Source organism: Chitinophaga sp. 9-1-y (genome assembly GCF_059511905.2).
The window spans coordinates 2,361,439-3,284,184 of the sequence record NZ_CM197955.1 but is presented as its reverse complement, the minus strand read 5'-3'; the positions used below and the strand labels follow the sequence as shown (position 1 = coordinate 3,284,184).

The 922,746-nt window shown below is 45.7% G+C and carries 697 protein-coding genes, 8 tRNA genes, 1 other RNA gene, 1 pseudogene and 1 riboswitch (2 of these 708 cut by a window edge); of the genes and pseudogenes, 345 read left to right on the top strand and 362 right to left on the bottom strand.

The genetic code is table 11. The annotated features are described in order from the left end of the window. The 7 genes from AC5ZC7_RS12935 to AC5ZC7_RS12905 form a co-directional block, all read left to right on the top strand. Positions 1 to 340, top strand: the end of a protein-coding gene (locus tag AC5ZC7_RS12935) for a FecR domain-containing protein (RefSeq protein WP_496161726.1). It extends 689 nt beyond the left edge of the window; 340 of the gene's 1,029 nt are visible here — the last part of the coding sequence; the start codon falls outside the window, past its left edge; it ends in the stop codon at positions 338 to 340. A gap of 220 nt (positions 341 to 560) precedes the next feature. Continuing rightward, positions 561 to 3,803, top strand: a complete 3,243-nt coding sequence (locus AC5ZC7_RS12930; protein ID WP_496161725.1) for a SusC/RagA family TonB-linked outer membrane protein — start codon at positions 561 to 563, stop codon at positions 3,801 to 3,803. 7 nt (positions 3,804 to 3,810) lie between these two features. Continuing rightward, positions 3,811 to 5,256: a RagB/SusD family nutrient uptake outer membrane protein gene (locus AC5ZC7_RS12925; protein ID WP_496161724.1), complete on the top strand. Its 1,446-nt coding sequence runs from the start codon at positions 3,811 to 3,813 to the stop codon at positions 5,254 to 5,256. A 196-nt stretch (positions 5,257 to 5,452) separates the two neighbouring features. Then, entirely contained in the window at positions 5,453 to 7,933 is a 2,481-nt protein-coding gene (locus AC5ZC7_RS12920; RefSeq protein WP_496161723.1) for a PIG-L family deacetylase, read from the top strand. A 14-nt stretch (positions 7,934 to 7,947) separates the two neighbouring features. Next, the gene (locus tag AC5ZC7_RS12915) at positions 7,948 to 8,118 is read left to right on the top strand and encodes a hypothetical protein (RefSeq protein ID WP_496161722.1); all 171 of its coding nucleotides are present in this window, start codon (positions 7,948 to 7,950) and stop codon (positions 8,116 to 8,118) included. A 4-nt stretch (positions 8,119 to 8,122) separates the two neighbouring features. After that, positions 8,123 to 8,254 (top strand): hypothetical protein, encoded by a 132-nt coding sequence (locus tag AC5ZC7_RS12910; protein ID WP_496161721.1) that lies wholly within the window; start codon positions 8,123 to 8,125, stop codon positions 8,252 to 8,254. Continuing rightward, positions 8,251 to 9,960 carry a sodium:solute symporter family transporter gene (locus tag AC5ZC7_RS12905; RefSeq protein ID WP_496161720.1) on the top strand — a complete coding sequence of 570 codons (1,710 nt, stop codon included), beginning with the start codon at positions 8,251 to 8,253 and terminating at the stop codon, positions 9,958 to 9,960. The genes AC5ZC7_RS12910 and AC5ZC7_RS12905 overlap by 4 nt, the downstream gene beginning before the upstream one ends. A 97-nt stretch (positions 9,961 to 10,057) precedes the next feature. On the opposite strand, the gene AC5ZC7_RS12900 is transcribed toward AC5ZC7_RS12905, so the two are convergent. The 4 genes from AC5ZC7_RS12900 to AC5ZC7_RS12885 are packed head-to-tail and all read right to left on the bottom strand — an operon-like array spanning position 10,058 to position 13,621. Then, positions 10,058 to 10,645 (bottom strand): HAD-IB family hydrolase, encoded by a 588-nt coding sequence (locus AC5ZC7_RS12900; RefSeq protein ID WP_496161719.1) that lies wholly within the window; start codon positions 10,643 to 10,645, stop codon positions 10,058 to 10,060. Next, the gene (locus AC5ZC7_RS12895; protein ID WP_496161718.1) at positions 10,642 to 11,373 is read right to left on the bottom strand and encodes an SDR family oxidoreductase; all 732 of its coding nucleotides are present in this window, start codon (positions 11,371 to 11,373) and stop codon (positions 10,642 to 10,644) included. The genes AC5ZC7_RS12900 and AC5ZC7_RS12895 overlap by 4 nt, the downstream gene beginning before the upstream one ends. Positions 11,374 to 11,402: 29 nt before the next feature. Continuing rightward, complete coding sequence (locus AC5ZC7_RS12890; RefSeq protein WP_496161717.1) at positions 11,403 to 12,734, bottom strand: FAD-binding protein; 1,332 nt, start codon at positions 12,732 to 12,734, stop codon at positions 11,403 to 11,405. Continuing rightward, the gene (locus tag AC5ZC7_RS12885) at positions 12,734 to 13,621 is read right to left on the bottom strand and encodes a decaprenyl-phosphate phosphoribosyltransferase (protein ID WP_496161716.1); all 888 of its coding nucleotides are present in this window, start codon (positions 13,619 to 13,621) and stop codon (positions 12,734 to 12,736) included. Before AC5ZC7_RS12885 ends, AC5ZC7_RS12890 begins: the two co-directional genes overlap by 1 nt. Before the next feature lie 106 nt (positions 13,622 to 13,727). Here AC5ZC7_RS12885 and AC5ZC7_RS12880 point away from each other — a divergent pair, with 106 nt between their 5' ends. The 4 genes from AC5ZC7_RS12880 (at position 13,728) to AC5ZC7_RS12865 (ending at position 19,436) form a co-directional block, all read left to right on the top strand. After that, on the top strand, positions 13,728 to 15,359 hold the full coding sequence (locus AC5ZC7_RS12880) for a glycosyltransferase family protein (protein ID WP_496161715.1): 1,632 nt from the start codon (positions 13,728 to 13,730) through the stop codon (positions 15,357 to 15,359). A gap of 278 nt (positions 15,360 to 15,637) precedes the next feature. Further along, positions 15,638 to 16,243, top strand: a complete 606-nt coding sequence (locus AC5ZC7_RS12875) for a CGNR zinc finger domain-containing protein (RefSeq protein ID WP_496161714.1) — start codon at positions 15,638 to 15,640, stop codon at positions 16,241 to 16,243. Then, entirely contained in the window at positions 16,240 to 17,136 is an 897-nt protein-coding gene (locus AC5ZC7_RS12870; RefSeq protein ID WP_496161713.1) for an EamA family transporter, read from the top strand. Before AC5ZC7_RS12875 ends, AC5ZC7_RS12870 begins: the two co-directional genes overlap by 4 nt. Positions 17,137 to 17,252: 116 nt before the next feature. Continuing rightward, positions 17,253 to 19,436, top strand: a complete 2,184-nt coding sequence (locus tag AC5ZC7_RS12865) for a bifunctional alpha,alpha-trehalose-phosphate synthase (UDP-forming)/trehalose-phosphatase (protein ID WP_496161712.1) — start codon at positions 17,253 to 17,255, stop codon at positions 19,434 to 19,436. A gap of 111 nt (positions 19,437 to 19,547) precedes the next feature. On the opposite strand, the gene AC5ZC7_RS12860 is transcribed toward AC5ZC7_RS12865, so the two are convergent. Beyond that, a complete protein-coding gene (locus AC5ZC7_RS12860; protein ID WP_496161711.1) occupies positions 19,548 to 21,329 on the bottom strand; it encodes a glycoside hydrolase family 15 protein in 1,782 nt (593 codons plus the stop codon). 169 nt (positions 21,330 to 21,498) lie between these two features. Here AC5ZC7_RS12860 and glk point away from each other — a divergent pair, with 169 nt between their 5' ends. The 4 genes from glk to AC5ZC7_RS12840 all read left to right on the top strand — a co-directional run bounded on the left by glk (position 21,499) and on the right by AC5ZC7_RS12840 (position 24,966). Continuing rightward, a complete protein-coding gene (gene glk, locus AC5ZC7_RS12855; RefSeq protein ID WP_496161710.1) occupies positions 21,499 to 22,554 on the top strand; it encodes a glucokinase in 1,056 nt (351 codons plus the stop codon). Positions 22,555 to 22,567: 13 nt separating this feature from the next. Then, positions 22,568 to 22,639, top strand: a riboswitch (Fluoride riboswitch). 43 nt (positions 22,640 to 22,682) lie between these two features. Continuing rightward, the gene (locus AC5ZC7_RS12850) at positions 22,683 to 23,969 is read left to right on the top strand and encodes a chloride channel protein (RefSeq protein WP_496161709.1); all 1,287 of its coding nucleotides are present in this window, start codon (positions 22,683 to 22,685) and stop codon (positions 23,967 to 23,969) included. A 50-nt stretch (positions 23,970 to 24,019) separates the two neighbouring features. Then, positions 24,020 to 24,451 (top strand): VOC family protein, encoded by a 432-nt coding sequence (locus AC5ZC7_RS12845; protein ID WP_496161708.1) that lies wholly within the window; start codon positions 24,020 to 24,022, stop codon positions 24,449 to 24,451. Positions 24,452 to 24,546: 95 nt separating this feature from the next. After that, positions 24,547 to 24,966 (top strand): Rid family hydrolase, encoded by a 420-nt coding sequence (locus AC5ZC7_RS12840; protein WP_496161707.1) that lies wholly within the window; start codon positions 24,547 to 24,549, stop codon positions 24,964 to 24,966. Positions 24,967 to 25,665: 699 nt separating this feature from the next. On the opposite strand, the gene AC5ZC7_RS12835 is transcribed toward AC5ZC7_RS12840, so the two are convergent. After that, positions 25,666 to 28,122, bottom strand: a complete 2,457-nt coding sequence (locus tag AC5ZC7_RS12835) for an outer membrane beta-barrel protein (protein ID WP_496161706.1) — start codon at positions 28,120 to 28,122, stop codon at positions 25,666 to 25,668. Between the two features lie 275 nt (positions 28,123 to 28,397). Between AC5ZC7_RS12835 and AC5ZC7_RS12830 the strand changes: the two genes are divergently transcribed. Then, on the top strand, positions 28,398 to 29,537 hold the full coding sequence (locus AC5ZC7_RS12830) for a histidine kinase (protein WP_496161705.1): 1,140 nt from the start codon (positions 28,398 to 28,400) through the stop codon (positions 29,535 to 29,537). Between the two features lie 5 nt (positions 29,538 to 29,542). Beyond that, positions 29,543 to 30,286 carry a LytTR family transcriptional regulator DNA-binding domain-containing protein gene (locus AC5ZC7_RS12825; RefSeq protein ID WP_496161704.1) on the top strand — a complete coding sequence of 248 codons (744 nt, stop codon included), beginning with the start codon at positions 29,543 to 29,545 and terminating at the stop codon, positions 30,284 to 30,286. A 20-nt stretch (positions 30,287 to 30,306) separates the two neighbouring features. On the opposite strand, the gene AC5ZC7_RS12820 is transcribed toward AC5ZC7_RS12825, so the two are convergent. Genes AC5ZC7_RS12820 through AC5ZC7_RS12810 form a run of 3 tightly spaced genes read right to left on the bottom strand, consistent with a single transcriptional unit; the run spans position 30,307 to position 34,316 of the window. Further along, the gene (locus AC5ZC7_RS12820) at positions 30,307 to 31,905 is read right to left on the bottom strand and encodes an MFS transporter (RefSeq protein WP_496161703.1); all 1,599 of its coding nucleotides are present in this window, start codon (positions 31,903 to 31,905) and stop codon (positions 30,307 to 30,309) included. A 2-nt stretch (positions 31,906 to 31,907) separates the two neighbouring features. Next, positions 31,908 to 32,978, bottom strand: coding sequence for an HlyD family secretion protein (locus AC5ZC7_RS12815; RefSeq protein ID WP_496161702.1), 1,071 nt, complete (start codon positions 32,976 to 32,978; stop codon positions 31,908 to 31,910). A gap of 3 nt (positions 32,979 to 32,981) precedes the next feature. Beyond that, on the bottom strand, positions 32,982 to 34,316 hold the full coding sequence (locus AC5ZC7_RS12810) for a TolC family protein (protein WP_496161701.1): 1,335 nt from the start codon (positions 34,314 to 34,316) through the stop codon (positions 32,982 to 32,984). Between the two features lie 86 nt (positions 34,317 to 34,402). On the opposite strand from AC5ZC7_RS12810, the gene AC5ZC7_RS12805 reads away from it, so the two are divergent. Both AC5ZC7_RS12805 and AC5ZC7_RS12800 read left to right on the top strand, forming a co-directional pair. After that, complete coding sequence (locus AC5ZC7_RS12805; protein ID WP_496161700.1) at positions 34,403 to 35,194, top strand: helix-turn-helix domain-containing protein; 792 nt, start codon at positions 34,403 to 34,405, stop codon at positions 35,192 to 35,194. 97 nt (positions 35,195 to 35,291) lie between these two features. Further along, positions 35,292 to 36,863: a S10 family serine carboxypeptidase-like protein gene (locus AC5ZC7_RS12800; RefSeq protein WP_496161699.1), complete on the top strand. Its 1,572-nt coding sequence runs from the start codon at positions 35,292 to 35,294 to the stop codon at positions 36,861 to 36,863. 107 nt (positions 36,864 to 36,970) lie between these two features. Here the strand turns inward: AC5ZC7_RS12800 and AC5ZC7_RS12795 are convergent, their stop codons facing one another. From AC5ZC7_RS12795 to AC5ZC7_RS12785, 3 genes are all read right to left on the bottom strand, one after another. Then, positions 36,971 to 37,741 (bottom strand): outer membrane beta-barrel protein, encoded by a 771-nt coding sequence (locus tag AC5ZC7_RS12795; protein WP_496161698.1) that lies wholly within the window; start codon positions 37,739 to 37,741, stop codon positions 36,971 to 36,973. A gap of 17 nt (positions 37,742 to 37,758) precedes the next feature. Further along, on the bottom strand, positions 37,759 to 38,835 hold the full coding sequence (locus tag AC5ZC7_RS12790; protein ID WP_496161697.1) for a PCMD domain-containing protein: 1,077 nt from the start codon (positions 38,833 to 38,835) through the stop codon (positions 37,759 to 37,761). A 77-nt stretch (positions 38,836 to 38,912) separates the two neighbouring features. Next, positions 38,913 to 39,989, bottom strand: a complete 1,077-nt coding sequence (locus tag AC5ZC7_RS12785) for a PCMD domain-containing protein (protein WP_496161696.1) — start codon at positions 39,987 to 39,989, stop codon at positions 38,913 to 38,915. 97 nt (positions 39,990 to 40,086) lie between these two features. Here AC5ZC7_RS12785 and AC5ZC7_RS12780 point away from each other — a divergent pair, with 97 nt between their 5' ends. The 3 genes from AC5ZC7_RS12780 (at position 40,087) to AC5ZC7_RS12770 (ending at position 42,398) form a co-directional block, all read left to right on the top strand. After that, on the top strand, positions 40,087 to 40,602 hold the full coding sequence (locus AC5ZC7_RS12780; RefSeq protein ID WP_496161695.1) for an FUSC family protein: 516 nt from the start codon (positions 40,087 to 40,089) through the stop codon (positions 40,600 to 40,602). 59 nt (positions 40,603 to 40,661) lie between these two features. Then, the gene (locus tag AC5ZC7_RS12775; RefSeq protein WP_496161694.1) at positions 40,662 to 41,489 is read left to right on the top strand and encodes a phosphatase PAP2 family protein; all 828 of its coding nucleotides are present in this window, start codon (positions 40,662 to 40,664) and stop codon (positions 41,487 to 41,489) included. Positions 41,490 to 41,876: 387 nt separating this feature from the next. After that, on the top strand, positions 41,877 to 42,398 hold the full coding sequence (locus AC5ZC7_RS12770; RefSeq protein ID WP_496161693.1) for a hypothetical protein: 522 nt from the start codon (positions 41,877 to 41,879) through the stop codon (positions 42,396 to 42,398). On the opposite strand, the gene AC5ZC7_RS12765 is transcribed toward AC5ZC7_RS12770, so the two are convergent. The 3 genes from AC5ZC7_RS12765 to AC5ZC7_RS12755 are packed head-to-tail and all read right to left on the bottom strand — an operon-like array spanning position 42,387 to position 43,966. After that, a complete protein-coding gene (locus tag AC5ZC7_RS12765) occupies positions 42,387 to 43,034 on the bottom strand; it encodes a phosphatase PAP2 family protein (protein WP_496161692.1) in 648 nt (215 codons plus the stop codon). The two genes, AC5ZC7_RS12770 and AC5ZC7_RS12765, sit on opposite strands and share 12 nt — an antisense overlap. A gap of 7 nt (positions 43,035 to 43,041) precedes the next feature. Then, positions 43,042 to 43,485: a DinB family protein gene (locus tag AC5ZC7_RS12760; protein ID WP_496161691.1), complete on the bottom strand. Its 444-nt coding sequence runs from the start codon at positions 43,483 to 43,485 to the stop codon at positions 43,042 to 43,044. A 28-nt stretch (positions 43,486 to 43,513) separates the two neighbouring features. Further along, positions 43,514 to 43,966, bottom strand: coding sequence for a MarR family transcriptional regulator (locus tag AC5ZC7_RS12755; RefSeq protein ID WP_496161690.1), 453 nt, complete (start codon positions 43,964 to 43,966; stop codon positions 43,514 to 43,516). A 124-nt stretch (positions 43,967 to 44,090) separates the two neighbouring features. Between AC5ZC7_RS12755 and AC5ZC7_RS12750 the strand changes: the two genes are divergently transcribed. Then, the gene (locus tag AC5ZC7_RS12750; RefSeq protein WP_496161689.1) at positions 44,091 to 44,921 is read left to right on the top strand and encodes an ion transporter; all 831 of its coding nucleotides are present in this window, start codon (positions 44,091 to 44,093) and stop codon (positions 44,919 to 44,921) included. 4 nt (positions 44,922 to 44,925) lie between these two features. On the opposite strand, the gene AC5ZC7_RS12745 is transcribed toward AC5ZC7_RS12750, so the two are convergent. After that, complete coding sequence (locus AC5ZC7_RS12745; protein WP_496161688.1) at positions 44,926 to 45,321, bottom strand: GRAM domain-containing protein; 396 nt, start codon at positions 45,319 to 45,321, stop codon at positions 44,926 to 44,928. A 63-nt stretch (positions 45,322 to 45,384) separates the two neighbouring features. Between AC5ZC7_RS12745 and pncB the strand changes: the two genes are divergently transcribed. Next, positions 45,385 to 46,551, top strand: coding sequence for a nicotinate phosphoribosyltransferase (pncB, locus tag AC5ZC7_RS12740; protein ID WP_496161687.1), 1,167 nt, complete (start codon positions 45,385 to 45,387; stop codon positions 46,549 to 46,551). A 211-nt stretch (positions 46,552 to 46,762) separates the two neighbouring features. Here pncB and ypfJ read toward each other — a convergent pair whose 3' ends face one another. Then, the gene (gene ypfJ, locus AC5ZC7_RS12735; RefSeq protein ID WP_496161686.1) at positions 46,763 to 47,626 is read right to left on the bottom strand and encodes a KPN_02809 family neutral zinc metallopeptidase; all 864 of its coding nucleotides are present in this window, start codon (positions 47,624 to 47,626) and stop codon (positions 46,763 to 46,765) included. A gap of 146 nt (positions 47,627 to 47,772) precedes the next feature. Between ypfJ and AC5ZC7_RS12730 the strand changes: the two genes are divergently transcribed. From AC5ZC7_RS12730 to AC5ZC7_RS12715, 4 genes are read left to right on the top strand one after another with little or no spacing between them, the layout of a single operon-like run. Then, complete coding sequence (locus tag AC5ZC7_RS12730; RefSeq protein WP_496161685.1) at positions 47,773 to 48,783, top strand: zinc-binding dehydrogenase; 1,011 nt, start codon at positions 47,773 to 47,775, stop codon at positions 48,781 to 48,783. Between the two features lie 8 nt (positions 48,784 to 48,791). After that, a complete protein-coding gene (fdhD, locus tag AC5ZC7_RS12725) occupies positions 48,792 to 49,646 on the top strand; it encodes a formate dehydrogenase accessory sulfurtransferase FdhD (RefSeq protein ID WP_496161684.1) in 855 nt (284 codons plus the stop codon). Next, positions 49,633 to 51,933 carry an FdhF/YdeP family oxidoreductase gene (locus AC5ZC7_RS12720; protein WP_496161683.1) on the top strand — a complete coding sequence of 767 codons (2,301 nt, stop codon included), beginning with the start codon at positions 49,633 to 49,635 and terminating at the stop codon, positions 51,931 to 51,933. Before fdhD ends, AC5ZC7_RS12720 begins: the two co-directional genes overlap by 14 nt. 3 nt (positions 51,934 to 51,936) lie before the next feature. After that, on the top strand, positions 51,937 to 52,488 hold the full coding sequence (locus AC5ZC7_RS12715) for a putative glycolipid-binding domain-containing protein (protein WP_496161682.1): 552 nt from the start codon (positions 51,937 to 51,939) through the stop codon (positions 52,486 to 52,488). Here the strand turns inward: AC5ZC7_RS12715 and AC5ZC7_RS12710 are convergent. Together AC5ZC7_RS12710 and AC5ZC7_RS12705 are read right to left on the bottom strand one after the other, a co-directional pair. Beyond that, the gene (locus tag AC5ZC7_RS12710; RefSeq protein ID WP_496161681.1) at positions 52,485 to 53,549 is read right to left on the bottom strand and encodes a nitronate monooxygenase; all 1,065 of its coding nucleotides are present in this window, start codon (positions 53,547 to 53,549) and stop codon (positions 52,485 to 52,487) included. The genes AC5ZC7_RS12715 and AC5ZC7_RS12710 overlap by 4 nt on opposite strands. Positions 53,550 to 53,588: 39 nt before the next feature. Further along, positions 53,589 to 55,463, bottom strand: a complete 1,875-nt coding sequence (locus AC5ZC7_RS12705) for a hypothetical protein (RefSeq protein ID WP_496161680.1) — start codon at positions 55,461 to 55,463, stop codon at positions 53,589 to 53,591. Positions 55,464 to 55,750: 287 nt separating this feature from the next. On the opposite strand from AC5ZC7_RS12705, the gene AC5ZC7_RS12700 reads away from it, so the two are divergent. Then, positions 55,751 to 55,912, top strand: coding sequence for a DUF1328 family protein (locus tag AC5ZC7_RS12700; protein ID WP_496161679.1), 162 nt, complete (start codon positions 55,751 to 55,753; stop codon positions 55,910 to 55,912). A gap of 79 nt (positions 55,913 to 55,991) precedes the next feature. On the opposite strand, the gene AC5ZC7_RS12695 is transcribed toward AC5ZC7_RS12700, so the two are convergent. Then, on the bottom strand, positions 55,992 to 56,750 hold the full coding sequence (locus AC5ZC7_RS12695; RefSeq protein ID WP_496161678.1) for a DUF695 domain-containing protein: 759 nt from the start codon (positions 56,748 to 56,750) through the stop codon (positions 55,992 to 55,994). Between the two features lie 348 nt (positions 56,751 to 57,098). On the opposite strand from AC5ZC7_RS12695, the gene AC5ZC7_RS12690 reads away from it, so the two are divergent. Both AC5ZC7_RS12690 and AC5ZC7_RS12685 read left to right on the top strand, forming a co-directional pair. Next, positions 57,099 to 59,588, top strand: coding sequence for a TonB-dependent receptor domain-containing protein (locus tag AC5ZC7_RS12690; protein ID WP_496161677.1), 2,490 nt, complete (start codon positions 57,099 to 57,101; stop codon positions 59,586 to 59,588). Positions 59,589 to 59,618: 30 nt separating this feature from the next. Further along, positions 59,619 to 60,092, top strand: a complete 474-nt coding sequence (locus AC5ZC7_RS12685; RefSeq protein ID WP_496161676.1) for a hotdog domain-containing protein — start codon at positions 59,619 to 59,621, stop codon at positions 60,090 to 60,092. Between the two features lie 188 nt (positions 60,093 to 60,280). Here AC5ZC7_RS12685 and AC5ZC7_RS12680 read toward each other — a convergent pair whose 3' ends face one another. From AC5ZC7_RS12680 to AC5ZC7_RS12670, 3 genes are all read right to left on the bottom strand, one after another. Beyond that, complete coding sequence (locus AC5ZC7_RS12680) at positions 60,281 to 62,059, bottom strand: ABC transporter transmembrane domain-containing protein (protein WP_496161675.1); 1,779 nt, start codon at positions 62,057 to 62,059, stop codon at positions 60,281 to 60,283. A gap of 132 nt (positions 62,060 to 62,191) precedes the next feature. After that, the gene (locus tag AC5ZC7_RS12675) at positions 62,192 to 62,437 is read right to left on the bottom strand and encodes a hypothetical protein (RefSeq protein ID WP_496161674.1); all 246 of its coding nucleotides are present in this window, start codon (positions 62,435 to 62,437) and stop codon (positions 62,192 to 62,194) included. Between the two features lie 89 nt (positions 62,438 to 62,526). After that, positions 62,527 to 62,694: a hypothetical protein gene (locus AC5ZC7_RS12670; RefSeq protein WP_496161673.1), complete on the bottom strand. Its 168-nt coding sequence runs from the start codon at positions 62,692 to 62,694 to the stop codon at positions 62,527 to 62,529. A gap of 162 nt (positions 62,695 to 62,856) precedes the next feature. Here AC5ZC7_RS12670 and AC5ZC7_RS12665 point away from each other — a divergent pair, with 162 nt between their 5' ends. Genes AC5ZC7_RS12665 through nfi form a run of 3 tightly spaced genes read left to right on the top strand, consistent with a single transcriptional unit; the run spans position 62,857 to position 65,464 of the window. Beyond that, the gene (locus AC5ZC7_RS12665) at positions 62,857 to 63,522 is read left to right on the top strand and encodes an MgtC/SapB family protein (RefSeq protein ID WP_496161672.1); all 666 of its coding nucleotides are present in this window, start codon (positions 62,857 to 62,859) and stop codon (positions 63,520 to 63,522) included. 20 nt (positions 63,523 to 63,542) lie between these two features. Next, positions 63,543 to 64,751, top strand: coding sequence for a DUF763 domain-containing protein (locus tag AC5ZC7_RS12660; protein WP_496161671.1), 1,209 nt, complete (start codon positions 63,543 to 63,545; stop codon positions 64,749 to 64,751). 23 nt (positions 64,752 to 64,774) lie between these two features. Continuing rightward, on the top strand, positions 64,775 to 65,464 hold the full coding sequence (nfi, locus tag AC5ZC7_RS12655) for a deoxyribonuclease V (RefSeq protein ID WP_496161670.1): 690 nt from the start codon (positions 64,775 to 64,777) through the stop codon (positions 65,462 to 65,464). Positions 65,465 to 65,498: 34 nt separating this feature from the next. Here nfi and AC5ZC7_RS12650 read toward each other — a convergent pair whose 3' ends face one another. The 5 genes from AC5ZC7_RS12650 to AC5ZC7_RS12630 all read right to left on the bottom strand — a co-directional run bounded on the left by AC5ZC7_RS12650 (position 65,499) and on the right by AC5ZC7_RS12630 (position 73,210). Further along, positions 65,499 to 67,127, bottom strand: a complete 1,629-nt coding sequence (locus AC5ZC7_RS12650) for a hypothetical protein (RefSeq protein WP_496161669.1) — start codon at positions 67,125 to 67,127, stop codon at positions 65,499 to 65,501. Positions 67,128 to 67,196: 69 nt separating this feature from the next. Then, positions 67,197 to 68,375: an efflux RND transporter periplasmic adaptor subunit gene (locus AC5ZC7_RS12645; protein WP_496161668.1), complete on the bottom strand. Its 1,179-nt coding sequence runs from the start codon at positions 68,373 to 68,375 to the stop codon at positions 67,197 to 67,199. 57 nt (positions 68,376 to 68,432) lie between these two features. Beyond that, complete coding sequence (locus AC5ZC7_RS12640; protein WP_496161667.1) at positions 68,433 to 69,665, bottom strand: TolC family protein; 1,233 nt, start codon at positions 69,663 to 69,665, stop codon at positions 68,433 to 68,435. Next, positions 69,662 to 72,766 (bottom strand): CusA/CzcA family heavy metal efflux RND transporter, encoded by a 3,105-nt coding sequence (locus tag AC5ZC7_RS12635; protein ID WP_496161666.1) that lies wholly within the window; start codon positions 72,764 to 72,766, stop codon positions 69,662 to 69,664. Before AC5ZC7_RS12635 ends, AC5ZC7_RS12640 begins: the two co-directional genes overlap by 4 nt. Positions 72,767 to 72,892: 126 nt before the next feature. Continuing rightward, complete coding sequence (locus tag AC5ZC7_RS12630) at positions 72,893 to 73,210, bottom strand: DUF6660 family protein (protein WP_496161665.1); 318 nt, start codon at positions 73,208 to 73,210, stop codon at positions 72,893 to 72,895. Between the two features lie 103 nt (positions 73,211 to 73,313). On the opposite strand from AC5ZC7_RS12630, the gene AC5ZC7_RS12625 reads away from it, so the two are divergent. The 4 genes from AC5ZC7_RS12625 (at position 73,314) to AC5ZC7_RS12610 (ending at position 77,027) form a co-directional block, all read left to right on the top strand. Beyond that, positions 73,314 to 74,009 (top strand): response regulator, encoded by a 696-nt coding sequence (locus tag AC5ZC7_RS12625; RefSeq protein ID WP_496161664.1) that lies wholly within the window; start codon positions 73,314 to 73,316, stop codon positions 74,007 to 74,009. A gap of 126 nt (positions 74,010 to 74,135) precedes the next feature. Next, positions 74,136 to 74,327, top strand: a complete 192-nt coding sequence (locus tag AC5ZC7_RS12620) for a hypothetical protein (protein ID WP_496161663.1) — start codon at positions 74,136 to 74,138, stop codon at positions 74,325 to 74,327. Positions 74,328 to 74,470: 143 nt separating this feature from the next. Next, positions 74,471 to 76,663, top strand: a complete 2,193-nt coding sequence (locus AC5ZC7_RS12615; protein ID WP_496161662.1) for an ATP-binding protein — start codon at positions 74,471 to 74,473, stop codon at positions 76,661 to 76,663. Between the two features lie 157 nt (positions 76,664 to 76,820). Beyond that, positions 76,821 to 77,027 carry a hypothetical protein gene (locus AC5ZC7_RS12610; RefSeq protein ID WP_496161661.1) on the top strand — a complete coding sequence of 69 codons (207 nt, stop codon included), beginning with the start codon at positions 76,821 to 76,823 and terminating at the stop codon, positions 77,025 to 77,027. Between the two features lie 244 nt (positions 77,028 to 77,271). On the opposite strand, the gene AC5ZC7_RS12605 is transcribed toward AC5ZC7_RS12610, so the two are convergent. Both AC5ZC7_RS12605 and gyrA read right to left on the bottom strand, forming a co-directional pair. Beyond that, positions 77,272 to 78,525: a tetratricopeptide repeat protein gene (locus AC5ZC7_RS12605; RefSeq protein WP_496161660.1), complete on the bottom strand. Its 1,254-nt coding sequence runs from the start codon at positions 78,523 to 78,525 to the stop codon at positions 77,272 to 77,274. Positions 78,526 to 78,680: 155 nt separating this feature from the next. Continuing rightward, positions 78,681 to 81,284, bottom strand: coding sequence for a DNA gyrase subunit A (gyrA, locus tag AC5ZC7_RS12600; RefSeq protein ID WP_496161659.1), 2,604 nt, complete (start codon positions 81,282 to 81,284; stop codon positions 78,681 to 78,683). A gap of 422 nt (positions 81,285 to 81,706) precedes the next feature. Here gyrA and AC5ZC7_RS12595 point away from each other — a divergent pair, with 422 nt between their 5' ends. Beyond that, positions 81,707 to 83,029 (top strand): saccharopine dehydrogenase C-terminal domain-containing protein, encoded by a 1,323-nt coding sequence (locus AC5ZC7_RS12595; RefSeq protein WP_496161658.1) that lies wholly within the window; start codon positions 81,707 to 81,709, stop codon positions 83,027 to 83,029. Positions 83,030 to 83,215: 186 nt separating this feature from the next. Here the strand turns inward: AC5ZC7_RS12595 and AC5ZC7_RS12590 are convergent, their stop codons facing one another. The 7 genes from AC5ZC7_RS12590 to pdhA all read right to left on the bottom strand — a co-directional run bounded on the left by AC5ZC7_RS12590 (position 83,216) and on the right by pdhA (position 88,620). After that, a complete protein-coding gene (locus tag AC5ZC7_RS12590; protein WP_496161657.1) occupies positions 83,216 to 83,893 on the bottom strand; it encodes a Sir2 family NAD-dependent protein deacetylase in 678 nt (225 codons plus the stop codon). 10 nt (positions 83,894 to 83,903) lie between these two features. Beyond that, positions 83,904 to 84,800, bottom strand: coding sequence for a DUF4349 domain-containing protein (locus AC5ZC7_RS12585; RefSeq protein WP_496161656.1), 897 nt, complete (start codon positions 84,798 to 84,800; stop codon positions 83,904 to 83,906). Positions 84,801 to 84,921: 121 nt separating this feature from the next. Beyond that, a complete protein-coding gene (locus tag AC5ZC7_RS12580; RefSeq protein WP_496161655.1) occupies positions 84,922 to 85,335 on the bottom strand; it encodes an EVE domain-containing protein in 414 nt (137 codons plus the stop codon). 63 nt (positions 85,336 to 85,398) lie between these two features. After that, positions 85,399 to 86,118 carry a heterodisulfide reductase-related iron-sulfur binding cluster gene (locus tag AC5ZC7_RS12575; protein WP_496161654.1) on the bottom strand — a complete coding sequence of 240 codons (720 nt, stop codon included), beginning with the start codon at positions 86,116 to 86,118 and terminating at the stop codon, positions 85,399 to 85,401. A gap of 21 nt (positions 86,119 to 86,139) precedes the next feature. Continuing rightward, the gene (ribH, locus tag AC5ZC7_RS12570; protein WP_496161653.1) at positions 86,140 to 86,640 is read right to left on the bottom strand and encodes a 6,7-dimethyl-8-ribityllumazine synthase; all 501 of its coding nucleotides are present in this window, start codon (positions 86,638 to 86,640) and stop codon (positions 86,140 to 86,142) included. A 129-nt stretch (positions 86,641 to 86,769) separates the two neighbouring features. Next, the gene (locus AC5ZC7_RS12565; protein WP_496161652.1) at positions 86,770 to 87,471 is read right to left on the bottom strand and encodes a tetratricopeptide repeat protein; all 702 of its coding nucleotides are present in this window, start codon (positions 87,469 to 87,471) and stop codon (positions 86,770 to 86,772) included. Between the two features lie 156 nt (positions 87,472 to 87,627). Then, the gene (gene pdhA / locus AC5ZC7_RS12560; RefSeq protein ID WP_496161651.1) at positions 87,628 to 88,620 is read right to left on the bottom strand and encodes a pyruvate dehydrogenase (acetyl-transferring) E1 component subunit alpha; all 993 of its coding nucleotides are present in this window, start codon (positions 88,618 to 88,620) and stop codon (positions 87,628 to 87,630) included. A 228-nt stretch (positions 88,621 to 88,848) separates the two neighbouring features. On the opposite strand from pdhA, the gene recF reads away from it, so the two are divergent. Together recF and AC5ZC7_RS12550 are read left to right on the top strand one after the other, a co-directional pair. Next, positions 88,849 to 89,958 carry a DNA replication/repair protein RecF gene (gene recF, locus AC5ZC7_RS12555; protein WP_496161650.1) on the top strand — a complete coding sequence of 370 codons (1,110 nt, stop codon included), beginning with the start codon at positions 88,849 to 88,851 and terminating at the stop codon, positions 89,956 to 89,958. 63 nt (positions 89,959 to 90,021) lie between these two features. Then, positions 90,022 to 90,309: a DciA family protein gene (locus tag AC5ZC7_RS12550; protein WP_496161649.1), complete on the top strand. Its 288-nt coding sequence runs from the start codon at positions 90,022 to 90,024 to the stop codon at positions 90,307 to 90,309. A gap of 6 nt (positions 90,310 to 90,315) precedes the next feature. Here the strand turns inward: AC5ZC7_RS12550 and AC5ZC7_RS12545 are convergent, their stop codons facing one another. The 6 genes from AC5ZC7_RS12545 to AC5ZC7_RS12520 form a co-directional block, all read right to left on the bottom strand. After that, the gene (locus tag AC5ZC7_RS12545) at positions 90,316 to 90,825 is read right to left on the bottom strand and encodes a DUF4252 domain-containing protein (protein WP_496161648.1); all 510 of its coding nucleotides are present in this window, start codon (positions 90,823 to 90,825) and stop codon (positions 90,316 to 90,318) included. A 5-nt stretch (positions 90,826 to 90,830) separates the two neighbouring features. Further along, positions 90,831 to 91,352, bottom strand: coding sequence for a DUF4252 domain-containing protein (locus AC5ZC7_RS12540; protein ID WP_496161647.1), 522 nt, complete (start codon positions 91,350 to 91,352; stop codon positions 90,831 to 90,833). 35 nt (positions 91,353 to 91,387) lie between these two features. Beyond that, positions 91,388 to 91,858: a PG0215 family putative anti-sigma factor gene (locus AC5ZC7_RS12535; protein WP_496161646.1), complete on the bottom strand. Its 471-nt coding sequence runs from the start codon at positions 91,856 to 91,858 to the stop codon at positions 91,388 to 91,390. Next, positions 91,848 to 92,363 carry a GFO_1088 family ECF-type sigma factor gene (locus AC5ZC7_RS12530; protein ID WP_496161645.1) on the bottom strand — a complete coding sequence of 172 codons (516 nt, stop codon included), beginning with the start codon at positions 92,361 to 92,363 and terminating at the stop codon, positions 91,848 to 91,850. Before AC5ZC7_RS12530 ends, AC5ZC7_RS12535 begins: the two co-directional genes overlap by 11 nt. An 88-nt stretch (positions 92,364 to 92,451) precedes the next feature. Then, a complete protein-coding gene (locus tag AC5ZC7_RS12525) occupies positions 92,452 to 93,507 on the bottom strand; it encodes an ABC transporter permease subunit (RefSeq protein ID WP_496161644.1) in 1,056 nt (351 codons plus the stop codon). A 90-nt stretch (positions 93,508 to 93,597) separates the two neighbouring features. Further along, the gene (locus AC5ZC7_RS12520; protein WP_496161643.1) at positions 93,598 to 94,677 is read right to left on the bottom strand and encodes a BT_3928 family protein; all 1,080 of its coding nucleotides are present in this window, start codon (positions 94,675 to 94,677) and stop codon (positions 93,598 to 93,600) included. A 257-nt stretch (positions 94,678 to 94,934) separates the two neighbouring features. On the opposite strand from AC5ZC7_RS12520, the gene folP reads away from it, so the two are divergent. After that, a complete protein-coding gene (folP, locus tag AC5ZC7_RS12515; RefSeq protein ID WP_496161642.1) occupies positions 94,935 to 95,795 on the top strand; it encodes a dihydropteroate synthase in 861 nt (286 codons plus the stop codon). A 24-nt stretch (positions 95,796 to 95,819) separates the two neighbouring features. Further along, a complete protein-coding gene (locus AC5ZC7_RS12510) occupies positions 95,820 to 96,632 on the top strand; it encodes a diadenylate cyclase (RefSeq protein WP_477078520.1) in 813 nt (270 codons plus the stop codon). Between the two features lie 642 nt (positions 96,633 to 97,274). Here AC5ZC7_RS12510 and AC5ZC7_RS12505 read toward each other — a convergent pair. Then, a complete protein-coding gene (locus AC5ZC7_RS12505; RefSeq protein WP_496161641.1) occupies positions 97,275 to 98,162 on the bottom strand; it encodes an FKBP-type peptidyl-prolyl cis-trans isomerase in 888 nt (295 codons plus the stop codon). Between the two features lie 38 nt (positions 98,163 to 98,200). After that, complete coding sequence (locus AC5ZC7_RS12500; protein WP_496161640.1) at positions 98,201 to 99,205, bottom strand: DHH family phosphoesterase; 1,005 nt, start codon at positions 99,203 to 99,205, stop codon at positions 98,201 to 98,203. Positions 99,206 to 99,370: 165 nt separating this feature from the next. Between AC5ZC7_RS12500 and AC5ZC7_RS12495 the strand changes: the two genes are divergently transcribed. Continuing rightward, positions 99,371 to 99,787 carry a nucleoside-diphosphate kinase gene (locus tag AC5ZC7_RS12495; protein ID WP_496161639.1) on the top strand — a complete coding sequence of 139 codons (417 nt, stop codon included), beginning with the start codon at positions 99,371 to 99,373 and terminating at the stop codon, positions 99,785 to 99,787. 391 nt (positions 99,788 to 100,178) lie between these two features. Continuing rightward, a complete protein-coding gene (xerD, locus tag AC5ZC7_RS12490) occupies positions 100,179 to 101,078 on the top strand; it encodes a site-specific tyrosine recombinase XerD (protein WP_496161638.1) in 900 nt (299 codons plus the stop codon). Positions 101,079 to 101,215: 137 nt separating this feature from the next. Here the strand turns inward: xerD and AC5ZC7_RS12485 are convergent, their stop codons facing one another. Next, positions 101,216 to 102,112 carry a hypothetical protein gene (locus tag AC5ZC7_RS12485; RefSeq protein ID WP_496161637.1) on the bottom strand — a complete coding sequence of 299 codons (897 nt, stop codon included), beginning with the start codon at positions 102,110 to 102,112 and terminating at the stop codon, positions 101,216 to 101,218. A 635-nt stretch (positions 102,113 to 102,747) separates the two neighbouring features. Here AC5ZC7_RS12485 and AC5ZC7_RS12480 point away from each other — a divergent pair. From AC5ZC7_RS12480 to AC5ZC7_RS12460, 5 genes are all read left to right on the top strand, one after another. Next, positions 102,748 to 103,152, top strand: coding sequence for a hypothetical protein (locus AC5ZC7_RS12480; RefSeq protein WP_496161636.1), 405 nt, complete (start codon positions 102,748 to 102,750; stop codon positions 103,150 to 103,152). 15 nt (positions 103,153 to 103,167) lie between these two features. Then, a complete protein-coding gene (locus AC5ZC7_RS12475; RefSeq protein WP_496161635.1) occupies positions 103,168 to 103,854 on the top strand; it encodes a hypothetical protein in 687 nt (228 codons plus the stop codon). Further along, positions 103,841 to 104,650, top strand: coding sequence for a histidine kinase (locus AC5ZC7_RS12470; RefSeq protein WP_496161634.1), 810 nt, complete (start codon positions 103,841 to 103,843; stop codon positions 104,648 to 104,650). The genes AC5ZC7_RS12475 and AC5ZC7_RS12470 overlap by 14 nt, the downstream gene beginning before the upstream one ends. 109 nt (positions 104,651 to 104,759) lie before the next feature. After that, complete coding sequence (locus AC5ZC7_RS12465; RefSeq protein ID WP_496161633.1) at positions 104,760 to 105,416, top strand: response regulator; 657 nt, start codon at positions 104,760 to 104,762, stop codon at positions 105,414 to 105,416. Positions 105,417 to 105,437: 21 nt separating this feature from the next. Then, complete coding sequence (locus tag AC5ZC7_RS12460) at positions 105,438 to 106,289, top strand: DUF2911 domain-containing protein (RefSeq protein ID WP_496161632.1); 852 nt, start codon at positions 105,438 to 105,440, stop codon at positions 106,287 to 106,289. A gap of 190 nt (positions 106,290 to 106,479) precedes the next feature. On the opposite strand, the gene AC5ZC7_RS12455 is transcribed toward AC5ZC7_RS12460, so the two are convergent. Both AC5ZC7_RS12455 and AC5ZC7_RS12450 read right to left on the bottom strand, forming a co-directional pair. Next, positions 106,480 to 107,259 carry a fatty acid desaturase gene (locus AC5ZC7_RS12455; RefSeq protein ID WP_496161631.1) on the bottom strand — a complete coding sequence of 260 codons (780 nt, stop codon included), beginning with the start codon at positions 107,257 to 107,259 and terminating at the stop codon, positions 106,480 to 106,482. A 113-nt stretch (positions 107,260 to 107,372) separates the two neighbouring features. Continuing rightward, complete coding sequence (locus AC5ZC7_RS12450) at positions 107,373 to 109,016, bottom strand: ABC transporter substrate-binding protein (RefSeq protein ID WP_496161630.1); 1,644 nt, start codon at positions 109,014 to 109,016, stop codon at positions 107,373 to 107,375. Positions 109,017 to 109,061: 45 nt separating this feature from the next. Between AC5ZC7_RS12450 and AC5ZC7_RS12445 the strand changes: the two genes are divergently transcribed. After that, the gene (locus tag AC5ZC7_RS12445) at positions 109,062 to 110,696 is read left to right on the top strand and encodes a M1 family aminopeptidase (protein ID WP_496161629.1); all 1,635 of its coding nucleotides are present in this window, start codon (positions 109,062 to 109,064) and stop codon (positions 110,694 to 110,696) included. A 67-nt stretch (positions 110,697 to 110,763) separates the two neighbouring features. On the opposite strand, the gene AC5ZC7_RS12440 is transcribed toward AC5ZC7_RS12445, so the two are convergent. Further along, on the bottom strand, positions 110,764 to 111,423 hold the full coding sequence (locus tag AC5ZC7_RS12440) for an NAD(P)-binding domain-containing protein (RefSeq protein ID WP_496161628.1): 660 nt from the start codon (positions 111,421 to 111,423) through the stop codon (positions 110,764 to 110,766). 282 nt (positions 111,424 to 111,705) lie between these two features. After that, a complete protein-coding gene (locus tag AC5ZC7_RS12435) occupies positions 111,706 to 112,458 on the bottom strand; it encodes an MqnA/MqnD/SBP family protein (protein WP_496161627.1) in 753 nt (250 codons plus the stop codon). Positions 112,459 to 112,600: 142 nt separating this feature from the next. Between AC5ZC7_RS12435 and purB the strand changes: the two genes are divergently transcribed. Next, positions 112,601 to 113,938 carry an adenylosuccinate lyase gene (gene purB, locus AC5ZC7_RS12430; protein ID WP_496161626.1) on the top strand — a complete coding sequence of 446 codons (1,338 nt, stop codon included), beginning with the start codon at positions 112,601 to 112,603 and terminating at the stop codon, positions 113,936 to 113,938. Between the two features lie 573 nt (positions 113,939 to 114,511). Here the strand turns inward: purB and AC5ZC7_RS12425 are convergent. Further along, entirely contained in the window at positions 114,512 to 114,862 is a 351-nt protein-coding gene (locus AC5ZC7_RS12425) for a YraN family protein (protein ID WP_496161625.1), read from the bottom strand. Between the two features lie 162 nt (positions 114,863 to 115,024). Between AC5ZC7_RS12425 and manA the strand changes: the two genes are divergently transcribed. Next, positions 115,025 to 116,227, top strand: coding sequence for a mannose-6-phosphate isomerase, class I (gene manA, locus AC5ZC7_RS12420; protein WP_496161624.1), 1,203 nt, complete (start codon positions 115,025 to 115,027; stop codon positions 116,225 to 116,227). Positions 116,228 to 116,276: 49 nt separating this feature from the next. Here manA and AC5ZC7_RS12415 read toward each other — a convergent pair whose 3' ends face one another. From AC5ZC7_RS12415 to AC5ZC7_RS12395, 5 genes are read right to left on the bottom strand one after another with little or no spacing between them, the layout of a single operon-like run. Further along, positions 116,277 to 117,227, bottom strand: coding sequence for an alcohol dehydrogenase catalytic domain-containing protein (locus AC5ZC7_RS12415; protein WP_496161623.1), 951 nt, complete (start codon positions 117,225 to 117,227; stop codon positions 116,277 to 116,279). 45 nt (positions 117,228 to 117,272) lie between these two features. Continuing rightward, the gene (locus tag AC5ZC7_RS12410) at positions 117,273 to 119,876 is read right to left on the bottom strand and encodes a polynucleotide kinase-phosphatase (protein WP_496161622.1); all 2,604 of its coding nucleotides are present in this window, start codon (positions 119,874 to 119,876) and stop codon (positions 117,273 to 117,275) included. Then, entirely contained in the window at positions 119,857 to 120,936 is a 1,080-nt protein-coding gene (locus tag AC5ZC7_RS12405; protein WP_496161621.1) for a DNA polymerase beta superfamily protein, read from the bottom strand. Before AC5ZC7_RS12405 ends, AC5ZC7_RS12410 begins: the two co-directional genes overlap by 20 nt. Next, positions 120,926 to 121,687, bottom strand: coding sequence for a DNA polymerase beta superfamily protein (locus tag AC5ZC7_RS12400; protein WP_496161620.1), 762 nt, complete (start codon positions 121,685 to 121,687; stop codon positions 120,926 to 120,928). The genes AC5ZC7_RS12405 and AC5ZC7_RS12400 overlap by 11 nt, the downstream gene beginning before the upstream one ends. A gap of 4 nt (positions 121,688 to 121,691) precedes the next feature. Continuing rightward, positions 121,692 to 123,059, bottom strand: a complete 1,368-nt coding sequence (locus tag AC5ZC7_RS12395; RefSeq protein ID WP_496161619.1) for a 3' terminal RNA ribose 2'-O-methyltransferase Hen1 — start codon at positions 123,057 to 123,059, stop codon at positions 121,692 to 121,694. Between the two features lie 385 nt (positions 123,060 to 123,444). Here AC5ZC7_RS12395 and AC5ZC7_RS12390 point away from each other — a divergent pair, with 385 nt between their 5' ends. Further along, the gene (locus tag AC5ZC7_RS12390; protein ID WP_496161618.1) at positions 123,445 to 124,752 is read left to right on the top strand and encodes an aminotransferase class I/II-fold pyridoxal phosphate-dependent enzyme; all 1,308 of its coding nucleotides are present in this window, start codon (positions 123,445 to 123,447) and stop codon (positions 124,750 to 124,752) included. Positions 124,753 to 124,818: 66 nt separating this feature from the next. On the opposite strand, the gene AC5ZC7_RS12385 is transcribed toward AC5ZC7_RS12390, so the two are convergent. The 3 genes from AC5ZC7_RS12385 to lepA form a co-directional block, all read right to left on the bottom strand. Then, positions 124,819 to 127,284, bottom strand: coding sequence for an AsmA family protein (locus AC5ZC7_RS12385; RefSeq protein ID WP_496161617.1), 2,466 nt, complete (start codon positions 127,282 to 127,284; stop codon positions 124,819 to 124,821). Positions 127,285 to 127,488: 204 nt separating this feature from the next. Continuing rightward, positions 127,489 to 128,043: a thioredoxin family protein gene (locus tag AC5ZC7_RS12380; RefSeq protein ID WP_496161616.1), complete on the bottom strand. Its 555-nt coding sequence runs from the start codon at positions 128,041 to 128,043 to the stop codon at positions 127,489 to 127,491. A gap of 103 nt (positions 128,044 to 128,146) precedes the next feature. After that, the gene (lepA, locus tag AC5ZC7_RS12375) at positions 128,147 to 129,940 is read right to left on the bottom strand and encodes a translation elongation factor 4 (protein WP_496161615.1); all 1,794 of its coding nucleotides are present in this window, start codon (positions 129,938 to 129,940) and stop codon (positions 128,147 to 128,149) included. A 250-nt stretch (positions 129,941 to 130,190) separates the two neighbouring features. On the opposite strand from lepA, the gene AC5ZC7_RS12370 reads away from it, so the two are divergent. The 3 genes from AC5ZC7_RS12370 (at position 130,191) to AC5ZC7_RS12360 (ending at position 132,478) form a co-directional block, all read left to right on the top strand. Then, the gene (locus tag AC5ZC7_RS12370) at positions 130,191 to 130,448 is read left to right on the top strand and encodes an acyl-CoA-binding protein (RefSeq protein WP_496161614.1); all 258 of its coding nucleotides are present in this window, start codon (positions 130,191 to 130,193) and stop codon (positions 130,446 to 130,448) included. 135 nt (positions 130,449 to 130,583) lie between these two features. After that, complete coding sequence (gene rocD / locus AC5ZC7_RS12365; protein WP_496161613.1) at positions 130,584 to 131,822, top strand: ornithine--oxo-acid transaminase; 1,239 nt, start codon at positions 130,584 to 130,586, stop codon at positions 131,820 to 131,822. Between the two features lie 11 nt (positions 131,823 to 131,833). Then, the gene (locus AC5ZC7_RS12360; protein WP_496161612.1) at positions 131,834 to 132,478 is read left to right on the top strand and encodes a VIT1/CCC1 transporter family protein; all 645 of its coding nucleotides are present in this window, start codon (positions 131,834 to 131,836) and stop codon (positions 132,476 to 132,478) included. A 65-nt stretch (positions 132,479 to 132,543) separates the two neighbouring features. Here the strand turns inward: AC5ZC7_RS12360 and AC5ZC7_RS12355 are convergent, their stop codons facing one another. After that, positions 132,544 to 132,924 (bottom strand): hypothetical protein, encoded by a 381-nt coding sequence (locus tag AC5ZC7_RS12355; protein WP_496161611.1) that lies wholly within the window; start codon positions 132,922 to 132,924, stop codon positions 132,544 to 132,546. A 136-nt stretch (positions 132,925 to 133,060) separates the two neighbouring features. Beyond that, on the bottom strand, positions 133,061 to 135,223 hold the full coding sequence (locus tag AC5ZC7_RS12350) for a DPP IV N-terminal domain-containing protein (protein ID WP_496161610.1): 2,163 nt from the start codon (positions 135,221 to 135,223) through the stop codon (positions 133,061 to 133,063). A 274-nt stretch (positions 135,224 to 135,497) separates the two neighbouring features. Here AC5ZC7_RS12350 and AC5ZC7_RS12345 point away from each other — a divergent pair, with 274 nt between their 5' ends. From AC5ZC7_RS12345 to AC5ZC7_RS12335, 3 genes are read left to right on the top strand one after another with little or no spacing between them, the layout of a single operon-like run. Then, positions 135,498 to 135,755 carry a hypothetical protein gene (locus tag AC5ZC7_RS12345; RefSeq protein ID WP_496161609.1) on the top strand — a complete coding sequence of 86 codons (258 nt, stop codon included), beginning with the start codon at positions 135,498 to 135,500 and terminating at the stop codon, positions 135,753 to 135,755. Positions 135,756 to 135,815: 60 nt separating this feature from the next. Then, entirely contained in the window at positions 135,816 to 136,430 is a 615-nt protein-coding gene (locus AC5ZC7_RS12340; protein ID WP_496161608.1) for a TRIC cation channel family protein, read from the top strand. A gap of 52 nt (positions 136,431 to 136,482) precedes the next feature. Continuing rightward, positions 136,483 to 137,130 (top strand): MarC family protein, encoded by a 648-nt coding sequence (locus AC5ZC7_RS12335; RefSeq protein WP_496161607.1) that lies wholly within the window; start codon positions 136,483 to 136,485, stop codon positions 137,128 to 137,130. Positions 137,131 to 137,482: 352 nt separating this feature from the next. On the opposite strand, the gene AC5ZC7_RS12330 is transcribed toward AC5ZC7_RS12335, so the two are convergent. The 6 genes from AC5ZC7_RS12330 to AC5ZC7_RS12305 all read right to left on the bottom strand — a co-directional run bounded on the left by AC5ZC7_RS12330 (position 137,483) and on the right by AC5ZC7_RS12305 (position 144,733). Then, positions 137,483 to 137,677, bottom strand: a complete 195-nt coding sequence (locus tag AC5ZC7_RS12330) for a hypothetical protein (RefSeq protein WP_496161606.1) — start codon at positions 137,675 to 137,677, stop codon at positions 137,483 to 137,485. Between the two features lie 43 nt (positions 137,678 to 137,720). Then, a complete protein-coding gene (locus tag AC5ZC7_RS12325; RefSeq protein WP_496161605.1) occupies positions 137,721 to 138,806 on the bottom strand; it encodes an efflux RND transporter periplasmic adaptor subunit in 1,086 nt (361 codons plus the stop codon). A 10-nt stretch (positions 138,807 to 138,816) separates the two neighbouring features. Continuing rightward, positions 138,817 to 142,026, bottom strand: coding sequence for an efflux RND transporter permease subunit (locus AC5ZC7_RS12320; RefSeq protein ID WP_496161604.1), 3,210 nt, complete (start codon positions 142,024 to 142,026; stop codon positions 138,817 to 138,819). Between the two features lie 10 nt (positions 142,027 to 142,036). Next, a complete protein-coding gene (locus AC5ZC7_RS12315; RefSeq protein ID WP_496161603.1) occupies positions 142,037 to 143,434 on the bottom strand; it encodes a TolC family protein in 1,398 nt (465 codons plus the stop codon). A gap of 47 nt (positions 143,435 to 143,481) precedes the next feature. Further along, a complete protein-coding gene (locus AC5ZC7_RS12310; protein ID WP_496161602.1) occupies positions 143,482 to 143,838 on the bottom strand; it encodes a hypothetical protein in 357 nt (118 codons plus the stop codon). 88 nt (positions 143,839 to 143,926) lie between these two features. Next, complete coding sequence (locus AC5ZC7_RS12305) at positions 143,927 to 144,733, bottom strand: DUF6630 family protein (protein ID WP_496161601.1); 807 nt, start codon at positions 144,731 to 144,733, stop codon at positions 143,927 to 143,929. 920 nt (positions 144,734 to 145,653) lie between these two features. Between AC5ZC7_RS12305 and AC5ZC7_RS12300 the strand changes: the two genes are divergently transcribed. The 4 genes from AC5ZC7_RS12300 (at position 145,654) to AC5ZC7_RS12285 (ending at position 150,084) form a co-directional block, all read left to right on the top strand. Next, positions 145,654 to 146,910, top strand: a complete 1,257-nt coding sequence (locus AC5ZC7_RS12300) for a DUF4407 domain-containing protein (RefSeq protein ID WP_496161600.1) — start codon at positions 145,654 to 145,656, stop codon at positions 146,908 to 146,910. Continuing rightward, a complete protein-coding gene (locus tag AC5ZC7_RS12295) occupies positions 146,885 to 147,778 on the top strand; it encodes a hypothetical protein (RefSeq protein ID WP_496161599.1) in 894 nt (297 codons plus the stop codon). Before AC5ZC7_RS12300 ends, AC5ZC7_RS12295 begins: the two co-directional genes overlap by 26 nt. Positions 147,779 to 147,858: 80 nt before the next feature. Further along, positions 147,859 to 149,583, top strand: a complete 1,725-nt coding sequence (locus tag AC5ZC7_RS12290; RefSeq protein ID WP_496161598.1) for a hypothetical protein — start codon at positions 147,859 to 147,861, stop codon at positions 149,581 to 149,583. Next, entirely contained in the window at positions 149,584 to 150,084 is a 501-nt protein-coding gene (locus AC5ZC7_RS12285) for a hypothetical protein (RefSeq protein WP_496161597.1), read from the top strand. A gap of 99 nt (positions 150,085 to 150,183) precedes the next feature. On the opposite strand, the gene AC5ZC7_RS12280 is transcribed toward AC5ZC7_RS12285, so the two are convergent. The 3 genes from AC5ZC7_RS12280 to AC5ZC7_RS12270 form a co-directional block, all read right to left on the bottom strand. Then, a complete protein-coding gene (locus AC5ZC7_RS12280) occupies positions 150,184 to 151,188 on the bottom strand; it encodes an outer membrane beta-barrel protein (RefSeq protein WP_496161596.1) in 1,005 nt (334 codons plus the stop codon). Between the two features lie 81 nt (positions 151,189 to 151,269). Continuing rightward, positions 151,270 to 152,454 carry a BamA/TamA family outer membrane protein gene (locus tag AC5ZC7_RS12275; RefSeq protein ID WP_496161595.1) on the bottom strand — a complete coding sequence of 395 codons (1,185 nt, stop codon included), beginning with the start codon at positions 152,452 to 152,454 and terminating at the stop codon, positions 151,270 to 151,272. Between the two features lie 48 nt (positions 152,455 to 152,502). After that, the gene (locus AC5ZC7_RS12270; protein ID WP_496161594.1) at positions 152,503 to 152,781 is read right to left on the bottom strand and encodes a SelT/SelW/SelH family protein; all 279 of its coding nucleotides are present in this window, start codon (positions 152,779 to 152,781) and stop codon (positions 152,503 to 152,505) included. Between the two features lie 168 nt (positions 152,782 to 152,949). On the opposite strand from AC5ZC7_RS12270, the gene AC5ZC7_RS12265 reads away from it, so the two are divergent. Beyond that, entirely contained in the window at positions 152,950 to 155,022 is a 2,073-nt protein-coding gene (locus AC5ZC7_RS12265) for an ATP-binding protein (protein ID WP_496161593.1), read from the top strand. Here the strand turns inward: AC5ZC7_RS12265 and AC5ZC7_RS12260 are convergent, their stop codons facing one another. Next, positions 155,023 to 155,487, bottom strand: coding sequence for an Lrp/AsnC ligand binding domain-containing protein (locus tag AC5ZC7_RS12260; RefSeq protein WP_496161592.1), 465 nt, complete (start codon positions 155,485 to 155,487; stop codon positions 155,023 to 155,025). Positions 155,488 to 155,653: 166 nt separating this feature from the next. Between AC5ZC7_RS12260 and AC5ZC7_RS12255 the strand changes: the two genes are divergently transcribed. After that, on the top strand, positions 155,654 to 156,784 hold the full coding sequence (locus AC5ZC7_RS12255) for a histidine decarboxylase (RefSeq protein WP_496161591.1): 1,131 nt from the start codon (positions 155,654 to 155,656) through the stop codon (positions 156,782 to 156,784). Here AC5ZC7_RS12255 and AC5ZC7_RS12250 read toward each other — a convergent pair. The 3 genes from AC5ZC7_RS12250 to AC5ZC7_RS12240 form a co-directional block, all read right to left on the bottom strand. Further along, a complete protein-coding gene (locus tag AC5ZC7_RS12250; RefSeq protein ID WP_496161590.1) occupies positions 156,781 to 157,662 on the bottom strand; it encodes a mechanosensitive ion channel domain-containing protein in 882 nt (293 codons plus the stop codon). The two genes, AC5ZC7_RS12255 and AC5ZC7_RS12250, sit on opposite strands and share 4 nt — an antisense overlap. Positions 157,663 to 157,728: 66 nt before the next feature. Next, positions 157,729 to 157,983 (bottom strand): hypothetical protein, encoded by a 255-nt coding sequence (locus tag AC5ZC7_RS12245; RefSeq protein WP_496161589.1) that lies wholly within the window; start codon positions 157,981 to 157,983, stop codon positions 157,729 to 157,731. A gap of 96 nt (positions 157,984 to 158,079) precedes the next feature. Continuing rightward, complete coding sequence (locus AC5ZC7_RS12240) at positions 158,080 to 158,544, bottom strand: DUF6496 domain-containing protein (RefSeq protein ID WP_496161588.1); 465 nt, start codon at positions 158,542 to 158,544, stop codon at positions 158,080 to 158,082. A 269-nt stretch (positions 158,545 to 158,813) separates the two neighbouring features. Here AC5ZC7_RS12240 and AC5ZC7_RS12235 point away from each other — a divergent pair, with 269 nt between their 5' ends. From AC5ZC7_RS12235 to AC5ZC7_RS12210, 6 genes are all read left to right on the top strand, one after another. Further along, positions 158,814 to 159,143, top strand: a complete 330-nt coding sequence (locus AC5ZC7_RS12235; protein ID WP_496161587.1) for a KGG domain-containing protein — start codon at positions 158,814 to 158,816, stop codon at positions 159,141 to 159,143. A gap of 107 nt (positions 159,144 to 159,250) precedes the next feature. Further along, a complete protein-coding gene (locus tag AC5ZC7_RS12230; RefSeq protein ID WP_496161586.1) occupies positions 159,251 to 159,634 on the top strand; it encodes a DUF2809 domain-containing protein in 384 nt (127 codons plus the stop codon). A gap of 33 nt (positions 159,635 to 159,667) precedes the next feature. Beyond that, positions 159,668 to 160,030 (top strand): DUF1304 family protein, encoded by a 363-nt coding sequence (locus AC5ZC7_RS12225; RefSeq protein ID WP_496161585.1) that lies wholly within the window; start codon positions 159,668 to 159,670, stop codon positions 160,028 to 160,030. A gap of 8 nt (positions 160,031 to 160,038) precedes the next feature. Further along, positions 160,039 to 160,452, top strand: a complete 414-nt coding sequence (locus AC5ZC7_RS12220; RefSeq protein WP_496161584.1) for a hypothetical protein — start codon at positions 160,039 to 160,041, stop codon at positions 160,450 to 160,452. A 101-nt stretch (positions 160,453 to 160,553) separates the two neighbouring features. After that, entirely contained in the window at positions 160,554 to 162,629 is a 2,076-nt protein-coding gene (gene tkt / locus AC5ZC7_RS12215) for a transketolase (RefSeq protein ID WP_496161583.1), read from the top strand. Positions 162,630 to 162,637: 8 nt separating this feature from the next. Continuing rightward, positions 162,638 to 163,387 (top strand): HAD-IIB family hydrolase, encoded by a 750-nt coding sequence (locus AC5ZC7_RS12210; protein ID WP_496161582.1) that lies wholly within the window; start codon positions 162,638 to 162,640, stop codon positions 163,385 to 163,387. Here AC5ZC7_RS12210 and AC5ZC7_RS12205 read toward each other — a convergent pair. From AC5ZC7_RS12205 to AC5ZC7_RS12180, 6 genes are all read right to left on the bottom strand, one after another. Then, on the bottom strand, positions 163,372 to 164,379 hold the full coding sequence (locus AC5ZC7_RS12205) for a glycoside hydrolase family 130 protein (RefSeq protein WP_496161581.1): 1,008 nt from the start codon (positions 164,377 to 164,379) through the stop codon (positions 163,372 to 163,374). The two genes, AC5ZC7_RS12210 and AC5ZC7_RS12205, sit on opposite strands and share 16 nt — an antisense overlap. A gap of 114 nt (positions 164,380 to 164,493) precedes the next feature. Continuing rightward, positions 164,494 to 165,720: a tetratricopeptide repeat protein gene (locus tag AC5ZC7_RS12200; protein WP_496161580.1), complete on the bottom strand. Its 1,227-nt coding sequence runs from the start codon at positions 165,718 to 165,720 to the stop codon at positions 164,494 to 164,496. A gap of 163 nt (positions 165,721 to 165,883) precedes the next feature. Beyond that, positions 165,884 to 165,960 (bottom strand) — tRNA-Arg (locus tag AC5ZC7_RS12195). A gap of 147 nt (positions 165,961 to 166,107) precedes the next feature. Continuing rightward, a tRNA-Arg gene (locus AC5ZC7_RS12190) sits at positions 166,108 to 166,181 on the bottom strand. 193 nt (positions 166,182 to 166,374) lie between these two features. After that, positions 166,375 to 167,487, bottom strand: coding sequence for a heparan-alpha-glucosaminide N-acetyltransferase domain-containing protein (locus AC5ZC7_RS12185; RefSeq protein ID WP_496161579.1), 1,113 nt, complete (start codon positions 167,485 to 167,487; stop codon positions 166,375 to 166,377). Positions 167,488 to 167,664: 177 nt separating this feature from the next. After that, positions 167,665 to 167,738: transfer RNA gene (locus AC5ZC7_RS12180), tRNA-Arg, on the bottom strand. A gap of 246 nt (positions 167,739 to 167,984) precedes the next feature. Between AC5ZC7_RS12180 and AC5ZC7_RS12175 the strand changes: the two genes are divergently transcribed. Then, positions 167,985 to 168,938, top strand: coding sequence for a Dyp-type peroxidase (locus tag AC5ZC7_RS12175; RefSeq protein WP_496161578.1), 954 nt, complete (start codon positions 167,985 to 167,987; stop codon positions 168,936 to 168,938). A gap of 83 nt (positions 168,939 to 169,021) precedes the next feature. Here AC5ZC7_RS12175 and AC5ZC7_RS12170 read toward each other — a convergent pair whose 3' ends face one another. Further along, positions 169,022 to 169,339 carry a hypothetical protein gene (locus AC5ZC7_RS12170; RefSeq protein WP_496161577.1) on the bottom strand — a complete coding sequence of 106 codons (318 nt, stop codon included), beginning with the start codon at positions 169,337 to 169,339 and terminating at the stop codon, positions 169,022 to 169,024. Between the two features lie 281 nt (positions 169,340 to 169,620). Then, positions 169,621 to 169,697, bottom strand: a tRNA-Arg gene (locus tag AC5ZC7_RS12165). 121 nt (positions 169,698 to 169,818) lie between these two features. Between AC5ZC7_RS12165 and AC5ZC7_RS12160 the strand changes: the two genes are divergently transcribed. Then, complete coding sequence (locus AC5ZC7_RS12160) at positions 169,819 to 170,292, top strand: 23S rRNA (pseudouridine(1915)-N(3))-methyltransferase RlmH (protein WP_496161576.1); 474 nt, start codon at positions 169,819 to 169,821, stop codon at positions 170,290 to 170,292. Between the two features lie 33 nt (positions 170,293 to 170,325). Then, positions 170,326 to 170,937, top strand: coding sequence for a rhomboid family intramembrane serine protease (locus tag AC5ZC7_RS12155; RefSeq protein WP_496161575.1), 612 nt, complete (start codon positions 170,326 to 170,328; stop codon positions 170,935 to 170,937). Between the two features lie 48 nt (positions 170,938 to 170,985). Here the strand turns inward: AC5ZC7_RS12155 and tilS are convergent, their stop codons facing one another. After that, a complete protein-coding gene (tilS, locus tag AC5ZC7_RS12150) occupies positions 170,986 to 172,323 on the bottom strand; it encodes a tRNA lysidine(34) synthetase TilS (RefSeq protein WP_496161574.1) in 1,338 nt (445 codons plus the stop codon). Positions 172,324 to 172,347: 24 nt separating this feature from the next. Next, the gene (locus tag AC5ZC7_RS12145) at positions 172,348 to 172,659 is read right to left on the bottom strand and encodes a hypothetical protein (protein WP_496161573.1); all 312 of its coding nucleotides are present in this window, start codon (positions 172,657 to 172,659) and stop codon (positions 172,348 to 172,350) included. A gap of 136 nt (positions 172,660 to 172,795) precedes the next feature. Here AC5ZC7_RS12145 and AC5ZC7_RS12140 point away from each other — a divergent pair, with 136 nt between their 5' ends. The 4 genes from AC5ZC7_RS12140 to ispE all read left to right on the top strand — a co-directional run bounded on the left by AC5ZC7_RS12140 (position 172,796) and on the right by ispE (position 176,220). Then, positions 172,796 to 173,536 carry an electron transfer flavoprotein subunit beta/FixA family protein gene (locus tag AC5ZC7_RS12140; protein ID WP_496161572.1) on the top strand — a complete coding sequence of 247 codons (741 nt, stop codon included), beginning with the start codon at positions 172,796 to 172,798 and terminating at the stop codon, positions 173,534 to 173,536. 36 nt (positions 173,537 to 173,572) lie between these two features. After that, positions 173,573 to 174,544: an FAD-binding protein gene (locus AC5ZC7_RS12135; RefSeq protein ID WP_496161571.1), complete on the top strand. Its 972-nt coding sequence runs from the start codon at positions 173,573 to 173,575 to the stop codon at positions 174,542 to 174,544. A 190-nt stretch (positions 174,545 to 174,734) separates the two neighbouring features. After that, positions 174,735 to 175,334 (top strand): bifunctional nuclease domain-containing protein, encoded by a 600-nt coding sequence (locus AC5ZC7_RS12130; RefSeq protein ID WP_496161570.1) that lies wholly within the window; start codon positions 174,735 to 174,737, stop codon positions 175,332 to 175,334. 76 nt (positions 175,335 to 175,410) lie between these two features. Beyond that, on the top strand, positions 175,411 to 176,220 hold the full coding sequence (gene ispE / locus AC5ZC7_RS12125; RefSeq protein WP_496161569.1) for a 4-(cytidine 5'-diphospho)-2-C-methyl-D-erythritol kinase: 810 nt from the start codon (positions 175,411 to 175,413) through the stop codon (positions 176,218 to 176,220). Positions 176,221 to 176,223: 3 nt separating this feature from the next. Here the strand turns inward: ispE and rplT are convergent, their stop codons facing one another. Beyond that, on the bottom strand, positions 176,224 to 176,568 hold the full coding sequence (gene rplT, locus AC5ZC7_RS12120) for a 50S ribosomal protein L20 (RefSeq protein WP_078673350.1): 345 nt from the start codon (positions 176,566 to 176,568) through the stop codon (positions 176,224 to 176,226). 49 nt (positions 176,569 to 176,617) lie between these two features. Further along, complete coding sequence (gene rpmI / locus AC5ZC7_RS12115; protein WP_079471802.1) at positions 176,618 to 176,815, bottom strand: 50S ribosomal protein L35; 198 nt, start codon at positions 176,813 to 176,815, stop codon at positions 176,618 to 176,620. 426 nt (positions 176,816 to 177,241) lie between these two features. Here rpmI and AC5ZC7_RS12110 point away from each other — a divergent pair, with 426 nt between their 5' ends. From AC5ZC7_RS12110 to AC5ZC7_RS12100, 3 genes are all read left to right on the top strand, one after another. Next, positions 177,242 to 197,821 carry a T9SS type B sorting domain-containing protein gene (locus AC5ZC7_RS12110; RefSeq protein WP_511911525.1) on the top strand — a complete coding sequence of 6,860 codons (20,580 nt, stop codon included), beginning with the start codon at positions 177,242 to 177,244 and terminating at the stop codon, positions 197,819 to 197,821. Between the two features lie 157 nt (positions 197,822 to 197,978). After that, positions 197,979 to 198,272 (top strand): hypothetical protein, encoded by a 294-nt coding sequence (locus tag AC5ZC7_RS12105; protein ID WP_496159027.1) that lies wholly within the window; start codon positions 197,979 to 197,981, stop codon positions 198,270 to 198,272. A 140-nt stretch (positions 198,273 to 198,412) separates the two neighbouring features. Then, entirely contained in the window at positions 198,413 to 200,659 is a 2,247-nt protein-coding gene (locus tag AC5ZC7_RS12100; protein WP_496159028.1) for a family 20 glycosylhydrolase, read from the top strand. 49 nt (positions 200,660 to 200,708) lie between these two features. On the opposite strand, the gene AC5ZC7_RS12095 is transcribed toward AC5ZC7_RS12100, so the two are convergent. The 3 genes from AC5ZC7_RS12095 to serA form a co-directional block, all read right to left on the bottom strand. Beyond that, on the bottom strand, positions 200,709 to 202,298 hold the full coding sequence (locus AC5ZC7_RS12095; RefSeq protein ID WP_496159029.1) for a S41 family peptidase: 1,590 nt from the start codon (positions 202,296 to 202,298) through the stop codon (positions 200,709 to 200,711). Between the two features lie 35 nt (positions 202,299 to 202,333). After that, positions 202,334 to 203,092, bottom strand: coding sequence for a hypothetical protein (locus AC5ZC7_RS12090; RefSeq protein ID WP_496159030.1), 759 nt, complete (start codon positions 203,090 to 203,092; stop codon positions 202,334 to 202,336). A gap of 184 nt (positions 203,093 to 203,276) precedes the next feature. Continuing rightward, positions 203,277 to 204,512, bottom strand: a complete 1,236-nt coding sequence (gene serA, locus AC5ZC7_RS12085; protein ID WP_496159031.1) for a phosphoglycerate dehydrogenase — start codon at positions 204,510 to 204,512, stop codon at positions 203,277 to 203,279. 314 nt (positions 204,513 to 204,826) lie between these two features. Here serA and AC5ZC7_RS12080 point away from each other — a divergent pair, with 314 nt between their 5' ends. The 3 genes from AC5ZC7_RS12080 to AC5ZC7_RS12070 all read left to right on the top strand — a co-directional run bounded on the left by AC5ZC7_RS12080 (position 204,827) and on the right by AC5ZC7_RS12070 (position 207,591). Continuing rightward, on the top strand, positions 204,827 to 206,038 hold the full coding sequence (locus tag AC5ZC7_RS12080; RefSeq protein WP_496159032.1) for a serine hydrolase: 1,212 nt from the start codon (positions 204,827 to 204,829) through the stop codon (positions 206,036 to 206,038). A 432-nt stretch (positions 206,039 to 206,470) separates the two neighbouring features. Beyond that, positions 206,471 to 207,049 carry an HD domain-containing protein gene (locus AC5ZC7_RS12075; RefSeq protein ID WP_496159033.1) on the top strand — a complete coding sequence of 193 codons (579 nt, stop codon included), beginning with the start codon at positions 206,471 to 206,473 and terminating at the stop codon, positions 207,047 to 207,049. Between the two features lie 26 nt (positions 207,050 to 207,075). Next, positions 207,076 to 207,591: a HEAT-like fold family protein gene (locus AC5ZC7_RS12070; RefSeq protein ID WP_496159034.1), complete on the top strand. Its 516-nt coding sequence runs from the start codon at positions 207,076 to 207,078 to the stop codon at positions 207,589 to 207,591. 88 nt (positions 207,592 to 207,679) lie between these two features. Here AC5ZC7_RS12070 and infC read toward each other — a convergent pair whose 3' ends face one another. Next, positions 207,680 to 208,375 carry a translation initiation factor IF-3 gene (gene infC / locus AC5ZC7_RS12065; protein ID WP_496159035.1) on the bottom strand — a complete coding sequence of 232 codons (696 nt, stop codon included), beginning with the start codon at positions 208,373 to 208,375 and terminating at the stop codon, positions 207,680 to 207,682. 172 nt (positions 208,376 to 208,547) lie between these two features. Beyond that, a complete protein-coding gene (thrS, locus tag AC5ZC7_RS12060; RefSeq protein ID WP_496159036.1) occupies positions 208,548 to 210,488 on the bottom strand; it encodes a threonine--tRNA ligase in 1,941 nt (646 codons plus the stop codon). A 608-nt stretch (positions 210,489 to 211,096) separates the two neighbouring features. On the opposite strand from thrS, the gene AC5ZC7_RS12055 reads away from it, so the two are divergent. After that, positions 211,097 to 211,549, top strand: a complete 453-nt coding sequence (locus tag AC5ZC7_RS12055; protein WP_496159037.1) for a hypothetical protein — start codon at positions 211,097 to 211,099, stop codon at positions 211,547 to 211,549. Between the two features lie 71 nt (positions 211,550 to 211,620). Here AC5ZC7_RS12055 and AC5ZC7_RS12050 read toward each other — a convergent pair whose 3' ends face one another. Next, entirely contained in the window at positions 211,621 to 213,984 is a 2,364-nt protein-coding gene (locus tag AC5ZC7_RS12050; protein WP_496159038.1) for a TonB-dependent receptor domain-containing protein, read from the bottom strand. 67 nt (positions 213,985 to 214,051) lie between these two features. Next, the gene (locus AC5ZC7_RS12045) at positions 214,052 to 214,636 is read right to left on the bottom strand and encodes a DUF3347 domain-containing protein (RefSeq protein ID WP_496159039.1); all 585 of its coding nucleotides are present in this window, start codon (positions 214,634 to 214,636) and stop codon (positions 214,052 to 214,054) included. Between the two features lie 249 nt (positions 214,637 to 214,885). On the opposite strand from AC5ZC7_RS12045, the gene AC5ZC7_RS12040 reads away from it, so the two are divergent. The 7 genes from AC5ZC7_RS12040 (at position 214,886) to AC5ZC7_RS12010 (ending at position 225,935) form a co-directional block, all read left to right on the top strand. Next, entirely contained in the window at positions 214,886 to 216,847 is a 1,962-nt protein-coding gene (locus tag AC5ZC7_RS12040; protein ID WP_496159040.1) for an ATP-binding cassette domain-containing protein, read from the top strand. 111 nt (positions 216,848 to 216,958) lie between these two features. Continuing rightward, a complete protein-coding gene (locus AC5ZC7_RS12035) occupies positions 216,959 to 217,645 on the top strand; it encodes a response regulator (protein WP_496159041.1) in 687 nt (228 codons plus the stop codon). Positions 217,646 to 217,662: 17 nt separating this feature from the next. Then, on the top strand, positions 217,663 to 219,033 hold the full coding sequence (locus tag AC5ZC7_RS12030) for an ATP-binding protein (RefSeq protein ID WP_496159042.1): 1,371 nt from the start codon (positions 217,663 to 217,665) through the stop codon (positions 219,031 to 219,033). Positions 219,034 to 219,126: 93 nt separating this feature from the next. Continuing rightward, positions 219,127 to 220,404, top strand: a complete 1,278-nt coding sequence (locus AC5ZC7_RS12025) for a TolC family protein (protein ID WP_496159043.1) — start codon at positions 219,127 to 219,129, stop codon at positions 220,402 to 220,404. A gap of 4 nt (positions 220,405 to 220,408) precedes the next feature. Next, entirely contained in the window at positions 220,409 to 221,500 is a 1,092-nt protein-coding gene (locus AC5ZC7_RS12020) for an efflux RND transporter periplasmic adaptor subunit (RefSeq protein ID WP_496159044.1), read from the top strand. A gap of 4 nt (positions 221,501 to 221,504) precedes the next feature. Next, a complete protein-coding gene (locus AC5ZC7_RS12015) occupies positions 221,505 to 222,821 on the top strand; it encodes a carbohydrate porin (RefSeq protein ID WP_496159045.1) in 1,317 nt (438 codons plus the stop codon). A 12-nt stretch (positions 222,822 to 222,833) separates the two neighbouring features. Continuing rightward, positions 222,834 to 225,935 (top strand): CusA/CzcA family heavy metal efflux RND transporter, encoded by a 3,102-nt coding sequence (locus tag AC5ZC7_RS12010; RefSeq protein WP_496159046.1) that lies wholly within the window; start codon positions 222,834 to 222,836, stop codon positions 225,933 to 225,935. Between the two features lie 210 nt (positions 225,936 to 226,145). Here the strand turns inward: AC5ZC7_RS12010 and trhO are convergent, their stop codons facing one another. Both trhO and AC5ZC7_RS12000 read right to left on the bottom strand, forming a co-directional pair. Beyond that, the gene (gene trhO / locus AC5ZC7_RS12005; RefSeq protein ID WP_496159047.1) at positions 226,146 to 227,165 is read right to left on the bottom strand and encodes an oxygen-dependent tRNA uridine(34) hydroxylase TrhO; all 1,020 of its coding nucleotides are present in this window, start codon (positions 227,163 to 227,165) and stop codon (positions 226,146 to 226,148) included. A gap of 111 nt (positions 227,166 to 227,276) precedes the next feature. Next, positions 227,277 to 227,483 (bottom strand): hypothetical protein, encoded by a 207-nt coding sequence (locus AC5ZC7_RS12000; protein ID WP_496159048.1) that lies wholly within the window; start codon positions 227,481 to 227,483, stop codon positions 227,277 to 227,279. A 258-nt stretch (positions 227,484 to 227,741) separates the two neighbouring features. On the opposite strand from AC5ZC7_RS12000, the gene AC5ZC7_RS11995 reads away from it, so the two are divergent. Beyond that, on the top strand, positions 227,742 to 227,867 hold the full coding sequence (locus AC5ZC7_RS11995; RefSeq protein ID WP_496159049.1) for a hypothetical protein: 126 nt from the start codon (positions 227,742 to 227,744) through the stop codon (positions 227,865 to 227,867). Positions 227,868 to 227,938: 71 nt separating this feature from the next. Here the strand turns inward: AC5ZC7_RS11995 and AC5ZC7_RS11990 are convergent, their stop codons facing one another. The 5 genes from AC5ZC7_RS11990 to AC5ZC7_RS11970 all read right to left on the bottom strand — a co-directional run bounded on the left by AC5ZC7_RS11990 (position 227,939) and on the right by AC5ZC7_RS11970 (position 233,357). Beyond that, entirely contained in the window at positions 227,939 to 230,461 is a 2,523-nt protein-coding gene (locus AC5ZC7_RS11990; RefSeq protein ID WP_496159050.1) for a DUF5686 family protein, read from the bottom strand. Positions 230,462 to 230,553: 92 nt separating this feature from the next. Beyond that, entirely contained in the window at positions 230,554 to 230,907 is a 354-nt protein-coding gene (locus tag AC5ZC7_RS11985) for a hypothetical protein (protein WP_496159051.1), read from the bottom strand. A 39-nt stretch (positions 230,908 to 230,946) separates the two neighbouring features. Next, positions 230,947 to 231,564, bottom strand: a complete 618-nt coding sequence (locus AC5ZC7_RS11980) for a hypothetical protein (protein ID WP_496159052.1) — start codon at positions 231,562 to 231,564, stop codon at positions 230,947 to 230,949. A 164-nt stretch (positions 231,565 to 231,728) separates the two neighbouring features. Next, positions 231,729 to 232,916: an O-succinylhomoserine sulfhydrylase gene (locus tag AC5ZC7_RS11975; RefSeq protein WP_496159053.1), complete on the bottom strand. Its 1,188-nt coding sequence runs from the start codon at positions 232,914 to 232,916 to the stop codon at positions 231,729 to 231,731. A 21-nt stretch (positions 232,917 to 232,937) separates the two neighbouring features. Next, on the bottom strand, positions 232,938 to 233,357 hold the full coding sequence (locus AC5ZC7_RS11970) for an OsmC family protein (protein WP_291923803.1): 420 nt from the start codon (positions 233,355 to 233,357) through the stop codon (positions 232,938 to 232,940). A 165-nt stretch (positions 233,358 to 233,522) separates the two neighbouring features. On the opposite strand from AC5ZC7_RS11970, the gene metX reads away from it, so the two are divergent. Both metX and AC5ZC7_RS11960 read left to right on the top strand, forming a co-directional pair. Next, positions 233,523 to 234,563 (top strand): homoserine O-acetyltransferase MetX, encoded by a 1,041-nt coding sequence (metX, locus tag AC5ZC7_RS11965; protein WP_496159054.1) that lies wholly within the window; start codon positions 233,523 to 233,525, stop codon positions 234,561 to 234,563. A gap of 151 nt (positions 234,564 to 234,714) precedes the next feature. After that, a complete protein-coding gene (locus tag AC5ZC7_RS11960) occupies positions 234,715 to 237,600 on the top strand; it encodes a TonB-dependent receptor domain-containing protein (protein ID WP_496159055.1) in 2,886 nt (961 codons plus the stop codon). Between the two features lie 330 nt (positions 237,601 to 237,930). Here AC5ZC7_RS11960 and AC5ZC7_RS11955 read toward each other — a convergent pair whose 3' ends face one another. The 4 genes from AC5ZC7_RS11955 to ychF all read right to left on the bottom strand — a co-directional run bounded on the left by AC5ZC7_RS11955 (position 237,931) and on the right by ychF (position 246,244). Beyond that, entirely contained in the window at positions 237,931 to 239,511 is a 1,581-nt protein-coding gene (locus tag AC5ZC7_RS11955) for a reverse transcriptase domain-containing protein (protein ID WP_496159056.1), read from the bottom strand. Between the two features lie 465 nt (positions 239,512 to 239,976). Then, positions 239,977 to 241,629, bottom strand: coding sequence for an SWIM zinc finger family protein (locus AC5ZC7_RS11950; RefSeq protein ID WP_496159057.1), 1,653 nt, complete (start codon positions 241,627 to 241,629; stop codon positions 239,977 to 239,979). Between the two features lie 15 nt (positions 241,630 to 241,644). After that, positions 241,645 to 244,971, bottom strand: coding sequence for a HEAT repeat domain-containing protein (locus AC5ZC7_RS11945; protein WP_496159058.1), 3,327 nt, complete (start codon positions 244,969 to 244,971; stop codon positions 241,645 to 241,647). 169 nt (positions 244,972 to 245,140) lie between these two features. Further along, positions 245,141 to 246,244: a redox-regulated ATPase YchF gene (gene ychF, locus AC5ZC7_RS11940; RefSeq protein WP_496159059.1), complete on the bottom strand. Its 1,104-nt coding sequence runs from the start codon at positions 246,242 to 246,244 to the stop codon at positions 245,141 to 245,143. Positions 246,245 to 246,311: 67 nt separating this feature from the next. Between ychF and AC5ZC7_RS11935 the strand changes: the two genes are divergently transcribed. Further along, entirely contained in the window at positions 246,312 to 247,544 is a 1,233-nt protein-coding gene (locus AC5ZC7_RS11935; protein WP_496159060.1) for a nucleoside recognition domain-containing protein, read from the top strand. 213 nt (positions 247,545 to 247,757) lie between these two features. Here the strand turns inward: AC5ZC7_RS11935 and AC5ZC7_RS11930 are convergent, their stop codons facing one another. The 5 genes from AC5ZC7_RS11930 to AC5ZC7_RS11910 all read right to left on the bottom strand — a co-directional run bounded on the left by AC5ZC7_RS11930 (position 247,758) and on the right by AC5ZC7_RS11910 (position 255,921). Next, entirely contained in the window at positions 247,758 to 249,161 is a 1,404-nt protein-coding gene (locus AC5ZC7_RS11930) for a SusD/RagB family nutrient-binding outer membrane lipoprotein (protein WP_496159061.1), read from the bottom strand. An 11-nt stretch (positions 249,162 to 249,172) separates the two neighbouring features. Beyond that, positions 249,173 to 252,322 (bottom strand): SusC/RagA family TonB-linked outer membrane protein, encoded by a 3,150-nt coding sequence (locus AC5ZC7_RS11925; protein WP_496159062.1) that lies wholly within the window; start codon positions 252,320 to 252,322, stop codon positions 249,173 to 249,175. A 136-nt stretch (positions 252,323 to 252,458) separates the two neighbouring features. Beyond that, positions 252,459 to 252,968 carry a PH domain-containing protein gene (locus tag AC5ZC7_RS11920; RefSeq protein ID WP_496159063.1) on the bottom strand — a complete coding sequence of 170 codons (510 nt, stop codon included), beginning with the start codon at positions 252,966 to 252,968 and terminating at the stop codon, positions 252,459 to 252,461. 496 nt (positions 252,969 to 253,464) lie between these two features. Next, a complete protein-coding gene (locus AC5ZC7_RS11915; RefSeq protein WP_496159064.1) occupies positions 253,465 to 254,262 on the bottom strand; it encodes an FkbM family methyltransferase in 798 nt (265 codons plus the stop codon). Positions 254,263 to 254,400: 138 nt separating this feature from the next. Continuing rightward, positions 254,401 to 255,921, bottom strand: coding sequence for a GNAT family N-acetyltransferase (locus AC5ZC7_RS11910; RefSeq protein ID WP_496159065.1), 1,521 nt, complete (start codon positions 255,919 to 255,921; stop codon positions 254,401 to 254,403). Between the two features lie 179 nt (positions 255,922 to 256,100). On the opposite strand from AC5ZC7_RS11910, the gene AC5ZC7_RS11905 reads away from it, so the two are divergent. Further along, a complete protein-coding gene (locus tag AC5ZC7_RS11905; protein ID WP_496159066.1) occupies positions 256,101 to 257,309 on the top strand; it encodes a glycosyltransferase in 1,209 nt (402 codons plus the stop codon). After that, entirely contained in the window at positions 257,306 to 257,920 is a 615-nt protein-coding gene (locus AC5ZC7_RS11900; protein WP_496159067.1) for a DapH/DapD/GlmU-related protein, read from the top strand. Before AC5ZC7_RS11905 ends, AC5ZC7_RS11900 begins: the two co-directional genes overlap by 4 nt. Here AC5ZC7_RS11900 and AC5ZC7_RS11895 read toward each other — a convergent pair. Next, positions 257,917 to 262,257, bottom strand: a complete 4,341-nt coding sequence (locus AC5ZC7_RS11895) for a PKD domain-containing protein (RefSeq protein ID WP_496159068.1) — start codon at positions 262,255 to 262,257, stop codon at positions 257,917 to 257,919. The two genes, AC5ZC7_RS11900 and AC5ZC7_RS11895, sit on opposite strands and share 4 nt — an antisense overlap. Before the next feature lie 472 nt (positions 262,258 to 262,729). Between AC5ZC7_RS11895 and AC5ZC7_RS11890 the strand changes: the two genes are divergently transcribed. Both AC5ZC7_RS11890 and AC5ZC7_RS11885 read left to right on the top strand, forming a co-directional pair. After that, the gene (locus tag AC5ZC7_RS11890) at positions 262,730 to 264,070 is read left to right on the top strand and encodes an oligosaccharide flippase family protein (protein WP_496159069.1); all 1,341 of its coding nucleotides are present in this window, start codon (positions 262,730 to 262,732) and stop codon (positions 264,068 to 264,070) included. Positions 264,071 to 264,080: 10 nt separating this feature from the next. Then, complete coding sequence (locus AC5ZC7_RS11885; protein ID WP_496159070.1) at positions 264,081 to 264,929, top strand: beta-1,6-N-acetylglucosaminyltransferase; 849 nt, start codon at positions 264,081 to 264,083, stop codon at positions 264,927 to 264,929. 54 nt (positions 264,930 to 264,983) lie between these two features. Here AC5ZC7_RS11885 and AC5ZC7_RS11880 read toward each other — a convergent pair whose 3' ends face one another. Genes AC5ZC7_RS11880 through AC5ZC7_RS11850 form a run of 7 tightly spaced genes read right to left on the bottom strand, consistent with a single transcriptional unit; the run spans position 264,984 to position 272,494 of the window. Then, entirely contained in the window at positions 264,984 to 265,748 is a 765-nt protein-coding gene (locus tag AC5ZC7_RS11880) for a methyltransferase domain-containing protein (protein ID WP_496159071.1), read from the bottom strand. Positions 265,749 to 265,769: 21 nt separating this feature from the next. Further along, positions 265,770 to 266,897, bottom strand: coding sequence for a glycosyltransferase (locus AC5ZC7_RS11875; RefSeq protein WP_496159072.1), 1,128 nt, complete (start codon positions 266,895 to 266,897; stop codon positions 265,770 to 265,772). A gap of 1 nt (position 266,898) precedes the next feature. Further along, entirely contained in the window at positions 266,899 to 268,800 is a 1,902-nt protein-coding gene (asnB, locus tag AC5ZC7_RS11870) for an asparagine synthase (glutamine-hydrolyzing) (protein WP_496159073.1), read from the bottom strand. Further along, the gene (locus AC5ZC7_RS11865; RefSeq protein WP_496159074.1) at positions 268,788 to 269,711 is read right to left on the bottom strand and encodes a glycosyltransferase; all 924 of its coding nucleotides are present in this window, start codon (positions 269,709 to 269,711) and stop codon (positions 268,788 to 268,790) included. Before AC5ZC7_RS11865 ends, asnB begins: the two co-directional genes overlap by 13 nt. Next, on the bottom strand, positions 269,695 to 270,909 hold the full coding sequence (locus tag AC5ZC7_RS11860) for a glycosyltransferase (RefSeq protein WP_496159075.1): 1,215 nt from the start codon (positions 270,907 to 270,909) through the stop codon (positions 269,695 to 269,697). Before AC5ZC7_RS11860 ends, AC5ZC7_RS11865 begins: the two co-directional genes overlap by 17 nt. Continuing rightward, positions 270,909 to 272,054 (bottom strand): sugar transferase, encoded by a 1,146-nt coding sequence (locus AC5ZC7_RS11855; RefSeq protein ID WP_496159076.1) that lies wholly within the window; start codon positions 272,052 to 272,054, stop codon positions 270,909 to 270,911. Before AC5ZC7_RS11855 ends, AC5ZC7_RS11860 begins: the two co-directional genes overlap by 1 nt. Positions 272,055 to 272,101: 47 nt before the next feature. Further along, positions 272,102 to 272,494 (bottom strand): response regulator, encoded by a 393-nt coding sequence (locus tag AC5ZC7_RS11850; RefSeq protein WP_496159077.1) that lies wholly within the window; start codon positions 272,492 to 272,494, stop codon positions 272,102 to 272,104. Between the two features lie 422 nt (positions 272,495 to 272,916). Here AC5ZC7_RS11850 and AC5ZC7_RS11845 point away from each other — a divergent pair, with 422 nt between their 5' ends. From AC5ZC7_RS11845 to AC5ZC7_RS11810, 8 genes are all read left to right on the top strand, one after another. Further along, positions 272,917 to 274,101: a glycosyltransferase gene (locus AC5ZC7_RS11845; protein ID WP_496159078.1), complete on the top strand. Its 1,185-nt coding sequence runs from the start codon at positions 272,917 to 272,919 to the stop codon at positions 274,099 to 274,101. 374 nt (positions 274,102 to 274,475) lie between these two features. After that, complete coding sequence (locus AC5ZC7_RS11840; RefSeq protein WP_496159079.1) at positions 274,476 to 280,601, top strand: fibronectin type III domain-containing protein; 6,126 nt, start codon at positions 274,476 to 274,478, stop codon at positions 280,599 to 280,601. Positions 280,602 to 280,993: 392 nt separating this feature from the next. Then, positions 280,994 to 283,180 (top strand): GumC family protein, encoded by a 2,187-nt coding sequence (locus AC5ZC7_RS11835; protein ID WP_496159080.1) that lies wholly within the window; start codon positions 280,994 to 280,996, stop codon positions 283,178 to 283,180. Between the two features lie 9 nt (positions 283,181 to 283,189). Then, positions 283,190 to 284,269: an acyltransferase family protein gene (locus tag AC5ZC7_RS11830; protein WP_496159081.1), complete on the top strand. Its 1,080-nt coding sequence runs from the start codon at positions 283,190 to 283,192 to the stop codon at positions 284,267 to 284,269. Positions 284,270 to 284,389: 120 nt separating this feature from the next. Further along, on the top strand, positions 284,390 to 285,820 hold the full coding sequence (locus AC5ZC7_RS11825) for an O-antigen ligase family protein (protein ID WP_496159082.1): 1,431 nt from the start codon (positions 284,390 to 284,392) through the stop codon (positions 285,818 to 285,820). Next, positions 285,817 to 286,539, top strand: a complete 723-nt coding sequence (locus AC5ZC7_RS11820) for a TolC family protein (protein ID WP_496159083.1) — start codon at positions 285,817 to 285,819, stop codon at positions 286,537 to 286,539. The genes AC5ZC7_RS11825 and AC5ZC7_RS11820 overlap by 4 nt, the downstream gene beginning before the upstream one ends. Positions 286,540 to 286,592: 53 nt before the next feature. Further along, positions 286,593 to 287,363, top strand: a complete 771-nt coding sequence (locus tag AC5ZC7_RS11815) for a prolyl oligopeptidase family serine peptidase (RefSeq protein WP_496159084.1) — start codon at positions 286,593 to 286,595, stop codon at positions 287,361 to 287,363. A gap of 6 nt (positions 287,364 to 287,369) precedes the next feature. Further along, positions 287,370 to 288,311, top strand: coding sequence for an alpha/beta fold hydrolase (locus AC5ZC7_RS11810; RefSeq protein WP_496159085.1), 942 nt, complete (start codon positions 287,370 to 287,372; stop codon positions 288,309 to 288,311). 98 nt (positions 288,312 to 288,409) lie between these two features. On the opposite strand, the gene AC5ZC7_RS11805 is transcribed toward AC5ZC7_RS11810, so the two are convergent. The 4 genes from AC5ZC7_RS11805 to AC5ZC7_RS11790 all read right to left on the bottom strand — a co-directional run bounded on the left by AC5ZC7_RS11805 (position 288,410) and on the right by AC5ZC7_RS11790 (position 293,905). Beyond that, entirely contained in the window at positions 288,410 to 289,792 is a 1,383-nt protein-coding gene (locus AC5ZC7_RS11805) for a right-handed parallel beta-helix repeat-containing protein (protein WP_511911519.1), read from the bottom strand. Positions 289,793 to 290,393: 601 nt separating this feature from the next. Beyond that, complete coding sequence (metK, locus tag AC5ZC7_RS11800; protein WP_496159087.1) at positions 290,394 to 291,650, bottom strand: methionine adenosyltransferase; 1,257 nt, start codon at positions 291,648 to 291,650, stop codon at positions 290,394 to 290,396. Positions 291,651 to 291,671: 21 nt separating this feature from the next. Further along, complete coding sequence (locus tag AC5ZC7_RS11795; protein ID WP_496159088.1) at positions 291,672 to 293,033, bottom strand: DUF4270 family protein; 1,362 nt, start codon at positions 293,031 to 293,033, stop codon at positions 291,672 to 291,674. A 53-nt stretch (positions 293,034 to 293,086) separates the two neighbouring features. Beyond that, positions 293,087 to 293,905 carry a glycogen/starch synthase gene (locus AC5ZC7_RS11790; protein ID WP_133811107.1) on the bottom strand — a complete coding sequence of 273 codons (819 nt, stop codon included), beginning with the start codon at positions 293,903 to 293,905 and terminating at the stop codon, positions 293,087 to 293,089. Between the two features lie 110 nt (positions 293,906 to 294,015). On the opposite strand from AC5ZC7_RS11790, the gene panC reads away from it, so the two are divergent. From panC to amaB, 9 genes are all read left to right on the top strand, one after another. After that, entirely contained in the window at positions 294,016 to 294,879 is an 864-nt protein-coding gene (panC, locus tag AC5ZC7_RS11785) for a pantoate--beta-alanine ligase (RefSeq protein ID WP_496159089.1), read from the top strand. Positions 294,880 to 294,999: 120 nt separating this feature from the next. After that, a complete protein-coding gene (gene panD / locus AC5ZC7_RS11780; RefSeq protein WP_133811105.1) occupies positions 295,000 to 295,344 on the top strand; it encodes an aspartate 1-decarboxylase in 345 nt (114 codons plus the stop codon). 43 nt (positions 295,345 to 295,387) lie between these two features. Continuing rightward, positions 295,388 to 296,407 (top strand): lysylphosphatidylglycerol synthase domain-containing protein, encoded by a 1,020-nt coding sequence (locus tag AC5ZC7_RS11775; RefSeq protein ID WP_496159090.1) that lies wholly within the window; start codon positions 295,388 to 295,390, stop codon positions 296,405 to 296,407. A 210-nt stretch (positions 296,408 to 296,617) separates the two neighbouring features. Beyond that, positions 296,618 to 298,768: a polyphosphate kinase 1 gene (gene ppk1, locus AC5ZC7_RS11770; protein ID WP_496159091.1), complete on the top strand. Its 2,151-nt coding sequence runs from the start codon at positions 296,618 to 296,620 to the stop codon at positions 298,766 to 298,768. A 45-nt stretch (positions 298,769 to 298,813) separates the two neighbouring features. Continuing rightward, positions 298,814 to 299,707, top strand: a complete 894-nt coding sequence (locus AC5ZC7_RS11765; protein ID WP_496159092.1) for a Ppx/GppA phosphatase family protein — start codon at positions 298,814 to 298,816, stop codon at positions 299,705 to 299,707. A gap of 163 nt (positions 299,708 to 299,870) precedes the next feature. Beyond that, on the top strand, positions 299,871 to 300,686 hold the full coding sequence (gene panB, locus AC5ZC7_RS11760) for a 3-methyl-2-oxobutanoate hydroxymethyltransferase (RefSeq protein WP_496159093.1): 816 nt from the start codon (positions 299,871 to 299,873) through the stop codon (positions 300,684 to 300,686). Between the two features lie 480 nt (positions 300,687 to 301,166). Beyond that, on the top strand, positions 301,167 to 302,237 hold the full coding sequence (locus AC5ZC7_RS11755; protein ID WP_496159094.1) for a saccharopine dehydrogenase C-terminal domain-containing protein: 1,071 nt from the start codon (positions 301,167 to 301,169) through the stop codon (positions 302,235 to 302,237). 90 nt (positions 302,238 to 302,327) lie between these two features. Beyond that, complete coding sequence (locus AC5ZC7_RS11750; RefSeq protein WP_496159095.1) at positions 302,328 to 303,218, top strand: 2-oxoadipate dioxygenase/decarboxylase family protein; 891 nt, start codon at positions 302,328 to 302,330, stop codon at positions 303,216 to 303,218. Positions 303,219 to 303,241: 23 nt separating this feature from the next. Further along, on the top strand, positions 303,242 to 304,768 hold the full coding sequence (amaB, locus tag AC5ZC7_RS11745; protein WP_496159096.1) for an L-piperidine-6-carboxylate dehydrogenase: 1,527 nt from the start codon (positions 303,242 to 303,244) through the stop codon (positions 304,766 to 304,768). Positions 304,769 to 305,132: 364 nt separating this feature from the next. On the opposite strand, the gene AC5ZC7_RS11740 is transcribed toward amaB, so the two are convergent. Further along, positions 305,133 to 305,666: a histidine phosphatase family protein gene (locus AC5ZC7_RS11740; protein ID WP_496159097.1), complete on the bottom strand. Its 534-nt coding sequence runs from the start codon at positions 305,664 to 305,666 to the stop codon at positions 305,133 to 305,135. 377 nt (positions 305,667 to 306,043) lie between these two features. Here AC5ZC7_RS11740 and AC5ZC7_RS11735 point away from each other — a divergent pair, with 377 nt between their 5' ends. Then, positions 306,044 to 307,744 (top strand): S8 family serine peptidase, encoded by a 1,701-nt coding sequence (locus AC5ZC7_RS11735; RefSeq protein ID WP_496159098.1) that lies wholly within the window; start codon positions 306,044 to 306,046, stop codon positions 307,742 to 307,744. Between the two features lie 52 nt (positions 307,745 to 307,796). Here the strand turns inward: AC5ZC7_RS11735 and AC5ZC7_RS11730 are convergent, their stop codons facing one another. The 10 genes from AC5ZC7_RS11730 to bioD all read right to left on the bottom strand — a co-directional run bounded on the left by AC5ZC7_RS11730 (position 307,797) and on the right by bioD (position 318,775). Further along, positions 307,797 to 308,207: a magnetosome magnetite crystal formation protein family gene (locus tag AC5ZC7_RS11730; RefSeq protein ID WP_496159099.1), complete on the bottom strand. Its 411-nt coding sequence runs from the start codon at positions 308,205 to 308,207 to the stop codon at positions 307,797 to 307,799. Positions 308,208 to 308,275: 68 nt separating this feature from the next. Next, positions 308,276 to 308,659: RNase P RNA component class A (gene rnpB, locus AC5ZC7_RS11725), an RNA gene on the bottom strand. Between the two features lie 25 nt (positions 308,660 to 308,684). After that, complete coding sequence (locus AC5ZC7_RS11720; RefSeq protein WP_496159100.1) at positions 308,685 to 309,734, bottom strand: Smr/MutS family protein; 1,050 nt, start codon at positions 309,732 to 309,734, stop codon at positions 308,685 to 308,687. A gap of 95 nt (positions 309,735 to 309,829) precedes the next feature. Then, the gene (locus tag AC5ZC7_RS11715) at positions 309,830 to 310,297 is read right to left on the bottom strand and encodes a DoxX family membrane protein (RefSeq protein WP_496159101.1); all 468 of its coding nucleotides are present in this window, start codon (positions 310,295 to 310,297) and stop codon (positions 309,830 to 309,832) included. Between the two features lie 187 nt (positions 310,298 to 310,484). Next, positions 310,485 to 312,116, bottom strand: a complete 1,632-nt coding sequence (locus AC5ZC7_RS11710; protein ID WP_496159102.1) for an amino acid permease — start codon at positions 312,114 to 312,116, stop codon at positions 310,485 to 310,487. A 187-nt stretch (positions 312,117 to 312,303) separates the two neighbouring features. Beyond that, positions 312,304 to 313,275, bottom strand: coding sequence for a polyprenyl synthetase family protein (locus AC5ZC7_RS11705; RefSeq protein WP_496159103.1), 972 nt, complete (start codon positions 313,273 to 313,275; stop codon positions 312,304 to 312,306). A gap of 20 nt (positions 313,276 to 313,295) precedes the next feature. Continuing rightward, positions 313,296 to 316,466 (bottom strand): ribonuclease R, encoded by a 3,171-nt coding sequence (gene rnr / locus AC5ZC7_RS11700; protein WP_496159104.1) that lies wholly within the window; start codon positions 316,464 to 316,466, stop codon positions 313,296 to 313,298. A gap of 15 nt (positions 316,467 to 316,481) precedes the next feature. After that, positions 316,482 to 317,552, bottom strand: coding sequence for a tetraacyldisaccharide 4'-kinase (lpxK, locus tag AC5ZC7_RS11695; RefSeq protein ID WP_496159105.1), 1,071 nt, complete (start codon positions 317,550 to 317,552; stop codon positions 316,482 to 316,484). 6 nt (positions 317,553 to 317,558) lie between these two features. After that, positions 317,559 to 318,134, bottom strand: a complete 576-nt coding sequence (locus AC5ZC7_RS11690; protein WP_496159106.1) for a 5-formyltetrahydrofolate cyclo-ligase — start codon at positions 318,132 to 318,134, stop codon at positions 317,559 to 317,561. Continuing rightward, positions 318,131 to 318,775 (bottom strand): dethiobiotin synthase, encoded by a 645-nt coding sequence (gene bioD, locus AC5ZC7_RS11685; RefSeq protein ID WP_496159107.1) that lies wholly within the window; start codon positions 318,773 to 318,775, stop codon positions 318,131 to 318,133. Before bioD ends, AC5ZC7_RS11690 begins: the two co-directional genes overlap by 4 nt. A gap of 289 nt (positions 318,776 to 319,064) precedes the next feature. On the opposite strand from bioD, the gene AC5ZC7_RS11680 reads away from it, so the two are divergent. From AC5ZC7_RS11680 to AC5ZC7_RS11670, 3 genes are all read left to right on the top strand, one after another. After that, positions 319,065 to 320,423 (top strand): pyridoxal-phosphate dependent enzyme, encoded by a 1,359-nt coding sequence (locus AC5ZC7_RS11680; RefSeq protein ID WP_496159108.1) that lies wholly within the window; start codon positions 319,065 to 319,067, stop codon positions 320,421 to 320,423. Between the two features lie 71 nt (positions 320,424 to 320,494). After that, complete coding sequence (locus AC5ZC7_RS11675; RefSeq protein WP_496159109.1) at positions 320,495 to 321,268, top strand: helical backbone metal receptor; 774 nt, start codon at positions 320,495 to 320,497, stop codon at positions 321,266 to 321,268. A gap of 62 nt (positions 321,269 to 321,330) precedes the next feature. Continuing rightward, positions 321,331 to 321,771: a Rieske 2Fe-2S domain-containing protein gene (locus AC5ZC7_RS11670; RefSeq protein WP_496159110.1), complete on the top strand. Its 441-nt coding sequence runs from the start codon at positions 321,331 to 321,333 to the stop codon at positions 321,769 to 321,771. Here the strand turns inward: AC5ZC7_RS11670 and AC5ZC7_RS11665 are convergent. After that, a complete protein-coding gene (locus tag AC5ZC7_RS11665; RefSeq protein ID WP_496159111.1) occupies positions 321,768 to 322,580 on the bottom strand; it encodes an alpha/beta fold hydrolase in 813 nt (270 codons plus the stop codon). The two genes, AC5ZC7_RS11670 and AC5ZC7_RS11665, sit on opposite strands and share 4 nt — an antisense overlap. A 136-nt stretch (positions 322,581 to 322,716) precedes the next feature. Between AC5ZC7_RS11665 and fbaA the strand changes: the two genes are divergently transcribed. From fbaA to AC5ZC7_RS11645, 4 genes are all read left to right on the top strand, one after another. Further along, a complete protein-coding gene (gene fbaA, locus AC5ZC7_RS11660) occupies positions 322,717 to 323,784 on the top strand; it encodes a class II fructose-bisphosphate aldolase (RefSeq protein ID WP_496159112.1) in 1,068 nt (355 codons plus the stop codon). 230 nt (positions 323,785 to 324,014) lie between these two features. Further along, positions 324,015 to 324,863, top strand: a complete 849-nt coding sequence (accD, locus tag AC5ZC7_RS11655) for an acetyl-CoA carboxylase, carboxyltransferase subunit beta (RefSeq protein ID WP_496159113.1) — start codon at positions 324,015 to 324,017, stop codon at positions 324,861 to 324,863. 120 nt (positions 324,864 to 324,983) lie between these two features. Then, complete coding sequence (gene smpB / locus AC5ZC7_RS11650) at positions 324,984 to 325,421, top strand: SsrA-binding protein SmpB (protein ID WP_477079037.1); 438 nt, start codon at positions 324,984 to 324,986, stop codon at positions 325,419 to 325,421. 50 nt (positions 325,422 to 325,471) lie between these two features. After that, a complete protein-coding gene (locus tag AC5ZC7_RS11645; protein WP_496159114.1) occupies positions 325,472 to 326,623 on the top strand; it encodes a tetratricopeptide repeat protein in 1,152 nt (383 codons plus the stop codon). 131 nt (positions 326,624 to 326,754) lie between these two features. Here the strand turns inward: AC5ZC7_RS11645 and trxA are convergent, their stop codons facing one another. Continuing rightward, positions 326,755 to 327,054 carry a thioredoxin gene (gene trxA, locus AC5ZC7_RS11640; protein ID WP_496159115.1) on the bottom strand — a complete coding sequence of 100 codons (300 nt, stop codon included), beginning with the start codon at positions 327,052 to 327,054 and terminating at the stop codon, positions 326,755 to 326,757. 94 nt (positions 327,055 to 327,148) lie between these two features. Here trxA and AC5ZC7_RS11635 point away from each other — a divergent pair, with 94 nt between their 5' ends. Beyond that, positions 327,149 to 327,712 carry an isoprenylcysteine carboxylmethyltransferase family protein gene (locus tag AC5ZC7_RS11635; RefSeq protein WP_496159116.1) on the top strand — a complete coding sequence of 188 codons (564 nt, stop codon included), beginning with the start codon at positions 327,149 to 327,151 and terminating at the stop codon, positions 327,710 to 327,712. 59 nt (positions 327,713 to 327,771) lie between these two features. Here the strand turns inward: AC5ZC7_RS11635 and AC5ZC7_RS11630 are convergent, their stop codons facing one another. The 5 genes from AC5ZC7_RS11630 to AC5ZC7_RS11610 form a co-directional block, all read right to left on the bottom strand. Then, entirely contained in the window at positions 327,772 to 329,256 is a 1,485-nt protein-coding gene (locus tag AC5ZC7_RS11630; RefSeq protein WP_496159117.1) for a RagB/SusD family nutrient uptake outer membrane protein, read from the bottom strand. Positions 329,257 to 329,266: 10 nt separating this feature from the next. After that, positions 329,267 to 332,359, bottom strand: a complete 3,093-nt coding sequence (locus AC5ZC7_RS11625) for a SusC/RagA family TonB-linked outer membrane protein (protein WP_496159118.1) — start codon at positions 332,357 to 332,359, stop codon at positions 329,267 to 329,269. 452 nt (positions 332,360 to 332,811) lie between these two features. Further along, positions 332,812 to 334,527, bottom strand: a complete 1,716-nt coding sequence (aspT, locus tag AC5ZC7_RS11620; protein ID WP_496159119.1) for an aspartate-alanine antiporter — start codon at positions 334,525 to 334,527, stop codon at positions 332,812 to 332,814. Between the two features lie 69 nt (positions 334,528 to 334,596). Beyond that, positions 334,597 to 335,055 carry a ribonuclease HI gene (gene rnhA, locus AC5ZC7_RS11615; protein ID WP_496159120.1) on the bottom strand — a complete coding sequence of 153 codons (459 nt, stop codon included), beginning with the start codon at positions 335,053 to 335,055 and terminating at the stop codon, positions 334,597 to 334,599. Positions 335,056 to 335,353: 298 nt separating this feature from the next. Then, positions 335,354 to 336,991: a carboxyl transferase domain-containing protein gene (locus AC5ZC7_RS11610; protein ID WP_496159121.1), complete on the bottom strand. Its 1,638-nt coding sequence runs from the start codon at positions 336,989 to 336,991 to the stop codon at positions 335,354 to 335,356. Positions 336,992 to 337,199: 208 nt separating this feature from the next. Here AC5ZC7_RS11610 and AC5ZC7_RS11605 point away from each other — a divergent pair, with 208 nt between their 5' ends. After that, on the top strand, positions 337,200 to 337,670 hold the full coding sequence (locus AC5ZC7_RS11605) for a DinB family protein (RefSeq protein ID WP_496159122.1): 471 nt from the start codon (positions 337,200 to 337,202) through the stop codon (positions 337,668 to 337,670). Here AC5ZC7_RS11605 and AC5ZC7_RS11600 read toward each other — a convergent pair. The 3 genes from AC5ZC7_RS11600 to AC5ZC7_RS11590 all read right to left on the bottom strand — a co-directional run bounded on the left by AC5ZC7_RS11600 (position 337,667) and on the right by AC5ZC7_RS11590 (position 340,746). Next, entirely contained in the window at positions 337,667 to 338,599 is a 933-nt protein-coding gene (locus tag AC5ZC7_RS11600) for a GNAT family N-acetyltransferase (protein WP_496159123.1), read from the bottom strand. The genes AC5ZC7_RS11605 and AC5ZC7_RS11600 overlap by 4 nt on opposite strands. Positions 338,600 to 338,731: 132 nt before the next feature. Further along, entirely contained in the window at positions 338,732 to 339,304 is a 573-nt protein-coding gene (locus tag AC5ZC7_RS11595) for a cyclic nucleotide-binding domain-containing protein (protein ID WP_496159124.1), read from the bottom strand. Between the two features lie 2 nt (positions 339,305 to 339,306). Beyond that, positions 339,307 to 340,746, bottom strand: coding sequence for an MFS transporter (locus AC5ZC7_RS11590; protein ID WP_496159125.1), 1,440 nt, complete (start codon positions 340,744 to 340,746; stop codon positions 339,307 to 339,309). 160 nt (positions 340,747 to 340,906) lie between these two features. On the opposite strand from AC5ZC7_RS11590, the gene AC5ZC7_RS11585 reads away from it, so the two are divergent. Further along, on the top strand, positions 340,907 to 342,352 hold the full coding sequence (locus tag AC5ZC7_RS11585) for a sodium:solute symporter family transporter (RefSeq protein WP_496159126.1): 1,446 nt from the start codon (positions 340,907 to 340,909) through the stop codon (positions 342,350 to 342,352). 78 nt (positions 342,353 to 342,430) lie between these two features. On the opposite strand, the gene AC5ZC7_RS11580 is transcribed toward AC5ZC7_RS11585, so the two are convergent. After that, positions 342,431 to 343,396 carry an ion channel gene (locus AC5ZC7_RS11580; protein ID WP_496159127.1) on the bottom strand — a complete coding sequence of 322 codons (966 nt, stop codon included), beginning with the start codon at positions 343,394 to 343,396 and terminating at the stop codon, positions 342,431 to 342,433. A gap of 113 nt (positions 343,397 to 343,509) precedes the next feature. Next, positions 343,510 to 344,217: a DsbA family protein gene (locus tag AC5ZC7_RS11575; RefSeq protein ID WP_496159128.1), complete on the bottom strand. Its 708-nt coding sequence runs from the start codon at positions 344,215 to 344,217 to the stop codon at positions 343,510 to 343,512. Between the two features lie 107 nt (positions 344,218 to 344,324). Here AC5ZC7_RS11575 and AC5ZC7_RS11570 point away from each other — a divergent pair, with 107 nt between their 5' ends. Further along, positions 344,325 to 344,708, top strand: a complete 384-nt coding sequence (locus AC5ZC7_RS11570; protein WP_496159129.1) for a winged helix-turn-helix transcriptional regulator — start codon at positions 344,325 to 344,327, stop codon at positions 344,706 to 344,708. A gap of 27 nt (positions 344,709 to 344,735) precedes the next feature. Here AC5ZC7_RS11570 and AC5ZC7_RS11565 read toward each other — a convergent pair whose 3' ends face one another. Beyond that, positions 344,736 to 345,659 (bottom strand): zinc-binding dehydrogenase, encoded by a 924-nt coding sequence (locus AC5ZC7_RS11565; protein WP_496159130.1) that lies wholly within the window; start codon positions 345,657 to 345,659, stop codon positions 344,736 to 344,738. Between the two features lie 171 nt (positions 345,660 to 345,830). Between AC5ZC7_RS11565 and AC5ZC7_RS11560 the strand changes: the two genes are divergently transcribed. The 4 genes from AC5ZC7_RS11560 (at position 345,831) to AC5ZC7_RS11545 (ending at position 350,220) form a co-directional block, all read left to right on the top strand. Beyond that, positions 345,831 to 347,162 (top strand): DEAD/DEAH box helicase, encoded by a 1,332-nt coding sequence (locus AC5ZC7_RS11560; RefSeq protein WP_496159131.1) that lies wholly within the window; start codon positions 345,831 to 345,833, stop codon positions 347,160 to 347,162. A 360-nt stretch (positions 347,163 to 347,522) separates the two neighbouring features. Further along, positions 347,523 to 348,080 (top strand): sigma-70 family RNA polymerase sigma factor, encoded by a 558-nt coding sequence (locus AC5ZC7_RS11555; RefSeq protein ID WP_496159132.1) that lies wholly within the window; start codon positions 347,523 to 347,525, stop codon positions 348,078 to 348,080. A gap of 66 nt (positions 348,081 to 348,146) precedes the next feature. Then, on the top strand, positions 348,147 to 349,220 hold the full coding sequence (locus AC5ZC7_RS11550) for a FecR domain-containing protein (protein ID WP_496159133.1): 1,074 nt from the start codon (positions 348,147 to 348,149) through the stop codon (positions 349,218 to 349,220). Between the two features lie 25 nt (positions 349,221 to 349,245). Further along, positions 349,246 to 350,220: a hypothetical protein gene (locus tag AC5ZC7_RS11545; RefSeq protein WP_496159134.1), complete on the top strand. Its 975-nt coding sequence runs from the start codon at positions 349,246 to 349,248 to the stop codon at positions 350,218 to 350,220. Positions 350,221 to 350,289: 69 nt separating this feature from the next. On the opposite strand, the gene AC5ZC7_RS11540 is transcribed toward AC5ZC7_RS11545, so the two are convergent. After that, positions 350,290 to 351,177, bottom strand: a complete 888-nt coding sequence (locus AC5ZC7_RS11540; protein WP_496159135.1) for a LysR substrate-binding domain-containing protein — start codon at positions 351,175 to 351,177, stop codon at positions 350,290 to 350,292. A gap of 115 nt (positions 351,178 to 351,292) precedes the next feature. Between AC5ZC7_RS11540 and AC5ZC7_RS11535 the strand changes: the two genes are divergently transcribed. After that, positions 351,293 to 352,534, top strand: coding sequence for an MFS transporter (locus AC5ZC7_RS11535; protein ID WP_496159136.1), 1,242 nt, complete (start codon positions 351,293 to 351,295; stop codon positions 352,532 to 352,534). On the opposite strand, the gene AC5ZC7_RS11530 is transcribed toward AC5ZC7_RS11535, so the two are convergent. Beyond that, positions 352,531 to 354,966 (bottom strand): TonB-dependent siderophore receptor, encoded by a 2,436-nt coding sequence (locus AC5ZC7_RS11530; protein ID WP_496159137.1) that lies wholly within the window; start codon positions 354,964 to 354,966, stop codon positions 352,531 to 352,533. The genes AC5ZC7_RS11535 and AC5ZC7_RS11530 overlap by 4 nt on opposite strands. A gap of 95 nt (positions 354,967 to 355,061) precedes the next feature. Continuing rightward, complete coding sequence (locus tag AC5ZC7_RS11525) at positions 355,062 to 356,045, bottom strand: family 43 glycosylhydrolase (RefSeq protein ID WP_496159138.1); 984 nt, start codon at positions 356,043 to 356,045, stop codon at positions 355,062 to 355,064. A 104-nt stretch (positions 356,046 to 356,149) separates the two neighbouring features. Between AC5ZC7_RS11525 and AC5ZC7_RS11520 the strand changes: the two genes are divergently transcribed. The 5 genes from AC5ZC7_RS11520 to AC5ZC7_RS11500 all read left to right on the top strand — a co-directional run bounded on the left by AC5ZC7_RS11520 (position 356,150) and on the right by AC5ZC7_RS11500 (position 365,470). Further along, positions 356,150 to 359,359, top strand: a complete 3,210-nt coding sequence (locus tag AC5ZC7_RS11520; protein WP_496159139.1) for a hypothetical protein — start codon at positions 356,150 to 356,152, stop codon at positions 359,357 to 359,359. Between the two features lie 440 nt (positions 359,360 to 359,799). After that, positions 359,800 to 362,172: an ABC transporter permease gene (locus tag AC5ZC7_RS11515; protein WP_496159140.1), complete on the top strand. Its 2,373-nt coding sequence runs from the start codon at positions 359,800 to 359,802 to the stop codon at positions 362,170 to 362,172. 328 nt (positions 362,173 to 362,500) lie between these two features. Then, the gene (locus AC5ZC7_RS11510) at positions 362,501 to 363,058 is read left to right on the top strand and encodes a TetR family transcriptional regulator (protein ID WP_496159141.1); all 558 of its coding nucleotides are present in this window, start codon (positions 362,501 to 362,503) and stop codon (positions 363,056 to 363,058) included. 6 nt (positions 363,059 to 363,064) lie between these two features. After that, the gene (gene fabF / locus AC5ZC7_RS11505) at positions 363,065 to 364,306 is read left to right on the top strand and encodes a beta-ketoacyl-ACP synthase II (protein ID WP_496159142.1); all 1,242 of its coding nucleotides are present in this window, start codon (positions 363,065 to 363,067) and stop codon (positions 364,304 to 364,306) included. 183 nt (positions 364,307 to 364,489) lie between these two features. Then, positions 364,490 to 365,470, top strand: a complete 981-nt coding sequence (locus AC5ZC7_RS11500; protein ID WP_496159143.1) for a DUF6268 family outer membrane beta-barrel protein — start codon at positions 364,490 to 364,492, stop codon at positions 365,468 to 365,470. A 60-nt stretch (positions 365,471 to 365,530) separates the two neighbouring features. On the opposite strand, the gene AC5ZC7_RS11495 is transcribed toward AC5ZC7_RS11500, so the two are convergent. Further along, the gene (locus AC5ZC7_RS11495; RefSeq protein WP_496159144.1) at positions 365,531 to 368,809 is read right to left on the bottom strand and encodes a PDZ domain-containing protein; all 3,279 of its coding nucleotides are present in this window, start codon (positions 368,807 to 368,809) and stop codon (positions 365,531 to 365,533) included. A gap of 288 nt (positions 368,810 to 369,097) precedes the next feature. Here AC5ZC7_RS11495 and AC5ZC7_RS11490 point away from each other — a divergent pair, with 288 nt between their 5' ends. Then, positions 369,098 to 369,559 (top strand): cold shock domain-containing protein, encoded by a 462-nt coding sequence (locus tag AC5ZC7_RS11490; protein WP_496159145.1) that lies wholly within the window; start codon positions 369,098 to 369,100, stop codon positions 369,557 to 369,559. A gap of 132 nt (positions 369,560 to 369,691) precedes the next feature. Next, positions 369,692 to 370,789, top strand: coding sequence for a metallophosphoesterase (locus AC5ZC7_RS11485; RefSeq protein ID WP_496159146.1), 1,098 nt, complete (start codon positions 369,692 to 369,694; stop codon positions 370,787 to 370,789). Here the strand turns inward: AC5ZC7_RS11485 and AC5ZC7_RS11480 are convergent. The 11 genes from AC5ZC7_RS11480 to AC5ZC7_RS11430 all read right to left on the bottom strand — a co-directional run bounded on the left by AC5ZC7_RS11480 (position 370,777) and on the right by AC5ZC7_RS11430 (position 386,325). After that, positions 370,777 to 371,805, bottom strand: a complete 1,029-nt coding sequence (locus AC5ZC7_RS11480) for a sterol desaturase family protein (RefSeq protein WP_496159147.1) — start codon at positions 371,803 to 371,805, stop codon at positions 370,777 to 370,779. The two genes, AC5ZC7_RS11485 and AC5ZC7_RS11480, sit on opposite strands and share 13 nt — an antisense overlap. Before the next feature lie 233 nt (positions 371,806 to 372,038). Beyond that, positions 372,039 to 372,812, bottom strand: a complete 774-nt coding sequence (locus tag AC5ZC7_RS11475; protein ID WP_496159148.1) for a methyltransferase domain-containing protein — start codon at positions 372,810 to 372,812, stop codon at positions 372,039 to 372,041. 67 nt (positions 372,813 to 372,879) lie between these two features. Next, positions 372,880 to 374,649 (bottom strand): hypothetical protein, encoded by a 1,770-nt coding sequence (locus AC5ZC7_RS11470; protein ID WP_496159149.1) that lies wholly within the window; start codon positions 374,647 to 374,649, stop codon positions 372,880 to 372,882. After that, entirely contained in the window at positions 374,591 to 375,589 is a 999-nt protein-coding gene (locus AC5ZC7_RS11465) for a FecR domain-containing protein (protein ID WP_496159150.1), read from the bottom strand. Before AC5ZC7_RS11465 ends, AC5ZC7_RS11470 begins: the two co-directional genes overlap by 59 nt. A 26-nt stretch (positions 375,590 to 375,615) precedes the next feature. After that, the gene (locus AC5ZC7_RS11460; protein WP_496159151.1) at positions 375,616 to 376,155 is read right to left on the bottom strand and encodes an RNA polymerase sigma-70 factor; all 540 of its coding nucleotides are present in this window, start codon (positions 376,153 to 376,155) and stop codon (positions 375,616 to 375,618) included. A 52-nt stretch (positions 376,156 to 376,207) separates the two neighbouring features. Beyond that, the gene (locus tag AC5ZC7_RS11455) at positions 376,208 to 376,528 is read right to left on the bottom strand and encodes a sigma-70 family RNA polymerase sigma factor (RefSeq protein WP_496159152.1); all 321 of its coding nucleotides are present in this window, start codon (positions 376,526 to 376,528) and stop codon (positions 376,208 to 376,210) included. 75 nt (positions 376,529 to 376,603) lie between these two features. Further along, a complete protein-coding gene (locus AC5ZC7_RS11450) occupies positions 376,604 to 377,857 on the bottom strand; it encodes an alpha/beta fold hydrolase (protein WP_496159154.1) in 1,254 nt (417 codons plus the stop codon). Between the two features lie 4 nt (positions 377,858 to 377,861). After that, entirely contained in the window at positions 377,862 to 378,740 is an 879-nt protein-coding gene (locus tag AC5ZC7_RS11445) for an SdpI family protein (RefSeq protein ID WP_496159155.1), read from the bottom strand. Continuing rightward, positions 378,727 to 379,029 carry an autorepressor SdpR family transcription factor gene (locus AC5ZC7_RS11440; RefSeq protein WP_496159156.1) on the bottom strand — a complete coding sequence of 101 codons (303 nt, stop codon included), beginning with the start codon at positions 379,027 to 379,029 and terminating at the stop codon, positions 378,727 to 378,729. Before AC5ZC7_RS11440 ends, AC5ZC7_RS11445 begins: the two co-directional genes overlap by 14 nt. Positions 379,030 to 379,235: 206 nt before the next feature. After that, the gene (locus tag AC5ZC7_RS11435) at positions 379,236 to 383,750 is read right to left on the bottom strand and encodes a TonB-dependent receptor plug domain-containing protein (RefSeq protein ID WP_496159157.1); all 4,515 of its coding nucleotides are present in this window, start codon (positions 383,748 to 383,750) and stop codon (positions 379,236 to 379,238) included. Positions 383,751 to 383,754: 4 nt separating this feature from the next. Further along, a complete protein-coding gene (locus tag AC5ZC7_RS11430) occupies positions 383,755 to 386,325 on the bottom strand; it encodes a SusC/RagA family TonB-linked outer membrane protein (protein ID WP_496159158.1) in 2,571 nt (856 codons plus the stop codon). A 300-nt stretch (positions 386,326 to 386,625) separates the two neighbouring features. Between AC5ZC7_RS11430 and AC5ZC7_RS11425 the strand changes: the two genes are divergently transcribed. The 3 genes from AC5ZC7_RS11425 to AC5ZC7_RS11415 all read left to right on the top strand — a co-directional run bounded on the left by AC5ZC7_RS11425 (position 386,626) and on the right by AC5ZC7_RS11415 (position 388,200). After that, positions 386,626 to 387,174 (top strand): hypothetical protein, encoded by a 549-nt coding sequence (locus tag AC5ZC7_RS11425; protein WP_496159159.1) that lies wholly within the window; start codon positions 386,626 to 386,628, stop codon positions 387,172 to 387,174. A gap of 84 nt (positions 387,175 to 387,258) precedes the next feature. After that, positions 387,259 to 387,750, top strand: a complete 492-nt coding sequence (locus tag AC5ZC7_RS11420) for a BON domain-containing protein (protein ID WP_496159160.1) — start codon at positions 387,259 to 387,261, stop codon at positions 387,748 to 387,750. Between the two features lie 27 nt (positions 387,751 to 387,777). Then, positions 387,778 to 388,200: an SH3 domain-containing protein gene (locus AC5ZC7_RS11415; protein ID WP_496159161.1), complete on the top strand. Its 423-nt coding sequence runs from the start codon at positions 387,778 to 387,780 to the stop codon at positions 388,198 to 388,200. Between the two features lie 120 nt (positions 388,201 to 388,320). Here the strand turns inward: AC5ZC7_RS11415 and AC5ZC7_RS11410 are convergent, their stop codons facing one another. Together AC5ZC7_RS11410 and AC5ZC7_RS11405 are read right to left on the bottom strand one after the other, a co-directional pair. After that, complete coding sequence (locus tag AC5ZC7_RS11410) at positions 388,321 to 388,755, bottom strand: hypothetical protein (protein ID WP_496159162.1); 435 nt, start codon at positions 388,753 to 388,755, stop codon at positions 388,321 to 388,323. 259 nt (positions 388,756 to 389,014) lie between these two features. Further along, the gene (locus tag AC5ZC7_RS11405) at positions 389,015 to 389,683 is read right to left on the bottom strand and encodes a WYL domain-containing protein (protein ID WP_496159163.1); all 669 of its coding nucleotides are present in this window, start codon (positions 389,681 to 389,683) and stop codon (positions 389,015 to 389,017) included. A 64-nt stretch (positions 389,684 to 389,747) separates the two neighbouring features. Here AC5ZC7_RS11405 and AC5ZC7_RS11400 point away from each other — a divergent pair, with 64 nt between their 5' ends. Next, the gene (locus AC5ZC7_RS11400) at positions 389,748 to 390,572 is read left to right on the top strand and encodes an aminoglycoside phosphotransferase family protein (protein WP_496159164.1); all 825 of its coding nucleotides are present in this window, start codon (positions 389,748 to 389,750) and stop codon (positions 390,570 to 390,572) included. Positions 390,573 to 390,574: 2 nt separating this feature from the next. Here the strand turns inward: AC5ZC7_RS11400 and AC5ZC7_RS11395 are convergent, their stop codons facing one another. Then, positions 390,575 to 390,838, bottom strand: coding sequence for a hypothetical protein (locus AC5ZC7_RS11395; protein ID WP_511911509.1), 264 nt, complete (start codon positions 390,836 to 390,838; stop codon positions 390,575 to 390,577). Between the two features lie 456 nt (positions 390,839 to 391,294). Here AC5ZC7_RS11395 and nadC point away from each other — a divergent pair, with 456 nt between their 5' ends. After that, positions 391,295 to 392,134 (top strand): carboxylating nicotinate-nucleotide diphosphorylase, encoded by an 840-nt coding sequence (gene nadC, locus AC5ZC7_RS11390; protein WP_496159165.1) that lies wholly within the window; start codon positions 391,295 to 391,297, stop codon positions 392,132 to 392,134. A gap of 61 nt (positions 392,135 to 392,195) precedes the next feature. On the opposite strand, the gene AC5ZC7_RS11385 is transcribed toward nadC, so the two are convergent. Continuing rightward, complete coding sequence (locus AC5ZC7_RS11385; RefSeq protein WP_496159166.1) at positions 392,196 to 392,723, bottom strand: hypothetical protein; 528 nt, start codon at positions 392,721 to 392,723, stop codon at positions 392,196 to 392,198. A 110-nt stretch (positions 392,724 to 392,833) separates the two neighbouring features. On the opposite strand from AC5ZC7_RS11385, the gene AC5ZC7_RS11380 reads away from it, so the two are divergent. Together AC5ZC7_RS11380 and AC5ZC7_RS11375 are read left to right on the top strand one after the other, a co-directional pair. Continuing rightward, the gene (locus AC5ZC7_RS11380; RefSeq protein WP_496159168.1) at positions 392,834 to 393,568 is read left to right on the top strand and encodes a winged helix DNA-binding protein; all 735 of its coding nucleotides are present in this window, start codon (positions 392,834 to 392,836) and stop codon (positions 393,566 to 393,568) included. A 90-nt stretch (positions 393,569 to 393,658) separates the two neighbouring features. Further along, a complete protein-coding gene (locus AC5ZC7_RS11375) occupies positions 393,659 to 393,997 on the top strand; it encodes a hypothetical protein (protein ID WP_496159169.1) in 339 nt (112 codons plus the stop codon). A gap of 44 nt (positions 393,998 to 394,041) precedes the next feature. On the opposite strand, the gene AC5ZC7_RS11370 is transcribed toward AC5ZC7_RS11375, so the two are convergent. Beyond that, positions 394,042 to 394,833: a DoxX family protein gene (locus AC5ZC7_RS11370; RefSeq protein WP_496159170.1), complete on the bottom strand. Its 792-nt coding sequence runs from the start codon at positions 394,831 to 394,833 to the stop codon at positions 394,042 to 394,044. A gap of 182 nt (positions 394,834 to 395,015) precedes the next feature. On the opposite strand from AC5ZC7_RS11370, the gene AC5ZC7_RS11365 reads away from it, so the two are divergent. Then, on the top strand, positions 395,016 to 395,390 hold the full coding sequence (locus AC5ZC7_RS11365) for a hypothetical protein (protein ID WP_496159171.1): 375 nt from the start codon (positions 395,016 to 395,018) through the stop codon (positions 395,388 to 395,390). A gap of 191 nt (positions 395,391 to 395,581) precedes the next feature. On the opposite strand, the gene AC5ZC7_RS11360 is transcribed toward AC5ZC7_RS11365, so the two are convergent. Together AC5ZC7_RS11360 and AC5ZC7_RS11355 are read right to left on the bottom strand one after the other, a co-directional pair. Continuing rightward, complete coding sequence (locus AC5ZC7_RS11360; protein WP_496159172.1) at positions 395,582 to 398,455, bottom strand: DUF6493 family protein; 2,874 nt, start codon at positions 398,453 to 398,455, stop codon at positions 395,582 to 395,584. A gap of 18 nt (positions 398,456 to 398,473) precedes the next feature. Next, entirely contained in the window at positions 398,474 to 399,823 is a 1,350-nt protein-coding gene (locus AC5ZC7_RS11355) for a hypothetical protein (RefSeq protein ID WP_496159173.1), read from the bottom strand. Between the two features lie 123 nt (positions 399,824 to 399,946). On the opposite strand from AC5ZC7_RS11355, the gene AC5ZC7_RS11350 reads away from it, so the two are divergent. From AC5ZC7_RS11350 to AC5ZC7_RS11335, 4 genes are all read left to right on the top strand, one after another. Continuing rightward, positions 399,947 to 400,459, top strand: a complete 513-nt coding sequence (locus AC5ZC7_RS11350) for a hypothetical protein (protein WP_496159174.1) — start codon at positions 399,947 to 399,949, stop codon at positions 400,457 to 400,459. A gap of 391 nt (positions 400,460 to 400,850) precedes the next feature. Then, complete coding sequence (locus tag AC5ZC7_RS11345; protein WP_496159175.1) at positions 400,851 to 402,257, top strand: TolC family protein; 1,407 nt, start codon at positions 400,851 to 400,853, stop codon at positions 402,255 to 402,257. 49 nt (positions 402,258 to 402,306) lie between these two features. Further along, the gene (locus AC5ZC7_RS11340) at positions 402,307 to 403,263 is read left to right on the top strand and encodes an HlyD family secretion protein (RefSeq protein WP_496159176.1); all 957 of its coding nucleotides are present in this window, start codon (positions 402,307 to 402,309) and stop codon (positions 403,261 to 403,263) included. 6 nt (positions 403,264 to 403,269) lie between these two features. Further along, complete coding sequence (locus tag AC5ZC7_RS11335) at positions 403,270 to 404,445, top strand: ABC transporter permease (RefSeq protein WP_496159177.1); 1,176 nt, start codon at positions 403,270 to 403,272, stop codon at positions 404,443 to 404,445. Between the two features lie 83 nt (positions 404,446 to 404,528). On the opposite strand, the gene AC5ZC7_RS11330 is transcribed toward AC5ZC7_RS11335, so the two are convergent. Next, on the bottom strand, positions 404,529 to 404,894 hold the full coding sequence (locus tag AC5ZC7_RS11330; protein ID WP_496159178.1) for a VOC family protein: 366 nt from the start codon (positions 404,892 to 404,894) through the stop codon (positions 404,529 to 404,531). 97 nt (positions 404,895 to 404,991) lie between these two features. Then, on the bottom strand, positions 404,992 to 405,825 hold the full coding sequence (locus tag AC5ZC7_RS11325; protein WP_496159179.1) for an alpha/beta fold hydrolase: 834 nt from the start codon (positions 405,823 to 405,825) through the stop codon (positions 404,992 to 404,994). Between the two features lie 109 nt (positions 405,826 to 405,934). Between AC5ZC7_RS11325 and AC5ZC7_RS11320 the strand changes: the two genes are divergently transcribed. The 4 genes from AC5ZC7_RS11320 to AC5ZC7_RS11305 all read left to right on the top strand — a co-directional run bounded on the left by AC5ZC7_RS11320 (position 405,935) and on the right by AC5ZC7_RS11305 (position 408,353). Continuing rightward, entirely contained in the window at positions 405,935 to 406,531 is a 597-nt protein-coding gene (locus tag AC5ZC7_RS11320; RefSeq protein WP_496159180.1) for a TetR family transcriptional regulator, read from the top strand. A 114-nt stretch (positions 406,532 to 406,645) separates the two neighbouring features. Continuing rightward, positions 406,646 to 407,164 (top strand): hypothetical protein, encoded by a 519-nt coding sequence (locus tag AC5ZC7_RS11315; protein WP_496159181.1) that lies wholly within the window; start codon positions 406,646 to 406,648, stop codon positions 407,162 to 407,164. Positions 407,165 to 407,225: 61 nt separating this feature from the next. Then, on the top strand, positions 407,226 to 407,750 hold the full coding sequence (locus tag AC5ZC7_RS11310) for a hypothetical protein (RefSeq protein WP_496159182.1): 525 nt from the start codon (positions 407,226 to 407,228) through the stop codon (positions 407,748 to 407,750). Between the two features lie 144 nt (positions 407,751 to 407,894). After that, positions 407,895 to 408,353: a hypothetical protein gene (locus tag AC5ZC7_RS11305; RefSeq protein WP_496159183.1), complete on the top strand. Its 459-nt coding sequence runs from the start codon at positions 407,895 to 407,897 to the stop codon at positions 408,351 to 408,353. Between the two features lie 140 nt (positions 408,354 to 408,493). On the opposite strand, the gene AC5ZC7_RS11300 is transcribed toward AC5ZC7_RS11305, so the two are convergent. After that, positions 408,494 to 408,811 (bottom strand): hypothetical protein, encoded by a 318-nt coding sequence (locus AC5ZC7_RS11300; protein ID WP_496159184.1) that lies wholly within the window; start codon positions 408,809 to 408,811, stop codon positions 408,494 to 408,496. A 235-nt stretch (positions 408,812 to 409,046) separates the two neighbouring features. Here AC5ZC7_RS11300 and AC5ZC7_RS11295 point away from each other — a divergent pair, with 235 nt between their 5' ends. From AC5ZC7_RS11295 to AC5ZC7_RS11265, 7 genes are all read left to right on the top strand, one after another. After that, positions 409,047 to 410,423 carry an aspartate kinase gene (locus AC5ZC7_RS11295; protein ID WP_496159185.1) on the top strand — a complete coding sequence of 459 codons (1,377 nt, stop codon included), beginning with the start codon at positions 409,047 to 409,049 and terminating at the stop codon, positions 410,421 to 410,423. A gap of 589 nt (positions 410,424 to 411,012) precedes the next feature. Further along, complete coding sequence (locus AC5ZC7_RS11290; protein WP_496159186.1) at positions 411,013 to 411,288, top strand: PqqD family peptide modification chaperone; 276 nt, start codon at positions 411,013 to 411,015, stop codon at positions 411,286 to 411,288. After that, a complete protein-coding gene (locus AC5ZC7_RS11285; RefSeq protein ID WP_496159187.1) occupies positions 411,288 to 411,752 on the top strand; it encodes a lasso peptide biosynthesis B2 protein in 465 nt (154 codons plus the stop codon). Before AC5ZC7_RS11290 ends, AC5ZC7_RS11285 begins: the two co-directional genes overlap by 1 nt. Beyond that, positions 411,752 to 413,563, top strand: coding sequence for an asparagine synthase-related protein (locus AC5ZC7_RS11280; protein WP_496159188.1), 1,812 nt, complete (start codon positions 411,752 to 411,754; stop codon positions 413,561 to 413,563). The genes AC5ZC7_RS11285 and AC5ZC7_RS11280 overlap by 1 nt, the downstream gene beginning before the upstream one ends. A gap of 30 nt (positions 413,564 to 413,593) precedes the next feature. Continuing rightward, complete coding sequence (locus AC5ZC7_RS11275; RefSeq protein ID WP_496159189.1) at positions 413,594 to 413,740, top strand: hypothetical protein; 147 nt, start codon at positions 413,594 to 413,596, stop codon at positions 413,738 to 413,740. Positions 413,741 to 413,753: 13 nt separating this feature from the next. Beyond that, complete coding sequence (locus tag AC5ZC7_RS11270; protein WP_496159190.1) at positions 413,754 to 414,689, top strand: hypothetical protein; 936 nt, start codon at positions 413,754 to 413,756, stop codon at positions 414,687 to 414,689. A 1-nt stretch (position 414,690) separates the two neighbouring features. Next, positions 414,691 to 416,766, top strand: coding sequence for a prenyltransferase/squalene oxidase repeat-containing protein (locus AC5ZC7_RS11265; protein ID WP_496159191.1), 2,076 nt, complete (start codon positions 414,691 to 414,693; stop codon positions 416,764 to 416,766). Here AC5ZC7_RS11265 and AC5ZC7_RS11260 read toward each other — a convergent pair. The 3 genes from AC5ZC7_RS11260 to AC5ZC7_RS11250 all read right to left on the bottom strand — a co-directional run bounded on the left by AC5ZC7_RS11260 (position 416,750) and on the right by AC5ZC7_RS11250 (position 418,877). Further along, the gene (locus AC5ZC7_RS11260) at positions 416,750 to 417,898 is read right to left on the bottom strand and encodes a nucleotidyltransferase family protein (RefSeq protein ID WP_496159192.1); all 1,149 of its coding nucleotides are present in this window, start codon (positions 417,896 to 417,898) and stop codon (positions 416,750 to 416,752) included. The two genes, AC5ZC7_RS11265 and AC5ZC7_RS11260, sit on opposite strands and share 17 nt — an antisense overlap. Positions 417,899 to 418,388: 490 nt before the next feature. Further along, on the bottom strand, positions 418,389 to 418,697 hold the full coding sequence (locus AC5ZC7_RS11255; protein WP_496159193.1) for a hypothetical protein: 309 nt from the start codon (positions 418,695 to 418,697) through the stop codon (positions 418,389 to 418,391). 96 nt (positions 418,698 to 418,793) lie between these two features. Beyond that, positions 418,794 to 418,877 (bottom strand) — tRNA-Leu (locus AC5ZC7_RS11250). Between the two features lie 138 nt (positions 418,878 to 419,015). On the opposite strand from AC5ZC7_RS11250, the gene AC5ZC7_RS11245 reads away from it, so the two are divergent. After that, positions 419,016 to 420,293, top strand: coding sequence for a CNNM domain-containing protein (locus tag AC5ZC7_RS11245; RefSeq protein WP_496159194.1), 1,278 nt, complete (start codon positions 419,016 to 419,018; stop codon positions 420,291 to 420,293). 63 nt (positions 420,294 to 420,356) lie between these two features. Beyond that, complete coding sequence (locus tag AC5ZC7_RS11240; protein WP_496159195.1) at positions 420,357 to 421,865, top strand: sulfatase-like hydrolase/transferase; 1,509 nt, start codon at positions 420,357 to 420,359, stop codon at positions 421,863 to 421,865. Between the two features lie 57 nt (positions 421,866 to 421,922). Here the strand turns inward: AC5ZC7_RS11240 and AC5ZC7_RS11235 are convergent, their stop codons facing one another. Together AC5ZC7_RS11235 and AC5ZC7_RS11230 are read right to left on the bottom strand one after the other, a co-directional pair. Continuing rightward, a complete protein-coding gene (locus AC5ZC7_RS11235) occupies positions 421,923 to 422,672 on the bottom strand; it encodes an ABC transporter permease (protein WP_496159196.1) in 750 nt (249 codons plus the stop codon). 13 nt (positions 422,673 to 422,685) lie between these two features. Then, positions 422,686 to 423,474: an ATP-binding cassette domain-containing protein gene (locus tag AC5ZC7_RS11230; protein ID WP_496159197.1), complete on the bottom strand. Its 789-nt coding sequence runs from the start codon at positions 423,472 to 423,474 to the stop codon at positions 422,686 to 422,688. Positions 423,475 to 423,736: 262 nt separating this feature from the next. Here AC5ZC7_RS11230 and AC5ZC7_RS11225 point away from each other — a divergent pair, with 262 nt between their 5' ends. Beyond that, positions 423,737 to 426,163, top strand: coding sequence for an ABC transporter permease (locus tag AC5ZC7_RS11225; protein WP_496159198.1), 2,427 nt, complete (start codon positions 423,737 to 423,739; stop codon positions 426,161 to 426,163). A 7-nt stretch (positions 426,164 to 426,170) separates the two neighbouring features. Here AC5ZC7_RS11225 and AC5ZC7_RS11220 read toward each other — a convergent pair whose 3' ends face one another. The 5 genes from AC5ZC7_RS11220 to AC5ZC7_RS11200 form a co-directional block, all read right to left on the bottom strand. Further along, entirely contained in the window at positions 426,171 to 426,806 is a 636-nt protein-coding gene (locus AC5ZC7_RS11220; protein ID WP_496159199.1) for a response regulator, read from the bottom strand. Between the two features lie 5 nt (positions 426,807 to 426,811). After that, positions 426,812 to 427,591: an ATP-binding protein gene (locus tag AC5ZC7_RS11215; protein ID WP_496159200.1), complete on the bottom strand. Its 780-nt coding sequence runs from the start codon at positions 427,589 to 427,591 to the stop codon at positions 426,812 to 426,814. Further along, entirely contained in the window at positions 427,561 to 428,199 is a 639-nt protein-coding gene (locus AC5ZC7_RS11210) for a hypothetical protein (RefSeq protein WP_496159201.1), read from the bottom strand. The genes AC5ZC7_RS11215 and AC5ZC7_RS11210 overlap by 31 nt, the downstream gene beginning before the upstream one ends. A 28-nt stretch (positions 428,200 to 428,227) precedes the next feature. Beyond that, a complete protein-coding gene (locus tag AC5ZC7_RS11205; protein ID WP_496159202.1) occupies positions 428,228 to 428,770 on the bottom strand; it encodes a hypothetical protein in 543 nt (180 codons plus the stop codon). Positions 428,771 to 428,959: 189 nt separating this feature from the next. Continuing rightward, on the bottom strand, positions 428,960 to 431,161 hold the full coding sequence (locus AC5ZC7_RS11200; protein WP_496159203.1) for a radical SAM protein: 2,202 nt from the start codon (positions 431,159 to 431,161) through the stop codon (positions 428,960 to 428,962). Positions 431,162 to 431,664: 503 nt separating this feature from the next. Here AC5ZC7_RS11200 and AC5ZC7_RS11195 point away from each other — a divergent pair. From AC5ZC7_RS11195 to AC5ZC7_RS11175, 5 genes are all read left to right on the top strand, one after another. Beyond that, a complete protein-coding gene (locus AC5ZC7_RS11195) occupies positions 431,665 to 432,921 on the top strand; it encodes a redoxin domain-containing protein (protein ID WP_496159205.1) in 1,257 nt (418 codons plus the stop codon). 82 nt (positions 432,922 to 433,003) lie between these two features. After that, the gene (locus AC5ZC7_RS11190) at positions 433,004 to 433,648 is read left to right on the top strand and encodes a YceI family protein (RefSeq protein WP_496159206.1); all 645 of its coding nucleotides are present in this window, start codon (positions 433,004 to 433,006) and stop codon (positions 433,646 to 433,648) included. Positions 433,649 to 433,838: 190 nt separating this feature from the next. Beyond that, complete coding sequence (locus tag AC5ZC7_RS11185; RefSeq protein WP_496159207.1) at positions 433,839 to 434,804, top strand: cytochrome c peroxidase; 966 nt, start codon at positions 433,839 to 433,841, stop codon at positions 434,802 to 434,804. A gap of 20 nt (positions 434,805 to 434,824) precedes the next feature. Then, positions 434,825 to 437,380 carry a TonB-dependent receptor domain-containing protein gene (locus AC5ZC7_RS11180; RefSeq protein ID WP_496159208.1) on the top strand — a complete coding sequence of 852 codons (2,556 nt, stop codon included), beginning with the start codon at positions 434,825 to 434,827 and terminating at the stop codon, positions 437,378 to 437,380. 18 nt (positions 437,381 to 437,398) lie between these two features. Continuing rightward, positions 437,399 to 438,184: a DUF4397 domain-containing protein gene (locus AC5ZC7_RS11175; RefSeq protein ID WP_496159209.1), complete on the top strand. Its 786-nt coding sequence runs from the start codon at positions 437,399 to 437,401 to the stop codon at positions 438,182 to 438,184. A gap of 225 nt (positions 438,185 to 438,409) precedes the next feature. Here the strand turns inward: AC5ZC7_RS11175 and AC5ZC7_RS11170 are convergent, their stop codons facing one another. From AC5ZC7_RS11170 to AC5ZC7_RS11140, 7 genes are all read right to left on the bottom strand, one after another. Next, the gene (locus tag AC5ZC7_RS11170; protein ID WP_496159210.1) at positions 438,410 to 440,299 is read right to left on the bottom strand and encodes a TonB-dependent receptor domain-containing protein; all 1,890 of its coding nucleotides are present in this window, start codon (positions 440,297 to 440,299) and stop codon (positions 438,410 to 438,412) included. Positions 440,300 to 440,446: 147 nt separating this feature from the next. Next, a complete protein-coding gene (locus tag AC5ZC7_RS11165) occupies positions 440,447 to 441,685 on the bottom strand; it encodes an outer membrane protein assembly factor BamB family protein (RefSeq protein WP_496159211.1) in 1,239 nt (412 codons plus the stop codon). 261 nt (positions 441,686 to 441,946) lie between these two features. After that, entirely contained in the window at positions 441,947 to 442,717 is a 771-nt protein-coding gene (locus AC5ZC7_RS11160; protein ID WP_496159212.1) for an isocitrate lyase/phosphoenolpyruvate mutase family protein, read from the bottom strand. A 23-nt stretch (positions 442,718 to 442,740) separates the two neighbouring features. After that, entirely contained in the window at positions 442,741 to 443,526 is a 786-nt protein-coding gene (locus AC5ZC7_RS11155; RefSeq protein ID WP_496159213.1) for a PhzF family phenazine biosynthesis isomerase, read from the bottom strand. A gap of 187 nt (positions 443,527 to 443,713) precedes the next feature. Then, the gene (locus tag AC5ZC7_RS11150) at positions 443,714 to 443,932 is read right to left on the bottom strand and encodes a CDGSH iron-sulfur domain-containing protein (RefSeq protein WP_496159214.1); all 219 of its coding nucleotides are present in this window, start codon (positions 443,930 to 443,932) and stop codon (positions 443,714 to 443,716) included. A 41-nt stretch (positions 443,933 to 443,973) separates the two neighbouring features. Next, positions 443,974 to 444,351, bottom strand: a complete 378-nt coding sequence (locus AC5ZC7_RS11145; protein ID WP_496159215.1) for a VOC family protein — start codon at positions 444,349 to 444,351, stop codon at positions 443,974 to 443,976. Positions 444,352 to 444,489: 138 nt separating this feature from the next. Next, complete coding sequence (locus AC5ZC7_RS11140; RefSeq protein ID WP_496159216.1) at positions 444,490 to 444,957, bottom strand: hypothetical protein; 468 nt, start codon at positions 444,955 to 444,957, stop codon at positions 444,490 to 444,492. 105 nt (positions 444,958 to 445,062) lie between these two features. Here AC5ZC7_RS11140 and AC5ZC7_RS11135 point away from each other — a divergent pair, with 105 nt between their 5' ends. Continuing rightward, entirely contained in the window at positions 445,063 to 445,428 is a 366-nt protein-coding gene (locus AC5ZC7_RS11135) for a winged helix-turn-helix transcriptional regulator (RefSeq protein ID WP_496159217.1), read from the top strand. Here AC5ZC7_RS11135 and AC5ZC7_RS11130 read toward each other — a convergent pair. Next, positions 445,425 to 446,765: an MBL fold metallo-hydrolase gene (locus AC5ZC7_RS11130; RefSeq protein WP_496159218.1), complete on the bottom strand. Its 1,341-nt coding sequence runs from the start codon at positions 446,763 to 446,765 to the stop codon at positions 445,425 to 445,427. The genes AC5ZC7_RS11135 and AC5ZC7_RS11130 overlap by 4 nt on opposite strands. 132 nt (positions 446,766 to 446,897) lie before the next feature. Next, positions 446,898 to 447,692, bottom strand: a complete 795-nt coding sequence (locus AC5ZC7_RS11125) for a DUF3108 domain-containing protein (protein ID WP_496159219.1) — start codon at positions 447,690 to 447,692, stop codon at positions 446,898 to 446,900. A 266-nt stretch (positions 447,693 to 447,958) separates the two neighbouring features. Here AC5ZC7_RS11125 and AC5ZC7_RS11120 point away from each other — a divergent pair, with 266 nt between their 5' ends. The 5 genes from AC5ZC7_RS11120 to AC5ZC7_RS11100 all read left to right on the top strand — a co-directional run bounded on the left by AC5ZC7_RS11120 (position 447,959) and on the right by AC5ZC7_RS11100 (position 452,080). Beyond that, entirely contained in the window at positions 447,959 to 448,975 is a 1,017-nt protein-coding gene (locus AC5ZC7_RS11120; RefSeq protein WP_496159220.1) for a histidine kinase, read from the top strand. Beyond that, a complete protein-coding gene (locus AC5ZC7_RS11115; RefSeq protein ID WP_496159221.1) occupies positions 448,972 to 449,679 on the top strand; it encodes a response regulator in 708 nt (235 codons plus the stop codon). The genes AC5ZC7_RS11120 and AC5ZC7_RS11115 overlap by 4 nt, the downstream gene beginning before the upstream one ends. Before the next feature lie 8 nt (positions 449,680 to 449,687). Next, positions 449,688 to 450,218 (top strand): hypothetical protein, encoded by a 531-nt coding sequence (locus AC5ZC7_RS11110; RefSeq protein ID WP_496159222.1) that lies wholly within the window; start codon positions 449,688 to 449,690, stop codon positions 450,216 to 450,218. A gap of 66 nt (positions 450,219 to 450,284) precedes the next feature. Further along, positions 450,285 to 451,313, top strand: coding sequence for a helix-turn-helix domain-containing protein (locus AC5ZC7_RS11105; RefSeq protein ID WP_496159223.1), 1,029 nt, complete (start codon positions 450,285 to 450,287; stop codon positions 451,311 to 451,313). A gap of 101 nt (positions 451,314 to 451,414) precedes the next feature. Beyond that, complete coding sequence (locus AC5ZC7_RS11100) at positions 451,415 to 452,080, top strand: HD domain-containing protein (protein ID WP_496159224.1); 666 nt, start codon at positions 451,415 to 451,417, stop codon at positions 452,078 to 452,080. A 9-nt stretch (positions 452,081 to 452,089) separates the two neighbouring features. On the opposite strand, the gene AC5ZC7_RS11095 is transcribed toward AC5ZC7_RS11100, so the two are convergent. From AC5ZC7_RS11095 to AC5ZC7_RS11085, 3 genes are read right to left on the bottom strand one after another with little or no spacing between them, the layout of a single operon-like run. Further along, the gene (locus tag AC5ZC7_RS11095) at positions 452,090 to 454,081 is read right to left on the bottom strand and encodes a M1 family aminopeptidase (RefSeq protein WP_496159225.1); all 1,992 of its coding nucleotides are present in this window, start codon (positions 454,079 to 454,081) and stop codon (positions 452,090 to 452,092) included. A 46-nt stretch (positions 454,082 to 454,127) separates the two neighbouring features. Next, on the bottom strand, positions 454,128 to 454,931 hold the full coding sequence (locus tag AC5ZC7_RS11090; protein WP_496159226.1) for a helix-turn-helix domain-containing protein: 804 nt from the start codon (positions 454,929 to 454,931) through the stop codon (positions 454,128 to 454,130). Between the two features lie 43 nt (positions 454,932 to 454,974). Further along, the gene (locus tag AC5ZC7_RS11085) at positions 454,975 to 455,544 is read right to left on the bottom strand and encodes a GNAT family N-acetyltransferase (RefSeq protein ID WP_496159227.1); all 570 of its coding nucleotides are present in this window, start codon (positions 455,542 to 455,544) and stop codon (positions 454,975 to 454,977) included. Between the two features lie 128 nt (positions 455,545 to 455,672). Between AC5ZC7_RS11085 and AC5ZC7_RS11080 the strand changes: the two genes are divergently transcribed. Then, positions 455,673 to 456,188: a DinB family protein gene (locus AC5ZC7_RS11080; RefSeq protein WP_496159228.1), complete on the top strand. Its 516-nt coding sequence runs from the start codon at positions 455,673 to 455,675 to the stop codon at positions 456,186 to 456,188. 106 nt (positions 456,189 to 456,294) lie between these two features. Here AC5ZC7_RS11080 and AC5ZC7_RS11075 read toward each other — a convergent pair whose 3' ends face one another. From AC5ZC7_RS11075 to AC5ZC7_RS11040, 8 genes are all read right to left on the bottom strand, one after another. After that, positions 456,295 to 456,921, bottom strand: coding sequence for a hypothetical protein (locus AC5ZC7_RS11075; RefSeq protein ID WP_496159229.1), 627 nt, complete (start codon positions 456,919 to 456,921; stop codon positions 456,295 to 456,297). Between the two features lie 127 nt (positions 456,922 to 457,048). Next, complete coding sequence (locus tag AC5ZC7_RS11070) at positions 457,049 to 459,331, bottom strand: aminotransferase class III-fold pyridoxal phosphate-dependent enzyme (RefSeq protein ID WP_496159230.1); 2,283 nt, start codon at positions 459,329 to 459,331, stop codon at positions 457,049 to 457,051. 10 nt (positions 459,332 to 459,341) lie between these two features. Then, positions 459,342 to 461,234 carry an MGH1-like glycoside hydrolase domain-containing protein gene (locus tag AC5ZC7_RS11065; RefSeq protein ID WP_496159231.1) on the bottom strand — a complete coding sequence of 631 codons (1,893 nt, stop codon included), beginning with the start codon at positions 461,232 to 461,234 and terminating at the stop codon, positions 459,342 to 459,344. A gap of 1 nt (position 461,235) precedes the next feature. Next, positions 461,236 to 464,325 (bottom strand): glycoside hydrolase family 2 TIM barrel-domain containing protein, encoded by a 3,090-nt coding sequence (locus AC5ZC7_RS11060; protein WP_496159232.1) that lies wholly within the window; start codon positions 464,323 to 464,325, stop codon positions 461,236 to 461,238. An 8-nt stretch (positions 464,326 to 464,333) separates the two neighbouring features. Further along, positions 464,334 to 465,857, bottom strand: coding sequence for a RagB/SusD family nutrient uptake outer membrane protein (locus AC5ZC7_RS11055; protein ID WP_496159233.1), 1,524 nt, complete (start codon positions 465,855 to 465,857; stop codon positions 464,334 to 464,336). A 17-nt stretch (positions 465,858 to 465,874) separates the two neighbouring features. Continuing rightward, positions 465,875 to 469,270 (bottom strand): SusC/RagA family TonB-linked outer membrane protein, encoded by a 3,396-nt coding sequence (locus AC5ZC7_RS11050; RefSeq protein WP_496159234.1) that lies wholly within the window; start codon positions 469,268 to 469,270, stop codon positions 465,875 to 465,877. 51 nt (positions 469,271 to 469,321) lie between these two features. After that, positions 469,322 to 470,305 (bottom strand): FecR domain-containing protein, encoded by a 984-nt coding sequence (locus tag AC5ZC7_RS11045; RefSeq protein ID WP_496159235.1) that lies wholly within the window; start codon positions 470,303 to 470,305, stop codon positions 469,322 to 469,324. Positions 470,306 to 470,365: 60 nt separating this feature from the next. Further along, positions 470,366 to 471,007: a sigma-70 family RNA polymerase sigma factor gene (locus AC5ZC7_RS11040; protein ID WP_496159236.1), complete on the bottom strand. Its 642-nt coding sequence runs from the start codon at positions 471,005 to 471,007 to the stop codon at positions 470,366 to 470,368. 489 nt (positions 471,008 to 471,496) lie between these two features. On the opposite strand from AC5ZC7_RS11040, the gene AC5ZC7_RS11035 reads away from it, so the two are divergent. The 9 genes from AC5ZC7_RS11035 to AC5ZC7_RS10995 all read left to right on the top strand — a co-directional run bounded on the left by AC5ZC7_RS11035 (position 471,497) and on the right by AC5ZC7_RS10995 (position 501,025). After that, the gene (locus AC5ZC7_RS11035) at positions 471,497 to 479,188 is read left to right on the top strand and encodes a SpvB/TcaC N-terminal domain-containing protein (protein ID WP_496159237.1); all 7,692 of its coding nucleotides are present in this window, start codon (positions 471,497 to 471,499) and stop codon (positions 479,186 to 479,188) included. A 35-nt stretch (positions 479,189 to 479,223) separates the two neighbouring features. Beyond that, a complete protein-coding gene (locus AC5ZC7_RS11030; RefSeq protein WP_496159238.1) occupies positions 479,224 to 488,643 on the top strand; it encodes a Tc toxin subunit A-related protein in 9,420 nt (3,139 codons plus the stop codon). 349 nt (positions 488,644 to 488,992) lie between these two features. After that, on the top strand, positions 488,993 to 489,574 hold the full coding sequence (locus AC5ZC7_RS11025) for a sigma-70 family RNA polymerase sigma factor (RefSeq protein ID WP_496159239.1): 582 nt from the start codon (positions 488,993 to 488,995) through the stop codon (positions 489,572 to 489,574). 107 nt (positions 489,575 to 489,681) lie between these two features. Continuing rightward, positions 489,682 to 490,872, top strand: coding sequence for a FecR domain-containing protein (locus AC5ZC7_RS11020; protein ID WP_496159240.1), 1,191 nt, complete (start codon positions 489,682 to 489,684; stop codon positions 490,870 to 490,872). Between the two features lie 241 nt (positions 490,873 to 491,113). After that, entirely contained in the window at positions 491,114 to 494,596 is a 3,483-nt protein-coding gene (locus tag AC5ZC7_RS11015; RefSeq protein WP_496159241.1) for a SusC/RagA family TonB-linked outer membrane protein, read from the top strand. Between the two features lie 11 nt (positions 494,597 to 494,607). Further along, positions 494,608 to 496,041, top strand: coding sequence for a RagB/SusD family nutrient uptake outer membrane protein (locus AC5ZC7_RS11010; RefSeq protein ID WP_496159242.1), 1,434 nt, complete (start codon positions 494,608 to 494,610; stop codon positions 496,039 to 496,041). Positions 496,042 to 496,123: 82 nt separating this feature from the next. After that, on the top strand, positions 496,124 to 497,068 hold the full coding sequence (locus AC5ZC7_RS11005) for an ATP-binding cassette domain-containing protein (RefSeq protein ID WP_496159243.1): 945 nt from the start codon (positions 496,124 to 496,126) through the stop codon (positions 497,066 to 497,068). Beyond that, positions 497,065 to 499,272: a Gldg family protein gene (locus AC5ZC7_RS11000; protein ID WP_496159244.1), complete on the top strand. Its 2,208-nt coding sequence runs from the start codon at positions 497,065 to 497,067 to the stop codon at positions 499,270 to 499,272. Before AC5ZC7_RS11005 ends, AC5ZC7_RS11000 begins: the two co-directional genes overlap by 4 nt. Positions 499,273 to 499,390: 118 nt before the next feature. After that, entirely contained in the window at positions 499,391 to 501,025 is a 1,635-nt protein-coding gene (locus AC5ZC7_RS10995; protein ID WP_496159245.1) for an acyl-CoA dehydrogenase family protein, read from the top strand. A 134-nt stretch (positions 501,026 to 501,159) separates the two neighbouring features. Here AC5ZC7_RS10995 and AC5ZC7_RS10990 read toward each other — a convergent pair whose 3' ends face one another. The 4 genes from AC5ZC7_RS10990 to AC5ZC7_RS10975 all read right to left on the bottom strand — a co-directional run bounded on the left by AC5ZC7_RS10990 (position 501,160) and on the right by AC5ZC7_RS10975 (position 510,204). Beyond that, positions 501,160 to 504,534 carry a M43 family zinc metalloprotease gene (locus AC5ZC7_RS10990; RefSeq protein WP_496159246.1) on the bottom strand — a complete coding sequence of 1,125 codons (3,375 nt, stop codon included), beginning with the start codon at positions 504,532 to 504,534 and terminating at the stop codon, positions 501,160 to 501,162. A gap of 519 nt (positions 504,535 to 505,053) precedes the next feature. Continuing rightward, positions 505,054 to 507,438 carry an ABC transporter permease gene (locus tag AC5ZC7_RS10985; protein ID WP_496159247.1) on the bottom strand — a complete coding sequence of 795 codons (2,385 nt, stop codon included), beginning with the start codon at positions 507,436 to 507,438 and terminating at the stop codon, positions 505,054 to 505,056. A gap of 214 nt (positions 507,439 to 507,652) precedes the next feature. Next, positions 507,653 to 509,206, bottom strand: coding sequence for a hypothetical protein (locus AC5ZC7_RS10980; RefSeq protein ID WP_496159248.1), 1,554 nt, complete (start codon positions 509,204 to 509,206; stop codon positions 507,653 to 507,655). A 41-nt stretch (positions 509,207 to 509,247) separates the two neighbouring features. Then, positions 509,248 to 510,204 (bottom strand): hypothetical protein, encoded by a 957-nt coding sequence (locus AC5ZC7_RS10975; protein WP_496159249.1) that lies wholly within the window; start codon positions 510,202 to 510,204, stop codon positions 509,248 to 509,250. A 203-nt stretch (positions 510,205 to 510,407) separates the two neighbouring features. Here AC5ZC7_RS10975 and AC5ZC7_RS10970 point away from each other — a divergent pair, with 203 nt between their 5' ends. Genes AC5ZC7_RS10970 through AC5ZC7_RS10955 form a run of 4 tightly spaced genes read left to right on the top strand, consistent with a single transcriptional unit; the run spans position 510,408 to position 513,072 of the window. Further along, complete coding sequence (locus tag AC5ZC7_RS10970) at positions 510,408 to 511,007, top strand: hypothetical protein (RefSeq protein WP_496159250.1); 600 nt, start codon at positions 510,408 to 510,410, stop codon at positions 511,005 to 511,007. A 4-nt stretch (positions 511,008 to 511,011) separates the two neighbouring features. Further along, on the top strand, positions 511,012 to 511,665 hold the full coding sequence (locus tag AC5ZC7_RS10965) for a hypothetical protein (RefSeq protein ID WP_496159251.1): 654 nt from the start codon (positions 511,012 to 511,014) through the stop codon (positions 511,663 to 511,665). Then, on the top strand, positions 511,641 to 512,423 hold the full coding sequence (locus tag AC5ZC7_RS10960) for an ATP-binding protein (protein ID WP_496159252.1): 783 nt from the start codon (positions 511,641 to 511,643) through the stop codon (positions 512,421 to 512,423). The genes AC5ZC7_RS10965 and AC5ZC7_RS10960 overlap by 25 nt, the downstream gene beginning before the upstream one ends. Further along, entirely contained in the window at positions 512,416 to 513,072 is a 657-nt protein-coding gene (locus tag AC5ZC7_RS10955; RefSeq protein ID WP_496159253.1) for a response regulator, read from the top strand. Before AC5ZC7_RS10960 ends, AC5ZC7_RS10955 begins: the two co-directional genes overlap by 8 nt. A gap of 6 nt (positions 513,073 to 513,078) precedes the next feature. Here AC5ZC7_RS10955 and AC5ZC7_RS10950 read toward each other — a convergent pair whose 3' ends face one another. Next, positions 513,079 to 513,558: a VOC family protein gene (locus AC5ZC7_RS10950; protein ID WP_496159254.1), complete on the bottom strand. Its 480-nt coding sequence runs from the start codon at positions 513,556 to 513,558 to the stop codon at positions 513,079 to 513,081. A 134-nt stretch (positions 513,559 to 513,692) separates the two neighbouring features. Between AC5ZC7_RS10950 and AC5ZC7_RS10945 the strand changes: the two genes are divergently transcribed. The 10 genes from AC5ZC7_RS10945 (at position 513,693) to AC5ZC7_RS10900 (ending at position 524,201) form a co-directional block, all read left to right on the top strand. Then, positions 513,693 to 514,904: a S41 family peptidase gene (locus tag AC5ZC7_RS10945; RefSeq protein WP_496159255.1), complete on the top strand. Its 1,212-nt coding sequence runs from the start codon at positions 513,693 to 513,695 to the stop codon at positions 514,902 to 514,904. A gap of 74 nt (positions 514,905 to 514,978) precedes the next feature. After that, positions 514,979 to 515,377: an HYC_CC_PP family protein gene (locus AC5ZC7_RS10940; protein ID WP_496159256.1), complete on the top strand. Its 399-nt coding sequence runs from the start codon at positions 514,979 to 514,981 to the stop codon at positions 515,375 to 515,377. Positions 515,378 to 515,577: 200 nt separating this feature from the next. Beyond that, entirely contained in the window at positions 515,578 to 516,864 is a 1,287-nt protein-coding gene (locus AC5ZC7_RS10935; RefSeq protein ID WP_496159257.1) for an efflux RND transporter permease subunit, read from the top strand. Positions 516,865 to 516,871: 7 nt separating this feature from the next. Beyond that, positions 516,872 to 518,806 carry an efflux RND transporter permease subunit gene (locus AC5ZC7_RS10930; protein ID WP_496159258.1) on the top strand — a complete coding sequence of 645 codons (1,935 nt, stop codon included), beginning with the start codon at positions 516,872 to 516,874 and terminating at the stop codon, positions 518,804 to 518,806. Continuing rightward, positions 518,790 to 520,043: a TolC family protein gene (locus AC5ZC7_RS10925; RefSeq protein WP_496159259.1), complete on the top strand. Its 1,254-nt coding sequence runs from the start codon at positions 518,790 to 518,792 to the stop codon at positions 520,041 to 520,043. Before AC5ZC7_RS10930 ends, AC5ZC7_RS10925 begins: the two co-directional genes overlap by 17 nt. Then, positions 520,021 to 521,226 carry a hypothetical protein gene (locus AC5ZC7_RS10920; RefSeq protein WP_496159260.1) on the top strand — a complete coding sequence of 402 codons (1,206 nt, stop codon included), beginning with the start codon at positions 520,021 to 520,023 and terminating at the stop codon, positions 521,224 to 521,226. The genes AC5ZC7_RS10925 and AC5ZC7_RS10920 overlap by 23 nt, the downstream gene beginning before the upstream one ends. Positions 521,227 to 521,230: 4 nt before the next feature. Further along, positions 521,231 to 522,439 carry an efflux RND transporter periplasmic adaptor subunit gene (locus AC5ZC7_RS10915; RefSeq protein ID WP_496159261.1) on the top strand — a complete coding sequence of 403 codons (1,209 nt, stop codon included), beginning with the start codon at positions 521,231 to 521,233 and terminating at the stop codon, positions 522,437 to 522,439. Between the two features lie 32 nt (positions 522,440 to 522,471). Further along, on the top strand, positions 522,472 to 523,011 hold the full coding sequence (locus tag AC5ZC7_RS10910) for a DUF3347 domain-containing protein (protein ID WP_496159262.1): 540 nt from the start codon (positions 522,472 to 522,474) through the stop codon (positions 523,009 to 523,011). 31 nt (positions 523,012 to 523,042) lie between these two features. Continuing rightward, positions 523,043 to 523,675: a DUF3347 domain-containing protein gene (locus tag AC5ZC7_RS10905; RefSeq protein ID WP_496159263.1), complete on the top strand. Its 633-nt coding sequence runs from the start codon at positions 523,043 to 523,045 to the stop codon at positions 523,673 to 523,675. 73 nt (positions 523,676 to 523,748) lie between these two features. Further along, entirely contained in the window at positions 523,749 to 524,201 is a 453-nt protein-coding gene (locus AC5ZC7_RS10900; protein ID WP_496159264.1) for a heme-binding domain-containing protein, read from the top strand. A 6-nt stretch (positions 524,202 to 524,207) separates the two neighbouring features. On the opposite strand, the gene AC5ZC7_RS10895 is transcribed toward AC5ZC7_RS10900, so the two are convergent. Both AC5ZC7_RS10895 and AC5ZC7_RS10890 read right to left on the bottom strand, forming a co-directional pair. Beyond that, on the bottom strand, positions 524,208 to 525,323 hold the full coding sequence (locus AC5ZC7_RS10895) for an agmatine deiminase family protein (protein WP_496159265.1): 1,116 nt from the start codon (positions 525,321 to 525,323) through the stop codon (positions 524,208 to 524,210). A 91-nt stretch (positions 525,324 to 525,414) separates the two neighbouring features. Then, complete coding sequence (locus AC5ZC7_RS10890) at positions 525,415 to 526,248, bottom strand: GyrI-like domain-containing protein (RefSeq protein WP_496159266.1); 834 nt, start codon at positions 526,246 to 526,248, stop codon at positions 525,415 to 525,417. A 37-nt stretch (positions 526,249 to 526,285) separates the two neighbouring features. On the opposite strand from AC5ZC7_RS10890, the gene AC5ZC7_RS10885 reads away from it, so the two are divergent. After that, positions 526,286 to 527,200: a helix-turn-helix domain-containing protein gene (locus AC5ZC7_RS10885; RefSeq protein ID WP_496159267.1), complete on the top strand. Its 915-nt coding sequence runs from the start codon at positions 526,286 to 526,288 to the stop codon at positions 527,198 to 527,200. On the opposite strand, the gene AC5ZC7_RS10880 is transcribed toward AC5ZC7_RS10885, so the two are convergent. After that, positions 527,155 to 527,604 (bottom strand): antibiotic biosynthesis monooxygenase, encoded by a 450-nt coding sequence (locus AC5ZC7_RS10880; protein ID WP_496159268.1) that lies wholly within the window; start codon positions 527,602 to 527,604, stop codon positions 527,155 to 527,157. The two genes, AC5ZC7_RS10885 and AC5ZC7_RS10880, sit on opposite strands and share 46 nt — an antisense overlap. Before the next feature lie 422 nt (positions 527,605 to 528,026). Here AC5ZC7_RS10880 and AC5ZC7_RS10875 point away from each other — a divergent pair, with 422 nt between their 5' ends. The 6 genes from AC5ZC7_RS10875 to AC5ZC7_RS10850 all read left to right on the top strand — a co-directional run bounded on the left by AC5ZC7_RS10875 (position 528,027) and on the right by AC5ZC7_RS10850 (position 539,190). After that, on the top strand, positions 528,027 to 530,621 hold the full coding sequence (locus AC5ZC7_RS10875) for a DUF7133 domain-containing protein (protein WP_496159269.1): 2,595 nt from the start codon (positions 528,027 to 528,029) through the stop codon (positions 530,619 to 530,621). A 45-nt stretch (positions 530,622 to 530,666) separates the two neighbouring features. Then, positions 530,667 to 532,751: a family 20 glycosylhydrolase gene (locus tag AC5ZC7_RS10870; protein ID WP_496159270.1), complete on the top strand. Its 2,085-nt coding sequence runs from the start codon at positions 530,667 to 530,669 to the stop codon at positions 532,749 to 532,751. Between the two features lie 263 nt (positions 532,752 to 533,014). After that, positions 533,015 to 533,992: an aspartate--ammonia ligase gene (gene asnA / locus AC5ZC7_RS10865; protein WP_496159271.1), complete on the top strand. Its 978-nt coding sequence runs from the start codon at positions 533,015 to 533,017 to the stop codon at positions 533,990 to 533,992. A gap of 204 nt (positions 533,993 to 534,196) precedes the next feature. Next, a complete protein-coding gene (locus tag AC5ZC7_RS10860; protein ID WP_496159272.1) occupies positions 534,197 to 534,817 on the top strand; it encodes a sigma-70 family RNA polymerase sigma factor in 621 nt (206 codons plus the stop codon). A 377-nt stretch (positions 534,818 to 535,194) separates the two neighbouring features. Further along, positions 535,195 to 537,813, top strand: a complete 2,619-nt coding sequence (locus tag AC5ZC7_RS10855) for a DUF7133 domain-containing protein (protein ID WP_496159273.1) — start codon at positions 535,195 to 535,197, stop codon at positions 537,811 to 537,813. Positions 537,814 to 537,960: 147 nt separating this feature from the next. Next, the gene (locus AC5ZC7_RS10850) at positions 537,961 to 539,190 is read left to right on the top strand and encodes a glycoside hydrolase family 27 protein (protein ID WP_496159274.1); all 1,230 of its coding nucleotides are present in this window, start codon (positions 537,961 to 537,963) and stop codon (positions 539,188 to 539,190) included. A gap of 175 nt (positions 539,191 to 539,365) precedes the next feature. Here AC5ZC7_RS10850 and AC5ZC7_RS10845 read toward each other — a convergent pair whose 3' ends face one another. The 5 genes from AC5ZC7_RS10845 to AC5ZC7_RS10825 all read right to left on the bottom strand — a co-directional run bounded on the left by AC5ZC7_RS10845 (position 539,366) and on the right by AC5ZC7_RS10825 (position 543,600). Beyond that, complete coding sequence (locus tag AC5ZC7_RS10845) at positions 539,366 to 540,010, bottom strand: dihydrofolate reductase family protein (RefSeq protein WP_496159275.1); 645 nt, start codon at positions 540,008 to 540,010, stop codon at positions 539,366 to 539,368. An 85-nt stretch (positions 540,011 to 540,095) separates the two neighbouring features. Next, entirely contained in the window at positions 540,096 to 540,770 is a 675-nt protein-coding gene (locus tag AC5ZC7_RS10840) for a hypothetical protein (protein ID WP_496159276.1), read from the bottom strand. Between the two features lie 119 nt (positions 540,771 to 540,889). Then, complete coding sequence (locus tag AC5ZC7_RS10835) at positions 540,890 to 541,699, bottom strand: LytTR family transcriptional regulator DNA-binding domain-containing protein (RefSeq protein WP_496159277.1); 810 nt, start codon at positions 541,697 to 541,699, stop codon at positions 540,890 to 540,892. A 164-nt stretch (positions 541,700 to 541,863) separates the two neighbouring features. Further along, a complete protein-coding gene (locus AC5ZC7_RS10830) occupies positions 541,864 to 542,748 on the bottom strand; it encodes an NmrA family NAD(P)-binding protein (protein ID WP_496159278.1) in 885 nt (294 codons plus the stop codon). A 57-nt stretch (positions 542,749 to 542,805) separates the two neighbouring features. Beyond that, on the bottom strand, positions 542,806 to 543,600 hold the full coding sequence (locus AC5ZC7_RS10825; RefSeq protein WP_496159279.1) for a helix-turn-helix domain-containing protein: 795 nt from the start codon (positions 543,598 to 543,600) through the stop codon (positions 542,806 to 542,808). A 278-nt stretch (positions 543,601 to 543,878) separates the two neighbouring features. Here AC5ZC7_RS10825 and AC5ZC7_RS10820 point away from each other — a divergent pair, with 278 nt between their 5' ends. From AC5ZC7_RS10820 to AC5ZC7_RS10805, 4 genes are all read left to right on the top strand, one after another. Continuing rightward, positions 543,879 to 547,328: a SusC/RagA family TonB-linked outer membrane protein gene (locus tag AC5ZC7_RS10820; protein WP_496159281.1), complete on the top strand. Its 3,450-nt coding sequence runs from the start codon at positions 543,879 to 543,881 to the stop codon at positions 547,326 to 547,328. 21 nt (positions 547,329 to 547,349) lie between these two features. Then, a complete protein-coding gene (locus AC5ZC7_RS10815; RefSeq protein ID WP_496159282.1) occupies positions 547,350 to 548,825 on the top strand; it encodes a RagB/SusD family nutrient uptake outer membrane protein in 1,476 nt (491 codons plus the stop codon). A 78-nt stretch (positions 548,826 to 548,903) separates the two neighbouring features. Beyond that, the gene (locus AC5ZC7_RS10810; protein WP_496159283.1) at positions 548,904 to 549,785 is read left to right on the top strand and encodes a substrate import-associated zinc metallohydrolase lipoprotein; all 882 of its coding nucleotides are present in this window, start codon (positions 548,904 to 548,906) and stop codon (positions 549,783 to 549,785) included. Positions 549,786 to 549,820: 35 nt separating this feature from the next. Further along, on the top strand, positions 549,821 to 550,720 hold the full coding sequence (locus AC5ZC7_RS10805; protein ID WP_496159284.1) for a DUF4302 domain-containing protein: 900 nt from the start codon (positions 549,821 to 549,823) through the stop codon (positions 550,718 to 550,720). A gap of 110 nt (positions 550,721 to 550,830) precedes the next feature. Here AC5ZC7_RS10805 and AC5ZC7_RS10800 read toward each other — a convergent pair whose 3' ends face one another. The 4 genes from AC5ZC7_RS10800 to AC5ZC7_RS10785 all read right to left on the bottom strand — a co-directional run bounded on the left by AC5ZC7_RS10800 (position 550,831) and on the right by AC5ZC7_RS10785 (position 557,659). After that, positions 550,831 to 552,288, bottom strand: coding sequence for a RagB/SusD family nutrient uptake outer membrane protein (locus tag AC5ZC7_RS10800; protein WP_496159285.1), 1,458 nt, complete (start codon positions 552,286 to 552,288; stop codon positions 550,831 to 550,833). A 5-nt stretch (positions 552,289 to 552,293) separates the two neighbouring features. After that, a complete protein-coding gene (locus AC5ZC7_RS10795) occupies positions 552,294 to 555,935 on the bottom strand; it encodes a SusC/RagA family TonB-linked outer membrane protein (RefSeq protein WP_496159286.1) in 3,642 nt (1,213 codons plus the stop codon). Between the two features lie 129 nt (positions 555,936 to 556,064). After that, complete coding sequence (locus AC5ZC7_RS10790) at positions 556,065 to 557,075, bottom strand: FecR domain-containing protein (RefSeq protein ID WP_496159287.1); 1,011 nt, start codon at positions 557,073 to 557,075, stop codon at positions 556,065 to 556,067. Continuing rightward, a complete protein-coding gene (locus tag AC5ZC7_RS10785; protein ID WP_496159288.1) occupies positions 557,075 to 557,659 on the bottom strand; it encodes an RNA polymerase sigma-70 factor in 585 nt (194 codons plus the stop codon). Before AC5ZC7_RS10785 ends, AC5ZC7_RS10790 begins: the two co-directional genes overlap by 1 nt. A gap of 588 nt (positions 557,660 to 558,247) precedes the next feature. Between AC5ZC7_RS10785 and AC5ZC7_RS10780 the strand changes: the two genes are divergently transcribed. The 9 genes from AC5ZC7_RS10780 (at position 558,248) to AC5ZC7_RS10740 (ending at position 569,867) form a co-directional block, all read left to right on the top strand. Continuing rightward, on the top strand, positions 558,248 to 559,069 hold the full coding sequence (locus AC5ZC7_RS10780; protein ID WP_511911496.1) for a beta-1,6-N-acetylglucosaminyltransferase: 822 nt from the start codon (positions 558,248 to 558,250) through the stop codon (positions 559,067 to 559,069). After that, a complete protein-coding gene (locus tag AC5ZC7_RS10775; protein ID WP_496159290.1) occupies positions 559,038 to 559,409 on the top strand; it encodes a WxcM-like domain-containing protein in 372 nt (123 codons plus the stop codon). Before AC5ZC7_RS10780 ends, AC5ZC7_RS10775 begins: the two co-directional genes overlap by 32 nt. A 28-nt stretch (positions 559,410 to 559,437) precedes the next feature. After that, positions 559,438 to 560,538 (top strand): DegT/DnrJ/EryC1/StrS family aminotransferase, encoded by a 1,101-nt coding sequence (locus AC5ZC7_RS10770; protein WP_496159291.1) that lies wholly within the window; start codon positions 559,438 to 559,440, stop codon positions 560,536 to 560,538. A gap of 189 nt (positions 560,539 to 560,727) precedes the next feature. Next, the gene (locus tag AC5ZC7_RS10765) at positions 560,728 to 562,317 is read left to right on the top strand and encodes an ATP-binding cassette domain-containing protein (protein WP_496159292.1); all 1,590 of its coding nucleotides are present in this window, start codon (positions 560,728 to 560,730) and stop codon (positions 562,315 to 562,317) included. A gap of 4 nt (positions 562,318 to 562,321) precedes the next feature. Next, a complete protein-coding gene (locus AC5ZC7_RS10760; RefSeq protein WP_496159293.1) occupies positions 562,322 to 562,915 on the top strand; it encodes a TetR family transcriptional regulator in 594 nt (197 codons plus the stop codon). Between the two features lie 159 nt (positions 562,916 to 563,074). Continuing rightward, positions 563,075 to 564,178: a helix-turn-helix domain-containing protein gene (locus AC5ZC7_RS10755; protein ID WP_496159294.1), complete on the top strand. Its 1,104-nt coding sequence runs from the start codon at positions 563,075 to 563,077 to the stop codon at positions 564,176 to 564,178. A 169-nt stretch (positions 564,179 to 564,347) separates the two neighbouring features. Beyond that, on the top strand, positions 564,348 to 567,653 hold the full coding sequence (locus AC5ZC7_RS10750) for a SusC/RagA family TonB-linked outer membrane protein (protein WP_496159295.1): 3,306 nt from the start codon (positions 564,348 to 564,350) through the stop codon (positions 567,651 to 567,653). Positions 567,654 to 567,671: 18 nt separating this feature from the next. Beyond that, the gene (locus tag AC5ZC7_RS10745; protein WP_496159296.1) at positions 567,672 to 569,261 is read left to right on the top strand and encodes a SusD/RagB family nutrient-binding outer membrane lipoprotein; all 1,590 of its coding nucleotides are present in this window, start codon (positions 567,672 to 567,674) and stop codon (positions 569,259 to 569,261) included. A gap of 84 nt (positions 569,262 to 569,345) precedes the next feature. Beyond that, a complete protein-coding gene (locus AC5ZC7_RS10740; protein ID WP_496159297.1) occupies positions 569,346 to 569,867 on the top strand; it encodes a DUF6886 family protein in 522 nt (173 codons plus the stop codon). Positions 569,868 to 569,951: 84 nt separating this feature from the next. Here AC5ZC7_RS10740 and AC5ZC7_RS10735 read toward each other — a convergent pair whose 3' ends face one another. Both AC5ZC7_RS10735 and AC5ZC7_RS10730 read right to left on the bottom strand, forming a co-directional pair. Beyond that, positions 569,952 to 570,398 carry a hypothetical protein gene (locus AC5ZC7_RS10735; protein WP_496159298.1) on the bottom strand — a complete coding sequence of 149 codons (447 nt, stop codon included), beginning with the start codon at positions 570,396 to 570,398 and terminating at the stop codon, positions 569,952 to 569,954. A gap of 60 nt (positions 570,399 to 570,458) precedes the next feature. Then, entirely contained in the window at positions 570,459 to 571,880 is a 1,422-nt protein-coding gene (locus AC5ZC7_RS10730; protein ID WP_496159299.1) for an aminotransferase class I/II-fold pyridoxal phosphate-dependent enzyme, read from the bottom strand. Between the two features lie 89 nt (positions 571,881 to 571,969). Here AC5ZC7_RS10730 and AC5ZC7_RS10725 point away from each other — a divergent pair, with 89 nt between their 5' ends. The 3 genes from AC5ZC7_RS10725 (at position 571,970) to AC5ZC7_RS10715 (ending at position 574,580) form a co-directional block, all read left to right on the top strand. After that, entirely contained in the window at positions 571,970 to 572,479 is a 510-nt protein-coding gene (locus tag AC5ZC7_RS10725) for a GNAT family N-acetyltransferase (protein WP_496159300.1), read from the top strand. 44 nt (positions 572,480 to 572,523) lie between these two features. Continuing rightward, complete coding sequence (locus tag AC5ZC7_RS10720) at positions 572,524 to 573,849, top strand: alpha/beta fold hydrolase (RefSeq protein WP_496159301.1); 1,326 nt, start codon at positions 572,524 to 572,526, stop codon at positions 573,847 to 573,849. A gap of 179 nt (positions 573,850 to 574,028) precedes the next feature. Then, positions 574,029 to 574,580: a hypothetical protein gene (locus AC5ZC7_RS10715; protein ID WP_496159302.1), complete on the top strand. Its 552-nt coding sequence runs from the start codon at positions 574,029 to 574,031 to the stop codon at positions 574,578 to 574,580. Between the two features lie 163 nt (positions 574,581 to 574,743). Here the strand turns inward: AC5ZC7_RS10715 and AC5ZC7_RS10710 are convergent, their stop codons facing one another. From AC5ZC7_RS10710 to AC5ZC7_RS10665, 10 genes are all read right to left on the bottom strand, one after another. Beyond that, positions 574,744 to 574,962 (bottom strand): DUF1016 N-terminal domain-containing protein, encoded by a 219-nt coding sequence (locus AC5ZC7_RS10710; protein WP_511911495.1) that lies wholly within the window; start codon positions 574,960 to 574,962, stop codon positions 574,744 to 574,746. Positions 574,963 to 575,641: 679 nt separating this feature from the next. Beyond that, positions 575,642 to 576,400, bottom strand: a complete 759-nt coding sequence (locus AC5ZC7_RS10705) for a glycosyltransferase family 92 protein (RefSeq protein WP_496159303.1) — start codon at positions 576,398 to 576,400, stop codon at positions 575,642 to 575,644. Positions 576,401 to 576,640: 240 nt separating this feature from the next. Beyond that, positions 576,641 to 577,729, bottom strand: a complete 1,089-nt coding sequence (locus AC5ZC7_RS10700) for a lanthionine synthetase LanC family protein (RefSeq protein WP_496159304.1) — start codon at positions 577,727 to 577,729, stop codon at positions 576,641 to 576,643. After that, positions 577,720 to 579,471, bottom strand: a complete 1,752-nt coding sequence (locus tag AC5ZC7_RS10695; RefSeq protein WP_496159305.1) for a hypothetical protein — start codon at positions 579,469 to 579,471, stop codon at positions 577,720 to 577,722. Before AC5ZC7_RS10695 ends, AC5ZC7_RS10700 begins: the two co-directional genes overlap by 10 nt. Before the next feature lie 13 nt (positions 579,472 to 579,484). Further along, complete coding sequence (locus AC5ZC7_RS10690; protein WP_496159306.1) at positions 579,485 to 580,741, bottom strand: thioredoxin fold domain-containing protein; 1,257 nt, start codon at positions 580,739 to 580,741, stop codon at positions 579,485 to 579,487. Between the two features lie 571 nt (positions 580,742 to 581,312). Next, a complete protein-coding gene (locus AC5ZC7_RS10685; RefSeq protein ID WP_496159307.1) occupies positions 581,313 to 582,941 on the bottom strand; it encodes a vitamin K epoxide reductase family protein in 1,629 nt (542 codons plus the stop codon). 89 nt (positions 582,942 to 583,030) lie between these two features. Next, entirely contained in the window at positions 583,031 to 584,437 is a 1,407-nt protein-coding gene (locus AC5ZC7_RS10680) for an HlyD family secretion protein (RefSeq protein WP_496159308.1), read from the bottom strand. A 25-nt stretch (positions 584,438 to 584,462) separates the two neighbouring features. Beyond that, positions 584,463 to 586,649 carry a cysteine peptidase family C39 domain-containing protein gene (locus AC5ZC7_RS10675; protein ID WP_496159309.1) on the bottom strand — a complete coding sequence of 729 codons (2,187 nt, stop codon included), beginning with the start codon at positions 586,647 to 586,649 and terminating at the stop codon, positions 584,463 to 584,465. A 365-nt stretch (positions 586,650 to 587,014) separates the two neighbouring features. Beyond that, positions 587,015 to 587,668 (bottom strand): DapH/DapD/GlmU-related protein, encoded by a 654-nt coding sequence (locus AC5ZC7_RS10670; protein WP_496159310.1) that lies wholly within the window; start codon positions 587,666 to 587,668, stop codon positions 587,015 to 587,017. 268 nt (positions 587,669 to 587,936) lie between these two features. Next, a complete protein-coding gene (locus tag AC5ZC7_RS10665) occupies positions 587,937 to 590,180 on the bottom strand; it encodes a DUF5703 domain-containing protein (protein ID WP_496159311.1) in 2,244 nt (747 codons plus the stop codon). 791 nt (positions 590,181 to 590,971) lie between these two features. Here AC5ZC7_RS10665 and AC5ZC7_RS10660 point away from each other — a divergent pair. Next, positions 590,972 to 591,418: a DUF1569 domain-containing protein gene (locus AC5ZC7_RS10660; protein WP_496159312.1), complete on the top strand. Its 447-nt coding sequence runs from the start codon at positions 590,972 to 590,974 to the stop codon at positions 591,416 to 591,418. Between the two features lie 285 nt (positions 591,419 to 591,703). On the opposite strand, the gene AC5ZC7_RS10655 is transcribed toward AC5ZC7_RS10660, so the two are convergent. Both AC5ZC7_RS10655 and AC5ZC7_RS10650 read right to left on the bottom strand, forming a co-directional pair. After that, a tRNA-Leu gene (locus AC5ZC7_RS10655) sits at positions 591,704 to 591,787 on the bottom strand. Positions 591,788 to 591,870: 83 nt separating this feature from the next. Further along, a complete protein-coding gene (locus AC5ZC7_RS10650; protein ID WP_496159313.1) occupies positions 591,871 to 592,281 on the bottom strand; it encodes a carbohydrate-binding protein in 411 nt (136 codons plus the stop codon). Positions 592,282 to 592,531: 250 nt separating this feature from the next. On the opposite strand from AC5ZC7_RS10650, the gene AC5ZC7_RS10645 reads away from it, so the two are divergent. Further along, on the top strand, positions 592,532 to 593,584 hold the full coding sequence (locus tag AC5ZC7_RS10645) for an AOC03_06830 family ribosome hibernation factor (RefSeq protein ID WP_496159315.1): 1,053 nt from the start codon (positions 592,532 to 592,534) through the stop codon (positions 593,582 to 593,584). Between the two features lie 121 nt (positions 593,585 to 593,705). Here the strand turns inward: AC5ZC7_RS10645 and AC5ZC7_RS10640 are convergent, their stop codons facing one another. From AC5ZC7_RS10640 to AC5ZC7_RS10610, 7 genes are all read right to left on the bottom strand, one after another. Then, positions 593,706 to 594,851: a glycoside hydrolase family 76 protein gene (locus tag AC5ZC7_RS10640; RefSeq protein WP_496159316.1), complete on the bottom strand. Its 1,146-nt coding sequence runs from the start codon at positions 594,849 to 594,851 to the stop codon at positions 593,706 to 593,708. A 6-nt stretch (positions 594,852 to 594,857) separates the two neighbouring features. Further along, entirely contained in the window at positions 594,858 to 595,979 is a 1,122-nt protein-coding gene (locus AC5ZC7_RS10635) for a SusE domain-containing protein (protein ID WP_496159317.1), read from the bottom strand. A 25-nt stretch (positions 595,980 to 596,004) separates the two neighbouring features. Further along, complete coding sequence (locus AC5ZC7_RS10630; RefSeq protein ID WP_496159318.1) at positions 596,005 to 597,612, bottom strand: RagB/SusD family nutrient uptake outer membrane protein; 1,608 nt, start codon at positions 597,610 to 597,612, stop codon at positions 596,005 to 596,007. A gap of 19 nt (positions 597,613 to 597,631) precedes the next feature. After that, the gene (locus tag AC5ZC7_RS10625; RefSeq protein ID WP_496159319.1) at positions 597,632 to 601,114 is read right to left on the bottom strand and encodes a SusC/RagA family TonB-linked outer membrane protein; all 3,483 of its coding nucleotides are present in this window, start codon (positions 601,112 to 601,114) and stop codon (positions 597,632 to 597,634) included. Between the two features lie 47 nt (positions 601,115 to 601,161). Further along, entirely contained in the window at positions 601,162 to 602,175 is a 1,014-nt protein-coding gene (locus AC5ZC7_RS10620; protein WP_496159320.1) for a FecR domain-containing protein, read from the bottom strand. A 381-nt stretch (positions 602,176 to 602,556) separates the two neighbouring features. Further along, positions 602,557 to 603,171 carry an RNA polymerase sigma-70 factor gene (locus AC5ZC7_RS10615; RefSeq protein WP_496159321.1) on the bottom strand — a complete coding sequence of 205 codons (615 nt, stop codon included), beginning with the start codon at positions 603,169 to 603,171 and terminating at the stop codon, positions 602,557 to 602,559. A gap of 267 nt (positions 603,172 to 603,438) precedes the next feature. After that, entirely contained in the window at positions 603,439 to 603,738 is a 300-nt protein-coding gene (locus AC5ZC7_RS10610) for a hypothetical protein (protein ID WP_496159323.1), read from the bottom strand. 193 nt (positions 603,739 to 603,931) lie between these two features. Here AC5ZC7_RS10610 and AC5ZC7_RS10605 point away from each other — a divergent pair, with 193 nt between their 5' ends. Then, a complete protein-coding gene (locus tag AC5ZC7_RS10605; RefSeq protein ID WP_511911494.1) occupies positions 603,932 to 604,975 on the top strand; it encodes a redoxin domain-containing protein in 1,044 nt (347 codons plus the stop codon). A gap of 58 nt (positions 604,976 to 605,033) precedes the next feature. Beyond that, complete coding sequence (locus tag AC5ZC7_RS10600) at positions 605,034 to 605,786, top strand: S24 family peptidase (RefSeq protein WP_496159325.1); 753 nt, start codon at positions 605,034 to 605,036, stop codon at positions 605,784 to 605,786. Positions 605,787 to 606,005: 219 nt separating this feature from the next. Here the strand turns inward: AC5ZC7_RS10600 and AC5ZC7_RS10595 are convergent, their stop codons facing one another. Next, a complete protein-coding gene (locus tag AC5ZC7_RS10595; RefSeq protein WP_496159326.1) occupies positions 606,006 to 606,512 on the bottom strand; it encodes a hypothetical protein in 507 nt (168 codons plus the stop codon). 354 nt (positions 606,513 to 606,866) lie between these two features. On the opposite strand from AC5ZC7_RS10595, the gene AC5ZC7_RS10590 reads away from it, so the two are divergent. Genes AC5ZC7_RS10590 through AC5ZC7_RS10575 form a run of 4 tightly spaced genes read left to right on the top strand, consistent with a single transcriptional unit; the run spans position 606,867 to position 613,321 of the window. Further along, positions 606,867 to 610,127 carry a SusC/RagA family TonB-linked outer membrane protein gene (locus AC5ZC7_RS10590; protein WP_496159328.1) on the top strand — a complete coding sequence of 1,087 codons (3,261 nt, stop codon included), beginning with the start codon at positions 606,867 to 606,869 and terminating at the stop codon, positions 610,125 to 610,127. A gap of 18 nt (positions 610,128 to 610,145) precedes the next feature. Beyond that, on the top strand, positions 610,146 to 611,624 hold the full coding sequence (locus tag AC5ZC7_RS10585) for a RagB/SusD family nutrient uptake outer membrane protein (protein WP_496159330.1): 1,479 nt from the start codon (positions 610,146 to 610,148) through the stop codon (positions 611,622 to 611,624). Positions 611,625 to 611,642: 18 nt separating this feature from the next. Beyond that, complete coding sequence (locus AC5ZC7_RS10580; RefSeq protein WP_496159332.1) at positions 611,643 to 612,332, top strand: hypothetical protein; 690 nt, start codon at positions 611,643 to 611,645, stop codon at positions 612,330 to 612,332. A gap of 23 nt (positions 612,333 to 612,355) precedes the next feature. Then, entirely contained in the window at positions 612,356 to 613,321 is a 966-nt protein-coding gene (locus AC5ZC7_RS10575; protein WP_496159334.1) for a DUF5007 domain-containing protein, read from the top strand. 65 nt (positions 613,322 to 613,386) lie between these two features. Here the strand turns inward: AC5ZC7_RS10575 and AC5ZC7_RS10570 are convergent, their stop codons facing one another. The 17 genes from AC5ZC7_RS10570 to AC5ZC7_RS10490 all read right to left on the bottom strand — a co-directional run bounded on the left by AC5ZC7_RS10570 (position 613,387) and on the right by AC5ZC7_RS10490 (position 639,854). Then, a complete protein-coding gene (locus tag AC5ZC7_RS10570) occupies positions 613,387 to 614,433 on the bottom strand; it encodes a hypothetical protein (RefSeq protein ID WP_496159335.1) in 1,047 nt (348 codons plus the stop codon). Positions 614,434 to 614,520: 87 nt separating this feature from the next. Next, the gene (locus AC5ZC7_RS10565) at positions 614,521 to 615,012 is read right to left on the bottom strand and encodes a 2'-5' RNA ligase family protein (RefSeq protein ID WP_496159337.1); all 492 of its coding nucleotides are present in this window, start codon (positions 615,010 to 615,012) and stop codon (positions 614,521 to 614,523) included. A gap of 103 nt (positions 615,013 to 615,115) precedes the next feature. Further along, positions 615,116 to 616,549 (bottom strand): glucosidase family protein, encoded by a 1,434-nt coding sequence (locus AC5ZC7_RS10560; RefSeq protein WP_496159338.1) that lies wholly within the window; start codon positions 616,547 to 616,549, stop codon positions 615,116 to 615,118. A 68-nt stretch (positions 616,550 to 616,617) separates the two neighbouring features. Continuing rightward, positions 616,618 to 617,658, bottom strand: coding sequence for a hypothetical protein (locus AC5ZC7_RS10555; RefSeq protein ID WP_496159339.1), 1,041 nt, complete (start codon positions 617,656 to 617,658; stop codon positions 616,618 to 616,620). Positions 617,659 to 617,685: 27 nt separating this feature from the next. Continuing rightward, a complete protein-coding gene (locus AC5ZC7_RS10550; RefSeq protein ID WP_496159340.1) occupies positions 617,686 to 619,368 on the bottom strand; it encodes a RagB/SusD family nutrient uptake outer membrane protein in 1,683 nt (560 codons plus the stop codon). Between the two features lie 39 nt (positions 619,369 to 619,407). Then, the gene (locus AC5ZC7_RS10545) at positions 619,408 to 622,749 is read right to left on the bottom strand and encodes a SusC/RagA family TonB-linked outer membrane protein (RefSeq protein WP_496159341.1); all 3,342 of its coding nucleotides are present in this window, start codon (positions 622,747 to 622,749) and stop codon (positions 619,408 to 619,410) included. Between the two features lie 240 nt (positions 622,750 to 622,989). After that, positions 622,990 to 624,171: a FecR domain-containing protein gene (locus tag AC5ZC7_RS10540; RefSeq protein ID WP_496159342.1), complete on the bottom strand. Its 1,182-nt coding sequence runs from the start codon at positions 624,169 to 624,171 to the stop codon at positions 622,990 to 622,992. 86 nt (positions 624,172 to 624,257) lie between these two features. Then, positions 624,258 to 624,875, bottom strand: coding sequence for an RNA polymerase sigma-70 factor (locus AC5ZC7_RS10535; RefSeq protein WP_496159343.1), 618 nt, complete (start codon positions 624,873 to 624,875; stop codon positions 624,258 to 624,260). 245 nt (positions 624,876 to 625,120) lie between these two features. Beyond that, the gene (locus AC5ZC7_RS10530) at positions 625,121 to 627,379 is read right to left on the bottom strand and encodes a GH92 family glycosyl hydrolase (RefSeq protein WP_496159344.1); all 2,259 of its coding nucleotides are present in this window, start codon (positions 627,377 to 627,379) and stop codon (positions 625,121 to 625,123) included. A 140-nt stretch (positions 627,380 to 627,519) separates the two neighbouring features. Continuing rightward, on the bottom strand, positions 627,520 to 629,049 hold the full coding sequence (locus AC5ZC7_RS10525; protein WP_496159345.1) for a RagB/SusD family nutrient uptake outer membrane protein: 1,530 nt from the start codon (positions 629,047 to 629,049) through the stop codon (positions 627,520 to 627,522). Positions 629,050 to 629,096: 47 nt separating this feature from the next. Next, a complete protein-coding gene (locus AC5ZC7_RS10520) occupies positions 629,097 to 632,087 on the bottom strand; it encodes a SusC/RagA family TonB-linked outer membrane protein (protein WP_496159346.1) in 2,991 nt (996 codons plus the stop codon). A gap of 138 nt (positions 632,088 to 632,225) precedes the next feature. Beyond that, positions 632,226 to 634,019: a carbamoyltransferase family protein gene (locus AC5ZC7_RS10515; protein ID WP_511911598.1), complete on the bottom strand. Its 1,794-nt coding sequence runs from the start codon at positions 634,017 to 634,019 to the stop codon at positions 632,226 to 632,228. Positions 634,020 to 634,081: 62 nt separating this feature from the next. After that, on the bottom strand, positions 634,082 to 634,231 hold the full coding sequence (locus AC5ZC7_RS10510) for a DUF5989 family protein (protein ID WP_496159348.1): 150 nt from the start codon (positions 634,229 to 634,231) through the stop codon (positions 634,082 to 634,084). A 20-nt stretch (positions 634,232 to 634,251) separates the two neighbouring features. After that, positions 634,252 to 634,632: a hypothetical protein gene (locus AC5ZC7_RS10505; protein ID WP_496159349.1), complete on the bottom strand. Its 381-nt coding sequence runs from the start codon at positions 634,630 to 634,632 to the stop codon at positions 634,252 to 634,254. 3 nt (positions 634,633 to 634,635) lie between these two features. Next, positions 634,636 to 636,693, bottom strand: coding sequence for a hypothetical protein (locus AC5ZC7_RS10500; RefSeq protein WP_496159350.1), 2,058 nt, complete (start codon positions 636,691 to 636,693; stop codon positions 634,636 to 634,638). Positions 636,694 to 636,875: 182 nt separating this feature from the next. Further along, positions 636,876 to 639,446, bottom strand: coding sequence for a bacterial transcriptional activator domain-containing protein (locus AC5ZC7_RS10495; protein WP_496159351.1), 2,571 nt, complete (start codon positions 639,444 to 639,446; stop codon positions 636,876 to 636,878). Positions 639,447 to 639,566: 120 nt separating this feature from the next. Continuing rightward, positions 639,567 to 639,854 (bottom strand): hypothetical protein, encoded by a 288-nt coding sequence (locus tag AC5ZC7_RS10490; RefSeq protein WP_496159352.1) that lies wholly within the window; start codon positions 639,852 to 639,854, stop codon positions 639,567 to 639,569. Between the two features lie 329 nt (positions 639,855 to 640,183). Here AC5ZC7_RS10490 and AC5ZC7_RS10485 point away from each other — a divergent pair, with 329 nt between their 5' ends. Then, positions 640,184 to 641,080, top strand: coding sequence for a GH25 family lysozyme (locus tag AC5ZC7_RS10485; protein WP_496159353.1), 897 nt, complete (start codon positions 640,184 to 640,186; stop codon positions 641,078 to 641,080). A gap of 14 nt (positions 641,081 to 641,094) precedes the next feature. Here AC5ZC7_RS10485 and AC5ZC7_RS10480 read toward each other — a convergent pair whose 3' ends face one another. From AC5ZC7_RS10480 to AC5ZC7_RS10460, 5 genes are all read right to left on the bottom strand, one after another. Beyond that, positions 641,095 to 641,727, bottom strand: coding sequence for a methyltransferase domain-containing protein (locus AC5ZC7_RS10480; RefSeq protein WP_496159354.1), 633 nt, complete (start codon positions 641,725 to 641,727; stop codon positions 641,095 to 641,097). A 90-nt stretch (positions 641,728 to 641,817) separates the two neighbouring features. After that, positions 641,818 to 642,876 carry a zinc-ribbon domain-containing protein gene (locus AC5ZC7_RS10475; RefSeq protein ID WP_496159355.1) on the bottom strand — a complete coding sequence of 353 codons (1,059 nt, stop codon included), beginning with the start codon at positions 642,874 to 642,876 and terminating at the stop codon, positions 641,818 to 641,820. A gap of 8 nt (positions 642,877 to 642,884) precedes the next feature. Next, entirely contained in the window at positions 642,885 to 643,712 is an 828-nt protein-coding gene (locus AC5ZC7_RS10470) for an RDD family protein (protein WP_496159356.1), read from the bottom strand. Positions 643,713 to 643,961: 249 nt separating this feature from the next. Then, entirely contained in the window at positions 643,962 to 644,561 is a 600-nt protein-coding gene (locus AC5ZC7_RS10465; RefSeq protein ID WP_496159357.1) for an RDD family protein, read from the bottom strand. A 189-nt stretch (positions 644,562 to 644,750) separates the two neighbouring features. Further along, on the bottom strand, positions 644,751 to 645,785 hold the full coding sequence (locus tag AC5ZC7_RS10460) for an endo alpha-1,4 polygalactosaminidase (RefSeq protein WP_496159358.1): 1,035 nt from the start codon (positions 645,783 to 645,785) through the stop codon (positions 644,751 to 644,753). 331 nt (positions 645,786 to 646,116) lie between these two features. Here AC5ZC7_RS10460 and AC5ZC7_RS10455 point away from each other — a divergent pair, with 331 nt between their 5' ends. Together AC5ZC7_RS10455 and AC5ZC7_RS10450 are read left to right on the top strand one after the other, a co-directional pair. Then, a complete protein-coding gene (locus tag AC5ZC7_RS10455) occupies positions 646,117 to 647,916 on the top strand; it encodes an AMP-binding protein (RefSeq protein ID WP_496159359.1) in 1,800 nt (599 codons plus the stop codon). A gap of 26 nt (positions 647,917 to 647,942) precedes the next feature. Then, positions 647,943 to 648,440 carry a hypothetical protein gene (locus AC5ZC7_RS10450; protein ID WP_496159360.1) on the top strand — a complete coding sequence of 166 codons (498 nt, stop codon included), beginning with the start codon at positions 647,943 to 647,945 and terminating at the stop codon, positions 648,438 to 648,440. A gap of 75 nt (positions 648,441 to 648,515) precedes the next feature. Here AC5ZC7_RS10450 and mqo read toward each other — a convergent pair whose 3' ends face one another. From mqo to AC5ZC7_RS10435, 3 genes are all read right to left on the bottom strand, one after another. Continuing rightward, on the bottom strand, positions 648,516 to 650,027 hold the full coding sequence (gene mqo, locus AC5ZC7_RS10445; protein ID WP_496159361.1) for a malate dehydrogenase (quinone): 1,512 nt from the start codon (positions 650,025 to 650,027) through the stop codon (positions 648,516 to 648,518). 89 nt (positions 650,028 to 650,116) lie between these two features. After that, the gene (locus tag AC5ZC7_RS10440; RefSeq protein WP_496159362.1) at positions 650,117 to 650,827 is read right to left on the bottom strand and encodes a response regulator; all 711 of its coding nucleotides are present in this window, start codon (positions 650,825 to 650,827) and stop codon (positions 650,117 to 650,119) included. After that, on the bottom strand, positions 650,828 to 651,853 hold the full coding sequence (locus AC5ZC7_RS10435; RefSeq protein WP_496159363.1) for a histidine kinase: 1,026 nt from the start codon (positions 651,851 to 651,853) through the stop codon (positions 650,828 to 650,830). Positions 651,854 to 652,139: 286 nt separating this feature from the next. Here AC5ZC7_RS10435 and AC5ZC7_RS10430 point away from each other — a divergent pair, with 286 nt between their 5' ends. After that, positions 652,140 to 653,069 carry an ATP-binding cassette domain-containing protein gene (locus tag AC5ZC7_RS10430; protein WP_496159364.1) on the top strand — a complete coding sequence of 310 codons (930 nt, stop codon included), beginning with the start codon at positions 652,140 to 652,142 and terminating at the stop codon, positions 653,067 to 653,069. 10 nt (positions 653,070 to 653,079) lie between these two features. Beyond that, complete coding sequence (locus AC5ZC7_RS10425) at positions 653,080 to 653,832, top strand: ABC transporter permease (protein ID WP_496159365.1); 753 nt, start codon at positions 653,080 to 653,082, stop codon at positions 653,830 to 653,832. 2 nt (positions 653,833 to 653,834) lie between these two features. Here AC5ZC7_RS10425 and AC5ZC7_RS10420 read toward each other — a convergent pair whose 3' ends face one another. Next, the gene (locus AC5ZC7_RS10420) at positions 653,835 to 654,575 is read right to left on the bottom strand and encodes an SDR family oxidoreductase (RefSeq protein WP_496159366.1); all 741 of its coding nucleotides are present in this window, start codon (positions 654,573 to 654,575) and stop codon (positions 653,835 to 653,837) included. Between the two features lie 79 nt (positions 654,576 to 654,654). On the opposite strand from AC5ZC7_RS10420, the gene AC5ZC7_RS10415 reads away from it, so the two are divergent. From AC5ZC7_RS10415 to AC5ZC7_RS10380, 8 genes are all read left to right on the top strand, one after another. Further along, a complete protein-coding gene (locus AC5ZC7_RS10415; RefSeq protein WP_496159367.1) occupies positions 654,655 to 655,035 on the top strand; it encodes a winged helix-turn-helix transcriptional regulator in 381 nt (126 codons plus the stop codon). Positions 655,036 to 655,089: 54 nt separating this feature from the next. Further along, positions 655,090 to 656,577, top strand: coding sequence for an FAD-binding protein (locus tag AC5ZC7_RS10410; RefSeq protein ID WP_496159368.1), 1,488 nt, complete (start codon positions 655,090 to 655,092; stop codon positions 656,575 to 656,577). Between the two features lie 151 nt (positions 656,578 to 656,728). Then, positions 656,729 to 658,258: a family 43 glycosylhydrolase gene (locus AC5ZC7_RS10405; protein WP_496159369.1), complete on the top strand. Its 1,530-nt coding sequence runs from the start codon at positions 656,729 to 656,731 to the stop codon at positions 658,256 to 658,258. A 181-nt stretch (positions 658,259 to 658,439) separates the two neighbouring features. Next, on the top strand, positions 658,440 to 659,039 hold the full coding sequence (locus tag AC5ZC7_RS10400) for a sigma-70 family RNA polymerase sigma factor (protein WP_496159370.1): 600 nt from the start codon (positions 658,440 to 658,442) through the stop codon (positions 659,037 to 659,039). A 153-nt stretch (positions 659,040 to 659,192) separates the two neighbouring features. Further along, the gene (locus tag AC5ZC7_RS10395) at positions 659,193 to 660,359 is read left to right on the top strand and encodes a FecR domain-containing protein (RefSeq protein WP_496159371.1); all 1,167 of its coding nucleotides are present in this window, start codon (positions 659,193 to 659,195) and stop codon (positions 660,357 to 660,359) included. Positions 660,360 to 660,532: 173 nt separating this feature from the next. After that, entirely contained in the window at positions 660,533 to 663,940 is a 3,408-nt protein-coding gene (locus AC5ZC7_RS10390) for a SusC/RagA family TonB-linked outer membrane protein (protein WP_496159372.1), read from the top strand. Between the two features lie 18 nt (positions 663,941 to 663,958). Then, positions 663,959 to 665,536, top strand: a complete 1,578-nt coding sequence (locus AC5ZC7_RS10385) for a RagB/SusD family nutrient uptake outer membrane protein (RefSeq protein WP_496159373.1) — start codon at positions 663,959 to 663,961, stop codon at positions 665,534 to 665,536. Positions 665,537 to 665,612: 76 nt separating this feature from the next. Beyond that, positions 665,613 to 668,525 carry a glycoside hydrolase family 2 TIM barrel-domain containing protein gene (locus AC5ZC7_RS10380; protein WP_496159374.1) on the top strand — a complete coding sequence of 971 codons (2,913 nt, stop codon included), beginning with the start codon at positions 665,613 to 665,615 and terminating at the stop codon, positions 668,523 to 668,525. 79 nt (positions 668,526 to 668,604) lie between these two features. Here AC5ZC7_RS10380 and AC5ZC7_RS10375 read toward each other — a convergent pair whose 3' ends face one another. The 5 genes from AC5ZC7_RS10375 to AC5ZC7_RS10355 all read right to left on the bottom strand — a co-directional run bounded on the left by AC5ZC7_RS10375 (position 668,605) and on the right by AC5ZC7_RS10355 (position 677,042). Next, positions 668,605 to 670,305: a GMC oxidoreductase gene (locus AC5ZC7_RS10375; RefSeq protein ID WP_496159375.1), complete on the bottom strand. Its 1,701-nt coding sequence runs from the start codon at positions 670,303 to 670,305 to the stop codon at positions 668,605 to 668,607. A gap of 29 nt (positions 670,306 to 670,334) precedes the next feature. Beyond that, positions 670,335 to 671,426: a Gfo/Idh/MocA family oxidoreductase gene (locus AC5ZC7_RS10370; RefSeq protein WP_496159376.1), complete on the bottom strand. Its 1,092-nt coding sequence runs from the start codon at positions 671,424 to 671,426 to the stop codon at positions 670,335 to 670,337. A gap of 86 nt (positions 671,427 to 671,512) precedes the next feature. Then, positions 671,513 to 672,328: a family 16 glycosylhydrolase gene (locus AC5ZC7_RS10365; RefSeq protein ID WP_496159377.1), complete on the bottom strand. Its 816-nt coding sequence runs from the start codon at positions 672,326 to 672,328 to the stop codon at positions 671,513 to 671,515. A gap of 43 nt (positions 672,329 to 672,371) precedes the next feature. Continuing rightward, on the bottom strand, positions 672,372 to 673,910 hold the full coding sequence (locus tag AC5ZC7_RS10360) for a RagB/SusD family nutrient uptake outer membrane protein (protein ID WP_496159378.1): 1,539 nt from the start codon (positions 673,908 to 673,910) through the stop codon (positions 672,372 to 672,374). 66 nt (positions 673,911 to 673,976) lie between these two features. After that, on the bottom strand, positions 673,977 to 677,042 hold the full coding sequence (locus AC5ZC7_RS10355; RefSeq protein ID WP_496159379.1) for a SusC/RagA family TonB-linked outer membrane protein: 3,066 nt from the start codon (positions 677,040 to 677,042) through the stop codon (positions 673,977 to 673,979). A 636-nt stretch (positions 677,043 to 677,678) separates the two neighbouring features. On the opposite strand from AC5ZC7_RS10355, the gene AC5ZC7_RS10350 reads away from it, so the two are divergent. Continuing rightward, positions 677,679 to 677,849 carry a class I lanthipeptide gene (locus AC5ZC7_RS10350; protein ID WP_496159380.1) on the top strand — a complete coding sequence of 57 codons (171 nt, stop codon included), beginning with the start codon at positions 677,679 to 677,681 and terminating at the stop codon, positions 677,847 to 677,849. 40 nt (positions 677,850 to 677,889) lie between these two features. Here the strand turns inward: AC5ZC7_RS10350 and AC5ZC7_RS10345 are convergent, their stop codons facing one another. The 3 genes from AC5ZC7_RS10345 to AC5ZC7_RS10335 are packed head-to-tail and all read right to left on the bottom strand — an operon-like array spanning position 677,890 to position 679,825. Further along, positions 677,890 to 678,336 (bottom strand): GNAT family N-acetyltransferase, encoded by a 447-nt coding sequence (locus AC5ZC7_RS10345; protein ID WP_496159381.1) that lies wholly within the window; start codon positions 678,334 to 678,336, stop codon positions 677,890 to 677,892. Positions 678,337 to 678,365: 29 nt separating this feature from the next. After that, entirely contained in the window at positions 678,366 to 679,106 is a 741-nt protein-coding gene (locus AC5ZC7_RS10340; RefSeq protein WP_496159382.1) for a YggS family pyridoxal phosphate-dependent enzyme, read from the bottom strand. Then, on the bottom strand, positions 679,103 to 679,825 hold the full coding sequence (locus AC5ZC7_RS10335) for an AAA family ATPase (RefSeq protein ID WP_496159383.1): 723 nt from the start codon (positions 679,823 to 679,825) through the stop codon (positions 679,103 to 679,105). Before AC5ZC7_RS10335 ends, AC5ZC7_RS10340 begins: the two co-directional genes overlap by 4 nt. Positions 679,826 to 680,030: 205 nt before the next feature. On the opposite strand from AC5ZC7_RS10335, the gene AC5ZC7_RS10330 reads away from it, so the two are divergent. The 3 genes from AC5ZC7_RS10330 to AC5ZC7_RS10320 all read left to right on the top strand — a co-directional run bounded on the left by AC5ZC7_RS10330 (position 680,031) and on the right by AC5ZC7_RS10320 (position 682,330). Then, positions 680,031 to 680,495 carry a hypothetical protein gene (locus tag AC5ZC7_RS10330; protein WP_496159384.1) on the top strand — a complete coding sequence of 155 codons (465 nt, stop codon included), beginning with the start codon at positions 680,031 to 680,033 and terminating at the stop codon, positions 680,493 to 680,495. 179 nt (positions 680,496 to 680,674) lie between these two features. Further along, positions 680,675 to 681,265: a helix-turn-helix domain-containing protein gene (locus AC5ZC7_RS10325; RefSeq protein WP_496159385.1), complete on the top strand. Its 591-nt coding sequence runs from the start codon at positions 680,675 to 680,677 to the stop codon at positions 681,263 to 681,265. A 15-nt stretch (positions 681,266 to 681,280) separates the two neighbouring features. Further along, complete coding sequence (locus tag AC5ZC7_RS10320; RefSeq protein WP_496159386.1) at positions 681,281 to 682,330, top strand: 2Fe-2S iron-sulfur cluster-binding protein; 1,050 nt, start codon at positions 681,281 to 681,283, stop codon at positions 682,328 to 682,330. A gap of 62 nt (positions 682,331 to 682,392) precedes the next feature. On the opposite strand, the gene AC5ZC7_RS10315 is transcribed toward AC5ZC7_RS10320, so the two are convergent. Continuing rightward, a complete protein-coding gene (locus AC5ZC7_RS10315; protein ID WP_496159387.1) occupies positions 682,393 to 683,688 on the bottom strand; it encodes a DUF3108 domain-containing protein in 1,296 nt (431 codons plus the stop codon). A gap of 211 nt (positions 683,689 to 683,899) precedes the next feature. Here AC5ZC7_RS10315 and AC5ZC7_RS10310 point away from each other — a divergent pair, with 211 nt between their 5' ends. Beyond that, positions 683,900 to 684,112, top strand: coding sequence for a cation transporter (locus AC5ZC7_RS10310; protein ID WP_496159388.1), 213 nt, complete (start codon positions 683,900 to 683,902; stop codon positions 684,110 to 684,112). A gap of 78 nt (positions 684,113 to 684,190) precedes the next feature. On the opposite strand, the gene AC5ZC7_RS10305 is transcribed toward AC5ZC7_RS10310, so the two are convergent. The 3 genes from AC5ZC7_RS10305 to AC5ZC7_RS10295 form a co-directional block, all read right to left on the bottom strand. Continuing rightward, entirely contained in the window at positions 684,191 to 685,108 is a 918-nt protein-coding gene (locus tag AC5ZC7_RS10305; protein ID WP_496159389.1) for a DUF4249 family protein, read from the bottom strand. 3 nt (positions 685,109 to 685,111) lie between these two features. Further along, positions 685,112 to 687,550, bottom strand: coding sequence for a TonB-dependent receptor domain-containing protein (locus tag AC5ZC7_RS10300; protein WP_496159390.1), 2,439 nt, complete (start codon positions 687,548 to 687,550; stop codon positions 685,112 to 685,114). 476 nt (positions 687,551 to 688,026) lie between these two features. Next, positions 688,027 to 690,498, bottom strand: a complete 2,472-nt coding sequence (locus AC5ZC7_RS10295; RefSeq protein WP_496159391.1) for a DUF5686 family protein — start codon at positions 690,496 to 690,498, stop codon at positions 688,027 to 688,029. 245 nt (positions 690,499 to 690,743) lie between these two features. On the opposite strand from AC5ZC7_RS10295, the gene AC5ZC7_RS10290 reads away from it, so the two are divergent. The 21 genes from AC5ZC7_RS10290 to AC5ZC7_RS10190 all read left to right on the top strand — a co-directional run bounded on the left by AC5ZC7_RS10290 (position 690,744) and on the right by AC5ZC7_RS10190 (position 718,713). After that, on the top strand, positions 690,744 to 692,657 hold the full coding sequence (locus AC5ZC7_RS10290; protein ID WP_496159392.1) for a histidine kinase: 1,914 nt from the start codon (positions 690,744 to 690,746) through the stop codon (positions 692,655 to 692,657). A gap of 12 nt (positions 692,658 to 692,669) precedes the next feature. Beyond that, entirely contained in the window at positions 692,670 to 693,407 is a 738-nt protein-coding gene (locus tag AC5ZC7_RS10285) for a LytTR family transcriptional regulator DNA-binding domain-containing protein (protein WP_496159393.1), read from the top strand. Positions 693,408 to 693,624: 217 nt separating this feature from the next. Continuing rightward, the gene (locus tag AC5ZC7_RS10280) at positions 693,625 to 693,804 is read left to right on the top strand and encodes a hypothetical protein (protein ID WP_496159394.1); all 180 of its coding nucleotides are present in this window, start codon (positions 693,625 to 693,627) and stop codon (positions 693,802 to 693,804) included. Positions 693,805 to 693,845: 41 nt separating this feature from the next. Next, complete coding sequence (locus AC5ZC7_RS10275) at positions 693,846 to 694,022, top strand: hypothetical protein (protein WP_496159395.1); 177 nt, start codon at positions 693,846 to 693,848, stop codon at positions 694,020 to 694,022. Between the two features lie 178 nt (positions 694,023 to 694,200). Then, positions 694,201 to 695,175, top strand: a complete 975-nt coding sequence (gwsG, locus tag AC5ZC7_RS10270; RefSeq protein WP_496159396.1) for a grasp-with-spasm system ATP-grasp peptide maturase — start codon at positions 694,201 to 694,203, stop codon at positions 695,173 to 695,175. Between the two features lie 210 nt (positions 695,176 to 695,385). Then, positions 695,386 to 696,405 carry a grasp-with-spasm system SPASM domain peptide maturase gene (gene gwsS, locus AC5ZC7_RS10265; RefSeq protein WP_511911493.1) on the top strand — a complete coding sequence of 340 codons (1,020 nt, stop codon included), beginning with the start codon at positions 695,386 to 695,388 and terminating at the stop codon, positions 696,403 to 696,405. A 1-nt stretch (position 696,406) separates the two neighbouring features. Next, positions 696,407 to 698,614, top strand: a complete 2,208-nt coding sequence (locus AC5ZC7_RS10260; RefSeq protein ID WP_496159398.1) for a cysteine peptidase family C39 domain-containing protein — start codon at positions 696,407 to 696,409, stop codon at positions 698,612 to 698,614. Beyond that, entirely contained in the window at positions 698,604 to 699,908 is a 1,305-nt protein-coding gene (locus tag AC5ZC7_RS10255) for an HlyD family secretion protein (protein WP_496159399.1), read from the top strand. Before AC5ZC7_RS10260 ends, AC5ZC7_RS10255 begins: the two co-directional genes overlap by 11 nt. A gap of 247 nt (positions 699,909 to 700,155) precedes the next feature. Continuing rightward, complete coding sequence (locus AC5ZC7_RS10250) at positions 700,156 to 700,737, top strand: RNA polymerase sigma-70 factor (protein ID WP_496159400.1); 582 nt, start codon at positions 700,156 to 700,158, stop codon at positions 700,735 to 700,737. A 135-nt stretch (positions 700,738 to 700,872) separates the two neighbouring features. Beyond that, complete coding sequence (locus AC5ZC7_RS10245) at positions 700,873 to 701,421, top strand: RNA polymerase sigma-70 factor (RefSeq protein WP_496159401.1); 549 nt, start codon at positions 700,873 to 700,875, stop codon at positions 701,419 to 701,421. 73 nt (positions 701,422 to 701,494) lie between these two features. Further along, the gene (locus AC5ZC7_RS10240; protein WP_496159402.1) at positions 701,495 to 702,658 is read left to right on the top strand and encodes a FecR domain-containing protein; all 1,164 of its coding nucleotides are present in this window, start codon (positions 701,495 to 701,497) and stop codon (positions 702,656 to 702,658) included. Between the two features lie 218 nt (positions 702,659 to 702,876). Then, positions 702,877 to 706,239 (top strand): SusC/RagA family TonB-linked outer membrane protein, encoded by a 3,363-nt coding sequence (locus AC5ZC7_RS10235; protein ID WP_496159403.1) that lies wholly within the window; start codon positions 702,877 to 702,879, stop codon positions 706,237 to 706,239. Positions 706,240 to 706,249: 10 nt separating this feature from the next. Then, positions 706,250 to 707,806 carry a RagB/SusD family nutrient uptake outer membrane protein gene (locus tag AC5ZC7_RS10230; RefSeq protein ID WP_496159404.1) on the top strand — a complete coding sequence of 519 codons (1,557 nt, stop codon included), beginning with the start codon at positions 706,250 to 706,252 and terminating at the stop codon, positions 707,804 to 707,806. A 15-nt stretch (positions 707,807 to 707,821) separates the two neighbouring features. After that, positions 707,822 to 708,943, top strand: a complete 1,122-nt coding sequence (locus AC5ZC7_RS10225) for a hypothetical protein (protein ID WP_496159405.1) — start codon at positions 707,822 to 707,824, stop codon at positions 708,941 to 708,943. A gap of 4 nt (positions 708,944 to 708,947) precedes the next feature. Beyond that, positions 708,948 to 709,994, top strand: coding sequence for a DUF6528 family protein (locus tag AC5ZC7_RS10220; RefSeq protein WP_496159406.1), 1,047 nt, complete (start codon positions 708,948 to 708,950; stop codon positions 709,992 to 709,994). Continuing rightward, positions 709,994 to 711,901 (top strand): family 20 glycosylhydrolase, encoded by a 1,908-nt coding sequence (locus AC5ZC7_RS10215; protein ID WP_496159407.1) that lies wholly within the window; start codon positions 709,994 to 709,996, stop codon positions 711,899 to 711,901. The genes AC5ZC7_RS10220 and AC5ZC7_RS10215 overlap by 1 nt, the downstream gene beginning before the upstream one ends. 4 nt (positions 711,902 to 711,905) lie before the next feature. Continuing rightward, positions 711,906 to 715,031, top strand: a complete 3,126-nt coding sequence (locus AC5ZC7_RS10210; RefSeq protein WP_496159408.1) for a glycosyl hydrolase — start codon at positions 711,906 to 711,908, stop codon at positions 715,029 to 715,031. Between the two features lie 166 nt (positions 715,032 to 715,197). Next, a complete protein-coding gene (locus AC5ZC7_RS10205) occupies positions 715,198 to 716,007 on the top strand; it encodes an AraC family transcriptional regulator (protein WP_496159409.1) in 810 nt (269 codons plus the stop codon). A gap of 232 nt (positions 716,008 to 716,239) precedes the next feature. After that, positions 716,240 to 717,109 (top strand): NmrA family NAD(P)-binding protein, encoded by an 870-nt coding sequence (locus tag AC5ZC7_RS10200; protein WP_496159410.1) that lies wholly within the window; start codon positions 716,240 to 716,242, stop codon positions 717,107 to 717,109. A 140-nt stretch (positions 717,110 to 717,249) separates the two neighbouring features. After that, entirely contained in the window at positions 717,250 to 717,711 is a 462-nt protein-coding gene (locus tag AC5ZC7_RS10195) for an ester cyclase (protein ID WP_496159411.1), read from the top strand. A 147-nt stretch (positions 717,712 to 717,858) separates the two neighbouring features. Next, positions 717,859 to 718,713: a methylated-DNA--[protein]-cysteine S-methyltransferase gene (locus AC5ZC7_RS10190; RefSeq protein ID WP_496159412.1), complete on the top strand. Its 855-nt coding sequence runs from the start codon at positions 717,859 to 717,861 to the stop codon at positions 718,711 to 718,713. A 10-nt stretch (positions 718,714 to 718,723) separates the two neighbouring features. Here AC5ZC7_RS10190 and AC5ZC7_RS10185 read toward each other — a convergent pair whose 3' ends face one another. The 7 genes from AC5ZC7_RS10185 to AC5ZC7_RS10155 all read right to left on the bottom strand — a co-directional run bounded on the left by AC5ZC7_RS10185 (position 718,724) and on the right by AC5ZC7_RS10155 (position 727,332). Next, positions 718,724 to 719,830: a nitronate monooxygenase gene (locus AC5ZC7_RS10185; RefSeq protein WP_496159413.1), complete on the bottom strand. Its 1,107-nt coding sequence runs from the start codon at positions 719,828 to 719,830 to the stop codon at positions 718,724 to 718,726. 36 nt (positions 719,831 to 719,866) lie between these two features. Then, positions 719,867 to 720,571, bottom strand: a complete 705-nt coding sequence (locus AC5ZC7_RS10180; RefSeq protein ID WP_496159414.1) for a nuclear transport factor 2 family protein — start codon at positions 720,569 to 720,571, stop codon at positions 719,867 to 719,869. Positions 720,572 to 720,705: 134 nt separating this feature from the next. Next, positions 720,706 to 721,248, bottom strand: a complete 543-nt coding sequence (locus AC5ZC7_RS10175; RefSeq protein WP_496159415.1) for a YceI family protein — start codon at positions 721,246 to 721,248, stop codon at positions 720,706 to 720,708. Positions 721,249 to 721,305: 57 nt separating this feature from the next. Continuing rightward, entirely contained in the window at positions 721,306 to 721,893 is a 588-nt protein-coding gene (locus AC5ZC7_RS10170; protein ID WP_496159416.1) for a cyclic nucleotide-binding domain-containing protein, read from the bottom strand. A gap of 259 nt (positions 721,894 to 722,152) precedes the next feature. Then, entirely contained in the window at positions 722,153 to 723,211 is a 1,059-nt protein-coding gene (locus AC5ZC7_RS10165; protein WP_496159417.1) for an alpha/beta fold hydrolase, read from the bottom strand. A gap of 93 nt (positions 723,212 to 723,304) precedes the next feature. Next, positions 723,305 to 724,405 (bottom strand): endo-1,4-beta-xylanase, encoded by a 1,101-nt coding sequence (locus AC5ZC7_RS10160; RefSeq protein WP_496159418.1) that lies wholly within the window; start codon positions 724,403 to 724,405, stop codon positions 723,305 to 723,307. A gap of 32 nt (positions 724,406 to 724,437) precedes the next feature. Beyond that, on the bottom strand, positions 724,438 to 727,332 hold the full coding sequence (locus AC5ZC7_RS10155; RefSeq protein WP_496159419.1) for a family 43 glycosylhydrolase: 2,895 nt from the start codon (positions 727,330 to 727,332) through the stop codon (positions 724,438 to 724,440). A gap of 295 nt (positions 727,333 to 727,627) precedes the next feature. Here AC5ZC7_RS10155 and AC5ZC7_RS10150 point away from each other — a divergent pair, with 295 nt between their 5' ends. Next, positions 727,628 to 731,737 carry a two-component regulator propeller domain-containing protein gene (locus AC5ZC7_RS10150; RefSeq protein ID WP_496159420.1) on the top strand — a complete coding sequence of 1,370 codons (4,110 nt, stop codon included), beginning with the start codon at positions 727,628 to 727,630 and terminating at the stop codon, positions 731,735 to 731,737. Positions 731,738 to 731,793: 56 nt separating this feature from the next. Here AC5ZC7_RS10150 and AC5ZC7_RS10145 read toward each other — a convergent pair whose 3' ends face one another. From AC5ZC7_RS10145 to AC5ZC7_RS10110, 8 genes are all read right to left on the bottom strand, one after another. Further along, on the bottom strand, positions 731,794 to 733,941 hold the full coding sequence (locus AC5ZC7_RS10145) for an endo-1,4-beta-xylanase (protein WP_496159421.1): 2,148 nt from the start codon (positions 733,939 to 733,941) through the stop codon (positions 731,794 to 731,796). Positions 733,942 to 733,968: 27 nt separating this feature from the next. Beyond that, positions 733,969 to 734,919, bottom strand: coding sequence for a DUF5627 domain-containing protein (locus tag AC5ZC7_RS10140; protein WP_496159422.1), 951 nt, complete (start codon positions 734,917 to 734,919; stop codon positions 733,969 to 733,971). 48 nt (positions 734,920 to 734,967) lie between these two features. Continuing rightward, positions 734,968 to 736,737 carry a RagB/SusD family nutrient uptake outer membrane protein gene (locus AC5ZC7_RS10135; RefSeq protein ID WP_496159423.1) on the bottom strand — a complete coding sequence of 590 codons (1,770 nt, stop codon included), beginning with the start codon at positions 736,735 to 736,737 and terminating at the stop codon, positions 734,968 to 734,970. Positions 736,738 to 736,768: 31 nt separating this feature from the next. Further along, entirely contained in the window at positions 736,769 to 739,579 is a 2,811-nt protein-coding gene (locus AC5ZC7_RS10130) for a SusC/RagA family TonB-linked outer membrane protein (protein ID WP_496159424.1), read from the bottom strand. A gap of 55 nt (positions 739,580 to 739,634) precedes the next feature. After that, positions 739,635 to 741,512 (bottom strand): RagB/SusD family nutrient uptake outer membrane protein, encoded by a 1,878-nt coding sequence (locus tag AC5ZC7_RS10125; RefSeq protein ID WP_496159425.1) that lies wholly within the window; start codon positions 741,510 to 741,512, stop codon positions 739,635 to 739,637. A gap of 11 nt (positions 741,513 to 741,523) precedes the next feature. Beyond that, positions 741,524 to 744,637 (bottom strand): SusC/RagA family TonB-linked outer membrane protein, encoded by a 3,114-nt coding sequence (locus AC5ZC7_RS10120; protein ID WP_496159426.1) that lies wholly within the window; start codon positions 744,635 to 744,637, stop codon positions 741,524 to 741,526. A 425-nt stretch (positions 744,638 to 745,062) separates the two neighbouring features. Continuing rightward, positions 745,063 to 746,982 (bottom strand): alpha/beta hydrolase-fold protein, encoded by a 1,920-nt coding sequence (locus tag AC5ZC7_RS10115; RefSeq protein ID WP_496159427.1) that lies wholly within the window; start codon positions 746,980 to 746,982, stop codon positions 745,063 to 745,065. Positions 746,983 to 747,062: 80 nt separating this feature from the next. Next, positions 747,063 to 749,051, bottom strand: a complete 1,989-nt coding sequence (locus AC5ZC7_RS10110) for a family 43 glycosylhydrolase (protein ID WP_496159428.1) — start codon at positions 749,049 to 749,051, stop codon at positions 747,063 to 747,065. A gap of 399 nt (positions 749,052 to 749,450) precedes the next feature. Here AC5ZC7_RS10110 and AC5ZC7_RS10105 point away from each other — a divergent pair, with 399 nt between their 5' ends. From AC5ZC7_RS10105 to AC5ZC7_RS10090, 4 genes are all read left to right on the top strand, one after another. After that, positions 749,451 to 750,011 carry an RNA polymerase sigma-70 factor gene (locus tag AC5ZC7_RS10105; RefSeq protein WP_496159429.1) on the top strand — a complete coding sequence of 187 codons (561 nt, stop codon included), beginning with the start codon at positions 749,451 to 749,453 and terminating at the stop codon, positions 750,009 to 750,011. Positions 750,012 to 750,109: 98 nt separating this feature from the next. After that, complete coding sequence (locus AC5ZC7_RS10100) at positions 750,110 to 751,096, top strand: FecR domain-containing protein (RefSeq protein ID WP_496159430.1); 987 nt, start codon at positions 750,110 to 750,112, stop codon at positions 751,094 to 751,096. Between the two features lie 98 nt (positions 751,097 to 751,194). Next, positions 751,195 to 754,605, top strand: coding sequence for a SusC/RagA family TonB-linked outer membrane protein (locus AC5ZC7_RS10095; protein WP_496159431.1), 3,411 nt, complete (start codon positions 751,195 to 751,197; stop codon positions 754,603 to 754,605). A gap of 24 nt (positions 754,606 to 754,629) precedes the next feature. After that, on the top strand, positions 754,630 to 756,414 hold the full coding sequence (locus tag AC5ZC7_RS10090; RefSeq protein WP_496159432.1) for a RagB/SusD family nutrient uptake outer membrane protein: 1,785 nt from the start codon (positions 754,630 to 754,632) through the stop codon (positions 756,412 to 756,414). Positions 756,415 to 756,469: 55 nt separating this feature from the next. Here AC5ZC7_RS10090 and AC5ZC7_RS10085 read toward each other — a convergent pair whose 3' ends face one another. Both AC5ZC7_RS10085 and AC5ZC7_RS10080 read right to left on the bottom strand, forming a co-directional pair. Continuing rightward, positions 756,470 to 757,339 carry an AadS family aminoglycoside 6-adenylyltransferase gene (locus AC5ZC7_RS10085; RefSeq protein WP_496159433.1) on the bottom strand — a complete coding sequence of 290 codons (870 nt, stop codon included), beginning with the start codon at positions 757,337 to 757,339 and terminating at the stop codon, positions 756,470 to 756,472. 110 nt (positions 757,340 to 757,449) lie between these two features. Next, on the bottom strand, positions 757,450 to 758,655 hold the full coding sequence (locus AC5ZC7_RS10080) for an alginate lyase family protein (RefSeq protein ID WP_496159434.1): 1,206 nt from the start codon (positions 758,653 to 758,655) through the stop codon (positions 757,450 to 757,452). Between the two features lie 262 nt (positions 758,656 to 758,917). Between AC5ZC7_RS10080 and AC5ZC7_RS10075 the strand changes: the two genes are divergently transcribed. Continuing rightward, positions 758,918 to 759,388, top strand: coding sequence for a MarR family transcriptional regulator (locus AC5ZC7_RS10075; protein WP_496159435.1), 471 nt, complete (start codon positions 758,918 to 758,920; stop codon positions 759,386 to 759,388). Between the two features lies 1 nt (position 759,389). Further along, a complete protein-coding gene (locus tag AC5ZC7_RS10070) occupies positions 759,390 to 759,893 on the top strand; it encodes a transposase (RefSeq protein ID WP_496159436.1) in 504 nt (167 codons plus the stop codon). A 121-nt stretch (positions 759,894 to 760,014) separates the two neighbouring features. Here the strand turns inward: AC5ZC7_RS10070 and AC5ZC7_RS10065 are convergent, their stop codons facing one another. The 19 genes from AC5ZC7_RS10065 to AC5ZC7_RS09975 all read right to left on the bottom strand — a co-directional run bounded on the left by AC5ZC7_RS10065 (position 760,015) and on the right by AC5ZC7_RS09975 (position 791,790). After that, complete coding sequence (locus AC5ZC7_RS10065) at positions 760,015 to 762,504, bottom strand: glycoside hydrolase family 2 TIM barrel-domain containing protein (protein ID WP_496159437.1); 2,490 nt, start codon at positions 762,502 to 762,504, stop codon at positions 760,015 to 760,017. A gap of 48 nt (positions 762,505 to 762,552) precedes the next feature. Further along, positions 762,553 to 764,505 (bottom strand): discoidin domain-containing protein, encoded by a 1,953-nt coding sequence (locus tag AC5ZC7_RS10060; RefSeq protein WP_511911488.1) that lies wholly within the window; start codon positions 764,503 to 764,505, stop codon positions 762,553 to 762,555. 134 nt (positions 764,506 to 764,639) lie between these two features. Then, positions 764,640 to 764,858 (bottom strand): T9SS type A sorting domain-containing protein, encoded by a 219-nt coding sequence (locus AC5ZC7_RS10055; protein WP_496159439.1) that lies wholly within the window; start codon positions 764,856 to 764,858, stop codon positions 764,640 to 764,642. 45 nt (positions 764,859 to 764,903) lie between these two features. Next, positions 764,904 to 766,496, bottom strand: coding sequence for a GH39 family glycosyl hydrolase (locus AC5ZC7_RS10050; RefSeq protein WP_496159440.1), 1,593 nt, complete (start codon positions 766,494 to 766,496; stop codon positions 764,904 to 764,906). A 24-nt stretch (positions 766,497 to 766,520) separates the two neighbouring features. Continuing rightward, positions 766,521 to 767,423 (bottom strand): alpha/beta hydrolase-fold protein, encoded by a 903-nt coding sequence (locus AC5ZC7_RS10045; RefSeq protein ID WP_496159441.1) that lies wholly within the window; start codon positions 767,421 to 767,423, stop codon positions 766,521 to 766,523. A gap of 21 nt (positions 767,424 to 767,444) precedes the next feature. Beyond that, on the bottom strand, positions 767,445 to 769,550 hold the full coding sequence (locus AC5ZC7_RS10040; RefSeq protein ID WP_496159442.1) for a beta-galactosidase: 2,106 nt from the start codon (positions 769,548 to 769,550) through the stop codon (positions 767,445 to 767,447). 9 nt (positions 769,551 to 769,559) lie between these two features. Further along, the gene (locus AC5ZC7_RS10035) at positions 769,560 to 771,743 is read right to left on the bottom strand and encodes a glycoside hydrolase family 3 C-terminal domain-containing protein (RefSeq protein WP_496159443.1); all 2,184 of its coding nucleotides are present in this window, start codon (positions 771,741 to 771,743) and stop codon (positions 769,560 to 769,562) included. 119 nt (positions 771,744 to 771,862) lie between these two features. After that, positions 771,863 to 773,794 (bottom strand): glycoside hydrolase family 97 N-terminal domain-containing protein, encoded by a 1,932-nt coding sequence (locus AC5ZC7_RS10030; protein WP_496159444.1) that lies wholly within the window; start codon positions 773,792 to 773,794, stop codon positions 771,863 to 771,865. Between the two features lie 24 nt (positions 773,795 to 773,818). Then, positions 773,819 to 775,279, bottom strand: coding sequence for a cellulase family glycosylhydrolase (locus AC5ZC7_RS10025; RefSeq protein ID WP_511911485.1), 1,461 nt, complete (start codon positions 775,277 to 775,279; stop codon positions 773,819 to 773,821). Positions 775,280 to 775,302: 23 nt separating this feature from the next. Then, positions 775,303 to 776,520, bottom strand: coding sequence for a glycan-binding surface protein (locus tag AC5ZC7_RS10020; RefSeq protein ID WP_496159446.1), 1,218 nt, complete (start codon positions 776,518 to 776,520; stop codon positions 775,303 to 775,305). A 20-nt stretch (positions 776,521 to 776,540) separates the two neighbouring features. Next, positions 776,541 to 778,115 carry a RagB/SusD family nutrient uptake outer membrane protein gene (locus AC5ZC7_RS10015; RefSeq protein WP_496159447.1) on the bottom strand — a complete coding sequence of 525 codons (1,575 nt, stop codon included), beginning with the start codon at positions 778,113 to 778,115 and terminating at the stop codon, positions 776,541 to 776,543. Positions 778,116 to 778,142: 27 nt separating this feature from the next. Next, positions 778,143 to 781,301 carry a SusC/RagA family TonB-linked outer membrane protein gene (locus AC5ZC7_RS10010; RefSeq protein ID WP_496159448.1) on the bottom strand — a complete coding sequence of 1,053 codons (3,159 nt, stop codon included), beginning with the start codon at positions 781,299 to 781,301 and terminating at the stop codon, positions 778,143 to 778,145. A gap of 90 nt (positions 781,302 to 781,391) precedes the next feature. Beyond that, entirely contained in the window at positions 781,392 to 781,595 is a 204-nt protein-coding gene (locus AC5ZC7_RS10005) for a hypothetical protein (protein ID WP_496159449.1), read from the bottom strand. 124 nt (positions 781,596 to 781,719) lie between these two features. Further along, positions 781,720 to 785,808: a two-component regulator propeller domain-containing protein gene (locus tag AC5ZC7_RS10000; RefSeq protein WP_496159450.1), complete on the bottom strand. Its 4,089-nt coding sequence runs from the start codon at positions 785,806 to 785,808 to the stop codon at positions 781,720 to 781,722. A gap of 602 nt (positions 785,809 to 786,410) precedes the next feature. After that, positions 786,411 to 787,427 carry a zinc-binding dehydrogenase gene (locus tag AC5ZC7_RS09995; RefSeq protein ID WP_496159451.1) on the bottom strand — a complete coding sequence of 339 codons (1,017 nt, stop codon included), beginning with the start codon at positions 787,425 to 787,427 and terminating at the stop codon, positions 786,411 to 786,413. A 9-nt stretch (positions 787,428 to 787,436) separates the two neighbouring features. Further along, the gene (locus AC5ZC7_RS09990; protein WP_496159452.1) at positions 787,437 to 787,772 is read right to left on the bottom strand and encodes an L-rhamnose mutarotase; all 336 of its coding nucleotides are present in this window, start codon (positions 787,770 to 787,772) and stop codon (positions 787,437 to 787,439) included. 15 nt (positions 787,773 to 787,787) lie between these two features. Next, entirely contained in the window at positions 787,788 to 788,804 is a 1,017-nt protein-coding gene (locus AC5ZC7_RS09985) for an aldo/keto reductase (RefSeq protein ID WP_496159453.1), read from the bottom strand. Positions 788,805 to 788,822: 18 nt separating this feature from the next. Further along, positions 788,823 to 790,091 carry an L-fucose:H+ symporter permease gene (fucP, locus tag AC5ZC7_RS09980; protein WP_496159454.1) on the bottom strand — a complete coding sequence of 423 codons (1,269 nt, stop codon included), beginning with the start codon at positions 790,089 to 790,091 and terminating at the stop codon, positions 788,823 to 788,825. 52 nt (positions 790,092 to 790,143) lie between these two features. Continuing rightward, entirely contained in the window at positions 790,144 to 791,790 is a 1,647-nt protein-coding gene (locus AC5ZC7_RS09975; RefSeq protein ID WP_496159455.1) for an alpha-L-fucosidase, read from the bottom strand. A 269-nt stretch (positions 791,791 to 792,059) separates the two neighbouring features. Here AC5ZC7_RS09975 and AC5ZC7_RS09970 point away from each other — a divergent pair, with 269 nt between their 5' ends. Next, positions 792,060 to 792,941 carry a helix-turn-helix domain-containing protein gene (locus AC5ZC7_RS09970; RefSeq protein WP_496159456.1) on the top strand — a complete coding sequence of 294 codons (882 nt, stop codon included), beginning with the start codon at positions 792,060 to 792,062 and terminating at the stop codon, positions 792,939 to 792,941. A 69-nt stretch (positions 792,942 to 793,010) separates the two neighbouring features. On the opposite strand, the gene AC5ZC7_RS09965 is transcribed toward AC5ZC7_RS09970, so the two are convergent. The 6 genes from AC5ZC7_RS09965 to AC5ZC7_RS09940 all read right to left on the bottom strand — a co-directional run bounded on the left by AC5ZC7_RS09965 (position 793,011) and on the right by AC5ZC7_RS09940 (position 800,485). Next, a complete protein-coding gene (locus tag AC5ZC7_RS09965) occupies positions 793,011 to 795,335 on the bottom strand; it encodes a beta-L-arabinofuranosidase domain-containing protein (RefSeq protein WP_496159457.1) in 2,325 nt (774 codons plus the stop codon). Between the two features lie 152 nt (positions 795,336 to 795,487). Continuing rightward, positions 795,488 to 796,087: a hypothetical protein gene (locus AC5ZC7_RS09960; RefSeq protein WP_496159458.1), complete on the bottom strand. Its 600-nt coding sequence runs from the start codon at positions 796,085 to 796,087 to the stop codon at positions 795,488 to 795,490. Between the two features lie 87 nt (positions 796,088 to 796,174). Next, positions 796,175 to 797,308 carry a DJ-1/PfpI family protein gene (locus AC5ZC7_RS09955; protein WP_511911481.1) on the bottom strand — a complete coding sequence of 378 codons (1,134 nt, stop codon included), beginning with the start codon at positions 797,306 to 797,308 and terminating at the stop codon, positions 796,175 to 796,177. A gap of 40 nt (positions 797,309 to 797,348) precedes the next feature. Then, on the bottom strand, positions 797,349 to 798,281 hold the full coding sequence (locus AC5ZC7_RS09950) for a DJ-1/PfpI family protein (protein ID WP_496159460.1): 933 nt from the start codon (positions 798,279 to 798,281) through the stop codon (positions 797,349 to 797,351). 201 nt (positions 798,282 to 798,482) lie between these two features. Further along, entirely contained in the window at positions 798,483 to 799,400 is a 918-nt protein-coding gene (locus AC5ZC7_RS09945) for a helix-turn-helix domain-containing protein (protein ID WP_496159461.1), read from the bottom strand. A gap of 131 nt (positions 799,401 to 799,531) precedes the next feature. Continuing rightward, complete coding sequence (locus AC5ZC7_RS09940; RefSeq protein WP_496159462.1) at positions 799,532 to 800,485, bottom strand: alpha/beta hydrolase; 954 nt, start codon at positions 800,483 to 800,485, stop codon at positions 799,532 to 799,534. A gap of 234 nt (positions 800,486 to 800,719) precedes the next feature. On the opposite strand from AC5ZC7_RS09940, the gene AC5ZC7_RS09935 reads away from it, so the two are divergent. From AC5ZC7_RS09935 to AC5ZC7_RS09890, 10 genes are read left to right on the top strand one after another with little or no spacing between them, the layout of a single operon-like run. Beyond that, on the top strand, positions 800,720 to 801,352 hold the full coding sequence (locus tag AC5ZC7_RS09935; RefSeq protein WP_496159463.1) for an isochorismatase family protein: 633 nt from the start codon (positions 800,720 to 800,722) through the stop codon (positions 801,350 to 801,352). 25 nt (positions 801,353 to 801,377) lie between these two features. After that, positions 801,378 to 802,766, top strand: a complete 1,389-nt coding sequence (locus AC5ZC7_RS09930) for an alginate export family protein (protein ID WP_496159464.1) — start codon at positions 801,378 to 801,380, stop codon at positions 802,764 to 802,766. 18 nt (positions 802,767 to 802,784) lie between these two features. Further along, complete coding sequence (locus AC5ZC7_RS09925) at positions 802,785 to 803,528, top strand: M17 family peptidase N-terminal domain-containing protein (protein ID WP_496159465.1); 744 nt, start codon at positions 802,785 to 802,787, stop codon at positions 803,526 to 803,528. 10 nt (positions 803,529 to 803,538) lie between these two features. Continuing rightward, positions 803,539 to 805,419: an amidohydrolase family protein gene (locus AC5ZC7_RS09920; RefSeq protein ID WP_496159466.1), complete on the top strand. Its 1,881-nt coding sequence runs from the start codon at positions 803,539 to 803,541 to the stop codon at positions 805,417 to 805,419. A gap of 10 nt (positions 805,420 to 805,429) precedes the next feature. Continuing rightward, positions 805,430 to 805,864 (top strand): DoxX family membrane protein, encoded by a 435-nt coding sequence (locus AC5ZC7_RS09915; RefSeq protein ID WP_496159467.1) that lies wholly within the window; start codon positions 805,430 to 805,432, stop codon positions 805,862 to 805,864. 11 nt (positions 805,865 to 805,875) lie between these two features. Beyond that, complete coding sequence (locus AC5ZC7_RS09910) at positions 805,876 to 806,349, top strand: ferritin-like domain-containing protein (protein WP_496159468.1); 474 nt, start codon at positions 805,876 to 805,878, stop codon at positions 806,347 to 806,349. 27 nt (positions 806,350 to 806,376) lie between these two features. Continuing rightward, complete coding sequence (locus tag AC5ZC7_RS09905; protein WP_496159469.1) at positions 806,377 to 807,075, top strand: DUF1275 family protein; 699 nt, start codon at positions 806,377 to 806,379, stop codon at positions 807,073 to 807,075. Position 807,076: 1 nt separating this feature from the next. After that, positions 807,077 to 809,305, top strand: coding sequence for a histidine kinase dimerization/phosphoacceptor domain -containing protein (locus tag AC5ZC7_RS09900; RefSeq protein WP_496159470.1), 2,229 nt, complete (start codon positions 807,077 to 807,079; stop codon positions 809,303 to 809,305). A gap of 11 nt (positions 809,306 to 809,316) precedes the next feature. Then, positions 809,317 to 810,681: a sigma 54-interacting transcriptional regulator gene (locus AC5ZC7_RS09895; RefSeq protein WP_496159471.1), complete on the top strand. Its 1,365-nt coding sequence runs from the start codon at positions 809,317 to 809,319 to the stop codon at positions 810,679 to 810,681. 16 nt (positions 810,682 to 810,697) lie between these two features. Then, a complete protein-coding gene (locus AC5ZC7_RS09890; RefSeq protein WP_496159472.1) occupies positions 810,698 to 811,327 on the top strand; it encodes a TMEM175 family protein in 630 nt (209 codons plus the stop codon). On the opposite strand, the gene AC5ZC7_RS09885 is transcribed toward AC5ZC7_RS09890, so the two are convergent. After that, the gene (locus AC5ZC7_RS09885; RefSeq protein WP_496159473.1) at positions 811,324 to 812,943 is read right to left on the bottom strand and encodes a sigma 54-interacting transcriptional regulator; all 1,620 of its coding nucleotides are present in this window, start codon (positions 812,941 to 812,943) and stop codon (positions 811,324 to 811,326) included. The two genes, AC5ZC7_RS09890 and AC5ZC7_RS09885, sit on opposite strands and share 4 nt — an antisense overlap. 229 nt (positions 812,944 to 813,172) lie before the next feature. Between AC5ZC7_RS09885 and AC5ZC7_RS09880 the strand changes: the two genes are divergently transcribed. Further along, the gene (locus tag AC5ZC7_RS09880) at positions 813,173 to 813,754 is read left to right on the top strand and encodes a cyclic nucleotide-binding domain-containing protein (RefSeq protein WP_496159474.1); all 582 of its coding nucleotides are present in this window, start codon (positions 813,173 to 813,175) and stop codon (positions 813,752 to 813,754) included. A gap of 167 nt (positions 813,755 to 813,921) precedes the next feature. Here AC5ZC7_RS09880 and AC5ZC7_RS09875 read toward each other — a convergent pair whose 3' ends face one another. Continuing rightward, entirely contained in the window at positions 813,922 to 814,743 is an 822-nt protein-coding gene (locus AC5ZC7_RS09875; RefSeq protein ID WP_496159475.1) for an alpha/beta fold hydrolase, read from the bottom strand. A gap of 382 nt (positions 814,744 to 815,125) precedes the next feature. On the opposite strand from AC5ZC7_RS09875, the gene AC5ZC7_RS09870 reads away from it, so the two are divergent. The 5 genes from AC5ZC7_RS09870 to AC5ZC7_RS09850 all read left to right on the top strand — a co-directional run bounded on the left by AC5ZC7_RS09870 (position 815,126) and on the right by AC5ZC7_RS09850 (position 822,018). After that, entirely contained in the window at positions 815,126 to 815,632 is a 507-nt protein-coding gene (locus tag AC5ZC7_RS09870) for a heme-binding domain-containing protein (RefSeq protein ID WP_496159476.1), read from the top strand. Between the two features lie 204 nt (positions 815,633 to 815,836). Further along, positions 815,837 to 817,009: an acetate/propionate family kinase gene (locus AC5ZC7_RS09865; RefSeq protein WP_496159477.1), complete on the top strand. Its 1,173-nt coding sequence runs from the start codon at positions 815,837 to 815,839 to the stop codon at positions 817,007 to 817,009. Between the two features lie 28 nt (positions 817,010 to 817,037). Beyond that, positions 817,038 to 819,431 carry a phosphoketolase gene (locus AC5ZC7_RS09860; protein ID WP_496159478.1) on the top strand — a complete coding sequence of 798 codons (2,394 nt, stop codon included), beginning with the start codon at positions 817,038 to 817,040 and terminating at the stop codon, positions 819,429 to 819,431. Between the two features lie 170 nt (positions 819,432 to 819,601). Then, the gene (locus AC5ZC7_RS09855) at positions 819,602 to 820,471 is read left to right on the top strand and encodes an ATP cone domain-containing protein (RefSeq protein WP_496159479.1); all 870 of its coding nucleotides are present in this window, start codon (positions 819,602 to 819,604) and stop codon (positions 820,469 to 820,471) included. 29 nt (positions 820,472 to 820,500) lie between these two features. After that, positions 820,501 to 822,018: a DNA polymerase III gene (locus AC5ZC7_RS09850; protein ID WP_496159480.1), complete on the top strand. Its 1,518-nt coding sequence runs from the start codon at positions 820,501 to 820,503 to the stop codon at positions 822,016 to 822,018. Positions 822,019 to 822,023: 5 nt separating this feature from the next. Here AC5ZC7_RS09850 and AC5ZC7_RS09845 read toward each other — a convergent pair whose 3' ends face one another. The 6 genes from AC5ZC7_RS09845 to AC5ZC7_RS09820 form a co-directional block, all read right to left on the bottom strand. Beyond that, complete coding sequence (locus tag AC5ZC7_RS09845; protein ID WP_511911477.1) at positions 822,024 to 823,412, bottom strand: L,D-transpeptidase family protein; 1,389 nt, start codon at positions 823,410 to 823,412, stop codon at positions 822,024 to 822,026. A 107-nt stretch (positions 823,413 to 823,519) separates the two neighbouring features. After that, the gene (locus AC5ZC7_RS09840; RefSeq protein WP_496159482.1) at positions 823,520 to 824,038 is read right to left on the bottom strand and encodes a flavodoxin domain-containing protein; all 519 of its coding nucleotides are present in this window, start codon (positions 824,036 to 824,038) and stop codon (positions 823,520 to 823,522) included. Positions 824,039 to 824,048: 10 nt separating this feature from the next. Beyond that, complete coding sequence (locus tag AC5ZC7_RS09835; RefSeq protein WP_496159483.1) at positions 824,049 to 824,885, bottom strand: hypothetical protein; 837 nt, start codon at positions 824,883 to 824,885, stop codon at positions 824,049 to 824,051. A 9-nt stretch (positions 824,886 to 824,894) separates the two neighbouring features. After that, positions 824,895 to 825,728: a universal stress protein gene (locus AC5ZC7_RS09830; protein WP_496159484.1), complete on the bottom strand. Its 834-nt coding sequence runs from the start codon at positions 825,726 to 825,728 to the stop codon at positions 824,895 to 824,897. 64 nt (positions 825,729 to 825,792) lie between these two features. Beyond that, on the bottom strand, positions 825,793 to 826,242 hold the full coding sequence (locus AC5ZC7_RS09825; RefSeq protein ID WP_496159485.1) for an Hsp20 family protein: 450 nt from the start codon (positions 826,240 to 826,242) through the stop codon (positions 825,793 to 825,795). Between the two features lie 255 nt (positions 826,243 to 826,497). After that, positions 826,498 to 826,872, bottom strand: a complete 375-nt coding sequence (locus AC5ZC7_RS09820; protein ID WP_496159486.1) for a hypothetical protein — start codon at positions 826,870 to 826,872, stop codon at positions 826,498 to 826,500. A gap of 135 nt (positions 826,873 to 827,007) precedes the next feature. Here AC5ZC7_RS09820 and AC5ZC7_RS09815 point away from each other — a divergent pair, with 135 nt between their 5' ends. From AC5ZC7_RS09815 to AC5ZC7_RS09805, 3 genes are read left to right on the top strand one after another with little or no spacing between them, the layout of a single operon-like run. After that, positions 827,008 to 827,772 carry a TIGR00730 family Rossman fold protein gene (locus AC5ZC7_RS09815; RefSeq protein ID WP_496159487.1) on the top strand — a complete coding sequence of 255 codons (765 nt, stop codon included), beginning with the start codon at positions 827,008 to 827,010 and terminating at the stop codon, positions 827,770 to 827,772. Between the two features lie 34 nt (positions 827,773 to 827,806). Then, complete coding sequence (locus AC5ZC7_RS09810; protein ID WP_496159488.1) at positions 827,807 to 829,396, top strand: ATP-binding protein; 1,590 nt, start codon at positions 827,807 to 827,809, stop codon at positions 829,394 to 829,396. A 1-nt stretch (position 829,397) separates the two neighbouring features. After that, positions 829,398 to 830,456, top strand: coding sequence for a response regulator (locus AC5ZC7_RS09805; protein ID WP_496159489.1), 1,059 nt, complete (start codon positions 829,398 to 829,400; stop codon positions 830,454 to 830,456). A gap of 248 nt (positions 830,457 to 830,704) precedes the next feature. Here AC5ZC7_RS09805 and AC5ZC7_RS09800 read toward each other — a convergent pair whose 3' ends face one another. Further along, positions 830,705 to 831,805: a trypsin-like peptidase domain-containing protein gene (locus AC5ZC7_RS09800; RefSeq protein ID WP_496159490.1), complete on the bottom strand. Its 1,101-nt coding sequence runs from the start codon at positions 831,803 to 831,805 to the stop codon at positions 830,705 to 830,707. Positions 831,806 to 831,832: 27 nt separating this feature from the next. Further along, positions 831,833 to 832,915, bottom strand: a complete 1,083-nt coding sequence (locus AC5ZC7_RS09795; protein ID WP_496159491.1) for a hypothetical protein — start codon at positions 832,913 to 832,915, stop codon at positions 831,833 to 831,835. Positions 832,916 to 832,995: 80 nt separating this feature from the next. Between AC5ZC7_RS09795 and AC5ZC7_RS09790 the strand changes: the two genes are divergently transcribed. The 4 genes from AC5ZC7_RS09790 to AC5ZC7_RS09775 are packed head-to-tail and all read left to right on the top strand — an operon-like array spanning position 832,996 to position 834,676. Next, a complete protein-coding gene (locus tag AC5ZC7_RS09790; protein ID WP_496159492.1) occupies positions 832,996 to 833,139 on the top strand; it encodes a hypothetical protein in 144 nt (47 codons plus the stop codon). Positions 833,140 to 833,150: 11 nt separating this feature from the next. Then, positions 833,151 to 833,987, top strand: coding sequence for a hypothetical protein (locus tag AC5ZC7_RS09785; protein ID WP_496159493.1), 837 nt, complete (start codon positions 833,151 to 833,153; stop codon positions 833,985 to 833,987). Between the two features lie 21 nt (positions 833,988 to 834,008). Further along, the gene (locus AC5ZC7_RS09780; protein ID WP_496159494.1) at positions 834,009 to 834,185 is read left to right on the top strand and encodes a hypothetical protein; all 177 of its coding nucleotides are present in this window, start codon (positions 834,009 to 834,011) and stop codon (positions 834,183 to 834,185) included. Positions 834,186 to 834,217: 32 nt separating this feature from the next. Next, positions 834,218 to 834,676 (top strand): pyridoxamine 5'-phosphate oxidase family protein, encoded by a 459-nt coding sequence (locus AC5ZC7_RS09775; protein WP_496159495.1) that lies wholly within the window; start codon positions 834,218 to 834,220, stop codon positions 834,674 to 834,676. A gap of 257 nt (positions 834,677 to 834,933) precedes the next feature. On the opposite strand, the gene AC5ZC7_RS09770 is transcribed toward AC5ZC7_RS09775, so the two are convergent. Together AC5ZC7_RS09770 and AC5ZC7_RS09765 are read right to left on the bottom strand one after the other, a co-directional pair. Next, positions 834,934 to 835,314 carry a hypothetical protein gene (locus tag AC5ZC7_RS09770; RefSeq protein WP_496159496.1) on the bottom strand — a complete coding sequence of 127 codons (381 nt, stop codon included), beginning with the start codon at positions 835,312 to 835,314 and terminating at the stop codon, positions 834,934 to 834,936. 85 nt (positions 835,315 to 835,399) lie between these two features. Beyond that, positions 835,400 to 836,248, bottom strand: a complete 849-nt coding sequence (locus AC5ZC7_RS09765) for a universal stress protein (protein ID WP_496159497.1) — start codon at positions 836,246 to 836,248, stop codon at positions 835,400 to 835,402. 210 nt (positions 836,249 to 836,458) lie between these two features. Between AC5ZC7_RS09765 and AC5ZC7_RS09760 the strand changes: the two genes are divergently transcribed. After that, complete coding sequence (locus AC5ZC7_RS09760; RefSeq protein ID WP_496159498.1) at positions 836,459 to 836,938, top strand: hypothetical protein; 480 nt, start codon at positions 836,459 to 836,461, stop codon at positions 836,936 to 836,938. A gap of 341 nt (positions 836,939 to 837,279) precedes the next feature. Here the strand turns inward: AC5ZC7_RS09760 and AC5ZC7_RS09755 are convergent, their stop codons facing one another. Then, positions 837,280 to 837,678 carry a hypothetical protein gene (locus AC5ZC7_RS09755; RefSeq protein ID WP_496159499.1) on the bottom strand — a complete coding sequence of 133 codons (399 nt, stop codon included), beginning with the start codon at positions 837,676 to 837,678 and terminating at the stop codon, positions 837,280 to 837,282. Between the two features lie 248 nt (positions 837,679 to 837,926). On the opposite strand from AC5ZC7_RS09755, the gene AC5ZC7_RS09750 reads away from it, so the two are divergent. The 6 genes from AC5ZC7_RS09750 (at position 837,927) to AC5ZC7_RS09725 (ending at position 846,155) form a co-directional block, all read left to right on the top strand. Then, on the top strand, positions 837,927 to 838,769 hold the full coding sequence (locus AC5ZC7_RS09750) for a chromate resistance protein ChrB domain-containing protein (protein ID WP_496159500.1): 843 nt from the start codon (positions 837,927 to 837,929) through the stop codon (positions 838,767 to 838,769). A 77-nt stretch (positions 838,770 to 838,846) separates the two neighbouring features. Further along, a complete protein-coding gene (locus AC5ZC7_RS09745) occupies positions 838,847 to 839,314 on the top strand; it encodes a chromate resistance protein ChrB domain-containing protein (protein ID WP_496159501.1) in 468 nt (155 codons plus the stop codon). Beyond that, on the top strand, positions 839,304 to 840,482 hold the full coding sequence (locus AC5ZC7_RS09740; protein ID WP_496159502.1) for a chromate efflux transporter: 1,179 nt from the start codon (positions 839,304 to 839,306) through the stop codon (positions 840,480 to 840,482). The genes AC5ZC7_RS09745 and AC5ZC7_RS09740 overlap by 11 nt, the downstream gene beginning before the upstream one ends. Positions 840,483 to 840,509: 27 nt before the next feature. Then, positions 840,510 to 841,889: a TolC family protein gene (locus AC5ZC7_RS09735; RefSeq protein WP_496159503.1), complete on the top strand. Its 1,380-nt coding sequence runs from the start codon at positions 840,510 to 840,512 to the stop codon at positions 841,887 to 841,889. Positions 841,890 to 841,906: 17 nt separating this feature from the next. Further along, complete coding sequence (locus AC5ZC7_RS09730; RefSeq protein ID WP_496159504.1) at positions 841,907 to 845,053, top strand: efflux RND transporter permease subunit; 3,147 nt, start codon at positions 841,907 to 841,909, stop codon at positions 845,051 to 845,053. A 16-nt stretch (positions 845,054 to 845,069) separates the two neighbouring features. Then, entirely contained in the window at positions 845,070 to 846,155 is a 1,086-nt protein-coding gene (locus tag AC5ZC7_RS09725) for an efflux RND transporter periplasmic adaptor subunit (RefSeq protein WP_496159505.1), read from the top strand. 138 nt (positions 846,156 to 846,293) lie between these two features. Here AC5ZC7_RS09725 and AC5ZC7_RS09720 read toward each other — a convergent pair whose 3' ends face one another. Then, positions 846,294 to 846,977, bottom strand: a complete 684-nt coding sequence (locus AC5ZC7_RS09720; RefSeq protein WP_511911474.1) for a hypothetical protein — start codon at positions 846,975 to 846,977, stop codon at positions 846,294 to 846,296. A gap of 588 nt (positions 846,978 to 847,565) precedes the next feature. Here AC5ZC7_RS09720 and AC5ZC7_RS09715 point away from each other — a divergent pair. From AC5ZC7_RS09715 to AC5ZC7_RS09690, 6 genes and pseudogenes are all read left to right on the top strand, one after another. After that, positions 847,566 to 847,712 (top strand): annotated as a pseudogene (locus AC5ZC7_RS09715) (helix-turn-helix domain-containing protein); the annotation flags it as partial. Positions 847,713 to 847,986: 274 nt separating this feature from the next. Beyond that, positions 847,987 to 848,184, top strand: a complete 198-nt coding sequence (locus AC5ZC7_RS09710; protein WP_496159507.1) for a helix-turn-helix domain-containing protein — start codon at positions 847,987 to 847,989, stop codon at positions 848,182 to 848,184. 4 nt (positions 848,185 to 848,188) lie between these two features. Then, entirely contained in the window at positions 848,189 to 850,249 is a 2,061-nt protein-coding gene (locus AC5ZC7_RS09705) for an N-6 DNA methylase (RefSeq protein ID WP_496159508.1), read from the top strand. Positions 850,250 to 850,284: 35 nt separating this feature from the next. After that, positions 850,285 to 851,697, top strand: a complete 1,413-nt coding sequence (locus AC5ZC7_RS09700) for a restriction endonuclease subunit S (protein WP_496159509.1) — start codon at positions 850,285 to 850,287, stop codon at positions 851,695 to 851,697. Between the two features lie 3 nt (positions 851,698 to 851,700). Beyond that, positions 851,701 to 852,666 (top strand): hypothetical protein, encoded by a 966-nt coding sequence (locus tag AC5ZC7_RS09695; protein ID WP_496159510.1) that lies wholly within the window; start codon positions 851,701 to 851,703, stop codon positions 852,664 to 852,666. Positions 852,667 to 853,005: 339 nt separating this feature from the next. Then, on the top strand, positions 853,006 to 853,575 hold the full coding sequence (locus AC5ZC7_RS09690) for a DUF5655 domain-containing protein (RefSeq protein ID WP_496159511.1): 570 nt from the start codon (positions 853,006 to 853,008) through the stop codon (positions 853,573 to 853,575). Between the two features lie 456 nt (positions 853,576 to 854,031). Here the strand turns inward: AC5ZC7_RS09690 and AC5ZC7_RS09685 are convergent. The 5 genes from AC5ZC7_RS09685 to AC5ZC7_RS09665 all read right to left on the bottom strand — a co-directional run bounded on the left by AC5ZC7_RS09685 (position 854,032) and on the right by AC5ZC7_RS09665 (position 861,903). Continuing rightward, positions 854,032 to 854,115: transfer RNA gene (locus tag AC5ZC7_RS09685), tRNA-Leu, on the bottom strand. A gap of 407 nt (positions 854,116 to 854,522) precedes the next feature. Continuing rightward, complete coding sequence (locus AC5ZC7_RS09680) at positions 854,523 to 856,400, bottom strand: RagB/SusD family nutrient uptake outer membrane protein (protein WP_496159512.1); 1,878 nt, start codon at positions 856,398 to 856,400, stop codon at positions 854,523 to 854,525. A 17-nt stretch (positions 856,401 to 856,417) separates the two neighbouring features. After that, a complete protein-coding gene (locus tag AC5ZC7_RS09675) occupies positions 856,418 to 859,843 on the bottom strand; it encodes a SusC/RagA family TonB-linked outer membrane protein (RefSeq protein ID WP_496159513.1) in 3,426 nt (1,141 codons plus the stop codon). A 200-nt stretch (positions 859,844 to 860,043) separates the two neighbouring features. Continuing rightward, positions 860,044 to 861,240, bottom strand: a complete 1,197-nt coding sequence (locus tag AC5ZC7_RS09670) for a FecR domain-containing protein (protein ID WP_496159514.1) — start codon at positions 861,238 to 861,240, stop codon at positions 860,044 to 860,046. Positions 861,241 to 861,309: 69 nt separating this feature from the next. After that, a complete protein-coding gene (locus AC5ZC7_RS09665) occupies positions 861,310 to 861,903 on the bottom strand; it encodes a sigma-70 family RNA polymerase sigma factor (RefSeq protein WP_496159515.1) in 594 nt (197 codons plus the stop codon). 239 nt (positions 861,904 to 862,142) lie between these two features. Between AC5ZC7_RS09665 and AC5ZC7_RS09660 the strand changes: the two genes are divergently transcribed. Continuing rightward, complete coding sequence (locus tag AC5ZC7_RS09660) at positions 862,143 to 863,579, top strand: hypothetical protein (RefSeq protein ID WP_496159516.1); 1,437 nt, start codon at positions 862,143 to 862,145, stop codon at positions 863,577 to 863,579. Between the two features lie 304 nt (positions 863,580 to 863,883). Here AC5ZC7_RS09660 and AC5ZC7_RS09655 read toward each other — a convergent pair. Then, positions 863,884 to 863,967: transfer RNA gene (locus tag AC5ZC7_RS09655), tRNA-Leu, on the bottom strand. A gap of 254 nt (positions 863,968 to 864,221) precedes the next feature. Here AC5ZC7_RS09655 and AC5ZC7_RS09650 point away from each other — a divergent pair. Beyond that, complete coding sequence (locus AC5ZC7_RS09650; RefSeq protein ID WP_496159517.1) at positions 864,222 to 865,436, top strand: NAD(P)-dependent oxidoreductase; 1,215 nt, start codon at positions 864,222 to 864,224, stop codon at positions 865,434 to 865,436. 4 nt (positions 865,437 to 865,440) lie between these two features. Here the strand turns inward: AC5ZC7_RS09650 and AC5ZC7_RS09645 are convergent, their stop codons facing one another. The 5 genes from AC5ZC7_RS09645 to AC5ZC7_RS09625 form a co-directional block, all read right to left on the bottom strand. Further along, positions 865,441 to 868,305 carry a PKD domain-containing protein gene (locus tag AC5ZC7_RS09645; RefSeq protein WP_496159518.1) on the bottom strand — a complete coding sequence of 955 codons (2,865 nt, stop codon included), beginning with the start codon at positions 868,303 to 868,305 and terminating at the stop codon, positions 865,441 to 865,443. A gap of 38 nt (positions 868,306 to 868,343) precedes the next feature. Beyond that, a complete protein-coding gene (locus tag AC5ZC7_RS09640; RefSeq protein WP_496159519.1) occupies positions 868,344 to 869,060 on the bottom strand; it encodes a methyltransferase in 717 nt (238 codons plus the stop codon). Between the two features lie 2 nt (positions 869,061 to 869,062). Further along, entirely contained in the window at positions 869,063 to 871,198 is a 2,136-nt protein-coding gene (locus AC5ZC7_RS09635; protein WP_496159520.1) for an alpha-L-fucosidase, read from the bottom strand. A gap of 153 nt (positions 871,199 to 871,351) precedes the next feature. Beyond that, the gene (gene tsaD, locus AC5ZC7_RS09630; RefSeq protein WP_496159521.1) at positions 871,352 to 872,356 is read right to left on the bottom strand and encodes a tRNA (adenosine(37)-N6)-threonylcarbamoyltransferase complex transferase subunit TsaD; all 1,005 of its coding nucleotides are present in this window, start codon (positions 872,354 to 872,356) and stop codon (positions 871,352 to 871,354) included. Positions 872,357 to 872,432: 76 nt separating this feature from the next. Further along, the gene (locus AC5ZC7_RS09625; protein ID WP_496159522.1) at positions 872,433 to 873,686 is read right to left on the bottom strand and encodes an ABC transporter permease; all 1,254 of its coding nucleotides are present in this window, start codon (positions 873,684 to 873,686) and stop codon (positions 872,433 to 872,435) included. 102 nt (positions 873,687 to 873,788) lie between these two features. On the opposite strand from AC5ZC7_RS09625, the gene AC5ZC7_RS09620 reads away from it, so the two are divergent. After that, the gene (locus tag AC5ZC7_RS09620; protein WP_496159523.1) at positions 873,789 to 875,372 is read left to right on the top strand and encodes a peptide chain release factor 3; all 1,584 of its coding nucleotides are present in this window, start codon (positions 873,789 to 873,791) and stop codon (positions 875,370 to 875,372) included. Positions 875,373 to 875,796: 424 nt separating this feature from the next. On the opposite strand, the gene AC5ZC7_RS09615 is transcribed toward AC5ZC7_RS09620, so the two are convergent. From AC5ZC7_RS09615 to AC5ZC7_RS09605, 3 genes are all read right to left on the bottom strand, one after another. Next, positions 875,797 to 876,297 carry a DUF6265 family protein gene (locus AC5ZC7_RS09615; RefSeq protein WP_496159524.1) on the bottom strand — a complete coding sequence of 167 codons (501 nt, stop codon included), beginning with the start codon at positions 876,295 to 876,297 and terminating at the stop codon, positions 875,797 to 875,799. Beyond that, on the bottom strand, positions 876,269 to 878,191 hold the full coding sequence (locus tag AC5ZC7_RS09610) for a menaquinone biosynthesis decarboxylase (RefSeq protein WP_496159525.1): 1,923 nt from the start codon (positions 878,189 to 878,191) through the stop codon (positions 876,269 to 876,271). Before AC5ZC7_RS09610 ends, AC5ZC7_RS09615 begins: the two co-directional genes overlap by 29 nt. A 106-nt stretch (positions 878,192 to 878,297) precedes the next feature. Beyond that, the gene (locus AC5ZC7_RS09605) at positions 878,298 to 878,636 is read right to left on the bottom strand and encodes a hypothetical protein (RefSeq protein ID WP_496159526.1); all 339 of its coding nucleotides are present in this window, start codon (positions 878,634 to 878,636) and stop codon (positions 878,298 to 878,300) included. 174 nt (positions 878,637 to 878,810) lie between these two features. Between AC5ZC7_RS09605 and AC5ZC7_RS09600 the strand changes: the two genes are divergently transcribed. Next, the gene (locus AC5ZC7_RS09600; protein WP_496159527.1) at positions 878,811 to 879,143 is read left to right on the top strand and encodes a hypothetical protein; all 333 of its coding nucleotides are present in this window, start codon (positions 878,811 to 878,813) and stop codon (positions 879,141 to 879,143) included. Positions 879,144 to 879,237: 94 nt separating this feature from the next. Here AC5ZC7_RS09600 and porG read toward each other — a convergent pair whose 3' ends face one another. The 3 genes from porG to AC5ZC7_RS09585 form a co-directional block, all read right to left on the bottom strand. Then, on the bottom strand, positions 879,238 to 880,104 hold the full coding sequence (porG, locus tag AC5ZC7_RS09595; protein WP_496159528.1) for a type IX secretion system protein PorG: 867 nt from the start codon (positions 880,102 to 880,104) through the stop codon (positions 879,238 to 879,240). Positions 880,105 to 880,274: 170 nt separating this feature from the next. Then, the gene (locus AC5ZC7_RS09590; RefSeq protein ID WP_511911473.1) at positions 880,275 to 880,622 is read right to left on the bottom strand and encodes a DsrE family protein; all 348 of its coding nucleotides are present in this window, start codon (positions 880,620 to 880,622) and stop codon (positions 880,275 to 880,277) included. A gap of 65 nt (positions 880,623 to 880,687) precedes the next feature. Next, positions 880,688 to 880,921, bottom strand: coding sequence for a hypothetical protein (locus tag AC5ZC7_RS09585; RefSeq protein WP_496159530.1), 234 nt, complete (start codon positions 880,919 to 880,921; stop codon positions 880,688 to 880,690). 452 nt (positions 880,922 to 881,373) lie between these two features. Between AC5ZC7_RS09585 and AC5ZC7_RS09580 the strand changes: the two genes are divergently transcribed. After that, positions 881,374 to 882,294: a helix-turn-helix domain-containing protein gene (locus AC5ZC7_RS09580; protein ID WP_496159531.1), complete on the top strand. Its 921-nt coding sequence runs from the start codon at positions 881,374 to 881,376 to the stop codon at positions 882,292 to 882,294. A 120-nt stretch (positions 882,295 to 882,414) separates the two neighbouring features. On the opposite strand, the gene AC5ZC7_RS09575 is transcribed toward AC5ZC7_RS09580, so the two are convergent. Further along, positions 882,415 to 883,500: a family 20 glycosylhydrolase gene (locus tag AC5ZC7_RS09575; protein WP_496159532.1), complete on the bottom strand. Its 1,086-nt coding sequence runs from the start codon at positions 883,498 to 883,500 to the stop codon at positions 882,415 to 882,417. A 142-nt stretch (positions 883,501 to 883,642) separates the two neighbouring features. On the opposite strand from AC5ZC7_RS09575, the gene AC5ZC7_RS09570 reads away from it, so the two are divergent. Continuing rightward, positions 883,643 to 884,731 (top strand): AI-2E family transporter, encoded by a 1,089-nt coding sequence (locus AC5ZC7_RS09570; RefSeq protein WP_496159533.1) that lies wholly within the window; start codon positions 883,643 to 883,645, stop codon positions 884,729 to 884,731. Between the two features lie 78 nt (positions 884,732 to 884,809). On the opposite strand, the gene AC5ZC7_RS09565 is transcribed toward AC5ZC7_RS09570, so the two are convergent. The 5 genes from AC5ZC7_RS09565 to AC5ZC7_RS09545 all read right to left on the bottom strand — a co-directional run bounded on the left by AC5ZC7_RS09565 (position 884,810) and on the right by AC5ZC7_RS09545 (position 892,635). Then, positions 884,810 to 887,965 (bottom strand): CusA/CzcA family heavy metal efflux RND transporter, encoded by a 3,156-nt coding sequence (locus tag AC5ZC7_RS09565; protein WP_496159534.1) that lies wholly within the window; start codon positions 887,963 to 887,965, stop codon positions 884,810 to 884,812. A 40-nt stretch (positions 887,966 to 888,005) separates the two neighbouring features. After that, the gene (locus AC5ZC7_RS09560) at positions 888,006 to 889,115 is read right to left on the bottom strand and encodes an efflux RND transporter periplasmic adaptor subunit (RefSeq protein ID WP_496159535.1); all 1,110 of its coding nucleotides are present in this window, start codon (positions 889,113 to 889,115) and stop codon (positions 888,006 to 888,008) included. A gap of 18 nt (positions 889,116 to 889,133) precedes the next feature. Further along, positions 889,134 to 890,438, bottom strand: coding sequence for a TolC family protein (locus AC5ZC7_RS09555; protein WP_496159536.1), 1,305 nt, complete (start codon positions 890,436 to 890,438; stop codon positions 889,134 to 889,136). Positions 890,439 to 890,508: 70 nt separating this feature from the next. Next, complete coding sequence (locus tag AC5ZC7_RS09550) at positions 890,509 to 891,879, bottom strand: ATP-binding protein (RefSeq protein WP_496159537.1); 1,371 nt, start codon at positions 891,877 to 891,879, stop codon at positions 890,509 to 890,511. 75 nt (positions 891,880 to 891,954) lie between these two features. Continuing rightward, positions 891,955 to 892,635, bottom strand: coding sequence for a response regulator (locus AC5ZC7_RS09545; RefSeq protein WP_496159538.1), 681 nt, complete (start codon positions 892,633 to 892,635; stop codon positions 891,955 to 891,957). Positions 892,636 to 892,777: 142 nt separating this feature from the next. Between AC5ZC7_RS09545 and AC5ZC7_RS09540 the strand changes: the two genes are divergently transcribed. The 4 genes from AC5ZC7_RS09540 to AC5ZC7_RS09525 all read left to right on the top strand — a co-directional run bounded on the left by AC5ZC7_RS09540 (position 892,778) and on the right by AC5ZC7_RS09525 (position 895,506). Next, positions 892,778 to 893,332, top strand: a complete 555-nt coding sequence (locus AC5ZC7_RS09540) for a GNAT family N-acetyltransferase (protein ID WP_496159539.1) — start codon at positions 892,778 to 892,780, stop codon at positions 893,330 to 893,332. Between the two features lie 12 nt (positions 893,333 to 893,344). Further along, positions 893,345 to 893,848, top strand: coding sequence for a GNAT family N-acetyltransferase (locus AC5ZC7_RS09535; protein WP_496159540.1), 504 nt, complete (start codon positions 893,345 to 893,347; stop codon positions 893,846 to 893,848). Positions 893,849 to 893,975: 127 nt separating this feature from the next. Further along, a complete protein-coding gene (locus AC5ZC7_RS09530) occupies positions 893,976 to 894,392 on the top strand; it encodes an EamA family transporter (protein WP_496159541.1) in 417 nt (138 codons plus the stop codon). A gap of 37 nt (positions 894,393 to 894,429) precedes the next feature. Further along, positions 894,430 to 895,506, top strand: coding sequence for an acyl-CoA dehydrogenase family protein (locus tag AC5ZC7_RS09525; RefSeq protein ID WP_511911472.1), 1,077 nt, complete (start codon positions 894,430 to 894,432; stop codon positions 895,504 to 895,506). 62 nt (positions 895,507 to 895,568) lie between these two features. Here the strand turns inward: AC5ZC7_RS09525 and AC5ZC7_RS09520 are convergent, their stop codons facing one another. Continuing rightward, entirely contained in the window at positions 895,569 to 896,138 is a 570-nt protein-coding gene (locus tag AC5ZC7_RS09520) for a helix-turn-helix transcriptional regulator (RefSeq protein WP_496159543.1), read from the bottom strand. Between the two features lie 210 nt (positions 896,139 to 896,348). On the opposite strand from AC5ZC7_RS09520, the gene AC5ZC7_RS09515 reads away from it, so the two are divergent. The 15 genes from AC5ZC7_RS09515 (at position 896,349) to AC5ZC7_RS09445 (ending at position 915,585) form a co-directional block, all read left to right on the top strand. Next, positions 896,349 to 896,918 carry an NAD(P)H-dependent oxidoreductase gene (locus AC5ZC7_RS09515; protein WP_496159544.1) on the top strand — a complete coding sequence of 190 codons (570 nt, stop codon included), beginning with the start codon at positions 896,349 to 896,351 and terminating at the stop codon, positions 896,916 to 896,918. Positions 896,919 to 896,970: 52 nt separating this feature from the next. After that, positions 896,971 to 897,297 carry an iron-sulfur cluster assembly accessory protein gene (locus tag AC5ZC7_RS09510; RefSeq protein WP_496159545.1) on the top strand — a complete coding sequence of 109 codons (327 nt, stop codon included), beginning with the start codon at positions 896,971 to 896,973 and terminating at the stop codon, positions 897,295 to 897,297. Between the two features lie 13 nt (positions 897,298 to 897,310). Beyond that, positions 897,311 to 898,756, top strand: a complete 1,446-nt coding sequence (gene sufB / locus AC5ZC7_RS09505) for a Fe-S cluster assembly protein SufB (RefSeq protein ID WP_496159546.1) — start codon at positions 897,311 to 897,313, stop codon at positions 898,754 to 898,756. A gap of 41 nt (positions 898,757 to 898,797) precedes the next feature. Beyond that, a complete protein-coding gene (gene sufC / locus AC5ZC7_RS09500; RefSeq protein WP_142685371.1) occupies positions 898,798 to 899,562 on the top strand; it encodes a Fe-S cluster assembly ATPase SufC in 765 nt (254 codons plus the stop codon). Positions 899,563 to 899,712: 150 nt separating this feature from the next. Further along, positions 899,713 to 901,020 carry a Fe-S cluster assembly protein SufD gene (gene sufD / locus AC5ZC7_RS09495; protein ID WP_496159547.1) on the top strand — a complete coding sequence of 436 codons (1,308 nt, stop codon included), beginning with the start codon at positions 899,713 to 899,715 and terminating at the stop codon, positions 901,018 to 901,020. Positions 901,021 to 901,027: 7 nt separating this feature from the next. Beyond that, complete coding sequence (locus AC5ZC7_RS09490; RefSeq protein WP_496159548.1) at positions 901,028 to 902,275, top strand: SufS family cysteine desulfurase; 1,248 nt, start codon at positions 901,028 to 901,030, stop codon at positions 902,273 to 902,275. A 10-nt stretch (positions 902,276 to 902,285) separates the two neighbouring features. Continuing rightward, entirely contained in the window at positions 902,286 to 902,714 is a 429-nt protein-coding gene (locus AC5ZC7_RS09485; RefSeq protein ID WP_496159549.1) for a SufE family protein, read from the top strand. Continuing rightward, on the top strand, positions 902,711 to 903,025 hold the full coding sequence (locus AC5ZC7_RS09480) for an iron-sulfur cluster assembly protein (RefSeq protein ID WP_291921355.1): 315 nt from the start codon (positions 902,711 to 902,713) through the stop codon (positions 903,023 to 903,025). The genes AC5ZC7_RS09485 and AC5ZC7_RS09480 overlap by 4 nt, the downstream gene beginning before the upstream one ends. Before the next feature lie 116 nt (positions 903,026 to 903,141). After that, positions 903,142 to 904,455, top strand: a complete 1,314-nt coding sequence (locus AC5ZC7_RS09475; RefSeq protein WP_496159550.1) for an SWIM zinc finger family protein — start codon at positions 903,142 to 903,144, stop codon at positions 904,453 to 904,455. Then, positions 904,455 to 905,918, top strand: a complete 1,464-nt coding sequence (locus AC5ZC7_RS09470) for a DUF5691 domain-containing protein (protein WP_496159551.1) — start codon at positions 904,455 to 904,457, stop codon at positions 905,916 to 905,918. The genes AC5ZC7_RS09475 and AC5ZC7_RS09470 overlap by 1 nt, the downstream gene beginning before the upstream one ends. Positions 905,919 to 905,998: 80 nt before the next feature. Continuing rightward, on the top strand, positions 905,999 to 907,078 hold the full coding sequence (locus AC5ZC7_RS09465; protein ID WP_496159552.1) for an AAA family ATPase: 1,080 nt from the start codon (positions 905,999 to 906,001) through the stop codon (positions 907,076 to 907,078). Between the two features lie 450 nt (positions 907,079 to 907,528). Then, positions 907,529 to 909,844: a DUF5682 family protein gene (locus AC5ZC7_RS09460; RefSeq protein WP_496159553.1), complete on the top strand. Its 2,316-nt coding sequence runs from the start codon at positions 907,529 to 907,531 to the stop codon at positions 909,842 to 909,844. Then, a complete protein-coding gene (locus AC5ZC7_RS09455; protein ID WP_496159554.1) occupies positions 909,834 to 910,973 on the top strand; it encodes a VWA domain-containing protein in 1,140 nt (379 codons plus the stop codon). Before AC5ZC7_RS09460 ends, AC5ZC7_RS09455 begins: the two co-directional genes overlap by 11 nt. An 18-nt stretch (positions 910,974 to 910,991) precedes the next feature. Beyond that, positions 910,992 to 913,916 (top strand): DUF4132 domain-containing protein, encoded by a 2,925-nt coding sequence (locus tag AC5ZC7_RS09450; RefSeq protein ID WP_496159555.1) that lies wholly within the window; start codon positions 910,992 to 910,994, stop codon positions 913,914 to 913,916. Positions 913,917 to 913,992: 76 nt separating this feature from the next. Continuing rightward, positions 913,993 to 915,585, top strand: coding sequence for a family 20 glycosylhydrolase (locus AC5ZC7_RS09445; RefSeq protein ID WP_496159556.1), 1,593 nt, complete (start codon positions 913,993 to 913,995; stop codon positions 915,583 to 915,585). 75 nt (positions 915,586 to 915,660) lie between these two features. Here AC5ZC7_RS09445 and AC5ZC7_RS09440 read toward each other — a convergent pair whose 3' ends face one another. Next, complete coding sequence (locus tag AC5ZC7_RS09440) at positions 915,661 to 916,290, bottom strand: hypothetical protein (protein ID WP_496159557.1); 630 nt, start codon at positions 916,288 to 916,290, stop codon at positions 915,661 to 915,663. 275 nt (positions 916,291 to 916,565) lie between these two features. On the opposite strand from AC5ZC7_RS09440, the gene AC5ZC7_RS09435 reads away from it, so the two are divergent. Continuing rightward, positions 916,566 to 916,799 (top strand): hypothetical protein, encoded by a 234-nt coding sequence (locus AC5ZC7_RS09435; RefSeq protein WP_496159558.1) that lies wholly within the window; start codon positions 916,566 to 916,568, stop codon positions 916,797 to 916,799. Positions 916,800 to 916,898: 99 nt separating this feature from the next. Here the strand turns inward: AC5ZC7_RS09435 and AC5ZC7_RS09430 are convergent, their stop codons facing one another. Together AC5ZC7_RS09430 and AC5ZC7_RS09425 are read right to left on the bottom strand one after the other, a co-directional pair. Further along, a complete protein-coding gene (locus AC5ZC7_RS09430; protein ID WP_496159559.1) occupies positions 916,899 to 917,762 on the bottom strand; it encodes a pirin family protein in 864 nt (287 codons plus the stop codon). A gap of 11 nt (positions 917,763 to 917,773) precedes the next feature. After that, complete coding sequence (locus AC5ZC7_RS09425) at positions 917,774 to 919,066, bottom strand: CNNM domain-containing protein (RefSeq protein ID WP_496159560.1); 1,293 nt, start codon at positions 919,064 to 919,066, stop codon at positions 917,774 to 917,776. A gap of 250 nt (positions 919,067 to 919,316) precedes the next feature. Between AC5ZC7_RS09425 and AC5ZC7_RS09420 the strand changes: the two genes are divergently transcribed. Next, positions 919,317 to 920,291, top strand: coding sequence for a TSUP family transporter (locus AC5ZC7_RS09420; protein ID WP_496159561.1), 975 nt, complete (start codon positions 919,317 to 919,319; stop codon positions 920,289 to 920,291). Between the two features lie 9 nt (positions 920,292 to 920,300). Here AC5ZC7_RS09420 and AC5ZC7_RS09415 read toward each other — a convergent pair whose 3' ends face one another. Further along, positions 920,301 to 920,627, bottom strand: a complete 327-nt coding sequence (locus AC5ZC7_RS09415; protein WP_496159562.1) for a NirD/YgiW/YdeI family stress tolerance protein — start codon at positions 920,625 to 920,627, stop codon at positions 920,301 to 920,303. 126 nt (positions 920,628 to 920,753) lie between these two features. On the opposite strand from AC5ZC7_RS09415, the gene AC5ZC7_RS09410 reads away from it, so the two are divergent. After that, complete coding sequence (locus AC5ZC7_RS09410; RefSeq protein WP_496159563.1) at positions 920,754 to 921,938, top strand: cation:dicarboxylate symporter family transporter; 1,185 nt, start codon at positions 920,754 to 920,756, stop codon at positions 921,936 to 921,938. On the opposite strand, the gene AC5ZC7_RS09405 is transcribed toward AC5ZC7_RS09410, so the two are convergent. Then, positions 921,895 to 922,746 carry the 3' portion of an aminotransferase class V-fold PLP-dependent enzyme gene (locus AC5ZC7_RS09405; protein WP_496159564.1) on the bottom strand. Its footprint extends 321 nt past the window's final position, so 852 of the gene's 1,173 nt are visible here — the last part of the coding sequence; its start codon lies off the right edge, out of view; the stop codon is at positions 921,895 to 921,897. The genes AC5ZC7_RS09410 and AC5ZC7_RS09405 overlap by 44 nt on opposite strands.

Below are 922,746 nucleotides of genomic sequence, written 5' to 3'. Positions count from 1 at the left end.
AATTGTGTTGCAGCACGGCCAAGACGCCCAATTAACCCAACCCAACGTGGTAGCAGGTTACAAAGTGGAAACGCTCCATAACAACCAGCAGGACAACCTGGTGACAGAAACTGCCTGGAGAGATAATTACCTGGTATTTGATAATGATAAATTCGAAGATATAGCCCTTAAAATGGAACGCTGGTATGGCATTCAGATACATCTCAGCGACAAACTGAAAAGCTTCCATTTTACCGGGACATTTAAAGATGAATCGTTTCCGGAAGTACTGGAAGCGCTGAAGGTTACAACATCATTCCATTGCCGGATAGCAGGTAATGACGTATTTATTACCCAATAGGGCGGTTGGAAAAAAACGAAAATTGATACCTCTTAAATAAAAAAGGGCAAATGCTGCAAACATTTACCCCCTTTTGTTGAGATCAAACGGCAGTTAGCTTCACTTGGCAATGTAGTCCTGTCGTAGTTTTATGACCTTTTACAACCTAAATGTATGGAAAAAATTCCTACATTAAGCAATCCTTTTGCGTATAAAAACATTGGGAAAAGTTGTACTGATAATGAAACTGGTGTCCTTTATTATTCTTATTACCTGTTTGCAAATAACAGGAGATGTCTTCGGTCAAACGGATCGTCGCATCTCCATCAAAGCAGATTCATTGCCACTGACCAGGCTGTTAAAGCTGATCGAAAAGAAAAGCGGTTGTCGTTTCGTATACCGCAACGATCTGCTCCCAGCTAACAGCAGAGTGTCTATCGACATGAATAATGCTTTGACAGAAGATATTTTGAAAAAGATATTGAAGAATACTGGTCTTACTTTCAGGCAGCTTTCTGCTAACCTGGTTGCCATTGCGCCAGAAGAAAAAGAGGTCACCGGTATTCGTATCTCGGGAACGGTAACAGATGTTTTCGGACATCCATTACCCGGTGTGAGTTTGCGTATTGCAGGCCTGAACAAAGGTACTACCACAGATGAAAAAGGATTATTTCATTTGGAAACACCCGCTTCAGCGACGTTGATTTGTTCCTTCATCGGTTATGAAGAACAGAAAGTGCCGGTAAATAATAATACCCACTTTAACATCACGCTGAAAGATGATGCCAAAGGATTGAATGAAGTGGTGGTAGTGGCTTATGGCGTGCAAACAAGAAGTTCTTTGACAGGATCAGCTACTATGGTAAATGCTTCATTGTATGATAAAGCACCCCGTAGCAGCTTCCAGGAAAGCTTACAAGGCAATGTAACAGGATTACAATCTACCAACGGATCCGGCCAGCCCGGCTCCGTACCGAGTATTCATATTCGTGGTATAGGATCTATTACTGCCGGAAGTTCACCACTCTATGTAGTAGATGGTGTGCCCGTAGTAACAGACAATCTCACCGACTACAATGTAAATTCCCTGGCAGGAATCAACAGTGCAGATATCGCCTCCATTTCTATTTTAAAGGATGCCGCTTCTGCTTCGATCTACGGCTCCCGCGCTGCCAACGGGGTAATATTAATTACTACCAAAACCGGCAGCCAGGGTAAAACAAAGATCAGCGCCTCCATACAAAGAGGCAGCAATCAGCTCACCATTCCCCGCGCTAATTACCCGCTTAATACCCGCGAGATGTTGGAGCTATTAAGGGAAGGATGGGCGAATAAGGCAGACGGCTCCGGAGAAGCAGGATTCCAACGGGAAATCAAAGCCCGTGGCGTAGATACCACCGTAAATACGGATTGGATACATGAACTGACCCGCCATGGAAGCTACACACAGGCAAACTTAGCTGCCGCAGGCGGTAGTAATAAAACAAAGTTTTATGTCTCCGGGGGATACTATGATTCTAAATCAGCCCTTAAAGGAGTAGATTATAAACGTATGACGGGTAAGTTAAACCTGAGTAACCAGGCTACGAACCGCTTATCGTTTGATGTGAACCTGTCCCTGTCATACCAGCGCGCCAACGCGGTGGCGGATGTGGGACTCATGGGAAATCCCGTACGTTCACTAGCTCGAATTCAGCCCTGGCTGAAGGTTTACAACAAAGACGGCAACTACGATTTCAGTTATAACAATACCTTTAATCCGGTAGCGATATTGAATGGAAACTCCCGGACAGGCACCACGTATGGCCTGCTGGGAGGAGCCGCCGCCAAATACACATTTACCGATTTCCTGTCTTTCGAAACAAAGATCAGCCTCGACCTGAACTACGCCCACAGCAACCTCTTTTTTGCACCGGGCTTTGCAGATGGACGAAATACCAATGGCTGGGTAGCCGTCAATAATACACTGTGGAACAACTGGGTATCTACCAATATCCTGCGATTCAACAGGCGCTGGGGCAATCACGGTATCAACACCTTCATCGGTTACGAAGCACAAAAAACAACCAACAACGGTAACGCATCCGAAGCATCTAACCTGCTCCCCGGACTAGAAGCCCTGGCCGATGCTTCCAAACCAGAGAAAGTAACTTCTGTGTCCAACGCTAATTCATTGACCGGCCTGTTTCTGAACAACAGCTACGACTACAAACAAAAATATTATCTCACGGCCTCTATCCGGAGAGACGCTTCCTCCCGGTTCGGTAGCGAACGGAGAAGCGCCGCATTCTGGTCGCTGGGCGCCGCCTGGAATATTTACAGGGAACCATTCCTGCAACCCATCAACGGCATCAACGAATTAAAGATAAGAGCAAGCTACGGCAGCAACGGAAACCAGGCTATTGCCAACTATGCAGCCCTATCGCTGTATAGCCCCGGAAATGACTATGACGGGAAACCGGGGTATGTGCTTACACAATACCCCAATTCCTTTCTTACCTGGGAACAAAACAGACCATTCAATGTAGGACTCGATTTCGCCGTATTTAAAAACCGCCTCTCGGGTACCATTGAATACTATAACAGAACCACTTCCCGGTTACTGTTGAACGTACCGGTATCTTCTGCAAATGGTATTACTACTGTTTTTAGAAATAACGGAGAGATGAAAAACAGCGGCATAGAAATAGCCCTTTCTTCCCGCAATATCATCGCGAAAAAAGAAAATGATTTCTCATGGCGTACAGATGCAAATTTCTCAACGCTGAAAAATATTATCACCAGGCTGGATAACCAGATCACTGATCTCAACTTCAGAAGAGAAGTAGGCAGGGACTTCTACCAGTTCTACACCGTAGGCTTCGCAGGTGCAGACCCTCAAACAGGGGAAGCCCTGTGGTACAAGGATGCTTCTAAAACCAGTACTACCAAGTCTTACGGCGAAGCACAACGTTTTTACCAGGGAAGCGCCTTACCCAAATTTTATGGTGGTATCACCAACTACTTCAGCTATAAACGCTTTGAACTAAGCTTCCAGTTTTTCTACAACTGGGGCAGTAAAGTATATGATAACTGGGGACCATTCACAGAATCAGATGGTAGCGGCGGATTTGGCGGCGGCGCTAAAATGTCGCGCCTCACTTACGAAAACCGCTGGCAGCATCCGGGAGATATTACCACTGTTCCCAAAGTAGTGTTCGGCGGTACCCAATCCGGGCTAAGCAACCAGGTATCATCCCGTTTCCTTTACGACGACAGCTTCATCCGCCTGAGAGATATTCTGCTGTCCTACAGCCTCTCACCATCGTGGTTGAAAAACGCCAAGATCAATGAAGTGAAAGTCTACGTACGGGGCAATAATTTATGGACCTACATAAAAGATAAACGCCTTACCATGGACCCGGAGGTACCGGTAACAGGCGACTACGACCAACGGCCACCGGTATTCAAAACATTTTTGGTAGGACTGGATGTAAATTTTTAAAGAATTCATGCGGAACAGGTATACATATGGTTTCATGATATTGCTGACAGGCTTGTTGACCTCCTGCAGCAAAGACTTTCTGGACTTAAAACCAGACCAGTCTGCCGAAACGGGCAAGGCCATCAGGGATTTACCTGGATTGCGATCAGCAACCAATGGGGTGTATTCCCTCATGCAGAGCCCTAACTACTATGGCCGCACGATGCCTTTATTGCCGGACCTGAGATCAGATAATGGTTTTATCAGTGTGATCAATACCAATCGCTACCGCAACCAGGACCAGTACATCGTTACCGCGAATGATCTATATACCACCGATTCATGGAATACGCTATATAGTGTGGTCGCCAATGCGAATATGATCATCACGAGAGGACCCAATGTAACACTGCTGCCTTCGGCTACCGACAGTGTGGAAGCAAAACAGCTCGTAGCAGAAGCTTACGCCGTCAGGGGATTGGTATTTTTTGATCTCTCCCGGATGTTTTCGCAGCCGTACAATTTTACTGCTGGGGCGTCCCACATGGGAGTACCTATAGTAACGGTCACCAATATAGATTCCGTACAATCGCCCTCCCGCAGCAGTATGAAAGATACTTATGTGCAGGTGATCAGCGACTTAAGAACAGCTATTCGCAAATTTGAAGAAAGCAACACCACCGCTTTTTCGTCTGGCAGAATCAATATGTATTCCGCAAAGGCGCTGTTGTCAAGAGTGTTGTTATATAAAGAAGACTGGCAAGGTGCAGCCGCGCTGGCTACTGAAGTGATCAATAGCGGGAAATATTCACTCCTGGAGAGAGAGAAGTTGGTGAGCAATTTCAAAATGACTGGCAACGGTGAAACGATTTTTGAAATCATCAATACACCCGTGGATAATGCCGGCACCGATGGGCTGGGCTATTTGTTCAGCCAGGACGGCTACGGCGATGCGCTGGCGACCAACGATGTATATAATATTTATGCAGCAGGTGATATACGTCAGAATTTTTTGAAGAAGAGTAAACGTGCCGGGAACGGAGGTGAGAATCCGGCGAATGTAATCACGAAATACAGTGATGTGTCATCGTTTTCCGAAGCCATTAAAGTAATTCGGCTGGCAGAATTGTACCTGATCCGTGCGGAAGCACAGGCACACCTTGGAAAAGTTCCGGAAGCGCAGGCTGATCTGAATGTGGTGGCACAACGTGCCGATCGCGATGCCTTACCGGTAAAGGTGACCGGACAAGAGCTACTGGATGCCATTCAAATGGAAAGGCGCAAGGAGCTTGCTTTTGAAGGACACCGCCTGTTTGATTTAATACGAACAAAAAAGTCATTCGTTAAATACCTGGCGAGTGATAAAATTATACCCGTGGCTTGGCCCAGTACCAAAGTAATACTGCCCATCCCACAAAGAGAACTGGATGCTAACCCCAATATTCGCAACCAGCAGAACGAAGGATACAAATAAATCTAAACCGCCTTTGTTAATAATTGGTTTTTGCTTTAAAGCTGGTTGGTTTTTTGCTTATGAAGAAATAAAGTCCCGGTTGGTCCAACCGGGACTTTTCTATTTTACCAACGATTTCCACCACTCAACCAATTTCTCCTTTCCTGCCACCAATTAATTACTACTTTTGGCAATCTGTAAATTCACGTATCATCAAATGATTATAAGACGTTACACTGCCCTGATTATCATTTTATTGTCAGTATGGGGTTTGCCTGCTATGGCACAACCTTCGCCTGTATGGAATGCTGCCGATATTAAACTGCAATTGAAGAAACTGGATACGCTGGGAAGCGTATTGTATATTGCGGCCCATCCTGATGACGAAAACACCCGTTTGTTAGGCTACCTGGCTAAGGAGAAGCTATACCGCACCGGATACCTTTCCTTAACCCGTGGTGATGGCGGACAAAACCTGATCGGGAATGAGCAGGCCGAGTTACTGGGATTGATCCGTACCCAGGAATTACTCGCAGCCCGCCGCATTGATGGCGCAGAACAATTCTTTACCCATGCACAGGATTTTGGCTTCTCCAAAAATCCACAGGAAACATTTACCATCTGGGATAAGGAAAAGATTTTGGGAGATGTGGTATACATGATCCGTAAATTTCAACCAGACGTGATCATCTGCCGTTTCCCTGCGGATAGTCGCGCCGGGCATGGACATCACACCGCATCAGCCATGCTGGCAGAAGAAGCCTATACAGCAGCAGCAGACCCGAAGCGTTTCCCGGAACAGCTGTCGCTCGTGAAACCCTGGCAGGCAAAGCGTATTCTCTGGAATACCTTCAATTTTGGCAGCGTCAACACTACCTCCGAAGATCAGTTTAAAATGGACGTTGGGGCCTTCAATCCTTTATTAGGTAAAGGCTTTGGGGAAATAGCCGCCGAAAGCCGCTCTCAGCACAAAAGCCAGGGCTTTGGTGTACCCGCTTCACGTGGTAGCTCCGCCGAATATTTTCTCACGATAAAAGGGAATACGCCTAAGCACAGCTTATTGGATGATGTAAATACCAACTGGTCAAGGATTCCGGGCGGCAGCAAAGTAGGGGCTCTAGTAGATGCTGCACTCGCTGCCTATAATATGGAAGATCCTTCCGCCTCTCTTCCAGCCTTGCTGGAAATACGCCGTACTATCCAGGCCTTGCCCAACGGCTACTGGCGTAATCTTAAATTAAAGGAAACCGAACAGCTGATCTTCGCCTGCGCAGGCATCTGGGCAGAAGCGTACAGTACTACACCAACAGTAGTACCCGGATACAACATGGAAGCCACTGTGCAGTTGATCAACCGGGGAAATGTAAAAGTAACCCTGGAGCAGGTAGACTTACCCGGCAAACCTAACATAGCAGGTAAGCAGGAGTTACCCTACAATAAATTTACCAACATCTCCCAAAACCTGGCAGTACCAGCCAATACACCGGAGTCCCAGCCTTACTGGCTGGCCGCCGCACATCCGGTAGGCATGTATGTATTCAATGATCCATTACTGGTAGGTAACCCGGAAAACATGCCCGCACTGCAGGCAGATATTCGCCTCCGCATTGGTGACCAGGATTTCAATATCAGCCGCCCCCTGCAATATAAATACACCGATCCGGTAAAAGGAGAGATCTACCAGCCGTTAGTGATTGCACCACCGGTAGTAGCGGACCTCAGCAACCAGGTATATATTTTTACAGATGCCAAATCACAATCGGTTCCAGTGAAAGTAAAAGCCATGGCCGACAATGTGAAGGGTACGGTACACTTGCAATTACCTGCCGGCTTTACCTCCACCGATAACAACGCTACCTATGCGCTGGCACAGAAAGGCGACGAGGTAGAATTACGGTTTAATGTGAACCCGGTAAAAGGGATGGCTGATAATCACGTAGATACGTTTACGGTAGTAATGGAGAATAACGGGAAAGAATATACGCAAAGCATGCAGCAGATCCGTTATGATCATATTCCACTCATTACCTTATTCCCCGCCGCGCAGGCACGACTGGTATCCGTAAACCTGAAGCATAATGGCAACCGCCTGGGCTATATCCCCGGCGCCGGCGATATGGTAGCCGCCTCGCTGCGACAGGTAGGATACGATGTAACAGAGCTGGGAGAGAAAGACATCATGAATGGCAATCTGCAACAGTACGACGCCATCATTGCCGGCGTGCGTGCTTATAACGTAAATGCACGTATGAAATACTGGCAACCCAAACTCATGGAGTACGTGAAAAATGGCGGTAAGCTGGTGATCCAGTATAATGTCAACAATCCACTGGTCATCAACGACCTGGGCCCTTATCCATTTGGCCTTTCCCGCGACAGGGTCACGGATGAAAATGCGCCGGTGCAATTCATCAACCCGAAGAACCAGGTATTCCATTATCCCAATGAAATTACCAGCGCCGACTTTAATGGTTGGGTGCAGGAAAGGGGATTATATTACACCGTTAACGCCGACAAAGCATACGATAAGCTTTTCACCATGAACGACAAAGGAGAATCACCACTGGATGGTTCCACCCTGGTAGCGCACTATGGTAAAGGATGCTACGTATACACTGGTATATCATTTTTCAGGCAATTACCTGCCGGAGTTCCCGGAGCATACCGGTTATTTGTAAACCTGATTTCTGCTAAATAGAGGATAGAACGAACATGAGTAAGAAACACGAACAACATCGTCCGAAACTAAGAATCGCAGCTATATTCTGTATTATCCTGGGCCTGCTGCTGGGCTTTACTATCAAGCGGGTGCAGGTAGGACTGGTAATAGGAATTGCATTGGGCCTGTTAACAGGAAGTATGTGGAGTAAATCAAATGATTAATACGATGGCATCGGATAACCTGCAAGAAGAGAAGCCACCTTTATTTCCAACATGGACTTACTGGTATGTATTGGTAATAGCCTGGCTGCTGTTGCTGATCGTATTATTCTACTTATTCACCAAAACGTTTTCATGAGTCCTTTAGATTGGATGGTACTGATAGGCACACTCACTATCATCATACTATACGGTATCTGGAAAAGTCGCGGCCAACGAAACATGGAGAGCTACTTTCTGGATAACCAGTCTATGCCCTGGTATATTGTACTGTTGTCTATCATCGGTACCCAGGCCAGCGCCATTACTTTTATATCTGCACCAGGTCAGGCGTATACTGATGGGATGCGGTTTGTACAATATTACTTTGGACTACCCTTGGCCATGGTAGTACTTTGTATTACTTTTGTCCCCATTTTTCACCGGTTAAAAGTATATACTGCATACGAGTTTCTGGAGCAACGGTTTGACCTCAAAACGCGTACGCTCGCTTCTTCACTCTTCCTGGTGCAACGGGGCTTGTCTACCGGTATCAGTATTTGTGCCCCTTCCATTATCTTATCGTCCCTGTTGGGCTGGAATCTATACTGGACCAATATGATCATGGGTGGGTTGCTCATTATCTACACGGTAGCGGGAGGCACCCGTGCGGTGGCCTATACACAAACATTTCAGCTGGTGATCATTTTTGGGGGCATGTTCCTCGCCGGTTGGATGGTAGTGCACCTGCTCCCTAAAGAGATTGGCTTCAAAGAGGCATTACAGGTGTCTGGTAAAATGGATAAGCTGAATGTGATTGTGACCAAATTTGACTGGAAAGATAAATACAATATATGGAGCGGAGTGATTGGTGGGTTCTTCCTGGCCTTGTCTTACTTCGGTACTGACCAGTCGCAGGTGGGCCGTTATCTTACCGCCAAGTCAGTGAAAGAAAGCCGCTTAGGCCTGTTAATGAATGGATTGGTGAAAGTACCGATGCAATTCCTCATACTCTTGATTGGTGCATTGGTGTTTGTATTTTACCTGTATTTCAAAGCGCCTATCTTCTTTAATGAAGCGCAACTGGCCAGGGTACACAAAACAGAGCAGGGACCGGCACTGAAAAAGCTGGAAGATAAGTATAGTGAGCTGGGACAGCTAAAACAGCAGCAGGTAAAGCAGCTGGCTACCGCACTGGAAACAGATAACAGCAACCAGATCGCCAGCGCTAAAAAGGCGCTCCAACAAACGGATAATAAATCGCAGGAAGTCAGAGCAGCCGCCCTGACATTGATTAAGTCGGCAGATCCGGCAGCAGATACCAATGATACCAACTATATCTTCCTACATTTTGTGGTGAACAGTTTACCCAAAGGTCTCGTCGGATTGTTGATTGCTATCATTTTCCTGGCGGCCTGGGGGAGTATTGCCGCCGCATTGAATTCACTGGCATCTACCACGGTGGTAGATGTATACAAGCGATTGTATAATGAACACGCCACTGAAGAGCACTATCTTAAGATGTCTAAACTCTGGACATTGATCTGGGGGGTGTTTTGTATTGTGGTGGCCCAGTTTGCCGGTAGCCTGGGTAGTTTAATTGAGGTAGTAAATATATTGGGATCCTGGTTCTATGGGGTGATCCTGGGTATTTTTATGGTGGCGTTCTACCTGAAAAAGGTAGGCGGTACGGCTACCTTTTGGGCAGCCATTATTGCGGAGATTGTGGTACTGGTTATTTATTGGACAGGTACCGTGTCATTTCTCTGGCTGAATGCTATTGGTTGTTTGCTGGTGATTTTACTGGGCCTGGTTTTTCAATATACTTTTCCGCCTTCGGCGAAACAGGAAGTAGAAAGGAGTTAGTCATTCGCTTTTAGCTTTTAGCAAAATGCAGCGAAGATTAACATATGATGTCTTCGCTGCATTTTGCTAAAAGCTAAAAGCGAATGACTAAAAGCTGTTACCGAAAGGGTTTAAATTGCGCATGCTGCGCCAGTGCCAGCATCGGGCGATCTCCTTCACTATCGCCGTAGGCATATATCTCTGAGAAGTTCTCCAAGCGGTAGGCTTGGCGGATGCGACGCACCTTTTCTTCTCCATTACAATTGATATCCTGTATCTTACCGGTAATCAGTTTGTCTTTTACTTCCAGGCGGGTGCCCAGGCATACAATGTTTTCTTTCCTGCACCAGGGGGCTACCCAATCCTGTGCGGAGGCGGTCACCACCACCACATGATGGCCCTGCGCCTGGTGTTTTCGTATAGCCGTCAACGCAAGGGGACGGATAAGCAGGGGTAAACGCTCCCGGCAAAATTTGTCACAACCAGCGGAAAACTCGGAAGCCGACATCTCACCAAAAAAATAAGCCAATACCTGCTCCTTCATTTCCTGTGCCGGAATCATCTTTAATTTGAATCGTAACAGAGCCGGCAGCAGCTGCACAATGCCTGCATACATGGCCGCTCGTCCCCGGTGAAAACGGATGATCTCCCAGAGAGTATCCCTGTTGGTAATGGTACCGTCAAAATCAAAAAGGGCAATGGTCACAGTGAAAGTTTTTTAAAAATACCTTCAGGTATTAATTTGATAATGAGCATAATGTATTTCCAATGCCACTTTATATACAACACATTTTTCTTTTTCTTCACGGCAGTAAAGATGGCCTCTGCAACGGCTTCCGGCTGCGCCGTGAGCAGGGGAGGAAGCTTTAAATGCTGGGTCATCCGGGTATTGACGAAGCCGGGTTGCACACTCATCACGTGTACGCCACTACGAAAAAGACGGTTTCTCAATCCACTGAGGTAAGCAGTAAAGCCAGCTTTGGCACTGCCGTATATATAGTTACTTTGCCTGCCTCTTTCTCCGGCTACAGAACTGATACCTATAATGATACCTTGTTTCTTTTCTTCATAGCTGTTGGCCACTACATTTAATATAGATACCGCGCCGGTATAATTGGTGTGGATAATGGCCGCAGCGTCTGCCCAGTTATCCTGTGCTTTCTCTTGCTCACCCAGGTAGCCAAATACACAAATTGTGATATCTGGTTGCACTGGTAGGCCGGCGTAGAAACCGGCGTGTGAGTTAAAATCGGTGGCATCAAATGCGTGAACACTGGCGGTAACACCGTAGCGTACCTGCAGATCCTGTCGCTGCGCTTCCAGCGCAGCCGTACGACGGCCTGCTAATTGAATATGATATTGCCGGGCAGCAAATTTCCTGGCGATGGCTACTGCCATGTCCGAACCTGCGCCCAGTAGTAAAACTGTAGGCATGAGAGGTGTTTGGTTAATCAGGGGGAAAACTATTTTATTAAAGATAATCTTTCAGACTGTAGAGATTCAAACCGGCTGTCACTGTTGTACTGCTTTACGATTTCAGCGAAGCGGGCAGCATTGGCGTAGCTGTTGCGGAATATTTCCGGCTTCATCCGCGCATCTTTCGACAGGTACAAGCGGCCGCCATACTGCAGTACAATTTCATCCAGCTCATCCAGGAATTCGAAAAGTCCTTTACGGATGGGGAAGTCCAGTGCCAGGGTATATCCTTCCATCGGGAAAGAAATGAGGCTATCCTGCTTGCCAAATACTTTCAGTACCGCCAGGAAAGATCCCCAGCCTTTGTCGCTGATCCTTTTGAGAATGGCAATCAATCCATCTTTCTGCTCCAGCGATACCACAAACTGGTATTGCACAAATCCTGCTTTGCCATAGCCCCGGTTCCAGTGAAGAATGGCATCCAATGGGTAGAAGAAGGGTTCGTAAGGAATTACCTTATGCATCACCTTCTTATAATTCTTCCCATAGTATAGCCAGTTAAATGCTTTCACGGTAAAAGTATTCAGGGCAAAGGAGGGCAGGTTAAACGGCAATGTCAGTTTTCGTTTAGCCGGCAGGGTAAGTGGCGCCTTCTTTTGTTGTTCATTGAGTTCTTCCGGGGTAGCATGTTCTCCTACAATGAGGATGCTGCGGCCAAAAGAGTCGCCCTTCTGCAGGCAGTCGATCCACGCCATGGAGTAGGTGTAGTGCTTATATTCGTCAAACAGGCGGATCACTTCTTCCAGGTTCCTGGCTTTCAGCTGCGTTTGTTTGATGTAGGCGGTGGCTATTTTCTTTAGGCCAAACTTCACACGGGTAATCACGCCGGTCAAACCCATACCGCCACAGGTAGCCCAGAACAGATCCGTGTGGTGACTGGCAGAGCAGGAGATCGTTTCGCCGGAACCGGTTAATACCTCCATCTCTATGATGTGGCCCGAAAAGGCGCCGTCTACGTGGTGATTCTTTCCATGGACATCCGATGCCACAGCACCACCCACGGTGATATATTTAGTACCGGGAGTTACCGGTAAAAACCATCCTTTGGGAACAATGATATCGAGAATCTGGTCAAGTGTTACGCCAGCCTGTACATCTATAATGCCATTTGTCGTATCCAGCGAGAGCATCTTATCATACTTCAGCATAGAAATACTATGCTTGCCCAGCGAAGCATCACCATAACAGCGACCATTGCCCCTGGCAATCATATGGGAATGCCCTACCACATATTGGCGGAGCTGATCTTCCTGGGTAAATACGCTTTCATCACTGGCAACAGTGGGGTAATTTCCCCAGTTGGATAACCGCTTTTGCATTATTCAAAAAAAGTTTTATCTGTCGGTAAATAAATTAATACATAAAAACTAAGTACCCACAGGAGTATGGTTAATTGAATAAAACGGTCTTTATATAGGATTTTGGTGGGAGAACCTGTATTGTTCTCCACGTAGGTTATTTGCAAATATCGTAATAATCCACCAATTACAAAAAGGGTCGTGTAATATAGGCGATAGGTTTTAAACCTGGCCTGGGTTTCCGGGGAAATAGTATACATTAAATAACATACAATCATTACCGCAGACACCAACGCCAGCATTACATTCAGGAAATCCATATTGTAACCACTGGCAGCCTTACGCATTTCCTTTCCCAGTTCCTGCTTAATCAGGATATCATCCCGGCGCTTGGCAATGGCCATAAAAAGGGCTAACAGAAAAATCATGATCATCAGCCATTCCGATACGGCCACATCCGCAGCGATACCGCCTGACTTAACCCGTAGTACAAACCCGGTAGACAGGATCATGATGTCCAGTATAGAAATATGCTTTAAGCCAAAACAATAGAGGAGGTTTAATATGAAGTAAATGCCCAGCACAAACATAAATTTCAGGCTCACCAACCAGGCAATAACTGCACCAGCGAGTACACAGAGTACAAAAAGCAGCAAGGCGGCGGATTTGGAAACCTCGCCGGAAGCCAGGGGACGCTTACATTTTACCGGATGTTGTTTATCTGCTTCAATATCCTGGTAATCATTGAGTATATAAATACTGCTGGCGATCAAACTATAGGCAGCAAAGGCAATTAACAAGTGTAATATCTTTGCGGTATTGAATATTTCTCCGGCAAAGAAAAGAGGAATAAACAGGAATGCATTTTTTACCCAATGTTTTGGCCTTAGTAGTTTGATGTATTTCATGGGGAACTAAAAAGTTGATTCTGACGGCCCAAGATACAATTTATTCGATTACTTTTGCCGCCGTTCCTGTTACCGGAGCATTACTTATAGCAAATCCCAAACGTCTATGTCAAGTATTTCCCTACAAGGTCGGAAGTGGACCATTACCGAAAATCTGATTATTATTCTGTTGGCGCTGGTGCCGTTGTTCGTTACATTCCCTTACCGGGTGAATATTTTCCTCTCCTGGGAAGGTGCTTATCGCATCTCTTCCGGTCAGATTCCTTTTAAGGATTTCGGTTCACCACTGGGATATGGCTTCTGGATAATCCCGGCACTCTTCTTTAAGATATTCGGCCCGGAAATGATTTCCCTGGTAAAAGCACAGGTCCTGGTTAATATCATGGCGGGTTTTGCTTTCCGGTCTATTCTGAAAAGCCTGGATGTACGTCCGGGAATCAGGTTGTTGTCGGTGTTAGTGTTTGTGTTGTCTTATTCCTTCTTTAATTTCTGGCCCTGGTATAATCATACCGTAATTGTATTTGAACTGGTAGGGCTTAGTTTTCTTTTCAAGTCCTTCTTTTCGGATAGCCGTGTACGTAGTTATATATGGATGGCCGCAGCTGCCTTGTTTATATTCCTTTCTCTTTTTACCAAACAAGACGGGGGTGGTATGGCTTTCATGTTAAGCCTGCTTTTCCTGGCTTATAATAGTTTTCAAACCCGTCGTTGGCTCGACCTGCCTGTTTTTGTAGGGATGTATGTGTTGATCGCAGTGCTTTTCATTGCGCCGCTGATGCCAGGCTTTGGCTATTGGTTCAACCATGGTCAGGCGCCACATAGCTCACGGTTAGCATTTAATGATTTCACAGAGGAAATCCTGGGTAACTCCAACTGGATCAAGGCTTATGTGGTAATGGTGATATTTTGCCTGGTAGCAGGTGTAAAACAATGGAGCTCCTGGTTACAACAACGCAAAGATGTGCTGTTTTTTTTACTGACCCTGGGGATGCTCGGGGAGGCCGCCATTTTCCAGGTGACCAGCTATACCCCGCCGGATAACAATATCTTCTTCCATAGTTTCGCATTTGCGTTCGTGGCCACTTACTTGTGCCGGTTGTTACAGGTGAACCTGGACCAGGCGAAGCCGTTGCTGGGAGCTGCTTTGTTAGTACTGTTCTGGTGGTCCGGTACCTGGTGGAAGTATGTTGGCCGTTTTGCGGATCGCCTTTTCCCTGCGCAGGAAATGGTAGATGCCCATAATCCGAACCACGAGAACGTAGTGAACCGGCGTAATTTCATGGTGAACCTGGACACTACAGACGTTCCTGTTTCCAGCTGGGTGTTTTCTGATCTGAAACCGTTCCGTAAAATATACATGCCGGAGTCCACCGTGAAAGGAATGGACAGGCTTATGAACCTGCCGGTGGTAAAGAATAGCAAAGGAGACCTTAAAGTACTGAATATGTCGGAGCTGACGCCGTTGGCGGTGGCAATTCCTTATAAACCGGAAACCGGACCTGACTGCCCGTTATGGTATCACCTGGGAGTTGGGATGTTCAACCGGCAGTTAGCAACCTACAAACAGAAGGTACAGGATCATCATTATGACCTGATCATTTACGAATATGCACCCGGTTTAAATAACTTTTTCCCGTTTGCCCTGAGAGACGAATTGAAAGCACACTACCAACAGGTGGATAGTTTTCTGGCGCCAAGAAGACCTACAGGTACAATAATTGAAGTATATTTAAAATAATTTATGTATCTTTAACACAGCTTAATAGAAATTAAGGTCGCTGTTCGCTTGTCTCTCCTTAAAATACTATCATCAGTATACAAAAACCAGCCTCTTTTGAGACTGGTTTTTATTTTGTAAATAATTGATTTTTATTTGTTTGTAACTTTATAGTTAAAGAGTTGATTTAGGTAGATGAATACCTGGTTTTTGACCACTTTTTTATTAACCAGTAAAATAAGTTTTACTGGTTAATAAATAGATTTTACCTTTGTTGGGTAAGACTAAAAATAGGAGATATGCCTGTTCCCAAATCCATTTCTACCCTTCGGTTCGACGGTGGTATTTTGTGCCTGGATTTTGTCAATACGATTGACAATCGTAAAAAAGTAGGTACTTACGACTACCTTTCTACGTTCAAAGATTTGTTGCAATGGTATGCCCGGACCAGTACCTTATCTCCCAAAATTATCCATACCCTGGAACGGCTGGCGAAAGACTATCCGCAAAAAGCGGCCGTCGTTTTTGAAAAAAGTCTCGTGTTGCGGGAATTGTTGCATCGTTTATTTGCGGCCGTGATAGCAGGCAAATCGCCGGTGTCTGCCGACCTGGTGCAGTTCAATACTTATATCGGGGAAGCCTACGCCAACATTGAACTCACGGCAGCAGGAAAATTACAGTTCAATGCCCCTGCGCTGGAGCAGTTATATTGGTGGCTGGTAAAATCAGCCGTAGAGTTATATACTGCTGATAAGCCGGCACAGATAAAGGAGTGCCCTGCCTGTGGATGGCTTTTCCTGGACAAAAGCCGCAATGGATCCCGCAAATGGTGTAGCATGAGTACCTGCGGAGATGTAGATAAAGTAACCCGGAACTATCAACGTACCAAAAGAAAGCAACCATGAATCAACGAAGTAGTCTCTCTTCCAAACTGATCTTTTGCCTTTTAGCCGTATACATTATATGGGGATCCACTTACCTGGGTATGAAGATCGCCACCAAAGTGGTACCGCCATTTTTCCTGTCAGCCCTGCGCTTTCTCGCCGCAGGAAGCTTGTTGTTAATCATCGGTTACTGGCGGGAGCACACCTGGCCTAACCGCCAACAATTCCTGGCAGCTTGCGGAATCGGAATCGCCCTCATTGGGATTGGTAATACTACCGTAGCCCTGGCGGTGCATTATATGCCTTCCGGCCTGGTGGCGCTCATGGTAGCTGCCATGCCTGCCTGGATAATGGGAATGGACTGGGCCTTTTTCAGTAAACAACGCCCGTCTGCTTTAACACTGATCGGTATCGCCATCGGCTTTGCCGGACTGTTCCTCTTATTTAATCCCTTCGCACAGCATGAAGCCCGTACCTTTCCTTTATGGCCGGTGGCCGTGGTAGTTGCCGGGAATATTTGCTGGGCAGTGGGAACCTTGTTTGTTCAACGGTTATCTATGCCTACACAAATTACCAGTACGGCTATACAAATGCTGGCGGGGGGTGTATTCTCTTTCGGGATGAGCCTCGTATTTGAACCTGGCGCCATCAGTACCCTGCCCGCCATGACCCTGGAAGGCTGGCAGGCCTATGTATACCTGGTACTCATCGGATCACTGGTGGGATATACTTCCTATAGCTGGTTGTCGAAAAATGCACCGCCTGGACTCACTGCTACTTACGCCTATGTAAATCCCATCGTAGCTTTATTCCTGGGTTGGGCCATCGGTAATGAAGCCATTACGCCTATGGTGGGTGTGTCGGCGGCTGTTGTCATCAGTGGGGTAGTAATGATGACACTGGGGCGCCGGTAGTGATATTTGTATTGTATTTATTTATATATGTTGGTGCCGTTCTTTTGGGTGTATTTTTTGTTCGTTAATGCTACTTCAATTGAATGTAATTAGCTAATAGATTATACAAACTGACTATGCGAAAGACCATTATTGTATCGAACAGGCTACCGGTAAAGATCTCGGAAACAAACGGTGAATACACATTACAACCCAGTGAAGGAGGACTGGCAACAGGCCTTGGATCTATTTACAGAGAAGGAAATAACATCTGGATAGGATGGCCCGGGCAGGAAATCACCGATCCTAAGGAGCAGGAGAAGATGACCAAGCAATTGCGTAAAATGAACCTGATGCCCGTTTTCCTGACACAAGATGAGATTAACAACTTTTATGAAGGCTTTTCCAATGAAACACTGTGGCCAGTTTTCCACTATATGGCGGTATATGCCCACTATGAACAAACACATTGGGATGCCTATTACCAGGTAAATAAAAAATTCAGAGATATTATTATGAAGGTAGCCGCACCCGGCGACATTATCTGGGTGCACGACTATCAACTACTATTACTACCTGGAATGATACGGACAGAAATGCCGGAGATCTCCATTGGCTTCTTTCAACATATCCCATTCCCCTCATATGAACTATTCCGCCTGATACCCTGGCGCGCTGAAATACTGGAAGGGATGCTGGGCGCAGATCTCATGGGCTTCCATACGTTCGACGACACCCGGCATTTCCTGAATGCCGCCAGCAGATTGCTCCCCGTTAACACCTCCGCGAATATTGTTTCTTATAACGATCGCGCTATTGTAGTGGAAACATTCCCCATGGGCATCGACTATAACAAATATGCGGAGATGGGCAAAGACCCGGAGGTATTGCTACAGTTGCAACGCCTGAAGGAAAACTTCCACGACGACCGGCTCATTCTTTCGATTGATCGCCTGGACTATAGTAAAGGTATCCTGCAACGACTGGAAGCTTTTGAACTACTACTGCAATTACATCCGGAATACATTGGTAAGGTGGTGCTATACATGATTGTGGTCCCGTCACGCGATACAGTGGCCCAATATAAAGAGCTGCGCGACCAGATAGATAAATACGTAGGTAATGTGAATGCCCGGTTCCGTACCCTTACATGGCATCCCATTCAATACTTTTATCGTTCCTTTCCCATTGAAACACTATCGGCCCTGTATAATTTCGCCGATATCTGTCTCGTTACCCCCATGCGTGATGGCATGAACCTGGTGAGTAAAGAATATGTGGCCAGTCGCAGTAACAACGACGGGGTGCTGATTCTCAGCGAGATGGCAGGTGCCTCTAAAGAATTAATAGATGCCATCATCGTTAATCCCAACAACATTGGAGCTATTACCCGTGCCATCGTGGATGCCCTCAATATGCCATTGGCCGAACAACAACGGCGCATGAAACAGATGCGTTCTGTAGTGGCCAAGTTCAATATTCATCACTGGGTGAAGCTGTTCATGACCCGCCTGCAGGAAGTAAATGAAATGCAGCAGAACATGCTGGCCCGCCGCGTGAACCAGGAAACTGCTGTATTGATCAGGCAACAGTATTACAATGCCCGCAAACGTATCATCTTCCTGGACTATGATGGCACCCTGGTAGGTTTTCAGCCCAATATAGATATGGCCTCGCCAGATCCGGACCTGTATCAGCTGCTCCGGGAGTTATCCGGAATACCAGGTAATGACCTGGTAATGATCAGCGGGCGAAATCACGAAACGCTGGGAGAGTGGTTCGGACATTTAAAGCTCGACCTGATTGCGGAACACGGCGCATGGCAAAAAACCAAAGAAGGAGAGTGGTATCAACTTCCCGGCCTGACCGATCAATGGAAAAAGGAATTACAACCGATCATGGAACTGGCTACAGACCGCACCCCTGGCTCTTTCATTGAAGAGAAGAGCTACTCCCTGGTATGGCATTACCGCAAAGTGGAATCGGGCCTGGGCGAATTACGCGCCAACGAGTTAATGAATACCCTTCGTTATTATACTGTAGAAAAGGGATTACAGGTGTTACCTGGCGACAAAGTGATTGAAGTAAAAAATGTAGAGATCAACAAAGGCAAGGCTGCCCTCAGTTGGTTGAATCATAAAAAGTATGATTTCATTATGGCCATGGGAGACGATGTAACAGACGAAGACATCTTTAAAGCCTTACCAGCCAAAGCTATTACCGTCAAAGTGGGGAGCCAGGTTTCGGCTGCACAGTATTACCTAAGAAGTTATCATGAGGTGCGACATCTGCTGCGGACGCTCCGCAACAGGGAAGCATAGGCTTTGTCTTGTTCAGGATTATACTGATTCTAATGACTTTTTCCTTTTAAATCTTTCAAAATCAAGATAGTCTAATCATCAAAATCAGTATAATCCTGAACAAGACAAATATTACAAAAATATCGGTACATCGAGTTTCATTGCTATCCGGTACGCCGCGTTCATCAAACCTACATGGCTATACGCTTGTGGAAAGTTTCCCCACTGGCTGCCAGTTTCCGCTTCCACATCTTCACTGAAAAGCAGCAGGTGGTTGGAGTATTGCAGTAATTTACCAAATTCCCGCTGGGCGTCGTCCAGGCGTCCTACACAAGCAAGGGCTTCTACATACCAGAACGCACATACGAGAAAAGTGGTTTTGGGTTTACCGAAATCATCGGAGTGACGGTAACGGTAAAATAAGCCTTCCGGTGTTTTGAGTTCTTTCTCCAGTGCCGCGAGGTGATCGCGGGCACGTTCGGAAGCCGGATCCAGGTAGTTCATCATGATGAGTTGTAACGTGCTGGCATCCAGGTGTTGACTGCCTGCTGCATTGGTATATACTTTTCTCACCGGGTCATAACAGCTTTCAATATGTGCGGCTGCGCGGTTCTTGAGGGCGGTGGCTCTTTCCAGCAGTGCATCGTTACCAATGGTGCGGGCCATCTTTTCTGCTGCGGCACATCCTGCCCACTGGAAAAGATTCGTATAGCAGTGGATGTTAGCCATATTCCGGAATTCCCAGATACCTGCATCTTTTTCATCTATGGTTTTCTCTATCTTCTTCAACAGCAGTTCTATCCACCGGTCGGAGTCTTTCCGTTCAGAGAAAATGAAACGGTGGTCTGTATATAAAGGAAGCATGGAGATCAGTACCTGCCCATATATATCATTTTGTATATGTTCGTACGCCTGGTTGCCTATACGCACGGGCTGATTGCCCAGGTAGCCATCCAGGTGGGGGAGTACCGTTTCAGATAATGTTTTCTGGCCGGTAATGCCATATAGTGGTTGGTAGCGGAAGTCGCCCGAAAAAGAGATATCTGTAATATATCCGAAGTAGCGTTCCATTTCTTCGAAATGACCAATGTGGTTCAGGGCGGTGATCACGTAATAGGTGTCGCGCATCCAGCAATAGCGGTAGTCCCAGTTGCGCCCACTTTCCGGGAATTCCGGTAAGCTGGTGGTACTGGCAGCGATAATGGCGCCGGTATCTTCGTATTGGTGAATTTTCAGCGTTAATGCAGCCCGGATCACGTAAGGCTGAAAATAATTGGCAATGGAGGAATGTTTGATCCAGGTACGCCAATAGCTGATGGTTTCCCGGAGAAAGCGTTCCGCAGTGCTTACCAGCGGGGCTTCCAAGGGATGCCCATAAGTAAGAATGAGGTAGCGGGTATCATTGAGTACAAAAAACTCTTCGTCAAAAAGATAACTAACAGCAATATTAGTGGTGAGACGGAGGTTTTCATCGCAGCCGCCAAATTCAATATGGCTGCTGCCCCGGAGGCGTCTTAGCTTTTCCGCACCGTAGTCACATACAGGGGTACATTTTACCCGGATACGGGGAGAGCCTTCCACCGGTTCTATTTTCCGGATCAGCATCAGCGGTTTAAAAAAACGTTCGTATTGAAGAAAGCGGGGCGCAAAATCAGTGATGCGGTAACTGCCTTCCGTAGTAGTGATTTCAGTACAAAGTACGTTGGTGTTTTCGAGGTAGTATTGATGGGAAGAATAGTCCGCTTCCGGAAGGATAGAGAATTCGCCACCTTTCTTGCTGTCGAGTAGTCCACCGAAAACGAAGGAGCTATCCATGCGCGGCCAGCAAAGCCAATCGATATTTGTATTTTTATTTACATGCGCCAGAAATGCGCAGTTGCCAATAATTCCTGTCTGATAAGTATGTCTTTCCATAAGCCCCACGATTTTTTTGAATTACACTTTTTACCTGAAATTGTTCATGCGGGAACAAAAGCTATTCCAATAATGCCGGGTGTGGAGATGGATCTACATTTATTAACAAAACATATCATTCCGCAATCTTAATGGAAACCCTTATTTTTAAGTATAAAGTTCCACAGCGATGCAAACATTGAAAAAGCAGCACTATCTGCCTCAGTTTCTGGCGCCAGCGCAAACAGGGGATACCAAAACTTATTTATTGGCCGGTGACCTGGGCGGTACCAAAACAAACCTGGCACTGTTTAGCAGCGAAGATGGGCAGTTGGATCTGATCAGGGAACACAAATACGCTTCCCGCGACTATGCTAATTTTTCGGAGATCATCCAACATTTTGTAAGTGAATGTAAGGATGCATCGCCGCAGCGTATATGCATTGGCGTAGCGGGTCCGGTAGTAAAAGGTAAAGTAGAACTCACTAATCTATCAAGGGAATTAAGTGAAGAGGAAATCCGTCAGACTACCGGTATCCGGTCTGTAGCCCTGATCAACGACCTGGAAGCCACCGCCTACGGGCTGGCTACCTTATCGCCTGAACAGCTTACTACTTTACACCGGGGTGCTGCAGAACATACGGGCAATATGGCCATTATTGCGCCAGGCACTGGCTTGGGTATGGCCGGATTATACTGGGATGGCACCTATCATCATCCATTTCCCACAGAAGGAGGCCATACTGATTTTGCCCCCAGAACAGACCTGGATATCCTGTTGCTGCGTTATCTGCAGGAGAAATATGATATCGTGAGCTGGGAACGGGTGATCAGCGGACCAGGCATCTATGATATCTACCAATTTTTGAGAGATATTAAAGGGATGGAAGAACCCGCCGCCTTACGTGCGGCGATGAATGCCGGGGATCCATCGGCTGAAATAAGTAAAGCTGCCATTGAAGAAAAGGTGCCGGTTTGTGTGAAAACAATGGAATTATTTGTGCGCTATCTCGCCAGGGAATCCTGTAACCTGGTATTAAAAATGAAGTCAACCGGGGGCTTGTTCCTGGGTGGAGGTATTCCTCCAAAAATAGCGGTGTTATTGGAAACAGGCGACTTCTATCATCATTATATGCAGGGCGACCGGATGGCGGAGTTATTGGCAAGTGTACCTATTCATATTGTCAATAATGATAAATCAGCTTTATGGGGTGCCGCATTTTATGCTGGATTATTAAAAGATTAGCATTACTTTTATGGTCAACACAGGAAATGGTGTCTTCCTGATCCAAACCGTCAGCCATTGGCTGTCTGATGGCGCCTACAAATATTAGCATGGCAGCTACTGCCATATCACTTTGCTATTTGTAGGATATGAATAAACTGAAAAATTCGCTGGAACAATTGACAGTAGCTTATCAGCTGCTGCGCTGGACTGTATTGGTAATACCTGTAGCCATTATCGTTGGTTCACTGGTAGCGTTATTCCTGTCGTTACTGGACCTGGTAACGCATATACGCTGGGAACATGAATGGTTATTGTTTGGATTACCGTTGGCCGGGGTTGTCATTTATTGGTTGTATCGTTTGGGGGGTAAACAGGCCGACAAAGGGAACAACCTTATTATGGAGGAAATCCATCAGCCTGGTGGCGGAGTGCCTGCCCGTATGGCACCGTTGGTATTGCTCACCACCATTATTACTCATCTGTTTGGCGGTTCCGCCGGACGGGAAGGAACAGCCGTACAGATTGGCGGCAGCATGGCCGGTTTAATTGGCAAAAAGCTGGGGCTATCGGCAGCGGATATACGAATTTTGTTGATGACGGGAATTGCGGCAGGTTTCGGAGCCGTGTTTGGTACACCACTTACAGGCGCTGTATTTGCGCTGGAAGTGCTGGCCATTGGTGTGATGCGTTATGATGCGCTGATACCTTGTTTAATTGCCGCCGTTTTTGCTGACATTGTATGTAGCGCCTGGAATATTCATCATACACATTATACCATTCATTATATAGGAGATCCTGTTACCACGGCTCTTCCTTTTATTCACCTGGATCTCTGGCTCCTGGGAAAAGTAATAGTAGCAGGTGTGGCGTTTGGGTTAAGCAGCGCGTTGTTTTCTAAATTGATGCATAGCATTAAACATCACGCCAACGCCTATATTAAAATACCCTGGTTAATTCCGGTGGTAGGTGGTGTGGTGATTATATTATTGAGTTACCTCGCCGGAACTACGGATTACCTGGGCTTGGGCGTAAGCAGCAAATCGCCGGATGGTATCAGTATACTGGCGGCTTTCGATGCCAACAGTCATGTAAACGACTGGAGTTGGCTCTGGAAGCTGGTTTTCACAGCTATCACGCTGGGAATGGGATTTAAAGGGGGAGAAGTGACCCCACTTTTTTTCATTGGTGCCACCCTTGGACACACACTGGCATTGCTAATGGGCGCTCCGGTAGATCTCTTCGCCGGACTTGGATTTATCGCCGTTTTCGCAGGCGCTACCAATACACCCATTGCCTGTACCTTGATGGGGATTGAATTATTTGGTACCGACCACGTGTTGTATTTTGCCATTGCTTGTTTTACCGCGTATTATTTTAGCGGCCACTCAGGCATCTACGGGGCACAGCGACTGGAAGTAAGGAAGTTGCACTAACAATTTTGTTAGTATAGATTTCTTTTTCGGCATCGCTTTACCTTTGACCCATGACAAACATCATAGGTATACATCATATTGCCATACAGGCAAAAGATTATAAGGCCACCATCCGGTTTTATGAAGGATTAGGGCTACAGTTGTTTCACAGCTGGACTTTCCCGGAGTTTAATATTGAATATGCCGCACTGCTCAATATTCCAGGCAGCAACGCCTATATAGAAGTATTTGATAAGAACGCCCACATTCCCGCACAGGGGCGCCGCGCCATGCAAGGGGAATCGCCTGTAACTGGCGCCCTGCTTCATTTTGCGCTTACGGTGTCAGATGCTACAGTCGCATATCACGAAGCGATTGCGCTGGGCGCTACGAGCTGCGTACCACCAGCGGAGCTTCATCTCGGTGAACCGCCCTTGATTATCCATAACTCACTGGTGTACGGATTAGACGGAGAAGTCATTGAATTCATCGAGCCTCACTGAAAACGTGACTGTTATGGGTAAAATAACGTATTCTGTATGGTGTTTCATGCTTCAGATTCCATTTACTTTGTAGCATAAAATAAAAAATCAATAGCATGGAAAACGATATCAAAGCCCCGCAGTTAATCAATCCTGCAGGTTTATATGACCCAACACCGAACGCTTATTCTCATATGGCTGTTGTACCAGCGGGCCATACATTGGTATATATCTCCGGACAAGGCGGCGAAACGGCTGATGGTAAGCTGGTAAATGATTTTCGTACGCAGGTGAAACAAGCCTTCGCCAATTTAGCAACAGCATTGGCGTCTCAGGGATTGACCTTCCGGGACGCGGTAAAGCAAACTACTTTGGTGGTGGATCACTCGGAAGACCGCCTGCACATTCTTGGCGAAGAAACGGCGCTGATCTGGAGCGATAAAAAATTCCCGGTAAACACATTGATCCCGGTACCGCGTTTAGCCCTTGACGGTATGTTGATTGAAATTGAAATGCTCGCAGTGAAACGCGACTGATGAAGATACCCCATACTTTAACCCGCTTGAAATTGCGTCGCATTTCAAGCGGGTTTTTTGTGCCTTTTTCAAAGCGCTGAGAATTAGATATCCCTGCCAGAGTATGGGGATTGATTTTTTATGCAATTCTCAGCGCGTTCATTTTCAATACATTAGACGATAAAATCGACTTTGGAGACCTGGTATGCAATTTTAGACAGGGTGACATCCTGGTTCCAGGAGCAAATTAAATAATCACAACAATAGGGGGCGCAGGATTTCAAAACACACGCAGGCTGATACGAAATTCTCAATTTTGCGAAACGAGGCTGTTTTAGAGAAGGGCGCCAGGTTTTGATACATCTATAAGGCCGGAAAGGATTCGCTAAACAAACGACTTAAAGGAGACCTCACAAGAGTAAGATCCGTACCCAGCGTAAAAAGCCCCATAGGACTAGAAACTTTTACATACATTCTTTGTGGTCAAGATTATTCCTATAATTTATATTATGTTAAATAGAATAATTCTGTTTAAAAGACTAATCTTCTTTAACCTACTCCATTATACGGTCCCGCGAAATCGAATTGTGAAGCCTCTAAAACAGCGCGATTTCTACAGCGTATGGAACTACTCACCTCAAATAAACACCACCAATACGCCCTTGAATTCGAAAAACTCACCGCAACGCCGGATCATGCACAAATAAATACTCCGAAACATTATTCTTTCCGGATCCTATCCACCTCTTCCCTGGCGCCCGCAGCGCGCGTTTTTTTCACATCTGCCCCAAACGATTTCGTATATGTCAACCTAAACACAGATGCCGCATTGGATTCTGTATGAATAGATACATGATTCTTTATTGCAAACGCTTCCTCCGTCAATGTGCCGTAGTATGTATTAATCTGAACCGTCCGCAATACATCCGTCCAGGCTAATTGCAAACTGCCCCAGTTACGCGGCAGCTCTTTTTTGACACCTAGATTTACGGCGCCAAAACCACCCACTTTAATGGAGCCACCGTATGACAATGAATTGTACCAACCGGATAGTTCGATCACATAGTTTTTGGGCAATGTAAACGACTCTGTTGCATTCAAGGTGTAAACCAGGTAAGTTTTTTCTACGGGCTGCCTGGTATAATCCAGCTTGAATTGCCGCAGTCCTCCTGTCAGGCCGTAGCTCATATTCCACCAGTTGGTAACTTTCCACGGAAGGCTTGCCTGCAACGTGATGTAGTTTTGGTACAGGAGATTTTGGGGAGATATATACAGTAGATTGCCTGCTGCTTTTTCGGTCAACTGGTACCTCGCAATGGGTTGGTCATCCCTGCTGAATAACAATGAAAACGTATACCCTTTGTAGTTATATCCTATCTTAACGTTGCTAGTAATGGTGGATTGTAAAAGGGGATTCCCTGTATATACCGCTGTAGGATCACTATAGGTCACATAAGACGCCAGATCATTATAGGCCGGACGACTAATCCGTTTGCTATACGATAACTGCAGTGCTGACAGTTCTCCTAATTTTTTCGAAATAGTTGCTTCCGGAAACAACACCCCCTGCCTTCTTTCCAATGTATTCATACGCGTTACCGGGTTGATCATGCGAGTAAAGGCATATTCATACCTGGCACCCAAAGTCACGGTCACTGTTGGATCTAAGAAAGCCGTAACGGTGGCGTATCCTGCACCGATTGCCTCTTTCATCAACACGTTTTCGGAAGTCTCTTTTCTGTCCACCCACTCCTGGTTGACCAGGCTCTGTATGCGTGACGCACTACTGCTGCGGATGTAACTCCCTTTCAGCCCGGCGGCCAGCGTCAACTTTTTATTCAACGGTTTTATATAATCCACTTTAGCTACGCCTACGTTGATGGTGGTGTTCGCAAAACCTTTTTGTTGTGGCGAAAAAAGCGGATTATTAGCGCCTGCGGTGTCGTTGTCTTTATTCAGAAATATACTTTGCACCTCAGAAGGACTGCTATTGCTGAAGCCGAGATAATCCAGATCTACATTGATTTTTTCACCCTCCCGGATTTCTTTTTCCAGGTAGATGGATCCCACCATGTTCCTCCAACGGTTTGTGCCATGTACCGATCCATTGTAACGCAACAAGGAATCAGGTAACACCCGGTAACGCGAACGATTGGTGATAACTGAAGATGCTGTACTACTATTAAATGATAATCTACCTCCCAACTTCATAGTAGTCGTGATGTTTCTGTCAAAACCCAGCGATACATCATGATTATTTCTCACTACTTTACTGGTATCCCATACCAACACGTTCATCTGGCCACCCAGCGCAGGCATGTCCTGGTCGCTGTCAATAAACATATCGCTGTAAGTACGATCATGGGTAAACGAATATGATCCATATAAATTGGTATTGGTTGTATTGCCCGCCAGGCGGATACTCCCGCTTCCCTTTTCCCCTTTACCATATCCGGCCGACAAACTCACGGTGCCGTTTCTGCCTTGTTTATTATTTTTCTTCGTGATAATATTGATTACCCCCGCGCTACCCTCTGCATCATAACTGGCGCCGGGTGTTGTCAACAACGCTATTTTCTCCACGTCATTCCCACTCATATTATTTAATAGGCTCACCACCTGGTCCAGCGGAAGTCTTAACAATCTTCCATTCAACATCACCGCCACTCCGGATTTTCCATTCAATGAAATGCCGTTATTCCGATAGTCGATAACAACGCCCGGTGATCGCTCCAGCAAAGCCAACACCGTGCTTCCCTTCGCCATAATACTACTTTCTACATTTACTACCATGCCATCTGCCTGCTGCTGGTACAATGGTTTACTGGCTTGTACTGTTACTGCGCTCAGTTGGGTGGCCAATACTTTCAGCAATGAGGTGCCCAGGTCTTTCCTCCCGGGCGCCACTACTACTTCAAATACCGGCGACTCCCACGATTCGTAGCCGATGCTGCTTACACGCAGTAGATACTTTCCACGTCCCGGATCAGGAAACCCGTAATTACCGGCATCATCCGTTAAGGTAGTTTTGAGGATAACTGTATCTACGGCCTTTATTAACAGCACGTTGGCAAAAGGAACCGGGTCTCCGGTGGCGGTTACCAACTTCCCCGTTACCTGTGCCAGCGCGGGTTGCGAAAGACAAAAGACCAACCAATAAATAATCGGGTTTTTCATGCTTTTCTTTTTGAGAAGGGATCAGAATACCACAAAGAAAAGTGCGCAGCTAACGCCTGAAAAATCGGAATGACCAAGCGTACAATATAATTGATGACCAACCTAAAACACGGCTCCGGAGCATGATTTCCTCTTCTCGGGAAGGATTTCACCGATCATATACCCCAGCCTGCATTTTGTCAATTATTTAAAGGAATTCATATAGTGAGCATCAAATTCCTGTGGATTAGTGTAACTTCAATAACAGTGGTTGTACGGATAAATCATTATAGGAAATGAATACGCCATTACATAGTAAATCAACACATTGGGTGTTCAGGTATAAGCTACACCATATTCCTTTCTGGGTAGCCTACAACTACCTTTGGTGGACCATCGCCATTGGCAATCCGCTAAAAGCCGCCACCGCGATGTTCTTCTCCCCGTTTACCATCAAGTTCCTTTTCTACCTTGTATTCCAGGCTGCCGCTGTTTACTTCAACCTGTATTACCTTATGCCCCGCCTGCTGGAAAAAGGCCGGTTCACTATATACATCGTTTCCCTGGTGGCCACTATTTTATGTGCCAGCTGCTGCATTATTCCGGGATACTATTTGGCGGCGGCAGTGGCAGGTAAAACGGTCACCGAACTATATGGACAAAACGCCGCCAACTGCATCTACCAATTTTTTGGAGCAGCGCTCCCCGCTACGCTGGCGGTGATGACACTGGCCATGAGCATCACACTCACCAAGAACTGGCTGCAAACAAAAAGACGGCAACAACTACTCGAGAAAGAAAAACTGGAAACAGAACTGAACTTCCTGAAGTACCAGTTCAATCCCCATTTTCTTTTTAATTCTATTAATTCCATCTTCTTTCTTATCCATAAAAACCCGGATAAGGCCTCTGCCTCACTGGCTAAATTCTCGGACCTGCTCAGGTATCAGCTGTATGAGTGCAACGACAAACAAATTCCTTTAAGCAATGAAATCGCTTACCTCGAAAACTTCATTGAACTGGAAAAGCTGAGACAGAACCACAATATCGCCGTAACAACAGATATCCGTCCTGGCCATACAGGCCACCTGCTCATTGCTCCTTTTATCCTCATGACCTTTGTGGAGAATGCCTTTAAACATGTATCCACCCATACAGATGCACCCAATTGGATCTATATCGCTATACACCTGGATGAACCACAACTGGATGTCATCATTTCCAATAGTACGGCTCCCGAAACAGAGCGTGAAGTGGTGCACTATGGCGGCATTGGCTTAAAGAATGTGCAAAGAAGACTGGATTTAATTTATCCCGAACAATATGAACTGGCCATCCAGGCCGACCAGGAGCGTTTCACCGTAAAATTAAAATTACTGCTTACGCCCCTGTTGCAACCGTCAGCTGCTCCACAGATGGCCTTCACCTATAAATAACACCGATGATGAACTGTGTAATCATTGATGATGAGCCGCTGGCAAGAGAAGGTCTCGCCAACTATGTGAGGGAAATCGACTTCCTCCAACTTACCGGCACCTGCAAAAACCCGGTGGAGCTCATGAAACTGCTGGATGTACATCCCATCGACCTTATTTTCCTCGATATCCAGATGCCAAAAATGAACGGCATCGACTTCCTAAAAATCGTCCAGAAACCGCCACTGGTCATCATTACCACCGCCTTCCCTACTTATGCACTGGAAGGATTTCAATTAAATGTGCTGGACTATTTACTCAAGCCCATCACGTTTGACCGGTTTTTCCGATCCGTCAATAAAGCAAAAGACTATCATCAGTTACTCACCAAATCCAACTCCCCTGCTGATCCGCCACCAACAGCCAAACCTGCCGATTATTGCTTCATTAAATCGGGCAGTAAATATGAGAAGATTTGCTTTGAGGATATTTTATATGTAGAAGCCATGCAGAACTACATCACCATTTATACCCGGAAAGGGAAATATGTGACGCTGCTATACCTGAAAAACCTGGAACAAAACCTTGACCCGAAAGCCTTTATCCGTGTACATAAATCATACATTGTGGCCATCCATCAAATAGAAGGTATCGAAGGCAATGAAATTCATATCCAGTCACATCGTATTCCCATCAGCAGAAATTATCACGAGCAGGTGTTGGAACAGGTAGTCCGGAGTAAGCTCTGGGACAAAATAAAATTCTCCTGAGCCTACTCCCCTCGCAGCCACTACATAGTGGCCGCCGCTGGTTGCTTGGCTTTCACATTAATAACAGTGCGGTTAATAATATACGGTGTTGCCACAATCAGCAACATCAATATTAAAATCAGGATCGCCACCAGTTCATAATAATCCATGGCGTATTTCAGAAAGGCTTGTTTCTGCATGGCCTTGTCCAACAGACCAGGCGCCAGTTTGGCCGCCTGATCTGCCATCAATCCCCGCGATTCCAGGGCACCCTGGTAGGTATGCAACCGCTCTGATAAACCATTATCTACCCGTGATACCCCATCACTTAAACGCATCACATGCGTTTTGGTAAAGTAAAGCGAAAAGTAATTAATCAATGCCGTACTCAAACCGAAGAAGGTATAACGTATAAATACACCTGCTGTAGACGCAGACACACTAACACTTTCCGGCACAGAAGAAATAATGAACAACACGATGGGCGTTAACAACATCCCCGCTCCCCAGCCCTGTATCAGCAAAGGCAATATAAAAGTGGACTGGTCTGCTTCCGACGCAAACAGGAAATACATGACACTATGAAATACCAGCAACCCAAAGAAACCAACTAACCAGATAAATTGCAGGGGCCTTTTCCTGATCACCAGTCGCGTTGACATAATAGATCCGATAACAATTCCTACCAGGTTGTAAATCAGCAGCTCATAAGTGTGTAAAGGATCCATCCCCAATACCGTAGAAAAGAAGCTGGTCGTGATATTGAAGGATCCGCGTATCAGGTAAAGTCCTGCCAGTAAAAGGATTCCAAATAAAAAGGCCCTCGACTTGAACACCTCCATATTAATAAATGGACGCTTACGATGTAATTGTCGTATTACGAAAGTAGCGGTCAGCAATACGATACCGATAATGCATCCTACAATCTTCGGATCCTGTAGCCAGTAGTATTGTTGCCCGTAAATCATGATGTAGCCCAGCATGATCAGCATGGGTGCATATAGAAAGAAGCTGGTCCAATCCAACTGGTATAGCGGCACACGGCGCACCAGGTGCACCCGGTTCATCAGCAGCAACAGCAAGGTAGCCCCGGGTACAAACGAATAAATGACCATTTTATAGAGGGCATTATATTCATAATCATCTACCAAAGGCGCTGTTATCAGGGAGGTCAATGATCCTGAACAAAGAATCATTCCATAAAAAATAGCGTACCCTGTTTCACGGGCATGTTCTGATTTCAGGCGGCTGAATAACAGCGTTAAACAAATACTGGTCACGCCGCAATTCAATATTCCTTGCAGAAAGCGGCAAATGAAAAGTGCCGGCAGTTCACGTGTATGATAACACCAGTAGGTCACTATTACCTGCAGCACCATACAAATCAAAAAATATTCTTTGGTAGCAATGCGGCTGAAAAAGCGTTTTTCCAGCGGCGTAAAAGCTACCAGTGCAGCGTAGTACACCAACATTGAAAACTGTATATCCTGCGGTTCGGCCCCGTAAAATCCCGTAGCGGCGTTCACGTTAGCTGTGGACAATGCGAATAACATCACGGTGGGAAACAACACCAGTAAGATGGTCAGCCGGATTAACCATTCCGGCACCCAGGAGCGAAATATCTGCTTACCTTGCCCCATGACTACTTATGTTCTTTTGCAATAGAAACATTCACATTCATTCCGGCGGATAATAACTTCAACTCATCGGGAGCGCCGTCGAGACGAATGCGTACTGGTATGCGCTGGGCTATTTTTACGAAGTTGCCCGTGGCATTGTCCGGCGGTAAGAGAGAGAAACGGCTGCCAGTGGCGCCCGACAAGGATTCTATTTTCCCGGTTATTTTCTTCCCGGGGTAAGCATCTACTACAATCTGCGCCGTTTCTCCCACGTGCATATGTCGTATTTGCGTTTCTTTAAAGTTGGCAACTACCCATTTACCGGCTTCCCAGTCTACGATGTACGCCATTACCTGTCCGGCCTGCACCAATTGCTTAGGCTGAATAGTACGGCGGCCCATCTTTCCATTATAGGGAGCGGTAATAATGGTGTAAGATACATTGAGGTCGTTTTTGGTAACCACGGCCATTCTTCGTTTAATTTCTGCTTCCAGTGCGCTCTGCTGCACTTTGGCGTCATTGATTTTGGCCAGGGAAGCCTGGTAGGCGTCGATGGCGGTGTTATAATCGGAACGGGCCACGGCCAGTGCCGCCTCTACCCTTTCCAGTTGCTGTTTGGTGGCTGATTCTACGTCATATAACTTTTTATAGCGGTCATATTCCTGTTCCTGGTGAGTCAGCTTTGCTTTGGCAGCGGCGATCTGTGATTGGTATACTTTCGAAGATTGCGCGGTAGTGGTCACATTACTTTCCAGGATGCCCACCTGCGCTTTGGCATTTAACAGGGAAGCCTCAGCTTCCTGTTGCTGTGCGGCATACTCACTGTTATCAATGATAATCAGTGTGTCTCCTTTTTTTACTTCCTGGTTTTCTTCATACCGGATCTCTTCTACATAACCAGTCACCTTAGCCACTACCGGGTTAATATATTCATCTATCTGTGCGTCGTTGGTTTCTTCAAACTTCATCTGGTGCAACAGTGTTCTTATTCCCCAGATAGCCAGGCATACCACTACAATAGATGCAATGATGGTAGTAATACGTGAAATAAGTCTGTCGGTTTTGTTCGTAGTGGTGTTTGTGTTAGTCTTCATATATTAAAGGTTGCCTGTTGCTTTCAATAATTGATAGTATTGTAATTGTGCCGTTACTTCTGCGGTAGTAAGGTCGAAGCGGGATTGCAGCAATTGTGTTTCTGCATCCAGCAGGTCTGTTAGTAAAGACAGCTGATTGAAATAGGTGTTATTGACAATCCGGAAATTCTCTTTTGCCTGGGTAATATTTTCATTGGCTACACCAATGCGGGTCAGTGCTTCGGTATAGCGGAGATAAGCCGCTTTCACCTCTTCCCTGACATGGTCTTTGGTAGCTGCATGTTCAATTTCCTGGCGCTCCAGGTTGATCTTAGCTTCCTGTTTTTTATGTTTGTTTTGATATAATGCGGAGATGGGTACTCCCGCTTTAACGCCTACTTGTCCAAGACCATATAAAGCGATGGAGTAAGGATAAAAGAGTATTTGCGGGTACGTATAGCTGTATTCTGCATAGAGTCCTACTTTAGGGAGAATATTACTTTTCACATCCCTGAGTTTCAATTCACTCAGCGCCGTTTCTTTTTCTGAAATCTTAAAGGCGAAGGAATGCTCGTATGCATCTGCCAGGTAGTCTTCGTAAGTGCGTGCAGGTACCTGCGGCAGCAGCAATGTATCCAGGGCTACCTGGTTTTCTACGCTATCGGCCTGCCCTATCATGATATTCAGGCGTTGGTTGGCGATGGCGATGCCGTTTCTTATTTCCAGCAGCGTCATTTTCTGTTTCGACAGCTTCAATTCAGCACGGAGCAGGTCACTTTTCAGGACTACCCCATTTTTATGGAGCTCCCGTATTTCCGCTAACTCCTTTTCACGTTCAGCAATGTCCTGCAACATTACTTTTTCGTACATCCGTCCCCGGTATACATCCAGGTAAAGCGAGGCAGCCTTATATCGTATATCGGTAACCGTAAGGTTTTGTTGTTCTTTCGCCAGCCCGGCCTCTGTTTGCCGTACTTTAATTTCGCGGGTGGTTTTGCCGCCGTTATATACATTGAGATAAGCATCGGCGCCAAACTGGTAGTAGCCGTGTACAACCGGATATTGCGTGGGGGCCTTAAAAAGCCCGTCTTCGTAAATAGCCAGGTTAGACACGCGGGCATATACGCCGTTGGCCTTTACTTCCGGCAGGCGTTCGTCTTTGGCTGCTTTGGTACGTGCTTCCATGCTCTGAACGCGCAGATATTGCATTTGCAATTGCCGGTTATATACATCTGCTTTCTTCCATACATCCGTTAACGTTAGGGTATTCTGCTCAGGGTTCTGACTAAAGGCTGTCTGGATGCTGAATAGTGCGAAAAGCACGGTTCCGGCCAGCCACTTATTAGTAATTGTAGACATATCTATTGTGATGAAGATGCAAAGTTCCAACCCTATTAGTTAATTTATTTTCTATAAATTGCCATAAAATTGTTAGATCCGGCCAAATGAAAGATATTAATCCACAACTGGTATTGGAAGACGTTGATGCCATCCCGGAATCTGCGTATGTATGGCACTGGAAAACGGAACATCACTTTTCCTATCATCAACATAACAAAGGACAGCTCACCTATGTTGAAGGTGGAGCCGCTTTTTTGTATACAAAAGATAAAACCTACTTTTTGCCCGCCCGCCATTATATGTGGGTGCCAGCGGGTGTGGAACATTACTTTCAGCATCGCTATCCGGCTAACTATATACGCACCATTTATTTTTTCAGTGAACCGGAAGACCAGCAGGACCCTTTCTATACTAAAACCGGCATCTACCCTGTGAGCAATCTTTTGCTGGAAATGATCCTGCACACCGCGAGCTGGGATGGTGACGTACTACCCAATGACAAGCGCTTTATTTTCATCAAAGCCATCAAAAATATGTTACCGGAAATCAGTACGGTGCCATTACCTATTACATTGCCTACCACAGAAAACCCGCGACTACAGCCCGTTTTAAAATACATACAGGAAAACCTGGGAGAAGCGCTGTCGCTGGAAAGCGTAGGCCACCAATTCAATTACAGTGAACGAACCCTCACCCGCTTATTTCGTTCCACCATGGATATTTCCTTCTTCCAGTACCTGAAACTGGCCCGGATGATTAAAGCCATGGGATACCTGCTGGAAACACAGAAAACCATCAATGAAATAGCCTGGGATACTGGCTATAACAGCGTTTCCGCTTTCAGCAATACCTTTTATAAACTGGTGGGCAGACGGCCCAGCGACTTCCAGCTGTAGCAATAACCTGATGCTACCTGATAGCAGCCGCCCATCCTAAAGTGTTTGCATTTCTCCCGCTTTTAACTAATCTTGAAAGACAATCAAGATCTGTTTCATGAACTTAAAGAGAAAACCGATAATGCTCCCGTTGCTGATGGCGGGCATCGTAAGTCTGTCGTCCGTACAAGCGCAACAAAAGAAAGCCGCGCCTTCCCCGTCAGCGCCTTCGTTATCAGCGCCTTCATTAAAGGAAGATCTGCAACCACATTGGTCGGTAACGCTTAACCCGGATACCACCGTGATCAGCTATCACGACGTAACCGTGAAAGGCCGGAAGATTCCTTATAAAGCCATTGCCGGCACACAGCCTGTATGGGACCAGGATGGCAAAGTACTGGCCGGACTCTTCTACACCTATTACGAAAGAACAGATGTGAAAGACCGTAGTACACGGCCATTGGTTATTTCTTTCAATGGTGGCCCGGGTACCCCTTCCGTATGGATGCAAATTGCTTACACCGGCCCCCGCTTGCTGAATATCGATGCAGAAGGCTACCCGGTACAACCTTATGGCATACACGAAAACCCGGAGTCTATTCTTGACATCGCCGATATTATTTACATAGATCCTGCTAATACGGGCTTCTCCCGGATAATTGGTAAAGATGTGCCCCGGGAGAAATTCTTTGGTGTAAATGCAGATATCCGGTACCTGGCCGAATGGATCAACACTTTTGTGTCCCGGCAAAACAGGTGGGCATCTCCCAAATACCTGATAGGAGAAAGTTATGGTACTACCCGTGTATCCGGATTGGCCCTGGAACTGCAAAATGCACAATGGATGTACCTGAACGGCGTGATCCTCGTATCACCAACAGAGTTAGGCATTGCCCGCAATGGCCCTGTAGACGCCGCATTACGCCTGCCTTACTTTGCCGCTACTGCCTGGTATCACAAAGCATTGCCCTCCGATCTGCAACAGAAAGACCTGGCGGCCGTTTTACCGGAAGTAGAAGATTTTACGATCCATGAGCTGATCCCTGCCATGAGCCAGGGCGGATTCCTCGACGAACAGCAACGTAAAAACATTGCCGCTAAAATGGCCCGCTACTCCGGCCTGTCTGAAAAGGTAATTCTGCAACATAACCTGGACGTACCAACAGGATTTTTCTGGAAAGAATTGTTAAGGGATAAGGGTTATACCGTAGGCCGGCTGGATTCCCGCTACCGCGGCATTGACCGGCAAGACGCTGGTAATGACCCCGACTACAATGCAGAGCTAACCTCCTGGCTGCATGCCTTTACACCCGCAATTAATATTTATTTGAGAGAAGAATTGAAATTCCGTACCGACTTAAAATACATGATGTTCGGCCAGGTATTTCCCTGGGATAATAAAGGCGATAACACCGGCGCTAACCTCCGCGACGCGATGGCCGCCAATCCTTACCTGCATGTAATGATACAATCAGGCTACTATGATGGCGCCTGCGACTACTTCAATGCCAAATACAGTATGTGGCAACTGGATCCTGGTGGCCGCCTGAAAGACCGCCTCTCCTGGCATGGCTACCGCAGCGGTCATATGATGTATTTACGGAAAGATGATCTTGCCACCGGGAATGATGATATCCGGGCTTTTATCAATGCCTCGATACCGAAAGCTGGCCAGGCAGCGAAATATTGATGAAGCAGTTAGCCCTTAGCTTTTAGCTTTTAGCAAAATGCAGCGGAGAACATTATATGTTAATCTCCGCTGCATTTTGCTAAAAGCTAAAAGCTAAAGGCTAAAAGCTATATCTTATACGTTACTCCCAACGTGAGATATACATTGTACAACGGGAACGACATTCCCTGGAAATCACTTGGGAAGATAGGACGCAGGCCCCAGTTCAGGTTACCATTCACACTGAGTTTCTTGCCCACTTTGTAAGCAGCACCACCCTGCAAACCAGCATCAAATGTGCGCATGTTCTTACCAAAGTCGAAAGTAGCTTCAGAAATAATTACCTTCTCACCGGTAGGTCCGCCATTACGGATATAACCATCGGAAACAGTACCGTAGAAGTTAGAGCTGAACAACCAGGCAGCATAGCCACCCAGGTTAAAGCGCCATTTATCATTAGGCGTGAATACCGCGCTTACCGGGAAAGACACATACGCATTACGCGCAATGGTCTTGTTTTTACCGGAGAAGTCTCCCTGAAAACGGCCACCATCATCAGTGGTAATGATAGTAGGAAAATATTGTACTTCATCTTTTGTACCCATTCCCTTGTAGTCCAATTTAACTGCCACGGCAGCTCCCCATTTACGGGTAGCGCGGTATGACAGCTCATACCCCAGTGAAGGTGAGAATTCCGGCCAGTAACCGTTTACTTTACGAATGGTATTGGGAAAGCCAATGGGTGTAGTAGCGCCAAAATTGAAGCCCGCGAGAATACGATGTTCCAGCCCTGGTGTAAAAGCACTATTTTTCGTAGGTTCATTTCCGTTATCCTGTGCAAATAAGGTAGTTGCTGCCATCAGCATACCCAGCATCAGTCCTGACATTTTTATTTTCATAGCCTCTGATTAATCTTTTACTCGTGTACAATTTCAACATTATCCAGTATCAATTTGCTGCCCACAGCACCTCTATAGTGATCGCCGTCTTTACTGGAAGAAGCGATAATGGCCATCATTAAAGGCTGACCGGATAACGCGCTCTTACCGGGAATAGCAACAAATGGTACATCGAAATGGGTCCAGTCAGCTTTTGCGGTACCATCAGGCAACACTGCGGTAGCTACTACTCTGTCGGAACTCAGGATGTTAGTGGCATCCAGACGGGTAGTGCCCGTGTATAATACCGCATAAACAGAGCATTCATCTACCTTACCTGGTGCCGGCGTGCCATCTCTCTCAATGAATTGTGTACCTGGCTGGTACTTGTAATCACCGGAGAAGCTCTTGGGTACTGTACCTGTATAAGGTTGGCCGAACTGTGTACATTTCAGCGGGTTCTCAAAAAGAAAATCGGTCACAAAGTTCCCCAGGAATAATGATCCGGCAAACAGGTGGATATTCATCCAGGCAGACAACTCATTGCCTGGCTTGGTTTCAATGACGGCAGCGTATTTACCATCTTTTGCATCTGTGGTAACATGCAAAGGGAAGTCATTGATTTCAGTCACACCGGTGATAGCAATACCAATATTACCGGAAGCCCAGATATTACGGCCATCATCAGATAATGGATTGACGTATTTCCAGGAGGCATCGTTCGTTGAAACCGTATCCCATCTTTCAAATCCAAATTTCCACACACCCGTTTGAACTACTTCTACAGTATATTTCCGTTGTGTACCGGTGGCAGAAGTAACCACGTATTCTTTAAACCCGCTTTCATTAAACTTGAGTGAATCGCCGGAGGCAGGTGATACATGCCCTCCTGCACTCACTTTGATAACTGGTGCAATCCCTTTCTGGTATGCTTCGTCTGTCAGATACAAGCGGATTTGAGATTTTGTCTGGTCAATAAAAACATCACTGGTGATTTGATTGGGTGCCAGTGTAAAAGCTTCGATGTCTGCTTCCGGGTTAAGTGGTGCATCCTTAATACAGGACTGTAGCGCGCCCATCGTGGCCGCTACATAACATAGTTTCCGTACATTCATTTTCCGTTCGATTTGTTAAAACTTCGCAAAGGTACGAAACATGCAGTAGACACCCGGTTACATCGGAACATGAAAATTTATGGTTGTGTAATTTGCAGGCTATCCAGTACCAGGCGACTGCCAATAGCGCCTTTGTAAGTATCCCCGTCTTTACTGGAAGAAGCAACAATTGCCATCATCATTTTATCACTCCCCGTATACTTGCGTACTTCCACAAATGGTACATCGAACTTTGTCCAGCCGGCCCTGGGACCACCATCCGGAATGCTGGCGCGCGCCAGTATCCTGTCTGATGTTTGAATGTTGGTAGCATCCAGGCGTGTGGTTCCGGTGTATAATATGGCGTAAACGGCGCAACTGTCTTTCATGCCTGGTATAATATTGCCGGCCTTATCCTGGTACTTCTCTCCCGGGGTATATTTATAATAACCTGTAAAACGGACAGGCTTACCCAAATAGGGTTGTCCGAATTGGGTAGCTTTCAATGGTGCTGTTAAGGCATTCATCGGATCAAAAACACCCAGGTAAAGCGAGCCGGCAAACAACTTGATACCAACCAGGTTAGATAATGCCGTGCCGGTACGGGTAACCAGTTCTGCGGCATATTTCCCGTGGTATGCATCGGTAGTGGCCCGCAATGGATATTCGAGCGGATCTTTCTTTACGCCAGACAGGGCCACGCCCGGATTGCCGGAAGACCAGGCCTGGCTGGTGTCTGTCAAACTACCGTTTATTTCCACCACATATTGGTACCGGTCTTTATCATTCAACAGCCAACTTTCAAAGTCCCAGGCAAACACACCAATGTTGGCTACTTCCACCGTGTAGGTTTTCTTATTGGCGCCATTGGCGGAAGTTACCACATACTTCGTGGCACTGGTCCCATTGAACTTCAAGGAGTCGCCGGATGCCGGCACCACAGAGGCTCCTGATGAAATAGTGATCACCGGCACTACGCCTTTGTCAACCGCATCTGGTGTGAGGGGTAATACAATTTTATTATTAACCTGGTCAACGAAAATGTCTGCAGTGAGGTATTTGCGATCTATCTTAAAGGTTTCAATATCTGCTTCCGGGTTAACCGGGGCCTCTTTTATACAGGCGTAAAACGCCAGCATCAATGCCATTAGGGCACCTGCTTTCCGTATATTCATGCTATTGCTGGTTAAATGGTTACAAACATCCAATCCTATCAAAAGTACATTTTTATTTCCTGCATTACATATATCTATAAATTGCTATCATTGCAATATGGTAGATAAACAGCGAATAAAACGGGTACTGATCTACGCAGCGAAATGTGTAACAGGTGTGCTGGTAGTGCTTGGGCTGTCGTGGGCCACCAATTACAAAGACATTATCTGGGTACTGATTTCTGTGATGCTGGTATTATCACCTGATGGATCGGATGCAGTAACGTTAGCGGTTACACGGATTAAAGCCAACATAGTAGGTGGCATTGTCGGATTTTTGCTGATCCTGGTACATCCGCATATGATCCTGATGATGTGTATAGCGGTATTCATTACTGTTGTCGTCTGTAATTTACTCAGCCTGGAAGCTGCTACGCGCACTGCGTTGGCGGCCACTATTATTGTCATGACCCATGAAGCCGGCACGCATGTTTGGGATACAGCCGTAGAAAGAGTCCTTTCGGTATTAGCCGGTTGTTTGCTTGGACTGGTCATTACCTTCGTCTTCCATAACAAATATGCCCGGCAAACAGCGGAGATGATCCTCCCGAAGATCGATAAGGGAGGTGAATAGCAGAAGTACAGAATTCCTCCAGAATTGGCCGTTATTTTTGGCACATTAAGGAGTGATGCATGAAGAAAATGATATTCTCAGCAGGATTGGCATTAGGCGCCTTTACCTGTTCCAATAGTGTAAAAGCACAGGATACGGATTCCCTGCCTTCTCATAAAGATTCCATTCAAATAACGGCGGTTCCCAAATATAATATCGGCACACAGCAAAACGCGCGCTTTCACAGTAGCATTGCGGGAGTGGCCATACCGGCAGTCATGATTGGCTATGGCTTTATTGCCCTGAACAATCCTTCCCTGCGGGACTTAAACACCAGTACCCGGGCAGAAATAAAAGAAGATCATCCTACCTTCCGGACGCAGATAGATAACTACCTGCAATATTCACCGGTTGCAGCGGTATATATCCTGAATGCAGCTGGCGTTCATGGCAAACATAATTTCCGGGACCGGACCATTATACTGGGTATCTCCGCCATACTGACGGCTGGTTCTGTGGAAGGCATCAAACACTGGACACACGAAGAACGCCCGGATCAATCAGATTTTCTGTCGTTCCCATCCGGCCATACTGCTACCGCCTTTGCTTCAGCTGAATTCCTACGGCAGGAATATAAAGATGTGTCGCCCTGGATCGGCGTGGCCGGCTATGCCGCGGCTACCGCTACCGGTGCACTCAGAATGTACAATAATAAACACTGGCTCAGTGATGTGGTAGCCGGCGCTGGTATGGGCATATTAAGCACCAAAGCTGCCTACTGGGTATACCCGTGGATACAACGAAAATTATTCAAAGACACGGACCATACTGCCAGCAAAGTGGTGATGCCCTACTACAATCCTGAATTTCGCAGTGCAGGGCTAAGTTTCATCTTCTTTCCCCATTAAGCAGTGTTACTGCAACATCCGGGATAAGAGAAGAGAGACTTCTGTAACATATTAAAAAAATAAAAGGGATATTACTGGTAGATGATGTGGGGGTTAACCCCTAAAGCTGACCTGGTTACAAACACCTGTTTTTGGCAATGGGGCAAAGTTGCTGGTTTCCGGTGAAATAATTTGTGATCTATTTGTTAACGACCAAAAATAGGACTTCTTTTTATAAAAAACTATTATAAAGGGGTAAAATAATCTCACTTTCTTTAACATCAAATTTACAGTCCAATCCCTAAATCCGGTTATTTTAGCAGTATCAAAATGAGAATTAAAATCTTGTTGGCCTAAAACTGTAGCTCAAAAGCCACAACAATCCCGTCCTCAAAAGCTGTTAATTATATGTATGTACCGGTAATTATTTTCCTCTTTTTCCTGATGTGGTATATCCATTTCAGGACCCAAAGTTTTCGTAACACCCATTTTAAAGAAAAGAAATTCAAGCCCATTGCCGGCGAAGACGCCATGCAGGCGGTTAGAATAGTGGGCGTATCCAACAGCGTATTCACCGTATCCAGGTATTTACGCAGTGTCAAAAACCTCTCCGATAAAAGATTCATCACCGTAGCCGTTGACCAGGTCATCACCACCACCATGGGAACCACCCATCAGGCGCGCCTGATTGAAAACCTGGCGCCAGGAGAAGAACGTCGTTTAGGCCACACCGATAATGTACGGGAAGGCAAATACCAGATCTATATTGGCTATGAAATATTATGGGCAAGGTATATTCCCACGCCGGCATGGCACCGGGAAAAGAAGCCGGAAGCCCCCACCGCCGCCAGTTTGTATAACGACATGTTGCGACAACACCAGGATTCCCTGATCCAGGCAATAGAAGCAAAAAGAGATTTATTGTCCTGACAAAGGCGTTTCCCGGCGACCGAAGAAACTAAGCCATACCATCGAAAAAAATACCCCCAGTAAGGACCCGGCACTGACATCTTCCAGGAAATGCTGGCTCATGTACATGCGGGAGTACGCCACCAGTAAGGCTAACAACAAGTAAAGCAGCGACCAGTATTTGTTACGCGCATAATAAGCCAGTACAGTGGCCGCTGTAAATGCACATACGCTATGACCGGATGGGAAACTCAGGTTGTTATCCAGCACCACTACACCCGGCACAAAGTAGATATCGTGCAGGCGTTCAGAGAAATAACGATGCGGACGGGGAAAGGCCACCAACGCTTTTAGGGTAAAACTAATGGTAGCAGTAAACAGGTAAGCAGTGCCCATTACAAAGCCCATACGCCTTTTAATCAATAGCAACAGCAGGGAAACTAACACCGCCACAGTGGTGCTGCCCAACTCCGTGATGTAGGGGAAGAACCAGTCGCCCGCCGGCGTATGTAATCCATTAATAAAAAAATAAATGCCGGTACGACTACTCAGCAGCAACCGGATCAACAGTGCCGACCCTACAATGATGACATACGGCCAGATAAAATATTTCAGCTGCTGGTATACGCCAACAAAACGCTGCAGAAAGGTATTCATGAAATAACTACCGGGTTAAACGGCGATGATAATTAATCTGGCCGAGATGATAATTCAAATGTGTACTCAGGTGTACGAGAAAATGCCCGGTAGCCATGGTATCGTTAAAAACCTTCTCCGGGTAAGTGTGCTCCAGGTCTTCCGCTGTTAAACCGGCTATAACGGACAGGACTGTACGGCGTGTACTGGCCACCAGCACCAGCAAGTCTTCCGTAGGTACATTCCGGGCGCTGAACTCCAGCTCCCTGTTGCGCACATATCCCGTTTTTCCGAGGATAGCGCCTACAAAATGTTGCAGGTTACCACAAAGGTGCAGACATAAATTCCCGGCGGAATTGGTAATGCCCGGCGCTACCCGCCAGATGGCTTCCCCGCTCTCGTACGCGGCGATCTCCTGTTCCAGTTTGCTGAGATCCCGCTCAAATAAGTTGATTAATATCCCCGTAAGCATAGGCTAAAGATAGGGAAAGTGACGCGGATCATCGCTTAATATTATTGTAAACAGATTCTAATACGCCTTGTGCCTGTTGCAGTTCTTGCCGGGAAATGCCCCGTTCCGCCATCTCTACCACAGATAACGCCAACGGGTATACTTTTTCTTTCAGTTTTCGCCCGGTGCCGGTGAGCCAGATCCGTTTACTCCGCCGGTCGGCTTCATCAGTGATACGTTTTACCAGGTGCCGCTTCTCCAGGTTATCCAGCAGCTTGGTGAGACTGGCTTTATCTTTGCCCGTTTTGTCGGCCAGTTCCTGCTGCCGGCAGCCATCCTCCACGCCCCAGAGATAACGCAGAATAAAGTACATGTCTGGTGTGATATCCAGGCCGGCTTTCATAAAAACATTCAATAGCCGCAGCCGGTAAGCAGTATGCGTTCTAATAATTGCGCTGGCAATGTTCAGTCGCAATTTTGCGCTGATGTCAGATTTGGTCATAAGTTAGTTGTAGGATTTAACCCGGGCGGATGAAAAACAGTTGCACCTGCCGCTAATTGTTCACATAACGATTTTCACTAAACATAAATAATGCCTTTTTGTTTAAATATTATAACTCAGCAGGATGACTAATCAATCTCCACCACCACTCAGCCCCTTCCGGGAAAAATGGCACCGCATCATCTTTGAGGCGGATACACCTGCCGGGAAAGCATTTGATATCATCCTGCTCATTGTCATTCTCGCTAGTGTGGTCATCGTAATGATGGAAAGCGTAGCATCCTTACAGCAAAAATATGGGGATTTTTTTCGCTTACTGGAATGGATGTTCACCGGCATCTTCACCGTAGAATACCTCTTTCGGATATGGTGCAGCTATCGCCCAAAAGCCTACTTCCGGAGCTTCTATGGCATCGTGGATTTACTTTGTATATTGCCTACTTATGTGGAAGCTTTTTACGGCGGCGCGCATTTCCTGCTCACCATCCGTATCCTGCGACTGATGCGTATTTTCAGGATCTTTAAACTGGTGCCCTTCCTGAATGAAAGTAAACAATTATCGCTGGCCCTGCAAAAAAGTCAACGGAAAATATTTATCTTCTTTTTCTTTATAGGTCTAATGACAGTGGTACTGGGAGCCATTATGTATGTGATAGAGTCTGATCATAATTCTGGTTTCACCAGCATTCCGGTGAGCGTATACTGGGCAGTGGTAACATTAACAACGGTGGGGTATGGAGACATCGCTCCCATCACCCCACTGGGACAAACATTTTCCGCCATCATTATGGTAATGGGTTATGCGATTATTGCAGTGCCTACGGGTATTGTGACGGTAGAAATGAGCAGGATACACAATAAAGAAGGGGTAGATCACAGCGTTTGTCCGCATTGTACGCGCGACGGTCACGACACCAATGCGGACTACTGTAAATATTGTGGTACTAAGCTATAGGTGCTTATTTTACACTAAACAGCGGTTGTACATCCAATATTGCTTTCTGGTAAGCCAGGTCGAAATCTTCCCACTTACCAGTGAGGCCAAAACGATACTTACTACCGTCGATCAGTTCAAATTCAGCAACTTTCTTGTTGAATCCCTGTTTACCTCTTTGGAAGTTAGTAATATCCGATAATGGGAATTCAAGGGCCTTTTTGTTGCGGGTGAGCAACCAGCCGATAAGTCCAAATGCAAAGATCATCAACATCGGTCTGTTTTCAAATACAATTCTTTCGTTCGTGAGGCAAATGGCACCTTGTTTGGCCTGCCACGCGTTCTTAAGATAAACTGCATTCACTTTGTACAGAACAGTTTCCTGTGGGTTAAGGGGCCACTTTACTTTAATACTCTTCATGGTAACTAACAATATGGTCAGCCGCGAAAATATAACAATATTGTGAATCTAAATAGCAAATAAATGATCCTTACATCCATCCTGGACAACGACTTCTACAAATTCACGATGCAGCATGGCGTGATCAAATTGTTCCCTAAAGCCCGTGCCCGCTATACTTTCATCAATCGTGGGCACCACTCTTTCCCACCGGGTTTTGCGGAAGCGTTGCAAGCCGCCGTCAATGATATGCAGCAGCTCCGGCTTACCCATGATGAAAAGCAATACCTCGCTGTTACCTGCCCCTATCTCGATCCCACGTACCTGGATTTCCTGCAGGGCTACCATTACAACCCGGCAGAAGTACAGATTACACAAAAAGGAGATCAACTGGAGGTACATGCTGAAGGCTACTGGTACCGCACTATTTTGTGGGAAGTGCCGCTGATGTCGCTCATCTGCGAGCTCTATTACCAGCTTACCGGTCAGCAACGGGTAACAGATGACGAAGTAATCCGGATTACCCGGGAGAAAATTGAGCGCTATAAGCAAATGGCCATCACCATCGCCGACTTTGGCACCCGCCGCAGGCATTCCCTGGCAGTGCACCGGCTGGTAGTGAAAACCCTGAAAGATTATGGAACGGGATGTTTTATTGGCAGCAGTAATGTACACCTCTCTATGCAAAACGGCGTAAAGCCCGTAGGCACCCATGCCCATGAATGGTTCATGTTCCATGCCGCCAAATACGGCTTTAAAATGGCGAATATGCTGGGACTGGAAAACTGGGTACAGGTATATCGCGGCGACCTTGGGATTGCGTTGTCTGACACCTATACCACACCTGTGTTCTTTGAACAGTTCGACAAAAAATTCGCTAAACTGTTTGATGGCGTACGGCACGACAGCGGCGATCCCATTCTCTTTGCTGACCGTACCATCACACATTATAAAGGGAAAAGCGTAGACCCCCTCAGTAAAACAATTATTTTCTCCGATGGACTGGACTATGATAAAGTAGCCAATATCGCGGCCTACTGTCGTGGTAAAATAGGCATGTCGTTCGGTATTGGCACCAATTTCACTAATGATGTGGGGCTACCTGCCCTCAATATCGTGATTAAAATGTACGAGGCCCTGCCGGAAGATGCGCCCAGGTGGACACCGGTGGTAAAGCTTTCTGATGTAAGTGGAAAATATACCGGAGATGAAAAAATGATAGAACTGGCGAAGGAAATGTTGTTAGCATAAGAGCTATTATAGCGGATTTTGTCTTTATATAGGATTAAACTGATTATACTGATTATAGTTTTTTGGATTAAAAAGATTAGGGGAGACAGATGAGCATGTTGCCCATCTATCTCCCCTAATGCTATCTATCTTCCAAAATTTTTAAAATAAAAATCGGGAAAATCAGTATAATCAGTTTAATCCTGTACAAAGACGAAATCCGCTCCGGTCTTTACCAACTCCCCAGTCCAATCCCTGTATCTCCCTGCTTCACATCACCGGATTGAAAGCCTTTTTTGAACCAGTACATCCTTTGCTCGGAGGTACCGTGTGTAAAGGCATCCGGTACTACCTGCCCGGTGGCCGCCTTTTGCAGGCGGTCATCACCAACAGCGCTGGCGGCATTTAATCCGGACTCAATATCACCCGGATCCAGGAAAGGCCTGATCTGATTGGCTCTATACGCCCATACGCCGGCCAGGAAATCGGCCTGCAGTTCCAGCATCACGGATAATTTGTTATATTCTTTTTCACTCAAGCGGGAACGCATTGCCTGCATACGATCACTAATGCCGAGCAGATTTTGCACGTGATGACCTACTTCATGCGCAATTACGTAAGCTTTGGAAAAGTCGCCTTTCACGCCAAACTGTTGCTCCAATTCTCCGAAAAAGGAAACATCCAGGTATACCCGGTGATCTGCCGGGCAATAAAAGGGCCCCATCGCTGATTCTGCCATACCACAACCGGATTCAGTACCTTTATCAAACAATACCATCCGGGGCGTTTCGTAAGTTTTGTTCCTTTGCTGGAACTCTTGTTTCCATACCCGGTCAGTACTGTTAAGTACCTTCGCCGACATTGCCTCAAAAGGACTCGCATTTTGGCTGGTCAGCTTTTCGGATTTCTCACCCGACTGGCCAGGCCCCTGCACTTGTTGCACCGCCTGCATTACCTGTTGTGGGTCCTGTTTAAAGAGCAGGGCTAGTACTATAATGATAATACCGCCGATCCCGCCGCCAATACCAACGGTACGCATACCACCGCCGGTACGTTTCTCGACGTTTTCGCTCATTTCTTCATCATCAAGACGCATAAGTAGATTTTAAATTTAAATGGTGAAGTTTCTTACCCCGAATGTACATTTTTCATATGTATTCACCCACTTTTCCCGTTTCTAAACAAAAGCATTTTGCCGCCTGTTAACTATCATTGTCTTTTCACGCATAAACTACACCTCATATGAAAATAAAACAGATCCTGCTGGCTGCCCGCCCCCAGGGAATGCCTACCGCCAACACTTTTAAAACGGTAGAAACAACACTTCCCCAGCTGATGCCCGGCGAAGTATTGGTAAAGCCACTCTATTTTTCTGTAGATCCGTATATGCGTGGCCGTATGAACGATGCCCGTTCCTATATTCCGCCGTTCCAGGTGGGTGAACCTATTGAAAGCGCCGGTGTGGCGGAAGTAATAGAGAGCCAGGACGCTCAGTTTACACCAGGAGAAATCGTCCTGAGTGGCGGACCAAGACCTTTCCTACCCTGGGCTACCGCCGCCATCTTTCCGGCCGGCCATCTCCGGAAAACAGACAGCAGCATTCCTCCTACCTACTACCTTGGCCTGTTAGGTGTTCCTGGTCTTACTGCCTATTTCGGCATGATGGACATAGGTAAACCCAAAGCTGGCGAAACCGTGGTAGTATCCGGCGCTGCAGGTGCAGTTGGGATTATAGTAGGACAAATTGCCAAAATCATGGGATGCCGTGCTGTAGGTATTGCCGGCGGCGCAGAAAAAGTAAAGCTGCTTACCGATAGCTTTAATTTTGATGCCGCTATTGACTATAAAGGCAATCCCAATATAGATGCCGCCGTTGCGGCAGCCTGTCCCAGCGGGGTAGATATCTATTTCGACAACGTAGGTGGCGATATTTCCGATGCCGTTATCCGTCACCTGAATTTCTTCGCCCGCGTACCACTATGCGGCCAGATTGCATTATATAATTCAACAGAAGTACCGGTAGGCCCGCGTATTCAGCCTATTATGGTGACCCGCAGCGTATTGATGCAAGGCTTCACCATCGGTAATTACGCTACCCGCTTCGGAGAAGGTGTAAAACAATTAGCCGAATGGGTAAAAGCTGGCAAGATAAAATATACAGAAACCGTAATAGAAGGATTCGAAGAATTGCCCACTGCATTACTGGGATTATTTTCAGGCAAAAACAGCGGTAAGATGATAGTGAAAGTGTAATTTTGGGTATGACGAACCCAGTTGTTCATACCCGCGTTAGAAAGGTGGCCGCCGCCGGTATTACCGATACCAGCGATACCCTGGCCGCAGAAGAACCACTCGAAATCAGGCTGGTACATGGGCCTTCCCATAACCGCCGGCAGCAAAATATATCCGTGACCATGCGCACGCCTGGCGAAGATAAAGAGCTGGCTGCCGGCTTCCTCTTTACAGAAGGTATCCTCAACAGCCAGGATGCCATCCAGGAAATTAACCTGTCGGCAGAACAGGACAACCAGGTGGCCACCGTACACCTGAAGCCTAATATAGTAGCCCGTCTGGGGAGTGCAGCCCGCAACTTTACCGCAACAGCCGCCTGCGGTGTTTGTGGTAAAACAAGCGCCGCCGATATTCATACAGCCGTTACCGTTAATAACAGTGCTGTTCTTTTTCCTTCCGGATTGTTGTTCCGCCTTCCATCCCTGCTGCAACACGAACAAGCACTCTTTAATACCACTGGCGGATTGCATGCCGCTGCCCTGGTAGATCAACAGGGTAACCTGCTTTTGTTGCGGGAAGACATTGGTCGCCACAATGCCGTAGATAAAATCATCGGCGCTGCATTGGCACAACAATGGTTGCCCCTAAAAAACCACTTGTTGCTATTAAGTGGACGCGCAGGGTTTGAGCTGATACAAAAAGCTGCTACTGCAGGTATCCCTGTCATAGCGGCCATTGGCGCGCCCTCCAGCATGGCAGTAAAAATGGCCACACAATGGAATATCACCTTGCTGGGCTTTTTAAAAGAACAGCGATTCAATATTTATAGTAACCCGGAACGCATTATTTTTGAAGAAAATAGTATCACCCATGATCAAGGATAGTGCAGAAAATCCGGTCCGGTTTACCGGCATTAAACTGGGACCTCCCAAAACGGTGGCTGCCGGCTTTCCCGCCGTGGTATCCAGCATGCGGCACATCCTCGAAGAAATGAATGCCATTCGTGGAATGAAAGCCCTGCTGATGCTGAATCAGAAAAAAGGGTTCGACTGCCCCGGCTGCGCCTGGCCCGATCCTGACGACGAAAGATCCGGCATCGCGGAATACTGTGAAAACGGCGCCAAAGCAATAGCAGAAGAAGCTACTACCAAAAAACTGACCCCGGAATTTTTCGCACAACATAGCATGGCTGCGCTGGGAGCGTTGACGGATTATGAGATAGGTAAAAAAGGCCGGATTGCCCAGCCCATGTACTTAGCGCCGGATGCCACCCACTATGCACCCATCTCCTGGGAAAATGCCTACCAGCTCATAGCCCGGCACCTTCAACAACTGTCATCCCCGAATGAAGCCATTTTTTATACTTCCGGGAGAACCAGTAACGAAGCCGCTTTCCTGTATCAGCTGATGGTCAGGGAATATGGTACGAATAACCTTCCGGATTGTTCGAACATGTGCCATGAATCCAGCGGCGTGGCCTTAGGGGAATCATTGGGTATAGGAAAAGGATCTGTGACTTTGGATGATGTGCATGAAGCGGAAGTAATCCTTATCCTCGGACAAAATCCAGGTACCAATCATCCCCGCATGTTGACGGCCCTGCAGAAGGCTAAAGCCAACGGCGCTACCATTATTTCTGTGAATCCGCTACCAGAAACCGGTTTGCTGAATTTCCTGAATCCGCAAACCGTAAAGGGGATACTCAATATAAAAGCACATCTCACCGATATATTCCTGCAGGTAAAAATTAATGGAGACATGGCCCTGCTAAAAGCCTTGTCGATATTACTGTTGCAGGAAGAAGAAAAAGCGCCGGGTACCGTTTTTGACCAGGACTTTATTGCCGCCAACACACAAGGATACAGCGATTATATTGCTCATCTCAAAACACAGTCGCTGGCACAATTAATGGCCGACACAGGTGTAGCGCCTGAGTTAATACAACAGGCTGCCCAGGCACTGTTCCATAAAAAGAAAATCATTGCCTGCTGGGCCATGGGACTCACCCAGCATAAAAACGCCGTAGCCACGATCCGGGAAGTGGTAAACCTGTTACTACTGAAAGGCAGTATCGGCAAGCCCGGCGCAGGTACCTGTCCCGTACGCGGCCACAGCAATGTACAGGGCGACCGGACCATGGGCATCTATGAAAAACCCTCCCCCGCTTTCCTGCAAAAAATAAATACAGTATATGGCTTTCAACCGCCTACTGCACATGGCTATGATGTAGTTAATGCCATCAGGGCCATGTATCATCACCAGGCAAAAGTATTTATAGCGATGGGAGGAAACTTCCTGTCGGCCACACCAGATACACGCTATACCGCGCAGGCATTACGTAATTGCGACCTGACCGTACACATATCTACCAAGTTAAACCGGAGCCATGTAGTACACGGCAAAGAAGCCCTCATCCTGCCCTGCCTGGGACGCAGCGATAAAGACCTACAACAAAACGAACAACAGTTTGTGACCTGCGAAAATTCTATGGGGGTGGTACAGATGTCGAAAGGCAACCTGGAACCGGTATCCACCCAGTTGAAAAGTGAGCCGGCCATCGTCTGCGAACTGGCTGCTACCTTGCTGGGAGAAGCCTCCCGTGTTCCCTGGACGACCTACGCGTTACATTATGACCACATACGGGATGCCATCGAAAAAGTAATTCCTGGTTTCGACGATTACAATAAAAGAGTCAGGCACCCCGGCGGATTTTATCTGCCCAATGGCGCCAGGAAAGGCCAATTCAATACCCTTACCGGCAAAGCCAATTTCCACGTAGCATCGGTCACCAGCACACCGCTGGCCATCGACGAATATATGATGATGACGATCCGTAGTCACGACCAGTTCAATACTACTATTTATGGATTAGATGATCGCTATCGCGGCGTATACCACGAAAGAAGAGTGATATTTATGAACCCCGCAGATATAGCTGCAGCGGGCTTTCACCCTGGCGATATCGTGGATTTATATAACTATCACGGGCAAACGGAGCGGGTAGCGGAAGGCTTCATTATTGTATCCTTTTCTATCCCGGAAAAGTGTACGGCCACCTATTTCCCCGAAACCAATGTATTGGTGCCGGTAGACAGCGTAGCGGACAAAAGCAATACGCCTACCTCCAAACTGGTCATCATTAAAATAAAACCTTCGACGATAAAACAATAGCACATGAAACCAATCATATGGCAGGCAGAAAAATGGACGTCAACAGAGTATTTCACCCTGGCAGAAAATGCACATGGGTGGCTGGCTAACGGCTGTATCAATGGTGTAAAAGCCACCACTCCTTTTTGTATCCACTACGAAATAGCGATCACACCCGGCTGGCAGGTATCTTCTTTTCACATACGGCAACAGGGTGTTGCACCAACAGAACTACGGCTAACGTCTGACCTGCACGGACATTGGTTTGATAAAGACAATAACCACATTGAGGCTTTTGATAATTGCGTGGATATCGATATTTCGCTGACGCCCTTTACCAATACCTTACCAGTAAGGCGGTTGTCGTTTGAACCCAACGAAAGCAAGGTACTGGATATGCTCTATATCAATTTACCTGATTTCGAATTACAGAAAGTACAGCAACGCTATACCAAACTTAGCGCACACGAATACCATTATGATAATGTCTCCACTGATTTCACAGCGGTGATCCCTTTTGATGAGAACAGCCTCGTGAAAGACTACCCGGGTATCTTCCGGCGCATTTATTATTAGGCTAACAACTGCGCCGTTTCACGCACCAGTTCTGCAAAAATATCTGCGGTACTCCAGGCCCTGGCTTTACCTGCTGCCTGTCCGGCCCACATGGCAATAAACGCAGGATTATCCAGCTCTTTAGCGACCTTGCGGACAGGCTGTGTGAGTGCGTTCTGATAGGGATATTCACTCACCGGCAACCCTGATGCTTCTACTGCCGTGATCAACGTATTACGAACACCTCTCGCCCAACGACCAGTGAAAGCACGGGTAAGCAGTGTATCCGTATCCGTTATACCTGCCAGTACTGCTTTATGTGCAGCTGTAGCTGCACTTTCATGCGCACGCAGGTAAATACTGCCTGTTTGTACTGCGCTGGCACCCAGCATTTTTGCAGCCGCTACCCCCCTCCCATCCATAATACCACCTGCTGCAATAACGGGAATGCGCACACGATCCACCACTTGTGGCAACAATGCCATGGTGCCTATTTCAGGCAGTTCACCGGGCAGGAAAGAACCACGGTGCCCACCAGCTTCTACCCCTTGCGCAATGATGGCATCTACACCTGCCGTTTTCAGAACTTCCGCCTCTTCCACACTGGTAGCTGTTCCCATCAGCCAGACGTTATGCGCTTTCAGCAACGCAAACCCTGCCGCATCCGGCATACCAAATGTGAAGCTCACGTATTTAACCCCGGCAGCAATAACCGCTGGTAGCTGGTCGCGCCACGAGTAAACGGAGATATCATCAAAATTCACCGGTGTTGCAGTAATTCCATTAGCCGTATAAAGGGATTGCAGTAATTCCTGCATGTCATCAAATGTTTTGCGATCTGGTTGGAGAGGTGGCTCGTAGGTAAACAGGTTCACAGCAAAAGGCTGTTGTGTCAATGCTTTCACCTCGCGGATCAATGCAGTTACTTTTTCAGGCGGTAGTCCTCCCACTGGTAAAGAACCCAGTCCTCCGCCGTTACTCACTGCCGCTACCATGGCAGGCGTAGTAATTCCTAACATCGGCGCCTGTATTAACGGATAAGCGATACCCAGTGTACGGGTAAATTCATTCTTCCATTCCATGACCAACAATTTAGTACAATAAAAATACGGAAGTTTCGCTTACCGGAAACTCAGCACCGAAGGCGCACGCAGGGCAGAAACATCGAACCGGAAATCCACGATGGTTGTAATTTCCAGCATTAACTTCTTCATAGGTGCCGGTGCATTGGGGTAATAATAACCAGATACTTTAATGGTATTCAACGAAAGGTTTTCATTACGTACCCGGAAACCACCGCCAACACCCAGGTACATGGGATTACGTAACAGGTCATCGTTATTGTTGGTGATCATGGATGCCTGCAGGGAAGTAAAGAAGTTAAACTTAAAGCCAAGCAACTTAAGCGGACTATAATATACCGTTTCCGATCCGAGGTTCAAACGCTGAAAACCATTCAGCTTCGTGTTCTTGTAACCCCATATGCCGTATTCCATATTCACGTTAAGCGGCTTATTAAAAAATGGATTAGGACTATTGAGGTAGTCTGCATTGAAAAACTGGCGGAACCGGGCTTTACGCAGATTGATCAGGCGACTGTAATATTCCACCCTCGCGTGCATAACGGCATCTTCTGTGGCTGATCTCAGCCAGTAGGTCCCCAGGCCAATGGTGGTATTGAAAAGTCCCTGTTGCCGGGTAATCCAGAATTTCTGGGCTTCCACCCCTGTATACAGCCGGCGGCGGCCTTTCCAGCTTTCCCATCCACTGGTGGCACTGAAGTTGTAGCCCAGCGGAATATCTTCGGTTCTGCCGAAACCAAAGAAGTAGTGGGCTTTGAAATAATCAATCCGGTAGGCCTGTAACTCCAGCAGGTACAGCCGATGGTTGTTGTAGATAGGATCATCTTTATACCGCTCCTGGTCCGGCTTTCGCTGGAAGGATAGGTTATAGTGCCTGGCCAGCACGGCAAAATTGGGCTTCCTCCCTATGGTGCCGTCGTGCTTATAGTTATTGATAAAGTTATAACCAATCCAACCATCTATGATGGAGTAATTATACTCCCGGAAGGCGGTATCACCAGGTGCGGGCAAGGCCCCTTTGATATTGATCGACCAGTTTTTAGACAAAGCCAGTCCTCCTACCAGCTTGGCGGCGTTGCGATACAGCGGCCGGTTGAAGTTGATAAAAACGGCGCCTTCAAAAGCATTGGTATCCAGTTGTGCATAGTTATTCAGGGTGGTATAGCCCAGGCTCATGTCAATGAACGACCCAAACACATTATACTTGGTGTAGCGTACCTCGGTATTCCAGGTTGGAGAAAAGTCCGATCGCCACTGCATACCCACTTTAAGCCCCTGGCCGGCGCCAAACAAATCATTGTTGGATACGCTGGCCCGGATGTCGGTGGCACTGAACTGCGACAAGTCTACACCGTATTCAAAGAGGTCTTTGGTCACCACCTCCACATCCAGTGAATCACCACTCATATTTCGCACGTACAACCGGGCATCCTGTATAAATGGCCGGTTACGGAGGTAACGCTCATTATCTGCCATTTCAAAAGGATCCAGTACCTGGTTCTCCCTAAAAAACAAGGATTGCCGGATGACCCACTCCCTGGAGTCATAATGCAGGCGGTTGGCCAGGCGGATTAATTTCATGTTGGAAGAGAAGGTGGTATCATTGATGTTGCTGGGACCAAACACCTTCACCTTCCTATAGTAGATATTTCTGATCACTTTGCCCGCAAAAGGGGTAAAATATGCCTCACTTTTAATGATAGTGCTATCATTGTCATTGGAACGAACAGGTTCGTCCTGTTTGGTAATCCGTTTAATGAGGGTTTGGCGATACTCTTTATTACGGATAGAGTCGCGGTATTCGCCGATCTTTTTAAACAAGCCTCCGCTGGTCTTATGTGGGATGGTATCTCCCGTGTGCGGGAACTGCTGTCCTCTGGCGTATACAAACGCAGGACAATGCAGGCTAATCAACCAGCATAAGACAGTTATTGTAGGCCATATTTTTAAATCGTTCATCAAGGCTAGCAGCAGGCAACAATTATATCGAAAAAAAATGGAATTGCAACTACAGCAATTATTGTACAATCGCTTTTAACCGTTAGCAATTGGCTTTTAGCAAAGGTGGAGGGAATGAATAAAACTGGAATGCTAATTGAACGAATAACCAGCAGGAATGTTACAAACAGCCTGGCTATCAACTGTTAGCTTTTAGTTAAAGTTGTTCCAGAGATGCATTGTTCACCTTAAAAGCATTGCTTATGTTACGTTGGGCACTTATCTTTTTTATAGTAGCTATTATTGCTGCTGTTTTCGGATTCGGGGGAATTGCAGCAAGCGCCGCTGGTATCGCGAAAATATTGTTCTTTATTTTCCTGATATTATTTGCGATATCATTGCTGTCAGGCCTATTGCGAAAATAGCTTTTAACAAATGCAGCGAAGAACAAGTAATGTTGGTCTTCGCTGCATTTACTAAAAGCTACCAGCCAACTGCTAAAAGCTATTTAACGATACTGGTTTCCCAACCGTCATACTCCGCATTTACCTGCTGAGCCAGTTCCCAGAGACTCATTACCACACTGTCTATAATAGATTCGCTGGCTTTGTCTGAGCGGGAAATACAAAGTTTAAACGGGAATTCCGGGTTATCGGTTTTATCTTCTCTGGCTAGTGTAAAGCCATTTTCTTTAATATGTTCCCAATAAGCCACCTTGTCTTCTTCTGTTCTGAAGTGGATCCAGTGCTCAATTGGACGTTCTTTCTCGGAAACATCACCATGCTGTTGCAGCATGCGTAAAACTTTCCTGTTTTGTATACGCTGAAATTCATATACGTCAGGAAAGAGGTAATCGAAATACAATTCCCAGTTATTATCCTCTTTCACGCCATAGTCGTAGCGATAATCAGGGAAATTAATCATGGCATCTGCAATGAATTTATCATGCAGCAAAGTAGTGCCTGCATAGAAGTAAAAATCGCGTACACCATTGGAAAAAGTACGGCCAACAAAATGCGCATCCAGTTTAGTTTGTAACTGCTCTACCAAACTATCCTCAATTTCACCCATGATGGCAAATTCATCGTTTTGCGGAAATCCGTCTTCACGTGGATGGTTCAGATATACGGTTATATATATGGCATTCGGCTTTTCCTTTAATGGCGCAAATCGTCTCAGATCAAGGTCAAGGCCTATTACTGCTGGACTTTCTTCAATATGACACGTATAAATATCCCAGTCCGGTCGGTAATCCTTATGCATATAAAAAAAATTAAAATAACGCAACAGCGGGCTGTAAAGATACGTTGCTCTCCAATACAATGGAAACGATAAACTTGTATTGCCCTCTTTTTTATCCACAAAATTTAACGTATGCTTCATATTGGACGCCATACGATTACACCGGATATACACCTGGCTTAACACTAATTAACAGTTGGGTATTTTTTCCGCACTTCTCCGTAAACGGCCACCACCAACAATTCTGCTCAATTCTGTAGTTGAAACAGCGGACTGTAGAGGATTCCATTCAACCTTTTATCCAAAAAACAGGCATTTCCTCCTACATAAAAACTAATTTTACCCCGCTATAAATTGTTGGAAGCTATTATGAGAAAAATTGTATCGTTATTTACAGGCTGGCTATTGTTATGTTGTTTTACCGCTATGGCGCAACAACCCGGAGGAAAGGGCCCCTCGGCCAATACCGGAATCATTTATGGTAAACTGCTCGACGCACAAACCGGCAAACCTATTGAATACGCCTCCGTGGCATTGCTCCGCCCTGATTCGTCTGTGCAAACTGGTATGCTCTCCAAAACTAACGGAGACTTCAGCTTCGAAAATATCGCCCTCAGCAAATATATTCTCAAGATTAATTTCATTGGGTACGAAACGATCTATAAACCGGCTGTGATTTCTGCCAAAACAAGCGGCCTTGATGTGGGAAATATCAAGCTGAAAGCGAATGTTAAATCACTCGCAGCCGTGAATGTGGTGGGCGAAAAACCCGCCTTCACTATGGCCATCGATAAAAGAGTATTTAATGTAGATAAGAATTTGTCGAGCATTGGTGGAACCGCTACAGACGTATTAAAACAGGTACCGTCTGTCAATGTTGACATCGACGGAAATGTAACCGTTCGTAACGGTACCCCTACCATTTTCATTGATGGACGCCCGTCTACACTCACCCTCGACCAGATCCCCGCAGACGCCATCCAGAATATTGAAGTAGTCACCAACCCCTCCGCCAAATATGATGCGGAAGGCATGAGCGGTATTTTAAACATTGTACTTAAAAAGAATAAAAAAGCCGGTATTAACGGATCCATTAACGCGGGCGCTACCTCTCTCGGCAGCACCAACGGTGGCGTTGATTTCAACCTCCGCCAGGAGAAGTTTAATTTCTTCATTAACTACAATGTCCGCAATCGTAAATCACCCATGACCAGCCGCCTGTTCAGAAAAAATATAGGCTCCGATACCACTACCTATACTGAACAACTGGAAGACGGTGACTTCTACCGTAAATTCCAAACAGGCCGTATCGGATTCGACTGGTTCATCGACAACCGCAATACCATTACCATTTCCGAGAATATTACCGGAGGTAATTTTAATAAATACAATGAACAAACCGTTAATGAACTGGATGTAAAGCGCCAGAAAGTTCGCTATGCCACCGGCATCGACAATACCCTGAACGGTTTCCGTAACTATACTACACAATTGGGATACAAGCATACGTTTGCAAAAGAAGGAGAAGAACTGACTGCCGATTTTACCTATAACCATGCTACCGGCGACAACAGTTCCGGATTTTCTCTCCAGTACTACGACCTGGCAGGCAAACCAATTTATGATCCTAAAAAGCCGCAATTACGTAATGGCAGCGGAGCAGGAACCACTACCTATCTTACCGCACAAATAGATTACGTAAAACCGCTGACCGAGAAGTCTAAAATTGAAATGGGATTGCGCAGCAACACCCGCCAGTTCGATAACTTCACCAATACGTACGGACAGAACTATCCTGCCGGCGACTTCACCCTGGATTCTGCCCTCTCTAATAACTATCATTACCAGGAACAGATCAATGCCGGCTATGTAAGCTATACCGGCGCCAAAGATAACTTCGGCTACCAGGTAGGCTTGCGTGCAGAACAATCTAACTATAACGGAGAAACCAGGCTGGGAGAGAAATCTTCTTATAAAATCAGCTACCCGGTCAGCTTCTTCCCCAGCATATTCCTCTCGCAGAAGTTTAAAGGAGATCATGAATTGCAACTGAACTACAGCCGCCGCATACGCCGCCCGTGGTTCCGGGACCTGTTGCCTACGATCGACTACAGCGGACAAAGCGCCAGTACCGGTAACCCGGATCTGAAACCCGAGTTTACCAATTCTTTTGAGTTGTCGTACCTGAAAGACTTTGCCCATAAACACAACCTGCTGGTTTCTTTATACTATCGTAATACTACCAACGCGATTACCGATTTTTATATAGACACCACACTGCAACTGAACGGGCAGGCACAGCATGTATTGCTCTCCTATCCTATCAATGCCAGCACCCGGAATTCCTATGGTGCCGAATTTACATTGAGAAGTCAGCTCACAAAAATCTGGGACCTGACCACGAACATCAACCTGGCGCAAACCAAAATTGACGCCACCAGCAATGGCAGCAATTTATCTAACCAGGGACTTACCTGGTTTGGTAAATTAAACAGTAATACCAAACTGCCATGGAATCTCACGTTCCAGGTAAGTGCAGAATATGAATCCAAACAAATTTTACCACAGGGAGAAAGAGAACCAAAATGGTCCATGGATGCGGCGATCAAGAAAGACATGCTGAAAAATAAGGCCTTGTCTATTTCCCTTGGCATTAACGATATTTTTAATACAGACCGCAACCTCTCTTATACCACCACGTCTTTTTCAGAGCAGGAGAACTACCGCAAACGTCTCTCTCGTGAACTGAGACTGAACGCTACCTGGCGTTTTGGTAAAATGGACATGAACCTGTTTAAACGGAAAAACAACAAGTCCAAAGAGAACGGCAATGATATGGGTGGAGGTGATAATTATTAATTCGTAATTTGTAGTTCGTAAACAACAACTATGGATTCAATTTATCACACCATTACCCTCCGTTTCCTGGCCGAGCCCTCTGATGTAAATTTTGGCGGAAAAGTACATGGAGGCTCGGTTATGAAATGGATTGACCAGGCTGGCTATACCTGTGCTGCCAACTGGAGCGGACAATATGCAGTAACCGTTTATGTGGGAGGCATCCGCTTTTTCAAACCTATCGCTATCGGCGACCTGGTAGAAATAAACGCCAGCATTATTTATACCGGCAATACCAGCATGCACATTTCCATTGATGTATTTGCGGGTAATCCACGGCAACAACAGAAAACCAAAACTACCCACTGTGTGATGGTTTTCGCCGCAGTAGACGATACCGGCAAAACCGTATCTGTACCCAAATGGACTCCCCACACCGCCAATGAAATCCAGATGGAAGGTTATGCAAAGAAACTGATGGATTTACGGAAAGATATTGACGAGGAGATGAAGCCGTATATGTAAGCGAATTTTGTCTGCAGGCAGGATTAAACTGATTATTCTGATTTTACCGATATTATTTTTTTGACTTTACAAGATTTAAAAAGATGAGGGGAGATATAAGCGATAAGCTTATGTCTCCCCTCATCTTTTTAAATCAAAAAATAAAAATCAGAATAATCAGTTTAATCCTGCCTGCAGACAAAATTCGCTTAGCTGCTAAACTGCATATCGCTCAAACTTCTGTACAATCCATCCAATCCTATCAGTTCACTGTGCGTACCTTCTTCTACAATTTGTCCTTTATCCAGTACAATTATTTTATCGGCTTCGCGAATGGTGGCCAGTCGGTGTGCAATCACAATGGAGGTACGTCCTTCCATCAATTTATCCAGCGCGTCCTGTACCAGTCGCTCGGATTCGGAATCCAGTGCGGACGTAGCTTCGTCCAGGATAAGGATACGTGGATTTTTCAACACGGCCCTGGCAATCGCAATCCGTTGCCGTTGCCCACCGGAGAGTTGTATACCGCGCTCACCTACAATGGTGTCCAGCCCTAACGGGAACCGCTGTATGAATTCCCAGGCATTGGCTTGCCTGGCAGCGGCTTCCATTTCAGCTACAGAGGCGCCGGGCTTACCATAGGCAATATTTTCCCCAATGGTGCCACCAAAAAGGAACACGTCCTGTGGTACCACCGCCATTTGAGAACGGAGTTCCGATAATGGGAAGGAATGGCTTTCTTTTCCATCAAACAGGATGCTGCCGCTTACCGGATCGTACAGGCGTAACAGTAAGGACACAATAGTGCTTTTGCCGGCGCCGCTGGGTCCCACCAACGCTACTTTCTGATCCGCGTATACATCAAAGGATATGTTGTTCATGATGGTAAGATCCGGGCGGGATGGATAATGGAAAGAGATATTACGGAAACTGATTTGCCCATCCAGCTGGTTTTCCGGCGCTATTTCAGTAACGGGTGATATAGCTTCCTCCGGTTCATCCAGGATTTCCAGCAGGTGTTCCGTAGCTCCGATACTTTTTTGCAAATTGGTATATACTTCTGCCAGGCCTGCAATAGAGCCGCCTATAAACAGGGAATACAACACAAAGGATAGCAGCGACGAGGTAGGCATGCCCATGGCAACGCCTCTCCAGATAACGGCTACGAGGGCGCCGAAAATCCCCATGATAATGAACGATGAAAAAGCACCACGATACTTGCCGCTTTTCATTCCTATGCGGGCAGCTTCGTTGGTACGTTGCCGGTAACGTGCAATTTCAAAAAATTCGTTTGCAAACGCTTTCACGTTGAGAATCCCCTGCAGGGTTTCTTCTACTACCGTATTGGAGGCTGCTACCTGCTCCTGCACCTGTTTAGAAAAGCGACGGATAAATTTTCCAAAGAATACAGCTGCCACCATCATCACCGGCAAAATGGCCAGCATAAAAGCGGTAAGCTTGGGAGAAGTAATAAGCAGTATGACTACGCCCCCAATAATGATAATCATTTGCCGGATAAATTCAGCCAGCGTGGTTGTAAACGTTTCCTGCAACAGGGAAATGTCTGAAGATATACGGCTGCTTAATTCACCTACCCTTCTTTCGAGAAAAAATTTCATCGGCAGGCGGATCAGGTGACTATAAATAGTTTGGCGGAGGGCCGCCAATGTCTTTTCTGTTACATTAACAAATAATATAATTCGAAAAAAGGAGAAGATGGCTTGGCCTACCAGCACGGCCAGCAGCATGATACCTGCTTTATTGAACCCCTTTACCAGGTTTACATTGCTGCCGGGATCTACCAGGTTACCTAACAACTTGGGAAAAGCAAGTCCGGCCAAACTGGAAATCAGGAGAAACAATAAGCCTAGTGCAAATTCTGGCCAGTAAGGTTTTACATAACGGAACAGGCGGAATGTTTTTTTCAGGGATGCCAGTTTAATGGGTTTCTTGGGTGATGAGGCTCCCAGCTCGTTTTCATGTTGCATTTTTCGGATATAGCTTGATTATATAGAGGTAGACGAACAAGCATCAAATATATTGAAAAAAGCGGGATAAAATTTTATAACGCCTCCGGCTTTGACCAGCAGTACAAAATCCGGAGGCGTTGTGCCACGTATTTAACGCCGTGGTCTGTTTTTAGAGGAATCACCTGCACCTGTGCCATACCGGGAAGAATCTTCGCCGGGATTAATAGCACCTGGCGGCATTTGAGCAGCCGGAGCGGTGTCGGGTGTTAAAGGGGCAGCGGAGGTATCCATCGTATTAACGGTAGAATCTGAAGCCGGTTGTTTCCCGTTGCCACATGCTGTCAGTAATAAAATACCTACTCCGGCCAGCATGAACATGTTTGTGATTTTTTGCATAATACCATTGTTTAAGGGTGAAGTAATCAGGTTAGCGTAGTTAACAAAGCTCACTCCTTAAACATTATCAATTACAAACGCGCCATCAATTACAAACGCGCCGTATCGGGTTTGGTTTTCGTGGTATCTACCGGGATCACACTGGTACTGTCTACCTTAGGTATGGCCACGGCAGCAGAATCAGCTTCCCGACTTGCTTCTTTTGAACCGCTGCAGGAAAAGAGAAATATACTGAGTATCCCAGCGATACATAACACGATACAGGTTTTATAAAAAAAGGGTTCCATTAAAAAACAAATTATGGTTACTAAACGTCGACTTTACAATTTTTCGTACAAACGCTTTAAATGTTTGTTACTTTTTTGTTACTGGAAAGAATTGTGCCAACCCTTACATTTGTAACAATATATTTTCACCTCATGAAACATGTTTTGCAAATCATAGAAGAAGATCAATTGCTGAAAGTGTTGATAGCATTGGTGATGGGGGCATTACTGGGATTGGAACGAGAATATAAACGAAAGGCGGCAGGTATGCGTACCATGACGCTGATATGTATGAGCAGCGCGGTATTCACTATCCTCTCTGCGGAACTGGGTTTCCCTAACTCCGCTGATCGTGTGGCCTCCAACATCCTTACCGGTGTGGGTTTCATTGGAGCTGGTGTAATTTTCAAAGGAGACTACACCATAGACGGTATTACCACGGCTGCTGCAATCTGGATTGCAGCAGCCATCGGCATGGCAGTAGGTATGAGCCAGTACTGGCTGGCAGCCGCTGCACTGGCTGGTTCGTTAATAGTGTTGTTCTTCCTGGAGTTTGTAGAGAGAAGTATTGCCACTATAAATGATAAACGATTGTATACTTTATATTTTTATGAAGAGAAATTTCCACACACCGATGTTGAAAATATCCTACAAAGTTTTCAGCTGAAGTACCGGAAACTGCTGGTGGTGAGAAAGGAAAATATGATAGAGGTAAATTACGCGGTGCGGGGCCATCGCAGCAAAATGGAACTACTGGACGACTTTTTGTTACACAACAAAAGCATCTTCCAGTACCAGGTGCAGTCGAACCCATTGTAAAGATCTTTTAATGAAGTAACATGTCATCATATGCAGATCTGCCTTTACACTACGGTCAGGTACCACCCTGGCTGGCGAGGCGCATGAGCCTTTTAGGCGGCGCCATTGTAGAGGCTATTGTAACCGATTATGGAAAAGGAGAAGTGATAAAGCGGCTGAGTGATCCCTGTTGGTTTCAGGCATTGGGCTGTGTATTGGGAATGGACTGGCATTCCTCCGGGATCACCACCAGCGTCATGGGTGCACTCAAGAAAGCCGTCAATCCCCGTTCTTCTGAACTGGGTATTTATATCTGCGGAGGCAAAGGCCGCCATAGCAAACAAACCCCGGCAGAACTGATAGCCATCGCTCATAAAACCGGGCTTCCCGGCGATCAACTGGTATACAGCAGCAAGCTCACGGCAAAGGTGGATAACACTGCCATTCAGGACGGTTTCCAGCTTTACCTGCATTCTTTTATTCTTTCCGATGAAGGCGAATGGACGGTAGTACAACAGGGCATGAACGACGCCAGCAGCATGGCCAGGCGCTATCACTGGCATTCTGCATCGTTTAGCTCCTTTACCGCAGCTCCACACACTTTTATATACGGACGTAACCAGGGGCAAATCCTGAACCTCACGGATCTGCACGCCGATACCACTAAAGCCGGTATTCTACAGCTCACCACTGAGAAGCCCGCACACCTGTTGCCGGAGATTAAACACCTCATTCTGCCCTCCCATCATGAAGTGAGAGCAGAAAATGTAAACCTGAAAAGACTGGGCAGCGTACTCGCATTGGCGCACGACACACATCCGGCCAACTTTGAAGCCCTGCTGATGTTGGAAGGCGTGGGGCCGCGAACGTTACAGTCACTCACCCTCGTGAGTGAAGTCATTCACGGTACCCCGTCACGCTTTGAAGACCCGGCCCGGTTTTCGTTTGCCCATGGAGGTAAGGATGGTCATCCTTTTCCGGTGCCCACCCGCATTTATGATGAAACCATCCAAACACTCAAAGAAGCCCTGCACAAGGCGAAAGTGGGTGAGTCAGAAAAAAAAGATGCTATCCGTAAATTATCTGAACTCTCCCGGCAAATAGAAGCAGACTTTGAACCGAATACCAATTTTGATAAAGTCATAGAACAGGAACGTCAAAACTCCTGGCAATACGGCGGCAGAACTGTTTTTGGAAAAGCCGTAAAACCAGCGGCGCCTAAAAGCGGGGATCAGCTGACGCTTTTCTAAGTAGCAATAAAATATCGGTATCCATGATTAACTATGATGAGCTCACCATACCGGAAGCCACGCGCATTCAACGGGACCTGCAAAACGAGATACAGATAATTCCCCACAAAGATCCCGTAAACTATATTGCCGGCGCGGATATTTCTTTCAATAAATTCAGCACTACCGTATATGCCGGCATTGTGTTGTTGCAATTTCCTTCTCTCCTGCCGGTGGGTTATAGCCTGGTAAAAAAAGAAGTACTGTTTCCTTATGTTCCCGGCTTCCTGGCCTTCCGCGAAGTACCTGCCCTACTGGATGCCTGGGAGCAATTACCCATCAAACCAGATATCCTGGTGGTTGACGGCCATGGTATTGCCCATCCCCGTCGCATGGGTATTGCCTCGCATTTCGGTGTGTTAACTAACCAGCCAACTATTGGCAGCGCCAAGAAAAAATTGTTTGGAAACTATGAAGAACCAGCACCTGAAAAAGGCAGCCACACGCCGCTTACAGATAAACAGGGACAGGTACTGGGAAATGTACTGCGGAGCAAAACTAAAGTCAAGCCCATTTTCGTATCTCCCGGACACCTCACGGATGTTCCCGGGAGCCTCCATATCATTGAACAATGTGTGAAGGCCTACCGGTTGCCGGAACCAACACGGCTGGCGCATAACGCGGTCAACCAGTTTCGCCTGGGAGAAATACCTGTCGGATGGAGTGAACTATAATCGGTTAGGCACATGACTGCGCCTAACTGGTCTGTTAAAATTGTATCCAGGCAACCTGGGCGGTTTTCTCCGTTCCTTTGCGGGAAATGAGTACCGTAGCATAACTACCTGTTTGTGCCTTATAATCTGCTGCCCCCATCATACAGGCATATCCCTTGGTTACTTCCGGCATTCCGAACAAATACAACCGCTCCATTTTCCCATTGAAAAAGCGATAGCATACAAAGTTGGCATCTGCTGCAAATTTCAGTGGTTTACGCACCCGGTCTGCCCCCCCGGTATCCAGATATTGCAGGTAATCATTGAATAACACGAAAGAAGCGGACGAGCGGGGAATATAGTCATACGAGAGCCAGGTATTGGTATTCAGCGCCGCTATTTTGTTACGGAATATCCATTCACTCTTAGCACGACGCTGCAATTGAAAAGGCTCGCAAACACCGGTAATGACCTGGTATTTGGAAACAGCCAGGGTGGTGTTTTCCCGGCCTGCGGTATCCAGCTGAACAACGCCTATATCTCCCAGGTTAGTATGCAGTTTATTGATTTGCGAATTACCCTGTTTGAAGAAAGAAAGATTTTCGAGGAGCAGTGTACTGCTGCCATCTTCGTTTAGGAGTAACCGTTGTGGTGTTCCTTTATACGGTTCTTTATAACCCAGGTTGATTTCTACGTTGCGGGCCAGCTCCGGAAAAGTCAGCTGCACATGTTTCTTTAGCTTGCCGGTAGCGGCCTGGAAAGTATTCAGGATGATACCGCTGCCACCCTCCTTCTGTTTCGCCGGAATAAACAATAACATGCGCACCAACGCGGCATCGGGTACTGTTTGTATATAACCACCTACATTCCCCGCGCCAATACTGTAGTCCAGTACATGATGGGAAAAGGTAGCAGAATCAGGCGAGAGCATTGAAAACAGGACTTTAGGCGCTTCAATTCCATCTCCACGTTTTGCATTGAAAGCCACTGTTCCCAGGTATACATGTTCCCTGCCGGCTACAGCCATATTAATATAACTGAAATAGCTATACGAAGTATCGGCTACATAGAGCCAACCCCGGTGAATCATCTGGTGATCAGGCGAGAAATGCAGCACCTGTATCCGTTCATGGATGCTGTCGTTTTTCTGAATGAATGCGCCGGAAAACAAGGCTACGGCGTAATAGTCGCTATTCGGGTCTTTCTCTACATAAATATCATGCGAGGCCAGGTTATCATCCACAAACACACTGCGATGCTCTACAGATGGTAATTCTCCCAGCTTATCTTCCCGCAGCAACCTGCCTGTTTTGGCATCCAGTACCAACCGGTATAATACCGGGTTAGACTTTACTAATTGCTGCAGGAAGATCACTGGTTGCCCGTTTATTTCGTAGATGCCGTCTATTTCGGTCGACTCCAGGTCGGTGCTGTTCCATTGCTGCGTATGCACCGTATCGGTCACCGTTAACTCATGCTGCGCATTATACGTGGATACCGACAATCCTCCTTTCTTAGAGAAATGCAGGTAAAGGGTGTTTCCATTCTTCAGCTGCATCAGTTTATCCCACCCATCTCCCGGCTCTTCAAATGCAGGTCCCAATGTAACCACCGGCACCTGGGCAAATGCAAAGGTGGAGAGCAACAGGGTGAGCAATAGCATAGGGCATCTTAAATAGTTCATTTTCTTATCAATTAATAATTTCAAATATATGAAATTATTTAAATTTTAAAGAGATGGAAGCCCAGGGTATTAATGGCCTTCGTGTTCCCCGCTATTTTTCGTCTTGGCCAGCAGGTCGTAGGCACCTGTTACTACCACTTCCGCATCCGGCGCATCGGCAGGTAACGTTACCTCTGTGTATCCCTGTTCGCTGTTACCTTTCTGTACTTCCTGCATTTTGAAATGGAAAGTACTATCCGTACCCGGCTGTTTAAGAAATACATAGGCCTTATTCTCAAAAGTCACGATGGCGGCATCCGGCAGCGCTTTTACATTCCCACCACCCGTTTCAATCAACGCCTGTAAATAGGTACCAGGTAACAGTTGTGTATCTTCCGTTTCCAGGTGGCAATGCACTCTCACGGTTCTTTCTGTACTGATTTCGCGTCCAATCAGGTGGATGGTGGCCTCCCGCTGCGTTGTTTCATTCGCCAGCGTAAAACGAACCAGTTGTCCCAATTTAAGCTTGGGAATATCCTTCTCAAATACCGTTAACTCTGCATGCAAATGTTCGGTATTGACAATGCGAAACAGGATATCTGCCGGCGTTACAAACTGGCCCAGGTTCACATTTACCTGCGTTACATAGCCACTGATGGGCGTAACAACATTTACCGTCCGTTGAATGTTTCCTTTTTCGAGTGCCGGCATATTCACGTTCAGTACCGCCAGCTTTTGTCTCAGTCCATTTTCCTTGGCCTGCAGGGTTTGCCAGGTAGCCTTCGCCTGTTGAAAAGTCTTCAGCGCGTTTACGTTTTCCTTAGACAGTTCCTGCTGACGCTCATATTCCTTGCTCGCATATTCCAGCTGGCTCCTGGTTTCCAGGTAATCCTGCTGTAGTTGTATATAATCCAGGTTCTCCAATACGGCAATCACCTGGCCTTTCTTCACCCGCATGCCCTGCAGTAATTCCGTTTGTTTTACAAAGCCCCCCATTGGTACAGCAATACTCACCTGTTGCTGCGGCGGAACATCCAGCAGCCCATTCACTTTCAGCGCGCCGCTGATCTGGCGGTTTTCCGGTTTGCCGTAGGTAATACCTACGGTTTTAAATTGTTCGGCGGTCAGCTCTACTACCCCCGTTTCTTCTTCGTGATCGTGGGCGTCGGCAGCTTCCCCTGCTTTGGGTTTACTACCACAGGAAACTACTAACATAGCAGCAGCCAATGTAATTACCGGGAGGAGGATATATTTTTTTACTAATTGCATAATGGATCGTTTTAAATAAATTGAACACAGGCCCCTGAAGGCTTAATTCCCTGCGGCTTAAGGCTGTCCGGCAAGGAAAGCCATGTATAATTCCGCTTGTTTTACATCGTTTCGTGCCAGCAGATAACCTTGTTGCGCTGCCAGCCCATGTTCCAGGTTCAGGAAGTACTCGGCGTAGCCAATGTCGCCACTGCTGTATGATTTCTCAGATTGTTTCAACAGTAATTCCGCATTCGGCAAAGCGGTACGCTGATAAAATTCCAGGCTGTTGCGGTTCTTAATGAACTGCTGTACGGCCTGTTCATACTGCGATTGCAGTTGTGTGACATTATTTTCATAATGCAAACTAGCCGCCTGTTGCTGCTTTTCTTCGGCTCTTACTTTCGCCTTCATGGGCCCCATCCACAACGGTAATGCAAGTCCTACCTGGAAGCCCTGGAAGCGGTTGCTGTTTGTAGCCACCGGGGATCCGGTTGCGTTTAACGGGTTGCCAATAAACGACTGGTTAAAGTAGCCTACTGTAATATCCGGCAGTATCGCTGCTTTGAACACTTTCTGTTGCTTCTCCGCAATCGCGATTTCCTGCTTCAGGTACTGTAACTGTGGGTTGGCCGCCAACGCTGCTGAGTCGCTGCTCAACAGCAGATTGGCTTCCGGGATGGTACGCTCCGTAATCGTCAGTGGTGCGGTAGTACCCATCAGCGCCTGTAAGCGCGCCGTGTAGATCTTTGTATCCGCTTCATTTTGCCGCAGTGAATTACACACTTCATTCAAACGTCCTTCTGCTGCTATCTTTTCGAGCATCCTGCTCTCCCCTGTTCTGTAACGCAGATCAGCGGTACGTACGAAATTGGTAAACAGACTGTCCTGGTGAACAATCAACGCTTTTACTTCCTGCAGGTACAACAGCTGTACATATACCTGTTTTACCTGGTAGATCAACTCATTTTGAGTAGCGGCTTTTAACCACACGGCTTTATCTACCTGGGCATTATTGAGTTGGCGTTTTGCGCCAAACAAAGAAGGAAATGGAATCGTCTGCGACACCGTGTAGTTATTATCATTGGATACATAACTGTTGGTTTGCCCGTATTGCAGGCTTACTTCCGTTTTGGGTAATTCTCCACTGGTACTGACCAGCTTGCGGTAATAATCCACGGAAGCACCGGCTGATTTCAAACCTTTGTTTTGCTGCAACGCCTGCTGCACAGCTGTTTCCATGGTGAGCGGCGATGTTTGCGCCAACACCGAAAATGGAAGCAGTAAAAAGAGCAATATTCTGATCATCATAATTTTTGTTTTGAAAACCCTTTTTCAAAATAGAGGTATAAACAAGGTAATACCAGTAAGGTGAGTAAGGTGGAAGTAATCAATCCGCCAATCACTACGGTGGCCAGTGGACGCTGTACCTCTGCGCCCGCGCTGGTGGCCAGTGCCATTGGCAAAAATCCGAGAGAGGCCACAAAAGCCGTCATCAATACCGGCCGTAAGCGTGTAGCCGTTCCATTTAGTACAATGCTGTTCAGGTCCGTCAAACCTGATTGTTTTAACCGGTTAAACTCTCCTATCAGCACAATACCATTCAATACCGCCACGCCGAACAACGCGATGAAGCCTACACCCGCAGAGATGCTGAAAGGCAATCCTCTCAGGTAGAGCGCAAACACCCCGCCTATGGCCGACATAGGAATTGCTGTAAAAATGAGTAACGATTGTTTGACGGAATGGAAAGTGAAATACAACAAACCAAAAATCAGCAGCAACGCTACTGGCACGGCCACGGATAAACGCTGGTTAGCTTCTTTCAAATTTTCGAATTGTCCGCCATAGCGTATAAAGTAGCCTGTAGGCAGTTTTATTTCTTTCTCTATGGCTTTTTCTATATCGGCCACTACGCTGGTAATATCCCGGCCACGAACGTTAAAACCTACAATGGTTCTACGTTTGGCATCTTCGCGTTGTACCTGGTTAGGACCTGTAGTCATGGTAACGTCGGCCACCTCCGCCAAGGGTACCTGGTTGCCGGAAGGCGTGGTGATATAAAGGTTCTGCACGTCCGCCAATTGTTGACGACTCTGCTGTTCCAACCGGAGCACCAGTTCGAAACGTTTTTCGCCCTCATATACCAGTCCGGCGCTCTGGCCGGCAAATGCGGTATTGATAGCCTGGTTAATGGTGGCAATGTCCAGTCCGTAACGGGCTATTTTATCCCTGTTGGCGGTTACCACTATTTGTGGCAAGCCACCTGTTTGTTCTACGTAAAGGTCTTTGGCGCCGGGAGTACGATTTACAATGGCACCAATCTTTTCCGCCAGCCCCGCGAGGATGGGTAAGTCCTCCCCAAATATCTTAATCCCCACATCCTGCCGCACGCCGGAAATCAGCTCATTAAACCGAAGCTGGATAGGCTGGCTAAAGCCGAAGCTCACTCCTGGAATAGCTTCCAGGGCCTCCTGCATTTTATTGGCCAGTTCTTCCCGCGAGCGGGCGCTGGTCCATTCTTTTTTTGGCTTGAGTAAAATGGTCAGATCACAAGCCTCCATTGGCATTGGATCTGTTGGAATTTCTGCCGCCCCTATCTTACCAATCACCTCTTTTACTTCCGGAAACTGCTTCATTAATATGCCTGAAGCCAGGCTTACTTTATCAATGGTTTCTGACAAAGAACTGCCCGTGAGCAAACGGGTTTCCACGGCAAAATCGCCCTCTTCCAGGGTAGGGATAAATTCTCCTCCCATCTTACTAAATACAAATAATGCTATCACAAACAACCCGATGGCCGTACCCGTTACCAGTGCCTTTGCACGTAATGCACCCCGGATAACGGGTGTGTATATACGCTGGAAGAAATTCATCAGCCGGTCTGAAATCGTTACCTTATCCTTCAGGTTTTTGCTCAGGAATAAGGCTGACATCATTGGCACATACGTCAGGGATAAAATAAATGCTCCCAGGATGGCGAAAGAAACAGTTTGCGCCATCGGGCGGAACATCTTTCCTTCAATACCGGTCAACGCGAGGATAGGCAAGTATACAATGAGGATGATAATTTCACCGAAAGCGGCGGTGCTGCGTATTTTAGTGGCAGCATCGTATACCTCTGTATCCATTTCTGCCTGCGATAGTCGCAGCAATCCTTTGGTTTTATTTCTGCCCGCCAGGTGATGCAGCGTGGCTTCTACAATGATCACTGCCCCGTCTACAATCAGCCCGAAGTCAATTGCCCCAAGGCTCATCAGGTTGCCGGATACCCCAAACAGGTACATCATAGAAATCGCAAACAACATCGACAGCGGAATCACGGAGGCTACAATCAGCCCAGCACGGAGGTTACCAAGAAACAGTACCAGCACAAAAATCACTATCAACGCTCCTTCAATGAGGTTTTTCTGTACCGTGCCCACCGCTCTGCCTACAAACTCGCTCCGGTCCAGGAAAGGCTCCACCACCACACCTGGCGGCAGCGTTTTCTGTATCTGTGCAATGCGTGCTTTCACCGCCTTCACTACCTCATTGGAATTCTTTCCCTTCAGCATCATTACAATGCCTCCAACTGCTTCTCCGCTGGCATTACGGGTGAGTGCTCCGTAACGTACGGCATCGCCAACCTGTACCGCGGCCACATCTCTTACCAGTACCGGCAGGCCATTGGGAATATTTTTAATGACAATCTTTTCTATGTCCGCCAGTCCGCCAATCAACCCTTCGCTACGTATAAAATAGGCGTTCGGCTTTTTATCAATATATGCGCCGCCTGTGTTCTGGTTATTCCGCTCCAGTGCATTAAATACATCCGCAATACTGAGCTGGTAGCTACGCAGCTTATCGGGGTTCAGGGTTACCTGGTATTGTTTCAGCAAACCGCCGAAGCTATTTACTTCTGCCACACCGGGTGTTCCCAGCAATTGCCGCCGTACGTACCAATCTTGTATGGTACGCAGGTCCCGGGCATTGAATTTATCTTCATAGCCTTTCTGCGGGTGTAATACATATTGATATACTTCTCCCAGTCCGCTGGAAATCGGCGACATTTCCGGGGTACCTATCCCCGGCGGAATATTGCTTTTGGCTTCTCCCAGCTTTTCGTTGACTTGTTGCCTGGCCCAGTAAATATCTACATCGTCGTGAAATACGATGGTCACTACGGAAAGCCCAAACCTGGAGATAGAGCGTACTTCCGCCAGCTCAGGAATAACCGCCATCGTTTGTTCAATGGGAAAAGTAATCAGTCTTTCTACCTCCTGGGCTGCCAGGGAGGGTGATTGGGTGATAACCTGTACCTGGTTATTGGTGATATCCGGTACCGCATCTACGGGTAGTCGTAACAGTGAATAGGTACCGCAGGCTGCCAATATGAGCGTGAGGATACCAATCACTAATTTGTTTCTCACAGAGAAACGAATAATCTTATCCAGCATGATTGATTCAATGAGTAATAAAAATGATGTACCTGAACCATATCTGCATCTTATAGTGATGCGGATACGCTCATAGCAAAAACATTCCGTAAAACATGATTAAACCAGCTGGGGAGGCTGCCAGATATTGTCTGAGGAAGAAGGAAGTGGATTAACCCGCATAACAGGATAGTCGATGATGACCTGTTGTACGTTAAAATAAACGATCAGAGGAGTGCCCGGTGTAACCTGCACATTACAACAGCTGCAAACACATAAAGGAGAGCAAAAATCCGGTTGCGATGATTCGTGGTTATGGGAAGTACTCAGCAGTGCGGAAGGTACCGCAGAGCCGCTGCCAACGCTATTGTTGTCGGTGCAGGGTATGCACGACAGCAACAGTATATAACAGCTGAATATATAAAGTAACCACTTCATGTGTACAAATGTAAAAATTAAAAGGATAACCGTCCCGAAAAAAACTGCATCATAGTTGCGGCTGAGATGATTTTATATTACGATTTGTACTTAAATTAGCCGCATGAATTGCCTGATAGTAGATGATAATAAGCTGGCCCGTACGGCCATGAGGCAACTTGCCAGCCATGTCGAGCAGCTGCAGGTAGTGGGCGAATGCAGCAGTGCCATGGAGGCTTATAATCTTTTGCAGAAAGAAAAAGTAGACCTGTTGTTACTGGATATTGAGATGCCGGGCATGAGTGGACTGGAGCTGACCCGTAACCTGGGCAAGAAGCGGCCGGTGATCATTTTTACCACCGTAAAAACAGAGTACGCCGTAGAGGCTTTTGAATTGAATGTAGCCGACTACCTTATCAAGCCCGTACAACCCGCCCGCTTTATTCAGGCCATCGAAAAAGCAAGGGAAATCACCGACAGCACCAGCCGGGAAATACAGGTATCTGATACGGAGTTTGTTTTTATCCGCGATAATGGCGTGTTAAAGAGAATCCGTACAGAAGATATCCTGTTCCTGGAGGCAATGGGCGACTACGTAAAACTCAATACGCCGCAAAAATTTCATGCGATACATACCACGTTAAAAGCGCTGGAAGAAAAGCTGCCCGCAGGTAAGTTTATGCGGGTACACCGCTCTTATATTGTAGCGCTTGACAAAATCGAATCCATAGAAGATGGTACCATTCTTATTCAGAAGAATGCCATCCCTGTTGCGGACGCATACCGGGCAGCCCTGAATAATAAACTGAACCTGTTGTAGTTCAACGACACTTTCTCCTTTTTGACCGATAGCTGTAGCCTGTTGGGCCATAAGTTATTTAATCGGGGTAAGGTGGGTGTATCTTTAGGTCGTCAAACAATTGATCACTAATTAAAGTATACAACCATGAAAAAGTTTGGTATTATCATCGCTGCAGCTATGTTGTTTATGAGTGCATCATCTTTTGCCCAGACAACAACACCTAAAAAAGAAGTAAAAAAAGAAGCGTCTGCGAAAGCACCTGCTCATAAAAAACATCATCATCATCACCATGCGGCAAAACCTGCTGCTGCTCCGGCTGCACCAAAAGCAAAATAATCACAATTCGTTACTGAATTGTTTCAACATTTAGCCTCAGAGTAATTGTGCTCTGAGGCTAAATGTCTGAAGAACTAAGGAATAATTTCCTACTTTTAATGAACCGGCATTCCTATATCAGCGTTTATATGTACTAAACTGTCATGCAGCCAAAAAGAATCAAATATTACCTACTCGGCCTGTTCATTTCCGGAATGGTGTTATTTGTTGTGCTGCAGTTTAATTCATCCAATAACATCCGCAAGCTGATCAAAGGCAACGAGCAACTACTACAGGAACTCAATGTAAAAAATGAGTTGCAAAAGTTGCAAACCAACATGGCCAAAACCGACAGCAAAGTACGGGGGGCCGTTATTTCCCAGGATACCACACATATTACCGGCATCGAAGCAGAAATTGCGATCATTAAAGCCGACCTCAAAGAGATTAATAAAATCATCAAAAACGATAGTACAGAGAAACTCCTCACCCAACTCAATTACCTGGTGGATGAGAAGAACAACTTTAACCTGATGGTGTTGGATACCTTTTACAGCAATGGAAAATGGGCCGCTGAAAGGATGATCAACAACCAGAAAGGGAAACGACTCGGAGAAGCTATTACCAGCATTATCCGGCAACTGGATACCACCCGGCAAACAGAAGTAAACCGCACCACACACCTGATCGACAGCAGCGGTCAAAAAGCGCAAAGCTGGGGAACAGTACTCGTATTTTTTGCCTGCTTAACCAGCCTGTTGGCATTTCTATATATTACCAGCCGTATCCACCGGCAGGAACAACTCATCGAAGCCCTCGATGCCTCACAGCAGCAGGAAAAGAAACTAGCCGCTGTAAAAGACCAGTTCCTGGCAAATATGAGCCACGAAATCCGCACGCCTATGAACGCCGTGCTGGGTTTTACACATCTGCTGAAAGCCCAGCCACTCAACGATAAATCAAAAGAATACGTTGGCGCCATCGACAATGCCGGACAAAGCCTGCTCGAAATCATCAACGACATATTGGATATCTCCAAAATAGAATCTGGTATGATGCGCATAGAAGCTACCTCCTTCAGTTTGCGCAGCGTGTTACATGGTGTAAATACCATGTTCAAACCTAAAGCAGAAGAAAAACACTTACAATTGTCCGTTACCATTGATGAAGACGTACCGGACATTTTATATGGAGATGTCATGCGACTGACACAGGTGCTCATCAATCTCACCAGCAATGCGGTTAAATTCACGCATGAAGGGGAAGTCCGCATTCACGTAACGAAGATATGGGCAGAAGAGAATTCCGTTCGTATATTGTTTACCGTTAGTGATACCGGCATTGGTATAGACGCGTCCAAACTGCATAGTATTTTTGATCGCTTTAACCAGGCAGAAGCCTCTACCACCCGTAAATTTGGCGGTACCGGCTTGGGACTCACCATTGTAAAACAACTCATAGAATTACAGAACGGCTTCATTTCAGTAGAAAGCAAATCCGGCGAAGGGGCTACTTTCAAAGTAGAATTACCGTATACTTTGGGAGAATCCCTTTCAGAAGAAGTGAATGGCTACTTTACAGATAACGATCAACTGCCACTCCATCCGGATGTACGTTTGCTGGTGGCGGAAGATAATAAAATGAACCAGAACCTGCTGCGCCATTTGCTCAGCAGCTGGCAGTTGCAGTTTAAGATTGTAAATAACGGTAAAGAAGTATTACAGGCCCTGGAAAAGCAGCATTACGACCTCGTGCTCATGGATATTCAAATGCCTGAAATGGACGGTTATTCTGCCGTACAGGCCATCCGCAACGAACTGCATTCTACCATCCCTGTCATTGCTATGACCGCCCACGCCATGACAGGAGAAAGAGAAAAGTGCCTGCACATGGGGATGAATGAATATATTTCCAAACCAATTATAGAAGACGAATTATACCGGATGATCCAGGTGTACATTGGCAAATTACCACCCCGGGAACTGCCGGTACATCCGCATGAAAATGGTAGCGCCCAACAGCTGCTGAATATGCACTACCTCCACGATCTTTCCAATGGTAATCTGAATTTTGAAAAAACGATGCTGGAGCAATTTATTGCACAGCTGCCGGAAGAACTGTCTCTCCTTAAAAAAGCAGTAGTAGCAGAAGACATTCCTGCGATTCGGGCCAATGCCCATAATTTAAAAACTACGGTGTCCTTTATAGGACTGGAAACGCACCTCTATCCTATCCTGGAACCGCTGGAAAAACTACAGGAAAACAACTACCATCCCCAGGTAGTAGCCGGGCAATTTAATACCCTGAAACAGCTGTGTATACAGGCCGTACAGGAGGCTATCAATATTCTGCTCTAGCTTCCGTTTACATATTACCGTACATTTTTCCCTGTTCAACGACAGTAATTCCTTATTCACCGAAACCTGTCATTAACACCTCCCTGGCTGATGTATTTTTACAACAGAAATTATAACAATAACATTCATCATCTAATCATTTAAAAAGACAATTATCATGAAAAAAAGCCTGATCGCCGCTGTACTGGTAATGAGCATTTCTGCTGCATCTTTCGCACAAGCACCAGCTGCTAAACCTGCAAAGAAAGAAAAAGCTAAAACCGAAGCTAAAGCTGAAGCAAAACCTGCTGCTGATACTACTAAGAAAGCTGCTAAACCTGCTGCTAAGAAAGCTGAAGCTAAGCCAGCTGCTAAAAAAGCATAATTTAGGCCATACAGCGTTTGAGTTATTTGTCCCGTCTGCCTCAGGTAGACGGGATTTTTTTTAGCTAAAAGCGTAAAGCAGAAAGCAAAAAGCCATTGTAGCGAATAATGAAGACCTGGGATTAAAATATCCGCTCTGATCATTCGCTACAATGGCTTTTTGCTTTCTGCTTTACGCTTTTAGCTAAAAAAAAGAGTCCACCTTACGGCAGACTCTTTTCCAATAATATGTATAGTCAGTGCGATTATTTCAAACCGTCCAGTTTCTTTTTCACTTCTTCTACTTTAGCAGTGTTGTTTTTGATCGCATAGATCTTCTGTAAAGCGTACAGGCAGCTTTCGTAGGTTTGCTTGTCGCTTTGCTCCAGGCTGGCACCTTTTGAAGTAAAACCAGCATCTGCTTTCTCAAAGAAAGGTAATGCCTGGTTCATCAGACCTTCTACTTTACCTTGTAATTCTTTAGCTTTAGGAGAAGACTGTTGTTTGCTATCCAATGCGTTCAGTTCTTTGTTGAACACAACAGCGCGGTTGAAGTACAGTGCACCCAGCTGGAAGTTAGCAGTTGCATCAGCAGGGTTCATTTCGATTGCTTTCTTATAAGCACCTTCTGCTTTACCGATCAGTTCTTCGTAGTTAGCTGGTTTAGGCGCGTCGTTACCTTTCTCGTCACGCGGGTTAGCCAGGTTATCTACACGGATGGCGTAGTCCAGCACAGCTGCTTCGTCAGTTGGATTATCGGCAATTTTCTTTTCCAGCATGCTGAGTAATTCGTTAGTCTTACCAGTTTTGCTGTAGAAGGCCATTTCCATATCGTTAAAACGCTTATCCTTAGGGAATACAGTTTTAGCCTGTTCGATGGTTTTCAGCCAGTTTGCCTGATCACCTTTTTCTTCGTAGAGCTGACCCAGGATCACGTAGAGTGCAGGTTCACCTTTGAATTGCAGGTCTGCTGCTTTTTTCAGGTAAGTGAAAGCATCATCTTTTTTACCTGCCTGGTTAGCGGCATAACCTACGTAAAAAGTGAGGGCAGTATCGGTAGGAATAGAACCACCTAAGTTTTTGCTGTTGTAAAAATCAGCTACTTCGAAGGCGTTTTTGAAGTTGATGAGAGAGGAATCCCATTTCTGTTCATTCAGGTTAGCGTAACCGGCGTTAGCGATGGTAGCATATACGTTGAACAGCGGCTGGTTCATTTCCAGGATCGCCTCTTTCATTTTAGGATCTATTTCCAAAGCTTTTTTGAAAGCGGAAAAAGCTTCACTTGCCAGTGCAGCGCTTTTTTGCTTGGTACCCATTGCCTCGAGGATCTTACCGTCTACCAACCAGGTTTTAGCGTCATTTTTGGTCTTATCATTCTGTAATGCTGCGTCAATATCCGCTTTGGCTTTTTCCAGATCTTGCTTCTTCAGGTTCTCATCCGCACTGCTAACTTTTGCCCGTTGCGCCATCACCGATACACCGGCCGTGCAAAAGAGAAGAGATACCAATAATTTTTTCATGCTTTTGTTTTTTTAGTTGCTGATTACAATAAGAGTATGGTGCTCCTAATAAATAATAATACAACCAGCAATTGGGTTACCACTAGAGCTGGCTATATTTTTTATTAGAAACAGGCAACCGCTTGTTTATCAAGGTAGTTGCCTGTTTGTTTTAATTATTCATTTGTTTCAGTTTCGTTGCTGTCCGTTTCCTCCGGAGCAGCATCATTGCCTTCTTGTGTTTGATCATCTGTGGCTACAGCGGCGTTTTCGCTACCTTCAACGCCCTCTTCTCCTTCCAGGATTTGTTCTTCTTCCTGTTCGTCCAGACGTGCTACAGCGGCTATTTCATCATTGTTATCCAGTCGGATCAGGCGCACACCTTGCGTGGCACGACCTGCTTCGCGGATATCAGCAACGGCCATACGGATCGTGATACCTGACTTACAGGTGATCATCAGATCGTGTTTTTCCGTTACATCGAGGATCGCAATCAGGTTACCTGTTTTTTCGGTGATGTTAATGGTTTTCACCCCTTTACCACCACGGTTGGTAATACGATATTCTTCGATGTTGGTACGTTTACCGAAACCTTTTTCGGAAACTACCAGGATGGTCTTCTGATCGTCGTCTTTATTAACACAAACCATACCAACCACTTCATCATTGTCGCTATCTACCTCAATTCCTCTTACACCAATCGCACCGCGACCGGTGTCACGTACGGTGGCTTCAGGGAAGCGAATAGCGCGACCGCTTTGAATGGCCATCATAATCTGGCTGTCACCGGTAGTCAGTTTGGCTTCCAGCAGCTCATCGCCTTCATTAATCGTGATCGCGTTTACACCATTCTGACGTGGGCGGGAGAATTCTTCCACCATGGTCTTCTTGATGATACCTTTTTTGGTACAGAGTACGATATAATGATTGTTGATAAAGTCTTTATCGCTCAGGTCTTTGATATCAATGATAGCGCGGATTTTATCATCAGCAGGCAATTGAATCATATTCTGGATGGCACGTCCTTTACCGCTCTTTTCTCCGTCCGGGATTTCGTACACTTTCAGCCAGTAGCAACGGCCTTTTTCCGTGAAGAACAGCATGGTATGGTGTGTAGAGGCCACGAACAGGTGTTCAATGTAATCCTCATCACGTGTTTTACCGCCAATGGCGCCACGTCCGCCACGTTTCTGCTGACGATAGTCGTAAGCAGAAGTACGTTTGATATAACCCAGGTGAGAGATAGTGATCACCACATCTTCTTCTGCAATGATATCTTCAATTCTCATTTCGCTGGCGAGGTACTGGATTTCTGTTTTACGTTCATCACCAAATTTCTTCTTCACTTCTTCCAGTTCTTCACGGATGATTTTCATACGTAAAGCTTCATCGTTCAGTACATCTTTCAGGTAAGCGATCAGTTTCATGATCTCATCGTACTCAGCGCGGATCTTATCGCGTTCCATGCCGGTTAAACGTTGTAAACGCAGTTCCAGTATGGCTTTAGATTGTATTTCAGACAACCCGAATTCACTCATTAATCCATCTTTCGCTATTTCCGGTGTGGCAGCCGCGCGGATCAGGGCAATTACCTGGTCCAGGTGATCCAGTGCAATCAGGTAGCCGGCGAGGATATGCGCTTTTTCTTCTGCTTTACGCAGGTCAAAGCGGGTTCTTCTAACCACTACTTCATGACGGAAATCGATGAATTCTGCAATCATATCTTTCAGGTTCAGGATACGCGGGCGGCCTTTTACCAGCGCCACGTTGTTGATACCGTAAGATGTTTGCAGTTCTGAATATTTAAATAACTGGTTGATGATCACATTGGAGATGGCTTCTCTTTTCAGATCTATCACCAGGCGCATTCCTTCACGATCACTTTCGTCACGTACATCGGAAATGCCTTCAATAATTTTATCGTTTACCAGTTGTGCAATTTTCTGGTGCAACACGGCCTTGTTGATCTGGTAAGGCAGCTCATAAATCACCAGCTTTTCGCGGCCATTTTTAGCCGTTTCTGAGGTGATTTTACCTCTTACCACTACTCTGCCCCTGCCGGTTTCAAAACCCTGTTTAACGCCTTCAAAACCGTAAATAACACCGCCCGTTGGGAAGTCAGGTGCTTTTACGTGTTTGATCAGTTCTTCTATTGTGATATCTCTGTTTTCGATATAGGCAATAGCACCATCCACCACCTCGTTGAGGTTATGCGGCATAATGTTGGTGGCCATACCTACGGCGATACCAGAGGCGCCGTTTACCAACAGGTTCGGGATACGGGTGGGTAATACAGTAGGTTCTTCGAGGGTATCATCGAAGTTATTGGTGAAGTCTACCGTTTCTTTTTCAATGTCTTCCAGCATGGCTTCTGCAATCTTCTGCAGACGGATCTCCGTGTAACGCATCGCTGCCGGCATGTCTCCATCTACCGAACCGAAGTTACCCTGACCATCCACCATTGGATAGCGCATACTCCAGGGCTGCGCCAGACGTACAATGGTGTCGTAAATGGAAGCATCACCGTGCGGGTGATATTTACCCATTACTTCACCCACAATACGCGCTGATTTCTTGTAGGCTTTGTTACTGTGGTTCCCCAGTTCATTCATTCCGAATAAAACACGGCGGTGTACAGGCTTCAAACCATCTCTCACATCGGGTAATGCGCGGCCTACGATCACGGACATAGAATAATCTATGTAAGCCGTTTTCATCTGCTCTTCGATGTTTATCTGGACAATTCTCCCTTCCTGCTGATTTTCCGTATGCTCTGTCATTTTGTGTGTTGATTTACAGTTTTTTCTGCTCAAAACAGATAAAGGCAAATATAGCCATTTCAGCCCTTATTTTGAGCTAAAAATCAAGAAATGTGAATAAAAAGGACCATAGGGATTAACGATTATATTGCAATATCGATATATGATTGATTTAAACAATGAATGACAACCATTTATATGCCGTTTACGTTATAGATAATTACCCTGATTTTAATTTATCTGCAATATGTTAAGTCGGTTTAATATATTAGAATATAAATATTGGCAAAGTATTTGTTTCTAACCTCCTGAATATCAATACATCGAATCAACGGAAAACATATATATAAGAAGAATAAATCCGAATGGGTGTCTAAATTCGAACATAAGTATCAAAAAAGCTGTTATTCCCCTGATTCTTAATCACTTTTCTAAAGAACACCATGAAGAACATACTGTTGTTTGGCGCCGGAAAATCGGCCACCAGTCTGATTGATTATCTGTTAACTAACGCCCCGCGACAAAAATGGCATGTTACAGTAGCCGATCATGACCTGTCGCTTATCAAGTCCAAAACAGGAAAATCATACTACGCAACGCCTACGGCACTTGATATTAAAGACCATTCCGCCAGATTACAACTGATCCGGGAAACAGATCTCGTCATTTCTTTATTACCTGCATCCCTGCATATCCTCGTAGCGAAAGATTGCCTGGAAGCTAAAAAAAACCTGCTCACCGCCTCCTACATAGATCCGGAAGTACGCAAACTGCAACCTGAAATAGAAAAAGCCGGATTGCTCTTTATGTACGAAATGGGCCTCGACCCCGGTATTGATCATATGTCGGCCATGAAACTCATTCATTCTATTGAGAAAAAAGGCGGACAAATATTTTCCTTTAAATCCTACTGCGGTGGCCTCATTTCACCCGACAGCAACGACAATCCATGGCAGTATAAAGTGTCCTGGAATGCCCGCAATATTGTACTGGCCGGCAGTTCCGGCGCTACGTATAAAGAAAAAGGAAAAGTCAGAGAGGTACCCTACGAAAACCTCTTCGACCATACCAAAACCATACAGGTACCCGGTTTGGGCAAACTAGCCTTCTACCCTAACCGCGATTCCCTCGGTTATATGGAAGTCTACAAACTGGAAGAACTGGCTACCTTTATGCGCGCCACCCTCCGCTATCCCGACTTCTGCGAAGGCTGGAACGCCCTGGTAAAGCTGGGTTTAACAGAGGATACCACCAAAATTGCCACGGACCAACTGACCTGGTCACAATGGGCTACCGCCCGTATTACAGAACAAACAGGTACCCCCGAAGAGAATATTTCCCAGTACCTGGGCGTCAGTACCAAGTCTAAAGTTATCCGTCAGCTAAAATTTATGGGATTATTAAGTACAGATGTCATAAATTTAGGGGAGCAAACCAATGCGGACATCCTACAGTTCCTCGTGGAGAACAAGCTAAAAATGGAACCGGCAGACAAGGACATGATTGTAATGATGCATGAAATTGAATTTGAACGCCGCAATATGGCCACGAGGATGCATAGTTACATGATAGTACAGGGCGAAGACAACATACATACCGCCATGGCAAAAACAGTGGGCCTTCCACTCGGTATCATGGCCAAACTCATACTCCAGGAAAAAGTAACACTTACAGGCTTACAAATACCGGTGATGCCGGAAATTTACAATCCCGTTCTAAAAGAATTAGAAGAGTACGATATCAGATTTGAGGAAAGCTTTGAATAAAGCAAACATTATTGTTTTCCTATGATGGACTCTATCGGGCACCAAGGACTTGTGATACCTCCCCTCTGCGGGGAGGTTTTTATTTTAGCATAAAGCACAAAGCATAAAGCACAAAGCCATTGAAGCGAGTAACAAGTTGCCAGATATCCGCTTCAATGGCTTTGTGCTTTATGCTTTATGCTCTGCTTATAGTATACTAAGCAGTTCCTGTACCCCTTCTGTAGCGGGCTTTTCTATCAAGTACTGGTTAACACCGGATTCAACAGGCGGAATCTTACGGTCAATGAAATAGGTCGGCGTTCTGAACTTCACATATTGCAACAGGTTAGCCGCAGGATACACCTGTAAAGAAGTACCAATCACCACAAAAATATCCGCTGCCATCACTTCCATCACCGCCTTTTCTATCATTGGAACAGCCTCCCCAAACCATACAATATGTGGACGCAGCTGTCCCCCATCTGCTGCCAGGTCGCCCATTTTGATATCGCCCCGGATGTCATAGATCAAATCTTCGTTAGTCACACTGCGCATTTTGAATATTTCTCCATGCAGGTGCAACACGTTGCTGGAGCCGCCACGCTCATGCAGGTCGTCAATATTCTGTGTAATAATGCGTACATCAAATTTTTCTTCCAGTTGCGCCAGCCCTGTGTGGGCTGCGTTGGGCAGGGCCGCCATGACATCTTTGCGACGACCGTTATAAAAATCCTGTACCAGTGCCGGGTTCTTTTCCCAGCCTTTTGGAGAGGCCACTTCATATACATCATAGCCTTCCCATAATCCATCTGTGTCGCGGAAGGTCCGGAGGCCGCTTTCTGCACTGATGCCGGCTCCGGTCAGCACCACCAATCTTGGTTTCATGTTGATTCGTTTATGGGTTTACGTTAGTTGGGGTTTGGGCAATGGCCCTTTTTAATTTCCATTTCCTTATTCCTCGTCTTATAAAAATAACAAGAAAAACAATACCAAGCAGCAAAGGCCATGCGGTTATTATTCCCAGTGCAAAAGATAAAAAGCCGTTCCAACCTTCCTGTAAGGATAACCACGACTGCCGGAAAAACCCCGGCGCCTGCGGATCTGTGTTAGCAATGGTTTGATAATAAGTAAGCTGTATCCCGCTGTAAGCCACATGGTGATCCATGTATTGCAGGCGGCCTTTGGCAGCTTCTATATCTTCCCGGATAGTTTTTAACTGTGCTTCTACTGCCAGTATTTCTTCTACTTTTTTTGCCTGCTGCAGTATCTGCAAATAACGTTGCTCTACTGCCATTCGTGCCTTCATACGCGCATCGAGGTCTACATATGCTGCGGTGATATCCTCCGATGTAATGCTTTTTTCATCTATTCGTGATGCGCCGCCGGTCAGGGCTTCCAGGCACTGTTCAAATACCGCGGCAGGTACTTTTATATCCAGCTCATTACGTAATTGCAAATGCCCGTTGGTTTGATTTTCATTGGCAATATAACCGCCATATTTTTTCACGGTATCGGCTATACGACTTCTGCAGGCATCAAAATTATCAGTAGAAAAAGAGAGTTTACCGTTTTTGATAACTTTTTGGGAGATGGCTACCTCCGTGGGGTATGTTTTATCATCAAGCTCCGCTGGGGCTTTCTCACCTTCATCAGCAGCCAGTGCGCCAACGGCATGTGCCTCTGTGGTTGCGCTGGCGCTGGTTTCCATCGGCACAGGCGCTGCGTTTTTGTGGCCGCATCCGGCGCAAATCAATACAGTAGAGCTGAACATCAGCAAAAAGGAATATTTCATATGGCGCAGTTTGGGATAAGATGTCTGTTCACTTAAAATTCCATAACTGCTTGCTTAAAAACAGCAAAGGGTATCTTCCTCTAAGAAAAATACCCTTTGCGCTTATAATACTATAAAATATTTACTTTTTCATGCCACCCATTTCCATAATGGCTTCAAATTCTTCCGGCTTCACATCACATACAGACAAGCGTCCCTGGCGGATCAATGATAGATTAGCCAGTCTTTTATCTGCTTTCATTTCTGCCAGCGTAACAAATTTTTTGAAGGCCTTCAACGGCTTCAGGTCTACTACTACCCAGTTTGGATCGGGCGTGGTGGGATCCTGGTAGGCTTCTTTGGCTACAGTGGCCAGGCCTACGATTTCCATGCCTTCATTACTATGATAAAACAATACCTGGTCGCCCTTCTTCATGCCTCTGAGATTATTGCGTGCCTGGTAGTTACGCACACCATCCCAGAAAGTTACTTTATCCTTTACAAACTGTTCCCAGGAGTATTTAAATGGTTCAGACTTCACCAGCCAATAGTTCATATCAATTACAGTTTTCGGGTGATAATATTATCGCTTTAAATTGCCAGCCATTAGCTGTTGGCTTTACCAGCCGCTGGCCAGTACATCGGCAATGTGCATTACTTTCACGTTTGAACCATGCTTCCGGATATAACCATCCAGGTGCATGAGGCACGACAGGTCTGTTGAAATCAGGTAGTCCGCACCACTGTTCACGGCGTTGTTGACCTTCTGCTCTCCCATGCCCATAGAAATGGGTTCAAACTTCACCGCGAAAGTTCCTCCAAATCCGCAACATACTTCGCTATCGTTCATTTCTTTCAATTCCAGGCCTCTTACCTTTTCCAGTAGCTTACGTGGTCCTTCCTTGATGCCACATTCCCGCAGCGCGCCGCAGGCATCGTGATAAGTGCCCACACCATTGAGGGTGGCTCCCAAGTCTGTGACATGCAGTACTTCTGTAAGGAATTCTGTGAATTCGTAGAGATTTTTCTTCAGCAGTTTTACATCATTGTGGGCGGCAGAGTTATCAAACAGCTTCCCATAATAATTACGTACAAACCCGGTGCAGGAGCCGCTGGGAGCAACAATGTAATCAAAGGTTTTAAAATCCTTTACAAACTTGGTCGCTATTGTTCTGCATTCATCCTGGTAGCCGGCATTGTAGGCGGGTTGACCACAACAGGTTTGCTCCGTGTTATACATCACATTACAACCCAGTTTCTCCAGTACTTTCACCATATTGAAGGCGGTTTCCGGGAACATCTGGTCTACAAAACACGGTATAAATAGCTGTACATTCATATGCCCTTTAGCTTTTAACGGTTAGCTATTCGCTAACTTCCTTTGCAATGCAATCATTTTTAACGCTGTGATAGCAGCTTCTTCTCCTTTATGACCGTGGGCACCTCCGAGTCTGTCTAACGCCTGTTGTTCATTGTCTACAGTCAGTATGCCAAATATAACAGGAACGGGTAACTGAAGGTTCAGTTGAAGAATACCTTCTGTTACGGCTTTGCACACATAATCAAAATGAGGTGTTTCGCCACGGATCACGCAACCGAAAGCAATAATAGCGCCAGGCTGTTTACCGGTACCTTTGGTGGTTTCCCAGTATTGTTTACAGGCGTAAGGTAATTCGAAAGCACCGGGTACAATTACTTTCTCTGTTTTAGTGACACGGTACTGGTCGAGGGCTTTATCGCAACCTGCTACCAGTTCATTCACGATGGTGTCATTCCATTCAGTATACACCATAACAACACTGGCATCCTCCAGGTTGAGAATGCCAGCGTCATTTAGTAAGCTCTTATTGTGATCGGACATACAATCAGTTTAGAATTACGAATCACGAATTACGGATTACGGATTTGTAGGTAGATATAAGCGAAGATAACATCCGCGTTTACTATCTTCTCACAAATCCGCAATTCGTAATTCGTAATTCGTAATTGATTAGTTCTTTACATCACCCAGTCTTGCCAGGTACTTGTCCATTTCACGACCTTCATTAGTGGTCGGAAATTTCTCTTTAATTTCTTTATAGATGGCGATGGCATCCTGTGCTTTACCTGCTTTTTCCAGGGCCAAACCGGCGCGGAACAGGTAAACAGGGGCAGTCAGCTCATTATCATTGTAGTGACCGGCTTTCTTATAAGATTCGATGCCGTCGTTTGTGTTGTTCAGTTCCATGTAAGCGTCTCCCATCAGGCCATAAGCAGTTGGTTGGAGCAGCAGATCGTTGGAGCTAAAGGATTTCAGCATGTCGATACCTTTCTGGAATTCACCCAGACGGATGTAGCAAACGCCTGCACTGTATTTAGCCAGGTTACCAGCTTGTGTGCTACCGTATTTCTCCGCTACCTGTAAGAAACCATAATTATTACCATCACCGTTCAGTGCCAGCTTGAATGAATCTACCGCAAAGTAGTTTTGTGCATGGAAAACCATTTCCTGTGCTTTGTTTTCATTTGGCGCTTTAACGAAACGGTTATAGGCGAAGAAGCCGCCTACCACTACTACTACTGCTAGTACAGCAATAGAAATAACGTTTTTGTTTTTATAGAAGAAGTCTTCTGCCTTGTGCATGGATTTCTCCAGGTCAAAATCATTTTTTGCAGGTTGAGGCACGGTGGCTTTATCTTTAGTTTCTGCCATTGTAAAGGTGTAATTGTGATTGATTGCTTAGTTATTTAATAGGTATCGAAGCTGCAGTTAGCCATTAGCAGTTAGCTTTTAGCGAATGCAGCGGATAACAATATTATGTTATTTTCACTGCATTCGCTAAAAGCTAACTGCTAATGGCTAAAAGCTTTAGTCAACGATGAAAGGATAATCCTCCTGAATGTAAACGTCTTTCAGTAATTCATCATCGCTTGGCCATGGAGACTCTTCTGCGAAAGTTACACACTCATCAACTTCTACTTTTACGCGTTCGTTGATAGCTTCAATTTCTGCTTCGGTAGCCCATTTATTTTTCTGAATAACTCTGAGTACTTCGTTGATTGGATCTTTCTCTTTGTACTCTTCCAGTTCTTCTTTAGTACGATATTTAGCCGGATCGCTCATAGAGTGACCACGGTAGCGGTAAGTTTTGATTTCCAGTAAAGTAGGACCGCCTTTTTCACGGGCACGTTTTACGGCTCTTTCGATACCATCATGTACTGCTTCGCAGCTCATACCATCGATAGAATCGGCAGGCATTTCGTAAGCGTCGGCCAGCTTATAGATATCCAATACGTTGGAGGTACGTTCTACAGAAGTACCCATGGCGTACATGTTATTTTCACAAATGAAAATTACAGGGAGTTTCCAGGTCATTGCCATGTTAAAGGTTTCATGGAGCATACCCTGACGGGCTGCACCATCACCGAAGAAACACAACACTGCGTTATCGGTTCCTTTGTATTGCTCTGCAAGCGCCAGTCCGGCACCTGTACCTATCTGAGCTCCAACAATACCATGGCCGCCAAAGAACCCATGTTCCTTGGAGAAAAAGTGCATGCTGCCTCCCTTTCCTTTCGAACAACCGGTTGCTTTACCATACAGTTCTGCCATACAAGCTTTAGCGGAAATTCCCTTCGCAATTGCCAGCGCATGATCACGATAAGCTGTGATGAATTTATCCTCCGGCTTGGTAGCTGTCATTGCACCTGCAGCAATTGCTTCCTGTCCTATGTACAAATGACAAAAGCCACGGATTTTTTGCATCCCGTACAATTGGCCTGTCTTTTCTTCAAAGCGGCGCAGCAAAAGCATCAATTCATACCAGTACAGATATGTCTCTTTGGTGAATTTCGTCTTCACGTCTGTTTTAGTTTGCACTCTTTCTAAATTTGTTCGCAAATATAACAGGAAAATCCTAAAATATAAATATGAATTCCAATTCCCATTAAATTATGCAAATTCATCAATTTCAAACAGTTTTGCATTTATTTGCACGGGAATCGCAGCGAAGTTCCCATTAGTGCGGTTTTTTATCAGTTATACAATTGATAATTTTCGCATATTATTATTTACAAATACTCTTTTTCTTTGCTTTATATTAATAAAATATCACTCGTCCAGTTCAAAAATTACAGCCAGGAGACCTTTTCCTTCGGCCACCGTATCGTTGGCATCACCGGCAGAAACGGCGCCGGTAAAACCAACCTGCTGGACGCCATCTATTATCTTTGCTTCACCCGCAGCTATTTTACCAGCAATGAAAGCCAGAATGTACGCTATCAAACCAATGGATTCCGGCTCGAAGGCTACCTCGAAAAAAACCAGCAGGCAGAAAAAATCGTTTGCACCGTGAAAGACGGGAAAAAGGAAATCAGCCTCAACGACGATAAATACGACCGCTTCTCCCGCCACATCGGGCAGTTCCCGGCAGTAATGATTGCCCCTGATGATGCCGAAATCATCCTGGGCGGCAGTGAAGAAAGACGCAAATGGCTCGATAGCCTGCTCTCCCAACTGTATCCGGACTACCTCGATCATCTCATCATCTACCAAAAAATATTACTTCAACGGAATACCCTCCTGAAAAATATGGCCGCCACCGGGCAAAACCAGGATAGCCTGCTGGATGTATTTGACCTGCAACTGGTGCTCCACGGTGTACCCGTGTACGAAACCCGGAAAGCCTTCCTCCAAACCTTTATCCCTAAAGTACAGGAGCTGTATGATTATATTTCCGGCACCCATGAAGTAGTCAATATCCAGTACCAGTGCACCTTACAGGAGGAAGACTATGCCACCCAGCTACACAATGCCCGCTACCGCGATATGCAACTGCAACGCACCAGTACCGGCATACACCGCGATGACCTCTCTTTCCTGTTAAATGATCACCTTATGAAAACCAGCGCCTCACAAGGCCAGCGTAAAAGCTTTCTTTTTGCGCTGAAGCTGGCCCAGTATGATGTGATCCGTCAAAATAAACATTTCCCTCCCCTCCTGTTACTTGACGATGTGTTTGAAAAACTGGACCAGGAACGCGTTACCCGCCTGATCACCCTGGTAGCCAGTGAAAACTACGGGCAGGTATTTATTACGGATACCCATACCGACCGCCTGCAACAGGCTTTTGCAGGCATTGGACAAGCATTGCAGCTCATTGAAGTGGGAGACAACTCCAACCAAAACGCAAATGCGTAAAAAAGCACGGTGCTTCCCTACGCATTTGCGTGAAAAATCCTTGAAAAAACTTAGCTTTGCCGGATGCGCCACGGAACAACGAGTATCGGAGATGCACTCCGGGAATTTATGAACAAAAGCAGGATGAAACCCCGCCTGATGGAGGTACGCATCCAGGATAACTGGGAGCAACTAATGGGCAAAACCATTGCGCGCTACACACAGAGCATCCAGCTTATTGATCATAAACTGATTGTTACCACTACAGTGGCGCCATTAAGACAAGAATTGACTTATTCTAAAGACAAGATCATCAAGTTGGTGAATGAAATGCTTGGAGAAAGCATTGTAAAAGAGGTGATGATCAGGTAAAAGGGATCAGTTGGAGGCAAACTGACGAATCAGGCTGTTAACGTCAGACATTTTTAAAGTGGTCTTCAGATTGACGATTACAAAATCTGATTGATCCTGTACCAGCATTACTACATTACCTAACTCATCGTCGTTGCCCCGGTTGAGTACATGTACCAGGTTTCCTTTCTCTCTCACTTCCATCAGTAAATCGAAATGTTCATTGCGTTGCAGGTTACTTTTCAGTTCCGCAATGTCATCCCCGCTTACCGTACTACCGTTCACGTTAGAGATGGTATAAATTTTCACTTTCTGCACATTTTTCAGCGCATGCTTAACGCTTTGGGCATCGGCATCATCATCTGCAAAGGATAAGCACCAGCCGGCCAGTTTCAGGCTAACACCGCCCATAGATACCGTGTGTACTTCTGAACCGGCCCTGTGTTTGTTACGGAATTCACGCAAACATCTGTCTTGCGCACTCACTGCGGAGGCAGACAACAGGAAACAACCGGCAGCAATAATAAATGATTTCATGGCAGTTATTTTTTCTTAATGTTTTTTAATTTATCCATCCCCTGGATATTTACAGATCCGGCGATCAGCGAAATTTCATTGAGGTCAATATCGCCGATCAGGCTCATGGCCATAAATTCACTGGAGCTACCTACCAGCATTACCAGCTCGCTGATGGTTCCTTTCGCATTTTCTTTTACCATAAATTTCAGGTCGCTGTCTTTGTCGCGCACGGTCATCAGCTCTTCAAAGTCGCTGCCAAGAAAGGCAGCAGCTTCCCGGTACAGGCGGGGGCCGTCTTTCGTGTTTTCTTTGGCAAGGATGCGCAGTCCTTTTAATTTCTGGATGACCCGCATCATGTTTTTTGCGTCCGCATCGCCCGGATCCACCTTGGCAAACATGCTGAACATCTTTGGTGTAATGCTGACCACGGTGAAATTGCGGTCGCTTTCGTACTTCTGGAAAAAGCGGTCTATCACGCTCCCCTGCTGCGCCGAGAGGTGGAAGCTGGCAAAGACCGCGATCAATAATAAGAGGTATCGTTTCATCTTTTTGTGTTTATATCCGGTTTAGAATGAGCTGATTAATCTTTTCCTTCTACTAATGCCGTAGCATCATTGAAATAAGCCAGCTTCTGCATTTTGGAAGTCCCTTTGTTCAGGTTCTTTGCCAGCAGCTGTAATGCTTTCTTGGTTTCATCCAACGCCCTTTGCGGATCATTCAGCTCCTGTTGCTTCATGGCAATAATGACTTCCTGCTGCCGGTGGCCCTGTTGTTGCAAGGCATAGCCAATACCCACTGCTACCAGCAATACGGCGGCATATTTCATCCAGTGGCGGAACGGCGATAGTGGTACTACCTTTGCGGGCGGTGCTTCCCATACCTTTTCTGCTTCCCGGTGGAAATACTGGAACATCGGTGCAGCTTCCAGCAACGTTGCTGGTAAATCAGGACGTGCTGTACTGAAAAACTCGCGCAATTCCGCTTCTTCCTCCAGGGTAGTTTCCCCGTCCCAGTATTTCTCTACGATGGCAATGATCCTGTTATAATCCATATACCTGCTGATTTTGTAGTTTTTCCCGTACCGTTTTACGGGCCCGGTGCAAATTCACTTTAACATCATTCATGTCTATATCCAGTATGTCGGCAATTTCCTGGTAAGAATGGCCGTCTATATCCCGGAGTTGCAGAATGGTACGGTATTTCTCCGGGAGGTTATTGATCGCCACATGTACTTTTCCCATTACGTCGTTCTGTTCGGCGGCTGCATGCGGACTTTGCTGTTGCATAGCAGGCAGCTCACCGGCCCGGTCCAGTTCATCGGCCAGCCGGTATTTCCTGGACTTGATTTTGTCCAGCGCCAGGTTGCGGGTAATCCGCATACACCAGGCTTCCATATTTTGCAACTCCGCCATTTTTTCCTGCATGCCCCATACCTTCATGAGGGCATCCTGGGTAATATCCTGCGCGTCTTCTTCATTCCCCAACAGGCGGAATGCAAAGCGGTAAAGCTTTTGCCGTACTGGAACCACCTGTGTGAGAAATCGATCTAGTGACATGCAGAATAGTGCGTTTGAAAAGAAGACGACTGTAAAATGCGGATGTTACAAGAAATTAAAAAAATATTTCGGGGAGATGAGAAAGTACTTAATCCAGTTTAATTCTCGGATCAATGAGTGTGTAGAGCAGATCCGCCAGCAGGTTTACTAATACGAAAATGCCTGCTGTGAGCAATATGGCCCCCATTACCACGGGGAAATCGAATTTGTCGAGGGCATCTACGGTTACTTTACCAATGCCTTTCCATCCAAAAATATATTCTACGAAAAAGGCGCCAGCCAATAATTCAGCAAACCACCCGGTAATAGCAGTGATAACAGGATTGAGCGCATTGGGCAACGCATGCCGCCAAATCACCGTGGATTTGGATAGCCCTTTGGCATAAGCGGTCCGGATATAGTCCTGGTGCAATACATCCAGCATCGCACTACGGGTTAACTGTACAATGATGGCCAGCGGGCGGATGCCCAGGGTAATGGCCGGTAATACGAGGTTGCGCAGGTTCAACACCCGGCCTTTGAATGGGTCAATGTCAAACAGGCTGCCCGTCATATGCAACCCGGTATAGTCGCTCCATACAAAGCCAAAGAGATAAGCCAGTACGATACCTGCAAAAAAGGAAGGCGCTGAAATACCGGCTACGCTGGCAAATACCGCCCCTGTATCCATCCAGGTGTTTTGTTTCACCGCCGACAGTACCCCCAGTGCTACGCCCGCAATAGTAGCCAGTAACATAGCGGCTACCGCCAGCAGTAAAGTACCGGGTAACGCTTCCATCAAAATATCCCAGACCTGCTTCTTGCCCTGGTAAGAGCGCCGGAGATAGGGTGCTTTCAGTACCAGTATCTTCTCTTTTGATATATGCGCCAACGTTACATAGTGCAGATTCTCTGCCGCCTGCTCCGTGGTATGTATCCCCAGCGGCAATAAGTCGTTCAGGTAAAACAGGAATTGCACCCCTGTCGGCTGGTCCAGGTGCAATTCCTTTCTTACGTTTTCAAGCGACGCCACATCAGCCCGTTGTCCAAGGGTGAGCCGGGCAGGATCGCCGGGCAACACGTTGAACAGGAAGAATACCAGCACTACTACACCGAATAGCACCAATATTCCATAACCAGATTTGCGCAACAGGAAACGAAGCATAAACAATTAGCTTTTAGCTCTTAGCATTTAGCTTTTAGCGACTGGTAAATCAGCAAATTCCTTTGCTGCATTACTGGCACCTAAAAGCTGTTACGGAATATCGTTGTAGTGCCACTTCCCTTTGATAGTGCCTTTATCCAGCAGGATCAGGCAAGGATTACTTCTACCAGCCGTTTTAATGGCCACTCCATCCATCTGCACAAAAGGAAACTCCAGGCCGTGCTGTTGTTTAAAAGCAGCTATTTCTTCTTTAGTGGAAGCGGTTACACCATATATAACGACCTCCTGGTTTCTCCATTTGTTCTGGATGGCTTTCATTTTCTCATCCCAGCCGCCGCCTGCTTTCTGTACGTTCTGTACGAGGAACAGGTATACTGGTTTAGTTTCTGAAAGAATAGCCTGGGTTTGATTTACCCCATCCAGGTCAGTGAGAATGAAATCTTTAATAGCAGGTTCGGCATTCCCTTTCTTCACGAGTTTATCTTTACGGTCTACAAACTTCCAGGTGCTGTCTGACCATGGATAGTTGTCGGCAGTAAATTCTTTCTTCTGTCCATCTTTTTCATAAATAAACACCATTTCATACACGTCTGGCGTAGCGCCTGGAGGCAACTTCATCTTCTCGGGAATATTATTACCCACTTTATAAGGCAGGCAGTCAAAAACCGGAAGGTGCTGTAAAGTATAGCGTTGGATGCCGAGAGACAAGATCGTTGCCAGCAGCACCCCAATACCAGCGCCCTTCAGCGGTGCTATTTGTTTACGACAGATAAAAATGACGAGGATCATTACCAACAGGGCCACATCTTTCCAGAAGGTTTCTACTGCTGTTAGTTTGATACAGTCGCCGAAGCAGCCGCATTCGCGGATGGTACCACTGAACAGTGCGTATCCGGTGAGGAAGGTAAAAAATATAATGAGCAGCAACAGCAGTACGGAGAAAATACGCATACGGTATCCTACCAGCAGTGCAACACCGGCAACAATTTCAAAGCAATTCATTAATATTGAATATGCCAGGGAATAGGGAGAAAGAAAGGTCAGGTGTAATACCTCGAAAAATTCCTCCATCTTATAACTCAGGCCCAATGGATCATTGGCCTTGATAAGACCAGAGAAAATGAACAACACCCCAACGATTATACGCAACAGGTTCAGGATAATCTTCATAAAATAGTTTAATGGTTAATTGTAATCTGTGAAGATAAGGACAATCCCGATTTAGCCTTCTTTAAAAATGATGAACGTGAAACTCAGCGCGGCAGCCGTCAAATCAGTTGCCGGATTAAAGCACTAAATTCCTAAATTCGAAAATGATTGATTTAACTTCATAGATTTGCAGGCAAAATAAAGAATTTCGGGTAAAAGGCCAGAACTATATGAGAATCAGGTACAACGCCTGCATGCTAACTGCTTAATATCGTCAAATGAAACCAGACCATATCCATACATTACCTGCTCCTGCTATTAATTGCAGAGGGCAATTATTATCACTTGCTACGCCTGTTGTGATGGGGATTATCAATGTTACCACCGATTCTTTCTATGAAGGTAACCGCATGCACGAACTGCACCAGGTAGTAGAAAAAGCGAAGCAACACCTGGAAGAAGGCGCTGCTATCCTCGATCTGGGCGCCCAAAGCACGCGGCCCGGTGCAGATGTAATTGGTCCTGATGAAGAATTACACCGTTTATTACCAGCTATTCATGCTATATTGAACCGCTATCCAACTGCCATCATTTCTATAGACACCTGGTACGCCGCAGTAGCAGAGAAAGCTGTCCATGCCGGCGCCGCTATTATCAATGACGTAAGTGCGGGCGACATGGATGAACAGATGATCCCGGTGGTGGGACGACTACAGGCACCTTATATTGCCATGCACATGCAGGGAAAGCCTGCTACTATGCAGCAGCGGCCACACTATGAGGATGTAGTCGGCGAGGTACTCGATTACCTGAAACAAAAACTGGCGGCAGCACGGGCTGCGGGTATCAAAGACTTCATTGCTGATCCGGGCTTTGGCTTTGGAAAAACACTGGAACACAATTATGCATTGCTGAAAAATCTGCACCTGCTTAAAGATATACTGAACGTACCTGTGCTGACGGGCATTTCCCGGAAGTCAATGATTTATAAGTTGCTGGATATTACGCCCGTAGAGGCATTGAATGGCACCACCGTATTGAATACTATTGCCCTGCAACAGGGCACACATATATTAAGGGTACATGATGTTAGAGCTGCTGTTGAAGCAGTAAGGATTATGGAGAAAATGAAAGGCTAATTAAATCTTGCTATTTTTACAACTATGAAGGACGTAATACAATTTTATGGAGTTGAGTTTCGCTGGCTGAATATTTTGGACCTGCTGATTGTTGTTTTTTTAATCATTCAATTATATCGTTTATTAAAAGGTAGTCTTGCTTTCAATATTTTCGTTGGGTTGTTAATGGTATATGCCGCGTATTTCCTGGTCCGGGCGTTACAGATGCCTATCCTGACCAGCATCTTACAAAATTTTATCAATGTAGGTATCATTGCCATTATTATCATTTTTCAACCGGAGATACGGAAGTTCCTGTTGGTATTAGGTAAGAAAACACCTTTGAGTAAGGATAGCTTTCTGACCAAATTGTTCCTGCCTGATAAGTTTAAGAGTTATAAAGAAGAAGAAAATATTATTAATGAATTGATTGTAGCGGTGAGCCGGATGCAGAGTACTTCTACCGGCGCATTGATCGTTATTGCCACTACCTACCGGTTGAAGTTCGATTCTGCTTCCAGCATTCCTATTGATGGAAATGTAAGCGCCAAGCTGATAGAGAGTATTTTCGAGAAACACAGCCCATTACATGATGGTGCTTTAATTATTGTAGGTAATAAGATCCTGGCAGCGAAAGTGATATTGCCGGTATCTGAAAATCCCAATCTTCCTACCCGTATTGGTTTACGCCATCGTTCTGCAGTAGGGATTACAGAACATAGTGATAACCTGGCGATTATTGTATCAGAAGAACGGGGAACCGTTTCCTATGCGATGGATGGGGTACTTACCCAGGATGTATCGTTAGAAGACCTGAAAGTAAAGTTATACGAAGTATTGATCGACGGATATGCGTGAGGAATAGCTATTGGCTTTTAGCAGTTAGCTATTAGTAAATGCAGCGGAGATCTGTAGTGTAGATTTTTATAACTGCTATTAGTAAATGCAGCGGAGATCTGTAGTGTAGATTTTTTATAACTGCTATTAGTAAATGCAGCGGAGATCTGTAGCGTAGATTTTTATAACTGCTATTAGTAAATGCAGCGGAGATCTGTAGCGTAGATTTTTATAACCGCTATTAGTAAATGCAGCGGAGATCTGTAGCGTAGATTTTTATAACTGCTATTAGTAAATGCAGCGGAGATCTGTAGCGTAGATTTTTATAACCGCTATTAGTAAATGCAGCGGAGATCTGTAGCATAGATTTTTATAACCGCTATTAGTAAATGCAGCGGAGATCTGTAGTGTAGATTTTTATAACTGCTATTAGTAAATGCAGCGGAGATCTGTAGCGTAGATTTTTATAACTGCTATTAGTAAATGCAGCGGAGATCTGTAGCATAGATTTTTATAACCACTATTAGTAAATGCAGCGGAGATCTGTAGCTTAAATTTTTATTATTATAAAAAGAAAGGAGACCAGGTATAATACCTGGTCTCCTTTCTTTTTATCTCCGCTATTTGCTAATAGCTAACTGCTAAAAGCCAACAGCTGTTTTATTATTTCTTGCCTGGAACCGGAAGTGCAGCAGGAGGAGCAACTTCAGGGCCACCAGCTTTAATATCTACCATTTGTACGTCAAATACCAGGACAGAGTTACCAGGAATAACCGGAGGGCTACCTTGTAAACCATAAGCTAATACAGACGGAATAACCAGGGTAGCTTTGGAACCTTTTTTCAGGCCGGCTAAACCAGCATCCCAACCTCTGATAACGAAACCGCGACCAATAGGGAATTTGATTGGTTCTAAAGGCATACCGGGGCGCATAGTTGAATCCTGGCTGGAATCAAATACTTTACCGCTGAGCAGTTTACCAGTGTAGTGTACATATACAGTATCGCCAGCGTTAGGCACATTACCGGTACCTTCCTGGGTAACCGCTACGTATACGCCAGCAGCGTTTTTAGTAGCGTTGATTTTGTTTTTTTCCAGGTATTCTTTGATGAGCTTTTCATCTTTTTCTTTCTGACCTGCAGCGGAGTATTTAGCTTCTACAGCGAAAGTAATTTTCAGCTTATCTCCTTTTTTACCAAATGGAGGGCGTTCCTGAGCAGGTAATGAATCCCACGGAATAACGAAAGTAGCGCTATCACCTTCGTGCAGAAGGGCGATACCTTCCATCAGGTCATACTTGTTCTGCGGCTTAGCCACTAACACTGGAATAGGAGCTCCAACCATTTTACGCGATTCACCCAGCAGGGAGTCATTGATCCGCTGAGTTACGTTCAGAAGGGCGGTATCACCCAATTTCAGTTGTGGACCGCTGCCGGATTTGTGAACGATATACTCAATACCGCCCGGTGTTTTTTTAACACCAGTACCACAGCTGGCTACCAGTAAGCCTAAAGCTGCAGTTGCAACTAATAACTGATTGTTTTTTTTCATTTGATTGTATTAGTAGGTTGAAATACTTTATATACAGTTTATTGTAACAGGTCTTCGTTTTCCTCAACGGCCTTAATGAACCGGTCAACGGTTTTTTCCAGTGAGTCCACGCTGCGACCACCCGATGCGTTGAAGTGTCCACCGCCGTCGAAATATTTGCGGGCGAAAGTGTTCACATCAAAATCGCCTTTGGAACGGAATGACAACTTCACTTCCGAGTTTCTGTCGATGATCAGGGCAGCCATTTTGATGCCTTGAATAGACAGGAGGAAGTTTACCAGTCCTTCGGTATCTCCGGTTTGCAGGTCGAACCTTTTCAGGTCTGAATAAGGAATGGCCAGCATCGCCGTATTATATTCATAGAATACCTCCATGCGGTTCAGCAGACTGTGTCCGAGGAAGCGCAGGCGGTTTTCCAGGAAATTATCGTAGATCGCCTGGTGGATGACCTCATGGCGCAGTCCTCTATCCATCAGATCGGCCACCATACGGTGTACAGCAGCGGAAGTAGATGCAAAGCGGAAGGAACCTGTATCGGTCACGGTACCGGCATAGATGCATTGTGCAATATCGAGGTTAATATACTGCTCATCTCCCAATTTATATATAGTTTCATAAACTAATTGGGCGGTAGAGCTCGCACTGGTATCGCTCACTCCATAATCGAAATTGGGATGTGGCTCCAGGTGATGATCTATCAGAATTTTGATACATTCCAGTTTTTCCAGGTGGGGCGCCAGGTTTTTGGTGCGGTAGAGGGCATTGAAATCCAGGCAAAACAGGAGGTCAATACCTTTCAGTGCTTCTATGGCGCGGTCCATGGAGGATTCGTAGTCAATTACGAGATCTGCCGCTGGCATCCACTTCAGAAAATCAGGGAAGTTGGTAGGTGAGATTACAGTTACCTGGTGTCCTTTCTGCACTAAATAGTGATACATTGCTAAGGAAGACCCCATGGCATCTGCATCTGGCTTCTGATGCATTGTGATCACGACTTTCTTAGGGCTTTCCAGCAAAGACTTAATTTCCTCGATCGGCTTCATTAAAAAACTGTAATGTTAAGAGTTGATTTCCAATCACAACAAGTGGTTGAAACAGAAAACGAAGTGCGAAGATCTTTATTTGAGCCAGAATTTCAAAATTTTTTACCACTAAAGAAAATGTAATTACTTTTGCGGCCTAATCTGTAATTCGGAATTAAACATTATATGAGCAACAGAACATTTACTATGATCAAGCCTGATGCAGTAGCAAACGGGCACATTGGCGGCATTTTAAACATGATCAACGCTGCAGGTTTCCGCATCGTAGCCATGAAAATGACGCAGTTATCTACTGCTAAAGCGGGTGAGTTTTATGCAGTACATGCGGAAAGACCATTTTACGGTGAACTGGTAGAATTCATGAGCAGCGGCCACATCGTAGCAGCTATCCTGGAAAAAGACAACGCCGTTGAAGATTTTCGCAAACTGATTGGTGCTACCAACCCTGCTAATGCAGAAGAAGGTACCATCCGTAAAAAATATGCAGAGTCTATTGGCCGTAACGCAGTTCACGGTTCTGATTCTGATGAGAACGCTGCTATCGAAAGTAACTTCTTCTTCAGCGGTCTGGAAAAATTCTAGTCTGACATCATTCACTGATGAAAAAATGGCTGACGCTTAAAAACGTCAGCCATTTTTTATTTAACTAATTGATTTATATATATTTGAAATGATTTACTCAAAGCAATCTATTCAACAAACAATGCTACCTGCCAAATAGTCGTAAACACATGATTTTTAATAAAAATGTGATCGCGAAATAAGCCCCTGAAAACAGTTTTTTCAATACAAAAACAGCTAATTTTTACACCTTTTAACAAACTCATTATCAATTATATACGTGCATTTATCAGTAGTGACACTTTAAATAAAACTTCCTCTCCTCTTTTTACTTCAAAAATACTGATGAAATATTACCATTTCAGATAGCCGTTGACGTTGTTTCCCCTAAATCTTTCTAACTTGCTCCTCTATGTGGCAATCATTCCGGAAGTTGTTTAAAGGGTATTTAAGATTAGAGCGGTCTATGTCTGACCACTCCATTGAAGCCTATTTGCGGGACGTAGAAAAGCTGGAACAATACCTCATGTCGGTAGGTAAAGAGCAACTCCGTCCCCAGGATGTGACCCTGGAAGAACTACAGGGTTGTGTACAATGGATTGCCCAACTGGGTATGACCGCCACCTCCCAGGCCCGTACCATTTCCGGCCTGAAAGCATTTTACAAGTTCCTCCTGCTGGAAGACATGGCCCAGGAAGACCCTACCCAACTACTGGAAGCTCCCAAAGTATTGCGCAAGCTGCCAGATGTACTCACGTTTGAAGAGATAGAACAAATCATTGCCCAGATACCACTGGATACTGCCGAAGGACACCGCAACAAAGCCATCCTGGAAACCATGTATAGCTGCGGACTGCGCGTGAGTGAGGTCATCAACCTCCAAATCACCCAGCTACATATGGACGTTGGGTTTATCCGCGTAATAGGTAAAGGCAACAAGGAAAGAATGGTACCCATCGGCAAAGACGCCATGCGGCAAATAGATATTTACCGGAGAAATGTTCGTATAGAGCTGCCCGTTAAATACGGGCAGGAAGACACCCTGTTCCTGAACCGCCGCGGCGGCGCCCTGAGCCGGGTGATGATTTTCCTGGTCATCAAGGAACTGACCAAAAAGGCAGGAATCCATAAGAATGTATCGCCACACACCTTCCGGCATTCATTTGCGACTCACCTGGTAGAAGGCGGCGCTGACCTCCGGGCTGTGCAGGAAATGCTGGGACATGAAAGTATTACCACCACGGAAATTTACACCCACCTGGACCGGGAATATTTAAGAGATACCCTCCAACGCTTCCATCCAAGATTTTAACAGGGAGTAAAAAAAGAAACAGCTATCCGGGGAAAGATAGCTGTATTCTGCCTTTTAAGTGGGTCAACCTCTCTGAACATATAAACTAACGAAGGGATATACAAACAATACAAAATCTCCGAACTTTCAATTCACTTTTACAATAAGCTATAATGGGTTAGCAAACGATATTTATCACTCTTCTTTTTTCGTGGGCCCGTAAGGGTGATCATGTCGCTTAACCAACTACCAATCTGGCTGGAAGCTCTTCTCACCTTGGAGGGTTTATAAATAATATTGACATTGCTGCAGGGTCCCAGATCCCGGCGGTCCCGGGCCTGCGACATTCTCTCGTCTTCTGCCCAGAGCATTTGTCCGTTTTTGTAAACTTTGAAATAGACATCGGGTCCCAGGTTTTTCCGGCCTGGTATCATCGTATGCATCACCCCACTGGCCAGGTGCTGACGGGAGAAATGCAGGAAATAACGCCCTTCTTCATTGGTGTTGGCGTGCCCGATCATTTGTCCGCTGAGGGCATTGTAGGCCTCTATTTTCAGATGAGGCTGGCCTGCTGCACCCAGGTAAGGCTTTACCACACCTGTTATTACCCAGGCACCGGCATTGGCATATATATTATGCCAGGAAGAGGCCGGGATTACATATGCATATGCACCCACATAGCCATTACTGTTACGTTTCCAGTGCAACACCACATTGCTGAGATGGAAATTGCGGGACTGGCGGCTACCGTTTTTACCGGGTAACTGGTCCAGGCACAGATCCAACTCCAGTGGCTCTGTGAAAAGATGTACTTCCTCCCAGCTAAGATGGAAATTACCTTTATCATCCAACGTGGCTTCCGCCAGCAGCCGGTCTGCTTTCATGAGCACCTCTTTGGCTGATAAGGGTTTCATGTCATTAAAAATACCAGATGCCTGGTAGGCTGCCCGTTGCTGTATGTCCGGCAGGTAAATACGAATGCGTGCGTTGGCTAAAGGCTCAATGCAATCATTACAAATTAGTGCAGAGATGTTTCCGATTAATAGGTAACTCATAATTTTATTTTTTTAAGAAAAAAAAAGGGGTTAACGAGCATCACCCGATGAAATGATTCTGCATATACTAATCCAAACGACAAACAAGGTAGAAAGGCCAATTTATTATTCAACTTTTCTGAGGACAATAGACTACTAAGCCGTTGACCATACAAAGATTAACAACTTTAGAGGAGCAGTCAAGCGTTTAAAAACTGAAAAAAAGGAATACGTATAACTACGGTCACCTGGATAAAAAATACGGGGCGACGTTGATTGATAAAGGGTTATGAGGGATTTGGAAGATAGTTGCCGCGGGGAGCAAAACGAAGCGTTGGTCATCTCCCTAAAACACTCCTTTCACCAAGGTATGAAAAAAGGCGCGCGACGACCATACATGATAAGGCGAGGTAACTGTTAAGTTCTACATCAGGCCAATACAGGCACTCCGGAAAGCATGCGTATAAATACGCATTTTTCCGTTAGGAGTACTTAATCCCTTCATTTTCAGGCGCTACATAAACCCGGCTAAATGCAGCAGTACATTGAGTTATTGCCAATTTAGTGATACTTATACATGTCAAAACCACTACGGGACCGCTTTTGTATATGTGATAAATTATGATAATTTTACCCAAAACTAAAACTTAACCACTATGAGCGATTCTTACAAAAGACCTATCTCTTCAGATACAGGCGGTTTCATTTCACTCGAGAGAATGAATGAACTTACAGGTAATCATGATGCAGAACATGCTAACCAGAAATCTCTGGAGCCTCATGTTAAGGCCATGTGTTTTGGTAAGGATAAGATATTGGAATTATTGGATCAGCCCGGGGCTACTGCGCTTAGAATTTACTATGGTATTCACATTGACACTGATGGTGATGGAATAAAAGAAAAGAAAATGGTGTTAGTTGCGGTGAACGAAGAAGGTGATGATATCCTCCCCGTTGAAGCAGCGCCATCACCTACCGGTGCAGTTGCCAAAACAATGAAGGCATTAATACTTGACGATGGTGTTCCTTGTCCACAGTATTGTTCAGGAAAAAGACCATAATAATAAAGAAATCTCGTGGATAAATTATTCTGGTGCAGTTATTATTCCATGATGGGGATCGAGGTTTTAATTTTGATCCCCTTCATTTTGAACTATAAACTGCTGGACCGTCCATCGCGACGGATATTTTACTATGTAATTAGCAGTATCGTGTTTGCTGTAGGATCAGATTTATTAGGCATGATCTTCCACAATAATATGCTGTTCTTTAAATTAATGTACTTTGTTCAATTTATCATCCTATCCCTATTTTATAGCAGTTGTATCAAAAGCCAGGCAATTCGGCGTATTATTAATGTAATGCCCATTGTGGTGGCGGCTGTTTTTGCTATTGATCTTTTTGTGATAGAAGGCGTGTATAATTACAATTCTATCTCTGCCGGAGTAAGATCCATCGTGATTCTTATTTATGGAGGCATCTTTTTCTGGCAACTGCTTACAGATAAAGAACTTGTTGAAAAATCGATTTATATTGATACCCTGCCTTCTTTTTGGTACAATGCCGGTATCTTTCTATTCTATTGCACCGTATTTCTGTTCAATATCAGCTATAACTTATTACAGAAAATTTTTTCACACGACCCGAGAGGAACTTTAATTTCAACTGTTTTAACTATCAACAATGTTGTTGGTATTATAGCCATGATTCTTCTGTATATTGGGCTGTCAAAACTTAAAAAATTGAGATATGCAGACAGTTGATATTATTGTAATTGGCACTACAGTAATGTTAATGCTCGGGATAACAGTGATCCTATTGGTGATGTTGCAACAGAAACAGGTAATACAGCATAAGCTTGTCATCCGCGATAAAGACCTGCAACTCCAACGGGAACGCCTCATCGCTGTACTCCAGGGCCAGGAACAGGAACGCAAACGTATTGCCGAAGACCTCCACGACGAGGTGGGCGCTCAACTTTCAGTATTAAAGCTTAACCTCGGTGGACTGCAACCCTTGCTAAAAACCGGCAATGGGGAAACGGAACGCCTGAAAGAAACCAAAGACTTTGCCGACGTTATTATCCAGCAGCTGCGTTTTATCTCCCAAAGCCTCCACCCCCAGGCATTGGAAAACCTCGGACTGGCACATGCACTGGATTCGTTCTGCAACCTGATGAACAAAAATAAACAGGTAAAGATCAGTTTCAAAACTGCGGGCAACGGACAAACAGTAGACCGGGAAAAAGCACTAAACGTATACCGCGTGGTGCAGGAGCTGCTGAATAATATCCTGAAACATGCTCAGGCCACTGAAATTCTGATCACTTACCAGACAACTCCTTCCCTGTTGACCATCAACGTGGAAGACGATGGCAATGGTGCCCTGATTACGTCCATGGCCGATTCGCGCAAGAAAACCGGTAGCCTGGGACTCAAAAATATTGAAAGCCGCCTGAATATTATCGGTGGAAATATTACCTTCACTCCCAGAACACCACAAGGAACTATTGCTTCGATTAGTGTAGAGAATTATCAGGCGCCCACACAGAATAGTTGATACTTATGTTGTTTTATTACTAAATTGCCGTCCGGTTGTGTTTATAACGGCATGACTTATAGTAATTTATTCTCAATAAAATAATAGCAAATCTTCTAACTGTCCACCTATGGCACACATAAAAGTGGCTATTGCGGATGATCATAAGATCTTTCGCAGTGGAGTGATTAACACGCTTACTCCATATGAAAATATCAGCTTCATCTTTGAAGCAGATGATGGCTTGCACCTGCTGCAAATCATGGAAACACAACAACCGGATGTTATCCTGATGGATCTTAAAATGCCGAATATGGACGGCATTGAGGCCACCATTAAAGTAAAAGAGAAATATCCTGATGTAAAAGTCATCATACTCACCATGTATGAAGATGACAACTTCATTGTACATCTCGTGGAAAACGGCGCCAACGCCTATCTGCTCAAAAATGCAGAACCCGAAGAAATATATGAAGCCATCTGTACCACCTTCGAAAAAGGCTTTTACTTCAATGAAAATGTAAACCTGGCACTCCTTAAAAAAGTATTACACAAAAACAAACAGCAATTTAAGCCTACGCTTAAAAATGAAATACAATTAAACGACCGGGAACAGGAGGTGTTGAAACTCATCTGCAATGAACTCACCACCCAGGAAATCTCTGAACAGATTTTCCTGAGTCCCCGTACTGTAGAAGGCATCCGTCAAAAATTATTGGAAAAAATCAATGTTAAAAACAGCGTTGGATTAGTACTGTACGCATTCCGAAACGGATTAATAGAATAGATTTTAAATACCCACCTAATCATGAGAACTATCAGAACCTTTGCTGCCACAGCAGGCGCTATGCTGCTGCTGTATGCCGGCACCACCCTGGCACAGGGCATTAAAATGCCTGCACCCAGCCCAACGCAAACTATTAAACAAGACTTTGCTTTATCCAACATAGAGCTGAGCTACTCCCGTCCGCAGAAAAATGGCCGCGTGATCATGGGCGACCTGGTGCCTTATGGCAAAGTATGGAGAACAGGTGCTAACAGCGCTACTACCATCACTTTCGGTGAAGACGTGAAATTTGGCGGTGTAGCAGTGAAAGCTGGTAAATATGGTTTACTATCTATTCCCGGCGCACAATCCTGGACTGTTATCCTGACCAGCAGCCTGGATGTTACCAGCCCTGCTGCCTATAAACCAGAAAATGATATTGCCCGTGTACAAGTAAAGCCCGTAGCTGCTCCTTTCACCCAGGAAAGCTTTACCATCGGCTTTGAAAGTGTACGCTCCAACTCCGTGGTACTGGCCCTCAGCTGGGATAAAACCAAAGTACCTGTAACCATCACTGCTGACATCGATGATAAAATCACAGCGCAGATCAATGATGCCATGCAATCCGCTGAAAAGAAGCCTTATTACCAGGCAGCAGTATACTACTTTGAAAATGGTAAAGACCTGAACAAAGCAGTAGAATGGATTAACGAAGCGGCTACACAAAGCCCTGACGCATTCTGGGTTTGGTACCAGAAAGCACGTATCAACGCAAAAGCCAAAAATGTGAAAGTAGCGAAAGAAGCTGCACAGAAATCTATCGAACTGGCTACCGCAGCCAAAAACGATGACTACGTAACGCTGAACAAAAAGTTACTGGCCACTATTAAATAGCGGAAAGCAAAAAGCAGAAAGCATAAAGCTATTACAGCGAATGATCGAAGCGGATATTAATCTTACGCTTTAATCATTCGCTGTAATAGCTTTATGCTTTCTGCTTTTTGCTTTCTGCTCCCCAAAAAAATGCCTCACCATTACGGTAAGGCACTTTCTTTTATTGTAACAGATTGATTGTACGGTGTACTTATGCCGCTTTCGCGTTCTTCAACTGTGCAGGGGTTATCATGGCTGGTTTCAGCTTAATGATACCTACAAAGTTCAACAATTTCATCACCTGGTAGCTGGGATCCAGTTCATACCATTTCTTAGCGAAATTAGGACTGTCTTTAAACTTGTGGTGATTATTCTGGAACAGCTCTCCCATCAGGATAATACCCCATGGAGAAGTATTCCTGGAATGATCACTGTTATCGAAGTTCTGATAGCCATATTTATGACCACACCAGTTAACGATAGCACCCTGTACAGGCCCCATCAGGAAGTGAATAGGTAACAATAAATACAGATACCACATGCCTGCCGGTACAAATACTACGTAAAATGCTACGTAGGCAGCCATCCAGAGGAAACGGGTAATATTGCTGTCGCCGAATTTATCCATGGCATCCCATTCTGGTAATGGCTCAGCCAGGAATTTAGGATCTACTTCGTTGGTACGCATTACAAAACCATTGTAGATTTTGCGGGTTTGCACCATCATACCCCAAACGTCTTTGAAGAAGTGTGGAGAATGCGGATCTTTTTCGGTATCACTGAATTCATGGTGCATGCGGTGCATAACGCCATAAGCTCTTGGAATCAGGTATGATGAACCCTGGAAAAACCAGGTACTAAAGTAAAAGAAACGTTCCCAGAATTTGCTGGTAGTATACATCTGGTGGGATGCATACCTGTGTAAATAGAATGTGTGGAAGAACAAGGAAAAGAACCAGTGCACACAAAAGAATATCAGGATCGCCGTCATTTCTGTTTTTAATGTAAAGTGACAAATAAGCGCCAAAGGTAAGCTAAATAGACGGTAATAAAGACAAAAAAGAAGCCCCTATGGTCAATGAAATGTTAAAATATTTTAAACTCTCAATGTTTCTGCACCCAACGTAACTCCAACAAATTCATGCCGTTACCTGAAAATCCGGAAACATTGGGCTGTACCAGGCGCACCACTTCATCGTAGAAAAGTGGCACCACTGCGGCATCTGAAGTAATCATGTTATCCATGGCCTGGTAGGCTGCATAGCGGAGACTATCGTTGTTTTCTTCCAGCGACTTTTCATACAACACGTCAAAATCCGGGTTCTTATAACGGGTATAATTTGGCGGCGCGGGGTTCTTGCTGTAAAACATGGCCAGGTAGCTTTCTGCATCCGGGTAGTCTGCAATCCAGCTGGCGCGGAAAAACAAGGCCTGTGACTTGGCCGTTTGCTCCAGCAGCAAGCTTTTCTGTACAATCTCCACCTGTACGCGGATACCCACTTCCTGCAACTGACTGGCTACGTAATTGGCCAGGTCGGCATAAACAGGAATAGACAACAGCTTAATTGCGGGCAGCCCCTGCCCCTCCGGATACCCGGCTTCCTTCAGTAGCTGCCGGCTGAGGGCCGGATTAAATGGATAGCCTTTTACTTTGGTGCTATCGAATGAAGGCAGCCCGGCTGGCACAAAACCAGCCATGGCAGCGGTGCCGATGCCATTACGTAGGTAGGTCATCATTTTCGTACGGTCTATCCCGTAGTTAATAGCCTGCCGTACTTTCTTCAAACGGGTGGGCGACGCATTCACCAATGGATTGTTCTCCGCTACCAGGAAGCCCAGGTATTCTGTATTCAGGTAAGGATGTTTATTCAATACCATTTTACCCTCCCACTCTTTTCTGAGGCGCCCCTGTTTGGTGAGTACTTCATCCTTAAAGGATGCATCGATGTCATTCATGAAATCCAGTTGCCCCTGGCGAAATAACAAGAACTCCGCCGCCTTGCTTTCCAGGAAGCTCACCTGGATGGCCTCGAGGTAAGGCAACGGATGACCGGTACTGTCTTTCTCAAAATAATTCGGATGGCGATGCAATACCAGTGCCTGTCCTTCTTCCCACAGGAAAAAGCGGAATGGCCCGGTACCACAGGGATGACTACGGAAATCCTTCCCGTATTTTTCGATGGCCTCGTGTGGTACAATAGAACAGTACTGCATACTCAGGATACCGAGTACCGGGTGAAACGGACGATATAAGGTAAGCTCAAAAGTAGAGTCATTGAGCGCCCGGAAACCGCTGTCGGCGCTGAGTTTACCGTTAAAAATCCAGGCGCCGGGCGAAGCAGTGGCCGGGTCCATGATACGATGCAGACTGTATACCACGTCCTGTGCCGTCATTCGCCGGCCCTTACCACCAGGGAAAATATCGTTGTCGTGAAAATAAACATCCGTTCTGAGGTCGAAAGTATAGGTACGATGGTCCGGGGATACCCGCCACTGCTTTGCCAATGAAGGACGAATCACCAGGTTGCTGTCTGGTTCTACCAACGTATTATATAACTGCTTTACCGCCCATATCACCTCCTGGCTTTTGGCAAAGGCCGGATCGAGACTGGCAATACTATTGGTACTGTTATAGCGGAATACAGACAAGCGCTGTTTCTCCGGACTGCCACAGGACCACAGTAAGCAACTTCCCCATAGGGCTACCCAACATCTGATTATAACCGCCTGACAATAACAACTTTTCATTTGGCAGTAAATTAATATCTTTCAGGCTAAAATATACGAATAAATATGCGCGGCATCATCATGCTTTGTATAGCTCTTATGGCAACAGGGACCCTGGCTGCCCAGCAAAAATTCAGCAGAGCGGACACGCTCAGAGGTACTATCACTCCTGCCCGGGCCTGGTGGGATGTAACTACCTACGACCTGCATTTGCAGGTAAACATGGAAGACAGCACCTTCTCCGGGTTCAATACCATTACTTATAAGGTGCTGAAACCAGATTCTGTTATGCAGATAGATCTGCAGGCACCGATGGTTATTGACAGTGTGATACAGGATAAAAAATCGTTATCGTTTACCCGTGACAGTAATGCCTGGTTTATAAAAATCAGGTCCCCACAAACGAAAGACAAAAAGAAGCAGATCACTATTTTTTATAGCGGCAAGCCACACCGGGCAAAGAACGCGCCCTGGGATGGTGGCGTGGTGTGGTCTAAAGACGAAAAGGGCCGTCCATGGGTAGCCACTGCTGTACAAGGCCTCGGCGCCAGCGTGTGGTGGCCTAATAAAGACACCCAAAGTGATGAGCCGGAAGATATGACGGTCAATGTAACCGTTCCAGGCGACATCACAGACGTTTCCAACGGACGGTTGAAGAAAACCATCGACAACCCCGATGGCACACATACTTTTGTATGGTATGTGAGCAACCCGATCAACAACTACGACGTAGCGCTGAACATCGGCAACTATACAGAGATAAAAGACAGCTACTCCGGCGAAGGCGGAAAGCTGGACCTCAGCTACTGGGTACTGGACTACAATGAAGAAAAAGCCAGGGAACATTTCAAAGTGGTAAAACCTATGCTGAAATGCTTTGAGTACTGGTTTGGCAAATACCCGTTCTATAAAGACAGCTACAAACTGGTGGAAACGCCTTTCCTCGGTATGGAGCATCAAAGCGCAGTAGCCTATGGTAACAACTTCAGGATGGGATATAAAGGTACAGATCTCTCCGGTACCGGCTGGGGGCTGAAATGGGATTTCCTCGTGATACACGAAAGCGGGCATGAATGGTTTGGTAACAGCATTACCAGCAAAGACCTGGCGGATATGTGGATTCATGAATCTTTTACCAATTATTCTGAAACCCTGTTTACTGAGTGCCAATACGGTCTTAAAGCAGCCAATGAATATGTGCAGGGCATCCGGAAAAATATCAGGAATGATGAGCCTATCATTGCGCCCTATGGCGTAAACGCAGAAGGTAGCGGGGACATGTATTACAAAGGCGCCAACATGATCCATAACATCCGTCAGATTATGGAAAATGATGAGGCCTTCCGCCAAATGCTGAGAGGATTAAATAAAACCTTCTACCATCAAACGGTGACTACCCAACAGGTGGAAGAATATATGAGCCAGGTAGTGGGTATGAATCTGAATAAAGTATTTGATCAATACCTGCGTCATACCACCATTCCTACCCTGGAATACCGCTTCGCAGGGCAACAACTGCAATACCGCTGGGTATCTGATGTAAAAGATTTCAATATGCCGGTGAGGGTGAAGCTGAGTGATAATGGTTTCAAATTAATATATCCGGGTACGTTATGGCATAGCTCTAATATTACGTTGAGTGATTATAAGCTTTTTGAGGTAGATAAAAACTTCTATATCCATACGAAGGAAGTTAAATAATTACACCACCTTGTAAAAACAGCGAAGACCGTTATCAGATAACGGTCTTCGCTGTTTTTACAATCATTTATTTTTTTAGTAGTTTAAATGCATGACCGGTGCTGTCGTTTAAAAAGCCATAGGCTGCCCATAAAATAGAGAGCGGTTCTATGCTTCGGCTCATTTCAATATTCCCCATATCTGCAATGTCATTCCAGCCTATCTGGTGTAGCAGCTCGGCCACTTCATTTTTGGCGTCTTTGTTATTCCCTGCTATGAACATGGTGGGGGAACCTTCTTTAAATTCGGGCAGTAGCATTCTTTCATGCCCGATGCAGCTCAGGGCCTTTACCACATTGGCATCTGGTGGCAACCAGGCCTGTATTTGTTCACCGGCAGAATTATTATGGCCGATGGTAAAGGTGAGTCGTCCGTTTTCATCAGGTCCTTTGCCATCCAGTGGATTGGTGACATCTACCACTGTTTTGGTTTTAAAGTTCCAGATACCTGCTGCTTCAATGGCTTTTTTGGTACCTATCCAACTGGTACAGATCAGGAGTAGTTCTCCGAACTCGGCGGCCTGCCTGAAAGTACCTGCCATAGCTTGTTTACCTTGCTTTTTAATCCATTGCTGCAATGATTCCCGGGATGGGTTGCGGGTGCCAATCGTCACATCATGGCCCGTTTCAATAAGGCCTTTGCCAAGGGTTAGTCCTACCGGACCGCTTCCAAGGATACCAATTTTCATGAGCGTAGATTATTATTAAGCAGAAAAGGGTGCGAACCATGAAGATACTTAAAAAAAGCGGAAAGCAGAAGGCCAAAAGCATAAAGCTATTGAAGCGACTGATCGTAGCGGATTATGTCTTTATACAGGATTAGACAGATTATATTTAGGATTAAGGAAATGAGAGATAAAAGCAGCTATCCGCTTTCATCTCTCACCTTTTAAAATACTTAAAAAAATCAGTCTAATCAGTCTAATCCTGTATAAAGACATAATCCGCTACGATCAGTCGCTTCAATCATGTTACGCTTTCTGTTCTTCGAGCAGATACCCTAAAAACCGCTGCATTCCCTGCCGCTTCGCGGGCGTGAATGGATAGCTGATATTATGGATATAATAGGTGGCGAGATCGTAGACGTCGTAGGGGTTTTCCGCTACTACGGCGGGAATATTTTTAATACCGATGCCGGTAGCCTCGTTAAATTCTTTGATAAAAGTGGCTGGAAGTGGTTTATTACTGATCCAGGCGGCAAATACAAAAGGCAGGCTGGTAAAGCGTACCCAGTTTTCTGCCAGGTCATATATATATGGAGATACCTTCCGCTGGGCCAGGGCACGATCACCAATCACCAGTCCGGCGTCTGTACCTTTAATTTTATCCTGGTAGTCCCCGTTGGTATTCACCAATTCCACGTCCAGCTTCCAGTATTCACGTATCAATACTTTGAGCAGTGCTACGGAAGTACGGCTCTGGTAGTCCAGGTAAATACGTTTAATTTCATTTAAGGGTACATCGCTATACAAACAAACAGATGCAACAGGGCCTTCCGCACCAATACAATAATCTGCTATAATATGATACTCCTTTAATTTAGGTATAATAGCTACCGGCACCAACGCCACGTCTACGTCCCCATCTATCAGCTGCTGGGCTATTTTAGCCGGATAATCCATCGATAATTCCATCATCTCCATCACCGGATGATTCCTGAATCCATACAATAAAGGCTTCGTATTCAAATAACTTACAGCCGCAACTTTTACTTTCCGTTCCAATTTCAGTAATTTTGAAGCTGCAAAAGTAACTAAATCCCGGTTAACAAGTTTCAAATGAATAATTGTTGTCCTGTAAACCAGGATTCAAAGAGAACTTGTAGCCTGATAAACATGTTAATTGTAATACTGGAATACATACATTATGCAACTACAACCATTAACTGCCATTTCTCCGCTGGACGGGCGCTATCGCAAGCAACTGGACGAGCTGGCCAATTATTTTTCTGAATTTGCGTTGATCCGTTACCGTGTGATGGTAGAGGTGGAATATTTTATTGCGCTCTCTGAGCAGAAGCTGTTTACGCTGCCCAAAGCCAAGTTCCCTGCCCTGCGTAAAATTTACCAGGATTTCACCATTGAGAACGCGCAACTGATCAAAGACACAGAAAAAATCACCAACCACGATGTGAAGGCGGTGGAATATTTTCTGAAGAATGAGCTGAAAAACCTCGGTTTGGAAGACAAACTGGAATGGGTACACTTCGGCCTCACTTCTCAGGATGTGAATAATACCGCCACCCCGCTCCTCTGGAAAGATGCAGTTGAACATGTGTACATGCCTGCATTGGCCAATATGATCCTGGAACTGAAAAAACTGGGGCAAGGCTGGATGAAAGTGCCGATGTTGGCCCGTACCCACGGACAACCGGCTTCTCCTACCATTCTTGGTAAGGAAATCCTGGTGTTTGTAGAGCGCCTGGAAGGCCAGGTAAACCTGCTGGGACAAATTCCGTTCGCCGCGAAGTTTGGTGGGGCTACCGGTAACTTCAACGCTCACCACGTGGCTTTCCCTAAAATCAACTGGGAAAAATTCGGGGAGAAATTCGTGAATACCACGCTGGGCCTGCAACGTATGAAATATACCACGCAGATTGAGCATTATGATAATATCGCCGCTCAATTTGATGCCCTGAAACGCATCAATACCATTTTACTGGACTTCTGCCGCGATATATGGACATACATCTCTATGGACTACTTCAAACAGAAGATTAAAAAGAATGAAGTAGGTTCTTCCGCGATGCCGCATAAGGTGAACCCTATTGACTTCGAAAATGCAGAAGGCAACCTGGGACTGGCCAATGCACTGTTTGAGCACCTGAGCGCCAAACTGCCGGTATCCCGTTTGCAACGCGACTTAACCGATTCCACCGTGTTACGTAACCTGGGTGTACCATTCGGACATACCCTGCTGGCAACCAAGTCTATCCAGAAAGGTTTGGGTAAACTGATCCTGAACGAAGCCAAATTAAAAGACGACCTGGAAAACAACTGGGCGGTAGTTGCAGAAGCGATTCAAACCGTTTTAAGGCGTGAGAACTATCCACAACCATATGAAGCCCTGAAAGAGCTGACCCGTGGTGGTGAACAAATCACCCAGAAGAGCATGCATAAATTTGTGGATGGTCTGAAAATCAGCGCTGCCCTCAAAAAAGAGCTGAAAGCCATTACCCCACACAACTATACCGGTTTGTGGTAAGCGATAAAATAAAAAGCTCCGTCCCATTGGACGGAGCTTTTTAAAATGTTGACTCCCGAAAGCAATACTCTGCGATCTTGCGTTTCAGTGGCGATAATGCCTTGGTTAAACAAACGCCTTACTTGTATTAATTCTTACATCCCTGTGCTTCAATTGTTACTGGTTTTGCCGGCGGCTCATTTTCTGTTTCCTGAACATACATCAACCTTTTACATTGGTGAACACACCAGTGCATTAGTTTTTTCAGAGAAAAATGACAGCCTGAAATCTACCGGAATACCGGGGGTTATATAACAACTCAGGGTTAGGTTCTAAAAGCAGTGCAAAGATATAGCATATGATATTTATTAAAGAATAAACACAAGCGTTTTTTTGTTAATAACTGGTTAATGCAATTTTTTGTCTTTGGGCAGGATTAGACTGATTATACTGATTTTATTTTTTTTATTTTTTGATTTAGGAGGATATTGGAATTAGATTGATTGGCAGATTAAAATCATCTTTAACATCTTACAAAATCAAAAAGCAAAATCAGTATAATCAGTCTAATCCTGGCCCCAGACAAACATCCGCTTAAAACACATCCCGGAAATGCATTAATTCATATGCTTCGCCCGAAAAAGTAATCGCAATAATATCAAACCGGATAGCCATCGGATGTAAATGGAACTGGCATAAGTAATCGCTGGCCGCCTCCTGTATATGTGCCTGCTTGCGAAAATCCACTGCGGTTTCCGGCCACCCAAAGCGTGCACTACGGCGGGTTTTAACTTCAATAAAATAAATGATATTGTTTTTTGTGGCGACGATATCAATTTCACGGCGGCCAGATTTCCAGTTCACATGTAACAAGGCGCAATGCTGCCGAACATAAGCCTGTGCAATGTTTTCGCCCTGCCGGCCCAGGGTCAGATGATTTTCCATAAACGATATGGGTTAGGTTAAAACAAACAATCCCTATAATAAATCACGGGAAATATTTACTTTTCTGAGGTACCGAAAATGTACTGCTTAACACCTATTTTTGCAGGCATATAAATGTATCAATTCTCTGATAATTAACAAGTAAAAAACAGATAACCATATATGAACGTATTCAGACTGGAAGGAAAAGTACAGCATTATGCATGGGGCGGATATAAATACATTCCTGAGCTGTTAGGCATTGCTCCTACAGATCAACCGAGTGCAGAATATTGGATGGGCGCACATCCGAGTGCCCCTTCCCTTATCACTACTGCCAGCGGGACATTACCCCTGAATGAACTCATACAACAAGACCCCGCTAATATTACCGGCCCTGCCGTATGGGAAAAGTTCAAAGAACTGCCTTTCCTGTTTAAAATACTGGATGTAAAAGATATGTTATCTATCCAGGTACACCCTACAAAAAGTGAAGCGGAGAAAGGATTTGCCAGAGAAAACGCGGAAGGCATTCCCTTAAATGCCCCTAACCGTAATTATAAAGATGACAACCATAAACCTGAAATTATGGTGGCATTGAGCGAGTTTTACCTGTTGCACGGTTTCTTACCTCATGAACAATTGCAGCAAGTGTTAACTTCTATCCCGGAGTTCACCTCACTGGTAAGCATATACGAAAAAGAAGGTTATTACGGGTTATATAAAAATGTAATGGAGATGCCGCAATCGCTGGTGAATATTATTCTACGGCCATTGACAGATCGTATGATTCCCGATTACAAAGCCAATCGTTTGTCTAAAACAGATCCAGGTTTCTGGGCAGCACGCGCCGTATTAAATGATCCGGGCAGCATTGACAAAATTGACAGGGGCATCTTCTCTATCTACTTCTTCAATATCATGCAGGTACAAGCCGGTGATGCGGTTTTCCAGGACGCAGGTATTCCACATGCTTACCTGGAAGGCCAGAACGTAGAGCTGATGGCCAATTCAGACAATGTACTGCGTGGTGGCTTAACCCCCAAACACGTAGATGTTCCCGAATTGCTGAAACATACCCGCTTTGAAGGCGTGCACCCACATATCATTAAAGGAGATGTAAAGGCCGATGGACTGGAAAGAATCTATCCTTCTCCGGCACCGGATTTTGAAGTAAGTAAAATTGATATCCCGGCTGGAAAAGTATACCAGCACACGGCCAAAGCAGCAGAAATATTAATTGTAATCAAAGGTGGTGTTACGGTGAAGGGAGATGATACATTGGCTTTACAAAAAGGACAATGCGTATTTACTGTGTATGGCGCATCTTATGAAATCAATACTGATAATGGCGCCGAATTATTTAAGGCGACCGTAAATATTTAAACTGAATTGGAGCTGTAAGTGCTTACTTACAGCTCCAATTTAACGCTCATTACATTACGATAACCGTTTTCCCCGCACCTCTGCCCTGCCGGCTTAATGCCACAGCCGCAGGCGCTTCTTCCAGCTTTATTTTTGATTCCACCGGGATAGTTAATGCACCACGGTCTATCATCAGCGACAGCGTATCCAGTGAAGCAGCGCTCCCCTGGGTTTCGAAGTTACCGCCATGAATATTTCTTGATTTAAGTGCTTCTTCATCTGCCACGAAAACAGTGGTCAACGCCCCTGCGCCTGGTTTTAACAGATCCAGGTTGGCGGTGAATCCGGCGCCATCACTCACCATATCAATCAATCCATCCAGTCCGCCGGGGAATTTTGCTTTTACCTGTTCCGACAACGGCGCTTCCTTATAATTGACGGTGACCGCTGCACCCAGTTTCTTCATGCGTGCGGCGCCTGCTTCATCGCCAACAGTGGCAATGACTACAATACCCTGTGCCGCGGCCAGCTGCACAGCAAAAGAGCCTACACCACCGGTAGCGCCATTAATCAACAGGGTATCGCCTTCTTGCAGATCCAATTTGTCGACCAATTGCTGGGCCGTCATGCCGGAAGTAGGCACTGCTGCGGCTTCTGCTGCAGAAAGACTTGCCGGCGCCAGCGTAATCCCTGATTTCTCCGGTACGATAGCATATTCGGCATAGGAGCCCTCGCCAATAGGAGCATGAATAAATTGCCCGTAAACCTTATCGCCTTTTTTAAAGCGGGTAACGCCTTCTCCTACTTCTTCCACCGTACCCGCGCCATCTACACCCATAATCAGCGGAAACTGGTGCGGCATTTTGCCATTATCCATAATACCATCGATCATTTTCCAGTCGAAGGGATTCATCCCGGCAGCTGCTACTTTGATCAGGACGGTTCCGGGTCTGACTACCGGTTTCGGCAAATCCATTACCACGGGGATGTCTTTGAATTTTGATACGGCTACGGCTCTCATAGTTTTATTTTTAAATGTAGAAAGATGTTTAATAGCGGTTGTTTCTTATAAACGCGGATCTACCGGTTCACTCTCTAACGCTAAAATACCAAATACACACTGATGTACCAGCTGTAAAGGATCTTTATTTACAAATCGTTCCAGCGCTTCCAGTCCGAGGGAGAACTCACGCAATGCCAGGGAGCGTTTACCAGACAGCTTGCGGACGCGCAACCTTTCCAGGTTTTGGGCCGCATCATATTCAGGTCCGTAGATAATACGCAGGTATTCCTTTCCGCGGATCTTGATAGCAGGCTGTATAAGACCCTTATCGTTTTTGCTGAGGAAAGTATATGGCTTCATCACCATACCTTCTCCCCCGGCGGCTGTCAGTTGATGCCACCAATTGACTGCAGCCTGTTCGCTCTCCTCATTCCCCATTTCCACCAACAAATAAGGCGTGGCCAGGAGCAATTGTTCATCGCCGGCACAAATATTTTTTATGGCAGACATATGCCATTCATGATCTTTATCAAACCAGGTTTTCCCTTCCGTAGCCATGATATGAAACGGTGCCAGCTTATAGTCGCCGAGGGCATTCACCGGCCAGCAATACTGCCGGTATGCCTTTACATAGCTACCGGTTTGCTCCAGGCGTTCCGTATATTTTTCCAGCAACGCCTGCGCCGGTGCACCATTGCTGATAGCCTGGGTCAGGGCGGACACTACTTCCGGTAAAGCCTTGCCTGCAGCGGTACCTACGGCGGCATACTGATCACGCAACAACGCCTGGGCTTTGGCACTCCACGGCATCAGTTCCGCATCCAGGCATACCCAATCGGTATAAAAAGTATCATAGAAACCAGTGCTGATCAATGCGGCATTGATACGCGACAGGAAGTCCTGTTCGGTTTGCTTGTCTGTAAAGAAAGCGCGTCCGGTTCTCGTATAGATAACCCCGTTACCTTCCCCGGTAACGCCAAACCTGCGCTCCGCCACTTGTTCATCTTTACAAACAATGACCACGGCGCGGGAGCCCATATGCTTCTCCTCACAAATCACCCTCTCTATACCTGCTTCCCGGTAATACTGCAATCCTTCCGCCGGATGCTCCAGCAAACCCGTTTCCTGGCTGGTTTCTGCCGGCGACATGGTAGGTGGTAAATAGATGAGCCATTTAGGATTAATCGTAAAACGACTCATCACTTCCAATGCGGCAATGCTGTTTTCTTCCCGGATAGTAATATTATGACTATAGCGTGTTTGTAATATACGCTTACCAATAAAATCTTCGATGTTCAACACGCTGTCGTACTGCTGCTGCACACTCAGTACACTATTGGCATTGTAACCAATAGGACGCGCAGGCACCGCGTATTGTTCAAGGGCCGGCACGGATACCAGGGTTCTTTCCGGGTAGCGCAAAGCTGTCAGGGAGGCCCCGAATACGCAACCGGTATCGATATCGATGGTGTTATTCAACCATTGTGCTTCCGGCACGGGCGTGTGTCCGTATACCACCATAGCGCGACCAGCATATTCCAGCGCCCAGTTATACCGCACCGGCAGCCCAAATTCATCTGTTTCCCCGGTGGTTTCACCATACAAGCAGAACTCCCTTACGGCCCCGGAACCGCGGCCCTGCATGCTTTCCTTCAGGCCGGCGTGCGCAACTACCAGCTTACCATCGTCGAGTACGTAGTGGCTGATCAGTCCATCTATAAATGACTTCACGGATTCCAGGAACTCCGGTGTTTCGCTGGCCAGCTGTGTCACCGTTTGTTCCAGGCCATGTCTGAGCTGTACGTTTTTACCATTCAGGTAACGCAGCAGCTTGGCATCGTGGTTGCCCGGCACGCACAAGCCCAGGCCATTATTGACCATATGCATCACCAAACGCAATACTTGTGGCGATTTGGGGCCACGGTCTACCAGGTCTCCCACGAAAACGGGTTTGCGATAGCGCGTATACCCGTCGGCGTTAGTAGTCAATGGTGCACTGATCAGCATGGCGTTTTCCTTGTCTACCTCATAACCGAGTGTTTCCAGCAGGCTGCATAACTCATCGTAGCAGCCGTGCACATCACCGATAATATCGAATGGTCCATGTTCGTCTTTCTTGTTATTGTAAAGTGGTGCGCGTGTAATGGTTTCCAGCGCGGCCACATCTTCCGGAGAACGGAGCTCAAAAACCTGGCGGAAGCCTTCCTCGCGTAAGTTCCGGAGTCCGCGCTTCAGCTGACCGATTTGCTGCGGAATCACATGCTTACCAAAGTTACGGTCACTGCGCAGGTCATTTCTTCCCTGGCATACATCCTCCGGCATGTTCAATATAATGGCTACCGGCAGCACATGATACTCCCGGGCCAACTGTACCCATTGCTTGCGGGATTCCGGTTGCACGTTGGTAGCGTCAATCACGGTGAGCAATCCTAGTTTTAAGCGCTTGGCGGCGATAAAGCGCACCAGTTCAAACGCATCTGTAGATACGAGTTGGTTATTTTCATCATCGCTGATGAGCCCGCGGCATACATCTGATGAAATAATTTCTGTCGGTTTAAAAAACTGACGGGCAAACGTGGACTTACCGGCCCCTGAAGGGCCTACTAATAATACCAGTGATAATTCTGGTATAGAGATATGTGATAATTTACTGTTTCTTCGAGCCATAATATGCTTCTCTTATACTTACCAACAGCGCGTTAGCCAGTGCAGGATCCGGGTGGTCCGGCAAATCTGACGCCGCATATAGCTGTTGCATGTGATCTAATTTTTGGGTAGCCATTTCCACCAATGTATCGTAGCTGAATTCACCATTCCGGATACGCAGGAGAAAATCGCGGTCCTGCCTGAATACGCGTACTTCTTTATACAGGGCAATTTCTTCTGCCATGGTTAACAAACGGAAAGTATGCATCATGTGCTTACTATCATAATCGGCGCCCAACTCCTTGTTATGAAGATATCTGGCTTCATTACGGAGGGCCTCCCATTGATGATAGGCCGCAAAATCTTTACAATACACGGTATAACCATCTTTATTAAACTGCATGATGGCCAGTGGATCTGGTCCCAATGGGATGGCACTCAACTGCACATCATTGGCATCCGCACCCGAAAAAATACCTTTGAAAGTAACTCCAGTATCAAACTGCCCGGTATGATATAACGCGTATACATCACGAAAGTGATTAATGCGGGATAGTCCACAGTCTTCAGGTTGCAGTTGGTTTTCGTTTAGCCAGTCACGTAGTAATATGCTTTGACCGCCTGCTATAACATAACAAAACTCAAACACAGATTTCCTTTCAGCCGGATACGACTGGTTGATCTTCTTATTCAATCCTTTCGCCTTTTTCATCTGCGTGTTGGCATAGCCGGCAAATGTTTCGAGGCACAAACGGGATAAGAAATCAGCCGGTTTTACCAGGTCCATCAAAGGATGCCGGTATAGCTGGTTGTCAGCACCCGTACTTAACAGTTCCAGTATATTGGGGTTATTTTTTTCCAGTAACTCCAGGAAACGTTTTATTTCAAAATATACTTCGTCGTTGCTTTGGTTAGACACCTGCGGCGTGTAGGTCATCCCATACAAATCCTGCTGCGGCAATATGAAAATGCCTTTGATGTCCCTGTCGGATGTGGGCAGCTGCAGGTTATAGGCGCGGCTGCCGCTGATACATTCCAGCAGGATACATGGCCGTTGTTGCTGTAGTGCCTCAAAAGTCATACGAAATATATTTCCGGAAAAGCACGTCCAGCTCCACGGTGTTATTCTTCACCATTGGCATTTCTCCCGACCGCTCTTTGCATTGATCCAATACGCCCGCTATCCACTGATGCAGTGCTGGTATAGGCGCAATCGTGGTATGCTCATCTGCATTTACTTTCACTTCCAGCAAACGATCAATTTCAGATTGAATAGCGGTGTCTGTAATTAAAGTACGCAAAATGGCAAACTCCATGGGAGGCACACCTTTACCCGCCAGTATCCATTGACAGGCCAACATTGGACGCAACACATAGAAGTACTTCTTTACCTTTACCTGTGCCCCTTCCAGCTCGTTGGTGAAGGTATTATAAGCCATAGACAGGTAGTGATGACAACCGGACCGGGGCGAAAAATATTTATCCATTAAGTCCGTCAGCGTTTGCTTGAAATCTGTGGTCTCCTGGTATACAATGGGCGACTGTAGCCATTCGTACAAGGGGGCGTTGGATTTCAGAAAAAGCTGTAAACCCTTGCGGATATCCCATCCGCTCAAATCCAGCACGTCGTCTATTACCGGTTCTATCACATCCGGCTGCTCCGTGATGCTCAGGTAAGTATCCTTATGCCGGGTGTAAATAAAGCGAACATCATAATCGCTGTCGGTCGATGGAAAGCCCCATGCACGGCTGCCTGACTCACAGGCGTATAATATTTTCACCTGGTGTTCTTCTTCCAGTTCTTTTATTTTCTCTACTATTTCTTCTTGCATAAAATTATCTTTTAAACAGGGCCAGTTGACTGGGTCCTCCCAATACTTCATCTACTTCTCCCAACGGCCTATAGGTTACAATATAACCAAATTGTTCGGCTATGCGGTTACCCCATTCTTCAAACTCCGCCCGGGTCCATTCAAACCGGTGATCCGTATGCCGGAATGAACCAGCGCTCAGTTTCTCATACAATACGTTGTATTCTGCATTCACGGTGGTAATGATTACGTGCTGCGGACGGGCATATTCAAACACCACTTTTTCCAGGGACGTTAAACGAGGCAGATCTAGGTGTTCTATGACTTCTACCAATACGGCGGCATCAAAGCCAGATAAGCGTTTATCCCTGTACGTTAGTGATCCATGAATGAGTTGTATCCGTGCTTTCTGTGGCTCTGGCAGGCGGTCTATCTTTAATTTCGATTGGGCTATTTCCAGTGCATGATAGCTTACATCCATGCCCAGTATGCGTTTAAAGGCAGATTTTTCCATGAGTAAGCGCAGCAGTTCGCCTTCGCCGCATCCCATATCAGCTACGGAGCTCACTCCCAGTTCCAGGAGCAGGTCGCGTACTGTTTGGAGACGCACATCGTGCAGGCGTACTTTTTCTTTTGGCTCCTTCACTTCCTCCGGAAGTACTTCTTCCCGCATGATCATGCCCAGTGCCTCTTTGGCAAGTGGCCCAATATTCCTGAGATAACGGCGGGTAATCAGTTCTTTGCTGGGATGGGTATCCAGCCAGCCCTGCCCTTTTTCCATGAGCTTTTCTATTTCATGCCCGCCTACGAAATAATGTTTATCATTATCGCAAACCGGGATCAGGATATATAGCTGGCTCAGGATAGTTTTCAGGGGCAGCGTATGGCGCAGTGTAACATTGAAATAGCGGCTCTGCCCCCATTCCGGGAACTGTTCATCCAGGATATAGGATTGCACAGATATGTCGTAGCCGAGTGGCTCAAAAAACTGTCGCAGCAAATATTCTCCTCCCTTTACCGGTAAAACGGATAACGTGATTTCGAAGGGCATCGCCTCCTCCACCAGGTGAGGCTTATCCTTGCAACGCCCGTTCATGGCGGAGGAATACGCCTGGGCAATGGCCGCACTCATAAAAGACGAGGCCACATAGGGACGATCATTCACATATTGTTCCAGTGAAAAATCATTGCCACCGCTGCCGCGGCGAACCAGTTTTACCGGATCGATGTCCAGCAGTAAAGCGGCCGTACAGGAATGATCTGTGGCTTCAGGATAAAAAATGTGTGCACTACCTGCCGTCAATTCTACGGTTTGTACTTTAGCGGGATGCTTGTGCAGAAGATAGCCAAGGTCAGTGGCGGGGTAACGTTTAGTCGTAATAGTTAATAACATCGGTCAACTGTGTTTCTTCACGGAAACACGATTTTTTAAATTAGCTCAAAGCTGAAAGCGTAAAGCCCAAAGCTATTGCAGCGAATGATAATAGCAAATATAGCTATCGAAGATATTATTTTTTATGGTAGGTTGCAAATCGCTGACAAAATAAAATCATTGCAACCTGCTTTGTTTCCCCCTGGCAAACCGGCTACGGCCTTGCAAAAACCGTCGTACTGCCTACCGGCTGTTAATAATTTCTTAACGCCTTTCCAGCTATATTGGAGTGTTACGCATAAAGATATTTATATCTTCTGCGATTATCTCACAAAAATATTTTGTTATTGCAAATAGTCCACTATATTTGTGGACTATTATTTCCCACCCTAAAATTTTTCAGGTTATGTCCACTAAGCCATTACATTTTGACACACTCCAGGTACATGCCGGTTATCAACCGGAAGGCACAACACATGCAGCCGCCGTACCTATTTACCAAACTACCTCTTACACTTTCGACAGCGCAGAACACGCCGCTGATCTTTTCCAGCTGAAACAGTTTGGTAACATCTACACCCGTATTATGAATCCCACTACGGATGTATTTGAAAAAAGAGTAGCTGCACTGGAAGGCGGTGTTGGCGCACTGGCAGTGGCTTCAGGACAGGCGGCACAATTTATTGCCCTGCATAATATCCTGTTGCCAGGCGATAACTTCGTGACTTCTTCTTACCTCTACGGCGGGACCTTTAACCAGTTTAAAGTAAGCTTCAAACGCATTGGTGTGGAAGCCCGCTTTGCGGACCTCGATAACCCGGCCAGCTTTGAAGCACTCATAGATGAAAACACCAAAGCCATTTACGTGGAAACCATCGGTAACCCGGGGTTTGCCATTCCTGACTTTGAAAAGATAAGCGCCATCGCGCGTAAACATGATTTACCGCTGGTAGTGGATAATACCTTTGGCGCCGCCGGATACCTGGCCCGCCCATTGGAACACGGCGCTAACGTAGTAGTGGAAGCCGCCACCAAGTGGATTGGCGGTCATGGTACCAGCATCGGCGGTATCATTGTAGACGGCGGCAACTACAACTGGGGTAACGGCAAGTTCAAACAATTCAGTGAACCAGACGAAGCTTACCACGGCATGAAGTTCTGGGAAGTATTCGGTGATCACAGCCCGTTTGGCAACATTGCCTATATCATACGCGCACGCGTGGCCGGCTTACGTAGCTGGGGACCAGCACTGGCGCCACAGAATTCGTTCCTGTTTATACAGGGACTGGAAACATTGTCGCTGCGCGTACAACGTACGGTAGACAATGCACTCGCACTGGCCCAGTGGTTAGCACAACATCCGCAGGTAGCTTCTGTGAACTATCCGGGATTACCTGGTAATAAGTACCATGCGCTGGCGAAGAAGTACCTGCAAAATGGCTTTGGCGGCGTATTGAGTTTCCAGATCAAAGGCGGTAAAGAAGCAGCAGATAAATTCGTACAGTCGTTGAAGTTAATATACCACCTGGCGAACGTGGGCGATTCCAAAACCCTCATCATTCATCCGGCCACAACTACGCACCAGCAATTGAGTGAAGAAGAACAAAGAAAAGCGGGTGTAGCACCGGGCGTATTGCGCGTTTCACTGGGCATAGAGCATATCAGTGATATCCAGGGCGATATGGAGCAAGCATTTCAAGCAGTTAACCAGTAGCTGTTGTCAGTAATCATCATCGTACTTTGGGCAATGTAGCGTAATGCTACATTGCCCAAATGCGTTTTAATCCCCGGTATCAATATCGGTAGCATTTCCCGTAACCTCCTTATCTCCTTTTCCCAGCTTAATTTTCACCTTTCCATCTTTTTCCGATACGGCACGTAAGTGGATGACAATCCCTTTACGGCTGCGACGGCGCTTCTCTTCTTTGTCCGTAATATCTGCGTCTTTAGCGGGATTACGCAATGGAATATCCAGGTTAATATTGGTACCCCCATCAATGCCATATACACCTTTTACGTCGATATTAATGGCGCTGGAAGCGATCTGCATGGGTGGTATCATAATTTTATTGCCGGCCACCTGGAAAGTATTGCTCAGGTTTTCAAACATAATACTATCCAGGTGTCTTTTACGAAAGGCAAAATTACCGATATCGGCCAACGGTCCAAAGTTAATCAGTGCGCCATTTCTCAGGTTAAAGTTGATGGTACCGTATAAGGAATTCTTCGCCAGTGTGCCATTGTCCAGGATGTTTCCCTTTAGGTTTACTTTAGCAGACACATTTCCTTTCAGGTTATCTGATTTAAGGCTCGTCATGCCGAAGTTGTTAAAGGCATAAAACAACTGGCTGATACCTACATTGGTCACGGTAGCATCCATCTTAAAATTATTGTTATTCCCCTGCTGGTGCATTGTTCCAGCCATCTGAATACTACCTCCGGCATGCTGTAAGGCAATTTGCTTTAACAAAATATCTTCATTGGTGAGCTCCACACCAGCTTTTACATTTTGTGCTGTAAACCGTTGATAGATCACCTTATCCAGTTGTACATTCATCTTTACGTTGCTGGAAGCCAACACTACATCCAGCTGTCGGGATACCCGTCCCATTTTGGCCTGCTGCTGGCTTTTGGTAGGCTTCACCTTTTGCCGTACACCGAGAAAGCTTTTGAATTCATTGAGATCTACCAGCTGACTGCGAATATTCCAGGTCAGTTCTATTTTCTCTGGTGTAGTAAAATACAGGTTCAGCAAATTTTTGATGGCGCCATCCATTTGCAGGCTACTCTTTTCCGTTTGCACCTGTATGTTTTCCAACTGCAGGTCTTGCCCGGTGAAACGCAGTGTAGCATTGGCATTATGGAAAGATAAATTACGGGGGGCATAAGTAAAGGCGCCTTGTTTCACCGCCACTACCCCTTGCAACGACGAGGGTGTATTATCATCTTTTAATACCGGCCCGGTATAAAACAGGTCGGCGCTCGCATTCCCGGATTTGAACGTGATGGGCCCTTCTGAAGCAGCGTCGTTAAGCGCAGTTAAAGGGAAATCAGAACGGAAATGTCCGCGCAACAACGGCTGCTTTAAATTCACCACCCGGATGGTATCTACTTTAATAGGAATACCCGCCAGCGTAGCGTTTAGCTGAAAAATATTGACAGATGAGTTTTCGTCGGTATGCCCCTGCCCGGACAGGACTTCGTTATTAAACCGACCCGTGAAATTACAGTTCGTCCACTCTCCCAAAGTGGTTACCAGTATGTTGTTGGTGGTTTTCCAGGTGATCACCACTTTGGGCGTATCCCGGAATTTCATATGGCCGTCGAGGTTAGCTTCGGCATCCAGCGGCTTAGTAAGGGTAATGCTGCTTAGTTTGGTGCTGATATTGGGTGGCAGCCAGGTAGCTGCGTCCTTTAACAGCACCTGGTTGGCATTGATCTTTAGTTGAAAAGGCGGTGGTTTCTCCCCAAACCCAAATTGTCCGGCGATCTGCACCGGGTGGTCATCTATCCGGATCTCCTGGGAGGGGACCTGGAGAATTTTAGTGCGTTTATTGAAGATAACCGACAAGTTCAGTTGCATTTTCTTGTCTTTCAGATAGCTGCCTTTGTTGGTATTAAAAGCGAAGCTTTTAGACAGGATATCGGATAGCATGGTAAACTGTATTGTGCTGTCGGTAGCCTTCATTTTCCCATCCAGGCTGTTAATATCCAGGTGAAACAGCTTAAACTTTTGCTGATTATCGATGATGAAGCTTACCTGGCGAAGGGTGAGCTGTTCGATATTTGCATCTTTGGAAGAACTGCGTTTCTTCTTCTCTCCGCCGGGGCCCTGCAGTACATAAGTATTGGAGTAGCCGGAAGTATCTGTATAGAGATAGATTTTCCCGTTCTGCAGTGTCACCTCGTTTACATCTACGTGCTTGCGTAGCAGTGATAACGTATTAACCCGTACGAAAATGTAGTCCACATCCAGCAGGGCATGGTGATGCTGCTGCCAAAGGCTATCCTGCAGTACTACTTTTTTAAGCCCGATAGATACATTGGGGAAGCTTTTCCACACGGAAGGCTCTATGTCTTCAATGGTAATCGTACCATTCAGCCGGTCGTTTAGCTGTCCTGTAATTTGCTTGAGAAAGTTCGCTTTGTTGGCGTGAATGTACCAGGCCATACCCAGGAATAGCAACAACAGCAGGGTTATCAATACGCCGGAGGTGATAAGGATGATCCTGAGCCATTTTCGCATACGGTAAAGGTTTAGATGGTATAACACATGAGCTGATAAACAGTTCACCTATACATAAAACCATACCCGTGCCACAAATTTTTATGGCTGTCAAAAAGTGGCGGTAAAACGCGTACGATACAATGGGAAAGGGATTCCGGCAGCAGGCAGGTGACTACGGTCACACATCTCCGGAAGGTATTACCTGCCTGCTGTGGAGCATGATTAGTGGGCAGCTTGTGGCGCTATTTTAGCAAACCGGGTACGTACTGCTTCCAGTTCTCCACGTTTCATTTTGGAGGTTTTTTCGAGCAGTCCTACGAAGTACGCTACTTCTTCCTTTTGTGCCGGGCAGCCAACATTCTGTAGTTTGCCGCTGGCATCGGGCATGCGGCTGTCTGCGATGAAAGAGCCGTCTGCATTGAGTATCACCCAGAAAGGAATACCTTGCTGATCTCCATGGTATTTCGCCAGTAATTCGGCGCCACCGGGGTTTTCCAGTTCTTTTTTGGGTCCGTTTTCCAATACGGTGATGTGGCGGATTTCGTAGTTGTCCGTAAATGCTTTTTTAATTGCAGCATCATTCATCGCCGTATCCATTCTGTGGCACCAGCCACACCAGGAAGCATGAAAGAGGACGAATACTTTTTTGTGATTTTTGGTGGCTGCGGTGCAGGCTTCTTTTACTACCTGGTCTGCAGCAGGAGGCGTTTTTGCTTGCTGGGCTTTTGCTGAAAAAGACAAGGCTGCAACGGCTAACGTCAGTACTAAAGAACGCATGGGTGATTGGTTTTAATCAATAATAAGTCAAAAAAAATTAGCGAAGACAAAAGCAAATATATATGCTTTCATCTTCGCTAATTAAATATAGTTACGAACGGTATTAGTCGTCCAGCTTCAATACGGCGAGGAATGCTTCCTGCGGTATTTCTACGTTACCAATCTGGCGCATACGTTTTTTACCTTCTTTCTGTTTCTCGAGGAGCTTACGTTTACGGGAGATGTCACCACCATAACACTTGGCGGTTACGTCTTTACGCATGGCACTGATGTTTTCACGCGCCACAATCTTAGCTCCGATAGCAGCCTGGATGGCGATGAGGAATTGCTGACGAGGCAACAGTTCTTTCAGTTTCTCGGTAAGTTTACGACCGAAGTCCTGTGCACGGCTTCTGTGGATCAATGCACTCAAGGCATCCACTTTATCCGCGTTCAGGAGGATATCCATTTTCACGATATCGCTATCCCGGAAGCCAATCGGCGTATAGTCGAAGGAAGCATAGCCACGGGTCTGGCTTTTCAGCTTATCATAGAAGTCGAATACGATTTCTGTGAGCGGAATTTCAAACATCAGCTCTACACGGGTGGTAGTGAGGTAGCTCTGGTTCAGGAGGTTACCACGTTTGCCCAGGCAGAGGGTCATGATGTTACCGATATACTCGGGTTTGGTAATGATTTGTGCCCGGATGAAAGGTTCCTCGATTCTATCCAGTTTGGTAGGATCGGGCATTTCACTTGGGTTATTTACTATCAGTACGCCATCCCGGGTAGTATGTGCAATGAAGCTTACGTTGGGAACGGTGGTGATCACGGTTTGATTAAATTCTCTTTCCAGTCTTTCCTGGATAATTTCCATGTGCAGCATACCCAGGAATCCGCAACGGAAGCCGAAGCCCAGCGCCTGTGAGGTTTCCAGCTCGTAGGTCAGGGAGGCGTCATTCAGTTGCAGTTTATCCATACAGTCGCGCAGTTCCTCGAAATCCTCAGTATTTACCGGGTAAATACCGGCAAATACCATTGGTTTTACTTCCTGGAAGCCGTTGATACCCTCTGCACAAGGGTTATTGGAGAGGGTGATGGTATCCCCTACTTTTACTTCTTTGGCGCTTTTGATACCGGTAATAATGTATCCCACGTCGCCGGTACACACTTCTTTTTGCGGCGACAGGCCCAGTTTCAGGATGCCCACCTCATCAGCGAAGTATTCTTCTCCGGAGTTGAAGAAGCGGATTTTATCTCCTTTCTTGATGGTACCGTTGAAAATGCGGAAGTAAGCGATGATACCGCGGAAAGAGTTGAATACGCTGTCGAAAATCAATGCCTGTAAAGGTGCATCGTTGCTGCCTTTCGGGGCAGGAATACGGTGTACGATGGCTTCGAGGATTTCTTCAATACCAATACCGGATTTACCGGAAGCCAGCAGGATATCTTCTCCTTTTACGCCAATCAGTTCAATGATCTGGTCTTTTACTTCCTCGATCATAGCGCCCTGCATGTCAATTTTATTGATAACAGGAATGATTTCGAGGTCGTTCTCCAGTGCCAGGTAAAGGTTGGAGATAGTTTGTGCCTGGATACCCTGGGCGGCGTCAACCAGCAGCAGGGCGCCTTCACAGGCGGCCAGTGCGCGGGAAACCTCGTAAGAGAAGTCCACGTGACCAGGCGTATCAATCAGGTTAAAAATATATTGTTCCCCGTTTTTAGCAGTGTAGCTCATCTGGATAGCGTGGCTCTTGATAGTGATTCCTTTTTCACGCTCAAGATCCATGTCATCCAGTACCTGCGCCTGCATATCACGGTCGGAAATCGTCTTAGTAAATTCCAGTAAACGGTCTGCCAGGGTACTTTTACCATGGTCAATATGGGCAATGATACAAAAATTGCGAATATTCTTCATATGATGTTTTGCTGTTCCTTAGGCCTACTGCAAATTACTACATTAAACCTCATTCAGCCGGCAAAGGTATTGAAATTAGTTCATTAGTTAATGGGTTTAGTGATTATGTTTTGTTGTTTGGTTTTTAGGGAGATAGGAAGAAGACCGGTGGCTTTTTTTGATATATTAACTTTTAATGCTCAACTTTATAGACATAAGGGAAAAATGAAGGCACAAACCCGTATTGTTAAATCTAAAAATTAAGTGGAACATGGAACTCATTCAACAATTCGAACAGGCACTGGCGGACAGTAAAACACTGACGGAAAAACCTTCCAATGAAATTTTGTTGCAGTTATACAGCCTGTATAAGCAAGGCAGCACAGGTGATGTAGATATTGATCCCCCGGCCAATCCATTTGACTTTGTAGCCAAGGCCAAATATGAAGCCTGGGCGGCGTTGAAAGGTACCGGCAAGGAAGCGGCCATGCAGCAGTACATAGATCTTGTGAAAAAGCTGAAGGCATAAAGCAGAAAGCAAAAAGCTATTGTAGCGGATGATTAAAGCGTAATAATATTCGCAGTGATCATCCGCTACAATAGCTTTTTGCTTTCTGCTTTATGCTTTCCGCTTTCTATAAATTTCCCGTACTTTTGGCTTATTATGATACCATCCTACACGATAAGCGAAAAGTCTCAACATTACCTGGCGCTGGAAGAACAGTATGGTGCCCACAACTATCATCCGTTACCGGTTGTACTGGACCGGGGTGAAGGCGTTTTTTTATGGGATGTGGACGGCAAACGTTACTATGATTTTTTATCCGGATATTCTGCGGTAAACCAGGGACATTGCCATCCTAAAATCATAGCAACCCTGATCGCCCAGGCGCAAAAGCTCACCCTGACCTCCCGCGCGTTTCACAACGATTTACTGGGAGAATATGCGCAATATATTACGGCCTTTTTCGGATACGATAAAGTATTGCCCATGAATACCGGTGTAGAAGCGGTGGAAACAGCGCTGAAACTTTGCCGTCACTGGGCCTATATAGTAAAAGGGATCCCGGAAAACAAAGCAAAAATTATTGTTTGCAGCAATAACTTCCACGGACGTACGCTGAATGTGATTTCATTTAGCAGCGATCCTACTGCCCGTAATAACTTCGGTCCCTTCATGCCGGGTTATGAGGTGATTCCCTACAACAGCTTAACTGCGCTGGAACAGGCGTTACAGGATAAAAATGTAGCCGGCTTCCTTGTAGAACCCATTCAGGGCGAAGCAGGTGTAATGGTGCCGGATGAGGGCTACCTTGCCAAGGCAAAGCAATATTGCCAGGACGCCAACGTGTTATTTATTGCAGATGAAATCCAGACAGGATTGGCCCGTACCGGCAAAATGCTGGCCTGCGATCATGAAAATGTACGTCCGGATATCCTAATTCTTGGAAAAGCCTTATCTGGCGGCACCTTGCCAGTAAGCGCCGTGCTGGCGGACGATGAAATCATGCTCACCATCAAACCGGGTGAACATGGCTCTACCTATGGCGGTAACCCACTGGCCTGTAAAGTAGCCATCACGTCCCTGCAAATACTGAAAGACGAAAAAATGGCAGAGAATGCAGCCGCTATGGGACTATTGCTCCGCAAAGGACTACAGGAACTGCAATCTCCCTATATAACTACCATACGGGGTAAAGGACTGCTGAATGCAATCATCATCAAGCATGAAGATCCGGAAGCCGCATGGGATCTGTGCTTAACGTTGAAAGAGAATGGCCTGCTGGCCAAGCCAACACATGGAGATAAAATACGGTTTGCGCCACCACTGACCATCAACGAAGGGCAGATTGCCGAGTGCGTGCAGATCATCAAAAGAAGCCTCGAACAGGCCTTCAGCTAGTTTATTGTAGTATGATAGCATCACAAAAAGCCATCCGGAGTTCCGGGTGGAAAACAGACTTTTTAATCGGTTTTCCCGATGGGCTTTTCCTGTTGTTCTTTGCTACACAGGTAATCCAGGTATTTCCCATTGAAGTACAAAGCTTTTATACGCTGCACCTTCTCATTTGGGGAATAGGCGGCATACTGGTGATGATCGGTGCTTTCCAGGCCAATAAAGGTGATGCACAGCACGATAGTGCCCTCCTGTCAGACCAGGAAAGATCTAAACTGCAACGACTCGACATTAATGCAGGCACTATTGCGCAGATAGAACAGGAAATGGAAAAAGATGCCCAAACCTGGGAACAAATACTGGAACAGGAAAAGGTAGTGGAAACTACGTTTAAGCGTTCCCGTGCCATACAGCATGCCTTGCTCACCGGCTTCTTTTTTTGGCTGGGCGGCGCGTTATCGCTGGGACCCTATTTTTCCAATGAAAATTTTCCCGCCGCCTCGCAAACCAGTATCATGCTGGTTTTTCTTGGTTTAACTGCCTTCAGTTTTCTGAAAGCCCGCATCACCGCTCAACGTCCTTTACCAATCGTATTGCGTTACTGGATCATGGGCGCCGGTGTGCTGGCAGGCGCATGGATACTGCACAAAACCATCTTCTGAAAATAAAAAAATGGTGTCAGGAAAATTTCCTGACACCATCCCATATAAGCTGATCAATTATTATTTCACTTCGGCGATCGTGTAAACAACACACAGGCAAATGCCACCAAAGCAGCGCCCAGCGATACATACAACGCCACCCCTGGTTGAGGACACTCCCCTATCTCGCAACGTGAATACAACATCACATTCCTGAATGTCCACGCCACCAGGAATCCTACGATAAACAGGTTAATCCTGGATACCCACTTATTCTTTATCGCAAATACAACTATCGCCAATACGGATAAGACGATACTTAACTTGCCCGGCTCTCCATAATTAGAACCCGCGCCATTCAAGCCGGTAAAGGTCAAATGCCTGCTCTCCACATGAGACCATGGCAAAAAAGTGCATCCAATTACCAGCAACACTGCCAGTATACCAATAATACCCGTCCTGGACATATTTTTCTATTTAGGGAGGCAAAGGTAAGGTTTAGCTTTTAGCTTTTAGCTTCTAGCTTTTAGTAAATGCAGCGAATGCCAATATATGGTCATCTTCGCTGCATTTACTAAAAGCTAAAAGCTAATGGCTAAAAGCTTATTTAGCTCCCGGCAAGCAATGCGTGCGCAGGTAGTTAGTGTATAAAGTAGACAGGTGCTGGAAAGTACCAGGTCCCTCAGAGATGCTGTGGGTACGGTTAGGATACGCCATGAACTGGAATTGCTTATTATATTTGATCAGTTCATTGAGCAACATTTCTGCATTCTGATAATGTACGTTATCATCGCCTGTACCATGGATATACAGCAGGTTCCCCTGCAGGTTACGTGCGTAGGTAATAGGAGAACCTTTTACAAAGTCTTCGCGGTTTTCTTCCGGCAGCCCCATATAACGCTCCTGGTAAATGTTATCATACGTAAGCTGGTTGCCTACAGCGGCAATAGCGATACCTGTTTTATAAATTTCAGGATACTGGAACATCAGGTTCAGGGTCATAGAACCACCTCCGCTCCAGCCCCATACAGCGGTACGCTCCGGATCAATAAACGAATATTTCTGCATCAGTGCCTTTGCAGCCATCGCCTGATCCCTGGCGTTGATCAGTCCTACTTTGCGGTAAACACATTTACGCCATTTGCTGCCCTTAGGTAAAGGGGTACCACGATTGTCCATACTTACATAGATGTAGCCATCTGCCGCCATATCGCCATCATAAAGGAAGTTGCGGCCGGCACCAATAGCATCCAGTGAAGTAGCGCCAGCAGGTTCGCCGTATACGTAGAATACTACGGGATATTTTTTAGCCGGGTTGAAATCGGTTGGCTTGCTCATCCAGCCACTCATGGTAACACCATCTACTGTGGTGATCTGGAAAAATTCTGGTTTATTAGGTGCATCAGCAGATTTGGTAATAGCGTTCAATACCGCATTGCTGCTGCTTTTGTGAGATGGCAACTGTAAATTTTCACTTACAGGGTAAGTATACGCGTTGCTGAACTCATGAATAGCCCAGGCGCCATAAGGAGAAATTTTATACTCGTGGCTACCCGGTTCGTTGGCAGGCGTAATACGTTCTGCCTTGCCACCGGTTAAGGCTACCTTATAAAGATATTGTTGGGTAGGGTTTTCGGGAGATGCTAAAAAATAGATGGTGTTATTGGCTTCATCTATTTTAGCGATGCTGATCACATCATAATTGCCTGGTGTGAGCAAAGTAGCCTTTCCGTCTTCTGTATTAATATTATACAGATGACGCCAGCCGTCCTGTTCACTTACCCAGATGAATGATTTATTGCCTTTCAGGAAGTCCCAGCCAGCAATGTTATCATCGTCCCAGCGCGATTTCACGTCTATCCAGGCGCTGTCTGATTCCTGGTAGAGGCTACGCACCTTACCGGTAGCAGCATCACATACCATGACATTACTGTGGTTTTGTTTGCGGTTCAATTGTTGGATGATGAGGGTATTTTTACCGGGTACCCATTCCATGCGCGGAATATAGTGTTGTTGGTTATCACCGGGAACCTGCATCCAGGTTGTTTTAGCAGTTTGTATGTCTGCCACACCGATCCGGCAGGCAGAAGGGCTTTCCCCTGCTTTCGGGTACTCCACCGGCACGGTGAAGGAATAGATAGAATCGGTGTTATCGATCATGAGGAAGTCGCGGATCTTGGTGGCATCAATCTGCCAATAGGCGATGCTTTTGCCATCGGGGCTCCAGCGGAAGCCGTCGCGGCAACCAAATTCTTCTTCATAGGCCCAATCGAAGGTACCGTTAATGAAGCGGCGGGTACCATCTGTGGTGATGGGCGTTACGGCATCGCTTTGCAGGTCCTCCACAAAAATGTTATGTCCGCTTACATAAGCCGCTTTGCTTCCATCCGGGGAAAGCTTGGCAAACATCAGAGAAGAAGCAGGCTGTTTCTTACCCAGCTGCTGTAGTTTTCCGGAGGCGATATCCAGCACCCAGTAATCACCGCGGGTTTCATAGCGCCAAACTTTTTTTGAATTGGTGTACAGCAATAGCTTTTTTTCATCTGCCGAAAAATAAAAATCCTTCAATACAAGGCCATGGTAAGCGGCTGCAGGAATTTTCACGGTAGACGCTTCCCCGGTTAAAGGACTAGACTCAATGCCTGCGGGAGTGGCTTTGTAGAAAGACTTCCCATCCAGGCTCCATCTCATGCCTTTGCCAGGCTGCGCCTGCATAGGGAGACAATAAAATGCAATTAAAACGAGGACTAATGTAAGTTTCTTCATTATGTAAGAATAATGTGCAATGGTAGCCAAATTATAAAAGAAAAAAAATGAACAATGTGAGAATGGTTGTGTTAATGTGTCGGCGGTTAACTAAGGAAGATATTATATATTTTATTTCTTTCAGGAAATGTGGATAAAAAATCACCCTTTAGTTGGAAATTATCTATTTCTTTTTTTCTATTTTTATGTCAGAATTAATAATTAAATAATGAAAACCAACCGGTTAGCGATAAATCAACCGGTCCATTTAAATCCTAGGGAAAAACCATCATTTATGATTCAGATAGCCTTATCTTATAAAAACCGTGAGTACCTGCAATTCGAAGACAGTTCATTAGCCCAGATTGCGGAAACTACCCGTAAACTACTTTGTGCCTTACTGGAAGATATTTATGACCTGGTCACCAAAGAAACCGGACGCTTTCTTATCTACCTCGACCATCATCCGAAAATTGAAGTAGAAGGATTTAGCCGCGACCTGAGTGATCAGATAGAGCGCACTTTGCGTGGGGAATCTGCCTTTGACTACTAGAATTTTTATATGATCTTTTAAAGTATCCTTATCTTCGACGGCAAAATCAAGACAAGGAGAATGCAGCTCACCTTTATCCAGGGATTAGAATTATTAGGCACATTCGCATTTGCTGTTTCGGGCGCAACAGCAGCTATCAATAAATCATACGATGTTATTGGATTACTGGCGCTGGCTTTTATAACGGCCATCGGCGGCGGAACTATCCGCGACCTGTTGATCGGGGCCACGCCGGTTGCCTGGATGACCGATGAATTAAGCAATACAGCTATTATAGTAGCCGCTATTATTGCCGCCTTGTTTTTTTCCTACGTGAAAAAACTCACCCGCCTGCTCAGTACATTTGATGCTATTGGTTTGGGCTTATTTACGATCACCGGTATCAACAAAGGTATCGCTGCAGGATTGCCAATGCCGGTATGTGTAGCGCTGGGCGTTATTACCGGTACTTTCGGCGGCCTGTTGCGCGATGTTATTTGCGGTGAACAACCTATTCTTTTTACCCGGGAAATATATGCTGCCGCCTCTATTGCAGGCGGTATACTATACCTGGTGGCCGGTCATTATACCGGCATCCCGGGAGACATCTCAAAGAGTATAGCCATTGCCGTTATAGTCACCATACGACTCGTTACCCTGAGAAACAACTGGCAGCTCCCCCGATTACGGGCGTAAACAGGTACCGCCTTTTATTTTGCCGGTAAATAAAATTTATTATATTGCTGATATGATGGCATTATTTGATAATTACATTGCATTTGCAACAACGGTATTCATGGGATTACTGGCAATCGTCAATCCTATTTCTGCCATCCCGGTTTTTATGGAGCTAACCTCCAACATGGATAAGAAAGCAAAACGCAACATTGCCACCAAATCGGTACTGATCGCCTTTTGTATTATTCTTGTTTTTAGCGTGGCAGGTAAACTCATCTTCCATGTATTTGGCATTACACTCGCTGCATTACGTGTTACCGGCGGTATACTGGTTTTTGTGATTGGTTATGAAATGGTGCGTGGAGAAAAAGAAGCTAAGTCCGAAAATCCCAAACTGGGTGCTCAACCAGTGAAGGCTGATCAGGGTATCAGCGTAGCCATTACACCGCTTGCCATGCCCCTGCTGGCCGGACCTGGCGCCATCACTACGTCTATGAGTTATTCTGCCGCCAAAGACCTCACACATCTGGCTATTGTAATAGCTATTTATGCTTTTATATGTTATATCACCTATCTTCTCTTTATTGCAGGTGAACGCATTGTAAAAATTATCGGCACCAACGTCATGATGGTAATCACCAAAATGATGGGACTTATCCTCGCTGTTATTGGCGTTCAAATGCTCGCATTGGGCCTGCGTGAGCTTTTTAATTTTTAGCCTGCTTTTTCAAAACAATTTTAAATCATTCCTTGTTATTATTTCAAAGGCATGCCTGGGAGTAATTACGCAGACGAAGTAAGTATTCATTTCCACATAGCGTCAACCCGCTATGGTTGTCGATAGCAGCAACATCAAATAACTACACCGATCCATTCCGACAATACGCGTATACCGCGATGCATTGCTATGCCTGCTTAAACTTTTTTTTAGTTGAACAACAGGTAAATCCGTTATTGATTACTAGGTGGATGTTATTTGTTCTCTTTTTCTAATAAGAACATAAGAAAATCAATATAGACGGAACAGTTAGCAGAAAAGCCGTCCCGATTCCTCGGGACGGTCGTTTTTTTTAATGCTTCTTTTTCCGTTTTTCGTTTTTGATATCCTGCATATCATATTCGTCTTCGTCATACCCTTCCAGTACATTATTCCGGTCGTCATTCCGCTCTTTCTTTGCGCCGCCCTTGGTAGGTGCCAACGCTTCGTTAGTGCGTTTCGTCCTCTTCTGTTCCCGCTTTTCGGTAGTGGTTTTTCTGACTGTCATATTATATGGTTTTACGCTAGCTGTATCAAAAAAGTTGCCGGAATTAAGGAATCGTCACCCCTTCCTTTATTTCATCCGTGGCATTGACAACTACCTGGTCGCCGGCATGCAACTGTCCAAACACTTCTGTAGAGTCGTTGTGATGATTCCCCTCTTGTATATCCACCCATTTCGTCCGGTGGTCTTCCACTGCCACTACGTATTTCTTCTCGGTAGACATCACAATAGCACTGGAAGGCACCAGCATGGCCTGTGTAGAGCCGTTCAACGGCAGCAACACCTCAGCATACATACCCGCTTTGAGTACATGATGCTCATTTTGTACGTCTATTTCCACCGCTTCCGAACGGTACTTATCGTTCAGCGTACCTGCCTGCCGTGCAATGGTGCCTTCAAAATGCTTTCCGGGAATCGCGTTTACATCAAAGGTGACCACCGACTGCTGCGATAACTGCGCGCTATACATTTCCGGTATCTGCAGGATCAGCCTCAGTTTATCTTCCTGCTCCAGCATCAGCATGGGTTTATCATCCACCTTGGTATCCGGGCCTACCAGGGCACCTGGATGAATATTACGTTCCGTAATGACGCCGTCAAATGGCGCAGTAACGGTAAGATAACTGCGGTTTACTTCCTGTGCACGGTAGTTGGCCTGCTCGCTGTTCATCAACGCACTATCAGCCAGCATACGCGATTTGGACAACTCCAGGTCGTGTGCAGAAATAGTACCCGGCTCTGCACTTACAGCCAGTGTACGCTCATAGTTATCTTTGCTGGAAGCAAACATAGCTGCCGCCTGCAGGTATTTCGACTGTGCCGCATAGAACTGCTGCGTTACTTCCGGCGCCTCCAGCACCAGCAACACCTCTCCCTTCTTTACTTTGCTACCCCGGTCTACCAATATGCTTTTTACAAAGCCATTGATCCGCGGATAGATGCTTACCTTCTGAAAAGCTGCCAGCGCACCCGGCAGGCGGATATTACCCGCCAACGGACGTTGCACGACGGGTACTACGGTATAATGACGATCTGCTGTAACGGCTTTCTTTTCCGGCATAGCAGCAGAATTACAGGCAGCCATGGCCGCAATAATACCACAAGCCGATAAATAATATTTATAGTATTTCATATTTTATAGTTTATTTTAAATCGTCTTGTTCAGACGGCATTAACGATGGAGAATCATAACCGGCTTTACGCTGCACCAGGGCATATACCTGCGGCAATATCAGCAAAGCTGCCAGTGTAGAGGCAATCAGCCCGCCGATAACAGCGCGTCCCAGCGGTGCAGTCTGATCACCGGCTTCGCCCAAACCACTCGCCATCGGAATCATTCCCGCCACCATGGCCAGACTTGTCATCAGGATCGGGCGCAAACGTATCCCCGCACTCACAATCGCAGCTTTGGTGGAATCATGGTACTCTCCTCTCAGCTTTTCTGCATTGGTAACAATCAGGATGGCATTGGCTACCGATACCCCGGTAGACATGATCATACCCATGTAAGATTGCAGGTTGAGTGTAGCCCCCGTCAGCAATAAAGCGATTAATGCCCCGGCAATTACCGCCGGTATGGTGGTTAGTACCACCAGTGATAGCTTAAACGACTGGTAATTGGCTGCCAGTAAGAGAAAAATCACCACCACGGCTATCATCAACCCGTTCTGCAAACTGCCTAATGTTTCTACCAACAGGCTGGATGCCCCTTTGAGCTCTGTAATCAATCCTTTGGGTGGTGTACCTGTTTCCCTAATTGCTTGCTGTACTGCTGCAGTGGCCGCAGCGAGATCTTTACCGGAAATATTGGCACTAACGGTCACGAACCTACGTGGACCGGCACGGTCAAATTCTCCCGGCATTTCGGTAGTGGTAAAAGTAGCTACGTCCGCCAAAACAGGCCGTGGCTGGCCCTTTACCAGGGGTATTTCCTTCAGATCGTTCAACGCCGTCATGTTATACTCCGGCACCTGCACCTGCACCTGGTAGGTATAGGCCACTTTTTCATCGAGCCATTGATTCTTTTCTGTAAAGCGGCTGGACGAAGTAGATGCCGTTACCGAACGTGCCACTTCCAAAATATTCAACCCCATCTGTGCCAGTTTGAAGCGGTCTATATGAATGCCGATCACCGGGAAATGCAACGGTTGGGCAATCTGTACATCGCGCAGAAAAGGCACGTTTTTCAGATGGCCAACCAATTGTTCCGCATAGCTGGCAATCTGTTTCATATCCTTCCCTGCCACCCTCACTTCAATAGGTGTAGCGGCGCCCTGGCTCATGATTTTTTCTGTAAGATCTATTGGCTCAAAAGACAGGCGTATCTCCGGGATATCGGCCGTGATGCGCTTTCTGAGTTCATCTTTCAACTTTTCAATATCTACTTTATAATTTTCTTCCAGGTTTACCTGCAACACTGCTTCATGCGTACCACTGTTGAAGATGTAGAGGTTGCTGGTACCATAACTACTGGGAATCAGCCCTACGTAAGCGGAACTGATAGCCACGTGTCCGCTTACCGTACTGTCTACAATACGTAATACCTGGTGTAAACCTTCTTCGGTACGTTCCAAACGTGTACCATCCGGCATCCGCAGCCGCAACTGGAACTGTCCGGCATTCACATGCGGCATCAGGTCTTTCCCGATCCACATATAACAGCTACCTGCCAATAACAATGACCCTATGAGATATACGGTAACGGCTAAACGTGATCGCTTCATTCCTCCTTCCAGGATACGCATAAAGCCCAGTTTAAAGCGTTCAAAACCCGTTGCTTTTTCGGGGTGCATTTGTTCTTCCCGGAGATGGTCTTTTACTTCTTTCACCTCCTCTGCATCCAGCGCCTGCACTGCATGGGCGTGGTGCTGGTATTTATCTGCCTTCAGCCACCAATTGGCAATAACAGGCACCAGTGTTTGCGCCGCAAAGAAAGAAGCAATCATGGCAAAGCCAATCGATAATGACAACGGCAGGAACATGGCCCGTGGCACGCCTGTCATAATAAAGGAGGGCGCAAATACTGCCAGGATACACAGCAGGATTAACACCAGCGGGAAGGCGATTTCCTCACAGGCATCATAAATCGCCCTTCGCTTCGACTTACCCATTTCCAGGTGTTGGTGAATATTTTCGATGGTTACCGTGGCCTGATCCACGAGGATACCAATGGCCAGCGCCAGGCCGCTCAGCGTCATGATATTGATGGTTTGGCCCGCGAGCTTTAGCCCCATTACGGCACACAATACCGCCACGGGAATCGTCACCACTACCACGAGGCAACTACGCAGATCACGGAGGAATAACAATACCATCAACCCGGTGAGTAAAGCACCCAATGCACCTTCCGTAATCAGGCTTTTTACGGCGTTGATCACAAATACAGACTGGTCAAACTCATAGGAAACTTTCACATCATCCGGCAACAGGCTTTGCATTTCCGGGATTTTGGACTTCAGTGTTTTCACCACATCCCAGGTGGAGGCATCGGCTGTTTTTACCACCGGGATATATACAGAGCGCTTTCCGTTTACCAATGCATAGTCTACAGTAACATCCGTGGCATCTGCCACCCGGGCCACATCGCGGATAAACACATTGTTATTACCACTGGTAACAATGGGAATATCGCCAAAGTCGGTGACCTGTTTTTCCAGCGAATTGATCGTAGTCACAAACATGGTATTGTTGATGCGGATATTTCCGGAGGGTGTCATCACATTATTTTTAGCGATTGCCTCCACCACTTCATCGGCGCTTAAATTAAAAGCACGTAATTTCTGTGGATCCACATTTACTACTACCGAACGGGAGTTGGCCCCAAACGGCGGCGGCGCAGACAAGCCCGGCACCGAAGCAAACATGGGCCTGATACGGGTAGCCGCCAGGTCATAGATTTCCTTCAGCGATTTATCAGGGCTGCTGAATACCAGTTCTCCTACCGGCAAAGACGAGGCGTCGAAGCGCATAACCTGCGGCGGCAACGCACCGGGAGGGAAAAACTTCATAGCACGATTCACCTGCAAAGCCACCTGGGCAGAAGCTTCCGCCATATCCGTATTTTCATAGAAGGTGAGCTTTAATAACGTTAACCCCTGTATGTTTTTAGTAGTGATATTTTTTACCCCATTCACATATAAAAACTGATCCTGCAATCGCGTGGCAAAGAAGCCTTCCATCTGTTGGGGCGACATTCCCCCGTATGGCTCTATCACGTATATAGTAGGCAGGTTGAGTTTTGGAAATATGTCGATGGGTATACTGAATATAGACAACAATGAAAAAAGCAGCATCCCGCCAGTGATTACCACCACCGCGATGGGCTTTTTCAGTGCCGAAGAAACAAATGACATAGTAGTGCGTTTAGTTCAGATCAGGTAAAAATTGTGAGATAGTGTTGCCTGCATAGGCAGCACGAAACAGCGCTTTCCATGCGGCATCACGGGTTTGCACCAGGTCTGTTTCCGCGCGGTTTAGTACAAATAAAGCCGTGGTAACATCAATGATATTGGTCAACCCGCCCTTATACAACGCCATTTTCTGCCGCGCAGCTGCCCGGGCCGCTGCCAGTTGCAGCGGTAATTCCTGCAGCTTATCTCTCGACGCCTGTATATCTGACTGCGCCTGTTGTAATAAACCATTGAGCGTAGTACGCGTGGTTTCCAGTTGCTGTTCTGCCACTTCCGACCGGTACTGCTGCACGGCTACTTTTTCATGGGTGCGTTTTAGGTCCGTGAGGTTGTAGGTAATTCCCAGTCCCAGCAAATAGTTATATCGGCTGTATCCCATCCCGCTCCAGAGATTCTTGTCGTATATGTCATTAAATGATCCGCTGGAACCACGCATCCATCCGGCTGCCATCAGGTTTACCTTCGGCAGGCGCGACTTGCGGATCACGTCTTCCGCAGCGCGTTGCTGACGGTACACGGCATGATAGTATTCCAACATGGGGTGTGTACCGATACTATCTGGTGTAGCCATACCCAATAAGGTAAGCAAACGGGCATTGTTCACCGTATCTGGCTGTATGCTGGTGGTATCCAGTCCTGTGAAGGTGGACAACTGGATACGCACCTGGTTATATTTATTGTTGATGTCCAGTAAATTCAACCGGGCTTTTGATAGTTCGGCTGCGGCCACCGCGCTGTCTACTCCGGGTTTGAGACCGTGTAAAACAGTAGCGGTAACTGCTCTTAGCACTTCAGCATTTCGCTGGATATTATCCACCGCAATTCTTTGTAGTGCCTGTAGCCGCAAAAATTCCAGGTAATTTTCGATCACCATAACGGTTAACTGGTTGGCCGTATTACTGAGGTCTGTTTGTTGCACTTTGAGGGCCTGTGCGGCTTCCTTTTGCTCACTGTGATAGGCGCCGAAGTTGTAAACTTCCCAGGTCATGGCAGCCATGGCGATGTTGCCGCTCATGAGGGCATTATTATTTTCTGCCCGGATACCGCCTGATGTAGACGGGATCATGCCCATGGTAAAGTAAGATCCATATATGCTATTGTCCGTACCCGCATCTAGCTGCTCATGCAATTTTATAGCCGGGTACCAGTTATGTTTAATGTCTGTCAGGTTGGCCTGCCCGGCTTTCACCTGGGCCTGTTTGGCTTTGAGTGCCGGGTAATGCGCAATAGTAAGCGCAATGGCCCGGTGCAGCGAAAAGCTATCCGCTGCAGATTGTGCGAACAAAGAAGTGAAGGGAAAAATACATAGCAACCACCAACACCACTTTTTCGCGATCGAATATGAGTTCATAAATCGCTAAAAAAGAATGAAATAAAAAAAAATGATAAAACGGGTTATCAGGCGGTGGGCGGGCCTCTCCAGCTTCTCAGTGGTATGGGAATGCTGAGGTATGGATTGAAATAAAATCCACGCTGGACTTTATCTACATAAATAAAACGTGCGGTAACATCCGATAATAAAGGCGGACAAACTTTCTCATGTCCATAGCTGTCGTTGATCCCCACCGGGCGGCGTTTAAACCGGGTAATGGTGGTGCGGAAACGGGGCGCCTTCATCGCCGCTTTAAAAGCAGTGGCGCTGGCCTGGTGAATATTACTAATAGCAGTTTTCTGTACAGCCATCACCGATCCCTGCGCTGCTGGCAGGATCATCGCGGCGATCAGTACATAGAAAAAATGCCTTAATAATTTCATGTGGTATACAGTTACGTATCCTCTAAGGTATTCAATACAAGCTGGTATAGCAAGATGAGCGTTGCTATTTTAACCAAATTTTAATAAACTAGAAAAAGCAAACCAGGCACAGTTCTTCCATTTTCAGCAGCGCATTGGCAAGACGGAAATCCTGCATATCCAGGCAGGCAAAAGACTGATACTCATCCAACGCCGTGCCTATGGCTACTATCTTCAGATCGTAGGGCAACAGTTGCTCATTCACAAAATCCAACATCTCTTTGGCAAAATCTTCGGCGGCCATCATTTCTCCATAAGTGTCAGGATCAGGTGCTTCCAGTATGATGCCGATATTTAATAATGGTCCCAGTTCATTGAGCAGGGGGATACCATTGGTCACAAATTCCTCCCATTCAAATTCCACCACGTTCCCGGCGGTAGATAAGGCAGCATGCAATTCTTCCCAGATGGTGGTGACATTAGGCGGTACAATTTCCGGTAACCCGCTGATCAGCTCTTCTGCAACGTCTTCTTTAAATATATCCAGGTACAGTTGTGCCAGCGGCTCCCGGGCATTTCCCATTCCATTTAGCTTTTCGAGTAACTTCAGCTCCTGTACCAGGTTGGTCCAGCGAAGCATCAGTTCTTCTTCATCTTCTGCATTCATTTCATCCACAATCAGCACAGCTTTATCCTGCAGCTTGTAATTATCGAGACGGCTTTTCCGGATAGACAGGCCGGGGGCTTCAAAAGAAAGTTCATAAGAGGCGTAGTTTAAAAAGGCGGTACCAATCAGTACCTTATCTTTAAATATTTCGTGTACCACGCTTTCTTTGGTGTCTATATAGGAATAACCACTATCCTTTCCATAGGTTTGTGTTAACCAGGTAAAATCTTCACGTGAAATATCGGGCATGTGGACTGGCATAATTAATTCGGTAAGTAATAATCGTTGTTAAATTCAGGACGATGCTGCTTTTGAGCTCAGACTGATTTTGGTGTGCTGTTTATTTATTAGTTCAGGATTGTCCCACTAAAATAGAAGAAAAATTATAAAAGGTAGCAAAGTTTCAATAGTTTATATCCCTGGGGCAACACATAAGCCCTGGTAAAGCGAAAAATCCCACAGCTGGCTATCCATCACCATATGCTTTATTTTTTTTTAGATTATTTAAAATTTTGTATTTTAGGAAACTGTAGGACCTAACTGGATTGGTTGCAAAACGCACTATTACATGTGAAATATATTTAAAGTAACATCCACAGACAATACCTGTGAAGTATTTCCTATCCTCATTTGAATAACAATATGAACAAATTTGTTATTGCTTTATCACCCCTCAAAATTGCCTGTCTTTGGATATTGTTCCAAATGACCAAGGTAAAAAGATGCTTTTCCCTATTATGGAAATTTAGTTTCCGGCTCAAACAGGTTGAATTTAACTACTACAGAAACTGGAGATTCAATAATGCTTATTTACTGATCGATTATAAGTTCGAAAATGCAATATGGGTAAAAGTTGGCCGTGTTAAAAGCATTCATACATCCGGGCCAATGCTCTTAAATCTGCAGGGGCGGGCCCATGGCAACTTACTATTTACGATATACGGTTTCTTTCAAAAAAAGGTCTTTGAGATTGATTTAGACCGGGATACCGAGATAAAGCAAAAGATCTTTCATACTTCTTTTGGGCTGTTAAATGGAAATATGTTGAGTGTTCACATCCCCCGGCCTGTCAGCACATTTCCCCAATTGAATATCCATTTCGCCAAAACCAGGATACATCAACATCATATTGGTTTCCATCTTAATCCCTTTAAACAAGAAGACTACTTATGAAACAAAGAGATTATTATATCACCCCCAACGCTGGCTTTATCATGAAATTTCTGTGGAAATGTGCTGGCGGAGACAGGTATATTTTAGAACGGGCAACTTATAGCGATCAAATAAAATACATGTGTCTGGGGGGCATCGTATTTGCCACCGGCGCGATGGCCGGATTGGCCGGCGGCTACGCCTTCTATACTATTTTTTCTCCTAAAGGAACCGTCATCGAGGAAACGTTGAGTATATCTACCGTTTTCCTCTCCGTAATTTTTGGGGTCATATGGGGTTTGATGATCTTTAATATAGATAGGTTTATTGTAACGAGTACCGGTAAAGGAGATGGCACCGAAAAAATTACGATGGATGAATTCAAAAGCGCGATACCACGTATCATCATGGGGGCAATCATCGCGATTACTATCTCCAAACCTATTGAAATCCGGATGTTCCAGACAGAGATTAATAATAAACTGTATGATAAGCAGCTGGAATTGCAAAAAGAATTTGAGAAGAAAACCATTGCCAACTTTGAAGAACGCCTTAGAGTAGTAGAAGCAGATTTAGGGGAAATAGGCAAGCAAAGGCAAGACTTAATAAATCGCATTAAAGTTTCCGAACAAGCCTATACAGATAATCTGATGGGTAAAGCACAGGGAGTTACAGCTGGTAATGGCCCGCTGTCGAAGGCGCTAAAATCTCAGATAGATGCCCTCAATGCTGAATTGGAGCGCTTCGATCAGATAAATGGTGCAAAAATTCAGGAAGCAGACAAAAAAAGAAAAGAAATACTAATCGAAAAAGATAAGGCTTTATCAAAAAATGTACAGGTGGCACAAGGTCTTGATGGGTTATTAGAGCGAATTAAACTGGCCCATGAAGTAGCCGGATTCTGGATTACCCTGTTTATTACCTTGCTCTTTTTATCGATAGAGCTAACCCCCATCTTTTTTAAATTAATGCTTAATAAAACGCCCTACGACTATCTCACGGAAAACAGGGATGAACTTATAAGAGCCGAAAATGGCATTGAAGTTCGTTATGATTATTATAAAGATAAAGAAGGAATTGAACGACACCTGATCATCAACCATGAAGCAGAAAGGCTGGTTTATGAAAAAATAAAAGTAACAGAAATCCAGAAGGAACTTACAGAATACGCCATTGCTAAGTATAAAGAAAGGGAGAAAGAAAAGATTGATGCTAACCTTGATGACTATATAAAAAAGATAGCTCCTGATGAAGTCATTGGCGAAAAAAATTAGCAACTGGCTTTGCAAATTCTCGGGAGAGGATTTCTTTATTGTCAGTATGTGCGACAGGAAGATACGGCTGTACTTCTCAATCATTGGCCTGTTTGTGCTGGTGATATTGATCTGTTGTTTTGTGAGTGCGGTATACTTCACTGAGCACTTGTTCCATAATGGTATATTGGATTTTGGGGTGGGGCTCATCTGGGGGTATATTGTCACCAATCTCTATGTATTACTACTCTATACGATTACCCCTACACTCCTGCCCATTAAACATAAGCGTAGTAAGTTCGGGAAATTTGAAAACAAAGGACTTATTTTCAATACTTCTATGATTCTCCGGATAGGAATAGTGTTGTTGCTGGCCATCATTAACACACAAATGCTGAATATCTTCTTGCTCAAGCCGACATCCACCGATTTTGCTGAAGATGTAAGAAAATTGCTGGCTACCAATGTTTGGGCATGGCTCATTACGCTGTGTGGAATGGGCGTTTTCATTCTTCCTATTTATTTTAAATATAGCATCCGGAAACTGGGAGACTTTTACGATAAAAAAGCGAAAATAAAACTGGGACTGGTAGAAGATCATTACACCACCTTTAAACAGCAATACAAAATACTACTTGAAGACAAGATCACCGATTTTAACCGTAAAACCTGGGAACGCCTGGATCCCTATTTAAATAAACTAAAAGCAATTAATGAAAGCGCTTACCAACGGCACCTGGCGGAAATCAGTGAGGAACTGAAGGTGGAAAGTATAGACAAGTATGAATATTGGGCCGATCCACCCTACAGAACCATACGTAAATCGAGTGAACAAGTTTCACTGGATGAGAAAGACTTATTAAATTACATTTATCCTCCGGCTGATTGACTATCCTGATTACTATATCTATAGGCGTATTGATTGTTGTCCTTTTCCTGATTTTTAATCATAAAGGCAAACAAATACCTGTGGCTGATGTGCAGACCATTGTAAATGTTTCCCCAAAAACATTGTCTGTTAAAACAGTGCGATCAGATATACAATACGATGAAACCGGCAGACCTTTCCGGTGGATAGATACTACAAGAGAAAAACCCCGTCGCACTTATGTAAAAGCTACCCTGACTGGCAAATACTGGGGAATAATTAATAAACACATTTCCGATAAATTTGAACACGCTGATTTTTTCGATTTTAATATCTACGAAGTTCAACTCACCGATGCGTACTACCAGGCTACTCCTTTTCATTTAAAAGAAGATCTACGAATTCCCCGGGAAAAAATCCCTCCATTGCTGCATACCACTTTGCATGAAAATGGAATGGTATATAACATTAATCTACTTGAACCTACTTTTTCTAATATCCAGTTCCTGCGAAAATTACACCAGGTAGATAAAGAGCAGGTTTTTGGTACCATACAGGCAGAAGTAACCGGTTATATGCTTGACTATGTATTTGAAACGTCAAGAGAAATAGCCTATCACGGGCAAACAAACACAATTCCCGCTACTACTGCTACAATCGCGTCTTCTTTGAAGAAAACTGATATCCTTACCGGATATACAGAGCGTGAAGGCAATTACGAAAGAACCCAAAAATACTATTCAGACCTTAAATCTACCTATTTTGGTGAATGGCGATATGTAACGCATGATAAAACCTCTGATGGTTGCCTTCCGTCTATATTTGGCATCATAGGGCTTATATTGGCCGGAATCTTTTTAATATATGCGGTGCCTCAGTTGGGTGTGCTCTTACTTCTTTATTTAGCCCTGGCTTTGCTTGCCATCATTCCATCGGCTGTTTTAACCTGGATATTCAGAATCCTGGGAATAGCAGCATTGGTATTTTTGGTCATCAACATTATCAATGCTCCGAAAACACCACGCCACCCCTATCTGCCCAGGGAAACTGCCATTAATCAACCCCGTGAAGCCAATGTTCAAACCATACCATTTACCAATACTGTCAATAATGTCAACACTCCTACAATGTCAGACACGCTTATCCAACATTTCAGAAGTTGGGTAAATTATGATGGAGATACGCTTGAAGGAGTTATTTGGGTAAGAAATAGCGATTATTTGAATGCCAGGAATTATAAAAATAATTTACAGGCAAATGAAAGCAATGACCGGGCCTATGACAAGCTATTATATACGCTGAAGGAATTCGACAAGGAAAAGTTATCCGGGGTGTATCAGCTATTTGATTCCATCAAAATAACACATCAATTGTCAGGCGCCAAATTTGCAGAAGCATTGGTTTCCTTTGTACAGGATATCCCCTATACTGTTGTTCTTCCCTACGATTGTAATGCAGCGATGTACAATGATGACTTTATACGGAAATATCTTCAATCGGAAAATGCCCGTTGTGACGGCTTTGAAAAGTTTGGAATAAATACACCGGTAGAATTTATGGCGACCCTGAATGGAGATTGTGATACCAGGACATTATTACTATACACAATCCTTTCACATTATGGCTATGATGTAGTATTACTAAGTAGTGAATATTATAAACATTCCATACTGGGCATTAATCTCCCGTACAACGGGCTCGCCTACACCTATAATAATTGCCGGTATGTCTTTTGGGAAACCACCACTCCAGGCCGGAAGCCAGGTCTGATCCCAACAGAAATATCAAACTTAAGCTATTGGAGAATCTCATTAAAATCTAAATAAATGAATATTACAAAAGGAGTATTACTAACGGGAATGGTCATAGTGATCTGGGGAATTTCACTGGTCATTATTCAGTTACTTACCAGGAAAGAAAAGGCGTTCTCCGTAAAAGAGGGCAAAATTCAAGCTGCTTATGGCCTGTTATTTACTTCATTGATTGTTGCAGCATCCCTGATAAATTTTAAAGTATTCACTGCTTTCAATGAGATTATTGATATAACAATACTGAAAAAACAACCCTATACTGAGGTACTACGTGTGATGGCTTTAATATCGGGGCTTTCTATTTGCTGGTTCATCATCAGCTATATTTTATCGACGTTGCTGCTATGGATGGCTACCGGAAAGCGGACTGTCGTAAAAGAAATGGAAAGTAATAACTGGTCTTTCTTTTTAATTCGGGGAGTAATTTTTGTTGGATTTGTATATAGTTTAATGCCCATTCTCGACATCTTACTACGCTTATTTTACCCAACAATTGATACCCCATTTTTTCATTAGTAGGTTTTAACTTACCTGCACTAAAAGATTTGGGGAGATGATAGCAAATATTTCTGCTTTCATCTCCCCAAATTTATATCATACAAAATTAAATACTATCTATAACCGGAATTTCAGGCCTGCATTCACACCCAGTCCGCCAATATTAATGTATGATTTCAAGTCGTTGGAGGGCCTGTTATCGTCCTTGTAAAAAACTTTGGTGCCTTGTTGATTGATGGGCGTGTTGGAGTTTTTATCCAGTGTAGTTTGATATTCCGTATTCTTTTCCGCTGTACTGAGGTCCTTCAGGGTACGGGTCCTCGTATTTACTACGGTGCCGCTGGCATTGACTACGGTTGTCACTTCGTTATACCGGGTAATTTCTTTCTCTTTACTTTTTACCGGTATATTTCTATACTCTGTTTCTACAAAAACATCAAAGCGGGAAGCTACCTGGAAAGATACGCCCAGGGCGCCCTGGAAGCCAATCGTAACATTCGGTTTGATTTCTTCTTTGCGGTTAATCACGGTAGAGGCCTGCAAACCCGGCGCAGGAGTACTTACCTGGGTGGCGTCTGTTTCAATGTAGAGGCGGCCCCACAGCGGAACTGCCACACCGAAGCGCACATAAGGATTTACTTTTTCAAAACCAGGACTTACCACCAGGCTTGGTGCAAAGTCTACGGCATTCACATAACCATGGGATTCCACATGCCCCAGTTCTTTCGTAGATCCCACCACGGTAGTCACTTGCCGGGTCATCAGGTTTTTCTGGCTGTGGAAATAATTAAAGGTACCTTCTACCGACAGGTACTTATTAATGTTATAACCTACGGATAAACCACCCCGAAAACCCTGACCATAAGAACCCGTCAGTACTTTACGACTGATGGTATCTAACGGATTGGGGTTAGTTGGGTTATATTCTGTATGCAAATCCTGCGGTGGATAAGGGCCTACATTGGGAAATTGCCCGGGGGATACACTAAAAAAATAACCGCCTGCGATCTTTAAATACCATTTTGAGTGAGCGGAGCTGGTGGAATTAGACTTGTCCTGGGCCTGGGTAGTAACAGTAACAGCCATGAAGAGCAAGGCTGCACCAAACAGGTGTTTTTTCATATGCAATGGTTTTGGTGTAACGAATTAATCTATTGAAAGTTAACAAATTATTACCAAATAACCATCACCGTAAACAATTCATTAAAATGCTTCTGCGAGCGACAGGTATAGTCCCTTCTGCCTGGATTCACCGGGTCGTTTTTCTCCTACGGCATAGTCTATACGAATAGTGAGCCGGGCGCTTTCATCGTAGAAATAACGGATGCCTGCACCATAGCTGGGTTTAAATCCATCGAAATGAAAATCACGGTTCGCAAATACAGTACCTGTACCAGCGAAAGCTGCCAGGGCAAATTTAGGCTTGATATCTACAAACCAAATATGAATACGCATTTTTGGATCTATGAGGTAACGATATTCTGCTTGTCCCGCCAGATAGTTCTGGTTACGATATCTCCCGGTATAGTATCCCCGCATGATCATATCATTCCCCATTTCAGGCAGTAAATAAAAAGGCAGCTCTTTTCCCTGCAGGCTATTAAAAATACCATTTAAGCCCAGGGTGCTTTTTCGGGAGAAGGCAATAAAATGTGTGCCCTGCGCTTCGATCTTAAACAGCGGATGTTTGCTGAGAAATGCGGGTGCATAAGCAGCATTCAGTTTCAGCCACCAGCCATGACGGGTATAGTTCTCATTGTCGCGGTTATCATAAATACCTGTCAGGCCCAGGAAAGTTGCATAGCCACCGTCTTTATCAGTCAGCGGCATGGTAGTATATACTCCTTTATTATCGCCGCTGCTGTAGGCATCATGCTGGTATAAAACAGAAGCCCCTGCATAAAAATGTCCACCAACACGCCGCTCTCCTTCCACTTGTACTTTATAACGGATATTATCTACCAGTGAACGGGGGTCGTGATGGGTAGTATCGCCGATGCCAAAAAAGTACAGCGGGTAGTTCTGGTACCGGAGGTTGGTTCTGAAATGCCAGGTATTAGCCCGGGTCCAGATATTGGTTTTAAGATCTATTTTAAACTGATGCTCTGTGGTGAGCGCCGGGATGAGGTTAATGGTAGAATTACGTGTAGCCGGGTCCGGGTTTTTATTGTCTGTATAAAAGGAATACAACATGGCGGCACCTATCTCCAGTCCTTTTTCCTGGGAATACCCTAACACGGGTATCGGGAAAAAACTACGCCTCCGTACCACCACACTATCGTATAAGCCTTTGGGTGAGGAAACAGCCGGAGGAGTAGTATCCTGTTGAGCCTGGGCGCCTGCAGCCAATAAAATCAATAAAGCGGTGATACGGAGGTTTTTACACATAGGTTGCAAATGTAAAGAAATTACCAAAACGATCACCACCCGCTTACATTATGGTTTATCGGAATGCCCCAGGCTTTTGTCCGGGCTCACGTGGTCTCGCACCAGTTGCTTCAGGAACTTAATTTCCGGGAAATGCCCGGCGGCTTTACGGTCAAACAGCATTTCTTCGTTTAGCCGTATGGTAAAGGTGCCTCCTGTTTCACTGGGTCGCAGGGTAACTCCTCCCAGCTCTTCTGTAAAAGTGGTCAGTAATTCCTGGGCCATATAGGCGGATCTTAATAACCATCCGCATTTAGGGCAGTATTCGATGGTAATAACCGGTTTCATGGGCATTATTGTTTATAAAAGCAGCAGCTGGCAGATAAAAAATAAAAAAAGTTACCGAAAGATACGACCCTATTTGGTTTATAGGAATATAACACTAAATACATGGCCTTTTTATGCCAACTTACTTTGAATCGTGGCACATTATCTTTAATTTTAACCTATATTAAGGTGGACCGTCCCCGAATCGCTCCACACTTGTCACTGCCAACACTATACACTATGCTGCCGGCCAGTCCTTTGAATAAATGCATATTAATCCCACTTTACTTCATGTTGTTGTCGCCTGCGGTAGCAGCGCAGCAGGATGTCAATGATCCATTATTATCATCCCTTCATGCCCACCCCCAAAAAGATACTGCCAGAATTAACCTGTTGAACCAGGTGGCCAGGATGTACTTTACCAAAGATGCTTCATTGGCTGCCCGCTTCGGCGAGGAGGCCCTGCTACTTAGCGATAGTCTTCATTATATACCCGGAAAAATATGGGCACTGCGTAACCTGGCCCTCGTGGAAAATACCAAAGGCCACCTGGATCAGCAAATGCAGCTGACCCTCAATGCCCTTAAACAGGCGGAAATACTCGGCGACGCTGCTATGCTGGGGATATTAAATAATGACGTCGGCAATATTTTCACGGAGCTGAACAGCCCCCGGGATGCCCTGCACTACCTGAAAATATCGCTGGCCATCAAAATGAAGCGGAATGAAAAAGCAGAGATTGGCAAAACCATCAATAATATCGGTTCTGCCTACATTGCCCTGAAAATGTATGATTCCGCCATGTACTATCTAAAACGGGCGGAGAAAATAAAACTGGAACTAAACGATCAGCGCGGCCTGGCATATACTTATGAAAACATGGGTATCATTGCCATGGTAACCGAAAAATATGACGAAGCACTCCGCTTCCATCAGCTCTCTTCCCAATATTATAAAGAGGCCGGCAATTTACCAGGGGTGGTAAAAGCCAGCCTAAACCTCGCTGAAGTACAAATCATGCTGGGCGATGTAAAAAGCGCAGATAAAAACCTCGACAACGCCAAAGCATTAAACGACCAGCTGGGAAATGCTAAAAATGAATTGATCTATTATAAAATCCGGTATGAACTTGATTCTGCGAGAAAAGACTATGCCGCCGCGTTTGCCGATTTCAAAGCCTACAGCAACCGGAATATCGACTTTTTCAATGCAGAAAAAGGGCGGCAAATTTCGCGCTCCGAAGAAAGATATGAAGCAGAAAAAAAGCAGCGGGAAAATGTGCTGTTGAAGAAGGAACAACATATGCACCTGGCCACCATACAACAACAACGGGTACTGGTATTATCCGCTGCGGCCCTGTTCCTGGCCTTGTTACTGATCACGGTGATGGTATACCGCCTGTATAAACGGCAACAGGAACTATACCTGGAGCTGAATAACAAAAACCAGGAAGTATCTATGCAAAACCGCATTATCCTGGAACAAAATGCGACACTGGAAAACCTGAACCAGGTAAAAGATAAAATTTTCTCGGTGATTTCGCATGATCTCCGCTCTCCGCTGGCTATCCTGGAAGGCTTGCTGTTCCTGCTCAAAGATGAAAAAATTGATGCTAACCAGTTCCGGATGTACACCGATGAGTTATGGAGAGATGTAAAAAATACGGCCTATATGATGGACAATATGTTGCAATGGGCCAGTAACCAAATGAAAGGCATCGGGGTGAAGCCAGATGATTTTGATCTCACGATGTTGCTCAGCCGGGAATTCGATTTACTGCAAACCCTGGCCAGGCAAAAAGAAGTGAAGTTGTCGCATGAGCTGAATAAAAATATCCAGGTATATGCTGACCCGGATATGATCCGACTGGTATTGCGTAACCTGATCAACAATGCTATTAAGTTCACCCCAGCCGGTGGCGAGGTACTGATTAGCGCAACGGTGAACAACGACATCGTGGAAATAACGGTGAAAGACAATGGTACCGGTATCCCACTGGAAAATCAACACCGCATCTTCTCCAATATCTATTATTCTACCACTGGTACCCAAAACGAAAAGGGTTGTGGTTTGGGACTGCACCTGTCGAAAGACTTTGTAGAGCGCAACCACGGGCAAATCTGGTTTAACAGTATGCCCGGTACCGGCAGCAGCTTTTCCTTCACCCTTCCCCTGTCAGAGGATACGGAGATCAATCCGCGGGCTTATACCATGGTTGTACAGGATCACCCGGTAAATGGTGTGCGGGTATTAAGACGCTGATCAACGCAGCTCAAAGGCAGTGGTATGCTTAATTTCCGTCATCACAAAAGAGCTGTGTACCTGCCCGATATTTTCTACGGCAGCCAGCTTGTTGGTTAGAAAATGCTGGTAGCTCCGCATGTCGTCTACCACTACTTTCAGCAGGTAATCATAGGTACCGGCTACGTGATAGCATTCCATTACCTCTTCCATGCCGGCAATGGCCGTCTCAAATTTTTTAATCAGCGGTTGCGAATGCAGTCGCAACGATACATTACAAAAGGCCATGAGGGCTTTCCCAACCTGGTCTCCGTGTAATAAAGTAACGTAGCTTTTTATCACTCCGCTCTTCTCTATCTTTTTTAGCCGCTCATATGTAGGGGTAACGGACAACCCTATACGATGCGCAATTTCCTTGGTATTTAACCGGGCATCCTGCTGTAATACCTGCAAAATGCGGCGATCTGTGCTATCCAGTGTATCCATGGTAGTTATATTTTTCTTTAAAGTAGCGACGGCGTCGCCTTTAATAGTTTATTAAAACTATCATCACATCAAAAATAGTATATATTTTCTATTAAGTATATTTTCATAGATACATTCAATTAGTATATCCTAATTTAGCAGCATCATACACCTGTAATTAACGATTATGAAAGACTACCGGTTAGCCACCGCAGATGCTGCGGTGCTGGATGAACTGTTGGCACAGGTACAATCCCGTACCAAAGACTTTCTGGGTTATCCCGTATCGAAAGATTTTGACTATAGTCCTTTGCTGCCTTTTCTGCAATACCCGCTCAACAACCTGGGGGATCCGTTTGTCCCCTCTACTTATGCCGTAGGTACCCGGGAGATGGAAAAGCAGGTGGTATCTTTTTTTGCGGACCTGTTCCGTGCGCCCGAAGATGACTGGTGGGGTTATGTGACCAATGGCGGCTCTGAAGGCAATTTATATGGCTTGTATCTCGCGAGAGAACTATACCCTAAAGGCATGGTATATTATTCTGAAGCTACCCATTATAGTGTGCAGAAAAACCTGCACCTGCTGAATATGCCGGGTATTATTATCCGCACCCTGCCTAATGGAGAAATAGATTACGATGACCTGGAAAATACGATTCGCATGAACCGGCATTTACCGGTGATCATGCTGGCTAACATCGGCACCACCATGACGGAAGCCAGGGACGACATCAAACGGATTAAAGGTATCCTTAAAAACCTGGCGATTAAACATCACTATATTCATGCGGATGGCGCACTATCCGGTAGTTACAGCGCTTTCCTGGATCCCAGGCCAGCCTTCGATTTTGCAGATGGAGCAGACAGCATTGCCATTAGCGGACATAAATTTATTGGTGCACCCATTCCCTGTGGCGTGGTGGTGGCGAAAAAATCTAACCGCGACAGAATAGCCCGGTCTGTAGCGTATATCGGTAGTATGGACACCACCATCACCGGTTCAAGAAACGGCCATAGTCCATTGTTCCTATGGTATGCTATCCAATCCCTCGGCCTCGCCGGATTAAAAGAGCGGGCCAGGCATAGTTTAGCAGTAGCCGCTTACGCAGTAGAACGTTTGAATGAAATCGGCATTCCTGCATGGCGTAACCCCAATGCTATTACGGTAGTGTTTCCGGATCCTCCCGGAAGCATTCGCCGTAAGTGGCAACTGGCCTCAGAAAATGGGTGTTCACATATTATCTGCATGCCTAACGTAAGTAAGGAACAGGTGGACGAATTTATTACCACCCTGACGGCTGCTATGGCTACGGTTTAATCCAATCCTTCGGCAATCGCCAGGATAGTGGTATTGAGGGCACGCCGGATCTGGCGCTCTGTTTCTTTGTTGGACAATGGCATCACCAGTTGCACTTTAAACTGTACAAAATCTTTCTTGATTTCTATGGTTTTCAGGGAAAAACTTTCTGGTGAAAAACTGCGGGAATACTCTGCCACACTGTTTCTCAATCGCTCTTCCAATCCACGGATGGTAAAAGGATGTTTATGATCCAGTTCAAACTCCACGGTCAGTTTCCTGATATTTTGTTTGGACTGGTTCAATACTGTTGTTGTAAAAACAACAGAGTTGGGAATAATGACCAGGTCATCGTCGTCGTTCAACAATACTACGTTAATGAGGGTGATATCCATTACCCGGCCCTTGTACTCTCCTATCCGCACCTGGTCGCCCAATGACAACTGATCGGAAAACATAATAATCAGCCCATTGATCATATTGGTGATATAATCTTTGGTGAGGAGCGCGATGGCTGCTGCCACGATGGTAATACTGGTTACGAACTGGAGTGGGTTTACGCCAAAGAAAAATGTAATGGCCAGTAACAAGAAAAGTGTGTTCAGTACCGAAGTGATTCTGTTAATACCCAGTACAAAATTATCTTTTTCAATGGGTTTGCTTTTATTCCGGCGGGTATACCACGACAAAATCACCAGCCATGCCAGTGAAATCACCAGGTTGGCGCCCAGGAAAAAAGAAAGTGCGTTGGTGAGTTTAAACAGCCATACAAATTTGTCATAAACAGCCGGGTGTTCCACGTTGAAATATACAATACCCAGGTATACCAGTAGTTTTACCAGGAAAATAATCCGTTCACTGCGATTGGCGTTCTTGTACGTTTTATCGGTTACCATCATAGCTATGCTCGCTCGCTTTGTTGCGAAGGTACAACCGTGATTTTAAAATTGTGAAGCCAGCGGGAGTTATTTCATTTTATCCAGGATTTCTTCCCAGATAATCCGGGCAATTTGCTCGGACTCCACGGTGCGCAGGCTTCCTTCCGGGGTGTCTTTGTGATCGGTTGTAAAAGCGGCGGTATGGGGTTCGTATTCTTCCAATACGTGTTCACTTACGTCTGGAATCACTTGAAATGCTGTCTCTAAAGCCCCCCTGTCGATGGTGATGACCAAACCGTAGGGTTTACCTTTTATGATCACAGTAATGCTGTGCTTTTCCATACCTTATATGCTGCAAGGTATATACCACAAATAAAGACCGGTGCTGTGTAGTCACCGGTCTTTATCAATATATTAACATTATAAAAACTGCGGTCATCAGGCCATTGTTGCTAACATTTTACGGGCGGTTGACTTTCTTTTTGGAGCCGTTTTTCTAGCCATCGTCTTTTTGGCAGTTGTCTTCTTCGCGGTGGCTTTTCTGGTGGTTGCTTTTTTCGCAGCTGTCCTTTTTGTGGTTGTTTTTTTAGCTGCTACTTTTTTTGGAGCGGCTTTTTTAGCCGTTGATTTTTTGGTAGCTATTTTCCTGCCGGTTGATTTTTTAGCGGCTGCTTTTTTAGCGGCTGCTTTTTTTGGAGCAACTTTTTTGGAGGGCGCTTTCTTAGCGGCAGGTTTCTTGGGCACTTTGGCACCTTCTTCTCTTGCTTCGGATAATCCTATAGCGATAGCTTGCTTAGGATTCGTAACTTTCTTATTGCTATTTCCACTTTTTAATTTACCCTCATGCATTTCATGCATTGCTCTTTTGACTTTGCGCTGTGATTCATCTGAATACTTTGCCATAACAAAAAAATTTAGATGGGTTGAGGAAAAGAATAACAATTATGCGAAAACAAAATATAAGCCACGGATAATGAAGGACTTCAATGGGATAAAATGGGGAAACCACCTCAAAAGTGTGTTAAAAATTCTATGGATTGTGGAATGTATTGCCCTATTCAGCTGATACACATCTCCTGATACCGGCTACAGTATTGACTACGGGCGGTGGCACATATCTTGATCGCTTTTAAAGACTCTTTTAACTACTATCACTATAAAACTTCAGGATTATGGAAGACATCAGATTTCAACATCCCACGTCGGTCACACATGCGCAGGAAAAGAATCCGGAACAGAAAAGCAAGCATAGTAAACGCGGATTTGCTTCTATGGACCCTGAACAGCAACGTGCCATTTCAAGAGAAGGTGGGAAAGCTGCTCATCAACAGGGCGTAGCCCATAAGTTCACGTCTGAAGAAGCCCGTGCAGCAGGTAAAAAAGGCGGTGAGGCAGTCAGCAAAAACCGGGAACACATGGCCGCCATAGGCCGTAAAGGTGGTACCAACCGCGGAAAAAAGAAAAATAGTGTAACTAACGAAAACAATAATAATGAGCAATAACCCAGGCGGGTTATTGCTTTTTTTATTACATAAGTAATACCTGTTCATTTTCCGCTATAGCGCCTCATATAAGAATATCTTTCTTATATTTATCGCATTTTAAACCTATGGTAGCAAGAAGGCGCTGGTTCTATTTCTTCCTCATTTTATTGAATATCCCTCTAGGGTTGGCCACCAGGTGGGCTCCCCAATATTTCCCGGAGTTAATACGTGTATATGGCGGCGATGTATTATCGGCCACCTGTATTTTCTTTGGTATCCGGTTCCTCTACCCGGTTACCCCACTGTGGAAAATCGGCATCAGTAACTACCTGGTATGTATCCTCATTGAAGTACAGCAGCTTTACCAGGCCGATTGGGCTGTGAAACTTCGCAATACCCCTGCCGGTATTATCCTGGGACACGGGTTCCTGTGGAGCGACTGCCTATGTTATGCTGTGGGTACTGTCATTGCTCTCGCCATTGCCTGGCTCCTGGAAAAGATAATTTAAGTATATTTATTGGGTATCCTTTAACATTCCCTTATGCAGTTATTAATTAAAATCGGGATCACCCTGGTGATGGTAGAACACTTGTATATCCTCTGGCTGGAAATGTTTGCCTGGACCTCCAGGGGCCCCAAAGTTTTCAAGCAGTTCCCGAAAGAGCTTTTCCTGCCTACCAAATCACTGGCGGCCAACCAGGGCTTGTATAACGGGTTTCTCGCCGCAGGCCTGGCCTGGACATTCTTCATCACAGATCCCATATGGGCTGCCCGTGTAGCCATTTTCTTTTTAGGCTGTGTTGTTGTGGCAGGCCTATATGGCGCCCTTACGGCCGACAAAAAAATATTTTTTATGCAGGCGTTACCAGCCCTCATTACGCTTTTACTAATATTGCTGGCTTAACACTTTTTATGATAGAAGCGTCAGATATCCGGATCGGGAATTATGTAGCCTGGTTTGATTATAACATGGAGGAAACCGCCTTTTTAGTAGAAGGCATTTTAGATGGATACGTTTATAATTCAGGGCTACCGCTCAGTAAACTGCGCTTTGATAAAGTGAACCCGGTTATCCTGGATGTGTACCTCCTGGCCAGGTTTGGCTTTATCAAAGGAGATCCCGATTACGGGGAAGACGTGAATGTGTATTCCCTGAAATACAACCGGCTGCACAGTGTACACGTACGGCATGAAAACGGTGTATTCCAGCCCCTTACTGACGCAGCAGAAGGGCTGGTAGCTTATGGCCGTCCTATTGTGCATGTACACCAGCTCCAGAACCTTTTTCACGCCGTTACCCGCGACGAGCTTTCCCTGTTTGAATAGTTTTCTTTCCTCTGGCATGCAGACTGCCATTTCCGCCAACCTTATGAGCATGATGTTTGTTGACCTATGTGTGATCTTTTTCACCTTTAAAAGACATCTTCATGAGTAACAATACCGCGGTCATACCCAATCCTGCTGCACTGGATGAATTATGTATCAACACCCTTCGTTTCTTATCTGTAGATGCCGTACAGAAAGCTGATAGCGGGCATCCCGGACTGCCCCTGGGAGCTGCTTCAATGGCTTATGTGCTTTGGTCCAGGTTTTTGCGGCATAACCCTGCTGATCCTGACTGGTTCAACCGGGACCGCTTTGTCTTATCTGCCGGCCATGGTTCTGCCCTGCTGTATAGTCTACTGCACCTTACCGGGTACGATTTATCCATGGAAGAAATCAGGCAGTTCCGCCAATGGGGCAGTAAAACACCGGGGCACCCGGAGCGGGGACTGGTTCCCGGCGTGGAAGTTACTACCGGTCCCCTGGGGCAAGGATTTGCCAATGGAGTAGGTATTGCCATGGCAGAAGCATACCTGGGCGCAAGATATAACCGTCCGGGTGATTCGGTGATCGATCATTATACTTATGCCCTGGTCAGCGACGGGGATCTGATGGAAGGCGTTGCCGCGGAAGCCGCTTCCCTGGCCGGACACCTGAGGTTAGGCAAACTGATTTATTTATATGACGATAACCGCATTACCCTGGCATCTGCTACGCCGGTCACCTTTACAGAAGATCATGCCATGCGGTTTGAGTCGTACGGATGGCATACTCAAAAAGTAGCCGACGGCAACGACCTGGAAGCCATCGATCGGGCTATCCGTGCGGCGCAGGCGGTGACGGACCGCCCTTCCCTGATACTGGTACGCACCCATATCGGTTATGGTTCTCCTAACAAACAGGATACTACCGCTGCCCATGGCTCTCCGCTTGGGCCGGAAGAAGTAAAGCTCACCAAAGAAAAGCTGGGCTGGCCTACCACACCGGATTTCCTGGTACCTCCCGAAGCAGCTGCTCATTTTCGTATAGCTGTTGACGTTGGCAAAAAGGAAAGCGCAAAATGGGAAGAACAAATGGTGATTTATGCACAGAAATACCCGGACCTGGCGAAAGAGCTGCGCTTACTGATACATGGACATATACCGGAAAACTGGGACAAAGACATTACCCCATTTCCCGCTGATGCAAAAGGACTTGCCACCAGGGCTGCTTCCGGCAAAATCATGCAAGCCTTCTTTCCGCACCTACCCGGCCTGATAGGCGGCTCCGCCGACCTCAATACTTCTACTAATACAGAACTAAAAGACGCTGGTAATTTTGAAAGCCCGCTCATGAAAGTGGGCGACCTGCAGGGATCTGCCGGCGGTGCATGGAGTTATGAAGGCAGAAATATACAATATGGCGTGCGTGAACATGCCATGGGAGCTATTTCCAATGGCTTGTCTGCACATGGGGGCATTATCCCCTACTGTGCTACCTTCCTGACGTTTTCGGATTATATGCGCCCATCGATACGATTGGCGGCGTTATCGGAACTGAAAGTCATATACGTGTTTACGCACGACAGCATCGCCATGGGAGAAGATGGCCCTACCCATCAGCCGGTGGAATTGCTGGCGGCACTACGGGCTATCCCTGACCTGGTGGTGATTCGTCCGGGGGATGCCAATGAAACCATTGCTGCCTGGCAAATGGCCATATTGTTACCCGATAAACCCGTAGCGCTGATCCTCTCCAGGCAGGCGGTATCCACAATAGATCGCAGCAAATACGCTGCGGCAAATGGGCTACGTTTTGGCGCCTATATTGTTTCTGAAGCGCCCAATGGTGTACCGGAGCTGATTCTCATTGCTACCGGTTCGGAAGTAGACCTGGCACTGGCCGCCCAGGAAAAACTAAAATCACGTATAGCCGTTCGCGTAGTGTCCATGCCCAGCTGGGAATTATTTGACGCACAGCCGGCTGCCTACCGGGAGCAGGTATTACCAGCCGCTGTTACCGCACGGATATCAGTAGAAGCAGGCATCTCCATGGGCTGGCAACGTTATACCGGCGACAAAGGCCTCAACATTTCCATAGACCGCTTTGGCGCTTCTGCGCCCGGCCCGGTGCTATTGCGGGAATTTGGTTTTACTGCTGATAACATTTGCGTACAGGCGTTAGCGTTATTAAATAAATAATACGGTCTATGAAAAAACTGGTCGTATTCGATCTCGATGGTACCCTGGCGCCGAGCAAATCTTCTATAGATGAGGAAATGAGCGCATTACTATATTCCCTGCTACAGGTGGCCAGGGTGGCTATTATCTCCGGTGGCGCCTGGCCACAATTCCAAAAGCAGGTGCTCGCGCACCTGCCTGCAGGAGAACGGTTACAACAACTATCTATTCTGCCTACCTGTGGTACCCAATTTTATGAATACCGCAACGATTGGTCACTGCTATATGCAGAAAATTTCACGGCAGCAGAAAAGGAAAAAATCGTTACTGCTTTACGGAATGTAGTGACGGAACTCAGCTACACACCGCCGCAATTGTGGGGAGAACAGATAGAAGACCGGGGCAGCCAGATCACGTTTTCTGCACTGGGACAAGCAGCGCCACTGGAAGAGAAACAAAAATGGGATCCGGATTTTGCCAAAAGGCAAAAGATGAAAGCCATGCTGGCACAGCTGATCCCGGAATTTTCCGTTAACCTGGGTGGCACCACCTCTGTAGACATTACCAAACCTGGCATCGACAAAGCTTACGGCATCCATAAGCTGGAAGATATCTTACACATTACCATTGCTGAAATGCTTTTTGCCGGCGATGCCATTTTCCCTGGTGGCAACGACTATCCGGCCAAAGAAGCAGGGGTAGACTGTATCCGGGTGCGTGATCCGGAAGAAACCAAGCGGGTGATAGCTACTATTGTAGCCTGTTACACCGATTTATGAGCGAGTAATTCGTTGAGTAACTCCGTGATGCTAACCACGCCTGTCGCAATTACTTCATCACCGGCGCCATAGTAAATATAGAGTGCATCGTGGAATACCGCGGTGCCTGTAGGAAAACAAACATTATCTACATCTCCCCTGACTTCCCAAGCCCGCTCTGGTACTAATATCGGGTGAGGCAAGCGGGCTATTTCCTTCATGGGATTATCGAGGTCCAGCAAAGCGGCACAGCCTACATATACGTATCCATGCTTTGTTTCATGCACACCATGATAGATCAGCAGCCAGCCATGCGGCGTTTCTATCGGTGGACAACCAGCGCCCACATAGCTTATTTCATGCGCATACCTGGAAGAAAGTACAATATGGTCCTTCAGATGCAGGAAATAATCTTCCCAGAAAGCCGGGGTTAATTCCGATAAATCATTCACCGCTACCAGCTGCACATCGGGCTTGATACGATGCAGGAAATATAATTTGCCGTTGATTCTTCTCGGAAAAAAAACAACATCCTTATCCCATAATTTTGGGTTGAAACTGTTGTAGGTAGTGTATTTCTCGTTAAGGGTAAAATTAGTAGCGGCTAGTTTTTTAAATGTTAGAAAGTCCATCTGCGCCACTATCAGCCCTTTCTTTTCAAAATGAATACCATCTGAGGAAGTGGCCAGCGCTCCGCAGGCGTTAGCGCCATCATAGGCAGTATAAGTGAGATAATATAGATCGTCGATCTTTACTACTCGGGGATCTTCCAGGCCTTTCGACTCATAATCATGTTCCGGGAAAAGCAGTGGTTGGGTCATGCGTTCCGTAACTGTCAGCGGGCCACTAAGGCGGCAAAAGCCAATGCTGGAATGATTTCCCTGCTGCACAGCTCTATAATAAAAAAGAATGTCATCACCTTCTCTGATGGTAGCAGGGTTTAACACGCCTTCTTTTTCAAACGCCAGCGTGGTGGGTTTCAGTAACACGCCTTCTTTTTTGATCCGTATCATAGTTCCTGGTTTCCTTTTTGGGCAAAATGATGACCGGCCTGTTGCCGGATGATCAGATAACAACCCGTAAAAGATAATGTTTTTTACCGGAACTCCCTTCCCAGGAAATGTATACTATTCAAATCCCGCTAATAATTCATCTACTTCCGGACCATACAAAGCGGCAAACCGGAAACGTTTAGCCTGAAGCAAGGCTTCCCGGGCTGCAATACGATTATTTTCTTTCAGGTATAAGAGGGCCAGGTTACGGTAAGCGTATCCATTCCCTTTGTGCAAAGTGAGGGATTTTAATATGAATTCACGTGCGGCATCCAGCTGCCCTAGTTGCATCAGGGCGTAGCCTTTATTGTTATAGGCAAAGGCGTTGTATTCGTCACCTCCCAGGGCAATGGCGCGATCCAGTAAGCTGATGGCCTGCTCATATTTCCCGGTATCGCTATAAAAGAATCCAAGGTTGTTCAGTAGATAAACGTCGTCCGTATCGTGGGGTAATTGCTGATATATTTTTTCCGCCTCTTCGACTGCTCCCATATGGCGGAGGCAACTTGCCATGTTTTCCATAGTATAAATATTGCCAGGATCCAGTCGCAGCGCATCTTTCAGATGAGGATACGCTTTATCATATGCGCGCTCTTTCATCCAGGCAATGGCACATAAAACGTATGCATCCATAAACGTGGGGCTGGCTTGCAGTGCATACCAGCAATAATTCCGGCACAGCTTAAACTGATTAAACCGGTAATAATAATCGGCTGTTTTCAGGTGTTCTCCTGCCTGCTTTTCCTTTTGGGATTTTCCGGATAAAAAGCGGACCATGCCTTCTTTCATCCAGTCCCGTTGAGGCTCCCGTGCGGCATAATCCATAGGCACAAAGAGGTAATAGTCTACGTCTTCCTCCCCATCTTCCTCCATCTCTTTTCCTTCTTTTTCAGCCAATGCCTCCACGTAATCTTCAAAAATAAGTCCACCCCTTTCCAGTTTTTCCCGACAAGGGCCCTGCACACTTAGCATTGCCAGCAGCAGGTCTTCTGCCATTAAATCCTTAGTGCTATGTATTAGCTTGTTTATTCTCCAGGCTCCATCCATCAGTTCTTCCAGTTCTACTGTCAAAGGGATGGCCAGCAGGTCAGATACCGTTTCCAATTGCACCCACTCCTGTGCACTTAGCCGCTGTAGTATTATGGCCCGGTCGTCTTCCGGGATGGGTAGGAAAACATCATCCCGATGCAATAGCATCAACAATACAAGCAGGCTGTCTATATAGTAAATTTTATTCTCCAGGCTGAAGCTCCGCGCATCGGCCATTACATCAGCCATTTGATCAGACAAAGAAAGGAGCATACTATCAAATATAAAATATAAAAATATAATTTTTAATGAATGTTATTGGGAGAAGTCAGGCGCTTAGCACTTGCGTCACTATGGGTTAAACCAGGTTGCCATTCCCCCTGGGTCAGGGCATAAAAAAAGGACGAACCGGTGTAACCCTTGTTCGTCCTTTCGTTGGTGACCTCATCTGGATTCAAACCAGAAACCTTTTGATTCGTAGTCAAATGCTCTATTCAGTTGAGCTATGAAGCCGTTTTCCCCTTTCGGGATTGCAAATGTAGAATATTTTTTTATTCTAACAAATTATTTTTCAAGTTTTTATATCTGATAGCTTTTCTTCAGATTTTTCATTTAGATAGGAAATGCTGCACTTATGTATGCAGCATTTCCATCTTTTAGTGACCTCATCTGGATTCAAACCAGAAACCTTTTGATTCGTAGTCAAATGCTCTATTCAGTTGAGCTATGAAGCCATTTCCCCGTTTGGGATTGCAAATGTAGGATTTGTTTTAAATTTAACAAAAAAAATTTAAAATATTTTTTCAGATACTATCGCTAACGGATATACGTAATTAAAGGAAACACCAATAAATACTCCATTTCAGGCAGTCCGGCGAGCGGGTAATTATTTCGTATATACTAGTACGTTAGTAGTTGTTTTTCGTCTTATACTTTAATGATAATATTTCTACGGTACATCCATCCCACTGGCACCAGGATCACCAATACCAATAATATCGCGGCTCCCAGCGAAGCATGGTAAGGCGATAACCAACTGGCAAAAACCGTTTGATAAAACCATTCATGCAGGTTGGTATCTTTCATGGGTATATAACCCAATATCTTCGGCACCAGCCCGGAAAGTACAAAAGCGGTAATGGCATTGCGGCCAAAAGCCACAAAGGGCGTGAGATAGCGCTGATGCTGCTGTACATCAATCAGCCAGTAACAGGATGCCAGCGCCATGGTAGCCAAACCGCCGGTATATAGTACAAATGAGCTTGTCCACAACGATTTATTAATCGGGAAAAAAGGATCCCAGGTCAGCGCTAACAACACCGTAATAAAACCATACACAAACATCCAGGACACTTTTACGGCCTGCTCCTGGTCTTTACGCTGCAGCCAGGCCCCCACCAGCATACCAAATATGCCGGTACCAATAGCCGGAATAGTACTGAGAATCCCTTCAGGGTCCCAGGTTTTAGAGCCAGCCCATAAATGGGCCGGTGTAAACACCAGGCGATCCAGCCATGCCCCCAGGTTCGTTTCCGGCTCCAGGTTAGGCGCGCCAATACCTGGCACAGGAATACAGGTCATGATTATCCAGTAGCCCAGTAATAATACTACGCCTGTCCATAGCTGCGTGCGCCGGCTTGTTTTAATGAACAGGATGGCGCAAATGCTGAACACCACTCCTATTCGTGGCAACACCCCCGGAAATCGCAGATGCGCAAAATTGAATTTAGGAATAAGGCTCAACAGCCAACCCAATGCAATAATAGTGGCCCCTCTGCGCAAAGCCTGCCAGATAAGTTTTTTGTGTTGCGTTGGATCCTCCTTCCGGCTTCCCAGCGCATAAGCAACAGACACCCCTACAATGAACAGGAAGAAAGGGAAAATCAGGTCGGTGGGTGTACAACCATTCCATTTGGAATGTTCCAATGGCGCATATACATAGCTCCAGTTGCCAGGGTTATTCACCAGTATCATGGCGGCTACCGTCACGCCACGAAAAAAATCCAGTGATAATAATCGCTGCTTTACTGCTATCGGCATGTTGATTTATTTTTCGGTTTTCGGCTCTTACCGGAGCTCAGCTCCACTTCCGGCAAAGTGATAGTAACGCGGGCGACAAGCACCTTGTGTGATAATAAATATAAAAAAAGAAAGGACAGAAAGAAAGGAATGCGGTAAAATAAAAAAGCCTCCAGGTATTACCTGAAGGCTTTTTTGTGACTCCGTCTGGATTCAAACCAGAAACCTTTTGATTCGTAGTCAAATGCTCTATTCAGTTGAGCTACGGAGCCATTTCCCCGTTTGGGAGTGCAAATATGTGGCAACTTTTTATTTTAACCAAAAAAAAAATTGCTCATTGCCCTATCGCCCACGTATATACGTCTATCGGAAAATACTGCAAACGTAGTGTAGTTGTAGATTTTACCGGATTTAAACATCACTAAAAAAAAGAGATTTCTATCCAAACACCCTCTTATATCAATAGTAGAATTTAGTAATTTGGAGGTACCTTTACGATAACACCAATATATCAGCACATGGCAACAGTCGGCACGATCAACACCAATAACCCGCAAAATGTAACGGATTATCCAAACAATAATACTTACTTCCTCGTATGGAACTTTAAGGACGGCTTAGCCGCAGCGCAGATAAAGCCTGTTTTCCAGCGGGTCTGCGCATTGGTGATTAATCTCAATAACTCAGCCCTCGATCGCTTTCCCGATGCAAAGGCAAGCTGCGTTATGGGCATTGGTTACGAGGCTTGGCTGAAACTGGATTTACCGAAGCCTTTACCACTGGAACTTAAAAGCTTTGAAGCAATACCCGGTGGCAAACATACCGCCGTTGCCACCAAAGGCGATCTGCATTTTCACATCCGCTCCGATGCAAAGAGCCATGCATATGATATGGCTTCCGTTATTGCGGATTTCATGAAGGAAATAGCAGATTGTGTAGTAGAAGTACAGGGCTTTCGTTATTGGGACAGCCGCTCTATTTTGGGCTTTGTAGATGGTACGGAAAATCCGCACGGAACAGACCGTGATTATTTTGCGGTAATTGGAGAACAGGATCCGGCCTACAAAGGAGGCAGCTACCTGTTTGTACAAAAGTACCTCCACAACCTCAATGCGTGGAAGTCGCTCCCGGTATCCGAACAGGAGAAAGTTATCGGACGTTCAAAGGAACATGACATTGAAATGAGCGATGAGGTAAAACCTAAAAACGCGCATATTGCGCTGGCAAATATCGGTGATGACTTTAAAGTAGTGCGGGATAACATGCCCTTCGGCAATGTATCTACCAATGAAATGGGGACCTATTTTATCTGTTATGCCAGCACTTTCACTACCGTAGAAAAGATGCTTCGCAATATGTTTATAGGTGACCCGGCAGGTAACTATGACCGTATCCTGGATTTTAGCACGGCCACCACCGGGAGTTTGTTCTTTGCCCCATCAATGGATATGCTGGATGCCTTTGCAGGATAAGCGATTACTAATTTTTATGAAAAATGTCCGGTAAACTGGCTATGAATGGCCATTTCACCGGACTTTCCATAATATTCTTTTAGTTAAAAAATCAATCCTAATCTAAATAATACATACCCTGCCACCAGCAAAATTGGACCCAGAAAAGCCAGCCACGACATAGAAGGATGTGGTAAGGCTTCCAGGAGTGGCAGCAGTTCTTCATTCACTTCATATAGCTTGTTATCCGTTTTACGAACGCACCACATTTTACCCAGCGGGAACAGTGGAATCCAGTAAAGATGTGCGTAATTCTGCCTGACTTCAAACCGCACAAAATCAGGTACGTCGCTGAAGACGCCTATGTCTGCCAATTGGAACGATTTCATCAGCAAACTTCTGCGGCCATAAAAAAATATCATAGTATAGGTGTAAAAGGGTTTAACGCAACAGCGCAATCATAACAATATATAAACTATTAATATAATTTAATAGTTCCGATTATAGTATTTTCTACTTGATATGTTGATCCACCGGTAACATAAATATGTTGTGAATACCGTGGTTTAAAAGGATCGTCTTCCGGCCAGCCCTTTTTAATGCCGGGTATATCAGGTTGCTAAAGTATTCACGCTTGGGAAAATCGCCATTAATACGAAAGAAGGGATAAAAGTAAAGCCCCATCAGTGATGGGGCTTTATCCTGGTGACCCTGTCAGGATTCAAACCTGAAACCTTCTGATCCGTAGTCAGATGCTCTATTCAATTGAGCTACAGAGCCATTTAATAGTGGAATCATAAAGTTATCTATTTTTCGCAAACTGCCAAACTGTTATTAAAAAAACGCTCCAATCTTCTGATTTACACTTACTTTTACAACGATTGATTAATTATTGTAAGACGTGAAAATTCAACTCTGGAGCATCGGAAAAGAACATGATCCCTATATCAGGGAGGGCATTGCTGTTTTTCAAAAAAGACTACAGCATTATGTAGATTTTGAAGTAAAGCTGATCCCTACTGTAAAGCAGGCAGCCAGTTTATCCGTGCCTGAACTAAAAAAACAGGAAGCAAAAATCATCCTGGATATGTTGCAGCCCACCGATTTTTTGCTGGCATTGGATGAAAAGGGGAAGATGATGACAACAGTACAATTTGCAGATTTCCTGCAACAACGTAATAATGCCGGTACCAGGCAATTGATTATACTGATAGGCGGCGCTTTCGGTATAGATGCCACGGTATTGCAAAGAGCGCAGTTGCAAATGTCTTTGTCGCCCCTCACCTTCCCGCATCAGCTGGTGCGACTAATTTTCACCGAACAATTATACCGTGCCTATACTGTGTTGAACAGGGAAAAATATCATCATCAATAGTTATATTCAGGATACCATTAACAACCCGTTTATATGACAATTACGATCAGCTTAATCATTATCATTATCACCGCCATTATTTCCTTTACGGCACTCCAGAACCAGGACCAGTTGGAAAAGCTGATGATGCGCCCTTACATGGTAAGTCGTTATCACCAATATTACCGCTTTGTCACGTCTGGTTTTGTACATGCCGATGCCGGGCACCTGATATTTAATATGCTCACCTTATGGTTTTTTGGGGAGTTCATTGAAGGGGTTTTCCAACAACTATTTCAAAATAAATTGGTGTTTGTAGCCTATTATATACTGGGCATCATTGTGGCAGATATTCCTTCTTACATAAAAAACCGCAATAATGAGCACTACGCGTCGCTGGGCGCTTCAGGAGCCATTTCTGGTGTGGTATTTACATCGATCCTGATCACGCCGTGGCAGAAAATTTATGTATTTGCGGCCATTCCATTACCGGCTGTTATCTACGGTGTGCTGTTCCTGGCGGGATCTGCGTATATGTCGAGGAAAGGCGGTGACAATATCAATCATTCCGCGCACTTCTGGGGGGCCATCTATGGCTTTGTATTCCCGCTGATCTTCTATCCTCAGCTGGGTACTTATTTCATCCAGGCGCTTTTGCACCGGTAATATCAGTGGATGGATTTAGTTACGGGAGATGTAACTAAATCCATCTTTTTATTTAATAAAGTCTATGCTCAATACCCCTTTTGTTTTGGAGGTGATTTTCGCCCGGTCATCTATTCTCATCCCTACTATCCATACAATCCGTTTGTTAGATTCCAGCACCCATACCTTTTCTTTTTGTGGCAACGATAGTTTCTGATCAATGAGGAAACGACTTACCTTTTTCTTTTTGGGCATCCCGAGGGGATAAAAATAATCACCTTGTTTCCATTTGCGCAAAATCAGTGGAAAGCTTACTGCGGCGGCATCCAGCCAGGCAGTTTCGGTAGCAGCAGGAATAGTCGCCGTACCTCTCTCCTGCTGACGCACATGCAGTTGGCCGCCTCCAAAATGAATAGTTGACTGCCCTGGTTCAATCACCACCAATGACGCGGTGGCGGTAGTAAGTGGTGTAATCAGTAACCATTGGCGATTGCGGATAATACGATGGGTGCTGGTTTCCACGTACCGGCCGGATTCGCTCTCCAGTAACAGCAATACCTGCTGTGTTTGTGCTGAGGAACATCCAAACGTACGAAACAGTTCCCAGGCAATGGTTTGCAGCGGTATACTTTTTTGCAGTTTTAGCACCGGTACTTTCCACGTGCCATTTTCCTCGAAAAGCAGGCGTTTGCGATGTTTATCTATCGCTTCCCGGTAAAGGATTTCGGCTTCTTTCATCCGCTCTATGGTAGCGGCCATATTCTTTACCGCAGCCGGAAATGCTTCCTTTAAACGGGGAATAACCTGATGCCTGTAAAAATTACGTGTATACTTATCCGTTATATTGGAGCTATCTTCTACATAGGCAATATTATGCATAGCGGCATAGGCTTCCAGCGTTTCCTTTTCCGTAAACAGCAGAGGGCGGATCAGGTGTTCCTGTTTCGGCAATATGCCATGCAAACCGGCGATGCCGGTGCCTTTTGTAAAATTCATCAGGGCCGTTTCCACGCTGTCCTGCATATGATGTGCAGTGGCAATGAATGCATAGCCATGTTCCGCGCGTATTTGTTCCAGCCAGTTATAGCGCAGCTCCCTGGCTGCCACCTGGATGGTAATGCGCTGGTCCTCCACGTAAGCTTGCGTATCAAACCGGGTGGTGTATAGCGGTAATTCCAGGGTGGTTGCCAGCTGTTTTACAAACGCTTCATCTCTTTGGGATTCTTCTCCCCGCAACTGGAAGTTACAATGGGCAATACCTGCCTTGTAACCGGCTTGTTTGAAGAGCCAGGCCATTACTACAGAATCGATGCCGCCGCTAACGGCCAGCAGCACTTGTTGCCCGGGATCAAATAACTGTTGACGGGAAATATAAGCGGAGAAATTAGTTACTAAATGTTGAGGCATCCGTTGTTGATTGGATTTAAAAGATCAATACGCCAGTTCTTCGTAGGCAGATTGCAGTTCGTTATAAGCATGTCTTTCATTACCGGCTTTGGCCATCGCCATCCCGGTTTCATACACCTTCAGGGCAGCAGTATTATCACCCGCCCTTTCCAGCAACTTTCCCAGTTGATAGTAAGAGCCTACATATCCTGGCTCGTTGGCCAGCAGCTCTTCGAACTGCTGCCGGGCAGCCGCATCATCGTTGATCTTAATATACTCCAGCCCCAATGCGTGCTTCAGGAAGCTGTCGTTGGGCGTAGCCAACAAAAGCTGCTTTATTTGTGCGATTCTGTCCATCCTGTTTTATTATTATCTTATTATACAATATGTCAATCGTTATACTGATTAAAATCATCTTCTCCCCTTGTGGTTGGCGTACTTTATTTAGATATATTTGCTATTACCGCATTTTTAAATAAAACAGTTTAAGGCCATGAAGATTTTAGTATGTATCAGCAAAACTCCGGACACGACTGCAAAAATAGCTTTCACGGACAATAACACGAAATTCAATGAGGCTGGTGTACAGTTTATCATTAATCCATACGACGAATGGTATGCATTGGTGAGGGCGCTGGAGCTGAAAGAAACCATCGGAGCGGATGTGCATCTTATTACCGTAGGCGGAGCAGATTGTGATCCTATTATTCGTAAAGCCCTGGCTTTGGGTGGCGATGAAGCTTTCCGTGTAAATGCAGACAGTGCAGACAGTTATTACATTGCTTCGCAGATAGCGGCGCATGCCCGGGATAAGCAATACGACATTATTTTTACCGGTAAAGAAACCATTGATTATAATGGCTCCGGCATAGGCGGTATGATCGCGGAACTGCTGGAACTGCCTTATGTATCTATTGCTGCCAAATTTGATCTGAGTGGCACCGTAGCCACTGTAAACAGGGAGATTGAAGGTGGAGAAGAAGTATGTGAAGTATCACTTCCGGTAGTAGTTTCCTGCCAGAAAGGAATGGCGGAGGCCCGTATTCCTAATATGCGCGGTATTATGGCGGCTAGAACCAAACCATTAAGTGTAGTTGAACCAGTAGCTGCGGATGCACTGACTGCCGTGGTAGGCTTTGAACTGCCGCCGGCTAAGGCAGGTGTAAAACTGATCAGTCCTGATAACGTAGAAGAACTGGTGAAGTTGCTGCATGAAGAAGCTAAAGTGATCTAAGGGTAAACTATCTCTCAACTACTAATTAAATTATTCATGTCTATATTAATATTTGCCGATCAGGCGCAGGGTAAAATCAAAAAAGCAGCGCTGGAAGCCATTACTTATGGAGCCAAAGTAGCAGAACAACTGGGTACAACAGCCACAGCGCTGGTATTAGGTCCCGTGGATGCCAGTGAACTGGCGGCATTGGGCAATTACGGCGCCCAGAAAGTATTGCACGCTGCCGACGCCCGCTTACACGAAGTAGAAAGCATTGTATATACTAAAGTGATTGCAGAAGCAGCTGGCAAAGAAGGCAGTAAGGTGATCATCTTCCCGCACAACTTTGATGGCAAGGCTGTAGCGCCAAGAGTAGCAGCCCGGCTGAAAGCTGGTTTGGTATCAGGTGCCGTTTCCTATCCTGACACCAGCAATGGTTTTGTGGTAAAAAAGAACGTGTTTTCCGGTAAGGCATTTGCCAATATCAACATCACTTCAGATATTAAAATAATCGCGATTATACCTAACACCTTCCCTCCGGTTCAGGGATCAGGTACAGCTACTGTGGAGGCTTTCAGCCCGGCTATCAACGATGCCGACTTTAAAGTGAAGGTAGTAAAAACAGAAACCGTGAGTGGTGATATTCCTTTAACGGAAGCTGAAATCATTGTCAGTGGTGGTCGCGGATTGAAAGGGCCTGAGAACTGGGGTATACTGGAAGATCTGGCTAAAGCACTGGGAGCAGCTACTGCGAGTTCCCGCCCGGTGGCAGATGCCGGCTGGCGTCCGCACCATGAACATGTGGGTCAAACGGGTTTAACGGTACGTCCTAACCTTTATGTAGCCATTGGTATTTCTGGTGCAATACAGCACCTGGCTGGTGTAAATGGTAGTAAGGTGATTGTGGTGATCAATAAAGATCCGGAAGCTCCTTTCTTCAAAGCGGCCGACTATGGTATTGTGGGTGATGCGTTTGAAGTAGTGCCTGCGCTGACAAAAGCAGTGAAGAAATTTAAAGAAGGATAATAATCATCGTTGCGAATTAAGAATTACGAAGGGCTGGTACAAACTTTAAGATCGTGTTAATCCTGTCAGTCGTAATTCTTAATTCGTAACGCTTATATTAGGCATTTATCATGATAGATTTTTTTTAGATAAGGAATATTTTTCTAACTTCACGGTCTTACAAACTATTCAGCGACAACGCAAGACAGATATGAGAAAAATAGAACTGGAAATAGTTGCTTTATCGCACAGCATTACGCAGACTCATTCATATGCCGTGGTACTGGGAGAAGTAAATGGGTTACGCCGTTTGCCTATTGTGATTGGAGGCTTTGAAGCGCAGGCGATTGCGGTAGCGCTTGAGAAAATGCAACCCAGCCGGCCTTTAACACACGACCTGATGAAGAACTTCATGAACGCCTTTAATGTAGAATTACAGGAGGTTGTGATCAGCAATTTACAGGAGGGCATTTTTTATTCCAAGCTTATCTGTGCCAATAACGATGAAACCATCGAGATTGATTCCCGTACATCTGATGCATTAGCGCTTGCGGTTCGTTTTGGCTGCCCTATTTATACGTTTGAGAATATTCTTAACAGTGCGGGCATCTTACTGGATGATCCTGCCGGTAAGAAAAGTAACAAGCCGGTGACCCCTACCATTTCGGAGCATGAAAAAGGAGCAGAAGACGACCTCAAAGCCATGAATGTAGAAGAATTAACTACACTCTTACAGGAAGTATTGGAACAGGAAGATTATATCCGTGCCATCGCCATACGCGATGAGATTAACAGCCGCAAAAGCAAATAAATTCTTTTTTCAGTAAAAGCGATGCAGCCGGCAGTACGATACTGCAGCTGTTGCTTTGCTATGCAATGAATGCTACATGATTGTATTTCCCAATTGTAAAATAAACCTGGGCCTGCATATTACCCAAAAGCGCCCGGATGGTTTTCATGACCTGGAAACCATTTTTTATCCCCTGCCTGTTTGTGATGCGTTGGAAGGTATTACACATGCTACATTAGCATTTGAAAGCAGTGGCATTGCGGTTCCCGGTGATGTGGCCGACAATCTTTGCCTCAGGGCGTTTCAGCTGTTACGGCAGGATTTCCCCCAGGTACAGCCCTTAAATATTCATCTGCACAAAAACATTCCAATTGGTGCCGGTCTTGGAGGAGGTTCTGCAGATGCGGCGTTTATGCTGAAGCTGATCAACCAGAAGTTCCAGCTTGGTTTGACTACTGACGCATTGGTGGCTTATGCGGCACAGCTAGGCAGTGATTGTCCGTTCTTTATCCTTAACCAGCCCTGCTTTGCTACTGGTCGCGGTGAAATTATGACACCTGTTACCCTGGATCTTTCCGGGTATTCTTTTTTGTTAGTACATCCAGGGATTCACGTAAACACCGGATGGGCATTTAAGCAACTGACGCCGAAACCAGCGGCCTGGTCGTTGCCGGAAGTGATTCAATTACCGGTAGCGGAATGGAAAGATAAAGTGACGAATGACTTTGAAGCGCCTGTATTTGCGGCGCATCCGGTGTTGGAGAAAATAAAGGGCCAATTATATGAAGCGGGGGCTTTGTATGCTACGATGAGTGGTAGTGGATCTGCTTTACTGGGTATCTTTCCTAAAAACAAAATAGCTGACATCTTGTGGGATGCCAGCTACCGGGTATTTACTATCAGGTAAGTCTTACTTTACTGAAGCTACCAGTGCTTTAAAAGTTTCTGGTTCATTCATAGCCAGATCAGCCAGAACTTTTCTGTTCAGGTCGATATTTTTACCAGCTAATTTGTTCATAAACACAGAATAGGTCAACCCTTCTGCTCTAACAGCAGCGTTGATACGGGCGATCCACAGCTGACGGTAGTTTCTTTTCTTTAATTTACGACCTACATAGCTGTAAGTGAGTCCTTTTTCAAGAACGTTTTTCGCTACGGTGTAAACATTTTTTCTTTTACCGTAGAAGCCTTTGGCTTGCTTTAAGATCCTTTTTCTCCGGGCTCTTGAAGCTACGGCATTAACTGAACGAGGCATTTGCTTTGTTTTTTTCTCAGGTTATAAAATTCGATTCTTTTGACAGATACTAGCGCATTCCGAGCATTCTCTTAACCAGGTTAAGATTTGCTTCGTGAACCAGCGTACTACCTCTTAAGCTACGTTTTCTTTTCGTAGATTTTTTAGTCAGTAAGTGGCTTTTGAAGGCCATGAACCGCTTAATCTGTCCGTTCCCACCAACCTTGAACGTTTTCTTGGCACGGGAATGTGTCTTTACTTTGGGCATCTTACATCAAATTTGGTCTGCAAAGGTATGAAATTAATTCAATAAAGCACAGTCTTGTATAAATAAATAAGCCCGGATCCCAAATGTGGATAACTTATTAATATTTTTTTACCCCTCCGCAAGCTATTGACAATCAGTTTTCCTTTCATCTTCCCTTCAACTTATCTGGCCCCTATTCATATTATAATTATTATCACTTTTTTTATTTTACTATATTATTTATAATTTTAATGCTAATTTAATTACATATTTTAACCATACTATGTATAAACACCTGACGCCTATGAAACCATTTTACACATTATCTAACCCATGCCGGAAATCCCTCACCGGTTATTTCTTCCGATGTAAAGAGTTGAGCACCAATAGGACTGAGTAGACCGATCTACCAGACCTGATACTTTTTTTACTTAACTGCTTGCACCTATGAAACGTCTATTAACCTTTTTATTCCTCCTACTGGGGCTAATTCTGCTGAATAAGCAGGCGGATGCTCAAACGGCTGATAAACCATTTATGAATCTGCCGGATTCTGCCTGCCTGGGAAGTTTCGCCAGTACGAATGCTTTTCTCTGGCCCAAAAGCGGAACCTATAAACTGTCCGATTCGGCCAGTTGGTACATTACCGGAGGATCGTATAATATCCTGTACTCAACGGAACGGTACCCCGATCAGACCCCTAAACTGATTGGGCAGAAACGGGAAACTGCTTATAATAAAAATGCCCTGACCATACAGTTTAACAGTTTGGGCATGTATACCATTAAGGCAGTCCTCTACCGCGGTGCTAGCAAAGATTCGGTTACCAAAACGATATATGTGAAGGACTGCTCAAAAGCAGTATGCCTTGGTCAAAACACCGGTGTGGGTGACTTCCTGGAAGACTTTGGAAAATTCCCCAAGAATGCGAATTATAGTCGAAATAATGCCAATGTACCTACAGACGGTACCGGGTATGATTACGTACCTTATCCGGCATCTAATTTCGCCGATAATAGCTACATGGTATATTGGAATACCCAGGTGAGAGGCGAATGGGTGAATGCCCTTAACCACACCCCTAACCCAAGTGCCGATTCTGTAGGAGGTATGTTACTCGCTAACTCAGCGATTGAAAAGAAAACCTTTTTTATTAAGAAAAGCGTACCCGTTTGTCCAGGCTCTATATATAACTTCAGCGCCTGGTTTATGAACGTAAACGGGTTAGAAGTATTTAACTCTACTTGTGCTGCTGGTAACAGTGATGGTTATCACTACGCAGGCGTTACCTTCCAGATTGCAGATGGCAGTGGAAATGTACTGGCCAGATTCAAAACCTATGATGTGTCCATGAACCTGGATGCACCAACCTGGCAGGAATATGGAGGTGCATTTAAAACCCCTCCCAATGTTACCAGCGTTACCCTATCCATTATAAACGACAAACTCGGTGACTGCGGAAATGACATCGCTATTGATGATATCAGTTTTAAATATTGTAGTCCATATATTTATTCATTTATTGATGGAGTTTCAAAACCGCCTTTAAGGGCGGATTCGTTGTGTGAGGGAGCTCCGGTAACCATCAAAGCGGTTTATAGTCCATTAGATTATTTCACCAACCCAACCTATCAGTGGCAATTTACCAAGGATACACTCAACTGGCCCACTAACCCTGTATTTCCTGTAGGTGTAACTGGTATCAATACAGATGTACTTACCTTCCCGGTAGGAACACTCAAAGGAGACCCTAACCAGATTGTGGATTATTACTTCCGCGTAAATATCCTGGAAAAGGATAATCCCAGCAACTGTGCATCCCCATCTTTATATACAAAAATCTCGGTACTCCCTAAACCTAAAGTAACGATTTCCTCGGGCAGGATATGTATCGGAGATTCCGTGGTACTTACGGCCAACGGCGGATATAGTACCTATGAATGGCAAACGGTTCCCGTCGTCAAGGGGCCGAAGATGACGGCCTACCCTACTGTGAACACTACTTTTGGTGCGATTGGTATAGCAGACTATGGATGGAATAGTGTCACCAAATCACCCCGGCAATGTAGAGACACCGGTTATGCGAAGGTGATTGTAGACCAACAACCCGTCATTAATATGACGGCTACCCCACTGGAGATCTGTTTGGGTAAATCTATTAGTCTGAAAGAAACCAACAGTGGTGCGCCGGTTGATAGCATCTCCTGGAAATGGACATATAATGGTGTCAACATCGGTGCGTTGAATGATGTAACGCTCACGCATACACCGATTGACACCGGCGCCAAAAAGTATAAGGTAACGCTGACAAATCATACCTGTAGCGCAGCCGACTCTGTTATTGTAAATGTAAGATCTCTGCCAAAAGCAGATGCTGATACCATTTACAGACAGTGTAATATAAATGACTTCAACATTAAGAGGACTACCCCTCCCGCAGATCAGCAAGGCCAATGGGCGTTTGATGGTCCTTCCAAACTGGCAGCGATCACCAATCCAAACAACCCACAAACAACGGTAACGGGTGTCCAGCCAGGCGATACTATACGCCTCACCTGGACGATCACCAACAAACTGTTGGCGGCTTGTACTGATGTCAGCCACGTTACACTGATCAATACCAAACCGCTCACGCCAAGTGTTGCCGGAACAGATATTGTACAGTGTGGCATTACCACTTTTCAACTGAATGCCACCAAACCAGGCGTTGGTGAAAAAGGTAAATGGACTTTAGGCACCGGGACTACCGCTGCTGATGTATCGTTGAATTATGATACGGCATTCAATGCTATTGCTACTATCAAAGGAGGTAATAAAACAGTTACCCTTATCTGGAGCATTTCCAACGGCGTATGTAGCGGATCTACTTCCTCTACTATTAAGCTGACGTTAAAATCCGCTCCTACGGTGAACATAACGGCTCCTGCTGTATGTAATACTGTTGACTCCTTTAAAGTAGTTTATACTGGTAAAACAGGTAATATCCTGAATTATATACTGGATGTATTGCCTACTGCACCTGTTGCCAGAAAAATGCCTGGCTTTACGCAAGTCATTGGTACCTGGCCAAGTCAAAATGCAAGCGACTCCTTTAAAGTGAAGTTACCTGCAGGAACACCTGCCGGTAACTATGATTTTGTACTGACAGCCAAAGAAGATACATTGGCCGGTTGTACTAAAACAGTGACCTTCTCTTTATCAGTAGAACAGCCATCTACCAATCCTACCAAGGTAACTGCATCTACAACCGCAATATGCATCAAAGGAAATGATACGCTGACTGTTAGTGGCGGTTCGTTGGGAATTGACTCTACTGGTAAAAAAGCTACCTGGAAATGGTACACCGGCGGCTGCCCTGGTACACCTGGCAGCAAACGTGTTTACCCTGTTTCAGCTAACACAGATAGTTCAGTTGTTGTATTTCCTAATGTAAGTGTCACCACCACATACTATGCAATGGCGCCAAGTGCTGGTCCCTGCGGTAATACAACCTGTGCATCTGTGACGGTAACTGTATATGCGCAACCTAACAAGGCCAATGCAGGCGCTGACCAATCTGATTGCGAGCGTAAAACTGCCTTCCAGTTAAATGGTAATACTACAGGCGTACCAGGTGTTAACGGCGTATGGACTACCTGGAACCCTAATGCCATCATCACCAATCCTACTCAGCCCAATGCTACTGTAACAGTACCTGTAGGTGACACGGCTACTTTGTTCTGGACGATTGCCAATGGTCCTTGTATTACTACAACGGATACCATGTTTATCTCCAACTTCAAGAAACCAGTAGTTGCAGATGCCGGCACCGCGCAAAAACACTGTAACGATTCTATCTTCATCCTGGCTGCCAACAAGCCAACCGAATATGGCGCCTATGGTGCATGGACCATTGTAGGTGGTAAACAGCCATGGATCACTATTGCGGATACTACTTTATTCAATACTAAAGTAACCATGCTGGCGGGCCATACCGCTACCCTGGTATGGACCATCACTAATGGTACCTGTGCCGCTACCACCAGCCAGGTACAACTCACCAACTACGAAGTGCCTTCTACCGCTGTAGCTGGTACGGACCAAAAACACTGTAATGATTCCATTTTCATCATGGCCGCTAACAAGCCGGCACAAATGGGGGCAAATGGTGCATGGACCATCGTAGGTGGTAAACAACCCTGGATTACCATTGCAGATACTACTTTATTTAATACCAAAGTAACCCTGCTCGCAGGTAATACTGCTACCCTGGTATGGACGGTGAGCAACGGTACTTGTGCCGCTACCACCAGCCAGGTGAAAATCACCAACTATGAAGTGCCTTCTACCGCAGTAGCTGGTACGGATCAAAAACACTGTAATGACTCCATCTTCATCATGGCGGCCAACAAGCCAGCACAAATGGGTGCATACGGTGCATGGACCATTGTAGGTGGTAAACAACCCTGGATTACCATTGCGGATACTACTTTATTTAATACCAAAGTAACCCTGCTGGCAGGTAATACTGCTACCCTGGTGTGGACGGTGACCAACGGTACTTGTGCCGCTACCACCAGCCAGGTGAAAATCACCAACTACGAAGTGCCTTCTACCGCAGTAGCTGGTACGGATCAAAAACACTGTAATGACTCCATCTTCATCATGGCCGCTAACAAGCCAGCTCAGATGGGGGCATATGGCGCATGGACGATCGTAGGTGGTAAACAACCCTGGATCACCATTGCGGATACTACTTTATTTAATACCAAAGTAACCCTGCTGGCAGGTAATACTGCTACCCTGGTGTGGACGGTGACCAACGGTGCTTGTGCCGCTACCACCAGCCAGGTGAAAATCACCAACTACGAAGTGCCTTCTACCGCTGTAGCTGGTACTGACCAAAAGCACTGTAATGACTCCATCTTCATCATGGCGGCCAACAAGCCAGCACAGATGGGTGCATATGGTGCATGGACCATTGTAGGTGGTAAACAACCCTGGATTACCATTGCTGATACTACTTTATTTAATACCAAAGTAACCCTGCTCGCAGGTAATACCGCTACCCTGGTATGGACGGTGACCAACGGTACTTGTGCCGCTACCACCAGCCAGGTGAAAATCACCAACTACGAAGTGCCTTCTACCGCTGTAGCAGGTGGTGACCAGAAACATTGTAATGATTCCATTTTCATCATGGCGGCAAACAAGCCAGCACAAATGGGGGCTTATGGTGCATGGACCATCGTAGGTGGTAAACAATCCTGGATTACCATTGCAGATACTACTTTATTTAATACCAAAGTAACCATGCTGGCGGGCCATACGGCTACCCTGGTATGGACGGTGACCAACGGTACTTGTGCCGCTACCACCAGCCAGGTGAAAATCACCAACTACGAAGTGCCTTCTACCGCTGTAGCTGGTACGGACCAAAAGCATTGTAATGATTCCATTTTCATCATGGCGGCTAACAAGCCGGCACAGATGGGTGCAAATGGTGCATGGACAATCGTAGGAGGTAAACAACCATGGATTACCATTGCAGATACTACTTTGTTCAACACCAAAGTAACCATGCTGGCGGGTCATACCGCTACCCTGGTATGGACTATCACTAATGGTACCTGCGCTGCTACTACCGACCCGGTAACAATCACTAACTATGAAGTGCCGTCTACCGCCGTAGCTGGTACTGACCAGAAACACTGTAATGATTCCATCTTCATCATGGCCGCTAACAAGCCAGCTCAGATGGGGGCAAATGGTGCCTGGACTATTGTGGGTGGTAAACAATCATGGATTACCATTGCAGATACTACTTTATTCAACACCAAAGTAACCATGCTCGCAGGTCATACTGCTACCCTGGTATGGACCATTACCAACGGTACCTGCGCCGCTACTACCGACCCGGTAACAATCACCAACTACGAAGTACCTTCTACAGCAGTAGCTGGTACTGACCAGAAACATTGTAATGACTCCATCTTCAACATGGCGGCTAACAAGCCAGCACAAATGGGGGCATACGGTGCATGGACCATTGTAGGTGGTAAACAGCCCTGGATTACCATTGCAGATACTACTTTATTCAACACCAAAGTAACCATGCTCGCAGGTAATACTGCTACCCTGGTATGGACGGTGACCAACGGTACTTGTGCCGCTACCACCAGCCAGGTGAAAATCACCAACTACGAAGTGCCTTCTACCGCTGTAGCTGGTACTGACCAGAAACATTGTAATGACTCCATCTTTACCATGGCCGCTAACAAGCCGGCGCAAATGGGGGCTTACGGTGCATGGACGATCGTAGGTGGTAAACAACCCTGGATTACGATTGCAGATACTACATTATTCAACACCAAAGTAACCCTGCTCGCAGGTAATACTGCTACCCTGGTGTGGACGGTGACCAACGGTACTTGTGCCGCTACCACCAGCCAGGTGAAAATCACCAACTATGAAGTGCCTTCTACAGCAGTAGCTGGTACTGACCAGAAACATTGTAATGACTCCATCTTCACCATGGCTGCTAACAAGCCGGCGCAAATGGGGGCTTACGGTGCATGGACTATTGTAGGTGGTAAACAACCCTGGATCACCATTGCGGATACTACTCTGTTTAATACCAAAGTAACCCTGCTCGCAGGTAATACCGCTACCCTGGTATGGACGGTGACCAACGGTACTTGTGCCGCTACCACCAGCCAGGTGAAAATCACCAACTACGAAGTGCCTTCTACCGCTGTAGCTGGTACAGACCAGAAACACTGTAATGATTCTATCTTCATCATGGCGGCTAACAAGCCGGCGCAAATGGGGGCTTATGGTGCCTGGACAATCGTAGGTGGTAAACAACCCTGGATCACCATTGCGGATACTACTTTATTCAACACCAAAGTAACCATGCTGGCGGGCCATACCGCTACCCTGGTATGGACTATCACTAATGGTAGCTGTGCTGCTACTACTGACCAGGTAAAACTCACCAACTACGAAGTGCCATCTACCGCTGTAGCTGGTGGTGACCAGAAACATTGTAATGATTCCATTTTCATCATGGCGGCTAACAAGCCGGCGCAAATGGGTGCAAATGGTGCGTGGACGATCGTAGGTGGTAAACAACCATGGATCACCATTGCAGATACTACTTTATTCAACACCAAAGTAACCATGCTGGCGGGTCATACCGCTACCCTGGTATGGACTATCACTAATGGTACCTGTGCTGCTACTACCGACCCGGTAACAATCACTAACTATGAAGTGCCTTCTACCGCAGTAGCTGGTGGTGACCAGAAACATTGTAATGATTCCATCTTCATCATGGCCGCTAACAAGCCAGCTCAAATGGGTGCTTACGGTGCATGGACTATTGTGGGTGGTAAACAATCATGGATTACCATTGCTGATACTACTTTATTCAACACCAAAGTAACCATGCTGGCGGGTCATACCGCTACCCTGGTATGGACTATCACTAATGGTACCTGCGCCGCTACTACCGACCCGGTAACAATCACTAACTATGAAGTGCCTTCTACCGCTGTAGCTGGTACTGACCAGAAACACTGTAATGATTCCATCTTCATCATGGCCGCTAACAAGCCGGCACAGATGGGTGCTTACGGTGCATGGACTATTGTGGGTGGTAAACAATCATGGATTACCATTGCAGATACTACTTTATTCAATACCAAAGTGACCATGCTGGCGGGCCATACTGCTACCCTGGTATGGACTATTACTAATGGTACCTGCGCCGCTACTACCGACCCGGTAACAATCACTAACTACGAAGTGCCTTCTAACGCTGTAGCCGGTACTGACCAAAAGCATTGTAATGATTCCATTTTCAACATGGCGGCTAACAAGCCGGCGCAAATGGGGGCTTATGGTGCATGGACGATCGTAGGTGGTAAACAACCATGGATCACCATTGCAGATACTACTTTATTCAACACCAAAGTAACCCTGCTCGCAGGTAATACCGCTACCCTGGTATGGACGGTGACCAACGGTATTTGTGCCGCTACCACCAGCCAGGTGAAAATCACCAATTACGAAGTGCCTTCTACCGCTGTAGCTGGTACTGACCAAAAGCACTGTAATGACTCCATCTTTACCATGGCCGCTAACAAGCCGGCACAAATGGGGGCTTATGGTGCATGGACGATCGTAGGTGGTAAACAATCATGGATTACCATTACAGATACTACTCTATTTAATACTAAAGTAACCATGCTCGCAGGCCATACCGCTACCCTGGTATGGACTATCACTAATGGTACCTGCGCTGCTACTACCGACCCGGTAACGATCACTAACTATGAAGTGCCTTCCACCGCTGTGGCTGGTGGTGATCAGAAACATTGTAATGATTCTATATTCATCATGGCGGCCAACAAGCCGGCGCAAATGGGTGCTTATGGTGCATGGACCATTGTAGGGGGTAAACAACCCTGGATCACTATTGCAGATACTACTTTGTTCAACACCAAAGTAACCATGCTGGCGGGTCATACTGCTACCCTGGTATGGACTATTGCTAATGGTACTTGTGCTGCTACTACCGACCCGGTAACGATCACTAACTACGAAGTGCCTTCTACAGCAATAGCTGGCCCTGACCAGAAACATTGTAATGATTCCATCTTCACCCTGGCCGCTAACAAGCCGGCGCAAATGGGGGCTTATGGTGCCTGGACGATTGTAGGTGGTAAACAACCATGGATTACCATTGCAGATACTACTTTATTCAATACCAAAGTAACCATGCTGGCGGGTCATACCGCTACCCTGGTATGGACTATTACTAACGGTACTTGTGCTGCTACTAACAGCCAGGTGAAAATCACCAACTACGAAGTGCCTTCTACCGCTGTAGCTGGTACAGACCAGAAACACTGTAATGATTCTATCTTCATCATGGCGGCTAACAAGCCGGCGCAAATGGGGGCTTATGGTGCCTGGACAATTGTAGGAGGTAAACAACCATGGATCACCATTGCAGATACTACTTTGTACAACAGCAAAGTAACCATGCTGGCGGGTCATACTGCTACCCTGGTATGGACTATCACTAATGGTACTTGTGCTGCTACTACTGACCAGGTGACGATCACTAACTACGAAGTGCCTTCTACCGCTGTAGCTGGTGGCGATCAAAAACATTGTAATGATTCCATTTTCAACATGGCGGCTAACAAGCCGGCGCAAATGGGGGCTTATGGTGCATGGACGATCGTAGGTGGTAAACAACCTTGGATCACCATTGCAGATACTACTTTATTCAACACCAAAGTAACCATGCTGGCGGGTCATACTGCTACCCTGGTATGGACCATCACTAATGGTACCTGCGCTGCTACTACCGACCAGGTAACAATCACTAATTATGAAGTGCCTTCTACCGCTGTAGCTGGCCCTGAACAGAAACATTGTAATGATTCCATCTTCACCCTGGCCGCTAACAAGCCAGCTCAGATGGGTGCTTACGGTGCCTGGACGATTGTAGGTGGTAAACAGCCATGGATTACCATAGCTGATACTACTTTATTTAATACCAAAGTAACCATGCTGGCGGGTCATACTGCTACCCTGGTATGGACCATTACTAACGGTACTTGTGCTGCTACTAACAGCCAGGTGAAAATCACCAACTACGAAGTGCCTTCTACCGCTGTAGCTGGTGGTGACCAGAAACACTGTAATGATTCCATCTTCATCATGGCGGCCAACAAGCCTGCACAGATGGGGGCTTATGGTGCATGGACCATCGTGGGTGGTAAACAACCCTGGATTACCATTGCGGATACTACTTTGTTCAACACCAAAGTAACCATGCTGGCGGGTCATACCGCTACCCTGGTATGGACTATCACTAATGGTACCTGCGCTGCTACTACCGACCCGGTAACAATCACTAACTATGAAGTGCCTTCTACCGCTGTAGCTGGCCCTGAACAAAAACATTGTAATGATTCCATCTTCACCCTGGCAGCTAACAAGCCAGCACAAATGGGGGCTTACGGTGCCTGGACGATTGTAGGTGGTAAACAACCATGGATTACCATTGCAGATACTACTTTATTCAATACCAAAGTGACCATGCTGGCGGGCCATACCGCTACCCTGGTATGGACCATCACTAATGGTACTTGTGCTGCTACTAACAGCCAGGTGAAACTCACTAACTACGAAGTGCCTTCTACCGCAGTAGCTGGTACTGACCAAAAACATTGTAATGACTCCATCTTCACCCTGGCAGCTAACAAGCCAGCGCAAATGGGGGCTTATGGTGCGTGGACGATCGTAGGTGGTAAACAGCCCTGGATTACCATTGCAGATACTACTTTGTACAACACCAAAGTAACTATGCTGGCGGGTCACACCGCTACCCTGGTATGGACCATTACTAACGGTACTTGTGCCGCTACTAACAGCCAGGTGAAAATCACCAACTACGAAGTGCCTTCTACAGCTGTAGCTGGCCCTGAACAGAAACATTGTAATGATTCCATCTTCACCCTGGCAGCTAACAAGCCAGCTCAGATGGGGGCTTACGGTGCATGGACTATTGTGGGTGGTAAACAACCATGGATCACCATTGCGGATACTACTTTATTCAATACCAAAGTGACGATCCTAGCTGGTCATACCGCTACCCTGGTATGGACCATTACTAACGGTACTTGTGCTGCTACTAACAGCCAGGTGAAAATTACCAACTACGAAGTGCCTTCTACCGCTGTAGCTGGCCCTGAACAAAAACATTGTAATGATTCCATCTTCACCCTGGCAGCTAACAAGCCAGCTCAGATGGGGGCTTACGGTGCATGGACTATTGTGGGTGGTAAACAACCATGGATCACCATTGCGGATACTACTTTATTCAATACCAAAGTGACGATCCTAGCTGGTCATACCGCTACCCTGGTATGGACCATTACTAACGGTACTTGTGCCGCTACTAACAGCCAGGTGAAAATCACCAACTACGAAGTGCCTTCTACAGCTGTAGCTGGCCCTGAACAGAAACATTGTAATGATTCCATCTTCACCCTGGCGGCTAACAAGCCGGCACAAATGGGTGCTTACGGTGCATGGACTGTTGTAGGTGGTAAACAGCCATGGATCACCATTGCAGACACTACTTTGTACAACACCAAAGTAACCATGCTGGCGGGTCATACCGCTACCCTGGTATGGACGGTGACTAACGGTACTTGTGCCGCTACTAACAGCCAGGTGAAAATCACCAACTACGAAGTGCCTTCTACCGCTGTAGCTGGCCCTGAACAAAAACATTGTAATGATTCCATCTTCACCCTGGCAGCTAACAAGCCTGCACAAATGGGTGCATACGGTGCATGGACAATCGTAGGTGGTAAACAATCATGGATTTCCATTGCGGATACTACTTTATTCAATACTAAAGTGACGATCCTCGCTGGTCATACCGCTACCCTCGTGTGGACCATTACTAACGGTACTTGTGCCGCTACTAACAGCCAGGTGAAGCTCACCAACTATGAAGTGCCTTCTATAGCCGTAGCTGGCCCTGAACAGAAACATTGTAATGATTCCATCTTCACCATGGCGGCTAACAAGCCAGCGCAAATGGGTGCTTATGGTGCATGGACCATTGTAGGTGGCAAACAACCATGGATCACCATTGCAGATACCTTAGCGTACAACACTAAAGTAACCCTGCTGGCGGGTCATACCGCTACCCTGGTATGGACGATTACCAACGGTACTTGTGCTGCTACTAACAGCCAGGTGAAAATCACCAACTACGAAGTGCCTTCTACAGCTGTAGCTGGCCCTGAACAGAAACATTGTAATGATTCCATCTTCACCCTGGCGGCTAACAAGCCGGCGCAGATGGGGGCATACGGTGCATGGACTATTGTAGGTGGTAAACAGCCATGGATCACCATTGCGGATACTACTTTATTCAATACCAAAGTGACGATCCTCGCTGGTCATACCGCAACCCTGGTATGGACGATTACTAACGGCACTTGTGCCGCTACTAACAGCCAGGTGAAAATCACCAACTACGAAGTGCCTTCTACAGCTGTAGCTGGCCCTGAACAAAAACATTGTAATGATTCCATCTTCACCCTGGCAGCTAACAAGCCAGCTCAGATGGGTGCTTACGGTGCATGGACTATCGTAGGTGGTAAACAACCTTGGATCACCATTGCAGATACTACTTTGTTCAACACCAAAGTAACCCTGCTGGCGGGTCATACCGCTACCCTGGTATGGACCATTACCAACGGCACTTGTGCTGCTACTACCAGCCAGGTGAAAATCACCAACTACGAAGTGCCTTCTACAGCTGTAGCTGGCCCTGAACAGAAACATTGTAATGATTCCATCTTCATCCTGGCAGCTAATAAGCCAGCGCAGATGGGGGCTTACGGTGCATGGACTATTGTAGGTGGTAAACAACCATGGATCACCATTGCAGACACTACTTTGTTCAACACCAAAGTAACCCTGCTGGCGGGTCATACCGCTACCCTGGTATGGACCATTACTAACGGCACTTGTGCCGCTACTAACAGCCAGGTGAAAATCACCAACTACGAAGTGCCTTCTACCGCTGTAGCTGGCCCTGAACAGAAACATTGTAATGATTCCATCTTCACCCTGGCAGCTAACAAGCCTGCACAAATGGGGGCTTATGGTGCATGGACAATCGTAGGTGGTAAACAATCATGGATCACCATTGCGGATACTACTTTATTCAATACTAAAGTGACGATCCTCGCTGGTCATACCGCTACCCTGGTATGGACGATTACTAACGGTACTTGTGCTGCTACTAACAGCCAGGTGAAGCTCACCAACTATGAAGTGCCTTCTACCGCTGTAGCTGGCCCTGAACAGAAACATTGTAATGATTCCATCTTCACCATGGCGGCCAACAAGCCAGCGCAAATGGGTGCTTATGGTGCATGGACCATTGTAGGTGGTAAACAACCTTGGATCACCATTGCAGATACCTTAGCATACAATACTAAAGTAACCCTGCTGGCGGGTCATACCGCTACCCTGGTATGGACGATTACTAACGGTACTTGTGCTGCTACTAACAGCCAGGTGAAAATCACCAACTACGAAGTGCCTTCTACAGCTGTAGCTGGCCCTGAACAGAAACATTGTAATGATTCCATCTTCACCCTGGCGGCTAACAAGCCGGCGCAGATGGGGGCTTATGGTGCATGGACGATTGTAGGTGGTAAACAGCCATGGATCACCATTGCGGATACTACTTTATTCAATACCAAAGTGACGATCCTCGCTGGTCATACCGCAACCCTGGTATGGACGATTACTAACGGCACTTGTGCCGCTACTAACAGCCAGGTGAAAATCACCAACTACGAAGTGCCTTCTACAGCTGTAGCTGGCCCTGAACAAAAACATTGTAATGATTCCATCTTCACCCTGGCAGCTAACAAGCCAGCTCAGATGGGTGCTTACGGTGCATGGACTATCGTAGGTGGTAAACAACCTTGGATCACCATTGCAGATACTACTTTGTACAACACCAAAGTAACCCTGCTGGCGGGTCATACCGCTACCCTGGTATGGACCATTACTAACGGCACTTGTGCTGCTACTAACAGCCAGGTGAAAATCACCAACTACGAAGTGCCTTCTACAGCTGTAGCTGGCCCTGAACAGAAACATTGTAATGACTCCATCTTCATCCTGGCAGCTAACAAGCCGGCACAGATGGGGGCTTACGGTGCATGGACCATTGTAGGTGGTAAACAACCATGGATCACCATTGCAGACACTACTTTGTTCAACACCAAAGTAACCCTGCTGGCGGGTCATACCGCTACCCTGGTATGGACCATTACCAACGGCACTTGTGCTGCTACTAACAGCCAGGTGAAAATCACCAACTACGAAGTGCCTTCTACCGCTGTAGCTGGCCCTGAACAGAAACATTGTAATGATTCCATCTTCACCCTGGCAGCTAACAAGCCTGCACAAATGGGGGCTTATGGTGCATGGACAATCGTAGGTGGTAAACAATCATGGATCACCATTGCGGATACTACTTTATTCAATACTAAAGTGACGATCCTCGCTGGTCATACCGCTACCCTGGTATGGACGATTACTAACGGTACTTGTGCTGCTACTAACAGCCAGGTGAAGCTCACCAACTATGAAGTGCCTTCTACCGCTGTAGCTGGCCCTGAACAGAAACACTGTAATGATTCCATCTTCACCCTGGCGGCCAACAAGCCTGCTCAGATGGGTGCATATGGTGCATGGACCATTGTAGGTGGTAAACAACCTTGGATCACCATTGCAGATACCTTAGCATACAACACTAAAGTAACCCTGCTGGCGGGTCATACCGCTACCCTGGTATGGACCATTACCAACGGTACTTGTGCTGCTACTAACAGCCAGGTGAAAATCACCAACTACGAAGTGCCTTCTACAGCTGTAGCTGGCCCTGAACAGAAACACTGTAATGATTCCATCTTCACCCTGGCAGCTAACAAGCCGGCACAAATGGGTGCATATGGTGCGTGGACGATCGTAGGTGGTAAACAACCATGGATCACCATTGCAGATACTACTTTATTCAATACCAAAGTGACGATCCTCGCTGGTCATACCGCTACCCTGGTATGGACGATTACTAACGGCACTTGTGCTGCTACTAACAGCCAGGTGAAAATCACCAACTACGAAGTGCCTTCTACCGCTGTAGCTGGCCCTGAACAAAAACACTGTAATGATTCCATCTTCACCATGGCCGCTAACAAGCCAGCTCAGATGGGTGCTTACGGTGCATGGACTATCGTAGGTGGTAAACAGCCTTGGATCACCATTGCAGATACTACTTTGTACAACACCAAAGTAACCCTGCTGGCGGGTCATACCGCTACCCTGGTATGGACGATTACTAATGGTACTTGTGCCGCTACTAACAGCCAGGTAAAAATCACCAACTACGAAGTGCCTTCTACCGCTGTAGCTGGCCCTGAACAGAAACATTGTAATGATTCCATCTTCACCCTGGCAGCTAACAAGCCTGCGCAAATGGGTGCTTACGGTGCATGGACTATCGTAGGTGGTAAACAGCCTTGGATCACCATTGCAGATACTACTTTGTACAATAGCAAAGTAACCCTGCTGGCTGGTCATACCGCTACCCTGGTATGGACGATTACCAACGGTACTTGTGCCGCTACTAACAGCCAGGTGAAAATCACCAACTACGAAGTGCCTTCTACAGCTGTAGCTGGCCCTGAACAGAAACATTGTAATGATTCCATCTTCACCATGGCGGCCAACAAGCCTGCTCAGTTTGGTGCATATGGAGCATGGACCATTGTAGGTGGCAAACAACCTTGGATCACCATTGCAGATACCTTAGCGTACAACACTAAAGTAACCCTGCTGGCGGGTCATACTGCTACCCTGGTATGGACGATTACTAACGGTACTTGTGCTGCTACTACCAGCCAGGTGAAGCTCACCAACTACGAAATGCCTTCTACAGCTGTAGCTGGCCCTGAACAGAAACATTGTAATGATTCCATCTTCACCATGGCGGCTAACAAGCCAGCGCAAATGGGTGCTTATGGTGCATGGACTATTGTAGGTGGCAAACAACCCTGGATCACCATTGCAGATACCTTAGCGTACAACACTAAAGTAACCCTGCTGGCGGGTCATACCGCTACCCTGGTATGGACGATTACTAACGGTACTTGTGCTGCTACTAACAGCCAGGTGAAAATCACCAACTACGAAGTGCCTTCTACAGCTGTAGCTGGCCCTGACCAAATACATTGTAACGATTCCATCTTCACCATGGCGGCGAAACCGGTAACTCAATATGGTGCTTACGGATTCTGGACCGCTGTAGGCAAACCTTCATGGGTGACTATTGCAAAAGACTCCCTGAATACCACCACGGTGAAAGTACTCGCTGGTCATACCGCTACCATGGTATGGACAACTGGTAATGGTACTTGTGTAGACGATGCAGATACGGTGCTCCTGACTAACTATGCTACACCAAATGCAGCAGTTGCTGGTCCTGACCAAATACATTGTAATGATTCCATCTTTACAATGGCGGCGAAACCGGTAACTCAATATGGTGCTTACGGATTCTGGACCGCAGTGGGTAAACCTTCATGGGTGACTATTACAAAAGACTCCCTGAATACCACTACTGTGAAAGTACTCGCTGGTCACACCGCTACCATGATATGGACAACCGGTAACGGTACTTGTGCCAACAGCACAGACACGGTGTTCCTGACTAACTATACACAGCCAAATAGAGCGCTGGCAGGACCTGACCAGGAACATTGTAATGACTCCATCTTTACGATGGCAGCTAATGCTCCTACTCAGTATGGCGCATACAGTTACTGGACCGTAGTAGGTAACCCCACATGGGCTACCGTAACGAAAGATTCAATAAACAACACAACGGTGAAAGTACTGGCCGGCCATACCGCTACCCTGATATGGACTATCGCCAACGGTACTTGTGCCGCTACTTCCGACACCGTATTGTTGACTAACTATGCGGTTGCTGCAAAAGCAAATGCCGGCCCTGATCAGTCTATCTGTAACAAAACAGATGACTTCATTATGCAGGCAAATGCTCCGGGTGTTCCAACTGCAAAAGGCATCTGGACACTCCTCAGCGGAAATGCCACTATTAAATCACCAAATAGTCCAACTTCTGCAGTAACGGTGCCAATAGGCGATACAGCTGTTCTTCAGTGGGCAATTGCAAATGGTGTGTGTGACACTACTTTCAGCAGGGTTACTATCATCAATTACAAAGCTGCCATCACCGCTAACGCTGGTCCTGACCAGGAAAAATGTAACACTACTGCCGACTTCGTAATGAAAGCCAGTCAACCTGGATCAGGCAGTGCAGTGGGCGTTTGGACAGATATCAGTCGTATCCCTGGTGCAGCTACTATCAAATCACCAAATGATCCATACACCAACGTAACTGTTCCTATAGGCGACACCGTTATATTGAAATGGACCGTTACAAACGGTACTTGTACCAGCAGCAGCAGCATTGTAACGCTGATTAATTATAAGAAAGCAGATGATGCAGACGCCGGACAGGATATCGAGATGTGTAACAACACAGGCGATTTCACGATGGCAGCTGCTACCCCATCCGTTCCAAGTGCAAGAGGCTTCTGGTCTATTATTAAAGGAAATGCAGTAATCAAATCGATCAATAGCCCTACTTCTGCGGTAAATGTTAACGTAGGTGACACCGTTACCTTACGCTGGACAGTAACCAATGGCGTATGTAGCGCTACCTGGGATGATGTGACACTCATTAACTACCGCTTACCGGTAGCTGCTAACGCAGGACCTGACCAGGAACACTGTGATGACGCTACCTTTAAGATGAATGCCAGCGATCCTGGTGTGGCAGGTGCAAAAGGTACCTGGATTGTTACCAGCAACAACGCTGCAGTAATCACTATCAGCAACATTAACCAGAAAGATGCTACCATCACGGTTCCTGCCGGTGAAACAGCACAACTGACCTGGGTAGTAAGCAACGGTGTTTGCGACGCTTCCAGCTCCAGTGTAACGCTGATCAACCGCAAACCAATTCTGGGTAATACCATCGCGAACGATCAAACGGTCTGCCTGACAGAAGTACCGATGGCTTTACGTGGTAACACCTTAACCGGTGGTAATGGTAGCTACACTTACCAATGGCAACAAAGTACCACTGGTGCTACCGGACCGTTCACCAACATCAACGGCGCTACCAGCGATGTATACCAACCAAATGTACTTGCTGTTAATACCTGGTTTAGAAGAGTGGTCGCTTCCGGTGCTTGTATCAACAACATCAGCAATGCCGTGAAAATCACTGTTGTAACTATCAGCCCGATTGTTACCTTCACTCCTCCTGCTATCACAGCAGAATGTGAAAAAGGTAAAGACTACACTACCCTCTTCGGTGAGCCGGTATTTAGTCATGTGCCTTATGATAATGAAACACTTCATATAACACACAACGATGTAACGGTGGTTACTTCGCCTTGTCTCAGCACCATTACCCGTACCTGGACGGCAACAGACAGATGCGGATTGTTCGTAAGCGCTTCTCAGACAATCACGATTAAGGACACGAAAGCACCGGTATTCACTACCCCTGCTCCTGCCGACATCACGGTTGATTGTGATAAAGTGCCTGCTAAAGTGGATCTGAAAGCGAACGACGACTGCGCAGGTGAAATCATTATCCCTGTAGTAGAAGTTCGCCAGGACATTCCGGGGAACTGTTCTAACAACTACCTCCTGATCCGCACATGGACCGCGAAAGACGAGTGCAACACCGGCGTCACCCTGAAACAGGTCATTACGGTGAAAGACATGACCGCTCCGGTATTCAATATGCCTACACCTGCCGATACGACGGTAGATTGTGACAAAATACCAAACGGATTCAATCTCACTGCAAGCGACAACTGCACACCTGGTGTAATTACGGTGGTACCAAAAGACTCCGTAGTACGTAACCTGAATGATTGCAACAGCAAGTATATCATCATCAGAAAATGGACTGCCTTTGATGAATGTGGTAATGCCAGCGCTGTACAACAAATCATCAATATACAGGATACTACTAAGCCAGTGTTCAGCATGCCTGCTCCGAAAGACACCACGGTAGATTGCGATAAAGTACCAGCATGGCCGGTAATTACCGCAACTGATAATTGTACCGCTACAGTGCAAGTATTCACCAGCACCAAAACGGTGAAACTCCCTGGCAACTGCGCCAGCAACTACCAGGAAATCCGTACCTGGACCGTTACGGATGATTGCGGAAACAAACAGGTAATGCAGCAAACAATCACAGTACAGGATACCACCAGACCGGTATTCACCGTGAAACCTCCTGCAGATACTACCGTAAGCTGTGATAATATCCCGGCACCTGCAGCAGATGTTGAGGTAACAGACAATTGCAGCAACATCGGAAATGGTTTGACTATAGTACGTCGCGTTACTACTGAAAGAACACCTGGTGACTGTGCCGGTAACTACCGCATCATCAGAACATGGATTGCGAAAGATGCCTGTGGTAACACCAATACCATGACACAGGTTGTAACGGTGAAAGATACCACCAGACCTGTTATCATGCCTGCTCCGGCAGATATAGTACTCTATTGCCAGGATCAGATACCAGCTCCTCCGGTACTCACTGCCACAGACAACTGTGATAATACCTTCCCGAAAAGAGCTATCTATACGGAAGATCCATTTGTGGCAGATATCTGTAACGGCTATACGATTGTAAGAAGATGGAGCATTATGGATGCATGCGGTAATAAAGCCAATGATGTGATCCAGCGCGTAATCATCAACCCATGTGCTAAACCACAACTGGAAGCTACCCTGCCATCCAACTGTTCCGACAACGGTAGAATTGCATTACGTAAAGTGGGCGATGTATACATGCCAACCTACACCCTGGTAGCGGTAACACCTTCCAATGTAGTAACCGGCCTGCCTCGCACACAAAACAACAATGTGTTCAACCTGAATGGCGCTACTTCTGCTTCCTTCATCATCACTGATGGCAGAACCGGTTGCTCTTCTGATACCGTTACTTATCAACTCAACTACATCCAGACACCAAAAGTGAACCTGGGCAACGACACTACTATCTGTGGTGGCAACAGCCTGGTACTGGATGCTGGCCCTGCTAACTTCGCTTACCAGATCAAATGGTCTACCGGCGCAACTACGCAGCGGATCAATATTAACCAGGCCGGTACTTACTGGGTAAACGTAAGCAACGGTGAATGTGCCACTACAGACACCATCCAGGTGGGCCTGATACCAACGCCACTGGTAGATATCCCTGATACTACCATCTGCCGCGGTCAAACCGTGAAACTGGATGCTTATGTAAATGGTGCCCAATACCTCTGGAGCAACGGTTCTACCGGTTCCTCCATACTGGTAGGTACACAGGAACAATTCTGGGTGAAAGTGATGAAAGCAGGATGTATCACCATCGATACCGTGAAAGTGAGTGTAAATCCTCCACCAGATATCAGCCTGAGTCGTGATACCGCGATCTGCCCTGATCAGTCTATCATGCTCACTGTGAATTCAAATGGCGGCCGTATCAAATGGCAGACAGGCGAAACCAGCAACTCTATCGTGGTGAATCAGCCAGGTGGTTACTGGGTATCAGTTAGCAGAGATAACTGTGTGGTAAGAGATACAGTGAACGTACGACTGAAACCATCACTCAACCTGGATCTGGGACCAGATAGAAATATTTGCCCTGGTGGCAGCATCACGCTGGATGGTACAAATCCGGATGCGGTCTCCTACCTCTGGAATGATGGCGATCCTAACCCGGTTAAACAAATCACACAGGCCGGTAAATACAAACTGGCGGTAATGGATAAATATTGTAACCGCGTATTCATGGATAGCGTGAAAGTCAATATCACCGGTCTACCTGTCATCAACCTCGGTAGAGACACCGTAATGTGTAAAGGTGAAACACTGATTCTCCACGCTGAAGGCGGTGGTATCACAGGTATACGTTGGGATAACGGATCTTCCGCTCCTACCTACCCCGTGACCAACGGAGGTACTTACTCCGTAACAGTGTTCAACGATTGCGGATCTGCTACAGATGATATCACGGTAGACTTTGTACAATGTGAACCAAAACCAACAGTACCAAATGCCTTCTCTCCAAATGGCGATGGACGTAATGATGTGTTCAGACCAGTAGTAAGAGGACAAATGTTCGACTACGAACTGCGGATCTTTAACCGCTGGGGTGAATTAATCTTTATGACGTCAGATGATCATAGAGGATGGGATGGTAAATACAAAGGCGTTCCGGTAGATGTAGGCACCTACGTATGGTGGCTCAGCTACAAGAAAGTTGCCGGAGGTAACTCTAATGTTATGAAAGGCGAAGTAACAGTAGTTCGCTAATCCGTAAAACATAAAGCATACCGCGAAAAGCAAAAGGTTTCCACCTTTTGCTTTTCGCTTTTTAGGACGCGTACTTAAGGTGGAAGGCAATCACCATTTGTTTGCTGTTTGCTTTTTTGCTTACCTTAGTTAGTACAAGGCATGTAATATTTAGTATATGAAAACATATGATACCATAACGGCCGCCATGGAAGATCTCCGCAAACGCGGATACACGGCAGATTTCAATCTTCTTTTTGATGCTATACATGAGAAAGACAACAAAGTACATCCATCCGACTTTGAAATTACAGAGACCTATCGTTTCGAAGGTGACACTGATCCGGGCGACGAAGCAGTGGTCTATGCTATCCAGACAAAATCCGGTACCAAAGGTGTTTTGATGTATGGATATGGGGTGTATTCAGAAGATATGTCGGAAGATATGATCCGTAAATTAGGACATAAGTAATACCATTCTCCCGAAATACACAGGAGCAAAACACAGGGGAAATTCTCTTTGTGTTTTGCTCCTTTGCATTTTTGACCACCACCACTTTTTGCTTTTTGCCGCAAATGGTCCTACTTTAGCGGGTTACCAGCAACGTGTACATGAAAAAACATCTTATTTTATTACTATTGGCAACCGGACTGGGTATATCTGCCCATAGTCAGTCTCCTGGCAATCTCGATTTAGTTCCACGCCCAACGCTTATCGAGACGCAACCCGGCGCCTTTACTTTAACACCGCAAACGCCGGTTTACGCCACCCCGGCCTTTTCTGCAGTCGCCAGTCTTTATGCCGCCAGCACCCATCTTCCCCAGCCCAAAACAGTTGCCCCGAAAGCAACTCCGGCAAAGGGAGTGGTATTTGCCATGGCCGATAAAGCAATGGTACCTGATTCAGCAGGATATCAACTGAAGATTTCTACCGCCCGGGTAGTCATCCTGGCCCGCACACAAACAGGTGCCCTCAATGGTATGCAATCGCTGCTGCAACTACAGTTGCTTCAGCCAGACCAAACACAACTGCCTTGTGCTGATATTACCGACCATCCCCGCTTTGGCTATCGCGGCGTTCATCTCGATGTATCCCGGAACTTTTTTCCCGCTGCTTATATCAAACGCTTCATAGACCTGATGGCTTTATATAAAATGAACACCTTCCACTGGCACCTCACCGACGGCGCCGGATGGAGACTGGAAATAAAGCATTACCCGGAACTAACCCAGGTGGCTGCCTGGCGCAACTATGCGAACTGGAAAGACTGGTGGACCAAAGGGCGCCGGTATTCCCACGAAGGCGATCCCAATGCCTACGGCGGTTACTATACCCAGGCGGAGGCGCGTGACATAGTAGCCTATGCTGCGCAGCGCGGTATTACTGTTATTCCTGAAATCGAAATGCCTGGCCACTCCGAGGAAGTACTGGCGGTATATCCTCAATTGTCCTGTTCCGGCATCCCTTATAAAAACTCCGAGCTATGCCTGGGTAACGACGCCACTTTCACCTTCCTGGAGCAGGTATTGACGGAGGTAATGAGCATATTCCCATCTCCCTATATCCACATTGGTGGTGATGAAGCAGATAAGAAAGCCTGGCAGCATTGTCCTAAATGCCAGCAACGCATCCGTGATGAAAAGCTGAAGGATGAAAATGAATTGCAGAGTTATGCCATTAAGCGTATGGAAAAATTCTTGTCGGCGCATCACCGCAAACTGCTGGGATGGGATGAAATACTGGAGGGCGGCCTCGCTCCAGCCGCTACAGTAATGTCATGGCGGGGAGAAAATGGTGGTATTGCTGCCGCCCGGGCCAGTCACGACGTTATCATGACTCCCGGCGGCTACTGCTACTTTGATAGCTACCAGGCCGATCCGGCTACCCAACCAGAAGCAATTGGCGGATATCTACCACTCGACAAAGTATACAGCTATGAGCCCGTTCCAAAAGAACTCGACGCAGCACAAGCGAAACATGTGCTGGGTGCACAAGCCAATATCTGGACAGAATACATTCCTACTACCTATCACCTGGAATACATGGTGTATCCCCGTTTGCTGGCATTGTCAGAGGTGCTGTGGTCTGATACCACACACAAAAATTTCGCAGATTTTCAACAACGGCTGCAATCGCAGTATCACTTACTGCAACGGCGAAACGTAAATTACTACCGCCCTTCGTATGGGGTAACTATTCATCCGGAAATAGACGCGGCCCATCATCGCACCCTCATTTCATTCGGCTCGGAGCAATACCAGCCGGAGATTCGTTATACACTGGATAGTACTTTACCCAATAGCCAGTCTGCGCGCTACACCGGTCCTTTTACAGTTACCGGCTCTGCTCCTGTCAGGGCGGCTATCTTCAAAGACAATCAACTACAGGGCACTCCGGCTTTCCTGCAATTAGACGATCACCTCGCCATTGGCAAAAAAGTAAGTTATAACCTTCCTTATAGCCAAAAATATCCGGCACAGCAGGCAGCTACTTTTGTAAATGGTTACCGCGGATCTCTTACCTATGGAGACGGCCAGTGGCAAGGGTTTGAAGGAGACATGGATATTACCATCGATATGGACCAGGCAACAGCCCTGCATCGTTTATCCGTTACCTTTATGCAGTTAACGGGTCCCGGGGTATATATCCCAGCTTATGTGGAAATATTGACGAGCGATGACGGGAAAAATTTCAAATCAGTAAAGCAGGTAACTAATGATATTCCTACCAGTGTTACTACGTTGACTTTTAAAGATTTTAAGTTTGATCTGGGTGGACAAACAGCACGATATATCAGGGTTCGCGCCAAAAACGAACAACATGGATTTATGTTCGCCGATGAGGTGATCATCTATTAAAGAGATAAACCGTAGCTGTCAGCAATCACTAACAGCTACGGTTATACGATTATTTCAATTTCAATACTTCTTTGCTTAACCGGTAATCCACCATGCCATTAAAGTTGCTGAGTGGTTTACTGTTTGGAATAGCTGTACGCAGACCATTTACGGTTTCTGTATTCAGCTGTGCCGCCCGGGTAGCCGGGAATGAGCCATTATTGATATAGCTTATAATCTTTATGAGATTATCATCCTGATCAGTTACGCCCCACGGAACATTTACGTAATCCACGGCTGCCTTATCTACATCAATACCAGTATAGTAATCTCCAACACCGGCCGCATTATGTGTAGCAAAATTAATGGCATAAAGATCTGCCAGGTACTTTTGTGTCCCGTTATGGTTGTAGGCAGATACATTAAAATCGATGAAGCCAACTGGTTTGCCGTATGTCTTCTCTCCTACTAACAATACCTTCCGGTAAGGTTTCAGGTTATTCAATGTTAACTCGCTGGCAGAGGCAGTATTGTTGCTGGTAATGAAAAATACATTGTCCAGGTTGAGTCCACCTGTTCCTGCCGGGAACTTCACTGTTTCGGTAAGACCGGTGGCAGAAAGTTGCCCCATCAGTTTGTCATTATACTTGTAGGTGTACATTGTTTTACCCGATGCAGTAGCCGGTGCAATGGCACTATCCAGGTATTCAGCAGTAGTAGTGGCGCCACCTCCGTTATAACGTAAATCCACAATCAGGTTTCTGACTCCGCTGGCAGCAAACTTCGTGAACGCCTGGTCCAGTGCCGTTTTGGTGTAGGTAGCCTGGCCTTTGTCGTTGAAAACACTGGCGAAAGTATACAGTCCGAAGTAACCTATTTTCGTATTATTCGCAGCGGTGTATACCGTATCAAATAATACCGGGTTAATGTTATACGCGGTTGGATTCAGTGTAGTAGTGAAAGTACCCTGATTATTAGGACGCTTAATCCCCAACGTTACCGTGGAAGTAGATGCCATGATTGCATCATATACTGCTTGTAGCGAGGCATTGGTATTGGTAAAAGAAGTAGTGCCGTTAACAGAGATAATTTCGCAACCTCTGTCGATCCCCGCTTTACCTGCCGGGCTGTTTTTGTCCGCATACAGCACAAACAAACGAATCTGGTTGCTGTTGGCAGATGCGAGTACTGGCGCATATTCCAGTCCAAAATCGCTGGTAGTAGCGGCAAACGTACTGGAAGAAACGCCGTTCATGAGTTTATTCGTCAGGGTGCCGTTTCTATCGAGGAAACTATAACGATCATACGGCGCCGAAGTAGCGGGGTTGATCGCATATCTTTTCATAACCGCCAACAACGTATCTGCGTTGGGGTAACTGGCGCTGAATGGATCCAGTTTAGGCACAGAGGAATACCAGAAGTACGTAGGCAGTCCGGCGTTAATATTACGTCCGCCATCACCGTAGGTAACCTGCATGATCTGGTACATCAGGTACTTGAGGGAGTCTTCTGCCTGGGCAGCAGTCAACTGCGTGGTATCTCCCGGCGAAGGTGGGGTCGGCGCCGGGTTATTGTCTTTATGACAAGCCATAAAAACGCTGGCACAGAAAGCTCCCGCCAGTATAGCCTTAGTTCCCGTAGTAAACAATTTGTTATACATAAAAACGATTAAGACAATTTTCAGGGTCGGCAGTGCTAGTGGATGGCAAGTGTTTGCCGGGTCCAGAAGTCTGCAGAATAATACAATGCGAAATGATCAGCGTACTCACCAGGCATGGGCGCCGGCTGCCCTTTGGCACGCTTGGCTTCCAATTCCTTTTTATCTTCTCTCTTCATCGCGTTTACCTTAAAATGATAAGCAATGGGTTGTTCAGTCAGCGTGGTAATACCCAGCATTTTCAGCGGGATAGCCAGTTCACAAACCAGGTTACCGGAGGCTTCGTAAGAAGCAGCTGTTTGAATACCAAACGTATTACGCACCGGAATATTGCCATTGGGGATGCTATCGAATCCATCCACTTTGATGTCTTTCAGGTTAGCCAGGATTTGTTTTTTCAACTCTCCGGCGATTAGCGCCCGGGAAGCTTCGGGGACATCAGGTGCACCGGTGTTTACATTTTCCGTGATCGGGAAGGTAACCGACGCTCCACCTTTCTTTTTACCGGTGGCATTCAGGGAAATGGTAATACCGGAACGCATAATTTTCATCTGGCTTTGCGGATCAGGCACACTTACGATTACGTATATATTTTCTTTATCGTTGGCTACGGTGTAAAATAACTTGGTAACGTTGTTGTAGAACTGCAGCGGTTTGGGCCATTCGGTTGCTTGACCGTCCACCTTCATACCAGCCGGCGCCCATTTGTTAGGTTCATCTTGTGCGGAAGCATTTACGTATAACAAAAGCCCGGCAATCAACCCAGCCCCGGTTATCAGTATCCTGTTCATTTTCATGTGTGTTTTTTTTCAGTTGCAGTACAAGGTTAACAAAGAATTTTCAAAATATGCCAAGAAAAAGCATATATCAGTAAAAACAATCGGTGAATGGGGTGATATGGGGGGTGAAAAAATAATGGATTTGCAGGAGATGAATACCTTCAGAAAGCCTTCTCCTTACAAATCCATTACCGTTGACAGCTTAATATAATAATCTTGTCTTAATCGTATGTTCTACTTCTTTCAACAATGCCAATGCTTCCTGTGACAATTTGGTATCTACGTCCAGTACCACATAACCGATCTGGTCGTTGGTTTTCAGGTACTGGCCCAGGATATTAATTTTATTGGCAGATAACGCGGTATTGATAGCGGATAACACCCCCGGTACGTTCTGGTGGATATGCAAAATACGGTGTGTGTTTTCGATAGGCGGCACGCTGATAGCAGGTACCGTATGTGAACCAAAGCTGGCACCTTTCTCCAGGTAGTTCAGCATTTTGCTACTCACGTCCAGGCCTATATTATGTTGCGCTTCTTCTGTGCTACCACCAATATGTGGCGTCAGAATTACGTTAGACAGCTGCTGTAATGGTGTGCTGAAAGCAGCGCCATTTTTTTCCGGCTCTACCGGGAAAACGTCGATGGCAGCGCCGGATAACTGACCACTTACCAATGCGTCTTTCAGCGCTTCCAGGTCTACCACTTCTCCGCGGGCATAGTTAATGAAAATAGCGCCGGGTTTAGCATCTGCCAATACTTCTGCGGTGATCATGTTAGCAGTAGTTTTGCTGGAGGGCACGTGCAGGGAAATGATATCTGACTTACCAAACAGTTCTTTCAGGCTGCGGATTTGTTCTGCGTTACCCAGCGGCAACTTGGTTTCTGCATCATAATAAATCACGTTCATGCCCATTCCTTCTGCCAGTACACTTACCTGGCTACCGATATTACCGTAACCTACGATACCCAGTGTTTTACCTCTGAGCTCATAGCTGCCGGTGGCTTCTTTCATCCAGATGCCCTTATGGGCAGCGGCATTTTTATCAACAATACGGCGGATAAGAATAATCGACAATCCAATTACCAACTCTGCAACAGAACGGGTGTTGGAATAAGGCGCATTAAATACAGCTACACCGTGTTCAGTAGCGGCTTTCAGATCTACCTGGTTAGTACCGATACAAAAGCATCCTACTGCCTGCAGTTTCCTGGCCGACTCCAGCACTTTACGGGTTACCTTGGTTTTAGAGCGAATGCCCAGAAGGTGTACGTCCTTGATTTCATTAATGAGATCTTCTTCGCTCAATGCGCCCGACAATTTGCGCACCTGATACCCTGCCGTAGTAAATTCTGCTACCGCTGCATCGCTGATGTTCTCTAATAATAAAATGCTGATCTTCTCTTTCGGATAACTTGTCGACTTTTGCTGGTCCATAATATTATACTAAATTATATGTGTATCTATATGTTGCAATTGGCTTAATAATTGCTGATAGCGGGGAAACAGGGCACAAACCTACTCGATGTTGGGGAATAATCAAATAGTAGTGTAATCAAATTCGATTTTATCAAAAAAAGGCAGTTCTCAGCGCCTTTTTTTAAACTTTTTTCAGCGTTTCAGCTTAAAAATCAATTAAAAGGATTTGAAAACGCCGTATTTATTTGGCAGTCTTTTACTTTGGGTATAAATTTAGCGCTTTGTATTTTTTAAGGGTCATTTGAATTAAGCACGTAGTATACACTCCTCTAATGAAGCGATTGAAAGCAGTAAGGATCATTTTAACTATATCGGGAATTGCAATAATAACAAGTTGTCAGAGTAATGCAGCAAAACGGGCAGCTGAAAAGGCTAAAACAGCGTCAGATAGTGTTCTTTACACCCTGGGATTAAGTGCAGCAGAAAAAGAAGCGGTATTGAAATCGCCCCGTACCATTCAGATGCAGCGGGAACTGGATGCATTTTACAACGGTAAACTATTGCGCACCGGATTTAATGGCGCCATACTGGTAGCCAGAAAAGGTGTTGTCATTTTTGAACAATATCACGGGTATGAAAACTCAAGAACGAAGGTGCCTGTGATGGATAGTTCTTCGTTTCAGCTGGCTTCTGTTTCCAAAACCTTTACCGGTGCCGCTGTATTGTGGTTAGCGCAAAAGGAAAAACTCAGCCTCAACGATTCACTGCAAAAATTCTTTCCTGAGTTTCCTTATAAAGGTATCAATGTACGCATGCTGCTGAGCCATCGCAGCGGGTTGCCGAACTACCTTTATTTTTGTGATAGTTTATGGAAAGATGAATCCCGCTTCATTACCAACAATGAAGTGATCAAATTGATGGAGGCACACAAACCTCCTATGCAACACTTGCCGGGTACACATTTCCAGTATTGCAACACCAACTACCTGCTGCTGGCCTCTATCATAGAAAAGGTCAGTGGTCAGAAATATGCCGAGTTCATGGAACAAACCATATTCCGTCCGTTAGGGATGAACAGTACGTTTGTATATGATCCGGCATCTGCCGCGCGTGCACACCAAACACAGAGTCATAAGTATAACGGACAGTTTGAACCAGACACCTATTTCGATGGTGTAATGGGCGACAAAGGCATTTACAGCAGTGCCCGTGACATGCTGAAATGGGACCAGGCGCTTTATTCCGGTCAGCTGTTGAATGAAGCTACCCTGAAAGAAGCCTACACCCCTTACAGCCATGAAAAACCAGGTATCCGGAACTACGGCCTGGGCTGGCGGTTAATGGTGTATCCCGACAGCACTAAAAACATCATTTACCACAATGGCTGGTGGCATGGTAACAACACCGTGTTTTACCGCTTTGTGCAGGATTCTACTACCTTAATCATCTTAGGTAATAAATATAACCGCGGTATTTACCAGGCTGTAAAACCGGTACGTGATATTCTTGGCCATGGTGATGGTGAAGAAGCGGGAGAAGAATAACAAATCAGTATCTTACAGATATCAAAATGCAGCACGGAGCTTACATATCCGCGCTGCATTTTTTTATTACGGACACACCTATACGTAAACATTTCACCCGTTTCAAACACAGGGGAACTATCTGTACCCACTGCTGTTCCACAGCCTGCCCGTCTCCCAAAAATCCCCTCTATTACGCCACCGGTATTAATAAAAAGATAACAATGTGCAGGAGGATATCGCAGCAACAGCTATTACATTTGCGATGGTGCCATGGCGTACCAGGAATTGAGATTTGAGAATTACGAATTACGAATTGGTGGGTAGATATAAGCAAATGATCTTCTGGTAAATCTACCCACCAATCCGTAATTCGTAATTCGCAATTCGTAATTCCTTAAAGTGCGGCATACCATGAAAAAAAACAGTACTAACCCTTATTAATGTACGAAAATGACCGACAACGAATTACACACGCACAATGTGATTGAAAGAATCTTTGGACTGTATGAACAATATGGTCACCAGGAATATGGTGAAGAAGTGACCATGCTGATGCATATGATGCAGGCTGCGCTGATAGCTGAGAAAACAGGCTTTGAGGATGAAATGATCATCGCAGCTTTCCTGCACGACATTGGTCACTTTTTTGAACAAACGGAGCAGATGGGTACATACGGTTCCATGGCACATGATGACCTGGGAAGCGCTTACCTGCTGGAATGTGGCTTTCCTGAAAGAATGGCGAAACTGGTAGGAAGCCATGTGGCTGCCAAACGGTATCTTACCTGGTCCGACAGTGCTTATTATGATACCCTCTCTGACGCCAGTAAGCAAACCCTCGCCTTCCAGGGCGGTCCAATGAATGAGGAAGAAGCCCTCGCCTTCCGTAAAGATCCTTTGTTTTCACAATACATTCAGCTCAGGATATGGGACGATATGGGGAAAGAAACTGATCAACCGGTACACCCGGAAGATGTGGCCAGGATCAGGCAAAAAACACTCGCCTATTTGCTGCAATACGGTAATTAAGGCACTTGTATTATATTGCCGGGCATATGGATCTACGTTCGGAAATATTAGCGGAACATTCCCGCGCCCAATCGCTTCACATAGCGAAATGGATTGGCCGGGATACACAGCGCTTTCAACAGCTGCTTGACTTATTTCTCTTCGACGAATACAGGGTAGTACAGCGTTCCGCCTGGGTAATGCGCCTGGTGGCCGAAAAGTATCCGGCATTACTATCCCCTCACCTGCCCGTGATTGTAGGCAGGATGGAAGAAGCGGGTGTTCCGGTGGCCGTTAAAAGAAATGTATTGGGGGTGCTGCAGGATGTTCATCTCCCTGAAAGCTTGCATGGCCCGGTGATGAACAGTTGCTTTGCTTTCCTGGAAGATCCACAGGAAACCGTGGCGGTGAAGTCTTTCTCAATGACAATCCTCGCCCGTTTGGCAACAGATTACCCGGAAATCAAAAATGAAATCCGCCTGCTGATTGAAGATCAACTGGAAAATAATCCCACACCTGGCATTCGGTCGAAGGCCAGAAAGGTATTAAAGGAGATACAATGACGACAGTTACCCGGTAAAAACAAAAGCAGCACAACAGGGTATTACACCCCATTGTACTGCTTTTTTAAATCAGGTATATCGCCAATGTTTACGCGTTAGTTTCATCTGCGGCTTCTGCTGCTGGAGGAGGTGTAACGGGCGCTTTGGCTTCTCTTGGTTCCCTTGGTTCTCTTGGTTCCTTAGGTTCCTTTTCTTTCTTCTTAGCCGCTTTAGGCGCGAAGATGGCGATCATACGCTTACCTTCCATGGTAGGCATACTTTCCAAACCACCTACTTCTGCCAGTCTTTCAGCAAATTTCAGGAGAATCAACTCACCACGCTCTTTAAACATGATTGCACGACCTTTGAACTGTACATAGGTTTTCACCTTGTTACCGTCTTTCAGGAAGCTTTCAGCATGCTTGGCTTTAAAGTCGAAGTCGTGATCGTCTGTATTAGGCGTAAAACGAATCTCTTTCACTTCGCTTTTGTGCGCCTTCGCCTTCATTTCCTTTTCCTTCTTCTTCTTTTCGTAAAGGAATTTGTTGTAGTCGATGATACGGCAAACGGGGGGCACGGCATTTGGAGAAATTTCAACCAGGTCTAAACCTTGTTCTTCCGCCATTCTCAACGCCTCCTCAGTTCTGTAGACACCTACCTCAATGTTTTCACCTACAAGTCTTACCTCTGGGACGCGTATCATCCTGTTGGTGCGATGTTCTTGTTGTTGTTCTCTGCGGAAATTGGGGTTTCTGCCCCGGTTGTTGTTGTTGCCGCCAAAACTTGGTCTGGGTCTTTGTTGCATTAAGAAAATTAAAATTAATTGATAAATTGTCCAGTTAGTCCATGGTCCACATATCGTCCATGGACCAAAAACAATATTTACAAAAATACGGGGAAAATTATAGCAATAAACATACCTCAATTAAGTAATGTTCATTGTTTTATATACCTTTTTTCCACATTCATTTACTCCGTTATTCCAAAGGCTTCCGGTTGGCCACTTCGTCGTTTATCAAAGCAGCAAATGCTTCGAGCGACATGGTTCCCATATCTCCTTTAGATTGACGACGAACAGCTACTACGTTGTCGGTGGCTTCTTTTTCACCAAGTACGAGCATGTACGGAATTTTTGCCAGCTCTGCTTCCCGGATCTTTTTACCGATTTTTTCGCTTCTGTCATCTATTTCAGCGCGAATTTCCGCTTTTTTTAGCAATTCTGCTACTTTTTCTGCATAGTCCTGACTCTTATCGCTGATAGGCAGGATTTTCACCTGGGTAGGCGCCAGCCACAGCGGGAATTTACCGGCACAGTGCTCAATCAGTACCGCAATGAATCTTTCCAGTGAACCGAATGGTGCACGGTGAATCATTACCGGGCGGTGTTTCTGGTTATCGGCACCGATGTACTCCAATTCGAAACGCTCTGGCAGGTTGTAATCCACCTGGATGGTACCCAACTGCCATTTACGGCCCAGTGCATCTTTCACCATAAAGTCGAGCTTAGGACCGTAGAACGCCGCCTCATCGTATTCAATAACGGTGTTCAGGCCTTTTTCAGCGGCCGACTCAATAATAGCCTGTTCCGCCAGCTCCCAGTTTTCTTCAGAACCGATGTATTTAGCACGGTCGGTCTGATGACGCAGGGAAATCTGTGCAGTGAAATCTGTAAAGCTTAAGCTGTTGAATACATACATCACCAGGTCAATTACCTTCTGGAACTCTTCCTTCACCTGGTCAGGACGGCAGAATAAGTGCGCATCATCCTGGGTAAATCCTCTTACACGGGTCAATCCATGCAATTCACCATGTTGCTCGTAACGATACACGGTACCGAATTCCGCGAAGCGCACCGGTAAATCTTTGTAAGACTTCGGTGATACTTTATACAACTCGCAGTGATGCGGGCAGTTCATCGGTTTCAGCATAAACTCCTCGCCTTCTTCCGGTGTGGAAATCGGCTGAAAGCTATCCTTACCATATTTCTCGTAGTGACCGGAAGTGATGTACAGGTTTTTATTACCGATATGTGGCGTTACTACCGGCAGGTAACCACTTTCAATCTGTGCTTCCTGGAGGAAACGTTGCAGGCGTTCCCGCAGCATGGCTCCTTTAGGTAACCACATAGGCAGCCCCAGTCCTACCTTCTCGGAGAAGGCGAACAGTTCCAGTTCCTTACCCAGTTTGCGGTGATCGCGTTTCTTCGCTTCTTCAATCAGTGTCAGGTACTCATCCAGTTCTTTCTGGTTAGGGAACGTGATGCCGTAGATGCGGGTCAGCATCTTATTTTTTTCACTACCGCGCCAGTAAGCACCTGCAATGCTGAGGAGCTTAATAGATTTGATGAAGCCGGTGTTAGGGATGTGCGGGCCACGACACAAATCTGTAAATCCTCCCTGTGTGTAAAAAGTGATGTTACCGTCTGTCAGTTCTCCGATGGTTTCCAGTTTGTACTGGTCGCCTTTCTCTGTAAAGTAAGCCAGTGCATCTGCTTTGCTGACTTCCTTACGCACATACTCACTATTTTGTTTAGACAATTCCACCATTTTGGCTTCTACCTTTTTCAGGTCTTCTTCCGAAATTGTGCGATCGCCTAAATCAATATCGTAATAGAATCCATTTTCAATTGAGGGGCCATAACCCAGTTTCACACCGGGGTACAGGGCTTCCAGGGCTTCTGCCATCAAGTGCGCAGAGGAATGCCACATCGTAGCCTTACCATCTTTATCCACCCACGTGAGCAGTTGCAGCGTGCTATCCGTCATAATCGGGCGCGTAGCGTCAACTACCTGCCCATTAACATTAGCGGCCAATACTTTGCGTGCCAATCCCTCGCTGATGGATTTGGCAATGTCCAATGCAGTTACTCCTGGTTCATACTGACGAACTGCGCCATCCGGAAAAGTGATATTTATCATACGTTTTGCTGTTAGCTCCATACTTTTTCATATGGGCTATATTTCCTTTATAAAATGTTTGCGAAGTTAAGAAATAGTTTGTTAGCTTTTAGATAACCATGTCATTGAATTAAAGGATTTTAAAAATAAATATTTATACAGCGGTGTGAGTTCAGTTGAAAAAGACGTTAATTTTACGTTTGTAAACTAAAAATATTACAATATGGTCAGAAATTATTTCAACCTCTACGAAACACTAACGAAAGAATTGTATACACCGGAAGCAAAAGCCAAACATCTATCGATTATGATTTATGAAAGTGCCGAAAAACATATAGCTGGCGATAGTCAATGTATCGTGGATATGATGGCTGAGAAATAGCAACGTAAAGAGTCTGTCTGAATGGCAAAAATTGCCAGAAGATTGACCATTGCTCATTATACACTTGTTACTATTATGATTATTGGATCTTTAATCAGCCTCTTGTTCTTCTAAGTATGATTCTTATTTTCTAAACTTAATCCCTAAAATAAAAAAATAATATAGTTAAATAAGATATCTGTTAATTTTTGAATTCAGAAAACAGGAATAGTTTAATTTTAACCTTGTAACAAAAACATATTACATTATGACAACAAATGGAAGTTTAAAATTGTATGACATTTTTCGAAAGGACCTGCATCTCCCAGACAGCAAGGCAATGGAGGCGGTTACCGCACTGGATGACTTTTCGGAAAAACTAGCATCTGACAGACTTGAATCATTAGCAACAAAAGATGAATTGCTTGCTACGAGAAATGAATTAATTGTAGCCAAAAATGAACTTAAACAAGAGATCCACACAGTAGGTGCAAGACTAAATCTGATGGCTACGAAAGAAGAACTCCATTCTGTAGCAACCAGGTTAGATCTAATGGCAACGAAAGAAGAATTAACGGACGTAAAATGTGTATTAGAAAAATCTATTCTTCAAACCGAAAACAGGATAACCAAAAACATTTATGGTGTTACATTAGCGCAAATGATCATTCTAGTTACTTCTGTATATTACTTCCTTAAATTTGCAGGAGTGGTAAGATAACATACCTATGTATGTCCGATCCATTGTATATTTCCACTCCACCCCTATCCCGTTTAAAGCTTCCATCTTATTTAAAACTTGAAATTATATGTCACCGAAGGTATAATCGGAAATAACGACACCTGCTTTGCGTCCACCTTTAATGTCCCATCCAGCGCACTTCCCGTTTGATCCAGGTAAATGAAATAAGGGTTTTTCCTACTGTACACATTGTAGATAGAAAATGACCAACTGCTTTTGATACGCCGGTTCGGCTTCTTAGGCGTTGGCGTATAGGTAGCAGATAAATCCAGCCGGTGATAAGCCGCCATCCGGTAACCGTTAATCTTACCGTAATCCTGCACCAGCGTGGTTTCTATAAAATAGAATTTTTCCGGGAGCGTAGTGGTATTGCCAGTGCCATAAATAAATATACCGGAGAATGTCCAGTGCCTATTCCTGTCGTAAGTACCTACCAGCACGAGGTCGTGGCGACGGTCATACTTCGCCGGGTAAGGTTTCCCATCATTTAAATCAGGGAATTGGCGCCAGGTCCAGGCCAGTGTATAACCCAGCCAACCGGTAAACTGCCCCTTCTTTTTATTCAGGAATAATTCCATGCCATAGGCCCATCCCTTCCCAAATACAAAGTCGCGCTCCGGATCATTCAAATTGGGCGTATAGCCTTCCCGGTACTCAATCTGGTGGTGCATGTCTTTATAATAAATTTCCGCAGACGCTTCATAGGTATTGTCTTTGAAGTTGCGGAAGTAACCGGCGGTGTATTGCCACGACAACTGCGGCTTTACAATGTAAGTACTCGGCACCCATACATCGGTGGGCAATGTAGTGCCTGCATTGGATACCAGGTGAATGAACTGGTAATTGCGGGTCACCGCAGCTTTGATGGAACTCCTGTCATTCCCGGACCACCGCAGGATCATCCTTGGCTCCAGGCCACCATAGCTAACAACCGGCTGCCCGCGCCGGTACGCGATACTATCTGTTACACCACCCGCCTCATTACGGCTATAGCGCGTATAAGGACCTATCTGCATAAAACCACTGTAACGCACGCCTGCATTAAGTTGTAGGTGCGGTGATATTTCCCAGTCGTCCATCACGTACAACGCTACCTCATGTGCGTATTTCTTAAACGCATTTTCCGGCGAAAACTTCGTACTGTCCTGGTTTCCGGAGATAGTAGACGGCGTAAACGTGTGATGAATATAATTACCGCCAAATTTAATATGATGGTTTACATGTGGATAATAATCGATATCTGTTTTCAGATTCAGATCACTGATGCCGGATGAAAGCCGGAGATCAAAATTATTCTGCAGCGCACTGAATTGAAACTTGTAATCGTTGTACAGCAGCGAGGTATTGGCGAAAAGCTTTCTATTGAAAACATGGTTCCACCGCAAAGTAGCCGTGGTATTGCCCCAGGGAATTTTCACATTGAACGTGCGGTCCTTGTTATTAAAGCTAAAAACATCTTTCCCAATATATCCACTCAGATATACCCGGTCTTTATCCGAAAAGATGTAATTCATTTTTACGTTCAGGTCATAGAAATAATAACCCGATCCCTTATACGAAGTATTATTGATAAAGGGTTTGGTGACGAGATCTATGTAGGTGCGTCTGCCGCTGACAATAAACGAGGCCTTATTCTTTTTCAGCGGTCCCTGGAAAGAAAGCCGGGATGAGATCAGCCCTATTCCTCCTTCTCCCTGGAATTTTTTATTATTCCCTTCTTTCATGGAAATGTCCACCACAGAGGATATCCGGCCTCCATAACTGGCAGGCATACTACCTTTAATAAGGGTGGTATTACGGATGGCGTCTGCGTTAAAAACAGAAAAGAAACCAAAGAGATGGCCGGTATTATACACGGGCGCTTCATCCAGCAAAATGAGATTTTGATCAGGACCACCTCCGCGCACATAAAACCCGGCGTTACCTTCTCCGGCAGCCTGTACGCCCGGCATGAGCTGCAGGGCTTTGAGCACGTCCACCTCTCCCATCAGGGCGGGTAGTTTCTTCACCTGGAGCGCAGTGAGCTCCACCCTGCCCATATCGGTACTTTTTACATTGGCGTCTTTTCTCTTGTCGGTAATCACCACTTCTTTTGCCTGGTAAGAACGGGGATACAGCTCCAGGTGCTGGGTCATATCTTCTCTCAGGGTAAAGGCGATGGCTTTGGATTCATATCCAAGAAAAGAATAGAGCAGGATGTAGTTGCCGGCGGGCAGTGTGATGGAATAGAATCCGTAATTATTGGTATGTACGCCGTTGGGAGAATGCAACACCTGTATGGTGGCTCCTGACAGGGATTCGCCGTTGGTACTGTCTTTTATGAAACCGCTGATGGTATATTGCTGTCCCTGCACGCCCGTAAAGGCACATAGGCAATAGAGAAACAATAAAAAGGGACCATATCGTTTGATCATACCATTAAATCATGGACAGCAAAAAGTAGGGTAATTTACGATTTACTGTCCATGATTCAACGAGAACTTATTTATAGATTAAAGTATCCCTGGTTTCCCCGCAGGTAAGCATTTTATGGCCAAAGTAGGGGTTTTGTATGGCAGGTTTATTGCTCAGCCAATAAGCGCCTTTATCATCAAAGGCCATGGGACAAAACTGGTGATAGATAGTATCTCCTTTTAACCCGGTATTCTTAACAAGATCAAATAACGTGTCGGATACCATTTGAAAAGAAGCCCTTTTGCCTTCCAGCCCGGTTTCTCCTTCAAAACCAGCCAATTCCGCGCTGATGCTGCCGGTGATACCGGTAATCTCCGCCAAATGGCTACTGTCCATCTGCAAAAGCGACACCGGCAAACTGTCGATATGCCCTTTCACGGCCGCTGCCAACGCATTGGCGCTGCTGCTGTCGGCCTGTACCAGGGCGTCTGTCAGCCGGTAATAGGCGTTCATGGTATTCGCTAACGAATCGTAAAATACCTGGCTATAAGGCGCCTGCAAAGCCGTGGCCGTACTCCCCTGTTCCGCTGCTTCCGGCGCTTGCTGGTCGCAGGCTAACAAGGAAGTTACGAACATTGCCAGTCCAACGGGAACGCATACTTTAAAATTCATAATTTCGTGCTTTGAAGCAAAACTAAATAAATACCGCGGATTTTGTCTTTGTACAGGATTATACTGATGATACTGATGATATTTTTAAGATTTAGAAAGATAGTAGACTGGTCATTATCTCTCTTAATCTTCAAAATCAAACATAAAAAATCAGTATCATCAGTATAATCCTGTACAAAGACAAAATCCACCAAATACGGACATTTATCCTTAACTTTGCACGTTTTTTATTCAATTTTTCTATTTTTTATGTTGATCGCATTACAGGACATTACGTTTGAGTTTGGATCCAGGGTGATACTGGAAGATTCTTCCTGGCATATAGAACCGGGCGACCGTGTAGGTCTAATCGGGTTAAATGGTACCGGCAAATCCACCCTGTTACGCATCATCAACGGGGAATATTCGATTTCTAAAGGCAGTATTAATAAAAGTAAAAGTCTGACAATTGGCTTCTTTAACCAGGACCTGCTCAGCTTTGAAACCAATGAATCTATTCTCACCGTGGGTATGATGGCGTTTGGTAAAGCGCTGGAACTGGAGAAAGATATTGAACGTATTACCAAAGAACTGGAAGATAGCCAGACCGATGAGCTGCTGCACGAATTCAGCGATAAACTGCACGAATTCGAGGCGCTGGACGGCTATAACATGAAGCATAAAACGGCACAGGTGCTGGAAGGCTTAGGTTTTACCACCGCTGACCTCGACCGTCCTTACAGCCAGTTTTCGGGTGGATGGCGCATGCGCGTACTCCTGGCCCGCTTAATCCTCCAGCAGCCCGATGTACTCATGCTCGATGAGCCTACGAACCACCTGGATCTTCCGTCTATCGAATGGCTGGAAAGATACCTGGTTGGTTACAATGGCGCCGTGATCATTGTATCACACGACCGGTACTTCCTGGATCGTATGGTGAATAAGATCGTGGAAGTATACCAGCAGCAATTACATCACTACGCCGGTTCTTACGCCGATTATGAAGTGGAAAAGGAACTGCGCCGGGAAATGCAGCAACGTGCCTACGAAAACCAACAGGATTATATCCGTCAGCAGGAACGTTTCATCGAGCGCTTTAAGGCCAAAGCCTCTAAAGCTGCACAGGCACAGAGTATCGCCAAAAGGCTGGATAAGCTGGAGCGGGTGGAGCAAACCGATAACGGTCCGTCTAAAATCAAAATTAACTTTACCGTTGACAAAACACCTGGTAAGATTTTATGTACCCTGAATAATATCAGCAAAAGCTTCGGGAACATCGAAATCCTGAAAAACACCAGTGCTGAAATCAACCGTGGCGATAAAATAGCCCTCATCGGGGCCAATGGTAAGGGGAAGTCTACTCTCCTCCGCATCATCTTTGGGATGGAGCCTATGGAAGGGGAAAGAATACCCGGACACAACGTGGTAACCAGTTTCTACGCACAGCACCAGCTGGAATCGCTGGATATGGGCAGTGAAATCCTGGATGAGCTGAAAAACTTCGGCAGTGGCCGTACCGAGCTGGAATTACGGCAGTTATTAGGTTGCTTCCTCTTTACCGGTGACGATGTGTTTAAAAAGATCAAGATCCTGTCCGGGGGTGAAAAAGCACGGGTGGCGCTGGCCAAAACCATTATCAGCCAGGCCAACTTCCTGATGTTGGATGAGCCGACGAACCACCTGGACATGAACTCTGTACAGATGCTGATCGACGCGCTGAACAAATACGATGGTAGTTTGGTACTTGTATCGCACGACCGTTACTTTGTTAGCCAAACGGCCAATAAGATCTGGGAAATTGTAGATGGCGAAATCAAGGAATTCAAAGGCACCTACACAGAGTATGAAGAATGGAAGAAGCGAATGGCCGCTCAGCAACAGGCGCCGGCAAAAACTAACGCCAACGCCGAAACGAAAAAAGAAAACCGTCAGCAAAATAGTGCCCCTACAGTAGAAGCCGGTAAAGGCGCTATTAACAAAGACGTACAACGCGAACTACAAAAACAACAAAAACAGTTTTCGCAGGTAGAAGGCCAGGTGGCCAGCTTGAAAGAACGTAAAGCCAACCTGGAAGCCAGTTTAGGTATGCCTGATATCTACAATGACAAAGCAAAATTTGCGCAGGTAGAAAGCGAATACCAGGACGTACAGAAATACCTGGACCGCGCCAATGAGCAGTACGAGCAGCTATTTGAAAAAATAATGCAGCTGGAAGCGAACCTTACAAACTAAGAATTACGAATTACGAATTACGGATTTGTGGGTAGATTTACCAGTAGATCATTTGCTTATATCTACTCACAAATCCGTAATTCGTAATTCGTAATTCGTAAACTCTGTATTATGCAGAAAATACTGGTAGTTGAAGACGAAGTAAAAGTAGCCAATGCCGTTAAGAAGGGGCTGGAAGAAAATGGTTTTGATGTGGATGTAGCCTATGATGGCCGCATTGGTAAAGGACTCGCCACCAGCAACAATTATGACCTGGTGATCCTGGACCTGAACCTTCCCCATCACAACGGCTATGAGCTTTGTGAAGTAATCCGCCACAAAAATAACAAGGTACCGGTGATCATGCTTACCGCACTGGGCGGCATGGAAGATAAAATGCAGGCGTTTGAAATTGGCGCTGATGATTATCTCATCAAACCATTCGACTTCCGGGAGTTGCTGGCACGTATCCGCGTATTCCTCAAAAGAGCCGGTTCTGAAGCCACCCATGGCACCCAATACAAAATCAGCATCGCTGACCTCGAAATAGACCGGGAGAAAAAAGATGTGACCCGTGGCGGCAAAAAAATTGCCCTCACCGCCAAAGAATACCAATTACTGGAATTCCTGGCCATGCACAAAGGCAAAGTGATTTCCAAGCTTACCATTGCAGAAAAAGTATGGGATATCGATTTTGATACCGGTACCAATGTGATTGAAGTGTATATGAACTTCCTGCGTAAGAAAATAGACAAGGATTTTGAACAGAAGCTACTACATACCAAAACTGGTATGGGCTACTATCTTTCTGAAGAATAATCCCCCGCTCCGGCTGATTGAAGATCAAATACAAAATAGCGCTCTATTACACCATCTCGGCAACGCTGATGCTGATTGCATTTGCAGTGCTGGCCTACTATTTTTCTGCCAAATCCAGGAAAGCAGAATACCTGGAACGACTGGAATACCGGGCCCGTTCCATTGCCAATGTAATTATTGAAGATGGAAATGTAAAAGTAGACCTGTTGCGGAAACTTGATCGCACCACCTTCCAGGATCTCTACAAGGAAACCATCCTGGTATACAACCCTAATTACGATCTGCTGTATAGTAACCTGAAAGACACCACTGTTCGTACACATCCCACTTTGTTGAACTATATCAAGGAAAATAAACTCTATAGCTACGAAAAAAACGGCGGCGAAGTGGTGGGTGTTTATTATACCGAGGGAGATGTTTCCGTAATTGTGCTGGTATCCTCATTTGATAAATATGGCTTTCAGAACCTCCAGAACCTCAGCCAGATCCTACTACTGGAGCTGATTACCGCGGTTATTGTATTGGTGGGTGTAGGCTATTTCTTTGCAAGAAAAATGGTGCAGCCTATTGACCAGTTGGTACAACAGGTAGATAGTATCAATGCTAACAATATGCAGGATACCCAGGTAGCGGTAAAAGGGAAAGATGAAATTGCCACGCTGGGCGCCAACTTCAACACCATGCTGCAGCGGTTAAGTGAGTCTTTCCATCTGCAAAAAAGCTTTGTAAGCAACGCCTCCCATGAGCTGCGTACCCCGTTGGCAGCCATTATCAGTCAATTGCAGGTGGCATTGTCGAAAGACCGGCCCAAAGAAGAATACCTGGCATTACTGACCTCTGTGCTGGAAGATGCCGAAAACCTGTCGGACCTCTCCAACGGCCTGTTACAGCTGGCACAATCGGAAATGCGGCAACAGGAATTTGTGCTGAGCAACGTACGTATCGATGAATTACTCATGGAAATGACCACCATGATACGGCTCAAACACAAAAGTGCCAGCAAGGTAGAGATTCACTTCGTGAAAGTTCCCGACAATGATTTGCTGGTTACCTGTTATGGAAATGAGAATCTGTTGAAGGTCCTTTTCCTGAATCTAATTGATAATGCCTGTAAATTTTCAAAGAATAATTCCGCACTGGTAACCATTGACTTCTTCACGCAATACATCCTGGTACAAATAAAAGACACGGGTATTGGCATTCCTCCGGAAGAAATCAATAAAATATTTGAGCCTTTCTACCGCGGCCAAAATGCCCTTCAAATCCGCGGCCATGGCCTTGGTTTGTCTATCTGTAAAAAAATTGTACAAATCCACAACGGTCATATTACGGTGACCTCCACCCCTTCCGAAGGCACCACCTTTACGGTGATGCTCCCGCATTTATAATCCTGGCCTAACAATTCTTTAAGGTTATTTTAATGTGCCTTAAAGGCCCCTTTAATTCATCTTCATGAGTTTTGTATCATGAAATTTGGATTTATGCGAACTAAAAGGATGCTGTTCCTGACAGCGTGCGTATGCTGCCTGGGATTTATTCAACCTTCACAGGCTCAAACGTCATCAGAACCTATCACCTTGCAAGCCGTAGAGGATTCTTTCCTCGTAAAAAACTATTCTTTGCTGGCACAACGTTACCAGGTAGATGCTGCCAAAGCATTGGTACGACAAGCCAAGATGTGGAGTAACCCATCTTTCAGCAGCGTACTCGGTTTCGGTAGTACCGATAAACTCAAGCCTTTCAATGTGGGTTCCGGTGGTGAAACGCAATACAACATTGATCAGCTGATACAGCTGGCCGGGAAAAGAAACAAGAGCATACAACTTGCTGCCGCCGCCGCGAAAATGAGCGAAGCCAACTTTGATGAGCTGGTACGCACGCTCCGCTTACAACTGCGTGAAAATTTCTACAATATTTACTATCAGCAGCAAACCGAAAAGGTATTAAAAGAGCAGTTGGAAAACCTGCAAAAAATAGTAGATGCTTATGTCACCGCTGATAGAAAAGGCGCTGTGGCCCACTCGGACCTGATCAGGCTACAAGCCCTGCAGGTAGGCATCGAGAATGACTTTGCGGATCTGAAACAACAGGAATTAGAATCTCAAAAAAACCTACAGCAGTTGTTACATACCAGGGATTTTTATGAAGCCAGGCTGCAACCCGCCGACCTGGTTTCATATAGCCTGGACAAAATTCAGCTGCAACCCTTGCTCGACAGTGTAGCGCAAAACAGGCCGGATGTAAGGATTGCCGACATGGAATACCAATCTGCCCAGTTGAATTACCGCTTGCAGAAGTCGCTGGCAGTACCGGATTTACACCTTGGAGCAACCTACGATAAACAGGGCAGCTATGTCAATAATTTCGTGGGGCTCACACTGGGTATTGATTTGCCGGTTTGGAACCGCAACCAGGGTAACATCCGCGCCGCACAATTACAGATTGGCAGTGAAAAGCAACAACTGCTGCAACAACAATCTATTGCACAAACGGAAGTACTGAATGCCTACCAGCGCATTATCGCACTGGAAAAGCGTTACAAGGGATTTGACCTGCATCAGTTCCAGGGCGAATTTGATACCCTCATTGACGAAGTAGCGAAAAACTTCAGTAAAGGCAATATCTCCCTGCTTCAGTTTATTGATTATTTCAACAGCTACAGCGACAACGCGAAAAATATTAACAAGTTTTTATCCAACCGGGTAAATGCTTACGAAGAACTCAACTATGCAACAGGACAAGAACTATTTAAAAACTAAGCGCATGAAACAGCCTATCCTTATTATTGGCTTTTCGCTGCTGGCCACCATTTTATGGAGCGGCTGCAAACACAGCCAGGCAGAAGATACAGAGAAGACCACTTTTGTACTCAGTGACACCATGCTGAAGAATATCCGCATCGACACCGCGCATATGCAACCGGTGTTGAATGAGTTGCGTCTTTCCGGCAAGGTAACCCCTAATGGCGGTAAGGTATTAAAAGTATATCCGCTGGTAAGTGGTTATGTGGAAGATATTAAGGTGCAACTGGGTGATTATGTACAAAAAGGCCAGGTGCTGGCGGTAATACATAGTGCTGAAATTGCTGACTATGAAAAGCAACTGGCGCAGGCTAACTCTGATCACAACGTGGCGGAGAAAAACCTGAAAGTAGCACAGGACCTGTACGACAGCCGTTTGAGTACTGAAAAAGATGTGGTCAACGCCAAAGGAGAAGTGCAGAAATCAAACGCTGAAATCAACCGGCTGAATGACCTGTTCAAGATTTACCGTAAAGGTAAAGGCGCTACCTACCTGGTAACAGCTCCTATCTCGGGTTATGTGATTGAAAAAAACATCAACAACAACATGGAAATCCGTTCGGACAACAGCGCCAACATTTTCACCATCTCTGAACTGGATGATGTGTGGGTAATGGCCAATGTGTTTGAAACCGATATTGCCCGTATTAAGGAAGGCTATGAAGCCAATGTAGTAACGGTGAGCTACCCGGATCAGCCCTTCCATGGGAAGATTGATAAGATTTATAACTTCCTGGATCCGGCTACTAAAACCATGCAGGTGCGTATTAGCATTGATAATAAAAACATGCAGTTAAAACCTGAAATGTTTGCTACCGTATATATTAAGTACCAGGATAACGACCAGAAAATAGCGATCCCGTCGGCGGCCGTCATCTTCGATAACAGCAAAAACTATGTGCTGGTATTTAAAGACAAATTCAATATTGCCGTACGGCAGGTGGAAGTAGCCAAAACAGCCGGTGATATTACTTATATCACTTCCGGTCTCAATCCGGATGAGAAAGTGATCTCCAAAAATCAACTGCTCATATACGATGCGCTTAAAGACTAGACCGGTGAGAAAAGCTCTATTTTTAATAGGTATGCTGGCATGTAGCAGCGCCCGTTTGCTGGCGCAGGATAAAAAGACGGATAGCCTTATCCCCTACACTTTCCATTTCCAGCAAACATTGGTCACCCAGTGGCACCCGGACTTCTCCGCGAAGTATTCCGGTGCCAACAGCTTTCTTACCCATGAAAAAAGCGCTACGTCTATTACCAGTACTATTTACGCCGGTATTCGCCCCTTCAGGGATCTTGAAATATATGTAAACCCGGAACTCGCTGGTGGCGAAGGTCTCAGCCACGCTACCGGCATTGCGGGTTTCCCTAATGGAGAAACGTTCCGGGTAGGTGATCCCAAACCTAAGATATACCTTGCCCGCGCGTTTGCCATCTATACGTTACCATTAACGTCTAAAAGAGAAGTGGATGAAGACGACCTGAATAATGTGGGTGGCACTACGCCTACGCATTACCTGCGCTTCATTGGTGGTAAATACTGCCTGGCTGACTTCTTCGATCAGAACGCCTATGCACATGATCCCCGCACCCAGTTCATGAACTGGGCGCTGATGAGCAATGCTGCGTGGGACTACCCGGCAGATGTACGTGGCTATACCATGGCCCTCACCGTACAATACCGGAAAGATAACTGGATGGTACAAGCCGCCACCTCGCTGGAACCTACTACCGCCAACGGCCCTACGCTTAATTATAATTATGGCAAATCCAACGGAGAAATAGTGGAAGTAACGCACACGCATACACTCAACAAACGTGAGGGAAATGTACGTGTGATGGCTTTTATTAATCAGGCTCCGATGGGCAGTTATAACGAAGCGGTGAAAATGGCAGTAGATACACCCAACATTACGGATGCCAGGAAAGATGGCCGGACCAAGTATGGTTTTGGTATCAATATAGACCAGGCGCTCACCAACAGTGGCGGCGCTTTTCTGAAGGCATCGTGGAATGATGGTCATAATGAAACCTGGGCCTATACCGAAATAGATCGTTCCATCAGCGCCGGATGGCTCCAGAACGGAAGCTGCTGGCACCGCGCACAAGACAATGCAGGCGTAGCATTGGTGGTAAATGGCTTGTCCAAAGACCACCGCAACTACCTCGCGGCTGGTGGTACCGGGTTTATGGTGGGCGATGGCCAGCTAAACTATGCCCCCGAAATGATTGCTGAAGTTTTCTATCAATGTAACATCACCAGGCTACATATTGCCCTGAGCCCTGATTACCAGTTTGTGCTGCATCCTGCTTACAACAAGGACCGCGGACCGGTAAATATCCTGGGTATAAGGACCAGAGTGGCATTCTAAAGAACAGGAGTTATGAATAAATTCATTAGAAATATTGTAGCTTTTTCGCTGAGGAATAAACTGTTTGTTTTCATCAGTGTAGCTACGCTGATTGCAGCAGGCGTATTTTCCTTTCTGCATACACCGATTGAAGCATTTCCGGATGTAACCAATACACAGATCGTTATTGTTACCAAATGGAACGGACGTAGTGCACAGGAAGTAGAACGCTTTGTAACGCTGCCCATAGAAGTGGCCATGAATGCGGTACAAAAGAAAACCAGTGTTCGTTCTGTCACCATGTTCGGATTGTCTGTGGTAAAAATCATGTTTGAAGATGATGTGGAAGACTTCTTCGCCCGGCAACAGGTCAATAACATGCTGGGAGGCCTCGGGCTACCCGAAGGGGCCGACCCCGAAGTACAGCCTCCATATGGCCCTACCGGCGAAATTTTCAGGTACTACCTGAAAAGCAACAAGCGCGATTCCCGCGACCTGCTCACCTGGCAAAACTGGGTGATAGATCGCCAAATCCGTAGTGTACCTGGTGTAGCCGATGTGGTAGCCTTTGGTGGCCAGGAGAAAATTTATGAGATTTCTGCTGACCCGGTAAGACTCGCCAAATACGATATTACTCCACTGGAATTATACCAGGCTGTTACCAAAAGTAATGTGAACGTAGGCGGCGACGTTATTGAAAAGAACGGACAAGCCTATGTAGTGCGCGGTATTGGATTACTGAACAGCATACAGGATATCAATAACATCATCATACAAAATATCAATGGTGTACCCCTACTGGTAAAAGACCTGGCCAACGTACACGAAGCCTCCGCCCCACGTGTGGGACAAGTAGGTATTGATAAAAATGATGACCTGGTAGAAGGTATTGTGGTGATGCGCAAAGGCGAAAATCCCACCGAAGTGCTCATCAAACTGAAGGAGAAGCTAAAAGAACTGAATGAAACCATTCTGCCGGACGACATCAAAATGGAGACGTTCTATGACCGCGACAACCTCATGGAATTCTGTACCCATACGGTAATGCACAACCTGGCAGAAGGTATCATTTTCGTAACGGTGATTGTGTTCCTCTTCATGGCCGACTGGCGTACCACGGTGATTGTATCCATTATTATCCCGCTGGCACTGCTCTTTGCGTTCATGTGCCTGCGACTCAAAGGCATGAGTGCCAACCTGCTGTCGATGGGGGCTATTGACTTCGGTATCATCATAGACGGGGCCGTGGTAATGGTGGAAGGTATTTTCGTAATGCTCGACCACAAGGCCCATAAGTATGGCATGGCGCGTTTCAACAAAATGGCCAAGTTGGGATGGATCAAGCAAACCGGTGGAGAACTGGCAAAGGCCATCTTCTTCTCCAAGCTCATTATTATCATCTCCCTGATCCCTATCTTCTCTTTCCAGAAAGTAGAAGGTAAAATGTTCTCGCCACTGGCCTGGACACTGGGTTTTGCCCTACTGGGTGCCCTCTTGTTCACCTTAACACTGGTGCCGGTGTTGTGTTCTATTTTGCTCAATAAAAATGTAAAAGAGAAACACAACATACTGGTGAATTTCTTTGACCGCATTGTGATGAAAGGCTTTGGCTGGACCTACCGGAACAAACGCTTAAGTATTACCCTCGCAATCGCATTCATGCTGGTAACCTTTGCTTCTGCGAAATTCCTCGGAACAGAGTTCCTCCCACAGCTGAATGAAGGCTCCCTCTGGGTCACCACTGAGCTGCCCATGAGTATGTCTATGACAGAAAGTACAAAAATGGCCCATTCCATCCGGGAAGACCTCGGCGGATTTCCTGAAGTAAAAAGGGTGTTGTCGCAGGTAGGCCGCTCCAATGACGGTACCGATCCTAACGGATTCTACTTCGTACAGTACCAGGTAGACCTGGCGCCAAAAGAAGAGTGGAAACGCAAAATTACACAGGACGAGCTGATTGCAGAAATGGAAGGACGTTTGAAGAAATACCCTGGTATTATCCTCAACTTCTCCCAGCCTATCAGTGACAACGTATCTGAAGCAGTAGCTGGTTTCAAGGCCGCCAATGGGGTGAAAGTATTTGGAGATGACCTCGTGAAACTGGAAGCCTTATCGCAACAGGTGGTTGCCCAGTTGAAAACGGTGCAGGGCATCAAAGACCTCGGAGTGATCCGCAACATTGGTCAGCCGGAAATGAGTATTAACCTGGACGATAATAAAATGGCCCAATATGGCGTAGCTACCGGCGATGCACAGGCAGTAATTGAAATGGCGATTGGTGGTAAAACCGCGACCCAGCTGTATGAAGGCGAGAAAAAATTTGATATCCGGATTCGTTACGATGAAAACTATCGTAAAACAGAAGACGATCTCGCTAACCTGATGGTGCCAACGATCAATAATAATAAAATACCACTGAAAGAGATCGCGGAAATCAAAACCATCACTGGTCCTGCTTTCATTTACCGTGATAGCAACAAGCGTTTCATTGGCGTGAAATTCTCTGTGCGTGATCGTGACCTGGGTAGCACTATTGCAGAAGCACAGGCGCGTATCAACAAAGCCGTAAAACTACCTAAAGGCTATAGCATTGGCTGGACAGGTGAATTTGAGAACCAGGTACGTGCTACCCAACGTTTGGGACAAGTAGTACCGATCAGCATCATTGCAATTTTCATGGTGTTATTCATAATGCTGGGTAGTGTAAAAGATGCGGGACTGGTATTAATGAACGTGCCTTTCGCATTGATTGGTGGTATCCTGGCGCTGCATGTAACCAATATGAACTTCGGCATTTCTGCAGGTGTAGGCTTTATTGCACTCTTTGGTATCTGTATACAAAATGGGGTGATTCTCATTTCTGTATTCCATAAAAACCTGGAAGACCGGTTATCATTGAACGAATCCATTAAACTGGGTGTACAAAGCCGTATCCGGCCGGTAGTGATGACAGCCCTGATGGCAGCCATTGGTCTGATACCTGCGGCGATATCCCATGGTATTGGTTCTGAAACGCAAAAGCCGCTGGCTATTGTAGTAATTGGTGGTTTGATTACCGCAACAGTACTGACGTTGCTGGTATTCCCCATCATTTTCTACACCGCATACAGACGTAAAACAGCTATTAGCCACTAGCTGTTGGCGTTTAGCAAATGCAGCGAAGATCCACATCTGATAAGCTTCGCTGCATTTGCCAAACGTTAATAGCTAACAGCTTAACGCTTTAGTTCGCATATAGGTTGATAGAATGGCTATAAAAAAGAAAAGGCCGGATTACTCCAGCCAATTCAATTTTATAGTCAACTACTCCGCCCTGCCGAGAAGAAACAACGCGGGGCGGATTTTTTATTCTGGTATTCTTCTACGTCTTGATTTATTAAACATCAATCCTTTTTCCACGCCTTTACGCATTTCTGCCTGTTCTTCCACCGGGAGTGCGTGTACGGTCTGACAGGATTCACTACAGCAGCCGTCGTATTTTTTAGCACATTCGTCACACTGAATAAAGAGCAGGTGGCAACCATCGTTTAAGCAATTGGTGTGGCTATCGCAGGGTGCACCGCATTGGTGACACTGGCTGATGATATCGTCGCTGATGCGCTCTCCCAGCCGGTCGTCGAATACAAAGTTTTTACCTTTGAATTTAATGGGCAATCCCTGTTCTTTTGCTTTATTGGTGTATTCAATGATCCCGCCTTCCAGGTGAAATACATTTTTAAACCCATTATGGAGCATGTAGGCAGATGCCTTTTCGCAACGGATTCCACCGGTGCAGTACATGATAATGTTTTTGTCTTTCTTGTCGGCCAACATGTCAACTGCCATGGGCAACTGATCGCGGAAAGTATCTGAGGGCACTTCTATGGCGCCATCAAAATGTCCCACTTCATACTCATAGTGATTGCGCATATCTACAATCACGGTGTCGGGATCTTCGGTCAGTTCGTTGAAAGCTTTTGCATTTACGTAGCGGCCGCGGTTAGCCATATCGAAAGAGGGATCTTCGATACCATCAGCCACAATTTTATCCCTTACTTTGATTTTTAGTACAAAGAAAGATTTACCATCATCATCTACCGCAATATTCAGCCGGATGCCATGGAGGAAGTCGATAGCATACAGTTGTTGCTTAAACGCCTCAAAATGGTGCTCAGGAACGCTGATTTGGGCATTGATACCTTCATGCGCCACATAAATACGTCCGAATGTGTCGAGCTTAAAGAGATCCGCGTATAACTGATCCCGGAATGCTTGTGGGTCGGGGATTTTCGCGTACTGGTAGAAAGAAATAGTAACGCGTTTAAATGTTTCTTTTGCCAGCCGTTGTTTCAACTCGGCGGCAGATACTCTGTTGTGTAATGCCATAATTTCGCCTGAATTTTAAGGACACCTGCGTCGTGAACAAAATTCAATCAGTGCTTTTTCTTCATAAAAAGCAGCTAATCAGGGCGCAAAGGTAGCAAAAATACGGGAATATCAATAGTGATAGGGGTCTGCTTCTTTACTCCAGTCGTACAGTACCTGTAAGGAAAACCAGGCTATTGCACTGATAATGAAGATATAACCGATAAAACCGGGAGTTCTCAATTCCACTGCACCAGGCAGGTCGTTCATTTCCGTGATATAAGCTGCAGCGGCCAGGATGATCCCTGCCAGCAGCGCGTAAAGGGCTAATTTTCTCATACCGATAAATCAAAAAAACAATGATCATTTGGCACGTACGTGTGAGTAAAATGTGCACAGCGCTTGTCCAAATATGCTTACCTTACTAACGTAATTTATCAACCAAAGGTTCATTTATCCCAAAAAAAATATTTTTGTTTTTATAACTATTTGATAATTATTGTATATAACTTTGTGTTTACGTTACAACCCCGATTGGCACCCTTTTTGAAAAATGGCCTAGAGAAGCAATATTGTTTAACCCAAAAATGTTATGTTATGAGTATTTATGTTACTTACTTTATTTATGCAGTAGTTGGTATCTGGATTTATAGATTACTGGCTTACTTCTTCGACGAGAAGAAAGAACTGAAAAGCAGCAGAAAGAAATCCGTGAAGTTTTAAGAGCGCATGTGCCTGTGGAGATACGGGGATTTCGCTACCATGGCTGGTAACTAAATCCCCGGCATCGTTCATTAATCGGTTTTAAATTTGACAATGTTGCCAAGTATGCCCCCAAATCCTACGCGTACGCCTATACGCGTATTTTCCTGACTCTGATAACCGGCTACTACATCTACCCGAATCATTTTAAAGATGTTTTCCAGTCCTCCGAATACTTCCACATAATTATTATCTCCATTTACATAAAAAGCATTGGCACCCGCTACCAGGTTCCATTTCAGCTTATTGAACAATGGGATTTTATTAGTGAGCAACCCATTAAAGTGGTGTTCCACATTGGCGGTAGTATAAAAAGACGCGGTGGTACTGTACCGGTAATACGGCGCCAGCTGGAAGCTATTCAGGTACTGGGTATTATAGAAAGTCCGGTTGCCATTAAAATGCTGGTAGTCGGGGATCTGCACATTATGACTGTTGAGGAATCCACCTACCCCGATATGGTAGCGGAATTCGCCGAGCAATTTGAAATTCATATTGTCCTTCACGGAGAAGTTCCATTTGTCGAAATCAACAATACTGTTGGCGATATTCGGAATTCCTTTGGTGTAGCCTACCGTGAACGTTGGATATTTAGATCCGAAGGGAATTTTGCGGTCTGGTAACTCCACAAATTGTTGCCCGGGTTGAAACGTAAAATTCATATCCACTACTAAGGCCTGATGCTTTTCAAAAGGCACATTAGCCAGTTCATACGGGTGATTAGGCGTAAAAGCTTTCCGGTCGTTCTTAAAGAAAACAAAGTCGGTGGTATTCTCTACCGGCATCCTGCTTTCATAGTTCAGTCCAACAGACAAGCGGTCGTTGGTCTGGAAAGTACGGCTATAGCGAAGATTCCCGAACCAGTTCTCATACAACTTCATGTAGTTTTCTTTCAGGAACAGGGTATAAAATTCATTGGCGATATTGTCAATGGGATTATCACTGTTAAACTGGGAGATACGCTTCCCTCCTGCCAGTGTCCACGTGTTATGCCCGTATTTTTTGCGGATGCGGCTCTCATTCACAAAAGTAATATTCGTATAGGCGTTGAGGTGTGTATTGCTTAATCCATACCGGATACGTGGGGCGATACTCAATGTCGTTTCGTTGCCGGTATTAAAAACTACTTCTGGTTCCAGCGCCAGCGCAAGTCCTTCTACAGTATTATATTTCAGCGCTTTTGCCAATCCTTTTATGTACAGTGAATGCGACTGGACACTGCTGTCGCGGTGGAAGTAGTATTTATGTTTCACCCCGCTCCACAGCACATTCATGAATGTAACTCCTTTTTGTTTTCGTTGTAATGAATCCAGGTAACGGGGGGAAGACGCAGAATCACGTGCCGCCTGGGCTGCACTATCTTTTTGGTGATAATCTTTTACTTCGTCGGGCTCCAGCGGTACCGGGCGAATGCTATCCCAATAGGCATGCTGTTGTTTATCGAAAGCGGTATCATACTTCAGGAAGGTATTATCGAAAAATTTAGCCGGTAAATTGGGATGTACATTATAATCCGAGTAAACATTTACGAAGCTGCCCCCCATGCCGAAGCCAAACTTATTGAAGGATATGCGCATTACCTGGTCTTTCACGCGCCATATGTTTGCTGTTACCGGAACATGCGTTTGGCGGATTTCCAGGGTGTCCATGAGTTCCAGTTGGTATTCACTGGTGAGGATTAAGTCGGTGCTATGAATGCGCCAGTCGTCATCCGTGATGAAGATCGTTCCGGAGAACAGGGGTTCCTGTTTACGGCGTGGTATTACTTTAATCCTGTTCACCGTTTTACCGTCTTCTATAAACGTGCCTTCCAGCCGGTATTTATAGTAGGCCAGGGCGTTTTCTGCTATAGGTGAAATATAGCCACGGGGCCCCATTTGCGTGATAACGGCAGACACGTTATTATCATAAAAGCTGATGATGGCAGGGAAGCTCAAACCGAATCCTCCACCACTTTTGCGGGAGGAGATCACTTCCAGTTTTATTTTGTCGGGTTGGCGGGCAGATATTTTAGTTACTGATTCAGAGAGAAATATCATGCCTTTGCCGGTGCTGTCTACTCCCATATCGTCCTTATCCACCTTTTGTCCGAAAAGCTTTGCCGGCACATTCTTCATACCGATGGTGCCTTTGATATAGGACATACAGGTATATTCCTTTACCTGTTGCTGATAAAAATGTCTTTTCTTAATAGCCTGCCGGATGATGGCGTAGGCAGGGTCTTCGCCGTTGGCCTTCACTACCACTTCCCTGATCTGCATATTAACGGGTTGCAGGTGAAAGTCGAGCGTTTGCGTAGGTGCGTTCACGTTAACCGGCAATTCTGTTTTGCGATATCCGATGTATTGGCAAACGATGGTGTACTGGCCTGCGGGTAAGTCCAGGTGATATTGCCCCGCGGCATTGGTGGTGGTACCGGTAGTGGTTCCTTTAATGAAAACGGTAGCGAAAGGTAGTGGCTGATCTTTCTCGTCCGTCACACGGCCTTTGATCACATTCGCCTGACAATAACCAGAAATTAAAATGCAAATTAGGGTAAACAGGTGTTTCATCATATACCCAAAAATAATTGCGCTCAGCTTATCAATTTAATTGACAAGCCGTTTTACCAGAAATTTAACAGCCATGATAAGAAAGTAGTCCTGCATCAGGCCGGCTTTTTAGCCGCTCTCAGGAAGGCAGCAGTAGTAGCGCCAAAGCCCGCCACCAGTGCTCCCAGGAAGGCGCTTACCACGCCCATTAATGGTGCACTGCGCACTTTCAAAATCATTTCACTCATCCTGTTGGCCAGTATGTGGTCGTTTCTTACATCCATATAAAACGCCAGCATCATCCACAATACAAAGATGGCCAGGAAAGCGCTGAAAAAAGATTTTGCAGGAGACAAGGGCATCAGCACGGTAACGAGGAAAGCAACGAGTGCTACACTCCACCAGGGCAATACCATGCCGGCTACATAAGCCACAAGGAGGATCAGGATAAAATGTGCAAAGGATTTCATCTTTCTAATATAAGCAGAAAAATGCAATAAATATCAGGGCTAATCGCAATAAGGGAATCGTTTTTTAAACGGTTGGAATATAATCGGAGAAAACACCAGCTTATCCCCTTCCACTGTCAGATCACGGGAGGTCATCGTCTGCGAATAATGCCAGATTTCATCTCCGGATTTTCCATCTATTAACTTGAAATCGATGATCTTGTTCTCCGCTGTTGCTTTATTCATTACTGCCTGTACCAATGCCACATCCGGAGTAATCCTGCTATTATGCCCTTTGCGGCGTCTCATCACGCCAATTACGCAGGCATCAACCTTTAGTAATTTGGCGATGGGCGCCAGATCCATGTAAGCTAATCCCAGAAAATTTATGCCCGCTTTCTTCAAAATAGAATCCGTCTTTTCCCAGGGTTGTACTTCTACAAGCAATCGGGAAGTGTCAGTCATAAGCGTCAGATACAATGCCTCCTGCAACTCTACTCCATGGTTCCATTCGGTTGTCCGGAAAGCTGCGATATTGCTGTCGGCCAGGTTCCGATATTCCGTAAAAACGGCTCTGAATGGCAGTACCGCTATTATTTTGTGATCATAATTATTCTGTGCGACAGTCAAAAGTGGACTAACTCCTATTAATAAAAGTAACAGTAATAGTTTTTTCATAAGTCGAGGTCTGTATGTTATAGGTTTACTGAAGTCCGGGCGCAGATTAGCTGCATAATGATCAATAATAATTGGTGGTTAAACCTGCTACAATATTACAACAAGAGCTGACGATCCAGGTGATGCTTTACAGCCGTTCCTTACCGTCAGCTCCGTGATTAATTTTACTTACTTTTTTCCAACGCTTGTTCAATATCTGCCAGGATATCTTTTATGTTTTCCAGTCCCACTGAAATACGGATCAACCCTGGTGTAATGCCGGCAATCGCTCTTTCTGCATCGCTGAGTTTAGCATGGGTAGTGCTGGCAGGATGAGAAGCAATGCTGCGGCTGTCGCCCAGGTTAGCCGTAAGTGACAGGAGTTGCAGCGCATCCAGGAATTTTACGCCTTGCTGCAGGCCGCCTTTCAGTTCGAAACAAACGATACCGCCACCGCCTGTCATTTGCTTTTTAGCAATGGCATATTGCGGATGGCTGGGCAGGAATGGATATTTCACAGACAACAGGTGGGGATTATTTTCCAGCGCCTGTGCCAGTTTAAGTGCACTTTCTGTATGGCGTTCCATTCTCACGTACAGTGTTTCCAGGCTCTTGCTCAGTACCCACGCATTAAACGGAGACATGGCAGGGCCGGTGCTTCTGCAGAAAGTATGTATTTCCTTGATCAGTTCTTTCTTCCCAACAATTACGCCTCCGAGTACACGTCCTTGCCCGTCGATCCACTTGGTAGCGGAATGTGTTACCAGGTGTGCACCGGCAGCGATCGGCCGTTGTAATACCGGCGTAGCAAAACAGTTGTCTACGTTCAATATCAGGTTATGTTTATTGGCAATATCGGCCAGCAGTTCCAGGTCAATGATTTCCAGTCCGGGATTGGAAGGTGTTTCCACGAAGATCATCCGGGTGTTGGGCTTAATCATGGCTTCGATACCGGCGGGATCTGTCATATCGAAATAGGAAGTTTCAATGCCCCATTTAGGCAGGAACTTCGTGATAACGGTATGTGTAGAGCCAAAGATAGAGCGGGCCGACAGCAAATGGTCGCCTGCTTTAAGCAGGGCCATGAAGCTGGCGAAGATGGCACTCATACCGGAGGCGGTGGCATAGCCGGCTTCTCCTCCTTCGAGGGCGCACATCTTCTGTATAAATTCGTCTACGTTAGGATTGCTGAAACGACTGTAAATATTAAAGTCGGTTTCATCCGCGAACGTAGCGCGCATTTCTTCTGCATTATCAAAACAAAAACTGGAGGTCAGGAACATCGGAGAAGCGTGTTCCATCTGGTCTGTTCTGGGAATCTGAATTCTTACCGCATTGGTATCCGGTTGGTATTGATTTCTGTCTTCGCTCATGGAGATGGTAATTACAGCAGTTTATGCGTTCAATTTCACTTCCCAGGTCAGTTTTGTTTTTCCCTGACGCAGGGTTTCCGCTACAGAACAGTATTTGTTCATGGACAATTCCACTGCGCGGGCAGCTTTATCGGGATCTATATTACCTTTGAAATGGAAAATAAGATGTGCCGTTTCCCAGAGAGAAGGTTCTTTCCCTTTTTCTCTTTCCGCTTCAATTTCGATACGGAAATCCACTACTTCCTGGCGTTGCTTTTTCAGGATCATCATCACATCAATGGCAGAACAACCGCCCAGGCCCATGATGACCATTTGCATGGGTCTTACGCCGTTATTCTTACCGCCATTCTCCAGAGATGAGTCCATCAGTACTTTATGGCCGTTTTCATCTACTGCCTCCATATTAAATCCGTCGTCTACTCTTTGTAATGCTATCTTCATAATTAATGCGTTTCTCGAACAAAGATAAAATAAAAGAATTACGAATTACGAATTACGAATTACGGCCATCCGTGATAATAGCCTTAGTGCCGCAGAGCGCTCTATCCGCTTATCTCTCCCACAAATCCGTAATTCGTAATTCGTAATTCGTAATTTTCACTAGTTTTGCGCAAATTCAAAAAAGCATTGTCGGCACAGGTATTTCACAGTCAAGCAGCATTCCGGTTAGAATCCGGTCAGGTATTACCGGGAGTACACATCGCGTATCATACGTATGGAACGATGAATACAGATGGCAGTAACGTGGTATGGGTATGTCATGCGTTAACCGCAAACAGCGATGTAGCTGACTGGTGGACGGGCTTAATAGGCGCCGGCAAGCCAATAGATCCGGAGCAGCATTTCATTGTATGTGCCAATATCATTGGTTCCTGCTATGGCAGCAGTGGTCCGCATACCACCAACCCTGACACCGGGCATCCCTGGTATCAAAGCTTTCCGGCTGTTACCATCCGGGATATGGTACAAGCACATATGCTGTTAAGGCAGCATTTACAGATACCACGTATCCATCTGCTGATTGGTGGCTCTATGGGTGGCTATCAGGCGCTGGAATGGGCGCTGACGGAGCCTGCCATCATTGACCGCTTATTCCTGTTATGTACCGGGGCCGCTGAAAGCGCCTGGGGTATTGCCATACATACCGCGCAGCGACTGGCCATAGAAGCGGATGCCACCTGGCAGGATGATTGTCACAGCGCCGGCTCCAAAGGACTCAAGGCTGCCAGGGCCATTGGCATGCTGACCTATCGTAACTACCAGACTTTTGTGCGTGCACAGTCTGACGAGGACAAAGAAAAGACAGATCATTTCCGGGCTTCTTCCTATATCAACTACCAGGGCGATAAACTGGTAAAACGCTTCAATGCGCAAACCTACTGGCTGCTCACTAAAGCGATGGACAGCCACAATATTGCCCGTGGCCGCCACGAAAATATTACCACTACCCTTTCTCATATTCAGCAGCCAACACTGCTGATAGGTATCAGTAGCGATATCTTGTGTCCGCCAGAAGAACAACAATTCATGGCGGCTCATCTCCCACAGGCAAGTTATCATGAAATAGATTCTACCTATGGGCATGATGGTTTCCTGATAGAATTTGAAAAGATAGGTCGCATCCTCCGGGAATGGATGACAAAATAAAGCCTGTATTCCAATCATATACGAGGAATAAAAATGCAGCGGAGCTTTCCGCTGCATTTTTATTTTAATCCCTTATTCCCAAAATGATAAAAGCAGTTTTTTTTCGGTATATTTAAAATAAGACCAAATCTAAAGCATTAATCCACTGCGTATGAAAAGCATTTCTATCAAAGGCTTATCGGCCGTTCTGGTGCTTTTATTATCCCTGACCCAGGTAATTTCAGCACAAACATCGGCGAGCATTAACGGCATTGTCCGTGAAAAAGGTAATGGCCACGTACTACCTGGCGTAACCGTCAGCATTAAAGGAGCCACGGCAGGCACTATTACCGGCAGCGGTGGTACATTTACCCTTAAAACCACACACTCATTCCCCCTGACCCTCCAATTTTCCTATGTAGGGTACAAAACCGAAGAGAAAGAAATTAGTTCCGCTACCGACAAAGTAGAGGTAGAACTCAGCACCACCGAAATCCTTGGCCAGGAAGTGGTGGTAGCTGCCAGCCGTGTGCAGGAAAGCATCCTGCAATCACCGGTATCTATTGAAAAGCTGGATGCACGCGCCATAAAAGCATCTCCGGCGCCCTCCTTTTACGACGCCATCGGCAACCTGAAAGGCGTGGAAATGAGCACCCAGAGCTTAACTTTCAAATCAGTGAACACCCGCGGATTCAACAGTAATGGTAATACCCGCGTGTTACAACTGAATGATGGCATGGACAACCAGGCACCCGGCCTCAACTTCGCTGTAGGCAACATGGTGGGCATTCCCGAACTGGACCTGGACAACGTAGAGTTGATCCCCGGCGCCGCTTCTGCCCTCTATGGTCCTAACGCCCTCAATGGTATTGTGCTGATGACCAGCAAAAATCCTTTCCAGTACCAGGGCGTCAGCGCACAGGTAAAAACCGGTTTATTGAACGACAATGGTCGTACAAACGCCACTACGGGGTATTATGACGTAGCTATACGCTATGCGCATGCCTTCAACAACAAATGGGCATTTAAATTAAACGTGGGCTACCTGCAGGCGAAAGACTGGCAGGCATACGATCATCGCGACCAAAGCCTTGCCAACGGGCATACGCTGGCCGATGGTACCCGCGCCAATAATGAAGGATATAATGGTGTGAACATCTACGGTGATGAGAACACCGTTAATATGTACAACACTTTTGCCGCACAGGCAGCCGACCCTAATTCAGGCTTCTCGCAGCAATTAAACCAGGTATCCGCCCTCTTACATGGCCTGGTTACACCTGCACAGATTTTTGCAGCGGCTATTCCCGGCGCCGCCAGCAGTAGTGTTACCCGCACCGGTTATAACGAATCAGATGTGGTAGACTATACCACCAAAAATCTGAAATTGAATGGTGCGTTACACTATAAGATTACTGAAAACCTGGAAGCATTGATCCAGGGTAGCTATGGTGCCGGTACTACCGTGTACACCGGGGCAGATCGCTACTCCCTGAAGAACTTCAATATGGGTCAATATAAAGTGGAGTTAAAAAGTCCTGACTTCTATGTAAGATTATATACTACCCAGGAAAGATCCGGTGATAGCTATGCGGGTGGTACCCTTGCTTCTGGTATTAATGAAGCCTGGAAAACCAGTCAGCAGTGGTATGGAGAGTACTTTACCACTTATGCCGGCGCCTCCATAGGTACTTTTGCGCAGGCATATGGCGCTGCATTGCAGGGAGGAGCCTCTCCTGCCGCCGCATTAGCAGCCGCTCAAAATGCGGTGAATAGTAATCGTGGTACCTTCAACACTGCCGCCAGAACCAAAGCCGATCAGGGTCGCTTAATACCCGGCACCGCTGCATTTGACGCCGCTGCCGACAAGGTAAAAAATAAGGCTATCCCGGGCGACGCTTCTGGTGTAGGTGCGAAGTTTACCGATAAAACCAACCTGTACCAGGCTGAGTTCATGTACAATTTCCATAACCTCGTACATTTCGCCGAAATATTGGTGGGCGGCAACTATCGCCGCTATGCACTGAATTCTGAAAAAACGTTGTTTGCACTGGACGATAACGGTAAAGAATTCCGCATCAATGAATACGGTGGCTATGTACAGCTGATGAAAAAGCTGATCAACGACCATCTGAAACTCACAGGTTCTGTGCGTTACGACAAGAATATGAACTTCAAAGGTCAGTTCAGCCCACGCCTGTCTGCCGTGTATACCTTCTTCGAAACACAAAATATCCGCATCTCCTATCAAACAGGTTTCCGTATTCCACACAACCAGGATCAGTATATAGACCTCGTTACGCCACAAGCACACCTGATTGGAGGTTTGCCTTTCCTGCGGGAAAGATACGGTTTGGATAAAGGACCTGTGTATTCCTTGCAATCTGTGCAGGCAGGTGCTCCTAAACAATACACCTTTAACGAGTTTTTACCAGAAAAAATACAGGCATATGAAATCGGATATAAAGCGCTGGTGGCAAAAAAATTGCTGATCGATGCCTATATCTATAAAAATGATTTCAAAAACATGAACGGCATACAGGTGCTCATTCAACCTACCGGTCCTTCTACCCGGAATGTTTTTTCTATCCCGGTAAGTGCACAGGAAACCGTACACTCATGGGGTTGGGCACTGGGACTGGATTACAGTCTGCCACTTAACTTTACTGCTGGTGGTAATGTATCCTACAATGAGTTGACCAATGAAAAAGACCTGGGTTCTTTCCTGGCGATGTACAATACGCCTAAAGTTCGCTATAGCCTGAATGTTGGCAATCGCAATATTGCTAATTCAAATTTTGCTGTCAATGTTTTGTGGAAATGGCAGGACTCCTTTGTATGGCAATCTTCATTCGTAGGCCCAGCTGTAAACGTAGCGGGATTGAGCGAAATGCCTTCATTTGGTACACTGGATGCCATGGTGAGCAAATTCTTCCCGAAAGCTAAAACTACCGTGAAACTGGGTGCTGTGAACCTGTTGAATAAGAAATATATTCAATCATGGGGTAACCCAACTATTGGCTCACAGTATTATGTATCCTTAGGGTATAATTTGTAATAACGTTAGCTGCTGGTAAAGCGGAGATAACGCAAAAATATAAAGGGCCTTGCAGATGTATTTTCCTGGGTAATTATTTAGGAAGATGAATATGCAAGGCCTTTTTATGTGGCATATCCATCGCCTTGCATACTTGCTGTTGGCGGCTTTCAGCGAATTAGAGACCGCCTGAAATATCAAAGGCCTTGTGCATTTACTTTCCTAAGCAATTTTATGTAGGAAGATAAATACGCAAGGCCTTTTTATATAAAAATCTTGCATCTTGCATGCTAGTTTACCCAACAGCTAACAGCTAACAGCTAACAGCTAACAGCTAACAGCTAACAGCTCTTACAGCACATCCCACCAAGGCTTATCTGGTGTGGCGGGCTTATCTGTTGCCGGATTTATCGGAGGCACATTAGCGCCGGATGTTACCTGTTGTGTGGAAGTATTTACCGGAATACCGGTAACACTTGGTGCGGCACCAGATGGAGTTGGCAATTGCTCGCCGGTCCAGATGCTACGGGCTTCCGCTTTAATATCTTCTCTTTGCAGCAATGCTGTCAGCGTGGCTTTCAGCTTTGCGCCAAGCTCCGGTTTCACCATGTATACGAAATTAGCATAGCCTTCCATGCTGCTGATAATGTTCTTTCCTTTCCCCCAGGATTTGCCAGATAACCCGGTATGCGCAATCTGATGCAGGAGTGCGCGGAATTTACGCAATGTGGTGCGATCCAGGCTTAATTTCTCATTCACCACGATGCCGGTTACCTCTTGCTTATCTCCGCGGCGCATTACTTTTAGTTTATCGGGGTGAAGGGTAAATCCTTCTTCCTTCACAAACATCTTAATGGCGCGAAGCAGTTGTCCGGCTTTGTCTGTCGCCTCGCCTTTAGCGGAGAAAGTCATGTCATCTGCATATCGCGTATAGGCGTAACCGTATTTCTGTGCGAGTCCGGCGAAACGTTGATCCAGCTTATAACAAATCAGGTTGGTGATAGCAGGGCTGGTAGGCGCACCTTGTGGCAGGTGGCGCTCTGTTTTAGCTACATAATATTTGCGGCCGTCCAGCAATACTTCGTCTACTTCCGGCTCGGTGCAAATGAGACCGAGTATGGTGGCTACCTGTTCGGCATAGCCTAATTTACAGAAGAGTCCTTTTACCCTTTTGTAAGCCACGGAAGGGAAGAAATCTTTCAGGTCCAGGTTGATGACAATATCCTGGCCTATATGTGGGGCAGCATTGGTTACAATAGATTTTCCTGGTACGAAGCCATGGGCGGCGGCGTTGTTTTTTATTTTATAGAGGATGTTTGCCAGTATCCAGTGTTGTGCTGCTTTCAGCTGTGGCATGGGCGCTGAAATAACGCGGGTACCGCCTGATTTCTTTGGCACCTGGAAACGCTGATAATGGGTATGGTGGCCCACTTTTCGGTTGAACGACAGATAACGCAGTTTACCGATAGTCATATCCATGGCATTGGCTAAAGCCACTGCGTCCGATAGCACCGGCAAACCAAATTTTGTTAGTTGCGCTGTATCGGGCGTTACTTTATTCAGTCCTGCGGAGACTTCTTCCCCCAGGTATACTATTTGCAGATTTTTGGTAACGGCCCAATCCGCAGCGCGTTTCAGCCGTTCTTCTTCCCGGCGCTTTTTTGTTTCCGCACGTTTTAGTTTTGCTTTGGCCATGCGCGCTTTGCGCATGTCTTCCATCAGCTGACGTTTGTTGCGATATTTTTGTTTCTCAGCCAGGAGCTCATTCAGTTGGCGATGTAGCTCTCCTTCCTTACGAATCAATGCTACCGCCGGTGTAGGCTGTCCTACATTATTGGGCCAGAAACCCAGGCGCGTCATTTCTTCCAGTATATATTCCTCTTTAGAGGAAGCACGTATTTGATCGTAGAGCTGTTGACGGGTTAAAGACATGATAAATATTTTGGTATTTATTCATTTTATCTGAAGGGAAACTATATGACCCAAAAGCGCTATGCTATTGGCATACAATTGCCCAAAAGCTTAATTTAAAATACAATGATGATGGTGAAATCTGACCGGCAGTGTAGCCTTGCTGAGTGGAGAAAACAAAATTCTGTAAAGAGGAAAGGCCTTCGTGCGAACCATTGACTAAATCAATCAACTCCAGGGAGGGGCCTACCATACGTATATTTCAGCCCTCGGGGCTACTACCGGAAATATGCGTATGGTAGGCCCCTCCCAAAGTAAAGATTGCATTTAGTGAAGCATGTATAGTCAATTAACCTGAATGACGAAACATCATTCGTCCCTTTTCGGGCGCAAGTGCAATCAATTCCTCTTTACAAAGATCTTTGTTATTAACGAGTCAGCAAGGTAGAAAATAATTTTCGGAAAATAAAATATCTCCCTGAAAATTTATTTCACCGCTTTACTTTCCGAATGTGCTATACGCAGTGCCAGCATGTGTTCGCAGGGACCTTTGTATAATTTATTCGTACCAAAAAAGCTACAATCACAATGCCCTTCACTTAATCTTTCATCGCCATCAATGGTAATAACGGGATGGTATACACGCTGTGTTAACTGCACATTTCCTTTCAGTTGAACGCCAACTCCAGGAATGTCACTTTCCGCCACGCTCACCTTCCCCTCTTTGATATATTTGTTGGCGGCTTCTTCCTGTGGATTGGAAAACCGCAGCTGATCCAGTGGCAATGGCTCGCGGCTCAGTTCCCGCAGGCGATACAAGCCGGTATGCAGGTCATAAATCACTTTACCCGCCTGGGTATAAATACCCAGCGCACCTAACACCGTAGCCTTATCCAGCCCTGTAGCACTGGCTATAGTAGCAGGTTTCGCCATCCACCGTGTTTTCAGGTCTTGCATCACTTTGATCTTTGCGGCATCATCTACGGCTGCTCTTGGCGCCATGAGATCAAACTGTCCGGCACGTGACCAATCGTTGGTTGTCCAACCACTCAGGCCCAGTGTAAACTGCATATCGCCCAGGTCGGCCACATAGAAAGAAGGCAATCCATTACCGGTAAGATGCACGGTAAATTTGCGGGCAATAGGAATCAGTCTTTCCAGTATCAACATCCTTCTCCTCCCCCATATCCGGATCTCCCTGCGCTGCGGACCGGTGTATAACGATCTCGCACATACGATTTCATGATTCCAGGGCTCAAACACTGCCCGTACCGGTTTACCTGGTTCCAGGATAAAACGGATAGAACGGGGGCCTTTCTTTTCTTTGAACCGGCGTAACCAGGAGCAGAAATTGTATACATCCATTGGATGCAGATCGAAGCTGGCAGCGGGTAACGTCATTGCTGAACTCACCTGCAAAAATCCCCTGACCCAGCTATCCGGTAAATCAATCTTTACCTCATGATATAATTCTTCCTGGGAAGTTTGTACCTGGAAGCCTCCCGGATCAATTTTAAAATCTGTTTCTTTATAATCCCTGATCTTCTGGAATTCATTATACAAAGCCGCTGAATAATCAATGTTGGTAGTACCACATTCAAATTCGTTGACTTCTTTGAATACATTATAGTTGGCGCTGAGTTTTCCATAAGTAGATTCATCCTGGCTGAAACATTCAAAGAACAATTCATCCGGATGTACGGTGATGACGGGATCCAGCACAAACCAGGCATCGCGGTCTTTCTGGTATAGGAAGTCAAAGTATTGTTTCCGGGCCTTATAAAAAGGTCCCATCACTTTATCCTTTTCCACGGCGATGTCTTTCAGTTCTCCTCTCAGCGCTTCGATACGCTGATCAGCTGCTGCGCTATCATATTGATTCATGAACTCGGCCAGCCAGAGTGATTCCTGCTGGGCAGCCCATTCTTTATAAGCGGTTTTATCTTTGGGTTTAAAGCGCAAATCAGACACCACTACATCATGCAGGGCGGATATGGCTTCACGAAAAGCTATTTTTTTATGCAGCTTCCCCACAAAGAAAGTCGGGTCACGGTGGGTATCCGGTGCAAAAGAAATACCAGCAGCAGTAGCATTGCTGTACACCTGGGAATTACCACTGTATCTGTAGTTAAATAACATAAAATGGATTACTTTTTAAGATACTCTTATCGCTGTTGGCACTAACTGAATTGGCAGGTCAATGGTATACTGCTGTTGTATACGATACATGATATCAATACAACGGGCTTTATCTCCAATGGCTACGGTAGCGGAAATATGTGCTATGATATGTCCGATGTAGGTAGCGGCGTCTGCTGACTTCAAGGCTTCTTTTTCCAGGAATCCGAAAATCCTTTCCTTGGCTACACGGGCTTTATTTACCCGGCTTAATACAATCCGGAAGTAAGGTTCCAGTTGTTGCAGATACTCCAGGTTACCGGCCGCGTAGCGTTCCAGGTAATTGGTGGCAAATAACTGCATCGACTCGCTGGGATGTTGGCTCAGTTTCAGGAGATAGCTGGTACCGTCTTCTTCGCGGAAGAAGCGCATCAACAATTCCCGGCCAAAGGCCTGGATATCCGGCCTTACGCTATCGGCTACTGCGACTAATGTTTCAGGGCTCCAGTCGTTTTCGCCAAACTGTGTGCGGAAAAACTCCATGGCACTGCGGCGGGTGTCTTCCCATTTCGCATCCAGTAAACCGATGGCGGCATCGCGTTCGTAGCGGATACGTTCCACGTTGGTATAGTAAAACTGCCAGCTCCATTCCCTGGCGGCGAGTAGTTCGTGGCTACCTGCGGCTATCACCTGTTTCAGGGATAATGCCTGCGCAGGTATGTATTTGTTAAGTACCACCAGCCCGAATTCCTGGGCGGAACGATAATTGGAATACAGCAAACGTAGCGCCGTTTCCGTATCTACATCCTGTAAATAATTTACCAGTTCATTACTGAGAATGGCAGCGATATCCGTATGCATACCTTCCGCTGTTTCTTTGCGCATCAGGCGCGGCACCAGTTCATTCACGAGGTAAATGGCCAGGCGGTTATCCTGCTGCACCAGTTGGCTGATCAGCGGACGAATCGCATTTCGTACATCCGTGTACGTATTTAATATGATGTGCAGTATTAGTTCTGGTCTGGCGAGCAATTCGGCCGTACCCATGGCTTTTAGCACTTCCACACCGGCTTCTCTCACTGGCTGGAAACTGTTAGCCAACAGGTTATTTAACAGTCCATCTGATATTTCTGTATAATTGAAATGACCTTGTTTGAGCAGCAACAGGCGCGCTGCAAAAGCATGGCAGGCGGCAACCGGGCTTTTCAGCAAGTCTTCTATCACCGGTATACCCGTTTCCGTCAGGGCCTCCTTACAGAAAGTTTCGATGATATTGCAGCCATCGTTCAGGTTTACATTGCCTGCTTCTGTAGCTGTTTTCAGGGCAAGTAAACCACTGATAGCTTTGAAAGCGAGTACCCTCGCCTTGTCCAGCGGCAGGTACGCCGGCTTCATTTGTTTGCGTACAAAATCGCGTACTTCTTTATAAGGCGAGAAGATAAGATACATGAGGAAATCAGCATCGCTAAAGCACACCGCTTCATGCTCGCTGATCCATTGCAAGCCCTGTATACGCGCCAGGTCCAGCGGACTTTTAATCAGCACATAGAACAGTCCCAGTTCGGGATTAGCGGGATTATATCTTTCTTTCGCCAGCTCCAGTCCAAACATGGAAGGGATGCTGAAAGGATTTGCCAATAACCCGGCAATCACTTTTTCATCCATTTTAGCTTTCAGCGCAGTATAATCGGGATGCTGTTTCAATTGCTCCATGGCAAAAATATGCACCACTTCCATCCGTGCAGAAATCAGCAACTGGATAAATGCCTGTGGTAACTGTTGCCATAAATGCAGGTGAGGCACATCGCTGACTACTTCCGGCGCCTTCTCCGGTTGGTATTCCGGTGGTACAGCAGCCGTGGTGAGGTTCTTTTCCGTTCCACCCAGCCAGCCGAATAATTTTCTCAGCAAGCCATTTTTATCCTGGTTTTTGGTGGCATCAGGATTGGCGCCTAATACGGGTTTGTTTTGACCGGCGGCATCTGCAGGATCTTCTTTTTTGAACATCCATTCGTTGCCACGGGGCAGTAATATCAAATCAGCGGCGTTGCCACGTAATATATAATTGAGGTATACTGCGCGGGAGTTCGCCGGAAACTGCCGGTAGGTAGTTACATAGCGACCGTTCACCCAGGAGTAGTCGCGCACCTGGTATTCCTTGGTAGCATCTTTTTCTTCCTCATATTGCAGCAGTAATGCAGTCGCCAGGCGTACATACTGGATGTCGCTGGCAGCGCCAAACTGGCGCAGGTGACGCATGACGCGGCGATGGAGGTAGGCACGTGTTTTATTGGAATACGACAACCTGCTGGTGGGGCGACGCAGTTCTTTATCTGGCTGCATGGTTTCCTGCAGTTCAGGAACGTATACTTTTCCAGCTACCTTTTCGTCATCGTAGTTGAAGTAGCTGCCGGGATTCACAAACATCGCAGCTTCTCTTTCAAACCTGGCGGCCAGGATGGCTACTATGCCCTGGTCGTCGCGGAGTTCTGCCTGTTTGAAAATATGGCGGATATGCTGGAAGTAGGAAGGTCTGAATGGCAACTGGTGTAACAGCGCAATCATGGCCTGTTTCACGGTGGCATTTTCATACGCTACGAGAAATAGTTCTTCCAACACCTCATAATTCGGTTGTTGCTGGTTCACTATTCTTTCCTGCAGGAGGTGGAAGAGTGCCCCCACATCATTGGAGGCGATGGTGGTTTGAAAAATTTCGGGTAGCCGTTGGAGATAGGACTGAATATGCGCGGCACGTTCTTCTGGCGGCAATACCAGCAGTAAGCCATTCGCTGCCAGCATCCGTACATTGAGTTTCCAGGAGCTGTTGTCTGCGTAAGAACGAAGTGCCGGAATGGCGGCAGGATCGGCGCATTTGCCTAATGCCCATAAGGCGTTGTAACGTTGCAGGGCGTCTCCTTTTTCTACCAGTTTAATCAGGTAGGGAACCGCTTCTTTCAGCTTCTCTTCCCCTGCCCGCCAGATTACGCGGGGGGTATTCCAGGCTGTTTTATAGGAAGACTTTCCTTCTATGGCGTCCTGTAAACGTTTTAGAATAGCGCGGTGCTTAACATCTGCTACAGCGGTAGTGTCTACCGGAACAAATGACAAGTCCTGTGTGGCTTCCTGTTCTCCAAGATATCCTTTGCTTCGCTTCTCCTTTTCAAGAGCGTCGAATATGGTAGTGGCGGCGGGAAGTGCTACCGGGTTAACGGTTTTGGTTCCATCCTTCAGGTTTCCAAATCTTTTTCCGTATCGGAAGTTAACAAGATACTGGTCCGGGCCAACTTCACAAAGGTCAATTTCATACGTCTTATCCGAGTTTCCTTCCCGGAAAAAGAGTTTTACGTTTTTGACAATTCGCATGTGCTACAATAATAATGGTGGGCTAAGCTAATAAAAGATTTACAAAAACAAAGTCATGAATATAAAAACGTGGATAAATAAGTATATATACGTAACCGTTAGTGGGGTAAAATAGCAACGGGCCGGATATACTCCGGCCCGTTGCTGTTGTCATCTTCAAAGATATATCTTACACGTTGAAGCGGAAGTGCATAACATCTCCATCCGCAACAATGTATTCTTTTCCTTCGATACGCAGACGGCCGTTATCGCGGGCGGCTGCTTCTGAACCATATTTCACGTAGTCATCGTAAGCAATTACTTCTGCCTTGATAAATCCTTTTTCGAAATCGGTGTGGATTACGCTGGCAGCCTGTGGTGCTTTCCAACCTTTGTGAATGGTCCAGGCACGTACTTCCTGCACGCCGGCAGTGAAGTAAGTGATCAGTTCCAGCAGGTTGTAGGCAGAGCGGATCAGGCGATTCAGGCCTGGTTCTGTGAGACCGTATTCGCCGAGGAACAGTTCCTTATCAGCCGGATCTTCCATTTCAGAGATCTGTGCTTCGATGGTATTGTTCATTACAATTACGGTGGCATGTTCTGCTTTCACTGCTTCCTGCAGGGCCTCAGAGTATTTATTACCAGTGTGTAAAGACGCCTCATCTACGTTAGCCACGTATAACACGGGTTTTTCGGTGAGGAGGAACAGGTCGGCAATCGCTACGCGTTCCTCTTTGCTGAGGCCCAATTCGCGGATATTGCGTCCTTTTTCCAGGTGTTCCTGGCATCTTTTCAGTACTTCAAATTCAACTTTCGCTTTAGGGTCGCCACCGGTTTTCGCCATTTTCTCGGTGCGGGCTACTTTACGTTCCACGCTATCGAGGTCTTTCAGCTGTAGCTCGGTGTCAATGATTTCCTTATCGCCTACGGGGTTGATTTCGCCTTCTTCGCGAAGAATGTTTTCATCTTCGAAGCAGCGGATCACGTGTACGATAGCATCTACCTCACGGATATTGGCCAGGAATTTATTTCCGAGGCCCTCTCCTTTACTGGCGCCTTTAACGAGACCGGCGATATCCACGAACTCAATGGTTGTAGGCACCACGCGTTCTGGTTTTACCAGTTCCTCCAGTTTATACATACGTTCGTCGGGCACATCTACCTGTCCTACGTTCGGTTCTATCGTACAGAAGCGGTAGTTACTGGCCTGCGCCTTAGCGCTGTTGCTCACCGCATTAAATAAAGTCGATTTTCCTACATTCGGCAATCCTACAATTCCAACTTGCAAAGCCATTTTTTAAAATTTGCGCAAAGATAGGTTTATTTTAGTTTATTTGTTGATTGAATAAACCAATAATCTAATGGCATTAAACTACGTATGGCTGGGATTTTTTCTTATTGCATTCGTTGTAGCAGTTTTCAAGTCGGTAGTTTTACAGGACGCATCGGTATTCGGAGACATTATGAACGGCATGTTTGCCAGCGCTAAAACCGGCGCAGAGATTTCACTGGGCCTGGCAGGTATTATGACGCTGTGGCTGGGAATCATGCGTATTGGGGAGGTAGCCGGCATGATTAACCGCTTTTCACGGCTGGTGAACCCGTTTTTTTCGAAGCTGTTCCCCGACGTACCGAAGGGGCATCCTGCCATGGGTTCTATGATGATGAACTTTTCGGCTACCCTGCTGGGGCTCGACAATGCCGCCACCCCGATGGGACTCAAAGCCATGAAGGAATTGCAGGAAATCAACCCTAAGCCGGAAGAGGCCAGCAATCCGCAGATTATGTTCCTGGTGCTGAATACCGCCGGCATGGTGCTGATCCCCACCTCCGTAATAGCCATCCGGCTGGCAGCGGGCGCAGCCAATCCCGCAGATATCTTCATCCCTACGGTCATCTCTACGTTTATGGCGTTTATTATGGGTATGGTGACGGTATCCATCTTCCAGAAAATTAACCTATTTAAGCTGCCGGTATTAATTGCCATGGGCATTTTTGCAGGCATTATGGCCTTACTCTGGTTCTGGGTGCACAGTATTCCTGCGGCAGAAATTGGCCCTAAAACGGCCTCCCTGGGTGGCGCAGTCATTTTTGTGATTATTGTTACCTTCCTCATTGCAGGTATGGTAAAAAAAATAAATGTATATGACGCTTTTATTGAGGGCGCGAAAGAGGGATTCCAGGTATCTATCCGCATCATTCCTTACCTGGTAGGGATGCTGGTGGCCATCAGCGTATTCCGGACTACGGGCTGCCTGGACTATGTGACCAACGGCATTGGCTTCCTGGTGGGCAAAATGGGGCTCAACACAGATTTCGTACCGGCGTTACCGGTAGCCTTTATGAAACCGCTGAGTGGTGGTGGCGCCCGGGCATTGATGGTTGATATTTTGAAAACACATGGCGTGGATTCTTTTGTGGGCAAGCTGGCGAGCATTATCCAGGGTACCACGGAAACTACCTTCTATGTACTGGCAGTATATTTCGGATCTGTTAATATCAAACAAACGAGGTATGCGCTGGCAGCGGGCCTGATAGCCGATTTCTTTGGCATGCTCTGCGCCATTTTGCTGGGATATTTCTTCTTTCACTAACGTGAAAGAAAATTACGAATTACGAATTACGGATTTGTCAGGAGATAGTAAACGCGAAGAACATTCGCTATCATCTTCTTTCACTAACGTGAAAGAAAATTACGAATTACGAATTACGAATTACGGATTTGTTAGGAGATAGTAAACGCGAAGAACATTCGCTATCATCTCCCCACAAATCCGTAATTCGTAATTTGTAATTCGTAATTCTTTTTACTGATCCCACCAGATGTGATCAGTCAGTTTCATCTCCGGCACATTAGCACCATTGCGGCTTTTCTCGGTATCCGGGTAAGCCACCCGCCTGATAAAGGTGGTCAGTTTCGCATTTTCCGGCAGATTGAAATTTTTGTACTGGTAGTTATACCTGCGGGCATCGTTCCAGGTATCCGGATGCAGGAACTGTGCTGCGTACTTTTCTTTCAAAATAAGATCCAGGGTAATGGCCCCTTCCCCTACGCCTACAGCAGGATTCCGTAAGTAAGCATTTCTTCTGGCGGTATCTACACCCACTTTATCCATGTTGGCGGTGATGCCATCGATATATGCACCATAAGCTTTCTTTTTATCACCCTGCCGGAAGGCAGCTTCTGCGGCGATAAATCGGCACTCAGCGTAGGTAGCCACCAGTAAAGGCGCACCCGGTTTGGAATAAAATCCTTTCAGCGACAGGTAACATTCCTCTTTATCGGTACCTGATCCTACGCGGCCCGCGCCGTTGATGGTACCCCGGTAATCCCCAAACTTAGTAGTGTCGGTAATCAGTGGCAAACGGGGGTCAAACACCCCGTAGGTTTTGCCATTCATAGCGTCTACAAAGTGAGCACTGAGCCAGCCATCAAGGCTGTTATTGGTATTATTAACGGCCGCCTGGTTCCACGGGCTGAGCGACTGAAACTGCAACATCTGCGCATCGTCTGCATTGGTGGTATACGCGTGGTCCAACGCCGCCAGGATAGCGGTGGCATCGTAGGTAGTTTTTTTAGAGAGATGATTGAGCAAACGGGCCCTGATCGCGTACGCCGTTTTAATCCAGGCGCTGGTATTACCGCCGAAGAGCAGGTCTTTGGCACCGTCCAGTTCATATTTGGTATCGGTAGCCTGCAATTGTGCAATTCCTTCTGTCAATAAAGTAAGACAGTAAGTATATACACTATCGTCGGCCGTGTAGGGCGGTTGAATAACGTTAGCGTTGAATGCGCTGGAGTATGGCACGCTTCCCCACAGGTCATTCAGCATTTCCAGGTTAATGGCCATCATTACTTTGCCGGCACCCACGTGACGGGCGGCGCCTACTTTGGACGCCTGGTCTATCAGGTCATGGATATCGGTCATGTTGTGGTACAGCAACTTCCAGGTGGCGCTGTAGTCGGTGGACTGATATGTATCTGTGGCGCCATCCGAATTGGGCGAAGCAAGGTATTGCACCAGGTAAGAGGTAATGTTACTCACCTCGTACACGTTAATAGCCGTATGATAGGTAGCAGATACCAGTAAGCCGTTCAGGGGCGGTGTGATAGCCTGGTTCGGGTTATTATTGATATCCAGCGATTTGTTGCAGGCCATCAGCAGTATCCCGGATAGGGCAATATATAATATGGAGCGTAATTTTTTCATGATCAGCAGTTTTAGAAAGTAACTTGAAGAGTAGCCAGAAAACTTCGTGTAGTCGGATACGTGAATCCGGCGAAGGCATCCACGTTGCTACCGGAAGCATTGGAGCTGGACTCCGGATCAAAGCCGCTATACCTGGTGTGCAACCATATGTTATTACCGGTGAGGGTAATGCTGGCGCCGGAAATCAGGTGAGTGGCACTAAGCAGAGAAGTAGGAAGCTGGTAGGTAAAGCTGATATTGCGCAATCTTACCCAGGCAGCGTTTTCAACAAAGTTTTCTGTTACCCCGCGATAAACGTTCCGGTAAAATCCGGCGCCATAGTTGCGGCCATCAGGTCCTTTGGCCTGCTGTAAATATACCTTCTGGGTATTCGGTGTTCCATCTGCCAATACACCGGGGAATATCGTTTGGTCGGCTCTATTGCCGGTAACCGCCGATTCGCCGAATGCCGCCATAAAGTTGGCCAGCTGGTTGTATTTCTGTACCCCCTGCCGGGTGTCGATGAGGAATGAGAACGTAAATGGGCCATAATTAAAGGTGTTGGTAATACTACCCATCCATTTAGGTTGTGAATTGCCCAGGTACTTCTGTGACTTGTTTATCAATGGGAAGCCGGCGCTGCTGCCGGTTTGTCCAATCACCATCGGTTTACTGTAATCAATGATCAACGGATCTTCCTTATCACTGCCATAGTAGCGCTGATAGCTGGTCCCAAAGATGGCGCCTGCCGGATAGCCTACTATATATTTCATGGCAGCAGTAGAACCAGCATACCCGAACTGGGTAGCTACCACCACCTCGTCCAATCCCTTACCCAAACTCAGTACTTCATTATGATTGGTGGAGAAATTCACCCTCACGTCCCAGCTAAAGTTTTTTGTTTTCACAGGGGTGCCATTCAGGGATACTTCTACTCCACTGTTCCTTAGCGAACCCGCATTGGTGAGGTAGTCTTCGTAACCAGTAGCATTAGATACCTTCAAAGGAATCAGCAGGTCCGTACTTTTAGCGGTATACCAGGTCACATCAACGCCTAAACGATTTTGAAAGAAACGTAATTCTGCTCCTGTTTCGAAGGTGTTGGTGAATTCCGGTTTCAGGTTAGGGTCTCCCAGCCGGTCGGCACGGGTCCAGCCAATAGCGGAGCCACCTATGGGGCCATCTATCAATGGAATGTAACCGGAGCCGGTATTGTATGGGTCTGTATCTTTACCGATCCTGGCCCAGGACACGCGGATTTTACCATATGATAAAACGCGCTCCGGAATTTTCAGATGATCCGTAAACAGGTAAGACAAACTGGCCGATGGATAGAAGAATGCCCGGTGGCTTTTAGGTAATGCAGAGCTGATATCTTGTCTTCCCGTCACATCGAGGTATAGCCACCGGTCCCAGGAAAGGGTCCAGTCGGCATAAACGCCCATGAGATAATAGTTTTCCAGGTATTGTGTGGTCAGTATTTTCTTGGCATTCTGCAGAATCAGTAAATCCGGGATATCCAGGGTATCACCTTCGACAGATACCCGTTTCATTTTCCTGGAATACACTTCGTGTCCTACTTTGAGATCAGAAGATAATTTCGAGCCGATGTTGTTCTTAAAATTTAAGATCAGGTTAGAGGTGAGTGACCTTTTATTCACGGAGTACTCGTCTACAAATCCGAAAGAGTTATCCGTGCTGGGCACTTCTCCTACTACGCCTTTGGGGCCGGGGGCAGCGTGGTTGATGCCACTGGTATAGTGATCAACGCCCGCCCGATAGAGCACATCCAGCCATTTAAAAGGACTATAGGTGAAATTAACGCTCCCAATCAGGCGGTTTACGTTGTCTTCGAATCGATTGCTATAAAGTGTATAAATAGGATTATCGGTGGTGCCATACGTTTTCTGGGTGCCGTCTGGTTTGATGTAATCGCGCATATTCCAGCGTGGCGACCAATAAATCATTTGTTCTCCATAGCGGTCAAAGTTAGCACGGTTTCCGCCTGAGTTAATATAATTAAGGGACACCCCCATTTTAAACTTACTACTCAGCTCAGCGTTGCCGCTTACTTTGGCGGAGTAGTTCTTGTAGTTGCTGAAGGGTACAATCCCGTTCTGATTGAACTGGGATAACGAGGCCGCATATACGACTTTCTCCGTTCCACCCGTGATTCCCAAAGTGTTACGATACTGGCTGCCCGTATTGTAGGCTTGCTTGTATTTATCATACAGCCTTTCAGGATGGGTAGGGTCCAGTTTGCGGGCATCTGCTACCGTTGGACCCCAGGAAGGCCAGAAACTTTGATTATCATAGATGCTATTGTTACCCTGGCTGTAAATATGCTGTACATCGGGGGTTTTACCTACCCTTTCAAAACCGGCGGTAGTACTAAAGCTGACTCTCATGCGTCCGGCTTTACCAGATTTGGTGGTGATAATGATGGCACCGGTGCTGGCACGGGAGCCGTACAGGGCGGTGGCGGCGCCGCCTCTCAGGATGGAGATACTTTCTATGTCATCGGGGTTGAGATCAGCCGCACCATTGCTCAGCCCCCTGGTTTCTGTACTGCTGTTAAGGGTGCCGCTTACATCGGTGCTGTTATCGAATATCATACCGTCGATTACAAATAAGGGTTGATTATCGCGTCCGGGGTCCACCGAGTTGATGCCCCTGATGAGGATACGGGCGCCTTGCCCGGGGGCGCCTCCGCCGCTGGAGATCTGCACACCGGCCGCTTTTCCCTGGAGTGCATTCACAACATTGGATTGTTTAGATTGCATGAGATCCGCCCCACTGACGTCCTGCACGGCATAGCCCAGTGCGCGTTTTTCTTTCTTGATGCCCATGGCCGTTACTACTACCTGTTCCAGGTTGTGGTTATCTACCTGCAACTGGATATCGATGTTGGTACGACCGTTCAGGGGCATCTCCTGTGAAATAAAGCCCACGGATGTAAAGATGAGGGTGGCATTGGCATCCGCTACCTGGAGGCGATAAGTACCGTCTCCTCCGGTAACAGTGCCGGTGGCATGGCCTTTTACCTGGACGGTTACTCCTGGAATACCCTCTGTGGTACCTGCTGTAACAACTTTGCCGGTGATAGTGTGATTCTGAGCGAGCAGCAAAAAGGGTAATAAGAGGAAAGCGCCCACCAGTGTCATAGTGTACAATGACTTCATGGCGTTAGATTTTGGTTTAGAAACAAGTTAGTGAAATAAATATACGCTGAAAATCGTGAAAGCGAAAGAGGGGAAAATGAAAGATCCGGTACAGTATCAACTGACCGGATCTATATTTTTTTACTGGCGGTAAATACTAATCTTGTGAAACGGGTGCTACATTAATAATCTGGTTTACCTTCTTCACGAAATCGTCTGCTTCTGAAGGACTGATCAGCCATTTTTGATTGGCGGATTCTATCAGCACCAGGTTTTCCCGATTAGTACACCAGCGCTGATACTTTCCTATTTCGCTGGAGCGGTAGGTGCCGAGGTAACCGAATATACCACCCAGTCCCACCATACGGGAACTGCTGCCAAGGTCTTCTTCTGAAATGCTTTTTAACCTTAATACCTCCGACATTTCAATAGTGATACTAAACAGCGGCCGTTTGATAAGTATAGCCGTTGCCGTGATAATATAATACCGGGGGCTTAAACTCCAGGCAACCAGTAGCACGGGTACCAGGATGAATAAAAGCATGGTAGTGGCAGTAGCATCATGGGAAACATCCGTTATCTGTCTGCATATAAAAACCAGGGTAAGAATAATAACCAGGTGGGTAACCAGTTTTGAATTGTCATCTAACGGGGCTGCATATCTCATAATTGCTCTCCTTTTGTTCGGTTAGTAAGATAAAAAAAATAACTATATAAGCTCCCTACTTTCCTATTTTTCTTGCTTGGTAAAACTTACGCTGAAAAACGCGAAAAGGTTGCTTTACTGCCGTAAAGCTATCTTTTTTAATAATTATTTCAGCTCTATTTTCTAATTGGTTATTAACAACTTGCATAACTTATATCATAAGTTGATTTAAGTTAAAATGCACTCAATTGAATGAGGTGACGGTATAATCCGCGGGAAATAGTGTTTTTTTACTTAAACAATCAATTTAGATATATTTAACAATATACCAATAAATCAATCAGTTATATGCGTAAAAAAGCAACCCCGCTATCAGCTTTCATTCCCTTTTATTGTCGTTATATATACAAATAATACATTATTTGTTTGCGGAAAAAATTTTTGCTTCTACTCCCTAAAATATAAAGGCAATACGTCCGTCAGTGCGTATTGCCTTTATAAAAACAGGGTTTGATATTTATTTTTTGATGGCGAGATAATTAAACGCATCTAGTCTTTCAAAAGTAAAATCAGCCAACGAACTTAATTTATCGTTTACGGTATCGTCTCCTTCATATCGTTCAAAAATAATCCGGAGATGACGTGCCTGCTGAATAAATTGCCGGGCTCCTTCCAGTACTTCTGTCTCCATACCTTCTACATCCAGTTTTACGATCAACCGGCTGTCTGGTGTAAATCCAAATTCAGGAAACAGGCTATCCAGCTTTTCGATGGGAATGCTCCCTTCTTCTTTGTTATTGCGGTCTATATAACTCGAGCCGGTAACGGTACTCATTATATTAAAGTTGACTTTCTCCTGGTGACTACCAAGGCCACAGGCAAAAAGCGTTACCTTATCGCCTACATTATTCAGTTTTATATTTTCTTCCACAGCTTTAAAATTCACCGGCTCAAAGGCCACGCAACGTACTCCAAGTCCCCCGAGCCAGATATCGTATTCACCGATACAGGCGCCAATATCGATAAACCCATCCAGCTGTCCCTGATCCAGTTGTTGTTTCAGGTAGTTGCGCACGTTTTTTTCGTAAGCGTAGTTAATGAATTGAAAATCTGTAGTCCCTCCTCTTATCCTGAAATGGCCTAATGCAGACCTGGCATGCCAACTTTGCTGGGTAGGCTTGTTCAGTAATACCAATTTAAGAGACGCCTGGAGGGATTTCCAATCGTTATACCTGATATATTCGCTAAAGTAGGCCAGGTACTGTTTATACTTCGACAGATTTCTCCAGGACGGATAATAAGCTGCGTCTTTCATAAACAAGGGAATTTGAATAAAATTACAACTTAAAAAGCAGGCCGCAATCCTTTATCCGCCGGAAGTTTCCTTGTCTGTTATCTTTTTTTCTGCTGCAAAATTACCGCGTGAAATATGCGGGCAGTAACTGGCTGGTAATCATTTTTTCTTCCACTTTACTTCATAAAGATCTTGACGTTTATCCTTCATAGTTTGTACACTTCCGAACGTATGTAGTTCTTTTAATAGTACCAGGTCCACATCTGCAATTACCACCATTTCTGTATTAGGAGTAGATTCAGCCTTAATGCCGGTAACCGGGAATGCGAAGTCTGATGGTGTAAATACCGCCGACTGTGCATATTGTAAATCCATATTATTCACTTTGGGCAGATTACCAATACAACCGGCAATGGCCACATAACATTCATTTTCAATAGCCCTTGCCTGTGCACAAAAGCGTACCCGGTTATAGGCATGCTGGGTGTCTGTCATAAAAGGAACAAAGAGAATCGTCATCCCCTGTTCGGCCAGGATGCGGGAAGGCTCCGGAAACTCCACATCATAGCAAATCTGTATGCCTATTTTGCCACAATCCGTATCAAACACTTTCACCTCATTCCCCCCTTTAATACCCCAGGCAGATACTTCCCCTGGTGTAGGATGGATTTTGATATACTGTTCATAAGTGCCGTCACGGCGGCATAAGTAGGAGATGTTGTAGAGTCCTTCATCAATGACAATGGGCATGCTGCCTGAAATGATATTGACATTATACGCCACTGCATGTTGCTGGAAAATTACCCGCAACTGGTCTGTATACTTTGCCACTCCGCGGATCGCACCTGCGGGATCCATCTGGTTAAACTCCTTCATCAGCGGGGAGTTGAACAACTCAGGAAACACCACAAAATCGGATCCATAGTCGCTTACTGCGTCAATAAAGTATTCTACCTGTTGCAGAAATCCCTCCAGGTCGCCATAATCCCGCATTTGCCATTGCACCAGTCCAATACGCACGGTAGATTTGTTATACCGAATCGTATCCTGGTCTTTTTCATAATAAATATTAAACCACTGCAGCAACGTAGCAAACCCCAATGATGCCTCATCATTGGGCAAATAATTTTTAAGAATCTTCTTTACCGTGAAGTCGTTGGAGAATTGAAAGGTTAAAGTGGGATCATAAATCTCCCGGTCCTGCACTTTTTCTATATACTCCCTTGGCGACAAGCGATCGGCATACTTTTCATAGTTAGGAATACGGCCACCTGCCACAATACCTTCCAGATTCAGTTGTTCACAGAGGATTTTCCGGGAATCGTATAACCGGCGGGCCAGTCTTTTGCCCCGGTAGTCGGGATGCACAAATACTTCAATACCATATAATGTATCTCCTTTTGGATTATGTGTATTAAAGGTATAGTATCCTGTAATCTGCTCATAGGTATGATTGTCGCCGAACTTATCGTAGTCCACAATGATAGCCAGGGCACATCCTACTACCTTATCGTTCACGGTGACGGCAATCTGTCCTTCCGGGAAAAGCTTAATTAATCGTTGAATGGTAGGCTCTCTCCAGTAGCTACCCGCCATATCTGCATAGGCAGACACCATAGATTCTTTCAGGTCGAAGTAGTCTTCTACCGTTAGTTGTCTGATTTCAATTGTTTCTGACATAGAATGATTTTCTGTTTTTAATTAAAACTCTGCCCCTTAGCCACTTGTTCATTAATATTGTTTTTTTTGTTTAATTTGCGGCTGAGTTACCAACTACAATAATTTAACCATCCCCAGGGTAAACCTATTACCGTATATTATCATTTATCAAACCGATACACTTTTAGACTTTTACTACTGTGCCATTAATCCAAGACAGAGATATCGTTATTATAGGGCTTCAACAATGGTATACCGCCATCGGGAGCAATTGTAAAAACATTGCCCAGGAGTTTGCACGGCATAACCGGGTGTTATATATCAACGCACCATTGGACCGTCGTACTGTTTTAAACGGGAAAGACGATCCGAATGTACAATATCATCTCAACACCAAGGATAAAAAGGTGCCTGCCATTGTACCCATTAGCCACAATTTGTGGAACTTCTACCCGTCTGTTGTGTTGGAATCCATTAACTGGGTGCCTTTTACGCCCGTCTTTTCCTGGTTTAACAAAAGAAATAACCGGAAGTTCGCCGACAGTATACAGGAAGCTATAACTGCCATGAATTTCAAAGACATCATCCTCTTCAACGATAATGATATTTTCCGGGGGTTCTATTTAAAAGAGTTCCTTCAACCCGACAAATACGTTTACTATAGCAGGGATTACCTGCTGGGAGTACCTTATTGGCAAAAACATGGGCAGGAGCTGGAACCACGGCATATTGCCAAAGCAGATGTAGCCGTTGCCAATTCACTGTACCTCGCTGAAATGCTGGAACAGTATAACCCGTCCAGTTATTATGTTGGTCAGGGTTGTGATTTGCAACTTTTTGATGCGAACATACAACATCCGGTTCCCCAGGATGTTCCGGTTGGAAAGGGACCTGTTATTGGCTATGTAGGCGCTCTCAAATCATTGCGGCTGGATATTAATATCCTGCTTACAATAGCCAGGGAACGTCCTCAGTGGCAACTGGTACTGGTAGGACCGGAAGATGAAGACTTCCGGCAATCTGCTTTACACGGGCTTCCCAATGTTCATTTCACCGGGAAAAAAGATATTCCTGTTCTGCCGGCATATGTACAATCTTTCGATGTATGCATCAATCCACAGGTGTTGAATACGGTAACGGTTGGCAATTATCCTTTAAAAATTGATGAATACCTGGCTATGGGTAAACCTGTAGTGGCAACAGCTACCAAAACCATGGAGTTATTTAAGGAGTATGTATATCTGGCTGCCACACCGGCTGATTATGTTCCCTTAATAGAAAAGGCAATAGCAGACAATACTACTTCACTGGCTACAGCACGCATACAGTTTGCAGGGACACATACCTGGGAAAATTCAGTGGCGGCCATTTATCGGGCTATCTTAAACAACAGTGAGCATTCCTTATGAGTATCACCAATAACATAAAGCAACATCCCGGCCTGAAGAAACTGGCTTTATACCTGTTGATGCCTAAAAATCAGGCGCGTCCCCGTAAATGGGTACAGTGGTTTGTGAATCCGTTCAAACACAAAAAAGGAAAGGGCTCGCTCATCAGGAGACGTACCAGGATGGATGTGCTGCCTTTTAATACGTTTACACTTGGCAGTTATTCCACCATAGAAGATTTTGCGACTGTCAACAATGGTATGGGAGCAGTTATTATTGGCGATCATACCAGGATTGGTATCGGCAATGTATTAATTGGACCTGTGCGTATAGGCAATAATGTTATACTGGCGCAACATATTGTGTTATCGGGCCTCAACCACGGTTATACTGATCCGGATGTTCCCATTGCATTACAGCCCTGTTCAGTTGGAGAAATTGTTGTGGAAGACGATTGCTGGATCGGCGCCAACAGTGTTATCACCGCCGGCGTAACCATAGGACGTCACTCCGTGGTGGCCGGGGGCAGTGTAGTAACTAAAAACGTACCTCCTTATACTGTAGTGGCGGGCAATCCTGCCCGCCCTATCCGTCAATATCAACCGGCCACCCGTACCTGGGAAAAGGTTTAATTGGCCACTTTAACAAAACGTCCCTTCCAACGGAAGCTGCTGTCATCACCTCTCACATCCATTAAATAGTACCCGGTAGGTATGCTACCGATGTTAATATCCGTTTGAAATGAATCGGGGATATCATACCTGATAGTTTGGTGAAGTCTTCCTTTCACATCGAATATACGCACCTGCAAAGGTGCTTTACCAGTGCGTATCACATGCAGGCGTATGGTGCTTACGGCAGGATTAGGAAATATACGGGCAGAATCTTCCAGATGTGTATCCGGGCCTGCGGCTATTACTGTTACGTGAAAGAATACCGAAGCAGTAGCCTGCATATTGTCAGTTACCGTCAACTGGAATTTATAATCTCCAACTTTCAGGCCTTTGATCAGTGTTTGTGCCAGGTCGGGATTTAAAATTTCTGCAGTGGAGGGGCCTGACACCTGTGTCCATGCATAACCTTTGATACTGCCATCCGGGTCATAAGAAGAACTTCCGTCCGCAAAAACAGATTCCGTTGGCAACTGCACGACCCTGTCACCCGCAGTAGTTGCTACTGGCGGTTTGTTTTCCGGCAATGCTGCCAATACCACTACCGTTACGGTAGCTGTTGCTGTGGCCTGTTTATCATCGGTTACCGTCAACTGATAAGTATAGGTACCTGCTGCCAGGTTTGTAACATTTGTTTTTGCCTGTCCGGGTGTAGATAAGTCGCCGCCAGCAGGCCCTCCTGTTTTTTTCCAGGACCAGGTCGTAATTTGACCGTCTGCATCTGTGGAGCCACTTCCATCCAAAGCTGCGGTGTTTACTGGCAACCGAACCTGGATATTATTACCCGCATTTGCTACCGGCGGTTTATTCGCAGCTGCCAATACCGTTACATTTACGGTGGCGCTATTGCCGGCGCCTGCATTATCGGTAACTGTCAGCTGGAAAGTATAGGTCCCTTCCTGCAGATTACTCACATTCGTTTTTGCAGCATCTGAAACAGATAAATCTCCTCCGGCAGGCCCTCCCGTTTTTTTCCAGGACCAGGTAGTAATTTGTCCGTCTGCATCTGTAGAACCGCTTCCATCCAAAGCTGCGGTGTTTACCGGCAATTGGATCTGGACGCTGTTACCCGCATTCGCTACCGGCGGTTTATTCGCAGCCGCCAATACGGTTACATTTACAGTGGCACTACTGCTGGCGCCTGCATTGTCGGTAACTGTCAACTGGAAAGTATAGGTACCTTCCTGCAGATTACTCACATTCGTTTTTGCAGCGTCTGAAACAGATAAATCTCCTCCGGCAGGACCAGTTGTTTTTTTCCATAGCCAGGAAATAATTTGACCGTCGGGATCTGTAGAACCGCTTCCATCCAAAGCTGCGGCGTTTACCGGCAACTGAATCTGGATGCTATTACCCGCATTCGCTACCGGCGGTTTGTTTTGCGCGACAGCTGGCAACACTGTTACATTTACAGTGGCGCTGCTGCTGGCACCTGCATTATCGGTAACGGTCAATTGAAAAGTATAAGTACCTTCCTGCAGGTTATTGACATTCGTTTTAGCCACATCTGAAGCAGAAAAATCTCCTCCCGTAGGGCCCGCCGTTTTTTTCCATAACCAGGAAGTAATTTGTCCATCTGCATCGGTTGAGCCACTTCCATCCAAAGCAGCCGTATTTACCGGTAACTGGATCTGGATATTATTACCCGCATTCGCCACTGGTGGTTTGTTGGCAGCTGCCAATACCGTAATATTCACACTGGCGCTATTGCTGGCACCTGCGTTATCGGTAACTGTCAGTTGAAAGGTATAGGTACCTTCCTGCAGGTTACTCACATTCGTTTTAGCGGCACCTGCGGCAGACAAATCTCCGCCCGCCGGACCAGCTGTTTTTTTCCACAGCCAGGTAGTAATTTGTCCATCTGCATCTGACGAACCACTTCCATCCAACGCAGCGGTATTAACCGGCAACTGCACCTGGACATTATTACCGGCATTAGCCACCGGTGGTTTGTTGGCAGCGGGTTTAACAATGACACTCACCCTCGCAGATCCCGTTAATCCTTTACTATCCTTCACGGTGAGTTCATATATATAGGTCCCTTCTGTTAGACCAGACAAACCAGGTTTGGCAGTAGTGCCGTTGGTAAGGGTACCGTTTACAGGGCCACTTATTTTTTTCCAGGCATAGCTTTGGATGGTACTACCATTTGCCGCCGTGGAAGCCGAGCCATCAAGCGTCACGTTGTTGACGGGCAGGGTAATGGTAATGTTACTTCCGGCATTTGCCTGCGGCGGAGAAGTAGTGCCCGACTTTAATTCAAAAGCACCCACATCATATTTTCCCTGCTGGGGGCGGGTGGTGCCATCATAATCTGCATTCAAATTAAAGTCACTCATATCCCGACCGGCGTCTACTGCTGTGGATGCTGGCAACAGGTGGTAATTTTTGCTGGTACTATCCACGAAGTTGGCAGCAGCCTGATTGGGGTAGCAGAGATTATTGGCGTACAGGAGTTTAATTGGCTGATCGCCTTTTATATACATCCCTTTCGTTGGATAGTCATAAGCAGTCCCCTGCTCCACCATCAGGTTATTGTATACCTGGTGGCCAATGGGCGTTTGGTATGCAAAAATCTTGATGGCATTGGATCCGTTATCGGTATTAACAATGGTGTTATTATAGATAATAGCGGCGGGCGGTGGGAAAAGATCCGGAGTGGTGTTTGCCGGGATTTTATCTGATACATTGATTCCTTCAAAGTGAATATTCGAAATTACGTTATTGTAGATTTCACTAACACCGGAGCCGAAGATAGTTACTCCCGGCATGTATCCTACCGAAATATTATTGTTATATACTTTCAAACTGGAGCCGGAGCCGACAAGGATGCCATAACCCTGTGCGGAATTTTGTGACATCCCGTAATTTATAATCCTGTTATTGTAAACACGATTATCTCCATTTTTTGCCATGGAAATTTGCATGGCATCACTTCCTATGTTTTCCAGGTAGTTATCATACACCTGGATATTTTCAATCCAGTGTGAACGCATGTCAGTACAAGTACCTTCTGTCCAGAAGTAGTGGGTATTCCCAATGTAAAACCCTTCCCATTGTGAATTCAGGCATTTGATGTGGTGAATTTTTACATTCTTCATTACATAGTTGCCTTCCCAGTACTGTGGCTGCGCACAGGTTTGCAGGGTTTTGGCCTGCAACATAATCCCCCCGTCATGGATATAAATGTTATGTACATCGAAATCGGAACTGCCCACGCCCAACGTAAGACCAAAGATCTGCAGGCCTGTGATATTAGTGCCATTCAGATCAAAGCCATATTCGTAATTTTTATCACCACTACCGCTAATCTCTACAAACCGGCAGGTAGGCGCATTAAAAACAGCTGCAGTCCCCTGGTTCTTAACCCCCAGTTTTACTTGTCCCCCGCAGTTTGTAATGACGATAGGCTTTTCGGCGGTACCGGTAATATTGCCCAGGTGAAGATACTCGTATTCGCCGGCGGGAATACACAAAGTGTCACCGGGTTTAGCGCCCAGTGTAGCCATTGCATTGGGATAGTACATTTCTGCACGTCCGTTGGCGGTATTCGTCATGGGTACCACAATGCGTCTGCCACTGGTTACGGGAGGCGTTACAGTTCCACCTTTGGAATATTGTAACATCCACTCGTACATATTTTTATTATCTTCTTTATAGGTGGGGTCATAAGCTTGGGTCCATGCATCGTGGCCGGAGGCATCAAAAATAGTCAGCCTGGCGAGTGGATTGGGTGCCGGTAGCGTAGCGTTAATATACTTCACCCAATTTATAGAATAGTCTGGTGGTACATTCGGATCTATTTTATTATGGAAAGCCCAGATTGGTGTGTTATTGCCGGCAATATTGGCTGCCAGTGCCGTGGTGGGAGGATAGTAACCACATACTACAGCTGAAGCGGCAAACGCCTGTGCCTCGCTTTTATTTTCGGAAAGCGCCCCCCATGCTTCTCCGCCTCCCATGCTCAAACCTGTAATATAGATGCGGTCTGCATCTATATCATATTTTGTGAGCAGGTAGTTTTTAAATTTAATCGCATCGGCAGATCCCGGCCAGGTATTGAACTGGGGGGAAATGACGATAAAAGAAAAGTCTTTGTTGTTAACAGTAAAGGTAGTGGGGAATTTGCCCTGCGCAATTACTTTTGGAAGACCATTATTCAACACTGCGGATAAGGGGGCGCCGGAACTGGCTAACTCACCTACGCCATGGAAGAAAATAATCAAAGGATATTTTTTACCGCTGCCAGGTGCGTACCCGGCTGGCAGATATTCATAGAAGCCTTTGATATTGGTCATGGAAGGATCATTAAAAGATCTGGCAGTTTGTACCTGGCCAAAACTCCGGGGAGATCCTAAAAAAAACAACAATAAAATAGCGCCTAGTCTATAGATGCCGCAGCTCGAGGGTTGCCTTAGCAATAGCAAAAGGTTGATCATAAATTATATGGCTTGCAAAGTTTTTAAAATTCTATCCTCATAGTATTTCCTTGAAAAGTATTGCTGCGGAAAATTTTCCGTTTTACAAAGAAAGCTTTTTTTTTATTCACATAATTAAAAAACATAACATATATACGCACAATAAATAAAGTATAACTATTTTACATTTATACTTATTTGTTTATTTTCAATTTATAGGTACCATTCTCCTTTCCTTTCAATAAAAAAAACTACCTTTGCATTTCAGTATTTAGATAAATACCCCCATTTTCAAGACCTCATCCTATCAAAGACCATGATTTTCATATAATACGACTGTAATTATTGTTTCATGGCTTTTAAGTTTTTATCGATTTTACGCAACCGGCATTTTCATTCTCTTCTTGGGAATGTGATCATGGCATTTTTTAATGTGCTTTCATTTGCCCTTTTAGTCAGGATGCTTTCCTTAAGTGCATTTGGAGAATGGGTGATGTTCCTGGCTACTTACAGCATCCTGGATCAGATACGCACCGCCATGCTGCAGTCCGGCATCATTAAGTTCGGCGCAGGCGTTGATGAAGCTACCAACAAACGGGTAACCGGTGCGGCCTGGTATATTTCATTGTTGCTGACATTTGCTTTTGTCATCCTCTCCTTAATCGTATATGCAGCTGCCTACCCACTGTTTAGCGCCACCTGGCATTTTTTCCTGGGCTGGCTGGGTATCATGACGTTGCTTTCTCTTCCGTTTAACTTTGCTACCTGGGTATTGCAGGCTAATCACCGGTTTGATAAAATTGTCCAGGTACGTTTCTTACAAAATGGTTCTTTTCTTGTTTTCCTGGGCGTACTCTTTTTCCTGAAACAGGTAAATCTGCATAATGTGTTATACACCTATTCCTTATCGCTGCTGGTAACAAGTATCTACTGTATGTTCTTTAAATGGACCGCATTACATACCATGGCAGCCAGAACCAGGGACCAGGTAAAAGAAATGTATCGTTATGGCAGGTTAATAGTAGGCAGCATGCTGTCTTCCTCCCTGTTAAATTATTCAGACAACCTTGTTCTCAGAACTATGCTTAGCCCAACTGCTGTTGCGATCTACAGCATCCCTCAAAAATTCATGGAAGTAATTGAAATTATTCTGCGAAGTTTTGTGGCTACTTCACAACCTACAATTTCGGGGGCTGCCAACAGAAATGACTGGTCGGGTGTGGCCCGGGCATTCAGCAAATATACCGGGGCTGTTACGCTACTGATCCTTCCGTTTGTGGTGGGATTGTTATTGTTTACCAAACCATTGATACTGATTCTTGCAGCAAAGGCCTATCTACCAGCCACTGATATTGTCAGAATATTCCTGCTGTCGGCTATTCTTTATCCTATTGACCGCTTCATTGGCGTAACACTGGATATGATTAATAAGCCACTGATTAATTTTTATAAGAACCTGTTAAAGCTGGTATTAAATGTAATACTCGATATTACACTGGTGCTGCTATTTGCGGATATACGTTCAGTCGCCATTGCCTCTTCCCTCAACCTTTTGTTTGCCGTTATTTTTGGCTACTATTTCCTTCGTCAATCTCTTCCTGAAGTAACTATAACAAGTATCTGGAAGAATGGCTGGCAGGAGTGCAAAGGCGTTTTACAAAAAATAAAAGTATTTCGTTTGCAATACAAATAATTAGCTGTACATGAAACAAGCTTTTATTATACTAAGTCATAAGAATCCACTGCAACTATGCCGCCTGCTGGAAAGATTGCAACATCCGGCAATAGATTGTTACATTCACCTGGACGCCAAATGTAACATCAACGAATGGCAGCCAGCTATGAATATACCTCAGGTATATTTTATTGAAAAAAGGGTCAATGTTACCTGGGCAGGATATGGTACCATCCAGGCAGCCCTGAACGGCATTGCTGCTATTGTGGATTCCGGTCACCAATATGATTTTGTTCATCTCATCAGTGCACAGGATTATCCGCTGGTTCAGGTAAATAAACTGCATGATTTCTTTAACGCCAACCCTGGTAAACAGTTCCTGGATATACTACCGGAGGCTGCACTTCAACGGGTCATGTCCAAAATAAGGTCTTATCATTTTGAAGACCTTCACCTGCCTGGCAAATACCGGCTGGCCGGCTGGCTGAATAAAATACTACCTCCCAGAAAACATCCCCTTGGACTGGAAGTATTTGGCGGTTCGCTCTGGTGGAGTCTCACCCAGGACTGTGCCGCCTGGTGTCTTACCTATATAAATAAGCATCCTGAACTGAAACGATTTTACAAACGAACCTGGGGCGGTGATGAGTTTATTTTCCAAACCGTTATTATGAACGGCCCTTTCAAAAATAGCGTAGAAAACAACTACCGGCGTTATATCGACTGGTCTGAAGGGCATGCACATCCCAAAACATTTGCGGATGGCGACTTTCTTAAAATTATTGAATCTGGTCAATTACTGGCACGGAAGTTTGACCTGGAAAAAACACCGGAACTGCTGGACAACATCGACAAAGCAGCCGGCTATCGGGTATAAAAAAAGTTGATTCAAATGAATCAACTTTTTTTATACCCGATAGCTTCTTTCAACTTATTTTTTTCGCCATAAGGTATTGAAACCTCCCGTAAAATTATATGGTAATAACTCCGCCACCTGGCAATCCAGTTTCTGAAGGAATTTAACTCTTTTAGTGACTAACGAAAAAGGAAACACATCTTCCACAAAATTGGTCTTGGAAAACTGTATAATTTTAAAATGACTGATATCTGCCAACTGTTGCAAATCTTTGCGGGTAAAAAATTGTACGTGATCCAGGTTATCTGCCTGCGACTGTGCCGTTGTGCCTTTAAACCCTAATCCTCGCTTTACTTTATTGATGGAACTCCATAAGGCTGGATGGTTCCGTGCCTTTAACATAGGTCTGGTTACGCACAACTCCCTGGGACCATTACCATTTGGTACAGTCACCACCAATAATCCATCATCTTTCAACGAAGCATAAATGGTATGTAATAAAAGATGTGGCTGATCAAGGTGTTCCAGCACTTCACTGCATATAACAGCATCGTAGGTTTCTCCCTGTGCAGTCAGTTCTTCTGCGCTGATGGCAGCAAATCTCACATTAGCAAGGGTATTACGTTCATTGGCTACGGCAATTGTTTTTTCGCTGATGTCAATTCCCAACACTTCATATCCAAATTGCCCAAGATGCCGGCTAATAACTCCATTACCACATCCAACATCCAACACACGGCCCCCATCAGGAATATTTTTCTTCAAACTATCTGTAATAAAATTAAGCCGCTTGATATCGGTAATGCGGTTGTATTCGTAGGTGATTGCGGTCTTTGTCATATTGAAATTGATAAAGTATTATTATTTTCCGAGTTGCAGATAAACAGCTGAAATTTTCTCAGTCATTCCTGCTACATTGAAATGTTCTGCTATCGCAGCTTTCGCATTTTGCTGCAACTGCCTCCGTAAGGCGGCATCTACCGCCAGTTTAACAATCGCCGCGGCTAATGCGGTAACATTATTTGCCGGTACCAGTAACCCATTTTCACCATCTATCACGGCCTCTTTAGTACCATCTACATCGCTGGCTATTACAGCTTTGCCCATGGCCATGGCTTCCAGTACCCCTATTGGGAATCCCTCCCATAAGGAAGGAAGGCAATATATATCGGCTGCATAAAGTACCGCCGGAACATCCTGCCGGAAGCCGGCAAATATGACCTGCTGCTCTATCTGCAACTCCTTTGCTGCATCTTCTGCGGCAGTTTTCAGCTCTCCATCTCCTATCATCAGCAATTGCAGATCAGGAGCACTTTTAAGCGCCAATGCAAATGCTTTTATCATACTTACAGGATCCTTCTGATAAGTCATACGGGCAATAAAGCAAAGCAATAGCTTATCTGCCGGGATGTTGTATTCCGCACGCAGATCAGGATATTGGCCGTCGGGATTGAATTTCCTGAGATTAACACCATTCCTGACCACAATACTGTTGAACCCATTAAAAGCTTTTATGCCGGTTTGCCGGTTAGATTCAGAAACACAAATATTCACCTGTGTTTTCCGGGTGATAAACTTTTCCGCCGCAATACGTAAACGTTTGGCGAGGGGATGTAGACCATCGTGAAATGACCAGCCATGAATTGTATACACCACCGGTAAGTTCAGGCTACGGGCCGCCCACAAAACATTGGTGTTGGCCCTTGTGCCATGTACGTGTACAATATCAATGCGTTGTTCCTGTATGAATTTCTTTACCCTTCTCCATACGCTGAGATCAAATGCTTTCTCGCTTTCAATCACAAACGCCGGCACTTCCAGCTGCGCTAATGCTGCAATCATCGGACCGTCTGTAAATGACAGCACAATGGGTTCGAAAGTGGTTTTATCCAGGGATGCTACCAGGTCTAATACATGACTCTCTCCCCCACCAATTTTCCCTTGGCGTATCGTTTCTAGTACACGTATTCTACCATTCTGATTGCTCATATTATAATTTTTCTATCCAGCGGCTGTACCACAACTGGAATACCAATATGTTCCACAATTTCTGATGGCTCACTTTACCACCGGATAAATAAGTTCCCAGCAATTGTTCGACATGAGGAACATTAAAGAGACCTGACTTTGCTAATCTTGCGCCAGACAAATAATATTGCATCTGCTCTTTCAGTTCATCCCGGAACCACTCCTGCAAAGGTGCGATGAATGGGCGTTTAGGGCGTTCCATCAGCGGCTTGGGAATATACTTATGTACAATTTCTTTCAGAATATATTTATTGATTCCATCTTTTACCTTCAGTGAAGCAGGCACCTGCGCCAGGAACTCCACCAGCCGGTGATCAAGCATAGGCTCCCGGCCTTCAATACTCACTGACATGGTTGCCCTGTCTACCTTCACCAGGTTATTATCTACCAGGAAGGTTTTATAATCCACTGCCAGCAATCGGTTCAGGGGATCATTCATGTTATCCAGTTCTCCATTCATATCAAAATTTGTCTGATAACCTGCTGCCGGAAAATTGGTATAATGATTTACTTCCTGTTCTGTTAAATACTGGCTGATGTATTTCAGCGCCTGCTGAGGTTTACCGCTGGCCCAGATCAATTTCATTTTTTCATACCTGGACGCGAAATTGTATTGCTTATTAAAATAAGGTATCACTTCTGGTGAAACCACTGACATGGCCGCACTGATAGTACGTTGCAGTGGTTTGGGAAAACTGGTCGTATACCGGAGAGATTGATTAAACTTATTATACCCGGCAAACACCTCATCCCCTCCATCCGCCGACAACACCACTTTTACCTGCTGTGCTGCAAATTTGCTGACCAGCGTAGTGGGTACCGTAGAATTATCTGCAAATGGTTCATCATATATTTCAGGCAATTGCTCTAACACTGCTTTCGCCTCAGCTGGCCCCACAATCCATTCGTGGTGTTCAGTACCCAGGTGCATGGCTATTTTCTTTGCCTCCCGCGATTCATCCCATTGTGGTTCTTTATAACCGATGGTGAAGGTTTTAATCCGGCTGGAAGTATTGGATTGCAACAGAGCAGCCACACTGGCGCTATCATAGCCCCCACTTAAAAATACACCTACTGGCACATCAGCCACCATGCGATAATTATAGGCGCTGTGCATCAATTCTTCCGTATGCCTGATCACCTCAGCTTCGCCCATACCGGTAAGCGGCTGGCGATAAGCATCCAGCACATTCCAATACTGCGACTCTTTTACACCGGCGTCTTCCAGCGTAACTTTCAAGGTGTGTCCCGGCTTCAGCTTATGTGTATTCCTGTAAATAGTGTATGGAGCTGGAATATAACTGAACTGGAGGAACAGGGATAAGCTTTTCTCGTCAATCTCTTTTTTGAAAGATGGATGCTCACAAAGTCCTTTCAACTCAGATGCAAACAACAAGGTTTGGTTATGCCAATAATAATATAAAGGCTTCACGCCAGCTCTGTCACGAAAAATCGTTACTTCCCTGGATTCACGGTCATAAATAACAAAGGCAAACATACCGATACACTTATCCAGTACTTTCTCCTGCCATTGGGCATATCCTTTTATCAGTACTTCCGTATCGGCGCCTGAATGAAAATGGTGTCCCAGTTTCTCCAGCTCCGTCCGGATTTCCTTGAAATTATATATTTCACCATTGAAAATAATGGAGTATTGCTGATAATGCATTGGCTGATGCCCGGAACTGGAAAGGTCCAGTATTGACAACCGGCGTTGCCCAAGTCCAACAGATGCACGTGCATCCTCATACACTTCATAGCCGGCATCATTGGGCCCACGGTGTGCCATCGCATCTGTCATTTTCCGCAGCATGTCTGCATCCGATTTTTGGGTAAAATCGATAAACCCTGCTATGCCGCACATATGTTATCCGGTTTACGGTGTTTAAGATTCCAAAAAATCCCTCTCCAAAAAGCTTTGAGATGAACAGACTCCTGTTTCAATAAAAACTGCGCCGTATTTTTTGGTATCGTAAGGAAAATAAAATATAGTATGAAAATCATCCGGGCAGGAAGTTTTACATTCCTGCGCATAAATAATATCCTGTTTCGGGTAATGTAGTAAGTCTTCAACGGGCTGTTCTTTCCTGTTGTCATCGACTCCTTATGATAGATCAATGATTTATACTGATAGTAGATTTTGTAGCCCTGTCGTTTAAATTGCTCACACCAGTCAAATTCTTCATAATACAGAAAATAGATTTCCGGCATGACACCTACTTTCTTCACCGCTTCTGCAGACACCATCATAGCGCCACCATGTGCATAATGCGTTTCCGAAAAAACATCATACTGCCCGGTATCCGCTTCCCGGCAACCAATCATACTATTTCTTCCGGTGAGGTTATCTACTATATTATATCCTGCATATTCAATGGTTCCCTTGTGGAAAAAATAATGAAACTTTGGACTTACCACGCCTGCATCCTTGTGTTGCCTGAATACTTCCAGCAACCCTTCTATCAGTCCTTCTGTAAACTCTGTATCATTATTCACCAGGAAAAAATATTCTCCCCTGGCTGCGTTTATACCAAGGTTATTTCCACCAGCGAAGCCCAGGTTCTTTTCACTCATCACTACTTTTGCGGCCGGGTATTCTTGGTGGATAGCTGTCTCCGGGCTTTCCGCAGAAGCGTTATCCACCACAATGACCTCCAGGTTGGGGTAAGAGATCTGCCGCAGCGACCTCATTAACTCTGTGGTGACCTTTGCATTGTTATAATTAACCGTTATAATGGATACCAGTGGATAATATGTACTACTTTCTGGCTGCATCTAATAATGGATTGTCAATACCGGTTTGGGTATGTGTAGTATGAATAAAAGTTTTATCTGCTCCTTTTAAACGGAATAGCAATAAGATCATAATGCCAACGGCCTTAGGCAAAGTAATCATCGCAGTAAACAGGTACTTCGTGAAAAACTTTCCTGGAATAGGTAATAACAGGGAGAGTATGTTCAACCCAAACAATACCACCCAGCAGGCAGGTGATATTATTAAAAACGGCTGCAACAAAAATGCAGCGGCTGTCAGTAAGGTTAAAGCAGCGAGCAATAACATCCGCGGAAGCAGTGCATTCTGACATACAGACAAGTTGAAATAATTGATATCTCCCTTGAATAATGCGGCCCATCCCTGTTTCCAGAAAGTCCGCAGGTAAACCAGCTGACTTGACATCCAGCGCTTGCGCTGATTTTCAAATACAGCCGCATGCGTTATTTTTTCATCAAACACATAGGCATCTTCCAGGTACAAAATAGTGTGTCCTTTCGACAGCACCAGTAATTGCAGCACCTTATCAAACCCACCTGTTGCCTGGATTTCCAGCAAAACTTGTTTGATAAGGGGATAATGAAAAGCCATACCGGAGCCAATAACGGAGGAAGATAATCCCAGGGCATTGGCACCTTTCCTGTATAAAAAATTGGCAATAATTTCGTTGGCCGCATCCAGGATAGCGAAAGGTGTATTGAGGTTCTTGGCTACCCTTTGTCCTTGAATAACGGAATGTCCCTGTTGCCAGGCATGATTAATTTTTAGCAGAAAATCTTCCTCCAGGATATTATCTGCATCACAGATCAATGCCAGGTCGTAATCATCTCCCAAATATTCAAATGCTGCATTCAGCGATTTAGCTTTTGTACTTTTCTCAAACTTCACGGGCACCAGGCTCACACCTGTTGCAGCCAACTCCTCCATTGTTCTCGCCTGCAGCGAATCTGCAATAACCACTACTTCAAAGCGGGTTACCGGGTACCGCAAGCGGTGATAACTTGCTACAGTGGATAAAATAATACTGTCTTCTTTATAGGCAGGAACGAGTATGGCAATTCTGGCGTAAGTATTCGTTTCTTCGTAAAGTATCTTTTTCTTCCGGCTCAAACGGCCGGCAACGGCTAACAAAAGATTATAAAATACGCATCCGGCCAGGTAAACAAACAGTATTATTTCTATACTCGAAATCGCTATCATTATACATTATCTTTTTGCACAAGTGCCAGTGGTGTATTCACAATGAGCCACATATCATATCTGAAGGACCGCTTATGCGCGTAATTAATATCCAGGTCTATCCGCTCTTTTACGGACATATCTTTTTTACCTCTTTTACTTACCTGCCACAAGCCGGTAATGCCTGCAGGTGCCAGGAATCTCTCCACCCAATCATCTGTGGTAAGGGTGGTAGCTTCGTATAAAGGTAATGGGCGGTTACCTACCAGCGACATATCTCCCTTCAATACGTTGAGTAATTGTGGTAATTCGTCCAGGCTGCTGTTCCGTAAAAAGCTTCCCAATTTGGTGACACGTGGGTCGTTGGATACTTTAATGAATACAGGTGCCGCATTATCACCGTCGTATTGATTCAGGTGTTTTATTTTATCAAGCTGCTTATCAGCATCCGGGATCATGGTCCGGAACTTATAAAATTTGAAAACCCGGTAATTACGACCCGCACGTTTAGCCGCATAAAAAATGGGGCCTTTGGATTCCAGTCTGATCAATACAGCTATCAATAACAAGAGGGGGCTTAATAGTAATAACCCGGTGCCTGCGAGCATGACGTCCAGGGAACGTTTCATGATATTACTATAAAATCTGCGGGTATATAACTTTTTGCTGATGATTCCCTTTTTGTAAACCGGGAAAGAACGCATCCGCTTAAACTTGCTTACAATGGCTACTTTATTTGCCAGCATATGCCAGGCGTTCATGGTAATTACATCATCGATGAAAGGATACCGGGTCACCAGTGATTTTAATTCCTCAAATCCTTTATCAGCATAAATGAAAAAGGGAATCGTGTTGAGGAACTGATGTGTGGAGAAGAAGGATTCCCATTCCGGGAGGGCTGATTCATACGCACTCTCAAACCGGTAAATAATAGCGGCCGGCATTTTTTTCAAAACATACTGTAACTGATACATTACCCTTCTTGCATCCTCCACATTAGATGCCATAATACATCTGAACTGATCCTTATCGGTAAGCATCTCTTTATGGGGGTGACCAACAAAAAGCAGAATACTTTCGGTGTCAGCAGTATTGATGCGGAAGCTATCTCTGCTTTCGCCCCTAATGCTTTCTACCTGCAGTACATTCGGTGTAAAGGTATTCATATGTCGCTAATTAGTAGTGTATTGGTTAATTCGATATAACAGCATTCTTACACAGCGGAAATTGTCAGTTGTTCATTCAGTATGAAACCCACCTTATTCAACAATTGCATGGGGTCAAAGGGTTTCTGTACAACTTGTCTTACGCTATTGTACTTGTTAGGCAATTCGTTCATCTTCTCTATAAAAAAGCCTGACAGTACAATTACCGGAACATCCTGGTATAAATAACTACCTGATAAATAATCCAGTAACTCCCATCCGTCTATATTTGGCATCTGAAGATCTGTAATAATAAGATCTGTCTTATTTCCTTTCAGGAGCCAGGTCATTGCAGCCAAACCGTCTGGCGCAGAAACCACGGAATATTCTTTCCCTAAAACAGCTTCCAGCAAATAACGCATTGGCATACTGTCGTCTATTATTAGTATTTTCTTTTTCATTTACCTTCTTTTCTAAACAATGTTTAAAACTGTTAATTGGGTGGTATGCGCACAGAGCATAAACTACACCTGAAGGCTTTAAATGGGATCTGGTCAAGAATTATAAGGTAATTTACCCTAGCGGTTTCTTTCAGGGGATATGAGAGAGGAAAAATGGTTTTTTCTTACTTACTGCTTTGTTATTCGAATATGCTATTCAATTAACATGGAACAAAAATATTATTTCCCTGATATCATCCATTAGTTTTTTGGTAAACGACTCAATTTGGCAGGTAAGTGTTAGAAAATCTACTGTAAACGGTCTGAAGAAATGCTAAAAAACGATCCACTGCAAAAAATGGAGACAAAAAACAGGTTGTGTATGAGCCAAATTATAATACTTTTGTGGCAAAACTACGATCCCCATAAAATTCTTTTCCGCTATGTCAATTTGGTCTGTGATATTTTGGGCAAGCCTTTTCCTGGTATGTTATAGCTATGTAGGATATGGTATACTCCTTTACCTTGTTATCCGCATAAAGCGTTTACTGCAGCGCAGTAGCGCCCGCCAGGAAAGTACGTTTGAGCCGGCCGTTACCTTCCTGGTAGCCGCTTATAATGAAGAAGATTTTATTGCAGAAAAGGTAATTAATACGCTTTCTCTGTCTTATCCGCCGGAAAAAATACAGTTCATTTTTGTCACTGACGGATCTTCCGACCGCACCAACGAGATCATTTCACAGTACCCGACTGTACAGGTATTATATGATCCACAGCGCAAAGGAAAAATGGCAGCTGTAAACCGTGCCATGAAATTGGTAAAAACACCTTTTGTAGTATTATCAGATGCCAATACTATATTAAATACGGCATCTGTTACCCTGTTAATGAAGCATTTTGAAGATGACCGTGTTGGTGTGGTGGCGGGAGAGAAAAAGGTGATGCCTACCACTGGTGCCGCCGAAGCGCAGGGAGAAGGTATGTACTGGAAGTATGAATCGCTGCTAAAAAAATGGGATGCAGAGCTTTATAGTGTAATGGGAGCCGCCGGTGAATTAATAGCCCTCCGCACCGTCTTATATGAGCAGTTACCTGAAGATACCATCCTGGATGATTTCATGCTGTCTTTCCGGATAAACATGAAAGGATATACCGTGATGTACGAGCCGGCGGCCTATGCCATGGAAACCTCTTCTGCTTCACTGGCAGATGAATATAAAAGAAAAGTGAGAATTGCGGCAGGAGGCTTTCAATCGATGGGACGTTTACTCCCCCTGCTAAATCCGTTCAGGTATCCCAAAATAACCTGGCAATATATTTCCCACCGGGTACTCCGGTGGACACTGGCTCCTCTTGGACTGTTATTCGCATTGCTAAGCAATCTTATTCTTATCCTGACAAAAGAAAATGATATCTATATTTTAACCGGCATCGCTCAACTGTGCTTTTATGCAGCTGCCCTGGCCGGTTACCTCCTTACCATCAGGAAAATAAAGGCAAAATATCTATACATCCCCTTTTATTTTGTTTTTATGAATATAGCCGTTTATATGGGGTGTATCCGGTTCTTCCGGAAAAGGCAATCTTCTGTATGGGAAAGGGCCCAGCGCAGCATAGCTGTGCAATAAAAGGGCGCGATCGCATTTCACCTGTAAAATATTTGCGTTTACCAGCTGAAAACGACCGTTTGCAAAAAAAAATTCAATCTATATAAACAGTTATTTAATTTAGCAGCTGTTCTAACTTTATATTACCAAATCGTTAATGGACAAATGAGCTGAAGTTTGGAACGTCAATCGCAGTGAATAGTTAGGATCAGCAGTAATATTCCAATACCTTATCCTTCGACAAGACCCCACCACTATTGGATTAACTTCCAAAGTCGGAATTAATTTTTACCATCTCCTCTGAACTACGAGTATTTCCGGGTTTCCGGAACGGTACTTTTATTTTCCTATGGTTATCAAAAATAGCCACGGATCACGTAACACAACATACTTCCATGAATCGAACTTTACACCGCCTACTCCTTTTCGTGCTCATCTGGCTATGCGCTCCCAACATCTATGCGCAGACAGCACTGAATCCAAGCGATCCTGTTATCACTTACAATGCCAACAATCCCCCTCCTACTCCCCAATACGATAAGATTACAAAATGGGTGAGAACAGTGAGGGTGAGCTACAACACCGACTCTTATAAATGCTATATTTATAAGAACATGGCGTTTCGTCTTAAATTCCCAAAAACATATGTTCCGGGCGTTAATGATGGCAAGAAGTATCCTATCTACCTGTTTTTTCATGGTGTAGGTGAAAAAGGCACCATCTATGATAACGAGTACCAGTTATATTGGGGTGGACAAACGTGGATGAATCGGGTAGACGCGGGAACATTTGATGGATACCTGATATATCCCCAAAGCCAGGGAGGCTTCTGGGGTGCTAACGATTATGATAATCTGAAAGAAGTTATAGACTCCATCGTTGCCAGCGCCAAGGGCGATCCTGATCGTCTTAGCGTGAATGGTTTATCCGGCGGAGGATGGGGTACCTGGGAATTTACCATGCGTTACCCGCAATTGACTGCAGCATCCCTGCCCATGAGTGCCATGACGTTGGATTATGCCAATCACATTGACACGTACAAATTCATCCCTATGTGGCTGTTCCAGGGAGGCCAGGACGGCAATCCGGCACCTTACACTACCAACCAGGTAGTAGCCCAGATCCAGGCAGCCGGGGCTAACTTCAAGCTCACTACTTATCCCAACGATGATCACAATACCTGGTTAGACGCCTGGAATGAACCGGACTTTGCACCGTTCATGCTAAGGGCCAACCGTCTTAATCCATACCCGCTATATGGCTCAGCGACCTTCTGTCCGGGCCAGACAATTACTATTGGTATATCTCCGGGATACCTGCAATATGAGTGGCAGAAAGATAATAGCACCATTGCTACCGGTACTGCAAATTCCATTGTGGTAAATACACCCGGAAGTTACCGGGTAAGGGCGCAATTACCTAATGGATGGACCGGATGGTCTCCTATTCCACTGGTGATCAGCTATAAGCCAGCAACACCGGCGCCAACTATTACTACCTCTCCGGCAATTGCCAGCAATGTTTTGCCAGCTCCGGATGGTAACACCAGTGTTACCATGCAGGTACCAGCAGGCATGGACTCTTATGAATGGTTACGCGCAGGCAGCACTACCGTTATCGGCACTACCAACACCTTCACTACTTCTACGGTAGGAGCCTATGTGGTACGCGTAAAAGCACCCAACAATTGTATCGGCAGTTATTCTGATACATTCAGGGTAGTAGGTGCAACTGGCATCAATGCACCAGATCCAATCAGCGGACTGGTAGTAAACAGCTTCACCAAAACGCAGATTGTACTGTCGTGGGTAGAAAATGCGACTCCGGCATACAACGAAAAATACTTTGAAATTTACAGAGCAACACAAGCTGGTGGTCCGTATACCCTCGTAGGGAAAAACAACGCCAACGTGGTTACTTTTACTGATAATAACCTCATCCCGAATACAAACTACTTTTACAGGGTACGTCCGGTAAATGACTATGCTGCTGGCCCATTATCTGCGGAAGTGAAAGGCACTACAGCATCAGATAGCTCCGCTCCTTCTGCCCCTCCTTCATTGGTAATAACCAGTTATACCAACAACCAGGTTGTTTTAACCTGGACAGCCGCTACCGATGACGCAGGCATTGCCGGTTACGATGTCTATGCCAACAATGTACTTAAAACATCTGTAGGCAACGTGCTTACAGCCACCGTAACAGGACTTGCAGATGGTACCCTGTATAACTTCTATGTCAAGTCGAAAGACCTGTCGGGAAAAACATCTACACCAAGTAACCAGGTAACTGTAAGAACCAAAAAGGCAAATCTTACTTATAAGCTTTATAATGGTACCTGGACCAGCCTGCCGAACTTTAGCACACTGACACCAGCACAAACAGGTAAAGCCTACATCCCGGATCTGAGTGTAGTTCCGCCTGCTACTAACACTAGCTATGCGTTGATGTGGACTGGCTACATACGTATACCCGTAACTGGTTCCTATAAATTTGAAACCAATTCGGATGACGGTAGCAAATTATATTTCAATAAAACCTACTCCTCCCTTGCTATTGCCACAGTAAATAATGATGGCTCACATGGGGCACAATTTGCCTCAGGAACCGTAACGGCAAATGCAGGCGTTTATCCGATTACTGTGACCTACTTCCAGGGAGGCGGCGGCGCCACTATGGAAGTATATTGGACCAGCACAGCAGCAGGTATTAACACCAGACAGTTAATACCATCTGACGCCTTTATTGACACGGCTGTTGTAAATGGTACCGCACCAACTGCACCAACAGGCCTGGCAGTGGCTGCAAATACTAATTACTCCAAGTTAAATCTCACCTGGACAGATAAAAGCAATAACGAAACAGGCTTTGAAATTTACAGAAGTACTGCCAGCGCCGGAACTTACACAATAGTGGCTACCGCTGCTGCCAATGCGGTAAGTTATACTGACACTGCGTTACAGGCAAGTACCGCTTACTACTATAAGATCAGGGCTATTGGTACCTATGGTGAATCTGCTTATACTGCCGTGGCTAACGCTACTACAGCCGCTAAGCCATTACCACCAGCAGTCCCTACTAACCTGGTTACCCAGGCTATTTCCACACAGATTGTGAAATTAACCTGGACAGACAACTCTACTGTCGAAACAGCCTACGAAGTACAACGTTCACTGGCAGACAGCACCCACTTCAGCGTATTGAAAACACTGGGAGCAATTGTTTCCGGACCGGGTACTTTCTCCGACTCTTCTCTGGCAGCCAATACTGTTGCCTACTATAAAGTAAGAGCATTTGGAGACGGTGGTTTCTCTGCCTTCACGCCGGCAGTAAAAGCAAAATCAAAAGACAATCCTCCTGTAATAACAGACATTGCCAGTCAAACTATCCGCTACGGTACTACCCAAAGTATACCTGTAGCTGCTACAGACCCTGACAATGATCCTATCACTTTCAGCTTGTACAATGCACCAGCATTTGTAACACTGCAGGTAAATGCAGGAGTGACTACACTCAATATTGCACCCACTGTTACCCAACAGGGCACTTATAACGGTGTGGGCGTAATCGCTGCAGATAATAACGGTGGTGCAGATACGACCCTCTTCAACCTGGTGGTAAACGATAACTACCCACCAGTAATTGATTCTATTCTTGCTCAAAGCGTGACTGAAGGTAGCACCAAGGTCATAAAACTGAGCCTGTCTGACCAGAACCCAGGCAATACCTTTACCTGGACAGCCTTGCAACTGCCTGCTTTCGCAACCCTGCTGAGCCAGAACGATACCTGCCGTATCACGGTACAACCAGGATATGCAGCAGCCGGCACCTATACCATTAAGGTACAGGCACAAGACAACAAAGGCGGAATAGATACCCGTAGCTTTGTATTAACGGTAGTGGACAACCCAACGCCTAACTACAAACTGTACCTGAACTTCAAACTCAATAACAATGCACCAGCGCCATGGAATAACATCTCCGGAACCACTACTACCGGTCTGAAAGATGATAACGGACAAGTAACCAGTGCAGGTTTAACTTTTGATGAAACCTGGTGGGCTGCAGGAACAGAAGGTGCTACCACAGGTAACAACAGTGGTGTATATCCTGATGTAGTGATGAGTGAATATATGTATTTCGGATCGCTGCCTGGCTTCTTTAGTGGCGCTCCTGCGATGCACGGACATATCACCGGACTGGAGACCAACCGGACATATAGCATTAAATTCTTCTCCAGCAGTAAATGGTGGGCGCCTCAACCAGATAACGGCAGCACCCAGTATACCATTAACGGTGTTACCAAATCATTGAACGTTCAAAATAACACCACGAACACGGCTGTTTTTGAGAACCTGACGGCAGATGCCAACGGTGAAATCAAATTCACCCTGAGTATTCCGGCAGGTGGCCAGGTAGGTTACCTGAATGCCATGGAAATAAATGCAGGCGGTGCAGGAGACAGCGTTATCGTCAACAAGCCACCGGTGATTGCGGCAATTCCTAACAAAACAATGGCTGCCGGCGACACCTTACACGTAGCCGTGAGCGGTACTGATCCGGAACATGATTCCATCACTTATGCCGGTTATAACCTGCCGTCATTTGTTACCGTAGTACAATCTCCGGGCAACGTTTACCTGCTGGTATCCCCTGCTACCAACAACACCGGCCAGTTCAACAACATCGGTGTGATTGGCACAGATACACATGGCAACAGTGATACCGCTGCATTCAATCTGACCGTGAATGCACCGGCAGGCGGCGATACTTCCGGGTACAAATTGTTCCTCAGTATCAAACAAAATACAACCGCACCGGCGCCATGGAATAATATCACCGGTAGCGTTACCACCGCACTGAAAAATGATCAGGGGCAAACCACCGCGGCAGGATTGAAATTTGACGAATCCTGGTGGGCAACCAATGGTGAAGGTGCTACTACCGGCAATAACAGTGGTGTATACCCTGACGCCGTAATGCATGACTTCCTTTACTTTGGATCTTTGCCTGGCTTCTTTACAGGTGCACCATCCATGACCGGTCATCTGACAGGTCTGGAACCCGGTAAGAAGTTTACCGTGAAATTCTTCTCCAGCAGTAAATGGTGGGCGCCACAGCCAGATAATGGCAGCACACAGTTTACCGTCAATGGAGTAAGCCAGACATTGTACGTGCAAAACAATACTACCAATGTGGTGACCTTCTCCAATCTCACACCTAATGCCAGTGGTGAGATCGTATTTACCATGAGCATTCCTGCCGGCGGACAGGTAGGCTACCTGAATGCCATCGAAGTAGATGCAGGTGCCACACAGCAACCAACGAATAATCACGCGCCTGTTATCACCGATATCAGCAATCAAAGCCTGGATGCAGGTACCAGTACGAACATTCCGGTTACCGCCACTGACGCCGACGGAAATCCGATCACTTACAGTACATTGAATCTTCCGTCTTTTGTAACACTGGTACAGTCCGGTGGTAATGTATCACTGTCAGTGGCCCCGGCCATCAATAATGCAGGCACTTATAATAATATCAGCGTCATTGCCAAAGACTCCTATGGTGCAGCAGACACTACCACGTTCAACCTTGTAGTAAATCAACCAGCGGGTTCTGGTGGTAACTACAAACTGTTGTTGAACTTCATGCTCAACGCAAATGCTCCTGCACCATGGAACAATATCTCTGGCAGTACAACCTCCAATTTGAAAAATGACCAGGGACTGGCTACCGGCGTAGGATTAAGGTTTGACGAAACCTGGTGGGCTGCTGGTGTAGAAGGTGCCACTACTGGCAATAACAGCGGCGTGTATCCAGATGTAGTACTCAGCCAGTATCTCTACTTTGGTTCTTTGCCTGGCTTCTTCACAGGTGCTCCTGCTATGCACGGACATTTGACCGGGTTAAGTGCTAATACCACTTATACTATCAAGTTCCTGTCCAGCAGCAAATGGTGGGCGCCTCAACCAGATAATGGTAGCACACAGTTTACTGTTAATGGTGTTAGCAAATCATTGTACGCACAGAATAATACGGCTAACACGGCTGACTTTATTAATCTCACGGCAGATGCCAATGGTGAAATAGCATTTACCTGCAGCATTCCAGCCGGTGGACAGGTAGGTTACCTGAACGCAATGGAAATAGATGTTACACCAGTTACACCTGGCAACCTTGCGAACAAAACCGCGGTAATGAATAATTACCAGCCTGCGCCGATGGTTAATAAAAATAGTACGCTGACCACCAGTATCCAGGCCAATGTTTACCCGAATCCGTTTGTTGATAACGTGTCGATTGACCTGACGCTGCAAAAGCCAGCCGCCAATCTCCTGATAGAAATCAGCGATATCAACGGTAAAGTGCTTTACACTGAAATGAGGAAAAATATACCGGGTGGTAGAAACATGATCAGAGTTGATACACAGCGATTTGCAAATATCACTGGTATGTATATACTAAGACTCACGTCTTCTACTGGTGAAACCAAGAGTGTAAAACTCATGAAACGTTAGCCAACGATAGAGCCACAAACAATAAAAGACCGTTCCGGGGATTATTCCGGAACGGTCTTTTTACATATTCTGTTAGTTTACCCCTTAAACTTCAGCGGTTACCAAGTAATTTTTATGTTTCGCTTAAAAATAAAGTGTCTTTTAATATAATCTTTTACCTTTGAGATCGAACCGGATATGCCCAGGATTTACTATGCCCGGTCATATTTTATGTAACCTCATCCTCCGACAAAACCAAAAGAAACTTTTGGGCAGACAGCCTGAGATTATCTTATTTTTTTACCATCTCCTCTGATCTTCCAGTTACCATACCGGGAACATGGTTAGTATACGAAATCTGTGTACTCCCCCCTGTATATCATATTAAAATGTAGTAAAAGGAAAATTTCTATATGGATATCGTGTACTTTATAAAGGCATTATTAAAAAAGAAATGGTGGATCCTATTCAGCACCATTGCTGCTGTAGCAGGAGCATTTGCCTTTACAATCGGCAAGCCTAAACTTTATGCCTCCACCGCGCAGATGGCTACCGGATTCACTACCAACGAGCAGATTAAACTGCGCGATGAGAATTTAAATTTGTTTGAAGCAGATGTGAAGTTTGATAACGTCATTGAAACAATGAATTCTCCATTGGTTATAGGCCTGCTGGCCTGTGATCTGATGATACATGATCTTTCCAGCAATAAACCCTTCAGAACCCTCACGGAAAAAGAAGTGAATAAACCGGTATATAAAAGTGCCAACCAGGATCAGATTCTTCGTATTTGCCGGCAGAAAAACGATTCTCTGCAAATACTTTCGTCCTCCAACCCTGAGGAACGGAAAGTATTGGAATTTATGAAACTGTATAAGTACGATTTTGAGTCTATTCGCAAAATGGTGTATGCTGGTCGCCTATCAAGAACAGATTATATCAATATCAACTGCTACTCAGAAAACCCTGAACTGTCTGCCTATACGGTAAACACACTTTACAAAGAATTTTTGCGCTTTTACCGCAGCTCCCGTTCTGAGCGTTCTGTGGAAAACGTGGAAACCTTTGAGGCACTGGTAAATCAGAAAAAGGTAGAACTGGATCAAAAAATTGAGGCATTACGCGGATATAAAACAGCACAGGGCGTATTGAATGTTGAAACAGCGAGTGGCAACGAATGGGACCTGATTAAACAGTTTGAAAAATCTGTATCAGATGAAAGAGCGAACTATAATAATTTACAAGCATCACTGGATAACATCAGTACACAACTAACCCAGATGAACAGCGGGAAACCCGCTTATAGCAATTCTAATGGCGATATCATTACTTTAAGAAAACAAATCAATGACCTGAACGATGAATATGTTCGTACAGGTTCCAATGATAATGCACTGGCAGATAAAATTAAAGCCCAGCGCAATAAGTTACAGAAGGCGATGATGGATGCCTCCTCTCCTAACGGTAAAGTAAGTACCAAGGAAGAATTGATACAACGCAAGAGCGCATTGGAAGCGGAAGTAAGCGCGGCAAAACTGAACATCAGCACCCTGGAGGGGAAAATCAGGAATCTCCGGGCATCAGTTGGATCATACGCCAACAAAGAAGCTACAGTTGGCTCGCTGCAACAGGAAGTGGCGCTGGCGCAGGACGAATACAATAAGTTAAAGGAAAAACTGGGCGCAGCACTGGATAACAGAAATGTACCACAGGATAATTTCCGCCAAACATTAAAAGGGCAGCCTGCCTTTACGCCGGAGTCTTCCAAACGACTGGTCATCATGGGGATGTCTGGTATGGCGGTATTCATGCTTTGCTGCATAGGCATACTGTTCAAAGAGTTTATGGACAATTCCGTTAAATCTCCCTCTATCTTCAATCGCACTTCCAACCTGAAACTCATTGGTACAATTAATCATACCAATTTGCAGAAATACAACCTGCTGGAAATACTCCAGAAAAAATCAGATGAAGCCCAGTGGCTGAAAAGACAAAATGTTTTCAGGGAGTTATTACGCAAACTGAGATTTGAGCTGGAAAACAGTGGTAAAAAAATCTTCCTGTTCACCAGCACAGAGCCGCAACAAGGTAAAACCACCCTGCTGCAAGCCGTTGCGCATAGCCTGAGCCTGAGCAATAAAAAGGTATTGGTAATTGATACCAACTTCTGTAATAATGATGTAAGCGTTCAAATGAATGCCAAACCAACATTGGAATTTTTCTCCGTGCCGCCTGAATCATTCAGTATCGAAAAAGTAAAAGAAATAGTAACCTCTTATGCTACTCCGGGGATAGAAGTAATCGGATGTAAAGGGGGCGATTATACTCCTTCAGAAATATTACCTCCTAATCACCTGCTCAATTACCTGGATGAATTAAAAGAATATTACGACTATATTCTGATGGAAGGTGCGCCACTGAATGATTTCACAGATAGCCGTGAATTATCTGCTTATGCAGAAGGGGTAGTCGCTATTTTCTCTTCCCGTTTAAAGATGAAACAAATTGACCGGGAATCTTCTGAATTCCTGGAGTCATTGGGAGATAAGTTCCTGGGAGCTGTTTTAAATGATGTAAAAGAAGATTTTATTGAGTTATGATTTTTAACCATGAAGTTGCAGAAAATTTTTGACGTCTTTAGTTTGCGCCCTGAAAAAAATGATTCCCGCTATGCGTGGATTGACTATGCAAAAGGCATAGCCATTGTGCTGGTGGTATATCGGCATATCGCGTATGGGCTGATTGCCCGCGGTGTGGCATTACCACACCAGGTGCTGGAAACAAATGACATGTTGTATAGTTTTCGTATGCCGCTCTTCTTTCTATTGTCAGGTGTGTTTTTTAGCAAGAGTATCGCAAAAAGAGGTGTCAAAAATTTCACATTTTTAAAGATCAATACTTTATTATATCCCTACTTATTGTGGGCGATTATACAAATAAGTTTGCAGATTATATTTTCCAGGTTTGCTAATTCAGACCGTTCTGCCAAAGACATTTTAAACATTTTTTTGCAACCCAGAACACTGGATCAACTGTGGTATCTATTTGCTCTTTTTAATGTAACAATGCTTTACACAATCGTTTCACAAATAACGGGGAATAAAAAGATATGGCAACTGCTGACGGGGCTGGTATTACTGGGCGTTGCCCCTTATGTACAGGCCTATAGCACACTCTATGATATCGCACTTCATTATATATTCTTTGCCATTGGAGATACTGCGGCCAATTACTTTTTACGGGAACAAACACAAAAAGAATTCGCTAAACTGAAGCACCTGTTATTGATAACACCAATCTTTGCATTACTGCAATGGTATTATCTCTATCATCAGCATATGAATCTATACCTTTTTATGCTCATTGCATTAAATGGTTGTTTGTTTGTGATATTACTGGCTTCCTGGCTTGCCAGCATCCGGAAACTGACTTTTTTGACGGTGATTGGTCATTACTCATTATATGTTTACCTGTTGCATGTAAGCATTTTCGCCTGCATGCGTGCTGTATTGCTGTCACTCGGTGTTGATAACGGTATTGTACTGTTGCTGATACTTATACCGTCATCTATTTTCATTTCTATTATCGTGTATCGTATTTGTGTGTTGCTGAAATTTACCTTCCTGTTTACAGGAAGAATCGGAGAACATGGCATGTGGAAAAAAAGTGCCCGTATAAATTTAATATGAAGAAACAACCAAAAAAGAAGCCAATAGATCAACACCTTCACCAGGTGCTGATTGTCACATTTATAGCACTAACGATTATTGCTATGGCTATTAAAATAGTATTTCTATAAATCAAAGCCAGTGGAATTTGCGAAGAAAAATATTTACAGCCTGTTTATTATTATCTGTTGGGTAATATTGATACCGGCTATTGCGTATATCGGTGCCCAGGATATAAAATATACAGCATTGTTGCTGGGACTGGCCATTGGCATTTCGGTGGCAGCCATTTCCATCCTGAACTACCGCGCAGGCTATTATATAGCACTTACCGTTACGCTTACAGTAAGACTGCTGGAAAGAATGTCGGGGACAGAAATACCCGTAGGCGTACTGATTGATGCGATGGTATTAATTACATTACTGGGAAGTTTGCTTAAACCGGGAGATAAAAGCATCAAGAAGGTAGACTTCCTGCGGGACCCGGCATTGATTACATTTTATATATACGCGGGATTTATTCTGATACAGTTTTTTAATCCGGCTTATGTGTACGACAAACATGGCTGGACCACTTTTGCCAGGGTTTATGTGCGTAATATGGTTTACATGTACCTGGTGATGAAGATGATCCGTAATATGGATGATCTTAAATTTTTCTTCAAATTCTGGATTACAATACTTACGCTGGCCGCCCTGTACGCCTGTATTCAACAATGGTTTGGCCTCATGCCATTTGAAAAAGCATTCATCGCCAAATACCCGGAAAAATTTAAAACAGTGCTTATCCTGACGGGTATCCGTATTTTTTCCTTCGTATCTGACCCGGCGGTATTTGGTGTAATTATGGCCTGTGGATGTATTATAAACATCGTATTGCTAACCAGTCCGAGTAAATTGATATCTGCATCCCAGAAGGGGTTGCTCTTTATATCGCTGGTATTACAGTTTATGGCATTGGGATACTCAGGTACCCGCACCGCTTATATAATGGTGCCAATGGGCTTAATCATGATGCTGTTTGTAAACCTTCGTAATAAGAACGCAGTCATTGGCGCGCTGGTATTCGTTTTTGCCTTCCTCGTTGTTATGTTTGGTCCCTTCCACAACAACACCACCATTATCAGGATACGTACGGCATTCTCCGGATCTGAAGATGCCTCCATGAATGTTCGTGAGGTTAACCGTCATCGGATCCAGCCTTACATCTATAGTCATCCAATAGGTGGAGGGTTCCTTAGTTGCGAGCCCGGTTCAGGTGGTGAGCTGGATGGATTTCCACCGGATAGTGGCTACCTGCGTACTGCCTTGGAACAGGGATATATAGGGCTTATCCTGGTTTGTGTCAACATTTTCCTGATCATGCAATATGCAGTAGCTAATTATTTCAGAAGTACTACGGAAACGGAAAAACAATTAACGCTGGTAATCGTCTGTGTAATGTTTGCGCTGGTCGTTAGCATATATGCACAGGAATCTTCCGGGCTGATAGAATCAGCCCTCCTATACTATGGGCTTAATGGCATTTCTATAAAATTAAAATATTTATCATCTCCAAATATCACAACATGAAACGTGTACTATTCTTTTTATTGGCAGCTATTACGGGTACTGCAACACAAGCGCAGATACAGAAGGCAGATACCAGTATTATTTTACGATTGCCGGCCGATATCTCTACCGTAAGCAGGCTCAAAGAAAAGCTGGTAGAACTCGCGATGAATAATCCCCAGATTAAAGCACTGGAAATTAAGAAAGAAATTACCAAATATGATGAGAACAGGGCTAAAGCAGGTTGGTTAAATATGCTGACAGCAGCCGGTAACCTCAATGAATTCACCATCAAAGGAAGTGGTACTACCAATAACAACACCCTGTATCCAAGGTACAACTTTGGTATCATGGTACCTATTGGTAATTTAATCAGCATTCCTAATGAAGTTAAAGCTGCAAAGGCCAACGGACGCGTATTTGACCAACAGAAAGAAGGTGAGAAACTTGCATTAAAGGCAGCCGTATTGCGTGCTTACGAAGATTATTCTACTAACAAACAACTGTATGAATTACAATTACCGCTGTTGGAAGATGCTTACAATCATTACAAGCAGGTAGAGCAGAAGTTTTCCGGCGGAGATCAGGCCGTTGCAGTAGAGGGATTAAATGACGCCTATCGGATCTATAATGCGGAAATGGTACGTAAAGTTAACCTCGAAAGAGAGGTAAGACAGTCCAAGATTACATTAGAAGCCATTATTGGTACTACACTGGAAGAAGTACTGTTACACTTATAATAAAATTAGTTGCAACCAGGTATTCGCTTAGAATCCCTGATAAATAAGATTGAATGATGAGAATATTCCTTTTAATAGGTATGATGCTGCAAACAGCCATCCTGGCGGCCCAGGATTTGAAGCCATTCAAGCAGATCGAAGTGCAGATTACTCCCTGGCATCATATTCCGGCGCTGCTAAAACTCCCGGATAATGTTAAAAGTGGAAAGAGATACCCATTACTGATTTGTTTGCACGGCAGAAGTATCGCCGGTACAGATATTACCAAAATATTCCGGCAGGGTGTTGCAAGACAAATGCATGAAGGTCAGAATATTGATGCAGTGAACAAGCTGGATGGGAAAAAGTATGAATTCATTGTAATGGCGCCATTGGCCACCAGCTGGTCACTTGGTCCGGATCACCTGTATGCTGCCATTTCTGATGTCATGCAGCGTTATCCGATTGATTCTTCCCGCATTTACATCACCGGCTACAGTGCAGGTGGATGGTCTGTTGGGATGGCAGTAACAGATAAAAAAATGGCAAAAAGAGTGGCTGCGGCGGTTAACATGTCCCCTGCCACCATTGATGCAGAGAATATGAAAAGCTTCCGCATTACCGCAGAGAATAACATCCATGTCTGGTACTTTGGTGGCACTGAAGAACCGGTTTTCCTGGGTAATTGCAAGCTGTTTGCCGATAGTACCAATAAATACAAACCAGGGCTTACCAAACTCACCGTCGGCGACCATAAGCATTGCTGCTGGGAACAATACTACAACCCTGCTTATCGGGAAAACGGCATGAATATCTACGAATGGCTGCTTCAGTATAAAAGATAAACAACTATGATCCTGCTAAAAAAAAGGTGGTTTCGTATTATTGCTTTGCTGTTGTTTGTATTTCTGCTGGGTTTTCTGTTTATCAAAAAAGGACAGGAAACCGCTGAACTGAATGACGTTGCACGTAAACAGGCGCCCGGTCATTTCATCCGGCTGGATCATGGTTTGGTACACTATCAATTATTAGGTCCCGATAGTGCAAAGCTGCTGGTACTGGTCCATGGTGGCGGTACCAGCGGCATGGAAGTGTGGCAATACAATATTCCCTATCTCCTGTCGAAAGGTTATCGCATCCTGGCATACGATCTTTATGGCAGAGGGTATTCAGACAGGCCTGATGTGGTTTATAACCTGGAGCTTTACCGGCAGCAATTAGTACAATTGCTGGATACACTCCGGCTGCAGCAGCCCTTTGATTTAGTAGCCATGTCCATGGGAGCCCCCATTGGCCTTGACTACGCCGCTAATCACCCGGATCATGTGAAACGCATTGTTTTACTTGACCCCGCTGCCAGTGGTGATTTGCAGGCCAATAAACTACTCCGTATCCCGGTCATCTCCGATATAATGATGACGGTTTACTGGTATCCGCGTTCTGTAGAAAACCAACGCAAGGAATTCGTGAACCAGCCGCTATTTAATACCTATTCAGCGCGACTGAAATACTTCATGAATTTCAAAGGATACAAACGGCTTACCCATTCGTCGTGGATGCACATGCTTAATCAGAACCAGCTTTACCTGTTAAAACAAATTGCCCCTGAAAAAATATTGCTACTCTATGGCAGGCAGGATCCTTTCTTTCCTGTAGAGAAATTAGCCTCTTATAAAACATTATACCCAACTTTAGCAGTACATCAGATAGACAGCGCCGGACATATGCCTCATTACGAGCAACCACAGCTTGTAAATGAATTGATGTGGGAGTATCTCAAAACAACTCCCTGAATGTCCGGGAAAATAACAAAGCCGCCCTGCTTACCAGGACGGCTTTGTTATGAATGATATATCGATGTGTTGGGGCTAATTTCCCCGATTATAGTCTACTATAATTTTCTAAACCCTGATGTTGCCAGGTTAGAGGTAGCTTTAGGCTGATAATAATTGTTTATGTCAACCCCGGCTGCATCTACAGTGGGAAACTTAGAGTTGGCATTTACGCCGGTCCCTTCTATGTAGGTACCTCCGTTTTCAGTATAAATGTAGGCGTTTGGAACAATAGACCCACCGTTTACACGTGGCTGTATGAAAGCATTGCCATTTACAATCTGTGGTGCCGTCATTCCCTGGTAGCCGTTGATACGGAGAGATACTCCACCGGCTCTCGCGATAGTATTGTTGGTGATCTGAACAACTGCGTTATTAGTACCTCTCAAGCTTACGCCATCTCCCTGGTTATCTCTCAACAGGTTATTATGAATGATGTGGGTAGCGCCGTTTTCACCGGAGCCATAAAACTGAATCAGTTCTCCCCAGCCATCATGTACGTAGTTATCGTGCACATTGGTATTGGTAGTACGGCCTCCGATGAGGATACCTCCATTGTGGCCGGAGTTGTGCTGTCCGCCCCAATTGGTAACGCTATTACCATATATTTCGAGTTTGTCGATAGCGGCGGTCTGAATACCATCTGCGCCTCCGTTAGACACCTCATTATTATAAATTTTAACATTACGCCATTTGATGGGTTGTACATATTGCTGTCCTGGAGTAAATCCTGACGGGGCGCCATAATAAGGTGCATTGGCAGTTAAATTCCAGTAAAGCGCTGTATGCCCAATGTAAAAAGCTTCATTATTGGTACCGCTGATAGCCACATCATGTATGGACAGGTTTTCCATATAAGAATTCGGATAGTAGGTACTTGCATCGCCCTTTAATGGCTCTGTTTTAGCCCATATACCGGTACCCCCGTTTTGAATAGTGATGTTGCTAACTTCAAAGTTATCCGAATGCTGACTTAACGCCAGGTTAAAGTAGGCTTCTTTACCAGCTTGCGTGCTTCCGCTGATGATAAAATCGGATTTAGACTTTTCCCCGCCAACTTTTACATAATGACAATTGACAAAGCTAAGTGCAGTAGCCCAGGAGCCGCCGCTCCACGCCGGGTTACCTACTTTGAGGACAGTTCCTGCTGCATTTTTAACGATGATAGGTGCGCTGGCTGAACCCTTAAGATTATTAATCACAACGGCCGTAAAGATACCTTTAAGTGCCAGAATGTTTCCCGGTTTATAGACGCTTCCATCTAACAGTAAACGCCCGTCTTTGTCAGGAACAAGCACTATTTCCTGGGTATTAACCGGAGGTTTAGGCGTTACAGTGGTACCAGGGTTTGATGTATCTGGTTTTTTCTGCCTTAATTCTTCTTTGTTACAGCTTTCAGTTGTAACGATAAAAGCCACTAAAAGAGATACGAATGTGTACATAGACAATCGTGAAGAGATGCTGCGCTTCATGGTTTTTCAGATAATTATATGGTTTCAATAAAAAGTTAACAACTACCCCCTTGGTAATTGCAGTTGATGTTCTCTGATATGGATCTGGTATTCCAAAAGAATAATGGCGCCTGATTTTAACTATCTCCGGAAACAATTAAAAGGACTGATTATTATTTCTGGCTGCGAATATCCAGAATTTTGGATATAAAAAGCAGCATCATAACGGTCGTCCTCATTGAATTATTATCGCGCTAAAATGTCTCAAAAGAGGTTATAAACATTTACGGCAATAAAATCAGATCGTACCATTTCGCAAAAGGAATAAACGAAACCCATCACCCACTTATGGGGCGTGAAACGTAGGCCAATCAATCATATTATTATTAAATATAGTGTATTATCAATAATAATATGTAACTTTTTTTGAACCCATTTAAAAAAAATCTGAAAAACTTTTCCACATTTTAAGAAATCAGTTGACTCACCATAAGAACATGTGAAATCAAAAGGTGTTCACTACAAAAACACAACAGCCGTTTCAGTATATTGAAACGGCTGTTGTGATTATATGGTGACCATCTGGTTTTGATTATAAACCGAAAGCGGCTTTCACTTTATCTACATAATCCAGTTTCTCCCAGGTGAACAATTCTACTTGCACACTCTTTTCGTGTTTCTTGCCCTTGTTGAATACCTTGGTTACTACCTGTGGTTCGCGGCCCATGTGGCCATAAGCGGCAGTTTCGCTGTAGATAGGGTTGCGTAGTTTCAATCTCTGCTCAATAGCATAAGGACGCAGGTCGAAGATTTCTTCAATCTTCTTGGCAATCTCACCATCGTTCAGCTTCACTTTCGCAGAACCGTTGGTATTTACATATACCCCGCAAGGTTTTGCCACCCCGATCGCATAAGATACCTGTACCAGTACTTCATCGCATACGCCTGCAGCTACCAGGTTTTTAGCGATATGACGGGTAGCATAGGCAGCAGAGCGGTCTACTTTGGAAGGATCTTTACCGGAGAAAGCACCACCACCGTGAGCTCCTTTACCACCATAGGTATCCACAATGATTTTACGGCCGGTTAAGCCGGTATCGCCGTGAGGACCACCGATTACAAACTTACCGGTTGGGTTGATATGGTGATTGATATCAAAGCCTTCAAACAGTTTCTGTAACTCAGGTTTCAGTTGTTTTTTAACGCGTGGGATCAGGATATTGATCATATCTTCCTTGATCTTAGCGAGCATTTTATCATCGGTATCAAAGTCATCGTGCTGGGTAGAAATCACGATGGTATCGATTCTTACTGGTTTATTATCGTCTGAATATTCGATAGTTACCTGGGATTTTGCATCCGGACGCAGGTATTTGATTTCCTTATTTTCACGACGGAGAACGGCGAGTTCCAGCAACAGCTTGTGGGCCAGATCCAGTGCCAGTGGCATGTAGTTTTCAGTTTCGCGGGTAGCATAACCGAACATCATACCCTGATCGCCAGCGCCTTGATCTTCGGGAGACTTACGATCTACTCCCTGGTTGATATCTGGTGATTGTTCATGAATAGCAGAAAGAATACCACATGAATTGGCTTCAAACATGTATTCACTCTTTGTATAACCTATTTTACGAATCACTTCCCTTGCGATATCCTGCACATCCAGGTAGGCTTCAGATTTCACCTCGCCTGCCAATACAACCTGGCCGGTGGTTACGAGGGTCTCACATGCTACTTTCGATGTTGCATCATACGCCAGGAAGTTATCAATCAACGCATCAGAGATCTGATCGGCTACTTTATCCGGATGTCCTTCTGAAACGGATTCAGATGTAAATAAATAAGGCATAAAAAACTGGGATTAGTAGTTTTATGGTTTAGTGTAAATAATTCTCAGCTTGATATTGTACTGTGACAAGTTGCTACCACCTGCTTTTACACGGTTGACATCCATGTAAAGCGTAGAATAGCCTTCCAGTTTGAAGCCGTTATTAGTATCGAGTTTTTTGATAAACCTTTGCAGGGTATTCGCAAGGTTAAAGGTATATTGGACAACCTGTATACCGCCAAAATTGGTAATCACCTGACGGCTACCGCCAAAATAGGCTGTACCGCCACTCGTATAATAATCGATAGGGATTTTGGTGGAGTCCCCGTTTCCATACTGCCGTAAAGATAAGCTTCCTGGTTCAATAAAAATATTATTCATATCACTTGCACCGGAAGTTATTTGCGTAATCACCAATTCCGCTTTATTGATCAGCACTGCCGGGAAGTTTTCCAGGCCGGGGATGGTCAGCTTGGTATATAAGCCCGGACTGGCATTCAGGAAGATAATGCTATCTCCTTTCGGATTTTTGGTATTAATAAATTTCGATGCCTGCGAACCATTGTAATTACGGGTAAAGTAATTGGCGTGACCACTGGTATACTGGGCAAATGCCATGGTAGCACGGAGCGAATCTTTTTCTGAGTTCTTGTAAAATACCGTGAGTTTGGTATTTGGATCATTCAGTTTCAGGTACAGCATATTGCGGTTGGTACCCAGGTTGGTATCCGGTACAATAGCAAAACCTTTCAGGTATGCGCGAAAAGACGAATCGTTCTTAAAGGCGCCATCTGATTTCTGGCTCAACAATTCATTACCAAAGGCGGTACTCAGTTTAATACGTAACTGGCCGGCTTCTTTGGTGCCATAAACGCTAACAGAATCCCGTAACGATAACGGGGTTACAGTGGCGGTTCCCAATAATTTGCTTTGGTCATAGGCCAGTACCCTGTTATAAGCGTAGTTGGAATCGTAAGTAAAGTTGTTTTCCGACATCCGGTACACCTTAAAGGTTTGGGGGCCGGTAGAATCACCTGCGTATCCGGTGTAAGCTAATGACAAGACTACAGAATCCAGTGTTTGTCCGGCGCCTTCAAAGGTGAAAGCACTTTGGGGCAAAGACACTTGTGTAAATACGAAAGCGTGGGTTCTTCCAAAAACGGGATCGGTTGTAATGGAACCGAGTAATTTGGCGAAGGCCTGATTACCGTTACGAATGCTCGAATCATACCGCTCATAGTTATTGGCAATAATGCCTGAGATAGTAGTATCCTGTGCATTCACAAAATCTCCGGGAGGAATAAGGCCACTACCCAACAGGGTAGATTTATTACAACCGGTTGCTGCATACAGTAGCGTAATATAGGTAGCTAATAAGCTGAGGTTCCTGAAATTGATCTTCACGCGTTATGTTGTTAGTGAGTATTGATTTAACTGCCGTACAAACTTTTAAGGTACTATTTTCCTAACAATTGGTTGTATAATTGCAGGTAGTCACCCAGGTCTTCATTCTCTTTTTTGTAAGGTAAAATGATTTTACCTTTTTCAGCCTTCACTTCATCCACCACTTTCTTTTCCAGCTTATCGCCGGCCAGTACAACAGCATCCGCGTATTTAGCTGCGCCTCTGTTCAGAGCAGTATTGGTACCTTCCTTAAACAGCTCCATATCTTTTTCCTTGATCTGGTTGCTGATGGTTGCTTTTTTAACAAAGGTAGTGCCTAACTTTTCCTTGAACGTATTGGGCGTCAACGAATATATGATTTTTGAATTCGCAAAAACCGGCTCCTTCTTGTAGGCAGTTTTCAGATACATAGGTATCAGAGAGGTCATCCAGCCACTGCAATGAATAATGTCCGGAGGCCATCCGAACTTCTTCACCGTTTCCAGGGCCCCTTTACAAAAGAAGACAGCTCTGGCTGCATTGTCGTCAAAAAACTCTTCGTTTTCATCGGCAAAAACAGTCTTACGCTTAAAATAATCTTCATTATCCAGAAAGTAGACCTGCAGACGAGCATTCGGAAGTGAGGCCACCTTGATAATCAACGGGTAATCATCCCCGTCAATCACAATGTTAATACCTGACAACCTTACCACTTCGTGCAAACGGTGTCTTCTCTCATTAATAATTCCAAATCTAGGCATGATCACTCTCACCTCCAGGCCCGCCTCATTGGACTTAATTGCCATTTTATTGACCATGGCCGCGTAATCACTCAATTCCAGGTACGGCGACATCTCTTGGGCAATAAAAAGAATTCTTTTCTTTGTGGACATTTAACGCTGATTATTAATGCAGTAATTTTTAATTTGGCTTGCAAAATTACGGATTTTTTACGGAATATTGGCCAATCTGTCAGTTTTAACATCCTTTTAAGCAATGATTTATGTATCTATTTAAGCGCAGCACCGATCTGAAGAAGCACCTGGACCTGGTAAGAAAAAGCAACAAAAGCATTGGTTTTGTGCCTACTATGGGAGCCCTCCACAGTGGGCACCTGTCACTTATTCAGGCTGCTAAAGAAAATACCGATGTGGTCGTTTGCAGCATCTTTGTCAATCCAACTCAGTTTAATGACCCAAAAGATTTCGAAAAATATCCCATCACTATTGAAGATGATATAAAAAAATTAAATAATGCTTCAACAGATATACTTTTTCTACCATCCGTAGAGGAGATGTATCCCGAAGGGCTGGAAAGTGATCTGCATTACGACTTCGGTAACCTTGAAACCATTCTCGAAGGCAAATTCCGCCCCGGGCATTTCCAGGGCGTGGGTCGCATTGTTCACAAGTTACTGGATATTGTGCAACCTAACCAGCTTTTTATGGGCCAAAAGGACCTGCAGCAATGTTTAATCATCCGCCGCCTCCTCATCCTTACCCAGTCACCGGTAAAATTGGTGGTGTGCCCCACGGAAAGAGAAAAAGACGGACTGGCCATGAGCAGCCGCAATGCCCGCCTCTCTCCCGCCGCCCGCAAAAAGGCCCCCGCCATCTACCAGGCCCTGCTGGAAATCAAAAATAATTTCGGCAAAGGCCTCCATTTCCTGGAAGGCGCCCACGAAGCTTTTGACACCCTCAAAAAACAAGGTTTTGAGCCCGAATACGTTGATATCCTCCAGCTGGACAACGACATGCTTCATCCGCTCGATCAGCCACCCGGAAATGCCACCGTTGTGGTAGCGCTGGCTGCATGGCTGGATGGCGTCCGGCTCATCGACAATCTCATATTACAGGGAAATTTATAATTCCTTCCCAACAAGGCATACAGCCACCACTGCATTTCGGCTGCATGCCTTGTTCGATCTTCCATATTTTTTTCCTAGTTTTGCAAACGCTCTTTTCAGCGTTTAAGCCAGTATAATATTATGCAAATCGAAATTTTAAAGTGTAAGATTCACCGCGCGGTAGTTACGGAAGCCAATCTGCAATATGTTGGAAGCATTACGATTGACGAAGACCTGATGGATGCCGCTGGTTTAATTGAGTACGAAAAAGTACAGGTATTGAACGTAAATAACGGAGAAAGACTGGAAACCTACGTGATCAAAGGTAAACGTGGTTCCGGTGTCATCTGTATGAATGGCCCTGCTGCCAGACTCGTTGCCCCGGGTGACATAGTAATCATTATCTCCTATGCCACAATGGATTTTGAAGAAGCTAAAAAATATACACCTATTGCCATTTTCCCGAAAGAAGGGAACAAACTGTAAACCCTGATATTGATTTATTAACGCCCTAAAACAACTTTGGATCATGCCCAAAACGCTTAAGAACGTCATTAAGTTTATTTGCTTTTTTGGCGCAGGAGTGCTATTGATATGGCTGTTCACCAGGAATATCAAAGCAGATCAGTGGGACCAGATCAAAGACGCCTTTAAAAGAGCTAACTACTGGCTCCTCATCCCTACTATGACCATTGGTGTGGCCAGTCACTGGTTCCGCGCGGTGCGCTGGAAACTGCTGATGAAGCCATTAGGACATCAACCCACTACCCTCAACACTTTCTTTGCCGTAATGGTAGGCTATCTTGTAAACCTGGCCGTTCCCCGTCTTGGTGAAGTAACCCGTTGTGGCATCATTGCCCAATACGAGAAAGTACCCGCCGATAAACTGGTAGGCACCATGATTGCAGAAAGAGCCGTAGACCTGCTGTGCCTCATCCTGCTGGCGGTACTCACGGTACTCACGCAACTGGAATTATTGGGTTCCTTCGTGAACAAAATGATCTTCCAGAAAATATCCGATAAAATAGCCCATGCCAACGGCGCCCAGCTGCTCATTGGCATCGTGGTACTGGTATTACTCATTGTACTTTTTATCTGGCTGCTCCGGCGCTTTGCCAAATCCAAAGTAGCCGTTACCGTTAAAAGCCTGATCAGGGGCATCGCCGAAGGCGTACTCTCTATAGGCAAAATGGAAGGAAAGAAAAAAGTCTGGTTTATCATTCACTCTGTTCTCATCTGGGGCTGTTATCTCTCCCAGGTATATATTGGATTTTTCTGCCTGCCGGAAACCTCCCACCTCGGTATGAGCGCCGCCCTCGCAGTACTCATGATAGGTAGTGTAGGCATGATCGTTATGCCGGGAGGTATTGTTGCCTACCAGTTGCTGGTACAGGCTACCCTTGCCATCTATGCCATTCCGCTGACCATCGGCTTCGCTTTTGGCTGGATTATCTGGGTCGCACAAACTATCCTCGTACTTGTACTCGGCTTTGGTAGCCTGGTAGCGTTACCTATCTATAACAAGAAGAAGAATACCGCACTCGCTTAAAAAGCCTTTTTATATTTTAAATTTTTCAGGGAGATATAAACGCCGGTTTATATCTCCCTGAAAATTTATACCATTCCCCCTTCACTCCTTCCACAAAAAACCGCGTTTCTCCCGGCTTTTCTTTAACTTTAATTTAATACTCCAATTAAAGCGAAAGCTGTATCATCGTAGTTTAGATGGTGTGAATTTTTTGAATGTAAATATGTTTGTATGCGTTTGCCGAATGGTGAGAACCTTGATATTATGACAATGCCCGATGTAATAGTACAAAAGAAAACAACCCGGAAAAAGCCACTGGCAGAGAAGAATAAAAAAATGATTGCCAGGGATATCAGCTGGCTCGCCTTCAACGCCAGGGTACTACAGGAAGCCGCAGATAAAACTGTTCCGCTCCATGAACGCATCCGATTCCTGGGTATCTTCTCCAATAACCTGGACGAATTTTTCCGGGTAAGAGTAGCCACCCTTAAAAGAATGATGTCGTTCGGGAAAGCCTCCAAAATGCACCTGGAAGAAAACCCCGATAAAATCCTCGACGAAATTCAAAGCCGCGTAATTGAACAACAACGCGAATTTGATACCGTATGGAAAGATATTGCCACCGAAATGGAAGCGCAACACATCTTCCTCCGCACCGAAAAACAGCTCAATAGAGAACAACAAAAATTTGTCACCAATTTCTTCAACGAACAGGTACGCACCAACATCATTCCCCTGATGATTGAAAGCATACAACAGTTCCCTATCCTGCGCGACAAATCCATTTACCTGGCCATCGTACTGGCCCGCCAGGATAACTCCGTTCGTCAGAAATTTGCACTGATAGAAATACCCACCACTGTACTTCCCCGCTTTATCATCCTCCCCTCCAAAGAAGGGGAACATGATATCATCCTGCTGGAAGACCTGGTACGTTTCTGCCTGCCGAATATCTTCGTATACTTCGGCTACGATAAATTTTCTGCCCACATCATCAAAGTGACCCGCGACGCGGAACTGGATATCGATAACGATATCTCCGACAGCATCATTCACCAGATTGAAAAAGGCCTGAAAGACCGCCGCAAAGGTAAGCCGGTAAGGTTTGTATATGATAAAGAGATTGATCCGCTGTTGCTGGAATACCTGATGCGCAGACAAGGATTATCCGGAAAAGATAATCTCATTCCGGGCGCACGCATCCATAATTTCAAAGACTTTATGGACTTCCCGGAATCTATCTTCCCTCCTCACTTACACCGTAAAACCTTTATCCATCCACTGTTCCATAATGCCCCCAGCGTGATGCATGTGATACAACGGCAGGATGTAATGCTGCATTTCCCTTATCATTCCTTCGATACCATCATCGACCTGCTAAGGGAAGCCGCTATTGATCCGAATGTATCTTCCATCAAAATAACAGCGTACAGGCTTGCCCGTAATTCCAAAATTATCAATGCCCTGGTAAACGCCGTACGCAACGGTAAACAGGTAACCGTAGTACTGGAATTACGCGCCCGCTTTGATGAAGCAGCGAACCTCGACTGGAAATCAAGACTGGAAGAAGAAGGCGTAAAAGTATTGCTGGGGATTCCCAATATGAAAATACATGCCAAGCTATGTGTGATCAAAAAGAGAATCGGCACCAAGACCATTCAATGCGGCTTTGTCAGCACCGGTAACCTTAACGAAAGAACGGCCCGTGTATATGGCGATCATTGCCTGCTCACCACCAACCGCGCTATCATCGCAGATATCAACCGCATCTTCGCCTACCTGGAAAGTCCCCGCCACGACATCAAAGTACTCGAAGGCTGCAAAACATTGCCGGTTAGTCCGCTCAATATGCGCGACACTTTCCTGAAACTGATAGACCGCGAAATCAAAAACGCCAAACACAAGAAAAAAGCCAGCATCATCGTGAAAATGAACTCCCTCTCTGATGCTACCCTCATCGCTAAGCTCTATGAAGCAGCGAAAGCAGGCGTAGATATCAAAATGGTGATCAGAGGTATCTGCTGCGCTTATACAGAAAATAAAAAATGGAAGAAAAACATCACGGCAGTGAGCATTGTAGATGAATACCTGGAACATGCCCGCGTATTTATTTTCCATCACGGCGGCCAGGAAAAAGTACTCATCGCTTCCTGCGACTGGATGATACGTAACCTGGATCATCGCGTAGAGGCAGCCGTTCAGATAACGGACCCGGCTATACGCCAGGAGCTGATGGACATCATGAAAATCCAGCTGAGCGGCAACGTAAAAGCCCGTATACTGGACAATGAACAGCGCAATGAGTACCGGAAAGATGGAGATAAGAAAATACGTACGCAGGTAGAGATCTATAAATACCTGCACGAAAAACAATACACATAAACTTTAAAATGTTTTACTTTTGCCCCTTGATATAACCACTACCAGATGAAATTAGCTGCGATTGATATAGGTTCCAATGCTGCCAGGTTGCTCATTTCTGAAGCATCCCCCAACAGCGCCGGTGTAATGGACTTTACCAAATTAAACCTGGTAAGAGTACCGCTCCGCCTGGGGTTTGATGTGTTCAACAGCAATGTTATTTCAGAAAAAAGAGCCGCACACCTCATCAACACCATTAAAGCCTATAAGCTATTGCTGGATGTATATGAAGTGAAATACCTCAAAGCCTGCGCTACCTCTGCCATGCGGGATGCCAGCAATGCCGGCGCTATTTTGCAGGAAGTAAGAACACAAACCGGTATCGATATCAAAGTAATTTCCGGGCAGGAAGAAGCTGCCTTCATTTACGAAAACCATGTGGCAGAAAACATGGATAAAACCAAGTCTTACCTGTACATAGACGTAGGCGGTGGTAGTACAGAACTCACCCTGTTTGGTGGTGGCAAACAAATATTCAAGGAATCCTTCAACATCGGTACCATCCGCCTGTTACAGCAACAGGTAACAGACGCCCAGTGGCAGGGAATGAAAGACTTCCTGAAACAACAGTTAAAATATGTAGGCCCCGTGATGGCGATTGGTTCCGGTGGCAACATCAATAAAATCTTCTCGCTATCCAAACGCAAAGAAGGCAAGCCGCTTTCACTTGATACGTTGAAAGACTACTACAAGGAATTCAGCAATTTCACTGTGGAAGAACGCATTCACCTGTACAACCTCCGGGAAGACCGTGCAGATGTAATTGTACCTGCCCTGCAGATCTACATCAACGTGATGCGTTGGGCAGATACCCCCGAAATTTATGTACCAAAAATCGGGTTGGCGGATGGCCTCATCCATGCGCTATACGAAGAAATAGCTGTAAACAGCCAGCTGTAAAAGGTTAGCTATTGGCCTTAGTATCAAAGTACTAATTACTGATAGCTAACCATTTTAAGCTTACCACTCCCTCCTACCGCTTAAAAAAAACTTTTCCTTTTATCTTTTTATATCACCACCTTTGCGGTTATTGCTAACAGCAAAATGCTAAAAGCTACTGCTTATGTCTGTGAATAAAGAAATAAAGCGTATCACCACGCATACACTGCAGAAGATGAAAGTGGATGGAGAAAAGATATCTATGCTCACTGCGTACGATTACTCCATGGCCCGCATTTTTGACGATGCCGGGATTGATATAATATTGGTCGGTGATTCCGCTTCCAATGTAATGGCGGGACATGAAACCACGCTCCCTATTACACTGGACCAGATGATTTACCATGCTGCTTCTGTAGTTAGAGCGATTAAACGCTGCTTCGTAGTGGTAGATCTTCCGTTTGGTTCTTACCAGGGTAATTCCAAAGAAGCGCTTAGCTCTGCTATCCGCATTATGAAGGAAACCGGTGCACACGGAATCAAAATTGAAGGCGGTGAAGAAATCATTGAATCTGTAAAAAGAATCATCTCCGCTGGCGTACCTGTAATGGGACACTTAGGCTTAACACCGCAATCGATCTACAAATTCGGTACCTATGCCGTACGGGCAACCGAAGAAGCGGAAGCCAATAAACTGATCAACGATGCGAAACTGCTGCAGGAAGCAGGCTGCTTCGCCATTGTACTGGAAAAAATCCCTGCTGCCCTGGCGAAAATAGTGTCGGAGTCTGTAGGTATTCCAATCATTGGCATTGGCGCCGGCAAATATGTAGACGGACAAGTACTGGTGATGCACGATATGCTCGGCATCAACAAAGATTTTAAACCACGCTTCCTCCGTCGTTACCTGGACCTTTACACCCAGATCTATGACGCTACTCAGGGTTACATCAATGATGTAAAAACTAAAGACTTCCCGAACGATAACGAGCAGTATTAAAAATTACGAATTACGAATTACGAATTACGGATTTGTGGGAAGATTATAGCGGATAGCCTTCGCGTTTACTATCTTCCCACAAATCCGTAATTCGTAATTCGTAATTCGTAATTCGTAATTTTTCCCTATATTCGCTTCGCTAATGAACTACCTGTTAAACATACAGCTTTCTCTACTCTCCTATCTACGGAGCACTTGCTCCCATGTGCCATAAGTAGCACAAGGGATTATCCTTCCCGTCACATCTTTACTACATAGCCGTGAAAGCGGTGTGAATGCTGCATTCCAGCATTTCCTACACTCATTATTGTTATTGGCTGTCGTCATTATTTTTTCGTTTTGGCATCGTTATGCCTGGCGGAAATGTTTCGTGATGGACTTATAACGGTAACGACTATACGTAATTATGTGTATTACTGAATACGTCACTTAAACCCGGAGTTACCAGACTCCGTTCACCACTATAATTCCAAACAGATTATGAAACGTGTAATGATTATTGGCGCCGGCAAGATCGGCGAAACCGCTGCTTTTCTTTTGCAACAGTCCGGCGACTATACCGTAACCCTGGCAGACAGCAACCAGGCATTACTGGACAAATGTACTGACACGCATATCCGTAAAACTATACTGGATGTAAACGATGCGCAGGCATTGGAACAAAGCCTGAAAGACCAGGATATGGTACTCAGCGCCTGTCCTTTTTTCCTGAACGTAAAAATTGCTACTGCCGCGGCCAAAGCCAATACCCACTACTTTGATTTAACAGAAGATGTAGCCACCACCAACGCCATCCGCGAAATTGCCGCCAACGCTAACGTAAGTTTTATGCCACAATGTGGACTGGCGCCGGGTTTCATCAGCATTGCCGCGCATGATATCGCCAAACAATTTGATTCACTGGACGCGGTTCGCCTGCGTGTAGGCGCTCTCCCCCAGTTTCCTACCAACAGCCTCATGTACAACCTCACCTGGAGCACCGATGGCCTGATCAATGAATACTGCAACCCCTGCGATGCCATCTACGAAGGCCAACGCAAAGAAGTAATGCCGATGGAAGGCTACGAACGCTTTGCACTGGACGGTGTAGAATACGAAGCCTTTAACACCTCCGGCGGATTAGGCGCCCTGGCGGAAATACTGGACAACAAGGTGTACAACCTCGACTATAAAACCGTGCGCTACCCGGGCCACTGCCAACTAATGAAAATCCTGCTGAGCGAGCTAAAACTGAATAAAAAGAGAGATATTTTGAAGGAGATTATGGAAGATAGCATACCTTTCACTGCGCAGGACGTAGTACTGGTATTTGTGTCTGTTTCCGGCCTGGTAAACGGTCGCTCTGTGCAACGTTCCTACTCCCGTAAGATATATAACCAGTCGGTAGCCGGCAAAGACTTCACCGCTATCCAACTGACTACCGCCGGCGCTGCCTGTGCAGTAATTGACCTGCACGCCAAAGGTCTCCTTCCCGCCAACGGGTTTGTTCGCCAGGAAGACGTGGTATTTAATGATTTAATTAATAACCGCTTCGCGGTATACTATAATTAGTTTTTAAGCAGTAAAAATTAGTAAATTCCTCTGGAGAAGAGCCTCTTTACTAAAAAACACTAACAGCTAAAGGCTAAAACGCTTCATCTCATGTTAAAAGATGTATTAAAAGGGCTGATGGATCGCTATCAGCAGCGCGTTCCGGACGTGGCAGCAGTGATTGCCGCCATGATAAAAGAAGGGATGATTCAACAGGCGGATGATATCGAAAATGATCATATCGCCTTCAGAACAATGGGAGTCCCACAATTAGGTGTACAATCCCTGGAGAAGATATTTCTCCATTATGGCTACAAAAAAATGGATAAATACCATTTTGCTGCCAAGAAACTGGATGCCTGGTGGTATGCGCCTCCGGCGCCTGAATACCCCCGCATTTTCATCAGTGAGCTGCGGGTAAACGACCTCAGTGAAGCCGCACAGGCAATCATTCACCGCTATACCAGCGAAGTCACCACAGACCCGGTAAATGCCCTGAACCTGGACGATGCCAAAGCAGTAGACGCTTTCCTCCACAGCTCCCTCTGGCGCACGCCCACCCTGGCGGATTACCAGTTGCTGGCTGCCGAAAGTGAATACGCTGCCTGGGTGATTTACAACCGGTACTACCTCAATCACTTCACGGTGAGCGTACATAACCTGCCTGCAGGATATAATACTGTGGCCGACTTCAACGTATTCCTGGAGAAACATGGTTTCCGTTTGAATGATGCCGGTGGTAAAATCAAAACCAGCCCCGACGGCGCCTTACTGCAAAGCGCTACGGTAGCAGGTATGATCACAGCTGAATTTGCCGGTGGCGATACCCTGCCCATCGCGGGGTCTTATGTAGAGTTTGCTGAAAGAAAGGTACTGCCACAATTTGCCCACCTGCCTGCTGCTGAAATAGGCAGGGCACAGCGCCGGGAAGGCTTTGAGGCCGGTAATGCCGACAAGATCTTTGAAAGCACTTACGCCACCCAAACAAAAAAAAGTTCCTAATTTCGTTTAATAATACACCCATAATGGAAGATATCTTAAAAGCATTCGGGATCACTACAGAACAGAGTGGTATTAGCACCGGTAACAACTGGCTGCCTGCTCACGGAGCAGAAATCACCTCCTTTTCACCGGTGAACAACAAGAAGATTACTAGTGTAAAAAGCGCTACCCGGGAGGATTACGACCTGGTAGTAGCCGTAGCACAGGAAGCTTTCAAAGAATGGCGGATGTGGCCTGCTCCTAAAAGAGGGGAAGTAGTAAGACAAATAGGCGTAGCCCTCCGGGAACATAAAGAAGCATTGGGTAAACTGGTATCCTATGAAATGGGAAAAAGTTTACAGGAAGGATATGGCGAAGTACAGGAGATGATTGACATCTGTGATTTTGCGGTTGGACTTTCCCGTCAGTTACATGGTTTAACCATGCACTCTGAGCGCCCGGGACACCGGATGTATGAGCAATGGCATCCAATGGGTATTACCGGCATTATTTCCGCCTTTAACTTCCCGGTAGCCGTTTGGAGTTGGAACTCCATGCTGGCATGGGTTTGTGGAAATGTTTGTATCTGGAAACCTTCAGAAAAAACACCGGTAACCGCGCTGGCCTGCCAACGCATTGTAGCCGATGTATTTGCAGCCAACCATGTACCGGAAGGCGTTTGCTGCCTCGTTACAGGCGCCCGCGATGCCGGCGAATGGATGGCACATGATACCCGTATTCCGCTGGTTTCTGCTACCGGTTCCACCCGCATGGGTAAAGCCGTTGGCGCTGCCGTAGGAGAACGTTTGGGTCGCTCCCTGCTGGAATTGGGTGGCAACAATGCCATTATCATTTCCCAGGATGCAGACCTGGATATGTCGTTGATAGGCGCCGTATTCGGTGCGGTAGGTACTGCCGGACAACGTTGTACCTCCACCCGCCGTTTGATTATTCATGAAAGCGTATACGACAGCTTCACCGCAAAACTGGTGAAAGCCTATGCGCAGCTTCGCATAGGTAATCCGCTGGATCAGCATAACCACGTAGGACCATTGATCGATACTGCTGCGGTAGACGCTTACCTGAATTCTATAGAACAGGTAAAACAGCAAGGCGGCTCCTTCCTCGTGGAAGGCGGTGTATTGACCGGCCATGGTTATGAGTCCGGTTGCTATGTGAAACCTTGTATTGCTGCCGTAGAAAACACTTACGCTATTGTACAGCACGAGACCTTTGCGCCTATCCTGTACGTGATGAAATATAAAACGCTGCCAGAAGCGATTGCTATGCAGAATGATGTACCACAGGGCCTTTCCTCTGCCATCATGACCCTGAACCTGCGGGAAGCAGAACAATTCCTGTCGCAGGCCGGCTCTGATTGTGGTATTGCCAACGTTAACATCGGTACTTCCGGTGCTGAAATCGGTGGCGCCTTTGGTGGTGAGAAAGAAACCGGTGGTGGCCGTGAAAGTGGATCAGACGCGTGGAAAGCGTATATGCGCCGTCAAACCAATACCATCAATTATTCCAACAGTTTGCCGCTGGCACAGGGTATTAAATTTGATATCTGATCTGTTATCATAAAAAGAGAAAAGGAGAACATACTACTTTGTATGTTCTCCTTTTTTTATAATTTCTGGAAATTAATTTTTCGTCAATGCTTGGTGGTCTTTTCAGCTCCGAGGCCATCGCCCCGGAGCTTTTAATATTCGTGACAGGAATCGACCCGATCAGATTTTAAAAGCGGTTGATAAAACAGGTTCTGCATATTAGTACCAGCAACTTCAAGCTGCTCACTCTCTACATACACCGATCACATGGTTTTAAAAATAGTAGCGAGGTTAGAGAACCCCGCTTTTCGTTAAACGGAAACCATGCTTATGAGAAAAGTAAGCAATAGCGGGATGCTATTAAATACTCTTCCGGATATAAATATTACACTTTTTTCTGAATATTCATATTCAACTTTTGTGCTACTGCCGTATTATTACTACTGCGTTTTACGACTAAAACCTGTCCAGATCCTTTGTCATAAAGGGTTTTAACATCTTTACCCCTTACGCCTACCTGCCGTATCATCGCAGCAATATTTTCCGGATCGCTACAAATAACGATGGTTTTACCGCTGTTTTTCTTTATCATGTCTTTTACAATACTGGAAGTCAGCTCCGGATCGCCGTTTAACCGGAAATAATCGAGTTGTTGTTGCCGTGCTTTCGCCAGGGGCGTAACGGTTTGAATCGCACGGTTAATAAAGGTTGTGTAGATCGCGCTAATGCTGGTACCTTCCAGGGAACTAACCAACTGGTTGGCCTGGTCTGTTCCGGAAGAACTCAAACCTGGATCTGTAGAGGGAGATGATTCCACTTCACCTGCATTCACGAAAATAATGGTGGTTACTTCGGGCTCAGTAGCAAATACCTGAGTACCGGTGGCCAGCATGGCGGCCATGAAGAGAGCTTTCAACATGATGGGTAGATTTAAAAATTAATTTTTTAAAAGTGATGAAACGAACCTGTAAATCTCGTTTAGCACAAGGGTAGATGAGAGTATATATAGCCCTTAAGGAATGATGTAAAACTAGATTAGTTATAAACACCGGCAAAACAGATTGTGACAGGTGGCAACGGGACTTGTCGGACCCCTCTATCAAGATAAGATTAAGCAAACGGTTTTCGCTGCAAATCAGCACCTTATCCCGCCCCCCCAATGATTCAATCTCCCAATCAACCAACATATAGCGCGCTTATCATTAATATTTAATGTTATACCGCTTTTTCTATACCTTTATTCCTTTCATCAGGATATTTTTTAGTTGTTTTACTATATCGGGAAAATTATTGAACATGAAATTGTTTAGTCGAGAGGTCGCAGTTATGGCCGGATGTGTTGCATTATTGACTGCATTTACAACAAATACCAGCGCGCAAAGTAAGACGCAGGTCCCCAAAAACTGGCATCTGTTGAGTTATGATACTGACAGTGTGTATGGTACTTCTACAGAAAAAGCATATAAAGAATTGTTAAAAGGGAAGAAAAGCACGCCCGTTATTGTGGCGGTGATTGACTCCGGTATTGATACCACCCACGAAGACCTCAAAAAGGTGTTGTGGACCAATACCCGCGAGATTCCCGGCAATGGTAAAGACGACGACCATAACGGTTATGTGGACGATATTCATGGCTGGAACTTCCTGGGAGGTAAAGATGGAAGTAGTGTAAAAGAAGATTCGGAAGAAGCTGCCCGCGAATATTACCGCTATAAAACCCTGTATGGCAACCCGGATTCTGCACTTGCCAACAACTCCAAAGAATTAGCCACCTGGCAACAACTCCAGGCGAAAGTAGAAAAGCCAACTTCCCAGTTTAAGATGCAATACAAAAGCATGTCTAAACTGCAGGAAAACGTAAATAAATGCGAATCTATCCTCAAAACCTACCTGGGTAAGGAGGATTTCAATGTAGCCCAGCTGGACAGTATCCAAACTACTAACCAGGATGTGCTGCTGGCACGCAACTTCATGACCCGCTTATTAAAAAGCGCGGGTGATGTACCTGCCTCTTTCAGCGACTTCAAAATGGAGTTCGACGAATACATGAATGAGCTGAAACGTAAGGCAGAAAGTACAGAAGTATTACCAAACGCCAACAGGGAACGCATCATCGGCGATAACCTGAACGATATCAATGATAACAAATACGGTAACAATGATGTAATGGGCTCCTTTGGTTTCCATGGCACCCACGTATCGGGTATTATCGCTGCCTCCAGGAACAACAGTGTTGGTATGGACGGCATTGCGGATAACGTACGCATCATGTTTGTTAAAGCCGTTCCGGATGGCGATGAAAGAGACAAAGACGTTGCCCTGGCCATCCGTTATGCGGTTGACAACGGCGCGCAAATCATTAACATGAGCTTTGGTAAACCTTTTTCACCGCATAAAGACTGGGTAGACGCGGCAGTGAAATATGCAGAGGAAAAAGGCGTATTGTTGGTACATGCTGCCGGCAACGATGGCAACAACAATGATTCAATCGCCAACTTCCCTAATCCTGATTACCTGGATGGCACTACTGCTACCAACTTCATCACCGTAGGCGCCAGCAACAATGGCACTACTGCGGATAAAGTAGCCAGCTTCTCCAACTACGGTAAAAAAGGTGTTGACCTGTTTGCACCTGGTGTGCAAATCTATTCTACCATTCCCGGTGGCAACAAGTATGGCAGCGCCAGCGGAACCAGTATGGCCAGCCCGGTAGTAGCAGGCGTAGCAGCACTGGTACTCTCCTACTATCCTGAATTGAGCGCCAAACAGCTGAAATATGTGCTGGAAAAGAGTGCTACGCCATTACCTGATGGCACTACCATGGTGAACAAACCAGGCGGCGGTCCGGACGACAAAGTGAATTTCGCAGACTTGTCTAAAACAGGAGGACTGGTAAACAGTTATGAAGCATTAAAGCTGGCTGCTACCATTAAAGGAGAAAATGTGAAGGGTAAAAAGCAGCACAAAGCGAAAGTAAAATCTATTAAAAAGAATTAATACCATCGGGGTTTATTGTTTCGGCAATAAACCCCGATTAATATTTGTCCTACTACTTAACGAGGCGTAAGCTCAGCGGGTATTTGTAAGATTCGCCCTTACTGGCTTTCACTGCCGCAATGATGCTGAAAGTAATATTGATCAGCCAAATTACGCCTAATAAACCTCCCCAACTTAACGCGAAGTCAATTCCTCCCCAGCCTGGTCCCCAGAAATTACCCCAGAATCCATTATTAATATTCACAATCAGCGTAACCAATACATTAGCAATACTGACAGAAATCTGAAAGTTAATGGCTTCTTTGCCTTGCTCGTCAACGAAAGTAGATTCGTTCCGTTTGATCAGCCAGAGAATAAGTACGCCAATAATGTTGTTTACAACACGAAGAGGAAGGATAGTCATGCCTATGATGCCACCCAGGTGTACGAGGATTCCCCAGGTACGCTCATCTTTTTGGTTCATAAAATAGAGATTAATATTAATGGGAAGTTAGCAGCTTATTTTAGCATATCAAAAAAAAGGGAGAGGAAAAAAACTACAAACCTGTAAGCCGGATTCTGTTTCCCGCGGTAGCGGGACTGCTATCATTTATCTGCGACAACGTTCGCACGTTGTCTGTATCTGCCTACCCTCGGTCATCGGGCGAGCAGCCCTCAAGCAACCGTATACATGGCATTTCAGCACGCAAGGTTTACCCGCACAAACAGTTACCTGCCTGCACCGTGGGCTCTTACCCCACATTTTCACCCTTACCCCCCACCATTGGCGGGGGGCGGTCATTTTCTGTGGCACTTGCTGTTCCCCTCCCGCTATAAGCGGGAGAAGCCCCACCCGTTAGGTGGTGCGTTGCTCTGCGCTGTCCGGACTTTCCTTCTCACTGCACAAGTCAGTGAAACGATAGCACGGTTTGTAGTTGAGGCGCGAAGGTAAAGAAAATTATTACCTAAACGTTATTTCTGTAGCACCATAGCCATATTTTGCATGATATTGGTTTACAAAACTGGCTACTTCCGGTGTTTGCTTTAATATCTGGTGAATTTCGTCTTTAAGCTTTCCCTTGCCGATACCATGGATAACAATCAGGTTATGCTGACGGTGACTGATGGCCAGGTCCAGGTAACGCTGGAAGGCATTGAGCTGTACGGCCAGGATAGCGATGTTACTCATTCCTTTCCAGTTTTTCTCCAGGGCTTCAATGTGCAGATCTACTTCCTGCTTGGGTTCGAGCGATGTTTCCGGCTGCAATTGTATTTTGCTCAGCAGGCTGGCAAAATTACCTGATCCCAGGGTAGTAACAGGCGCCTTCTTCTTAGAAGGTTCTGCAGCTGCAGGCGGTTCCGGCGCTTTCTCCGGAAATTTATCGAATAAGGTGTAGGTGATGGTCGCCTCTTCTTTTGCCCGTAGTTCCTGCAACTGTACAAACATTTGTTTCGGCTTTATTTTCCAGGTCTTCTGTACAGAAGTTGCCAGCTTGGGTTGTGGCTCTTTCAGGAAAAAAGAAAATTCGAACCGCGGATTATCATTCAGCGATTCAAATATCAGGTCGGCCAGGTAGAAATTGTTATAAGGCTGAATTTCATTTTTAATTTCCAGGTCCAGCTGATTATTCAACCAAATCTGAAAATAAAAACGCATGGCATGTGGCGTGTCGTTGAACAGGTGAAACTTCATCAGTTTCACTACTTCATCCAGGCCATCCATTTGGTATACCGGCAAAACAGACAGGAACATACCTTTGTCTGTTTTAAATACTTCGTACTTACTTCTATCTACTTTAATCTCATCCCCAGGAATCAGTCTGGGCTTTTCTTTCACCACTTTTTGCTGGGTGAACCGATGGAAATATGGGAAGTCAATCTGGTCCAGATAAACCGGGAAAGAGGTACCTTTTACCTCGATCATCACCATATTATCATTCACAATGTCAACAACCGTTCCTTCTTCTTTTGAACTCAACAGCAAGATGCCGTCGCCTATTTGGTATTTCATAATTGCATTCTTCTGAAATACAAAAATAGAATATTGAAGGGACTTGCGTAGAAGAGATTTAGCAAACGAGGGTTCCGGTGATATCAGGGCTGTTGCTAGAAGTCAACATATTTGCGGTTGCGCACTTTTTCCGGATGTTTGCGCATGTACTCATCTACAGAGATACGGCCACTGCCTTCTATTGCAAACACAATCAGTAACAGCAGTACTACTACGGATAAAGCCATAAATGGATAAACACTAAATAAGCCTGTTGCAGAATGGTTCATTAAAACGGCCCCGATTAATACCGGGATATTGCAGATAGCACAGAACCTGGTGAGGAGGCCCATCGCAATAAATAAACCGCCTACGGTATGGGCAAATACGATGTAATGCCCTAACATTACGGAGATGGCAGCCAGTGCTGGTTTCTGACTAATTACGCCTATCAGATCATCTCTGTTCATGACAAACAATACACCCATTGCCATTAGAAATATTCCCAGCAGAATACGTACGGCACTCAGCCAATTAGGGCTATGTGTATCGCCCCAGTGTTCAACCCGTTGTAGCATGTTCATAAAACATATTTTAAGGATCAAAGAGCAGATGTATATGTAGGGATCAAAGAACCTTTATGAAGATACGAAAAAAAGCGCAAAGCAGAAAGGCGAAAGCATAAAGCTATTTTGGCGAATGATCAGCGCGAATGGATAATATCCGCATTGATCATTCGCCAAAATAGCTTTATGCTTTCGCCTTTCTGCTTTATGCTTTCTTTGCCAACTTACTATTGGTATAGCTGTAGGCAAAATAAATAGTTAAGCCCAGTGCCAGCCAGATGGAGAATACGATCCAGTTTTTCAGGGCAATTTCTGTCATCAGATAAAAACAGCTGAGCATGCCCAAAACGGGTATCAGCGAGAGTTTACGGGTAGCAGAGAAAAAGGTGATCAATATGGTTACTACCACAAAAAGGTAGAAAGGAATATTGTGTTTCCATACTTCCCAACCTCCTTCGGTAGATAGTTTGGCCAAAATTTCTTTATGAAATAAGGCTACCAGGCCGATGACGAGGGCAGGAACGATGATTTGCCCACTGATATAAGGTAATTGAAAACGCTTTACATTGGCCTTTTCCTCTCTCGGTAATATTAAAACACCACCGCAAACAAGGATAAAGGCAAACAGGGTACCAATACTGGTCAGATCTGTTACAATGGTCAGGTTCAGGAACAGTGCCGGTAAACCTACAATAATACCTGTAACAATAGTAGCGTAGGAAGGTGTTTTAAAACGCGGGTGAATTTTGCTGAAACGCTTGGGTAACAGGCCATCGCGGCTCATACTCATCCAGATACGCGGCTGGCCGATCTGGAATACCAGCAATACACTGGTAGTAGCCACTACCGCACTAACAGAAATCAGGTAACTGATCCAGGGTAAATTTACCTGGTGGAAAACGAAGGCCAGCGGGTCGTCTACTTTTAATTTGTAGTACGGCACCATGCCGGTCAGCACAAAGGAAATGAGGATATATAATACGGTACAGATGACCAACGAATAGATCATACCCTTGGGCAAATCCCTTTGCGGGTTCTGACATTCTTCCGCCGTGGTACTGATCGCATCAAAGCCAATATAAGCGAAAAATACGGCCGATACACCTTTCAGGACACCGGAGAACCCGTTTGGCATAAAAGGCGTCCAATTCGCCTTATTTACATAAAAGAAGCCGACCACGATCACAAACAGGATCACCAGTATTTTAAGCGCCACCATAAAATTAGCGCTTCTTTTACTTTCCTGTATCCCTACGTAAGCGAGATAAGTAACGATAAATACAATTAAAAATGCCGGCAGGTTCAGGATAATGGGAATACTGCCGATATGCGGAGCGGCAGCTATAATTTCAGGCGTAGCGCTGTCATAATTACTGGCGAGCCACGACGGCAAACTCATTCCCAAACCGGATAATAGGTTATTGAAATATCCGCTCCACGAAATTGCCACGGCAATATTCCCGATAGCGTATTCCAGGATCAGGGCCCAGCCAATCACCCAGGCTGCCAGTTCTCCAAAAGTAACGTAAGAATAAGTATAAGCACTACCGGAAACGGGGACGCGGGAAGCAAATTCCGCGTAGCAAAGGGCGGAAAAACCGCAGGTAACCGCCGTGATCACAAACAGCAGGGATACACCAGGGCCACCATGGAATGACGCCTCACCGATCGTGGAAAAAATACCTGCGCCAATAACAGCGGCAATCCCCATTGCGGTAAGGTCTTTCACCTTTAATACCTGATGCAACCCTCGTGTTTCATGACCGTCTGCCAATCCATCTGTGGCATCTTTTAAAATAGTGGAAAGGGACTTCTTTCGAAACAGCGAATTTGACATTGGCGAAGGAATTACGTGTTACAGTTGTTTTTTAATGTACTAAAGATACCGTCTTACCCTGCTAAAAATACGAATGCTGATCGCGCTGATTAAATCTTTCAGAAAAAAATCAGTGTGATCAGCATTTCATATCACTTTATCTCTGAATAAGACAAACGCGAATATAATGCGATTTTAAATACAAACCTTATTGCTGACGGTTTAAGAGATAGTTAGCCAGATCCATCAGTGGTTTTTTACGGCCCGACAACACCGCAATGCTCTCCAGGCTTTGGAAAGCAAGCTGTTGGAACCGTTCTTTTTCCCGCTCTGCCCACTCATCTACCTTGCAACTGCGGAATAACGACAGTACCCGTGCTACCTTATCCGCCGGCGAAGTTTCCATCAACATTTTTAATTCTGCCCGTTGCTCCGGGTTACACAGCTCCAGGGCTTTCAATAACAGGAAAGTCTTTTTATTGACAAGGATATCCCCTCCCTGCTGCTTACCAAATTTCTCCGGATCACCAAAAGCATCCAGGTAATCATCCTGGATCTGGAAAGCAATCCCAATATTTTTCCCGAAAGCATACAAGTGCTGCTGGTTACCCTCTCCGGCGCCACCGATAATAGCACCCAGTTGCAGGCTGGCGGCCAGCAATACCGAAGTTTTCAGACCTATCATATTCACATAGTCATCATACTGCACGGCTTCCGGTTCCATTCCTTCAAAGTCCATGTCGAGCTGCTGCCCTTCACATACTTCAATAGCGGCTTTATTGAACACAGAAATGATCTTCTGCTTATAGTGTGCACTCACTTTATTGAGGTGCTCATATACATTGATCAGCATCACATCTCCTGCCAGGATAGCAGCAGACTCCCCGTACACGGTATGTACAGTGGGCTTACCACGGCGAAGCGGGGCTTTATCCATGATATCGTCATGCAGCAGTGTAAAATTGTGAAAAAGCTCCACCGCACTACCTACTTCGAAGGCATCCGGATGCAGGGTTTCAAATAATTCGTTTCCCATCATGCACAACACTGGTCGTATTCTTTTTCCCCCTATATCCAGGATATGAGACGCGGCATTGTATAACTTACTGGGCTGTTCCGGAAATTGTTGTTTCTCAAAATGTTGACTAAACTGCGCTATTAGATCCTGAAATGAATGCATCACTGGTGGCTCGTGTTTTATTATTTACTCTTTTTCTTTGACTTGTTTTTATCTGCTGCCTTCTTAACTACCGGTTTGGCCGTTGCTTTCTTAGCAGGTGCTGGTTTGGCGGCTGCTTTCTTAGCAGGTTTTGCTACCACCGTTGCTTTCTTAGCAGGGGCTGGTTTGGCGGCTGCTTTCTTAGCCGGTTTTGCTACCACCGTTGCTTTCTTGGCAGGTGCTGGTTTGGCAACTGTTTTCTTAGCCGGTTTTGCTACCACCGTTGCTTTCTTGGCAGGTGCTGGTTTGGCAACTGCTTTCTTAGCGGGCTTCGCTACCACCGTTGCTTTCTTAGCAGGTGCTGGTTTGGCAGCTACTTTCTTAGCGGGTTTTGCTACCACCGCTGCTTTCTTAGCCGGTGCTGGTTTAGCAACTGCTTTCTTAGCGGGCTTCGCAACCACCGCCGCTTTCTTAGCCGGTGCTGGTTTGGCAACTGCTTTCTTAGCGGGCTTCGCAACCACTGCCGCTTTCTTAGCCGGTGCTGGTTTTGTAGCTGCCTTTTTAGCGGGCGTTGCTACGACTACTTTCTTAGCCGGTGCTGGTTTGGCAGCTGCTTTCTTAGCAGGTGTTGCTACTACCGCTGCTTTCTTCGCAGGCGCTGGTTTTGTAGCTCCTTTCTTAGCAGGTGTCGCTACCACCGCTGCTTTCTTAACAGGCGCTGGTTTTGCAGGGGTCTTCTTAGCAGTTGGTGTTGCTACTACCGCTGCTTCCTTAGCAGGGGCTTTCTCCGTCCCGGCAGGCTTCACAACAGGTTCCTTAGCTGTTTTTTCCGCAGGAATCGGTGCTGGTGCAACAGGAGCAGTATCGGCTTTTTCTACAGGTGCAGCAGTATCAGCTTTCGATACTTCTGCCTTCGCCTCGCGCCATTTCTTCTTAGCCGGTGCCGTTGGCGGTGTCGGTGTAACAGGTACCACATGGGTTTCTGCTATTACCTGGTCTACCACTGGCAATGGCTCAGACTCTCCCAGAGATATTTGCGGGGCTTTAGGTGTACCTGGCCTGTCTTGCTGCCATGGTTTATGGCCCTGGTAGTCACCGCGATGTTTTTCTTTTTTCTTCTTGCGGTCGTCGCGACGGTTATCACGGCGATCGTCTTTGCGATGATCTTTACGATCATCATGACGTTTCTGCTGGAATTCCGGTCTGGCTGTACCAGTGCCGGTCAGTTCATCTTCCAGGTCGTAGTCCAGCTGGCGTTTAGCCAGGTTGGCAGCGACTACCCGGATACTCACTTTTTCGCCTATACGAAACTTACGGCCGGTCTGTTGACCCACCAAAGCATATTCGCCTTCGTTAAATTGGAATTCTTCTCTTTTGGTCAGGTTATGTATACTAATCAGCCCTTCGCACTTGGTATCGATGGTTTCCACCCAGAAGCCAAAATGCGCTACGCCACTGATAACGCCATCAAAGGTGCTACCAATAAACTGCTGCATGTATTCTACCTGTTTGTATTTATTACCCGCTCTTTCCGCTTCCATGGCTTTCCGTTCCATCTCTGAGCTATGCTTGCATTTCTGCTCCATTTGCTTATCCGGTCTTACGCTGTTAGCCAGGCACTCTGCCAGCACGCGGTGTACCAGTACATCGGGGTAACGACGGATCGGAGAAGTGAAGTGACAATAATCTTCAAACCCAAGTCCATAGTGACCTACATTTTCCACGGTGTAAATGGCTTTGGCCATGGTACGGATACCCAGTGTTTCGAGTACAGGTTGTTCCGGTTTGCCTTTTACCTTTAACAACATATTGTTAAAGGAGCTGGCAATACTTTCCGGTGTACTGAGATCAAACTGATAACCAAACTTACCGGCAAAGAGCGCAAATACTTTCAGCTTCTCCGGATCTGGCGTATCATGCACGCGATAAGGGAAAGGTATTGGTTGTTTATTGATTCTTAATTTAGCTACATAAGCCGCAATGGTTTTATTGGCCAGCAGCATAAATTCTTCAATCAACTGATGGGCTTCTTTACTTTCTTTTACCACAATGCCAACAGGTTTACCGGTTTCATCAAGTTTAAAGCGCACTTCCTGTGAAGAAAAGTTAATAGCCCCGTGTGCAAAACGTTGCGCCCGGAGGGTTTGTGCTATTTTATTCAGCAGCAGTATTTCGTTCTTATAAAGACCGTCTTTCTGCTCTATAATTTCCTGTACTTCTTCGTAGGTAAACCGGTGATCAGAGTGAATCACAGTACGACCAATCCAATGTTGCCTGATTTCTCCTTTGTCGCTCATCTGGAACATAGCGGAGAAAGTGAGTTTATCTTCATGCGGACGCAGAGAGCACAACTCATTGGATATTTTCTCCGGCAGCATAGGCAATACGCGATCCGGCAGGTACACAGAGGTAGCCCGCTTATCCGCTTCTTTATCCAGTTCGGTGCCGGGTAATACGTAGTGACTTACATCGGCGATATGCACGCCAATTTCATAGAAGCCATTTTTCAGCAGGCGAATAGAGATGGCATCGTCAAAGTCTTTGGCATCCACCGGGTCAATGGTCATGGTCAGGACTTTACGGACATCTTTACGTTTGCCAACTTCTTCTTCAGAAATATTTTCCTGGATACTATTTAATTCATCCAGTACTTCTTTGGGGAAGTTTAGCGGGAAACCTGCTTCTATGAGGATTTCCTTCATGGCCAGGTCGTTAGTATTGCTGGCATCCAGGATTTCCACGATTTCACCCACTGGTTTACGGGATTTCTCACCCCAGGCTACAATCTTCACCACGGCTTTATCGCCGTTCTTGGCTTCTCCCAGGGAGTTGGCGGGAATATAGATATCCGGCATGAACAATCCCTTTTCAGGGATGAGGAAAGCAAAACTTTTGCTCACCTGCAGGGTGCCGGTAAATTCTGTTTTATTTCGTTTAAGGATGTCGGTTATGATGCCTTCCATCCGGCCCTCGTTGCGGGCTGCCTTCAGCACGTCTACCAGTACTTCATCTTTATCAAGGGCGGTATGCAGGTTTTTCTGCTTCACCATGATATCCTTTGTCAGGCCGTCTACCATCACAAAAGCCATTCCTGACCTGGTCACTTCCACGATGCCTTTAAAAGTCTTCTTCTGGCCGTTATGGTTGTTGGTGGTATTCGGGTTAGCGTGATGACTATGACCACCTTTTTTATTTTTCTTTTTTCTACTCATGTTAGTCGTAAGTTATCATTGACCGGGAAACGGCAAATGCCTTCCTACGTAGTCAAAAATAAAGTTATTAAATAATGCTGCTTCTCCAAAGAGAAATGAGATCTCCACTGGCATAACAGCTATCTGCAGGTTTTGTTCTGCCAGTGCACCTTTGAGCAGATGCAATCTTACCGCGTCTTTTTCTGTGGTAATGACAATCTTTTGGGTTCCTGGTAACTCGCTGCATTCTTTCTTGATTTTTTCTATATCCTTTTCCGTGTAATAGTAATGATCGGGAAAAGACAACAGGTACACCTGTTCGTAACGTCGTTTTAGTTCTTCCAGCAATGGTTCGGGCCTTGCGATACCGCACGCCAGCAATACGGTTGCTGATTTGGGGACTTCCACCGGTTGATGGGTAATCATATCGGACAGGGCGCCGTACTGCAAGGTAGTGAAAAAGAGCCGCTGATGAGGCAGCGGGTTAATTTCTTTTTCCAAAGCCTGCTTTTCTGCCACACTCATATCCGGCGGACACTTGGATACAATAATGCAGTTCGCCCGGTGATAACCAGCCCTGCCCTCTCTTAAGCGACCGAAAGGCACTACATGATCACGGGTAAACAACCGGCTGTAATCGGTGATCATAATATTGAGGCCCGGTTTGATAGAGCGATGCTGAAACGCATCATCCAGCAGCACTACCTGGGTATCCGGTTCATCGCCCAACAATTGAGGAATGGCCAGCATCCTTTCTTCCCCTACACACACCTTGATATCCGGAAATTTATCATGAAACTGCATGGGTTCATCGCCAATATCGGCAGCCGTGCTTTTTTCATCGGCCAACAGGTAGCCACTGGTCCGACGGTTGTAGCCCCGGCTCAGGGTAGCCGTTTTAAAATAATCTTTCAGCAGGCGGATCAGGTATTCCACATGCGGCGTTTTACCGGTACCACCTACCGATAGGTTCCCTACGGCAATCACCGGCAGATCAAACTCCACGGCGGTGAGCAATCCTTTGTCATAAAAACGGTTCCGCAACCACATCACCAAACCGTACAACAGGGAAAAAGGATATAATAAAAAGCTAAGGTATCTGAGCACAATAGTTTATTTAAATTGATAAATACGATCCGGGGTAACTACCGTTTGCAGCGGTATATCCCAGGCATCCACGTCCGTAATTTCCGGTACCGGTTCAAACAGCGACAGCCCAATGGTACGCACACCGGGGGCGCATTGCTGCAGGAAACGATCATACATTCCTTTGCCATAGCCCACCCGTTGTCCGGCCAGGTCAAAAGCCAGCAAAGGTACAAATACCAGGTCGATGTTTTCCGGCTGTACTTCAATTCCTGCCAGCGGTTCCGGAATGCCGAACTTATTTTTTACCAGTATGGTATTGGCTTTCCAGAGCAGATGTGTCATATCACCGGTTTTCATATCGGAACGGGACAACACCCATTCGAGCTGTGGTTGCTGTTCCCTTAGCCATTTAACCAGGGGCCAGGTATCCACTTCTTTTTTTTCGGAGATGGGTAAAAAAACATGTGCCATGTGGGTGCGACTGTAATCCAGTAGCCGGCAATTCGCCAGCAACCGTTCATTTAACACGCCGGCAGTATCGTCGTCCATATTGAGCCGCTGCTCCAGGAAATGTTTTCGTATATCCTTCTTAGTGGTCATGCCAATAATGTATGTAGCGGGGATGTCAACAACTGTGCCTGTTGCTGTACAAATGCCTTATCTACCTGATTTGTCAGTGGGATATGGCCAATTTTAGGATAGCCACTCCATGTTACAATATCCGCTTCATTGGTATGTTCTTCCCCACTAAACACCCACCCGATAACGGGAACGCCTGTATGTTGCAGCATACGTGCAGTGAGCAGGGAATGGTTGATGCTGCCCAGGTAATTCTGTGCTACGATGACTACCCTGGCCTTCAATGCCAATATAAGATCCAGCGTAAAAACCGTTTCGTTTACCGGTACCATCAGGCCACCTGCCCCTTCTATCACCAACGGACGTTCCGCTGGCTGGTACTGGTTTGCCAGCATCTCAATTTTGCTGGTATTGATCGTCGTATTTTCCAGCCGCGCTGCCAGGTGTGGAGAGGCCGGCGCCTGTAAACGCCAGGCTTCAGGGTGACAAACTGACACCGGGTTGGATAATAATGATACCACCGTGTCGGTATCTGTACCTTCCATTAACCCTGTTTGCACCGGCTTCCAATAATCTGCATGTAATGCTTCGGTAATACAGGCTGCCGTCAGGGTTTTTCCTACACCGGTACCTATGCCGGTGATAAAAATTCTTGCACTCATCCTGACAAAGATAAGAAAGTGACGGGGGATCCTCCATCGGTGGGATTGTCTTTTTCCAGGTTAAACGGGTTAAACTGATTTTAATATTTTGATGATTTTAATAATTATTATCCCTTTGAGCGGGCTTCTTAGAGGGAAGCTGGTATATCTCTGAAAAGATCTGCAGAAAATCTGACAAATCATTAAAATCAGTTTAATCGGGAGAAAGGCAATCCGCCCGGGCAGATCTTCTGCGCCTCCGGGTATCAATGCAATTCCTTATTTTCGTTACCATACAACCTCATTTTTTATGAAATACTGTGATAACATACTCGAAACGATAGGAAATACCCCAATGGTTAAGTTGCATCGCGTCACGGCTACTCTTCCCTGCACGGTGCTTGCTAAAGTAGAATTTTTTAACCCAGGCAACTCTATTAAAGACCGCATGGCCGTGAAAATGGTGGATGTGGCAGAACAAAAAGGATTACTGAAACCCGGTGGCACCCTCATTGAAGGCACCTCCGGTAATACCGGTATGGGACTGGCGCTGGCCGCCATTATCCGGGGATACAAATGTATTTTTACTACTACCGACAAACAATCCAAAGAAAAAGTGGATATCCTGAAAGCGGTAGGAGCCGAAGTTATTGTTTGCCCCACCAATGTAGAGCCGGAAGATCCCCGCTCCTACTATTCTGTTTCCAAACGCCTGGCAACAGAAGTCCCCAACTCTTTTTATGTAAATCAATACGACAACCTCGCCAACCGGGAAGCTCATTATGAACAAACGGGGCCGGAAATATGGGAACAAACGGAGGGAAAAATCACCCACCTGGTAGTGGCCACCGGCACTGGTGGCACCGTTACCGGTACCGGTAAGTACCTGAAAGAAAAAAATCCCAACATCCAGGTATGGGCCATTGACAGCTATGGTTCCCTGTTAAAAAAATATTTTGAAACCGGTCAGCTGGACATGAGTGAGGTATATCCTTATATCACCGAGGGTATCGGGGAAGATTTTGTGCCGGAGAACTATGACATGTCTGTCATTGATAAGTTTGAAAAGGTTACTGATAAGGACGCTGCTGTAATGGCGCGCCGCATTACCAAAGAAGAAGGCATTTTCGTGGGCTATTCTGCCGGATCAGCTATAGCAGGACTTTTACAGCTGAAAGCTTCCCTGAAACCTACCGATGTAGTGGTGGTTATTTTTCATGACCATGGCAGCCGCTATGTAGGAAAAATTTATAACGATCAATGGATGCTGGAACGTGGGTTCCTGGATGTAAAAACAGTAAAGGACGTAGTAAATGGCCGTCGTAAGCAGCCACTGGTTACCATTAGCGCCGATGAAAAAGTAAGCGAAGCCATTGCCCGCATGAAAAAATATGATATCGAACATATCCCTGTAGAACAGGGTGGCGAAATTATTGGCGCTATTTCTGAAACCGGTTTATTTAACCGCCTGATTGATGACGCCAACCTGAAAGATGCGCTGGTTAAACAGGTGCTGCAGCCTTCCTTCCCGCTGGTAAGCCAGGATACGCCAATCGAAAAACTAACGGTGTATATTAACCGGGAAAACGGCGCCGTGCTGACCAAAGACGATAGCGGCAACCACCACATTATCACGAAGTATGATATTATACAGGCCCTGGGCCGATAATTATTTCTTCCGGGAGATGTGGACCGCGCCGTTCACATCTCCCGGAAAAATACCTACCTAACCATTACCACATGATTTTTACCGATCAGTTAAACAGGCAGATAACACTGGAACATCCGCCACAGCGGATTATTTCGCTGGTGCCTTCACAAACTGAATTATTATATTCCCTTGGGCTCGACAAAGAAGTAGCAGGTATCACGAAATTTTGCGTACATCCGTCAACGTGGTTTCGCGAAAAAACAAGGGTAGGCGGTACTAAAAATGTGCACGCCGACAGGATTGCCGCCTTATCTCCCGACCTGATTATTGCCAACAAAGAAGAAAACCTGGAAAGCGATATCCTGCCACTAATGCAGGAATACCCGGTATGGGTCAGTAATATACAGACGCTGGAAGATGCTTATCAAATGATCACCGGCATTGGTGCGTTAACCAACCGCGCTGCTGCCGCAGCAGATTTGGTAACACAAATCAAAGCAGGTTTTGCTGCTTTACCAGTACGTCCCTTCCCTCTCCGGACAGCCTATTTTATCTGGCGCGATCCCTGGATGGTAGCCGGCGGCGATACTTTTATCCATGAAATGTTACAAGCCTGTGGGTTACGAAATGTTTTTGGAGAACTGCTACGGTATCCTTCCATTACTGCGGAACAGCTGGCTGACAGCGGATGTGAGCTGGTATTACTGTCATCAGAGCCCTATCCTTTTAAAGAAAAACACCTCGCGGAATTGCAGGCCATCGTTCCGCAGGCACGTATCCAGTTGGTAGACGGTGAAATGTTTTCGTGGTATGGCAGCCGTTTACTGGAAGCTACCACTTATTTTTCCAGACTTAATTTTTAGAGGCAACCCGTTACTTTCCATTTGCGTAAACAGTTGTATCGAACCACTTAAACGCATCACTTATGGAAAGAAGAGACTTTGTTTCCAACATCGGAATAACGCTGGTATTGGCCTGTACAGCGGGATTAGCAGCCTGTAGCAAAGGTAGCAGCGATAATCCGACGCCTAATCCACCCGGGGGTGGCGGTACCCCCAAACTATCCCTTAACCTGGCATCTGACCTGCCGAATGTGGGTGATTTTAAAATCGCTAATGGCGTGATTATTATTCGTACCGCCACGGGAAATACGGCCGGTAGCTTTACCGCACTTTCCAGCACGTGTACACACCAGGGTTGCACCGTGGCTACTTTCAATAACAGTTCTAAATTAATAGAATGCAATGCCCCTTGTGGTCATGGCAGTCGCTATAGCACCACCGGCGCGGTAAACACCGGACCGGCAACAGCCCCGTTGACCGCTTATACCGTGAAAGTAGACGGTAATGCACTTACCGTTAGCTAATGATTTTGCAGAAAATCTAATACCCATGCGGCGAAAGGAGCGGAACGCCAGACGGTGTTGTGATCTCCGGCCACTGTTCCGTGCATCCCTGCCGGCATCATAGCCGCCAGTGATCCGCCGGTATCATTGTCTTCGTCCTTATCTCCTCCTAATACCAGTACCGGTTGTTGTACTTTGGTCAGCTCCTGCGGTGTTGTAGTGGGTTGGCCAAATTGCATCAGCGCCAGGGCACGTTGATCCAGCCCCGCTTTCTGTACATTTTGTACCATGGCGGCCAGTTCCGGCACGTCCTTTCCGGACAGGGCATCATAAAACTTTAGCCGGCGGGGCCACGCAGGATCAGTGAACCCGGTGCCGATACCGCCCAGTACTGCACTACGCACCCGGGGATCGAGTACCAGCAAACGGGCGGCTATAATGGCGCCACGCGAATAACTCACTACCTGGTAGCTGTTGATGCCCAGGTAAGTCATGAGTCCCATCATATCTTTAGCTTCCGCGTCGTGGAGGTACGCTGTACTGTCGTGCGGATGATCAGACGCTCCATTACCACGTAAATCCAGGGTAATTACCTTACACCCGTGTAATAACAGGGAATCGTATACCGCAGTTTTCTTCCACCCCTCCCCGTCTACAATAAATCCATGTATTAATAATACCGGGTGTCCGCTTCCTTTTACCGCGTAATGAATCCGGGTGCCATCAAAAGAAGTATAATAAAGGACTGAATCTATTGTATGACCTTCAAATGCTTTAGCATCGGGCATTTTCAGGAACAGAACACTCAACAGGGCAAGGTAAAATTTCATATCGTGATGGGTTATGATCGGGTAAAATACGTTTTTCTGCCGGGAGATTTAATACATAAGCACTTACTTTTCGCTATAAATCTTCTATTTAACTCCTTATATTTGCTTTCCTAAAAAATAAAACACATATCAGAGTATGGGAAAATACAGAGCTGGCGTACTATTCGGCGAAGAGCTGGATGCGCTGTATAACGATGCCAAAGACAACGGATTTGCTATGCCTGCCGTAAATGTTGTGGGAACTAACTCCGTAAATGCGGTACTGGAAACAGCTGCTAAAGTAAATTCACCGGTTATTATTCAGTTTTCTAACGGTGGTGCACAATTTTTTGCAGGTAAAGGTATGCCGAATGATAAGCTGCAGGCTAACATTGCAGGTGGTATCTCTGGCGCAAAGCACGTACATGAAGTAGCTAAATATTATGGCGTACCGGTAGTATTACATACTGACCATGCGGCTAAAAAATGGTTACCATGGATCGATGGTTTGCTGGATGCAGGTGAACAATACTTCAAACTCCATGGTCAGCCACTGTACAGCTCCCACATGCTGGATTTGTCTGAAGAACCAATCGCTGAAAACATCGAAATTTCTCATAAATATTTTGAGAGAATGAATAAGCTGGGTATGTCCATCGAAATTGAGCTGGGCGTAACCGGTGGTGAAGAAGATGGCGTGGATAACTCCGGTGTTGACAACTCCAAACTGTACACACAGCCGGAAGAAGTGGCGTATGCTTATGAAATCTTGTCTAAAGTAGGTCCACGTTTCACGGTAGCTGCTGCTTTTGGTAACGTACACGGTGTATACAGCCCGGGTAACGTAGAATTGCGTCCGGTAATCCTGCACAACAGCCAGGAATTCATCCAGGCCAAATACAACACGCCTGCTAAACCAGTTTACTATGTATTCCATGGTGGTAGTGGTTCTCCAAAACACCAGATCTCCGAAGCACTGGGCTATGGCGTTATCAAAATGAACATTGATACCGACATGCAATGGGCATTCTGGGAAGGTATACACGACTTCTACGAAGCGAAAAAAGACTACCTGCAGGGTCAGCTGGGTAACCCGGAAGGCGCTGACAAGCCGAATAAAAAATACTACGATCCACGCGTATGGCTGCGCAAAGGTGAAGAAACCTTTGTAAAACGCCTGGAAGAAGCATTCCATGATCTGAATTGCATCAACAGGAACGCCTAAGCGGGAGCTTAAAGCATAAGTGCTAAAGCACCTGTATACAAAGAAAAAAGCAAAAAGCTATTATAGCGAAGATAAGAGCGATAACATATGTTTAAATAGCATATATTGTCATCTTCGCTACAATAGCTTTTTGCTTTTTCTTTTATGCTTTAAGCTTTTTCTAGCTATGTTTTTGGCTTTATACGATAATTCGTATCTTGCACCACTATTTTCTAATCTAATAGCAAAATATGTCAAGCTGGTTTAAGCGAATTAAACAAGGCATCTCTACCACCACCAGTGAAAAGAAAGAAGCACCGGATGGTTTGTGGCACAAGTGTCCTAACTGTAAAAAAACCGTTACTGTAAAGGATCTGAAAGAGCATTACTATGTGTGTGATAAGTGTAATTATCATAACCGTATTAACTCTGCAGAGTATTTTGAGATCATATTTGACAACAATCAGTTCGAGGAACTGTTTCCAAATATATATCCAACAGACTTCCTGGGCTTTAAGGATTTGAAGCCTTATGGTGACCGACTGAAAGATGCACAAAAGAAATCCGGGTTGAAAGATGCCATGACAGTTGGTTCTGGCAAGGTATTGGGGAATGACCTCGTGGTAGCCTGCATGGATTTTAATTTCATTGGCGGTTCCATGGGATCGGTAGTGGGAGAAAAGATCGCCCGTTCCATCGACTATTGCATCGTTAACAAAAAACCGTTGATGATCATTTCCAAGTCAGGTGGCGCCCGTATGATGGAAAGTGCTTTTTCCCTCATGCAAATGGCAAAAACTTCTGCCAAGCTCACACAGTTGGCGAATGCCAGACTCCCTTACATCTCTTTGATGACGGATCCTACTACCGGTGGTGTAACCGCTTCCTATGCAATGCTGGGCGACCTGAACATTGCGGAACCAGGTGCATTGATTGGCTTTGCGGGTCCAAGGATCATTAAAGAAACGATTAAAAAAGACTTACCTGCTGGCTTCCAGAGCGCAGAGTTCCTGCTGGAACACGGTTTCCTGGATTTCATCATGGATAGAAAAGAATTAAAGACGAAGTTGGCAAGTTTGCTGACGATATTTAAAAACTAGCTGTTGGCTTTTAGCTTTTAGCTTTTAGAAAATGCAGCGGAGATCAACACAATATATGTTCTCCGCTGCATTTTCTAAAAGCTAAAAGCCAATAGCTACCAGCTAGCCAACCCCTTCACAATGGCAGAATTAAAGAACAGATCGGCATATTTCGAATACGCAATAGAAGATAAATATATTGCCGGTATGGTATTGCTGGGAACGGAAATCAAGTCTATTCGAGCCAATAAAGTGAGTTTCAATGATTCATTCTGCTATTTTTCCAAAGGAGAATTGTTTGTAAAAAGCTTGCATATTGCCGAGTACTCCCATGGCACCTCCTCCAACCATGACCCCTTACGCGAGCGCAAGTTGTTGCTGACAAAGCGTGAATTAAGAAAAATCGAAAATAAAATCAAAGAACGCGGCTATACCATTGTACCACTACGTATGTTCATCACAGATAAAAGCCTTGCCAAAATTGAAATCGGTATTGGTAAAGGTAAAAAGCTGCACGATAAACGCGACTCTATCAAAGAAAGAGAAGCAGACCGTGAACTCAGAAGGCAATACAAATAGGCTGGAGCAGGGACTATAGCAGGCAAACATATCCTTATAAAAATAATCCCTTGAAAAAGTTATCATGGAGGCAGCTACTCAGCGTAGCCGCCATTGTCCTTTACACTTTCTTCCTTTCCTGCAGATCAGGCGAAAAATTATACAATAAAGGCAGATACGACGACGCCGTAAATGCGTTCGTAAAGAAATTGCAGCGCAAACCCCAGGATGCCACCGCTACCCGGATGTTGCCAGATGCCTATAAACAGGCCCAATTGAGCCGGGAAGACCGGGTCAATGAACTCCTGCGCTCCAACAACGACCTGAAGTGGGAAGGCGTCCGCAATGAATACCGGGCATTACAAAATTTGTATAATGCCATCCACAGCTCGCCTGCGGCCCTCCGCCTGGTACAACCCAAAGATTACCGGAATGCCATCACCGGCGCCCAGGAAAATGCAGCGGAAACGCGGTACAACCGGGGCCTGTCCTTACTTAATAACGGCGACAAAGCCAGCGCCCGGCAGGCATACGAAGAGTTTGTGGCAGCGCTCAAGCTCGTCCCTAATTATCGCGACGCCCAACAACGAAAAGAAGAAGCCTTTCAATTGGGTGTGATTAATGTGGCGGTGAGCCAGATAGAAGTACGCTCCCCTTACTTCCAATTCTCCGCCGACCAGTTCCGCGACTACCTGGTGAGAAACCTCCAGCAACGTAATATCAACCAGTTTGTACAGTTTTACGATGAACGCACCGTGCGCAACGCCAACCTGTACCCTGATGAATATATCTCCCTGCGCTTTTTCGACTTTGTAGTAGGACAAACCTATGTAGATCGCGTTGAGCGTAATGTGTCTAAAGAAATTGTGGCTGGTACCACCAAAGACTCTACCGGTAAAGAAATCCCTTATTACAGAGTAGTTACCGCTACCCTCTATCTTACTAAAAAAACAGTGGTATCCAAAGGTCTGCTGGACTACCAGATTACCAATACCAGTAATGGACAACTCCTCCGGCAAGACCGCATTCCGGGCAGTTATACCTGGGTAAATCAGTTTGGTACCTTCCGTGGCGATGAAAGAGCGTTAAGCGACGAAGATAAACGCCTGATGAGTGGCCAGGATATCCCCCCTCCACCCCCTACTGATTTATTCATGGAATTTACGCGGCCTATTTACGATATACTCACAAGAGATTTGCAGAGCTACTATAATCGGATATGATGTAGAGCGGAAAGCATAAAGCAGAAAGCAAAAAGCCATTGTAGCGAATGATAAGCGCGGATAAGTAGTTAAAATACCGCTCCTGACATTCGCTACAATGGCTTTTTGCTTTCTGCTTTATGCCTTCTGCTCTACGACAAATGTTGTTTCAGAATCGGCAACAACTGATGCGCCGGCACTACTCCGCTCTGGCGCCATACCAGCCTTCCACTGCGGAAAAGCAACAGGGTTGGTACGCTGCTGATCTGCCATTGTGCGGATAACTGCTGGTTCTTATCTATATCTATCTTAATAATCCTCAACTGGTCTCCCATCTTTTCTTTTACCTCTTTAAGGATTGGTGGCACCATCTGACAGGGCCCGCACCAGGTGGCAAAACAGTCGATCAATACCGGCGTGGGAGATTGTAATATTGCTTGCAGATTTTCCATAGCACACATTTTATTGTAATTAAATTTACGTACCTTTTTGAAAATCAGAAAACGTAATCGCTGTCATACCCACTGTTCTAATATCCTTTACAATATGAATATATTATCCTCTATTATCTGTTTCGCCTGGTTTCTTTCTGAAATATTGCTTCACAGGATTCTTCGCGGCGGAGATCAGGCCGATAAGAAAAAGCAGGACAAAGGCAGCCTGGCTTATATATGGATCGTGATCATCGTATTTATCAATGCCGCCATCTATGTATCTTTTAAAACGCACTATTATATCATGGCAGGCCCGCTCATGAATCGTGTAGGCCTCTCCGTTATATTACTCGGGATGATACTGCGTTTTGTATCTATTGCCCAGCTGGGACGATTATTTACTGTGGTGGTAACAATCCGCAAGGACCATTACATAAAAAAAGACGGTATATATGGTATCATACGGCATCCTGCGTATGCGGGGTCTTTGCTGTCTTTCGTGGGCTTTGGCTTATCCCTCAATAACTGGCTGGCATTTGCCGTGGTGTTTATCCCGGTATTGATCGTGTTTATTTACCGGATTAACGTAGAAGAAAAAATGCTGACAGCACAGTTTGGGGAAGAATATATTGATTACATGAAACATACCAGCAGGCTAATTCCCTGGATTTATTAACTGCACCCGGTGTAAATAAAAAAAAGGACGGTATCGCTACCGTCCTTTTTTTATTTCAATTACTTATTGAGATTTGGATTATTCTGTACTTCCGTTACCGGTATGCTAAACAGATAATAATTGTTATTGGGTGTGAATGGCTTTCCATCAGGTAGCATCGTGGTAGTGTGTCCCTGTCCGGCCACCTCCAGCGTACTGCCATCTGGCTGGATGACGTGAATAATACTGTCTTCTCCTGTATAGGAAAGGAATGGTTTCCTGATAACGGGAGCGCCTGTACGAATAATGTCAGACAGTGCAAACCCTTCTCCCCATAATTCCTTTCTTCTTTCTATCAGGATAGAATCCAGCAGGTTACCGCCGCCTTTGTATACGGTGGCGTTGCGGGCCGTACGTAAGGCATTGAGTGCCTCGGCTCCTTTGCCGGTGTTGCCGCTACGGGTATAGGCTTCTGCTTCGATCAGGTACATTTCTGCACCACGCATCAGCACCAGGTCGCCAATGAGCGCCGTGGCATCACGGAAACGGAATTTCTTGTATCGCAGGTAGCCATCGCTATTCCAGTCGAATAAGCGAAAACGTACATCGGCGCTATCAAAAAAGTTTTGGAAGTACGGATCACACATAAAACTCTGATAGTAAGCTGCCGGCGTAGATACATCCAGGAAGTGGAAATTATAGCTGGCATTACTTTGGTTAGGCGTTTGCCCATGTCCCCAGATCCATTCTGTATTATTAAGATCGTTGAATCCTTTGTTATAATCATCGCCGGACATCAACGGATATCCCTGGCGAGCCGCTACAGCGGCTGGAATAGCCAGGTCCCACTGATGATTATAGAGGTAGGCTCTTGCCAGTAAACCATTTACCACTTTCTGATCGATTTTCCATTTCTGACTGGGATCGCGCTGGTAATCTTTCAGCAATGGCAATGCTTTCTGAAGGTCTGCTATTACCTGTTTGTATACTTCCGAAACTGCTACTCTTGGCTTGCCTACAGAAGCAGGTGTGGTAGGATCCAGGTAAATCGGCACTGCTTTTTCTGCACCTGTATTATTAAACTGGTAGAAAGATGCCAGGTTAAGATAACAGAATCCACGGAGTGCGTAGGCTTGTCCTTTGATACGTGCTCTTTTAGCGTCATCTCCGGTAGCATTATCAATACGGGCAATGATATTATTGCAGTTATCAATTACTTTGTAGAGAATAGTCCAGAATGCATTTACACGGTTCTTGGTATTATCTACCATTTCGGTAAAAGCATAAGAACTGTACAATCCATACACCTGCGGCACTACTGCCACATCATCTCCCATGGCATCACTGGTGAGAGAAAGGGATTTGTAACCTGGAACGGCATATGTGAAGAATTCCTCGAACATATACGACCAGGTACCGTTGACCACCGTTTCCACATTGTCTACGGTATTGTATACCTCTGTATCCGGTATAGCATTGGTAGGCTTGGGTTCCAGGAAATCCTTACTGCAGGACCCCAGTAGCAGCACGGTGATGATAGTGAATATAAATAAGTTCTTTTTCATGGTCATGTTTTTAGAAGCTCAGGTTAATACCGGCAGATAACGATTTGATAGCCGGATAGCGATAGTAAGTAGTACCTCCCACGGATTGCTCAGGATCGAGACCTTTATGCTTATACAAAGTGAACAGGTTTTCTCCCTGCAGGTAAACGGTCACATTATTCAAATGTGCCCTTTGCATCAACCTTCTTGGAAGATTATAGCTCAGGTTCACTGTTTTCAGACGGGCATAACTTGCATCATACAAAAAGCGGTTGGAAGTGGCTGTCCAGTTGGTTTGAACAGTAGTGAGTTTAGGCACATCGGTTTTTGTATTTTGAGGTGTCCAGCGATTCAGCATTTCGGGACCGAAAGACCTACCTGCAGAAGTTCCTGTACCTAACAGGTAGAGGTAATCATTATCCAGAACAGATCCTCCCAGGCTATACGCCCACATAAAGGATAACGAAAAATCTTTGTAGTTAAAGGTATTGGTGAAACCACCATACAAATCCGGTAAAGAAGACTTGCTGTAGTACAGGGAAGCGGCGGCAGAGTTGCTGGTGGTGCCTTTGGTACCATCAGGGTTATTAATATACCATAATGGCAATCCTGTTTTTTCATCCACGCCTGCCCAATCACGAATCCAGAAATCATAAATAGAACGGCCTACCATCAGCTTCTTGGTGCCACTGATAATTTCTTTTTGTGGCAATTCTGTCACCTTATTTTTATAGTGGGTCATATTCAAATCAACCACCCAGCTAAAATCTTTCGTCTTTACCGGTACGCCATGCAGGGTTACCTCAAAGCCGGTATTTTTCAGCGCGCCAATATTTTCAGCGATGGAAGCATACCCCATAGATGGCGGCAATGGCCGGTAATACAGGAGGTTTTTAGAGGCCCGCTGGAAGAATTCCAATGTACCGCTAAAGCGATTGTTGAACATGGCATAATCAACACCAACATTCAGATTCAGGTTGGTTTCCCATTTTAGTTTTTCGTTATACAGTACCCTGCGATAAGTACCCCCTTCTCCGAGGTTGCTGTTTACCTCCAGCAATGGCAGATAGTTGTAGAAGGCGTCATCACCCAGGTTGTCGTTACCCTGTGCACCATAGCTGGCACGTACGGTTAACAGGTTCAGCCAGGGGCTGTTTTTCAGGAAGTCTTCTTCTGTTACTTTCCAGGAAGCTCCTAATGACCAAAAGGTACCCCAGGCATACTGTGGCTTAAAGCGGGAGGATCTGTCTGCGCGCAACGATCCTGACAAAAAGTATTTGCCCAGGTAGTCATATTCAGCGCGGCCCAGGTAACTGTAGATATTATATGTATCAGTATATCCCTGGAGATCTTTGATCAGAGCGGCATCCGACAATTCGTCGAGGCCCAGTAGGGAGAACCCGGAACGTTGACCATCCATGAAGGTGGTGGTGTACTTATACGTTTCCTGGCCTGCCAGTAAATTGAGGTGATGCTTTTCGTTGAAAGTATGATCGTAGGTCAGAATGTTGTTGAATGTCCAGCTGAAAATCCGGGAAGCATTCTTTTCTACGGTACCTCCTACTTCTGCATCAAAGCCGAAGGTAGGATTCGTATAGTCGTGTTGGTTTTTGGCAGTATAGTCTGCGTTGTAGCTGGTTTTAAATTTCAGTCCTGGTAAGATAGTAGCTTCGCCGTAAATACGGGCAGAAACATCGTCTCTTATCAGGTTATGTTTATCGATCGACGAAGTGCCTATGAGGTTACTGTTGGTATTAGCTGCGCTGGGGCGATAGCTACCATAGTCGAACATTTTATTTCCATTGGCATCCAGCAAATAGGCGCCTGTAGTGCGGTCGCGCTGATAGATCGGATAGAAGCTAGCCATCAGGCGGCCGTAGTTCACATAGTTATCTGTGCGGCTGTCTTCTGAAGGAGGCGCCTGCTGATCGGAGTGTGCACCACTGATATTCAGTCCTACCTTCAACCATTTCTTAGCGTCCAATTCTACATTACTGCGTACATTATAGCGCTTGAATCCGGAGGCCAGGTAAACACCTTCATCATTGAGATAGCCACCGGAAATATAATACCTGCTTTTTTCGGTAGCCCCGCTGATACTGAGGTCGGCTTGTGTACGATGTCCGGTACGTTGCATGGCTTCATCCCAGTCATCATTCCACAATGCTTTAGCACCAGCCACCAGTTTACCATCGGTGCCTACCGGTTGCGGGAATGCAGTACCGTAAGGGTTAATACCTACCCTGCTGATAAGCCGGCTGCTGGCCTGTGCAGCAGCGGCAGCGGGAGTTGCACCATTCGTTAAACTACCATTGCGAAGCGCTTCCCAGTACATTTCAAAATACTGATCTGTGCTTACTTTTTCGTAATCCTTCACCGCTCTTTTAGAGAAACCCTGGCTTACGCGGGCATCTATTACGGAGCCTTGTTTTTTACCTTTTTTAGTGGTAATAATAATAACGCCATTGGCACCGCGGGAACCATACAATGCAGCAGAGGTAGCATCTTTTAACACACTGATGGATTCAATATCGGAGGGATTGATGGCACTCAGGCTTCCGCCGTAAGGCACACCGTCCAATACATATAACGGATCTGCAGAAGCATTGATAGATCCTACCCCACGGATACGGATGGTAGCATCTGAACCTGGCTGTCCGCTGGTAGAGGTACTCTGTACACCGGCGGATAAGCCCTGCAAGGCTTTAGATACGCTGGATACCTGCCTGTTTTCCAGCTCTGTCCCTTTGATCTGTGATACAGAACCGGTATAGGATCCTTTCTTGGTGGTACCATAGGCTACCACAATTTCTACTTCTCCCAGGTCTTTCCCGGAAGAGCGAAGCCCAATACTGAGCGGGCTGGTACTGATCAGTACTTCCTGCGATTCCATTCCAATGAAACGAACCTGTAAAGTAGTGGCAGCAGGATCATTAACGGATAGTCTAAAGTTGCCTTCCGGATCCGTAACGGTACCGTTGGAGGTACCTTTTATTACTACGGAAGCACCCGGTAGCGGCGTATTATCTTTCGCCGAAAAAACACGTCCGGTGACAGTTCGTGTTTGTGCAAATACTGCCGGGGCACTAAATAGCAGCAGTAAGAGAAGTAGTCGTTGTAACATAAGTAAAATGTTAAATGAGCGGTGATTGTTGGTTTTTCGAGGCAATACGAATTCTTGCCCGTATGTGAACAGACTTTATATTTGTTGTATCCCGATTTGATAATAATCCCGGAAGTTGTTGAAGCTCCGGTGACAGTTCTTGTTGTTTGTTGTAACCATCTGCTACTGCGATGATGCTAAGCGGAAAAGGTTTGTTGGTTTAATTAATGCAGGCAACAACAATCGTTGCAAACAAAGTATGGTTGGGTATATTTCTTCATAAGCTTACCTTTAAAAATTAGTTCCAATGTATTATCCTATCAATCCTATAGACTAATGGGTCGCAAAGCTAAATTCTTTCCAAGTTAAAAACAAAAGAAATGTTAAAAAAGTTGAAGGTAAAACGATTCACTGCGGGGTAGTTGCAGTACTGAAGCGGATTTTGCCAGATAAAAATGTGATGAGCGGCGTTTTTAGCCGCCTTTATGCATCAACAAGACAATTATAACACCAGAAGTAGTAAGGGTAATATTGGCTACGGCGTAGGCTACCGTGTATCCCAGCGCGGGTACTTTACTGTTCAGTGCATCCTGTACCGCCAGCAAAGGCGCGGATTCATCGTGCGCACCGGCACAGGCTCCCAGACCTATGGCAGGATGAAACTTAAATACATATTTAGAGAGGAACAATGCTACTACCATTGGCAACAGGCTTAGCACCATACCGGCCAGGAACAGCGTCAATCCTTCTTCTCTCAAACCTTGCAAAAAGCCCTGGCTGGCACTGAGTCCTACAATAGCAATAAATACATGCAGTCCCAGTTTGGTCAGTACCCACTGGGAAGCGGCGGGAATATAACCAAACCGCGGACGGATACCACGCATCCAGCCGAATACCAGGCCCGCAATCAGCGCACCACCGCTGGTACTGAGCTCCACCGGCACATTGCCCAACCGTACACTGAGACTTCCTACCAATGTGCCTACTACAATACCGCCCGCCAGGTAAACAATATCGGTTTCTACCCCTACCCTTTCTTTATATCCTAAAATGGCCACTGCTTTGTCCAACTCCTGTTGAATACCGACCATCTCGATTACATCTCCCTTTTGTACTATGGTGTGGGCAGATAATGGCATTTCAATCCCGGAGCGGGTAATTTTGCGAACACTGATACCATGAAATTCCGGATGCCGGGCAAACTCTTTCAAAGGCTTGTTGATAGCGGCTTTTCGGGTAATAATCACGGTGGCTGATTGCACCGGAAAAGTCAACAACTCCGCATCTGCCACCTCTTTTCCCAGTAAGGATTCCGAAGCAATGGCTGCAGATCGTTGTCCGCCAATAGCGATAATATCTCCCTGTTTAATAATAAATCCATTGCTGGTTTCATATAATTTGCCACCCCGTCTTATACGCAGGATGTACAACAATCTTTTTTTCTCATGCAGCATGTGTTCAATGTCGCCCACGGTTTTTCCGTCGCCTGCTAACTCGCCGTTGACGAGGTAAGCCCGGAATGCCACCTGGTCATAGGCATTGGTGATGTTCTCCTCTTCTTCCGGCGAAGCTTCAGATACTTTAGCTTCCAGGTCTTTGGTTTGTTCTATTAATTTGGCGCGACTTCCAGACATAAACCAGGGGCCTATTACAGACAAAAACCAGCTGGTGCCGGCGGTACCAAAGATATACGTCACCGCATATGCTACGGGGATCTGGTTAATTAACCGGGCACGCTCATCATCACTCAGGTTGAGTTCATTAATGGTATTGGAAGCTACACCAATGATGGCAGAGCAGGTATTGGCACCCGACATTAATCCTGCTGTGGTGCCGGTTTCGAAGCGTAGTAAAGAGGCAATGCCCCAGCAGAAAAGTACGCTGCTGCAACATACTATAAAGGAAAACAATGCAATGGGCAATCCATCTTTTTTCAATCCCTGAAAAAATTGCGGACCTATTCCATAGCCGGTACAAAACAGGAAAAAAAGAAAGAAGATAGATTTTGTTTCAGAAGGAATGGTGATATGAAAGCTGCCAATGGCAATACCCACCAACAATACACCCGTTACGGTACCCAGTGTGAAACCTTTGATATGGGCCTTCCCCAGCAGAAAGCCGATCAGCAGGGTAAGCATCACGGCTATTTCAGGGTATTTCTGTAATGTTTCAATGAACCAGGTGAGCATAAAGTAGTATTAAGTTTGCGCTTATATTACAATTATGATCACCTCTTGGTTCGGAGGAGTGCGTTTATTCTATGCGTTATCGCTTTCAAAACCTTCGTCAATCAGCCAGTTGCCGCTATCGGCAGCCTGTGTAGCCAGTTCATCACAACGGTTATTATATGGATTGCTGGCATGTCCTTTCACCCACTGCATTTTTATGCGATGCTTTTTATACAATGGAATGAAACGTTGCCAGAGGTCTTTGTTTTTTTTGTCTTTGAAGTTAATTTTCACCCAGCCCCATAGCCAGCCTTTTTCAATACTGTCTACCACATATTTACTATCTGTAAAAATAGTTACTGCTACGCCGTCTTTTTTCAGGGCTTCCAGTGCTACAATCACAGCCAGTAGCTCCATCCTGTTATTGGTGGTTTTGCGATACCCTTGAGACAACTCTTTCCGGGTATTTCCCCACATCAGCACCACCCCATATCCTCCCGGGCCAGGGTTGCCGCGGGAAGCGCCGTCTGTATATACTACCAGTTCCATGTTCTTCTTTAAAAGTTGCTAAGGTAGTTTTTTTTGAGCTTAAAGCAGAAAGGTGAAAGCATAAAGCTATTTTAGCGAATGACTGAAGCGGATATTGTCTTTGTACAGGATTAGACTGATTAGACTGATTTTTTATTTTGATTTTTTAAGAAGACGGAAAGAGATTTACCATCTTTCCAAATATTAAAAAAATAATCATCAAAATCAGTCTAATCAGTCTAATCCTGCACAAAGACAATATCCGCTTCAGTCATTCGCATCGGTGGCTTTATGCTTTCGCCTTTCTGCTTTACGCTTTCTACACCTGAAATACCCCTACACTAAAGGGTTGTTCTACCGGCGCATTGTTGGCCGCCTTGATACCTTCAGCGATACGTATACGGGTATCGGCGGGATCAATGATATCATCTACCCAAAGGCGGGCGGCCGCATAATAAGGAGTGGTTTGTTCGTAATATTTGTCGGTGATGGCTTTGAGCAGGCGTGCTTCTTCTTCCGGTGTAATGACTTCTCCCTTTGATTTAAGCGCGGCCACCTGTATCTGCAATAATGTTTTGGCGGCTTGTTCTCCACCCATCACTGCTATTTTAGCGGAAGGCCATGCATAAATAAAACGGGGATCGTAGGCTTTACCACACATGGCATAGTTGCCTGCGCCATAGGAGTTACCGATGATGATGGTAATTTTGGGTACTACAGAATTGGCCACTGCATTCACCAGTTTGGCGCCATCTTTAATGATACCGGCATGTTCGCTTCTGCTGCCTACCATGAACCCGGTAACATCCTGTAAAAATACCAATGGAATTTTCTTCTGGTTGCAGTTCATAATAAAGCGGGCGGCTTTATCGGCGCTATCGTTATAAATAACGCCTCCCATCTGCATTTCTCCTTTCCGGCTCTTTACTATTTTACGCTGGTTAGCCACAATGCCAACTGCCCAGCCGTCGATGCGGGCATATCCGCAGATAATGGATTTTCCATAATCCTGTTTGTATTGATCAAATGCGGAACCATCTACCAAACGTTCGATCACTTCCATCATATCATAAGGGCGGGAACTATCGGCTGGTAATACGCTGTCCAGATCCTCCCCTGATTTCAGCGGCAGTTGTGGTTCAATGCGATCAAATCCGGCGGTAGGCTGATGTCCCAGCTTGCTAACGATGCGCTTTACCTGGTCCAGGCATTCTTCATCGGTTTTGAATTTATAGTCGGCGATGCCGGATATTTCTGTGTGGGTAACCGCGCCGCCTAACGTTTCCGCATCTACATCTTCTCCGATAGCTGCTTTTACCAGGTAGGGGCCTGCAAGAAAAATAGAGCCGTTGCCTTCTACCATCAGCACTTCATCGCTCATGATGGGCAGATAAGCACCTCCGGCCACGCAGCTACCCATCACGGCAGCAATTTGCGTAATGCCCATGGCGCTCATGCGGGCATTGTTCCTGAAGATGCGGCCAAAATGTTCTTTGTCCGGGAATATTTCATCCTGCATGGGTAAAAATACACCGGCGCTATCTACCAGGTAAATCACCGGGAGGCGGTTTTCCATGGCGATTTCCTGCAGGCGAAGGTTTTTCTTGCCGGTCATCGGAAACCAGGCGCCGGCTTTCACGGTCATATCATTGGCAACAATCATGCACTGCCGGCCGCTTACATAGCCGATACCTCCAACGGTACCTGCTGCGGGGCAACCTCCATACTCGTTATACATATCATAAGCGGCAAAAGCGCCGATTTCAGTAAAGGTGGAATCACGGTCTATCAAATACTGAATGCGCTCGCGGGCGGTCAGCTTACCACGCTGCCGTACTTTCTCCAGGGCTTTCTTTCCTCCGCCCTGCTCTATTACACCGAGGCGTTGTTTCATAGTGCTGATAGCCATTCGCATAGCATCTTCATTTTTGTTGTTCTCCAGTTGCTGCTGATCCATAACGATGGGTTTTATATTCTTTAAAAATAAGGGAAAGAATTCAGTAAATTCGATAGACGACAGCCCTGCCGGTTGTCGCTTGCTGCACATTTAGATGATTATCACGATTAACGGGATTCTATTCTTATTTATATAGCGGTATACGGATTATGCAGGTACCTGTTTAAAAGAGTCAGATATATCTTTTAAAAAATAAAATCGGTTTCTTATGTCATTAACGGAACATTTAGCTGCTTCGCTGGAAAACCTTTACAATGGGCAACCCTGGATTGATGTAACCTTCCGGGAGCACCTGACACGCATAGATGCAGCACAGGCAGTCAAAACTTTTGGTACCTCCAACGGCACCTCCAATAATAGCTGGGAAATCATTAATCATGTTATATTCTGGCATCAGCGTGTACAACGCTTTATGCATAATGAGGCGCCAGAGCAGGATGGCGATCTGCCAGATTTTTATATGCCCGAAAATCATGGAGAGGAAAACTGGCAGGCCACCATTCACCGGCTGGAGCACTCCTTCGCGCAAATAACCGACAGTATCAGAAAATTTCCGGAGAAAGAATTATTCGATACTTTCCCCGGCACCAAACATATTGCTATTTACTATCTGCAGGGGCTGGCCGAACATGATGCCTACCACCTCGGACAAGTAGTGATGCTGCATAAATACGCCTAGAACAGGTCCATATCATACCGCTGTTCATAGAGTTGTTGTCCCCATAGCTGCAGGTATTTTTCACCGGTTTTGCGGAAGCCTGCCTTCTTGTAAAGGGCAATGGCAGTTTCCTGCATGCTGGTAGTCATCAGGTATACTTTCTGATAATCTTTCTCCCTGCAAAAATCGATGGCCTCTTTCAGGAGTTGCTTACCCAGTCCACGGCCCCGGAAATCGGGATGAATGAGGAACCAGCGCAACTGCGCCAGGTGGCGGGAAGATCCCAGTATGGCCACTGATCCTACAATCTGGTTATCTGCAATGGCCAGGAAAATGCGATCCTTGGCGGGATTATAAGTAGGTAAAAATTCGTAGAAGGTTTTACATACATAGGCTTCAAACTCCAGATTATACCCCGATTCCTTCGCATAGAGCTGTCCGTGCAAATAAATGAGGTATCCCACATCACCCGGCTGGAGTTGATAACGGATATGGATATCCGAAACGGCGCCGGCTTCCGGGGCGGATAAAATCTGCTGAATAGATTTCATGGCGCCGGTCATTTGTTGCTGTTGCTTTTCGGACAAAGGAGTGGTCAGGCGCTGAATTTCAGCGGTTGACTTTTCCTCCAGGCCTGCCAGTAATTTTTTACCGGCTGCGCTGAGCTGCAAAAAAAACGTACGGCCGTCGGCGGTAGATTGCTGCCGGTTCAGCCAGCCGTTTTTCTCAAACTTTTTCAGAAGGCGGCTGAGGTACCCCCCGTCAATCTTTAATACCTGTATTAACTCTCCCGCGGTGCATTTCTGGCGCTGCCCTATTTCATAAATCACCCGCACTTCTGAGAGCGACAGGTTGCTTTCAAGGATATGTTGGTTCAGCAGGCCAATCATGCCGGTATAGAAACGGTTAAACTGGCGGATACTGCTGATGACAGGTTCGGGATGGCTCATAGCTATTTGTTTCTCAAACAAAAATAAATAAATACTTGACAAAAGCAAATAATAAATTTGCCTTTGTCAAGTATTTATTTTAGCTGAGAAAATGTCGCAGTAACAGCCCGTCCGGGCACATTTGGACAATGATTAAAAGCGCTTTGATTTCAGGCGACTCAATGTTTCCTGGGAAATATTCAGGTAAGAAGCGACCAGTTTATTAGGTAGTCGTTGTACAATATGTGCATTTTCGTTTAGTAGTTGCTGGTATCTTTCTCCCGCACTTTGGGTAATAAAACTCATTAACCGCCCGGTATTCACTACATAGGCATTTTCAAGGTAGTGACGATAAAACTTCTCCCAGGCGGGAATCGTATCCAGCAAATAATAGAAATCATTACGGGAAATAGCCAATAACTGACCAGGTAAAACTGCCTGGATGAATTCATGGGAAGGTTTCCCGGAAATAAAGCTCATCAGCCCGCAAACACAATTATTTTCAAATGCCAGGTAGCGGGTGGCTTCCTGGCCATTCTCGTCTATAAAATATACCCTTACACAACCACTGTTAACAAAGAAGATATTTTTAGCTATCTCCCCTTCCGGCAATAATAGCTGGTTACGGACTGTTTTCTGCAACTTGAAATGAGACAGGATCGTGCTCAGCTGCGCATCCGTTACACTAATTCTGCGGAGGATATAGTCGGTTAATTGTTCGTACATGCTTAAGCGTTATTGCGGCGCGACTGTTTTCTCAGCACCAAATATATTAATAATGCAGCAATCGCCACCAGCACTGCCGCCAGCAAAAATACCACCGCAATGGCATGGGTTACCGTTCCCTGTTGTATCAGCATGGCAAACACCGCTCCCAATACTGCCGTTCCTGTTATATGCCCGGTAGTACGTGACAGGGACAAGAGTCCGCTCATGAGTCCACGCTGCGCTGGTGCCGCCAGCTCCATCACCGCCGTATTATTAGGTGTTTGAAAAAATGTAAGTCCTACCTGGATGAGCCCAATCCGCCATAAAAAGCCAACAATACCCTGTTCCACGCTAATGCTGCTCATGGCCACACAACCGGCCACCATAATCAATACGCCCACCAGCATTACTTTACGTGCATGAAATTTATCGGCGGCCTTCCCGGCAAACACGCTCAATACAGCCGTCACCAGTGGTCCAAAGGACATCAATAACCCGGTTTGCAACGGCGTGTAGTGTCCCTCATTGGTGAGATAAAAAGGTAACAGTACTACGGTAGCCATGATCACGGTATATACCAGCCACGCCGCCAGCAAACTGGCAGATAGTAAGGGATGCCGGAAAAGTTGCATGTCCAGGAAGGGATGCCGCACCTTCCGTTCGTAACGCACGAAGCAGATGGCGCCTCCGATAAAACCAGCCAGGAGCAGCCACACCGACCTGCTCAGAAATCCTTTGTCTTCCATCATGGTCATTCCCATGCAATAACACACCAGCACCCCTGCCAGGATCAGCATACCTGTCCAGTCGGCTGGCTGTGCACCCACCCGGGCCGTAGCCGGTACATATTTGCGTACCAGCAGATACGCCAGTATCCCTAGTGGAATGTTCACCAGAAACATCGCCTGCCAACCCAATGTAGCCACCAGGATCCCGCCACAGGTGGGCCCGGAAGCGATACCCAGCGGCACCATCATGGTAAGCCAGCCCATGGTTTTTCCTAACTGACTTTTAGGAACCAGGTCACCGGCAATGGCGAAGCTGAGCGATAAACAGAAGGCGGCGCCTATTCCCTGCATGGCCCGGAAAACAATCAATGCATTAATACCAGCCGCCATTCCACAACCCCAGGACGCAATGGTAAATACCAGGATCCCCAACAGGTACAATTTCTTTTTACCGAACATATCGCCTAAACGACCCGCTCCGGCAATTAATGCGGTCAACAGCAACATATAACTAAGCACTACCCATTGGGCGGCGGCAAAAGAAGCGTGCAGGTGTTTCATTAATACCGGTAATCCTACAATCACAATACTTGTATCCAGGTTTACCATAAACAAGATCAGCGCAAGCCCTGCTACGGCGGCCTTTACCTGCCATGAATGGGGTGGCGGCAATTCCGCTACCGGAGGAGTTTTCTCCGCTATGAGCGGAGCATTTGTTGTTAAACCAGTCATATTTATTCGTTTTTGATGGCACAAAGGTGTAGCCATCCCGCTCCCTGAAAATTGATCCAGGTCAATAAATGAACCGGTGCAGCCCTCTTCTGTCAAAAGACCGGAAGATCATTATCTTTGCCTCTTTGCGGGAAAGTAGTATCTTGATTAAATTTGATGTATGTCGCCAGGTTTATTATTCTCATTCGTCGTTGCCTACTTTGTAATTCTATTGGTAGTCGCATGGTATACAGGTCGTAATTCGAACAACGACTCCTTTTTTATAGGCAACCGTAACAGTAACTGGATGCTGGTGGCCTTCGGTATGATCGGTACTTCGCTCAGTGGGGTGACTTTTGTGAGCGTCCCCGGCGCCGTGGGAAAAGATGCATTTTCGTATATGCAAATTACCCTCGGGTATTTTATCGGGTATATTACCATTGCCTATGTATTGATTCCTTTATACTACCGGCTTCAGTTAACATCTATTTATAATTACCTCCATACACGGTTTGGGAACTATTCTTACAAAACAGGCGCCTCCTTCTTTATTCTTTCCCGTACCCTTGGCGCTACGGCCAGGTTATACCTCGTGGTAAGAATATTACAGGATGCAATCCTCTCCAGTTTTGGCGTTCCCTTCTGGCTTACCACGCTGATTATCTTGTTTATGATCCTGCTGTATACGTATGAAGGTGGTGTAAAAACCATTGTATATACAGATACCCTGCAAACTACCTGTATGCTGGCGGGGCTGATCATCTGCGTTGGATTTATATTACATACCATGGATCTGAGCCTGGGGCAAAGCTTTACTGCTATGCACGAAAAAGGACTTACCACTATTTTCAATACAGATCCAAACAGTAAGCTCTTTTTCGTCAAACAAATTATTGCCGGGGCATTCATTACGATTACCATGACGGGCCTTGACCAGGAGATGATGCAGAAAAATATCTCGGTAAAAACATTAAAAGATTCCAAAAAAAATATGGTGTCGCTGGCCTTTATTATGGTGATTGTAATAGGGCTGTTTCTTTTCCTGGGAGGTTTACTTCACCTGTATGGTGCCCAGCAGCAGGTAACTGTTACGGGAGATAAATTATTCCCTGAGCTGGCGTTGCATCATATGCCGCCCGTGATTTCCGTGATCTTTATTATTGCGCTGATATCGGCCCTGTTTCCAAGTGCAGACGGTGCTATGACGGCGTTAACCTCGTCGCTTTGCATTGACATCCTGGATATGCAGCAACGCACCGACTGGACCGAAGCGCAAAAGAAGAAATATCGTCAGCGGATACACCTGCTGATGGCCCTTATTTTCCTGCTGTTTGTGATGATTTTTGAGTGGGTGAATAATCCAAGCATGATCGGTGTGATCCTTAAAGTGGCGGCTTATACTTATGGTCCTTTGTTAGGATTGTTTGCATTTGGTATTTTAACGAAGCGCCAGGTAAATGATAAGCTGGTGCCGGTGGTATGTGTGGCGGCTCCCTTACTTTGCCTGGTGGTTGATCTTAACCAGGCTGCCTTGTTTGGAAAGTTCCAGATTGGGCTGGAATTATTACTGATCAATGGATTCTTTACTTTCCTGGGATTGTTGTTGATCGGGAAACGAAAAGCATAAAGGATAAAACTATTTAAAGCAAATGACCAGCGCGGGTAATCAGCTTACCTATTCGCGCTGGTCATTTGCTTTAATATTCTACGCTTCCACGGCTACTTCCACTGGCACTGTTTTGCTCAACAGGTCTAACTCCAGCACCGTTGTATTAGCACTCTCGCGGTACATGGGCACAAATTTCCGGTTATGTGAAATTTCCTGGTAAGTATAAGAGGTACGCTGTAACACGGTGTTCGCGTATACATCGTTAAATCCTTTTACCGTCACATATATTTCCACATCTGCTACTTCCATATCTTCCGAAGAAAATCCAAGCAGGGGGCTGTTGTCGTCGATCACGTGCACCACTGTCCAGTTCATTGACAGTGTTTCCACCATTCTCCTTTCCAATGGCAGGCTATAAAATTTGTATACCGCATTGCCATTTTCCTGTACCTGCAAACCCAGTGTTACCAGCACTTCCACGTTGGTAAGCGTATGGTGATCTTTGTAAGAAGCCATGCGGAACATCAGGGCGGTTTTGTCCTGGAAAGGTGTAATCAATGCTTCATCGCTAAACAACAGGTGTGCCCTTGGCTTTGAAAACCGGCCATAGATAAGACCTGTCGCTACCGCGAAGGATAAAAAGCCCGTCATGGCTTCAATAGCAGCGACCACATTTACGCCATCCCCTACGGGATTTACCCGGCCGTAGCCCACGGTGGTAAAGGTTTCTGTGCTGAAGAAATAGATCTCTTTAAATTTTTCCCAGGGAGTTTTACCAATAATCCCCTGGAATTCTCCTACCCCCAAACACCAGTAAATACCGGAATACAGCAGGTTGATGGAAAAATAGAACGTCAATATCACCAACGCAAACTGCCAGGCCGGTAAATTCAGCAGGGCATGGTAAATGTTGAAACGGTGCATAAAGGAACGTCCTTCCCGACGTATATTAAATGAGCCGTCACGATTAATAAAACGACCGCCGTAACCATTGGCATTTACACCAAATCCGGTATCGTTATTTTGCCTGGAAAAAGGGTTGATTCTTTTCAGAAGCGCCATAGATAGATGATTATGGCGTAAAGGTAATTTTTATGCGAATATTAAGATCGCTATAATGCAAAAGGTTGGCTAAAAAGTAATCCACTTCTTAGCCAACCTTTTTCAAAAAGAAATTATTTACAATCACCATCCGGCGTACAAACCTGTCCTGATAAGGTTTCCAGCTCCACTACCGGTTGTGTTTTTTTCCATTCTCCATACGCCTGTTCCAGTGCCTGTGTAAATGCATCCGTTGGTTGTGCTCCGGATACGCCAAACTTACGATCCAGTACAAAAAACGGTACGCCCCTGATGCCCAGTTGTTGTGCTTCATGTACATCTTTGTTTACGGCATCCGCCAGGTCCTTGGATTGTAAAGCGGCGGTGATAGCGGCTTTATCCAATCCTATTTCAGCACCCAGTTCCAACAGGGTATTGTGATCGCTCATATCTTTACCTTCTGTAAAATAGGCATAGAATAAACGTTCTTCTGCTGCGTCGCCGAGCTGGTGTTGTTTTGCCAGCTGGATGAGGCGGTGTGCATCAAAGGAATTGGCGATAACGGCTTTGTCGAAGTTATAGGTGAGTCCTACTTCTTTGGCAGTGCCGGTCATTTGTTCGTGAACGCTCACTGACCATTCGCGGGACTGACCTTTTATTTCTGCCAGGTACTCGTATACATCTTTGCCTGGCTGGGATTTCAGCTCAGGGTTAAGTTGAAAGCTTTTCCACTCAACGGTGATATTCTCTTTTCCCGGAAACTGTGCTAATGCTGCTTCAAATTTCCGTTTGCCGATATAGCAAAACGGACACATGATGTCAGACCATATTTCTACTTTCATCATTTTTTATTTAAGTTCCAACTGTAAAATTAATACATTTGCTATCAAAAAGTAAGCAGTTACCTTAAAGTAAGTGCTTTACCAGAGGTAACCAACCTGTATTGCAGATGAAAACAGAAGAATTAACAGTCGATTGTGGGAAAGAAATGGAGGGCAGCAGTCATACCGACTGCCACAAAGTGATCATGCCGGTGCGGGATGCGCTGGATGTGATCAGTGGTAAATGGAAGCTCCCTATTATCATTGCGGTTTCCCGCGGGCATAAACGTTTCCGGGATATAGAGCGCAGTATTCCCAAAATCACGTCCAAAGTATTATCGAAGGAGCTGAAAGACCTGGAGGCGCATAAGCTGGTTAAGCGAACGGTGTATGATACGCAGCCGGTATCGGTGGAATACACGCTGACGGCCTATGCTGCCACATTAGATAGTGTGATCCTCGCCTTACAACGCTGGGGGATACAACACCGGAAAAAGATATTGGGAAAATAGCGTGGGCGAAAATCCCTCACGCTGTTTTTATTCTTCCGAAATTTTTAATACAATCTTTCCTCTGCCGGGGCCGTTATTTTTGCTGTATTCCTGTGCAGCAGCGGCCTGCGATAAGGGCTGAAATACCCGTCGTACGTAGGGTTTTATCAGTTCTCTTTCCAGCATTTTATGTACTTCTTTCATGGCGGCTACCGTTTTGGTGCCTGCCCAAACTGCGTGAATACCAGCAGCAGCAGCCTGTTCGGAATCCGGCGGGGTAACCAGGCAAAGTAGTTGTCCTCCGGATTTGAGCACTGACATGGAGCGCAGCATGGTATCTCCTCCAACGGTATCCAGTACAATATCTACCGGATCCATCTGCGTTTCAAAGGGTGCCGCTTTATAATCGATGACTTCACTGGCGCCCAGTGAGGTGACAAAATCTATATTTTCAGGGCTGGCGGTGGCTATTACGTAGGCACCTGCATTATAGGCCAGTTGTACGGCGAAATGCCCTACGCCGCCGGCGCCGGCATGAACCAGGATACGTTGTCCTTTTGCCAGGTGGCCCACATCGAATAATGCGCCCCAGGCGGTTTTAGCGCCACCCATCGCAGCAGCTTCCTCAAAAGAAAGCCAGGTTGGTTTACGAAACAGTTGTACGGCGGAGGCAAGGGCATAAGCTGCATAGCTGCCATCTACCGCTCCATATACTTCATCGCCTATTTTCATTCCAAACCCCTCTCCTACGGCAGTTACGATGCCGGCAGCTTCTACCCCCGGTATATAGGGCAACGGATGCTGTTTAAGTCCTTCTCGTACTTTCCAGTCGATCGGGTTTACACCACTGGCCATTACTTTAATCAACACTTCGTCTTTCGCCGGCACGGGTACTGGTATTTCTTCGAGGTGCAATTGTTCAGGCCCTCCATAGGCATGTACACAGATAGCGGGTATGTGGAGGTTTTTCATAGATTTTTTTATGCTAATATAGCTTTTTAGCTTTTAGCAGTTAGCTATTAGCTTTTAGCAAATGCAGCGAAAATTAACGTAATATATGTTCCGCTGCACTTGCTAAAAGCTAATAGCTAACTGCCAAAAGCTAAAAAAACCTACCTTTGCCGTTCATATTATAGCAGTATCATGACTTTTGGTGATTTAAACCTCCATACTCCTTTATTAAACGCGTTAGATGAATTAGGTTATAAACGACCTACTACGATACAACAGCGTGCATTTTCCGTTATTATGTCCGGCCAGGATGTATGCGGCATTGCGCAAACCGGTACAGGTAAAACTTTTGCGTACCTGTTGCCTACCCTTCGTCAGTTTAAGTTTTCGAAAGAGAAATATCCGACTGTACTCATTATTGTGCCTACCAGGGAGTTGGTGGTGCAGGTAGTGGAAGCCGTGAAAAAGCTCACTACCTACATGAGTGTATCTGTGCTGGGGGTATATGGTGGCGTGAACATGAATCCGCAGATGGAAGCGGTACAGGACAAGCTGGACATCCTGGTAGCCACACCCGGACGCCTATACGATATCATTCTCAGCGGCGCGCTGAAAGTGAAGTCCGTGAAAAAGCTGATCATCGATGAGGTGGATGAAATGCTGAATCTCGGCTTCCGGACACAGTTACGGAATATCATGGACCTGTTGCCTCCTAAAAGGCAGAACCTGATGTTTTCTGCTACCATTACGGAAGAGGTGGAAAAAATGATTGAAACACATTTCAATAACCCGGTGCGTATTGAAGCGGCTCCGACTGGTACGCCGCTGGAAAACATTGACCAGATTGTATACCGGGTACCTAATTTCTATACGAAGGTGAACCTGCTGGAAATGCTGATTACAGATGATACCAGCATGACCAAAACCCTCATCTTTGCTGCCACCAAGCAGCTGGCGGATGATTTGCATGAACAACTGGAAAAGGAGTTCCCGGGCCAGGTAGGTATTATTCACTCCAATAAGGAGCAAAATCACCGTTTCAATACGGTGCGCAAATTCCAGGCAAATGAATACCGTTTCCTGATTGCAACAGATATCATTGCCCGCGGTTTGGATATTGCGGAGGTTACACACGTTATCAACTTCGATACGCCGGAAGTGCCGGAGAGCTATATACATCGTATAGGCAGAACCGGTAGGGCCGATAAAAAGGGTATTTCTATCCTGTTCACAAAGGACTCAGAATTGGAGAACCTGGACCGGATACAGGCGCTGATGAATTATGCGATTCCGGAGCAGGAATTACCGGCAGACCTGACCATTTCGGAGGTGTTAACGGAAGATGAAAAACCGAAGATACACATGCGTAATACGCTGGTAAAGGCACCCAAGCGGGAAGATGTGGGACCGGCCTTCCATGAAAAGCTGGCGAAGAACAGGAAGGTCAACAAGAAAGTAACGCATAAAGAAAAGATGATGTTGAAATATGGCAAGCCGAAAAAACGGGGCGCTAAGAAAAAATAAATGGGGATCCCTGGTGAGTGTTTCACCAGGGATTCTTTTTTGCTGTTGAGCCAGCATTTCCCCCCAACATCGAATCCCCTCCGATCATTACAGAGCAGCCGCAAGGACCCCGGCGAATAACGGAATAACAATTCATTAACAAACTTCCGTTATAAATAAAAATCCATACACCTGAATACATCGAATATAAAACTGTGCATGTAAGTGTATCGAGAAAAAACTGTTATCGAAAGGTCATCTGCCGGGTAGATTACATACTCCCGGGTAAGGTGGCGGGCAGTTACCATTAATAACCGCGTAATAACACTCTGAAACAGCAGCCAGACATACCGGGTCTGCCATTATCAACTAAATCCCAGCATGAGTGCATCTATCAACGATATTGAATTGCTTGCACAACTAAAGACGGGCAGTCTTGAGGCGTTCCAGTATTTTTATGGGGCTTATCGCCAGTGGTTATATATCACGGCCATGTCTATACTGAAGAACGAAGCAGAGGCCCAGGAGCTGGTGCAGGATCTTTTTATCGACTTCTGGCAAAAAGACCTGAGTACGCGGATTGACTTAAGCAGTACCAATTCCCTGAAAAATTTTTTATTTGTAAGTATCCGTAATCGTTGTCTTAATAAGATAGCAAAGGATGCCACGCGAAACAAACGATTAAAAGAGATCTTCCTGCCTGAAACCTACACATATCCACAAACCAGGCTGGAAAACAACGAACTGAAAGAGCAGCTGGAAAATGCCATTAGCCAGTTACCGGAGCGGCAGTCGATCGCTTTCCGGCTGGCTTACCAGGAGCACAAGACACGCAAAGAAATAGCGGCCTTCATGGACACCAGTGAAGAAACTGTGAAAAAACAAGTAGCCAACGCGCTGAAAACTTTACGGGCATCTCTAAAAAAAATCCTTTTTTGATACCCCGGCCAATTAAAAAAACGGTTAATAGTGTACATGAACAGCGCAGACGAAATATACAGGCTCATGACTGAGAAGCTTGCGGGAATAATTTCCGCGGCGGATGATCAATTCCTGGAGGATCTAATCGAAGAAGATGCTGCAGTACGGGAGAAGTGGGAACAACTTTCCATGCTCTCCATTCCCCCACCACCAGCCCCCTGGCTGGAAGTGATTGATTTTAAACCTAAAAAATCACTGGGCCGTGTGATCATGACCTGGTCGGCCGCGGCGGCTGTATTGGCACTGATGGCCTTTACCGCCTGGAAATGGGATACCTTCTTCCCTAAAAAGCAGGCAGCTCCGCGGGCAGCGATTGTGATTCCCGATATCATACTAAAAACAGCCGGCGCGCCGGACATCAACCTGTCACAAACAACCGGCCCCATTAATATCGGGGGCAAACAGGTGATTAATAAAGACAATACCCTGTTTTTAAATACCGGCGAGGAATTGCCGGAAGGTACCCACACCCTGATTGTACCACAAGGCAAAAGCTATGAAGTAGCCCTGTCTGATGGTTCTGTGGTTACCCTCAATGCCGCTACCCGAATGGATTTCTCGTTTTCCTTCAAGGGCAGCAACAGCCGGGAAATCACCCTTAACGGAGAAGCCTATCTTAAAATAGCCAAACAGGCAGGTAAGCCTTTCCTGGTACATCTTCCCAACAGCACGGTGGAAGTATTGGGAACTACTTTTAATATCAATAGCTACAACAGCGACCTGGTAAAAGTATCGCTGGTAGATGGTAAAGTAAGAATGAAAGCCGGCAAAAAGGCCGTCATGGTGAAACCCGGAGAACAAGCCATCTTCCATAAAGACGATGCCAGCATCGACACACAACCATTCAATGCAACGGTTGAATTAGGCTGGCAGAAAGGACTTTATTCTTTCTCAGACACACACATGGATGAAATATGTAATGCTATTTTCCGCTGGTATGGCATCCAGGCCTCCCTGGACCGGCCCGACATTGCCAGCAGAACCTTTACCGGCCTGTTAGACAAAAAAACGCCACTCAGCTTTCTCCTGGAAGGGATTAAGGCGACCACCGGTACTGATTATTATTTTACCGCAGACAGCACACTGCATTTCAAATAATAGGCAATATCAAAGGCAAGTAACCATGAAGCAACCAAAGAACAAGTACCTCCTGCTCAGCAGAGATGATACTACCTACACCACCTATGAAGATACGCCCAGCTATTTTCACTCACAGCTGATCCCTTATGCCAAATGCTATACGGATATTGACGATAAAGGCATTATTATGGACCAGCAGATACAGCTGAGTGGACTGAGTATCTATTATCACCTGATTTACCTCCATGAAGGCGTGCAATTAACCACAGTACCGCCCTCCAGGTACATCTTACCCGCCGGTGTATCCGGGTTCACCAACACCAATCACCGTATTCCCATGAAAATGTCCCTCAGCAAAAAAGGTGGGACCGATTTCAACCAGTCGAATACCCTGGTCACGGAAAAGGAATTTGTGATGGACTTCCACGTCAACCTCAGCATCACATCCCTGAAATTTTTATCAGAAGAATTTCCGGCATTCAGAATTATCAATAAAGTAGGGATAAAAAAGATACAGGCACCCGGCAACAGGACGCCTTTCCAGCTTAATGAAGTCAATTACCAGGTGATGAACCGGATCCTGCATTGTAAACTAATTGGCCAAACGGCGGAGATCTTTTTCATGCGTAGCGCCATTGACTTTTACCGCACTTACCTGCGCTACCTGGCTCCCAAATCGCCTATTATGCTGAAAGAGAGCCACCGGCAACAGCTTCAGGAAATAGCAGCTTATATTATTCAATATCCTGCAGAGGCAAACAACATGGAAACGGTCTGCAATAAATTCCGGGTGGTACCGGAATTCCTGTCTGCGCCATTTGAACAGGAATATTATATCTCCGTGGAAGACCTGATACTGCAGGAAAAGATGGCGCTGGCCTTTAAAATGATCACTGAAACCAATCATACCCTCACGTATATTTCCACTTTTACCAAACATAATAGCTGGGAAGAACTAACGGAGGAATTTGAACAATACTATAAATGTAATATCGCAGAATTGCGAAGCGCACAATAACCCCGCTTGTGGTCACCCGGCGGCGGCTTTATGCCGCTGCTGAGTGCCATTTGAACCGCATTCACCTTTTTATTTTCCATCCGGCGGCAGTGCTTTTAGCAGTTCCTGGATAAACAGGTCTGCCGCCTTTTTATGATAGGTCCCCTTCTGCCATACAATATAGGCCCGGCGCTGTAATTCCCTTCCTTCAATAGGAATAGCCACCAGGTTTTTCCATCCTGTCACCGCCCGTTCATTCAGCAGGGTGGCCCAATGGCCTTTTTCCACGAGCGACAAAATAGAATGCACATCATTCATTTCAATCCGGACTGCCGGTTCAATTTTGTTCGTTTGCAATACTTCCTCAAGCGAATCGCGGGCGCTAAAACCCCTGGCAGGAAAGATCAGATCCAGCCCGTTGAGGCTTTGCAGGTGGATCTTTTTTTGCCCGGCCAGCTTATGTTTTCTTGATACAACGGCCACAATTTTGGAACGGAACAGCTCCCGGATTTCCAGGTCTTTATAAAAAGCGGTCGTGTGAAAAGCCAACACCAGGTCCAGTTCTGAAGCCCGGAGTTTGGCCTCCAACTCCCGGGTAGTGCCGTATTCGACATAGATTTTAATACCAGGATACTTTACGGGAAAAGTTGTCAGCGCCGGCAGCAACACAGAAGTGAAGGCATAGGTAACGCCTATACGTAATTCACCACTCAACATATTTTGCAGGTCCTGGATCGCCTGCCGTCCTTTCTCTACATCGAGTAATACCTGCCGGGCATGCAACAGGAATACGCCGCCTGCTTCTGTAAGATGCACATGCTTCCCAATCCTGTCGAATAAAGGCATCCCCAGCTCATTCTCCAGCTGTTTTATTTGCTGTGACAAGGTTGACTGTGTAATGTATAATGCAGCGGCGGCATCTGTGAAATGCGACAGTTCCGCCGCTTTTACAAAATACATGAGTTGACGTAGCTCCATTTCATCAATCGTTTTTATCAATGAATACTATTAAAACAATCTATTTAACAAATATATCCATCTTCCCGAAATTTGCAACAGATGAATAGATTATACACGTCAAACCGATGAACCAATGGATGCTTTTCGCGCTTTAAACTCCCGTAATTTCCGGCTCTTCTTTTCCGGGCAATCAATATCCCTCATAGGCACCTGGGTGCAGAAAACAGCCGTTTGCTGGCTGGTATACCGCCTCACTAATTCAGCCATGCTGCTGGGTGTTGTGAGCTTTGTAAGTTTGATCCCTTCTCTCCTGCTGGCGCCATATGCCGGTAGTTATATTGACCGGCATAACCGTTACCGCATTTTGCTGATTACGCAAATCGTTTCCATGTTGCAGGCGGGCGCACTGGCACTGATGCTGTTGTTGCGTTACTATCACATACCAGGTATCATTTTCCTGTCGCTGGTACAGGGCGTGATCAATGCGTTTGACATGACCTGCCGGCAATCGCTCATGGTGGAGATGGTAGAGAAAAGAGAGGACCTGCCTAATGCCATTGCGTTGAACTCTATCATGGTAAACTTTGCCCGCATTGCAGGCCCCGCTCTGGCAGGGATTATGCTGAGCGTCTTTGGAGAAGATGTTTGTTTCATCAGCAACTTCCTCAGCTACATACCAGTGCTGATTTCCCTGTGGATGATGAAAATTATATTACCACCGGTGGTAAAGTCCGACCGGAGTATATGGGTAGAACTGAGAGAAGGATTCCGTTATGTTTCCGGAGATAAAGACCTGGCCTCGCTCCTGCTCATGTTATGTGCCAGTAGCTTGTTGGTAATTCCCTTCACCACTTTGATGCCGGTATTTGCCAAAGACATTTTCAACGGCGATGCCAAAACATTCAGTTGGTTTGAAAGTGCCGCCGGGCTGGGTTCTGTAGTCTCTGCGGTGTACATGGCCCGGCTAAAACCTGGCAGAGATCTCGTAAAAATACTGATTACAGCGAGTCTTATTTTCTCGCTCAGTCTTTTGCTGCTGGCTGTTTCCGGCTGGTTGCCACTGGCCCTGTTATTCATGATGCTTTCGGGTGTGGGAATGATGGCGCAGGTATCGGCTACCAATACCTATATTCAAACACATGCTATTCCTGAAATGCGGGCCAGGGCGATCAGTTATTATATCATGGCATACCAGGGAATGATACCGGTAGGTAGCTTACTGACGGGGTTATTGGCTAACTATATTGGTCCACAGTTCAGCGTATTTGTGGCGGGGCTGTCGGGCACTATTGCCACCGTGATATTTGTGAACCATCGCAAAAAAATTCGCACCAACCGGTTTGAAATACCGGATGGTGCGAAAGTAGCTGCTTAGAATTTAAACGATACCGTACCGGTGACACTTCTTGGCTTCTGTGGATTCACGGTAGTATAACCCACAAAGTAAAGCTTGTCGGTCAGGTTATCCATCTTCAATGCTACCCGGAAACGGGGTTGATCATAAAAGATGCTCGCGTTTAATACAGTGTAAGAAGGCAGATAGAACGTACCTACTATTTTATCGTTTTGTATTTTATTATCGCTGGCATAGTTCCCGCCGAAGCCAAATCCCAAACCATCTGCAACACCATTGGTAATGCGGTAGCTGAGCCAGAGATTCGCCACACTGGGGGCACCGGCTGTAGCAGGACGCATGCCTTCCACTTCTTTTGAAGCGGCTTCATATTTGGAATCGTTGTAAGCAAAACCTGCCACAATATTGAATCCCTGGAAAGGATTAGCAATTACTTCTGCCTCAAACCCTTTGCTCACCTGGGTTCCATCCTGTATAGAGAAAGTAGGATTGGCGGCATCAGGGCGGAGTACATCTTTTACTTTGATGTTATAATAACTGAGCGTACCGTTAATACGGCCATTGAGCACCTGCAGCTTCACACCTCCTTCCACCTGGTTGGCTTGTTCCGGTTTAAAGGCTTTACCCGCAGCGGAAGTACCCACCTGGTTGGTAAATCCATTCTGGTAATTGGCAAACAACGAAATCCTGTCTTTCACCGGCTCGTATACGATCCCTAATTTAGGCGAAAAGGCGGTTTGGTTGTAACTACCCTCATAGATGCCTTTCACATCGTTATAGGCGCCTTTATTGTCGAAATAGTCCACACGTAAAGCTGCCATCACCATCAGGTTGTCGGTGAGATTCAATAAGTCGGACACATAAGCGCTGTAAGTGTTGGATAACGCGCGAGAGGGGAAGGTAAATCCAAGCCCGTGATTCGCGTACAATGTATCCAGGTTGCGGCGGTTAAAATTAGGATAGGTGGGAATATTGCCGTGCGACGGAATGGTGTCAAATGTACCACCACCAAAGAACTGGTTAGAGTTATGGTAGAGATAATCCAGGCCTCCTACAAAGCGGTTTCTGAGGCTCCCAATTTTAAAATCACCGTTGAAATTATGTTGTATTTGTAAAAAATTATCCTTGCTATTATCGGTAAACTGATCATTACGGGAAATATAATTACTTCCCACCTGTCCCGGCACACCGGTGATAGCGCCATCAGACAGCAGGTAAAAATACGGTGAAGGACCGTTGGAGAAACTGTTAGTAGAACTGATATTGGTGCTCATATTCCACTGATCAGATATTTTGTATTTCATCAACCCGAAAATGTTGGTATTGCGGGAAGTCTGATACAAGTCGTTTCTAGAGAAAGCTCGTTTGAAATCTATTTTCAACTGATCAGCGCGATCCGTTCCCAGCGCAGATATGGGCTGTTGATACGGAAAGAAAAATACGCTGAGGCCGGAGTTCTGACCGGTAGAAAATTCTGCGTCAAACAGGAAAGATAAGCGATCATTCACCCGGTAAGATAAGCTGGGTGCAAAGGCGAAATTCTTATTGAACCCATAATCCTGCCAGCTGCCTTCATAGTTATAGGCCGTGTTGATTCTCAGTAATACATCTTTTTCTTTGTCCAGCGGAGTGTTCACATCGGCGCTGACGCGGTTAAAGCCAAAGCTGCCCATGGCATAAGTAACATCTCCGCCAAAATGGTCATAAGGCTTTTTGGTAACGCGGTTAATTAACCCGCCGTAGGAAGTCAGGCTGTTACCAAATAAGGTGGCAGAGGGGCCTTTGATGACTTCCACCTGTTCCAGGTTGTATGCATCAATTTTAGCAGTGACGTTGCCGGCGAGGCCATTGCGCATTTTACTCTGTACAATGAAACCGCGGAGATTATAATAACCGCCACCATCGCCGCTCCTTCCGGAAGCGTCCCACATGCGCGTTAAACCGGGCGCATTTTTCAATGCATCATCTACCGAAAAAATTACCTGCTGTTGCAACAGGTCTTTGGTGATGGTGGTATATACCTGTGGGTTTTCGAGATTCTTCAGCGGCATCTTCGCTACATCGTAGCTGGAGGTCTTGATTAATTTATTATGATTTCCGGTTACTACCACCTCTTTAAGGGCCTTGCTGGAAACTGCCAGTTGCAGGCGAATAGTGGTGGTTTTACCGGCATTTACGACTACCTCTTCTTCTACCGGTGCATAGCCCATGAGGGTCACGAGGAGATGATAACTGCCGGGTTTAATATGATCGAAAGAAAATCCACCATCAGATTCGGAGATAGCTGTTTCATTGATTTCCTTCAACAGGATCACTACATCTGTAGCGGATTTTCCATCTGTGGTAACTACTTTTCCCCGGATGGCGCCCCCATGCTCATCTTCTGCAATCCCAAGAAATGGCGCGATCAGTAAGGTGATGATTATTAATAGAAAGCCAGTCTGCTTGCTCATATGTTGCACTTTTTTTTAGTGATGCAAAATTGGCGCAGACGAAACTGGCTTACTAATCGTATCGGGAATTTGATTTACGCAATAAGGAAAATTGTCTAGCGAATCACAGCCCTGGTAACTCCTTCCCGGGTAATTTTTACCGGCATGATGTGTCCGTCTTTATCAAAATACATCCGCTCAATGCAGGTTTCACGGGAATTAGCGGCCTTTTCTGTTACCGGGCGGCGATGGTAAATAATATACCAGCGATTTTCGTTCGGAATACTGATGACAGAATGATGTCCTGCACCGTTAGCAATAGCGGGATCCTGCTCCAGTATTTTACCGATCCGCTTAAACGGTCCCATGGGTGAGTCCGCAATGGCATAGGCTACGCTATAGTCGGGGCCGGTCCATCCACCTTCTGACCACATGAAATAATACTTACCGTCTTTTTTAAACATGGTAGGACCTTCCACGTATTTCTCCGGGGTAATTTCCCGGAAGGTAGTGCCATCTTTGAAGGGCAGAAAGCCGGTAAAATCATCTTTGAGGCGGGCAATGTTACAATGTCCCCAGCCGCCATAGATGAGGTAATATTTGCCGTCGCTGTCCCGGAAAACGTATTGATCGATGGGCTGTGCCTTATTAATAATTTTATCGACAAGGGGTTTACCCAGGTAATCTTTAAAGGGCCCGGCCGGGTTATCGGCCACTGCTACCCCGATGCCACCGGTTTCCTCGTTGTGCTGGATGTCGTTGGCGCCAAAGAAGAAGTAATAGCGTCCGTCCTTTTCTACAATAGCAGGCGCCCACATGGCGCGTTTCGCCCATTTAACAGCAGCAGTATCGAGGATATGCGGATGTTTGGTCCAGGTAACGAGGTCCGTAGAAGAAAACGCATCGAAGAATACCTGCTTTTCATAAGCGGCGGAAAAGGTGGGATAGATCCAATAGGTTTTACCAAATACCACGCCCTCCGGATCGGCGTACCAACCGGGGAATAGCGGGTTACCCGATAAATTATCCAGCCTCTTTTGCTGGGCCATGCCACATTGCGTAATTCCTGTCAACAGTAACCAGATAAATATTTTTTTCATGTAACAACTATTAATGTGAATCGTTAAAAATAATAAAAAACGTGTGTGCGTTATAGAGATGATAAGTTTTCAACATACTTTTATCGCACAGAAAGGCTATTTACATGAAGCGGGGAAAAAAAATCATCAGGCTGTTACTGATCATTGCAGCTATATTTTTATTGTTAATCACGATTGCCGGCGGTATTCTTTACAGCCAGCAGGAACGGCTTACGCAGATGGCCGTGAAAGAGCTGAACAAGCAATTTGCCGGGGAACTGGTGATTGCCAGTAGTAGCATTTCTCCTTTCAGCAATTTCCCGTATATCTCTATTGCTTTACATGATGTTCGTTTTTTTGCAGATAAAAAAATGCAGGGGCCACCTTTGTACCAGGTTGCGCGTTTATACGTTGGCTTTAGTTTGCCGGATGTATTGCAGCAGCATTATAATGCCCGCATCATTGTGCTGGCAGATGGACGGGTACACATTGCCCGTTATGCCAATGGCGATGTAGACCTGATCAAAGCACATGAATTTAAAAGCAGCGGCGGTCCGGTGGCGGCAGATTCTTCAGAAACACTGAACCTGGATCTGAAAAAAATCATCCTGAAGAACCTCGACATTACCTACCAGGATGATGTTTCCGGCTGGAAAGTTTCCTCTCATATTGACAAGATAAAAACAGCTTTCTCCATGGATTCGGCGCGTATCGCCATTAACCTGGATAGTAAGCTCCTGATAGATGTTACCAGCAAAACAGATAGTACCTTATTCCGTCATAAGCAACTGGTTTTCCAGTTGAGTGCGATGTACGACAAGCAAAAGCAAATACTTACCCTTCCTCCCGGCAGTATCCGGCTGGAAGCGGCTTCGCTGCAACTGGAGGGTACAGCCAGTAAGCAATATGTAGACCTGAAAGTGAAAGGCGACAAGCCCGACATCAACCTGCTGCTGGCGCTGGTACCCAAAGATGTGGCGGAGATGTTGCAAAAATACAAACATGATGGCCGCATTTTCTTTGATGGAATCATCCAGGGGCCTATTGGCAAAGGCATCATGCCGCTGATGACCTTTAACTTTGGCTGCGAAAATGTATGGTTTCAGAATAAAAAAGTAGACAGGAAGGTAGACTCCATGGGCTTTAAGGGATACTATACCAATGGCGTGGCACATAACCTCCAAACTTCAGAGCTACATATCCTGAACTTCAACGCCAAACCCGGCACTGGTGTATTCAGGGGCAATTTTGTGATGAAAAATTTCACTGATCCGCATATCATCATGCAGCTGTATTCTGAGTTGAACCTGCGGTTTGTGGGAGAATTTTTAGGGATCAAAGACCTGGAACAGATCAGTGGGGAAATCAAACTGAACATGAATTTCCGGGAACTGGTAGATATGCGCATCCCGGAAGAAAGCCTGGCAAAGCTGAAGGAAGGCGTACAAAGTGAGCTGACCGTCAAAAACCTGGAATTCCGTATTCCTGGTTATCATCTGCCCGTGCGGAATATGAACATACATGCGCAGATACAACAGGGACGGTTGCAACTGGACTCCATCGCTTTTCGTATAGGCAGTTCCGATATACTGGCACAGGGATCTGTGAGTGATGTACCCGCCTTATTTCATCAGCAGAACAAACCGGTAGCGGTTACGTTCAGCGCGTCCAGTAAGCGTTTGCAGCTGGGTGAACTTTATAAATTTGATTCTACCCATAAAATTTTATCAAAAGAAGTGATTACCGGGTTTAATATTGGCCTGGCGCTGGAAACATCTGTAAAGGAACTATTACACCCCAATCCCCTACCCCGTGGCACTTTCAGGGTAGAAAAACTGCATGCTGCATTTGAACAGTACCCGCATGCGTTACATGACTTCAATGCGTCCGTAATGATTAATGACACCAGCTTACGGGTGGCTGATTTCAGCGGTAACATCGACAGTAGCGGGTTTGCCTTCAAAGGGCGCCTTAATAACTACCAGCTCTGGTTTGATAAAATTAAGAAAGGCAATACCACTATTGCGTTCGATTTTAAATCCGACCGGCTGGCCGTCAACGACCTGATCAGCCAGCGGGGTCGCAAATTTATTCCGCAGGGCTATTGGTATGAGCAGGCGAATAAGGTGTGGTTACGTTCCAAAATGACCCTGAAATATGATACCGTATTTAAAAAGGTAGATGCACATATCGCCAATATTTCCGGCAGGTTGCGGGAACATCCTATTAACGTGGAAAATATCACCGGCAGGATACGTTATGGCAATAATAAATTCATTGTGATAGACACGCTTACCGGCAAAGTGGGCCGTACGGACTTTGACCTGAATATGCGCTATGCCACAGGACCTGGCAAAAACAAGCAAAAGCGCAGTAACTATTTCCGCTTTAAATCCAACCTGCTGGATGTGGATGAGTTGATGAACTACGACTTCAGCGAGCATCCGGTAGCCACTACGGTACCGGCTAAACGTACTACTGTAAAAGAGAATGATTCCTTACATGCAGCGGGTTTCAACATTTTCAATATCCCATTTTCTGCGTTTGAAGTGCAGGTAGATGTAAAGAAGATTAAGTATAAAAAGTTATGGATGAAAAATGTACTGGCCAATGTACATATGCGGGAAGACCAGAAAATAAAAGTAGATACCCTGGCGATGAATATTGCAGGCGGTCATGTGGCCATGCGCGGCATGCTGAATGCTACTGATCCGAAGAAGCTCTACTTTAAAAATGGGATTTATGTAGAAAATGTGGATCTGTCTAAATTGCTCATCAAGTTCGATAATTTCGGGCAGGACTTTGTATTGAACAACAACCTGAAAGGCACGCTGAATGGGCATATTAAAAGCTACGTACGCCTCCATCCGGATCTGACGCCGGTGTTAAGTGAAACGGAGTCGCAAATGGATATCGCCATTCACAACGGCACCTTGCTGGACTTTGGCCCTATGCAGGCCATGGCCGGATATTTCAGGGATAAGAACCTGCGCATGGTGCGGTTTGATACCCTCCGCAATAAGCTGACACTTAAAAACGGCGTATTGGAAATTCCGAATATGAATATCAATTCTTCGCTGGGTTATATAGAAGTTTCCGGGAGCCAGTCGCTGGACATGCATATGAACTATTACCTCCGCATCCCAATGAAGATGGTAACCCAGGTGGGCTTCCAGGCCCTATTTGGCAGGAAGCAGGAAGAGGTGAATATTGACCAGGTAGATGCCATTGAGATACGCGATAAAGATAAAAAGGTGCGTTTCATGAACCTGAATATTTCCGGAACGCCGGATAAATATAAGATTGCGTTGAAGAAGACGAAGCGGACTACATGAGAGCATAAAGCAAAAAACTATTGAGGCGATTGATCAGAGCGAGTTTTGTCTTTATACAGGATTAGACTGATTATACTGATTTTTTATTTTTTTGATTTTCTGGGATAAGAAAGAAGGGAGATGGAAGCCTATATATTCTGCTTTCATTTCCCTTCATCTTTCTAAATCTTTAAAATTTAGGAAGTGCTGAAAGAAGGCAATGATCCGGCAGTGGATGCAAAGCAGGAAATTAAAACCCTGGAGAAGCTGGTGATGATGAAACTATCGCCTTATAGGGAAAAGGGGTTGTCATTAATTCGGCGGACTACTGTCCGGTATCGGACACGGCGCCATTAAAAGCGGACAACTAAAATTAACCAATACACTGATTATCAATTAGTAATAAGATGGCATTCTATTAGTGCTTCAGGAACGCACTCCCTGGTAAAGGTGTATCAACTATGATGTTTAAAAACTACGTGAAGATCACCCTCCGTAATTTATGGAAAAACAAGACCTACAGCTTTCTCAATATTTTTGGGTTGGCGATTGGTTTAACCTGTGCAGCAGTCATTTTTCTATGGGTGGAGGATGAACTAACGTTTGATAATACACATCTAAAGAAAGATCACCTATACCAGGTGCTGGAAAACTGGGAATACGATGGTGTGCGCACCTTTTCTTCTACTCCCGCGCCCCTGGCGCCAGCCATGAAGGCAGATATACCCGGTATCTGGCAAAGTTGCCGGGCTACAGAGGGTTTAACCAATGCGCTGTTTACTATTGGTGACCATGCTTTGTATGCCAATGGCCTGTATGCCGATTCCAGCCTGTTTGATATGTTTACCTTCTCTTTTACAGCAGGTAGTGCGGCCAGGCCTTTTTCCCAATTATATTCCATTATCCTCACCGAAAAAACGGCCCGGAATTTCTTTGGCAACAGCAAAAACGTGGTAGGAAAAACCGTGATGATGGATCGTCAGCAACCCTACGTAGTAGCAGGTGTGATAAAGGATTTACCGGAAAATTCGAGCATCCGGTTTGACTGGGTAGCTCCATTTGAAATATATTTCCGTAATAATGCTTACCTAAAAAACTGGGGAGCCAATTCTGTCAACACGTTCGTAGAACTTACGCCCAACGCCAACCTCGCTACTATTAACGGGCAGCTGTATGGCTATATTAAACAGCATGATCCGACCTCGATAACACATCCGTTCCTGTTTACCATGAACGACTGGCGCCTGCGCGGACAATTTGAGCATGGACAGCAAAGCGGTGGACGTATTGAATATGTGCACCTGTTTTCATTGATTGCGTGGATCATTCTTTTTATTGCCTGTATTAACTTCATGAATCTTTCTACGGCCCGGAGCGAGCAACGCGCGAAGGAAGTAGGCATCCGGAAAGTAATGGGCGCCGGAAAGCAAAAGTTAGTGATACAATTTATCAGCGAAGCGTTATTTATGTCATTGCTGGCGGCAGGCATTGCCGTGCTGCTGCTATTTTTAGTATTACCTGGTTTTAATACTTTGGTAGATAAGCACCTGGTAATGGGTTTAACCAACCCGGCTCATATTACGTGGCTGCTGTTAATTACGCTGGTTTGTGGGGTGGTAGCTGGTAGTTACCCTTCCTTATATCTATCTTCTTTCAATCCTGTTTTTGTGTTGAAAGGCCTCAAAATTAAAGCTGGTAGCGCAGCTTACATCCGTAAGGGACTGGTGATTGCGCAATTCAGTATATCTATCATCCTCATTATTTGCACGATCATTATTTACCAGCAGATACAGCATGTTAAAAGCAGGAACCTGGGCTTCAACAAGGACAACCTGATTTCATTGGATATCAAGGGGAACATGGTGCAAAATTTCCCGGCTATTAAAGATGCGTTGCTGGCTACTGGTGTAGTACAAAACACTACACTGGCGGATCATCCGGCCATTTATGGTGGCAATAACACCAATGGCATCAGTTGGGAAGGCAAACCGGAGGGAGATAAAGTACTGATTTCCCAGCGACTAACAGGACCCGAATACATCAATACCACCGGGATGAAAATTGTTGCCGGAAGCGATTTTAAACCTACCGTTGCCGCGAATGGAACGGATGTACTCATTACCCAATCACTGGAAAAAATCTTGGGAAATGGCAGTGCGGTTGGCAAAACATTACTGACACCGGATGCGGATACTATTATCCACTCGAGGGTTGTTGGTGTGGTGAAAGACTATGTATATGGTAACATGTATGGCAGTCCTGACCCGGTTGTATTTTACTGCATGCCTAAGAACGCCACCCTGTTGTATATACGTATGAATGCCAACGCGGATAAAGAAGCTGGTATTGCCCGGATTGGTGATGTGATGAAGCAATATAATCCCGGGTATCCATTTACTTACCGCTTTGTGGATGATCAGTTCAACGCCCTGTTTGAGAATGAAACATTGATGCAGCAGTTATCCCGTTTATTTGCTGCCCTGGCCATTATCATCAGTTGCCTGGGATTGTTTGGCCTGGCCGCCTATACAGCAGAACGGCGTACCAAGGAAATTGGTATCCGTAAAGTATTAGGCGCCAGTGTGAGTAGTATCACGCGACTGCTGTCTGTCGATTTCCTGAAACTGGTAGGGGTGTCGGCGCTTATTGCTTTCCCTGTTGCCTGGTATACTATGGCGCACTGGCTGGAGCAATATCCTTACCGGGTAGCTATTCATTATTGGGTATTTATACTGGCAGGGGTAGCCGCGATGGTCATTGCCCTGCTCACCATCAGTTTTCAGTCGGTCAAAGCAGCTTTGATGAATCCTGTGAAGAGTCTCAAAGCAGAATAGTTAACTAACAACAATAACATTATAAAAGGATTCCATTGTACCAAATATGTAGTAGTACAACAAGCAGACAAATAAAAGAATAGTATTTCTCCTTCCGCCATTATAGTTGATTTCGATATTCTTGCTATTGGTTGCCGTTACTTACAACGCTTTAGGTCCTTGCCCCGGCTATCCTGCGAAACCCTTTTTTATTTCCCCACTGCCGCAGGCAGCTAAAATTTGCTTACTTACTACTAAGTAAGTATATTTGTGTGCTGAAATATAAAAACATAGTCAGCATACGTGGGAGCTTTGTGCTTTTCACTTTCTGCTTTCAGCTTCTAAAAACATGTCAGGAACTAAAGACAAGATTGTGTCCATGGCGGACCGCCTGGTAAGAACGAAAGGCTTCAATGCCTTTAGCTACAAGGATATTGCAGCCCCGCTGGATATTAAGAATGCAGCAGTACATTATCATTTCCCGGCCAAATCGGACCTGGGTGTGGAAGTGATTGAACAAGAGATAGAAAAATTCCGGGAGCAAACAGGGAAATGGAAACCGTTGCCTGAAAACGAGCAATTAGCAAAGCTGGTAGATGTTTTCCGGCGGCACAACAGCCAGGGTAATATTTGCCTGATGGGATCTTTGGCTACTGATTTTGAAACCTTTTCTCCCCCTATGCAGGCGAAAGTACAGGAAATGGCCGACGGTATTGTTACCTGGCTAACAGCCTGCCTGGAACAGGGTCGTAAAAATAAATGTATTCATTTCAAAGGAGCTGCCCATGCCAGGGCGTTGCTCATCATGTCCAATTTACAGTCTTCCCTCCTGTTATCAAGAGTAATGGGACCGGCAGCCTTCCGTAGTATTGCGGATCAGCTGCTGGAAGATCTCTGCCAAAAATAATTTACTATGAAAAGAGTTGTCATTACAGGAATGGGAACCGTATCTCCTGTTGGTAACAATGTTACCGATTTCTGGAATAGCCTGATAAACGGGAAAAGCGGCGCTGCCGCTATCACCCATTTTGATGCCAGTCGCTTTCGTACGCGCTTTGCCAACGAGTTGAAAAACTTTGATGCCAGCGCACTACTCGACAAAGCGGAGCTCCGTAAAACCGATCCTTTTACACAATATGCGCTGGTAGCAGCTGACCAGGCTATTAAGGATGCCGGGCTCGATTTTTCCCGCATGGACCCTTTTGATACGGGGGTTATCTGGGGATCCGGCCAGGGCGGTATGCAAACGTTCGAAGAGCAGGTGACAGAATACGTGTCCGGCGATTTTAATCCCCGCTTCAGTCCCTACTTTGTACCCAAGCTCATTACCAATATGGCATCTGGTATGATTTCTATTAAATATGGTTTAATGGGTATCAACTATACCACCGTGTCGGCCTGTGCTACTTCGAATACAGCCATCATGGACGCATTAACGTATATCCGTATCGGTAAGGCCAAGGTAATTGTTACCGGTGGTTCGGAAGCGCCCATTACGCCGGCGTCTGTAGGTGGTTTCTGCGCTATGAAAGCGATGTCGGTGCGTAATGATGACCCGGCGCACGGCTCCCGTCCCTTTGATACCGAACGAGATGGCTTTGTAATGGGAGAAGGCGCCGGTGCCCTCATCCTGGAAGAGTATGAACATGCAAAAGCAAGGGGTGCACATATTTACGCAGAAGTAGCCGGTGCTGCTATGACAGCAGATGCATATCATATGACCGCTACACATCCTGAAGGATTGGGCGCCTTCCGTGCTATGCAACAGGCACTTGAAGATGCCGGACTGAATAAAGAAGACGTGGACTACCTGAATGCACACGCTACCTCTACCCCTGTAGGCGACCTGAGTGAAATAGCCGCTATCGGGAAATTATTTGGCCAGGCGCCGGCACATCTGCACATCAGTGCTACCAAATCCATGACAGGCCATCTGCTCGGAGCTGCAGGCGCCATAGAAGCCATTGCCAGTGTGAAAAGTATTGAACAGGGTATCATCCCTCCTACTATTAACACCCAACAACTGGATCCAGCTATTCCTGCAGGCTTACAAATTGTATTGACAACGGCGATAGAAAAAAAAGTAGCGGTAGCCATGAGTAATACTTTCGGATTTGGGGGACACAATGGCATTGTTGTCTTCAGGAAAATATAAAATACTTTCTTCACCATAAAATGATAACAAAGTGCGCCGGGTAGCTGGCGCACTTTGTTATTATATATACAACGGTTCGGGATCCCATCTTTCAAAAAATAAATTTTTATCTCCGCGTAGGGGTATAAGGGAGGCATGCTGTCGTACTCTAAAGCAATAAAAAATCATTTTAGAAAGTACATTATGAGCCGCAAGCCAACACACCTGCAACACTCGAATCAAAAGAAAGGTTACACCTGTTTGTTATTCGCCTTATTCGCTCTCACTCCCGTACAACGTGTATGGGCGCAGCTGGGAGCCGCTTCCCTCAAGGCTCCCGGCATGGCCGTGAGTGTAGATTATTTGCCTGCGTCCCGCTACATCAGGCCGGAAGATAGTGTAAAAACCCATTCTACTACGTCGCAGGTACGCTACAATTTCGGTGCTATGTTTATGCTGAGCAGTCGTGTGGATACCGTTACCGGTAAGGTAAGAAACTGGTCCCTGGCGGCTTCCGGCAGCTACACCAAACTATCCAACAGCGATTATGATCACAAAGTATTCCCCGAAGAATTACTGGGAACGCAATTAGCACTGCAACATTTCCGTAGCATTAATTCAAAATGGGGTATGGTAGGAATGGTGTCTGTAGGGCTTTTCACCGACATGGAGAAAATTGATGCGCATGATCTTTTTGTAAACGGCGGTGTGTTATTTGTGAGACAAAAAAATCGTCATTTCTCTTATGGAATAGGCGCCATGTTTACCAATACCTTCGGTACACCGATGCTGTTACCGGCTTTCCTCGTGAAATGGCAATCGGATAATAAATACAGGCTGGATATCAACTTCCCGGAGAAAATAAGTGTTAGCACAACGTTGAATAAACGTACCGATGTAGCATTGTCTTTCCGCATGCAGGGCGCAGCGTATGATGTAGAAAGAAGCAATGATAATAAACGGCTCATGGGGCATAGTGAAATGAGTCTCGCGTTGGAGAATACCTGGCACCTGACAAAGCATATTGATTTCGTGGCATCAGGCGGTAGTATTTTGTTGAATGAAACAGGTTTTACAGAGAAGAAATTATCGGAGATGTTTAGCTCTAAACCTAAAGCACGACTGGCGACCAACTACTTTTTCAGTGGTGGTTTAAGATGGAATTTCCAGCCCAAACGTAAGTAAACACTTGCTTCCATATATAAAGGGATGATAGCCGCTTTTTTGACTATCATCCCTCTTTCTTTATCTTACTTCATATGGTGGCTGTGCAGGCGCCTGGTATGGTTTTGTCTGCAGCAGGTTTTTAATTTCGAGGATCGCTCTTTCAATTTGCGGATCCACTCCTTTGGCCATGTCGCCGAGGTTTTCATCTACGGCGATGTCTGGGTCTACACCATGTCCTTCCCGGAACCAGGTACCGTTTTTCTCAAACATCCGGAAAGTGGGCACCGTGATGGCGCCGCCGTCGATGAGTGCCGGTGTACCACTAATGCCAATGAGGCCGCCCCAGGTGCGGGCACCGATGATGGGCCCCAACCCGGCTTTGCGGAAATAGTCAGGGAAAGCATCTCCACCGGAACCGCTCCAACCGTTAATGAGCATCACTTTAGGACCGAAGTGTGCGAATGAAGGCCATGGCGAAGGCTTTCCATCGCGGGTAGCCCAATAAGCCAGGGGCTTACGATTCAGCATTTCAATGAAACGGTCGGGTATTTGTCCCCCATTATTGAAACGTTCATCAATCACCAATGCCGCTTTATCCCATTGTGCATTGAACTGCCGAATCAGTTCATTCTGCCCGTCGATACCAGTGCTGGGTACAAAAATGTATCCTACCTGGTTATTGGTGGCGGCAGCAATACGTTGGCGGTTGCTTTCTATCCAGGCCAGGTGACGCAGGCGATATTCACTGCCCAACGCTTTTACGATGGCTGTTTTAGCACCGGTAAGCGATGGCTGGCTGTTATAGGTAAGCTCAATTACTTTACCTGCCTGTGATTGAAATGCGCTGTAAGGCTCCTGTGCCGTGGTGAGTGGTACACCATTCACGGCGAGAATATAATCGCCTTCTTTGATGGTCAGGCCTGGTGCGTCCAGTGGATTATGCACTTCCGCATTCCAGGGTGCGCCGCGAATAATCCTTTTGATTTTGTAGTAGTTGCCATCTGCCTGCCAGTCGACCCCGAGGTAGCCCACATTTTCTGACTTCGCATTTTCCACGTCGCCGCCAAAATTGTAAGCATGGGACGCATTCATTTCTCCCAGCAGTTCATTGATCACGAAACTTACTTCCTCCCTGGTGCGGGCGCCTTCCAGGAGATGCAGGTATTTCTCTTTCACAGCATTCCAGTCTACGCCATGCATATGCGGATCATAGAAATAGTCTCTTTCGAATCGCCAGGTATCCAGGAACAGTTGTTTCCATTCTTCTTTGGGATTTACGGTCATGGCCATTTCTTCCACGCGCATGGCGGTATCTATTTTCTGGTTTTCCGCAGGTTCTATGATGCCATAGGGGCCGCTGTTGACCAGTATCTTGCTGCCATCGGCGGAAATTTCGTAGCTGCCGGGATTTTTGATAATTGTTTTTACCTGTTTGGTAGCAATATCATAGTACTGCAAGGTGGCTTCGCCGCTACTTTCCTCATCGTCGGGCTGGGTGCTGCTGAGGAACAGGATTTTCCCTTTGGTAGCGCCCAGGCGCGAATAAAGACCACCAGGTACAGGTAGTAATTCCAGGCGGGCTTCCATATTATCCAGGTCGATATGCGTGTTTTTTGTTTCAGCAGCGGGTGTTTCTTTTTTGTCTTTCGCCGCTTTTTCTTTCTTGCCTTTTTCTTTGGCTGCGGGTGTTGCTTCTTTCTTCTCCTCTTTCACTGCCACGGCATCGTTGCGGACAGCGAGCAGGGAGGGCGTTGATTTTTCCAGTCCTATTACCCCCAGCTGGCCTGCGTTGGCGTAGATGAATGTATTATCAATAGCGCTGTAGGTAGGTTTAAATGATTGATTGGTGAGCACATACAGGTATTTACCCTCCTCATCAAATACCGGGCGGCTGCAGTCGTAGAATCCGCTGGTTACCTGGTGGCGCTGGTTGTTTTTGGTATCAAACAAAAATACGGCTTCGTGGAGGTTGTCGAGGTCGCGACTGTAAGTAATCCAGCGGCTGTCGGGTGTCCAGCTGAAGCGGAAGCCTTCCAGTACATCGGGGGAATAGCGAAGGGCCTGATCTACAGCGGTGGTTTTCCCGGAGCCGACATCGAGTACCCACATTTTCAATGCCTGGTCAATGAAAGCAATTTGCTTGCTATCCGGCGACCAGTAAGGGCGGTAGCGGTAGCCGGGACCGTAGTGGGTGATTTGTTTGGCTTCGTTTTCCTTGCCGGCGGGAGCCAGCCACAGTTCATATTCGCCGGACTGATCACTCCACCAGGCGATGCTTTTACCATCGGGCGACCAGACAGGATAGCGTTCTGCCACGCCGCTGGTGCGGGTCAGGTCTTTCACATAGCCGTTGATGGCGGGTACGGAAAATACGTCACCGCGGGCGCTGATCAGTGCCCTTTGCCCGTCGGGGCTGATGGTGGCTGATTGTATGTACTTTACGGTATGGACCACATGTGGTTTGAGCGCTGCCATATCGGTGTTCACGGTAATCTTTACCTCGATAGACTGTTGATTGGCGAGCGACATCAGGTATAACTTGCCGTTGGCTTCATACACGATGTCCGCAGGTCCTATAGATGGAAAGTGTACGTCGTAATCCTTGTAAGTAGTGATTTGTTCATACGCTTTGGTGTTGGTATCAAATCGCCAGAGGTTCATGCGTTTTTCTGTGCCGCGATCTGAGAGGAAGTAGATGTAGTTGTTGTACCACATAGGGAACTCGTCTCCTGCTTCGCTTTTGGCGGAAATATTTTCATCTGTTTGTGTAGCGAAGTCGAACACATGAATGTCTGCTTTCATCCCACCGCGATAGCGTTTCCAGTTACGGAAAGACTGGGAGCGGGTGGTGACAGCCATTTTGCTGCCATCGGGGGAATAAGCGCCGAATTCGGCGTAGGCCAGTGGCAGTTTGGTAGCGGCACCTCCTTTATCGGAGATGGTATAAAACTGGTTGAAGCGTTCTTTGGTACTTTCCCTGCCGGAGGCAAAGAGTACCTGTTTCCCGTCGCGGGTCCAGCCTACCACGCGGTCGGCGCCGCCGTACTGGGTAAGTCGCAGTGGTATGCCACCGGTTACCGGTAATACATATACGTCGGTGTTGCCATCGTAATTACCGCTGAAAGCCAGCTGGCTGCCGTCGGGTGAAAACCTTGGGAAGCTTTCCACGCCGGGGGGAGAAATGAGTTTAATGGCGGTACCGCCGGTTTTGGGAACGATCCAGATATCATTTGCATAGGAAAATGCAATTTGGGTCCGGGATACATCAGGATAGCGGAACAGGCCTGCATCTACCTGTGCCATCGCCTGTTTGCCCAGCATAGTGGCCAACAGGATCAGGGCATGTGTTTTCATCATAAGCGTTTTAGATGTTTGAACAGACTTTTTTGCGGGTCTGATTTTGTTGTTGATCTCAAAAAACAATTAGCTAATCTAGCTAAATATGATATAAGATAATGTTAATGTGTAACGTAATCCGGCAAACGGCAGAAATATAATCCGGCGGCTGTTCTGGCCGGGAAACGGCGCCCCTATTGAAATACAGCTGCCTGCTGCCGGTAGGTGGCAGCAGGCAGAAAGGATATTTCCGGGCTGCTAACTAAAAAAAGCCGATCTTCGTGGTCCAACAAAACTTATCATCAAAATATGGCCAGATCCCAGGAAACGTTTGGTAAAAAAGAGCAGAAAAAGAAAAAGGCACAGCAGCGCCAGGAGAAGGCAGATAGAAAGGAAGAACGAAAAGCAAGCAGCGGAAAAGGAAAGAGTCTGGAAGACATGATGGCGTACATCGATGAAAATGGTAATATTACCGATACGCCGCCAGATCCCAGCAAAAGAAGGGAAATCAATCTGGAAGACATTCAGCTGGGTGCTACCCGGATTGAACCTACTGCACCTGAAGACCTTATCCGTAAGGGCGTGGTAAAGTTTTTCAATGAATCCAAAGGCTATGGGTTTATTATCGATCAACAAACACAGGATAGCGTATTTGTACACGTTAATCAGTTGACCGAAGCCATTAAAGAACGGGACAAAGTTACATTTGAAGTTGAACGGGGACCCAAAGGTCCGAGTGCCGTTAATGTAAAAAAAGAAGTGAAGGGTTAGTCACCTCCGCTACGTAGGCGGTAACTGGTCTACCCTTTTGACATAAATGAAATCTGAGCGGCTACCTGTAACCGCTCATTTTTTTTGTGTGGTAAAGATGCGCTGCCACTACATTATTTAAATCATCCGCCCGTGCCAAACCTATTTAAAAGAATCCTGCGACGTCCTATTATCTGGCTCTCTGATCAATTTTCCTCCCTGCCTAAACGCCCACAGGTATTTGCATCGTTATCGCGGCTGCAGGAGGATATACTGCAGGGCAAGCGGCATTCGGGCGTGGTTATTCCCTTCCACTATGAACAGGATCGTTTCATCATTTTCTCCGATCAGCATAAGGGCCGTAAAGATGGTGCAGATGATTTCATGGCAGCAGAACAAAATTATTTACAGGCACTCCGGCATTACTACGATCACGACTATACGTTTATTAACCTGGGTGACTGCGAAGAATTATGGGAGTGTACGCCAGCCAGTGTAATGGCCGCCAATAACGCTACTTTGCAGGAAGAAGCTCGTTTTCAGCGGCAGCAACGCTACTTTCGGATATTCGGCAACCATGATTTGCAGTGGCACTACAAAGTACCGCGATTACAATTTCTAAGGCCAATATTTGGAAAGAAGTTAAAAGTATACGAGGGCATTATCTTACAAACACAATACGACCAGGAGGAATACCGTATTTTCCTCACACATGGGCACCAGGGCGACCTGCGCAGCGATGGCAATGCATTCAGCAAATGGTTTGTAGCAGCCGTATGGACTCCCCTGCAACGTATCTTCGAAATACACGCCGATACCCTCTCCGATTCCTTTGAGCTGGCAGACCGGCACAATATCATGATGTACGAGTGGAGTATGCAATATGCCCGCACTTTTTTGATTTCCGGGCATACCCATAAACCTGTATTTGCTTCACTGGATCACATAGACCGTCTTACGAAACAACTGGAAAAAGCACGTAGTAAAGGAGATAACGCCGAGGTACAGGTCTTACAAAAAGCCTTATCAGACAAACAAGCCGCCTATGCAGGCAAACAATTTGTAAAAACTATGGCGCATCCCTCCTATTTCAATACCGGCTGCTGTTGCTTCAGCGATGGCGATATTACCGGCATTGAGATTGCCGAAGGATTTATCCGCCTGGTTAAATGGCGGAAGGGCGACTCCGGACCGGTACGGGTAGTACTGGAAGAATCGCCCCTTTATTACTTGTTTGATCAGATGGCCTGATCGGCAGTTTGCTTGCCGTAAGCGGCCTGCTGACTGGCCTGCTCCAGGAATTCACGTTTCACTACTTTTGCGGTTTTATGTTCGCCGGTGTGGCTCCATCCCGGCGGCATTACGATGTACAGGAATTTGTTGGTGATGCCCGGCGCTTTCCAGATATCCTTCCATAAGCAATACAACTCGCCGAAATATACGTCCAGGAAATTATTGGGATTGATTTCCCGGGATATACCATACTCAATCTGCATATCTCTTTTTTCGTTCTGGAAGGTACCAAACACTTTATCCCAGATATTGAGCAGGTTGCAGAAATTGGTATCCATATACAACGGGTTCCTGGCGTGATGCACGCGATGGTGCGAAGGTGTCAGGATAATCTTGTTTAAAAAGCCCAGACGGCCATCTTTGATCATGTTCTCACCCACATGGATAAACGAACCCCAGGTGCCGTCAATAAACATAATGATGAACAGCAACGGCGGATTTACCCCCATTAAAATACAAATGCTGGTGCGGATCACATCTGCATAAGGCGCTTCCAGGAAGAAATGCGCGTAGGTAACTGAGAGATTCATGCTTTCCGGTGCGTGGTGGGTAGAATGCAAACACCAGAACAGACGCACTTTATGGCCGAAATAGTGATAGATGAAATGTGAAAATTCCCATATCACATAACCATAAATAAACCAATACCATTTCAGCGAAGTTTGGAACAACGCATATTTTTCCAGTACCCCAATGCAAAAGGCCACTGCGGCAATAGAGATGAACCGGGAAATAAACCGGTTAGCCACAAAGATGAAGAACGGCATTTTGTAATCTTCAATCTTAAAACGCTTATAAAAAATAGCCCTGAAAATTTCCAGTAATAACAGGAAAGGTATTAAGGGTGAAATCACCGAGAAGATCCCGTTTAAGGTGAGTAAAACTTTGTAGTCGCCCGTTTTACATATCTCTATGAGCTGAGAAATACCGAAGAAAGAGATCACTTCGTGGAATAAAGTCTGAAAGATGGCCATAACGCTGCTTTTAATAAATGGAACCCGTAAAAAACAGACTTTGTATGAACAAAGCCATATATTGTTCGTACAAATTACAATAATCGTCCGAAATTTCAAAGCATCCACTGCCTTTAATAGCAGGCACATGGGTGATAAGCATTTTCAATAGTAGGGTATCCAAAAATAAAGACGCCGTATTGTAAATACAATACGGCTTATCTATAAAGCAAGAATAGCTACAAGTAGACTATTTATTTAATAGCAGTTACGAAATAATCGAGGCAATCGTCCCGTAAAGCATGCTGATAGAAGTCGTCATGTACAATGCCGGCGGTCACATCTTCCATTTTTTTGAGCAAAAGGAAGCGGTTCAGGTTGTTGAGCAATGTGTATGGTATCCGTAAAAGAAAAGCAGGGAGCCGGTACTGCAGACGAAAAATATCTAACCTGGCTATTTTGTTTACACTGGCTTTATTTTCTTCGTAGTAGGTCATGACGGTTTGATTCCCATAAATTCCTTCCACGGATGCTTTAGGAAAATGGGCATTTGCCAGCGCATACATTTCCCGCGGTAAATATTCCCTGATATGGAATGGATTTCTGCTGAGGGAAGTCAGCCGGTTGGGAGTAGTTAAAAACAAGCGTCCGCCGGGTTTCAGTACCCGCCGGATTTCATGTAATAATGCGCTGTCTTCTTTGATGTGTTCAATTACCTGGAAGCAGATAACGGTATCGTAACTATTGTCGGCGATACCTGTTAGCGTTGGCAGGTTGCAGGTTTGAAAAGAGGCATTGGCAGGTAGTTTACTTACTGGTTTCTTTTTATCTACTGCCAGATAATGCGCAACATGTGGCGCCAGCATTTCCATTCCATAACCTTCTCCACACCCCAGTTCCAGTACCTGCTTTTGCTGCAGATGTTCCAATGGTATGGCTCTATAGGCAAATACATGCCGTTGAAAAACGTAATTGTTGATGTAAGAGGAATTGTTGGTTCTTTCTGCCGTTTTTAATAATGCGATCATCGTAATGCCATCTTAATGTGAAAAATGAAGTTGAGCACTACTACTACACGCAACAAATAAAAAACCCTTACTCCCGTTTGTTAAAATTTATATTATAAAATATACCTACCTGGAAGCCAATCCAGGCTTTATTAATTTGTTGGCCGCTCAGGGAGTTACTGATGGTATAGGGCGCATGAATAATGTTCAATACGTCATAATGTAGATCTATATCTTTCAGATCTCTGTCTGCTGAATATTTTACCCGCTGGCTATTCCATACAACGCCCGCCTGTAAGCGGAAATGGTTGCCCAATTGTCGTTCTCCCAGTAAAGCGATTTTCGTTAAGCGGGATGTAACGCTTACCGGAAAGATAACACCGTTGGAGTCCAGGTAATATTCATGATCCTGTTTACCAGTAGTAAACTGCAGATGCAAGCGCCAATCTTCTCCTAAACGGCCCGATACGCCTGCTCCTACCCGTAGATGTGCCAGGTTAAAGTTAGTGCTGCCGGATACAATGCCATATACAAAAGGTAATCCTACCTGAATGGTGGGATTCACATAATATACTTCATCTCCCGAAACACCGGTATTCAGTAAAAATGAAAAAGGGCCCTGTGGTGCTTTGCCACGGGTACCTTGCGGGGCCGGCTTTTGATAAGGGCTGGCAAAAACATTTTTCCAGGCAGACTTCACCCAGGAAGGGTGTGCCGTGGTAGTTGCCGGTTGTTTGTTGGTAGTATTGGGAGATGTGTGTGCAGTGGTAGTTTCGTCCTGCCCCATATTGGTCTTCGTGGCCACCGGCTTTGCCGTTGTTTTTGTTATTTTATCCGGCTGCTGCTGGTTACTGGAGTCCCGTAAAGCAATGGACAACGGTGCACGCCGGGTAGAATCCGTTCCATTGCTTCCCCAGCTTAATTGTATGGATGGCCGGAATTGCCAGCTGGGCAAAGATATCCGGGGAATGTATTTATTTGTTCCAACCCAGGATAGGGAACCATTTTGGCTCGACTTGCGATAATATCCGCCTAACGAGGAATCCTGTTGGTAGCGCTCATGGTATTGAGCAACAAAAACGGAATCCGTTTTATGGGCAGTATGATACTGCTTCACAAAAACCGAATCCGTTTTATTACCCGCAGGATATTGAATAGCAAAAACGGAATCCGTTTTACTGGCAGTAGAATACTGCTTCACAAAAACGGAATCCGTTTGAAGTATAGTGCCGGAGTGCTTTACCAGTGTACTATCTGTTTTACGGAGTGAGTCCGGATATTGTCGGACCCCGTACATGGTATCTTTGGGTGTAACAACCGGTGTATCTACTATATAAATAACCGGTAGCGGCTCCAGGTTTTGCCATGTGCGAATGGGTGGCGCTTTGGTGGCGGATAATTTATGATCTGCCAGTTTCTCCGCGGGGCGCTTTCCTGGTGGCGCCTTAGCCGGCGGTGATTTTTTAGCTGGCGCCGGATGAGGTGTATGCGGGGGATTATCAATGAAAATGATATGTCCTCCTAAAACCGTATAATAAATACCTGCGTCGTTTTGGATGGTGCTAAGGAGTTCTCCAACGGGCATCGCCTTTTTACCGAGATGGATCAGGCGCGATGGTGGAAATTTACTGGTGTTCAGGGAAAACCGCGCCCCCGTTTGGCGGCCGACAATGCTCAGCAGGGAATCGAAACGTAGCGATGAAACAGGTACAACGATTTTTTGTTTTAAGTTGACCCGGGTTTGCTGCGCGCTACAGAGGGAAATAGTTATGACAGAAATAAAGAACGCTGCCACATACTTAATTACACCCACTACCACTGAGATACACGGTATCTTTTTCGATACTATATTGGACATTCAACGTAATTGATATAACCTCAAAAATGAATACTAACGATTTATTGTCGAAAGTGCTGCTCATGGTGCAGCCTTCCAGCTTCTTATTTTTAAAAACGATCCGAACCCCATATGCCTGTTCCAGCTGCACGGCAATGTCTTTCAGGCTTGCATTGGCAAAATTAAAAGACCGCTTCATTTCCGTACTATCGGTTCCGGCTACACTAAAACCATGTGTATTGCTGTGGTAGATCCCGGTTTCACCAGATTTCAGGATAATGCTGCTATCGCCACGGTACATGCTTACGGCGCCTGACTTCACAGCTACTACTACTCCCGCAGTATCGGTTGTCACCATGAAGGTGGTGCCCAATACTTTTATCTGAATATCTCCAACACTCACAATAAACGGTTTTTTAGGATCCGTTGTGACGTCAAACGTTGCATTACCTTTCAGCAGTACCTGCCGGGTATCTCCCTGAAAGTTGTTTGCATAACTGATAGAAGTACCACTGCTAAGGGTTGCAACAGATTGATCCGGCAGCGTATCCTGCAATACCTGCGTGTGGGCTTCCCGTACTACCAGGGAATTGGGCAAAGTAGCGGGAGCTGCAGGGCGCAACCACCAATAAAGACTACCGGTACTCATCAGCACGATCACAGCGGCAGCGATGCGCCAGCGAAAGGTTTTCAGGCTTATTGTTTTGCCCGGTGTGCCGGCTTTTGCCGGTGCCCACTCCTGCCGGACAACACTTAATACAGTTGACTTATCAGGTAATTGCCAGGAATGTCCGGTAGCTGTTTGTTCCCATACCGCCAGTGCCTGTTCAAATAAAGTACGGTTTTCAGCGGATGCATGTGCCCAGTCATCCACTGCAATGGCTTCTTCCGGGGAGGCTTCTCCGGAAAAATACTTTGCCAGTAATTCATCGTCTACATGTGGGTGACCGGGATTATTCATTCTTAATAAATTGTAACTTATTCTTTTTACAACAACAATAATACAACCAGGCTAATCATGATATCAAACAGTTTTGCGCGAAGGATTTTAAGTGCTTTCCCCATTTGTGCTTCCACTGTTTTTACTGATAGCCCCATTTCTGCCGCAATGTCTGCATATTTTTTTCCTTCGAAACGGCTTTTTGTAAATATCAACTGGCATTGGGGAGAAAGTGCCGCAATATGGCCCATAATCTGTTGGCTGATCTCTTTGCTGACCATCACATTTGCTCCTTCGTGTTGTATTGCATTATTATCAGATACGTATCGTGCCTTAATTTTCTCGTGTCTTTTGATATTCAGGCAGTAATTATATACAGCTGTATACAAGTAAGATTTCAGAGATTGCTCTTCGTCAATGGTATCTCTTTTTTCCCATAACTTCAAAAATACCGCCTGTACGGCATCTTTGGCGTTATCGTTGTCTTTTAATATCGTAAAGGCATAGCGGTGTAACCCTTCATAATGATCATGAAAGCTTTGTTCTATCAGTATAACCTGTTTGTCCTGACGTTTGTCCTTGTCCAATGCCCTTTTTTGCTATTATATGCTAATAATACACCTGAAGAGAGGTAAACCCTTATGCCTGTGCAAAAAAATCTTTTTTGCCCCCCAAATGGTAGTGAATGGCCGAACCGGATAAATACTGCGCTTTAATTTTCCTGTGTATCTTAACGTCCAGGCAGTAGTCGTATACATTTGTATACAGGTGAGACTTTACCGCCTTTTCTCCGGCGATGTGCTCCCATTGCTCCCATAACTTCGAAAACGCTTTCTCTACAGCATCTTTGGCGGCATCATTATCTTTCAGGATGATAAAAGCATAATGATGTAACCCTTCATAGTGCTCATAAAAAGACTGTTGTATCCCTAAATATTGCCGGTTGTGGCGATTGTCCATATTCATTATGCTTTTTGCTACTGTATGCTACTAAGACTCCGGAAAAACGCTCTCCCCCTATGCGGGTGAGAAAAATTACTGCCGGATGAAGGTAACCAATGCCGGCACCAGTTCGGGCGATAAAGGTAAGGGGGTCTTTTTATCCGGAGAAATGGCAGCACTGTTTTTCAGTGCATGTGTCATTCCCTCAATGAGTACCAGCTGGGTGCCGGGTTTACAATCCTGCAGCATCGTCACCTGGGCGGGTGTTACCTGTACATCTGCCGCGCCGCCTGCAATTAACACCGGCAGTTGCGCCAGGGCTAACATTGCGCAGGGATCCAGGCGGAACGCACTTTTCCAGTAATTAAAGGTGCCTTTATTAAAAAACAGGTTTAGATCTGCCGGTACGCTGGCGGGTATTTTATTTTCCCGCAGGCCATCGAGGATGCTGACGGACTGTTGGTATAAGGAATCTGCCAGTTTGGGTTTTAACTGCTCCAGCAATACTTTATCGATGCTTTCGCCGGGGGTAGCGAGTGCCACCAGGCATTTCAGCGGTTGCTTATCCGCCAGGGCCAGGCCAATGACGCCTCCTTCACTGTGACCGATCACGGATACACTGGAAAACTGGCGACTGTTCAACAGGTGATCCACGCAGGCCGCCGCATCGGCGATGAAGTCGTCCAGCGTGAGCGTGGTGAGCGGTTTGGCGGATGTGGTACTTTGACCGGTGCCCCGCTTATCATACCGCAGCGACGCAATACCGTTTGTTGCCAGGCCTGCTGCCAGTTGCTGATAAGAAAAACTTTCTGCAGTGGGGAGAAACAGGTTGTTGCCATTACGATCAGTAGGTCCGGAGCCGGCAACGATGAGTACTACCGGGGGATGTGGTTGTCCTTCCGGGAGGGTGAGCGTGCCATACAAGATACTTCCGTCGGTTGTATGGATGGTATCGGTGGTTTCGTTGGTATTAAGCATCACCTGTTTAGGCCGGGAGCCGGTGATAAAGAAGCCTATCAGGCGGTTGGCGCTATCGAGGGCCAGGCGGAATATGACGGTGGCGCGTTCAAAATTATTTTCCGCGGTAACGATATAGCGGTTGCCATCCCGGACTGCTTTCTGTGAAGTAAGGGCCTCCCACTTTCCATTTGCCTGTTCAATTTGTTGCCACACTCCTTTCAGCATCTCTGCTGTTAATTTTTCCTTCATTACAGGCGCCATATACTGCATAGCGCCGGTCCAGTTACTCCTGCCTATTTGTTCAAAGAAGTTATTGACTACCTGCTGCTGTGCCCGGGTGGATTGCAGACTACCGAGCAGCAGGATAAAAAAAAGGAATCGTTTCATATGATCAGGGTTGATGTGTTAGCTTACGATAACGGATATACGAATATACCATGGGTACAAATGCAGCAACAACGATTGAAATAAAGAAGACGACCTGCATTTGTTCCTTATCGGTAAAGAAAGTGGCGATAAATCCGGTGACGCCCAATACAAACATCACGATACCGCCCAGCCGGTGTGTTTCCCGCCAAACAGTGTCATTTTTCAGGGTCCAGGGGGTACGAATACCGAGGAAATTATTCGGGCGTACACTATATAACAGGTTCCCGCAGATAGCATAAAACAGGAGCATTACCTGTACAAGCATTCTGCCGGCATTGACATGGCCGGCCAGCAGTACACAAAACGGGCCTATAGCAGCTACCACGTGGGTACTTACCCAGATGACGACATAAGACTTCCGTCCCATCGGTTTTGGATCGCTACGCTTATACATTACGTCGTACATCCGGTAAATAAACAGATTGAACAACACCGCCATACCAATACCACCTATATAACCCCATAGGGTAGCACTTCCTTCCGTTAATTTACCGGCGCTGACCAACATCTGGTAAATGGGGATGGCAGAGAACAGTCCCATGACGCCTGCCTTTAACCAATATAGCATGGGCTTTACTATGGCCCAGGATTGCTGATCACGGCGGGGTAATAATACTGACAAACTGATGATTGCATACACGAAAGCAGAAACCAATAACATGCTCCATATCAATGTTCCCGGCGGCATCTGTCCGTCTACCACCCATTGCCCATTATCGCCAATAGTGTAATGGGAAGGAATAAGTGCCGGCAGTAATGGTTTTAAATAGAGATAAACAAGGAGGGGGCATAACATGATGCCGATAAGGGGAATTTCCTTCCACCAATTATTTGCCTTCATATTTAGGTTGTGATTTACTGGTAAGGGGTAATTTGTCTGCGGTAAACTGCAACATCCATTTCAATAATTCATCCATCACGGTTGTATTCAGCGAATAGAAAATGAATTGTCCCTTTTTCTCACTGGTAAGTAGTTCGGCCTGTTTGAGCAAGTCGAGATGATGTGATATAGTAGGCTTGGAAAAGTTGAAATGCGTGGCTATCTGACCGGCCGTAAGGTCTTCTTTTTTGAGCAGCTCCAGGATGTCGCGGCGGGTTTTATCATTCAGCGCCTTAAATACATGGTTCATCTGATATATATTTAGACAACTATCTAAATACTAAATTAGGGTAAACCGGGCAATCGGCAAAATAAAAATGAACATGACAGGTATAGGGAATAGCGGAAAGCAGAAAGCAAAAAGCAAAAAGCGATTACAGCGATTGATATAAGCGAATGTTTAATTGAAGTGCCCCTCTGGAAATCAAACACTTTCAGGGGCACTTCAAAACAGCACTATGGCCGGATAGTGATTTGTGTACCACTATTCCAGTGCTTATGCTCAGGCGTATAATACAGGTAACAGTTGCTGGCTTTGGCTTTATAAGTACCTGGCACATCTGCTTTCAGATCCAGCGTTATGGTGTTGGTTTCAGCAGCGCCGAATCCCAGCCAGTATAGCACCAGGTAGTTATCGAATATTTCATAATAGGTTACTTTTTTATTGGTGATCAGCTCTTTCAGCTGCCAGGGCTGTAAGGACAGGCCGGCCGGGATACCTATTTTAGCGATAGACATCGGTTGCAGCATGTTTTTCTTATTCTTCACTTCAATTTTCATGCGCACCGTTTCACCAATTTTTGTTGAGGTGTCAGCCAGTTCGGTCTGGAGTTGTAAATCGGCGTCGGGGCTATTAGGTGGCTGCCATGTATTATACCACAGTTGCAGGTTGTAGGGCACACCGGATTTTTCGTTGCTATAGTGTACGGCCAGGGTGTTGGTGCCTTCTTTCATGGCAACACTGACATTATCACCTGCCACTATTTTTTCTCCGTTTAATTTAAAATCAATGGTACCACTACTTTCCGCACGTCCTTTTATTTTTACATACGCCACAATGGCCTGCAGCGCCAATACGGTTGCCTGCGTTGAGCCATATCCGTAGTAGGATTTCTCCGCCAGGATTTTAGAGATGGCGATACTCATAGCAGTAATATCAGGCTGCTGCTCGCGGGCCAGCGCCAGTACATATAGCGATAACGCCTCTACGCGCAGGGAAGCGTCCCTGGAATTAACCACGGTAGTAGCCGCATTAAATGTGTTTTTCTCAAAGCTGCTTTTCAGTAAGCCCATCAACCGGTTATAATCAGCCGTATTTTTCATGTTGCTGGCTGCCAGGGCCATTAAGCCCTGCTGGTAAGCATCATTTGAGGATAACGCCTTCTGCACAGCGGCTTCATATTCCGGTTGTATTTCACTACCAATGCCTGTCTGCGTTAACGCATATACGATATACAGGTTAGCGATGGCATTGGGTACCGAAGCAAACCGGTCGTAGCCGCCGGACGACAGCTTAAAGCCCCCCTTACCGTCTCTCCGGTTCAACAGGAATTTTTTGGTTCGGGCCAGCATGTCTTTATCTACCTCGATGAAGCTCTGCATATCTGTAAACTCCAGCAAACCATAAGCGGTTAACGCTTCGTGGGCTGGCGCATGCCCAAACCATTCGAATCCATTTTCAGCGGTTTCAAAACTGATCAGGCGTTTGTATCCTTTCTCAATGTAGTCCATGGCTTTCGCCACTACCTGTGGATTGGTTTTACCGGATTCGCGCAGGTATTTCAGGATGAAAATATTGGGATAAGTACTCGAAGAAGTTTGCTCAAAGCAGCCATAAGGTTCTCTCAGCATGGATTCGATGCCATCCAGCAGTTGTCCTTCGAGGGTACTAAAAATGCGCAATTCTGTTTTCAGGCTGCCTTTAATTGGTTGCCCCAGCTCAAACGACCAACGGGCTGATTTGTCTCCGGACATAGTTTTAAATATCGGGAAGCCTTTTTCAGCCGCCTCTATGGGCAACGACAATGTTTCTGAGCCACTGGGGCCACCTACCACAAATTTTATATCGCCTTTACCCGCCGCCATTACCTCCAGTGGAATCAACACCTGCCGCGAGGTATTGGCTCCCAGTGTTACCTGCTCTTCGTAGGCGCCTTTGGTTATTTGTGATGGTAAGGCCACCGCAATATTCAATGAAATGGTGTTTGCGCTGTTATTTTTAAGCACCAGCGGAACCTGCGGGCGATCGCCTACGCTCAGGTAAGGAGGGATTTTGGCATCTATCTGCAGTGCATTCCGGGCCGACCAAGTAGCTTCTGCCCTGCCTGGCTTTCCATTCCAGGCAATGCCTTCTGCCACTGCCCTGAACGTGGTGGCTGCATCAGAATTATAGAACTCCAGCGTGGCCGTACCATCTTTATTTGTTTGCACCACAGGATTCCAGTAGATGGTTTCGCGAAAATCATTGCGCTCTGTTGTGGTTGTACTGGTGTAAACCGGCGCGTAAAACTTTCTTGCTACTGAAAAGTCGGTGGTGATACCTGGCACATAAGTAGTGCTATAGTAGTGGTTACTTAACCTTACCCTCATCGCAGATCCTTTACCATTTTTGGTGGTAATCAGGATCACCCCATTGGCGGCGCGGGTGCCATACAATGCAGTGGCGGCCGCATCTTTAAACACTTCTATTGCGGTAATATCATTGGGATTGAGATCTTCCAGTACCCCATCAAATACTACACCGTCTATGATAAACAGGGGTTTGTTATCCCCGGTGAGCGACGCGTTTCCCCGGATTTGGACTTCGTTGCCGGCACGGAAATTGGCCTGTGGCAGCACCTGTATGCCGGCTATCCGCCCTTCCAGCACCTGGTCTATTCTTAATGGCGCTGCGTTTAGCACGTCTCCACTCACGGTTGTATAACAGGTAGTGATCATCTTTTTTTTCACGCCATACCCTAACACCACTACTTCATCCAACTTTTTCTCCGCTTCTGCTATTCGCCGGGCATCTTCATTTTCTTTTTTAATTGTCCTGGCCGCGTTCGCGTATTCCTGTTTCCTTGCTGCGGGCTTAAAGCCAGGATATGCTTTATAATCGATACTATCTGCCAGTAATATTTTAGTGCGGATGCTATTATTATCATAGCCATTTTGCTCAATCTTTATGCTGACCTGTTCTTTCCGGGCAGCGGATTTCGCAATCAGGTAATAGTGTGCTTTAGCATCCAGCTCCGGGAAGAAAAACGCACCATCTTCCGCTGTATTCATCTGGATGGCTTTGTTTTTCTCGTCCATATTAACCAGGAACACGGAACCTTTTACAGGTTGCCGGTCTTTGTTAATAAGGGTACCACTCAGCACGTAACCATTGTCTGGCAAATACTTCAGGGATTTGCCCTCATTTACTTCCGGCAGGTAGCTAAAGTAGCGGTAGCCATGGGTGAGCATGACCAGGTCTAGCGCAGGACCTGCTTTAGGTTCGTCCTGCTTAAAATAAAATAATGGTTCTTCTATCTTCCCGCTCAACTCAGAACTCATCAGCAACCAGGATAAAATATGATCCTGCTTGTCGTCTGCAAAAGACCAGAGCTTGTCGTCCATCACTGCCAGCGATAGGTTAGCCGGCAGAGGGCTCCCTTTATCATCAGTGGTTTTGAGCGTAAGTACTACTTTTTCCCTGGGCAGATAAGTGGCTTTATCAGACGTAATTTTCACCTGCAGGGTTTGTTGTTGGTTCAGAAATACCATCCTTTCTGCGATGGGCAACTGGTCCGCATTGGTGAGTGTGAAACGTGCAATGCCAGCAGGAAATGCGGCGGGATCTACTTCAACTGTTTGTGTGCCTTTCTTCAGGAAAAGACGGGTAGTATTGTAAATTACTCCTTTCGTTTGACCGGTCAGCGTTACCTGTTGTGCACGGGAAGCGGCAATGTTCAGAAAAAGCTGCGCTCCTTTCCTGACTATATTCATGGCTACACCTTCTTCGGTAAAGGCCGGAAATACGTACTGTTGTGCAATATTCAACGGTGAGGTAATTTTCACGGTATACTTTTCACCTGCTGTTGGTGTAAAAGTAAATTGTCCCATGCCGGCATGATAGCTCCCGAAACTGGCAACTTTGGCTCCTGTATGATTCAGTACCTCCCCTTTTACGTCAACCGGTTTTCCATGTTCATTCACGGCGCGGAAAGCAATATTTCCGGCGAATCCTGCCACCAGTGAGCCTCCTTCGGGTAGTAACTGTAAGTCTATTTTATTCAGTACAATAGGAATGCCCCTGGAAATAGCTTCTTTATAAGATTCATAATCGACGATGATGTTTAGCAATCCATCTGTTGTATTTAATTCCTGCGGTAATTTAAATCGTAACTGTACTTTTCCCTCCCCATCGGTAGTCGCTTGTTGTGTACTTACCAGGTTACCACCCAGCGACACTTTATATTCTATTTTGTAATGAGCAATGGGCTTATCAGAGAGGCTGCGCATGGAATAGTCGGCCACTACTTCGTCGCCGGGACCATATCCTTTTTTAGGAAAATCCAGTTTCATTAATACGCGCGGTGCTATCACCTTTTGCAGGGTTAGTTCCTTTACAAAAAAAGTGCTGTCACTTTCATTTCGCATCCACGAGGTGTAGGCTTTTAGCTTGTAGATACCACCTGGTGCAGTATCGTCGAAACTAAAAGAACCTTCCGCAAATCCATCTGTCACTTTATAGATCAATTTTTTGAGCAGGTTCCCGGCAGGATCGAGTACGTCTACAAACACCACTTTGCTATAGGCTGTTGGCAGCTGGTTCTGGGCATTTACCAGGTACAGCTTGAAGAACAGATCATCTCCCGGTTGAAAGAAAACATGACTGGTATGTATATAGATTTTCTCTTTGTATTTCGCATAATTGAATGACTGTCCCCAGCAGGTACATATCATCACAAAGTATATGCTGATGCTACAGATAATATTTTTCATAGTCTCAGAATTGAAGGGTTACATTAAAGCCATATGTTTTGTTAGCGGGCAGGTTGAAAAAATCCAATCCTGTACTATTCGTTTGGTCAAACAATAGTTGCTCCGGATCTGTGCCACTATAGGGCGTCCACAGCATGATGTTGTTGACATAGGTGCTGAGGATGAGTTTTTTCCGGAGGTGACTAATCCCCATTTCGTAAGAGAGCTTGAGTGTATTCAGTCGCAGCCAGTCGGCCCGTTCTACATAGTCTGCCGCAACGCCGCTGTAGCCATATCTCACCCAGCGGTTTTGTTCTACCGGTAATGCCGGGTTGTAAAAATCTACGGGAGTAGTATTGGTTTTGCCGTTAGCCAGTACGCCGGGGAAAATATAGTTAGTTATTTTTCTGCCTTCGGCAGATGAGGATGATCTGCCATAGTAGTCGAGTACGGCCTGTGTGCCATTCCATCTTTCTCCGCCACTTTTCCATTCCATGATGGCCTTTAGGGTCCATTTGTTCCAACTCACCGTGTTATTCATCTTCATCACGAAATCAGGATTGGGATCTGCAATAATGGCTGGTGTATTTGATACGAGTGGGAATCCATCTGCGCCTATCACCCGGTTGCCGTTAGCATCCTTTTGCCAGGTACTGCCGGTAATTACGCCTAATGGTGCTCCCTTTATCAGGGTGGTATGCACATCGCTAAAACCTGCCAGGGGGGTTAAGTTAGCACCTTCTGCAACCCTTGTCACTGTATTCCTGTAGGCATAAAAACTCAACGTATTGAAGGTTTTAATTTTTCGGGTCCGCACTTGTGATTCAAATAATTTCAGTTCCAGTTCTATGCCTTTGGTTTGGTAATCGCCTATATTTTTCAGTCCCCATGCCTGGTTTTCGTATACCGGGAACAGGTCGTCCGTTACTTTCTTTGAAAATACGGCTGCGGTGAATTGTAAGCGCGACTTACCGGCCGTAATACTATTGCTCCAACTCCTGTTACGTATGGGTTTCAGCTGATCAAAGCTGCTTACTTCCCGTACCGGGAAATAGCGGCCCGCATTGGCGGTGGTATATTGCAGCCCGTTAACATAGGCGAGCGATTTATTAATAGACAGTTCCCTGTTAAACTCCCCGAAAGACGATTTAAATAACAGCACCCACATAGGCTGGCCGAAGTTGTAGGTTACCGCCAAATCAGCAGATGGCTGAAAATAATCAGACACCATTGTCGTATTGGATACATATGCCTTGTTACCGAGTACCAGGTCTATATTCAGGCGGTTAACAGCATAAGTGTTGCGATAGGTGGCCATCATTTCCTGTGCCGAGCGTTGGTACCGGTAGCTGGTTCCCAGGGGTTGGTATTCAATGGTACTGTGCGCATCCGTAAATATATATTGCGCCAGGACACCGCCATTCCAGTTATAGTTGCCATAAGGCAGGCGGGTGGAGGCTTCCAGTTGCAGTTGATAGAACTGATCTGTTTTGTTGCGGTTCAGCGGCTGGCCATCGGGGAAGCCGGCGGTACCGGGTTTGATGCCCTCTTTGCTGTTCTCTTTTCTATCATCATACGACTGTGTGATTACATATTTAATGCGCCGGTAGCTATTCCGTTCCATCATCAGGCTGGCCTGTTGATGGGTAGACCGGAACAAGTGATCATTGTCTTTCAATAGGAAATCTGGATTGTTTGCGTATTGGCTGTAACTGCGTTGGTGGTTGTTAATCGTATAACCCTGTCCGTTATCAAAGCTGATGGGTGTTAGCAGGGATTGCTGGTATACCAGGTTCAGGAACCCATTTCTGTTGCTATTGGAGAACTGATCCCGGGTATAGCTATATTTACCGAGCAGGTGTAACCATTTAATTCTTGCCCCCAGGGAGGCTTCGGCGTTTTTTGCGTAGTTATTGTTTTCACGGATAACGGTTTGTTCGCTGGTATTGCCGAGGTTAATCCCGAACTCCAGTATATTCACTTTTGCTTCCTTTACCAGGCCTTTCAGGCTGAAGGCTTGTGAAAAGAGGGTGCCTGTTCTGAATATATTATTCATATAGGCGACCGGGTTATGACCGTTGCCGCTGCCGGCAGGCACCAGTTTACCGTGGTTATCATATAAATAAGGCTGGCCATCGTATTCCAGTGTTTGCCTTGAGGGGCCATAGCTGAATAACTCATTGGTTTCGGGTCCTTGCCAGGCGAGGCTTCCCGCCTGGGAGCGGCCCTGTACATAATCCGTTTGAAGTGCCGGTAGCTGGTTGACCGTTTTCAGGGCTACGGTGGCAGCGTAACTGCCGGAGATAAGCAGTTCAGTTTTATAATCCGGGTACATGCGTAATTCATTATTACGGATATTTATTTTTCTCAGCCGGGTTTCGGCGCTAAACATTCGTCTCACCTGTAATACCTGGTGCAGCCGTGATGGAGGCAGCTTCACGGTGGTATCCGTATTAATCAGCCGTTGGTAGTCTTCCGAGTAAACCGGTTTAACTTCCGCATTTTGACTGCCTCCGGCATAGGCTGGTCTTATTTCCAGTTTATTTTGTGCAAAAAGTGAAGCAGAGAGGAGCAACAGTATCGGTAAACATCTCACAGGGATATATTTTTATATTTATCAATATAGTATATAATTATAATTCATTATTCCCTTAGCCTGAGTTGGGGGCTGTGGTGGAATGTGTGCTATATTGACTTTGTAAGTTTCTAATAATCATAGCAATAGTCATTTTGGTTGTGTTATCACGGGCTGTCTCCGGCCGCATGATGCGGGAAAAAAAAGAATTCCATAAGAGGTTCAAAAAAAATTTGATTTCTTTTCAAGCCGAAAAAAACGGGGTACTTTTGGGAGAATATCTATAAAATTGCCAACGCTAAAACCTATACAAGTACGGTTATGACAAAAAGACTATCCCTGTTTGCCATATTGGTAACATTTACTGTATCCTGTAAAAAAGATAAGGCGAAGGCGGAAGAGGAAACATTTGTGGGGAGCTGGCAATCGACGATACAGTTGCAGCGTGGTGATAAGTGGCCTGCTATTCCTACGGACAGTGTAAGGGCGGCTGGTAATTTCAGTTATGAATTAAAGAGTAATCATACCGGTATTTTTAAGAGAGTGGTGATGCCTGCCGGCGTTCCGATTTCTGCCGATCTGCTTTCAAAGTGGAGGCCGGGCATACCTCTCGGCAGCGTATATACACCACAGTTACCTCTGCCACCATTCACACTTCCTACGGAAACGGTGGCTATTTTCTGGGAATACAATAAAACGACCAAACAATTAATGATTAAAGGTAGTCAACGGCAGAAGCTGGAAGCCTGGGAGCTGGCTACTGTAGCGGATCATCACCTTATCACTACTACCCTGGAACTCAAACTGGCTATGCCTAACAATGGGGTGCCATTCAAGCTGCATGCCCGGCTGGTATTTATTAAAAAATAAACAACATGCTGCGGTATTATTGCCAGATGAAAAAAGATACTTAACTTAAACGGTATTATTTCATCATTAAACCTCGGTATTACTATGAAACTGAAACACTTGACAGCAGTGGTCCTTTCAATGGGACTTTTATTTATGATTTCCTGTAAAGGGAAGCCGAAAGATGCAGATATCAAAGCCACGGTAGTTGCTGCACTGCAATCCACTCCCGGCATTACTGCTGATGTTAAAGATGGCGTAGTGACCCTTTCCGGTAATGTTGCCTCTGAGGCCGACAAAGATGCCGCTGAAAATACGGCTAAAGTGGCCCAGGGTGTAAAAAGCGTTGTAAACAATTTAACTGTAACACCACCTCCTCCTCCCCCTCCTGCTCCCGCCTCTGCTGAAGATGCTGTGCTGATAAACGGAGTAAACGGCATTGTAAAAGATTTTCCTGGCATCAAAGCCGATGTTAAAGATGGTGTGATCACTATTACTGGTGAGTCTAAAGCCGATCGTTGGAAAAAACTGAAAATGGCATTGGACGGACTGAAGCCTAAGAAAGTAGATGCTTCCGGTTTGAAAATCACCAAATAATCTTCTTCCACTCTAAATACAACAATCATGGCATTACAGGACAAATACAAGGAGTTGATTGATGCGGCGAATGCTGCCGGTGTCAGCAACCTGCAGGTAAATGAACAGGATGGCGTACTGCATGTAGATGGGGAAGCACCCAGCGGCGCGGTAAAGGACCAACTATGGGATATCTATGGAAAGATTGATCCTAACTTTCTTACCGGCGATGTAGTGATGAATATTAATGTAGCTACTGCGGTGGCAGGCGCTAAACTGAAGGTAACCACCGATTCAACGAACCTTAATATCCGTAAGGGTCCGGGTACTGATCAGCCTATTGTCGGCAAAGCAGCACATAACGAAATTGTATCACTGATGAGCAAACAAAGCGATCAGTGGTGGCTTATCCGCACAGATGGCGGTGTAGAAGGATATGCTTCTACGACTTATCTGACTCCGGTGGAGTAAGCGGAAAGCTGAAAGCAAAAAGCAAAAAGCTATTATAGCGAATGATTAAAGCGTAGGATTAAAATATACGCTCTGATTATTCGCTATAATAGCTTTTTGCTTTCCGCTTTCTGCTCCTCATCAAGGTAACTCGTAAGTAAGGCCCACAGGGAGCATCACGTTACCCTTGTTATGAATGTCGATAAAGAGTGTGATGGTATCATTTGTGTTGGCCGTTAGAAAAACATATTTATCCAGGAGACCTGATTTGCTGGTAAACCGGTCTTTTAACAACGGCGGATCATAACCCGGGCTCAAAACAGAACTACGCTGTACCAGCACAAGGTGTTCCTTGTTAACCGTAGTAAGGCCCGACAAATAATTCATTTCTTCCAGGATACTTCTTTCTACACTCCCATTTTTAAGTTTGATTGGATTCGTACAGGCATAACCGTAAGTACTGTCTTTAGCAGCAGATAACTTCACGAAAGCTTTCTGAGCATAGGATGGACGGGTAATGGCTGTTGTCAGTAATACAGTCACGATCGTAACTGAACATCTAAGGTGGCGCTTCATAGTAACGGTTTAATGAGGGTTTTAAAAACGTCAATGATGCATACAACAAATACAACTAATTATTCCAGGGTTCATCGTAAGGTTATTAAAGATAAGGCAAAAAGCAGGAATTATTATCAGGATGATACAAATGGTGTCAATTTTTCCAATCCAAAATCACGATAATATGTATTGCATACTACTATTCAAAACATACATCTTTGCAATACACCAATCGCTTAACCACACGGCAAAATCAACCATCATGATTTGCTAACAGCTAAAACAACTTTATATAATCTTCTATTTTGAAATTGTGCTGCTTGGTAAATGGCGTACTGGTATTGGCAAGCGAGTTAATCATCGGTACTTTAAAGTTTCGATATCCCAGGCGCAGATCGCACCAGGCCACCAGGTGCCATTGGTTGGAATAGAATATCAGCCCCACTGGTTCTATTTCCCGGTTGGTGTAATTGCCTTTGGTATCTGTATAACCGATTTTAAGGCAGCATTTACGGGCAATCCCCTGTTGGATGGCAGTGAGCCAGGCATGCTCCTGTTGTTCGCGGGAGGATGCTGCTGTTGCAGTTTGCGCTGCCACTCCCCCTGCATGGTCATAGGTATCTATCAGCGTTTTAATTTTACGGAGTGCAGTGGTACTGCTTTTCGCTCCGCGACGGTTTGTTAAGCGACTGGCCCATGTTTGCAGCAACAACAGGGCAATGGCTTCTTCACTGCTGAATAAGAGCGGTGGTAATGCATATTCAGTCAGCATACTATACCCCTGATCTTCGGTGTTGATCGGAATACCTATTTCATGGAGTGTGGCCATATCCCTGTAGATGGTGCGCAGGCTGATATTGAATTTTTCGGCTAGTTTTCCGGCAGACATTACTTTACCGGATTGCAGTACGGTGACCAGGCCTGTTAGTCGGTCTATTCTGTTCATGAGGTTAACATTTATACCTCAAAACTAGCTTGTTTCACTGCAATTTCCGGCGTATTTTCATCGCATGGAACACCCAATGGAAACCTTGTTACACGCCTATATTCGTGACTGGAAACTAACGCCTGATGGTCCTTCTTTTTCCACCCGTTGCAGCCTGTTGCAGCCGGTTTTATATGAGGGCACACCCGCTTTTCTTAAAATAGCCCTGGAAGAAGAAGAACGGCTGGGAGCATTGTTACTGAGCTGGTGGGACGGTTCGGGCGCGGCCAAAGTACTCCGGTACGATCAGCAGGCCTTGCTGATGGAAAGGATCAGCAGTACACAACCGACACTGATTGACCTGGTAAAAGCCGGCCGGGATGATGAAGCCACACAAATTATCTGTAACGTAGCACAGGCACTACATCAACCGTCCACTAGGCCGCTTCCGCCCCTGCTGCCGCTCATGCAATGGTTTGAGGCTTTACTTAAAACCGGCGATCCATATGGTCCGCTCATTGTGCAATGCCGGGAATTAGCAACGCAGTTGTTGACGGAGCAACGGGATCCCGCGGTTTTACACGGCGACCTTCATCATGAAAACATCCTGTATAGCGATACCCGGGGCTGGCTGGCGATAGATCCGAAGCGACTGATCGGGGAACGGGCTTTTGACTTTGCGAATATTCTCTGTAATCCGGACAAGGCCACCGCATTGACGGAAGGCCGGTTATTGCGGCAGGCCACTATCATTTCCGGTACGGCGAATATTCCCCTCCAACATTTGATAAAGTGGACTGCCGCATGGGCAGGGCTTTCCGCTGTCTGGATCATGGGCGATGGTGAGGACGCCAGCCTGCAACTGGGCGTAGCGGAAACAGCGTTCCGATTGTTGGCTACCATGGCTTAATTTTATTGCTGGCAGCCTGTTTTCAGCCAGGCATCTACCTGCGCTGGAGTAGCCGTTTTAAACACCTCCAGCAATTCGGGGAGGAAATCTTTGAAGGCAGGGTAACGTTGACGGTTATACTCATATACCTTCATCTTCTCTTCCAGGACCGGTATAAAAACAAAGTGATAGGTGCCTATATGCAGCTGCCGCAGGGCTTGCGCTCTTTTGGTATCTTTCCTGTACTCCACAATACGGATTTCACCGAGCCGCACCAGGTGTTCCATTACGCAGGTATACCAGCTATAGATATCCTACGGCTGCATTACTTTTTACTGCGAGTCCGTAAACAGGTAATTGTATTTTTCAAGGGGCTCCAGGTAACCACGAGCCGGGACTTTTGCTGTGAAAGGCGGGCAGCGACAAGAACAGGCAGGCGTACAACCAATTTCGCAACATCATGATGATTACTTTTTATTGAAAATAATATCAAATGCAGGTTATAAAAATAATATTGTCTGCTTGTTAATTTTAAAGTGCCTGGCGTACGCTGTAATTGTCTTGTACCCGATTGGCCTGATGATACTGGTTTTTATTTTGATGATCTTATATAGCTAAATAACCCAAGTTGCCAGTTATGATATTTTGTTGAGAGTTGTTGCGAAGATGAACTGGCAACCTGGGTTAATTATTATCTTTAAGTGGTAGTATTTACTTAATTTGGCCTCCTAAATACAGTGCGTTTGACAACACAAGCATTCATTACCGGAGCATTGCTCGAAGACGTGGGCAGCGGCGATTACTCTACACTGGCATCCATACCAGCCGATGCGAAAGGTAAGGCGGTACTTAAAATAAAGGAAGAAGGCATACTGGCAGGCATGCAGATGGCGCAGGATATTTTCCATCATCTGGAAGAAGATGCAAAATTCACCCTCTATAAAAAAGATGGCGATGCTGTAAATAATGGCGAAAACGCGTTTACCGTTGAAGCCAGCGTGCATACCATATTAAAAGCAGAAAGACTGGTACTTAACTGCATGCAGCGCATGAGCGGCATCGCAACGCTAACCAATAAGTACGCCAGCAAAATAAAAGGCTACAAAACCAAAATACTCGATACCCGCAAAACTACGCCACTGTTCCGCGAATACGAAAAGCAAGCAGTGCGCATTGGCGGCGGTTACAACCTTCGCATGGGCTTATACGATATGATCATGCTGAAGGATAACCATATTGATTTTTGTGGCGGCATAGAGCAAGCCATACAGAAAACCAACGAGTACCTTGCGGCCAACAACCTGCACCTGAAAATAGAGATCGAGACCCGTAACCTCGATGACGTGCGCCGTGTGCTTGCTGTGGGCAATGTACACCGCATCATGCTCGATAACTACTCGCCGGAACTATTGGAAGAAGCTATTGAGCTAATTGGCGGTAAGTACGAGACCGAGGCGTCGGGCGGTATTAATCTCGATAACATTATTTCATATGCCCGTACTGGTGTCGATTACGTCTCCTGCGGCGCTATCATACATCATGCTGTGAGCATGGACCTTAGTTTAAAAGCACACAAAATATAAAGCAGGTATTATCGTTGTTGTTATTATCTCGCTGTCACTAGCCCTGATACGGATGTCTTCCTTATGACCACATGCCATCTGTAAGGCCATAAAACTTTTTATAATAGGCGAACTTCGCAGCAATTACTTTCCTGGTTTCCGGCAGGCCATCCTGCTTCAATTTTCTAAACAGGGGAAGTACCCGGTCGCCAAATTCTTCAAAAGAGCCACTGTGTGTAATCACATCGGTGAGGTAGCAGGTGGTTTCATCGCATTGCTGCCAATAGGCTTCAATAGCCCGGCAGGCACCTTCTACCAATGTTTTATCATAACATTTCACGAGGCAGCGGGCGGCAGCGGCAGACCTGTCGGGATAGTTCATTAACAGGTAAAAGAGAAAATACTTAATGTTGATGAGGTCTTGTGGAGCCAGCTGGAGCGGCAATAATGCTGCACGTCCGGTGAACAATTCATTATAAGCTGCATCCTGCAGGCGTTTGGTGGTGTGCTTTTCAATCAACAGTTCCAGGTAACCAATGGCTTCCTGTGCGGCTGCAAAATCAGTTGCCTCACAGTCTCTGAACAATTCTTCCAGTACAAGGTGATTCATGAATCTTAATTTTATTGAACGGTTTCGTTGTTTATATTTGTAAAGAAAGTATATTTTCGTCAAATAAACAACGAAACCGACATTAAAATACAACGAAACCGTCTTATATAATGAAACCATTAGTCGCCTTAGTTACCGCCTGGGACAGTTACGCGGGGCAAACCACCACCCCTACAGTGGCTGATTTCTGTCAGCAATATCTCCAGAAGCATCCGCCGGCAACCGGCACAGCACCTATTCCCGGGCATCAGCGCAACGGCGTACTGGCGGGGCTGGTAGGGCAAGCCAGCCAACTACATACCACTTATGCCCGCATGGCAATCAGGGAGATTCCGGGTATAGAACTGGAATGGTTTTATTTACTGAACGTGATCTATATGAAAAAGGCGGCGAAAAAAACGGACGCTATCAGCCTGAGTCACCTGGAACAATCGACGGGCATTGACATCCTGAATCGCATGAAGAAGAAAGGGCTGATTGCGGAAAAGGATGATCCGGCAGATAAACGCGCCCGGTTAGTGAGTCTTACTAGTAAGGGTAAAGCGTTGATGATACAAATAGGTTATCATCTCTATAAAATTTCCTACCTGCTATACCACCCTATTAATGAAGAAGACAAGCAACACATCATCGATATACTGGCTACTACCGCGGCAAAGCATGAACAAATCCGCCTGGCGAAAAAGAACCAGTCTGTTGATGAACTGATACAATCACTCTATGGTGATCATGCGTTGAAGTCCGTACTCAACGACTTTAAAAAAGAAATCAGGCAACAGGAAAAAGTGCTGCGCAACACACCGGATAAGGATATTGACGAACTGATTACCTCCCTGCATAAATAATTAAACTGATTTTTTCTGCCTGCGTAGGGGAAGCTGTAAATGACATGCGTCCTATTAGAAAGTGGCTTTCAAAAGCACTTTGATGATGGTATGATTACGCACAACGATATATTCAAACGCCCATTGTTAACGGGCTTAACTATTATATTAGGCCTGACAGCTTCCCTGTCAACTTCGGCACAAACCAGGCCGTATCCGCTGTTAAAGAGAGATACGCTATCGCACCCGGTACCGTTGACTTACAAGGCACCGCTATCTCTTATGGGGAACAGAGAGCAGGCCCGGCCGAATAATTATACTTACGGTGATTACACCCGTGAAAATAGTTATGACGTTCCTGGTCATCCTTCCCGCAATAACCATTTCCGTTGGAATGATATCACGGCTGTTACAGAGATGGCTTTAAAAGTATATATTCTTTTCAGATAAAAATACCCGACCTCATAGCCGGGTATTTTTATCTGTTGTACTTTTTATGCTAACTCCCTCCGGGAAGTAGGCCGCAATGCCCAGGAAACCAACACGATTGCTGCAAAAATCAGGGGCACGATCAGTTTTCCGGCGGGATCCCCGGTAAAGCCGTGAGAAGCCGCAGCTCCCGTAAGATCAAAGAAAGCCCCTGCATAAGCCCATTCTTTGAGGCGAGGATAACGGGGAACGATGATGGCAATAGCCCCTGCTACCTTCCAGATGCCGAGTATTACGCAAAAATAAACCGGATAACCCAGGTGCGTCATCCCATCTACGAGTGCAGCAGGCCGAATGATATCCCCTACACCGCCTGAACCCAGTTGAAATATGATCAATGCGGTGGCAATCCAATACAGCGTAGTAGTCCGCCAGGAGCCACTAAAATGAGGAAATAGCGGTCCAAAATCACGACGGCTGCCGGGACGCAATGCCCAGGAGGCCAGGGTAATTCCCGCGAAAATAAAAGGCCCTACTGCTGCTGATGGCTCCCCTACTACCAGATGTGAGGCAAAGGCCGTAGCATACACAAAAAACAATCCTGCATAAACCCATTCTTTCAAACGGGGAAAGCCAGGTATTAACAGGAACAAAACTCCCAGTAATTTCCAAACGCCCATAATGCTGAGCACATATTCCGGGTAACCCAATTGTACCAGTACAGTACGGACAAACGTTATTTTTTGCAGGTCCCAGATAGCGCCTACGCCGGTTTCAAGCGCAATGATGCCGGTGGTCAACCAGAATGCCGCTATACGGATCCGGGAACTAGTGACTGAAGTGGTAATGGTATTCATGGTGTTAAGTTTTATCATGATGGTAAATGATGACTGATTACACTACAATAAGTATTGAGTAAATCAGAATTGGACATCTTTGGACAAGTTTTTTTTTGAAGGGAGTCTCCCGTTGTTATTTTTTCAGGAGGATTGGTATTTTTCCTTATTAGATGTTAGCTTAGCGTGTAAAGTCCCTATACATGAAAATTAAGCTGATCAGAAAATTCCTGGAATACGTATACAACAACTATGTCGGCAACTTTTTAGGCTTTGTGGTGGCCATGATGTCCAGCCGGCTGGTATCCCACTACTTCACTACCCGCAGTATCAAAAACTTATGGGGGCTGACTGCCCGCAAAACCGTTATTGATAAACATACCTATACCAACCTGGAATGGGCGATTACCATTGTAATTGGTTTTATCATATTTGAAATTGTGTCCAAATGGTTCAGCAAAAAATTGCAGCAGATACTACCGAAGTATAAACTCACTAAATGGCTGGTAGATACGGAGGAGAAAGATAAGGAAGCGGCAAAGCAGGCAGCAGTGCCGGTTGCAGTGGTGCAGGAGTAAAATTGTTTGCTGCCAGGTTCATAAATAACACCAACATGGAGTGATATTCTAATTAAATATTCTTTTGGCTTTAGACCTGTATAACCTAAAGCGCAAATAAAAGGATGACCAGCCCCGGGAAGTTTAGTCCTCCCGGGGCTGTTTCTATCCGGCCAACCTCCTGTTTTATACCAACACTGTAGGTGGCAGCATTATCGCCCCTTCACCAATTCCTGCAACCGTGTCGCTACTTTTTTCAGTGTAGTATTCCCCTTCCACTCAGACAGCATTTGAATAATCTGTGGATGTTGGATAGTGCTGTTATTCAGGGACAATATCTCGCTATAAATTTCAAGCAGTTTTTTCAGGTCTTTTACCGGTGTTGGTCCAAAGCCGGCCACCGTGGCTGTGAGCATAGCTTCCAGTGCTTCATTATGGGATGGACTTACTTTTATCATACTGCCGGCAATGAGGTCACAGTAACGCTTTAGCGGCGCCCATTCTATGCTTTCCAGCTGCCCAATGATATGTCCCAGTTGGGTGTTGTTGACGCGGTGTGGTACCCGGCTGCTCCAATATGCGGCGGCGTATGCCCGGATGGTTTTATCGGCATGCAACATACAACAGGCAACAAAGAGGGCGCTGATATCATTCGGTGGCGTATCCAGTTCGTGGATGGATTGTAATGCGGCCAATGCCATCGCTGTTTCTCCTACTTCATACCTCAGGGAGTAAGTATGACACGTGTACGCTATCCTGGCCAGCAATACCGCGGGATTGTTGGGAGTGAGCATGAGTAAGCGTTTCACGTCGGGCGCGGGAATGTACATATGCTGGCCTACAGCATTCAGGTACTCCTGCAGCAATGGCGCCGGGCCATTCAGCAATTGGCCGTTAGTCTCCGGGAAACTAATTTCCACCACTGTTTCCTCCGACCAGTAGCGATCATACTCATGTGTTTCCCGGTTGTAGGCACCATAAGCTTTATAAGGGCGGCGATGCGCTTTCCAGGGGATATTGCCTGTCAGAAGCACTATCGGTAAGCGGTGATACGAAAAATCAGCAAAGGCTTCATACGTCAGTAGGGGCGTTTTCGTAATACCGGCCTGCATCCAGGCAGACGGCGTTGCAAAAGGCCCCTGCGGCAGTGCGTCCGTGTATAGCAGGAATTCCAGCAGGCGCCGGTACTCTCCTTCAGGCATAGTGGCAACAAGGGATTTCGCGACACTGGCATCTTCCGGCACACAACGCGCGATGGCTACCTGCAAATCAAATTCATTGGGCGTGATGCCTGCCGCTACGTATAGTTGTAACCGTTGTACCAATACTACCGGATCCAACCAGGCGGGTGTATGAGTGGGCGTAGACAGCAATGGTAGTGTATCCTTATCCGTTAGTTTCTGACCGGCAACTGCCAGTAGCTTTTTGTAGGGAATATAAATACCTGGTTCTTCCCGGTGTGATTTCCAGTGGCTGAATGCAGGGATCTCTGCACGATTTCGCCACCAGTGTTTGGCGTGTTTAATGATATTTAATTGTTCCGCATAATCCGGGCGGGCATCAGCCATACTTTTACCATAATTCAGGAAGAAGAGAGCGAGCGTTTGATCCAGGAAACCGGCAGCAGCCGGCAACTGGTTCAGGATGACGTAAGCCCGCTGAAAAGCCGGATCCAGCTGTAACAAGACGTCGGTGGTAATAATCTCCTGCAGGCCAATCAACAGTGCCGGGAGCTGGTCGATATGATAGGTTTCATGGCCTTCAAAAGCCTGGCTGGCCAGGAACACGAGTTCACCAGGGTCTGTTATTTCAGGGATCTGGTTATGTGGACCCATCAGCGGTAACAACGAAATTTCTTCAGGTGCCGGCATGGCCTCCACGGCTGCTGCTCCTTCGAAAAATGATTGCAGCATTTTCTGCGATCCGGACAGCATACTGTCTTTAAACAGTAATAGTTGCGCTTTCAATATGGCGTCGGTGTCGGTACCATATTGAACAATCAACTTCGCCGTTTTCGTTTGTATCTCTTCGTCTTTTACAATGAAGACCTGGCATAATCCCTGGCATATAACCGCAACAGCTGCCGGATACTTTGTACAAATCTTATCTATCATTTGAATGGTAGTGGCCAGGATCGACTTTTTACCCGTGGCCACTAATTGTGGCAGGTGGTCGATCAGGGTACTATAATCAAAAGCTGAAGCTGATAGCAATGTTTTAAGGAAATTCAGCGAGGTACTTACCGCCTTGCTTTGCGGGGAATCCAGCGCCTGAAACAGCAACGGCTGCAAAGTCAGCAGCTCGGACTGAGTAGGTTGCAGGCTTATCAACAAATCCATCATCCAGCCACTGAGTAATTTATTAAAATTCCGGTTAGCGGCCTTTAAGCAAGCTTCGAGTAGCCGCATCCTGTCAAGGGTGCCGTCTCCGGAAAGCCGCTTCATCACTCCTCTCCAGTTGGGTTCTTCTTCCCCATGCGTGGTGGCTGTTTCCTTTACCTCCCAGCGATCGCTGAAATGAATATTGGAAGGGTATTCAAACAAATACCAGATGTGTTCAGCGAGCGTAACGGGGTATTTATAAAGGATGGCTGTATCGAAGCGATTTCTTTTTTCTCCCGTATAAATGGCCCGTGTCAGGCGGGTTACGATCATGGGAGCGGTAAGGGTGAGCCACTTTTGCGTGCTCATCTCCATCATTCTTTCATAAGACAACTGATAGGGCAACGTGTCTTTCTCTGCCAGTTCGGCCATTAACCCATCAAACCACGGAGCCATATACCAGGGGGCTATTTTATCCAGCATCCCATTCCCGATAATATTGGCCACAAAAGAGTTGGGTTGCATTGCTGCTTTATCGTAACACACAAAGGTGGCGGCAGACAGTATATTCAACTGTCGCTCTGTCATCCTGGTACTATATACATTTTGTCTTATCTGAATCACTTCTCCATAGTAGTTTGCCTGTTGCCTGATGGTGGGCACCAGTGCAATTCTTTCCGCCGGGGAGAGTTGTTGCAGAAACGGAATGATTTCCTCATCATGTTCCTTTTCCAGCATTTGCTGTAGTACGTCCGAATGGGTCATATTAATGGATTAAAACAATTAAAAATGCTGGTCCGCTTTCTTTTTTACTGCCAGTATATGTTTACAGGATCCCCGCTGACCCTGGTTTTTAGCATACCAGGTGCACGTGCAGCGGGCGCGGTCACTTTCCAGTATAACCGTATGCGTGATACCGGTACCGGCTACACGTGCTTCCACTTTATCCGGGGTGGTGGATGTGATCACTACTTTATCATCTGCCAGCAGTTGTAAGGCATCTTTCATACGGGGATTAAGACTAAGAATGCGGCTGAGCTTAAAGGGTAATCGCCGGTAGAAGTAGCTGTTTTCATCCAGGTCGTATCCCAGCAGCCCCATGGCGGCCAGGCGGCCGGTGAGCTGATCGATTTGCTCAAAGCTTACCTGTTCTTTTACAGCCAGCAACGTAGCATTAAATTCCTGGTTCACATACCCGTATTTATCGATGGCTGTTACCAGTTCATCGGGCACCTCCGCTATCAGGGACTCCAATGCGGCGCCTTCTCCCGAAAAGCCTCTCCAGGCCTCGCGGGACAGTGTAAGGCTAAACCGTACACTTCCAAAATACAATTGCCAGGTAGTGCTCTGCATATCCGGATGTGCAAATACCTGTAGTTCATCTGCCAATGGTAACAAAGGCTCCAATAGCTTCAACCGGTGTACACCTCCGATGCAAATTGCATTGGCCGCTTTTGCGGGGCTAAACAGTGGTTTACTGCCTTGTTGTACCAGGTAGTAATCCGCTTTCACACCGGCACCGGGAATGCTTTGGAATAATTGTAATAACTGTACCTTATTGAACCGGTGCATAGCATTGGCCGCCGACAGGAACAACTGCACGGTGGTTAAGCCCTTGATCCATTTTACCGGCAACGGCACTTTCCGTTCTATAATCTTTTCGGTAGGTTTACTTTGCACACTGATCTCCTTCGCCCCTACCGACAACTGTAAATGATCATTTCTTCCAATACTTCCCAGGGCATTGATCATGGGCTGGTTAAAGTCTACGTTCACTGTTCCGCTGGCAGGAAATAACCCGTTATGCCCACCAGGCAAAACATCTACCCTGGCGTATACGCCAGCACAATGAGAAAATCCTTCAAAGCGTAGCTTGTCAGCTCCGGCGGTAACGATAGGATCTTTCAACAAAGAGGCCTGCGCCGGTGTCAGTGTAAAGTTGGCTTTCACCACGTTAGATAAAGTAATCAGGCAACGGGCAGTAATATAGGATTGCTCCAGGCTACCCCGGAAAAACTCCGGCGACTGTACTTTCTCGATTTCGTTGTAACCTGACAACTGTAATTGTGGCGCAGGTCCTGTGTGATGCAGTACAGAAGCGGAGGGATAACAATAAGTGATAATATCAGACATGGTAACTTCAGGTTAGCTGGAAAAAACGAAGCTACATATTTTACCTTAAGCATGGTAAACAGCGATGGATCTTCTCACAAAAATTGAATATTAAATTTTACATTGGTAATTAACAGACGTTATATGATCTATAGTTTTGTTGACGAAATACGGGAAGAGCTTCAGCTCCCTGTTGAATTGATATCAGGTGATGACTCTCTCACACTTCCTCTGCAAACTTTTTTAGTGCTATATGACGAGCAAGCCCCCCCTGCTGCTTACGAGATCCGGTATGACTTTCATTCCAGCCCATTCAGGGCAGTCATTGTCAGCGGAGAGTTGTTGGCGGTAGGGCATGAAGGTTACTTTTACCTCTATGACAGAAGCGCCCGGAAAAATTTGTTGACGCTCCCACTTTCGGGCTACTTCGGTGAGCTGCACCTGGAAGAGGACCGGTTCTATGTGGCGGATGCAAATGGCATTTACTGTATCAATATCGCTGGTGAATTACTTTGGAAAAACGAGCAACTCGGCATTGACGGGGTATTGATTCACCATTTCACGTCGGATAAAATAACTGGTATCAGTGAATGGGATCCTCCGGGTGGATGGCGGGAGTTTATTATCAGACGAGATACCGGCGACATCATTGCATAAATACCCTCTTATCATAAGAAAAAAATCGGGATGACTCCCGATTTTTTCTTATGAACTCTTTTATAAATATCTCCCTTACTTACCTGCTACTTCTTTTGCAGCCTGCATAATCACTGCTGCTACTTTCTGTGGCTGTGAGATATAAACAGCATGGCTGCCTTTGATAATTTCCCTATCTTGAATTTTCACCATTCCGTTGTACCATGCACGTTAATACACAAAAAAAACTTTTTGTACTGCTCTCCTGCACCCGCTTACGTTCCCGAAGGCCTTCTTCATAAAATATTTTTTAAATATATAAGCCGAAAAAATCAACCATTGGATTACTTTATGTGTTATACTTCGAAGTACCTGGTATATAGCTATCAACTGTGACTAAACGAATTTTTCAATGAAAAGCAAACTGTTCTTCCTACTTCTTTCACTGTTATTTTATCATTGTGCCGGGGCACAAACGGCCCCCAGCTTCAAAGAGTTGCTGGATAGTGCTATGCTGCGGGATGCAGACCTTAAATCCCAGCTTACTAAAAACAAACTTACCGTACTGGACCAACACAAGCTGAAAGATGCCTACCTGCCTACCCTGGAAGTAGGTGGCATGGCCGGTTACCTCAATGCCACTGCTCGTGTCATTTCTCCGGAACTGAACCTGCAGCCTTTTTTGACCATTCCCGAAGGGAAGTACAACAACAATATCAATGTATCCGGCTTTTCAGGCCTCGCCAAGGCGGATGCCAAAATGCTGTTGTATGCCGGCGGCAAGATCAAGCAGCTTAACAAAGCGCTGCAGGAAAAACGAGAGTCGGAAAACGTCTTGCTGGAAAAAACATCCGATGACGTTGCCGCTCTTATTTCAAGGGCATACGACCAGCTAGCCCTGGTACATCAGTCCAAAAAGGTGCTCGATGAAGCCAAAAGACGACTGGATGCCAATCGTAAAACAGCCGACAAAGCATTGGGATATGGCCTGATTACGCCATATGATCATAAAAAAATAGAACTGGCACAAGCTACCCTGGATGCCAAAGTAGCCGAATATGAAGGAAAAAAAGAGTTGCTCCTTACCCAACTGGAAGTGTTAACCGACATCAGCAAAGAGCGGCTACGTCTCATTGAGCCGGTGTTGACCGCGGTGGTACTTCCCACTCCGCAGAAAACCATTGAACAGCGGGCAGAGATACGGGCACTGGACCACGGGATCAGCGCCTCCGGGTATAAAATAAAAGCCGAACAAACCTGGTGGATTCCTAAGGTACAGCTCATGGCTTCCACTTATTATATTGGTCTTTATGGCACCAGGATTAAGTCTTCCGATAATATCATCCCTCCTATCCCGGCCATCAATTATCCTGGCCGTAAGCTGGACTGGCGGCCTACCAACCTGAATATTTTTCCGTTGTTAACGGCCGGTGTTGGTTTTAAATGGGAGATCTTCGATGGCAGGGAAGGAAAACATGCCATTGAAACCGCCCGTATTGACCGGGAGCTGCTGCAGAACCAGAAATACGATGCCCTGCGTAAGCTCACCCTGAACCAGGCTAATAACCAATCCAACTATGATATTGCCAATGCGCAGATTGCGCTCAAGCAAAAAGAGAAGGAACTGGCCAATAATGCATTGGTGCAAGCTGAAAAAGAATTCAGGTATGGCATGTCTAAATCCACGGAACTGATTGCCGCAGAAAACGATCTCGAATCAGCAGAACTGGAATATCAGAATGCTATTTTTAACCAGCGAAGGGCAGCTATAGAAGTGATGCGATCAACCCAGGAGCTGGACATCAACAAACTGTATTGATGGAGGCATGCAGCCGCCTACACCCATTACTTAAATTAATTACAATAAGATGAAAGTAACTACCTGCATATTATTCAGCTGTTCACTGGCATTGGCCGGCTGTTCTTCCCAAAAACAAAAGGCTGACCGGTTTGAAGGAAAGGCAAAGAAAGACCTGGTATCTTTTGCGCCAAAGGTGACCGGCCGGATATTAAACATCTATGTAAAGGAAGGGCAGACCGTTAAAAAGGGAGATACGCTCGCCTTGCTGGATGTACCGGAGGTTTCCGCCAAAATAGCACAGGCCCGGGGCGCCGTGAGTGCCGCCACCGCACAGGAGCAGATGGCCCGTAATGGCGCTACTGCCGACCAGATGAAACAATTACAGGCTAAATACAAAGGCCTGAAAGAGCAATATGATTTTGCCCTGAAATCGTTTAACAGGGCCACGAATATGTTCAACGACAGCCTGATGTCGCCACAGGCTTATGATGAAATATACGCCAAGATGCAAGGCGCCAAAGCCCAGTATGACGCTGTAGTAGCGGAACTGGATGATGTAAAGAAAGGTACCCGTGTGGAAAAAGTGAATATGGCGGCCGGTCAGACATCACAGGCCATGGGGGCCTTACAGGAAGCAAATGTGGCTTACTCAGAACGTTACGTTATTGCCACCAACGATATGGAAATAGAAACGATTAGCCTGAATCCCGGTGAACTGGCCACTGCCGGCTTTGCCTTGTTCAATGGCTATATTCCCGGAAGCACCTGGTTTAGGTTCACCATACCGGAAAGTAAGATTTCTACCTTTAAGAAAGGCCAGGACGTAAAATTTGAACTCCTCTATAACAAGGAAGAACTGGATGGTAATATCATCTACATCAAGCAACTGAACCGCTATGCGGATATCAGTACCGCCTTCCCTGATTACCAGCCACAGGATGCCATTTATGAAATCAAAGTACAACCGAAAGATCCTAACAAGGTCAAAGATGTACTGGTAAATGCGAGTGTTTTACTGAAATAACCAGGTATGAAAGAATTTTTCCGATTGCTGAAACGAGAGTTTAAAATGTTCCTGGGTAATTCAACCCTGCGCACCGTCTTTTTCCTTGCGCCGGTATTATATGCGACCCTCATTGGTTTTGTATATAAAAGTGGTAAAGTAGAAAATATACCCGTTATCGTTATAGACAAGGATAATACCCCGCTGTCTAACCAATTGGTGGAAATGCTGGGCGACAATAAAAGTATTAAATTACTTAAAACCCTCCAGGAGCCTGGCAATATCAATGATGAAGTGATCAGGAGAGAGGCGGCCGCTGTGGTGATGATTCCTTCCCGGTTTGAAGCGGAAGTATTCCAGAAAAGGTACCCGGAGGTAAATGTATATGTCAACACCAGTAATGTATTGACCGCCAACTTTGCGTCCAAGGCATTACAGCTCACCATTGGTACATTTTCTGCCGGTGTTTCCATTAAAGGGTTACAGAAAATGGGCATGCCTGCCGTAAGAGCTGCCACACAATATGAGCCCTTTAAAACGAATTACATTACGCTGTTTAATACCACCAGCAACTACCTGATATTTATGTGGCCGGCTATGCTGGCTGTAGTACTGCAACAGGTAATACTGCTTGCCATGGCGATCAGCTTTGCGGCAGAATTTCAGCGTGGTTCTTTTATCACGGAATATGCGGGTATGCGCCGTTGCGCCTTCCCTATTATGCTGATTAAGGTGATACCGATATGGATTTTCTCCATTCTCATTGTGTGCATTTATTATGGCATGCACATCTTTTTCAAAGTACCGTTGCCGCAGGGTATTTGGGACTTCGTACGGTTGACGGCCGTTTTTGTGGGCTCCGTCTCCTTCATGGGTGTATTGGTAAGCATCCTGCTACCTGATGCACTGAAGGCCACACAGGTACTGATGGTGATAGCCTCACCGGCGTTTATTATTAGTGGCTTTACCTGGCCCCTCAGCGCGATGCCTGGCTTTGTGCAGTTTCTCGCGAACATTATCCCGCTGACACCCTTCCTGCAAGCCTTTAAGATTTTACTGATACAGAAAGGTGCTGTAGCACTCACCCTGCCTTATCTCCGGCATTTGAGTATCCTGCTGGTTATTTATGCCGTGCTGGGCTGGCTGGCGTTGAAGATAAAATTGTGGTATTTGTTCCGAAAGGCAAAAGCAAGTGGCACATAAATGATCGTTGAACTTTGCCACATTATAATGATATTGACAGGCATAAAGAAAAAGGTTGCGGGCGATACCTGCAACCTTTTTCTTTATGCTTCTGTCCAAACCGCCAGTTCATACCCATCCGGGTCTGTAAATTGAAATCGTTTTCCACCCGGGAAGGTGAAAATATCTTTTACAATGGTGCCGCCGGCCGCTATTACCTTTTCTTTGGTAGCATCCAGATCATTCGAATAAAGTACCACCAGCACAGATCCTTTCACTGGTTTACCTGTTGTGAAGCCTCCATCTACATATTCTCCGCCAAATGCCGTATAGTCGGGACCGTAGTCCACGAATTTCCAGCCGAAACTGCCGGAATAAAATTCTTTTGCGCGGTTAATGTCTTCGGACAGGAACTCGATGTATTGCACCTGGTGGTGCTTGTACTTTGGGTTAGCGGGTTTGTTTGTCATAAAACAGATAGGATATTTTTAAGGAAGGTACTGATTAAGATTTACTTCCTGGTGGCGTTAAAAAAATTTAACATCTTTTGATATAACGCCTGATTTTTCAGGAAAGAAACCGGGTGATTTCAGCGGCTATATTTGCCGGGGCTTCGTCGTTTTCCGGTGAAAGGTGGCTTAAACCGGGAAGCGTTTGCCGTTGTGCATCCGGAATTGTATTCGTTAATACCTGGTTAGTTACCTGTACAAATGCAGGACTCTTCCCACCGGAAAGTAATAATACCTTGCCAGTAATATGCTGGTAATGCAGATAAGTACGGTGTAATTTTTGAATTTCCTTATGTTCGTTCAGGTTGAGCTCCAGCATAGCGGCTATTTTCTCCCAATGAGGACCTCTGATAGCCAATCGGAGAATGAAACCGGCCAGCCACCGGGGCATTTTGCTCATGGGAGTATGACCGGCGCCTTGCACAAAGCTGGTAAATGCGAGCCTGGGCTGATTATTCTTCATGGCCTGTTCATAAGTGCTGATCCAATCCCATACTGCCGGGCTATCCTGTAATGATACGCCTGGTTCATACAGCACGATCCCTTTAAAAGACACATACCTGGCGGCGGTTTCCAGGGTTACAAATCCGCCAAAACTATGACCAAATATATACACCGCACCGGTAGCTTCCTGTACCGCTTTCACGTCTTCACACTCCTTTTTTATTCCATATTCATTTCCCTGTGGACCGCTTCCACCACGTCCCCGACGATCCAGGATATATACGGTAAAAGAGTTGGCCAGCATCCCGGCGATTTTCGTATAGTCGTCAGCCGTGCTGAGTACGCCTGGTACAATGATTAATCCCGGGCCTTCCCCTCCCTGCTGAAAGCTAATGATCGTGTTGTCCGCGGACCGAATGCTGGAATAGGTAAAAATAGCAGTTGACATAGTGAATGCTTTTTTAATTGAATTATTTTTCAATTGTAAAGCAAATATGATTTCTTTTTCCAGATAAAAAAAATTATTATTGAAAAATATTTCAACAATAACTAAGCAGATGCCAAAACAGAAGGAGCAGTTTGAGGAAATGAGACAACAGACCATTTCCCGGTTAAAAAAATCGGGCCTGGAGCTATTTGCCAGGAAAGGTCTGGCCGCCACCAATATCAAGGAAATAGCCACACATACGGGTATTAGCCTGGGGCTAATGTATCATTACTATGCTTCTAAAGAAGAATTGTACCTCCAGCTTGCCAATGAGGCCATGGACAAATCGCAGCTACTATTTGAGCAGCTACAGTTGCAGGATATTTCTGTAAGGGAAAAAATCCAACAGTTTCTCACTGCATTTCTGTACGGTGTGCACAAAGAGGCGGGCATTTATTATTTCATCCTGGTATCACAGCTATTTGAAACAGGTAATAAGATCGAAGACCGTAAGTTGATGAAGCGGAAAATGCAATCCATCAACAACCTGGCCACCCTGGTAAGCGAAGGGCAACAAACCGGTGAATGTGTTACCGGAGATCCATTTGAGCTGGCTGCCACTTTTATTGCGGCCACGCAAGGTTTGGCCAGTTTTAAGCTGATGTTCAGGGATAAATTTAAAATGCCGGAAGGGATCATACTGACACGCATATTATTATCATCCTGATGATAACAAAGCTGCCAGCAGCACATTATTTTCCCCAACGCTTCACCCTTTTTGCCACTACGCTTGTCTTTAATACAGCAATATTTTAATTATCAGCCATCATCTAACAAGCGTATGAAAGTTTACCAGGGAATAAAAGGCTTGCTGCCGGCGGCTTCCACAGCGTTCCGTCTTAATAATACCAGCAAATGGGGGAAAATAGGCCTTACCCTGGCAGTTGCCATGGCCTTACAATCCTGTTTTAAAACACCGGAAGCGCGGCTACCCGCAAAATTGCCAGTCAAGGTCTTCAACATTACGAATGAAAGGCCGGCCATACGTGTGATGGGTGTGTATTACAACCCAAACAATTTCGGCTTCACTTTTACCGGCGGAGAGCTGGACCTTAAGTTGGGTACCTTTACCCTTGGGCATGTGAAACTGGATACCGTGATGACCATACCTGCACATGCTACGTTCACCATTCCGGTTGTAGTAGAACCTGATTTTGCGAAATTGGGCAACAGTGGCCTTAACCTGGCTGATAGTGTGTTGGTGTCATTCTCTGGTACCATGTCTGGCAAAGTAGGATGGTTCTCTAAAAAAATCGACATTAAATACCAGGGTACACATATGGTGGATATCAGCTTCTAGCCAGGTGTATAAGGATTAAGAACGTTCACGGCATCAAAACAAAGCCACCATCCAACAAGCTATGAAAGTTTACAAAAGCATAAAAAAACTGCGATCAGCCGCTGTTGCCGCATTCGGCGTACATCATCGCGACAAATGGAAAATAACAGGCCTCTGTATAGCAACAGCCATGGCATTACAATCCTGCTCTATATTCAAAGTACCGGAACCACGATTTGCCGGCAAGATGCCTGTGAAGCTTGTCAGCATAGCTCCTGAAAGGCTGGGATTACGCGTGGAGGGCCAATATTACAATCCAAACAACTACAGTTTCACTTTTACCGGCGGAGAGCTGGACCTTAAAGTAGATACCTTCTACCTGGGACATGTGAAAATAGATACCGTGATGACCATACCGGCGCATGCTACCTTCACCGTACCGGTGGTAGTAGAACCTGATTTTGTGAAATTCAGTAATAGCGGTGTTAATGTAAACGACTCAGTAGTGGTATCCTTCACCGGTACCATGACTGGCAAAGCAAAAGGCATCTCCAAAAAAGTTAAGATTACCTACCAGGGCAAACATCTGCTGGATATCGGGATGTAATTGATTCCTGCTTTGATATAACTAAGACCTACCCATTAAAAGAAAAGCCGCACTACGTCGTAGTGTGGCTTTTTAATGATTTGGAATTGCAGCAACAAGCAGCTACATTAGACCTATATAATTTAATTTATCGTAATACTACCGATGAACATTTCCTTTGACCTGGATGATACGCTGATACCCGGTGTTAAACAATTTCCGATAGAACGGAAAACAACCTGGCAAAAATTAATCAGCCGGGAAAGCCTGAGGCGCGGCACTGTTGAGCTGATGAAAAGATTAATAAAGGAAAACCACCAATTGTATGTTTATACCACTTCTTACCGGTCTCCTTTTTATATCCGCATGCTTTTCCTCAGCTACGGTATCCATCTGCATAAAATCATCAACAAAGCGGTGCACGATAAAACGCTGGGAAAGCGCGCTGGCCTGATTTCCAAATACCCTCCCGCATTTGGCATCGACTGGCATGTCGATGATTCACCGGGAGTGGCTATAGAAGGCACACGTCATCACTTCAGGACTATTATTATTCCTGAAAATGATATGACATGGACGACAACTGTATTAACACACTTACAACAAGGCGCAGCTATCAAATAGCATCATGGCCTGGCGCAGCATAGCTGTTCCAGGCGCAGGACTTCCTGCTGCTATTACATCCAATACCTTATCAGTAAAGTGTATTAAAAAGTGCCGTACCCCGAACTTTTTACCGGGCAAATGTACGTACCAGCCTAGGCTTACAAGGCTTTTTTCTCCTGCCTTGCGTGCTTCTGCAAACTAACGTTCTCGCAAATTGAATAAACTGCGTAGAAGAACATCAGCATGAAGATGGTGTACTTGCTGGTGTTGGCTCTGTTAACAACGGCATAAATGGTAATACCGGCTAAACAAAGCATCATTCTGCTGATCATTGCACCGTATACGCGCAGCATAAAAATGCTATTGCTTTCAGCTTCTATACCTTTGCGGCTCATGTTGTAAGTAAACGCCGAAAGAGAGGCCAGTGCAAGGTTTCCGAAGAGTAGTACATTGTGATGTACTCCATTGTCCAACATCCAATCCTTTAATAAAAATAATGCGCCAGTCAATAAAATAAATACGCTAATGGCTCTAAAGTAGAATCTATCCCACATTTCTGCTTCTATCGTTTGATAATGAGGGCGCAAAGGTAAGCCTCAAATTAATACGGGCAAAATGATTCGCTATAAAAATTGCATTTATCGGGATAATCAAGTAGTTTGACAGCGAATCAATCTTTTATTAAATAAATAAAATATATAGTTTCGCAGCATGTTAACAGTAGAAAAAATCGGCGGCACGTCTATGAGTGCCTTAAAAGATGTAATTGACAATATCATTTATTACGAGCGTACGGGAGATGAGTTGTACAACCGTGTTTTCATTGTGTCTGCTTTTTCCGGCGTTACCAACCTGCTACTGGAGAATAAAAAAACGAAAGCCCCGGGTGCTTATCATCAATTCGCCACCCGCGGTGATTATCATAAAGCACTTGCCTCTGTCAGACTTCACCTTAAAGAACTGAATGCATATTACGAACCGCTTGGGCTCAACGTAATAGCTGCGGATGAAGTGACTGATGATATTATTAACCGGGTGCTGATATATCTTGACAGTGCTAATACCATGCTGGCCTCCGGATACCTCAATGAAGGCATTCTACTGGCTGTCCGGGAGATCCTCGCTTCCGTAGGCGAAAGTCACTCCGCCTTTGTGCTAACAAACATCCTGCAAAATAAAGGACTGAACGTAGCGCTGGCAGACCTTAGTGGTTTAGGCGACGGTCGTTCACTGACGATTGATGAACGTATCAGGGAAGAATTTGAACGCATCAATCTTAAAGCCTGCCTTTGCATTGCTACCGGCTACGTGAAAGGCACAGAAGGAATTATGAGGGAATTTGATCGCGGTTATTCTGAAGTAACATTCAGCAGAATTGCGGAACTGCTCCTTCCTGAAGAAGCGATTATCCATAAAGAATATCATTTGTCAACCGCCGACCCTGCGCTGGTAGGCATAGAAAATGTAAAACCGGTGGGTTACACCAACTATGATATTGCCGACCAACTGGCGGACGTAGGGATGGAAGCTATTCACCCAAAAGCCGCGAAGCCACTGGAGATAGCGCGTATCAATCTCCGTATTAAAAATACTTTTGAGCCGGAACATCCAGGCACGCTGATTACTAAAAACTATGTTTCCGAGCATAAGCGGGTGGAAGTCATCACCGGCTCTAACCAACAATTACTCATCGACATTTACGATCCCTTAATGGTAGGTGCAGTAGGCAGTGATCTCGATATCATGCAGGTATTTGCCCGTTATGGTGTCAGCTATACCTTTAAGGCTACCAGCGCCAACAGCATTAGTATTGTGATTTGGGAAAATGATTTGAATCAGCAGCTGCTGAAAGATCTCAAAGAAAAATATGAGCATGTAACCGTTGAACCAATTGCCATTGTTTGTGTACTTGGTTCAAATATGGATCAAACTGGATTATTAGCCAAAGCTACTGCTGCACTGGCCCAGGCGGAAATTAATATCTTAAGTGTAGGTGTAGCTTTACGAAGAGTCAATTTCCAGTTTGTGATTACCCGGGAACATTTCAAAGATGCGATTATTGCGCTTAATAAAGCAGTGGGGCAATAGACAGGCTGTATTAGCTGTTGCTTGTGTAAGAAGAAATACTCACCATAATATTGAAAAAGGAGCTACGCCAAATCAGCGTAGCTCCTTTTTTTTGCTACATATGTTCCTTTATTGGATGACTAAATCATCTACATGAAATCCTGTCATTCGTATTCAATACAAAAAAATGCACTTTTAGTCAACCTATTTGCACTTAAACTGTTGATATAAATAATTGTACCGCTTAAAGACAGATCATAGGCGAATAGCAAGCGTCATTGGACAGGTAATGGTCTTGGGGTTCAATAATTGCATTGATCGATTCATCAATTATCTCTTCTCAATAATATAAATATAAATTTATATATGGAAAGATTCATTATGATTTCAGCGCATATACCTGGCAATCCGCCATCTTTTTTTTAAAAAGACCATCAAAAACTTTAACGGTATCTTGTTTAACAATACTATTTGCTGTACACTTGTGGTCAGTATACAGATACCTTTTCCAAAGGTTCGATATTTTTATTCAATATACCTTATACCTTTTATTATTTGTCGAGTCGTGTGATCCCTTAACTTTTTTTAAAGACAGCCAAAATAACTATTAATGATTTCTCTGGAAAAGAAAATAAAAATTTCTGAAAATAGTATTGTTCGGGAAATGGGGGCAGGTTTTGTCATTCTGAATTTAAGCACCGAGCATTTCTATGAACTCAATGATGTTGGAAAGCGCTTTTGGGAATTAATATCTGATAACCAGCCCTACGGTTCTGTTCTCAATACACTTCAGCTTGAATACGAAGTTAGCACAGAGCGACTTCAGAAAGATATTTCCCTGTTAATAGACGATCTAAAAAAGGCAGAACTAATTATTGTTGATTGATGTATACAGATCACGATTTTATTGCCCTAAACAGCGCTTTGCGAGCACATAATCAATTGTTTTTTCAGGCTCGGATGCTTACCATTCTAACGGAAGCGAGTCTTCGTTTTACGAGCTTAAAAACAACTGAAAATTTACTTTCCTTTTTTATAAAAGAAGTGCCTCCACCTGGCGATGATGAAACGATGGTGATTCTTGACAAATATGCCACACTCTTTCATCAGATGAACCAGTTACCATCTTTAAAAGGCCGATGTTTGTCGCAGTCGTTGGTCATGCGATTACTATTGCGTAGAAAAGGAATTCGCGCGGAGCTTAAAATTGGTGTAAGTCAGGATAAGGGCAGGTTTGATGCACATGCATGGTTAGAGAAAGAAGGGGTGCTTATAAATGATCATCCTTCAATTATTGCAAATTATTTTGTTTTACCTGAGGGTAAACTAAACGCTATTCTCAAATTTTAATGAGCGGATTCATAGGAATAATATCGTCTCCACTCCAGGAGTCCGATATAACATTGCTGGACGTTTCAACAAGAGCCATTTCATCTTGTTGCAGCGACTACCTGGGTGCATGGAACAGCAGCCAGGCTGATTTGCGGTTTGGATGGCTTAAAACCTGTGAAGATACAGCAATAGAGCAGCTTCCTTTTACCGTTGATGGGAATCTCCGGATTGTGGGAGATATTCGTTTGGACAAACGAGTTGACCTGGTAAAAGCACTCGGTGTATATTATAGTGCCATCAGTAACACCACGCCTGACTCCTACCTGGTGCTTTATGCTTATAAGCAATGGGGAGAGGATTGTCTGCAACATATTTCCGGGGACTACGCTTTTGCCATCTGGAATGAAGAAACAGGTTGTCTTTTCTGTGCCCGTGACCATTTTGGGCTGATCCCTTTTTATTATACCCAGTTTGATAACCGGCTGCTGTTCACCAACTTCTATCAATCTCTTAAAAACATCGCACAACGGCAACCTGAGCTGGATGATGATGTTTTGCGGGATTATCTGACAAGTGGGAAAGGCTGGAGTTTCGATCAAACGATCTATAAACAGATAAAAAAGCTTCCGCCGGCACACAAGCTAACTTATAATAACGGAGAAATTCATATCAGCTGCTATTGGAACATTCCTGCTAACATTAAGCCTGTTCGCTATAAAACCACGAAGGAATATGTCAGCCATTTCCATCGCTTATTTGAGCAATCCGTCAAAGATCGCACCCGTACTAATAAAGTAGCCTGCACACTAAGTGGAGGTATGGACAGTTCATCCATCACTGCGACCGCTAAAAAAGTGCTTAACGACGAGTACGGAGACAATCATACACTAAAAGCTTTTAATATCAGTTACCGGCATCTTGTAACTGAAAAGGAGGGATATTTTGGGAAGCTCACCGCCCACCATCTTAAAATACCCATCCAACAATACATTGCAGAAGATTATGTTAAGAACGTTGTACAACCGATATCGTCCTGGATTCCTGAGCCAGTTGCCATACCAGATGCACTGGCAGAGGCCCAGATAATTATTGATGCGGCAACTTTTACGAGGGTGCTATTGACAGGCTTTGGAGGAGACCCACTGTTTGAATATGAGCCACTCTCCCGCCGCGGGCTTATTGCCCAGGGTTACTTGCTGCAACCATACCTGGATGACCTGACCTTCTATAAAACATTTGGAGGTTTCTTCGGTGTAGTCAGGCGTAAACTAGGCAAAAGAAAGAAGAAGGCTCCTGCCACAAATATGTCTGTGCCTCCCTGGTTTGACCCTACCTTCTTTCCCAAAGATTATACGCCAATTAAACCTAATAAAGATGGATCTTCTATACGTTCAAATTTTGCCATGTCAGGAAATGCCTTCTGGTCATGGTTATTTGAAAGTTCCCATCCGGGTTTTACGGGCAATAAGATGAAAATAAGGCAGCCATTTTTTTCACTGGAACTATTCCTTTTTATACTTGCACTCCCTCCCCATCTGTTACACCAAAAGTCGTTGCTACGTATGGCAATGATACCTTATCTACCTAAGGAAATAGTAAGAAGGCCCAAAACGCCCCTTTATGGAAATGCGCACTCTCAAAACCTAAAAACGCAGGATATACGCAACATAGTAGAGGAAAAAATATCGGAATCAGGTGATTTTTTAAAGGGTAAGATAGACATTGACTGCTTATTAACGGCAATTAGGGATCCGGAGTGTTCATCTGCACTCTACAATAATATTTTATCTGTTTTACATGTCATGTCATGGAGAAGTTCTCTTTCTTAATATTTTCATTAATTTAAAAAGCGTTTTATTATGCAACAGACAGTAACTACACAAGAAGAAAAAAAAGTTTATCAATCCCCTGAATTAAAAAAACTCGGAAAACTCGGAGAAATAACAAACACTACATCATCCGGTACACACAATGATGGAGGCACTCAACCAAATTATAATTCATAATTAATCGGACATTTTGCATTTCGCTATTAAATTCACTAATTTAAATTACGCAGGCTTTTCCGGGTTGAAAAAAGAAATCATATTCCATCCGGTGAAACTCTCACCTTCTTCAGCAATGTTTGGCGAAAATGCTTATTTAGGAAACACTTCTGAAAATGAGAAGTGTTTCCTTTTTGAGTATCATGATGGCCTCGAAATCAGGGCGAGCTTTCTTATTTTCTCCGAAGGCAAAAGTGTCTTCTATCATGTGACGCCAGACATCTCACAGCAATCAGTCCAGACATTAATACGGGGAACTATTACCAAATTTTGCCTGCAGGAACAAGGTCATTTTTGCTTACATGCATCTGCCATATGTGTTAATGACCAGGTGGTTTTATTCATAGGCCAGAAAGGTGCAGGGAAATCTACACTGGCCGCCTATTTCCATCTCCAGGGTCATGCGGTATGGGGCGACGACTACGCGATGCTACACCAGGAGCGCAACTCTTTTTGGGTATCCCAGGGAGAAACCTCTTTAAAAATTAATCAAAGTATCGCTGCTACCCTCCCAATTTCCCCAACAAATCTTACACCTGTATTTGAATTACCTGCTAACTGGAAATGGATCAGTGAATCAGATATGATCACCCAAAAATATTACTTCTGCCGGGAAACAAGCCCGGTAGACGTTGTTCCACGAAGAATTGCCGCGGTATTCTTTATACAACCAAGAGTTCAGGAGCCTGACAAAGTGGTTACCACCATAAAAAGAACAACAGCACTTTCTATATTGATGAGTGAAATACTACTTCCTGAACTTAATTCCAAACAGTACGTAAAAACTTACTTTGAATCGGCAACAACCTTCCTGGAAGTTGTACCCTCCTATAATATCCAGGCACCGGATAATATTATGCGTATCCACGAAGTGTATAATTCAATACTTGAAACGATAAGTATACCCTGATATGAAGCACGTATCCGATGAATACTCGCTTTTAAAAGCGTCCCCCGAATTTTTCGATTCACTCCCGGATGTCCTGGTGTCGCCAACGCAAATGACTTTATTAAAAAAGGCAGCAGACTTTTTTCCTCCACTTATCAGAGTTGGATTGGAATGTCGTCTCAATCACCACGAACAGGTAGATCTGCAACTCTGCATACGCAGAGAAGAAGATGACCTACCGGCGCTTTCAGACTGGTTTCAAAACAAGCTTACACGAGATCCGGAACACGAAAAGTTACTCCGATTCATAAAAAGATGGGCAGACAAATCCTCCTCCTCTCATAAAAATATTACGGAAATTTTTCTGGAACTTGATGTGCTGCCTTCGGGCATAAAAACGCCTTTGTTATTTTTTGAATTGCAGCCAGATTTAAATGATATCAGTCGAAAAGATTTCTGTTCTTCTACTATAAAAGAAACATTGGGAGAAAATCAGTCTTTTCTTCCTCTCTTTGAAACAATCATGGATGCTTGCCCTTCCCCGGCATTTATTGCCTACCTGGGCATCCTATTTTCCAGAGATGTGGAAATATTGAGGGTAAACATCAAAAAATTACCTGTTAGCGCAGTAGCTCCTTTCCTGAAAAAAATAGGCTATTCATGGACAGGACCAGTACTGGATCAATGGATATCATTTGTCTACAATTACGCTGACCGGGTAACACTATGCATCGATATTGGGAAAAATATTTTCCCAAAAATCGGTTTTGAATGTTTTTGGGACAGCCAACCAGACATCGAGACTTACTGGCGTTTCTTTATAGAAAAGCTCAATACGCATCAACATTTCAACGAAGATAAAATAGACGCAATATTAAGCTGGGACAGAGAAATATTTCCAGGCCAAATTAATGATTGGCCCGAACACTTATGGATAGCTTCTTTAAGTAAACCGGAAAATGAATTTACTTTTCTAAAGAAAAAGATCTCCCATTTGAAATTATCTTATTATCCCGATAAAGAAATAGAATTAAAAGCCTATCTGGGCTATGGCAATTTATGGCAGGTAAAAAAGCCATTGGCGGTAAATAAGATAACAGAAAAACAACCAGCGCCCAGCTTAGCCACTGATATTAAACAGGCAATTAATAAGGGGATTGATTATTTACTCTCCAGCCAGCAACAATCAGGATGGTGGAGAGATTTTTATATAAAAACCGGGAGCAGCGACGAGTGGGTGACTGCCTATGTAGCCTGTCATCTGGCTCGTTTAAAATGCTCCAAAACCAGTGAAGCCCTGGGAAAAGCCTGGAAAATTTTGAAAACCAGGTATCGGAAAGATCAGGGATGGGGCTATAATATCCTGAACCTGGCCGATGCAGATACTACCATATGGACCTGGCTTTTTGCCAATTCGGCTACATTTGCCAGCGAATTTCCTGAGCCTGGTTTGGATATAATGAACAGGTATGTCGCCGAAGGTGGTGGCATCGTTACTTATTCACCCCGTGGGGCCATCAATAAAAACCACAAGGGACCAGACGGCCAATATTTCAATGGTTGGCAAATACCTCATTATTGTGTTACTGCTGCGCACGCACTAACAGGCTCACAACATGCAATTGACTATTTATTAGATCACCAGCATAGTGCAGGATACTGGTACAGTTACTGGTGGAATGGTCCCGAATATGCCACAGCACTCAGTATTGAAGCCTTGCTTAATAAAAACGCTGATAAATATAAAAATGTAATTAACAAGTCCGTCACCTGGGCTTGTGATAAAGCCCGGAAAGAATTGGATAGTGAGGCTCCCAATGATTTTAAAATAGCCCTTTTATTAAGAATAGTATTATGCTCTCCCTATAAAAACAAGCATCTTAAACTCCTGGAAGAGATGACAAATTATCTCCTCCATACCCAACAGCCTTCCGGACATTGGCATCCTTCTGCAGAATTAAGGATTCCTGGTGTCGATAATTCAGATCATGAAAACGGAGAAAATATATTTGTGGTAAAAGACGAACGAAAGAACTTCGCTACGGCCACCATTCTAGACGCATTAAACAAGTATGACCAGCTTAGTTTTTCTTCGTAAGATGCCGGTACAGAAACCTGAAAGATTTCAATGGTGTAATGAATGGAATAGTCCATGCAGGGGCAGTCGTCAGGGACAAATCGTTAATATTGGGTATCAATAGAAACAAATAGATTCTGACCTTTAATTTTATTCTTTCCAGGAACGATTGTTTTAAATATATCAACCTGTTTTTCCTAAAAAAACCTTCGCGACTGGAGCGCATTTCTGTAGCCGCGAATAAATGATATGCTACTGCAGGGCTATCAGATACCGGAAGTTGAAGTCCAATTATTTCAGTTATAGCACTCACTCCAGACGCTAAAAAAGCAGAAAATTTGTATCGTTTAAAGTGTAAGTTTATTTCCTCCCAATCCAGTTGACTGGAGGAAGTTTGAATCATAGCCGCTAAATCAATCAGATACTTGAATCTTAATAGCGGTTCCCGGATTAAATGATGAGAGGCAACACATAGAAAATCATAGGTGGGAGTTAAGCCGATATGCAAAGTCCCATCCATAGTTGTATATGACTGCAGATGTTGAACAAAAAAATCATACCGGGGAAATTTGCCTAAATAGCCCTCCAACAGCTTCCATTGTAACTCTACTGATGAAGTAATGCCCATCTTATCTTTAGGAGATTTGAAGGAAAGTTCTCTATGAAAGCTTAATACGAACCCTATTTGATGATCTGCAAGACTAAATTTTGACTCATACCCGTTTTCGTGGAGACACTTCCTTATTTGAAACAGGTCATCTTTATCTATTAAAAAATCTATATCTGAGCTTTCTCTTAATAATGGGGATTTATAATACCGGGCTGCCAGTGTATGCCCTTTATATGGAATGACTGTTATTGCTAATTTTTCAAATTCAGCCGTTAGATGGTTTATTAAATTAGCCTGGTAAGATCCAAACAAACTAATTGCCATTACGTCTTTTTTTAACGTATCGTAGATTTGCCGGTCAATCGATATTTTCGATATGGTAATGATATCATAAACAAAGCCTCTTATATCATTATACGAAACAAGTTTGTAGAATAAATTCCAGTCAATCACCTCATGATCAAGAAAATCCTGTATTTCTTCAATTCCCTGCGTACCAAAGTATAAGCGGGTAAATAAGATAATCAGTATTTCTTCTTTCACATAGGAACACTTTAATGTTTCTACATTCAGCATACAAAAATATTAGTAAAAGATTATCACCTGGCGTGTTTAAGCCAACGCATATCCCAATCAATCTGAAATGCCTTTTTTAACTCTTCCACAGAAAAGAAAACACCTTCCCTGGCCGACATTTCAACGAAATCCTTAAGCGACACAACTCCTGTCATGTTTTCGCGTTCATTTTCCCTGTATTGCTGTATTTTTTTTAAGGCGTTTTGAACTGACACTTGTTTTCGTTATAGGTAGTAAAGAATAAACAGTTCCTCCATATCAATGTTATTCACCTTCTGAAAGGATGCTGTAACAAGTCATCATCGCAATCTTACTGTCCGTATTCAGATAGCTTATGCTAACATACAACTAATCTGTTAATATATTGGCAATTCGGGGATGCGAAAATAATCTATTAAATATTTTACTATTTCCCTGGAAGGAATCTATAGCCTCCGTGGCAAAAAGCAATCACCCATCAGGCGAAGCCCTCGCGGGAAGGTGCAATTTGGTGCCTTTTCAGCGACTCAACTATTTTCATACACGCAGCCTCTATATCTGCTACATGCAGCTGATTAATGATCGCTGTGCCGGGCATCAGCGCTATGCCTTCTTCCCTTAGCGCGCTCTCCTGTTGCTTCAGCTGTGTAGGCTCAATTGTTGAGTGATCTACCAACACACAAACGGAGATATTTATTGTATTACTGACATCTGTGCGAATGGCTACCGGGTATGATTCAATAAACCCCGTTCTGATTTTCTTTGACAACTCCCATTTATTATCCATGATCAACGTTGGCTGAAATTGAAACCTGGATAAAAATCATCAAATATGCTACAAAAAAACTGGCCAAACAGTGATTAAACTGTTTGGCCAGTGTAGTGCCCAGAACTGGATTCGAACCAGCACACCCTTGCGGGCGCTGCGACCTGAACACAGTGCGTCTACCAATTTCGCCATCTGGGCAACTGATATCGTGTCAGGGGTTGCAAAGATACACACCCATTTTATTTTTCCAAATTTTCACTGCAATATTTTTTCAGTATGCTTCCCGATAAACAATCAACAGGGCGAGTTGTTATGCTTCTGAAAACCGTTCTCCTTATGGCTTCTATTATCATCATACTGATACTTATTGCACTCAACTTCTACTTCTCTATTGCGGAGATTGGCCTGATATCGGTCGATAAAAATCTACTGCAACAACAGGCGGATAACGGCAACCGGAAGGCATTGAACGTATTGCAACTGATTAAAGATCCGGACGAATTCCTCAGCGCGGTACAGGTAGGTATTACGCTGGTAGGCATACTGGAAGGGATATACGGAGGCGATCTGATGGCCGCCTGGCTGGAGCCAGTTTTCATTGGCTGGGGGATGCACAACTCCTGGGCGCACTTAACCGCCCTGTTGGTGGGCGTAGGCAGCATTACTTATATCACCATTGTAATCGGGGAACTGATTCCTAAAACCCTGGCACTCGTGAACCCGTTGAAGATATCTATACTGATTACCCCTTCCATGATCATCTTCTCAAAAATCACCTACCCTTTTATTAAACTGCTCACCGCCAGTACCAAGTTCATTCTCGGGCTTTTCTCCATTAATACCATCCGGGAAGAGAAACTAACGGAAAATGATATACGAAGTATGCTAACCACCGCGTACAAACAGGGCCTGATAGACAAAGGAGAATTTATATTGCATAAAAACCTCTTCTCTGCCTATGACCTCACCGCGGAAAATATCATGACGCCCGCCACCATGATTACTTATATACAGGAAAAAATGAGCCGGGAAGAAATAACAGAAACGATTAAACGAAGTATACACCGCACCTTCCCTATCACCAACGACAAAAGAGAAATGCTGGGTGCGCTGGGCGCGAAAGACTTTCTCCTCTACCCCGACAAAGCCATTACAGACATCATGGCGCCCATCTCCTTCCTGTCGGCCAACCAGGAAGTATATGATATTTTTCAGCAGCTGAGAAAGGAAAACACCAACATGGGCATCGTGGTGAATGAATACGGCGCCTGCGAGGGCGTAATCACCTACCACGATATTGTATCCGGGCTGTTGGGAGGCAGCCTGCCGGGATTCAATGCCACAGAGCGTTTCCTGGTACAACAACCAGATAAAAGCTGGCTTACTTACGGCTATACGAAGCTCAGTTATATCCGCGAAACCCTGAACTATGAATGGCTCCGGGAATATGAAATGGAAGATATTACGGTAGCCGGGCTGCTGATCGACAAACTGCGGCATATTCCCCGCGCAGGTGAAAAAGTTATGCTGAACCAGGTGACTTTTGAAATCCGGAAAATGGATCATCACCGCATTGATGAAGTAATTATCCGTACGCAAACGCTTGCGCAATAAATGCCGCCACTATACACATTCTGCCATAACCTGTTTATCTTCCCCACAAATATTTTGATGGCTATGGCAAGAAGTATTCTCCTGCTTACGCTGGCTGCACTCACCGGGATAAACAGCATGGCGCAGCAGCAAAAAAAGACAGCAGACCGGCAACAACCAAACATCATCTTCATCTATGCCGATGACCTGGGAATTGGAGAAACCGGCCCTTACGGACAACAAAAGATAAAGACGCCCAACCTGGACCGGCTGTCGGCAGAAGGCATTCACTTCAACCAGTTTTATACCAGCACTCCCGTATGTGCTCCTGCCCGCTGCATGCTGCTTACCGGGCGTCATGGCGGACATTCGTATATCCGTGGCAACTATGAAATGGGCGGCTTTGCGGATTCACTCGAAGGCGGACAAATGCCTTTGCCGGAAGGCACCATCACCGTAGGTAAAATGCTGCAGCAAGCCGGATATACCACCGCCGCCATCGGCAAATGGGGACTGGGCATGCAATACAGCACCGGCGATCCCAACAAACAAGGGTTCAATTACTTCTACGGTTACCTGGATCAGAAACAGGCACACAACTACTACCCTACCCATCTGTGGGAAAATGGCAAGGCTGATAGCTTACGCAATACCTGGGTAAATGTACACCAGACCTTGTCTCCAGCCACCGCCACCGACAAAGACTTTGATCAGTTCAAGGGGAAAGATTATGCGGTAGATGAGATGACGAAGAAAGCGACCCAATTCATCAACGGCCATGGCAAAGCACCTTTCTTTCTATATCTCCCCTACACAATACCACACATCTCTTTACAGGTCCCTGACAGCGCCGTGCAGCACTATTTGGGGCAGTTCAACGACCAACCCTACTACGGGCAACAGGGATATACGCCGCATAAATATCCCCGGGCAGCCTATGCTGCCATGATTACCTACCTGGACACCCAGATTGGTATTATCATGAACCTGGTGGCCAGTATGGGACTGGATGAAAACACCGTTATTATGTTCTCGAGCGATAACGGCCCTACTTTCAACGGTGGTGTGGACGCCGCCTTCTTTAATAGTGCCGGGGGCCTCAGAGGGCTTAAAATGGACCTTTATGAAGGCGGTATCCGTGAGCCCCTCATCGCGAGGTGGCCTGGTAAAATTCCCGCCGGCAAAACGTCTGAACTACCCGGCGTACAATATGATATGATGGCCACTTTTGCCGATATCGCCGGCATTCAGCCACCAGCCAATGATGGTATTTCATTGCTGCCGGAAATGACGGGCAGGCATCGTCAGCAAGCCGACCGGAAATATCTTTATTTTGAATACCCGGAAAAAGGAGGCGCTGTTGCCATTCGGATGGGACAATGGAAAGCCATAAAAAATGGTTTGAAGAAAAACCCCGGTGCTGCTTGGGAATTGTATGATCTCAGCACAGATCCGGCCGAAAATCATGATGTAGCAGCGGCACATACCGCCATGCTACCTGCTTTTGATGCCATCGTGAAAAAAGAACACCGTAATGCACATCTCAATGAATGGGAATTCATTGATTCAAAAATGAAAGTGTCGAAGCCATAAACCTGATATTCCAGGGAGATGGAGCAAAATACCCATCTCCCTGAAATATTTTCCCCACTACTTATTCTCCCATTTAAACCACTTCACACCCACTGTCACAAAAAGGAGCGTATAGCCGATGGAAGCCAGTAACGCGTAAGTAGTTTCCATTTGCCAGGTAGCCGGATCCAGGCTGCCAGCCAGGATTTTCCTTACTACCCCATATGGCGACCAGGTCACTACCTGCTTGATTACATCTCCCAACACTCCAAATTCACCAAACATTCCTATCATTATAAAAACAAAGTATACTAGTCGTGTGGTGGAATTCACCGTATCCGGGTTCTTGATCAACCCTACTATAGCCTGTCCCAGACCCAGGTAAACCGCACCTCCCAGCATGGCCATCAACAGGCCCGCTGCATAACCTGCGGGGGATATTTGTATGTGATCCACAAAATATCCTACCGCAAAAACCAATATGGTCATCAACATAATCATCGCTATCTGCACGGTAATACGGCTCATCATAATCGTCCATGCAGATACCGGTCCTACCCGTAACCGCTGAAATACGCCCTTCTCGCGGTCGCGCGCAACGCTGTTGGAATAGCCCATCAACCCTATGCTGGTGAGTCCAATGGTAATACAGGACGACAGCACAAATACGCCGCCCAGTTTATCGATCAGTCCTTTCCAGGAAATCAATATGATTATTGGCACAATCAATACCAGCCGGAAAGACCGGCGGTTGCGCCATAAAGTCGTAAAATCGGCCTGCAGTAAAGCAGACATCACAGCGGAATTCTTAGGGATTCTTGTTTCCATGTTACCTATTTTATCAGGGGCGAACAGCCGTACCGGTTAATCCAATAAATACATCTTCCAGGGTTACTTTTCCCTTGCGTACTACTTTTAGTACCTCCGGATCATGGCGATGCTTGTCTATCAATGCATCCGGCGTATCTATAGCAATCACGCGCCCATGATCAATAATGGCAATGCGGTCGCAGATAGCCTCTGCTTCTTCCATGGAATGGGTGGTCAGCAGCACGGCATGTCCCCTGTTGCGGAAGTGTTCTATCCTTTCCCATAGTTGTCGCCTTGACTGTGGATCCAGCCCGGTTGTTGGCTCATCGAGCAATATCAGCTGTGGATCATGGATGGTAGAAATAGCCAGCGATACCCGTTGTTGCTGACCGCCGGAGAGCTGCGCAATTTTCTTATCTGCCGCTGCTTCCAGGCTGATTTCTGCCAGTTTTTGTTTCACCTTTTCTTCATTAAGGTCTACGCCATAAATGCTGGCAAAGAGCCGGATAATTTCTGCAATGGTGAGTTCCGGCTGGAAACTGGTGGCCTGCAACTGTACCCCCATATTGGCGCGGGCATGCAGAGGTTTTTCGAGGGTATTAAATCCGGCTACGGTAATGGTCCCCGACGCCGGGCGCAGCAATCCTTCTATAGCACTGAGTGTACTCGTTTTACCGGCACCGTTAGGTCCCAGCAAGCCGAATATTTCCCCTCCCTGCACCCCAAAAGAAACGTCTTTTACGGCCTGGAAAGTGCCATAACGTACGTTTAGCTGATTCACCTCCAGGATCCTATCCGGCAACTGTTGTAGATTATTCATCTCGGCAGATTTAGTTTGATGTTGACCGGTCGAAAGTACAACATCGGGGGTGACTGCCGGCATCCAAAAAGGTGAAGCTGGGAGAAAAAGCGGTAAACGGCGGAGTTAAAGCGGTGAAACCGGCGGAGTGGTTTAACCGGATGTCCGGAATTGAAATCCACTGTCCATAACCGGACGTTAGCCCCCAATCGTTACCTTACCTATAAATTGATTATGAATATATTATACTTTTGACCTACTTTTTGTAGGCTATCCCCCTATTATGATAAACAGCTACCTGAAAACAGCCCTTCGCAGCGTTACCAGAAAAAAAACCTTCGCTGTCCTGAATATAGCAGGACTGGCCACTGGTATTGCAGCTGCACTCGTTATTTTTTTGGTAATCCGGTATGAAAACAGTTATGATACTTACCATCATAACGCCGGAAATATTTATCGTATAACCACTGACGTTATAAAGAAAAGTAATGGGGAAGTCGCCGAGCGCCTCAGTAATGTGCCCCCACAATTTGAAGAGCGGATAAAAGCGGATTTTCCCATGCTGGAAAAAACCGCTGCTATTTCCCAACTAATGGGCGGCGCACAGATATACATCCCTGGCACCGGGGGCGCGGTGGAAAAGCGAATCAAGCAACCCGGCATTTTCTTTACCTCTCCCGGACTTTACCGCATTTTTGATTATACCTGGTTAGCCGGCAATGCGGAGGGGCTATCTGCGCCGAACATGGTAGTTATTTCCGCCAGTACTGCCAAAGCTTATTTTGGCGGCATTGACAAAGCGGTAGGCAGCACTATACAGATGTGGTCTTACCGGATACCGCTACAGGTGAGTGGTGTATTTGAAGACCTGCCGACCAACACCGATATGCCAATAAAACTGGGCATTTCCATGGCTACCGTCCGGAAATTATCACCGGATGCTTTTTCGGATCCTACTTTATGGGATCCCACACGTAGCTGGCACAAATGTTTTGTTTTGCTGAAAAACAAAGCGCAGGTGGCTGCTGTTACTGCCGCGCTACCTGCTTTTGTAAACAGGTATTACAAAGATCAGACTACGCAGGCGGTGCAGCTTCACCTCCAACCAGTACAGGCCATGCACCTGGATAAAAACTATCTCAATTTCGTAGCATCTCCACTTTCGTCAAAAGAATTATGGGCGTTAGGCCTGATTGGTATTTTTCTTTTACTGGTGGCCTGTATCAACTTCATCAACCTGGCCACTGCCTTATCGGTGAATCGTGCAAAAGAAATAGGGGTTAGAAAAGTATTGGGTAGCAACCGACTGCAACTGCTTTCTCAATTCCTGATGGAAACGGCGCTGATCACGGTGGTAGCGGTTATCATTGCGGTGACATTGGTGGCGGTGACTTTACCCAACATCAGCACCCTGATCAATATACCATTGTCGCCCACTTTCCTGGTGAAACCAGACGTTTGGATCACTTTGCTACTTTGTACCATCGTCGTTACTTTCCTCTCAGGATTTTATCCGGGCACGGTTGTATCCGGCTTTAACCCTGTGCTGGCGATCAAAAGCAGGATCAACACCAAATCAACCGGGGGCGCCTCTCTACGCCGGGGGTTAGTGGTATTTCAGTTTATGATTGCACAACTGCTGATCATCGGCACACTGGTAGTGGTAAAGCAAATGCAATATGTAAAGCAGCAGTCGATGGGATTCGTCAGAGATGCGGTGGTACTGGTTAACCTGCCGAGTGACAGTACCATGAAATTGAAATACGATTACCTGGTAAACCGTTTGGCAGCCGTACCCGGAGTGCTGGCCACCAGTCTTTGCGCGGATGCACCTTCTTCCGACAGGGACTTTCAACAGGATTTTTATTTCGACAACAGCCCGGTAAAACAACCTTTCCGGATTTCCGCCAAAGCGGTGGACACTGGCTTCTATCCTACTTTTGACATCCAGATGGTGGCAGGCAGAGTGCCGTATGCCAGTGATACTTTACGGGAAATTGTTGTCAATGAAACAACCGTGAAGAAACTGGGACTTGCTTCTCCCGACGCAATCATCGGTAAAACCCTGACCCTGGACAATACGAAATATCCTGTTGTAGGGGTGTTTCATGACTTCAATAACAAATCCCTGCATGAGGCCATTCCTCCCATGTTTATGGGGCCTCAGAAAAATGGCTACGACTATGTGGCCCTGCGTCTGCAACCTGAAAAAATGGTAGCCACATTAAAAACGGTGGAACAAACTTTCACGGGGGTATATCCCTCGTATATGTATGACCTTACTTTCGTGGATCAGCAAATCAGTGATTATTATCAATCTGAAGTGATTACTTCCCGGTTGTTCCAATTATTTGCGGGTATTGCCATCTTCATTTCCTGCCTGGGTTTATATGGGTTGATCTCTTTCATGGTGGTGCATCGTACGCGGGAAGTGGGCATCCGCAAGGTGTTGGGCGCGTCTGTAGCCAGTATCCTGTTATTGTTTTCCCGTGAGTTTATGTTGTTAATTGGCATTGCATTTTTGTTGGCGGCGCCACTCGGCTATTATTTTATGCAGTTATGGCTGTCTGATTTCTACTATCATACAGCTATTGGTGTTGGCATCTTTATAGCAGCGATTGGTTTGTCCGTGTTGATGGCGTGGGCTACGGTGGGTTATAAAACCTGGATGGCAGCCCGTACAAATCCTGTCAACAACCTGAAAGAATAAGTTTTTCTTACAACGTAACGAGCTGGCGGCGCAATGCTTCCAGCACCATACCGGTACGGCTTTGCACGTTGAGTTTATTGAATAATATTTCCCGGTATCCGTCTACTGTTCTTTCTGTCACATTCATTTTAGCTGCAATGGCTTTGTAGGTAAGGTCGCTGCAGGCCAGGCTGAGAAATTCCCGCTCCCGGTCGGTGAGTGTTTGTTTTTGTTCGGATTGCAACAGCAGCCGGCGGTAATTCACGTTAGCGGCATCGTTGTGGTAAGCGCCGGTGCTATATATTTCCTGTAATGCTTTTTCCAGTTCTGTGGGATGAATATCTTTCAGGAGATAGGCACAGCAGCCTGCTTTCAACATTTCGATGATGGTAGCGTCGTTATCTTTCATAGACAGGGCTACGATTTTAACGGTAGGGTATAATTTCAGTACCGCTTCCGTTGTGCGGGCGCCGTCCATAACGGGCATATTAACATCCAGCAGGAGGATATCCGGTGGATTGGGTAGTTGGGCTAATTTATCGATCATTTCTTTGCCATTCATGGCTTCTGCTACAATGTGAAGGCCTTTAAAGCCACTGATCAATAAACTGAGTGATTTGAGGAATAGCTGGTGATCGTCTGCAATGCCTATGTTGATGTTCATAACAATTATTCAAGGGGTAATGTGATCAATACTGCGGTACCACCTGCGGTGGTTACTTCCCAGCGGATATCGCCGCCCAGCAGGTTGGTACGGTGTTGCATGTTACGGATGCCCATCCCGATAGACGACATACTGGCTTTATCAAAACCAGCGCCATCGTCGGCGATGAGCAAAATGAGTTGTTGGCCGGCGGCCCGGATACTGATATCAATTACCTGCGCGCGGGCATGTTTGATACAGTTTTGCATCGCTTCCTGGATGATGCGAAACAGGATTATCTGTGGTTCAGCCTGTAATGGCAGTACTAACAGTTCATGGGTAAATTTTACTTTAATGGCCCTGCTGGAGTTAATCCGGTCCACTTCTGTTTTCAGGTTCTCGATGAGACTGAACTGGTCGAGCCATTGACGGCTGAAAGATTTGGACAGGGCCCGCAGATGCTGAATGGCTGTACTCAGGGTTTCTTCTGCTGTTTGCAGGGTATCAGGTATTTCTGCCATACTCCTTTGGGTAACATTGATCAGGAGTTTGGTGCTACTTAATAGTTGGCCGATATCGTCATGCAGTTCCTGTCCCAGGTGGGCGAAGGCTTGTTCCTGCATTTCAATCTGGGACCACATAAGCTGTTTGTCGTAATCTTCCTTCATTAGTTTAAGCTGATGTAAATAAGCATCCTGCTTCTTTTTATAACTAAACACTGCCGATACAACCACCAGTCCCATGATGGTAATCAACAGTGAAATAAACATCACAGCTACAAAGAGATCCTGTTTGACCGGAAGCATACTACGCCTTTTATCAGCATAATATACAACAGGTAATTGGATATTGAGTTCAACACCGCGAAAAAATGCCTGGCCCTGGTGGTATCATTTTCCAGTAGCAGGTTATAAAACGCATTAACACTAACAGAAGCCGCGAAATAAATAAAAAAAGCAAGGGTTATCCAAAAAATGGGGTGCCGGAATATAGACGCCTCACTCTCAGGGGTTATTGAAAAAAAGGATAAAAGGCACCAGCAAATGACCAGGAAGCTTTCTATGGTGATGTTAATGCCGGGAAAGGCACGCCATCCACCCAATACAAAACTATAGAACAGGGAAACTATTCCGAACACAAAGATGGAAACTCCCATGAGTAACCGCCATCGATAGTCCTTGATTCCTGATCGGAGAATTATAGTAATCAGACTATATTCCAGCACCACGAAAAAGTGATATACAATAAAAAAGCCTAAACCTTCTGTGCCGATCAACTCTACGATTACTTCTGTAACAATAGACACTCCCAGCAGCACGCATAATATCTTCACCTCCCTGTATTGTAAATGAAAGAGGCTCAAAATAAAGCAGGCTACCAGCAGTACATAATAAGCATACACCCATCCGTTCATCGGCACAAAGATTTAAATACTGTTAATATTATGGGAATACAAGATCCAGGTCCGCAGTCGCCAACGGAGAACCCTGTGCTTTCAATAATTCAAATAATTGTCTGAATGGCGGTGGCGGATATTTACCATTACCTCTCTCCTCAATTTTAGGATCACCGGTGGTTGGTAACAGGTTACCGGTAGTAGCTTTATCCAGCAGTGCCGGGTAGCCTACCTGGTTTTGGTTAAGATCCAGTCCTTCCGCAACGAGCGTGATTTTCTCATTTGCCTCCGGTACCGCATAATGGAAACGAACGTATTCACAACCTTCCTGGCTAAGGATACGCAGCAACGATGCTTTACTAAAATCTACAAAGAAATTTCCCTGGAAAGCGGCCAGCAATTCAGGATATTTCATGAGTAGCAGATAGAAATTGTTCAGCATACCGAAATAAGCTGCAACCGTTACAGGCATACCATAGGTTTGCGGATCTCCCGTAAACGGCATGTTGTAGTCCAGTTGTTGGGGAGTAGGATTCAGGTGGCCCTGGCTATTACAACCATAGCCGGCAAGTGACATTTGATCGCTCATTGTTAGGTCAGTTTAGTGGAAACAAATATTTAACTTTTTCCGCATGTCTGATACCGGGAAAAAACCCGGTATAGCAAAAAGCCAAAAGGAGAAAGCAAAAAGCTATTTTCGCGAGTGATCCAATCGAATTTTGTTTCCACTAAAATCATCCGCAAAAATAGCTTTTTGCTTTCTCCTTTCAGCTTTCTGCTACAACTTCAACAACCCCAGCTTATGTAAAGTATTCACCGGCTTATTATCCCAGAAGAGTTCAAAGTCGTCGAGTCCGGCGGCCTCATAGTTGTCTTTTACCTCCTGGAGCGTATAGGTTTTCGGGTTGGCCACTGCCAGCGCCTGCAGCATACCAGTGAGCCATACTCCCTGTGACGGCTGTACGCTGATATTTATTTTTTCTTTTTTACCCTGGAAGGTCAGGGAAGACATTTCCCAAGTTGCCCCTTTCTTTGATTTGGTAATAATTTCCATAGATGGCTGTTTGCCCAGGTATACCACTTTAGACGTTGGCTTCACGGTACCAGCTTCTTCCTCCATCAGGGCAGTGGTGATAAAATCGGGATGCACCGTGGTTTTCGGCACCTTGAATTCAAACCATTTTGACAATGGGTAATCGAAGCAGGCGCCGTGCATATAATTCAACAGCGACTTTTTCAATCCATAACTGAAGGTTTCATGATCCGCGCCGGTGGGATCAATATGCATGATATCGTTATTGGCAAAGGCGCCGGTTTCGTCGGTTTCCTTTTGCACATTGAATTTTGCGGGGTCCAATCCTACCGGGCTATGCGCGGTCATAGTAAACTGGTGCCAAAACGCTGATTGCAGGATGCCGGCCTGGAACATTTGCCGTACCATTTCCAGGGCGTCGATCGTTTCCTGCGCCGTTTGGGTGGGAAACCCGTACATCAGGTATGCATGCACCATAATCCCCGCTTCTGTGAAATGACGATTTACACGGGCCACCTGGGCCACAGTGATCCCCTTCTGTATGAGGGTCAGCAAACGATCAGAAGCCACCTCCAGGCCGCCGGAAACGGCAATACAGCCCGATGCCTTCAGCAACAGGCAGAGGTCACGCGTAAAACTTTTTTCGAAACGGATATTGGTCCACCAGCTCACCGTCAGTTTACGACGGATGATTTCCAGTGCCAACGCCCGCATCAGGGCCGGTGGCGCGGCTTCGTCCACGAAATGGAACCCGTTTTGCCCGGTTTGGGCAATGATGGCTTCCATCCGGTCGCATAACAACGAGGCGGTGATAGGTTCGTAAATCTTTATATAATCCAGTGAAATATCACAGAAGGTACATTTACCCCAGTAGCAGCCATGCGCCATGGTGAGCTTATTCCAGCGACCATCACTCCAGAGGCTGTGCATCGGGTTCACTACTTCAATAGCAGAAATGTATTTATCGAGCAGCAGGTCGCTGTAATCGGGTGTACCCAGTTGCGACTGCTTATAGTCGTGCGTAGCTTTATCGTTGATATAAGTTACTTTCTCTTCGCTGAGCAGGAAAGTGCGTTTCAGCTCTTCGGTGGTTTTCTTTCCTTCGAGGAACAGCAGCAGGTTTTCGATGGGAGCTTCGCCATCATCGAGTGTAATGAAGTCCACGAATTCAAATACGCGGGCATCCGCCAGCGAGCGCAGTTCTGTATTAGGGAAACCTCCCCCCATCGCTATTTTCACGTGTGGATAGTGCTGTTTCACCCACTGGCCGCAGCGCAACGCTGCGTACAGGTTGCCGGGGAAAGGCACCGAAAGAGCTACCATGGCTGGCTGCACCTGTTCCATATGCGTGGCGAGGAGATCTGTTAAAATACGGTCTATATAGGTATACTCCGCCTGCAGGGCTTCGTATAACTCATCAAAGCTATTGGCAGAGCGACTTAAGCGCTCTGCATACCGGCTGAAACCAAAATGCGGGTCCACACAGACCATGATCAGATCCGACAAGTCTTCCAGGTACATGGTAGCCAGGTGTTTGGCTTTGTCCTGCGTACCCATGGAGCCAAAGGCCCAGTTGAGGTCATCCAGCTGCGCAAAACGGGAAGCTTCCGGTAAATAATCGCGTTTACAGATCAGGTGTGCCAGTGTGGGGTTCTTACCCTGTAAGAACAAGATAACGGCATCAATGGTTTGTATATAATCGTCCTGTAGCACCAGCATGCGGGCAATATTGTCCGACGCCGCTACCGGCGGTGTGGCCGCAATATGCGCAAACAGCTGTTCCAATCCCTGTTTTGAAAATAAACGCAAGGTTACTTCAATACCCAGATCCGCCTGGAAAGAGGGAATGCCTTTGGTGTTCAGAAAACCCTTCAGGTAGGCCGTGGCCGGATAAGGCGTATTCAATTGTGTAAATGGCGGCGTTATTAAAAAAACAGAATTGCTCAAAGCGCGAGGTTTAAACCGCAAATTTAGGACAATTTTTGTTGAGCTTAAAGCATAAAGCAAAAAGCACAAAGCTATTATAGCGATTGATCGAAGCGGATTTTGTCTTTTTCAGGATTAGACTGATTATCCTGATTTTTATTTTTTTGATTTAAAAAGATGAAAGACAATATTAGCGGATGTCTACTTCGAATTATTATCTTATTTAAATTCCTAAAATATAATCATCACAATCAGTCTAATCCTGAAAAAGACAAAATCCGCTTCGATCAATCGCGAAAATAGCTTTGTGCTTTTTGCCTTATGCTTCCTGCTTTTCAGAATAGTCTACAAAATTTATAGACTTTTATTTGGTGATAACAAAACTCCCTATTATCTTTGTTTCACCACCACTGATAAAAGCCACCACTCCATCAGTATTCACCACCAGTTTTAATAGTAACACCGCTTAGTCGCCCCACCAGGACCGGCCCCGACTTGCATTGTTCAACCAATAAAATACCATCATGAAAACGCATAAGCATTTCTTTTTAACCAGCCTGCTGGTGGCAGGATTATTCGGCCAGCATACATTTGCCGCCCCTAAAAAACCATTTGTAAAACAAGGTATCTGGCGTGGTGTATTCACGCTCAGCGAATCCCAGGTGCCTTTTAATTTTGAATTAAAAGGAAAAGATCCTGAACATGCTGTATTTACGCTGATCAACGGCACCCGGCGCGATAACTTCCATGTACAACGCCTGGGCAACGATTCCTTATTCATTAAAATGAACACTTATGACGCCGCACTGGTGGCTCATATAGAGTCTGACGGGAAAATTTCCGGCGAATACAGGAGCCTGGTTCCCAACTTCCGGGGCAACGCCTTACCATTTACGGCGGAACACGGGCAAACTTACCGCTTTGCCGAACCGGGTACTGAAGCTGCTCCTACCTTTGATATCAGTGGTAAATGGGAGCTGAAAATAGCCGCCAAAGAACCTACCCCTAACCGTATTGGCTTATTGAAACAAGAAGGTAATAAGCTCACCGGCGTGATTATGTCCGTAGTGGGCGACAGCCGCGAGCTGGAAGGCAGTGTACACGGGGATGAATTTGAATTATCCGGCTTTACCGGTCCCAGTCCCATCTACATAAAAGGAAAAATAAATGATGATAAATCTATTACCGGTGAAATCAGCCTGGGCATTTACAATAACATCCGCTTTGATGCAGATAAAAATGCAGCAGCAGAACTCCCGGATCCCTACAAGCTCACTTACCTGAAAGAAGGTTACAAAAAACTGGACTTCACCCTCCCCGACCTTACCGGTAAAAATGTATCGTTGAGTGATGAGAAGTATAAAGGGAAAGTAGTGATTGTAGAAATCATTGGTACCTGGTGCCCTAACTGTACCGATCAGACGTCTTTCCTTTCTCCCTGGTATAATCAAAACAAAGACCGTGGCGTAGAAGCCATTGCTATTGGGTTTGAGCAGAAAGATGACCTGGAATATGCCAAGTATACATTGGGTAAGTTAAAAGAGAAATACAACATACAATATGATATTCTTTTTGGTGGCATTGCTGATAAGAAAGTGGCATCGGAGAAATTACCAGCACTCAACCGCATGATGGCCTTCCCGACAACGATTATTATAGACCGTAAAGGGGAAGTAAGGCAGATACATACTGGTTATACCGGGGAAATCACCGGCCAGTATTACAAAGACTATGTGGCCAAATGGAATCATGACCTGGACGAGTTGATTGCAGAAAAATAACTTTAACATTTATTTCCGGATCTCGTAAACATTCATCGGCCGGTCCGCCTTAAATTAGCACCAAATTTAAACACACACATATATGCAACGATTAGCATCTCTGTTCTTTATTGGAGGATCTATCTTTTTAATGTCTTTCACAACACCTGCGACTGTCAACAAAGGAGAAAAACCAGCCAAATCTGCTACTGCCCGCAAAGCCACCGTTTTCCAGGTAGATGCGAAAGAAAGCAAACTGAACTGGACCGGCAAAAAAGTAACCGGACAACACCAGGGCACTATCAATGTTGCCGACGGTAAACTGGAAGTAGACAACAACGTACTGAAAGGCGGCACCTTTTCCCTGGATACCCGTAGCATTTTAGTAACGGATATCAAAGATGAAGGCGGCAATGCCAAATTACTCGGCCACCTGAAAAGTGAAGATTTCTTTGCAGTAGAGAAATTCCCTACGGCTACCTTTGCCACTACCAGCGTTACTTCCAAAGGCGGCGGTAACTACGAAGTAACCGGCAATCTCACTATCAAGGGCATCACCAACCCGGTTACCTTCCCTGCTACTGTAACAGTGGCCGGCAATAAGCTCACTGCAAAAGCAGCTATTAAAGTGGATCGTACCAAATACAATATTAAATACGGTTCCAAAAGCTTCTTTGAAGGCATCGGCGACAAAGCCATCTATGATGATTTTGACCTGGACGTAGTGCTCGTGGCAGCTGCCAAATAAATCATTCATTATTTTACTACCCCATTAATAATTCCTGGGGAGCATGGGCACTCCCGCCCATGTTCCCGGGAATGCCAATCCACCTTTCTTTTTACAGCCTCCTTACAGCAACGCGAACTTTTACCAACCAATTTTTTGCAACCCCCATGTTGCTACCGGGCACCATATGCCCTCCATAATTTTTACCACCATGAAGCGTAGAAAAATGATATTCATTTTACCGGGCATGCTATGTGCAGGCATACTCATCGCGGGGTTCAATATCAGCCCCCGGTCTGCCGATCCGCCCAGTAAGGCCCAGTTAGGAGAGCAGCTTTTTTTTGACCCGTTGTTGTCGAAAGATCGCAGTATCAGCTGCGCATCCTGTCACATTCCGCAATTCGGATTTGCGGATACCCTCACCTTCAGCATCGGGATTCATCATACCCCCACCAAAAGAAATACGCCGGGTATCACCAACCTCTCCGGACGCCCTAACTTTTTCTGGGATGGCAGAGCCGCTTCCCTGGAGGATCAGGCGCTACAACCCATTGCAAATCCGGATGAAATGGGGCTGCCTGTGGAAGAAGCCGTACAACGACTAAATGAACATGAGCGTTACCGGCTTTATTTTCAGCAGGTGTTTAACAGTTTGCCAACGGCTAAAAATTTATCACAGGCGCTGGCCGCTTATGAACGCACGCTGGAAACGGCTAACAGCCCCTATGACCGGTACATCGCCGGGAATGACAGCGCCCTAACGCCGTCGGCTATACGTGGTCGCATGCTGTTTATTGGTAAAGCCAATTGTAATAATTGTCATTCGGGAGAAGATTTTACGGCAGACCGCTTCAAAAACATCGGTCTTTATAACGGGACTACCCTGAAAGATGCCGGTCGTTTTGAAGCTACGAAAGACAGTGCCCATCAGGGTTTCTTCAAGGTACCCAGTTTGCGGAATGTAGCCGTTACTGCGCCCTATATGCATAACGGCATGTTTAAAACGCTGAAAGAAGTGATCGCCTATTACAATGAACCCGACAGCATTGTACATGATGGCATCCACCGGGATTTATCACTGAACAAACCACTGCACCTGAGCAAAGACGAGATGACGGACCTCGAAAATTTCCTGGTCGCACTAACAGATGACCGCTTTAAAGTAGCGCATCACTAACTATAAAAATCAACCAACGCATGAAAAAAATTATACTGCCGGTTTTATCCCCCCTGTTGCTGTTTTCCGCGACGTCGACGGCACAGCAAAAACATCTCACGGACACTACCAAACAACTGGGAGAAATACAGATTGTAGGCTCCCGCAGTGCCAATCGCACCAAACTGAACTCGCCGGTGCCGGTAGATATCATTGATATTAAATCGCTGCAGGAAGCCGCTCCACAAACCAGCATTACACAGTTGCTGCAGTATGTGTCGCCTTCCTTCCATTCGGTTAATGGCACCAACGCCGGTGATGCCGGTTCCGCACTCAGCCTGGCACAGTTGAAAGGCCTGGGCGTAGATCAGTTGCTGGTACTGGTAAACGGCAAACGCCGGCACAAAAGTTCCAACGTCAACTGGGGCGGGCTGGGCAATGGCGCCACCGGGTACGACCTGAATGCTATACCTGCCGGCGCCATAGAGCGCATCGAAATATTGCGTGACGGCGCCGCTGCACAATATGGCTCCGATGCCATTGCCGGTGTGATCAACATTGTACTGAAAAAACAAGCGTCCAATGTAATTGTGGGTACCACCGGCAGTATCCGGCGCAGAGGCGATGGCGCTGCCACCCGCTCCAACATCAACTATGGCGTTAAAATAGGCTCCCGCGGCGGCTACCTCAATGCCACCGCTGAATTTGCCACACAAGCCATTTCGCGGCAACCCGGCCGCGACGATGCCGGATTATACAACGGTCCCATTTATGGCGGCGGCGCCAACACCCGCGGCTACGACAACATATACACGAAAGAAATAGACGACGCCATCCTGAAAAGCCGGGGCATAGACCGGCACTTCTTTGATCAACGAGGCGGAGGTTCCAACAAAGCTAAAGACGCCCTGCTATTTTTTAATACAGCCATTCCCGTTAGTGAGCACGCGGAGGTGTATGCATTCGGTGGTATTAGTCACCGGAACTCGCAATTCACCGCGGTATACCGGCTTCCCGGCTGGACGGAACGCAACAACACCTCCCTGTATCCGGATGGCTTTCTTCCCGCCATGGATAATAGTATCACTGACAAATCCATTGCCATAGGCCTGAAAACCCACGCAGGTGAATGGAGCCTCGATATCTCCAATGTATATGGCAGAAATGATTTCGGTAACGTCATCAGTAATTCGCTGAATGCCAGTTTAGGCGCTAAAAGCCCTACCTCCTTTGACGCAGGTAAATACAATGCCTCCCAGAACACGGCCAGCCTGGATGTGAGCCGCTACTTTACCACCGTGCTGAAAGGCCTCAACGTAGCCTTTGGTGCGCAATACCGCACCGAAACCTACCAGATCATTGCCGGGGAAGAAGCGTCTTACAGCAAAGCCGATTTGCGCCCGGTATATAAAGTAGATACCAGTGTAAATGGTGTACCGTATTTAACGGACGGGGGACTCATTGCGTTGAATGGGCTGTCGCCCGGATCACAGATCCACGCGGGGTTCCGGCCGTCCAATGAAGTGAATGTGAGTCGTGCTATTGTAGCAGGTTACGTAGACCTGGAACTCAACATCACCGACAAATGGTTACTATCCGGCGCTTTACGCGCAGAAAACTTTTCTGACTTTGGCAATGTCACCACCGGTAAAATAGCCACGCGGTATAGCTTTGCGCCATGGCTGAGTATCCGCGGTTCAGCGAATAGTGGCTTCCGTGCACCAGACCTGGCGCAATTCTATTATACGGAAACGTCTACCAGCTTCCAGCAGGGACGTGCTATTGACCAGGTCACTGCTTCCAACAAGAATGCCGCCACCAGGGCGCTTGGTATTCCGTCACTAACGCCTGAAAGATCTACGGGATATACCGCCGGCATTACTTCCCAGCCGGCAGCAAACGTGGAATTGAGTGTAGACGCTTATCTCATCGATATTAAAAACCGGGTGGGCAATACCGGCAACTTCTCTGCCACCGATCTGAACCTGCCGGCAGATGTAAGGGCATTGCTGCTGGCCACCGGCACCACGCAGGCGAAATTTTTCTACAACGCCTTCAGCACCCGCACGCAGGGTATCGAATTTACCGGCAGCTACAAAATACCGCTACAGCGCAGCACCCTGCAACTCCTGGCGGGTGGCAACTTTGTCAAAAATGAAGTAACGGCGGTGAATACCCCTAAAGGATTGGAGCAATACAAAAATGTTATTTTCAGCGAATCAGAAAAGGCGCGGGTAACCACTAATATTCCGCAACAAAAGATAACGTTACAGGCTATACTCAATACCGGCCGGTTTAACTTCCTGGCAAGAACTATTTACTTTGGTTCGGTGACCACCGCGTCTGCCCTGAATGCGAATTTCCCCAAGCCGGATTATTACTTCCAGGAGCTACGTCCTATCTGGGTAACCGATTTCTCTGTGGGTTATCGCATCACCAAAGCAGTGCAGGTAACTGCCGGCGTGAATAATGCGTTCAATGTATTGGGTGATTATACCGATGTGGCTATTTCCGGCCTGCGAAATCCTTCTATTGTAGGTATCCAGAATGGTAGTGCAGGCATACAACCTTTTGTACGGTTATACGCGCGTTTTTAATCTTTCAAATCTTTTCTCATGAAAAACAAGCTTTCTTTTATCCTGGGCAGCTTCACCATACTGGCTTTCAGCGCCTGCAGCAAAACAGATTACCTGGACGTTAATGCGGGCGACCGGCCCCCTTTATCAGCGAATATACGTTTCGTGAACGCGCGTACACAACCAGCGGACATACAGTTCTGGACCTTTACACAGAAGGTAACCACAACCGGCATCGTTCCCGGCACTGCCTCTCCTTATGTGGCCACTACTTTCGGGAATGTACAGATTAATTTTACAGAAGGCAGTGGCACGGCCTACAAAGCTTCCCGGCAGTTTGGCAATAGTGCCGGCTACAGTGCTACCGGAGGTCCTAACGGTCCTATTGCCGGATACTACCATACTGTGTTCGCCGCCCCTGCAAAAAATGATGCGAGCAAAGACACCCTGATACTGTTTTATGATGACCTCTCCGCCCCTCCTGCCGGTAAAGCCAAGCTACGCTTTGTACACCTGGCGGCCGGCATCGGCGGCGTGAGCCTGAAAATCCAACAAGCGGGAACGGAAACCACGCTTTATAACAATATCCCCTATGGTGCGGCAGGCGGCAGCAACTTACAGGGGGCTGCTTACGACAGCGCACCATTCACTAACGTAAATGCAGGTACGATTTCTTTATTGGTGCGTACAGGGGAAGGCGCCACGACTGTAGCTATACAACAACAGGGACTTAGTAATCTATCGCTGGAAGCGGGGAAAATTTATACCGTGTTTATACGAAGCGATGCCAAGGGGCAGGTGTATGCGGGAGTGGTGGCGCTTTGAGGAAGAGCGGCGTAGAGCCAAAAGCTATCAGAGCGGATTTTGTCTTTGTGCAGGATTAGACTGATTATACTGATTTTGTATTTTTAGGATTAAGAAAGATGTGGGGAGAAAACAGCGGATATACCCACTGAAATCTTCTTTTATCTTCTAAAATCATAAAATACAAAATCAGTATAATCAGTCTAATCCTGCACAAAGACAAAATCCGCTCTGATAGCTTTCTGCTTATAATTTAAAACTTGCTCCTACCGTTACCCAGCGGCCAGGCATCATTACGGCGCCTGCTTCTACGTAGGTAACATCCAGCAGGTTGCTGGCATCAGCGTATACCTGGTAACGGGATTGCTTATACGCAATGCGTGCATCAATCAGCGTATAGTCTTTATAGTTAATACGCATGCAATAACGTGCAGCAGCGGAAACGCTGAAGTGGTGCAGCAATTCTGTACGCACATTAGCCGTGAACTGATGGCGCAGGCTTTCAATCACATAGCGGGAAATCTTTGTGGTGATGGCATCGCCTTTGAAAGAAGGAGACAGATAGTTGTAACCGGCATTTACGCCAATGCTATTAAACAGGTAGTGTGGCTGTAACGTGGTGTTATAGCCTGCATTCAGGGTAAAGCCCGTCATATCAGCCCGTTGGAAATTCTGTGGCTGCCAGTTGATGGTAGCCGGATTAGCCACACCTGCGGTATCTTTTACGTAGTCAATAAAGTTGCTGACCTGGCGATAAAAAACGGATCCGCTATAAAAGAATTTACCACTGAATTTGCGGATGCCCACTTCTCCGTAGCTGGCCTTTTCAGGTCCCAGTTTTTCGTTACCGATAATGCCCTGCCCTTTGTAATAGAGGTCGGTGTAAGTAGGCAGTCGTTGCGCCGTACCTGCATTGGCATACAGTTTCAGGTCGGGTGTGATATTAAAGCCCACATCGGCGCCCGGGAAAAACTGCCAGCCATAGAACGAGTTATAGTTCAGGTAGCCACCTACAGTAAAGCTAAAGCGGCGATCGGCGATGGATTTATATTCACCGGACAGACCCAGGTTGGTTCTTTCATGATTACCCAGGCTGGTACTTTTAATATGCTCATATCGGCCTTCCACGCCGGCTCCAAAGGTACCGATGGCGGTGGTGAAGGTGTTATTCAATTCAGCTCCCAGCACATTGGTATTGTGCAGGTTCCGGTATTTGTTGGGCTTGATGTAGATGTAATCGTCTTTGGTATAGCGGTAGCTGATCCGCGGTGTCATCACCCAGTTACGGGTAATGCGGGAGGTATTGCTGACTGCTGCCAGGAAGGTTTTCACGGTTTCTTCTGAGTTGAGATCGCCTGGTGGTGCATAAAAGCCGTTGGCGCCATAGCCGTTATTAATGAAACCAGCCATTACATTGTACTGGTGCAGAGAGTCATTGTTAAAACCTGCCTGGTAAAGGGCGCGGTAGTTATCGTACGCGGTATTGTAGCGATAGCCATTGCCCTGGTTACGGCTTACTGACAGGGAATGGCTGTTGCCTCCCTTTACTAATGCTCCACTGGCGCCCAGGCTATAGGCATCATACAGCTTATTATTTTCGTTCTTCTTAAAGCTGCTACCAGCGCTACCGTTGATGGTAAGACCACTTTCGGTGGCTTTACGGGTAACGATATTAATAGCGCCATTGAGCGCATTAATGCCGTATATGCGGGCAGCGGCACCTCTCAGCACTTCAATATGATCGATGTCGGCCAGCGATACCGGCAGGTTCATCATATTATGACCGGTTTGGGGGTCGGTAATTTTCACGCCATTGAGTAACAGCAGGGTTTGATCGAAGGTACCTCCATCGATGCCAATATCGGCCTGAATCCCTTCCGGGCCACGCTGGCGGACATCCAAACCAGGTACAAACGCCAATACTTCCGTCAGGGAAGTTACCGGCATTGCCTCTATTTGCTTACGGGTAATGATAGTAATATTGCGGTTAATCGCCTTTACGGGCGCCGCCAGCCTGTTTTCCTGTACAATTACCTCATCGAGCTGACGGGTGGCAGGGATGCTATCCCGTGTTTGTGCAGACGCGCTACCACAAAGGCCCAGCAACAGGGAAAAGACTATTTTATTATTCGACATTGCAACACGCATCTTTTAAAAATCATGGCTAAAAGAGCGCAAAGGTAAAGAATTACGAATTACCAATTACGAATTACGGATTTGTGGGTAGATAATAGCAAATGTCATTCGCGTTTACCATCTACCCACAAATTCGTAATTCGTAATTTATTCTAATGCGTATACATACCCATCTGTACTACCAAAAAACAACACACCATCTTCCAGCCAGGGCGTAGATAATATACTGCCCATGTCCAGGAAATCTGCATACATTTTAACGTAATCATCTTTATACCTGGCCATCAGGTCGGGGATTAATTTGTGGGAAGCGGGGTCAAAAAAGCGGCGTTCTTCCTGCCTGCTGGCGGCGGTTTGAAATATGGTGGTGCTTTCACCGCTACCCAGGTTCATTTTCAGTATTTTGCCATCCAGGCTCCCCATATAGCCGTATACGTTAGTACTGGCAATACTGCTGAATACATTGAGTGCTATAGGCGCCTGCCACTGCAAACGGCCACTGGAAGTACTAAAGGCTACTGCCCGGTGGGAGTCGGACGTAGATACCAACAGGCGTTTCCCAGCCAGACTGGGTACGCTGGTCCAGCTGCCGGGTTCATGGAACACCCACAAACCTTTGCCCGTGCGGAGGTGTAACGCGTATACGTTGTAATCACGGGAGCAGAAATAAACACTGCTGTCTGCTACTACTGCATGAAATTGTACTTCGCCCATTGGAAAATAGGTTTCTCCCACGGTATCAAATTTCCAGCGCAGGGAGCCGTTGGTGTTAATGGCGTAAAAGAAGCCATCGAAGCTACCGGCGAGGACAATGTCATCCGCCACGGTGGGGGCCGCATGTACAGCACCATTGGTTTTATACTTCCATTTCAGCTTACCGGTACGCGCGTTTAAAGCGTATATATGCCCATCGGTACTGCCAACGTAAATAATCCCTTTATGTATGGTGGCGGAGGAAAGGAAATAGTCCCACGGATCAACAGCATGTTCTCCGCCGGTGCGGAAAGTCCATAACGGGCGACCAGTATACATATCCAGCGCGTAAAAGTTGCCATCTTCACTCATGAAAAATACTGCGGCACTATCGCAGGCTACGGTACCATTTACGGCTCCTTTGGTTTTAAATTGCCACAGGGCTTTTCCATTGGTGCGATCCAGTGCATACATGCAAGAATCGGCGGCCCCGATAAAGAGATAATTTCCGTTGATAACCGGAGAGGATATTACTTTTCCACCGGTTTTAAACTGCCATTTGATAGCCGGATGATCGGAGATATCGGTAGAGGGACTTTGATTGGCTCTGTTGGCGGAACGGCCCAGCTGTTGGGCATTGAGGGATTGGCTCAGGGTAAGCATCAGCATCGCTGGCCATAACAATAATTTCATAAGCAGAACATATATTCGCTTGTTAAGATACATTTATCTAATCAAAAAATCTGTATTTTCGTGATGTTATGACAATAGATAATACCAGGAAAGCAAAAATCATTAACTGGCTCAAAAAAATCGGCTTCTGGGGTTTCCTTTTCTTCCTTATTAAGGGCCTTGTGTGGCTGGCTTTGGGCTACTGGGTATTCAAGTAAAGCACGCTCCGGAGAGCGTGCGATAAACAACTCAAAATAACTATTACTTCTTTACCCAAAACATTTAAGAAAATACACCTGCAAATGACCCGGCTGATGTAATGTCGGATAGTTGTTTGTGCAATGCGTTATTGACGGCACGGTATACGCTTCCGCCCATACTGATCCGCTTCACTCCTGCTGCAGTTAGCTCACTGAAAGCGGGTAATCCCGGCATGGACAATACATTCACGGGTAGCCGGCTGGCCGCCGTCACCTGGCGGATATCGGCGATATCGTGGATGAAAGGCACAAAGATACTGTCGGCGCCCGCTGCTTCAAAAGCGGCGATGCGGGCCAATGTTTCCTTCATTTTGTTGGGGACGTCCAGTAAAAATGTATCTGTTCTTGCGTTGATGAACATTTGTATATTTTTGCGCGCCAATTCATTTTTAATGAAGTGGAGTGTATGGCTGAAAGATGCTATCGACACCAGTTCCCGCGTACTCCCCACTACGGAATCTTCCAGGTTTACGCCTACTACGCCGATATCATGTAATTGCTCCAGGTGTTGTACTACCACCGCCGGATCTGCACTATAGCCCCGTTCGATATCTGCAGATAACGGGACTTTGGTATGGCGGGCAATTTTTTCTATGATAAAAAATAATTCATCGAAAGGAATCTGTTCTCCATCTTCATAGCCCAGCGTATCTGCGATAGCTGAACTGGAAGTACCTATGGCCGTAATCCCATTATCCTGTAAAATGCGGGCGCTGACAACATTCCAGGCGTTGCCCAGCAACAGCGGCGTAGGTTGATGATGCAGTACTTTAAATAGTTCGTAATTACTCATTGGATATTTTTGTAAGGATGAAACTAAATATGGAAAATTCCTTCAATCACTGTAATAGCCTGTCCCTTCAGCAGTATCCGGTCGTCCTGCCACACTACCTGTAACTCCCCGCCCCGGGCTGATGACTGGTAGGCGAAAAACGTTTTCTTATGCAGGCGGACGGCCCAATAAGGCGCCAGGCTGCAATGAGCAGACCCTGTTACCGGATCTTCATCAATGCCAATGGGACCAGCAAAGAAGCGGGAAACAAAATCGTAGGGCGTGTCTGCGGCTCCTTTCGCGGTAATAATACATTTATGCGCCAGGAGGAGTTGCCGGTCGGGTATAAATTGGGCTACAGCATTGGCCGTTGGTAATTCCACGATATAACGGTCAACACTATACGCCACATTTACAATTTCCTCTTTAAACATTGGTTGCCAGGACTCTGGCAAAACGGCCGGTGTATGCCCTCTTGCCGGGAAATCCAGTGTAATCCAACCATCCTGGCAGGTGGCGGTGAGGAGTCCGCTCAGGGTATAGAAATGAATGGTAGTAGTGCGTGGTACCAGGCCTGCTTCCCATAATACGTGGGCGCTGGCCAGGGTAGCGTGTCCGCAAAGCGGTATTTCCACCAGCGGGGAAAACCAGCGCAGGCGATAGCCATCGCCTTCCGGTAGCAGGAACGCGGTTTCCGCTAGGTTGTTTTCACCGGCGATGGCGGCGAGGATATGATCATCCGGCATGCTGTTCAACAGGCATACACCGGCGGGGTTACCTTTAAAGGGCTGATTCGTAAATGCGTCAACCTGGAAAAAACGAATACTCATGGGCGGTGGATTATGATTATCTCACAAAATTGCCAATAATTATCATTTAAAAACAGATGCAAAAGTTGTTATTTCGACCATATCAGATGCGAGAGAGCAGAAAGCAGAAAGCGGAAAGCTACTGAAGCGAATAAAAAAAGCTCAGTAAGCCATTACAACTTACTGAGCTCCTGAAATATGCGGTTAATTATTTTTTCGGAGGCAGGGCAAACGCTACTGCATCGTGCTCAAAATGTCCTTTATGAGAGCCATCGCAGAAAGGTTTGTTGGCAGATAATCCGCAACGGCAGATGCTTACCAGCTCCCGGCCGCCCAGGTCGTACTTGTTGCCGTCTTTATCGACGATTTCGAATTCACCTTCCACCCTGAGTGAACCATTGTTATTAACTGTAATCTTAGTAGCCATAAAATTTCCTTATTTAGCTGGCAAAAGTAGGAAAAAGTAGGTTATTCGCTCACAACCGACAATATATTCCCCGCCGGATCAGTGAACCAGGCTACTGTAGGCCCTTCCGGGCCGCGGTGAATTCCTTTCTCATTGGTTTTGATAGCGCCGCCGTATTGTAAAAACTCTACGCCTGCTGCCGTAAGCTGATCCACGGTTGCTTCCACATCACTCACCGGGAAATTAAGAATGGTGAAACTGGCCGGGGTATGATCTGGCTTTGCATAAACGATCACCCCATTGCTTCCGGCGATTTTCAGGGTAAACATATACTCGCCTTTGCCGGCTATTTCCAGCCCCAATTTCTGCCCATAAAAATCTTTTGCCTGTTGCAGATCATTGACAGAAAATCCGCTGTATGCTTTTGTGTGCTTAAACATAAATAATGATTTTCCTGGTGAACAATACAAGCCGCAGCGGCCTGCTCAGTAAAGATATCCTCCTAAATGTACGACCATTACCGCAATAGTAAGGGGTGCGAACAAGGCAAAACATGGGTGTTATTGCGACAATAACTGTTACACCATTTGCTTCCGGTAGCGAACGGCTGCTTTTATCATCTTGCTAAAACTAACCAGCAACGGATAAAAAACAAATGCCTGCAATACACCGGTGGCTTCAAACCAAAAATCATCCGGCATTTCATAGACAGGTGGCGGGAACAGCATCCGGAAAAAAGAATTATTACCGGTTACCAAAAAAACAATATTTTTAGCAAGGTGATTGTATACCCCTTCGTATAACCCGATGACCAGTAACGGAAACAGGAGTACGGAAATAAGATAGCACACCAGCAGCCATCTGCTATCCGGGTACTTTTGCAACTGCCGGCCTAATCCATACACCAGTAACATAACTGGTACGGCTACAAATAAGACATGCAAACGCCAGGGGGTGTGATAAATAACGGCGCCATAAGCATGGTGGATGGCCGTTAGTAATAACAACGCCGCGGTAAAAAAAGTGGTTCTTTGTAGTGTTTTCATCGTTTAAATTTCTACAAAGTTGTTGCTTGCCCGCGGAAGCGCCTATAGGTTACCAAAAACTCACTTAGCCACTTTTATGGTTACCTGGTTCTAAATGAATACGATATGAAAAAAGAAATTGCACCTGTTTTAATATATCCACCGGCGTTATGTCCTACCGCACTAACGCTTAACATCATCGGAGGCAAATGGAAGCTGCTCATCCTGCATTTGATTACGCAGCAAATGAATCGTTTTAGCCTGCTGGAGAAGCAGTTACCGGGCATCAGCCGTAAAATGCTGGCCACGCAATTGCGGGAACTGGAAGGAGATGAATTAATTACCCGGGAAATATTTGCAGAAATTCCCCCCAGGGTTGAGTATAGTCTCACGCCCAAAGGGGAATCGTTGGTAGCTGCGGTGATGCACCTGCATCAATGGGGAGAGGAACACCTCATCCCCAAACAACCGCGACACTCCCCTATTCCTTAAGGCACAAACTGTTTAACCGCTTTACCCAGGTCATAAATTTTCACCTGGTTCTCTAATGCCGCCGCAATAATACTACTGCCCGCAGCGCTACGGGTACCACCTGCACAATGTACGACCACCGGTTTATTGACCGGAATTTCGGATATGCGTTCCCGTAGTTGATCCAATGGAATAGACAGGGCCTGATTAAAAAACGGATAATCTGCCGCTTCGTTGGCCATCCGTACGTCAATGATGGTATAATTTTCCGGGTGTGATCTGAATTCTTCCAGTGGCAAAGCATCCATATGAGCGGCTCCGGTGGTGTACACGGCGGCGCCTGTAATGAAGGACTCATAGCCAATTTTAGCAGCTTTTGTTATTACCTGCTGTAAAGCCTCTTCATCTGCTGCCAGTAAATAAAACGGTTCTCCCGGCCCAACGATGCTGCCCAGCCAGGTTTCAAACTTACCTCCATTCTGTATATTGATGGCCCCGGGCGGATGGCCCTGTTTAAAATCGTCTCCCGTGCGGGTATCTATGATGATGGTACCTGCTTCAAAAACAGGCGTACCGGATAGTACCGGCACTTTTCCCAGGGAAGCAGCCAATGGCGCCGCTCCCGCCCTGTTGACATCCACATCATAGGGAAAATATTTTGGGATAAAGGGTTGCATAGATAGCAGCTCTTTTACGAAGGCCGTTTCGGTGAGCTCATCCAGGCTCCAGTTGCTGACTTTTTCTGCCGCAATGGTACTGCTGTCTTCCTCGCTGAGCGATTTACCGCAAAGGGTTCCGGCTCCATGCGCAGGATATACCAATACGTCGTCTGCCAGCACCATTAATTTTTCGCGCAGCGAATGATACATCATCCGGGCCAGGGCTTCCCGGCCAGCGGTAATATTACCGACGCTTTCGCGCAAATCGGGGCGACCACAGTCGCCAATAAATAAGGTATCTCCCGTAAATACCACCCGGTCTTCGTTCTTATAGCTCAATACCACACAGATGCTGTCTGGCGAATGTCCCGGCGTATTCAGGGCCCGGAGGGTGATATCTCCCAACACAATTATATTGCCTTCGTCAAAACTGGTATGGGGATATGCCGCTCCCACCAATTGGGAACAATAAATTACCGCCCCGGTAGTTTGATGCAGCTCCAGGTGACCGCTGATAAAATCGGCGTGGGGGTGCGTTTCAATCACCCCGGTAATGTTCGCCTGCAGCGATTGTGCATAAGCCAGGTAAGGCGCCAGGTCCCTGGAAGGATCAATGAGTATTACTTCATTGGATACTTCACTGTAAATAGCATAACTGTAATGTGCCAGTCCTTTGTCTTCGAATTGTTGAATGTCCATGAATACGGTTCTTTTAATGGTGCTGAAATACGGGGCGTATTAAGGCTGCTGAAATAGCTCACCTAATATACTGCCTATAACGGTCCGGGAGAAAAAAAGTTTGATCCCCATCGCCCCGTTTCAGCAATCCCATTACTTCGCCGCTGCAAACCGTTCTTCGAGATAAGTAGATAGTCCCGGGAGTTTTACCTTGTACCGGTACATTCCACCAAAGCTGTCTTCTTCCTTTAACAACTCATGACCGGATTTACTGATCCAGAAAGTCTGGCTATAATGCCCCCTGGGAGAATCTCCTTCTGTAAACAGTTTCCAGCAATCTACCTGGCGGCTATCCAGTGTTTGCAGGGCGTCACTGCCCGTTACTTTATAGGTCACGTAGGCAGGTGGTTCCAGGCCGGCATCATAAAACCGGATCACAAATGTTTTACCAGCTGACAGTGGCAGCATTTCAAACGTTTCTATATCCAGGTTCCAGTTATAATTGGGCTGATCAAACGCCAGTTTAAAATCAGCTGCTTTATTATCCGGCGAAGCATCGCCTGCAATGCCGGTATGGGACCAGTTATAGGCCTGTTTCAGGTTTCCTTTTGTTTCCGCATGATAAAGCGGAGAAAAGTCGGCCGCGCTGTTTACAGAATGAAATACCCTGTACCGGGCAGTGTCCTCGTTATACCAGTGTTGCGTGATCCTGAATACCGGCTTATTATCCTGGCTGGTTTTCTCTATTTCACGCACCCACAGGCTGAGGCTTAGCATATCAGCACGTTTGGGGAGCTGGAAATAAACCAGGTATTGCTTTATCCCGGGCTTTAGCAGGCTGGTATTCAGGGGATGATGGCGTTGATCTACCGTGTCTGTTTGGGCACCTGCACGTGCTGCAACCAACAACAAGATAACTACAGATAAAAGGATTCTTTGACAAAACATCCGATGCATGTTTACGAGAGATTTAGGTGAATAAAAGGGTGAGTGTGCGTAGGTTACTGGTATCAAAGTTTTCCCGTTTGCCGGAGGATAACAAACCCATTCAATCATTCCGCCGATATTTTAAATGAATGCCCGGATCTGCCTAACAACAGGAAGATTGAAAATATGGCCCCATCAGTTGAACCGATCCCCTGTTTCATTGAATAAAGAAAACCTCCGGGATACCACGACATGGAATAAGTTTAAAACCTTCGTACATTGGGGGTATGCAATTTATAAGGGAAATGACGGCGAGTACCCGCTTACAATGGCTCCTATGGCTGATTGTGTTTTTGATGATGTTTTTCTCCATGTTACCGGAAGATGGTTTTAAGGAGGCCGCTCTTTTCGCCTCGCTCAATGTGGCTTTTTACGCGATGGTGATCTATGGTAATATCAACTGGTTGTATCCTGCCTTGTATCTGAAGGGCCGTTTGCTGGCATATATCTTGTCAGTTTTTGCGTTCCTGCTGGTAACTGGGCTGGTCCGGGCCTACCTGATGGATTGGATTTATATTACCTGGTTTGCCCCCTCCTTCAGGCCCATCACCTTTCCCATTGTATTGCGGTATATGGCGGGTATTCCTTTGCTGTTTTTACTCAGTTTTATTTTCAGGATTGCCATTATTTATTTTTCGCTGAAGCAGCAGGCTGCCGCACTGGTACTGCAAAATGCCAAAACAGAACTGAAGCTCCTGAAATCGCAGGTACAGCCACACTTCCTCTTTAATACCCTGAACAATATTTACTATGAAGCCTACCGGGAAGCGCCGCGTACCGCGGTGCTGATAGAGCGACTCTCGGAGATCATGCGATATTTTGTGGATGAAAGTCCCAAAGACCTGGTGCATTTATCTACCGAAATAAGCTTCCTGGAAAATTATATTGCGCTGGAGAAGATCCGTATCCGGCATGAAATTACGCTTACCTTTACCTGTAAGGTAGCCGATGGCAGCAGCATTCCGCCTATGCTGCTGATGACTTTTGTAGAGAATATCTTTAAACATGGCATCGATAAAACCAGTATGCATAATGTAATTGACATCACCCTTTTGCAGGAGCAGCAACAATTGTTGTTTACCACCCGGAATAGTTTACCGGAAGATGCCTCCGGCCAACGGCAAGGTGGTTCCGGCATCGACAATCTACGGAAGCGACTCACGCTGTTATACGGTGATGCCTATACGTTACAGACCGAAAAATCGGCCACTCATTTCATCGCCTTTTTATCTGTTCCCATATGAGCCTGAAATGTATTATTGTTGACGACGAACCCAATGCAGTGAACCTGCTGGAGCTGCATATACAGCAAACCAGCGACTGGCAACTGCTGGCCAAATGCTATAATGCACTGGAAGCCCTGGCTTTCCTGAAAACGAATAAAGCAGACCTGATTTTCCTGGATATCAATATGCCCAAACTGGATGGGATGGAGCTCGCAGCCCTGCTACCGCCGGAGGTAAAAATTGTATTCACCACCGCCTATGCAGAATATGCAGCGGCCAGTTACAATTTCCAGACCATCGACTACCTGCTGAAACCTATTACCTTAAAGCGTTTCCTGGCAGCACAGCAGAAAATAGTAACGGCGTTTAGTCATGCCCGTTTACCGGATACCAGCGCCGCTTCCGCACCCGATTACTTCTTCGTAAAATCTGGAAAAGTACTGCAGCAAATTCGTTTGCCGGAACTACTTTACTTCGAAGGGGAAAAAGAATATGTAAGAGTAGTGACGCTTAAGGGCGAAACACTGGTGTATAAACGATTAAAAGATATTGCGGAACAACTGGGTGCACCATTTATCAGGGTGCATAATTCGTACATCGTGAACACAGGCCGGATTGATAAAATCCAGGATAATCATATATTTATTGGCGGAAAGAGTATTCCTTTGAGTGACAAGTTCAGAGCGGGTTTCATGGAATTGATCCAGCAACGCTTTTTATAAATAGCCTTATGACCTTACGTAGCATATTTCCTTATATCGTGATTGTATTCCTATTTGCGTTTATTTATTGGTTGACGATGGTGATTCCGACTAAAATGCTTTATGCCATTTGGGGTTGGGAATGGAAAGACGCCAGGTGGAATAGTAAAACACGTCCTCAAAATGATATCTTCTCATTTGGACTCCCCCTTTCACTTTTGATGGTAAATACTCTCGAAATATGTACTACCGTTAAAAGTAAATTTGCGCAACGGATTTTGAAATCTATGCTGACCATCATTCTCACTTTTATGGCAGGATGGTGCGTTTATATGTTGATAGGCGCGCCACTCATGCAGAATATGTATCATTCTTACCGGGGCGTTCCTGCCCGCTTGTTTTGTATAATTAGCCTTTTCTTCACATTCTTTGGCTTAATTATACTGGAACTGATTCAACTTATGTTTTTTGCACTGTTATCAAAAGAAAAAATTACTGCGTGTATTCCGCGGTGGTTGCGAATGGAAGCCCTTCCGACTAACAGCAGCATTATTCATTGATCCAATGGCCTAAATTGTATCATTTATGTCGTTTGAGACAAGGCCACTTCGTTGTATTTTTGCTACATGAAACGCCACATCCCTTCTACTCCTGTTGTCCACGAACGAAAGCGCACTGTTATTGTGATCATGTCGGGGAATATATTGCTGGATATAGCAGGGCCGGTAGATGTATTTGCCACGGCGGCAAAAATGCTGGTTGCCAAGGGTGCGCAGCAGGATTACGACATACTGGTAGCGGCGCCGGGTCGCACTACTGCTATTCCGTGTAGCGGTGGCATACAATTACATTGCGCCGCTTCTATACTGGATGCTGGTCCAATTGATACGTTACTGGTAGCCGGATACGATAGCGAGGCGGAAAACGAGTGCTATTATGACGACTTTTACAGGTGGTTGTCGGTAGCAGCGAAGGATATCCGAAGAATTGGTTCCGTTTGCGTAGGTGCATTTGCGTTAGCTAAGGCGGGTTTACTCAATGGCAGGCAGGTAACCACGCATTGGGAATACTGCGAACAGCTGCAATGCCGCTATCCGGCGATACAGGTAAACCCTAATCCCTTTTTTATTAAAGATGGAAATATATACACTTCCGGCGGGGTATCTTCCGGCATGGACCTGGCATTGGCGCTGATAGAAGAAGATCATGGCAGGGAGCTCGCCATACAGGTGGCCCGTAAGCTGGTGCTTTATTTAAAGCGTCCCGGATCGCAGGCCTCTTTTGGCACATTGGTACCGGAATATGCCATTCAAAATACCCTGGCAGGGCAACTACGCAACTGGATTGTACAACACGCCCATACGCCAATTGGGGTGCCGGAATTAGCGGAGCAGGTGCATATGAGCACCCGCCATTTTAGCCGGATATTCACCAGCGAAACAGGATTATCGCCTGCGAAATTTGTAGAAAAATTGCGCGTAGAACTGGCCAGGAAATACCTGGAAGACAGCGCGCTGAGCATAGACGCTATTGCTGAAAAATGCGGCTTTGGCAGCCTGGTATCTATGCGACGGATTTTTCTACGGCAATTGTTATTGTCGCCCAGCGACTACCGGAAAACGTTCCGCACCTCCCTGGCAAAGGACCATCATTAAGCATCACCACCAGGTATCCATCTTCCTAACTCACTACTGTATGAAATTATTCACTTTTTCATAAGGGCATTGCTATGCCCATTTACTAAATACACAATATCATGCAACAACAGCTCTCCTCCCTCCTTGCCGCGATGTTACAATTACCGGACGATCCCATTTCGCGGGAAGCCCTGCAATTTGTAAAAACGCATGAATCTTTATCGATCTATCATCACAGCATCCGTAGTTTTATTTTTGCCCGCTTATATGCCCACCACAAAGGGTTACAGCAGGAACCCGATTACCAGGAAAACCTGCTTTTTTTATCCTGCCTGTTTCATGATATGGGGCTTACAGACATTGGCAACGGTCCGCAGCGATTTGAAGTAGAAGGCGCTGATCAGGCATTACAATTTCTCGCCAACACGTCCTTCTCTCCCCACGATGCCGACATGGTATGGCAGGCCATTGCATTGCATACTTCTTCTGGTATTGCGGAAAGAAGGGGCACGATTCCGTTGCTGACCCGTATGGGCATTGTGATGGACTTCGGCGGGCCGCTGACCGCCTTTATTACAGACGAACAAGCCAGCGCTATTTTCACGGCCTGGCCCCGGCTATCGCTGGCCACCAGTTTAACAGACTGTATTGTAGGACAGTGCAGGGCCAATCCGGCCAAAGCGCACCGCTATGCCATTGCGGGTGAGTTGTTGCGGGAACGGTCTACCGGCAACGGCACTACGCAGTTGGAAGAAAACACTATTCATGGCAGATGGGGCAATTAGTACCTTGACTCAGGCCGGCTGCCGGGGTACTGTAGCCAATAGTGCCGCTACTTTGGCAGCCATGCCATCGGCCTGTTTGTTCAACTGATCGGCCTGAACCGCATGGTCACAGGCCCACTGCAACAGCTTATTGTCTTTTTTTGCGGCCGCGAGTTGTGCAATCCGGTAGTAAGTATAGGCCAGCAGATCCGGCGCCTGCGAAGGGCATTGCAAACTACGCTGATAATACGCCAGCGCCTCTTCCGGCTTGTTTTGTACAGCGGCGATGCGTCCGAGGTGATAGAGCAGGGCAAATGCAACACCGGTGCTGTCGTTGGGAATCCCCTCTTGCAGGTACGACTGTGCCAGCTTTATGGCTTCCTCATATTTCTGCGCAATACGGAGGTTGAGTACCCGTACTACTTTCGCCTGCGCGCGGGCCAACGGTGTCAGCGTTTCCTCCCAATGTAATATCCTGAAATAAGGATCTGTCTGCACCGCTTTCACGGTACCAGTTACGGGGAGCTGAAAAACTTGCCGGCGGGCGTTGACAGCCAGTTGATGTATAGCAGTAGTGCCATTGTTGTAGAGGATGCGTACTTCCAATGGTAACTGGTATAAGCTATCCTGCTGGGTAATGCTGAGCTGCAGCTCGTTCTGTTGTTGCACCCAACTGCTTTGCCATGCGGGGGCCCCGGTTCTTTCGAACCATTGGTCAAAAAACCATTGCAGGGAATGACCGTATGCCTTTTCTATCTCCCGTTGAAAATCCTCCCAGCTAACACCATTCTGTTGGTACTTTTCACCGATGTTTTGCAACGCCTCATTAAACAGTGGCCGGCCCACGGTGGCTGCCAGCAGGTCTAAAGCCAGGAAGCCTTTACTATCGCCCAGGATATGTTCATTTTCGCCGGTAAGGGCTACCAGTGGTTCATCGTTGCCAGCGGCGGCATTTTTGAGATATCCCAATCCGGATTGATCCCGAAGGTAGCCAGGGTAGCCTGTTCTGCGATAATCAACCGCGTGGGCGCTGTCGAAATAAGCAACGGTTTGCAGGGAGCTATACTGGGCCAATGCTTCTGAAAGCATTCCTGCTCCTTTAGTGCCTCTTGCCCTCACTTTATTGCCCCACCACTGATGGCCTATTTCATGGCCGAAAAGGGCATAGTTAAACTGTCGCAATGCCGCAGTGGGCATCACCACGCCACCTAAAATACTGGCGCCTCCAATGCCGGTTATTTCAGATACTTCATCAGGGAATTCGATAATAGAGAAATTGGGGATCGCCAGCGGTCCAAAACGATCCGACAGGAAACGCAATACTGCAACGGATTTCCTGGACAAATCGCTGCCATTAATCGTGGGGCTAAGGCTATAAGTATAGAAAGCATGGTCTCCTTTATATTCCTGCCTGGAATAATTTCCGATGTACAGAGAGAAAATATCTGGTTGGGTATAGTGATAAATATAAGTTCGTTTATCCGTGGCCGTATTCACTTTACAGGTAGCAGCCGCCATCACTGCCATCCGGTTCCCGGAGGTAGTGATGGTGATTGTACCTATACCACGGGCGCAACTGCCGGTGCTATCTTCTTCCCGCGAAATTACCTGTGGATACCAGGCGGACCCGTATCCACCGGCCATGCAAAAAGTGCTGTCCAGATAATACTGGAAGGTAGGCGCACTACCCCGGTCATATGCATACTTCATTTGTACCTGGGTACCAGGCTTCAGCGCAGGATGAAAATACCAGCGGTACACAATATCTCCCCCGGCATTCACACTGGTATCCATACGCCCGGTGGCGCCGCTCATCTGCCAGGTAACTGTACTGACACCACGACTGACCACAATATCCAGCGAATCGGCACAGGTTGGCGCGGTTTCAAATGTTAGTGTACCCTGTACGGCAAAGCTGCGTTGCTGCAGATCCACCGCGGCCTGCAACTGGTAATCCAGTTTATGTTGAGCGGCTAAAAAAGAAGGTAAGAAGAGGCATATAAAGGCAATTACCCGAGGCATACTTTTTTTATACAAAGTAAGGGTAAGGCTACGCCAAAAAATAGTATCAGATTAACTTTTTCAGCAGGCTCCGGAAACGGTGAGGGGTCACCAAATAAAAGAAACGAAAAGACCTTACCAGGTGGGAAGCATCTGAAAACCCGGCGGCATAGGCAATATCCGTTACGGGCAAGGTAGTGGTAAAAAGCAACTCCACGGCCCGTCTTACCCGCATTTTGAGCTGGTATTCGCCCATGGTGATTCCTTCTCTTTCTTTAAAGGCGCGGGCCAGGTATACAGGATGGACAAACACCCTTTCCGCCACCGATTTAATCGTATGATGGGTATCGAATTCATTCTCCAGGATCGCCTTTGCCTTCGGGAGCCAGGCCAGGCGCAGCGGAACGTGAACAGTGGTGTATTCCGACAACCAGTTTAAAATATATTCTTCGGGTAAGGTTACGTGAGGATCTGTAGAAAAGAAATAAAGCAGGCGATATAAGTAGTCAAAGGTACCTGTTTTATAGACCGTCATTTTCGCGGGCAATACAATACGTTGTTCAAGTTGTTGCAGGTCGGTTTGCTTGAATTCAATATTCAGGCAATGTCCGCCTGTATCCCGGAAATGATTGGCATGATGGTATCCGGCAGGTCTGAACAGTACTTCGCCGGGCATGATGTGGTTGCTCGTTTGCCTGTTCACTTCTTCATAACCACCATTGATCAGGAGGCTCAGGTATGCATTTTCATGATAGTGTTCATGGAGATGCGCATCCGGCTGATAAGCCGTAATATTCAGTTTAAAGGCAGCATTTTCATTAAACTGCTGCTCTTTACCGAAGTAGTGACCGGGTGATAATACAATACCCATAAATGCCCGTGCGGTGTAGACCCTAAAGATACTTCTTTAAAACTTATTGTGCCCGCCAGTCCCAGGCTACCATATCCCATTGGTTGGGGCCGTCCATATACGAATGTATTATCTGGAACCCTACCCTGGCATGGGCTGCATGGGAGCGGGTATTAGCAGCATTTATCTCTGTGACCAGGCAATCGTAGCTACCGGAAAAACGGTCCTTATGCGCCTGGTACAGGGCATCAAACAGTCCTTGTCCGCGCCAGCCTTCCCGGACACAGATCTGGCCTATAAAGTAATGCCGCAATGTAGCCACCTTTGTGCCGTTGACGCTCTGTGTTGCCGCCATTTCCACGGTGGGGCGCATTACTTCGATATCGTTACCTGCATCAACAGAAGTAGCCAGGGCATATCCTACCAGTGTATTGCCAGACATGATCACTGGCTGTGGCATATCTGCCATCATCCTTTCCACCATTGGCTTTGTGTACTCGAAAGTCAGGAAGCCCTGTGATTTTGCTGTTTCGGAAGAAATATGCTTTACAAGATTGCTGCGCAGCAGCTGTAATAAATCATCAATGGCTACAGGCGCTAATACGGTGGATTCAAATGTGTTTTCCGGGTTCATGCGGGTCGGGTTATTTTCCTGTAAGTTGCAGTTTTCCTTTTAAAAAAGCAAACGGGGTCATTTTGAAAAAATGAGTTTAGGTTGACTAAAAAACAAATACCTTACAGTATCCTAAAATGCGATATATCATGAAACGAACTCCCTGGTTTGAAAGAGTGTTTCCCCCTATTGAAGACAACGGTATGATGCCCTCTATTATTGAACGTTTAAGTGGAACCCCTGCCAGAGCGGAAGAAATTACGGCTAAGCTGACCCCGCCCCTACTCACCCGTAAGCTCACCGACAGGTGGTCCGTAAAGGAAGAAATAGGCCACCTGGGTGATCTGGAACCTTTGTGGTCCGGCCGTTTGGACGATTTTACCCGGGGGCTTCCCGAACTGAGAGTAGCAGATTTAACGAATCAGGCTACCCACACCGCGAATCACAACGCCACCGAAATCAGGGCGCTGTTAAAACGCTTCCGGGAAAGAAGACGTGCCCTCGTAACGAAATTATCACAGCTGAGTGATGCACAACTGGTGCATACTGCGCTGCATCCGCGGTTAAAAAAGCCTATGCGCGCTATTGACCTGGCGTATTTTGTAGCAGAACACGATGATCATCACCTGGCAAGTATCCGGGAAATATTGACAGCGATTAGCTGATGTACTGTTCTTCTGATAAAAGAAAAAATCCCCTACGTTTTAAATCATAAGCCCGGCAGTTGAAACATCAACTGCACGGGCTTTGACTCCTAACTATGATCCTCCACTATTCCTCCAGCTGTTTCAGTTTCGTAATTTCCACACAAATAACACAGTAACAGAAGCCGTTTACACAGGCACAATCATATACGGTTCCGTTGCATTCGCGGGTGGTGCAATCGGTGCAGGCGGCCGGGCGATTAGCGGATTGCAGTATTTGTACAATGCGTTGTTCATCTCCCAAATATTTATATACCTTATGATCTTTTTTGAAAACGACCCGCATGCCCGGGACTTCGCTGTCGGCGGTTACCCGCACAAATAAGGCAGGGTCCAATATTTTTTCAGTTCCCTTGCTGATAAACAGGGAATTTAAAAAGGCGGCATCTGCTTCCGCAGTAGTGGAAACACCTTTTTCATTTATACTTTTTGCGGCTGGCTGGGATTCCGTTTTGCGGCCACCGGTGTAGGTGCGATGGTCTTCTGCCTGTATGTCATCAATTTTATGTGAGCCGGAAACACCTTTTTCACTAATGCTTTTCGCCGATGGCTGGTGAATGGTGGTGTCTCCACCGGGATTTTTACCCCCTTTTACGATAATACCACCGATGGGGTTTCCGGGCCTGCTGCTCTGGGCTGCCAGGTGTAAGCCACTATACAGGATAAATGCGAGGATCATTGTCATTGCTTTCATAAAAGGACATTTTGTGGTTGTCTGCTTATATATCAACACTGCCTGCAAATTGTTACCCCCTGTTATGACAACGGGCATAGCTGCGTAGCTATGCCCGTGTTTTTGGCAATGGTGTATGATCACATTGCTATAATTCTCCCAACACTACGTCTAAATGCTGCAAAAAGCTGTCAGCATTTTCTTTGTTGAATACTAATGGTGGTTTTATTTTCAATACGTTATGCAGTGGGCCATCGGTGCTGATGAGGAATCCCCGGTCTTTCATTTTCTCTACTACCACATCAATTTCCGGTACTGCCGGTTCCAATGTTTCCCGGTTACGCACCAGTTCTGCCCCTATGAACAGGCCATGGCCGCGTACATCCCCGATAATCGGATGCTTCGCCATGAGCTCCCGTAATCCTGCCATGAAATGCTCGCCGGTTTCCAGGGCATGCTGTTGCATTTCTTCGTCCTGGATCGTTTGTAATACTGCTTTACCACAGGCCATAGACACGGGGTTACCACCAAAGGTGTTGAAGTATTCCATGCCGTTATTAAAGGCGTCTGCAATGGCTTGCGTGGTAACAACAGCTGCCAGCGGGTGACCGTTGCCAATGGGTTTACCCAGTACCACGATGTCCGGTACTACCTCCTGTAACTGGAAGCCCCAGAATTCGTTGCCTACGCGGCCAAAGCCCACCTGTACCTCATCGGCAATACAAAGACCACCAACCGCACGTACATGCTTATATACCTGCTCCAGGTAGCCGGGAGGCAGCGGTATTTGTCCGCCTACCCCCAGCAGGGTTTCACAAATAAAGGCGGCAATGCCCTTCCCTTCTCCCGATAACCGGGTAATAATATCTGCCACATCCTGCGCATAAGCAGTACCGGCATTAGCATCGTTGTATTTATAAGGGCCCCGGTATAAATCCGGGTTCATGGCTTTATGGGTATGCGCCGGTTTGCCGAAGCCACCTTTACCGTCGAATTTGTAGGGACTCAGTTCCATGGCCACCGTAGAAGTACCATGATAAGCATGGTCCAGTACAATAACATCTTTCTGTTTTGTAAAATGACGGCTCATGCGGATGGCCAGGTCATTTGCTTCGCTACCGGAATTGGTGAAGTAGCATACCTGTAGCGACTCCGGCAAAGTAGCCGTTAGCTGCCGTGCAAAAGCAACCAGTTCATCATGCAGATAGCGGGTGTTGGTATTGAGGCGGGCAGCCTGTTGCTGAATGGCCTGTACTACTGTAGGATGGCAGTGTCCCACATGGCTCACGTTATTCACGCAGTCAATGAAGGTGCGGCCTTTATCATCGTACAGGTATTGCAACGCGCCCTTCCATATTTTCAGTGGTTGTTTGTAGCTGATACTGAGGTTGCGGCCTACGCGTTGTTTCCTTTCTGCCAGCAGTGGTGCATAATCATCGGCAGGATTGATCAGTGGCGCAAAACCTGCGGCTACGCGGAATGCGTCGGTAGCTGCCATGGGATTAATTTTGATCAGCTGGTACAATAATTTCCAGGCGCCGGCTTCCGTGATAAAGTGGAAGGGATTATTGCTGCCTTCCGCGGTGCGTTGTGCGGCGTTAGTAACGCTGATGCATAAACGCGCAGCTACCAGGTAATAGAGACAAGCGATTTCCTGCTCTGTTAACGCCCACTCTGCCTGGTATCCTTTTACTACCTGTGCGGCGGCTGTTAACGGATCTTCCTGGTGTAACATGGCGTAGGTACAGGCAATGGCCAGGTTGTTCACCAACTGCGTGTATACCATATCCCCGAAATCTATCAGGCCGGTGACTGCTTCATTTTTTACGAGCAGGTTATAGTCGTTGGCATCGTTATGAATCACGGCCATGCGTAGCTGTGGCAGTAGTGGTACTATCTCTGTTTCAAACTGCAGTAGGAAATAGGCTACCATGCGACGGCGTTCATGGTCTTTGATAGCCGGCAAATGGGCACGGGCGGCGAGTGTATTGCGCAGATCCCAGCTATAGATGCGGTACGCAGCCGGATGGGCAAACCCTTGCAGGGCGTGGTCCATCTTGCCCATAAAATGACCCAGGCTAAGCAGTAGCTGTGGGGTGTGTGCTATTTCATCTGCCCAAATCCTTCCTTCCAGGAAAGTGAGGATACGCATGTAGCCGGTGGACAGTTTGGTAATTTCTTCGCCCTGCTGATTCAGCAGTACTTGCTGAAACCCTTTAGCTACGGGTGTATCCGCCAGGTGGCGCAGCATTTTCAACTGGGCATCCAACAGGTGCAGATCACTGTTGATGTCCGCCACTTTGCAAATGTATTGCTGGCCGGCATTGTCTGCCAGGAGGAAGTTACGGTCTTCGTAACCATCCAGGGCCTTTACACTTACTTCCAGTCCGTAGTGCTGTTGCACCAGTGCTTTCATTTCTGCTATTTCCATGATGTTTAATTTACTCGTGCAATAACAATAACGTATGTGCTGCCGACCAGCTAAAATTAGGTGCATTCAGTCCTTTGCCGGTCAGCGGATGATAATTTTCGTATAGTGGCAGCGCGTCGTTCATGCCGGTAGCGTTTTGCCATAACTTTGCGGACAGCGTTTTTGCCAGGTCATTGTAGCCGTATGCTTTCAGTCCGGCGATGGCGAAATAAAACTGATCCAGCCATACTGGTCCCCGCCAGTACCCCTTTAATGGGTCAAAGTTGGGATGATCTGCTGTGAGCACCGGTAATGGTACCGTGGTATTAAATTTCCCCGGCTGTGCAATGATGGCGGCTACGCCTGCTGCCTGCTGCTTGCTGGCAATACCAGCCCACAGCGGAATCCAACCTTCTGCACCTTCTATCTTTATCAACTCGTTCCGGCGATCATAATAAAAACCGGTGGCGGTATCAAAATATTGCTGGTTAATTTTCTCTTTCAACGACACTGTCTGTGCTGTCCAGGTATCCTTCAAATGCAGCAGCGATGCCATTTTCGCAAGGTACTGCTTTTCTGCATAAAGATAAGTATTGAGATCTACGGATGACTGATCCAGCGACCAGGCCTGCGCATTATTTTTTTGCATGCGGGCATGATCGAAGCGTACCGCGTTATCCATGCCACTTTCCCAGGCAGCGGCAATGCGGGTGCCGTCAGTAGAACCGTATTCACAAAGGCTATCCCCATCATGATCCCGGTTGGCATACCACCAGCGGTGATAGCGAACCAAAGGTGCATACATTTCTTTTACGAAAGCGGTATCTTTTGTATGACGGAATACTTCCCATACGGCCCATGCTGCCAGTGGAGGCTTGGTATCGCGGGCATTGTTCTCTTTACTGTTGGTATAAATACAATCGATCACCATCCCATCCGGCCATTGGTAGTCGAACATAGCGCGGATATTATTTTTGGCGAGTTCAGGATGAAAGATGCTTACGGCAGCCGCTTGTTTCCAACTATCCCAGGCCCAGAAGCCATAAAATCCCTGGTAGCTGGCAGAAGGGAAAATGCCTTCGTGCTTCAAATCACCGGCAGCGCTGCGCCAGTTGGTCAGCAGCGTCATGACGCATTTTACCATCAGGCGGCGTTGTGTAGTATCTGATGTAAAAGTGGATGCCAGGTAATCATCCCAGCGTTGTTTATTTTGCCGCAGCGCCACATTAAAATCGCGGCCACCGGTAGCAGGTTGCCGGTAGCTCTGCAACTGTGTTTCCTGCCAGCTGCCTTTTGCGGGTAACTGTATTTTCTTTGTGGCAGTATAGCCGGCGTCCCGGAAAATAATCTTCCATTTGGCAGGCGATAAGTAATCGATATAAAACGTATGCCCGTTACCGTTAACCTGCAATTGTTGGTTATTTTGTTTCCAGGCGGGGTGGCTTAACAGGCTACTTCCCTCCCATTGCAGCTCCAGCTGCCGGCGCTTGTTGGCCTGGTTGGTAATACTGGCCTGTATCATGGCGGTGGTGGCACTGGTAAAAATCAGCTGCAAGCGTACCTTTATATCCGACAGTTCATAGCTTTGTTCCAACAGGCCGGGATAGTAATGCTGGGTGCCATTTTCCGGCAACAACTCCTTCCCTTCTTCCAGTACATGGAGCCGGGCAATGGCATTACTCAGCCAGCGGCCATCCATATCCATCAGTAACGGACCTACGAAACCGCCATAGCCGGCGGTACCTGTGGCGGGCAGCGAATAAGCGTGCCATGCGCCATTATCTGAGAAAAAACTTACGCCTACCCCGGAAGTATCTGTTACCTGGTGTCTAATGTCCAATACGTCTGCAAATTGCTGCCTGTCTGCCTGCTGTGCTTTTACACTTAATGTGCCGCAGCAGAGTAACCACCACCATTTCCTCATATTATTCGAATCTTTGTTTAGCTTGTTGTACCGGTGTTGTACCGGGTTGTAAAGGTCTTAATGTAAACGTATACTGATAAGATTTGCAGGGCAGCTGGTATTGCGCATGTGGTTTCGCCCCCCAGCTATTGTCGCCACCGAGGCCTGATTGCAGGTAGTCGATATTCCACCAGATCAGGTCTTCATTGAGCATAGAATGTCCGTGTTTATTTTGTTTGCGGTCGAAGTCCAGGTTAGCCATATCAAAATGTAATACGCCTGCGCTGAGTAAGGAATCGGATACAAACATGAACCCGGCTTTGTTTTTATCCTGCAGCGCCATCCAGCTGATGTCTGTACGGTGACCACTTTCCTGTGCCCGTGGATAAGGATGGAAGAGTTCATCTGCTGCCATATGATATACGTCGATGTCTGCTGCATATTTGCGATCGGGGTAGTTATCGAAAGGTCCTCTGCCCAGCCAGCTTACCTGGTCGTAGCGGGCTGGCAGGATCATGCGCATGCCCATGCGGGGTATTTCCGGCAAGGTGGTATCTGTAGGCATAAACTGCACGGCCACGGCGATATCGCCATTTACGGCGATGGTGTAGGTGGTAGCATAGTTTACTTTTACCTTCGGGAGATAGTGCAGGGTTTTTACCTGCGTACGCGTAGCGCTGAGTGGCGTTACTTCAAACTGCTTTAGCTGTGCATCTTCCAGTGCATGTTGCCATACTTCACAACGTATCTGTTGGCTGTTACCGATATCATTGTCGGTAGCGGCCCGCCAGAAATGTGGTTGCAAAGGGCCTTGCATCAGGGCGTTGTTGCCGGCTGTATAGGTTTCGAGCCAACCGGTGGTTTTATTGAAACCAGCGCCGAATAAGGCGTTGCCGATGCTGCCATCGTTTTTCACTTCCAATGCTGGGCCGGTGAGTGATGTTTTTACCACTGGTACATACGCTGGCAATGGAAACTGTTCGGTGGCAATGACACTATTTTTCTTATCTACTGCTTCAAAGTGAATATAGTAGCGGGTGCCTGGTGTTGGAATAAAGAGAGGCAAGGCAATGGCGATCAGGGAATCTTTGCCTGGAGCGATAGAGAGTGCAGGACAGTTGCCGCTTTCAATAGTAGCTCCGTCTCCCCTGATCCTCCACCTTAACGTATATTCGTTCAGGTTAGTAAAGTCGAAACGGTTAAACACGCGCCATTTATCGCCTTCCTGTTTCACCTGTACGTTCTGGTACACTTTCCTTACTTCAAATGCCTGTGGGTGCGGGGTACGGTCTGCCGCCAGCATGCCATCTGCGCAGAAACTGGTGTCGCTGGTAGCGCCTACGGTACCCATATCACCGCCATAAGCCCATATCTGGCGACCGTTGGCATCTTTTTTCAGGAAGGTCTGATCTGCAAAATCCCAGATAAATCCGCCCTGTAGGCGTGGGTTTTGGTATATCTGATCCCAGTCTTCTTTCAGGTTACCACCGCTGTTTCCCATCATGTGTGCGTATTCGCATTGAATGATGGGGCGGTTATCTTTTACATGTAAGAATTTTTTATCCAGGATGTAGATGGATTTATACATCGGGCAAATGATGTCCGTCCACTCGTTGTGGCCGGCGGCTTCGTATTGTACCGGCCGGGTGTTATCTTTTGCTTTGATGTATTTATAAGTAGCTACAAAATTTTGTCCGAAGCCGCTTTCGTTGCCGAGTGACCAGGTAATAATGCTGCAATAATTTTTATCCCGTTCTACCATGCGTCTGGTGCGATGCAGGTAGGCCTGTTCCCAGTCTGGTTTATCAGAAAGGGTTTGCCAGGGATGGAACGACATACCATCGCATTCTATGTTGGCTTCATCTACCAGGTAAATACCGTATTCATCGCAGAGGTCATACCATTCTTCTGTATCGGGGTAGTGGCTGTTGCGCACGGCGTTGATGTTGTATTGTTTCATCACTTCCAGGTCGTGCACCATACCGGCATGGGATACCACGCGGGCGCGGTACATGTCGTGTTCATGACGGTTCACGCCTTTGATACGGATAGCAACGCCATTCACTAAAAATTGTCCGTCTTTTATTTCAACGGTACGGAAGCCGATGCGGTGGGCCATACTTTCCAGTACGGTGCCATTTTTATCTACGTGTGTGATGACGAGTGTATAGAGTGCCGGATGTTCTGCGTTCCATGCCTGGATGTTTTTCAGGAGGGCATCCATTTGCCAGGTACTGTCTTTACCTATCTTCCATTCTTTGGTGAGTATCACTTTGCCATTATCCAGCAGTTGCACCTGCATGCGTTGTCCGGCTTCGGCGGCGGTGGGTGTTCTGTTCAGGGTGAGTGCCAGGTTAAGCTGGCCGTCTTTATACTGGTTTACCAGTAGTGGTTTTGCGAAGAAGTCATATAAACAGAGCTTAGGCCTGGCGACCAGGTATACGCTGCGTTCAATGCCACTGAGTTTCCACATATCCTGGCCTTCCAGGTAAGAGCCGTCATTAAAGCGGAACACCTGTATCGCTACACTATTGTTGCCTGCCTGCAGGTAGGGCGTGATATCAAATTCGGAAGGGGTTTTGCTGTCTTTACTCAGCCCGATATATTGTCCGTTTATCCAGAGATAGAAAAACGAGTTTACACCGCCGAGGTGAATCCATACTTGTTTGTTTTTCCAGTTGGCGGGTACGGTAAAATCGCGGCGGTAGGAACCCACCGGGTTAAAGTCGGCCGGTACTCTTGGCGGGTCCGGAGGGAAAGGATATTCCACATCGGTAAAAATATAGCTATCGTATCCGGCGGTCTGCCAGTTTTCCGGTACCTCTATTTTTTTCCATTGGGAGACATCTGTCTCTTTCTTATAAAAGTCCAGCGGTCTTTCTGAGGGGTTGCGGGCAATATGAAACTGCCAGGTGCCATCCAGCAGTTTAACAGCTGCACGCCCGGAATCCCGGCGTACAGCTGCTGCTGCGTTGATATAGGGTATGAAATGGGCATGCGGTGCTAATACATGCTCTGCTACTTTATGTGGATTCTCCCAGTCGTTCGTTTGTGCCTGACCGGTAGTAACTACGGGTAGCATCGCCAATAACAACAATAATCTATTATACATACATCTCCTTAATTAGCCATCGGATTATTCACGGTTTCTTTCAGCGGAAGCGGGTAAAATGCTTTATCCAGGGAGAAAGAGCGGTTTGCTTCTTTCATTTCTTTTTCCAGCAGGCCCCACCTGCGCAAGTCGTAGAAGCGGGAGCTTTCCAGGGTCAGCTCCATTACTCTTTCGTGAACCACCTGGTTGAAAATGGCCGTTTTATCGGTGAGGGTCAGTGCCGGCATTTTAGCGCGGTCACGTACGGCGTTGATGAGGGCCATGGCGCCTGGTTTACCCAGTTCGTTCAGCGCTTCCGCCTGCATGAGCATAACGTCTGCCAGACGGATCAGGGGAACGTTGATAGCATTATCATTTCCTAAACGGTCGAGCGAAGCCGGTACCCATTTACGGAAAGCGATGGTATTGGCGGTGGCGCCGAAAATGTCGCTGTACTTATAACCGTAGGCTTTTTTGGTAGCATCATTGAAGTAGGAATCATTGAAAAGAATGGTGCCGTATACGCGGTGATCATACAAATGGTCGCTGGAAGTTTTCCCTTCTTTCAGGAACTCTGCCAGGAAGCGTGGCGTACCATAAATTTCACCGTAGCCGCCCATGTCGGATGCAGCTACCCAGTCGCCCAGGTAGGAACCATACGCAGCACCGTTGTTTACATCGGAAGACTGCTGCAGTTCGAAAATAGATTCCGGCGTATTCCTGGCGGCACCGTTGAACATGGACATGTAATCGTCGTTCAGGTGATACTGATTGGAGGCAATTACTTTACCCAACCAATCGGATGATTCGGTGAGTAACGCCGTAGCATTACCTTTATCTTCTCCGGCGCGATATAAATATACTTTTCCTAACAGTGCCTGCGCAGCACCTTTGGTAGCGCGGCCCAGTTCAGTATCCGGACGATCGGTGCGCAGCGGTAATCCAGCTTCTGCGGCTTTCAGCTCACTGCAGATGAAATCCCAGGCAGCTTTACGTTCTGATACCCCCAGCGGCAGATCTCCTTCTCCCTTTGGCACCTTATCGCGGATAATGATTTTTTCGAAATCAACAATCAGTTTATAGTGATAATAGGCGCGAAGGAAATGCGCTTCCGCCAGGATCTGATTTTTAGAGGCGTCATCGATCATCTCCGGTTTCATCGCTGCTACAGCTTCCAATACCTGGTTGGTATAATAGATACCACGGTAATTTTCGCGCCATAACAGGTCGATCGCATAGTTACCGGAGGTGAAGTTGAAATTATAGTGTTCTACCCACCATGCATAGTTGTAAGCATCATCACCTGGCTCAACATAGTCTTCCCGGTAGAAGCTGCGTACGGAACGTGCTTCCACATAGTTATCCCAGTAAACGAAGCCTTCCACCTGTGAATAGGCCGCAGCCAGACCAGACAATGCCCGCTCTTTGGTAGTCCAGTATAACTCCACATCCAGTTTATCCGGAGAACGCTGATCCAACACATCTTTACTACAACCTGGGGTCAAAGCCAGGAATGCCAGTACAACGGGTATATATAAATATGATTTTTTCATTTTAAATGATTTTATGCTTAGAAAGACAATTGCGCACCCACCATTACTTTTTTGTTCTGCGGATACTGCATCCGATCCAGACCGGTATCCAATACAGAAGCTCTGGAGATTTCAGGATCCAATCCGCTGTATTTGGTAATGGTCAGCAGATTTTGACCAGCGGCATAAAAGCGGATCTTCTGAATTTTGTAGCGGCTCAATAAGCTGGCGGGTAAAGTATACCCCAGTTGGATCGTTTTCAGGCGCACATAGTCTCCTTTTTCGAGGAAGCGGGTAGACTCGCGGGCATTTCTATTGGGATCGCCCAGGATAGCACGCGGCATATCTGTGTGGGTATTTTCCGGTGTCCAGGCATTTAAGGTAGTGGTCAGGAAATTACGGCCGGCATCCATTCCTTCCAGTTCGAAGCGGTTACCATTATAAATTTTATTTCCACTTACGCCCTGTACAAATAAGGTGAAGTCGAAATTTTTATAATTCAGGTTGATATTCAACCCATATTCAAATTTCGGGAAGCCGGAACCCTGGTAGGTTTTATCATTATCATCGATCACGCCGTCACCATTGGTATCCTTGAAGCGTATATCACCTGCTTTGGCAGAAGGTTGCAGCGGATCACCGGCTTTGTTTTTATAATTAGCAGCTTCTGCATCGGTCTGGAAAATACCATCTGCCTCATACAGGTAGAAAGCACCTACTTCCTTGCCTACACGGGTTTGGTTAGCAATATGATCTGAACCAAATTTAAGACCAGTACCATTTAAAGACTGACCATTGTTACCCAGTTCCACTACTTCATTTTTAACACTGCTGACAGTACCGGTAATGTTGTACTGCAGACCATGTACCTGGTTGCTGTAAGTAGCTTCCAGTTCCCATCCACGGTTGTTGAATTTACCGACGTTCAGGGTAGGATTGTTTACACCGGAAGAAGGTGGTACTTCTTTAGTTACCAGCAATCCAATGGTGTGATTATTAAAGTAGTTGAAGGAACCACTCAGGTGATTCTTAATCAGGGCGTAGTCAAAACCAATATTGGCAGAACGGTTGGTTTCCCAATGCTGTTCGCGGCCAATCAGGTCCTGACCAATGATACCAGGCCATGGTGTAGCACCACTACCTTGTACATACCCTCCTGCCCAGGTATTGTCTACATACATGAGGTTCAGGTGACCATAAGGTGTTAATGCCTGTTCTATACCCAGCTCACCATAACTGGCGCGTAATTTCAACATATCCAGCCAGGTAACATTACTCATAAAGGCTTCTTTCTGCAAATTCCAACCCACCGCTACAGACGGGAAGATACCGTAACGCTTGTCGAGGTCAAACTTGGAAGAACCATCTCTTCTGATAGCGAATTGAAACATGTAGCGGTCATCATAAGCATAGTTGATACGGGCCAGCTGAGACAGACGTACATATTTCGTCCTGGTACCACCTGCACCGAAAGTACCGCCCAAAGCACCATCCATGGTTACAAAAGACGGATCTAGGAAACCACCGGGTACTGTTTTCTCTACCAGTACACCATCTTGTATAGTACGTACCACTGTTTTACCATCAGCAGTTACACTGAGGTAGTCATTGCTAATTTCCTGTGCGGTATAACCTACCAGCGCATTCAGGGTGTGCTTACCTTTAGACCAGTCGTAATACAGGAGGTTTTCCATCAGGCGGTCCCGATAGTTAGTGCGCTGATTGAAAAGGTTAGCATAAGGTACGGCGCCGTCATTTGGATTGATACGTACTGCAGGACGGTAGCTGAAACTGAAATCATTTTCATTGATCAGGTTCAGGTTTGTTGTAAACTTCAGTCCTTTCGCCAACGCGAGGGTAAAGCGTCCGTTGGCATTCAGGTATTGGGTAGTTATCGCATTCTGCAAATAGTGATCAGCAGCCATTGGGTTCTGGAACTTCGGCAGATTATCTACCTGCAAAGCGTAACCATATTTTTCTTTACTATCCAATACCGGGAGTAAAGGCGACTGGAAATAAGACTCACGTACAGAAAATCGCTGAACACTGGATTTTGTTTCCGCATAAGCCAGGTTCACTTCCGCTGTCAGGATACCTTTTTTGTATTCATTGCGGGAGCGCAGCGTTTTCTTCTTAAAATCAGATCCGGTGAAAGTACCTTTTTCATTGGTGATATCGCCGCTGAGTGCGTAGGTGATATAATCGCCACCACCGCGGAGGTTGATGTTATAGTTTTCAGCGGTACCCGGGCGGGTTACTTCATCCTGCCAGTTGGTATTTACGCCGGTATTTTTAGTTACATAAGCAGGCAGTGTACGACCAGCATTTTGGTACATCATTTTCAACACTGACTTATACCCTTCTCCATCCAGCAGTTTATATTGACCAGTAGGTTTTACGCCGGCATAGTAGGCCGTAAAATCAACCACGGGTGCACCTTTCTTTCCTTTTTTGGTAGTGATGAGTACCACACCATTAGCTGCAGAAGAACCGTAAATAGATGCCGCAGCACCATCTTTTAACACCTCCATGGAGGCAATATCATTATTGCTTAAGTAAGCAGGGTCGCCGGGAGATCCGTCGATAACAAACAAAGGTTTATGTCCGCCCATGGTACTTAATCCACGGATACGTACATCAGCGGTAGCACCAGGCTGACCGCCCGCATTCACTACTGTTAAACCGGCTACTCGTCCCTGGAGTGCATCTACAGGATTGTTGGTGGACATACTTGAAATGGCCTCACCTTTTACAGAAGAGATGGCGCTGGTTACGTTCCCTTTACGTTGGGTACCATAACCTACTACTACCACCTGGTCTAATATTTTTACGGAAGGATACAGGGTGATGCTCAGGTCTTTTTGGCCGGCTACTTTTACTTCCTGCTCTTCATACCCTATGAAGGTAACTTGCAGGATGGCGTTTTCAGGTACGCCAGTCAGGCTAAAGGAACCATTCTCATTGGTGAGGGTTCCTTTGGCACTGCCTTTAACTTTCACGCTCACACCAGGCATCAGTTCACCAGTGGATGCTTTCACGATACCTTTCAGGTTTTCTTCTTTTTGTTGATCCGCCTGGGAAATGGCGGGTGGAGCGGCTGGCTTTACGAGGATGATGTCCTCCGTTATTTTATATTCCAGGCCGGTAGCGTTACAAATTTCCTTTAGTAAAGCTTCTACCGTACGGACTTTTTTGTCGATGGTAAATTTAGCGGTACGTTCCAGGTCATCCCGGTTGTAAGAAAATTTCAGTGTGGTGTTTTTCTCCAGGTAACGCAATGCGTTGATCACGCTGGTTTGGGAAAAACCTACTTCGACTTTATTCTTTAGTCCTTCGGTAATCTGTACCCATGACAGCAAACACACTGCCACCGCCATACAGAGCACACGTCGGGCTATACCCTTGTAGGTACAAGAGATGCTTTTCTTTCTCATAACATTAGAAAGTTTATTGTTTAGAATGGAATTGCAGCACCGCTGCTATAATCAATGGTTGATAAATAACTCGTCCTTCTGAATAACCGTTTTAAGATTCGTGATGTAACTGATAGAAGCCAATACTTCTGGCAAAGATTTGTTGATGAACTCACCGTTAAAATGAATCGCCGGATAATTGCCCGGTGCTATATGTACTTTAATACCATACCAATATTCCAGTTGTGCAGCCAGCTCTTTCAGCGAAGCATCCCTGAAAAATAATCTGCCCCTGCGCCAGTCTTGTTCGCGGGCTACGTCAAAGTTGCCGGGAATCAGCTGACCATTCTGCGCTTCGAGCGTTTCGCCGGGCAATAATTCTTTGGATGCCTCTGCCGCAGCTACTTTTACTTTCCCGGAAAGCAGGGATACTTTTACACTACTATCGAATAAATAAGCGCGTACTTTAAAAACCGTTCCCAATACCTGTACCCGGGTGTTACCGGCACTCACGGTAAATGGACGCGTATCATCTTTTTGTACATCGCATAATGCTTCTCCCGAAAGTATTAAATGCCGCTCCTGCTGGTTATAATTTTCCGGCACCTGTAATGTGCTGTTCCGGTTTAAAATCACGGTGGTACCATCTGCCAGTACAATCTGCTTACGGGCGCTATCAGCGCGGTAAGTCTTATAGGCGATGGGAGGCGTATCCACCACCGCCTGTTTCTTCCACATCCAGGCAAATGCCAGGCAGCCTGCCAATACAGCCGCCGCCACATAAGGAATGTAATTTCTCCGCCGCACGGTGATCTCCTGATCTGTTTCAATCATGGCCCGCAGCTTGTTGAATTCCGTTTGTTTCTCTTCTGCATTCAGCTTTACCCCTAAACGTAATACCCATTCCCGCGCCTTGTCTGTTTCGGCCTTTTTATGAGGGTTGCGGGCGATCCAGTCAGTCCAGAAAGCCACGTCCTCCTCATTGCTTTGCAGGCAATAACGCACAAAGGAGTCATTCAGCATAAAGTCTTCCGCCATGAAGAATTGCAGGTTCATGTATCGCCCGTTTAAAGTAAAGAGGAGTTGTCGTTTAATTTTTTACCAAAGAAAAATAAATTATTTTTCAAAATACCACATAAGTGTGAGAAAGAGGAAGGACATTATCTTCCGGAGTTGTACAATGGCGGTGTGCAGGGTATTATAAATGGTACGTACAGAAGCAGCGGTTTGCTGGGAGATTTCTTCCATACTCATATTTTCATAAAAGCGTAACCGTATAAATTCTTTTTGCCGCGCGGTTAATTGCGCCAGCACATTCTCCATTTTATGGCGTAGTTGTCCGTCGGATTCCAGGTTGATCAACACCGATTCATACGACTGCTCTTCCGGCTCCTGGAATAATTCTCCTGCATATTTGGCGGAGCGTTTTGATTCTTTCCCCAATAATTTACTGAGACGGCGCTTAAAGCAGATAAAAATATAATTCGGTATATGGTCGGGCATCATCAACTGTTCCCGCTTCTTCCATAACTCCACAAACACATCATTGATGCCTTCTTTCACCATTTGGGTATCTGGCACTACAGAGATGCCATAATGATATAAGCTATCATATAATTCATGATAAATCTTATACAACCCATGTTCGTTATGTTGCTGTAATTCACTCCAGAACACAGACAGTTCTTCCCCGGTAGCAGGAGTGCTACGTTGTACATGAATCTGCCGAATGTTGGTATCGGAATTAGTTAGTGCCACTGGAAGGTTATTGGGGGCCAATTTATTTCATTTCCGGGTGGCAGACTATATAAAAATTATCCCAATGTATACGGATTTTAACCTGTAATTGGTTAAAATCTGAGCAGAAAGCAAAACGCGTAAAGCAAAAAACTATTATAGCAGATGCTCTGAGCGGATTTTGTCTTTGTACAGGATTAAACTGATTAAACTGATTTTTATTTTTAAGATTTTGGAAGATAGATGGGATTAGTGAAGATAGAGGAATAATATACCCACCTGTCTTCGCTTATCTTTTTAATCAAAAAAATATAATCAGTTTAATCAGTTTAATCCTGTACAAAGACAAAATCCGCTCAGGGCGTCCACTAAAATAGCTGTTGCCTTCTGCTCAGGTTTACCCGCTTTTCCTTATATTTAACATGAATAAATGAAACTGCTGCAAGGTCATTAGGTCTTCGATCCCCCAAATAATCCAGATACCCCAACCCCCAAAAGTATTCGAACTTTATGAATCAGCATGATATGGCCCGTGAGGAAATGAATAGCTCATTTTCTGCACCTGGTCCGGCAGTTGCCCCATCCCCAACATTGGAAATACCCAGGATATCTTTACCCTCCGGTGGTGGTGCCTTAAAAGGTATCGATGAAAAATTCCAGGTCAATGCAGCGAATGGAACGGCTACTTATAGTGTTCCGCTCCCCGGCGCAGCGGGCAGAAATGGATTCCAGCCACAGCTGTCGCTCGCCTATAATTCAGGCGCCGGCAACAATCTTTTCGGCATTGGCTGGGATATAGCCCTGCCAGCCATTCAGCGCAGCACCGATAAAAAAATTCCGCGGTACCTGGATACCAACGATACAACCGCCATACAAGCAGAAGACCTTTTTATGTTTACCGGTTTGGAAGAACTGGTGCCACTCATGCATTGGAAGAATAATGAATGGCAGGTGCAGCAGGAAACCGTAGGAGCCTTTACGATCCGCGAATACCGCCCAAGAATAGAGAGCGGGTTTTCAAGAATAGAACGCATTTTTCACGCCAGCAAAGGATATTATTGGCGGGTCACCACGGCCCAAAATATAGTAACCTTTTTTGGCTATAGCCCGGCATGCCGTATCACCCATCCGGACAATGATACCCTGGTTTTTAAATGGCTGCCCGAATGTAGCTTTGATGATAAAGGCTCCGCTATCTGGTATACCTATAAAGCGGAGGATCTCGTCAATATAGCGAATGACCTGCCGGAACGAAACAGGTACAACGGCCGGCAACCCTTTAGCAACAAACATCTCAAAAGCATTCAATACGGCAACAAAACGCCTTATTACCCCAGCGATGTTTATGAAATAACACCGCCCGCAGACTCCGAACATTTTTTTCAGCTGATATTTGATTATGGAGAGCATGATGCGCTACGCCCCCAACCCGATGATACCGGTAAGTGGACAGCACGCAAAGATCCATTTTCCAGTTATCGCGCCGGCTTTGAACTACGTACCTACCGGCTATGCCAGCGGGTACTCCTGTTTCATACTTTTCCGGCGTTAAACAGCGGCATGCCAACACTGGTGAAGTCGCTCGATTTTACTTACACACCAGCCAATGCTCTGAGCGACCAACCCACGTCACTTACTTATCTCACCACTATTACCCAGAAAGGTTATATCTGGCAACAAAACAACTATACCACCCAATCTTTGCCTCCCCTCACATTCGAATATCAATGGCTTCGCTGGAATACGGACGTTAAAGCCGTGCCACCGGAAAGCCTGGTACACGCGCCCACTGGCATTACCGGCAACTATCAATGGGTGGATTTATACAACGAGGGCATTAATGGCATTCTTACAGAGCAGGCTAATAGCTGGTTTTATAAATCCAATAACGGCACAGATGACAACGGTGACCTTTACTTTGAACATGCCCACCCCGTTATACCGAAACCCAGCTTTACCGGGTTCGGAAATGCCACCCTCCAATTGCAGGACCTGGACGCAAACGGGCAAAAGCAAATTGTTGTCAACTCAGCAGCCACACATGGCTATTTCGAATTAGGCGACGACGGCAACTGGCAACCGTTCCGCGCCTTCCTGCAAACACTACACCTGGACCTGCACGATCCTAATATACGCCTGCTCGATATTAACGGAGACGGGAAACCTGATATCCTATTCTCCGACCTGGGCGCTTTCTGGTATTGGGAAAGTGAAGGCAAAACCGGCTATAGCAAAGGTCAACTGGCTCCCAAACCCTACGAAGAAGAGTTGGGCGCCGCCATTCTCTTCTCGGATCCCACGCAACGCATTTTCCTCGCCGATATGTCGGGCGATGGATTAACAGACCTGGTGCGCATCCGCAACGGAGAAATCTGTTACTGGGCCAACATGGGCTACGGCCGCTTTAGCGCCAAAATCACCATGGACAATGCCCCCTTGTTTGACACACCGGAACTATTTAATCCTGCCTGGTTAGTATTAGCGGATATCAGCGGCACCGGCGCCAACGATATTATTTACCTGGGCAAAAATGAATTCAACGCCTATCTGAATCTTTGTGGCAACGCCTGGAGTGAAGCCACCACCATACACCCCTTCTTACCCACCGAACAACCTAACAAAATTACAGTGACCGACTTAACCGGCAACGGAACGGCCTGTATAGTATGGTCGTCTGAATTGCCCGCCTACCGGGATGCTCCCATGCGTTACATTGATTTAATGGGCGGTATCAAACCACATATCATGTGCCGGCATAACAACGGTATGGGAAAAGAAACCACACTGGTTTATAAAAGCTCCACCACTTATTACCTGGCCGACAAAAAAAATGGTACCCCCTGGATTACCAAACTACCATTCCCCGTGCAGGTGGTAGCACAAATTATCGTTTCAGAAGCGGTTACGAATGTCCGGTATACCACCCAGTATACCTATCATCATGGCTATTATGATCATGCAGAACGGGAGTTTCGCGGATTTGGCCGGGTAGAGCAAACCGATGCGGAAGACTTTGATGTATTCAATACGCCGGCAACGGCACAACACCAGGCGCCCGTATTAACCAAAACATGGTTTCACACCGGCGCCTTCCTCAACAGGGAACGCTTGCTCACCCAGTTCACTGATGAATACTGGCAAGTCCTTTTCAATAACAATGGCTATCATACTACCGCTACAGAGCATGCCTTGCCCGACGCTGTATTGATACCCAATCCCCAACTAAGCGGTTTCCCGACAGATCAGCTCAGCGCCGTCACCTGGCGGGAAGCCCTTCGCGCCTGCAAAGGCATGACGCTACGCCAGGAAATATTCGGACTCGACGCGGCACAAAAAATTGCGCAGGAAAAGGCGGCCAAAAATTATGCAGACAATGACCCCGACTTTCTCGCCTTCATTGCAACGGCAGAGGAAACACAACAGATCCCTTATTCCGTGGCTACGCATAACTGCGCCATAGAACTACTACAGATCAACCATCATCATTTATATGCAGCATTCCTGGTAAGAGAAAGTGAATCTATCAACTACCTGTATGAACGCCAGGCAGCCGACCCTCGCATCACCCATACGCTTACACTGGACACCGATGAACGGGGTAACGTACTGGAATCTGTATCTGTGGTATACCACCGGTTACAATCCGAGCCATTACTCCAGGCCAATGCGGCTGATACGCCTGCCACCACACAAGCCAAACTCCAGGGAATAGCGGCGCAGCAAAAACAATGGATCACCTTTACCCGGCAAGACTTCACAAAAGATATACTGGCTGCCGGCAATTATTACCTAAGAAAAAAGTGGCAAACGCAAACCTATGAGTTCACCGGGTTTACGCCCAGCGGTGGTAATACGGCGTACGCTATCAATGATTTCAAAGGAAAGTTCAACAGCATCCCTGAAATTGATTACCAGCAAACGGCAAATAATTTGTCGCCACAAAAACGCCTCACCACCCACACTAAAACCACTTTCTACAACGCCGGCCTTACACAGCCGCTCGCTGATGGCAATATGGCAGCACGCGCCATTCCATATGAAAGCTATCAGCTTACCTATACCCCTTCCCTGCTGCAAGCGCTTTTTGTACCCAGCGCATTTTCACAACCTTTCAGCGTAGGCGCTATTGAATTGCAGCAAAGCGGATTTATGGCGGATGCCGGCAATTGGTGGATACCATCCGGTACTGTGCAATACTGTGTAAGCGGGGAAACGATCAATGATATCCAACAGCGGTTCTTTAGCCCGGTAAGTTATACCGATCCGCTTCAAAGTGTATCTACAGCGTTTTATGATAAAGATTATTTATACCTGCAACGCATGCGCGATGCACACGAAAATGAAACCCGTGTACTGGATTTCAGCTACCGTACCCTTTCTCCTTTACGCATGCTGGATTTCAACCTGAATATTAGCTCCGTTACCTTTGATGAACTGGGCCTGGTAAAGGCAGCGGCCATTGAAGGAAAGGCCGGCAACGATCCACTACAGGGAATAGAAGCGGATAACTTAACCGGCATTACCGACTATACGGGGCTCACAGAACAGGGAAATATTGCCGCCTTCTTTACACTGGCCAATGCGGTAGCCCCTAACATATGCGACTATACGCAATTACTGGTATTGGCCCGGCAGCTACTTCAAAATGCCAGCGTCAGAATCCTTTATGATTTCAGCCGGCAGCCGGGAGTTGCCGCCAGTATTAAACGGGAGCAACATACGGCCGTGAACCCGAACAGTCCATTACAGATTAGTTTTGAATACACCGATGGATTTGGGCAGATAGCCATGAAAAAAGTACCTGCCGAACCGGGACAGGTAGTGCTCCCTGATAACAGCACAGTCGATACAGGCACCCGGCTACGCTGGGTGGGCAACGGGCGCACCGTACGGAATAACAAAGGGAATCCCATCCACCAGTACGAACCGTATTTTTCTACTACCCCCGCTTATGAAAATGATCCGGCCTGGGTGGCCAGAGGCGTATCTCCCACGCTTTACTATGATGCCATTGGCAGAAACATACGCACCACATTGCCCAACGGCACTTTCAATAAAGTAGTGTTCGATGCATGGAAACAATGCTCCTACGATGTAAACGACACCGTAAAAGACAGCGACTGGTATGCCACCCGCATGGCGCTTCCCAATGCGAACGATCCGGAAAAAATAGCTGCCATAAAATCAGCTATCCACTATAACACTCCTTCCTGTGCCATCACAGATACATTAGGCAGAACCATTGTAACTATAGAACATAATCGTTGGGAAGATCAGGCCCAGCTGATACAGGAAGGAAAACATTTCCGGTGGACTGCCATGGATATCACCGGGAATACCCTGTCAGTAACAGATCCCCGTGGCAATACAGTGATGGCCTGGCAATACAATATATCCGGGCAACGCATCCACCAAATCAGTATGGACAGCGGGCAACGCTGGACACTACCGGATGTGATGAATAAACCCGTAAAAATATGGGATGAGCGCTTTCATGAATTATCGTTTGCCTACGATGCCCTGCACCGGCCCATCGGTAAAAGTGTATTGGGAGGCGATAACATCGTTTATACGCCAACGTTATTTGAACAGGTGATCTATGGCGACAGTCCGGGTATGCCACTCCCTGCCCGCCAGGCAGAACAGGCACTAAATCGCATCGGGCAACCTAAATATTTATATGACAACGCCGGCAAAGTGATCTCCGGCATCTTTGATTTTAAAGGTAATCTGCTGGAAAGTACGCGGATCTTTGCACAGGATTATAAAAATATTCCCAACTGGAATGTCCCCCAGCCGGATAACCTGCTGCACAATACACCAGAGGATACCTTCACCACTTATACCGCGTACGATGCCCTCAACCGCATGATCAGCCAGACTACCCCTGATAGCAAAATCACCACCCCGGCATTCAATGCGGCGGGACTACTGACTACCGTTATACTCACTGAAAATGGCCAGGACACCTGGTTTGTAAAAAATATCACCTATAATGAAAAAGGGCAACGCATCAGTATCCGATATGGTAATGATGTTTTAACGAAGTACCAGTACGATCCCCTCACGTTTCGCCTGCGCCATATTATCAGCAGTAATGGTGCTCCAACGCCCCTGCAAAATCTGCACTATGTATATGATCCTACTGGTAATGTTTTACAGGTAGATGATCCCGCGTTGCCGGATATTTTCTTCAAAAATATCCAGGTAACTGCTACCAACGAATATACCTACGATGCCCTGTACCGGCTCATTTACGCCAGCGGCAGAGAGGCAGATACCCTGGTACCGTTTGGTAATAAGGACAACTGGAATGACGCGCCCCTCATTAACCCCCATGCGGAGAGTAGTAACAATGCGCTGCGTAATTACAGTCAGCGCTACCAATATGATGTAGCTGGCAATATTCAACAAATGCTCCACAGCGCCGGCGCCGGGTCCTGGACAAGAAATTATGATTATGAAGATCATAATAACCGCCTTAAAAATACATCTATCGGCCTGCAAACATGGGTATACCCACACCATGCACAACACGGGTTTATGACCAGCATGCCGCACCTGCCCCTCATGCAGTGGAACTTCAAAGAAGAAATACAGGCTACGTCTCAACAGGTCGTCAACAACGGTACCCCCGAAACCACCTACTATGTGTATGACAGCACCGGCCAAAGAATCCGGAAGATCACAGAATATGCTGCTACTAACGGCAACATGCCTGTGAAAAAAGAAGAACGCCTGTACCTGGGTAGCTACGAAATATACCAGCATAACAACGGACTTACAAGGGAAACCGTTCACCTGATGGATGACAAAACCCGGATCGCCATGGTAGATACCGAAACAGCGCCCGCCATGGTAGTAGGTGGCAGCCTGCAGCAAGCACCTGCCGGACGTACCACCCGGTATCAGCTGGATAATCACCTCGACAGCGTTTCACTGGAGCTCGATGAACAGGCACGTATCATCAACTACGAGGAATATCATCCTTTCGGCACCACCGCCTACCAGGCTAATAACAGCGCTATAACAGTAGCGGCTAAACGCTACCGGTACACCAGCCGGGAACGGGATGAAGAAACAGGACTGGAGTATCATACCGCCCGGTATTACATCCCCTGGCTGGGGCGATGGTGTAATACAGATCCTATTGGTACCGGCGCAGGTTTGAATGTATACCGGTATGCCCGCAACAATGCCGTTACCCGTTCGGATATTAATGGCCGCGCCGATATCGCCATTCACCAATACCTCACTACCCTCATTGCCTCGCAATATGTAGGTGACGAAGAAGCCATTGATATTGGCCGCGCTTCCAATGTGGCCGACCGGGTAAACAGGCTGGATGCCACCGAAAACAGTTTTTCTACCAACTACAACAAAGAGGTAAACGTGGAAAAACATGCTTTATATAATGGCACCAGGGAAGAAAAAGTCAACCACTTTTATAACCGGTTCAAAAACACAGACTACCCCAGCCTGGAAGATGCAGGGGAAGATTTATTACACCCCATCCAGGATGCACACTATCACTCCTCGGAATTCCTGTTGGGCGACAGACTGGGGCACCTCATGTTCCCGGAAGCTGATCTCGCCGTACGCGGTAAAAGTTTTGAAGACTTTATGGCGGTGGTAAGAGACAATGAAAAAGCCATGGAGCTTATGCAGGACAAAGGCGTCATATCCAGAGGACAATCCAAAAGAGCCAGGCTGACGGAGAAAGAATGGCGGAATGTTTATGATGGGCTAAAACAGGTGGAAAGTAAATATGACGACACCTTCTTCCTCATTAATGTCGGTGGTATATTCCCTATTCTCGGTATGATGGGCGGCACCATCGGCTCCATACTGGGAGCCATTATTGGAGCGATCGTAGGCGCTATTGTTGCCTTATTTATGTCGATGTTTACCAAAGTGCCCTGGAAGCTCTATGACAACGGTATCTCCGGCCCTAAAATATTAGGAGATGCCATCTCCATAGGACAAACGCTTGGTGGTGCATTAGGCGGATTACCGGGACTGTTGTCCAGCTTACTCAAATCCAAAACGCCGCTCATGAAAACAGTCAATTCGGAAGAAGCACAATTTATGAAGGGCGTGCTAAAGGACAGAGGCATCAAGGTAGAAGGACCGGACGCATCCAAACCCGTTGAAAACTTTTGCTCAGATGTACCCAGTCAACTCTACTACGTGTGTGAGTAATCTTTATAAAAAACAAACACTAAAAATTCTTATTTATGATAGCCCCCAAAAAAGCTGCTGCTCATCTCTTTCACGCCGACTTCGGCAACGACACCGCCTTGCTTCAATCGTTTACCACGTTGTTGTCTTCCCATAACGAAGACGCCGGCGCAGCGATTGCTGCGGTTGCAGCAGACAAAGCTTTTTCACCTGCGTTGGTAAGCAAACTACAGTTCACCGCTACACTTGCCCATTGGTCAGATAATAATGCACCGGTGGTTGCCCGTTTTCAAAAAGATACCAACACCAATACCCTTCGGGATATTGCCCTCCAATTCAGCAGAACTGCCCTTGCCGATAGTATTCCGGATGATGCTGTACCCGAAGGCAGCACAAAAGCCGCATACGCCCAAACCCTGCATGCCCGGCTGTTCCAGGAAGAACCTACCGCGGTAGTAGTAAATATGGTAAAAGACCCGCAAGTGCCATTATTAAATACCCCCACCGGCGCAGAGGTGGCCAATCTACTGACACAAAACCCGGACTTTAATATCCGGCAGCATCCCGTGTATGACTTGCTCAACAAAGAAAATACATTAAGTAACCTCTCTCCCGAAAACAAAGATGCGGTCAGCAAGGATTTAAAATCACTTCAAAGAATTGTGCGGGTAAGCCCTGCCCCCGAAGCAGTACCAGCACTCCTATCGGCCAACTTCACCACCGGCCAGCGCATCAGTGACATGCCGAAACAGCAGTTTACCAGCATGATGACCGCCAACGGCCTCGATGAAAACACGGCCGCACAAATTCATGAAACCGCCATGGCCCGGCGCATTACAAACGAACAAGCCATGATGGCGGCAGTAGAAACGTTGCGCGGCACCGGCGTAGCCCTCATCGATCAATCTATACAAGCCGCCGCCACTACACAAACAACACCCGTAAGCCCGCTGGACTGGAATGCCCTCTTTGCAGATGCCGACTTCTGCGAATGTGGTGAGTGTACCTCCGTATATAGCGCCGCTTCTTACTTCGTGGAACTACTACAGTACCTGCGGAATAATAATTTAAGCGAGAAAGAAAGTGGCGCCGATAGCTCTATCAAAATAAAAATCGACCCTACCGACATTTCCGGCACCCCACTGCAAAAACTATTTGACCGCCGGCCAGACCTCGGCTGCCTGGAACTCACCTGTGCCAACACCAATACCATACTGCCTTATGTGGACCTGGTCAATGAAGTAATGGAACAATATGTGGTATACAACGACCCCAAAAAACTAAAGGCTTTTAATGTTACGAACGAAACCAGCAGTGAACTACTGGCACAACCACAACACACTAACTACAAAGCCTACACGATTTTATCAAAAGCCGTTTATCCTTTTGTACTTCCCTATCATCAGCCTATTGATGTGATCCGGAACTACCTGGAGTTTTTGCAAACAAGCCGCTATGAACTCATGGACACGTTCCGGTCGCCCCGGCAGGTGAATGCTACGGCCACACCCAATCCACTTAACAACGACCGGGATGTTAACGCCCCTGATCCCAATCCGGCCAGTCCCCGGAATATTCAACTGGATCAATATCACAACGAATACTTGCAACGTGCTACAGATGCCGAGTTCCTCTATATCACCCAGGAAGAATATATTATACTGACCAAAGAAGCATTTGTAAGTAAAGCACAATGGGATGTGCAATGTAACCACGTGAACAGCGTCACCGCCTACCATGACGCTATACAGGTAAAACCGGTATGCTATTACTTTGGATATGATGATCCTTCCAAAACTGTTGCCGCCAATACCGCGGACATGCTCAGCACTGATGCCGCCACCAAAACCGGGCTACAGTTTGTTCAAAAGCAGCTGCTGCCCCGCACCGGTATTCAATACGCAGACCTGGTCACCTTACTGAAAACGCAATACCTGAACTTTTGTATGCCCTCAGGCCGGGCGCTGACCATCATGGAAAGCCTCCCCTTCAGCTATCGCTACCTGATGACGCTCACCCTTTCCGAACAGATGACCGCCATCCAGGACCCGGAAAAATGGGCGAAAGCAAAAGGATTGTATTTCAAAAAACCGGTCCCCAACCCCTGCCAGCCACCCAAGAAAACCAAGCCCATTGATGCCCGGGAACTGGAACACTGGCTGATTTGCTCCTTCAAACAAGTGGGCAAAATAATCGTACTGGATGATGGCTGTCATTGTATCGACGGCACCGTTATCTTCCAACGCTCCGATAACAACCCCGCTGTTGCTAACATGTCGGAGGACGTACAGTTTGAGATAAGAGACTGTGTGCTGTACCGGGTAATGAGAAAGCAATCCATACGCATCGCCAGCATAGATTGTAAAACCGGCCTCATTACCTTTGAAGGAGAATATAAATCCTATAATGACGCCTTTAAAAAACTAACCGGCATCGTTGTCCTGAATAACAAGACCATTGGCTATTTCCGGAATAACCAGTTTACGCGGACAGACTTTACAGATACCTGTGATATCTCCAAAACAGAGATCATTCATTTAGACGGCACCCCACTGACTGAGCCGGAATACGATCGCTTCCACCGGTTTATCCGCCTGTGGCATAAGCTGGGATGGACGATTGATGAAACGGATAAAGCCATCATGAGTTTGTCGTCCAAAGCCGTTGCCCTTCCGCCGTGTCAGCCCAAAGCAGTAGACGACTGCCACTGCGAAAATAAACAGTTACAAGCCCTCTTACACTATAACATTAACCCTTATCTGATTCATCAACTGGTAGCCGTAAAAAAACTACTGGACCTCACCGGGCTGGAATTAATAAAATTACTCACCTTCTGGAGCAATATCAGCACCACCGGTGATCCATCCCTCTATGCCCGCTTGTTACTTACCCATAATATTACGGGAGAAGATACCGTATTCCAACCCGACAGTGATGGTAACTACCTCACTGCCACTACCGCTATTAAAGATCATTTGCCGGTACTGATGTCTGCCTTCAACCTGCTGGCGAACGATATGAATGCACTCCTCGCCCAGCAACCAGGTTTGGTAAACCTTACGTTGGACAATGTTTCTTTCATTTATCGTTATGCATTGTTGACGAAAGCACTCAGCCTGCGCATGCCAGACTTCCTCGCAGCCTGGCCGCTGTTCGGCGATCCGTTTACCGATGCCGATACCACCCTGCATTTTATTCAGTCCTGGACAAAAATGGATGACGCCGGATTTGATTACCGGCAACTCAACTACGTACTGAAGGGTATAGATAATACGAAAAAACCATTTACACCTACCCTGATTACGATTCTTCAACTGGCTAAAAATATTTATGACGGGCTGAATGGCATCGATACCGCTAACCCCGACCTGGTACCCGCCGATCCCAGTGCCAGCCCGGACGATCAACTGGCCGACCTGCAAAATCAGGCTTCCAATGACCTCGTAAAAGCGAAAACAAGTTTGTTATATGACCAGGCATCCGTGAGCCTGATCCTGGGTATACTCAATGGTACCAATATTTTCACCACCAACGCTCCGCTGCAGCTCAACAGTGTTAGAGACGGCCTGGATCCCAAAAAAGATACCATCGCCACACCTCCCTCACCAGAGTTGTTGTCATTACGTACCAAACTCATTTACGACTGGACCAATGGCCGCATACAGGTAACCGGCATCCTGACCGCCGGGGAAATCACCGCGTATAATGCATTGAGCAATGACGCAGGATGGGCGCCAGCACTGGACCGCATCGCTAAACAACAAGACAAACAATTTAAACTCCTGCTGGCGGGAGTAGCCGATACCATAAAAAATATTTTACTGCAGGGAGATGTCATCGTCACCGCAGACCAGATGAATGCTGCACAGCCTGACCCCAACACGGCGCCCGTTAAGCGTTTGGCGTTCCTGCAAATATTTTTGCCATATCTGCGGCAGCAATTATACCATCCTTTTATCATCAACCAGTTATCCAATCAAACAGGTATGGACCTGGCGGTAACAGATTTGCTGGCATCTACCATTCTGCAGGTACCTGCTATTCCCACCCCCCTGTCGGTTTACAATGTGTTTGAAAGTATAAAGAACAGCACCGCACCTGCCGCCACTGGCTGGAATGGCTTTCTCATACCCGCTTCCGACACGGTGGTTACTTTTATTGTACAAAACGGCAGCACCGTTCAGGCACCAGTTATTCAACTGGGGAATACCATACTTCCATTTGTTCAACAGGCCGATCCCACCAATGAATGGTGGTCCGTACCTACACAACTGCTCGCCGGAAAAGTATATACCTTCCAGGTAAAGGACCTGGATAGCTCTCTGAAAGATCTTAGCTGGAAAACAGCAACTTCCCTGCCCACGCAGATACCATCTGCTGTATTGTTACCGGATTTCGCCAGCACCAGTACCACAGCGGCCCTTACCCTGCTGGTAAAAACAGCGATCCTCGTCAACGGATTTAATCTCAGTGCAGATGAGATCAACTACATCTTCCATCATACCCCTGATTTTGGGGTGGACTTTAATGCCCCTGATATGACACAGTGGCTTCGGCTGGAAGCTTATACCCGGCTACGTAATTCCCTTCCGCAAACTGGTACCAGCATCATTGAATTTTTCCAATGGACAGGTAGCCCTAACATCGACAATACCCAACTGGTACCTAAAATAGCGGCGCTCACCAACTGGGATGCCACCGCTGTTACGGAATTAATAGCACCAACCCATTTTAACTGGAACGACCCTACGTATTTTAAAAATGAAATCAACCTGCTCACACTGCAACAGGCCATTAGTGTGACCAGCAAAATAGGTATGGAAGCGAACCTGTTATTTGACTGGGCACAGCCTGGCGCCGACTTCCCTACCTGCCATAAGATTGCCGGCAACATCGACAAAGCCATTCATGCCCGGTATAAACAAACCGACTGGGAACAAGTCATCAAACCAGCGAATGACCAACTGCGGAATCATCAAAGGGACGCACTCACCGGCTACCTGCTGGTAGATGAAAAAATACAAAAATGGGGGGTGACAGATGCCAATGGTCTCTTTGAGTATTTCCTGATTGATGTGCAGATGGATGCCGTTATGGAAACCTCCCGTATAGTACAGGCTATTTCGTCCGTACAGCTATTCATACAACGTTGTTTCCTGGGACTGGAAGCAAATAAATCCGGCATCGCCAATGATATCCTCGACCGCGACCGTTGGGACTGGATGCAACGCTATCGCGTATGGGAAGCCAACCGCAAGGTATTCCTGTATCCCGAAAACTGGATAGAAAGTAATCTGCGCGACGATAAAAGCGCTTGCTTTTCAGAACTGGAAAGTGAACTCCTGCAAAAAGATATCAACAAACAAAACATCACCGATGCCCTGAAATCCTATCTCTATAAAGTACATGAGATATCTAATATGGAAGTAGTAGGATTTTATATAGATGGCAGCCCCACCGGTAACCAATGGAGCGCAGGCGCCAAACTACACGTATTTTCCCGCACGCGGAGTACGCCTTTCTTCTTCTATTATCGTTACCTCGACCTGGTAGAAAGCAACTGGTATCCCTGGGAAAAAATGCAACTGGATATTCCGAGTTATGACATCACCGACAAAGAAATTGTGATACTTATTTCGGGTACCCATAAGTATATATCACCCACCACGCATGTCTCCATGACCCATTGCAGTATTAAAAACTACCTTCCGAATACCCCGGATTTTTCGGGAGGTAACTGGACCTGGAAAGGCCATTTGCAAAGCATTACGGATTTCGGAAAATTCAGCCTCTACGTCCCTGCGCTCGATGGTGTGGCGGTAGGAAAAATAATCCAGACAGCCTGGGATCAAAATAACTTTACCGGCATATTCGTTGGACTGCTTACCCGCACCCATAATACGAATGGCTGTTTCCTGGTACCAGTGGTATGGAACCATCGCTTGCTGGTTTTCTTCCCTCAAATGGTGAGAAAAACCAAACCGGCGGAAAATGGTGGCACCACTTTTAACGACCTGGCCAAAACCACGTCCAACGACAATAAGCCGGTCGACTACTACGAAATAAAAATGGGCTGGAGCGAATACCAGAACGGTAAATGGACACAAAAGCAGATAGGCAGCGACTTCTTTAACTCCGCTCCTATCAGCTTACTGCAGGACATTGAATACTTCAAATTTGTGCCGGTAGTATATAGCGATCATGTACTCATTAATGTGGATGACAAATACGACAGTGATGGTACTTTCCGTGCCGCCTTCAGCTTCGACGGTAATGTAATCAGTAACGGTACGCCGGTCACCACAGAAGCCATTCCTATCGACTTTTTCAATCAATCAAAAGGGGAATTATTTTCCTGGCAGATTGCCGCTTCCAACAATACACGTATCAATACCAACATCTACTTTGACTCACCCGGTTTACTGGAAATGTCAAACGGTTTACCAGGCACTGATACGTTCAATTATCCCTACAGCAGCCCTTTGCTGGGGCAGATCAACCTACCGGATATCGCCAGTTTCTTCCGGTATAACCTGACGGCGATTTCCGACAAAGGCGACGCCTTTGGCGCCTATTCACAGCAGCAGTCCAACTCCTATCATGAGCTGAAACGACCTTATTCGCTATATAACTGGGAATTATTCTTTCATGCGCCAATGATGCTGGCGAATGCACTCAGCGATGGACAACAGTTTGAAGAAGCCATGAAATGGTATCACTATGTATTTAATCCGATGGCCACAGGTACCAACGACACCAGGTTCTGGCAGTTTGCACCCTTTAAGGAAATAGATACCAAAAGCACGCTCGATAAAATATTCAATCAGCTCCAGGCTAACAAAGCCGCCGGAGAAGACATCACAGAATGGCGCAACCATCCCTTTATGCCGCATGTGGTAGCCCGCAACCGCCCGGTAGCCTATATGAAGTGGGTAGTTATGAAATACATCGACAACCTGGTAGCCTGGGGAGATTATTTGTTCCGTCAAGACAGTATTGAAAGTATTAACCAGGCCACCCAACTGTACATCCTGGCCTATCATATACTCGGGCAACGGCCTGCTTTCATTCCAAGACGCGGTAAAGTGGCGCCACAAACTTATAAGTCGCTCCTGAACAAATGGGATGCCTTTGGCAATGCCATCGTGGAACTGGAACTGGTTGCGCCCTTCAGCAATCAGCTCATAGCCCCAGGTGTAGTAAACGCACAAAAGGAAATTGAATACGCCAATATTTTTGGATTCGCCTCTACGCTCTATTTCTGTATCCCCAACAACCCTACACTGATGGGCTATTGGGATACATTAGACGACCGGTTATTTAAAATCCGCCATTCAGAAAACATAGATGGTGTATTCCGGCTGCTACCGCTTTTCCAACCACCTATTGACCCTGCATTGCTGGTGAATGCAGCCGCACAGGGACTGAGCATAGATGCGGTTTTAAACGACCTGAATACCGCAATGCCCAATTATCGTTTCTACTACCTGCTGCAAAAAGCACTGGAACTATGTAACGAACTTAAATCCATGGGCTCCGCTATCCTCTCTGCTATCGAAAAAAATGACAATGAAGCCCTCTCGCTTATCCGGGCCAGGCACGAAAATGTGATGCAACAATTGCAGATGGAGATCCGGAAAAAACAGGTAGAAGAAGCCCAGTCTATGCTGGAAGGATTACAACAAAACCGTAAATCTCCCGTATACCGTATGCAGTACTTCCTGCAGCTGATTGGCGAAGATGCCGGCAAAGTACCGGATATGGACACCGACTATACAGAAATTGCCAATGCCATAGAAACTCCATTGGATGATAGCGGGCTAAAATTAATCGCCTACGAACAGGAAGATATGAATATGGCATCACTGGCGGCAGGCTTTCAGCTGGCAGCTGCCACACCGGAAGTAATTGCAGGCATCCTGTTTGCCATACCGCTGATCACCGGATCAGCAGAACCTTTCGGCGTGGGTGTAGGCACCAGCTTTGGCGGCACCAACCTCGGACAGGCAGCACAAACCATGTCTAAAGCCCTCCAGATGACCGCTAATTATATGTCGTACCAATCCGCCAGCGCGGCGAAGAAAGGCGGTTTCAAACGCGCCCTGGAAGACCGCGTGATGCAGGCCAATGCAGCCGGTTATGAAATCAAACAAATCGACAAACAAATAGCTACCCAACAAATCAGGATCGCCATGGCCAACCAGGACCTGGTGAACCAACAAAAACAAATTGATAACGCCCAGGAAGTAGAAGACTTCCTGAAAAATAAATATACTAACACCGCATTATACACCTGGATGAGAGGCAAGCTGAAAACTATGTACCGGCAAGTATATAATGTTGCCTACGACCTGGCACAGAAAGCGGAGAAAACCTATCGCTTTGAACGGGGCCTTACCACTACCAGCTTTATCCAGAGCGGATGCTGGGATACCAGCCACGATGGATTATTAGCCGGCGAACAATTGTATGTGGGTCTGAAACAACTGGAAGCTGCCTACCAGGAAAACCGCGGATATGATTACGAGATCACCAAACATATCTCCATCCGGCAACTGAATCCCCTGGCTTTATTGGCGTTGAAGGAAACCGGCGCCTGTGAGTTCTCCATCCCTGAGTATATTTTCGATATGGACTATCCCGGACATTACAAACGCAGGATCAAAACAGTGTCTTTATCCGTTCCCTGTATTGCCGGTCCTTACACGGGATTAAACGCCACGCTGCGCCTGTTGGATCATACCTGCCGTAACTCCGCATTGGCAACGCCCAATAACTACCCGGAAAAAACCGATGAAGACGATGATCGCTTCATTAAATTCCTGGCGCCAATAATGGCTATTACCGCCAGCTCCGGGCAAAACGACAGCGGTATGTTTGAATTGAATTTTAAAGATGAACGTTACCTTCCTTTTGAAGGAGCAGGTGTCATCAGTAAATGGCAATTAGCATTGCCGTCCTTCCGGCAATTCGATTATAACACCATTTCTGATATCATTATCTCCATCCGTTATACCGCCTCTGAAGGAGGCGATCGCCTCAAATTGGCCGCAGCAAAGAGTGTGAGCAACTTCATCAAAAAAACAGATGATCTGGCACAGGAAGAAGGACTGTTTGTGTTTGCGGATCTGAAACATGATTTACCCACAGAATGGCATAAAGCCATGACGACCACCAATGCACAAGGCGATCATATCATGGAACTGGGGAAACTCACCAACTTCCTTCCCTACTATGCCGCCTATACGTCGCTAAAGCTGAAAGTTACGGATGTGTTCCTGGCCACCAGTGATCAAACCGCCGTATTCTCTGTTAATGGTACCCCATTAACAGATAGTCAGCCTATCGGCGCTTTAAAAAGTGGTACACTGGATGCCCCAACAGATGCCATCAAGAACTGGCAGCTGCGTATACAAAATATGGTGGCACCCATTGACCAGGCATTTATTGTACTACGGTTTACGCTGAGTGTTTGATATGAAAGCGGAAAGTTTAGCGGATGATCAGAGCGGATTTTGTCTTTGTACAGGATTAGACTGATTATACTGATTTTTTTTGTTTTGATTTTTAGGATAAAGAAAGATGGGAGATGAAGGCAGTATCCGCTTTCATCTCCCATCATCTTTTAAAATCTTCAAAATACAATCAGTATAATCAGTCTAATCCTGTACAAAGACAAAATCCGCTCTGATCATCCGCTAAAATAGCTTTTTGCTTTCTCCCTGATGCTTTCTGCTGATTATTTTATATCTTGTTTGCTCACTTGTCACATGTGAATGTTATTTTTTTAAACCGACACCTGCCATTTTATAAAACAACTTTTAATTGAGCGACGGTCATTCTATTGATGCAGCTGACCTCTACCACCAGGTAGCCAACGGTGATGAGGCGGCCTTCAGACGCCTTCTTGAAGTGCATACACCACAACTACTGGCGATGGCCACCCGGATAACGGGATCAGTGGCCGTAGCAGACGACCTCGTGCAGGACACTTTTTTAAAGGTATGGCTTACGCGTGATCAATTGGCAACCGTGCAACATCCCGCTGCATGGATAAAAAAAATCTGTTTTTTCCTGGCGGTTAATTATGTACGCCGTCAAACCGTCCGGGAAAAGGTAATGGCTGTGGTAGCGCCTCAACACGAGGGGGTGGATGACCCTATCGATTTTCAGCAGCTGCTGCAGTTGGTCAACAAAGCAGTGGCGCAGTTGCCGGAAAAGCAGCAACAGATTTACCGCCTGAGCCGGGAACAAGGCCTCTCCATTGCAGAAATAGCCACACATATGGATCTGGCGGTAAGCACCGTTAAAAACCTGCTCGTGATGGCGTTAAAGAGCATCCGGCAGTTTCTTCAAAAGTCCGGTTATCCCCTACTACTGGCCTTATTCATCGATATCCTCGGCTAACTAAAAAAAAGTTTATTTTTTTTCGGTACCATCTTCCCGCTCAATTGTCTGATAATAGAGAAGGGGGAGATGAAAGGCTTCGTTTACCTGTATTCACCACACATTAAATGGAACAACACACCCGATTACAATATTTACTGGAACGGCTTGTCGCCCATACGGCCACACCGGAGGAGCTCACGGAGCTTACCACCCTGGTGGAGCAGGATGGCGGAACAACGATGGAGGAAGTAGCGCAGCTGCTGGCATCGGAAACGCCGGCAGACTACCACCATGACCACTGGATGTCAGTAGCAGACCGGATCCTGGCCGCAGATAAGCTGCCGCCAAATCCAGCAGCAACGCCGGTACACCGGCTGCCTTTCCTCCACAGATGGGGCTGGGCCGCCGCAGTAGTGGTATTGCTGGGAACAGCTGCCTACCTCCTGCAACACTATCAGCGCCGCCCGCAACCACCTGCATTGGTCATCGCGCCTAACCGGCCGGATGCCGCACCAGGCGACAACGGCGCCATACTCACGCTGGCAGATGGTTCCCAGGTGGTACTCGACAGCGCCGGCAAAGGCGTGATCAGCACCCAGGGCAGTACCAGTGTAATGCTGAAAGACAACGGTTTGCAGTATACGCCCGGAGGCAACGCGAATGGCGCTATTGCCTACAATACCATCACCACGCCCAAAGGCAAACAATTTCACGTGGTATTGCCGGATGGTTCACAGGTATGGCTGAATGCAGGCAGTGTATTACAATTCCCGGTGGCCTTTACCGGCAAGGAAAGAATGGTGGACCTCAGCGGGGAAGCCTATTTCGAAGTAGCCACCAAAGCTACGCAGCCCTTCAAGGTAACAGTACGCAAACAACTGGAAATAGCGGTGCTGGGCACCGGCTTTAACGTAAGCGCCTATACGAACGAACAAAGTATCGCCACCACACTGGTTACAGGATCTGTCCGGGTATCCCTGCCTCACGCCACACTGCCCCCGGTAATATTAAAACCGGGGCAACAGGCCCGCTGGGAAGACCAGCAGCTCACCGTAGCGCCCGATGCCAACGTAGAGCAAGCTATTGCCTGGAAAAATGGCCTGTTCAATTTCGAGGGCGTAGGACTGAAAGAAATGATGCGACAACTGGAACGCTGGTACAACCTGGAAGTAGTATACGAAGGAAATGTGCCGGATGTACGCTTCTTCGGAGAAATGAGCCGGTCGTTAAAGCTGTCGGATGTGCTGTCAGGCCTGGAAAGCGCCGAAGTACATTTCCGGCTGGAAGAAGGCCGGCGACTGGTAGTAATGCCTTAATCTAAAAATATACCGTGAATTAAAAAGATGAACACAACGGGTCAGCCACAATAAAAAACCGGGAGTGCGACTAACACTTCCGGTTGCCTTTGATCACTCAAAGGATTGTTCAGCTGATTAGTAAACAGGGTTTCGCGACCACCATTTTTAAACAACCAAACGCTGCAAATCTATGCAAAAAATTGCTTCCTGGAGCGGTGGGGATATGCCATGCCGGCTCCCGACCAAAATCCTCCGGATCATGAAACTAACAACCGTCCTCCTTCTTGCCATCTGTCTACATCTTTCAGCCAGTACCTATTCACAATCCATCACCTTTTCAGGGAAGGACGTGTCAATGGAAAAATTATTTGCCACCATTAAAAAACAAACTGGTTTTGTAGTCTGGGGGAAATCAGATGTATTAAAACAGGCCAATGCCGTTACAGTGAATGTTCGGGATATGCCCTTATTGACCTTCCTCGACCAGGTCGTCAAAGACCAACCATTTAGTTACAAAATTGCCGGCAACACCATCATGCTATCCGCCAAACGGGAGGCAGAAGCAATGAGGGAAGCCGTATCCGAATCGCCGCTTACCGGCCATGTCACCGATAGTATCGGCGTACCACTCCCGGGCGCTACGGTAACAGTGATGGGTACTACCCAGGCGGTAGTCACCAATACGGAAGGCAACTTCACCATTACCGCCACTGCCGGCAATGTGATCCGTATCAGTTACATTGGGTTTAAAACAAAAGAACTACACATCACTGCTGCCATGCTAAAAAATGGCACCACCGGCAATATCATACTACAGGGCATGCCGGCTACCCTCTCGGAATTGAATGTTATCGCCAACACCGGTTACCAGCTGATTCCAAAAGAAAGGGCAACAGGTTCCTTTGGCGTTGTCACAGAAAAAGCGTTGGGCGCCAGGATGGAAACTAGTATCCTCGACCGGCTGGAAGGCATGGTACCAGGTATGGTCATCCAGAATGGTACGGTGACGATCCGTGGTATCTCCACGCTTTACGGCAACCGGACACCCCTATACGTAGTAGATGGCTTTCCGTACGAAGGCGATCTGAATCTCATTAATCCCGCCGACGTGACGAATGTAACGGTGATGAAAGATGCAGCAGCAGCTTCCATCTATGGTACCCGTGCAGCCAACGGCGTTATTTCCATTACTACCCGCTATGGTGGTAAAAGAAAACCAACAGTGGCTTTCTCCAGTACGCTCTACCTGCAGCCCAAACCCAGCTTTGGCGCCATGCACCTGTTGAACGCTCCGCAAATGGTAGATCTGCAACAGGAACTGTTTAACATATGGCACCCTTCCATGGACGCCCAGATGCTGAGAAGTGCGCAGCCTAAAGCAGTAGAAGCCTTATACCAATACGAACAACAGGAAATCACCAAAGCACAACTGGATGCTACCCTCAACAGGTTAAGAAGATCCGATGGACAAAGCCAGCTGATGGACCTGTACACCCGCAACTATTTCCAGCAGCGACATGCATTTTCTGCCGGCGGCGGTAACGACCTGCATCAGTACCAGGTAACCATGAACTATACCGGCGACAGGGGTTATGGACTTAAAAACACTTCAGAGGCGGTCAACATCAGTTTAAAAGAAAAAGTAAAAGTGTTTAATTGGCTGGATGCAGAAGCAGGTGTATTTACCAACACTTCCAATGCTATATATCAAACGCGGCCTCCAAGCGGCTTTTACAACAGCATGCCGTACGAACTGATGCGGAATCCCGATGGCAGCTCTTCTCCCTGGAATTACCTGAAATCCCCTTACGAAATAAACAGGCTAAAACAGGAAGGCCTGCTCGATGAAACCTACAACCCGTTAGATGAGCTGGACAGGTCTGATTCCCGCGGTAACTCCAATTACTTCCGGTTGCAGGGAGGTTTCACGGTAAAAATTATTAAAGGGCTTAGCCTCGATCTGAAATACCAGACCGAACGGGGCAGCACCTATACCAGGACCTACTATGGCCCTAACTCCTATGATGCCAAACACATGATTAATGATGCTACCCAAATTTTCGGCGACAGCATCGTTAAAAATATTCCGGATGGCGGGCAGATACAGGAATTCAGAGGCAACAACCGATCCTATACCGCCCGCGCCCAGCTCAACTTTGATCGCAACTTCAATACCCGTCATCATATCTCCGCATTGGCCGGTGCCGAAAGAAGAGTGGTTACCTCAGACGGAACAGGGTTGTTCAGAGCGGGTTATAATGATAATAACCTCCAGTTTCTCCCGATCAATGAGAACCTGCTGGGTAGCCTGAAAGGGACCGAAGCAGTGGGCAGTGTTTTCTATTATGATTACAATGGCAGGAACTATTTCACCAACCCGGAAGACCGGTATATTTCCGCCTATGGTAATGTGGGGTATACCTACAACGAGAAATACAATCTGACCGGAAGTGTCCGCGTTGATAATTCCAATCTCTTTGGTACTGATCCCCGTTACCGCTACCTGCCGCTCTGGTCTGTTGGCGCCAGTTGGAGAATATCTGAAGAAGACTTCCTGAAATCCATTTCCTGGTTGAGCAGCCTCACTATCCGCTCTACCTATGGCTTAAGTGGTAACGTGGCCCGTAACGTAGGTCCTTACCTGCAAGCGAAATCCATGTTTGTATCAGAAGCTCAAACCATGGGATCAGAAATTATTTATCCTCCCAATAAATCGCTGAGATGGGAAAAAACAGCGATCACCAATATAGGTATAGATTTCGGGGTGTTCCAACAACGTATTTCCGGCTCCATCGATTATTATATCCGCAAAAGCACCGACCTGTTGGGAGACAAATCTACTGACCCCACCAATGCATTTAAGTACGCGCTTATTAACTATGGCAGCCTGGTTAACAAAGGGATAGAAGTGGCTTTACACACGCAGAATATTCAGCATAAACAGTTTAACTGGAGCAGCCACCTGACATTCAGCCTGAATAAAAACAGGATGACGCAAATCAACACCAAAGATCCCACTATCATTGGTATGTCCTCCGTGTATGGTGTAAACAGGATCGGGTATCCTTCTGATGCGATGTTTAGTTTCCGTTCTGCCGGGTTAGACCCCACCAATGGTTCCCTCCTGCTATATGATGCTGCCGGCAAGGTGGTGCAGAACTATGACCAGGGCGGCACCATTGTAGCGAATATGACGGATATCAATGCGCTGGTATACAGTGGCACGGTACGTCCTAAGTATTCCGCCGGCTTTACCAACACCTTCTCCTGGAAACAGCTCACGCTGAATATCATAATTATTGGTAATGGAGGCCATGTAACCCGTGATGCAGTACCCCTGATCACTTCCGGTATCTTTACTACCAACGTTGATAACCGGGTGAGGAATTTCTGGCGTAAACCGGGAGACGAAAAAATCCCGGGAATGGCGCCGGCGCCTGATCTTAAAGGCAATGGAGGCATCTATTACCAGCAAACCTGGTTTGCCGCTGATCAGAATGTCATAAAAGCGGACTATATCAAAGTAAGAGATATTTCCTTATCTTATGATTTTGCTTCCCTGCTGTCGCCCGCGAAAAAAATACAATCCGCGAAGTTCACACTGCAGGTACAAAATCCTTTCCACTGGTTTGCCAACAACCATGGTATTGATCCGGAAAGCTACTGGCCATCTTCTTATTATGCCAACAGGGGTACCCCCATCATGCCGGCTTATATGGCGGGATTAGATCTTACTTTTTAAAATGAAGCATCATGAGGAACATCCAATTTTCTATACTAATATGCGCGGTCCTATTATCCGGTTGTAACAAATTCCTGGATATTAAGCCAAAAGATAAATTCATTCCTATTACGGTAGCTGATTACGAAAGCCTTCTTAATTCCGGTTACAACGTTAACTACAACGATTACTTCTGGGATCTGTTGTCGGACGATGCTTTCCTGCCGGAAGGCGAACCCGGTAACCTGTTTAGTAAACAGCAGCTATGGGGCCGGAAAATATATACCTTCAACACGGTTCCTTTTGAAGCAGGTAGCAATGACTTCGAGTGGAGTGAAGGATATAAAAGAATCTTTTACTTCAATACGGTGATCAATAATATTGCAGATGCTACGGAAGGAACCGAAGCCAATAAAAAGAGCTTACGGGCGGAAGCCCTGCTCGGACGTGCCATGGAACATTTGCTGCTGGTGAATATGTACGCGCAACATTACGATGCAGCTACCGCCGGCACGCAGTTAGGCATTCCCATTGCGCTGATAGCAGATATCAACGCCAAGTTTAAAAGAAATACCGTGAAGGAAGTATATGACCAGGTGATCAGCGATTTGAATACCGCTATTCCAGATCTCCCGGTGAATCATAAACTGACTAAATTCAGATCCTGTAAAGCTGGTGGGTATGCGGCTTTAAGCCGGGTATACCTGTTCATGGGCGATTATGCCAACGCTAAAAAGAATGCAGACCAGGCGTTAGCGCTGCAATCTGATCTGGCTAACATGAACGACTACACGATCATTAAGCCGGGGCCATTCCCTAATGTACCAGGTGCTCCCCTCGGATGGACCGATATCCCCGATGGACAGTTCAACAAAGAAACTATTGTGGCCCGCCACTTCCTCCGCCCCTTTGGTTTGGGCATGGATGTTTGCGCTTCCCCGGAATTGGCAGCCCTCTTCAGCAGTGATGACCGCCGCTGGATGTTGTATTATGCAGACGGATGGCCTCCGGCGCCGCCCTTCAATTACATGAACCGTTACCATGTGAAAATATTCCTGCGGGGCGACTACTACAGCAACTTCCTGAACGTACCGGAAATGTATCTCAATCGCGCTGAATGTAACGCCCGCGCCAACAACCTGGCTGATGCGCTGAATGATGTCAATAAGCTGCGGTTAAACCGGATTACACCAACTGCCTACAAAGCCTTTACCCCGGCCGATTTCAACAATGATGCAGAAAAAGTACTGCGTTTTGTACTGGAAGAAAGAAGACGGGAACTGGCCTTCACCGGTATACGGGTCATTGACCTGAAACGACTGAATAAAGAAACCCGTTTCCAGAAAACAGTGACCCACGTAGCAGAAGGTAAAACGTATCAATTGGCGCCTAACAGTAATCAATACCTGCGTCAACTCTGGCCGGATGCCACCGTTTTTAACCCGGACTGGCCATTGAATCCATAAATGTTTTGTCCTGATTCCTATTTCATAGGGTGCCGGTATTTCCGGCACCCTTGCTTTCCTGTTGACTTTAACTTTTTCCGCCATGCAAGAAAACATCGTTAAAATTGAAGGGCTTTCTCACCGCTACAGCAAAGACTGGGCAGTGCAGGACGTCAGTTTTGAGATCAATAAAAAAGGGATCGTAGGTTTGCTCGGCTCCAATGGTGCCGGCAAATCCACCACCATGAACATCCTGTGTGGAGTGCTCAGTCAAACCCTCGGCAAAGTGCTGATTGAAGGCATTGACATGCGTACTCACCCGGAAGAAGCCAAGAAAAGAATTGGCTTCCTGCCACAGAATGCCCCTTTATATTTAGAACAAACGGTAGATGAATACCTCACCTATTGTGCCCATCTGCGGTTTGTGGACAAACGCAGGATTAAAGCCGCCGTATCGGAAGTAAAGGAAAAATGCGGGGTGGCTCATTTCAGCCATCGTCTTATCAGTAACCTGTCCGGTGGCTACCGCCAGCGTGTAGGTATTGCCCAGGCTCTCATACACCGGCCCATGCTGGTAGTACTCGACGAGCCTACCAATGGCCTCGATCCTAACCAGATCCTGGAAGTAAGACAGCTCATCAAAGAAATTGCCACCGATCGTGCGGTCATCTTTTCTTCGCATATTCTTTCTGAAATACAGGCTACCTGCCAGGATATCATCATGATTGAAGGCGGCAAAATGGTGTTTAAAGACACCATGGAATCCTTCAACAACTACATTGAGCCAGACAGCCTGATTACCACCATGGAAGCGCCTCCTACCCTGACCGTGCTGCAACAGATTCCCGGTATTAACGAAGTTACTTTTCTCAGCGAAAAAACAATCCGCATGCATTTTGACCCAACGGCAGATATCGCGGAAAGCATCGTGGAAATGAGTGTACGTAACAAGTGGCGCCTGAAAGAAATCACCCTCGAGAAAAGTTCGCTGGACGCCATCTTCGCCCAATTATCCAACAAAAAAACTAAACCTGCTTTACCATCATGAGAATCATCACCCGAATAGCCCGGCAGGAACTGAGCCTCCTCTTTCATTCACCGGTAGCATGGCTCATTTTAATTGTGTTCCCGATACAAATAGGCATCGACTATCTCTACTATGTACAAATGATTGGCCGCGCACAGCGCATGGGCAACCATTTCACCGATGTTACCGCCATGATTTTTGGCAGCAAAGAAGGCTTCTATCCCGGCGTAAAAAGTACGCTGTATTTTTATATTCCGTTGTTGACGATGGGACTGATCAGCCGCGAAACACATAGCGGATCCATTAAATTACTGCTGTCATCTCCCATTAAAGTAAAAGATATTATACTCGGAAAATACCTGGCCATGATGGGCTACGGCGCTATACTACTGGCCATCATTTGCTTGTATGCGATATCCGGTTCCTATTTCATTGAACACATCGACTGGCAGTTGCTGGCTTCCGGCGCGCTGGGGCTATATCTGCTGATTTGCGCCTATGCCGCCATCGGTTTATTCATGTCTTCCCTGACTACCTACCAGGTGGTGGCGGCTATCAGTACCCTCGCTGTACTGGCCATGCTAAACTTTATTGGCAGCCTGTTCCAGGGCAATGACACGGTAAGGCACATCACTTATTTCATGTCCATTTCCGGCAGAACAGAACAGTTGATCGCCGGGTTAATCAGCTCGGAAGATGTGCTGTATTTCTTCCTGGTGATTGGCTTCTTCCTCACCATTACCTGCATGCGTTTACAGGACCAGCGCGAAGCAAAATCCGGCTATTTTCGTGTAGCCAGGTACGTTGGCCTGGTAGCTTTTTGTTTTCTGGTGGGTTATATCAGCTCCCTTCCCACGGCTACAGGCTACATCGACATGACCGCTACCCGGAAACATACGCTGGGACCACAAAGCCGGGAACTCGTCAAAAAAATGGACAAGCCATTAAAAATCACTACCTACGTTAATATCTTCGACGGCAACTTCTACCTGGGCGCCCCGGAAAAGAAAAGTGCAGATGAAAGACTTATGACGCCTTATCGCCGTTTCCTCCCAAACCTGGAGATGAACTACGTATACTATTATGACTTTGGTGATAATACCAGCTTGTATAAAAATTATCCGGGAGAAACAGATGCCGCCATTGCTAAAAAGGTAGCCGATATCCAGGAACTTGATTTCAAAAAAGTACTGCCACCATCCACCATCCACAAAATTGTAGACCTGCGTCCGGAAGAAAACAAACTGGTGCGGGTGCTCCAATATGGCGATGGGCAAACGTTCCTGCGGTATTACAACGATATGATGATTTATCCCGGTGAAAGGGAATTCACTGCGGCATTGAAACACCTGGTAACGCCTTCCCGTATGCCAACGGTCACTTTCCTGACCGGTCACGACGAAAGGAGTATTTCCAAAGCCGGCGATGCAGCGCTGAAGATGTTTGTAAAAGAAGGCTCCTACCGGAGTGCGCTGATCAACCAGGGCTTTAACGTAGATACCGTGAACCTTGCTCAGCAATCCATCCCTGTGCAAACATCCATATTAGTCATTGCCGGACCACAAACACCTTTCTCTGCCGAAGAAGAAAAACAACTCCAGCAATACATCGCTAACGGCGGCAACCTGATGGTGATGACGGAGCCTGGATCTGCAGCGGTATTATCCGGCCTGCTACAATCGCTCCACATACAAGCCGGTGACGTTCCTGTACAGGAAGAAAGCCGCGACTATACGCCGGATTTCATCCTGTCGCACTTCTCACCGGAAGCCGCCAAAATATCTTCCACGCTGGGCGCCTGGCAGGCGGACAGTGGCATCGTGTCCATGTCTGGTGCTGTAAACCTGCAATACAGTGCTGGCGACGGTTTCCAGGCAACACCGCTCCTGGTATCGAAAAACAACCAGGCACTGGCGCTTGCACTTGAGAGAAAACAATCAGGTAAAACGCAACGCATTATTGTTACCGGTGATGTAGATTTTATGAGCAGCGTAGAAATTGCGCGCCGCAAACCTACCGTATGGAATCCCTACTTTACTACTGAATTATTCCGCTGGTTCACCAACGGAGCATTCCCGGTGAATACAGGCGCTCAGCCAGCCATGGATGTAATTGACAGTGATGATAAAGGCATCCTCACCATGCGGATATTTTTCTTTGGCATCCTGCCGGTATCGCTGTTAATACTGGCTACAGCCCTATTGATATATCGTAAAAGAAGATAACCTATAAACCAACCAACCCTGTAAGGCCGTTCCGCATGGAGCGGCCTTTTTTATGCTTACTGTGGATGGGGCTTTGGCGCAAATAGTTTAAATTAGGGTACATCAAATATCACGTGATATGCCGTTCGATGATTTTGATTTCAACAAGTCTGTCAACCAGGTGCCAGTACTTGAAAATTACAATTCATACACCTCCCATCCCCTGCTGCAAAAAATCCTGCAACAATATGGCGGCAACTGGATACATCCACAAGCCGCTACGTTTGGCGCGTTGATGGGGAGCCGTGCCATGCAGGAAGCCGGCGACCTGGCCAACAAAAATACGCCGGTACTGAAAACGCATGACCGCTTTGGTAATCGTATTGATCTCGTGGAATATCACCCTTCCTATCACCAGATGATGACCGCCGCCATACAGGAAGGCGTACCTGCCATTGCATGGACGGCCAACCAATACGGCGCTTACCTCGCACATAGTACCCTGTCTTATCTCAAACAACAAATAGATGAAGGCAGCAGCTGTCCTTTAACCATGACATTTGCCGTAGTACCTTCCCTTAAAATAGACAGCAACATTGCCAATGCCTGGCTCCCCAAAGTGGTTTCCCATGAATATGATCCGCGCCCCCTTCCCTGGTTTGAGAAACAGGGAGTCACCTTTGGTATGGCGATGACCGAACCCCAGGGTGGCAGTGATGTTCGCGCCAACACGACTTTTGCGGTACCACAAGGCAATGGCATCTACCAAATCACAGGCAGAAAATGGTTTTGCAGTGCCCCGATGAGTGACGCCTTCCTGGTATTGGCGCAAACCGACAAAGGGTTGAGTTGTTTTCTTGTGCCGAGATTCACCCCAACTGGTGAAAAGAATGCGCTCTATTTTCAGCGGCTGAAAGACAAGCTGGGTAACCGCTCCAACGCCTCTTCAGAAGTGGAGTTTCATGGCGCCTGGGCGCAACTGATCGGAGAAGCGGGGCGGGGAATTCCCAACATCATGGAAATGGTACGGCATACCCGTCTCGACTGCGCAATAGGATCAGCTGCTACGCTGCAACGTGCGCTCGCGGAAGTCATCCATCATTGCCGGCACAGAAGTGCTTTTGGCAAAAAACTAATTGATCAGCCGCTTATGAAAAATGTGTTGGCCGATCTCTGCCTGGAATCTGCTGCTGCTACCACACTGGCCATGCGACTGGCCAAAGGATTTGATGACGCCCTTACCGATGAAACGGCCATGCACTTTACCCGCATTGCCACCGCCATCGGGAAATTCTGGAATACCAAGAGAGCGGTACTGGCAATGGGGGAAGCCCTGGAATGTATTGGCGGCAATGGCTACGTGGAAACATCCATTCTCCCCAGGCTATACCGGGATATTCCCGTAAATGCCATCTGGGAAGGCTCCGGCAACATACAGGCACTGGATGTGCTGCGCGCCATGAGCAAAGAACCTGGTAGCATCGCGGCATTGATGCAATACTTCGATCATGCGAAAGGCCAGGATCCTTACCTGGACCAACACCTGGACAATCTCCGTTCCCTTCTCCCAAAACCGGATGAACACAACGCACGCATCCTCGTGGAAAAAATGGCCCTGGCTATCCAGGCCATTGAACTGATAACCGTATCCCCCACCTGCATTGCGCCTTTGTTCTGCGCCGCCAGGCTTTCGCCGGAACGGCACTTCACCTGGGGTACTCTCCCTCCCGCCACCAACCTGGATGAAGTGATTGACCAGGTATTTTTTGAATAGCAGAAAGCAAAAAGCAGAAAGCAAAAAGCTATTAGAGCGATTGACATGAGCGAGTATTAGTTACTCATCCGCTTATGTCAATCGCTCTAATAGCTTTTTGCTTTCTGCTTTCCGCTTTCTGCTATAATGATTGGTTACTGTTTCACTGCTTTCGTCGTGTGACTTTGCCCGCCATGGTATATATCAATGATATATACTCCTGCCGGCAATGTCGACAAATTATTCAGCTGCAATGTATTGTCTCCCTTCACCACATTTCCCTTTTCTTCTTTGATCATATATCCGTTGAAGTTATACATGCGTACCAACACCGGTGTATTTACTCCAGACTTGTATTGAACGTTGATATGGTCTGCAAACGGGCTGGTAGCGCTGAGCCGGGAAGTGACAGGCAGTTTCTTTTCCATCAACGCCGTACCTCCGGTTATTTTGATGGTGTAATCTTCTACCTCTCCCTGGTAATTATCCACGCCGCAAGGTTTTACATTACTACCGTATCCCATTCTGACACGCATCAGGGTAGCACCTAATTTCGCATTGGCTGGTACCGTGATCGTTTGAGCATATGGACCGCTGCTACGTTTTACATATACTTTTTCTGTGGTATCGTTAAGTTGTTTATCCCCGTTCCAGTCGATCCATGCGGCCACGGAAATATCAGGCCAGTATTCGATATACAAATTTATCTGCAACTGGTAGCTGCCTCCCGCGGTTACCGTAGCTGATTGGGCGGTAAAATCTTTATACCCGTCCCATCCGGAGCTGTTATCCAGGTTGGCAAACCGTACCCGTGTAATGGTGTTGTAATTCAGTGCCGTGCTGGCGGTGCAATAGTCGCTCACATGTACACTGGAATCCGTTGATGGCAGCGACATTTGCCCGGTTTTGATGCTGCCGCCCGGCATAGTATTATACGCATAATCCATCAGCGTATAGCTGGTACCGTTAGCATTTACTTTAAACCTGAACCAGCCATAGAATGTTTCGCCGCCGGTAGTAAAGGTAAATCCGGCATACCCTGTTTGTCCTTTCCAGGTGGCATAGGTAGCAGTGGTAAGATTATGCTCATCCGGGTAAGCGCCACCCGCCACAAAATTAGACGTATCCCTGATCACGGTATTAGCGGGTAACAGCGCGATGTTCTTGGTGGTACCCACACAAACCATTGGTTTGCTATAGGTTTCAAACCGCAGCCTGCCGCTATCCGCCCATAAGCCATAGGCGGCATCAGTAATATTGTCTACCAGGAAATAGTACCAGTTGTTGGTGGTATTGATGGTATACACCGTATCATCGACGTCCACGTACTTAATTTTATACGGATCGCGGAAGTTGACCTGTAGCTGTTTCTGAGTGCTATCAGCCGCCTGTTGGGTGCTGAATGCAGCGGGCAATATGTTAACCGTGACAGCAGCGCTATTGGCAGCAGCATTGCTGGTAGCGGTGCCGGTAAATTTCAGGCTGGCGGTAGTACTGTTCAGTGCCTTTAATTGCACGCTCAATCCTGCCGGCAGGTTACTCACTGTGTAATGCACGTTATTGGTGAAGTTACCGGAGCTGATAGCGAAGGTATTACCCAGGATGCCTACTTCGGCCGTATCTGCGATGCTGCCATCGTTGACCAATGCTTCTTTGAACTGGGTTTTAGACCACGACAAGGTAGCGTGTCCTGCATCGCCGGCGCGGATGCCGCCATTCGGCGCCTGGTTCCAGGCATAGTCTTTAATGGTGTAGCTGCTACCATCAGCGGATACCGTGATCCGGATCCATCCGTATCTTGGCTTGCCTGCCAGGGTGAATTTAACGCCAATATAAGCCGTTTTACCGCCCCATTTGGTGTAGGTAGTACTGTAGATATCATGTTCGTTCGGATAGGCCCCTCCTGCCACAAAAGAAGACGTATCTGCAATCATGGTATTGACAGGCAGCGGGGAAATATTCAGGGACGTACCTTCACAAACGGCCGGTTTCTGATAGGTCTCGAGGCGGAGTTTGCCGCTGTTGAACCAGCCACCGAAGTTGGCATCTCCCGTATTAAAACTAAAATAGGTCCAGTTACTGGTACTGTTGACCACAATATCAGGGATATCGTTATAAATAATCTTATATGGATCCAGGAAATGAATACCCAGGTTAATATACGGACGATATAAGGTAGCAGCGCCACCCTGGATAGCCGCATTCGTGAAAGTAATTTTCAAACTGTCGGTGCTGTTACCGGCATTATGTTGCGTGGCCTGACCACTGAACGATAATATTGCTGTAGTACTGTTGAGCACCTGGATCACAGCCGACAAGCCAGCCGGTAGATTTTGCACCGTAAAATGAGTGCCTTGTGTCATACTGCCACTGCTGAAAGCAAATTGAGCACCACCCAGCAGTTTTAGTGTATCCGCTAACGCTACTGCTCCGTTGTTGACATCGCTTTCATTAAACAGGGTGAATCCCGGTACTATTCTTCTGGTGGAATCGGGCAACAGGGTAGCCGCCAGGTTGGCCGCTGACCATAAGTTATTACGCTGTGCCACGGTGCTGGTAAGCGCCGCTATCATCCTGTCGCGCTGGCCCACCGTAAACATTTTGGTACAGGAAGCGTAATCCATGTAATTCTCCACGTTGGCAACGGTACCACAGGAATTGGCATTCAGGTTACAGCCACCGTAGTTAGACAAAGTAGGCGGCGTATCATCTACTTCGTCGCCGGGTGCATTACACCCGTTTTCGAAGGTATGCTGTAAGTTAAGGAAGTGGCCTACTTCATGGGTAAGTACTCTTTTCATATAGGCGTACCCGTTTTCTGAGCTGCCTACTCCCGGAGCGCCCAGGTAGCGCCAGTTGTAGACCACGCCATCCAGGTGGTTAGCGGCTACCCAGTCGTCCGGCAGGTAGGTCCATCCGGAGTTATTATACACCCCTTTTTGTTCTACCTCACTCACGATCCAGATGTTCAGGTATTTTTCCCCCGGCCAGTAAGAAACACTCTTCACCGCGCTGCCGGTACCATCCGGCGAGCGGCCATCCAGGTCGTTGTAATGATAAGTAACGCCGGTAGTAGGATTGCCTTGCGGGTCAATATCTGCCAACCGGAAGGTGATGTGAAGATTGGCTGCCAACCCGATGAAACGGGAATCGATCTGGCTGTAGTCCGGGTTTAGCAGGTTATAATCCTGGTTCAGGATATCGATGGCAGAGCGTATTTGTTCCATCGTTACCTTATAGGGGTTCACCGCGTCATTGATATGAAATACCACTGGTATGGTGTATTGTGTAGGCGCTACGTCTGCCTGCCGGGCGTTGCGCATCCGGGCAACGATATTTTTTATATTTTGTTCCTGCACGCGGGCGGCTTGCAGAGAGGCAGGATGTTTTTTATATAATTCCTGCATGGCTTTTGAAGACGAGCAGTGGTCCGGCAACGGCGCCGGCGCAGTTCGTTGTTGTGAGATGGCTCCCCCGCTGATGGCAAGGCATAGCAATCCCACTATTATCTGTCGGGATAATGGTAACATATAAATGGTTTAAAGTGTGGACATAAGAATAACAGGAGACAGCATGAGCTGTCTGCAAAATTCAAAAATGTGAAACAGGCCAATAGGGCTGCTATTACGGGTTATAAGAGAATAAAATCTACTTCATAAGATGATTATTATTTTGAGTGACAAATCAGCTGGTAGAATTGGAGATACTTGTTGGCCTGCAGGGCTGGGAAATTCAAAACAGTTGATTCAATATTATGTTGGTTGTTTTGGTTGAAATACAGGAATGGCTTCTAAAAGCCCTCATAAACGGGACGGCTGACACACTTTGCTGTTGCAATTGTCTCGACTTGCTATGGTAGTACGAATTTAACTTAATAACGAGTAGGGATATATGCTGAAATTGATAGGTTCTTTGCTAAAATTAACCAACATGATGAGGGCAGAAACCATAAAGCAGAAAGCAAAAAGCGATTGTAGTGAATGACTATGGCGGATATTAACCGCTTTGATCATTCGTTATAATCGTTTTTTGCTTTCTGCTTTCTGCTCTTACTCCGACCGCAGTGATTTCACAGGATTCATCATAGCGGCTCTGATAGACTGGTAGCTTACTGTTAGCAGTGTGATGAGCAGTGCGCCCATACAGGTTAATAAAATGATGCCGGCAGATATCTCTGTACGGTAGTCATAATGCTGCAGCCATTTATGCATAAAGTACCAGGCCACCGGAACAGCCAGTACCAGGGATATCAATACCAGTATCACAAAATCTTTCGACATCAGTCCCCATAAATTAACTACTGACGCGCCCAATACTTTGCGTACACCTATTTCTTTTACCCGTTGTTCTGCCATAAAAGAAGCCATACCAAAGAGTCCCAGGCAACTGATAAAAATAGCCAATACAGCGAAGAAGCTGGATAGCTTAGCCACACGGCGTTCAGCGTCGAACTTTACGGCGTAGTCATCATCAACGAAATTATAAAGGAATGGAACCCCGGGATTATATTTTTTAAAGACGGCCTCTATCTGGGAGATTGCGGCCGGTACGCTCTTATTAGGACTAATTCTGGCATTAATGATAGAGGCATCGTCAGTTTCTATGGAGAACACCGTGCGAAACACCGGGCTGTACGGCGATCCCATGATCATATCTTTCACTACACCTATTACATGGAATGGCTTATTGTCTACGTTCACGATTTCTCCAACCGGGTTTTTAAAGCCCATAAACTTCACTGCGGCCTCATTGAGGATGATAGCCGAAGAATCGGTCGCAAATGATTTAGAGAAATCGCGGCCGGCAATAATCTCCCATTCAATCGTTTTCCCGAAATCAGGCGTTACCCTTACGGCTCCAAAATTACCCTGGGTACCCGGCGTCATTCCTTTCCAGGTATAGCCATTATTAATAGCACGCAAATCCATGGTACCTCCGGACGAGCGGGCCATATTCGCCACTATGCCCGCGCTCATCAATTCATCACGGATCACGTCGAAATTATTCTTTAGTTTTTCTGTTGTTACCGGTATGGACAGGAGTCCTTCCCGGTTATAAGCAACCGGCCTGTTTTGTGCATGCCTGATCTGACGGAATACCACGAGCGTACCTATGATAAGAATAACGGATACAGTGAACTGGGTTACTACCAAAGCTTTGCGGGGAATAGCGGCATAACGTCCGGCACGGAAAGTGCCTTTCAGCACTTTAATCGGTTCAAAAGAGGAAAGATATAATGCTGGATAACTGCCGGCAATTAACCCGGTTAAGACCGTGATCCCGAAACTGATCAGCCAGAATAAAGGACTGGTTACCGGGATACTCACCTTCTTGCCTGCCACGGCATTAAATACCGGCAAAGCAAACTGCACCAGCAACAATGCCAATACAAAACTGATCAGGGTTACCATGAGGGACTCGCTGAAAAACTGCACAATCAACTGTCCACGTACAGAGCCAATCGCTTTCCGTATACCTACTTCCTTTGCTCTTTTTTCGGAACGGGCCGTGCTCAGGTTCATAAAGTTAATGCAGGCCAGCAGCAACACAAAGATGCCGATAATGGAAAACAGCCATACAAACTGAATGCCACCACCCACGTTTTTTCCATCTTTCCAATCGGCATACAGGTGCCATTTGCTCATAGGGTGCAGGAATACTTCCGGCTTAAAGGCAGCATCTGCTGCGCGTACCTTACGAAGCTTTACATCTTTTATTTTAGCAGATACCTTTTCCAGGTCTGCATTATCTGCCAGCTGTGCATATGTTTGGGTAAAATTAGATCTCCAGGGATTCTCCATCTGCCTGATCCAGGGTTCACTGCTCAAATAGAGTTCCCAGGGCGATATAAATCCCAGGTCCCTGAAATTGGAATTATAAGGCAGATCTTCATACACACCGGTCACTTTCACATCCATCCGGTTATCTATTTTCACCAGCTTATCCATCGGATCCGTTGTCCCGAACAATGCTTTCGCCGTACTGGCCGACAGCATAATGGAAGCCGGATCTTTCAACCCGGCACGGGTACCTTTCAACATTTTAAGTGTCAACATTTCCGGGAAGTCCGGTTCAAAAAAATTACCGGTACTGGAAACCGCCTCATTATTTTGCCCCAGTACGTGCTTGTCTGTCCAGGACGACATGACCACATACTTAAAATCGCTGCCATATTTATCGCGTATTTCATCTCCCAACAAATAAGGATTAGCCGTTTGCGAGCCCACTACGCCGTTAAATGTCTGGTGTTGCATTACCTGTACAATACGGTCGTAATGTGCATGATGCTTATTGTAGGTCAGTTCATCATGAAGCCATAAACCAATCAATAAAGCTACCGCCATACCGGTAGATAATCCTACGATATTGATAATAGAGAAGGTCCTGTTTTTCAGCAGATTCCTCCAGGCTACCTTAGTATTACTTTTTAACATGAATGGGCAATTTCGGGAAGGGCGACAAAAACGTTGCCATAGATACAACTCCCACAGTACAACGATATTATGCATTTTATGGCGTCCGGGAGCGTCCGGATATGAACACAAAGCGTTTGAAAATGAACGAAGGGGAAATGGCAGCAGCTTGTCTACCTATGGAAGGGCTGGCGCTTGCCAGCCCTTCGTTTTTGGGGTAATGGAAAAAAATGGATCAGAATCTGACTGATTGACGGGTATTCTTCATTACATTAAATGAACGTATATTAATTACCTGACGGGGAACACTGGTTGGTGCGGTGTTAGCCGGACCAGGGGATGCAGGTCTGGAAACAGTCACCACATATTCATCGGTAACCGTACCGCGCATTGTAATGCCAAAATCCTGTTGCCCTTGTTCTTCTATTCTCAACACTCCTTCCCCACTACTCTGTGACAGGTCCATGGTGGTTCCATTATTAAATGAGAGCGTAAGATTTATATAAAGCGTTACTTTATCATGACCATCCGGCCATTTTGTTCCGACCACACTCAAATTACTCAACGCCTTCTTCGTAAGATCCTTCTGGTCCAGTCCCGGAACCAATGCCAGCGCGCCAACAAAAGAATTTCCGTTGTCAATCGGCCAGTTGTTACCATCATTAAAATAGGTGAACACCTCTTTGCCGTTGGCGTTACGAAAAGTAAAATGCATATGGGTATTATCATCCTTTCCATCCATCCACGGAGCTGCAACCAGTTTAATTAAACCACTTACCATGGTAGCGGGGCGTTGCGCGGGACTAATCCTTTTCGATGCGGTTAATACTTCACCGAATATACCACGGGCTTTTAGTTCCAGTAACAGCGTATCCATTACTTTTATCTTCTTCTCACCTTTACCCGGTACTTTTTCGCCATTTAGCATTGCAATATCTGAAGAGACTAGCTCCCATTTAACTGTTACGGAGTCTCCCAGGTACACCTCTTCCTGATCACTGTAAAAATAAGCCAGTCCTAATGGTGGTGGGGATTTCAACTGCGCATTCTTTGACTGGGTGGTGGTAGCAAAAATGATGTTCAGATTTTTTCCGGGTATCCGTTTCAGCATCACACTTTTTTCACCATTGCCAATACGTGTCCCTTTTGTAAATGGATTGACAGAGGGTCGCAGTATCTTTCCTCCATCAACGCTCATGTTAGAGAACCGTGTGGTGGCGTCATCTCCGATACCATCGAATGAAGCGGTCAGAATAGCGAGGTTGGGGCCTGCATCCTGCAACAGCAATTGCAGGCCTTTATCTTGTACTCTCGCCTGCAAATATTTACAGCGATACCAGTTATTGGTAAGACTGGTATCTGCATAAGAACTGATAACAGTAAAGGCTACCTGTTTTGATTGGATATCCGTAATTTGCCGGCTATATGTACTCCTCCATTCCTGGTATTTTTGCCGGTCAAAATTACCTGACCCACCAATAGGTATACCGATGTCTGAGAGCAACTGTATACTGAGTCCTGCATCTGTAACTTCCCTGTCCGACTGGAAATTACTTTGATAAACATAGTCAAAAAATGCGCGGCGATAGCTTTCATTGTATTGGATAAAACTGGTTCTAAAAACGCCATTACGCAGAATGGCTTCACAGGGATCATCAAATGTGCTTTTGGGGGAACTTACCGCTTTCTTGTTTGGTTTGCCCGGACCTGGTCCATGTTTTGAAGCGACCGCGTAATAGGTACTACAAAGTAGCAATAACATCATAAGGGGAAATACATAACGTTTCATAGTGTTAAATTTATTTGTTATCAATGAGGGGTGGGACATATTTAGGGCCTGACGATAAAACCCGTGATATAATTTGGTTTTGTGCCCTGAATAAAAGTAGCATCGGCAAAGAAGCCTATCTGACTGCTGATGGGCAGTATAATAGTGAGATCTATTGAGGCCAGGCTGCTACTCATTTCTTTAAATACAAGATTATACTTGCTCTTATCCAGAAGTGCTACAGATGCCTCGGCAGATACATTTATTTTACCCCCTTTGGTCAGCTTCAGGCCTTCGAATTCCAGTCCTATACTATTCCGAAATTGAGAGATATTAACCGTAGCACTATCATTTCCAACATTCTTATAGGTATTCAACCGGTAGGCAGGCAGGTAATAAAATCGCAAAGAAGATTTTTCTTCATGCTCTTCAATTATGCTCCATAAAGTGCAGGTTCCGGCAATGCCGACAGATAAACCTGTTAATGTTAATGCAAGATCTGATACTCCCTTTTTGTTATCATCGTTTTTTTGATTAGTAATAAAATTGCCAAAATTACCTACTATGGAAATGTTCCAATTTTTCGGAGCTGTAATTAATGTATTCAATATAATTTTAGCGGCACCAAAATATTCTTCGCCCAGGTCCCCATCAAGATTATACCCGACTTTGGCACCTACCCACATACTTTTGGGTGAACCCGCAACCCGGTCCAGTCTTTTCTTCGAGCGCAATACGCCATCATCTGGCCGGGCTATCGGCCTTATGTATACAGTGTGCAAAGCAGCATTTCTCAGCGGATACTTAATATATTGACTATCTATATTATTGCCAGGTTCACCTATTGGACAAAATAATCGATCTTGTATCGTCGTAATATCTAGATCTCCTTTGGCAATGGCAATATCTGTAACAGAAGTACTTATACTCTCAGACACCTTACCATGCAATGCATATTGAGCCATACACCAGCTTATTAATAAAAATTGTGCTATTAATACTAAGCAGTACTTTTTCATAAAAGGGGTTTTAGGAGTAAGGATTTCATGATGTAAAAGTATTTTCATCCTCCCTCCCCGGCAAGGGGAAAAGCAAGGATAATGGGGAGGGTATTTTTCCCGTATTTATGCAGGTTTCTCCCGTTATCAGTAATGGCTATTGCTAATCCTATCTGTTTGAATTAACTTGAATCTTATTCTTTAACCTCTCAAAAAAACTAACAATGACCCCTAAATGCTTACAACTGCTCGTAGCTGGTATGCTACTCCTACAAATGTTTTCCTGCAAACCCTGTCCACAAGAACTAACCGATGCAGATAAAAAGATAGTGGCGACACAGCATCTGTTAGACAAGTATTACAATTCCCCGATTCCCGGGGCCGATTCCCTGGGATACGAGGTAGATGCCCAACACGCGGAACTTTGTTTTAAGGCTTATGACAGCGTGATGCGGCTACATAACTTTACTGATATGCCGCTTCAGTCGATTTCAAAAACGATTCCTGATCCAAAATGGATTACCCGGGGAGAAATTTTCAGAAAGGATGTATTGGATAGCTTCCTGGTACATAGAATTGCGGACTATAAGGGAAAAACAGGTAAGATATCTGTTAGAGTACGGCTTGGATTTTACACGGAAGAATATGTCGGGAAAATAGCAACTTCTCTGGGCGCGGGATGCAAGAATGAAGAAGAAATCAGGAAGGCAAATAAAAGACGAATAAATCGAATCGGCGTATTTATCGTCACAGGAACAAGGACAGATACATCTTTTCTCGATGGTGGTACCAAGGTACTCGATTTTGGCGCCTTACAACCCTGATCCCATGCAACTGGAATGGTTTCAATATTTCCAAATCGCCAGCCTGCTCACAGCCATCATTTGCTGGCGCGGGCTGGCGCATTTTTCCCTGCTGGCATTTATCCCTATACTTATTATCACCAATATTACTGAAACCCTTGGTGCAAACATCCGTCAACTAGGTTTAACCAACAGCTATAATATCTACAATATTTATATCTTACTGGTTACTCCCTTTTACTTATATGTGTATAGGAAGATGTTATTAATGGGAAAGCACGAACAAACCGTTTTTATCATCATTGCAGGTTTATGCATATGTTTTCTGTTGCTTAATTTTTTTTACATACAAGGGCCGCAAAAGTTCGACTCCTATTCAGCGATGCTCATTGAATTACTGAACATCATCTTCTGCTGCCTGATCCTGTTACGACTGTTAATGGTAGAAAACGATCAAACTATTTTGTACGGCACTCCCTACTACTGGATAGCCGCTGCTACCCTGCTGTTCAGCATCATAGCACTGGTAGCATTAGGGCTACAGCCCTACATCATACGCGAGGGAATTACCCTGTGGCAACGAAGCCTTTACCGGGCATTGTTGCCGGTGGCAAATATTTTTCTGTATTCAGGTTATATCTATTCATTTATATTATGCAGCAAAGCAAAGAAGAGGTAGTTATCACCATCATTGCCATTATTGGCGTACTGCTTTTCCTGGGAATACTTTTCCTGGTGATGCTGTTTTATTATAACAACAAAAAAATGCAAATGGCAAGGGATACGCTACAGATGAAAAATGATTTTGAACAACAACTGCTGCGCTCCCGGCTGGAAATACAGGATGAAATCTTTAACACCATCAGCCAGGAAATACACGACAACGTAGGGCAAACACTCAGTCTTGCTAAAATACAGGTTAGCATCATTGATCAACAGGAAATACCCGATAAAAAGATGCTACAGGAGGTAAAAGATAGTATAGGCAGGGCCATGACAGATCTCCGCGATATCGCCAAAAGCCTGAGCGGTGAGCGTATTCAACTGTTAGGACTGTCAGATTGCGTAGCAGAAGAATTGGAACGCCTGAAAAAAACCGGTACCGTCAACACCGCTTTAACCATCATCGACAGCGATCAAAAACCAGGGTACCAGCAAAAGCTCATCCTCTTCCGCGTGTTACAGGAACTCATTCAAAATATATTAAAACATGCCAATGCCTCGGAAGTAACGGTACGTATCGACTATAACAACCCACTGAAGATTGTTATCCAGGATAATGGAATTGGATTTGACGTTCCCGCTACCCTGGAAGGAAAGCAAGGATTGGGGTTACAGCATATCAAAAAACGGGTGGCTTTACTAAACGGTAGCTTCCAGATAAACAGCATCATTAACAAAGGTACCCTCATTACTTTAACTATACCATATGCCTGAGAAAAAAACAATCGCCATCATCGATGATCACACCATGTTCCGGAAGGGATTAAAAGCCCTCATCGATTTCTTTGAAGATTATACCGTATTGTTTGACGCCGCCAATGGACGCGATTTCATCCATCAACTTAACCCGGATACCCCTCCCGATATTGTGTTACTCGATATCTCCATGCCAGAAATGGATGGATATGAAACCGCCGCCTGGTTGCAAACCCACCACCCTGATATTGCCGTACTTGCCCTTAGCACCATGGACTCCGAAATGTCAATCATTCGTATGATCCGGCAAGGTGCCAAAGGATACATTCTGAAAGATGCCGACCCTTTGGAACTTAAATACGCATTTAATGAGGTATTAACCCAGGGATACTTCTTCAATGACATCGTTACGCGTAAAGTAATGCGGTCTATCAATCAACTGGTACAGGAAAATGAAAAGGCAGCACAACAAAAAATTACCGACCGTGAAAAAGCATTTCTGAAACTGGCCTGTAGCGAAAAAAGCTACAACGATATAGCAAAAGAAATGTTCCTCAGCGAACGTACCATAGACGGATACCGGGAGGCGCTGTTCAAAAAATTTGGTGTCAGTACCCGTGTGGGATTAGTTATTTATGCCATCAAGAACCAGTTGGTACAGTTGTAGAAACTATCAGTCTTTCGGCTCCCACAATTCAATTTTATTTCCTTCTATATCAAGAATATGTACAAACTTTCCATACTCAGAATCATCTATTTTATCCAATATGGTCACCCCTTCCTTTTTTAATTCTTCCACCAGCACTACCAGGTTTTCTACCCGGTAATTAATCATAAAGTCTTTGGGAGATGGTTCAAAGTATTTGGTCTTGTCGGAAAACGGGCTCCATAGCGTGTATCCATGCTTTGTACTATCTGCTTCCTGCCGCCATTCAAACTTTGTCCCGTATGGATCAGTGCCAAATCCCAGATGCGTATTATACCATTGCTTCATTTTTTCAGGGTCTTTACATTTGAAAAAAATGCCCCCGATACCTGTTACCCGTTTCATGTTCATTTGTTTTTTAGTGGCGTAATTTAAAAGAGAATTGAATGCGAAACCAGCACTGAATGACAGGCTCAACACCCCCATAAATAAAGCGGTTCTTTTCATCCTTTATCAATTTAAACATTAATGACAACTTTTCATGTACCATCTCCCACATGATAAAAACACCCGACAATACCTTTTAAAGTATAAAATTTGTATGTACCTTAAGTGCACTGCAAATACCAGGAATAACAACAATGAAAAAGTACTTTTGCCTCCTCACCTGCTTACTTTTTGTCATTACGAAAGATGTTCTTTCCCAACACCTGACAAAAGACGCGCTGTTGAAAGATCTGATGTATTACAAAGATACGTTGCCCGTCAAACATATCATGCTGTACAACAAAATTACCAAGGCGCAATTTGATGATAAAATAGCAATGATTGCTTCCAAACTGGATACGCTGAGCGAAGAAGGCTTCATGATTGAGCTGTTCAAATTAAACGCGGCTATCGGAGATGAGCACACCAGGATAGAACCGAAGTTCCAGCTGGCTTTACCTATTAAATTCGAAATATTTGAGGAAGGTATCTTTGTTACCGGTATTCTTCCACAAGACTCCAATTACCTTTCCTGCAAACTGGTGGCCATTAATGGTTGGTCAGTGGACGCCATGAACCGGAAATTCAAAGAAGTGATCAAAACAGACAACAAATCCTATTTCGAAATTTACCGGCAGAAGTTCTTCAACAATCCTGTTTTCCTGAAAGGCCTGGGCATTCTACCCTCAGATCAAAGCGGTACCTTCACCTTACAAAATGCCCGCCGGGAAACGTTTAACGTAACATTGTCGTCCGTCCCTACAGGTAGCACAAGATTAGCTACCTGCAGCCAGTACCAGACCCTGTTACCCTATAAAAAAGGAAATAAAAAATACTGGTATGAATACGATACCACCGCCAAAACGCTTTACTTCAACTACGCCACCTGTGCAGAAGATCAACAGGAACCTTTTGAGGGCTTCAATGAGCGGCTATTTGCGACCATTAACAGCGTACATCCCGATAAAATCATCGTAGACCTGCGCTTCAATGACGGTGGTAATTCCGGCGTATTATCTCCTTTCTTAGACAGTATTCAGCATAGCTATCTGAATAAAAAAGGGCACCTGTTTGTGCTGATTGGAAAATTAACGTTCTCCTCTGCGGTCATGAATGCCGTATACTTAAAACGGACTACCCATGCTATTTTAGCGGGACAAATGACCAGTGGTAACATCAACTGCTTTGGAGAAAACCGGGGTTTCCGGCTGCCTAATACCAAAATGGTGATTGGCTATTCCACCAGGTACTGGGAGGTTTGGAAAGGTAAGAAAGGAGCCCTGCAACCCGACCACCCTATTAGTTACCAGGCTAAAAACTTTATTAACAACAAGGATGAAGCCCTGGAATACGTTTATCAACAATAGCACACCGGAATAATATAACATCTTACCAAAATTATATAACACTTAATCCGGAAATTGGTGTTTCCTTTGTCAATATGAAAAAGCTCCTCGCACTCATATTAGCTGTCTTATACATGGGTACCTCTACCGGTGCTACTGTTCACATGCACTATTGCATGGGGAAGCTGATAGATGCAGGGCTGAATGACGGCGAGGTAAAAAAATGCAGCAAATGCGTAAAACCGGCATTGAACAAATGCAATAAAAAATGCTGCAAAGACGAACACAAGACCATTAAACTGGAGAAAGACCAAAAAGTAGCCGAAAACACCCTGTATGCCCTGCAGCTGGCAGTGGCAATTACGCCTGTTTCCTTTATGGACGCAGCGCCTGCAGATAGCCTTTCCCTTGCCACCCTTCACCCGGTTACCCATGCGCCGCCGCGAAGCAGCAAAGTACCTGTGCATGTGTTGAATTGTACCTATCGTATCTGAACCCCGTTCCCGGTGTATATATCTCCCCTATTCATTATTACGTAGCATTCATACGCCGGTTATCTCCTGCTACACCCCCATTTTTCTTTAGCAAAAATATGGACCATGACGCTGGTCAACGCTGCGCATAGCGCAAATGCCCCTGTCATGCCGCTACCAAAAAGTTACTGCCCATTCCGGCACCTGAGAAAAGAACAGTTATGGTACATCGTATTATTGAATGGTCATTGCGTAACCGGTTTATTGTACTGGTAATGGCCACCGCTTTATTTGCCTGGGGCGTTTTTGCGGTGAAAAAGAATCCCATAGACGCCATTCCGGATTTATCAGAAAACCAGGTCATTGTATTTACCGAATGGATGGGACGTGGTCCCCAACTCATCGAAGACCAGATCACCTATCCGCTGGTGACCAATTTACAGGGATTGCCTAAAATTAAGTATGTACGCGGCAGTTCCATGTTTGGCATGAGCTTCATTTATATCATTTTTAATGACAACGTAGATATTTACTGGGCAAGGGAAAGAGTACTGGAAAGATTGAGTACCATTTCCCGCACACTGCCCACCGGCGTCACACCGCAACTGGGGCCGGACGGCACCGGCGTAGGACATGTACTCTGGTACACGCTGGATGCACCCGGCATGGACCTCGGTGAACAACGCGCCCTGCAGGACTGGTACGTAAAATTTGCCCTGCAAAATGTAGAAGGTGTCAGCGAAATCGCCTCCTTCGGCGGCTTCCAGAAACAATACCAGATCACCGTAGATCCCAACAAACTCCTCTACTACCGGCTCTCCGTAGCGGAAGTTATCAACGCCATCCGCGCCAACAACAATGAATCCGGCGGACGAAAGTTTGAGCTGAGCGACATCGGCTATATCATCAAAACGTCCGGTTACCTGAAATCCATTGAAGAGATAGAAAACATTCCCGTGAAAACGCAGAACAGCATTCCTATCCGCGTAGCAGATGTTGCCGCCGTGCAAATGACCGGAGAAACCCGGCTGGGGATATTTGATCAGAACGGCGAAGGAGAACGTGTAGGCGGCATCGTAGTGATGCGATACGGAGAAAACGCCGCCGCCGTAATCGACAAAGTCAAAGCGAAGATGCAGGAAGTAGCCAAAGGCTTTCCCGAAGGCGTTAAATTCGATATTGTATACGACCGGGGCGAGTTAATCCGGGAATCCGTAGACTCTATCAAGCATACCCTCATCGAAGAAATGATCGTGGTATCCGTGGTGGTTATCATTTTCCTCTTCCACTGGCGCAGTGCGCTGAGCATCATTATACAAATTCCTATTACGCTGGCCGCCAGCTTTATCCTGCTGAATGCATTTGGTATTTCCTCCAATATTATGTCGTTAACCGGGATTGCTCTGGCAATCGGGGTGATTGTAGACAATGGCATTATCATGAGCGAAAATGCCTACAAACACCTGTCGGAACGATATGCACAATGGGAGGAACAGCAAAAAAAATAACCAGATTATGAATTGGCTGAAAAATATTTTTAAGAAATCGCCTGACTGGATCACGGAAGAAGAAAGGCTGAAGGTGATAGAGCAATCCAGCAAACAGGTATCCCGTGGGGTATTCTTTGCTACCATCATTATCATTACTTCGTTCCTGCCGGTGTTTATGCTCACAGGGCAGGAAGGCAAGCTGTTTCACCCGCTCGCCTATACGAAAACTTTCATTATGATCATGGATGCCTTCCTCGTGATCACCCTGGCGCCCGTGCTGATCTCCTTTTTTATGAAAGGGAAGTTCAGACCGGATCATGCCAACCCCGTAACCCGGATCCTGGAAAGGATTTACGAACCTGTTATCAAAGGTGTGCTGAAATGGCGTAAAACCACCATCGCCATTAACCTCATCGCGCTGGTCATTACCATTCCCCTGCTCAAAAGCCTGGGTAGTGAATTTATGCCCCCCCTCGATGAGCAAAGCATTCTGTTCATGCCGGTAACTTTACCCGACGTGTCCAATGCAGAAGCAAAACGGATTTTACAGGTACAGGACAAAATCATTAAATCAGTACCTGAAGTAGATAAAGTGCTGGGGAAAGCCGGTCGCGCTAACACGGCCACCGACAATTCCCCTATCAGCATGATTGAAACCATCATCATGCTGAAGCCTAAAGCGAAATGGCGGGAAGGCAAAACCAAGAAAGACATCATCAACGAACTGGATGCGAAACTACAGATTCCGGGCGTAGTGAATGGCTGGACACAGCCCATCATCAACCGTATCAACATGCTGGCCACCGGTATCCGTACCGATGTAGGCGTAAAAGTTTACGGGCAAAACCTGGACACCATTGCAGCGGTATCCGAACGGGTGAGAAAAGAACTGGAAGGCACACCGGGCATCGCAGACCTTTACGTAGAGCCGGTGACAGGCGGTAAATACCTGGACATTGCGGTACGCAGACCAGAACTTGCGCGCTATGGACTGAACGTAGATGACGTAAATCAAACCGTGGAAACCGCCCTGGGCGGCGCTCCTATTGGCAACACCATTGAAGGACGGCAACGCTTTTCCATCAGCGTACGCCTGGCACAGGACTACCGTAACAGCGTGGAGCATATCAAGCGTATTCCCATTATGTCGGCTGCTTTTGGAGAAGTACCACTGTCGTCCGTAGCAGATGTAAAATTTGCGGACGGCCCACCCATGATCACTTCCGACAATGCCATGCTGCGGGGCGCCGTACTATTCAACGTGCGGGGAAGAGACCTCGGTGGTACTGTCAGCGAAGCGATCAGCAAAATGAGTAAAGCGAACGGCATTTTACCGCAGGGCTACTACCTGGAGTGGAGCGGTCAGTACGAGAACCTGATCCGCGGCCAGCAAACACTGATGTGGATTGCCCCGGTAGTACTCGTGATCATTTTCTTCTCCCTGTATTTTGCATTCCATTCTATCCGGGAAGCTTTCCTGAGCCTCATCACCGTACCCTTTGCCCTCATCGGCGGCGCCTATATGATTTACTTCTGGGGCGTGAACCTCTCCGTGGCAGTAGCCGTAGGCTTTATCGCACTTTTTGGTATTGCCGTGGAAACAGGTATCGTGATGGTGATTTACCTGAATGATGCCATGCAGCAGTTAGTGAAAGAGAAAGGCAACAGCGCGGAAACGCTGACCCGGGAAGACTTGCGCAGGGCTATCATATACGGTGCGGCCAAGCGCCTGCGACCCAAACTGATGACGGTATGCGTATCGCTCTTTGGCCTGGTGCCGGTGCTGTGGGCTACCGGCGTAGGTACAGATGTAATGAAGCCCATCGTATTACCCATGATTGGCGGCGTGTTGACTTCTTCCACACATATTTTGTTGGTAACACCGCTGATTTTTTTAATGACGAAAGAATATGAATTACGCAAGTACGGAAAATTGGAAATTCATGAGGTACACCATTAAATACTTATCCCTCCTGCTATTGGGCCTGCCGCTCCAACTGCCGGCCCAACAGGCGCCGGTGCTGCCGCTCGACAGCATCCTGCAACGGGTAGATCGCAACAACGTATTACTGCAATCCTATGGGCTGAAGGCCGAAAGCTATAAATACAGTGCAGACGCCGCCACCGCCTGGATGGCGCCGATGGTGGGCGTGGGTACCTTCATGACGCCCTACCCAGGGCAAATGGTGATGGATGGCAGAGACAAAGGTAGCCTGATGCTACAGCTGGAACAGGACATTCCCAATCCGGCCAAACTCAGCGCCAAAAGGAAATATATCGCTTCGCAGGGCAACATAGAAAAAGCCACCCGCGACATTACCCTGAACGACTTCAAAGCGCAGGCCAAGCGGCTTTACTTCAACTGGCTCATTGCCAGGCAACGTATTGCGGTATTGAGAGAAAATGAAAAAATCATGGTCACCATGAAGAAGATTGAAGAAGTGCGTTTCCCTTATAACCAATCGCAACTGAGCGGAGTATTTAAAGCCACTGCAAAGATTGAGGATAACCACAACATGATCCGCATGCAGGAAGGCAATATTGCAAAAGCCATGTCCTGGCTCAATAGCCTGATGAATGCGCCCGGCAACCAGGTATTTGATATTGACACTACGTATCAGCCGCGATTTGAAATAGCTGCTTCTTATGATACCGCTACCCTGGCCACTGTTAGAAAGGATGTCGTCAAAATGAATGAAGGCATCCACTCCATGCAGCTAAACATTGAGAGTATGAAACGGGAGAAGAAACCCGATTTCAGGTTCCGGTTCGATCACATGTATCCCCTGGACGCAGCCATGCCAAAGTCTTTCAGTGCAATGGGTATGATCAGTATCCCGATTGCCCCCTGGTCTTCCAAAATGTACAAGTCTGGCATCAAAGCGATGCAATACAATGTACAGGCTATGGAAAAAGAGAAAGCGGCTATGTTACAGGAAACGCAGGGTATGTTGTATGGTATGCAATACGAAATACAGTCTATGGAAAAGCGGGTTACCGCCATGGAAGAAAAAATCATCCCGGCCTTACGTCAAACATTGGACGCTAACTTCCTGAACTACCAGGAAAATAAACTGGCACTTTCCAATGTGATAGATTCCTGGGAAGCACTGACCATGATGCAGTCCAATGTATTGGATGAAAAATTGAAACTCTACGAAATGATAGTGGATTATGAGAAACAATTATATCGTTAAAATAACCGCCTGGGGTTTCGCCTTGCTGGGGCTTGCTGCCTGCAAAGACAAAACAGGCAAAGCGGCCCATGCCGACGCACATCATGAGCCGGCGATGGACAGCAGCGTGGCCAGTCTTACCCAACCTGCCAATGCACAAGTGGTAGCCAGCATTCCGGCCATCCGTCCTGAAAGTGGCACCCGTATTTATGCGTCCACTGTCAACGGAGTAGTCACGTACGATACACGTAATCAAACCAGCGTGGCCAGCAGAGTGGGTGGCCGTATAGAACGGTTGCTGATTAAATACAATTATCAGCCGGTGAGAAAGGGACAACTGATTATGGAGGTGTATTCTCCGGACCTGGCAGCGGCACAACGGGAACTACTATACGTAGCGCGCAATAGCACAGAGATGCTGGCAGCCGCCAAACAACGGCTACAGCTGCTGGGCATGCAGCCGGCACAGATTGAACAGATATTAAAAACAGGCCATGTGCTGTATCGAATACCTGTATACAGTAACAGCGATGGCTATATCCTGGAAGAGTCAGCCGCCGGTCCGGCACCTGCGGCCACGCCAGCAGTGGCAGCGCCAGCGGGAGACGGCATGGGCGCTATGAGCGGCGGCGGAGCGGCCGCCTCCACTCCTTCCCCGGCTACGCCTACCAATGCACCCATACTACTGCGTGAAGGGCAGTATGTGAGTGCCGGCCAATCGCTTTTTACCATCTACCAGGCGCAAACACTGGTGGCAGAATTGGCCTTTCCCGCTCAACTGGCCGCCCGGATTAAAACCGGACAACAGGTATTGTTTTTTCCGAACAGCAATGAAAACGCGATGCAATCCGGGCGTATCAGCCTGATAGAACCTGTTTTCAAAGACGGAATCAACTTCACCCGCGCCCGCATTTACCTGGAGGATCGCTCCTTACAGGTAGGCCAACTGCTAACGGCCAATGTACCTGTGGTATATACTTCCGGTTGGTGGCTACCTAAAAAAGCGGTGTGGCGACTTGGCAACAAGGCCGTTGTTTTCAGACAGAACAAAGGCGTGTATGTACCTGTAGTGATAGCAACAGGCGTAGTAACGGCAGATATGGTACAGATCACTACCAACATCAGCGACTGGCAAGTGGCTTCGAATGCCTATTACCTGGTAGACAGTGAGAGCTTTATTAAAACGAATCATTCAATACAATAGCGATATGGAAAGAAAACATTTCTTAAAGACCGTAGCGTTGGTATCGCTGGCACCGGCACTGTTCCTGGCGGCCTGTAAAGAAACCGGGAAAAAAGAAACCGGCAACGAAAAGCAGCAAACCTATACCTGCCCCATGCACCCGCAGGTAGTACAGAATAAACCAGGCATCTGCCCCATATGTGGTATGGACCTGGTGCCGTTTGATAAAAACAACAAAGAAGCTTCACTGACGCTTGGACCCAACCAGGTGGCACTGGCCAATATCACTACCATGGTGGTGGGCAGCGGCGCCTTGTCAAATTTCAAACAACTCAATGGGCGCCTGGCCACTGACCCGGAAAAAACGGCTGTGATCTCCAGCCGCGTGCCTGGCCGCATAGAAGTATTATATGTAAAGGAAATTGGCGTGAAAGTCAGTAAAGGGCAGCCTTTATATAAAATTTATTCGGAGCAACTGGCTTCCCTGCAACAGGAATATTTACTGGCGGTAGCACAGGTCAAACAGTTTCCGGAAGATGCCCGGTTCCGCCAGATAGAACAGGCCGCGCGTCAAAAGCTGACACTATATGATCAGCAGGAGACCCAGATCACACAACTGGTGCAATCCGGGAAAGTGAATCCCTATGTGGTATACCCTGCTACTGTTAGTGGCATTGTGTCGGAAGTAACGGTAACAGAAGGCCAGTACGTGGCAGAAGGCGGTGCCGTGATGCGCCTGGAAGGCTATCAGCAGTTGTGGGTAGAAGCAGATGTATATCCTGCAGAAGCGTCAGCAATACAGGTAGGGCAGCAGGTGAAAGTACTGGTGGCCGGTTGGGAAAACGAGCCGCAAATGATGACCATACAATTCATCAATCCCGCATTGCAAACGGGTAGCCAACTGATGCAACTGCGAGGCACTATACCCAACCCGGATAATCGCTGGCAGCCGGGCCAACAGGTCAATGTTTTACTACCGGTGAAAAGTAAAGGCAATGTGATGAGTTTACCGGTGGATGCCGTAATCCGTGACGGCAAGGGCGCACATGTATGGATTGAAAAATCCCATGGAAAATTTGAACCACGCAGGATCAAAACCGGCATGGAAAATTTTGATGCGGTTGAAATTACCGAGGGACTGCAGGAAGGCGATACGGTGGTAGTTACCGGCGCTTACCTGTTGTATTCTGAATACCTCTTAAAAAAAGGCGTAAATCCCATGGCTGGCATGTAATTTTTTTTCCGTTTCATAAAAACCAACAACCCATGAACAGATTCGTAAATACCATCGTACTTCCTGTCTGCATGCTTGTTTTACTGGCCGCCTGCGGCGAAGCACCCAGGCCAGCTACATCTGCAAAAGACAAAACAGCAACACCTGTTCCGGCAACAGCAGCAACCGTACAATTAAAGGATGATCAACTGAACGCCTTGTACCAACAATACGCGCAGTTAACCAGTGCTTTGGTAAAAGGAGATGCAAAAGAAGCCCGGTTTGCCAGCAATGCCATCGAAGCCGGCGCCAGAGCAATGAAAAATGGCACGCAATTGGGTGCCAGCGCCGCGAAAATCACCGCCACCGCAGACCTGGAAGCACAACGTGCCGCTTTTGCCACCCTGAGCGCCGACCTGGTAGCACTGATTAAACAATCAGGAATACATAGCGGCCAACTGTATGTCGACTTCTGCCCGATGGCCATGAACGACCAGGGAGCCGTATGGCTCAGCGCCGGTAAAACTATTCAGAATCCTTACTTCGGTGAAAGTATGATGACCTGTGGAGCAGTAAAAGAAACCATTCAATAATTCCATCTTTCAAATATTCAAACAATAAAAAATGAAAAGAATCATGATTGCCGCCATGGCTATCGCCGCCGTTACCTTTGCTGCCTGCAACAACAGCCAGTCGTCCCATGAAGGCCACCAACACGACAGTACCACAGTCACCGGCGCAGCCACACACCATGAAACACCTGCCACCACCGATGACCTTACCACGCTAACGCCTCAGTTCACGAATGTAGATCCCGCTGTAGCCGCATCATTGAAACAGGTAACAGATCATTACCTGCATATTAAAAACGCCCTCGCCAATGACAATTCCGCCGAAGCAGCCAATGGCGGCAAAGCTATGGCCAGCGCCCTGGAACAACTCAACAAAACGGCATTGACCCCGGAGCAACAACAGTTGTACAGCCAAAATGAAGATGACCTCAAAGAACATGCAGAACATATTGGCAAAAATGAAGGCAATGCCACCCACCAACGGGAACACTTTGCGCAAATGAGCGAGGATGTATTTGCCCTGGTAAAAGCTTTCGGTGGCGGACAGCCCCTGTACCAGGATTACTGCCCGATGTACGATAATAACAAAGGCGCGTTGTGGTTAAGCGAAAGTAAAGAAATCAAAAATCCTTATTTCGGTAGTAAAATGGCTACCTGCGGATCCGTTAAAGCAATCATTAAATAACGGGAACGACTATATGTTTTCTGTAAACAGACCTATCATCTGTTTACAGAAAACATCGCTAAAGAACTATTGTATGCGAAAACTTCCGATGATACTACTTTTGCTGCTGGCTTTTTTTGTACTGCTGCAATTTTTCCGGCCGCCTGAAAATTTGTCTACCCATCCAGCTGCTACTGCTATTACCCATCTCTATCCGGTTCCCGGCGAAGTACAAACGCTGCTGCAAAACGCCTGCTATGACTGCCATAGTAATAACACCCGGTATCCCTGGTACACCAATATTCAGCCCATTGGTTGGTTCATGGCCAACCATGTCAACCAGGGTAAAAAGGAATTGAATTTTGATGAATATGGCACTTACTCTGTCAAACGGCAGCGGAATAAACTGAAACGAATGAAGGAACAGGTAACAACCGGTAAAATGCCGCTCCGCTCCTATACACTGATGCATGCAGATGCCCGGTTAAATGCGGATCAGCAGCGCGTGTTAGCACAATGGATAGACAGTGTTTTAGCCGGTAACTAAGCGTTGTTACCTTGGCTGCTGCTGCGTTACACAATGCACCATCCCTCCATTGGCAAACAGGTTACGGCAATCGATGCCTACTACTTTTTTACCGGGATATAGTTGTTGAATGATATTCAGTGCCACCGCATCATTGGGATCTTTGTAGACTGGCACCAGTACACTGTTATTAGCTATGTAATAATTGATGTAGGACGCTTTGCCGAGATTTTTACCGTAAGTAGTCACCACCTCATTTTGTGTCAGCGGTACTTTCACAAATTTGTAGGCAGCCGATTCGCGGTTGGTAGCGGTGTATAACCTGCTGATATCTTCCTGGGGTACCTGCCAGTAATCCAGGTCGTCGTTGCTCATAGTGATGATAGTAGTGGAATTGGCAAACCTGGCAAATCCGTCAATATGCATATCCGTGATATCCAGTCCGGCTTGTCCTTCCAGCCAGATGAACTTTGTTACGCCGAGATATTTGGTAAAGATTGCCTCTGCCACCTGCTGTGTCATACCGGGGTTTCTGTTTTCATTTAAAACAGAACTTTTGCACGCCATTAAAACACCGTGTCCATCAATTTCAACACTACCACCTTCATTGACCATGACGTCATTGAGGTTTACTACAGACGTTTGCTGCAACGCCGCTATCTTTGCAGGCACGGCATTGCAGTTGGTGTATGCCGCTTTTCTTCCCCAGGCATTGAATCCCCAGTCTTCAATCAACAATTTCCCGTTTTTATCTTTTACATAGATAGGTCCGTTGTCTCTTGCCCATACATCATCTGTAGGACAAATCACAAAGTTGACGTTTGTTAATGGTACATTATCCTGTTGTAATAAACCGGTGATCCTTTCTTTTTCAAATTCGTCATAGGCCACGATATGCACTTTTTCGCCCCGCACCAGTTCTTTGGTCATGGCTACCCAGGTGGGATCCAGGCGGTTGCGGAAGGCTTTACCATATTGATACTCATGCGGCCATTGCAACCAGGTGCCCTCATGAGGAGCAGATTCTTCCGGCATGGTGTACACTATCGCCGTATCCGGAGTAACCGGCTTAGTACCTTCTTTAGGCACCTCTTTGGTACAGGATGATAATAATGCAGGTAAAAGCAGGAGTAGATTTTCCATTTTTTGCATGATTTAAAAAGTATTGCTGTGGTGAATAATACAGCAAAACTAGGCCGGAGAACGGCGCCAATGTTGTCCGAAATTGACAATCTTATTTCAGGGGTAGCAATATGCCGGTCAGTTGCTCTGCTATTGAATCCGTATTATCCGCATGTTTTATATACCTTTCGATCACCGGCGTATGTCCAAATTCCAGTTTTGATTCCAGCATCCAGCCAGCATATATATCCCTGTATGTTTCTTCGATGTTGTCATATGATCCTGTATGGATAAATTGGGCATAACGCCCGCCCAATATCGTTTTTGAGGGCAATGATTTCCGGATCGCCTGTTCCGAAGCTCCCGCATCATACCTGCAATCCAATGCCTCTTTGATCAACGGTTCATCTGCTATTACGCCAAAATAATGGGTACCACCGGGAAATTCATGCTTCATAAAACGCTCCCATACTAATTCTATCTCCCTGTTCTCATAAGATAAAGTGGCACTCTCATAATATATTTTAACGGGTGGAAAATAAATAATTTCAGGCGCTAATACACGGTCAGACTCTATGGGAACAATATCCGCCTCCTGGAACAACCCTGTTTTGTTCAACCTCGCTTCCTTCGGAGAACAATGAAAATGTTGTTTAAATGCTTTTGAAAAAGACGCCAGGTTCGCAAACCCCACTTTTAATGCGATGGCTGTAATAGGTTCTTTGGTATACAACATTAACTTATACGCATTCTCTATCCGCAGCCTTTTCTGATAGGCCCCAATCGTCTCGCCGCAAGTATACCGGAAGATCCGCTGAATATTGCGGTAGGAATAATGCGACACCGCTTCCAACTCTTTTATTGTAATGGCCCGGTCATAGTGCTGCTCTATAAAGTGGAGCACACTATACACGCAATGCAGATTGGACGGGCTGTGTTCGTTCATTTTGCCGGCTTTTAACGAATACAAAGGTCCTGAAATAATGGGAGATAATTGTATCTTCCTAATTCCCGGCATCTACAAAAATATCCTGTACTTTTACGATATGGATGCCCTGTTCAAAAAAACATCTTACCTGCCTCCTCTCTCCCTTCGTCCTTATATCGATCGTTTCTGGACGGGCGAAGGTACTGCCGCAGCATATGCACAGCCTACCATGGCCGCAGGAACGGGGGCGGAAATGATTTTCCAGCTCAAAGCTCCGTTGAGGCTTGTTACAAAAGAGAACACCGTATACACGCCTCCGTTACAAGCGATTTATTGCATTCGCCATCAGCATTATCATCCACTGATCAACCAGGAACATTTCTTTATTGCTGTCCGGTTTAAAGCGGGCGCGCTCCGGCATTTCAGCCCGATGCCGGTGGCGGATAACATTGAGCAATTTCCGGATATCTGTCAGCTATATGGAGATGCAGGGAAAAGATTGACAGAAAGATTGCATAGCTGCGCAGGCTTGTCGCAGCAACTGACGCTCATTGAAGACTTTCTGCTTTGTCTGCTGGAAAAATATCACCGCCCGCATGCCCTGGTAGATGAAGCTGTGAAGCAATTATATTATAACGTAGATATACCAGACCTGGTATCTTTCAGCGACCGCCTGGGAAAGAGCTACCGGCAGTTTGAGCGCCTGTTCATTCATAACGTGGGCACTACGCCGAAATCGTTCCAGCAAGCAGCGCGACTTAATAACACCGTGAAATATTTGCTGGCCCACCAGATCAAAGATTATCTCCCGGTGGCATTTGATTTCGGTTACTATGACCAGTCGCATTTCATCAGAGCCTGCAGGAGATTCTACGGTGCCAGGCCCGGAGTGATTCTATCTCCTGCAAGACTTGATCAACATTGCTACTTGTCGTCTTTGAGCGCATCCGGCTCAGATGACAAAAAGTAAACCTGCAGGTCCTTCGATTTCCATTTATCCACTTTCTTCACAAACTCCGCCAGGTAAGCCTGCTGAAAATGAAACTTCAGGCCGGCAATGTCCCGGTAATGTTCTATGAGCGTAAATACCCCTGTTTGACCGGATTCCGGGTAATAGGTGTAATCCAGGCAACCTGCTTCCTTCCTGGTTTGCACTGCCAATTGCTCCAGTGCCTGCCGGAATTCCTCTACGGAAGCGGGTTGAATAAACAGTTTAGCGATCACGAATTTTTCCATGGTAACAGGGAGATTTTTTGATGATGTTGTAAGACAGCTGTCTGCCGGTATATGCCGGTCTGCTATAGGATGAGCCAAAGCAGGCAAGGCAAATACCATACAGGCAAGCTGCCACTGAAGTAGCCTGGTGCAATTCATATGTAGTATGTTTTTTTTTGATACGGCAAAACTACGGACTGCCGTTAGCGTAAAATTGTACGATTCTGCCATGGGGTATAGAACGATAAGTAGCCAACGCGCTTTACCAGTATCCCGGCCATCGATGCGATTTATTACCAGAGTAAAAAAAGCATAGATAATTGCTAATATCACGGTTGCGCAATCAATGGAATTGCCGGATCTTCGATTTCTGTCAGGCTCGCATGAAGTGAGGACGATACTGTTGTATAGCTACAGCGTGAACAATATTTTATATGCGGAAGAAACATTTCCGGTCAATCCACGAAGGAACACCACCAGGATCTACCATCTGTTGCAGTGATGAAAACTGCGATATGATTTTCAATTTTCAAAACATATAAGTTGACAACTGCGGCCTTGCAGCTGTAATATTCCAAATTATGAAAAGACGATTCCTCACAACTTTGTTGGTTGCCGGCACTACATTGTTGATTTATCAATGCAGTATTCCACGAAAAAGCACTTCTGTTACAAAGGCATCTGTTACTAAACTACCAAGGGATTCTACCGGGAAAATTATTGTACAGCAACATCCCGACGGTGCTTATTTATCGCCCGAACAAAGCCTGGCCGCCATTCATGTTCCCGACGGCTACCACCTGCAATTAGTGGCCAGTGAACCGATGATTAAAGAGCCCGTTGCGATTGCCTGGGATGGTGATGGTCGTATGTTTGTATCCGAAATGCTTACCTATATGCAGGACGTGGATGGATCTAATGAGAATGCGCCATTGTCGAGGGTTGTTTTGCTGGAAGACAGCAATGGAGATGGCATCATGGATAGGAGTACCGTCTATATCGATAGTCTCGTACTACCACGTATGATTCTTTGTGTAGGCCGAAAGCTGCTCGTCAGTGAAACTTATACCAATAACATTTGGTCTTATGAAGATACAGACCGCGACGGCAAAGCGGATAAAAAGATCCAGGTATTTGGCAACAGCAAGCTGCATACCGGCAATCTGGAGCACCAGCGAAGTGGTTTTACCTGGAATATTGACAATAGAATTTATACCACTTATGAAAATCTGCGATACAGGTATACCGGCGACCAGCTGATTGCGGATACCATGTTTACAGGGTATGGGCAATGGGGCATTGGGAATGATGACTATGGCAGGTTATATTTTTCTTCCGCGGGAGGTGAGGTACCGGCTTTGGGTTTCCAGATCAATCCATTTTATGGCCGGTATGATGTTCCGGAACAGCTCTCCCCCGGCTTCAATGCCGTATGGCCTATTATAGCCACACCAGACGTACAGGGAGGGCCAGACAGGTTACGGCCGGATAGTACGCTCAATCATTTCACCGGGTGTTGCGGACAATCCATTGTCAGGGGAAATGCACTCCCCGACGATCTGAAAGGTGATCTTATTATATGTGAACCGGTAGGCCGGCTGATTCGCCGGGCAAAGGTCCTCAATCAGAATGGTATCAGGGTGTTACAGAATGCATATCAACAGGAAGAGTTTATGGCTGCTACCGACATGAATTTCCGGCCCGTAAATACGGCCAATGGCCCGGATGGCTGCCTGTACATTGTGGATATGCATAGAGGCATTATCCAGGAAGGTAACTGGACGCGGAAAGGAAGTTACCTGAGGCCGGAAATACAGAAACGAAACCTGGACAAAAACATCGGTCAGGGAAGAATTTACCGCCTGGTACATGATGGATATAAACCGGGTCCCCGGCCTGGTATGTTATCCCAGGATGGCAAAACACTGGTATCGTACCTCTCCCATCCCAATGGCTGGTGGCGGGATAACGCACAAAAGGAACTGATTGTGCGAAAAGACAGGTCAGTGATACCTGCACTGCTGGACCTGCTGAAAAATAACCCGAATGAATTGGCGCGTCTTCACGCCCTGTGGACGCTGGAGGGCCTGAATGCGGCTGATAAATCAGTGATTCAAATCGCATTGAAAGATGCAAGCCCACAGGTACGCAAAGCAGCCATTGTTGTCAGCGAGCCATTGCTGAAACAGCGTGATACAACGGTAAGGGCTGCACTAATGGATCTGTCCAATGAGTCGGATGCGGATGTACAAACGCAGTTAGTAGCCTCGCTCTCCTATTATGAATCTGCCGGATCCAACGATATGCTGGAACGTTTTATCGCCTCCGGAAGAAATGTTAAAAGTTTGACCGCTATTGCTGGCTTAATAGCAAAAAACAGTCATCAAAAGAGATATGGCATGGATCTGAGTGGTATTGCGCCAAACGAAAGAGCGATTATTCTCAAGGGTCATGAAACATTTCAGCAGGTTTGTGCCACCTGCCACGGAGATAATGGAAAAGGCATTTCAATTGGCGGCGCTCCGATGGCCGCACCTCCGCTGGCAAATTCAAAAAGGGCCGGAAACAGCGCTGCCCTCATCAACATCCTGCTGCATGGTTTGTCAGGTCCCATCAACGGCAATACCTATCCCGATGTAATGGCGCCGCTGGGTGCAGCGAATAGTGATGAATGGGTATCCAATGTGCTGAGTTATGTTCATTACCGGTTCAAGCCATCGGGCAGTCGTTTCCAGATCATCAGCCCGGAAGAAGTCCGCAATATCAGGGCATTAACCGAAAATCGCACCGCATTATTTACAGCTGCCGAACTGGAAAACCTGGATTCCAGCAACCTGGCTGCCGCAGCAGTAATGAAACAGGCTGCTGTCGCAAAAAAAGAAAATCATCTGCCCAAAACCGCTGGCCTCCAAAAGCCGCAGCAATTTGCCGCAGAAAAGAAACTGATCTCACAACTGGACTGTGCGGCCTGTCATCGGCCGGATCTTAAATTAGTAGGTCCTTCCTATAAAGCCATTGCTCAAAAATATAAGGTGAGTGAAGTCAATGTCAATAAACTGGCCGCTAAAGTTATTGCCGGAGGAAGTGGTAACTGGGGACCAACACCGATGTTGGCACATCCCAACTTAAGCAGCGCTGACGCAAAAAAAATAGTGAGATACATCTTATCGCTCTAAAATTGCGGATATTCGTTTGAGTGTATTTTATAAAACAGTGAACATATGAAAAAAAGATTAGCGTCGTTGAGTGCGTTACGGTGTGTGGCTATTGGCTTAAATATCCCCATAGCATTATTACTGGCGCTGCCAGCAGCAACCGCTCAAAGCCAGGTGAACGGCAAACCCTTCACCATACCGGCGGTTAATACCTGGCAGGGAGATACCGGCACCTACACCCTCCCTTCGCAACTGAATATTATCACCTCCTCACAGGACCGGGCAGCCTTGCAACCTTACATTACTACTTTTAAAAATGATCTTGCCACACAATATGGTGTCAGGGTTGAGCTCAGCGAAAAAAACACGCTACAAAAAGGGGACCTGCAATTTACGCTGTCAACAGACAGCACAAAAAATCCGGAGGCTTACCAGCTGGTAATTGACAGCTGTATTCATATCAGCGGATCTGCCAAAGGTTGCTTCTGGGCAACCCGGACCCTGTTACAACTATTGGCACAATCGCCAACGGCATCCCGCATTCCACGTGGCAGTATTACCGATGCTCCTCAGTGGCCCATTAGGGGGTTTGTACTGGATGTAGGCCGGAAGTTCTTCCCTATGGCGTTTTTACGTGAATATGTTCGCTTCATGGCTTATTATAAAATGAGCGATTTTCATTTGCACCTCAACGACCAGGGACCCAAACAATTCTTTCATAACAACTGGGACAGCACCTACAGTGCTTTCCGGCTGGAAAGTAGTACCTACCCTGCCCTTACGGCCAAAGACGGACATTATACAAAAGCCGAATTCATCGCCTTACAGGAAATGGCAGATAGTTTTGGCGTTAACATCATCCCGGAGATAGACGTCCCCGCTCATTCGCTGGCATTTACCAAACTGTTCCCGGAAATTGGGAGTCGCATATATGGGATGGATCACCTGGATCTCTACAACCCAAAAACCTACGAAGTCATTGATAATGTCTTCAAAGAATACCTGCAGGGCCCTGATCCGGTATTCAGGGGCAAAGAAGTGCATATTGGTACAGATGAATACAGTAAGAAAGAATCTGAGCAGTTCCGTCACTTCATGAATCATTACATCGACCTGGTACAACACTATGGGAAAAAGGCAAGAATGTGGGGGTCTCTTACCAACAACGCCGGCAATACACCGGTGCGTGTGGAGGGTGTAACCATGAATCTCTGGTACAACGGCTATGCCGACCCCAAAGCCATGCTGCAACTGGGCTATAACGCCATCAGTACACCCGATGGCTGGCTTTACATTGTGCCCGCCGCCGGTTATTACTATGACTACCTGAATCTTAAAAACCTCTATAATAAATGGACTCCATCTATGATTGGTGACCAGGTATTTGATGACAACAATCCCCAAATAAAAGGTGGCTCCTTTGCGGTATGGAATGACCATGTAGGCAATGGTATTACGGCAAAAGATGTACACGACCGGGTGTTTCCGGCCATGCAGGTACTGGCCGAAAAAATGTGGTCCGGCAAAAAGCAACTGATGGGCTACGATACGTTTGCGCTCCATGCTGCTGCATTGGGTGAAGGTCCGGGTCTTAACATCAGGGGAAAACTGGCAGGAGACTCTCTTGTTCCTTTCTCTGGCAAATTACAACTACATCAGGCAGATATCCGGCATTACAAAGGCCGTGACGCCGTACACTTAAAATCTTCCGGCAGTTATGTGGAAACGGGCTATGCAGGTATCGGTTACGACTATACGGTATCTTTCTACCTGTGGCCGGAAAAAGGCAACAAAGCGGATGCGGTACTTTTCTCGTCTCCGGATGCGACCGTGAAATTACGGCAGCAGCAAACCGGGTGCCTTGGCTTCTCCCGGGAAGACTATAATTATTCGTTCCATTACGCCGTACCAGAAGAAAAATGGACCCATATCGTAATCACCGGGAATAACAAAGGCACTTCGTTGTATGCAAATGGTGTATTGATAGAAAAGCTGGAAGGTGGTATGCAGCAATTCCCGGAAACAAAAAGTAAGCGAGCCATTGTACAAACACTCTTTTTTCCCTTGCAACATATAGGTGATACTACCAACAGCTTCAAAGGGTATATCAGCGATCTTAAAATTTATAATAAAGTAATAGCTGTTAAATAGAGGCATTTCAACAACATAAAAAGAAAGGCTGGATTAAATCCAGCCTTTCTTTTTGCCGTTTTTTTTTCAATAAAACCGCTCTTTTTTAACTTTTCCCAATTTTTTTTCTGATTTTTTGAACAAAAACCGAATATTTTTAGTTTTCATTAAAAATATTTTACTGTTTTGATTATTTTGATGACTTTTATATCACAAAAGCAGCTTTTTAATAAAATTTATTAAATCACACCATCATCAAAACAAAAAAATAGTAAAAAAAATCTATGTCATCCGCAACATTAACAGCCAGCCACACCACCCTGCTGGGAAAAGAAAAGGCCATTGCCTTTATTAAGGACTATTTCTCGCTGCAGCTATGCAAGCAACTTTCATTGACAAAAGTTGCCGCTCCATTATTTGTTAAATCAGGAACCGGGTTGAATGATGATCTCAATGGCGTTGAAAAACCCGTTTCATTCAAATTAAAAGGTGTAGATAATAATATTGAAATAGTACAATCACTCGCTAAATGGAAACGGAAACGTTTACATGAGCTGGAAATCCCTGCCGGTCAGGGTATCGTTGCCGATATGCGTGCTATCAGACCTGATGAAGTAACCTCTCCTATTCACAGCTTTTTGGTGGATCAGTGGGACTGGGAAAAACATATCACCGTTGCCGACAGAAATATTCCTTTCCTGGAAGCAACCGTAGCAGCCATCTACCAGGCCTTACGCGCTACCAACAGCCGCATACAGGAAGAAGGGCTGCCTGGTCTTGAGTTACCAGAGACCCTGCATTTTGTACATAGTGAAGACCTGCTGCAACAATACCCCGACCTGACACCCAAAGAAAGGGAAAACGCCTGTGCGAAAGAATTTGGCGCCATCTTTATCATTGGTATCGGCGGTCCGCTGAGCAATAGCCTGGTACATGACGACAGGGCCCCGGACTATGACGACTGGACCACCACTAACGATAAGGGCTACACGGGCCTTAATGGTGACCTGATCATCTGGAACCCGGCACTCGATGCAGCACTGGAAATTTCTTCTATGGGCATCCGCGTAGACGCCACCGCCTTACGCAAACAGCTGGAAGCTAAAAATTGTGCCCACCGTGCAGCAATGGAGTTCCATAGCCAGGTATTGAATAATGCCTACCCATTGTCGATGGGCGGCGGTATCGGCCAGTCAAGGCTTTGCATGCTCCTCTTACAACTGAAACATATTTCCGAAGTACAGGCCAGCATATGGCCTTAAGGCTACTGTTGACTATTTAATAATGCGGTATAAAAAAAAGACCAGCCAGGTTGAAGCCTGGCTGGTCTTTTTTATGTGCGAAACAAATCTCCCTTTCCATTCTTCCTTGTTTATTAAAAAAAAGTTTGTAACCTTTTTTCGTTGTTGTCATCTAACAGATAAAGCATTTCCTGCGATTGCCATATGAAAGGAAAGTCAACTACTATGTCAACTCTGATTGCTGACGTAAAGATCATTGAAAGAATATTAGCCGGCGAGAAGCAACTATTTGAGCTGCTCATCCGTAAACACAACCAGCTGTTGTATAGAATGGGCATGTCCGTTCTGGAAAATGAAGCCGAAACGGCCGATGCTATACAAACCAGCTATATTAAAGCGTTTGAACAGCTGTCCGGTTTTAGTGGCCATTCGCAATTCAGCACCTGGCTAATAGATATTATGCTCAACCAGTGCCTGGAAAAACAACGAAAGACCAGTTATCATCTTGCTGAGAACAATGAATCTTACAACTTTATTGATATGAAACCACCTGCAAATAAATCAGCCAATCCAGCACTAAGCAGGATACTCGAAAAGGCTATTGCAGATTTACCAGAGGAATATAGACTGGTATTCATGCTGCGTGAAATAGAGGATATGTCGGTCCACGATACCGCGGAGGCATTGTGTATCGAAGAGGCAAGTGTGAAAGTTCGTTTAACCAGGGCCAGGAGCCTGCTCCGGGGAAACCTGAAAAACTATCTGAAAGATCATATCTATTCTCTCGACCTTTACAGGGGCGACCGTGTGGTGAATTATGTCATGAAACACCTGGGTATTGCCTGACCCAGGGTGGTATACATCGCTTGCTTATCTAACGATATCTATATTATTTTTTACCCAGTATCCTCCTAAAAACCGATCCCCTCTTCTGATTAAAAAAAACCTGGCCTGTAAGTTCACCTTACAGGTCTTTTGCTATAAGGGTATTTTGTTAAGGAGAAACTTTCACCAGAAAAGCATTAAAAAGGAGAAAACTGTTTTGCTTTTATAAGAAGAAAGCAAAACGGATATTTTCACCATTCAACCCACGGATAGCGACAAACACCTCATATTTATACCATTCCAAAAATAATTGTCACACGAAATTTTATTTTTTCTATCTTGACCAATGCTTTAGATAAAGCATTGAGTAATACTATTTTATTAACACAGCGAGCAAAATGATGAAATTTTCACTTGGCCTGATCTATCCTCTTGCAGTATTTATTGGTGCACAATCATTCCTTGGGGATCCCCCCAGTTCTTCCCGTCGTCCGAATCCACCGGAATTAAACATTACCCGGTTTGTCGGCCCTGATGTAACACCCAGCCCCGCCTGCCTTGCAGTAGCGCCCACCGGCGAAGTATTTGTTGGTGTAGATATGATCGGTTCCCTGGGAAAAGATATGGGGAAAGGCCGGATCCTGAAACTCATTGATAAAGACAATGATGGCAAAATGGACCAGCACATTGAATTTGCTACCGTAGATAATCCACGCGGCATCATTGTGCAGGGCAATAAGGTATATGTATTACATACCACCTTTTCCAAAGAAACCGGCAAAGCAACCGGGATGGCCCTCGTAGTGTTTGAAGACAAAGATGGAGATGGCAAGGCCGACGGTCCTGCTCAACCACTTATTGAAAATATCAGTAATGCCAAATATATCCAGGAACGTGGCACCGACCATGCCACCAATGGTATCAGAATGGGCATTGATGGCTGGATCTATATTTCCGTAGGCGATTTCGGATTCCATAACGCCACCGATCGTTCCGGCAAAAAACTGACCATGCTGGGCGGTGGTATTGTGCGGGTACGCCCTGATGGTACCGAAATGGAAGTGTTTACCCATGGTACACGTAACGTATACGATGTAGCCATTGACCCTTACATGAATGTTTTCACCCGTGAAAACACCAACGATGGTGGTGGATGGAACGTGCGTTTCTCGCATCATATCCAATCCGCCGAATATGGCTACCCTGTATTGTTCCAGCACTTCACAGATGAAATCATCCCTGCCCTCGCGGATCTGGGTGGTGGCTCCGGCACAGGCGCCTTATACATGTCTGAACCAGGCTGGCCAGAAAAATACAACAACGTTCCGATGATGGCAGATTGGGGACGCAGCATGCTTTACATTCATCGCGTAACGCCTGATGGCCCTACCTTCACGCAGAAAGATGAAGAGTTCATAGAACTTCCACAGATTACTGACCTGGATGTAGACGGTTCCGGCAGACTTTATCTCTCTGCCTGGGATGGCGCCGGCTATTCCGGAAGCCCCGACAGAGGCTATGTAGTCCGCGTAGTACCAAACGACTGGACCTATAAAGCATTTCCGGATGTAGCCAAAGCCTCTACAGAGGAACTGGCCGGCATGCTGAAATCTGCCAGTGCGGTAGCCCGCTTAACGGCTTCCCGGGAATTAATTGCACATGGCGATAAGCCTTCTGTTGCAGCGGCATTGGCCATCGCTTCAGATGCCCAGTTGCCCTTATATGCACGCGTAGCTGGTCTTTATACCTATGCACAGGCGGCAGGTAAAGACGGCATCGCTACTTTAACAGATTTAGCAAAAGATCCTGCCGTAAGAGAACATGCCCTACGTGCTTTGGCAGATAGAAAAGCTTTCCTGAACGACGTTTCATCCGAACCTTTCCTGGCCGGACTGAAAGATGCGAATCCACGTGTACAGGCAGCAGCCATCGTAGGACTGGGACGTTTAAACCGTATCGAAACCGCCAACGCATTGCTGGACACCAAAGTACCGGCTTCCTTTACCGCACCGGTGAAAGAGGCAGAAGGACCTCATGCTACCCCTAATGCCGCTATTGTACTGCCTCACCTGGCCGTTCGCGCATTGGTAAATATGCATGCCGTAGACGCAGCAGTAGCAGCCATCAACACAGAAAACTCCACCCTCGCTTTATGGGCGTTACGTTATATGCATGATCAGAAAGCCGTAACCGGTTTAATCAGTGCTTATGCTACTTCCAAAAATGAGAAAGTAAAAAAACAGATCGTTGTTACACTGGCTCGTCTTTATAAAAAAGAAGATACCTACGACGCTTCCTGGTGGTGGGGTACCAGACCTGATTCACATGGCCCTTACTACAAAGATGTTACCTGGGAAGGATCACCTGCTATCGAAAAATTCCTGAAAGCGGCATCACTGAAGGCGGGTCCAACCGGGCTGGCATTCTACAGAGATCTCGATGCCCGCAACAGAATGGGTATTGCAGCCTTTGCAGCAGAGAAAAAACCAGCAGCTCCGGTGGCGAAAGAACCTAAGGTAGACCTGGAAAAAATCAAAAGCAAAAAAGGCCAGGTAGGCAAGTCATCTATCGAAGATGTACTGCTGGCGGTTAATAAATTAAAAGGAGATCCTGCGAAAGGAAAAATCCTGTTTACCCAGCAGGGCTGCGTTGCTTGTCACGCTATCAATAAAGGCGAAGTAATGAAAGGACCATTCATGGGACAAATAGGCTCTATCATGAACCGTGAGCAGATCGCTGAATCTATTCTGAAACCTAACGCTTCCATCTCCCAGGGCTTTGCCACGGTGATGATTACCGCAAAAGGCAATAAGTCTTATATGGGATTTGTAACAGAAGAAACTTCTGCTAAAGTGGTGATGAGAAATATCGCAGGGGAAGTATCCACGATTAAAACAGCGGATATCCTTACCCGTAAGGAACTGAAAACGTCTATGATGCCTACTGGCCTTGCCAATGCCTTGTCTTACGAGGAGTTTGCATCACTCGTTACCTTCCTGTCTCAACAGAAGAAATAGAAGAAAAGAATTACGAATTACGAATTACGAATTACGAATTACGGATTTGTGGGGAGATGGTAAACGCGAAATTGATTCGCTATCATCTCCCCACAAATCCGTAATTCGTAATTCGCAATTCGTAATTATCTAAGTAAATTACCGCACATGATAAATAAGCAAGTAAAACGGATGTTTATGGCGATCTGCCTGTTGTGTTGCACGCAGCTGGCAATGGCGCAAAACACACCGGTTAAATCCCAGACACCTATCATGGGCTGGGCCAGCTGGAACAACTTCCGCATTCATATCAATGAACAACTGATCAGGGAACAAGCCGACGCCATGGTGCAAAATGGACTGAAACAAGCCGGCTATCAATACATCAACATCGACGATGGTTTCTTTGGTGGCCGGAATGAAAAAGGCGCATTGCTGCATAACGCACAACGTTTCCCCGGCGGCATGAAACGACTTTCCGATTATATACACAGCAAGGGACTGAAAGCAGGCATCTATGCAGAAGCCGGCGTTAATACCTGCGCTGCCATCTGGGACCAGGATACTATTGGTTCCGGCTCAGGGCTGTATGGGCATGATGAACAAGACCTCACCCTGTTGCTGAAAACATGGGGATATGATTTCCTGAAAGTAGACTGGTGTGGCGGAAAAGATTTAGGACTCGATGAACAATTACGCTATACGCAAATTTCCAACTGGATCAAAAGCATCAAGCCGGAAGTAGTATTCAACATCTGCCGCTGGCAATTCCCCGGCAAATGGGCACCGCTGGTGGCCGACTCATGGCGGGTTTCCGGCGACATCGACAACCACTTCGCGTCTATTCTCCGGATCATTGCACTCAACGCCGATCTGTGGCCCTACTGCTCTCCCGGTCATTTCAATGACATGGATATGCTGCAGGTAGGCCGTGGGATGAGTGATGAAGAAGACAAAAGCCATTTCTCCATGTGGTGTATCATGAACTCTCCCCTCCTGCTGGGCAATGATCTCCGGAAAATATCCCCGCAAACATTATCTATCATTACCAATAAAGAAGTGATTGCGCTTAACCAGGATCCACTTTGTTATCAGGCCAGGAAATTCCGCGATACATTGGGCGTACAGCTTTGGGCCAAACCATTGATCGGTGTTACCAGTGGACAGGTAGCCGTGGCCTTGCTCAACACTACTGATGCACCGGCTGTTGCCGAACTGGAGGTGGGTGCCGTAGGCATAAATGCTGGCAAAGCAGTTACCATACGCGACTTGTGGAAACACGAAGACGTAAAAACTACCAACGGGAAAAAATCCGTTTACCATCTTCCGCCACACGGTATTGTAGTATTGAAGCTAACGGGAACCAGTATGCCGTTTAATGTCTTCACAAAAAATTAAAAATATACCCGGCTGGTAAATCACAAATACCCCTGTTATGCAACAGTGATACAGCAGCACTTTATTTGTTCAGTCAACCTCCACAATATCTGGAATAAAGCCCTGCCGTACCGTATATAAGGTATGGCAGGTACTTCCGTGAACAAGCAAATGCGGATTAAATATCTTCAGTAACTTACGCCGGATGATAGGTACGTGCAATGGTACCATTGGGGAAAACCTTTACATCTACCAGTTTCAGATAAAGTGGCGCTGAAAGACCGTCAAATATCGGTAGTCCGGTTCCAAGCGCAACCGGATGTGTTACTAAATGGTATTCATCTATCAGCCCTGTTGCAATCAGGCTTCTCATAAATCCCGCTCCTCCATGCGCCAGGATAGGGTTCCCTGACTCTGCTTTGAGTTCCCGGATGCCTTCAGCCAAATCGCCGGCAAAAATCCGTGGTGAAGCCCAGGAAGCGGCAGCAGGCGACAGTTCTACAGCAGGCTGCACCCCCGTGGCTGCATCGTATTGCCGGGCACTTTTTAACGCCGTAGTAGTATCTGCCGGATCAAAACCAGTCATCCCTTTTTGGGTAAAAACAGCCTTGGGTACCCCGTTCATAGGCGCTGCAATAGGTAGCGTGGACGTAGGCCAGTAAGACGCCATGTCGTTAAAGCTTTTGCTGCCCATAATATGAATCCCTGCCGTTTTGCAAAGTTCCAATACCCAGGCTGCCGACTCATTATCCCCTGTTTTGAAGAGCCAGTCGAGCTTTCCATTGGCGGCGGCGACAAACCCATCGGTGGAAATTGACATTTTCATCATTAATTTTCGCATGATATAAAGATTTGTTACCTCAAAAGTAAATCACCCTTATAGAATACATAAGGGGCCAAAGCGACAATCTAAGGGGCGATTTGCGTCATACTCTCTGTACGGCTTTCTTAGCAGCAAACTGCTTCCGGTATTTCCTGATGGTCAGGTTTATCACCACAAGTCCTATGATAGCAGGTCCGGTCCAGATAATCAACCCGGGCAAAAAATGGACATTCACTACCAGGAAAGCGGTAATAGTAGCAATATAAGCGCCGGCCATCCCGGAAATATGAGTAAAGAACCAATCTTGTTTGTCTTTGGGAGATACATAAAACTTGCGGACATCTCTTACTACGCTCTGCAACCCGATGCCACCAAAGAGAATGGCCGCATAGGCCAGTGTAGCATACGGGGTCCCCAATCTCATAACACCCCAAACGGTCAACCAGATATTAAAAGCCCCTCCGATCCCGTTAATAAGGTAATCAGGCCAGGCCATACGCATGCCTATATATAATTTTTTCAGGTACAATGCCCGGTATCCCCGCATAAGCTGGTGGTAACTGAAGAAGCCAACCATCAATAAAAAAGTCAGTGATTTAAGCAGTGCCATCCCCACGGCGGTGATAAAAATGATGGTCATACCCACCGTAAAGAGTTTTCCATTCAGACGGTGTGCCCGTCCCCCTTTTTTGGTAAGGGAAGCGAAAGAACCGGTAATCAGTGCAAGGGTACCACCGATGATGTGCAGGATAAGAAGAATCTGGAACAGGTGTTTCATACAAAAATCGTTTCTGCAAAAATGAGCTGTTCCCATTAGTTTATTTTTCAAAAGGGGCTACCAGTAAGCTTCCGGGGTGAACGGAAAGGCGTCCCGGGGCAAAGGGGTGAATGGAAAACTTACAGCAACCGATCCGACAATTCCCGGTGAAGATTCCTGGACACCGGCACCTCCACCGGCAACAATTGGAGCCGCAATTTGTAGCCTGCCGCATTACCACTGATACCTTCTACCCGGTGCAGGTTTACCAGGTAGGTACGATGACAACGAAAGAAATGATCCTTTCCTTCCAGGCTTTCGGCGGCTCGCTTCAGCGTACCGCGTAGCAATACCTGCTTCAGGACAGTCCCGCTCTCGTAAAACACCCTTATATAATTATCAGCGGCTTCAATACAGATCAATTGTGCCGCCTCCAGCGTAAGATCATCTTTAGACTGCTCCGCGGGTATGCGGATCATATTTGCCTGTACAGGATACCCGGCAGGTACTTCTATTTGTTTCTTTTCCTGTACCTGCGCATTCATCACCTCCGCCTCACCGGCATACTTACGCTGCCATCTCAGCTGGTTATATAATATTAATACGGTGAGCGGTATTATGCTGACCGCAATCGTCATGGCGCCAAACAGCAACATTACTGCCAGGGAAAATCCGGTATGGAGGTAAAAACTACCATACAGGAAATTACCGATGGTCACAAAGAAAATGGTGGTCAGCATCATCCCAATCTGTCGGCCCACAGTCCAGGCAGACTCATTGAATATCCGTGGCAGCAACCTGGGCAGCCCCCAGATGCAGGTAAACATCACGACAAGGGTTACCGCTCCATAACCGGCACAGACAAGCAATAAGGACTGCCAGGAATAATCAGACAGGCCAAAAGGCTGGAAGAAGGAAAGAAAGATAAAAACGAATAGGCCGAAAGCCAAAGAGGATAAGCGTTTCCGTTTTACGTCAGGATAACTGGGAAATGGTAGTCGTAAAAAATCCACTGATATAATATTGCTGATAAGCGAATATAAGCGGATTTCAGCTTTGTTGCACCAAAGGAGCGGATATCACTCTTATTTTCAGCACCTGCTGCTGTTCCCCACTATACTACTCCGCTGGCCTGCGCTTTAAGTTTAGCTGCCCCTGTTTTATTCAGCCAGGATTCAAATGTCAGCAGCGCCGGGTAAATTTTCCGCAGGCTTGCTTCGTCTGCTCTGGACACTTTATCGGAGTTAAGTATTTCATATCCCCTGGCGAATCGCGGATTCAGTTGTCGCAACGTTTCCATAGGAAGCTGCTCATACTTCATCTCCAGCCCAGTGGTTTTACTCATAGCGGCCACCATTTGAATGGGCGTTAAGGTATCTCCAGACAGGTCTATTGCCTGACCATTAAATGTCCTGGGGTCTGCGAATGCCAGTGCCGCCAGGTGGCCGATATCTTCCAAAGCAATTAATTGCATTTGTGTACCGGGATAAGCTGCCGTAATAAAGGAAGATCCTTTCACACCAAACCTGGGGTTCAGGAAATTTTCCATAAAAGCTGCCGGCCGCAATATGGTATAGGAAATACCCAGTTCACGAATATAATTTTCAACGATGGCTTTCTCCTGCTGTATACCGGTTTGTTCCGACTGATCCACACCCAGCGCCGAACTATATACTAAATGAGCTACCTGGCAGGCTTTTGCGGCATCAGCCACATGCTTGCCGGCCAGGGCTTCGTCCTGGTCCTGTGCTAACGGTCCCGGATGTACGCTGAATACGCCATATACTCCTTCCATCGCCCGGTCAATCGAACTCCTGTTAGCGAGATCGCCTGCGCTCATCTCTACTCCCATGGCTATCAATTGCTGTGCGGCAACCCCGGTTATATCACGCGTAAATCCACGTACGACCCATCCGGCAGACAATAATACCCGTGCTACTGCCCCTCCCTGCTGACCTGTAATACCAGTTACCAAAATAATACGGTGGCTGTTTTGCATAAGATAATTTTGAATTTATACGCCAAAATTAGCACCGCTCGATTTTCCGGAATTGTATCAGACCGACATTATCGGATGCTGCCGATAACAACAGTCCTGGTAACTTTTGGGGTTCACCCCGGTAAATTGCTTAAAATCGGTAATAAAATGTGACTGGTCATAATACCCGGCAAGGTAGGCGATGTCTGTCAGGCGCCGGGAAGGATGGCGGGCTATTAATTGTTTGGCTTTTTCGAAACGGGAAATCTTCAGAAAACGGCTGATACTAATCCCGGTATATCGCTTGAAATTCCGCTCTATCTGCCGTTCACTCAGTGGTAATTTCTTCAGGTGTCGAAAAGGTGCATCTTCCACATTATTTTTGATGCTATCTGCCAGGTCGAAAATAAGCTGATGGGATGCATGAGGAGCCATAAACCTGTTCAATAAAAAAGATTCAAACAATGGTACCCGTGATGCAAAAGGCAAGGGGTGCATTTCTTCATACAGCAATGATAATTTGCTCCCGAAAAGATCTTCCCCGGTGACAGGTCCCTCATTTAATTCATACATCGGTTGTTTTGTAAACACACTTAATCCGTAAGGCGTAAAGCTGACGAAAAATTTATCTGCCGGAACCGCCTGATCCGTCATGGGGCTGAATCTGACAATCCTTTCTTTTACATCCAGCAAGCCTGTTTTCAGGGGCTGTTCATTATAAAAAGTACCGGAATCAAAATCCATGATAAACGAAGTATTCAAGCGGGAGTAGATGGATTTAAACAAAACGCCGGTACCGTTCAGTTGAACAAAATAGTCAACGTAGGGTGTTAACAACGGGTGCTGTGGTTTTGCAAACTGGTAGTTAAACATAGCCAGGTGATTTCAATAAAGTTATTCGAAGATGAAGGTAATAAATGTATTTGAATACCGCCTCTGGTGCTACTTCGCTCCTTTCTGAGATTTTTTTTATTCCCAGTCACCCTTTTTCATTTCCCGCCTGTCGTATAACAGTAATTCATTTGAAACCAAATGAGGTAAATAATAAAATCGACTAGAATCAAGTAGTGGGCCCACACTAAGAACAAAAGACTAAACCTGACCAGCTCCTGACTACAGGGGAGTATAAACAATGCTATAACAATATGAATATGGACCTTTACAGAAAGTTCCTGATGGGGAACTTGTGCATGTCAACCAAATCATCTGAGAGGCCTGCTTCTAAGGCTAAACAGTTGTCTCTGGTCATCACCACCGCGTTTATATTAGTCTTGGCAGCCAGCGGGGCTGCTACAGCGCAGCAAAAAACAGCCACCGGAGGATCGCCGTCTGCCGCACACGATACCTCCATCATCGTTTCGGGTAAAGTGTCGGACGAAAAAGGAAACGCATTGCCAGGCGTAGTAGTAAGAGCGGCAAACAGCAAAAAAGCCGCAGTAACAGGCAACCTGGGAGAGTTCAGCATTGCCGCTGCACCAAACGACAAGTTGGCCTTTACTTTTATAGGCTTTGCCGCTGTTGTAAAAAATGTAGCTGGCAGCAAACACCTGGATGTTATTATGACGCAGGGCACAAAAGGATTGAGTGAAGTCATTGTGACCGGTTTCCAGGAAATCGATAAAAGAAAATTTGCCGGGGCGAGTACCAAACTAAAAGCAGAAGATATCCGGATGGATGGAACCACCGATATCAGCCGGGCGCTGGAAGGAAAAGCGGCCGGAGTGAGTATTCAGAACGTATCTTCTACTTTTGGATCTGCACCTAAAGTGCGTATCAGGGGAGTTACTTCCCTTACCGGCGAAAACAAACCTTTATGGGTAGTGGATGGTATTGCATTGGAAGATGTAATTGATGTTTCAAATGATCAGCTTTCCAGTGGCGACCCTTCTACGCTGCTTGCGTCGTCTGTGGCCGGGCTGAACATGAATGATGTGGAAGACATCTATATCCTGAAAGATGCGGCTGCTACCTCCCTGTATGGAGCCAGAGCCATGAATGGCGTAGTAGTAATTACCACTAAGAAAGGCCGTTCAGGAAAAATGATTACAAATTATACCGGCAACTTCAGCACACAGCTAAAGCCCAGCTATGATAATTTCAATATCATGAATTCGGCAGAGCAGATGTCTGTCGATGCAGAAATAGCCAGGAAAGGGCTGTTCAACCTGGGGGATATCGGCAACAGTGCCGACAAAGGCGTATACGGTAAGATGTATGACCAGTTACAAACGTATAATCCCGCCACCGGGAAGTTCGTACTTGAAAACACACAGGCTGGCAGAAATGCTTACTTACAACGTTATGCATTGGCGAATACCAACTGGTTCAATATACTCTTCCGCAATTCATTGATACAGGAACATACGATCAGTCTTTCCGGCGGATCGGAAAAAATGCAGTCTTATTTTTCTGCCGGATTCTATAATGACAACGGTTGGACAGTAGCCGACAAAGTAAAACGCTTTACTTTCAACTCTCAAAACAATTATACTTTTTCCGACAAGTTATCTGCCGGCTTTATTGCCACCGGATCTGTAAGGCAGCAGGAAGCCCCCGGCACAGTAGCACGGACCACAGATGCTTTCTCCGGAAAGATGAACCGTGATTTTGACATCAACCCATATAACTACGCGTTAAACACCAGCCGTGCATTAACAGCGTATACCGACAACGGCGACCTGGAATATTTTACCAGAAACTACGCACCTTTTAATATCCTCAATGAGCTGCAAAACAACCGGTTAAAACTTTCCGTTGTAGATGTAAAATTACAAGGTAGCCTGTCTTACAAAATCACCAAACATCTCAGGTACGATTTCATTGGCGCCATCCGGTACGCCAAAACCAGCCAGGAAGACCTGGTAGATGGAACCTCTAATAAAGCGCAGGCATACAGGGCAGCGGCTAATTCTGTTATTGCCAATGCCAACCGCTTCCTGTATAAGGATCCGGATAACCCCAATACCTTTCCACAGATTGTATTGCCGGCCGGCGGGTTTTACAACCGGAATGAAAACGCCCTCACCAACTACAACTTCAGGAATAGCCTGAATTATGCAGAATCCTTTGGTAAACATGACCTGAATGTAATGGTTGGACAGGAGGTTAAATATGCTAACCGGCAAAACGCTTTAAATACGGGATATGGTTACCAATATGACTATGGCGGCAGCGTATTCCCTTACTATCTCGCATTTAAACAGGCCAGTGAAGCGAACCTCCCCTATTTTGGCATGCAGCAAACTTATGATCGTTATGCGGCCTTTTATGCTACTGCGGGGTACACCTACAACAATCGCTACAACTTTACAGGTGCGGTACGTACAGACGGCTCTAACCGTATGGGAAAATCTCCCTCTGCCCGCTGGCTGCCTACCTGGAGTGTAAGTGGCGCCTGGAATATAGAGCAGGAAAATTTCCTGAAAGATGCGGGTAAATTAAACATGCTGAAATTACGGGCCAGTTACGGGCTCACGGCAGATTTAGGATCCGCTACCAATTCGGCGGCAGTACTGAAAGCCCAGAATACCTACCGGCAATATGCGCGGGTAATTGAATCAGGCATCCAGATTATTGACCTCGAAAACGCTGCCCTCACCTGGGAAAAACAATATTCCCTGAATATAGGTGTAGACGCCGCCCTCTTTAATAACCGCCTCACCGCTACAGTGGATCTGTACCGGAAAAATGGCTTCGACCTGATTGCCGGGATAAAAACTTCCGGTATAGGCGGCCAGGATGTAAGGAGTGCAAACTACGCTGACCTGAAATCAAAAGGAGTAGAAGTAACTATTGGCGGAGACATCATCCGCAGTACCAATGTAGGATGGAGAGCCAACGCGACCTTCGGTTACAACCAGAATAAAGTGACCAATGCGAAAAACACCCCTATTATATTTGACCAGGTAAAACCTGAGGGAGGAAACAAAGAAGGGTATCCGGTTAGCAGTCTCTTCTCTCTTGACTACAAAGGATTAGAAAATAATACGGGGATTCCGTTGTTTGTAAACGAAGCAGGAGATGTGTCGCGCAAAGTAAATCTACAGGATATCACTACCAAATACCTGGTATATGAAGGACCGGTAGATCCTCCTGTTACCGGTGGCTTCTCTAATACATTCCGGTACAAAAGTCTATCGCTGAATATATTACTTACTTACCAGGCAGGAAATAAAATCAGGTTAAACCCTGTGTTTAAAGCCTCCTACTCCGATTTGGATGCATTTCCCCGGGAATTCCTGGATCGCTGGACATTGGCCGGTGACGAAAAAACAAGTAATGTACCTTCTATACTGGACGCACTCACCAATTACAGGATGACGGACGCTTATCCTTACAACAACTATAACTATTCGACTGCGAGAGTGGCAGATGGAGGATTTATACGGGTTAAATATATCGCACTCAGTTATGTACTGCCATCCGCTACCATTAAACATATTGGTTTAAGCAATGTATCGCTTACCGCTTCTGCCAGCAATCTCTGGTTGTTGTATTCCGACAGTAAACTACGGGGACAAGATCCGGAGTTCTTCAATGCGGGAGGTGTTGCGCAGCCGTTGCAACGTCAATTAGTGATGTCTTTAAAAGTTGGTTTGTAAGGATTTCTTAAAAGAATTATTATGATGAAAAATATTATCAATACAAGTATATTCCTGTGTGCTGGTATGTTGTTACTCACTGCCTGTAACAAATACCTGGAGGTGGATCCGGACAACAGAACCACACTGGATACCCCTGATAAGGTAGCACAAATGCTTACTTCCGCCTACCCCAGTAACGACTATATCTGTTTTAGTGAATCGATGTCTGATAATGCCGGCGACAGAGGGCATGCGGGCAACCAATATAGTGGAGATCTCCTCGTAAATATTAATGCATATAAGTTTATCGATTATGCAAGCACCAACCAGGGATCACCAGATGTGTACTGGCAAAGTTGTTATAAGGCAATTGCCGCTGCCAACCAGGCGCTGGATGCTATCAACAAAGCCGCCAACCAGGCTACGTATAACCCCTATAAGGGAGAAGGTTTGCTGGCAAGGGCTTATGCCCATTTTATGCTGGTAACGTTCTTTTCAAAAGTGTATGATCCTGCTACCGCTGCCAGCGATCCGGGTATTCCTTATGTAATAGCACCTGAAAAAACCATCAATCCCAGGTACGAAAGGAAAACGGTGAAGTATGTATATGATATGATTGAAAAAGATTTAACCGAAGGATTACCGCTCATCGATAACAATGCTTATAAAGTGCCTTCTTTCCATTTTAACAAAGCTGCCGCCAATGCTTTTGCTGCCCGATTTTACCTGTTTAAGAAAGATTACGCGAAGGCATTAACCTATAGCAGCCAGGTGTTTCCGGGTAGCAACTTCGGGGATTACCTGCGGCCACTTAATACCACCTGGAACACGGCAACCCGGGCCGAAAGAAGCGCCGGGTTTACCAGTCCCGACACTAAAGCCAATCTGTTGCTGGCCACCACAAATTCTATATGGGCCAGGGCCTGGATAGGATATCAGTATGGATTAAACGCTGCCACCGCAATTAGCATATATTATTCCGGGAATATTACAAATGGTAGTCTGGCCTATAACGTGTTCTATTATGGGTCTAATAACAATGACCAGGGCATCGAAAAATGGCTGGAGAATTTTGTTTATACGGGCCCTAATGTGGGTGACCCTTACATATATGTCCCTTTGTTCACCGCCGAAGAAGTACTGTTTAACCATGCAGAAGCCAGTGCACGTACCGGCGACTTTAACAGCGCCATCGCTGATTTGAATACTTATTACAGTACAAGGGTTATTGACTATAATCCTGCGGTCCATAAGCTTACGCTGGATAAAGTAACCACTTATTACAACAAGGCCACTGACCCGTTAGGCGCAACTATCCAGGCCATCCTGGATGCCCGCAGAGGTGAATTTATGCAGGAAGGAATGCGTTGGATGGACATCCTGAGAAATAAACTCACTTTCAAACATGTGGATGATAAAGGCACGGTAATTAATATTAGCGCTGATGATCCGAGGAAAGTGTTGCAAATACCACAGGAAGCACAAGCCAGTGGCCTAGCGCCGAATCCCAGGTAAGGGGTGGTGATGCAGCCATGTCTGCATAAGACATGGTAGCTGTTGAAATAATATATACAACTGATTAAATCTTTAAGAATGAAATATTTAAAATCATTCCTGGTGCTGGTAGTAATGGCAGGCGCTATTATTTCCTGTAACAAGAAAGAAACACTGGACGCAAATATTAATGGCTTGGGCGGAGATGCCTGGGTACAAACAACCATTGATAAATGGCTCTATGATTCTATGGTAAAACCATATAATATAGAAATGAAATACAAATGGGATCAATCCGAATTTGATAAAAGTTTGATCCTGGTGCCTCCGGGAGAAAATACGGTGGTTCCCGTAACGCGGGATATTATCAGTATGTGGATCATGCCTTACAATCAAACTGCCGGCGACAGCACCTTTATGAAAATAAATACCCCGAAGCAGATCATGCTATCCGGAAGCATTGCTTTACAAAGTAACGGCAATGCCGTTGCCGGGCTGGCAGAAGGTGGCCTCAAAATCCTCCTCTTTGGTATTAATTCCTATAACGGGAAAGATAGCGGAAGAGTAGCGGATATGGCGCACCTGATCCACCACGAGTACACGCATATTCTAAATCAAAAGAAAGCTTATCCGATAGCTTTTAACCAGGTAACACCGGATGGTTATACCGGTAACTGGACAGTAGCCAGCGAGAATCCATGGACACTGGGCTTTGTAACTAATTATGCACGGAAAGAACCTGGCGAAGACATCGCAGAACTGGTATCCACCATGTTGGTGATGGGCCGTGCACGCTACGATTACACCCTCTATCATCCTTTTCCCGATGATCCCACCCAGCTTAATACTCCCAAAGGTATCAGCTTGCTGAGGGCTAAAGAAAAAATTGTGGTGGATTATTTCAGAGATGCTTACCACCTTGATTTCTATAGTTTACAAACCGCCGTACAGCAACAGATACATAACGTGTTGAATCGATAAGTGCCGTTAGTTTTTACACTATAAATTTTACAGAAATGAATAAATACCTGGTATATATATTATTGGCTGCGATGGTTTTTACTGCCTGTAAAAAAGATCTGCATTCATCCGTTTTTGACAAATCGGCTGACCAACGCCTAAATGCGGTGTTGGCAAATTATCAATCTATCCTGGCAGCTGCTCCTTATGGCTGGGTTGCTAAAGTGGTGCCTAATCCGGATCAAAATGATAACGTTTATGCTTTCTGGTTTAAGTTCAATGATAGTAACCGGGTCGTTTCAAGATGGCAGAATTTACCAGCCCTGACCAGCAGTTACCGGCTTAAAGCATTACAACAACCTGAATTAATATTCGATACGTATACTTACCTCCATCTATTGGCCGATCCGGAAAGAAAGGTGCCAGGCGCGCAACTCGGCCTGGGGCTGCAATCAGATTTTGAACTGGAGATTATTACCGGCACAGCAGACAGTTTTGTATTAAAAGGGAAATATAACGGGTCGGATGTAACCATGTCAAAAGCCACTGTGAAAGATACTTCCGGTACCATTGTGCTTCCCGGATATCCGCTGGCGGGCAGTTATAAAGATACTTCTGTACGTACCCTGTACAAAACAACACAGGCCAATGGTGTCATTGGCAGTACCTCAAAGTTCAATGGCGTTAAAGTAGCCAATCCGCTGAAGTACACAGGCCAAATAAGCATCGACTACAGTGATCTTGGCGGCTCCGGCTGGCAATATAATATTTCGCTGAAAAATAATGCCCTCACCGTTACCATTAATACGGTGATGCAAAGCCAGATAAAAGCAGGCTCTTTTAAAGTATTGGATCAATCTTATGATCCGGCAAGCGGGCGCATATACTTAAAAACATTTTATACCAATTCCGCCGGTGCGGATCGTGTTAACGAGGAAGTATTTGTCCGGCAGTAACTGCCGGAAGGATATGCTCCTCATAATAGCGACTTTGGTTGATAACAGAGGCGGCAGCATTATTGCTGCTGCAGTTTAATTTTCACTGTAAGCATGTAATGGCTTATTCACTACTGAGGTATCCTCACATTCAGGCCAAGGGGTTTCAAAACAGGATTAGCCAGCAAAGCCTGTGCGGGGATCTCCAGCGTATATCCCGGATCATTCTTTCCGAGTACAAATCGCTGCCGGCTGCGAACCTGTTGGCCAATAACTGGTGTAAAATAATGAACAATAGCAGGGCTATGGGTTCGTCTGAGATCAAACCAGTTATGCAATTGAAAAGCCAGTTCTTTTCTCCGCTCCGTTAGTATGTCGGATAGCAGGTCGGACGTACCTGTTGCGGCGCTTTTCACGCGATAGCTTTTTAACAGGTCTAAATCGGCTAATGCTTTACCGGCTTCTCCCAGGTGTGCGTTTGCTTCTGCCCTGTTAAGATAAGCTTCTGCTGTACGAAACGAAAAACAATATATGTTGCCGGTGGTATTAAATGTTTTGGGAACGATCGTGTTGGTATTATCGTAAAAATAACCACCTAACCGTTGATCTGCGGTATCATACAATTGCAGCAGGTCGGGGGAAACAGTATAGCAATAGCTATTTCCATCTCCAAAAATATTAAAAACAGCAGGATTCAAATCATTATAGAAGGTATAGATCACCTCCGGATTATTTACCCCCAAAAGACTGGAATAAAAATCAGACCTGTCATTGTGCTGATGCGTGATATCATTCAATGCAGGTTTGATTTCCAGGCATTTCCCCGCGAAGGTGGCAGCCAGCTCCCAATGCTGCAAATAAAGATGTATCCTTGAAAGCAGCAGGTAAACGGCTGCAGGGGAATAATGATAAATGCTACCCCCTTTTTGCGATGCCTGTACATAGCTGAGCGCATTGTTCAGATCATCCAGTATTCCCTCGTACACCACATGTACCGGGCTTCTCGGCAGCGTAGCATTTACAGGCGTACTGCCCGTAGGTAACGGCACCCCCATCGAATCATTACGGTTGGCAGGATCATAAGGAGTGCCCCAGATATTGATAAGATAATAATATGCCAATGCCCTGGAAAAATGGGCTTCTCCGAGTAAAAATTGCCGGGACGCAATATCTCCTTCCATCTTTTCTCCCTCCTCTGTGATAATGTTACAAACCTTTATAATTCTATATAACCCCAGCCAGGTATTGTTCAGGATGGCAGACGGCGTATGTCTTTCATCATATTGGGCATCGTATACATTTTGCCAGGTGTAAAAGGCGGCATAAGCGCCTTTTTCCTCTACCGGCGGCGTAGGCCCAATACTTTCTGTTACATCGGCGGTCATCATATCCAGGAAGTAAAGCGAAAAATCGCTGTTAGGCGACAGTGTTCGACTCCAGCCCTCGCCATTGAGCATTTCGGTGTAATCCGCTACTGTTTTTGGGGTGCGCAAATTATCGGCGGGTGTATCCAGGTATTTTTTACAACCACTGGAAATACCTGCGATCATAAGCAAAGAGAAAATATATTTTAAATGGATTTTTTTCATCTGTATTAAAAATTTACATCTATGCCTAATGTCAGAGATGGCCGTCTGGGCATTGTTCCGGCAGGCAGTTCCGGGTCCTGTCCTTTTAGTTTTTTATTCGCCAGCAACAACACATCATGTAGCTGCGTATAACAGGATATATCTTTCAAGAGTTGTTTCCCGGTTTTGCGGGAGCGAATGGTGTGTTGCAGGGAGAGTGTAGAGAGGCTGACATGGCTGGCGTCAACAGTCCGGATATCGCTGTTGTTGTACATGTCCGAGGAAGAAGTAGACATCAGGTAAAGCGGTAGTATCCCATTAAAATACTGCATGGTAGCAGGATCGAAGCGATAATACTGTACGGGCGACATCGTAATGGGATCCACCAGGTAAATACTGGATTGGTTGCCCATGCGGGGGATATTCGTCTTTTTCTCATCTCCGGGTTGTTTCCAGCGTTGTTCAATAACAGTAGACATATTTTCGGCCGGATTAGGGATATAACCTCCGCCTCCGTAAAGGTTGACCAATCGTTGTTTATAAGCCAGTTTAACCCTGAAAATAGCCATGAGCGTCCAGTTACGATACCTGATATTAGTGGAAAAACTTCCGTCTATTAAAGGAATACGACTTCCCACGGGAACAAAAACATGTGCATAATATTCTGATACCGTAGGCTGAACGAGGTAGTCTCTATCATAAATTCCCCGGAAAGTGGGGTATCCGTCTTTGTTAAGTCCTGTAAATTTGTAAGCATACATCATATTAGGATCTGTACCTGATTTGATAATACTCCCATTCAGATATTGTTGCTGATTGCCTATAAATCCCGGGTCTGTAAAGTTCGTTTGTAAGATGCGCGTTTTATTAAAAGATACATTGACGCCTACATTCCATCGCCAGTTTTGTTGCTGAATAATTTGCCATTGAATGCCAGCTTCCATACCATGATTGACCATTGCGGCGCTGTTGTAACTGCCGGAATTTACGCCGTTTTCTTCGGCCAGGTCTATATTCGCCAACAAGTCCCTGCTTTGTTTGCTGTACACTTCCACCGTTCCATATAACCGGTTATTAAAAAATGAAAAATCCATGCCGGCATTAAACACATATGTTTTTTCCCAACGCAAACCGGGGTTAGCAAAACCCGTTATGGTTGCCTGATTATCTCCGGATATAATATCCGGAGATGAATTGGATATAGACAGCCTGGAAGATTTTATTTCCGGCAATCCTACATTATATCCGTAAGAAATGCGGAGGGCCAACAGATTATCCGAACGCATATTTTTCTTTATCCGTGGTTCATCCAGGATACTCCATTTCACTGCGGTGGCCCAGGTTCGCTGCCAGGTGTTATTGCCGTATTGCGTAAAATAATTGGCACCATCCTGGCGCACATTGAAATTAAAGGTATACCTGTCCTTGTAAGAATATACCAGCATCCCATACCAACTCATTTGCCGGTATTTGTTCATGATTTGTTCCCTTGGCAGGATACCAGCATAAGAGAAAAAGGCTCGGTACAGGGGATACTCATTCACTGCGGGCATATGCGCTACCTTTCCACTATCCGGGTAGTATCCGAGTATAAAAAGTTTATCGATATTGTATTTTGACTGTCTTAATTCATTTCCCACCAACACTTGTACATAATGGGAAGGTGCTTTGACACTATATTCTATGGCATGACGGATCGTATAGTCACGTTGCCGGGTATCTGTTTCCTGGTATTCCCCTCCGGCGGGAAGAACCATATTCCGTTTCGCCGCATCACTGTATATCATACCAGGGGCCAGTCCCAGACGGTACTTAGCAGCCACGTAACTGGTTTGCTCTCCGGCGTAGGTGCTATTTTGCGCCGTTGATGCACCGAAGCCGTATAGTCCATGTAATTTAAAAGAACGGAGAAATGTCCAGTCGGCATGAATAACCGCTTTGTAAGTATTAACGTTGGTACTGGTGCGGCTGTTTTCCATTTCGGAAACAATGTTGGACAATGCCAACTGGGAAGTATCCATTTTGTAATTGGCCAACGACCAGTTGGGCGTAAAAGGCGAAGCATTGTAATACATCCGTTGTCCTCCTGTGGTATAAGGCAGGCTCCTGGCAGTATTGTATGCGTATTGATACGGGTTGGTCTGATAGGGATAAGTGCCGGCATCCCGGGCGCCGGATAATTTGATGCCCAACTGCAATGCCTTTACAGGCTGATAGTTGAGGCCGAACATGCCGGAATATTGCCTTGCCTGGGTGAAGATGGCCGGTCCTTTCTGATCGGTATATCCCATAGACGAATAATAGGCTGTTTTGCGTCCTCCCCCGTTCACGGATAAATGATAGTTTTGTGTTACCCCATTATTGAACAGGATGTTGAACCAATCGGTGTTCATGGCCGCATAGGCTGCTTCCTCCGCCGTCAGTTTTTCTTTGCTCATAGTCCCGTTCAGGAAATCTGTATAGTCCCGCTCAAAGCCCTGGGGAAGAATCCCATTTGAAAAAGGCAATTTTTCATCTATGATCTCCTTTGACAACGTCATTCTTTGTGAAGCATTCATGCGGTTCAACTGACGATAGCGTGGCCGGAAAGTAATATTCGTCATTTGGGAAAATTTGACTGCCGGCGCTTCGTGTAGCCTACCATTGCGGGTAGTAATCAATATCACGCCGTTACCGCTGTTTACGCCGTACAATGCAGTAGCAGCGGCATCCTTCAGTACGTCTATCTGTTCAATGTCTTTTGGATTCAATCCTATCACCGGGCTGGTCATGAGGTTTACTTCGTCCAGTGAGTTTACATTTGCGGCATCTAATTTCATCGGCGGGTTGCTAATGATACCATCAATCACCCAAACAGGTTCCCGGTTCCCGAGTAATGTGGCTGTTCCGCGCAATCTTATTTTCGGTGCTGCTCCCGGATTTGTACTGTTCATATTAACAGATAGCCCCGGTACTTTGCTTTGCAGCATATTGTCTATCGAAAGCTGATCATTCCGATCCAGGCTGCCTACGGGGATATTAGTCACTGATGCCGCGGAATATCTCTGTTTAACTTTTGAATACCCATTGATCACTACTTCATTCATAGTAGTCAATACCGGTTGCAGAAAAATTGACAGCAACCCGGTGTTGTTAACGGGTACCTGCTTTGTTTGCATACCGATATAAGACACCTGCAATATGGCATGAACCGGTACCCGGAGATGAAATATGCCGGCGATATCTGTCTTTGTAAAATTATTACTCCCCCGTTCAACTATTGTGGCATCAGGCAGGGGATTACCATTGAGGTCTGCTATCCGGCCGCGCACTTCATTTACGGCCACGCTGCTATCCTGCTTATTGGCGGGTACAATAGCGATAATGCTATTTGTATGAACTATACGCAGCCCGTGATCTTTTAACAGCAGTTGTAGTACGTTGTCAACCGTTTCATTGTTGACCTGCAGGCTTATGCGGGGCAATTTTTTAATTTCCTCAATGTTATAAAAGAAAGTAGCTCCTGTTTTTTCGGTGATAAGCGCTAAAATGTTGGTGACAGGTTTATGCTTTACATGAATTGAAATGCGCTGGGATTGGGCATTTGCCGTCAATGCGAATAAACAGATGAGAAAGCAACATGAATATTTCAGGTATATGAAGAAGGACAACGGTAACCTGTTTCTCAAAAACCAATTGAATGGGTACATCGAACTTATGCGATAATGGTAGATAACGAAAGAATGAGCTCAACTTCTGCCAGTCATTGCACGGTTCTGCCTAATAATTTCCTTCCTGTTCTGAAAGATAGAGAATAATTATTTTATTTCAATACGATGGTGTAAAGTATCCACGTTAAAATTAACATGATTGGGAGTTGTGGCGTTAATCAGCTCCAATAATGGGAAAATACTTGCCGGCTTTGGCATTAGTGGCACATTATAGTGAAGATGATTGAATTGTTGATTTGTAAAAACAACATGGTATCCATAACGCAACCCCAGCTGTTTCATTAAATCATCAAACGCAATATCGGTAAATGCTATTTGTCCTGATTTCCAGGCCAGGGCATTCCCTGCATTACCAGGAGTTACCTGTATAGTACCGGCGAGTGTATCATACACGGCCTGCTGTCCAGGCAGCAGGTATTGCATGGTGGCGGATTGATTGATTATCCCAACAGCTATTTTACCTTGTGTCAGCGTTGTGACCACCTGCTTTCCATAGGCATTGATATTGAATGAAGTTCCCAGCACCTGCACCACCTGGTTATTCACCTTAACAATAAAAGGTTGTTGTGTATTGGCAGCAATTTCGAAATAGGCTTCTCCACTCATTTCCACTATCCTTTCCTTACCGGTAAAAGCCGCAGGATAATGTAACCGTGCCCCCACATTCATCCATATTTTGCTGCCATCAGGCAATAAAACGGGTTCCGTATTGTTCTGTGGGGTTTCCAGGGTGATATAGTTAAGTTCGTTGCCCGGTGTATTTTTTTGTTGAAAAAACAACCAGGCAGCAGTCGCCATGGCAAGTGGTATAAAAATAATGGCCGCATAGCGGATTACTTTGCGCCACAGGGGAACCACTGGAGAAGCGGTATCCGGCAATGATAACCTGGCTTTGAGTTGCTTTAGGCCTTCAGCAGTATTTACGCCCTCCCATCCCTTCAATTCACCTGCCTGGCTACGAATAGCCACTATTTCTTTAAAAAGCTCCAGTTCTTCATCCGTCATTTGCCCGGCAGATACAGGTAGCCCGTTTTGCTCATTCAGCAAATGATGGATCTTCTCCCAATCTATCTCTGTATGATGTCTATGCTTCCCCATTATATAGTATTATGACAGTTGAAAAGAAAAAAAGAGTGACTCCCCAGGCAAGAAGTAGCTAAAATAAGAATGGAGGTAGTTTCCCGGTGCTGCCTCAGGAACAGGTAGGCTTTCCTGATATGCGTTTTTACCGTGTTGATAGAAATATTCATTTGTGCGGCTATTTCAAGGTACTTTAACCCATCTATAGCACTCATCGTAAAAACCTTCCGTCGTTGATCCGGTAATTCGCTGATGGCTTTTAAAAGTCTTACCCTGTTATGCTCATTTTCCATATTACCCGGCTGTAGTGCCTCCTCGCTATACAGCATTCTTTCAATTCCTGGTTGATGGCGTACCTTTACCTGTTCACTTTCAAGATAATTGAGACTCCTGTTTTTAATGGAAACATAGGCATAAGATTCAAAATTATCAGGTTGGCCCTGGTGTAAATATTTCTCCCAGTATTTCACAAAAAAATCCTGCACGATATCCTTTGCTGCGTCATTGTTTTTGACAATACTATAAGCAAACTGACACAATACTTCATAATACTTGTTAAATAAATACTCCAGCCGGATTTGATTAAGACTTGTATTGCTCATATTACCCCTGAATACTAAATGGCATTGGAATCTTTATATTTATTGTAATCCTTTCGCCGGTAAATATAAATGATATAAGGATATAACCACTACGACTTTAAATTATAGCCGGGTGTCCGGCACTCTCTTTCTGCCCTGCAATCCCGGATGCGCGTATTTATATTACATATATTTATCTATGTAAAAAGATGCCCTTTTTAGTTATATCAGTTTGAGTCTTTTAATCCTTATAATAATTCCGTTGGGCGCTCATTATATCTGTATTCCGATCCCTTTTAAATTCCCTGATCTGTTCCCGTTTTTCCGGGCTTTATAACGGAGGCAACAGATAGGTTGCCACACCGGATTATTATATTACCAGGGCACAATGATTTGAGTATTAGCATTATTACAACTATTTACTGCGGTATATTGTAAATTTAAATACTTATATTTAAGCCGGGTTATTGGCAGATGGGTACGGAAAATACTTTTGAGAACCAGGAAAGCAGCACCCATCATTTTTATACATTTAAATAACGTTGCCGGGAAAGTATGCGCATCGCCCACTTAATACTTACCTATACAGATCCCCATCAAACAGAACGGATGATCAAAAGATTATCCCACAACAATTTTGATTTCTATATCCATGTAGATAAAAAGTTTGATATCCAGCCACATTTATATTTGGGAGCATTGCCTAATGTATATTTTATACAAAACCGGCAAAAGGTTACCTGGGCTGCGTTCAGTACTGTGTTGACCACTTTCTCCTGTATCCGGGAGATTGCTGCTTCCGGGATCCGCTACGATTTCATCAATTTTCTGAGCGGGCAGGACTACCCCATTAAATCGGCTGCCTATATCAACGACTTCCTGGAAGCTCACAAAGGGAATGAATTTTTGAGCTACCGGGATTTTGAAAACGACTGGACAGAAGGATTGATCAGACTGGAGAATTATTACCTGACGGGATTTAACTTTAAGGGGAAATACCGGCTGGAAAGGCTGCTCAACAAACTACTTCCAAAAAGGAAGATCCCCTACGGACTGCATCCTTATGGAGGGTCTATGTTCTGGATGTTAAGCCCGGATGCCGCTTTGTACGTGGTCAACAAAGTTACGGGGGATAAAAAACTCCAGCGCTTCTTTTTCTTCAGTTGGGCAAGTGATGAAGTCGTTTTTCAAACAATATTGATGAACTCACCCTACCGGGATAAAATTATCAACAACAGTTATCGTTATATTGACTGGTCACGCGGCGGGGCAAGTCCAAAATTGCTCGATGCCGATGATGCGGCACGATTACTGCAATCCAATATGCTTTTTGCACGAAAATTCAATATGACGAATAGTCCAGAGATTCTTGATATCATTGATGAACATATACCGACTGATGGCAAAATTAATTCATATAAAAACATTTAAGGACGATAGAGGATCATTGACCGTATTGGATGATATGGTTCCGTTTGAAATTAAAAGGCTATTCTACATTTACGCCGTAGATAACTCTTCCAGGGGAGGCCACCGGCACCATACCACCGAACAGGCAGCTATCTGTATCCAGGGTTCCTGCCGAATCAGTAATCATAACAGTAAGGTTAAAGAGGAGTTTGTGCTGGACAGTCCCGATAAATGCCTGCTGTTAATGCCGGAAGACTGGCATGTAATGCATAGTTTTTCGCCCGACGCTATCCTGCTGGTACTGGCATCCACCTCTTTTGATCCAAAAGACTATATTTACGAGCCATACGACGCTACCTGAACCGTAGGCTACTCCAAAGAATATTACTATGAATCATATGATTCCATACGAAAATCTAAATAAACTCAATCATCCCTTTGAAGCGCAATTCAAGCAGCAGCTCTCACATTTCCTGGATAAAGGCTGGTATATATTGGGCGAAGAAGTAGCCAGCTTTGAAAAGGAATTTGCCAACTATCATGGAGAAGAATACGTAGTAGGGGTCGCCAACGGACTCGATGCCCTGATCCTTTCTTTACAGTGCTGTGGCTTCGAAAAAGGCAGCGAAGTAATTGTACCTTCCAATACTTACATTGCCACCATTCTCTCTATTATTCATTGCGGACTGGTACCAGTATTGGCAGAACCAGTTATGCGTACCTATAATATAGACCCTGCTGCTATTACACCATTGATTACATCCAAAACGGTGGCGATCATCGTCGTACATTTATATGGACAATGCTGCGAGATGGAGCCGGTGATGGATATAGCCAGGCAACATGGTCTCAAAATAATTGAAGACTGTGCCCAGGCACATGGAGCCCGTTATAAACAACAACTGGCCGGCACTTTCGGCGACTTTAGTGCTTTTAGTTTCTATCCCACCAAAAACCTCGGTGCACTGGGCGATGCCGGGGCCATTATTTGTAAAACCAGGGAGGACTATCTTAAACTCAGGCAACTCAGGAATTATGGTTCCGAAAAAAAGTATCATAACGGGATTGTTGGATATAACTCCCGCCTGGATGAGCTGCAGGCAGCCTTCCTGAGAATTAAACTGCCCGCACTCGATCGTATCAATGCACACAAAAGAAAGCTGGCAGCCATCTATGACGCGGGTTTAAATGATCAGTTTGTAAAACCGGTCATCCACACCGACTACTTTCACGTTTTTCATATCTACAACGTACTACACACCAAAAGGGATGAACTAAAACAATACCTGGCTGAGCATCATATTACCACCGATATTCATTACCCGGTAGCACCACATGATCAGCAAGCGTTAAAAGGATACCTGCATCATTACCATTATCCCATTTCAACCCTGATCCACCAACAAACCTTAAGTCTCCCCTGCTCTGTTATTCATACCGAAGCTGACATTCAACGAGTAGTCGCTATCATGAATCAATTCCCCGGATAAACCAATGTGCGACTACCTATATATATATTTTATTAAAAATAAAATATATAAGTAAATGAAAATGCGCATGGACAAGCGTTTTTCATCAGCCATTTTTTTATTTTAACATTTTTGTCTAACAAAAATGAATATTTAATCCCATATTTGCCGTCCTGGCATGAAGTATTAATATTTAAAATCTAAAACGCTGTGGGCTTAATCATAAAATCATTGAATTATGTTCATCCAGACAATGAGGAGCTATTCTATGACCTGAACTTTATTTTAAACGATGGTGAAAAAGCAGCATTAGTAGGAGTAAATGGCGCAGGTAAATCAACCCTGCTTCGCATCGCCTCCGGAAAACTTGCATTAACATCGGGAGAAATTATCCATTCGGAAACACCTTGGTATGTACCACAACATTTGGGAGAGTTTGACACCTGGTCTGTTGCCCGGGCATTGGAAGCAGATAAGAAATTGAATGCACTCCATGCTATTTTAGATGGAGATACGGATGCACAGCATTTTACGCAGCTGGATGAAGACTGGGATATTGAAAATAAAGTTAGAAGGTCCCTTGAAAAATGGGGACTTGGCAACATCGATGAAAACCGGCTATTGGGCAGCCTTAGCGGTGGCCAGAAGACCAAAGTTTTCCTGTCTGCCATGGATATGAATAGTCCGAATCTTATTTTGTTAGATGAACCCTCCAATCACCTGGACATTAAAACCAGGATGAAACTTTACACCCTGATCCTTCAAAGCAAATCGACCATGCTGATCGTAAGCCACGACAGGACACTATTGAATCTCATGAACAAAACGCTAGAGCTGAATGAAAAGGGTATTGAAGTATTTGGTGGAAATTTTGAATTTTATCAGCAGAAAAAAATGGAAAAAGTAAATGCCCTGCGCGCCCGGCTGAACGAACAATCCAAAGCATTGAAAGCGTCCGGTAAAAAAGCCAACGATATGGCCAGCCAAAGGGTGCAACAGGAGGCCAAAGGCAGGTCGGCAGGGTTGAGCAATTCAATACCCCGCATTATTGCCGGCGGTTTAAAAAACAAAGCGGAGCGCAGCACAGCGAGAATGATAAATGCACATGAAGAAAAAATCGCCCTGTTGCTACGCAATATCGAAGCCACCAAAGCACAAATCCAGGAATATGAAATTCTTAAAATCGATATCCCGTCGCCGCCGGTACATCCCGGGCAATTGCTGATTGATCTTGCAGATATTAACTTTAAGTATAGTGATCAACTTTTATGGAATAATCTCAGCTTCCAGGTTAAATCCGGCGAGCGGGTACAGATCGAAGGCGAGAATGGAAGCGGGAAAACCACTTTGTTGAAAATTATTACACGAACGCTGACACCTTTTAAAGGCAGCTACAACAGCTCCCCGTTCTCTTATTTTTACCTGGACCAGGACTACTCGATGATAGATCCGAAACTAAGTGTTTATGAACAAATACAAGCCCACAATAAACGCAGGTTAGACGAAGATGAATTAAAAGAATTATTAGTTTACGCCCAGTTCCCCCCCACTGCTTTTGATAAAAAATGTGCCCGTTTAAGCGGTGGAGAGAGAATGAAATTATCGCTGACTTGTTTGTTGGTAAGCAATCAGGCGCCGGATTTACTCATCCTTGATGAACCGACCAATAATCTTGACATCCAGAGTTTGGAAGTGCTCACTTTGGCAGTAAAAAATTTCGAAGGCACACTTTTAGTAATTTCGCACGACGATTATTTTATCAGGGAAATTGGAATTCACTATAGCATCAGTTTAACTTAAAAATATGCCATTAAAAAATACGGGGACTGAGCAGCATATAAAAGACACTGCTAAACGTTTGCTTTTCGCAGAAGGAAAACTTCATGCCACCACGCAGGAAATAGCCGATGCTGCTGGCGTTAATCGAACCGCACTACATTACTATTTCCGGTCGAGGGATCTGCTGATTGCTGCCATATTCCAGGATGCTATGCAGGATTTGAGTCAACGCCTCAACGAATGCATGACGGCTAACCAACCTTTTAAAGCCAAGACGGAAAATATTATTGTCGTTTTTCTCCGGCATATGACTGCATTTCCTTACCAGGAAACATTTTTAGTGACGGAGATCAACACTTTAGGCAAGCAACTGATCACCAACATTCAATCAAACCCTGTAAAGTCTTATTTAAAGGAAGCTGCGGACGAAATGGAGAAAGGAACTATTGAGAAAATGAATCCAGTTCATTTTCTGATGAACTTATTTTCTCTTTTATCCTATCCATTAATCATGGCTCCCCTTTACAAAAAATTATTCCAGGCATCTGAGAAAGATTTCAAAGCGTTGATAAACGAGCGCGGAAAAATTATTATTAGTATGCTATTTAAAACCCCATGATCTACGCTAATATAAAGGTAAGAAGCAGCTCCGATTGAATCCCCGTCTTTTCCGCCGGTAGTTATAGTAGACCAGGTTGACGATAAAATCGCTAAAAATATCCTCTTAACATCCTGCTAACATTGGCCTCCTAAATTAGTGCTATTAACCACCATGGATATGATGAGCATTATACTATTGTCGGGCATCAACCTGTTAACCTGTGTCGCCATTTATTTGTTTAATCTATTACGGCCGAAAGACCGTTTTGAGAAAGCACTGAATGCGTTTCTCACTATGCTGCTGTTTCACCTGGGTATTAAATTATCTCTACTGGTGGTATGGAAGAGTGCTTTCTTATATAATAACAGCCCCAGTGGTTTTGGCTTTGCCTATGGGCCATTATTATACCTGACCACCTTGTTTTACCTGGAACGGAAGGTGAGTTTCCGTATGATGCTGTTACATATGGCGCCGCTTTGTTTTGGGGTGTCAGTATTCCTGGTTAACAGTGTGGAGTACCTGGAGGGAGCGATCTCCCCGCAATTCATGCACCTATACGCCAACATCTATGAAGTAGGTGCTTTCGCCTCCCTGCTCATTTACCCGGTGCTGGCCTGGCGGTTATTGCAAACAGGTAGTAAAGCGCCTGCTGATCCTAAACGCAGACTGCTGGCAACGATCATACGCACAATACTGACAGGTGTATCGATGGCATTAGCGGGTATGGTAATTTATGGCATCCGCACCGGGCGGTGGGATCTCAATGTTTGGATACTGCCCTACCTCTGCTTTGCATGGCTGGTCGTGATGATACTTCGTTATAAGATAGAATCAGTATCGGTACTGCCGCCAGTAGCAAGTATGGTCCCGGAGCCTGCGCCCTTGCAGCAGTATAAGAAATCAGGACTGGATGAAGAGATGATAACCGGCTATGAACATACCCTTGCGCAATTCATGCAACAAAGCAAGATATACCTTGATCCGGAACTATCGCTGGAGGAGCTGTCCCAGCGTGTACAGATACCCAAACACCATATTACACAGTTGTTAAATGAGCGCCTGAACAAGAACTTCTACACTTTTGTCAATGAGTACCGGATTGGGGTGGCCATAGATAAACTGAAAGACCCTTCATTTGATATCAACCTCTCCTCCCTTGCTTATGATTGTGGCTTTAATTCGAAATCATCTTTCAACAGTTATTTCAAGAAAATTACCGGGGCTACCCCATCTGTTTACCGGAAAAATATCCAGCAAAACATTCCGGTAACAATTCAGTAAGAATTACGTAACATTAGCAATACCAGCCATGGTAGCCAATATACATGTATTTCCCACATGGTTCGTACACTTTTCTGACCTGCCCGTCTGGCGTTGTCGTACTAGTTGAGTAGCCTTTCCATTTTTGCGTTGGTACCTATTTATTACCAAAACCAAAAATGAAAAGAAAATGAGATTATTTACGCTACTCAGTACATTTCTCTCCCTCTGGCTGGCCCTTTTGCTTACTACAGGCAATGCCATCGCACAGGAAAGGGTGATCAAAGGGAAGGTGACTGCGACAGATGGCGCCGGCATCCCGGGCGCCAGTGTACGGGAGAAAGGTAAGCCAGGTGGCGCCTTCACCAATTCCATGGGCGAATTTACCATCAAATCCAGTGGCCCCGATGCGATCCTGGTCTTTTCTTATGTAGGCTATTCATCACAGGAAGTGGCTACTGCTTCCAACAGTAATTTCAATATTGTTTTACAGGAAGACCGCAAACGCCTCGACGAGGTGGTGGTAACAGCAATGGGTATACGTAAAGAGGCGAAACGTCTTGGTTATGCTGTACAGGAAGTGAAAGGCGCCGACCTCGTAAAGGCCCGTGATGCCAATCCCATCAACTCACTCGCCGGTAAAGTAGCGGGCCTCTCCGTAGGCGCCAACCCTGAAATGCTGGGTCGCCCAGACCTCGTGCTGCGTGGTAGTAAGGACCTGCTCTTTGTAGTGGATGGTGTTCCTGTCAATTCTGATACCTGGAATATCAACGCGGATGATATTGAGTCCTATTCTATATTGAAAGGAGCTAACGCAGCTGCCCTCTATGGTTTCAGGGGTATAAACGGCGCCATCGTGATCACCACAAAACGCGGCACTAAATCATCGAATGGATGGCAGGTAGACGTAAACAGCAGTACCATGTTTGAAAAAGGATTCCTTGCCCTCCCCGAAATCCAGACAGAATATGGCCGTGGTACCAATTTCAAATATTCCTACGGTGATCAACTCTATGATAACAGCCAGCGTCTTCCCGAATGGGGCCCCCGCTTCGAAGGCCAACTTGTAAAGCAATACGACAGCCCCTGGGACCCTACCACCCGCATCAGAACTGCCACCCCCTGGACCGCCCGTGGCAAAGACAATTTCCAGCACTTCATGGAAACAGGGGTAATCAATACCAACAATATCTCCCTGGCAACCACTACTGATCGTTCAGATATCCGGATATCCGTATCCAATATGAACCAGAAAGGAATGAACCCCAACACCAAGCTGCATACCTATGCACTGTCGCTCAACGCAGGTTACAAAATCACTGATAAACTGAAGATAGAAGCCAGCGCCAATATCAATAAACAATATTCTCCCAACATCCCTGATGTGAACTACGGTCCTAATTCCTATATCTATATGTTCCAGGTGTATGGTTCCGCAGATTATAATATCGACGACCTGAAAGATATCTATAAAGGACCACAGGGCGTACCGAACCTGGTTCCCTATGCGCAGGAGTATGGCCGTGAAAACAGTGCCTGGTTCATTGCCAAAAAATGGCTCCGCTCCCACGATAAAACCGATATTAATGGTTATATCAAAGCGAGCTATAAATTCAATGATGCGTTCGACCTGAACCTACGTACCCAGATCACTACCTGGAACCAGGTAAGGACGGAACAGGTGCCGGCAGGAACTAACCTCAACACCTATACGCCATGGTATTATTTTGGCTGGTATGGTGATTACCGCGAAGATCGCAGAAACCTCTTTGAAAACAATACTGACCTGGTTTTGAATTATAACAAAAAGGTTAGTAAGTTCAATATCTCCGGACTGGCTGGTACCAGCATGCGCTCTTTCAGCTATAACTCCCTGTGGGGTACCACCAAAGCGATGGCCCTCCCTAACGTGTATGCACTCACGAACTCCAAAGAAGCTTTCTCCTCTTTCACCTGGGGTTCCAAAATGCAGGTGTATAGCGGTTTTTATTCTGTCGACTTCACATACGATAAGTTCCTGACATTATCCCACACCGGCCGCGTTGATCACTTGTCTACCCTGGCCGATGGCTACAATACTTTCTATTATCCGTCAGTATCACTAAGCTCTGTGATCAGTGACTACGCCAATCTGCCGAAATTTATCTCGTTATTGAAAGTACGTGGCTCTTATGCTAACGTGAAAGGAGCCCTTACATCTCCTACCCTGCCTTCCGCCTATACACAGGTGACAGGCAAGAGCACCAACAGCCTGTTGGGTTATGGTACCGATCTATATACTTCGTATGATGGCCCTACTTACGCTAACCAAATGGCTTACAGCTATAACAGCTATTACAACAACACGCCTTCTGTAGATTTCTCCAGCGTGATAGCGAATGCTACCCTGAAGCCATTCAGCGTAACTTCCTACGAAGCGGGCGCCGACTTACGTCTGTTCAATAACAGGCTGGGAGTAGACTTCACCTATTTCACCAGCCTGAACGGCCCGCAGATCTTCCCACTGGGCGTAGCACCTTCTTCCAGTTACGAAAAGCATAACGTAAATGCCATCACTACCCGTAAAAAAGGTTATGAGATCACGCTCACTGCTTCACCACTGAAGAACCCTGGTGGATTGAACTGGGACCTGGGTATCAACTATGCAACCTACAAGGAAACACTGGACAAGATTTATGGCGATGAACAGGGTGTTACACTCAATAACCATACTTACCGCAAAGGAGAAAGGATGGATGCCATCTATGCACCAGGTTTCGTACGCGACCAGGGAGGTAATATCATCTACAGCGGCGGCCTTCCGCTGCGGGCGCCTTCCGATATCGGTAACAACGTGTTCCTCGGACATGCTAACCCCGACTTCACTTTCGGTTTTACTAACCGCTTCTCGTATAAGAATTTTACGTTCAGCTTCCAGGTAGATGGTCGCATCGGCGGTAAGATCTATGACGAAGTATACCACGATGGCATGAACGGCGGTACCGCGCTCGCCAGCGCCAGCGGCGACTTTGGCGTTGCCCGTTTGGCCGACTGGCAATCCACCAACGGTGGCACACAAGCGCCTACCGGTCATTATGTTGCAGACGGTATGAAGATTGTTTCCGGTACGCCTGTTTATAAAGATGGCCAGATCACCAACTTCAAAGACCTGACTTTCGCGAAGAACGACGTGGCCACCACTGTACAAAACTTCGTTTCCTCCGGTATCGGTGGTGTCAACGAAAATTGGATGGTAGACCGCTCGTTTGCAAAACTCCGCGAAGTGACCATTGGTTACAGCCTGCCTGCCAGATTGCTGTCCGGCAACCGTTTCATCAGGTCAGCCACTTTCTCGCTTGTTGGTCGTAACCTCCTGTATTGGGCCAAACGTAAAGACATCGACCTCGACCAATTTGCTTCCGGTTATAATGACACAGACCGCTCCCTCAACAACGGTGGTGTCCTCCAGAGCATGACAGCCAGGAGATATGGCTTTAACATCAATGTCAGTTTCTAATTCTTATAAATCATCCATATGAAGATGTCATTCAAATATATCACGATCGTAATGCTGGCAATAGTATCGGCCATCAGCGGTTGTCAGAAAGGAGACCTGCTCTCCAATCCCAACGTAGCTGCTGAAAACTCCACAGTGCCGGTATCCCTGATACTGAACCACCTCACTGCCAACCTGATGCGGGAAGAAGAACCTGTCATCACTACCGTTTACCGTTATAATCAGAATATTGTTTCCAACTATTCTTATTATTTCGGCAGCAATGCGTATAACTGGTCCAATACCAACCATACGTATGATATGATCCGCTATTGCAACCAGCTGGAATCACAGGCTAAAAAGCAATACGGGAACACCTCCAATGTTTACTTTGCATTGAGCAAGTTCTTCAAAGCCTATGCATATATCTGGCTGTCGCAGCGCGTAGGCGACATCCCGATGTCGCAGGCCGGCGATGTCAATAACCTCACTCCAACGTACGACAAACAGCATGATGTATACAAGAATTGCCTCGCCATGCTCGACAGTGCCAACACCATGTTCGGCACCCTCATGAGTACTCCGGCCATTGCGTCCGGTAAAGTGGATGCAAACGGCGATATCTTCGGCCTTACCTACCTGCAATGGCGCAAAGTGATTAATACCTATCGCCTCCGTGTATTGATCAGCCTCAGCAAACGAGCAGATGATAATGCTGACCTGAATATCAAATCACAGTTTGCTGACATCCTGAACAATGCCGATAAATACCCTCTGATGACTTCCAGCGACGATAACATGGTATACCGTTATACCAGTGTTACGCTGTATCCGCCGAACCGCTCCGGTAATGCGCCTTATAACAACTGTGCCAATATCAGCCAGACCTTCTTTAACGTCACTGCTACGTATAAAGATCCCCGTGTATTTGCACTCACAGTACCAGCACCCGCGCAGCTGGCCGGTGGTAAACAGGTGGGCGACTTTACCGCATATGTAGGAGAAGATAATGGAAAATCGCAGGGCCTTATGTCCAGCTTCTCTGCAGATGGTAAATATTCTTCGTTGAGCTATAACCGTTATATGTCGTCGGCGTCAGGCGCAAATGCGGAACCTTATGTGGTACTTGGCTATCCTGAACTATGTTTCAATATCGCCGAAGCAGCTTACCGCGGCTGGGTATCAGCAGATGCGGCGGCCTGGTACCTGAAAGGTATAAATGCTTCTTTGAAATGGTATGGCCTGTCGCAGGGACAAAGCCTAACTGTTGGCAACGCAGATGGCACCAAACCCAACCAGGGCACTGCTGTAGTGGATATCAATACTTTCCTGGCAGATCCCAATGTAGCTTATAACCCTGCCAATGGCCTCACGCAAATATTGACGCAGAAATATGTAGCCTTCTTCATGAACTCCGGTTTTGAAGCATACTACAACTGGCGCAGAACAGGTATTCCTGTGTTCAGCCAGGGTGGCGCAGGTATCGGCACCGCCAATAATATGATCCCGTTGCGTTGGGAATACCCACAAGACGAGATCACTTACAATAACAACAACTACAAAGCAGCCATCAGCAACCAATACAACGGCAACGATGATGTGAATGCCAAAATGTGGTTGATTAAATAAATTTTCAATTTCCTGATTTACGGATTTCTTTCCGGACTTCCGGGTCAGATTCGTAAATCAGGAAATTTCCTCCTCATTTTTACTATGGAAAAACTTTACCATATCTCTGATGATCCTAAGATCAAGGTTTTTGAACCACGGCCGGCAATGGCCTACCAACATAGGATGCTGCCGGATGTAGTGTTTGCTATCTCAGGAAACCTGCTGCATAACTACCTCTTACCCCGTGATTGCCCACGCGTTACCTTCTATTGTGGCGCACAGACATCTGCAGCCGATCAGGCACATTTTTTTGGCAACAGCACCGCTACCTATGTAGTGGCCGTAGAATCTGCGTGGCTGAAACGTATTCAACAGGCAATCATCTATTGCTACGAATTTCCCGGAAATGATTTCGTGTTGTTTGATAAATGTGCCGGATATTATATTGCCCGGCAACCAGTCACCCCGTTGGGAGTAAGACCTATTTACAACGTGATGGACGAAATGCTAAAACGTAATGTAGAATTGCGCTTCATGCCTTCCATTACGGGATTGGCGAATGCGGTGAAACACGCTACGCTCAATTTCTCACTTATCAGGATGCAGTATGCGCGGAATGTTTGATTTTCGGGCTGGTAAACACAATATTACCCGCTGGTCCATTTTTCAGGACGGCCTGGTGGCAGCTGGTTAATTTGATAATCGAAACTACAACCGGGCCTTCGCATCGGCAAAAGCCTGCAGCAAAGTCATAAATTGTGCTGTGGAGAATCCCTTTCGGCCATCTACATGCAATTTACCCTTACCACCTTCTATAATATGCAGCCAATCGTATTCGTAAATGGGCCCTGTCGGCCATCTTGAACGATTACGTAATTCCGTGTATCTTCTTATCTCCAGTACGGTACCGGCTATATTAAAACGAGCCGTACGCCGGCGAAAAACTTTCACATAGTCCACCTCTAACTGATTTCCCCGGATGCGCAATGTGGTCACCAACCGGCTACCAAGGCCCCAAATGACTACACAGATCAGGGCAGGAACAGCAAATACAATACCTGCTTCTCCCATACTACATAAAACGGCAGGAATAAGAAGATAAATAGCGTTAGACAACAAATGATTACCCATTGTTTGGGTGCAGACAATCTCCATAGGCTCACTTTTCTATAAAGGGATATTGGCAAAGATAGTATAATCCGGGTAGCAAAAAGCTTAGAAGGTCCCGGCCAGTTTACCCAGCTTACGAATGGCCTGTTCAACCTGCCGGCCCCATTGCTTATTACAGCTAATACGGATATAATTTCTATACCCACCAGTACTGGAAAAAAGCGGCCCGGGTGCGATATTAATATGCTGTTCCAACGCCAACTTTTGCAGTTTCAGGGCATCTACCTGCTTGGGAAGTTCTACCCAAAGCACCATCCCCCCATCCGGCTGACTTATCTTTGTTCCTGAAGGAAAATATTGTTCGATATACTGACTCGTTAACAACACCTGTTTATGCAACAAAGGCCTCAGCTTCCGGAGGTGACGCTGATAAGTGCCCCTATTAAGCAGGTCGGCGAGCGATAGTTGCAGTACGGTGGCCGTAGACACATTAGTAGTTGCTTTCAGCTGTGATACTTGTTCGAGAAACCTGCCCGGAGCACACCAGCCAATTCGGTAACCACAAGCCACTGTTTTCGAAAACGAAGAGCACTGCATTACCCAACCGTGTTTATCGTAGGTTTTGATAGTAGCGGGCCTTGTTGGACCAAAATACAATTCTCCGTATACATCGTCTTCAATCACCGGAAGCTTACGCTTGGCAGCCATTTCAGCGATCCACTTTTTCTTTTCGTCGGATAACAGCACCCCATTGGGATTGTTGAAATTGGAGATAAACAGGCAGGCGGCAATATCAAAGGAATCGATGATTTCTTCCAATTGTCCAATATTGATGCCTTGTTCAGGATCACAGGACAACTCTATTACTTTTAGTTGCAGTTGCTCAAGGCATTGCAATATCCCGTAATAACAGGGAGATTCCACTACCACCGCATCTCCCGGCTGCGTCACCGCACGCAGGCAAAAGCCAAGAGCTTCAAGTGTTCCATTAGTCACCAGTATGTCGTTGGCCGACAAGCTGCCGTTCCAATAGAAAGAGAGCCTGGCGATTTGTTCCCGCAGTTGCTGGTTTCCCAAGGTAGATTCGTATTGCAGGTGAGCCCCGGTGAGGTCGCGAGATGCTTTCTGCAAGCTACGTCGCACGGCGTTAAAAGGGATCATGTGCGTTTCCAGCGACGCATTAAAGAAAGAAATGAAGCCCGGTGGATATGGACCCGCATCTACCGGCATCTTGCCGATAATACGGCTTACATTAATTTCCCGGATAGCCGGAGTGGCGGTAGTGGCCACGGGCTGTGCGGTATGCCCCATGGATTTGCGCAAGGCTGTATACCCCGATTTTTCCCGGGCTGCCAGCAAACCCTTGTCGATTAATAAACCATAGGCTTTCAGCGATGTACCCACGCTGACGCCAAAGCGTTCACTGATGACACGTAGCGAAGGCAGTTTCTCTCCCAGCGGATAAGTATCGTTGTTGATCATCGACTCTATCCGGTTTGCGATATCTATATATTGGAAGCCTTTCATCTGTTACACTAAAATATCCAAAATCTGTATCTGTTACAGTTCATGCAAAGTAGATATTTTTGGAGAGATAATTACATAAACAATTGAGCATGGAAATAATCAACAGCCAGGCAACAGACATCGATGCTATCTTTTGCCTCTATGACGAAGGTACCAAATACCAGGTGCAGCAAGGTGTAAAACTTTACTGGAAAGGATTTGACCGATCCTTGGTAGCGCAGGAAATCGCGGAACAACGGCAATGGAAACTGGTGGCCGACGGAAAAATTGTTGGTGTATTTGTTACTACCTTCAACGATCCTTTGATATGGGGTAGCAAGGACGAGGAGCCTTCCCTGTATCTTCACCGGATAGCTACACATCCGGAGTACAGAGGTCGTGGATTGGTGAAACAGATTGTTGCCTGGGCCATGCAATACGGCCGGGAAAATCAGCGGCATTATCTGCGCCTGGACACTGGCGCCGGCAATGATAAACTGAACAACTATTATGTAAGCTGTGGTTTTACTTATCTTGGTGTGGCAGCCATTACCGATCCGGCAGGGTTACCTGCTCATTACCGGGATGGAAAGTTTGCCATCTTCCAGCTTCCTCTTTAATATTTATCAGTCACGACTATATGAAAACAACATTTCTAACTCTTTTGACAACCGTACTTATTACCGGGCAAATTTTCCAGACCGCTACTGCCCAGGACTACGAGTACTTTTCCAACCACCGTAACGGCGCTTATGCACTCAGCGATGGCAGCAAGCTGGTGATCAGCCCTTCCTATGGGGACGACCTCCGCTATCGTCGCATGGACGGCACCTCCGGTCGCCTCTTTCTCCAGGCCGACAGCAGTTATCAGTCTGGTCCCGGATGGGCCAACGCTAAAAACCCGAATATATTTGCCCACTTTGGCGGCGGTACTCATGACTCGCTGGCTTTCCAACAAGACGGCCACACCCTTTCAGGAAAACGTATACACTTTCCCGTTATACCAATTCGTTTTAGTGGCAAAGATGCCAGCCTGTACGGAGAATTATTCCTACCGGTAAATAAAAAGCCCCTGGCCGTGGTGATACTTCATTACGGCTCAGGACAGGAGTCGGCCGTATACAATAATTACGTGCAATACCTGTTACCCCTGAACGATATCGCCGTATTTGTATATGACAAACCAGGTACCGGCAGATCTACCGGAAAGCAAACCGCCAACTTTGAACTGCTCGCCACGGATATGATAGCGGCGGTAAAAGCAGTAAGAGCACAACCTGCCATAAAGGGCGTTCCCCTTGGGCTAATGGGAGAAAGCCAGGGCGGATGGATTGTTCCGTTAACTGCCAGTCAAACACCCGTCGATTTTCTCATTGCCAGCTACAGCCTGCTGATTCCTCCCCGTGAAGAAAACCGGCAGCAAATACTACACGACCTTCAACTGGCAGGCTACAACAATGAAGCGATTGAACAAGCCATGCAGGTAGTAGCCGCCACCGACCAGGTGGTACGTGAGCAATTCAATGGCGGCCTGGCAAGGCTTGATTCACTCAAAGCGCGTTACAACCAGGCGCCCTGGTTTAAATCTTTAACCGGAGATTATACCGGCCCCATTCTCAATGCCAGCCGTGCTCAATTGGATACGCTCAAACAAATATTTCCATTAGATATTAACCTTGACTATGATCCCCTCCCAGCTTTCCGCAGCGTTCATATCCCTATGTTATGGGTGATTGCAGGTAAAGATACTGAAGCACCTAATGAAGCCACCATCGATGTCTTGAAAAAAGCTATCACCACCCGGAAAAACATCGACCTGGTCATCTTCCCCAATGCAGACCACGGCATTATTGAAATGGAAGACACGCCAGGAGGCCCGGAACCTTTGGCACGGCAGTCGCCCGGTTACTTTGATCTGTTACGCGACTGGGTAAAAATGCGGCAGGTGAAGAAGCCTTATGGCAACGGAGCGTACTTCGGACATAAATAGCGTAAGGATAAATTGATATCGTTTTATTTATTTTGATAACCATAAGAGAACATCTCATTTAATTTGAGACGTTCTCTTTTATTAAAATTAGATGCCCCTATCTTATTTTTATAAAAAGTGAGCGCGACAAACAAAGAAACGGTAAGTTGCATCGAACAATAAATGAAAAATGTGTAACTATGAAAGGGAAAGAACTCCTCCAGTTTTTAGGTTATAGTGTTGATCACCCGGACTTCAACGCCTTTTTAGCGGCACATCATATCGACCTGCAACGCTTGCCTGACCCACGGTTGCCGGAGAAGAAAGTTCGAAAGCAGCTGCATGCACGATTTTTGCAGGGCTTTGCCCTTTCATTTGACTTTGATAATCCCGCAAGCGCTGCAGCGCTCAGCAAATCAGACCCGGAAGGAAAGTCTATTTTTTCTCCGACAAATTACCGGATCAAAAATCCGGTAGGTAATGGTCCCCTTTATTTAACAAGGATAGATTTCTTTGCACCGGAAACCGGTGCTACCGATCCTATACAGTTGCCTTTCGGTCTTCAGTTGTTGAGCAATGGCCGCACCGTGGCTAAAAAACTAGGGACAGAAAACCCGCATGGACCGGCCAACAGCCAATACTATGAGGCAGATGAAAAGGATTTTTATTACGAACGTTACCACGTGTATGTATATTTTGACCGGGGCGACCGGGAAGAACGGTTACAGCAACTGACGGTTGTGCTTCGATAAAATTGACCAGGCTATTACTTCAGCGTCTTCTTACGTTCAATGCTTTCCTTCGCTTTAATGAAAAGATGATGTATTTTTTTCTACCTTGCCTATTAAATAATCCTGACTCAATCTGATGCACCAGAATGTTTCTGCTCCAACCATTTTCTACGGCCTTTTCGGCCTAAAAATTCCGCTCCGGTTGATTTTTTACTTTATCCAGAAGTGTACAAATATGAAACCATGGTAATTTTGCAGCAGGCTGCTGCAAAATTGAATTCATGTCTGTGGCCGGATCTTGGTCGCTCAAAATTGATAGCTCTGGCCATGCTCGTGCAAAGTTTCTCATATAGCGAAGATTCCTTGAAGAAAGACCCTTAAAGTCAGGAAATGCTATGCTCAAATCATTAGCTAATTGCTCGACTACTTTTGATCCCCATCCCTGATCCCGCTCTTGTTACGATATAGCATTACCTATCTCCCAATAAGTTGCCAATAGCTGCACATTGGCAGTGAGAACAGCTTTCAATTTACGCCAGCCACCGATATTACCTTAAAATAAAAGAGGACAAACCTAAGTTTGTCCTCTTTCGTGCACCGAAGTCTGATTTTATCGAAACCAGAAGGCTACCGATGTAAACCTTCTGGTATTAAAGACCTGCCATTATTTGTGATAACAAGCAAGTAAACATGAAATTAATGACAACTCATACTAACAGCTTCATACCCGCAACATTCGGAAGTAGTTGTGAATACTGCGCATTGTTCTATTGTAGAATAACTCGGGTAATAACATACGCATGCTGTCCCATGATGTTCAATACCTCCGAAAACCTTTTTAATCTGGTCTCTACTAAGTAAGTCTTCTGAATTTTGAAAGGATTCGCTTAATTTAAATTTCTTCATTTCATTAGAATTTAATCATACAAATTAGATGCTCTCGTTTTAAGCCCGTGACGCAGTAGCTGGCTCTATTGATTACAGCGAAATGGGCCCTATTATCGACTGAAATCATAAGAATTTTCAAGTTGTTATAATAAATTCACTAGAGAAATAAACTAAAAATGAGAGGTCTTGAGCGACTATAAATTAGGTTGCTTCCTCTCTCGATATATTCTTTTCAATTCATCACATTTAGCATTGAAAGTAAAATCTAAATTGGTGTTGTAAAATCTCTTCATCCATTCTAATTGCCAATCATTAACGTTATAATGATTAAAGCGTAATTCATCCATACCTACAACAATCGTTTTAGAATTAATAATAGGCAGATAATGAATATTCCAAAACCTAGACGTATTAAACGTAAATCCCTCTGTCTTAACAATATGTTTAGGTGCCCAGTGTCTTGTATCAATCCCTTCAATGCAGTCTAAAATCTCCGTCACCGGAAGCATTACATCTTCAAACCGATCTTTAAATTTTTTTTGCAATAATAAAAGGTCTTTATACCCCTCGTTATCATATTTATTGATAATCTCTTTTATGGACGCTTTACTATATAGAAACTCATCCATATCAATAAATGCAGTCCAATCTGTGTCATCTGTAAAATTAGTTAGATGATGCTCAATTGATTCATTCTGTCCGTAAATTATATTTCCTTCAACATCTTTAGGCGACCAAGGAACATAGACGACCTTCGTGCGGTATCTCTTCAGAATATCCGACAATATTGCCTGGACTTCAGAATCCGAAAAATGCGCTGTTAGATTGCCAAAATTTATATTATACTTATTTGTAGTTGGCGTACTACCATCTCTCCCTATGGAAAGAGAATTGTCATACAATATGATTTTATCAACGCCAATACTAATATGGTAATTGATCCATTCCTCCATAAATAGGATATTCTCACGTAAAACAAATATTGTATGAACAAAAAGCTTCATTCTATTCTATAGTTTCAATAAATCATGTAAAAGAATTTCAAAGAAAATCATTAAACATATGCTTCTGTAATGTATATCGTATCGATCTTATAAGTATAGCTTTACACTATACTTTCAATTACACTAATGCTATTTTCTAACCCAACTACTCAATGCAAATAGGAGCCCAACCAGATAATCCAGAATATTTTAATTTAATAATAATACTTCGCTCCAATTATCGAGCTCTGGTTTAAGAAATCCAATAGTAGTCAACGTAATTCCTGCCATCCCATTATATATTCCTATTGGTAACATGGCTCCATTTAACATCCTGCGATGAATTTCCTCGTGACAATTAATCAGTAGCTTATTTTGAATTTCAATACCATTTAATCGATTATTAGCAATAGTATCTTTAAAACTAATGTTTCCATTATCAATTTGACAACAGGCTACCGGAGATATGCTAGAGCCCAATTCACTTAAGTACGTTTTCCCTTTATCCTCCCAAGCGCTGTAGTTTAATTTCCGACCAGCCATAATATATAAATGTGATAATCGATACATTCGACTTATTAGCAAAGGCTCATTTCTTATAGTTTTATTGTGACAAAATTTCTTCAATATTTCCTCAATATTCCTAATAATGAAAAAAATGCAATCTTCAGATACTGATGAATTTATCTCCGTAGGCGATAACCTAGCTAGAAAGAATAAAATATTCCTGAGTACTTCAAATTTAGTATCGATATCATTAAGCATCGATTGTTCGTCAATTAAATATGATCCGGAAAGTAACTTAGTTTTTATATCATCTGTCAAGATAACCAAGCATTCCTGCTGACAGATCTTCCTAAAGCGATTTGTATTGATGTTTCTGCTCTCAAGTCTTTTCAAAAAATACATCGCTACTCCCAATGTACCTTTGTCTAAAGAAATATCATTTATAGGTGCATATAGGACCTTTTTATAAAGTTCGTCATCGAATTCTTCCAAAATGTCATTGGTATTAGCTTCAATATAGTCATTTTGAGCTAACCATTCCACGGCCCAGCCAATGCCAGCTATCCCATCAGAAAATCCATAGTTTTCAATATTTCCGATATGCTCGGCAACCTCATCAAATAATTCCTGCGCTTTAATAGGCCAATATGGATCATTGGTATATCTACCTATTACATGAAATAATAATGCTGTACCTGTCTTTCCATTCCACAAACCATAGTTCTCAATTTCCGATGTGTTGAGTTGCCCAAATGAATGGAAATTTTTCTGAAGAGATTCTGCTAGCTCCATTTTTCTAAAGATTTAATGTGCCACGGCCAGGTCGCAACATGTTCTTTTAGTTGCTCCTTTTTCATGGATGTAATGTTTAAATAGATTTCCATTAACCTGATTCTGTTCTTCATACTGTTATATCCAGAGTTTTCACTGCGCGGATGTGGAAGGTGATATAGTGATCCGGGAATTTTGATTACGGAATAGCCAAGGATTTGCATTCTTTTCATCCGTTCTACATCTTCAGGTCCCCAGCTGTTTATGTTTTCATTTTCCATTCCAGCCTGTATAAAAGACGCTCTATTTAAGAAAATCGCACCGCCACAAGACCGAAGGGTTGCAGAATAAAATTTACCACGATTAACCTCTAAGACTTCTGGATCAAGTACTTTTACAAAAACCTCCTTTAATAATCTGTCAACACTAGCAAAATCTCCACTGTATGGCAAAACATAGTCTATCTTATTGTTTCTAATTTCATCTATTGCAGTCAGTATTTGATTGATTGGAATAATTACATCAGCATCATATAGCGCCACAATATCTGATTTTGCTTCTCTAATCATATAATTATTATACTTTGTACGATGAAATACAATATCATCATCTTTTACAAAAACAACTTTGCAGCAACTAGGAAAATCTATATGTGATATTTTCGATTTTTTGTCCGCCTCAATTATTATAACTTTCGTAATAAAATATTTATTGATAAATCTCACAATAGTAAGTAAGTTCTCGAGTCGTTCATTTGAGTCAACCCGAATAGGTATTAGGAATGTTACGTCTGATAGATTATGTCTTTCATTTTCTTTCTTTTTAAGCATATCCTTAACTATCTCAACAATAGGCCAACTGCAACTGGTTCTATCAACCTGTTTAAAGTCAAAATCAAATGGCGCGTGAAAGCGAAAAAGCCATTTGGAAAAGAAATTGGCATTGTCGAAATCTACTCCTGTATAATGTAGTATATTTGAGTTATGCCAATTGGAAATATGTTCATTCGGTAAACAAAACTTCAACTTGGGATCAATCCGAATAGATTTGCCAGTTAGCAAAGCATTCCAATAAAGCGCCCACATATCCGAACACCATGTCTGGATAAACTGTAATCTATTAATTTTAATCCCAGTAGATAGGTAGTGACTATAAACTTTATTATTAACATACTTGGTTAAAATATAATAAATAGACTCACTGTCCTGTTCTACTTTATTCCAAAAATCATAAGAAAGATCATTCAATATATATTGGGCTCCTCCAGCGTTGTTGTCATTTTCAATTACTTGATACCTGCTAATACCAACAATATCACACAGCATTTGAAAGACTGATTCTTCACTTGTTCTCAAAATATAACTCGAATCTAGATAAGACCTGGTGTCAGACACATACCAATAATTCTCATTTGCATTATTCGGCCAATCAGGAATTTCTCTAAATAAAACGTCAGAATCATGATAAAATATTACCTCTTGTTGTAGTTCGGGATATTTCTGAAAATGCTGTTTAATTATATGAGGCCGAATAGATGATAAATAATTCCTCCTGACTCTGGTGTCAGGATAGCAGTAAAAAGTACCATGGCTGTTTTGGGACATCAATTGCTTAAATTCATTACTTAAACCGGAGTTTGAATTGTAGCCGATTAAAACATGAATATTACTAGGGTGAACGCCAAGTTTATTGAGGTTATACAATTGCAATTCCAATTGCCAAAGAAAATAGTAGTCATCAGGCTGAGCAGATAAATAAATCATAAAATAGAACTGGTTAATTACAATTGCTGCATTTGCTAACTTCGGTATCCCTTATTATTGAAAGAAGCTTTTCTTTCTCATCTGAAGAAATTTGACTCACTGCCTTTTTAATGTATTCTTGAGCCAAACTTAGTTGACAGTTTCGCTTAAGCAATATGCCAAATGCAAACAGATCCAATGGCGCATTTATTTGTTCTAACATCGGCGAGATTTCATGAAGAAAAAACGAATTAACAACAGAGGGTGTACAATCATTCATTATCTGTTGCCAGAAATTTAAACAACTCGGCTTCGAAAATTTATTATTATACTGGCGTACAAGCGAAAGGTAAGCATCCCAGCTAGTACGAGTTTTTTCATAAAACCGAATGCTTAAAATAAGAGAATCTTTTAGCTTAATACTATCTGGAGATGAACTGGCTCCTATCATGGCATTGAGTAGCCTTTGAAATCCAATAGCATCCTTTGTTTGAATATATTGCAGGCGATATTTGTTAAAAAGGATGCGTAATTTTTCATAGACTTCCTGCCCATACAATTCTTTCAATTTACGGTAATTTCCTATTATAAATTCATCATACTTAGGAGCAGATGCCAAAATGCTAATAACGCTCCAATTTACTTCAGAGTATAAGTCACTTTGTGCCTCTAAGTACTTGAAAACGATTGACGAATCAACACCTCCTTTTGTCCTTACGCTAAAATAGTCATTATAGAATTTCGGAAAGGATAGGTCAATCGTGCCTGAAATTCCGTTGGCTATGGTAGAAGGGGCTTTTAGAGCTGTTACCGTTTCCTGCAAAAATGATCTAAATTGATCTGGTTTATATGGGACCCTGTCTGTTCTATAGTGGACCTGAAAATTACTGTCCAAAATTATAATGGTTGGAAAACTGGAAACACGGAATTTTTTAGCGATGCGAATGCCATCACCAATTTCGGTATTATACGATATTGGAATATAATTTCTATTAATTTCTATCAGAAAAGAAGAGTCTGAAAATATCGTTCTTTCAATCTCTTTGCACGGAATGCACCATGATGTATGGCAATAGAGGAATATCCCCTTATTGTTAGTTTTGGCCTCAACAATAACCTTATCAATGTCGCTATGGGGAAAAGAGAATTCCTGAGCCAAAGCATTTCTTTGGAAAAGAAAAATTGTAGATAATATCATAATAATGACTGCCATAAAGAATCCCCTGGGCCGCCTTTGACATGAGGTGATTTTTAGATTAGTAACACACAAATAAGAAAATAATATTTGCATACATTATTTTTTACCTAAACATAATTGGAGGCAATTTCAAACTAGAAAAACACAGCATTTCAAATCCAATCAAATGCTATTCAATCATGTGATTGAACAGCGTAAAACCAGAAGGCTCGACTAATAAGCCTTCTGGTAACCATACCCGTTGTCCTTTCAGTTAACGGGCGACGAAAAAAGTCTATCCACGGCAATTCATTCCCTCCCATCCGTCTCCACAACATCCTTGAATAGTTGCCGTTGGCGCGCATTGTACTACTTTTGTATCTGAACTCTCCCTGTTCCAGCATTCACATGCTGTTCCGTGATGATCAACTGACCCGCCGAGAATTTTTTTAATCTGGTCTCTGCTTAGCAAGTCTTCTGAATTTTGAAATGATCCGTTTAATTTGAATTTTCTCATTACATTATAATTTAAAAGTTACAAATTAATTGCTCTCATTTTAAGCCCGTGACGCAGTAGTTGGCTCTATTGAATACTCGATATTGATTCTATCATCGATTATATTCATAAGAATTTACAAACTAGCGTAATTATATCCTTTATATCCGTGTACAGAAGTTAATTCAATTAGTGTAATAGGTATCGCATATCAGCAACGCTATAGCCATCAGGAAGCTGGTATCCATTTATGAAAATGGTGGGAGTAAAAGATATCCCTATTTTATTACACCAATTGTGCATTGCGTCTAGCTTTATATCCTGCTCTGATAATTCATTTCCTACAGGGTATCTATTGGCAAAAGTATCATAGTCCTTGTTGCTGTGAATATACCAATCATCGAGCACCTTCTTTATGAAGGTGCTATCCCCTTTTTCATACAATGTCATTAAATGCTTTACTACCCTAGTTTTGGCATCCTCTTTATCACTGGCCGCTGTAAATATAATTTGGACTTGTAAATCAAGATTGGAGTTCAATAGTGACTCTAATACCGCATGAGAAGTAGAGCAAGGTCCACAAAATGGATTGCAAACCTTTATTATTTTATTCTTTGAATTTGGATTTCCCAAAATTATACCTAAGTCTGAAGGCTCAAAAGCTACAGCTTTTTGCTTCAGCAAAAGGGTATCAAATATTTCTGAATTATACTTCAGTTTACTAAAACTCCTTTTGACTTTTTTAATCTCTTGGGCTGTGAGTAAAAGAGGCTTAACAATTAGCCAGCTACTACCAACAAATAAATATGACCCAATTAATCCAGCAGCAGCGAGCCACGAATAGTTATTAGGAACATTAAACTGAGCACCTAAAAGTGATATGACAAATTCTGACGACAAGAGTACCTGTACAAGAAGGCAAAGAATACACCACTGTTTCACTACATGAAACTGATAATAAATAGAGTACAAAATAAATGGAAGAGCAAAAACATTGACTATAGAGCAAAGAAATGTTACGGATAGATTAATATCACTTAATAGTAACGCCATATAGCTTCCGACAAAGTATACGAATCCTATTTCACTCCAACTTATAAAATTAAATATTCGAGACGCTGAAGACTGTAAGACAGCTTTACAATTTGTGGATTTCCCAATCTTACAGATTTTATCAAGTAGATAATTGTTATTATCCAGGTCGTACCATAACAAACAACATGTTACAAAAGAGCCAATTAGTTTAATTGTTAAAAATAAAAAGGGGAATATATTAGAGAAGTTTAAAAATATATATCTATAATATCCTAAATATGTAAATGATCCAATAATAGTAATCAACCATATGAATGTGGCAACTGAAGTTACCTGCCTGTCTTTATTTCCCTGCACATTGATGTTAGTTGAAATATTGTCGCTTTGTTCCATGACCAAGACAACACCATTATACTTTGGATGGAACAAATTCCAACTTATAGTCTGCCAGGAATTTTTAATTGGGTTGAAATACTGTACTTTTTCTTCATCGATCTTTTTAACTATAGTGAATAAAGATTGACCGCCTTCCAGGACTTGGGCAACAAAAGGAGCTTCTAACCCTTTTATTTTCTGGAAGGAAAGTCCTAAAGCATAGTTCTTGATGTTCCAGTTTGACAAAGCATCACTTATACTTAATAAACTCTTAAACGCGGGATGGTCATATAAAGTACTTTCTACCACTTTAGAACTCATTTTAATGCCTAATATAGGTAGTAGCTCTCTGACTATCACGATACAATTTTCTTGAGATTGACCGAGACTCTTTATGAAGTTCAGCATAGATGACATTTTATTCTGTTCCGAAATGGCTGATATAATTGATTGAAAATTTATGTTAAAATTATCTGTCGAGTAAAGAATTAATATGTTTAGTGGGCGTCGGAAGATAAATTAACTGGGCCGGCAGCACTTTTGGGTTTGTCAATGAGCATCCTAAAAGTGTAGAGAATCTTATTGATTACTCTCGTTTTCTTTGTAATGATTTCTGCTGTTCCTGTTAAGCCATTTTTAAAATTAAGTCGTTTCCCATAATCCGTCATCAATGAATCATTGAGCTTAATAGAAACATAGTAGTATCCGTCTTTATTAGGTATTGAAGAGAGAAAAATAACACTACCCTCAAGCCTTCCATATATTTGATATGGGTAACTTTGCAACCAGATAAGTGTCGATTGTCCTAATGCTACCTTTCCATAGTTTTCTTGCGAAACCAACATGCTTGCTGTATACCCCGTCACCTGAGGCAGTACATAAAAAATATCTTGACCAACTTTGACATCTTGTCCCTCTTGTATCAATGACGGAAATACTATTGTTCCATCAATTGGAGAAATAAGTAAGTATTGCTTACTCCAATTATTAATTTCACTGATCAAAGTATTCAAGGATTGGGAAAAACTGGCTTTTTGATCATTGAATTGCTGCTCAATATTTAGTAATTCATTCCTTTTTCCGATTGACGAATTTCTATTATCTATCAAGGCACTGCGGCTATTCTCTATAGGCAATTTTTTGTTCAATAATTTGCTATTTTCTTGCTTGTATTCTAATAGCGGAATTACTTTCTCTTTATATAGTTCTTCTTTTACTGTAAAATCTTGAGATGCGATTTCATAATCTTTCTCATGAACAACTTTCTCTTCTTCCAAACTTTCTCTTAATGCTGATAGATTTAAAAGCTCCTCATTTAATAGACCTTTTTTTTGCATGTAGACCCCATTACTCAAATATGATTTTAATTGAATGAAATTCTGAATGAAGACTTGATACGATTGTTGCAGTTCACCAAGATTTCTAAAGTCAATAATATTGTACTCTTCAAAGGCATTCCAATTGTGTTTGCGAATGTTGTCTAACATATAATTAAGTTCTTTCGATAGCTTAATTACTTCCTCATGATTCGCTGTGCTCTCCATGAAGGCCAAAATTTGTCCCTTTTTGACCTTCTGATTTTCATGCAACGGCATTTTTATGAGCTTTCCATCTAGCCTGGATATAACTGCTTTGGGAGTATTAGTTGCATTTACAGTGGCATTTCCTGTTATAACTTCTGCATATCTTACAAAGAAGCAAACAACAACCATTGACAAAACAATTAAACTAAAAATTACGGCACCCCATCTCATTAGTGATTTTGGCGGTTCACCAATCAATTCTTGCACGCTTTCAGATACAACCTCGTTTGAATAAGAATCTTCTTCAAGAATTACCATCTTGATTTCAGTATTTCGTTCTTTAGTCAACCGCCTTCCATTAATCGAAGTTGATTTCGGCATAGCTTGAAAAATTATCTATACATTACTAGTTACCTAACTCGAGTTGATTCTTTACAAGATTGTAATATCCTCCTTCTGCAAGTGTTAATTCCTGGTGAGTACCGATTTCCTTTATTGCACCTTTATCAAGAACAATGATTTGATCGGCATCTCGAACAGTACTCAATCTGTGAGCTACTATAACTACTGTACGTCCCTTAAAGAATTCTTTAAGATTTTCCATAATAATTTTTTCATTATTGCTGTCTAATGAATTAGTTGCCTCGTCAAATAACATGAAAGATGGGTTTTTGTACACAGCACGAGCTATTAATATTCTTTGTCTTTGTCCATGGCTAATTCCGTTACCTTCCTGACCAATCTGTGTATTATATCCCGCTGGTAGAGACTCAACAAATTCATCAATATTGGCAACACGTGCGGCATGTAGTATTTTCTTCTTATCCGGGTGTTGATCGCCTATTGCTATATTATTCATAATTGAGTCTGAAAAAATATAACCATCCTGCATTACGATGCCACATTGACTCCTCCAATGTCTAAAACTAACATTGTCCAATTTCATACCGCCGATATAGAGGCTCCCTTTAGACGGATTATAGAACCGCAGTAATAATTTTAGTAAAGTTGTTTTGCCACTACCACTCATTCCTACAATAGCCGTAACTTTTCCTTCGGGTATCTTAAGGTTTACATCTTTTAGCACCCAATCTGAATCGTAAGAAGGGTATTTGAAGAAAAGATTCTTAATGGTAATCGTTTTATCAGCAGGGAGATCATGAATAATCGGTTTATCTCTACTTTCTTCATCTTTAACATTATGAATCTCATTTATCCTTTCAATGCTAATTTTTGCGTCTTGGAAAGATTGTATAAATTGAATAAATTGTTGAATTGGGGCATTCAATTGACCGATAATATACTGTATTGCTAGCATTCCACCCAACGTTAGATGGCCTGTAACTACTGCTTGCGCGCTAAAAAAAGTAACAACAATGTTTTTAAGTTGATTAATAAATAGCGCTCCGCCTTGTTGAATTTGATTAACAGTCAAGTTCTTTACATTTACCTTAAACAGCCTGGCCTGAACTTCTTCCCATTCCCATCGTTTGAGATGCTCGCAATTATTCATTTTAATTTCTTGCATCCCGTGGACTAGCTGTATAGAAAGGCTTTGACTCCTCGCCTCAACTTGAAAGCGTTTAAAGTCTAGTTTTCTCCTATATCTTAAAAAGAGAAAAATCCATACAAAATACAATACACTTCCCGCTAAGAAAATTGAAAATATCTTCACATCATATATGACAACTACGATAGTAAGAATAACAAAATTGGCAAATGAAAAGACAATATTGATTGTCGAATTAGTTAAAAATGATTCGATCCTCGAATGATCTCCCATTCTTCGTAGTATATCGCCTGTCATCTTAGTATCAAAGAATGAAATTGGAAGTTTCATTAACTTTATTAGAAATTCCGATAACAACGCGATATTGATTCTAGTACTAACATGCAGTAATATCCAACTCCTCATAAAATCGACAACTGTGGCACCTATAAAAAGCATTAATTGTCCAAGAAGCAATAAATATATAAATTGAATGTCTTTTGTTGCAATTCCCACATCAACAACAGATTGAGTCAGAAAGGGTAGGAATAATTGAAGCCCGCTTCCAAGCACCAAACCTAATATTAGTTGAAAGAACAGCTTTCGGTGCTTTGCAATATATCTTGTAATCCGCCTGATATGAAGCGATGATGATTGATAATCGCCTTCATTTTCGTAAAATGATTCTGTGGGTTCTAAAATTAATACTACTCCCTTTCGATTACCTTCCTCAATGCTTGTCCAACCATCCAGGAAATCATGTACAGCGTATTTAAGAAGGCCTTTAGCAGGATCAGCAACATAAATATGCTTTGGCGTTATTTTATAGACAACGACAAAATGATTCTGATTCCAATGTATTATACATGGCAATGTTACATTGGCGAATAGTTTTGAAATACTTGTTTTAACAGCAATAGTGCGAAGCCCAATATACTCGGCGGCCTCACTGATACCTAACAGGGAAACTCCTTCCCGTCCTATTAAGCACATTTCCCTCAAATTTTGAAGCGAATAGTTTTTTCCATAGTACTTGGAAATCATTCTTAGACATGTTGGGCCACAATCCATTGCGTCCAACTGCTTGAAATAAGGGAATTTCATTTCGTTCTTTTAGGGCCAATTCAATCACCAGGTAAAACAAAGCGTACTATCGTACCAGGGCATTTCTCCTGCAATATAATATTATGTCTTTCAGGCTATTTCTTTCATTGTTCAACATGTTTAGACTATCGTGGATAATATGGAACTCAGGTTATAATAACATGTAAGGTTAAATCAAATGTTATGGAAATTTACATCAACTGATGTAGGTTTAACAAAAAAAATTCAACAAAACAAATATAATAATAGCATTTAAAAAAAGCAACCCTTAGAAAAAAAAAGGGGGGATTTATTGATGTTGATAATTTGAAGTATTTTTTCTACACAGAATCTTACCCGTTTTTCCAGGGAAAAAACTTTAACTATTATCTCCATTCAACATTTTCCTTAACTACTTTGGCTGGCACGCCAGCAGCAAGACACATAGGTGGTACATCCTTGGTTACGACTGATCCTGCCGCAATTATTGCACCATCCCCGATATTAACGCCCTTTAAAATTGTTACATTCATTCCCACCCAGACGTGATTGCCAATCGTTACCGGCTTGGTTCGTATAAGGTTGCCAGGGATTACACTGTGATTATCGGAATCTCTGATACATACATTTTCAGAAATGGCCACATTATCACCAATAGTTATACCCTCAAAACAGCTTAAATTCAAATTACTATTAATGTAGCCACTACCAAGAACAAGTTGGGCCCCTTTATTGATGTAAACTCTTGAACCAGAATAAATATAAAAGTTATGCCTTACAATAAGTGATGTCTCTTCTGCAAGGGACAAAAGTGAAGGAAATGGATCTTCTTTAACCCATGAGGTGTTAAATATGAATACTCCCTTTTCAACTCTAATTTCTGAGGTTTCGTGAATTTGCACAGATGTATTGCCTATCAGGGCTATATTTCCACCAAATCGATTTTGGAATTCATTCATTGAAATTTTCTGAATGCCTCTATTATTAAGCATGAAAATGGAGCCTTTTTTTCTCCGCGTAAATTTAAGGAAGGGTATCATACAGTCGTTATAGTTAAGGGTTTATTAGAGACAATTTATGAATTCTTGATCATAAAGATAGTTACTCATAGCGAATAATGTCATTTAACGTGACCTCCAAAGCTGGCATTAGTTTAATAATAGTGGATAGTCTTATATCCGGTGTTCTATTTTCAAGATATTTAGCCTGGAAGATATTTTAATAACACCATCATCGTATACGTGAAGCATAAAAGCCATGAAAATATTCGGAGAGCATGGCTTTATGTCCCCACACGTACTTTTGAAACTAGCCTTTTCGCGCAGATAATATTCTGCTTTTCAGCTTCCCGTCCTTATACGTACCCTCAACTTGCTTATTGCCTGGAATATTCAGCTTAAAATGTACATCCCATTCTTTCGGCCAGGCAGGAAGAAGTATATTTTTTTTGTTTTCGCATTGTAATACCATCCGCTGAAGAGCAATCATTGCAACATTTCCATGACATTGATCGGGAGTCCAGTCGTAGTTAGGGCCCCAGAATGCTGGAAAACGAAAGCCTTTATCCCAATTTGAAAAGCTTTGTACTACCATATCCTTGGCCTCTGCTGTCAAACCAAGTAATGCCGCCTGAATCGAGTTCTGTTGCCAACCGCCATTTTCTTTATGCACTCTATTGTTAAATGTTTCAAGTGCTACCTGCAAATCAGGTCTGCCAACGCCATAGACCGGATAAGGGAACACCGCATATAGTTCAGGATTTTCTGAATTAGCCTTGTTGCTATATTCATGAGCTGGTACCAGTATGGTTTTACCTGCTATTGTTCGAAGTGGTATAGCCGGTAAATCGCGGATGAGTTTTATCCACGTTGCCCTGTCTTCTGATCCGGTCAGATGCGCGGGAAGCTTCAGCATATTTTCGGCCACCGTGCGAATCCCCACAATTTCCGGCAGCGGGTTGGTAGCTGTGTGAAAAGTTTCCAATGACATAGCCGGGTTAAAGAAAATTTTTCCATCACTTCCCCTCTTCCAATGCAGATCATAGAATCGGAGAATGTTCGACGCCAGAGGTATTAGTGTATCCTTTGCGAATTTAGAACTTCCGGTGAAAGAATAGTAGTCGAGCATCAACAACGACAGTTCCAACCCACCTTGCCAATAATAGCGGATATATGGGTTTTTTGTATAGCCTTCCGGCAGATTGTTTCTTTCACAACCATAGTCACCATCGGCATATGTTCCCCAGAAATTCATAGTCTCCGGAAAAAATGCTCCATCATGATGGTAATACCGCTTTGTTGCTGCTACACGTAAGGGTAGAGCGTCTAAATACATTTTGAACAATGGCTGCATCATAGCAAAGTCGCCCGAATAGAGCATGCTCCAATAGGGTAGTCTTGTATTCTGCCACCAATAGCAACCTCCCCACAGACGAAAGTCGGCATCAAAACCCTTATATTGGCCATCCCGGCTGTAAGTATCTACCGTAAAAATGCTTCCGTTAAACTTAATGGGAGAATGCCCCCGTCCGGAGCAAGCATTTATGTATCGTTGTAAAATATATCCCTGTGTAACGGTCCGCGCTTTCCGATTTTCAATAGAATCTTGCGCCGAAATAAAGATAAAAGACTGACCCCAGAAGCTATGCCACCATTCTTTATGCGCAGTAATACGATTTTTTACATCTATTAACTGTATTGATCTGGCTTGTTTTAGAATCGCTTGTTCCCAACTGTCAACAGTACCTGTTTGAGTCAGCGGAAATACCTGTACCTGGAAGCGATTAGCTGCTGCTGTACTGACCATTACGGTGTCAGATATATTTGTCAGCCCCTTGGCCGCTATCATTAAGCCATAGTTCCGGTGCAAAATCGGATCTGTCATCTTATCCTTATATTCGAAAAGGGATTGCACTTTCAAATTATTTTCAAAAATGGACGAGGTATTGTGATGTACAGAGAGAATGCGATCAGATGCTCCTTTAAAAATGCTGTCGGCTTCCTGGTATATCGCTTTCGGACAATCATTGGATACCTGGGTAGAGCCGATACCCCAGACAGATTTCCCCTCCTCGCCCAAGATAGGGCGTTTTTCCCTTCTCCAGTTTTCGTAGGTTACTTTTATCTGAACAGGAGTTTTACTTTCGATATCAGCCTGGATAACGGGATGATTTGCGTCAATCCAAAAGCGTATCCTCGCATCGCCATAATTAACAAGTATTTCGCCATCCCTAAGAATCATTTCCTGGGAGAATGTTTTTGTATTGAAGCCATTCTGGGTGATAGATATGACAACTTTACCAAGTTTCAGCAGGCGACCTATTTCACTCCAAGCATCAGTCTTGGATATATAAAATGCCAGATCGCCGTTTGATTCCACCCATAGGTTCGCACCTATATCCCCATTTCCAATTGGCATAGAACCTTGTGAGTTGATACCTGGCCTATTCCAACGCACATTGTAGTCATCTAACGGGTTTCTTTGTGCAGCCAACGATTGTGGGATGAGCAGGCTGCAGATCAGGATAGACAAGGAAATTATTTTAATATTCATCTCAAGGAAAATTATCTTACTACCGTTTAAGTGTGATCTCTTTAGGTCATTACCATCGGATTTGCGCTGCCACATAGTTTTCAAAAAAAGAATTACAAAGCGCCTAATTACTTATAATGATTACTATTCACACAAAAGGAATTTGATTTGCCATTTTTCACCCACCCGCCGTCCGAAAAAAAGAAGTCGGACTAAAATTAATGATCTTCTCATTATAAAGATTTCAATTGATTGACTTCTTTTGATGTTATTTTTGCCTATGAAAGGAAGTGTTACTGCTATTTTTCTTATAATTAAGTTCGATTCATCTTCCCGATTTTGCACAACATAGCCAGTAAGTTCAGCTAGTAGACCAAGTGGATTATTATTCTTTCCACCAGCCTTAAAAGATGGCAATAGAACTTTTAAAAGTTAATGCCCCTGTTTCAAAGGTTTGCTATGCCGTAGGATTTGGAAAGCTTAAGCTCATTTACCGGGTTATTTAAGCGGATTATTGGTATAGCTCCTTCAGTATGCCTCCTGCAGCACAAAAAATAAACGTACAAATGTAAAATCACCACTCACCTTTATCCCGGGGTTATTTGGGCTAAAAAAGCGGTCTGGCTAAAAATAGCAATTTTGAAGAGGTGAAACGCTAATTCATAACGGTTCTTTGTGTAAACAAATAAAACGCAAAAAGGATGATCCCCCAAACTAACACATGTAAGCGTCTATTTTCACTCGCATAACTTGCTTAAGGGGCATCTTTTAAACCCCGGGTTATACCAACCTCATTTTTTAAATTATAGGATATGAAAACAATATTTGACAAAACAACAAAAGATGAACTGATTACCAGGATCAATGCGCTTAATGAAAATAGCACCGCTCAGTGGGGCAAAATGAATATTTACCAGGTATTGAAACATTGTATCCTGTATGAAGAAATGCTATTAGGTAAGAAAAAATTTAAGCGGATGTTACTTGGCCGCTTGTTTGGTAAAATTGCTTTGAAAGAACTAATTGGAGATGATAGCCCAATCAAACAAAACCTGCCTACTATCCCAGAAATTAAAGTTAAAGTAACTGACGGCGATATAGCAGCTGAAAAACAGCATTGGATATCCCTGATTAAAGAACATGCGGACTGTTCAAATCCTGAATTTGTACACGCCTTTGTGGGGAAAGTAACAAAAGAACAGAGTGGCTATTTAGCTTATAAACATACGGATCACCATCTCCGGCAGTTTAATTGTTAAGCCATCTGAAAGGGCTATAAGAAAAGCCATCATGATAGTTAAGCGGTATTTCTCCGGTATAATGGAAACCTGCCAAAATCACGGCTCATTTGGCAGATCAAATTTGGCCATTAAAGCCTTTTTTCGCGGCATCTTTTTAACACATTTGCGCTGATTGTATACAGGTAGGTTACCAGTGAATTGTTGTGTCATTTGGTGTGTCAGCAATAGTGAAAAAAAGCGTGGAAACTTGACACTCACAAAAATAAAAAAGCCTTACAAATCAATGACTTGTAAGGCTCTTAGTGCCCAGAACTGGATTCGAACCAGCACACCCTTGCAGGCGCTGCGACCTGAACACAGTGCGTCTACCAATTTCGCCATCTGGGCAACTGATATCGTGTCAGGGGTTGCAAATATACACACCTATTTCATTTCTCCAAAAAAAAATTGAAATAACGTAAACGGCTATACTAATAATTGTAAATGAAACCAAAGGAAGTAATGCTAAAAGGCATGGCGCCCTTTGCCACCAGGTATAAATCATGTACGCCTTCTGCATGCCGCAGGTTACCTGTTAATTTCAATGCGTAAGTACTATCACCGGTATAAGGTATTTCCAGCGTGCCAATAATTTTCCCCTTGGGCTTGTCGATCCGGAATTCGAGCCGGGCATTACTCTTTTTATGCTCAGAAGCTACTTCTACCCGGAACCCTATCTCCCCTAAACTCAGGTTTACCTGCGCAAAACTCAGGTAACTCCCCTCCTTCATCTGGAATTCCGTTGCCCTGTTCCCCTTTTTGGCTACTGCCGCCGGTGCCGCCGTCTGCCCGCAAACAGACAAAGGTACGAAAGCAAAAAGCAGCAATATCATCAGCCTCATAGGATAGGAATAGGTTTCTTCTTCTCGTTTTATTAGAGAACAGCCGCAGCAGTTCCCGGTGATAAATTAATAACAAATATCATAAAATTAAGGAATTATGTAATATTACAGCAAAATAATAACATGAACTGATGAAAATCAGCTCTCCGGGTGATATACATCAGGCCCCACCCCTTCTCTCCACTGTATCTTTATGCCCTCGTTGAAACATTACTTTCAACCGTTTGTTATAAACTAAAAATTGTAATTTATGGAACAGGCATTAATCACCTTAATTCAGTACCAGGGCGCTCCGGCAGTCACTATATTATTATCTACCCATAGAACACACCCCGATAACAGGCAAGATCCCATCCACCTGAAAAAACTGGTGGCTGAAACAGAAACAAAACTGTACGAGGCTTTCGATAAAAGGGAAATTTGGCCCGTGCTCGATAAAATAAAAGAAGCCGAGGCAACAATTGACCACCGCTATAACCTCGACACACTCGCTATCTTCGCCAATCCTGAAGGTGTCAAAGTAATGAGATTACCCATCCCCACCACCGACCGCGTGGTGATCGGCGACCGTTTTGAAGTACGTCCCCTCCTGAAGGCATTGCAACAACAAAAACATTACTACATCCTCACCATCGCACGCCAGAAAATCAGGCTGCTGGAAGCATACAACGATACTTTGGTAAGGGAGATACAAAACGACGACTTCCCCTTTGCCAACGAGTATTACACCAAAGACCCCATGAAATTGCAACAGGACTCCATCGTAGATGACCTCCTGAAGGAATATTTCAATGTGGCCGACAAACAGTTCAAAAAATATTACCAGGAAAATCCACTCCCACTGGTATTGCTGGGCGACACTAAAAGTATTGCCTACTACCAGGAACAAATGGATATCAAAAATATCGTCATCGCCACTGCCGCCGGCAGCTACGATGATACCAGCAGCCACGAAATACTGAAAGTAACCTTCCCGTTGGTGCAGCAATACATGACCAACAAACAACAGACCGACCTGACTGCCATCGAATCAGCACAGTCTAAACAACGCCTGCTGGTAGACCTGGGAGATATTTACCGCGCCGCAGAAGCCGGCGCTGCAGATACCCTCTACCTGGAAACCACCTACTTCCACAATGGTATCATTAAAGATGGGACGGTGATCTCCTCTGATCAACCCGGTGCGGAAGACGTTACACTGAATATCATCGACAGCGTACTGCAGAAAAGCGGGAAAGTGATTTTCATGGACGAAAACACCCTGAACAACTACCAGGGCATCGCACTGGCAACAAGATTCTAGCAAACTTTTCATGGACATACATACGCACAAAACAAAGCCCGCAACGAAAACGTGCGGGCTTGTTTTTTGTAGCGTTGTAACGTTAAATATTCATTACCTGCTATTCTTGCGAAAAGCTTCTTTATTTGATCAGTCCCATATCTTTGAGCTTAGCGGCAGCTTCCATCACCATGGCGCCGCTCAGCTGTGTTGTCAGATCACTGTTGGCGGCCATTTTGGTCCAGTCTGTATTAAAGAGCACCTGCGGACGGGTAGTACCCTTCCCCCACAACGTTTCCGCATTCAACTGCAGGAAGTTGGCGTATTTCGCGGCATCAGTACTACTCAAACTACCGTCTGTAATCAATAACATCAGATAACGCACCAGCACCCCTTTAAACAAGCCGCCATCGCCGGCGCCTTCATCTTTCAGGATATTGGCATTGGTAAAACCACCTCCCAGCGCGTTGTTGGCTGTTTTTAACGCGTCGTTAAGATAGCTGTTCTGACCAGTGAGCTTATACAACTCCACACCCGCGCCAATAAACACACCCTGGTTATAGGTGAAGTTCCAGTTTTTAGTCACCTGGCCGCTGCCATCCTGGTTAATACCATCCCATACAAGGCCACTCACCGGGTCAACCAGCGTGGCTTTCTGCCAATCGTATATTTTCTTTGCCCAGGCGATATCGTCCGGATTTTGTGTAATGCCGTACATGCGACAGGCAATAATACAGGCCGGCGCATTAGCGGGTGTGTTCTTATAATTCTTCGCTTTGTCTTTATTCCAGTGAATACCTCCACCCCACACATCGTCCCATCCACCTTTGATATCATTCCACAGCAACGTGGCTACGTCTTTGTAACGGGTATCTCCGGTGGCTTCAAAAGCACGCAGGCAGGCCAGGTTCATCCACTCCATATCATCATAGAAGTAGTTGATATAAGTGCCGCCATTCTTCACTTTCATTCCTGCCAGCAGGTCGTCCATGCGGGATTTGATAGCAGGGTCACTTTTACGTATATACGCATCCGTAAGCACATCCAGGGCATGGGCGTTGGGCCAGTAGTTAAAAGTAGTACCACCGTTGCTGTTCTGGTTAAAATACTTCTCCTGGTTCCAGAAATTATTGAGCAGACCCTGTGTAGACGAATCAGCGATCTGGGGCCAGTTATAAATATAACGCGCTTTACCGGCGCCCGGACCCGGGCCGTCATCTACCGGTTCTTTTAAACAGGCAGTGAAGGCCAGGGCTCCTATTAATAGTGAATACCGTACTATCTTCATAGCTAATTATTTGACGATTATTTCGTGCGTGTAATTCTTGTCTGTGGTGAAGTATACATTGATGTCGCAGTTCTTGTTATCTGCTTCGGTGGCAAACTTATAGCAATACCCCCACTGGTCGTTCCCCGCAATAGGCTTCAGTTCCCAGAAGCTCAGCGGCGTGGTAGCCGTAGGACGGTTGTTATCGCTGTTGATGCTACCAAACCATTCTTCTCCCACAGTACCACCACTATCTTTCACGGCTAAACGGAATTTATAACGCTCATCCCGTCCCCATGATTCCTGCTTGAAGGTAATCAGCTGATTTTTGATACTCCAGGTACCATTGCCTGCATAATTAATTTCAAATAAGAACTTATTCAGTGGCGCAAACCAGAGTCCGATGGTAGTTACTTCGGTAACAGAAGCGGCGGCGTTGTTGAAGTCCAGGCGCAAACGGTATACTTTTGTACCGGTGGTTTGTTCACCCTCTCCCCCTTCTTTCACTGCTGTTCCGGCTATAGAATAAGTACTGGGAGCGCCTGTATTCCGGTTGGTGAAATGATATTTGCCATTTTTGAGAGACGTATAAATTTCATATACCCCCGGCGCGGTGGATTTCAGCTTCAGCGCTTTCGACAGGTCAGCGCCGGCTTCTGTAGCGTCGCCGGTGAGGAATACATCTGTAGGAATTTCAGCAAAGCCATTGGGTCTTTCTACTTCAATGGTTTTGGTTTCTGCCGCTTTCTGGATGTTATATCCTTTAGCAGCCAGCACGGTCCATTTCAGTTTACCGGTGGCCAGGGAAGCGATGCCCGCTTTACCGGCAATACTGTTCAGGTCTTTATGAGATAAGGTCAGCCTGTTCTGTACGCCACCGCCATCAGAAGCGTATTTGGCAACAGGATTGGAAAAGTCGCCATTCTCTTTATCAAAGGCCACTTCATAAATCACCAGTGAACCATCTTCTGCGCGGGCCTGGTCCCATTCGAAGCTAAGGGTGGCGCTGGTAGCCGGTTGCAGCTTGATGTATTTATTATCGAGCGGCGCGGTGAGCTTCGCTACGGGTTGTATATTGGTATTGAGTGTATAGTCTTTCTTACAGCTAAACAATATCACACTCAGCAGGATCATGAAATATTTTTGCATGTTATTACAGTTTTAGGTGGAAGGATTACCAATCTTGGTTTTGTGAAAGATTTTTGTTCTGATCGCGTTCAATGGTCGGTATAGGCCACAGGTAGTGTTTCGGATTGGTAAACAACCTGTTTTCTACAATGATATAGCCGTTAGGGTCTTTGTTGAAAGCACCTGAAGTAACCTTAATACCTCTCACGGGTCTGTTCATCACAACATCGGCTGTTTTCCAGCGACGGATGTCCAGTATGCGTAATCCTTCAAATGCAAATTCTGCGCGTCTTTCGCGGCGGATCACGGTTTGCAGCTGCGACTGGTTCAGGGCCGCATTAAACTGGGTGGCGCCCGGGTCTGTAAATCCGGCGCGATTGCGCAACGGCTGGATGGTTTGATTCCATACTGCGGATGTCATCTGCCCCAACTCATTCTTTGCCTCCGCATACATCAGTAATACGTCCGCATAACGAATCAGGATCAGGTTTAAGCCGGAAGCATAGTTAGTGGCAGCGCGGTCATAATATTTATAGAAATAATAACCGGTAGGTGATGCGCCCTGGTCATCCACGGTGTTGGTAGACGGGTTAGAGCCGGGCTTCGTCAAAATGGTTTGTACATTCCCGCTGAAGTCAGTCACCCTGGAGCCGTCGTGCAGGATGGTGGCTTCAAAACGCGGATCCCGGTTGACATACGGATTATTCTCATCATACCCCGAGCCTGCATCGCCAATGGCTTTACCGTTGGTCATGATGTAATCGTTTACGAGATCCTGCGTTGGTACCAGTACGCTTCTCAGCGCGGCAATGGTTTGCGGCATAAACTGCCGTTGTTTGTCGTACGTTCTGGCGCCGCCATATTCCAGATCCAGGATCACTTCACTGTTGTATTCATTTGCTACCGTAAACAGGTTGGCGTAGTTGTTAAACAGTGCATAGCTGCCATTATCTGTTTTGTTGATCAGCAGGTCACAATCATTGACTACTGCCTGCCATTCGCTGCGGAACAAGTGTACACGGGCACTCAGGGCAATAGCGGCGCCACGGGTAACACGGCCACGATCACTCTGCGCCTGCTGCGTATTAACAGGCAAATCCTTCTGGATATCTGCCAGCTCTGTTAACACAAACTGCTGAATGGTATTTTTATCGGTGCGGGCAATGGTGCGCGACTGCTCAATGGTAATCAGGTCTGTATAAAAAGGTACATCACCGTACCAGGCCGTCAGCTGAAAGTAAGCATAGGCACGGATGAAACGCGCCTCTGCCAGGATACGGCGTTTTAATGCCGCATCCATATTGGGTACGCGATCGATGTTGGTGGTCACCGTATTACAACGACGAATGGTAGTATAATAATAAGGCCAGGTGTCTACTACGCGGCCATTGGCGCCGTCGTAGCCACCGTTGGCGATGGCGTTTACATTCAGTAAACCGCCGCCGCTGTTATAAGCATTATCACTGAGGGCTTCATCTCCAAAGAAATAATCATCTTTCGATAAATGCTCGTAACAGGCCGTGAGTGCATCGAGGGCATCCTGTGAATCACGCCAATAAGCGGTTTCGGTAAACTCCCGCGTGATGGGCTGATCCAGCTTACGACAGCCAAACAATCCCGCGGCTACTAATATTGATAAAAATATTTTCTTCATAACATTGATTGTTTAGGCATCAAAACTTTATATCCAAACCAAAGGCGAAGGTGGCGGCATTCGGATAATTACGGCCGGCAATGGCATTGTAATTATTCATACCCAGCTTGTCGTCGAACTGTGTAAACTCAGGATCTACGCCAAGTTGACGGAATCGTTTCGGCATAATCGTGATCAGGTTCTGACTGGTAAAGTATATCCTTACGCCCTGCATATTGGCCCTCTTCAATAAAGACGCCGGCAGATTATAGCCTACCTGGAAATTTTTTAGTCGCAGGTACTTCGTATCAAACAACCAGTAGTCGGAATACGCGAAGTTGTTGGCATCCGCTGCACCGATGGTCAAACGCGGATAGGAAGCGCCGGGATTGGTAGGTGTCCAGCGGTCCAGGTGTTGCACCATGGCGTGGTCTTCGTTGTTGTGGAATGCTTCCACAATATCGCCGCGCATAAACTGGGTGCGTTTGCCCACCCCCTGCCAGAACATGGTGAGGTCAAAGTTTCTCCAGCTTACATTATAAGTAAACCCGAAAGTATAGCGTGGGAAAGGATTACCGAAGATGTAACGGTCGTTTTCATCGATCACCCCATCTTTGTTACGGTCAATGTATTTAATATCGCCCGGCATTACCTGTTGGTTATAGGCAAATGGCACCTTCGGTGCATTCTTGATATCGTCCAGGTTCTGGTACAGGCCATTGGATTTGTAGCCGTAGTAAGAGGCAATCGGGTATCCTTCTTTGATGATAAACGTTACATCCGATCCACGAACAGACTCCTGTCCGAATTTAATCACCTTGTTCAGGTTATCGGCGATGTTAAAGCCAAAGGTATGGTGGAAAGCACCGGTGGTGGCATGATACGCCAGGGCCAGCTCCCAGCCCTTATTGTTTACCTTACCCACGTTTTCCAGTGGCGCAGCTGTTCCTGCCGTTCCGGGTACTGTCTGGAACAGGTAAATACCATCGGTCATCTTATTAAAATAATCGAAAGATGCGGTTAACTTACCCCTGAAGAAATCTGCGTCGATGCCATAGTTGCCCATGGTGGAAATTTCCCACTGTAGCAGGTTGTTGAAGGTAGAGAACGTGTTGCCGGGGGCAATAGAGTTGTTGAAAGAATAGTTGGCGTTATTGATAGATACCCTGGACAGATAGTTAAATCCGCCGATGTTAGAGTTACCCACCTGTCCCCAGGAATAACGCAGTTTAAAATTACCGATCTTCTCTTTTACGTCCTGCATAAAGGCTTCTTCCGTAATTCTCCAACCCAGGGAAAAAGCCGGGAAGAACTGCCAGCGATGGCCCGGAGCCAGCTTGGATGAGCCGTCATAACGCCAGGTGATTTCCGCCAGGTATTTATCACTATACGAATAGTTGAAGCGCCCGAACAGGGAATTCAATGCATAGAGATTCGGGTTGGCTAAATCATTGTAAGTACCGATGTCTTTGTAATCATAGGTACCATCCGGTTTCGGAATGTAACCACCGCCTATGCCCCAGCTGGGATCCAGGTTAGTAGTACCATAACGGGTGGCACGGAAGCCATAGCCTTCATCCACCGCATCACTGCGCACGCCTACCTGCCCTTTCACGTAATGTTTACCAAAGGTATTTTCATACTCCGCAGTAGCGTATACGTTAGTGGTCAGGTCTTTGTATTCATCCTGCTGCAACTGGTTATACTGTGGTGGTGTAGCGGTGGTATAGTAAGGTGCGTACGTGAATTTATTGGTGCGGGCATTCAGGTTGTTGATATTATACACGCCGGAAGCGTTCAGGTTAATCCTGAAGTGATTCACCGGGGTGATCACCACATCCAGGCCGCCCATCAGGTTATCGATAGTTCTTAAGTTAAAGCCACCGTCTGCCAGCAGGGCAATCATACTGTTGCTGGTAAGGCTTGGTACCACCCAGTTGCCCAATGTGTCTTTCACGGCATTGGTACGGGGTACACGCATGGCGTCGCGCATCAGCAACCCAATATCCGCCTGCTGTGTACGGTACATAGAACGGGTGTACGCTGCATTGGCATTTACCTTTACGTACTTACTAACGTCTACGGATACGTTTAAACGGGCATTATATCTTTTGTAGTAGAAATCCTGTGGTACATATTTATTCTGCAGCATGTTGCCCTGATCCAGGTAGCCAACGGAAAACAGGTAGCTGCTGCTTTTGCCGCCACCGGTTAAGCTCAGGCTATGATTTTGCTGAGGCGTGTATTGGCGGAGCATTTCATGTAACATGGCAGGTTCCGAGCCGCGGTCGTGCCAGTACTGGATGTTTTCCGGTGTGAATTGTGGTGTTTTGCCGGAGTTCACCAACGCTTCATTTTTCAGTGTCATATACTGCCAGGCTTCTACGTTACGGGGTAAGGTGGTAGGCGTTTGCCAGCCATACATGCCGTTATACTGTACAGAGGGGCGTTCATCTTTTTTTCCTCTTTTGGTGGTAATGTAGATCACACCATTAGCCGCCTGCGAGCCATAAATAGCGGCGGAAGCGGCGTCTTTCAATACGGAGATGGTTTCTACATCGTAAGGGTTGAGGTTTTGTAAACCCGCCGTACCGGCTTGTATACCATCGATGATTACCAGTGGAGCGTTGCCGGTTAAGCTACCCACTCCGCGAATATTCATCACCATGCCGGCGCCGGGTTCGGCGGTAGCTTGTTGCATGATCAGGTTGGGCGCCTGGCCTTGCAGGGCCTGGAACATGTTGACCGCAGGGCGGCTGGTAATATCTTTCGAATTAACCGTGCTGATGGCAGCGGTTACCTGCCCTTTTTTCTGCTGGCCGTAGGCCGTTATCACTACCTCACCGAGATCTTTGGAATCTACGTTGAGCATTGTGACAATATTTGTTCTGCCGGAGATATTTATTTCTGAAGATATATACCCGATAGAGGAAAATATCAATACGCCGTTGGCCGCGGTGGCAGGGATTTTCAGGGAATAGCTGCCATCGGCGGTGGTAACGGCGCCAATGGTTTGTCCTTTCAGGCGAATGTTAGCGCCGGGAATGGGTTGTCCATTGTTATCCACTACGCGGCCGGTGATGATAACTTCCTGTTGCTGATCGCTGGTAACGGTAACGCCTCCACGTTTCAGAATGATTTTGTTGGCAATGAATTCGTAGTTGATTTCTCTTGGCAGGAGGATCATCTGTAATACATCGTCCAGTTTATTATCTTTTACGTTCAGGGATATTTTCTGCGTGGCTTTGATGTCGTCATTGGCATATACAAAAACGAGGGAGGTTTGTGCTTCAATTTTCTCCAGCACTTGCGCCAGGCTTGCATTTTCTACCTGCAGGCTAACCAGGTAGTTGCCGGAAGGCGATCTTTCCTTCATCTTCGCCGGCTCATGCTGTACCTGCCGACGCGTACCTGCTGCGTAGGCTACCTGTGCATGCAGATCCAGCACGCTTAGCAACGATAAGCAGACGATCAGCGACCCGAAAGGTGGACGAAAAGAAGGCTTGTATAGTTCCTTTCTCATAACGTAGTGGTGATTAAAAATGATTAAATGGTAATGTTGGCTTTATATTATTCTCCTATGACCAATGTTGAATCTGTGATGCGATAGTGGAATGCTTTTGACTTGTTCAGGTAGTACATGATATCTTCCAGTGAATTGTTGTGGAAAGAGCCGGTCAGGCGATATTGTTTTGGTGCGTTGGCTTCAAATTCTACCCGTTTATTAAAGTTTCGTTCCAGGCTGGCGCCGATTTCTTCGAGGGTGGCATTCCGGAAAATCAGGCGTCCTTCTGTCCAGGCTTTATCTTCCGCGCCGATGGTATTGCCTTTGATGAGTGTACCGCTGCTGGCTGTAAAGCTGACTTTTACATCTGGCGTAATCAGGATGGTATCACTGATTTTCTTTGCTTCTTCGTACCTGGGAATAAAGGCCACCTTTCCGGTTACCACGGCTGTTTGCACGGGTTCGTTTTCATAGGCGCGGATATTGAAAGAGGTGCCCAGTACTTTAATCGTCCCTTTCTTCAGGTGTACAATAAAAGGGCGTTTGGCATTGGTGGCTACATCAAAAAAGGCTTCTCCTTCCAGGAAAATTTCCCGGCTGTTACCCTTAAATTTCTCTGGATAGGTGAGTACGCTTTCCGCATTCAGCCATATTTTACTGCCGTCGGCCAGCTCTATAAAAGAGCGGGTAGCTTTGCCATTGCTGCGTTTCACCCATTGCTGACGTGTGGCTTCCGGGGAGCGCTGGCCTTTGTTGAATAAGTAAAAGGCGCCGCCCAGCATTAATACTGCCGCTGCTGCTGCCCATCGCCAGGTATGTATCTTTTTAATTTTTACAGGGGGAGATGGCAGGTCCGTTGATTGGGATTTTATTTTTGCCAGCGTGCGCTGCAGGGCCTGTTCCGTATTTTCGGCAGCCTGCTGCAACGGATCTTCGAAATAATGATGCAGGTGTGCGTACCGCTCCTTCAGTACCGGGTATTGTTCGAGCAGGGCCTTTAATTCCGACAACTCTGCCGGAGTGGCTTCCCCGGCCAGTTTACGTGTCACCAGTAAGACGAAATGTTCTTCGTTTATCATAAAATGGAATCGTGTTCAGAGAGAAGGACAGGTAACAAACGGGGAATTACTTACAGGGAGGGGAAATATTTTTTTTGTCTTGGGACAGGATTATGCTGATTATACTGATTACATTTTGAGAATTTGGAAAGATGGAAAATAGATGATGAATAGCAAAACCTCATCGATCTGCTTCCCTTCTTTCTAAATCCTCAATATTAATTTTGTCTTGGGACAGGATTATACTGATTATACTGATTACATTTTGAGAATTTGGAAAGATGGAAAATAGATGATGAATAGCAAAACCTCATCGATCTGCTTCCCTTCTTTCTAAATCCTCAATATCAATACTAAAAATCAGTATAATCAGCATAATCCTGTCCCAAGACAAAATACGCATCAGCAAAAGCCGGGGAACGACAAAGCCAGGAGTATTAATAAAGGGGGTAATATTTCTTTGCTTTTGCCGATGGCGCCTAATCCTTCATTAAGGCGGCGCATGGCCCGGAAAAGCTGGGTTTCTACCGTTCTTGGAGAGATGCTCAGGATTTCGGCTACTTCTTTATATTTAAAGCCATCTTCTTTGATCAGCTGGAACACGCGGCGGCACTGTGCCGGTAAGGCGGCCACCAGCTGGTCCATTTTAAAGCGCATCTCTTTCCATTCGAGGTCGCGCTCCAGGTCTACGCTATTGCGCAGGTCGGCAGTATCGGAACCGGTAAGCGGTACAATACGCAGATGGGAATATTGTTCGAGGTAATTGAGAGAATGATTTTTTACGGCAACAAAGAGATAGACTTCCAGGTTCACTACCTGCTCCAGCTCTGCACGGCGGTTCCACAGTTTCACAAAAACGTCTGATACAATTTCTTCGGCCGCTTCCCTGACATGTACATACCGGATACAAAAATGCAGCAGCCGGTCATACAAATGCCGGAACAGGCGGGAGAAAGCCTGCTCATCATCATAACGCGCAATCTGCATTTGCCATTCACGAATCTCATCCATGCTCATGTCTATGCTAAAACGTTTTTGCTAAATGGACAAAAAAAAAGAATATTTTTTCCTGATTGATCTGGTTGCTAATTAAAAAGGTATAACCGGGTTGGCCCTCTTACAGTAGCAATAATAGAAAAAAGGATTTAGAAAAACAACACTGTCAGGCAGAAAGGGGAAAGCATAAAGCAAAAAGCTATTAAAGCGATTGATATAAGTGGGTATTTAACTGGTCAATCGCTTTAATAGCTTTTTGCTTTATGCTTTCCCCTTTCTGCTCCCTAATCAGGTCAGTATATTAAAGGACACAAAAACGATGGTAATGCTTACGCAAATTAAGGCAATGAGGAAGGTATAGTCCGCTACCAGCTCCAGTTTTTCGCTTCGCCTGTTGTGCCTGTTCTTCAGCGATAAAAATGACAGCAGGCAGCTGGCCATCAACAAAATGGCGGCGATACCGGTGCAATCGTCAATAATGGTAGCGTGATTAAAACGGGCCACTTTGATAGAAGTAAGTACAATCAGGCAAAAACCCAACAGGTTGGTAGACGTATTCAGGATATGTGGCGACTTGCTATTGTTCATATATTTTTTGTTATTACTGCTTAACAATTACTTCTGTATACGAATTGAATGAATTTAGTTTATAGATTCGGTTGTACATGTGATTCTTATGAAAAAAATAACATTTTTAGCCCTGTTGTGTTGGCCTTGCCTTGTTAAGGCACAGCCCGCAAGCTTTATGCTGAAAGGAAAAGTAGCAAAACAAAGCGGCCCATTGCGAGTTTACCTTACCCAGGCCTCGAACGACAAACTGATAGTAGATTCCACGGATGCGCAAAATGGGGAGTTTCGCATTACAGGCATGGTAGATGGGCCCGTAAAGGCCATGCTGATCTTCTGTACTACCGGTGGTAGCATCGACCTGATGCGTCTTCCCGATGGTACTGATTCCAGAATTTTCTACCTGGAAAAAGGCGAGACCAAACTGGAAACCAAACAGTATGTCCACAAAGCCAGGATTATTTCCCCTATCAATGAACAAAATAAGGATTATGAAGAAGCCCTGAAGAACATTGACCAATCCATTGCCCAAATCGATAAGGACCTTGCCCGGGCCTCTGCCAGTGATCGCGAGGACGCCGTATTTGCACAAAAGCTCACGCAACGGTATTCCGTGGCCTGGGAGGCCAGAAGAATGATCCAATATAAATTTATCACCGAACACCCCGGCTCCTTCCTCAGTCTGACAGCCCTGAAAGAAGTTGCCGGTATTCAAATGGACCCTGATCAGATTGAACCGCTCTTTCAACAATTGATCCCGGCCATACGCAATAGCGCAGAAGGCAAAGCATTCCAGGCAGAAATTGCCCAGGTCCGTAAACTGGCCATAGGTTCGCCGGCTCCCGATTTTGAAGTCCCCGATATGGATGGTAACCCCGTTCGGCTTTCCGACTTTAAAGGCAAAACCGTACTGCTCGACTTCTGGGGTTCCTGGTTCACAGCCTCCCGCAATGCACATACTTACATACGGGAAGCCTACCGGGAGTTTAAAGATAAAAACTTTACGGTGATCAGTATCGCAGTAGACCCACCAGCAGACCGGCCTTACCTGCTAAAAGCGATCGAGGAAGACAGCCTCACCTGGACCAACCTCTCCGATCCTACCAGGGACAGGAACGACGCGGCCAAAGCCTATGGGGTTAAAGTCCTTCCCCAGAACTACCTGATCGATTCCACCGGTATGATTATTAATAAAGACCTGCATGGGTCCGCGCTGTCCCAACAACTCAGTAGTCTTTTACTTCCCCAGAATCCGTAAAAATCTATACATTTGCCTTTGTTAATTATAAATATAATATATTATAAATATATAAGGCATGGACAAACAGCCCCTTTTCTGGGCCGCTAATCTGAAATTATTACGGACACGAAAGAAGATCTCACAACAGCACCTATCTGATTTACTGGGACTGAACCGGAACAAGATCACTGCGCAGGAAAGCGGCAAAACACGCAATCCACGTATGGACGACCTGGTATTGATTTCCACTTTTTTTAAAATCGATATCGACCTCCTGGTTAAAACAGACCTCTCACAAATTCCGGAAGCTCAACTGGAAGAACTGGAAGCAGGCAAACAGGTGGATCTCTCAGGAAGGCATATACGCATTCTTCCTATCACGGTAGATAACAGCAATGAAGAAAACATGGAATATGTACCCGCACGCGCCAAAGCGGGCTACCGCAACGGGTTCAGCGATCCCGGCTTCATTGCCGCCCTGCCGAAATTTACCCTGCCGGAACTCCCCAGGGGTAAAACTATCCGCATGTTTCCTATCAGCGGCGACTCTATGGCCCCCATCCCCGATGGTAGCCATATCATTGCGCAATACCTACAGGATTGGTCGCATCTGAAAAATAATACCGCCTGCGTCCTGATCCTGAAAGGTGGAGAAGAAGAAATCGTTTTCAAAGTTGTAGGGAATCATATTAAACAGAACGGCACCCTCGCACTGCATTCCCTGAACAGCAACTATGAAACCGCAATTATAAATATCGATGAAGTACTGGAAATCTGGACATTCATTGGCTATATCAGCAAAGAATTGCCGGAAGCACAGGTGGGATAAAGCGAAGACTGTCTTTTTCAGGATTAAACTGATTAGACTGATTTTTACGATAATATTTTAAAGATTTAAAAAGATAATGGGAGATGAAAGCAGTACAATACCTGCTTCTGTCTCCCATCTTTCTTAATCCGGAAAATCAAAATAAAAAATCAGTCTAATCAGTTTAATCCTGGAAAAGACAATATCCGCTTCGATCATCCGCGAAAATAGCTTTCTGCTTTACTTATAACTTTCCCTGAACGCCTGCAACGCCTCTTCCATCCGCACTCTCAGGCGCTCTCCCTGTGGGCCGTCACCAGGTTTGGCAATGTGGAACATTGATAACGTATTGTTTTCTTTTAATTCCCTGCTGCCCTTTTCACTCTCCGCAATTTTTACCACCTCGCTATTGAATTCCAACCCGATGTAATAATCGTAGAATACCGCTTTAATGGCACTCACCGGAGCCGTGAGCCGATACAACGTATAACTGTTTTCTACCGGGTAGCGGAAAGTAACAGATAAAATCCCATCTTCGCTGATACGAAAGGCAGATTCAATTTTTGCACCCGATTCTGTGAGATAAGATAACTGTGGCGGATACACCGTAGCCGCTTCGTTTAATAGTTTGGTAAACTGGATGGCTGCTTTGGCGCGTGTGCCCGGATTCACCACCGCTTGTTGTGCAAAGGCGCCGGTAAACACAAAAGTACACAGCACCCATAATAGGGAGTAGCATTTTTTCATAGGTATCCTTTCGGTTAATAAGTTCTTTCGACATGTAAATATAATATATTTACATCATACATTATCACCTACTATCCCCGCCCCGCATTTAATATTGTTTACAATCTTTTAAATTTCATTAACAAGTTCTATTTCTGCTTCATACTAACTTCATTGCCTTATTCGGAACCTGTGATCTTATTAAAAAATCGATTTAGCAACCAATAAAAGCGTATCAATCAATCGTCATTTGACCAACAAAACGCGTAGCGTGTCAAGAGTTAGTATCAGCGTATAAGACGTCAACCAATGTCATTTTAACAAACTGGCTATTCAGTATTCCAGTATCATTTCATAAGCTTCAAATTCATTTACATGACTGTTAATTTTACACGATACAGCCATCGCTGTACTGCTATGTTATTAACGTTCTGTCTGGCCCTCTTTTCCCTACCCGGCATCGCGCAGGTAAATCCTGCCACGACAAAAATCACGGTAGCTGGCTTTGTACGGGACGGATCCGACGGAAATCCCCTGCCAGGCGTATCCATCAGTGTTTCAGATGCCAAATCAGGCACTATCTCCAATGCGGATGGTAGCTATTCCCTGAAAGTAAACCCAGGCACACTGCTCACCTTCAGCATTGTAGGTTACCTGCCGCATTCCGTCACCGTAAAAGAAAGTAATGCACACCTGAACATTACTTTACCGGTAGATAGAAAAGCGTTGAAAGATGTGGTGATCATCGGCTACCAGGAAGCCTCCCGCAAAACGGTGACTGCCGCGGTTACTTCTATCAATCCTAAAACCCTGCTGGACGTCCCCACCCCTACCTTTGATGCATTATTGCAGGGTCGCGCCCCCGGACTGGATGTACAAAACTATTCCGGCGAACCCGGGGTAAGAAGTAATGTGGTCATGCGTGGAAACACCGCCGTAAGCCGCAACATCAACAGCAACCCCGCCGATCCGGCCGGGAAAGCCAGCCTGGCCCGCGCATTGAGCGGCCCCCTCTATGTAATTGACGGGGTACCGCAAACCACAGAAGACATTGCCGCCATCAACTACGGTACCGGCACCAACACGGATGTCATGGCCGGTATCGCCATCAATGATATTCAAAGCATAGATATCCTGAAAGATGCATCCGCAGCCGCCATCTATGGATCAAGAGGCGCAGGCGGCGTGATCATCATTAAAACAAAAAGAGGCATCTCCGGCAAACCCAGAGTAGATTTTGCCACCTATCACGGATTCACAGAAAAACCACAACTCGATAAAGTAGTGATCGGCGCGGAAGAACGCAGGGCCAAACTGGACCTGATCAAACATTACGGCAACTGGGGCAACCTCCAGAACCTGCCGCAAATACTGACAGACAGCCTCAATCCCGCCTTCAACAATGCGAACGATTACCAGGGTGGCATGTATCGCACCGGCCGCGTTGATAACTACGATGTATCCATTTCCGGTGGCAACGACCTGGTTAATTATCGCTATGGTCTCAACTATTACGACGAACAAGGCATCGTGAGAAAGTCCGGCTTAAAACGCTACAGCTTTAGCAGCAGCACCGGCCTGAATCTTTCTTCCAATGTAAAAATCTCTACCCAGATCCGCTACTCCAAACTCGACCGGCCCCGCTCTATCAGCGACCTGTCCGGCGGCTTCGGCGCATTCAATGGTGGCTATTATGCCTCCAGTCCCCTGCCCACCTCACTGATGTATATGACCGATGCATCCCGTGACTTTATTTTCGGCAGCGGCAGCGGCGCCACCGATCAAAATACCAACGATAACCTCTCTATCAGTCCCGTAATTGACTGGCGGATTTCAAAGAAATTCAATTTCTCTACCGTCATCTCCTTTACACAAACCAATAGCCGGATGGATACTTATACGCCCGGCATTGCCAGAAGAGATGGTACCGGTGTGGCCACCAGCTTCACCGATAAATCCAATAACTACTTAATGAGCAATACCATCCAGTACACGACCAATGTGGGTAAAAACAATACCATCAACCTGCTTGCCGGACAGAACACAGAGTTCTGGGAATATCGCGCTACCTACGCTACTGCCATCGGCATTCCGAATGATCAGATCCATACCGTAACTGTACTGAACAAAGACCTCGCAGATACCCGCTCCGACTTACTGCAGAGTGGTATCCAATCCCTTTTCCTGAGAGCCAACTACAGCTATAAAGAACGCTACCTGTTATCCGGTGTTATCACCGCAGATGCCTCTTCCCGTTTTGGTAGAAATAATCGCTGGGGATATTTCCCTTCTGTGTCTGCCGGATGGATCATCAGTGATGAACCCGCGCTGAAATCAGCCGCTAACTGGCTCACGATGCTGAAACTACGCGCCAGCTACGGTATTACTGGTCGCCAACCCGATGGTGGCGATAACTACCTCTCCTATAATACCTATAACATTGGCGCCGGTGGCTTCCCCGGTAGTACCAATCCTGCTACGGGCAACAACTACGCATTTGGTTACAACGGCATTCCATCTGTAGCCCTCAACTTCGATAAAGGATTAACCAATAATAACCTGAGCTGGGAGAAGAACGCACAAACCAACCTGGGCCTGGACGTGAGCCTGTATAACGGCCGGTTCAACGTGGTAGCAGATGCCTATGTAAAGAAAACCAATGGCGGTATCTTTAACCTGAATGTACCGGTGACGACCGGCTATTCCATTCTCACGGCCAACGCCATAGGTATCCGCAACACAGGGATAGAACTGCAGCTGATTGCCAACGTACTACAACCATCTTCCAAATTCCAGTGGCAGGCCTTATTAAACCTGGCACATAACGATAACATTATTACTTCACTCCCGAACGGTGGGCGTGATATTTATCTCGACAAATACCTGCTCCGCCAGGGACATCCACTGAACTCTTATAACGTCTTCCGCAAAACAGGCATCTATGCCACTGATGCAGATGTACCAGTTAACAAAGTAACCGGGCAGCCACTCAGCTTCTACGGCTATCCCTTCAAAGGAGGTGATCCTATCTGGCAGGATTCCAATGGCGATGGCATCCTCGATGCCACCGATTACGTACCTGCCGGTAATCCGAACCCCAAAGTAACAGGCGGTTTCGGTAACACCTTTAGCTACAAAGGCTTTAGTTTGTATGTATTCTGCACCTTTACCGCAGGCAGAAAAATATTCAACGACTACCTCGCCGGTAAATTATCGCAACTGATCCCTACTGACGACGGTAATCCGGATCCATATCATTCTATTTCCACACATGCCTTCCCTGACCTGAGCAACATCAATTACTGGAGAAATCCGGGCGACCAGGCAGACTACCCGATGCTGAGCTCCGTATCCGGCACCCACTATAAATATGCCATGGTGACTTCTGCCTGGATAGAAAGTGGCGCCTATTTCCGCGTAAAAAATGTGTCGCTCTCCTACTCCTTTAACCAGGGTGTATTAGACAAACTGCATTTCAAACGTTTACGGATATACGCACTGGCAGATAATCTTTATCTCTTTAAACAATCCAGAAACATTCCTGATCCTGAACAGGTAGATGCGTTCGGCGTATATAGCGGCAGTGGTTATCCCATTCCTAAAAAGTTCACGCTGGGATTGGATTTGAGCCTTTAAACCATCAAAAATTACATCATGAAAAAACAACGCTTATATATTGCATACGCCGCTGCAGTGCTTTCAACTGCCACACTGGTAGCTTCCTGTTCCAAAATACTGGACCTGGAGCCGCATAACTCCACCTTTACCAATGCCTATTTCAGCAGTGAGTCCGATGCTAAAACCTCGCTCTCCGGTGCTTACTCCATCCTGCGCAATATCCTGATCCGGGACAACTCCTGGCACAAATACGGCGATGTGGTATCCGGGGAATTAAGCATCGATGGCGGAAGAGATAATGGTAATTACAACATCTCCAACGGGGAATTCACCGGCCTCAATGTGGGCAGCAATAACTGGAACTGGCAGCAATACTACCAGCTGCTACAGCAGGTAAACCTCATCATCAATAAAGTACCCGGTATTCCCGACAGCAAATTTGCCTCCCCTGATACCAAGCGCCATGTGATCGGTGAAGCCTATTTCCTGCGTGCTTTCACCTATTTCTATATGAGTAGAATATGGGGAGATGTACCACTCAAACTGGAACCAGACTTAGACGTATCTACCGCGAAGAATATTCCGAGAAGCCCGGCAGCAGATGTGTGGAAACAATGCCTGGCAGACCTGGAGCTGGCCAAACCCAACCTGGACTTTGGATACGAAGGCAATGAAACAGATCGTGCCGTAAGGGCCAACAAAGGCAGCGCATTTGCTTTACAAGCGCATATCCTGGCCTGGAAGGGCGACTATGCCGGCGCCGCCGATGCTGCCAATACCGTGATTACCAGCGGAGGTTATTTACTGGCAGATCCCAGCAACTACGCCAAAGTATTTATTGGAAAATCACAGGAGGGCATCTTTGAAATTAACATCAACGATGCACAGTCGGAAGGCCTTTCCCTGCAAAACAACAGCGGCATGGGCGTTACACTCAGTATGCCTTTCATTGATGGCAAAAACTACATTGAATGGCCCGTGAATACCAATATGGTGAAATATTTATACGCAGACAGTGCCAAAGATATCCGCTACCGGACCTTCTTCTATAATGCACAAAGCAACCAGGGACAAATCATAAAATTTGCCAACATTACTTACGCAGATGGCTCTACGAAAAAAGATCCCCGCCTGAGTAATAACCTGATCATTTTCCGGCTCGCAGACATCATTCTGCTGAGATCAGAAATGCTGAATAAGCTCCACCAGGATGGCGATGCCCTCACCCTGGTGAATAAAATACGCGAAAGAGCCGGCTTGTCTGATACCACCGGTACCGGCACAGAACTTGGCACCACTATCCTGGAAGAACGCCTGCGGGAACTGTATTTCGAAGGACATGCCTACTACGACCTGGTACGTACCAAAAAGCTACCGGAGTACAATGAACATTTCCCCGGCACGCAATTCCAGGACGGAGCGCCCACCGGCGGCTGGTTATGGCCCATAGATCCCGCCATGTTCAAAGATGACTACACCCTGGTACAAACACCTTACTGGAGAGGAAAACTTTAACCTATCAAAAAGCATTGTATGAAACATAAATTATTTCCGGCCTTCATCGCACTGGTTTGCATCGCCCTGTTCTCTTGTAAAAAAGAGTATACCATTGGCGGCAGTGTACACGATCCGCATGTAAACATGACCACCTACGATTACCTGAAAAACAATCCCCTCTTTGATACCGTGATGTTGCTGATTGATAAAACCGGTTTGAAAGACGAAGTAAACGCCAGCGGCACTTTCTTTGCCTTCACTAATTACGCATTAGATAACTATATCAGCGTAAAGCAGGAACAGCTGCGGGTATCCCTGGAGCAACCCAATCTGAAATATACCTTCGATTCATTGGATTTTAAAACGTTGAAAGATTCCCTTCGCGCCTATATGTTCAAAGATAAAATCACACTCGACAAAGCCACCAAAACAGGTAAGCTGTATAAGTCGAACGATGGGGAACTGCGACTGGTACAAGGCATCTCTTCCAGCGATTATACCAACGGCGGCGTATTCACCCAATACCCCGTGTACCTGTATCTCACGAAACTGATTCCTAAACCAGGCCGGCCTGTACCTACCGATGATTCAGGCTTACCGAACCTGACACCGGATCAATACCTGCAGACGGTTTGCCAAACTACCGGCATCCTTACCACCACAGGGGTATTACATGTATTGAATAATCGGCACACGTTCACCTATTTCGCGGATGTGTTTAACTGAGTTTTTATCCTAACGCAATGATCATGAAAAGAAATATAAAAATCTTTGGCGCAATACTGCTGGCAACAGCTTTTGCCTATGGTTGTGAAAAAGTAGAAAACGGCTTTCTCAGCGACCAGGTACGCTATGTAGATAACCCGATCCGCATCAACCGTGGACAGGTTCAGCAAACTTCTCCCGTAAGTAATGACGGTTCCAGCGCACCAGTAGTATACAAACTGCTGGATATCCGGGACGCAGAAAAACATCAGCATGCAGATACCGTGTATGCCAAATTTGAGCGGTATGAATGGATTGGCTTGTTTGATCCACAGAAAGATACGACGGTGGAATTGCTGAATAAAAAGCGGCAAAAAGTAAACAAGCCTTCCTGGGAATTCAATGAACATACCGGCGCCTTTACGTTCTATGGCACGTCTGTAAAGATACCCGTTGGCACTTACGAATTTGATATACAGGCGAGCAATGAACATGGCACCAAAGTGTATAAAAACATTGCCACGTTCACCATGGTAGATAAAGACCCCTATGACATAGGCGACGGGGGCTGCGCCTGGTTCAAAGATGGCACCACCACCAGCGGCGACCTGGGTGCCCCCATCGTCACCATCAAAAAAGTATCTGATGAAGGCACTAATATCATCCTGAAAATTGTGGATCAGAATGGAAAGTCGTTCAATCCCGCCAAAGGGGAAATTATCAGGAGAGGTGACCGCAGCGATTTCCAGACCTACGCGCAGTTTCATCCGCTAACGCTCACGGATACTTCGATGATCTGTAATTTCGAAACCACACCATTTCCACTGCTGCAAAGTGGTTATGGCTACCTGATTTACTACCGCATACCAAGTGCGTTTGTAAAGGTAGATCCGGGCTATGCCCCCACTGCCGATCCGGTGTATAACGTCAATCCACGGTTCCAGTTTCATATCTACCAGGAAGGTACTTATGAGGTAACGGTGCAGGTGAAACATGCCACCAGAAAATAGATGAAATACCTGAAACAGGAAAGCCTTCCCGGTAATGGGAAGGCTTTCCTGTTATTAAGAGCTGTTTATTTTTTAACCCACTCCTCTAAAAGCTCAATTGATGGCAAAAATGGGACTATTACCACTTTCCTGGTGGAAGTAAGTTCCCGTACAGTTGTTACATAAACCTGGTATCCCTCAGTCCCCTCCCTTTCTGCATAGGCCCCTACAACGGTGATTTTTTTACTAATGCTATTGTAAGACCAGGCCCCCGCGAAATCAAAAGTAATATTATGGGTAGTATACTTCAGATTATCACAGGTAGAATTATTGATATCCAGCCTGGTATCAATTTCCTTTTCTACAGATGTAAACGTACCATCACTGTTGAATGTTTCATCTAGTAAAATGTGATTGGACCTAATTAAAATTACATCTGTCCCGTTAAATGCCGCGTCCTCCATCACTAGCTTGTTATCTTTACAGCTTGTTTTGACCCACAAAGTATCTTCACGAACCCTGGGAAACCATGGGCTTTGCGAATTCACTCCCTTAGTACTTTTAAGAGACCAGGTACCTACCAATGCTGCGCCATCGTTTCCTCCACCAGCCGGCAATACGGGAATAGCTGCTTTCATTACATTACTTGCTACGTTCGCGGAGTCAAATGCCGCATATTCCAGGTAAATGGTATCTAATTTTATATCCTGCGGCAAGCTGATAATAATAACGGAATCCACCCCTTCACGTAAAAAACGGGGAGTGCTCACATTTGCCTTGCGAGCCCCTGCTTTGGGCGGAAAGGTTACTTTAAAATAACTTTTAGCTCCCACTACTTTCACATAATAACCTTTGGCTGTACCGCGGGTCAGGTTGGGTTTAACAACAGCAAAATGTCCGCCCACAGCAGGGATAATCTGATCCTCAGCTATCATGCTTAATACTGGTGCACCCGCAGCTCCGGTGCCGGCTGGCATAACACCATCTACCGCTTTACTATCTTGTACCTTTAACACAGCGGTAAGTGTGTTCGGGTCTTTGGGGTCTGGTGTCGGTGAGTCACCTGTTTTGTTGTCTTTCTTACATGCAAATAGCCACAGTGCAGCAAGAGAAAGAAGTAATATTCTCTTCATAGATAAAGGATTAAACAAAAAATTGGGGGCAAAAGTACATAATCCCAACACGAGGTCACGATAATTTAAGTGACTAGATAAATTCAACTATTTATTGCCAAATGAAAACGTATCTACCAGCGTCCACGGTCCTTTGTCGAAACGCCACCACTGCAGTCCGATAGCCTGTACTTCCGGCGGCTGAAAGTCTGCCCGCAATTTTTCATATACCTGCTGCGCCTTCCAGTCCGTCACTTTATTCATGATGGTAATATGCGGCTGTAAAGGCTGCTGATCCCGCCAGACCAGCCGGGAAGCCCATTGTTGTTGTAACGACTGGTGCAAGGCTTGTAAAGGAGCCGAAAATAACGTATAGGCTATGCCGTGAGGATAGCGCTGCAATCCTGTCACTTCCAACCTAAAAACACCCGGGACAGGAATTGCCTCAAAGGGATTAGCACCGCGGTATACATCTGCCGGCAGGCGATGAAATAAGGTCAGATGCGCCTCTACTACATTCGCATAAGCCGGGTACCAGGTACGGCGTAACTGGTTAAAATATTCGGTAGCGGCGGGCGACAACTGTAAAGTAAGAATCATGCACACAAAAATAAGTAAAGAGGGCATTCCTATGCTTTGGCACAAGCATAAAAATACCCTCTTTGTGTTCATAAAAATTGGGATAGGATAGACAAAGTCGTCACTACTCTGCTACGCGTGCATGGCAGCTTTTATTTCCTTTCACCATTACCTCCACATAGGAAATCATATTTCCGTTATGATCCACCTCATGCATGGCGCTTCTGGGAGCATTATCTATTGTTATTTTCTGATAGTTCCCGGCAAATGCCGCTCTCCATAACACAGCTTTATTACCCTGTTGCCGGAAAGTAGTTTGTTTTTCCTGGTGATTCACTGCGATCACCGTATTTAACACCTGCAGGTTATTTAACGCAGCAGAACTGCCCTTTTTGCCCCTGTAAAGCGTGGTAATACGCCGGGCTGCTGCATCCGGTGTGATGCCCATTAAACCCCTTACAATACCTTCCACTACGCCAAAAGACACCTCAGGGTATTCTCTCCTGGGTGTAGCCGCATCCGTTAGGTGCAAAATATATTCGCCGGCTTTATCCCAATATCCTTCCTTATACAGGATAGCGGGCAGATAGGAGGTGGTTTCCACGTTCCACGGAGTAGTTATAATATGCTCAATGGTTTTGCGACGCCGGCCCGGGTTGTTCAACGCATCAAACCACAAGAGGAATACCTCTCCCTCTCCTACGCCAAATTCACCTTTTCCATTGCACCAGGTATAGTACCGTGTGGCAGGCTCATTCCACCATGTTTCCATTTGCTGCTGGTATTGGGCTGCTGCTTTTCTCAACTGCGCTGCTTTTGCCTTATTGCCCCGGAGATCTGACATCGCCGCATAGGATAACAATCCCCGGTAAATGGTGGCAATGAGGTCAATCCCCATCTTCAGGGCGCCTACATTTTCTACATACGAAGGCAAGCCTCTGCAGGTATAAAAATTATCATTACTGTTGAAAGATGCCGGTGCATTGGGATGTGTAGGTCTGGTCAACAGGGAATCCGGCTGCAGCGTCCACTGACGAATGTATTCATTCACGGTTCTGTCAAAGAAATTGGTCAGCGCCGGGTTGCTGATGTACGCGGTGTCTCCTGTCCATTGATATAACCTCCAGCAGGCGGACAGTATGTCGAAGTTCGCATTCAAGTTGTACCAAAAGGCGGTGTCATTCCGGTAATCTTCCGGAGCAGGCTTTGCATACCTGTTGATTTCCCAGTAGGAACACCAATCCTTGCTTTTTGAGATGTGTTTTGCAAAAGCGCCGATCATATTCCGGTTTTCTTTATGCAGTCCGTATATCGCGGCGCCAATAGTTTGGTGTGCCACGTCGCGCATACAAAACGCTTCCCGGGAAGGCAGGGCTGCTTCATACCAGGGCCCCACCGGATCGGTGGGGCTTCCCTGGTAATGTTGCACCATGTGCCCGGCCCATTCGTAGGCCCGTTGCATGGCGGTATCTGAAGAGGCAAAAGTAGCCGGTGTCTGGGCTTGTGTTGACATATAACCGGCAGCCGTTATCAACAGTGTCAGCAAGCGTATTTTCATCCTGTTTTTTTATGATGTTCCGTCGACATCGTTTTTGTAACGAGCATTATAATGTTAGCGGTATGTGATCAGTCCTGGCAACTATTCGCTGCCTTTTCCCTCACCGTACAACCCAGGAAGGCTTCCGGTCCGATCCCCTGGTATTTGGGGCCGGCAGCCGTATTCACTACCCTGGCAGCCATAAAGTCGAGGTACCAGTTCATCCACGGAAAAATGTAGTTGTACATCTCTGCGGCATGCACTACCAGGCCATCGCCTGATTTACGGGGTAGTTGCAGACCTTTATCCTGGTAAAAGTTTTCTCCCACGGTATGCAGCCATTCATGTACCCACACCCCGGGGTCGTTATTTTTGTAGTAGTTGATCCGATCGGCAAGACTGGCTCCTGCATCAAACTTCACTGTTACGTAGCCCGTTTTGATAGGCTCTTTCAGCGGATTGGTCCAGGCGAGGCCGAAATAATTGCTTTTAAAGCTACAGGCCCCCTCGCTTTCCCGCCAGAATACAAATACGCAATCGTAAGCACCTGGTTGAATCTCCTGCATCAGGTCTGCAATAGTGGATGGCTCCACTGTATACTGGTTATTAACGCCACGGGTAAGCATCACCGGTGTAGTGATATCTTTTCGTACCACCTCCCAATGGATCGTATTATAGGCATACTTTTCAAAATGTTGTTGCAGACTCCATTTGAAAAAGTCATATCCCTGATCCAGTTCTGTGGTGGTAAAGTGCGTGCTGCAATCTCCGGTTGCACTGGTTCCTTTTGTTTCATTTAACCCTATCCAAAGTGCTTTCCAGACTTTAGGAGTGGGTTTATCACTGGAAGTAAGATTCAGCGAAACGCCGGTTGTTACGTTTACTTCTTTGCGAAGGTATTGCCAGGAATTCTGTAACGCTACGCCTACTACGTGCTTCCCGGCAGCAACTGTAATATTACCAGGGGCCATTGTGCCCGTATAGGCGCCATCGAGATAAATATAGCCGGATTCAGGAGCAGCTACTGCTACTTTTATTTTATCATCCGGCTTGTCGCCACCGGTGGTGGAGGTGCTGCTTTTTTTGCAGGCACCTGTCACCAGTAGTAGTACTAAGATCCATTTTTGCATTGTATGGGGACCGGTTTTTAATGAAGATTAATTGTATCCGGGATTTTGTGGCATGTTGGTTCTCCTGATTTCTTCCCTTGGAATCGGCAACAGGTAATGCTGCGGCTTAAAGACTCTATCCTGTACCTTAATGTAGGTATAGGTTTTGGAGCCATCGGCATTCTTCACAATTTTCACGCCGCCCAATGGTTTATTTTCTGTGACGTCTGCAATTTTCCAGCGGCGTACATCATAGTAGCGGTGGCCTTCCAGGCACAATTCTACCTGGCGTTCGTTCTGTATTTTCGCCAGCAGGGCCGTACCGGTTAAGCTGCCAGGCAGGGTACCGCCAATACCGGCGCGTTGCCTCAACAGATCCAGGTAATGACGGGCCACATCGCTGTTGCCGAGGTGATACTGCGCTTCAGCATAATTTAAATAAATTTCGCCCAGGCGGGAGATAATCCAAAATTTATTCGTTTGTGTTTCTACGTTAAAATTGAAAGTAGTATCCTGGTATTTCCTGAAGCTGTACCTGGTCAGACTGGCATTCCAGGTATCCCATCCCTGTTGGGAGTCGAGTCCGCCTTCATACATTTCTGCCACATTGCTATGACCAGCCGCATAACGGTCTTTGAAGAAATCCGGTCTTCCATACGCCCTACCATCAAAAATAATATCGCTGTAAAAGCGCGGATCCCTGTTGTCGTAAGGTTTTTGTGGATTGTAGCCGGAAGTTGGATCAGTGATATCTTTTCCGTCGGCCGTACCAAAAGCGTCTACCAGGTTCTGGCTGGGCGCAAAGGATGACCATCCATGGAAGCCACATGGGGCCAGGAACATTTCCACGCCCTGGAAAGAACTTCCCTGGTATTTTTTGTTTCCCATACGGGCCATCAGTATTTCGGAGTTCCAAACGGTAAAAAGATTCTCATAACCGCCGGTAAACAGTTGGTATTGGGGCAAGTCGATGATGGCTTTAGCTGCATCGGATGCCTTTGTCCACTTATCTGCATTATCTGTGGCATTCCATTGCGGACTGGCGGCGTACAACAATACTCTTGATTTCAATGCCATGGCAGCAGCCTTGGTGGCACGACCAAGGTTGGCGGAACCGGAGCCATAGTTCACGGGTAATACAGCGGCGGCAGCGTCACATTCCGTCACAATAAAGGCCACGCACTCATCAAATGTACTACGTGGTACGTCAAACTTACTGTTGAGATCAAATGGTTGTTTTACCAAAGGCACGCCGCCATAGTCGCTGACCAGCTTAAAATAACCATAGGCGCGCAGGTAAGTAATTTCTGCTTTCAAACGGGCACGTGTAGCATCATCACCGGGTACACCGTCTATTTTAGACAGGAAGAGGTTACAATCCTGTATCCTTTTATAGGTTTCGTCCCAGATATCAAAGTTGTTGAGGTTATCGGGCGTCAGGGAACCGGAGTTCATGATAGACGCATTATAATCATCAAACTTATTAAATGATTCATCACAGGCAGAGGAGAGCGCCCAGGTACGGTTGCTCAGCTTATCCCAGTAATGGCCGGGATTGGGCAATATGCTATATTGGAAATCAGCAAAGGCCTCTGCCAGCTTCATATCTTTCCAAACTAACTGATCAGAAAATGAATCCAGTGGTACTTTATCCAACACGTTCTTCTGACAACTCATGAATAACATGGTGGCCATTAATGCAGTACCTATTTTCAAGTATATTCTTTTCACAACGATAAATTTAAATGTCCATAAATGTGATAAAATGGATTACAAGCCGATGTTGATACCTGCACGATAAATCCTTGTTTGTGGATAGTTGATACCGGTGATATTATCGGTTTCAGGGTCCCTGTTAAACTTCTTCATTTTGTCGATGGAGAAAAGGTTGAACCCACTCACAAACACCCGGATATTCTGTATACCGATACGGCCATATAAATTTTTGGGAATGATATAAGACAACTGCGCAGATTTGAGGCGGATAAAAGAAGCGTCTACCAACCAGAAGTCGGCGTATACGGAGTTACGTGGATCTTTTGAGTTAAATGCCCTTGGATATGCGGAGTTGGTATTATCCGGTGTCCAGCGACCATCATATAACCACTGTGGAGGCGCCACTACAGATCCCTGCATTTGCGGCAGGATCATTTGTTTCGCTTCGGTTTGCCCAGCCCATACCAGGTCCAGTGCCAGTCCTTTGTATTCAGCACCCATGGTGATACCGAAAACAATTTTTGGAGTGGCGGATTCCGGAATTCTTATCTGGTCGTCGGCAGTAATGACATTATCACCATTTTTATCTACCAGCCACAGGTCACCTGGTTTAGTCCCGGCCATGTGCGGAGAGTTCTTTATTTCATCATCCGTGTGATAAATACCTTTTGTTTCATACACTTTCCAGGAGTTGATAGGCATGCCGGTGGTACGCTGATAGGTAGGGATGTTAGCTGCTTCATCGCTAAACAATACCTTGTTTTTAGCATAGGTAAAATTAAAGCCAACATTGAATTTAACATCCCGAACGTTACCATTGTAGTTCACGATAAAGTCGAACCCTCTGTTCACTGTTTTGCCGATATTTTCAGCCGGTAATGTTAACCCGGTGTACAGTGGAATGGAAGCGCTGCGGGGCGCCAGGATATCTTTACGCAGGTTATGAAAGTAATCTGCTGTTACACTCAGCCTGTTGTTAAAAAACGTGGCATCCACCCCAAAGTTCTTGGTATCCTGCTTTTCCCAGGTGATGTTGACATTAGGGATAGAGGCCAGGAATAAGGCGGTAGATTCTGAGTAGTCACCCCCGAAGTAGGTATAATATTCCTGGGCGGGGCTCCAGTAAGACGATGGCATATTACTCACCAGAGAGTATCTTGCCAGGTACATATACTTGTCTACCGCATCACTACCCATAATACCCCAGGAAGCGCGCAGTTTCAGGTTATCGACAAAAGAAACATGCTCTTTAAAGAATGATTCTTCAGAAATCCGCCAGCCTAATGATACGGAAGGGAACATACCCCAACGTCTGTTACTGGGGAAATTAAATGAACCATTATAACGTCCTACTACTTCTGCGAGGTATTTGTCTGCATAGCTATAAGCGATTCTTCCGAGGTAACTTTCGCGGCCATCCTGGCTCGCACTGCCATTGGCAATCTGGTCAGCAGCGCTACCGGCAAAGAGCTGATCCAGCTTATCACTCACCAGGTTTTTCCGGTAAGCATAAGTCATTCTATAAGTGGACGTCGTTTGTTCGTATCCGGCAAATGCATTGATGCTGTGTTTACCAAAGGTTCTGTCGAATGCAATTTTATAGAAGTAGGTATTCTCATTATAGGATCTTTCGTCCTGGAACAGGCTGAGAATAGCCGTACTGCTTTTCATATTGTTATAGGTATTGGTCGTCAGGCTATAGGTATAAGCATCCCATGGTTTGGTAAAATTCTTTTCGCTTCTCTGACGATAGTCGAATGCCGCGTAACCGCTCATAGACAAGCCTTTCAGGATAGATGGCAGTTGCAGATCGAATCCTATTTTAGGTTGTACAAAGAGGTCGGTTACCTTGTCATAACCTGGTTCAGAGGAAGTCATCAGGTAAGGATTACGCCCGTTGGATATACCGGCAGAAGGTAGCCCATTGGTCCAGTGTACCGGGATAAATGGATACATGCTTACGGTTTCATGCAGGATGGAGCCCAATCCGACGGCTGGATACGTACGGTCTTCTTTCCTGGCGGCGATGTCAAATGTCAGTTTCAGGTTTTTAGTAACAGAAGCATCTATATTGGAGCGGATGTTATAGTTTCTGAAACGTTCGTCGCTATTGCGCCAGTTACTTTGTTGGTCCAGGTATTGGCCGGAAACAAAGAATTTCACGGCTTCACCTCCTCCTCTGACAGAAAGACTGTGGCTGGTTTGTGGCGCGTTTTTGCGGAACACGGCTTTCTGCCAGTCGGTGCTGGTATAGTTGGGATCATTACCCGCTTTATACTTATCGATGTCTGCCTGTGTATAAGGCAGTGAAGTACCCTGGTAACCACTCAGTTCATTGTAGTAGGTCATATATTGCCAGGAGTTCACACGATGTTCCATCCTGGTGAGTTGTTGTATGTCGTAAGTACCTTCGTAAGAAATAGCAGGCCTTCCGGACTTTCCTCTTTTGGTGGTGATGAGGATGGCGCCATTGGCAGAGCGCACGCCATAAATCGCGGCAGACGCGTCTTTCAGTACGGTAACACTTTCTATATCGTTAGGGTTCAGGCGATCAATGTTACGATCGGGAATACCATCCACAATAATTAACGGCGCCGTACCTCCGCTGAAGGAGTTGGTTCCTCTTACAGATAAGCTGGAAGCGTCATCGCCGGGGCGGCCAGAGCGGTTGTTGGCGATTATGCCGGGCACGTGACCAGCGAAAGCATTAGATACGTTACCAGAAGGCACCCTGGTAATTTCCTCTCCTTTGATGGTGGCCACGGAGCCGGTCAGTGTAGCTTTCTTCTGTGTGCCATAGCCCACTACTATCACTTCCTGCTGTTGCGCCACGGAATGTTTCAGTACAACGGTTACGCGTGTACTTTTTCCGATGGTCACTTCCTGTTTCTCCATACCAATAAAAGAGAACACCAATATACCGGATGTATTATCCGGTACACTGATCTGGAATTCTCCGTTTTCTTTGGTCACCACACCGGTGCTGGTACCTTTCAGCTGAACGGTTACTCCTACCAGTGGGGTACCATCTTCACCGGTTACCCTGCCATGGATAATGGTGGCAGCGGCCAAACTCGCGTCATTATCGCCAGCGGGTGTCTGCGATGGCTTACGGACAATAATGGTTTTGTCAATAATTTCATACGTCACCGGCTGGTTTTTGAAAGCCAGTTTCAGCACTTCTTCCACGTTAGCATGGCTTACTTCGATATTTACCTTTGCTGTTTGTTCCAGCAGGGTATTGTTATAAACGAAGTTATAACCATTCTGCCGGGTGATTTCTTTGAATACTGTGCTGAGAGAAGCGTTCTTCAGCGACAGGGTGATTGTTTGTGCATTCGTGGCGGCAGCCGCCTGCATCAGGAATGCCAGTAACAGAAACGTTGTCAGCTTCATTGTCAATCTGATTTTGGCCCATAATCCCGTTTGTGTTCGTTGCTGTATGACATAACAGCCTTTCAAAAAAGTGGAATTACAAAGAACATTTTGCATACTTTTGTCAGTGTTTGGATGTAAACAATTAGCAGTCCCGAAATGATTGTATAACTGTATCGATCCAACAATCCGCCGGGAAGTGCCGCAAACACTGCCCGGTTTTTTGTTGCATCAATTTCTTGATGGAAAAAGATCCTGGTTTTATTTTTTTACGATGATTTTTCTTTCATTGATCACAAAATGAACGCCCCCGCTGAGTTCCATGAATTGCAATAATTTGGATAGCGGCACATTCCTTGACATTTCCATACTATAGGTATCTGTAATTTTATCTGCAAAAGTTACCTCTACATCATACCAGCGGCTGATCTGGCGCATGATTGCCTGCAACTCCATATTATTATAGGAAAACCTGCCTTCTTTCCAGGCCATCAGGGCTTCTATATCGGCATGGGGTATTACCCTGATATCTTCTTTTACCCGGGCCTGTTGACCAGGATTGATCACCACATTTTTTCCCTGGTGTGATACCATTACTTTTCCTTCCAGCAACGTGGTATTAATGGTGGCTTCGTCCGTATAGGCGTTTACGTTAAAATGAGTTCCCAGTACTTTTACTTCCAGGCCCTGCACTTTTACTTTGAAAGGCTGGCTTACCTGTTGTGCTACTTCAAAATAGGCTTCTCCTGTTACCTCCACCACCCGTTCCTTTCCGGTAAACGCGGTAGGAAAATGCAGTGAAGACGCGGCATTCAGCCATACTTTGGTGCCATCCGGCAATACAATCTGGTACTGGCCTCCCCGCGGCGTAGACACGGTATTATAAGTGACTTCTCCGGAGACGCCATTCAACAACTGGTAAGCCAATTGTCCGTTTTTTAGCTTCGTTACAGCCGCAGCGCCCTGTTGACTGAGGGTACCGCTGGCGGCACTATCCAATTCAATACGACGGCCATCTCCGAGTGTCAGCATCGCTTTATTGGTGCCTGGTAGTACTTCTGCTTTTGCCAACCGCGCCGGATGCGTATTTTTTGTGCCTGCATGCTGCTTCACCAGGTACGCGCCCGACCCGGCCATTACCAGCACCATGGCCGCCGCCGCCACTTTCCATCTGGCACTACGCCTTTTCTGAGGCTGCAACAATGGCTCCTCTCCGGCAGCAACGTTCGCTTTCCGGAGGATATCCCGGAAGACATCATCTTGCTGATCCTTACGGGTGCTACTGGCAAATTCCCCGCTCCTCAATGCTTCTTCAATGACCGATAGCAGCGCTTCATCCGTATCCCGCTTACGCAGCTGATCTATTAATCCCCGCAGCGCCTCCGCTGAAAGACGATTATGCAGATATTGCTGCAGCAGTTCTTTTAAATGTTGACTATCCATTTTAAAACAAAAAGGTGAACGTTATTATAAAGACACCCGAAAAAAGGAGAGGTATGAGTGGAAATGAAAAAAAAGTTAATTTTTTTTCAGCAGGTGAAAAATGTAGCGGGTACAAAAACACAAAGGAGTAATATTTCCAGGAAGCAGTAGTGACGGAGATAGTCGCGAATAACATGTAATGCCTTATTCATATGGCTTTTCACGGTATGCCGGGAGATATGAAGGGTGCTGGCAATTTCTTCCTGGCTCAGTCCATGATGGCGACTGAGCGAATAAATAGTACGTTGTTGTTGGGAAAGATGTTCTACTGCCAGTGCCACCTGCTTCTCCAGTTCATTGCACAGCAGATGCTTATCTGGTGTATCTGTAGCGGGCATGGTATCCGCCGCCTCGGCCAACAGGTGATCCGTAAATGTCGTTGTCTTTATTTTTCGGCGGAAGGCATTAAAGATGTGGTTACGGGCCACCATAAACAGGTACCCTTCAAAATTTTCTACAGCTGCCAGCTTTTCTCTTTTCAGCCACAACTTAACAAAAACATCCTGCGCCATCTCATCCGCCATGGTAGAAGATTTGGTCAGGGCCATCGCTACGCCGTATACGGTATCCCAGTATTGGTCAAAGAGCACCCGGAAGGCCGCTTCATCGCCTTCTGCCACTTTCTTAAAAAGGGACGTTTCATTGTATAGCCTTACAGGTGACAATAAATCTGAAATATTTTCTGGTGGAATCAGTTAGGTACCTAATCAATAATTTTGGTTGTGCTATCCTATGGGGTTAAATGTAAATCTAAATGGAAGGCGGGTATTTGCAGAAATTATCCTTTTCTCATCAGATATTAACAGGTAGCTTTTAGCCATTAGCTTTTAGCTTTTAGTAAATGCAGCGAAGATTAACATAACATGTTCTTCGCTGCATTTACTAAAAGCTAAAAGCTAATGGCTAAAAGCTATCTCACTGCCCCCCATTGTTTGTTGGGTTTGGGTCCCATGAATAACTCCAGGGTACCCCCATCTACCAGTTGCTGATGGGTAAAAGCGGGTTTGTTTAAAGGTTGGCCGTTCAACTTTGCCTGCTGAATATATTTATTGACCACAGAGCTGTGATGCGCCTTGATCGTAAACTGTTTTTTATTGGGTAATGCAATACGTACCTCTTCAAATACAGGGCTACCAATGCTATACTCCGGAATACCGGGTGTAACCGGGTAGAAGCCCATGGAAGAAAATACGACGAAAGCCGACATCCCTCCCCCATCTTCATCACCGGGAATACCGAAAATATTATCCCTGAACCAGGCATCCAGCAGGAAGCGAATGCGTTGCTGCGTTTTCCAGGGCGAGCCGGTGTAGTTGTATAAATACGGAATATGGAAACTCGGCTCATTACCCATAGAATATTGCCCTACGAGACCTGTGGCATCCGGGAACTTACTCCAGAAAGCATACCGCGACATATCCAGCGACTCGCGAAACAGCTGATCCAGCCGGTCTTCAAACGCCTGCCTGCCCCCCATGAGCTGCATCAAACCAGGAATATCCTGTTGTACCTGCCAGAGGTAAGTCCAGCCATTATTCTCATCATAATAATCACGGCCACCCATGCCACCATCAAACTTAACATTAATGTCAATCCAGTTGCCCTTATCATCTTTCGGCATAAAGAAACGCTTCTCCGGGTTCCATACGTTCTTATAATTCTGCGCTCTCGGTGCAAACAAACGCTGATCGTCTTTCTTATTCAGATCCCCTGCCAGTTCCGCTACGGCCCAGTCGTCATAAGCGCCACCCAGTGTTACGGCTACCGCCTGGCGCTTTTCAAATGGATGCACTGCCTCCACAGTTTCCTTCTCCCCTATATGCAAAGCAGGAAAATATCCTTTGTTATGATAAAAGTCGTCCAACGTTGTTTTAGGACCATTCTTCCAGGGCAACATAGTGGCGTCTGTAGCATTCTTACGCATACCTTCATAGGCTTTTTCGATATCGAATTTTTTCAACCCCTTCCTCCAGGCATCCAGCAGGACAACCGAAGAATGGAAGCCATTCATACAGGCATGGTCGCCGAACAACACGGGAAATGTAGGCATCCAGCCGCTTTGCTCGTACATATGTACGAACGACTGTAACATATCTTCTTCCTGCGCAGGATGCAGGATCATTCTCAGTGGATGCAGCGCCAGGTATGTATCCCAGGTCCAGTCATCTACATAAAAAGGACGCTTGTCCTGGTGAACCTGTTGATCGAACCCACTGTAATACTGACCATCTTCCGTAATATCTACTGCCCGCTCGTAGGAACGGTATAATGCCGTATAGAAAGAGCGTTGTTGTGCTGGTGTACCACCTTTCACCTGTATCTGCGACATCACGTCGGTCCAGGCTTTCTTACCACTGGAGGCTACCGCATCAAACGACTGACGGCTCACCTCTTCTTCATAGTTCTTCTTGGCTTGTGCAGGACTGATATAACTGATGGCATATTTAAACGTCACCTCTTTTGTAGTCGCAGGGAAACTGATATAGGCTTTAATACCTTTGCCAGCAATGCTTTTATTGTTCGTTAACTGTCCTTGTTCCACTACGCCAGGCGTACCTGCCTCGCTGAAAACCCCATACAGATATACTTTTACATAGTTGTTATAAGTTTCCATACCGGTGAGCACATTGCCCGGCAGGAAGTTGTACGCGGCATCTCCATCATTGTAAACATCAAATAACAATGATTTACTTTTTCCCTGTGGGAAACGGAAACGATAGTAGCCTGCTTTTTTACCGGCGGTGAATTCCACGTTTACTTCCTCCTCCAGTAACCAGGTAGTGTAATACCAGGGCTTGTTGATTTCCAGGTTATGATCATAAGCCATCCGTCTTTCCCAGGCAGCGGCAGCAGGCGTACCTATGGCCGGCTTCAGGGAAAACACCTGCCCTAACCGGTGCGACACAATAGTGAGCGGGAAATTATCAATCTGATCATCCATATAATCCTTTCGTTGGGGCGTAAAACGTATCAGCTGGTTGGGCAACTGTACGGTAGGCCGGGTAGGTTCCAGTAACTGGCCTACGTTACCAATGGTTGGGTCAATCAGGTCAACAGGCTGTTTGGCGCCGGGAATGGTATCCGGGACTGCTGCTGCAGCGTTGCCGGACAAGTATACGAATGGTGTCAGCAACAAAAGGCTGTACAGTGTCCACGTTGTTTTTTTCATTCACTATAGTTTACGATGACAAATTACAAATTACGATTTACGAATGATGGATTTGTGGGTAGATGGTAAACGCGATGATCAACTTCGCTTTTGTCTACCCACAAATCCATCATTCGTAAATCGTAATTCGTAATTCTTTTTTAATAGCTTGGATTCTGTGTCCATCCCGGGCTCAAATTGAGATCACGGAAAGGAATCGGCGCCAGGTACTTAGGACCCGGATTCTTTACTGATTCCGGGTTTAGCGGACGGATTTTAAATTCGTTCGGATCACGTCTGGCGATAACTGCCGGCAGCAACTGCAAACGAACAATATCAAACCAACGCTGTCCAAATTCACCGGCAAATTCATACTTACGTTCCAGTACAACGGAATCGCGGAAGGCGGTGGCGGTTAAACCTCTCGTGATATTGTTCAAACCAGCGCGGCGTCTTACCCGGTTTAATGCATCGTAGGCATCATCCGGTACTGCGTTGGCAGCCATGGTAGCAGCTTCTGCATAGGTAAGCAGCGTTTCCGCAAAACGTACGATGTCGGTAGTTTTGTTGGTGCTGGCATTGAAGCTGATTACTTTGGTGGGCGTTTCCACGATGCCATCGCCTGCACCATAACGGAATTTGTTGTAGTAAGGATGCCTGGTAGCGGTTCTCGGATCATCCCAGCTTACCACACCAAACTTGTTGCTTTTAATTTCCGTGTGGAATGTTTCATCGGTACGTTTACAAACCGGTGCATCTTTAAAGTAATTGATTTCCGGGAAGAAGTCGTCCCATCCGCCTTCATCATCCGGGATACAGGTAGCGCCAAAGGAACGGTTAGGCAACTGGCCGCCTACGTTGTATTCCAGGCCAAATACGGATTCTATGTTGTTGTTGGTTTTGAATACATCGAGATAGTCGGGCACAAGATCGAATTGCTTAGCATCTATTACCGCTTTAGCTTCTGTTGCCGCCAGTGGGTAGTTGGATACCTGGTTGAGCGGCCAGCCGGCCATTGTCAGGTATACGTTCGCCAGCACCGCTCTGGCAGCGAGTGCACCGGGACGACCTACATCTACTCCTGCGGGCGATTTATCGGGCAACATCGTGGAGGCCTTTTTCAGGTCGCTCACAATCTGTGCATATACTTTATCCGCTGCCTGCCGTTCCGGGATGGTGGTGATTACCGCGGGACCGGTTACAATTGGCAACGCGCCAAATGTTCTTACGAGGTAGAAATAACACAACCCTCTGAGGAAATAAGCTTGTCCGCCGGCATAGGTGCGTTTTTGAATAGCATCCGGGGTAGCGGCAGCTACTTTCTCATAATTGCTGATCACATTATTTACCTGGTAAATAGTATTCCACGGACCTTCCCATCCGGCTCTCAAACTGCTGTTGGTACTGGTACCCTGCAACTGGTCGAATTCCCGCGAATCTGCCTTATTGGATTCAGGATGTGTGGTGAGGTCATCGGACCCGAAGTAGGCCGTCATTTTGCTGGTAAATCCCCAGGCGCCATCTATGGCGAGTGCCCGGTAAGCAGAAGTAACGGCGCCATCCAGTTCACTCTGTGTGTTGAAATAGTTGCCGGGCGTTAAAGTGGCTTTGGGATCTTCCGTTAGCTTAACACAGGAAGAAGTGCCTATCATCGCTGTGATCACCAGCGGTAGAAAATATTTTTTGTTCATAATAATATTTTTTAGAAAACCAGCGGCTTTTGCTGCTGCTATTTCAATTATAAACCAAGTCTTACGCCTACTGTATATGATTTAGGATTAGGAATGGTACCTGTTTCTAATCCCTGTGTGATAGCGTTGGTAGCATTGGTTACCTCCGGATCGTAGCCAGGGAAATTGGTGATGGTCCAGATGTTCTGACCGCTGATATATACATCCAGGCTACGGGCATGAATACGGCGCAACAAGGCAGGTGGAATGCTGTAGGTGAGAGAAATATTTTTCAGCTTGATATAGCTGGCGTCATATACATAACGGCTGCTTTTGATTTCATTCTGGTTGCCATACAACGGAACATCTGTTTCCTTTTCAGGTGTCCACATATCCAGTATCCGGGCGTTGGTGGCGTCACGTGCATCTCCCAGTCCGCCCATGGTGTAGGCCTGGCTGAAAGAAAACATCTGGTTACCGTGTGTACCCTGGAACATTAGGTTCAGGCTCCAGTTTTTGTAAGAGAAATCATTGATGAAACCGAAATAATATTTCGGCATCCCATTACCAATGGTGGTCAGGTCGCCACCGGATAATTTATGATCTCCATCCAGGTCGGCATAGCGGGTATCGCCCGGTTTTTTGCCATATAAAGCGGCTTCCGCTTTTTCTGCACTCTTCCAGGTACCAAGATATTTGTAACCGTAGAATGTACCCAGTGGTTGTCCTACTTTAATGATGGATACGCCTTGTTGTGCGGAGCCAATATTACTTACGATGATATTGTCTTGTCCACCCAGATCCAGTACTTCATTTTTATTGAAGGAGATATTAAAATTACTCGTCCATTTGAAATTTCTGCTCACCACAGGAGTACCGCCCACACTGAATTCCAGGCCGGTATTTTTTACGCTGCCGATGTTACGCTGGAAGCTGCCACCACCATAGTAGAAAGGATTATCGGTGTTATACAACAGGTCAGCTACTTTCTTATTATACGCATCAGCGGTGAACGTTAAACGGCCACGCCAGAATTCCATATCAACACCCACATCATAAGTACTATTCTTTTCCCATCTCAGCGTAGTGGATACTGGTGTGCCCAGTGGCGTATTTACACTGGGTGTGCTGCCATCAAAATAGTAAGGAGGTGCGGTACCAATTTGTGCAATGGTAGAATAAGCCGGCACGGCCTGGTTGCCGGTTTGGCCATAGCTGGCACGCACTTTCAGGCCGGTCACCACATTGGAATTCGCCATGAATCCTTCTTTGTCTACTGCCCATCCCAATGCTACGGATGGGAAGGTAGAATACTTCTGTACCAGGTGGGAAGACCCATCTGTACGTACGGCTACTGTTAAGAGGTACTTATCCCTGAACGCATAGTTCACCCTGCCCATGTAGGAAATCAGGGCATCCGCCCAATAGCCGCTGGTGGTAGATTGTGTTTTACCTAAACCCAGGTTCCAGTAACCAAGGCTATAAGTGGAGAGTTTGTTGGCCTGTGCAATGGTGTTGGTATTGGTTTTAGATGCCTGTTCAAACAGGGCAGTCACTGTAAGGGAGTGATCCCCGAACCTGTTATTGTAGGTCAGGAAGTTGGAATTCTGCCAGCTTCTGTAACGATTGATATCCATTTTGGCATAGTCGTTACCGTTATATCCCTCATTGGTTCCCGGTGGGAAAATAGATTGTGTTTGCTGGTGTTGCAGCTCGTAGCTGTTGTTGGATGTAAAGGTGAGGTGATCAATAATGCGATAGGTGAAAACGCCGGTAGCGGTGATGTTGGATGTTTTACCATCTACTGAGCGACTCAAAATATTCTGCACCGGATTTTTTGCGAGGGAGGCAAAATTGGATTGAATAATATAGTTACCTGTTGCGTCTCTCACGGCGCTGGTAGGATCCCACATGCTGGACTCGGCAAACGGATCGGTGATATCACCGGAGAAATCAGTGTTGTGGGAAGTGGGTAACAGGCCGGTGATATTCACTTTCAGGTCCATCCGGTTGTTGAGCTTCACATCTACATTTGCTCTCAGGGTGTTTCTTTTATACCCGGAGTTAATCAGCAAGCCTGGTTGATCGAGGTAGTTATAGGAGAGGTAATATTTTACATTTTCTCCCCCACCGGATACACCTACCTGGTAATTTTGTGCCAGTGGCTTTTGTGTTAGTTCATCCTGCCAGTCGGTGCCACCGGGATTTTGCCGGAGTGCGTCCAGTTGGTCCTGGGTAAAGGGTTGGCCGGTACCTACGATGTTTCCTTTCTTATTCACCTGTGTGGCAAACTCATAGGCATTCAGCAGGCGGAGTTTCTTTGGCAGGGAGTTTTTGCTCAGCCATGCGCTAACGTCTACCCTTGGCTTACCGGATTTACCGGATTTGGTAGTGACCATTACCACGCCGTTAGAACCCCTGGAACCATAGATGGCGGTAGCAGAAGCATCTTTCAAAATCTCCAGGCTTTCAATGTCGCCGGGAGCGATAGATTCCAGGTTACCGCCAATGTAACCATCAATTACATACAGCGGATCATTGCTGCCAGTGATAGAGCTGGCGCCGCGGATTCGTACGCTGATGCCCTTGCCTGGCTGACCGCTGTTACTTTGTACGGTTACACCGGAGGTAGTACCTTGCAAGGCCTGTTCTACTCTTACCAACGGACGCTTGGCAATTTCCACGGCTTTTACAGAACTGGTAGCGCCGGTAACGTCACTTTTCTTTTGGGTACCATAACCTACCACTACCACATCATTTAATGATCTTGCATCTGATTTTAAATGAATGGAGAGCGGAGTACCCGTTGCCGCCACTTCTTGCGTGAGGTAGCCGATATAGGAAATGATCAATACCGGGGAGGCGGCAGCGCCGGTAGCAATCTGGAATTCGCCCAGGGCATTGGTAGGGCTTGAAATGGTGGTACCTTTTAATCGGACCGTAGCGCCGGGTAGTGGTTGGCCGGATTCATCCAGTACTTTACCCTTCGTCGGCTGTTGCTGGCCATAAGCCTGCAGCAGACCTGATGCGAGGAGCATCAGCAATAGCAATTTTTTCATAACGCGAACAAATTTCGATTGATAAAATATAATACCCTGCAAGTAAGCATCGCCGGCCTAACAACAGCGCTAATAATGAGCTAACAAAAGATTAATGCAGTAATTTTTTTTAAATTCTTTTGGAGATAAATAACGTGATCAGTCCTTTTCGTATGCCGGGAACAAGTGGGCGGGCAAAGCGTTTTGCTGACTGCGTTCAAATACATAATTCCCGATTACCAGGTAATCCATTTCTGTACGCATAAAAGCCAGCCAGGCATCTGCAGGAGAGTGTACAATGGGCTCTCCTCTTACATTAAAAGAAGTATTGATGAGCATCGGGCAACCCGTGAGTTTTTTAAAACTATTAATAAGTTGCCAGAACTTAGGATGCGTGGTGCGATGCACGGTTTGTATACGGGCGGAATAGTCTATGTGCGTAACAGCCGGCACTACAGAACGTATTTCGTATAGCCGTTCATATAAGGTATCTGCTGCGGCGGTACTTTCACAACGCAGCGATTTTTTAAGCGGCGTTACAAATAACATATAAGGTGAAGCGGTGCCTGTTTCAAAATAAGCGGCGGCATCTTCTGCCAGCACAGCCGGCGCAAACGGGCGAAAGCCTTCGCGGAATTTAATTTTGAGATTGATGACACGTTGCATGTCGGCATTACGCGGATCTGCCAGGATACTGCGATTCCCCAATGCCCGCGGGCCAAATTCCATCCGGTCCTGGAACCAGCCTACCACTTTCCCTTCCGCTAATTTTGCACTAATTAGGTTGGTGAGCTCCCGGAAATCAGGCCAGTACGTTCCCTTTGCATCATACCTGCCCATCATGTGCTGAATGTCCTTGTCGCCATAGGCAGGACCCAAAAAAGCTCCCTGCATTCCATCATCTCCCGGAAAAAAGATACGTGGTTGTTCCATACCAATATGATACGCGGCAGCGGCGGCGCCAATAGCACCGCCTGCATCACCCGCGGCCGGCTGTATCCAGATGTCTTTAAAAATACCCGCTGTCCTGATTTTATTATTAGCCACCCCATTCAGCGCCACGCCGCCGGCCATTACGAGATAGTCGCTGCCTGTGATCGATTTGGCCGTATGGGTCAATGCCAATACAATTTCTTCCGTTACCTGTTGAATCGCCAACGCCAGGTTCATGTGCACGGGCAGGATACCTGATTCCGGCTCCCGGCGCGGAATGCCGAACAATGCCTCCCATTTGGCGGTATGGACCATTTTCATCCCCGTGGCAAATTCGAAATAGTCCATGTTCAACAGGATAGATCCATCTTTTCGTATATCCACTAACGTGGTACGGATTTTTTCCCGGAACAAAGCCGTTTCCGGGGCATCCGGCTGCCCATAAGGCGATAATCCCATTAACTTATACTCGCCACTGTTTACTTTAAAGCCAAGGAAATAGGTAAACGCAGCATATAACAGTCCCGGTGAATGCGGAAAGCGCAACTCCCTCAACAGCCGGATCTCTCTTCCACTCCCATAGGCAATGGTGGTAGTGGCCCACTCTCCTACACCATCTATGGTAAGGATAGCGGCAGTATCATAAGGCGAAGGATAAAACGCACTGGCGGCATGCGACAAATGATGCTCCGGGAAAAACAAAGGGATGTTGGTAGTAGCCCCCAGTTGCCGGAATGCTTTACGCAACTGCTGTTTCATAAATACCTTTTCCTTCATCCACACCGGCATGGCCGCCAGAAAGCTCCGCCAGCCACGGGGTACAAAGGCATGATACGTTTCCAGTAAACGCTCAAACTTCAACAGCGGCTTATCATAAAAGGCAATAGCCGTGAGTTCATCCATCCTAATACCTGCTTCCGACAGCACATACTGAATGGCCTGCACCGGGAAAGCGGCTGTTTGTTTAACACGGGTAAAACGCTCTTCCTGCGCGGCCGCCACAATATGTCCGTCGATCAACAGCGCGGCCGCACTATCATGATAATACGCCGATATACCGAGTACAATGGTTCTCAAAGCCCTTAAAATATGGCGTAAATAAATGGCGCCAATGCCGATACACTGGTTAATGCCACCAGCGATGCCAGCAACACCAATATCACGATCAAAGGCAGCAACCATAATTTTTTACGCGTTCTTAAAAAGTAAAACAGTTCCTGCAGAAATTCCATCCCGTGCGAATTATATGGTTCTAAAATGTATGTTGTAAGTCGGCCCTGGTATATACATGATTACGTACTACCATTACCGTAGTATCGTTTTTTTTAAACTGTCGCAGTTGTAAACCGTCCCGGCCACGGAGCCTGCGCCACAGTCCTACCGGCACTACTACTGCCACAAAAACAAGGGTAAGCAGTATGCAGACATTGATTTTCCCCAGCAGCTTCGCCGCTCCAAACCAGGTCCGGGCCAGCGGATACCACACCAGTGGCCACAACAGGGTGATCCCCAATACCGGCAATGCCAATTGCACGTATAAAAATTTCCGGGTATACAGTGTGGCTGCAATAGCCGCTAAAGCAGCCACCTGGCCAAATTCAATACATTGTTGCCGGTTGACGCTATGTTGCATGTGTTATACTTTTTTCAACTGACTTTGTAATGTGAGCGCCGCTTTATTTCCCGGCGCTGCGTGTAATACCTTCTCTACATACAAAGCCGCACCTGCCTTATTACCCATCCTGAAATATTTATCTGCTATGGCTAACAGTACTTCTATATTACCCGGATTGCCAGCGGCTGCCTGCTGTAATTGCATTACCTGCGTCAGCAATGCTTTCACCGGCTCCAGGTTCAGGTGCTGCTCATTATTTTCTATGGCGTAGTTGAGGTAAGGCAAGGCTGCTTGTGTTTGATCTAACTGGAGGTGCAACACAAACAGCATCCTGGCTATTTTAAAAGACGGTGATATGGCAAATGCCCGCTTAAAATAAAAGATCGCTGCGGCGGAATTGTTTTCTTTGCCCATGTAGTTCGCCGCTTCCTCATACCAGGTAACATCAGTGGGATGCTCCTGGACAAACGCGGCGGCAATAGTGCCGGCCTTCCCCAGATCACCCTGTTGATTATAGCGATGATACAGCTGTTCCATGGCAGCGGTCCAGGTAATGTGCCTGAAAGCAATATCGTAAGCCAGCTGCTCCTCAGGAGTGGTAATCAGCATGGTATCATTTGTTACGATAGTGCTGGTAAAAGGCTTGCTTCTTTTTAACCGGGCTATTTTATAGGCGCCGGACAGGGAATCTACTACCGTTACCGGCATGGTTTGCTGCAGGGTAGCAAACGACATGTCATGGTTGGGATCCACCCTGACCAGGCCCGTTTGTTTCATCGCATTGTAAAACGCATCCGACAGCAAGGCATACCCTTTCAGGTTAGGATGTACATGTTCCAGGATCAGGTCATTGCCAATAATATGTCCTTTGCTATTGGCTTCAAATACAGCGTTAGCGTCTACCAGGTGCGTATTCTTATACCGGCTGCATAATTCCAGAATAGCCAGGTTAAGCCGGGAAGGCGCCCGGAAACGAAGTGCATCCAGGTCTCTGGCCTTATCGAAATATTGTTTGGCATGTATGGTATCCTGCTGTTGCCACAACAGGGTGCCGAGGTAGTAATTGCAGCCTGCGTGGGCCGGGTAAATGCTGTCGGCCGCCAGGAACGCACGTTGTGCAGCTATCGAATCACCGCCGGCCAGCAGTGCTTCGCCTTGCTGGTAGCGGAACATAAAGCCGGGAAACTTTGTACTATCGGGTGTAATGCTGGTAAACGGAAAGAGATCTTTTTCTGCGGAAACCACGTTACTGACAAAAACAGGGACCTGTGCCTCGCTCAGCAAGCGCAGCACGTGATCCATATTGGTTTTAAACTGGGTAATGCCTTTTTCATAGGTGGCAGATCCAAATGGAATTTCCTGGTCCTTTACCATCAGTTCCATCCGGGTTTTGCCTTCACTCTCCGGGGCCGCTGTTTTCCCGGGCGACAACCGTTGCAGGGTGTTAGCCATCCATTGGGTAATCCGGAGATCACGCAATTGCAGGATCAGGTGAATGAGGAAAGGGTTGCCGGCAATTTTGTCGGTGCTCCCGGTACCGAGGCAGCCGTAATATTCATTATGCCCTGTATAAATCAACACTGCATCCGGCTGATAGGGCAATAATTCTTTCGCAAAACCTTCTGTCGTATATGAATTAACGCCCGTTAGTGACAAATTAATGATCTCAAGCCGTTTATCCGGGCAACTATGCATTAACCGGTATTGAAGCCACCGGTGAAAAGAGCCGTTATGGAAATAGGGATAACCGATGGTGGTGGATTCTCCCAACACGAAGATCCGGAGGGTATTGGTATCCTTTACTTTTTTAAATAGTTCCCGGTTGCCGGTAGTGGCAATGTCGGGGTTGGAAAAATACCTGCGGGAAGCATCGGGATTGAAGATGTAGTAGTCGTTGTTACCCGGTGCGGTGATAAACAACCGCAGATCATGACCGTAGTGAAATAGTCGCAGGCTCAATTCGAGTCCGCCCAATAGTATAAAAGGAAAAAGAATGCTGATGATTTTCATCATCAGCATCTTTCTTTTTTGTAATAAAGCGGCCTGAGTGCCATAATCGTGGAATGTTGTTCTATTCATTAGGTGCAATTTATACGGGCAGCCTTAATAGCAGCACTAATAATGCACTAATTGGGGAAAGAAAGAATTACGAATTACGAATTACGAATTACGGATTTGTGGGGAGATAACAGCGAATATGCTTCGCGTTTACTATCTCCCCACAAATCCGTAATTCGTAATTCGTAATTCGTAATTCTTTCTTACCCTCCGGAGTACGCGGTAAACCGATCGGTAAATTCCTCTCCGTACATGTGTTGATATTCTTTGGCGAATTTATTGAAGGCCGTTTTGGCGAGTGAGTGCCGGCCCAGCGATACCAGGCTGCTGCATTTTAATCGCAATGCTTCTTCATTTACCGGATCAAACAGGAAAATGCTATCGGCAATTTCGATCAGCAGCTCCGGATCGGAGGTAAACTGTGCGGCGGTTTCCATTAAAATATCGAGCGCTTGATTGGATATCTCAGATTGCAGATCTTCCAGCCAGGTGTAGTTGGCATCAGGGAGGAAAGAGCCGCGGCGCAAAATGCTTAACAGCTCCCGTACGGGTTGTTTCGACAAAGGACGGGGCGATTGCAACAGGTGTTGAAAATCGGCCAGGTCCATGCGGATATCGGTAGTAGCATATTGCAAACTCCAGCGGTCAGCTTCTTTCACAAAGGCGCAGGTACCCAGTTTATCCAGGATGGCTTTTAGCTTCACCATATTCACGGAGCGGTTGTTCTGCGCTTCTTTACTGGATTTATCGCGCCATAAAGTGGCATATAGTTTATCGGACGAAATGCCTTTCCCCGAACGGATTGTATGAATGGCGATCAACAGGAATAATTCCTTCAGTAGCGGCGTAAAAAATTTGGTGACGTCCTGCCCTTCTTTGTCCTGTACTTCAAAAGGACCGAAGAAAAAGATATGGCCTCGTCTATCTGCTGCTGGTTCACCAGCAGGTTCGGTTACTTCCACCCGTGCCGGGACAACCGCTGCAGCGGGCGGTGGTGGCGCTACTTCACTTCTTTCAACTGGCGTTGACACAGCGGTATCTTTCACCGGAGTTGCCGGGAGGACCGACTTGCGGCGTTTGAACAACATCATCACCACAAATATCCCCAATGGCACCAGCAACAGGTAATACCAGCCGGCAAAGCCGTGCAGACCGGCAGTTTCTGTGAGCATAACGCCTGGCGGAAATTCCAGGGTATATACTTTTACGGTGGTGATATTGTCTTTGGACGTATACAGGGTAACTGCTACCAGTTTTTTGCCGTCTTTACAATAGTAGAGATCCGCAAAAGATTTGATGTCATGAAAGGAGTATGGAATGGCATCCCCCAGTGGTGCATAAGTTGGTGTTTGCAAAGAGCCTTCAATCAGTTGCAGGGAAGTATTGAATTTATCATCCGGAAAAATGAGTGCGTAATAAGACCGGGTGAGCGGATCTATTACCAGGCTGTTGGCAAAACAAAACTGTGAAGGTGGTTCCGGCAGTTGATAAATTTTATGAAACGCGTGATCGTTTACGGAAAAGGCCATCAGGTCGTAATAGTGGCGGGGATTTACCACCTGGTTGCCGCTGTTGCTGCCATAACCTCCAAGGATAAACGCAGTATCTCCATTGGGTGTACTCCCGGTGGCAGCGAGGTAACGGGGACTGAGTCGTTCACCGGTAGTAGGTACGGAGTCCCATTGGCCGGTGCCAAAATGATACCGTTGAACGGTATTTTTATACTGCAGCTGTCCATACCCGCCGATGATATAAAGCGCATCATCTGCCGCTGAAATAAATTTATTCGCCTGCCAGTAAATCGTGAGCAGATCAGGCGCATAGCTTACCTCCCATTTACGGTTGAGCGAGTCATAGGCGCCGATTTTTTTATGATCGATATAAAAATTATACAGTTTCTTATTATACGGATTGAATACCGACTGGCTACCCGGCATCAGGCTATCCAGGCGTTGTGACAGCCGGATACCTTGCTGTTGGTCATTTTTAAAGGAGATGCTATACAGGGAGTCGGCAGACACAATATATAATACCTCTGTATTTCTGTCAAACGCCACACTTGGGTTTCCGGCAATTTCCCAGTGTTGCACCAGGTTCCAGTTACGATGTTTAGGTCCTATCCAGTTGGCGTTATTGATGGTGGCTGTTTTACTGTCTATTACATCTGTGGCGGTATTGCCGGTATTTTCTGAGAGCGGCCAGTTGTACTTGATACTCCCTCCTTCTTTCACCACAATATTTCGTAGGTTCATGGGCGGTATATCTACCGTTTGAAACCCTTCAAATGTATTGGTACCGAAAAAGACGCGCATACATAGCGGCGTCCCCAGTTTGGCAGGTCCCTTGGCGATAAATTTGTCATTTACCGCAACGGCAGCTTCATTATTGGTCAGATCAAACCGGATGGAAAAATGTGTCCACCCGCCAAACAATGCCAGCGAGTCTACTGCAAATGCCCGGGAGAAACTTTCTCCAATCAAAAAATTAAAGGTGCGCTCTTTCTGATTATATACCAGGTCGATGTTTTGGTTATTAGCTGCAATGATGCGCAGCACATATCCAAAATAAGTTTCTTTGTAAGGCAGGAAATTCAGGTCGAAAGAAATTTCTGCATCTTTCTTAAAACAAAGGGGATCGGCGGAAGTGAGGTGTAAACTGGTTCGTCTTTCCTGTACTACTTCATGGCTAGAAAAGCGTAATCCGTAGGATTGAGCATAACCAGCATTTGTAATCAGATGAACAGATAAAAATAGTAAAAGGATAAATTTCCACATACTCCGCTAAAAAACTAAAATAACTAACGATTCAATAATGATAGATCTCCTGTCGTGTGGAATATACAAATAAAATAGTTATTCGTAGTGAGCGTTTAGCCGCTGGCTGGCAGCTAAACCTTATTTCAGCAATTGTTTGACTAATACTTCCCATTCCTGTTCCAGGCTATAGGCGGGCCGTTGGGTACCTGCGCGGCGATACCAGTAGCCGGCATTTGATTCATCGCCCTCTACCCGGTGCAGATAAGCGTGTACGCGTGCGGCATCTGAGCCTGGTAACTCATCTACCAGGTCATGCGCTTTTTTCCAGTTGCCCTTACCATCATACCACAGCGATTCCAGGAATACCGATAATGATTTCGGTGGATGCTCCTGCTGCAAGGATTGCTTAAATTCATTAAAATCCATCTCTGATTTTTTTTCCGGTCGATATATAAAACGTGGGAGTCAAATATACACAAGCGAGCAGCAAATGTTATCGAATGATGCTAAATTAGCGCATATTTAAAGATCTTCTGCCAAATACATTTATCACATATCACTTCCAGCCCTTTTTTAATTTCTTTTTCTCCTAATTTTATACTATTTTTTCATTGCTATCTGTACAGCAGCTAGCCCCCAAAATAAGATCGCTTCGTTTGCATGTAAGTATGACAGGATCAGCTAATAGTACCAGTTCTTTTATCACCCCATATTCTATTTGTTAACACTCAAAACAGCAGCTGCTGCTAAAAATTATGGAACTCATTGTAACTGTTAAAAAACTTAACCGGCGAAATCGTGTACCAGTCAAGCTTTCCGACAAAGACAGTATCGTAGGCACCGTATTACAGGGATTTAAATTTGAAGGCACAGAAGTACCCAACATCACAGACCCTTCATTGGGGCATTGGTATCAAAGTACGGACGGCTACTTTTACTGGGGAGGCGGATTGATGCCGCTGCCAGCACCCGCTACTATTCCAATAGCGAACCTGCCTGTTCACTTACCAGACAGTTACCTGCTGGGTACGGATTTGTCGCACTACAATTCTCATCCCGACTGGAACGCTATCACGCAGGCGGGTATCAGTTTCGCGTACATTAAAATTGCAGAAGGTGTAGGCTCCCCCGACAGGATGGCCGCTATTCATGCCGCCAATGCAGCCAGGCTGGGCCTCAAAGTTGGCTATTATCATTTTTGCCGGCCAGATACCCGCAACGGCGGTACGGTACAGGCAGATGCTACCGCAGAAGCCAATGCTGCGATCAGTCTTCTCCAAACGCTGCCTCCCACTACCCTGCCATTGGTGCTGGACCTGGAAGATGAAATTACCTGGGATACACCGCTGCACGCAAAGGATTACGAAGCCTGGATAGAAGTCTTTATCCACCAGGTGACACAAAGTACCGGTATCACCCCTATGATCTACAGCCGGAAAGAATACCTCGACCGGAAGCTGGCCATCGATCATGCATTAGGACAATACCGGTTATGGCTCGCTGCTTATTCCATCAGGGATACCAACCATTTGAGATGCCCCGTAGGTTGGCAGGACTGGAGTATGTGGCAATTCACCGGAACAGCTCATATCGGCAGCAACCGCACCCTGGATGTAAATATCCTGAAAGACCTGACGGTATTAACGCCCTGATCAAAATAGATTGCTTATTTCCTGGCAATGATGATCAGGTCAGTATATTCTGTACCATCAACGGCTACCCACACTTTACGTGTGAGTAATACGATGTGGAAATGATGTGCCTGCAAGGCGGCAGTAAGATAACCGGCTTCATGGTAGTACATATAGGTGCTATCGCCGGTAGTAACGGAATGCTTAATCCCCGATTTGCTGTAATCATCTTCCATGGTACTGATATATAATACACCATTGGAATTTAGTACATGGGCGGCATCGGCAATAAAAGTGAGGGCTTCTTCTTTGGAAAAATAGGGAAAACCGAAACCACACATAATAGCGTCGTAGGTATTATCGAGTTGACGGATATCCCGGGCATCCATTACCTGGAAAGTAGCTGTGGGATTACTGATTTGTGCAAGATGGATCATATTGGGCGCCAGATCAGTACTCAGTATTTGCAGTTCCGGCCGTTTGGCCAACAGGTACTTCGTGACATTACCTGGTCCGCATGCCACTTCCAGCACGGCTGCATTTCCTTCGCGGATGCTGTTGCAGAACAGCTCAAAGGTATCTTCATAGCGGGCTATATCCTTGTATTGTTCCTGGTATATAGCTGCATGTTTGTTAAAGATCTCAACGGGTTGCAATGGCTTTTTCATATCCGGAAGATAACTAATAAACAGCAAAAAACCATTGAAGCAATTGATGGCGGCGAATATAATATCCGCCGCCATCAATTGCGTTTTACTTTATTCTCCCAGGTAGAACTCGATGTTTTTGGTTAAAGAAGATTCTACTATTTCCTTCCCGTTTTCTGTATTAATGATCTGCGCTTTCAGCGTGATAGGCACGTCACCTGTTTCGTATAAAAGGAATGCAGCTTTGTATTTTCCATCGTCACTTACTATAGCCAGATCCTGTGTTTGCTTAAATACCTGTTTATCGGAAGTAGTAACCGTAAGCCGGATTTTCCTGGCAACATATGCTGCCTGATCCCCCGTGATATCTACCACTACCATGGTTTGGTTAGAAACGCCTTCGGCATCCCCTCCACCAATAATGACATTGCGGAGATCCAGGTTATTGTTGTCTATAATATTATCTGATAATTTACCAATGACCCGCTTATCTCCCATGGTGTTGTTGGCATTATAATATAAATACCCCTTAATGTCGGCGATGGCGTATGGGCCGCGCGAAGAAGATGATGCGGTGACATTCCCGGGCTTCGCTTTTTTACCTTTCTTAGGAGCAGGTGGCGCCACTAATTCCTCCGTTTGGGCCGCATCCACTACCCCCGCGGCTTTGTGGGTAGTGGTATATTCGAAGCAACCAATACCCACACGGATTACCAGGAACATAAACAGCCCCAATTTCCAATTGTTATTCTTCACTTTCACCATCAGGATTACCAGGAATAATATAGTGATCCCTTCCGTGATGTAGCCCGCATTCTCCTGCCATTTAGCCGCCGCCTCGCTTCCTTTGTAATAGGTAGGAATAACGTAGTGCTGCAGCAAATAACTGAAAAGTATTACTACGTGTATCCATATCAGTAAGCCAAACAGTCCGTCTCCATTTTTTGCGGGTATTTCTTCCGGGTAGTCCGGGTAAGATACGGGAGGAGCAGGAAACTCCTGCTCCATTTCAGGCGGAGCTTCCGTTTCCGGCAATAGCGGCGGTGTTTGTACCTCTCTTTCTGCAGCTGCTGCAACAGGTACAGATTCAGGGATTTGCAATTTGGTGCCGCAGCTTCTGCAAAAATGGGCGGTATCTTTATTCTGGATATGACAATTAGGACAAGTCATGGGCGTTATTAAAATTCACTGGTTTCAATTACCTGCGTACGGGCTGCCATATCTCCCACCTTTCTGCCATCGGGTGTTACCATCAACACAATAGGCTCTATCAACCAACCCACGTAAGGAATACTACCTATTAACAGGGAAACAATGTTTCGTATAGCAGATTCCCCTTTTGTGCAGGGCGTACGCTTATCTATATTCACTACCATTAAATTCATGGTCCGTTTACCCCAGCTTTGTCCTTCGCCCATTCCATCTTTAATCAGTGCATATATAAAAGGAGCCAGCAGCAGTATACCCGTTACAGCAAAAGCACCCATTGCACTTTGCAAATCATAGTCGTACATTTTGCGAACAGACAGGTATCCCATAAAAATAGCAGGAATAGCCAGCAACAACACCAGGAAGCTATCTAACAGATGAGCAACAAAGCGGTTACCCAAAGACGCCTTTGGATAAACAGTGCTGGTAAGATCATCCAGGTGCAGGTTATAGTTCTGCTGAGTACCACCGGTGGCTGCATGCGCATCTGAAGTAGTTGCTCCTCCGGAAGAAGCCCGTATATACTTTACTTTCACTGCGCCCCCATCTCTCGGACAAAATTTAATATCCTCCGAATAAGCTGTATGGCAGGTTTCACACTGGGGAATTAACTCCTTTGGACTTACCAGTTTCGTTCCATCATTGACGCAGTATTTAATATTCGCGGAGTAGGTGGTTCTGCATTCCGGGCACACTGGCTTTTCAATATATTCCAGCTCTAAATTGCAACCACAGGTTTCGCAGAATTTAGACCCTTCCTCAAACGGGGAGGTGCATTTTGGACAGTTTAAGCTCATAGGTAATATTTGGTATAGGGAATAATAACTTAGGGAATAGCACCTAATCTTATACAAAAGGAACTCATAGGTACGGTATAGATAATTATTTCAAAGCACAAAGTATAAAATTCAAACATACGTAATGAATTTTAACTTTCCAATGAACACACGTATTGTTATTATTATAGTTATCAAGCCAATACTGGCTTAGTAGATAAGTGGCAATTAATTACCCGCCCAATCCGGATATCAGGTAACGAATGGTTATTAAAATCTGTTGGCATCCACTACCTGTGTACGTGCAGCCCTGTCTCCTATTTTTCTACCATCCTGGGCAGTTATCAGTACAACAGGCTCTATCAGCCAACCTATGTAAGGAACAGCACCTATTAGCCCGGAAACAAGGTTGCGTATAGCAGATTCTCCTTTTGTACAGGGCGTGTGTTTCTCTATATTCACCACCTTTAACTTCATGATTCGTTTACCCCAGCTTTGTCCTTCGCCCAATCCGTCTTTGATCAATGCATAAATGAGTGGAACAAATACCAGGATAACCATTAATACGCCGGGGCCGATGTCATTTCCGAAACTATAGCTCGATCCGATATTAATGAGGATCGCCATAAAAATAGCAGGAACTGCCAGCAGGCCTATAAATAAACTATCCAACAGGTGGGCAACGAATCTGTCACCCAGGGACGCTTTTCCATAAACGGTATTCGAAATCTCATCAAGATGCAGATTGTAGTCTTGCTGCCTGGTGCTATTACTGTTCCCGTTTTCGGTACTGATACCAGCCCCACAGAATTTACAAAATTTAGCGCCTTCCTCAAAAGGGGCGGTACATTGCGGACAATTTAAGCTCATAGGTAATGCTACTATAGGAATTACGATATCGTATTAACGCCAAACATACGTAATGAATTTCAACTTTCCAATGACCCTATGTGCGCTCGCCGGTGTAATTATCAAGCAGGGTAACGGTTTCGTGCGTGATGGAATAAAAGAAGCCCTGTTGCTGTTCGGCAGCAACAGGGCTTCTTTTATAATAAGGTGTTACCTGTTTTCGAAGAACTCAAATGCATCAATCAGGTCCAGGTAGGCGCCGTCGAAATGACTGTCGAGAATTTTCTGCACATAGGAGGTGCTGTTGCCATAGATAATGTCCTGCCAGGTTTTGTTCCAGTATTGGGCATAAAAATTACCCGGCCAATCCGGATCTTTGGCAACGATGAATGGCGGATTGCCAATTTTCCAGCCAGTTTGCCAGTAGTAGCGATAGTTCTCTACTTCCCCAATTGACAGGTAGCTTACCACCAAACGTTTACCCCCATTGGCTTTTTGCTTCAGGCGGTCAATTTCTGCGGCGGTGAAGGGGGTTTTGTCATAATAAAGATCCATGATAATCAGATCATAATTCGTAGCGCCTACGGCAGCGAGAAATTTACTCTTGTCGGCATACGCTCCCGGATCAATGATGTACAGGAAATTCTTAACCTGCATGATATTGGTAATATCGGTATTGTTTACACCATAGGGGGTGGCCGGGTAGGCTGGAATATTATCCAGTCCGCGGTGGTCGGCCGCAAAAGAAACATAGCCGTTCCCGTTATTGGTGGTGTATGACTTGTCCATGTTTACTTTACCACTACAGTAGTCGGTCACCAATACTTTTTTGGTAGCTTTGATCCGGTTCAGAAATGCGATCATCAGGTTTTTATCTGCCGCAGGAGTAGGTACATTGTCGTCCGTATAACCAAACAACAGGTCTTCCCTACCCACTGCGTCTATGGCCTGTACGTAGGCGGTAGACAATGGTCCGTTGCTTTCACCATCGGTGGTCACCAGGTCATGCCCGTTTTGCGGGATAATAGCAAATTGGGGATTTTTTGATTTGGCGTATTGACTGATACCGATCACGAAATTTCTCATTTCCTGGCGGTAGTCTACTACAGCTGCTACCGCTTTGTTTTTTTCCAGGAGTGCCGCATCCGGCTGGCCGGCTGGCCGTAGGTTTTGTTTTGAGGTACATCCCGTTATACTGCCCGCCAGTACGGTAGCCAATAACAGTTGTCTGTTAAGTGTTTTCATAAAATATATGTTAGGGTGAATAAAGCCGTCCGGCTGCTATTCTTCCGGCAAAGGTCCGTCTGTCAGGTTTTTCGTCATGGTTCCGTTTCTCCGGAAAAATAGGTTTACATCGTTTCCTTGCAATAAAAGTAGGCGATAATTTCAAACAAAAACGGTAAAACATCGCTCAATCGTTTGATTGAAATGTGCATGTATGACACAATAAATTGCCTGTTCACCCCGCCGGCAGACAAAATAACCCCTTCCATCGTACTGCTGCTATACTACTATATCATATATTTAGTATATTTAGAAGGAGTGGAAAAGAATGAACCATCATTAAAATGCCGTTATGAACAATCTTCCGAAGAAGCAAAGACTTTTTGATGCAATTGCCTGGCAATTATCACAATTCCCTAAGCCGGATACACTGGCAGCCAAAGTAGATGGACAATGGAAAACCTACGATACGGCAAGTGTGAGTGACATTGTAAACCGTTTCAGCGCCGGCCTGCTGCAACTGGGGGTGGGAGGAAACGACTTCACACCGGAAGGCGCCGACAAAATCGCTATTATCAGTAACAACCGCCCTGAATGGGTATTTACTGATCTCGCAGTACAACAAACCGGTGCGGTACTTGTCCCCATCTACCCCACTACCAATCCTGCCGAATTACAATTCATCCTGCAGGATGCAGCCGTTAAATACATGTTTGTGAGCAGCAAAGAACTGCTGGATAAAGTCAATAGTATTAAAGACGGCGTACCTTCTTTACAACATGTGTACACCTTCGATCATATCCCCGACACGGCACATTGGTCTGATATTCCAGCCCTGGCTACCCCTGAATTACTGGCCCGCGTGGAAACCGTGAAAGATAGTATAGAACCCGACCACCTGGCGACCATCATCTATACCTCCGGTACCACAGGTACTCCCAAAGGGGTGATGCTCACGCATAAAAATATTGTGACCAACGTGATGTTGTCGAAAGAAAGTTTTCCTTTTGATGATGCACCGCAGCCCTGCAAAGTGTTAAGCTTTTTACCGCTGAATCACATCTTCGAAAAACTTGTTACCTATATTTATCTCTACAGTGGTATCAGTATATACTATGCAGAAAGCATAGATACCCTGAGCGCCAACCTGAAGGAAATAAGCCCTGATGGCTTTACCACCGTACCCCGACTGCTGGAAAAAGTATTTGAAAAAATCATGACTACCGGCAACAACCTGACCGGCATCAAACGCCGCCTGTTTTTCTGGGCCGTGGCACTGGCATCAAAATATGATAACAACATCGATGGAGGCGCCTGGTATAACCTGCAATTGTCCATCGCCAATAAATTAATATTCAGTAAATGGCGGGAAGCCCTGGGCGGCCGGATCAGCTTTATCGTCACCGGTGGCGCCGCCTGCCAGGAAAAATTACTCCGCATCTTTAATGCGGCACGTATCCCCGTATACGAAGGATATGGTCCAACAGAAAACAGCCCGGTAATTTGCGTAAACAGGAGAACACCCGGCGGCACAAAATTTGGCACCGTAGGCCCTCCCATCAATGGGCTGGAAGTAAAGCTGGAACCTGATGGTGAAATTTGTGTAAAAGGAGCTACCGTGATGAAAGGCTACTACAAACGCCCCGACCTCACCGCGGAAACCGTGATAGATGGCTGGTTACATACGGGTGACGTAGGCGAATGGATAGATAATAAGTTTATCAAAATAACAGACCGCAAAAAAGAACTGTTTAAAACCAGTGGCGGTAAATACGTAGCGCCACAGCCCATCGAAAATAAATTCAAAGAAAGTCCTTTTATTGAACAGATCATGGTAGTAGGCGCAGGACAAAAGTTCACCGGCGCGTTGATTGTACCCGCCTTCACCTACCTGAAATACTGGATGAACCAACAAAACATCCCATTCACCACCGCGGAGGAAGCGGTCAAAAACCCTAAAGTACTGGATGCTTACCAGGAAGTACTGAATAAGTATAACCAATTCTTTAACCACGTAGAGCAAATCAAAAAATTTGAATTGCTTTCCGAAGAATGGAGTATTGCAGGTGGTGAAATGACGCCTAAGCTAAGCCTGAAGCGCAAAACGGTGATGGAGAAATATAAAGCTGCGATTGATAGGATTTATAGTTAATACAGCATTTATTTTAGCATTTACATATGGACGAATATTTAAGTGGCTTTGATCGTGGTCGCCTTGATATACCTTACATCCGGCGCCGGGACTTACTGTCTCCGGCGCTAAAAGTTTATATATGGTGCAGTATGCTATTAAGCGGGCTTATTATCATCAAATTGATGGTTGCGCTACCTGCCGTAAAGGCTACTTCCCGGGACTGGTTTGCCGACATGTTCCCCATTGGCGTGATATTATTTAATGCGGGGTTGTTTTTTTCGATGAATTTTCTGTTATGGATGCAGGTAGCATGGGCTATAAAATTTAGCTGGATAGTTGCTGGTGCCTGGCTGGGGATAGGTTTGGTGATAGCTGTTCTACTCAGGAGCATATCAGTGTTTTATCTTCTTCTGCCATTCTTCCTGATTCTTCTCCCTTATTTCATATTAATTTTCCGGATTCGAAAAAAATGGACACATTTATATACTTATGACGGCAAAGCCTTAGATAGGTATATAAAGAAACATCACCTGCCATACTAACGAGTACAACAACATGAAATATTTATTGCTGGTAGCCGCATTAGAAAATAGCCTGGAACACGGGTTAAAATAAGGCTATTGATTTGCAATCGCGGGTTGCTTCCAATCCAGCTGCAACGTTTTGCTGGTCCAGGTCCTGATACGATAGCTTAGTTCCGGGTTTCCTTCCAGCGGTGTACCATAGGAAGGAATCATGGTTTGTAGTTTCTCTTTCCACTCCCCTTTTACTTTATCGGGGAAACAACTTTTCAGCAGGTCCAGCATAATAGATACAGCGGTAGATGCCCCCGGAGAAGCCCCCAGCAGCGCAGAAATGCTACCATCTTCACCAGCTACTACTTCGGTACCAAAACGCAGCGTACCTCCATTATCAGGATCGTTGTAGATCACCTGCACCCGCTGGCCAGCCTCCTGTAATTCCCAATCGTTGCCATCTGCATTTGGATAAAATATCTGCAAAGCGGCGATCCTGTCTTCAAAGGATAAACTTAATTGCTCTACCAGGTATTTTTCTAATCCAAAATTTTCGAGTCCTACCCGCATGAGTGGAAGAATATTCCAGTATTTAATAGATTCAAATAGATCAAGGAAGGAGCCTTCTTTCAAAAACTTCGTGGAGAAAGTAGCGAATGGTCCGAATAAAATGGCCTTTTCACCATCAATAATCCGTGTATCCAGGTGAGGCACACTCATAGGTGGCGCACCCACAGAGGCTTGTCCGTATACCTTGGCATGATGCCTGTTCACGATGGCTTCCTTCTTACATACCAGCCATTCTCCACCTACCGGGAACCCGCCGTAGAGGCGTCCTTCCGGGATGCCCGACTTCTGTAATAACTGTAAAGATCCGCCGCCGGCGCCAATGAATACAAAATCTGCGGTTACGTGAGACGTTTCCCGGGTAAGCAGGTTCTTTACTTTCACCTCCCATTTACCGTCTTCCTGCTGTTCCAGTGTTTCTACTTCATATTCGAGGTGTAATTTAAAATTATGCTGTTGTTGCAACTGTTCCATCAGTGCGCGGGTAAGGGCGCCGTAGTTTACATCTGTACCCAGTTCCATATGGGTGGCAGCTGTTTTTTCTGTACGTTCCCGCCCTTCCATTACCAGGGGAATCCAGTCTTGTATTACCTCCGGATCTTCTGAATATTCCATGCCCCGGTATAGCTGATACTGTTGCAAGGCATCAAATCTTTTGCGCAAATAAGCTACGTCATTGTCGCCATGTACAAAGCTCATATGCGGCGTACTCCGGATAAAGCTGGCGGGATTTTCCAGTTGCCCCTGCTCAATGAGATAAGACCAAAACTGTTTGGATACCTCAAACTGTTCAATAATATGAATAGCCTTACTGGTATCAATACTGCCATCTTCTCTTTCAGGCGTATAGTTGAGTTCACATAGCGCAGAATGGCCCGTACCGGCGTTGTTCCAGGCATCAGAGCTTTCCCCGGCTACCCTGTCCAGGCGTTCATAAACAGCGATGGAACTGTTGGGCGACAAATGTTTGAGCATCGTTGCCAATGTAGCGCTCATGATGCCCGCTCCTATCAGTAAAACATCCGTATGTTGCGTTTGCTTATGCATAAAGACTCCGGTTTGAAGGTGATCCGTTTATAAATTACGGATTGTTTAGGGATCGGGGAAATTTTTTGCTTTTTTTAAGATGGGTACCGCTACAATCCCAACATTTGCAACAAATCATTCCGGTAGCTTTTACCGATTGGAATTTCCAGCTTGTCCAGAAACAGGAGCTGCCCCTGGATCAATGAAATCTTCGATTTATTAACGATAAAAGACCGGTGTACCCGGATAAAATGCTTGCCTGCCAGCATATGTTCTACGGCGGTGAACGACATCGGCAGTACGACAAGTCCATTCCTGGTAATTAACCGGGTATGGTTGCCACTGGCCTCTGCATATAGCAGTTCGTCATATTTCATCCGGAATATTTTGCCTTCTGTTTTGAAAGACAGGAAGCCATCGTCCGCCGTATTATCTTTCGATACAACAGGCCGGTTCGTATAATCTATGCGTTCCAGGGCCCTGTCTACCGAAATAATAAATCGCTCCAGGGAAAAAGGTTTTACCAGGTAATCACAGGCGGATAAATCAAATGCGGTAGCAGCATGCTCTTTGTAGGCGGTAGTAAAAATGATCTGTGGCGGATTTTTCAGGGTTTTTAAAAATGCGATGCCATCCAACACCGGCATATTGATATCTAAAAAAAGCAGTTGAATATCTTTCTGCATCAGTTCTGCCCTGGCATCAAAACTATTTCCGCACAGGCCTGCTATCTCCAGCGATGGAACGGTATTACAATAGTTTACAAGAATCGTTCTTGCAATAGGCTCATCGTCTACAATAAGGCAGCTGATCTTATTCATTTATTTTGCTTTAAGCCGGAGCTCCACGTAATAGTAATTATTTTCCTGCCGGCGGGTCAGCGAATATGCGCCCGGATACAACAAATCCAGTCTTTTTACGGCATTATCTATTCCTACGCCCGAGTTGTTGGTGGCTGCAGTCAACGTTTTACAGCTGTTGCCTATCTTACAAATAATATCTTCTTCTACTACACACAGGTCGATGTCTATCCGGATCCTGGGTTCCAGGGTATTCCGGGAATGTTTAAAGGCATTCTCTACAAACATGATCAGCAGTAGTTGTGCAATCTTTACCCGGCCATGGCCACTATCCATTTGTACGTGGAGCTCCAGCCGGTCGTTGATCCGTATTTTCTCCAGCGCTATATAATTACGAATATAAGCCAGCTCGTCTTCCAATAGCACCCACTGCTGCCCGGTGTCATACACCGAATAGCGCAACAGATCAGATAGCTGTAACAATAAATCGGGTATTTTCTCCTGGTGGGTGAGGGAAAGCCCGTATAAATTATTCAGGGTATTAAAAAGAAAATGAGGGCTAATCTGTGAACGCAATAGTGCCAACTCGCTTTCCTGCTGCTGCGCTCCTACCCGGCTGGCATGTATTTGCGCTCTTCTGGCGGATCTGCTGATGGCGACAAAGCCACCTCCAAATAAGAATAAAAATACAAATCCGGGAATACCCACAAAAAATACCCGCGCATTGTCACTATCAATGGTAACGTTCAGCAGGTAAGCATATCCTATAATACCCAGCATGGCATAAAAAACGGTAAACACCGCAAACAACAGTGCCATAACGATCCAGTGATCTTTTAGTAACCATCTTTTACCAATCCATCTGCCGGTATACGCGCAGGCCAGCAACAAGCTGAAACTAAATACTGCCCTGGGCAGCAGCGAAACGGCGTAACGACTGGAAAACAAAATGATCACAAATACCAACAACAATCCGCCTACAAAAAAAATATGCAGTCCGGATTCTTTCTCAAATACCTTAGGGAAACGGGTGGCTATTGTCTTCACTAAACTAATATCCCAAAATTTAGCTAAAGTAACAACCCATCAGGACAAACGTATTGCAAACGGTGTTGAATCTATCCTTCAAGCGGACGAATCAACACCAGGTGTGCCGGCACTTTCGCCGCAACCCGCCTCCCGCCTGTATTTCGTGCATCCAGCGGGTTACCGGGGATGCTTCCACCCCTCCTTTACCGCGATTCATCCTACACCACGCGCTATCTGACCTGCCTGTTTTCCGGTGGCTGCTGTGAAACATAGATTTGTAGCATCACCTGAAGTTATTACTGTTATGGAACAAACACCCAACCGGATCATCAACACATCCAATCTTGGTTTTGGCTTTCACAAAAAAGAGCCAACACTAAAAGGCTTACATATAGCTGTAGAAAAAGGAGCGATCTACGGCTTCCTGGGGCCAAATGGTGCAGGAAAGACCACCACCATCCGTCTGTTACTGGGCTTGTTGCCTCCCACCGCCGGCAGCATCACCCTCTTTGGGCATCCGCTTGCCCACAACCGCATAGCAACACTGGCCAGGATTGGCTCACTCATAGAACAACCGGCGCTCTATGAACATCTTTCCGGCTGGGATAACCTGGAAATTACGCGGATCATCCGGCGCATTGATAAAAAACGGATCACGGAAGTATTGGAACAAGTACGGCTGACCACCGCTGCTCACCGCAAAGTAAAAACTTATTCCATGGGCATGAAACAACGACTGGGTGTAGCACTGGCGTTATTATCAAACCCCGACCTACTCATCCTGGATGAACCGGTAAACGGGTTAGATCCGGCAGGCATCATTGAAACGCGGGAACTGTTACTGCGGCTCAACAAAGAATCAGGCATCACCATATTTCTCTCCAGCCATTTGCTCGCAGAAATAGAAAAGCTGGTGACACATATTGGTATCCTTCATAAAGGATCATTAATCTTTCAGGGTAGTATGGCGGAACTGAAACAAATTAACAGCAATGCCAACGTCATCCGGATAAAAACAAACAATAACGCCAAAGCGGATTTTCTCCTTCGTCAACAACAATACCCGGTAACTATGGCGGAACAGCAACTGCTCGAAGTGCCTTATGAAAATAATGAGCAGGTAGCCGCCATTGCGGCGCTATTGGTAGCGGCAGGTATCGGCATCTATCAATTATATGTATCCGTAATGGACCTGGAACACACCTTTATTCAGTTCATCGACAAGCACCATTAATATCATCACTATGCAATTTTATACAGAGGTATTGAAAATAAAAAACAATTTCATCTTATGGCTCATTGCCTGCTCGGCCTTTCTTGTTCCATTGCTGACCACCCTCGATTTCATAGACCACGCCAAAGACATCATAGCCACACACGGTGATCCATGGCCGGTTTTCTGGAGAGAAGTCATCAAGGGATTCACCATATTTATTGGTCCGCTTATTATTGTGATGGTAACCTGCATGTACATGCATATCGAACACCGGTACCATGCCTGGAAGTACCTGCTAACGCTACCGGTACATAAGCGCACCATTTACTTTCATAAGCTCCTGATGACACTGCTCTTACTGGTTCTCCTCTATCTCTTCTTCGGGATATGTTGCTTTATTGCTGCCGGCATACTGGGATTGGCCTATCCTCAAATGGGTTTCTTCCAATACACACCCGACTTTGCGGGTATCAGTTACACTATTTTCAGAACCCTGATTGCCTTCCTGGGCATACTGGCGATTCATTTCTGGCTGAGCTTCCGGATAAAAAACATGTTCATCAATATCGGTATTGGTTTATTCGGTATCTGCGTTGCCATTATGTTGTATCGTCATATGGAGAAAGCGGTTTACTTCCCTTATATCGACGGACTACTCACCGTGTTCTACAAATATCCGCAGCAGGGATTCCTGGCTAAAAATGAAATCTATAGCCTCGTGCTGTTCTGCGGTGTGTCGGTGTTGAGCTATGTTGATTTCACGAAACGATTCAGGGGGTAATGCTACAACCGCATTCCCCCATCCATCAGCAACTCCGATCCGGTAATAAAAGAAGCGGCATCTCCTGATAAATGTGCTACCATTTTGGCAATGTCTTCCGCTTTTCCCATGGTTCGTAGCGGCACCCGATCTATGATCCAGTTTTTGAGTTCTCCCAGCTGCTCCTCGTTATATCCTTGCTTATGGAGGATTTCCGTGGCAATGGGCCCGGGACTTACCGCATTTACCCTGATACGGCGCGGTGCCAGTTCTACCGCCGCAATTTTCATGATCGCGTTCAGCGCCGCCTTACTGGAAGAATATATGGAGCTGTTAGCCACATTCATACTGGCCGTATTAGACGACAGCAACACTACCGAGGCACCATCACTCAGCAAAGGAATAAATCTGCTCAGTGTAAAGTAAGCGCCTTTAAAGTTTACCCCTATAATATCGTCGAATAGCGCCTCTGTAGCGTGTTCGATAGAAGTATTCCCCAGGATGCCGGCATTGATAAACAACAGGTCTACCCGACCAAATTGCGTTTTTACGGTGGCCGCCAACTGTTCAATGGCGGACAAATTTCCCTGGTCGGCAACAAGACCGGTAACCCCCAGCTCTCTGGCGGCGGTGTTTACCGCTTCAGGACGACGTCCGGTGATAATCACTTCCGCTCCCTGTGCCTTTAACTCTTTTGCGGTGGCATAACCAATACCGCTGTTACCACCGGTCACCAGCGCTATTTTTCCTTTTAATGTGTTCATCTTAAGATCATTTTTTTCTTTGGCAAAGATATAAGCCTAATGGTATAACTTTGTAACCAGTATAACGAAGTATACCAGTATGACTACTAAAAAAAGAGCCCAACGCGCTAAAGAAGTACTGAGCTTTCCGCGTAATCAGAAAGAAGAGGTACAAGCCCTGCAGGACGCTATCTACGTAATAGGTGGTAAATGGAAACTACCCATCATTAATTCTATTTGTAATGGCAACAAACGCTTCAGAGAAATAGAACGGAGTATTCCTGGTATTACGACCAGGATGTTATCGAAAGATTTAAAAGAGATGGAAGCCAATCAGCTGATAAAGAGAACGGTAATTCCGGACTCGCCGGTAGTAGTGGAATATTCCGCTACTGACTATTGCTATTCTTTCGGTGATATTATACTGGAAATGATTAAATGGGGAAAGACGCACCGGGAGCGGATCATAAGGAATAGCTAAAATAGTTTTCTGCCTGCTGCGTTTTTTAAAAGGACGATTTTTTAAATTTAGTATATGGAAAAGATAACTCCCACCGATATACGTTATGCCGATCTCGCAGAAAAGCGATTCAACAAACGCTTCATGGGCAAACCCGACTATATTTATCTTCCGTCCACTACCGCAGAAGTAGTAGCAGCCGTGCAGGAAGCAGTAACCCATCAAAAAAGAGTGGTGGTGCGCAGCGGCGGATATTGCCTGGAAGGATTTGTGGCAGATCCTGCTGTACAGGTGGTAATTGATATGTCATTGATGAGAAATGTGGACTATGACGCCACCAAAGCCGCGTTTGTAGTGGAAGCGGGCGCTACACTCGGTGAAACCAACCGGAAGCTATTCCTCGGTTGGGGCGCAGTATTGCCCAGTGGCGAGCATCCCAATATCGGTGTGGGTGGTCATGTATTAGGTGGTGCATTTGGTTTTCTCTGTCGCGAATATGGGCTGGCGGCAGATTATCTCTATGCCATAGAACTGGTAGCAGTAGATGCTGCCGGCAAGGCACATGCTGTGATAGCCACCCGTGAAGACAACGACCCTTATCGGGAGCTCTGGTGGGCGCATACCGGGTGCGGAGGTGGTAACTTCGGCATTGTAACCCGTTATTGGTTCAGGGCGCCAGGCGTTGACGGCAGTGATCCATATACTACCATGCCCAAAGCACCGGCCACCATTACCACTTTCCGGATTGGCTGGGAATGGAAAGATATCAACGAAACCCTGTTCACACAACTGGCGAATAATTTCGGCGCCTGGAGCCTGCAGCACAGCCGGCCAGACAGCCCCTTCGTACAGTTGTTCAGCCTCCTTTTTTTGAATCATCGCAACATCGGTAAGCTGGAAATAAAAGGGCTCACTACTGCCGGAGAAAACGCTATACAGCAAATAGCGGCGCATCTCGCCGCGGTAGCAGACCCACTCGGCCTGCCGTATACCCGGCAAATAGAGCAAACACCGTGGCTACGTTTTGCCCTCAATCCCTTCCCGGAACTGTTTCAACCAGGTTTCGATAATGCCACGGCAAAAGTGAAAGATGCTTTCCTGCGTAAGCCATTGACAAATCTCCAAATCAGCACCGCGTATAAATACCTGACCATGGATAAACCTATTGGTGGCGGATTAGGCATGGCTACCTATGGCGGAAAAGTAAATACCATTGCCCCGGATGCTACCGCTTCGGCGCAACGTGATTGTATACTCGATATTGCCTGCAATACCGGCTGGGGCGATCCCAGCGGGGAAGCGCCCAGCGTGGAATGGGTACGGCATTTTTACCAGGACCTGTTTGCCGCTACCGGCGGTGTTCCCGTACCTAATGAACAAGCAGGCGGCAGTATGATTAATCACCCGGATACCGACCTCGCAGATCCGACATGGAATAAGTCCGGCGTACCGTGGTCTACGCTCTACTACAACGATAACTACCCGAGATTACAACAGGTAAAACGCGAATGGGATCCGCTGAATATATTCCATCATGCGCTGTCCATACGGGCTTCTGAATAAGCAGCATTCCTAACTATATATGGCAGCCAGTAACTATAGTGTATTTTCTCAGGAAGATGACCTAATATAAAAGACTATTATAATTCTTATTAAAATATTAGTAGATTCGCCCCCTTCCACGAAAAAGAACGCTAAAAAAATATAGTGACCAATGAAAAGAAATTTATTATTAGGTATACTCCTGTGTTACTTCTCCGCCACATTTTCTCAGGCCAATAAAAGCTGGACACCCGATTTAGGCAATGGGCATTTCAGGAATCCGCTGATGTGGGGCGACTGGCCCGATCCAGACGTTATCCGGGTGGGCGATCAATTTTATTTTATTTCTACCAGCATGCACTATGTACCGGGCTGCCCTATTGCCGTTTCCCGGGACCTGGTGAACTGGGAAATGGCTGGCTATGCAGTGGACCGGTACGAGGAAGACCCACGTTATGATTTAAAGGGGGGAGATATGTACCTCAGCGGATCCTGGGCAGCTACGATCCGCTACCACGACAGCACCTTTTACGCCGGCTTCTGCACTCCACGCATGGATGGAAAAGAAGGACACTTTTCTATGTGCACCGCCAAAAACATCCAGGGGCCATGGACCCGGACTATTTTCCCGGAATATTTATATGACCCGGGGCTGTTCTTTGATGACAATGGTAAAGTGTATGTGGCCCACGGCCAGCAAACACTTTACATCACCGAATTAAACAGCGATGCTAAGTCTGTTAAGGTACCGCAACGAAAAATTTACGATAACCGGGACTACCCTTATCTCGAGGGTTCCCATCTATATAAAATCAATCATAAATATTATATCCTCGGCTCTACCGGTGGTACCCGTGGCCGGCAGGTTTGTTTACGGGCCGACAGCATCTACGGGCCCTATGAATCGAAAGTTGTGATAAAGGACGACCACACCTATCCCGGCAATGGATTGCACCAGGGAGGGATGGTACAGTTAAAAGACGGTTCGTGGTGGTTTATTATTATGCAGGACCGTGGCCCTATTGGACGGGTACCTAACCTGGAACCCGTTACCTGGGTAGATGGCTGGCCTATGCTGGGTAAAGATGGCAAAGGCGTGGATACCTTCCCCAAACCGATAACAGGCTACCCAGTTACCGTACCTGCCAGCACCGATGAATTCAATGCTCCCCGCCTGGCCTTACAATGGCAGTGGAACCATAACCCGGATAACAGCAAGTGGTCGTTGACAGCACGTCCCGGCTACCTTCGCCTGAAGGCCGGGCAGGCGGCCACGTTGAAGCAGGCCGTGAACACCCTCACACAACGCGTAGAAGGCCCATATTCCGAAGGAACCGTCGAAATGGAGGTATCCAACATGAAAAACGGCGATATCGCCGGTTTAGGCATCTTCCAGCTCCCCTACGCATATGTAGCTATTCAGCAAACCAATGGGCGAAAACAAATCGTGATGTCTAACAGCGACAGCACCATCGCCGCTATACCTTTTAAAGGCACCAAAATATGGTTCCGGGTGTACGTGAAAGAACCCGGCTTTGTGGCCACTTTCGCCTACAGCACCAATGGAAAAAAATTTACACCCATCGGAAATCAGCTCAAAATGGGGCTGGGACTGGATTGGACCGCCAACCGCTTCGCCCTGTTTAACTTCAATACCCGCGGCACCGGCGGTGAGGCAGACTTCAACTGGTTCAGGCGGTAATAAAACACTTCCTTAAAATTAAGTCCACCGCCTGCCAGCGGTGGGCTTAATTTTTTTATCAAGCAGGGTTTTGTAACTTGCAGGGGCACTTGTATCAATTATATATCATAGCACCTCATTCGACCATTTTTAATAGATTAGAAGGGATAGGACAATATTTAAGCGACCAGGATTTAACGGGATGAATAATGACGCAATAAATGAAATCACACTTTTCCACCAAATTGCCCAGGGGGATGAACTGGCATTTGAAACATTGTTCCATCTCTATGTTCCTAAAATCAAACCGGTCATTACCCGTGTTATACAGGTAGAAGGGCCAGAAAAAGATATTATACAGGAAATATTCCTGGGCATATGGCTAAGCCGGGAAAAGCTGACCACCGTAATAGCGCCGCACAACTGGATCTTTAAAATGGTATATCACCGTTGTTACAGCTGGTTGCAAAAACAGGGAGTCCGGAATAAAGCCAGTCAGCGTATTGCACAGGAAAGCGACGACCACTCTAACCTGACAGAAGAAAATATTGCTTTTTCGGAAACCGCATTATTGGTAAAACAAGCTATTGAGCAATTACCGCCTCAGGCACAGAAAATTTACCTGCTCAGCAGGGAAAAAGGGCTAAAAATCGCTGCCATAGCAGCGGAACTACAATTATCAGAGCAAACTGTTAAGAATTCACTTGTTCGTTCCCTCAAAGCCATCCGGGAATTTTTGATTTCCAAGGGGATTATTATACCGCTCGTCCTCCTTGGATGGGACATTTTATTCTTTTATTAATTTTTTTTTGAAGCGATAGGTACTAATTGATTAGTTAGCGTACGTATATAAAAAGGGGGCTTTATTCATCAGCCAAGTTACCCTTTGCGACGTCAACTAAATCATTAAGACTCTAAATTTCACTTGTTGTCCACGAACGAAAGACTCAGATACTTGTTAGAACAGGTTCAGCGCCAGCAAGCCACACAAGCTGAATACAAAGAACTGTTACAATTCATCAGCAATGATGAGGCAGGCGATGTTGCGCAGCAACTGGATGCCTTTCATGGCATCGGTTCAGATACCACTTCCACAGCAGCAGATTATGATCATGCCTATTGGCAATCGGTTGTAACGCAAATACTGAATGCAGATAAATCATTACCACTGGCGCCTGTTAAGCAACGTATTCATTTGCTCCAACGCTACTGGTGGGCCGCTGCCAGTGTACTGTTGATGGCTGCCGGTATTTATTATTACCGTACCACAGGCAGCACATCTGCGCCAACAATGGCCACTTCCACGCGGACCAAAGATGTGGCGCCCGGCGGCAACAGGGCCATGCTCACCCTTTCAGATGGCACCCAGATACCACTGGACAGTGCCGGCAATGGCGTACTGGCGCAACAGGGCAATACCCGTATCACCAAGCTAAGCAATGGCCAGTTGGCCTATCAGCCGGCAGGTACAACCGATAAAGTGTTGTACAATACTATGAGCACCCCACTGGGCGGGCAATACAAACTTATTTTACCAGACGGCACCACGGTATGGCTGAATGCCGGCTCTTCTATCTACTACCCTACCGCCTTTACCGGGCAGGATAGAAAAGTAACCATCACCGGTGAAGCATATTTTGAAGTAGCGCAAAATGAAAAAATGCCCTTCTTCATAAAAGCCAATAATACCACGATAGCCGTACTCGGCACACATGTGAATATTAATGCGTATAAAGACGAAGCCAGCACCAATACCACGTTACTGGAAGGAGCTGTAAAAATCATCACCGGCCAGCAGCAACAAACACTTAAACCCGGGCAACAGGCCAGGGTAACCGCTACAGGCCAGTCTATACAGGTAGTGGATCATGTAGACCTGCTACAGATCACCGCCTGGAAAGATGGCTTCTTCTATTTCAATGATGCAGACATTCCCACTGTCATGCGGCAACTGGCACGCTGGTACAATGTAGAAGTAAAATATGAAGGCAATATCCCGGAACGGGCATTTACCGGAGAAATAGGCAGAAACCTTACCCTGTCGCAGGTATTAAAGGGATTAGCAAAAACGAGAATCAGGTATAGAATTGAAAATGGTAACAGGATCGTTATTCAACCATAGGAATGAACAATGAAAGTATAAGAACAATGAAACCGGAGGCAACAAGAACGTCTCCTGTCTGTTAAATGAAAGCCGGGGCTTAAGATTGGCGTCCTACCCCGGCTGGAGTTCAATTTCATCAACAAACAAGTCGGTAAACTTTATTTATTAATTCAACCAAACATTGCAAAAGTATGCAACTTAAGGCTATTTGTAATTCCGGTACCCGCAAATATTGGAAGTTTGCGGAGCTCTCCACCAAAATTTTGTTAGTGATGAGGCTAACTTCTATCATGCTACTCGTAGCAACCTTGCAGGTAAGTGCCAGTAGCAATGCGCAAACAGTTACCTATTCCGCCAAGTCGGAAAGTCTTCAGAAAGTGCTCCGGGTAATAAAAGAGCAAACAGGCTACGTTTTCTTTTACGATAAAGAAGATCTCAAAAACAGCAAGCCTGTTTCAGTAGATATCAAAAATGCCTCGCCGCAAAAGGCCATGGAAATGGTGATGATACAACAGCCACTGAGTTTTGAAATCCAGGGGAACACCATCTTCATTACCAAGAACGAAAAACCGGCAGATGTACTCCCCCTGGCGCCGCCACCGGTAGTTATTTCCGGAAAAATACTCGACAATACCGGTGTGCCTATTCCCGGCGCTTCCGTGGTAATAAAAGGAACCAAGAAAGGAATGATTTCCGGCCCTGATGGTAGCTTTCAACTGAAAGATGTGCCAGACAATGCCGTGCTGGTAATCAGCAGCCTGGGATATGTAACACAGGAAATTCCGATAGCTGGGAAAACACAGTTCAATATACAACTCCTCCAGGATGTAAGCACTTTACAACAATATGTGGTAGTGGGTTATGGCACACAAAAGAAAGCCAACCTGACCGGCGCGGTTTCCTCCATCACCACGGAGCAACTTACAAACAGACCTGTCACTAACGTGGGTAACGCCTTACAAGGTACCATGCCCGGAGTAACGGTTACCTCCAACATTAGCGGACAACCTGGTAGCGATAATGCCACGATTCGCATCAGGGGTATTGGTACACTGAATAATTCGGACCCTATTATCGTAGTAGATGGCGTTATCACCCAACTGACGAACCTGAATAACATCAATCCGGATGATATTGCTACACTGTCCGTTTTGAAAGATGCTGCATCCTCTGCCATCTATGGTTCCCGCGCCGCCAACGGGGTAGTACTCATTACTACCAAGCAAGGCCGCAAAGGAAAACCACAGGTCACCTATAATGCTTATGTAGGTAAACAAAAAGCCACCAGCTTACCAGACTTCTTACCATCCTGGCAGGCGGCTACCTTGTATAACAAAGCTCTCCTGAATGAAAACAAACCAGTACGCTGGACTGACGACGAAATCCAAAAATTCAAAGACGGTTCCGATCCCTATAAATACCCAAATACTGATTGGCTCGGCCTCTTCTATAAAGGCAGCGGCCTGCAACAAAACCATTATGTAGGCGTATCCGGGGGAACCGATAAAACACAATACGCACTCTCCATCGGCTTGTTCGATGAAAATGGTATTGTGAAAGAAACCAATGCCAAACGCTATACCAGCCGGTTAAACATCACTACTGAAGTGACTGACCGGATAAAAGTGAATGCGAACATCGCCTTTACTAATAGTGTAAAAACAGAACCTACCAATCCATACACCGGCGATTTTATACAAATCATAAGACAGATCAACCGTATTTCTCCTACCATTCCTTATAAATATGCCAACGGTTATTATGGCTCTATTTCCGACGGTAACCCTATGGCATGGCTGGAAGGAAATAGCCAAAGCAAGTATAAAAATTATGACCTGGTAGGTAATATTGGCGCAGACTGGGAAATTATAAAAGGTCTTCATTTAAAACCGTCCCTCTCCTATGTGATGGGAATAGCACACAATAAGAAATTTATTGCAGATCAACAGTATTACGATGCCAACGGTAAACCAACGTTTTACCAGGGACCGAATTCTGTAACCGACGAAAACGGCTTCCGTAACATTGTTACACAACAGGCATTACTGGACTATGCCAAGTCATTCAATAAACACAACTTTAAAATATTGGGTGGCTACTCCCAGGAACTGACTAAATATTCATTCGACGACGGCTATCGCAAGGGCTTCCTGAATAACCTGCTGACAGATGTAAACCTGGCCTCTACCGACGGACAAAAAACAACCGGCTATTCTTACGAATTAGCTCTCCGTTCTTATTTCGGCAGATTCAACTATGATTACGACGGTAAATACTTGTTTGAAGCCAATTTACGCTATGATGGCTCCTCCCGCTTCGCGCCAGGCCATAGATGGGGTTCATTTCCCTCCTTCTCCGCCGGTTGGAATATAGATCGCGAAGATTTCTTCGAATCTGTAAAGCAATACGTGTCTTACCTGAAATTAAGAGCCTCCTGGGGCCAACTGGGTAACCAAAACATGAAAGGTATAGATGATATTAACTATCCCAGCTATCCCTATTATCCTTACATTCTGCAGGTAAACGGCAGTCAGAACTATACCTTTGGAGGAACTGGCGCTGTCATTGCCAGCGGTATATCCCCTATTAATGGTAGTAACCCAAACCTGATATGGGAATCTACCACTGAATCAGGTATAGGCATGGATGCAGGTTTCCTGGATGGGAAAATAAATTTCACCGCCGACTATTTCCGTAAAGTAACAAACGGTATCCTGATGTCCGTTGAAGTGGGCGCACCATATGGGTTGAAAGCTCCTGTTCAAAATGCCGGTGGTATGCTGAACAAAGGCTGGGAATTCGCCCTCAGCTACAACGATACAAAAGGTGATTTTAAATACAACGCGTCTATTAACACAGCGTTTATCAAGAATGAAGTCACTAACAGAAACGGTGCAGGCGCCAAAATTGACGGCTATACTTTCCAACAGGTAGGATATCCCGTTTATTCATTATATGGCTATGAAGCAGACGGCATTTTTAAATCGGCTGACGAAGTAAAAAATGCACCTTTCCAAACCAACAGAACTTCTGCCGGGGACATCCGCTACAAGGATAAAGACGGCAATGATACCATCAACACTGCCGACAAAGTATACCTCGGTAACTATTTCCCGAAAGTTACTTTCGGTATTAACCTGGGCGGATCCTGGAAAAATTTTGACCTGGCCGTTTTCCTACAGGGAGCTGCCGGTGTAAAAACTTACATCGATGGTGGTAAACTGGGTAGCGTAAGTTCTTCCGCAGGCAAACCTACTTCCGCCCTGTTGGATACCTGGTCTGCCAACAATCCTAACGCTTCTCTGCCTCGTATCTGGGCCAATAACAAAGAAAATGATCCCAGCAGTACGCCTTCCTCTTTTTGGGTGAAAGACGGTTCTTACCTGCGTTTGAAAAACCTGCAGGTAGGTTATACTCTGCCGGGCAGCCTGGTGAAAAGAATAGGACTCAGCAAAGTACGCTTCTACTATAGCGGACAAAATATCGTCACGTTTGATCACCTGTACAAATGGATAGATCCGGAAGCATCTATTTCCAGCAGTATCTATTACTACCCACAGGTAAAAGTGCATACACTTGGTGTAAATGTTAGTTTTTAACAAAAAGTACGTAACGTCATGAAAAGAAACATTCTCTATATAATACTCGCAGCAGGTCTCGCGCAATCTGCCTGTCAAAAAGATTTTCTCGACAGAAAACCGTTGGATGCCTATAGTAATTCTTCTTTATGGAGCTCCCAGGGTGATGCTCTCGCAGCCCTTAACGGCTGCTTCAAAGATTGGGAAGGCGACTACAGCTTACTGTACCTGGATGCAGTGAGTGATAACCTCTACAGCCAATATCCATGGGAAGGTTATACCGACTACGGCAGCGGTACCGTTACACCCGCCAACACTACGGTACTCACGCGCTGGAACTATACAGTAGTTCAGAAATGCAACTGGTTCCTGGAAAATATTGATAATACTCCCATGGATGCTGCATTAAAAGAGCGGTATAAAAGTGAAGCCCGTTTCCTGAGAGCTTACCAGTATTTTATTATGACGCAGCTCTATGGAGATGTACCTTTCGTTAAAAATACTGTCACTACAGAGGTAGCCAATACCATTACCAGAACACCGGCTGCAGACATCCGCAAGTTTATAAAAGACGAACTGGCTGCTATTGCCGGCTCATTGCCTGTTAGCTATACTGGTAGTGAAGTAGGACATATTACACAAGGCGCCGCCCTCTCCCTGAGAGCGAGGATAGAACTATACGATAAGAATTACGCCGACTGTATCGCTGATTGTAAGAAAGTAATGGGACTAGGCTATGAACTGTTCGGCAGCTACCAGGACCTCTTCCGTATTCTAAACGAAAATAACAAGGAAGTCATCCTGGATGTACAATACAAAGAAAACGATTTCCCCAACTCCGACCTTGGTATTATGCCATCGTCTGGTTTTGGTGGCTGGGGTTCACTCGATCCTACCCAGGCGCTGGTAGACGCTTACGAAACCAAAACGGGTAAAACCATCGATGATCCTACCTCCGGCTATAATGATAAAGATCCGTATAACAACAGGGATCCCCGCTTAAACGCCACCATCGTGTGCCCTGGTCAGTTATATGAAGGCGCTTACTATAACTCTATTGAAAAATCTTCCGGTGATTACTATAACGGCGATAATAACTCCAAGACAGGTTACATCCCGAAAAAATTCACCTCCCACCTCTCCGACTTCAAGGATATGTGGAACACCGGGTTGAATATGATTGTAATCCGTTATGCAGAAGTATTGCTGACCTATGCCGAAGCACAAATTGAATCCGGCATCATCGATAATTCTGTATATGATGCACTGGATGCCATCAGAACCCGCGCCGGCATGCCAGTAGTAGACAGAACAGTTTACAATACCGTAGATAAAATGCGTACCCTGGTAAGACGGGAACGCAGAGTAGAACTGGCACTGGAAGGCTTACGCTGGTTTGACATACAACGCTGGAAAATTGGATCTGCCGTAAGATCAGGCACCGTGTATGGTACCAAGTTAGGCACCGTAGATCCTGCCAATGGCAAACTGACACTTGCAGGCGATCATGTGACCGTAGAGGTACGTACCTTCCAGGATAAGCGGGATTACCTGTGGCCCGTACCACAAAAAGAAAGAGATATCAATAAAAACCTGACACAGAACGCAGGTTATTAATTCCTATCATGCTCATTAAAAAAAATCCCGCGAATTGAAAAATGAGCGGGATTTTTTTATCTTAAAACAAAAAAACATGCCGTTGTTACCATGCCGCTGGCTTATTACACTGCTGCTCCTATATGTATCGTTTCCACCCTATTTGTCGGCACAACACAGAACCGTTTTAAACTTTAATACCAACTGGGCTTTTCACCGCGGCGATGTAGCCGGTGCAGAAAAAATAAAATACAACGACCACAACTGGTCTGGCGTCAGCATTCCGCATGTGATGCGTATTGAAAAAAAGCACAATGGCGGCAATGCCGTTTACCAGGGTACCGGCTGGTACAGACGGTATTTCAGGTTACCGGCCAACTGGCAGGATAAACGCATTACACTTTGTTTTGATGGCGTACAAACCATTGCAGAAGTATATATAAATGGCCGGCGGATCACCACGCATACAGGAGGTTACATGGGCTTTGTAGTGGATATCAGCCCGTATATTTTTTTGGGAGAAGATAACGTACTCGCTGTGCGGGTCAGCAATACAGATAATTCCCAGGTGCCTCCCGGAAAGCCGCAGGCCAAATTAGATTTCAATTATTTTGGTGGCATCTACAGAAATGTTTCCCTGGTAGCAACAGAAAAAGTATTTATTTCCCATCCGCTGGAAGCCAATAAGGTAGCCGGTGGCGGCGTATTTATCAGCTATCCGGTGGCTAATAACACCACTGCGGCCGCTCATATTAAAACCAATATCGTAAACGCCAGCGATAAGCCGGTAAATATATTGCTGAAAACAACGCTCGTGGATAGTAACGGCATCGCTGTAGCCACCGCCGGCAGCCAGCAACGCATCACCGGCCACACAGATACTGATCTAGCACAATCCCTCACCGTCCATCAGCCGCAGCTATGGCACCCCGATCACCCCTATTTGTATCACCTCGTATCAGTCGTTTATCAAAATAATATTGCGGTGGATAGCCTGGTAACAACTACGGGTATACGAAACCTTGCCTTCCGGGCAGACGGCTTTTACCTCAACGGAGAAAAGCTCTACCTGCGCGGCGCCAACAGGCACCAGGCATACGAATATATTGGCGACGCCGCCCCGGATAATATGCAATACCTCGATGCCCTCCAGCTGAAAAAAGGAGGATTCAACGCCGTACGTGCGGCGCACTATCCGCAATCCCCCGCCTTCCTGGATGCCTGTGATAAAACAGGTTTGCTGGTGATTGAATGCGAACCCGGGTGGCAATTCTTTTCTAAAGATTCTCTCTTTATCAGCAATACTTACCGGGATATCCGGGAAATGATCCGCCGCGATCGTAACCATCCGGCCGTTTTTCTCTGGGAAACCTCCCTTAACGAATCCCCTACACCGGCCTCCTGGATGCAACAGGCGGTACAAACTGCACAGGCGGAAATGCCCGGTCAACAACTATTTGTAGCAGATGACTATAACTCCCGCAGCAAAGACCATTACAACGTTTCTTATAAAGTAGTGAATGAAGATGGTTCCGATCCCATGCCTTCACGCCCCTTCCTGACCCGCGAATGGGGTGATAGCTGGATGGCAGATGCGGAGAAAGAAAACAGCCTGCGCGCCAGCAGAATGTACACGGAAAAAGGACTCATCAACCAATGCATATTAAGGCAAAATGCATTGAACGGAGAAACATCGGAAGCGCTTGGCGGCTACTGGGATCACGGCGGACTGGATGCCAATTCCAGGATAGGCGGCTACTTTGTATGGAGTTACAACGACTATACCCGTGGATCCGATCCCATAACAGCGTTCAGCGGTGTAGTGGACCTGGACCGGTATGAAAAGTTCGGCTACTACCAGCTACAGGCCATGCAAAACGCCCGCAATCCGGCTTATGGTCCTATGGTATATATTGGCAGCTATAACAATCAACCTGCATTAGACAGCAACATCATCGTGTTTTCCAATTGTGATGCCGTACAACTTTACCGGAACGGCCAGCTATGCGGTGAAATAACGAGGGCACAAAACGCAGCTACCGCCTCTTTTGTGGCGGCCAAAGGCGGCAGTCCCTACTTTACTTTCCACACCGGGAAATATGAAGCAGGTACCCTGAAAGCCGTAGGTATCCTGGACGGGAAAACCGTTTGCACGCACGCCGTAAAAACACCTGGCGCTCCGCATCACCTGGAAATTGAAATACCAACACACCACACTACCTTCCTTGCTGATGGCTCTTCTATGACGCCTTTCTACGTGAAAGTATGTGACAAAGACGGTACCCTCGTTTCCAACACAACAGCCGGTACCTCTTACCCCACGCAGGTTAGCGTATCCGGTGAAGGCGTATTGATTGGCGGAAACATTTCCCAGCCCAATGTCTCCCTACTCTATACCGAAGGAGGCATTGCCTATGGCCTCATTCAGCATACCGCCACTCCGGGCGATATCCGTATCAGCGCCACCAGCCCCGAAATGACGACCGCTCATTTGGTGATTAAAACCACCGCATCCTCCACGAAATATGCAGCCGACGGGACCCATCACCCATGGCTAAACGAAAATAAAACAGCCCCCACAGGCAGTGACACTGATACCACGAAACTGCCGCCCATTCAACTAACCGGCACAGTCGTTTCCGTACAACCTGCCTCCGGAAAAGATAACGTGCAGCTCATGATAGATGACAATACCAGCACCGGCTGGACCGCAGCTGCAGGAAAGCTTCCCATCATCATTACACTGGATCTCAAAAAAACATATGCGTTAGCAGGTAGTCGTATGGTGTGGGGGAAAGACAGCGACTGGTACACCTACAGCATCTCCGTATCTGCCAATGGCAAAGACTGGGTGGAAGTCAAAAACCAGGAGCGGGTATCCGGACAAGATTATAAAACAGTGCGCATCCAGACGCCTGCTGCAAGGTATGTGCGTTACCTGATTACCAATATCCAACCGGAAACCAGCAGAATAGCGGTGAAAGAAATTCAGCTATTTGGGGAGAGGTAAAAGCAAAAAGCTATTATAGCAAATGATGAAAGCATATAATATCCACAATAATCATCTGCTATAATAGCTTTCGTTTTTTTTACAATGCCCCTTTTTTTAATTGCTGCACGGCATAATTAGCCGCCCTGGCGGTTAACGACATATACAGAATAGAAGGACTCTGATTGCCGGTGCTAGCCATGCAAGCGCCATCGGTCACAAATACATTCTTACAGTGATGCAGCTGGTTCCATTCATTCAGCAATGAAGTGGCCGGGTCTTTTCCCATGCGTACACCACCCATTTCATGTATATCTAATCCCGGCGGCTGGTGATTATCGCTTACCACAATATTTTTAGCGCCAGCTGCTTCAAGCATGGCCCTCCCCTGTTCCAGGAAATCTTTTACCATCCGGTCGTCGTTATCGTCATAATCTACAGCAGTAATCAGCAAAGGAATACCCCACTGATCCGTTTTATCTTTGCTCAATCTTACGTGGTTGCTTTCTTTGGGAATGGTTTCTCCCTGCATATACATGTACGCCCCCCATTTGCCGGGCTTGCTGATGGCATCTTTAAATGCAGCACCCAGTGCGGACGGGATACTCTTGTCGTTTAGTCGTTCCCGGTAGGCACCGCTGAACACAACATAGCCACCAACAAAATCGGTATCCTTTTCATACACATTGCGGAAATTGGGAATAATACATTCCGCCGGCTTGGACACTTTGTAGTATTTATCTTCAAAACCCTCAAACTCGCCACTCATCCCGGCCCTGTAATTATGGAAACAGATATATTTCCCTAACAGCCCGTTGTCATTACCCAATCCATTGGGAAACCGTTGGGAAGTAGAGTTCAGCAAAATAAGATTCGTGTTTAAAGCAGACGCGTTGAGGAAAATAATTTTTGCATAAAAGATCATCGTTTCCTTTGTATTGGTATCGATCACTTTTACACCGGTAGCCTTCCCGGCAGCTTCATCGTAAATGATAGAATGCACTACGGAAAAAGGCCGTATGGTAAGGTTGCCTGTTTTCTCTGCCCAGGGAAGCGTGGACGCATTGGAACTAAAGTAGCCGCCAAACGGGCAACCACGCATACAAAGATTACGGCTCAGGCACTGCCGGTGTTGTTCCTTTGGAACGCCCTGCGGTTCTGTTACCTGTGCCCATCGACCAGATACATAGTGACGCTTGAATTGATTCGTCACTACTTCTTTGATATGCTGCTCCACACAATTTAATTCAAACGCCGGCAGAAACTCTCCATCCGGCATGGTATCAATGCCTTCTTTATTTCCACACACGCCAATGAACTTTTCGACATGACTGTACCATGGCGCAATATCATTATACCCGATGGGCCATTCAATGCCATAGTTGTAGCGATGCGGCGCCGTAAAATCCATTTCACTCCAGCGCGCGCAGGCGCGTCCCCAAATGAGCGACTTACCACCCACCTGGTAGCCCCGTATCCATTCAAATGGCTTCTCCTGGATGTAAGGATGATCAGCGTCTTTTACAAAGAAATGCGCGGTACTGGCATCATATCCCGCCGCCCTGCTGATAAATGGATTTTCTTCCAGCACCTTTTGGGGCAATGCTCCCCGGTATTTGAATTCCCATACCGGCATGGTAGCCGTTGGATAATCTTTTATGTGTTCCACATTTCTGCCCCGTTCCAATACCAGGGTTTTCAATCCTTTCTCACATAACTCTTTTGCGGCCCAGCCACCGCTGATGCCACTGCCAATTACTATGGCGTCAAAGTGCCTGGAAACATCCTGATCGGCTGCCATACGTGAAATTTTAATTTGTCATTGCGCTACTATTTTGCAGTGCCGTTTAACCACAAATCAACCGGTTTGGCTACCTGTGGTGTAAAGGGTAAATTGATCTTTTTACCTTCTCCTGCTGCCGCATATGCTGCGTAGATAATTTCCAATACCACCCGCCCGTCTTTGCCTGTTACCAAAGGTATTTTATCATTTTTCACACAATCGATAAAATGTTTTAACTCCTGTGGATAGCCCTGGTTAAAGGCTTCTTCAAACATGCAAAAACTCCATCCTACGGTGGTATCCGTTTTTTCCATGGCGTAGCCGTAGCCACTTCTGCTATAAGCTAATATGGAATTCCCCGTAAATAAGTCGGCGTAGGCGACACCGTTTGTGCCGTGAATTTCACTGCGGTCATCCATTCCACCGTGCTTTGCCCAGGAATTTTCTACTACACCGGTTACGCCGTTTTCAAATTCAATGATCACGATAGAATTATCTTCCCCCTTTGTCCTGTTTTTATGGAACACAGTATTCATAGATGCGGTGACGCTCAGGGCACGGCTATTTTTCAGGATCCACCGGAACCAGGCGATCCCATGGCATCCCATATCCATCAGCACACCGCCGCCGGATTGATTTACGTCATAGAACCAATCTGAATGCGGGCCGGAATGCTTCTCTGATTGTTTTAGCATATAGATGTCGCCCACCGCGCCTTCTTCCACCATTTGCCGGGCGCGCTCATATTTGGGTGCAAAGCAAAGTTCTTCTGCATACATCAATTTCACCCCTGCTTTTTCACAGGCAGCAATCATGTCATCAGCTTCTTCCAGTGTAACTGCCAAAGGCTTCTCGATAATGATATGCTTGCCAGCAGCGGCGGCCTTTAAGGTGGCTTCGTGGTGCAGGAAGTTAGGTAAACAGATATCTACTACGTCGACCGCCGTATTTTGCAACAACTCGTCTATCGAGGAAAAGTGTTGTGCAATATGATGTTTGTCTGCAAAGGCTTTCGCCTTCTCTGCGTTTCTCGCATATACGGCTACTACTTCGGCTTCCGGTACAAAGCGTGTGTAACTTTCCAAATGAATATCAGCAATAAATCCTGCTCCCAGTATAGCAACTTTTACCCGTGTCATTGGTTTAAAAGATTCGTTAAAAAATATTATCGTACTCCCTGCCGGATGATGACAGAAGGTACGATAATATACAACTTATACTTTTACTATTTTGTCATTTCGTACATGCGGACATAGTCCACCTGCATCGCCGCGGGGAACACGGATTCATCCAGTCCTTCCTTTCCGCCCCAGTTGCCGCCAACCGCCACATTCAGCAACAAATAGAACCGTTTATCGAACGGCCATCCCTCATGCCCTTTGTGTTCATTGGCAACCTGGTAATATACCTGGTTATCGAGCAGGAAGGTGATATGGTCAGGTGTCCACTCCACTCCGTAGAGATGAAATTTATCGTACGGGTGCGCAATAAAAACACCTTTGGTTTTTTGGGTACCAATCACATGGTTATACGTTTTGCTATGCAAACTTCCGAACATGCTGTCTTTCATATACCCTACATGTTCCATCACATCTATTTCCCCGCTTTCCGGCCAGCCGCCGTAGGCATCATCGGTAGACAGCATCCAGATGGCAGGCCACAAGCCTCTGCCTTTGGGCAGTTTGGCTTTTACTTCCAACTTACCATATTTCCAGTCGCCCTTGTGTTTGGTCACCATCCTGGCGGAAGTATATTTATCCTTTCCTGCGCCGGTATTCCGGGCGGTAATGAATAACAAACCATTTTGCACTTTGGCGTTATTGGTATCGGCTGCGGTATACAACTGTAGTTCGTTGTTGCCCCAACCTGATCTGCCTGTCTGATATCCCCATTTGGTGCTGTCCGGCAGGCCGTTATAATTAAACTCATCACTCCAGGCCAGCTTCCACTTTTTATGCCGCTGAATAGACTGGGCCTGTATCGTAGCGGTATAGCCACTTATGATCAGCATTAAAAAAAGGCAATAGTTTTTCTTCATCATGTTCATGATTTCGGTAATAGTAACAATAGTGCTTCCAATGAATTTAATCTTTCAGCTTCGGATTAATATCTTCCTGTGCCTGTGGAATAGGGATATATTCACTTTTCCCTTTCACAAACCCGGGAAGTACGGTAGCTGCCTGATCTGTTCTCAGCAAATCATTAAATCTTTCGCCCCACCATTCGCAGATCAGTTCTGCATGACGCTCATCCATTAGCTGCTGCAGGGTTACATTGGAAATAGGGTTCAGCTTTGCACGTCTCCTTACTTCATTCACCTGGGCATCGCCGCTTTGTCCTTTACGGATTTTTGCTTCTGCATTCATTAATAATGCTTCTGCATAGCGCATGATCCGGATGTTATTATTGGCGCCGTAGTAGTCAACCCGGCCGGGCGTCATCTGTGAAGTAGGAAAATACGCTTTTCCGTTGAAATACTTCTTCCGGGAGCCATTCCCAGAAATGGTATCGCCGGCAGGTGTTACTTTATAAGTACCGGGAGCACCATTGATACCGCAATACTCAATGGCGGTTTTTAAACGTACACTATCATTACGCGTTTTCAGGAAATCAAATGCCTTTTGTGTAGGCACCATCCAACCAGGTCCGGAGATTACCGGGCTGTAGGTATTTTCAGGCGCCTGGAATAAATAAAAGTTACCCCATAATTCATTAGCGCCACCGGAAGTAACGATATCACCGCTACCTTGTCCGAAGTCGGAATATTGCAGTTCCAGGATAGCTTCGTCACATAATTTGCCCGGTTTCTTAAACAACTGGTAGTAGTCGCCAAACAGGGAGAATTTATTACTGCCAACGATCTGGTTGGTGCAATCCAGTACAATATCCCAGTAGGGGCTGCCGCTGTTATTGCCAGCAAGATCCATTGCTGCTTTTGCTTTCAGCATTAGTGCCGTGTATTTTGTTACACCGCCAACATGTACGGCCGCATTAGGCCTGGCGTCTTCCAGGTTGGCAATGCAATAATCCATTTCGGACATTACATACTTGTTGATGTCTTCGATGCTGCTTTTGGTAACACCACCCAGGTTAGCAGGATTATTACTTTCTATACCCAGGATAGGCGTTGCGCCATAGGTTCTGCCAATCCAGAACTGCGCCATTGCTCTATAGAAGCGAACTTCAGCCTGATACCTTGCCATTAGTTTGGTGTTATCGGCATCACCGGCGGGAATATTTTTAGCAAATTCACTTAATTCAAACAAGGCACTGTTGGCGCCTAATACCACTGCATACATGCTGATCCACATGTCATTAATGCCCCAGTAACTTTTTACTGTTACATCAGTTTGAAAGTTGTGGATGGCTATTTGTCCTGCATCATCATTACCTGTTTCTATATCGTCGCTGCGCACAGAACGGATGGCGATACTGATCCATTTCGCAAAGGTACCACTGGCAGCCGTTCTGTATACACCCGATACCGGCTGATACATCAACGATAAATCCTTGTAGTTTACCGTGGTAATGGGTGGTTGGTTTTCCTGCGGGCGATCCAGGAATTTGGAACAGCCTGTAGCAAAAAGCAGGATGATGAGTAAGATGGATATATAACTTCTCATAGTTTCTTTTTTAAAATTGTCTATCACTATATAGAAAACATTTTCTTATGCTGGCGAAAGCCTTTGTTAAAACGTAGCTCTTAATCCTAAGCTATAAGTAGAGGATACCGGGTAAACATTTGAATCATAGCCGGAAACCCCGTTATAAGAACTTATTTCAGGTGTAAAGCCGTTGTACCGGGTAAACATAAAAGGTCTGTCGGCGGTAGCAAATATTCTCATGGCTATCGGCGATTGTTTACCTATATCGAAATTATACCCTAGTTGAATGTTTTGAATACGGAGGTAGGCGCCACTTTCCACAAAGAAGGAATTACTTACTTTAAACCAGCTTTGTCCCAATGCATAAGCGGAAGGATAAGCATTTGTTGAGCCAGGTCCGGTCCAGAGGCTGCTGGCAAATTTTTCATCGAGGTTCAGGGAAGAAGATGCTTTGTAAAGTCTGCCCCTGTTCAGGTTGAATATTTTATTGCCGGATACTCCCTGGAAGGCAATGCTGAAATCAAACTTTTTGTACGTCAACCCAATGTTGAAGCCGTAGGTAAATTTAGGCAGGTAGTTGCCCATATTAACACGGTCTTTATCATCTAATATGCCGTCACCATTCTGGTCTTTATACTTAGGGAAACCAGGAAGAATAGGTGAAGAAGCAGTTTGATTAAAATTTTTCGCGATTGGGTCATTATCTATTTCCTGTTGCGTTTGATAAACGCCAATAAATTGATAACCGTAGAAGTAGTTAATCGGTTGTCCTACCAGGATGCGGTTAGGAAATTCTGCTGTCCACTCAGGGAAACCACCGGTTGAGCTGGGAAGCGTACCTAAGCTGGTTACCTTGTTTTTCAGTGTTGATATATTTCCACCGATGGAATAACCCACACTACCAATTTTATCATTCCAGTTCATTACTATATCCCAGCCGCTGTTTTCCATATCAGCCCAGTTACCATAAACGGTGGCGTAGGTAGACGAAATGGGTTTATAGAATGCTGCTCCCGTCGTTTTCCGGTTGTAGTAGTCAACCGAGCCTTTTAGCCGTCCTTTCAGCATTTCGAAATCAATACCTCCATCCCACTCTGTCACTACTTCCCAGGAAACATCCTGGAAGAAGCGGTTCACAGTATATCCAGGTATATAGTTCCCATTCGCTCCTGGTGTACTTCCGAAAATAGCGGAGTTGCTGTTGCCGGTTTGCAATTTGGCATAGCCTGCATTAGGATTTACCCCGTCATTTCCAAGACGGCCCCAGCTACCCCTGATTTTTAAGAAGTCGAACAGATGCTGTTGTTGCATAAATGCTTCCCTGCTGATCACCCATCCTAAACCCACGGAAGGGAAATAACCCCATTTGGTTTGGTATTTTGAGCTGCCATCTGCGCGGAAAGTGGCAGTCAGCAGGTATTTGTTGTCATAATCATACGTACCGCGGGTAAAGTAGGAAATACCGGCATTGCGGGTACCATCTTCCCCATAGTAGGCAACGTTTGGCCTACCCTGGCCGGCGTACCAGGCTTCTTCCAGGTTAGGCACGTCATCGGCTTCTGTACGGGTTTGGCGCCAGCGCTCTTCCCGGGTAGACTGTCCCAGGAGCAAACTCCAGTGATGACGTCCTATACCGTCTTTGTAAGTCACTAAGTTATCGAGTATATAGTTGGTGATCCGTTCCTGGATAGAAGTCAGGTGCGATACGGTTTTACCGGCGGCTGGTCCCTGGTTCATCTCCGGGCTGTACCTGGTTTCGAGCGATGATCCATAGATCTGGCTTAATTGAGACCGGATCGTGATTTTATTCTGCCAAAATCCTGCCTCTGCATATAAGGTCGGCAAAATCTGGAATCCTTTCGTCCGGTCATAGTGATAATACGCGGTAGCCAGGGCATTTTTATCATCCCCCCTTCCGATCACCGATGGCGCCGTGAATTTTACCGGGTAAGCATTCACGTTGGTACTGTCATACACCGGGAACAAAGGAGAGGCGGTATAGGCATTCAGGAATGCGGAGTTATCCGGGCTGAAAGTAGTGGAATTATTAAAGATGGCTGTCATACCCACTTTCAGCCAGCTAAATGCTTTCGCTTCCAGTTGCAACCGGCCATTATACCTTTTAAAGCTGTTCTGCGCATTCAAAATACCATCCTGGTAGGTATAATTCAGACCTAAGGAATAAGTTACTTTATCACTTCCACCTGAAACGTCAATACCATGGTTGGTGATCAGTGCGCTTTTTCTCAGTATCACATCATACCAGTCGGTGCTGGTAGTGGGATTGAGGCCGCTGCCACCAAATTTTTGGGACGATAGCAAAGCAGTACCGCTATCGGCCACGGAGCCTCTTTGTAGTGAAAACGCCGTATACTGTTTCCCGTTAGCCATTTTCAATACATTTGTGGGCCGTTGCATGCCTACATAACCAGTATAGGTAATCCGGCTTTTCATGTTGTTTTTTCCTTTCCTGGTAGTAATCAATACTACCCCATTGGCAGCACGCACCCCATAGATGGCGGCTGCGGATGCATCTTTTAAAACGGACATCTCCGCAATGTCGCCGGGATTCAGGAAATTAATGTCATTCACAAACATACCGTCTACTACATACAAGGGGTTCTCATTATTAAATGAACCTACTCCCCTGACGCGAACGTTGGGTACACTGCCTGGCGCACCGCTAGTGACCACCTGTACACCAGGTACGCTTCCCTGCAATGCTTCCATTGGCGTAGCAGTGGTACGTTTCATCATATTGTCGGTATTCACCGTGGTAATAGGCGCGGTCAGGTCCGCCTTCTTTTGGGTACCATACCCTACTACCACCACTTCATCTAAACCGGTGCGGGTAGGTTCCAGCTGTACATTCACCAGGTTACCGGTAATGGCCACTACCCGCCTGGAAAATCCAATGGCGGATATTACGAGAGAATCTGCACCGGGAGATACTGCCAGGCTAAATGCACCTACCTCATTGGTAGCCGTACCTATTACTGTGCCTTTTACACCTACCGAGGCGCCAATAACGGGTAGGTTCTTGTCATCTGTCACCGTCCCTTTTACCACTTTGCTTTGAGCATTGGCGGTAAAATGAATGATCATGAAAAGTAAAAGGGGGATAAAAATGCGGGTGTACTGTTTTTTCATACGCAAAATTTAGTTTTGGTCTCATTTCAAAAAATGAATCGTGGATAAACAAATGTAGGTTAGCTGTTAAGAAAATGTTAGAAATGCGGTACTTCATTACTACATCACATCGGCTAAATCTCAATATTTATAGGGTATTTGGCTACTACAGGGGTACTACATCAATGGTTACCTGGTTGAAGGGTGAATAAAACATGGTTCAATGTCCTTTTGTTTTGTTGCTGCTTTCTTCATGGTGATATTTTATGGACAGAAAATGGTTTCTTCCTTTAATAAGTGGCGCTACAACTTTCTCAATAAATTTAAAAAGAAAACCCTGCGGGTGAGGAAAGTCTAATTGAAAACAGACATGTATATAAAAGGGAAAGATATTATTGTTACTCGATATTACGATGAGGGAGGGGGAAGTCTGGATAAGAAAAAAGACCAACTTGTAGACGGACCAGTTGTGGCGTAATTCCATTCTACTTAGGGGGATATTATATTATAAGACAAGAGAAGCAGGCCCCAGGCAGTTTTTAGCAAAGCAAAGGTTTGTCTCTTACAAAATCCCCTTTTCACGGGATACTACGGCCCTGAATTATGCTGTACTTTACTAGTGCAGGTATTTCCCTGTCCACCTCAAATTAAAAAGCTATGAAAAAGAAAATGCAATTGCAGAAACTTGTTTTGAGCAAAAAAATTGTTGCACGATTGAGTCAACAACCAACCAACCATGCAGCAGCCTATCTGATTTCCGATCCAACTACAGAAAATCCCTGTGATCCAACACACAGCATGTTGTTGTGTAGTCGCAGAACCTGCTAAATTTTTTTCCGGGGTCATACACCCCGGAAAATTCATCTTACTAAGCCTTCCACCAGTTGTAATAATTGTGTTCATTGTCCAGCTCAAATCCTGTTCTGGGATACAGTTGATTGCCCACTGTATTTGTTTTCTCTGTTTCCAGTAACAAACCACAGGCATTGGTTTCCTCGCACCAGGCTTTGCAGCGGTCAATGATCATTACGGAAAGACCACGTCCCCGGTAGTTGGGGTCCACGAACAGGTCGCTCAACAACCACTGACGCTCGAGTTTTTTGTAATGAAACAGGGAGTAGAGCTGCGCAAATCCTACGGCCCTGCCATCTACCATCGCCAAAAAAGTATCTGATTCTCCGTTACTAATTCGTTCCCGTAAGAAATGCTTTCCCTTTTCGAGATCAGCAGGCTGCCGGTAAAAAATGCGGTAATGATTGAATAACTCCGCGAATTCATCGAGATGTTCCATCCCTGCTTTGACAATTTGTACCATTGCTTATGATTTAGTGTTTGAGTTACCGATCACTTTAATTTCATGGATTCATCCCAGTAATAGCTGTCAGGAGTAGGTCTTTGGCCAAATACCGCGGTGCCTACGCGAACAATAGTAGCGCCTTCTTCAATGGCGGTTTCCAGGTCGCCACTCATGCCCATAGAAAGCTCCTGCATGACTACGCGGGGAATAGCAGCGGCGCTGATTTGTTGTTGGAGTGATTTCAGGAGATGAAAACAGGCACGCACCTTTGCTGTTTCGGCGCTCAACAACCCGATGGTCATCAAACCTTTTATATGTAGTGTATCAAGGTGAGAAACCCGTTCTACCAGTTCCAGGGCGCTTTCCGGCGATACGCCGAATTTGCTTTCTTCCCCGGAAGTATTTACCTGTATCAGCACGTCCATTTGCCTGTTTTCCAGCAACAGCCGCTGGTGCAGTTTCTCCGCCAGTTCCAGGCGATCCATCGATTGTATACAGGTCACCTCATATTTCAGGATATCTTTGATTTTATTGGTTTGCAGGTGACCAATGAAATGATTTTCATGTGGAACGGCTTTTAAAGCATCGTATTTTTCTTTCAGCTCCTGCACTTTGTTTTCTGCTATCAGCGTACATCCGGCCTCCAGTGCTACTTTGATTCGTTCGGCGGGGACTGTTTTGGTGGCCAGCAACAACTTTACGCTATCTGTACTCCGTCCTCTACTGATAATCGCCTGCTGTATCCTGTTGTTGATGATCCGGAGATGGTGCAGGATTTCTTCGCTCATATGTTCACATTTTTTGTCGCAGACTCCAGGTGAGCAATTAAAGTGGTTTTCACCTGCGTCAGCACATCATCTTTGGCTTCTGCGAAAGAGATATCCATTTTCCGTTCTACCTGCCGCATATGCTCCGGGAAGCGGGACAACAACGTATCGTAATAAGTGTTCAACACCGCGGGAGCGGGCATCTCAAACGAAATGTTGAGCTGAAAACGGCGGAGCAGGGCTTTATCGATAATATGCACATGGTTGGTAGCACAGATCAGCAGGGCCTTTTCAGGGAAATAGTCAATCAGCTGAATGAGCGTATTCACCAGTCGCCTCATCTCTCCTACATCCCGGTCGTCATCGCCGCGGGCTTTGCCTATCTGGTCAAACTCATCTAAAAACAATACTGCCTTTTCCCTTGCGGCCTTGTCGAATACCGCTTTGATATTTTGGGACGTTTCCCCAATGCGGGAACAGATAATATTGCTGAGGTTTAATATAAACAGCGGCTTTCCCAATGCATGCGCGATGGCTTTAGCGGTGGTAGTTTTGCCGCAACCGGAGGCCCCGTGCAGCATGAGTTTATTATTAACCGGAAGCCCATATTGTTGCAGTTCCTGCACATAATAATGTTCCTTAATCAGTTGCTCAATTACTTTCCGCTTTTCTTCGTGCAGGAAAATATCCTCCAGGCGTGTTGTTTCCTTATCTGCAATAATGAGATCGTAAATATTCATGTTGGCTATCGTTCATTTTTTAAGTGACCGGATGATGTTTGCTGCATCATCATACCACAAATGTACGGGATCACTGGATGATGCAGGTGGTCCCATTTTTATAAAATAGGTAGTCCAGCGATAAAGGCTTATTGATTTATATCACTGTGTATTAGTGATAATACCGGCGCATATGACATATCCACATTAAAATGCCTACTTTAGGATGATGAAATGGTTTATTGTTTGCAACAGTTGCGGCGCCCGGGTTTCCGGACTACTAGATAACCAGGTAGCACTGGATTTTGCAGAAAAAGATGATCGTGCATTACTCTCAAAAGGGCAATATGGTATTAACAGCGACGGTGATTTCTACCTTTCTGTATCAGACAAACATCAGTTGTCTTATCATCATGATCTAAACAGAATGCAAGGGTGTTGCGGCCCCTCCCCCGATGGATTGCCTAATCTCGTATGTATTTGTAAATCAGCAATAGGCAGGGAGGTAACGGATTGTTATACGGCCCACTACGTAACACTGTACAAAAAAGGGGTAACAATAAAAGAAGATAGTAGCGGCCTACTGGCAGAGGTATTAAACCTACCCATTGCTGAAGAAATTAAATCCCAGTATGAGGTGCTAATTCAGTATGGAGAAATAAGCGCTGTATTAAAGGCGCTCGAAAAGTAAGTTTAAAAGTGGACGCGCAACACATATCATAAAAATACAATTTATTTAAAAGATAGGCCCATTAAGTATTTCCTTACATTGAAAAGTTAACCAGGCCAAATTATATAAACTTTCTCCTGAATTGTATAACAGGAACCATCCCGTATATCGGAGTTTTGTCCAGGCCCAAATTCAATATTATGCTAAGCAGCTATAAGATATTCATTAAAGGAATGGTATGCGACCGATGTATCCATACGGTGAAAGAAGCGCTCCTTGACCTGAACATACCCGTTACCGGCATTACGCTCGGGGAATTTACCACGGTTGCTGCGTTATCCGCGCCAGACATCGCCGCTGTTGGAGAAAAGTTGCAGCCGCTGGGGTTTTCCCTGCTGGAGGACCGGAAAACCAAGCTGGTGAGAGATATCAAGGCGCTGGTGGAGAAGGTTTATTCGGGGTCATACGACTTCCCGGAAAACTTCCGGTTTTCACAGTTGGCGGCAATTACAATGCGGAAAGACTATGACTTCATCAGCAATACTTTTTCGGAACTAGAAGGCATTACCCTGGAGAAGTACATCATCGCGTACCGTACGGAGAAAGTAAAAGAATTCCTGGTATATAGCGATGAAACGCTGGCTGACCTGGCATTCAGACTGGGCTATAGCAGCGGCGCGCATCTTTCCCGGCAGTTTAAAGATCAAACCGGCCTCAATACCTCTTACTTTAAAGAAATCAGGAAATCGAAGGAAGCCCTGTCACATCAAACAGGCGGGCCTACCCATTAAAAACAACGAACCAACATGAACGATATACAGATCTGGCGTACAGCGCAGATTATCCCGGAAACTGCATCTGCAGTAACCATCCGGTTTGATACAGGCGGTCAGCCTTTTATATACCAGCCGGGGCAATTTATCAATCTTACTTTAATCATCCACGATAAGGCCGTTACCCGGTCTTATTCTTTAAGCTCCGTACCCGGTAAGGATCCACAGCCCGCCATCACTGTAAAAGCAGTGGCAGGCGGAATCATGAGTAATTATATCCTTACACAGGCAGCCGAAATAAAAGAGTGGTCCGTTACCGGTCCCTTTGGCTCCTTCGTACCTGCGGAAGCTACCTGGTCGGCCCAACATATCGTACTGCTGGCTGGCGGAAGCGGTATCACGCCGCTGTATAGTATTGCGCGCTCGATAGTAGACAGTTCTCCCGACACCAACGTTACGCTTATCTATGCCAACCGTACGCATGCTGAAATTATATTCAGGGAAGATATCACCACCTGGCAGGAAAGCTATGCCGGCCGCATTCAGGTGCACCACGCGCTTTCCGCGCATGATGGCGCAGACATACCCAACCTGGTCAAAGGACGTTTGAATAAGCTGGTGACCCGCAAGCTGATCAAGCAAAAAATAGAAGCACCACACACGGATGCGCATTATTTCATTTGTGGCCCCACCGGGTTGATGAAAATGCACCAGGAAATGCTGGAAGCCATGCAGGTACCGGCAGAGCATATCTTCCTGGAATGGTTTTCTCCCGAACCTATCAAAGCCGATGAAGTATTACCGGCAACACCCCAGGAAGTACTTCTTCATTTTTACGAACAATCCAACCTGTTGGATGTAGACCCAGGGAAAACCATATTGGAAGCGGCGCTGGAAGACAGAATACCGCTCCCCTATTCCTGTAGAGGCGGTACCTGCGGCGTTTGTACGGCAAAGCTTACTGCCGGGAAAGTCAAAATGCGCCATAACTATGCACTAAGACCTTCCGATATCGACGATGGAATGATTCTGCTATGCCAGAGTTTTCCGCTTACAGCAGATGTTACCGTGGAAATAGGATAAACACAACGGCCATACGAAAATAATCCGTATGGCCGTTTATATTAAGGCTTACCAAACACCCATCAACGTACATCTTTCAAATTAATATCCACTTTATCGCCATCCTTGCGGATAGTCACCTTTTCTTCTATTTCAGCTGTTGCCCCTGACGCGCCACTGGCGGAGTTATAAATAGGCGTAGAAGATAATACCGCCCCGCTCGGATGTACTAAATTAGAGGTGCCTGCATAATATTGATAAGAATACCGGTGCGTATATCCGAAAGTGGTCCACAAGATATATTCGCCGGGCATTAAATTCGTAAACTCGAAGTGGCCTCTATCATCATATACGGTTGTTTTCTTAATACAACCGGCCACGTTAGGATCGATAGGTACTTCCTGCACTTTATTACGCTTCCGTATTTTTTTATTCACGGCTTTCCATTCTTCCAGGTAATCCGAATTAGGGACAAGGTATACTGCCGTACCTTTGGGAGCAAATTGTGCTTTCTGGATATTCACCACCGCAATACTCCTTTGGTTGTGATCCCTGGCGAAGGCCGTACCTGTAATCACGCTGTTGCCGTTTTCTATCTTCCTTAAATTTTCTTCTTTGTTAAATTTGCTTTCAATAGGCTGGTAATCCAACTCCTCATTGACACAAATTTCTGTGGTGCCGCCACCTACGGGCATTTCCCTTTGCCAGATTCTATGGTCTTTCTTATCGATGATATAGGTGTAAATCGCGCCGGAGGATTCTTCCAATACACTCACCAGCCAGCTTTCATGGTTGCCGGTTTTAGGGGAACGCTGTACATAACTTTTCACCTCCTTTATAATGTAATTAGACAATAAGCTATCGGGATTGTCTGTATAATAAAATTCCGGTACCATGGCTTTATACCCTACATCCAGCGGCAAAGCGGTGAAGAAAATTTCCGACACATTAAAATCAACAAACTTCCCGGCAGGTTTCATCGATATTGACTTATCCTTACCACCTTTCAGGGAGTGATCTTTACCAGTAACAGTTGTTCCGAAATTCAATGCAAAAACGTTTTTCAGCCCTTCAGACTTATAGCTGACGGGGCTTAATGTTTTGGCATCTGCCACAGATGTTCTTTTCCGGTACCATTGATCTTTCTCATCTTTGTAGTCCGCTACAAACGTCAATTCATTTCCTGAAATGGCGATCTCGTTTGTATAACTCCCTTTTTTTGTCCAGGTATCCCCTTTGACATAATAGATCGTGTACAATGATTTTCCGGGTTTCAAACGAGTGGTATTAACGTCCGGGTGGCCGGGTAAAACAGTCTTCTGGGCGAAGCTGGCAAATGGCAACAATAGCAGTAATACAGGTTTTAATGAAATTTGCATGAAGTCCTTATTTCTTACCAAACAATAATAATAACCCCTATCCCGACTCATTTTATGATCGTTGTGATTTTAAAGGTTTTCGAGATATGGCTGGCAAAAATAAGCATAAATAGATAATTATATAAAACATCGCCTCTATAGTGTAACACCACTGCCCACGCCGGGATGTAATTTTACATCATCAATCAGCAAATAATTAAAAAATATAATCATGGAAACAGTACAGTTCAAAACAAACATTAAATGTTCAGGTTGCATCGCCGCAGTTACACCGGCATTAAATGAAGTAGTAGGCGCCGATAACTGGGAAGTAGATTTGCAAAGTCCGGACAAATTATTGGTGGTGGCTACCGATAAGGCAGGAAAAGCTGAAATACAACAGGCGATTGAAAAGGTGGGATATAAGGCGGAAGTGGTGGCGTAAATAGAACGGCCATACGAAAATGATGGAGTTCGTATGGCCGATTTTATGGTTCATTTGTGATCATTAGAAATTACGCCACTACTTAATCACATGCTTCCTGGTACTCACCCCAAACCCGCTAAAACACCCTACTACATTACTTCCCCGTATATTACTCTTCAACACCACCGGCGTAGAAAACGGACCACTATTAGCCTTGGCTTTATTAAAACTATCCCAGAAATCATATACCGGACGTTCTACACTCACGAGGTAGTAAGCCACGGTATCCCCCACAGGCATAACAGCGGAATGTGTGATATGTATGGCCTGTCCGTTTACCAGTTCATCTGTATTGGGCAGATACCTGTCCGTACCAAGTGCACCCCATCCAAAGGTGTTTTTGGTGTAGCGGTTTGCCCAGTAATAAATCTGTGCATTACCAAGTGTGTCTGGATCGGTGTAATGTACGGTGAGCCGGGCACGTACCCTTCCGGAATCGTCTTTAAATGGTGTAGTATTGGTAAGACTATCAATCGGTACCGGAACAGGCAAAGAAGTGATGGCGGTATATTTCTTTCCTTCGGACACAATTTCAAGCAGGTAAGATTTTCCAGGCTTACCTATTAAGGCATTAGCTGAGTCGGTAATAAGCCTGGGATCAAAGTATACTCCCGGCACATACAGGGAGTGCATGGCAGGCATTTTCCCTTCTTTCATCGTTACTTTACCAGCAGTGTTCCATTGATATCCTCTTCCTTTTTCGAACACTCCTTCTGTAATGGTAACCGTTGCTTTTTCTACAGCGGTATTAGCAAATTGGGATTCCGTAAAGTTGACGGTTTTGCCGATGATAATATAGTTGTAGGAACGAAGACCGTTGTTGATATATCCCTCCACCACCAGCATAGGCGGTGTTCTATCCAGTTGGAGATCTATATTCTTCTCACAGGAAGAGCAGAGAAGCAATGATAGTAAAACAAAAATATAGCCGTTGAAGTTATTTGATTTTTTCATACATCAGAAATTAAAATTCCACGAAATGCCTGGCAGAATGGGAAACAGTATCACCTGTTTGCCTTGTATGGTTTGTTTTTTTTCATCCACATCCACATAAATGAAGTAGGGATTACTACGATTGTATACGTTATAGACACTCAATATCCAGCTACTTTTAAACCGCCGGGTACTTTCCGGATTGGGCGTGAAAGTAACGGAGAGGTCGAGGCGATGATATGCCGGCATACGATAGTCGTTGACTTTGCCATAGCGGTCGATATTGGTGAATACCGGTACATCATTCCTGAAATTATACCCCAGGTTATAACCGAATCTACCGTTGGGCATCGTGAGCGCATTGCCGGTACTGAATACAAACAAGCCGGCAAACAACCACTTCTTTGACAGTTGATAATTGGCCACTACGTTGAGATCATGCGTGCGGTCGTACCGGTAAGGAAATGGTTTGCCGCCGTTCAAAGCAGGAAATGTGCGTTCAGTACGACTCAGTGTATAGCCGATCCAGCCGGTGAATGGCCCGGTTTTTTTCTTGAAAAGCAATTCCAGTCCATATGCTTTCCCGGTACCAAAAATCATTTCACCTTCTATGTTCTGATTGAGGAGCAGTTGGGCGCCAGGCATGAATTCAAGTTCGTTGTTCATTTCTTTGTAATAAGCTTCCGCACTGATTTCATAGCCTTTAGAGAGATCTTTGTAGAACCCTGCCGCCACCTGGTCTGCTACTCCTGGTTTTATCAGGCGGCTAACGGGAATCCACAGGTCGCTCGGGAAAGTGGCAGCGCTGGTGGTAGCCAGGTGCAGATACTGTACCGTACGGGTATACGAAAGCTTTATACTTGTTCCCGGATCAAAGAGATACCGCATAGCCAGACGAGGTTCAGGATACATGTACTTCGCTATCCTCGCCCCTTTTCCATATTTAATGGTTTTACCGGTAGGAACGCCGTCTTTCCCATATACCACCACATCTTTAGGGCCTACCTGGTCGAAGTAACTTCCCCGTATTCCTGCCAGGATGTTAAACCGGTTACTGATGTCCCATTCTGCGCTGAGATAGGCGGCGGCTTCCCGGCCGTATTGTTTATTGATCTTTGATATAAATTCCTGTTCTCCGGCGCTGGTATTACCTGCACCGGGCTTAAACTGATGCCAGGTACCTTGCCAGCCGGCTTTTAATTTAAGCTGATTAGTGGGGATATACATCCAGTCATTCCTGACCTGGTAGTCTGAAAGACCTGATGAAAACAGCATTCCATCAGTAATATAGGTAATGCTGCTACCAAGCTCAAAAGAGTTGTGGGACAGCGATAGCTCCTGTTGGATTTGTCTACTGATTTGAGATTTCCAGGTAACACCAGCGAGGGTGTTTCCCCAATTTGCTTTAAAACGACGATCCCTTCCATTGGATTCATCTTTTTCGTAGTTGAATTTGTCTTTGCCCGTATAGAAATTCAGGGAGATACTGTTAGTGCTGTTTAATTCAACATTCAGTTTAGCATTAACATCATAAAAATAATATCCATTTTCGCCCATTGTCTTTGGCGCCGCCCATCGGGCTACCTGGTCAATATACGTGCGGCGGGCACTGATAATAAAGGATGATTTTCCTTTTGAAAGGGGGCCTTCTACTGTTAGGCGGGAAGAAATCAGTCCTATAGCACCATTGAAATGAAGAGAGTCTTTATTCCCTTCCCTGGAGGCAACAGCAATCACACTGCTAAGTCGCCCACCATATTCGGCAGGCATCCCACCTTTAATAACGGATATGCTTTTAACAGCATCCCCATTGAAAATACTAAAAGCCCCCAGCAGGTGAGTAGGATTATACACCGTAATGCCATCCATCAGTACCAGGTTTTCATCGGGGCCGCCGCCTCTCACATAGATACCACCGGCATCTCCGGCATTTTTAATGCCGGGCAGCAACGTTGCGGACTTTAGTGGATCAACTTCCCCAAACAGTGCGGGCATTTTTTTTAACTGCTCAATATTGAGGAAATGCGAACTCATCTGGTTGAGTTGCTGTATCCGATTGGCCTCAATGGTAATTGGTTTGAGCTGTTGGTTACTTTTTAACAGTATAAAAGAAATAGTGGTATCACTGTTCAGCTGGATTTTTTGTGTGCTGCCGGCATAACCAATAGCATTCACGGTAACCTGGTACTGACCTGGAGAAAGCCGTAACAATGCGTTACCAGTTGAGTCCGTAACAGAAGTGACTGCGCCTGCCTTAATACCGGCATTAATACCCTGCCGTTGTTGATCAGTTACACTTACCTTGAGTACGGTCGACTGGCCATAAGCATTCAGTCCTCCAAATAACAAAAATAAAAAGTTCCACTGTCTGATTCGAATGGTTTTCCGCCTGTTTACCATTTTCAGGAGATTATGCTGGTTTACAGAAAGCTCAATTTCATTGAGCACATGTAGGTTTTTCATGATGATCATTTCGCGATTACATAGTGTAAACTGATTGAAGGTTTTTCAGGTATTATTTAATAAGATGTCAATTTGGGGAATGTAACGATACAAAGGAATGATGTGTCCATCTGCATTAATGCCATCAGGCCACTACTGCCACCTGACATGCATACAATAACTGATCATTAATGCGAATGGTGAAAGGCGATAGAAAATAGGACCATCAATAGCCGTAACTATTGTGCTGCTTAAAATCCGGTACGCCCTGGTATTACTATTTGATATGGTTTAATACGGATACTTCGATATGGTTTATGATAATGGCGTTCCCGATATCAACGCTACGGCATTCAACAATAATTACGCCAGAATGGTGGAGGTTGGAATTAATTTTCTTTTATCATTTATCTGCAAAAAATAGCATCGTTAATATAATAAAAAAAGGGTTGCATCGTTAAACACAACCACTGCCTATTTCGTCAATAAAGCCTTTATCAAAACTGTAACCGGAAACTACCAAACAATCCGAAGCCATTATTATGCGAAGCGGCTGTTGGCCGCGGATAAATCCGCCACACTGCATCCACCCGGAAGAACCGGAAAATATTATCGAAACCGGTACCTACTTCCGTATATACGTTTCCTTTAAGAGAGCGCATACCATAGCTACCAAACTCCATGTGGTTATACACCCGGTTGTTGTAAGACAGGTCTCCGATCACCGACTTCACATTCCAGAACTGACGTACACCGGTTCTGCGCATGAATGGCAACAGGTTCAACAATTTCCCGTTGAAGTTATGTTCTATGTTCACGCCTGCGTAGCGGTCGCTAAAAAATTCATATTTTCTCATCAGGCTGAACGCTTCTTTATTGTAATAATAGGTTTCATTTCCCGGATGCATCTGCAACAACATAAAAGGCAAACGATCAGTGAAGATCCGGCCGGCATACACCATGTAATTCACCCTTCCCCAGCCAGGCAGCGGGAACTGCTGCCGTACACTGAAACTGACTTTCTGATATTGATATTTCCCATCGAACATGCCGGTTGGTGCAAAGGCATACGCTAATTCCGTTACCGGCAGATTGCTGCGCACCCGTCTTACTTTACGGAAGGTACGTACCTCTTTCTCTCCCGGCGCAAAGCGGAATTTCAACTGCAGTTCCGTATTCACCACTTTCCCCTTTTCTTCCGGCAGGAATAATTTATGCGATGGCAGCGGATCGAACGTCGTGTAGCAACTACGGCTGACGGTTCCCTGTAGCGAGAACTGCTGGGGGAATTGTTTAATCACAGACAAGCTGGCATCTGCTTCCCGGATAAACTTCTGCGGAATACCACGGCGGCGGACCAGCTGCCCGAAAATATTATCCAGCGATACCTGTTCCCCATTAAAGCCCTTCTGATTATTATCCAGGTCATCTTTGTAAAAGGCCATTGCCTGCCAGCCATTATCACCCGGCGAGGTGTAGGTCACCGCCACGCTGCCTTTCAGCGATTCGTCTTTCATACCATAGGCGAGGTAACCATTTAACCGCCAGTTGCGGCTGAATGCGGCGGTGGTACCCAAGTCAAACCGTACCCGCGGGCCTTCCACCCGGTTACGGCTCACCCACTTATACCATGGGCCGATTTCTACTTTTCCCAGTTTGATATGCCCATCCAGGAGAAATGTAACGGTATTATTCAACCGCTTAAAAGAAGGCATGGATTTCAGTGTATCCACTAACGTTATAGCATGTATTTCGTTAGGCGTCAATGTTTCTGGTCGATGGCGCTCCAGGTATTGTTTACCTGAGGCGAGCGCGCTGTCCTTTATCACCACTTCTTCTTTTCTGCGGTTGGCGTTAATTTTTTCGGTGATAAAGTCCTGGTTAGTGGCAATGTGATTATACAAGGTGGTTTTGCGGCCAATAAAGGTCGTCCTGTCTTTGCCCAGGGGCGCCAGTTCCACGATAAAACGGTCTTTTGCCACCACCCATTCTTTCTCTTTGTATTGGGAAAATTCCTGGATGATATCCAGCCTTTTTACGAAATTGATGTCTACTGCACCATTCACGGACATACTGATTTTCTGTATCGCCCAGGTAGACGCCTGTATCCAGCAGTCGCCGGCAAACAGGTTCTCCCCTTCCCGGCGCGGGGTAAAAGCGAGGTGGTAATACGGTTCACCATGCAGGATAACGGTGTCCAACCCTTTGTAGTGGTAATACCGGTCGCCCACACTCCCCACCGGGCTAATAAACTCGCGACCAAAGATATACAGGGCGTTTTGATAGCTATTGATTTTTTGGTTAATGCCACCCAGGTATTGCATCACCGACTCGTTTCGGATACCGCTGGTATTGAGCGCCCGGATCTCCTCCCTGATACTGGGAGGGCTGCCTGCGGCGTAATAGTCCGAAACAGATTCACTGAGGAATACCGGTAGAAAAGGCCGTTGCTCTGAGGTAGTATCAATCTGGCGTCCAACAAAAGCATAGGGCTTCATGAGCCTCGACTTTTCCCAGCGCTGCTTGTTGATATTGGATAGATCTATTTCCAGTTTATTATAGAGCTCTGCATAATAGTTTTGATAGTGCGCCGGAGAGTTTTTTTCTTTATGGGCCACTATCTGTCGCCACCACACCAGCCCCTTATCCAGCTTAGCCTTCACCTCTACGCTCATTTTTATGGTGGCTTCCAGTTGTATCAGCAACGGCGATACCTGTGTGGCGGCCCACGGCAAGGCTTTCACATCATAGCCCACATAACGCACAATCAATGTGTCGTTTTTCCTGGGACTGCTGGCAAGCTGAAAGTAACCCGCGCTATCGGTCATTACGCCATAGCCGGCAGCTTTCCAATAAACAGTAGCGAATGGTAGTGGTTCTTCCGTGAACTTATTCACCACCCGCCCGTTGGCAGTAGCGGTAGTTTGTGCACAAATCTGTTTAGCCGATAATAGTAAACAAAAAAACACGACCCAGCCCTTGCAAGTACAGATAAAGGTTTGCGGCATCAAATAAACAGTTGTAGTATTTATAAGACGCCTGTTTTTCCATCTCCCCCCATTTGAGGGTCAAAAAAGGGAGGAAAGGAGTAAGCGATAGGCCAAAAGAACTGATACTGAAACGAATGCAAAAAATATTTCTATATTTGCCCACTGCTATAGTGATAGTTGCCATGTAGCTGTCCTTCAATCACCAACCATGTCTGTAATTTAGTATGAAGCATATATACCGACCATGTATTGCCATTGTTTCCTTCATGGTGCTGTTATGCCTGTATACAGGCTGCTCACAGCCAACCGGACCGAAAGAAAAATCAGTACGGGCCGTTACAAATTGGCCGGATACCGCTTTCCTCCAGTTGATTCTTTCACAGGATACACTCGGAAGGCCGGTGATGGCAGATACGGTAAAAACCATCCTGGCGGCACTGGAGAAGAAAAAAAATAAAGAGGAAGATCCGTACTATAACTATTTCAGGGGCTACCAGTATGAATTGAAAAAGCAATTCGACAGTGCCTTGTATTATTATAAGCTGATGGAGCCTTCCCCGAAAGATTCCCAGCTGGCAGCACTACAGGACTTTTCCATACTGAACCTTACTACGGAAGCGACCAATATTACCAAGGCGGAACTGGCAGCGCAATTGCTGGAAGCAATAAAAAAGGCAGAACGGAATAACAGTATATTCCGGTATCGCCTGTACGATTTAATGGCCAGGTCTTATTACACCAATGGAAACATTGCCAAATCTGTTGCTTATACCCGGTTATATTATAATAACAATCCATTTAAGGAGCATCCAATCATACGGCAGCGCTACTTTGATATCTGCTTTATGCTGACTGCCAGGTTGAGCGATCTCAACGGGATGCAGCGTTACCTGGATAGTGCCCGTCGGTTTGCGGTCCTGATTGCAGACAGTATGGCCCTGGTCCGTACTTTTGATTATGAGGCCCAGATATATTCCCGCAAAGGAGAATTTGCCCAATCCACCACCTGTGAGAAGGTATATTTTAATTATATGAAGGCGCACGATCGCCTGAATACCATTGTTTTTAATAATCTCGCCACCAGCTTTGTAAGAAATAACCAGCTGGATTCCGCGATCTATTATTATAACGCCTGTATTGACTGGGCGGCCAAAAAGGAGCAGTCGGCCAATCTTTTTTCTGTATACGAGGGATTAACAGAAGCCTACCGGAAAAAAGGGGATTACAAGAGTGCCCTTGCCTCCTTCCATCAGTCTTTTGAGATTTTCGCAAGAAATATCGACTCTATTGAAGCCTCCAAAATTGAGGAACTACATACCCGCTACCAAACGGAGAAAAAAGATCAGGCCATCGCGGCATTGAAAACCACGAATGCATTAAATAAAAAAATTATCTCACAACAACGCTGGATATTTATAGTCATCTGCAGTTTGCTGGTGATGATCGGGTTTTTCATTTATACCGCCTACCGGCAACGTTTACTGAAAGAGCAACATGAAAAACTGCTGATTGATAATAAACGATTGCTGCTGGAACAAAAAACCAGGCAGATGCAGCTGAATCCTCATTTCATTTACAATGCGGTGGCCAACCTGCAGGGACTTATCAGCAGCGACCGGAAACAGGAGGCCAACGCTTACCTGGTGGCTTTTTCAAGGCTGATGCGCAATATTCTTGAACTGAACCGGGAAGATTTTATTTTGCTGGAAGAAGAAATTGCCTCTCTTGATAACTATATCAGGCTGCAACTAATGCGCTTTACCGAAATGTTTGACTACCGGATCGATGCCGGTGAATTAGATGTTTCCGATATATTAATTCCTCCCATGCTCATACAACCCTTTGTGGAAAATGCGATTGAGCATGGGTTTAAAACCACCGGTTACAAAGGGCTGTTATTGATTACCTTCCGCCAACAGGAAAAACTACTGGTCATTACCATAGACGACAATGGCGTGGGAGATAAAAGTCAAACCAGCCAGAACAAGGAAAAGAAATCACTATCGCGGATTATCGTACAGGAACGCCTGGATTTACTCTTTAATAAAGAACGGCAGCTGGCCTTTTTTTCCTGTAGCCCTAAACCGGAAGGCAGCGGCTTTGTTGTAATCGTAACCATTCCCTTAATAACAGCTTAAAAACAGCAGCGGATGACTGTTTATATACTCGAAGACGAAACCAATATTCAGAGACATATTATTGCCCTGGTGGCGGAAATCCCCTATTTGCAACTGGTAGGGTATGCTGCGGATATCTCCAAAGCGGAAAAAGAAATCCCACAACTGAAACCAGAACTGATTCTGGCAGATATACAGTTGAAAGATGACACCTCCTTTACCCTTTTCAGCCGCATCGATATATCGGCGATGCAAATCATTTTTATTACGGCCTATAATCAATATGCCATTGATGCCCTCAACCTGGGCGCTGCCGGCTACCTGTTGAAACCCCTGGACACTGTACTGTTTAACGAAACCATCGACCGTTGTTTTAGGAAAACAGAGCAGCATAAATTTAACCAGTACCAATTGGAAATTGCTGCCACCCACTACAGGGGCAATGCCCGTCCCAAAAGGATTGCCTTAAAGAGTGCTACCTTTACACAGGTCATCAATATCGAAGATATCGTGTATTGCAGCAGTGATAAGGGATATACCACTTTCTGGCTGAAAGACGGTACCTCTATCCTCGTATCCAAAGTACTGAAGGAATACGAGTCCGTTTTACCGGCAGAAATGTTCCTGCGCTGCCATCAGTCTTTCCTCGTGAATGGCCATTTTGTAAGTAAATATTTTAAAGATGGGTACCTGGAAATGACTACCGGTGCTAAAGTCCCCGTATCGGACCGTAAAAAAGATACGGTGGCAGACTTCCTGGAGCGTATGTAGCCCACGGATATTTTCCCTATTCCTGCAAATAATGACTGATCTCCGGCAAATATTGATCAACTATTCCTGTGACCCTTTCCCTTCTTACTTTTGGATCATCAAATAGGGAATAAGCCCTGTAATAATTTAACCATATACAATGACCTGTAAAATGCATAAGGAAACATGCACCCCAAAGGTCAGTACGGATAAGTAGCACACATTAAAAAAAGCATATATGAAAAAGCTGCAAAAATTAAACGAAAAAAAAGTGACCAACCTGGAAAACGTTAAAGGTGGTTTAATGATGCTCCAGCCTGAATTCTCTCTGGACGATCAAACAAAAACCACTTACAATGAAGCTTCCTGGAACGGAAGACATTGGGTAACTGATACCAAACAAGATCCAAACAATTAATTAGTCACTTGATTTGTTAACTTATTTAAACTTAAACAACCATGAAAAAATTGCAAAAATTAAACGAGAAGAAAATTGAATCCATGGAAACTATCAAAGGTGGTAAAGCCATGTTAGCCGAATTCTCTGTAGATGCAGGTGATTCTACTGTAACTACACACACCGCTACCCAAAGAGGTGACCAGTATTTCTGTGATCACAGCACAGATCCTAAGTGATTATAACCTGTTGGGCAGTTAACCTTCAACTGGTACTGAGCAAATTCAAAGAGGCTGTCCCATAGTGCGGGCAGTCTCTTTTGTTAACTCCTTAGTAGTTATAATCATCCATTACTTATGATCATCCATTGTTCCCCTTCTTTTGATGAATCCGTGAAGCTGCAAAATATAATGATTGATGAACCGGAAAATTCTGATTTTAAGCCAGGCATTCCTGGAAACCAGTACAGATACAGTATGTAAGTGGCTGAACTATTACCAGGTTCCTTACCTGCGATTAAATGGAGAGGATTTATTCCAGCTGAACGGACTGGATGCGCTCCCCCAAAATGAAACAATTGCTGCTGTTTGGTATAGAAGAAAATTATATGAATTCCCTTCAAAATACAGTCTTAAAAAGGAACATGCACCTACCAGCTATACATTAAGACGGTTCCTGATAGATGAGTTTAATGGCTTGCATTCTCTATTGTTTCATACTATCGACAAGCACAAATGGCTGAATGATCCAATAATGGAGGATAACCTGAATAAACTCCATGTGTCAATGTTAGCCCGAAAACATGGACTACAAATTCCATTTACAGAAGTAGTAACCACAAAATCTGCCGTGGTAGCACTATTGGATCGATATCCGGAGTTGATTATCAAGCCGCTGGGGGAATGCATTTTTGTGGAAGATGAATTGGGCACCAAGTTCAAGATGTTGACAGTAGTCGTTAACGGATCTAACCTGAAACGTATGCCAGATCAGTTTTTCCCGTCTATGATACAGGAAAAAGTGGAAAAAAAGTACGAAGTACGGGCCTTCTACCTCGACGGTACTTTTTACAGTATGGCTATCTTCTCCCAAAATAATAAAAGAACCCAGGATGATTTCCGGAACTACGACGAGGAAAGACCCAATAGAACGGTGCCTTACCTGCTGCCGGCAGAAGTGGAAGAAAAGCTCCGGAAAGTAATGCAGGAACTAGGTTTCGGAACTGGTTCCATTGATTTAATGGTAGACAGGCAGGGTAACTATTATTTCCTGGAAGTAAATCCGGCCGGGCAGTTTGGGATGGTGTCTTTCCCCTGCAACTATTACCTGGAAAAGAAAATGGCACAATTACTCAAAAAGGGATCTCCTCATGAAAAAAAAATTCACCAGTAAACTGAAGGAAAAGGAAATACTACCGCTGCCACTGTATTACCTGGATGCTGAGGACACTCAAAAAGCCCGCCATCTTATGAAAATTGGGAAAGCGAGCAAAATTAATGCGCCAGCATATGAACTGCCCGGCTTTTACAAGTTTATTTCAAAATTCTGATGATGGAATTTCTAAATCTATATGCGAACTGTCACTTAGTGCGCGGTGCGAATATGACATTGCTCTGTGATTTGCAGCTGCTAAAATTTTATCACATTCCTAATGACACGATGGAAGTATTGCAGTACCTGCAACAACATTCCATCCAGGATTGTATCGCCCATTTCGGGGAAGACAACCGGGAAGCAATTGATGGCTATGTCAATTTCATAGTAAAAAAAGAGATGGGATTTATTGATGACCATTTACTGAAACAGCTGATCCCTGTTGATTTTCATTGGGATCGCCCTACACCTGTTACCAATGTAATTCTCGAATATAATGAACAGTTGGATTATGCCAACAAATTCATGCATGATTTATTTGATTTGAATGTGCAGTCACTTGAAATCAGATGTTATCAACCCCTACAAATCGCTCATCTCCTTCCGCTACTGGAAATGTTCAATGATACCACCCTGGGTGTAATTAAGCTGATGCTGCCCTACGATAGCAGCATCAGTCTTAATGCGCTCGATACCCTGGTAAAAAAATACCCGCGTGTGAAAGCCATATGGTTTCATAATGCACCTGAACAAAAGGTAGAAAGGATTTTCGATGATTCGGTAACAGTTGTTTTTCTTGCCAAACAGGTTAATTCCTGTAAAGCCTGTGGTGAAATCAGCAGCAGTTATTTCCAGTCGAACCTGGAACTGTTTGCGGAAAGCCAGCATCACAACACCTGCCTGAATCGAAAGCTGTCGATTGACTATAACGGATATATCCGGAATTGTCCTTCCATGGAACAGCATTTCGGACATATGGAAGAAGTTGCACTATCAACTGTATTGGAAGAACCCAACCTTAAAAAGTATTGGAATATCCGGAAGGACGATATCAATACCTGCAAGGATTGTGAATTCCGCCATGTATGCACCGATTGCAGGGCCTATATTGAAACACCGGAGGATATCTATTCCAAGCCGCTAAAATGTGGGTATAACCCTTATACAAATGAATGGGATGAGTGGATCAACAATCCCCTGAAACAAGCAGCTATAGATCATTATGGCCTGAGACCACTGGTAAAATAACATGAAATTAAAATCATTCCCATTCTATAAACAGCCGGATGGCAAGGATTGCGGTCCTACCTGTATAAAGATTATCAGTAAACATTATGGTAAGCTGGTAGATCTGCAGACGATCCGTGACCTCGCGGAAACCACCAGGGAAGGCAGTTCCCTGATGGGGCTCTCCAATGCGGCAGAGACACTGGGCCTGAAATCCCTGGCAGTAAAAATAGATTTTAATACGTTGGTGGAAGATGTGCCACTCCCCTGTATTTGCCACTGGGGTAATCAGCACTTCGTAGTAGTATACCAAATCAAAGGAAAAGGCGACCATACTACTGTGTATGTTTCTGATCCTGCCTATGGACTGTTAACCTACACCAAAAAGGAGTTCATTGAAGGATGGATGGGAAAAGGCAAGCAAGAGAAAGAAGAGGAAGGTATTGCCCTGGTGTTTGAACCTACGCCGGCGTTTTATGAAAATGAATTCGAAGAAACCCCTGACAGAAAAAGCTTCGCCTTTTTATCTAAATATTTATACCAGTACAAAAGACTCATCCTGCAGCTGGCAATAGGATTGCTGGCTGGCAGCGTGTTGTCGCTGATCCTCCCTTTTCTGACCCAAAGTGTGGTAGACGTAGGTATTCAGAATCATGACTTAAATTTCATTTACCTGATATTATTGGCGCAGGTAATGTTGTTTGCCGGAAGAATGGGGATAGAAATTATCAGAAGTTGGATTTTATTGCACCTGTCTACCCGTATCAATATCTCCATTGTATCCGACTTTTTCATCAAGCTGATGAAGCTGCCGATCAGTTTCTTCGATACCAGGATGACCGGCGATATCATGCAGCGCATCAATGATCATAACCGGATTGAGCAACTGCTGACCACTTCCTCCCTGAACACACTATTTTCTCTTTTCAACCTGGTGATATTCAGTGTAGTATTATGTTTCTATGATTACCGCCTATTCCTGATTTATTTATTGGGTGCTATACTGTCTGTTACCTGGATTTCTTTTTTCCTGAAGAAACGCAGGGAGCTGGACTACAAAAGGTTTTCGCAGACTACACAAGAGCAAAGCAAAGTAATTGAGCTGGTCAATGGCATGCAGGAAATCAAGATGCATAATGCGGAAAAGCAAAAGCGCTGGGGCTGGGAGTTTATGCAGGTAAAATTATTCAAGATCCAGATTCGTTCGCTGTCGCTGGAACAATGGCAATCAGTAGGTGGCAATTTTATCAACCAGATGAAAGATATCCTGGTGAGTTTTATCGCAGCCAAGTTGGTATTGGATGGTAAGCTCACCCTTGGTATGATGCTCTCTGTACAATATATCATCGGGCAGTTGAATGGTCCGCTAATGCAACTGATAGATTTTATCAGGCATACACAGGATGCCCGGATAGCCATGGAACGTTTGGGCGAAATACATGGCAAGGCAGATGAAGAGCCACTCCAGGAAATATCTGTAAAAGAGATCCCTCAACAAGACATTGAAATCAATAACCTGTCATTCCGGTATACAGGCGCCAGCACACCGGTATTTGAGCAGCTGAGCCTGCGCATCCCCTACCAGAAAACAACGGCTATTGTAGGCGCCAGTGGAAGCGGTAAAACCACTTTACTGAAACTACTGATGAAGTTTTATGAACCGGGAGAAGGAGAAATAAAGATCGGGAACGTACCCCTGAAAAATATTTCACCCAGGTACTGGCGGGATCAGTGTGGGGTAGTGATGCAGGAAGGATATGTGTTTAATGACAGTATAGCCGGAAACATCGCCGTAGGAGAAGACAACATAGATAAACAAAAACTCAGGCAGGCAGTAGAAATTGCCAATATCAAAGAATTTATAGAAAGCCTTCCATTAAGCTATAACACACAAATTGGTAATGAAGGACTGGGTGTCAGCGGCGGACAAAAGCAACGGTTATTCATAGCCCGGGCCGTTTATAAATCGCCGGAATACATCCTCTTTGATGAGGCCACCAGCGCCCTGGATGCCAATAATGAAAAAGTGATCATGCAGAACCTGGAGCAGTTTTTCCGGGGTAAAACAGCTATCGTGATTGCACACCGCCTGTCCACAGTAAAACATGCAGATAAAATTATAGTACTGGATAAAGGGAAGGTAGTTGAAGAAGGTACGCATGAAGAATTGGTGTTGCTGAAAAAAGAATATTATCGGTTAGTAAAAAATCAGTTGGAGCTTGGAAACTAAAAAAGATATATTAGACGCAGTAGAACTTCGTTCTGAAGGGGTGCAGGATATTATGTCGCAGCCCCCCCACTGGATGATACGTTGGGGCAACACCGTTATATTCATCCTGTTGCTGCTGATCCTTCTCATGAGTTATCTCATTAAATACCCGGTATTCGTTCCATCTACCGTCATCATATCTTCCCAAAAACCACCGGAAAAACCGGAAGTAAGAATTAGCTCCAAAGTAGAAGAAATTTTTGTGCAGGACCAGCAGCAGGTGCCCGCCCACCAACTACTGATGGTGTTACAATCTACTGCTGATTATAAAGATGTACTCAGGCTGAGGGCTATCATGGATACTTTAGGTAATAACAATGTAGCACATTTTCCCATTCACGAAACCGCTGGCTTTAAACTCGGGGAAATTCAGGCCGATTACAACGCCTTTGCCAAAGCACTGACAGATGCACAATTAAATGAACGGCTCCAACCCTATTCACCTGACTATGTGGCTGCAGAACAGAGCCTGGCTACTTCTAAAAGCCGGATACAAACCCTGCTGCAGCAAAAGAAACTGGAACTGGCTAAACTGGAATTATCTCAAAAAGAATTTGACCGGTATCAGCAATTGTTTGGAGAAAAGGTAGTTTCAGCAGCGGAGATGGATCAGGCGAGGATGCGGTTATTACAAGCACAGCAAAATGTAGAAAACCTGAATATCACCATTTCACAGTTACAGGAAAGTATCAGTGGCATCATAAAACTACGCAGTGGCGCAACCATCAGCGCACAGAAAGACAATATCAATTTCAATGCACAAACAGGGCAACTCTTTGAACAGTTGCGGAAATCCCTCAATAGCTGGGAACAAAACTACCTGTTACAATCATCCATTGACGGTACTGTCAGTTTCCAGCAGTTTCTCGGGAAAAACCAATTTGTGAAGCAAGGCGATGTACTGTTTTCGATTATGCCCAAAGAAAAAGATGTACTGATAGGCCGCCTACAAGTTCCTTCCGTGAATTCAGGAAAAGTTAAAACCGGCCAGAAGGTGCTGGTAAAGCTGGATAACTATCCCTTCCAGGAATTTGGTATGGTAGAAGGAAGGGTAAGAAATATGGCCAGCGCACCGGATAAAGATGGCAACTACTACGTGTATATACTTCTCCCCAAAGGATTACAGACCTCCTTCCATAAACAACTGCCATTCGACCGTGAACTGAGGGGAAGTGCAGAAATAGTGACGCAGGACTTAAGATTGATTGAGCGGGTATTTTACCAGATGCGGAAGTTGCTGGGGTATCAGTATTAAACCGGAAAACTGGTAATAGCTCCCCTACTATTAGCGGTGACCATAGAAATATTCCCGTTACTCACCTGGCAAATGGCAGGTTTGATATGATGGACATTTTCTTTTCCATCCTTTTCTACTATTCGCCTGCACAACCGCCAGGCATCAAAACATTAGAATTATTTACAATAACTCATCTATATTATATTTTTATGTCCTGATGCAATTGCCCGATTAATTTTCTAATCTTGTGCTGGATAACATTCGTATGAATCGGTACCAGCAATACTCTGATGCAGCACTGTTAATGTCCTTACGAGAGGACAACAGGGAAGCATTTACCGAAATCTACGACCGCTACTGGAAAAAATTACTCGCCGTTGCCTATGGGCATAGCCGTGATAAAATCATTGCCGAGGAAATTGTACAGGAGGTTTTCATCAGCCTATGGAAACGCCGTGGGGAACTGCATATAGATAATATTAGTGGCTATCTCGCTACCGCTGTGCGCTTATCTGTTTTTAAACATTATGCCAGGCAGAAACGCAGGAACCAGATCATTGAACAAACTGCCGATCCACTGCTTACCTCCTGGGACGAGGAAAAGATTTTCTCCCGCTTTATGCAGCAACATATCAATGGCATTGTAGAGGAATTACCCGAAAAATGCCGGCTGGTATTCAAACTGAGCAGGGAAGAAGGCCTCTCCATACCAGAAATAGCCCAGCGCATGGGTATCGCCGAAAAAACCGCAGAAGCACATCTCACCAAAGCCTTAAAAGTTCTCAAGGTAAACCTCAATCGCCCAATGCTATGGGTCATCCTCCTTACCGAATTGCTGCTTCCCTGAAATTTATTGAAAAATAATGCAATCACACTAAGGGTATCAGCTATCCTTATGGTACATATTCCTGTAAACATAAGCTCCATGTTATGAAGGGTTTTGCTGCTCACAGCAACAACACCCTACATAGGCACCTGTAATATGAAACCGCACCGGCAATTAACTGATGCAGTGTTACTCCTGTCCCTCCGCGGGGACAGCAAGGAAGCTTTTACCGAAATCTATGAACGCTACTGGCAGCCACTACTGGCGATTGCCTATGCACACAGCAAAAATAAGACGATGGCAGAAGAGATGGTGCAGGAGGTGTTCATCAGCCTATGGAACAGGCGGAAAGAACTATATATAGATAATATCGGTGCGTACCTGGCCACGGCCGTACGCCTTTCTGTTTTCAAGCAGTATGTACGGCAAAAACGCCGGGCTGAAATTACGGGCTTAGCCACTGAACCACCGGTAGCTGTTTGGGAGGAGGAAAAAATTCATACGCGGTTCCTGCAGCAACAGATCAATGGCATCGTAGCAACACTTCCTGAAAAATGCCGGCTGGTATTCAGGTTGAGTAGAACCGACGGCCTCAGCATACGTGAAATAGCCAACAACATGGGTATTTCAGAGAAAACAGCAGAGGCACATCTTACAAAGGCATTGAAAACACTACGCTTTAAATTAAGATCACTGCCACGCTAAAAGAAATTTTTATTACCACTAAGGGTAAGCTAACAATTAGGGAACATATCTCTGTAACGATAAAATACATCCGTTGAAAAAAAACATCCTTCATCTCATTGAAAAATACCTGGATGACACCATCACTCCTGCTGAAGAAGCGGAGCTGATGGCCTGGTACCAGGATCACAACAACGCTGATATTGAATGGCTGTCGGAAAATGCCAATGAAGAAGAACAGGTTCGCCTGCGCATGCTCACACGCCTGCAGCAACACATTAGCACACCGGCGGAAAGACCTGCAGCCAAACGTCGCTGGCACTATATCTCCGCAGCAGCATCCCTGCTGTTGCTCCTTGGGCTGGCAGGATATTTTGCCGCCCCCCTGCTCCTGCATAAACAGGCGCATAACCAGCCCGGCCAACTTACGCAGGATGTTCGCCCGGGAGGTAACAAAGCAGTGCTGACACTCAATAATGGCGACAAAGTAATCCTCGAAGACGCAAAAGATGGTATCATTACCGAACAAGGCAACGCTGCCGTTAATAAAACAGGTAATGGTCATGTACAGTACAACAATGGCACTACCTCCGGCGACCCTGCTGTTGTATACAATACCCTCAGCACGCCTTATGGCGGTCAATACCGGCTTACGCTGCAAGACGGCACCAATGTATGGCTAAACGCCGGATCATCCCTGCGCTTCCCGGCCACATTCCCCGGTAACGAGAGAAAAGTAACGCTCAGCGGTGAAGCCTATTTTGAAGTGGCAAAAGACCAGCACAGGCCATTCCAGGTAGCCATTAATACCGGCACAGATATCCCGATGAATGTGCAGGTACTGGGCACGCATTTCAACATCAATGCCTATCCCGATGAACAGCAAAATGTAGTCACCCTGCTGGAAGGCGCCGTGAAAGTGAATTACCGGGACGCCAATCCGCTACTGACACCCGGTAAGGAAGCCGTACTACATAAATCAACCCGGAAAATGAATATCACCGATGGTGATACAGAGCAAGCCACTGCTTGGAAAAACGGCTACTTCTTATTCGATAATGAAAATATAGAAAGCATCATGCGACAAATCAGTCGCTGGTACGATGTAGAAGTACGCTACCAGGGCGATGTTTCAAAGAAAGCCATTGCCGGTAGTTTATCCCGTGCTAAAAATGTATCCGAAGTATTAAATATGCTGGAATTAACCGGCGCCGTACACTTTAAATTAGAAGGAAGGAGGATCACCGTTATGCCATAAAAAAACTACCACGAACAGGGGCCCAATAAAAAAACCGGGAGTGTACCACCACCCCCGGTCAATAATTTGAGCTTACCCTGTGAAAGACAAATCTCTAGTGCTTTTGCAGTCACAGTTATTCGATTCTTAAACTCAAACATCCAAATGTAATGAAATTTTACATACCTGTCGTACGCCAGGGAAATGCTGGCGCTACGCGTAAAAAAATCCTGTTGGTTATGAAACTAACCGTTGTGCTAATGATCGCAGCGTTAATGGAAGTCAGTGCCGCCGGCTACGCCCAGAAGATGACGTTATCAGCAAAACAGATCACACTTAAAGATGTATTTCGCCAAATAAGAAAACAAACCGGGTACAACGTTCTCTGGAATGTAGACATCCTGAAAGATGCCCAACCAGTTGCCCTGCAGGTAACCGATGCCACTATAGGCGAAGTACTCTCAAAGTGTTTCGCCAACCAACCATTCACTTATTCCATCCATCAGAATACCATCGTCATCACCCGCACGCCGGCTCCAACAGTAGTGGCGGTAACCATCAAGGGACGGGTAACAGACCTTAATAAAAATCCTTTGCCTGGTGTAGCCGTCCAGCTCAAAAAATCAATCATAGGCACTGCTACACTCGCAGATGGTTCTTACACGCTGAATGTTCCTGATGCCGGCGGCGTGCTGGAATTCAGGTACATCGGCTATACCACCAAAGAAGTACCGATTAACGGACAAACCATTATCAACGTACAACTGGAGCAAGCATCCTCACAGCTGGGCGAAGTAGTGATTGCTTACGGCAAACAAAGCGCCCGTGATGTAGTAGGTGCTGTTGGAACGCTGAAAGCAGGTGAGATGAAAGATCAGCCCACCGGTACTTTCGCAGAACGGCTACAAGGTAAACTCCCCGGTGCGCAGGTAGCACAAACTACCGGACGCCCGGGTCAGGGTATGGACCTGCGTATCCGTGGCGCGTCCTCCTTTACTTCCAGTGTACGACCATTGGTGGTGGTAGATGGACAACCCATGCCCGGTAATCCTGACAACATCAATAATATCAACCCGGACGAAATTGAAACGTTCACTATCCTGAAAGATGCCGCCTCCACGGCGTTGTATGGCTCCCGTGCCGCCAATGGCGTCATCCTGATCACTACCAAACGCGGTAAAGCCGGCCTTACACAAATCAATTTCAACTCCTACTACGGAGGCGCTTCGCTTATGCGTGAGCTGATTCCGCCCGTGATGAATGCCCACCAACTGGCCACTTACATGAAGGGATTTTATGAAGATAAAATCAAGTACGAAGGCTATACCGGCGGTATCCCTGCGGTATATCAAAACCCGGATCAATACGGCGAAGGCACCGATTGGTTTAGTGCACTTACGAGAACCGCGCCTGTACAGAACTACAGCATTGCCGTCAACACAGGTACAGAGAAAGCCGCCTACAGCGTTGTGGCCGGCTACTTCGATCAGCAGGGCATCCTGGTGAACACCGGCTACAAGCGCTTTTCACTCCGGGTGAACGGCGATTTCACACCGGGCAAACGCGTAAAATTCGGCTTTGGCGTAGCGCCTTCCCTCCAGTTGGAACATAACAACCGGCAAGGCGTTGGCTTCAACGTAGACGGACAACGCGCTATCTTTGCCGCTGCTTCCATGATCCCTACCATGGGCTCTCCCTATAATCCGGATGGCTCGCTGGCCCTGGGTATTTCGGGTTTCACCAACCAATTCGTATGGGCAAATCCGTTACGTCAACTGAGGGAAATAAAAGACGATGCTAACCGCTTTCGCGTATTGGCCAACGTTTTTGCAGAAGTAAAGCTGACAGACTACCTCACCTTCCGCACCTCCGGTAGCACAGATATTGGTACCATGAATCGCCAACGATTCATTCCTTCTACTTCAATGGGTGGATTCAACGCACTACCTATGGAAAATCCACCGCCCGGAAATAACTCCGCGTATGGTGAATCTATGACAAACACCGACTACGTGTGGCTGAATGAAAATACCCTGAACTACAACCAGCGTTTCGGCAACCACTCGCTTGGTGCATTAGCCGGTTTCACGCTTCAGCGCTCCACCGGATTCAACAGCGACATGGTAGGCCGCGATTACCCCGACAACAGCATTCCTTACCTGAGTGCCGCTACCCGCTTCACCACCAATACATCCGGCTTTAACGCCTGGTCGATGGTATCACTGCTGGGCAGAATCAACTATAGCTTTAAAGACCGCTACCTGCTGCAGGCCTCTGTCAGACGCGACGGATCCTCCCGCTTCGGTGCCAACAACAAATGGGGTACCTTCCCTTCCGTAGGCGCCAGCTGGATAGCCAGCGATGAACCCTTCCTGAAAGATATCAAACCACTGAGCTTCCTGAAACTGCGGGCAACCTATGGTTTGACAGGAATGAATGAAATCGGCAACTATACCCCCGTTGCGAGAATTGATAACTCCAACTACACCTTCTCCGGCGGCCTCGCTCCGGGTAAAGTACAGAGTACCCTGGGCAATGCCAACCTGGCCTGGGAACGCAACCGCCAGTTTGATGCAGGTATCGATATCGGGTTATTGGATGGTCGCCTGAATGTGAGCTATGATTACTATGATAAAATGACCCAGGGCCTGCTGTTCGAACTGCCTGTACCACAATCTTCCGGCTTCGTGAAAGTACAGGATAACCTCGGCGATATCCGCCAATGGGGCCATGAGATCACCGTTAGCAGCAAAAACCTGGTAGGGAAATTTAAGTGGAGCACGGATTTCAATATCGCATTCAACCGGAACCTGGTGAAACGTATCGGCCTCAATAATATTCCATTTGCCGCAGATCCCACAGTGACCCTCTCGGAATTCACCGACTTCCGTACGCTGGTAGGCAAGCCAATCGGTCAGTTTTATGGCTATGTATTCGACGGGATTTTCAAAAATCAGGCAGAAGCAGATGCGGGTCCTAAATATTACGGAACCGGTACCACTACTACCTCACAGGCCGGCACAGTGCGATTCAAAGATCTCAACGGCGATGGTAAAATTACTTTCCCCGAAGATCAGACTGTACTTGGGGATCCTAACCCTACATTCATCTTCGGTTTAACCAACAGCTTCCAATACCAGCACTTTGACATGAGTATCACGATGTCTGGTACTTATGGCAACAAGTTAAAAAATGGCATGCAGGAAAGTACCTATAACCTGGATGGTGTGTTCAATGGTCCTCCGGAACTACTGCAACGCTGGCGCTCCGAATCAGATCCCGGCAACGGCCGCGTTGCACGCACTTTAGCGGGTACTACTGCCGCCTATCGCACCGATAATTCATTGTTCGTTCACGATGCTTCTCACCTGACCATCAACAATATCACCCTCGGATATACGCTGCGAAAATTCAGGACGCCAGTTATTAAAAGCCTGAGATTATACGGTTCCGCACAAAATGTATACATCTTCACCAGCTATCCCGGTAACCCTGAAGTGAGCGCTGGTGCAGGGCTATCAAGGGTAACACAACAAGGACAGGACCTCGGCTCCTATCCGCTGCAAAGAACATACACATTTGGCTTGAACCTTGGTCTTTAAAATCAGCAACATGAAAAAAATCATCTCTTTAATATTAGTAATATTTAGTCTGGTCCAGGTGTCCTGCAAAAAATTCCTCGACGAGACCGATCCAAACAATATCAACCTGAATAACTATTTCAAAAACCAGAACGACTACGACCTGGCAGTGAATGGTGCGTACACGCAATTGCGCGGTATCTATAATAACAAAAGCGCCTGGGCGATGGGGGAAATGCGTTCAGATAATACCCACTACGATTATAAATCTTCCGATCAGGCGGTAGCTACTACCAATCGTAATAATATCGCCGATTTCCTGGACGATAAATACAACAATCAAACCCCGCCCAAATGGAATGCCGCCTTCGGTGCCGTATCATCGGCCAATATCGTGATTGATCATATTGATGATATAAAGCTAACAGAAGCCAACCGCAACGCCATCCTGGGGCAGGTAAAATTTATCCGTGCACTTGCCTACTTCGACCTGGTACGCTTCTACGGCGGCGTGCCTATCTACAAACGTGCACCGCTTACCCGCGAGGATACGTACATCCCGCGCGCTACCATATCCGAAGTGTACGACCTGATCATTGCAGATGCCACAGATGCTGCCGCCAAACTTGCCGCACCATCATTTCCACAAACAGGCCGCGCCACAAAGGGCGCCGCACTGACGCTCCTCGGCGATGTTTATCTCACCCTGAAAAAATATGACCTCGCGGAAAATGCCCTGAAACAGGTAACCAGCATGGGCTACTCCCTGTTCCCCAAATACAGCGATGCTTTTGAACTGAATAACAAGAACGGAAGAGAATCCATCTTCGAAATTCAGTTCAACACCAGCCTGGCAGTGCCACAGGCCAATACGGAAGCCTCTGTCTACAATTTCATACCACGCATGACCAATACAACCATTGTTACTGGTGTGAACTATAACAACGTTACTACGGTAGGCGGTTATAACACGCCCACACAGGACCTGATCAATGCTTACGAAAGCGGCGATCTCCGGCTGGACGCCTCCATCGCTATTGCAGAAGGTACCTTCAATGCCAGTGACGATTTCACCGCCACTGCGGTGAAGCCGGTATTGAACTACACACCACCGGCGGGCAAAGTAGGGCGTCCATTCCCTAAGAAATTTCTGCATGCACATACCATTGGGAATCAAACTAACGACGACTGGCCGGTATACCGCTATTCAGAAGCGCTGCTCCTGCTGGCAGAAAGCCTGAATGAACAGGGTAAATCAGCCGAAGCACTGCCATACCTGAATACAGTGAGAGAGCGGGCCTTCGGCGATGCTACCCATAACATCAGCAGCACCGACAAAGCCACGCTGCAAGCAGCCATCCTGCAGGAAAGAAGAGTGGAGCTGGCTTTCGAAAATAAACGCTGGCTGGACCTGGTTCGTACGGGGAAAGCAATCACCGTGATGACCGCATTTGGCGCGAAGCAAAAAGCAATGTACAACTACCTGCTGCCTGGTAGCTATAATGTTACCACCGACAGGTTGCTGTTTCCAATACCCAACGCAGAAATATTGCTGAATGACAAACTCACGCAAAACCCAGGATACTAACTAAAACTTACTATCATGCAAAAGTTTATGTTGCAGGCAGGTATATCCTGCCTACGGTCGGCCTATGTCCGCTGGACAGCACTCGCATTGACCGCCATGACAGTTTCATGTACACGGGAAGCCTCCTCCGTACAGGTGAAAGATGTTACCTCCGCAAAAGACGTCACATCGGAAAAAGTGACCGCTAACCTGGCTGCTACCTGCTGCTGGGTGGCCATCACCAACCAGGCTCCCGATAGAATTGAAGTCTATGATCCGGCAGATGCCACCTGGACCACGCCCAAATGGACCTGGCAGCCTACTACTGCCTTGTCTTATAATGCTACCAGTGAAATTCCGCTTTGGGGGGATCCCACCGATATCAAAGTGCGTAACAATGCTGTATTTGCCAATACCACACAGGTAATTACCGCTACCTCCTACCGGTTTGCTACCATTGCACGTTATACGGGCACGGGTACACGTGGACAAAAGCTCTGGGTCATGGGATTCAATGACACCACCGCCCTGCATGCCATGGAAATCCTGCCGGATGGTAACTGTGTGGTAGCTAGCGCCGGCAAAAATCCTCCGTTGGCAGAAGGATTTATACGTATCTATTCTTCCTCCCAACCGGCTCCCAATCACGGCGTTTATACACAATACTATTTTCCTGCCGCGCATGCCCTGCTGTGGGATCAAACACACCAGGTGTTGTGGGCATTGGGTAACAAGTTGGTAAAATATGCTTATAACGCGCCAGGGTCAGGCGGTACTATTACCAATCCTAAACTGGATACCCTCGCCGTATATCCCAAATTGCCCAAGGCCTGGGGACACGATTTATCAGCAGATGTAAACAACCCGGATCAGTTGCTGCTTTCTACCAACGGAGGTACACATATTTTCAAAATTTCAACGGGCACATTCCAGGATATACCCGGCGCCGCACAACAAACATTTGTGAAGGCAATTAGTAGTCAGCCTGGCCAGAATACACTGGTAGAAACTATTCCAACCTCGGGCTGTACATTAAATACCTGGTGCACCACCACCGTAAATTTCTACGACGCCACCACCGGCGCAGCAACCGGCTCGCGCACCGTACCCGGTTCCGCTATCTATAAAGGAAAAACATTCGATCCTAACTATTATTGATACCATGAAGAAAACCATCATTGGTTTGTTAGTGATGCTTACCGCTTGTACCAAAAACCCTGGAGCTAATACAGCTCCGGGGCCTGGTACAAACCCGCCACCGGTAAAGGTTCCCGAACCTTACCCGGGAAACCTGCTGGCACTCACCAACGACGCCACCAAACAACTGGAAATATACGATCCTTCCGTTATTGACTGGAATACTGCCGAAGCAAAAAAGTGGCGCTGGTCCCCCACTATTGCGCTCGGTTTCACAGCTACTGATATCAATACCTTCGGTGGCGGTACCGATTTTAAAGTCAGGAAGATGGGCATCTGGCAAGGAGCTACTTTCGCTGCCATCAGTGATAACAGTTTCGCTGCTATCGTTGCTTATCCATCCGGGCAACGTGTATGGTCCAAAGTGATACCCGGTAACCTCCACTCTGCCGAATTGCTGCCTAATGGCAACCTCGCCGTGGCCGCCTCAGATGGTAACTGGATCCGGGTATATACTACTTCACAGGGAGCTAACAGTAACACCTATACGGAGTTTACATTGGGCGCTGCACATGCCGTAGTCTGGGATCCGGGGCTCAACTGCCTCTGGGTAACCGGTCAGGATATGACCAACAACGCGCACATCCTTACAGCGCTGGCCATTACCGGAACCGATGCCCAGCCGGAACTCACGGAGCTGAAACAATACCGCACGACACTGCCAACGCCGTGGGGGCACGAAATCAGCGCCTACCAGGGCAACACCAATCTACTCTGGGTAACCAGCAATGGAGGAGAATATGTTTTCAACAAAACAACCAAAAGCTTCTCCGTATCCCCTACCAATAACCTGACTTTTGTAAAAGGAATAGGTAATCAGCCCAACGGGCAAATAGTACTGGTACGGCCGGATGCGAATAAGAATCCGCGACCTAACGCATATTGCTCATTAAATAACTGGTCTACCAGCACCGTAGATTTTTATACCTCCGGCGGACAACTGCAAGGCTCCCGCTTAGTGAATGGCGCCTGCTTCTATAAAGTGAAAATCGTTTACGACAATTACCAGTAATGTACTTCAGCAAAAAAATATTCACCTTCCTCTGCTTCGCGTTTGCAAGCATCAGCATTTGCCACTGTGCCGCGCAAGGTACTTTACCCGCGCTGATTCCCATGCCACAGGTGGTAAAAATGGATACCGGCCTTTTCATGCTCCCTCCCAATTTCATCATCCGTACAAATGGATCGGAGCAACCTGCCGTTGATTATTTCAGCCATCAACTGCGTGCGCAAAAAATCAATGCCAGCGTTGTTGCCAACAGCCGGAAACCAGCATTGCTCATTACTTCCACAGGCGCCGAACATCTACCTGCTGAAGGATACCGCCTGCAGGTAACGCCGGCAGGTATTACACTCACCGGCAAACAGGCAGGTATATTTTATGGTATGCAAACACTGCTGCAACTGATAACTGTCAATGTCAACGGCAATACAGTCATTCCCTGCCTTACCATAGAAGATGCTCCCCGCTTTGGTTACAGGGGATTGATGTTGGACGTTTCCCGTCATTTTTTTACGGTAGAACAGCTCAAACAACTGCTGGACCTGATGGCCTACTATAAGCTAAACCGCTTCCACTGGCACCTAACAGACGACCAGGGCTGGCGCCTGGAAATCAAAAGCTACCCTGAACTTACGCGGGTAGGCGCCTGGCGCGTTCCCCGCCTAGAATTCAGCGGTAATACCCTGCCGCCACAACCAGGTGAAAAAGCCACCGATGGCGGGTACTATACGCAGGAACAAGTACGCGACATCATCCGTTACGCAGCCAACCGCCACATCGATATTCTCCCTGAGATAGACGTCCCCGGTCATTCTATGGCCGCCATAGCAGCCTACCCGGAGCTCTGTGTTACACGCGATAAAAGCATTACCGTAAACCCAGGCAGTCCATTTGCAAAATGGTTTACAGATGGTGGCTATGAGATGTATACCGATAACTCCCTGAATCCTACCAATGAAAAAGTATACGAATTCCTGGACAATGTATTCAGTGAAGTAGCAGCACTGTTCCCTTATCCCTATATCCACATCGGTGGCGATGAATGCTTCAAAGGCTTCTGGCAAAAGGATTCCACGGTACAACAATTTATGAGGCAACACCAGGTAAAAGACGCTCATGAACTCCAGCGCTACTTCATCTCCAGGCTGAATAAAATTATTCTCTCCAAAAATAAAAAACTCATTGGCTGGGATGAAATCACAGAAGGTAACCTGGAAGATCAGGTAGCCGTGATGAATCGCTTCGGCGAAAAAGGCGCCCTCGCGCAAACTAAAAAAGGAATGGACATAGTGCTGGCACCCGGCGGCAACGGCCTGTATTTCGACTATGCACAAAGCACTTCCGACCAGGAACCCTCCAGCCATGGCGGCGATGCACCAACCTGGAAAGCGTATGAATACAACCCGGCATACGCTTCTTTGTCGCCCGCTGACCTGGAACATATTATGGGAGTAGAAGGCTGTATATGGACAGAAAACATCAAGGATATGTCGAAGCTGCAATATATGCTCCTTCCCCGCATGCTGGCGTTAGCGGAAACAGGCTGGACCAACAACGGGCAAAAAAATTATCCCCGCTTCGCCAATTCCGCGCTGCCTGCGCACCTGGCAAGGTTTGACCGCACCAGCATGAACTACCGCGTGCCCACTGTATTTAATTACGTAGATTCAACCATTGTAACCGATTCCTTCAGATTGGAAATAAAACAGCCGCCTGTACCGGGAGCGAAAATATTTTACACGCTCAATAACAGGCCTCCCGGCGACTACGATCACGAATATACGGGGCCTGTTACCATCATCGTTCCAAAAGGTAAAAGCATTCCGTTGAAAACCATTGTAATTACCCCTGCAGGCCGCAGAAGCATTATCACACGCACGCTTCTGGACAATAGTGACAAACCTAAAATCCAGTAACAACATGTTGAAAAAGATATATTATTCCATACTACTTACCGCTGTGTTCACGGCTACCCAGGTACATGCCCAAAAACTACAACGGTTTGAAGAGATCGTACCCAACTTTAAAAATCCTGGCAGGGATTTCGGAACCGTACCATTCTGGGTATGGAACTCAAAAGTAAACAGGCACGACATCGATTCCATGCTAAACGATTACCATAAAAATGACTTCGGTGGCGTGATTATCCACGCCCGCCCCGGGTTGATCACAGAATATTTATCAAAAGACTGGTACGACCTGTTTAAATACGCCATGGAACAAGGTAAGAAGATAGGTCTCAATACCTGGATCTATGACGAAAACTCTTACCCCACCGGGTTTGCCGGCGGGCTGGTAGCCGATGAAATGCCGGAAGCCTACAACCAGGGCCAGATGGTTTACATGGAGGAAACCGATAAATTACCAGCCAATCTATCTCCCTATTTTCTTTTTCTGAAAGAAGAAAATGGAAAGTATAAAGATATCACCGACCATCTGGCAGATGAAAAAAACAGGACCGGCAGCTACCGCTTATTTAAAAAGGTAAACTACCAACGCTCCAATCGCGGATCTGTGGCGGGGCCTATTGGTGTATCGTATGTGGACCTGATGGCTAAAGGGGTTACCCAAAAATTCATAGACGTTACTTATAAGGGATATGAAAAAGTGGTAGGCGACGAATTCGGCAAAACCATCAAAGGTGTTTTTTCCGATGAGCCCACCATCATCAATGAAGGCCGGAATTGTATGCGTTGGACACCCGATCTGTTTAATGCTTTCCACCAGGCCTGGGGCTATGATTTACGCTTGCACCTTCCCTCCCTCTTTAAAGAAACCGGCGACTGGAAACGCGTACGCCACAACTATTACCAGGTACTGTTACAACTGTTTATTGACCGCTGGTCCAGGCCTGTATCTGCTTATATGGCTGCCAAACACCTGACCTGGACCGGACATTATTGGGAGCATGGCTGGCCCAGTCCCTATCACGGACCCGATAACATGGCCATGTATGCCTGGCATCAAATGCCCGGCATTGATATGCTGTTTAACCAATATAACGAGGATAAACCCGTGCAATTTGGTAACATCCGTGCTGTGAAAGAGCTGGGCAGCGTAGCCAATCAGCTGGGAAAAACACGGACGCTCTCGGAAACCTATGGTGGTGGCGGATGGGAACTTACCTTCAAAGATATGAAGCGCCTGGCCGATTGGCAGTACGTACTGGGCGTAAACTTCATGAATCAGCATCTCTCCTTTATGACGCTGAGAGGGGCACGGAAATATGATTATCCGCCAAGCTTCTCCTATCATGAGCCATGGTGGCCATACTACCGCATCATGAATCATTACTTTTCCAGGATGCAATACCTGGTATCAAAAGGCCGGCAATACAATGATATGCTGGTGATAGAACCCACCACCTCCGCCTGGATGTACTACGCCCGCGATGCAGAACACAAACGCTTCTTCGACATCACTAAAAGCTTCAACGACTTTGTTACATTGATGCAGCGGTCCCACCTGGAATATGACCTGGGGTCGGAGAATATTATCAAAGATCACGGCCGTGTTGATGGGAAGCAATTTATCATCGGGCAACGAAACTACCAGGTGGTAGTCATTCCACCCGGTATGGAAAACATAGATGGTACCACTTTCCGTTTGCTGAAAAAGTTCATCGCAGCAGGCGGACAGGTGGTTTGTTTCGAACAACTGCAACTGGTGGACGGCGCTGTTAACAACGAGCTTACCACCCTCCGGCTACCCCGGGTCAGCAACATAAGCCGGCAGGATCTGTTACAGCAACTTCACAACAATGGCTTCAACATAGCGCCGGTAGCAGGCGATAGCATTGGCGGCAACATCTATCATCAACGCCGCAAACTGGCAAATGGGGAGCTGCTGTTGCTCACTAACGCCAGCATGACTAATTCCGCTATCGGTAAGGTGACCATGCCTGGTAAGGACGTGTTAGCACTGGATTTACAAAACGGAGATATCACCCGCTATACACATAGCGTACAGCACACGGACGTGTCATTTGCATTCGATATAGCCCCTGCGGGTAGCCTGATGTTATTTGTAGCAGACAAAAAAATGGCAGGCTATAGGGAAATGAATGTGCCCTCCAATTGGGCTCCTGTTAATGCTTCCGCCACCACCGTGAACAGGCCGGCTTATAATACCCTTACCATCGACTGGTGCGACCTGCATCTCTATCAACCAGACACCAACTATACGCATCTTCATGTGGGGGTAGCCTCCAATACAGCATTCAGGCATTTTGGATTTACGGATGGCGCGGGCAATCCCTGGAATAATCGCACCCAATATAAGAATGCTATTGTAAGCAGGGATACCTTCTCTACCGGTACCGGCTACACGGCCGTATATCATTTTAACGTCAAAGCAGGTATAGATACACGCAATTTCAAAGCTGTAATAGAGCAACCAGGTCTCTGGCATGATGTGAAAATTAATGGCATCACCGTAAAAAACGAACCTGGTGAATGGTGGCTGGACCGCTCCTTTGGCGTATTTAAAATAGGTGACCACATCAAACCCGGTGATAATGAAATAGCCGTTAACGTATCTCCCATGAGTGTTTTTGCGGAAACAGAACCCATTTACATCCTGGGAAACTTCAACCTGGAGGCAGCACAACAGGGATGGAACGTGGTGGCGCCACAACCTCTGCAACTGGGCGCGTGGAACAAACAGGGCCTGCCCTTGTACGGTCAAAGCATTACCTACAGCAAAACATTTGAGGTGCTGAACCCTGCCCTGTCTTACGTCGTGACGCTGGGCAGCTGGAAGGGCACCGTAGTGGCCGTCCGGGTGAATGGGGCATTTGCAGGCGTCATCACGGGGGAACCCAACAAGCTCGACATCAGCAAATTTGTAAAGAAAGGAAACAACGAAATCGCAGTAGAGGTAACCGGTAGCTTAAAAAATGTCCTGGGGCCATTCTACAATAAGCCCGTTCCCGGACTGGTAGACCCAGGCAAGTGGTACAACATAAAGGTACAACCACCTGGCAATGAGTATGACTTGTATGATTACGGACTGAGCGAGGACTACAGGATCATGGTCAATCAATAATGAGAAACAATAGTGATATTCGCTGAATACCAAAGACCCGTTGATGCGCTTTTTGTCAACGGGTCTTTGTGTAAATAGTAGTGCAGAATTTGCATATATTTGCCTTGACAGGAAATTAACCCGGCACCGCTCACATTGACAGAGAATTTCATTTTACCTACAAAATATGGAAGGCTATAATAGTTACAGAATACCGGTGCCATTGGCATATGAAGCGCTCTTCTCTCATTTTTACTTTGCAGAAAATAAATCTGGTAAAACCATTACCCAAACCCTGATACCATCATATCAAACAATTATGGTGTTCTGCTTTGGTAATCCGGCAGCACTGCGCTCAAAAAACGACGATGAAATCACCGTAGATAAATGCATGGTACTCGGACCTATCAAACAGGCTTTTAATTATTCATTACCTCCCGGCGCTGAGATACTTGTATGCAACTTCAAGGACGATACCTTTTTTAGATTTTTTGGAGATATAAATCTGACACAGGGCACCGCGCTACATCCTGACGAACTATTGAACGAAAACTGTTTTACTGCGTTGTGGTCACAACTCAATAAAATAACGGATAACGAAAGCAGGATACAGGTTATCCTTCACTTTTGCAGCCCATATTTACGGGATCGCAACCCCATAGCAGAACAACTCGCCGATTTTGACCGCGAAAATTTTAGCCCTATAAAAGATATCTCTAAGGAAAATAAATTATCTGAAAGATCTATTCAAATTAACCATAAGAAGTATTTCGGCTATACCGCGAAAGAGATACACCGGTATAATCGTTTTCTAAAGGCCATTAAAATTATTCAAACCATTTCGACAGAGCATGCCAAAGTAGATTGGTTTGAAGTAATAGACCAATGTGGTTATTACGATCAAAGTCAACTCATCCGGGATTTCAATCATTATCTCCATCTCAGCCCCGCAAAATATCTGAAGTTCCAGGAAGCGATTTGTAATTCCAGGGATTAACTCACCGCATTCCATTTCCTAACTGTATTTAACCTATTTCCAGGGGTTAAGTAGATGCCTTTTCCTGCACTTTCGTTTTCTTACAATTTTCCCGGTTGGGCTTATTGCAATTTTACAATGTAATCAGCAGAAAGCACAGAAAAAAACAGGTCAGTCACCAAACACTGTTTTCGTTTTCTTACAATACTGCTGGTTGATTAAAATTGAATTTTGAGATATAAAAAACAAATTTATGAAACAGCCTAACATTTTAATTACAGGTGCTACCGGTACTGTGGGCACTCAACTGGTAAAAAACCTGGTAAACCTGGATACACCTTTTAAAGTGCTTGTTCGTACAAATGATCAGGGGGATTTGATGGATAATTTACCGCAAGCGGAAATTGTTGTAGGTGATTTATCAGACAATGACAGCCTCGCGCAGGCGTTGCAAGGAATTGAGAAAGCCTTTCTACTTACCAATTCATCGGAACATGCGGAACAATTACAGCTAAATTTTGTAAATGCAGCACATGCAGCCGGCGTACAGCACATTGTTAAGCTATCACAGTTTGCTGCAGACGAATCTTCACCCGTACGCTTTCTCCGCTATCATGCCAAAGTAGAGAACAGGATTAAAGAACTGGGTATTCATTACACTTTTCTTCGTCCCAATCTGTTCATGCAGGGGTTAATTGGTTTTAAAGATGCTATCAAATATGAGGGTAAATTTTACGGGTCTCTTGGCAACGCTGCTGTTAGCCTCGTTGATATCAGAGATATTGCGGCAATAGCAGCTAAAGCGTTAACCGAACCCGGACATGAAAACCACATCTATAACATTACCGGTAGCGAGGCGCTCACTCATTACCAGGTGGCGGAGATACTTTCCCGGGTATTGGGAAAAGAGATAGCCTATATAGATTTGAGCCCGGAGCAAATGCGCGGGGCACTCACGGACGCCGGGTTTCCCGAATGGCAGGCAGAAGGTTTAATAGAAGACTACGCCCATTATGCCAGAGAAGAGGCGGCCCATGTTTATCACACAGTGAAAGATATCACAGGAAAAGCGGCTATCAACTTTGAACAATTTGTCCAGGATTACAAAAACTTCTTCGGCTGACCAGCAATCCGAATCTTGCGGCAAAATAAAAACAGTAACGGAACAGAACATCGCAACAAACGGATTTCATACGCATACAGGACTATCTACTTTTGGATCATCAAACCAATCAAAAATTTAACAACTAAAAAAATCCAAAAATGGAAAATCAAAAAACAAAAGAAGAACTGAACAAAGAAGTTGTGGTGCGCTGGTTCACTCACTTCTGGGGCCCAACAGTTGATCTTTCAATTGTAGATGAAATTGCCGCACCTGGTATGCTATTGAAGTATTCATTACATGAACCACGCAAAGGCCGTGAAGATATCAAAAACTTCATGACAGATTTCCGTGCTGCTTTTCCTGATCTGAACTTCTGGGGTACCGCAGATTTAATCGCAGAGGGCGATTATGTTGTTGGACAATGGGAAGGTGGCGGAACGCACAATGGCATTGCCTTCAGCGACTTTCTCGCTGGTGCACTTCCTGCATCTACGGGGAAGAAAATGCATTTTACCGGCACCACCGTACTAAAAGTAATCGACGGAAAAATTGTGGAAGAAATCGGTTTGGATGATGGGGTTACGGCATTAACGCAACTCGGATTAATCAAAACGGCATAAGCATCTCCATAAATAAAACAGGCTGGGGAAATACCCTGCCTGTTTTATTTATACCGCCATTGGCCTTTAATCCAAAAGAAAGCAACTTCCGGGTTTTATGCCCTGTATAATAAAAATACCTTCGCGGATATCTAAAATATTCAACTAATGGAAACACAGCAAGAATACGATTATAACAGGGTGGCAGCAGCGATTAGCTTCTTCAAAGAAAACTATAAATCACAGCCGAAGCTGGAAGAGGTAGCGGACCATGTTCATCTTAGTCCATTTCACTTTCAACGAATGTTTCAGCACTGGGCGGGAGTCACCCCCAAGCAGTTCCTGCAATACCTGACCGCGGAATATGCGAAAGACATGCTAAAGCATACAAAGATGAGTTTATTTGATACTTCCTTTGAAGTTGGCTTGTCCAGTACAAGCAGACTACATGACCTGTTTGTAAAAATTGAAGGTATGACGCCCGGAGAATATAAAAATGGCGGCGACCTGCTGAAAATTAATTATTCCTTTGCGGACAGCCCTTTTGGAGAAATATTGGTGGCCTCTACTTTAAAGGGAGTTTGCCACATGTCATTTGTTGACAATGGCCGTCAGACTGCTTTAGATGAATTAAAAGCCATTTTTCCGAATGCCACCTACCTCCAGATGGTAGACATGGTTCAACAAAATGCGTTATTCCTGTTTACACAAGATTGGAGCCAGTTGAATGAAATAAAACTCCATCTGAAAGGTACCGATTTCCAGATCAAAGTATGGGAAACCTTACTAAAGGTGCCTTCCGGAGGGTTTACGACATACAAGAATTTGGCAGCCAATGCAGGCTATGAGGGCGCTTCGAGGGCGGTGGGCACTGCGGTTGGTAATAACCCTGTTGCATTTCTGATTCCCTGTCATCGTGTGATTAAATCTACCGGGGAAATTGGACAGTATCACTGGGGCGCCGTGCGAAAAAATGCGATCATCGGCTGGGAAGCGTCCCGACAGGCCATTGCGCAAGGATAAAAGCCCTACATCAATTAGTATCGCTGTTTGCTTTTGACGATGAATGAAGCAGGCCCGTTTCTGTTATCAGGGCATGCATCAGCTCTCCTGCCTTCCTGTATTTTAAAACAGGGGCTATTTGTCCACCCCAAAAGAATATCATGTCCCACTTTTCTTTATCCAAAGAAGCTTTCCTTAAAGAGGACATGAACTGTGTTTGTAAGGGATGCGGTAAAAACGGTCCGTCTTTTTCCTTTAACGTCTTTGTAATGCGGTTGGAGATCCCCCTTCCCAGCCTGCCGGTAAATGCGCGTGTAAGGGCCGTATATTTTGCATGATCAGAGAACAACCTGTCTTTGTGAACAGCTGAGGCGCCCGACTCATCGCAGGCGAGAAATGCTGTACCTATCTGAACCCCGGCTGCTCCCAGTGTCAGGGCGGCGGTGATCCCCCTTCCGGTAGCAATGCCGCCGGCTGCAATAACAGGTACTTTCACCTTTTCCGCCACCAGCTGCATCAATACAAAACTACCCATGGTGGACGATTCAGCAGCTGCCAGAAATGATGGGCGATGCCCTCCTGCTTCGAAACCGGATGCAATGATCATATCCGTTCCGGTAGCTTCCAGCGCAATGGCCTCATCAAGCGTGGTAGCGGTACCTACCGTGATAATTCCACGCCGGCGGCATTGTTCCAACACATCTTCCGGGAGTGTGCCAAACACGTAGCTAAAAACCCTGGGACGCAAATCCAACACTACCTGTAGCTGATTTTGAAACCTTGAATGAAAAGGGGCAGGTTTTTCCGGCAGGGGTATGTTTGCTTCATCAAAATACGGTTTAAACATTTGCGCTGTTTTTGCATACAGCTCGTCGGTGATCGTTCCGGCGCCACCGGGTATATCGGTATCCGACACCCAAAGATTCAGGTTATAAGGCCTATTGGTAGCTGCTTTTATGCTTTTGTCCACTTCAACAATTTCCTGCGGCGTATTCGTGTATGCGCCATACCCGCCCAGCCCGCCGGCATTAGATACAGCGGATACGAGTTCAACGGATGAAAGACTCCCACCAAAAGGGCCTTGCAAAATGGGATAGTTAATACCTAAAAGCTTTGTTACGCTTGTGTTGTACCACATGATTTTTCTATTTTAATCTTATCTCCTTTACTGCGCCTAATTTCCTATACCCGTTAACAGTGTAATGTCAATCTTATCCGCTTTAATCTTCCCCTTCACAAAATCAAAAAATGCTTTAGAATGTGGCAATGTTTTATGCCGCTCAAAGTCTGATTCACTTTTATAGGTTTCATATATCAAAATGGTCTGAGGCGCATCCACTTTCGTATTTACCAGGAACAATACTACCCCTACTTCTTTACGGGTTTCAGCGGCCATTTCTGCCATTGCTTTTTTTACAGCTCCCTCAAAACCGGGAAGTATCTCCATGGAAGCAACCAGGCTAAATGTTTCGGCGCTGTTAATATCGTTGTTACTTACATCTCCGGCAACGTCGCTGATCATTTTATTGACCAACAACCATTGACCATCGATCTTATGAAAGGACAAATATTCCTGGTAAACAAAATCATACATTTTCACTTTCACCTCAGCTACTGCTATAGAGTTAGTTACCCGTACATCCTGTACAATGCCTTTAAATGGCTTCCCCGACTCTTTGGGAGGCTGTCTGTTAGCCACTCCTGTCAGGTATTCATCCAGTGTTTTTGCATACGGTTGACCTTTCACGTCCCCAAACAACGACGTGCCGGGATGGTAAATTTTACGCAACTGGTTCACATCACCTGAATAGATCCCGGTAAAATATTCGTTTTCCAATATTTGTGAGATCTTTACTGAATCTTCTTTTGTAGTTTTCATGGTCTTTGTTATTTGGGCCCTGGCGCTATAATTCAAAAGCAACAAGGCGATAAATAATATAGCTTTCATTTTACTTGCTTTGGACAGTTGTTACCAATAGGCACATGGGCATCCATGTTCGTGAAATGCATAATTTACCCCCGGGCCATAACCGTTTCACCCACAACTCGGGCTGTAAGTTTTACTTTTAACTCGAAATTATCGGAAATAAGTGTGTCGCCGAGGTCTTTAAAGAAGTGGCCGGAACGGAAACGGATGCCAAACTGTGTACGGTCTACAATGATTGTTGCCAGCGCTGTAAGCATGCCGTCACTGAATTGCAGGCGGGTATCAAAGCCAACGGGTTTTGTAATGCCTTTAATCGTGAGGTTTCCTGCTACATGGTTTCCGTTGACGGTACTGATTTCAAAGTGGGCTTCCGGATACTGGTCGATGCCAAAGAAGTCGTCGGAAGCCAGGTGGCCGGCAAACTGGGCATTAGTGGCCGGATCTGCAATATCCAGTATCTTGATGGAGGTAGTGTCAATAGTGAATGATCCACCACGAAGTTGTTCATCCTCTACATAAAGTGTCCCCGCTTTCAGCGCAATTGTTCCATTATGTGCACCGGTTACCTTGCGGCCTACCCAATCAATATTGCTTTGTGCTAGTATAAGCTCGAATTTCAGCTGTTTCATTTTTTTGAGTTTTTGATGACACAAAGTAACAGCAGTATCGAAAAAGGATTACGTGACCTATGTCACATTCTTTTGGGGGCGGTGCAACCGGCTTAGCGTTTCCCTTGAAACGCCCAGGTAGGCTGCAATCAGGTGTTTGGGAACAAGATTGTATAACAGGGGATATAATTTCAGCAATTCTTCGTAGCGGGTTTTCGCATCGTTATTCATGAATGACAGCAAGCGGTTTTGCGCGGCTACATAGCCTCTATTGGTACGCCAGCGGAAAAAATGTTCTACCGCGTGAATTTCCGCACAAAGCTTTTCCCTGTTGGCATTTGATAACCGGAGCACTTCCACATCCGTTATGCAATCTACATTCACCGTGGCACCCGTTTGCGCATAGAGCGCCTGGTAATCTGAGGCCCACCAGGTGGGCATGGCAAATTGCAGGATGTACATCTTCACTTCATCATTAATGTAGAAGGTTTTTGTACACCCGGAAACAATAAAGTATTCGTGATCTACTTTGTCGCCCTCCCTGACTATTACCTGTCCTTTTTTAAACGACATGGGTTCAAAATGGGAGAAGATATAATCAACCTGATCCCCTGAAAGTGAAATCCTTTGTGCCAGGTGTGCCGCTAGCAAGTTCTTCGCGCTCATATGGAAGCCGGAATAAATTAAGCAATTACCTAAAGGTAATTATAATTTCGTCCAACTTATTCAGGGTATCGAAGCCCATACAATATTACCAACAGGAAAAAAATATTCCGCCGGAGGCCAGTGGCGGGGCTTACCATCCTTCATTCAAAATACCGACAATAAGCCCCACCTGATTATATACTTGCTGCTTCCCGAATGGGTTATACCTCCTAACGGAGATAGGTGGAGTTTTCAAACACTGTTTAAACGGATTCGTTCTTTAAAACAACAGGTTCGTTGAAAAGAACCGGAGCATGTTTACTTCCATGCGTTTCGCTACCCGGTTAATATGATCACCGTCATAAATTTCAAACGAATGCTTAATTCCATATTTATTTAGCTCGCCATCCAGTTTCTCAATACTTTCTGCGATACCCCTGTCTTTGTCCCCTGCATCAAAGGCAATAGATTTCAACTTCCTGATATTGTAAATATATTGATCCAGGTTGTTCAATGGGCGATTTGCATCCCACTTCAACAATATTTCGGGTTGCAGGTTTCCATTTTTTATTGGAAGGTCGAGGTAGAACGGTGGATTGCCGGGATTAGGCGACCAGGCAGCAGCAGATGCAAAGAGCGCCTTCGTGAAAAAATCAGCCTTTTGGAATTCATCCACTGTTTTAATACTTTCGGCACGAAGGAGTTGTGGCATCAGCGTACTTGCCGGCTCTGATGATGAGTTCAGGCAACACGGGCTCAACAGGTACACTGCTGAAAACACATCCGGGTTCTTTTCCCCGATTCTCAATGCCCCATAACCACCCATGGAATGACCGCAGATACCTCTGCTTTCTTTTTGTGAAAGTGTACGGTAATGCTGATCTATATAAGTTACCAGCTCCCTGGCAATAAAGTCTTCCCAATTTCCCGTTGTACTGGAGTTCGAATACATACTTCCCTGGAAACGCGTGTAAGCATCGGGCGTAACAACAATCATTTCATGCGCCGGATCTTTCGAAAATACGGTATCCAGGATGGGCGGCAATTTCATCCAATGATTTTGAAATCCGAACACCTTGGCATCATTATCTGTATAGCCATGCAGGAAATACACAACCGGGTACCGTTTCTTACTTCCAGGCTGATAGCTGGCAGGCAGGTAAATGGACACGTAACGGTCGGCGCTGTCGCCACTCAGATTTCCTTCCAGTAATTTGCTATGCACTTTTATTCGCTGCACGGTACCTTGTAGAACGTCCTTCTTTTGGGCCACGCCAACAGCAGTATATAACGATAACAGACAGAAGGCTACAGCCGTAAAAATAGTATTGCTTTTCATAGTGATACTGTAATTAGCATTTTGGGTAAGATAAAAAACTACCCGTGTATTATCAATCAGCATATTGCCCGATGTCCCACAAATGAGCGTTCTTTAGAATTTAACAACCGCCCAAAAAGCTTTCTTGGGCTGCAACGCTTTGTCGAACAACAGTGGATAGTCTTTTCTGCCGCGCACCGGAAAATTGTCCAGCCAGCTATACCGATCCGAGATATTCCAAAATGTTACCCCGGTCAAAACATGACGATACTTGCGGAAAGTATCAAAACAACGGCGGAACTGTTCGAGTTGCTGCTGCTCCTTTACTGCTGTAAAGTCCATGGCGCTGTCGCCCGCTTGCCACCTTCTCATTTCATGCTCTTTGGGGTAAACGGAAACATCGAATTCAGTAATTTGCATTTTCAGGCCCAGTTTGGCAAAGTCCTGCATAGTACTATCCAATTGCTCCGCCGATGGTTCATTTACCGCCCAATGCGCCTGCAAACCCACTCCGTGCACCGGTATTCCTTTACTGATCAGGCCTTTGAGCATGCGGATAATTTTCTCGCGCTTCACCGTACTAATTTCATTATAATCATTGTAAAACAACAACGCATCAGGGTCGGCTTCATGTGCCCACTGAAATGCTTTCTCTATATACTCTTCTCCGCAGATCTGGTACCACAAAGAATTTCGGTAAAACTCATCCTTGTGGTCACTGATCACTTCATTAGCCACATCCCAGGCATAAACAGTTCCTTTGTATCTTTTTACCACCGTGGTAATATGTTCTTTCAGGCGTTGCAACAAAACTTCTTTAGATACCTGCTGCCCGGTGGCATCCTTAAACATCCATTTCGGGGCCTGGTTATGCCATACTAAGGTATGCCCCCGGAGCTTCATTCCATTACTGCGGGCAAAAGCAGCGATGGAATCGGCATCCCTCCAGTTATACTGCTGTTCCTCAGGATGAATAACACTCATCTTCATGGCATTTTCCGGGGTGATGCTATTAAACTGCTGGCGTACCAATTCCGCTTCATCTGTATGCAGCGCATGCGGAGAAACGGCTACGCCTATAGGAAAATAATCCTTGTAATAATCTTTCAGTCCCGGCGCTACCGGTAAATTAACAGGGCGAATGCGGTAAACGGCGCAGGAAAGACTGATAACAGCGGCCAGCAAAATAATAACAACGTGGCTGATATACTTCATATGTAATTTGATTCATTAACTGTTCGGGAAATTTATCTAAAAGCGCTCAATGTTTGAATAGTCCCATCACTATTATACTTCAACTCCATTACCTTGACGTTTCTCAAATGTGTTTGGCCGGACAATTGCGTATCATGATAAAACAGATACCATTTTTGCCCGATCTGAACAATGGAATGGTGGTTGGTCCAGCCTTCCACCGGCTTCAGGATCACACCCTGATAGGTAAAGGGACCATAGGGATTATCTCCAATGGCATAAACAATGTTATGCGTATCGCCCGTTGAATAGGAGAAGTAATACTTTCCGTTGTATTTGTGCATCCAGGCCGCTTCAAAAAAACGTTTATCGTTGTCCTGTTCATTGTACAAGTGGCCATTAATGTCTGTTATTTTTATGGCAATGGGAGCGTTCTCCAGTTTTTTCATATCCCCGGAAAGTTTTGCTACACGGGGAAGAATAGCTGCTTCGTTTTTTTCACGCAGCTTTGCATTGGCATCATAGTGGTTGTTGTCCCAGTGTTGTAATTGTCCTCCCCAGATGCCACCAAAATACAAATAAAAGGAACCATCGTCATCCCTGAACACACAGGGGTCAATGCTATAGCTGCCGGTGATGGGCTCCTTTTCTGCCACAAACGGACCTGTTGGCTGGGAGGAGGTAGCCACCCCTATTCTGAATATCCCCTGCTTATCTTTTGCGGGGAAATATAAATAATACCTCCCTTTTGAGAACGCCGCATCCGGCGCCCACAGTTGCTTAGATGCCCAGGGGACCTCCTGCACCCGAAGCGCAGCCCCATGGTCTGTTACCTTACCGCCGATGGAGTCCATGGAAAAAATGTGATAGTCGGCCATCTGGAAATGATCCCCATTATCACTTTCCTTTGTGTTTGTAGCTGTGTCGTGTGAAGGGTAGATATATATTTTCCCGTTAAAAAGATGTGCCGACGGATCAGCGGTATAAATATGTGATATCAATGGGGGCGATGTATATGCCTGCTGGTTATCATCTGAGAACGTAAACCAGTTAAAGGCGCCTTTGCCGGCAAATGCAAATGTCAGCCGATGCCTGCCGGTAAGCGGCTTCACAGGTACACTCAGCGTCATGTATTTCAATGATGACTGTTCCGGCACAGCCACCGTAGCATAAGGATTTACTGAATCTTTATCAAGATATATCTGGATACGTCCTCCCCGGGGAGCCACCCGTAGCAACAGGTATTTGTATCCCTTTTCAAATTCCACCTGGTTAAACCGGATCCAGGCGCCAGCCTCCAAATGACTTATCTCCTGCCCTCCCGGCTCGCTTCCATCATTTGCCGGAGCAACACGTGCGCCGTAAATATCATCATACATGGCTCCCTCTATCTGCGCCGAAGCCTTAAAGAGATTGGGAGGCCCCTTCCGGGTATCCATATGGAACCAGTCGACATCAACATAGCCACCGGTTTGGACAGTGGCATAATTAAACAATGTGAACCGGTTACCGGTAAACATTTTCAGGTCAAACTGCATATTCAGCGTATCTCCCAGGGGGATAAATGTTTTATTATCGAAGCTATAATAGAAATGAGCCTGATTCTTCATCGTATTAACGGAAGCCTTGAAGAATACCCGGGGCTCCTTCCCTATGGCAACACTGTCTACCTGCTTGCCGCCATGCTCCATTACAATAAACTTTGCAGTGTTCACTGCGCGGATACCGATGAAGGCATAGGGCAGTTGTAAGACGGCCAGTCCGGCTACATCGCCCGCTTTCATTCCACTAAAATCAAATGCGGCAGTAGCATCAGAGAATGGACCGAATATTCGTTGTGTGAGTGAGTTTTGTGCATGCAGCAAATCAGTGGTAATACCTGGTGTGGTGAGTCGCAGATATCCTTTTCGCTTACTTAAAGACCAGGCACTGTCGTCAGGATTGTGGTTCCAGGCCCATTGTATGCCCGGCTTATCGTCATTAAACTCATCACTGCCGGGAAGTACCTGTACCGGCGCAACGACGTCTGTACGGGGCTTAACGTGCGTTACTACGGCTCTTCCATCTTTCCCAACTACCGGCCAGCCATCTACCCATTGTACCGGTTGCAAAGTGGGGACCCGTCCTACGCCTACCCGGTCCTGGAAAATAATACTCCACCATTCTCCTTTGGGCGTTTCTACCAATGCTCCCTGATGAACCCCTTTTCCATAGAGATTCATATCATCTTTCAGTACCACTTTTTCCTCATAGGGGCCATAGATATTTTTTGACCGGAGGCAAACCTGGTAACCGTCTCCACCACCATAGGTAGCATAAATGTAATAATATCCATCCTTCTTATACACATGTGATCCTTCCAACCCCGGCCTTTGCACTTTGTCGAATACAATGCTGTCTTTACCAATGGGGTTCAGATGAGCATCCACTTCCGTCACAGACAGTTTAGAATATCCATGGGCGATGTAGATGCGGCCATCCTCATCAAAAAACAGCCCGGCGTCGTAGTAGGGTTTTTTCAGTTTTTGTATTTCCCAGGGCCCTTCTGCTTTCGGAGCGGTACATAAAAATCCGCCTTCATCCAGTGTCAGGAATAGTATATAGAACTTTCCCTGGTGATAGCGGATACTGCTGGCCCACTGCCCTTTTCCATACCTGTTTCCTCCTTTTAAATCATAAAAGGGATGCTGCTTAAACCGCTGTACTGCGTTGGCAGCATAGGTCCAGTTCACCAGGTCTTTCGACTGCAATAATGGTACACCGGGAAAAAAATACATAGAGGTAGCTACCATGTAATAAGTATCTCCAACGCGGATCACGTCGTTATCCGGGAAGTCGGCCCAGATGACCGGATTGGTGTAAGTACCATCTTCATTGTCCGACTGCTGCGCATGAAGGGACACACTAAAGATGGACAGGAGTGCTATAACGAGGAATTTTTTATACATTTTTTTAACCTTATTCAGTCATTTTTATTTTTATGGATCATTTTTTAGAAGAAAAATAAAAGCATCGCCTCCTGCCCCGAAACAAAAATACGGGGAGCAGTACTTTCCAGATAGCTCATTTGTTGAAATTGATAGAAAAAATGTCTTTTAGACAATAAATATAGTCAAACAGCAGTCTCTTTGGGCAATTTAATATCATGATGATTATAAATTTCATTACAATACTTAAATTGGGGAATAAAGAACCACGTTTATATTACGCAACCAACATCTTGCTTTTTAATGATCGCCCAATATGCTTAAACATACATTCACCTTCCTGTGCTGTTTACTATCTCTGACTAAAACGGGATGGACGCAAACCGGCCGTCTCAATTTCACCTCCCTCACATCGAAAGACGGGTTAGTATCTAATGGGGTGAATGCCATTACGAAAGACCATTACGGGTTGATGTGGTTTGCTACGGATGATGGTTTAAATAAATTTGATGGTACACACTTTACGGTGTACCGGCATCGGCAGGGTGACTCTTCCAGCCTGAGGGCCAATGAGGTACTGGCATTGCATGAAGATAAGGCGGGCAACCTCTGGATCGGAACCAGTGGTGGCGGGCTTAGCCTGTACGACCGTAAAAAAGATGCCTTTGTCCACTTTCCTCTCCACGCAGATGCCCCACAACTGCCCCCTAATGCAGTGATACTGGGTATTTCCAGCGACACTTCCGGCAACATATGGATGGCACAATACGAGCATTTATTCAAGCTGGTTCCCGGCACACATCATATTTCCAAAATCAACCTGGTAGCCGGGGAAGATGGTCCGGAAGCCAAAGTGAGTCCCCGCTGCATTTTTGTTGACCGCAAACAACAAGTCTGGATCGGCACCGGTCACGGCTTGTACCGGTACATCCCTTCCTCGAACGCTGTAAAACTGATCAACAACAACAAAGCCGGATATAGCCCACAGGATAATGATATCCGCACTATCAGCGGCGACAGCAATGGGCAAATCTGGGTAGGTACCTCTACCGGTTTATATATGCTGCAACCTGATGGCATCAGCATCTCCCCTTATCCTGCCACTTCACTCCTGGACAATAAATTAATTAATTGCATCAGGCCGGACAAGGACCATCAGCTATGGATTGGTACAGAAGAAGGACTGGTGCTGTTAAATACCCGGACAAACACCGCCGATTATTATCTTCCAGCTGATGAAAACACGTATAGCCTCACCAATAAATCCATAAGATGTATTTATAACGACGAGCAGGGTATCTATTGGTTAGGTACTTTCAGGGGTGGGATTAATAAATATGATAAAAACCTGCATCTTTTTAATTTTAAACCAGGTACTGCTTTCCATGAAAATAGCCGGCAGTCGTCCATTGTCACTGCCTTTGCGGAAAACAGCGAGGGCAAGGTATTTGTTGCCACCGACGGCGGCGGGATGTTTGACTTCTCCCGCGAAACCGGTAAAGTTCACCCCATCGATATTCCGCTGCCGGTAAACAGTAATAAAGTGTCCATTATGGCGCTCCAATATACCCGCGACAAAAAATTATACATTGGCACTTATGCGTTGGGGTTACTGATCTGGAATACTGCCACCGGCCATTATAAATATCTCACCAAAGGCACTGCCCCCCACCATCTTGGGGCCAACGATATTTTTTGCATCAAGGAAGACAGCAAAAATAATGTTTGGATAGGCACCAATGGAGCGGGCCTGGATGTACTCAAAAATGACGAAGTAATTGCCCGGTATACGCCTCAGCCCAATCCGGCACTCCCCTATGAAAAAAAACTGCCGTTTAACGGCTATATCAGGGCTGTGGAGGAAGATACAGCAGGCAATATCTGGGTGGGCTCCCATGGCGGAGGTGTTGGCGTGTATCATCCCGGTACCGGGCAATGGGATATCTATACCCAAAGTAATAGCCTGTTGCCAAATGATAAAGTACAAACACTACTGCGGGACAGTAAAGGCCGTATGTGGATAGGTACCTTTGGTGGCCTGAGTCTTTTTGACAAAACGCAACAAAAGTTCATCAATTTCTGCGAAAAAGATGGATTGCAGAATGTGACCATCTACCAAATTCTTGAAGACAAAAGTGGTACTATCTGGCTCAGTACCAATATGGGGATCAGCAGTTTTCATACGGAATCAAAAAAGTTCAGGAACTACAACCGTTACAATGGCGTACAAAATAACAACTTCGTTCATAACTCCGGCATACGCTTGTCTGACGGGGATCTGATGTTCGGTGGACTGGAAGGCATTAACTACTTTACTCCTGCCGATTTAACCATCAACAAATATGCGCCGGTAGTATTGCTGACAGATTTAAAGGTATCCAATAAATCCATACACCCTGATGAAGATGGTCCCATTAAATCCCATATTTCCGTGGCCGATAATATCCGGCTAACCTATAAGCAGAATTTCGTCATCAGCTTTGTAGCACTCAACTATACGCTCCCCACCGAAAATTATTATGCCTACAAACTGGAGGGATTTGATAAAGACTGGAACTACGCCGGAATGGCTAACAGTGCTGCCTACACGAACCTGGACCCGGGAGAATATACTTTTCATGTAAAAGCCGGCAACAATGATGGTGTTTGGAGCAGCCAGGACACCACCATAAAAATATATGTCCGCCCACCCTTCTGGCGCACCATTTATGCCTATCTCTTTTACTGCTGCGTCATCTGTCTTTTACTCTTATATAGCAGGTACCGCGGAATTAAGCGGATCAGGAAAAAATTCCTGTTGGAACAGGAAAGGCTGGAAGTAAAACGACTGCAGGATATAGACCGGCTTAAAATTAAATTTCTTACTAACCTGAGCCACGATTTCAGAACCCCCATTTCACTGATCATGGGCCCGGTAGAACAGCTCATTACAGAAGAGAAAATCAGTCCCCGCCTCGACAAACTAAACATGATCAAAAGAAATTCGCGGCGGCTGCTTAACCTGGTCAACCAATTACTGGATTTCCGGAAAATGGAAGAACATGAGCTAAAATTACAACTGGCAACAGGCGACCTGGTATCTTTTATCAAAGAGGTAACAGATTCTTTCCGCGACTTTTCCGAGCGAAAAAACATTCAATTTACCTTTGTCAGCGGCCCGGTATCATTACCTGTTTTATTTGACCATGATAAAATAGAACGTATTCTTTTCAACTTACTTTCCAACGCCTTCAAGTTTACACCAGAAAAAGGGGCTGTTATCGTGGAGTTACAACAGTCAAAAAAAATGGACGCTACCGGCCAATTATGGATTCAAATAATAGTAAAAGATACAGGCGTTGGCATTCCCAAAGATAAGCAGGAAAAAATATTTGAACACTTCTTCCAAACAGATACCGCTTCTGCCATATTAAACCAGGGAACGGGTATTGGATTGTCTATTACGAAGGAATTTATAAAAATACACGGTGGAACCATTGAAGTAGAAAGCGAATCCGGGCAAGGCGCCACCTTTCTTATACAACTTCCCTTAAAAGCAGCGGTACAAAGCCCGGTACAGGAAATGCCTCCGGTTGCGCCGCTGTTGCCAGCTCCCGAAGAGGCAGAACAGCAGCCGGAAGTTGTGGTGGAAACGCTACCTGATCATCCGGAAATGTCCGTTGTATTGCTGGTGGAAGACAATGAAGACTTCCGCTTCTATCTTAAAGATAACCTCTGCAGGAACTACAAAGTAATCGAAGCCACTAATGGAAAAGAAGGTTGGCAAAAAGCCTTGTCGTTACATCCGCATTTGATCGTCAGCGATATCACCATGCCGGAAATGGATGGCATTAGCTTGTTGCAGAAACTGAAATCAGATAAAAGAACCAGCCATATACCAGTGATATTGCTCACGGCACTCACCAATGAAGATCAACAGGTGACGGGATTGGCCACAGGTGCCAACGACTATATCACCAAACCATTTAATTTCGACATACTGCATGCGAAGATTAAAAACCTCCTGCATCTTAACTATACATTGAAAAACACCTATACCAAACAAATAAAATTACTTTCACCGGAAATAGAAAATGTATCCGCAGAGGAAAAATTATTGGCGCGGATAGCCAGCCACCTGGAAGAAAACCTGAACGATGCACAGCTTTCGGTGGAAAGTCTGAGCAAAGAAGTGGGGATGAGCCGGAGTTCTCTTTACAACAAATTACTGGAATTAACCGGTCAAACACCGGTAGAATATATCCGGTCTTACCGGTTGGAAAAAGCCACCATGCTAATGAAGGGAAGTGACCTCACCATTGCAGAAGTGGCCTACCAGGTGGGATTTTCCACACCTAACTATTTCGCCAAATCCTTCAAAACAAAATACAATATGCTGCCTTCTGAATTTATAGCAAAGATGCAGAAAGACAAGACCTTTGAATAATGACTACCAACAAACAGCCCCCTTACTGATGGTAAGGGGGCTGTTGATTATTGCTATTACTTTGCATTCGCTTCAAGCGCCTTAGCTATTGCGGCATAAGCGAGCTTGCGCACATAACCTTCTGTCCATAATCCCACAGGCTCGCCTGCACGCCAGCCGGAACCGGCCGGGCTATCCAGCGGGCTCCAAATGGTAATACCATAGCGTTGTTTAGCGGGGATGAGTTCAAAATATTTATCAATCACGTACTTGTACATATCGGCCTGGGCTTTATAATGTTCGGCTGTGGCGGCGGTTGTTTTTACACCAACCCCCAAATCCAGCTCGGACACTTTTATCATTTTCCCGGTGGCAGCGAGCAGCTTAAACATTTCTGCAATTTTATCTTTACTGGCGTTAATGTCAATATGCATCTGGGTGCCAATGCCGTCTACTTTGGCGCCCTGACTTTCGATGTAGTTGACATAAGCAATCAGGCCACGGCATTTATCCAGGTTAAACTCCAGGTTATAGTCGTTAATAAAATGAATGTCTGTAGCATTCCCATATTGACGCGCCATTTTGAACGCGGTTACTGCATAATCCTTACCCAGGTAATCCTGCCAATAGAATTCATCCGGTGCTATATCCGTTTTGCCCACCCCTGTTTTTAACTCGTAAGGTTTACCATCGTCCATGGGTTCATTTACTACATCCCAGGCTTTCACTACGGATTTACCGGCACCTACCATGCCGCTCATCCATTTATCCAGGGCATCCGTGAGGATATGTTTTTTCTCTGCAGCCGTTTTTTCCACTACGGTTGTACTTCCGCCGGAGGCTTTGGCGTTTTTCAGCACCACATCATCAATATAAACGGTGCCTGCAAATTCACCATAGCTAAAAATGAGCCGCGTTCTATCGTTTGTTGTTGCGGTAGTGGACATTGTTACCAATGTCCAGTCGGTGGTTACCTGTATTTGTCCGAATCCATTGGATGAATAGTTAGCACTCTGCAATTCCGGGCGAATAATTCCCGGTGCCGTGCCCTTCACCCAAAAGCTCAACTCGTAGGTAGCGCCATTTTCCAGTGGTGCTGCAAAGTCATAGACGGTTTGTACATCCCAGAAGTTAGCCGATTTAGCCGGATTGGTTACATAAAATGCTTTGCCTTTGTTTCCTACCCCCATACCATCGCCGGTTACACCACGGCTAGAACTGCCACCCCAGCCACCCCAGCCGCCGCCGGATTCAAAATTGCCATTGGTTACCAGGTTGTTCACCAGCGGTGTACCCTGGGTGTCGTATACATACAAATTGTTGATATCAATATAATACGATACCCCAGCTTTATTTTGCATATCAAAATGCAGCTTAATATTGTCGGCAGCAAAATCGTTGATGGTAAAACGGATCTCTTTCCACGAAATATCAGTGGGGAAGGTAGCTGTGGGCGTTCCGGATTTTGTCCAGTCTACCAGCGGTGTATTATTATTTAAACCTTCAAAGGTAATTTTTCCCTCGCCGGCTACATTTGACCGGATATACATGACTACTTCATACTTATGGGTTTTGTTGATGGCAATTCCTGGCGTAACGAGTTGCAAATCGGTAGCGGTTCCGTTAGCCTTTAGCTCCACGGCATTATTACCCGTTCCCATACCCGTTCCCGTAACTACTGAAATACCGTTACCGGCATTGAGTTTGGTCCAGTTCGTAAAACTGTTATCCTTTAGCCCGGTGGCATTTAAATCATTGGGATATGCCGGGGAAGTCACCAGCAAATGAGAGATCAGTCCTTTCAGGTAGCTGGCATTCTGATTGGCATGCCACATCAGGGTATGGCCATATACCTGTATTCCGGCTTCTCCCGCAGTTTGCAGGAGCGATTTCACTTTCGTCAGCTCCAGGCTTCCATCTGCCTGTACCACGGCGCCATGTTTCATTTCGTAGCCTAAAACAATTTCATCGAAGTTCCGGTTGGCCAGCCGGTATTTCACACCTTTATCGAGGTATTCCTGCAGGCCAAGCGCCACGCCCCATTTAAATCCGGGTTGTGTAGCGCGGTTGATATAGCTTTTTAACGCCGGATAAGCATCAATGTCTTCCTGTATAGCAACGCTTTCAGGCTTATTTACATTGAATTCCAGTTTTTGATATTTATTGCAGGAAGTTATCACAACAAATGTCAGGAAACCGGCGGCTATTTTATGAAGTTGATTCATACCAATTACTTTAATGTTGGATAAAAATTATTTGCTCACGGGCGTAAATGTTTCCATGGTAACGGAGCGGTCTCTCATCACCAGTGTATCTGTTGTAGACACCTGCATACCGGGCAATGTTACCTGGTAATTGAGATAAAGTGCATCCCGGTCTTTGCTACCCCAGCTGTTCTTCTCTCCTCTTTTTACAAATTGTCCGTTACCGGTAGCACTGATATTGGGCGTAGCGGAAGAAATCGTACATTTTTCGCCCTCCGTGAACGTGAGCAATAACGTACAGTTCACGTTATTACCATCTTTGTCTTTGAATGCCACCGGGAATTCCAGTTCTTTCATGGATCTTGTGCTTAACTTATTTACCTCATCTTTTTCCACATATTCCTTATGTCGCACTACGGTTTGATTGACAGTTCCGGACACTACATCTTTTCCTCTACGCAGGTAGTTGCCATGCCACTCGTTCACATACTTAATAGCATAGAGGATAAAATCTTTTCCACTCAGGATGGAATCCGCGCCTGCCTTGTTGGTGATACGTAATGGAATCACGTAGGTATTTTTAATAGCCTTCGGATCATTAAAGAAGGCGTCGGTTAGTTGTACCTCTACGCCCCCTGTCAGCGCACCTTCGGGGATAACGATTTTATTGTCTGCCAGTGAATAATAGTTAGCCGGCATCTGCAAAATTTCGTCTTTACCGACGCCAAACAATAAGCCGTTTCCCAAGAGGGAATTATCTACTGAGATGCCAATATTCAGGTTCTTTTTACTGTAGTAAACACCGCCCGTGGTGGCCATGATTTTACATTTGCGCTGATTATCCAGCTCTGTGCTGAAGATATCTTCTCCGAAAGTAATTGTACGCACGGGATATTGATAAGCGAAGTATACCGTTTGATAGGGGTAATCCGGAAACGTTGCGTCTTTATTACATGCTGCCAGCAGCAGCAATATCACGGGCATTATAAACTTCTTCATATTTTCTCTTTTTCAAAAAATCAGTTAAAAATGATCTCTGTGTTTCTGTTAACGCCAGCCTTTATTTTGCTCTAAAGCGCCAAACTTCAGTATTTCGCCGTAGGGAATAGGACCATAGGTCATGAAGGGTTGGAATTGCCGGTTCTCCACATTCATCACAGTGGGAACATTATTCTTTATGCTCACTCCCCTGGCAGTTTCACCCAGGTTCACTTTCCAGCGGCGCAGGTCCCAGAAGCGAAACCCTTCAAAGCATAATTCTATTCTCCGTTCATTCCTGATCAGGTCTCTCATTTGTTCTTTACTGGCTTTCGCTCCTTCCAGCCAGGCGTCACCGTTAGTAGTGCCTATACCAGCCCGTTTACGAATAGCTTTGATGACATCATACGCAGAGAATCCATACTTACCGGCTCCCAATGGGCCCCAGGCTTCATTCGCCGCCTCGGCGTAGTTGAGAAAAATTTCTGTGTACCGGATATGTGGTTTGTAATGACGTTGGTTATTGGCGGAGTTAGGATTCAGGTTAACATCCTGTCGCAGCAGTTTGCGCAGGTAGTAACCAGTCCTGGTAGATGTTCCTACTATGTTAAGGCCATCATTAGTGCCGCCATCTGCGGCGGTATTGATCACGGTATTATTCGGACCCGCGGTGCCACCATTCACCAGGATAAACATGCGCAGGCGGGGATCGCGGTTGGAATAGGGATTGGTGGCATCATAGCCGCTACCGGTGCTTCCAATAGGCAGGCCATTGGCCATGGGAAAAGCATCTACGAGGTTTTGGGTGGGGTTGATGCGTCCGTTGCCAAACAATCCAGGTGGATAATTGGCTTGCTCCAGGTCGCGGTTGTCGCCGTAATTATTTCTCCACAATATTTCAGCGGGGTTGGCGCCATCCGCCAGCCCGGCAATTTCAGCGCCATTGGCGTACCAGGTAAGGCCGTTGGCAGCTAATGCGTTTACGCCTCCCTTCAGTGAAAGTACTTCACCGGCAAAATCGGCGGCATCTGCCCAGGTGGTGGTAGTACCGGTGCTAAAAGCCGGACTGGCTGCCAGCAATGCGGCCTTTGACCGGATTGCTTTTGCAATGCGCCCGGTGAGAAATCCACGGAAAGCGGCACCAAAGGCACGGTCATATTGTTCTTTTGTGATAGTGCCGTATTTAGCAGGAATAAGCGCTGCACTCCCAATATTTTCGTAGTCCAGTGGCAGCATATCATCTGCTACCGACAAATCACTATAAATTTGTTTCATGCAGGCTTCAAAGGTGGCCCGGGGTTTATTGAAATCGGCATCCGATCCCTGCACGGTGGTGATAATAGGTACACCCAGCACCGCACCGCTTTCAGACACCCCTGCATGCGCCTGCAACAAATGATAATAGAAAAGGGCGCGCAGGCCGGCAGCTTCCCCTTTTATCCGCATTGCAAATAATTTACTAACAGCAGGATCGGATACCCATTGCACCGTATCTACATCACGTAATGTGATATTAAGATATTGGATGGCCGCATAGGCATTGGCCCACTGATTCAACGGATTGTTATTGGCCGTCCATTGTCCGTTCGCCATTTTCAGGAAACCATTCGTCTGATCATTTGTTACCGCATCATCGGTGGCTACATCATTAAATGACCAGGAATTAGTAGGGATCCGGTTATAGCCGTTCAGCAATATGCCAAATGGCATCGCAGCATCATTGGGTGGATATTTTTTGGGATTCAGGTCCCGGTTATTTTCAATTTCCGGCACCAGCAGATCTTTACACCCGGCCAACAGTAAAAGGCCGGCCAGCAAAAGGATAATATTTCTTTTCATAAAACGGGAACTTAATTATGCGAAAAAAAGATCAAAACAATCCCTTTATACCAAGGTTATATAAACGTGTTTGCGGAGCGATGCCGACATTCATTTCCATTATTTTACGTTCAGCCGATACCGTTAGTAAGTTAAATCCACTGACATATACCCCCATTTCTTTCAGCACTTTTTTCCTGCCCAGCAAGCTGCTCATATCATAGGAAATCTGCACTTTCGCCAGGTCTATACGATTGGTTTTATACAACCAGAAATCTGAATTGCGGAAATTATTATCACTGGCAAACGTAGTGAGGCGTGGGTATTTGGCCGTTTGTGCTGTTTCAGGCGTCCAGCGGTCTCTGACCACGGCGGAATATTTGTCTTCTCCATCTACCCAAAACCAGGAACTATTTTTCATGTCATATGCGCCAAAGCGTCCTACGCCCAGTGCAAAGAAGGAGAAGTTTCTCCATTTGGCACTCAGGTTAATTCCCAATGTCAGCGGAGAGCCAAACCAGCCACCACGGCCCAGGTATACTTCGTCGCGCGTATCAATAACGCCATCTCCATTCTGATCTTTATATTTGATATCCCCTGGTTTCACCTCACCAAAAGCCTGGGTGGGTGAATTTTTTATATCATCTGCATCACGGAAAAATCCCTGATTTTGCAAACCCCATATAGCGTCCAGTGGTTTACCCTGACGATATTGATAGTTGTCCGCATACAATTCCGCACGTTTGGTAGCCTTCGTTTTATAATAGCTGCCTACCAGTCCGATGGTATAACTTACTTCCCGCACCTTTTTCTGGAAGCTGAGGTTGAAGTCAAGCCCTACGCGTTTGTCGTCGTTATAATTGATATAGGGAATGAAAGAGGAAGATGGGAATCCGGTAGTGAAATAAGAAGGATATAATACATCTGGCTGGATGATGTTGCCGGTCATTTTATTGACGAAGAAATTACCCTGCAGTTTTATTAACTGATGGAAGAAGGAACCATCCAGGCCGATGCTGATTTCTTCTCTTTTGGGAAAACGCATGTCAGGATTGGCACCCCGGCGCGACTCTGTAGCCTGCACGCCTGTACCATCTTTCCAACCAAACCAGCTTCCCTGTGTGGTATATACTCCCTGGTACAAATAATAAGAGGCAATATCCAGGTCTGTATGCAATATCCCTGCAGACGCTGTCAAACGGAGGTCGTCGATTGCAGATATTCCACGCAGGAAAGGAGCATTGCTAAGTCGCCATCCCAGCGACACTGTTGGAGAAAAAGCCGTTCTGTTTCCTTCCGGCAGTTTCGCGCTATGAATCACGGCGCTGCTAAAATCTATGTAATAGGTATTGTTGAAATCATAGCCCAGCTGTAAACCCAGGTTAGCATTGCTGGTACGGTGGTATACCGCGGATTCTGATTGTTGGAAACCATTTACCAATAAAACAGCAGAAAGATGATGCTTATCACGGATGGTGTTCAGGTAATTAAACTGCCCGGTGGCGGCGATCGTTTGACGATACCAGCTATTACTCACGTTTTGTACCCCCGAAGTTGCATCCTGTCCGTATTGTGTCAGGCTACTGATTAGGTCTTTGCCGGAGTAAGTATTCCACGTGGGAGCGTATACCGCATAGTTATTATTAAAAGCCAGGTTATAAGAGGTATTATAATCTACGGCAAATGTGGCGCGGAAGGAAAGTCCCTTCAGCAAATTTCTCAGATCCGCATTCACCCCTGTATTAAACTGGAATTGCCGGCTGATATACTTGTTGTTGCCACCGGCATAGATGGCGGCAAAGGGATTGGTTTGATCCAATTGCGTGCCTCCCAGCAAATACTTTCCATCAATAATATGATTACTGTTTTTCACCAGCACATTGGATGCTTCATCGTCTGCTTCTATCCTGTCTAAAGGAATGAGCGGTGCAAAACGGTAGGGACGTAGGGTAGCTGCACTTCTCCAGTAATCAGTATTGACGCCTCTTCCGGTATAAAAAATAGCACTGGCATCTACATTACAGGAAATATAATCGCTCAGGTTAACGTCTACATTACCGCGCAGGTTGAGGCGATCCGATTTCCCATTTTGGCGTGCCTCTCCAAAATTGAGTAATGACCCGGAATTCTGATAGCCGATATTGGTATAATAACGTGCTTTATTATTTCCGCCGGATATTTCTGCCGTTACATCGTAGCGGCTAAAGAATTTTTTAAGGTATTCATCTGTATAATAATCTACGTCAGGATACCGGTATTTATTCTTCCCGGATGCGTACTGATAAATAGTTTCAGGACTATACAGTTCCGTGAGTCCATCATTACGGCGAGCTTCATTATAAAGCGTCATATACTCCGCTGATCCAAGGTATGCAGGATATGCTTTGGGCACGTTGATCCCGGCATTGGCTCTTACATCAATCCGCTGGTTACCGGCTTTCCCTCTTTTGGTAGTAATATATACCACGCCTTTGGCCGCCCGGCTACCGTATAAGGCCACTGCATTGACACCCTTGAGAAAGGAGATTTGTGCTATTTCGGTGGGTAATACATTGGTGGCATCGCGGGGTACACCATCAATAACCAACAGGTAGCTACCCATTCCCCACATGCTATTGCCATTAAAGCCATTGGCCCAGCTCTCCATATTTTCGAGGCTATAGTTCATGTAGTTTTGTGTCATTTGTGCCGATACATCTACCACAGCAATACCACCCAGTACATCTTTTTTGTTCAACTTGCGGAATGCCACCTGCGCCGTATTATTGTCAGCAGCATTTGATATCGTAATGCCGGAAGTATCTTGTGCCTGCAGCACTGGCATGAAGCCTGTCAGTACTATTGCGGCTATTAATGCTTTCATCTGATTCATGAATTTTTGAAATTAGCGTAAACGATACATGTAGGAATTGCACGTTTTACCATCCAGGATTTTGTGCAAACTCCAGGTACATATTGGCATCGGCATTTTTGAGCGGCAGCCAATAATGTTTCTCGGAATACTTGCGTTCCAGGATGACAGCCTCCCGTAAGTTGAGCACTTTATTATTTTTAGGGTCGGCAGTACTAAATGTTGACGACCGGTCAAACTCAACAGATTTCTTCAGGGTATACGGGCTATGTATCAGCAGCATCCACCTTCTCAAATCATTAAAGCGATGACCTTCAAAAGACAGCTCCACGGCCCGTTCGCGCCGTACTTCGCTCATAAAGTCATCCAACGCACCCGTAAAGCGTGCAGCTACATGTCCCGCTCCTGCGCGGTCACGGATTACATTGATGGCGTCCAAAGCCGTTTTGGTATAGTTACCGGATTTACCCACCGGTGTTCCGTAACCTTCCGCCGCTGCCTCTGCATACATCAGGTATACATCTGCCAGGCGCATGTAAGGCAGGTGTATATTCAGCGCCTTATCATAACTCCAGCCGTTATCAAATCTATTGGCGGTCATCGGGATAAATTTGTAGAGTAAATAACCGGAACGGCTGCCACTGCTGATATCCCGGTAACTGCCGCCGGTGTAAAGATTTGCATAGCGGTTCTTTTCATCTGTTGTAGCACCTTGCACACATTTCACCCCATCGAAAACAATATCATTGTAAAAGCGTGGGTCCCTTCCTTTCCAGGGGTATGCCGGATCGTATCCCGACTCCGGATCCGCCTTTGTGGCATCTTTGATAGGTAGCCCATTCGCCATGCCATAATAATCCACATAGTTGGCAGTGGGCACAAAGGTGATGGCTTCTTCTGTCAGCAGTGCAGGGCCATATTGTTTTGCGGTACCGTAGGTAGAACCGTGTGCACCATAGTAAGGACCGCGAAAGATCGCTTCTGTGCTGCCGGGCATTAACCAGTTTTGGCCAGCGCTGTAAAAATTAGTGTAGTACTTTGAAAAATCTACGAGGCTATAAGGCGCATCGCCGGATTCGCAGCGTTGTAAAAGTTCGCCAAAGGCTTCGGCGGCCTTTTGGCAATAAGTGGCATTATATGATTTACTGCCACCCGACACATAATTCATCAACGGACTTCCTGCCCATAGATAATTTTTCCCGAGATAACCCAGCGCCATGATCTTATTAATGCGCAGCTGATTTTTCCCCAACGTTCTTTTTCCGGCAGTAGTATTATCCCAGTTCACCGGCAGCAGTTTTGCCGCTTCGCTGAAATCAGCTGCTGCTTTATCTGCGCATTCGCTGTATTTAAGCCGGGGCAGTGCTAACTTCTGGTCGCCCGGAAGTACTTTATCAATATAAGGCAGGCCGCCAAAATACTGGATAAACATAAAATGAAACCAGCCCCTGAAAAACAACAACTGCCCTTTAATCAGGTCTTTCTCTTCCTGCGTGGCATCGGTGAGTTTATTAAGATTTTCGAGGCCCATATTAGCTTTACGAATGCCATACCAACCCAGCTTCCACAATGATTTTGCAAAACGATCGTCATTGGTGCTGGTATTGTTCCGGTCCATCCAACCTGCCTGCCAGCCATCAAACTGTGATTGCCAGCCCCAGAAATCACCGTTATCTATTTTTATAATAAAGTGAAAATCCCGTGCGGTAGATTGTATTTCATCTTCTCCCCAATTCCAGGAATTTGTCCAGTAAGCGTTGGTAAAATCAGGTATGCAATGATAGAGTTCTTCGGTATATCCCTGAAAGCCGATGAAAGTCTTAAAGGCATTATCTGCTGATACAATAGACTGAGGTTCCCTGTCGAGGAATTTTTTGCAGGAAGCCAGTCCCAACGTGGCGGTTATACCGGCAGTAGCCAGTAGTACCTTTATATATTTATTCATAACGTGCATGTTTAGAAGGTGAAATTGGCGCCGAGATTATAACGTTTTACTGTAGGGTAAGCTCCCTGCGATGCCCAACCGGTACCGGCAAAATTCGATTCGCGGTCGTCCGGCATCTTGCTCCAGGCAGCCAGGTTATTACCGTTGATATATACTCTCAGTGATTCAAGTCCTACACGTTTTATAAATCCAGTATTGAAGGTATAGGCAATCTCCGCGTTCTTTAAGCGCAGGTAGGAACCGTCAAACATGTACTGCGTACCCCGGTAATAATCGGCCGGAGTGGACAACCAGCGGGGCATAGGCACATTTGCGCCGGTGTTGTTCTTTGACCAGTAGCTACCTTCATTATAAACAGTGTGGCCCTGGGAGTTTAAACTATTAAAAACTACCTGACGGGTAACATTATTGGCGCCATAGAATTGTACAAAAGCACTCAGCCCTTTCCAGTCTACACCCAGGGTGGCATTGTAGGTATTAGTGGGCCACCCGCTATGCCCATAGGGAATATTATCGCGTGCATCAATCACCCCATCGCCGTTATAATCCACGAGATAGTAATTGCCCGGTAACTTTTGATTGTCGTTCGTATTATGCATTGTACTTCCATACAGCTCATCCCAGGTGTTATAATATCCCTGGCTCACATAAGAATAAGCCTGGCCTATTTGCATGCCTTCTGATTTTTGGTAGGCTGGCAGCAATGCAGGGTTATCAGCTTCGATGATTTTATTTTTTGTATGGGTCATATTCAGGTCGGCCCATATCCTGGTTTGCTTAGTTGCCGGGTAGCTGAAATGAAGTTCCAGTTCATACCCCTGAGACGTTACCCGTCCGAGGTTAGCCACCGGCGGCGTAGTTCCGTAATAAGATGGTACAGAAGACCGGTTTGCCAGCAATATTTTGGAGCGTTTGTCCTGGAAGAAATCAGCCTTCCCTTTTATGAATCCTTTGAACAATTCAAAGTCGGTACCCACATTAATTTTTTCCGCCTGTTCCCATTGCACGTTTGGATTACCTACCGTTGCTTCGCGGTACCAGGTGAACGGGCTTTGCTCTGCTGCTTCGCCGGTTGTTCCCAGTCGCGCTTGCCCACCATATGACCATTCGGTGAGATACAAGAAGCGGCCCGCCACATCGTCAAAGCCTGTTTGTCCGTAGGAAGCACGGAATTTCAGCAGATCCAGGAACCGGATATTCTTCATGAATCTTTCATTGGAGACAATCCAGTTCACGCCACCAGAAGAGAAGAACGCAAACCGGTAATCAGGCGCAAATTTTTCGGAGCCATTATAAGCGCCATTGTACTCGAATGTATATTTATCGTTGTAGGTATAAGTGGTACGAAATACCCAGTCTTCCCTGTACGAAGGTATCATGCTGCCATAAGCGGTAATGTTCCGGTTCAGGAGCCCCATAGCAGTTATGCTGTGTTTATCCGCAATGGTTTTGGCATAGTTTAGCTGCAACTGGTAAAACAAGCGACGCTGATTATCCGTCACCGCGCCCGCTGCAGGTGTCCACTTCACCCCTTCCTGGAAATCGAAATTAGTTACGCCGTCAAAAGCGCTCTTATAAAATACGTTTCCTGTGGCAGGATCAATCCATTTGCGTTGTACGTCATTGTAAAGGTCGTTGACCCCCCTGTTACTTTCCACGAAGGTATTGTCCATAGAAAGAGTACCATTAAACTTCAACCCTTTGAGGAGCATATCCAGGTTTTGCTCCACGGTGAAGTCGGTGGTGATGCGGGTAGTGGTCTGGTATTGGATACCGCCAACAGCCAGGCTTCTCGCAGAGTTTTCGGCTCTTCCTTCATTGGGTGCATAATATCCCCAGGAACCGTCGGCGTATACCGGTAAAAATACATCTGGTGCAGTAGTATAAGCATCAATCCATGATCCGTACTGATTGCCTGAAAATCCCCAGGGACTTTTCCGTACGCCATATGATCCAGCGAGATTTACTTTAAAGAGTGTGGACGGTGTTAATTGAAAATCCAGGTTAGACCGGGCGTTTAACCGGTTAAATCCGAAACCAGGTTTATAGCCACGCTTATTATCATAAATTTTAAAAAGATCACCTTCATGTAGAAAGTCTACGCTGGTGAAGTATTTAACAAAATGTGTTCCTCCACTGATATTCACGTTGGCATTTTGCGACATTGCATAATTCTTGAACAATGCTTTTTCCCAATCCACATTGGGATAACGTTCTGCCTCTTCCAGGTTAGCCGGATGGCGGTATTTATCTAAGATGGCCTGAGGGTAATAGTTATTCCAGCTTTCTGGTTTTAATGCCAGTTCGTACTCGATGGCTTCATTAACGGTACGCAGTGCATCATATGAATCTGCTTTACCGGGCAATTTAGAAGGTGCTTTCACGATGCTATTGATTGTAGCACGGATGGCCGCCCTACCTGTTTTTCCTCTTTTAGTAGTAATGAGGATAACGCCATTGGCGCCGCGAGAACCAAATACCGCGGTTGCAGAAGCATCTTTTAACACCGTTACTGTTTCTACAGATCCTATATCCACGCTGGACATAGGGCGTTCTACTCCATCCACCAGGATCAATGGATTGCTGTTGTTCCAGGTACTAAGGCCCCGGATAAGCAGCTGGGGATCTTCTTCCCCTGGTAAACCGGTACTTTGGGCAGTAATCAAACCTGGTACATTTCCGGTAAGGGCAGCACCGATATTTGATACGCCCCCTGCGCGTTCCAGGATTTTACCCGTAGTTTGCGACACTGCCGCCACAACGCTTGTTTTTTTCTGCCGGCCATATCCTACTATCACTACATCTTCCAGCCCTACAACATTACTTTTCAGGACGACAGCTATATTTGATTGTTGCCGGACATTTACTTCCTGCGAGACCTTGCCGATGTAGGTAAAAATCAATACGTGTTTATCGGCTGGAACATGCAACTGAAACTTGCCGTCGTTATCAGTGCTGGTACTGATGCGGGTTTCTTTTACCTGCACCGTGGTGCCAGGGATGGGCACCTTCTTTTCATCCAGCACCACTCCCTGGACCACACGTGCATCCTGGGCCTTTAGTGGAAAACCGGCGAGTGTACCCGACAGTGCCAGCACTGTCACAGCAAGCCATTTCCATGACATTTGCGGAAAAATCATTTTAAACATGGAATTCAAAACATTTAATGTTAGGGCAATAAGGGATGCTGAAAGCTCATACAAAGCCATCAGGCCGGAGCACCGGCTGGAATAATTACAATACGGTAAACGATAGTATCCCTACAGTGTGCTTTTGGATACTACAAGATTGCGTGATAAAATTGAAATTGGTTGTAGCGGGACGTGGTGACCCGGATGCTTTAAAACTTCATAAGTGATCATTTAGCATTTAAACAGACAATTATTCATAACGTAAAAAAGTGTTAGTCGACCAAAGAGATTGAAATAAAAAACAACAATCGAATCTACAATAGGGATAAATATATCAATGGCACGAATCTCCAAAAGGATAGTAATAATGTATAAATAACCTGTAAAACGCGCAATCTGCCGGTATTTAACAAACAGTATTATTTAAACAGCTGTTGCGCAAAATTGAATAAATTATTTCTCCACACCGGCCAGGTATGGCCACCGGGATATTCGCTATAAGTATGTTTGATTTTCAGTTCATCCAACTTTGCCAGCATCAGCTGGCAGTTCTTATAAGCGATATCTTCTTTTCCACCCATTGCAATCCATAGCGTTTTCAGATTGTTATTAATGGTGGCGGCATTAGCTTTCATAAAATCGTATTGGGCTGCTGCCGTGCTGCCTTGCCTTGGCTGCATCCAGCCGGAGCTGAATACGCCCAGCCAGGAAAACAGGTCCGTGTTTTTAATGCCCGTATAAAGTGTATGAATACCACCCATAGATAAACCGGCTAATGCCCTTTTCCCGGCACTGCTGTCAACATGAAAATTTTCCTGTACCAGGGGGATAATCACTTCTTTCAACTCTGACTCAAACGCTTTCAACACAGATTCATCGAAAGCAGGACCACCCATGTTAGCATCCGGCATTACAATCAGCATAGGTGCTGCTTTTTTTGAAGCTATCAGGTTATCCATGATAAGGTCGGTTTTGCCCTGTGTAGCCCAGCCGGTTTCATCCTCCCCGCCACCGTGTAAAATATAGAGTACTGGATATTTTCCGGTTGTATTTGCATCATAGCCGGGCGGCGTATAGATATACAACTGGCGCCAGGAACCGGTCACCTTTGAAAAATATTTCCTGATGCGGATGTCTCCGTGCGGTACCTCTTTTAACGCATAATAGTTGCCACCGGCAAAAGGTATCTCAATACCGCTGGCCATTCTGCCCATGCCATAAAAAGTTTCGCTGGCCGGATCTGCAACCGCCACACCATCTATCAGCAAAGAATAATAATGAAATCCTTCCCCTATGGAATCGGTCGTTACTGTCCATAATCCAGCAGTGTCTTTCACCATATCATATTTGCGGCCCAGGTCTACCTGTACTTTTTGTGCGTCCGGTGCTTTAACGCGGAAGATCACGCGGTGATCGGCTGATACCTGTGGGTACTTTGCATTGCGTACATTGGTTGCTGCTGGTATACCCTCCACCTCGTATTTTGAGAATGTGCTGGTATCTACGGGTTTAAAGATCAACTGGGAGAACATATATAATCCATTCTTCCATACTTTAAAGTCGTGGACACCGGGTTCAATGTAATAGATATGTGGTACGTTGTTTTGTTGCAGGTAGTCGTGGGTGCGTTTACTGAAAGTAATTAATCCGTCGCTGGCGCCGCAGGAGATCCAGAGTAGCTTAATTTGCTGCTTTGCTGCTGCGGGATCCGGCACCAACTGCTCGGGTGTTTTCGTATTGGGCGCAGAGGAGAAACCACCTATCCATGCAAACTTGTCCAGGTTGCCGAGGCCAAAATTCAACGACTGCCCTCCTCCCATCGACAGCCCGGCAATGGCCCGGTGCTCCTTGTCGGTGTACACCGGATACTTCTTTTGTATAAAAGGAATAAGATCATTCAGCAAATCTTTTTCAAACGTAGCAAATGCCTGCACCTTATCGGGTGCCATTATGTTGCCGGTGGCCCTGTCGTCTTTCATGGCCCGGCCATTGGGCATCACAACAATCATCGGCTCAATTTTTCCCTGGGCATACAGGTTATCCAGGATTACCTGGGGTGTGCCTCCTTTTAACCATTCCTTCTCGTCGCCGCCAATACCATGCAACAGGTATAGCACCGGGTATTTCTGCTTCCGGGAAAATCCGGGTGGCGTATAAATCAGCGCTTTGCGCAGGTTGCCCACGGTGGTGGAATGATAACTGATGGTATCAATGCTGCCGTGGGGTATTGCTTCACGGAGTGCATCAAAACCGGGCGGTGCATGTTCAATAACATTTTGTGCAGAAACGGACAGGGTCAATAACAGGGAAATAGCAAGATTAAATATTGTTTTTTTCATATCGCGGAATTTGTTTCAAAATAATAAATGTCAATCAAACAATTAATATAATAACAAGTACAATTTGACAAAGCAGTCCACTATTTGTCTGTTCTTAAGACGCGGATACTTTGAATGGTGATCTCTCCGGGGGATCCTGCGGGGAACCGGACAAAAAGATCATGTTGCCCTGACACCTGTTGCAAACTACCCGTGTGGAGCCTGCGTCCACCCGGCTTAACCTGCACCACAGCAATTTGGGTACCTTTCTCCAGATCGTCTGTAAACAGTTCCAATTGGCCTCCTTTGGCAGCACTGCCCGTTATTTCAACAGCCTTTGCTTCTCTGGCGCGTCCAAAATCTACTCCCGATATCATCAGCCATCCACCGTGTACTGAAGCATTCGTAACGCCTGCATTTTCTCCCTTTATTTTGCTGATGCCATAGTAATTGCTGCTTCCCAGGGCAGGCAACCGGGAAAATCCATCTTTACAAACAAAAAAATGAAAGTCGACCGGGCCTTTTTCTGCAAACAGCCCGATACTTGTGCCTACCCAGCTGTTAAAATCAGGTTGTGCTTTATCAATGGGCACCGCACTCACCGGTGCACCCACCTGTTGCCAGTTTTCGCCGTCTGTGCTACAGAAGCCGGTTAACTGGTGTTCAATCCTTTCCAGTTTAAGCCAAACATCTTTCCCTTTGCGATAAGGCAGTTCTCTTACCGCAGTATCCAATTGAAATACAATACGCGAATTACCGCAATCATAATAAAGACGTGCCACTACACTTTGTTTTCCGTTGGTTAGATAAATGCCACCATGCGCATCCTTAACACCGTTGCCCACATTTACCCGGGTAACGGCCGTGTAATAATGGTCTGTTTCTTTTTGCAGCAGGTGGGTTCTCCCGCTATCGGGCGATAAACGGATCCACCCTTTGCGCAGTGTCAATGAATAGCTGGCAGCTGCGGGTTGTGTTAAAAAATGCCACCAGGGCCCCAGGCTGTCGGTGTCAAAACGATCTGTATGCACGCTGCGCCAGGGAGTATTATTGTTATCCAATGCTGGTTTTACTATTGGCCCACTAACCGGCGCTTCTCCCCAGGGACGATCCCCTTCCCATACAACGCGGTAAAGGGACGTTTGCCGGCCCATGCCGGACCAGTCGTCATGGCCATGCTTCTCATAACTCTGACCTATTGTCCACCAGGTGCCATCTGCCAGTTGTACCGGTGCGGAAATATGATTGGGACGCGGGAACGTATTGTTGGGGTCTGTAATGGGCTTAAAAAAATCACCCAGTCGTTCCCATTTGGAGGAATCGGCCGTTAGGGCGGTTGTCCGCAGTACATACTGACCGCCGGATACATCGCCGGCCGGGAAATAATAGTAGTAGCCATTTCGTTTGCACATCACCGGGCCCTCCGCCCAGCTGTACTGCAGTGCAGCGTTCATCCAATCCAGGTTGATCACGGAGTCAGTGAGCTGGCCATCCTTCCCAAGTGCCTGCAGCCGGTTTACCTTCTGGCCATTTTTTATCACCATATAAGGCTTACCGTCATCGTCTACAAAAATGGAATTATCATAACCGAGTGGCCCCGTTTGCACATTCTCCTTTACCCGCGCCGGAGCAGTCCAGGGCCCTGCTGGCGACGAAGCTTTCGAAAACCATTGTCCTCCGGAAGAAAAATAGATCCACCATGACCCATAAAAATAGGTGATGGCGCCCTGCCATACCCCGCTACCAGGGCGATCGGCCACCATCGCGCTATGGTTAGGCAACAATACACGGCTGATCACTTTCCAATGTACCAGGTCGGTGGAATGATAAATGGGGAGATAAGGATTAAAATGAAAAGAAGAACCACAGTGATAGAAGTCATTGCCCATCTTCAATAACGTAGGATCTGGATGATCACCGGGCAAAACCGGGTTCACATAAGTATTTACCCCGGCATAAAAATGTGCAGCCGCCGTTGCCGATACCGGCTGCGGATTGGTTTTCCATGCCGGGCCACCTTGTTGAGCAAACCCGTTCTGTAGCGCCAGACTTAAATATATAACAACAAAAACTATTGATCGTAAAACCATTTGGTGGGTATTTTTTTGTGAAGACAAGATAATCAGCCGCCCTCTCAACCAACTGCCACAAATGTTGAAATGATGAGTAAAAATGTTTTACCGGGAAATATAAAGTGCAAAAAATGCCTCCGGTTAAGTACCGTCGGACGAGATATCTTTTTAAAAAAATTTAAAATAACTGTTAAATTGACAGTTATATAAATTTACATCGTTGCAGCGGCAGCATATTTTCTGCACCTATTACTTATACATATGGTGGCGGTTATTAAGATACATATAGGTTCATCTTCCCTACTCTTTCATTATTTAGTCAAGGGCATCATCTTCTTGAATAAAGTTAATTATTGTACACAAGACACTTAATATTTAAACATTTGTGCCTTTACATAATTTGGGTATTTTTACTTCATGCGCGACGATATTCCCGAATTGCAAAAAAGAATATACGGTGGTGACGCACAAGCATTTAAAGAATTATACGATTGCTTCTGTACGCCATTGCTGCAGTTAGCCCTGGCCATTGTTCATCACAGGGAAATGGCGGAAGAAATAGTAGCAGACGTGTTTATTGCCGTATGGAAAAAAAAGGAAGGCCTCTATCAGGCAAGTAACCTGAAATGGTATCTCTATGCGGCCACCCGCAACATTGCGCTTAACTATCTCCGTAAATATGCGCATAAAAAAACGCTGCAGCTGGACGAAGCCTATTTATTGGAATACGAAATCAACCCGGAGCTGCAACTCATTAGCAATGAAATGGTACAGCATATCAATAAGGCTATCAATGAGCTCCCACCGCAGTGCCGCCTCATTTTCAAACTAGTGAAAGAAGATGGGCTCAAATACAGGGAGGTAGCCATTCTACTGAATATCTCCATAAAAACCGTGGAAAACCAGGTAGGCATCGCCCTGAAAAAGTTAACCAAAATGAAAGCATTTCTTATCACTCCACTACCCGGCGACCAGTAATTTTTTTTCAAAAAAATTTACTGCCCTTTAGGGGTATTCTCTCCTTCCTGTTGTCTTATATCCCTGAGCGTCTTTATTCCACCATTTTCAATGATATTATGAGCAACGACCGTATATGGATATTACTTGGCAAACAGCTTAGCGGCGAAATTGCCCCGGCAGAACTGTCAGAACTGGAAGCATTGCTGAAAGATGATCCGGAGATGGCTGCTTCCCGCGACCTTGCTGCAGCCATCTGGCAGACACCCATACAGGAAATGACGATCGCTCACAGCAGTAAAGAAAGTATATGGGATACCGTGAATCCGCAACTCCACGTACGCCGGCGTTACCTCACATTGCGCAGGCTGGCGACAGCAGCAGCCGCGGCCGCCGTATTCACTGCCGCCTGGATCGGATGGCAACATATACACACCAACACGCCTGTATTGCAACAACTCAGCGCTGCTCCCGGTGGAAAATCCAGGGCAGTGCTTCCCGACGGCTCCATCGTATGGCTCAATTCCAATACACAACTCCATTACAACAAGAACAGCTTTGGCAAACAATACCGGGAAATCACCCTCACTGGTGAAGCCTTTTTTGACATTGCAAAAAGTGAAGGGGTGCCCTTTATTATCCATGCAGGAAAAATAAGTATCCGTGTACTTGGCACCACGTTTAACGTGAAAGCCTATACGAGCGACAGTGCGGTGTTCACTACACTGGTCAGCGGAAAAATTGCGGTGTCGTTCCAGGGAAAAACGGTTGTGCTCCAGCCTGAAGAAAAACTAACGGTACCCATCATCCCACAGGCAACCATTTTTCAGCAACAACACCTGGAAAAAGACAGCAGTGGCCAACTCCGGGAAATATCCTGGTTAAATAACAAACTGGTGTTTGACAATGAAACCTTCAGCGACCTGGCGGTTAAAATGAGCCAGTGGTATGGCGTCACTTTTCATTTCGAATCCCCCGACCTGCAACAACTGCGCTTTTCCGGCATCATAGATACAGAATCAATAGACGAAACGCTGAAAATGCTACAGCTATCAAGACCCTTCCATTTCCGGATCAACGGGAAAGAAGTTCATGTTAGTAACTGATACCGTATTTCTCATCTTCAAAAAAATAAATACCATGACATAAAAAAGACTACACATCCATTTATTCTACTTTCCTTCACCCTCTTATATTCCATGTTATGAAAACAATGTTCATATGGACTTTTAATAAAAGTCTGCATAGCGGGCTACCACGTCTACTCATCCTGGCCCTGCTGTTTACCGGCATCATACCCGCTTACGCCACCTCTGCCACTCAGGAAAAGATCAGCATCTCCCTGGAGAAAGTCAGCATTAAAACCGTGCTGAAAACCATTCAACAAAAAAGCCACTGCCGGCTTATTTACAACGACGACATCCTCCCGGAAAAACCGCCTGTGTCCATTCATGCAGAAAACGCCACCGTAGAACAAGTGCTGGCTCAAACGTTTACCGGCACGCACCTGCGCTACGCTACAATGGATAACGATGTTATTGTGATTGCATCCGGACCTGTAAACGCCCTTAAAATAAGCGGCACAGTAAAAAATGAACGCGGCGATCCACTCGTTGGGGTATCCGTAAAAATAAAAGGTACCAATATTGGTACCGTCACCAATGAAAAAGGCCACTTTGAATTACAGGCTACCACAGGTGTTACATTGGTATTCACTTACGTGGGCTACGAACAAACCGAAATAGTAAGTACCGCCGATCCACTCAACATTATCCTGAAAGAAAGTGCCAGTGGCCTAAACGAAGTGGTGGTGGTGGGTTACGGCACACAGAAGAAAACGTCTTCAACCGCTTCTGTAGCCGCTGTACAAGGAAAGGAACTGGCGAAATCGCCTGTTACCAACATTTCCAATTCACTGGCAGGAAATATTTCCGGCATTAGCATGCGCCCTAATGGCGGACAACCCGGAAGAGATAATCCTGACATCCATATCAGGGGGATCGCCACTACCGGTAACAATTCACCGCTTATCGTAGTAGATGGTATCATTCGCAATAACATCAACGAAATCTCTCCCAGCTCCATTGCCTCTGTCACCGTATTGAAAGATGCCGCCGCCGTAGCACCCTATGGATTAGGAGGCGCCAACGGTGTAATCCTGATCACCACTAAACGTGGACAAACCGGTATCCCATCACTTTCGCTCAACGCCTATTACGGATGGCAAACACCCACGTACTATCCGAAAATGCTAAACGCGCAGGACTACATGCGCCTGCGTAATGAGGCCTATATGAATGAAAATCCAGGCGGTACACAACAACCTTTTGCAGAAGATTTCATCAAAGATTATGCAAATCAGAACGCCAAAGATCCCGACAAATACCCCATCAGCAATACGAAAGACCTGGTACGTATGCAGGCACCCATTCAAAATTATAACCTGCAGTTAAGCGGCGGTACCAAAGTAGTGCGATACTATGCCGGCCTGGGCTTCCTTAACCAGGATGGTATGTTTGCACCGGTGAATTACAAACGTTACGACTATAACGTTAACATGGAAGTAAGCGCCACTCCTTCCACTACCGTGGCCTTGTCGCTGATAGGCGCCATAGAAAATACCAACAGCGTAGATGCCGCTACCACACCGGGGCAACTGTTCCGGGCCGCCTATAAACTGGTCCCCATTACCAATCTCTATTATAGTAATGGCCTCTGGGGCGAATTTGCCGGCAACTCTCCGGTGGGCATCCTGAATGCCGGATACTCTCATCGCAATGCCACATCGCTGCTCACCACACTTTCCGTAGAACAACAACTGCCTTTTATTAAAGGACTTAGCATCAAGGGGACTTTCAGCTACGACCCCAACGACTTTACGGTTAAAGGATGGCATACACCGTTTTACTTTTATTCACAGAATACAACCACTACCCCTTACACCTATACGAAACAGATATCTACTTCGGAAGGTAACGCCGCCGCCTACACCTGGCTCAACCAGGAGTATTCAAAAAACCAGTACTTTACCTACCAGGGATTCCTCAATTACCATAATACTTTTGGCAAACACGACTTTACCGGGTTACTGGTAGCAGAGGCCCGCAAGAATGATTCCACCGGCTTCTCCGCCCGACGCAATAATTTTGCCGTAAACATCGACGAACTGGGCATGGGCAGCTCCAATAAAAATGACTTTGACAACAACGGGTCTACGCTTACCGGCAGTCAACTTGGATTTGTATATCGCCTGGGCTACATCTACGATCATAAATATCTTTTTGAAGCAGCCGGCCGGTACGATGGCCACTACTACTTCGCGCCCGGCAAACGCTGGGGTTATTTCCCCGCCTTCTCTGCGGGATGGATCGTTTCTGAAGAAAACTTTATGGCAGATCATCTTTCGGTACTCAACTATCTTAAACTGAGAGGCTCCTGGGGTAAGTCAGGTAACCTGGCCGGATCGGCATTCCAGTACCTGAACGGTTATAATTTATATGGCAACGCCTATGCCTTCGGAAACGGTAATATGGTACAAGGCTCCAACATCACCCGGGAAGCCAATCCTAATATCACGTGGGAAATATCCACCAAAACAGACATCGGAATGGACCTCTCCTTATGGAAAGGTTTGCTCACGCTGGAAGCAGACTATTTTCATGAAAGAAGAACGGGTATGCTGCTGCCACCAGCCGTTACCGTGCCCGTTGAATATGGTTTGAATCTTTCTGATGAAAACCAGGGTGTCATGGAAAACCGTGGTATTGAAGTGACGGCTGGAACCAACTACCGTTTTGCCAATGGCCTGCAACTAAACCTGACCGGTAATTTCAGCTATGCGAAAAATAAAATGGTGCAGATATTTGAAACCGCTGCCACCCACGATAATCCTAATCGCAGCAGAACGGGCAGACCTTTCGGCACGCAATTCGGCTATCATTCATTGGGACTATTTTCCCAGTCAGATGATAAAAACCACGATGGTATTATTAACAGCGACGACGGCTACAATGTCACCCAGTTTGGTGTACTGCATCCCGGCGACATCCGTTACGCAGACATTAGTGGGCCCGATGGAAAACCCGACGGAAAAATAGATGCCAATGATGAAACCGTAATCGGCAACCCGGTATATCCTTTCATTACCTATGGTTTTACACCCACTGCATCCTGGAAAGGCTTTGACCTCAGCCTGTTTTTCCAGGGGGCTGCGTTGTCCGGCCTGAACATCCGTGGTTTTCAAACCGTACCCTTTAACAACAATAATAGTAATTCAGCCTATGAATACTATAACAACCACTGGACACCCAACACGCCCAACGCAAGGTATCCACGTGCCAATCAATCACCCTACGCCAATAACACCCAAGGTTCTGATTTCTGGATGATGAAAACAGGCTATCTGCGTTTAAAAACTGCCGTACTGGGATATACCCTTCCTGCCAGGATTTCAAAAGCGATGAAAATGCAGCGCCTCCGCTGTTACTTCTCCGGACAAAACCTGCTCACCTTCAGCAAAATGAAATTCATGGATCCGGAAGTAGGCTATACCGATCTTGAAACAGCCTACCCCAACCAAAAGGTATTTGTGTTTGGACTAAACGTCACTTTTTAGATTCATCCTGTTAAATAAGCTATCATGAAACGATACATCATATTGTTACCTGCGGCCATACTGTTGCTCAGTATCCTGTCTTGCAAAAAGGAATTCCTGGAAAATACCAATAAGTCAAAACTCACCGATGCCATTCAATGGAGTACAGAAGGAAATGCCGACCTGTTCCTCAACGATATCTACAGCGCATTGCCCAACTACTGGAATCAACCGGAAAACCTGGATAACTTCACCGACGACAACGATGCCGGCTTTTACTATACTTCCTATAACTGGAAACAAGGTATCGTAGTCCCTTCTTCGAATGACTACACAATATGGGGAGGCATTACCGGTTCCGGAGATCTCACCAACTGGACAACTACCTTCACCAACATCCGGAAATGCAACACCTTCATTACAGAAGTGCGTAAAAATGCCGGCAACTTTTCACCGGAATGGCTGAACAAGCGACTCGACGAAGCCCGGTTTATCCGCGCTTTCTTTTACAGTGAGCTGTGGATGCACATTGGTGGGCTGCCCATTATTACTACGCCCGCAGAAAGACTTACGATGGACAGCGCTGCCATATACACGCCCAGGAGCACCTTCGCAGCAACCGTTGATTTTATCACCTCGCAACTGGACTCCGTTGTTAAAAACAACTACCTGCCGGCTAAATACAATAAAGGCGATGTAAATACCGGCCGGGCTACAGTGGGCGCCGCACTGGCCCTGAAAGGATGGGTAGAATTATATGCCGCCAGTCCTGCCTTCAACGACGCACAACCCGCCGCAGGCAATGATCCTCACAAGATGGCCGGCTACAATAACTACGACGCCCAACGCTGGGTTAAGGCCGCTGCTACCTTCAAACAATTCATTGACCTTTATGGCAACGGTAAAGCATACGACCTCTTTCCGGATCCATCCGCCATCTGGTACGAAGCCAATAAATATAATTCAGAAGTGGTATGGGATCGCCAGGTAGTGGCCAACATCATGGGATCTTCTTTTGAACAATATGGCGGTCCAGTATGGATCAATGGCGTCTACTACACCTGGGGTAACTACTGTCCCACACAGGAACTGGTAGACCAGTTTTACATGGCCAATGGAAAACCCATCACAGACCCCACTTCCGGCTATGACCCGCAGCATCCCTATGTTGGCCGCGAGAAACGCTTCTACGACTGGATCGTATATGACGGTGCACCGTATAAAATGGACTGGATGGACAAAGCTGATATTATATATACCCGCATTGACAAAGTACATCCTTCCAAAAACCAGATTGATTTTGGAACCGATGACGTAAGTAATACCGCCTATTATTTTAAAAAGCGGCTCAACCCACTGGTACGCCCCGGTGGTGGCGCTGTGAGTGGCGCCAACTTTATTTATTACCGCTACGCCGAAGTATTGCTGGGATATGCAGAGGCACAAAACGAAGCCGTAGGACCCGATGCAACTGTATACAATGCCATCAACCAAATACGGAAACGAGCCAACCTTCCGAATCTCACACCCGGACTATCCCAGGGCGAAATGCGGGCCGCTATTTACCAGGAAAGAAGGGTGGAACTCTGTTTTGAAAACAAACGTTTCTATGATATTATCCGCTGGAAAACCGCCAATACGGTAATGAATGTAGACAAACATGCCATGAAGATCACGAATACGATACCTGATAACAACTCAGGCGTATGGAAATACGAAATTGTGCCGTTGAACCATCCTCATGTATTCACCCAGAAAATGTACCTGAATCCTGTCCCTCAGGATGCCATAGACCGGAATCCGAAACTTGTGCAGAATCCCGGATATTAATGGGCTGCCCGTTTTAAAAGGTTGCAGGAATATCCTGCAACCTTTTTTGTCTCATTCATTTAGCCTGGTATTTTTTAGCATAGGTGAGGTAGTCTCTAATGTCTTTCTCCAATTGTATGGGATAATGATAACCCAACGCTGCAGCCAATTCAATACCTAAATCGTGGCCTAAGTCTGCATAGGCATACAATGCCACCCAATTGTCTTCTATATTGCTTCCTGAAAATGTTGCTTCTATTCGCTTCCAAAGTGCCGGAGGTAAATTTTTCTTAAAAAGCCGGCCATGTTTATTTGTCGTGATATTCCAATTGTGTTTTATGGCTATGTACCATTCAATCATAGGAACTAAATAGTCCGTCCTCATCATATTCTCGGTCATAAATTTTGCGTAGAAAATCTCATCCCGGGCAAGGCATTTTGCCACATAGGTCATATCCCACCAAAAGTCATTCAATACCTGGTTAAACTTTTGCTCCGTTGGTTTCTTAATGATGACCGTTTGATAGGTAGGCGGTTTGATGTTGTTAGTGAGCTGATCTTTGTCTACCAAAACCTTATAGCCTACATCCCAATCTTCTTGTAATGCTTCGTTGTTTACCTCTTCTATAAATACTTTTTTACTATAAAGCTTGAAATCAATTTTTACATAATCATCGTAAAGCACCATCCTCATTGCATGTTTACCATCAAAGGCATCCTCATTTTCCACTACTTTCGACATCACTTTTCCGAAAGTGGAAAGCCAGCCATCATCTGCCAGGAATAAGGCTAAGTCATCAATTACAAATTCAATATCTAAATCGCTGAAATCATCCTGTGGAGCATGGGGATTAGTTAGAGAGCTTGTCAGTAACACCGCCCTTATAGCATTATTTTTAGTTGCCCAATCAATGATATTGTCGAGTTTTTGCGCCCGGTTATTCATTTAAGATCTTGTTAAAAAAATTTAAAACCCTAATATACAGGTATCCTTTTTTAAAGAAAAAGACCCTGCAAAAATTATGCAGGGTCTTTTTCTTTAAACCGTATCGATGCTTATTTCAGTGAAAAAGTTAATGTTCCATAACCCAGTTGATCGTAGCCTCCGCTATTGGGGCCATAATTTCCGCCACCTCCCTCCGGGCGTACTTTCTGGGCGAACCTGGCACAATTTGGCGCTACCAGTCCTTTGCGGTTGACATAGTGATTATACACCAGTTCCCAAACAGGGCGCGTATTTCCCCGGCTGCCGCTGCTGATAACATTCTGTACAACACCTACACAATTGGTATAGGGTTTAAAGGGAACCGAATCACCGAGATTATATGCGGCTACATACTCTGCCCCTTTTAAAAACCGGTTGTTGTCGTAACCATACATATCATCACCCTGATTCCAGGCCATTTCACAAAATGTACCCATCAGGCCAATGCCCAGTGTAGTATGTCCCTGGTCTCGCCCACTCTCCTGCCATTGTCCCAGGCCATCCGGGTGAATAAAGTAAATGGCATTGGTAATAGCACCATTTCCGGCGCCGTGCTTAAAATAATTGATGGCTTCATTATATATGTCCCGGTCATCGCACAGTACCCCCGTGGCCAGGATGGAGTTCATCACGCACAAATCCCAGTTGGCGTAGAAGTGGCTCATACACCTTTCTTTTCTCGCGAGGAAAGCATGATTCATCGGGTAAAAAACCTGCAGCATCATTTTCTGGAACCTGGAGAAATCTCCGGGTGCCCAGCCTTTGTATGTTCTCATGATTTCTGCGGCATTGGCAAACTGGTAACCGTATAACCCGGCAGCCAGGTTCGCATCGTTGTTACCGGCGAGGGCCTTTAGCCTGGCGGACCATGCATTCATGATTTGTACCGACTTGTCGGCATATTGCTTGTCGCCCGAGACCTTCCATCTCAATGCGGTAGCATAGGCCGCAGCAATATCATTATACAGCTGGCCATAGTTCTCATGATGAATACCATCGCTGCCGCGGTAAACGGTATCTGCCGGGTTAGGCTGCCAGCTAAGTGCGCTGTGTGAATTAGCGATTAGCTGATTCCACCCTGATAGCCAGGGCTCAGCGTGGGCATCCACTTTACTTTTCATCCGGTCAAAATCAGACTGTTTATGCAATAATCCAGGGTGCACAAAAACAGTGTCATGATTGTTTAATGGTAATTTCCCGCTGGCATCTGCCAGCTCTTTTTTACAGGATGTCACCACGAAAAATAGTAGTATTCCTCCAATGGTACTTAAATTCATTAATCTCACAGGTTTTTCAATTAAATAAATGTTCAAATGACAATAATAAACGTATACGGAAAAATATAAACGCAGGTTGCCTGACAATATTATCCGGGGAGAAATACTTAACAATGCAATCACAAAGTACTTCCTCCTGCTGTGCTTTATGGCATTAACGTTCCGGCGCTACGGATGCAGGACAGGAAATATATATTATTTGTTTTTGTCTGCTTAAATATTATCTTTGTTAACTAAGATACTTATTTAATTAAGATATATAGTGAAAGAAATTAAGCATAAAGAAGAAATGCTTGGCGCTTTCAGATCTGCCAGCAGGTTATATTCGGACAGCTCCATCCTAATGCATGAAGCAATTGCCAGGAAAGCCGGGCTATCCGGCACGGACCACAAATACCTAGGCCTCATCCTTCAAAGCGGAGTAGTTACGGCAGGAGAATTATCAAAGTTGACCGGGCTAACAACCGGGGCTGTTACAGGCGTAATTGACCGTCTTGAAAAAAAGAAACTTGTCAAAAGGCAATTCGACAAAAGCGACAGGCGGAAGGTAATAATAGTACCCAATGAAAAAGAGGCATTAAAAATGTTAACACCGCTATTTACGAGGCTACAGGAAAAAACGGAAGATTTACTATCCTCTTTTACAGAAAAGGAAATACAAACCATACAACGTTATTTCACGGAGGCATCCGTCATATTGAAAGAAGTAACCCACCAATTAAACAATGACTAAAATGGAAAATATCTCCCAAAGCTATCTGACAAGAGCCGAAATATGGCTTTGCATCACTACTCTCCTCTATTTTCTAATGAATGGGGCGCAGATATTTGAGACCCTGGTATTTGTTCCTAAATGGTCAGATTCCCCACCAGCTAATTTCAAACTTTTATTAGATGGACGAGGAGCAAGTCTGAAAAATTTCTGGATCATTCTTCATTCATTACATGAAGTTACTTTTATACTTGCGATCATTTTCTGCTGGAAAATTGATTTTGCCAGGAACTGGTTGCTGGTGCTGTTTGCCATTCATTTCGCTGTAAGAGCCTGGACACTGGCTTTCTTCGCCCCCAACATCATCCATTTCCAGCAGATAGCGGAAACACAAACAACGGGGCAGGATTTAGTGAGCAGAACATCGCTGTGGCAAACACTCAACTACATCCGGGTAGCCATATTTTTCCTGGTTTCGATGGGCCTCATTCCTTTAATGATCAAGTTATTTAATTTACGTCATTAATCATCGGTGGGTGATGATTGCGGAGCCTGCAAGAAGCGTAAAACATAATTCTTTTTATTTCACAAACAGCATTGCATCTGGCCGACTAATCAACCAGATGCACCTATTCAGATATCAAACATTATCGTGCCTGTATGCTTATTGTATTTGCTGATAAACCCGGCGAAGATATTGTCAGCTGAATATCACCGGCGCGTTGCGTGCTTTTGATAACCACTAATGCACGCCCGTGCCATGCTTTACGCGTGTCACCCACATAAGGATCTGTATCCTTAATATCGGCATTATCTATTCCTGCGATCACACCGGGTCCATCAATACTGAAATGCAGACGGTTTGCTGCATTGGGTTGAAATATGCCATCCGCATCTGTTATTTCAACGGTAACGTAAGTCAGGTCTTGTCCATTTGCGGTTAATGTTTTGCGATCGGCAGTTAACTTCATTTTTGCAGCAGCACCGGCGGTTTGCAGCAATCTTGACTCCACTTCTTTATCATTTTCTACCCCCACTGCTTTCAGCACCCCATTTGTATAAGGAACCGTAAATGTTGCTTTGAACTGTTGCTCGCGGGTAGTTGCTTTCTCGCCTATCAGTTTATCATTGAGGTAAAGCCGGACTTTGGGATATTTTGAATAGACTTCCACCTCAACATTTTTCCCTTCAAACCCAGTCCATGTCCAGCTTTCCCAGGTAGGCCATACCGACCACCATGTTTCCTTGATTTCCAGAGGCGCCGGAGCCGGCTCGCGAACAGCCATGTAAAGTTTCTCCCCGCTATTATATAGCATGCTCCTGTAATGCGAGATGGGCTTTCTCCATCCAACCAGGTCTATATCGCCACAATAAGCCGCATGCCACGGAAAGAGATCATGCTCCCAATGCTCTCCCGGTACTTCTCCCGAATAATACCAACGACCGATTCCTGATTCTCCCAGATAATCCATTGCTGTCCAAACGAAGTCCCCCAGCACATAGTGGTTGTCCTGTACCAGTTCCCAATTTTTAAACGCATCTCTCGGATAGGATTCTGTTTGAACAATTACGCGTGAAGGCACTCTTTTATGATCAGCAGGTGCATTGTATAAATGATAATTGTAACCCGCTATGTCATGTACAGCCATCAGTGAATCAAAGATTTCCCATCCGTTATTTTTCTCTACCACTGCGGAGGTCACCGGGCGGGAAAGATCTATTTTCCTGATATGATCAACCAACATCTTAGCTGTTTTTACCGCTTCCGGCTCCCCTCTCTCCGGTATCTCATTTCCTATACTCCACATTATAATGGAAGGATGATTTAAGTCGCGCTTCACCATTGCTTCTAAATCAATACTCCACCACTTATCAAAATACCGCGCGTAGTCATTTTTATTCTTCCCTATTCTCCAGCAATCAAACGCCTCGTCCATTACCAGGATGCCTAATTCATCGCAAGCTTTTAAGAATGCTTCAGCAGGAGGATTATGCGAAGTTCTTACGGCATTGAAACCGGCAGCCTTCAACAATTCCACTTTGTGCTCCTCAGCACGATCAAAGGCAGCGGCACCCAGGCAGCCATTATCATGGTGCACACATCCACCGTTTATTTTTATTGTTTTACCATTCAGCTGAAAACCATTTTCAGGCGTAAATTTTATGGAGCGAATACCAAAAACAGATTTGGTGTCGTCGATTACTTTTTTATCTTTTAAAACCTGTATTTGCGCCTGGTATAAATTGGGCGTTTCCGGCGACCAAAGTAAAGGATTGGATACAACGATGGTACGGGTAATTTCCTTTTCGCTATTAGCCGGGAGCTCCACTTTTACTTGATCATCACCCACATTTTTAGCATTTTTATTCAGCAGCTGCGTCTTAACTACAATGCTTTGGTGGGTAGTGGTTTCATTCTTGATCAGCGTTTTAACCTGGACGGTAGCCTTTTGGGCAGAAACGTTGGGCGTTGAAACCGCAACACCCCATTGTGCTACATGCACCGGATCGGTCATCAACATCCAAACGTGCCGGTAAATACCGGATCCACTATACCACCGGGTGTTGATCTGCTGCGCATTATCTACCCGTACTGATATAACATTTTCTCCGCCATATTCCAGGTAAGGCGATAAATCATAGCTAAACGATGAATAGCCATATGGACGAATGCCAAGCGATTTTCCGTTAATAAAAACTTCAGCATTCATATAAACACCTTCGAAATAAATCGAAAACTGTTTGCCTTTCCATTCTCCCGGAACAGAGAAGGTTTTCCGGTACCATCCAATGCCTGTAGGAAAATATCCACCGGGACCACCAGTGGGATTTTTAGGGTTTATCGCTCCTTCAATGCTCCAATCGTGCGGTAAGTTCAGGTTTCTCCAATCTTTATCGTTGAAGGATTTTGCTTTGGCGTCAGGGGCATCACCTAAAAAAAATTTCCAGCCGTCATCAAACAATTGTTTCCTTTCAATACCACCGCGAGCGCCATTTTTTGCGAATGGAATACCCGCATTTTTCTGCAGCAATACATGATGGCCTGGTTTCTCCGGCATAACCGTATGGGCATAACATGATGACTGATAAATAAACGCTACAGCCAGTGTCACTACTATCCTTGCTATCTTTTTCATGAAATAGAGTCTTTATAAATTTTTATCTTTCAGAAAATTTCCCGTTTATTACCTGGTGATCACCTCCACTTCTGCATATCCCGCATCCTGATGACCGTTTACCTCCTGCAGGGCGCGAAGCTTCACATAGCGGGCCTTTACCGGCGTAAAGCTTCTCGTTTGCCATACCGGATTGTTCCTGATATTTGGGAATTCTCCTTCATCTGCCAGTTTCCACGCGGTGTTATCCTGGGAAACAAAAAACTGGTATTTTGATGCTGCTCCACTAGTACTGCCCTGATCCGGCAGATATTTGAAACCGCAAAGCTGTTGCTCACTTCCCAGATCGAGCAGCAAATCAACAGGCATTTTCTGATCGTTGTGCTGATGCCACGCGGTTGATGGATTTCCATCCAGGATCAGGCGGGCCTTTTCATCGTTTAGTCCCAGGATTTTCCAGTCCTTCCGGGAGATATCAAACTTCTCCCGGGAGACAGGACTACTTTTTCCGGTGGCTGATTCGAAGGCAATAGCGGCTATCTCCAATTTTCCTGCTGATGGAATGGGGCCGGTGTATTGCTTTGATTGGGGAGTAGGCTGCCCGCCACCCAGTGTGTAATAAACAACCGACTCAGTATCTGCCGGAGTGATTGTTATTTCACCGGACTGATTCCTGGTAATAACAGGAGCAGCCAACATTTGCGGGGCATTATAAATGCCGATAGCCGCAATTACGGGACTACTTTTTGAATCGGTGATATTCAACCGTACCTGCGTTGCCTTTACGGCCGGGAAACGCAGGATTCGTTTATAGCCGATTGTTGTTGCTTTTGCCACCTCTTTCCAGGTTCCATCTACCAGCGCCTCCACTGTGAAGGCTTTCACGCGTTGACCCAGCCGGATATATTCCTGAACCAGGAAACGATTGAAGATGGTGGGCTTACCAAGATCTATCGTCAGCGACGCATTAGTCACGTTGTCATCTGTGGCCCAATAGGTATCCTTACTACTATCAACAGCCATCCCGGCACCAAACGCTTTGGCATTTCCGCGAACATTAGAAGCGTCGGCCTTCCTGTTGGCAGCGAGATTTACGGCAAATGCTTCTTTTACAGCCCTGGCAAGTCCAAGCGCGGCCTTTTCATCATTTGGATGAATCAACCCATTGGGCATGATGGGAAAGTTAAGCAGTAGTGTGCCGTTGCGTCCTTCGGAATTATAATAAGTATCCATTAATTGCGGTACTGTTTTCACCTGGCCATCTTCATGAGGATGATAGAACCATTCTGGCCGGATAGATGTATTAACTTCTGCCGGCACCCAGGAGTCGCCGTTTTCGAGGCCATGATGCAACATATTCCATTCCACCTCACCTTTGGCATTTAGCAAACTCCAGTTCGTTTCGCCCACAACACCACCTTCGGTGCCTACCCATCGCAGGTCTGCCCTATCTCCACCATCGTTCCATATTACGCAGTCAGGTTGAAGCCTGCGGATCAGCTTATAGGTATTCTGCCAGTCATAGTAGGTGGTGCGATCAATGGTACGTGTTTCATTAGCCCCACCATAATATCCTGAACCGCCATTGGCGCCATCAAACCACACTTCGAAAATTGGCCCGTAGTTAGTGAGGAGTTCCGTTAGCTGATTTCTGAAGTAAGTGATATATTCCGGCTTTCCATAATCCGGGCTGTTCCTATCCCAGGGCGATAAATAAATGCCCAGTTTTAAGCCGTATTCCTTACAGGCATCTGCCAATTCCCGAACTACATCTCCATGGCCATTTTTCCATGGTGCATTTTTTACGGAGTATTCAGTGTATTTAGAAGGCCAGAGGCAGAAACCACAGTGATGCTTTACGGTAAGTATAATACCTTTCATCCCAGCTTCTTTGCATATACGGGCCCATTGACGGCAATCCAACTTCGATGGATTAAATAATCCAACATCTTCATTACCAAATCCCCACGACTGGTCCGTATAGGTATTTAGGGAGAAATGGACAAAAGCATAATATTTCATCTCCTGCCATCTCATTTGATTTTCCGTTGGCACCGGGCCAAAAGGTGCTGGTGGCTTTACCTGGGCATAGCTAATACTCGCTGAACACAGGAAAAGGAACATTCCACAAAGTAAATATCTCATCCTACTAATAGTCATATTGTTAATATTACCTGGATATAATTTGTCTTCAGAACTTTGAATGTCTTTACCCACGTTGCAGCTTCTACCCGCACTATGTAGCTACCTGCTTTCAGGGAAGCGCCCATCGACATTACATTTGAAATGGCCGTATGCCTGGCTATCTGCATTTCTTTGCCCATGATGTCAAAAATAATAATACGTTTTACCTCCCTGGGTTTATCTATCATCATATTAAATGTTGATGAAAAGGAGACGCCGTTTAATAACCTATATCATTACAGTTTGATCATATTCAAAAAGAATACATCGTTTTCACGGATCTCCAGCTCTTTTGTAAAAGGGACGCCGGCTTTTACAGTCACTATTTCCCGGGCAACGGGCGAACCATCATTTTGCCTTTTTATTTGTTCAACTTCCTGCCTGCTGAGCTGTGCCGGCTTTCCTAGCGATAGATAAGTGGAATAAGCATCGTTGCTATGGTAGCCTACTTTATATACTTCCAGTGCGTAATTGCCTTCGGGCACAGCTGCTATATTGACCTTTAATGTCCCTTTCGTTTTGGAAGGAAGATCGCGGATATAATATTGCTGATTATGTACAGAATCTCCCGGATGTGTATGCGTAAAATCCCAGGCGAGCACCTGGATATTTCCGGCCGGATCCCTGCATACCCAGGAAGTAGCATCGTTATTTACCAACTCAGTATTTCCAAGTTTGTTCAAAAACTGGTAAGCATAGAATACAGGCTTGTTGATGCCCTGCGTATTCAGCATCCCGAAGCCTCCGTGAAAGGGTGTAAAGCGGGGGCCGGCTTCTTCAAAAATATCGGTAAACACCCAATACGACATGGAGTTGGCAGCGTTGCCCACCTGTTTCAGTTTCTGCAACACAAATGCTGCTTCGTGATAACTATCGTGAATGGGATCTGCCGGGGTATAAGAGGCGCTCCATTCGGTGTAATGTAGTTCCAGTCCAGGCATCTTTGACGCCGCTATTTCTTTTCGCGAGTCGAGTACATCGCCACTGATACTCATCGGGTTTTTATCGAGTACCGTACCAGAGCGGCCAAATTCATCGAGGTAACCCTGCTTTACGCCATAAGCATGCGTGCTTATAAAATCTATCGGCACCTGGTGCTTATCGCAATAATCAATCATTTCAGGCTCCCACGCAGCGCCGGCAGTGCCTGGACCACCAACGCGATAAGAAGCATTAACACTTTTAATTGCCTTCGCGCTATAAGTATATAATTTGAAATAGTCTTCCTGGCTCCCTGCCCAAAATCCGTTCAGGTTAGGTTCATTCCAGACCTCGAAATACCAGGTCTTTACTTCATCGGCACCATAACGTTCTGTAAAGTGCCGGGTAAGATCTTTCACTAATGCGGCCCATTTTTCATAATCCTTTGGCGGCGTTACGTTGCCCCTCCACCAGAAGATGGTTTTGGAACCGCTGGCCAGCGCGGAAGGCATAAAACCAAGTTCAACAAATGGTTTCATGCCAATACTTTGCAAAAAGTCGAATAACGCATCAATGTACATATAGTTGTACACCGGGTTGCCTTTATTGTCTTCTGTGTATACCGCCATGTCATCTGTTAAAAGACCATGCATACGGATATACCTGAAACCACATTCTTTTCTTACATACGCCAGCTGTTGTTGCCAATCTGCCCGAAGTCCTTCATTAGCACGGCCGGCACCCACACATTCGTTAAACATCGTGTTGAGTTTTCCGGCTGTTTTATTAAAGTCGATATTGATTACGCGTTCAGGAGCAACTGGTTTCTTCTCCTTTATCCTTTGTGCCACCAATGTTTCTGCAACGGCAGAAAACAGGAGCATCAAAAGAATGACATTCTTTTTCATCTTCTGATATATTTACCTTCCTTACTACTGTTTAAAAATTTGCTGGGAAAACAAGTACAGATTACGATCCCATTCGTTATTGTCATGCCCGTTAGTATCTACATTCCAAACATGGGGAACACCTATTTCGATAAGATACTGATGCGCCTTTTTACTAATATCGAAAAGCCCATCTTTATTCCCACATCCTATCCATAGCAGTTTCATCTTCTCCCGGGCAGCCTGGATATCTGGAATAAATTTGACGTCGGTATACATACCACCAAACTTGTTTGTATTAGGCGCAGAGGAAAATCCACCTACATAGGCAAACGTTTCCAGGTGATGCAACCCTATATTTAACGACTGTCCTCCGCCCATTGACAATCCCGCTATAGCCCGATGTTCATTGTCATTAATCGTGGAATAATGTGAATCAATGTAAGGGATGATATCTTTCAATAAATCCTCCTCAAATGGCTTCCGGTAGCCTTCAAAACCATCTGCTCTCCCGGAACGGCTGGCGGCGGCAGTATCTGTTACCGTCAGCTTGGTATCACCGTTAGGGAAAACTATTATTATTGGTTGTATCTTACCCGTTGCTATCAGGTTATCCGCAACATTGTCTGCCTGGCACCATTCGGTCCATTGACGATAGTCTGCTCCCAAACCATGCAACAGATACAACACCGGATATTTCTTATTGGCGGAGTACCCTGGAGGCGTATACACGTTCATTTCCCGGCGTTTTCCAAGTGTTTTGGAGTCGTACTGAACAACGGTTAATTTGCCGTGAGGCACATTACTTTGCTGTGCATTATACCCGGCTGGCGGGTCAGGAAATGTGGGTATCGTATCGGTTTTAGCAGAAACTTTATCTGTTTGTGCCAGGCAGATATGACTGGCCATCATACATACGATCGAAATAAATAAATACCGGTTACTCATTTTATTTTTTTTAAGGTTATTTTATTCGTTCCAAACCAATACACCGCCTGGTTCCAGTACTTTTTCTCCGATCAATATTTTGGCGTGGTCGGGCATTTTCATCTCATAGTTATCAGAGGAGTAATTCACGGCCACATAGAAGCCATCCCGCCAATAGACAAATACGCCTGGCGGATAACTCTCCACATCGGCACCGGCTTCCACATAGTTACCTTTCAATATCTCCTTTTCCAGCTTCATATCATCGGTCACTACGCCGATATATGTTACCGCTCCTTTACCGATTTTCTTTTTTACCACAGCTGCGCTGCCTTTATAAAACTGGTCGTTGTAAGTCGCCAGCACAAGTGTATTATCATCGGGCTTCAGTAAATCGGCCCAGATATTCCAGGAATAATGATGTTGGTCCGCGAGGATGTCTCCCTTACTATTCGGTGGAATCATATCGGTGGTGGTAATATGCGCGCCGATTAAGTCGGAAAGCGGGGCCGCTGTTTCTCCCTCCCAAAAATGCCCGTTACGGTCCATGGTTGCTGTGCGGCAGGTGATGATTAAATGTCCTCCCTGCTCTACATAATGGGCCCATTTTTGAATCAACCCAGGATCTGCCATTTCATAAGCGGGAATGATGACTACCTTGTAGTCAGACAAATCAGCTTTTTCATCAATTACATCTACAGCAGCGCCGAAAGACTTCGCCATTTCCAAAAACTTCACCGGATAGTTCCAGGAATCCCAGCGTACATTTTGCTTCTGGCGATCGATCGTCCAATAGTTTTCCAAATTCCACACCACAGCGGTTTTTCGCACCGCCAATTTTTGCGGCAGCTGTGCACCAGGTTTATAGTATTGTCGTAATTGCCGTATTTCCTTGTTAAACCGGATATATTCTTCCCCTCCTTGTGAAGGCGTCACTCCATCCGTTTTAATAACCGCGGCATGATATTGTTCTGATCCATATAGAATTTGACGGAAACGGTAAGAACAGGCAAATTGACCACCCGCCGCAAAACTGTGATACAGCCACATTCTCACCGTACCCGGCAACAGCAATGATGCCTGTCCTGCCCAATTGGTTGGTCCCGGTTGCATTTCCATTACACCGGTAAAACCGCCCACTGATTTATAATACTCAGATGCGAATAAAACCGTCTTGCTATCTCCTAATCTGAATCCTAAACTGCCCATATTGCCAGCCCCTCCATTAGGGTAAGCGGTGTAGGCGGCAAAATCCATCTTCCTGGTTAGTCGGGGGTTAGCAAATGGACTAACAGCGGTATAATTGGTAGTGATGTATTGATGGGGGGTAATATATTTTCTTAAAACAGCGGCCTGCAAATCAAGAAAATCTGCCTGCTCATCTGCTGAATATCGTTTCAGGTCCAGTAAAGCATGTGGATTATTTCCCCACCAATTTACCAATGTGGTATTAGGTATCATTATCTGGCTGAATTGATTGTATCGCTGACTCCAGAAAGCGGTTCCCCAGGCCGTGTTCAATGCTTCAATGGTCTTATATTTCCGTTGCAGCCATTGCCGGAATGCTGTTTGTGCAGAAGGACTGTAATCCGTTTTGGCATCAGGTTCATTGTCTAACTGCCAACCCACCACATTCTTATTCTGCCCATAATGTTTCGCCAGTTCCGTTACCGCTCTTTCAACAAAGAATCTATATTTCGCATTCGCATTTGAACCCAGACCACGGGTACCATGCTCGCCACGAATATAATTCCCGTACATCAGGTATGTTTCGGGATACTTATCTCTCATCCATGCAGGCATGGTAGCGGATGGTGTACACATCAGTACTTTCAGGTGATACTTTTCACAGAGATGGATCACTTTATCCAGCCAGGCGAAATCAAATTTTCCTTCTTCCGGCTCAAACCTAAACCATGCGAATTCTGCTACGTGCACAAACTCGTATCCCATGTCGGCTATTTTTTTAATATCCCTCTCCCATTGGTTTTCGTTCCAATGTTCCGGGTAATAATAGATACCAGTGGTGATCAGTTTTTCAGCAGGAAAAAATTGATTGGCTTTCTGTGATTTTGCTGTTAATCCCGACATTAAAATGGCGATAAGAACAGCGATGGCACTTTTATTCATCTGAATGACTGTTTTCATTGATTAACCTTACTTCACCAAAATATTCACCGCGGATGAAATGCCCCGGGATGAATTTCCGATTTGCAATACAAATTCCCCGGCTTCTACATTCCAGGATTTTTTTGACTCATCATAAAAGGCCAGATCAGCCACTTTTATGGTCAGCTCAACAGTTTTCGTTTCGCCGGGCTGTAGAAAAACTTTTTCAAAAGCCTTCAACTCTTTCTCCGGACGCAACACGGTGCATTGCGGATCGCTGACATACAGCTGTACCACTTCTGCCCCTTCGCGGGTTCCTGTATTGGTTATCGTACATTTTGCGTGGATCGTTTCTTCCTTTCCATAACTGGTTTTGTCTGCCGAGAAATTACTGATCGAAAACCCGGTATAAGAAAGACCATATCCAAATGGAAACTGGGGAACAATTTTCTTCGTATCAAACCAACGATATCCTACCAAAATATCTTCTTCATAATTTACACGGAGATCTCTTCCCGGGAAATTGCCCAATGCATGTGCAGGCGACTGGTCCAGAGATACCGGCAGCGTAAAGGGTAGTTTGCCGGAAGGATTTACCTTACCACTCAACAAATCAGCTACTGCATTGCCGGCTTCCATTCCACCAAACCACGACCATAATATGGCGGGTACCCGCTGAACTATACCGGATAATTTCACGGGTGAACCAGCAATAATAACCGCTACGGTATTCGGGTTCGCCTTTGCTACTTCACGAATCAATACATCTTGCCCATAAGGTAAATCCATGTTTTGCTTGTCGGAAGATTCCGTGTCAAAATCATGATTTAGTCCGCCAAAAACAATCACCACGTCCGAAGCTTTCGCTGCATTCACTGCTTCATCAATCAATTTCCAATCGATCTTATCAGCGCTTGTTTGACCAGTATTACTGCCTTCTTTAAAGGTCGACTGCTTTTCATATCCTTGTGCAAAGTTAATTTTCACATCCGCACCGAATTTTTTGCGGATGGCCTCCAGCGGTGTAATTTCGTACAGGGCTTTAATCTCGGAGCTTAGCCCGCCGTTGCAATGCCTGCGTGTGGCATTATCGCCAATAATAGCAACTGATTTTATTTTTTTAAAATCGATGGGAAGTATATTCCCGTTATTCTGTAACAACACGGCCGCTTCAGCAGCATCGTTATACGCTGCCTGCTGATGTTCCGGTGTATTCATTTTCCCTTTTTCGCGCTTCCCTTCATCAAACATTTTTGTGGCCATCATCACCCGCAATACATTCGCTACTTTTTCGTCAACAATGGCTACCGGCACTTTCCCCTCTTTTACCGCGCTGATCAACGGATCGGCAAAGTACCATTCATTGTAATCTTTCTTATCCGTTCCCATCTCCAGGTCAAGACCCGTTAAAGCTGCCTTCACGGTGGTATGTGCAGCTGCCCAGTCGGTCATCAATACCCCTTTAAAGCCAAACTCTTTGCGGAGTATTTCCCTGTTCAGGTATTCATTTTCAGAACACCAGTCGCCTCTGAACTTATTATATGCCGCCATTACTGTGTAGGCTCCGCCTTCGGTTATTGATGCTTTAAATCCGGGCAGATAAATTTCACGCAAGGCACGCTCACTCATATGTACATCTACAGAATCCCGATGCGTTTCCTGGTTATTGGCCAGCCAGTGTTTTACACTTACCGCTACATCTTTCGACTGTAATGCTTTAATATAAGCGACCGCCATCTTTGCAATAAGCAACGGATCTTCACTCATGTACTCAAAATTTCTTCCACCAAGTGGTGAACGGATAATGTTGACACCAGGTCCCAGCAAGATGTCTTTTTCCCGAAAACGGGCTTCTTCACCCAGCACAATTCCGCGTTGGTAAGCCAACTTGGGATTCCAGGTGGCAGCCAATGCTGTGCCTGGCGGAAAGCAGGTAGCGGAGTCATTCGTCCATCCCGCGTAAGCCCAGTCGTGCCGGTTTATTTCTGCACGCACACCATGAGGCCCGTCGCTCAATGCCCATTCCTGAATACCCAATCTCTTTACTCCCGATACATAAAATTTTGAATTGCCATGCAATAAACTAACCTTTTCCGCCAGGGTCATCCGGCGGATCAATGAGCGGATCTTCTCCTCCTGCTTATTGTCATTGCCCGTTAATTGTGCACTGGCCATACCTCCTATCAACAGGCCCGTAATCCCAAGTACCCATCTTCTAACTATTCTTTTCATTTCCATCATTTTCAATTTCAATATGTTCTTTTTATTAAGCTTCACCAGGTGGAAGGCGTTTTTTCCGGATGATTGCCACTGACAGCTTAGCCAGGATGGCGATATGCATCATCGTTTGGCTATGGTATAGGCTTCACTACTGCCACAAATCCACCGCGGCGCAGCATATCAACTTCTACTGAACTGGATTTATCCACCACTAAATACCGGGTGGTAAACGCCTTATCGTGCTTTCCGTCGCTAATCAATGTCAGTTTATATTTAACTCCTTCCGGTAGAAAACTGAAATTGATTTTTTCCTTCTTTTCGTGCATTTCCGCGTTAATAGCGCCAATAAACCATGCATTATTTTTACGGCGTGCCATCATTACATCTTTACCAGGATACCCGGCCAATAACCTGGTATCATCCCAGGCAGCCGGAATCTCCTGTAGAAAACCTTTGGCGGCATCGGGCAATTCACGATAACCCTCCGGGCGATCCGCCAGGTGCTGAATGCCGGATTCAAACACCACACTCAGTGCCAGCTCATGTCCGTAGGAGGTAACATGCGGAAATTGAGAATTCGTAAAGGTAACCGGGGTGTAATCCATTGGCCCCACCACGTTGCGGGTAAAAGGCAAAATGGTGTTATGTGCCGGGGCGGCCATGGTGAAATCGGGTCCATTGTTATACCATTCCGCGCCGCGTACCGCCTCATGGGTCATCAGGTTCGGATAGGTTCTTGTCCAACCCCTTGGTACCAGGCAGCCGTGGAAGTAAACCATCATTTCGAATGCAGCAGCATCTTTCAGGATATCCAGATAGTATTGGATCATCTCCTGTTTTTCACTCTCAAAGAAATCTACTTTTATACCTGCCACGCCCAGCTTTTTCAGTTTTGTAAATTCTTCCACCCGCTTCTCATGCGTCAGCATCCGGTCGCGTGGAGTAGAAGTAACATAAGTATGCGGACCTCCGGAGTTATACCACATCAATGGCTTCACGCCTTTTGCATGAATGTATTGCAATGCATCCTCCAGGTTTCCACCATTACCCATGGCATCCCATTCCCAGTCGAGCAAGGTATAGGGCCAGTTCATTTCTGCTGCCAGGTCGGCAAATGCACAAACAATTTTATAATCCCTGGTACCGTGATTGCTGGACCAATAATTCCAGGAAGCAATTCCCGGCTTAATCCAGTCCGTATGAGCTACAACAGCAGGAGTAGATACATCATCCACCAGGGTTGATGCTACTATATCCGGCAGGCTACCTGCAATGATGACGCGCCAGGGAGATTGCCAGGGCAGCGTAATAGCAGGCTGTGATGCACCCAGTCCTCTTCCGTCTCCCTGGTCCGGAAACGTCAGCTTGTAGATGGATTCATTGTTTGTGTTACTAAGTTTAGTACCACAATAGGTTCCTGTTACATCAGCTTCATGTAACAGGAACCAACAATCATTATCTTTTAACTTAAATAGCGCCGGATAACACCATTGCTGCTTTTGAATACTGCTATCACTCATGGAGGTATAAAATCCTTCATTGGCGGTATTCCATTTTTCCATCCACCGGGTGGTCTCTTTGGGAATGGTGTAGGCCGTCAGTTCATCCTTGACAACAAAAGTCCCTTGTTTCTCCGGAAACTCGTAACGGAAAGCAATGCCATCGTTGTAAGCCCTGATAATAAGATTCAATTTTGCTTTAGAAGGATTTTCAAAAGAAACGGTGATTTCATTCCCATCATTGGTACAAACAGCTCTCTTACCATGTAAAGCAGTGTACTGCTCATGGATAAGCCGGGGTTTACCAACTTTAAGCAACTTCAGTTCCTTTGAAAATTCCTGATCGCTACGCAACAGTCCTACATCAATGCGTGGAATCACCTCCACCAGCTTTCCCTGGCTATTGCAGGATGCGTTGATATACCATTCCCCTGTATCATTATCCTGTGTTGAAAATAAGGAAACACTCATCCGTTGGTCCGGCGATTGAACCGTCACTTTTTGCGCAAACGACGACAAAGCGGAAAAAGAAAAAAAGAAGACGGCGACAATCGCAAATTTCATATTTACCATACTTGTGCTTAACAGTTAGTTCCCTCCTATCATAATTGCATTAATCGTGCGTTGATCCAATACGGTGTTATTCCGTCTGTCCAACGCAGCCCCGGTATCCCAGAAAAAGGGCTTCATACCATTGGCAATGGCCTGTTTGGTGACGTAGGTCAGCCAATAATCCACGGCATCGTTGTGAGTAGCCAGATCTTTGGGAACATACCGGCTGTTGCCGCGCCGGTAGGTACCATATTCACCCAATATCACAGGGATCTGTTTATCAGTGAATTTTGTTTTCATTTTGCTGAAGGTTTTATCTACATCACTTTCTTCTCCCCAGGTTGCATTTCTATCCGGCTCAATGGTAGAGTGATGGCCAGTACCCCAGTAATAAAACATTTTACCCCAGGAGGCATCGCCGTCCATTAGCAAACAGAACTGGGAAGGACCGTAAAAATGTACTTCTGCCATCATACGGTCTTTCACCTGATCTGTGGGAAGTGTATTCATAAAGCTGGTGGTTTTGTCAATATCCGTTCCTGGCCCCTGTATTACCAATACCCTGTAACTATTACGGCCACCGGTGGAACGAACGGCATTAACGAAAGTTTGATGGTAACTGTTGAGGATATCCATCTGTTCTGCATTTTCTGCAGGTGGCTCATTGGCGCTGGCGAACATCAGGTGTTCATCAAAATCACGCATCGTGGTAGCAATCTGTTCCCAGAATGCTTTTTGTTTCGCGATAACGGAGTCCTGTTTGGCCTTGTTAATATTAGCATCCAGCCAACCGCCGTCCCAGTGGATGTTCAGTAAAACATACATATCATTATTGACACAATACTGCACCACCTGTTTTACGCGGTTAAGCCAATCGCCCTGGATCTTAGCGGTGGCCTGATCTGAATGCTGGTTCCAGGAGCAAGGCAGGCGGATGGCATTAAATCCCTGCTGTTTTACCAACCGGATATAGCTTTCACTGATCAAAGGATTTCCCCAGGCGGTTTCACCACCAATGGCTTCTAATGTATTGCCAATATTCCAGCCTAATTTGAACTTTGCTGCCAGTTGCACGGCATTACTTCCCATGCCGCTTGCATCAGCAGGTGCGGGCGATATATTGTATCCCGGATATAAGCTGCCGCCTTGTTGTATGTTCACCCTGCGCACCTGGTTGTTTCCCGCACTAACCGATAACACCGCTGACCGGCTTGCACCCGTAGTGTTCGCCGCCGTGGTTAGGTGCACCGTTACATTACCACTCTTACCGGTTGTTTGGCTTACCTGCAGCCAACCGGAAGCGGGATTACTAATATTCCAGTCTACATTACTGGTAATAGCTACATCCACGACTCCTCCCTCAGGCTGAAAATTAATTTCTGCTGACGACACTGACAATGTAGGTGTGATATCACTCTTTTTACTGCAGTACGCAAACGCCACTGCAAAAATAACAAGGCCGACAGTCGCATACCACCTGCTGATTTTCATATTCATATACTTGGCTAAAATGATTGACACTATTTAATCTTCACCACCCTGATATTATCAATAGCTGCCTGCAAACCGGAAGTAGAAGCAGAACCAGAAAAGTTTTTGGTCTGGATATTTACCTCCCCGTTAGCCGTGCTGCCCAACAAAGTAGTCAGGCTTGCCGCGGCAGTGCCTTTACCATCATTGGTTCTGAACAGGGATAAAGGAATCGTTATAGTACGCCAGCCTTTTGTAGTAAAGGGAGCAACGGCGCCATCTGTACCTGCCCAGGGCTCGTAGCGGGCCATGTAATCAAACGAGTAACCTTTCACCACATAAATGGAGGTGCCGGTCCATGCCGCCGGAACATTGATTTCAAACTTCAACGCATAATCAGCGATAGCAACGTTCAGGCTATCAACAGGAATCCATTGAACTTTATTGGTATTTATACTACGTCCGTCGCCCCACCAGGTACCGTCACCGGCTGGCAATACACCGTTCTTCAGTACCGCATAGTAGCCCCTGTTTCCCGGGAAAGTGGCACTACTGTTATCGGTACCGGTTCCCCAGCTAAAAGTGTTAACGTTATCAAAATTGCAGAGCATACCCGTTTTGTCGTCATTCACATTGTAAGGAGTAGTAGCCGTGCCGGATTTAGTTATCACTACTACGGGGCCGCTTTGGGTAAGCTTAGGTAATACAAATCCAAGAGAAGTACCATCGCTGGCTTCTGCGAAATGGGTAATGGCAGTACCGGCAAAAGTGAGATTTTTTATAAAAAATAAATTTAGTCCGGAAACATACACGGAATCCCCTTCATTGGCATTCTCGTTGGAAACAGCAGTGATAGAAGGCGGTGGCGCCGCAATGCTGAACGTAAACGTAGTAGCCCCCTGCCGCGTAACATAACGGATGGTGTTCAGGGTTTCAGCAGGCACCGATGGAAACGGTATCACGGCAGGCACCAACACGGCAGCACTGGTATCTGAAAACATCACACTGTTCACAGTAGCAGGTACCCCATTGAAGGATATCTGCACCGCATCCTTTAAGTTATGTCCGATCAATACTACCCACTGGCCTGTAGTGATCGTACTTACCAGGGTATCAGCAGGAGATGGCGCATAATTTCTAACACTTGTTATTACCGGAGCTCCTACCGATGCGTCTTTCTTACAGGCAGATTGCATACCCGTAAAAACCACCGCAAGCAAAAGCAGCGGAAAACTTTTATATAGCTGGTTGAATATGATTTTATTCACGGTATATAATTTTTAGTTTTTTAATAATATGATACCGGAGGTTCCTGTAATTTTGGATTGGCAGTAACCTCAGAAGAAGGTATAGGGAAAGTAAAGCTTTGAATAGTGGGAGGAGTAATCACCCCATATGGACTCGCAGGTGTTAAAACACCACCTGGCAGTGTAAAGGTGACGCGCGCCTCCCCTTTTAATTTACTGATAGCTTTTACCGGATTATAATAAGATAACCTTACCAGGTCTATCCAGTATTGTCCTTCTCCTGCCAGTTCAATTCTTCTTTCAATAAGCAGGGAGTCGGCATCTATTTTAGGTGCAGGGAGCATACCGGCTCTCGAACGAACTTTATTAAAATACATAAGAGCATCGGCATTGCTCGTGGAACCATTGTTACCCAGAATTGCTTCCGCATACAAGAGATAAACATCCGCCAGCCTTAATAAAGCATTGTGTTCGGTGGAAGAGGTTAAGTTCATGGTAGGCGCATTATTATCCTTGTTGGTACCGATGATATGTTTTTTCAATCCACACGCTCCTGTATACTTAAATCCACCGCCAGCGGCATTCAGTTCCGGGTAATAGTCGCCGTTGATCATAAACGTAGCTTTACGCCTTAACGAATCCCTGGTAGCATACAACTTGTACATATCCACCGTAGGCGCTATGGCAAACCAACCTGCTGAACCGTTGGCAGATATTTCGGTACCACCCGGAGAGTAGATCTGTAACATATTGCCTTCCAGCCAGCCGCCGCCCGGCGCCCATTGTAATGCAAACAATGACTCAGGATTATCATTAAACTGGGTTTTAAAAAGATCGGCATAATTAGCTGTCAGTGCCAGCCCGCTGTTCTTACACACATTGCCGGCATATTTTGCCGCACTATCAAGGAATGATTGATTCCTGGTTCCCTGCTGATTCAGGCCGGCCGCTGTTAAATAAACCTTTGCCAACATACCCTGTGCAGACCAGGTAGTGACTCTTCCGGCAACATCTGTAACGGGAAGATGCCCGGCTGCAAATGTCAGGTCATTGATCGCGAATTTGTATACGTCTTCTGTTTTGATACGGTTAATCAGGGGAGATACAATCAGTTTACTGTTATCTTCAATAACAGGAACTGCACCCCATAACACCGCCAGGTTATAATAGGCAAAGCCACGAATAAACCGGGCCTCGGCAATGGCGGCATTCTTGTCTTTATCGGTAATCGTACTGGGGGCTTTTTGCTGGATGGCATTAATGGTCACATTACAATGAGCGATGATTTTATACATCGACTTCCAATTAGCAATCATGATCCCATTCATGCCAGTAACAGTAAATGTATTCAACTGCACCGCATCTCCCCAATAGCCAACTGCCATATTTCCACTCAGTACTTCACCTACGGGTAAGTAACAGTTATAATTCCAGTCGGCCCATGGCGTACCAGCATACAATGCAGCTGTTGCCAGTCTAAGGTCACCGGTATTCTGATAAAAATTATCGGCGCTTATTTGTGACAACGGCGGACGATCCAAAAAACTTTTGGAGCATCCTGTCATCACTATTATTATTAGCAGGAACGCAATTATTTTATCCAATATTGATTTCATAACTATTGATATTAATAGATGAATATTTTATTTGGTCAGTTTGATGTTAGCACCAATGGTAAACACCCGTGGCTGCGGATAATAACCACCATCTACGCCAGCTGTCAATGGATCCCATGATCCAATTTCCGGGTCCATTCCCTTGTAGTTGGTAATGATGAAAGCATTTGAAACATTGAAATACACTCTCAGGTATTTAATGCTGGCTTTTGAAATCAGGCTTTCGGGAAGTGTATATCCTAAAGAGATATTCTTACATCTCAGGAAAGTGCCACTTTCCACGAACTTGTCAGAGTTCCGGTTATTATCATTGGTATTATCATTGCGCAGCCCCACAATCCGGGTGTCGGGGTTAGTTACCTTGATATTGTCGATACTAGTGGCGCTGCCATTCGGATCTATCAACGTAAGTTTTGCATAGTCCATTAAAGACCGGAGGTATCCATAGCTGGTACCCGGATATTCACCATTTATACGAAGCTGGTTATATACTTTATTGCCGATATTGGCGGCGAAAAATATATTCAGATCGAAATTTTTATACGAGAAAGTATTGTTGATACCGATCTGGTATTTAGGGATGGGGGAACCCAAAAACGTTTGATCATGTTCATCAATCACACCATCGCCATTAAAGTCTTTGAACTTCAGATCACCATACCAGATACTTCCTCCGGCAGCGCCTACCGGCAACGGTACCCCATTTTTAGTCGGTAAAGCGTGGGTTTTAAAATCTTCTTTTGTTGCAAATACGCCGCCATCAATCACATACCCGTAAAACTCGCCGATGGATCTGCCCACCACCGTTTTACTATATTGCTTGTCCAGCGATGCTCCATCTGTATTAAGTTTCAATACTTCATTGATATTACGCGAAACAGTTACATCTGTTTTCCAGGTGAAGTACTTTCTTTTAATATTGGTGGAACTGATTCTAAAGTCAAAGCCTTTGTTGTTAACAGTGCCTACATTGACATATGGGGCATCCAGCGAACCTGGAGAATAGCCAATAGCGGTGCCTGAATACAAAGGCAAAGGAATCTGTAATACCAATCCATCCGTTTTACGATTGTAAAAATCTACTGAGAAATTTATTCTCCAGTTGAAAAGTGTTCCGTCCAATCCGATGTTGGCATATTTTGTTTTTTCCCACTCCACATATGGATTGCCTACATTTTGCGTCAGCTGCGCGATGCCTGTCAGTCCCGTAGCTACTGTGGCAAGTGTGGAGGTATAGGCGTAGTCGCGGATATTTTGGTTGTTGGTTAAACCATAGCCCAAACGCAGCTTTAACTCATTGACCTCTTTTACCTGCTTTAAAAAATCTTCATTATTCAACTTCCAGGCAAAGGCGCCTGACCAGGTAGTCACCCAGCGGTTATCCGGCGCAAATTTTGAAGAGCCGTCTGCCCGGACGTTGGCTGTGAAAAGATATTTATCGTTGAGCCCAAAGTTGATGCGGCCAAAGTATGATTCCTGGGCACTTTGACCTTTACTGCCGGAATTGGTGGCAGTGGTAGGATCTCCGCTGCTGATTACCTGCACATTGTTGGAAGGGAAATTACTTCTGCCTGTAGATGAATTCTCATTGGTACCCAATTGCGCTTCATGTCCCAGCAATGCATTTACATTATACCGGTTCTTAAACAAATGGGAATAGGTCAGGAAGTTCCTGAGTGTTGTATAGGAGTTTTGAGAAAAATTATATGAGGCACTGTTCGTATTATTTTTTACCAGGCCGAAGGTATAGGAAGGATTAAACCGGTCTTCCGTAGCCATCGAAAAGCTTCCTGTTACTTCGTTTCTAAGCGTCAGGTCCCTGGTAAAGGCTATTTCAGCATATAAATTACCGAAAAGCTGGTTTCTCTTTGCTTCATCTTTATTAATAAGCGCGATGGCATAGGGATTCACCGTACTATTCACCCATCCGTTCGGATTATAGGCGCCACCCCAGCTACCGTCTTCATTTTTCACGGCGATATCCGGTGTCTGGCTTAATGCGGTATTAATGACATTCGAACTGGTAGAGTTTACATTCTCTTTGATATTCACCAATTGCAGGCTGGTACCAATCTTTAACCAATCAGTTGTCCTATTGTCCAGGTTCAATCTTAAAGACATCCTGCGAAAGTTGGACCCAAGGGCAATACCTTCCTGGTTGAAATAAGAACCAGACAGCAGGTATTGGGTCCTGGTATCTCCCCCGCTAACGGTGAGCGTATGATTAGACATGGGCGCATTTCTGAAAAGCTCTTTTTGCCAGTCGGTGCCGTTGCCCAAGTATTTGGGATTCACAAATTCCGGGCGGGTATCAAACCCCCAGCCTAATCCTGTGTTCCTGTCATTTATAAACGAGGCATACTCTCTTAAATTCATCAGGGGTAACCGCTTTGGTATTTGCTGATAGCCCGTGTACATATCGTAAGTAATGCTGGGCGGTGCCACCTGCCCCCGCTTGGTGGTGATTACCACTACGCCATTGGTGGCCTGGGAGCCATAAATGGCGGTTGCAGATGCATCTTTCAATACATCAATTGATTCAATTTCTGATGGGTTAATCCCTGCCAGTGGGTTCACCCCGGCGCCTAATGTGGCAGTGCCGCCAATAATAATCCCATCAATAACATACATAGGTGAACTTCCGCCAAAAGACGATAAGCCCCGGATCTGTACAGACACCGCTCCACCAGGCTGACCAGATATCTGCTGGGCTACCAGGCCGGGAACTTTGCCCTGTAGGGCCTGATCAAAAGTGACTGGCTGTGTTTTACGGATCTCATCACCGGAAACAGAAGAGATGGCACCTGTAACATCAGGTCGTCTTACTTTACCATAACCAATTACCACCACATCTCCCAGTTGTGAAATATTCTCTGATAATGCCACGTCAATGGAGGCACTTTTGTTAACTGCAATTTCTCTTTTCTGATAACCTATGATGGAAACTACCAATGTATTCCCGGTAGCAGCATCAATAGTGAATTTCCCCGCTTCATCGGTAATAACAAATCGGCTGGTATTTTTTAAGGTAACGGTGGCCCCCGGAATAGGTGAAGAATTACTTTTATTGATAACCTTACCGGTTATTTTAATTGTTTGTGCAGAAAGGGGGTTGCTGGAAAGGAATCCCAAAAGGATACCCAATAGCGGCAATATTCGCGAGCGAATCATTTTGGTTGACTTCATGTTGATTTTTTTTACTGGAATAGATGATATCCCCTACAGACGGAGATGACATTTCATAAGGTCAGTGTATACGTGACAGGAGCCTGCCTGTTAAAGTGCCATGCTTTGAGAAACTGGCTTTATTCGATACGACCTGACGACTTCAAGTTTAACTGCCGGAGGTAAGTGAAAAAGTAAAGAAATCATAAAGGTAAAAGGAGGGCCAGCTGCCGTGCGACCGACAGCATAACCTGCCAGCAAATTCCAAAACGGAATATAAGCCGGCATGCGGGATGGCATCAATTGTAGTTTCATATACGTGGATTAGATGCTGTAAAAATATTGTTATACATCCACTAGTAAGGGACTCAAATGATTCAATAAGGTGATTCAAATGTTACAAACAGCTGAATAACATGAGTTATATGCGGCATATAACTCATGAATGGCTTTTCTTTTTAAGATTCGCAGCATATTCCGAAGGGGTAACCCTAAACTCCTCCTTAAACACCTTACTGAACACTTTTGGATTATTAAACCCTACCTCGTAGGCTACATCCGCAATAGACATTCCACTTTTATCTAATAATTGCGCTGCTCTTTTCAGGCGAATAGAGCGAATAAAATCCAATGGCGATTTGCCCGTGAGAGAATTTATTTTCCGGTACAAGGTGACCCTGCTCATGAACATCTCTTTGCTGAATTCATCTACCGAAAAATCAGGATTATCCATTTGTTTTTCAATGATTTCCAATGCCTGTTTCAGGAATTGTTCATCTACCGGCGTTATAGTTACCTCTTCCGGGTTGACAGTTATCTGCTTCTGGAATCTTTTCCTTAATAATTGTTGTTGTGCGAGCAGGTTATTAATACGCGAGGCAAGGATCTCAAAAGTAAAAGGCTTGGTAATGTAGTCATTGGCTCCTGCTTTCAGGCCCTCCAGTTGCTTTTCCTCGCTACCCATGGCGGTCAGCAATATTACGGGAATATGTGCCGTCAGGGTTTCGGATTTAATTTTACCGGTCAGTTCAACACCATCCATTAAGGGCATCATAATATCGCTTACCACCAGGTCCGGGTTTAACTGCTTAATTTTCTCCCAACCCTCACTTCCATTGGTTGCCTCCTCCACATGATACTGTTCCTTCAGGTTGTCCTTTAAATAAAAGCGCAGGTCTTCATTGTCTTCCACTATCATAATTGTTTTTTTCCTGGTTCCTTTCTTCTCTTCTTCAATTATCATTTGCGCTCCTTCATCCACGGGTATTGGCGGAATAACAAACGGGGGCGCAACATACATCTTCCTGGCTGGCATGATCACCGTAAAACAAGTTCCCTGCCCGGGTTCACTTTCCACCGTGATCACACCATTGTGTAACTTTACAAACTCTTTTGTAATGGCCAGCCCGATACCGGTGCCCTGGTTGACCATACTTTCCGGTACTTCGGTCTGAAAAAAGCGTTCAAATATTTTTTCATGCTGAGCAACAGGAATACCAATACCGGAGTCTTTTACGCTGATGGCAATCGTTCCATCAGCTTCATTAACAACAGGGCGATATGCCAGGTTAACACTCACCGCTCCATCGTCATAGGTATATTTAAAAGCGTTGGAAAGCAGGTTAAATAAAATCTTCTCGATTTTATCTTTATCGAAATAAATTTCAAGGTGGTCAATGTCGCACGAGAATGAAAACCGTATTTTCTTCTTTTCTGCAATGTCGGTAAAGGATTCGCTGGTTTCTCTGCAAAAACTGACAATGTCACCTACGGCGGGATGCAGTCTGGCTTCCTGCACTTCCATCTTCCTGAAATCCAATAACTGGTTTACCAGGTTCAGCAAACGTTTGGCATTCCGTTGAACCAGGTTCAGTTGTTCTACCTGTTCCTGGTCAGTAGCCTGTTTAATGATTTTATCCAGCGGCGCAATGATAAGACTTAATGGCGTACGGAATTCATGGCTTACATTGGTAAAGAATTTTGTCTTTAGCTGTTCCAGTGCATGGGCTCTTTCGGCTTCCCTACGTTGCTGTCTGACTTCAAAGCGCATGTGTATCCTGTCCAAGGTGATGCGCCGGATGAGCCAAAACAGGGCCGCCGCGATCAACAAATACAGCAGGTAGGCAATGGGAGTTCGCCAGAATGGTGGTTCAATATTGATCTGCAACGTTTTTACTTCGCTCCATGCGCCTGTTCTGTCCAGTACTTTTACCTTAAAAATATAATGCCCGGGACTCAGGTTGGTATAGGTAGCTCTTCGTTGGTTATCGTCTGTATATAGCCAGTCGGCGTTAAAACCTTCCAGCATATATGCATATGTATCATGGCGGTTATGCGAGAAATCGAGTGAGGCAAAGTCTATAGAGAAAACATTTTCTTTATATTTCAGATCAATACTTTGCAATTGCGATAAAGCACGGGGCAATAATACCCGGTTATTAACCCTTTCACCGGGTGCTATATTTCTATCCAGTATCTGAAAGCCGGTAAAAGCAATGGCAGAGTGTCCAACCGGTTGCTTAACAGCCGCAGGATTGATGATATTAAATCCTGATGGACCTCCAAAAATCAACTCACCCGTCCGCGTCCTTAGTGCTGCATTTTCATTGAATTCGCGGTCCTGCAGGTTATTGGTAGCATCGTAGTTAACGACTGAAAAAGTAATTTGGCTATTATGCTGGCTGGGAATAGCGTTGCATAATCCATTAGGTGTGGAAATCCAGAGCGTTTGATGCGCATCTTCCAGGATATTTAATATCATGTTGTCTGGAAGGCCGTCTGATATCGTAAAGGTCCGGAATTCGTTTGTTTGCTTATTAAACAGGTTCAACCCTTCCCTTGTTCCGACCCAAATCCGCCCCTGGCTGTCTTCAAACAAGCAGAAAATACCATCATCGCTTAAACTGTTTTTCTTGTTTGTATGCTGGTAAGTAGTGACAGCTGCTTTGTTCTTTTCAAAAACAGTAATCCCTCCACTGGTGCCAATCCATAAATCTCCTTTTTTATCCTGTATAATAGCAGAAATATAATTCGCGCCTCCACCACTTTTATAATGAGAGAAGTGATTCGTAGTTCTGTCGAAACGATCCAGCCCTCCGCCTAAAGTGCCAATCCACAACTGCTGTTCCCTATCCTCAAATATTTCCCACACAATGTCATCCGCTAAACTGGACGAATCACTATCCTGGTGCCGGTAATGTGTAAATTTCCCTCCGTCAAACCTGTTAAGTCCTCCGAGATAAGTACCCACCCAAAGGATATTTTCGTGGTCAATCCAGAGGCTCACAATTACATTATTGCTCAGACTATTGCTATTATTGGGATCATGCAGGTATTGTTTAAAAGTATTATTCTTTCTGTCAAAATAAATCAATCCCCCTCCATTGGTACCTATCCAGATATTACCGGATCTGTCTTCCACAAAATGGTTGACATCATCAAACTGCAAGCTCCCGGGATCTGAATCGCGGTGATGAAAATAGGGAAACTGCACCACGTTACTATTATAATAATTTACGCCTTGTTTGTAGGTACCCAGCCAGATAATGCCCTGATTATCTTTATACATGGTAATGATACTGTTTTGGCTGATGCTTTTGGGGTCATTGGGGTTATTCAACAGAAAAGTAGTTTTGAACCCATTCTTTTTATCAATCAGGGTGATACCTCCATGGTCTGTTCCCACCCATATCAGGCCATTATCATCCTGGACAACCTGGCTTACCAGTTCCGACTTTAGCTTTACCGGAAACGAACTTTTGTTCATCAACACCACGCTGCTATCGCCCGGATGGTAAAAAAAGAGACCATTGTTGTAGTTCCAGCACCATATATCACCATCGCTGTCAACAAAAAGGTGGAAGGAACTTTCCCCTTTATGCCGCTGTTGAATAGCTGTACTGGAAAATAGGACTTTCCCTAACCGTATATCATACTCCTGCAAAAGGCCGGACTGATATACCAGCCATAACTTTCCATCGTTTGTTTCTTTTACCGAAGTAATCCTTTCAGCAGGCGCCATACCTGCTGATGGATTAAACCGTTTTACATTTTTATCGCGGGCTGTATATATATATAGGCCCTTGTCCTCGTATAGGAACCAGTATCTTCCGTCTTTTCCGCTTACTATACTGGAAATGGTACCCACAGGTAAACCCATCGCAGACAAATAGCCATAATAGTCTGCATCAAACTTTTCCGTATCCGGGTTGTAGATACAAGGCCCGCCCATGGTTGACACCCACATTTTCCGGCCGGGTAACTCATAAAAACTGACGATATTATTGGCCTTTAGAGAGGTACTGTCGTTATGATCTTTACGAAATACTTTACAGGTGTAACCATCATAACGATTCAATCCATACGTAGTTCCAAACCATAAAAAGCCGTCCTGATCTTTTAATACTGCATTTACCTGGTTGTGAGACAACCCATTATATGTATTGAACTTTGAAAAATTATAGTGCTCCCCCTGTGATAAAACCATCAGGGATTGGAGCAATAAAGCAATCCCCAAAAGGTAACGCATTGCTGTAGGTTTTAGGTATAAAAATTTTGTGCCTGTCCGGCATTCATGCGTTTCCCGCTGGCATCGTTTTCCATTCATGCTTCCTGAAAAGATGTTTTTCAAGGGTATTGTTACATTCTATACCCTAATCTGATATAATCCATACCCCCGGTATGGGCCGGACCATATAACTTTATAATATTATTCCTCGCAATCAACTTGCCTCGTTATAAAATATGCTTGCTGTTGCCTTGCCAGGCTCCCGTTCTTTGCGTGCCCTATTTAACAGAGGCGTCTCCATAAACCATACTTTAAGTGTCAATATAACATATATAATCTGTTACAACAAATTCCACTACTATCAGGCCCCTTTCCTTCCGCAGTAATACTACCATCCACGAATAGAAAATCCATCATCACTTTCTTCAACCTATCTAAAAACGATTCACGTATGAAACATCTTTTATCCTTATCTGTACTGCTAAAATGCAGTTGCAAATGGCTGGTTGTAGCCAGCCAGATGAAAGTGGGCTGGAAGCTTCATCCTACGAAAAAACGGCTATTACCACAAAAGTGGTGATAGCCGTTTTTAAATACTGGAAAAGAAATTTTAAACCATACACTTAATCCAGTTCTATCATCGCTTTAATTACGCCATTGGATGGATCGAGTAAACTTTCGAATTCGTTGGCTACTTTATCAAATGCCATACGATGAGTGATGTAATTGGCCGGTTGTACCCCACCTTTTTTGATGGAAGCAATAACATGATCAAAATCTTCGCGCGTTGCATTACGGCTGCTCATTAATGTGGCTTCCCGCTTGTGGAATTCAGGATGACTGAAACTGATCTCTCCTTTCTGCAAACCTACCAGGACATATCTGCCACCATGCGCTATATATTGGAAGCTGTTATTAATGGCCTTTAAGCTACCGGTAGCATCAATCACTACAGTAGGCATGTCGCCATGGGTGATCGCCACCAGCTCCTCCGCTACGTTTGCGGTAGAAGCATCGATGACGTGATCTACCTTTAGTTTTTCTTTACAAAACGTGAGTCTTTTTACATTCACATCAACCGCAATTACTTTACCACCGGCAATACGCGCAAATTCCATAATCCCCAGGCCGATAGGACCTGCACCAATCACCAATACAAATTCGCCGGGTTTTACGTCTGCCCGCCTGATGCTGTGCGCACCAATAGCCAAAGGTTCAACGAGGGCCAGATCATCGTACCCCAGGCCATTGCCATGTACCAATGCATAGGCAGGCACATTCAGGTATTCCCTCATGCCCCCGTCAACATGCACACCGCAAACATTCATTTTAACACAGCAGTTAGGCTTGCCTGATCTACAGGCAATACAAACGCCACAATTAAAGTAGGGTATAAAAGTGACGATTTCACCGTTTGAAAATCCAGGCGCTCCGTTAGCATCTACTAACTCTCCCGAAAGTTCATGGCCTAAAATACGGGGATAGTTAAAATAAGGCTGGGTTCCTTCGAAAGCATGCAAATCCGTGCCACAAACACCAATCCTGCGAATCCTGATCTGAACATAACCCTCGCCCGGCGCCTCTCTTTGCGTATCTTGCCCTGATAATCTTCCCGGTTCCTCACAAACTATTGTTCGCATATTATTTTTTTAAAGTTGAAAGATTTGTTCCATCATGACCCACTTCTCTCCTTCTTTTGCCCAGGGCAATGGCTGCTGGAACTTCCACATTAATTGTTCCCATTCCTGTACTTTAGGATTAACGGCATCAGCTGCATTCTTTTGCTGCTCATTATACAAATCCGTCGTCTCCATAATCATCATCAGGCGATTACCCGTTCTGTAAATTTCCATTTCCACAATACCTGCATTCAGGATACTTTTTCTTACTTCCGGCCAGCCATTTTCTGCTTTGTGCCAGTATTCATATTCTGCAATCAGTTGGGGATCATCCTTTAGATCAAGCGCTAAACAATATCTTTTCATAGCGTCATTTAATAATTACAAATAACCGGATACATAAGCAGGATCAATCAATCCATCATTCTCCATTTCTTTCCAGAATCCTGCTGGTATGATTGATTGAGGTAACGCCACGTTTTGTGCGACCCTTTCTGCCTGCGTGGTATTTAATGCGATACTTCTGACCCCGGGTGCACTTCTGCCAAAAACCACACATGCCGCTACCGGCTTTATATTATAATTGAAACATAACCGGTAAAACTGCTCCCGCCAATCGTATAATGCTTTATCTTTTACCGGGTCTGTTAACTGGTAATTATAATAAGCAGATCCCGTTAAGAAGCCGCCATTGAAAACAGATGAATTTATAATCGCAATATCTTGTTGCTCCAGCTTTAACATAAAATCTACCAACGCCAACGGATGACTATGAATCGTCATACTATTGGCAATCATCACCCAATCGAGCTTTACATCTCCTGCTATTTTCGCAATGATCCGCCAATCCTTTGCTCCTACTCCTATCGCTTTCACCTTACCGGCCTCTTTCAATTCATGCAAAGCACGGTAAGCCTCCAGTATATCCTGGTAACGTTGTTGCCAATCCTGTTCATTAGCAGATGCGGCGAGGTATTCATCGGGATCGTGCACAGATACCAGCTCCGCATGATAGTCGCCTAATAATTCGTTGCCTTGTTCATAGCATTCCAGGATGCCATGGTAGCTTATTTTTTGAACCGCATCATGTTCCAGGTTGCGCCATACGCCTGGCTCAAAAGTGGGTTCCGCCGTTTTTAATTCGGTGCGTAACCAGCCCAGCTTATTACTGATCAGCACATCCGACGGGGCCACCTGTAATTGTTTCAAACTCCGGCCCAAAGCTTCCAGCGCCAGTCCTGCGCCGTATTTGCCGGCGGAATCAAATATAACCGGTCCTGACGAATATTTTATACATTCACTGACAATAGAGCGCTTTATTTCGTCCGGGAGTGCTACATATAAATTTCCTAACCCGCTGGTGCCAAAAATTACTTCCGGCAATATGAGTTTTTCCATACCAGTGATTACTTATTTTCAAACAATAGATGAGACAATTAATTTTTCCGTTTTCACTTTTACACGATGGCCTTTGAATCCAAAAAAGGCCACTGCTGCAAAACAGATCAAGGGTACTGCGTAACCATACTGAATATTCCCTGTTACATCGCTGATATAGCCAAATACCCTTGGCAATACTGCGCCCCCAACAATAGACATAATGATTAAACTGCTTCCAAATTCTGTATCACCGCGTAATTCCTTGATGCCAAGTGCAAAGATGGTAGGAAACATAATAGACATAAAAAAGCAGATACCTATTACGGTATAAATCGTCACCATACCGGCTCCAAAGATCGCGATGACACAAAGGAAAATATTGATAACGGCATATATCGCCAGTAACCTGGCGGAGCTAAAATGTTGCATCAAATAGGTCCCGATGAATCTTCCTATTAGAAATGCCAGGCCACATGCTCCCAGGTAATCTGCGGCTTTTACTTCGGTGATACCTGCCGCCTTTGTTGCATAAAGGATAAATAAGCTAAACACGCATACCTGGGCGCCAACATAAAAGAATTGTGCTACCACACTCCAGGTGAGGTGCCGGTGCTTAAAGGCATGAAAAATATACTTGCTGCTGGTATGTCCTTCATTTGCCTGGATCGCCGGCAGGCGGGTAAAAGCAAAAATGATGGCTATTAATACCAGTACGCTTCCCAAAATAAAATAAGGCATTTTTACAGTTGCCGCTTCTGCCGCCAGTGCAAGCTGACGGGCATCTGCTGTCATGGCACCCAATTGCGTGGCGGTATATCCTTTTGTAAGAATAACCCGTGCGCCAATCACCGGTGCAAGCGTGGCAGCCAGGCCATTAAATGACTGCGCAAGATTTAACCGCTGTGTAGACGACGCCGGATCTCCAAGTGACGACGCATAAGGATTAGCCGCGGTTTCCAGGATGGTCAGGCCGCAGGCAATAATAAACAATGCGATCAGGAAAAATGTATACTGCTGCGTATTGGCAGCAGGAATAAACAGAAACGAGCCCAGGGCAAACACCAACAGGCCTGTAATGATTCCTGCCTTATAGCCATACTTCTTCATAATAAATCCCGCTGGTAAAGCCATCAGGAAATAGGCAATAAACACGGCAGAATCCACCAGCGTAGCCTGAACAGTAGTCAGCGTAAATGATTTCTGTAAATGAGGTATTAATATAGGGTCAAGATTATGTGCAAAACCCCATAAAAAAAACAGGCTCGTAATCAGTATAAACGGGAATAATGTATGGTTCTTTGCCATGTGGACCTTAAATTTTACTGCAGATTGATCAGGCGGATTGATCCGCCGGTAGTCAGACGATCGCTCCTTCAATTTTCAATACAAAAGCCTCTTTACACGGACGCTGATCCGGCAACTGTACCTTCAAGCCTTCGGATGTTTGCTGAAAGCTCAAACGGTCGTTTCCAAGCAAGCTTACCTGGCTCACTTTTCCTACCTGTTCATTTGCAGCCAGGGACTTCACCGATATGGCATTATTCTCCGGCCATCCCAGCATAATGGCATACAATGTTTTGCCCTTTGTGGTAAAACGAATGTCTTCTGCTACCAATGGTTTGCCCTGTCCTTCATTAAAACCATATGCACTCAATGCTTTGACCGATTCCGTAGCAGGTCCTTCTCCAAATACTTTCCACGGACGTGTACTGTAAATGGCCTCACTGTTCACCTGCATCCAGGCGGCTACCTGTTCTACTACGGCACGCTCTTCACTATCGATAGTACCGTCTCCACGTACAGGAACATTCAGTAACAGATTCCCGTTTTTACTGACAACATCTACCAGCGTATGTACTACCGTTTTGGCGCTTTTATACCCTTTGTTATCGAACAGGCGGCGGTCATAGTGCCAGCCACCAATACAGGTATCCGTTTGCCAAGGCAGCGGTTCTATCTGGTTACTCTGTCCACGCTCAATATCCCATATCATACATTTGCGTTGCTGTTCGTTCAATTTCTTTCCGAACAAAGCCGCCTGCAATTTTCCGTGTTTCTTTATACTGGTGTTATAAAGGTGAGCGGCTATTTTTAACCCTACATCGCTTACAGGCCAAAGCGGCAACGCATTGTCATCAAAATAAACGAGTTCCGGGCCATATTTATCAATGAGATCAATAGTCCGGCTTAAAAACTTATCGCAGTACGCTTTATCAGGCACATTGGCGCCATTCCCCCAGTCCCAGTAGGCACCCATATCCCCCTTCAGACTATCCTTACTCAACGGATGATTTTGTGCATACAATTCCTGAGGGTCGTAACCTTTCCACCATTTATTGTTGCCATCTGCTTTAGTCAGTTTACCATCATATGGAATACCTGCATAAGCTCCACTTTTGTCGGAGCGCTGTGCCACCTCATACCAGGTCCAGGCATGGGCAGCATGGACGGTAACGCCGAAGGGTAATCCCTGTTCTTTGGCAGCCTTTGCCCATCCCCCAATGAGATCTTTTTTGGGTCCTACCCTGGTTGCATTCCACCGGTGGTATTTGCTATCGTACAGGTCAAGATTATCGTGGTGATTGGCCATCGCCATAAAGTACCTGGCGCCGGCTTTTTTGTATAAGGATACCAGTTCTTCGGGATGCCAGTTCTCGGCCTTCCAGTCGTTGATTACATCCTTAAAGCCAAATTTAGAAGGATGACCATATTTTTGAAGATGATAATTGTAATGATCACTTCCTTCCTCATACATACCACGTGCATACCAGTCGCCGTGTTCGGGCTGGCATTGCGGTCCCCAATGTGCCCAGATACCAAACTTTGCATCGCGAAACCAATCAGGCACCTGGTATTGCCCCAACGAATCCCAGGTAGGCTGAAATGGACCTGGTGCCATACGTGGAATGGACGGTGCTTTTAACAAACTGTGTGCGTAAAGATCAGATAGATATAGGGATGACAGACCCGTAGCTAATCCTTTTATCAGTGTTCTTCTTTTCATGGAATTTATTTTTACCGGTTACTGGCACATGCCGGGAATTACCTGTTTGTACTGGTAATTCCCGGCTTATAACAGCACCCCTTAATTAACAAATCAAACTTACTCTGAAATACTTACCCAACATTTAGCTTAATTAGACTTTTTTTTATACAAATCCGACTATTTAACTATCATTGCTATGGCAAAACCACTACATTAAGACAACAGAATACCTGTAAAAGCAATTAGCGGTATTCCCCGCCATCTGTTTGAGCCGATAATTGTATTGTATGATTAAAAGAACATTAAAACAAACATTTACGTTATTGAACGTTGATTACGTAAAACTCGGTTCCAAATGGAATTATAAAAATGTGATCAGCCCTTATTTCAGGATATATTATATTGATGCGGGTGCAGGAGAAATCTGGGATGCTTCCGCCAAAGTTAAACTTGAGCCCGGCTTTCTTTATATTATACCGAGCTTCACATTATGCAACCTGGTATGTCCGCATTATCTCAGCCAGTATTTTGTCCAATTCTTTGAGGAGTCATCGGATGGCATATCCTTATTCGAAAACAACAGATCTATTTTGAAGGTAAAAGCGACGGAAATTGATATACTGAATTTTGGACGGTTATTGGAGATAAACCCGGGGAGAGGCATTAATGGATCCGACAATCCTAAGGTGTATGAAAAAAATACATTTTACAAAGCCTACCAGGATCTTAACAACCGGCAAAGCATGTCAACATTTACCGAAACCCATGGCATCCTGCTCCAATTGGTATCCCGCTTTCTGACACAAGATGCTTTTAAATACAAGGATACACAGCAGGTACCCGCAAAAATTCTAAATGCCATCAGCCATATTCAGTTAAATTTACATCACGACCTGTCGGTAACCGTGCTGGCGAAAAGAGCCAACCTGCATACAGATTATTTTTCCCGCCTTTTCCATCAGCATACCGGGGAAAGACCGATAAAATATGTACAGGAAAAAAGAATTGAGCGCGCCCAATACCTGATGGTAACAACTCAGATGACTTTTACTGAAATTGCCACACAAACAGGTTTTGAAAATGTATTTTACTTTTCTAAAATTTTCAAAAAAATCACGGGCATGTCTCCCGGGAATTACAGGAAACAAATGGACACCGTTGGCTTCTAAATGCCACTGCAATAATGCCTGCCTGGCATCCACTTCCGCTCATTAATTGAGGCTGCTTTAAAATGGCAGCTACCTGGCTTTAAGCAGGCGAACCTCCATGATACATGGGGTAACTTTTCCCGAAGCAGCTTCGAAAACTATTTTCGCAGCACCGGTAGATACCATAACAGCAGGGATCTCCACTACTGCAACCTGCTCTTTCTTATCAGGATCAGCCTGACCGCATAATTCCAGCATTTTTTTGCCTCCAACAATCACACTACCACAGTCGTCTGCATGGGCATAACGGTAACGAATATACAATTGATAATTACTCGCCACACCAGCGCGTAGTGTATAGGCAAACGACTGACGGGTAAATCTGAAATGTTGATCTCCGGCTGCACCGGCACTGCTTCCCTCCTCCTCAAACTGATGGTCGGCTTCCGGCTGCTGCTCACCGGCGTACACACGGTCCACGGTGAGGCTGTCAAGATGCTGCTTGTCGTCATGCTGTGGCAAAGGAAATGGACGCTGTTCGGCTTTGCCGGCATAAGGCCAGTAAAGCATATACCGGGTGTCATGTACCTTGTAAAACGGGACCAGTTTGAGCTGCCTGAAGGCTGGTTGGGAGATAAGATCACCTGCCGTAAATTCCAATGGACTACCCGTGCTCTGCAACTTAACGCGGCCGGGGCCATCCAGCTCCAATACCGGGGCTGCGGACATGGAGCGCAGGTCTCCACTGGCAATCTGTCCCCAACGGCTGGTATCAGCATATAACCCGGTCATATGGAGCGTATCAGTGGCAGCTGCAAGTACAACGGGGCCATACAAAAAGGAAACCCAATGACTGCTGTCTGGTAACCCTTCTGCACGTGCTTCCATTGGAAGATGGATTTTCACAACATCGCCATTTCTCCAGGTGCGACGAACAAACAAATAGCCGGAGGTGCCGGCAGCCGGGGTCACCTGTTGTCCATTAACGGTTATCGTCATACTGTCTTTCACCCATTCCGGCCTTCGTACAGCCATCGTGAATAATTCCGGTTGCTTTAAAGAAAGCGTAAGCATGGACGTCTCCTCCTCCGGGAACCGGGTAGCCTGCACCAGTTTCAGCGATTTATTTTTCCATTGTACTACAGATGGAATAAACAGGTTTATATAGAGTGAATCTGCTGAATGGGCATAAATCAGTTCCGCATATTTTGCATGATTTTCCAGCCCGGTTCCAACGCAGCACCACATGGCATTCTCGGGAGTAGAATATACCCGGTAATGCATAGGATGTATAGGAGTGAAATACACAAAACCTCCGTTGGGGTGTTGGGAGGAAAGAATATGATTATAGAGCGTGCGCTCGTAGTAGTCGATAAATTTGCCGTCGGGATGATCCAGGAAAAGTAACCTGGTCAGCTTCAGCATATTATAACTGTTGCAGGTTTCCGGTCCTTCCGGGCTTTCCAACATGGCACGGAAATTATCGGCAGCATGAAAATGTTCGCGTACGCTGTTACCTCCTATGGCAATACTGCGGTGCGTTACCACTGTGTTCCAGAAAAAAGCGGAAGCATCTTCCAGCATAGCATCATGGCCTACCATGCCTGTTCGCATAAAACCAACTACTTTGGGAATCTGCGTATTGGCGTGTAGCCCGGTAAGTGCGTCGGCATGCCTGGTGAGCGGGCCCAGTAACTGCAGATGAGTAAAGCGCCTTGCCATGTAGAGCCAGGAGGTATCGCCGGTTTGTTCTGCTACTGCGGCAAAAATTTCGTTCATGCCTCCAAATTCTGTTTGCAGCATTAACTGCATTTGTTCATCGCTGAGATTTCCTGTCACCTCCCTGCTCCAGCGGCAAAGCCGTAGCAGCATATCACGGGCCTGTGTACTGCCGGTAAGCGTCCAGGCATCTAATAGCCCGTTGAAAGTTTTATGCAGGTTGTACCAGGGCACCCATCTTTTGGTTACGGCATCCCCCTTTCCTTCTGCTACCTGCTTCCAGAGGCTCTTTCCACCCGGAATGCCGCCAAGATATCCATTGCCGTTCTTCAACTGACACTTTTCCAGTTGATGCAGCATATAATGTAACCGCTGCCTGTAAACCTCTTTCCCGGTAGCCGCATACATCAGTGAAAGTGCGGAAAGGTAATGACCTCCTATGTGTCCATCCAGGCCCCAATGCTCCCAGTTTCCATAACTTTCTTTCTTCGTTGGAATGCCTGCATCCTTCTGAAAAGGCGCCAACAGGCGATCTGGGTCCAGGGAGAGTATATATTTTTCATCGATGTGCTGCGCCTCCTGGAATAATCCTGGTAATAATTGCACCTCAGCGGGGGAAAATGTTTGCAACCGTTGAGATTGAGCAGCTGACATCAAAGGAATAGATACCAACAGAAGAATAAATAACTTTTTCATATGCAGACGTGGAATAATTGTCAAATTAACATTTAAAATCCATCTGTGCAAGTAAAGTCATTTATTCAATATGATATGAGGCAGGCATATTTTGTAAAAGTTATAAATTTTCCTGCAACTGAAGTACGACAAACGGCAGAGACATCATACATTTAAATTTTATACAACACGCCGGTTAAAGCAATCATGATCAGGAAAGTAATCACCCCACCTGCTACAGAAATAGCGAGTGCTTCATGCTTATACCGGCGCCGGAAATGTACCTCCGGCTGTTGTTCTATTCTTTTAATATAATGTACCGCAGCGATATGTGCAAAAACCGCTACCAGGGAAAGCGTATAATAAGGGATGAAAAACAATTTCTCCGGATAATGATTTGCCACCCCGGCAGCAAAGTAAAAATCTGTATTCATCTTCCACTGAAATCGCCCGCGCAATACAGCCACCACGTGAAAAATCATAAAAAAGGACAGATACAATCCGCTTAATACCTGTACCAATACATAAAACGGCCGCTGAAAAAATCGCTTTTTAATCACCATAACAAGCCCACTGATCACCTGGAAACCTACACAAAACAACAACACAAGCTCCACCAACCAGAACCGGTATATATGTCTTAACATATTCATGACGGTGATATGCCACTGCGCTCCGCCCAGTGCAAACAGGTGATTGCTTATATGAAGCAAAAGAAAGCAGGCAAGGATAATACCAGATGTACGATGCAGCTGTTTAACAGATACTGACATAACGCGAAAGGATATAGGATTTAAAACAATAGCTACTAATCTCCGAATACAGATTACCCGAAATATACATAAAAAAATGAAGCGGGTTTAATTATAGTCAAGCAACACCTTTACCACTCCCCTGTATCTTGGGCCATATTGCTGCTGGATTCGGCTCAGGCAAGCGTCAATAATATACATCGGCTGCTGCCTATCATAGGCAACCACTACTGAAGCATCCACCAGGAACGGTATTTTTGATGGCAGCTTATCGGGATGCAAAACATGAAGCTCATCCGGATGGAATTTATCCAGATTGGCAGTAGGCAATAAAGTGAGCCCAAAGCCCGTGGTAATACTGTTACCTGTCAATGTTACACTCTCCAGTGATGTAGGAAAGGTCCGGTTATAGGTATCTAATACAGCAGCCAGCTCCAGCTCATTGGCACCTTCTTGTAATAATACGCCGATCTCCCTGTTTTTCCCAAACAATATTTTCCTGCCGATGGCCATTTTATCACCCAAACCAATGGCAATACTCTTATGTGCCGTTTGTCCGGGAGAAGCTGTATAGCTGATCCCCTTGCTTACCCCCAACATCGTTTGGCGACCGAAAAGTGTATCAATGATAGCAAGTGCACCATCAGTGGCGTTGGAAACCCCTGCAGTACTATACAGATTTTCGCTGTGGGTTACGCGAATATTGTTAACCCATAACGGTTTACTAAATTGATTTCGAATAGCTACGTAATCAGATGCATGGGCAGTAATCGGCTTCCCGTCATAAATCCCCGTAGCTGCTGCTGTCAACGCGCCGTCACAAACAGAAAGCATGATAGTAGTATCGTGATAATGTTTCTTAATCCAATTAAGAATCACCGGATGCTGGTGTCGGGCATCCATCGCGGACAAGTTTGGAATAACGATCACCTGGGCACTGATGCCTGCGGAATCGAATTCATCGAAGGAAAAATGCGGCAGCAGGAAAACCCCTTTTCGCATAATAATGGGTTCTTTCTTCCGGGCAACTACATAAACATTGGCCTTTCCAGTAGCACTGAATAAGTAATACGGCGCCATCAAGTCAAAGATCTCAGTCCCTTCATTATCTGCAATAAGTATCACGGTCTTTTTGCTGGGGTCAAAGCCTGGGGATGAATTGCTAAAAGTAAAAGGGCCATCATATGTTTTCCATCTCATAAACTCCCGGACAGGAGCACACGCATGAAAAAACCAAATCATTGTTATACCTGAAATCAGGAGGATACTGTACGTCACTATGTTATTTCTCACTTTTGCTATTATTTTTTAGTATTCGTTGCAATTGCCGGGCAGATTTGAATCCACACTCCGAAGCGATCATGGCCATTGTGTATTCAGGATTATTACGCAGGGTGCCTGCTTTTTCCAGTCTAAGACGGGTAAGATATTCATTGATCGTTATGCCGGTAGCTTCTTTAAAAATCCTGGTAAGATTTCTTGGGCTGCTATTAAAAAGATCGGATAATATTTCTACCGTCAACGATTGATCCAAATGGCTGATCATATAATCCTGTACCTGGTGAACCTTTGGGTGGATGTGATTCCTATAATCCAGGTAGATATGCTGTTGGCTATGTTTGGCACTTCTGCGATGGTATATCACCAGGCCCCTGGAAACCTGGTTAGCCAATAATGGTCCCTTCCATTCTTCCAGGATGGATAAAGCCATGTCGATTCCGGAACTGATACCCGCGCTGGTATAGATATTTCCACTCTTTACGAACAATACATTCGTAAGCACGCAGGCCGCGGGAAACATGCTTTGCAGGAGATCTGTGCTCCTCCAGTGCGTAGTGCACTCCCGGCCATCCAACAGCCCGGCACTACCCAGTATGAAGGCGGCATTACATACCGAACAAATATTAATCTCCCTGGTGGCACAATCGCCCAGCCAGCGAAAGAATGAGGTTTCAATATCAGGCCGTCTTTTCAGGCCTTCGAAATAAAAACCGGGAATAAAGAGAAAATCACCCGCCTTCAACGTAGCTTTCTGATAGTTCCTGATTTTCCCCAAAGGTAGTCCCACAGCACTGGATGGTTGGTGATGGATAGCATAAAATGCTATGTCAAGTTCAACGCCCATCAAAGCTGCTTCCCTGAAAACCTGTACGGGTCCCGCCAAATCTAACAGTTCCACAAGCGGAGGCAAAATAAAAGCAATTTTTCTGGTCATCCCACAAAAGTAGCCCTTCCTATACATTCCGAAAAGGACAACAATGCGTCATATCTGGCCATCATTTAAACCAACACCCCTGGGACCATGATTACCATAAAAAAAGACGCTTATTATAAAGCGTCTGAAAAATCCTGTTGGTACCATACCCGAATGTTATGTGATTATTAACACCTCCTGAAAAGTTGTAGCAAAACCTATTTAGTTAAACGACTGTCTAAACGCTGAAGGAGAGATCTGTGTTTTGCTTTTGAAAAATTTATTAAATGATGGTGGGTGCTCAAATCCTAAAGCATAGGCAACTTCTGCTACTGAAAGGTGGGTGGTAGAAAGGACTTCTTTTGCTTTTTCAATCAACCGGCTGTGAATATGCTGTTGTGTACTTTGACCAGTGAGCGTACGCAGCATATCACTCAGATAATGCGGGGAAACATGCAACTGGGCAGAAAGATATTGTACAGTGGGCAGTCCTTTCATCAACGACTTTTCGTTATTGAAATAATCATCCAATATACTTTCCAGCTTTGCCAGCAGATCATTGTTAACTGATTTCCTGGTAATAAACTGACGTTTGTAAAAACGATTGCTGTAGTTGAGCAGCAACTCTATCTGGGACACAATAACGTCTTGACTAAAATCATCTATCCGCGCCTCCAGCTCATCACGGATAATTCTGAACACAGACAGAATGGTTGCCTTCTCCTTTTCGGAAAGATGCAATGCTTCATTAGCAGCATAGGAAAAGTAATGATACTTTTTAATTTTTGCTGCCAGCGCGTATGTTTGAAAGAAATCAGGATGCACAAAAATACTCATTCCTTCCGGGCCTTCATCTTCATCCGGTGCGGTTACCAATTGGTTAGGGGATATAAACACCATTCCTCCTTCTTCAAAATCATAGTAGCCCTGCCCATACCTTACTTTTCCGCTTAGATTTTCTTTATATGCAATTTTGTAAAAATCAAGCAGCACCACCGCGGGGAATTCATGCTTTACATTCTTCACATCCCTGTTACTTATCAGGCTTACCAACGGATGTAACGGCTTAGGCAAATTAAGCATCCGGTGTAGTACTGATATGGAGCTAATCCTAAAAGGAACCTCTTCTTTTTTACTCATAATTTAAATATACGATTTTAACCATAGTGGTGTAAAATCCGGCGGACAAAATACGGTCTGTCATCGCTGGCCTTTGCTTTTAACAAACCATAAGATCAGCCCGGGTATGCGCTGATCTTATAGCCGCTTAGCTACAATTGCGCGTTATAAAAACTTTCCAGTTTTTCAGCTACCGGAATAACATACTTCATATCAAAATAGAGATCAACATGGGTAGCGCCGTTAATAACAAAAGCTTCCTTAGGCGCCTTTGCCTTTTCGATAGCTTCTTTTGTCATCCATTGTGTTACCGCTTCAGCACCATAGATCATCAACAAGGGACGTGGTGCAATCATATCCACAAAGCGGAAAGCGTCAAAGCCGGCAATACGGTCTACGCTTTCCCATGCAAATTGTTTCGCCCCCCGTGGATGCTCGCCCAGTGGCGTACAATAATATTTCCAGCCTTCATATACATGTTGCCCACCCGCCCGGGCCTCTTGCTCGTTTGCGGGAAATAATGGAAAATACTGCGTTTCCGAACCCTGGGCCTCGGCGGTACGGGCTTCAGCGGCCATATCTAACATCCCCTGGAGCACGGACGGATCCTGTGTACCATCAGCACCATTCCTGAACTGGTGTCCCGTGCAAGCGCCACTTACAGTGGCAATAGCTTTTATCCTGTGATCAGTGGCTGCAGCCGTAATGCCGTAACCGCCCGATGCACAAAGTCCCAGCACACCTGTTTTATCAGGGGCTACCTCCTCCAGCGTATTTAAAAACGAAACAGCACTTTTAACATCTTCCACACGCTGCGCCGGATCTTCCAATCCCCGTGGCAGCCCTTCACTTTCTCCCTGGTAGGCAGCATCAAAGGTTAACAGGATAAATCCTTTCTCTGCCAATAGCCTCGCGTAGGTAGCAGGCATTTGCTCCTTGACTGCCGATCCCATATGGCCCACTGCTATAGCAGGACCCCGATTGCCTGCTGAATAAACCCCTTTAGGAAGATATAAAACACCGGCCACTTTTATCCCATTGGATAAGAAAGTTACTTTTCTTGTTTCTACCTCGTATGCCACCCTGGTCTGAATTGTTGTGTTCATAAATACTTTGGTTTAATTGTGTTACACAAAATTCCGGTAGTGCCATTGACTAAACGTAGCCTGACTACTGATTTAGTTAGCCAAAATGAAGGAGAGAATATAAAGCTATTAATGCAATAGCATAAATCTACGAAATATCGTAAAGAAACAACTTGGCCAAAACATCACAATTAATTGATTTTCAATTAATTAAAATAAGGCATTTGAATTGACTACCTGTACGAAACTTTTAGAATGAAACCGTCTCCTAATTTATTGTCACCCGACAATCACGCACTTGTACTGATCGACTTTGAAGGTCAGATGGCCTTCGCCACCAAAAGCATCTCAACAACCGAATTAAGAACCAACACTGCCATTGTAGCGGGGGCTTCGAAAATCTTTAACGTTCCAACTGTTGTGACCACTGTAGCAGAAGCCTCTTTTTCCGGCCCTGTGTTCCCGGAGATCGAAGAACTTTATCCGCAGGCAACTTCCGGATACATTGACCGTACTTCCATGAATACCTGGGAAGATGAAGCTGCCTACAAAGCCATTACAGGCAAAGGAAAGCAGAAGCTGGTGATGGCTGGATTATGGACAGGCGTATGCATTGTTGGTCCTGCACTATCCGCTATCGCAGAAGGCTATACGGTGTACGTGATTACCGATGCCTGCGGTGATGTAAGCACGGAAGCACATGAACGCGCCGTACAAAGAATGGTACATGCAGGAGTAATTCCGATGACCAGCATTCAATACCTGCTTGAACTGCAACGCGACTGGGCACGTCAGGAAACCTACGTGGCAGTTACTGACCTGGTGAAAAAATATGGAGGCGCCTATGGTACCGGTATCCACTACGCACATCACATGTTACATCACTAAGCTCCTCATCAACAAAACCTAATCAGTGCCAACTAAACGCCTCCTCAGTTCTCTTCCGTTTTCATTTTTTATGCTTATCGCCCTTTGCTGTTCTCAAGCCAACGGGCAGGGCTTTAAACTCATGCGCTTCGATGAAGACTATTCATACCTGGAAGATTCAACGAACACCTTTTACCGGAAAATCAAATACACCCCTATCTCAAAAAAAGACGGTGCATATGTTTCTTTCGGAGGGTCCGCAAGAGTAGAATATGTAAACTTCAACAATGAGGACTGGGGCAGGTTAGGCATTGGTCATAATGACTTCCTTTTGCAGCGGTACGACCTCCACGCCGATCTGCATCTGAACAACCGCTTCCGCATCTTCGGTCAATTAAGAAGCGCCTGGGAAACCGGTAGAAAAAATGGCCCAAGACCGATAGACGAAGATCATCTTAACATACAAAACCTCTTTGTTGATGCAAAAATTTTAAATACACAAACGCAAACGCTTACACTCCGCGCAGGCCGGCAAGAACTCGACTATGGCAGCGGTAGACTCATCTCTGTGCGGGAAGGACCCAATATCCGGCTGTACTTCGATGGCGCCAAAATAATGTATACCCGTACTAACTGGACAGTTGATGCTTTTGTGATGATGGCCGACACCATCAACACCGGTGCATTCGACAATAAATCCAGTAAAGCAATCAATCTCTGGGGAGCATACAGCAAAATCATCCTGCCGGCATTTCCCAATATCGACTTGTATTACCTGGGCATCAAACGTGATCTGTCGCTCTTTGAAGAAGGCATCGGCAAAGAGCTACGACATACCATCGGCACAAGGATATGGCGCTACGGCGGTGGCTTCATATACAACCTGGAAGGGGCCTGGCAGTTCGGCACTTTCAGCAATGGCAACATCAATGCCTGGACGGCATCCGCAGAAGCCGGCTATATGTTTGAGCATCTCGCGGGTAAACCATTACTGAGTCTTCGCAACGACTATATATCCGGAGATAGACATAAGGGAGATGGCCAGTTACAATCCTTCAATCCACTCTACCCCAAAGGAGGCTACTTTGGATTTAGCCCGCAAATAGGGCCGGTTAACCTGATAGATATCCATCCTTATGCAACGGTGAATATTGGCAGCAAACTCCTGGCACAGGCAGACGTAGTGATGAACTGGAGATATTCCACGCAGGACGGCGTGTACAGACCCAGTGGCGGATTCAATCTGGCAGGGGCTACTTCTCTCAAAAAATACATTGGCACCGCCTACCTCGTCAGCGTGGTATATAGCATGAACAAAAATCTCGCACTGAACTGCGGTGTACAATATTTCAAGGCCGGCGCTTTCATTAAGGATGTGATGCCAACTCCCAAGGACGGTCTTTTTATCAACACCCGGTTAAGCTTCAAATTTTAACTATCAAAAAGATAAACTATGCATAACAAAATTTCAACCTACCGCAGCACCTTCACTGGCATTCTCAGTGCCGTGCTCTTCTTCTTCTACACAACCGCTTTTTCACAGGTAGTAGCAACGCCCGAAAAGTCCACCGCCGTTGGCACTTCCAAAGTATGGGGAAAGGCGGATGGCATCGCCATTGAAGGACTGGTACAGGGCCCTTCTGCCGCGGAAGCTCCGCTGCAGATAGCTTGCGTATTTGAATATACAGCAGGTGATATTTTCAATCCACCTGCATTACCCCATAATCTCAATGGCATGATACACCTGGATGAAGCCCTCCATGGACAAATCACGGAGCTGAGAAAAAGCGGGAAATTCGCCGGCCATTACCTGGAAACCCTGCTCATCACGCCACCCAAAGGAACCATGAAAGCACCAAGACTACTACTGATAGGCATGGGCGACCGTAACAAATTTGATGCAGCACTGATGACAACTATTGGCGCCATCGCACTGCGCGAAGCTGTTCGCATGGGCGTTTCCGGTTTTTCATTTGCGAGCGATATCAAAGATGCCGGTATAGACTCCCCTACCGCAGAGGTAGCGGGCAATGTAACCAAAGGTATTATCAACGCCTGGCATACCCAGCTATACCTGCAACAACGTGGCCTCGCACCAGTCAGCAAATTAAAAAAAGTGACCCTGCTGGCAGGTCCCGCATTCTTTGAAACAGCCGGCGAAGGCATCAGGGCAGCCATCGCATCCTCTAAACAATAAATGAACTGGAATGAAGAAAGCAGATATAATATTGTATAACGGGAAAGTATACACGGTAGATGCACAACAGCCCTCCGCTACAGCAGTAGCTATCAGCGACGGCAAATTTGTAGCGGTAGGCGATGATGCCACTGTTATGAATGAATACGGTCATGATGCTTCATTGAAAATAGATCTGAAGCAAAAGCGGGTAATACCGGGTTTAAACGACTCACATATACACCTCATTCGTGGTGGCCTCAACTATAACCTGGAACTAAGATGGGATGGCGTCCCCTCCCTTGCTGATGCGTTACGCATGCTGAAGAAACAAGTGGATATCACCCCAACACCCCAATGGGTAAGGGTGGTAGGCGGGTGGACAGAACAACAGTTTGCAGAAAAGCGCATGCCAACACTCGCAGAACTCAACGAAATAGCACCAGACACACCGGTATTCATCATGCACTTATATGACCGCGCGTTACTGAATCGTGCGGCTTTACGCGCAGTGGGCTTCACTAAAGACACACCGGCCCCTCCCGGTGGAATAATTGAAAAAAACAGCCATGGCGAGCCTACCGGGTTACTCCTTGCCAGCCCTAATGCCATGATCCTCTATGCCACCCTGGCAAAAGGGCCTAAGCTCTCTTACGACTACCAGGTGAACTCTACCCGTCATTTTATGAGGGAATTAAATCGCTTTGGTATCACCAGTGTGATCGACGCCGGTGGCGGATTCCAGAATTTTCCGGACGACTACCAGGTCATAAATGATCTGCATCAAAAAGGACTCCTCACCGTACGCATCGCCTACAACCTGTTTACACAAAGGCCTAAACAGGAACTGGATGATTTCAAGCACTGGACAGGTACCGTAAAGCTACACCAGGGTGATGATATGTACCGGCATAACGGAGCCGGTGAAATGCTCGTATTCTCCGCAGCAGACTTCGAGGACTTTCTGCAGCCAAGACCCGATCTGCCCGACCAAATGGAAGAAGACCTGGAAAAAGTGGTACGCCACCTGGTGGAAAACCGCTGGCCATTCCGCTTACATGCTACCTACAATGAAAGCATTACCCGATTCCTGAACGTATTTGAAAAAGTAAACCAGGATATCCCATTCAACGGACTTCCCTGGTTGTTTGATCACGCCGAAACAATCGATGAACATAATATTGACCGCGTAAAAGCACTCGGAGGAGGTATCGCTATTCAAAGCAGGATGGCATTCCAGGGCGAATATTTTACTGATCGTTATGGGCAGGAGGCTGCAGCACATACACCACCTGTGAAACGGATGTTACAAGCCGGCGTTCCCGTTGGAGCCGGCACGGATGCCACACGTGTAAGCAGCTATAATCCATGGATTGCCCTCTATTGGCTTTCCGCCGGTAAAACGGTAGGCGGGCAACAGCTATATACAGCCGAAAATAAATTGAGCAGAGAAACCGCCTTAGAACTGTATACCAAAGGAAGCGCATGGTTTTCAGGAGAACAGGATTTGAAGGGAAGCATCAAATCCGGGCAGCTGGCGGATCTTACCGTGCTCGACTCGGACTATTTCACGGTGCCCGAAGAAGCGATCAAACATATTGAAGCGGTGCTCACCATGGTGAATGGCAAAATCGTATATGGCAGCAATGAATTCTCCGATCTTGCGCCCGCGCCTATTACCGTGCTACCTGACTGGTCACCGGTGAATCAGTTTGGAGGCTATTACTCGGCATCTAAAAACAGCCAGGTAAAACCAACAGGGCATCCGGCTACCGCAAGCCATATTCATAGCTGCGCAGGTAGTTGCGATGTGCATGGTCATGATCATAACAAAGCAAGACTGAATGAGGTACCCGTAAATAATTACACTGCATTCTGGGGCGTTTTCGGCTGCTCCTGTTTTGCATTCTAAAATTGAATTTATGAACGAGATAATTCGCATCATACTTTTCTCAGATGCAGGGAGCGAACTAAACAACTACGCCCTATTGGCATTCCGTGTATTGCTGGGTTTTGAACTATTCAGGGTGCATGGGATGAAAAAATTTCGGGGTGGTGTAAACGGGCAACGTGAGGTAGTTCCCAATCCGTTGCATTTGCCAGCCCAATTAAACGGCATGATGGCCACACTATCGGATACCATTGTGCCCTTTCTGCTGATGTTTGGGGTGGCAACAAGACTCGCCGTATTGCCCACTATCGGGGTAACTGCCATCGGATATTTTGTGGTACACAGAAAAGATAGCCTGGAGGTACGCGATGTACCGTATATGTACACGCTCTCGTTGTTGCTGCTGCTGGTACTGGGTCCGGGCCGTTATTCTATTGATGCTCAATTTCTATATTATTTATTTTAAAATCCATATACATGCAAGCTAATATCGGAATCAAACAGGAAAATCTCGCGGCGGTATCCCATTCACTGGGGAAGATCCTGGCAGATGAATTTCTGCTGTACACTAAAACACGGAAAGCACATTGGTGCGTAACAGGGCCGGACTTCCATAGCAAACACCTGTTCTTTGAAAGCCAGTACCAGCAACTGGAAGAGATCATCGACAATGTGGCGGAGCGCATCCGGACATTGGGACATTACCCTCCGGCCACCCTGAAAGAATTCCTGGCACTTACCCATCTCACAGAGCAATCCAGGGAGAAAAACGATGCCATGGGCTTTGTCAGGGAATTGCTGCAGGACCATGAAAGTATCCTTATCCATCTCCGCGAGAATATCAATGGTTATGCCACCGCATTTCACGATGCTGGTAGTAGCGATTATATTACAGGACTGATGGAAACACATGAAAAAATGGCGTGGATGCTCAGAGCACACCTGGAATAAGTCATTTTATATAAACTGGTCAACATCATGATAGAACAAACACATAGTATTAACTGGGTCACTTTCCTGTTAGCCTGGGTGGCAGGATTTTGCGATACAGCTACCTTCGTTTCAGGCGATTCTATTTTTTCCGCGCATGTTACCGGTAACTTCATCGTATTCGCCGCACAGGTGTCTGCCGGAAGCACCAGTGCTATGGCCTGGACCAAACTCCTGACATTCCCTGTTTTTGTCATCGCTGTCATCATCGGTGGCTGGCTGGCGGAAAAATACCAGGGCAAATACATGATATTGTTGGTAGAAGGTATAGTTTTGCTGCTTTGCGGTCTTGGCGCCATCTTACTGCCCATGTTAATGGGTTTGGAAGAGAGGATCATCATGTACCTGATCGTGATGTTAGCAGTATTGGGCATGGGCCTGCAAAATGCCTTCGGGAAACTTTATGGCAAAGAAACGCATGGACCAACAACCATGATGACTGGTAATGTCACGCAGGCGGCACTGGACCTGGGCAATGTAATCAGAAAGGGTATCCGGGGTAACGACGTATCGATATCGGGTCTCCGGAAACAGCTCATTACCATCGGTGGATTTCTGCTCGGGTGCATTATTGGAGCGGCCCTTTCCCGTTGGATCGGGCTGAGCGCCATGATGATTCCAGGAGTAGCCATCATTGTTTGCTACTTGCAGGGCGAGGCCGCAGCACAAAAATCAGAAGGGCAATAATATGCTGGAATATACCATCAGCGGCCGTTGTATGACGGCAATTTTATTTTTTCTCCTGGCATCTGTTTCCCTAATGGGACAGGTGCCGGGAATTTATAAGAAGACAGATACCGCCCAGATTTCCTCTTGGCTGCGGGAGGGCGAGGGATACCTGGACAGGCCGGAATCAAAAGAGGAAGACATTAAGATGGCTTTCCGGATAGCCGACCAAATGGAGGCGCGCAGTAAACAATTGAATTATCAGCGCGGGCTGGGTTTAAGCCTCCTGCTTCGTGCCAAAACGCTCCGCGAATCCGGTCAGGCCATTAAAGGAAGGCCTGTAAGCCGGCAGGCGCTGACCATACTGAACACTTATGGTACCTTAACTGAAAAGGCGCAGGCGGTGATAGAACTTGGAGGAAGCTATTCCAATGATGGTCCGGATTATGCGCCAAAGGTGGCATTGTACCAGGAAGGCGTCAGGCTATGTCTCCAGATGCATGATACCCTAAGTGCAGCTAAACTAATGGAGTTTGTAGGCGACCTCCAACAATATGGAGAAGACTATAAAGATGCCCTGGTAACGTTACATGAAGCACTTGAGCTATACAAAAAAACAAACTTCAAAAGGCTTCAGGGAATTTACTCCCTGATCGGCGAGGCTTATCACGGTGCCGGAAATTTCGTGGAATCGCTCCGATACAACCTGAAAGCGGTAGAAGTAAGCGAAGCATTGAAAGAAGATAGCCCGCTGCTCTCTACCATCTATAATCGCGTTGGCCTTATGTACTACAGCATTTCGTATACGGATCAGGCCATAGAATATTTCAACAAAGGTCTGGATCATGCCCAAAAAAACAATGATACCACCACTGAGCGAACCATGCTTATCAACATAGCAGATGCGCTAAGGACGAAAAAGGAATATCACCAAAGCCTGGATACATTGAGCCGTGCAGAAAAACTGGGCCCGTCTCCCAGGGAGGGTGAAAGGTTGCTGGTAGAAATGACTTACCTGAAAAATTTTGCGGCGCTCAATGAACTGGACAAAGCCAAAATACATTATCAGCGGTTGCTGGTGTTCCTTGAAACAGGTAACGGTCAGAAACAGAGTAGTCAATTATCACGACTGGCAGTGATTTTTTACCTTCAGCATATTGGTCGGTTCGCTGAAACGGTACCTTACCTGGAGGGCTACCAGCGGGCACAGGAAATGTTTCCCTTGTCTCTTATACGTAAAGCCGACGCCGAGCGCATGGCTTTCCGTACCGACTCCGCACTCGGGAAACCTGCATCAGCCATAAAACACTATCAAAACTTTAAATACCTTTCCGACTCCCTCACCAGCATGAACCAGGCGAAACAACTGGGCCTGTTACGCCTGCAATTTGAAACAGAGAAAAAAGATCAGGACATAGAACTACTGACCCAGCGGAGCAAAGTGCAGGAAATTTCCCTGCAGAAAGGCAGGGTATTCCGAAACGTGATCATCGGTGGTATCTGCATGCTGTCGGTCATCCTCGTACTGGTATACAACCGGTATCGGCTGAAAACCAGAACTGCTGAGAAGCTGGAACAACAACAACAGGAAATTAACGCGCAAAACAACACGCTCCAAAAACTGGTGGAAGATAAAGAATGGCTGTTGAAAGAAATACACCACCGGGTGAAAAATAATCTGCAGATCATCATCAGCCTCCTCAACTCCCAGTCCCTGTACCTCGAAAACGAAGACGCCATTGCTGCTATCCGGAACAGCCAGAACAGGATGTATGCCATGTCATTAATACACCAGCGTCTTTACAATACAGATAACCTTGGTGCGATAGATATGAACTGGTACATAAGAGAACTGGTTGGATATATGCGCGACAGCTTTGATACCAGGAAAAACCTTGTTTTTTCTATCGATACTGCTGCTGTTATGCTGGATGTAGCACAAGCTATTCCCTTGGGACTTATCCTGAATGAAGCAGTTAGTAATTCTATTAAATATGCCTTCCCGGGAGACAGGAAGGGAACGGTAAATATCTCATTCCAAAAAGATGAATACGGGTACTGTGTGCTTACTATTGCAGACAATGGCGTAGGATTCAGTAACACCCAACCAGAAGAATCAACGTCGCTGGGCATGAGCCTGATGAGAGGGCTCGCAGAGCAACTGGATGGTACCTTCCGCTTAAAAAGCAACGAGGAAGGCGTTTTAATACAGATCCGTTTTCTAATTGGATCATTTATTAATGCAAACTAATATTACGGAAAATGGAGGGTAAGGAAAAAATCCTGATCGTTGAAGATGAATTCATTGTAAGCAACGATTTAAAGATGATGCTACTCAAAGGTGGGTACGAAGTCTGCGGCATTGCCACTTCTGTTGAGAAAGCAAGAACGATAATAGACGAAAAGAAACCTGATTGGGTACTACTGGACATTACGCTAAAAACAGCTACCAGTGGCATTGAGCTGGGGAAAGAGCTTTTACAGCGCAGGCTACCCTTTTTATACATCTCTGCCAATACCAATCAACAAACCCTGGAAGCAGCTAAAGCCACACAGCCCTACGGTTTCCTGGTAAAGCCTTTTAGAGAGCGCGATCTTTTTATTATGCTGGATATCGCCCGGTATCGTCATGGTATAGAAAATGGGATGATAAAAAGTGAAGGACTCCCCGCGCCATCCGTCAATACATTTGCCCCGGATATTATCGGGAACAGTCTCCCCCTCAGGAAGGCACTCGATAAAATAGTGGCGGTTGCTCCTACGAACACTTCTGTGCTACTATTAGGAGAAAGTGGTACCGGCAAAGAATGTTTTGCTCGTGCCATTCATAAAAACTCCCTTCGGAAGAATAAACCATTTATCACCATCAACTGTGCTGCACTTCCACTATCCTTACTCGAGTCAGAACTATTTGGTCACGAACGGGGTGCGTTTACCGGCGCCATACAAAAACGCGTCGGCAAGTTTGAGCAGGCAAATGGCGGGACACTTTTTCTCGATGAAATAGGAGAACTTCCCCTGGAAGCCCAGGTAAAACTATTACGTGCATTGCAGGAAAGGGAAATTGAAAAGTTAGGCGGCGACCAACTCATTAAGCTGGATGTAAGGGTGATTGCGGCCACCAACAGGAACCTGGAAAAAGAAGTGGCGGAAGGCCGCTTCCGGCTGGACCTTTACTACCGGCTGAAGGTATTTCCCATTGAATTACCGGCCCTGCGGGATCGCAGGGAAGATATTGAACCATTGGTATATCATTTCCTGCAACGGCTGTCGGCCGCCAACAACAAGCAGGTCACAGGCATCAGTCATGCCGCGTTAAAATTGTTGCTGGAATACGACTGGCCGGGAAACATCCGGGAGCTTGAACATCTCATCGAAAGACAATTTATCCTGGCAGATGGCCCGCAACTGGATACAATAGCACTTCCGGCATCACAACTACCGATTGCCAACGATAATAACCTGGAAACTTTGGAAGAAATGGAAAGGGCACATATTATGAGAGTGCTGAAAGCTTGCAATGGCCGGGTATCCGGAAAAATGGGCGCTGCAGAAATTCTGAAAGTTCCACCGCAAACACTGTATTCCAAGATGAAGAAACTCGGCATCAAATCGACCTATAATTAACATTTACCCATTAGTTATGGAGAAAGAAACCGCCAGGATCGAAGGTTTTAGCGATGGCGTTTTTGCCATTGCCATCACCTTGTTGGTATTGGAACTACACGTACCGGAGGGCAATAACAAGCAGGCCATACTGAATAGCCTGGCTGGTCAATGGCCCTCTTTTCTTGCATTCGGACTTTCATTTTTCAGCATATTCATTATGTGGGTGAATCACCACAAAATATTTAAACAGATATATCGCCGTAACAGCGCATTGATGTTTTCCAACGGCCTGATACTATTCCTTGCTACCTGCATATCTTACCCAACCGCACTACTGGCCAAATATTACCATACCCCTTCTGAAACCCTTGCAGTAGCCATTTATACAGGGTTGTTTGTATTGATCAATCTTGCGTTTAACCTGCTATGGGGTATTGCCAGCAGCAACCACGAACTATTGCGCCCTGAGCTCAGTCGTACTGCCATCCGGAATATAAAAAGGAACTACTTGTATGGCGTGCCGGTTCACTTATCAGCATTCCTGTTATCTTTTATATGGCCTTCCGGCGCCCTGGCACTGTGCCTGCTTCTCTGGAGTTACTGGGCCTTTACATCTGGCAGACTGGATCTCTCCATGAGAAACACTAAGGAGGTTGACAACTAAATCCCTCCTGACGTTTCCGGTAAATCAATAAAATGCTTCTTTTGGATACCCAGCTTTTGCATTTTTGAAATAAGGGTGGTGGCCGGGAGCTGTAACTTGGATGCGGCCCCATTTACGCCCGATATTCTACCCCTGGATAATTTTACCATTTTCAAGATATGTTCCCGCTCTACGTCTGCCAAAGAGCGTATCTGGCCCCCTGCATCCGTCACCACAGGGATCACCTCGTTCCTGGTGGGAAGACTTATTTCCGATATGGTATTGGTAGAAGTAAGGAGCACGGCACGTTCAATGAGATGCTCCAACTCCCGGATGTTGCCCGGCCAGGAATAAGCCATCAATTTTTCCTGCATTTTTTTCGTAATGCCGGTGATCTTTCTCCCGGTATTTGTCGCATACTGGCTCATGAAATAAAAGGCAAGTTCCCGGATATCCTCTCCCCGGTCCCGTAGTGGCGGGAGAGTTATAGGAAATACATTCAGGCGGTAATATAAATCGCTCCGGAAACGACCTGCAAGTACCTCGGCTTCCAGGTTTTTGTTGGTGGCAGCAATGATGCGCACATCTACTTTAATAACCGAACGGCCACCAATCCGTTCTATTTCCTTTTCCTGTAGTACCCTCAGTAACTTAGCCTGGATTTCCAGTGGAAGCTCCCCTACTTCATCCAGGAAAAGGGTACTGTTATTGGCCAGTTCAAATTTGCCTATCCTTCTATCTAATGCTCCCGTGAAGCTACCTTTCTCATGGCCAAATAACTCACTTTCTACCAGGTTAGCGGGAATAGCAGCACAATTCACTTTGATCATCAGCTTATCACGTCGTGGAGAGGCATCATGTACCTGGTTTGCAATCAGTTCCTTACCTGTGCCCGTTTCCCCCAGGATCAGCACCGTGGCATCGGACGCCGCTACCTTCGACACCAGGCCATGCACTTTCTTCATAATATCTGAATTGCCAACAGCCTTATTGGCCAGGTGCTTATCTTTTCTCCACGCTTCCTTCAGATAGCTGTTCTCCTGCTCCAATTCCATTTTATATTTCCGGATCTCTTCCAACTGCAACTCAATTTGCTCATTGGCAAGAATATTGGATATCCCCGTTCCCAGCTGATCTGCCACCCCCTTGAGAAGGCCAAATTGCGTCTTGCCAAAGGCGCCGCTTCTTTTCGCATACAGATACAGCACTCCTTTCGGCTTTTTGCCATTACAAATCCTCACCAACATCATCTCTTTTATTCCTGAGTTATGCCAGTGAATAACATAGGTGGGAACGTCCTTTTGCCGGATCAGCCCTTTCATATCCAATATCAATGGCTCCTCCATGTCAATAACCCGGTTAAATATTCCATCGTGAAAAGGATGCTGCTGAAGCATTACCGGACTTTCCCCGGTGATGGATTTTATTTTATTCTTAGCGCTGTATAAAAACGGCGTATGTGTAGTATTATCTTCATTGATGAGACAAAGTGTATAATAGCTGGCGCCAAAATTATCCAATAATTGTTCATTTATTATTTCCCAGAGGTCTGAACGATGTCTGGCCGCAGCTATTACTTTTGAAAAGCATAACAGGGTTTCAAATTCGTTTTTCTTGTCTAAAGCACCATTATCCATAACTCTTAATTTTCTATCAGTAATTAAATCCATGCCGAAGCAAAACGTCCCGCGGCATTGCAATAATACTAAGTCTACATAAAATTACGATATACCGTAATTTTTCAGTTTGCCTAAACAAACTATATATAATTGATAATCAACAGCATAAATACAGGAATAGCATTTGAACATACGGAACTGCTTTATTTATCTGCAAACTGCTATACATCCAATATTTTAGCCGACTATGTTTGAACAAATTGACCGATTTGTAGATCATATCTCTCTGACACCAGCGGAGCGGAAACTATTTCATTCCATGCTCAAATTCAAACGAATCCGTAAACGTACTTACCTTTTACAGGAGGGTGACATCTGCGATTTCGAAGCTTACATTGTAAAAGGATGTATCCGCACCTACTACTTAAGTGAGGATGGCACTGAAACAATTCTCACCTTTGCAACTGAAAATTGGTGGGTGAGCGATCCTTCCAGCTTTACAGAACAAACACCTTCCAACATGTTTATTGAGTCATTGGAAGATTGTGAACTGCTGATGATCGACCACAAAAACAAAGCAATGCTTTACGAGAAAATACCCAAGTTTGAAGCATTGTTTCGCCTGTTGATGCAACGCTCTCTATTCTCCTTCCAAAAACGCCTGCACAGTCTTGTTTCGCAAACAGCAGAGCAACGCTACCTGGCTTTTATTGAAAAATATCCACAGGTGGTACAGCGCGTACCACAAAATCAAATAGCCCGTTACCTTGGCGTATCCCCGGAATTTCTCAGCAAAGTCAGAAACACCCTGCAGAAAAAGAAACGATAGCGCTCTTCTTTCCGCTTTAAATACACGATGCCACGAAGTTCCGTGATATTACTGTTGGGTCCTATGAACCAGTTTAAGAAATCGCATTAACCTATATTAAGATTTCGCATTAATGCAAGCGGCCCGGAATAATCCCGGGCCGCTTGCTATACAAATACGGATGATAGCTATTCTCTGATGAACGCTAACAAGTCTTTATTGATCGTAGCGGCTTCTGTTGTTGGCATACCATGCGGAAATCCTGGGTAGGTAATCAGCCTGCCATTTTTCAACAGCGCTGCTGCCTTTACTCCAGTGGTCGCAATAGGTACAATCTGATCATCTTCACCATGCATCACCAGCACAGGAATCTCAACGCGCTTAAGGTCTTCTGTAAAATCTGTTTCAGAAAATGCCTTGATGCAATCATAATGCGCTTTTATTGCCCCCATCATTCCCTGACGCCACCAATTGTCCATAATACCCTGAGACTTCTTTGCCCCTTCGCGGTTATAGCCATAAAATGGAATGGTGAAATCCTGAAAATATTGCTGCCTGTTGGTAGCTGTATTGGCACGTATTTCATCAAAAACAGACAATGGAACACCATCCGGATTATTTTCGTTCTTAACCATTATGGGTGTCACCGCGCTTACAAGCACTGCTTTGGCCACACGTCCTTTCCCATATTTGGCCACATAGCGTATTACTTCTCCGCCACCTGTTGAATGCCCAATATGCACCGCATTTTTTAAATCAAGCGCATGAACCAGTTCCGCCACATCAGCAGCATAAGTGTCCATATCATGTCCAATGGCAGTTTGGCTGGAACGTCCATGTCCCCGGCGATCAAAAGCAATGACTCTGAATCCCTGGTTCAGGAAATAAATCATTTGACCATCCCAATCATCGCTCGATAATGGCCATCCATGGTGGAAAACAAGGGGTTGACCAGTTCCCCAATCCTTGTAATAGATTTCTGTCCCGTCTTTTACTGTAATCTTGTTCATTTTTTTGAGTTTAATAGTTAAATGATCAGTAAACATTTCTGTTCATCAGATAAGAAACGATCAGGCTGGATCCCACTATATTTGGGGCTTTCCAGTCCTCTCAATCGTAGAACAAAAGTCGCTTACAAGACAGTCATCCACCAATAATCTAGCTTAAGAATTAGGATTAATCTAGATTAAGAATCTGGCGTATCAAAATGGTCCTTTCACCAGCATCTGCCCCTACCCTTGTCATTTTTCGTCGGCGAATTTTCAGCAAAAAAACAGCATTTCTTCAAAAATATTATTTAAGTTGCTTCCAGTCTATTTTCCAGGAAGTAAAACTGCTATTTATCCACTTCCTTCTATAATGACATCTACACTAGTTTAAAACGAAGTTGCTATGAAACGCAAGAAAATCTTCCTGTGGATTGTGTTGTTGGTAGTTGTTTTAATACAATTTTATCGACCGGCAAGAAATATCACTGATGCGGCACCCGCTCATGACATCACCACTACTTATACCACTCCTCCGGAAGTAAAGGATATACTAAAGCGGGCGTGTAATGACTGTCATAGTAACAATACCGTTTATCCGTGGTATGCGGAAATTCAACCCCTAACCTGGTGGCTGAATAAACATGTGAAGGATGGAAAACGTCATCTGAATTTCAACGAATTCACCAACAACCGAATTGCAAGGCAGTATAAAAAACTGGGAGAAAGCATCGAGATGGTTAACGAAGGAGAAATGCCCTTATCATCTTATACCATCATTCACACCAATGCGAGATTAACAGCTGCCGAAAAGAAACTTTTCAGCGACTGGTGCGAAGGAATACGCACCATTATGAAAGCGAAATATCCAGCGGATAGTTTTGTTGTTAAAAAGAAAGTTAACGCCATATAACCCCAACAACGCTAGCGTTTGCGACAACATTATACCCTGTTCCCTTGTTTCAACAATTAAAGGGTACATTCGCCTGTGCAGCAAAATGGAACAATGACCAATATCAAAGAAATATCTGACGGCTGTCATTGTAATCCGCTTACTAAAAAAAGAACTTCGGGGCTGTTTACAACATTTTAATACTTTATTATTTAATACTTTATTATGCTGTTAATCCTCAATGGTGGTTCGTCCAGCATTAAATTTGCCATTTTTACACAAACAGAAAATCCGGAAAAAATACTTTCAGGGCAAATTAATAATATTGGAAGAACGGGTATCAGCTTCAAAATAAGGCTAGCAAACACCGGGATAACCCAAACTATACCGGCTGATACTATCTGTGATTATCCTTCTGCTATTCTTTGTCTCGCCAACTGGCTGGAAAGCCAAAAGGATATTGAAAAAATAGTTGCCATTGCTCACAGGATAGTGCATGGTATGCAACACACTGCTCCGGCCGTTATTACAGCATCTTTACTGGCCTCATTAAAACAGATCATTCCCTACGACCCCGATCATCTTCCGAATGAAATCAACCTGGTAGAGGTTTTCCAGCAGCATTATCCGGGTAAAACCCATATTGCCTGCTTCGATACTGCTTTTCACCAAACAATCCCCCGCGTAGCCAGGCAGCTTCCTGTTCCCCGGAGATTTGAAAGCCAGGGCATCATGCGGTATGGCTTCCATGGCTTATCCTATCAGTATCTTATGCTTGCATTGGAAAAAACAGCGGGAAAAGATAACGCCAACGGCCGGGTAGTATTGGCGCATCTCGGGAACGGCGCCAGTTTAGCCGCCGTACATCAGGGACAAAGCATGGATACCAGCATGGCTTTTACACCTGCCTCCGGTATTCCCATGAGTAGCAGAAGTGGAGACATTGATCCCGGTGTTGCCTGGTACATCATGAAATCCGAAAATCTCTCCACCGATCAGTTCAATCACCTCATTAATCACGAATCCGGGTTGCTGGGAATAGCAGAAACTACCGGCGACATGGCGGACTTACTTATCCAGGAAAACACCGATATCCGGGCCCGGGAAGCCATTGACCTGTTCTGTTACGAAGTCAGGAAAAAGATTGGTGCTTACGCGGCAGTACTGGGAGGTATTGACACACTGGTATTTTCAGGTGGTATTGGAGAAAATTCACCGGTTATCAGGCAACGTATTTGTGCGCATTTGAATTTCCTGGGAATCAGGTTGGACGATCAACGTAACCGGGAAAATAGCGGCCTGATATCTATCGATAAAGGGCCAACTACCGTCAGGGTAATACCAACGGATGAGGAATGGATGATGGCACAAATAGCAATTGGCATGATCCGTCATTAAATAATATCATTATCAAAAAAATATACTCATGAATAATGCAGTCGAAACAGCCACCAGCACAGATGCGCCGTTATCACCGGCGATGCTTGATAAGATACATGCCTATTGGCGCGCCGCCAACTACTTGTCAGTAGGCCAGCTCTATCTCCGGGATAATCCCTTGCTAAAGGAACCATTGCAAATGGCGCATATAAAAAAAATGCAGCTGGGCCACTGGGGAACAACTCCCGGACAGAATTTCATTTATACGCATCTTAACAGGATCATCTGCAAATATGATCTTAACATGCTTTATGTATCTGGTCCCGGGCACGGCGGTCCGGCGGTGGTGTCCGGCACCTACCTGGAAGGTACATATAGCGAAGTATATCCCGCCATTACGCAGGATGAAGAGGGACTACGAAAACTATTTACACAGTTTTCCTACCCTGGTGGAGTTTCCAGCCACGCTTCCCCTCAAACACCAGGCTCCATTCATGAAGGTGGCGAATTGGGTTATTCTCTCAGCCATTCCTTTGGCGCTGTTTTAGATAATCCGTCTCTTATTGTAGCCTGTGTAGTAGGTGATGGAGAAGCTGAAACAGGGCCGCTGGCAACTGCCTGGCATTCGAATAAATTCCTGCATCCAGCCACAGATGGTGTTGTATTGCCAATTTTACATCTAAACGGGTATAAGATCTCCAACCCTACTGTATTGGCCAGAATTTCTCACGCTGAACTAGAGTTGCTGTTTACAGGATATGGCTGGACACCCATTTTTGTGGAAGGCTCGGACCCCACAGAAATGCACCAGGCAATGGCTGCCGCGCTGGATAGCGCTGTCAGCCAGATCAAAAATATAAAACAGCAAGCTGCAGATCATATCAAAACAGGACGTCCCCGGTGGCCAATGATTATTTTGAGGTCACCCAAAGGCTGGACCGGACCTAAAGTAGTAGATGGGTATAAGATAGAAGGTAACTTCCGTGCGCATCAGATTCCACTGGCTGTTACTGCCCATAGTCCGGCAAATCATCTTCCCATGCTGGAAGCATGGATGAAAAGCTACAAACCGGCAGAACTTTTTGATGAAAGAGGGCAGCTGAATAAAGATATTGCAGCGCTGGCGCCAAAGGGCGAAAAAAGAATGGGCGCCAACCTTCATGCCAATGGGGGGCTGCTAACTAAAACACTCAAAATGCCTGATTTTTGTAATTATGCCGTCAGCTGCACAGAAAGAGGGAAAATGGGAGAAGGTGACGTGCATGTGAGCGGACGCTTTTTACGGGATATCATTCATCTGAATGAAGACAGTAACAACTTCCGGATCTTCGGGCCCGATGAAACCGTATCCAATCGCCTCGAGGCAGTGTTTGAAGTAACCAACAGACAATGGAATGCCGACACTGACAAAAGTGATGAGTTCCTGGCACCATCAGGGAAAGTAATGGAGATGCTGAGTGAACACCAATGTGAAGGATGGCTGGAAGGCTATCTGCTGACCGGCAGACATGGAATATTTAACTGCTACGAAGCATTCATTCATATAGTCGATTCCATGTTTAATCAACATGCCAAATGGCTAAAAATGACCCGCGAAATTCCCTGGCGCAGGCAGATACCATCATTAAACATCCTGCTCACCTCCACCGTGTGGCGACAAGACCACAACGGATTTACCCATCAGGATCCCGGCTTTATTGATCATGTCATTAATAAGAAAGCAGAAATCGTAAGGGTATATCTTCCTCCCGATTCCAACTGCCTGTTATCTGTAACGGATCACTGCCTGCGCAGTATGCATTATGTCAATGTAATCATTGCAGGAAAACACCCCTCCCCTCAATGGCTGAACATGGAAGAGGCTATTCAGCATTGTACCCGTGGATTAAGTATCTGGAGCTGGGCCAGCAATGACCAGGAATGCGAACCCGACGTAGTGATGGCCTGTAGCGGCGATGTTCCTACATTGGAGACGCTTGCCGCCGTATCTATTCTCAGAGAGCATCTACCCGAGTTAAAGATCCGTGTGATTAATGTTGTAGATCTTCTAAAACTGGAAAGACAAACAGAACATCCGCATGGGTTAAGTGATAAAGACTTTGATGCACTGTTTACCACTTCCAAACCAGTTATTTTTGCGTTTCATGGTTATCCGTGGCTCATACACCGGTTAACTTACAGCAGGGCCAATAACAGTAATATCCATGTAAGAGGGTATAAGGAAGAAGGCACTGTTACCACCGCCTTTGATATGACCGTACTGAACGAAATGGACAGGTTCCACCTGGTAATGGATGTAATAGATCGCCTGCCCCAAACTGGCAGCAGGGGTGTTTATCTGAAGCAACTACTGCAGGATAAGCTGGTAGCGCATAAACAATACATCAAGGCAAATGGCCAGGATATGCCGGAAATTACCAACTGGCAATGGGAATATTAATAAACAGGAAAGCGGATGTGAACCATCCGCTTTCCTGTTTATTTGCAGAGCAATTGATGTTACCGTTATCTCTTCCATCAATACATGACAACAATCACTGTTACGCCTAATGAGTATCAGGTAATGGATCTCCATATAAGCCTACATTAGTAACAGAAATATTTTTGATCATGGAATCAACACAACCATCTATACTCGTTACAAAATCCAGTGGTACCAAAGTCCCATTCTCTTCAGAAAAGATTAAGCAATCCCTGAAGAGATCAGGTGTTAGTTCTGAATTAATTGATAAGATACTCAAGGAGCTATATAAACAAGTATATCCCAACATGCCCACGCGCATGATTTATAAGATGGCATATGATTTACTAAAAAAATCATCCCGTCAACTGGCCGGTCGATACCGGTTGAAGCAAGCCATTTTTGAGCTGGGACCTTCCGGTTTTCCTTTCGAACAATATGTGGCCCATCTTTTCAGACAAGCAGGCTATTCAGCTATTACCAATCAACTAATGACCGGACACTGTATTACACATGAGGTAGATATCTATGCAGTCAAAAACACACGTGCATATATCATTGAATGCAAATATCACCAGGTACAGGGCACGCACTGCGATGTGAAAATTCCATTGTACATACAGTCACGGTTTAAAGACATCGTATATAAAATGACTTCGTTGGATAACCAGCCCCAACAGGAGTACCAGGGATGGCTGGTAACGAATACACGTATCACTCCGGATGCGACACAATATGCAGCATGTATGGGGTTAAATATGCTATCCTGGGATTATCCCGTTGGAAAGGGGCTAAAGGATATTGTTGATAAAACCGGCCTTTATCCTATCACCTGTCTTTCCACATTGAGTCGCCACGAAAAATATATGCTGCTGGAAAAGGGAGTCGTATTATGTCGCACTCTCATAGAACAACCTGACTTTCTTACAAATACTAACATTATCAGTCCCAGATATGACCTGGCTATAGCAGAAGCGCGTCATTTGTGCGAAAATATAATCCCCGTGGAATGGGCCTGATTACTGTGTAGTAATAAAACTTAAACAATATGAAAACGCATGCAAGCACCAAAACAATCCCGGCTACATTGGTGGAACTGATGGATATCAGGGGAATTACAGCTGACAAAGTAAACATTATCTGTCATGAACTTGGAATAAAAAATCTCAGTGAATTCACTACTGCCGTAGCAATGGAACAACTGGACAAGATCCAGGTATTAACAGCCGAGAATAAAAAGAACATCAGGCGGGCATTAAAACTATACAAAGAAGCAGCTAACCGCTTACAATTTCCGGAAGCCATTTTGCAGGGTAAAGAAATATTACACACCATCCGTCAGCTTCCGGAAGTGCAAAAAGCGGCGCTGGCAGGTAGTCTTAGAAGAGGGAAAGACACCATAGGAGATATTGACATCGTAGTACAAATAAACGGTCCGGACAAAAAAAAGTTACTCTATAAGATTATCCGCCTGCCATTAACGGAAAGTATTTTTGCTGCCGGGGAGAATAGGATAGGCATTGTATTACATAGTCAGCTGTTGGTATATCTTTACCTGACAGATGCCAAACATTATGGAGGCACGCTGTTATATTATACGGGTTCAAAAAACTACAACGCCCTGATGGAAAATTGGGCTGTCCAAAAAGGATACCGGCTGGGGGCCAATGGCTTGTATGATGTCAAAAATCGCCAATATGTTGCCTGCGAAAAAGAAGAGGAAATATTTCAACATATGCAGTTGGACTATGTTCCACCAGAACTGAGAGAGGAACAGGATATTATTACCGGCGCAGCAGAACATGCTTTACCTTCCCTTGTAACATTTAATCAGTTAAGAGGCGATATGCAGATACACAGTAACTGGAGTGATGGAAAGGAAAGCATTGCCCATATTGCCCGTTATGTATTTAGCATATTCCCTCACTATCAATATATCGTCATCACAGATCATGCATCCGGTGACAGAACAGGGCATGTACTACAACCAGCAGATATAGCGCGTCAGGCTGCCGAAATAAACAATGTGAATGAACAACTGGGATATGATTACGTAAAAAAAGGCGTAGAAGTAGATATCCTGGAAGATGGCCAGTTGTCATTACCCGATAAACTTTTGAAACAGTTCGATTGGGTCATCGCGTCTATCCATAGCCACTTTACAAAAGACAATACGGACAGGTTAATGAAAGCCTGTGAAAACCCATATGTTCATTGTATAGGTCACCCCAGTGGCCGCCTTATTGGCAGTAGAAATCCTTACCCTGTGGACTGGGATCAATTATTTAAAAAAGCCGCAGCTACCGGTACTGCCATCGAAATAAATGCACGTCCTAACCGGCTGGATCTAAACGATAGCCTGGTAAAAAAAGCGATTGCCGAAGGAGTGAAATTGGTTATCGATACAGATGCGCACGAATTGACACATTTTGATTTTATGCAGTTGGGTATATGGGTAGCGAGAAGAGGGGGTTGCTGCAAGACTAACATTCTCAATACCTACAGCTGGGAAGACATTGTGAAATTTAAAAAGAACAAATTGGCAGCTATCAGCAAGATAGTATAGTTAAATCAGTTCTTTCCGTAAACATCTTCATAAAACCTTACCTGACCTGTACTATCGGGCCATGCAGTATTATAAAGTATAAAAACATACGCCAGGCTCTTAACCGGAAATATCACCGGGTGCTGATTCGGCTGACTACCCTTTGCCTCCAGTGCCACCATGCCCGGGGCATCCTTATCCAAAAGTAAATGCGCTAAAGGTAAGGCTTCTTCCACCCTTACGCAGCCGTGACTAAAAAAACGCTGTTTCAACATAAACAGGCTCTTTCCCGGCGTATCATGCAGATAAACATCAAACGGGCTGAAAAAATTCAATTTCACAATACCCAGGGAATTATCACATCCCGTATTCTGCCGGATAACGTAGGGGAAATTACCCGGCCCCAGCTGATGCCAGTTAATGGATGATGGATCTGTTATATGCCCATGCTTGTCTAATACCTGGTATTGGTTATCAACAAGATATTGCTGATCCCTTTTTATATGCGGCAGCAATTCCCTGACAGCGATTTTATTAGGAACCATCCAATAAGGGAAAAGTACCACCTCCGTAATTCTGCTGCAAAGCGTAGGTGTAGGAGTGCTCTTCTTACCTGTAATCACCCTTGAAGATAGCACCAACTTATTGTTTTGATAAAACGTAACTGTGGTGGAAGGTATATTTACCAACACCACGGAGGCATGTACTTTATAGTAATACAACCAACGGATTTGATTCAAGGCATTTTTCAGTACTTGCAATCTCGAGGATAATGGTGTATTTAATGCCTGCAGGAAACCAGGTCTTAACACACCATCATCCAGCATATTAAACAACTGTTGCGCCGCAATAATCCTTTCTTGCAGGGATGGATCCGGGATACCTGGTAAAGTATCCGCTACACCAATTTGATGAAGCCGTCTTAATAAGGCGGTGTTGGCGCTATCTGCTTTTAATGACGTAACGGGTATCTCTGCAAAAGCGGTATCCAGCAGTACTGTATAGAAGCCGGCGATAAGCTGCTTCAGGGTACCATACGCCGTATCTGCCGGCTCTACATGCTGTAAAAAAACAGCGAATTGATCTTTTGACAAACTCTCAGCTAGTTCAGCAGCGATGGCAACTCTTCTGTCAGATGGCGGTGGGAGTCCATCAAATTTCACAAATGGTTTTACCTGCCGGCCACCAGCTACATCGCTAAAAAATTGCAACGCAGTTTCTGTAATTCGTACATCTGTAGACAGGCTATCCGCGGCAGTCAGCATTTTCCAGCTATTCTCTGTCGCTGCCTGGATCATCACCGGCTCATAGTCCTTTGTGTCCAGGCCCAGGTAAGTAGCTTGCCGGATATAGTGGTTTAACAAATTCAACTGGGGCCTTCCTGCTGCGGTAAGCCACACAAGTTGCTTGTCCATTTTCTGATAAAAAGAACGTGTAACGGAATCAGTAGGTGTGTTGTAAGGACTACGTTGCCGGGCAGTGCAAAAAAACGGGAATAATAGTAATATAAAAAAGCACTTCGTCATTTAACGGCGACTTGATTTAGTTTACCTACTGCATCAACAATTACTAATAATTGGTCCCTGCTTACGTTATTGTAATCTGTCATTACAATGCTTTCGCCCCGTTTTTTTGCCAGCCACGCGCCCATTCTCAACAAAATTTTATCGGGGAGCGATAACTTGTTGAACTCGAGTTTGCCCGGAAGGAAAAAGCAGCTACACCTGGATCTGATTTCAGCACTAACATTAATGGTAATGTACTCCTGTAGCTTTTCCTTCTCTGAAACAGGTGTACCTGCCACCAGGAAAAGAAATAGCTTTTTATTCAGCAGTAAATCCTGATGTTGCTCAATCCACTTGCGTAACTGCAATTTCCCAATATAAACACTGGTTCCCATAATTATATAATCTGCCGCCTGCAATTGGTCCTTCATTTCACTCCCGGCCAGTACCGCCGGGATATTCAACATATTACCCAACCAAATGGCATACTGACGGGTGGCTCCATATTTTCCTTTATAAATAATGATTCCCTTCATAAAAAATGCTTTACGGATGCGTGATAAACACTGGAATATTTGTAGTACGCAGGATGTTTTCTGCATCACTGTGGTGGAAAAACCGGGACAGATCACTCCGTCCAAAAGCGCCATAGGTAACGATACAGTCATTTCGGCGTATTAATAATGCCAGGAAAACAGTGGCCGGCTCTCCGCTCATTCTCACAAAATCCACCTGGTTATAATGCGTTTGCAGATAGTCTTTCAGCTGATATTCAAATGGAATTGCCTGCTCGTTGTTTTCAGCCACATATACCACCTTTACCGGGGTATCTGCAAATCCAGGGAAAAGCAGGGTAAACTGGCGGATCGCATAAATAGAAGAGTATGTACCGCTATATGCAAAGATGATTTCCTTAATGGGCGACAATACCTCCGGCAATACCATTACCGGGCATGTTGCCGCTACCAATAAATCTTTCACAAACCTGGGAGGATTAGTATCAGAGAGTGCAGTAAAAGAGGTATTGTTAGTGACGAGCAACAGATCTGCAAAACGACTGGCAGCTACTACCTCTTCCACGGGGTAACTAACAGACTCCCTGGTATCGATCCCGATATGTTCTCTATCGCAAATCTGGTGTAACTGTTTTACATTTTTGTTTCTCTGCCATTGCAACGCCGCTCTCCCCTCTACACTAATCTCCTCATAAGTAACTACGGGAGATTCAGAAAATATACCCGCTACCGGAATAGCACCGGTAGTTAAATTATCCATACAAAGAAGCGTCAGTTCGCCATTGGCTTCCCGGGCGAAATAATTAAAGCATGCTACCTGGTCCTCAGAGAAATGTAAAGCGTCAATAGCGCCTATGATCTTTTTCATAAAATATTCTTAGTAATGTGAAATAAATATGGGTTGAGTGCTCACCTTTAGTATTGGTTCAGCAGGATTGGGAAGTACCATTTTCGACAAAAAACTCCGGCCGTAAGCACCCATTACCATAAATGTGTGCTCTTTACTGAACAGGTATTCCATCAATCGCCCGCCTACATTGGTATCTTCCAGCACCTTAATGGTGGCGTTGTCATAGTGTGTGGCTAACCATTCTTCCAGCCTGTCCCGATCCCCTTTTATCTGTTTGCCGGTTTCGATGACACTTAATACCGTCACTTTGCTATGACGATATGCCGGGAATAAGTGCGTAAATTGTTTAATGGCAAACATAGAAGAAGGACTGCCATTATAAGTAAAGACAATCTCTTCAATACCCTCAAAGGAAAATGGCGCAATAACAACCGGGCATTCGGACTTTTCTAAAATCTCTTTTACAAAAGCAGTTGGGCTACTCTCGGACTTCCACGAAAAACTGGTAGTAGCATCAATTACCAGCAAGTCCGCGTACCTGCTTTCTTTCAACACCTCGGCAGCCGGCATTCCTGTATTCTTATGTATTTCAAAATTTACCCCATTTGATTCACAGATACTTTTAAACAAAGAGATATTTTCATCTCTGTATAGTTGTTTCTGTATATCAAGTGGTACTCCCCGAACCGGCGCACAAACAGCTATTTCCTCAATGGCTTCTGCAGATCTGAGTTCTAATTCCTGGTTTTCAAGAAATACACCCGTCACTTTTGAATGTGTTAGGTTGCCGAGGTAACAGGAAAAATCAAGACATTCCCTGCTCATAGTGACCGCATCTGATATAAATAATATCTTTTCCATAAAAGACCGTTTTTTGACTTAGGTAAAATCCCTGTCAGAAGAGTCCGACAGGGGATCAATCTTCCTATTTTACAGCTATGCGAATACTCTTCCCATTCTTTTTCGCGTCTTCATTCTTAGGTAATTTTAACTTGAGCACACCTGCATCGTAGCGCGCTTCTATTTTATCCCGGCTGACCATTTCCGGCAAATTAAAACTGCGGGAGAAATTGCTGTAATTGTATTCCTGCCTGCTATACTTCTCATTTTTCTCCTCCTTCTCACTTGCTGTTTCCGCGCTAATAGTCAGCGTATTCCCCTCCAAATCAATTTTAAAGTCCTCTTTTTTCATTCCTGGTGCCGCCAAAGACAGCTTATAACTTTCTTTATCTTCTGTTACATTAACTGCTGGAATAGTTAAGGCATTAAAAGCCCTGCCATCAAAACCGCCGGCCCATTCTCTCCAGGGTTTTAAAAAATCATCAAAAAATGATGGCATTAACGCAGTACGTTTACTTAATGATACGGATGACATAAAAACCTCCTTTTTTTGGTTAAATATTTTGATGGCAAACTACTGTCTCTACCAGGCAAAAAAAATGATGCCCCTCATCCTGTTCACTGATTGAAATCATCCTCAGTTATTCCCGTAAGGCCATCATTAAATAAAAAAGAAAAGATACTACTGGTAATGTGGGCAGTAAGAAACGGAACAGGTATTATTTGACTACCTGCTCAAAAAAAAGGCACTGGTGGTAAGGGGGAACAATCCATCGTTATGATATACCTATCATCTTCCCCGAGGGAGTTTTGCCGGTCTGCAGGCATTATTTAATGCCTCCAATGTCCAGTCATCCGTACCTCCCCTTTCCAACCACAGGCTGCCTTTTTTGGGAAGTACCTGTACATGTAATCCTAAGATGTGACCAAAATCATGCTCTACTGCTGCTGCCGTCCGGTAGTAGCTGATATCCAGCCATCCAAAACCATTTCGCATTCTGATTTTTTCAACGGGTATATCTGCTGAAATACTATCCTTGGCAGGAGCATGTTCTCCTATAATTGGCGGTTTCCTGAAAAATGCCAGTTTCAGGTAGGGATACATGGTCTGGAACTTGTCCTGGATATCCCCTATCACGGCTTCTTCACTAATATATATCTGCATAAAAAACTGTTTTACTCCAATACAATTTAGCCTCCCTTACGCGCGGAAAAAATGAGATCAATCAAACTGTTATATGACAGCGGTCATAATCCTGCAAAGAATATAATAGGAAATTGATTTCCTAATATTCAACTTATGCATGCCAATAATACGGGTCGTCAAACGTCGGCTATTACACAGGAATTACCCGGACATGAAGAAAAGTACTTTCTGGAAGGCCCCAGGTCCAGGACAAAGGAATTCTTCTTTTCGCTGAAAGTATTATTTGAATTTATTCGTGGGTTCAGGGTATTGCATTTTGCCGGCCCCTGTATCGCTGTATTTGGGTCAGCGAGAGTAAATCCGGGGTCCGACTATTATGAATTAGGACGGAAATCAGGAGCCGGCATTGCCAAACTCGGCTTTACGGTTATGACGGGTGGTGGACCCGGCATTATGGAAGCAGCTAACCGCGGCGCAAAAGAAGCGGGAGGTAAATCAGTAGGCTGTAATATCAGTTTGCCCAGGGAACAAGCTGCCAATAAATACCTCGACCTGCAATTCAACTGCAAATATTTCTTTATACGTAAAGTACTCATGTTTAAATATTCATATGGATTCATGATATTACCAGGCGGAATCGGTACGCTGGATGAATTTTCTGAAGCACTTACTTTGATACAAACACATAAAATTCTTAACTTTCCGCTGGTGCTGATGAATCGCGGCTATTGGGAGCCATTGATGCCACTGTTTCATAAAATGCTTGAAAATTACATGATAGCTCCAAATGACCTACAGTATATACTTTTAACAGATTCCATTGATGAAGCAATGGCTCATTTCCAAAAGTATGCTGTTGAGAAATACCACACCAAGCGAAAGGAAGAGTTTCACCGGTTAATACTTTTAGGAGAATAGACCGGATTATCGTCTTATACCAGTAAATGACACAATGAGTTTATCTATCAGTGATTTAGATACGGATTTTCAGCTAAGCATCTTCGCGGCCATCATGCAACGTGTTCCAGGACTTGTTGCTATAAGGGACCTCAAAAACGGAAAGTTGATATATATCAACGAAACAGGCATTAAAATGCTGGGCTCCGATGATTATGCTTCCCTTGAATTAATCATGGAACAAAATAAAATAGGATCTGTAGGAGGATTAGCAAATACCGTAAAAGGGAACCTGGTTGTGGAAGAACGCGAGTTTAAGAATATAAAAGGCGAAACTTTCACAGGCGTATACGAAGAAATTTTCCTCAAACATGATCATAAAGATTATTGCTTTTTCAGGATTACCGACATTTTAACGGACAGACGTTATAAACAGCAACTCAATAAGGAATTAGAGCGTTTTGGGGCTTTGTTTGACTACGCCAGTATTGGAATACTGGTAGCCAATAAAGAAGGAGAAATTGTACTTATTAATAACTTCGCGCTGCAACAATTTGGCTACGTACGGGAAGGACTAATAGGCAAAAAAATCGAAATTTTAATCCCTGAACGTGTTCACCAGCGTCATGTGATCCATAGGGAAAGATATACTGCGGATCCTCAGAGCAGGCCAATGGGTATTGGACTTGACCTATACGCAGTTCGCAGTGATGGATCGGAATTCCCCGTGGAAATAAGTCTTAGTCATTACTCCAATGAAGAAGGCAATTTCGTCATTGCCTACATCAGCAATATTACCGAACGGAAAAAAGCAGAAGAACGGGTAGAAAAATTGTATGCTGAACTGGAAGATATGGTAGAAGACCGTACCACAAAGCTTCGCCAGGCACTCGAAGCCCTGGAGGCATCTAAGGAAGAACTTACTATTGCATTAGGCAAAGAAAAAGAACTGGGTGACCTCAAATCCCGTTTCGTTTCGATGGCTTCCCATGAATTCCGCACCCCACTCAGCACAATTCTTTCCTCTGCATTCCTGGTGAAACATTATGACACAGACCAGGATCAGCCTATCCGTAATAAACACATCCAACGAATCGTCAATAATGTCAGCTTATTAACGGATACCTTGAATGATTTTCTTTCCGTAGGTAAAATTGAAGAAGGTAAAGTACAGGTGCGAAGTGCCGAATTTGATATTGAAGAGCATTTTAATACTGTTATACAGGAAATGCAAGGCATCGTCAAAGATAACCAGGTTATAGAATACAAGCATACCGGCGGGAAAAATTTGGTGCTTGACCCCTCCCTGATAAAGCACATCGTTATGAACCTGTTAGGGAATGCTATTAAATTTTCAAAACCCAGCAGCCTTATAACCATTGCAACCATAAATGCCAACAATAAATTTACCCTCCTCGTAAAAGACAATGGGATTGGCATATCAGCGGAAGACCAGCTACATCTGTTTGAACGCTTCTATCGTGGAAGCAATGTCACTAATATCCAGGGAACTGGCTTAGGACTGCATATCGTCCATAAATATAGTGAGATGCTGAATGGCACTATTTCATGTACCAGTGAATTGAATAAAGGCACAACTTTTACTATTATTTTCCCTATTGATAATGAAAACATCCCCTTGTAACATGAAAAAAATACTATTGATTGAAGATAATGAAGAGCTACGGGAAAACACAGTAGATATTATAACCATTGCCGGCTACAGCGTACTGACGGCCAACAACGGAAAAACGGGAATGGAAATGATCCTCCAACATCATCCTGACCTTGTAATTTGCGACATTATGATGCCCGTATTGGATGGCTTCGGCGTTTTACATCTTATGCAACAACATGAAGAAGTGAAAGACACGCCATTTATCTTTCTCACAGCAAAAACAGAAAGAGCAGATTTTAGAAAAGGAATGGGGATGGGCGCCGATGATTATATTACCAAACCTTTCACCGGAACAGAGCTATGGGATGCCATATCCAGCAGGCTAAAAAAAGCGGCTATCAAAAAGCAAAACTTCTCTCCCAACTTACAAGGGCTTAATAAACTCATGTACGAAGCAACCGGAAAGGAATCTCTTAAAGCACTGGCAGAAGGGCGGAACATTGACAAATACAAGAAAAAACAAACTATTTACGCGGAAGGAAATCACCCATCCAGATTATTTTTTGTATTAAAAGGAAAAGTAAAAACCTCCAAAACCAATGATTTAGGCAAAGAATTAGTAACAGAACTATATACTGACGGCGACTTTCTGGGTTATACGGCGCTGTTGGAAGGATCTGTCTATAAAGATACTGCGGTGGCAATGGAGGAAACTGAAATTGCCGTTATTCCATTAGAAGACTTTGAAGAGCTGCTCCATAACAACTATGAAGTAGCCTTACAGTTTATCCGGATGCTGGCTAAAAATGTGTCTTTCAGGGAACAGCAGTTGCTGGGACTGGCCTATAATTCTCTCCGGAAAAAAGTAGCAGAGGCGTTGCTCAATCTGCTTAAAAAGTATAATCCTCAGCACGAGCCTCCTCTTATTGTAAAGATCAGCCGGGAAAACCTGGCCAATATTGCAGGTACCGCCACGGAATCACTCATTCGAACGTTAAGCGACTTCCGTGACGAAAAACTGATAGATATAAAAGATGGCGTTGTGGCAATTCTTGATGAAAAGAAGCTCGCTAATATGCTATACTAATCACTACGGGAGCCTGCGTAAATGTATACGAAATCTGAAAAAGAAGAGATCAAAGCGCTCATTCATTCTATTCATCTTCACTTCCAATATTTATGTAGTTGGGTAATCCTGTCCGGACGGATGGTTACCCAACTATTTTTTTGCCGGAAATTCAGCAACGCACTAACCTCCTGCCAGAGCAAGCAGGAATAACCTCAATCAAAAACAGGTATGGGAAGATACTCCCGGCAGTTGCCAGCGATAATCCATCATTTCAATACAACGTCACAGGTAATCATTTTGCCTTGTCGGATTATTTTCAATAATATCTTGTCCCCGGGATGATGCAAAACCATTACTTGCTGGATATCCCCCACACTTCTTACTTCCTTGCTATCAATTTCCTTTATAATATCCATAACCTGGATACCGGCCTTTACAGCGGAGCTACCCTCCAGTAATTTATATACATACACACCCGGCATTTCGGGCGTATTGGAGATGTATACCCCCAGGGAAGCACGAGTGGCCCGCCCGTCACGCAACAGGTCATTGCATACTTTTTTCACTACTTCTACCGGTATCGCAAAAGAATAACCCGCAAAATTCCCGGTTGGTGTAAGTATGGCATTACTTACACCTATCAGCCTGCCATTAATATCTACCAATGCGCCTCCGCTATTGCCTCCATTCATCACTGCATCTGTTTGTATAAAAGAGGAAAGGGTTCCCTGCTCTTCCTGATCCGTAAAAATCCGGGATTTCGCACTTATGATTCCTGCTGTAACAGTAGAATTCATACCCAACGGGCAGCCTATCGCCAAAGCCCAATCTCCTACTGCCACCGAATCCGTACTCCCAAAACGAACGAAAGGCAATTGCTGACCACTAATCTTCAACAACGCGATATCCGTGAGCGAGTCCATTCCTATTATCCTTGCTTTGAAAGAGTATTGATTTGGCAGCACTACTTCAAGTTTATCTGCTTTTTGTACAACATGACAGTTAGTTACTATATAGCCATCGGGTGTAATAATCACGCCGGAAGCACTGCCCGTAATAACTGTTGGATGAAGATAGGATGTATTCGACTGACGAAAACTAATATCTTCTACCCCTTTAAAATCTGGTTGATAAGTAGCCACAATATGTACCACTCCCGGTAACGCTTTAGCAGCAGCATAGCGCAAACTGTTAGCTGTACCCGTTGGCTGGGGTAAATTACGTTCTTCGGATTCTTTCGCAAGCTGTTGTCTTTCCTCGAGCGAAACAGATGACATCCCCGGGGAGATGATAGTCATGCGATTTTCTTGTGCCAGGCAATTCCCGGCAGCAAAGGCCATCGCAATAAACATAATAAAGTACCTCATACGGCAAATATGATAGTGAGAAAAAAATTATTGGTATTGAATATATACGGGTTGAGGATACAACATCAGTACTTCTGCAGGATCCATCAAATGTCCACCTGCTGTAATATCATTTTTATAGAATAATTTAAATCCTGTAAATTGTACTGGTTCTCCTGCTATCCAGCATTTATAACTATCCGTCTTTTTAGCGATACCGCCAAAGCCATCCATATTCATTACCAGTTGTACTTCCGGCCGCAGACGTATTTTCTTATAGTTGGTAACCATTCCTGCTGTAAAGCGATGCACAATCAATATTTTAGGTGGCAGATGATGTTGCTTCACCAACCCCGCCAACCAGTCAATGACATCATTAATATCTTCCGCGTCCAAAGTGCCTATAGCGGTACAGGGTACCTGTCTGCTTTTCATGGAATATTCCGGATCAATGCCCAGGTGTACATCCGGCCTTAACAGGTATTTTTCTAATAATGGCAGTTCCTCCTGCAAGGAACTCCATCCCGGTTGAATATCCAGGAAAACAATCGCGTGGCTTTTTTTCGCGATGCTGAATACTTTATTAATTTCAGTGTCCGGCATACGGAGTCTGTACTTTTTATCTTTCCCCGCGCTTTTTTGAGCTGTTACAGCAATATAATGTAATGCAGGAACGACCGGCATACAGGTATCAGCCTGCTTCCATTTATTTACTTCTGCTGCCAGCTGCACCATCATTTCATCACCAGGTAGTGCTCCCAATATACCCATCCGGGAGGAATACAGGTTACCATAAAAGGCAACAATCCGATGATACGGCAATAACGCCCCGGGCAATGGAAAACCAGCTTTTACAGGCCAGTTGGCCGTTGGCTTCTTGTGTACCAGGTGAAGCTGAATTTCATTAAAGCGGGCCGTATCTATAGGGTCGTCTGTAGTTTGTTCTGCACGAATCTCAATTCCGGCAGGCAATATCGCTGTCTTATGTGAAGATCCTACCAGCTTTCTGTCTTCCCATTGCTGGAAGGATAACACATCTACAGTTGTAAAAACATATAACACCAAAGCCCCTGCCCATAAAAAAAAGGCTGCACCAAGTATTACATTTGCCAGTTTCAATACTGTTTTCATGTTGAAGATTTCAAATAATATTGAGCCGAACCCGGTAGCAAAACTATCCCCACCTGCTTTGGTAAAAAATGATACTGCTCATGACAGTAATTGATTATGGTCAGGGATACGGTAATCCATTACAACATCTCCGCGAATTCATTACTGCCCGGCCATTGTATTCAAAATCATACGCTGATATGACTATCATCATATTTAAGCCAATTCGGCAGGACTATCTTTAACTTAAAAAAATATGGAAAAGATACTACTGGCCATGTGTGGCGCGGCGCCGACCAAAAATGCCGTGAATTTTGCCTGTTACCTGGCCGATATAACCCGATCAAAATTGACAGGTTTCTTCTTTGAAAAAGAGTACTATGCTCCTACAACAGCGCCAAAAGAGCTATACGAACAGCCTTACGTAGAAAGTAGTACTACTGGCTGCCAGCCGGAACATTATCAGAAAGCAGAAAGAATAGAAGACCATATGCGGATATTTGAGAGCATATGCGAAAACAAAGGAGTACAGGCTGCCATAAGATACGTGGAGGATAATATCATTGAAAACCTCGTCGCTGAAAGTAGATTTGCAGACCTGATCATCGCAGATGCCACCATCTCTGCTACTTCAAAAATACAGGAAATACCTTCGCCGCTCTTACAGCAATTACTCGCTGCCGCACAGTGCCCGGTAATCGTTGCCCCATCTGCCTTTACACCGATTAATGAAGTAGTTTTTTGTTATGATGGCAGCCCCTCCTCTATTTTTGCAATGAAGCAGCTGACTTATCTTTTGCCAGAGCTGGGAGAATCGAGAGCAACCGTTATCCAGATCAGTGACCAAGAACTACCGGCCGGAGAAAGAAAATATATTACTACCTGGATGCGCAGGCACTTTGAAAGTTCTGATTTTGTTACACTGCATGGTAACACAGAAAAAATGTTATTTGATTATCTTCTTAAAAAACAACATGCACTGGTGGTAATGGGCGCATATGGTAGAAATATAGTATCCCGGATATTCCGTCATAGTTATGCTGACTTGTTGATAAAAACACTGCCGTATCCACTTTTTATCACCCATTATTAACTATCATCAAAACTTACTGCCATGACACACGCATTATATCCTGCACAGGCAAGGGATACTATCAGGGAATATGGTACCACCTTCATTTCCTGGGGAGTCGGGATAGCACTGCTCTTGATTGGATTTCCCCTGTCAACACAACTTATTAAACAATTGCTCCTGTTACTGTATGAAGTATTTATTCAGTACCGGTACTAGCTATCTATATTTTTAATTTTTAAAAAACACTTATGTTAGGCGAACTTAATTACGATGAAATTAACCAGGTGCTGGCCAACAACATTACAGGACGTATTGGATGTACCGACGGTAAGAAAGTATACATTGTGCCTATTAATTATGCCTTCAATGATACTTATATCATCGCACATTCACAGGAGGGTATGAAAATAGAAATAATGAGAAATTATCCACACATCTGTTTTCAGGTAGATGAAATGATCAGTCTTACCAACTGGCGCAGTGTTATCCTTTGGGGAGATTATGAAGAAATAGTAGATCCGAAAGAAAAATACTATGCAATGAAGTTCCTGGTAAGCCATTTATCACAGCAGCAGGTAAGTGAAACAGCCGGCGTTGCACAAATGCAGGAGGAAATAAGAAAGGAACATACCACGGAAAATATTATCAGGCCAGTACTTTACAGAATTCGTATCAATGAAAAAACCGGCAAATTTGAAAAGGGATAATCAGCCTGCCGGTAACTATTTTAGTGATGATCTCGTTTTTCCTGAAATTGCATGATAGGATGCCTTTCAGGTTTTCCTACATTATTCAGTTTCTCCAATGTCCGGTTATCGGTACTCCATGTCTCCAGCCATAAGGTCCCTGCTTTGCAATTATCCACCTGTCATATGATTGCGATCATATGACAGGTGGATAGGATTGTGGAAATTGATCCATAATATGTCAATATTCCGGATGAAAAACTGACAAATATGATATATCAAACGCCCGGAAAATATTTATGCAGATAGATTTTAAAGTCTGACGCCAGCGCGTCAAAATTATCTTGTATTATTTCCATCTTTGCTGCCAATACTTCCTGCAGCGTGTTTACACTTGGCGGATAATCTGCCGCTGCGTTATGATGTTGCATTTCTTCCTTCCACTCCCTTAATTCATGCCTCAGCAACCCTATCTGTTCATCCATCTTCAGAAATCTGTGCTGAAAAACTTCCAGGTATTCTAAATGTCTTCTTTCAAAATCGTTCGACAGAATATCGGCCAATTGCGTTTTAAAAATAATGGTCTCATCCTCCATTACTCTTAATGTATACTTCCAGGATTCATGCGATGATATATGCCTTTCGAAATCGTCCAACATTGTTCTATTCTTTAATATGAAAACTAAATTATTATTCCCTCTTTATCTAACATATGACCATTATCAGTATTTCTCCTGTTTATAATCATTTATTATGTGCTATAAAGAGCGGGAATGGCAACGTCTGCATCAGCACATCAGCCATACTTTCCCTGAACCACCGGGAAACGGTACTCCTTCTGTAAGCCCCCAGTACTCCAATGGTTCCTTCGGTTTGCTCCAGCATGTAGTTCACGATTTCCTCTTCCGGCCCCCCTTCCATCACGCTATATCCTGCATCCGGGAAATGTCGCTTAATAAACTCTTTTATAAGGTGCTTATTCTCCAGGTGATTCCCTTCGGGATTAACAGAAACTACTGTGGTGGGCAATGTTTGCAGAGAAGACAGCACGTAGCTATACATTTTTATTGCGTATACAGAAGAAGGTTCTCCGTCATACAACAATACAACATTATTGATATCACTGAAAACCGGTGGCACCATAAACTGGGTAGGTACAATCAGTACAGGGCATTGTACATCCGTCAGGAGATCCCTGATAAAACGGGTAGGAGGTTTCATATCTTCATGTACAAATGTTTCGCGGGCATCCACTATTAATAAATCAGCATAAATGCTTTCCTCCAGAGCTGCCAGGAGCGAAATATTTTTGTTGCGGTGAACACTGTAAGCGATTCCCTCTTTCTGGCAGGCAGCCTCAAATATACCTGCGGCGGTTTCCCGTTTCCCGTTGTCCGCGACTTCCAGTTGCCCGATGGTGGCCTGGTCCGTTCCTGCTTTTAACAGTTGATACAAACTGAAACTATTGTAAGTAAAATCATGTGGAAACACCCCTGTCAGGTGTGCCCCTTGCTGCTTCGCTATCAATATGGAGTAATGAAGTGTGCTTTCTGAAAATTTTAGGCCATCAAATATGGCAGCAATCTTTTGCATAGTAATATCATTTTATTCAAATCTACTTTGGGAAAGAAGTAAGAAACATGATCCCCATTAGGCGAAACCATGATTATCGTCATCGCCGGAATAATGATGGGAATCAAGTGCAGATATGACGGGTATCATTTATCTGCTGCGATGACTCCTTTAATTTTATTAACAGATAAACATATTCATTTTCGTACCTCACCTTTCAAAACTAATGTCATGCACGCTAATATTTTCTCTCTCACCTACCTGATAGCCAATACGGTTAGCCTGGTTATATTGATAGCAGCCATCTTCCGGCCTGTTATTGCCCGGTTACTATTAGCGTTGCTCTTTATTGGCGCTGGTATCTTCAATGGCATCATGGCCATCCGCTCACCGGAGCTTTTCATGGATTATGGCGCAATGACTGTTTCAGCCGCTTACGAACAATTTATCTATGGCGCATTCCGTGATAATACAACCGCCATTGTGATGGGAATTTCCTTAGGTCAACTGATCGTGGGAATATTCATCGCCAGCAGGGATGTTTTCCTGAAGCTGGGTTTAACAGGAGCCATTATTTTCCTGATAGCAATAACCCCACTTGGGGCGGGTTCGGCCTTTCCTGCTACTATCTTGCTGACGATTGCAGCCATTATATTGCTCTTTAAAGAACGGTATCTTTCCGCACACCCACTACGCTTTCTTTCCTACTGATCATCCTCCACGTGGCGGGATCCTCCTCACTGAAAAGATAGGCTACCAGCAGTCAGAATAATTGTTGCTTCCAATCCATTTTTTTTGATCGTAAGAAAAGAAACTCACTAATATAAAACAGCACTTTTATGATTTCGGAGCCTGTTACATAATTGCAGGCAATAAAGACGGATGGCATGCACGGGGCTTAATGGCTGCAGGAAATTCCTGCAGCCGTTTTTCTGCAGAACCAGGCATAGGATACCCTATTCTCCAGACTTACAACAGATCATTTGAAAGTTTTGATGATGTGCCTGACAAGCACCACAGGGCAGGAACCGGGCAAGTCATATTGAGTTCGGCTACTGTTCTTCAATGTCATCCGGCAACCGGAATCGCTGGGGTTTTACAGGCTGTCCGGCAATATTTAATTCTTCCAGTGTCCAGTTATCTGTAGTGGTGGTTTCCAGCCATAAGTCGCCTGAACGATGCTGAATCTGTACATTTAAACCATATTGATCACTGAAATCGTGTTCAACAGCTGCCGCTATACGGCAATAACTAATGTCGAGCCAACCAAAACTGTGTATCATTCTGATCTTATCGATAGGTGTGTCGGGGGATACTATTTCCTTCTCTGGTGAGCACTCTCCCTTTACATATGGATTGCGATAAAACACCAGTTTCAGATGAGGATAACACTCCCGGAACCGGTCTTGTATATCCCCTACCATGGCTTCTTCACTAATATAGATGTTCATGATCTTAAAATTATATTAATACAATATTACCTCCTCACTGCTTCATGTGAAATGAGATCGGTCAACCATCTGTATGACAACGGTCATATGCGCTGAAGTATGCTCATGTCAACGGCATTAAGGGAATCGGACAATGCATGGCTGGTTGCCGCGTAAAATCAGCCGCTGCTCCAAATACTGATTACAATCAGTAGTCAATTGGATTATCATCATTATAGATTGCTAAAAATCATTTCTATATTGCAGGCATGAAATGGATTACCCGCGAACGTCCTAAGATTGACCGGCTGGCCTGCCCCTGGCTGATAAAGCGTTTTGTAGATACCGCAGCCGTGTTTATTTACGTTCCATTTGACCAGGTACTGGCCCGGGCGGAAACCGAAGGTGCCATTCCTTTCGACATCGCTGGGGTTGAATACACACACTACGAAGATCAGTGTACCTTCGACTACATTATCAAAAAACATGGCATCGAAGATGCCGCCGTACATATAATGGCCCCCATTGTACGCGGTGCGGATACAGACCGCCACAATCTCGCCACACAGGCATCCGGGTTATGGGCTATCTCTGCCGGGTTGGCTTACAATGAATCCGACGACCTGGTGCTACTCGAAAAAGGTATGTTATTGTACGATGCCCTGTACAGTTGGGCTAAATACCTGCAACACGTAAAGCACACCCAGCAGCCATTTGAAAACCAGCTCATCGACATTTTTAAGCAATTCATTCAGCAGGAAAAAGACAGCCGAAAAATACCCGGCTGGGCCAAAGAACTGAAAGAGATCATCCAGGACCAGATAGATACCAACCTCAATCTGAGTCTGAAAGGCTTGTCAGAAACATTGCAAGTCCACCCGGCCTATCTTTCACGGGAATTTTCAAAGTACTTCGATGACCTGTCTTTTGGCGATTATATCCGCAAACTCCGGATAGACAAAGCAGTCCAGCTACTAAGCACAACAGAACACTCCCTCACTGAAATTGCTTACCTCACCGGCTTTTCAGATCAAAGCCATTTTACCCGTATATTTAAGAAGTTTACAGGTAGAAGTCCGTCTGCCTACAAAAAAGGGCTGGCTAAAAAGTAAAAAACAGACCAAACCTTACTATTCATTCTATTTTTTAGATAGTAGCAATCGGAACTTGCAGATATAAATCCAACATCATGAAATGGATTACCCGTGAGCGTCCTAAAATAGACCGTATTGCCTGCCCCTGGTTAATATCCCGCTTTATTGACCAGGAAGCAGAAATCATCTACGTACCAACCGGTCAGGTATTGGAAAAAGCAAAGGAATATAACGCCATTGCTTTCGATATCCCCGGAGTTGAACATTCCCATGAAGGAGAATATTGCTCGTTCGATTACTTCCTGAAAAAATATAAGCTGGACGATCCGGCCCTGCTGCAATTAGCCATCATCGTTCGCGCCGCTGATACCAACCGGTTCGACCTTGCACCACAGGCAGCAGGGTTATGGGCTATTTCAGCAGGCTTGTCCTACAACCACCAGGACGACTACCAAATGCTGGAAGTAGGAAAGAAGATGTACGACGCGCTATATAGCTGGGCAAAATACCGCCAAACTGAAAAACACAAATGGACACAAACACCCCCTCAAAATGGACAGTAGTAGCACAACAGTACCGTACAGCCTCCGTGACCTGATCATCTATTTTGTAAAACTGGGTACCTGGGGGTTCGGTGGCCCCGTTGCCCTCGCAGGGTACATGCAGCGCGATCTTGTTGAAAAGAAACAGTGGATTAGCGAAGAAGACTACAAAGAGGGGCTGGCCCTGGCACAATTGGCCCCCGGACCGTTGGCTGCGCAACTTGGGATATATATGGGGTATGTTCATTATCGCCTGCTGGGAGCAACACTGGCCGGGTTGGCGTTTGTCCTCCCTTCTTTTCTGATGGTACTGGCGCTTGGATTTATCTATGTCCGTTGGCAGGGCATTCCGTGGATGCAGGCCGTTTTCTACGGGGTTGGTGCTGCCGTCATCGGCATTATTAGTACCAGCGCATGGAAATTGACCCGTAAATCCGTAGGCAATAGCAAAATGCTGATCACAATTTATATAGTTGCCGCAGCCTACACTGTATGGAAGGAAAACGAAAATATCTGGTTGTTCCTTGGCGCAGGAATTATCTATTGGCTCATAAAAGCGCCACCTACCAAATTATCGTTTCTTCGCAAAGCAGCTGCCATACCAAAATTATTCATTCATCCGATATTACTGAACGTCCCCCAGGCTACATCCGGGAAAACCATCTGGCAAATACTCCTCTATTTTACCAAAGCAGGAGCGTTCGTGTTTGGTAGCGGCCTGGCTATTGTACCCTTCCTCTATGGAGGCGTAGTAAAAGAATATGGCTGGCTGAATGAACAACAGTTCCTTGATGCCGTAGCAGTGGCAATGATCACCCCCGGTCCGGTAGTCATTACGGTAGGATTTATAGGATATCTTACCGCCGGTTTTTCCGGTGCCTGTGCTGCCGCATTTGGTACTTTTTTCCCTTGTTACCTTTTCACAGTACTCCCCGCACCTTATTTCAGAAAATATGGTAAACACCCCGGTATTAAAGCCTTTGTAGATGGAGTTACCGCCGCTGCAATTGGCGCTATCACCGGCGCCGTAATCGTGTTGGCGAAACGATCACTCATTGATGTATACACTGTGAGCATTGCGTTTGTTGCCATCATCCTTCTCCGGCGATTCAAAAAAATACCAGAGCCAGTTATTATTTTAGCGGGGGCTTGTGCAGGGCTGCTATTGAAAACCTTCTTAAAAACATGAACACCCTTTGCTATAAATACATCACGAATGAATGCTTTTAATAAAAATAAATTAATACTGGCTGCCGCTGTTATTCTCTCCCTCAACGTGTACGCACAACAAAAGCCACTACATATAAAGGAGGTGCTGTCCCTGGTGCAGTCCTCCCAACCACAAATGAGGGCTTATGAAGAACAGGCAAAAAGTAGTCAGTACAACGTGAAGCTGGCAAAAAACAGCTTGCTGCCGGACGTGAACATCGGTTATCAGGCAGGATACGCCACCTATAACAATATCACCGGCATGAGTTACCCCGGATTGATACTGCCCATCAGTGGGCCTCCTTCTGCCGGCAATACTTACGACCCTGTGCCGGGTACCGCCGCCGGTGCATTGGTGAAATGGAATCCCCTGACTTTCGGACAAAGGAGTGCTGCCATCGAGAAGGCTACCGCACAATACAAACTGGCTAACAGCACCTACAACGATGCCTTGTTTCGTCAACAGTACGCGGCATTATCTGTTTACCTGGATGCCGTGTATCTGCAAAAGCTGATGCAAACCTATCAGGCCAACATCGACCGAACCTATGCAGGATTACAACAATCGCTGGTTTTCACCAGAGAAGGGCTGCGCCCGGGAATAGATACTACTCAATTCCAATCAGCATTAGCACAGGCACAAACAGATTTGTTGATGGTGCAGCGGCAATATTATGCCCAATTGACTGAACTCACCAGGATAACCGGCCTGCCTGATCAGCCCGACAATATTATATTAGCCGATACTACGCTGCTTAGCCTGTTACCTCAAATAGCTGATACGACAGCCGGTCCGTCAGCCAATCCCGTATATCAATACTACCAGGTGAAGAAAGAAGTGACACAAACATCCTTGAAAGAAGTGGAACGCATTTGGCGGCCGAAGCTTGATTTATGGGCCAATGCCTACGCAAGGGGTTCCGGCGTTCAGGCAGACGGTACAATAGACAAGGCAGACGGTTGGTCTCTTTCCCATAGAAATTATGGTGTTGGTATGCAAGTCAGTTTTCCCATCCTTCAATTTTCAGAAGTGCGATTGAAAAAGAAGCAATACACTGCCATACTCAAAGCTGATGAAGCGCAACTGGATCAGGTCACATTAAACCTGCAAAAACAGAAAGAAGCCGCCCGATACAACTACCATCAGAATATCCTGATAACAAAGCAGGCAGTAGTACAATCACGGGCTGCAAGATTTGCCTTCGACGGTTTAAAATTAAGTTATACCAGTGGGTTAATCGACTTCACCCGGTTAATTCAGGGCCAGTATGATCTACTCAGGGCTGAAACAGGAGAAGCGGGAGCATTCGTACAGGCATGGCGGTCCCTGTTGGATATTGCCATCGCAAACGGTCAACTGACAACATTTACAGACAATTTGAAATAACAACATAAGCATAGCATATGAAGCTAATCCGTTCGGCATTACGGCATCCCGTCACCATCCTGGTCGCTGTTTTGTCCATTGTGTTTTTTTCTTACCTCTCCATCCGGCAGGCGAAGGTGGATATTTTTCCACGTCTGGGATTACCGGTAGTCTATGTGGCGCAGCCATACGGAGGTCTGTCACCCGAGCAGATGGAAGGTTTTGTCACCTCTTACTACGAGTATCATTTCCTATATATCACCGGCGTTAAATCTGTCGATTCCCGAAACATACAGGGTGCCGCCATCATCAAAATTGAATTTAACGAAGGTACCGACATGAGCCAGGCCATGGCTGAAGTAGTAGGATACGTAAACCGCGCCAGAGCATTCATGCCACCCGGCACAGTCCCCCCTTTCATTACCAGGTTCGATGCCGGCAGTGTGCCAGTGGGGCAATTGGTATTCAGCTCAGACAGCCGTTCATTGAGTGAAATATCTGACCTCGCGCTTTTCCGGGTACGCCCTATGTTCGCCACTTTACCGGGAGTATCTGCGCCACCTCCTTTCGGAGGAAACCAGAAAACAGTACTCATCACAATAGATCCTGATAAACTACGGAGCTACAACCTGGCGCCCAATCAGGTAGTACAGGCCATTGCAAAATCAAATACTATATCGCCCGCCGGGAATGTACGCATTGGAGATTCCACCTATATCACGCCGCAAAACAGTGTTATTGAATCATTACAGGATTTACAAAATACCCCCCTCCTGTTGGGTGCCGGCCCTGCTGTATATGTAAAAGACATCGCCAATGTAAGCCTGGGGGCCGATGTTACCACCAGCTATGCGCTGGTCAATGGTAAGCGCTCTGTGTATATCCCCGTTATCAAAAGAGCAGATGCTTCCACATGGGACGTAGTGCAGCGGGTAAAAGCTGCATTGCCCGACATGCAGGCTGCCATACCATCCGATATAAAAGTGACCTATGCATTCGATCAATCCGGCTATGTGATCAATTCATTGAAAAGCCTGTTGTTTGAAGGTGGGCTGGGCGCGATCTTAACCGGGTTAATGGTGCTGCTCTTCCTGGGAGATAAGCGCAGCGCGCTCATCGTCATCATGATCATTCCCCTCGCATTGCTTTCCTCTGCTATCTTGCTGTACCTGACGGGGCAAACCATTAACATCATGACATTGGGCGGCCTTGCTTTGTCCGTCGGTATTTTAGTGGATGAAGCCACCGTTACCATAGAAAATATTCACCGGCATATGGAAACGGGCAAAACCAAAGCCCGCGCCATTGCTGATGCCAGCATGGAAATAGCAGGCCCCAAATTATTGATCTTATTGAGCATCCTCGCGGTATTTGTTCCTGCGATGTTTATGAACGGCGTCCCCAAAGCGATGTTCCTGCCGTTATCGCTGGCCGTTGGTTTTGCGATGATCGCCTCCTTCATTTTATCCCAAACATTCGTCCCGGTAGTTGCTAACTGGTTGTTTGAAACATCATTGCCTGCGAAAGAAAAAGAAAAGCAAGGGTTTTTTGACAGGTTAAAACACCGGTATGTGTCTGCCGGTGATCGCAGGAAATCCAGCTTCCGGCTAGATACCGTGTTATTTCTCCTGCTATCAACCGGGCTGGCAATACTACTTTTCCTGTTTACCGGTACCGAACTTTTTCCGCAAACCGATAGCGGTCAGGCACAGGTACGTCTGCGGTTGCCGGTTGGCACCCGCTTTGAAAGAACAGAAGATGCCACCCGGAAACTGCTTTCGCTAACAGACAGCCTTGTTGGTAAACAAAACGTAGAAATCACTTCTGCCTTTATTGGTACCCAGCCTTCCAGTTACCCGGTGAACTACATTCACCTATGGACAAGCGGGCCGCAGGAAGCCGTACTAAAAATAAAACTGAAACGCGGCGCAATGCCTATTGCCACGTTCAGGGAGAAGCTAAGAGCAGCAGCAATAGCCGCTATTCCAGGCATAAAGCTATCGTTTGAACCCGGTGATATCGTGGAACAGGTATTAAACCTTGGCAGCAGTAACCCGATAGAAATTGCGGTAGTAAACAAAAATCTGGCGGAAGGGAAAAAGACCGCGGAACAACTCATCGGAAAGCTGTCGGCCATTCCCTCCCTGCGCGATCTTCAAATAGCTACTCCGACAGACTATCCCGCCATCCGGTTAGAACTGGACCGCGTGAAAGCAGGTCAGCTGGGCCTTACCAGTGAACAGATCGCACGATCTACAGTGGCGGCTACCTCTTCCAGTCGTTTCACCACGCCCAATTACTGGCTGGACAAGGCCACCGGTACAGCCTACCAGGTGCAGGTACAGTATCCTGAATTTAAAATGAACAGCACCAGCCAGCTGGAAGCAATACCCATTTCCGGTGGTAGTGGCAATACACACTATCTCAGCGAAGTTGCCAGCTGGAAGCGGGTAACAATGCCCGGAGAATACGACCGGCTCAATCAACAGCGGTATATCACCATCACTGCCAACGTACATAAACAAGACCTGGGCACTGTCTTTAAACAGGTGAAACACACCATTGCCAGCATGGGGCAGCTGCCCAACGGCGCTAAGATCATTTTGCGCGGACAACCGGTCCTGTTACAGGAAACCCTTACCAGCCTACAGTTTGGTTTGCTGGTTGCCATTGTAGTTATTTTCCTGGTGATGGCAGTGTACTTTCAATCTTTCCGTATAGCCTTCACCGTATTATCGATTATTCCGGCAGTGGTGGCAGGTTCACTACTGCTTTTATTCCTGACAGGTAATTCACTCAACATACAATCTTACATGGGGGCCATTATGGCGGTGGGCGTGGCTATTGCCAATGCAGTACTGTTCATTACCAACGCTGAATATTACCGGAAAAACAACATCGATCACCCACAACTACAGGCTGCCGAAAACCGGCTCCGCCCCATCCTGATGACCAGCGCCGCTATGATCGTCGGCATGATTCCGATGGCATTAGGGCTGTCTGAAGGTGGCGATCAAACTGCACCACTGGGCGTTGCTGTAATTGGAGGTTTGTTATTCTCTTCCATCAGCGTACTATTCTTTCTCCCACATGTTTATCAGTGGGTAGCCGGAAGAAAACCCTACAAATATGTATCACTGGACCCTGACGATGAAAAAAGCAATTACTATGACAAACAATCATAAAATATTAATCAAGCATATGCGGATAATCACTTCCATCATTTTCCTGCTCATTTTTTCAGCGTGTGGCAGTCATTCACCGGCGCCGGCTGCAAATGCCGACACACCGGTAGCTGACACCGTGCCGGTATTCATTCTGAAACAGGACACATTGAAAAAAGCAGCAGAATTTACTGCCGAACTGGTACCCTACGAAAATGCCGAACTGTTTGCCAAAGTCCAGGGCTTTGTCAAAGAAATGAAGGTAGACATGGGAGACCGCGTAAAGAAAGGCCAGGTGTTGGCAGTCATTGAAGCGCCGGAAGTAAACAGCCGGTTGGCAGAATCTGAAGCCTCCCTGCAGGCCGCCAAATCAAAATGGGCATCCAGTAAAGATAATTATGAAAGATTATATCGTGCATCGCAGGCCAACACACCCGGTATCGTTGCACCGGTAGACCTGGAACGTAGTCGTAACCAGATGCAGGCCGACAGCGCCACCTTTGTGGCCGCAGGGCGGCAGGCGCAATCCTACAAAGCAGTGTCAGGATATCTTTACATCATCGCACCTTTCGATGGCGTTATTACCGCCCGTAAAGCTGACCCCGGCGCACTGGTAGGTACCACTGCCATGCTACTAACCATACAAAACAATAACGTATTACGTTTACGTGTAGCCGTTCCTGAGATATATGTCGCCACCGCCGGAGGCCTTCATAACATTGATTTCAGAGTAGATGCCTATCCTACGGAGCGTTTCAAAGCAGTGCTTACCCGCAAGTCAGAAACAATAGACCCTTCTACGCGTACCGAACTATGGGAATTTAAAGTAGACAACAACGATCACCGGTTAAAAGCAGGGGTTTTCTGTTATGTAAAAATTCCGCTGGAAAGAAATACGCCGTCTTTCGTGGTTCCCTTTTCATCCGTGGCTACCACGCAAGAAAGGAAATTCGTTATTCGGGTAAAAGATGGAAAAGCAGAGTGGGTGGATGTTCGGCAGGGTATGACTGTTGATGCAGGCGTAGAAATATTCGGCAACATAACTGCCGGAGATACGCTGCTGAAGAAAGCAACAGACGAAAGAAAACCCGGCAGCACCGGCTTATGGATGCTAAAGAAATGATTTTAAAATCCTTGTACAATAAAAAAGGTCCACTTCCGTGGACCTTTTTTATTGTAGCTGTCGTACCAGAAACTGGACCCGGACCTACAAAATTAAAATCCTCCCGAACGCCTGGAAAGAAAGCGGTTAAGAAAAATCTTAGTCCCTCAAAACTTTCGTCAGGTATACGGTAAAAGAACTCTTTACACTTACCTTTTTCGAACCACGGACATTACCGTTAAAAGGCGGAAGCTGTTCTCCTGTTGACGCGCCTTCAACAGAATCAGGATTTTCATCATAAGCGGCATTAAAACGAAAACTACCCACAAGCTTTACATAATCTCCAACATCCTGTATCTGCGTTAAAGTAAGATATACCTTGCTGTTAGCACCATTACTATCTGTATCGAAATAACTTTGGTACATTGTTGTACTGTAGGTTTTAGTTTTGACATCATTCTCTACTACGAATGAACCAAAACCACCTGTTTGCTCAACGCCTGTTTGAAGAGCTACCGGCATCACAATATTGGCCTTATAAGAGGTTCCATCTTTTCCGACTACAGTACCGCCAACAGTAAGCGGACTGACACTGGTTTGAGTGAATTTCAGAAACCCGAGTGCTACATCCTCTTCCCCGGATACCTGGATGCTTTTACGCTCGTCGCCGGATATTTCAGCAGATACCGCATTAACATACTTATTGTTGCTTGTCGTCACCTTTTGCGCCTGGCTGCTTTCACTAATATTCAGTAAGCCTGTAAAAAGGATACCACAAAGAAATTTACGAATCATTTTTGGATAGATTAAGGCGCAATGATAAGCAAATAAATCAGCAACCATGAATCTGCATGTTATAAATTAAAAGAAGATATGGAAGCCAAATAACACAATTTTCTGCTTCGGGGATATTTAAAAAAGAAGTGTCAAAGCACTTATCAGAAACTGAAGAAATCCGGAGCATTTGAAATAAGGTTAAGCAGAAGAAATTAACGTAGAAGCAATAAGGTTCTTTAACTCCTTACGACAATAACAGTATGCAAACTTCCTATAAATAAAAAAGGTTCACTTTCGTGAACCTTTTTAAACTTTGGTAGTAAGGTGCCCACTAGGGGAATGTTATCGAACCAAATGTTACTGATTTTGAAACGTTTATCCTATAATTATTAAATAAAGTGACTTGTTTCCGATCGACTTGTAAAATTTAGAAATTGAAATAGGCAGTTATTCTATAATTTTTTAAGGTGTTTAAGGATTATAAACGTGTACCAGGGTTCGGCGCAATACCATTCCTGACCATCTACTAGTCGCTTAACAGTTTTTGATTCAACTAATTTCTTTGGCGAAGCGTTTTTTATAGATGCAGGGAGTATTTATTGTTGATCACTTCAAAACTCTCGGCAGTGCTGAGAGTTTTGAAGTGATCGGAATAAAGCCAAGGAAAAGTTTTCTATCACCAGCTTATCCGTTGCTGAAATCGTCGATGAGCTGGGCTTCGAACATCCGCAGAGCTTCAGCAAATTGTTTAAAAGCAAGACTAACCAAAGTCAGCTGGCGTTCAGGGCAGGGTTTAACTGAGCCGCCCGATTTTAAGTGTTGTTTATGGTATGGGCGCGTCCCCTGTATAGGGCTTATGCATCCAATGCAGCACATGTGCAGTTGGTAGCCTTCGCAATCATAAAAAACGCGCCGCTTCAAAACCCCATACCGGGGCCGGGCTATTCGCTATTACTCCTCGCTCGTGCCTCGCTGCGGGGGAATTGCTGCTATCCCTCGCTACGGGGGGAATTCTGTTTTCAAATGTATCCATATTTAGCTATATTTGCATAATGTGCAGATTAATTTACATCTTATGAAGATCAATCGCCTCAAAAGTGTTTTGGCAGAACACTCTAAAACAAGCAAGTGGTTAGCAGAACAATTGAGCAAAAATGAAACCACTATTTCACGTTGGTGTACCAATGAGGTACAACCATCTGTAGAAACCTTGACAGAAATTGCTAAACTTCTAAAAATTGACGTACGGGAATTATTAAACCCTACAAAATAATATTATGACACTTGCAGAATTCTTAAAAGATTCAAACTATAAACTTACACAGTTTAATACAGCGCTTATTCAGAGATTTGAACAGTCTGTTTTTATAAAACAAGTCAAAGTAAAAGAGGTTCCATATATCAACTGCATAATCCGTAAAAAGGAAATGAAGCTGACACCTGAAGAAGCAATCAGGCAATTATACCTAATGGTTTTAACGGAGGAGTTAAATTATCCATTAGATAGGATTGAACTGGAATATGCTGTTTCCTTTGGCCGTGAGAAAAAACGAGCTGATATTGTCGTTTTCGATAAGGATCGTAGCACTTCGCCTTACATTATGGTGGAGCTGAAAAAGCCGAAACTTAAAGACGGTAAGGAGCAGCTTAAATCATATTGTAATGCTACCGGTGCACCAATTGGCGTTTGGACCAATGGTGATTCTATTTCTTATTACCATCGCAAAGACCCTAATTATTTTGAGGATCTATCACAATTACCTAATGCTAACGAAAAACTCTCAGATGTTTTAAAAGAACGTTGGACAATAGATGATTTGTTAGCAAAAGACAAGTTGGTTACTGAAAGAAAATCGTTGAAAGATTTGATTTTAGAAATGGAAGATGAAGTATTGGCAAATGCAGGTGTAGATGTCTTTGAAGAGCTGTTTAAACTCATTTTTACCAAGCTGTTTGACGAGATGCAAAGTGGCAGGAACAAGACACGTTTATTAGAGTTTCGTAACTATGGCGATACCGAAACAGAACTGAAGGAAAAAATACAAAACTTATTTGATAAGGCTAAGAAGAAATGGGAAGGTGTATTTACGGACGATGCCAAACTAATGCTTACTCCTTCGCATCTTTCTGTATGTGTGGCATCACTGCAGGATGTGAAATTATTCAACTCTAACCTTGATGTGGTAGATGAAGCATTTGAATACCTCATCAATAAAAGTAGTAAAGGAGAGAAGGGACAATACTTTACGCCACGTTATGTGATTGACATGTGTGTAAAAATGTTAAACCCACAGGCACATGAAACCTTAATTGATACCGCTGCCGGGAGTTGTGGATTTCCTGTACATAGCATTTTCTATGTTTGGGAGCAAATACTGAAACAAAAAGGGTTAGACAAAAGCCATTTATTTACCCTGGAAGAAAAACCTCAGGAATGTACAGACTATGTAACGGATAAAGTATTTGCGATTGACTTTGATGAGCGTGCTGTACGTGTAGCCCGTACCTTAAACCTGATAGCGGGTGATGGACAAACCAATGTACTACATTTAAATACTTTAGACTGGGAACGCTGGGATGAAAAAACAGAAGATGAAGATTGGATAGACACCTATAATGAAGGTTGGAAAAAGCTGAAGAAATTACGTACTCATAAAAACAGCAATCAAGATTTCCAGTTTGATCTACTCATGGCTAACCCACCTTTTGCAGGGGATATCAAAGAAAGCAGGATATTGGCTAAGTATGAACTGGGGAAGAAGCCGGACGGTAAATACCAAAGTAAAGTAGGCCGCGATATTTTGTTTATAGAACGTAATCTGGATTTTCTAAAGCCTGGAGGCCGTATGGCGATTGTATTGCCTCAGGGCCGGTTTAATAACAGTAGCGACAAACATATACGGGATTTTATAGCGGAGCATTGCCGGATATTGGGCGTAGTAGGATTGCACGGCAATGTTTTTAAACCCCATACAGGCACCAAGACTTCTGTATTATTAGTACAAAAGTGGGATGACAAGCTATGTCCGAAAAAAGAGGATTACCCCATCTTTTTTGCCACGATGCAAGAACCTAGTAAGGACAATAGCGGTGAAAAGGTTTTTGTACGTAAAAAAGACTTCCCCAAATCTGCGCAGGAAACAGGCGATGAAAGTTTGGTAGAAGAACCAGTAGATGTATATAACGAACTACCCCAGAATCTGGATGAATACCTCCTCGACACACATGGCCACCTTATTGTAAAGCATGATTTATTTAATCATGATCACCTCACGAGAGATGGCATAGCAGAAGCATTTATTGAGTTTGCCAAAAAAGAACGATTAAGTTTTTTTTAAACCGCCCTTTCAGCGAACAGCGGTATAAGCAGTTGTTGGAAGGGCTTGAAGTTTCAATCTTAAATCTCAAAGATGTTCTTATTGAAAACGCCAATAAAAGAATCGATAGTGAATATTTCAAAAAGCAATTTTTACAATTTTTTCAAAATGTTCCGGATCTACGACCATTAGGAAGTCTCGTGAAAGATGGGTACAGGGTTGTTTACGAAAACACAAAAATCATAGACAAAGAAGAAGCGAAAGAAAAAGATTTTCCAATATTTCTTCAAGCAACAGATTTAGAAACCCCTTTCATAAGAACAGATAATTTATTTCACGTTGATGATACAGATTGGGAGCGATACCCCAAAGGTAGAATAAACAAAGGCGAAATACTTATTGAGGTAAAAGGTAAAATAGATAAAGTTGCAATAGTACCTGATGACTTTCCTGAAAAAACACTTGTAACAGGAAGTTTATTTAAACTAACTGTAAACGAAAAAATAAGTAAGAATATTTTATTGACTTATTTGATTTCAAAATATGGTGTTGCGTTTAAAGATAGGTACAAAACCAATTTATTGATTTCGTTTGTTAGCAAACCGGATTTGTACAGAATCCCCGTTCCTACTTTCAGTAAAGAGTTTGAAAACAAAATTGATGATATATATACGAAAATTTTCAGCTCTCAAAAAAAATCAAAACAACTTTACATCCAAGCCGAAAACCTATTATTGGAAACTTTGGGCTTACAAAGCTTTCAACCTTCAATAGAAGCTGTAAATACAAAATCACTGAAAGAAAGTTTTTTGAGTTCAGGGCGTTTGGATGCAGAGTACTACCAACCAAAATATGAGGATTTGCTTAACCAACTTACGAGCCTAAACCATAAATCATTAGGTTCAATAGTCAATATTAAAAAATCTATTGAACCTGGTTCTCCTGCATATCAGGAGTATGGAATACCATTTGTGAGAGTCTCTAATCTCAATAAATTTGGTATTTCTGAGCCTGAAATTCATTTAGACGAAAAAGAATATGGAAATATAATCAAACCGAAAAAAGACACTATTTTACTTTCCAAAGACGGTTCTGTAGGGATAGCTTACAAAGTTGAAGATGATTTAAACTGTATTACCTCGGGAGCAATTTTGCATTTAACAATAAAGGATAAAGACATATTACCTGATTATTTGACATTGGTATTAAATTCTTTTATTGTCAAAATGCAGGCAGAAAGAGATGCCGGGGGCTCGATCATTCAGCATTGGAAACCATCAGAAATCCAGGAAGTGATCATTCCTATAGCCGATAAGGATATTCAAAAGCAAGTTACTCAATTAGTCCAGGAAAGCTTTGCGTTAAAAGTAGAAAGTGAAAAATTACTAGCTGTAGCTAAACGGGCCGTAGAAATTGCTATTGAGGAAAGTGAGCAAAAGGCAATGGTATTTATAAATGAAAATAGTTAAGGGATGGCTGATAATAGATTTACAAATTGGCAAAATTCCATTGACATAGATTATTTGTCTTTATATATCAAGACTTGGTTTGCTTTTTTATCGACTGTCCATGAATTACATCCTGAAGCTATAAATGGTAGTGGTGACGGTAGCGTTATTTCTATTTATAAGAATAATGTTGGTATCCCTGCAAAATTTGTAGATGTAATGGTTCCTCATATTCATAAAGTTTATACAATTGGAGATAACATCATACCAATAGACGTGCCCAAAAGCTATTATGTAAACTATTACAACACAAATAAAGGCTATACTCTAGATGAGGAATACCAATTGACAAAATATAAAATAGTTGATGGACAAAGAGTATATTTTAAATCATATATTAAGATTGAGTATAAAGATAAATTATCAGGTCAAAATAATCCAAATCTACTCATTACTATAAAAAGTGATCAACCAAAGTTCAATGAAAACCTTGCATGTTATCACGTTACAGTAAATATAGAATTGAGTAAATTCATTGACCAAGTAGGAATAGATGGTATCAATAATATCTTCAAGTCTAAAGATGAGTGTATTGGATTAATCGAAACATCCTTAAAAAATGAACTGTATAATATTGTTAATGAACTAAAAATCGAAGAAGATGAAAAAGAAGAGCGCAAAGGATATTGTAATGGGTTGTTAGTTCCTCTTATACAGGTCTTAAGACAGAATTTCTCTAATGATGATTTGTTCACTCATTTGCCATTGAAAGGTTTCCCTGAAGCATATGATATTGACGTAAATAAAATAAAAGTTTTAAATTGGTTTATTTCATTCAATTATCAAATCCGAAACTTATTATTTCATTCTCTTATTGATCCTTTTAATCCGCAATGGCTTAGGTTATTTAAGCATGCTTATTTAGCGTTAAAAGAATTAGTAGAGCATAATATTGAAAAAATAGACGACAATCAAGCAATAGTAGAATAGATCATGCGGTTCTTCAAAAACAATAAACAAACCCTTTCCGTAATAAAGGAAATACCCTTTAAGTTGGAAAAAGATATTCAAACACTGTTTGAACAAAATCTTGAACTGGTTACTAATCTAACATTGATCAAGTCTGAATTTACGATTAAAAGCAACCGGATCGATACTCTGGCCTTCGATGCCGAAAGTAAAGCCTTCGTGATCATTGAATACAAACGTAACCAAAACTACAGTGTTATAGATCAAGGGGGTTCATACCTTAACCTGATGCTTGAATACAAAGCCGATTTTATTATTTAGTACAACGAATCTCAGAAAGAAAGTATCAAGCGTTTTGATGTGGATTGGTCGCAGAGTAAGATCATTTTTGTTTCCCCTTCTTTTACTGATTTTCAAAAACAATCTTCCAATTTCAAAGATCTGGCTATTGAACTTTGGGAAATAAAACAATTTGAACAAGATGTTTTGGTTATGAACCCTATCAAAAAATCCAAATTGGCACCGAGCATTAAACAAGTACAGCAAGACGATAGTTCTGAAATTAGTAAAGTAACTAAAGAGCTGAAAATTTACACAGCAGAAGACCATATTCAGCACAAGTCGGATGATATAACAGAGCTTTATGAAGCTTACAAAAATGCGATCCTCAGCCTCTCCGATAACATTGAGATCATTCCCCGTAAAGATTATATAGCTTTAAAAAAAGAAACAAACATTACAGACATTTGCATCCAACGTAGTGGATTAAAAATTTGGATCAATCAAAAGAAAGGACAATTAGACGATCCTAAAAACTTGACCAGAGATGTGTCGAGTACGGGACATTGGGGTAACGGTGATTACGAAATAGTGGTAACCAATACCGACAATCTTGAATACATCATGAGCCTTATAAAACAAGCATTGTAGTTACGTGCTGCGTTGGGGGAAGAGTCATGAAATAACAATACAACAAGCAATATCCGTGGCTTCCTTAAAAGAGCTGTCAATGCTCATTATCACGGAACAGTAGACATCCTTATTTCCTTGATCGCACACTAAATATGGTTCGATAACATCAGTGGCTTTTCGCAAAAATGGGCTAATAAATATTGCAATGAAGTAAACAGCTTTTATTTGTGTGATTAATAGTATTTTATATGGTTCGAATCTAATTGTCCTACACAACTGGAATGAAAATGGAATTTTGGCTGAAAGCACTAATTGTACTGCATTTCAACGGTTCGATAAATAAATTTACGAAAAAAATATTATTACACTTTAAATAAGTGTAATAAGGGTCAGATGCTTTGAAATGCTTTTCTGTAAATAATTTCAGCTTATTTGAAAAAGAGAAAGGTTCCGTTTGGAACCTTTCTTCTTAAGTGCCCAGAACAGGAATCGAACCTGCACTCCCTTTCGAAAACAAGATTTTGAGTCTAGCGCGTCTACCAATTCCGCCATCTGGGCATTGTTGCTATATGTTTCAGGGAGCGCAAATGTAAGCATCCATTTTAATTATCCAAAAAATCTGCTACCGCCAACGGCTATACTTATTATTGAACATAAATGATCACTTTCACTGAGAAAAAATATCTTGCGGAAGCAAAACCCAACCTCAAATGTCAATTTGCACCCGGTACTTAATACCGTCTATCTCCTCCGCGATGGCACCCGTTTGTAACATCATACATTCAATGGAGAGGCTACATGTTATACTTACTGAAGAAAACGTTAGTACCCGGGCTATCCGTTTGTGAAAAAAAACTGCCCTTTTGCGAATAGAACCGAATGTAGTAATCCATTTCTGAAATGCGAGGCCCCCCGGAAACGGGAGGCCTTTTTCATTCTATTAGCTACATGTTATTGGTCTAAGATTATTGGAACGGATCAAATGTACCACCCCACATCATACTTTGCTGCAGCTTCGGATTCCTCGATAAAAAGCTGTAAGGCAATCCATAGATGTACATTTTGTCCGGAACAGAAAGATTATCCTTATCGGTAGTGATCACGGTATAATTAAATTTGTTGTATACTTTATTGATGTCTGCCATCGGCGCAGGATCGGTCTCTCCCTGCTTCAACGTAATAGCCAGGCCGTGACGCTGCTTTCCTCTCAGCTGATCAAATCTCTTCCAGCGGCGGAGGTCATCCCAACGTTTGCCTTCAAAGGCAAACTCTACGAAACGCTCATCCTGGTATGCTTTACGGATATCTTCCATGCTCGCGGCTGCAATACCGTAATTTCCGGTACCCTGGGAAATACCGGCGCGCTGCCGGATATCATGCAGTACCTGCAATGCTTCACTGGTCTTCCCCAGCTCATTGGCCGCTTCTCCATAGTTCATCAGCACCTCTGCATAACGTATTTCCGGCCAGTCTACATCAGACTGCTCCACACCAGGCGCATGCCTGTCTACCCCTTTCAGTTTCAGGAAAAAACAATTCAGTTCTCCCATCCCCTGACCGATCCAGTTGCCATCGGTTACAATGGAATTCAGGGTACCTGTTACGCCACCGGCTGGTGTAAAAGTAGGGTTGGTCAGATAAGTCCAGTAGTATTCGTTTTTAGCGACCATCTTGGGCGTAAACTGCACCGGAGCCCCATTGTAGTAGATAGTAGCATAGAAGCGGTCGTCCCTGTTCCGGAATAAAGTAGGATAGTTGGCATCTGATGGTGCAAAGCGGCTGCCATCCTTCATCGGGAATGCATTGACCAACTCCAGGGATGGCATATCATTATCCCAATCGTCGGCAGAATAACGCAGTGGCGCATTTCCCGGGGCTGCATAAAATGCATCTGGAAAGGTGAACCGCCGTACCATTACCTGCTCTTTGTTCATTTCTGTATTCCAGATGTCGCCATAAACCGGGTATAATCCTTTCCCCATGCCGGCCAGGAAATTTTTTGCGGCAAGGTTGGCATCATAGGCCATCTGCCAGGTAGCCACGCCATTCAATCCATTAAACAAGGGGCTGGCAAAAAATAATAACACCCTGCCCTTAAAAGCCATCGCCACGCCTTTATCGATACGTCCGGCATCTGCGCCTTTCCAGCTGTCTGGCAGCACTGCAATAGCATCGTCCAGGTCTTTTAATATCTGCTTCACGCATTCGGAAGTCTTGTTACGTGGCATTTGTACCTGTGAGAGATCACTCACTGCTGCCTGCGGTGTCAGGATCAATGGCACGCCGCCCACATCTTTCACCAGCTTATAATAAGCCCATGCACGCCAGAATAGTGCCTGTCCTTTGATCTGATCCTTCGACTGCTGGGCAAAAGTGGCCTTGTCAATATTAGCGAGTACATTGTTGCACGTACGGATGTCACCGAAGGTATTCACGCCCCAGTTTAAACGCACACCGGCAGCAGCATTGTCGTAATTTTCCAGCCAGTCGTAAGTGGCGGTACCCAACAATACTTTATCTGAATAGCGGTGCGGAGATATGGCCTCATCGGTACCATTACCAGTCCCAAAATTTACAAATTGCCAGTTTTTCACCCAACCGTCCCAGAACCAGTTATTATACACCCTCGAACATCCACCGGGATTCCCCATACCATATGGCCAGCAAGGCATCAGGTCATAGTAAACCGTATCCAGGTATGCCGTTGCAGATCGCTCCGATCCCCATACCTGCTCGTTGGTAAGGGCATTCAACGGATCTCTTTCCAATATTTTCCGGCAGCTGGCAAAACTTACCAGCACCAATATGGCTGGTAATATATATTTCAATACATAGCTTTTCATGGTTGCACTTTTTAGCATTAGAACTGTACATTAAGGCCAAGTGTCACATTTGTCATAATGGGATAACTGCCGTAGGAATATACCTCAGGATCATACAACTTGAACTTCCTCAGGCAGAACAGGTTTGTGGCGCCCGCAAATACCTGGGCAGTACTTAAACCACTTCTCTTTAATAATGTTTGTGAGAAATCATATGAGAGGTTCAGATTTTTGAGGCGCAGGAAATCGCCGCGGAATATATTCAGGGATGACACGACGGAATAATCCTGCCGCTGATTGCCGCTGGAATTGTATAGCCGTGGAAATTTCCCATTAGGATTACTTTCGGAATAGGAATCCGCGTAATACGCAGGGTATGGAATCTGACCACCATTCCTGCCCCATGGATCGTTATAGATCACTTTGTAACCTGCCAGGCCGGCGAACAGTACGTTCAGGCGAAAGCCTTTGTATCCAAGATTGATATTAAGACCATAAGAGATAGGGGCATTGTTGGACTGGGCGGTGCCACCGTTACTGGGACTACCTATGATAGGTGCATTGGAGTATTGCGCTACCACTACTTTATCATAGCTATCGATCACTCCATCCGGCTTTCCACCAGGACCGCCTACATCAACAAAGTTCATCATTCCTTTCTCTGGCTTTACACCAAAAATGGTATAACCGGTAGGAAGGGCAGATACATCGGCATCAGTGCGCAGGATACCGCTGGTCTGGTATCCTACCTGGTAGTTCAATGGTTTTCCAACAGGATCTTCCGCAGATGTAGCACCCAGGGCTTTATCCTTTACCAGCACTTTGGTAGTGGCCAGCCCGAAATTGGCTTTCACATCGAAGGTGAAGTCTTTACCTATTTTTCCATTGACATATCCCAGCTCGATGTCCATCCCTTTTGCGCTCATCCTGCCATAGTTTTCTATCGGATAACTGGAACCAAATTCCACCGGGGTTTCGAGTATGCGTTGGCCAAGAATGTTAAAAGTATTCTTTGTCCATACATCGAATACCACATTCCAATGTTGCCTGTAATTCAGGTCTACACCCGCGTTGTAGGATTTGGCGCCTTCCCAGGTATAATTCGTTTGGGCAATACCGTTATAGGCAAGGATAGATTTCAAAGAAGCAGGATCTCCCAGGTAGAATGGCGTGGAGGATGCATTATATATCTCCTTGAATAGCCAGGCGGGGATGTTATCGTTACCAGTAGATCCATAGGATGCACGCAGTTTCAGCAAATCCACCCCACTTCTTTTCAGCCCGGCCATGAAATTTTCTTCAGACAATACCCATCCGAAAGAGGCTGCCGGAAAATATCCCCAACGTTTATTCTTCGAAAATTTGGAAGAGCCATCAGCACGTACAGAAGCAGATACCAGGTATTTGTGTCCATAGTCGTAATTCACCCTGCCCACGTAAGATACGCGTGAATCCAGGTAACTTTCAAAGCCATCGGCTTTAGTGTCGCCGGATGCACGGCTGGCAAAGGGAAACTGGTCCGTAGTAAATACCGGGAAGTTATATTTATAGATACTGGAGTAAGTGTAATACCCATCGAACTGTTCGTAAACACCGGTAACATTCAGGTTGTGCTTACCGAAATGACCTTCATAATTAGCGATCGCGTTCAGCTGATAGGAATTGGTTCTGCCATTTTCATTTCCTACATAAGGTTGCGCCGGCGAAGTGGATAACCTGGTACCAATTACTTCATTGGTATATAGCTGCTGTATGCCGCTTTTGGGATCTAACTTAAACTGGTACAGCAACGGTTGTATAGCATATGCTTTGGAGAAATCGTTACCATTATACAGGTCTGCCACTCCTTTCAATGAAAGTCCTTTGATAAAGGGTACTTTGTATTCCACGTTAATAATCCCATCCATATATTGTTTGGTAATACGCTGATACCCCCCATTCTTGATGAACTCCACCGGGTTGGTGACCCAGTTGGGAGACATCGGTTTACCATCGATATATGCATAAGTAGTGGGAGGCATGATGTATTTCAACTTTTCATAGAGACCAGATAAATCATCACTCTGACCTGGTATACTATGCCGTTGCCCGTTATTATAGCTGAGGTTCAACCCAATGCTGAGATCCCTGGTAACAGCCACCTGCAAATTACTCCGTAAATTATATTTCCGGTAAGACAATTGAGGCAGGAATCCGGTTTCATCATAAAAAGTACCTCCCACAAAATAATTAACGCGGTCAGTACCGCCTGATATATTCAGTGACTGACGTTGATTGAAGGGGTTATGATAAAGTTCATCATAGTGTAAGTTTCCTTTGGGATTATGCTGGTGTATCCAGTCGCGGTCGTATTGGTTGTAACGAAAATCCGCCGCACCCGTGTGCGTGGAATTATACATATCCATGCCCTGGTCCATGCTGAGGTATTTCACATCTATTTCCGGTTTACTGTATACCCCGAATACGGAATTGAACTGAACGACAGATTTACCGGATTTCCCGGTTTTGGTAGTTACCAGCAACACCCCGTCGGATGAGCGGGAGCCATAGATGGCCGCGGATGCCGCATCTTTCAGGATGGTGATTGTCTGCACCTGGTTAGGGTCCAGTGCATCAAATGCTACCTGGTCGCGCACAATACCGTCAATAACGATCAGCGGCCCTGCACTGTTCCAGGAGGAAGAGGAGCGAATACGCACGATGGAAGCTTTACCAGGTATACCGGTACCCGTTTGCACAAAGGTACCGGAAGCCCGCCCTGCCAGCACGTTTGACAGGTTGGACGTGGCAATATTTGTCATTTCCTTGGCATTCACCGTCGTGACTGCCGACGTGAGGCTGGCCTTTTTCTGCGTACCGTATCCCACCACTACTACTTCATCCACCTTTGATTCGGAAGGCTTCAGGGTGATCGCTCGAAAACCAGCCTTGGTAATATTTATCCGGGTTTGCTCATACCCAACATAAGTAACCAGCAATACCGTATTACCGGCAGGCACTCTCAACCGGAAGGCACCGGTGGCATCCGTGGCGGTACCATCATGAGTACCCTCCCTGGATACCGACGCTCCCGGAAGTGGGTTACCATTGACATCTACCACCCGGCCGGTGATCACCATCCCGGGGGTATCCACTACCGGGGCGGACTCCTTTGGCAGCACCGATGCTGGCTTTGCAGAAATGGCGATAATACCATCCACATCGTTATAGGCAAAACGATCCTTCTTCAGGCACAGTGCCAGCACCTTCTCCACCGGCTGGTTTTTCACATCCAGTGTAAGGCAGCCAATCTTGAAAAGTGTCTCTTCGCTTACCACCAGGCTTTTGCCCGTTTGTTGCTGTATCTCACGAAAGACTTCTTTCGCCGGCATATTCCTGACCGACATCGTAACATTTTGCCCGTTCGTACTTGCAGCCGCAGCTTGCAAACAGATACCGAGTATTAGGAACACTGTTACTTTCATGATCCTCAAAAATTTTTGAGTGGGCCGCAGCGCCCTTTGGTTTGATAAAATGTAAATAGGAATTAATTGCATAGCTTTGCAATGTTTGGGTTTGTAAATCCGGTTGACAATTGTATTTAAAAGCCCATCCCTGCCAGAAGTGTTAAGGCCACTTCTGGCTTTTTTTGGACTAGATAACGCGGTAATAAATAATCAATTAATTAATGCATACTGATGATCAGTTTCTTTTCTGCTCCGGTAGTTAATCCTCCATCAATTTTAAAATGAGTATTGGTTGTTTGCAGCGCCTTCAATACCGTGGACAAACTGTTGCTGCGTTTTATAATAGCAAATATTTTATCTTCAGGCACTTCCCCTTCAAAAACAATATCCACATCATACCATCTCGAGAACTGGCGAAGTGCAGCCACCAATGTAGTGCTCTCGAAATGAAAATATCCTTCTTTCCAGGCCATTATTTCTGCTGTATTAACGTGTGTGTTTACCGTGAGATGACCATCTTTTCCTGACAGGGACTGTTGTCCCGGCTGCAGCCCCACTTCCTGCCCTTCTTTTTTAACCTTCACCGCTCCCTCCAACAGGGTTGTTGCAACAAATGGTTCATCCGTATAGGCGTTAACGTTAAAGTGCGTACCTAATACTTCTATTGTTGTATTGCCTGCTGCCACGGTAAAAGGTAATCTGCGCTTTCCATCAGGCGCAAATACCTTGGCTACCTCGAAATAAACTTCTCCCGTTACCTCCACATGACGTGCCCCTCCGGCGAAAGATGAGGGAAAACGTATACTGCTGGCGGCATTCAGCCATACCTGCGTACCGTCTTCCAACACCATCGACATATGTCGGCCTTTTGGCGTACTCAAAGTATTGTATACTACTGGTCCACTTTCGTGGCCCAATGATTTATAGCTCACTACATCAGCCGACTTACTGATCGTTACCTTGCCCTGTGCGGCCAGGGCGCCGTTGCCCGCAACATCCAGCAAAATCTTTTTCCCGTTTCCAAGCGTAAGCACTGCGCCGGCCTGCCCTGCCGGCACATCCACTGAAGCCAGCACATGTCCGGGAACAACGGTAAGACGCCGGGACTGGAAAACACAGAAAGTTACCAGCAGCACAATAATGCTCGCTGCCGCCATCATCCACAAACGCCTGCGGATAATGCCCCGCGGCGGGTCCTTCCGCTCTTTCCGGATAAATGTCAATATTGCTTCTTCCGCAGCATCTGATGGAATGCTGAGCGGCAACTCTTCATGCATATAAGTATGCAGGATATCCATCAGCCGTCCCTTATTAGCCGGAGAAGCCACCATTTCCATCAGCTCACGCTCTTCCGCTTCGCTCGCCTCCCGCCATATGTAGCGGTCAAAAAGAAATTGTAGCCTTTCCTGTTGCATGATTATAAAAGGAGTTATTAATAGTAAAGAGTAGGGGAAAAAACAAAACGGGTTAGTGCAACGGAAAAATTATTTTATCACAAAGAAGATAGGTATAATAAAAGTCCACAGCCTGAAACTTGTCCGGCAATATGCCTTCACCAATTTTACGGCCTTAGCCAGGTGTGCTTTCACTGTTTCCGGCTTTATTTGCATTAAGGCGGCAGACTGCTCTCTTGATAAGCCATCCACCTTTACCAGTTGATATACCTGTCGCTGCTGAGGCGACAAACTGCTCACTGCCTTTTGAAGCAACTGCCGCTGCTCCGAAGTAAATATCGTCTCCATCACATCATCATGATACAGCTCCTCCATTGGAAACTCTCCGGCAGCAAGTCTTTCCACGGCTATCTGCCGAAGCGCCTTATAAGCCTTATTGCGTGTAATAATAAACAGGTAGGATTGAAAACAGGAAATCTCCGCCAGGTTATGCCGCCTCTTCCATATCACAACAAATACATCCTGCAGCAGCTCTTCTGCATGCACCGGTGAACGAGTGATCGCCAATAGTACGGTGTAAATTTTTCGCTTGTTATGGTTGAATAATTTCAGGAATGCCGCCTCATTGCCCAGGGCAATCATCGCGAGAAGTGCTTGCTCATTATAATCATTGGCACATTCCATTTCATTGGTAATTAATCATAGATATTGCGAGTAGTTAAATCTAGCTAAAATAAACCTCATAAAACCTCCACTAATTTGACTAATCCCGGTGTTTTTTTTGCACCATAACATATCATGATATAATCATCGACCACATCTCCGGGCTATAGGGGTAATACGCTCCTGACGAGGGCAGATTATTCCATCACATTAAACTTCAGTGAATCGGCCTGGTCATTATAGATAAACATTCTGAGTATATGCACACACTTCTTTCCCGTAGCATATTTGTGACCATTGCTGCTGCAGGCCTCTCCATAATAGCCGGTTGCAGTAAGAAAAACGACACGGTGCCATCTACCTTGCCTCCTCAGCAGCCACAAGGTGTTTTGGCAACGGTAATCATACACCCTGATGAAACCGGGGCGCCCCTGTCAACTTCTTTCCTGGGCTTCAGTTATGAAACCGGTACACTTCCAGACAGCAGCTTTCTCACGTCTTCCAATACGGTACTGGTACAGTTGATCCGCAACCTTGGTAATGGGGTGATCCGGGTGGGCGGCAACAGCAGCGACCGGCTTGTATGGACCAATGCTGCACGCACCGCAGCCACCGGCAAGGACTCCCTCTCTACTACCGATGTAGATCGTTTTGCTGCCTTTGCCAAAGCCACGGGCTGGCCAGTGCTTTTTGGCCTTAACCTGGGCATATATGATCCTGCCAAAGCAGCTACAGAAGCAAGTTATGTAAGCCATGCCCTGGGTGCTGACCTTATGGCCTTTCAAACTGGCAATGAAACAGACCTCTTTTCCAGGAACGGGCACCGCGATGTTTCCTATCAATATGTCAACTATCAACAGGAATGGAGCCAGTACTTCCACGCCGTACGCAATGTGCTGCCGGCAAGCCCTTTCGCCGGCCCCGATGTAGCTTACAAAACAGCGTGGATCTCCAGCTTCGCTACCGCCGGTCATCAAAACATCAATTTGCTTGATGGCCACTATTATCGTACCGGTCCCGCATCCGACAGCAGTATCACCTATCATACGATACTCACGCCAGACACTAAATTACCAGGATACCTCGCCACGTTAAACAACAATGCACAGCCTTACTCACTGCCTTACCGTATCTCTGAGTGTAACAGCGTTTATTCTGGCGGAAGAAAAGGAGTAAGTGACGTTTTTGCATCAGCGCTATGGGCGCTGGACTATATGTGGACCGTAGCAAAATACAACGGGCAGGGTATTAACTTTCATGGCGGTACCGGTGGCGCCTATACCCCCATCGCCATGACGAACGGCACTCCCGTAGCGCGTCCGGAATATTATGCTATGCTGGCTTTCCATCAGGCAGCACATGGTAGCCTCATTCCCGCTGATGTAAATACAGGACAACTCAATGCCAGCGTATTCACCTGTAAGGATGCCAACGCAACATATGTTACATTGATTAACAAGGAAGATAACCAGGATATATCCTTCACCATCACACCAGGCATGAAAGCCACTACAGCACAAATATTCATGCTCAGCGCGCCAGCTATCACCGCTACCAACGGCATTACCTTTGCAGGTAGTCAGCCTGATGCCAACGGCAAATTCACACCGGTGAGCACTCCGGCATATCGCCCTTTAAACAATAACTTCATCGTAAATGTGCCGGCAGGAAGCGCGGCGGTAGTAGTGATACGCTAGAAAGGCCTTACCTACACATTTGTAGTGATTCCTTTTAGACTTACACACCATATAAGACGAAAAAATCCGGCATCCTAACCCCAAATTATGCGCCTTCGAAGGCCGAATTTATTGTGTCAATGATTTCAGGATAACGCAAATAAATGATGATAAGGAAGATTTGTCGTTGGTAAAAAGCACCAACAAAAATGAGTTAACTTAAAATAAATAAAGTTCTTTAACACCTTACAACAATAATAGAATACAAAGTTGGCACAAACAAAAAAGGTCCACTTTCGTGAACCTTTTCTTTTGGTAGTTACTGTGCCCAGAACAGGAATCGAACCTGCACTCCCTTTCGAAAACAAGATTTTGAGTCTAGCGCGTCTACCAATTCCGCCATCTGGGCAATCATTTTATAAGAACTCTCCGCGTCAATTGCGGGATGCAAATATAGGAACTCTTTTTTATTCTCCAAGAAAATTTTTCATCCCGTCATAAAAAATCTTTCTAACCCAATAAATCCAATAACAGCATCACATTAGCCAATAGCTCAAAATAAGCCACCACAAGCAATTACAAGCAACAATTCTTCCTGCTGCCCGTCTCAAAAAAAATCCCCACCCTACCCATGCTGTTCCTTAAAATACCGTAAATTCAGACATGCAAAACACGATACACATAGGACTCATCCGGGAAGAAAAACATCCACACGACAACCGCGTGGCCTTTACCCCTAAGCAATGCCAGTGGATCTTGCACCACTTCCCACAGGTACGGCTATACGTACAACCCTCCCCCCGCCGTTGCTTCACGGATGAAGAATATAAAAAAGCAGGCATTCCACTTCAGGAAGACCTCGCCGGATGCGCCATCCTGCTGGGTATCAAAGAAGTGCCTATTGATCATCTTTTAGCGGATAAAACCTATCTCTTCTTCAGCCATACCAAAAAAAAGCAGCCACATAACCAGCGGATGCTGCAAACTATCCTGCAAAAAAATATTACACTGATAGATTATGAATGCCTCGTACACCCCGACGGACAACGCATCCTGGGCTTCGGATTCTTTGCCGGCATCGTAGGCGCACACAACGGCCTGATGGCTTTTGGGGAAAAAACAAAAAGCTTTCACTTCAAAAGAGTACATACCTGCCACGACTTCCAGGAACTAATCGGACATTATTTCGGGATCAAATTGCCACCCATGAAAATCGTTATTACCGGCTCCGGACGCGTTGCTGCCGGCGCATTGGAAATCATGGGCCTGCTCGGGATCAAATATCTCCCTCCGGAAGAATACCTGGTTAACAGCTACGCCTATCCCGTATATACCCAACTAAAAGCAGGAGAACTATACCTGAAAAAAGATGACAAAACATATAGCCGGGCCGACTTTCACGCACATCCGGAAAACTACGAATGCCGCTTCCTGCCTTATGTTACTGCCAGCGATATCCTGATGAATGGCATCTACTGGGACCACAACATCCCTCCCCTGTTTCATCCCGGCGACCTGAAAAAAGATAATTTCCGCATACAGGTGATCGCCGATATTACCGACGATACCAACGGATCCGTTCCCTGTAACCTGGGCGATAGTACCATAGAAAACCCGGTGTATGGCGTTACAAAAGATACCATGCAACAAACCCCTCCTTATCTGCCGGATACGGTAGACATGATGTGTGTCAGCAATTTGCCCAATGAATTACCCAGAGATGCCTCCCAGTATTTCGGAGATCAACTGATGAAATATGTGTTTGAAGAATTATTAAAACAAGACGGCACCATGATACAAAATGCCACCATTGCCAGCAAAGGAGCTCTCACTACGCCTTTTGCCTACCTGGAAGATTATGCAAAAGGCGCCTCGTGAAAATTTACCGGAGCAAATGAACCGCCCCTTTCAGCATCTTCTCTACCCCTTCTATATTTTTATAACGGATAAAATATACATAGCTGCCTACCGGTTGCGGCGCTCCTTTATAAGTACCATCCCACCCGCGCATGATATCAGTGGTGGTATATATTTCTGCCCCCCAACGGTCAAATACCCTGAATTCCAGTAATACTTCTCCATGAGGAGTACGTAGCCGGAAGATATCGTTTTGCCCGTCACCATTAGGGGTAAAGGCATTCGGCACATATAAATCCAATGCACAGGCTTTGGCCACTGTTTGCAATACGGTGGTTCCACATTCATTGCTGACATTTACCCGGTACACACCCGGATTACGGATCACCAATGTGTTGGTGGTGCTGCCATTCTCCCATAAATACTGATATCCTGGCGGTACCACCACCGTCGCCGGCATATAATTATACAAACATACTTCCGCCGGAATACTTACCAGCGGCTTGTTTTTTAAGGCCAGATGCGTAAGCACGATACTGTCGCAACCATATGCCGAAGTTAATGTACTGGTGTAGTCACCTCCCGCCAATACACTACGGCCATCCGGTAGCGTATAGGCTCTCCCGTTACATGTAGTATCAAACACTTCCGTATGGAGCGCTGATACAACATTCAGGGTGGTGGTAATAATACTATCGCAGCCCCGGTATGTTTTAAGAGAGGATACATATGTCCCATTGGTATTGACACGACGTCCATCCGGCAACTGGTACACCTGGCTGCCGCAAATCGTTACCACTTCTTTTAAATTATATACGGGCAGCAAATTAACGGTGGTAGTAATCACACTATCACAGCCACTGGCCACTCTTTTCAAGGTGGTAATGTAAGTTCCTGCCGCATTCACGGATGTCCCGTCCGGCAAAACATAACTATCTCCGGTGCAGATGGATTTGGTCACGGATTGCTGTATCCGCGCTTCATTAAGCACCTGGCGGGTTTTCTCATCATTGCTGCAACGCCCGGTAACCGTTACTTTCACGGTGTAGGTGCCCTCACTGGCGTAAATATGCTCCGGTGACACGTCCGTCGAAGTACTACCATCTCCGAAGTCCCACGACACCCCGGCTGCTCCCGAAGCATCCACGAGTTTAAAAGTGGGTTTACCTTCACAAATATTGGAAACGGTGAAATCAGCTGGCTGCAAAACCGTCAACGTAGTTGTAATAAGACTGTCGCACCCATGGTATGTTTTGAAAGACGATACATATGTACCCGCAGTACTTACGCTACGTCCATCTGGCAACAGGTATTGCTGCCCGGTGCAAATGCTGGCATCTTCCTTTTTATTATAAGTGGGCCAAAACTTCACAGTAGTCGTGATCACGCTATCGCAACTGCCGCTGGCTCTTTTAATCGTGCTCACATAAGTTCCTTCGGCATTGATCGTCTTTCCGTCCGGCAAAACATAAGAACTTCCATCACAAATAAATTGGGTAACCGCTTTATCTATTTTGCCGTCAATAACCACATCACGGGTTTTGTTATTGGTGCTACATTTTGCGGTAACAGTTACCTTTACGGTGTAGGTTGTCTTACTCGCATAAATGTGTTCGGGGCTCATTTGTTGGGAAGTGGTTCCGTCTCCAAAATCCCATAATACACCTGTTACCCCCGTTTCATTGACCAGCTTAAAGGTAGCCTTCCCGTCACAATCGGAGGAAACATTAAAATCAGCAGGCACATACAAAAAGCTATTCACAAACGTAGGAAAACACAACGAGGTACGTCGCAGCCCCTGACCAGTTGGGTCCATATCCATGCCGTCCTGCACAAAATTACACCCCGTTCCTCTTACGTTCGGTTGTGTAATCAGCCCTACATAACGATACCCTTGCCCTTTCTCGTACCCCACGTAAATGCGCCGGTCGGGCCCCATTTGGATTCCCCCCATCTGCATAGGATAATCAACACTGGCCACTATCGTTTGTGAGGCATTCACATCTGCTGCCGTAAGATCATATTGATAAATAAGGCTCCATACCTGGTAATTCATACTCACCACGTACAGCAGTTTTCCGTCAGGTGAAAATTCCACCCCTGTAGGAAAAACCGCATTCAGTGTTTGGAAAGGAGCGCTGATGGCGCCGGTAGTATTATCAAATTTTAAAAGATCGACCTTACTCATAGCCCCTTGCTGCAGGGAGGCTATTGAATGCACAATAGTACCGCCGTCATCCGAAAACTTGATATATCCCGCTTCTTCCCAGCCTCCGGGATGAATGACAGCACCGGTAGTATATACGGTAGGCGCTGATAACCCCGCTGATGTTAACAGGTATACGTAATAGTCCGCACTGTTCCTGGCATGGGTCACCACCCAGTAATCCTTTCCGTTACAATGCCTGGTGGCAGCCATTTTCTCTGTACTCATGGAATTATCCAGTAGCACCGTATTTCTTGTGCTGGCAACAATATCTCCATGGCCATTGTCCAGCGCCATATCCAGCAGATTATAACGGAACCCTTTGTCGGTCATGGTGGTAAATAAATAGTATTGGCCCGGATGACCAGGGAAAGGTACCGCAATAGCCGATTGCACGCTGGAGGGATCTCCCAGTAACCCTGTACCGTTAGGCATTATCTGGTGTTGGGCATTCCATACCGTACTTCCTTCTGTATAAAATAACAAATCACCTGTGGTACCATCGCAAATAGTAGCCACCCCTTCACGGGTATACGTCTGGCCATCGGTGAGAATAGAGGCGGGTGTCGTATTAAAGTTGATACCGGCATTATAGCCAAAATACCATCGGTAAACTTCTTTCTGGGCGGTAGCCGAAAATGTAGCCAACAGTAACAGACAAAAACAAACAATTCTTCTGTACATAAACAAGGATAAATAGCGGGGACGAAGATACTAAATACTTATAGATACAGGTAGTAGGGTGTCAACAAAGCAACAAAGGCATTGGTATACACCCGGTTAGCATCATGTATGGCTAACTCTTTTACGGTAGTATCTCCCGCCCCCCGGCTAAAAATACCCACGGCCCGGAAAAAGCCATGGTTCACCGTTTGCCGGATATACAATACCTCCCGGAGCTGAAACCCGGCCGCTATCGCCAGTTCCCGGAATGTTTCAAATGCGGTATATGGCAGGAGCACGGATACTTCTCCTGATGGCGCCAACTGCCTGTCGATCGCTTTTATCAGCTCTCCGTAACTCAGGTTCGTGGCGTGCATGGCCTGATCCTTCTGTGTATGCCCGCTTTTCAGCGCACGCTCATAAAAAGGTGGATTGGTGACAATAAAATCATACGGCAATACAGGGGCCATATCACGTATATCCGTTTCCGTAAGGGTTAAGCGATCCGCCCATAATGAGGCGGCAAAATTGGCCCGGGCCTGCATGGCTGCCCCCGGATCCAGTTCCACCGCTGTAATAGCGGCATGGGTTTGCTGGGCCAGCATCAAACTGAGCAAACCGGTGCCGGCGCCAATATCCAGTATGGCAGGTACGTTTTTATGCGCCAGGTATTGCGCCGTGAAAGCTCCCTGTATACAGGCGTCTGTACACACTTTCATGGCGCAATGCTCCTGGTGAACCGTAAACTGCTTAAATTTAAAAAATGTATTTGCCATCGCTATTTTGACTCCATCACTACCGCCAGGTTAGGCATCCGCAAATTGCGATGCACCGATACCGGGTTAGCCTCCCTGATCACAACCGTTTCTACTTTACCATTGCCTTTAACAGCCGTATTCAACACTTGTTCATACAATACCTGCGGTACCTGGCGATTAATACCCATCACCATTTCTTTTGCAAAACGGTTGTAATATTTTACCACCAACTGGTTCTTACCCGCCTTCAGCGGCAACAACAGCACTTCGTTTTGCTGTCCGCCTCTTTCCGGGTTATTATGTAAGGTCTGCTCTTCTCCATTTAAATACACGGCAATACCGTCACCGCTGGTGAAACCAATAAGGTAATCACCCGCCTGTGTAGCGGTAATTTCCTGTAAGATGTAATTAGCTTCGCTCCTGCCACCCGGCACTTTAATCACGGCATCATTCTTCCAGCCGGATTGCAGCGTCCAGGCTTTATGATCCTTATCAGGCCAGGCTTGCGCAGGATCAATATCTTTTACGGAGCCATGTGTACCGTCAATGCCTGACCAGAAAGGACCATCACTGTACATAGGTCCCCACTGGAGATGGGCGGCATCGTTATGCAGCGGCAGCTCCCTGCCACCAGTGAGTGGTATTACCTCGCTGTTGCCATTCAGCATCAGCTGAATACTTCTGCCTTTTTCTGCCTCCGTATAAATCAATTTCAAATGGGCGGGACGAACGCTGGTAAATGCCCAGGCATCACCTACCTGGCTGCGATAATAGCTTTCGTAATCAACCCCGGAAAAGCTAAACAGCGGCGTAGCATTATCCCTCGTTAAGCGCGTAGCCTGACGCAGTAAATGCTGCGGCGTAATATCCACGCCACCTTTGCAGGTAAGTACCAACACGGGAATATCTTTATCGGCTACACTAAAACCCGCTGGCAGTTGTAACCGGGTAAGTCCCTCTTTTACACTGATTTTTACGGGTAATTTCTTACCACTGCTCAATAAAGTTACCATGCTGATGTTACTGTTCAGTCCTGGTAAAATAATAGTGCCGTTATCCGGATTTTTTAACAGGTGCAGATACAGCTTGCCGGGTTTCGTTGTCACTTCACCCCAGGCGAACGTGGTATCAAATGGATTGGCAGATGCGCTATAAATGGCTTCCCCATTGAGTTGTAGCCAGGCGCCATTGAGCAGTAATACTTCTCTCTCAAAATCTACTACAGATCCATCTCCACGGGGACCGATGTTCAACAGGTAGTTGCCTCCCCTGCTTACTACTTTAATCAGGCCTTCCAACTTTTCATGTGCTTTATCCGCAGCCTTACCGTGCTGTTGCCAGCTACGATAGCCCCAGGTTTCATCATATACAGAGGCGGGCGTTTGCCAGGCCGAAGCAATTTTATAATCAGGGTATTGGTTATCTCCCATCACACAAAAATCTCCGGCATCATTCCCTAATCGTCCACTCACCATACATCCCGGTTGTAAACGATGTACAATATCTGCCAGGTCGCGGCTCTGCTGTGCTGTCAGTGATCCCATATCAAACCAGATCTCAGATACGGGGCCGTAGTTAGTCATCAGCTCTGTTACCTGCTTTTTATTATACTCGTGATGCTCCGGTGTAATAGGGTCGCTGTTGGAACTGGAAATAGGATACGCCTGCGGAAAGTGCCAGTCGATCAGCGAAAAATACATCCCGAACTTCAGGCCATGACGCTGACAGGCATCCGATAATTCTTTCAGTACATCCCTTTTAAAAGGCGTAGCATCTACTACATTATAGTCGGTATAGGCAGAATGAAACATGCAGAAACCATCATGGTGCTTCGAGGTCATCACCACCGATTTCATGCCCGCAGCCTTTGCCAGCAGTACAATTGAATCCGCATTCCATTGTTCAGGATGGAATTGTTTGGCCACATCTCCATACACATCACTGTAAATACCGGCATGCGCCTGTATTTGCTCACTATAACCCCTGGTAACCGGTTTACCTTCCCAAACACCACCTAATGTAGAGTAAATGGCTCCCCAGTGAATAAACATGGAATACTTCTGGTTCTTCCACCCGGTTTGTGCGGCCTGTTCTTGTGCCGACGCAAATTGAAAGGTCATTGTCAGACCCAGTAAAGCAATCAGGACTTTCTTCATAGATATTTGCTGTTATATATCAGATAAAGCTAAATCGATTCAGTTAAGGAAAGGAATAGCATTTTACCCAAAGCTGTTGGCCTTTTAACAGCTTTCTGCTTTTTTTCTTTTTTTCCGGAGATGTGGTTAAAATGGTGACCACCTTTGCTACAGCTAAAAAGCGGCTCTGGCGGTAGGCACCACGTCGAGCGAGGCAAAATCACCCGCCAGGTATTTATAGTACGCCGTGATGGCAATCATACCCGCATTATCGGTACAATACTCAAACTTTGGAATAAAAGTACGCCAGTGATATTTTTCTCCATACACCTGCAATGCTTTACGCAGGCCACTATTGGCGCTTACGCCACCAGCAATGGCAATATCCCGGATCCCTGTTTCCTCTGCCGCTTTCACCACCTTATTCAACAGAATAGTGATAATACGTTGCTGTATAGAGGCGCAGATATCAGGTAAATTTTGTTGGATGAAATCCGGGGTTTCCTTCTGATTTTCCTGCAGGAAATAGAGAATCCCTGTTTTCAGGCCACTGAAGCTGAAGTTCAGATCCGGAATACGCGGCTCTGTAAACTTAAACCGTTCCGGGTTGCCAGATTGGGCATATTTATCGATCAATGGGCCACCTGGATAAGGCAGGCCCAATATTTTGGCACTTTTGTCAAACGCTTCGCCAGCGGCATCATCCAGCGTTTCACCAATTACCCGCATCGACAGCGGACTTTCGCATAAAACGATCTGCGTGTGGCCACCAGACACCGTTAAGCATAAAAATGGGAAATCGGGCTTGGGGTCGTCAATGAAATTAGCCAATACGTGCGCCTGCATATGATGCACGCCAATCAGCGGAATATCCAGCGCCATGGCCATCGACTTGGCAAAGCAACTACCTACCAGCAGCGAGCCAATCAACCCCGGCGATTGCGTAAAAGCAATAGCCGTCAACTCCTCCCGCTTTACACCCGCCGTTTGCAGGGCGATATCCACTACCGGTACAATATTCTCCTGGTGCGCCCTGGACGCCAGTTCCGGCACCACACCCCCATATTGTTCATGTACCTTCTGATTGGCAATATGATTGGATAATACCTTTCCATCTACCAGTACGGCCGCCCCTGTATCATCACAAGAGGATTCTATCGCTAATATTTTAACAGACATAAGCCGCAAAATTAATAAAAAAGGCGGGAAAACCCCGCCTGTACAACAGCATCACTGCTGCCCAATATCTTTCTGCTTAATTACTCCGGATAGCTACCACCGGATCCAGCCTGCTGGCCAGGTAGGCCGGAATAAACCCTGCCAGCATCCCTACCCCCACAGAAGTAACCATTCCCCCCACAAAAGCCCCCACAGATATAATCATTTCAAAGGAACTAACTGATCCAATGATGACTGTTAAAAGATACACCATCAGCAGCCCCAGCACCCCTCCGAATAAACAAAGACAAACAGACTCCAGCAAAAATTCCATCAGAATAATACTTTTACGCGCACCTATAGCTTTTTTCAGTCCTATAATATTGGTACGCTCCTTCACCGTCACAAACATAATATTGGCTATCCCGAAACCGCCTACCAGCAATGAAAAGAAAGCGATAAGCCCTCCCCCCAAATTAATCATGGCAAACATGGAATTTAAGCTATCATTGGCAGAGCTGATTTCATTCAGTGCAAAATCATCCTCCTCTCTTGGCTTTAACCGATGTGCTGCCCGCATCACTCCTCTCAGCTCATCTTTGAGCTGATCCAGGCTCACACCGGGCCTCGCTTTCACCAAAATGTAAGGATCTGCATTACGACGCTCATCTACAATGGTACGTGCAAAACGATAAGGCAAAATAATCGCATTATCATAACTACCCGCACCAATCATGCTCTCCCCTTTCTTTTTCAGCACCCCGATGACTTTTACATCCCGGCCGGCAATCTTCACAATCTTACCCAGCGCCGATTCCGGGGAAGCAAACAACCCATCCCAGATCGTAAACCCAAGAATAGCCACATTAGCCCCACTATTACTTTCTGTATTGGCAAAAAAGCGCCCATCCAGTATTTGCAGGGTTTGTATCTGGTCAAAGTCATTACTCACCGCCGTCATGGTCACCCCATCCATATAATCACTCCCATACTCCACCTTTTTGTTGCTCACATCAAAATTAAAAGAAGCATAACTCGCGCTATGCACCTTATCTTGTACAGGCTTCAAATCCTTGAACTGTGGCTCCGGACGGTTCATGTATTTCCACCAGGCATATTCTCCGTTGCCTCCCCAGGGCCACTTCTGCAAGTAAATCACGTCTTCCCCCAGGTCTGCCAGATCCTTCCGGATATTATGTTCCAGGCTGCCTGTCAACGTAAGCACGGCAATGATACAGAAGATGCCTATGGTGATTCCGAACAGCGACAAAAACGTACGCAGCTTATTCACCCGCAGCTCTTGTATCGCCATTTTGAAACTATTCCATAATATTTTAAGGGTCGCTATCATATTCCAAATTTAGCGGATTTATGCTCACCGGCAGTGCCAATAAACACGAAATATAGCCGGACAAAAAATTTAGTTACCTTTGCTGCCATTTTTCGGACATTTATGAAGTACGCTAACGAGATCAATAAAAGAAAATCCTTTGCTATCATCGCCCACCCGGATGCCGGTAAAACTACGCTGACAGAGAAATTCCTCCTGTTTGGCGGTGCCATTCAAACGGCTGGTGCAGTGAAGTCTAATAAGATAAAAAAACATACCACCTCGGATTTCATGGAAATTGAAAGACAGAGAGGTATCTCCGTGGCCACTTCCGTTATGACCTTCGAATACCGCGATATCCTCGTTAACCTCCTGGATACCCCCGGTCACAAGGACTTTGCGGAAGACACCTACCGCACCCTGACTGCGGTAGACAGTGTGGTACTGGTAATCGACTGCGTGAAAGGGGTGGAAGAACAAACGGAAAGACTAATGGAAGTATGCCGCATGCGCGATACTCCCGTTATCATTTTTGTGAATAAAATGGACCGCGACGGTAAATATCCGTTCGACCTCCTGGATGAACTGGAAGAAAAACTCAATATCCGTGTAAGACCACTCAGCTGGCCTATCAACATGGGTAGCGATTTCAAAGGGGTATATAACCTCTACGATAAAAACCTGGTAGCGTTCCAACCCAATAAGAAAGCCACTGACGACGATATCGTACCACTGCCCGACCTCAGCAGCAGCTACGTGGATGAGCACTTCAACGAAAAAGATGCCGCCCAGCTACGGGGAGACGTCGAACTGATTGAAGGCGTATACGATACCTTCAACCGCGAAGAATACCTTGCCGGTAAACTGGCGCCCGTATTCTTTGGTAGCGCCGTTAATAACTTCGGGGTGAAAGACCTGCTCGATACCTTCGTAGACATTGCACCGGTACCCCGCAACCGTACCGCTACCACCCGCGAAATTGAAGTCAATGAAGATAAATTCAGCGGCTTCGTTTTCAAAATACACGCGAACCTCGATCCACGGCACCGCGACCGTATTGCGTTTCTCCGCGTTTGCTCCGGCAAATTTGAACGCAACAAATTCTATCATCACGTTCGTTTAGACAAAGACGTTAGATTCAGCAACCCTTACAGCTTCCTCGCCCGCGAGAAAAACATTGTAGACGATGCCTTCCCTGGCGACGTAGTAGGTTTGTTTGATACCGGCAACTTCAAAATAGGCGATACCTTAACAGAAGGCGAAAACTTCTACATCACTGGTATTCCCAGCTTCTCTCCTGAACTATTCAAGGAACTGGTGAACAAGGACCCAATGAAAACCAAGCAACTGGAAAAAGGTATCCGTCAGCTGACAGACGAGGGCGTTGCCCAGCTGTTTACCCAGCATGGCGGCAACCGTAAAATCATCGGTTGTGTGGGAGAACTCCAGTTTGAAGTAATCCAATACCGCCTCCTGCAGGAATATGGCGCCGCGTGTCAGTTCAATACACTGCCATTCTACAAAGCCTGCTGGTTGACCGGCCCTAAAAATAAAATCGAAGAATTCATCCGCTTTAAATCTTCCAACATCGTTGAAGATAAAGACGGACACCTGGTATACCTGGCCCAATCCGAATGGTACTTAAATACAGAAAGAACCAATAACCCGGATATCCAGTTCAACTTCACTTCCGAGATACATAAGTAGAGCGGAAAGCATAAAGCAGAAAGCAAAAAGCTATGGAAGCGGATGATCAGAGCGGATATTAATACGCTTTCATTATTCGCTTCCATAGCTTTTTGCTTTATGCTTTATGCTTTCCGCTCAAAAAAAAGGCCGCTTCCCGTGAACAGGTGCGGCATTGCTTGTACGACCAACTCAAATTATTGCTTTATTGAGAATATTTTGATTTAGGTGTTTCTGTATATCGTGTGTTATACAAAAGTAAGTGCCATCATCTCCGCAACACTCTCAAAGCGGGAAAATGATTTACGCAATCGGGAAACTTTGGGAAAGCATAAAGCGGAAAGCAAAAAGCTATTGAAACGAATGATCAGAGCGGATATTAATACGCTTTCATTATTCGTTTCAATAGCTTTTTGCTTTCCGCTTTATGCTTTCTGCTCTCTTCTCAATCTTCAGCAATAATGTACTGAAAAATATACTCCTCAATCGTCCCATCCCGGGTGCCTTCTACGCGGGCTTCCAGGTGGCGGACATCTTTAAATCGATAAGTAATTTTTTTAGGGAAGTCGTTATTAAGATCTTCTGCTACGAAACCTATTGGCTTTAATACCCGTAATCGCAGGCGCACAGGTGTTTTGGGCTGATGCCCTGCATACACTGGCAGGAAATACATCTCATTTTCCCGCCTCACAAGCTGCATGGTCTGCTGTAGGGCGCTGTCGGCGCCTACAATGCGCCAGGTTTTGCCGCTCCAGGTAGAGTCATTGAGTTTGCTCCAGCTTTCCACGATCGTGCTTTTGCGGGTATTCATGCTCCAGGTACCGGCCAGCTTATCCAGGATACGGAAATCGGCCGGGTTAGCCTGGCCGGCTACCTGGAAGCTGCCGGCCAGTAGCAATAGCAGCAGCGGTAAGAGTTTACTGTTGTACCACTGCTTCTTCACCATAAATCTGTTGTTTGTATTTGAGAGAGGGAGAAGCCAGGAAAGGACCTATGCCCAATTCTCCCCATTTGGCGTCTATTTTACTGATGGTGGCGTCATCTGCCACAATAATATTGGGCCAGTCGCGCTCAAAGCCATCCAGCAGCCTGGTTTTCAGGGTACCGTCCATACCAATACCTCCTATATATTTTCCGGGGGTAGCAGCCGGCTTATTAATTACAAAGCTATCCCGTTTAGGATCCAGGTTATTACAGAAGCGCCACAATGCCGAGGCCAGGTCGCTCACGTCTACGGTATGTTCCACATAGAGAATCATCTTTACGCCTGCCAATGCGGGCAGGGCATAGAGTTGTTCATTCAGTTCCCGCACATGAAATGGCCGGCTTTTTTCTATTGCTACCAGTATACAGGAGATATCCATTGCCAGCAGCTGGCTGTTGATGCCCTTAATTTCAGGGAACTGCTGCATAATAGCGGCCGTATCAATGGCAGCTGGCGTAGCTACCTGCAAATAAGCAGTATCTGTTTCTTCTTCGTATTTGCGGGTGCCGTCTATACACATTTTGCCGCCAAAGCCCATTTTAGAGCAGGAATGATCCAACACATCCATAGGCCCCTGGCTGAGGTAAATATCTGTGGCCGGGTTCAGATGCCGGAAGACATGCTGTGCCAGCTGTTTATAATCGTTGATCTTCACACCATCGTCTGTTACCACGAGGATCTTATTGAACATCATTTGTCCGGCTCCCCACATAGCATTCATCACTTTCTGTGCCTGCCCTGCATAATCTTTCTTGATTTGCGCAATCACCAGGTTATGGAAAACCCCTTCTACCGGCATTTCCATGTCAACAATTTCCGGTACCAGTGTCATTTTAATAGGCGCCAGGAAAATACGTTCTGTCGCTTTTCCGATCCAGGCGTCTTCCTGCGGAGGAATACCTACTATCGTGGAAGGATATACGGCATCTTTTCGATGGGTAATAGCGGTAATATGGAATTTAGGGTACCAGTCAGCCAGCGAATAGTAGCCGGTATGGTCGCCAAACGGTCCTTCCCAGATCAGCTCTTCCGAGGGGTCCACGTAACCTTCTATTACAAAATCGGCATCTGCCGGTACTTCTATTTCAGGTTGGGTAATACATTTTACCAGTTCTACTTTCTTCTTGCGAAGAAAACCTGCCAACATGTATTCATCTACGTTTTCAGGCAACGGTGCAGTGGCAGAATAAGTGTATACCGGATCGCCACCGAGTACTACGGCAACGGGCATACGCTTATTCAGCTTCTTATATTCCATGAAATGCTTGGCAGATACTTTATGTTTATGCCAATGCATACCGGTCATGTCTTTTTCAAATACCTGCATCCGGTACATCCCTACGTTGCGGGTGCCGGTGAGCGGGTCTTTGGTATGTATAACGGGTAATGTCACAAAAGGACCGCCATCTTTAGGCCAGCAGGTGAGAACGGGCAATTTGCCCATATCAGGGTTGGCCATTACTACTTCCTGGCAGCTGCCCTTACCGCTAACTACTTTCGGCATCCAGGAGGCAAATTGACCCAGTTTAGGCAGTAATGCCAGTTTATCCAGTATACTTTCCTTGGGTTTGGATAACAGTTTAAAAAGGTTTTCAATTTCACTAGCTACGTCATCCAGCTCCTGTACTCCCAGTGCGAGGCACATCCGTTTATAGCTGCCCATAGAGTTGATGAGTACCGGGAAATCGGTGCCTGTATTTTCAAACAGCAATGCTTTACCACCATCAGGCGATTTGCTCACCCGGTCTGTTATTTCAGCTATTTCCAGTTTAGGGTCCACATAGGTTTTGATGCGTACCAGTTCGCCTGCCTGCTCCAGCGTATCTATAAAGTGTCTGAGATTTTTATATGCCATGTTTGAATCTTGTTACCAATCAACAAAAGTAACCAACCCATACCGCAATAACAAAATGCCCCCCATTAAATAATGGGAGGCATTCATTTTATTCCATTTTCAGTTATCAGTTCACAATTGTAACGCCTGCATGGAATACGGCCCTGGGCCTGGATGGGTAGTAGCGCACTGGTGCTGGAACCGGAATGGGTACTGGTACTACTGGATAATAAGCGGGTTGTGCATACACTACCCTTCTTCTTGGACGGTAGCACTGTTCATCCTCATCATCCCAGTCGCGGCGGCAATCTCTTCTACGTTCGTAGCGGTCGTCGCAGCGATCTTCATGTTTCCAGCGGCCATGTCCCCGGCCATGATCACGATATCCATTGTCGTATCCTCTTTGTGCGGAAGTGCTTAGCACTGCACCGCCCATCAGCAGCATCATTAACAATACTTTTTTCATGTTGTGTGGTTTTTAGTTCAAGATTGGTTGGCAAAAATTGTGGTGTACTTATGATTCAACTACAGGCAATTACTTAACTAAGGCTATATTCCGCTCCCGGGTACCTCACGTAGCTATATCGGTGATAATGACGGTGGTGAGGTTTATAGTGCTTACGATAATGTGCGTGTCTGTGTGGCCTTGGAGGATGCGGTGGCATCGGCGGCCGGTGAAAATGCGGCCTTGGCGGCAAAGGCGGATGCGGCAAATGCCTTGGATGTGGCGGCAGCGGCGGCAAAGGTGGCGCAGGAGGTCTATGTTGTGCTGAAATACTCATACTACCCGCTATCAACATCACCGAAGCTAAAAACAAAAACTTCTTCATGGCATTTCTTTTTAGTGAATTATAACAGGCAGTTGCACACCAACTTATTTTTTACGGGCACTGTTTCATTACTCTCTCCGCGATTTGTGATGCTGCTCTCCGTGATAAGCTGGTGGCTGCATTATACCTGTTTGAACTTATAAATTCAACAACTATGCCAATAAAAAATCCCCCCTGCCGAAGCCGGGGGGATTGCATACAAATAACCCATTTAAATATCTATGCAGTACGTTTCGTTTATGGTCTGAGTATCGGGCAACGGGTGGCTTTCTGTTTGCCCCAGCCGCTGTTACCACCTAAACGATAAGTAATGGTGAATCCTGAAAATACATACCAGTCGTTATACTTATCGGAGCCCCGCTTGGAGCCATCCGCAGGATAGGTGCCCGGTGTTACTTTCCCGGTTACTTCATCTCCGCGGTAAGCCATATCCACTGCTTTCTGACCACGATAAGCCAGTAATGTATTCTGATCTACATAAGTCTTACTTACATCATCCAGGTAATCCGTTGTAGTAGGACGGAAGCCTACTTCAAAGCCCAATGTCCACTTATCATTCAGAATCGCTTTTACGCCCCCTCCAAAAGGAATGGAAATCGCGAATAAATCGTATGGCTGGCGGTCCGGATACTGCGGTAATCCTTGTCCTTCCGTACCCAATGGACGCAGCCGTACCCAGTTACCTGACTGGTCTTTGGCTTTTGGATCAAAACCAAAACCACCTATACCAACAAAAACATAGGGCGTAAACCCTTTTTCCTCCAGGTCCAGGAAATTGAATTCTCCAATCAAACTTCCTTCTAAAATATTGGAACGAAAGCTCAGGTTTCTGGCTATCAGTGCTTTCTCAGCATTAGTGCTGTCGGCACCGGTAGCAATTCCCCAGGTAAGGGAAGCGCGGATAGTGAGGTAACGGTTGATGTCTTTTCTTACCAGCAACCCAAGCGCCGGGCGGGTGTATTTCATGTCCACCTTTTGCTGCACCAGGTCTCCACTGTAATTAGAAATACCGAGAAAAGCGCCCACGTGCCAGTCCTGCGCAAAAGAGAGAAAAGGAAGGGCCATGAATAACAACAGGATTCCGGTAGATTTAGTCAATTTCAAAGTATTAAAGTTTAAGAGGTTAGTCCTTTTTTAATCTTGCAAACCATTTAACGTTATTATCACAATTTTTATTTGGTGCACCCCGGCTAATAGTTTCCACACGTATCCCCGCACGGCCAATAAAAATGTAAAAATAAACTAATAAACCAATTAACTAATAAACAATTAAACTAACATCTTATATAGGCCCATCCTTCCTGTTGACGACTCACTAAATGAAATATGCCTGCAGGCACCTCCCGGGTTGAAGGTAGCAGTTGGGTGAGGGATAGCTGCCGGCTATGCAGGGTATTACGGCAGATAAGGAATTGAACGGCGCGCTCCTGCAGAGATGCTACTTTCTCCGCCAGGGGGTTCCCTTCCTTTAATAATAGGTTCCAGGCCTGGCCGTGTACTACCACCTCTACGCCTATAGCCGTTTGTGTGGTGGCCGCCTGTTGAAGAAGATTATGGAGCTGCCCCAGCATGGCCGCCTGTACCTCCTGCTCACCGGAGGTGATTTGAAAAACTACCTGCATGGCAACAAACCTACCCAAATATTGGCAAAATGAAAAGTGTAAAAAGGTGGATGTGAATGCAATAATTAATGTTCGTCTTTGTGCTTCGCGCTATACAACTCGTATTGTACCTTCCTCAACTTGTCTTCCAGCTTGCGATACTGCTCTTTCACATCGTGCAGCTGGTATAACAGGGAAGCCTCCCGCTGCTCCTGCTTTACCAGGTTGATGTGTGCTGTTTGTAACGCCCTGAAATGACGGAATAATAATACCCATCCAAGGCACATGAATAACAATAAAATAACGATAATGGCTACCATATAATAAGCAATTATACTACGGGATCGACTATACGCTACTGCCGGTAAATGGCGTTGCGGGCCGCCGCAACTCCATAACAGGATTGATAGGACAAATATGTTGACTGTTATAAAATCCGTACTGATTACCTGGCTGGAGCTATAAACATGACACTGCCGCTAAAGTTATTTATTCTCCTTAACAGCTGTTTGTCCATTTTAGCTTTTTTCAGATTTTCCGCGAAAAAAAAATCCGTTTTCATCCTTGCCCCGTACATATTATGAATATAAATACTTTAATAATCTCTATATCATATTGAATATCATTGAATTAAAATGATTTCAAAAATTATATTGCCAGTGATCATAAAAAAATTAAATTAGATATAATGATCATGTAGAAAAAGAATACATTTTGTTCAACTTTTGCAGGTACCAGCATCCAATGAAAATCATTTAAATCCCCGTATTGTATGGCCACCCTCTTGACGAAAGAACAACTCAAAAATTTTGCATTACAGGGCTTATCTTTTGCCGACGATCATGTCGCGGATCCGTTTAATATTAAAGATGTTGCAGAAAGACTGGGTATCTCCTACTCCTATTTCTATCACAATTTTACCATGTACATGGGAGAACCCTTCTGGCAATATGTAAAAAGACACCGGCTGGAACTGGCGGCAGGCCTGCTCCGGCATAGTGGCTATAATATCAGTGAAATTGGAGACATGTGTGGATACGCTACTACAGCGGCTTTCAGCAAGGCTTTTAAACAATACTTCCTGGAAAGCCCCAAAGAATTCCGCCGCATTATTACACTTCCCAACGAAAAAAGAACCCTCCAGATTACAGAAGGTATCACCGCCGCCTTTGGCAGCGAAGCTTTTGGAGGATTATTCAACTACGATCGTTGTGAAAAAGTTAAACTACCCGATAGCATCTTATATTATACCCTCATTTCCCAGGGACAAGATCCTGTTACAGAAATGATCGCCCGGATGACCCAGCATTATACGCTGTTTAAAAAGATGCAAACACTATATGATGTGCCGCAAAGCAAAATTATTACCGGCACCCTCGATGCCGTTCCGGTAACCAACTACGAAAGATTATCGATGTTCGCTGGCATCCTGGTACCTATTACCGCCACAGCGGTACATTTCCAGCTCCAGCAGAACTTCCCGTACCTGATGGTTAAACGAGTACCCGGTGGTAGCTATCTCCGGTTACCCGTACCCATGGACTTCGCTACCGCAGGCGTTCCTATGTATAACTTCATCAGCATGAACTGTAAGGAAGGCGTCTTTAAAATGAGTGGCAATCACTTCTTCCTGTCTCTCAACGGTCCAAATTATACCGAAATTTTTATCCCGGTCCTGAAGAAACACTATTAAATAACCGGAAAGCATAAAGCGGAAAGCAAAAAGCTATTGAAGCAAATGATCATTGCGAATATTATATACGCTTTGATCATTTGCTTCAATAGCTTTTTGCTTTCCGCTTTATGCTTTCCGCTATTTAACAAATATCGCCCGGAAGCAATTAGCACTCGTATTCAACGTGTCCTTCTGAGGCTTTCCCCTTCCATAAAACTCATCAAGAAAACTACCGGCATCCGACCAAACCGTTTGCATCATTCCCTGGAAACGAGGCTTCATTTCTTTGGTAGCACTGTTCCGGTAATCATACATATCTTTCAGCTGCAGCTTTGCATTTTCCGGCATTCTCCACGGGCAGGTAATCACAGATAAACCTTTCATGGCAAAATAAACCGGAGTCTTATCCGGTCTTTCATAATGCCAGTCGCAAATCATAATGTCTTTAGGTACCAGGTCCACCGCCCGGTGTGTATTATTCATACTGGCTTCCCAGGCGCCTAACCCGGTAGTTTTGCCTTCCAGTAAACGATCTCCCCAAATCCACAACTGACGCCCTTTTTGCTCCAGGTGATTGCGGATAGTCCATACTTCGCCGGCATATAATTCGGCTTTATCTTTTCCTCCGCAACGCGGACATTTCTCCTCTCCTATATAAAATACTTCATCCATCCCCGCATGAAAAGCGGAGGATTCAAAGGCATCACAAATTTCATCTACCAATTCAAATACCACCTTATGTACCCCCGGATGCAACGGACAATAACTCTTACAATACAACCCATCCGGGTTAGGCCATTCATACTTCACCGGCATCTTTACCCAGGGCGTTTCATCAAAATCAGGATATACTTTCAACAGGTTCATCGTGGTACCTGCCCACGATTGATGCCCCAGCAAATTAATCTGTGGAATCAACCGGATATGATATTTCTTACAGGCCTGTACCAATTGCTTTACTGCCTGCTCCGACAAACTTCCCGGGTCACGCAATTCAGGATGGGATTTAAACTCATAATTAAAATCTACCCGCAATACCAACGTGTTAACGTGGCGCGGCGCCAGTTCAGTTTCAATAAACTTCAGAAAAGCAGGCAGTCCGTCCGCTCTGGGGGCAGCTATACAAAATCCCCGGACCGGCAATGTATCTGTTGGCTGGGGATTTGCAACACAGAGGGAAATACTGCCGCAAACCACCCATAAAAGGGCAAATAGTTTTCTCATAAGTTTTTAAAATTTTTTAAGATGCAGTAAATTAAGGAAAGCAACGGGGAACTACAATCTTTTCCTACAAACAAATGTATAATAGCTATTGTAATGTTATACCCGTTGATTTTTAATATCTTTGGTAAAAGCACTAACTTCTATGAATGAGTTTAAACTACCGTTTAACGCAAGACTCACCTTTACCCTTTTATCCATTATCCTGGTTATTTATGTTGCCCACATTGGCAGCAGTATTATCGTACCATTGATGTTTGCGATGCTGATTGCCATCATGCTGCTGCCCGTAGTACACCGGCTGGAAAAATGGCGCATTCCCCGCGGAATGGCTGCTATCCTGGCCGTATTCCTGTTCATCATTGTTATTGCCCTGATCATGACATTACTCGGCCGGCAAATGGAAGCATTCATTTCTGACTTCCCCCAACTGCAACAAAAGCTCATGCTGGTCATCACTTCCACACAAGACTGGGTCAACGCCAAGTTTCATATCAATTCCAGCACGCAGTTAACCTACGTAGAGAAAGCATTGATGGGTACTCTTGGTACTGCCACCAGCTTCCTCAGCCAAACATTTTTATCACTTTCCTCCCTGCTGGTATTCGTGGTATTCGTATTTCTGTATGCTTTTTTTATTCTCTTCTACCGGAGGTTACTGGTAAAATTCCTGGTAAAAAACTTCAAAGAAGAACACCGCGAAAAATTACTCAACGTCATCGGAAGTACCCGCACTATTATTAAAAGTTATGTGGGTGGGCTCATGATAGAAATGGTGATTGTAGCCATTCTTAATACCACCCTCTTCCTCGTCCTGGGTATCAAATATGCTATCCTGCTGGGTGTAATGGCCGCTATATTCAATATCATTCCTTATGTTGGTATTTTAACTGCCACCATACTCATTCTACTGGTTACCCTGGCTACGGGAACGCCTATACAGGCCCTCCAGGCAGGTATCGCCCTGTTCCTCGTACATATCCTGGACAGCAACGTTTTATTCCCCAGCATTGTTGGTTCAAAAGTAAAAATCAATGCACTGATCACGATTATCGGCGTGGTATTGGGCAATATGCTATGGGGTATACCAGGGATGTTCCTCGCCATTCCTACTATTGCAATTATCAAAATCATCTGTGAAAACATCCCCGAAATGCAGCCATGGGCCATATTATTGGGAGACGAATCAAAGCCTAAAGTAAAGAAAGTAAAACCTAAAAAAGAGGAAGAATAAACCCAGTCATCATAAAAAAAGGCTGTCTTCTGATGAAGACAGCCACACTAACTAAACATATAAAACCAACCTTCTTTATTATTCCGGATGTTTGGTATCCACTTTACGATAAGCCCAGCCAAATATCAGCGGGAAAATGATCAGCGAGAAAATCATCGCACACAGGATCCCTCCAATTACCACACGCGCCAATGGTCTTGAACTTTCAGAACCAATACCATGAGAAATAGCAGCCGGGAACAATCCAATAGCAGCCATTAAAGCAGTCATCATTACCGGGCGTATTCTTGAATTTACCCCCAGCTTGATAGCGGTATACAAGGAGCCTCCCTGCCCCCGCATCTTTTCCAGGTTTTGTTTAAACACCGTGATCAACAACACCCCATCCTGGATACAAATACCGAACAAAGCAATGAAACCAATACCCGCAGAGATACTAAAGTTAGTCCCCGTCAGATGCAATGCCAGCAAGCCTCCTACAATGGCAAACGGTACATTGAGGAACACCAGCGCCGCATCCATCAGGTTACCAAACATCACAAACAACAGGATAAAAATCAACGTAAGACTGATCGGCACTACTTGCTGTAAACGTTTGGTGGCACGTTGTTCATTCTCAAAGTCACCCTGCCATACCATCGAATAGCCTCCTTTTAGTTTTACCACTTCATCTACTTTATGCTGCGCTTCCGCAATGGTGCTACCCATGTCACGTCCCCTCACGGAAAACTTCACGGCCGAATAGCGCTCATTCGCGTCGCGGAAAATCAGGCAGGGACCCGTTTTCATCACAATGTTGGCGATCTCCTTCACAGGTACCTTGGAACCACTCTGCGTGGGCACCATCAGGTTACCGATGTCTTCCGCATCTTTACGGTACTCTTCCGGGAAACGTAAACGGATATCAAACTTCTTAATCCCTTCATACAACGTACTCGCCGCTTTACCACCAATCGCCATTTCAATCACCGCGTTGGCATCGGCAGTAGCTACGCCATACAAGGCCATCTTTCCCTGATCAAGGTCTATATTCAATTCCGGTTGGCCAATATTTTTGATCACCCCTAAATCCTCTATCCCTCTTACATTTCGTAGTACATCATGCACCCGCGTAATCTGGTCCTCCATATAATTGAGCGAGTCGCCGAATATCTTCACACAAATAGATCCTTTTACACCCGATACCGCTTCTTCAATGTTGTCCATAATGGGCTGGGAGAAGTTAAGCGAAGCACCTGGTATCACGGAAAGCGTATCATTCATCTGATCGATCAGTTGCTCTTTGGTGATATGTGGCTTCCAGTTTTTCTCCGGATAAAGCATGACGTCAAATTCGTTGTTATAGAACCCTGCCACATCCGTTCCATCGTCCGGACGGCCGGTTTGCGATACAATGCTTTTCACCTGCGGAAACAACATCAGCCTGGATCGCACCTCTTTGGAGGTTTCTACCGACTTTTCCAGCGACACACTGTAAGGCAGCTGTACCCTCAGCCAGATGGAACCTTCGTTCAACTCCGGCAGGAACTCTGTTCCCAAAAATTTAAAGGAATACAACCCGAGGCCGATAATAATAAAAGAGGAGAAGATCGCTAACTTCCGATGCTTGAAAGTAAAGGAGAACCACCCCAACATGAAACCCGTCATGGCATGCAGGATCGGATTGTGCTTCTCATGTACATTTTTCCGAAGCAGCAGGTTAATCAGTACCGGCACCAGTGTTAACGTAGTTATCAACGCACCCAGCAGGGCAAAGCCAAGGGTATATGCCAGTGGAGAAAACATTTTCCCTTCCACTTTCTGGAATGCAAAGATGGGAAGTAAACCGGTGATGATAATTACTTTGGCAAAGAAAATCGCCTTACCCAGTTGGGCGCCATGTTTCCTGATCAGCCCCATCTTGGCCATCTTGTTAAATCGTTCCATGCCCACATCCCGCGCCTGGTGGTCAAGGACGACAAACAATCCCTCCACCATCACCACGGCGCCGTCTATGATAATCCCGAAATCTACGGCGCCCAGCGACAACAGGTTAGCCGACATGCCCATCAAACGCAGACAGATAAAGGCAAACAACAACGACAATGGGATGATGATAGATACAATGAGCGTAGTACGCCAGCTGAACATGAAAATAGATACCAGCAGGGTAACGAGCAAGATACCTTCCACAAGGTTGTGCATCACGGTATCTGTAGCGTAATGTATCAGGTCTTCGCGATCATAGAAAGGAACTATTTTGGTGTCCTGTGGTAACACAGAGGCATTCAGCTTTTTAATTTTCTCCTTCACCGCCTGTACCACCTCAGAAGGATTCTCTCCTTTCCGCATGATGATAATGGCCTGTACCACATCATCTTCATCTGTGACGGTTCTCCGGCCGCTGGAATCCAGGATGGCATCCGTGCGTCCTACGTGGCCCAACCGGGGCATATTGGATATATCTACCGTAGCTACATCCTTTACCAATACAGGAATTCCATTAACGTTCTGTATAATGATATTTTTAATTTCATGGATATCATTTAACAGCCCGATGCCACGTACCACATAAGCCTGGTTATTTTTAACAATAACGTCACCGCCTATATTAATGTTACTTTTGGCTACGGCAGAATACACGTCCAGCGGGGTGATCCCCAGGTTGGTGAGTTTTCCCGGGTCTACCTTAATTTCATAAGTTTTTACTTCCCCGCCGAAGCTCACAATATCCGCTACCCCCGGCACAGAACGGAGTTGCCGGTCGATGGTCCAGTCCTGTATCGTTTTCAGCTCTCTTACATCGCGGAAAGAGCTTTTAAGTGTATAGCGGTAAATTTCACCGGTAGGCCCTGTGGGCGGCTGTACAGAAGGATTGATCCCTTCTGGCAGGCTGGCATTGGCCAGGAGGTTGTTTACCTGTATCCTGGCTTCATTATCGGTGACTTTATCGTCGAAGATTATTTTTACGTAAGATAAGCCGAAGATACTGGTAGAACGCAGACTGGTTTTCTTTTGTACGGGATTCATCGCGATTTCTATCGGAATGGTCACGAACTTTTCTACTTCTTCTGCGCTTCTGCCGGGCCACTGCGTAATAATGCTGATCTCTGTATTGGTAACATCGGGGAAGGCCTCTATGGGCATGTTTTTAAAACAAATAATACCCGACACCAACAGCAGCAACGTGGCGAAGAAAATGAAATATTTATTCTTCAGCGAAAAGCCTATTATACTTCTGAGAACTTTATTCATCTAAAAACAATTATACTAATGATGAGTGAGCAGGTTTCGCCTAATTATTCAGTGCGTCATAGATAAGAATAGCCTGTGAAGCAATCACTTTCTCTCCGGCCTGCAAACCTGCGGAGATGTAGGTTTTATCGCCAATAGAATTGATCACAGATACCGGTGCAATTCTCACGTCAGACTTACTGTTGTATACCAGCACATAGTATTGGCTATGATCGAAAATCAGCGCGCCTGATGGAATGGTCAATGCCTCTCCCCCATCTTTATAAATCACTCTTACACTGGCAAACATTTCAGGTTTCAGGGCATAATCTTCGTTAGGCAAACTCACTCTCACCTTCATGACTTTATTTGTTGGATCAAGTACATTAAACATCTTGTCTACCTGTCCGCGGAATACTTTACCGGGATATGACAACGTGGTTACTTCCACATTATCACCCATATGGACCTGGCCAATATTTGATTCATAAACATTGGCCATGATCCATACATTTTTCAAATCGGAGATGGTAAATAGCTGGGTGCTGTTATCGTTACGCACCAACGTATTGTTGGTAACCAGTTTCTCTACTACGAAGCCGCTGATGGGGGAAGTAATGATGTATTCGCCGGCGGTATTACCACCATTGATATTCAGTACGCGCTTTACCCGGTTTAACTCAGATTGTGCTTTCTGGTAATCGGTTTGTGCCGACAACAAATCACGCTGGGAGGCGATACCGCTGTTAAACATATCCTGTGTGGCATCCAGGCTTTTCTTAGCTACAGCTACTCCTGCTTCTGCATTCACCAGGTCGCTGCTATAACCTGCCATCTCTGCGCTGTTCATGACTGCCAGCGTTTGGCCTTTGGTTACATAATCGCCGAGCATCACTTTGATGTCGCGGATTTTACCACTTACCATCGGATAAATCCGGGATACATTATCGTCGTTGAACGCCACCTTACCCGTCAGCTTCAAATCATTCACCACAGCGCTACGTTGTACAGTATCAATTTTAAGGGAGTGTAACACGGTATCGGGAATCACATACTTAGGCCTTTCATTGGGATCTTTCTCCGGTTTAGTATTACAACTGTGTGCGAGAAAAATACCTGCAATGATCAATAGAAAACGGCCTATGCTGCCTGCCTTTATAAAGTTTTGCATACTATCTGTAGATTTATCTTAATTAAAAAAGTTGGTTCCGGTAATGAAGTTGAGTTCTTCAAAAGCCCTCATGCGATTGTATTGTATGGTATTCAACTGCAATACATTCTGCTTGTAAGAATCATAAAAATCCAGGAAGTCCAACATGGTGATATTCCGCTTCTGATAGTTGATCAATACCTCGTGCATCAACCGCTGAAAGTCCTTTGAGAAGGCAGCATCTATATTCCTGTATAGTTTGTCTGCTGCGATACTTTTCTCCAGCACGCGGTATACCTGTTCCTGTACCGTGGCTTCCGTACTTTTCTGCGTAGCGTCATTAAAAGCAATCATGGCTTTGGCGGACTTAATGTTGCCCTGGTTCCGGTTAAAAACAGGCAGGTCAAAGGCTACACCGGCGCCGTTATAATTCTTGATATAACTACCCTGGTGGTCGTACGACAAGTTGAAGGTCAGGTCCGGTACAGCGAGGGCTTTCTGATAGCTATAATTCAGTTTGCTGATATCGGTATTGGCGCGGGCCATCATCAGGTCGGTACGGTTGGTATAGGCAGAATCCAGCAGCACCGGCAGCGGATACCGTGCAGGATTCATGGTTTCCAGGGTAGCCGGATCCAGGATGGGGTCAATGTACACGGGTTTCACCTGCAATACCAGCCGCATTTCACTTTGCTGATCGCTGATTTGTTCGAGGAGATCTTTATACTCGCTTTTCAGGCTATACAGCTGTGCTTTGATTCTCACCGCCTCTTTCTGCGAGATATATCCCTTCCCTTTTTGTTCTTCAAATGCATCCACTACTTTTTGCAGGGAATTTATTTCGTCGTCGTAGGCTTTGGCAGATTGCTGCAGGTAGTAAATATTGTAAAAATCATCTCTCAGGGTAAATTTCAGCGTGCGGAGCAGGTCATACAGTTCATACTCCGACAACCGGGCATTGGCTTTGGCAATCTTTATTTGTTTATTGCGTTTGCCTGCCAGCATCACCAATTGCGACAGGCCTGCGGTGGTTTGTCCGTCGCTACCCAGTGGGAAAAACTTTTTGGTTTCCGTGTTATAGATACCGTGTTCAATATTAAAAGTAGGGTTGGCGTAAAGCTTTGCCTGTATCACTAAAGCCTTCTGGGCATCTACGTTATAACGTTGTGCCAGCAGCATTAGATTTTGCCTTAGGAAGATATTTTCCGCGCTGTCGAGCGTAAGGTGAAGAGTGTCGGAAGGCGGGCCTGAAGTAACAGAAGGCTGCTGTTGCGCTGATACCGTCATCCGGAATAAAGCTACAAACAGTACAAAATAGGTACATAATGCTAATCTATTGATCATACAACTGATTTTTCGTTGCAAAGATGGCAATAGGCTATTAGCTACATATTAGAATGAAGTTAAAACAAAATTAGAATTTACCGTCGTGGGGAAAGAAAATATTAAAAGTAGTGCCCTGTCCTAATACGCTGCTCACCGTAATGGCCGCGTTATGCAGTTGTACGATCTTTTGGGTCATAGACAGGCCAATACCATATCCATCAAAATTGTGGGCATTACCGGCGCGGTAAAGCGGCATAAATATTTTTTCCAGGTCGGTACCGGCAATCCCAATACCATGGTCGCTGACAGACAAGGTCATACCTGATTTACTATGCATGAGATGGCAGCTAACATCCTGGTTATATGAAAACTTAAACGCATTTCGTACAATGTTTTGAAACGCCAGCATCAGGAGTGGGCGATTTCCCCGGATGCACAACCGGGCAGCATCTTCCGGCATATTACTAAGCTTTATATGCAATCGGCCTGCCGGTGTTTTATGTCGCCAGAACTCCTGTATTTCCCACAATAACTCATCCAACCGGATCATTTCTGTGTTGGCATCGGTGAGCACGGCATCTACACGTGTCAGCTGCAGGAGCCCGTCAGTAATAATCTTCAGCTTTTCTGATTCACCCAACAGGGTTTCCAGTGTTTGTATATATTCTTCTTTGCTCCGTTCTTTATGAAGCGTTACTTCTATTTCCCCGATAAGGGTAGTCAATGGTGTACGTAATTCATGGGAAGCATTGGATACAAAAGAACGTTGCATGTCAAACGCCTGCTCCATATGCTGTAGTAAGCTATTAAAGTTAGTGGCCAATTCGTCTATTTCGTCTTTATTGCGTCCTTGCTGTACGCGCATATGCAGGTTATTGGAGCGGATATTTTTTACCTGCCGGTTAATACTCTTGATGGGCTCTAATGCCCGTGTAGCGTACCATTGCCCCATTACGAAAGTAATGAGTAAGGCCACAAAAAACATAATAATCAATATCCACAGGAGGAACTGTAACTGTTGTACGCCCATGGTATTGCGGGCGGTAACAATCACCACAAAGTCGCCCTGGTTATCCGGGTAATAAATCCCCAACCCGGATTCATCCTGGAAGCGAAACCGGTACACCTCCCGGTGGCGGATCGTTTCCAGCATAGATACCGGCCAGTTATACTTTATTTTCTCTATAAAAACGGGCTGATTATGTGAATCATAAATATTACTGGATTCATCGGGTATGCGTTCCCGGTAGCTTTTCTCGATTTCCAGGAATTTCTTCTTGGTCAGCTCATCTTTTTCAAGATACACCTGGGCGGTAACAAGCGCGCGCATCTGCAACAGTTTATAAAAACTGTTCTGTACATATTGTGCAGAAAGCAGGTATATCAGCACAAAAGCAATGGTCAGTATAATACCTGAAATGAGTGTAAACTGGAGCGATAAACGATGACGAATTTTCATATAGCTGTTAGCTTTTAGCCACTAGCTGTTAACGTTTACTTTTTGTTGAGGGACTAAAAGCTAATAGCTAACACCTTACTTCTGTTTCATTACATAGCCCATACCAACCACCGTGTGGATCAGTTTTTCGCCAGCAAATCCTTTTTCTATTTTATTCCGGAGATAATTTACATATACATCGATGGTGTTGGTGCCGGTATCAAATTCCAGGCCCCATACCGCTTCCGAGATGAGTGCGCGCGACAGTACTTTGCCGGTATTCCTGAGCAATAATTCCAACAACGCATATTCCTTGGCGGTAAGGGTAATTTCCTGTCCGTCCCGGTTGGCTGTTTTGGTGTTGGTATTGAGTTGAAGGTCAGCAAACGTAAGAATGGCCTGGTCCTGGTGAAACTGGCTTTTCCTGCGGGAAAGAGCGTTGATCCTGGCTACCAGTTCAGAGAAATGAAAAGGTTTGGCCAGGTAATCGTCGGCGCCGGCATTAAGCCCGTCTACAATATCCTGTGTGGCATTCAGGGCGGTTAACATCAATATAGGGGAACTTACCTCCAGGGTACGCAGGTTTTTACAAAGCGTAATCCCGTTAATCCCCGGCAACATAATGTCCAGCAGGATCAGGTCATAGTCCTGCTCCAGTGCAGCTTGTTGACCGGCAATACCATCCGCGTATACATCCACCTGGTGGTGGTGTTCTTCCAGTCCTCTTTTTATAAAGGCCCCCACTTTGGTTTCATCTTCTATCACCAATATTTTCATAGATCATAATTAATATCAATAACCTTTACAAAAGTAGGATTGTTTACACCGGCGCTCATTAAAGCCACATTAAAATCGAGGAGGGTATAAACAATTTACCAAAAACTGTAGCTTTGTCCTAACCTAAACCGGCAACAGGATCATGCATTTACCCGTATTAAGTACCGGCGAACTGGTATTAAGACCCATAGAAGAGAAAGATACTGCTGCTTTGTTCCATCATTTTTCCAATGACGCGGTGACAAAATATATGGACATTGATTCCTTTTCCAATATCAGTGAGGCAACCCATATTATTCAATTCTTCCGGAAAAGCCTGGAAGACGAAACCGGCATGCGCTGGGCGATTACCATTGCCGGGCAGGATGAACTGATTGGCACTTGTGGCTATCACAATATTAACAAAACCCATTTCAAAGCAGAAATCGGGTACGACCTGTCTCCTGCCTGGTGGGGCAAAGGCATTATGAAAGAAGCGGTAGGCAGTATGCTGAACTATGGCTTCAATGAATTGCAGTATAACCGCATTGAAGCATTTGTGGATCCGGTGAATATTGCTTCGGCGAAACTGCTGACCAACCTGGCTTTTCGCTATGAAGGTTTTTTAAGAGATGCTTTTTTTGAGAAGGGAAAATTTGTGGATGCGGAATTATACAGTCTTTTGAGACGAGAACATACCCGGGAGTCTATTTACTAATTAATATATACTATGAGTTTGGAATTCAGGCATGCTACCATCGACGATTTGCCAAGGATCGTGGAAATTTATAACAGTACTGTAGCCGGCAGAATGGTCACCGCAGATACCAGTCCGGTAACGCCGGAGAGCCGCCTGGCCTGGTTTGAGGCACACAGCGCTACCCATCGCCCATTGTGGATGGTGAACCTGGATGGAAAGAATGTGGGATGGATGAGTTTTCAATCGTTTTACGGCCGGCCGGCCTATAATGGCACCGTGGAAGTAAGTATTTACCTGGACGAATCCGCTCGTGGCAAGGGTTTGGGCAAACAGATCCTGCGTCATGCAATTACAGTGGCTCCTGAATTTGGTGTACAAACCCTGCTGGGCTTTATTTTTGCACATAACCTTCCCAGCCTGAAACTCTTTATGGACACCGGTTTTAAAGAATGGGCCCATTTACCGGATATTGCGGTGTTGGATGGTGTAGAAAGAAGCCTGAAGATATTGGGGTATAAAATAGTTAGGAATTAGGAATTACGAATTACGAATTACGGATTTGTGAGTAGATAGTAAACGCGGGAATAATCATTCGCTGTAATCTACTCACAAATCCGTAATTCGTAATTCCTAATTCGTAATTTCATCCAAAAGATGATCTATGTGGTGGATTTACGCTTTACTATCGGCTGCTTTTGCTGCGCTCACGGCTATTTTCGCCAAAATAGGGGTGGCAGATATTCCTTCTAACCTCGCTACGGCGATCAGAACGGTGATAATACTGATCATGGCCTGGGCAATTGTATTGGCAAGAGGGGAATTCAAAAGTATTGGCGCTATTTCCAAACACAGTATGTTGTTCCTGGTGTTGTCCGGGTTAGCGACGGGTTGCTCCTGGATTTTTTATTTCAAAGCCTTACAGATAGGTAAGGTATCGCAGGTAGCGCCGGTAGATAAACTCAGTGTGGCGCTGACCATTATTATGGCCGCTGTTTTTCTTCACGAGGCGCTGACCTGGAAAACGGCTATTGGTGCGGGGCTGATTATAGCCGGCACATTGGTATTGATCCTGAAATAGGCTGCTGGCAATAAAGGCCGGAGAAACCATGCAAAAAATGTTAGATAAAATAACCATTGCTACTATTCAGCAATATGCTGCTGCATCAGAGCAGCTGCAATCACTTCACCCTGCACTGCTGGAACTGGCCTGGAACCAGGGCTGGTTTAAACTTTTTGTGCCGGCAGTATATGGCGGACCAGGAAAAACCCTACCAGAAATATTAAGACTGGAAGAAGCCATTGCTGCCGCAGATGGCAGCCTGGGCTGGACAGTCACCCTTTGCAGTGGCGCCGGGTGGTTTGCAGGTTTCCTTGATCCCGCACTTGCCCATACTTTATTTGCCAATCCGAAAGCCTGCTTTGCAGGGAGTGGCGAAATAGGTGGCACGGCAACCCGCTACGATGATCATTATGTTGTTAACGGCACCTGGCATTATGCCAGTGGGGCCAGCCACGCCACTGTGTTCACGGCCAACTGCACCTTACTCCTTCCGGATGGATCTCCTGCACTGGATATGGCTGGTGAGCCGGAAGTGGTATCTTTTATTTTATTACCGGAAGAAGTCAACATTATTCCCGGATGGTCTTATATGGGCATGGTAGCCACCGGCAGCCATGCTTTCGGAGCTGTCCGGCAGAAAGTGCCGCTGAACCGGACCTTCCGGATTAATGAGGGGATACAGGTGAGCAGCCCCGGGTTTGATTATCCGTTTTTGCAGCTGGCAGAAACCACGCTGGCAGTGAACAGCGCCGGCATGGGGCAACATTTCCTGGAATTAGTGGAAGCGGCTTTCCGCAAAAGATCCGGGCAAAAAAAATATACACCGGAACAAGTGCAGGTATTCGGGAAATTGCTCGAAAAAAGTATGCAGACCTTACATGCCACGAGGGCTGATTTTTACGCGGCCTTTGACACATCCTGGGAAATGTTGCAATTACACCGGCAAATTCCGGAGCCGCAATTACAGCAGGTCAGCACTGCTTCCCGGTTATTGGCACATACTGCCCGGGAAATATGTGATCGGCTGTATCCTTACTGCGGACTGGAAGCCGCCAAAAAAGAAACGGACATAAACCGGGTGTGGAGGGATATTCATACAGCCAGCCAACATGCCCTGCTTACCTTTGCCTGAAAAAAAGGGGAAATAAAAAGGCCGTCTCACGGGAGACGGCCTTCAATATATTATCTGACTATTTATTCGGCTTCGATTTTATATACGCAGCGGCGGGCGCCGTTGATGATATGTTCCATGCGGGAAACATTCATTTTCTCTCCAAGTATGCTCACAAATGTTCTCATTTCGGAGGTACATATGTTATCGCATTCGGAAGCGGCACAGCAGATGGGGCAATGATTTTCTATAAAGAAGTAGGTATCTCCTTCTTTTTTCCATTCTGCCAGGTAGCCTTCGCCGGAGCGGATGGCTGCGAAGGAAGTTAAGCGGTTTTCGATGCCGTTAACGCCTTCCAGGGCGGTACTGTATTTCTCCAGTTGCTTTTTCTCCCGGGCGTTCACTACGTTATCGAGTGCTTCCTTACCCAATACTGTTTTGATGGTTTGTATCAGTTGCAGGCTTAGTTCGGTATGTGTGTCGGGGAAGCGGGCATTTCCCAAGGGGGTAAGACTCCATATTAATACGGGGCGGCCTACGCCTCTGGAAATGCTTTCGGATTGTGCTAATCCTTCTTCTGCCAGCTTCAGCAGTTGGAGGCGGGCGCCTTCTCCGGTGATACCCAATTCGCTGGCCAGTTCGGCTGCAGACAAGGGTCCCCGAGTCTTGAGCAATGTCAAAAACCGTTCGGCAGCGTTCTTGGTTCGTATTGGATAATTTTCCAAGTTATTACTTGTTTTATTATCAAATATCGTATTTTTGTGAAAGCTAAAAAAAAAGATTTTGGGGTTTTGATGATTGTGAGCGGTAAGACATCAACACTTAATCTCATAATCAACTGAATCTCTAAATATTAAATATTAATGAACGTACTGATATTTAATGGAGCGATTGACGACCGTCCCTATGCCACCTCTAACCAACTGGCGGCGTATTTGACGGAGCAACTACAGGAAAAAGGATTCTCCCCGGAGATATTTAGTCTCGGGAACACACAGATTCCTTTTTTCTCGCAACAGGAAGCAGGACAAAAGCCCCCGGCGGTAGATGCGATGTGTGAAGCTTTTTGCAGGGCGGATTTACATATATGGATGACACCGTTATATCATGGCAGCATGACCGGCGCCATGAAAAATTGCCTGGACTGGCTGGAGATGACCAGCAAGAACCAACGCCCTTATTTAACAGGAAAGGTTGTAGCTTTGCTGTCCTGGGCAGATGGCACACAGGCCATGCAGGGTATAAATGCGATGGATGCAGTGGCGAAAGCGTTGAGGGCATGGGTATTACCATATTCCCTGCCTATTTTGAAAGACAACCTGTACGACCCGCAAACCCGCGCGTTCACTGCGTTTTATAAAAACAAACTGGATACGATGGTGCAGTTACTATGTGCGGCAAAATCGCATGTGGTGGCAGGTATTGAAGGATAAATCGTGAAACACACCGGCTTGCCGGTGATAGCTAATTAAAACAATTCTGAGTATGATAACCGTTTCAGAAAAAGCAGGGGCATATATCAAAGCATTGATGGAGAGAGAACATCATGCACCAGGCACCTTTGTACGTGTAGGCGTAAAAGGTGGTGGCTGCTCCGGCCTCGAATATGTGCTGAAATTTGAAGCAACTGAAGAAGAAGGCGACCAGGTATTTGAAGATAAGGGTATAAAAGTAGTGGTACAAATGAAAAGCCTGTTATACCTATATGGTACAGAACTGGACTTTTCAGATGGACTCAATGGCAAAGGCCTTTTCTTTAATAATCCTAATGCAACCAGAACCTGCAGCTGCGGCGAAAGCTTCGGGGTATAAATTTTAAACTTGTATGATCAACAGTAACGAAATAATTGATGATATAGCCAATAAGGAGTATGAGTTTGGCTTTAGCACCGATATTGAAATGGATATGGCTCCTCCGGGGCTGAATGAAGATATCATCCGTTTTATTTCGGCGAAAAAGAATGAACCTGAATGGCTGCTCGAATGGCGCCTGAAGGGATTTGCCGCATTTAAGAAAATGGAATTCCCAAAATGGCAGCACTTTGAAATGCCGGAGCTGGATCTGCAGGCGCTTTCCTATTATGCTGCCCCCAAGAAAAAAGTACAGCTCAACAGCCTGGATGAAGTAGATCCTGAGCTGCTGGCCACTTTCGAGAAACTGGGTATTCCCCTGAATGAACAGAAAGCACTGACAGGTGTAGCCGTAGACGCCGTATTTGACAGCGTTTCCGTAGCTACCACCTTCAAAGGCAAACTGAAAGAAATGGGCGTTATCTTCTGCTCTTTCGGTGAAGCCGTACAGGAACATCCTGAACTGGTAAAAAAATACCTGGGCAGCGTAGTTCCACACACAGACAATATCTTCGCCGCACTCAACGCCGCTGTATTCTCTGATGGTTCCTTTGTATACATTCCCAAAGGCGTACGTTGCCCGATGGAACTGAGCACCTACTTCCGTATCAATGCACAGAACACCGGACAATTTGAGCGTACCCTGATCATTGCAGACGACAACAGCTATGTAAGTTACCTGGAAGGTTGTACGGCCCCTATGCGTGATGAAAATCAACTGCATGCGGCGGTAGTAGAACTGGTAGCCATGGAACAGGCTGAAATAAAATATTCTACCGTACAAAACTGGTATCCCGGTGATAAAGACGGGAAAGGCGGTATCTACAACTTCGTGACCAAGAGAGGTATCTGTAAAGGTACTTCCAGCAAAATCTCCTGGACACAGGTGGAAACCGGTTCTGCTATTACCTGGAAATATCCCAGCGTAATTCTGCAGGGCGATTATTCTGAAGGCGAATTCTATTCCGTAGCAGTAGTCCGTAACAAACAGATTGCTGATACCGGTACCAAAATTCACCATATCGGGAAAAGCACCAAGAGCCGTATCATTTCCAAAGGTATTTCTGCCGGCCGTGGCGACAATAGCTACCGCGGACTGGTATCCGTTGGGCCGCGTGCAGACAATGCACGTAACTTTACACAGTGCGACTCTCTCCTGATCGGCAACCAATGCGGATCTCACACATTCCCTTATATTGAATCCAGGAACAAAACTGCGATGATCGAACACGAAGCTACCACTTCCAAGATCGGAGAAGATCAGATCTTCTACCTGAATCAACGTGGTATCGACAGCGAGAAAGCAGTAGCCCTGATCGTAAATGGTTATGTGAAAGAGGTACTGAACCAGCTGCCCATGGAGTTTGCTGTGGAAGCCCAGAAATTATTATCTATTACACTTGAAGGAAGCGTTGGATAATTCATTATTCAACTAATACATACAGAACGAAAAAAACAATCATGCTGACGATTAAAAATCTGCACGCAGAAGTAGAAGGGAAAAAAATTCTGAAAGGCATTAATCTCGAAATAAACAAAGGAGAAATGCACGCCATCATGGGACCTAACGGTTCCGGCAAAAGCTCACTGGCTTCTGTCCTGGCGGGTCGTGATAACTATACCGTCACCGAAGGTGAAGTATGGTTCAATGGCAAAAATCTGCTGGACATGGCTCCGGAAGATCGCGCCCGTGAAGGTGTATTCCTTGCTTTTCAATACCCTGTAGAAATCCCAGGCGTTTCTAACCTCAACTTCCTCAAAACTGCACTGAATGAAATCAGGGCGTATAAAGGTCTCCCTGCCCTCGAAGCCAGAGAGTTCCTGAAGCTGACCAAAGAGAAACAACAACTGGTAGATTTCCACTCTAACCTGATGAACCGTTCCCTGAACGAAGGCTTCAGCGGTGGAGAAAAGAAACGTAACGAAATTTTCCAACTGGCTATGCTGGATCCACAGCTGGCAATACTGGATGAAACAGATTCCGGATTAGATATCGATGCGCTGCGTATTGTTTCCAATGGTGTAAACAAATTACGTGATGCTGAAAAATCTTTCGTAGTGATTACCCACTACCAACGCCTGTTGGAGTATATCATACCTGACTTTGTACATGTACTGTACAATGGCCGTATCATTAAAACCGGTACCAAAGAACTGGCACTGGAACTCGAAGAAAGAGGATACGACTGGCTGAAAGAGGAATTACATTTGAAAGAATCTGTATAAAGAAGAATTACGAATTACGAATTACGAATTACGGATTTGTGGGTAGATGGTAAACGCGACTATTATCTCCCTTTATATCTCCCCACAAATCCGTAATTCGTAATTCGCAATTCGTAATTCATAATTTGGATATAAATTATGATAAGCAATATGATATTGCCATTTTACCAGGCGTTAACGGAAGATGTACAGGCATTGTCGGCACAGGTTTCGGCCCCCGCTGCCACTGCACTGAACGATATTCGCCGCAAAGCGTTGGAGCGCTTTACAGCAATCGGACTTCCTTCGCTGAAAACGGAAGCATGGCGCTACACCAATATTCAGCGCTATCTGAAAGAGTTTCCTTACGAATTGCTGACCACTGCTACCCCGGTTGCTGCTGCGGTAGCTGAAAGCAAAGCAATTCCTGAACTGGATTGCTACCGTGTGGTACTGGTAAATGGTCACCTGCAGGCGGATCAATCTACCCTGCCCGAAGGCAAAGGCATTACCATTGGCGCTATGAGTGCACACACTACTGCTGCTGGTTTTACCGCTTACTTCAATCAACAACCACACCTGGCCGGTGAATCCCTGGCCCAGTTAAATACCGCCCTCTTTGCAGATGGCTTATATATTGAACTGGCAGCCAACACCGTGCTGGACAAACCTATACATGTAGTACACGTATACTCTTCCACTGCACACGCTTTCATTCAACCCCGTCATTTATGGGTACTGAACAGAAGCGCTGCTGCTACTATTATTGAAAGTTCCGTTCACCCGGAAACCGCTACCGTGGCTTTTGCTAACAGCGTACTGGAAACCGTGGTAATGGAAAATGCAGAGCTGTGGCACTATAACGTACAACAGGGAGAAGAAAGCTTCCGCGAAGTACATACTACTGCCGCACAACAATATAAAGACAGCCGTTACCATCATTTTAATTTCACCCTGCCTAATACCCCGTTCACCCGTAACAATCTGAGCGTGGCATTGAATGGCAGTCATACCGAAACTAATCTGAATGGTTTATATATTGCCAACAAACACCAGCATGTAGATAACCATACTTTCATGGATCATATCATGCCGGATTGTAACAGTAATGAGCTGTACAAAGGCGTACTGCTGGATGATGCCAATGGCGTATTCACCGGTAAAATCCTCGTACACCAGGAAGCGCAGAAAACCAATGCATTCCAGCAAAACAACAACCTGTTACTGGGCAACAAAGCAGATATTAACTCACAGCCGCAGCTGGAAATATATGCCGATGATGTAAAATGCAGCCATGGCTTTACTGCTGGCCAGTTCAGCGAAGAGTCCATGTTCTATCTGCGTTCCCGTGGCATAGGAGAAGATGCAGCGAAAGCACTGATGGTAAATGCCTTCTCTCATGACATTACAGATGCCATCAAGGTACCAGCCCTGCAACATTACCTGCAGGAGCAGATTGCGGAGATCATGAATAACTAAACGAATCATGGAACATATTGCTAACATAGTAACCGACGGCCTGGACATTGCGCAGATCAGAAAGGACTTCCCTATCCTGCAGCAACAGGTATATGGCAAACCGCTGGTATACTTCGATAACGGAGCTACCACGCAGAAGCCGCGGGTAGTAATAGCAGCTGAAGCCCGCTATTACGAAGAATATAACAGCAATGTGCACCGGGGTGTACACCACCTCAGCCAGGTGGCCACGAATGCATACGAAAAAGCACGTATCACCGTAGCCGGCTATATCAATGCAGCAGATCCACACGAAGTCATCTTCACCAAAGGCACTACAGACAGCATCAACCTGGTAGCCAATACCATGGGACGCCGTTTCCTGAAGGCCGGTGACAGCGTGATCATTTCTTCCATGGAGCACCATAGTAATATTGTGCCCTGGCAAATTGCCTGTGAAGAAAGCGGCGCTACCCTGAAGGTAATCCCTATCAATGAGCGCGGTGAACTGCTGATGGATGCCTACGAAGCCATGCTGGACGATACCGTGAAAATTGTTGCCGTTACCTATGTATCCAATACCATGGGTACCATCAACCCGGTACAGGATATTATCACGCTGGCGCATGCACGAAATATACCGGTATTGCTGGATGCCGCACAGGCCATTCAACATATCAGTATTGATGTACAGGCCCTGGACGTGGACTTCCTGGCATTCTCCGGCCATAAAATTTATGCGCCTACCGGTACCGGTGTGCTGTATGGCAAAAAAGAATGGCTGAACAAACTGCCTCCTTACCAGGGCGGTGGAGATATGATCAAAACCGTTACTTTCGAAAAAACTATCTATAACGAATTGCCGTATAAATTCGAAGCGGGTACCCCTAACATTGCAGGCGCTATTGCGCTGGGTACCGCCATTGAATATTTACAGCAATTAGGTGTTGAGAAAATTCAGCAACGGGAAGAAGCACTGATGGCCTACGCCATGCAGGAACTGCGCAAGATCGATGGGATCCGCTTTATTGGCGATGCTGCCCACAGAAGCGGTGCGATCTCCTTCCTGGTACACAACATTCACCCATTTGATATGGGCGAATTGCTGGACCAACAGGGTATTGCGGTGAGAACAGGTCACCACTGCACGGAACCACTGATGGATCTGTTTAAGATCCCTGGTACGGTTCGTGCGTCCCTCTCTTTCTACAATACACGGGAAGAAATAGACAAGCTGGTGGCCGGTATTAAAAGAGCCGCTGCCATGCTGTTGTAAACAGGTGAATATGACGATTCAGGAAATACAGGAAGAAATAATATCCGATTTTTCGGTGATGGGTACCTGGGAAGATAAATATGAATATATTATCCAACTCGGCAAAGAATTACCCCTCATTGCAGAAGAATTTAAAACACCTGACAACCTGATAAAAGGCTGTCAGTCGCGCGTGTGGCTGCATACAGAGCTGAAAGACGGGAAGCTGTTTTTTACCGGCGACAGTGACGCAGTAATTACCAAAGGACTGGTGAGCCTGATGATTTATGTATTGTCGGGTCATACGCCACAGGAAATTGCTGCAGCAGACATTCATTTCATTGATGCCATTGGTTTAAGCAGTCATCTCTCTCCTACCCGTTCCAATGGGTTGCTGAGTATGCTCAAACAAATGAAATTGTATGCCATCGCTTACCAGGCAAAAATTAACCAGCAATGAACGACGAAGCAACATTAAGAGAACTCATAGAAGCGCAGCTCAGAACCGTGTATGATCCGGAAATCCCGGTGAATATCATGGAACTGGGACTGGTATACGCCATCAAAATCAAGGAGAACAACCGGATTGGTATTGATATGACGCTGACCGCACCTGGTTGCCCCGTAGCCGGAGATATTATCCGCGAGGTAGATGAAAAGGTAAGAAATATTGAAGGGGTGTCTGATGTAGATGTACACCTGACCTTTGATCCACCATGGACCAAAGATATGATGAGTGAAGAAGCAAAGCTGGAACTGGGCTTTATGTAAGCCGCAAAAAATATCAGAAAATTGAACCAAATACCAAATACACTGCGTAGTGTTATTTGATATTTGGTTTTTTATTTTATGGAATTATTTACTTTGTGCCTTAAATCGTTAATCCATTGAACCTATCCGACGAACAAGTGCTTGCCATGGCGCCTGATGACTCTTCCCGTAAATCAGGGAAGGACCTGGCCAACCCGGCCAAATGGGTCAGTAAAGGCGTTGGCGATAATGCGTTATGGGGAGAATGCCAGGGTAGCGGCAGCAAACCATACCAGACACAAATAGACACCGGCAACATGGCATTCAAATGCAGTTGCCCCAGTCGTAAATTCCCTTGTAAACATGGCCTGGGACTACTATTACAGTACTCCCGGCAACCTGATTCTTTTACCTCCACTACGCCGCCGGCCTGGGTCAGCGAGTGGCTGGCCAAACGTGCTGAAAGAGAAGAGAAAAAAGCCGTAGCCGCCAGTGCACCTGAAAAACAGGTTGACACCGCAGCACAGGCAAAACGCCAGCAGGCCCGTCAACAGAAAGTAGCTGATGGCACCGCAGAATTACTGCGCTGGATAAAAGACCTGGTACGCAACGGCATCATGGACCTCCCTGAAAAAGATGCCGCCTTCTTCGAAAATATGGAGCGCCGCATGGTAGATGCCCAGGCCCCCGGCCTGGCCGCCATGATGCGCGAACTCGCCGATATCAGCTATTTCCATGAAGGCTGGCAAACCGTTTTCATGAACCAGCTGCTGCGCATTTACCTGGTGATCCAGGGCTATCAGCACCTCGATCAACTACCTGCTCTCCTACAGCAGGACATCCGCAGCCTGATTGGCTTTGCCCAGGCGCAGGATGAACTGAAAGAACAAACCGGTATCACCGATACCTGGCGCGTACTGGGCAAACAAACCACCGAAGATGACCGGCTCACCGTAGAACGGTATTGGCTATTCGGCATCAACACCCAACGCCGGGCATTGATCCTGCAATTTTTTGTACGCGGACAAAGCACTATTGCACAACCACTCACTCCCGGTAGTACCATACAGGCAGAACTGGTGTACTACCCTTCTGCCGCTCCCCTGCGGGCCATCATAAAACAACAGATGACCGTACCACCGAATCATACCTTCCAGGGTTTTCCCGGATGGGAAGAAGTAGTGGCATCTCAAACCGCCATCGCCGCAGTATTGCCGGTATATAACGACCAGGTATATACGATTGCTACCCTGACGCCGGTATGGCACCAGGAACAATGGTGGTTACAGGATAGCCGGCAACAACTAATGCCGGTGAAAAAAGGCTTTCCGCATATATGGAAGCTCCTGGCCTTCAGTGGCGGAGCCCCACTACATATGGCCGTTACCGGCAGGGAAATGCAATATGAACCCATCGGCGTATGGCATGAACAGGAATACAAAATATTATAATGGAACGCTGGCATCATATCATTAACACTGCCCTGCTGGGTACTGCTAAAAAGCAGGCCGACGGACAGGGACTTCAGGGACCGCTACAGGCGGCAGCAGCCACCATTTTGGGCAATACTGCCACCGATAAAGAAGAACAATTCCTGCAACTGGCGGCCGTAGTATACAACTACCGGCAATCCGGTACACAGCCGGTAACTACCGCCGTGCCTCCACTCACCGTTTGCCCGGCAGAAACCAAAGCTTACTGCCCTCCGGCCGCTATCCGGGCGTTGCAGCCGGTACTGGAAACCGACAGCATACAACTCCTGCAGCTCTGGCTGGAACACTGTACCCAACGCAACCTCGTGTTGCCGCCGGCACAGTTGCCCGTTATGCTCGACAAAGCCTGGCGCAATAAATCATTGCGCGCGCTTACAGCCGCAGCAGGCGGATACCGGGCTGAATGGCTGGGACAATTTAACCCCGACTGGAACTTTTCCCGCGTGGCGGAAACACTGGAAGAAAGATGGGAAAACGGGGCCACTGCACAACGGGTAGAGGCCCTACAGGAATTACGTGCAACCGATCCCGTTATGGCGCGCACCTGGCTGCAGCAAAGCTGGCCCAAAGAAAGCGCCACGGTAAAAGCGGAACTGTTAGCCGTACTGGAACAACCACCGCAGGAAAGCGACCTCGAATGGCTGGAATCTTTGCTCACAGAGAAAAGCAAGTCGGTAAAAGAGATCGTAATCCGGTTGCTGAAAAAACTACCCGGCTCCTCCCTCCATGAATTATACTGGCAGGTACTCGCCGGCGCCGTACAACCGCAGGGCGACGGCCACGTAGTGGTAGCCTTACCGGAATTAACAGACGAACGTATTTTCCAGGGCGGCATCGAAAAACTCAGCAACAATAAAAACGTTTCAGACGAGACACATATATTGTATCAGCTCATCAGCGCAGTACACCCTTCCCGCTGGGAAATGCATTTCGGTCGCACACCGGCGGAGGTGATCCGGTTATTTTTGCAGTATGAAACGCTGCAGCCTTTTGTACCGGCGCTGGTACAGGCCATCACCTGGTTTGAAGCGCGGGAATGGGCCACTACGTTTATGGAACATAGTGAAACCTTTTACATTGATATCATTCCGATGTTACCCACTGCGCAACAGCAGCAACTCAGCGAGCACCATTTCGTGGAATATCCGGAAGCGATCATCAAATACGCCGGCCAGCACCCGGCAGAATGGAGCGTGTCCCTGTGCACCCGCATATTGCGCTACGCAGCTACCCAACCTTATACTTACAACCAGTTGTACATGAATAATGTGATACGCCAGATACCCGTAGCCATTGCCGCTACACTGGATGATATAGTGCCAACGGAATCTTACCATGTAGGCTACTGGAATAATATCAAAGTACACCTGGGCCGGCTGATACAGGCTAAAAGCCAGCTTCCGGGATGCTTTAACCTATAAACAAATACAAATCATATTAACAGCCAAAGCAGTTATTAAAAGCTAACAGCTAAAGGCTAAAAGCTAATAAATCCCCTCTCATGTCAGACATTTTACGTTATCATGCCGAACAGCTTTTTGCACAAGAGCTGGAAGAATTGAAAAAGCAAGACTCCGGAAAGCGCCCGCACAACTGGTTGTTAACGCCCCAGTCGGTGGTTACCTACCTGATTGGTGGAAAATTGAAAAACGGTTTTGAGGTAACCCCTAAATATATTGGCAGCAAACGCCTGATGGAAATCGCGGTGGCCACCCTGGCTACCGATCGCGCCCTGCTGTTGTATGGTTTACCCGGTACTGCCAAAAGCTGGGTAAGTGAACACCTGGCCGCTGCTATCAGTGGTGATTCCACCCTGATTGTGCAAGGTACTGCCGGCACCAGCGAGGAAAGCATCCGTTACGGCTGGAACTATGCCCGCCTGCTGGCGGAAGGGCCTTCCCTGAACGCACTGGTGGAAACACCGGTAATGCGCGCCATGAAAGATGGTAAAATTGCGAGAATAGAAGAGCTGACCCGCATTGGCGCCGACGTACAGGATACCCTGATCACTATCCTGTCGGAGAAAACACTTCCTATTCCGGAACTAAACACAGAAGTACAGGCCTCGAAAGGATTTAATGTGATTGCCACCGCCAATAACCGCGATAAGGGAGTAAACGAACTATCCAGCGCTTTAAAACGTAGGTTCAATACCGTTATATTACCGGTACCGGATTCTATGGAAGAAGAAATTGATATCGTTAGAAGAAGAGTGGAAAGCTTCGAAAAAGTGATGGAGCTGCCGGCAGAAAAACCGGCGCTGGAAGAAATCCGGCGCATCGTTACTATCTTCCGGGAGCTGCGTAATGGCGTAACACTGGATGGTAAAACCAAGTTGAAATCACCCGGAAGCACCCTGAGTACCGCAGAAGCTATCTCAGTGGTTAACAATGGGTTAGCATTAGCTGCTTACTTTGGTGATGGAACCCTGAACGCCGCAGATCTGGCCGCTGGCATCATGGGTGCGGTGGTGAAAGATCCGGTACAGGATAAACTGGTTTGGCAGGAATACCTGGAAACGGTTGTTAAAACACGGGAAGACTGGAAAGATGTTTACCGTGCCTGCAGGGATTTGAACTAAGCTGTTAGCCTTTAGCTATTAGCTTTTAGCAAATGCAGCGGAGATTTGCTGGTATGTTAAGCTATAATGTTACAAACAGCATAGCTACAGCAAAGGAGATACTAGCAGCCGGGAAAAAAATCCATTTTATTTATTACTAATTGCTAATTAAACTTTCAAAATAAAATGATAATCAGTTATTTATGATTATTTTATTTTGAAAGACAACATAGGCTATCATCTGCTTAAAAAACAACCATCTGCTCATTGCAAATGAGAACATTTTAAGCCATCAATAGCTGTCATCCTCTTAAAATAAAATTATCAGCTACCTCGGGTAATGATTGTTTTTTAAGGAGATAAATAGCTGATCATCTACTTACAATAAAATATTAAGCCGCAACGGGTAATATTGTTTTCAGGGAGATGATTACCGCTGACCACTTATTTTTTTACGATTAAGCACCACATATGTCCGTACATATTTTAGGTATCCGGCACCACGGACCTGGCTCTGCCAGGAATGTAAAAGCTTTCCTTGAAGAGCTGCAACCGGATATTGTGCTGATAGAAGGCCCTCCGGAAGCAGATGCATTGCTGCAATGGGCAGGTCATGAAGACCTGCAGCCACCGGTAGCCATCCTCGCCTATCAACCTGACAGTCCGCAGAAAGCCTGCTTCTATCCGTTTGCAGATTTCTCACCGGAATGGCAGGCGATGTTGTACGCCAAACAACATCGCATACACGCCCGCTTCATGGACCTTCCACTGGCGCACGTATTCGGAATGGAAAATGAAGCGGCCACCAAAGAGGCGGCGGCAAGTGAAACAGCAGAGCATGATAGCGCCACAGCTAATGCTATGCAGCGGCTACACAATGGCCAGGACATCACAGCAGCTCCTGATGCGGCGACCTTACTCTCCGCCCGCGATCCGATGTCACATTTGGCCGCTGCGGCCGGCTATGACGACGGCGAAAGATGGTGGGAGCATATGTTTGAATATCGCCTGGAACAAGCGGCTGTTTTTGAGGCCGTCAATGACGCCATGCAGGCCCTCCGCGAAGAACTCCCCCGGAAAGAAGACCGGAAGGAACAACTCCGGGAAGCCTGGATGCGGAAGTGTATCCGTCAGGCGGAAAAGGAAATGTTTCAGCGGATTGCCGTAATCTGTGGCGCCTGGCATGGGCCGGCGCTGCAAAACATGCCCAAACAAAAAGACGACAACGACCTACTAAAAGGACTCCCTAAGGCCAAAGTGGAATGCACCTGGATACCATGGACGTATAGCCGTTTGAGTTACGAGAGCGGTTATGGCGCCGGTATTCCTTCCCCCGGATGGTATGAACATATCTGGGAACATCCCACGGATGATGGTACCCGCTGGATGGCAGGTGTAGCCAAATTGTTCAGGGAGCAGCAACAGGATACCTCTGTAGCCCATGTCATGGAAGCCGTAAGGCTCGCCAATGCCCTGGCCTCCCTGCGGCATTTCTCCAGGCCGGGCCTGGAAGAATTAAATGAGGCCACCCTTAGCGTGCTGTGTAATGGAGAAAGTATCCTGATGCAACTGATCCGGGACGAACTCATTGTACGCAACCGGATCGGCAAAGTGCCCCTGGAAGTACCTACTCCACCCCTGCAGGCCGATATCGCCAAATGGCAGAAGAAACTACGATTGCCGCAAACGGCAGATTTCAAGGACTATATCCTGGATCTGCGCAAGGATACAGACCTGGAAAGAAGTATTTTCCTGCACCGTTTACAACTGCTGGAAATACACTGGGGCAAACGCACCGAAATAGCAGGTAAGGGTACCTTCAAGGAACAATGGCGCCTGCAATGGGACCCGGCCTTTTCAATCGACATCATTGAAAAAGGCAGCTGGGGTAATACGGTCGCCGAAGCCGCTACCCGCTATGTCACCCACAGCGCCGAAAATACTGCCACGCTCCGGCAGGTATGTAACATGCTGGGCTCCGCCATCCCGGCAGAACTGCCCGCTGTAGTGGAAGTTTTGATTCACCGGATCAATAACCTGGCTGCTGCTTCCGGTGATGTGTTACAGCTGATGGAGGTGATTCCTTCACTGGTAAACATCAGCCGGTATGGCAACGTCCGTAAAACAGATGCGGCACTGGTAAATGGTATCACAGAAAGCATGATCAGCCGCATCTGTATCAGTTTGCCGGCCGCCTGTACTTCCGTAGCCGAAGATGCTGCCCTTGCTCTGCTGGACCTCTTCTACGCCATGAATGATGCCATCAGCCTGTTACAACAGGCCCCGCTAACCAACGCCTGGCTGGAAACATTACAAGCTATTTCCCGTAATGAGCAATCTGCGCCCATGATAGCCGGCTACGCTACGCGGCTGCTGTTCGACGCCAAAATCCTGGAAGGAGAAGCGCTCAGCAAAGCCTTCAGTGTATCCATGTCCGTAGCCAACCCGCCTTCCCTGGCAGCCGCCTGGCTCGAAGGATTCCTAAGAGGCAGCGGAACCTTACTGCTACTGGATGACAGCCTGTGGGGAATGGTACATCATTGGGTTTCTCAGCTGGAAAATGATATTTTCATACAGGTATTGCCGTTATTACGCCGCACCTTTTCTAACTTTACCGCCCCGGAAAGAAAAAAACTGGGCGACAAAGTGAAGAACGGTGGCAGCAGTAACAGCATAAAAACCACTACCAGCGGGGGCCTCGACGAAGAACGTGGAGCCAGAGGTATCCCGGTGGTGATGCAGTTACTCGGATTGGATGACTCAAAATTGTTAGCAGATGGAGCATGAAGAACAGATTCGCAGGTGGCGGCTGGTGCTGGGAGGATCCCAGAATGATGGTACCGGCTTTTCGTTAAATAAAACGGACCTGCAGGTAGATAAAACACTGGAAGCCTTATACGACAGCACCCGGCAGGGCGGCTTAGGACCTTCGTCACCCAACGTGAGCCGGTGGCTGGGCGACATACGCAGCTACTTCCCCTCCTCTGTAGTGCAGGTCATGCAACAGGATGCGCTGAAACGACTGAACCTGACCCAGATGCTCTTCGAAAAAGAGATGCTGGAAAACGTGGAAGCAGATGTTCACCTGGTGGCTACCCTGATGACTTTGAGCCGGGTGATCCCGGAAAAAACCAAAGATACTGCCCGGCAGGTGGTCCGGAAAGTAGTGGACGAACTGCTGAAGAAACTGTCGCAGCCCACACAACAGGCCATCAACGGCAGCTTAAACCGCAGTGCGCGGAACAGGCGTCCTCGTCACAACGAAATCAACTGGGACCTGACCATCCGGAAAAATCTACAGCACTACCAGCCCGCCTACAAAACCATTATCCCGGAAACCCTGATTGGATATGGTCGTAAGCGGTCGGCACTCAAAGAGGTGGTGCTTTGCCTGGACCAGAGTGGTTCTATGGGGACTTCAGTAGTATATTCTGGTATCTTCGGAGCGGTCATGGCATCTATCCCTGCCCTAAAAACACAAATGGTTGTTTTTGATACCGCCGTTGCCGATCTTACAGAAGAATTACAAGACCCGGTAGAATTACTGTTTGGCGTTCAGCTGGGCGGTGGCACTGATATCAACGCCGCATTAAAATATTGCGGACAAATTATCAGCCGGCCCACCGATACCGTATTGGTACTGGTCACCGATCTTTTTGAAGGCGGCGACGAAAAAAACATGCGCAAACGCTTTACCGACCTGGCGGCAGCAGGGGTGCAGGTAATCGTATTACTGGCACTAAACGATGAAGGCGCTCCCAGCTACGATCATGAAAATGCACAGTTCCTCGCGAACCTGGGCATACCGGTATTTGCCTGCTCTCCGGATAAATTCCCGGATATGATGGCCATGGCACTAAGTAAACAAGATGTTGCCCAATGGGCCGCAAAAGAAGATATTGTGCTGAAAAAATAATGAATCTATTTATACCTTATGCCGTACAACAAGGAAGACATACTACCGCTGCTTGAAAAACTGAACTTGACTATCTATGAAAACAATGAACCTATTAGAACCGGGGTAGCTTTCCTTACTGGGCAAACATTACAACCTCCCCTGTTTAACAACGCGGAGGAGGCCCGCACCCTCGGGGTATTTATTCAATTGCTGCAGGTACCGGAACATTGGAACGACAATGACCGCCTGGTACTACAGCTCATTTCCTCACCCGACACCTGGAAGGTGTGCCAACCACTTTTTTTATCCCGCGTGGTCCCTATGATGGACCTGCCGGGTACTTCCTCATCCATTGTACTGCGATTCAGTTATTTTACCAGCTTCCTCCAACAAAGAGGCTGTACACCAGAAGAAATAGGCTCTCAACTCATCAGCTATTCCGGTGATGGCAACAACTTCGACCTCGCCCCACTGAAATTTACGCCCCTGCGTAAATTTCTACAGGACCTGATCAAAAGCGCCGAACGATATGTCATAGATGACTACCTCACTACCTGGAAACCTAAAAACTGGAATTCCCTTTTCTATCGGCTGCTGGCCAAAGGCCACCCGGAACGGGAAATGGAATACCTCGAAAACATGCTGCTGCCATCGGGCAACCTTCCCGACCAGTACGAACTATCTAAAGTATTACTGCAAAACAACCTGCAGAAATATGAGCCACTCATAGAGAAAGCCACTGAACAAGCACAGTTACGGCCAGATCATGCCGCCGCTTTACATGGCTATCATCTGTTGGCACATCATCTGCCGGAAAAATACCAGGAAAGGCTGATACAATCAGCCTACAACTACCTGGACCTCCCTAAAACAGGCATGGAAGACCGCGCATTAACCGGTTCACTGGTAACAGGTTTGTGGATACCAGATGTGCTCCCATCAGGCATACTGGCCATCCGTGAACTGTTGCAAAAAGACCAGACCGCTCTCCTGCCCTATCTAAATAATTACCTGGCGGAGCAACGCTACCTGCACCCGGATACTTTCCAACTGCTGGTAGATGAACTTGGCAATGCCGCAGTCCCCCTGTTGCTGAACGCCCTCGACCACGACTACGACGCGCGGGTAGTATTACCAGCGCTCACGCAGTTACCGGTTGGATTGTATATAGAACAACTATGGCCATTTGTATACCATAAACTAAAATCAGTTCGTTCACTCGTTGCCGTTGTACTGGCGCAACATCCGCAGGCAATGGAGCGGGCAGCAGAACTCTTATTAAGCACCAAAGCAGATCAACGTCTCACGGGCGTTCAAATCCTCGTCCGGCTCCATCACCCGCATGCCATCACTTTGCTGCAGCAGATATTGCAGAAAGAAGTGAACGACGATGCGCGTGACCTGATGCTGGAAACCCTGGACGACCATACCATTACCGGCGAAGATGATCTCGCCGTAGTTACACAGCTGGTGGCCTATGCCAAGAAAAGAGGCAAGTTGTCCAAACCAGCAGAAAAATGGCTGGACGACAGCAGTATGCCGCCACTCTACCTGTTGAGCGGCGAAGTGGCCTCTATAGAGATGGTGCGCTTCCTCTTTTACCGCATGAGCCGCACCAAAGAAATCCATGCTGACATGGAAGCCAAACCATTCCTGCGCTTGGTGGACCGTACCCGTAGCGGGGATTTCGCCAATCATCTCTTCCAGTTGTACATCGACAGAGGTGGCGATGCGAAATTCAAATACCTGATGACGCTCGCTGTACTGGTGGGCGATGATACCCTTGCAGCCAACCTGCGGGTGGCCCTGCAATTCTGGATTGATACGAAGCGACTCAAAATGGCAGAACATGGCGTGGGCGCCCTGGCCCTCCATGGCAGCAACCAGGCGTTACGCATGGTGGAATACCTCTCGCGCCGGTACCGCACCCGCAAGCCAAATGTAGGTGCAGCTGCGTTGGCAGCCCTCCAACAAACCGCAGCGGAAAGAGGTATGAGCCTGCACGATTTAGGCGACCATATAGTACCCGATTTTGGCTTTGACGGATTATACAAATCCTTTGAAGTAAAGAACGATGTGTACCGGGCTTACCTGGATCGTAATTTCAAACCGGCTTATATCAACCATAACAATCGTCAGCTGAAAGCTATACCAGCCGCCGCTTCTGCAGAAATCAGGGAATCGTTCAAAGCATTGGCCAAGGAAGTGGCGGAGACCGTGAAATCACAAACTCCCCGCATGGAACACTTCCTGGTAACACAACGGAAGTGGCGTGCCACGCAATGGCAGCAATTCTTCGGGCAACATCCGGTGATGTTTGTATATGCCGGCCGCCTGGCCTGGGGACTTTTTGATGAAGAAGATCAACTGATCACTTCTTTCTATTGCCGGGAAGACGGCGCCCTGCTCACGCTGGCCGATACCGTCATCACCCTGCCGGAAAATGCTTCCGTACGCATGCTTCACCCGGTATACCTGGACGCAACTACCTTGCAACAGTGGAAACATAAATTTGCAGCACTGAATATTACACCGGTCTTTCCTCAATTGGAAAGACCGGTGGCTGCGCTGTCTCCGCAGCAGGCCTATAGTACGCTGGTACACGACTTCGAGGATATTTCCATGGAAAGTAATATCCTGAACCAGTATATGGAAAAGAAAGGCTGGCAGCTCAGCGAAGGCAGTGATGGCAAATTTGTATATGCCTATCACAAAACCGACGATGAGCATCAGCTCGAAGTAATTGTGGAGATGAGCAGTGTTTACAATGAAGACAGCTTCCGGTATAAATTAGGCAAACTGTACTTTATAGATAAAACCAAAACACAGCAACGCTGGTTCCGCAGCACCGATAAAGAAGCGGTAGACTGTCTGCTGCCACTGAAGAATGTGCCACCGGTATTTTATTCGGAAGCGATTACGGACATTTCGATTTCCCGCGATCAAACCGCATTGGCATAGCTTGTTTTAAATCACGGGATTTTATTTGTATTTTTTCACCTTCACAAGTGAACATGAACAATTTAAAATCCTACGTATGTTAAAACTACGCAATACCCTGGCGGGGGCCTTTATGCTACTGCTATCAGCCAGTACCCTGCCCCTCCAGGCCATTCATATTATTCCGCAGCCCTCGGAAGTAAAAACATTGTCCGGCACCTTTACATTATCCGGCGCCACTGCTATTATTCCCGGCAAGAGCGCCGGCGAGGCCAATCAGCTGCAACAAGCCCTGCAGGAAACCTTTGGCCTTTCACTCTCTCTGAAACCTGCTGCCCAAAAAGACTTCATCCGTTTGACGTTAAATGAAAAATTAAAACAAGACCTCGGTGCAGAGGGCTATCAACTATTGGTACAACCCGGTGGCATCACCATTACGGCCGCTTCTAATGCAGGCATTTTTTATGGTATACAATCATTGCGTCAATTAATCATAACTAACGGAAACGCATATACTGTAGATGCCGTATCGGTGAAAGATAAGCCCCGCTTTGGTTGGAGAGCCTTTATGCTGGATGAGGGCCGTTATTTCAAAGGTGATGAAACTGTGAAACACCTGTTGGATGAAATGGCACTGCTGAAAATGAATGTTTTTCACTGGCACCTTACCGATGACCAGGGCTGGCGCATAGAAATCAAAAAATATCCCCTGCTTACTACTGTAGGAAGTAAAAGAGATTCTACGCAGATAGGCAGCTGGGGCAGCAAAAACTTTGATGGAAAAGTACATCAGGGCTTTTACACCCAGGAACAAATCAAAGACATAATCAAATATGCCGCCGACAGGCACATCACCATTGTACCGGAAATAGAAATGCCCGGCCATTCCAGCGCCGCCATTGCTGCCTATCCCTGGTTAGGTACCAAAGACGAACCCATTAAAGTGCCAGGCACTTTTGGCGTACATTATGATGTTTTCAATGTTAGTAATCCTAAGGTAATCACCTTCCTCCAGGATGTACTGGATGAAGTAAGCGCGCTGTTTCCTTCTAAAGTTATTCATATTGGTGGTGATGAAGTAAAATATAATCAATGGAAAGCAGATGCTGGTGTACAGTCTTACATGGCAGCGCATAAACTGGCTTCTCCGGCAGATTTACAAATCTTCTTTACTAACAATATCTCCGTTTACCTGTCTAAAAAAGGCCGTCGTATGGCGGGCTGGAACGAAATCATGGGCAGCAAACTCCATGAATTTACAGACAGCAAAGATGTAGCTGCTACGGAAAAACTGGCGCCGGGTACCATCGTTCAATTCTGGAAGGGAGAGCTCAACCTCATTACGGATGCGGTGTCTAAAGGGTATGATGTGGTGAATTCCTATCATGCCGCTACTTACCTGGACTACAGCTATAGTGACATCTCCCTGGAAAAAGCATATAACTTCGATCCTATTCCGGCGGGACTGGATCCAAAATATCATTCAAAGATTTTGGGGAGTGGTTGCCAGATGTGGGGGGAATGGATACCCGATAATAAAGCGATGAACCACCAGGTATTCCCAAGACTGGCAGCTTATGCGGAAGATGGCTGGACAGTGCCAGCCAATAAAAACTTCACACAGTTCCAGGAGGCGTTGCAATTTTTCTATGCGCGCTGGGATAAGGAAGGAATAGGTTATAATAAATAAGTGTACAATAAAAAGAGAAGCGACGAACGAAAGCCACTACTGCTTTTGTCCGTCGCTTCTCTTTTTTTGGCAGGCTCACTTCACCGGCAACAATTTCATCGTATCTCCTTCCTGCTTCAGATCATACAAAATGATTCCCAGTGTATTGGCTGTCAGCGCATCTGATGCACCTTCCCGGTACACCGGGTAAGTGCGGACCAGGTTTTTCCCTTTAATAGCGAAGCTGTCCTGTCCGCGGTAGGTGGCCTGCTCCATTGTATCAATGGCGGAAACATCAATACGGATGATAGGATGCTGTAGCTCAAAGCCATAAACTTTCCCATATTGCCCGGTCCCTTCAGATAACATGGTACAATAAATTTCAGGCCGGCCATTTCCATTCAAATCCGCGACCAGCACATTTCTCAGCTGTCCTTTTACATCTTTCTCTATCACACTGTCAGCTACTGTTGTATCTTTCTTTGACCCAACTGCCAGGACCAGGTCGCGCATATAGGCATTGCCTTTAGTTATTACGGCGATGCGGTAATCACCGTAGGTGGTATCGCGTTCTACTGATTTACTGTCTGTGGTATTGGGTGTAACCGGCGCTTTATTGGCCGAATCATGCGCTGCCTGTTCTGCCTTATTCTGCATAGGATTATTACATGCGCAAAGCGCTGCCACTACGAGAAGACCGGCCATACTTATTTTATTGTACCACATAGCTGTTATATTTTTCTAAAGATACCAGAGAAAAATCAAGGATCAGTTTTAATACCGCCACAAAAGCAGTGCCTTATTCGATCACTCTCCATGTGTCCCTGTTTCCCCTGATTGACGGGCAAAATCCACAATTTCTGCATGATGTTTCAGGCCGGTAAATGCCTTTGAAAAGAGACAACTAAAATATGCTCAGGCAATTATAACAAATGCAGCCTTATGCGCCTAAAGAAGCATGATATGTGCATATGTACTACCTGGACATAAATCTTTATTATATGAAAAACCTTCCGGCAACTATTGGATTCGTGGTGATACTGGCCCTGTTTGTTTTTTTTAAGGGAAATCCGGACCGTGCTGTGCTGGCTGGCCCGGTAAATGATCCCGCTAATATTGAAATTTTCCAACAGGATACTTTCCCACCTAAGCCACTGGATACTACCATGAGACATCATAAAAAGGACAAGAAAAAAATGGATACAACGTGGAAACATCGAAGAGATACGTTGTAGACAATTACGAATTACGAATTACGGCTTTGTAAGAAGGTCATAGCGAATAAAATTCGCGTGTACTATCTTCTTACAAAGCCGTAATTCGTAATTCTATTTCTATTTCTCCAGTGTTCCGAACAGCCCATTCTTATAGTCTGCCATAGCTTGCTCAATTTCTTCAGCAGTATTCATTACAAAATTATCTTTGGCGGCTACCGGTTCATTAATAGGTTCGGCGCAAAGATAGAGTATCCGGGTGTTTTCGGACGCTGTGATATGAATATCTGCCTGCTCATCGTCTTTATCAAAAACAATGAGATGGTAGCCATTTACATCTGTTCCGTTCACTTTCAAACCACCGTCAATTACATATAATAGGGTCCAATATCCACGTGTAGCCGTTAAGGTTACTTCTTTCCCTGCTTCGATGTTTCCCCAGATGGCGGTAATAGGTGTGAAATTTTTCAGCGGTCCTTTTTTACCTTCATAATCACCGCTTACCAGGGTGAGGTGTACCCCATCTTTTACCGCTACGGGTGGCATTTCCGTGCCTTTAATATACTGGTACCAGGGCGCTTCGCCTTTATGGGTAGCAGGCACATTGAACCATAGCTGCAACAGTTCATAGTTCCCTCCTTTCTCCAGGAATCCGGCAGAAGGGCCTTCACTGTGCAGGATACCTTTCCCGGCAAACATCCATTGTACGTCGCCACCATTGACGGTCATGGCGTTACCGGCATTATCGCGGTGATAGCCCTGGCCCTGCAGCATAAAGGTGACTGGTGCAAAACCGCGGTGAGGGTGCGGATGCAGCCGGTCTTCCGGTGATCCCGGGGCGAAATACTTCGCCGGCATATGATGTACCACAATAAATGGGTTGGCAAACCGGAACTGCATAGTGGGTAAGGATTGCCGCACTATTTCGGTATCGGTAATATGTTTTTCCCGTCCTTCCAGGACGTGGAGGATTTTCTTCTCCATAAAAAATTATTTTATCGGATCAGTCTGAGTCGTGCTTTTTCTACAGAGCTACGGAACATTTTAAGGATCAGCACCTCGTAGTTCTCGATGATGATCACTTCACCTTCACGGGGAATGGTTCCGTGGATGTAATTGATTAAACCAGAAAGGGTTTCATAATGTTCACTCTCCGGCAGCGGATAAGGTAACAATTCATTAATATCCGCCAGGTATTCATGTGCGTCCACGATGAAGTTATCATCTTTTTGTTCTACGATGGGTGCTTCGTGGTCATGTTCGTCCTGTATATCTCCTACCAGTTCTTCCAGGATATCTTCCATGGTAACAATCCCCTCGGTATCACCAAATTCGTTGGTCACCACGGCCATTTGCAGGCGTTGGCCCTGGAAAGTACGGAGCAGGTCTTTTATTTTCATGCTGTCTGGTACATAGAATACCGGCTTCATGATGTCTTTGAGATCCTGAAGTGTTTTTTCGTGTACGCCTTTCACCACATCTTTCGTATATACCACGCCCTTCAGTTCATCGAGGGAGCCGCTGAATACGGGATAGCGGGAATAGCCGTCTTTAATCACCTGGTCAATAAGTTGATCCAGGGGGAGATTGATATCGAGCGCTGAAATGTCTTTGCGGTGTGTGAGGATTTCTTTTACGCGGCTGTCGTCAAATTCAAATACGTTCTGGATCAGTTCCCGTTCTGTTTCTTCGATGGCGCCACCTTCCTGGCTTTCTGAGATAATGAGTTTCAGTTCTTCTTCTGAGTGAATTTCCGATTCGCCGGCGGGTGTGATACCGATGAGGCGCAGAATGCTGTTGGCCAGGCCATTGAGCATCCAGATAAAGGGGCGGAAAATGACGAAGAGAACGCGCAATGGTATAGCTACGGCCAATGTGGTAGGCAATGGCTTACGGATGGCCATTGATTTAGGGGCCAGTTCTCCGAAAACGATATGCAAAATCGTGATAATGGTAAAGGCGATGGCGACAGAAACGGCCTCCACTACGCCATGTGAGATGTTGTGGATACCCAGTTTATCCATTCCCTGCAGCACAATGGCGGTCATTACCGACTCACCTACCCAACCGAGGCCCAGGGAGGCCAGTGTGATACCTAATTGCGTGGCAGCCAGGTAGCCATCCAGGTTACTTAACACGCTCTTTGCGGCTGCTGTGGCTCTTTTACCCGCCATGCCGCCTTTGCTGTTGATTTGAGAAGTACGTACTTTAACAATGGCAAATTCTGCCGCAACAAAGAATCCGTTTAATAGCACTAAAATAATTGTCCAGAAAAGTTGCCAAAGCATGTAGTTCGTAGATTGGTTCGCAACCCCAAATATAGGTAAATCAATTTTTATACGTTGTAGTATTTTGGAGAATTACGAATTAGCAATTACGAATTACGGATTTGTGGGGAGATTGTCGTAAACGATTATCGGGTCAATCTCCCCACAAATTCGTAATTCATAATTCGTAATTCGTAATTTTTTCCATATAGTCTACTTATTTCATAGAGTTTATGTATTTTGTGGTGAATTAAGGCATGGTATATATAAAATGGAGAAAGAACTTACTACCCTGGTTGCCCCGGTAGCCACTACCACAGCGGAATCAAAGGCATCATCGCCCGAAATTATCACCACCAGCGAAAACAGCGCATTAAAGAAACAGCGCTGGATATTTGGTTTGGGGGGCATTTTGTTATTGGCGGTCATATTAGGGGTTTCCTGGTGGCAATCGCCCGCTTTCCGCACCTATGTGGAGGATGTACCTCCTGTCTTTTATTATTTCCTGGTTGCCGGTTTTATATTTGCCATGATTGATGGCGCCATTGGCATGTCTTATGGCATCACTTCCACTACCTTTTCTTTATCGATGGGAATTCCGCCTGCTTCGGCCAGTACGGCGGTGCATATATCGGAAATCCTGAGTTGTGGTATTGCAGGCTGGATGCACCAGCGGATGGGTAACGTGAATAAAAAGCTCTTTAAAATACTCATATTACCGGGCATTGCCGGTGCCGTGATCGGCGCCTACCTGCTTTCTTCGCTGGAACATTATGCGATGTATACCAAACCCGTGGTGTCATTATATACCCTGATCCTGGGTACCATCATCCTGTTGCGTGCCATCCGGGCACAACGCAAAAAGCACGTTGCTAAAAAGATAAAAAAAATTGGCTTACTGGGCTTTGGTGGCGGATTTATAGACGCTATTGGCGGCGGTGGCTGGGGGTCTATCGTATTATCTTCGCTGATTGCCGGTGGCAGACATCCCCGTTTTTCGCTGGGCACGGTAAAGGCTACCCGTTTCTTTATCGCGATGCTCAGCTCTCTTACTTTTGTGACCGTACTTTCTCATGTACACTGGGATGCGGTGTTAGGACTGGTAATAGGCAGTGCTATTGCTTCTCCTATTGCTGCCAAGGTGTCCAATAAAATTTCTGCCAAAACAATTATGGTAGCGGTAGCGGTGATTGTGATCCTGGTAAGCATGAAGAGTATTTTCAGCTTCCTGGTAAAAATCATATAGTCTTCTGCGTTAGTCGTCGTTATTCACCACCTGGTTTACTCTCAGGGTAATAGGTTTATTGATTTCATACTGTACCAGTGCTTTGATGGTCACCGCCTCCTTATCGGTGAAGGGTTTACGGGGCAGGTACCGGGGATCAATAGCTACTTGTATTTCCGCCGTTTTATCTTCGAAGAGGTAATTGTTATCACGCAGTTTTTTGGTCACATAGCCGGTAATTTGTACCGCGGTGCTGTCATTATGCAGTTGCCGGGCATTGCGCATCACCTCCCCTATGGTGTAGGTGCGATCCTGCAGGAAAAAGGGCAGCAACAAACAGAGCAGCAAGCTTTTCATGATAAACAGATGGTTTTGCTATGAGCATAAACAATAATCATGTCTGATTGTTCACTGATCGGTGACATTTGGTTATCTTGTATAATATATACTTCATTCATGGGATTTATTAAAAATTACAGCAGCATGTTTTGGCTGCTGGGTGGTATAATAGCCGGCAGTATAGCAGGACTGATTTTCAGGGAAAAGGTAGTTATTATTAAGCCAATCGGTGATATTTTTTTGAACCTGTTATTTACGGTCATCATACCACTGGTGTTTTTCAGTATTTCTAATGCCATGGCCCATATAGAGGCCGGGCATAAACTGGGAAAAATATTAGGCACCATGTCATTGGTATTTCTCAGTACCATCCTGGTATCCGCTTTTCTGACGATTGTAACAGTATGGATTTTCCCGATTCATCAGCCGGTAGTATTGTCTAAAACCCTGCACCTGGAGCAGCCGGGCAACTGGGGCGACCAACTGAGCCGGTTACTCACTGTGAATGAGTTTTATGAATTGTTGTCGCGCAAAAACATGTTGCCTTTCATCATTTTTTCCGGTCTTGTTGGATTTGCCGCTATGCGTGTAGGCGAGGCAGGCAAAGCTTTCCGGCACTTTTTACATTCCGGTAATGAGGTGATGAAAGAAGTACTGGGTGTTATTATGAAAATAGGCCCCGTAGGGTTGGGTGCTTATTTTGCTTACCAGGTGGGCACAGTAGGCCCACAACTGTTTGGCACCTACGCGCAATCACTTGGTATTTACTATGGCTTCGGCATTGTTTATTTCATTTTTGGTTTCACGTTTTATGCGTTTGTAGCCGGGGGACTTCCGGGTATTAAAATCTTCTGGAAAAATAATATCATCCCTACGCTCACCGCTGTGGGCACGGGTAGCAGCATAGCCACCATACCCGCTAATCTTGAAGCGGTGAGCAAAATGGGGGTACCGGCAGATATTGGTAATGTGGTGGTACCATTGGGCGCCACCCTTCATAAAGATGGCTCCAGTATTTCTTCTATTATAAAAATGGCGGTTGTATTCAGTATGTTTGGCAGAAGCTTCGACAGCGCTACGGTGATTGCGATGGCGATGGGCGTTACCGTTATAGCCAGCATTGTGGAAGGCGGTATTCCCAATGGCGGCTACATTGGCGAGCTGCTCGTGATGAGCATCTATGGCTTTCCTATAGAAGCCTTGCCTCCGTTGATGATCATCGGCACGCTGGTAGATCCGCTGGCCACTATCCTGAATGCTACAGGCGATAATGTAGCAGCCATGCTTACAACACGCTTTCTGCGTGGACGGGCGCAGGCAGCTTCGTAAAGGCCTGTTCTAAATCTGCCAGCAGGTCAACGGTTTCTTCCAGTCCTACGGAGAGGCGGATCAGGCTATCGCTTACGCCCGCAGCCCTTCTCTTTTCAGCAGGAATAGATTTATGGGTCATCGCAGCCGGATGGCATAATAAACTTTTGATACCTCCCAGGCTCTCTGCCAGCTTAAAGTAGCGGGTAGACGTTACAAAAGCAGTAGCGGCTTCCGTAGTATCATTTTTCAGTGTAAAGGAGATAATACCTCCAAATCCTTTACTCTGGCGTTTCGCCAGTTCATGACCTTTATGGGAAGGTAAGCCCGGATAATATACTTTATCCACTGCCGGATGACCTTCCAGGTATTCCGCCAGCGCCTGTGCATTGATACCATGTTGTTTAATGCGCAGGTGCAGGGTTTCAATACCACGTATCAATAAAAAGCTGTCGAAAGGCCCGAGTATGGCCCCTGTGGCATTTTGATAGAATTTAATTTCTTCTCCCAACGGTATTGTTTTGGAGACCACCACACCGGCAATCAGGTCACTGTGGCCGCCGAGATATTTGGTAGCGCTGTGTACCACCAGGTCTGCGCCCAGTTCCAGCGGCTTTTGCAGGATAGGAGACGCAAAAGTATTATCCACGCAGAACAAACAGTTATGTGCTTTGGCAATGCGGCCAATGGCGGCAATATCAGAGATCTTGAGCGTAGGATTGGTCGGCGTTTCCAGCCATATCAGGCGGGTAGCCGGTGTGATGGCATTGAATACGGCCTGCGTATCCGAAGTATCAACGTACGTGACGCGGATACCAAACTTCTCATA

Coding starts and splice junctions, on each gene's coding strand:
- AC5ZC7_RS12930 (WP_496161725.1), top strand. CDS start 561: ATGAAACTGGTGTCCTTTATTATTCTTATTACCTGTTTGCAAATAACA.
- AC5ZC7_RS12925 (WP_496161724.1), top strand. CDS start 3,811: ATGCGGAACAGGTATACATATGGTTTCATGATATTGCTGACAGGCTTG.
- AC5ZC7_RS12920 (WP_496161723.1), top strand. CDS start 5,453: ATGATTATAAGACGTTACACTGCCCTGATTATCATTTTATTGTCAGTA.
- AC5ZC7_RS12915 (WP_496161722.1), top strand. CDS start 7,948: ATGAGTAAGAAACACGAACAACATCGTCCGAAACTAAGAATCGCAGCT.
- AC5ZC7_RS12910 (WP_496161721.1), top strand. CDS start 8,123: ATGGCATCGGATAACCTGCAAGAAGAGAAGCCACCTTTATTTCCAACA.
- AC5ZC7_RS12905 (WP_496161720.1), top strand. CDS start 8,251: ATGAGTCCTTTAGATTGGATGGTACTGATAGGCACACTCACTATCATC.
- AC5ZC7_RS12895 (WP_496161718.1), bottom strand. CDS start 11,373: ATGCCTACAGTTTTACTACTGGGCGCAGGTTCGGACATGGCAGTAGCC.
- AC5ZC7_RS12890 (WP_496161717.1), bottom strand. CDS start 12,734: ATGCAAAAGCGGTTATCCAACTGGGGAAATTACCCCACTGTTGCCAGT.
- AC5ZC7_RS12885 (WP_496161716.1), bottom strand. CDS start 13,621: ATGAAATACATCAAACTACTAAGGCCAAAACATTGGGTAAAAAATGCA.
- AC5ZC7_RS12880 (WP_496161715.1), top strand. CDS start 13,728: ATGTCAAGTATTTCCCTACAAGGTCGGAAGTGGACCATTACCGAAAAT.
- AC5ZC7_RS12875 (WP_496161714.1), top strand. CDS start 15,638: ATGCCTGTTCCCAAATCCATTTCTACCCTTCGGTTCGACGGTGGTATT.
- AC5ZC7_RS12870 (WP_496161713.1), top strand. CDS start 16,240: ATGAATCAACGAAGTAGTCTCTCTTCCAAACTGATCTTTTGCCTTTTA.
- AC5ZC7_RS12865 (WP_496161712.1), top strand. CDS start 17,253: ATGCGAAAGACCATTATTGTATCGAACAGGCTACCGGTAAAGATCTCG.
- AC5ZC7_RS12860 (WP_496161711.1), bottom strand. CDS start 21,329: ATGGAAAGACATACTTATCAGACAGGAATTATTGGCAACTGCGCATTT.
- glk (WP_496161710.1), top strand. CDS start 21,499: ATGCAAACATTGAAAAAGCAGCACTATCTGCCTCAGTTTCTGGCGCCA.
- AC5ZC7_RS12850 (WP_496161709.1), top strand. CDS start 22,683: ATGAATAAACTGAAAAATTCGCTGGAACAATTGACAGTAGCTTATCAG.
- AC5ZC7_RS12845 (WP_496161708.1), top strand. CDS start 24,020: ATGACAAACATCATAGGTATACATCATATTGCCATACAGGCAAAAGAT.
- AC5ZC7_RS12840 (WP_496161707.1), top strand. CDS start 24,547: ATGGAAAACGATATCAAAGCCCCGCAGTTAATCAATCCTGCAGGTTTA.
- AC5ZC7_RS12835 (WP_496161706.1), bottom strand. CDS start 28,122: ATGAAAAACCCGATTATTTATTGGTTGGTCTTTTGTCTTTCGCAACCC.
- AC5ZC7_RS12830 (WP_496161705.1), top strand. CDS start 28,398: ATGAATACGCCATTACATAGTAAATCAACACATTGGGTGTTCAGGTAT.
- AC5ZC7_RS12825 (WP_496161704.1), top strand. CDS start 29,543: ATGATGAACTGTGTAATCATTGATGATGAGCCGCTGGCAAGAGAAGGT.
- AC5ZC7_RS12820 (WP_496161703.1), bottom strand. CDS start 31,905: ATGGGGCAAGGTAAGCAGATATTTCGCTCCTGGGTGCCGGAATGGTTA.
- AC5ZC7_RS12815 (WP_496161702.1), bottom strand. CDS start 32,978: ATGAAGACTAACACAAACACCACTACGAACAAAACCGACAGACTTATT.
- AC5ZC7_RS12810 (WP_496161701.1), bottom strand. CDS start 34,316: ATGTCTACAATTACTAATAAGTGGCTGGCCGGAACCGTGCTTTTCGCA.
- AC5ZC7_RS12805 (WP_496161700.1), top strand. CDS start 34,403: ATGAAAGATATTAATCCACAACTGGTATTGGAAGACGTTGATGCCATC.
- AC5ZC7_RS12800 (WP_496161699.1), top strand. CDS start 35,292: ATGAACTTAAAGAGAAAACCGATAATGCTCCCGTTGCTGATGGCGGGC.
- AC5ZC7_RS12795 (WP_496161698.1), bottom strand. CDS start 37,741: ATGAAAATAAAAATGTCAGGACTGATGCTGGGTATGCTGATGGCAGCA.
- AC5ZC7_RS12790 (WP_496161697.1), bottom strand. CDS start 38,835: ATGAATGTACGGAAACTATGTTATGTAGCGGCCACGATGGGCGCGCTA.
- AC5ZC7_RS12785 (WP_496161696.1), bottom strand. CDS start 39,989: ATGAATATACGGAAAGCAGGTGCCCTAATGGCATTGATGCTGGCGTTT.
- AC5ZC7_RS12780 (WP_496161695.1), top strand. CDS start 40,087: ATGGTAGATAAACAGCGAATAAAACGGGTACTGATCTACGCAGCGAAA.
- AC5ZC7_RS12775 (WP_496161694.1), top strand. CDS start 40,662: ATGAAGAAAATGATATTCTCAGCAGGATTGGCATTAGGCGCCTTTACC.
- AC5ZC7_RS12770 (WP_496161693.1), top strand. CDS start 41,877: ATGTATGTACCGGTAATTATTTTCCTCTTTTTCCTGATGTGGTATATC.
- AC5ZC7_RS12765 (WP_496161692.1), bottom strand. CDS start 43,034: ATGAATACCTTTCTGCAGCGTTTTGTTGGCGTATACCAGCAGCTGAAA.
- AC5ZC7_RS12760 (WP_496161691.1), bottom strand. CDS start 43,485: ATGCTTACGGGGATATTAATCAACTTATTTGAGCGGGATCTCAGCAAA.
- AC5ZC7_RS12755 (WP_496161690.1), bottom strand. CDS start 43,966: ATGACCAAATCTGACATCAGCGCAAAATTGCGACTGAACATTGCCAGC.
- AC5ZC7_RS12750 (WP_496161689.1), top strand. CDS start 44,091: ATGACTAATCAATCTCCACCACCACTCAGCCCCTTCCGGGAAAAATGG.
- AC5ZC7_RS12745 (WP_496161688.1), bottom strand. CDS start 45,321: ATGAAGAGTATTAAAGTAAAGTGGCCCCTTAACCCACAGGAAACTGTT.
- pncB (WP_496161687.1), top strand. CDS start 45,385: ATGATCCTTACATCCATCCTGGACAACGACTTCTACAAATTCACGATG.
- ypfJ (WP_496161686.1), bottom strand. CDS start 47,626: ATGCGTCTTGATGATGAAGAAATGAGCGAAAACGTCGAGAAACGTACC.
- AC5ZC7_RS12730 (WP_496161685.1), top strand. CDS start 47,773: ATGAAAATAAAACAGATCCTGCTGGCTGCCCGCCCCCAGGGAATGCCT.
- fdhD (WP_496161684.1), top strand. CDS start 48,792: ATGACGAACCCAGTTGTTCATACCCGCGTTAGAAAGGTGGCCGCCGCC.
- AC5ZC7_RS12720 (WP_496161683.1), top strand. CDS start 49,633: ATGATCAAGGATAGTGCAGAAAATCCGGTCCGGTTTACCGGCATTAAA.
- AC5ZC7_RS12715 (WP_496161682.1), top strand. CDS start 51,937: ATGAAACCAATCATATGGCAGGCAGAAAAATGGACGTCAACAGAGTAT.
- AC5ZC7_RS12710 (WP_496161681.1), bottom strand. CDS start 53,549: ATGGAATGGAAGAATGAATTTACCCGTACACTGGGTATCGCTTATCCG.
- AC5ZC7_RS12700 (WP_496161679.1), top strand. CDS start 55,751: ATGTTACGTTGGGCACTTATCTTTTTTATAGTAGCTATTATTGCTGCT.
- AC5ZC7_RS12695 (WP_496161678.1), bottom strand. CDS start 56,750: ATGCATAAGGATTACCGACCGGACTGGGATATTTATACGTGTCATATT.
- AC5ZC7_RS12690 (WP_496161677.1), top strand. CDS start 57,099: ATGAGAAAAATTGTATCGTTATTTACAGGCTGGCTATTGTTATGTTGT.
- AC5ZC7_RS12685 (WP_496161676.1), top strand. CDS start 59,619: ATGGATTCAATTTATCACACCATTACCCTCCGTTTCCTGGCCGAGCCC.
- AC5ZC7_RS12680 (WP_496161675.1), bottom strand. CDS start 62,059: ATGCAACATGAAAACGAGCTGGGAGCCTCATCACCCAAGAAACCCATT.
- AC5ZC7_RS12675 (WP_496161674.1), bottom strand. CDS start 62,437: ATGCAAAAAATCACAAACATGTTCATGCTGGCCGGAGTAGGTATTTTA.
- AC5ZC7_RS12665 (WP_496161672.1), top strand. CDS start 62,857: ATGAAACATGTTTTGCAAATCATAGAAGAAGATCAATTGCTGAAAGTG.
- AC5ZC7_RS12660 (WP_496161671.1), top strand. CDS start 63,543: ATGTCATCATATGCAGATCTGCCTTTACACTACGGTCAGGTACCACCC.
- nfi (WP_496161670.1), top strand. CDS start 64,775: ATGATTAACTATGATGAGCTCACCATACCGGAAGCCACGCGCATTCAA.
- AC5ZC7_RS12650 (WP_496161669.1), bottom strand. CDS start 67,127: ATGAACTATTTAAGATGCCCTATGCTATTGCTCACCCTGTTGCTCTCC.
- AC5ZC7_RS12645 (WP_496161668.1), bottom strand. CDS start 68,375: ATGCAATTAGTAAAAAAATATATCCTCCTCCCGGTAATTACATTGGCT.
- AC5ZC7_RS12640 (WP_496161667.1), bottom strand. CDS start 69,665: ATGATGATCAGAATATTGCTCTTTTTACTGCTTCCATTTTCGGTGTTG.
- AC5ZC7_RS12630 (WP_496161665.1), bottom strand. CDS start 73,210: ATGAAGTGGTTACTTTATATATTCAGCTGTTATATACTGTTGCTGTCG.
- AC5ZC7_RS12625 (WP_496161664.1), top strand. CDS start 73,314: ATGAATTGCCTGATAGTAGATGATAATAAGCTGGCCCGTACGGCCATG.
- AC5ZC7_RS12620 (WP_496161663.1), top strand. CDS start 74,136: ATGAAAAAGTTTGGTATTATCATCGCTGCAGCTATGTTGTTTATGAGT.
- AC5ZC7_RS12615 (WP_496161662.1), top strand. CDS start 74,471: ATGCAGCCAAAAAGAATCAAATATTACCTACTCGGCCTGTTCATTTCC.
- AC5ZC7_RS12610 (WP_496161661.1), top strand. CDS start 76,821: ATGAAAAAAAGCCTGATCGCCGCTGTACTGGTAATGAGCATTTCTGCT.
- AC5ZC7_RS12605 (WP_496161660.1), bottom strand. CDS start 78,525: ATGAAAAAATTATTGGTATCTCTTCTCTTTTGCACGGCCGGTGTATCG.
- gyrA (WP_496161659.1), bottom strand. CDS start 81,284: ATGACAGAGCATACGGAAAATCAGCAGGAAGGGAGAATTGTCCAGATA.
- AC5ZC7_RS12595 (WP_496161658.1), top strand. CDS start 81,707: ATGAAGAACATACTGTTGTTTGGCGCCGGAAAATCGGCCACCAGTCTG.
- AC5ZC7_RS12590 (WP_496161657.1), bottom strand. CDS start 83,893: ATGAAACCAAGATTGGTGGTGCTGACCGGAGCCGGCATCAGTGCAGAA.
- AC5ZC7_RS12585 (WP_496161656.1), bottom strand. CDS start 84,800: ATGAAATATTCCTTTTTGCTGATGTTCAGCTCTACTGTATTGATTTGC.
- AC5ZC7_RS12580 (WP_496161655.1), bottom strand. CDS start 85,335: ATGAACTATTGGCTGGTGAAGTCTGAACCATTTAAATACTCCTGGGAA.
- AC5ZC7_RS12575 (WP_496161654.1), bottom strand. CDS start 86,118: ATGAATGTACAGCTATTTATACCGTGTTTTGTAGACCAGATGTTCCCG.
- ribH (WP_496161653.1), bottom strand. CDS start 86,640: ATGTCCGATCACAATAAGAGCTTACTAAATGACGCTGGCATTCTCAAC.
- AC5ZC7_RS12565 (WP_496161652.1), bottom strand. CDS start 87,471: ATGGCAGAAACTAAAGATAAAGCCACCGTGCCTCAACCTGCAAAAAAT.
- AC5ZC7_RS12550 (WP_496161649.1), top strand. CDS start 90,022: ATGCGCCACGGAACAACGAGTATCGGAGATGCACTCCGGGAATTTATG.
- AC5ZC7_RS12545 (WP_496161648.1), bottom strand. CDS start 90,825: ATGAAATCATTTATTATTGCTGCCGGTTGTTTCCTGTTGTCTGCCTCC.
- AC5ZC7_RS12540 (WP_496161647.1), bottom strand. CDS start 91,352: ATGAAACGATACCTCTTATTATTGATCGCGGTCTTTGCCAGCTTCCAC.
- AC5ZC7_RS12535 (WP_496161646.1), bottom strand. CDS start 91,858: ATGGATTATAACAGGATCATTGCCATCGTAGAGAAATACTGGGACGGG.
- AC5ZC7_RS12530 (WP_496161645.1), bottom strand. CDS start 92,363: ATGTCACTAGATCGATTTCTCACACAGGTGGTTCCAGTACGGCAAAAG.
- AC5ZC7_RS12525 (WP_496161644.1), bottom strand. CDS start 93,507: ATGCTTCGTTTCCTGTTGCGCAAATCTGGTTATGGAATATTGGTGCTA.
- AC5ZC7_RS12520 (WP_496161643.1), bottom strand. CDS start 94,677: ATGAAGATTATCCTGAACCTGTTGCGTATAATCGTTGGGGTGTTGTTC.
- folP (WP_496161642.1), top strand. CDS start 94,935: ATGAAACCAGACCATATCCATACATTACCTGCTCCTGCTATTAATTGC.
- AC5ZC7_RS12510 (WP_477078520.1), top strand. CDS start 95,820: ATGAAGGACGTAATACAATTTTATGGAGTTGAGTTTCGCTGGCTGAAT.
- AC5ZC7_RS12505 (WP_496161641.1), bottom strand. CDS start 98,162: ATGAAAAAAAACAATCAGTTATTAGTTGCAACTGCAGCTTTAGGCTTA.
- AC5ZC7_RS12500 (WP_496161640.1), bottom strand. CDS start 99,205: ATGAAGCCGATCGAGGAAATTAAGTCTTTGCTGGAAAGCCCTAAGAAA.
- AC5ZC7_RS12495 (WP_496161639.1), top strand. CDS start 99,371: ATGAGCAACAGAACATTTACTATGATCAAGCCTGATGCAGTAGCAAAC.
- xerD (WP_496161638.1), top strand. CDS start 100,179: ATGTGGCAATCATTCCGGAAGTTGTTTAAAGGGTATTTAAGATTAGAG.
- AC5ZC7_RS12485 (WP_496161637.1), bottom strand. CDS start 102,112: ATGAGTTACCTATTAATCGGAAACATCTCTGCACTAATTTGTAATGAT.
- AC5ZC7_RS12480 (WP_496161636.1), top strand. CDS start 102,748: ATGAGCGATTCTTACAAAAGACCTATCTCTTCAGATACAGGCGGTTTC.
- AC5ZC7_RS12470 (WP_496161634.1), top strand. CDS start 103,841: ATGCAGACAGTTGATATTATTGTAATTGGCACTACAGTAATGTTAATG.
- AC5ZC7_RS12465 (WP_496161633.1), top strand. CDS start 104,760: ATGGCACACATAAAAGTGGCTATTGCGGATGATCATAAGATCTTTCGC.
- AC5ZC7_RS12460 (WP_496161632.1), top strand. CDS start 105,438: ATGAGAACTATCAGAACCTTTGCTGCCACAGCAGGCGCTATGCTGCTG.
- AC5ZC7_RS12455 (WP_496161631.1), bottom strand. CDS start 107,259: ATGACGGCGATCCTGATATTCTTTTGTGTGCACTGGTTCTTTTCCTTG.
- AC5ZC7_RS12450 (WP_496161630.1), bottom strand. CDS start 109,016: ATGAAAAGTTGTTATTGTCAGGCGGTTATAATCAGATGTTGGGTAGCC.
- AC5ZC7_RS12445 (WP_496161629.1), top strand. CDS start 109,062: ATGCGCGGCATCATCATGCTTTGTATAGCTCTTATGGCAACAGGGACC.
- AC5ZC7_RS12440 (WP_496161628.1), bottom strand. CDS start 111,423: ATGAAAATTGGTATCCTTGGAAGCGGTCCGGTAGGACTAACCCTTGGC.
- purB (WP_496161626.1), top strand. CDS start 112,601: ATGCAACTACAACCATTAACTGCCATTTCTCCGCTGGACGGGCGCTAT.
- AC5ZC7_RS12425 (WP_496161625.1), bottom strand. CDS start 114,862: ATGGAAAATCATCTGACCCTGGGCCGGCAGGGCGAAAACATTGCACAG.
- manA (WP_496161624.1), top strand. CDS start 115,025: ATGAACGTATTCAGACTGGAAGGAAAAGTACAGCATTATGCATGGGGC.
- AC5ZC7_RS12415 (WP_496161623.1), bottom strand. CDS start 117,227: ATGAGAGCCGTAGCCGTATCAAAATTCAAAGACATCCCCGTGGTAATG.
- AC5ZC7_RS12410 (WP_496161622.1), bottom strand. CDS start 119,876: ATGGCTCGAAGAAACAGTAAATTATCACATATCTCTATACCAGAATTA.
- AC5ZC7_RS12405 (WP_496161621.1), bottom strand. CDS start 120,936: ATGACTTTTGAGGCACTACAGCAACAACGGCCATGTATCCTGCTGGAA.
- AC5ZC7_RS12400 (WP_496161620.1), bottom strand. CDS start 121,687: ATGCAAGAAGAAATAGTAGAGAAAATAAAAGAACTGGAAGAAGAACAC.
- AC5ZC7_RS12395 (WP_496161619.1), bottom strand. CDS start 123,059: ATGTTATTAACTATTACGACTAAACGTTACCCCGCCACTGACCTTGGC.
- AC5ZC7_RS12390 (WP_496161618.1), top strand. CDS start 123,445: ATGTCCACTAAGCCATTACATTTTGACACACTCCAGGTACATGCCGGT.
- AC5ZC7_RS12385 (WP_496161617.1), bottom strand. CDS start 127,284: ATGCGAAAATGGCTCAGGATCATCCTTATCACCTCCGGCGTATTGATA.
- AC5ZC7_RS12380 (WP_496161616.1), bottom strand. CDS start 128,043: ATGCGTTCTTTAGTACTGACGTTAGCCGTTGCAGCCTTGTCTTTTTCA.
- lepA (WP_496161615.1), bottom strand. CDS start 129,940: ATGAAGAATATTCGCAATTTTTGTATCATTGCCCATATTGACCATGGT.
- AC5ZC7_RS12370 (WP_496161614.1), top strand. CDS start 130,191: ATGGAACTCATTCAACAATTCGAACAGGCACTGGCGGACAGTAAAACA.
- rocD (WP_496161613.1), top strand. CDS start 130,584: ATGATACCATCCTACACGATAAGCGAAAAGTCTCAACATTACCTGGCG.
- AC5ZC7_RS12360 (WP_496161612.1), top strand. CDS start 131,834: ATGATAGCATCACAAAAAGCCATCCGGAGTTCCGGGTGGAAAACAGAC.
- AC5ZC7_RS12355 (WP_496161611.1), bottom strand. CDS start 132,924: ATGTCCAGGACGGGTATTATTGGTATACTGGCAGTGTTGCTGGTAATT.
- AC5ZC7_RS12350 (WP_496161610.1), bottom strand. CDS start 135,223: ATGAAGAAACTTACATTAGTCCTCGTTTTAATTGCATTTTATTGTCTC.
- AC5ZC7_RS12345 (WP_496161609.1), top strand. CDS start 135,498: ATGATTCAGATAGCCTTATCTTATAAAAACCGTGAGTACCTGCAATTC.
- AC5ZC7_RS12340 (WP_496161608.1), top strand. CDS start 135,816: ATGCAGCTCACCTTTATCCAGGGATTAGAATTATTAGGCACATTCGCA.
- AC5ZC7_RS12335 (WP_496161607.1), top strand. CDS start 136,483: ATGATGGCATTATTTGATAATTACATTGCATTTGCAACAACGGTATTC.
- AC5ZC7_RS12330 (WP_496161606.1), bottom strand. CDS start 137,677: ATGACAGTCAGAAAAACCACTACCGAAAAGCGGGAACAGAAGAGGACG.
- AC5ZC7_RS12325 (WP_496161605.1), bottom strand. CDS start 138,806: ATGAAATACTATAAATATTATTTATCGGCTTGTGGTATTATTGCGGCC.
- AC5ZC7_RS12320 (WP_496161604.1), bottom strand. CDS start 142,026: ATGTCATTTGTTTCTTCGGCACTGAAAAAGCCCATCGCGGTGGTGGTA.
- AC5ZC7_RS12315 (WP_496161603.1), bottom strand. CDS start 143,434: ATGAACTCATATTCGATCGCGAAAAAGTGGTGTTGGTGGTTGCTATGT.
- AC5ZC7_RS12310 (WP_496161602.1), bottom strand. CDS start 143,838: ATGAAATTATTAAGGCATTTTTTCTATGTACTGATCGCCGCGATGATC.
- AC5ZC7_RS12305 (WP_496161601.1), bottom strand. CDS start 144,733: ATGCCCGATATTTCACGTGAAGATTTTACCTGGTTAACACAAACCTAT.
- AC5ZC7_RS12300 (WP_496161600.1), top strand. CDS start 145,654: ATGAAACAAAGAGATTATTATATCACCCCCAACGCTGGCTTTATCATG.
- AC5ZC7_RS12295 (WP_496161599.1), top strand. CDS start 146,885: ATGAAGTCATTGGCGAAAAAAATTAGCAACTGGCTTTGCAAATTCTCG.
- AC5ZC7_RS12285 (WP_496161597.1), top strand. CDS start 149,584: ATGAATATTACAAAAGGAGTATTACTAACGGGAATGGTCATAGTGATC.
- AC5ZC7_RS12280 (WP_496161596.1), bottom strand. CDS start 151,188: ATGAAAAAACACCTGTTTGGTGCAGCCTTGCTCTTCATGGCTGTTACT.
- AC5ZC7_RS12275 (WP_496161595.1), bottom strand. CDS start 152,454: ATGTGTAAAAACCTCCGTATCACCGCTTTATTGATTTTATTGGCTGCA.
- AC5ZC7_RS12270 (WP_496161594.1), bottom strand. CDS start 152,781: ATGAAACCGGTTATTACCATCGAATACTGCCCTAAATGCGGATGGTTA.
- AC5ZC7_RS12260 (WP_496161592.1), bottom strand. CDS start 155,487: ATGGATACACTGGATAGCACAGATCGCCGCATTTTGCAGGTATTACAG.
- AC5ZC7_RS12255 (WP_496161591.1), top strand. CDS start 155,654: ATGAAAGACTACCGGTTAGCCACCGCAGATGCTGCGGTGCTGGATGAA.
- AC5ZC7_RS12250 (WP_496161590.1), bottom strand. CDS start 157,662: ATGATGGTAACCGATAAAACGTACAAGAACGCCAATCGCAGTGAACGG.
- AC5ZC7_RS12245 (WP_496161589.1), bottom strand. CDS start 157,983: ATGGAAAAGCACAGCATTACTGTGATCATAAAAGGTAAACCCTACGGT.
- AC5ZC7_RS12240 (WP_496161588.1), bottom strand. CDS start 158,544: ATGGCAAAGTATTCAGATGAATCACAGCGCAAAGTCAAAAGAGCAATG.
- AC5ZC7_RS12235 (WP_496161587.1), top strand. CDS start 158,814: ATGGAAGACATCAGATTTCAACATCCCACGTCGGTCACACATGCGCAG.
- AC5ZC7_RS12230 (WP_496161586.1), top strand. CDS start 159,251: ATGGTAGCAAGAAGGCGCTGGTTCTATTTCTTCCTCATTTTATTGAAT.
- AC5ZC7_RS12225 (WP_496161585.1), top strand. CDS start 159,668: ATGCAGTTATTAATTAAAATCGGGATCACCCTGGTGATGGTAGAACAC.
- AC5ZC7_RS12220 (WP_496161584.1), top strand. CDS start 160,039: ATGATAGAAGCGTCAGATATCCGGATCGGGAATTATGTAGCCTGGTTT.
- tkt (WP_496161583.1), top strand. CDS start 160,554: ATGAGTAACAATACCGCGGTCATACCCAATCCTGCTGCACTGGATGAA.
- AC5ZC7_RS12210 (WP_496161582.1), top strand. CDS start 162,638: ATGAAAAAACTGGTCGTATTCGATCTCGATGGTACCCTGGCGCCGAGC.
- AC5ZC7_RS12205 (WP_496161581.1), bottom strand. CDS start 164,379: ATGATACGGATCAAAAAAGAAGGCGTGTTACTGAAACCCACCACGCTG.
- AC5ZC7_RS12200 (WP_496161580.1), bottom strand. CDS start 165,720: ATGCTCCTTTCTTTGTCTGATCAAATGGCTGATGTAATGGCCGATGCG.
- AC5ZC7_RS12185 (WP_496161579.1), bottom strand. CDS start 167,487: ATGCCGATAGCAGTAAAGCAGCGATTATTATCACTGGATTTTTTTCGT.
- AC5ZC7_RS12175 (WP_496161578.1), top strand. CDS start 167,985: ATGGCAACAGTCGGCACGATCAACACCAATAACCCGCAAAATGTAACG.
- AC5ZC7_RS12170 (WP_496161577.1), bottom strand. CDS start 169,339: ATGATATTTTTTTATGGCCGCAGAAGTTTGCTGATGAAATCGTTCCAA.
- AC5ZC7_RS12155 (WP_496161575.1), top strand. CDS start 170,326: ATGACAATTACGATCAGCTTAATCATTATCATTATCACCGCCATTATT.
- tilS (WP_496161574.1), bottom strand. CDS start 172,323: ATGCCTCAACATTTAGTAACTAATTTCTCCGCTTATATTTCCCGTCAA.
- AC5ZC7_RS12145 (WP_496161573.1), bottom strand. CDS start 172,659: ATGGACAGAATCGCACAAATAAAGCAGCTTTTGTTGGCTACGCCCAAC.
- AC5ZC7_RS12140 (WP_496161572.1), top strand. CDS start 172,796: ATGAAGATTTTAGTATGTATCAGCAAAACTCCGGACACGACTGCAAAA.
- AC5ZC7_RS12135 (WP_496161571.1), top strand. CDS start 173,573: ATGTCTATATTAATATTTGCCGATCAGGCGCAGGGTAAAATCAAAAAA.
- AC5ZC7_RS12130 (WP_496161570.1), top strand. CDS start 174,735: ATGAGAAAAATAGAACTGGAAATAGTTGCTTTATCGCACAGCATTACG.
- ispE (WP_496161569.1), top strand. CDS start 175,411: ATGATTGTATTTCCCAATTGTAAAATAAACCTGGGCCTGCATATTACC.
- rplT (WP_078673350.1), bottom strand. CDS start 176,568: ATGCCTCGTTCAGTTAATGCCGTAGCTTCAAGAGCCCGGAGAAAAAGG.
- rpmI (WP_079471802.1), bottom strand. CDS start 176,815: ATGCCCAAAGTAAAGACACATTCCCGTGCCAAGAAAACGTTCAAGGTT.
- AC5ZC7_RS12110 (WP_511911525.1), top strand. CDS start 177,242: ATGAAACGTCTATTAACCTTTTTATTCCTCCTACTGGGGCTAATTCTG.
- AC5ZC7_RS12105 (WP_496159027.1), top strand. CDS start 197,979: ATGAAAACATATGATACCATAACGGCCGCCATGGAAGATCTCCGCAAA.
- AC5ZC7_RS12100 (WP_496159028.1), top strand. CDS start 198,413: ATGAAAAAACATCTTATTTTATTACTATTGGCAACCGGACTGGGTATA.
- AC5ZC7_RS12095 (WP_496159029.1), bottom strand. CDS start 202,298: ATGTATAACAAATTGTTTACTACGGGAACTAAGGCTATACTGGCGGGA.
- AC5ZC7_RS12090 (WP_496159030.1), bottom strand. CDS start 203,092: ATGAAAATGAACAGGATACTGATAACCGGGGCTGGGTTGATTGCCGGG.
- serA (WP_496159031.1), bottom strand. CDS start 204,512: ATGGACCAGCAAAAGTCGACAAGTTATCCGAAAGAGAAGATCAGCATT.
- AC5ZC7_RS12080 (WP_496159032.1), top strand. CDS start 204,827: ATGAAGCGATTGAAAGCAGTAAGGATCATTTTAACTATATCGGGAATT.
- AC5ZC7_RS12075 (WP_496159033.1), top strand. CDS start 206,471: ATGACCGACAACGAATTACACACGCACAATGTGATTGAAAGAATCTTT.
- AC5ZC7_RS12070 (WP_496159034.1), top strand. CDS start 207,076: ATGGATCTACGTTCGGAAATATTAGCGGAACATTCCCGCGCCCAATCG.
- infC (WP_496159035.1), bottom strand. CDS start 208,375: ATGCAACAAAGACCCAGACCAAGTTTTGGCGGCAACAACAACAACCGG.
- thrS (WP_496159036.1), bottom strand. CDS start 210,488: ATGATAAATATCACTTTTCCGGATGGCGCAGTTCGTCAGTATGAACCA.
- AC5ZC7_RS12055 (WP_496159037.1), top strand. CDS start 211,097: ATGACAACAAATGGAAGTTTAAAATTGTATGACATTTTTCGAAAGGAC.
- AC5ZC7_RS12050 (WP_496159038.1), bottom strand. CDS start 213,984: ATGATCAAACGATATGGTCCCTTTTTATTGTTTCTCTATTGCCTATGT.
- AC5ZC7_RS12045 (WP_496159039.1), bottom strand. CDS start 214,636: ATGAATTTTAAAGTATGCGTTCCCGTTGGACTGGCAATGTTCGTAACT.
- AC5ZC7_RS12040 (WP_496159040.1), top strand. CDS start 214,886: ATGTTGATCGCATTACAGGACATTACGTTTGAGTTTGGATCCAGGGTG.
- AC5ZC7_RS12035 (WP_496159041.1), top strand. CDS start 216,959: ATGCAGAAAATACTGGTAGTTGAAGACGAAGTAAAAGTAGCCAATGCC.
- AC5ZC7_RS12025 (WP_496159043.1), top strand. CDS start 219,127: ATGCGAACTAAAAGGATGCTGTTCCTGACAGCGTGCGTATGCTGCCTG.
- AC5ZC7_RS12020 (WP_496159044.1), top strand. CDS start 220,409: ATGAAACAGCCTATCCTTATTATTGGCTTTTCGCTGCTGGCCACCATT.
- AC5ZC7_RS12010 (WP_496159046.1), top strand. CDS start 222,834: ATGAATAAATTCATTAGAAATATTGTAGCTTTTTCGCTGAGGAATAAA.
- trhO (WP_496159047.1), bottom strand. CDS start 227,165: ATGGCATTACACAACAGAGTATCTGCCGCCGAGTTGAAACAACGGCTG.
- AC5ZC7_RS12000 (WP_496159048.1), bottom strand. CDS start 227,483: ATGAGAAAATTAGCCCTTTACGCGCTGCTGGCAGGGATCATCCTGGCC.
- AC5ZC7_RS11995 (WP_496159049.1), top strand. CDS start 227,742: ATGAGTATTTATGTTACTTACTTTATTTATGCAGTAGTTGGTATCTGG.
- AC5ZC7_RS11990 (WP_496159050.1), bottom strand. CDS start 230,461: ATGATGAAACACCTGTTTACCCTAATTTGCATTTTAATTTCTGGTTAT.
- AC5ZC7_RS11985 (WP_496159051.1), bottom strand. CDS start 230,907: ATGAAATCCTTTGCACATTTTATCCTGATCCTCCTTGTGGCTTATGTA.
- AC5ZC7_RS11980 (WP_496159052.1), bottom strand. CDS start 231,564: ATGAAAAAACTATTACTGTTACTTTTATTAATAGGAGTTAGTCCACTT.
- AC5ZC7_RS11975 (WP_496159053.1), bottom strand. CDS start 232,916: ATGAGCGAAGACAGAAATCAATACCAACCGGATACCAATGCGGTAAGA.
- AC5ZC7_RS11970 (WP_291923803.1), bottom strand. CDS start 233,357: ATGAAGATAGCATTACAAAGAGTAGACGACGGATTTAATATGGAGGCA.
- AC5ZC7_RS11960 (WP_496159055.1), top strand. CDS start 234,715: ATGAAAAGCATTTCTATCAAAGGCTTATCGGCCGTTCTGGTGCTTTTA.
- AC5ZC7_RS11955 (WP_496159056.1), bottom strand. CDS start 239,511: ATGTCTTTAACCCGTCAACAGCTCTACGATCAAATACGTGCTTCCTCT.
- AC5ZC7_RS11950 (WP_496159057.1), bottom strand. CDS start 241,629: ATGTTATTTAACTACAGATACAGTGGTAATTCCCAGGTGTACAGCAAT.
- AC5ZC7_RS11945 (WP_496159058.1), bottom strand. CDS start 244,971: ATGCGAATTGTCAAAAACGTAAAACTCTTTTTCCGGGAAGGAAACTCG.
- ychF (WP_496159059.1), bottom strand. CDS start 246,244: ATGGCTTTGCAAGTTGGAATTGTAGGATTGCCGAATGTAGGAAAATCG.
- AC5ZC7_RS11935 (WP_496159060.1), top strand. CDS start 246,312: ATGGCATTAAACTACGTATGGCTGGGATTTTTTCTTATTGCATTCGTT.
- AC5ZC7_RS11930 (WP_496159061.1), bottom strand. CDS start 249,161: ATGAAAAAATTACGCTCCATATTATATATTGCCCTATCCGGGATACTG.
- AC5ZC7_RS11925 (WP_496159062.1), bottom strand. CDS start 252,322: ATGAAGTCATTGTACACTATGACACTGGTGGGCGCTTTCCTCTTATTA.
- AC5ZC7_RS11920 (WP_496159063.1), bottom strand. CDS start 252,968: ATGAGATATGCAGCCCCGTTAGATGACAATTCAAAACTGGTTACCCAC.
- AC5ZC7_RS11915 (WP_496159064.1), bottom strand. CDS start 254,262: ATGAAAGACGCAGCTTATTATCCGTCCTGGAGAAATCTGTCGAAGTAT.
- AC5ZC7_RS11910 (WP_496159065.1), bottom strand. CDS start 255,921: ATGTCAGAAACAATTGAAATCAGACAACTAACGGTAGAAGACTACTTC.
- AC5ZC7_RS11900 (WP_496159067.1), top strand. CDS start 257,306: ATGAGTATCACCAATAACATAAAGCAACATCCCGGCCTGAAGAAACTG.
- AC5ZC7_RS11895 (WP_496159068.1), bottom strand. CDS start 262,257: ATGACCAATATCAAAGGCTTCTATGAATATCTGCCAGCCGGGTACGCA.
- AC5ZC7_RS11890 (WP_496159069.1), top strand. CDS start 262,730: ATGGCTTTTAAGTTTTTATCGATTTTACGCAACCGGCATTTTCATTCT.
- AC5ZC7_RS11885 (WP_496159070.1), top strand. CDS start 264,081: ATGAAACAAGCTTTTATTATACTAAGTCATAAGAATCCACTGCAACTA.
- AC5ZC7_RS11880 (WP_496159071.1), bottom strand. CDS start 265,748: ATGACAAAGACCGCAATCACCTACGAATACAACCGCATTACCGATATC.
- AC5ZC7_RS11875 (WP_496159072.1), bottom strand. CDS start 266,897: ATGAGCAATCAGAATGGTAGAATACGTGTACTAGAAACGATACGCCAA.
- asnB (WP_496159073.1), bottom strand. CDS start 268,800: ATGTGCGGCATAGCAGGGTTTATCGATTTTACCCAAAAATCGGATGCA.
- AC5ZC7_RS11865 (WP_496159074.1), bottom strand. CDS start 269,711: ATGCAGCCAGAAAGTAGTACATATTATCCACTGGTATCCATTATAACG.
- AC5ZC7_RS11860 (WP_496159075.1), bottom strand. CDS start 270,909: ATGATAGCGATTTCGAGTATAGAAATAATACTGTTTGTTTACCTGGCC.
- AC5ZC7_RS11855 (WP_496159076.1), bottom strand. CDS start 272,054: ATGAATACCTTTACACCGAATGTACTGCAGGTAGAAAGCATTAGGGGC.
- AC5ZC7_RS11850 (WP_496159077.1), bottom strand. CDS start 272,494: ATGAAAAAGAAAATACTAATAATAGACGACAGTATGCCAATGCGTTAT.
- AC5ZC7_RS11845 (WP_496159078.1), top strand. CDS start 272,917: ATGTCAATTTGGTCTGTGATATTTTGGGCAAGCCTTTTCCTGGTATGT.
- AC5ZC7_RS11840 (WP_496159079.1), top strand. CDS start 274,476: ATGAATCGAACTTTACACCGCCTACTCCTTTTCGTGCTCATCTGGCTA.
- AC5ZC7_RS11835 (WP_496159080.1), top strand. CDS start 280,994: ATGGATATCGTGTACTTTATAAAGGCATTATTAAAAAAGAAATGGTGG.
- AC5ZC7_RS11830 (WP_496159081.1), top strand. CDS start 283,190: ATGAAGTTGCAGAAAATTTTTGACGTCTTTAGTTTGCGCCCTGAAAAA.
- AC5ZC7_RS11820 (WP_496159083.1), top strand. CDS start 285,817: ATGAAACGTGTACTATTCTTTTTATTGGCAGCTATTACGGGTACTGCA.
- AC5ZC7_RS11815 (WP_496159084.1), top strand. CDS start 286,593: ATGATGAGAATATTCCTTTTAATAGGTATGATGCTGCAAACAGCCATC.
- AC5ZC7_RS11810 (WP_496159085.1), top strand. CDS start 287,370: ATGATCCTGCTAAAAAAAAGGTGGTTTCGTATTATTGCTTTGCTGTTG.
- AC5ZC7_RS11805 (WP_511911519.1), bottom strand. CDS start 289,792: ATGTACACATTCGTATCTCTTTTAGTGGCTTTTATCGTTACAACTGAA.
- metK (WP_496159087.1), bottom strand. CDS start 291,650: ATGCCTTATTTATTTACATCTGAATCCGTTTCAGAAGGACATCCGGAT.
- AC5ZC7_RS11790 (WP_133811107.1), bottom strand. CDS start 293,905: ATGTCCACAAAGAAAAGAATTCTTTTTATTGCCCAAGAGATGTCGCCG.
- panC (WP_496159089.1), top strand. CDS start 294,016: ATGTATCTATTTAAGCGCAGCACCGATCTGAAGAAGCACCTGGACCTG.
- panD (WP_133811105.1), top strand. CDS start 295,000: ATGCAAATCGAAATTTTAAAGTGTAAGATTCACCGCGCGGTAGTTACG.
- AC5ZC7_RS11775 (WP_496159090.1), top strand. CDS start 295,388: ATGCCCAAAACGCTTAAGAACGTCATTAAGTTTATTTGCTTTTTTGGC.
- ppk1 (WP_496159091.1), top strand. CDS start 296,618: ATGCGTTTGCCGAATGGTGAGAACCTTGATATTATGACAATGCCCGAT.
- AC5ZC7_RS11765 (WP_496159092.1), top strand. CDS start 298,814: ATGAAATTAGCTGCGATTGATATAGGTTCCAATGCTGCCAGGTTGCTC.
- panB (WP_496159093.1), top strand. CDS start 299,871: ATGTCTGTGAATAAAGAAATAAAGCGTATCACCACGCATACACTGCAG.
- AC5ZC7_RS11755 (WP_496159094.1), top strand. CDS start 301,167: ATGAAACGTGTAATGATTATTGGCGCCGGCAAGATCGGCGAAACCGCT.
- AC5ZC7_RS11750 (WP_496159095.1), top strand. CDS start 302,328: ATGTTAAAAGATGTATTAAAAGGGCTGATGGATCGCTATCAGCAGCGC.
- amaB (WP_496159096.1), top strand. CDS start 303,242: ATGGAAGATATCTTAAAAGCATTCGGGATCACTACAGAACAGAGTGGT.
- AC5ZC7_RS11740 (WP_496159097.1), bottom strand. CDS start 305,666: ATGTTGAAAGCTCTCTTCATGGCCGCCATGCTGGCCACCGGTACTCAG.
- AC5ZC7_RS11735 (WP_496159098.1), top strand. CDS start 306,044: ATGAAATTGTTTAGTCGAGAGGTCGCAGTTATGGCCGGATGTGTTGCA.
- AC5ZC7_RS11730 (WP_496159099.1), bottom strand. CDS start 308,207: ATGAACCAAAAAGATGAGCGTACCTGGGGAATCCTCGTACACCTGGGT.
- AC5ZC7_RS11720 (WP_496159100.1), bottom strand. CDS start 309,734: ATGAAATACCAAATAGGCGACGGCATCTTGCTGTTGAGTTCAAAAGAA.
- AC5ZC7_RS11715 (WP_496159101.1), bottom strand. CDS start 310,297: ATGAACATGCTACAACGGGTTGAACACTGGGGCGATACACATAGCCCT.
- AC5ZC7_RS11710 (WP_496159102.1), bottom strand. CDS start 312,116: ATGTCAAATTCGCTGTTTCGAAAGAAGTCCCTTTCCACTATTTTAAAA.
- AC5ZC7_RS11705 (WP_496159103.1), bottom strand. CDS start 313,275: ATGCATTCATTTCAGGATCTAATAGCGCAGTTTAGTCAACATTTTGAG.
- rnr (WP_496159104.1), bottom strand. CDS start 316,466: ATGAGTAGAAAAAAGAAAAATAAAAAAGGTGGTCATAGTCATCACGCT.
- AC5ZC7_RS11690 (WP_496159106.1), bottom strand. CDS start 318,134: ATGACCACTAAGAAGGATATACGAAAACATTTCCTGGAGCAGCGGCTC.
- bioD (WP_496159107.1), bottom strand. CDS start 318,775: ATGAGTGCAAGAATTTTTATCACCGGCATAGGTACCGGTGTAGGAAAA.
- AC5ZC7_RS11680 (WP_496159108.1), top strand. CDS start 319,065: ATGAAATACTGTGATAACATACTCGAAACGATAGGAAATACCCCAATG.
- AC5ZC7_RS11675 (WP_496159109.1), top strand. CDS start 320,495: ATGATTTTTACCGATCAGTTAAACAGGCAGATAACACTGGAACATCCG.
- AC5ZC7_RS11670 (WP_496159110.1), top strand. CDS start 321,331: ATGGAAAGAAGAGACTTTGTTTCCAACATCGGAATAACGCTGGTATTG.
- AC5ZC7_RS11665 (WP_496159111.1), bottom strand. CDS start 322,580: ATGAAATTTTACCTTGCCCTGTTGAGTGTTCTGTTCCTGAAAATGCCC.
- fbaA (WP_496159112.1), top strand. CDS start 322,717: ATGGGAAAATACAGAGCTGGCGTACTATTCGGCGAAGAGCTGGATGCG.
- accD (WP_496159113.1), top strand. CDS start 324,015: ATGTCAAGCTGGTTTAAGCGAATTAAACAAGGCATCTCTACCACCACC.
- smpB (WP_477079037.1), top strand. CDS start 324,984: ATGGCAGAATTAAAGAACAGATCGGCATATTTCGAATACGCAATAGAA.
- trxA (WP_496159115.1), bottom strand. CDS start 327,054: ATGGAAAATCTGCAAGCAATATTACAATCTCCCACGCCGGTATTGATC.
- AC5ZC7_RS11635 (WP_496159116.1), top strand. CDS start 327,149: ATGAATATATTATCCTCTATTATCTGTTTCGCCTGGTTTCTTTCTGAA.
- AC5ZC7_RS11630 (WP_496159117.1), bottom strand. CDS start 329,256: ATGAAAAAGAACTTATTTATATTCACTATCATCACCGTGCTGCTACTG.
- AC5ZC7_RS11625 (WP_496159118.1), bottom strand. CDS start 332,359: ATGTTACAACGACTACTTCTCTTACTGCTGCTATTTAGTGCCCCGGCA.
- aspT (WP_496159119.1), bottom strand. CDS start 334,527: ATGCTCACCTGGTTCATTGAAACATTACAGAAATACCCTGAAATAGCC.
- rnhA (WP_496159120.1), bottom strand. CDS start 335,055: ATGGAACTGGTAGTATATACAGACGGCGCTTCCCGCGGCAACCCTGGC.
- AC5ZC7_RS11610 (WP_496159121.1), bottom strand. CDS start 336,991: ATGGATCAGCAGCAACTGGAGAACAACAAAAATGAAGATGCTATGCGA.
- AC5ZC7_RS11605 (WP_496159122.1), top strand. CDS start 337,200: ATGTCATTAACGGAACATTTAGCTGCTTCGCTGGAAAACCTTTACAAT.
- AC5ZC7_RS11600 (WP_496159123.1), bottom strand. CDS start 338,599: ATGAGCCATCCCGAACCTGTCATCAGCAGTATCCGCCAGTTTAACCGT.
- AC5ZC7_RS11595 (WP_496159124.1), bottom strand. CDS start 339,304: ATGTACGAACAATTAACCGACTATATCCTCCGCAGAATTAGTGTAACG.
- AC5ZC7_RS11590 (WP_496159125.1), bottom strand. CDS start 340,746: ATGACTGGTTTAACAACAAATGCTCCGCTCATAGCGGAGAAAACTCCT.
- AC5ZC7_RS11585 (WP_496159126.1), top strand. CDS start 340,907: ATGTCGCCAGGTTTATTATTCTCATTCGTCGTTGCCTACTTTGTAATT.
- AC5ZC7_RS11580 (WP_496159127.1), bottom strand. CDS start 343,396: ATGGCGCTTCTGAAAAGAATCAACCCTTTTTCCAGGCAAAATAACGAT.
- AC5ZC7_RS11575 (WP_496159128.1), bottom strand. CDS start 344,217: ATGAAAGTAGAAATATGGTCTGACATCATGTGTCCGTTTTGCTATATC.
- AC5ZC7_RS11570 (WP_496159129.1), top strand. CDS start 344,325: ATGAAAACAGAAGAATTAACAGTCGATTGTGGGAAAGAAATGGAGGGC.
- AC5ZC7_RS11565 (WP_496159130.1), bottom strand. CDS start 345,659: ATGAAAAACCTCCACATACCCGCTATCTGTGTACATGCCTATGGAGGG.
- AC5ZC7_RS11560 (WP_496159131.1), top strand. CDS start 345,831: ATGACTTTTGGTGATTTAAACCTCCATACTCCTTTATTAAACGCGTTA.
- AC5ZC7_RS11555 (WP_496159132.1), top strand. CDS start 347,523: ATGAGTGCATCTATCAACGATATTGAATTGCTTGCACAACTAAAGACG.
- AC5ZC7_RS11550 (WP_496159133.1), top strand. CDS start 348,147: ATGACTGAGAAGCTTGCGGGAATAATTTCCGCGGCGGATGATCAATTC.
- AC5ZC7_RS11545 (WP_496159134.1), top strand. CDS start 349,246: ATGAAGCAACCAAAGAACAAGTACCTCCTGCTCAGCAGAGATGATACT.
- AC5ZC7_RS11540 (WP_496159135.1), bottom strand. CDS start 351,177: ATGGAGCTACGTCAACTCATGTATTTTGTAAAAGCGGCGGAACTGTCG.
- AC5ZC7_RS11535 (WP_496159136.1), top strand. CDS start 351,293: ATGGATGCTTTTCGCGCTTTAAACTCCCGTAATTTCCGGCTCTTCTTT.
- AC5ZC7_RS11530 (WP_496159137.1), bottom strand. CDS start 354,966: ATGAGCAAGCAGACTGGCTTTCTATTAATAATCATCACCTTACTGATC.
- AC5ZC7_RS11525 (WP_496159138.1), bottom strand. CDS start 356,045: ATGAAAAAAATATTTATCTGGTTACTGTTGACAGGAATTACGCAATGT.
- AC5ZC7_RS11520 (WP_496159139.1), top strand. CDS start 356,150: ATGAAGCGGGGAAAAAAAATCATCAGGCTGTTACTGATCATTGCAGCT.
- AC5ZC7_RS11515 (WP_496159140.1), top strand. CDS start 359,800: ATGATGTTTAAAAACTACGTGAAGATCACCCTCCGTAATTTATGGAAA.
- AC5ZC7_RS11510 (WP_496159141.1), top strand. CDS start 362,501: ATGTCAGGAACTAAAGACAAGATTGTGTCCATGGCGGACCGCCTGGTA.
- fabF (WP_496159142.1), top strand. CDS start 363,065: ATGAAAAGAGTTGTCATTACAGGAATGGGAACCGTATCTCCTGTTGGT.
- AC5ZC7_RS11500 (WP_496159143.1), top strand. CDS start 364,490: ATGAGCCGCAAGCCAACACACCTGCAACACTCGAATCAAAAGAAAGGT.
- AC5ZC7_RS11495 (WP_496159144.1), bottom strand. CDS start 368,809: ATGATGAAAACACATGCCCTGATCCTGTTGGCCACTATGCTGGGCAAA.
- AC5ZC7_RS11490 (WP_496159145.1), top strand. CDS start 369,098: ATGGCCAGATCCCAGGAAACGTTTGGTAAAAAAGAGCAGAAAAAGAAA.
- AC5ZC7_RS11480 (WP_496159147.1), bottom strand. CDS start 371,805: ATGGCCATCTTTCAGACTTTATTCCACGAAGTGATCTCTTTCTTCGGT.
- AC5ZC7_RS11475 (WP_496159148.1), bottom strand. CDS start 372,812: ATGATCGCATTATTAAAAACGGCAGAAAGAACCAACAATTCCTCTTAC.
- AC5ZC7_RS11470 (WP_496159149.1), bottom strand. CDS start 374,649: ATGTCCAATATAGTATCGAAAAAGATACCGTGTATCTCAGTGGTAGTG.
- AC5ZC7_RS11465 (WP_496159150.1), bottom strand. CDS start 375,589: ATGAATAATCCCGGTCACCCACATGTAGACGATGAATTACTGGCAAAG.
- AC5ZC7_RS11455 (WP_496159152.1), bottom strand. CDS start 376,528: ATGGACAATCGCCACAACCGGCAATATTTAGGGATACAACAGTCTTTT.
- AC5ZC7_RS11450 (WP_496159154.1), bottom strand. CDS start 377,857: ATGAAACGATTCCTTTTTTTTATCCTGCTGCTCGGTAGTCTGCAATCC.
- AC5ZC7_RS11445 (WP_496159155.1), bottom strand. CDS start 378,740: ATGAAGGCAAATAATTGGTGGAAGGAAATTCCCCTTATCGGCATCATG.
- AC5ZC7_RS11440 (WP_496159156.1), bottom strand. CDS start 379,029: ATGAACCATGTATTTAAGGCGCTGAATGATAAAACCCGCCGCGACATC.
- AC5ZC7_RS11435 (WP_496159157.1), bottom strand. CDS start 383,750: ATGAAAAATATTATCTGTAGCATCAGCATATACTTTGTGATGATATGT.
- AC5ZC7_RS11425 (WP_496159159.1), top strand. CDS start 386,626: ATGACAAAAAGACTATCCCTGTTTGCCATATTGGTAACATTTACTGTA.
- AC5ZC7_RS11420 (WP_496159160.1), top strand. CDS start 387,259: ATGAAACTGAAACACTTGACAGCAGTGGTCCTTTCAATGGGACTTTTA.
- AC5ZC7_RS11415 (WP_496159161.1), top strand. CDS start 387,778: ATGGCATTACAGGACAAATACAAGGAGTTGATTGATGCGGCGAATGCT.
- AC5ZC7_RS11410 (WP_496159162.1), bottom strand. CDS start 388,755: ATGAAGCGCCACCTTAGATGTTCAGTTACGATCGTGACTGTATTACTG.
- AC5ZC7_RS11405 (WP_496159163.1), bottom strand. CDS start 389,683: ATGAACAGAATAGACCGACTAACAGGCCTGGTCACCGTACTGCAATCC.
- AC5ZC7_RS11400 (WP_496159164.1), top strand. CDS start 389,748: ATGGAACACCCAATGGAAACCTTGTTACACGCCTATATTCGTGACTGG.
- AC5ZC7_RS11395 (WP_511911509.1), bottom strand. CDS start 390,838: ATGGAACACCTGGTGCGGCTCGGTGAAATCCGTATTGTGGAGTACAGG.
- AC5ZC7_RS11385 (WP_496159166.1), bottom strand. CDS start 392,723: ATGAATCACCTTGTACTGGAAGAATTGTTCAGAGACTGTGAGGCAACT.
- AC5ZC7_RS11380 (WP_496159168.1), top strand. CDS start 392,834: ATGAAACCATTAGTCGCCTTAGTTACCGCCTGGGACAGTTACGCGGGG.
- AC5ZC7_RS11375 (WP_496159169.1), top strand. CDS start 393,659: ATGATTACGCACAACGATATATTCAAACGCCCATTGTTAACGGGCTTA.
- AC5ZC7_RS11370 (WP_496159170.1), bottom strand. CDS start 394,833: ATGAATACCATTACCACTTCAGTCACTAGTTCCCGGATCCGTATAGCG.
- AC5ZC7_RS11365 (WP_496159171.1), top strand. CDS start 395,016: ATGAAAATTAAGCTGATCAGAAAATTCCTGGAATACGTATACAACAAC.
- AC5ZC7_RS11360 (WP_496159172.1), bottom strand. CDS start 398,455: ATGACCCATTCGGACGTACTACAGCAAATGCTGGAAAAGGAACATGAT.
- AC5ZC7_RS11355 (WP_496159173.1), bottom strand. CDS start 399,823: ATGTCTGATATTATCACTTATTGTTATCCCTCCGCTTCTGTACTGCAT.
- AC5ZC7_RS11350 (WP_496159174.1), top strand. CDS start 399,947: ATGATCTATAGTTTTGTTGACGAAATACGGGAAGAGCTTCAGCTCCCT.
- AC5ZC7_RS11345 (WP_496159175.1), top strand. CDS start 400,851: ATGAAAAGCAAACTGTTCTTCCTACTTCTTTCACTGTTATTTTATCAT.
- AC5ZC7_RS11340 (WP_496159176.1), top strand. CDS start 402,307: ATGAAAGTAACTACCTGCATATTATTCAGCTGTTCACTGGCATTGGCC.
- AC5ZC7_RS11335 (WP_496159177.1), top strand. CDS start 403,270: ATGAAAGAATTTTTCCGATTGCTGAAACGAGAGTTTAAAATGTTCCTG.
- AC5ZC7_RS11330 (WP_496159178.1), bottom strand. CDS start 404,894: ATGACAAACAAACCCGCTAACCCAAAGTACAAGCACCACCAGGTGCAA.
- AC5ZC7_RS11325 (WP_496159179.1), bottom strand. CDS start 405,825: ATGTCAACTGCTATTTTTACCTATTCCAGCATTCGGTCCGCGGACAAC.
- AC5ZC7_RS11320 (WP_496159180.1), top strand. CDS start 405,935: ATGCCAAAACAGAAGGAGCAGTTTGAGGAAATGAGACAACAGACCATT.
- AC5ZC7_RS11315 (WP_496159181.1), top strand. CDS start 406,646: ATGAAAGTTTACCAGGGAATAAAAGGCTTGCTGCCGGCGGCTTCCACA.
- AC5ZC7_RS11310 (WP_496159182.1), top strand. CDS start 407,226: ATGAAAGTTTACAAAAGCATAAAAAAACTGCGATCAGCCGCTGTTGCC.
- AC5ZC7_RS11305 (WP_496159183.1), top strand. CDS start 407,895: ATGAACATTTCCTTTGACCTGGATGATACGCTGATACCCGGTGTTAAA.
- AC5ZC7_RS11300 (WP_496159184.1), bottom strand. CDS start 408,811: ATGTTGGACAATGGAGTACATCACAATGTACTACTCTTCGGAAACCTT.
- AC5ZC7_RS11295 (WP_496159185.1), top strand. CDS start 409,047: ATGTTAACAGTAGAAAAAATCGGCGGCACGTCTATGAGTGCCTTAAAA.
- AC5ZC7_RS11290 (WP_496159186.1), top strand. CDS start 411,013: ATGATTTCTCTGGAAAAGAAAATAAAAATTTCTGAAAATAGTATTGTT.
- AC5ZC7_RS11285 (WP_496159187.1), top strand. CDS start 411,288: ATGTATACAGATCACGATTTTATTGCCCTAAACAGCGCTTTGCGAGCA.
- AC5ZC7_RS11280 (WP_496159188.1), top strand. CDS start 411,752: ATGAGCGGATTCATAGGAATAATATCGTCTCCACTCCAGGAGTCCGAT.
- AC5ZC7_RS11275 (WP_496159189.1), top strand. CDS start 413,594: ATGCAACAGACAGTAACTACACAAGAAGAAAAAAAAGTTTATCAATCC.
- AC5ZC7_RS11265 (WP_496159191.1), top strand. CDS start 414,691: ATGAAGCACGTATCCGATGAATACTCGCTTTTAAAAGCGTCCCCCGAA.
- AC5ZC7_RS11255 (WP_496159193.1), bottom strand. CDS start 418,697: ATGGATAATAAATGGGAGTTGTCAAAGAAAATCAGAACGGGGTTTATT.
- AC5ZC7_RS11245 (WP_496159194.1), top strand. CDS start 419,016: ATGGCTTCTATTATCATCATACTGATACTTATTGCACTCAACTTCTAC.
- AC5ZC7_RS11240 (WP_496159195.1), top strand. CDS start 420,357: ATGGCAAGAAGTATTCTCCTGCTTACGCTGGCTGCACTCACCGGGATA.
- AC5ZC7_RS11235 (WP_496159196.1), bottom strand. CDS start 422,672: ATGGAAACAAGAATCCCTAAGAATTCCGCTGTGATGTCTGCTTTACTG.
- AC5ZC7_RS11230 (WP_496159197.1), bottom strand. CDS start 423,474: ATGAATAATCTACAACAGTTGCCGGATAGGATCCTGGAGGTGAATCAG.
- AC5ZC7_RS11225 (WP_496159198.1), top strand. CDS start 423,737: ATGATAAACAGCTACCTGAAAACAGCCCTTCGCAGCGTTACCAGAAAA.
- AC5ZC7_RS11220 (WP_496159199.1), bottom strand. CDS start 426,806: ATGAACATCAACATAGGCATTGCAGACGATCACCAGCTATTCCTCAAA.
- AC5ZC7_RS11215 (WP_496159200.1), bottom strand. CDS start 427,591: ATGCTTCCGGTCAAACAGGATCTCTTTGTAGCTGTGATGTTTATTTCA.
- AC5ZC7_RS11210 (WP_496159201.1), bottom strand. CDS start 428,199: ATGAACGGATGGGTGTATGCTTATTATGTACTGCTGGTAGCCTGCTTT.
- AC5ZC7_RS11205 (WP_496159202.1), bottom strand. CDS start 428,770: ATGAGCGATCAAATGTCACTTGCCGGCTATGGTTGTAATAGCCAGGGC.
- AC5ZC7_RS11195 (WP_496159205.1), top strand. CDS start 431,665: ATGAAAACGCATAAGCATTTCTTTTTAACCAGCCTGCTGGTGGCAGGA.
- AC5ZC7_RS11190 (WP_496159206.1), top strand. CDS start 433,004: ATGCAACGATTAGCATCTCTGTTCTTTATTGGAGGATCTATCTTTTTA.
- AC5ZC7_RS11185 (WP_496159207.1), top strand. CDS start 433,839: ATGAAGCGTAGAAAAATGATATTCATTTTACCGGGCATGCTATGTGCA.
- AC5ZC7_RS11180 (WP_496159208.1), top strand. CDS start 434,825: ATGAAAAAAATTATACTGCCGGTTTTATCCCCCCTGTTGCTGTTTTCC.
- AC5ZC7_RS11175 (WP_496159209.1), top strand. CDS start 437,399: ATGAAAAACAAGCTTTCTTTTATCCTGGGCAGCTTCACCATACTGGCT.
- AC5ZC7_RS11170 (WP_496159210.1), bottom strand. CDS start 440,299: ATGTCGAATAATAAAATAGTCTTTTCCCTGTTGCTGGGCCTTTGTGGT.
- AC5ZC7_RS11165 (WP_496159211.1), bottom strand. CDS start 441,685: ATGAAATTATTGTTATGGCCAGCGATGCTGATGCTTACCCTGAGCCAA.
- AC5ZC7_RS11160 (WP_496159212.1), bottom strand. CDS start 442,717: ATGAGTAATTACGAACTATTTAAAGTACTGCATCATCAACCTACGCCG.
- AC5ZC7_RS11155 (WP_496159213.1), bottom strand. CDS start 443,526: ATGAGTATTCGTTTTTTCCAGGTTGACGCATTTACGAATCAGCCCTTT.
- AC5ZC7_RS11150 (WP_496159214.1), bottom strand. CDS start 443,932: ATGGCTACTAAGATTACAGTTAATAACAATGGTTCACTCAGGGTGGAA.
- AC5ZC7_RS11145 (WP_496159215.1), bottom strand. CDS start 444,351: ATGTTTAAGCACACAAAAGCATACAGCGGATTTTCTGTCAATGATCTG.
- AC5ZC7_RS11140 (WP_496159216.1), bottom strand. CDS start 444,957: ATGAAAACACTACAAAGAACCACTTTTTTTACCGCGGCGTTGTTATTA.
- AC5ZC7_RS11135 (WP_496159217.1), top strand. CDS start 445,063: ATGAAAAAAGAAATTGCACCTGTTTTAATATATCCACCGGCGTTATGT.
- AC5ZC7_RS11130 (WP_496159218.1), bottom strand. CDS start 446,765: ATGGACATTCAACAATTCGAAGACAAAGGACTGGCACATTACAGTTAT.
- AC5ZC7_RS11125 (WP_496159219.1), bottom strand. CDS start 447,692: ATGTTTTGTCAAAGAATCCTTTTATCTGTAGTTATCTTGTTGTTGGTT.
- AC5ZC7_RS11120 (WP_496159220.1), top strand. CDS start 447,959: ATGCAATTTATAAGGGAAATGACGGCGAGTACCCGCTTACAATGGCTC.
- AC5ZC7_RS11115 (WP_496159221.1), top strand. CDS start 448,972: ATGAGCCTGAAATGTATTATTGTTGACGACGAACCCAATGCAGTGAAC.
- AC5ZC7_RS11110 (WP_496159222.1), top strand. CDS start 449,688: ATGACCTTACGTAGCATATTTCCTTATATCGTGATTGTATTCCTATTT.
- AC5ZC7_RS11105 (WP_496159223.1), top strand. CDS start 450,285: ATGAAACGCCACATCCCTTCTACTCCTGTTGTCCACGAACGAAAGCGC.
- AC5ZC7_RS11100 (WP_496159224.1), top strand. CDS start 451,415: ATGCAACAACAGCTCTCCTCCCTCCTTGCCGCGATGTTACAATTACCG.
- AC5ZC7_RS11095 (WP_496159225.1), bottom strand. CDS start 454,081: ATGCCTCGGGTAATTGCCTTTATATGCCTCTTCTTACCTTCTTTTTTA.
- AC5ZC7_RS11090 (WP_496159226.1), bottom strand. CDS start 454,931: ATGGGTATTGTATTATCACCCGGTCACTACTTCGGTAAAGAGCAGCAG.
- AC5ZC7_RS11085 (WP_496159227.1), bottom strand. CDS start 455,544: ATGAACCCGGAAAACACATTTGAATCCACCGTATTAGCGCCTGTAGCC.
- AC5ZC7_RS11080 (WP_496159228.1), top strand. CDS start 455,673: ATGAAACGAACTCCCTGGTTTGAAAGAGTGTTTCCCCCTATTGAAGAC.
- AC5ZC7_RS11075 (WP_496159229.1), bottom strand. CDS start 456,921: ATGAAAGCAATGACAATGATCCTCGCATTTATCCTGTATAGTGGCTTA.
- AC5ZC7_RS11070 (WP_496159230.1), bottom strand. CDS start 459,331: ATGGAAATAGCAGAAATGAAAGCACTGGTGCAACAGCACTACGGACTG.
- AC5ZC7_RS11065 (WP_496159231.1), bottom strand. CDS start 461,234: ATGAGGAAATGGTGGTGGTTACTCTGCTGCGGCACATTAAGTGTAAAA.
- AC5ZC7_RS11060 (WP_496159232.1), bottom strand. CDS start 464,325: ATGTATAATAGATTATTGTTGTTATTGGCGATGCTACCCGTAGTTACT.
- AC5ZC7_RS11055 (WP_496159233.1), bottom strand. CDS start 465,857: ATGAAAAAATCATATTTATATATACCCGTTGTACTGGCATTCCTGGCT.
- AC5ZC7_RS11050 (WP_496159234.1), bottom strand. CDS start 469,270: ATGAGAAAGAAAAGCATCTCTTGTACCTACAAGGGTATAGCCCGACGT.
- AC5ZC7_RS11045 (WP_496159235.1), bottom strand. CDS start 470,305: ATGAACCTGCAATTCTTCATGGCGGAAGACTTTATGCTGAATGACTCC.
- AC5ZC7_RS11035 (WP_496159237.1), top strand. CDS start 471,497: ATGAATCAGCATGATATGGCCCGTGAGGAAATGAATAGCTCATTTTCT.
- AC5ZC7_RS11030 (WP_496159238.1), top strand. CDS start 479,224: ATGATAGCCCCCAAAAAAGCTGCTGCTCATCTCTTTCACGCCGACTTC.
- AC5ZC7_RS11020 (WP_496159240.1), top strand. CDS start 489,682: ATGGAACAACACACCCGATTACAATATTTACTGGAACGGCTTGTCGCC.
- AC5ZC7_RS11015 (WP_496159241.1), top strand. CDS start 491,114: ATGAAACTAACAACCGTCCTCCTTCTTGCCATCTGTCTACATCTTTCA.
- AC5ZC7_RS11010 (WP_496159242.1), top strand. CDS start 494,608: ATGAGGAACATCCAATTTTCTATACTAATATGCGCGGTCCTATTATCC.
- AC5ZC7_RS11005 (WP_496159243.1), top strand. CDS start 496,124: ATGCAAGAAAACATCGTTAAAATTGAAGGGCTTTCTCACCGCTACAGC.
- AC5ZC7_RS11000 (WP_496159244.1), top strand. CDS start 497,065: ATGAGAATCATCACCCGAATAGCCCGGCAGGAACTGAGCCTCCTCTTT.
- AC5ZC7_RS10995 (WP_496159245.1), top strand. CDS start 499,391: ATGCCGTTCGATGATTTTGATTTCAACAAGTCTGTCAACCAGGTGCCA.
- AC5ZC7_RS10990 (WP_496159246.1), bottom strand. CDS start 504,534: ATGTTACCATTATCCCGACAGATAATAGTGGGATTGCTATGCCTTGCC.
- AC5ZC7_RS10985 (WP_496159247.1), bottom strand. CDS start 507,438: ATGTTAAAAAGTAATACTAAGGTAGCCTGGAGGAATCTGCTGAAAAAC.
- AC5ZC7_RS10980 (WP_496159248.1), bottom strand. CDS start 509,206: ATGAAACGTTATGTATTTCCCCTTATGATGTTATTGCTACTTTGTAGT.
- AC5ZC7_RS10975 (WP_496159249.1), bottom strand. CDS start 510,204: ATGAAAAAGTACTGCTTAGTATTAATAGCACAATTTTTATTAATAAGC.
- AC5ZC7_RS10970 (WP_496159250.1), top strand. CDS start 510,408: ATGACCCCTAAATGCTTACAACTGCTCGTAGCTGGTATGCTACTCCTA.
- AC5ZC7_RS10965 (WP_496159251.1), top strand. CDS start 511,012: ATGCAACTGGAATGGTTTCAATATTTCCAAATCGCCAGCCTGCTCACA.
- AC5ZC7_RS10960 (WP_496159252.1), top strand. CDS start 511,641: ATGCAGCAAAGCAAAGAAGAGGTAGTTATCACCATCATTGCCATTATT.
- AC5ZC7_RS10955 (WP_496159253.1), top strand. CDS start 512,416: ATGCCTGAGAAAAAAACAATCGCCATCATCGATGATCACACCATGTTC.
- AC5ZC7_RS10950 (WP_496159254.1), bottom strand. CDS start 513,558: ATGAAAAGAACCGCTTTATTTATGGGGGTGTTGAGCCTGTCATTCAGT.
- AC5ZC7_RS10945 (WP_496159255.1), top strand. CDS start 513,693: ATGAAAAAGTACTTTTGCCTCCTCACCTGCTTACTTTTTGTCATTACG.
- AC5ZC7_RS10940 (WP_496159256.1), top strand. CDS start 514,979: ATGAAAAAGCTCCTCGCACTCATATTAGCTGTCTTATACATGGGTACC.
- AC5ZC7_RS10935 (WP_496159257.1), top strand. CDS start 515,578: ATGGTACATCGTATTATTGAATGGTCATTGCGTAACCGGTTTATTGTA.
- AC5ZC7_RS10930 (WP_496159258.1), top strand. CDS start 516,872: ATGAATTGGCTGAAAAATATTTTTAAGAAATCGCCTGACTGGATCACG.
- AC5ZC7_RS10925 (WP_496159259.1), top strand. CDS start 518,790: ATGAGGTACACCATTAAATACTTATCCCTCCTGCTATTGGGCCTGCCG.
- AC5ZC7_RS10920 (WP_496159260.1), top strand. CDS start 520,021: ATGAGAAACAATTATATCGTTAAAATAACCGCCTGGGGTTTCGCCTTG.
- AC5ZC7_RS10915 (WP_496159261.1), top strand. CDS start 521,231: ATGGAAAGAAAACATTTCTTAAAGACCGTAGCGTTGGTATCGCTGGCA.
- AC5ZC7_RS10910 (WP_496159262.1), top strand. CDS start 522,472: ATGAACAGATTCGTAAATACCATCGTACTTCCTGTCTGCATGCTTGTT.
- AC5ZC7_RS10905 (WP_496159263.1), top strand. CDS start 523,043: ATGAAAAGAATCATGATTGCCGCCATGGCTATCGCCGCCGTTACCTTT.
- AC5ZC7_RS10900 (WP_496159264.1), top strand. CDS start 523,749: ATGCGAAAACTTCCGATGATACTACTTTTGCTGCTGGCTTTTTTTGTA.
- AC5ZC7_RS10895 (WP_496159265.1), bottom strand. CDS start 525,323: ATGGAAAATCTACTCCTGCTTTTACCTGCATTATTATCATCCTGTACC.
- AC5ZC7_RS10890 (WP_496159266.1), bottom strand. CDS start 526,248: ATGAACGAACACAGCCCGTCCAATCTGCATTGCGTGTATAGTGTGCTC.
- AC5ZC7_RS10885 (WP_496159267.1), top strand. CDS start 526,286: ATGGGAGATAATTGTATCTTCCTAATTCCCGGCATCTACAAAAATATC.
- AC5ZC7_RS10880 (WP_496159268.1), bottom strand. CDS start 527,604: ATGAATTGCACCAGGCTACTTCAGTGGCAGCTTGCCTGTATGGTATTT.
- AC5ZC7_RS10875 (WP_496159269.1), top strand. CDS start 528,027: ATGAAAAGACGATTCCTCACAACTTTGTTGGTTGCCGGCACTACATTG.
- AC5ZC7_RS10870 (WP_496159270.1), top strand. CDS start 530,667: ATGAAAAAAAGATTAGCGTCGTTGAGTGCGTTACGGTGTGTGGCTATT.
- asnA (WP_496159271.1), top strand. CDS start 533,015: ATGTCATCCGCAACATTAACAGCCAGCCACACCACCCTGCTGGGAAAA.
- AC5ZC7_RS10860 (WP_496159272.1), top strand. CDS start 534,197: ATGTCAACTCTGATTGCTGACGTAAAGATCATTGAAAGAATATTAGCC.
- AC5ZC7_RS10855 (WP_496159273.1), top strand. CDS start 535,195: ATGATGAAATTTTCACTTGGCCTGATCTATCCTCTTGCAGTATTTATT.
- AC5ZC7_RS10850 (WP_496159274.1), top strand. CDS start 537,961: ATGATAAATAAGCAAGTAAAACGGATGTTTATGGCGATCTGCCTGTTG.
- AC5ZC7_RS10845 (WP_496159275.1), bottom strand. CDS start 540,010: ATGCGAAAATTAATGATGAAAATGTCAATTTCCACCGATGGGTTTGTC.
- AC5ZC7_RS10840 (WP_496159276.1), bottom strand. CDS start 540,770: ATGAAACACCTGTTCCAGATTCTTCTTATCCTGCACATCATCGGTGGT.
- AC5ZC7_RS10830 (WP_496159278.1), bottom strand. CDS start 542,748: ATGCAAAACAGCCACCGTATTATTTTGGTAACTGGTATTACAGGTCAG.
- AC5ZC7_RS10825 (WP_496159279.1), bottom strand. CDS start 543,600: ATGTTTAACTACCAGTTTGCAAAACCACAGCACCCGTTGTTAACACCC.
- AC5ZC7_RS10820 (WP_496159281.1), top strand. CDS start 543,879: ATGGACCTTTACAGAAAGTTCCTGATGGGGAACTTGTGCATGTCAACC.
- AC5ZC7_RS10815 (WP_496159282.1), top strand. CDS start 547,350: ATGATGAAAAATATTATCAATACAAGTATATTCCTGTGTGCTGGTATG.
- AC5ZC7_RS10810 (WP_496159283.1), top strand. CDS start 548,904: ATGAAATATTTAAAATCATTCCTGGTGCTGGTAGTAATGGCAGGCGCT.
- AC5ZC7_RS10805 (WP_496159284.1), top strand. CDS start 549,821: ATGAATAAATACCTGGTATATATATTATTGGCTGCGATGGTTTTTACT.
- AC5ZC7_RS10800 (WP_496159285.1), bottom strand. CDS start 552,288: ATGAAAAAAATCCATTTAAAATATATTTTCTCTTTGCTTATGATCGCA.
- AC5ZC7_RS10790 (WP_496159287.1), bottom strand. CDS start 557,075: ATGGGGAAGCATAGACATCATACAGAGATAGATTGGGAGAAGATCCAT.
- AC5ZC7_RS10785 (WP_496159288.1), bottom strand. CDS start 557,659: ATGAGCAATACAAGTCTTAATCAAATCCGGCTGGAGTATTTATTTAAC.
- AC5ZC7_RS10780 (WP_511911496.1), top strand. CDS start 558,248: ATGATCAAAAGATTATCCCACAACAATTTTGATTTCTATATCCATGTA.
- AC5ZC7_RS10775 (WP_496159290.1), top strand. CDS start 559,038: ATGGCAAAATTAATTCATATAAAAACATTTAAGGACGATAGAGGATCA.
- AC5ZC7_RS10770 (WP_496159291.1), top strand. CDS start 559,438: ATGAATCATATGATTCCATACGAAAATCTAAATAAACTCAATCATCCC.
- AC5ZC7_RS10760 (WP_496159293.1), top strand. CDS start 562,322: ATGCCATTAAAAAATACGGGGACTGAGCAGCATATAAAAGACACTGCT.
- AC5ZC7_RS10755 (WP_496159294.1), top strand. CDS start 563,075: ATGATGAGCATTATACTATTGTCGGGCATCAACCTGTTAACCTGTGTC.
- AC5ZC7_RS10750 (WP_496159295.1), top strand. CDS start 564,348: ATGAGATTATTTACGCTACTCAGTACATTTCTCTCCCTCTGGCTGGCC.
- AC5ZC7_RS10745 (WP_496159296.1), top strand. CDS start 567,672: ATGAAGATGTCATTCAAATATATCACGATCGTAATGCTGGCAATAGTA.
- AC5ZC7_RS10740 (WP_496159297.1), top strand. CDS start 569,346: ATGGAAAAACTTTACCATATCTCTGATGATCCTAAGATCAAGGTTTTT.
- AC5ZC7_RS10735 (WP_496159298.1), bottom strand. CDS start 570,398: ATGGAGATTGTCTGCACCCAAACAATGGGTAATCATTTGTTGTCTAAC.
- AC5ZC7_RS10730 (WP_496159299.1), bottom strand. CDS start 571,880: ATGAAAGGCTTCCAATATATAGATATCGCAAACCGGATAGAGTCGATG.
- AC5ZC7_RS10725 (WP_496159300.1), top strand. CDS start 571,970: ATGGAAATAATCAACAGCCAGGCAACAGACATCGATGCTATCTTTTGC.
- AC5ZC7_RS10715 (WP_496159302.1), top strand. CDS start 574,029: ATGAAAGGGAAAGAACTCCTCCAGTTTTTAGGTTATAGTGTTGATCAC.
- AC5ZC7_RS10705 (WP_496159303.1), bottom strand. CDS start 576,400: ATGGAGGAATGGATCAATTACCATATTAGTATTGGCGTTGATAAAATC.
- AC5ZC7_RS10700 (WP_496159304.1), bottom strand. CDS start 577,729: ATGGAGCTAGCAGAATCTCTTCAGAAAAATTTCCATTCATTTGGGCAA.
- AC5ZC7_RS10695 (WP_496159305.1), bottom strand. CDS start 579,471: ATGATTTATTTATCTGCTCAGCCTGATGACTACTATTTTCTTTGGCAA.
- AC5ZC7_RS10690 (WP_496159306.1), bottom strand. CDS start 580,741: ATGCAAATATTATTTTCTTATTTGTGTGTTACTAATCTAAAAATCACC.
- AC5ZC7_RS10685 (WP_496159307.1), bottom strand. CDS start 582,941: ATGCTGAACTTCATAAAGAGTCTCGGTCAATCTCAAGAAAATTGTATC.
- AC5ZC7_RS10680 (WP_496159308.1), bottom strand. CDS start 584,437: ATGCCGAAATCAACTTCGATTAATGGAAGGCGGTTGACTAAAGAACGA.
- AC5ZC7_RS10675 (WP_496159309.1), bottom strand. CDS start 586,649: ATGAAATTCCCTTATTTCAAGCAGTTGGACGCAATGGATTGTGGCCCA.
- AC5ZC7_RS10670 (WP_496159310.1), bottom strand. CDS start 587,668: ATGATACCCTTCCTTAAATTTACGCGGAGAAAAAAAGGCTCCATTTTC.
- AC5ZC7_RS10665 (WP_496159311.1), bottom strand. CDS start 590,180: ATGAATATTAAAATAATTTCCTTGTCTATCCTGATCTGCAGCCTGCTC.
- AC5ZC7_RS10660 (WP_496159312.1), top strand. CDS start 590,972: ATGAAAACAATATTTGACAAAACAACAAAAGATGAACTGATTACCAGG.
- AC5ZC7_RS10650 (WP_496159313.1), bottom strand. CDS start 592,281: ATGAGGCTGATGATATTGCTGCTTTTTGCTTTCGTACCTTTGTCTGTT.
- AC5ZC7_RS10645 (WP_496159315.1), top strand. CDS start 592,532: ATGGAACAGGCATTAATCACCTTAATTCAGTACCAGGGCGCTCCGGCA.
- AC5ZC7_RS10640 (WP_496159316.1), bottom strand. CDS start 594,851: ATGAAGATAGTACGGTATTCACTATTAATAGGAGCCCTGGCCTTCACT.
- AC5ZC7_RS10635 (WP_496159317.1), bottom strand. CDS start 595,979: ATGCAAAAATATTTCATGATCCTGCTGAGTGTGATATTGTTTAGCTGT.
- AC5ZC7_RS10630 (WP_496159318.1), bottom strand. CDS start 597,612: ATGAAGAAAATATTTTTATCAATATTAGTAGCCGCGGGATTGTTTGGC.
- AC5ZC7_RS10625 (WP_496159319.1), bottom strand. CDS start 601,114: ATGAGAAAGGAACTATACAAGCCTTCTTTTCGTCCACCTTTCGGGTCG.
- AC5ZC7_RS10620 (WP_496159320.1), bottom strand. CDS start 602,175: ATGATAAACGAAGAACATTTCGTCTTACTGGTGACACGTAAACTGGCC.
- AC5ZC7_RS10615 (WP_496159321.1), bottom strand. CDS start 603,171: ATGAGCATGGATGAGATTCGTGAATGGCAAATGCAGATTGCGCGTTAT.
- AC5ZC7_RS10610 (WP_496159323.1), bottom strand. CDS start 603,738: ATGAACAATAGCAAGTCGCCACATATCCTGAATACGTCTACCAACCTG.
- AC5ZC7_RS10600 (WP_496159325.1), top strand. CDS start 605,034: ATGGACAAACAGCCCCTTTTCTGGGCCGCTAATCTGAAATTATTACGG.
- AC5ZC7_RS10595 (WP_496159326.1), bottom strand. CDS start 606,512: ATGAAAAAATGCTACTCCCTATTATGGGTGCTGTGTACTTTTGTGTTT.
- AC5ZC7_RS10590 (WP_496159328.1), top strand. CDS start 606,867: ATGACTGTTAATTTTACACGATACAGCCATCGCTGTACTGCTATGTTA.
- AC5ZC7_RS10585 (WP_496159330.1), top strand. CDS start 610,146: ATGAAAAAACAACGCTTATATATTGCATACGCCGCTGCAGTGCTTTCA.
- AC5ZC7_RS10580 (WP_496159332.1), top strand. CDS start 611,643: ATGAAACATAAATTATTTCCGGCCTTCATCGCACTGGTTTGCATCGCC.
- AC5ZC7_RS10575 (WP_496159334.1), top strand. CDS start 612,356: ATGAAAAGAAATATAAAAATCTTTGGCGCAATACTGCTGGCAACAGCT.
- AC5ZC7_RS10570 (WP_496159335.1), bottom strand. CDS start 614,433: ATGAAGAGAATATTACTTCTTTCTCTTGCTGCACTGTGGCTATTTGCA.
- AC5ZC7_RS10565 (WP_496159337.1), bottom strand. CDS start 615,012: ATGATTCTTACTTTACAGTTGTCGCCCGCCGCTACCGAATATTTTAAC.
- AC5ZC7_RS10560 (WP_496159338.1), bottom strand. CDS start 616,549: ATGAAAATACGCTTGCTGACACTGTTGATAACGGCTGCCGGTTATATG.
- AC5ZC7_RS10555 (WP_496159339.1), bottom strand. CDS start 617,658: ATGCAAAAATGGATCTTAGTACTACTACTGGTGACAGGTGCCTGCAAA.
- AC5ZC7_RS10545 (WP_496159341.1), bottom strand. CDS start 622,749: ATGAAGCTGACAACGTTTCTGTTACTGGCATTCCTGATGCAGGCGGCT.
- AC5ZC7_RS10540 (WP_496159342.1), bottom strand. CDS start 624,171: ATGGATAGTCAACATTTAAAAGAACTGCTGCAGCAATATCTGCATAAT.
- AC5ZC7_RS10530 (WP_496159344.1), bottom strand. CDS start 627,379: ATGAAAAAAACAACGTGGACACTGTACAGCCTTTTGTTGCTGACACCA.
- AC5ZC7_RS10525 (WP_496159345.1), bottom strand. CDS start 629,049: ATGAACAAAAAATATTTTCTACCGCTGGTGATCACAGCGATGATAGGC.
- AC5ZC7_RS10520 (WP_496159346.1), bottom strand. CDS start 632,087: ATGAAAAAATTGCTATTGCTGATGCTCCTCGCATCAGGTCTGCTGCAG.
- AC5ZC7_RS10510 (WP_496159348.1), bottom strand. CDS start 634,231: ATGGAATTTCTGCAGGAACTGTTTTACTTTTTAAGAACGCGTAAAAAA.
- AC5ZC7_RS10505 (WP_496159349.1), bottom strand. CDS start 634,632: ATGCAACATAGCGTCAACCGGCAACAATGTATTGAATTTGGCCAGGTG.
- AC5ZC7_RS10500 (WP_496159350.1), bottom strand. CDS start 636,693: ATGAATAGAACAACATTCCACGATTATGGCACTCAGGCCGCTTTATTA.
- AC5ZC7_RS10495 (WP_496159351.1), bottom strand. CDS start 639,446: ATGTGGAAATTTATCCTTTTACTATTTTTATCTGTTCATCTGATTACA.
- AC5ZC7_RS10490 (WP_496159352.1), bottom strand. CDS start 639,854: ATGGATTTTAATGAATTTAAGCAATCCTTGCAGCAGGAGCATCCACCG.
- AC5ZC7_RS10485 (WP_496159353.1), top strand. CDS start 640,184: ATGGAACTCATTGTAACTGTTAAAAAACTTAACCGGCGAAATCGTGTA.
- AC5ZC7_RS10480 (WP_496159354.1), bottom strand. CDS start 641,727: ATGAAAAAGCCATTGCAACCCGTTGAGATCTTTAACAAACATGCAGCT.
- AC5ZC7_RS10475 (WP_496159355.1), bottom strand. CDS start 642,876: ATGACTTGTCCTAATTGTCATATCCAGAATAAAGATACCGCCCATTTT.
- AC5ZC7_RS10470 (WP_496159356.1), bottom strand. CDS start 643,712: ATGAGCTTAAACTGTCCAAAATGCACCTCCCCGTTTGAGGAAGGGTCT.
- AC5ZC7_RS10465 (WP_496159357.1), bottom strand. CDS start 644,561: ATGAGCTTAAATTGTCCGCAATGTACCGCCCCTTTTGAGGAAGGCGCT.
- AC5ZC7_RS10460 (WP_496159358.1), bottom strand. CDS start 645,785: ATGAAAACACTTAACAGACAACTGTTATTGGCTACCGTACTGGCGGGC.
- AC5ZC7_RS10455 (WP_496159359.1), top strand. CDS start 646,117: ATGAACAATCTTCCGAAGAAGCAAAGACTTTTTGATGCAATTGCCTGG.
- AC5ZC7_RS10450 (WP_496159360.1), top strand. CDS start 647,943: ATGGACGAATATTTAAGTGGCTTTGATCGTGGTCGCCTTGATATACCT.
- mqo (WP_496159361.1), bottom strand. CDS start 650,027: ATGCATAAGCAAACGCAACATACGGATGTTTTACTGATAGGAGCGGGC.
- AC5ZC7_RS10440 (WP_496159362.1), bottom strand. CDS start 650,827: ATGAATAAGATCAGCTGCCTTATTGTAGACGATGAGCCTATTGCAAGA.
- AC5ZC7_RS10430 (WP_496159364.1), top strand. CDS start 652,140: ATGGAACAAACACCCAACCGGATCATCAACACATCCAATCTTGGTTTT.
- AC5ZC7_RS10425 (WP_496159365.1), top strand. CDS start 653,080: ATGCAATTTTATACAGAGGTATTGAAAATAAAAAACAATTTCATCTTA.
- AC5ZC7_RS10420 (WP_496159366.1), bottom strand. CDS start 654,575: ATGAACACATTAAAAGGAAAAATAGCGCTGGTGACCGGTGGTAACAGC.
- AC5ZC7_RS10415 (WP_496159367.1), top strand. CDS start 654,655: ATGACTACTAAAAAAAGAGCCCAACGCGCTAAAGAAGTACTGAGCTTT.
- AC5ZC7_RS10410 (WP_496159368.1), top strand. CDS start 655,090: ATGGAAAAGATAACTCCCACCGATATACGTTATGCCGATCTCGCAGAA.
- AC5ZC7_RS10405 (WP_496159369.1), top strand. CDS start 656,729: ATGAAAAGAAATTTATTATTAGGTATACTCCTGTGTTACTTCTCCGCC.
- AC5ZC7_RS10400 (WP_496159370.1), top strand. CDS start 658,440: ATGAATAATGACGCAATAAATGAAATCACACTTTTCCACCAAATTGCC.
- AC5ZC7_RS10390 (WP_496159372.1), top strand. CDS start 660,533: ATGCAACTTAAGGCTATTTGTAATTCCGGTACCCGCAAATATTGGAAG.
- AC5ZC7_RS10385 (WP_496159373.1), top strand. CDS start 663,959: ATGAAAAGAAACATTCTCTATATAATACTCGCAGCAGGTCTCGCGCAA.
- AC5ZC7_RS10380 (WP_496159374.1), top strand. CDS start 665,613: ATGCCGTTGTTACCATGCCGCTGGCTTATTACACTGCTGCTCCTATAT.
- AC5ZC7_RS10375 (WP_496159375.1), bottom strand. CDS start 670,305: ATGGCAGCCGATCAGGATGTTTCCAGGCACTTTGACGCCATAGTAATT.
- AC5ZC7_RS10370 (WP_496159376.1), bottom strand. CDS start 671,426: ATGACACGGGTAAAAGTTGCTATACTGGGAGCAGGATTTATTGCTGAT.
- AC5ZC7_RS10365 (WP_496159377.1), bottom strand. CDS start 672,328: ATGATGAAGAAAAACTATTGCCTTTTTTTAATGCTGATCATAAGTGGC.
- AC5ZC7_RS10360 (WP_496159378.1), bottom strand. CDS start 673,910: ATGAGAAGTTATATATCCATCTTACTCATCATCCTGCTTTTTGCTACA.
- AC5ZC7_RS10355 (WP_496159379.1), bottom strand. CDS start 677,042: ATGAAAAAACAGTACACCCGCATTTTTATCCCCCTTTTACTTTTCATG.
- AC5ZC7_RS10350 (WP_496159380.1), top strand. CDS start 677,679: ATGAAAAAGAAAATGCAATTGCAGAAACTTGTTTTGAGCAAAAAAATT.
- AC5ZC7_RS10345 (WP_496159381.1), bottom strand. CDS start 678,336: ATGGTACAAATTGTCAAAGCAGGGATGGAACATCTCGATGAATTCGCG.
- AC5ZC7_RS10340 (WP_496159382.1), bottom strand. CDS start 679,106: ATGAGCGAAGAAATCCTGCACCATCTCCGGATCATCAACAACAGGATA.
- AC5ZC7_RS10335 (WP_496159383.1), bottom strand. CDS start 679,825: ATGAATATTTACGATCTCATTATTGCAGATAAGGAAACAACACGCCTG.
- AC5ZC7_RS10330 (WP_496159384.1), top strand. CDS start 680,031: ATGATGAAATGGTTTATTGTTTGCAACAGTTGCGGCGCCCGGGTTTCC.
- AC5ZC7_RS10325 (WP_496159385.1), top strand. CDS start 680,675: ATGCTAAGCAGCTATAAGATATTCATTAAAGGAATGGTATGCGACCGA.
- AC5ZC7_RS10320 (WP_496159386.1), top strand. CDS start 681,281: ATGAACGATATACAGATCTGGCGTACAGCGCAGATTATCCCGGAAACT.
- AC5ZC7_RS10315 (WP_496159387.1), bottom strand. CDS start 683,688: ATGCAAATTTCATTAAAACCTGTATTACTGCTATTGTTGCCATTTGCC.
- AC5ZC7_RS10310 (WP_496159388.1), top strand. CDS start 683,900: ATGGAAACAGTACAGTTCAAAACAAACATTAAATGTTCAGGTTGCATC.
- AC5ZC7_RS10305 (WP_496159389.1), bottom strand. CDS start 685,108: ATGAAAAAATCAAATAACTTCAACGGCTATATTTTTGTTTTACTATCA.
- AC5ZC7_RS10300 (WP_496159390.1), bottom strand. CDS start 687,550: ATGAAAAACCTACATGTGCTCAATGAAATTGAGCTTTCTGTAAACCAG.
- AC5ZC7_RS10290 (WP_496159392.1), top strand. CDS start 690,744: ATGAAGCATATATACCGACCATGTATTGCCATTGTTTCCTTCATGGTG.
- AC5ZC7_RS10285 (WP_496159393.1), top strand. CDS start 692,670: ATGACTGTTTATATACTCGAAGACGAAACCAATATTCAGAGACATATT.
- AC5ZC7_RS10280 (WP_496159394.1), top strand. CDS start 693,625: ATGAAAAAGCTGCAAAAATTAAACGAAAAAAAAGTGACCAACCTGGAA.
- AC5ZC7_RS10275 (WP_496159395.1), top strand. CDS start 693,846: ATGAAAAAATTGCAAAAATTAAACGAGAAGAAAATTGAATCCATGGAA.
- gwsG (WP_496159396.1), top strand. CDS start 694,201: ATGAACCGGAAAATTCTGATTTTAAGCCAGGCATTCCTGGAAACCAGT.
- gwsS (WP_511911493.1), top strand. CDS start 695,386: ATGACATTGCTCTGTGATTTGCAGCTGCTAAAATTTTATCACATTCCT.
- AC5ZC7_RS10260 (WP_496159398.1), top strand. CDS start 696,407: ATGAAATTAAAATCATTCCCATTCTATAAACAGCCGGATGGCAAGGAT.
- AC5ZC7_RS10250 (WP_496159400.1), top strand. CDS start 700,156: ATGAATCGGTACCAGCAATACTCTGATGCAGCACTGTTAATGTCCTTA.
- AC5ZC7_RS10245 (WP_496159401.1), top strand. CDS start 700,873: ATGAAACCGCACCGGCAATTAACTGATGCAGTGTTACTCCTGTCCCTC.
- AC5ZC7_RS10235 (WP_496159403.1), top strand. CDS start 702,877: ATGAAACTAACCGTTGTGCTAATGATCGCAGCGTTAATGGAAGTCAGT.
- AC5ZC7_RS10230 (WP_496159404.1), top strand. CDS start 706,250: ATGAAAAAAATCATCTCTTTAATATTAGTAATATTTAGTCTGGTCCAG.
- AC5ZC7_RS10225 (WP_496159405.1), top strand. CDS start 707,822: ATGCAAAAGTTTATGTTGCAGGCAGGTATATCCTGCCTACGGTCGGCC.
- AC5ZC7_RS10220 (WP_496159406.1), top strand. CDS start 708,948: ATGAAGAAAACCATCATTGGTTTGTTAGTGATGCTTACCGCTTGTACC.
- AC5ZC7_RS10215 (WP_496159407.1), top strand. CDS start 709,994: ATGTACTTCAGCAAAAAAATATTCACCTTCCTCTGCTTCGCGTTTGCA.
- AC5ZC7_RS10210 (WP_496159408.1), top strand. CDS start 711,906: ATGTTGAAAAAGATATATTATTCCATACTACTTACCGCTGTGTTCACG.
- AC5ZC7_RS10205 (WP_496159409.1), top strand. CDS start 715,198: ATGGAAGGCTATAATAGTTACAGAATACCGGTGCCATTGGCATATGAA.
- AC5ZC7_RS10200 (WP_496159410.1), top strand. CDS start 716,240: ATGAAACAGCCTAACATTTTAATTACAGGTGCTACCGGTACTGTGGGC.
- AC5ZC7_RS10195 (WP_496159411.1), top strand. CDS start 717,250: ATGGAAAATCAAAAAACAAAAGAAGAACTGAACAAAGAAGTTGTGGTG.
- AC5ZC7_RS10190 (WP_496159412.1), top strand. CDS start 717,859: ATGGAAACACAGCAAGAATACGATTATAACAGGGTGGCAGCAGCGATT.
- AC5ZC7_RS10185 (WP_496159413.1), bottom strand. CDS start 719,830: ATGTGGTACAACACAAGCGTAACAAAGCTTTTAGGTATTAACTATCCC.
- AC5ZC7_RS10180 (WP_496159414.1), bottom strand. CDS start 720,571: ATGAAAACTACAAAAGAAGATTCAGTAAAGATCTCACAAATATTGGAA.
- AC5ZC7_RS10175 (WP_496159415.1), bottom strand. CDS start 721,248: ATGAAACAGCTGAAATTCGAGCTTATACTAGCACAAAGCAATATTGAT.
- AC5ZC7_RS10170 (WP_496159416.1), bottom strand. CDS start 721,893: ATGAGCGCGAAGAACTTGCTAGCGGCACACCTGGCACAAAGGATTTCA.
- AC5ZC7_RS10165 (WP_496159417.1), bottom strand. CDS start 723,211: ATGAAAAGCAATACTATTTTTACGGCTGTAGCCTTCTGTCTGTTATCG.
- AC5ZC7_RS10160 (WP_496159418.1), bottom strand. CDS start 724,405: ATGAAGTATATCAGCCACGTTGTTATTATTTTGCTGGCCGCTGTTATC.
- AC5ZC7_RS10155 (WP_496159419.1), bottom strand. CDS start 727,332: ATGTATAAAAAATTCCTCGTTATAGCACTCCTGTCCATCTTTAGTGTG.
- AC5ZC7_RS10150 (WP_496159420.1), top strand. CDS start 727,628: ATGCTTAAACATACATTCACCTTCCTGTGCTGTTTACTATCTCTGACT.
- AC5ZC7_RS10145 (WP_496159421.1), bottom strand. CDS start 733,941: ATGAATCAACTTCATAAAATAGCCGCCGGTTTCCTGACATTTGTTGTG.
- AC5ZC7_RS10140 (WP_496159422.1), bottom strand. CDS start 734,919: ATGAAGAAGTTTATAATGCCCGTGATATTGCTGCTGCTGGCAGCATGT.
- AC5ZC7_RS10135 (WP_496159423.1), bottom strand. CDS start 736,737: ATGAAAAGAAATATTATCCTTTTGCTGGCCGGCCTTTTACTGTTGGCC.
- AC5ZC7_RS10130 (WP_496159424.1), bottom strand. CDS start 739,579: ATGAAAGCATTAATAGCCGCAATAGTACTGACAGGCTTCATGCCAGTG.
- AC5ZC7_RS10125 (WP_496159425.1), bottom strand. CDS start 741,512: ATGAATAAATATATAAAGGTACTACTGGCTACTGCCGGTATAACCGCC.
- AC5ZC7_RS10120 (WP_496159426.1), bottom strand. CDS start 744,637: ATGTCATGGAAATGGCTTGCTGTGACAGTGCTGGCACTGTCGGGTACA.
- AC5ZC7_RS10115 (WP_496159427.1), bottom strand. CDS start 746,982: ATGAAAAAAACAATATTTAATCTTGCTATTTCCCTGTTATTGACCCTG.
- AC5ZC7_RS10110 (WP_496159428.1), bottom strand. CDS start 749,051: ATGGTTTTACGATCAATAGTTTTTGTTGTTATATATTTAAGTCTGGCG.
- AC5ZC7_RS10105 (WP_496159429.1), top strand. CDS start 749,451: ATGCGCGACGATATTCCCGAATTGCAAAAAAGAATATACGGTGGTGAC.
- AC5ZC7_RS10100 (WP_496159430.1), top strand. CDS start 750,110: ATGAGCAACGACCGTATATGGATATTACTTGGCAAACAGCTTAGCGGC.
- AC5ZC7_RS10095 (WP_496159431.1), top strand. CDS start 751,195: ATGAAAACAATGTTCATATGGACTTTTAATAAAAGTCTGCATAGCGGG.
- AC5ZC7_RS10090 (WP_496159432.1), top strand. CDS start 754,630: ATGAAACGATACATCATATTGTTACCTGCGGCCATACTGTTGCTCAGT.
- AC5ZC7_RS10085 (WP_496159433.1), bottom strand. CDS start 757,339: ATGAATAACCGGGCGCAAAAACTCGACAATATCATTGATTGGGCAACT.
- AC5ZC7_RS10080 (WP_496159434.1), bottom strand. CDS start 758,655: ATGAATTTAAGTACCATTGGAGGAATACTACTATTTTTCGTGGTGACA.
- AC5ZC7_RS10070 (WP_496159436.1), top strand. CDS start 759,390: ATGGAAAATATCTCCCAAAGCTATCTGACAAGAGCCGAAATATGGCTT.
- AC5ZC7_RS10065 (WP_496159437.1), bottom strand. CDS start 762,504: ATGAAAAAGATAGCAAGGATAGTAGTGACACTGGCTGTAGCGTTTATT.
- AC5ZC7_RS10060 (WP_511911488.1), bottom strand. CDS start 764,505: ATGAAATATTATGCTTTTGTCCATTTCTCCCTAAATACCTATACGGAC.
- AC5ZC7_RS10055 (WP_496159439.1), bottom strand. CDS start 764,858: ATGATGATAGATAAACCCAGGGAGGTAAAACGTATTATTATTTTTGAC.
- AC5ZC7_RS10050 (WP_496159440.1), bottom strand. CDS start 766,496: ATGAAAAAGAATGTCATTCTTTTGATGCTCCTGTTTTCTGCCGTTGCA.
- AC5ZC7_RS10045 (WP_496159441.1), bottom strand. CDS start 767,423: ATGAGTAACCGGTATTTATTTATTTCGATCGTATGTATGATGGCCAGT.
- AC5ZC7_RS10040 (WP_496159442.1), bottom strand. CDS start 769,550: ATGAAAACAGTCATTCAGATGAATAAAAGTGCCATCGCTGTTCTTATC.
- AC5ZC7_RS10035 (WP_496159443.1), bottom strand. CDS start 771,743: ATGAAAAGAATAGTTAGAAGATGGGTACTTGGGATTACGGGCCTGTTG.
- AC5ZC7_RS10030 (WP_496159444.1), bottom strand. CDS start 773,794: ATGAAATTTGCGATTGTCGCCGTCTTCTTTTTTTCTTTTTCCGCTTTG.
- AC5ZC7_RS10025 (WP_511911485.1), bottom strand. CDS start 775,279: ATGAATATGAAAATCAGCAGGTGGTATGCGACTGTCGGCCTTGTTATT.
- AC5ZC7_RS10015 (WP_496159447.1), bottom strand. CDS start 778,115: ATGAAATCAATATTGGATAAAATAATTGCGTTCCTGCTAATAATAATA.
- AC5ZC7_RS10010 (WP_496159448.1), bottom strand. CDS start 781,301: ATGAAGTCAACCAAAATGATTCGCTCGCGAATATTGCCGCTATTGGGT.
- AC5ZC7_RS10005 (WP_496159449.1), bottom strand. CDS start 781,595: ATGAAACTACAATTGATGCCATCCCGCATGCCGGCTTATATTCCGTTT.
- AC5ZC7_RS10000 (WP_496159450.1), bottom strand. CDS start 785,808: ATGCGTTACCTTTTGGGGATTGCTTTATTGCTCCAATCCCTGATGGTT.
- AC5ZC7_RS09995 (WP_496159451.1), bottom strand. CDS start 787,427: ATGCGAACAATAGTTTGTGAGGAACCGGGAAGATTATCAGGGCAAGAT.
- AC5ZC7_RS09990 (WP_496159452.1), bottom strand. CDS start 787,772: ATGAAAAGATATTGTTTAGCGCTTGATCTAAAGGATGATCCCCAACTG.
- AC5ZC7_RS09985 (WP_496159453.1), bottom strand. CDS start 788,804: ATGGAAAAACTCATATTGCCGGAAGTAATTTTTGGCACCAGCGGGTTA.
- fucP (WP_496159454.1), bottom strand. CDS start 790,091: ATGGCAAAGAACCATACATTATTCCCGTTTATACTGATTACGAGCCTG.
- AC5ZC7_RS09975 (WP_496159455.1), bottom strand. CDS start 791,790: ATGAAAAGAAGAACACTGATAAAAGGATTAGCTACGGGTCTGTCATCC.
- AC5ZC7_RS09970 (WP_496159456.1), top strand. CDS start 792,060: ATGATTAAAAGAACATTAAAACAAACATTTACGTTATTGAACGTTGAT.
- AC5ZC7_RS09965 (WP_496159457.1), bottom strand. CDS start 795,335: ATGAAAAAGTTATTTATTCTTCTGTTGGTATCTATTCCTTTGATGTCA.
- AC5ZC7_RS09960 (WP_496159458.1), bottom strand. CDS start 796,087: ATGTCAGTATCTGTTAAACAGCTGCATCGTACATCTGGTATTATCCTT.
- AC5ZC7_RS09955 (WP_511911481.1), bottom strand. CDS start 797,308: ATGATTTGGTTTTTTCATGCGTGTGCTCCTGTCCGGGAGTTTATGAGA.
- AC5ZC7_RS09950 (WP_496159460.1), bottom strand. CDS start 798,281: ATGACCAGAAAAATTGCTTTTATTTTGCCTCCGCTTGTGGAACTGTTA.
- AC5ZC7_RS09945 (WP_496159461.1), bottom strand. CDS start 799,400: ATGAGTAAAAAAGAAGAGGTTCCTTTTAGGATTAGCTCCATATCAGTA.
- AC5ZC7_RS09940 (WP_496159462.1), bottom strand. CDS start 800,485: ATGAACACAACAATTCAGACCAGGGTGGCATACGAGGTAGAAACAAGA.
- AC5ZC7_RS09935 (WP_496159463.1), top strand. CDS start 800,720: ATGAAACCGTCTCCTAATTTATTGTCACCCGACAATCACGCACTTGTA.
- AC5ZC7_RS09925 (WP_496159465.1), top strand. CDS start 802,785: ATGCATAACAAAATTTCAACCTACCGCAGCACCTTCACTGGCATTCTC.
- AC5ZC7_RS09920 (WP_496159466.1), top strand. CDS start 803,539: ATGAAGAAAGCAGATATAATATTGTATAACGGGAAAGTATACACGGTA.
- AC5ZC7_RS09915 (WP_496159467.1), top strand. CDS start 805,430: ATGAACGAGATAATTCGCATCATACTTTTCTCAGATGCAGGGAGCGAA.
- AC5ZC7_RS09910 (WP_496159468.1), top strand. CDS start 805,876: ATGCAAGCTAATATCGGAATCAAACAGGAAAATCTCGCGGCGGTATCC.
- AC5ZC7_RS09905 (WP_496159469.1), top strand. CDS start 806,377: ATGATAGAACAAACACATAGTATTAACTGGGTCACTTTCCTGTTAGCC.
- AC5ZC7_RS09900 (WP_496159470.1), top strand. CDS start 807,077: ATGCTGGAATATACCATCAGCGGCCGTTGTATGACGGCAATTTTATTT.
- AC5ZC7_RS09895 (WP_496159471.1), top strand. CDS start 809,317: ATGGAGGGTAAGGAAAAAATCCTGATCGTTGAAGATGAATTCATTGTA.
- AC5ZC7_RS09890 (WP_496159472.1), top strand. CDS start 810,698: ATGGAGAAAGAAACCGCCAGGATCGAAGGTTTTAGCGATGGCGTTTTT.
- AC5ZC7_RS09885 (WP_496159473.1), bottom strand. CDS start 812,943: ATGGATAATGGTGCTTTAGACAAGAAAAACGAATTTGAAACCCTGTTA.
- AC5ZC7_RS09880 (WP_496159474.1), top strand. CDS start 813,173: ATGTTTGAACAAATTGACCGATTTGTAGATCATATCTCTCTGACACCA.
- AC5ZC7_RS09875 (WP_496159475.1), bottom strand. CDS start 814,743: ATGAACAAGATTACAGTAAAAGACGGGACAGAAATCTATTACAAGGAT.
- AC5ZC7_RS09870 (WP_496159476.1), top strand. CDS start 815,126: ATGAAACGCAAGAAAATCTTCCTGTGGATTGTGTTGTTGGTAGTTGTT.
- AC5ZC7_RS09865 (WP_496159477.1), top strand. CDS start 815,837: ATGCTGTTAATCCTCAATGGTGGTTCGTCCAGCATTAAATTTGCCATT.
- AC5ZC7_RS09860 (WP_496159478.1), top strand. CDS start 817,038: ATGAATAATGCAGTCGAAACAGCCACCAGCACAGATGCGCCGTTATCA.
- AC5ZC7_RS09855 (WP_496159479.1), top strand. CDS start 819,602: ATGGAATCAACACAACCATCTATACTCGTTACAAAATCCAGTGGTACC.
- AC5ZC7_RS09850 (WP_496159480.1), top strand. CDS start 820,501: ATGAAAACGCATGCAAGCACCAAAACAATCCCGGCTACATTGGTGGAA.
- AC5ZC7_RS09845 (WP_511911477.1), bottom strand. CDS start 823,412: ATGGACAAGCAACTTGTGTGGCTTACCGCAGCAGGAAGGCCCCAGTTG.
- AC5ZC7_RS09840 (WP_496159482.1), bottom strand. CDS start 824,038: ATGAAGGGAATCATTATTTATAAAGGAAAATATGGAGCCACCCGTCAG.
- AC5ZC7_RS09835 (WP_496159483.1), bottom strand. CDS start 824,885: ATGAAAAAGATCATAGGCGCTATTGACGCTTTACATTTCTCTGAGGAC.
- AC5ZC7_RS09830 (WP_496159484.1), bottom strand. CDS start 825,728: ATGGAAAAGATATTATTTATATCAGATGCGGTCACTATGAGCAGGGAA.
- AC5ZC7_RS09825 (WP_496159485.1), bottom strand. CDS start 826,242: ATGTCATCCGTATCATTAAGTAAACGTACTGCGTTAATGCCATCATTT.
- AC5ZC7_RS09820 (WP_496159486.1), bottom strand. CDS start 826,872: ATGCAGATATATATTAGTGAAGAAGCCGTGATAGGGGATATCCAGGAC.
- AC5ZC7_RS09815 (WP_496159487.1), top strand. CDS start 827,008: ATGCATGCCAATAATACGGGTCGTCAAACGTCGGCTATTACACAGGAA.
- AC5ZC7_RS09810 (WP_496159488.1), top strand. CDS start 827,807: ATGAGTTTATCTATCAGTGATTTAGATACGGATTTTCAGCTAAGCATC.
- AC5ZC7_RS09805 (WP_496159489.1), top strand. CDS start 829,398: ATGAAAAAAATACTATTGATTGAAGATAATGAAGAGCTACGGGAAAAC.
- AC5ZC7_RS09800 (WP_496159490.1), bottom strand. CDS start 831,805: ATGAGGTACTTTATTATGTTTATTGCGATGGCCTTTGCTGCCGGGAAT.
- AC5ZC7_RS09795 (WP_496159491.1), bottom strand. CDS start 832,915: ATGAAAACAGTATTGAAACTGGCAAATGTAATACTTGGTGCAGCCTTT.
- AC5ZC7_RS09790 (WP_496159492.1), top strand. CDS start 832,996: ATGACAGTAATTGATTATGGTCAGGGATACGGTAATCCATTACAACAT.
- AC5ZC7_RS09785 (WP_496159493.1), top strand. CDS start 833,151: ATGGAAAAGATACTACTGGCCATGTGTGGCGCGGCGCCGACCAAAAAT.
- AC5ZC7_RS09780 (WP_496159494.1), top strand. CDS start 834,009: ATGACACACGCATTATATCCTGCACAGGCAAGGGATACTATCAGGGAA.
- AC5ZC7_RS09775 (WP_496159495.1), top strand. CDS start 834,218: ATGTTAGGCGAACTTAATTACGATGAAATTAACCAGGTGCTGGCCAAC.
- AC5ZC7_RS09770 (WP_496159496.1), bottom strand. CDS start 835,314: ATGTTGGACGATTTCGAAAGGCATATATCATCGCATGAATCCTGGAAG.
- AC5ZC7_RS09765 (WP_496159497.1), bottom strand. CDS start 836,248: ATGCAAAAGATTGCTGCCATATTTGATGGCCTAAAATTTTCAGAAAGC.
- AC5ZC7_RS09760 (WP_496159498.1), top strand. CDS start 836,459: ATGCACGCTAATATTTTCTCTCTCACCTACCTGATAGCCAATACGGTT.
- AC5ZC7_RS09755 (WP_496159499.1), bottom strand. CDS start 837,678: ATGAACATCTATATTAGTGAAGAAGCCATGGTAGGGGATATACAAGAC.
- AC5ZC7_RS09750 (WP_496159500.1), top strand. CDS start 837,927: ATGAAATGGATTACCCGCGAACGTCCTAAGATTGACCGGCTGGCCTGC.
- AC5ZC7_RS09745 (WP_496159501.1), top strand. CDS start 838,847: ATGAAATGGATTACCCGTGAGCGTCCTAAAATAGACCGTATTGCCTGC.
- AC5ZC7_RS09740 (WP_496159502.1), top strand. CDS start 839,304: ATGGACAGTAGTAGCACAACAGTACCGTACAGCCTCCGTGACCTGATC.
- AC5ZC7_RS09735 (WP_496159503.1), top strand. CDS start 840,510: ATGAATGCTTTTAATAAAAATAAATTAATACTGGCTGCCGCTGTTATT.
- AC5ZC7_RS09730 (WP_496159504.1), top strand. CDS start 841,907: ATGAAGCTAATCCGTTCGGCATTACGGCATCCCGTCACCATCCTGGTC.
- AC5ZC7_RS09725 (WP_496159505.1), top strand. CDS start 845,070: ATGCGGATAATCACTTCCATCATTTTCCTGCTCATTTTTTCAGCGTGT.
- AC5ZC7_RS09720 (WP_511911474.1), bottom strand. CDS start 846,977: ATGGTTGCTGATTTATTTGCTTATCATTGCGCCTTAATCTATCCAAAA.
- AC5ZC7_RS09710 (WP_496159507.1), top strand. CDS start 847,987: ATGAAGATCAATCGCCTCAAAAGTGTTTTGGCAGAACACTCTAAAACA.
- AC5ZC7_RS09705 (WP_496159508.1), top strand. CDS start 848,189: ATGACACTTGCAGAATTCTTAAAAGATTCAAACTATAAACTTACACAG.
- AC5ZC7_RS09695 (WP_496159510.1), top strand. CDS start 851,701: ATGGCTGATAATAGATTTACAAATTGGCAAAATTCCATTGACATAGAT.
- AC5ZC7_RS09680 (WP_496159512.1), bottom strand. CDS start 856,400: ATGAAAAGCTATGTATTGAAATATATATTACCAGCCATATTGGTGCTG.
- AC5ZC7_RS09675 (WP_496159513.1), bottom strand. CDS start 859,843: ATGAAAGTAACAGTGTTCCTAATACTCGGTATCTGTTTGCAAGCTGCG.
- AC5ZC7_RS09670 (WP_496159514.1), bottom strand. CDS start 861,240: ATGCAACAGGAAAGGCTACAATTTCTTTTTGACCGCTACATATGGCGG.
- AC5ZC7_RS09665 (WP_496159515.1), bottom strand. CDS start 861,903: ATGGAATGTGCCAATGATTATAATGAGCAAGCACTTCTCGCGATGATT.
- AC5ZC7_RS09660 (WP_496159516.1), top strand. CDS start 862,143: ATGCACACACTTCTTTCCCGTAGCATATTTGTGACCATTGCTGCTGCA.
- AC5ZC7_RS09650 (WP_496159517.1), top strand. CDS start 864,222: ATGCAAAACACGATACACATAGGACTCATCCGGGAAGAAAAACATCCA.
- AC5ZC7_RS09645 (WP_496159518.1), bottom strand. CDS start 868,305: ATGTACAGAAGAATTGTTTGTTTTTGTCTGTTACTGTTGGCTACATTT.
- AC5ZC7_RS09640 (WP_496159519.1), bottom strand. CDS start 869,060: ATGGCAAATACATTTTTTAAATTTAAGCAGTTTACGGTTCACCAGGAG.
- AC5ZC7_RS09635 (WP_496159520.1), bottom strand. CDS start 871,198: ATGAAGAAAGTCCTGATTGCTTTACTGGGTCTGACAATGACCTTTCAA.
- tsaD (WP_496159521.1), bottom strand. CDS start 872,356: ATGTCTGTTAAAATATTAGCGATAGAATCCTCTTGTGATGATACAGGG.
- AC5ZC7_RS09625 (WP_496159522.1), bottom strand. CDS start 873,686: ATGATAGCGACCCTTAAAATATTATGGAATAGTTTCAAAATGGCGATA.
- AC5ZC7_RS09620 (WP_496159523.1), top strand. CDS start 873,789: ATGAAGTACGCTAACGAGATCAATAAAAGAAAATCCTTTGCTATCATC.
- AC5ZC7_RS09615 (WP_496159524.1), bottom strand. CDS start 876,297: ATGGTGAAGAAGCAGTGGTACAACAGTAAACTCTTACCGCTGCTGCTA.
- AC5ZC7_RS09610 (WP_496159525.1), bottom strand. CDS start 878,191: ATGGCATATAAAAATCTCAGACACTTTATAGATACGCTGGAGCAGGCA.
- AC5ZC7_RS09605 (WP_496159526.1), bottom strand. CDS start 878,636: ATGAAAAAAGTATTGTTAATGATGCTGCTGATGGGCGGTGCAGTGCTA.
- AC5ZC7_RS09590 (WP_511911473.1), bottom strand. CDS start 880,622: ATGCAGGTAGTTTTTCAAATCACCTCCGGTGAGCAGGAGGTACAGGCG.
- AC5ZC7_RS09585 (WP_496159530.1), bottom strand. CDS start 880,921: ATGGTAGCCATTATCGTTATTTTATTGTTATTCATGTGCCTTGGATGG.
- AC5ZC7_RS09580 (WP_496159531.1), top strand. CDS start 881,374: ATGGCCACCCTCTTGACGAAAGAACAACTCAAAAATTTTGCATTACAG.
- AC5ZC7_RS09575 (WP_496159532.1), bottom strand. CDS start 883,500: ATGAGAAAACTATTTGCCCTTTTATGGGTGGTTTGCGGCAGTATTTCC.
- AC5ZC7_RS09570 (WP_496159533.1), top strand. CDS start 883,643: ATGAATGAGTTTAAACTACCGTTTAACGCAAGACTCACCTTTACCCTT.
- AC5ZC7_RS09565 (WP_496159534.1), bottom strand. CDS start 887,965: ATGAATAAAGTTCTCAGAAGTATAATAGGCTTTTCGCTGAAGAATAAA.
- AC5ZC7_RS09560 (WP_496159535.1), bottom strand. CDS start 889,115: ATGCAAAACTTTATAAAGGCAGGCAGCATAGGCCGTTTTCTATTGATC.
- AC5ZC7_RS09555 (WP_496159536.1), bottom strand. CDS start 890,438: ATGATCAATAGATTAGCATTATGTACCTATTTTGTACTGTTTGTAGCT.
- AC5ZC7_RS09550 (WP_496159537.1), bottom strand. CDS start 891,879: ATGAAAATTCGTCATCGTTTATCGCTCCAGTTTACACTCATTTCAGGT.
- AC5ZC7_RS09545 (WP_496159538.1), bottom strand. CDS start 892,635: ATGAAAATATTGGTGATAGAAGATGAAACCAAAGTGGGGGCCTTTATA.
- AC5ZC7_RS09540 (WP_496159539.1), top strand. CDS start 892,778: ATGCATTTACCCGTATTAAGTACCGGCGAACTGGTATTAAGACCCATA.
- AC5ZC7_RS09535 (WP_496159540.1), top strand. CDS start 893,345: ATGAGTTTGGAATTCAGGCATGCTACCATCGACGATTTGCCAAGGATC.
- AC5ZC7_RS09530 (WP_496159541.1), top strand. CDS start 893,976: ATGTGGTGGATTTACGCTTTACTATCGGCTGCTTTTGCTGCGCTCACG.
- AC5ZC7_RS09525 (WP_511911472.1), top strand. CDS start 894,430: ATGTTAGATAAAATAACCATTGCTACTATTCAGCAATATGCTGCTGCA.
- AC5ZC7_RS09515 (WP_496159544.1), top strand. CDS start 896,349: ATGAACGTACTGATATTTAATGGAGCGATTGACGACCGTCCCTATGCC.
- AC5ZC7_RS09510 (WP_496159545.1), top strand. CDS start 896,971: ATGATAACCGTTTCAGAAAAAGCAGGGGCATATATCAAAGCATTGATG.
- sufB (WP_496159546.1), top strand. CDS start 897,311: ATGATCAACAGTAACGAAATAATTGATGATATAGCCAATAAGGAGTAT.
- sufC (WP_142685371.1), top strand. CDS start 898,798: ATGCTGACGATTAAAAATCTGCACGCAGAAGTAGAAGGGAAAAAAATT.
- sufD (WP_496159547.1), top strand. CDS start 899,713: ATGATATTGCCATTTTACCAGGCGTTAACGGAAGATGTACAGGCATTG.
- AC5ZC7_RS09490 (WP_496159548.1), top strand. CDS start 901,028: ATGGAACATATTGCTAACATAGTAACCGACGGCCTGGACATTGCGCAG.
- AC5ZC7_RS09485 (WP_496159549.1), top strand. CDS start 902,286: ATGACGATTCAGGAAATACAGGAAGAAATAATATCCGATTTTTCGGTG.
- AC5ZC7_RS09480 (WP_291921355.1), top strand. CDS start 902,711: ATGAACGACGAAGCAACATTAAGAGAACTCATAGAAGCGCAGCTCAGA.
- AC5ZC7_RS09470 (WP_496159551.1), top strand. CDS start 904,455: ATGGAACGCTGGCATCATATCATTAACACTGCCCTGCTGGGTACTGCT.
- AC5ZC7_RS09465 (WP_496159552.1), top strand. CDS start 905,999: ATGTCAGACATTTTACGTTATCATGCCGAACAGCTTTTTGCACAAGAG.
- AC5ZC7_RS09460 (WP_496159553.1), top strand. CDS start 907,529: ATGTCCGTACATATTTTAGGTATCCGGCACCACGGACCTGGCTCTGCC.
- AC5ZC7_RS09455 (WP_496159554.1), top strand. CDS start 909,834: ATGGAGCATGAAGAACAGATTCGCAGGTGGCGGCTGGTGCTGGGAGGA.
- AC5ZC7_RS09450 (WP_496159555.1), top strand. CDS start 910,992: ATGCCGTACAACAAGGAAGACATACTACCGCTGCTTGAAAAACTGAAC.
- AC5ZC7_RS09445 (WP_496159556.1), top strand. CDS start 913,993: ATGTTAAAACTACGCAATACCCTGGCGGGGGCCTTTATGCTACTGCTA.
- AC5ZC7_RS09440 (WP_496159557.1), bottom strand. CDS start 916,290: ATGTGGTACAATAAAATAAGTATGGCCGGTCTTCTCGTAGTGGCAGCG.
- AC5ZC7_RS09435 (WP_496159558.1), top strand. CDS start 916,566: ATGAAAAACCTTCCGGCAACTATTGGATTCGTGGTGATACTGGCCCTG.
- AC5ZC7_RS09430 (WP_496159559.1), bottom strand. CDS start 917,762: ATGGAGAAGAAAATCCTCCACGTCCTGGAAGGACGGGAAAAACATATT.
- AC5ZC7_RS09425 (WP_496159560.1), bottom strand. CDS start 919,066: ATGCTTTGGCAACTTTTCTGGACAATTATTTTAGTGCTATTAAACGGA.
- AC5ZC7_RS09420 (WP_496159561.1), top strand. CDS start 919,317: ATGGAGAAAGAACTTACTACCCTGGTTGCCCCGGTAGCCACTACCACA.
- AC5ZC7_RS09415 (WP_496159562.1), bottom strand. CDS start 920,627: ATGAAAAGCTTGCTGCTCTGTTTGTTGCTGCCCTTTTTCCTGCAGGAT.
- AC5ZC7_RS09410 (WP_496159563.1), top strand. CDS start 920,754: ATGTTTTGGCTGCTGGGTGGTATAATAGCCGGCAGTATAGCAGGACTG.